The organism is Mycobacterium neumannii (assembly GCF_048452905.1).
In the GTDB taxonomy this organism is placed as follows: Bacteria; Actinomycetota; Actinomycetes; order Mycobacteriales; family Mycobacteriaceae; genus Mycobacterium; species Mycobacterium neumannii_B.
Genome location: NZ_JBCGVF010000003.1, coordinates 1,322,162 through 2,044,913, shown reverse-complemented (window position 1 = coordinate 2,044,913; position 722,752 = coordinate 1,322,162). Strand labels below are relative to the sequence as shown.

Below are 722,752 nucleotides of genomic sequence, written 5' to 3'. Positions count from 1 at the left end.
CTCCACCCCGGATCCCTGGCACGCACACCCACCCAACCCCCACCCGACGTCGCGCCCTGCCCCGGACCCCTCGGCGAACACGCCCAATGGCGCTGGTACGAACCCTTCCAACCCCAACCACCACCACCCACCAACTGACCGTCGAACAGGTCCGCCCACAACGCGATTCGTACCTGGGTCTACGTGTGGACGCGGCATCACACCCGATGATCATCACCGGATCACCGGATCACCGGATCACCGGATCACCGGATCACCGGATGACCGCCGAATCCCTGGTTCACCGAATCATCGCCTCACTGGTCGAGTGGATGGATCGCGACACGGTCTCAGCTTGGCTGCGAACAGGTTTCGCACACCGTACTGGACAGCTTGGCACGGATACGCTGTGCAGATTCTGCATTCGACCGTTCGAGTCCGGTTCCGAGGTAACCCGTGAAACTGCGAAAAGCGCTGGCGTACCTCGGTGCTGCGCTCCTGTGCGTACTGCTCGCAGCGCCCGCGTCGGCACAACCCGCTGCCGCGACCGCGCGGACGACGCAGTGGATTGTCGTCGGCGTGCCCAGCGCGGACGCCACCTCGGGCACCCTCACCGCCTTTCAACGCACCGGACAGAAATGGAAGCCCGTCCTGGGACCGACACCCGCGAAAGTCGGCGCGGTCGGTGTCGGTGCACCCGCTGACGGTGTCCACCGCACGCCGGTGGGGACCTTCACGTTCGACCAGGCCTTCGGCCGCCAGCCCAATCCGGGCACCAAGATGCCGTACTTCCAGACCACAAACCAGGACTGGTGGGACGAGGACGCCTCGTCACCTACGTACAACACCCATGTGCGCGGACCTCGCAAACCGTCGTCGATCGCGGAGAATCTCTACGACTCCGGCCCCGTCTACGACTATGCGGTCAACATCACGGTTAACCCGCAACGCATACCAGGACGGGTCTCGGGCATCTTCCTCCATGTGACCGATGGGAACCCGACCTGGGGTTGTGTGGCCATCGGGCGCGACGAGATGCGCACGCTGCTGACGTGGCTCGACCCCGGGGCGGCGCCACTGATCACCATCGGTGTGGGCAGTCCGTCATTGGTGGCGTCGCGGGCCTAATCGTGGTCGACGGATCAGCGTCGCGGGGTGATCAGCGTGCGTGATCAGCGGCGCAGGGGTACCGCGGCCTCGAAAGCCGCTGCCTTGCCGTCGGATTGCCACTGCAACCAGTTTTCCCACCGCTGGAGATTGGTTCGCTGCCACCAACGGTCCATCTTCGACGACAATCGCCGCGCGATCTCCAGCGCGAGGATCAGTGGAAAGCGGCTCAGTAACAGCAGCATTCCCGGCAGAGCCGACGGTAGGCGGTAACGGCGCCGGTTCCACGGCAGCATGTACAGCCCGAGGTACCCCGCTTGTAGGCGGTAGTGATACTCGGCGCGAAGCCGTTGCAGCCCGCGATGGGTCGCGGCGGGCGCGAACGCGGGAACGAAGGACTGGACCAGTTCGGTACCGCTGTCCGCGCTGTCGTAGCTGCGCGCCGCATCGCACATGAACAGGACGCGCCACGCATCGGCGACGGTCTCGGGGAAGTAGCCGTCGCATCGCACGCCGACGAGGTGGCCGCAGTAGCGGTTGAAATGCAGAACGGCACGCATCTCTCGCGGAGAGGTGAGGTGACCGAGAATGAACAGGCCGAACGCCGGTGCAACACTTCCCCCCAACAGAGTGAGAAGCATCGCGGACTGGCTGATCGGCAGACCCCAGCGTTCGAAGTCCCACTCCGGGTGTTGTCTGACGCGGTCGCGGACGCTGACATGCATGATGCGCACATGAAGGGAAATGTTGCGGCCCAACGACCCTGGCGTCAGGATGGCGCCGGGGCGGCAGACCTCGATCCACCAGCGTGATGTTTCCAAATACCGGTGCAGGGCGCGTTGGCCGGCGTAACCACCGGAGAGCGACAGAGGTACCGCCAGCCAGCCCTCGGTGTAGGTGTCGTTGGTGCCGGCGTTGCCGAGCGCGCCCAGTGCGTAGGCCCACCGTCGCCAGACCGCTGCTCCTTGCTCGACGAGGTCCGGGTCGACCCACGCGGGTAGTTGTTCGAACTCGTCGAATAGCGCACGCATCGACTCGGACGCCTCGGGCACATTGTCGATACCTTCCCGCTGTGCCTTCTCGACCAGATCGCGGGCCTTCCGAGCGCCGAGCTCACCGTGATAGGTCTCGGCCACGAAGCGTTCGGCGACGGGGTCGCCCTCGTTGAGGCCGGCGATGAACGCCCGTGCGGTGTCGTCGCAGGGGAGCAGATCGACACCGGCGAGTCGCTTCACCACATTTCGCAGGCGCGCGCGGCGGCCGGTGAGCGCTGGGTAGCGGAAAGCCGACGGGGCCCCTGGGTGCCGGACAGCGGACGGGGCTGCGGGCGGGTGGGCTGTCGATTCCGGCATGGCCTTGTCTATCTCACAGTCATATCTCAAGCGGCTTGCGCATGTACAGGGAAACATCCCACTGCTCTGCGGTGTGCTCCTGCCCGGGCGCTTGTGTAAGCAGCGGCCGAAGTGGCTACTTCTTGCCTACACCGTAAGCGAAACGTCGCGGAGGGGGCATCGTGCCTGACGAACCATCGATCCGGTCGCAGTCACAGCAGCTCCCCAGTCACACGCGCATCGCCATCGTCGGAAGCGGGTTCTCCGGTCTCGGCGCGGCGGTGAGGTTGGACGAGGCCGGGCATCGTGACTTCGTCGTCCTGGAGCGCGGGAACGATGTCGGTGGCACGTGGCGCGACAACACCTATCCCGGTGCAGCGTGCGACGTACCCTCACATCTTTACTCGTATTCGTTCGCGCTGAATCCGAACTGGACTCGATCGTTTTCTACGCAGCCGGAGATCGAGGAATACATCTGTGGCGTCGCGGGCCGTGCCGGCGTGCTCGATCGACATGTCTTCGGGTGTGAGGTCACACGAGCCGCGTGGCAAGAGGAGCACCATTGCTGGGCGCTGTCGACGACCCGCGGAACCATGACAGCAGATGTGCTCATCGGCGCGTTCGGCGCGTTGGCCGAACCGTCCCTGCCCGCCATCCCGGGGATCGACGACTTCGACGGCGAACTCTTTCACTCCGCGCAGTGGAACCACGATGCGAACCTCGCCGGTAAACGGGTGGCCGTCATCGGAACCGGGGCCTCGGCGATTCAAATCGTCCCGGCGATCGCTGACACAGTCGCCCACATCGACGTCTACCAGCGCACGGCGCCCTGGTTGCTGCCCCGCTTCGACCGGCCCTTCACCCGCGCCGAACGGTGGGCGTTCCGCAACATCCCCGGAGTGCTGCGGCTGGCCCGAGCAGGGATCTACGCGGCCCGGGAAGTACAAGTGGTCGGATTGGCGAAGAACCCGCGCCTGATGAAGCTGTTCGAGTTGCTCTCACGTGCCAAGATCCGCGCAGAGATTCGCGATCCACAGTTGCGACGCAAGGTGACACCGAACTTCCGGATCGGTTGCAAGCGGATGCTCATCGCCAATGACTGGTATCCGGCGCTCGACCGCGACGACGTCGATCTCGTCACAGACGGCATCCGGGAGGTCAACGGGCACAGCATCATCACAGAAGACGGCACCGCTCGTGAGGTAGACGCGATCGTCGTGGCGACCGGATTTCACGTCACGGACTCGCCGATGTTCGACACCATCTGCGGCAGCGACGGACGCAGCCTGAGCCAGACCTTCGCCGACAAGGGCATGCGTGCTTACAAGGGGACGACGATCGCCGGCTACCCGAACATGTTCGTCCTCATCGGCCCGAACACCGGGCTGGGCCACACGTCGATGGTGTACATGATCGAATCGCAGCTCAACTATGTCGTCGACGCCGTGACCACCATGACACGCCGCGGCCTGAGCCGACTTGATGTGCGCCAGGAGGCATTGGACGCCTACAACGAGGAACTGCAGCACAAGCTCACCGGATCGGTCTGGATGACCGGGGGTTGCGCCAGTTGGTATCTCGACGCCCACGGCAACAACACCACACTGTGGCCCGACTTCACGTTCCGATTCCGCGCACAGACGAAACGATTCGATGTAGACGCCTATGAGACAACGGCATCGCGCAACAACCAAGCCGGCGCTGTGGACGAACTGTGACGAAATTCGACGGTAAGGTCGCGGTCGTCACCGGCGCCGGGTCGGGTATCGGGCGTGCGCTGGCCATCGGGCTTGCCCGCCGCGGAGCCCTGACGGCGATTTCGGATGTCGACGACGAAGCTCTGCGCGGAACCGCTGCGAGGGTCTGCGCGGTCGGAAGGGAACCCCCATTCAGCCGCTTGACGTAAGTGATCGGCGTGCGGTGGCAGATTATTCGTCGGCCGTCGTGAAGCACTACGGCGTTGTTCATCAGCTCTACAACAACGCGGGCGTCGCGGATGGTGCCGCGCTGCTCGACAATGACTACGAGACATACGAACGGATCGTCGACATCAACCTGTGGGGCGTCATCAACGGCACGAAAGAATTTCTTCCGCATCTCATCGCTTCGAGCGACGGGCATCTCGTGAACATCTCGAGCCTGAACGGCTTACTTGGCCAAGCGTCGATGTCGGCTTACTGCACGACGAAATTCGCGGTTCGCGGATTCACCGAATCCCTTCGTGCTGAGATGCTCACAGAGGGGCATCCGGTGCGAGTCACCGTTGTGCACCCGGGGGGCATTGCCACCAACATCGCGACGTCCGCACTGAACGAAGCTGAGCGCGCCGGGCGAGAGGTTCGATCTACTGACCCGATTGCTTCCCCGGGCTCACACCAAACTCGTCTTGCTGTGGGAGAAGCGGGTTTTCGACTGACCACCCTGCTGTGGTCGCGACTACGACCGCGCCTGCGTCTTTCCGCGTTGAGCGGTTTGGGTGCGCGCGCTCACCGCTACGGCGAGACCCACCGCCGCCGCGCCCGCCAGTGAGGCGATCAGGACCGGCGTGATTTCGCTCAGCCGCACCGCGATGCCGATCAGCGCCCAGATGATCACCAGCCCGTAGGCGATGTCGCGGTGGCGCAGGTTCATCACCACTCCGAGCGCGGCCGCCACCACGACCATGATGACGCCCCAGGTCGGTTCGGAGAGCCCGAACCCTGACCACCCGGCGTCGTCGAGGGTGATCGTCGCGTTGGCGATCGTCGCGACCGACATCCAGCCCAGGTACACCCGGAACGGGATGTGCACCGTCCACCGCTCCAGCGTCGAGGTGGGTGGCCGAGAGGCTTGCAGACGGTAGATGACGATCAAAGCGACCAGCAGCACGACCATCACCAGCATGCTCAGCGGGAACTGGTTGTGGTGCCACGCGAACAGCCAGCAGCAGTTGGCCGCGGCGGTCAGCAGGTACCAGGGGACGATGGCGCGTGCGGCGCCGCTGTCGTCGCGTCGCTGCGCGAGCGTCACGCCGAGATAGGCGGTGTAGGCGATCAGCCCGAGGTAGATCAAGCTCCAGATGGAGAAGACGTATCCGGCGGGGACGAAGTACACCTCGAAGCGACGGGTGACGTCGCCGGTGGTCTGGCCGTTGATCGGCAGGCTGTTGGCGAGGTAGTTGACGACGAGCGTGGCCGCAGTGGCCAGGGCCACAGCAAGCGCCAACAGAACTGTCGAGGTGGATCGGCGGTCGGCGGCCTGGCTGACCATGTAGGGCTCCTTCGTCTTCGATCGGTAAGCCGTACATGCCCGTTCGGGACAGGATCGAACCCTATGGCTGCGGCGGTGCGGTGAGGCCAAGATCTGCGGCGTTGTCGAAATCGTCGTCGATGAGGACGACGTCATGACCGGCGCGGTCGAGAATCGACGCCGCAATCGAGGACCGATAGCCGGACGCGCAGTGCACCCATACGGTCGAGGAAGGAACCTCGTCGAGACGCTTCGGCAATTCATGCAGCGGTATGTTGACGGCTCCTGGGATGTGCTCGGACCCGTATTCGTGGCTCTGCCGTACATCGAGCACCGCGACAGCCTTCGTCCGGCAATGCTCGGCCAGACGGCGAAAATCGGAGACCGGGTATGAGCGGAGCGGACTTCCGCCGCGCAGCTGGTCGATGTCGCCCGTGGCGGCGCCCGTCAGTCGGTCTACCCCGATACGCACCAATTCGCGTCTTGCGTCGGCAACCTGATCAGGAGACTCACCGATGAGGGTTACCGGAGCGCCCCAGTCGTAGAGCCATCCGAAGTAGCTGACAAAGGAGCCCGACAGCTCGAAACCGAACGCTCCCTGCAGATGCCCGGCTGCAAATGCCGTCCTGCTACGCAAGTCGACCACCCACTCGCCGGCCTCCAGGCGGCGGCGCAGTTCCCCGGGGTCGATCGGCTCGGGTGGCGTCAGATCGACCGGGGCCGGGCCCTCGCTGTTGATGACGCCCATGTGCGCGTAGTACGCGGGGTAGGCCGAGAGCCCGGCGAGGAGTTCGTCGACGAAGCTTTGCTCATCTTGTGTGAGAGCAGGATTGGTCCGCCGTTGCTCACCGACTGTTGATTCGTCGCCAGACGCCGGTGTGGCCGAACAGAAGCTGCCGAAACCGTGGGTCGGGTACACGGGTGTGTCGGCGGGCACGCTTGCGGCGATCTTGCGCACCGAGTGATATTGCGCGCGGGTGAGTTCTTCGGTGTCGTCCGCACCGATCAGGTCGGTGCGACCGGTCGTCCCGAACAGCATCGATCCTCCGGTGAAGACGCCGTGAACCGCACCGGTTTCGTCCCGAAGCAGATAGCTCATGTGATGGTGAGTGTGACCCGGGGTGTGCATCGCCTCCAATCGGATGGGGCCGGCGTCGACGATGTCACCGTCGGCGACGGCACGGCGCGGATAGTCGACGTCGTCGCCCGCTGGAACCACATACTCGGCCCCGAGCGCGCGCGACAACTCGAGCCCACCGGTGACGTAGTCGTTGTGCAGGTGCGTTTCCAGCACATGGGTGATGCGAGCCCCGCGCTCATCGGCAAGGGCGAGTACCCGGTCGATGTCGCGCTGCGGATCGACGGCCACGGCCACGCCGCCGTGGGTGATCAAGTAGCTGCGGTCACCGAGTCCGGAAGTTTCGATGATCGAGACGTCCATTGAGTTACTCCTTTTCAGGTCAACGTAAGAAGATCGTGTCGACGAGCAGGAATGCAGCGACGACGAAGACGAGGTAGGCGAACCAGCGCTGGAGACGGTCGGTGTCGACCTTGGTGCCGAAGTAGCCGGCGACGAGCGATGCGACCATCGCGGCGACGACGAACGCCCCCGTGACCATCCAGTCGGCACTGAAGCCGTCGAGATGGGAAACGATTCCGGCCACCGAGTTCGCGACGATGATCAGCAGCGAGGTGCCGATCGCCGTGGACATCTCGACGCCGAGCACCACTACCAGTGCCGGAATGATGAGGAAGCCGCCACCGACGCCGAACAGCCCGGTCAGCAGCCCGACCAGGAAACCGGCTCCGATCGATCGCGGCGCGCATCGACGCCAATTGACCTGCCCGGCGCGAACCTCGCAGGCGGTGCCGGTGTTTTCCTGATCTGCCAGCATGCGGACGCCGGCGACCACCATCACGGCGGCGAACCCGATTAGCAGCGCCGACTCGGGCAGGTGTCTGCTGATCGCGCTGCCGAGGATCGTCGCCGGGATGCCGGCCGTTGCGAAGATTCCGGCCATCCGCCACCGAACCTGTCGGGCACGGATTTTCGGCAGCACACCGACGGCCGACGCTGCTGCCACGACGACGAGCGAGATCGGGATGGCTTCTTCGACACCGAGACCCACCCCGTAGACCAGCGCGGGAACGGCGAGGATCGACCCGCCGCCGCCGAGCAGTCCCAACAGCACGCCGATCAGCGCGCCGAGAGCCAAGCCTATTACCAACGCCATGGGCTGTTCCGTACCCGGCTACCTGCGACGCCACAACCCGCCGGCGCGGCGGGACGGCGGTTCGGTCGTCCGTCGACAGCGGCATTGCTGCGCGGCCGGCACCGACCGCATTACGTCGTCGACGTGTCGTCCGCAGCCGTCCCACGTCGTCTTACCGCAGGACGGGCATCGAACGGCGTAACACATGCGCCTATCTCCTTTCCTGACGAGACGTCTCAGAGGGTGGCGCGGGCATCGACCCAAGCGTTGTATCCGCCCATCAGGTCGGATACCCGTCGAAATCCGTTGGCGCGCAGCAAGGACGCTGCCACGCTCGAACGCCAGCCACCCGCACAGTGCACAACGATCGGCTTGTCGGCCGGCACTTCACTCATTCGGTTCCGCAACTGCGCCAACGGAATGTGGATCGAGCCGGGAATGGCGCCGGCTTCGCGCTCGCTGGGGTTACGAATGTCCATCAGCGTCACGTCTTTCACGGCCGACATCTCGTCGAGCTCGACAACCGTGGTCCGAGGTGCAGACTGCACCAGATCCATCAGCTCTGCAGGGAATTGTCCGTCGCGACCGACATTGAAATATCCGATGGCGTTGTCCGAACCGATGCGGGCCAGCCGGAGTGCAGACTCCTGCTCTTCTCCCGGATACGTCACGAGGGCGATCTGGTCGCCGACCTCGGCCACCATCCCGACGGTTTCGGCGAATCGGCCGTCGAAGCCGACGTTGACCGACCCTCGTAGGTGTCCCGCGGCGAAATCATCGACGCCGCGCGCATCGACCACACGCACGCCGGCTTCGAGCGCTGCCCGCATCTGCTGCGGACTCATCTCGAGGACCGTGCGCCCCTGCTGCAGCAGCGGGTGGACCCGCTTGTTCATCGTGGCATCCGAGGCGAAGTATGCCGGCGCGGCGGGCTGACCGTGGGTGATCATCGAAACGAAGGCCTCTTCGCTCATCGGCTGTACCGAGGGATTACTCACCCGCTGCTCGCCGATTGTCGATGTCAGTTCCGCGGATAGATTCTTGCCGCACGACGAACCGGCACCGTGGGCCGGCATCACCAGTACGTGGTCGGGCAGTTTCATCAGCTTGTCATGGACCGTGTGGAACATGGCTCGGGCCAAGTCATCGGTCGAGCTGTCACCGATGTTGACCAGATCCGGTCTGCCGACGTCGCCGATGAACAGCGAGTCGCCTGTCAGCACGGCCGAAGGCTCGGAATCGGCACGCTCGCGAACCAGCACACTGATCGACTCCCAAGTGTGGCCAGGCGTCGACAGGATTTCCAAGTCGACCTGACCCAGTGACAGGCGCTCTCCATCGGCCAGCCTGCGGATCGGATACTCGGTTTCGGCGACCTCACCGAAGCCGATCCAGGCACCGGTCGCGTCGACGAGTTCGAGGTGGCCGGACACGAAATCCGCGTGGAAGTGGGTGTTGATCACGCCCTCGATCGTCAGCCCGTGCTTACGGGCATCGGCGAGGTATTCGGTGATGTCTCGGCGCGGGTCAACGACGATCGCGCGTCCGGTCGACTCGTCGCCGATCAGGTACGACGCGTGTGACAGGCATTCGATGTAGTACTGCTCGAGAATCATCCTTCTCTCCTCCCGGGTTGCGGAGAATGAACCAGATACCCCCAGGGGTATACCATGAGGATACCCCGGGAGGTACTTATCACGCAAATACCCCCAGGGGTACCATTCAGATGGATGTGGAAGGGAGAACCATGGTTGGCGACCAGGAAGCCATTGTCGCTGTGCTCAACCGGTTGCGGCGTGCGCAGGGGCAACTTGCCGGTGTGATCGCAATGATCGAGCAGGGCCGAGAATGCAAGGACGTCGTCACGCAACTCGCGGCGGTGTCGCGAGCGCTCGATCGCGCCGGCTTCAAGATCGTCGCGACGGGTCTGCGCGAATGCATGACCGGCGACCAAGAGGGCAATGAGAGGCCGATGACCGAGGAAGAACTCGAGAAGCTCTTCCTGGCCTTGGCCTGACAATTCACGATCGACGAAAGGAGTCATCATAAGCATCGCTTTGGCCACCAGCCTGAAGACCTCGTTCGACGATGCCGTCGCCCGAACGCGTGAGGCGCTGGCCGATCAAGGATTCGGCGTTCTCACCGAGATCGACGTGAAAGCGACGCTGAAGAACAAACTCGGTGAGGACATGGAAAGCTACCTCATCCTCGGCGCATGTAACCCGCCGCTGGCGCACCGGGCGATCAATGCGCAACGTCAGATCGGTCTACTGCTGCCGTGCAACGTCGTGGTGCGCAGCGACCCAAAGGACCCGGAAACTACCCTCGTCGAGGCAATGAATCCGCAGTTGCTCGTGGACGTCACCGAGGAGCCCTCGCTCAAACCGATCGCCGAGGAAGTCGGAAGCAAGCTCCAAGCGGCGATCAGCGCGCTGTCTCAGTGACTTTGAGGTTCGCCACAGCTCAGGCGAGCTGCGCGAGCGCGGTCTCGGGGTCGTATCCAATGAACCGGTCGAGCTCACCCTGCCGCAACCGATTCACCCACGCGGGGTCGGCAAGCAGCGCCCGCCCGATCGCCACCATGTCGAACTCATCGGCGTCGAACTGCTCGACAAGGCGGTCGACGGGGGCCGGCTGGATCACCTCGCCCCGTTTCTCGCTGCGGAACTGGGTCTCCAAGCCGACCGAGCCGACCGCGATCACGGGCAGGCCGGTGACCTTCTTCGTCCACCCGGCGAGACTCAACTCGCGGTCGTAATCGGGGAAGGCGGGCACGTAGTGCCGGCGGGTCGACGGATGCAGCACATCGACGCCGGCGTCGACCAAGGGGCTCAGCAGCTCCTGGAGCGCGGTGGGGTCGTCGGCGATGGTCGCGGTGTAGTCGGTGCCCTTCCACTGCGAGAAGCGGAAGATGATCGGAAAGTCCGGGCCGACTGCCTCGCGCACGGCGGCAACCACCTCGGCGGGGAACCGCGTCCTCGCACCCAGCGAACCGCCGTATTCATCGGTGCGCAAATTGGTTCGGGTCCAGAAGAATTCGTCGAGCAGGTAGCCGTGGGCGCCGTGTAGCTCGATCGCGTCGAATCCCACTTCCCTGGCATTCGCCGCGCTTTGTGCGTACAGGTCGGCGAGACGTGCAAGTTCACGGCTCTCAAGCGCCCGGCCCCGCGGACGACCCTGCCCGTCCACAGCCGAGGGGCCGACGGGCACCACACCGTCGGTGTCGTCGCGCTGCACACCCTGATGCCACAACTGCGCGGCGACCGTGCCGCCCTCCCGGTGAACCGCACCGACGACCCGCCGCCAGCCGGCGAGCACCTCGTCGCCCGCGATCGTCGGGATGCTGGATGGATATCCGGCGGCCGGGTCCGGCAACCGGATTCCCTCGGTGATGATCAGCCCGACTCCGCCCGCCGCTCGCCGACGGTAGTACTCGGCCACGTCGGCACCCGGAACTCCATCGGGCGACGCCTGACGAGTCATCGGCGCCATCGCGAACCGGTTGGGGACGGTCAGCGAGCGGACGGTGAACGGCTGGAAAAGATCGTCAACGGCCATGAACCGATCTAACTGGCTGTAGGTCGTGTCAAGGCTTTGAGTGGGCGTAGTGAACTGAGCATCCGGGTTGGTGCGGGTTTGGTAGCGCTGTGATGTCGGCTGTCGGGTGATGCGGCGGGGTGCCGGGCGCCCACCACCTCCGGGGCGTGCCAGGAGCACCCGAGCGCGTAACGCTCAGGTCCTCGAAAGGAATCTTTGACAATCCCTTCCTGACACCCCCGGAGGCGTTTGTGAAGGACTACCTCAACTCATATCAACGCGGCCGCGCCGAGCCTGATTCCATCCGGCTGACCGAGGCGCCCGGTCAGCCTTCGGACGGCTTGTCCACGGCGTCATCGGGCAGCGGCAGCCCTTCGGCGCCAGGGGTGGCGGGGGACAGCACGTCCTCGGCCTCTTCGGTCTGCTCGGGCGTTACATTCTCGTTCGGAGATGTCATGTCCGTCTTGGTACCCCCGGGGCGCCGGCGGTAATCGCGCCCAGGCCAAACCGGATGCACCTCCGTGGTCCCGCGGAGGCTACGCGCTCGATCGCACCGTGAAGCACAGTCCGCTCAGTCGAACCGGCCGGCGGCGATGACCCGCAGCACCACCGCGCCGGCCTCGTCGGAGGCCGCAAGGTCGACCTCGACGGTGAAGCCCCAGTCGTGGTCGCCCGCAGGATCGTCGAAGATCTGTCGCACCCGCCACACCTCGGGTGCACGGTCAATGATCAGCAGCGCCGGGCCGCGAGCGTCTGCGTCGATTCCGACGTCGGCGTGCTCGCCGAAGTAGTCGTCCCCGACTTGCTCCCAGCGCTGTGCCGTCCAACCCGAACCGCCGTCCAGCGCGCCGAGTTCGTCCCAGCGCCGCCGGGCGAACAACTGCACGCGCCGAAACAACGCGTTGCGCACCATCGCCGTGAACGCACGCTGGTTGCCGGTCAGCGGGCGCGGCGGTGCCGGCACCGCCACCGGCGTCTCGTGCGGCTGGTCGGGGCTGGTCAGCTGCTCCCACTCGTCGAGCAGACTCGAATCCACCTGGCGGACAAGCTCACCGATCCACTCGACGATATCGGTGAGTTCCTCGGTCCTGGCGGTGGCGGGTACCCCCGACCGCAGCGCCTTGTACGCATCGGACAGGTAGCGCAGCACCGCACCCTCGGCGCGGGTCAGGCCGTACTCGCTGACGTATTCGCGGAACGTCATGGCGCGTTCCCACATCTCGCGCACCACCGACTTCGGGGACAGTCGCGCGTCGGCGGCCCACGGGTTGCTCTGCAGGTACACCTCGAAGGTGTGCTCGAGCATCTCCTCGAGCGGCTTGGGGTAGGTGACCGCTTCGAGCAGTTCGATGCGTTCGTCGTACTCGATACCCTCGGCCTTCATCGCCGCGACCGCTTCACCTCGGGCCTTGTTCAGCTGCGCGGCCAAGATCTGGCGCGGATCCTCCAGCGTCGCCTCGATCACCGAGACCACATCCAGTGCAAAGGTATCCGCATCCGGATCGAGAACATCGACGGCGGCCAGTGCGAACGTCGACAACGGTTGGTACAGCGCGAAGTTCGGCGGCAGGTCGACGGTCAGCCGGTATCTGCGCCCGTCGGGGCAGGGCTCGTCGAGGCGCTCCACCACACCGGCCTGCAGCAGCGACCGCGCGATACCGACGGCTTCGCGGATGTGCTGCAGCTGTCGTTTGCGCGGTTCGTGGTTGTCGGTCAGCAGCCGACGCATCGCCTCGAACGGGTCCCCGGGACGGTCGACGACGTCGAGTAGCATCGCCGTCGACACCCGCATGTTGCTTGTCAGCGGTTCGGGGTGGCCTCGATCAACCGTTTCATCGTCGACTCACTCCACGGCACCATGCCCTCGGGCACCTTGCGGCGCACCAGTTTTCGGCGCTTCTTGGGGTCGTCGGCAACCTTGGCGAACTGCTTGAGGTTCTCCACCTCGTGGTCCGGGGCCTGCACAACGACGGTGCCGGCGGTGTCGTAGCCGGCCCGTCCGGCCCGGCCGGCGATCTGATGGAACTCGCGCGCGTTGAGCAACCTGGTGCGCACACCGTCGTACTTCGACAGCGCGGAGAACACCACCGTGCGGATCGGCACGTTGATGCCGACGCCCAGTGTGTCGGTGCCACAGATCACCTTGAGCAGACCGACCTGCGCCAGCTGTTCGACCAGCCGCCGGTACTTCGGCAGCATCCCGGCGTGATGCACGCCGATGCCGTGTCGCACCAGCCGCGACAGCGTCGTGCCGAACGCGGTCGAGAACTGGAACGCGCCGATCATGTCGCGGATTTCGGCCTTCTCCTCCTTTGTGCTGACGTTGACGCTCATCAGGGCCTGCGCGCGCTCCAGCGCGGAGGCCTGGGTGAAGTGCACGACGTAGATCGGGGCCTGCCCGGTCTCGAGCAGATCGCCGATCGTCCCGTGCATCGGGGTGGTCGCATACGAAAAGTAAAGCGGCACTGGACGTTCGGCGTGCGCGACCAGTGCGGTCGGCCGGCTCGTGCGCCGGGTGAGGTCCTCGCGCAGGAACGAGACGTCGCCCAGCGTCGCCGACATCAGCAGGAACTGCGCCTTCGGCAGCTCCAGCAGCGGAACCTGCCACGCCCATCCGCGGTCCGGGTCCCCGTAGAAATGGAACTCGTCGGCCACCACCAGCTCGATGTCCGCGTCGGAGCCCTCGCGCAGCGCGATGTTGGCCAGCACCTCGGCCGTACAGGTGACGATTGGCGCCTCGGCGTTGACCGCGGCGTCACCGGTCAGCATGCCGACGTTGGCCGCGCCGAAAACCTCGCACAGCGAGAAGAATTTCTCGCTGACCAGCGCCTTGATCGGGGCGGTGTAGTAGCTGCGCCGGCTACCGGCCAGCGCCGCGAACAGCGCGCCCGTGGCCACCAGCGACTTGCCCGAACCGGTCGGCGTCGCCAGGATGACGTTGGCGCCGCTGACCAACTCGATCAGCGCCTCTTCTTGCGCCGAATACAGCACGGTGCTGTTCTTCTCGGCCCAGGCGGCGAACGACGCGAACAGCTCGTCGGGGTCGGCGCCGAGCTCTTTGGCGATGTCGGTGAGCGAACCCTCAGGCACCTCGATGCACCGGCCCCAGCCGGTCGGCGATCTGCTCTGCGGCCAACTCGACTTCGGCGAGCCTGCTACGCAACCGTTCGGGCACCCAGGCAAGCGCGATTCGCGCTGGCGGCCAATTGGTTTCATCGATCGGGACCAGCTTGAACTCAGGCGGGGAGAACATCTTGCCGATGAACGAGTCGGGTGCGTAGCTCACCAGCGCGACGAGATGCCGGTTGAACACCTGGGTGGCCATCTCGAGTTCACCACCGCGCTGGTTCGTCGTGCGCACGATGCGGTGGATGCCGCGGCTGTTGAGTTGTCGGGTCAACCCGGCCAGCACCACCGGGTTGGGCCGGGCGAAGTCGATCACGACCTCCCGATCACGCAACTCGTCGATCGTCACAAGGTCTTTGGCGGCCAGGGGGTCGTCGAAGCGCACCGCGACCGCACCCTGGTAGCTGGCCACCACCTTGTGGCGCAGGCGCTTGTCACCGGCGGGCAGGTGGATCAAACCCAGTTCGGCCCGTCCGGCGATCAGCTTGGCGGCGACCTCGGTGCCCGAACCCGGAACGCGGAACTCCGTCGGCGCGGGCAGGTCTGTCAACACCGTCTCCAGTTGGGCGAGCAAGTCGGACGGCGCATAGGCGGTGGCGCTCAGCCGAAGCGGCGCCGAACCCTGCACACCCTGCTTCGCGGTGGCTTTGAACTCCTCGATCTGTCGCAGGATTTCGCGGGCCGGGCCGATCAGCCGTTCCCCGAGCGGGCTCAGCCGCACGTCGTGGTAACCGCGTTCGAACAACGGCCCGCCGAGCTCCTTCTCGAGGAGTTTGATCTGCTTGCTCAGCGGCGGCGGTGTGATCATCAACTTGTCGGCGGCCCGCTTGAAGTGCAGTTCGTCGGCGACGGCGACGAAATACCTGAGCCTGGTGAAGTCGATGTCCATTCCTGCGGTGTCTCGAACGGGTGGCCGTGCACCCCGAATGCTACGAGATCACCGGTGTAGCCCGGTCAGACCTGCACGTCGCCGGTGGTGGTCTCGAGCACTCCGCGCCGGTGCAGCGCCTCGATCTCCGTCGGGCTCAGACCGAGAAGTTCCGTGGCGATCTCGGCGGTCTGCTCCCCGATGAGGGGGGCTTGGCGCAACGGCGGATCGGCGACGTGATCGCAGTGGATCTGCACGTTCTCCATCGTGAACGGGACGTCTGCGTGTGGATGAAGCTCCTCACGGAACGACCGCCGCTGCTCGTAGTACCCCCAGGACGGGAGCTCGTCGGCGTGCATCACAGCGCCCGCGGGCACACCTGCGGCCTGCAGCCGTTCCATCGCCTCAGTGCGCGAATGCCGGGAGGTCCAGGCCCGCACCGCGTCGAGGTCGAGCTCACCGCCGCCGGGCAGGCCGATGACCCAGCGCAGTGCCTGCAACTCGGCGGCGTCACGCACGGTGATCGCGATCCATTGGTGCTCGCCCGCGGCCGGGAACAGTCCCCACGGCGCCCCGTGGCCCGCGCCGGAGCGGGGGTGCCCGGCACGCTCGAGCGCATCGGCGGCGATGTCGGCGGCGACGTGGCTCAGCATCACCTCGGCCTGCGCGATGCTCGCCGACCCGCCCTCGCCGGTGCGTTCGCGGCGCAGCAGCAACGCGATCGCGGACAGGGCGCCGATCCTGGCCGCCACGTGGTCGGGGTAGACGGTCACGGTGTCGCAGAAGGTCTCGGGCTCGCCCGGATACACCCACTGGCTCGTGAACCCGACCGCGGCGCGGACCAGCGGACCGTAGCCCAGGCGTTTGGACCACGGACCGCTGGGACCGAAGGCAGAACTATCCACCACCGCGATGCCCGGGTTGATGCGTCGCAGCGCCGCGTAGTCCATGCCCAGCGCTTCGGCGACGCCGGGCTTGAAATTCGTCAGCACCACATCGGCGTCCCGCACCAGCCGGTGCGCGAGCTCGAGGCCCTCCTGCGTGCGCAGGTCGAGTCCGATCGAGCGCTTGTTGCGGTGACCGGCGGCGAACGGCTGGGTCATCGTGGTGAGCTTGCCGACGCGCAACCCGTCGGGATGGGCGGAGTGTTCGATCTTGACGACGTCGGCCCCCAGATCACCGAAGAGCCGGCCGGTGTCGGCGCCGACGACGATGACCCCGAGATCGAGCACGCGTATACCTTCCAGTGGCCGCCCCTCGCCTCTGCGCTGCCGGCCTGCCAACAGTGGAGCGGCGGTGAGACGTTCGGACCCCTCGGAGTTCGCGTCGAGTGCGCTGGCGCGATGTCCGTCGATCTCACTGACGCCGACCGGGATCGGGGCCACCACGCCGGGCGCAAGCTCCACGTCGCGGAAAAAGCCACGCGCACTGAAGTGTTCGGCGGTCAACGCCTCCGACAGTGTCAGCACCGCTGCGGTGGGAACGCCGTGGGCCTGGCCCTGGGACTCCAGCTCGGCGCGGGTCTTGTCGGCGCAGAAGCGGGCGATGGCGTCGAGCAGATGCGGTGAGCGGAAACGCTTTCCGAGTTTGTCGTATGAGGGGTCGGCGAACTCCTCGGGGCTGCCCATCCACGTGAACATGCCGCGCCACTGCCGTTTGGCCAGGATGCAGATGCGGACATGGCCGTCCTTGCAGGGGATGATCGGATAGCGCTGGCGTTCGGCGTCCCAGTCGCGTTGCTGCATCGTGACCGCGACGCCCGCCGACGCGCTGCCCGCCGAGCCGAACGGCGGGTCGAGCGTCTGCATGGCCCCGTCGAGGATCGAAAAGTCGATCAGGTCGCCCTCACCGGTACGCAGGCGGTCCAGGTAGACGGCCATGGTCATCACCGCGGCCTGGGCGGCGGCCACGTGGTAGGGCAAGTCGGCAGGCGGTACCAACGGCTCGCGGCCCGGTATGCCGGAGCGCGACAGCTCGCTGGACAAGGCATGGAACACCGGCCCGGTGCCCTGCCAGGTGCGGTAGTCGTTGTCGCGGCCGAAGTCGCTGAGCGACAGGATCACCAGCTGTGGGTGCTGCCTACGGATCTCACGCACCGCCAAAGTCGCCTCGGCGAGCGACCCCGGTCGGGTGTTCTCGATCAGGATGTCAGCCCCGGCAAGCATTTCCGCGAACGCGTCTCGGCCCGCAGCGGTCGACGAATCCGGCTCGACCGTCTCCATGCCGTGCCGGTTGATGGCGGTCTGCACCGGCACCCCTGCGACGCGCGGACCCACCACGTCGTCGTTGGTGACACCCGGCAGGCGCAGCACCGTCACGCGCGCCCCGAGGTCGGCGAGCAGTCGGCCGACGGCGCTCATCGGGCCCGAGCTCAGGTCGAGAATCCGCATCCCTGACAGTGGCGGATCGTATGCGGCGGCGTGGGGCACAGATCAGCTCCTGCGAGCCTGACGGAAGGGGATGTCGCGATCGGCCTCGGGCTCCTTGGGCAGCCCGAACACGCGCTCGCCGATGATGTTGCGCTGAATCTGGTCGGTCCCACCGCCGATCGAGGTGAAGAACGCGTTGAGCGTCAAGAAGTTGACGTCGTCGGCCACCGGATTCTCGGGGCCGGCCAGCAAGGCCTGCGCGCCGATGATCTGTGTCTTCATCGCCGCCTCGGTGTGCAGGATCTTCGACATCGCGAGCTTGCCAAGCGACATGATCGAACTGGACGTGCCCTGTGTCGTCGCGGCTTTCGCGCGTGCGTTGTTGAGCCGGTTCAGCTCCCGCATCGCCAGCACCTTCGCAAGGGGGTAGCGCACCGCGGGGTCGTCGAGGACGCCGTGCTCGCGGGCAAGTTCGATCAGGCTGTCCGCTTTGCGGTTACGCGAGCCGCGACCACTGTCGCCCATGATGGAGCGTTCGTAGGCCAGCGCGGTCTGCAGCGCCCGCCATCCGTTGCCCTCGCCACCCAGCAGATAGTCGTCGGAGACGTTCGCGTCGTTGATGAAGACCTCGTTGAAGTGTGATTCGCCGGTGATCTGCACCAGCGGGCGCACCTCGATGCCCGGCTGCTTCATCGGCATGATGAACAGGCTCAGACCCTTGTGCTTGGGCACATCCCAGTCGGTGCGGGCCAGAAGCAGGGCGTAATCCGCGGTGAGTGCGCCCGACGTCCACAGCTTCTGACCGTTGACCACCCACTGGTCGCCGTCTCGGACCGCGGTGGTGCGCACGCTGGCCAGGTCGGAACCGGCGCCCGGTTCGCTGTAGAGCAGGCAGGTGCGGGACCGCTCGACCAGGAAGTCGCGCAGCAGGTCCTGTTTGATTCTCTCGGTGCCGAGCTTGAGCGTGGTGTTGGCCGGGATGTTGTACTTGTCCTGCCGCGATCCCGGCGCCTTGATAGCCGAGAACTCCTGGCCGATGACGGCTGCGAGGTCACTCGGATATCCGCGGCCGAACCACTCGGTGGGATAGGTGGGCACGGCGTAACCGGCGTCGAGCACCTTCTCCAGCCAGGCGATCCGCTCGGGCGACGACACCCACGGGTCGTCGGACTTGGGAAGTGGAGTCCAGTTGTCGCGCAACCACTCCCGAACCTCGGCGCGCAGCTCGTCGGCGGTCGGCAGGGGACTGGCCATGTCAGGCACCTTTCGAGACGAGGTAGCGCTCGCGATGAAGGCGCGGGCCGCCGAACAACTGCAGACCGGTGCGCGCCCTGCGCAGGAACAGGTGGGCGGGGTGCTCCCAGGTGAAACCGATGCCGCCGTGCATCTGGATCGCGTTCATGGCGACGGTCTCGTACGCCTCGGCGCAGGCGAAACCGGCCAATGCTACTGCACCGTCGGAGGTTTCACTTCGCGCGGCCTTCTCGGCGGCGGCGTGCTGGGCGGCCGACGTCGCGTTCTCGACCTCGATCAGCAGGTCGGCGGCCATGTGCTTGAGCGCCTGGAAGCTGCCGATCTGGCGGCCGAACTGGACGCGCGTCTTGAGGTAATCGACGGTGATGTCGAAGAGCCGGCGGGAGCCGCCCACTTGCTCACCGGCCGACGCGATCACGGCGTGATCCAGGGCCTCCTGTACGGCGTCCCATCCGGCGGTGCCGAGCCGCCGAGCGGGTGTAGCGGCGAAGGTGAACGTCGACAGCCGCACGGTCGGGTCGAAAACCGTCACCGCGGTGCGGGTGAAACCGGTGGCGTCCGGTGCCACCTCGAAGACACCGACGCCGTCGGTGGTGCGCGCGACCACGAGCAGGACATCGGCCGCCTGACCCCAGGTGACGTAGTGCGCGGCGCCGGTGAGGGTGCCCTCGGCGCCTGCTTCGACGTCGACGCCCTCGGCCGTCCAGGTGCCGGACGGTCCGGTGATCGCGACGGTGCCGATGGCTGTGCCGTCGGCCAGGCCCGGCAGGAGTCGGCGCTTGTCCTCGTCGGAGCCCGCGGCCGAGATGAGCGCGACCGTCAGCACCGCGCTGGAGGTGAACGGTGCGGGCAGAAGTGCGGCGCCCGTCTCCTCGGCGACGGCCTCGAGCTCGAGTGCGCCGAAGCCCAGACCGCCGAATTCGTCCTCGACGAGCATGCCGAGCAAGCCCTGCTCGGCGAGCTGGCGCCACAGGTCGCGGTCGAAGCCGTCGTCCGAGGTGATCACCGCGCGCACGTCGTCCTCGGTGCACCTGTCACCGAGCAACTCGCGGACCGCCGAACGCAGTTCCGCGCGCTCGGCCACACTGATCGTCATCCCAACCGCCTCTCCTGGCTAGCTGGGTCCATGGTTGGGCCCTGAAGACCGGGTGTAAATCACGAATTGCGACACCGGCGGGTTTCCCGTTGGGACATGCGAGGGCGGTCACCGCACGGCCGGTCAGCTACTGCATACGAGCATGGCCCCGACCGTCGATCAAGCTGTCGAGGCCGCGCTGCCACCTGGCGGAGCGGGCGCGATTGCACACCGCGCGGGTGATCACGAGAACAGCTGCGGCCGTTCCGAGGACCGCGAGCAGAACGAGTGCGCCGGCCGTGACCGCTTCCATCGCCCGGCCCACTCCTGGTCGTCACCCAACCGGACAGCCGTCTGGGGGTGATCGTCGCCATGCGGGCTGCGCACCGTCATTTCCTCTCACTATGGGGGCTGCGTCCTACTCCTCCCATCGTGGACGCCATCTGACCTGCGGGCTTTGCCGAGAAGCGAAAACATTGACGGCCTCCGTTGTGGCCGGCCGACAACAATGCGCCGGGGCCCGGCTAATCCGCGGAGGCTTCGGGGAGGCGGGGGACGGGTACCCCTGACCGTCATCGAATCGGGAAGGACCCGCACATGGATGAGAATGAGACGCAGCGACGGCAGGTGGGCGATTCGGACAGTCCGATCGAGGACGAGCTGGAGGGCGCCTTTCAGAGGATGGTCGACGAGGGCACCCAGCGCCTGCATCGGGCATGGCGCGAAGTGCTGGTCACCGGCTTCTTCGGCGGCACCGAGGTCGCGGTCGGCGTCCTCGCATACCTGTCGGTGTTGGCCGCCACCCACAACCACCTGCTCGCCGGTCTCGCGTTCTCGATCGGATTCCTCGCGCTGCTGCTCGGCCGAAGCGAGCTGTTCACCGAAGGGTTCCTGGTGCCGGTCACCACGGTCGTGGCCAAACGCGCCAGCGTCGGGCAGCTGCTGAAGTTGTGGATCGGGACGCTGATCGCCAATCTCGTTGGGGGCTGGGTGATCATGTGGCTGATCATGACGGGCTTCCCGAAACTGCATGCGCAGACGATCGAGTCGGGCACCCACTTCGCCACGGCCCCGATTTCAGCGGAGACAGTCGCGCTGTCCCTGCTCGGCGGCATGGTCATCACGCTGATGACGCGCATGCAGCACGGCACCGAGTCGACGTTCGGCAAGATCGCCGCGGCGGTCGCAGGCGGCTTCCTGTTGGCCGGGCTGCAAATGTTCCATTCGATCCTTGACTCGCTGCTGATCTTCGGTGCGCTCATCGCCGGCGCCCCGTTCGGCTACGGCGATTGGGCGACGTGGTTCGCCTACACGGTCGTCGGCAACGTGGTGGGCGGTCTGCTGCTCGTGACGCTGCTTCGTTTGCTGCGCAGCAAGGACCGTCTACAGGATGAGCGACGGGAGGCGGAGTCAGAACCCACGACGGCGTGAGCGGAAAGCCCGTCAGCGACCGCGCCAGCGCGGTGCCCGCTTCTCCCGCCACGCGTTGATGCCCTCGTGCACATCCTCGGTCGCGGCGGCCACCTTGCGCATCGTCTCGCCGAACCGGACCGACTCGATCCAACCCATGTCGGCCGTGCGCCAGGCCACTTCCTTGGTGGCGCGCTGCGCCAGCGGCGCCGCCTCGGTGAGCGTGCGCGCCCAGGACCGCGCCTCGGCCTGCAGATCACCGGGTTCGACCAGTCGCCACACCAGGCCGGTCTCCTTGGCGCGCTCAGCGTCGATCGGCTTACCGGTCAACAACAACTCCATGGCGTCGGCCCACCGGATGCGTTCGGGCAGCCGGATCGCACCGACGATCGTCGGCACACCGAGAGATACCTCCGGGAACGCGAAAGTCGCTGTGGTCGAGGCGATCACGAAGTCACAAAACAGGACGCCGGTCAGACCGTAGCCGATGCAGGGGCCGTTGACCGCCGCGATCGTCGGCTTGAACAGTTCCATGCCGCTCTCGAACGAGTTGATCGTCGGCTTCTCCCAGAACGTGCCCCCGAAGGTGCCGACCGAACCCTCGCCGTCCTTGAGGTCACCGCCGGCGCAGAACACGTCGCCGTTTGCGGTGAGGATCCCGACCCACGCGTCCTCGTCGTCGCGGAACCGCTCCCAAGCCGCGTTCAGGTCGCGCCGCATCTCGCCGTTGATCGCATTGCGCGCTTCGGGACGGTTGAAGGTGATGGTGGCGATGTGATCGTCCAACTCGTAGGTCACCAGGCTCATGGCTGCACGATAGCCAGGTGACCTCGTGCGAATGGATGACGATGTCGAGAAATGCCCGACGGATCCGTCCCACAGATGAGCGACCAACTAGGGTCGCGACCCGAAGAACGGAGGACGAAGTCATGGCCAAGTATCTGCTGCTCAAGCATTACCGGGGCGCGCCGGCCAGCGTCAACGACGTGCCGATGGACCGGTGGACGCCCGAGGAGATCGAGGCGCACATTCGGTATATGAACGACTTCGCGGCACGGCTGGAGGACACCGGGGAGTTCGTCACCCATGCCGCCCTGGCCCCGGAGGGCGCGTGGGTGCGCTCCGACGGTGAAGGCAAACCGCCGGTGGTCGACGGCCCGTTCGCCGAAACCAAGGATCTGGTCGCCGGATGGATGGTCATCGACGTCGACTCCTACGAACGCGCCGTCGAACTGGCCGGGGAACTGTCGGCGGCGCCGGGCGCGGGCGGTCGCCCGATCCACGAATGGCTGGAGGTCCGGCCGTTTCTGACCGCACCGCCGACGGTCACCGAGTGATGCCCGACGCGGTGGACGAGGCCCAGCTGCGGGACCTGATCCCCGCGGTGCTGGCAACACTCGTCCGCCGCGGAGCCGATTTCGCGACCGCCGAGGACGCCGTTCAGGATGCCCTCCTGCGCGCGCTCGGCACCTGGCCGGGCCGGCGCCCGGACGACCCGAAGGGCTGGCTGATCACCACCGCTTGGCGCCGGTTCATCGACCTCACCCGGTCCGACGTCGCCCGGCACCGCCGCGAGCAGCAGGCCGCCGGGGAGCCCGCACCGGGTCCGGCCGCGCCTGTCGACGACACGTTGCAGCTGTATTTCCTGTGCGCGCATCCCAGCCTCACCTCCGCGTCGGCCGTCGCGCTGACTCTCAGGGCCGTGGGTGGCCTCACGACACGCCAGATCGCCCAGGCCTACCTCGTGCCGGAATCGACGATGGCACAACGGATCAGCAGGGCCAAACGCACCGTCAGCGATGTCCGCTTCGACCGCCCCGGCGACCTCCACACCGTCCTGCGCGTGCTGTACCTCGTCTTCAACGAGGGTTACACCGGCGAAGTCGACCTCGCTGCCGAGGCGATCCGGCTCACCCGCCAACTCGCATCAGCCACAGACGATCCCGAGGTCGCGGGCCTGCTCGCGCTGTTCCTGCTGCACCATGCGCGACGCCCGGCCCGCACGCGCGGGGACGGCAGCCTCGTGCCACTCGCCGAACAGGACCGGCGGCTGTGGCGGGGCGAGATGATCGCCGAGGGCGTCGCCGTGCTGCAGGCCGCGATGGCCGCGGACCGCCTGGGGGAGTATCAGGCACAGGCCGCGATCGCCGCATTGCACGCCGACGCGCAGACCGCCGAGGCAACCGACTGGGTGCAGATCGTCGAGTGGTACGACGAGTTGGTCCGCCTCACCGACAGCCCGGTGGCGCGACTCAACCGCGCCGTCGCGGTCGGCGAGGCCGACGGAGCACAAGCTGGCCTTGCGGCGCTTTCCGAGCTTGATCCGGCGCTTCCGCGCTACACTGCCTCGGCCGCGTACCTCCACGAGCGGGCTGGCGAATTCTACACGGCCGCAGAGCTTTACGTCGAGGCTGCGGCCAAGGCGCAGAACCTCGCGGAGCGCAGCCACCTCACCATGCAAGCGGCGAAGCTGCGCCAGCGGTGCTCGGGCCGCTAGATCGGGGCCGCGCGATCGGACCAAGGCATCGCCTGCTCCAGTTGTGCGGCCAGCCGGATCAGCAGCGACTCGCCCGCAAGCGGTGCGACGAACTGGACCCCGAGCGGCAGCCCGTTCGCGGTCCAGTGCAGCGGTAGCGAAATCGCCGGGCGCCCCGTCAGATTGGCGAGCTGGGTGTAGGGCACCCAGCCGAGATTCTTGTCCACCATGTCGTCGACGATCTTGGTGAAGCGCAACACCTTTGCCGTGCGCGTCTTGATCAGCACGTCGGCGGCGCGCTGCAGCACGACCGGCAGGTCGAACTCGCCGATGGTCGGCGGCGGGGTCGCCAGCCCGGGCGTCAACAACAGGTCGTACGACTCGAAGAACGTGGTTAACCTGCGCGTGTGCTCGTGACGTCGCTGCACGGCGTCGACGTAGTCGACACCGCTCGTGGTCCTGCCGAGCGCGGCGAGGATGAGGGTGTCGCGTTCGAACGATTCATCGCCGGCGCCTGAGATGTGTTTGGCTTCATCGAGTTCCCACGCGGTGTAGACGAACCATGTGAGCAGGAAGTCGCGCGCCAGGGCGGCGTCGTCGAAGGGGGCGCTCGGAAGTTCCTCGACGTCGTGGCCGAGTTCGGTCAGCGCCCGTACGGTCGCCTCGACCGCGGCGGCGGCTTCCGGATGCGGTGATGGGTTGATCGCCGACGGGACCCGCACGCCGATGCGAAGGGTGCCGGGATCGGTTCCCACACAAGACGCGAATGTCGAGGAGGGAACACCGGGCACATACGGGCCCCATGGCTCGCCGCCGCGGATGACGTCGAGCATCGCCGCCGTGTCCCGCACGGTCCGCGACACCACGCCCTGCACCGCCGCGCCGTGCATGGACTCACCCGTCGCGGGTCCCGACGGCGTCAGCCCGCGGCCCGGTTTGAGGCCGACCAGTCCACAGCAGGCCGCAGGTATGCGAATCGAACCGCCGCCGTCATTCGCCCCCGCGCACGGCACGATCCCTGCCGCGACCGCGGCGGCCGAACCGCCTGACGAACCGCCCGGCGTCCGGGTCAGATCCCACGGATTGCGCGCCGGGCCCCACGCGTCCGGTTCGGTGATCCCCTTCGCCCCGAACTCGGGGGTGTTGGTCTTACCGAAGATGACCAATCCGGCGTCCTGCCACCGCCGCACGATCTCCGAGTGCTCAGCTACCGGCTTCGACATCAGGGCGCGCGACCCCCGCGACGTCGGCAGGCCCGCGTAGTCCTGGGCGAGATCCTTTATCAGGAACGGAACACCCGAGAACGGGCCCGCGGCCGCATCCGCCGGTGAGGCCGGGACGTCGCGGACGATCGCGTTGATCCGCGGGTTGACCGCGGCGGCACGGTTTCTCGCCAGGTCCAGCAACTCCGCGGCGCTCACCTCTTTGTCGGCGACGAGCTTGGCCAACCCGGTGGCGTCGTGACGGCGGTATTCCTCGAAGTTCACCGTTCGACCGTACGTGGCGCCTCTTGAGCGGTGGGCGCCTCCTCGACCGACGGGTCAGTGCACGGCCGAGCGTGGCCTGGCGCAGCCCACGGCGACGGGGGCCAGGTTGGGGACTTTCGGTTGCTGCTTGCGCTCGTCGCGCCCGATCCGCCTGAGCAGCGCTCGCTCGTCGCGCTTCGTCAGCGCGCGCCTGCGGTGAACCAGGAGGTCGAGTTGCTGCCAGCTGAGGCCGTCGAGTTGGCCGTCCTCGTCATGAGTGGCCACGACGACGCATCCCCGCAGCAGGGGAACGGTCTTTGCGGTGAAGGTGCTGGTCGCCAGCAGCAGCTCGGTGGCTTTTCGGTTGGGGCGCCGCTGGCAGCGCTGCGTCGACGGGCTGAACCAGAAGTCGAACTGCCGGTCGGCGCTGGTCAGCGATTGCAGACCCTGATCCTCTACGAGCTGGTCGATATCCGCGGTGGTGTACGCGCGGGTCTCATAAACAGTGCCGTTGGTGCTGAAGTACAGGACGGTGTTCATGGTGGATTCCCATTCGTCTCTTTCTTCGGTGTGATCGCCGGCCATGTGACCGGTCTGTTATCAAAGTTACCCGAGTGACGAAAGTGACAAACCTCGGTAACGATCCAATCACATCGGAAATGCGCTGAACCGCACGTCAGAGGGTTCCCAGCGTGAAGAAATTGTTCGGCAGCGCAAGATCTCGGTCAGCCGAACTCGAGCAAGGTGTACGCGCCGCGGAAGTTACGCGTCGGCTTGAACCGCCAGAAGGCGGGAAACGCTTTCTCGAAGAACCAGCCTCGCCCCGACGGCATCGGCAGGTCGTGCACGGCGCGGATCCCCGAGATGGTGTCCGGGAGTGCGGCCAACTGCGCCGCCGACAAGCTGAAGGGCATCGGCGGAACGCGGTACCGGCGCGATGACCGCATTCCCTTCGGGGCGAACTTCTTCACCAGTACCGGCGGAAGGTCGAAGACCATTTGGCCACCCGGGAAGCGAGCCGCACACGCCGCGATCAACCCCATGGCCTCGTCGGGCTGCAGATACATCAGCAACCCCTCCGCGGTGATGAAGACGCCGTTGCTGTCGTCGACCGCGTCCATCCACGAGTAGTCGAGCGCCGACTGGGCCAGCGTGGTGATCCGCGGCGATGCGGGCAGCAGGCGCTCGCGCAGTTCGACAACCGGTGGTAAATCGACTGTCAGCCAACGGAATTCGGCGTGCGGTAGGAGAGTGTTCAGACGCCAGAAGCTGGTCTGCAGACCCTCGGCCAGCGCGACGACTGTGGCGTGCGGATGCTCCGACAGGTAGTGGCTCGCCGCCCGGTCGAACGCCAGCGACCGCAGACCCATCTCCTGGCCCTTGCGGCCGAACTTGTCGAAGTCGAAATCGATCGCGTCGACGAGGCGGATCGCCATCGGATCGTCGATGATCGCGTTCGGATGACGGGCCTGATGTGCCCTTCCGTTCAGCGTCAGCAGCGCGGTCTCCGAGACTCCGGTGAGGGCGATGTCGTCGGCTTTCCGGTCGTCTGCGTCATCCACCACAACGAACGTACCCGGTGCGCAAAGGCGCGAGAATTCCTCAGCCGGCGAGCACGAAGGACAGGAAGAACCCACCGGCGGTCGCGAACGCGTTGAGCGGGCGGCCGTGCTCGAACGCCTCCGGCATGAGGGTGTCGGCGAGCGACGCCAGGACCGCGCCGCCGGCGAAGGACAACGCGACCGCCAGCAGGGTGTCGTCCAATCCCGAAGCGACCGTCCGACCCAACACCACGGCGGCGGCCAGCAACAAGGCGCACAGTGACCACGTCAGAACGACGGCGCGCGCGCTGGTTCCCGACTCGCGCATCGAGACCGCGCCGACGAGGGACTCCGGCAGGTTCGAGAAGAAGATCGCCACCAGCAGCGACAGCGAGACACCGCCCACGAGCGAGACACCGAGCGCGAGGTTTTCGGGCACCCCGTCCAGCGTCACCGCGGCCAACAACGCGAAGCCGACCCCGCCGCGCGCTCCAGAGGTGGCGACTTCGCGCGTGTCGGGCCCGGATTTCCCGCTGATGTATCTGTCCAACGCGGTATCGACGGCGACGAACGTAGCGGCGCCTGCGAGCAGGCCGAGACCCGAACGCACTGCACCGCCCATATGGAAGGCGTCTTCGAACAGCTCGAACGCCAGCGCCGAGATGAGCGCCCCGCTCGCGAAGGCGAGCAGCACACCCGTCACCCGTTTCGGTGGGCTCCATTTCGCTCCCACCAGCGAGCCGATGACCAGTGAGCTGGATGCGGCCAGGCCGAACCACACTGCGGTCAGCACGGCAGGTTGATGCCCCGACCTGCCGATTCTCAAACCGGGGCGCACCACCGTGGCGATTGCCGCACGCACGCGATGGGTATCTGAGCTCAGCGTCGAAGGGGAGATACGTGACATCGCCACCAGAGCTGGACTGTCCCAAACGGATGGAGTTCGGTCCGTGTGGTGGTGTGCGCCCCGACGGCCAGTGCGAGATGCGCCCGGGCCCGTGCACATTCGCCGACGTGGTGCCCTGGTCAGGGGCGCGACACGAAACCCGGCCGGTCAGAGCACCCCTGGTGCTCACCGACTTCAGCAACGCCGCATTCGATGCGCAGGACGTCGCGGCAACCGCCGGTCTTCTCGCACCGTCATGTGACGCCGTTCTGGTCGGTGAGCATCAGAACAAGCCGGACTTCCCGCCCACGCTGATGGGCAGCTTGCTGCTCGACGCCGGTGTGACGCCGTGGATCACGCTGTCGTGCCGCGACCGCAACCGGGTTGTCCTCGAGCAGGAACTGCGGGGGTTACTCAGTATCGGCGTCGACACCGCGCTGTGCGTGACGGGCGACGGCCGGGGCTACGACGTCCGGCCCGACGTGACGCAGACCTTCGATCTGGACGGGCCACGCCTGGTCGAGCTCGCGGCGTCGATCGGCATGGTCCCGGCGGTACCCGAGACGCCGACGGCACCGCCGATACATGGTCGGCCCGCCCGTCTGGTTGAAAAGCAGCGCGCCGGAGCCAGTTTGGCCGTCCTCAACCACGTGCCGTTTCCGGCCATGATCGCCGACTTCATGCAGACGGCCCGCGCCGCGGGCCTGTCCATCCCGGTGATCGCGGCGGTCGCGGTGTTCACCGACAGCGTGTCCGCGGCCGTCCTGCAGGGGCTTCCCGGGCTTGAGCTCGACCCGTCGGTGACCGATTACGTCCTGGGCGCCGCGGACCCGGTGGCGGCGGGAATCGAGGCGGCGGTCACCGAAGCGAAAGCGTTGTTGTCGATCGACGGAGTCGAGGGCGTGAACATCTCCGGGCTGGCGTCGGCATCCGGTGCGCGCGTCGGTGCCGAGATCAAGGCCGAGGTGGGGCGCCGCATCCAGGAGGTGGCAGCGTGAGTGAGGCGATGGAGGCCGAGTTCGACACGGTCGCAGAGTGGACGGCGCAGGTGGCCGCGGACCTGGGACCTGATTACCACATCCCCGCGGCGTGCCGGGGAAGCGGAAGCCCGGCCGCACTGGACTGGCTGATCGAGCGGATGGCGCTGGCGGCGGGCGACACGCTGCTGGACTGCGGCGCGGGTGTCGGCGGCCCGGCCGCGTACGCCGCGCAGGGGCGCTCGGTGCGACCGGTGCTCGTCGAGCCCGAAACCGGGGCATGCCGGGCGGCGAGCCGGTTGTTCGACCACCCGGTGATCTGTGGGCTCGGCTCTGCGCTGCCGATCGCGGACTCGCGTTTCGACGCGGCGTGGTCGCTGGGGGTCCTGTGCACCACACCGGATCAGCTCACGCTTCTGAACGAGTTGCGCCGCACGGTGCGACCCGGCGGGAGCGTCGGACTGCTGGCGTTCGTAGCGCGTCGCGCGATCCCGGGCGATCGGCTTCCGGACAATCACTTCCCCACACCGGAGCGTCTTGACGGGCTCATCAACCAAGCGTCATTCGTCGTGGAGGAGCGGCTGTGCACCGCCGATCTGCCCGGCATTCCAGTGGTTTGGAGTGAACGCGCAGAGAAGGTGGAGACCACGCTGTCCGAACGGCACGGCCACAAGCGGGCGTGGCGGCTGGCCGAAGAGCAGAGCAGCGACATCGGGCGGCTACTCGAAAACGGAACGCTGACCGGCGAACTGCTGATCCTGCGTCACGCGCGTTGACGGGCGGGGTTTCGGTCCGTGGATGTCCGGAAACCCTCACCCCATGGGCCGCACCGTACGTGGTCTCGCCGCCGCGGCCGCCTCGACATTGGGCGCCGTGGCCGCGCGTGATCTGTTTCAGCGAAGGCACGCACTCCTGCGGAACTTTCCCGTCGTCGGGCACGCGCGGTACCTACTCGAAGCCATCGGTCCGGAGCTGCGGCAGTACATCGTCGCCGCCAACGACGAGGAACGCCCCTTCACCCGGGATCAGCGACGGTGGGTGTACGCGTCTGCCAAGAAACAGAACAACTATTTCGGCTTCGGCACCGACAATGATCTGGAGTACACCTCCGGCTATCCGGTGATCAAACATCGCACGTTCGCCAGGACCGTCCCACCGTCGTCGCCGGGCACCAGCCGCGAGATACGGGTGCCGTGCGCCAAGGTGATCGGGGCGGCCCGCGGCCGCCCCGGCGCGTTCCGGCCGAACTCGGTGGTCAACATCTCCGCGATGAGCTTCGGATCGCTGTCGGCCAATGCCGTCGAGGCGCTCAACAAAGGGGCCGCACTGGCCGACTGTCTCCACAACACCGGTGAGGGCGGCATCTCGCGCTACCACCGCAACGGCGGGGAGCTGATCTTCCAGATCGGCACCGCCTACTTCGGATGCCGGGACGCCGACGGTCGCTTCGATATGGCCAAGCTCAAAGACGTGGTGGCGGGTGCGCCGGTGCGGGCACTGGAGATCAAACTCAGCCAAGGGGCCAAGCCGACTCTGGGAGGGTTGCTGCCCGCACCGAAGGTGTCCGCCGAGATCGCCGCCGCTCGTGGAATCCCCGAGGGTCGCGACTGCGTGAGCCCATCGCGGCACGCAGAATTCTCCGACGTCGACAGCCTTCTGGACTGGGTGGAACTGCTGGCCGCCGAGACAGGCCTGCCGGTGGGGATCAAGTCGGCCGTCGGCGACCTCGAATTCTGGTGCGATCTGGCCGATCTCATGCGAGACACCGGCCGCGGCGTCGACTTCATATCCATCGATGGCGGCGAGGGTGGCACCGGCGCGGCACCGCTGATCTTCACCGACACCGTGTCGCTGCCCTTCCAACTCGGCTTCGCGCGGACGTACCGGATCTTCGCCGATCGGGGCCTGCACGAGGACGTCGTCTTCATCGGCGCGGGCAAGCTCGGCCTGCCGGACAACGCCGTGGTCGGCTTCGCGCTCGGCTGCGATCTGGTGTACGTCGCGCGCGAGGCGATGCTCGCGATCGGGTGCATCCAGGCGCTGAAATGTCACACCGACACGTGTCCGACCGGAGTCGCCACCCAGAACGCCTGGTTGGCCCGTGGCCTGGTGCCCGATGTCAAAGCCGAGCGGGTCGCCAACTACGTCAAGACGCTGCGCCGCGACCTGGTCAAGGTGGCCGAGGCGTGCGGCGTCGAACATCCCGGGCTGATCAGCACCGAAGACGTCGACATCCTCGACACCCGCACCGATTCCACGCCGCTGCACGAGGTGTACGGCTATACACCGGACATGGGTATGCCGTCGGAAGCCGACCGCAAGGAGATCGTCCGGTGGATGACGCATGTCGAGCCCGAAGGACATTCCGCGCCGCCCTCGTCGTCTGCCGTCGGATGACCCCGCGCGGTCCTACTGGAAGTGGAAAGCTGAAGTAGCGCCCGGACGGTCCGCGGCCGCAACACACGTTTGTGCAACGACCGCGTGGGGGATGTACAGACAAGTCTTGAGCAATCTCGAGCATCGACGCCGGAGGCCGCATGCAACCGATATCACCGACGGACCTGATCTTCCTGCTCGGCGAATCTCGCGAACACCCAATGCATGTCGGTGGCCTCACGCTGTACGTGCCGCCGGACGGGGCCGGACCGGACTTCCTGCGCGGGATCTACGACACCCTGGTGGAGCAGACCGATGTGCAGCCGACCTTCCGCAAACATCCGGCGTTCTTCGGCGGGCTCACCAACCTGGTGTGGTCGTCGGACAAAGAGGTGGACCTCGATTACCACCTGCGCCGCTCGGCGCTGCCGGCACCGGGCCGGGTGCGTGAGCTCCTGGAGCTGGTCTCGAGGCTGCACGGCACGCTGCTCGACCGCCACCGCCCGTTGTGGGAAGCGCACCTGATCGAGGGGCTGGCCGACGGACGCTTCGCGGTTTACACGAAGTTTCACCACTCGCTGATCGACGGCGTATCGGCAATGAAGCTGGTGCAGCGGACGCTTTCCACCGATCCGGGTGACACGTCGATTCAGGCACCGTGGAGCTTGCCGCCACGGCGCAGGTCGGGCCCGAAATCCAGTCCGTCACTGCTTCGCACGCTAACCGAGGCCGCAGGTTCGGTCGCCGGCCTCGCGCCCACCACGCTGTCGCTGGCGCGAGCCGCCCTCATCGAGCAGGAGCTCACCCTTCCGTTCCGCGCACCGAAGACCATGCTCAACGTTCGCATCGGCGGGGCGCGGCGCGTCGCGGCCCAGTCGTGGGCGTTGGAGCGCATCCAGAAGGTCAAAAGTGCTGCGGGCGTGACCGTCAACGACGTCGTGCTGGCCATGTGTGCGGGGGCGCTGCGGGAGTATCTGGCCGAAGAACGCGCGTTGCCGGACACGCCGCTGGTCGCGATGGTTCCGGTGAATCTGCGCACCGAGAAGGACGCCGAGGGTGGCGGGAACCTGGTGGGCGCGGTCCTGTGCAATCTCGCCACCGATCTCGAGGATCCGGTGCAGCGGATGGAAGCGATCGCCACGTCGATGCGCGACAACAAGAAGGTCTTCTCCGAGCTGCCGCGGGTTCAGCAGTTGGCTTTGTCGGCGTTGTTGGTGGGCGGGCTGGCGCTCGGATTGCTACCGGGCTTCGTCTCCACCTCGCCACCGCCGTTCAACATCGTGATCTCCAACGTGCCCGGCGCCAGGCAGCCGATGTACTGGAACGGCGCCCGACTCGACGGCAACTACCCGTTCTCGATTCCGCTCGACGGGCAGGCGCTCAACATCACGTTGGCCAACAATGCCGACAACCTCGACTTCGGGTTGGTCGGCGACCGGAGGAGCGTGCCGTCGCTTCAGCGGCTGCTCGGCCACCTAGAGACGTCGCTGAAGGATCTGGAGCGCGCGGTTGGCGTCTAACGGACGCGCCCACCCGTCGGGCATCCCGTCACGCTTTCGGTATAGCGTTCCCGCTATGAGTCGAGTGTCGATCATCACGGGTGGCGCCGGTGGCATGGGTCAGGCGACCGCACGCATCGTCGGACAAGACCACGCCCTTGTCCTGTGCGACATCAGAAAGGACCGGCTCGACACCGCGGCAGCGGAGTTGGCCGACGCGGGGATCAGCGTCACCGCCGTGCATTGTGATGTCACCGACCGGTCGGCGGTCGATCGGCTGTTCGAGACGGCGACCGGCGTGGGGACGATCGACTCGGTGGTTCACACCGCGGGCGTGAGCCCCAGCATGGGTGACGCCGAATATGTGATGCGCACCAACGCGATCGGCACCCTCAACGTCAATGAGGTGTTCTTCGAGGCGGCCTCCGACGGCATCGCGATCGTCAACGTCGCATCCATGGCCGCGCACCTGCTGCCCGACGAGATGATCCCCAAAAACCAGTTCCCGCAAGCCATGACGGATCAGGATGCGTTCATGGCCGACATGCTGGCCGCATGTGACATCGCCGGGCCGGAAGCGCGTTCGGGCATCGCCTACGCGGTGAGCAAGAGCTTCGTCCGGTGGTACAGCTCGTCGCAGGCCGAACGGTTCAACGGCAAGGGCCTGCGCATCGTCTCGGTGTCCCCGGGATCTGTCGACACCGAGATGGGCAGGCTGGAGGAGCAGGCAGGCGCAGGCGCGATGGTCACCGACGCCGCCGTCCCGCGGTGGGGCACACCGGAGGAGATGGCCGAGCTGTTCGCGTTCTGCGTCAGTCCCAAGGCGGGCTACCTCACCGGCACCGACATCCTCAACGACGGTGGAGTGGTGGCCTCCATGATGGAACGGGCACGCAAGGCAGCCGAAGCGACTGAAGCGCAACGCTAAACGTGTGACGGTAGCGGGCCGGCCAGTTTGGCCGGGCGGCACCACAGGGCGGCCGTCGCGCAGAACACCATCGCCACCGCGAAGGCCACCTGCACGTTGAACACGTCGGCCGCGCCGCCGAGCACGGCCGCGGCGATGGGACGTGAACCGAGGAAGCCGACCAGCCAGAGCGCCATGATGCGCCCGCGCAACGGCTCGGGTGCCCGCTCCTGCACGACGGTGCTCAGTCCGGTCATCGCCCAACCGAAACCCAGCCCGGCAAGGACGAACCCCGCGATGGCCACCGCGGTCACCGGCGCGGCCGCGAGCACCGCACACCCGAACCCGAGCCCCGCCAGCCCGATCGCCGACACGTTCTGCGACGCGATCCGGCCGCGTAGCAACGCCAAGGTCGCCATGCCGACCGCCGCGCCGACGCCGAACACCGCAGACAGCGTTCCGACCAGGCTGGCGCCGCCGCCCAGCTCGTCGGCCAACGACGGGGTCAGCGTGATCGACGAGTCGGACGCCAACCCGACGGTGGTCACCGCAAGCAGCGCCAGAAACAGCGGGCGATCCCGCCACACGTATCGCAGCGCCACGCGAACGCGGTAATCCGTGTCGGCGAGCCGTGTCGGCGGTGCGGGGAACCGCACGGCGAGAAGGAAGAACGCGAACACGAGATGCAGAACCGCGCTGACCGCGAACGCGGCTCCGGCCCCCAGATGTGCGGCGATGTATGCGCCCGCCGCGGGGCCGACGATGCGCCCGATGGTCATGGGGAAGCTGTTGAGCGCCATGGCCGTCGACAGTTCACCGTCGCGGATGAGGTTCGGCACGATCGACTGCATCGCCGGTCCACCCACCACGAAGCCGAACCCGACCAGCAAGGTGCCCAGAAGCACAGGAACGGCATCGGAGATGTCGTGTCCTGCGGGGTCGGCGAACAACCACACCGCCGTGAATCCGGAACCGGCCACACACAACACTCGGCCGAGCAAAATCTGCCGCGCGGGGTTGCCGGTGTCGGCCCACTTGCCGCTCATGGGGCTGAGGATCAGCTGGGGCGCGAACTGGACGACGCCGACCAACCCCACCATGAGGGCTGATCGCGTCGCGTCGAACATCACGATCGCGGCGACGATGCCGTGCGTCCACACCGCCACGACCGAGAAGATCTTTCCCCAGAACAGCGCGCCGAACACCGGATCGAACATCAACCCGAGCGCACCGCGTTCCTGCGGTGGGGCGGTGGCTTCGGCGGTCATCGGGCCGACGCCCCTTCGAACCGTTCGGCCAGCCGGTCGAGAAGATCGACCAGGGTGTCGACGCTGGCGTCGGGCCAGTCCTCGATCATCTCGGCGACCAGTTCACGCCTGCGGTCGGTCACCGTCTGTGAGGCCTCGTGCCCGGCTTCGGTCAGCACGAGCATGCAGCGGCGCTGATCGTCGGCGGCGAACGTCTTGGTCACCAGGCCTGCGGCGACGACGGCGGCCACCGACCGGCTCGCGGTGGAGTGGTCGACGGCAAGGAAGTCGGCGACGTCGCGGATGGAGGCGCCGCCGGAAACCTGCTGGCACTGCTCGACCGCGCGCAGCACCCGCAGGGTCGACGCGCTGGTCACCGGGCCTGCGCCGTCGAGAAGACGATCCCGCCAACCCGGCCGCTGCCGCGCGACCGCGATGCGGGTCAGCAGTTCGTCGAGTTGGTCGTATCGTGACGGCGCCACTAAGTATGCATAGCACATACATATATCTGCGACGAAATCGAGGCCGCGATGATCATCACGTGCGGCCGTGAGCGCAATCTCGCGTGTAGGAGCCGCATCAGGACGGTGAAAGGATGAGGCGTGACGTCGCGTCTGCACGATCCCGACTGGCGAGGCTTCGCCAGCGACAACAATGCCGGTGTGCATCCGGAGGTGCTCGCCGCCCTGGCCGCCGCCAACGGCGGCCACCAACCCGCATACGGGCAGGACGCGTACACCGCGCGGTTGCAGGAGTTGATCGGCGCACACTTCGGCGCTGGCGCCGAGGTCTATCCGGTCTTCAACGGCACCGGTGCGAATGTGGTTGCGCTGACCAGTGTTCTGCCCCGCTGGGGCGCCGTCGTCACCGCGTCGACCGCCCACATCCACACCGACGAAGCCGGCGCGCCCGAGCGCATGACCGGGATCAAACTGCTGACGGTGCCCACACCCGACGGCAAGCTGACCCCCGAACTGGTCGCCCGCGAGGCGTGGGGTTGGGGTGACGAGCATCGGGCCCAGCCGCTTGCGGTGAGCATCACCCAGACGACCGAGATGGGGACCGTGTACACCCCGGACGAGGTGCGGGCGGTGGCGGACTTCGCCCACGCCAACGGGATGGCGGTGCACATGGACGGGGCGCGGCTGTGGAATGCGGCAGCGGCGCTCGACGTGCCGTTCCGGGCGTTCACCACGGATGCGGGTGTTGACGTTCTCAGCTTGGGCGGCACGAAGAACGGTCTGCTCGGCGCCGAGGCGGTGGTCGTGCTCGAGGCGGCCCGTGCGAGCGGGCTGAAGTATCTGCGGAAGCTCACGATGCAGCTGGCGAGCAAGATGCGCTTCACTTCGGTGCAGCTGCTGACGCTGTTCGAGAACGACCTCGGCCTGCGCAGCGCCGCGCACGCGAACGCGATGACGGCGCGGCTGCGCTCGGCCCTCGAGGCCCACATCGCCGAGGGACGGCTGGCCGGGCTCGCGTTCACCCAGGAGAGCCCGGCGAACGCGATCTTCGCGTCGCTGCCGACCGATGCGGCCGACTGCATTCGCGAGCGGGTGCGGTTCTACGACTGGGACCGCTCGCGCGGCGAGGTGCGTTGGATGACGGCGTGGGACACGACCGAGGCCGACGTCGACGAGTTCGTGGCGGCGATCGCCGCCGAATTGTGATTCGGGTGCGGTTTGTCGCGCTGAGCGCAACGAACTGCACCGAAATCGCACTGGCATGATGCCGGGGTGACTTACCGCGTCCCGACCCTCGCCGAGATCGTCGCCACGCTCGAGGTGGACCGACGCGGCGACCGGCACTTCGTCGCGACGCAACTCGACAACCCGGCACACCACATCGTGGGCGGACACATCGCCGGCCAGGCTCTGATGGCGGCCAGCAGGACCGCTCCCGGCCGCACGCCGCACAGCGCGCACGTCTACTACGTGCGCGCAGGCGATGCCCGCTATCCGGTCGACCTGCACGTTGACCTGGCACGCGACGGCGGAACGCTGTCGACGCGTCAGGTCACCGCTGTCCAGGACGACCAAATTCTGCTCGAGGCGCTGGTGTCGCTGAGCGCGCCCGTCGATTCACTCGACTATCACCAGCCGATTCCCGATGTGCCGCAACCGGATTCGCTTGCGCCGGTGCAGCAGCAACTGGCGGACTTCGCCGATGAGCACAACGGCTTCTGGGTGCGGCCGCAGCCGTTCGACCTGCGCTACATCGATGCGCCACCGCGCTTGGCGCAAGAGCTCGGCGAACCGTCGCCGCGGATGCGGATGTGGTGGCGGCCCGGCGAGCCGGTGGCCGACGACGAGGTGCTGCACAGTTGCCTGCTGGCCTACCTGTCGGGCACGACGATGGTCGAGACGGCGCTCGCCATGCGCGACGCCACCCCGATCGGGACGTTCAACGCGCTGATCGATCACGCCCTGTGGTTTCACCGGCCGGTCGACATGTCGGATTGGGTGCTGTCTGACCAGTTTTCACCCAGCGGTGTCGCCGGTCGCGGGCTGACCACGTCGACGATGTACAACCGGGCGGGCCAGCTGGTCTGCCTGGCGACCCAGGAACTGTATTTCGGCCGGGCCGCCTGAACCTCACCGCACCGTCCAACTATCTCTTCGGAGCCAGCAGCGGACTAGATGTCGTGGGGGCCCATGGAGCCGAGCGTGAAGACGCGAACCTGGCCTTCGACCCGCGCATGGCATTGGGACAGAAGGGGTTCGGACAACTCCTCGTGCAGGATCACCCCGATGGGACCGGCCTCACCGTCGAGCAGGACCCGGATGAGGTGCTCACCGCGTTCGACGTGCAACGGGTGCAGCGCGTCGATACGGTCGTCGCCGTAGCGCTCACGGGCGAAGTACTGGGCGGCCTGCACGGCGTGCGGAAGCGATGTGCGTCCGCGCAGGAAACGGTTGTCCAACCGGCCCTCGAGGTACAGGCGTACCAGCCCCGCGGCGTCGGCGGAGTCCACCCTGCCGTAGCACAGCCCTTCCGGCAGGATGAGCATGGTCGCGGCGAACCGGTCACCGCCGAGATGCGAACACTCCCAGGTGAATTCCGGGTACTCCGCAGCGATCGCGCGGCATGCACTGCGGCCGCGCACCGCACAACACTGGTCATGCTTGCCGTGTGAGCAGATCGCGATCAGCGGATCGGTCGTCATGCTCCCGTCGCTGCCGTCCAGCGCGAGCTCGAGAAGCTCACGAGGGTCGTCGACCTCTCCGTGGTGCAGTGCCTCCCCGCCGACGCCGCAGTGCGCCACATACCAGCGCCACCGCGGTGTGTCGGGTCGACGGCCGTGCTTGCGGATCGCGGCGATGCGCATACCCGCCTTCTCGGCCCGACGCACGATCGCGCGGCCGAGTTGCGGGTCAATGCTGGTCGGCGACTGCAGGAACGCCGACGGTCCCCAGGCGCCGCTCAACTCGAGCAGCAGCCACGCCGAGCCCGCCGATGCGGTGCCGTACATCGGGTCGTCGCGGGCCAGCGATTGATCGCTGCACGGGATTCTCTTGGCGACCGTCATCCGGCGTCTGCCGGCGAGTTCCGTTGAACGGGAACGACACTGCTGACGGGAACGAGGACGCCCTCCCGCAGCAATCGCCGGATGAGGACCGTCGCGTCGGCGGCGCCCAGGCCGGGCGTGTCGGCCGCGTGGACGACGGCTCCTTCGTGCAGCGCACGAACGGCCGCACCACAGATCTGCGGGAACGTGATGGTCCGGTCCGGCAGGCGCAAAACGATCCGGTCACCGGACTGGTCGACGGTTGCGCTCAGCCCGTGTCGCCACCGGACGGCCGTCTCACCGGCTCGCTCGGATGCTGCAAGGGAGGCCAGCGGCCGCACGGCCACGGGACGGGTCCGGTCGGCGTGACGCCGCGCCAAGTGCGCGGCAGCCCCCGCGCTCAGGGTCGCCGCATCGTCGCGCAGCGACCCGACCATTTCCGCCATGACCTTCGACACAGTCGCCATCGTCTCATCCGCATCGGCGACACCCATGGGAAGAGACCCACGGAAGGCCGCGTCGGCGGCCAACTGGTCGACGACGGCGCGCGCCACGTCGGCCCCCGTCACCGGGGAGATCCCGATGGTGAGGTGGATCGACGTCATCTGCAACGCCTGCGCCGAATGCACCCACCCGCGCGGCAGATAGAGGACGTCGCCCTCCTCGAGCACCGTGTCGATGACCGGAGCGTCCTGAGCAACGCGTTTCTCGATCGCCGTGCGATGCCCCGTCCACGGTTGCGACGGCAGCGGGTGCTCGTACACCGGCTCGTGCACGATCCAGCGCTTCTGACCCGACACCTGCAGGACGAAGACGTCGTGCACGTCGTAGTGCGGATCGAAACCCCGGTTCACCGGCGGGGTGATGTAGGCGTTGGCCTGCACCGGATGGCCGAACTCGTCGACCGCCTGCCGGACGAAGTCGATGAGCGGAGGCCACAGCCGGTGCAGGCCCTGCAGCACTATCGTTGCGCCCGAGGCGAACTGACTCAGCAGCTTGGCCGAGTCGATCTGGTCTGCAATCTCCGCGCCGAAGCCGGCAGGCCCCAGATAGCAGTCTTTGGGCAGGACGTCGCCCTCTTTGGCCAGCCGGATGAACGGCGCGCGCACCCCGCGCTCGGCGATCAGTTCGTCAACCGTCTCGGGGGAGAGCAGATCGCTGAAGTCACGGGGTAGCGTGTCGGCCCGGGTGAGCAACGGTTGACGGCCCCAGTACTCGTCGGCGAACCGTCGGGCGTCAACCGCAGCGCAGCGCCGAAGCATCATCGGTCAGGGGTCACGCGGTCCCGTCGGCGCCGCCGTCGTGTCCTTCGGGATTGGAGCCGCCATCGGCCGGGCCCTCTCCACCGGCTGTGCCGTCGGCGCCGCCGTCGTGTCCTTCGGGATTGGAGCCGCCATCGGCCGGGCCCTCTCCACCGGCTGTGCCGTCGGCGCCGCCGTCGTGTCCTTCGGGATTGGAGCCGCCATCGGCCAGGCCCTCTCCACCGGCTGTGCCGTCGGCGCCGCCGTCGTGACCTTCAGGGTTCGAACCGCCGTCAGCGGTCCCTTCGCCGCCTGCGCCCGAGGTGGTCATGTCGTCATCGTCGAGTGCCATGTCGATCCCTTCCGTATGGGCTGTGGTCTGGAGGGAGTTGCCCCGGACGGTGCCGATGAAACCCCGCGAAACTATGGTCGAGCGGTGACGATCTCCTACGACGAGTCGCTGCGCGAGCGGATCGAAGCGAACCTGTCGGGACACGACCGTCGCGCCGTGAGCGACCCGACGAAACGCCACGCCGCGGTCGCCGTCGTGCTCGTCGATTCCGAGGTCGGCGAGGACAGGGTCGATCCGGTCGACGTCGAAGGCTGGAACGTCGGGCGAGGGATGCCCGACGCCGGGCTCGACGGCCGGATGGTCGATGTCTCCGGTGGTGCCGCTTTCTTCCTGTGCCGCAGGGCATCCCGGTTGACGTCGCACGCCGCGCAGTGGGCGCTGCCCGGCGGCCGGCTGGACCCGGGTGAGACCGTGGTCGACGCGGCGTTGCGCGAGCTCGACGAGGAGGTCGGTGTCAGGCTGCCGGATTCGACGGTGTTGGGTCTGCTCGACGACTACCCGACGCGGTCGGGATACGTCATCACCCCGGTGGTGATCTGGGGCGGGGGACGGCTCGACCCGCGGCCTGCGCCCGAGGAGGTCGTCGCGGTGTACCGGGTCGGCCTGCATCAGCTGCAGCGCACCGACTCCCCGCGGTTCATCGAGATCCCGGAGAGCCCACGGCCGGTCGTGCAGGTCCCGCTGGGCAACGATCTGATCCACGCGCCGACCGGCGCGGTGCTTCTGCAGTTGCGTTGGCTGTGTCTGGAGGGCCGTCACGATCCGGTCGACGAACTCGAGCAACCGGTCTTCGCATGGAAGTAGGACGAGCACAATGCGGATGGGGCCACATGGATGGGCAAGCCGGGCCGAAGGCGGGTACCCGGCCGGCAACCGCACGAGAGAAACGGGGTAGACCGTGAAATTGGCGTTGAGTGACGAGGACGCGGCATTCCGCGAGGAGCTGCGACGGTTCTACACCTCCGAGATACCCGAGGACATCCGCGAGCGGGGTAAGACCGGGCACTCGAAGTTCCCCGAGGATATGGTCACCAGCCAGCGGATCCTGCACGCCAACGGGCTGGCGGTGCCGAACTGGCCGGTCGAGTGGGGCGGCAAGGACTGGTCGCCACTGCAGCGACAGATCTGGCTCGACGAGATGCAGCTGGCCGGTGTCCCCGAACCGTTGGCGTTCAACACCAAGATGGTGGGCCCGGTGATCGCCCAGTTCGGCTCGCAGGCCATGAAGGAACGTTTCCTGCCGCCGACGGCCAACATCGACATCTGGTGGTGTCAGGGCTTCTCCGAACCGGAGGCCGGCTCCGACCTCGCGTCGCTGCGGACCACGGCCGTCCGCGACGGGGACACCTATGTCGTCAACGGCCAGAAGACGTGGACGACGCTCGGTCAATACGCCGACTGGATCTTCCTGCTGGCGCGCACCAATCCGGATGCGCCCAAGCGGCAGGCCGGCATCTCGTTCCTGTTGGCCGAGATGTCGACGCCGGGCATCACACTGCGCCCGATCGAGCTGATCGACGGCAGCTACGAGGTCAACGAGGTCTTCTTCGAGGACGTGCGGATCCCGGCCGATCAACTCGTCGGCGAGGAGAACCAGGGCTGGACCTACGCCAAGTTCCTGCTCGGCAACGAGCGCACCGGCATCGCCCGCATCGGGCTGACCAAACTGTGGATGGCACAGGTGAAGGAACACGCCGCCAAGCTCGAGGTCAACGGGACGCCGCTGCTCGAGGACCCGCTGTTCGCAGCGCGGGTGGCCGAGATCGAAACAGGGCTGCTCGCGCTGGAGCTCACGCAGATGCGGGTCAGCGGATCCGAGGCCGACGGTAAGCCGAACCCCGCGTCGTCGATCCTCAAGCTGCGCGGCAGCCAGTTGCAGCAGGCCGCCACCGAGCTGTTCGTCGAGGTGGCCGGGCCGGAGGCGCTGCCGTTCGATGCCGGTGATATCGACGTGCCGACCGGGGCGCAGGACGCCGCGCCCCGCTACTTGAACTATCGGAAGACGTCGATCTACGGCGGTACCAACGAGGTTCAACGCAACATCATCGCTTCGACCATCCTGGGATTGTGAGCCTGCCGTGGATTTCGACCTGACCGAGGAACAGCAACTACTGCGCGACGTCACCCGCGACGTGCTGGCAGGCCGCGAAAGCGTCCGGCCCGAGGGGGAACCCGGCTGGAGCCGTGAGGTCTGGGGCCAACTGGCCGAGGTCGGCATCCTCGGGCTCGGCTTCGATCCCACCGAAGCCGGCCAGATCGAGGTGATGGTGGTGCTGACCGAGATCGGCAAACGGCTTGCGCCCGAACCGGTCGCGCAGGCCGCGATGGTGCCCGGCGCCCTGATCGCCGAGGTGGGTAGCGACCAGCAGAAGGAGCTCCTCGACGCCGTGGCGACCGGTGAGACGCTGCTGGCCTTCGCGCATGCGGAGCCCGGCGTGCGGCTGCCGTCGGCTGAGCCCGCCACGCGCGCCGAACAGAGCGGTGATGCCTGGACGCTCACCGGGCGCAAGAATCCCGTTCTGGCCGGCGACACCGCCGACACGATCATCGTCACTGGGGCGCTGCCCGGCGGCGGCATGGGGCTGTTCGTCGTCGACGGTGCGGCCGTGAACCGGGCGCCGTATCGGACGTTCGACGGCCGCGGTGGTGCGCAACTCGACTTCGACTCCACACCCGCCGAACCCCTCGGCGACGGCGGGGATGCGACCGAACACGTCACTCGCACCGTCATCCGCTACCAGTCGGCGCTGTGTTCGGAGGCGGTCGGAGCGATGGAGGAGGCGCTTCGGCTCACAACCGAATACCTCACCAGCCGAAAGCAATTCGGCGTTCCGCTGAGCAAGTTCCAGACGCTGACGCAACGTGCGGCGGACATGTACGTCTCGCTCGAACTCGCACGCAGCATGAACTTCTACGCCGCGATGACGATCGCCGACGGCACGTTCGACCCGGTGATCGCCGCACGGGCCAAGTTCCAGATCGGGCGGTCCGGCCGGCATATCGCGCAGGAGGCGATCCAGCTGCACGGTGGTATCGGGATGACCGCGGAGTACCCCGTCGGCCACTACGCCGCGCGGCTCACCGCCATCGACAACACGTTCGGCACTACCGACGACCAGCTCCGCACACTGATCGAGCACGTCGGCGACTACGGAACGGTATCGCTGTAACACCTGCGATTACGGTGCGCTACCAGTCGCGAATCGATCGGTAGCGCACGGAAGCCACTGAAAGGCGCCATGTTCATTGTCATCCTGGGCACGGTGCTCGCGCTCATGCACGCCTATTTGTGGAAGCGGCTGATCAAGGACACCACCCGGCCGGGCAGGGTCCGCTGGATACTGAGCGCGGTCTTCGCCGGGTTGGCGGGACTGCTGCTCGCGGCGCTGTTCCTGCCCCGGCTGACCGGTCCGGCCGACGCGGGCTGGTACACCTGGCCCGGCTATGTGTGGTTCGGGCTGGCCGCATACCTGCTGCTGACGCTGCTGGTACTCGAACCCGTGCGGCTGGTGCTGCGAAGGTGGGTCCGCAGGGCGCCCGCGGTGACGCAGGAACCCGAGGACCCGAACGGGTTGAGCCGCCGGTTGTTCCTGGCCCGCGCGAGCGCGGTGGCCGCGGGTGCCGCGTCGGTGGGCCTGGTCGGCGTCGGCACGGCCACCGCGTTGGGGCCGCCCGACCTGCTGCGGGTGCCGGTGCGGCTGCGCAACCTGGACCCGGCGTTTCGTGGATTTCGCGTCGCGGTGGTGTCCGACATCCACCTCGGACCGCTGGCAGGTAGGGCGCACACCGCGCGGATCGTAGACATGATCAACGAGACCGCCCCCGACCTCGTCGCGATAGTCGGTGACGTTGTCGACGGCTCCGTCGCCGAACTCGGCCCGGCCGCAGCGCCATTGGGCGATTTGACCGCCCGCGAGGGCTCCTTCTTCGTCACCGGGAACCACGAGTACTTCGTCGATGACACCCTCGAATGGCTGCGCGAGATGCAGCGGTTGGGCATTCAACCGTTGCGCAACGAGAACACCACGATCCGCCGTGGCGGTGCGGTCCTCAACCTGGCAGGGGTCAACGACCTCGCGGGTGAAAGAGTCTCGGATGGACCGGATTTCGACCGCGCACTGGCAGGAGTCTCCGCCGACGGGCCGACAGTGCTGCTCGCGCACCAGCCGGTGCTCGTCGAGGAGGCCGCCGCGCGCGGGGTCGACCTGCAGCTGTCCGGGCACACCCACGGCGGGCAGATGTGGCCGTTCCACTACGTGGTGCGCGCCGTGCAGCCCTCGCTCGCGGGGTTGTCGACCGTCGAGGACACCCAGCTGTACGTGACCCGCGGCGCCGGCTTCTGGGGTCCGCCGGTGCGCATCGGAGCCCCGCCGGACATCACGGTGCTGACGCTGGAGCCGTAATCCTCTGGTACGGCCGTACCAGGAGTCGGCGCAGCCGGTACCTAGACTGCTCCCATGACGTTCCGTCCTGTACCGCACGACGGACTGCTGCGGATCGAGGACTGCCTGGACGCCGACGGCCAGGTCGCGGTGCCGGCCGGGGTGAACCTGATCTCGCTGATCGACCGCAATATCGCCAACGTCGGCGACGCGCCTGCCTACCGCTACCTCGACCACACCGGAGACGGGCGGGTCGTCGAACTCACATGGAAACAACTCGGCCTACGCCTGCGAGCGGTCGCCGCGAGCCTTCAACGCGTGACCCAGAGGGGCGACCGCGTCGCGATCCTGGCGCCGCAGGGGCTCGACTACGTCGTCGCCTTCTTCGGTGCGATCAAAGCGGGCGCGATCGCGGTCCCGCTGTTCGCACCCGAGCTACAGGGCCACGCACAACGACTGAACACTGCGCTGCGCGACTGCGAACCGTCGGTCGTGTTGACCACAGCAGCCGCGGCTGCGAACGTGCGCAGCTTCCTGTCCGACCTCGACGGCGTGCCGACTCCGCGCGTCGTCGTTCTCGACGACATCGGCGTGACAGGCAATTTCGAGCCGGTGGAGCTGCCGCTTGACGCCGTATCCCATCTGCAGTACACCTCGGGCGCGACGCGGCCCCCGGCTGGAGTCGAGATCACGCACCGTGCGGTCGGCACAAACCTGATCCAGATGATCCTGTCCATCGACCTACTCGACCGAAAAGTGCACGGGGTCAGCTGGTTACCGCTGTTCCACGACATGGGTCTTTCGATGATCGGGTTTCCCGCCGTGTACGGCGGACATTCGACGCTGATGTCGCCCACCGCGTTCATCCGACGCCCGCAACGCTGGCTCAGGGCGCTATCGGACGGGTCGCGCGAAGGGCGGGTGGTCACGGCGGCACCGAACTTCGCCTACGAATACGCCGCACAACGTGGCCGACCCGCAGAAGGTGACGACCTTGACCTGAGCAAGGCGGTGCTGATCATCGGCTCGGAGCCCGTCAGCATCGACGCGATCACCGCCTTCAACGACGCGTTCACGCCATACGGCTTGCCGCCGAACGCGTTCCGGCCGTCCTACGGAATCGCCGAGGCCACACTGTTCGTCGCGACGATCGAACCCGACGCGCACGCCACCGCGGTACACCTCGACCGCGCGCAGCTCAGCGCGGGCCGCGCGGTGCCCGTCGCCGCGGATTCGCCTGACGGGGTGGCCCACGTGTCCTGCGGAAAGGTGGCGCGCAGCCAGTGGGCCGTCATCGTCGACGCCGACACCGGCGCCGAACTGCCCGACGGAAGTGTCGGTGAGATCTGGCTGCACGGCGACAACCTCGGGCGCGGCTACTGGGGTCGACCCGACGAGTCGCGCCACGCGTTCGAGGCCAGGCTCACGACTCGAATCACACCTGCCAGCCACGCGGAAGGCGTTGCCGAGGAAGCGAACTGGCTCCGTACCGGCGATCTCGGCGTCTACCTCGACGGTGAGCTGTTCGTCACCGGGCGGCGCGCCGATCTGATCGTCATCGACGGCAGACACCACTATCCGCAGGACATCGAGTCGACAGCCGAAGGCGCATCGACGATGGCGCGAGCCGGACACGTTACCGCGTTCACCGTGCCCGCACGCCACGGTGAAGCCCTCGTGATCGTCGCCGAACGTGCGACAGGAACCGCCCGCAACGATCCCGCGCCGGAAATCGACGCGATCCGCGCCGATGTACTTGCGCGGCATGGCATCTCGGTCGTCGATATCCGGTTCGTCGCCGCAGGCGTCATTCCGCGCACGACCAGCGGCAAGCTGGCCCGCGGGGCCTGCCGCAGCGAGTACCTCGACGGGAAGCTGAAAGGTTAGCGGGCGCCGAGCTTCTCACGCACCGTGTCTGCAAGGGAACGGGCTGCGGACACCGGGCGGAACGCGCGGGCGGCGGCGGTGAGTGCCTCCTGCGCCTCGGCGCTGAGCTCGATGTCGGCGGCCGCCACGTTGAACTCGAGTTGTTCGACGCTGGACGCACCGGGGATCGCGACGACGTTCGGCAGATGAATCAGCCACGCCAGCGCCACCTGCGCGGGTTTTGCGCCGACATCCGCGGCGACATCGCGCAGCGTCTGCAGCAGCGGTTCGGCCCGCCGCAGGTTCTCGGTGCCGAAAAGCGGATTCGTCGCGCGCACGCCACCGGGCCGGTTGTCGGGGCCGTACTTGCCGCCGAGCAGGCCCTGCGCCAGCGGACTGTAGGCGATCACGATGCGGTTCTCGCGCTCGGCGAACGGCACCAAACGCTCGAGTGCCTGGGGATGGGCCAGCGAGAAGTGCACCTGATTGCTGATCACCGGTCGTCCGAGCGCGGTGTCGGCCCTCTGCCAGCGCGACAGCGAGTAGTTCGACACACCCGCCGCACCGATCACGCCGTCGTCGATCAGGTCGCGCATCCCCGGCATGATCACCGAATCGGGCACCACCGGGTTGGACTGGTGGATCTGATACAGCGGGATCTTTTGCAGCCCCAGCCGCCGCGCGCTGGAGTGCGCGCGCTGCTTGACCACCGCCGGGAACGGGGCCACCGGGAAGACCTTGCTGGCCACCGCCACGTCGGCGCGCTGGTCGCCCAGCGCCTCGCCGAGAATCCGCTCGCTCTTGCCGAAACCGTAGATCTCCGCCGTGTCGAACAACGTGACGCCCAAGGCCAGCGAACGCTGCACGATTTCACGGGCGGGACCGGCGGCGTAGCTGTCGCCGTAGCCCCACTCCCGAGACCCGAACTGCCAGGTCCCAAGCCCAATACGGCTGACCCGGCCCACTCCCTCGACGTCTAAGTACTTCACGGAGGCCACAGTACTGACGCATCAGATCGATAACGGCGGGTTTTGGCGCCCCGAGGCGGGGGTATGTGAGGCGCGCTGCAGAAAGTCGGCGTGACACAAGTCTCGGAAGGCGTAACGCATGCTCGAGTTCATCTGCCCCACGTGCGGGCATTTCAGCCTCGAAGAGGCCGTTTGCGGGTCCTGCAGCGGCCGGGCCGGCGAGCCCGACCTGGCGATGGCCGGTTGACCATGTCTCTCTACCGCTCACTGCATCCGTTCGATCTCGTCATGGCGTCGACGCGGATGTACGCGTCGTTGCCCGTCGTCGGCAAGCACCTCGAGCCGTTTGCCGGCCTGACCGCGATGATGATGTATGGCCACCACTACGCACCGGCAGCGCTGCGCGGCATGGCCTCGCGCCGACTGAGCTCCGACGCCGCGGAGGCCGCGCCCGCCGATGTGCCCGGTGAGGCCATCTCCCCTTCACGCGGGAAGCGGACGCCGCCCTACCTGCGTTTCCGCGCTCAGCGTCAGCGGTGCCTGTATCGCAGCTCGGTGCGCTACGGCGACCATCCCGCGCAGCTGCTCGACGTGTGGCGGCTGCCCGACCTGCCGCCCGATGCGCCGGTGCTGCTGTTCGTCCCCGGCGGCGCGTGGGTGCATGGCTCCCGAGTCATGCAGGGCCACACGATGTTGCACCACCTGGTCAAGCAGGGCTGGGTCTGTCTGACCATGGACTATCGGGTGTCCCCGGTGCACCGCTGGCCCCGCCATATCGCCGACGTCAACGCCGCGATCGCGTGGGCTCGGGCCAACGTCGACAAGTTCGGTGGCGACCGGAACTTCGTCGCAGTCGCGGGCTGCTCCGCGGGCGGGCACCTGGCCTCCCTGGCGGCCCTCACTCCCGGCGACCCGAGGTTCCGCGGCGAGCTCACCGAGGACGCCGACACCGCGGTCGATGCGGTGGTCGGGATCTACGGGCGCTACGACTGGCAGGACCGGTCGACCCCCACCCGCAAGAACTTTCAGAACTTCCTGGAGCGAGTTGTCGTCGGCCGCTCGCAGTCCAAGCACCCCGAGGTGTTCGAGGCCGCCTCACCGCTGGCCCGCATCCACGCGGATGCGCCGCCGTTCTTCCTCATCCACGGGGAGCAGGACACCATCATCCCCGTCGGTGAGGCCCGCGCGTTCGCCGACAAGCTGAGCGCGGTGTCACGAAACCCGGTGGAGTACAGCGAGATTCATCGTGCAGGGCACGCATTCGACCTCGTCGACTCGTCTCACGCGCGACGGTTGGCGGTCGAGGTCGGCAGGTTCCTCAACGACGCCCGCGCCCGCCAACTCGAGGGTGAGACCGCCGCGGCCGTCTAACCCGTGTTGATCGGGCGCGATGCGGGAAGTCTTTCGGCATGCGCATCGTCATCACCGGGGCCTCCGGCAACGTCGGGACCGCGCTGCTGCGGCGGCTGACCGAAAGCGACACCGGACACGACATCGTCGGGGTGGTGCGAAGGCCGCCCGAGCCGACCGGCGTCTACGGGCGCATCCGCTGGCACAAACTCGACCTCGCTGACCCGGATGCGACGACCCAGCTGCGGGGGGTCCTCGCCGGCGCGGATGCCGTCGTCCACCTCGCGTGGGGTTTTCAGCCGACCCGCAACACCGAATACCTGAACCGCGTCGGCGTCGGCGGAACGACGGCCGTCCTCGAGGCCGCCCATGACGCGCGGGTCGGTCGGCTTGTGCACCAGTCGTCGGTGGGTGCGTACGCGCCGGGGCGCTACGGCCAGTACGTCGACGAGTCATGGCCGGCCACCGGTATCCGGACTTCCCCCTACAGCCGCGACAAGTCGGACGCGGAAGCGCTGCTCGACGACTACGAACGCCAGAACGGCGAGGCGGGCGTCCCGATCGCGCGGATGCGCCCCGGCTTCATCGTGCAGCGCGCCGCGGCCAGCGGCCTGATGCGTTACGCGCTGCCCGGCTACGTGCCGATGCTCGCGGTTCCGCTGCTGCCCGTGCTGCCGCTCGACCGGCGCTTGTGCATCCCGTTGGTCCATGCAGACGATGTCGCCGACGCGCTGGCCAGGGTGGTCGAGCGTGGCGCCAGCGGACCGTTCAACCTGGCGGCCGAACCCCCGGTGGGCCGTGAGCAGGTCGCCGAGGTGCTGAACGCCAAACCGGTCCACGTGCCGTCGGGGCTGCTTGGGGCTCTGGTCGACGTCAGCTGGCGGGCGCGGCTGCAGCCCATCGACCGGGGCTGGATCGACATGGCGTTCAGCGTTCCGCTGTTGGACTGCGGGCGCGCCCAAGCCGAACTCGAGTGGACCCCGCGGTGGAATGCGGTCGACGCGCTCGCCGACGTCATCGGCGGGGTGTCCCAGGAGGCGCACACCGAGAGCCCGCCCCTGCGGCGCCGGTCGCTGATCGAACAGTTCCAACGCGACCTCACCAAGGGCTTGCTGACCACAAGACACCTGCCCTAGATGGCCGAGCACGACGAGTCCGTCGTCATCGTCGGCGCAGGTCCCTGCGGGCTGGCGATCGCACGACAGCTCCGCCACGAGTTCGATGTCGATGCGCTCGTGGTGGACCGCGCCGACGCCGTCGCATCGGCATGGCGCAACCGCTACGACGGGTTCCGGCTCAACACCTGCGGGTGGTGGTCGCATCTGCCCGGGCAGCGGATCCCACTGCGCTACGGGCGCTGGCCGGCCCGAGACGACATGGTCGACTACTTCGACGATTACGTGCGCCGGCAGAGCATTCGATTGGCTCTGGGCCGCAACGTGGTTCGGGTCGACCGCGAGCCGCACGGTTGGCGGCTGGATACCGACGGCGCGCCGATCACCGCGGCCGCCGTCGTCATCGCGACCGGCAACTACCACACCCCCGCGCTACCCGAGTGGCCGGGAATCGAGGGGTTCACCGGTGAGGTGCTGCACTCCGAGCACTACCGCAACGCCACGCCGTACGCCGACCGCGACGTCCTGGTGGCGGGCGCGGGTAACTCGGCGACCGACATCGCGTTACAGCTCAGCGACGGGGTGGCCCGCCGCGTGTGGATGGCGGTGCGCACGCCCCCGCATCTCGTCCCGCGGTCGGCCGCCGGAATTCCGGTCGACGCGTTCAGTGCGGCCTTCGAGCGTCTGCCGGTGCCGGTGTTGGATCAGGCGGCCGCATTGATGCGCAGGGCGTGGTTCGGAGACCTTCGCCGCCAGGGCCTCCCGGCGCCCCGCAGCGGCATCTACACGGCGCTGTTGACCGACGAGCAGATCCCGACGATCGGCGACGAGCTCGTCCCGCATGTCCAAGCCGGGCACATCGAAATCGTCGCAGCAGTGGACTCGTTCGACGGCGACAGAGTGATGCTGTCCGACGGCAGCACGCTGTCTGCCGACGTGGTGATCGCCGCGACCGGTTATCGGCGAGGACTGGAACCGCTTGTCGGCCACCACGGCGTGCTGGACGAGGCGGGTCGGCCGAAGGTCAACGGGCTTCCGTGTGCCGCGCCGGGGCTGTGGTTCGCCGGATACGACGAGCCGCTGATCGGGCCGCTGCGGTCCTTCCGGATGCAGGCCTCGCCGATCGCGCGCGACATCGCGGGCCATCTCTCGGGAAGTGACGAACATCATTGCCCGTAAACAAGATCAACTGCATCGGAGTGTGTCCGTCGTTCGTTGAACGAACCATGACCTCGACGGTGAACTCCGACGTCGTGCAGCGACGCACACCGACCGCCCTCGCCGACCGGCTGCTCGACATCAAGCGGATCTACCACGAGCCCGGCATCGAACAGTTCCCCCGCGCGCGTCAGGTGCTCGAGCGCTACCCCGATGCCGAGCGCATCGAGGTGCTGTCACATCAGGCGATACCGGGTCTGTACGGAAACGAGGGCAACGTCGAGGACTGGGTCCGCAACAAGCGGGAAATCCTGGTGCTGGGCGAGAAGAAGAGCCTGAGTGCGCGGCGCGACGAGAGGTCCAGCGACTGGATCGCACCGTCGACCGCGAACGGCTGCGCGATGGCGTGCTCGTACTGCTATGTCCCGCGCCGTAAGGGCTACGCCAACCCAATCACGGTGTTCACCAACATCGAGAAAATCACCCGGTACCTCGAACGTCACGCCGCGCGGCAAGGTGTGAAGCCGCAACCGAACCAATGCGATCCCGTCGACTGGGTCTACGACATCGGCGAGAACAGCGACTGTTCGGTGGACGCGATGGTCTCCGACAATGTGCGCGATCTCGTCGAGTCCTTCGCGCGAATCCCCAACGCCAAGGCCAGCTTCGCGACCAAACTCGTCAACCGTGATCTGCTCGATTACGACCCGCGCGGCGGAACCCGTGTGCGGTTCAGCCTGATGCCGGCCGAGACGTCGCGGGTGCTCGACGTGCGCACGTCGAAGATCGCCGAGCGGATCGCCGCGATCGACGACTTCGTCGACGCCGGTTACGAAGTCCACTTGAACTTCAGTCCCGTTGTCGTCCACGAGAATTGGCTCACCGACTGGGCTGAGCTGCTCGAGCAGGTCGCCGACGGGACTTCGGATCGCACCAAGCAGCAGCTGGCCGCCGAGATCATCTTTCTGACCCACAACGAGGGCCTTCACGACGTCAACCTCGGCTGGCATCCCAAAGGGGAAGACCTGCTGTGGCGTCCAGATCTTCAACAGGTCAAGCGCAGCCAGAGTGGGCAGTGGAACGTTCGGTACAAGTCGCCGTGGAAGGGCCGTTGGGTCACCGAGCTGACCGACCTGATCGCCACCAAGCTGCCGGCGTGCCGGGTGCGTTACGCGTTCTGATTTCGGTCGGCGCCAGGGGATGAGTTCGTGAGCCGTCATCCGTTCTGGCGGACAGGAAGCTGTCGAACAAACGGAAGGCTCATCATGAAGATCGTCGTCATCGGCGGAACCGGCCTCATCGGTTCGAAACTGGTGCAGATACTGGACCGGCAGGGCCACGACACGGTGGCCGCGGCGCCGTCGACCGGGGTCAACACATTCACCGGCGAGGGCCTGCGCGATGTGCTCGAAGGCGCCGACGTGGTCGTCGACGTGTCGAACTCGCCGCAGCTCGACGACTCGGCCCAGGAGTTCTTCCGGACCGCGACGACGAACCTGCTCGCCGCCGAAGAAGCCGCCGACGTCGGCCACCACGTCGCGTTGTCGGTGGTGGGCACCGACCAGATGGCCCCGCAGAGCGGCTACTTCCAGGCCAAACTCGACCAGGAACGGCTGATCAGCGACGGGCCGATCCCGTTCACGATCGTGCACGCCACGCAGTTCTTCGAGTTCCTGCAGACGCTCGCCGACTCGGCGACCGAGGGCGACACGGTGCGGATGCCACCGGTGTACTTCCAGCCGATGGCCGCCGCCGACGTCGCCGAAGGCCTCGCCATCGCCGCGGTGAACGAGCCGGTGAACCGCATCGTCGAGATCGGGGGACCGGTGGAGTTCCTGCTGCCCGACCTGATCCGGACCGCGCTGACCGCACACGGCGACACCCGCCAGGTCATCGCCGACCCCTCGGCGAAGTACTGGGGTATCGACCTGGCCGAACGCACCCTGGTGCCCGGTGAGCGCGCGACGCTGTTCGGCACGCGGTTCGAGGACTGGATCCTGGCGGCCGCCGCCACGGCCTGACCCCCCACCATTGCGCCGGTTTGTGCACGTTCGGGAGCGCTGATCGCTCCCGGATGTGCACAAACCGCGGTGTGGACCCGTCGGCGCGCGCCTCGTACGATCCAAGATCAGATCGGGTAAGCCGGCGACCGTCGCGGGTCCACCCAGAGCGCGGGTGGTGTCTATGTCTGGCCAGGGTGGAGCACAAGCCCTCCGTGGCCGTACCCACGAATGCGAGACGCTGAAGAACCTCGTCGCGACCGTGCGGTCGGGCAGCTGCCAGGTGCTTGTCCTGCGCGGCGAGGCGGGCGTCGGTAAGACGGCCCTGCTCGACTACGTCTGCCAAACCGCGTCCGGATTCCAGATCGTGCACGTCGCAGGAGTGGAGTCCGATATGGAACTCGCCTTCGCGGGCCTGCAGCAGCTGTGCGCTCCGCTGATGACGCACCTCGACGCGATTCCCGAACCGCAGCGCGAAGCCCTCAACGTCGCGTTCGGCCGCGGCATCGGGGAGACACCGGACCGGTTCCTGGTCGGCCTCGCCGTGTTGAGCGTGCTGGCCGCCGCCGCCGACGAACAACCGGTGCTCTGCGTCGTCGACGATGCGCAATGGCTGGACCAGGTTTCGGTGCAGACGCTCGGCTTCATCGCACGCCGGCTGCTCGCCGAACCCGTCGCCTTGGTGTTCGCCATCCGGGACCAGCCCCAACTGCTGGCCGGCCTGCCCGAGCTGCCGATCCACGGGCTGTCCGACACCGATGCGCGAGAACTGTTGGAGTCAGTCATGTTCGGCGGTATCGACCCCCGGGTGCGCGACCGCATCGTCGCCGAGACCCGCGGCATTCCGCTGGCCATCCTCGAGGTGCCGCGCAGCGTATCGGCGACCGAACTGTCCGGCGGTTTCTGGATCTCGGGTAAACGCTCGTCGGCGGCAGCGGTCGAACAGGGCTTCATCCGTCGCATCGAGTCGCTGCCGCCGCCCACCCGGCAGCTACTGCTCATCGCCGCTGCCGAGCCGATCGGCGACGCCGCGTTGTTCCTCGGCGCCGCAGCGCAATTGGGCATCCCCGTCGACGATCTCGCACCCGCGGAGGCCGACGGCCTCATCGAATTCGGCCCACGGATGCGGTTCCACCACCCGTTGATCCGCTCGGCCGCCTACCGTGCCGCGGAGCTGGCGGACCGCCGTGCCGTCCACCGCGCCCTCGCCGACGCCACCGACCCCTCCGTCGACCCGGACCGTCGCGCGTGGCATGCGGCCATCGCCGCCGCCGGCCCCGACGAGGCGATTGCCGCCGAGTTGGAGGACTCCGCCGCCCGCGCCCAGAGCCGGGGCGGAATAGCAGCGGCGGCAACGTTTCTGGAGCGCGCCACCGCGTTGACCTCCGACCCGCTTTTGCGCGGGGCCAGAGCGCTGGCGGCCGCTTACGCCAAACGGGATGCCGCGGCGTCGGCAGCTGCGCACGAACTTCTGGCGATCGCCGAACTCGGCCCGCTGACCGACCTGCAGCGGGCTCAGGTAGCGCGGCTGCGGGCACAGATGGACTTCGTCCGAAGCCGCGCCGGTGAAGCCGGTGCACCGCGACTGTCGGAATCCGCACCACCACTACTGGACGCCGCCCGCCGCCTTCATGGTGTCGACGGCTACTCGTCCCGGGAGAGCTATCTCGAGGGGATCGCGGCGTTGATGTATGCGGGCCGCCTGGGGGAGCCCGGTGCGCTGCTACGAGCAGCCGAGGATGCACGAGTCGCTCTGCAGGACGTCTCGGAACTGCCCCGCGCGATCGACCACCTGCTCAAGGGGGTGGCCGAACGGATCACCGGCGGGGTCGGACAGGGCTGGGCCGCGTTGCGGGCGGGGCTGGACGCGATGTGCGATCAAGCAGAGTCCGACGAGACCGCGGTCGGCCGCTGGCTGAAGGTTCCCGGATTCCCGATCCTGCAGGAGTCTTCGGCCCACGAACTGTGGGACGAACAGATCCTGCGCAAGTTGTCGACCACCGCGGTGCGCTACGCCCGTTCGTCGGGGGCACTCGCCGGGCTTCCGCGAGCCCTCATTTACCGGGCCGGGGTTCATACCTTGGCCGGTGAATTGGCCACGGCCGAACAGCTTCTCGAAGAGGCGGCCTCGATCACCGCAGCCACCGACCACAACTCCGCGGTTCGGTATCACTGGCTGTTGCTGATGGCATGGCGCGGTGACGTGGAGCAGGCGGGCCCGCTGCTCGAAGGCGCCGCGGCCGACGGGATCGCCAGGGGTGAAGGCCGTGTGCTCGGGTTGACCGGCTATGCGACCGCGTTGTTGTACAACGGCCTCGGCCGCTACGAGGAGGCGCTCGCCGCGGCGCGGGAGGCATGTGACTACGACGACTTCGGAATCCACGGGTGGTGTCTTTTCGAACTCGTCGAGGCGGCGACGCGCGCCGGAGCCGACGACGCGGCCAGGTGGGCTCTTGGCCGGCTCGAGGAGCGGGCGGGCGCCAGCGGCACCGACTGGGGACTCGGCGCGGTGGCCAACGCACAGGCTCTGTTGGCCGACGACGACGCGGATCGATTGTTCGGCGAGTCCATCGAACGTCTGGACCGCGCAGGCATCGTCGTACACGTCGCGCGCGCCCGGCTGCTCTACGGCGAATGGCTGCGCAGGGCCAACCGGCGGATCGACGCGCGCCGCGAACTCACCGAAGCCCACGAGACATTCACGCGAATCGGCGCGCAGGCCTTCGCCGAACGCGCCCGCCGCGAACTGGTGGCCACCGGGGAGAAGGTCCGCAAACAGCAGGCGAGCCCGGGCGGCGGCGAGCTGACCGCCCAGGAGGCCCAGATCGCCCGGCTCGCCGCCGACGGTCTGACGAATCAGGAGATCGGCGCCCAGCTGTTCATCAGCACGCACACCGTCGAGTGGCATCTGCGCAAGGTATTCGTCAAGCTCGGAATCACCTCGCGCAGACAGCTTCGCACCGTGTCGTGGGCGAGCTAGTCACTCGACCAGCTTGCCGTCCGCCGACACCGCGCGCATCCTGCTGGCGATCTCGGCTGGCAGCTCCACCCGGTCCGAGTCGTAGCGCTTCCCCGCGACCAAATCATCCGCGGAGTTCGTAGACCCCGGCCACCACGGGCGTTCAAGGGTTCGCCCGATCGCGGATCGGACGAGGCTGAAAGCACAGCCGAAAAGGCTGGTTACGAAAGGCGTGATCTTCAAAAAGCGGAGGAGCTATGGACGTCTACGACGCAGTCAAGAGCAGACGGGCGGTGCGGGGATTCACCGACGAACCCGTCCCCGTGGAGGTGCTCGAGCGGGTGCTCGACGCCGCCAGGTGGGCGCCGTCGGGGTCCAACCTGCAGCCGTGGCGGATCTACGTCGTGACCGGCGAACCGTTGGAGCGGCTCAAGAAGCTCGCAACGGAGCGGGTGGCGGCGGGAGACCCGTGGGATGAGCGGGAGTACCAGCTGTATCCGCGCGAGCTGAAGTCGCCGTACGGCGACCGCCGATCGGAGTTCGGCAGGGAGCGCTACAGCGCGCTGGGCATCGAGCGCGAGGACTGGGAGGCCCGGCAGCGGGCCGCGATCGCGAACTGGGATTGCTTCGGCGCTCCCGCCGCCCTGTTCTGCTACATCGACCGGGATCTCGGTCGCCCGCAATGGGCGGATCTGGGGATGTACCTGCAGACCGTGATGCTGCTGCTGCGGGCCGAGGGCCTGCACAGCTGCCCGCAGATGGCCTGGTCCCAGGTCCGCGAGACCGTCGCCGACGTCGTGCAACCGCCCGACGAGCTCATGCTGTTCTGCGGTATGTCGATCGGCTACCAGGACCCCGGCGAGAGCTACATCCGCACCGGGCGCGCCCCGATCGAGGAGACCGTCAGCTTCGTCGGCGCCTGACCCGGCACCGGTCACCGGCCGCAATACCCCCGGTTGCCGCTACGGACTACGGACGAACGGACTACGGGTTTTCAAGGGTCCCCTTTGCCTCGGCGGCGACGAACGTGAGTCGTGACACCCGCGAATCGAGGAGATCGGATCATGACCATCACGTCCCTTCCCGCCAGGACCGCCCCGGACCCAGAACTCGCCGCGCGGTTCGCCCGCGATGTCCAACCTCTGCTCGAGGTGCTGGCGCGGGGAGCTCGCCGGCTGGCCCGCAACGACGCTGACGCCGAGGACCTGCTGCAGGACGCGCTCCTACACGCCTACAGCGGGTTCGAGTCCTTCCGGGAGGGCAGCAACCTCAAGGCGTGGCTGTTCCGCATCCTCTACAACCGCTGGGTCAGCGCGCACCGCTGCAAACAACGTCGCGTGACCGAAGTTCCCGCGGACAACATGACCGAAGGCGAGTTGTTCGATTGCGCCGCACACCAGCCCGGCGGCTTGCGCTCGGCCGAGGTCGAGGTGCTCGACGCCGTGCCCCACGGCGACGTCAAAGCCGCGATGGCCGCGATGCCGGAGGGTTTCCGCGAGGTCCTGTACTACGCCGACGTCGAGGGATACACCTACGCCGAGACGGCCAAGATTCTCGACATCCCAATGGGCACCGTGATGTCGCGGATCTCGCGTGCCAGGCAGCGTATGCGCATCGCGCTGGCCCACCTCGCGCACGACCGTGCGGAAACCCCCGAAGCCTGCATCGCCTGATCGGAGAACAGCAATGGAACTGGCTTACAAGAACGCGTTGATCACCGGCGGCACGGCCGGGATCGGGCTCGCGTGCGCGCGGCTGTTCGCGCGCGAGGGAGCTGCAGCGATCATCACCGGCCGTGACCGTGAACGAGGAAAGCGGGCCGCATCGAGCATCGACGGCAACGTGCGGTTCGTCCAGGCCGACCTCGCGGACATGGATTCGGTCACGTCGCTACTCGAGCAGGCTGGCGACGTCGACATCCTGGTCAACAACGCCGCCGCCTTCCCGGCGGCGACGACCGTCGACCAGCAGGTCGGCGCGTTTGAGCTGACCTTCGACACCAACGTGCGCGGTTCGTACTTCCTGGCTGCGGGTCTGGTGCCCGGGATGCTGCAGCGCGGACACGGTTCGATCGTCAACGTCACGACGATGGTCGCGTCCAAAGGTGTGCCGGGAGCGGGTGTGTACAGCGCGTCCAAGGCCGCCGTCGAGTCGCTGACCCGTACCTGGGCCGCCGAGTTCGGGCCCGGCGGTGTCCGCGTCAACAGCGTCGCCCCCGGCCCAACGAAAACCGAAGGCGTCGAGGCCGAATGGGGTGAGACCAACGAGGAGCTCGGCCGAGCGTTGCCCCTGGGGCGCACGGCGAAGCCACGGGAGATCGCCGAGGCGGTGCTGTTCTTGGCCTCACCACGCGCGAGCTTCATCACCGGCTCGGTATTGCACGTCGACGGTGGCGGTTCGTCCACCTGACATAAGCGACTGGAGGAGAACGACAATGACTGAAAAGCAGGACAACTCGTGGGAGAGCGCTCTGACCGTTGTGCAGGAGGCGCAGCCGCCGTTCATCCCCGCGGACGCGCGCGCGATGACCGTCGTCGTCGACTACCCGCCGGGAAGCCCCGGCGCCCCACCACATCGCCACCCCGGTGGTCCCGCGTTCGGGTACATGCTCGAAGGTGAGATGCTGTTCGAGCTGGAAGGCCAACCGCCGCGGGTGATCCGGGCCGGTGAGGCGTTCTGGGAGCCTGGCGGCGACGTCATCCACTACTCCGATGCCAACAACCGCGACGACATGCGCTGTCGGTTCACGGTGACGATGCTGTGCGTTCCAGATCAGCCGATGCTGGTGCTGGTCGACGGAGCAGAACTCGCAGCGCGCAGGCACTTGCGGGTGCCCGCCGAACCCACTGTGCAGGAGTGACGTCCGATGTCCAGAATTCTGTTGCAGACGACGATCTGCGCTCATCCTGAGGATTGGGACGTCTCCACGTTCTCGATGCTGGCCGACGAACTGCGTGCCGCGGGCCACGAGGTGGTCGCGCGCAACCGGGTCGACGGCGACGACGATCCGGTGCTCAGCCATCTCGACGAGCTCGGCTATGACCAACTGTGGCTGATGGCCGTCGACGTCGGGAATGGGCTGACCGCGGCCGATGCTTCGGCGATCATGCGGTTCCGTTCCACAGGCGGTGGTGTGCTGACCGCGCGTGACCACCAGGACCTCGGCTGTTGTCTCAACCGGCTCGGCTCACTGGGACTCGTCAACGAGTTTCACGACGCGACAATAGATCCGGAGACGATGTGCGACGATCGGGACACCCCTGCCATCTCGTGGCCCAACTACCACTCGGGCGCCAACGGGGACTACCAGCGGGTGTTGGCGTCCGAACCGGTGCATGAGCTGCTTCGCACCGAGCGCACCGCCAGCCGGCGGATCGAGTGGTTTCCCGCGCATCCGCATGAGGGGCTGGTCTCTGCGGACGGCGTGCCGAACGCCACAGTGCTCGCGACGGGGCGGAGTGCGACGACCGGCAGGGTGTTCAACCTGGCGGTTCTGGTCGACGGTGAGCACGCTCCGGACGGTAGTCCGATGGGTCGGGCCGTCGCCCAGTCCACGTTCCATCACTTCGCCGACTACAACTGGGATATCGACTGCGGCGCACCGTCGTTCGTGACCGAGCGGCCCGGCTCCCAGATCAAGGACGATCCGTCGCGGCTGGATGCGTTCAAGGATTATGTCCGCAATGTCGCGGAGTGGTTGCATCCCGCGGCCCGGCTGGCGGTGGCGGTCTGAGGTCTCTCAGGCAGCACGAGTGACCTCGGAATGTCAGCTGCGCGCGGCGTGTCGCGGTGCAGACACGGTCGCTCGCGGGGGTTGCGCCTGGTGCGTGCGGGGGCTGCGGTTAGCGCTTGCGGGCGCCGGCGCCGTAGATGATGTCGCTGCGGCCGGCGTCCCAGTGATTCCGGAACACAACGTCGGAGATGGGCCGCCGGCGCACCGGGCCGTGCTTGCCGCGGGGCCAGCCCACGACGATGTGGCCGGCCAGCGCCCACTCTTCGGGCACGCCGACCGCCGCCCGGATCAGCTTCTCGCCCTCGTAGGACGCCCAGCTGGTGAAGCACGCCCCGAGGCCCTGCGCGCGAGCGGCGAGGTAGAAGTTCTGCATCGCGGGGAAGATCGACCCGCCCTGCAGGAACTCGGACGAGAACTCGTTGCGGAACGCGGTGAACAGCACCGAGGTCAGCTCGCCGGCGCGGTCGTGAAGTTCGTAGGTTGCGCGGTTGTTTCGGGCCGCCCGGCTGTGGTCATCGTCGGCGGGCCGGCTCATACCGTAGATCGACTCGATGGACCGCAGCGCCGCCCGTGCGGCTTGCGCGACGACGGCCCGCTGTTCGGGGGAGTCGAGCACGACGAACCGCCACAGCTGCGCGTTGGCGCCGTTCGGAGCCCAGGTCGCGGCCTCTAGGCAGCGGTCAAGTATCGCCGCGTCGACGGGCTCGTCGGTGAACCGGCGGATCGCCCGCGCGGTCGCCAGCGTCTCCCAGACATCGTTGGTGGGCTGCGACATGCTCCTCCGTCTATCGGTCGGGTCTGCGCCTGTCAACTCACCGGACATGCGATGGCAGGAGTGTTGTCCGGCCCAGAACGGGTATCTCTCATCCGCGAGACGAAGGAGGCCACGATGGCCAAGGATCACGGTTCCAGCGTCAAGAACGACAAACAGTACGAGGGTCTGCGCGAGAAGGGCATGAGCAAGTCCCGCGCGGCAGCCATCGCCAACACGCCCGGTGCGTCGAAGAAGGGCGGCAAGAATTCCGGCGGCGGGAAGAAATCCGGCGGATCCAAGAAGAGCTGACGATGACTTTCGGCCGCTGAGTCGGTCATATCCTGCGAGAGCACCACCACCCGCAGGAGGAACGATGTCCGTCCCGACTCAACCGGCCGCCCTACCGCCCGTCGTCGACCAGGCGACATGGCGCGCCGCCCTCGACGACCTGCGCCGCCGCGAAAAGGCGGCGACACGAGAACTGGACGCCATCGCCGCCCAGCGCAGACGCCTGCCCATGGTCCGCATGCCCGACTACACGCTGATCGGTGAGCACGGGCCCGTCCGACTGGCCGACGTGTTCGAGGGGCGCTCCCAGCTGATCGTCTACAGCCACATGTGGACCGACGGCGCAGATTGGCAGTGTGGCGGCTGCACCGGGTTCACCTCGCAGTTCACCCGGCTGGAGTTCCTCGACAACTACGACGCCCGCTTCGTCATCGTCACCAACGGCCCGATTGACGAGGTGCTGGCCTACCGCACCAAGGTCGGCAACCGGATGGATTGGTACTCGTCGTCGGAGAGTTCGTTTGGCGCCGACGTCGACGCGCCACCCCGCGAAGGTTTCGCGGTCAACGTGTTCCTGCGAGAAGGTGACACCGTTTACCGGACCTGGCACACCAACGGCCGCGGCACCGAACAGCTCAGCCACTCGTTCGCGCTCATCGACCTTCTGCCGTGGGGCCGCCAGGAGGAGTGGCAGGATTCGCCCGAGGGATGGCCGCAGCGGCCGACGTACTCGGGCTGGCTGGACTCACCCGACATCGCGCGGGCGTACGGCCCCGGGCACTGCTGATGGCGTCCGTACCGGAACCCGGCGCGGACTGAGCCTCGCGGGGTGGAGTATGCGCGAGTGCCCACCTATCAGCGAATAATTCGCTGACAGCGAATGTTTCGCTGCTAGGCGGGCACCAGCTCAAATGGTCCCGGGCCCGGCTCCTTGCGCGGCTGCCGCCGTCAGGGTTGATGCATCGGTGGCATCCTGGCTCCATGGGATTGGTATGGGCCTGATCATCCGCCTGCTCGAGCTGCTGATCGTGCTCGTTCCGCTCGCGGGCGTGCTCTACGGCGGTTGGCGGGCGCTGACGGCGGCGCGCGCACGCCAGGACGCCGGTCGCGAGCAACCAGCCGACACCGCACCGCAGCCCGCGACCGGAACGGCAATGCAGTGGCAGGCGATCGCGCGGGCGGTCAAGGCGCACGACCGCACCGACACCCGATGGCTCGAGTACGAATTGGATGTCGCGAAGCTGCTCGACTACCCGTTGATGACCGACATGCGCGACCCGCTGACCGAGCGCTTCCATCGGACCAAGTTGCGCGCGGACCTGTTGCGCCCGGGCAAGGCCGAGGATCTGGTCGACGACACCGGAGCGGCGCGCGAGTACGTCGACGCCGTAACGGACTACGTCACCGCGTTCGAGGCCGCCGAGACCGAGGCGGTCCGTCGTCGGCGCAGCGACTTCTCGGCACCGGATCAGCAGCGCATCGCCCGGGCCCAGAGCATGTTGCGCGTCGCGACCGACACCGCGGCCACCCCGCAGGAACGCGAACGCGGCTACGAACTCGCCCGCCGCGAGCTCGAGGGCCTGGTGGTGCTGCCGGAGCGGGCGCGCGCCGCCATCGAGCGCGGTATCGCCGGCGAACTCGACGGCTGACTGCGCGCTTAGACGCCGCGGCGCAGGAGTTCGACAAGCACCGCCGCCATGTCCGGAATCGCTTGACGCGCAATGACTTCGTAGCCGTGTGTGCTGAGTGTGGGCAGGCACAGCAGTCCGGCTCGCGCCGTGAGCCCGCTGGCCTTGGCGTGCGATGCGTCGGATTCGAACGCACCGAGGACCGCTGGCTGAGGCGACAGGCCGAGCTCGGTGGCGGCGTCGACGAGCGCATCGGCGACCGTCTTGTCGTAGATGGTCTCGGCGTCGCTGTAGGCGACGATCGGGCCGCCGCTGCAAGAGGTCCCGTACTCCGCTTCGGTCGGACCGACCTCCAGCGCAATGGTCAGGTCACCGGGCAGCGCGCGGCTTGCATACGAGCCTCCGACACCGCCGACTTCCTCGGAGGTCGTGAAGACCAGGTAGGTGTCGCGTGCCGGGCGTCCGTCCCCGGAAGCCAGCCGGCTCGCCACATCCAGCAGTGCGGTGACCGCCGCGCGGTCGTCCATGAAGTAGCACCCGAGATAGTCGCGGCCGACGTCGATCAGCGTGCGCTTGCTTCGGTGAACGCACGCCCGCGTGCCCGGTCCGATCCCGGCCTCGGCCAGTTCCTCGGGAGTGTGGCCGGTGAAGACGTAGACATGAAGCCAGTCGAGTGCCAGGTCCCCCTTGTCCGGTTTGGTCTCCCAAATCCGCTGGCTCTCCTTGGTGGTGTGCTCGGAGCCGAGGGTCAGCACGCCGCACACGGTGCGCTGGTCGCCGAGCAGCGCGACCGGTCCGAGGCCGAAGTTGCCCGGATACATCGTGCCCAGCGGCGTCATGTGCAGCGTGCCGTCGGGCTCGATGCGTTTGACGAGCATCGACAGCTCATCCATGTGGGCCATCACGCGGATCGGCGACGCCTCGCGGTCGTTGCCGTGAAGCAGGCCGATCAGGTTGTCCGCTTCGTCGACCCACATCTCGTCGACATGCGCCTCGAGCTCGCGTCGGCACACCTCCCGCACGGCGTCTTCCTGACCGCAGGGGCCGTACGCGTGGAGCAGTTCCTGCAACAGGTCACGGCGCAGCGTCTCGTCAGGCATAGATCTTGAAATAACCGACATCGCGTCGGCCTAACCCGCGACCGGTTGACGCGCCTCAGCTCACCGGCGGATGCGGATACGGCGGCGGGACCGGCACGCACAACCCCGTGCTGGTGTCCAGGGCCTTACCGTCGACGCAGAACGACGCGCAACCGTAGATGACGCCCGTCTGGCCTGGCGGACAGCAACAGTTGCCCGGCTGGGCCGAAGCGATGACGGGGGAAACCGGCACGGCCAGTGCCGCCGCGAAGAGCCCCGCGATCAGTGACCGTCGCAACATCATGAGGGCAGTCTAGGTCGGCTGGCTCAGGTCCCACAGAAGGTTCGGTACTTCCCGAAGTCCTCGGGTGCGGGTTCGGCGTACCGCTGCAGATTGGGACGCTCGTCATACGGCGCGGTCACGGCGTCCAGCAGCCGGTACAGCGGATCGAGGTCCCCTTCGGTCGCGGCGGTCAGCGCCTCCTCGACCAGATGGTTGCGAGGGATGTAGACCGGGTTGGCACGGTCCATCACCGTCGCGTCGGGCCGCAACGCGTGCCACCGCGACAGCCACTCGTCGAACGCGGCGAGGTCGAGGAACAGGCCGCGCGCAGGTTCGTCGTCACCGCGGGCGGCGTGCCCGAGCTGGCGGAAGAACGACGTGAAGTCGACGTGGCTCTGATGCAACTGTGCGATCAGGTCGTTCATCAACGGAACGGCGATCTCGTCGGGCGTGGTGTCGGCCAACCCGAGCTTGGCGCACATGCCCCCCGATAACGCGTCCTGGAACTTGGGCGCGAAACCACCAAGGCTGCCCTCGGCGATCGCGATCGCCTGCTGTTGGTCGTCGGCGAACAACGACAGCAGCGCCTCGGCCAACCGGGCCAGGTTCCACACCGCGATCGCCGGCTGGTTGCCGTAGGCGTAACGGCCCCACGAGTCGATCGAGCTGAACACCGTCTCGGGGTCATAGGCCTCCATGAACGCGCAAGGCCCGTAGTCGATGGTCTCCCCGGAGATCGTCATGTTGTCGGTGTTCATCACGCCGTGCACGAAACCGACCAGCATCCATTTGGCGATCAGCGCCGCCTGCACCGCGATCACCGACTCGAAAAACGCGACATAAGGGTTGCCCGCGTCGGCGGCGTCGGGATGGTGCCGCTGGATCGCGTGGTCGGCCAGGCGCCTCAGCAGTCCGACGTCGCCGGTGTTCGCGGCGTACTGGAAGGTGCCGACGCGCAGATGGCTGCTGGCCACCCGTGACAGCACCGCACCGGGTAGCGGCGTCTCGCGCTGCACCTGGCGTCCGGTCGCGACCACGGCCAGCGAACGGGTGCTCGGGATCCCCATCGCGTGCATCGCCTCGCTGACGACGTATTCGCGCAGCATCGGGCCGACGGCGGCCAAGCCGTCGCCGCCGCGTGCGAACGGCGTCGCACCGGAACCCTTCAGGTGCAAATCGCGAAGCCCTCCGGAGGTCGTCGTGAGTTCGCCGAGCAGCAGCGCGCGCCCGTCGCCCAGTCGGGGGACGTACCCACCGAACTGGTGACCGGCATAAGCCTGCGCGACCGGGCTCGCGCCGTCGGGAACCCGCGTGCCGACCAGCAGCTGGAGCCCCTCGGGCCCGCGCAACCAAGCGGGGTCGATCCCGAGTTCAGCGGCCAGCGGTTCGTTGAGGACGAGAAGCCGCGGGGCTGGCGCCGCCTCGGCCTGCCAGCGCACCGCCAACTCGGGTAGCTGGCTGGCGTAATGGTCGGCGAAGGTGACGGCGGTCGGTGCGAGGCTCACCCCATCCACAGTACGAGCAGCCGCGGCGCGTCCTCGCTTGTGAATCCGACGACGGTTCAGGCCGCTATCGCGTCGTCGGATTCACAGCGGAGCCGGCGTCTGCAGCAGCGGACCCCATTCGGCGAGCACCGCGGTTCGCGCCGCCGCGTTCGGGAATTCCGCCTTACCGCCCGCGGCGGTGACGAGCGCGTCGGCAAGCGTGAACAGCGGCACCTGATGCTGTTGCGCCGCGCGAATCATCTCGCGGAACGCCTCGTCGACTGTGCAGTGGCGAAGCGCGATGAGAACACCTTCCGCGGTGTCCAGGCATTGTCGTCCGGGTGTCATGGCTCCGTTGGTACCAACCGCAGTCGGCATTCAGGTGATCAAACGCTGGGAATCGGCTGCGAGCCCTCGAGCTGCGGAGCGGGAACGGATCCCAACGGTGCTGTCTGTATGGTGAGGCTCCCGGAGATTAGGCGCGGGATCGAAAGAAATCGGTCAGCGAGGACCTGCCGCGCATGGGAACCAACCGTCGGATGAGGAGCAGCCCGGTGACGCTGAACACCATCGCGCTCGAACTCGTGCCGCCGAACGTCGAGCGTGGGCATGAGCAGGCGTTGGAGGATGCGCAGAAAGTGCTGCGATGCTCCGCGGAAACCGGGCTCGACGGCCGCATCAAGCACGTGATGATCCCCGGCATGATCGAGGAGGACGACGACCGTCCGATCGAGATGAAACCCAAGATGGACGTGCTCGACTTCTGGGCGATCATCACCCCCGAACTGTCCGGGATCAACGGGTTGTGCACCCAGGTCACCGCGTTCATGGACGAACCGACGTTGCGTCGCCGGCTGACCGATCTGTCCAGCGCCGGGTTCGACGGCATTGCGTTCGTCGGGGTGCCGCGCACAATGAGCGACGGCGAGGGCACCGGCGTCGCCCCTACCGACGCGCTGTCGATCTACTCCGACGTGGTGCCCAACCGCGGGGCGATCCTCATCCCAACCCGCGACGGTGAGCAGGGCCGGTTCCGGTTCAAGTGCGATCAGGGCGCCACCTACGGAATGACCCAGTTGCTGTATTCCGACGCGATCGTCGGGTTCCTGCGCGACTTCGCCGAGCAGAGCGATCACCGGCCCGAGATCCTGCTGTCGTTTGGTTTCGTGCCCAAGCTGGAGAGCAAGGTCGGCCTGATCAACTGGCTGATCCAGGATCCGGGTAACGCCGCCGTCGCCGCCGAGCAGGAGTTCGTCAAGAAGCTCGCGTCCACCGAACCGGCGGAGAAGCGCAAACTGCTGCTCGACCTGTACAAGCGCGTCATCGACGGTGTCGGCGACCTCGGCTTTCCGCTGAGCATCCACCTCGAGGCCACCTACGGCGTGTCCACCCCGGCCTTCGAGACGTTCGCCGAGATGCTCGACCACTGGGCGCCCGTCAAGCCCTGACGGTTTACGCCCCCCGGCAGCGGGAAGGCCTGACCACGTGGTGGGCAGTCTGCTATCCCGAGCCCGGCACGCGTTCCATCACGTGCGGCTCGATCGCGAGACCGCACTGGCCTTGCTGAAGGCCGTCATCGCGTGCACGATCGCGTGGCTCGTGGCGACGAGAGTGTTCGATTCCTCGCACGCCACCTTCGCGGCGTTCTCGGCCCTGATGCTTGTCGAGATCACGATCGCGGACTCGATCGCGAAGGCCGTTCGCTACACGACCGCGATGATCACCGGCATCGGCCTGGCGGGCGCGGCGGTATGGCTGTGGGGTGTGGTGGTGTGGCTGTTCCCCGCCATGCTCATCGTCGCGCTGGTGATCGGGCGGTGGCGCCGGCTGGGCAGTCAGGGCATCAATGTCGCGGTGGCGGCGATCTTCGCCTACGGCACCTTTGCGTTGCCCTCCGGTGACGCCTCGGGCGGCAGTCCCCTTCCGTCGATCGCGGGGATGGTTCTGCTCGGCGCCTCGGTGGCGCTCGTGGTGACGTTGGTGGTCGCGCCGCCGTTGCGTTATCGCAGCGCCCGGCACGCCGTGGAATCGGTCAGCGGGTCGATGGTCGAGCTGCTTGCGGATATGGCCGAGGGGTTGGTGGACGACGACGAGGTGAGCGAGGAGGTCGCGCGGGACTGGCAGTGGCGCGCCGACACCTTGCCGAATAAGGCGGCGCAGGCCCGCCACACCCTCGACCACGCCGTGCGCACCACGAAGCTCAATGTGCGCCGGCTGCTGGTCCACACCGATACCGCAGTGGCGGGTCACCGGGTCACGGTCAATGCGCTCGAGCGGATCGGCGAAGAGTTGCGTTGGGTGGCCACGGGGGTGGTCCGTGCCATCGCGCGGGAAGAGTCGAGCGCACACCACGACGAGTTCCTCCGCCGCTACGGCACGCTGCTGGCGGCCGTGCGGGATGCCGTCGCGGCTGCGGGGTCGATGCACACCGTCGCCGACTTCGGCGGGCAACCCCTGGCCGAGGAGGCCAGCCGGTCCCGGGCGGCGTTCGACGAACTGACCAGGCACGTCGCCAACCGTGAACTCGACCGCCCCACCCAGTGGGCGATCTTCGGTGGGCTGTACACCGACGCGGAGCGTCTGTGCGACGAAATCGACTCCGCCCGTGACGCGTACGCGACGTCCGGGCGCAGCGGCGCGGTGCGGCCCGGCTAGGGCCGCACCGTGCCGGTTGCACTCACGACGCCTGACGCGTGGGCATGATCGTGAGCTGCTGCACGTTCACCCGTGCCGGCTGCGCGACGAGGAAGTCGATCGCCGCGGCGACGTCGGCGGGTTCCAGCCATTCGATCTGGTCGCGGGTGCCGTCCAACCACTCCGTGGCACCGGCATCGGTGACGTGATTCTGCAACTCGGTTTCGACGATGCCGGGCTCGATGGCCGAGACCCGCACGTTCTTGGCGCCGAGTTCGGCGCGCAGCGTGCGCGACATGTGTGTCACGAACGCCTTCGTGCCCGAGTACACCGCGAAGTTCGGGAAGATGTTCTGCGCGCCGATGGACGAGGTGTTGATCAGGTCAGCGACGCCCTTGTCTTCGGCCGACTTCACCAGCTGGGGAACGAACGCGCCGATCGCGTTCATCAGCCCGGCGACGTTGAGGTCGATCTGCTGCTGCCACTGGTCGAAGCGCTGTTCGTCGATCGGCGCGGGCAGCATGACCCCGGCGTTGTTGAACAGCACATCGACCGTGCCGAGTTCGTCGGCCACCCGCTCGGCGGCCGCCTGTACCGCGGCGGCGTCGGTGACGTCGACGGCCAGGGCCAGCGCGGTGCCACCCGCTTCGGCGATCTCGGCGGCCAGCTTCTCGAGCCGGTCGGCCCGGCGGGCCAGCAGGGCGACCTTCGCGCCGGACGCGGCCAGGCGCTTGGCGGTGGCCTCGCCGATGCCGCTCGATGCGCCGGTGACGACGGCGACGCGGCCGGACAGCGGGGCGGTGGTCTCGGTTGGGTTCTGGATTGCGGTTGTCATCTGTGGACCTTTCCTCCGTTCGGTGGCGGCGGTAGTGCCGCACACTCGAGACAACAACCGCTGGCGGCCCTCTGAGCGGCCAAAACGAGCCCCGCTATACCCCGGTTCGGCGTACCTAGGTCTGGCAGGCCCACGTTTGGCGCGGCCCGGGGCCGCCGCTGCAGCCACACTGGGTACATGGACCACAACGCCGAGCTCAAGGAGTTCCTGCGGACGCGCCGCGCACGCCTGCGCGTCGAGGACGTGGAGATCGGCGGGACCAGCAGGGTGCGACGCGTACCGGGCCTGCGCCGCGAGGAGGTCGCGCAGTTGGCCGGTGTGAGCGTGGACTACTACAGCCGCCTCGAACAGGGTCGCCACCTCAACGTCTCCGACGAGGTACTCGACGCCGTGGCACGCGCGTTGCGGCTCGACGACGTCGAGCGGGCCTACCTGTTCCAGATCGCGCGGGTGAACACCCGCCGCACCCGTCGGCGCCCCGCGCCCGTGCAGCGGGTCCGGCCGGGCATCCGCCGGGTGCTCGAGACGCTCGACGACGTGACACCGGCCTTCGTATTCGGCCGTCGGATGGACATGTTGGCGGCCAACCGGCTGGCGCGGGCGTTGATCGGCGACTTCGAGGCTCTGCCCCCGCGCGAGCGAAACCTGTTGCGGTTCACCTTCCTCGACGAATCCGCCCGCGAGCTCTACACCGACTGGGAAGAGGTGGCCCGCGACAACGTCGCGATCCTGCGCCTGGACGCAGGTAGGCATCCCGACGACCCGCTGCTGACCGAACTGGTCGGCGAACTCGCCGTCAAGAGCGACGAGTTCCGCCGGTGGTGGGCCGACCACAACGTCCGCGAACGCACGCACGGGATCAAGCGCTACCACCACCCGTTGGTGGGTGACCTGACGATCAACTACGAGAGCGTCGCCGTGCTCGGCGACCCGGACCAGACGCTGTGCATCTACACTGCCGATCCGGGCTCGCCATCGGAGACCGCCCTTCGGCTGTTGGCCAATTGGACGGGCACCACGTCGAGGGCCGACAGCGACGCCGACCTGCCAACACTCTGACCGGACGCCTATCCTGGCCGGAGTGTCCGGCCCCTCTGTCGCTGAGCTTCGCAAGCGCCTCGACGGGCTGACCATCCGCGACGCGGCCCGTTTCGGCAGGCGCCTTCGTCAAATGCGCGGCGCGCCTCCGGAGAAGCTCGCCAAAATCGCCGAGCAGATCGTCGCGGCCGAAGCGGTCGTCGCCACCCGCGCCGCCGCGGTGCCGACGATCTCCTATCCCGAACTTCCGGTCAGCGAACGACGCGACGATATCGCCAAGGCGATCACCGAACACCAGGTGGTGATCGTCGCCGGTGAAACCGGTTCGGGGAAGACGACCCAGCTGCCGAAGATCTGCCTCGACATCGGCCGCGGTGTGCGCGGCACGATCGGGCACACCCAGCCGCGACGCCTGGCCGCCCGCACCGTGGCCCAGCGCATCGCCGACGAAGTGGGCAGCCCGCTGGGCGACACGATCGGCTACACGGTGCGCTTCACCGACCAGGCCAGCGACCGCACCCTGGTCAAGCTGATGACCGACGGCATCCTGCTCGCCGAGATCCAGCGCGACCGCCGACTGTGGCGCTACGACACCCTGATCCTCGACGAGGCCCATGAGCGCAGCCTCAACATCGACTTTTTGCTCGGATACCTGCGGGGGCTTCTGCCTCGGCGGCCCGACCTCAAGCTGATCGTCACCTCCGCGACCATCGAACCGGAGCGCTTCGCGGCCCACTTCGCCGGTGCGCCGATCGTCGAGGTGTCCGGGCGCACCTATCCGGTTGAAATACGGTACCGCCCTTTGGAAGTCGCAGTCCCCGTCGACGAGAGCGATGACCCCGACGATCCCGACCACGAGGTGGTGCGCACGCAGACGCGCGACCAGACCGAGGCGATCGTCGACGCAGTGGCCGAGTTGGAGAACGAACCGCCCGGCGACGTGCTGGTGTTCCTGTCGGGTGAGCGCGAAATCCGCGACACCAGTGAGGTGCTGCGCGGATTGGTCGGTGCCACCACGGAAGTGCTACCGCTGTACGCGCGGTTGCCGACGGCCGACCAGCAGCGGGTGTTCGCGCCCCGCCACACCGGCCGCCGCATCGTGCTCGCGACCAATGTCGCCGAGACGTCACTCACGGTGCCCGGAATCCGCTATGTCGTCGACCCGGGCACCGCCCGCATCTCCCGCTACAGCCGCAGAACCAAGGTGCAGCGGCTGCCGATCGAGCCGATCTCCCAGGCCTCGGCGGCGCAGCGGGCCGGGCGGTCCGGACGCACGGCGCCCGGGGTGTGCATCCGTCTCTACTCCGAGGACGACTTCGCGGCGCGGCCGCGCTACACCGAGCCCGAGATTCTGCGGACCAACCTGGCTGCGGTGATCCTGCAGATGGCGGCCCTCGGGCTGGGCGAGATCGAGACCTTTCCTTTCCTGGACCCGCCGGACCGGCGCAGCATCCGCGACGGTGTGCAGTTGTTGCAGGAACTCGGCGCGTTCGATGCCGACGGTGCGATCACCGATGTCGGTCGCAGGCTCGCGCAGCTTCCCGTCGACCCCCGTCTGGGCCGCATGATCCTGCAGGCCGACACCGAGGGTTGCGTGCGCGAGATCCTGGTGCTGGCCGCGGCGCTGTCGATCCCCGACCCTCGGGAGCGACCCGCCGACCGCGAGGACGCCGCGCGGCAGAAACACGCCAGGTTCGCCGACGAGCATTCCGATTTCGTGTCGTACCTCAACCTGTGGCGGTACCTCGGTGAGCAGCGCAAAGAACTGTCCGGCAATGCGTTTCGCCGGATGTGTCGTGACGAGTTCCTGCACTATCTGCGGATCCGGGAGTGGCAGGACCTCACCGGCCAGCTGCGCAGCATCGCGCGAGACCTCGGAATCAGGGAGTCCGACGAGCCCGCCGACCCGGCAAGCGTGCACGCGGCGCTTCTGGCCGGCCTGCTGTCGCATATCGGGCTGCGCGACGGCGACGGCCGCGAATACCAGGGCGCGCGCAACTCCAAGTTCGTGCTGGCACCCGGTTCGGTGCTCACGAAGCGCCCGCCGCGCTGGATCGTCGTCGCCGACCTCGTCGAAACCAGTCGGCTGTTCGGCCGCATCGGGGCCCGCATCCAACCCGAAGTCGTCGAGCGCATCGCGGGCGATCTGGTGCAACGCACCTACAGCGAACCGCACTGGGACGCCCAGCGCGGAGCGGTGATGGCCTACGAGCGGGTGACGCTCTACGGGCTGCCGCTGGTTCCCCGCCGCCGGGTCGGCTACTCGCAGATCGAACCGGACCTGGCGCGCGACATGTTCATCCGGCACGCGTTGGTCGAGGGCGACTGGCAGACGCGGCACCACTTCTTCCGCGACAACGCCCGCCTGCGCGAGGAACTCGAGGAACTGGAGGAGAAGGCCCGCCGACGCGACCTGCTGGTCGGCGACGACGAGATCCTCGCGTTCTACGACGCCCGCATCCCGGCGGATGTGGTGTCCGCGCGGCACTTCGACGCATGGTGGAAAAAGCAGCGCCACGTCACTCCGGAGCTGCTCACGTTCACCCGCGACGATCTGCTGCGTACCGAGGACGCTGCCGATGGCCAGCCCGACGCGTGGCGGGCCGGCGACCTGGCGCTGCCGCTGAGCTACCGCTTCGAGCCGGGGGCCGACGACGATGGTGTGACCGTGCACGTGCCCGTCGAGGTGCTGGCCCGCCTCGGCGGCGACGAGTTCGCCTGGCAGGTACCGGCATTGCGCGAGGAGCTGGTCACCGCGTTGATTCGCTCCCTGCCGAAAGACCTGCGGCGCAACTTCGTCCCCGCACCGGACACGGCGCGCGCGGTGCTGGCCGCGATCACTCCCGGAGCCGAGCCGCTGCTCGAGGCAGTGCAACGTGAACTGCACCGCCGCACCGGCGTGCTGGTGGCGATCGACGCGTTCGACCTCGACAAGCTGCCCTCGCATCTGCGCGTCACCTTCGCCGTCGAAGGCGCCGACGGCGCCGAACTGGCGCGCGGTAAGGACCTCGAGGCGTTGCAGCATGAGCTCGCCGCGCCGGTCCGGCGCGCGGTCGCCGATGCGGTGGCAGATGGCCTCGAGCGCACCGGATTGCGCACGTGGCCAGACGATCTCGACGACGTGCCGCGAACTGTCGAGCGGACCGTCGGCGGCCACACCGTGCGCGGATATCCAGCGTTGGTCGACAAGGGAGACGCCGTCGACTTGCATGTGTTCCCTACCGCGGCCGAACAACAGGCGTCGATGGGCCCCGGCACCCGCAGGTTGTTGCGTCTCGCGGTGCCTTCACCTGTGAAAGCCGTTGAGCGAGGGCTGCAGCCGCGCACCAAGCTCGTCCTGGGCGCCAATCCCGACGGTTCTCTGCAGGCGCTGATCGAGGACTGCGCCGACGCCGCGACCAATACGCTCGCACCCGCGCCGGCGTGGACCTGCGAGGAGTTCACCGCGCTGCGCGACCGCGTCGCCGCCGAACTGGTGGCCACGACGGCCGGAATCGTCACCCGCGTCGAGAAGGTGCTCGCGGCGGCGCACGACGTCGAGGTGGCGTTGCCGTCGGCGCCGTCGGCCGCGCAGGCCGACGCGATCGCCGACATCCGCGCGCAGCTGGACCGGTTGTTGCCGCGCGGCTTCGTCGCAGCAACCGGCGCCACACACCTGGCCGACCTCACCCGCTATCTGCTCGCCATCGGGAGGCGGCTGGAGCGGCTGCCGCACGCGCCCGCCGCCGACCGCGAGCGGATGGACCGCGTACACGCGATCGAAGACGCATACGACGAGTTGGTGCGCGCGTTGTCACCCGCGCGCGCCGCCGGCGCCGACATCCGTGACATCGGCAGGCAGATCGAGGAACTCCGCGTCAGCTTGTGGGCGCAGCAGTTGGGCACCCCGCGTCCGGTCAGCGAGCAGCGGATCTACCGCGCGATCGACGCAACGCTGGCCCGCTGAGAGCCATATAGCGGCACGACGCCCGCATCCGGTAGGCATGTGACCTATGTATGCCTCGCTGGTCCGGCGCGCGGCCGCCGTCCTGCTCGCGGTCGCGACGGTGTCGTGCGGCGGCTCGTCGCCGACCGCCCAGAGCGACACGCCCACCCCGTCGGGATCTGCGCCGGTCATCAAACCCGTTGTCCTTGAGGAGATTCCGCATGACGTCACCGCGTGGACGCAGGGCCTCGAGCTCGACGGGAACATCCTGTACGAAGGCACGGGCATCGTGGGCCAATCGCAGATACGCGAACTCGACCCGGCCACCGGTGCGGTGCGACGCGCGGCACCGGCCCCGAACAACTACTACGGCGAGGGCATCACCGTCGTCGGCGACCGTATCTGGGAGCTGACGTGGCGCGACGGGGTAGCGGTGGAATGGGACAGGGCCACCCTGACGCCGGTGCGAGAGGCGGCGGTCGACGGCGAGGGGTGGGGCCTGTGCCACGACGGTGACCGGCTGGTCCGCAGCGACGGCACCGACCGGCTGCGATTCCACGACCCGGCGACCTTCGCTGAGACCGGCTCGGTGGCCGTCACCCGCGACGACCAGCCGCTGCGCGATCTCAACGAGCTCGAGTGCGTCGACGGCCAGGTCTGGGCCAACGTCTGGCACTCCGATGAGATCGTGCGCATCGATCCGGCGACGGGCAGGGTCAACACCGTCGTCGACGCCGCCGGGCTGTGGCCCGGTCAGGGCGACGACCGGGAGAAGGTGCTCAACGGCATCGCGCATGCCGGCGGCGACGAATACCTGCTGACCGGCAAGTTCTGGCCGTCCATGTACCGGGTCCGGCTCGACCCGCCGAGCTGAGGGTTTGCGCCGCGGCCGAACCGTCAACGTAGCGGTCATGACCGCTCTCGACACCACCAGGGACGCGACGCGGCTCGTCGCGGGGCCCATCGCAGGCGTCTATCGGCGCACAGGCGCCGATCTGCCCTTCAGCGATCCGCTGACCTCGCACGGCACGGAAATGGAGGGCTGGTTCTGGCGCCTGACCGACGCCACGACGGGACGCGCCGTGGTGGCGTTGTTCAGCGTCAACCAGAATCCCGACGGCGACTGGGCGACCACCGCGGTGGCGTTGCATCCTGGCGAGCGGGTGTACAGCGCGGCGCTGGACGGTGCGTGCGCCGGGGAGGACCCGTTTCGGCTCGACGCAGGCGACGGACGGTTCCACGCGACATACGACCGGCTGCACGCCGACCTTCCCGGTGTGCGCGTCGACATGCGCTTCGACGACCCGGTCCGCTGGCCCAAGGCGCTGGCAGGCGGCGGGCTCGCCTCGGTCGTACCGTTCCTCAACCAGTACTGGCATCCGTACCGGCTCGGCGGGTCCGCCACCGGCACCGTCGAATTCGACGGTGAGCGCTGGGAGTTCGACCGCGCCAAGCTCTACACCGAACGCAACTGGGGCGCAGGCTTCCCGCAGCGGTGGTGGTGGGGTCAGGCACACGACTTCGGCGATGCCGACGTCTCGGTGGCGTTCTCCGGTGGACTGCTCGCGCTCGGACCGCTCAAACAGGACGTCGCAGGCGTCGTGGTCCGGCTCGGAAACAAGGTGCTGCGCTTGACCCCGCCGACGGCATGGGTGCGCTCGGACATCGGCGACGGCACCTGGCGCCTGCGCGCGACGTCGCTTCGGTACCAGATCGAATTGCACGGCGACGGCGCGCATCTCGACCCGCATGTCCTTCCGGTGCCCCTGCCCGCCGAGCGGCGCAACGTCGACACCGACTTCGAACATCTCGCAGGCAGGTTACGCTGCGTCGTCAAGGATTTCGGCCGGGTGATCTTCGATGGGCAGTCCGAGATCGCGGGTCTGGAGGTCGGCAGCCTGCCCGGTGACTAGGGTGACCGAATGCGACTGGGCAGGATCGGCGGGCGGTGACCCGCCCTCGGGTGGTCGTCGCGGGCCTCGGCGACAGCGGTGTGTTGACCGCGATCAAACTCGCCCGGCACGCCGACGTCGTCGGTGTCTCCGCCAAACCGGGGCTGCTCAGCGGCCAGGAACTCGGCATGCGCATCAGCAGGCCGCAGGACTGGGCCCGCTACAACTGGATTCCGTTCCACCGATTCCGCGGACTCGACCACGTCCGCACCGTGCACGGCACGCTGACGGGTCTCGACCCAGCCGCCCGGAAAGTGCTCGTCGAGACCGCCGGCGGCGGCGTGGTCGCCGAACCCTATGACGCCCTGGTGATCTCGACCGGGGTCAGCAACGGCTTCTGGCGGCGACCGCATCTCCAGTCGGCCGACGAGATCACCAGAGAACTCGGTGCGGCACACCAGCGACTGGGATCGGCGCGGTCGGTGATCGTCATCGGCGGTGGCGCCGCCGCGGTCAGCAGCGCCGCCAACTTGGCCAAGGCCTGGCCCGACAAACGCGTCGACCTCTATTTCCCTTCAGAGCGTGCCCTTGTGCACCATCACCCGCGGGTGTGGCAGCAGATCAGTCGTCAGGTGACCGGTCTCGGCGTCGGCCTGCACGCGGGCCATCGCGCGGTTCTCCCGGACGGCTTCGCGTGCGACGAGATCACCGACGCACCGGTGCAGTGGAGCACCGGGCAGCCGCCGGCGTCGGCCGACGCGGTGCTGTGGGCCATCGGCCGGGTCTCACCCAACACGCAGTGGCTCCCGTCCGAGTTGCTCGACGAGCACGGCTTCGTGCGTGTCACCCCCGAACTCGAGGTGCCCGGCGCGCCCGGTGTATTCGCGGTCGGCGATGTCGCGGCGACCGACCCGCTGCGAAGCTCGGCCCGCAACCGCGCCGACGGGCTGCTCGCCCACAACATCCGCGCCCACTTCGCCGGCAAACCGCTGCGCGCCTACCGCCCCGCGCGCCGGCGGTGGGGTTCGGTGCTCGGACCGCAGGCCGACGGGCTCGAGGTGTTCACCCCGAAGGGACAGGCGTTCCGATTCCCCGGGTGGTCGATCGACCGCGTGCTGATGCCGTGGATCGTCTGGCGCGGCTTCTACCGTGGCGTGCGACCCGAGACGGCCCCAAGAAACTGAGGTTGTCGGTACCTGCTCAGTTCGGCGGCAGCGCCGATGTGATCGTGTCCAGCAGGGCCCCGTACCGGTTGGCCTCGCGATGGGGACCGGGCTTGCCGCTGCTGATCACCCCGGCGGCGAGTCCGCGCTGCGGATCCGCCCACACCGCGATGTTGGTCAGGCCTGTATGCCCGAACGCGGCGGGGGCATTGCGACCGAACGGCCCGAACCGCTTCGACCCGAGCATGAAACCGGTGCCCCAGCGCAGCGGCGCCAACCCGACCGCGACGTCGGGGCGCAGCCGCCGTGCTTCCGCGGTCGCATTGCGCAGGGTCACCGGCGCCATGATGCGTACGCCGTCGAGTTCGCCGCCGCGTCGCAACAATTCGGCGAACCGCGACAGCTCGTAGGCCGTGGAGACCGTGTTCGACGACGGCAGCACGCTGGTGAGGTACTGCGGGCTGTTCGAGAACGGGATGATCTTGTACAGCGAGCCGCCGACCGCCAACCGGAACACCGTGGCGGCCGGTTGAGGCAGCTCCTTGCCGGTGGCATGGCTGGGCGCGACCAGCGGAACATCTTGTGCCGCAACGCCGTAATTCGTCCACCGGAAACCCAGCGGTTCGAGGATCTCGGTCGCCAGGATGTCGCGGATGTTGCGTCCGGCCGCGGCGCCGACGATCTCGCGCATCAGCGGGCCCCAGGTCAGTCCGTGGTAGATGTGCACGAGGCCCGGCCGGTACAGCGGTTTGAGCTCGCCGAGCTTTTCCCGGGTGTACTCGCTGTCGTCCATGCGCCGCAGATCCGGGCGCGGCCCGGTGTGGATCGGGATGCCCGCACTGTGCGTCATCACGTGCCGGATCGTGGTGCGGTGCTTGCCGTGGCTGGTGTAGTTGGGCAGGTATTCGCAGACGCGGTCGTCGAGGGAGAAGGCGCCGCGCTCGACGAGCATGTGCACGACCGTCGTGGTGATCGCCTTGGCCGCCGAGTACGCGCAGAACGGTGTCTCGGTGGTGACGGGCACCTTCTCGGTATCGGGTGGGTCGGCGGGACCGTTGCCCCATCCGTGCCCGATTGCCCGGTTCAGCACGACCTTTCCGTTGTGCCGCAGGCATATCTGGATGGCGGGATGCATCCCGGCCTCGTACCAGTGGCGCGCGGCCTGCCAGATGCGCTCGATCGCCACAAGGTCGACGTTCGAGTGGTCCTCCTCGCCGACCGCGGTCACGGCGTCGAGATCGTCGGGCACTCGTATCCTGCCGTCGGGCGCGGTCATTCGGTCGTCCTGCGCAGGGTCGCACTGAGATGATGCTGCAGGGGCTGGCCCACCGCAGCCATCTGCACGGCGTAGACGAGCTCGTCACCGTCGATACGGATGGAACGGGTCAGCGCTGCCACATCTTTCGCCGAGGCGGTGCGTCCGATGGTCGTGGCGGTCAGCTCGAGCTCGATGACCGGTCCGGTGATCGCCAGCGTGCCCTCTTGGATCTCGGTGATCCCCGTCGGATGGGCGAGCACCCATTCGGCGCGGCCGGGGGACGTCACCCGCAGATACCCCGTCTCGGCGTGCAGGGGCCGGCCGTCGTCGTCGGTCGTCTTCTGCCGGTAGGTCAGGAACGGTTTGCCGACGTGGTCGAACGCGATCTGCTCGATGTAGCCGAACGGTTCGATCGTGGGATGCTCACCGGCACCCCGTCCGGACCAGACGCCGAGCAGTGGGCGCAGCACGGCGATGTCGGGGTGAAGGTCGGCCACCCGGCCAGGCTAGCGGGGGCCGCCGCTCAAGATGCCCTTGCCGATGAACGACCCGAGTTGTCCGAGCAGGTCGGTAGGGGAGGCCTGCGGAGGCGGTGAGGCGTTGGTCTGCTGCCAGGGCTGGCAATCACGTGTGGTGAAAGCGGTGTCGGTCGCCTCGATGCGCACCACCTGGGGCTTCTTGGTGAGCGCGTTGTCGGGGACCTGGTCGTTGTTGACCCGCTTCCAGTAGCAGGCGCCGTCGTCCACGGGGCCCGCCGACGAGTACGTTCCCGGCAGGATCTGGGTGCCGACCTCGTAGGTGCCGTCCTTGTCGATGGAGGTCAGGGGCCCCGCGGGGGGCGGGCCCGGTGCAGAGGACGGATCCGACGCGGCGGACGGTCCAGGAGCCCCTGGATCGGGATGGTGCGGTTCGTCCGGTTGGGCCTGCGCGACACCCAGCCCGCCGAGGGCGAGGAGCGCCGTCGCGGCAACGGCGGCCAGTCGCGGCAAAGTCATGCGAGCCAGTCTAAACGGACAGCAGGCCTGTTAAGGAAAAAACCCGTCGCCGCAGCGCGGAGCTGCGGCGACGGGCTTTGTGCGTTCGAGGTCGACCGGATTAGCCGGCCATGAACTCGTCGTAGGCCGACGCCAGCTCCGGCGGCAGCGCCTGGATGTTGCAGGTGCGCTGCACGTCGCCGATCGGCGCGAGGATGCCGCGCAGGTCGTAGTACTCATTCGGGTTGGCGTTGAAGTACCCGCGCAGGGTGGCCGACGCTTCGTTGCGAGGCTGACCGAACGCGGTGGTCACGGCCTGGTTGGCACCCGGGTGCGCGTCCAGGTACGAACGGGCCTGACCCGTCACATTGCTGACGGTGCCGGACACGGCGCTTGCGCTGCAGTCCGGTGCGGCCATCGCCGACGGCGCGGCGATGGTTGCTGCGGCCAGGCCGCCGAGCAGGCTGGCGGCACAGGCGCCGGCGATCTGCCGGCGCGCGGCGATACCACGGATTTTCATATCGTTTCTTTCCTTCATCGCGTTGGTCGCTGATTCCCCCGTCCCCGAAAATCAAGGTACCCAAGGCAAACGAGTACAAACGCCTCAGCAGAACCCGAAAACGAACCACACGCAGGCGTTACACCGCAGCGGCGTGATCTGCACCGCAATATCACCGGAATTCGATAAGCGGGCGAACAGAAACTTCGATAACTCTGAGAATTTGCTACCGATCTTTAATTGATCGTGATCTGCACGGTGACCGAATTGTTATCCACCGCGGTTGGGCGGAGCGCCGAACACAGGGCTGAACATAAGGTGGTCCCTGTGAAGCTGGACCTGCTGAGCCCCGGCGTCGAAGTCGGCCTCGTCACCACGAACCGAGACGAGATGGTCGCGTTCTATGAAGGGTTCCTCGAACTCGAACCCCAAGGCGAGATCGAGTTCCCGGGCGGTTCGCAGAGGCGGTACTCGCTGGGCGGCAGCGTGGTCAAGCTGGTGACCTACGAGACGCCGCCGCCGCAACCGGTTACGGCCGGAGGCGGCCGGGCGCAGGCCGGGATCCGGTACTTCACGGTGGGGGTGAAGAACCTGCGCGGCATCGCCGAGGAATTCGCCGCCTCCGGGTACGACGTCGTCGAACCGCTCACCGAGTTCGCGCCGGTGCCGGGTATGGGCTGGATGTTCGTCGCCGACCCGGATGGCAACTGGATCGAAATGTTCGGAACGCTGTGACCGGCTCCCAACCCATGTCGACCCCTCCGGTGACGCCGACGTGCTACCGCCACCCCGATCGGGTGACCTATGTGCGCTGCGCACGGTGCAACCGCAACATCTGTCCCGAGTGCATGCGCGCGGCATCGGTCGGGCATCAGTGCGTGGAATGTGTGAACGCCGGCGCGCAGCAGGTCCGGCAGGTGCGCACCCAGTTCGGTGGGGTGGCGACGGCCAAGCCGATGGTCACCTATGTGCTGATCGCCGCGAATGTGGTGATGTTCGTGCTGCAGATGGCGGTGCCCGGTTTCCAGCGCGAACTCGTGCTGCAGTCCTACGCCGTGGCCGATGGAGAGCTGTACCGCCTGATCACGTCGGCATTCCTGCACTACGGGCCGGCCCACATCCTGCTCAACATGTGGGCCCTCTACGTGGTCGGGCCGCCGCTCGAGGCGGCCCTGGGCCGGCTCCGGTTCTCGGCCCTTTACCTGCTGGGCGCGCTCGGCGGATCCGTGCTCGTCTATCTGCTGTCGTCGCCCGTGGCGCAGACCGCGGGCGCGTCGGGCGCGATCTTCGGGCTTTTCGGGGCGATATTCGTGGTGGGCAAGCGGATGAACATGGACGTGCGATGGGTGGGCGCGATCATCGCGATCAACCTGGCGTTCACGTTCATCATCCCGCTGGTGAGCTCGCAGAACATCAGCTGGCAGGGTCACCTCGGAGGACTGGTCACGGGTGCCGCGATCGCGACGGCCTACGTGTACGCGCCGCGCGGCTCGCGCAACATGGTCCAGGCCGGGGCCAGCGCGGTAGCGCTCGTGGTCTTCGCGGCGCTGATCTGGTGGCGCACCGCCGATCTGCTGGCGTCGCTCGGTCTGGCCTGAAACCCGCTACAGCTGGATGCGGGAACCGACGATCACGGTGCGGTCCAGCGGCAGGCCGAAGTGCGCTGCAGCGTCGGCGGTGATGTGCGACGTCGCGATGAACAGTCGTTTGCGCCACGGCGCCATGGTCGGGGCGTCACCGGAAAATAATTCGAGCTTGGACAGGAAGTAGGACGCGTTAGCCAGGTCGACCGGGCCCTCGGTGTCCGCGGGATCGAGCAGGGCCAGCGCCCGAGGCACGTTCGGCCGTTCCATGTAACCGAACCGCGCGACGACGTGGACGATCCCGTCTCGGGTGTAGCCGAGGTCGTCGTGCGTCATCCGCTCGGTATCAGGCACGCGCGGCACCGTCTCGGTCTCGACGGAGACGATCAGTACGTGTTCGGCCAGGACGCGGTTGTGTTCGACGTTGGTTCGCATGGCCAGCGGTGCGGTGTGCGTGCTGCGGTTCAGGAACACGGCGGTGACCGGTATGCGGATCAGCGGCGGTTCGCGGTGCGACAAGCCGGCGACGAATTCATGCAACGGGCCTTCGGCGCGTTCGCGCGCGGTAGTGACGACCGCGCGCCCGCGCTGCCAGGTGGTCATCACCGTGAACGCCGCCACGGCGATGGTCAACGGTAACCACGCGCCGTGCACCAGTTTGGTGAGGTTGGCGCCGAAGAACATCAGGTCGACCACCAGCAACGCACCCGCGCCGGGCAGCACTGCCCACAGCGGCCACCGCCACCGCGTGCGCGCGTAGTAGAAGAACAGTGTCGTGGTGATCGTGATGGTGCCCGTCACCGCCATTCCGAACGCGTAGGCCAGCGACGCCGAACTGCGGAAGGCGAATACCAGGATCAGCACTCCCAGCAGCAGCGCGCCGTTGATCCACGGCACGTAGATCTGCCCGATGGTCGACGCCGAGGTGTGCTCGATGCGCAGTCGCGGCAGGTATCCGAGACGTGCGGCCTGCGAGGTCACCGAGAACGCGCCCGTGATGACGGCCTGTGAGGCGATCACCGTTGCGGCGGTGGCCAACAGCACCATCGGGACGCGAGCCCACTCCGGTGCCAGCAGGAAGAACGGGGCCGCCACCGTCGACTCGTCGCCCAACACCAGCGCGCCCTGGCCGAAGTAGTTCAGCGTGCAGGCGGGCAGGACGAGCCCGAGCCACCCGAAAGTGATTGCCCGCCTGCCGAAGTGGCCCATATCGGCGTAGAGCGCCTCGGCGCCGGTCACCGCCAGCACGATCGCCGCGAGCGCGAAGAAGCCGATGTGGAAGTGTTCGGTGATGAAGGTCAGTGCGTAGGTCGGCGACAACGCCTTGAGGATCTCCGGATGCCCGGCGATGCCACGCACCCCGCATAACCCGATCGCGACGAACCACAGGATCATCACCGGGCCGAAGAACCGTCCGATGGTGGCGGTGCCGCGGCGTTGCACCGAGAACAGCGCGACGATGATCACGGCGGTGACCGGAACGACGAAGTCCGCCAGCTCCGGGTCGATCACTTTAAGGCCCTCGACCGCCGACAGCACGGAGATCGCGGGCGTGATCATGCTGTCGCCGAAGAACAGCGCGGCGCCGAACAGACCCAACGCGGCCAGCGTCGCCGTCACCCGTCGCCCGCGCCGGCCGGTCCACCGGCGCAACAGCGTGATCAGCGCCATGATCCCGCCCTCGCCGCGGTTGTCGGCCCGCATGACCAGCGTCACGTAGGTGAGCGTCACGATGATCATCACCGACCAGAAGATCAGCGAGACGACGCCGTAGACGTGGCTGTGCGCGACGGGCACGGGATGCGGATCGCGGGGATTGAACACCGTCTGGATCGTGTAGATCGGGCTGGTGCCGATGTCGCCGAACACCACGCCGAGCGCGGCGATCACCACGGCCGGACGCAGCGACGTGGTATCCGGCCCTGCCCGCATTCGATGATCATGGCCGAGCGGGGGCTCGTTCGCGGCTCATCGCGGCGGATCGGCAGAGCGGCAATGTGGTCCCGTGCGCTTTGGGAGGATGAGGACGTGGCCGACGACGCGCTCGACGAACTGTATGCCGCCAAGCTCGAGGACTTCACCGCGCTGCGCACCAAGCTCGCCGGTGAGGCGAAGAAACGCGGCGACGCCGATGCGGCCAAGCGGATCTCGGCCGCGCGGAAGCCGACGACCGCGGCGTGGGTGGTCAACCGGCTCGCGCTCGGCGACGAGGACGTCACGCAACGCCTGAAGGGTCTCGGTGAACGGTTGCGCGACGCGCACGCGGCGATGGATGGTGAGCGCATCCGGGAGCTGTCGGCCAAACAGCGTCGGTTGGTCAACGATCTGGCCCGTAGCGCGTTCGAGGAGGCGGAGCTCAAGCGCCCGACGGGAGCGCTGCACGACGACGTCACCGGCACGCTGCAGGCCGCCATCGCCGACCCCGATGTCGCGGATCGGCTCGGCCGCCTGACCAAGGCCGAGGAGTGGTCAGGATTCGGCGAGTTTGGCGACACCGCAATTGTTTTCAGCCCTACCACGAAACGCAAGCCGAAGCGTGAACCCGAGCCCGAACCCGCAGATAAGCGCGACGAAGGACGCGACGGCAAGGACGCGGAGGCGAGCAGGCGACGACAGCAGGCGCGCGCCGAACTGGCAGCTGCCGAGCGCGCCAGGTCCGAAGCCGACGATGCGTTGTCCGAGCTGCAGTCCGACCTGGCCGCCGCCCGCCTGCGCCACCAGGACGCCCGACGCCGATTACAGGAGGCCGAGCGCGGCCTGGTCGGCGCCGAGGACGCCTACGACAAGGCCAAGCAGGCCTCGCGCGAAGCCGCCGCCGCGGTCAAGGAGGCCAAGGCACGACTGCGGCGCGTTAAGTGACTGCGCGGCAACTGATCTCCATACTGTCGCTCTCCCGTGCCGGGATCGGTACGCTGACGTAGCCGTTGGCCGGGTCACGGACGTACTCGAGATAGGGCACCAATTCATCCATCGACGTGTTGTCCGCGACGACCAGTGCGCCCGGGGACAGGCGCGGTTCCAGCAGCTCGAGCACCGGAACATACAACTCCTTCCAGCCGTCGAGAAGGACGAGATCGACTGTGCCGGCCAAGGTTTGCAGCGTGTGCAGCGCATCGCCTGCGAGCACCGTGATCACGTCGTCGAGACCGATGTCGACGAACGTCTTCGTTGCTGCGGCGACCTTGGCCGCGCTCAGTTCGGTGGTGACGACGCGGCCCCTTCCGTTGTCCCGCACCGCCGCGGCCAGGTGGATCGCGGACAGGCCGAGGGACATGCCGAACTCGACGACGGTGGCGGGTTTAGTCGCCCGCACCAGCGCGTACAACAGCCGGCCCGCTTCCGGCGTCACCGGCAGATAGAAGTCGCTGAGAGCGTCGGCGCGCTCCTGGGGCGTCGCCTCCGACAGGCGGGCGAAGTCGGCGCGCCGAAGTGCCTCCATCTGATACCGCGCTTCGGCGTACATCCGGTCGATCGCCCCGGCGACGCGGGACTCATGCAGCGTGATGGTCATAGTTGTCGAACGTATCGGGCCGACGGCCATTCGTGTCAGGATGACCACAGGGCCATGGGGACTTCGGGCACGTCGACTCGACGCGTGATCGCGGTGATCGCGCTCATGGTGCTTGTGGCATGGGCGTTGCGCGGCTACGTCCCAGGCGCCGAGCGGACCGCCGAAGAGCCCGAGCAACGCCAGAGCAACCCGCTGGCGCTGGCGGCGGTCATCGTGCTGCTGTGCGCGGCGGTGGCCATCATCGGTTTCGCGATCATCGTGCGGATGCGGGACAAACGGCCACTCCCGGCGCCGGCCGGGAGCCTGCCTCGGGACCGACGGCCCGGCGACCGGCCGTCGTGGCGGTTCACCCTCGTCGCGTTGGCCGCGCTGATCGGGTTGGTGTTCCTGGTCTTACTTCTATCCCGTCTGTCGCTCCCGGTGCCGACCGAAGAGGTGCCGCCGGCCGCCACACCCGACACGTCCGTTCGCGGCGATCCCGACGACTCCGTCTCGCCGCGTCCGGACGAGGACGACGCGGCCGACGGCAACGTCGTGAACTACCTGATTCCCCCGATACTTCTGTTGATGGCGCTGATCGTCGTCGGTACGGCGGTCGCATCGCGGCGACAGGGGCGCCCCCCGACTTCGGCCGACATCGTCGAGGCGGTGGACGAGCCGGTGGTGCCGACGACCACGACATCTCTGGCCAGGGCCGCCGAGGTCGGCCTCGCCGAGATCGGTGACCTGAGCCGCGAACCGCGCGAGGCGATCATCGCCTGCTACGCAGCGATGGAACGCGAACTGACGAGGGTCCCCGGCGCGGCGCCCCAGGCGTACGACACCCCGACCGAGGTGCTCGCGCGTGCAGTCGCCAGCGGGGCCTTACGCTCCGACAGCGCCACCGAACTCGTCGAGTTGTTCGAGGAGGCGCGGTTCTCGCCGCACGTGATGAGCGAGCAGCACCGTGACGCCGCGGTGCAAGTGCTCAACCGGGTGCTGAGCGAACTACCGCAGCGCACGACGGGGGTCGCGTCGTGAGAAGGCTTGTGGCCGCTGCGTTTCTGTTGGTTGTGGGTGCAGAACTGATCGCGGTCGCCGGCCCTGACCGTGAGCTGATCCTGATCGTTTCCGGCATCGCGCTGGCGCTGGCGTTGCTCGGCCTGCGGTGGCAGCTGGCCCGTGAGGCCGAAACCGGCGACGTTGTAGCACCTTCCGACGATGCCGCCGAGTCGTTGCGTCGCTGGCGATCACGCACCGAGACCCTGATCAGCCGCGCGGAGGCCACCCGCACCGACTGGGACAGACACCTAAGGCCCATGCTCGCGCGGCAGTTCGAGTTGGCGACCGGCCAACGCCGCACCCGCAACCGATCCGCCTACCACGCCACCGGCGAGATGCTGTTCGGCCCGGAGCTGTGGGGTTGGGTCAACCCCGAGAACGTCGCCAAACGCGGGACGGAAGAACCCGGCCCCGGCCGAGCGACGCTCGATGAGATCCTGCAACGGTTGGAGCGGGTATGACGACAGGACTGCCTGCGGCGGCCACCACCGCGAACTGTGAAGCGGTGCTCGACGAGATCGGGCGGGTGGTGGTCGGCAAACGCGATGCGCTGGCGCTGATCCTGACGACCGTGCTGGCCGGGGGACACGTGCTGATCGAGGATCTGCCGGGTCTCGGCAAGACGCTGATCGCGAGGTCTTTCGCCGCGGCGCTCGGGCTGGAGTTCAAACGCGTGCAGTTCACCCCGGACCTGCTGCCCGCCGATCTGCTCGGCTCGACGGTGTACGACATGCAGTCGGGCCGTTTCGAATTCCGTCGCGGCCCGATCTTCACCAATTTGCTTCTCGCCGACGAGATCAACCGCACACCGCCGAAAACACAGGCGGCGCTTCTCGAAGCGATGGCGGAGAGCCAGGTGAGTATCGACGGTGCGACGCACCCGTTGCCCGCCCCGTTCATCGTGTTGGCGACCGACAACCCGATCGAGTACGAGGGCACGTACCCGCTGCCTGAGGCTCAGCTCGACCGCTTCACGATCCGGCTCGAACTGCGGTACCTCTCCGAACAGGAAGAGGCCTCGATGTTGCGCCGCCGCATCGACCGCGGCTCCGCCGAACCGACAGTCGCTCAGGTCGTGGACGCCCACGATCTCGTCGCGATGCGGGAGTCGGTGGAACAGGTCACCGTGCACGACGATGTGTTGCGCTACGTGGTGTCGTTGGCTGCCGCCACCCGCCAGCACCCGCAGATCGCGGTGGGCGCCAGTCCCCGCGCTGAACTCGATCTCGTTCAGCTGGCCCGCGCCCGCGCGCTGCTGCAGGGTCGTGATTACGTCGTCCCCGAGGATGTGAAATCGCTTGCGGTTCCGGCAGTTGCGCACCGGATCACCTTGCGACCGGAGATGTGGGTGCGACGAGTCCGTGGCAGCGATGTAGTCGACGAACTACTGCGGCGGCTACCGGTGCCGCGAACCGACCCGTGATCGAAATCCGCTGCACCGAGGCCGAGTTAGGCTGGCGCGCTTCACCTCTGACTAGGGCGCTGCTGACCTGTGCGGTGGTGACCATGGCCGTAGCGGTGCTCGGGTCGCGTTGGGAGCTCATCGCGTTCGCCGCGCCACTGATCGGGGTGTTGTGTTCGGTCGGGTGGCAGCGCGGGTTTCCCACGGTGCGAGTGTGCGCCGATCCTGGCGTCCACCGCTGCTTCGAAGGCGAGCCCGCGCGCATCACGATGTGGGCGGAGGCGGGGAACGAGTCGGTTAGTCTGCTGAGCGGTTCCATCGAGGGGATGACGCTCGAGGTCGCTTCGCGGGAGACTTCAAGGCAAACCGTGGTGGCGACCGCGGAACGCTGGGGCCGCTATCCGCTGCAGGCGCACCTGACGGTCGCTGCGCGGGGAGGTCTGGTCGAGGGGATCGGGGTGGTCGACGCCGCGGACGTCTTCGTGTTCCCGATGGCGCCGCCGCAGTCGACGGCGGTCCCGCGCACCGAATTGCTCGATCGGCTGGGCACTCACCTGACCCGGCACATCGGCCCCGGTGTCGAGTACGCCGACGTTCGCCGTTATGTGCCGGGAGATCAACTGCGCACCGTGAACTGGGCGGTCAGCGCGCGTAGGGGAAGCCTGCACGTCACCGAGCGGTTGACCGACCGCGCCGTGGACGTGGTCGTGCTGATCGACAACTACGCCCAGCCGGCGGGTCCCGCGACCGAGGCGACCGAGCGCACGGCACGCGGCGCGGTGCAGGTGGTGCAGAGCGCGCTGCGCAGCGGTGACCGGGCGGGCATCGTCGCGCTCGGTGACCGGCACCCGCGGTGGTTGAGCGCGGATATCGGCCGAAGGCAGTTCTATCGGGTGCTAGACGCGATGCTCGGTGTCAGCGGCGGTTACGACACCACGTCGGGAACCCTGGCGCCGCGCGCCGCGGTCCCGCCGGGCGCGATCGTCGTCGCGTTCTCGACGATGCTCGACACCGAGTTCGCGCTGGCGTTGATCGACCTGTGCAAGCGCGGCCACACCGTTGTGGCGGTGGACGTTTTGCAGGGTGCGCCGTTCGAGGAGGGATGCGACGCGTTGGTGGCGCGGATGTGGGCGTTGCAGCGATCGTTCATGTATCGGGACATGGGCACCGTCGGTGTGGACATCGTGGCGTGGCGCGAGGACGACACGCTCGACCAGGCCATGCAGCTAGTGCCCCAGCACCGCAGACCGGTGCGGAGGCGACGGTGAATCGCACGTTGTCGACGGGCTTCGGTTTCGTGATGGTGGCGGCGGCCGCACTGGCTGCTGACGATGCGGCATTGATTGTGTGTGGTTTTGCGGTAGCGATGGTGATGCTGGGCAACGTGTTTCGGATGGCTGCCACGTTGGCGGTGTTGTCGACGGCCGCGGCGATCGTGGTGGCATCGGCGAGTCCAGTGCTGGCCGCGCTGTGCGGATTGTCCGGTGCGGCGTACCTGGTGTTGCGGCATACCGCCGATGTCACCGTGCCTACTGTCGCTGGGGCACTGGGCTTTACGGGCATTGCTTTGGCGGCGGTGCTGCTGTCACCTGAGCTGCCATGGGTCCCGCTGGCGGCACCGATTGCGGTGTTGGCGATTGTCGTGCTCGCGACGCGGCCGTTCTGGTTGGGTGCCTCGCAGCGGTGAACCGTACGCCGGAGGTTGCGCCGACATAGTCCCAACGTGTCGGTGGACGATGGCATACTCGAACACATGTTCGAATCCGATTTCGCGAGCGCCGACGACAAGACAGTCGTGGCCGCGATCGAGGAGTGTGCGCGCGCCGAGGCGATGCTGGCCGCGCGGCGGCTGGCCGCCACCGCGGAGCTGACCGCGCGCTACACCGAACCCGATGAGGACCGCGATCACCTGGCCGTAGACGGGTGGCGGATGGCGTCGGCGGAGATCTCGGCGGCGATGCGGGTCGGGGACCGGGCGGCTTCGAGCCAGATGTGCATCGCGATGGCGCTGCGCGAGCGGCTCCCGAAAGTCGCGGCGCTGTTCGCCCAGGGACGGTTGAGTGCGGCCCTGGTGTCGACGATCACCTGGCGGACACAGCTGATAGTGGACTCGCAGATCGCCCAGCGCATCGACACTGCGATCGCGCAGCGTGCCGGTGAGTGGGGTGGGTTGTCGGTGGCGCGGCTGGAATCAGCGATCGACTCCCTTGTCGATCAGCACGATCCCGACGCGCGCCGGCGCATGCGCGAGGCCGCCCAGAACCGGGATGTACGCCTGGGCAAGCGTGATGACGTGACCGGAACGATGTCACTGTGGGGCCGATTGAGCATCGCCGATGGTGAACTGCTCAAACGCCGGCTCGCGCAGTTGTCGAGCCAGGTATGCAAAGACGATCCGCGCACCGCGGGGCAGCGTCGCTCCGAAGCGCTCGGCGCCATCGCTGCCAATGCCGAGGGATTGAGTTGCAGATGCGGTAGTCCCGACTGCCCGTCAGCCGGACAAGATGATCCCCGCGCAGCGCACTTCGTCATCAATGTCATCACCGAAGCCAACGCTCCGAACACAGAACCCGTACCCGCAACACCTGCCGAATCTGCGACGGCAGAGCGGGCGGCGGGGCCGGTGGAACCGGCGACAGAGCCGCAAGCTGCCGAACCGGCGACAGAGCGGTCGAAGCCGAGATCCGCTGCGGCACTGATCATCGGCGGCGGGCTGATCCCGACCCCGTTGTTGGCTGAGCTGATCAAGAACGGGGCCAAAGTCCAGTGGGTTCACAAACCCCCCGCCGCGCCCGAGACCGGCTATCGGCCTTCGGGCAAGACCGCACGATTTGTCCGAATGCGTGATATGACATGCCGGTTTCCCGGTTGTACTCGCCCGGCAGAATTCTGCGACCTTGACCACACCACGCCCTCTCCGGCTGGCGCCACCCATCCGTCGAACCTCAAGTGCCTGTGTCGAATTCATCACCTACTCAAAACGTTCGGCGGGTGGGGCGATCAACAGCACCCCGACGGAACCGTCCTGTGGACCGCACCGTCTGGGAGAACCTATTTCACCCACCCCGGAAGCCGGTTGTTCTACCCCGGCTGGGACACCACCACCGCCACACTGCTCGTGCCCACCGGACCAGCACGACACGGCGACAAAGGCGCGATGATGCCGCGCCGCCGACGAACCCGCGCCCAAGACCGGCTTCGACGAATCGAACGTGAGCGCGCCCTCAACGCCATCGACCGCAAGAGATGGGCCGCGCCCGCGACCACCCAACCCAGTAGGCCCCCACCACAGAACGATGACCCGTGGAAAATCACCACCGACGCCAACATTGACACCACGGACACCGATCCCGCACCGTTCTGACCGACTCGTCGACTCGGCCAACGGGCGGGGGACGTAGCCGATATCTTCGTAGGGCGCTTGCCACCCCGGGTAAGCGAAATGCTCAGCGCAGCGCTTACTTTCGGGAGGTCGGATGCCAAGCGATGTGCGGAAGGCGATCACGGGCGCATCGATCGGGAACGCCGTCGAGTGGTTCGACTTCGCGATCTACGGCTTCCTGGCGACTTTCATCGCGACCAACTTCTTTCCGGCGGGCAACGAGACGGCGGCACTGCTGAACACGTTCGCGATATTCGCGGCCGCCTTCTTCATGCGTCCGCTCGGCGGATTCGTCTTCGGCCCGCTGGGGGACAAGATCGGCAGGCAACGGGTCCTGGCGTTGGTGATCCTGCTGATGTCGGGTGCGACCGTCCTCATCGGCGTGCTGCCCACCTACGCCTCGATCGGTGTCGCCGCGCCGCTGCTCCTTCTGCTCCTGCGTTGCCTGCAGGGGTTCTCGGCCGGCGGTGAATACGGAGGCGGCGCCGTTTATCTCGCGGAGTTCGCATCCCAACGCCGACGCGGGTTGACCATCACCTTCATGGCGTGGTCAGGCGTGCTGGGCTTCCTGCTCGGCTCCATCACCGTGACCCTGCTTCAGGCGCTGCTGCCCACCGAGGCGATGGAGAGCTACGGCTGGCGCATCCCGTTCCTGATCGCCGGGCCGCTGGGCCTCGTCGGCCTCTACATCCGGCTGCGCCTCGACGACACACCGCACTTCGCCGAACTCAGCGAGACCGACCGCGTCGCAGAGTCGCCGCTGCGTGAGGCGTTCACGACGTCATGGCGGCCGATCCTGCAAGTCATCGGCATGTTCATCGTCTTCAACGTCGGCTACTACGTGGTGTTCACGTTCCTGCCGACCTACTTCATCCAGACGCTCGAGTTCTCCAAGACTGACGCCTTCCTGTCGGTCACACTGGCCAGTCTCGTCGCACTCGTCCTCATCCTTCCGTTGGCCGCGCTGTCGGACCGGATCGGCCGGCGTCCGATGCTGATCGCCGGGTCGGTGGCCTTCGCGGTTCTCGGCTATCCGCTCTTCCTGCTGCTCAATTCCGGGTCGCTGGTCGCCGCGATCGCCGCCCACTGCGGCCTGGCCGTCATCGAGTCGATCTACGTCTCCACCGCAGTGTCGGCCGGCGTCGAACTGTTCGCGACCACCGTGCGCTACAGCGGATTCTCGATCGGTTACAACATCTGCGTCGCCGGGTTTGGCGGCACCACCCCGTACGTGGTCACCTGGCTGACCGCCGAGACCGGCAACGACCTCGCCCCAGCGTGGTACCTGGTCGTCGCTGCGGTGGTCTCGCTCGCGACGATCATCACTTTGCGGGAGTCCGCTGGCCGGCCGCTCGCACAGACCGCGGATCGACAGCCCGCGGCTAGGGTGGGTTCATGAAGCTTCGCGTGATGCCCTACGTCACGGTCGAGATCGACGATCAGGTGCGCCGCCGCGCCCGAGCCGCAGGCGAGCGACTGCGCGTCAATGTGCGCGCCTACCTGTTGAGCGCCGCCGACGACGTCGACTCCGCCAGCGACAGAGTCCGCGGTCTGTGCGACCGGGCGGTCAACCGCGTCGACACCGTCGTCGCCACGGTCAACGAACGGATCGCACCCGAGCCCGCGGCACCGTCACTGCGCGTGGTCACCGGCGACCGCGAGGCCAGCTAGCGTCCAAGGCTCGGCTGGGTCGCCGCCGGCCGACCTCGCGATACCGACTGGCGTCAGCCCGCCCGCGTGTTGCGGCCGCCGACCAGGAATCCGGCGACCAGCACGACCAGACCGATGATCGCGACCGGAATCGACCACATGCGACGATCGGACACCGCCGAGTGACACTGCGCGACGTAGTCCGGCGGATCCTCAGTCAGCTCATCGATAATCGGGAGGTTCTTCAGCTGGTTGGGATCGTTGCTGTTGGCCTGGCTGGCCTCGGAGTCGTCCGCGGCGATGGCATTGCCACACGAGATCTTCTGGTTGTCCGGCCCGGAGATCGACACCGGGACGAGCATGGCGATGACTCCAACCAGGAGGACCACCGCACCGACCAGCACAAGCAAACGTCGCAGATTCATGATCGGTTTGATGCCCCGATAGGTGGGGCACCAAACCTCGCAAACGGTCGCTGCCACCGAGCCAGGCGCGCAGGCCCGCGATCCGTATGTTGTTGTTGGCCGATGTGCGCAGCCTGGCAGGAAAGGAGCAAGAAGCTTTGGTAGGCCACTCGTGGTAGATCAGGGTCTGGTCGTCCTGCTCGCCCTGCTCGCCGCGGTCTTCTTGGCGATCGGCATCGTGGTTCGACAGCGCGCCACCTTGGACGTACCGGAGGAGCACGGCATCAGCACCGTGATGGTGACGACGCTGCTGCGCAGGCCGCTGTGGTGGGCCGGCACGGCCGCCGCGCTGGCTGGCTATGGCTTTCAGGCCCTTGCTTTGATCAAGGGTTCGTTGCTCCTTGTTCAGCCCATCCTGACCTCGGCGCTCCTGTTCGCTCTGCCGCTGAGCGCTCGGCTCGCCAACCGTCGGGTCACTCGCCGGGAGTGGATGTGGGCGATGGTGCTCACCGCGGCGCTGGCGGTGTTCGTGGTGCTTGCCAAGACCCGACCAGGTGACTACGAGGCGTCCGTTCCCCTTTCCGTTCTCGTAGCAGTCGTCTGCGCCGGTGCGGTGACCGCATGTGTGATCTTGGCCGTCCGCACCGCCGGGTGGAAACGTGCGGTGCTGCTCGCGGTCACGGTCGGATTGCTGTTCGGCGTTGTCGCGTTGCTGACGAAAATCGTGATGTTCCTGCTCGCCAATGGCGGCGTGGGCAAGGTGGTGACCACTCCTGCGCTCTACCTGCTCCTCGTGCTGGGCGTCCTAGCGGTGTTCCTGCAACAGTCGGCGTTCCACGCCGGATCCCTACAGACCTCGGTGCCGACGATGCTGGTTCTCGAACCGGTGGTCGCCGTTGGGCTGGGCGCGGTGGTCCTCGGCGAGCATATGACTGTCGGCGGCGTGAAGGCGATCGCGATCTCAGCCGCCGTCGTCGCGATGGCTGCGGCCACGATCGCGCTTGGCCGCGAGGAGGGCGCGCTCGAAGAGGAACTCGAGGCGGAGGCCGCCGCCGCGGCAGCCAAACACGGGCCCTGACAGCACGGGCCAGACGCTACGGACCGTCGGAACGACGCTCCTCATGCGCCATCGCTGTCCACAAGAGCCGAGCCGCTTCACGCGCCGACTCCTGTGGAGCGATCGGCTCGGCGATACCCGGCTGCTGGGCCGGACGACCGCTGACATGTTCCAACAGCGCCACCGCCAGTTCGCGCAGCTTGACGTTGAACTCCTGGCTCGCGCGACGCAGCAGGCTCCACGCCTGCTCGGCGTCGCAGCCGACCAACCCCATCAACACGCCCTTGGCCTGCTCGATCGCGCCGCGCGACTGCAGCGCGGCCAGCAGGTCCTCGAACGCGGCCTCGTTCTGGGCGGCGGTGGTGACCAGGGCCGCCGAGACGAGTTGCTCGTAGGCGCCAAGTGTCGTGACGGTGACCGCCGAAGCGGACTCGGTTAACGTGCACGACAACACGATCGCCGCGTCCTCACGCCAGAAGCCCGGCACGGCCGCCGCTCCGTGTACGGCTTTCAAGTCGGTCGCGATGCCGCCGGCGAGTCCGGCGGCCGCATCGAAGGTCAGGTCGGGCCAACGTTCATCGGTCCACAGATCGAGGCTCAGCACCGGCACGTGATGAGTCAATGCGTCGGCCACGGGTCCGCCCAGTCCGGACAGCTGAGCTGCGATCATCTTCTCTTCGATACCGAGCGCGGCGAGTGCGGACGCGTCCTCGTTGAACCGCTTGTCGTGGACGGTGACGGCGACCCCCGCGGTGCCGGGAACGTCGGCCTGCAATCGTTCGAGGATCCGGTGCAACAGCGTGATCAGCTCGGGGTGCTGGCGAGGCTGAAAGCTGGGTGCTGGCACCGCGGTCCGCTCAATCGATGACGGTGACCGTCGCGACCTTGTCGAGGCCGGAGATCCCGAGAAGTGTGGTGATCGGCCCGTTCGTGGGCACGACCAGTTCGAGTTTGGCGTTCGCCGCGACAGAGAACAGCTCCCGCAGGGCGGCGCTGTCGCAGTACGTGACCCCGGTGAGGTCGACCGTGACAGAGGAGTTGTCCGCGGTCGCGCGTGACAGCACGTCGCTGAACTCGTCGACGTTCGCCAAGTCGATCTCGCCGACCGCGGTGACGACCGGGGGTGCCTCAGCGTCTCCGGACTCGAGCCGGAACTGGTTGCGGGTCACTACTTTCAGTCCCCCACCGTCAAAAAGGCACACCAATGGACGGCAGTGTGAGTGAGTCCGATCACAGAACCTCCCGATGTCCTAGAGGCCGCCCCACCGCCTCTGTGCATGCCACATAATCCGCATCGCTGCCTCTTCCTGACAGACGTTCCTTGCCAATGTTTGTAATACCACGACAGCGGCATCCAGGCGGGCAGAGCTGGTTCAAACTCGAATCTCCGGTAACTGAAACGTCATATCCACGGTGGTGCCGGCCGCCGTTCCGTCGAGATCCACGCGATCGCTGACGGCGCGCATCAACAACAGGCCCCGGCCTCGGGTGCCGGGATCGGGAGGCGGCGCCTTCCACGACCCGAAGTCGGTGACCCGCACGTGGATCGCCGTGTCGTGGATCTCGGCCTCGATGCGCATACGCCCCGGCTCGTGGCCGCGATAGGCGTGCTCGACGCTGTTGGAGCAGGCCTCGTTGACGACGAGGATGAGATCGGAAACCGACTCGTCGGAGGCGCCGTTGGCGGCCAGCCAGGCCGCCAACCGGTGCCGGATCTCGGTCAACTTCGCCGCGGTGGCGGTGTCGTCGATGACGAGGGAGGCCTTCGGCGACCGGTAGATCACGATCGCCACGTCGTCGTCGAAACCGCCGTCAGGCACCAACGCGCGCAGCACCGCGTCGGCGACACCTTCGATCGGCATCCTCGCGGTATCGGCCAACACCGCCGACATCCGGTCGATCTGGGAGTCGATCGACCGGTCACGACGTTCGATCAGGCCGTCGGTGTAGAGCATCAGCGTCGAGCCCGCGGGTAACGGATGCGTCGTCTGCGGGCGGGGCCGCGAGTGCGTCACGGCGACGGGGACCGATCTGGCCTCGTCGAGCAGTTGCGGTGACGCGGTTGTAGACACCAGCACCGGCGGAACGTGACCGGCGTTGCTGTACTCCACGGATGCGGACACCGTGTCGACGATCGCGACGAACACGGTGGTGCAGTATGCGTCCGGGATGAACTCGGCGACCGCGTCGAGGTGTTCGAGCACCGTCGACGGTCGCGCCCCCGTGAGCAGCAGCGCGCGCGTAGACGCACGCAGCTGCCCCATCACAGCGGCGGCCGCGAGTCCGCGCCCCACGCAGTCCCCGACCACGATCCCGATCCGGCCGTCACCGACGGGAAGCACGTCGTAGAAGTCGCCGCCGATCTCCAGCGGATGGACGGCCGGCTCGTAGCGCACGGCGAAGCCAGGCGGCAGATCGATTGGGGACAGCAGCGACCGCTGCAGCGTCAGCGATGTCTCCCTGGCGCTCTCGAACTGCCGCACGTGCTGCAAGGCCGAGCTGAGGTGACCGACCAGCGCCGAGACCAGTCGCCGGTCCTCCGCGCTGACCATCCGCGGAACCCGGTGCTCGAGGCACAGCACGACGTCCCGCGCCCCGGAGAGCACTGCGACGAAGCCCCTGGTGGTGCCGGCGCTCGGAACCGCGCCGACCGGCGTCACCGTCAGCGGTATCCACGTGCGGGCGTCCTCGAACGTGCGGCGCCAGTCCTCGCCGAGGTCCCTCCATGAGGCGACCGCGGGTTCACCGGCCACCCGCACCGTCGGATCCTCACCGTCGGCCTTCGGCCACATCACCGCGATCAGACGCTGCGCATCCAACGGAACGCGGCACTGCGCGAGCGTGATCGCCAGCACCTCGTCGACGTCCTTGGCGACGCTCACCGCCGTCGCCAACCGCGCCATCGCCCGGTCGCGCTCCGCCGCGGCGCGGGGTGCCGTGACATCGCGCATGGTGCCGACATAGAGACCGCGCCGCGAGTTGTGGTCGGGGACGGCATTGATGCTGATCGCGACCCAGCGCGTGCGTCCGTCGCGGTGCCTGATCTTGGTTTCGGCTGCCATGTGGCCGTCGCGCGCCAGTGCGGCCCTGCGATCGGCGGCCGCGACGCCGTCGACCGCCCAGGGATGGGGCATCGGGTAGGGCAAACCGTCCTGGCCGTATCCGGTGATGTCGGCGAAGGCGTCGTTGATCTCAACGACGCACCCGGTGGAGTCGGTGACGAAGAAACCCTCTTGAAGCGAGTTGACCAACGCGCTGCGGAACACGTCGCGATCGGCGAGATCGTCGGCTCTCGCTCGTTCGCGCTCGTAGCGCTGGTAGAAGTCTGCGGTGTCGGTCATGTTCGCGGCAGTCGGCCCTCCCAGCTCGCGTTCACCCCGGAATCGCCCAGCGCACAAGTCTCTTCTCGACATTAGCCTGCGTATCGCAGCATGAACCGCTGAAGCACTGATCTATGGCAGGACGCGACGCGTTAAGCTCGCCCCATTGCCGTCGTGGTGGCGGCGCCTACCGGAGGACCACCGTTGTCACGAATTGAGCCGATAACCACTTCGATCTCCCACGAGGACGGCATCGCTGTGTTGACGGTCGGCGGTGACGTCGACCTCGCAACGGTCCCGGCGTTCCAGGCGGCGATCACCGAGGCGCTCACGCAGGAGCCATCCGCCCTCGTCGTCGACCTGCTGGCGGTCGACTTCCTCGCGTCCGCGGGGTTGCAGGCGCTGGTCGCGACGCACGAGACCGTGAGCAAGTCGGCACGCTTCGCGGTGGTGGCCGACGGGCCCGCGACCAGCAGGCCGATCCAGCTGACCGGGCTTGACCAGGTGTTCTCGCTGTATTCGACGTTGGCCGAGGCGTTGGCCGCGCTGAAGTCCGGTTCCTAGTTCCCGCAGCGTCGCTAGCTGCGATTTCGAACTGAGCGAGGGTGCCGATCTTCGATTAGGCTTCGAATGCCGGCTTTGATCTTGAAGCCTTCTCCGCACCGGTCGGGACAGTTAGGACTGCAACCATGAGGTCAGCTCAGATCGGTCGTCGCATCGCCGCCGCCGCGGGTGGTGCCGCCGCGGTCGCGATGGTCATGTTCAGCGCATCGTGCTCCACCGAGGAGAAGGCGCCGGAGGAGACCACCACGACGACCACCACGACCACCACGACCGAGGCGCCGCCTCCGCCGCCGGTCGAGACCACCGACAAGGCGCCGCGCATCTCGCCGGGACCCAACCCGTTCTCGCCGACGGTGACCGCGCCGCCTGCGCCGACGGCGATCCCGGGCGACCACTAGCCGTCCATCGGCCCGGGCCGGACGGTGAGTGCGCGGCATCTCGGCGTGCTGGCGCTGATCACGGCGGGCGTATTCGTACTCGTCTCCGATCTGCGCCCCGTCTCCGCGCGCTTCGGCGGCGAGGTGATCGCCGGGCCGTACTCCTACCTGTTGGCGAGTTCGACCGATCTGGGGCCCTCGCTCGACAGCGGGGTTCAGCTGACGGTGGCGTTGCGCGACGAGCACCGCCCCGCGGGGGTGTACGGATGGGCCGACGGCTACGGCTTATCCGTCCGGTGGCGCCCGGGACATCTGTGGGCGGTGGTGGAAGGACCGGCGGCGTCCGTCGCGGATGCGTTCGACGTCGAGGTCCGTGACTATCGCGGCCGCCGCGGCCAGGTGTTCTATGCATCCCCCCAACAACCGGACGTGCCGGACGCGTTGCGCGAGGAGGTCTCAGAGATCGGCCGGATCCTCGGCTACGTGCCGCACCACACGTCGCACATCTGGTCGCTGCCGCTGGATGTGCCGGACAAGGGCCTGACCCCCGAGGCGCTGCGCAACACCTACAACGCCGCGCCGCTGGCGGCAGCCGGCTACACCGGCAAGGGCACCACGATCGTGTTCTTCGCCTTCGACGGCTTCGACCAGGCCGACCTCGACAGCTTCGCCGACACTTACGACCTGCCCCGCTTCACCCCCGAAGTGATCGGTGAACTCGACGAACCGCGCGGGGAAGCCACGATGGACCTTCAGGTGGCACACGCCGTCGCTCCCGATGCGCGCAAGGTCGTGGTCAGTGCGCTTCCGACCGTCACCGCCGACGGCGCGTTCGAACGCATCGGCCAGATGCTCGAAGAGACGGACCGTCGGTATCCCGGCGCCGTGTGGAGCTTCTCCATCGGGTGGGGCTGCGACAAGCTGATCACGGCCGCCGACCTCGCCCCCGTGCGCTCCGCGCTGGCCACCGCGCAGTCGCACGGCACCACGGCGTTCAACGCCAGTGGCGACCTCGCGGGCCTCGAGTGCAAAGGTGGCGACGACTGGTCCTCGCCGCCGGGCGAGTCCGACATCGGCCTGGACTCGATCGCCTCGCTGCCGGAGATGACCGATGTGGGCGGCACCACCCTGTCCACGGACAGTGACGGTCGGTGGCTGTCCGAGCAGGCCTGGTTCGACGTGCCGTTGTCGGTGGGCACGGGCGGCGGTGTCTCGGCGGTGTTCGACCGTCCGGACTGGCAGCGCGAGGTGTGGCCCGACCTCGACACCGACCGACGGCTGACTCCGGACGTCGCAGCCGTCGCGGACCCGTTCACCGGTGTGCGCATCGTCTTTGCGCAGACGCCGTTGGTCGGTGGCGGCACGTCGCAGTCGGCACCGATATGGGCGGGCCTGGCCGCGGTGATGAACCAGTACCTGCTCGCCAACGGCGGACGCCTGCTCGGCGACCTGAACCCGCTGCTGTACCGCATCTCTCGGGGCGCGGAGCTGCCGGCCTTCCGCGACGTCACCCTCGGAGGTAACGCGGTCGCGGACGCGCTGCCCGGCTATGACCTGGTGACCGGACTCGGCACTCCGGACGTCGACAATCTCGTGCGCAACGTGCTCACGCTCCAGAAGGCGGCCGCATGACCACCGGTGACGACGACAGCGTGCCGACCGCGGAGTGCCGGGTCTGCAAGACCGACGTGCCGGCCGGCGAGTACTGCGGGTTGTGCGGATGTCACCTGACACCGCGGCCGCGCGAAGGCCCGGACTGGTTGCGGCCGCTCGACTTCAGCGCCGCGCCGAAAGAGCACCTTCTGCAGCTCTCGGTCGCCAGCTCGCTGTTCCCGCACCTGCCGCAGCGCTCGCGCTCCGCGTTCCGCATCGGCCTGCTGGTGTTGGTGGCGGCGCTGATCGCTTTCACGTTGCTGCGGTTGCCCGCCGCCGTGGTGACCGTCGCCGCGTTGGGGCTGCCGCTGCTGTTCGTCTTGTACCTTCGCGAGTCCGATGCCTTCCGCGACTTTCCCGTCGGCACACTGGTTCTCACGGTTGTCCTGGCGGTGGGGCTCGCCGTCGGCTGGGCGCTGTTGACGGGTGCGATGTTCGCCAAGTCCTACGGAGTCGCATTGGGTTCGGCGATCGTCGGCATGCGCATGTTGAGCATGGGCATCGTGGTTCCACTCGGCGGAGTCATCCTGATGTTGTCACCCGCCGTGATCGTTCGCGTGACGCGCCCGTCCTCACGAGAGGCGTTGGACGGCTTCATGATCGGGACACTCGGAGGCTTGAGCTTCTCCGCGGCGGCGACGCTTACCCGGTTGGCTCCGCAGTTCGGCACCGGCGTGGTGAGCAAGCGCCCGATGGAGAGCCTGCTCGTCGAGGCGGGCATCCGGGGACTGGCGGCGCCGTTGATCGCCGCGGCGGCCGGTGGATTGATCGGCGCGGCACTGTGGTTCACCCGGCCACCGAGCAAACGTGACCAACGCCCGGGTGTCGTGCGCGCGATGCTGCTCGGCTTCGCCGCCGCGGTGCTGGTCGTGTATCTGGCGCTGGGCCTGATCGATGTCGCCCGCTTCCCGCAGGTGCTGATGTTGGTGCTCTACCTCGTGTTGGCCGGGGTGGCGCTGCTGGTGTTGCGGGTCGGCCTACACCTGGCGTTGCTCCACGAGGCACACGACGAGATCCGTGCGGAGGAACCGCTGTTGTGCCCGCACTGCGGACACGTCGTGCCGGATATGGCGTTCTGCCCGGCGTGCGGGGTGGCGACGCGTGCGTCGTCGCGCTCTTCACGCAGGGCGAGGCGCGAATCGCGGCCGGTTCGCGGTGACCCGGAATGAGCGCACCGACGAATTTCTTTCCCGGGTACGCGGTTCCGGCCGGCGCATACGCGGCCGCGGCGCCGCGGCGGACCTCGCGCAGGCGGCTGGTGCTGACATGGTTGGCCGTGATCGCGCTGATCGCCACCGCCCTGGTCGGAATGTCGGCGATGATGGCCAAGCCGCCGGTGCGCTACGTATGCCCACCCGATTGCGGGCGTCCGCCAACCGGCACCCCGGTGTCCATCAATCCCCGTTTCACCTCGCCGGACGGCGCGTTCTCGGTGTCATATCCCGCGTCGGACTCGGCCTACCGCGTGAGCACCAAGCCCAACGGGGTGACCGCCGAACTCCTCGCCGGTGACGGTGGGACGCTGCAGCTGTTCAGCGAACCCGCCGCGGGCCGGTCCGCGCAGGAAATCGCAAAGTCGTTGGTGAAAGCCAGTTTTCCCGACACCCGGACCGCTTATGAGATTCCCAACGCGATGGTCGGCTTCCACTCGGGATACGGCGAAGTCGCCGACTGTTGGCCGCAAGGCGCCAACAGCAGCTATCTGCGCATGCGGGTCCTGGTCGTGGCCGCGGTGAAGAACGACCTGGCGCTGATTGCGGCAGCAGTCGGGCCGTACCACCAGTTCAGCCCCGACTTCGGGTTCGGCAAACCGTCCGGTGCCAACCTCCAGATCGCCCTGGATATGGGCAAATACGTCAACAGCTTCAGCTGGAGTGGGGATCGGCCCCGGTGATGCATTCAGATGGCGCCGTTGAACAGGCAGAGCCAGGCGGCCACCATCACGATGACCGCCAGGACCCCGGTCACGATCACGTGAGCCAGCAGATGCGTTCGGTCCTTCATTGCGGCGACGCTAGGGAGGTGGCCTGAGAAGTCTCTGGCAGCGGCTGCAGAATCCGCTGATTGACCCGAATCACACCGTCGATGCGACCTTCGCGGCGGCGTGGTCGGGCATCGGATCGTAGCGGGCGAAGGTCCTGGTAAACGTGCCCGCACCGTGGGCAAGCGAACGCAGGTCGACGGCGTAGCGGCTCAGCTCGACCTCGGGGATCTCCGCCTTGACCAGTGTCCGGTCGGCGCCAACCTTTTCGGTGCCGAGCACACGGCCCCGCCGCCCGGCCAAATCGCCCATGATGGCGCCGACGAAGTCGTCGGGAATCAGCACCGTCACCTCGTCGACAGGCTCGAGCAGGTTCACCTTGGTCGCCGCGGCCGCTTCCCGCAGCGCGAGGCCGCCGGCCATCTGGAAGGCGAAGTCGGACGAGTCGACGCTGTGGGCCTTGCCGTCGAACAGCGTGACGCGGATGTCGACGACCGGGTAGCCGGGTCCGACCCCCTTTTCCATCTGCGCCCGAATGCCTTTTTCGACGCTCGGGATGAACTGGCGGGGCACCGCGCCGCCGACGACTTTGTCGATGAACTCGAAACCGGAGCCTTCGGGCAGCGGCTCGACCTCGATGTCGCAGACCGCGTACTGACCGTGCCCGCCGGACTGCTTGACGTGGCGCCCGTGTCCTTTGGCCTTGCCGCCGAACGTTTCTCGTAACGGAATGCGCAACTCGACGGTGTCGACGGCGACGCCGTAGCGCCGGGAGAGCGCATCGACGACGACGTTGGCGTGCGCTTCGCCCATCGTCCAGAGCACGATCTGGTGTGTCTCGGGGTTCTGCTCGATACGCAGGGTCGGATCCTCGGCGGCTAACCGTTGCAGACCGCCGGACAGTTTGTCCTCGTCGGTCTTCGCTCTCGGCTGCACCGCGATGGGCAGCAGCGGTTCGGGCATGCTCCATGGCCGCAGCACGAGCGGATCGGACTTGTCGGACAGCGTGTCACCGGTCTCGGCCCGGCTGAGACGTCCGATCGCGCAGATGTCGCCGGCGATCACCGCGGGGGCGGGACGCTGTTGCTTGCCGAGCGGGAACGACAGCGACCCGATGCGCTCGTCCTCGTCGTGGTCCTCGTGCGCGGCGAGCGAGCCGGTCAAGGAGCCGCTACCGCCGAAGAATGACGAGAAGTGGCCGGACACATGCACTGTCGAATCGGGGGTGATGGTTCCCGAGAACACCCGGACCAGGCTGACCCGTCCCACGTACGGGTCGGACATCGTCTTGACGACCTCGGCCAACAGCGGGCCGATCGGGTCGCACGGAAGCTCGGCGCGCGGTTTGCCCTGCGGTGTGAAGACCTCAGGCAGCCGGTGTTCGGGCGGTGGGGGAAAGCCCGCGGTGATGATCTCGAGCAGTTCTTGGGTGCCGACGCCCGTGCCGCTGCACACCGGGAGCGCGGGGAAGAACGTCGCCCTTGCGACGGCCTTCTCCAGGTCGTCGATGAGCACCGACTGGTCGATCTCCTCACCGCCAAGGTACCGCTCCATCAGCGTCTCGTCCTCGGACTCCTCGATGATGCCCTCGATCAGCAGGCCGCGGTGTTCGGAGATCGCATTGAAGTACGACTCGTCGGGTGCATGGGTGGCCGTGCGCTTGCCGTCGGCGTACTCGTAGTGCGTCTCGGACAGCAGCCCGATCAGCCCCGTGCACGGCGAGTTCGCGGGCAGGTACAGCGGAAGCACCTTGTCACCGAATGCCTGCTGGGCGGCGGCCAAGGCGTTGGCGTAGTTCGCGCGAGCGTGGTCGAGTTTGGTGATGACCACGGCACGCGGCATGCCCACCTGGCTGCATTCGAGCCACAGCGCCTTGGTGGGCTCGTCGACTCCTTCGTTGGCGGCGATCACGAACAGCGCGCAGTCCGCGGCGCGCAACCCCGCCCGCAGTTCCCCGACGAAGTCGGCGTATCCGGGGGTGTCGATGAGATTCACCTTGATGCCGTCGTGTCGTAGCGATGCGAGTGCAAGGCCTACCGAACGTTGTTGGGCGATCTCGGCGTCGTCGCTGTCGCAGACGGTGGTGCCGTCCTGAACGGAACCCTGTCTGGTCAGGACTCCTGCGGCCACCAGTAGTGCCTCGACGAGTGTTGTCTTGCCGCCACCCGATGGGCCCACCAGCACCACATTGCGGATGGCGGCCGGACTGTCCGCGTTCGGGGCGGCTCCGGCGCCCTGGGAATGTGTCGTCTTGTCAGCCATGACGTTCCCTTCCACGACGGCTGCCCTGCCGCCGCCAAAGTGTGTGTTAGACCACAATTCCCCTATCCGACAGCGAGCACAAGGGCTTGATCGATTTGGCGCTCAGGCCTGCCACCAAGCCCACTTCGTGATGGCCACGCTGACCACCGGGCCGTCGAGGGCGATCCGCTCATACTGCGGATACTTGTTGCGCAGCAGCGCGTATCCGGCCGCCAATTCTTCGCCGCTGTAGTGGATTTCGGCTCGGCCGTCGACGCGCACCCACCACAGCTGGGTCCAGTCGTCGTCGTAGTGGTCGACGAGCATGCTCACTTGCGGGTTGCCCTCGATGTTGCTCAACCGCCGGAGGTTGCGCGTCGACTTCCGCTTGGCGTCGACGGCGGTGTAGGCCATCCCGGCGTGCACGGCGAACACGACGGGCACCAGGTGTGGCGCCCCTGCGGGACCCACGGTGGCGAGCGCCGCGACGGGTGCAGCGGCGAACATGGCCTCCGGATCGAATGCGTTCATGTTCACCGAGGCTGGCTGGGCCGCTGCGGTGCGACGCTGATCGGCGACCGCGTGACCGGCGTGCGCGTCACCCCGATCTCCGGGTCGCGGCCGGCTCTGGTCGGTGGTGTGCGCGGTCGGTTGATCACCGGCGGCGGAGGGGCGACCGGCGCCGCCGATGTCTGGACGCGTGGCGGTGGAGCAGGCCGTGGCGACGGTGGCGGGGTGCTCGGTGATTGCGATTGCGTGCGCGCCGGTGCCGTGGTCTGTACGGTCGGGCGGACCGGTTCGGACTCCTGGTCGGCGGACTCGCCAGGCGACTGGAGCACCAGCAGGACGGCGGAGACCACGAGCGCGACGGCCGCGATCGCGGCGGCGATCAAGATGCTGAGATTTCGTTTAGTTCGGTACCAGGGCGGCGGGGCGGGCTCGAAGTACCAGCTGTTCTCGTCGAAGGCGTCGAACATCATGTCGCGGCCCGGCACCTTGTCGGGATCGAAGACGTCGGCGTCCGCTTCTGTCGCCGGATCGGCGGCATCCGCGACATCGACCGGATCGTCGATCAGGTAGTCGAAGTCCCCCGAAACTTCGCGTCGCGCCACACGAGAATGCTAACGCCGGGCAAAGCGGTCGGCCTGGCAAACTCCGATGGGAGTTGTGCGTCGTCACAACCGCCGCGATAGGGTTCGAGCGCCTCGCTCGGCGTCATCCACCGGGACGATTCGGTGCGGTAACCGCTGCATCACCGCGCCGACTCCTGACCATCGGAAGGTTCGGCATTGAAGATCACGACTCTGGCGACTCCGTTCGCCGCATCCGTTCTGCTGCTGGCAGGTTCGGTCGCGTGCGCATCGCCGGAACAGAGCGGTGACGGCGAGCAGACCCAGACCGGTGTCAAGCCCGCCGAAGCCACGTCGGCCGAGGATTTCGGCGGGATCGACGGGCTGGTCGCGGCGGCCAAGAACGAGGGTGAACTCAATGTGATTGCCCTACCACCGAATTGGGCAAACTACGGCGCGATCATCAGGGCGTTCTCCGACAAGTACGGCATAAAGGTCAACTCGGCGCAGTCCGACGCGTCGAGCCAGGACGAGATCGACGCGGCCAATCAGCAGAAGGGCAGCAGCACCGCGCCCGACGTGTTCGACCTCGGACAGTCCGTCGCGCTCGCCAACACCGGGATGTTCGCGCCGTACAAGGTGGTCAACTTCGACGACATCCCTTCGGCGTTCAAAGACCGGGACGGAACGTGGGTCAACGATTACGGCGGCTACATGTCGATCGGCTACGACTCGACGAAGGTGCCGCCGGTCACGCGCATCGACGACCTGCTGAAGCCGGAGTATCGGAACACGGTGGCACTCAACGGCGACCCCACCCAGGCCGGTGCCGCGTTCTCGGGTGTGGTGATGGTCGCGCTCTCCCAAGGTGGTTCGGTCGACGACATCGCGCCGGGCGTCGAGTTCTTCCGGAAGTTGGCCGACGCGGGCAACTTCGTCCCCGTCAACCCGACGTCGTCCACCATCGAGTCCGGTCCGACGCCGGTCGTGATCGACTGGAACTACATCAATGCGGCCGAAAGCAAGAAGCTGCCGTCGTGGCAGGTGTTCGTTCCGCCGGATTACACCGTCGCCGGCTACTACTACCAGGCGATCAACAAGGACGCGCCGCACCCGGCCGCGGCGCGGCTGTGGCAGGAATTCCTCTACAGCGACGAGGGCCAGAACTTGTTCGCGCTCGGTGGTGTTCGACCGGTCCGCGCCGACAACATGGCCACCGACGGCACTTTGGACAAGGCGGCGGCGGAGTCATTGCCCGTCATCAACGGGCCGGTGACGGTGCCCTCACCCCAGCAGACCGAGGCCGCCACCAAATACCTGGCGGAGCACTGGGCCGCCGCGATCGGCTGACCTAACGGGAGTTCAGACGTCCTTGACCGGTTCGATGCCGAGGTCTCGGTACGTGACCAGCGCGGCGAACGGCACGCCCCGCGCGGCAAAGCGTTTGGCGGCGATGTCGCCGCGATCCACCATCGGGATCACGCCGGTGACCACCGCACCCGCCGCGGTCACCCGGTCGAACGCGATCTCGGTCGAGCCGCCAGTGCTGATCACGTCGTCGACCAGCAACACCCGCGTACCCGGCGCCAAACGGGTGCCCTCGATCCACTGCTCGCGACCGCGCGCCTTCTGCTCCTTGCGGACCGAGAACCACGCCTTGCCGGTGACCATCGCGACGCCGTGGGCCAGCGGGTCGGCGCCCATGGTCAGCCCGCCGACCGCGTCGAACTCGATGCTGCGGCTCTCGGCCAGCTCGGCGACCGCGCGGCTGACGATGGTCAACCGCTCACCGGTGTCGATCGCGTACTTGCCGTCGATGTAGTCGTGGCTGAGCTGGCCGCTGGCCAACTTGAAGGGCTCCTCGCGGCGCTCGTGGCCGCGCGTGGCGATCAGGTCGAACGCCGCTTGCCATGTGGCCGGTCGCCCGGAGGGAGCCGCAGCAGTCATGAGGTGATCGTATTTCAGCCGCGGCGCGCCAGGCGGGTCAGCTCCACGGCGGCCGAACGCAATTCGTCGACCGAGTCGATCTTCTTCGGATAGCCGATCCGCGTGTAGGCGAGCCCGCGGTCGGTGGTGAGCCGCAGGTCGAGGCCGTACCGGTCGGCGCCGGTGCAGGTCGCCGCGGTGGTGTCCGGGTAGCCGCCCAGCGCCTTGGCCATTGCGACCAGCGTGTCGGCGTGGTCGGCGTTGAGATGCGCGACGGCTCCTGCCGCCAACGGTTGCACCGGATCGGGCTGCGCGGCCGAATACGCCTCACCCGTCGTCGACTCCATCCGCCCGTAACCACCGACCCAGCGCGCCCGCCGCACTCGCAGTATCCACAACGTGAAATCGCTGTAGTCGATGTAGTACTTGGCGGCGGCGACGGCCGAAAGGTGTGCCTCGCGCGCGGCGGCGAGTTCATCGTCGGCGGGTCGCTCCACCACCCCGGCGAGCGTGACCCGCCCGCTGGCCAGTGGGTCGGTCTCCGAAGTCGGCGCGACGATCGCGATGCTCGCCCGCGGGTCGGCCAACAGGTTGCGGCCGTGCTCGGCGAGGTTGGACACGCACAGCACCGGGGCGCCGTCGAGCAACCCGTACGTCACGAACGACGCCCACGGATCGCCGTCGGCCGTCAGCGTGGCCAATGTTGCGGTATTGGTGGATGCGGCGATGGTCCGAGCTTCCTCAGCGGCCGTCGGGCGCACGGAGTTGACGACCTCCGTCAGCGGCGGAGGAATCGACGGTGCATCGCCAGGGTCGCCGTGATCACGTGTGGCCACGCCGGAACGATACCGAAGTGAGCGTCGGCAGAGCTTTCCGCCGATTCGTTTCCTCGCGACGTGGGTAGGTTGAAGGCCGTATGGATAAGCACAGCGGTGTCAGAGCATCCGCCGACCACGACCCGGCGGAGGGCAGTCACGTCGAGGACGGTGTCGTCGAGCACCCCACCGCCGAAGACTTCAGCCACGCCCGGATCCTGCCCGAGGACCGCACCTGGTTCAAACGTGCCGTCTTCTATGAGGTGCTGGTGCGCGCCTTCTACGACTCGAACTCCGACGGCATCGGCGATCTGCGCGGGCTGACCGAGCAACTCGACTACGTGAAGTGGCTTGGCGTGGACTGTCTTTGGCTCCCGCCGTTCTACGATTCGCCGTTGCGCGACGGTGGCTACGACATCCGCGACTTCTACAAGGTGCTGCCCGAGTTCGGCACCGTCGAAGACTTCGTCGAGCTGCTGGACGCCGCACACCGTCGCGGTATCCGCGTCATCACCGACCTGGTGATGAACCACACCTCCGATCAGCATGCGTGGTTTCAGGAATCACGCCGCGACCCCGACGGTCCGTACGGCGACTACTTCGTGTGGAGCGACACCAGCGACAAGTACAACGACGCCCGCATCATCTTCGTCGACACCGAGGAGTCGAACTGGACCTTCGATCCGGTGCGACGGCAGTTCTACTGGCACCGCTTCTTCAGCCACCAGCCCGACCTCAACTACGACAACCCCGCGGTTCAAGAGGCGATGCTCGACGTCCTGCGGTTCTGGCTCGACCTCGGCATCGACGGCTTCCGGCTGGACGCGGTGCCCTACCTCTTCGAGCGGGAAGGCACCAACTGCGAGAACCTGCCCGAAACGCATGCGTTCCTCAAGCACTGCCGCAAGGTGATCGACGACGAGTACCCGGGCCGCGTGCTGTTGGCTGAGGCCAACCAGTGGCCCGCCGACGTCGTCGAGTATTTCGGTGATCCGGACACCGGCGGTGACGAATGCCACATGGCGTTCCACTTCCCGCTGATGCCGCGGATCTTCATGGCGGTCCGACGCGAGTCGCGGTTCCCGATCTCGGAGATCCTGGCGCAGACGCCCGACATCCCCGAGATGGCGCAGTGGGGCATCTTCCTTCGCAACCACGACGAGTTGACGCTCGAGATGGTCACCGACGAAGAGCGCGACTACATGTACTCCGAGTACGCGAAGGATCCGCGGATGAAGGCGAACGTCGGTATTCGCCGACGGCTGGCGCCGCTGCTGGACAACGACCGCAACCAGATGGAGTTGTTCACCGCGCTGCTGCTGTCGCTGCCCGGTTCGCCGGTGCTGTATTACGGCGACGAGATCGGGATGGGCGACATCATCTGGCTCGGCGACCGCGACGCGGTGCGCACCCCGATGCAGTGGACGCCGGACCGCAACGCAGGCTTCTCCACAGCGACGCCCGGGCGGTTGTATCTGCCGCCGAACCAGGACGCGATCTACGGCTATCAGGCCGTCAACGTGGAAGCGCAGCGAGACATCTCGAACTCGCTGCTCAACTGGACACGCACGATGCTCGCGGTGCGCAGCCGCCACGAGGCGTTCGCCGTCGGGAGCTTCCACGAACTGGGCGGTTCCAACCCGTCGGTGCTCACCTACGTCCGTGAGGTCGAGAAGGACTCAGGTGACGGGGCCGGGGCGAAGGACACCGTGCTCTGCGTCAACAACCTCTCCCGGTTCCCTCAGCCGATCGAGTTGAACCTGCAGGCCTACAACGGATACACGCCGGTCGAGATGACCGGATACGTGGAGTTTCCCCGCATAGGCCAGTTGCCGTACCTATTGACCCTGCCCGGCCATGGGTTCTACTGGTTCTCGCTGAAGGCACCCAGCCCGGAGCATGGAGAACAGTCATGACCCTGCCGTTCGAAGAGTGGCTGCCGCACCAGCGGTGGTACGCCGGCCGCAGCCGCGAATTGGCGAATGTGCAGCAGGCGGCCTGTACCGCCCTGCGTGAGGATCTTGACCTCGTACTGCTCGACGTGTCCTACACCGATGGCTCGAGCGAGCGCTATCAGGTGTTGGTGCGCTGGAACTTTGGAGCCGCGAATGCGGCGACATCTGATAGGGGTCCGATTGACCATGAATTCCTAGAGGTCGCGACGATCGGTGTGTCCGCCGATTCCTCGGGCGAGCGCACCGCCTACGACGCGCTCTACGACCCCGGCGCGGCCCAGTACCTGCTGTCGCTGATCGACTCGTCAGCGACGGTGGGGTCCGGAGCCGAGGCGGTGCGCTTCGTCAAGGAACCCGGTGTGGAGTTGCCCCTGGACGCGGCGCCGCGGGTCTCGTCGGCCGAACAGAGCAACACCAGCGTGGTGTTCGAGGAGAAGGCGATCCTCAAGCTCTTCCGCCGTATCACGCCGGGTACGAACCCGGACATCGAGCTGAACCGGGTGTTGGCCCGCGCCGGCAACCCGCATGTGGCGCGGCTGCTCGGCTCGTTCGAGACCACCTGGGACGGAGGCGAGGACGGTGAGCCGTGCGCGCTCGGCATGGTCACCGAGTTCGCGGCGACCTCGGCCGAGGGCTGGGATATGGCGACCGCCAGCACCCGCGACCTGTTCGCCGAGGGCGACCTGTACGCCGATGAGGTCGGGGGCGACTTCGCGGGCGAGTCGTACCGGCTCGGTGAGGCGGTCGCGTCGGTGCACGCCACGCTGGCCGACGAACTGGGCACCGAGACCACCGCGTTCCCGACCGACACGGCCTTGGAGCGGCTGGCGTCGGCGACCAAGTCCGTCCCCGATCTCGAGCAGTACGCGCCGCGGATCGAAGAGCGGTATCGCAAGCTGTCGGACGAGACCGTCACTGTTCAGCGCATCCACGGCGATCTGCATCTCGGCCAGGTGTTGCGCATTCCCGAGGGGTGGTTACTGATCGACTTCGAGGGCGAGCCCGGTCAGCCGCTGGAGGAACGGCGCCGACCGGATTCCCCGCTGCGTGACGTGGCCGGGGTGCTGCGGTCCTTCGAATACGCCGCGTACCAACGGTTGATGGAACAGTCCTCCGACGAAGACCACGACCGTCAGCTCGGTGCGCGGGCCCGCGAATGGGTGGACCGCAACGCCGCGTCGTTCTGCGAGGGGTACGCCGAGGTGTCGGGTACTGACCCGCGAGATTCCGGGCAGCTGCTTGCGGCCTACGAACTGGACAAGGCGATCTACGAGGCCGCGTACGAGGCGCGCTTCCGGCCGAGTTGGTTGCGGATCCCGATGAAGTCGATCGCGCGCATCATCGGCTGATGTGAAGTGGCCAAGTACTCGCTCAACGACGCGGCGATGGCCAAGGCGCGTGAGCTCATCGACGCGCGCCAATACGTGCTCGACAGCGACTGGGGCGAGGTGCAGCCGCGCGCCGAGGCGCAGAACTCCTACCTGGACACCCACTCGTGGGAGGACTACGCGGCCTGGCATCTCGGCCTGACCGACGGCGCGCGCGACGAGACCAAGGCGCGGTACGCGTTCGTCTACGGCGACTTTCGGCGACTCCACCGGTCGGGGCTGATTGCGTGCGTGTACCGGGCGTCGGAGTGGCGACACAAGGACGTCGAACTCGCCGCCCACCACCTGCTGCAGTACCTCGACGAAAAGACCGGGCTGAAGCCGTCGCGGCCTATCGGTGAAGCATGAGGTCGAGCACGCGCTCGCTCAACGCCGCAGGCTCGCGCGGTGCCGACCGGACCTCGTGCAACAAGCCGATGCCCGTGGTGAACAGAAGAGCCGAACGCAGATCGGCCTCGGCGTCGTCGAATCCGTAGTCGACGAGCGCCTCCCGCACGGCGCTTTGCACCCGCACATCGCTCTGTTGGACGCTGGCCAACACTGTCTGGTCGGTCAACGACCAGACCCGCATCGCCCGCTCCAACGCCCACTGGTCGGGACACATCAGCGTCTGGATCATCGCCGCCAACCGGGCGCGGGGCTCGGCACCGCGCATGTCCTCGAATCGGCGCCGCTGTTCGTCGTGCAGGTTGGCCCACGCACGGGCGAGCGCGTCGCGGTAGGCAGGCATATCGGTGAAGTGCCAGTAGAAGCTTCCCTTGGTGACGTCGAGACGCTCACACAGACGGCCGATCCGCAGTGCGCCGGGGCCGCCGTCAGCGAGCACCTCGAACCCAGTCTGGATCCAGTCTTGAGCGGTCGCGCGGCGCCCGGTGCTGGTGGGGGCCGTCATGCAGGGCAGCATACGGCGACCGCGCCAGCATTACTGACACTCACGTAAATCATGGAAGCGGGCGGGTCGCGGCTGGGTGCACGTCGCAACGAAGGAATGGGACGGCAACCGTGGCCGCCGGTAGGCGCCGCCGCTCATCGGCTCCTACTCGACCCGCCAGGGCCGCGTGACAACTCAGACTGTCATTCGCGACGGCCACGGTTGCTGTGGGACAAACCGTAGCACAAAAGGACGCTCCCGTCAGGGATTTCGACGGCCAAGAAGCCTGTCGCACAGTCGGTTTGGGCGATCGTCGGGTGGGATACGGCCAGCTGCCGCGGTTCGGTCGGTGGACGGTATGGGTTCGCCTGCCGCGCGGTGCGGCGTTTAGTCACCGGGCAGGTGGGCAACCGGATACCTGTGAGCGCAAACCCTGACCCAGGTAATTCACCCAACGACGGCGGCGGCGTCGGCGACACGCTGCGCCCGACGGAGGCGTTGGACTCCGACGACGTGCGCAACGACGACGGCGACGAGACCGTCGATCCGCCAGAAGGGTGGCGTGAAGCCGACAAGATCAATGCCGACGGAGAGGTCGACGAGAGCCTCGACGAGAAGCTCGCCGCCGAAGAGCCCGAGCAGCCCGAGCTGAACCAGCCGATGGGCGAGCCGAGCGGCGACACCGAGCTGCGCCCCGACGACCAGGTCGAGCGCATCGACCCCGACCAACACGGCCGCGACATGGGCCAGATCGACGGCACCCCCGAGGACGGTGACTCGTTCTTCCCGGTGGTCGAGTAGGGGTACCTGACAGCGGAGGCGGCTACTCCTCCGTCGCCGCTTGCAACACCAGAACGGAACGCGCCGCGACCTGGACTTTCTGCCCGGCATCGACGGGTGTCGGTTCGTCGCCGTCGTCGGCCGCAGTGTCGATCACCGCGATCCAGGAGCCACCGAACTTCTTCTCCGGCATCACGAAGTCGATCGGTTCGTAGTGGGCGTTGAAGCACAGCACGAACGAGTCGTCGACGATGCGCTGTCCGCGCACGTCGCGATCGGGAATGCCGTTGCCGTTGAGATACACCGCGATTGACTTCGCGTAACCCGTGTCCCAATCCTCGTCGCTCATCTCCGAGGCATCGGGTGCGAACCAGGCGATGTCGGGCAGCCCGTCACCGCCGCGCTGGCGCACGGGCCGCCCGGAGAAGAACCGGCGCCGGCGGAACACCGGGTGCGCCGCGCGAAGCGCCGACACCTTGCGGGTGAATTCCATCAGTTCGGTGTCGGGGTCTGACCAGTCGATCCACGACAGTTCGTTGTCCTGGCAGTACACGTTGTTGTTGCCCTGCTGGGTGCGACCCAGCTCGTCGCCGTGCGCGATCATCGGAACGCCCTGCGAAAGCAACAGCGTCGTAAGGAAATTGCGCTGCTGGCGCGATCGCAGTGCGTTGATCTCGGGATCGTCGGTCGGCCCCTCAACGCCGCAGTTCCAGGACCGGTTGTGGCTCTCGCCGTCGTTGTTGTCCTCGCCGTTGGCCTCGTTGTGTTTCTCGTTGTAGGACACCAGATCACGCAACGTGAAACCGTCGTGGGCAATGACGAAGTTGATGGAGGCGACGGGCCGCCGGCCGGTCTGCTCGTACAGATCGGCCGAACCCGTTAAGCGATAAGCGAGTTCGTCGAGCGTTGCGGGCTCACCGCGCCAGTAGTCGCGGACCGTGTCGCGGTACTTGCCGTTCCACTCCGTCCACTGCGGCGGGAAGTTGCCGACCTGGTAACCACCGGGCCCGACGTCCCACGGCTCGGCGATCAGCTTGACCTGGCTGACCGTCGGATCCTGTTGTACGAGTTCGAAGAACGTCGACAACCGGTCGACGTCGTAGAACTCGCGGGCCAACGTGGAGGCGAGGTCGAATCGAAAACCGTCGACGTGCATCTCGGTCACCCAGTACCGCAACGAATCCATGATCAGCTGAAGCGAATGCGGATGGCCGACGTTGAGGCTGTTGCCGGTTCCGGTGTAGTCCATGTAATAACGCTTGTCGTCTTCGACGAGCCGGTAATACGCGCCGTTGTCGATGCCGCGCATCGACAGCGTCGGACCCAGGTGATTGCCCTCGGCGGTGTGGTTGTAGACCACGTCGAGGATCACCTCGATGCCTGCCTCGTGCAGTGCGCGGACCATCGCCTTGAACTCCTGCACCTGCCCGCCGGGATTCGGACTGGAGCTGTACTTGGAGTCGGGCGCGAGGAAGCCGATCGTGTTGTAGCCCCAGTAATTGGACAGGCCCTTGTCGATCAGCGTGGAGTCGTTGGCGAAGTGGTGCACCGGCAGTAACTCGATCGCCGTCACACCGAGCGACTGCAGGTGCTCGATGATCACCGGATGCGCCACGGCGGAATAGGTGCCGCGGATGTTCTCGGGGATGTCGGGGTGCGTCTGTGTCAGGCCCTTGACATGCGCCTCGTAGATGACCGAATCGGCGTACTCGTAGCCTGGCGGGCGGTCGTTGCCCCAGTCGAAGAACGGGTTGATGACCACCGACTTGGGCATGCTCGCGGCGGAGTCGTCGTCGTTGCGGCTGTCGGGGTCGCCGAAGTTATAGCTGAACAGCGACTGGTTCCAGTCGAAATTGCCGTCGATGGCCTTTGAGTACGGATCGAGCAGCAGCTTGTTCGGGTTGCAGCGCTGTCCGGTCGGTGGGTCATACGTGCCGTGCACCCGGTAGCCATACCGCTGACCAGGCTCGATATTCGGAATGAAACCGTGCCAGACGAACGCGTCGTTTTCGGGCAGCGTGATCCGGGTCTCGGTGCCATCGGCGTCGAACAGGCACAGCTCGACCTTCTCGGCCGCCTCACTGAACACCGCAAAGTTGGTGCCCGTCCCGTCGTAGGTCGCTCCGAGCGGGTAGGCCTTACCCGGCCAGACCTCCAGGGATGCGGCTTGGGGCGCGGGGGCTTGGGTCAATTCTCACTCCAGACGACGACACACACGGACAACGAGACGATACGGGTGTGCCCGATGCGGCAGCATCACAACCAACTACGCACAAACATCACACTAGCCAGGAGAAACGCGTGCCCGCCTGCCCCGACCTGCCCGGTTACCGCACGCTGCTGACCGGCTTCGACGAGGGGGTGGCGACGATCACGCTGAACCGGCCGCGGCAGCGCAACGCTGTCGGCGACGGCATGCGCGACGAACTCGCCGACGCCTACCGGCGACTTGGCCGCGACGACGGGGTGCGGGTGATCGTGCTGACCGGAACCCCGCCTGCGTTCTGTGCAGGCGCCGACCTGGCCGCCGGCGAGGACACCTTCGCCGCCCCGGGCTCGGGCTTCAGCGCGGCCGGTATCGACGTGCCCGCGTGGACGCTGCCCAAGCCGGTCATCGCGGCGGTCAATGGGCACGCGATGGGATTGGGGCTGACGCTGGCGCTGCAGTGCGACATCCGGTTCTTCGCCGCCGAAGGCCGCTACGGCGTCGTGCAGGTGCGGCGCGGAGTCGTCGGCGACGCCCACTCCCATTGGATCCTTCCGCGCTTGGTCGGTGTCGCCAACGCGGCCGAAATCCTGCTGAGCGGGACCACTTTCGACGGGACGAGGGCGGTGCAGCTCGGATTGGGCAGCCGGGTACTGCCCGCCGACGAGGTGCTGCCCGCCGCGCTGGACCTCGCCCGCGACATAGCCGCCAACACTGCGCCGATGTCGGTGGCGGCCAGCAAGCGGCTGCTGTGGGACTCATACGACCTCGACCGGTCCGAAGTCGGCAGCCGCGAGACGCAGATCCACCTGGAGCTGATGGGACACGACGACGCCAAGGAAGGCGTGCGCGCGTTCCTGGAGGGCCGGGCGCCGTCGTGGACAGGTAAGCCGGTCGACCCGACGGCCGGCGACTAGACGATCTCGACGCCGACCGCGCGCAGGTCTTCGACGGCCTTGGCGGTCGACTCGGCGGCGACCCCGGCGGTCAAATCGAGCAGGACGCGTGTGGTGAACCCGTTGGCTACCGCGTCGGCCGCCGTCGCTCGCACGCAGTGGTCGGTCGCGATGCCGACCACGTCGACCTGGTCGACTCCGCGTTGACGCAACCAGTCGGCCAGCGTCGTCTCGGCCTCGTCGCTGCCCTCGAAGCCGCTATAGGCGGCCGAGTACTCGCCTTTGGTGAAGACGGCCTCGACCGCGTCAGGCCGGAACTGCGGATGAAAATCGGCACCGCTGGTCCCGACCACGCAGTGCCGCGGCCAGGATGTCACGAAGTCGGGGTTGTCCGAGAAGTGGTCGCCGGGGTCGATGTGAAAGTCCTTGGTGGCCACCACATGTGCGTATTCGGTCTGGTCGGCAAGGAATTGGCTGATGTTGCGGGCGACGTCGGTGCCGCCGCTGACGGCCAGCGAGCCGCCCTCGCAGAAGTCGTTCTGCACGTCGACGATGATGAGCGCCTTCATGCCTCCCGACGCTACCCGCCGAACAGCAGGTACAGCCCGGTGAATGTGTAGCCGACCATGACCAGCATCATCGCCAGCTGCCCGGTCAGCTGGTGGGCCGACGGCAGCAGGCGCAACGCCCGGTCATGCGCGGCGACCACACCGGCGACGTGCCCAGACAGGACGAAACCGACCTTCAGCGTGGCCAGCACCGCAGGGTGTTGCGACAGGAAGTAGCTGACCTCTGCGTCCTGCAGCCACAACAGGTTCCACCCTCGTGCCAGCGGGTCGGCCAGCAGGATGATCGTCTGCTGACCGCGTTCGACCAGATAGGTCAGGTAGTGGGCGAACACGTAGCCGATGACGATCGGGATCAGCGAGTGCGCCATCAACCCCGGCAACTGGCGGCGCCGGTCGCGGTCCACACCGCCGGTCGCGATCGAGGCAAGCCAGAAGGTGGCGGCGACGACGGCTGCGAACGTGGCCAAGCCGGCGGTTTTGATCAGGGTGGCGGTCAGCGTCGACGAAGAATGGTCGTCGACGAAGTTACGCCATTCGGGCATGGCCGAAAAGCTGTCGAACGCAGTCGATCCCAAGAGCACGGCCATGACCACCACAAGCCCCGGGCGCACTGGAATCGACGGGAGATGGTCGAACGGGTTGCCGATCGCGACGCGGCCCGTGCCGGGATCGCGGCGAAACGGCGAGAGTCGCGAGGCCACCACGCTGTACATCTCGAACGGGTCGGCCCGCGTGCACCAACGCTCACCACACACCAGCGCACCGACCAATGTGACCACGAGGTAGATCAGCAGCCAAATGCGTATGGCGTCAAGCGAACCCGGATCGGGACTGGCCAACTCCAGCCAGACGAACGCGAACAGTCCGAAGGCCGCGGGCCAGTATCCCAGCCACGCGGGGTACGTCAGGCGCAGCGACCGTCCGCCCAACAACCGAAGAACTGCCCGCACCGGCGATATCGCTCGCCACACCGGTCCGATGATCAGCGACACCGCCACCAAGCCCACCCACAGCAGCACGTAGAACACACCGGGTAGCGGATTCCTCGCGTCTTGGGGACCGAGGACGGCGGCGACACCGACCCACACCGCGAAACCCAACCCGCCGAGCCCGAGGACCCAGCGGGTCACGGGCGCATCGACCACCGCAGTCACCCAAGGAGGAAGGGGGCGAACGGAATTGGCCGGATCAAACTTGGGCTTCTTCCAGGCGAACGCCACCACCGCGAAGGTGAACGTCAACGCCCATGCGGCCCCGACCACCGCGTAGGTGAACGGGATCGGCAGATCCGTCGAACCGCCGAGACCGTGGGCCAGTACGGAGACCGACGGTCCCGACATCACTGCTGGACTTGAACGGTCGCGATGACGCGATTCAGATCGTGCAGTTCGATCTCGACGTTGCCGGGGACGTCGACCGTGAACTGGAACTGTTGGCCAGGTGTGGGATCCACCTTGAAGGTGTGCTCGGGCACCGAGTGCACATGCAGTTCGTCGGCCGCGTCGCTGTTGACCCGCAGCACGATCGGCTCGCCGACCTTGCCTTGAATCTGTGCGTTGGTGGGATCGACATTGCCGTTCTCGATCGTGACGTCGATGGTCAGGCGATCGGGTGGGCGCTGTTGATCCGGCATGTCGGCGGCGCCGACGGTCGACTGGGCGGGACTACTCGCTTCCGGTTCGGAGTCGCGCGAGCCACCGCACCCAGCGACGAGAAGTGTCGCAGCTAGGCAGACCGCGCTGGAGCGGATGAGTGTCGGTTTCACGTTGTGCTTTCCCCGTTGGATTCGACTTCTCGTTTACGACGGTTCTTCACTGCTATGTAGACCACCACCCCGGCGACGATGATCGCCGGGGCGAAGGCGGGCACCGCGATCCACACCGGATGGTCGGCGAGGATCACGACGTCCGCGCTGTTCGGCGCGCCCGTCATGATTGCGCGCTGGGTTGTAGTTCGGCCTCACGTCCGCTTGGCTCGCTCCGGTTGATCCGGCCGCCACCCCAGGTGATACCGGCGACCATGGCGAGCGAGCACACGAGCACGATCAGGCATCCGATCAGCCACAGCGACTGGGGGATGTCCGGGCTGCGCTCGCGCTGCAGGATCGTGATCTCCGAGACGAACGGACGCGTCATGTTCGGTTCGGCGGGCACTTCCTCCGCGCCGATACCGGGATCGCCTGCCAAGTAGATCGGCACGGCCGCCAGCATCCGGCCGTCGTGGACGCGCAGCAGCGTCTTCCACGTGCCGGAGACCGGCATCGGCTCGGTGGAGCGGTAGTGGCCGGGCCCGACCTGCTCGAGGTTGTCGACGAACATGCCTCGCTCGTTGGGCAGGCCGCCCTGCCAGCCGAGCACCGACACCCAGTTCGGATCCTCGCTCAGCAGGTTGGCGGGCGTGAGTTGCACGTCGGCGGTCACAAACCGCGCATCGTCGTCACCGGGAGCTTCGGTCAAGACGATGGTGGCGTTGGCGTTCTCGGGAACGTTGTAGCGGAGGCCGTTGGCTGTGGCGCCGCCGATCGCGAGCACTGTCAACACGACGAGGCCGACACTGAGAGCCCGCCGCGGGAGTCGTTGTTCCGTCAACACCATGCCGATCAGCGCGCCGCAGGCGCCGGTCAGGATGGCGGTTGGTACGGCCATGGCCAGCGCCTCGGGCCATATGCTGGTTTGCCACGGCAGGTGGTAAACGGCGTTGATCCACAGCGACTCCAGCCACAGACCGACGGTGCCGACACCGAGGCCGGCCAGGGCACCGAAGAGTACCGGACGCTTGATCAGCGGGCTCAGGCCGAGAAGCTCGACGACGACTGCCGCACCGAGATAGAGGGGGAACCAGTTGATCGGGGCGTCCAGTACGGGACCGACGAGGAAGGCAACGATCCCGCGCAGCCCGATGGCGATGACGGCGGCGATGAGCGCTGCGCCACGGCCGAGGAAGATGCGTGCGGCGACCAACGCGAGCGCGGCGGCCGCGGCGATCAGCATGGGCTGGAAAACCTGGCGGAACTGCGGGACGCCGAAGTCGAACTCGATCTGGTAGACCGACATGCCGATCAGGACCCCGGCGAACGCCAGGTACTGGATGAACTTCAGGCCGATACCGTCGGGCGGCGTCTCAGGCGTCCGGACCCGCTTGCCTTCGAGTTCGAGGTAGGCCGCGGCCAACGTGGAAAAGCCTGCTCCACCGATCATCATCAGGTGGGTGGGGCCCCAGAGCGTGACATCCTGACCGAAGATCCGGTGCCAGATGTCGTCGAGCGGGAATCCGAGCAGCGCGTAGACACCGCACCCGGCCATGACGATGCCACCCACCGGTGAGTACCAGTGGTCGGTGATGCGCACCGCCGCCGGTCCGGGACGCTCTTTCTCGCCGCGGGGCAGCACCATCGCCGTGCAGCCGGCGAGGAAGATCCCGAAGAGGCCGATGAGGATGAAGTAGTGAGCGGGGTTGGCGAGGGCGCCGTCGTCGCGGCCGTTGCCGATGTGCAGGCTGACGTCCCAGATGAACCCGAACAGCGCGCAGATGATCGACGCGACGAAGATCGCGATCGGCAGGGCGACCCACGACGGGCGCTTGAAGCGGCGACCAGACCAGTCACCGAGGCGGGCCAGCCAGTCAATCTTGTGTGTGCGGTGCATCCAGCCGATCCACAACATCAACGCCGCGACCACAGCGGCGACGATCGACAAAAGAATGATCTCGTGGATGGCGGTGCCGCCGCCCTCGCTCTGCGCCAGTACCGAGATCTCTGAGGCTTTCCAAGTACTCGTCATATGCCCACCTGCCCGAAGTCGGAGAAACCCCTTACTCGTCGGTAATGTTGCCAGAACCCGCGATACCGAAACCAGGGGTATCAGGTAGCGAAAACACGAATTGTCTCAAGCGTTGTGTCCGGGATGGCCGTAGCGGTCGCGACGGCAGTGAATCAACAGCAAGGGGCCTCGGACGGATCCATCGGCATCAGGGCTTCAGAATGGTCTTGACCATGCCGTCTTCCTTCTTCTGGAAGGTTTCGTACGCGCCGGGGGCGTCCTCGAGCGGAAGCCGGTGGGTGGCGAACTGCTCGACGCCCAGCGGATCCTCGGCTGTCAGCAACGGCATGATGTCGGGCACCCACTTCTTGACGTTGGCCTGGCCCATCCGCAGCTGGATCTGCTTGTCGAACAGGGTCATCATGTTGATCGGGTCGGCGGCGCCGCCGTAGACGCCGGACAACGAGATCGTCCCGCCGCGGCGGACGACGGCGATCGCGGAGTTCAAAGCGGCGAGCCGGTCGACGCCGGCGTTTCTCATCACGACGCGTCCTATGGGTGAGGGCAGGAAGCCGCTGGCGGTCTGCATGGTTTCGGCGACGGGAGATCCGTGCGCCTCCATGCCGACGGCGTCGATGACCGAGTCGGCGCCGCGACCCTCGGTGTGGCTCTTGACAACCTCGTCGGCGTCGTCGGTGCGAAGGTCGATCAGCTCATCGCAGTAGGCGCGAGCGCGGGAAAGCCGCTCGTCGACCAGGTCGATGCCGATGACCTTGCAGCCCTTGCGGTGTGCGGCGATACGGCAGGCCATCGAGCCGATCGGACCCAGGCCGATGACGACCAGGGTGCCGCCCTCGGGTACCGCGGCGTACTCCACGGCCTGCCATGCCGTGGGCAGGACGTCGGAGAGGTAGACGTAGCGGTCGTCGGGTCCGTCGTTGGGGACCTTGATGTGGGTGTACTGCGCCTGCGGGACGCGCAGGTACTCGGCCTGCCCGCCGGCGACCTCGCCGTAGAGCTTGGAGTAGCCGAACAACGCTGCGCCCGTCCCTTGGTCGCGGTTCTGGGTGGTTTCGCACTGGCTCTGAAGGCCTTGATCGCACATGAAGCAGTGGCCGCAGGAGATGTTGAACGGGATCACGACGCGGTCGCCGGGCTGCAGACCGTCGACTTGGCGCCCGACCTCTTCGACGACGCCCATCGCTTCGTGGCCCAGGATGTCGCCGGGGTTCATGAAGGCGCCGAGCACCTCGTAGAGGTGAAGGTCCGAGCCGCAGATGTTGGTGCTGGTGACTCGGATGATCGCGTCGGTGGGTTCCTTGATCGTGGGATCGGGCACGTTGTCGACGGACACTTTCCGTCGACCCTGCCAGGTGACTGCTCGCATGGGCGCCTCCTCGTGGTCTGAGGGAGGCGTGCCCATTCGAATGAGTGCCAAACTTCGACTTGGCGCTTGAACGGGGCGCGAGTGTCAGACGGGGGCGTCGGTGGCGATCGCGTCCTGCATGAGGACGCTCAGGTGCTGCCAGTAGATCCAGTCGGCGATGGCGGCGCGCTGGTCGGCGGCATCGGTGGCGGTATGTGCTCGGTGTAGCGCCAGTTCCTGGGCGTGATCTGCATACGTGACGAAGCACTGCAACTGGACCGGGGCGCGATCGGGAGAGTTGCTGAGCAAGGGACGGAAAACCTCGAACCACAGCAGCGCGCGGCGGTCCTCTGGGGGAGTGGCGTCGGTGGGCGGTGGAGGCAGAACCTCGGAGAGGCCGGTGGGCGTGATAGCGGCCAATTTGCTTGCCGCGTCGGGGGATATCACCTGGAGGCGATGGCGGCCATCCATGCGGCCGTTCTCGGGGATGTCGTCGGGACGCAGGATGATCCGGGGTGCGCCGGGGTCGAAGCCCTTGAACTGATCCTCGGTGGCGATGACGGCTCGGAGTTCGGTGTTGTGGTGCTGCGCCCAACCATGAAGTGCAAGAATCGGATACGTCGCCCAGGATCCGCGAACATGAGCGGGGATACCTTCGTCGGCGGTCGCCATCTTGACGCGGTCGGGCAGTTTGACATCCTCGGGGATGTAGCCGAGGCCGTAGTTGTTGGCGACGACAATGGTGCCGTCCTTGGCGAGGCCGGTGACCCAGTAGAACCCCATGTCGGTGATGCCGACGTTGAGGGCAGCCGCGACTCGTTGCGCGAGTTGAGTGGGATCGCTGCCGGATGGGCCGCGGAGGGTGGCGGCAGCGATGGCCTCGCGCTGAGCCCGCGCGGCCGAAACCGGCACGGGCGCAGGGGCGCCCACTGTGCCGGCACCGGGTGCGGCTGTGCTGGGCGGGATGCCGGAGGCGACGTTGGCGGCCGGAGCGACTGGGGCGGCCGGCGGGGGAGTGGGCGGCGGGCCCAGCGGTACAGGTGGAGCGGGCGCGGCCCCTGGTGCGGGAAGCGGTGTGACGGGCGCCTGGCTGGCCGTCGGGCCTGCGGCGGGCGGGGCTGTGGTCTGGGATGGCGTTGTCGGCGGGGTGTCTGAAACCGGGGGAAGATTGGACGGCTGCATGGCCGATGCGGCAATCGGTGCGGATTGCGGTGGCGGAATTGGGGCTTGGACGACAGCTTTGGATGCCGAATCTGCGATGGCCGACTGGAAGTCGGCGATTGGCGTCTGAGTCGGTGAGGCGGCTGCGGGATTGACAGTGCTCGGCGTGCTTGGCGAGGTAGGCGCAGACGGTGTGCCTGGGACCGACGGCGCGGATGTTCCACCGCTCGAAAGGGGGCTGCTTGGGGCGCTGATGCGTGGAGGTGCGGGTGCCGCGGGAATATTTGGGGCGGCGGGGATTCCGGGAACTCCGGGGATGGCGGGGGATGCGGCGCTTAAAGTAGGTCGGTCCGCAACAACTTCTTCGCCGCCGATGTCAGAAATGCCACCGATGTGTGGGCCCTGTGTACCCGAAGGTAACGAGCTAAGAGGTGGATCCTCGGTTACCTCGGACCCGCCCACCTCACTAATGTCGCCACTCGCTGCGGGTGTAAAACTTGGCGCGGTCAGGTTCTCGGATGGTAGATCCTCAATGAGACCGTGACCACCGACGCCTGACATGCTGCTCGCAGGTATAACCGCTGAGCCGTCATCCGGCGTTCTGCCCTGAAGCATAGATATGCCGTCTGCGCCCGCTGATCGCTCTGCGGATGCCGCATTGCCGCCAGGAAGCTGAGACGCCGCCTCCGTGACTATTGAAACGTTCGCTTTGCGAATCGCGGCGGTACCTTCGGCGATCGCAGACTGCTTCGCACCCTCGGGTATGTCTGGGTGTAATCGAACCCACTCGAGGACCTTGTTGGCTACCTCGACGTTGTTTGAAATTTGAGTCTTAGCGGCGATAGTCGCGGTGACGCCCCAGTCGAATAGTTTGGCTGAGGTGTCAAGCTTCTCCCTCAAGTCCTCTAGCTCAGTGATGCGATCATGGAGAGATCCACTCGCCGCGCCCGCTGTGACTCCGGACCAAAGGCCGACGCCGCGAAACAGACGAAGCATTTCCTGTCTGGCCGACTCCAGTTGCACGTCAACGGCTTTAGATGTCGCATCGAACGCCGTAGCAAAAGACTGAAGAGAATCCTCGTCGACATCTGGCCATGCTGGAGGCTCAGTCAGGCCGTATGGGTCGGCGGGTCTACCGATACCCATCACTAGCCCTCAACAGCCTTGCACGCATCAAAAATCATGTTTGTGAGATCGACAGCGACTGCCGATAGATAAGAGTCAGCCGGGGTGTAACTCGGTAATGCGTGCACGAAGGCGCGGCGATACTGGGCTGCTAGCACAGCGAAATCCTGCAAGGCCCCGTTGCTGCTCCGCCGTCCCAGCTCCTCGACATCGGTTGCGAAGTTTTCGATGACGGGCGCTAGCGCATCAGCAGAGGACCGTTGCTGCGGCGTCCACTGTGTCGCGGGCTTGCTCGCATCGATTGTGGACCACGACCCAGTATCGGATTTGAAGCTCCTTAGCAGTGGTTCCCACTGGTTACAGGTCCCATCGGATGAAACGAGAAATGGTGTCGAGGTTCTAGGACTCTGCAACGGCGACAAATGAGATGGGGGATCAACGTCGGAAACCGATGGTGCCCAAGCTTGGGCTGAGCCGTATGAGATGGTGGCGCAAATATTCGCAATCGCTGACGCGGCATCTGCTACGACAGTGGCTAAATAGTTATCCACCGGTTCGTAGGAAGGAATCGCCTCGTTGTATGCACGTGCATAAGCGATGACCTGTTCATACAGCTGGCGCATTGTCCGATGCGGGGTCATTCGGGCTAAGCGCTCCGTCTGGTCGGCAACATCTAGCATCGCTTGTCCGACGGCAACGTACTTGGCGCGCTGGTCAGTTGACCAGTCTGAGGCCCGAAGGGAACGGTCGATACTCTCCCAACCGTTTCTTTGGGCACCCGCGAGTTGTTTGTTGATAGGTCCCCAAGCAGCACAACTCGGATCCTCGGTAATGATGTTCGCGGGGCCCGTGTCGTGGGCGCTTGCTAGACCGAAGGTTTCACCCGACGGTGTCGGATCGTTGTCGTCCCCACCGCCCGAGGTCACCGAAATCGTAACTGCCACAGTGACTCCGATGACGGCTAACAGCGCCACACCGCCCAGCAGCCACTTCCAGGCGTTGCCACGCTTCTTCGGCGGCGGGCCCGCCGGCCACTGCTGCTGCCACGGGGGCTTCTGCGGAGGCGGACCATACGGCCCCGAATAGCCCTGTGGCGGACCGGGAACACCCGGCGGCGGACCCCCAGGCGGTGGCGGATAACTCACAGCGCCGTCTCCGGTCCCTCCCCGACCGAAGGCGTCGAGTCCGAGGATGACATCGTCCCCAACGCTGCACCGGACACACCGCCGACCGCGCCGCCTGCCCCTGCCGCATCACTGAGCGATTCGACGCGCTTGCGTATGTCTTCGGCGATCTGCCGGTCAACCGCGTCGTAGGTGTTGGCGGCATTGACGACGTTCTGCGCATACTTCGCCAACTCCGCCTTGACGACCGGCAGCTGCGCGATCGCCGGGTCGACCACTTCAGCGACTTTGGCAGCGATCGCCGTCGACAAAGCATCTTCACCCGCCGGCTTGAACGAAGCCGGCGGCTCGGGGATGGCATCCGCGACCGCACGCAACCGCCCACCGGCTTCGAGCACCAGGTCGGTATCGATTCGCAGCGTCTCAGTCATCGTCATCCCGCGCACGGATCGGCGTCGCGCCGATCGGTTGGCATGCCCCCTCAGGCGTCACCTGGCAAATGTTACCCGACCCCCAACACCAGCCATCGCGCCAATTCTCACCACTCGGGCGCGCCCGATCTGGCGCAGATTCCCACGCTCGACACCCTTCCCAAGCCTCCCTGCCACGCACGACGAGCTACCTACCGGCGTCGCGTCTGGCCTGAGCCATCACCGGACAACCGGCCACAGTTACCACCGCCAGCAAACCACGACGATGCCCGTCGCTACTCAGAAGCGCTTCCGCTATCGTTCCGCAGATGTCCGACCCCGACTCGAAGACGCTCGACGAGCTTTTCAACCGCATCCTGCACACCGAAGACGACGCCCTGCGCGCCGCGCGCGAGTCCGGCAACGCCGCCGGGATGCCTCCCATCGAGGTATCCGGCCAACACGGCAAGCTTCTCTACCTATTGGCGTCGCTGTCCTCGGCCGCCCGCGTCCTGGAGATCGGCACCCTTGCTGGCTACAGCACCATCAACCTCGCCCGCGGCGTCGGGCCGGACGGCCACGTCGTCACCTTGGAATATGACCCCAAGCACGCCGACATCGCCAAGGAAAACTTCGCCCGCGCGGGCGTACAGAATCGCATCGAGATCATCGTCGGCGCAGCCCTCGACATACTGCCGATGCTGGCCGACCGCGGCGACGTCTTCGATCTGGCCTTCATCGACGCCGACAAGGAGAACAACGTCGCCTACGTCGAGTGGGCCATCAAGCTCGGCAAGCCAGGCTCAATCATCGTGGTGGACAACATCGCTCGTTTCGGCCGCGTACTCGAGCCGGCCGCCGACGACGCCCAGGCCCGCGCCGTGCGCGAGATGCTCGAAATGATGGGCGACCATCCGCAACTGGAAACCGCCGCGATACAGACCGTCGGGCTCAAAGGCTGGGACGGCTTCGCAGTCGCCCGCATCGTCGAATAGTCATCTCGACCAGGGCGCCGTGGCGGCCGCGGCCGTCAGCGCGCCGACGATCCGCTTTTCATGGGTCGCGAACCGTTCGGTCGGCGCGGGCACCGAGATGGCGACGACGTGTCCGCCGGCGGTACGCCCGGCCACACCGGCGGCCGAAATCCCGACGGTGTGCTCGTCACGGTCGAACGCCACCTCGGTCGACCCGTTCAACAGCGCCGTCGCCGCCTTGCCGTTGGCCGTCGACTCCAGCGGAAAGCGCATGCCGACCGCCGACACCGCGCGTAGCCGATGGGCCGATTCCAGCTGGTCGATGAACAACATCTCGCCGCCCCGCAGCACCGATAGATCGACTGTCTCCTCAGTGGTCGTCGCGACTTGCTCTAGCGTCGGGCGGAACAACGCTGCCAGTCCCGCCACGTCGGCGCTTCCGAGGCCGAGCAGCCGATCCCCGAGCGAGAACCGGCCCTGGTCGTCGACCGCAGCGAAGCCGACCTCCACCAATCCGACGAGCAGTCGGCGCGCCGTCGACTTGGCCAGGCCCAGCTGAGCGCCTAGATCCACCAGCCGCAGGCGGCCGGGCGCCGCCGCGATCTCGTCCAGGGCGGCTGCTGCGCGGCGCAGCACCTGAATGCCGTCTTCCCGCCCCGCATCGGTTCGTTCATTTGGGTCCGGACGAGTCACGCCCTCACTATATTGATCCGCATACCGGTTCACAAAGATTCGGTATACGGACCAAGGAGGTCCCTGATGTCACTCCCATCTGATCGTTCCTTCACCCGCTGCGACGACGGATACGAGGCTGCCCGGTGCGCGACCGTCTGGAACGCGCGCACCCCGGACCGCTATCCCGAAGTGGTGGTCCAAGCCGCAGACGTCGATGATGTCGTCGCCGCGCTGCGCTACGCGGCCGCACACGACCTCCAAGTCGGCGTCCGCTCGGGCGGTCACAGCTGGGCAGGCAGTCACGTGCGCGACGGCGGCATGCTGCTCGACGTCAGTCGCCTGAACGACTGCACCATCGACGCCGAACGCATGACCGCGGTCGTCGGGCCCGGAAAAGGCGGCAGCCTGCTGGCCGCGGACCTGGAGGCACAGAACCTGTTCTTCCCGGCAGGACATTGCAAGGGCGTGTGCGTCGGCGGATACCTGCTGCAGGGCGGATACGGCTGGAACAGCCGCATTCTCGGACCGGCTTGCGAAAGCGTCATCGGACTGGATGTGGTGACCGCCGACGGCGAGCGGATTCACTGCAGTCCGGATAGTCACCCCGAGATGTACTGGGCCGCAAGAGGTTCAGGGCCCGGATTCTTCGGTGTCGTGATCGCGTTCCACCTCAAGCTTTATCCGCGGCCTGCCATCTGCGGCAGCAGCCTGTATGTGTATCCGATCGAGTTGGTTGACGAGATCTTCACGTGGGCCAGGGCGATCAGCGCCGACGTCGACCGACGGGTGGAGCTGCAGATCGTCGCGTCCAAAAGCGTGCCCGGCGCCGGAATCGAGCAGCCCGGGATCGTCATGGCGTCACCGGTGTTCGCGGATTCGGAGGACGAAGCGTTGCAAGCGCTGGCGCTGCTCGATACCTGCCCGGTGCGCGACCGGGCCGTCGTCGCGGTCCCATACGCGCCCGCCGACCTCGCGACTTGGTACGAGGGGGTGATGAGCAACTATCCGACAGGCTACCGCTACGCCGCCGACAACATGTGGACGTCGGCATCCGCGGACGAACTGCTGCCCGGGATTCGCCGCATCATCGAGACTCTGCCCCCGCACCCGTCGCATTTCCTGTGGTTGAACTGGGGCCCTTCGCCGGCCCGCCAGGACATGGCGTTCAGCCTCGAAGACGACATCTACCTTGCCTTGTATACGGTTTGGCGCGAGGCCGCCGACGACGATCGCTACGCGGACTGGGCCTGCTCGAACATGGCGGCCATGGCGCATCTGGCCACCGGCATCCAACTCGCCGACGAGAACCTCGGACAGCGACCGGCCCGATTCGCCACCGACGACGCGATGGCCCGCCTCGACCGCGTGCGCGCGCAATACGACCCCGACGGGCGGTTCCACAGCTGGATGGGCAGGGTGTGACATGAAGTCCTACCTCGGATACCGCCACGACGACCTCGGCGTCGAGTTCGCGGCGTTCTACAACCCCGAGATGTCGGCTCTTCCGCGACATATCGTCGAGGCACTGGAGCACGGCCCTCAGGCCGAGCCGACACTTCCGGCCTTCGACGACCTCGTAGCGATGCGCGTCGACGGATACCAGCGGACCGAGAACGGGTACGGCGTTCTGCGCGACGGCGGCATTCAGGTGTCGGTACGCACCGACATGCCCGGCGTCACACCCGCCATGTGGGACTGGTGGTTCGGGTGGCACGGCCACGACTCACGTCGCTACAAACTGTGGCATCCCCGCGCACACGTGTCCGTCCGTTGGGACGACGGCGGCGGCGAAGGTGGGTACGTCGGTCGGACATCTCTGGTGGAGGAGTACCTCGGCTCGTCCTTCACCCGACCCGCGATCCGGTTCGTGCAGCCGTCCGAGCTGGGGCTCGGCGACCTGGGCGACGGTGTGGCGATCTGCGCGCGTCTCGGATCGGGCGACGTTCCTGTCGATGTCGGCTGGCTGGTGCACCAGGTCCGGCAGACGCCTGACGGCGCGGAGATGCGTTCGCGGTTCTGGATGGGAGGCAGGCATGTCGGCGTTCGGCGTGGTAATTGGTTGACTGACAGGGTGATTCGCCCGGTTGCGGCGCGACAGCTGCCGGATCCGCGCGACTTGATGGTGCACTGTGCGCAGGAGATGAACCACCTCGCCGGATTCCTGCCTGAACTTTTCCATCAATTCTCCGGGCATTGATGTTCTCGGTGTGTTACCCAGTCCTATGTCGAAAACGTTGCCGGTAGCCGTCTTTGCGGCCACCGCAGCCGTGGTCGTGGCTCCCGTCGCACACGCGGACCGCGCCGAACCGCCGCCGCTCTACGGGTTTTACGACGAATTCATCGACTTCTCGAAGCAGACATTCAACGGTCGGCCGACGCCGATGAACCCGATCAACGTACCCGTCGAGTTGACGACTCATTGCGACGTCGACGGGTGCGTGGCGCGCTGGAACAACGAGGACGACCATGCCCGCAACCCAGGTGCTCCGCTGTTCTACGTATACCGGTGGACCGGCGACCGGTGGTCGACAAGCGGTGAGTATCCCTACATGTGCGATCGCCACGACCCGAGCAGCGCGGTGAAAGCGACACGCTCGGACTACCTGATGCCCAACGGGGACGGCAGCTTCTTCGGGGAGCGGACCCTCCTCATCGAGGGGGCCGGATGCCCGGGAGAAGGTCCGGGGACCCACCGGCTGCCTTTTTCTCTGACTCCCATCGATCCGCCGCCGCCCTAGTCGTTTAGCGCACCACCGACCGGGGCACCAGCCAGAGATGGACTTCGGATTCCGACGCGGGATGCCGACGGTGGAGTTACGCAGCGATGCTGCTCCAGAAGCCGTGTGGGACGTCATCACCGACCTCGACACGTGGCCGAAGTGGGGGCCGACCGTGTCGGGCGCCGAACTGGACGAGGGCGGCGCCATGCACCTCGGCTCACAAGGCAGGGTGCTCACGCCGGTCGGTGTGGCGCTGCCGTTCACCATCACCGAATTCCGCCCCTGCCGCTGCTGGGCCTGGAAGGTCGCAGGCGTCGGGGCGACGCGCCACGAGGTGATTGCTGAAAACGGCCGGTCCCGAATCGTGTTCGGCGTGCCGTGGTGGGCGACCGCGTACCTGCCCGTGTGTGCGATCGCGCTGCCGCGCATAGCCCGGTTGGCGTCCGCGCGCCGAACGCGCTGATTCGCCGACATCTGACGCGGCGCTGTGTTATTCAGAGCTCCTAGAGTTCTCAGTCCGCCGAGGGCTCCGGCCGAAGGAGCCCCGGTGAAGTCGAAAGCATTGTCCGTCGCGGTGGGCCTCGGCTGTAGCGCAGTGGCACTGGCACCTTCAGCCATCGCCGACCGCCCCGAGCCGGTACCGATCTACGGCTACTACAACGCTCTGCTCGATCACGCGAGACAGACGTTCAACGGTGCACCGGCTTCGGCGGGTCCGGCCACCCAGCTCGGCCTCTTCACCACGCACTGCGATGTCAACGGCTGCATCTCCCGCTGGTTGAGGGAGACGGAGATCTCCCAAGACCCCAACGCGCCAGCACAATTCGAATACCGGTGGAACGGCGACCGGTGGGAGTCCGCCGGTGATTACCCCTTCTACTGCAATCCCGACGGAAGCGGCGGCACCGTGACGACGCAGCGTTCGGACTGGCTCAAGCCCAACGGCGACGGCAGCTTCTCCGGTGAGCGCACATTCACCGTGCCCGCACCGGGATGCCCGGGCCAGGGGCCCGGCACGTACTGGCTGCCCATCGCGCTGACGCCGACCGATCCTCCGCCGCCTCGATAGCTGTTCGATAGCGCGCTCGAGCAGCCAACGCTATCCGCAGACCGCGCCGACGGCTGCCGATCCGACCAGCTTGGTGTACTTGGCCAGCACGCCGGTCGTGTATCGCGGCGGCAGCGGCTCGAAACCGGCCTTGCGGGACTCGAACTCGGTGGGATCGACGAGGATGTCGAGCGTCCCGTTGGCGACGTCGAGCCGGATGCGGTCACCGTCGCGGACGAACGCGATCGGCCCACCGTCGACGGCTTCCGGCGCGATATGGCCCACACACAGGCCCGTCGTGCCGCCGGAGAACCGTCCGTCGGTCATCAGCAGCACATCCTTGCCCAAGCCCGCGCCCTTGATCGCGCCGGTGATCGCCAGCATCTCGCGCATCCCCGGCCCGCCCTTGGGGCCCTCGTACCGGATGACGACGACGTCGCCGTGCGTGATCGTCCCGTCCTCCAGCGCGTCCAGCGCCGCCCGCTCACGCTCGAAAACCCTTGCCGTGCCCTCGAACACGTCCGAGTCGAAGCCCGCCGACTTCACCACCGCGCCCTCCGGCGCCAGCGAACCGTGCAGGATCGTGATGCCGCCGGTCGGGTGGATCGGGTTGTTCATCGCCCGCAGCACCTTGCCGTCCGGGTCCGGGGGAGCGATGTGCGCCAGGTTCTCGGCCATCGTCTGACCGGTCACCGTCAGGCAATCGCCGTGCAGCAGACCGGCATCGAGCAGCGCGCGCATCACGACGGGCACGCCGCCGATCTCGTCAACGTGCTTCATCACGTGCCGGCCGAACGGCTTCACATCGGCCAGGTGTGGCACCTTCTGGCCGACCCGGGTGAAATCCTCCAGGGTCAGCTTGACGCCAGCCTCGCTGGCGATCGCCAGCAGGTGCAGCACCGCGTTGGTCGAACCGCCGAACGCCATCACCACCGCGATGGCGTTTTCGAACGCCTCCTTGGTCAGGATGTCGCGGGCGGTGATGCCGCGGCGCAGCATCTCGACGACGGCCTCACCGGAGCGGCAGGCGAAGTCGTCGCGGCGCTTGTCGATGGCCACCGGAGAGGCACTGCCCGGCAACGACATTCCGAGAGCCTCGGCGGCTGAGGCCATGGTGTTGGCGGTGTACATGCCGCCGCAGGCGCCTTCACCCGGGCAGATGGCACGCTCGATGATGTCGACGTCCTCACGCGACATCAGGCCGCGCGCGCATGCCCCGACGGCCTCGAAGGCGTCGATGATCGTGACTTCCTTCTCGGTCCCGTCGGTCAGCTTGGCCGTGCCCGGCATGATCGAGCCGTTGTAGAAGAACACCGACGCCAGATCCAGCCGTGCCGCGGCCATCAGCATGCCGGGGATCGACTTGTCGCAACCGGCCAGCAGCACGGTGCCGTCGAGGCGTTCGGCCTGCACGACGGTCTCGACGCTGTCGGCGATCACCTCGCGCGACACCAGGGAGAAGTGCATGCCCTCGTGGCCCATGGAGATGCCGTCGGACACCGAGATGGTGCCGAACTCCAGTGGGAAGCCGCCGGCGGCGTGCACGCCACCCTTGACCGACTGCGCGAGTCGCTGCAGCGACATGTTGCACGGCGTGATCTCGTTCCACGACGATCCGACGCCGATCTGGGGTTTGGCCCAGTCGTCGTCACCCATGCCTACCGCGCGCAGCATCCCGCGGGCGGCGGCCTTCTCCAGGCCGTCGGTGACGTCGCGACTGCGGGGCTTTATGTCGGGCTCCGCCTTATGGCGGGCTTCGGTGCCGGGAGTTTCTGAGGGCATCAAACAAGTATGCCTCCGGTGTTTTGCCCCGGCCAAACCGTTATTTATACCCCGGTGGGGTATCCGGTACCATCGGCTTCATGACGTCGCTGATCGCTCGCCTCACCGCCATCCTGGTCGCCTTCGCCACCGCGATCTTGCTCACATCGTGCACCAGCAGCCCGGCCTCTGACGGACACACCGACCACGAGCATCCCGACGAACCGGTGATCAGCGGTCAACCGGCCGGCTACAACGCCGACGATGTCGCGTTCGCGACGAACATGATCCCGCATCACGAGCAGGCCGTGGAGCTGTCGGCGCTCGTTCCGGACCGCTCCACGAATCCGGAGGTGAAGGCGTTGGCCGACCAGATCTCGAAGGCTCAGGAGCCTGAGATCCGCACCATGCAGGTGCTGCTCGTGCAGTGGCAGGAGAACCCCGACGCCGACACCGGCCAGGGCGGGCACGAGGGACACGGCGGCGCGATGCCGGGCATGGTCGACGACGCCACCATGGCCAAGCTTCAGACGCTCTCGGGCCCCGAGTTCGACACCCTGTGGCTGCAGTCGATGATCGCCCACCACCAGGGTGCGATCGAAATGGCCCGCGCGGAGCTCGCCAACGGCGAGAACGTTGACGCCAAGCGGCTGGCCCAGACCATCGTCGACACGCAGCAGGCCGAGATCGACCAGATGAATCAGATGTTGAGGGGCTGAAGATGACTGTGGCGCACGGATATTCGCAACAGAAGGAAAACTACGCCAAGAGGTTGCGTCGAATAGAGGGTCAGGTTCGCGGCATCGCGAAGATGATCGAGGACGACAAGTACTGCATCGACGTGCTCACCCAGATCAGCGCCGTCAACAGCGCGCTGCAGTCCGTCGCGCTCGGCCTGCTCGACGAGCATCTCGGGCACTGCGTGGCCCAGGCGGTCGCCGAAGGCGGTGACCAGGCCGACACGAAGCTGGCCGAGGCCTCCGCCGCCATCGCGCGGCTGGTGCGCTCCTAGCCGCCAAGGGCCTCGTCGATTCGCCTGACCTTCGCCGTCAGCTGATCGGTGTGGCCGGGGCGGATGTCGGCCTTGAGCACCAGGCTCACCCGCGGTGCGGCCGCGGCCACCGCGTCGACCGCTCTCTTCACGACGTCCATCACCTCGTCCCAGTCACCCTCGATGTTGGTGAACATCGCGTTGGTCTCGTTCGGAAGTCCCGACTCGCGGACCACCTTGACCGCCTCGGCGACCGCGTCGCCCACGCTGTCGTCGCCACCCGTCGGGCTCACGCTGAAAGCCACAATCATGCGCCCAGCCTGCCACCGGCAGGCCCGATCAAGTCATGGCTCACTGCTTGCTGAACCCGGCGGGCCGAGCGATCCGGTAGCTGGTGTTAACAGTGAGCGCCCATGACCGATGAACAATGCAGGTCACGAGTGTGGATTGAGCGTTTGCCCAAGACGACGGGTCACGCGGACCGGCCGGGACGCCCGGGGCGTTATGCCACACTGGTTGGAGTTCTGCGACTGGGAGGTTGTGTATGCGCAGGGTAAAGCGCAGTCGGTTGCTCACTGCGATAGCGGCGGCGAGCGTCGTCGGGGGGATGCTCGCGAGCCCGTCAGCGCTCGCTCAGCCGGGTGTCCCGCCGCCACCACCGCCGGCGCCGGTCGATCCGGCCGTCGCCGCGGCGCCGCCACCCGCGCCGGTGTTCCCGCCGCCGCCCCCACCGGCGGACCCGTTCGCCGCACCGGCGCCACCGGCTCCGGCCGCCGAGGCTCCGCCGCCTCCGCCCCCGTCGAACCCGTTCTTCGCCCCGCCCGATCCGCTGGCTCAGCAGCAGCCGATTCCGGAGGGCACCCCGGCCGGACAGAATCCGACGCCGTATGTCGGCGCACCGGTGTTCGCACCGCCGTCCTTCAACCCGACCAACGGTTCGATCGTCGGCGCGGCCAAGCCGATCTACATCAACTTCCAGCGGCCGATCGCCAACCGTCAGATGGCCGAGAGCGCGATCCACATCTCGTCTGAGCCGCCCGTTCCCGGCCGGTTTTACTGGACCAGTGACACCCAGGTTCGGTGGCGTCCACAGGACTTCTGGCCCGCGGGCACGAAGGTCAACATCGACGCTTCGGGCACCAAATCCAGCTTCACCGTGCCCGAACAGCTCGTCGCGACCATCGACAACGACACGCTGCAGATGCAGGTGCACCGCAACGGCGAACTCGAGAAGACGTTCCCGGTGTCGATGGGCAAGAAGGGCCACGACACCAAGAACGGCACCTATTACGTGCTGGAGAAGTTCGCCGACATCGTGATGGACTCGTCGACGTACGGCGTGCCCGTGGACTCACCCGAGGGCTACAAGCTCAAGGTGAAGGACGCGGTGCGCATCGACAACAGCGGTGTCTTCGTGCACAGCGCCCCGTGGTCAGTCGGTTCTCAGGGCGAGAGCAACGTCAGCCACGGCTGTATCAACCTGAGCCCGGCCAACGCGAAGTGGTTCTTCGACAACTTCGGCAGCGGTGACGCCGTGGTGATCAAGAACTCGACCGGTATCTACAACCAGCCCGACGGCGCGTCCGACTGGCAGATGTTCTAAGGCGGTCGCGCCGAGACTACGGTTTCTGACGGGAATCGCGAGTGACCCCGTCAAAAACCGTAGTCTCGCGGCGTTCTGGGCCCAAATTCCTAGTTCCAGATGTGTACTCGCTGTTCGGGTTCCAGGTAGAGCACGTCGTCCTCGGTGACGTCGAACGCCTCGTAGAACGCATCCATATTGCGGATGACGCCGTTGCAGCGGAACTCCGGCGGTGAGTGCGGGTCGATCGCGAGGCGCCGGATCGCTTCGGCATCACGGGATTTCGTCCGCCACACCTGAGCCCAGCCGAAGAACACCCGCTGCTCGCCGGTCAGCCCGTCGAGGACCGGCGCGGGCTCACCCTTCAGCGACAGCCGGTAAGCCAACAGCGCGATCGACAGCCCGCCGAGGTCGCCGATGTTCTCGCCGACGGTGAAGGCGCCGTTCACATGGTGCCCGTTGCTCAACTGGCGGGGCACGTACTCGTCGTACTGCTCGATCAACTTCTTTGTCCGCGCGCCGAACTCCGTGCGGTCCTCGTCGGTCCACCAGTCGACCAGATTGCCGTCGCCGTCGTACTTGGCGCCCTGATCGTCGAACCCGTGCCCGATCTCGTGGCCGATGACCGCGCCGATGCCACCGTAGTTGGCGGCGTCGTCGGCGTCCGCGTCGAAAAAGGGCGGCTGCAGAATCGCCGCGGGGAAGACGATCTCGTTCATGCCGGGGTTGTAGTAGGCGTTGACGGTCTGCGGCGTCATGAACCACTCGTCGCGGTCGACGGGCCCGCCGAGCTTGCGCAGCTCCCGCTCGTACTCGAACGCGTAGCCGCGACGGTAGTTGCCGTAGAGGTCGTCGCGCTCGATCACCAGGCCCGAGTAGTCGCGCCACTTCTTCGGATATCCGATCTTCGGCGTGAACTTGTCCAGCTTGGTCAGCGCCTTCTCCCGCGTCTGCGGGGTCATCCACTCCAGCGAGTTGATGCTCACGCGGTAGGCCTCGCGGATGTTGTTCACGAGCTCGTCCATCCGCTCCTTGGCGTGCGGCGGGAAATGCCGCTCTACGTAGAGCTTTCCGACCGCGTCGCCCAGCAGGCCCTCCACCACCGACACCGCGCGCTTCCACCGGTCACGGATCTGTTCGGTGCCCGAGAGCCTGCGGCCGTAGAACGCGAAGTCCTCGGCGACGAGGTCGTCGGTCAGCAGGAAGGCGCGGGCATGGATCACGCGCCAGCGCAGCCAGCGTTTCCAGTCCTCCAGATCCCCGCCGGACCACTCGGCGGCGAACGCAGTGAGGTAGTCGGGCTGTCGCACAACGACTTCGTCCGGCCAGCTGCCGTCTCCGAAAACGTCGGTGCCCAGTGCGGACATCCAGCCGGACCATTCGAAGCCCGGCGCTTCGGCCGGCAGGTCGGCGAAGGTGCGCAGGTTATAGGTGAGGTCGGCGTCGCGCCGCTTGACGACGTCCCAATGCGCGGCGGCCAGTTTGGTCTCCAGCGCCACGATACGGGCGGCGGTTTCGGCGTGATCGCCTGCGCCGTAAACCAACTCGAACATCGACGCGATGTGCTGCGGATAGGCGGCGAGGGTTTCGGCGTGCTGTTCGTCGCGGTAGTACGACTCGTCGGGCAGGCCCAGGCCCGACTGGGTCAGGTGCAGCAGGTAGCGGGTCGAGTCCTTGGAGTCGGTATCGACGTAGACACCGGTTCCGCCGCCGATTCCGGTGCGCTGCAACGCGCCGAGGACGCGCGCCAGCGCCTCGGGGGAGTCGGTAGCGTCGATGACCGCCAATTCCTCGAGCAGCGGTTGCACACCCCGGGCGGCGACCGCCTGCTCGTCTATGAAGCTGGCGTACAGATCGCCGATGCGCTGCTCGTCGGTGCCCGTCTCCGCGTTCGACGCCGCCGCCTCGGTGATGAGGTCACGCACGTGTTCCTCGGCGCGGTCGTACAGTAAGCGGAACGCACCGTCGGTGGCTCGGTCGCCGGGCATCTCGTACTCGGTCAGCCAGCGGCCGTTCACGTGGCCGAACAGGTCGTCTTGCGGGCGGGCGTCGGCGTCGACGTAGCTGAGGTCGATGCCGGATCTGATTGCTTCTACCGTCACCCCACCAGGGTGCCAGAACGCGCGGCCGGCTTCCCCGGCCGCTGCGGCACCGCCAGGCCCGCCAGCGTCTCGGCGATGCGGTCGAAGGCGTTCTCCCCGCGGATCTCGCGGCTCAACCGGCGCGCCGCAGCGCGGTAGGCGCCGGTGCCGAGAATCGCGTCGAGCGCGCCGACGATCTCGGCGCGGTCGGGCCGCGAGGTGCCCAGGTTGATCCCCGCCCGGGCATAGCCCACCCGGGCGGCGACCTCCGGCTTGTCGGCCGAACCGCCGGCAACGATGAGGGGGATGCCGTGCGAGAGCGCCTGATGCACGCCGCCGTATCCGCCGTTGGTGATCATCACGTCGATGTGCGGCAGGAGTTCGGCATAGGGCAGGAAGTCGGTGATGCACGCGTTGGCGGGCACGCGGCCGGGAAGCGTCGTGCGGCCCTCGCGCCCGGTCGTCGCCACCACCAGCAGGTCCTCGCGGTCGGCGAGCGCCTTGACCGTGGGCACGACGAGCGCGTCGAGGTCGTCGTTATCCCACGTGCCCTGGCTGACGTGGACGACCGTGCGCGAATCGCCTACCGGATCCCACGGCAGTCCCCGCTGGTCCGCGGCGGGCCTCGGTATGACCGGGCCGGTGTAGGAGACGTTCGCGGGTAGATCGCTGCGGGGATACTCCAGCGACGGCACCGTGAACTGCAGAAGCCGGTCGGCGAGCACGGGCCAGTCCGTCAGGAACACCGGAGACGGCGGGGCGCCGACGGCGGCGAGTGCGGCGTTCAAGTCGGCACGGACGTCGCCGAACAGCACCCGGTGCGTCACCCAGGTCATCGGTTCGTAGTTGACGTCCGAACGTGGCGCCCACGCGGTCCCGAACGGTGGTGCGTCGGCGCTCGACAGGGTCAGCGGGCCGACTCCGCACACCAGGATCCACGGCCGGGGCCGGTGGCCCGTCAGCAGCGGCAGGGCGCCGGTGAAGGCGACATCGCACATCACCGCGTCGAAGTGGTCGCGCTGGAGCGCCTTACGCAACGCCCAATATTGGGCTGCCAGTGGCTCGATGAACACCGAGCGCATCTCGGCGCGCCCTCGATACCAGCGGTCGAGCAACCCGGGTAGACCACGCAAGCCGCTGTCGTCTCGCTTCGGGCGCGCCGCGTCGGGCAACTCCAACGCCGTCAGCCCCTGCTCGACGACCGCGCTTTCGTGTTCGGTGCCCGTCAGCACGGTGACGCGGTGACCGCGCTCGAGTAGGTCGGCGCCGACGTGCAGCAGTGGCATGACATGCCCGGGGATCGGGCTGGCGGCAATCAGGTAGTGGGCCACGCATCCCTTTCACTTCGCCGTTCGCAAGCCTGCATACCCGTCTTCCCGTTTCTCCAGCACCCGGCGGGTGTGACATTGACCGCTCACGGGTGTTCGGCCCGCAGACCGGTACCCTCACGCGCATGCCCGAGGACGAGCCCACCGCAGTCGTCGAGGACGGTTCCGTCTTCACCAAGTACGGCATCGCATCGGCGCTACTGGGGCTGATCGCGGTGGTGGCGGTGGCGCTGGGCGCCTTGATCTGGACCCAGCACCACGACCACACCGACGAGTTGCGTTACCGCGCGCGCGTGATGCAGACCGCGGCCGACTGGACCAACGTGCTGATCAACATGAACAAGGACACCGTGCAGGCCGACATGATCCGGCTGCACGAAGGCACCGTCGGCCAGCTGAACGCGGACTTCGACGCGGCCGTCGAGCCGTACCGCAGGCTCGTGCAAACCCTGCAATCGCGCACCAGCGGGCAGATCGACTCGGTCGCTGTCGAGTCGATCTATCACCCGCCGCCCGGCCCGGACGGGGCACCGCCGCGCCGACCCCAACCCGAGATCTCGGAGTTCGCGTCGCGCACCGACACCGTCCTGGTGGTGGCGACATCGGTGAGCGAGAACGTGGGCGGGGAGGAGCCCAGGACGGTGCGCTGGAATCTGCGCCTCGACGTGTCCGATGTGGACGGCAAGCTGATGATCTCGCGGTTGGAGCCGATCCGATGAGGAACGTCTTGCGGGTCGCCGCGTTCGACGTCGCGCCTCCGATCGCTGCGATCGCGGCGCTGGTGTACATCGGCATCGCGCTGGCGTGGCCGCTGTGGTGGGTGTCGGCCTGTTCGGTGCTGTGCTTGCTGATCGTCCAAGGCGTGGTGGTCAACGTGGTGCTGGCGCGCCGCGATGCGGTGACGGTCGGCACCGACGACGACGGCCCTGGCATGCGGTTGGGAGTGGTCGCGGTCGCGACGGCGGCGGTGGTGGCAGCGGTGCTCGTCGGCTATCTGCAGTGGACGGTGCCCGACCGCGCGCTGCGCAACGACAGTACCGAGGTCGTCGGCATCGCCAGCAGTGTGGCCGAAGCGTCGGCGACGTTCACCCCGCAGAGTCCGACGGCGTCGATCGACCGGGCGGCGGCGATGATGTCTCCGGAACGCGCTGATGCGTTCAAGAACGAGTTCGCAACGGTGGCAAAGGATTTGGCGAACCGCAATGTGTCGGCCCAGGCGAGCACCGTTTCGGCGGGCGTCGAGGCGATCGGCCCGAACGCTGCGAGCGTCGCGGTGATCCTGCACGCCACGCAGAGTTCGCCGGGGAAGCCGCCGGACACCGCGGTGCTGGCGCTGCGGGTCACGTTGTCCAAGAGCGACGGTCGGTGGTTGGTCGACAACGTGTCGCCGATCCACGCGCGGTGAATCGGCTAGCGGAGCAGCCGGGCGTGGTCGACCTTGATGCAGCGGTCCATCACGACCTGTAATCCGGCCGCCTCGCCGTCACGGGCAACCTGCTCGTCCCACAGGCCGAGTTGCAGCCAGAGCACCTTGGCTCCGACGGCGACGGTGTCGTGCAGCACCGCAGGCAGGTGCTCACGCCTGCGGAACACGTCGACGAGGTCGGGGACGACCGGCAGATCGGCCAGCGACGGGTAGACCGGGGTGCCCTCGATGTCGCTGACCGTCGGATTGACCAGATACAGGTCGTAGTCGGCGGCCGCCTTGAGGTAGGTCCAGATATCGTGGCTGGCGCGGTCGGGGTTCGGCGACGCGCCGACGATCGCCACCGTGCGGGTCTCCCGCAGAATCTGTTCGAGGTCCATGCCCGGCGTATACCCAGCGGCGCCCGTCAACCGTTGGGCCGGCTCGAACGCATCCGGGCGAATCGCTCGGAGAGCCGCTTCATCCGCACCATCAGCGCCGCGGACGGACTCGTCTGTCCGCGGAGGAACAACGCGAACTCATCGGGGGGCACGCCGATCCGCGATGCGAACTCCTGGTGCCCCAGCCCGGAGTGCTCCAACAGTGCCTGGATGTGATGGGCCACTTCCGCGCGCTCGTTGGCCTCCAGATGTTCGCGGGTGCGGGTGAGCACCTCGGCCAGCGCCTTGGACACGCCGTACGGCCGCGCGGTCTCGAGGACCTCCTCGACCTGACGCGCGGTACGGCCGAACGGATCCCGCTTGATCGCCGCGACGATGCGTTGCCAGACGGCGAGGTCATCGGTCTCCAGGGCCGCGCGGATGGCCGCGGTCGGCCAGAACTCGACCGGGCGCTCGTCGGCGGCCTGCGTCGCGGGCGGCCTCGGGCTCTGCTCCGCGGAGACAGCCTCTCGGCGGCGGGTATCCCGAATGTCGGGAGTCACCGTCACCTCGCCTCCTCCAGCATCGCGACCGCCACCGAAAGGCAACGCTCTCGAACTCTTGCCCACTCGGCCTCCGCCTCCGGACCGGACATCCGGGTGTCGTGCTCGTCCGAAGGCGCAGGGTCGGCCAGTCGGCGCACCAGCTGAGTCGCCACCCACTGCTTTCTTGACTGTGAACCAGAGTAGTACCGGTCCATTGTGCTCAACACTTCCGCCGCCGTGCGCGTGTCCATGCACTCGACCAGATCGGCGAATTCCGCGTAGTCGCGCGTGGTGTTGCGGCACATGATGAGGTAGCCCTTCAACCGCAGCGTCTCCGCGCCCGTTGGGATCTGCAGCCGGTCGCCGGTCGGCAGTTGGACGTTGGTGGTTTCCATCGGGCTGCGCCGCTCCATCGTGGCGTGCTCGCATTCCGACGCGGTCTCCAGCGCGTCCAGGGCGACCGCCAACCGGCCGCGCCACATCGTGACCGGATGGACCGGGGGCGGGGCGGTGGCCAACGCGGTACCGCCACCGCCGCGGTGCCCGGCGTTGAGCCGTCCGACGCTGCGCATCTTCGTGGTCGGCGCGTCCGGGCTGCAGCCGCTGAACGCCAACGGGTCGGCGACCGTGACAGATTGCGGTACAAGGGTTTTCAACTTCGCCGCCGACTTGACGACCGTGCGTAGCTCGGAGCCCGTCGGTCCCAGCGACGAGAGGTCGTCGGGGATGATGATCAGATCGGGGGTGTCCACCTTGGGCAGTGGCTTCTCGAAATCCACCGACGGCAGGATGCGGGCCAGCCAGTGCGGCAGCCACCAGTTCCACTCGTCGAACATGGCCATCAGAGCCGGTACCAGGACCAGCCGAACGACCGTTGCGTCCACCGCGATCGCCACCGCGCAGGCCACCCCCAGCTGAGCGACCAGCGGCATGCCCGCGAACGCGAACCCGATGAACACCGCGATCATGATGAGCGCGGCGCTGGTGATGGTCCGAGCGCTGGTGCTCACGCCGTAGGCCACCGCGTCGCGCGTGTTGCGGGTCAGCAGGAAGCGCTCCCGGATACGGGTGAGCAGGAAAATCTCGTAGTCCATGGACAGGCCGAACGTCATCGCCAGGACCAGCGGTGGGATCGTGCTGTCCAGCGACGAGATCCGGTTGAAGCCCAGGTCTTCGAGCCAGCCCCACTGGAACACCGCCACCAGGCTGCCGTAGGCGGCGGCCACCGACAGCACGGTCATCAGGACGCCCTTGAGCGCCAGCACCACCGAGCGGATCGCGACGAGCAGCATCAGGAACGCGATCAACGCCACGAAGAGGAACACAAGGGGCTGCGTGGCAGAGACCCGGTCGTCGAAGTCCTTGATGAGCGCGGTCGGACCGCCGACGTCGATCTGCACGTTCTCGGTGCCGGGCGTCGAGGGCAACTCCGCGCGCATCCAGTCGACCGTCTCGCGCGCGCCCATGTCCTCGGGGTCGACCGACAGCACCGCCGACAGCAGCGCGTGCCGGTAGTCCTCACCGAACGACGGCGGGCTGACCGACACCACGTTCGGGCCCTGCGCCATGCGCTGGCGAATCGCGTCGAGCAGCGGTTCCTTGGCGGGCGCCGATGCGGCGTTCCCGTCGGGGAAGGCCACCAGCACCCGGACCGGGCCGAGCGCTCCTGGGCCGAGCGCCTCCGCCGCGGCGTTGACGCCGCCGCGGATCTCGTGGGTCGGCTCGAACTGACGTTGCATGCTGTTGCCGAGCATCATCGAGAACGCGGGCGCGGCTAGCGCGATCAGCAGCGCGGCGGCGGCCATCGCCGACATCCACGGCCTGCGCATCACCCAACCGGTCCACCGTGTCCAGAACCGTGACTGGGTGGCTTCGGGGCGTCTCGACCAATGCAGGTACGAGGAGCGTCGCGCCGCCGACCGGCCAAATGTCGCGAGCACGGCCGGCGTCAGCGTCGTGGAGGTGAGCACCGCCACCGCGACCGCGAGGATGGCGCCGGTGGCCATCGAGACAAGGACGGGCGTCTGGATGAGGTAGATGCCCGTCACCGACGCGATCACCGTGGCACCGGACAGGACCACCGCCAGACCCGACGTGGCCATCGCGGCATCTGCGGCCTGATCCGGCTCCCGCCCGGCGCGCAGCTCCTCGCGGAAGCGCATGAGGATGAACAGTGAGTAGTCGATCGCCACGGCGATGCCGAACATCGACACCGTCGACGTCACGAACACCGACATCGTCGTCGCCATCGACAGCAGGTAGACGAGCCCCATCGTCACCACGACGGTGCAGACGCCGAACACCAGCGGCACGGCCGCCGCTGCGAGTGACCCGAACACCGCGAGCAGGATGATCAGGACGATCGGCAAGTTCCACCGCTCCGCCTGGGCGATGTCGTGTTTGGTGGCCTGCGTCGCGGCCGCGCCCAGAGCGCCCTGGCCGATGACGTACAGCTTGACCCTGCCGTTCTCAATCTCGCCGGGGTCCTCGCCGTCGATCCCGACCTTCTGACGCAATTGTTTGGCGACGTCGACCGCGCCGGTGTTGTCGAAGCCCAGCTGCAGCGTGATGACGTAGGGCCGATCGGGCTGCGGCGGGGGCTGTTGCGGGTTCGGAGCGATCTTCACGCTGGGCACCTCGGCGGCCAGGCGTTCGAGGTGTGCGACGGCGTTGTTCATGTCCTCATAGGAGGCATCGGCGCGCGGTGCGGCGACCAGCGCCAGCGGCGAGGCGCCCTGGTCGGGGAAGTGCTCTTCGAGTTCGCGCTGTACGCGCAGCGACTGGGACCCTTCGACCTCAAAGCCGCCACCGGTGAGGTGGCTCGACTGGTTGAGCGCCAGCCAGATCGACGGGACGAGCAGGAGCACCCACACGGCGAAAACCGCCCAGCGATATCTGCGCAGTTTGCTACTCAAGCGCAACATGAATTGCTGGATTGGATCCCCCGCTTTCTCCCCGGCGTTTCGTAGCCGAAGCGTACAACAACCTGCGGTAAGGTGCCGGTCCCTTCGGTCTGCTCTCATAGTGCCTGAGCGATCCGCCAGCAACGCCTCACGATGTCCCAACTCGTTCTCGCGACCAAGCCGAACGGCGTTACCGACAGCCCCGTCCACCCGCGCGCATCGAGGCCGTTGCCCCGCAGGATTGGCGGGGGTGAGGCGACCGGTGGCAGGATGTGGCTCGGCCGTTTTCGGCGTCGGGGACTGATTGCCGTCCATCGCGAGAGCATTTGCGGACCGTTCGAGATCGTCTGCGAATCGTTAGGAGTTGTCATGAAAACGACCACCGGCCTGATGCGTCGTCGCGTCGTCGGCGTTGTCGCTGCCTCTGTCGCGGGCGGGGCCGTGTCGGCCGCGCTGGTGTTGCCGTCCCTGTCGTCTGCTCCGTCGGCGACCGCCGCCAAGGACCCGTGCGCGGCCAGTGAGGTCGCCAGGACGATCGGCGACGTCGCCACTTCGACCGGTGACTACCTCGACGCGCACCCGCAGACGAATCAGGCGTTGACGACGATCTCCAAACAGCAGGCCGGGCCGCAGTCGCTGGGTGCGCTGAAGGCGTACTTCGATGCCAATCCCGAGGTCGCCGAGGACTTGCAGCAGCTGCAGCAGCCGCTGGCCAGCCTGTCGGGCAAGTGCAAACTTCCGCTCACGCTGCCCCAGGTGATGGGCCTGATGCAGGCCGCGCAGCAGCAGGGCGCAGGTCTTCCGGCGGGTTTGCCAGCGCAGGCGCCGACAGCGAAGACCCCGCCGCTGACCGCGCCGGGAGCCACGGCCCAACCGCACGGGGCGTCACCCGTGTCGCAGGGCAACTCGCATGCACCGTCGTCGGCCATCGCCGGCCTGCCCTGACCCGAAACTGCGCATAGCCACCCATCGCGGGCACTTTCAGCTGCGGATTTCGAGTTTTCGGCGACTCGTTGACCGCAAGGCAAGAAAGTCTGCGGACATTCTGCTTAGCTTTTCTTCGTTGGTCCCTGTTGGTAGACGTCGCTAACCACCATGGTTACGGCCACCCCACTTCCGATGAAGGAGCTCACCCATGTTTCTCTCGGCCCGTTCTGCGCGTCGTGCGGTTGCTGGCGCGGTCGGCACCGGCGCGATCGCCGGTGCGATGTTCCTCGGTGCGACGCCGCTCGCTGCCGCGGAGCCGCCCAACTGCACCGCGGCCGATCTCGCCGGTGTGGCCTCCGGCGTCTCGGCGTCGACGTCGGCATATCTGTTCACCCATCCGGACGTCAACTGGTTCTTCACCAGTCTCGAGGGCCTGCCGCGCGAAGAGGTCCGGGGCAAGGTGCAGGAATACCTGAACGCCAATCCGCAGATCAAGGCCGACCTGACGGGGATTCGTCAGCCGCTGGTCGACATCAAGAACCGCTGCGGCGACACCAACGGCGACGGCCTCGCCGACAGCTAGTCACACGTTCGCCTGACACCCGGGCCGTCCTCGGCCGCTTCTCCCGCGGCCCGGGGCCCGGGGTCTGCGCGACCCGGCGGTCTCAGCGGCGAATCATGACGTGAATGGCCGCGCGCCAGCCGAGTAACAGCACGGCGGTCGAGATCGAGGCCACCACAATGAAACTCGGCGCCACACCGGCAGACGTCAGCTTGCGCAGCAGCATGCTGACCACGATGGTGCACACCCATACCGCCAGGCCCGTCGGGATCAGCGAATACGGCCGCCGCCACCCCAGCGACAGCACCCAGCCGGCGAGGGCGCCCGAGACGAACGGCCACGCGGTCTCGGCGATCCCGACGAGATTCAGGCCCTCGTCGTGGCTGCGCCGTCCGATCGCGGCGAACACGATCAGGCAGGCGACGTCGGTGGCCAGCGCCGTCAGGGCGGTCCGGGTCTGTTCGGAGCTATCGATCGGCATAGGTCATCACGTCCAGTTCCAATGGCATGGCGGTATTTTCATCACGAGAGGCGACTTGAGGCTGGAGCTGCGCGGATGCACCTTCGAAGAGGGTGCCATTGGCATCATCGTCGTCGACGAGCCTCGCGTCGAGCCGGAAGTCGTCGAACACGAACGGCAATCCGTTGGAGCCCAACGGGTCCGGTGAGCTCATGACGTGGAAGTGCAGGTGTGGCGCCGTGGAATTGCCGGTGTTGCCGACCTTTCCGATCACCTGTCCCGCCGTCAGTCGGTCACCGGGTTTGACGGCGACGGTCCCGGTCTTGATATGCGCGTACAACGCGTAGTTCCCGTCGCCGAGGTCTTGTACGACGTGGTTGCCTGCGTACTGGTTGAGCGGTAAACCGGTCGGGTTGCGGCCGGGCACCTGCTCGGGCAGGCCGTCGAGCACCGAGACCACTCGTCCGTCGCGAACTGCGTGGATGTCGGCGCCGAAGAAGGCGAAACTCTCGGGCTTCGACGGGTCGCCGGCAACCAGGCGTCCGTCGGGGTCGAGCTGGACGTAGTCGATCGCGAATCGTTCTGCGGCCCATAGGCGGCCGTTGATCGGGTTGAGCGCCGTGCGATGGGCGCTGGTGCCGCAGCATCCGCCTGCGTCGACCCAACCGGCCCCCCTCAACGGCGGTCGGAGGACGACGGGTTCGCGGGGTTGAACTTCGACCGGGGCGATGTCGACGGTCTGGTCGGCGGGGAACAGCGGATCCTGCGGGTCGGGATTCGACAGCGCGACGGCGTGTGTCAACCGGGTCGGCGTCTGCACACCCTCGTCGAGCGCGACGTCGAACCAGACGACCGCTGTCTGTGCGGGACCTATGGTCGTTGTAGGGCTTGGTGTTCCGATGATCCGGGTCCACCGCGCCAAATCGTCGTCGTCGAGGTCGAGCAGGGTGACGTCGCGGTCCAGCACGGTGATCGACTTCAGGGTGACCGGGTGCGGCAGCGTGTTGGTCAGGCTGGCCTCGTACACCAGATGCTTCTTGCCGTCGGTGGCGCGCACCGGCACGGGCTGGCTGATGGCGTCGCCGACGATCGGGGTGGCCACCGACGGGGCGGGACCTCGCAGCGGTCCCTGCGCCGCCGATGCCGTCGTGGTCTCGGGCGACGATTCGGCAGGCGATGTCGCGGCGGGAGGGTCGCTGCCCTGCGAACAAGCGGCGATCAGCGCCACAACGCCGATAACCGCTACTGCCGGCCGCATGCGTCGGGGTCGACGTCGGTGTCGGTGCGGAACATGAAGAAGAACACCACCCATCCGATCGCGGCGATGAAGATCCAGCTGATCAGCCGGTAGATCAGCATCGCCGAGATCGCCGAAGCCAGTGTCATTCCGCTCGAGACCAGACCAGGCACCAGCACCGCCTCCACCACCAGCAAACCGCCGGGCATGAGGGGGATCGAACCGACCGCGCGGGCGGCGACGTAGGCCACGATCACCCCGAGCAGCGACGGGCGCCCGCCGGCCGCGTAACAAGCGAACAGCAGCGTGCCCACGCCGGTGACCAGGGTGAACATCGACCAGGTGGACGCGACGCCGAGTTGGCGCCTGCTCAGCTTCACCGACTCGAGCTGAGCCAGCGTCTCGCGCCATTTGGTCAGCCCGTTGTGGGCGGGTTTGGCGCGCACGTAGTTCACCCACGACAACACCCGCACTCCGATGCCGTCGAGCAGATCGGGCCGGGAGGCCACAGCCTGCGCCAGCACGATCAGCATGATGAACCCGGCCAGCGTGAAGATCAGCGAGAATGGGTTGTGCTTGGCGCCGAGGAAGAACGCGCTGCCCAACCCCAACAGCGCCAGGCTGATCACCTGCAGTGCGCCCGACATCACCAGCTGCCAGGAGGCGATGACCGGGGTTGCCCCCCACATCCGCTGCTGGCGGTAGATGAACGTCGCCGACAGCACCGGTCCGCCGGGAAGCGTCGTGCTCAGCGAGTTGCCCGCATAAAACGCGGCCTGCGAACGCCATTGCCGCACAGGCACTCCCGCGGACCGCAACAGCTTGCGCTGGATGTCGCCGAAGAAGTGCATCGACGCCAGGGCGGTGCCCACCGCCGCCAGCACCCACCACCACTGCGCGGTGTAGAGGCTGTGCCACGCCTTGGCCAGCTGATCCCACACCAGTCCGAGTTCGACGGTGAGCACGACAGCCGCCACGGCGAGGACGGCCCACCGCAGCCACCAATACTTGCCGCGGAGGGTGCGCCCATGGCTGGGAGCTGCACTCGCAGGCGCGTCGTGTGCCACGGAGTAAGGGTAAGGCGTGGTGCTGCGGTTTCCTTCAGATCCATCGCTGCAAGTGGCGGGCCGTTACGCTATCGGGATGCCTGGGGCCCCATCTGTTGATGACGAGTCCGTCTCACCTCTCGTTCGCAAAGGGGCAGCCTGGTCGTGGCGGCTGCTGGTCATCCTCGCCGCCGTCGTCGCCCTGCTGTGGGTGTTCAAGCGACTGGAGATCATCGTCGTACCGGTCGCGTTGGCGACCATCCTCGCGGCCCTGCTGATGCCGGCCGTGGACTTCCTCGACCGGCGTGGGGCGCCGCGGGCCGGGGCGGTGGCGCTGATGTTGCTCAGCGGGTTCGCCGTGGTCGGCGGGATCATGTCGTTCGTCGTCACCCAGTTCATAGAGGGCGCCCCGGAGTTGACCCAGCAGGTCAGCCGCAGCATCGACGGTATGCGCAACTGGTTGATCGACGGCCCACTACATCTGAGCCGGGATCAGATCGACAACGCGGGTAACGCCGCGATCGAGGCCCTACAGAACAACCAGGAAAGGGTGACGACGGGAGCGCTGTCGACGGCGGGCACGGTCACCGAGATCGTGACCGGCGCCGTGCTGGTGTTGTTCACGCTGATCTTCCTGCTGCAGGGTGGCCGCAACATCTTCGCGTTCATCACCCTGATCTTCCCGATCCACGTCCGTGACCGGGTGCGCGAGGCGGGCAAGGCCGGCTTCCATTCGTTGATCGGATACGTGCGGGCCACCTTCCTGGTCGCGCTCGTCGACGCCGTCGGCATCGGCACCGGCCTGGCGATCATGGGTGTGCCGCTGGCGTTGCCGCTGGCCTCGCTGGTGTTCCTCGGCGCGTTCATCCCGCTGGTCGGCGCCGTGATCGCCGGTGCGCTCGCGGTGGTCGTCGCGTTGATCGCCAAGGGTTTCATCTACGCGCTGATCACGCTCGGCTTGGTCATCGCGGTCCAGCAGCTGGAAGGCCACGTACTGCAGCCGCTGGTGATGGGCCGCGCCGTGTCCATCCATCCGCTCGCGATCGTGTTGGTGATCGCGGGCGGCGGTGTGCTGGCCGGAATCGTGGGCGCGCTGCTGGCGGTGCCGGTGTTGGCGTTCCTCAACAGCGCCGTGCGGGTGCTGACGGCGCGGGATCCCGACGCCGAGACGGAAGCCCTCGAAGCCGACGAAGGTCCGTTGGTCAAGGCCGAAAGCGACGACGTCGACTGAACTTTCGCGACGCAGCGCCCTACAGCCGGCCTTCGCGCCGCAGCAGGTCCTGTGCGCTGACGCCGCCGCCGCGGCGCTGACGCTCGTCATCCTCGCGGGTATTGAGCTTCTCGGTCGCCGCCTCGGCGTCGTCGCCCTGCTTGCCCGGGGTGGGGATGGCAGTCGTCGCGTCGGGGTCCTGCGCCGGCTCGGGGTCGCGCGCGGGCTCGTTCGGCTGTGATCGCGGTGTCGGGATCGCCGTGGTCGGCTCGTTGCCGGGTGTGGGAGGGGCCACGCGCGGGCGTTGTTCCCTGCCTCCCGACGGGGTCGGCATCGCCCTTGTGGGTTCGGCCGACGGCCGTTGCGGGGCGGGCGCCGGCGGCGTGGGCGGTGTGCCGGTGCCGCGCAGTTCGCCCAGCCACGACTCGATCTCGCGTTCCTCCCGTGGCGGGCGGCCCCCACCTGGACGCGGGGCCGCCGGAGCGGGTGCGGGCGGGGTGGGCGGGGCCGGTGGCCGGGCGGCCTGTCGCGCCGTCGCGGCGGCGTTGCTCACCGCGTTGCGCACGGCGTTCTTCGCGATCGACAACCGTGTGGTCTGCGGTTCGTCGGCCGGTGCCGCGGGTGGCGTGGTCGTGCTGGGGATGCGCGTCGTGCCGGTGGCCGACGGGACCCGCTGCGGCGCGGCGCGGGTCGCGCCGGGACGCGAGCCCGAGACGGCGGGATGCGTCGGATCGTGCGGCGGGCGCGGCCGAGGCGGCACGGGTGCGCCCGCACCGACCAGGGCCTCGGGGTCCTCGACGGTCTCGCGCACCGCGGGACGTTTGCGTTCGTCGGGCAACTCGGTCTCACCGAGACCCAGGCGCTCCTGGAGGCGTTTCATCCACCGCGGCGCCCACCAGCAGTCGTCGCCGAGAAGCTTCATCACTGCGGGCACCAGGAACATTCGGACGATGGTGGCGTCGAGCAGCAGCGCGATCAGCAACCCGAACGCCAGGTACTTCATCATCACGAGGTCGGAGAACACGAACGCGCCCGCGACCACCGCGAGGACCAACGCCGCACCGGTGATCAACCGGCCGGTGGTCGCGGTACCGACGCGGATGGCTTCAGCAGTGGACAGACCGCGCTCCCGGGCCTCGACCATGCGCGACACCAGGAACACCTCGTAGTCGGTCGACAGCCCCCAGATGACCGCGATGATCAACCCGATCATCGGCGCCATCAGCGGCTGCGGTGTGTAGTTCATCAGCCCGGAGCCATGCCCCACGACGAACATCCACGTCAGCACGCCCATCGTCGAGCCCAACGTGAGCGCGCTCATCACCGCGGCCTTGATCGGCAACACCACCGACCCGAACGCCAGGAACATCAGGATCGTCGTCGTGACGATGAGGATGGTCACCATCAGCGGGAGCTTGTCGAACAGGCTGTGAATGCTGTCCTGTTCCAACGCCGGGGTTCCACCGACGGAGATCGACAACCCGCGCGGGGGCACGATGGCGCGTAGTTCCTCGACCTTCTTCGCCGCGTCGTTACGGTTCACGAGCCCGTTCTGGATCACCCGAATTGAGGGGTCTTGCGAACCGCCTTCCTGATACGGGCGCGGCTGCCACATCTTGGTCGGGTCGTCCTCGGGTTGGATGAACCCGGGGATCGTCAACGCCTTGCTGCGGATCTCGGCGACCTGCTGATCGGTGACCGGTTCGCCGTTCTCGTTCTCGATCACCAGCGTCAGGGGTTCGGTGCGGAAACCGGGGAACGACTTGTCGAACGCCTCCTGCGCCTGGCGCACGGCGTTGTCCGGCGGCAGATACTTCTCGCTGATGCCGCCGAGCGAGAGCTGACCCAGCGGGATGATCATGACGATCATCACGATGACGATGGGTGCGGCGAACGCGATCGGCCGCTTCATCACCCGGTTGACCAGCTTGCCCCAGAAACCCTTCTCGACCTCGGCGCGTGTCTTGGTCTTCTGGGTCTTCTCCGCCAGCCAGTTCAGCCACCACACCGTCGGCTTGCGGACCAGCGGGCTCATACTCGCCGCCGACAGCACTCCGATGGTGCCCGCCACGAACACGGCGATGGCCGTCAACAGCCAGAAGATTCCTGTGCCGAGGGTTTCCTTCGCGGAGAACAGGCCGACGAAGATCCAGGCGAACGAACCGACATAGCCGAGCACCAGGCCGATCAGGGCGTAGTTGGCACCCTTGTCGTGGGTCCGTCGGATCTGCGCTCTGGCGATGTGCCCGAAGGGGATCGCTGCGAACGGTACGAGCACGCCGAGCGGGATGGAAGCGATCGCCAGCGGGTTGGTGCGGTCGGTGGTCTCCGCGGGCGACGGCGCCGGATAAGGCTTGGTGAACCGCAGCAGCGTGCGCACACCGAGCGCATCGACGTTGGGCCCGAGCAGGGCCAGCGCGGCGGCCAGCACCGTCACCGACAGGATCGCGGCCAGCATGACCGAGGCGATGATCGCGTAGGTGATCGATTTCAGGAAGCCCTGCGGGAACAGCAGCAGCGGCACTGACGATGCCACCAGGATGACCGCCGAGAACATGATCGTGCGGCCCGAGGTCATCACGGTGCGGCGGACCGCTGCCTCGGTGTCGTAACCCTCGGCGATCTCCTCACGGAACCGGCTCACCATGAAGAGGCCGTAGTCCACCGCGATGCCGAGGCCCATCAGCGTCACCACGGGCTGGGCGAAGAAGTGCACCGGCATGAACTCCGCGAGCAGGCGCATGATGCCCAGCGCGCCGGCGATCGTCAGACCGCCGATGAGGCCGGGGAGGGCCGCGGCGACGACGCCACCGAAGACGAAGAACAGCACCACACAGACCAGCGGGATGGCCGCGACCTCGGCGCGTCGCTGGTCCTCGCCGATGCTGCCGGTCAGTTCACTGGCCAGCGGGTTCAGGCCGGCCAACTCGATGCGGCCGTCGTTGAGCTGCTGCAGGTCCGATTCGACGGCCTGGTAGTTCTTCAGGATCTCGTCGTCGGTGTTGCCCTGGAGGGGGATGCTCACGAACGTTTTCGACAGATCGCTGGTCTTCATCTGCTGGACCGTCGCGTTCGCTGCGTCAGGCGCCCGCAGCCAGCCAACCCAGCTCACCACCTGATCGGGATGGTCCTTGACGAAGGTGTCGAGCTCTCCGACGACGTCACGCTGCCACTGCGGGTTGTCGACCTTCTGCCCGTCGGGCGGGGTGAGGATCGCCACCACGTGGCTGGTCCGGTCGCGACCGAAGGCCTCGTCGGCCACCACCGAGGCGTGGACCGACTGGCTGCCTTCGTCGTAGAAGCCGCTCTGGGTGACGTGATTGCCGAGACTGATCCCGAAGATGCCGCCACCGAGGCAGAGCGCGACCATGACGCCGATGACGATGTATCGATATCGGTACACCGTTCGACCCCACCAGGCGAACACGTAAGCTCCTTACTCGATTCTCTCGAAGTCGATGGCGACCCCTGAGCGGTTCAGTTGTTGACCCGCGAGGTCAATAGCGAGGACAGCGGCCGGAACGGCTGCAACCATGCCCCCTGCTCGGGCAGCGAATCGAGGCCGATTCGCGGTAGCGGCTCCCGGAAAACACCAGGGATGTCCTCCAGGTCGACGAACTCCAAGGTATCCGACGCTAGCGCCCAGCTCGCATGTTCGCGAAATCCGAGCACCTGGACGGGGATGCCGTCACGGGCGATTTCTTCCAGCGGTTGTTTGAAGGCCTGCCCGTCGGCCGAAGCCAGCAGCAGCCCGGCCAGACCCTCGCCGCGGCGCAGCGCGATGTGGTCCAGCATGTCGCTGTCGACGTCGCTGTCCTCGTCGATCTTCGGCTTGGCGAAGACCGCGAACCCCACGTTGCGCAGCGCCTCCACCCACGGCCGGACGACGTCGGCGCTGCCGGGTGCGATGTTGGTGAAAACTGTGGCCTCCGGCTCCAGCGAGACCTCGGGGCGCCCGGCGGACAGCTCGGCGGTGCGCGTCAGCAGCCAGCGGCCCAGCGCGTCGAATCGTGGCCGGTGCGCGGCCGTCGGCCTGCCGCCCAGGATCGAGCCGAGCCCCATGTCGAGGTTTGGCGCGTCCCAGACCAGTAGTACGCGGGCCGTCGCTTCGGCCGGGGTCGGCGTCTCGGGGGGCGCCACATCCTCGATGTGACCGATGTCCTCGGTGAGGCTCATGATCGTCTGCCCTCCCCGTAAGCGTTCCCCGCAAGCGGGCGGTACCCCCACATCACGCTCTCTCCCACAGCAGTTCGGCGACTGCGCTGCCGGCGTGCTGCGCCTTGCCTTCGTACTTGGTGACCGGTCGTTCGACGGAGATCGGAAGCGCGTCGGACGGGTTCACCCGGCGCAGCCGCGGCTCCGCGTCGCCGACCTCGGCGATCTGTTCGGCGTATCCCGCGTGGTCCGTCGCCGCGTGGAGGACGCCGCCGGGGCGCAGCCGGTCGGCGATCAACGCGACGGTGGCCGGCTGCAGCAGCCGACGCTTGTGGTGGCGCGCCTTGGGCCACGGGTCGGGGAAGAACACCCGAACACCGGTCAGTGACCCGGGTCCGAACATGTGTTGCAGCACGTCGACGCCGTCGCCGCGCACGAGACGGATGTTGGACACCCCTTCGCGTTCGATGCCGGACAGCAGCTGGGCAAGTCCCCGGCGGTAGACCTCGACCGCGACGACGTCGAGATCAGGCTCGGCCTTGGCCATCGCCAGCGTCGAGGTTCCGGCCCCGCAGCCGATCTCCACCACCACGGGCGCCGACCGCCCGAACCACGCATCGGTGTCCACCAACGGAGCCGGGACGTCGCCGTCGCGCGCCTGCATGCCGATCTCGGGCCACAGCCGATTCCACGTGGCCTGCTGCGCGGCAGACAGAGTCGTGCGCCGCGTGCGGAAGCTGGTCACGCGGGGATAGCGGTGCTGCTGGCCGGCCGGTGGACGGGAAGCCTCGGGTCCCGAAGTCGACCCCTCGGCGACGTCGGGCCCGGGCAGATGCATTTGTCCATGGTCGCTCATCGACGGTGGAGTACCCGCATCGTGGTACAGATTGATACCCAACAGTTGCCTTCGGCTGGTATCGGCGGCTATCCCCAGGAACAGGCACGGTCGCTCCCACGACGCTGTGCGAGATGTCACGATCGTCGAGGGCGGGCCCGGGGTGAGGATCGCCCGCGCCCACGACAAGGGGAAGGTCACCAGATTTTCGTCGACGCGCTGCTGCAAATCTGTGAAGAGCGCCGCGATCCGCGGCTGACGGCGATCGTCAGGCGCCTCTGCGCGCCGACGCGGGTCGAAGTGCGGGGTCGCGAGGGCGTCGGCCGCGCAACGGTGGCCGCGGCGTTGACGGCCGCGGGGGTCGCGGTTTCATCCGACGGTGCCGCCGACGTCGACGCGCTGGTGATCGCCGAAGCCCTCAAACCCGAGGACCGGGCGCTTATCGACGAGTCCGGCAGGCCCGCCGTCGTCGTCCTGAACAAGGCCGACCTGACAGGGTTCGGCGGGGCAGGGCCGATGGCGCACGCGTATCACCGGGCCGCGCGGTGTCGGGCCCTGACCGGGTTGCCGACGGTGCCGATGGTCGCGCTCCTCGCCGACGTGAACCTGACCGGCGAGCTGCTCGATGCGCTGCGGACTTTGCTCGCCGAGCCGGCCGACGTGTCGTCGACCGACGCGTTCGTGGAGGCGCCCCATCCGTTGCCGCGGGCGGTGCGCGAGAGGCTGCTCGGCGCGTTGGACCGGTTCGGCATCGCCCACGCGGTGCTCGCGCTGGACCGGGGCGCGAGCGTCGATTCGCTGCCGAACCACCTGCGCAGGCTCAGCCAGCTCGACCGGGTCGTCGAGCACATCGATGCGGCGGGCGCACCGCTGCGATACCGGAAGTTGCGTACCGCGGTGGTCCAGTTACGTGCGCTGGCAACGCAATCGGGCGATCCACGGTTGACTGACCTGTTGGTGACCGACGACGCGGCGCTCGCGGTGATGACGGCGGCGGTGGATGTCGTAGAAGCCGCAGGCGCGCGAGTCGACCGGGGCGACGATGCGGACGCTCATCTGCGCCGCGCCACGCAGTGGCGGCGGTACGGCAACGGTCCCGTCAACGCGTTGCACCGGGCTTGTGCCGCCGACATCAGCCGCGGTTCGCTTCGCCTGCTCGGGCGGTCGCGGTGACGGCGGACGTGACGAGCACCGATCAACTCGCGTCGGCCGATGCGGTGGTCGCGGTCGTCGAGCCCGGGCTCGCCCCGCCTGCGGTGCGCGCCCGCGACGTCGTGCTGGTGACGGGCCCGTGGTTGGCGGGCAGCACCAGCGTCGCCGCGGCGCTTCGGGAGCGGATGCCCGAGCACACCTTCGTCGAGGCGGACGATCTCGGTCAGGCCGAAGCGCCCGCCGCCGTGGTGTTCGTGGTGTCGGCGGTGTCACCACTGACCGAATCGGACTGTGAACTGGTCGATTTGGTGTCGCGCCATACCGATCTGGTGGTCGGTGTGGTGTCGAAGATCGACACGCATCGCAACTGGCGTGAGGTGCTGGCCGTCGATCGAGCGATGCTGGCCGGCCGGTCGCCGCGCTACGCCCCCGTGCCGTGGGTGGGCGCGGCCGCCGCACCCGATCTGGGGGAGCCCCGCGTTGACGAACTCGTGGGCCTGCTCCGGCAGCGGCTGGCCGACCCAGAGTTGGTGCGACGGAACCGCTTGCGGGCGTGGGAAACTCGGCTCGCATCGGTGGTAAGCCAATACCGCGCCGACGGCGACGGCGCCCATCGACGCGCCCGCGTCGCGGCGCTGCACCAGGCTCGTGACGAGATCGTGCGCAATCGGCGGATCGCAAAATCCGAACGCAGCATCGCCCTGCGCACCCAGATCCAGCAGGCCCGTGTCCAATTGGGGTACCTGGCGCGCAACCGCTGCACCTCGGTGCGGGCCGAACTCGCCGAGGACGCGTCCGCGCTGGGCCGCAGGGCACTCGGTGATTTCGAATCGCAGGTGCGTGAACGCCTCGGCGTGGTGGTCGGAGAGGTCGAGCAGGGCGTCACCGCCCAGCTGGCCGACGTGGCGGCCCAAGTCGGATTGACGGCTCCGGAGGTGTCCGACGCGCCGGCGTTCCCCGTAATCGCCGCGCCGCGATTGAAGTCGCGACGGCTGGAGACCCAGCTGACGATGATCCTCGGCGCCGGCTTCGGTCTGGGGGTGGCGCTGGCCGTCACCCGACTGTTCACCGGCCTGGCCCCCGGTCTGGCGGTCGCCGGTCTGGTGGCCGGTGGTCTGGTGGGGCTGGTGTTGACCGTGTGGGTGGTCGGCATCCGCGGGGTGCTGCAGGACCGGGCCGTGCTGGACCGCTGGCTCACCGACGTGACCGGCACGGTCAAGGCCGCGCTCGACGAACGTGTCGCGACGCGGGTGCTTGCCGCCGAGAGCGGGCTGGCGTCGGAGCTGGCTGCCCGGGACGAACGCGAGGCCGCCACCGCTGCGGAACGGATCGCCGCGATCGACGCCGAACTGCGCCAGCACGCCCTCGAGACCGCACAGGCCGCCGCCGAGCGTGACCGCAGGCTGCCGTCGCTGCAGCGGGCACTCGACGCGGTACGCGCGGATTTGTACGGGCGTGCGGATCCAGCGAGGGGTTCGGCGGACGGCCCCTAATGGGCCGGGGATGCCGATTCAACGGGGTTGACGGGCGTTGAGTCCGGGCGTTCGATCGGTAAAACACCTGTGAAACAGCCATCTGAATCGTTCCTGTGAGTGATCGGACACACTCCCGATTCACCGCGGGCTTCCCACCCGCGATAACCTCGGTATAGGGAGACCGCAGCGCTGCCTGTCCCTGTCTGGGCGGCGCATACGGAGCCTTGGGGCCTGGCAGCAACAGACACAGGAGATTTTCATGACCGCAGCGACCATCCCGGGTTTGGACACCGCACCGACGAAACACAAGGGTCTGCTCGCTTGGGTTCAGGAGGTCGCCGAGCTGACGCAGCCCGACCGCGTGGTTTTCACCGACGGTTCTGACGAAGAGAACGCCCGGCTGTGCGAGCAGTTGGTGGCCGCGGGCACCTTCAAGAAGCTCGACGACAAGAAGAAGCCGAACTCGTACCTCGCACTGTCCGACCCGTCCGACGTGGCCCGCGTAGAGTCGCGGACCTTCATCTGCACTGAGCGCGAAATCGACGCCGGTCCTACCAACAACTGGAAAGACCCCGCCGAGATGCGCGGCATCATGACCGATCTGTACCGCGGCTGCATGCGTGGGCGCACCATGTACGTCATCCCGTTCTGCATGGGTCCGCTCGGTGCCGAAGACCCCAAGCTGGGCGTCGAGATCACCGACTCCGAGTACGTCGTGGTGTCGATGCGCACGATGACCCGGATGGGTAAGGCCGCCCTGGACAAGATCGGCGACGACGGCTTCTTCGTCAAGGCGCTGCATTCGATCGGCGCACCGCTGGAGCCGGGGCAGAAGGACGTGCCGTGGCCGTGCAACGACACGAAGTACATCACCCACTTCCCGGAGACCCGCGAGATCTGGAGCTACGGTTCGGGTTACGGCGGCAACGCGCTGTTGGGCAAGAAGTGCTACGCGCTGCGGATCGCCTCGGCGATCGCCCACGACGAAGGCTGGCTCGCCGAGCACATGCTGATCCTCAAGCTCATCTCGCCGGAGAACAAGGCGTACTTCGTCGCCGCGGCGTTCCCGTCGGCATGCGGTAAGACCAACCTCGCGATGCTGCAGCCCACGCTGCCGGGTTGGCGGGCCGAGACCGTCGGAGACGACATCGCCTGGATGCGGTTCGGCAAGGACGGCCGCCTGTACGCGGTCAACCCGGAGTTCGGCTTCTTCGGCGTCGCGCCCGGCACCAACTGGGACTCCAACCCGAACGCGATGAAGACCATCGAGGCCGGCAACACCGTGTTCACCAACGTCGCGCTGACCGACGACAACGACGTGTGGTGGGAAGGCCTCGAGGGCGACCCGCAACACCTGATCGACTGGAAGGGCCGCGATTGGGAACCGGGGTCGCCGGACAAAGCCGCGCATCCGAACTCGCGCTACTGCACCCCGATCTCGCAGTGCCCGACTCTGGCGCCGGAGTGGGATGACCCGCAGGGTGTGCCGATCTCGGCAATCCTGTTCGGCGGCCGTCGCAAGACCACGGTGCCGCTGGTGACGCAGGCCCGCGACTGGCAGCACGGCGTGTTCATCGGCGCCACGCTCGGCTCCGAGCAGACCGCGGCCGCCGAGGGCAAGGTCGGCACCGTCCGCCGCGACCCGATGGCGATGCTGCCATTCCTGGGCTACAACGTCGGCGACTACTTCGCGCACTGGATCGACATCGGCAAGCAGTCCGACGAGTCGAAGATGCCGAAGATCTTCTTCGTCAACTGGTTCCGCCGCGGCGACGACGGCCGCTTCCTGTGGCCGGGCTTCGGTGAGAACAGCCGCGTGATGAAGTGGATCATCGACCGCATCGAGCAGAAGGCCGGGGGCCGCACCACGCCGATCGGCATCGTTCCCACGGCCGAGGATCTCGACCTGTCGGGTCTGGATGTCGACGCCGCCGATGTGGACGCCGCGCTGGAGGTGAACGTCGACGAGTGGCGCCAGGAGTTGCCGCTCATCGAGGAGTGGTTCGAGTTCGTCGGCGAGAAGCTGCCCACCGGCATCAAGGACGAGTTCGACGCGCTCAAGCACCGCCTCGAGGCCGAGTAACCGAGTAACCCCTCTATCGCGAGCGGGCATTGCTCCTATGTCAAGCCGCGTCGCGGTGATCGCTGTGGTGGGGGTTTCGTCGGGTGTGTTCGTCGGTGTGTAGGCGGGTGAATACGACGCGTGAGAGGCGGCGTTTGAGGCAGCGCAGGGCTTCGACTGCGACGAAGGTGTGGGTGCGCTTGTGCACATCGGTTCCAATGATCACCATGGACGGTGCCTTCTTTCATCGAGACGTGGATAAGGCAAAGGTTGGACCGGCCGGCTGGACACATCTCAGTGGAGGCGATGCCACGCTCCTATCAAGTCACGCCGGTCGGTCCTTCCCACCTGGAGTCGGCACAACGCACGGATGCCAACCCAAAGGCGGCAGCGTCTGCAAGAGCCAGACCCCAGGTACGAAGACCCAACCACCGCAACGCGGCAATCACCACCCTGACACTGAGCGTCTGCACACGACACGCCGCGCAATAGCGACACTTTGAGCACGCTCACCGCAGGGTGAGCGTGCTCAAGTGTCTGTAGGCATCTTCACGGACCGTCGGACCCAAGGCACTCGCGACGGTCGGGCGGGACCTTCAGGAGGCGTCTCCGCCGGAAAGCGGCACCACTTGACACCTGTCAACTCGGCACATCGTAGAGTCAGCCCATGCAGATCCGCGAACATGCCGAGGCGACGCCCGACAAACCCGCCGTCATCATGCATCCCAGTGGCACCACGGTGACGTTCGGCGAGCTCGAGGCGCGCGCCAACCGCTTGGCCCACCACTTCCGGCAGGCAGGCCTCGTCGAGGGCGACACCGTGGCCATGCTGATGGAGAACAACGAGCACTTTCACGTCGTGATGTGGGCGGCGCGCCGCAGCGGCCTCTATTACGTCCCGATCAACACCCATCTGACGGCTGCCGAAGCCGCCTACATCATCGACAACAGCAACGCCAAGGCCATCGTCGGATCCGCGGCGCTGCGCAAGACCCTCGAGGGACTCGGCAGCGAACTTCCCCGCGGACTGCCCGAACTGCTGATCATCACCGAAGGAACGTCGGCGGAAGGTGTATCCGGCGATCTCGACGGCTGGCAGCGCTATCCCGAATGCGTTGCCCAGCACCCCGATACGGCGATCCCCGACGAGATCGAGGGGGACCTGCTGCAGTACTCGTCGGGCACCACGGGACGGCCCAAGGGGATCAAACGCGAGCTTCCGCACCTCACACCGGCCGAGGCGCCTGGCCTGATGACCATGATGGTCTCGTTCTGGATGGAGCCGGACTCGGTGTATCTGAGCCCCGCGCCGCTCTATCACACGGCTCCGTCGGTGTGGTCGATGACGGTTCAGGCCGCTGGCTACACGACCGTGGTGATGGAGAAGTTCGACCCCGAGAGCGCGCTGGACGCTATCCAGCGCTACGGCGTCACGCACGGCCAGTTCGTGCCGGTGATGTTCACCCGCATGCTCAAAGTGCCCGAGTCGGTGCGCAATTCGTATGACGTCTCCAGCCTCAAGCGGGTGATCCATGCCGCCGCACCGTGCCCGGTCGAGATCAAGAAGCAGATGATCGACTGGTGGGGCCCGATCATCGACGAGTACTACGCGTCATCGGAGGCGCACGGTTCGACGCTGATCAGCGCCGAGGATTGGCTGGCCCATCCGGGTTCGGTCGGCAAGCCCATGGCCGGCACACTGCACATCTGCGACGAGGACGGCAACGAACTGCCTCCCGGTGAGGCGGGCGAGATCTTCTTCGAGGGTGGCCTCCCGTTCGAGTACCTCAACGATCCGGAGAAGACTGCCAAGGCCCGCAACGACCGCGGTTGGGCGACGGTCGGCGACATCGGTTACGTCGACGAGGAGGGCTTCCTGTACCTGACCGATCGCCGACACCACATGATCATCTCCGGCGGGGTGAACATCTACCCGCAGGAGGCCGAGAACATGTTGGTCACCCACCCGAAGGTGTTGGACGCCGCGGTGTTCGGCGTCCCCGACGACGAGATGGGCCAGCGGGTCCATGGCGTGGTGCAGACCGTCAAGCCCGCCGACGCCACCGCTGAATTCGCCGCCGAGCTCATCGAATGGCTCCGGGATCGGTTGGCGCACTACAAGTGCCCGCGGTCGATCACGTTCGAGGCGCAGTTGCCCCGCACCGACACGGGCAAGCTGTACAAGCAGGAGCTGATTAAGAAGTACTCGTGACACACGTCGAGTTGCCATCGGGCATCGTCGTGGCGATCGAATCGCCAACGGACGACGCCACATTCACGCTGTCGGAGCAGCAGTCCGACGACCGCCGGATCGTCACCGTGACCTCGGTGGCCGACGCCCTCGCCGAAGTGACGGAGCGGTGCACCCAGTGGCCGCACGCCGCGGGCGTCTGCGACGACGTCCTTCGCGCCGTCGACCCCGCCGCCCCCGCGTTCGCCGGCGTCATCACCGAGTCGCTGGCGTACTCCACGCTGCAGGCGGGGCCGGAGTTCGCGCGCTGGCTCGACGAGCGCGGGCCCTCGCAGCTTGCCCAGATCCCCGATCCCGTTGTGGCCGAACGAATCGACGACACCGTCTATGTGCGGTTCAACCGGGTGCGGCGGCACAACGCGTTCTCCACCGATGCCCGCGGCGCGCTGCTGGAAGCACTCGAGGTGGCGCGCGTCGACCCGTCGGTCACCGACGTCGTCCTGTCCGGCAACGGGCCGTCATTCTGCAGCGGCGGGGATCTCGCCGAGTTCGGTAGCTTCGTCGATCCCGCGAGCGCACACTTCGCCCGCACCCGCTACAGTCCCGCGATGGTGCTGGCCGAGCTGACCCACCGCCTCGGCAAGCGCTGCCGCGCGCGAGTCCACGGTCAGGTGCTCGGCAGCGGATTGGAGATGGCGGCGTTCTGCGGCCACATCGAGTCGAGCCCGAACGCCGTTTTCGGGTTGCCGGAGCTCAGTCTCGGGCTGCTCCCGGGCGCAGGCGGAACGGTGAGCATCACTCGCAGGATCGGACGTTGGCGCACAGCGTATTTGGTGTTGTCGGGCCAAGCCATCGATCCGCCGACGGCGTTGCGGTGGGGGCTCGTCGACGAGATCGCTGGTCAACCCGAGCGGCGCAACGTCACCCGGTAGGTGTACTGCTCGGGCAGGAAATGGCTGACCGACAGCTCGACGGGCCGGCCTTCCTCGTCGGAGTACAACCGGTCGACGCGCAACATCGGATGACTGGGCTCGCACCGGACGGCGTCCGCCACCTCGGCATCGGCGGGTGCGACGGTGATCGACTGTGCGGCTTCGACGATCGGTGCGCACAGATGCGGCTCGAGCAGTCCGATGACGGTTTGCGTGCCGACCGCTCCGTCGGCCAGTTCCGGCGAGTCCGCCACCGCCGCCGCGACCGTCGGCGCCAGATGCACCGTGGTCAGCACGAACGGCACCCCGGGGTCGGTGCCGTGCAGTCGCCGGAACACCAGCGTGTACACGATGTCGTCGTCGAGCCGTAGCCTGCTGGCGGCTTCGACGTCGACCCTGCGTCGCAATCCGTTGAGCACCTCCATGGTGGTGTCGTCGGACAGGCTCATCAGGTCCTCGATCGAGCCGAACTGGCGCAGGTACCGCCGTCCCGAACCGCTTGCGTACGTGCCGCGGCCCGGCACCCGGTACACCACACCATCGGCGACCAGATCCTGAAACGCCCGGCGCACAGTCTGTCTCGACAAGCCGTGAGCAGCAACGAGTTCCGACTCCGTCGGCAACCGCGCGCCGTCGCGGTAGCGGCCGGCCGCGATCTGTTCGCGCAACTGGTCGCGCAGGGTCCGGTACGCCGGCGCGGGCTTCATCGCCTACAGGCCGCCTCGTGCTACCAACTGTGAGGCGATGACGTTGCGCTGGATTTCGTTGGTGCCCTCGCCGACGATCATCAGCGGCGCGTCGCGGAAGTACCTTTCGACGTCGTACTCGGTGGAATAGCCGTAACCGCCGTGAATGCGGACAGCGTTGAGTGCGATCTCCATCGCGACCTCGGAGGCGAACAGCTTGGCCATCCCCGCCTCCATATCGCAGCGTTCGCCGCTGTCATAGCGCTCGGCGGCATACCGCGTCAGCTGGCGGGCAGCCGTGAGCTTGGTGGCCATGTCGGCCAGGTAGTTGCCGATCGACTGGTGCTTCCATATCGGTTGGCCGAAGCTCTCGCGCTCCTGGGCATACCGCAGCGCATCCTCCAACGCGGCCGTCGCCACGCCTAGCGCTCGCGATGCGACCTGAATACGCCCCGTCTCAAGGCCTTTCATCATCTGCGTGAAGCCCTTGCCCGGCTCTCCGCCGAGGATCGCCGACGCCGGAACCCGGCAGTCCTCGAAGATCAGTTCGCACGATTCGATGCCCTTGTACCCGAGCTTGGGCAGATCCCGCGACACCGACAGCCCCGTCATACCCTGCTCGACGAGAACCACCGAGATCCCCTTGTGGCGCGGGGTCGCCCCCGGATCGGTCTTGCACAACAGTGCGATCAGCCCGGATCTGCGCGCATTGGAGATCCAGGTCTTGGATCCGTTGATGGTCAGGCCGTCGCCTTCGGACGACAGCGCCGTCGTCGACATGTTCTGCAGATCGGACCCGCCACCCGGTTCGGTCAGCGCCATCGTGGCGCGGATCTCACCCGTCGCCATCGGGGGCAGGTAGCGGCGCTTCTGCTCTTCGGTGCCGAACAGCACCAACAGCTTGGCGACGACGGTGTGCCCGCCCATCGCCCCGGCCAGGCTCATCCAGCCGCGTGACAGCTCCTGGGTCACCTCGACGTAGCAGGGCATCGACACCGGCGAACCGCCGTACTCGTCGGGGATAGCCAGACCGTAGATGCCGATCTGCTTCATCTGCTCGATCCACGCCTCGGGATATTCGTTGGCGTGTTCGACGTCGCGCACTTGCGGTTTGACCTCGCGGTCGATGAAGGCCCGCACGGTGGCGACCAGCATCGTCTCTTCCTCATTCATGTACGGCCATATTGACACTTTGTGCGGCCCAATGCCAGAGTGGGCACCCGTGAGCGGCCCGTACTTCGACGACCTGCACGTCGGGCAGGTCTTCGACACCGCGCCGCCGATGACGTTGACGTCGGGCGCGGCCGCGGTGCACCAGTCGATCGTCGGCGATCGTCTGCGCCTGGCGCTCGACGGCGAGTTGGCGACGGCGGTCACCGGTGCGATCGGTCCGCTGGCGCATCCGGCGCTTGTCTGTGACGTCGCGATCGGTCAGACCACCCTCGTCACCCAGCGGGTGAAGGCCAATCTGTTCTACCGCGGCTTGGTCTTTCACCGGTTCCCCGCTATCGACGACACCCTGTTCACTCGCACCGAAGTGGTCGCGCTCAAAGAGAACTCGGTCAAGCCGGGCAGGGCGCGGACCGGATTGGCCGCGCTGCGGATGACGACCGTCGACGAACTCGGCCGCCTGGTACTCGATTTTCACCGCTGCGCGATGCTGCCGCTGCGAGACGGCGCCGGCGAGACGGGGCACGCTGACGACCTGTCGACGATCGGGGCCGAAACACCGCCCGTACCCGATCCGACCGCGGACTGGGACGCGGAGGCCTACCGCGCGAAGGTACCTGGGGCCCGCTTCGATCAGGGACTCGCGGGGACGGTGCTGCACAGCACCGGCGACGTGGTGAGCAGTGCGCCCGAGCTGGCCCGGCTGACGTTGAACATCGCTGCGACACATCACGACTGGCGGGTCAACAAGCGTCGGCTGGTCTACGGCGGCCACACCATCGGGCTGGCGCTGGCTCAGGTGACGCGGCTGTTGCCCGACCTCGTCACCGTCCTCGGCTGGCAGTCCTGCGACCACACCGGCCCGGTGTACGAAGGGGACACGCTCTACAGCGAGGTGCACATCGAGAAAGCCGAGCCGCTTGCGGACGGTCGCGGTGGCGTGCTGACGGTGCGGTCGATGGTGTATGCGGTCGATGACCAGGACCGCAACGTGCTCGATTGGCGCTTCACCGCGCTGCAGTTCTGAGCCGCGCCCACCCCCGGCGGCACCCGCTTGCGATGTTGGCCGACAATGGGGAGCGTGACGTCGACGATGTTGACTGTCCCCACCGCCGTGGTCGACCGGGCCGGACGGGTAGCCGACGCCTTCGAAACCTTCACCGGCGTCGAGGTCGACGCCGCCGAGCTGATCGGCGGGCGTGCTGCGCTGCTGGGCCTTTCGCCTGCCGGTCAGGTGTCGGCGGGTGGCGCGACGCGCCTGATGCGCAGCCACGACAGTTGGTGTGCCCTCACGTTGGCGAGACCCGACGACATCGCCGCGGTTCCCGCGCTGATCTCGGCCGACGCGGTCGACGATCCATGGCAGGCCGTCAAGGACTGGGTCACCGAAAACGACTGCGCCGACGTGACGGAGCGCGCCCGGCTGCTCGGCCTGCCGGCGGCGGGCCTCGCCGAGACCCCTCCCGAGGACCCGCGGGTGTACCCGTTCGGCGCGGCCACAGCGACGCGGGGCCCTGCTGATCTCTTGGTCGCGGACTTGTCCGCGATGTGGGCCGGACCGCTGTGTGGACGGTTGCTCTCGTCGGCAGGTGCGACCGTGGTCAAGGTGGAGAGCTCCGCGCGACCTGACGGCACCCGCAACGGGCCGCAATCGTTCTTCGACTGGATGAACGCCGGAAAACTCTCCTACAGCGTCGATTTCGACGAACCGTCCGGTTTACGGGCGCTGCTGGCCGCCGCCGACGTCGTGATCGAGTCGTCGCGGCCGGCAGCGTTGGCTCGTCGCGGGCTCTCCCCGACGGACGTGGCACCGCGTGACGGCCGGGTGTGGCTGCGGGTCACCGGCCACGGCACCGACGGCGACCGCGACAACTGGGTCGCATTCGGCGACGACGCCGCCGTGTCGGGCGGCCTGGTCTGTGGCGAGCCGAACGAGCCGGAGTTCTGCGGCGACGCGATCGCCGACCCGCTGACCGGGCTCGAGGCAGCGCTGGCCGTCGCGCAGTCGTTGCGCAGCGGGGGAGGGGAGCTGATCGAGATGTCGATGGCCGCAGTCGCCGCCACGTATGCGCAGTTACCGCGGGACAACCAATCACCGTGTACCGCAGTGCCTCAACTGTCAGCCTCCGCGTCACCGCTCGGGGCGGACAACGAGGAAGTCGAGCAGCTGATCGAGCAGCGACGGCTCGCGTCTTGCTGATCCAGCGCGCGACACTGCTCGACGGTGCCGCCGTCGACATCCGGGTGGCCGAAAAGATCGTCGCCGTCGAGCCGGAGCTGGCGCCTATTGGCGGTGAACCGGTCTACGACGCCGCCGGCCGGACCGTGATACCGGGACTGCACGATCATCATGTCCATCTGCGTTCCGCCGCAGCGGCTTTACGGTCGGTGCGGCTCGGTCCTGCCGAGGTGCGCAACCGGGTGGAACTGGCCCGTGCGTTCGCGAACGCGAAGCCCGGCGCCGATGGCTGGGTCAGGGCGGTGGGCTATCACGAGGCGGTCGCGGGCCACCTCGACCGCACCGTGCTCGACGAGGTGGCGCTGTCGGTTCCGGTCCGGGTGCAACACCGCAGCGGTGTGCTGTGGACGCTGAATTCGGCGGGACTGGCCCGTGTGGGATTGGCCGACCACCCCGACGGACGGTTGCGCAGCGCCGACCGCTCCTGGTCGGATACCTTGCAGCGCAATGAAACCGGTCTGGAAGAGGTGAGCGAGCGGCTCAGTGGCCTGGGCGTCACGGGCGTCACCGACGCCACCCCGGACCTGGAGATCGACGACATCGTCAGGCTTTTGGAGGCCCATCGCCGCGGAGAACTGTGCCAGCGCGTGCTGTGCCTCGCGCCCGGCAAGCGGATTCTGCACGATACCGACCTCGACCTCGACGGCCTCACCTCGTGGATCTCCGAACGGCACGGCGAGGGCGCATCGGTCGCCGTGCACTGTGTGACCGCCGCGCAGCTCGTCGTGACGCTCTCCGCGCTACAGGCGACCGGAACGCATCCGGGGGACCGCATCGAGCACGCATCCGTCGTTCCCGACGACGCCGTCGCGACCCTTGCCGCGAGCGGCGTGACCGTGGTGACGCAGCCGAACTTCGTCGCCGAGCGCGGCGATCAATACCTCGACGATGTGCCCGCCGGCGAACACCATGAATTGTGGCGCGTCGCTTCGCTGTTGCACGCGGGTGTGTCGGTCGCGCTGTCTACCGACATGCCGTTCGGCGAGGGTGACCCGTGGGCGACGATGCGTGCCGCGGTGCGCCGGGTGACCGGCAGCGGCGCGGTGCTCGGGGCGGACGAACGCATCACCGCAGCGGAAGCGCTCGGCATGTTCTCCGGTACCGGGGACGATCCGCTGCGGCGCCGAACTGTGGCGCCCGGGCAGCCGGGCGACCTGGTGGTGCTGGAGCCATCGCCGCGCGACGTTCTCGAGACACTGGCGTCGGACATGGTCGCCGCAACCGTGGTCGCTGGCGAGGTGGTGTTCGACCGCGGGTGACTCAGGCGGCCGCGGGCGCCAACGCCCGCTGCAGCATCGCGCACTGACTGTCGAAGAACTGCTGTGAGACAGAGGCTTTGGGCACGATGCCGTCGAATCCGTGGAACGCGCCCTCGACGATCTCGACGTCGCACGGCACTCCTGCGGCCTTGAGTCGTTCGGCGTACTCGAGATCCTCGTCGTGGAAGAGGTCCAGCGTTCCGACGCCGATCCATGCGGGCGGCAGACCGACGAGGTCGTTTCTGCGCGCGGGCACGGCCACGGCGGGATCGGCGTCACCGAGGTAGGCCGCCCAGCCGAACTTGTTGCTCGACTTGTTCCACAGCCGAATCCCGGGGTTGTCCAGTTCGCGTCGGTCCACGGTGCGGTCGTCGAGCATCGGATAGACCAACAATTGCGCCGACGGCGCGACCTCTCCGCGGTCGCGCGCCAGCAGCGCCAACTGGGCCGCCAAACCGCCGCCGGCGCTGGCGCCCCCGATCGCGACACGGCTTGAGTCCACTGTCGGCAACCCCACCAACCACTTCAACGCCGAATAGCAGTCCTCCAGCGCGGCCGGGTAGGCGTATTCGGGTGCCAACCGGTAGTCGACGGAGGCCACGGTGACCCCGAGGCGTCGGGCGAATCGGCGGCACAGCTCGTTGTCCTGGCCGGGATGGCCGATGAGATACCCCCCGCCGTGAATCCACAACAGCGCGGGGCCCTTTCCCGTGGCCCCGGGCGGCCGGTACAGCCACACGTCGACTCCCGACGGCAGGGTCAGCGCCTCGACATCGCGGGGCACCTTGCGCCACATGCGCCGGGTGACCATGCGCACGATCGGCAGCGTCGCGGGTGTGATCACCTGCTTCGGGGCGAGGCGGGCGGCGCGGCGCAGGTCGGGATGGAAGTCGGTGAACGGCACCCGACAAGTATTACGTCACCGGCGGCCAGCGGTGTGCCATATTGTTTATACAAACGGACTTGTATAAACTAACGGCAGCTCGTGGTAGGAGAAGCCGTGATGCACAAGTCAGCCCCCTGTGTCGCACTGGAGCATGAACATCGCGAGATCGACCGCGCGATCGAGGACTTCGTGGGCAAGCTTCGGGCGGGCGTCCTCGAAACCGAAGTGCTCACCCGGGCGCTGGAAAAGCTGCGCCGCCACATCTACCTCGAAGAGGTCATCGTGTTCCCGCCGATCCGCGAGGCCGGGATGGTGATGCCGATCTTGGTGATGATGCGTGAGCACGGCCAATTGTGGCGAACCATGGACACATTGGACGGTCTGCTCGCAGCGTCTGACACCGACCGGATCGAGGCGGCCTGCGGCGTACTGCTGGATCAGTTGCACGAGCACAACTCCAAAGAGGAACCAATTGTTTACCCGCACATCGACATTGATCCCACCGCGCATATGCGCGCGGACTTGACTCGGTTAGTCGAGACGGGCCGCGCTCCCGAGGGATGGGTCTGCCGGCACGCCAGTGGTGTGGGCGCAATGTCCGGCCTGGCCGATGAGAACTGAACCGCTGATCAAGTCAAGGAGGCGTCATGCGTGTCGTAGTGGACCGCGATCGGTGTGAGGGCAATGCGTTCTGCGTGAAGTATGCGCCCGAAGTGTTCGAACTCGACGACGACGACTACGCGGTGGTGGTCGCCGACCCGGTGCCGCCCGAGTTCGCGGCGCACGCGGCCAAGGCCGTCGACGAATGCCCGCGCGCGGCGATCACCCGCCACGACTGAGTACCTTCCGGTCGATGACACGACGCGATGAGGTGCTGACGGCCCTACGGGCCGCGGGGACGCCCTTGAGCGTGCTCGACGTGGCCGAGCGGTTGTCGATCCATCCCAACACCGCGCGCTTCCATCTGGAGGCGTTGCTCGAGCGCGGCCGGGTCGAGACGATCAAGCCCAGCAGCACGAAACCGGGCCGGCCCCCGCTGATGTTCCGCGCGACAACGGGTATGGACCCGGACGGCCCCCGCGACTACCGCGTGCTGGCCGGGGTGCTCGCCGATGCATTGGCGCGCCAGCGTGACCCGCAACGACGTGCGGTCGCTGCCGGCCACGCGTGGGCGAAGAAAGAGGCCGCCACCAACGGCGCCTTTCAGCCGCTGGACCGGGATCAGGCCTTCGAGCGCCTCACGAGGCTCCTTGCCGAAATGGGATTCGCCCCGCAAAAGCGCTCGCGCAACGACGATCTCGATGAGATCGGATTGCACAATTGCCCGTTCCTCGAACTGGCGGACACCCGCCGCGACATCATCTGTCCCGTGCATCTCGGTCTGATGCAAGGGGCGCTGGCGGCCTGGGATGCGCCGGTCACCGTGGGAGCACTGGTTCCGTTCGCCGAGCCCGGTCTCTGTATCGCGAATCTGACACCGAGAAGGAGAGTCTCATGACCGTCGCACACTCCATCGCAACCGCGCTCACGTTCGTCTGGCTGGGCATGGTGCTCGCGATCTCGTTCATCGAGGCCCCGCTGAAGTTCCGGGCGCCGGGGGTGTCCCTACAGATCGGGCTCGGCATCGGCCGGTTGGTCTTCCGCGCACTGAACAGTATCGAGGCCGCGCTGGCTGTGGTCCTGGTGATCATCATCGTGATGGACCGACCGCCGACCGCTGCCACCGTCGCCATCGGCGCAGCCATCGTCGCGTTGGCTGTTCAGTTGATCGCGGTCCGGCCCGCATTGAACCGGCGCTCCGATGCCGTCCTGTCGGCGCCGGCGGGAACGACCCCGGCCGGGCGGTCACGCATCCACTACGTCTACGTCGCCCTGGAGGCCGTGAAGGTCGGCGCGCTGATCGTCGGCGGAATCACGTTGCTGGCCTGACTATTTCAGTAAGGGGTCTCGAGGGAGGCCGAGGATACGCTCGGCGATCGTGTTGCGGGTGATTTCCGAGGTGCCACCGGCGATCGTCATGGCCCGGTTGCCGAGGTAGGCCAGCGTCAGAATCGGGGTCTGCCCGACGACGGCCGCCGAACCGGCCAACTCCATGGCCAATTCGGTCATCCGCTGCCCGGATTCGGCCACCAGGAGTTTGGTGACGTTGCCCTCCGGGCCGGGGTCCGAACCTGCTATCGCGCGGGTCACCCGCCGCAGGTTCAGCAGCCGCAACGTGTGCGTCTCGGCGATCACCTCACCGGCCCGCCGCAGGTACGTCGCCCGCGTCTCGGGAGACGCATTGTCGAGCAGCTTCACCAGATCGGCCGCGGTGAACCCGGTGGTGCCGCCCGAACCGCCGCCGATCGAGATGCGCTCGTTGCCCAGCGTCGCGCGGGCCACCAGCCACCCCTTGTTCACGTCACCGACCACGTCGGCGTCAGGGACGAAGACGTCGTCGAAGAACACCTCGTTGAAATGTGCGTGGCCGGTTAGCCCGCGAAGCGGATTGACCGTCACCCCAGGTGCTTTCATGTCGATGGCCATCATCGTCACGCCGGCGTGCTTGGGGGCGTCGGGGTCGGTGCGCACCGTGGCAAGGCCCCACTGGCACTGATGGGCCAGGCTGGTCCACACCTTCTGGCCGGTCACCCGCCAGCCGCCGTCGACCTTCTTGGCCGACGTCCGCACGGCCGCGGCATCCGAGCCCGCGCCGGGTTCGGAGAACAGCTGACACCACATCACCTCGCCGCGCAGCACCGGTTCAACCCAGCGTTCCCGTTGGTCGTCGGTGCCCGCCTGGGCGATGGTCAGCGTCACCCACCCGGTGATGCCCAGGTCAGGCCGTTCGACGTCGGCGAACTCCTCCTCGATGACCAGTTGCTCGAGCACGTCGGCGGCGCGTCCCCACGGTTTGGGCCAGTGCGGCACCAGGTAGCCGGAGTCGACGAGGAAGTCGCGCTGCTGGTCGGCGGGCAGGGAGTGCAGCGCGGCGACGGCCTCGCGCGCCTGCTCGCGGAACAGCTCGGCTTCCGGCGGCAGCGTGAACGTCGCACCGCGAGCCTGGCCACTGCGCTGAGCTTGGACGACGTCGAACAGCGGATCGCCGGCCTCGGCCATCAACGCCGCGAGCGTCCTTGCGCGCCGCAGATACAGGTGGGCATCGTGCTCCCAGGTGAAGCCGATCCCGCCGTGTAGCTGAATGTTGGTCTCTGCGTTGAAGATCTGTGTTCGGATGGCGTGCGATGCGGCGACTGCGGCGGCGAACGACGCGCTGTTGAGGTCGTCGGCGCGGGCGGCATCCCATGTCGCGGCAGTCGTCACCTCAGCCTCGACGAGCATATTGGCCGCGTGGTGCTTAACGGCCTGGAATGTCCCGATCGTTCGGCCGAACTGCTCACGGACCTTGGCGTATTCGACGGCCATCTCCAGGCTGGCCCAGCTGACGCCGACCGCCTCGGCCGATGCGAGGATGCGAAAGACCGTGTGCGCCTTGCGTGCCGTACCGCGAAGCAGTCGTTCCTCGGTGACCGTCACACCGCTCAGCGCGACCGAGCCGAGGCTGCGCGAGGTGTCCATCGATTCGAGCGGGGTGATCGTGACGCCCTCGGCGGCGGGATCGATGACGACGACGTCCTCATCGGCGACCACGACCAGCAGGTTCGCGTCCGGCGCGCCCAGCACCGCGGGACTCTCACCCGTCACGACCAGGTCGGATCCGACCGTCACATTGCCCGAGACCGCGAGCGCACCGACTGTGCTGCCGTCAGCGAGACCCGGAAGCTGCTGTGCACGAAGCGAATCGGAGGCACACCGGTCGATCACCACAGCCGCGGCCACGGTGGGCAGAAACGGGCCAGGGCACAGTTCGCGTCCCTGGGCTTCGAGGACCACCGCCAACTCCGCGAGCCCGAAGCCGGACCCGCCGTGTTCCTCGGCAATGGCCAGGCCGGTCCATCCCAGGCCCGCCGAGGCCGACCAAATCTCGGCGGGATGCGACGAACCGCCCTGAAGCGTCGATCGGGCAGCCGCCCGGCTGTTGACACGGTTGAGCTGGCCGATTGCCGCATCGGCGAGGTCGACGTGCTCTTCTGTGATGGCGAGCGCTGACTTACTCACGTGAAAGTCCTCTGCAAAGTTGACGGTCGGCAAGTCACGCTAGACCATCTGCGCAGGTCACGGTATAGGCGACCGAGATCCCGAAATGTCTCCGGTAGACACTTCGAAAAGATGACATGTGCCGAACATGCCTCGCGGTACAGTCGCGCAATGGCGGTGCGACCGGATGCCCGGTACCCAGGTCCGACGTTCTGGACACGTGCGCGATGGTTGCTGAACGCCGGCCCGTCGGATTACATGCTGGCGACGAGCGTGGCCGCGGCTTCGCTGCCCGTCATCGGAAAGCACCTGGAACCGTTGGGCACTGTGACCGCGGTTGGCGTATGGGGTTTCCGCCATCTGCCCGATTTCCTGGGTTCGACGGTCAAATCGTGGCTTAGCCCGGGCGATGCCGAGTTAAGGCAGTCCGAGCGCGACAGTACCAACGCCGTCACCGAGGCCGCGCTGCGCGGTGTGGTCAACGCCAAGGACCTCGCCATCGACTGGCCTGCGCCGGAGTCGGCGCCGCCGTTGTGGAAGCTGCGGGAGCATCGGCGCAGCGTGTACCGCACCTCGGTGCAGTACGGGCCTCGATCTTCACAATTGCTCGACGTGTGGCGGCCCAAGGAGTTGCCCGCCGAGCCGGCGCCGGTGCTGATCTTCGTGCCGGGCGGGGCGTGGGTGCACGGCAACCGGATCCTGCAGGGGTACGCGCTGATGTCTCACCTCGCCGAGAAGGGCTGGGTGTGCCTGTCGATCGACTACCGGGTGGCGCCGCATCACCGGTGGCCGGCCCATATCCACGACGTGAAGACCGCCATCGCGTGGGCCCGCGCCAACGTCGACAAGTTCGGCGGCGACCGTGACTTCGTGGCGGTCGCGGGCACGTCGGCCGGCGGTCACCTGTCAGCGCTGGCCGGCCTCACCGCCAACGATCCGGAGCTGCAGGCCGAGCTGCCGGACGGCTCCGACACCTCGGTGGACGCGGTTGTCGGCATCTACGGCCGTTACGACTGGGAGGACAAGTCCACCGTCGAGCGGATGCGCTTCGTTGACTTCCTCGAGCGTGTCGTCGTGGGACACAAACTCGCCAAGCGACCGGACGTCTACCGCAAGGCGTCCCCGATCGCGCAGGTGCACCCCGAGGCGCCGCCGTTCCTGATCGTCCACGGCACCGGTGACAGCGTCATCCCGGTGGCGCAGGCCCGTTCGTTCGTCGAACGGCTGCGCGCGGTGTCCCGGTCGGTGGTCAGTTACGTCGAACTGCCCGGCGCGGGGCACGCGTTCGACATGACCGACGGGGCCAGGACCGGCTCGGCCGCGATGGCAATAGGATTGTTTCTGAACCAGATTCACCGAAACCGGACGCTGGTGGGCGCCAAAGAGGTTATATAGGCTCCTCCGGAGGGAGGGGTCGCGACGTGAGAAGGCTCAGCGGCTGGGACGCGATCCTGCTGTACACCGAAACTCCGACGGTGCACATGCACACGCTCAAGCTGGCGGTGATCGACCTTTCCGAGTTGGGTGACCGTCCCTTCGGCATCGAGGAGTTCCGCCGCGTCATCCACGGGCGGCTCTACAAACTCGACCCATTTCGATACGAGCTCGTCGACATCCCGTTCAAGTTCCACCACCCGATGTGGCGGGAGAACTGCGAAGTCGACCTCGAGTACCACGTGCGGCACTGGCGGGTGGAAAGCCCAGGCGGTCGCAGGCAACTCGACGAAGCGATCGGCCAGATCGCCAGTACGCCGCTGGACCGCAGCAGGCCGCTGTGGGAGATGTATTTCATCGAGGGCCTGGCCAACGGACGAATCGCGGTGCTCGGCAAGATCCATCACGCCCTCGCCGACGGGGTCGCGTCGGCGAATCTCCTGGCTCGCGGGATGGATCTGCAGCAAGGCCCGCAAGCCGAGCGCGACTCGTACGCGACGGATCCGCCGCCGGGCAAGGCGGAGTTGGTGCGGACCGCGTTCGCCGACCACATGCGCCAGATCGGCCGGCTACCGGGGGTCATGCGCTATACGGCGCAGGGTCTGCAACGGGTGCGCAAGAGCGCGAAGAAGCTCTCACCCGAACTCACCCGGCCGTTCACGCCGCCGCCGTCGTTCATGAATCACCGCGTCGACGCGCAACGCAAGTTCGCCACCGCCACCCTGGCGCTCGCCGACGTCAAGGAAACGGCCAAGCATCTGGGCGTCACCATCAACGACATGGTGCTCGCGATCTCGGCGGGCGCGCTGCGGGAGCTCTCCCTGAAGTACGACGGGCAGGCCGAACATCCTCTGTTGGCTTCTGTCCCAGTCAGTTTCGACTTCTCCCCAGATCGGATCTCCGGCAACTACTTCACCGGTGTGATGATGACGGTCCCCATCCAGCTCGAGGATCCGCTGCAGCGGGTCCAGGCGGTGCACGATGCCGCGGTGGAGGCCAAGGAGACCCATCACCTGATGGGTCCGGAGCTGGTGAGCCGGTGGTCGGCGTACTTCCCGCCGCGGCCCGCCGAGCGGCTGTTTTCCTGGCTTGCCGAAAAGGACGGCCAGAACAAGGTGCTGAACCTGCCCATCTCCAACGTGCCCGGCCCCCGGCAGCCCGGTCGCGTGGGCGGCGCGCTGGTCACCGAGATCTACTCAGTCGGACCGCTGACCACCGGCAGCGGGTTGAACATCACGGTGTGGAGCTACGTCGACCAGCTCAACATCTCGGTGCTCTCCGACGGCGCGACGCTCGAGGACCCGCACGAGCTGACCGACGCGATGATCGCCGCGTTCGTCGAGATCCGCCGGGCGGCAGGGCTTTCCAGTGAACTGACGGTGGTCGAGTCCGCTATGGCGCAGTAGGGCGGCTTCCGCCCCCGCCAGTTACGCCCCGGCGGATTCTGCTTGCGACAGTTGACCGCTCGGCGCGTGGCGCCGCGCGTGCACCCAGGACAGGAAACGCTCGACGGCCTGCGCGGTGTAGTGCGCCCGCGGTGACCCGTAGAAGTCGAATGCGTGCTGGGCATGCGGGATTTCGGCGTAGGCGACGGTGGACGTCGACACCTTGCGCAGCGCCTCGACGAAATCGCGCCCCTCCTGCACCGGGATGATCGAGTCGTCCTGGCCGTGAAGCACAAAAAACGGTGGGGCGTCGGAACGCACCCGCATGATCGCGGAAGCGTCGACATAGGTCTGTTTGTGCTCGCTGATGGGCTTCTTCACGACGAACTTCTGCAGGAAACCGATGAACTCCTTGCGGCCGGAGCCTCGTGCCGACACCCAGTCGTAGCGGCCGTAGATCGGCACCGCGGCCGCCACGGACGTGTCGGCGTCCTCGAAGCCGGGTTGCCACTGGGGATCATCCGGCGTCAGCGCAGCCAAAGACGACAGGTGGCCGCCCGCCGAGCCCCCCGTGATCGCGACGAAGTCGGGGTCCCCGCCATAGTCGGCGATATTCTCCTTGATCCAGGCCAGGGCCCGTTTGACGTCCACGATGTGCGCGGGCCAGGTATGCCGCGGGCTGACCCGGTAGTCGATTGCCACGCACACCCAGCCCCGCTCGGCCATGTAGCTGAGCAGGGGATAGGCCTGCGGCCGACGCATGCCGATCGCCCACGCACCGCCCGGCACCTGCAGCAGCACCGGTGCCTTACCGTCGCGCGGCAGGTCGGCACGCCGCCAGATGTCGGCGCGGTTGACCCGGCCGTGAGGGCCGTACTGGACGGTGTTGGCCCGCTCGACGTAGCGGCGACGCAGCAGTTCGTTCGGGGGGACGCCGACGTTTGCGAGCCGACGCCGCCTGCCGGGCTGCGACGACGAGGCCACCTGCTTGTAGTCGTCGCCGAGCGCCTCACGGAGCGGTTCCTCGAAATAGCGCTTCGACGTCACGTTGCGGTACATGATCAGGCCGAGTAACGCCCATGCGATCGCGGTGAGCGTCAACGCGATACGGCCCCGCGCACCGCTGAAGTCCCCACGCAGACCGCGCCGTATGGCGTCCAGCACCGAACCGGTCAGATACAGCGGCGCGGCCTCGGTCGTCGGCCAGCCGAACGCGAACACCGGCAGCGTGATGTAGCCCTCGCGCCCGAGCGGCTGCACACCGTTGGCGGCATTGGCGAGTTCGACCGCCGCGCGCAGCAGCGGAAAACGGCGTCTAGTCATCGAGGTCCGTCATATCCCCCGGATGGCTGTCCAAAACAAGTCTCAGCCGAGGATAGGGAGGCGGCGCTCGGTGGCCAGCTCGTCGAGGGCCCGCTGCATCACCCGGCGGACGTGGGCGTCGACCTCGTCGATGTCGGGGTCCTCACCGAATTCGGCGACGATGTCGATCGGAGGCAGCACCTGCATGACGATCTTGGACGGCAGCGGGATGTTGGGCGGCACCACCAGTGACAGGCCGAACGGGAAGCCGATCGAAACCGGCAGGATTTTGGTGCGCGCCAGGCGCGCGATCGGGCCGAGACGCTCGGCCAGCCAGGTGCCGCGCGACAGGAAGATCTGGGTCTCCTGGCCGCCGATGCCGACGGTCGGGACGATCGGGACACCCGCATTCAGGGCGGCCTTGATGTAGCCGGTTCGGCCGCCGAAGTCGATGACGTTCTCCGAGAACGTGGGCCGGTACACGTCGTAGTCACCGCCGGGGAAGACCACGACCAGACCGCCGGAGCGCAGTGCCCGGTCGGCGTTCTCGTGGTTGGCGCTGATGTAGCCGATCTTGCGGAAGAACTCGCCGGTCGGGCCGACCATCAAAATGTCGTGGCTGAGCGTGTAGATCGGCCGGTCGTACCCGTGGTGCTCGTAGAAGTCCGCCGCCAGGATCGGCACGTCCATCGGCAGCATGCCGCCGGAGTGGTTGGACACCAACAGCGCACCGCCCGCAGGGATGTTCTCGAGTCCACGCACCTCGGAGCGGAAATACCGCTTGAGGAAGGGGCGGGTTACGGCGAAGAAGCGTTCGGTCAGGCCCGGGTCCCATTTTGTGAGCTGCGACGGCTCGGCGTCTCCGGTGGCCACCGCACCCCCTCTGATCGGAACTGAAACGTGTTCTAGTTTAGCGGAGCGCCCCTGTGCAGGACAAACGGCGAGCGTTTGCGCTCAAGGGGGTGCGGCTACCTTATCCGCATGGACGGCCGCGACCTACTTGCGGACCGCTACGAACTACGAGGTGTACTCGGTCGCGGCGGGATGGCCGAGGTCCACGACGGCTGGGACACCCGGCTGCACCGGCCGGTGGCGATCAAGCTGCTCTATCCGGCCTTCACCAGCGACGCCGATATGCGGCGACGGTTCGAGGAGGAGGCCCGCGCCGCCGCAGGGCTGAATCACCCCAACATCGTGTCGGTGCACGACAGCGGCGAGCATGACGGCAGCCCATTCATCGTCATGGAGCGCCTGCCGGGACGGACGTTGCAGGACGAGATCGAGACGGGGCCGATGCCGCCAGCGCGTGTCCGCTCGATGCTGCACGACGTACTCGGCGCGCTGGGCTGCGCGCATGCGGCGGGCATCGTCCACCGTGACATCAAGCCGGGCAACGTGCTGATCGCGCCGAACAGCGGTGCGATGAAGGTCGCCGACTTCGGCATCGCCAAAACCGCGGGCTCCGCGCTCACCGCGACCGGCCAGATCATCGGCACGATGGCCTACATGAGCCCTGAGCGGGTCGCCGGCGCACCGGCCTCGGTCGCCGACGACCTCTACGCCGTTGGCGTGATCGGCTATGAGGCGTTGACCGGGCGGCGGCCGTTCCCGCACGAGAATCCCGCCGCGCTGCTGCACGCCATCCTTGACGCACCGCCGCCTCCGATCGGCGTGGTGCGTCCCGACATCGACTCGGCGCTGGCCGCGACGATCGACCGGGCCATGGCCCGAGACGCGAGCCAGCGGTTCACCAGCGCCGAGCACATGCGCGCCGCGCTGATGGGCGCTCCCTCGATGACGGGACCGGCACCCGCAGCGGCGCCACGACCCGCCACGAAGATCCTCGCCGAACCGCTGGCGCCCTCCGCCAACTACTTCGTCGCTCCGGCACCGCGGCGGCGGCCGATGAGCCGCGAGCGCAAGCTTCTGATCGCGGCCGCGGGGTTTGTCGCGTTGGTCGTCGCCGGCCTCGCGTTGGCGCTGGACCCGTCGTCGACCACGCAGCCGCCGCAACAGGTCAGCACCAGCACCCCGGCGCAGCCGCCACCGCCCCCGCCGACCACCACCGCGGCGCCGCTGCCGCCACCGGTGCCCGTCTTCGAGCAACCCAAACCGCCCAAGCCGCCGAAGAAGGGCGGCCCGGGCAATGGCAACGGACGGGGCAACGGCAACGGCAAAAAGGGCGACTGACGCGTTTAGGCACCGCACCCCGCGGCTATCCACCGTCGACAATCGGGTCGGCTCGGGTCCCCCCCGCAGCGGACGGCGGACCGTGACCGTTGAGCAAGTTCGGAGCGATGGCGACAAGTCAACGACTGATCCCGGGCATGGCGATCGGCGGCCGTTACCGGCTGCTTGCCGCGCACGGCAGCCGCCCGCTGCTGGAATTCTGGCAGGCGCTCGACATCGCCTCGGGCCAGCATGTCGCGCTGACCGTCGTCGACGTTGCGCACGAATTGCCCGACGAGTTCGTCCACGAGATCCTCGCGCGCACCATCCGGCTTCGTGGACTCGACACAGCGGGTATCGCGCCGGTGCTCGAGGTGCTGCACACGGGCGCCTTCGGCGTCGTGGTGTCCGACTGGCTCCCCGGACAGAGCCTCCGTGAGGTCGCGGACGAGGGGCAGGCGCCGGAGTCCGTCGCCGCCATGACGCGAGCGTTGGCCGCAGCCACCGAGGCAGCACACCGTGCGGGCCTCGTGCTGTCGGTCGACGATCCCGCGCGGTTGCGGGTGGGTGCCGACGAACAGGTGGCGCTGGCATTTCCCGCCATCCTTCCCGAGGCCACCGCGCAGACCGATCTGCGAGGGATCGGCTGCGTCCTGTACACGCTGCTGCTCGGCCAGTGGCCGGACGGTACGGCCCAACCCGAGGAGCCGGCCGAAGTCGATCCCCGGATCCCCTTCCTGATCTCCACAACCACCTCGGCGCTCCTGCGGGATAACGGTGGAATCAACAGCGCTGCAACGCTTCTCATATTGCTGGAGCAGGCCGCGGCGTCCGACGCGGATTCGACTCACCGGGTGATGCCACCGCTGCCGACTGCCAAGACCGGACGCTATGCCGAATTCCGCAACTTCGGACCCGAGGAACAGAAGGAGGCGGCCCGCCGCACCATCCTGCGCACGGGACTCGGTGCCGCGGCGGCCATCGTCGCGGTTGCGATGCTGGCGCTGGGCTCCTCGCTCAACGGTCTGCTGGAAACCAACGACGACAACGTCGCGATGGATGCGGACAAGCTCGGGCTGGTGCCGACGACGACCGCGGCGCCCCCACCGCCCGAGCAGACCAAGACCGTGCGCGGACTGGCTCCCGGCGACCGCATCCCGTTGGAGGCCGCGACGGTCTTCTCTCCCGACGGATCTCCGGACAGCCCCGGCGATGCCGGATTGGCGATCGACGCCAAGCCCGAGACCGCATGGTCGACCGACCGCTATTACGACGCCGATCCGTTCCCGAAGTTCAAACCCGGCGTGGGCCTGCTCATCTCGTTGCGCGAACCCACCCCGATCACCGCGGTCACCGTCGACCAGAACAGCGCAGGCTCGCTGATCCAGGTACGCGGCACCGACAGGCCCGATGACCCGAGGGCGCTGACCGACACCTTCGAGCTCACGCCAGCCACACCCGTGGAGCCCGGTGTGACGCGGATTCCCGTGACGGACCCGCGACCGGTCGCGCGGGTGGTTGTGTGGATTACGAAGTTGGGCACCGCCGACGGCCAGAACCGTGCGGCCGTCGCCGAGATCGGCGTGCACGCGCCCGCTGCGCCCGCATGATCCCATCCGCGGGCCGTTACGATCAGCCGCGTGAGTGACAACACTGAACCCGTAGTACTCGTCGAACAGCGCGACCGCATCCTGATCATCACCATCAACCGCCCGCAGGCCCGCAACGCGGTGAACGCCGACGTCAGCCGCGGCCTCGCCGACGCCATGGACCGGCTCGACGGCGATGCCGGCCTGTCGGTGGGCATCCTGACCGGAGCCGGCGGCTCGTTCAGCGCGGGCATGGACCTCAAGGCGTTCGCGCGCGGCGAGAACGTGGCCATCGAGGGCCGCGGCCTGGGCTTCACCGAGCGCCCGCCCGCCAAGCCGCTCATCGCGGCGGTGGAGGGATACTGCCTCGCCGGTGGCTGCGAGTTGGCCCTGGCCACCGACCTGATCGTGGCGTCGGAGGAATCCGCATTCGGCATCCCCGAGGTCAAGCGTGGACTAGTCGCCGGCGGCGGCGGGCTGCTGCGGTTGCCGCAGCGGCTTCCCTACGGCCTCGCGATGGAACTGGCGTTGACCGGTGAGAGCCTGTCCGCGCAGCGCGCCCACGACCTCGGCATGGTCAATGTCCTCGCCGAACCGGGTCAGGCGTTGGAGGCGGCGATCGCCTTCGCCGAGAAGATCACCGCCAACGGTCCGCTCGCGGTGGCGGCGACCAAGCGGATCATCGTCGAGTCGCGCGACTGGAACTCCCAGGAGATGTGGAAGAAGCAGGTCGAAATCTTCGGACCGGTCTTCATGTCCAACGACGCCAAAGAAGGCGCGATCGCATTCGCCGAGAAGCGGGCGCCGAAGTGGACGGGAACGTAACGGGTTTCATAACCGCCACCCGGGGCAACCGTTAGACGTGGAAACGTTGTCCCGAGCGCGGAACGCGCAGAAGCGCATCTTCAAGGTGCAGCGACGAGTGTGGTTGGTGCAGGCCGCGATGTGGCCGACGCTGGCGCTCGCCGGTATCGGAGCGGTCGCCGCGGTGATCGCCCTTTATCGCAGACGCGCCGACGGCCCGGGGACAGCGATGCCCTCGCCGACCGACGGCCTACCCCACCTCTAAGGAGACAGCGCATGGCGCAGAGCGACGACCTGCCGATCACCGACTACGACCAGCTGCCGTTGACCGAGTTGCGGCACCGCATCCGCGCGCTCGACGAGCCCGCGCTGCGGGCGGTGTTCGACCACGAGACCGCGCACGGCAACCGCGTCCCGGTGCTCGAGGTGCTGCACGCGCGGCTCAAGGAGTTGACCCATGGCGCCGAGCCATCGTCCGGTGATCCGAGCAACGCGCCCGAGGTGAGCGGTACGGCGGGCGGTTCGCCCGTGCAGGAGTCGACGGCCGCGCAGGCCAACACCCCCCTTCGGCACGGCGTCGCGAACCAGACGCCGGCCCGCGGCAAGCCGTAGGTTGGGCTGCGCTGCCGCGCGGAGTCTCGCCGCCACACGGCGATGGTTGACCTGAACGGCCGTTGAGGTCGCAAGATGTGGGCATGGCAACCGACGTGACGGCCGCGCTCGACGTGGCGGCCTACCTGGACCGGATCGGGTACATCGGCTCGACGGAGCCGACGTTGTCCACGCTGCGCACCCTGGTGGCGGCGCACAACCGGTCGATTCCGTTCGAGAACCTCGACCCGCTCCTGGGCATTCCCGTCGTCGATCTCAGTGCGGGCGCGCTGGCCCGCAAGCTCGTTCGCCGTCGCCGCGGCGGTTACTGCTACGAGCACAACGGCTTGATGGGTTACGTGCTCGAGACGCTGGGTTACGGCGTGCAGCGGCTCGCGGGCCGGGTGGTGTGGATGAACCAGTCGGGCGCACTTCCCGCGCAGACGCATCAGGTGCTGTCGGTGCGTGTCCCGGCAGACGACGGACCGTGGTTGGTCGACGTCGGATTCGGCGGGCAGACGCTGACCTCGCCGATCCGGCTCGAAGCCGGGCCCGTGCAGTCGACGCGCCACGAGCCCTACCGGCTGCGCGAGCACGACGACGGCTTCCTGTTGGAGGCCGAGATCCGTGGACAGTGGCAGCCGCTGTACACGTTCGAGACCCACCCGCGGCCGCAGATCGACCTGCAGGTCGGAAGTTGGTACGTGTCAACGTTTCCCGAGTCGGGATTCGTCACCGGTCTGTCGGTGGCACTGGTCACCGACGACGCGCGGTGGAACCTGCGCGGCCGCAACCTGGCCATCCACAGCGGGGGAGACACCGAACGAGTGCGCCTCGACTCCGCCGCCGACGTCCTCGCCGAACTGACCGGCCGCTTCGGGATCGATCTGACCGACCTCGGCGACCACCGCGACATCGAAGCCCGAGTCCACGAGGTGCTGGACAGCTGAACGCAGCAGGAATCGTCATGTTCTTACGCCCGCGGCGCGACCATACTCAGTGATCGTGACCACCGAATCGCGCCGCGACCGCCTGCGCGAACTGCTCGACGCGGTCGTCGCCGCCGACAACAGCGGTGTGGATCGCATGGCCCGCAGCACGCACGCCTCCGAATTCCACTTCTCGCGGGAAGTGCGCCGCCTGACCGGCGAGTCGCCCGCGGCGATGCGCCGCCGCATCATGCTCGAACGCGCAGCGTGGCGACTGCAGCAGGGTGAGCGCGTGACTGCCGTCGCGGCCGACGAAGGATGGTCGTCGGCCGAGGTGTTCTCGCGCGCCTTCCGACGCACCTTCGGTGTGCCGCCGTCGAGGGCCGCCGACGTCGAATTCCGGGTGACCGCGCCCAACGGCCTTCACTTCCACCCGCCGCACTCGCTGTGGCTCGACAACGCCGGGGACGCGAAGGAGCCCGACATCTCCCAACTGATGGTGGCGCACGACGTCGCCGACACCGCGTATCTGATCGACCGTGCGAGTGCCCTGACGAAAGAGCAATGGCGAGAGGAGATTTCGCCCGGGCAGGTGGTCCTCGATTGGGACGGTCCCGAACCCAGCGTCGGAGCGGTGCTCGGTGCGATCGTCTGGACCAAGCAGGTGTGGCTGGCCACGATCGAAGGACGTGACTTCCCGGACCGCTCGGCTACCCGAGGTGAAACCACCACCGCCGCGCAGCTGGCCCGACACCATGACGACATCGCAAAGCGCTGGACGACAATGGTTTCCGAGTACGCCGCCGACGGTCGGATGGGGGACACCGTCATCGACGCGCTGTGCGATCCGCCCGAATCGTTTCAGCTGTACGGCATCGTCGCCCACGTGTTGGAGTACGCAGCCCACCGGCGGGGACTGGCCCGAACGATGCTGGCCCACCACGGGATCGACGTCCGCATGGGCGATCCGTTGGAGTGGATGAGGGGCAACTGATTTGGCGACGGTCTACTACACGGCGTCCAGTTTGGACGGGTTCATCGTCGACGAACACGACAGCCTGGACTGGCTGACATCGCGCGACATCGACCGGAACGGACCGTTCCACTACGACGAGTTCATCGCGACGATCGGCGCCGTGGTGATGGGTTCGGCGACCTACGAATGGATCGTGCGTAACCATCCCGGTGACTGGATGTACGAGCAACCGTCCTGGGTGTTGACGCGGCGACCGCACATCGTCGAGCGCGGACACGATGTGCAAGCGTTCGCCGGCGACGTCGCCGATCTGCACCCCCAACTGCTCGCCGCCGCGGCGGACAGGGACGTGTGGGTGGTCGGTGGCGGCGATGCCGCACGACAGTTCGTCGAGGCGGATCTCATCGACGAGATGATCGTCAGCTACGCGCCGTGCTCGCTCGGCGCGGGTTCGCCGGTGCTGCCGATCCGTTCGGAATGGGAACTGGTCGAGGCGGCGGTGAACAGGGACTTCGTCTGCGCGCGATGGCGCTCGGCTCAGTTACGGTCGGGCACGCCGTAGCGGCGGATGAAATCCCTTGACCTGATCAGGAATTCGACCTGCTGCGAGACATCGTGGAGAGGGTCGACCGAGCGCGTCGACCGGCACAGCACCACCGCGCCCTCCAGCGCCGCGATGCAGGTGATCGCAAGGGAGGCCGCGTCGGACTCGTCGAAACCGTCGGAGACGAACGCGCGGGTCAGCGCGTCACGCCAGTGGCCGAAGATGCTGCCCGCCACGCTGGTCAACTGCGGTTCCTCGGCAGCCGAACCGATCGCCGCCGCCACCACCGGACAGCCGGCCACGAAGTCGCTCTCGACGAGCATTTCCTCCCAGAACGCCACGAAGTTGCGGACCAGATGCATTCCGCCCTTGGCGGCCGCTTCGTCGATCTCCTTGGTGATCGCGTCACCGGCGTAGCTCAGCGCCTCGCGCAGGATCTGATTGCGGCCCGCGGGGAAGTGGTAGTACACCGACCCGCGCGGAGCACCGCTGCGAGCGAGCACTTCGTCGATCGTGACGCCTGCCGCGCCGCGCTCCCGCAACACCTCGACTGCGGCGACCAGCATCTTGGTGCGCGTCGAACCGCGCTTGTTGGCGGTCTTCGTCCCGATGGAAGACAGGTCAACCTCCAATGGGGCGGTCAGGCTGCGGGCGTGCGACGCAGGTGCGCCGGACGCCAACCGAGCGTACGGGGGCTGAATCGAAAGACCCGACGGTCGTGCACGCGATGGGTGAACCGGTATCCGGCGACGTTGACTTCAATGACCCACATCGGGTGCCTCCCTGGCTATGACGAGCAGCATAAAACGCGCAACACCCAGGAGCAATCAATGTATTCCACATCACAGCGCTCGACGCGATCAGCGCAGCTAGATGCACTTGTCGAGCCCGTCGACCTCACCGACCCGCAGGACCCGATTATGGGCAAGACCATAATCCGATCGGAGTCGGGGACCTGAGCTGAAGTGCAGGTCGCGGCGCGATCGGACGGCTACGCTCGGCTCCACGCGAACGAAAGGCGCTCGTCATGGGCCACTACAGAAGCAACGTGCGGGATCTCGAGTTCAACCTCTTCGAGGTGCTGGGTCTCGACAAGGCGCTGGCGACCGGCGAGTTCGGCGAGCTCGACGGCGATTCGGTGCGCCAGATGCTCGACGAAGCGGCACGGCAGGCCGAGGGCCCGCTCGCCGAGTCGTTCGCCGAATCCGATCGGCGCCCGCCTACGTTCGATACGGCGACCCATGAGGTGACGCTGCCCGAGCCGTTCAAGAAGTCGTTCAAGGCCTGGCAGCAAGGCGAGTGGTTCCGCGTCGGGATGGCCGAGGACATCGGCGGGGTGGCGGCACCGGCCGCCGTGGAATGGGCGATCAACGAGTTCGTCCTCGGCGGCAATCCGGCGGTGTTCATCTACCAGGCCGGGTCGAAGATGGCGGACATCCTCTACAACATCGGCAACGAACAGCAGCGACACTGGGCCGGGCTGATGGTGGAGCGCGACTGGTGCGCGACGATGGTCCTCACCGAACCCGACGCCGGTTCCGACGTCGGCGCCGGACGCACCAAGGCCGTCCAACAGCCCGACGGCACATGGCATCTCGACGGCGTCAAGAGGTTCATCACCAACGGCGACGCCGGCGACCTGTTCGAGAACATCGTGCATCTCGTGCTGGCCCGCCCCGAAGGCGCGGGACCGGGCACCAAGGGTCTGAGCCTGTTCATCGTGCCGAAGTTCCACTTCGACTCCGAGACCGGTGTACTCGGCGAGCGCAACGGCGTCTTCGTCACCAACGTCGAACACAAGATGGGGTTGAAGGTGTCGGCGACATGCGAGCTGACCTTCGGTCAACACGGTGTGCCCGCCGTGGGCTGGCTGGTCAACGACTCCCACAACGGCATCGCCCAGATGTTCAAGGTCATCGAGTACGCCCGAATGATGGTGGGCACCAAGGCGATCGCCACGTTGTCGACGGGTTATCTCAACGCGCTCGACTACGCCAAGACCCGGGTGCAGGGCGCGGACATGACCCAGATGACCGACAAGACCGCGCCACGGGTGACGATCCTGCACCACCCGGATGTGCGCCGGGCGCTGCTGACGCAGAAGTCCTACGCCGAAGGGCTGCGCGCGCTCTACCTCTACACCGCCGCGCACCAGGATCCCCCCGTCGCGCAGATCGTGTCCGGAGCCGACGCCGAGATGGCCGGGCGCGTCAATGACCTGCTGTTGCCGATCGTCAAGGGCGTGGGTTCGGAGCGGGCGTACCAGTGCCTGACCGAATCCCTACAGACGTTCGGGGGTTCGGGCTTCCTGCAGGACTATCCGATCGAGCAGTACATCCGCGACGCCAAGATCGACTCCCTGTACGAGGGCACCACCGCCATCCAGGCGCAGGATTTCTTCTTCCGCAAGATCGCCCGCGACCAGGGCGCCGCACTGGCGCACCTGGCCGGTCAGATCCAGGAGTTCGTCCGCAGTGACCTCGCGCGTGCAGAGCTCGCCGACGGTCGCGCCCGGCTGGCCACCGCGCTGCAGGACGTGCAGGCGATGGTCGCGGCTCTGACCGGATACCTGGTGTCGGCGCAGGAGAACCCGCGCGAGCTGTACCGCATCGGCCTGGCCTCGGTGCCGTTCCTGCTCGCCGTCGGCGATCTGGTGATCGGCTGGCTGTTGTTGCACCAGGCCGAGATCGCGCTGGCCGCGCTGGACGGCGACGTCTCGGGAAGCGACCGCGCGTTCTACACCGGCAAGGTCGCAGCGGCGAACTTCTTCGCCGAGCACATGCTGCCGCTGTTGACCTCTGCGCGCGGCATCATCGAGACCATCGGCCTCGACGCGATGGACGTGCCCGAGGACGCGTTCTAGTCCTCGGGGGTGTAGCCGAACGGCAGCAGCACGCTCTTGTGCTCGACGTAGGCCTCGATGCCCTCTGGGCCGTTCTCGCGGCCGATGCCGGAGTTCTTGTAGCCGCCGAACGGGGCGCCGGGATCGAATGCGTACATGTTGACCGCGTAGGTGCCGGTGCGGATCTTCGACGCGACCTCCAGAGCCTTCTTGTTGTCGGTGGTCCACACCGAGCCGGCCAACCCGTACACCGAATCGTTGGCGATGCGGATCGCATCCTCTTCGGTCTCGTAGGGGATAACCGCCAGCACGGGTCCGAAGATCTCCTCCTGGGCGATCGTCATCGAGTTGTCGACGTCGGCGAACACGGTCGGCTCCACGAACCAGCCGTTGTCCAGACCCTCCGGGCGGCCGCCGCCGGTGACAAGGCGCGCACCCTCGTCGACGCCCTTCTTGATGTAGGACTCGACGCGGTCGCGCTGCTTCTCCGAGATCAGAGGGCCGATCGCGGCGTTCGGGTCGTCGGGCAGGCCGACCGGCATCGCGCCGATGAAGTTGGCGATCTTCTCCACGACCTCGTCGTAGCGCGACCGCGGCGCCAGGATGCGCGTCTGCGCGACGCAGGCCTGCCCGCTGTTCATCACACCCGAGAACCCGAGCATCGGCAGGGTGGAATCGAGATCGGCGTCCTCGAGGATGATCGCGGCGGACTTACCGCCCAGCTCGAGCGTGCACGGCTTGAGCTTCTCGGCGGCGATCTTCGCGATCTCCTTGCCGACCGCGGAGCTGCCGGTGAACGTGTACTTGTCGATCTGGTCGTTGGCGGTCAGCGCGCGACCGGTCTCGGGGCCGCCCGGGACGATCGAGAGCACTCCTTCGGGCAGGCCGGCCTCGGCGAACATCTCGGCCATCGCGAACACCGAAAGCGGTGTCTCGGCGGCCGGCTTGAGCACGACGGTGCAGCCGGCCAGCAGTGCGGGGCCGAGCTTGTTGGCCGCAAGGAAGAACGGCACATTCCACGCGGTGACGGCGCCGACCACGCCGATCGGTTCGCGCACGACCATGGTTTGGCCGTAGATGCCGTCGCGGATCTCTTTCCATGGGAACCTGTCGGCCGCACCCGCGTAGTACTGGAACGACGACATCGCCGCGCCGTACTGCATCATGTCGACGATGGTCTGCGGCTGACCGGTCTCGGCGGCCAGCAGGAACTTCAGCTCGTCGCCGCGCTCCTCCATCAGCTTGACCGCCGCCGCCAGCACCGCGGCACGCTCCTGCGGCGACTTGTGCGGCCACGGGCCCTCATCGAACGCCTTGCGGGCGGCGGCGCAGGCCGCGTCGACATCGGCGGCCGACGCCAGCGGCACCTTGCCCACCAATTCACCGGTGGCAGGCGAATGCACCTCGATCACATCCGAGGTGGCCGGCTCGACCCACCTGCCGCCGATGAACAGCTGGTCCCATTCGGTGCGATATGCGGTGCTCTGTGTCATGACCGTCACACTACCTAGGAAGCCGCGGAAGTAGAACCTGTTGCAGTCGGCCGCTCACGATGCCCGAAGAACCAGCACCAGGTTGCTCACCAGGAACTCCCTCACAACCGGCACCTTCGTCAGCGACCACGCCCATCTCGGGTGGTAGCGGGGGAAAGCGGCGACCAAGGCGCCGGTGCTCGCCGCCCACTGGAGGCCGTCGGCCGCCGACACCGCGAACAGTGACGAACCGTAGTTGTTCTTCGGCGCATGGCCGTGCCTGCGGGTGTATCGGCGCGCGGCGCGGGCGCCGCCGAGGTAATGCCACAGCCCGGTCTCGTGCCCGCCGAACGGGCCCAGCCACACCGTGTACGACAGCACCACCAGCCCGCCGGGCCGGGTCACCCGCAGCATCTCTGCGCCCATCCGCCACGGCCGTCGCACGTGCTCGGCCACGTTCGACGACAGGCAGATGTCGACGCTGTCGTCGGCGATCGGCAAGGCCGTCCCGGATGCCCGCACGTAGGTGCTCGCGGTCACCGTCCCCGGAGCGGCGTGCATCTCGGCCGGATTCGGTTCGACCCCGATATATTGAAAACCTTTGTCGGCGAACGCTTCTGCGAAGTAACCGGGTCCGCCGCCGACGTCGAGCACCGTGCGCCCGGCCGGCGTCGATCCATCCGTGGCCAGGCACAGGTCGGCGACCATCTCGGCGGTGTCCTCGCCGAGAGCGCCGTAGAACCGTGCCGGGTCGCTCTGCTCGAAGCGGAACTGCGCGAGCAGGCGCAGCGACCGCGACAGCGTTGCCCGCTCGGCGAACCGGTCGGTGACTGGCATGGAACCGAAGACTACGCAGCGACGCGATCCGACTACGCTGTTGCCGATGTCTGCCCGTCCGCTCCGATCGGTGTTGCTGCTGTGCTGGCGCGACACCGACCACCCACAGGGTGGCGGCAGCGAGGCCTACCTGCAGCGCATCGGCGCGCAGCTGGCCGCATCGGGCGTCGAGGTCACACTGCGCACCGCGCGCTATCCAGGAGCCGCGCGTCGCGAGGTCGTCGACGGAGTCCGCGTCAGCCGTGGCGGCGGGCGCCACACCGTTTACATCTGGGCGGGGCTGTCGATGGTGTTGGCCCGCATCGGGCTCGGGCCGCTGCGGCGCGCGCGACCCGACGTGGTCATCGACACGCAGAACGGCATCCCGTTCATGGCGCGACTGGCTTACGGGCGGCGCGTCGCTGTGCTCGTGCACCACTGCCACCGCGAGCAATGGCCGGTGGCCGGACCGGTGAAGGGCCGAATCGGCTGGTTCGTCGAGTCGAGGCTCTCGCCGCGGGCGCACCGGCGCAACCAGTACGTCACGGTGTCGCTGCCGTCGTCGCGTGATTTGGCCGCGTTGGGCGTGCGTCCCGGACAGATCGCGGTGGTGCGCAACGGGCTCGACGAGGCGCCGGCCTCGACGTTGGCCCCCAGGCGCGCGCCGGCCCCGCGGGTCGTGGTGTTGTCACGTCTGGTGCCGCACAAGCAGATCGAGGACGCGCTGGAGGCCGTCGCCGCGCTGCGGCCGCGCTTGCCAGGGCTGACGCTCGACGTCGTGGGCGGCGGCTGGTGGGAGCAGCGGCTCGTCGAACACGCCGCCCTGCTCGGCATCTCCGATGCGGTGAGGTTTCACGGCCACATCGACGACGAAGCCAAACACCGTGTGCTGCAAGAGGCGTGGGTGCACGTGCTGCCCTCGCGCAAGGAGGGCTGGGCGCTGGCGGTCATCGAGGCCGGCCAGCATTCGGTGCCCACGATCGGTTACCGGTCGTCCGGTGGGCTGACAGACTCCATCGTCGACGGCGTGACCGGCGTGTTGGTCGACGACTTCGACGGTCTGGTCGACGGTTTGGCTGAACTGCTGTCCGATCACGTGCTGCGCGAGCAACTCGGAGCCAAGGCACATGTCCGCTGCGGCGAGTTCTCCTGGCAGCAGAGCGCCGAGGCGATGCGCACTGTGCTGGAGGCGGTGCACCGCGGCCATTACGTCAGCGGCGTGGTCTAGCCTTCGCGACGCTCACCGTCATCGAACCGTCCCCCTCGGGTGCTAGAACGGCGGCGGATCGTCCAGCAGAACTCTCGGATCGGTCGGCGGACCGGTGCCCAACGGGTAGAAGCTGTCGAAAGTCTGGGTGGCCGGCGTGGTGTTTTCCGCTCGGATCGTGGCGTTGAGGGCGCGTTCGCGTTGGATGTGCCGCTCGCGGTTCTGGCGGCGGGAGCGTCGGCGGGTGGGCATGCAGATTCCGCGTCCCGGTGTCGGTGCCGGCATCTCGGGCAGGTGAAGCCTGCCGGTGGAAGCGCCGAGTTGTGGAAACAGCATCGCTCCGAACGGAGTAGTGGTGTGTATGCGCCCGGTCGGGCTGGTGAATATGACGGTGCCGTCGGGTTTTTGGCGCACGATCCAGCCGCCGGGTCCGCAGTAGAACGTCTTCATCAGGTGGTGCAGCCGGCAGAAACAGGCGTTGTTGGACGGATGGGTGGGCCCGTAGGGCCAGGGCGCGGCGTGGTCGATGTCGGATCGCCAGGCAGGACGGTCGCAATTCATCCACCGGCAGGTCAGGTCGCGGGAGCGAACGAAATCGGCAAGCGCGGTCGAGGGACGGTACTGCGGTTCGGGTGCTGCGTCGTCCGGGATCTCGACGGGGCGCCGCTTGGCGTGGCGCGCCACCTCGGCGACGGTCGACGCCGGAACCGGACCCAATCCGGATAAGTACCCCGGTGTCGTGCCGGTGCCCTCGACGGTGTCCCGCTCGGCGAGCATATGGACCAAAACGGTAGTTGCCGTCCTGCCAGTGGCGGGACAGTCAGGTCGTTCGCATAGGCACGCCATCGCGTCCTCGTGGGCAAGCACCGCCGCGATTGCGTCCGCCCGGCGCTGGCGATGCGTTCGTGGATCCTCCCGGCAGACCGTGGCGGCCAGCGCGTCGAGTCGCTGACTCAAAGCCACCCCGTCGACGCCGCGTAGGCAGGCGACGATGTCGGCCATTCCGTACTGGCCAGGCATGACATCGAAATGACGGTCGTCGTCACGGGATTTGGCTCGGCGCACCGCGTCCGGGTCGATCTGAAGGACCAGCCAGTCGACGACCTCGACGAGCTTGTTGTACGACAGGTGGTTCCACTGGGCGGCCCGGTCGGCGAAGATCGCGTCGATCAGTACGCAGGCGTCCTCGCTGACCATCAGGTCGGTGCGGTAGATCAGCATGTTGACCACCTGCCACTCGATCTCACCGGCCGCGAACACCTTCGCCACCTTGGGAAGCCGTTTGATCAGGGCCTGGCCCGAGCTCATCATGGACGAGGCCCGTCCGCGGCTGATGCCGAGTTCGGCACCGATCTCGGCAGCCACGACCTCCCAGTCATCGACCACCTTGTCGTCGTTCTCGCCGTCACATTCGGGAACGCGGCGCAGGCTGAAATGCCCGATAGCCAACAGCTGACGTGCGATCTCGACCCGGCTGGCGCGCTGCGCCTGGCCCATCAGGTCGACCAACCCCGCGTCGCTCGTCGTATCGAACATGTGTTCGAGTATGCCATCGCCCACCGACATTTCTGTTCCGCCGGCGACGGCGAGGTCATCGACGGTGAGGTGCTTTGACCCGCGGCGGCCCCTTGCTCAACCGTCGCGCCACCAGGGCGCCCGCACCGCCGAGCAGCATCGCCAGCCACGCCAGATGGGCGGCCACCACCACGGCCCGACCGTCGGCCTGCGGCGACGATCCGCCCACCCGATACAGCGTGAGGTCCTCGTCGGTGTAGGCCACGGGCAGGGGCAAACGCTCTGTCGGACCGCTTGTTTCGACGACGACCCACCCGACGCCCGCATCGGCGAGCAGTTGCCGGTCGGCGCTCTCGACGAGGATCTCCTGCACGTCGCGTGCGCGTTGACCCTCCCCGTACACCGTCCGCTCGCCGATGTGCAGATCGCCGGTGGTCAACACGTCTGCGCGCACCCACCGGGGCAGCGGGTCGAGCACAGGAGCCTCACCGGCCCACTCGAAACGGCGCATGCTGCCCATCGGCATCACCGCGACCGTCCGCGGGTCGGCGTTGATGATCGCGGCCACCTTCGCCCATCCCGGCGGGTACTGCACGGCCGTGACGCGGCCACCCACGCCCCACGCCAGGTCCGGCAACGTCGCGATCAGCGCGGCGCAGCAGAGTGCCGCGGTCGCCGCCGTCGGCAACCAGCGTCGGGCGAAGACCACCGCCGCCGCGCCGGCCACCGCATAGCCCGGCATCGCCAACGCCACCCACTTCTGTCCGTCGCGGACCACCCCCAGGCCGGGCACGGCGCGTACCGCCGCCTCGACGAGGACCAGCCCGGGCCCGGTGGCCATCAGCGCGGGCACCGCGACGGCGAACCCGGCCAGGACCATCAGCGGTACGGCCGTCGGTCGGCGCAGCACGACCGGTAAGCCGAGGGCGACCACGCCGAGCAACACCGCCGTGCCCACGATCGCGAAAAGTGTTGTGCGAGAGGGCGATACGGCATCGGCGTTCCAGATGCCTCCCAGCCCGGCCAAGCTGAGCAGCGTTCCGAGGCCCGGTTCGGCGCGCGCGGCGAACGCGACGACGCCGTCGGCCTGCGACGACTCCAACGACCGCGACACCGTCGCCGCGACCAGCCACGGCAACGCCGCGACCATCGTCATGGCCATCGTCACGCCCGCACACCGCCACCGCCCCCATCCTTCGCCGGGCGCGACGACGCACACGAGCGCGACGGTCGCCGCCAGCATCAGCCCGGTGGGCGTCAGCCCGGCCAGTGCCAACCAGAAGGCCAACGCCCACACCGGGATCCGCCGCGCCGAGTGCCGCATCTGCAGCACCGTCGTGGCGACCCACGGCATGCATCCGTAGCCGACGAGCAGGCTCCAGTGCCCTTGCAGCAGCCTCTCTGCGACATACGGGTTCCATACCGCGACTGTCACCGCCACGCATTGACCGGCGAGCCCCGACTCAGGAACCACCGCAGCCACCAACCGCGCCGCGCCCCAGCCCGCCAGCCACAGTCCCGCGACGAGCAGCGCCTTGGCCACCACCCCCCCGTCGACCACCGAGGACACGACGGCCATGAAGAAGTCCTGCGGAAGGGCCCGCGGTGCGGCCTCGGACAGTCCGAGCGCGGCATCGGACAGATACGACCGCGGCGTGGACACCGCGTCGCGCAACAGCAGATACCCGGGCGCGAGCAACGGTGCCGTCACCACAAGGATGAGCACCAACGCATAGGCCGGTCCCACGACCGACCGCCCGATCAGACCGGTCTGTCCGGGGGCAGGTCGGTCGGTCGAGATGTCGGGATCTTCTCGGTCTTGGCTTCGGCTCCCGGGACCTTGATGCCCTGGGTGTCGAAGAATCCGTGGTCGGCCTCGTCGAGACCGGGGTCGATCAGCGCGGACTCCGCGCGCAGGCTGAACGAGCCGAGCAGCGCGCCGCCGACCAGCAGCACCAGCCCCATCGCGGTGAAGGTAATCGGCAGGATGCGGCCCCACAGCGCGACTCGGTCCCGCTCGTCGCTCGCGCTGGTGACCTGGGACTCGACGGTCTCCTCGTTGAACGCGACGTTGTAGTCGACGAACGTGACCTCGGGCTTGAGCGGCTCGCGGGCGTAGTAGTGGTAGCCGTGCTCGTCCCTCTTGACGATGGTCCCCGACACCGGGTCGACCCAGAAGGTGCGCTGCGCGGCGTAGTACCGCGACATCGTGATCGGCTCGTCGGGCTCACCGGGCACACCCCACATCGCCGCGCGGGCGGTGACCTCGCTGTCGGCGTCGTCTTCGTAGAGCGACGCGTACTTCACCGGCTCGACGAGCTTGCCGTCGGAGTCGTAGCCGACGTTCTGGGTGAACCGGTAGGTGGTCATGCCGTTGACGTCTTCTTCGCCGTCGTAGTTGGCGTCGAACGCCTTCTGCGCGATCGGGTCGAAGACGGAATAGGTCTTCTTCTCGGTGTAGAACGGGAACCGGTAGGCCAGGCCCTCGTGCGGCAGCGCGATGTTGGTCGGCGGCTTGTCGTCCTCCATGGCGCGCGGTTTCTGCACCGCACCGCCCGGATTGCTCTCGCTGGACACCGCCTCGGCGGTGCTGCGGTTGACGGTCACCGTATCGACAAGCGCCAACAGCAGGCCGGCCTCCTGCTGTTTGTCGGTGCGGCGCAGCGTGGAGCCCACCTGAAGCGTCACCACGTCGGCGTTCGACGGGGACTCGACGGTGAGCTGCTCCTGCTGAACCATCGGCACGTCGCGGTCGACGACGAACCGTTCGCTGTTCAGCGATGCCGGGTCGAAGGCTGTGCCGCTGCCGTCGCTGATCAGCGTCGCATCGATGTCCAGCGGAATCTTGGCGATCTTGCTGTGGGTGTAGGTGGACAGCAACAGCGCGGCGATCAACAGGGCGGCACCCAGCCCCAAGATCCCGCAAGCCGCAATCCGCAGCGCCACTGCGCGGTTCAAACCGTGCCTCCTTCACCTGCGGTATGCCCGCAGAAACCCGTTTGACCCTAACAGCACAATTTAAGGTCGTCGTCGGTCCAGACGCATCCGCCGACCCGTGGTCACCGTCTTCGGCTTCACCGGGCACACTGATTTCGTGGCAGTTGCGGTGGCCGGCGAGACGCGCGAGGAGCAGGTGGGCGGAACCCGCGGGTTCCTGCCTGCGGTGGAGGGCATGCGCGCCTGCGCCGCGGTCGGCGTCGTCGTCACCCACGTGGCGTTCCAGACCGGCCACACCGGCGGGGTCAGCGGACGGCTGTTCGGCCGGTTCGATCTCGCGGTGGCGCTCTTCTTCGCCCTCTCGGGTTTTTTGCTGTGGCGAGGGCACGCCTCGGCGGCGCGCGGGCTGCGGCCGACCCCGCCGACCGGCCACTACCTGCGCTCCCGGATCGTGCGCATCATGCCCGGATACCTCATCGCGGTCGTGGTGATCCTGTCGCTGTTGCCGGAGGCCAAAGCGGACCTGACCGTATGGTTGGCCAATCTCACCCTGACCCAGATCTATGTGCCGCTGACGCTCACCGCGGGGCTGACGCAGATGTGGAGCCTGTCGGTCGAGGTCGCGTTCTACATGGCGTTGCCGCTGCTTGCGCTCCTGGTGCGACGCGTGCCGGTGCGGGCCCGCATTCCGGTCATCGCCGCCGCGGCGCTCGCCAGCCTAGGGTGGGCGGTGCTGCCGATTGCGACATCGGCCGGCGTGAACCACCTGAACTGGCCGCCGGCCTTCTTCTCCTGGTTCGCCGCGGGCATGTTGCTCGCCGAGTTGACCGTCACGCGGGTCGGATGGCCGCACCGACTGGCCCGGCGGCGCGTCCTGATGGCGGTCATCGCGGTCGCGGCGTTCCTGGTCGCCGCCTCGCCGATCGCCGGCCCCGAGGGCCTCACGCCGGGCACCGTCAGCCAGTTCGTCGTCAAGATCGCGATGGGGGCCGTGGTCGCCGGCGCACTGCTCGCTCCGCTCGTGCTCGACCGCCCCGACACCTCGCACCGGGTACTGGGCAGCACGACGATGGTGACGTTGGGGCGATGGTCCTACGGATTGTTCATCTGGCACCTCGCCGCGCTCGCGATGGTGTTCCCGGTCATCGGCGAGTTCGCGTTCAACGGCCACATGCCGGTGGTGCTGGTGCTGACGGTCGTGTTCGGGTTCGCGATCGCCGCGGTCAGCTATGCGCTGGTGGAGTCACCGTGCCGAACAGCGTTGCGGCGCTGGGAGTATCGATACGCCCGCCCGGTGCCGCCGTTGGACTCGTCGACCACCAGCGTGCCCGAACCCGTCGCGCGCTAGCTCGAATGCGCCGCGCGCCGCGCGATTACCTGGTCGCGGACCGCGGACCGGCGCGCCTTGCCCGCGTCGTCGCGCAGCGGGTCATCGGTGAACTCGACTGTGCGGGGCACCTTGTAGCGCTCGAGCCGCTCCGACAGGAAGGCGACGACGGTCGCCGCGTCGAGCCCACCGTCGGCATGCACCAGCACATGCGGCACCTGACCGAGGTCGTCGTCGGGGACGCCGACCACCAGACACGACAGCACCGCGGGATGCTCGGAGAGCGCCGACTCGATCTCGGCGGGATAGACGTTGCGGCCGCCGACGGTGAACATGTCCACCCGCCGGTCGCTGAGATAGAGGAAGCCGTCGGCATCGAAATAGCCGAGGTCGCCCAGCGAATCCCAGCCGTCGCGCGATTTCGCCGTCGCGCCGACGTAGCGGTAGGTGGGTCCGCTGCCCGGCGACGGCCGCATGTAGACCTCGCCGACCACGCCGGGCGGGCACTCGTTGCCGTCGTCGTCGAGCACCTTCATCTCTCCGGCGACGACGACACCGACCGAGCCCGGATGGGCCAACCACTGACTTCCCGAGATGAACGTCAACGCCTGTAATTCGGTGCCGCCGTATAGTTCCCATAGCACATCCGGTTTAAGAATCTCGATCCAGGCGCGCTTGACCGCGGGCGGACACGGCGCCCCGACATGCCAGAACCGCCGGATCGAGGACAGGTCATAGGCATCGGGGTCGGCCCGGTAGACCGGAATCAGGCGCTGCATGATCGTCGGCACCGTGGTCAGGAACGTCACGCGGTGTTCGGTCACGAGCCGGAGGAACTCGTGCGGTTCGAACCGCGGCATGATCACCAGGTGATGGCCCTGCACCAGCCCGATCGCGAAGGTCGTGAAGCCGGTGTTGTGGCTCATCGGCACCGAGATCAGGTTGACGTCACCCTCTTGCGCCCCAAGGGGATAACCCACCATCGGCGGGAAGCGGCTGTCGTTGCCCGCCTCGATCAGCTTGGGCCTGCCGGTGCTGCCGCCCGATGCCATCGCCTTGAACACCGGCGACACCTTCTCGGGTAATGCTGCCGCTGACAGGCTCTGGTTTGGCACGTAACCTGCAGGCACGCTTGCGATTCGGCCGGCGGGGTCGGCGCGACCGACGACCAGGGCGCGGGGGCGCAGTTCGAGCAGCCCGGTCAGTTCGGTGTCGGGAAGCCTCGGAGAGAGCGGCTGGGGGATCGCACCCAGCTTCCACGTCGCCAGCACCGCCTGCACCCACTCGATGGAGTTCGGCAACACCACGGTGACGTAATCGCCTTCTCGCACACCGAGTTCGGCGTAGGCGCGGGCCAGCCGGTTGGTCGACGCGTCGAGCTCACCTCGGGTGAGGGTGACGCCTTCGCAGGTGATCGCGGGCGCGTCGGGTTCGGTCTCGGCCAGCCGTGAGACCTGCGCGCTGATCGGCGGAGTCAGCTCGGGCATGTCAGTAAGCGCCCCGGGTCTCGAAGATCCGGCGCGGGTTGTCGACGAGCATCGTCGTGAGCTGGTCGTCGGTGACGCCTCGCTTCTTGAGGGCCGGGATCACGTCGTTGTGGATGTGCAGGTAGTGCCAGTTGGGCATGGTCTGCGGGACGAGTCCTTCCGGAAGCCAGTCGATGAAACAGGACGCGTCGTGCGAAAGCACCATCTTGTCGGCGTGGCCGCGCTCGCACATCCGCGCGACGGTGTCCACCCGCTCCTCAAAACCGAGGAACACGTCGACACCGAACCGGTCCATCCCGATGTAGGACCCGTTGTCGATCAACCGTTCCAGGTAGTCCAGATCGGTGCTGTCACCGGAATGCCCGATGACGACGCGCGAGAGGTCCACGCCCTCCTCGCTGAACACGCGCTGTTGATCCAGGCCTCGCTTGGTCGCGGCGTGCGTGTGCGTCGAGATCGGGACGCCCGTCCCCCGGTGCGCCTGGGCCACCGCGCGCAGCACCCGCTCGACGCCGGGTGTCAGGCCGGGTTCGTCGGTCGCGCACTTGAGGACAGACGCTCTGACCCCGGTGCCCGCGATACCGGTGGTGATGTCGCGGACGAACATGTCGACCATCGGCTCGCCCAGCGGGGTCTCCGGCCCGCTGAAGTGGAAGAACATCGGGACGTCGTTGTAGGTGTAGACGCCGGTCGCCACGACGATGTTGATGTCGGTCTGCGCGGCGATACGCTCGATGCGCGGAATGTAGCGCCCCATTCCGATCACCGTGAGATCGACGATGCTGTCGACCCCGCGCGATTTGAGCTCGTTGAGGCGGACGACGGCGTCGGCCTCCCGTTGGGCCTCGTCGCCCCAGACCTCCGGATAGTTGGTCGAGATGTCGAGGGACTGGATGAAGACGTGTTCGTGCATGAGCGTGACGCCCAGGTCGGTGGTGTCGATCGGTCCCCGGGCGGTGTTCAGTTCCGGCACGCGGCCGATGCTACGAGATAGCGGTCGACCAATCGGGTACTTGAAACTCGATTCATAGCGAAAGGCCAGAACCGCATGACGGCATCGTCCAGCGTCCGCACCGCGCCGTCGGCGTGGGCGCCGCTGCGGTCGCCGATGTACCGGGCACTGTGGATCGCGCAGCTCGTGTCGAACCTCGGGACCTGGATGCAGACGGTCGGCGCCCAGTGGATGCTGGTCGCCGATCCCGACGCCGCGGTGCTGGTACCCCTGGTGCAGACCGCGACGACGCTGCCGGTGATGCTGTTGGCGCTGCCCTCCGGCGTGGTCGCCGATCTGGTCGACCGGCGACGCCTGCTGATCGCCACGCAGTCGGCGATGGCGGCCGGCGTCTCGATCCTGGCGATCTTGACCGGTGTCGGGTTGACGACGCCGGCGGTGCTGCTGATCCTGCTGTTCCTGATCGGCTGCGGACAGGCGCTGACGGCACCGGCGTGGCAGGCCATCCAGCCCGAACTCGTTCCGCGCGAACAGATCCCGGCTGCGGCGGCACTGACCAGCCTGGCACTGAACAGCGCGAGGGCGATCGGGCCCGCGATCGCCGGCCTGCTGGTTGCGCTGTCGGGGCCGACGACGGTGTTCGCGCTGAACGCGGTCTCGTTCGTCGGCATCGTCGTGGTGTTGTTCACGTGGCGCCGGCCGGTTGAGGAACGGTTGCTGCCGACCGAGCGACCGTTGTCGGCGCTGAGCGCGGGCGGGCGGTACATCCGCAGCTCGCCGGTGATGCGGCGCATCCTGCTTCGGGCGCTGCTGTTCGTCGCTCCCGGCAGCGCGCTGTGGGGGCTGCTCGCGGTCATCGCCGATCGACAACTGCACCTGTCGTCGGCGGGCTACGGCGTGCTGCTGGGTGCCCTCGGTGTCGGCGCGGTGTGCGGCGCGATGGTGCTGTCCCGGCTGCAAGTCCGGTTCGGACACAATGCGCTGTTGACCGTGGGGGCGGTCGGCTTCGCGGTCGCCACCGCGGTGCTGGCGCTGGTTCCAGTGCTGGCGGTGGTCATCGTCGCGATGATCGTCGGTGGGCTGTCGTGGTTGCTCACCCTGTCGACCCTGAATGCGTCCATGCAGCTGAGCCTTCCGGCCTGGGTACGGGCGCGCGGCCTGTCGGTCTACCAGCTGGTGTTCATGGGTGGGCAGGCGATCGGCTCGCTGGTCTGGGGCCTGGTGGCCGGCGCGACCAACAGCGTGACCGCGCTGCTGATCGCGGCCGGGCTGCTCGCCGCGTGCGCGGTATCGCTGCTGTGGTGGCCGCTGCATCCGGGCACCGGCAACCTCGATGTCGAGCCGTCGGGGCACTGGCCGGAGCCGGCGTTGGTGTTCGAACCCGCCCCGCCCGACGGCCCGGTCCTCGTACTCAAGACGTACCGCGTCGCGTCGGAGAATGAGGCGGCCTTCGTCGCGGCGATGGACCGGGTGAAGCGTTCACGGCAGCGCACCGGGGCCGTGCAATGGCGGTTGTTCCGCAGCGGCGAATTCCCCAACACGTTCGTCGAGGCGTTCGTCGTGCGGTCGTGGTACGAGCACCTGCACCAACACGTCATCCGGCAGACGGGCCAGGACCTGCTCGCCGAGCAGGAGGTCGACAAGTACGTCGTCGGCGAACCCAAGCTCGAGCACCTGATCGCGGTCAGCTGAGACGTTTCTCCGTCCGAATCGGCACGGTCGACGCCGCGACCGCGGCCACCGAGACCAACGCAAGCAGTTGCACACCCCACGAATGTCCGATGTAGCCGTCGACCGAGCGCCACGGGTACTGGCTCAAGACCGCACCGGCGAGGATCAAGCCGCCGGCCGCGGTACCGACCGTGACTGCCTCGCAGCGCTTTTCGCGGTGGCGCAGCAGCCAGCGGACGCCGACCGCCAAGCCGACGACCGCGACGCCCGCCACCCCCGAGATCGCCCCACCGATGGCCAGCGCCGCAGCGCCGACGGCGACGGGCCGCGGTCGCCACACCGGCACCGGCACGGCATGCGCGGGGCGCCTGCGCATCGGCAGGAAAGCGAGCAGGGCGAGCACCGGCAGCAGCGCGAGCCCGCCGATCAGCCCTGCGCGGTAGGGCACGTTCGTCGGGAAGCTCAGCGAGATCGGGCCCGCCGTGCCCGGCGGCAGCACCCAGCCCTGCTGCCAGCCGTTCACCGTGATCGGCGTCAGCCGTGACCCGGCGCTGTCGTGGGCGAACCAGCCGGGGTTGACGCTTTCGGGGACCACGAGGACCCGGGACGCCGACGACGGTGCGACGGTCACCTCGCGGTGGTCTGTGCTCCATTGCCCGGTCTGGGCGGGAACCGTTGGCGCCTCGCGTATTTCATCGGCGCGCGGTCCGGCGAGCTGAGCGCCGTCCACGATGAATGCCGCGCCGGGGCTGATGACCAGCTCCTGTTGGCCCTCCGGCAGCAGGATCGGCTCGGCCCGGCACGGGCGTGCGGCGACGGGCTCACCGTCGAGGAGGGCGCCGACGGTCGTGCTGAGTGAGGTCTGCACGAACTCACCGGCGACGCCGATGACCGGGCCCTTGCCGCACGGCATGTCGATGGTGCGGTTCCGGTTGGCCGCGGCGTCGGCGGCCGCGATCGGTTCGCCGCCGGTGTCGAGCGCGATCACCTCGGCCAGGCCGGGAGGTTTGAGTTGGTCGAAACCGAGTGCCGTGCGGTCGATGACGTCGTCCCAGTCGAGAAGGGAGATCGTCACGGTGTCGGTGACTCTCGGTTTGAGATCCAGGGTCTGGGCACCGGCATCGCCGGCGACCGGACGGATTTGCGGACCGTCACCGAGGTCGACGGCCAGGAGTGTCGGACGTGCGGGTAAGTCCGACGAACTCGGCGTCACCTGCAGCCCGGCGACCTCGCTGTCCCTCGGCAGTTTCAATGTCAGTGTCGGCGGCGTCCCCTGCTGCACGACCCGCTGTGGGGCGGTCCAGGCGGTGCCCGCATCACCGTCTGCCGCGGCGTAGGCCGAGCCGAGCACGTCGATCGGATCGGCTTCACCCACGGCGCGGGCGGTGCCGGGTGCGCTGATGAGGTCGGCCAGCTGGGGACCCTGACGGGCGCGCACCCACACGGTCGGTGTCACCGCGATCGGTTTTGGAACCGTCAGTGTCCGGCTCAAGTTCACCGGCTCCTCGGCCGACAGCGCCATCAACGCGGCGCACCGGTAGCCGGTCGGACTCTGCGCGCAGCCGGATCGTCCCAGCAGCTCCGAACCCAGATCCCATTGCGCGACAGTCGAATCCGGGGGAGGACCGGGCACGGCGACGGTGTGGCGCAGGCTGACGGGGTGCGCGAAGCCGTTCGCGTCATACTGGGTGACCGCGAGGTCGGTGATCCCGAACTGCACGCCGGATGAGCCGTCGTCGGTGGCGACCGCGGTGAGTCGCACCCACGGCGACTCACCGTAAGGCAGTGCCGCGGTGAGCGGCTCGCCTGCTTCGTCGAACCGAAGGGTGCTGGTGCCGTTCACCGTCGAGATCTCGATGCGGCGGATCTGTGCGCCGACGGCGGTGGCGCTGGGTGTGACCGTGATGGTCGCGTTGGTGACGGGGTGGTCGAAGTCCACCTGCATCCACTGGCCGATCGCCGACTGCAGCGAGTTGGAGACCCAACTGGTCGACGGGTCGGCATCGACTGCGGCGGCCGGACCTGCGGCCGGCGCGACGTTTGGGAGCGCGGTGGAATCGGCAGCCGAACTCGACACCGAGACCCGGCCCCCGTTCCACTGCCCGTAGACGAGATCGGTTCCGGGAGAAGGATAGTCGATGACCCGGTTGTGGGTGTGCCGCGGATCGTCGGGGGTGCGGATCGCCGACGAGTGGTCGTCGACGCGGCCGTAGTCGGTTTCCCGTGCAAGCGGGGTGTCGGTGACGGTGACCAGCGGGGTCGGCACGCCCGCGCGTTCGGCGTCGGCGGTCAGGAGCATCGGGCCTAGCGGCGGGCGGTCGAGCAGTCGGCGGCGCTCGTCGAGCCGCAGCAGCGCCTCGGGCGCGCCGTCGACGCGCGCCATGCGATCGGTGTCGACGAGGTAAGGCGTCACCGGGGTTTCGGCGTTGACACGGTAGATCTCGACGGCGGGGTAGCGCGGGCGCAAGCCGCTGTCGGAGACGAAACCGGCCAGCGTGCCCGCGCCGACCGGATCGCCGAACTCGGCGACCTTCTCCAGACCGGGTGAGCCGTCGATCGCGCGGTGCACGAGCAACGGCCGGGCCGACCGGGATGACTCCGGATCCAGGTCGTTGCGCACCACGACGTACGAAATGCCCTGGCGGGCAAGGGTGTCGGCGAGACCTGCGGATGGGCGGCCCGCGGCGAACAACCGCTGCACGGAGTCCATCGCGCGGATGGTCTGCGGTGGGGTCAGCGGGATCGAATCGCGGACCCCCCAGGCACTTTCGCCGAGCACCTGCAGCGGTTCATCGTGGCTGTTGCCCCACACCTGGGTAGCGAACGGAGCGCCCGGCGCCACCAGAACGCGGCCGCCGGTGTTGTGTTCGTCGAGCCAGTCGGCGGTGTCGTGCCAGTACTGCGGGATGGCATCGAACGCGCCTGGCGGAGTGAGACGTCCGGTCCATGCCAGCGACGTACCGGCTGCCAGCGCGACCAGGACCACCATTCCCACCGCGACACGCTTGTCGCGTTCGGGGTGCGCCAGCGCGGTCGTCCACTCCTCTCGCGGCGCGCTGCCCGGCAGCGGGATGCGGCCGAGCAGATGCGCCAACCCCAGCGCCAAGGGCAGTCGCAATAGGGGTTCGAGCTTGTGCAGGTTGCGCAGCGGGGTGCCCGACGCATCGAGGAACGCCTGAACCTGCAGCGCGATCGGCGAGCCCAGCCCGCCGGAGTAGCCGACGGCGAGCAGCGTGACACCGGTCAGCAGGATGACGACCAGCCGACCGCGGGCGGGCATCGTCTTCAACGCCAGCCCCGCCAGGCCCGCGGCGGCGACCAGCGTGGTGGCCAGCACGGCGACCGAACCGGTCACCAGAGACGCACCTGCCGTCGCGTTGGGCGCGACGAACGGGGTCCAGGCGTCGGTGCCGCGCAACATCTCGGTCAGCGACATCCACCGCGTGGTGACGCCGGACGATTCGATGAAGTCGAGGAACGGTGGGCTGACCCGGCCCAGCATCACCAGCGCGACCGCCCACCACAGCACCGCCAGCGTGATACCGAGCGCCCACCACGCCGTGAACCGCCACCACAGCTTGGTGGGCCGATGACATAACAGCCAGATGGCCGCGCACAGGCAGCCGGTGAGCGTGGCCACCGCGTTGACCGCACCCATCAACGCGATCGCCACCGCCGAGCGCATCGCCAGCACGCGCACGCGCGGGTCGCCCCCTTTTTCTCCCGCCCCTCTGGACCCGCCCTTCAACACCAGGATCACCGGCAACAGCACCCACGGCGCCAACATCATCGGAAGCGTCTCCGACGAGATCGCGCCGATTGTGGTCAGCGTCCGCGGCGAGAGCGCGTAGGCGACCGCGGCGATCACCCGCGACGTCGGGCTGCCGATACCGAGCGCCTCGGCCACCCGCAGCACACCCCAGAACCCGACGACCAGCAGCAATGCCCACCACAGCCGCTGGGTGACCCAGCCGGGCAGCCCGACGATGTCGCCGATCAGGAAGAAGGTGCCGTGTGGGAACAGGTACCCGTAGGCCTGGTTCTGGGCCTGGCCGAAGGGCAGCTCGCTGTTCCACAGGTTGAACGCGCGCGCGAGGAACCGCAGCGGATTGGCGGTCAGGTCGAGCTTGGTGTCGGGTGAGATCTGTCCGGGTGACTGGGCGAACGTCAGGACCAGCGCCGCCGCAGCGGCCACCCACAACCAGCGCCGGGAAAGCGGGGCCGTCTCAGTGGCGGCCCGGGATTCAGCTGCGGTCGCCGTACTCGACCCTGTTGAGCACCGAAGACGCCGGATCGCCCGCTTGCAGAGGAGGCTTGTTGTCCTGCTGCACCATCAGCGTCACACCGAAAACAGCCGCCGCACCCAACAGCAGACCGACCACGATGCTGGCGGCCGCGGGCACGAGGAACCGATCCATGCGGCAAAACTAGCATGCGGGCATGTGCCCAGCTGAACCCATGTTCTGGCCGCACACGCCGACCAGGAGATAGAACTGAGCCACCACAGCCGTTAGTGTCGAGGCCCATGGCCTTGCCCCGCGCATTGTGTGCCCTTGCCGCCGCTCCCGTATTGCTGATGGCGTGCTCGCCTGCCGCGCAGGAAGCCGCGCCGTCACCGACGTCCGCGCCCATCACCAAGGCGGCGACCGCCCTGCCCGCGGCCCCGGCCGCGCCGGCGCCGCCCGCGTGCGGAGCCGGTGAATCGCTGCTGTCGTCGATGTCGACGCGCGACAAGCTCGCCCAACTGCTGATGGTGGGCGTCTCCAATGCGGGTGACGCACGCGCGGTCGTCGACAACCACCACGTCGGCGGCATCTTCGTCGGCAGTTGGACCGACCTGTCGATGCTGTCCGACGGCTCGCTGGCAGCCATCGCTGGATCGGCGACCCCGCTACCGCTCGCGGTCAGCGTCGACGAGGAGGGCGGCCAGGTGTCACGGCTGGCCGGGCTGATCGGCAGCCAACCGTCGCCCGCCTCGCTGGCGGCCAGCAGCACGCCCGACGAGGTGTACAACATTGCTCTGAAGCGCGGCCAGGCCATGCGCGGGCTTGGTATCACCGTCGACTTCGCGCCGGTCGTCGACGTCGATGGCGGCGGTGCCATCGGCGACCGGTCGTTCGGCTCCGATCCGGCCGTCGTCACCGACTTCGCCGGCGCGTATGCCCGCGGTCTGCGCGACGGCGGTGTGATGCCGGTGCTCAAACACTTCCCCGGCCATGGGCGCGCCTCGGGCGACTCGCACACGGGCGGGGTCACGACGCCACCGATCAGCGACCTGCAGACAACCGATCTGGTGCCCTACCGGACGCTGACCAGCCAGGCGCCGGTCGGAGTGATGGTCGGTCACCTACAGGTGCCCGGGCTGACCGGTAGCGATCCAGCCAGCCTGAGCCCGGCGGCCTACGCGCTGCTGCGGTCGGGCAACTACGGCGGCCAGCCGTTCAACGGCCCTGTTTTCACGGATGATCTGTCCGGTATGCGGGCCATCACCGACCGGTTCGGGGTCGCCGAGGCGGCGCTGCGGAGCCTGCAAGCGGGCGCCGATGTCGCGCTATGGCTGAGTACCGGTGAGGTGCCCGCCGTGCTCGACCGGCTGGAGAAGGCGTTGGATGCCGGTGAGCTGTCGATGTCCAGCGTCGACGCCTCCGTGCTGCGGCTGGCGGGAATGAAGGGGCCCAACCCGCGCTGCTGATTCCCACCCACCGCCCGCTGCTAGTTCCCGCCCACCGCCCGCTGCTAGTTCCCGCCCACCGCCCGCTGCTAGTTCCCGCCCACCGCCCGCTGCTGGCGCCCTGGTGGCGCGCATTGCTTACCCTGGTGGAATGGCCGGAGGTACCAAGCGGTTACCGCGCGCGGTGCGCGAGCAGCAGATGCTGGACGCCGCCGTGCAGATCTTCTCGGTGAACGGTTACCACGAGACGTCGATGGACGCGATCGCCGCCGAGGCGCAGATCTCCAAACCGATGCTGTACCTGTACTACGGCTCCAAGGAGGAGCTGTTCGCGGCGTGCCTGGATCGTGAGCTGGCGCGGTTCGTCGACGAGGTGCGCAGCCAGATCGACTTCAAGCAGAGCCCGAAAGACCTGTTGCGCAACGCGGTCCTGGCGTTCCTGAACTACATCGACGCGAACCGGGCGTCGTGGATGGTGCTCTACAGCCAGGCGACCAGCTCGCAGGCGTTCGCCCACACCGTGCGCGAAGGCCGCGAGCGGATCATCGATTTGGTCGGCAGACTGCTGCGCTCAGGCACCCGAAACCCCGAGCCCGACACCGATTTCGACATGATGGCCGTCGCGTTGGTCGGCGCTGGTGAGGCGGTGGCGTCACGGGTCAGCACCGGCGATGCCGGCGTGGACGAGGCCGCCGAACTGATGATCAACCTATTCTGGCGCGGCCTGAAGGGCACCCCGTCCGAACATTCGGACTCATCGGTTCACTCTGCGGCTGCGGCGCAATTGTCGGAGTAGGCGACGCCCTCGGCGCAGAGTCAACGCGACTACAGCGAGCGCACCGTCCCGAACAGATGCGGCTCGCGCTTCTTCGTGTCGCGCAACGTCAGATCCCAGCCGTCGGACACCCGGTCGACGTACAGGCCGGCGCTCGCCGGCAGCACGACCGGCCTGGCGAACTTCACCGAATACTTGACCGCGGCCGGCAGCTGACCCTCGATGTTCGCCAGAACCGCTGCCGCGCTGAACATCCCGTGCGCGATGACCGTCGGGAAGCCGAACAGCTTGGCCGCGACCGAGTTGGTGTGGATCGGGTTGTGGTCGCCGCTGACCGAGGCGTAGTGCCGGATCTGCCCGGGCGTCATGCGCAGCATCGCATTCGGCGGGCCGAGTTTGGGCGGTTTCTGCGGCGGCGGTTTCGGCTCGTCGGACAAACTCGTCCGCTGCTGGTGCAAGAACGTCGTCACCTGATGCCACACCTGCTCATTGCCGACGTTGACGTCGGTCACGATGTCGACCAGCAGACCTCGGCGATGCTCACGCAGATTCTCCGCGTGCACCTTCACCGAGACCGAGTCGGTGACCGCGATCGGGCGGTACTGGGTGATGTGGTTCTCGATGTGAACCGAACCCATTGCCGCGAAAGGGAAGTCGAACCCGGTCACCAACGACATCAACGTCGGGAACGTCAGCGCGAACGGATACGTCAGCGGGACCGTGTCCCCGAACTGCAATCCCGTCACCGACGCGTAGGCCGCCACGTTCTCGGGATCGATGCTCAAATCCTCGACGGTCAGCGTGCGATCGGGCAGTGTCTCGCCACGCGGCACGAATGGCAGCGCGCCCGCGGCCGCGCGCGCCAGGTTCATCAGCCCGGATGGTTGGGACACGTCAGGCCCCCAGCCACGCCTGGCCGCACACCCGCACCGTATTGCCGGTGACGGCGTTGGACGCCGGGCTTGCGAAGTAGGCGATAGTCTCGGCGACGTCGACCGGTTGGCCGCCCTGGTACAGCGAATTGAGCCGCCTGCCCACCTCGCGGGTGGCCAGCGGGATCGCCTCGGTCATCTTGGTCTCGATGAAGCCAGGCGCCACCGCGTTGACCGTGACGCCCTTGTCGGCGTACGCCTCCGACAGGCTGTCGGTAAGCCCGATCATGCCTGCCTTGGTCGCGGCGTAGTTGGTCTGCCCGCGGTTGCCCGCGATGCCGGCCATCGACGACAAGCCGATGATCCGGCCGCCCTCGCCCAGCACACCGTTGTTAACCAGGCCTTCGGCAAGGGCAAGCGGCGCAACAAGATTGACCGCGACGACGGAATCCCACCGGCCTTCGTCCATGTTGGCCAGCAGCTTGTCGCGGGTGATGCCGGCGTTGTTGACCAGGATGTCCACGCGACCGTCGTAGTGGTCGCGCACATGCTCGGTGATGCGGTCGACCGCGTCGGCGGCGGTCACGTCCAGAGCCAGCGCGGTCCCGCCGACCTTCGTGGCGGTCACGCCGAGCGCTTCCTGCGCCCCCTCGACGTCGATGCAGATCACCTTCGCCCCGTCGCGGGAGAACACCTCGGCGATCGTCGCGCCGATACCGCGGGCGGCGCCGGTCACGATCGCGACCTTGCCGTCCAGCGGACGGTCCCAGTCCGCGGGCGGCGCCGCGTCGTCGGGGCCGATCCGGAACACCTGTCCGTCGACGTAGGCCGACTTGCCCGACAGGAGGAACCGCATCGTCGACTCCAGACCCGTCGCGGCGGGCTTGGCGTCGGGGGAGACGTAGACCAGGTTCACCGTCGCGCCACGGCGCATCTCCTTGCCGAGCGAGCGGGTGAAGCCCTCGAGCGCGCGCTGCGCGATGCGCTCATGTTCGCTGCGTGCCTGCTCGGGGGTGGTGCCGACGACGACGACGCGGCCGGACGGTCCGAGGTTGCGCAACAGCGGGGTGAAGAACTCGTAGAGCCCCTTCAGGCCGGTCGGCTCGGTGATGCCGGTGGCGTCGTACACCAGCGCGCCGAACGAGTCGGCCCAGCGGCCGCCCAGGTTGGCGGAGACGACGTCGTAGTCGTCGGCCAGCGCGGTGCGCAGCGGTTCGACGAGTCGGCCCTCGCCGCCGATCAGCAGCGTGCCCGCCAGCGGCGGATCACCCGGCTTGTAGCGGCGCAGCGTCTCGGGCTGGGGGATGCCCAGTTGCTTGGCGAGGAACGATCCGGGCGTCGAGTGGACGATTTGCGAGTACAGATCCGATGCCATGAGGACGAACTTACTCCAGAGTAAGAAGGGTGGGTACTATGGGTGCATGCCTAGTGATACCCGCCGACGCGTCGCCATCCTCGGTGGCAACAGAATTCCTTTCGCCCGCTCCGATGGCGCGTACGCCAATGCGTCGAACCAGGACATGTTCACCGCCGCCCTGGGCGGCCTGATCGAGCGCTTCAACCTCGACGGGGAGACGCTCGGCGCTGTGATCGGCGGTGCCGTGCTCAAGCACAGCCGCGACTTCAACCTGATCCGCGAATGCGTGCTCGGCAGCGCGCTCTCCTCCTACACGCCCGCGTTCGACATCCAGCAGGCGTGCGGGACGGGTCTGCAGGCGGCCATCTCCGCGGCCGACGGCATCGCCGCGGGTCGCTATGAGGTCGCGGCGGCCGGCGGCGTCGACACCGCTTCGGATGCGCCGATCGCGCTCGGCGACGACCTTCGCCGCACGCTGCTCGGGCTGCGCCGCGCGAAGTCGAACGTCGACCGGCTCAAGCTCGTGGGCAAGTTACCCGCCTCGGTGGGCATCCAGATCCCGGTCAACAGCGAGCCCCGCACCGGCATGTCGATGGGCGAGCACGCCGCCGTCACCGCCAAGGAAATGGGCATCAAGCGCGTCGACCAGGACGAGTTGGCCGCCGCCAGTCACCGCAACATGACCGCCGCCTACGACCGCGGCTTCTTCGACGACCTGGTGACGCCGTTCCTCGGCGTGTACCGCGACAACAACCTGCGTCCCGACTCCTCGGCCGAGAAGCTGGCCAAGCTCAAGCCCGTCTTCGGTGTCCGCAACGGCGACGCGACGATGACGGCGGGCAACTCCACGCCGCTGACCGACGGCGCCTCGGTGTCCTTGCTGGCGACCGACGAGTGGGCCTCGGCACATGGCATCGAACCGCTCGCCTACTTCGTGGACGCAGAGACCGCCGCAGTGGACTACGTCAACGGCAAGGACGGACTGCTGATGGCGCCGACCTATGCGGTGCCGCGGCTGCTGGCCCGCAACGGACTCAGCCTGCAGGACTTCGACTTCTACGAAATCCACGAGGCGTTCGCGTCGGTGGTGCTCGCGCACCTGCAGGCGTGGGAGTCCGAGGAGTACTGCAAGGAGCGCCTCGGCTTGGATGCCGCGCTCGGGTCAATCGACCGGTCGAAGCTCAACGTCAACGGGTCGTCGTTGGCCGCGGGCCATCCGTTCGCCGCGACCGGCGGGCGGATCGTGTCGCAGTTGGCCAAGCAGCTGGCCGAGAAGAAAAAAGAGACCGGTCAATCGGTGCGCGGGCTGATTTCGATCTGCGCCGCCGGCGGGCAGGGCGTGGCGGCCATTCTGGAAGCCTGACCAGCCCGACAGGACCGCCAAAAAATACTGACGGCAGCGTGTAACGCCCCCCGGAAACGCGCCGATACACCGGATAGCTCCGTGCTGCCGTCTGACCCCCCGACCCGACGGCAGTACGGGGCTCTTAACTTTTCGGGCCTGAGGCCGGCGGAGGATCCTTCTTCGCCTTGACCGGCCCGGCAGTCGCCGGCGCGAACAGGGCACCGCCGAAACTGCCGCCCATCGTGCGGACCGCGACCAGCGCCCACGTACCCAACAGACCGGCGTAGGCGACGGCCGCGGCCACTTGGAACGCGGGCAGGCCGGTGTGGTTCGCCAATTGCGTGGTTCCGGTGACGAAGGTTCCGACCGGGAACGTCAGGCTCCACCACGTCAACGCGAACGGCATACCACGGCGCATCGTGCGCACGGTCAGTTCGGTGGCCAGCACGATCCACAACACCGCGAAACCCCACACCGGCACCCCGAACAGCACCGCGAACATATTCATCGCGTCGGCCAACTCAGTCGACACCGCCGCCCCGGCGTGCGCACCGAGCAGCCCGGCCGCGGTGATGCCCTGTCCGAGCGGGCCGAGCACGATCCACAGTGTGGGCACCCGCGCCGTGCCCGAGGTGCCGTACAGCGCCAGCCTGCTCCAGATCATCGTGATGATGATCAGGGCCGCGAACAACGACAGTCCGAACATCGCGTAGCACCCGTAGAGCATCGTCGCGCGCCCGGTGCCCGGATCCATGTGCGGGATCAACAGCGCACCGGACGCGGCCGACACCATCGGCGGCACCACCGGCATCAACCAGCCACCGAACGCGGCGTCGGGCTCCACGTTCAGCTGCGTGAACATCAGAAACGGGATGGTCGCCGCGGTGAACAGCCCTCCGACGGTGCCGCCCGTCCACAACACCCACGCAAGGTCGACCGCCGCTCTCTCGCCGATCAGATCCTTGCCGATCAGCAGGGCACCGGAGCCCACGGTCAGCAACGCCATCGGCGCCGCGCCGTAGAAGTGCGTCATCTGCGGATTGCGGACATGTCCACGCGCGGCCACCGGGTGCCGGATCCGTTGCACGCTGACCGCGACGCCGAGCACCACGAGCAGAAGCGCCGCGAAGACCCACACCACGCGCGAGGACACGTGGAGTCCGGGAACCTGCACGGGCAGCGTGGCGCCGGCGGTGGCGACGATGCCGGTGCCCATCACCGAGGCGAACCAGTTGGGTCCGAGGTGTTGTAGCCGCGCCAACTCGGTCGTCATGGCCCAGTATGTTCAGACCGCCTCCGGCACGCGGGAAGGCTCGCCGCCGGTCGTGCTTCGATGGTGGGGTGCAGATCAGTGTCGCCCTCACCGGACTCATCACCGATGCCGACGGCCGCTCGCCGCTGGACGGCGTCTTGACCAAGCTGACGTCCTTGCGCGACGAGGGATTTCGACGGGTGTGGATGGCACAGCTGCCGTACGACCCCGACCTGTTGACGATCCTGGCCGTCGCGTTCCGCGAGATCGACACCATCGAGGTGGCCTCAGGGGTGATCCCGATTCAGGTGCAGCACCCCACCCAACTGGCGCAGCGCGCGCTGACGCTGAACGCCATCGCCGGCGGCCGCTTCACCCTGGGCATCGGGCTGAGCCATCGCATGGTGACCGAAGGGGTGTGGGGCATCTCGTATGACAAACCGGTGCGGCAGATGCGCGAGTACCTCGACGCGCTGCTGCCCCTGCTGGCCGGTGAGCCCGCCGACGCCTCCGGAGATTTCTGGACGACCCGAGGCTCGTTGAAGGTGCCCGGCGCTCCGCGGCCCGACGTCTACCTCGCAGCACTCGGTCCGCAGATGCTGCGCCTGGCCGGTCGTCGCAGTGCCGGGACGATGACGTGGATGACGGGTCCCAGGACGCTGGCCGACCACGTCGTCCCGACCCTGCGCTCGGCCGCAGTGGAGTCGGGCCGAGACGAGGGCTCGGTTCGGGTGGTGGCGTCGTTGCCGATCAGCGTCACCGACGACGTCGACGGCGCCCGGGCCAAAGCCGCCGAGGAGTTCGCCATCTACGGACAGTTGCCGTCGTACCGCGCCATGCTCGACCGAGAGGGCTTTGCAGAACCCGCCGACGCCGCGATCGTCGGCGACGAGGAGTCGGTGTCGCAGCGGCTCGACGAACTGGGCGCTGCCGGCGTCGACGAGTTCGTCGCCAGCGTCTTCGACTCAGACCCCGAGGCGCGTGCGCGCACCCGGGCGCTGTTGCGGTCCCGGGACGCCTGACCGAGGAAAATTCGTACTGGTGTGATCGAGATCACAGGCGTACGATCGGTCGCACGACGGGTTCGGGAGTGACTTTTCCGAAGAGTCGGCAAGGGTTGGAAGCCGACCGCGCGAGACTGATGTGACGCACCTCGTGTCCTCCCGAACCCGCCCTTATGTGAACTTGATTGCGATGCAAAACGCCCCCGGGAAGAGACCGGGGGCGTTTTGTTTCAGCGAAGCGACTGAAGGCTCTTAGAAGGCCGCCTCGTCGAGTTCCATCACCTCGTTGTCGAGGTTCTCGATGATCTGACGCGTGCTGGTGAGCATCGGCAGGAAGCTCTTCGCGAAGAACGACGCCACCGCGACCTTGCCCTCGTAGAAGGCGCGGTCGTCACCGGCCACACCCGCGTCGAGCTTGTCGACGGCCACCGCGGCGTGCTGCTGCAGGAGCCAGCCGATGACCAGGTCGCCGACGCTCATCAGGAAGCGCACCGAACCCAGGCCGACCTTGTACAGCTCGGTCGAGTTCTCCTGCGCCGCCATCAGATAGCCGGTGAGCGAAGCCGCCATCGCCTGGACGTCCTCCAGCGCGGTCGCCAGCAGCGCACGCTCGGCCTTGAGCCGGCCGTTGCCCGACTCGTTCTTGACGAACTGCTCGATCTGGCCGGCCACATGAGCCAGCGCCACACCCTTGTCGCGGACGATCTTGCGGAAGAAGAAGTCCTGCGCCTGGATGGCCGTGGTGCCCTCGTAAAGCGAGTCGATCTTGGCGTCACGGATGTACTGCTCGATCGGGTAGTCCTGCAGGAAGCCCGACCCACCGAGGGTCTGCAGGCTCTCGGTCAGCTTGGCGTAGGCCTGCTCGGAGCCGACACCCTTGACGATCGGCAGCATCAGATCGTTGACCCGCGCGGCCAGCTCGGCGTCGATCTCGTGCACGGCCTTGGCCACCGCGGCGTCCTGGTAGGTCGCCGTGTAGAGGTACAGCGCGCGCAGACCCTCGGCGTAAGCCTTCTGGGTCATCAGCGAACGACGCACGTCGGGGTGGTGCGTGATGGTCACGCGCGGAGCCGTCTTGTCGGTCATCTGCGTCATGTCGGCGCCCTGCACACGCTCCTTGGCGTACTCGAGCGCGTTGAGGTAGCCGGTCGACAGCGTCGCGATCGCCTTGGTGCCCACCATCATTCGGGCCTGCTCGATGACGTCGAACATCTGCGCGATACCGTCGTGCACCTCGCCGACCAGCCAGCCGACGGCCGGGGTGCCGTGCTGCCCCAGGGACAGCTCACAGGTGGCCGAGACCTTCAGGCCCATCTTGTGTTCGACGTTGGTGACGAAGACACCGTTGCGCTCGCCGGGCTCACCGGTCTCCGGGTCGAAGTGGAACTTCGGCACGAAGAACAGCGACAGGCCCTTGGTGCCCGGGCCTGCGCCCTCGGGGCGGGCCAGCACCAGGTGCATGATGTTTTCGAACAGGTCGTCGGAGTCGCCCGAGGTGATGAAGCGCTTGACGCCGTCGATGTGCCAGGTGCCGTCGGGCTGCTGCACGGCCTTGGTGCGGCCGGCGCCGACGTCGGAACCCGCATCGGGCTCGGTCAGCACCATCGTGGCGCCCCAGTTGCGCTCGGCGGCCAGCACGGCCCACTTCTTCTGCTCGTCGGTGCCGTTGTTGTAGAAGATCTCGCACATGCCCGCGCCCATTGCGTACATGTATGCCGCGGGGTTGGCGCCGAGAATGTGCTCGATCAGCGCCCACTGCAGCGCGCGGGGCATCGGCATGCCGCCGAGCTCCTCGGAAAGGCCGACCTTGTCCCAGCCACCCTCGAGCAGCGCGCGCATCGACTTCTTGAACGAGTCGGGCAGCGTCACCGAGTGGGTGTTCGGGTCGAATGTCGGCGGGTTGCGGTCCGCATCGGCGAACGACTCGGCGATCGGGCCCTCAGCCAACCGGGCGATCTCCCCGAGCATCTCGCGGGCGGTGTCCACGTCCAGTTCGGCGTAGTCACCCTCGCCAAGCGCCTTGTCTACGCCGAAGACCTCGAACAGGTTGAATACCTGGTCACGAACATTGCTCTTATAGTGGCTCACGGTTCCTCCTCGGTGAGACGGCCACTGTTGGTTGGGTACTTCTTGCTTAAGTTACCCACCAGTAACTGCCCGAACTATACCCATCAGTAACTTCAACTCAAACCACCTCGAAACAATTTCCGGGACCTAACTAACCGCCCGGTTGGTCGGGGAACCGAAATCCGCAGTTGACAGGTGTCTGGCCGGGCGTTGGTGCCCATTGTGAGAATCGTCACGCCAGTCCGGATAGGGTGTTGCGATGCTTCGTATCGCGGTCTGGGGGACGGGCAATATGGGGGCGGCGGCCATCCGCTCGACGGTGGCCTTTCCGGGCCTGAAACTGGCCGGCGTCATCACGTCATCGCCGGACAAAGCGGGCAAGGACGCCGCCGCGTTCGCCGTAGTCGACGGGTCGACCGGCGTCACCGCCACCACCGACGTCGACGCGGCGCTCGCCGACTGTGATGCCGTCGCCTACATGGCTTCCGGCGACATTCGACCGGACGACGCCGTCGCCGACATCGAACGCTGCCTGCGGGCTGGCAGGCATGTGGTGACGCCGTCGCTGTACTCGCTCTACGACCCGCGTTCGGCGCCATCTGAATGGGTCGACCGGCTCACCCGCGCCGCCGAGGAAGGCAACTGCACGCTGCTCGTCAGCGGCGTCGACCCGGGCTGGGGCAACGACGCGCTCGCGGTGATCGCCGCCGGTCTGTGCACCAGAATCAACAGCATCCACTGCCAGGAGATCTTCGACTACTCCACCTACAACCAGCCGTTCGCGGTGAAGGTGTCGTGTGGTTTCGGGGGATCGATGGACGAGACCCCGATGATGTTGCTTCCGTCGATCCCGACGATGGTGTGGGGCGGCAACATCCGGCTGGTGGGCCGCACCCTGGGAATGGAGATCGACGAGATCGCCGAGGAGGTCGAACGACGCCCGCTGGAGGAGCCCGTCGAGACGGTGATGGGCCGGTTCGAGAAAGGCACCCAGGGCGCGTTCTGGTTGAAGGTGATCGGCAAGTCGGGCGGCCGCGAACGCATCGTCATCGATCACATCACCCGCATCCACTCGTCGTGTGCGCCGGACTGGCCGTATCCCGATGAGGGCGTCGGCGACCACCGCGTGATCATCGACGGCGATCCACGATTGACCATCACCACGCGCGCCGACGTGCCCGGCGGTACCCGCGCCGACGGCGGCAACACCACGGCCGCCAATCGGTTGCTCGGCGCGCTTGCCTGGCTCGTAGAACAGAAGCCGGGCATCTACGACGGGCTCGACGCGCCGCTGCAGACGACGCTGCCGCCCGAGGTGCAGGCGCAGCGCTGGGCCGACTGACCCGCTTACCCGCTCTTACCCTCGCGATTTCTGCGCCATGGTCGCAAAACGTCGCCTGCAGCAGCCTCGCTGCAGAAATCGGCGACAGATGCGTTCGGCTACAGAGGTTCGGACGGCTCCGTCGACTCGGGTTGCGACCCTGACGGTTCCGCAGTCTCGGCATCTGGCAGCTGACCGACCAGGTACTCGGCCAGCCCGCCGATGGTCGGATAGTCGAACACCGCGGTCGCGTTGATGGTGAACGCGCCACCGAACTGACTGTGCAACCGGTTGCGCAGCTCAATCGCCATCAGCGAGTCGGTCCCGAGGTCCAGGAAGCGGCTGGTCGCCGCGGGCGGCTGCGCCAACCTCAGGAAGCTCTGCACCTCGCGTTGCAGGAACTCGGTGACGAACGCCGCGCGTTGCGGCACCGGGATCTCCTGCAACTGGCGCAGTAGCTCGCTGTCGCCGGTGGTTTCGTCTTCGGGGCGAGGCAGCACGAGGTCCAGGATCGGCGGCCGGGCAGCACCCAACAGCTTCGCGGCCCGCTGCCAGTTGGCCTTGACGACGGTCGCCTGACCGGTGCCGTTCGCCACGACCTCGCTGAGCGCGGTGAGCGCGGCCGACGGCGGCAACGGTGCCAGGCCTTGGGCGTTGAGGTTGGCACGCACGGCTTCCGATGACGCCATACCGCCCTCGGCCCACGGCCCGAAGTTGACGGCGGTGGCGGGCAAACCCTCGGCACGGCGCCGCGCGACCAGGCCGTCGAGCAGCGCATTGGCCGTCGCGTAGTTGGCCTGTCCGGGCGATCCGAAGATGCTGGACACCGACGAGGCGACGATGAAGAAGTCCAGCTCGTCGGCTCGCGTTAACCGGTCAAGGTGATAGGCGCCGAAAGCCTTGGGCCGCAGCGTCGTCCGGAATCGGCCGACATCCTGCTGGCTGAGCAGGGCATCATCGAGAACCCCCGCCAGGTGCGCCACCCCGGCCAGCGGCGGCAACTCCGCGCGGATCCGGTCGAGCAGCCCGGCGACCTCGACCTCCTCTCCGACGTCGGCCGCGAAGGTGTGGATGCGGCACTTGTAGCGTTCGGCGATCCCGTCGATCGCGCGCTGCGTATCGGCGTCGGGTTCGCGACGGCTGGTCAGCACGATGTCGCCGGCCCCGAGCTGCGCCAGATACGCCGCTGTCTGCAGTCCGAGCGCCCCGAGGCCACCGGTGATCAAGTAGCTCCGATCGGGCTTCGGCTGCAACGGGTTCGGGATCTGCAACACGATCTTGCCGATGTGGCGGGCCTGCTGCATACGTCGGAACGCTGCCCTCGCCTCGGTGATCGGGTAGATCTCGGCGGGAAGCGGCGTCCACTCGCGGTTGGCCATCCCGTCCGAGACTTCAATCAATAATCGCTTGACGTGGTCAGGAGTCTGCAAGGCGGTGAGATCCAATGCGATGATCTCGTAGGCGATATCGGGTCGGGCCGCGGCCATCTGCTCGGGTGTCCAAATGTCGCGCTTGGCGATTTCGGCGAAGCGACCGTTCTGAGCGGTGGCCCGTACGGTGGCTTCCACGAAGCCCTCATTGGTCAGGCTGTTGAGCACGACGTCAACGCCTGCACCATCAGTGTCCGCCAGGATCTGATCAGCGAAATCCGTTGTGCGCGAGTCATAGATGTACCTCACGCCCATCTTGCGCAGGGTTTCACGCTTGTACTTGCTGGCGGTCGCGAAGACGATTGCGCCGTGCTGCTGCGCCATCTGGACCGCGTATAGTCCGACGCCACCGCTGGCGGCGTGGATGAGAACGCGATCGCCGGCCTTCAGCTGCGCCCAGTCGAACGCGAGCCGAACCGTCAGCGCCGCCGCGGGAATCGTCGCCGCCGAAACGGCGCTCAGCCCGTCGGGTATCGGCGCGACCAGCTGCGCCGGCACGTTGAATCGGCTCGCGAACGCGCCTTGCATGAAGCCGTAGACGTGTTGGCCCACCTCGAGGCCGCTGACGCCGTCGCCCACGTGCGTGACCACGCCGGCGAAGTCGCCACCGATCGGCCCCGGGTCACCGGGGTACAGGCCGAGAACGTTGAGCACGTCGCGGAAATTCAGTCCAGCGGCCTGTACACGGACCTGCACATAGCCCTCAGCCGGTGGGGACAGCTCGGTTTCGGACAGACGCAGATTGTCGATCGCACCGCGTTCGGTGGGCGCAAGGACGTACTCCGATGACCGCGGCACCGTGAGGTGGCCGCTTCGAGCCCAGGGCAACAGCCGGGACGCCAGTAACTTCCCTTGACGCAGAGCGAGTTCCGGTTCGCCTACCGGTGCCGCCAAGAGGCCGGTCACCGCGCGCACCGCTTCCGGCGTGCCGTCACAGTCGACGAGCGTGCAACGGAGCGTCGGCTCCTCGTTGATCGTCGTGCGCCCGAGCCCCCACAGTGCCGCCTGCGCCGGGTCGACGGGTTCGCCGGATTCAGTGGCCACCGCTCGTTCGGTGACGATCCACAGACCGTTCGGCAATTTCGCTTCACCACGCTGAACGGTGTGCACCGCGTCGAGCAGATCGGCGATGTCGGCTTCGATCCGCGCGGCCGCTTCGGAGTTCGACTCTCCCGGTCGCGCCGGGGTTGCGCGCCATACCGCACCGGCGAAGGGAACTCCGCGTCCGTGCGCGTCGGCCAGCTGTCGGCCCAGCGGTTGCGCATCGGTCCGCCGGTCGTAGGCGATGCAATCGGGCAGCGCAGCGGCCAGCTCGTCGAATTCCGCGACCAGCCAGGTCCCTTCGGGGGCTGCGGCGTCGGTGGTCGGCAGCGACACCTCGTGCCAGCCGAGGGTGTACAGCAGCCGGGTGGCATCGCCGCCCAGGCCCCGTAGCAGCGCCTCGCGAGGCGCGCGTTTGACGGTGAACTCCCGGATTCCGCCGAGCGGACGCCCGTCCCGGCTGATGAAGTCGAGATCGAAAGCGTGTGTCTCGCTGTCGATTTCGCCTGTGCGCCACCGGGCGCGGCAGTAGAACCGGCGCGGCATCTTCTCGTGCAGAGTCACCTGCCCATACCGCAGTGGCAGGAACAGGTCGTTGACGCCTTGTTCGACGGCCAGCTCCGATGGGAACGCGGGGAATGTGACGCCGGTGCATAGATCCATCAGCACCGGGTGCATCGGCTCGTCGCCGAGTTGATCGGTCAGCTCATCGCCGACGATCAGGTCGCCGATGGCCTCACCCTCGGCGAACCACAGCGATTTCAGGGAACCGGACCAGGTCGGCCCCCACGCCAGCTCCATGTCTGCGAAGCTCTCGAACAGATCCTGCGGGCGCATGCGGTTGCAACGCTCGATCGCCTCGTCGATCGGATCCTCCGAGGCCGGATGGTCACCAACACCGCTCACGACCGTTCCGTCGGCGTTCAACGACCATTCGGCGCCGCGTTCCCCGAACGGGCGGCTGTGCACCTGGAAGCGCCATTCGTCATCATCTCCTTCCGGCCGCAAGGTCAACTGGACCTCGCGAGAAGCCTTCTCGGGCAGGATGATCGGTTCGTAAAAGATGACGTCGCGCACCTGCGCCGGTGCACCGACCGCCGTGAGCGCCATGGCCGCATACGTCGCCCCGGGGACGACGACTGTCCCGTAGATGACATGGTCGGCCAACCATGGCTGTGACCTCACCGACAGCCTGCTGGTGAAGACGGAGTCGCCCGACGCGAGTTCCTTCGCGCTACCGAGAAGCCCGGAGGCCGGGGCGCTGCCCGCCCCTTCGATGGGGATCCCGGAGGTCCTTGGCCAGAACCGACGCCGCTGGAATGGATAGGTCGGCAGTTCCAGCCGGCGACGCGGCTTGGGGTGTAACGCCGCGAAGTCCGGTCGCAGGCCACCGACATACGCCGCGGCCAGTGCATCGGCGATCTGGCGCCGATCGCCGACGCCCTTGCGGAGCGAGACGATCGGGCGTGGCGCACTCACATGCTCTGGCCACACCTGCACCGCGGCGCCGGTGAGCACCGGTTGCGGACCTATTTCGATCAGCACCGAGCATCCCAGCGCCGCCACCGTGCGCACGCTCTCGGCGAACTGCACCGGTTGGCGCGAATGGCGCCGCCAGTACTGGGCGTCCAAACTGGCGTGGCCGGTCAGCACGGCACCGGTGCGATTGCACACCAGGGGGACGGTCGGCGCGGCGAACTCGAATTGAGCTGCGTACGACTCGAACTCGTCGAGTACGGGATCCAAGAGCTCGGAGTGGAAGGCATGGCTTGTTTCCAGAGCGGTGCAGCGGATCCCCTCGCCGGTGAATCGATCGACGATGTGTTCAATGTCTTCATCGGGACCCGACACCACCGTGTTGAGGCCGTTATATGCGGCGACCGACACCCGCGGGTACCCGCCGACGACGTCCTCGACCTGTTTGGCATCGGTGAAGACCGCCGCCATCCGCCCGCCCTCGGGGAGGCTGCCGAACAACCTTCCGCGCTCGGCGATGAGCCGGGCGCCGTCCTCGAGGCTGAACACCCCTGCCACACACGCGGCTGCGTACTGGCCGACGCTGTGTCCCAGCACGACGTCGGCTTCGATCCCCCACGACTGCCACAGGCGGGCCAAGCCCATCTCGACCGCGAAAAGCGCGGGCTGCGCGTACGAGGTGTGGCGCAGGGCGGTTCCGGCTTCTCGGTCCGCGGCGAACAGCACGTCGAGCAGCGGCTTCGGCAGTATCTCGTCGACCGCCTCCGCACAGCGCTTGACGGTGTCGGCGAAAACCGGCTCGCTCTCGAACAATTCGCGCGCCATGCCGGGGTACTGGCTGCCCTGCCCGGTGAACAGCCACGCGGTGCTCGGCACGTCGGCGCACCCACCGCGAACCACGCCGGGGCGGATGCGGTTATCCGCCAGGTCGGTCAAGAGCTCACCGGCGCTCTGCAGCGAGTCGACCACCAGGGCGCCTCGCTGCTCGAAATGTGACCGGCCGACACCAGCCGTGTAGCACACATCGGCGATGTCGACCTTGGGGTTCGTGTTCAGCCAGTCCCCGTATCGCTGCGCCAACGCCACCAGCGCCTCAGGCGACCGCGCCGACAACGGCAACACCTGAAGCGGCTCCCGGAGATCGGCCGGAGCACCGTCCGATGAGTACTCGTCCGCGGTGGCCGACTGCGGCGCCTCTTCGACGATCACATGCGCGTTGGTGCCTGTGAAACCGAAGGAGCTCACGCCCGCGCGGCGCGGCCTGCCGTTGGTCTGCCACGGTCTGGCCTCGTCGGCCACCCGAACCGGCAGGGCATCCCAGGGGATGTGCGGGTTGGGCTCCTGGAAGTGCAGGCTTTGTGGGATCGCCTCGTTCTGCAGGGACAGCACGACCTTGATCAGGCCGGCGGCCCCCGACGCCGACTCGGTGTGCCCGATGTTGGTCTTCACCGAGCCCATCAGGAGTGGGTGGTGGGGATCGCGCGAGGCGCCGTAGACAGCCGCGGCCGCCTGCACCTCGATCGGATCTCCTAGTGGCGTGCCGGTTCCGTGCGCCTCGAGGTAGTCGATGTCGGCACCTGTCAGGTTTGCGCGTGACAGCGCCATGCTGATAAGCCGTTGCTGCGCACCACCATTGGGCACGGTCAGACCGCTCGAGGCGCCGTCCTGGTTGACCGCGCTGCTGGGGATGACGGCGCAGATCCGGTCGCCGTCGCGCTCGGCGTCACTGAGCCTCTTGAGCACCAGGATGCCGCAGCCTTCGCTGCGCACGTAGCCGTCGGCGGAGGCGTCGAAGGTCTTGCACCGCCCTACCGGCGACAGCATCCGGGCGCGGGACGCGGCGATCACCGTGACCGGGCTCAGCAGGACGTTCACTCCGCCGGCCAAGGCCATATCGCAGTCGCCCGAGCGCAATGCCTGGACGGCCTGATGGACGGCCACCAACGCCGAACTGCACGCGGTGTCGACGGCCACGGCCGGTCCCTCCAGACCGAGCACGAAGGCGACCCGACCAGAGATCGCGTTCAGCGCATTGCCGGTGATGAAGTAGGGCTCGATCTTATCGACGGACTCCGACGAGAGCAGGTGTGCGTATTCGTTGGCGGCGACCCCGGCGAAGATGCCGGTTCGACTGCCTCGGAGGTTCGCGGGGGCGTAGCCCGCCCTCTCGAGGCCCTCCCACACGGTTTCGAGCATCAGACGTTGCTGCGGTTCGATCCACACGGCCTCACGCGGCGAGATGCCGAAGAACTCGGGGTCGAATCCGTCTATGTCGTCGAGGAATCCACCGAACCGTGTGTACGTCTTCCCCGCGGCTTCGGGGTCGGGGTCGTAGATCTCGTCGATGTCGAACCGGTCTTCGGGGACCTCCCGGATCGCGTCGACGCCGCCGGACAGCAGTTGCCAGAACGCCTCCGGGTTCGGTGCGCCGGGGAAACGGCAGGATACGGCGACGATCGCGATCGGCTCATCGGTGCGCCGTGGCGCAGTGGCTTTCGCAGGCCGAGATTCCAGATGGGCCTGCTTGCTCAGTTCGAGTACCTCCCCGAGCAGATAATCAGCGGCGTCGGACAACCGGGGATGGTCCATCACCAGCGTGACGGGGATCTCTCTGCCGAGGCCCTGTTCCAGGCGTCGGCGGAGCTCGACGGCCATCAGCGAGTCCATGCCCAGGTCGAAGAACCCCGCGTCCTCGCGGATTTCCGCGGCGTCGACGCGGGTCACCTCCCCAACCGCGTCGCGCAGGTAATTGATAATCAACCGTTTACGTTGCTGCACAGGGGCTTTAGTGAGCTGCTCGACGAGCTCGGTCGGACCCGACTGTGACGACGGCGCGGCAGCGGTCGACGCGGCGGGCACCTCGCGCTCCAATTCGGCCAGGAACCCGCGGCGACCCGCTTGCTGGTAGAGCGGCAGGAACCGGGCCCAGTCGATCCGGGCCACGACCCCCTGTGTCGAGGATGCCGACACGACATCGGCCAGGCCGCTGAGCGCCTCGGCGGGGGAAAGCGTCTGCACCCCACGCTGTTCCAGACGGGCACGCGATTCCGCGTCGGCCATACCGGCCGACCACGGCCCGAAGTTGACGCTGACAGCGGGGACGCCTTGTTCGCGCAGCCGCCAGGCGAGCCCGTCGAGGAACGCGTTGGCGGCGCCGTAGGCCGTCTGACCGAATCCACCCCACACCGATGCGATGGAGGAGGTGGTGACGAAGAAGTCGAGACCCAGGTCGGCGGCGGCGTCGCTCAGATGCCATGCGCCCCAGACCTTGCCGGAGAAAACGCGGTCGACTTCGGCATCGTCGAGGCCGCCGAGCGGAGTGGTGCTTATTACACCGGCGGCGTGGACGATCCCCGCCAGCGGCGGGAGCTCGGCGTCCACGGTGGTCAACAGGCGGGCCACGTCGTGCGCGTCGGCGACGTCAGCGGCGATGACACGCACGTCGGCGCCGTGTTGTGCGGCCAGCCCGTCGATGCGCTGCCCGATCGCGTCGCTTGGTGTGCGTCGGCTGGTCAACACCAGGTGTTTGGCGCCGTGCGCGGCGAGATGGGCAGCGATCTCCAGCCCGATTGCGCCCAGCCCGCCGGTCACCAGATAGGTTGCGTCAGAGCGCACGTGCAGTGATGCGGGCTGTTCCACCCGTCGAGTCAATCGAGGTACATAGGCGTCCGGCCCGCGCAGCGCGAGCTGATCGTCCCTGACGCCGGAACCTTCGGACGCGGTGATCCGGGCGAGCAGGTGAGACCATTCCTCGGCGGTGCACTCCGCCAGGTCAGCCAGGCCGCCCCACACCTGCGGCAGCTCCAGCGACGCGGCTCGTCCGAAACCCCACAGGCAGCTTTGGTCGGGGACCACGCTGTCCGTGTCGGTGATCCGCTGTGCGCCGCGGGTGACGATCCAGACCGGCGCCCGCCGTTCGGCGGCGGCCGCGGCGCGAAGGATCCGCCGCGTTCCGCCCAGCACCCGGTGCTGCATGCGCAACAACGACCGCATGGACGGTGCCCTCGGGGAATCCAGCGCTGCGGTGTGCAGTATCCGGAGCGTCGGTGCGTCGGCACCCGCAGCGCGCAACGCATCGGTCAGCGCGGCCTCGTCGGCATCGGTGGCCGGAAGGCCGACGATCCGGAACTCCTCGCCCCGGGCCGTCAGCGCTTCGGTCAGCGGCCAGGCGGCCTCCGGGTCATCGCCGACGACGATCCATTCGCACTCGGGACGAGCCGTCGTTGGCGCCGCAGCGGCCCTGTCCCAACGGATCTCGTAGCGATCGGCCACCGGTTCAGCGGCGTGTTCTTGCGCCGGCCCGTCGCTACGGGGGCGCTGCCCGGCGGGCTGCCGATCGTCGCGGAACCAGTACTCGCGGTGTTCGAACGGATAGGTGGGTAGATCGACCTTCCGCACACCCGGTCGGCGCCGGGCATCGAACGCCGGTAGATGACCCAGCACATAGGCGTCGGCGAGAGCTTCGGAGATCTGCCGGTGGTCGGCAATGCCGGGCCGCAGGGACGCGACCACTTTGGGCGCGGTGGCGGGTTCCGGCCAGGCCGCCAGCGCGGCAGCGGTAAGCACGGGTCGCGGCCCGATCTCGAGCAGCATCTTGCAGTTGATCTCGGCGAGCGTGCGCACGCTCTTGGCGAACTCCACCGGTTGACGTGCGTGCCGGCGCCAATAGGTTCCGTCGAGCTTGACACTCCTGCCGAGCGCAGCTCCGGTGCGGTTGTCGATCAGGATCCGTTGTGGCGCATCGAACGTGAACTGCTGCGCGTACGACTCGAACTCGTCGAGGACCGGATCCAGCAACGCCGAGTGGAATGCGTGGCTGGTCTCGAGCCACTCACACCGGACACCGTCGGCCGACAGGCGCGCGACTGCCGCCTCCAGATCCGCTCCGGGCCCGGAAAGCACTGTGTTGGCGCCGTTGTAGGCCGCGACCGACAGGCTCGGGAAGTCGTCGGTCAGGTTCTCGACCCCCTCGGCCCCGGCGAACACCGCGGCCATCCGCCCGCCCGCGGGCAGGCTGCCGAACAGCCGCCCCCGCTCGGCGATCAGTCGCGCGCCGTCCTCGAGGCTGAACACACCCGCGACGCAAGCCGCCGCGTACTGACCGACGCTGTGACCCAGCACGACGTCGGGCTCGAAACCCCACGACTGCCAGAGCCGGGCGAGTCCCATCTCCACCGCGAACAGGGCGGGCTGCGCGTACGACGTCTGCCGCAGCGTCTCGTCGGCCTGCGGGCTGTCGACATCGAAAACGACGTCGATCAAGGGTTTTTCGAGAGCATCCGCCACGGCAGAAGCGCACTGCCGCACCGTCTCGGCGAACACCGGCTCGGTGTCGAAGAGCTCGCGCGCCATGCCGGGGTACTGGCTGCCCTGGCCGGTGAACAGCCAGGCCGTCTTCGGCGGTTCGTAGCATTCCCCGCGAACCAGGCCCGGCGCCGGACGGTCCTCGGCGAGCGCACCGAGAAGTTCGGTGGCCGAGTGGGCCGAGTTGATCACCAGCGCGGCGCGGTGCTCAAGGTGGGCACGGCCCGTACCCGCCGTGAAGCACACGTCGCTCAGCGCGGCATCGGGGTGTTCGGTCATCCAGGCGCGGTAACGTTCGGCGATCTGCCGCAGCGCGGCGGGTGTGCGCCCCGACAGCGGGAGGACGCTGAACCGCGGCGCCGTCTCCGCCGGTTCCGACGCAGCGGTGGGCACCTCGGGCGCTTCTTCGAGGATGACGTGAGCGTTGGTGCCCGCGAAACCGAACGAACTCACACCGGCGATCCGCGGGCGGTCGCCGCGCTTCCACGCGACCGTCTCGGTGACCACCTCGACCGGTAGCCGGTCCCACGGGATGTGCGGCGAGGGGTTCTCGAAGTTGAGGTGCTTGGGCAGCCATTCGTGTTCGAGCGCCAGCACGACCTTGAGGACGCCCGCGACGCCCGCGGCCGCTTCCAGGTGACCGATATTGGTCTTCGCCGAGCCGATCAGCAGCGGACGGCCGGCGTCGCGTCCGGCGCCGAACGCCGCACCTGCCGCCTGCGCCTCGATCGGGTCGCCCAGCGAGGTGCCCGTGCCGTGCGCCTCCAGGTATCTGACGTCGCCGGGTCGCACGCCTGCGCGCTGAAGTGCGTCGGTGATGACCCGCTGCTGCGCAACGCCGTTCGGCACCGTCAACCCGCCCGATGCACCGTCCTGATTGACTGCGCTACCGCGGATCACGGCCCGGATCCGGTCGCCGTCGCGGACCGCGTCTTCGAGGCGTTTGATCGCGATGACGCCGCAGCCCTCACCGCGCACGTAGCCGTCGGCAGCCGCGTCGAAGGTCTTGCATCGGCCGTCGGGGGCGAGCATTCGGGCGTTGGAGAACGTGATCATCGTCGCGGGCGTCAACAGCACGTTCACCCCGCCCGCCAACGCGAGGTCGCATTCGCCCAGGCGCAGCGCCTGGCACGCCTGGTGAATGGCCACCAGGGACGAGCTGCACGCGGTGTCGACGGCCACGGCCGGGCCCTGCAAGCCCAACCGGTAGCTGATGCGGCCCGCCGCTGCGGCGTTGGACGTCCCGATCGCCATGTAGGCCTCGATCTCGGAGTACGTCAGCTCGTCGGAGGCCATGCCGAGGTAGTCGTGGGTCGACAGTCCCATGAACACGCCGGTGTTTGTCTCGGCCAGCGCCGTCGGCGCGATACCTGAGTGCTCGACCGCCCGCCACGCCGTCTCCAACAGAAGCCGGTGCTGCGGGTCCATCATCCTGGCCTCGCGCGTGGACATCCCGAAGAACGGCGCGTCGAAGCCCGTCACATCGTCGATGAAGCCCGCTCGGCGGGTTACCACCTTGCCGGGCGCCCCGGGCTCGGGGTCGAAGAAGTCGTCGGCGTTCCAGCGGTCAGCCGGCACCTCGGAGATCGCGTCGCGGCCTTCGCGCAGCAGGTCCCAGAACTCGTCGGCGTCGCGTGCTCCGGGGAATCGTGCCGCGTATCCGACGATGGCGAAGCGGGGCGTCGGGTCGGTTCGCGGCTCAGCGGGTCCCATACCGTCCTTCCGTGCGTTGACGGTGACATTCACACTCAGGACTGCTGCAGTTGCAGCGTCCCGAGAGCGGCGTCGACGAACACTATTGCACGTGCGACGATGGCGTGCGGTTCCCGCTTTCGGGATCTCACACGAGCGATGCTGGCCCGGGTCGGCCTAGCTGGGAGGACGAGTCGATTTGCGCATCGGCAAGATCACGGTTGGGGCGCTTGATGAATGGTCCCTCAAACCGGGTTCCGTCACGTCCTGGCATCCGACGCCCGCGGCCGCCGAAGCGGCGCGACGGGCGCCGGTCAGTTCGGTACCGGTCAGCTATATGCAGCGACAGCACCTCCGGAACTATTGCGAGCGGACCGCGGCGGGATTGAACTTCTCCCGGCAGATCATTGCGAGCTGCGAGGTCGCCGGCGAATGCGATATCGCGGCCATGGATCAGGCCGTCAACTCCTATCTGCGTCGGCACGACACATTTCGCAGCTGGTTCGAATACACCGATGACGGCGAATTCATCCGCCGCGCGCTCGAGGATCCGTCCGCCATCGAATTCGTGCCGATCGACCACGGCAGGATGACGGCCGACGATATCCGCGATCATGTCGTCGGCATACCGAGCCCGTTGGAATGGGGCTGTTTCACCTTCGGAATCATCCAGCACGAGGACCGATTCACGTTCTTCGCGGCGATGGACCACATTCACGGCGACGCCACATTGATCGGCACGACGATGTTGGAAGCCAACGGAATGTACTCGGCGCTGAGCGGGGGCGGTGAGCCGCTCGAGCTGCCCGGGCCGGGAAGCTTCGACGAATTCTGTATCCGCGAGCGCGAGCGCACATCGGAATTGACCCTCGATTCGCCCGAAGTCGCGGCATGGGTCGAATTCGCCGAAAGCAACGATGGCGGCTTTCCCGAATTCCCTCTGCCCCTCGGCAACCCGCGCGAGGCGACCAGCAGCGACATGACATCGGAAGTGCTGATGAACCCCGCGCGGACCGAGCGCTTCGAGGCCACGTGCGCGGCGGCCGGCGCGCGCTTCGTAGGCGGGCTGTTCGCCTGCCTCGCCCAGGTCGAGCACGAACTGACCGGTGCGCTCACTTACTACGGCCTCACCCCGCGAGATTCCCGTGTGGCAACCGATAATTTCATGACCCAGGGCTGGTTCACGGGGCTCGTCCCGATCACCGTGCCGATCGGAGCGGCCTCGTTCGCCGAGGCCGCCTGGTCGGCGCAGGCCTCGTTCGACTCGAATTTGAATATGGCCAAGGTGCCGTATTACCGAGTTCTGGAATTAGCGCCGGCGTTAAATTGGCCGCAGCCGAATTTCCCGGTGTCCAATTTCTTCCATGCCGGCGCCGCACCGTTGAATGCGGTCCTGGCGGCCGCGGATATGGGGCTTGCGGACAATATCGGGATCTACCCCGACGGCCGTTTCTCCTATCAGCTGACCGTTTACATATTCCGCTACGGCGAAGGCACCGCCATGGCGATCATGCATCCCGACAATGCGGTCGCCAGCAAATCCGTTGCGCGCTACATGAATACGATGAGGTCGGTGTGCGGACGCGTCGCCGACACGGGGCAGTGGGGGCGCGTCGCATAGGGTGGGCCCGGTCGAATTGAGGACGATATGCGTCGGCTAGCCGATCTGGTGGTGCGGTGGCCGTGGGTGGTCATCGGCGTATGGGTCGCGATGGTCGTCGCGCTGCCCCTGTCGGTGCCCTCCCTGGGCGAGATGGCCCAGAAGCACCCGCTGTCGATACTGCCCGCCGACGCGCCGTCGAGTGTCACTGCCGCCAGGATGGCCGAGGCGTTCGGTGAGTCCGGCAGCGACGACCTGCTGCTGGTGGCGCTGGTCAACGAGAACGGGCTCACGCCCGCTGACGAGGCCACCTACCGCAAGCTCGTCGACGCGTTGCGCGACAACGTCACCGACGTCGAGTCGGTGCAGGACTTCATAGCCACACCCCAGCTGCGACCATTCCTGACCAGTCAAGACAAGACGACCTGGGTGTTGCCGGTCAGCCTCGAGGGGGAGCTGGGCACACCGCGGGCGTTCGAGTCCTTCAATCGCGTATCGGATCTGATCGAGCAGAACGTCGCAGGCGGTTCCACCACGGCGTACCTGACCGGGCCGGCGGCCACCGTCGCCGATCTCACCGTCGCCGGCGAGAACGATCGCCTGCCCATCGAGATCGCGATCGCGGTCATGGTCCTTTCAGTGCTGCTGCTGGTTTACCGCAATTTGGTCACGATGTTGCTGCCGCTGGTGACGATCGGATCGTCGCTGTTGATCGCGCAAGCCGTCGTCGCGGGGTTCTCCGAACTGACGGGCGCAGGCGTCTCCAACCAGTCCATCGTGTTCCTCAGCGCGATCATGGCCGGTGCCGGAACGGACTACGCCGTGTTCTTGATCAGCCGCTACCACGACTACGTGCGGTCGGGCGACGGCTGCGACCATGCGGTCAAGGCGGCAATGATCTCCATCGGCAAGGTCATCACCGCATCCGCCGCCACGGTCGGCGTGACGTTTTTGCTGTTGAGCTTCGCGCAGATGGGGGTCTTCCGGACCGTCGGTGTGTCGTCGGCGATCGGGATCGGCATCGCCTACCTGGCGGGTGTGACTCTGCTCCCGGCGATCCTGGTGCTGGCCGGGCCACGCGGCTGGGTGAAACCGCGGCGCGAACTGACCGCGCGGTTCTGGCGGCGTTCCGGTATCCGCATCGTGCGCAGGCCCGTGCCGCATCTAATCGCCAGCCTGCTCGCGCTGGCACTGCTGGCCGGCATCGCCGTGTTCGCCGACTACAACTACGACGACCGCAAGGTGCTGCCGGCGTCGGCGCCGAGTTCGGTCGGGTACGCCGCGCTGGAAAGCCACTTCCCGATCAATCAATCCATCCCCGAGTACATCCTGATCCAGTCGCCGCACGACCTGCGGACGCCGCGGGCCCTCGCCGATCTCGAACAGATGGCGTCGCGCGTCGCGCAAATGGAGGACGTCGGCCTGGTCAGCGGTATCACCCGCCCAGTCGGCGAGGTGCCGATGGAGTTCCGGGCGACCTTCCAGGCGGGCATCGTGGGGGACCGACTGGCGGACGGGTCCGTGCAGATAAGCCAACACACCGGGGATCTGAACAAGCTCAGTGACGGGGCCGACACGCTCGCCGACAGCCTCGCCGACGTGCGCGGGCAGATCGAAGCGATCGCGCCCAGCATCCTGGACCTCGTCGACACGTTGTCCTCGGTGCGCACCGAGTACGGCGGCGACAAGTTGGTGCGTGACGTCGAGACCGCGGCCAAGCTCGTCGCGAGTGTCAACGCGCTGGGCAACTCGATGGGCGTGAACTTCCGCGCGGTCAAGGACCTGTTCGCATGGATCGGCCCGGTACTGACCGCGCTGCAGGGCAATGCGGTGTGCGACGCCAACCCGTCCTGCGTCGACACCCGCATGCAGTTCCAGCGGTTGGTCGCCGCGCGTGACGACGGGAGCCTCGACGAAATCAACAGTCTTGCGCAGGAACTCGAAGGTGTCGAGGACCGCCAAACCCTCAACGAGGCGGTGACCAAACTCAACACCGCGATGGCCAGCGTCGCGAGGGCGGTCAACACGATGGGGCTGGACCAACCCGGCGGAGTGCAGCGCGGTCTGATCGACCTGCAGCGCGGTGCGAACCGCCTCGCCACGGGAAGCCGGGAAGTGGCGGGCGGGGTGGACGAACTCGTCAAACAGGTCAAGGTGATCGCCGCCGGGCTGAACGAGGCGTCGACCTTCCTGCTGACGATGCGCAGCAACGCCTCGGATCCCTCACAGGCCGGCTTCAACATCCCGCCGGAAGTGCTGAACTTGCCGGACTTCAAAAAGGCAGCCGCAGCCTATATTTCGCCAGACGGCCGTTCAGTGCGGTACCTGGTCCAGACCAAGCTCAACCCGTTCAGCGCCGAGGCCATGGACCAGGTGAACCAGATCCACGACATCGCCCGCGGCGCGCAACCGAACACCGCGCTGGCCGACGCGACGATCTCGATGGGCGGCTTCCCGGCAGCGCTGCGCGACACCCGTGACTACTACCAGCAGGACATCCGGTTCATCATCGCCGCGACCCTGATCGTCGTGCTGCTGACGTTGATGGTGCTGCTGCGTGCGATCATCGCGCCGCTGTACCTGGTGGGGTCCGTGGTGGTGTCGTACTTCGCGGCGCTCGGTATCGGGGTGCTCACGTTCCAGCTACTCCTCGGACAGGAACTACATTGGAGCGTGCCACCTTTGGCGTTCGTGGTGCTGATCGCGGTGGGCGCCGACTACAACATGCTGTTCGTGTCCCGATTGCGCGACGAGTCGCCGCACAGCGTCCGCTACGGCGTGATCCGAACATTGGGGTCGACGGGCGGCGTCATTACCGCGGCCGGACTGATTTTCGCCGCGTCGATGGCCGGCCTGCTGTTTTCCAGCATCGGGATCGTCATCCAGGGCGGTTTCGTGATCGGCGTCGGAATCCTGTTGGACACGTTCGTGGTTCGCACCATCACCGTGCCCGCCGTCGCCGCGCTTGTCGGGCGTGCGAACTGGTGGCCCTCACGAGCCGCGGGCGGGCGGCGGCGCGCCCTGGCAATGTCATCAAGCCGAGCGGAAGCGGATACCTCGTGAGCCCGTCAGATTCCTCGATCCTGTCGATGCTGCACGGCCGTGCCGGCATGCGCCCCGACGACGTCGCTTTCACCTTCACCGAATACTCGCGTGACCCGGCAGGGTCCCGGGAAACCCTCACCTGGGCGCAACTGGCGCGGCGTACCGTCAACGTAGCGCGCGATCTTCGGCGACACGGCAGCACCGGCGACAGGGCTGTGATCCTCGCCCCGCAAGGGCTGGAGTACATCCTGGCGTTCCTCGGGTCGATGCAGGCGGGGCTCATCGCGGCCCCGCTGCCGTTGCCCCATCCCGGCTCGGGACATGACCGGGTCAGTTCGGTGCTCGCCGACACTCAACCCACTGTTGTCCTCACGACCTCGGCCGCCGCCGGCGACGTCGGGGACTTCATCGATCGGTCACGTCTGGACATGGTGCCCAAGCTCGTCGAGATCGATGCAATCGACCTGGACGCCGAGGGGCAGACCATACTCGAACCGATTGATCTTCCCGACATCGCTTATCTGCAATACAGTTCGGGCTCAACCAGGTTACCGACGGGAGTGAAGATCTCCCACCGCAACCTCACCGTGAACTTCGAGCAGCTGATGCGGGAGTTCTTCGCGCAGTCACCGCTGCCGCCCGACGCCACGCTGGTTTCGTGGCTGCCCTTCTACCACGACATGGGGCTGGTGCTGGGGGTTTGCGCGCCCATCCTGTGCGGGCGACGCGCTGAGTTGACGAGCCCCGTCGCGTTCCTGGAGAAACCAGCCCGCTGGGTGCGCGCGCTGGCCGAGAACCCGCACGCCTGGTCGTCGGCGCCGAACTTCGCGTTCGACCTCGCCGCCCGCAAGACCACCGACGAGGATCTGGAGGGACTCGATCTCGGCGGGGTGGTCGGCATTATCAGCGGTGCTGAACGGGTGGAGCCCGCGACGATGCACCGCTTCGTCGATCGGTTCGCGCACTTCAACTTTCGCGATCACATGATGCGTCCTGCCTACGGATTGGCCGAAGCGACGGTCTTCGTCGCCACGGGAACTTGGGACGAGTCCTCACCCGCGGGCTATTTCGACGCCGAGGAGCTGGGTGCTGGCCGGGTGCGGCCCTGCGCATCGGACAAGGGCGCGGCACTCGTCAGATACCGAGTGCCGCAATCACCCTCGCTACGCATCGTCGACGGCGGTACCTGCCGCGAGTGCCCGCCGGACGAGGTCGGCGAGATCTGGATACACGGCGAGAACGTCTCAGACGGATCCTGGGGTAGAGGTCCCGACGCGCAGAGCTGTTTCGGGGCAACGCTTGTCGACCCGTCGCCGGGTACGCCGGACGGGCCGTGGTTGCAAACCGGTGATCTTGGTTTTGTCCACGGTGGCGAGTTCTTCATCGTCGGCCGCATCAAGGACCTGCTGATCATCCGGGGCCGCAACCACTATCCCGAGGATGTCGAGGCGACGGTGCAGGAGGTCACCCGCGGCCGTGTCGCGGCGGTCGCGATTCCGGTCAACGGAACCGAGCGTCTAGTCACGGTCATCGAACTAAAGAAGCCGGCCGAGCTCAACGAGGAGACGACCCGCCGACTCGCCGAGATCAAACGCGATGTCACGGCGGGTATTTCGAACGCTCATGGCGTGAGTGTCGAGGACATCGTGCTGGTACCCGCAGGTTCGATTCCGACGACCACGAGCGGCAAGATCCGCCGGGCCGCCTGCGTGGAGCTATATCAACAGAATCGATTCGCGCGATTGGACGTGAGATGAAGCGGATTCGCGCCTTCTGCGCTGCGCTGACAACCCTCGGCGCGGCAGGGTATCTGGGACTCGGTATCGCGGTGGCCGACGAGCCGCCACCGCCGCCAAAGCCCGCCCCGCCGAGCGACGGGCCATCGCCTCTGGGCACGCCCGGCCGCGGATATGCGCTGGGCGGCGCCCACGTGCTGGGCATCCCGTACGACGAATACATCATGCGCACGGGTGCCGACTGGTTCCCGGGGCTGGACAGGCAGATCGTCGACTACCCGGCCGGCCAGGTGCAGGGGCACACCCTGGAGCGGTTGTTCCCGGGCATCGGCGAGTTCGGGGACCGGTATGTGCCGGGTCTGGGCCTCGACGGTCCCAGCGTCGGCGAATCCGTCGATGTCGGCACCCCCAACGTCATTAACGCGATCCGCGAGGGCGGCCAGGGCACCGTGATCGGGCTGTCCGAGGGCGCGATGGTGCTCAACGACGTGCAGGCCAAGCTCGCCTACGACCCCGCCGCCCCGCCGCCGAACGAGCTGAGCTTCGCGATGTACGGGGACCCGGTGGCTCGGCATGCCTTCGGCGAAAGCTTTCTGACCCAGATGTTCCCCGTCGGCAGCGTCGTGCCGTCGCTCGACTACCGCATCCCGCCGCCAGTCGAAAGTCAGTACGACACTTATCAGTTCATCTCCGCGTACGACAGCATCGCCGACTGGCCCGATCGCCCGGACAACTGGATCTCCGTGGCCAACGCGATCGTCGGATTGGCGACCGGTCATACCGCTGTCGCGTTCACCGATCCCAGCATGGTGCCGCCGCAGAACATCCGGACGACCGTCAACTCCCGCGGCGCGAAGACCACGTCATTCATGATCCCGGAGGAGCATCTGCCGCTGGTGCTTCCGTTCAAGTACCTCGGTGTTGACCAGGAGACGCTGATCAAGCTCGACGCGGTGCTCAAGCCCTACGTCGACGCGGGTTACTCGCGTCATGACAACCCGCTCACCGCGCCGATCACCGTCGACCCGGTCAACGGCTATGACCCCGCCGAGGTCACCGCACCCGCGACCCAGGCCGCGTTCGGTGGCGGCGCCGACCCGGTCTCGCAGCTGCTGGCCGGGATGCAATACGTGTTGAACAACCCGCCCCAGGGCTGACGGCGCTGGTGTCTCAGAGGCCGGCGAACCCGACCGCAAGCAGCGCGCAGCCGATCACGGCGAGCAGTGCGCCGATCCCGCGACGGCCCTGTGAGCGCAACCAGTCGTACAGCGTCGACAATGCGGCGCGGGTGCGGTCCGGAGCCACCAGATAGCACAGCAGCGGGATCTCGACGAGCGCGAACGCCACCAGGTTGAACAGCATCAGGGCGCCCAACTGGATCGCGGTCGCTGCGCCGGAGGCGACGATCAGCGCCAGCGCGGCGAGGTAGTCGACGGACGGCAGCGCGATGCCGAGACCGGCGACTCCGGCCGTCCACAGCGACCGGCCCTCGAGCACTCGGCGGGCCCGGCCGGCGAGCGGTCCGGCCCTGGCCTCGGCAAGAGCCGCCACGTCGCGGCCGCGTGCCCACACACCCGTGACCACCAGCGCCGCGTTCACAAGCAGGACCGCGCCGACCACGATCTGCACCATGGGCAAGGTGAAGCGAGCCGACCCCAGCGCGGGGCGCAGCACGAACAACACGACGACGCCCACAGCCGTGCCCATCGCGAAACCACCGGCGAGGAAGGCCAGTAACTGGCGGGTCGGGTGCGGGCGGTTGAGCATCAGGACCGTCATGCCGACCCGAAACGGCTCCAGGCTGACCGCAACGGCCATCATCAGAAGCGGAATCCACATATGTTTCGTCGGTCCCCGGGCCTACCGGTCATCCGCGGGGGGCTCGAGCATGGGCGTCACGTTACCGGTTGTGTTCACGACGATTCCGACCCTCACCGGGTGCCGCGTCCACGACGTATGGCGGGCCGGTCAGCGGGCCGGACGTGGCCGCCGCGTGCGGTCGCGTGTGAAGATGGACGGGATATGAGCGCAACTGATCTGAGCCCGGCGACGCTTCGCGAAGCGTTCGGGCACTTCCCGTCCGGTGTCATCGCGATCGCCGCGGAGCTGGAAGGCACCCGTATCGGACTGGCCGCGAGCACGTTCGTTCCGGTCTCGCTCGACCCACCGCTGGTGTCGTTCTGCGTCCAGAACACCTCGGAGACCTGGCCCAGACTCAAGGAACTTCCGTCACTGGGGATCAGCGTGCTGGGCGAGGCACACGACGAAGCCGCGCGGACGCTGGCCGCCAAGACCGGTGATCGTTTCGCCGGCCTGCACACTGTGTCGCGAGAATCCGGCGCGGTCTTCATCGACGGCACCGCGGTGTGGCTGGAAAGCGTGATCGAGCAACTCGTCCCCGCCGGCGATCACACGATCGTGATCCTTCGGGTCTGCGACATCACGGTGCATGCCGACATCGCGCCGATCGTGTTTCACCGCAGTACGTTCCGCCGCCTCGGCAACGGTTGATCTGGGTGCGCTACCGGTCGCTCAGCGATCGGTAATGCACCAAGGCCGTCGGATCAGGGCCGCGCGCTGAGCTCCTCGCGATACCCGGCCACCCGTCGCTCCAGCTCGTCGGCGTCGGCGACTCGGCCTTCCTTGCGGGCGAGGACCGCGCGGGTGCTGAGCTCGCGGATCGCGGTGCGAATGTCGTTGATGCTATGCGGATGTCGAAGTGCCACGATGCAACCTTTCGTCGTTGATTGGCCGCTACCCGCAGGGTACCCACGGAATCGTGTTTTGGGGCGTTCCTGCCGTCGTCCCCGGAGTCGCCCTACCGTCGCCGGCTCAAGCTGTTCGTTCCGGCTCCTACCGTCGCCGGCTCAGGTTGTTTGTTCCGGCTCCTACCGTCGCCGGAAAAGCTTGTCGCCGAGCCACACCACCGGGTCGTACTTGCGGTCGGCGGCCCGCTCCTTCATCGGGATCAGCGCATTGTCGGTGATCTTGATGTGTTCGGGGCAGACCTCAGTGCAGCACTTGGTGATGTTGCAGTAGCCCAAGCCATGCACTTCCTGCGCGTCCTCGGCGCGCCGCTCGTGCACGTCGAGCGGATGCATGTCCAGTTCGGCCTGGCGCATCAGGTACCGCGGGCCGGCGAACGCCTCTTTGTTCTCCTCGTGATCGCGGATCACGTGGCAGACGTTCTGGCACAGGAAGCACTCGATGCACTTGCGGAACTCCTGTGACCGGTTGACGTCCTCCTGCGCCATTCGGTACTCGCCGGGCTGCAGGTCCTTCGGCGGCGTGAACGCCGGGATCTCCCTGGCCTTCTGGTAGTTGAACGACACGTCGGTCACCAGATCGCGGATCACCGGGAAGGTGCGCAGCGGGGTCACGGTGATGACCTCGTTCTCGGCGAAGGTCGACATCCGCGTCATGCACAGCAGTCGGGGCCTGCCGTTGATCTCCGCCGAGCAGGAACCACACTTACCTGCCTTGCAGTTCCAGCGCACGGCCAGATCGCCGGTCTGGGTCTGCTGCAGCCGGTGGATGATGTCGAGCACGACCTCACCCTCGTTGACCTCGACCGAGTAGTCCTGCAGCGCGCCGTCGTTGTCGTCGCCACGCCACACTCGCATCTTTGCCTGGTAGCTCATGCGTCTCTCCTAGACGAGTGATTGGCGAGTTCTTCGGGGGTGAAGTACTTCTCCAACTCTTCGATGTCGATCAGCTCCAGCAGGTCGTCGCGCATCGGCACCTGGTCCTGCTTGGTGATGTCGATGTCGGGAACCACGGTCTCACCTTCGGCCCGGCACACCAGCAGCGTCTTGCGCCACTCGGATTCCATCGACGGATAGTCGTCGCGGGTGTGCCCACCGCGGCTTTCGGTGCGCTCCAGCGCGGCCTTGGCGATGCACTCGCTGACCAGGATCATGTTGCGCAGGTCGATGGCCAGGTGCCAACCCGGGTTGTAATGTCTGCCACCCTCGACCCGGACCCGCTTGTACCGCTCGCGCAGCTCCTTGAGCTTGTCGATGGCCTCGGTGATCTCGTCCGACTTACGGATGATGCCGACCAGGCTGTTCATCGTGTCCTGCAGATCCAGCTGCAGGGTGTACGGGTTCTCGGCGTTGTCGCCGTTGGACGGGCCCTCGAACGGATGCAGCGCCAACTTCGTCGATTCCTCGACCGCCGGGTCGGGCACCGTCGGGCGCTCACCGAGCGCGCGCACGTAGTCGGCCGCGCCCATTCCGGCGCGCCTACCGAACACCAGCAGGTCGGACAGCGAGTTGCCACCCAGCCGGTTCGACCCGTGCATGCCGCCGGAGCACTCACCCGCGGCGAACAGTCCCGGCGTCTTGGCCGCACCCGTATCCGGGTCGACCTCGATGCCGCCCATGACGTAGTGGCACGTCGGCCCGACCTCCATGGGCTCTTTGGTGATGTCGACCTCGGCCAGCTCCATGAACTGGTGGTACATCGACGGCAGTCGCCGCTTGATCTCCTCGGCCGGCAGTCGCGACGCGATGTCGAGGTAGACGCCGCCGTGCGGGGTGCCGCGCTCGGCCTTCACCTCGGAGTTGATCGCACGGGCCACCTCGTCGCGGGGAAGCAGGTCAGGGGTGCGCCGCGCGGAGTCGTTGTCCTTGAGCCACTGGTCGGCTTCCTCCATGCTCTCGGCGTACTGGCCTTTGAACACCGCCGGGATGTAGTCGAACATGAAGCGCTTGCCCTCGGAGTTCTTCAGCACTCCGCCGTCGCCGCGCACACCCTCGGTGACGAGGATGCCCTTGACGCTGGGCGGCCAGACCATGCCCGTGGGGTGGAACTGGACGAACTCCATGTTGATCAGGGTCGCGCCCGCCCGCAGTGCCAGCGCGTGGCCGTCGCCGGTGTACTCCCAGGAGTTCGACGTCACCTTGTAGGACTTGCCGATTCCACCGGTCGCCAACACCACGGCCGGCGTCTCGAACAGAACGAAGTTGCCGCCTTCGCGGTAGTAGCCGAACGCGCCCGCGATCCGATCGCCGTCCTTGATCAGATCGGTGACCGTGCACTCGTGGAAGACGCGGATGCGAGCTTCGTAGTCGCCGAACTCCTCCTTGTCCTCCTGCTGCAGGGAGACGATCTTCTGCTGCAGGGTGCGGATGATCTCGAGGCCGGTCCGGTCGCCGACGTGCGCCAGCCGCGGATAGGTGTGCCCACCGAAGTTTCGCTGGCTGATCTTTCCGTCCTTGGTGCGGTCGAAAAGCGCGCCGTAGGTCTCCAGCTCCCACACCCGGTCGGGGGCTTCCTTGGCGTGCAACTCGGCCATGCGCCAGTTGTTGAGGAACTTCCCGCCGCGCATGGTGTCCTTGAAGTGGACCTGCCAGTTGTCCTTTGGGTTCGCGTTGCCCATCGCCGCGGCGCAGCCGCCCTCGGCCATCACCGTATGGGCCTTGCCGAACAACGACTTCGTGATCACCGCGACCTTCAGGCCGCGTTCGCGCGCCTCGATGACCGCGCGCAAACCCGCACCGCCGGCGCCGATCACGACGACGTCGTAGGAGTGCCGTTCCAACTCCGATGAGCCGCTTGCGCGAAGAGCATCAGATTCCGCCATTAAAGAAACCTCACTACCGATTGGAAAGGGCTGTCAGCCAATGAATCTCAGGTCAGAGATGGCTCCGCTGGCCACCAGCATGATGTAGAAGTCGGTCAGCATCAGTGTGCCGAGCGTGATCCAGGCGTAGGTCTTGTGCCGAGTGTTCATCCTGCTGACCTGGCTCCACATCCAGTACCGGACAGGGTGTTTGGAGAAGTGCTTGAGGCGGCCACCGACGACGTGACGGCAGGAGTGGCACGACAGCGTGTAGGTCCACAGCAGCACCACGTTGGTGACGAGGATGACGTTCCCCAACCCGAATCCGAAACCGTCGGGCGAGCGGAACGCCACGATCGCGTCGTAGGTGTTGATGAGCGAGATGACCACGGCGATGTAGAAGAAGTAGCGGTGCGTGTTCTGGATGACCAGCGGCAGTCGCGTCTCGCCCGTGTAGTGCGCCCGAGGTTCCGGCACCGCACAAGCCGTCGGCGACTGCCACACCGACCGGTAGTAGGCGCCGCGGTAGTAGTAGCAGGTCAAGCGGAACAGAAGCAGGAACGGCAGCGACACCGCCGCGTACGGAAGCCACCACACATCGGGCAGGAACTGGCCGAAGTGGCTGGACTCCGGGATGCACCCGGACTGCTCGGCGGCGTTCCACTTCGCCAGACACGGCGAGTAGAACGGCGTCAGGTAGTGGTAGTCGGCGACGTAGTACCACTTCTGCATGAACGCCCGCACCGTGGCGTAGATCAGGAAGGCCGCGAAGCCCAGGTTCACGATCAGCGGTGACTGCCACCACCGGTCGGTGCGCAGCGTGCGTTGCGGAATCTCGGCACGGCTCGGCGAAAAGACGCCGGTCGCCTTGCGGTCGGCGGTGGGTGCGCTCACTGTTGCCTTTCGGTGTTGAGTTGTCCCGGTGCCCGGGGGTCCGCGTCAGCGGACGCCGCCGAGTCCTTCGTCATCGACGCCGCGCCAGAAATCGGTGTCGTACTGGGTGTCCGGGATCGGGATGCGGTCTCCGGCATGGTGGTGCACCACGCCTCGGGCCAGCTCCAGCTCTTCGGCGTCAATGTCGAGACGGTCGATGTCGTTGAGGATGCGTTCGGCGTCGTTGACGATCCGACGCGTCGCGGGGGTGTCCCCGTACCTCGACGCCAACGATGTCACGCACCGCCGCAGGCTTCCGATTAGCTCGTGCAGCTCGGCAAGTTCGGTAGTGCTGGACAATTGACCTCCTTGGGCTGAAGGGTGTCAGGCATCACAGTACGACACCCGATGCTAGCTCCATCATGCAGTGCACCGTGAGACAGATCACGTCAAACCGAAGGAGACGGCCCCATGCCCGACCAAGTCCTCAAAGAACGGGCTGAGGCCCTGCTGGCCTTGCACGTACCGGGGAACCCGGTGATCCTGCCAACCGTCTGGGACGCCTGGTCGGCCCGGCTGGCGGTCGACGAAGGATTTGCTGCGCTCACCGTCGGAAGCCATCCGCTGGCCGATTCCGTCGGTAAACCGGACCAGGAGGGCATGTCGTTCGACGACGTGATCGCCCGCGTCAAGCAGATCACCGCTGCCGTCGACGTGCCGGTCTCGGTCGACCTCGAGTCCGGTTATGCCCAGCCACCCGCACGGCTCATCGACGGCCTGCTGGAGGCGGGCGGCGTCGGGTTCAACATCGAAGACACCGTGCACAGCGAGGACGGCCGGTTGCGCTCGGCGACCGAACACGCGGAATTTGTCGGTGCGCTGCGTGAGGCGGCGGACGCGACCGGCGTCCACGTGGTGATCAACGCGCGCACGGACTTGTTCCTGCGCCAGGACGGCGACGAGTCCGACCGCGTCGAGCGTGCGATCACGCGGTTGACCGAAGCCGCCGCCGCAGGAGCCGACGTGCTTTACCCAGTGGGCCGTCACGATCCGGACACGTTGCGGCGCTTGACATCCGAGTTACCTCTGCCAGTGAACGCGATCGGGCTGCCCGATCAGGACGACCCCGCGTCGTTCGGGCCGCTCGGTGTGGCGCGAGTCAGCTTCGGTCCGTTCCTGCAGCGCGCGCTGTCGGCACAGGCCAAGGAACTGTTGCAGCGCTGGGCCTAAGGATGAAGTCATGGCTGACGACGACCTGAGCTGGCAGGACGACCGGTCGCTGGTGATGGCCGCAGGCGTGGTCGCGGCTGTACTGGTGGCGATCCTGATCTACGCGGTGGTCCGCACCTCGGACGCGGCCAGGGTGCCCGCTTCGGTCCCGCCGCCGGCGGCGACGTCGATTCCGCTGTCGTACACCACTACGACGACGACCACCCCCAGCTACACGATGCCGAGCGTGGAGACGACGGAGATCAGGGCCCCGGAGCCGCCACCGACCACCACCGCCGCGGCCCCCACGACGACCGAGCGTTGAGACGACGAAGCCGGTGGAACCGAAGTTCCACCGGCTGCTGTATCGAGTTGCTTACTTGTTTTCGATCGCGATGCGCCGCGCCTCGCGGCCTTTGTGGGAAAACTTGAGTCATCTACGCTGATATTTCAATCGGCTGCTCGCCGCGAGCGAAGCCGCAGACATCGGTCTCACAACGGTCGCGGACTAATGTGAGCACACCGTGATCGCTGCTTCACACGAGGCGACATTGCGGCAATATCGGCTGCTTAGCGTCGGCGGCATGCGGTCAACGAAAAACGTGGTCGTGGTCGGCCACGGCATGGTCGGTCACCGGTTCGTCGAGGCGCTGCGGTCCCGTGACGCCGACGGCCAATGGCGGGTGACGATCCTCGCCGAGGAGACCGACGCCGCCTACGACCGGGTCGGGCTCACCAGGTACACCGAACACTGGGACCGCAGCCGACTAGCGCTCGCGGGCAACGACTACCCGGAAGACCAGCTGGTCCAGCTGCGACTGGGCACGCGGGTCACAGGGATCGACCGAACGGACAAGGAGGTGCTGACCGCCGACGGCTCCCGAATCCCGTACGACGCCTTGGTATTGGCGACCGGCTCTTATGCGTTCGTGCCGCCGGTGCCGGGCCGCGATCTGCCGGCCTGCCACGTCTATCGGACCCTCGACGACCTCGACGCGATCCGTGCAGGCGCCGAAACGGCACTCGCGTCCAAGACGCCCGTCGGCGTGGTGATCGGCGGTGGCCTGCTCGGTCTGGAAGCGGCGAATGCGCTGCGCGCGTTCGGGTTGAAGACCCACGTCGTCGAGATGGCGCCCCATCTGATGGCCGCACAGCTCGACGAGGCAGGCGGCGCGCTGCTGAGCAGGATGGTCAAGAGCCTGGGCATCGAGGTGCACACCGGCGTGGGCACCGAGACCATCGCGCCGGCACAGCGCAACCGGCCGCTGCGCAAATCCGACCAAGACGACTCAGTGCGGTTGTCCCTCAACGACGGAAGCCATATCGACACCGGCCTGATCGTGTTCGCCGCCGGGGTGCGCCCGCGCGACGAACTCGCCCGCGAAGCGGGCCTGGACATCGCCCAGCGCGGTGGCGTGCTGACCGATATATCCTGCGTCACAAGCGATCCCGACATCTACGCCATCGGCGAGGTGGCCGCGATCGAGGGCCGCTGCTATGGGCTCGTTGGCCCCGGCTACACCAGCGCGGAGGTGGTGGCCGATCGCCTACTGGGCGGCGCCGCCGAGTTCCCGGAAGCCGACATGTCGACCAAGCTCAAACTGCTCGGCGTCGACGTGGCCAGCTTCGGCGATGCCCAGGGCCGCACGCCCAACTGCTTGAACGTCGTGGTCAACGACCCGGTCAAGCAGACCTACGCGAAGCTGGTGCTCTCCGATGACGCCAAGACCCTGTTGGGAGGAATCCTGGTCGGCGACGCGTCGGCCTACGGTGTGCTGCGTCCGATGGTCGCCAGCGAGCTGCCCGGCGACCCGCTGTCGCTGATCGCACCCGCCTCCGAGGGCGACGCACCGGGTTTGGGCGTCGGCGCGCTGCCCGACATCGCGCAGATCTGCTCGTGCAACAACGTCACCAAGGGTGACCTGAAGGAGGCCATCAGCGGCGGATGCGCCGACGTGCCCGGGCTGAAGAAGTGCACGCTCGCGGGCACCTCCTGCGGTTCGTGTGTGCCGCTGCTCAAGCAGCTGCTGGAAGCCGAGGGCGTCGAACAGTCCAAGGCGCTGTGCGAACACTTCTCGCAGTCGCGCGCTGAGTTGTTCGAGATCATCAGCGCCACCGAGATCCGCACGTTCTCCGGTTTGATCGAACGGTTCGGCACCGGAAAGGGTTGCGACATCTGCAAACCGGTGGTCGCGTCGATCCTGGCCTCGACGAGCAGCGAGCACATCCTCGACGGGGAGCAGGCCTCGCTGCAGGACTCCAACGACCACTTCCTGGCCAACATTCAGCGCAACGGCAGCTACTCGGTGGTGCCGCGGTCCCCGGGCGGTGAGATAACACCGGAGCAGCTGATCCTGATCGGCGAGATCGCCAGGGACTTCGGTCTGTACACCAAGATCACCGGCGGACAGCGGATTGACATGTTCGGCGCCCGCGTCGACCAGCTTCCCGAGATCTGGCGCCGCCTCGTCGACGGCGGCATGGAATCCGGGCACGCCTACGGTAAGTCGTTGCGCACCGTCAAGAGCTGTGTCGGCTCCACATGGTGCCGCTACGGCCAGCAGGATTCCGTCGACATGGCCGTCGAAATCGAGAAGCGCTATCGCGGGCTTCGGGCACCACACAAGATCAAGATGGCGGTGTCGGGGTGCGCGCGCGAATGCGCGGAGGCGCAGAGCAAGGACGTCGGCGTCATCGCCACCGAACAGGGCTGGAATCTCTACGTCTGCGGCAACGGCGGCATGTCGCCCCGGCACGCGCAGCTGCTGGCCGGCGACCTCGATGACGAGACGTTGATCCGGTACATCGACAGGTTCCTGATGTTCTACATCCGCACCGCCGACCGGTTACAACGCACGGCGCCGTGGCTGGAGGCGATGGACGGAGGACTCGATCATCTCCGCGATGTCGTCTGCAACGACTCCCTGGGCCTGGCAGCCGAATTCGAGGATGCGATGGCCCGTCACGTCGAGGGCTACGCCTGCGAATGGAAAGGCGTGCTCGACGACCCGAACAAGCTGTCACGCTTCGTGTCGTTCGTCAACGCCCCCGACGTCGCCGACCCCACAGTCGAATTCACCGAGCGGTCCGGCCGCAAGGTGCCCGTCCCCATCGGAATGCCGAAGGTGCCCCAAAGATGACAACCCTCAACGAGATCCAGGTCTGGACAACAGCCTGCCGCTACGACTTCCTGATCCCGAACCGCGGGGTGGGCGTGTTACTCGCCGACGGCAGCCAGGCGGCGCTGTTCCGATTGGACGACGGGTCGCTGCATGCGGTCGGCAACATCGATCCGTTCTCAGGCGCGGCGGTGATGTCGCGCGGCCTCGTCGGCGATCGCGGCGGCCGACCGACCGTGCAGTCACCGATCAAGAAGCAGGCCTTCGCGCTCGATGACGGCGTATGCCTCGACGATCCTGAGTTCTCGCTGCCGGTCTACCCGACGCGCCTCACCGCCGACGGTCAGGTCGAAGTCCGCGGCTGATCTGCGCGAAATCGCATTCCAGCAGCGAGTGAACTCCTGCTGGAATGCCATTTCGAGAGAGAGAGCTAGGCCGCGAGGGGGACGCGGGCGCGGCGGAACCGGTTGGCGACCAACCGGACCATCGCGGGATGGGTGCCCAACGGATCGGCCACCGCGTCCGCCCCACTGTCGCGCAGCCGATCCTGAAACAGCCCCTCGGCCAACAGGTATGAGGCGACCACCACCCTCCGCGCACCGCGGCGACGTAGCCGTGTCACCGCGTCGGCAACGCGCGGCTCACCGGTGGCGGCGTACGCCAGTTCGACCCGCTCACCGATCACCGCCGACAACAACGCCGACGTCTGTCGCAGATCAGACAACGCGCCGGGATCGGACGTACCCGCCGCGGCGAGGACCACCGAATCGCCCGGTCGCCAACCGCACTCGATCAAGCGATCCATGAGCACCCTCGTCAACGCTGGGCTGGGTCCGAGCGCCTCGGACACGGTCACGTCTGGATGTCCACTGGCCGCGACGTGTGCGGGGATGTCGACGTTGACGTGATATCCGCGCGCGAGGAATGCCGGCACGAGGATCGTCCGATCGGACAACGTCTGCAGCACTTCGCTCGGTGTCGGGCCGAGAACGTCGACGAACGCGACGTGGACCCGGGCGCCAAGCACCGTCGAGACCCGGTCGGCGAGGCTCCCGATCAGCGCGACACCGCTCTGTTTACGCGTGCCGTGCGCCACCAGAAGATAGCTCATGGCGCGTACGCCAGGTTGTCCTCGACGGCCAGGCGGTAGCCGCGCTTGACGACGGTCGACACGATGTTCTTGTCGCCCAACGCGCTTCGCAGCCGCAAGACGGCCGTTTCGACGGCGTGGGTGTCGGTGCCGGTGCCGGGAAGGGCCCGCAGCAGGTCCGCACGCGACACCACCGCTCCCGGCCGGTGGGCGAGCGCGCGGATCGTCGCCATGCCCGCCGGCGACACCGGCTTGACGACACCGTCGACCAGGACGCACGTGCCGCGGATCTCGAGCAGGTGCCCGGCCACCCGAATGGTGCGCGAGCACAACAGCGGCAGCTCATCGGTGATGTGACGAGCCAACGCGCCCAGCCGCATTCGCTCCGGAGCCGACGTCGGTACACCCAACCGAACCAGCGGCCGGGCGGTCACGGGGCCGACGCACATGGCGTGCACGTCTCGGCGGAAGGCGGCGATCACCTGGTTCTCCAGGCCCATCTCCTTGGCCCGCAGCAGCACCGACGCGACAGCGGGCGCCGACGTGAAGCTGACCGCGTCGAACTTCTCGTCGGCGATACCGGCCACCAGTTGGTCGAAGTCACCGTTGTGTGGCGCCGGATGCCACCGGTACACCCGAATCGGTACGACCTCGGCGCCCGCGGCGCGCAACTCGTCGAGGAACTCGGGAAACGGGTCCCAGTCGTCGGTGGCTCCGTGCAACTGCACTGCGATCCGCTGCCCGGCGATACCGCCCTCGACGAGGTAGTGCAGCAATTCGCGTGACGACTCCGAGTCGGGGGACCACTCCTCGGGCAGCCCGGCGGCGCGTAGCGCGCCGGTCGCCTTGGGGCCGCGCGACACGACGCGCGCCTTCGCGAGCGCGGCGGTCAGGTCGTTAGCCAGCCCCCAGCCGTCGGCCGCGGCGACCCAGCCGCGGAACCCGATGCCGGTGGTGGCGATCACGATGTCGGGCGGGGCGTCGATCAGGCCTTCGGTGTGTGCACGCAGCTCGTCGTCGTCGGGCAACGGCACCATCTGGATCGCCGCCGCGCTGGTTACCGTCGCCCCGCGGCGGCGCAGCAGCGCGCTCAGCTCGTCGGCGCGCCGAGCGGAGGTCACGGCTACCCGGAATCCGGTCAGCGGCGCCCAGTCCTGCCCAGTCATGGAACCTGTGTAGGCAGCGCATGTTTCCAAGCGATTACTTGGTCATTTCCGAGGCGTGTCGGCACCGCACGCAGCCTGCAGAACTTCATGAAATCCGACGTTAACGTGGCGTTATTGCGTCAACATGCCGTGCGGTGACCCTGCCGTGAAATTCCCCTCACCCCACACCCGGTGCGGGTGTGAGTCTCACCAGACGTCGCCATCGCGCCAGTCGCAGGTGATCTCGGCGCTGGTGTCGAGCTCCACACTGACCGGCAGCACGAACAGTGCGTTGTCGTCGTCGGGAGTGCGGGTCAGCCCGGCCGGGGCCAACACCGACGTCGGCCCCTGCCACGGCAGCCAACCGCGGGCCGTGTAGATCGGCCTGCCGGCCTCCGTCGCGCTGAGGGCCCCGAGCTGATACGCCCCGCGGATCACCTGCTCTGCGGCGTCCATCACCGCGCGCGCCAGGCCCTGCCCGCGCCAGTCCTCACGCACCGCGACCGCTTCGACGTAACCGCACCGCAGAGCGGTTTTGCGGTACAGCAGCCGCCGTTGCACCACGGCCGCATGCGCGATCAGCGCACCGTGGTCGAAGATCATCGCGTGCATGCCGCCGAGCGAGTGCTCCCAGTCGACGTCGGTGAACGAGCCTTCGAAGGCGTCGATCACCATGCGCTTGGCGTCCGCGCGCGTCTCCGGGTCGAGGTCGGAGGTATGGATCAGCCGTGCGCTGTGGATGCGCACGACGGGAGCATATGGATCCTGAACATGCACACTGCTTTTCTACCAGCGCGGTGTGACTAACGGCCCCCGAACGGTCGGCGCGGCCGCGACCAATGCATCCGCACCGTTTGCCCGGGTCGCACCTGAGCGAGCTTGTCGATGTCCTCGTCGGCGACGACACCGATCACCGGGTACCCGCCCGTGACCGGGTGATCCGGCCCGAGGATGACGGGAAAACCGTTCGGCGGCACCTGAATTGCACCCCTTGTGGCGCCCTCGCTCGACAGTTGCCGGTCCGGCCAGCGGTACTCGAGCGGCCCGCCGACCAACCGCATGCCCACGCGGTCGCTCTTGTTGGTCGCCTGCCAGTTCGTGCGAATCAATACATCCGGATCGACGAACCAGTCGTCGCGCGGGCCGGGTACCACCGTCAACTCGAGCACGTCGTCCTCGATGGCCGCGACCGGAGCCTGGTCGAGTTCGGGGAAGTCCTCGGTGTGCTCGCCGACGGGCAGCACATCGCCCGCCCGCAGCGGCTGCGGCCCGATCGCCGACATCACGTCATACGACCGGGAACCCAGCACCGGTTCAACGTCGATGCCGCCGCGCACCGCCAGATATGTCCGAAGGCCGGCACGTGGCGCGCCGAGCGAGATCACCTCTCCGTCGCGGGCGTAGTGAATGCTGTTGGTGCCGAACAACACTCCGTCGACGGAGGGATCGGTGTCGGCGCCGGTGACCGCGATCGCGATATCGTCACCGTGCACCCGCGCCGCCAGCCCGCCGAACGTCACCTCGATGGTGGCCCTATCACCGGGGTTGGCGACCAGCCGGTTGGCCAGTGTGTGCGAGCTGCGGTCGGCGGCCCCGGCGCGGCCCACGCCCATATGCGCCAACCCGGGCCGGCCCAGGTCCTCGACCAGAGCCAACGGGCCGGAGCGCAGGATCTCCAGCGTCGTCGTCATGACTCGACCGCCCGGAACTGGACCCACATGCCCGACGTCAGCAGCGCCGGGTTGTCTCGGTTGATGTCCCACAGCACCGCGGAGGTGCGGCCGATCAGCTGCCAGCCGCCGGGCGACTCGCGCGGGTAGACACCGCTGAACTCACCCGCCAGACCCACGGCGCCGGCAGGCACCTTGGTCCTCGGCTCGGATCGCCGCGGCACCTCGAGCCTGCGGTCACCGCCGACGAGATAGGCGAAGCCCGGCGCGAACCCGCCGAACGCGACCCGCCACAAGCTACCGGTGTGGGCGGCGACGACGTCGTCGCGGGTCAGCCCGGTCAACCGGGCCACCTCGTCGAGATCGGGTCCGTCGTAGACGACGTCGATGGTGAGGTCGGCGCAGCTGCCGGCGGGCGGTGTCAGCTCGGCCTCCGGATCGGCGTCGATGCGCAACCCGCCGAGACGCTGTCGCGTCGGCGCCTGATATCTGGGCTCGGCGAGCTTGACCAACACGGTGCGCGCGGCGGGCACGATGTCGAGGACGCCGGGCAGGTCGGCCCGTCGGATCGCCTCGTTCCACGCCAGCACCTCGGCGGTGGTGTCGAACTCGAGCAACAGCGCCCGATCCCCGTAGTCGCGGATCGGCATCGCGCCGGTGCCCGGCACGTCACGTTCCATTTCGGCTGTCACGGTCATACCTGCGAAATTACCCGCGAGTAGCTTGCAATACGCCTGCTCTATGAGCCTTGCCAGAGGAGTTTTAGCGATGCCTCAAGCGGCGGGCCGATACGTCGGCTCGCGGCGCTTGATGAAGGCGATCACCCGGTACGTCACGGGCAGCACGACCACTTCCACAGCGGTCTTGTAGACCCATCCCAAAGCGGCGTACACCACGAACGAGCGCATGTCGCCGAATCCGATGATCGGTGCGGCGATCGCACAGAAGACCAACGTGTCCGCGAACTGGCCGACGACTGTCGAGCCAAGCAATCTGGCCCACAGGTGCTTCTCTTTGGTGCGCGCCTTGATACGCACCACCACCCAGGCGTTGACCAACTGTCCCACGAGGAAGCCGGCCAGCCCGGCGGCCGCCAACCCAGTGATGGACGCGACGGTGCTGGCAAGCGCCTCCTGGTTGGTGTAGTCGGCCGCAGCAGGGAGGTGCACGGTTCCCCACAACACGAGTACCGCCAACGCCTGCATGCAAAAGCCGATGATCACAGCGCGCCGGGCGGCTTTGAACCCGTATACCTCGCTCAACACATCACCGATGACGTAGGTGAGCGGGAAGACGAGAAATCCACCGTCGGTGAGCAGCGGCCCGAACGCGACGCCTTTGGTGGCGGCGATATTGGAGATCAGCACCAGGCCGGTGAAGACCGCGACCAGCGTCGGGTAGTAGGCCGATCCCGTAGTCGCGAACCCGCGGTGTTCGGCCTCAATGTCGGCGGTCACCGCGCAATCTTCTCAGGCGAGGGCTTGGGCGATACGCGGCGGCAGTTGGTCGGCCACCAAGGGGTAGGACAGCGGAGAGGCGAACGCGATCGCGCCTGCGAGTTCCTTGCCCGTGAAGATGTTCGCCGTGCCGCGCTCGGCGATCTTCGGGTCGGCCAGCAGCGCGGACTGTTCCTCGTCGGACTCGGTGGTCCAGATCAGCACGTCGGCGCCGAGTCCGTCGGTGACGCTCAAGCCCATCGCGGTGAGGAACTCAGTGCGCCACGCGGGCGCCAGGGCTTGCGGTTCTCCGTTGTCCAGCCGGCCCTGCAACAGCGCCACGGTCTTGCCCGCGAAACCGGGATTGCTTTCGGCGACCGCGATGAACTTGTCGCCGACGGTGACGAGCAGCGCCTGCATCTCGTCGTGTTTGAACACTGCCTGGCCGATGGTGGTGGCCTGTTGTTTCCACGGCTCGAAGAACGCCTCGGCGCCGGACTGCGCGACGGTCGGCGCGATCTCCGACAGCCTCGAGTAGGTGTCCGAATCGAGTCCGGCGTTGGTGGCGACGATGAGGTCGGGGTTCAGCGCAGCGATCTGGTCGACCTGGATGCCCTCGGCGAGGCTGAGCACGACGGGGTGCCCGGAGCCGAGTTTCGGTCGCGCCCAAGGCCATACCGCGAACGGCTCTCCGCCGAACCAGTCCGTCACCGCGATCGGCACGACGCCGAGCGCGAGCAGGTCGTCTTGCCCGGTCAACCCGGCGCTGACCACCCGCTTGGGCGGCGCGGGGATTTTGGTCTCGCCGAACGCGTGCTTGACGGTGACCGAGCCATCCTTGGCCACGGCGCCCGGTTTGTCCGGACCGCATCCGGCCGCGAATCCGGCGGTGACGAGTGCCGCGCCGGCGGTCATCGTCAGGAAGCCTCGTCGATTCAGCCTCTTGGCCACCCGGCGAGCGTAGCTAACCGACCTGGAAGTTCCCGAACAACACGACGGCCAGACCCAGTGCCACGACGATGTTCACCACGGTCGCCGAGGCGAACAACGCGATCGGGCGCCAACCGGCCTCCCTGCGACCCTTCAGAGAGAACTCCAAGCCGATTGCGACGAACGCGAAGATCAGGAACCACGTCCGCAAATCGTTGACCGTGCCGATCGCCGCGTATGGGACATCCGTTGCGATCAGCCCGATTTGAACCTCAACAGATGCCGGTGGGCGTCAGGAATGTGACAGCTTCTTGTTCGCGTAACGGGTCAGCCAGCCCGGGGAGAACCGGGAGGCGATGGTCATCACCTTGGTCTGCTTCCCGACCGGGAAGTGCACCTGGTGGATGGCGCGCCGCAGTCGCGACGGTTCGATGGCCTCGAGGATCGCGTCGGCGATGTCCTGTGCGGTCAGCCGGATGCCGAGCGAGTCCGTCGTTCCGGTCTTGACGTCCTGGGTCATCGCCGTCTGCACATATAGGGGCCACATCGCGATGACCCGGATGCCGTAGCGGTTCCACTCGATGTCGAGCGCCTCGGTGATACCGCGGACGAAGAACTTCGTGGCGCTGTAGTTGGCGAGCTCGGCCTGACCGTAGATCGCCGACGCGGAGGACAGGTTCACCACGACCGAGTTCGGGGTCTTACGCAGGTAGGGAAACGCCGCGTAAAGACCGTTGACCACACCCTTGGCGTTGATGTCGATCTCCTTGTGGTGGCCTCCGATGTCCATCTCCTCGAAGCGACCGGCGCGCAGGATCCCCGCGTTGTTGATCATCACGTCGAGCCGGTCACCGGCGGCCTCGGCGAACTCCCGCACCCGCGCGGCCATCTCGTCGGGGTCGGTGACATCGAGGTGGCCGGTGTGCGCGACACCGCCCAGCTGCTCGATGTCGTCGGCCAGCGACTTGAGCCCGACTTCGTCGATGTCGTAGCCGCCCACGACGAATCCGTTGCGGGCGAACGTCAGCGCCGTGGCGCGCCCGATACCGGCGGCGGCCCCGGTGATGAAAACGGTCTTACCTGAAGGGGAGGGGTTCGTCATCACCTCTTCATACCCGCTTCCGCGCCGGCGGCATCAGGGTGATGGTGACAAGTCAAGACGAGCCCTTTGGGGCGGCTATCCGACGCGCACCTTGTCGCCCGTACTGACGGTGCCGACGACGACCACCTCGGCGTAGACCCCCGCACACGGCGCCTTACCGAAGCCCGGCACCTCGACGCGGTTGTGGTCCAGCAGGTACCGCACGGCATCTGGAAGTCGTTCGGTCGCACCATGTCGCAGTGTCGGAACGGCGCAGCGTGGGGTGGCCAGCGTGACGCGTAGCGTGGCCTCACCGAGCTCGATTTCGGCTCCCACCCATCCGTTCTCGACGAAGGGCTCAGACCCGACGTCGATGACGACGTTGGGTCGGTACCGCAGCGCCCCATCCATGCCCACGCCGATCGCGTCGAGGGTGGCCGCTGTGATCAGATGCACCGGCGAGTGGTCGACGAACGCGCCGCCGGGTGCACCCTGCCCGAGTTCGAGAAGCACCGGATCGAACTCGGCGTCGATGCCGTGTGCGAGCACCTCCAGCGGATCGGACCGCTCGAGAACCACGCCGGCGGCCCGCTCGTCGGCGACATGAACTGTGCGCCCGAGCAGTTCGGACAGCGGCTCGGCCGCCTCGGTGACCGGCATACTTCGCCTGTCGGGCAGGGTAACCGTGACGCTTCCGTCCTCGCCGGTCGTCGACGCGCACTGCAACAGGGTGCTCCATCGCCGCGGGTGCTTGGCGGTGGCGACTCGTCCGGTCTCCTCGTCGATGAGGGCGTACCGCCGGTCGCCGTCGACGCCCATCGCCCCGATCCGGACCCGGTCGCGTACTTCTCCGAGCATCGATTTCACGGGGTAGCGCTGCAACGCGGACACCCGTCCGACTATGTCGCTCAACCGATCTCGATTTCGTCCGGACGTGGGGAAGCGGTGGCCTCACCCGACGTCAGATGTTCGAGCAGGCCGGTGATCTCGAGGACGCGGTCGAGCTGTCGCGGCCGGTTGTCGAGGTGCAGCACGACACCGGAGCGTGTCACCTCCCGGTGGATCACCAGCAGCGCTGACAGACCGGTGGAGTCGACGAACTCCAGCTCGGCGAAGTCGAGGTGCATGTCTTTCACGCGGGCGTCGGTGGAGAGCAGCTCGGAGACGGCATCCACCAGCCGCGCGGTATTTCCGTAAGCGAGGTCGCCCGCGACGGTGAGGCGTGCGGACGGAATCGTGACGTCAGACTTCAAGGTGAGTTTCATGCGATCGGTGTGGTGTCGGGGGCCAGGGCGGTGCGCGCAGCGGCCAGATGGCGCTGAGCTCGTGGAAAGTCTTGCAGCTGAGCGGACAGCAGCTCCAGCGCGGGGATCAGCGAGGCCGCCGGTACGTCACGGGAACTGAGCACTTCGGCCGTCCACACGATGAACCCGATGAACAACTCGTGGTCGTCGATGTAGAGGGCGGTCGCGAGGAAGTCGACGATGTGGGCGATGTCCTCGGTGGTGTGTTCGCGTTGCGCCTCGCTGTAGTCCCGCATCGCGGGAAAGCGGTTCTCCAACTCGGCGACGGTGGACTTGACCAGTTGTGGTTTGGCGGTGCTGACCATCGAGTACTCCTGGTCGGCCAGGTGCGGTAGCTGGTCGGCAAGCTGCCGGTTCGGGGTGAGGCGTAGTCGACCGATGTCGGCGCGTAGGCACTGCGCGGCGGCCCGGGCATCCGGTGCCCACGCGTCGGCACCGAGAAGCCGTGCGTAGCGGCCGTCGGGGCCGAACGCCGCGCCGCCGACGAGCACCGAGACGCCTGCGGCCTGGCACGCGGTGATCGCGGCGTGCGCGGCGGGCAGGCGGGTGGGGATCGAGCACGACAACGCGATGGCGTCGGGCGCGTGCTGATGCAGGTGTGCGATCAGGTGCGGCGTCGGCACCTGGGCGCCGAGGAAGTCCACCCGCCAGCCGCGCAGGCGGAGAACTTCGGCGAGCAGCCGGGCGGGTAGCGCGTGCCATTCCCCGTCCACGCAGGCCACGGTGACGCGTCCGGCCTCGTCGGTGGATTCGCTGGAGGGGTGTTGCGACAGAGCCGCGATGACGCGGTCGTTGATCGCGGTGGCCGCGTGCTCCTGGGCGACGGTGATCCGGTTGGCCGCCCATTCCGCGCCGACCCTGCGTTGGACGGGCGCGATCACCTCGAGTAGCGCATCCTCGGGCGTCATTCCCGCGTCAACCGCCGCGAAGAGGGCCGCAACCGCGGTCTGCTCGTCACCGTCGAGCGCCGCTTCCCACAGTCGCTCGCGCACCGCTGCGGGATCGGCCGCGGCTGTTTGCGCGCCGATGTCCGGTCCGCTCACGCTATATACCTGCCTGCAGTGTGGCCGTCGACCGCACTGAGATGTGTCCGGCGCGGCGCCGTGATGGCCACGACGGCCATGTCGTCGTGTTCCCGATCGGTTACCCACTGCGAGGCGAGCATCATCATCCGCTCGACAACCGCTTCGGCGGGCAGCGCCGCGCACTGCGCCAACGCGCCGATCAGGCGTTCTTCGCCGAAGGCCTCGTGGCCGAGTGGGCCGCCGCGGGCTTCGGACAGGCCATCGGTGTAGAGCAGGCACGTCTCGCCGGGGGCGAGCGAGACCTCGGTCGATCGCGCTTTGAACTGCGGCAGCGCGCCGACCAACATGCCACGGGTGTCCGTCTGCTCCACCGTTCCGTCGTTCCGCACGATCAGCGGCGGTGGGTGCCCGGCGCAGGTCAGCCGCAACTTCAACTGACCGTCGCGGTGCGCGACGGAGGCGAGCACGACCGTGGCGAAACGGCTGTTGTCGGGGGTCAACAGCGCACTGTTGAGCAGTTTGAGCACCGCTTCGTGCTGATCGGCCAGTGGCGCGAGCGCTTGCAGCGTGTTGCGGATCTTGCCGCTGAGTACAGCGGCCTCCAGGCCCTTGCCGCAGACGTCACCGAGGACGACAAGGGTTTCGCCGTCGGCGTCCACGGCGGGATGGACGTCGTAGAAGTCGCCACCGACCAGCTCGTGGTCTGCCGACGCGCGGTAGCCGCCTGCGAGCTCGAAATCCCCGTTCGGTGTCAACGGAGGGGGCAGCAGTTCGCGCATCAGGGTGCGGGTGATCGCCGACTGTTCGGCATACAACCGCGCCGCGGAGAGCGCCGCACCCGCACGTGACGCGAACAGCCGCGCGAACCGTTCCTCGTTCTCGCTGAATGCCGTGTGCGAGTCGCGGCGCAACAACACGAGTGCGCCTGCCGGAACGCCGTGGCCGGGCAGCGGTGTGATCAGGACCGATCCGACCTGCCCGACGAAGTGCGATGGAATCAACCAGTCGGGCACCGACGCGGGGTCGATCCAGCGCGACGGGACCGGCGGGAACCCGCGAAGAGCCTCGCTGAGGCCCGACACCTCGGCGGGGTCGGTTTCCACGCTGCGGTGTTCGGCGGCACCGTCGGGTCCGCTGCAGACGACAGGCATCCGCTCACCCCTGACGGGCGCGACGACCACCGCGGCGTCCGCCAGATGACGCTCCGCCATCTGCGCGGTCGCCTCCATGCAGCGTTCGAAGTTCAGCGATGCCATCAGCACCGCAGAGACGTCGTCGAGAAGCGCGGCGCGCCCGCGTTCCCTGGCGAGCTCCTCGTGCGCGTTCTGCAGAGTCCGGTGGGTGTCTTCGACCAGCCACCACGCGACCTCGCCGCCGGGCAGTGCCGAGGGGCGTGCCTCGAAATCGCGCCCTGTGAGCTCGCCGATGGTCGACGCCTGCGCGACGTCGGCCGACGCGTCTCGCAGAAATCGGTCATGGGCGCACGTCAACCACGGCGGTGCCGTGTCGGCGAACCTGGCCCCGACCTCGGCCTCCGGCAAGAGGGAGCGCGCGGAGTCGCTCAGTCCCCGTATGACACCGTCGCGGTCGACCATGACCACAGGGTGAGGAACGGACTGCCAGCCGGCTGCTTCGCCGGGCGCCGCAGTTCTCACGGTCCTGTCGCTGGTCATCGGTCACCGTGGAAAGCGACGTCGGAAATGGAAACCATCACACCCCTGCACTCACGCACATTCACTGTGAGGCGTGGGCTCAGCCTCTGAATGGAACCGACTCTACCCTGCACCGCTGCGAGTCGTTCCGAAACGCCGTCGCGACCTGCGTCCTAAAAAGCGATGACCCCGCGGATGTTGCTCCCGGATCTGAGATCCTTCATCGCCTCGTTGATGTCGTCCAGCTTGTACTTCTGCGTTATCAATTCGTCGAGCTTGAGAGTCCCCGCCTCGTACATCGACAGCAGTCTCGGCATGGCTTCGCGGGGGTTCATCTCGCCGTAGAGGACCCCTTTGAGGGTCTTACAGGAACTCACCATGTCGGGCAGGCTCAGCGGGACCATCAAGTCGCTGACTTTCGCCATGCCGGTGAGGACGCAGGTGCCGCCCTTGCGCAGCAGCATCAGCGCCACCATAACGAGGTCGGCCGGCACAACTCCGGGCGTCAGTACGACGCGGTCGGCCATGACGCCCCAAGTGATCTCCTTGACCAGTTCCAGGGCGGAACCGGCGTCGACGGCGGTGTGAGTGGCGCCGAAGGTGGGAGCGATCTCGCGTTTGAACTCGTTCGGGTCGACGGCGACGATGTGCTTGGCGCCGGCGACCTTCGCGCCCTGCACGGCGTTCATACCGATGCCGCCCACACCCACCACCACGACGGTGTCGCCGGGTTCGGTTCCTGCCGCCACCGAGCCGGAGCCGAAACCTGTTGTGACACCGCAGGATACGAGAGAGGCCGCTTCCAGCGGTACCCAGTCGTTGATCTTGACCAGCGAGCGTTCGGACGCCACCACGTACTCGGAGAAGGTGCCGACCTGCATCATCGCCATCAGGTCCTCGTCGCCGACGTGGCGCCTGCACGTGCCGTCGGTGGTCATGGCCTTGCTGTAGATGTCGGCGCCGACGTCGCAGAGATAGGTGCGCCCGGTCACGCACCAGCGGCAGGTGCCACATGCGGGGAAAAACGAGACCGCCACGTGGTCACCGGGTTTGAGCGTCTTCACCTCAGGACCGACGTCTTCTACGATGCCGGCTCCCTCGTGCCCGCCGAGCATCGGGAACCACTCCGGCACCGGCACACCGGAGGCCCGCATCAGTTCTTCCATCTCCGGACTGGGCACGCTGTCGCCGGTGTAGAAGTGTTCGTCGGAATGGCAGATCCCGGCGTAGGCCATCTTGACCAGAACCTCACCGGCGCGGGGCGGGTCCAGTTCGATGTCGGTGACTTCCCAATCGATGCCCACGCCGCGCAACACGGCCGCACGTGATTTCATCTATGCCCCCTTCGGCCAGCCGACAGTCTTGGTTTCGGTAAAGATTTCGAGGCCTTCGATGCCGCATTGCCGACCGACACCGGATTGCTTGTAGCCGCCGAAGGGGGCGTCTGCGCCATACCAGAGGCCGCCGTTGATTCCGAGGGTCCCGGTGCGGATCCGGCTCGCGACCGACTTGGCTCGGTCCAGGTCGTTGGCGAACACCACGCCCGACAAGCCGTAGATGGAGTCGTTGGCGATGCGCACCGCATCGTCGTCGTCGTCGAATCCGATGACCGACAGCACCGGGCCGAAAATCTCCTCTTGGGCGATCGTCATCCGGTTGTCGACGTCGGCGAAAACCGTTGGCTCGACGAAGAAACCCTTCTCGAGGTGCGAAGGAACGTTGCCGCCGGTGACGACCCTTGCCCCTTCCTGCTTACCCTTCTCGATATAGCCCATCACCCGGTCCTGCTGGCGCTTGGAAACCTGAGGGCCTTGCAACACGGAGGGGTCGGTGGGGTCACCGTACTTGTTCTTCTCCATGGCGACCTTGACGATCTCGACCGCCTCGGCGTAGCGACTGCGGGGCACCAGCAACCGGGTCGGCATGGCGCAGCCTTGTCCGGCATGCATGGATATGAACGCGCTGCCGCCCACCGATGCACTGATGTCGCCGTCGTCGTCGAGCACCAGGTACACCGACTTGCCGCCGAGTTCGAGGAATGTCGGTTTGACCGTGTCGGCGGCGGCCTTCATGATGCGCCGGCCGGTCGCCGTCGACCCGGTGAAGGCCACCATGTCGACGAGGGGAGAGGTCGAGAGCACCTCGCCGACCAGATGATCCGACGAGGTGACGATGTTGATCACCCCAGGCGGAATGTCGGTCTGCTCGGCGATGATCCGGCCGATGCGGGTGGCGTTCCAGGGCGTATCGGGAGCGGGCTTGAGCACCATCGTGTTGCCCATGGCGAGAATCGGCCCGATCTTGTTGAGGATGATCTCGAACGGAAAGTTCCACGGCGTGACGACGCCGACGACTCCGACAGGTTCCTTCCACACTTCACGGGCAGCGAGGGTCCCCATGCCGAACGCATCCTTATCGGGAAGTGTTCGTTTCCAGGGGAACTGGCTGATCATATCGGCCGGCCAACCCAGGGCTTCCTTGAGCGGCACGTCGAGCTGTGGTCCGAACGTGCTCAGCAGCGGGCAGCCGGCCTCCGCGATGAGCTCGCTGCGGATCTCCTCGCGTTCGGCCTCGAGCGCCGCCTGCAGTTGACGCAGTCCGGCGGCACGGGCCTGTCCGTCTCGCGACCAGTCGGTGTGGTCGAACGCGTGGCGGGCGGCCGCCACCGCCCGTTCCATGTCGGCGCGGGTGCCGTCGGCGGTGCCGCCGAGGACCTCCTCGGTCGCGGGGTTGATGTTGTCGAACTGCCGGCCTGTTTCTGATTCGACGAGCTTGCCGTCGATGAGCATGCGCGATTCGTGTGTCACGAGTGTCCTTCACCACTGTCGAAGTTCGGCCACCGCGCCCGACGGTCTGGGAGCCAATGTCAGGTATGGGATGAAACTGCTGTTTCCGCAACGAAGTACGTTGTGCACGACGTCAACGAGGTGATCGGCTTCCACCAGACCGCCCTGCATGTAGCCGTTGTCCATCCAGAACCGGATGGCGTTCTCGAGCGCCTGCGGATCCCAGGTCTTGTTGAACTCGGTCTGGGAGTCTCCCTCACCGCCGAAGCAGTCGCCGACCGCCAGGCGGGTGAAGCCGATGTTGGGGTGTTCGATCCGCCAGGCCTCGACCAGTTTGTCCAACGCTGCCTTTGATACCGCGTAGGCACCCAGCAGGGGCCATGGGGCGGAGTAGGAAGCGCTGAGCGACGAAAGGTACACCGCCGAGCCGGCGTTGGCGGCCAGGTGAGGTGCAGCCGCCGCGGTAATGAGTGAGGCGCCGGTGACGTTGGTGGCGAAGAGATTTGCCCACTGCTCGGCTGTCACCTCGGTCAGCGGGGCGAGAACACCGACGCCGGTCGTGTAAACGAGGGCGTCGAGACCACCGAATTGTTCAACGACGGCTGTCATCGCGCGTTGGCAGGCGCCCGCGTCCGTGACGTCACACGCGACGGCTACCGCACCGCTGCCCGCCTCCTTGGCGGCGTTCTCGAGGCGGTCACGACGTCGAGCGAGGAACGCAACCTTGGCGCCCTCCTTCGCGAGGCCCAGACCGATGCACCGGCCCAGACCCGCAGACGCTCCAACTACGGCGACTCGCTGTGGTGGCGCGTCTGGCATCAGGTCTCCTTCAGACGTGGGCGAAGCCACATTATCAGTTCAGTAGAAGAACAATAATCAAAAATGAAAACGCTCATTTCCATACGGTAGGCCACCATCCCGAGTCGCGAATCAACCACTGCTACCGCCTGACCACCTTGCGCGGCTCCGTAGCGAAGCTGAGCAGAAGCCGGTCGAGAATCCGTGCCGCACGACCGCGTGCTCGGCCGGGGCTCTTCGCGTGCGCCACCAGAAGCGCGCCCTCCTCGAGCGATGCGACGAGCATGTGCGTCAGTTCGGCGACGGGCAGATCGTCGATGCTGCCTTCGGCGATGGCATTGCGTACCATCTCGTTGATCAACGCGATGCTGTTGTCCTCCTGGATCGCGCGAAGTGTCCGCCAGCCCAAGACGACAGGCCCGTCGACCAGCATGATGCGCTGCACCTCGGGTTCGAGTGCAGACTCGAGAAAGCCGTGAAGACCTGCGCAGAGCCGCTCCCACGAATCCGTGCCGCGCGGCGGTGAGGACAGCGAACGCAATGTGAGGTCTCGTTCGACCTCCTCGAACACCGCGCGGAAGAGCTCGGCCTTGTCCTTGAAGTGGTGATAGAAGGCGCCGCGGGTGCCGACGCCAGAAGTCGTGACCAAGTCGCCGATGCTGGTGTTGAAGTAGCCCTTCTCGACGAACAGGACGCGACCGGCGTCGACGAGGTCACGACGGGTTTGATCTCCGCGAGCGCGTCGTTCGGATTCCGTGCCACCACGCTTGGCCATAGGGGCATCCTAGCGACATTCATTGTGTATGTTGCGGGGATGGCAGAGGAACAGGCCCGCGCATACGGTTCAGTGGCTCCGCTGAAAGTCGGTCTGCTCAACGACTATCCGACCAGGTCCAGCACCGAGGACGATACGCTGGACACGTTGCGGCTGGTGTTCGAGGAAGCGGGCTCCGCCGGGCTTGTCGACCGGCCGATCGAGGTGGTGCGGCGCGACGTCATCGGCCTGCCCAATGGCACCTACCATGCCGTCGAACGCGGTTACGACGAGCTGGTCGCCGAAGGCTGCCTGGTCATCTTCGGCCCGTACGTCTCCGATAACGCGGTGCCGCTGTCCGCGCACGCCGACCGCGTGGCCAAGGTTCCGAATCTCATCCTGTCGGGATCGGAGGAGGCGCTGGGGGAGTGGACGTTCGCGCTCAACAACGGATCGATGCCCGAGGAGCCGGTCATGCTCGCCGCGGTGATGCTCGGCGACGCAAGGTCGCGCATCGCCATCGCTTATGAGGCCTCTCTCATCGGCAAGGAGTATCTCGCGTTCGCCGAGAAGGCTTATTCCGCAGCGGGATTGAAGGTCGTGGCCACGGCGGCCATCCCTCAGGTCGAAGCGGACAAGGAGGCGGTGGTCGCCCAACTGCGGGCGGCCGGTCCCGATGCGCTGGTGCACGTCGGTTTCGGCCACGGGTTGTGGGGCTTTTCGGACGCCTTGGAGAGTGCCGGCTGGGATCCGCCGCGCTACACCACGACGGCGTTCGAGATGGCGCACATCAACGCCGAGTGGATGCATCACCTGCGCGGCTGGATCGGTCTTGACAGCTACGACGAGCGAAACCGCGTCGGTCAGGCCTTCCTCGACCGGTTCGAGTCGCGCTACGGCCGCCGACCGGCGCACTCGATGCCGGGCCTGTGCCACGACGTCGCGACCGTGATCGCCCGCGGCTTGGCGGCTGCGAGGCCGCTGACCGGCGAAGGTGTCAAGCACGGAATCGAGCAGGTGAAGCTCGTCCCCTCGGCGAGTGGAGCCCCGGGGACGTTCCTCCGGTTCGGCCGTTACATCAGGCAGGGTTGGCTGGGCTCCGATTACCTGATCGCGCGCCGAGTGCTACCGGACGGAAGCGGACACGTATTCCACGCGGCGCCGAGCGACAACATCGCACGCGCGGTGAGCGCCTGCCGAGACTGAGCTTGTGCGCGACGAAGGCGCGAATATGTCTGCAGAAGCTCAGTTTCGACGCTGGCTGCCCAGCTGGATCGCACCGAACACCGGTGCCGTGACGATCCCCGGCGGCTGGGCCCTCACGTAAGGGATCGCCCGGACCGCGCCCATCGCGATCATCAGATGCCCCGGTTGCGCGTGCTGCCCGTTGGGCACCTTGCCGTCCCAGCCGACGTCGAGCGCGAGCTCGAAACTCGGTTCGCCCTTGATGACGGCGCGGATCAGCGGCGCCTTCTCTCCCGGGGCAAGCGGCGTGAGCCCCCATTGGGGCAGATCCCGCGTGAGGACCCATTCCTCGTGGATGGCCAGCAGCGGGCGGCCTGACCAGTGTCCGACCCATGAGAACCGTTGGCCGACGACCGTTCCCGCCTCGATAGTGCCCGCCGTCACCTCGAGGTCGTGCGGAAGCGTGGTGGCATCAACGGAGACCTCGACGTGCGACAGCGTGACGCCGAGAACGTCGGCGGTGGCGTTGAGCGCCTGACGGTACGCCATGTCGAGCTTCTTGATGATCGGCGAGTCGACGCTGACGTCCTCGGGCGCTCGGCCCATACCCATCAGGTCGACGAGCATGGGTCGGCTGTCGACTGCCGAGACATCGGTCGCTTCGTAGAGGTCGATTCGATCGATTGACTTGCTCAGCCCCGTCACGGTCGCCACCAGGCGTTCGAACATGAATCCCGGGTTCTCTCCCGCGGCGTGGAAGCGGGACTGTCCCGCCCGGGATGCTTCGACGAAAGCGGCCTCGGTCTCGGCGCCGTAGGTCGGCAGGTGGTTGTAGGACGTCGTCGTGATGACGTCGGTGCCCGCCGCAAGCAGTCGGCAGATGTCGTCGGCGTTGGTGTCAACGGCATGGGCCTTGCTGGCGGCATGGATGACGACGTCGGCGCCGAGTCCGAAGATCTCGTCCTTGTCCGTGGTAGCGAGGACGCCGGTGGTCGCCGGAAGGCCGCACAGCGACCCGGCGTCCTGTCCAGCCTTCGCCGGGTCGTACACCAGCACGCCGGCCAATTGAAAATCAGGGTTCTCAATGAGTTCGGCGAGCGCAGCGCGACCGACGGCGCCCGTGGCCCATTGGACGACTCGAGTTACCAATCGATCGCTCCTGGTGTGCTTTTCGCTGAGGCTATGGCTTCACTCCGGCCAAACGTACATGATGGAGGTCGGCAACCACCAGGGTGTATGTTGATAGCGGCCGATCCGCAGTGAGGAGTCGTCGCATGTTCGAGCCGGCGAGCGTCGAAGATCTCGAGCAGAGCATTCGAGACGCTCAAGACAAATTCAACGCAGGCATGGGCGCCGACGGTGATGCCACGCCGTACCCCTTCCTCAAGGAGCTGCGGGCACAGGCGCCCGTGCATACCGGGTGGCCCGAGATGGGCATGATCGGCAATTCGGAAGACGGCCCGCCGACCTTCACGGCGTACACGTTCGACACCGTCAAGGCGATCTTCACCGACAACATCACCTTCAGCACCCGGTGTTACGAGGACGTGGTACGGCCACTTCAGGGCCCCACCATCCTCGAGATGCAGGACCCCGAACACGCGATTTACCGCAAGCTGCACGAGTTCGCCTTCGCTCGCTCATCGATGAAGCGTTGGGATACCGAACTCGTCGGCCCGCTGGTGGACCAGACCATCGCGAAGATCAAGGCCGCCAAGCGGGCCGACCTGGTCGACGCTGTGTTCATGCCGATTCCGGTGCGGGTGATCGCTGCCCTGTTGGGTTTGCCCGATTCCGATGTGCTGCATTTCCACCGACTCGCGATCGACCTGCTGGGCTTCCGCGCCGACATGGACCGCGCGATGCGGGCGTCGGCGACGATGAAGGAGTACTTCGTCGGGATTCTGGCCGAGAAGCGGAAAGCGCCCAGGGATGACATGGTGTCGATCCTCGCGGGTGCGGAGATCAACGGCGTCAAGATGTCCGACGAACAGATCTACGGTTTCATGCGCAACCTACTGCCCGCGGGCGCCGAGACCACGTCCCGCTCGACTGCCAGCCTGGCCTACGCATTGCTTACCCATCCTGATCAGCTCGACGCGGTGCGCGCCGACCGCAGCCTGCTGCCGCAGGCGATCGAGGAAGGCATTCGCTGGGAAACCCCGCTGCTCAATTTCATGCGCGAGGTCACCCGCGACACCGAGATCGGCGGGGTTCACGTACCCGAGGGTGCGACGATGATGCTCAGTCTCGGCAGCGCGAACCACGACGAAACGCGGTGGAATGAACCGGAGAAGTTCGACATTTTCCGGGAACGCAAGCCGCACATCGGGTTCGCGCACGGGGCCCATGTCTGCCTGGGCATGCATCTGGCTCGGCTCGAGACCACGAAGATCTTCAACGCCTTGTTCGACGAATTGCCCGGACTCCGGCTCGATCCCGACGCGCCGGCGCCCTACATCACCGGAACGATGTTCCGGTCGCCCCCTCGCCTCGACGTCGTGTGGAATTGAGGGAGCACCCGTATGACGCGAGTGGTTCAGTGGTCGACCGGCGTCACCGGAATGATGGCGCTTCGCCACATCCTCGGCCGGCCGGATCTCTCTGTCGTCGGTGTTCGGGTCTACGATCCGGCGAAAGCCGGTGTCGACGCGGGCACGTTGTGCGGTGCCGGTGAGGCCGGAGTGGTCACCAGCGACGACCGCGACGCCATCATCGCCACCGATGCCGACGTCGTGCTCTACATGGGCAAGGTCGAGACCGACACCCCGGGCTGCTTCGCCGATGTCTGTGACCTGCTCGCTTCTGGTAAGAATGTTGTCGCCACGGGTAGCAGGTTCGTCCATCCGCGCTCGCTGCACGAATCGCTGGCCGATAACATCGAAAACGCCTGTGAGACAGGTCAATCCTCGTTCCTCGGGGTGGGCCTGTACCCCGGTTTCTTCGGCGAGTCGATCGCGCCCCTCCTGTCGCGGCTCACCCAGCAGACGAACCGGATCACAGTCCGCGAAGTGCTCAACTATTCCACCTACGCCAGTCACGACCTGGTCTTCAATGCCATGGGTTTCGGGCACGCACCCGACGACACCACCCCGCTGCTCGCGAACGCCGAGTATGCGGCGAGCGCATGGATCGGCAGCGCGACGGTGCTCGCTCAGGCGCTCGGATTGCGCATTCGGTCGGTCGAGGGCTTCCGTGAGGTCGTGACGACGCCGCGCGCGTTGACCGTCGCCGCGGGCGAGATCCCCTCGGGCACCGTCGGTGCCATGCGGTTCGGCGTGGTCGTCGACTGCGGCGAGACCACGCTATCGGTCGAGCATCTCACCCGCATGGCTGACGATCTGGCCCCGCACTGGCCGAACGAGATTGGATACGATCTGGCCTTCGAAGGTGAGCCGAACATGCGAATACACCTCGAAATCGGTTCTCCCGGTGAAAATCACACCGAACAGGGGTGCTTGGCCACCGCGATGCATGCAATCAACGCCATACCCACGGTCGTCGCGGCTGAGCCGGGGCTTTATGACCTGTCGGACATCGCGCCGTTTGTCGCGCACTGGACCAACCGCAGCGACTAGCTGTCGCGCCTGTTTCCAAATCCTGTGAAGCTACGGATGAGTGGCAGGTCCGCCATCGTCGCGAAACCCGCCGGGGCCGCGCAGACCGCCGGGATGGCATTGACGACCTGCATCGCCACCGTGATGAGACCGGCGCGGACGTGCTCTGAGATCGATGCCTCGCGCGAGAAGCTGGCCAGCGGAAAGAAGTGCGTACGCATGGACGGGTCACCCTCGATGGTCAGTGTCCAGCCATCGAGCGGTTGCGGCCAGTGGTCGGGATATTCACCGCCGACGGTCCACAGCGTTTCGAATTCGATCAGCGGCTCACCGCGGCGATGGCCGATGAAATTCCACCGCTGTCCGGCCGTGCTGCCCTGCCGCACCACGTGATCGAAGACCTGGAGGTCCTTGCTCGCAGGCACCGTTTCCAGGGACACCGAGACGCCGTCGATGTCGGCATTCAAGCTGTCGGAGATGAACCAGGTCTGCTCGACGAACAGCTTCGTCAGAAAACTCAGGTAACTGTTGGCGGTGGGGGTCACCTCATCAACCGGTCGGCCGAACCACATTCCATCGAAAGTGATTTCGGTGCTCTCCCACAGCGTCCAATCAGCTCTCTCCTGCAGGGTCAGGCGCTCGATTGTGCGGCTCATGCCCGACAGCGCCAGCGGCAGCACGCCGGACAGATTGCCCGGGTTGAGGCCACTGCCGTGGATGGTGCTGTTGCCCTTCTCACACGCCGCCAGAAGCTTGTCCCTGTCGGTCTCGGGAATGCGCCGAGGATGGAACAGAAATGACGGCGTTGCCACATTCTTGCCGCTCTCGAGCAGCGCACAGACATCGTCGAGATCGGTGAAAGACGGCGCGTACAACACGAGATCGGCGTCCAGCGCGAGGATGGCGGCGACATCGGTGGTGGCGGTGACCCCGATGGGAGCTCTGTTGACGAGCGTCCCGATGTCGACCCCGTTCTTGGCGTCGGAATACACGCGGGCTCCGACCAACTCGAGGTCGGGGCGGTGATCGAGGATGGTGGTGATCATCTCGGAGCCGACGGAGCCGGTTGCCCACTGAATGATGCGCAATGGGCGAGCACCGGCGGTCATGGGGCGGCCCCGTTCGAAACCGTCACGGTGCGACAGTACACCGGTGATAACGTAGGTTCTCACAATCGGTAAATGAAATTCTCGACAGGAGCGTGCCGTGGACGATGTGCTGAGGTACCGGGGCAAGTCGGTGGTCGTAACGGGTGCGGCGTCGGGCATGGGTCAGGCGACCGCGCAAATCCTCGTCGATCTCGGTGCGACGGTCACCGCCCTGGACATCAAGCCGACCACCGTTCCCGTCGCCCGCGCGCTACAGATCGATCTACGCGACGCAAGGAGCATCGAAGAGGTCGCGGCTTCCATCGACGGCCCCGTCGACGGGCTCTTCAGCTGTGCCGGGCTGCCCGGTCCGCCTTTCAGCGAATGGGACACGATTCTGGTCAACTTCGTCGGGGCGCGTCACCTCGCCGAGCAGCTCGTGCCGAAGATGCCCGAGGGGTCGGCCATCAGCGTGATTTCGTCGTCGGCCGCGATCGGCTGGCAGGACCACATCAAGGTCATCGCCGGGCTGCTCGAGACCAGGGGGTTCGAGGCCGCCGTCGAATGGCTGACCGCCAACGAGAAGTTGTGGTCGTGGAGCGGCTATGCCTACTCGAAGTACATCATCGATGCATGGGTGGGCTGGTGGTATCCCGAACTCGGCCGCCGCGGCATCCGCATCAACTGCATCAACCCGGGCCCCACCGAGACGGCGATGATGCCGGCCTTCCAGGATCTGATGGGCAAGGAGACCGTCGATCAGGCGGTCGGACCGATCGGACGGTATTCGACTGCCGAGGAACAAGCCTGGCCGCTGGTCTGTCTCGGCAGCCCGCGGTTCAGTTATGTCGGCGGTGAGGTGCTGTGGACCGACGGCGGTTGGAATGGCGCCATGACGATGGGCCGGCACCAGGCGCAGTGGGCCGACACGGCCGCCGCAGAGATGTCGAAGAACAGCTGATCGTCCTGCAAAGGCGCTCGCATGTTCAGATGAAGTCCGAGCCGCCATCGACGTTTACCGTGGCACCGGTGACATAGCCGTTGCGGCGCGATGCCAGATAAGTTGCTGCCGAGGCGATTTCCTCCGGTAGCCCAGCCCGCCCGAGGTCACAGGGGTGCCCGTAGGTCCGCTCCACCCACGTCATCACATCGTGCGGATCCGCGGAGTTGAGTCCGTCGGCGGCGAGCACATCCTGCAGAATCTCGGTGAAGCTCGCGGTCACGATGGTTCCCGGGCATACGCAGTTGACGAGTATGCCCTCGGGGCCAAGGCTTTTCGAGAGATTTTTGGTAAAGCTCGACAAGGCGGCCTTCGCTGCGGTGTAGGCGACGAGTCGCGGACTTTGACGCTGGATCGAGTGCGCGGACAGGGTGACGATGCGGGCCCACTCGGCGGCGCGCAGCATCGGGAGCGCTGCCCGCACTGACCGGACCGCGGCCATCGTGCCCAGGTCGAAAGCGGCGTGCCAGTCGTCGTCATCGAGCTCCTCGAAGGCACCCGCGTCCGGTCCCACCGTGTGCACGAGCACGTTGAGGCGACCCCAGCTGTCGTTGACGTAGGCGAATCCCGCTGCGATCGACTTCGCGTCGGACATGTCGACGCTCAGTGCGAGCACCTCGGGCGCACCGGCGTTGCGGATCCGCTCGGTGGCTGCTTCGAGACCCTGTCGACCGCGCGCCATGATCGCCACCGACGCCCCTTCGGCGCCCAACGTTTCGGCGATCGCCAGTCCCATCCCCTTACTGCCGCCGGTGACGACTGCGGTCGCCCCTTCGAAGCCCAAATCCATTGACGGATCCCTTCTATCGGCCTGTGCTCAGGCGGGGGGCGAGATGTACGATGTCGCTCACGACCGTGGGGTTGGCGCGAGACATGGCGATCAACGACAGCATGGCGTTGGCCACGTCGTTGACGGCGGACATCTTCGCCGGAATTTGACCCTCCTGTGCCCAGGCCCGGTACAGATCGGCCAGTAGGTCGCGGTCCGCCCCGCGGAGGATCTCAGTGCCGTCCGTCGGGCCGACGCTGACACGGATGACGGCCAGTTCCGGATGCTCGGCGCGCCATGATCGCAGGATTTCGTCCAGAGCGGCCTTGCTGGCGTGGTAGGCCGCGACGCCCGCGCGTGGCCTACCGACATCGTGACTGGACGCAACGAGCACGACCGCGTCGTCGGCAAGGTGGGGCAGCGCTGCACGCAGCGCATGCGATGCGCCTACCGCGTTGACGGCGTAGGCGTGCAGCCACGTCGTGACGTCGGTCTCCTCGATCAACGCGAACGGCACCACGGCGCTGGTGAACACCACCGCATCGAGCTGGCCGAACGTCGTGGCCACCTCGTCGACGACCCGCTCGATCGCGCGTGGATCGGAGACGTCGAGTTCGTGCGCGGAACCGTCGAGTTCTTCTGCCAACCCGGACAGGAGCTCGACCCGTCTGGCCGCGAGCGCGACACGGGCGCCCCTGGTGCGAGCCGCCCGCGCAAGCGCGTGACCGATGCCCGAGGATGCGCCGATCACGAGCATCCGCGCGCCCTCGATATTGGAGTGTCGATCGCTCATGCCGTGCTTCTCCTACCTGACTTGAGTTTCCGCGTCCGCGGATTTGATGATCGAGCGGATCGTTCGTCGGCACCTGCCACAGTCCGATCCGGCACCGCACGCGTCGGACACCTGCCGCGACGTCCTGGCGCCTGAGGCGACGGCATCGGCGACCGCCTCGATCGTTATGCCGAGACACAGGCACACATACATCAGTGCAGATCCGTTCCGGCGGTCTCGGCCAGTCGCATGGCGTGGACGAACCGTCCGACGAATACGGGCGGATAGGCGCCGACGCCGGCGGAGGTCAGCCACTCCGAAGCGATGTCGGAGTCCGCAACCCACTGCAACGCGGTACGGGCCGTCGCAAGCTGATGAAGGAAGAGCACTTCGCGAGGGGTGTCGAAGGCGCGGTACACGAGTGTTCGGCGAATCCCTGAACGGGCGAAGTCGGCGAGTGATTCGCGCACGTGAGCCATGAAGACCTCGACGTTCTGGACCCGGGTGACGGCGGCAACCACCACCTCGGTACCCGGCTCGGGGGGCTCGCCGAGGTCGAAGCGTTCGACGACTTCGCCGGCGAAGACGGCGGGAAGGTCGTCGATGCCGACCGCGTCGAACCAGTCGAAGAAGTACGGGGAGCGGAGGAGGTCGAGCAGCGGCCGCTCGGTTCGGATCCCGATGACGACCAGGACCTTCCCGGGGTCGACCACCGACTCGTACACGAACGCATAGCGCGCGCCGAGATCGCGAAGACTTTCTTCGTGCTGCGCGAGCACCGGTCCCACGCGCTCGGATTCGGCGATCCGGAACTCGACGGCGAAGATGAAGCTGCGTACGGCGGCCGGAGCCATTGCCGCCTCCTTCGATTCCGTTCTAAGCAGGTGCACCCACGTCACGCGATGCGAGAATTCATATTCTCATACGGGCGTTTGTGGCGGTAGGCGGCAGTGACGCGGGCGCTCGGCGGTGCCCACCGTGAGGCCGGGCCGGGAGAAATCCGCCAAAACGGCCACCGGTAACGCCTATTCTCAGGGTGTGACCTACAGGGTGAAGGTTGAGCCGTACTACGACCCGTTCGACTTCGACATCGACGACGATCCCTACCCCGTATGGAAAAGGCTGCGCGACGAAGCGCCGCTCTACCGCAACGACAAATACGGTTTTTACGCGCTGAGCAGGCACACCGACGTCGCCCGCGAGCTGACCAACTGGCAGGATTACCGCTCGGGCAAAGGCACCACCATCGACATCATCCTCAACGGCGTCGAGGTACCGCCGGGCATCATCCTGTTCGAGGACCCTCCGATCCACGACTTTCATCGCCGCCTGTTGTCGGGTGTGTTCACGCCCCGGCGCATGGCTGCTGTCGAACCGTTGGCGCGAGAGTTCTGCCGGCGCGCCTTGGAGCCACTCGAGACCGCCGAGACGTTCGACTTCATCGCCGACCTCGGAGCGTGGATGCCGATGCGCACCATCGGATATCTGCTGGGCATACCGGAGGACAAGCAGATCGCCATCCGTCAGAACACCGACCGGCTTCTCGAACTCAAAGACGGCGAACTGGTCGATGCGGCCGACGACATGCTGACGCGACAAGGCTCGATGCTGGAGGAGTTCATCGATTGGCGTTACGACCACCCATCAGACGATCTGATGACCGAACTGGTCAACGCCGAGATCGAGGAACGTGACGGTGGCCGCAGGCGGTTGACTCGCGGAGAGGTGTTGACCTACGCCGGAACACTCGTCGGCGCAGGAAACGAAACGACGACGCGGCTGATCGGCTTTGCCGGCCAACTGCTTTCCGACCACCCCGACCAACGGCGTGAATTAGCAGAAGATTTCAGTCTCATCCCCGCGGCGATCGAAGAGGTGCTGCGCTACGAGGCGCCATCGCCTGTGCAGGCACGACATGTCGCTCGTGATGTCGAATTCTATGGTCAGACAGTCGCCGAGGGCTCGGTGATGCTGCTGATCAACGGTTCGGCGAACCGGGACGAGCGACAGTACCCGGACGCGGACCGGTTCGACATCCACCGGCAGGCAGCTCATTTGTCATTCGGTCGCGGTATTCACTTCTGCCTCGGCGCCGCGCTCGCGCGGATGCAAGCGCGGGTCGCGCTCGAGGAGGTGCTGAAGCGATGGCCCGACTGGGAGGTCGATTACGCTGCGGCCAAACGCGCTCACACCTCCAGCGTCAGAGGGTGGTCCACGCTTCCCGTGGCGGTGTGAGGTGACCAATACCGTTGATCGGACGCCGAACTCCGCTTCGGCAGAACCGGCCGAAGCGCACTTCTCCCCGTGGCCCGCCAGGATCGGGTGGTCGCTGTTCGTCATCGCATACCTGGCGTTCGCCATGGTGACGATCGCGAACATTCAGACAGGTCTGCACGGGGACCCGAAGAAAGCGAACCCGAATCCCGGCCCCGACCCGTATCCGCCGTTCCTCGGCTTCGACAACTGGCCGCTGGCCGTCTCCATCAGCTCGATCCCGTTGGCGATCGGTCTGATCGCCGTCCTGGTGTGGTTGTCGTGGCGGCAGCAAAAGGTGCACTGGGCGGTCATCATCGCGTTCGCCGGCCTGATCACCGGAGCGCTGGATCCACTCGCGAACTGGGCGACGTTCGCGATATTCGATCCGCGCATGTTGCACTTCCCGCTGTCCTGGCCGTACGTGAACATCTCACCGAATCTCGAACCGGCGCTGGCGTTCCTGGGCGGCTACGCCGCTTACTATCTGCTGAATGGTCTGGGGTTCTTGAAGCTGCACGACAGGCTCTTGGATCCGCTGATACGCCGCATCGGCTGGTTGGCGCCGCGCAGACTGCTGCGGGTGTTCATCGGTGCGACGATCATCGCCGTCCCGATCAACGGGCTCATCCAGTTCACCTGGATGAGAGCCGGGATTTTCTACTACACTGAGGCGGTCGGGCCGGTGCTGCACATCGGACACATCCACTTTCCCCTGATCATGGCGGTGTACGACGCCCCGATTTTCGCCATGGTCGCCGTGATGTGCGTGCGGGACGAGAGTGGCGGACTGGTGTTGATCAACCGCCTCGCGCGCTGGATGCCGGCGAGGCGGGGGCGTCCGAAGGTGACGCTGACTCGGCAGTTGTTGGTGTCTGTGACGGTGGGCCTGGTGTCGTTCGCTGTGCCGCTGGCCGTGCTGTCCGGGCTGCGGGAGGCAGGTCTGTCGCGGCCATCCTTCGATCAGAACCCCTACCCGGATGTCAACCTGTACGACCCATACGGTCATCTCGAGGAAGCCGGCAAGCCGGGACCGTTCTACCGCTGACTGACCTGTCCCAGGTCAGTCCCACGATGACGAGAACTGTTGCCCTGCAGGGGCGAGGAGGGAGAGAACCGTGACCGACTGTCGTCGCTATCGAGTCGTCCACGTCGGCACCGGGTTGACCGGCAGGGAGGCGTTGCGCGCGGTCATCGGGGACCCGTCGCTCGATCTCGTCGGGGTGAAGGTGTCGACACCTGAAAAGGCCGGGATGGACGCAGGAGAACTGTGCGGTGCACCGCCGGTCGGAGTACGTGCGACCGACGACCTCTCAGCTGTTCTCGCGCTGAAACCCGACTGCGTGACGTATTGCGCGACCGCGGTCCGACGCGAAGAAGAGGCGATCGCGGACATCGCGACGTACCTCAGCGCCGGGGTCAACGTGGTGACGTTCTCGCTGATCCCGATGATCTATCCCCCGGCCGCACCCGCGCAATGGAAAGAAGATCTGGAAAAAGCGGTCGCTGAGGGTGATTCAACGTTCTATGCCACCGGTAGCGAGCCGGGGTTCATCAGCCTGAACATCCCCACGGCTCTGCTGACCGGAGCGGGTCGAGTCGACTCGTATCGGATGGACGAATACGCGGTCGACCTCGACAAGGCATACCCGATATGGGACGTCCTACATGAGTCGATGGGATTCGGTAAGCCCGACGGCCATGTGCCGGTTCGAATCGCGTCGGGGAAGGTCAACAAGGACTGGAGCACGGTGGTGACCTACATCGCCGACATCCTCGGATTCGAACTCGATGGGATTGAGCTGGACTGGGAGACGCTGCTCGCACCGACCGATCTTGCGACCGCGCTCGGTGTCATCCCGGAGGGGACGATCTGTGCGCACCGGTGGCAGCTCGCCGGGATCGTCAGGGGCCGCCCTGCCGTCGCGGTTCAATACTTCGCGACGGTCAGCAGCACGCCGTGGCCCGATCGTTGGCCCAAGCCGGCGTGCGAAGGCCAAGGTGGAATGGTGTTCCGCGTCAACGGCAATCCGAACATGAACCTCGAACTGCACCTCGAGCAGTCGGAGGACGACCGAGTGAATCCCGGTGTCGCGGCGACGGCGCTCGCGGCGGTGAACGCCATTCCGAGCGTGGTCGAAGCCCCGCCTGGCGTGATCGCCAGCCCCCTGTCTGGGCCGGCGGTCGTCACCCGGCAGTCCAGCGCTTAGCTGCCCGTCACGCCGACGTCCACCGGAATGGCGGCGGCCGTGACAAATCTCGCCTCGTCAGATGCCAACCACGCGACCGCACTGGCGATGTCCTCGGACGTGGTGATCGCGTCCGGCAGGAGTTGCTTTGTGAACCCGGGACGCAGCGCCGGATTCGACTGCGCCGCCTTGGCCATCGCCTCGACCATCCGACCGCTTCCCATCGGCGTCGCCACCGAGCCGGGGTGCAAGCTGTTGACTCGGATGTGGTACTTGCCGAGTTCGGCCGCGAACGAACGGGCTAGCGCCGTGACCGCGTGCTTACTAGCCGTGTAGGCGATCATGAACGGCTCTACCGTGAGGCCGGCCGCCGAGCTGACGAGGACGATCGAGCCACCTCGCCCAGCAGCGATGATGTGCTTGGCCCCCGCCATCACCGTGTTCCAGGTACCGACGATGTTGATGTCGATGGTGTCCTGAAAGTCACGTGGCGACACGTGATCCCACGCGGCCGGCACACAGATTCCCGCGTTGGCAACGATGACATCGAGTCGCCCGAGCTCGGCGACCGCGTTGTCGACAGCGGTACAGAGACCGTCGTGGTCTCGGGTGTCGACGACCGCCGTCACGGCCCGCCGGCCACTGGTTTTCACCCTCTCCGCCGTCTCGGCCAGATCCTCGGGCGTGGCGGAATCGTAGGGGACACTCGGTGGTAGCGGGCCGGCGATGTCAACGAGAATGACGTCGGCGCCATCGGTGCTGAGCCTTTCGGCATGAGCGCGTCCCTGTCCGCGGGCCGCCCCGGTGATGAGCGCGACCTTGTCGGTCATGTCTGGCACACGCGAACGCTACCGCACCTGAGAATTTGGATTAACGGTTTTGGAGAGCGTCCGTTGCGTAAGTGATAGCTTCTCCGATCATGGGTGTGCTCGACGGTCAGACGGCGTTCGTTCTCGGTGCATCGGCGGGGATCGCCCAGGCCTCAGCCAGACTGCTGGCGATCGACGGAGCGACGTTGTACCTGCTGGGGCGATCCATGAAGCGGCTGGAGTCGACGCGTGACCGGATCCATGAGGCCGCGCCGGACGCGGAGATTGTGCTGCACAAGGGGGATCCCGAAGACGAAGACACCGTGAGATCGGCGGCACAGTCCGCCCACGATGTCCACGGTCGGTTGAACATCGTCATCGGCACGGTGGCCAGTGGCGGCACGGGGCCGCTCGTCGAACAGGACCTCGAAACCTTCACGAATTTCGTGATGGGAAACCTGCGTTCAAACTTTCTGGCGTTGCGCTATTCGGCTCCGCTGATGACGGACGGCGGCTCGATCGTGTTCATCTCGTCGACATCCGCCAAGATTCCGATGGAGGGGCTGGGGCACTACTCGGCGGGCAAGGCCGCGCTCGAGATGTTCATTCGTGTCGCGGCCTCAGAACTGGGCCCGCGCGGCATCCGAGTCAACGCGGTACGTCCGGGTCTGACAGAAGCGGCCACCACTCAGGGCTACATCCACCTCGAGGAGTTGACGAGCAGCTTCCTGGAACGGGTACCGCTGGGCAGGCTGGGTGTCTCCGATGACATCGCTCCCGGCGTGCGCTACCTGGCTGGACCGGAATCCGGCTGGATGACGGGGCAGAGCTTCGCGATCGACGGAGGCAACGAGGTGCGCGGCGCACCCCGCGGACCGATGTTCACGGTCTAACCGAAGTCCAGCGCGTTGCGGGGAGCCGTGATCGGCAGATCCAGCGACGTGGCGATTCCCGGCGCCGCGTCGACGACGTAGGGGATGGCGTTGACGACCCGCATGGCCGTCGCCTCCATCGCGTTGGCGTTGGCCGATTCTGGCGTGTCCTCGGTGCCGAGGCTCAGGTCGCACCGGATGTGGGGTTGGCCGTCGATGATGAGCCGGTAGGTGCCGTTGGGCGCCGATGCCCACTCGGGTGCCAGGTCGGGCGCCATCCGATTGATGTGCTCGATCGTGATCACGGGGTGGCCGTCGACAATGCCGGTGGTCTCGGCCCGCACCGCGCCGCAGGTTCCCGCGGGAATGGTTCCACACGCGACATGTAGATCTCGCGGGGTGGCCACCCGCTCGTAGGACTCGGTGACCTTCTCGAGCTCGACGCCGAGAGCCTTGGCTACCAGTCCGATCGGCGGTCCCCAAGCGAACTGTTGGGCACCGTCGAGTTCGAGGAGCGGCGTGAAATCGAGCGGTTTGCCGAAGCCCATCGCATCGATCATGAGGTCCCGGTTGGGGTATGCCGAGTAGTCGAAGATCTCCTGCGCCCGAATGGACCGGATGGTGTTCGACAGCGTGCTCAGCAGGACCGCGAGTTGGTCCCCGGCGAAACCGGGCTCGATACCCGACGTGTAGATCGTCGCGCCTCCCGACAACGCTGCCGCGCGCACCTGATCGGCCAGCTGCGGAATCCACCTGTCGGGGAACATCATTCCCGGGGTATTGGTAGTCACCACGTTCAGCCCGGCAGCGAGCAGACGAACGTAGTCGCGCACCGCGGCGGCGTCCATCTCCGGGCTGGCCGCGCCATAGACCACGCAATCGGGCTTGGCGGCGATGATGTCGTCGAGATCACCGGTCGTGATCACTCCGATCGGGCCCAACCCGACGATCTCGCCGACGTCGCGCCCGACCTTCTCTGCACTGTGTACCCACACCCCGACCAAGTCAAGATGCGGCCGTCGGACAATCGCACGGATCGACAGGCTGCTGATCCAGCCGGTGGATATAACGGCGACCCGTAATGGTTCGTCAGTCAACGGCTGCACTCCTTCTGTATCCCAGAGCGGGGATCGGGGAGGTGGCCCGGTTCCAATGCCACGTCGCGAATGTACCCGAGCGAGAATGCAAGTTTCCGGAAATGGGCGACCGCCTTCGCAGCGAGAGGGTGCCGCACGTCATCAAGGCCGAACACGGACCCTGCCGCGCTCACCTCTCTGAGAGGAGATCACTGAGCTGCTTGGCGAGGTCCGACTTCTTGACCTTGCCCGTGGCAGTGAACGGCAGCGCCTCTTTGTCGGTGACCCAAATGAACTTCGGGACCTTGTATGCCGACAGGCGGCTGCGGACATCTGCCCGCAGAGCCTCGGCATCCAGCTGCGCGTCGCCGTGCGGAACCACCGCCGCGGCCACGATCGTTCCGTTGTGGCCGTCCTCGGCACCGACGACATATGCCTCGAGAACGCCGTCGCAATCGGATAGGGCCGATTCCACCTCTCCCGGTGTGACGTTGGTTCCGCCACTGGTTTTGATCAGGTCGCCCAACCGCCCGGTGAACGTGATCCAGCCGTCGTCGTACTGGACTCCACAGTCGCCCGTTCGGTAGTAGCCGTCGGGAGTGAACACGTCCTCCCGCTCCCGCTTGTACAGCCGCTGCATGAGCGAGTAGCCACGCACCCAGATCTCGCCATCGCTGCCCGGGGGAACAGGGTCTCCCGTCTCTGGGTCGACGAGAACATGCGACAACCCCTCGATCGAATAGCCACCCGTCACCGAGCGATCGGCCGGCTGCGGTGGATAAGGGTCGACGCCGATGTGGTTGCCGCACAGTTCGGTCATCCCCAGCGCATTGGGTCCCTTGGGCCGGCGTTCGGGGGGCACCATGGCGGGCATGCTGGTGCGCTGCACCGAGCGCAGGTCGCGCCGCGCGAAATCCGGGTGCTCGGCCAGCGACTTGCCTTGCTGCGGCCAACCGAGCGTGATGGTCGCGCGATGACGCTCGATCAACTCCAGCGCGTCAGCGGCGTCGAACGCCGGTTGGGTCACCAGCGTCGCACCGTGGTGGATCACCGCATGGATGCCGGTGATCAAACCACCAACCCAGAAGAACGGCATCGCCGTGAACATCACCGTGGTGTTTGTGACGCCGTAGTCGAAGGTCAGGTTGTACGTATGGCGCACCAACGTGCCGTGCGTGTGCACAGGGCCTTTCGGGTCTCCGGTGCTGCCCGAGGTGTAGATGATCATCGCGTCGTCGGCCGGCGTCACGCACGCCTCGACCTCGGCCAAAAAGTCCGCATCGTATCTCCCGCCGGTGCCGACCGGTAACGTCGTCGCCCACGGCCGGTCGCAGCGTCCCCACACCGCGATCGTGCGCAGAAACGGCGCGTTCGACACGGCCAGCCTGCCAGGACTGCCCTGGTCGGCGAGGCCGGGTAGCGCCTCCTCGAGGCGGTCGAGGAAGCTGTGGCCACGGAAGCTCGACTGCGCGAGGATCGCGCGCAGATCGGCGTGCCGGGCGGTCCATGCCAGCTCAGACGCCTTGTAGAACGTGTTCAGCGGCACCGCAACCGCGCCGATACGCGTGATCGCGAACCAGGCGACCGCCCAGTCGACGCTGTTGGGCATCAGGATGCCGACATGGTCGCCCTTCCCGAAGCCCTCGTCGAGCAGCGCCGTCGCCAACCGCGCGGACTGCTGGTCCAGGTCGGAGTAGGTCAGCGTCTGACCATCCGAGACGAGAAACGGCTTGTCTCCGAACCGCGCCGCAGACGACCTGACAAGGGCGGGAATCGTTGGCGTGAGTGTCGGAAAGGGCACGAGGTGAAGTCCTTAGCAATCCTGCGCTCGAACGGGCTGGCCTCAACAGGATAGCCATCCTCACCGGAGAAACGAGAATATCGGTTCTCGCGCGATGTCCCTGGCCATTAGACTCCGGCCATGTCGATGTCCGACCGGGTGGATCGACTCGAGTCCAGCATCGAGATCACCCAATTGCCCAGCCGCTACGCCATGGCTCTCGATGCGCGAGATCTCGATGCCCTGGTGGCGTTGTTTGTGGACGACGTCCACGCCGGGTCGCACGGCACCGGTAGAGCGGCGCTCAGGCAGTGGTACGACGAGGTGCTTCGCAGGTTCTATCGCAGCATCCACCTGATCTGCGGGCATGCATTCGATTTCGCCGATCCTGACCATGCAACGGGGTCGACCTACTGTCGGGCCGAGCATGAGGACGGCGACGGGTGGTATGTCATCACGATGCGTTACGACGACGTCTACGAGCGTCGCGATGGTGTCTGGTACTTCGTCAAACGACGCGAGCATCCCTGGTACTCCGTCGACGTGACCGAGCGGCCCGGGCCGGAATTCATCCGGTGGCCCACCGATGTACCGCTGCGCGCTCAGATGCCACACCGCATGCCAACCTGGCGGGCATTCTGGGACAGCGGTGATCCGACGCTTCCCGAGCGCCTGTCCCGGCGGCCGTAGCGCTCACGGAGGCCTCACGATAGTGTGATTCTCAAATCTGAAAATGCCCGTTAACGCTTGTAGGAGGACCACATTTCCGTCGATAACGTGCTCAGCGGAGTTCGGGTGCTCGAGGTCGCCGCATGGACATTCGTGCCGTCGGCAGGTGCGGTGCTCGCCGAGTGGGGTGCCGAAGTCATCAAGGTCGAGCCGCGTGACGGCGGTGATCCACAGCGTGGGCTCGTCACCATGGGGATCGTCGACGAAGGTGGTGGCGCGGTCAACTACATGATCGAGATCCCGAATCGCGGCAAGAAATCGATCGGTGTAGATCTGAGCACGCCGGGTGGTCGGGAGGTGGTGCACGCACTGGCGAAGACCTGCGATGTGTTTCTGACCAGCTATCTGCCGGATCGCCGCCGGAAGTTCGGCATCGACGTCGACGACATCCGGGGAGTCAATCCGAGCATCGTGTACGTGCGGGGATCGGGTCACGGCCCCAAGGGCCCGGACGCCGACAAGCCGGGTTACGACGGTGTCTCCTACTGGGCGCGCGGTGGCATCGCCACCGTCCTGACCGAGGACGCCGATGAGCTCGTACGCTCACGTCCTGCTTTCGGCGATCTCCTCGGCGGAATGACGATCGCCGGCGGTATCGCCGCGGCGCTCTACAAGAAGGCGACGACCGGCGAGGGATCGGTGGTGGACGTATCCCTACTCGGGCTTGCAGCCTGGAATCTCAGCCCGGACGTGGCGGTGAGCCAAATTCACGGCGGCAGCGCGATTCCCAAGTTCGGACACGCGGATGCCCCCAACCCGCTGGTGGGGACGTACCGCACCAAGGACGGCCGTTACGTCCAGCTGATGATGCTGCAACTTGACAAGTTCTACGCCGAAGCGATGCGCGTGATCGGGCTTCCGGAACTGATCGATGACCCGCGATTCGCCGACCCCGCATCAAGGTTCGAGAACCGGGTCAGCCTCATCGCCCTGCTCGACAAGGCGTTCGCCGAGCGCACGCTTGCGCAATGGCGGGAGACTCTGGCAGTGCTCTCGGGCGCGTGGGGCATTGTGCAGACCCCAGGTGAACTCTGCGACGATCCCGCCGTCACAGCCAACGGATATGTGGCCCATACCCAGACGGTAAACGGCGTGCCGTTCGCGCTCCCCACCAATCCCGTTCAGTTCAACGAGCGGTCGGTTACTCCCGGTGGCGCGCCCGAGCACGGTCAGCACACCGAGGAAATCCTCATGGACGCCGGAATTGAGTGGGACACCATCGAAGAACTCAAGGATTCCGGAGCGATCCTGTGAATGCGCCCTCGAGCGAGGTCGATGGACGGCCCGTCGAATTCGACCCGTTCTCGCAAGACTTCTTCGACGGCGCGTACGACACCTACCGCCGCCTGCGCGACGAGGCGCCGGTCTATTACAGCAAGAAGTGGGACTTCTGGGCGCTGACGCGGTACGACGACGTGGCACCCGCCACGAAGGACCACGAGACCTTCTCGTCGGCCAAGGGCGCCACTCTCGACATGGTCAAGGCTCACGACGACGCCATCCCGGTGCCGAAGGTGATCATCTCGATGGATCCACCGGAGCATCAAAAGATGCGGCGACTGGTCAGCAACGTCTTCACCCCCCGTGCGATCGCCGCGCTGGAAGACATGGTCCGCGCGAAGGTTTACGAACGCATCGAAGCGCTTGATCCGGAGCAGTTCGACGTCGTCGCTGACTTCTCGGCGCTGTTTCCGAACGAGGTCATCACGACCATGCTCGGCGTGCCGAAGGAAGACCGCGACCAGATCCGCCGGTGGCTGGATCTCCTTCTCGAACGTCGTCCCGGTGAGATCGCCGTTCCCAGAGAGGGCTACGAAGCCTCGATGAACACCGGGCTCTACTATTACGACCTCGTACAGCAGCGTCGGGCAACACCACAGGACGACATGATCAGCCGTCTCATCGAGACGGAGATCGAGCGCGACGGAGTGGTCGAAAAGCTCACCGACGTCGACATCACGGGATTCGCCACGATGCTCGGCGGCGCCGGCGCGGAAACGGTCACCAAGCTGGTGGGAAACGCGATGGTCGCATTCGCCGACTTTCCCGATCAGTGGCGGAAACTTCGCACAGACCGCAGCAGGATTCCCGCGGCGGTCGAGGAACTACTGCGATACGAAGCGCCATCGCAATACCAGGTTCGCACGGCGACACGCGATATCGACTATTACGGCACCACGATCCCGAAAGATGCAGCCGTGTTGCTCGTGACGGGATCTGCCCTGCGCGACGAGCGGATGTTCACCGATCCGGACCGAGTGAACATCGACCGCGAACGCAAGATGGGCTTCAACCTCGCCTTCGGTTACGGCATACACAGCTGTCTGGGAGCGGCATTGGCGCGCATGGAAAGCCGCATCGCGTTCGAGGCGCTGCTCGACCTGCTGCCCGAGTATGAGGTCGACCGCGACGGTCTCCGGCGGGTGGCGATGTCAAACGTGTGCGGTTACTCGAATGTCCCTGTGCGCAGGACGCGCTGAGGCGGTCCATCAGTCCGGAAGCGCCGGTTCGACTGCGGTGAGACGGTCGAGTCGACCGCTGAACGCTTCGTTGTTCGACAAAGGTGCGTCTGTACCCACCGCTTTGAGCGCATGGTGCTTGAAGGCGTACGCGGCGGAGCTGAGGCGGTGTTTGATTTCGGCCGCGGAAGCGGGTGCGGCAGGCCAGGTTCCGCCCCATGCCGCCACGTCGGCACCGTACCGCCGCGTGGCATCAGCGATGAAGCGGCGCACTCCGCGATGCTGGTGGTACATCGCCGCGGCAAACACGACTGCGTCCGGGCGATGCGATTCGATATCGAAGGTGGGCGGCAGGGCATGGCCTGTGGCACCGAGGATTTGCAGTGCCTGTGCATGGGCTTGCGTCTCGAGGTAGATCGCTACGCGCCAGCCCGCGCGTAGGGCGTCGACGACGAGTCCGCCTGCCGCCGATACCGCGTCCGCCGTATCCGGCGCGAGGACGACGAGCCTGTAGGGCGCTGCGTGATCCCGATCCGGCGGGTGCCCCGTCCGTTTCGACGTCGGCATCGGCGTTGCTGTCGCCACGGTTGGTTTCACTCGGACCCTCCTCGTGCGCGCTGCCAGAAGGCAACATATCGCTTATGAGAATACGCATTCTCAGTAGATCGCATCTGTTTGGCTTGTCATGAGCAAATCCTGCTAGCGCCGGCGTCGACCGCTGTCGACAAATCCGTTCACGGCGTATGCGCGCACGAATTCGGCCACGGCATCATCGCTGCGCATGTCGATCACCGCTGACGGAGTCGTGAACAGTGAGAACAACATTCGGGCGAACCACTCACATGCAGATGGCACATCAAGGTCCGAACGAACCTCGCCGGTCAGCTTGGCTGCGGTCACATAAGGGGTCAGAAAATCGGCGCATTCCTTCAGGAGTGTGGCGGCGTTCTTGGTCATCATGAGGCTAACTTCCGCGGCGTCGAAGTACACCTCGGGTTCGACCACCCGACGCGCCTGGGCGACGAAGACTGCGGCGCGCACCAACCGCCCCTCCAGCGTGCTGCCCCCGTGCCGGTCGATGGCCTTGGCCATATTGCGGTAGAACCGTTGCGACGCCGCCTCGGCGCACGCTTCGACGATCGTCTCCTTGTCCCGGAAGTACTCGTAGAAGGTGCTGCGCGACACGTCGGCGGTGCGGGCGATGTCGACGATGGTCGTCTTGGCCAACCCGCGCGTGCGGAAGCAGGAGAAGGCGGCCGAGATGATGACATCCCGGGTGTCGACCTCCACCGATTGGGTCACGTCCGACGCCACCGCACGACATTAACCGCTCAGCGGTCCGGTGCCAGAATGAGGCCGCTGGTCGGTACACCGGTGCCCGAGGTCACCAACACATGTTCGACATCGTCGACCTGATTGTAGGAGGTGCCGCGGACCTGACGGACGCCCTCGGTGATGCCGTTCATCCCGTGGATATAAGCCTCGCCCAGCAGGCCGCCGTTGGTGTTGATGGGCATCCTGCCGCCCAGCGAAAGCTCGTCGACGGACACGAAGTCCTTGGCTTCACCGCGTCCGCAGAACCCGAGCTCCTCGAGCTGCGTGAACACGAACGGGGTGAAGTGGTCGTAGAGGAACGCGGTCGAGATGTCGTCGGGCTTCAATCCGGAGTTGCGCCAGAGCTTGTCGCCGACCACGCCCATCTCAGGGAGGCCGGTGATGTCGTCACGGTAGTAACTCGTCATCACCTCGCCGTCGTATGCGGCGCCCTGGGCCGCGGCCGTGATCACGGCTGGCGGCTTGGCGAGATCGCGTGCCCGCTCGACACTGGTCACGACCATCGCCACCCCGCCATCGCTCTCCTGACAGCAGTCGAGCAGACGCAACACCGGCTCGATGATCCAGCGCGACTCCTGGTGCTGGCCGAGGGTGATCGGTTTCTCGTAGAACCAGGCGTCGGGGTTCTTGGCCGCATGCTTTCGGTCGATGACGGAGATCTTGCCGAAGTCGGCGTTGGTGACGTCATACGTCGTCATGTACCGATGCGCGTGTAGGGCTACCCAGGCCGCCGGCGTCATGAATCCGAACGGGGCATACGGTGCCATCCACAGCGGGGTGACGCCAGGTTGGCGTCCGGCGCCGCCGAACCGAAACCCGGAGCGCTCGTTGAAAGCCCGGTAACAGACCACGACCTCGGCCGCACCCGTCGCGACCGCCATCGCGGCCTGCATCACGGTGCCCGCCGCGGCGCCCCCTCCGTGCGGTACGCGGGTGAAGAAGGTGAGGTTCTCGATTCCGACGTTGCGGGCGACCTCGATCTCTTCGTTCTCGTCGACGGTGAAGGTCACCATGCCGTCGATGTCCTTGGAGCTCAGGCCGGCATCCTCGACGGCCGCCTTGACCGCTTCGCAGGCCAGTTGCATTTCGGTCCGGCCGGATTCCTTGGAGAACTCGGTCTGGCCGATGCCGACGAGCGCAGCCCGGCCGCCGATGCCGTCTGTCACGAGACACCCTCGAGGAGGCTCAGCACCGCCGTGCCCTTGACGTGATCGCCCAGGCTATTGGTGCCCTTGAAGGTGACCTCGATAAGCCCCTCGCCGTCCGCCGAGGACTTATCGGTGACGCTGCCCTCGAACCGCAGCGGGTCGTTCGGATAGGCGGGCACGCCGAGCCGGATGGACAGCTTCTTGACCATGGCTTCGGGCCCTGCCCAGTCATGCAAGAACTTCACACACAGCCCGTTGGTCGTCAGGATGTTGAGGAAGATGTCTTTGGAACCTTGGGAATTGGCGAAGTCACGGTCGTGGTGCACCGGCATGTAGTCGCGCGATGCGATGGCGCCGGCGACGATCAGCGTGGTTGTGACGGGAACGTCCAGCGGCGTCACCTGGTCGCCGACGGTGACGTCGTTCCACGCGAGCGTGGTGGTGCGATTCAGGGTAGAGGTCATCGGTTTGGTCCTTCCGCGTATGCGTTGCCGAGCCGGGCCAGCTGCTGTGACGCCGATCCGAGCGCGAGTTCAATCTGCTTGGCCCACAGGAAATAGCGGGACAGGGGGTAGGTGACGTCGATCCCCATGCCGCCGTGTACCTGCTGAGCGGACGCGGCGACCCGTGCGCCTGCCTCGGCGGCCCAGAACTTGGCGATGGCCGCTTCGCGCTCGGCGGGCCTGCCTTCGGCGATCAGCCAGGCCGCGTGCCACGCGGTCCAGCGGATCGCTTCGGTGTCGATGAACGCGTCGGCCAGACGTTGTTGTACGGCCTGGAACGACCCGATCGGGCGACCGAACTGCTCACGCTCGCTGGTGTAGGACGCGGCCAGCTTCAGCGCACGGTCGGCGACCCCGACCTGCATCGCGCACAGACCCACCAGCGCCCTGCTGTACAACGCGCGGACGATGTCGGCATCGGCATTTTCAGTCAGCCGCGACCCGATGGCATCGGTCAACTCGATGTCGGCGCACGGCTCGCCGTTGGTCGTGGAAACAGGAACCACATCCAAGCCGCTGCCGTCGGTCTCGATGACGAACAAGCCGGGTCCGTCGTCCGCCGTGGCCGATACGACCATGGCAGAAGCGATCTGCGCCGCGGGCACCAACTCTTTGACGCCGGTGAGCCGCCAGCCCTGCCCGTCAGTTCGTGCGGTGGTTCGCGGTGCGGCCGGATCCGAGCTGCCCGGTTCGGCCAGCGCCGCGGTCAACAGGCTGCTGCCGTCGACTACCCCGGACAGCCACCGCCGTTGAAGTTCCGAATCGCCGTGCCGGGCAATCGTATCGGCGCCCAGCACGAGCGTCGCGTACACCGGGACCGGCGCAACGCTGTACCCGACCTCGCTGAGCAGCACACCCAACTCGAGGAAACCACCGCCGGTACCGCCGACGGATTCGGGCAGCGCGATTCCGAGCAGGTCGGCCGACGCCAACTCTGCCCACAGTGCAGCGTCGTACCGCACCTCGCCCGCTTCGAGCTCGGTCAAATGCTCTGGTGTGGCGCGGTGCTCGAAGAGCTGTCGGGCGACCTTGGCGACGGTCTCCTGCTCCTCGGTAAAGGTGAAATCCATGTGTGGCTTCCTCTAGTTCAGCGCGCCGGCCGAAATTGGTGCAGGACCAGCTCTTCGCCGCTTGGCAGTGCCTCGAAGGTCTCGTAGAAGACCTCGACGGGCATTCCGACCTCGATCGCCTCTGGCTCTATGTCGCACAGGTTCGACACGATGCGAACGCCTTCGTCGAGTTCGATCAGCGCGACGACGTAGGGATACTCGAGGAAGGGCAGCGGCGGGTACTTCGGCATCACGAAGCTGTAGACCGTGCCCTGTCCGCTGGAAACGACGTAATCCCAGTTGAGTGACAGGCAGCTACCGCACATCGGTCGCGGCGGAACGCGGAAGGTCTTGCAGTCGGTACAGCGCTGGATGCGGAGCTCCTGCTCCTTGAGCCCTGACCAGAAGAACTCCGTGTCCGGACTGATGCTGGGAGCGAGTCGACTGGCCATCGATCACTCGCCGCCCGTCTTGAACCGCAGGGTGCGAAACCATTGGCGGCCGACGACTTCGCCGTTCTGATCGCGGTATGTGGTCACCCATGTGACGAAGAACCCGTTGCCCATGGCCGTCTTCTTCTCATCGGAGATCGAGTCGAAGACCGTCTCGGAGGTGATCTCATCGCCGACTCGCGGATAGCGCTCGATCTCGAATTCGGAGTTCGTCGCGATGATGCCGGTGTAGCCGGCGTCGGCGAGGAACTGCAGGGGATTCTCGCCCTTCATCTCGATCGGCACTCCGCCGCGTTCGTGGATGCCCGCCAGCTTCGGTGGTGGCATCGTCCAGGTCTGCAACATCACCGGCGGTGACACGATGTCGCCGTAGCGGGAGTTCTTCGCGAACGCGGGGTCCAGGTAGGCCGGGTTCATGTCGCCCAGCGCGTACGCCCAGTGCCGGATCATCGCGGCGTTCACCGGATCCGGCGCGCGTACCGGCTTGCCGACACCGTCGGTGGGCTTTCCGATGAGCGCGTCGAGGCGCTCGCGCAGTTCGTCTTTCGCTGTGTCGGTCACTGGAGATTCCTTTCTCAGGACGCTCGCATATCGCGGGGTGCGCGTGGCATTCCGAGACCCGCCATGGCGATGATGTCTCGTTGCAGTTCGTTTGCGCCGCCACCGAAGGTGTTGATGACGGCGAGGCGGTAAGCGCTTTCCAGTTCACCCTTCAGAGGCGCGTCGGAGCCCTTCCGGGTGCCGGCCTGCCCGACGACGTCGAGAAGCTCTCGGGCCACCTGCTGAGTGAGTTCAGTTCCGAAAACCTTTGCCGCAGAGGCTTCTCCCATACCGAGTGCTCCGGAGCTCATGTTGCTGTTGACCCGCAGGTTCAGCAATCGGTAGGCCGCGACCTGCGCTTCGACACGCGCGAGGGCCTGTTGAACCCACGGCTGGTCGATGACGCGTCCGTCGTCGAGTGGCGTGGTCCTGGCCCATTCCACCGTTTTGGCGAACAACGGTTCCAGCGCGCCGAGGTTGCCGAGCGCAGCGCGCTCCAGGTTCAGCTGGTTGGTCACCAGCTTCCAGCCCTGATTCTCGCCGAACACGATCGCGCTCTCGGGTACCCGCACATCGTCGTAGAACGTGTAGTAGGTCGACACACCCGGCATGGTCTGCAGGGGTTTCCACGAGAACCCCGGAGAGTCGGTGGGCACGATGAACACGGTGATGCCCTTGTGTTTCTTGGCTTCTGGATCCGTTCGCGCCGCCAGCCAGATGTAGTCGGCGAACTCCGCTCCACTGGTGAACATCTTCGAGCCGTTGATGACGAACTCATTGCCGTCACGCACCGCGGTCGTTCGCAACGAGGCGAGATCGCTTCCCGCCCCCGGCTCGGAGTAGCCGATCGCGAAGTCAACGGTGCCCTTGAGTATCGCGGGAAGGAACTTCTGCTTCTGTTCCTCGGTGCCGTATTGAATGAGGGTGGGGCCGACGGTGTTGAGCGTGATCATCGGCAACGGCGCATGTACGCGGCGCGCCTCTTCGCTGAAGATGTACTGCTCCAGCGCGGTCAGCCCGCGTCCGCCATACTCCACGGGCCAAGCGACACCGAGCAGACCGGCCTCGCCGAGCGCGCGCCTGCACTCGGTCATCGCCGCGCCGCCCTCCATCAGGCCGGAGACCGCCGCACGCCGCTCGGGGGTCATCACCGCCTCGAGGCGCTCCCGGAACTCAGCGCGAAGTCGTTCCTGTTCGGGGGTATAGTCGAAATCCATCACACGCTCGCTTTCAGGCGCACCGGCATGCGTTTGACGCCCGGCACCATCGTCGCGCGCAGGCGGGTCACGTCCCCGGTGAGCTCGATGCTCGGATAGGTACCGAAGAGCACCTCGAACATAATCCTGGCTTCGAGCCTTGCCAGTTGAGCGCCGAGACACGCATGCTCACCGGCGCCGAAGGCGATGTGCGGGTTCGGGTTCCGGGTGATGTCGAACTCCTCGCTCGTGGGTCCGAAAACCTCCTCATCTCGGTTGGCCGCGCCGTACAGCATCACCACCGTGTCGCCGGCCCGGATCTTCTGTCCTCGGATTTCGACGTCTGCGGTGGCTCTGCGCGCCATGTGGGTCACCGGACTGGTGAAGCGCAGCATCTCCTCGACCGCGCATGTCAGCAGTGTCGGATCCGAACGAAGCAGTGCGAACTGATCGGGATGATTCAGCAGCATCGCCGTACCGAGCGCAATCAGGTTGCGGGTGGTCTCGTTGCCTGCCACCAGGAGAAGGAATGAGAAGTTGAGCAGATCGGCATCGGTGAGGCGTTCCCCGTCGACTTCGGCCGCGGACAGGATGCTCAACAGATCGTCCTGTCCGGTTACCTCGCCTGAGCGCCGGGCCTCGATCAGTTTGGTGAAGTATTCGTACAGCTCACCGAGCGCCACCAGGTGGTCCAGCTCGATGTCGGGGTCGGCGGTGCCGACGGCGGCATCGGACCAGGTGCGGAACTTCTCCCAGTCTTCCGGTGCGGCGCCAAGCATTTCGGCGATCATCCGGGTGGGTAGGGGTGCCGCAATCTCTTCGGCGAACTCGTACTCGCGGGAGGGGTCGATGCCGTTCACTATGCCGTCGACGATGCTGCGGATCGTGGGCTCCAGCAACGACACTTGGCGCCGGGTGAACCCCGCGTTGATGAGCTTGCGCAGCTGCCGGTGTCGCGGCGGATCGGTGAAGATCAGGTTGCCCTCTTGGACGGGCTCGGGCTGGCTGGGATCCGGAATCGTGATGCCGCGCGTAGACGAGAACAACATCGGATGGCCGGAGACGAAGCGCACGTCTTCGTATTTGGTCAGCGCCCAGAAGTTCGTGACGTCGTTCCACACCACCGGAGTCGTCTCGCGCAATTCCCGGTAGGCCGGGTACGGGTCGCCGGCGTAGAAGTCCGGAGAGTGCAGAGGGTGAGCGGAGGTGGGTCGGGGCGTCGATTCCGTGGGCACGCAGGCTCTCCTCAACACATCGGGCATCGGACAAATCAAATACAAATGTCCGGTCAAACTTTGTCTACAGCACATGAGATCACCGTGTCAATGCACATCGCCGCAGGATAACCACCCCGGACGTTGACTGGTCGGGCCCCGCCGGTGTACACACAAGGCGTAGATGTCGGGTATTTCGATACCCCGGGTAACGACTCGACGGCCCCCAGCCGTAAGCAGGAAGGTCCAGTGATCTGATGGCCGCATCCACTCTCGTCGACGACTATGACCTCTACATCAACGGCAGTTGGGTGAAACCGGAAAGCGGCCGATATGCAGTCGTCGATCCGGCCACGGAGGCTGTCATCGCGACGGCGCCCGATGCCGGGGTGGCGCAGGTCGAGCAGGCGATCGCCGCCGCGCGAACCGCATTCGACACCGGGCCGTGGGCGACGGCGACACCGCACGAGCGGTCCCGGTGCCTGCAGCAATTGAGTGATGCGCTGCTCGCCCATGGCGACGAGATCTACGCGCTCGCGCGGGCGGAGTGGGGTTGCACGGCAAACGAACGCCTGATCCACGTTGACGGCCCCGCATTCATGGCGGGGCATTCCGCGGAACTCGCGCTCGAGCCGGCCGAGGCGCCGATGGACGCATGGGGGGCGGCGGGTACCACGCTGTTGCGGTACGAACCTCTCGGCGTGGTGGCGATCATGACGCCGTGGAACTTTCCGCACACCCTCAACGTGATGAAAGTGGGTGCGGCGCTGGCCGCGGGCAACACTGTCGTGTTGAAACCGTCACCGCTGACGCCGCTCGCCGGCTTGGCCCTGGCGCGGATCATCGACGACGAGACCGATATCCCGCCCGGCGTCGTCAACGTCGTCACTCCCACCGGCATCGATGCGAGCAAGGCGCTGACCCTGGACCCGCGGGTGGACATGGTGAGCTTCACCGGCAGCTCCGCGGTCGGCCGCGACGTGATGGCGGGCGCGGCGAGGACGATGAAACGGATCCTGCTCGAATGCGGCGGCAAGTCGGCTTCGGTTCTGCTCGACGATGTCGAGGTCACCGACGAGCTCCTGGAACGGCTGTTGTTCGAAGGGTGCACGCTCCATGCGGGGCAGGCGTGCATCCTCAACAGCCGGCTCGTGGTCCCCGCCGCACTGCACGACGACGTCGTCACCCGGCTCGCCGATCTGGCGCGTGCGGTGACGGTCGGCAATCCCGCCGACGACGGGGTGGACATGGGGCCACTGATCAGCAGGGGGCATCTCGAGCGCGTGGAGGGTTTCGTCCGACGGGCGGAGTCCGATGGCGCGAAGGTGGTGGCGGGCGGCGGGCGGGCCGAAAACCACTCGGAGGGTTTTTATTTCGGGCCAACAATTCTCACCGACACCAGCCCCGATTCGTACATTGCGCAGGAGGAGGTGTTCGGGCCGGTGCTGACCGTTCTGCGCTATGACGGTGACGACGAGGCGGTGGCCGTGGCGAACAACTCGGCGTACGGGCTCGGCGGTGCGGTGTGGGGCACCGATATCGAACGCGCCGTCGGCATCGCACGGCGCATCAGGACGGGCCAGGTCTCGATCAACGGCACGATCCCCGGCGACGCTCCGTTCGGCGGTTTCAAACAGAGCGGCATCGGTCGTGAGGGCGGGGTCATGGGATTGCGTGCATATATGGAGCCCAAGGCGATCGGGGTTCCGGCGTGAGCGACGCCCTGGCCGGACTGCGGGTCGTCGAATTTGGCAGCGACATCGCGGCACCGTACTGCACCAAGCTCCTGACCGACCTCGGTGCCGACGTGTGCAAGATCGAGCCGCCGACGGGTGATCCGCTGCGCGCCTGGGGGCCGTTTCGTGAGGGTTCGCAGGAGCGCGGCGGGTTGTTTGAGTACCTCAACGCCGGAAAGCACGGTTTGACACTGGATTTCAGTACAGCCGATGGTATCGAACAAACCCACGAGCTGATCGCCAAGGCCGACCTCCTGGTCGAGGATCTGGCCGCTGGGTCAGCCGAGCGTTTCGACTTGGGGCTAGATCGCGATTCGTTGCAACGGATCAACCCCGGCCTCGCCGTCGTGAGGATCTCGGACTATGGGCAGGACGGTCCCCGGCGTGACCGGCCGTCGACATCACTGACCCTGCAAGCGGCGTCGGGGTGGGTGAATGTCAGGGAGTTTGGGCGACCGCCCGTGCAGGCCGGAGCGCGCATACCCGAATACATTGCGGGAGGCTACGCGGCACTCGCGGCGCTGACCGCTCTACGCATCGCGGACGCCGGACCGGGTCGGCTCGTGGAAGCCGACGTTTCGGCGTTCGAGTCGTTGTTGTGCACGCTGCCCTATCCGATGCTGATGGCCGAGCGGCTGAAAAGCATGGGTCTGCCGACCAACTCGAAGGCAGCACCGATGTTGGGCATCGTCCGCGCGGCTGACGGCTGGATCGGCATCAACTGTCTGACTGGACAGCACTGGCTGGACGTCTGCGCGATGATGGGGCTTTCCGAATTCGGCGAACACCAGCTCGCGATCATGTTGGGCGGGCCCGAGCGCGATGAGTTTTTCGCGAAGGCGCAGCCCTGGCTGGACTCGATCTCGGTTGGCGATCTCGTCGAGCTGAGTCAGGCCATGCGGATTCCGGCCGCCCCCATCAACGACGGCTCGTCGATCCAGGACTGCCCGCAGTACCGTGACCGCGGCTTCTTCGTCGATGGCGGACCCGAGGACGCGCGGTTTCGACGGCCAGGGGCGCCGTTTCGGTTGTCGAGGACGCCAGTGGGTGCTTCGCGGCCCGCGCCGCCTCTCGGCGCGGAGGACACCGTGCAGTGGGAGACCCGCGGGGAACGCGACACGGCGAATGTCGGCAACGCGACAAGCCCGTTCGCCGGATTGAAAGTCTTTGACCTCAGCACGTTCTGGGCCGGTGCGTATCTCACCTGCTATCTCGGCGCGTTCGGCGCCGACGTCGTCAAGGTCGAGTCGATCCAGCGGCCCGATGGGCATCGGTACTCGGGCTCGCTGCTGCGCAACAGCGACGACTGGTACGAGATCGGGCCGCTGTGGCAGGGCACGAACCTCAACAAGCGCGACATCACCCTCGACCTCGGGACCGACGCCGGCCGGGAGTTGGCATTGCGCCTTGCGGCCGATGCCGACGTGGTGATCGAGAACTTTTCGCCGCGGGTGGTTGAACAGTTCGGGTTGGACTACAACTCCCTGGTCCAGACGAACCCGGGTGTGGTCATGGTGCGCATGCCCGGGTTCGGCCTACAGGGCCCGTGGCGGGACTACGTCGGCTGGGCTCTGAACATCGAACAGCTCGCAGGGATGTCCGCGGTGACCGGCTACCCCGATGGTCCGCCATGCAACCTGCAGGGACCGGCCGATCCGATCGCCGGTGTGCACGCCACGGTGGCGTTGCTCGCTGCGCTCGAACACCGACGCCGCACCGGTGAGGGCCAGCTGATCGAAGTCGCGCAAATCGAGGTTGGCGCCGCCGTCACGGCCGAACCCGTTATCGAGTATTCCTTGACAGGACGTGTGCGCGAACGCGAGGGCAACCGGCACCGGCGTGACGCACAAGGCGTTTATTCTTCTGCGGGAGAGGATGATTGGGTCGCACTTACGGTGCGTGACGACGCCGACTGGGCCGCCGTGACCGACGTGATCGGCCGCCCCGAATTGCGCGAGGATCCAAGATTCGCGTCGGCGGAGGCACGGTTGCGCCACCACGACGAGTTCGACGAGGTGATCGCCGAGTGCGCGGGCACGCGGCAGGCCGACGATTTCGCCGAAGCGTTGCTTCAACGCGGCGTGCCGGCGCAACGGCTGATGACCGCCGACCGGATGTACGATATCGACCAGCTCGACGCGCGCGGGTTCTATGAAGACCTGGACCATCGGATCGCCGGTCGGCAGCGGTACCCCGGATGGCCTTTTCGGATCACGCCGGGGCCGTCGCGCAACCACCGCACCCCGTCACCGACTCTCGGACAACACAACGACGAGGTACTCGGCGAACTGGGCCTTACCGGCGAGGAGATCTCGGCCCTGCGCCATCGGCGCGTCATCGGCGAACGGATTCTGAACGCCTGACTTTCCTGCGCGAGCAACTGCCTGGAGAGCTGGCGCTTCTGCGGTGAGGGATGAAAATTCTGCCGGTTGTGCGGTTTCATACGCGACGCGCCGGGCCAGCCGTATGAAACCGCACAATCGCGGCTGCCCAGGTGCGCGCAGTGACGACCTAGTCGACCATCGCGGCGATGGTGTCGACGACGCAGGCCGGCCGTTCGGAGCCCTCGACCTCGACGGTGACCCGCACCGTGGCCCTGGCGCCGTTGCTGGTGCGGTCCACCTTTATCAGCTCGGCGCCTCCGCGGATGCGGGAGTCGACAGGAACGGGCGCCGGGAACCGAAGTTTGTCCACGCCGTAATTCACCTGCATCGACAAGCCGGTCACCATGTAGATCTGTTGGACGAGGACGGGCACCAATGACAGTGTGAGATAGCCGTGCGCAATCGTCTTGCCGTAGGGCCCTTTCGCCGCCTTCTCGGGATCCACGTGGATCCACTGGTGGTCCCCCGTCGCCTCGGCGAACAGGTCGATCTCTTTCTGGGTGACCTGGCGCCATTCGCTGTACCCCAGATGCTCGCCCACGTGCTCTTCGAAGGCGGCGATCCCGTCGTACTCCGTCGGCGAAGCGGTTGTCTGCGTCATGCCGGGACCGTTTGGAGGCCCAATTGCTCGATGGCGTTGCCGCCCATGATCTTTGCCTTGGCGGACTCGGAGATGCCGTCGAGGCGGTCGACGAAACTCAGCGGGTCGCCGATGCCCTCGGGGTGGGGAAAGTCCGAGCCGAACATCACGTGGTCCTCACCCATGATCTCGATGATTCCCTTGATGTCGTCCTCGAGGAACGGGTGGATGTAGACGTTGCGTTTGAACACCTCGACAGGATGCTCATCGAACTCCTTGGGCATCGTCCGGTAGGCCTTGTCCAACAGGCGCAGAAGGTTTCGCACCCAGCCGCTGCCGTTCTCTACCACGAGTACCTTCAGGTCGGGGAAGCGCGAGAGCGCACCGTGGCAGATCAGGGCGGCCAGGGTGTCTTCCATCGCCCGGAAGCCCATCACCACCTCGCGCAGCGCGCTGGGCTTGAACGACAGGTACTCGTCGCCGCCCTCCCATTCCATGAGGTGCTTCTGGTAGCCGCTGTCTGCGGCGTGGAATGTCACGGGAATGCCGGCGTCGACGACCTCCTGCCAGAACGGGTCGAACTCCGGCAGGCCCATCGATCGCGAACCCCCGAACCGGTTCGGCACCGGGGCAGGCCGCACGAGGAACGTCTTCATGCCGCGCTCGAGACACCAGCGGAACTCCTTGATGGCCTCGTCGACCAGCGGCAGACAGATCACCGGCGTGGCGAAGATCCGGTCGCGGAAATTAAACGTCCAGTGTTCGTGCATCCACTCGTTGAGGGCGTGGATGATCGCATGGGTCAGGACGACGTCGTCGGTGGTGCGTTCCTCGATGAGGCTCGCCAGCGTGGGGTACATGACGCACTGGTCGATGCCGAGTTCGTCCATCAGCTCCAGCCGGGGTGCGGGCGCCTGGAAGGCTGGGATGACATCCATTGGCTCCCCGATGAATTCGCGGAAGTTCAGCCCCTCGGGATTGTTGCCGAGGAAGTAGTCCTCGGCACTGCCTGGCCTGGCCACCCGCTCGAACGTCGGGTTCGGGATCATGTGACTGATGTGGTCCTTGACGACCAACTTGGGCCGCCCGTTTACCTCGACGTAGCCGACCTTGCCGCGGTGCTCCTTCGGCAGGTACTTGGTGAGCGCGTCGGTGGTCTCGTACATGTGGTTGTCGATGTCGAAGACCGGGTACGGCAGGGACCGGGTAGGCATGTGGCCGACCTCCTAAGAGCAGCGGATATGAGCATTTACGGCTGGTGAGAACGACGTTATCACCATGCGTTCGCGACATCCATATCGGCTCAGGTGCCGATCTCCTTCCAGGCTTGAACGACGGCATCCGTCGTCGTCACCGTCGCGAGCAGCGCCAGCGTGTTGTCGATGACCGACTCCGCGTACTCGCGTGGATATCCACTCACCGCATCGCGGGGGAGCACGAACTGGTAGCTGCGGTTGACCGCATCCATGACGAAATTCGGGATGGCGATGTTGACCGAGACGCCGACGCCCACAATAGTTTTGATGTTCAAGTTTCGGAGAACTGAGTCGAGGTCCGTGCCGGTCATGGGCCCGACACCATGCAGGCGAGTGAGGACGATGTCGCTGGGTGCCTGACCCAGTTCGGGCAGCACGGAGGCGCCCGGGCTTCCGGGCGTCAGGTCTGCGGAGAAAGACTTACCCGCCATGAACAGCCTGGCGTTGGTGTTGGAACCGCGGTTGTCGGGGCGCTTCTGAATCAGGCAATGCACCACTGTCGCCCCGGCCGCGCGGGCTGCATCGAGCAGTCTCGCAATGTTCGGGATCGCCTCGCGGCGTGCCTCTTCTGCGAGCATCGGTAGACCGGCTTGCGGGCCGATCACTCCGCCCTGGCACTCCTGGGTGACCAGCGCGGTCGTGGCGGGATTGAGGAGGTCTTGCAGGCGTGGTTGCGGCATGAGAACACACGTTATCGTGCAGCGGCAACTGTGTTTACATCGGAGGAGAAATGGACACCTGGGAGCTCGAGGTTCGAGAGTCGGTTCGGCAGACGCTATCCGACTACACCGCGGCCACGGATCGGTTCGATCTCCGTGCGCTGGCGCAGTGCTTCGAGCCCTACGGCGTCCTCGAGTTCAGCGGTGGTGACGAGCCGCTGAAGGGCCGAGAGGCGATAGAAGCGGGTCTCGGCGCCGCCATCGCCGGGGAGCCGAATACCGCGCGCCCAGCGGTGTCTCACGTCCGCCACCATCTATCGAGTATCCGGTTCGGGCAGGTGGCGCGCGATCGCGTCGAAGTGAGCAGCTATTTCGCGGTGCACACAGACATCGGACTCGACCATTGGGGCCGGTACCGAGACGTCCTGGTTCCCCGCGACGCCCGATGGCTGTTCGCGCACAGGCGCATCAGTGTCGACGGGTTCGCAACGGGAAGCCTTATGCGATGAACTCCTTGGCGAACGCCCGCGCGTGATCGATCACCTCGGCGCGATCGGCACCCTGCGGGGCGATGGTCAACCATGTCACACCCATGGCTTCGAGCTTCGCGATGGTGGCGTGCCGTTCGTCGGAGGACTTGCTGTCGTCGAGCAGGTTGCCCGCAGAGAAGCAGATGTCCAGCGGCTCGGTTCGACCGACTTCAGCAGCGTATTTCTTCGCCCACACGATCGCGGCTTCCAGGTCCTCGATGGAGGAGATCTCCGCGGTTCGTGACGCCGCCGCGTAGCCGAAGGTGTTGAACGGCGCCCAACCCTGGGCGCGAGACACCGCGCGACGCACGGCGGGCTTGCTGTTCCCGCCCACCCAGACGGGCGGGGCCGCAGGCACCGGTCGCAGGCGGACACCGCGCGCGACGAACGATGTCCCTTCGTAGGCGACGTCATCGCCGGTCATCACGCGGCTTAGGACGTCGAGTGCCTCGTCCAGCAGCGCACCTCGGGCGTCGAAATCGATTCCGAGCGCTCTGAACTCCGGTTTCAGATAGCCGGCGGCCGTGCCGAGGATGAGGCGGCCCCCGGACAGGACGGCGAGGCTCTGAATCGACTTCGCACCCAGGAACGGGTTGCGGTAGGCGGCGATGTAGACATTGGTCAGCAGTTTCACGTCGGTGGTGGCCGCTGCGGCGAACGAAAGCGCGACGAACGGATCAAGGGCGTGGTGGCCGCCGTGGTCGAGCCACTTGGCATCGGGTGCCGGGTGGTCGGTGACGTGTACAGCGGCGAATCCGCTGGACTCGGCGGCGCGCGCTATCTCGGCGATCGCTTCGGCATTGACGAATTCCGATGCCTCCTCCACCCGCTGAGTGGGGATTTCGAGCGAATATGAAACGGTCACGGTTGTCCTTCCGGCTAGTGGCTTGATGATGTGACGAGGTCTGCCAGGCGTTGTGCGTGGTAGTCGGCGGTGCCGAAGATCAGTTGGCTGGCCTTCGCGCGACGGACGTAGAGGTGTGCGTCGTGCTCCCAGGTGAATCCGATGCCGCCGTGGATCCGCATGTTGTCCAGCGACACCTGCAAAAACGCTTCCGAACAGGCCATCTTGGCCACCGAAGCCGCTACCGCTTGCTCCTCACCCTCGGGCAGTCCGGCGGCGTGCCGCACGGCCGATCGCGCCCCTTCGACCAGCACGAGCATGTCTGCGCACCGATGTTTGACGGCCTGGAAGCTGCCGATGGCACGGCCGAATTGGATGCGTTCTTTCGCGTAGCCGACGGCCATATCGAGGCAGCGCTGCGCCGCTCCGAGTTGTTCTGAGGCGAGGGCGATGACGGCGACCCGGTATGCGCTCTCGAGGGCGGCCGCGACGGCGCCGTCGGTGCCGATGAGCCGCGCGGCGACGCCGTCGAAGCTCAGTTTGGCGATCTTGCGTGTCCGGTCGAGCGTCGCCAACGGTTCGCGGCCCAGCCCGTCGGCGTCCCCGTCCACCGCGAACAGCGAGATGCCTGCGGATGTATTTGCCGCAACGAGAACGGTATTCGCCGTGTAACCGTCGAGGACCCGTTCGGCGACTCCGTCGATCCGGCTGTGACCGCCGTCAGTGCGTGCCGTCAGCGTGACGGCGTTCGGCTCCCACGGGTCGAGGGTTCCGTTCAGAACGACGGTGGCGGTCCTCGATCCGTCGACAAGTTCGGGTAGATACTCCCGCGTTGCGGCCGCGTTACCGCTGGCGAGAAGCGTCGGGATCGCGAGCGCGACGGTGGAGAAGAACGGGGCGCACAGCAGGGCCGCGCCCATCTCCTCGAAGACGACCGCGAGTTCGGGCAGGCCCGCGCCCGCCCCCCCGAACTCCTCGGGCACGGCGATCGCGGCCAGGCCGAGGTCGGCGGTCAATTCGCGCCAGACCCGCTCGTCATAGCCGGGCTGAGAATCCATCGCGGCTCGAACGGCGCTGCTCGGCGACCTGGCGGTGAGGAAATCGCGGACTGCTTCGCGCAGGTCGCGGTGATCGACCGCCTCAGCGGTGGACATAGATACCTCCCGCTGCGGCGACGGCGAATACCGTTGCTGCAGTCATCTTTTCCTTCCGCACTGATGCGGTGAACCTCTCTTGGGGCGAATGGTCCAACGGAGACGACATCGGATCGAGACAACCCCGGATAGGCATTCTCAATCGAGGATAGTATCTTTTCCTGAAAGAGAGAATAATCATTCTCGCAAGAAGGGGCGGCGCGGTGACCACCATTGATTACGGCATTTTCGACTGCGACACGCACTGCTATGAGACGCGCGATGCTTTCACCAGGTACCTTCCCGCGGAGTTCAAGGACCGTGCCATCACGACCGTGCGGGGGGCCGACGGCGTTGAGGTGATTCTCGCCGGTCACCGCGTCGCGACGTTCAACAGCGAGGGCGGCCTCGGTCTGGACGTGGCGTACCGCCCCGGTTCGCTGAAGGAGATGCTCCGCCAGATGGGGTCGGGCAACCCCGAGGAGTCCTACGAGCCGCAGCCCATGCAGCCGGAGTACGTCGAACGTTCGGCGCGGCTCGCGGTGATGGCCAAGCAGAACGTCGAACGGATGGTGATCTACCCGAGCGGAATGGCACTGGCCGCCGAACACTACGTCGACGACACAGCGGCGCTGTACGCGAACCTGCGGTCGTTCAACCGCTGGATCGACGACGAATGGGGCTTCGACTTCGAGGGCCGCATCTATGCGACCGCGCTGTTGTCGCTGCGCGACCTCGACTCAGCGATCGCCGAGACCGAGGCGATCATCGCTGAAGGTGCGAAGTTCGTGATGCTGCCGACCGGGCCCGCCTACGGGCGGTCGCCGGGCGATCCGTATTTCGACCCGGTCTACGCGCGACTGCAGGAAGCCGGCTGCGTGCTCGTGTACCACATCATGCCGTTCTGGTACTTCAACGCGATCTCGCCTGCCTGGGGGCATAATCCCGACCCGGCGTCCTGGCACATGTCGGCGTGGCAGTGGATGAACATCTACGGTCAGCGCCCGATCGAGGACACGCTCTCAGCGTTGATCTTCGACAATCTGTTCGGCCGCTTCCCGAAACTCAACGTGTTGGTCGCCGAGCACGGCGCCGAGTGGGTGCCGTTCTTTCTCAAGCACATGGACAAGAGTCGCGGTATGGGCCGCAACGGCCCATGGATCGGAGGCAAGCTGACCGAGCGGCCGTCGAACATCTTCCGACAGCACGTTCGCGTCGTGCCGTACCCCGAGGACGACATCCCAGGCATCGTCACTAGCCTGGGTTACGACGACGTGCTGGTGATGGGTTCGGATTTCCCGCACGCCGAGGGGCTGGCCGAACCGGCGGACTTCCTCAAACTCCTCGACCCGCTCGACGACGCGGCGAAGCGACGCATCATGCGCGACAACGCCGAGCAGCTGCTGCTGCGGAGCTGACCACCGGTGAGCACTGAGGGAGATGCCGCCCTCGACGATGCAGTCGACATCCAACTGGTACGAGGCGCGGCGCGAGACTTCCTGGCCGGGTGCGGAACCCACGACTCCCTCAAAGACCTCGCGGCGATGGACTGGACAGGGCTGCTGGTCGACGAGGATCTCGGCGGCAGCGGGTGGCGCCCGGTGGAGACGACGGTCATCGCCGAGGAACTCGGACGGGCGGGAAACTCGAGCCATTGGCTCGGCAGCGTCACCGCTGCTGCGGCCTTGAGCTCGGCGCCGCCCGAGGCACGTGACCGGTGGTTGCCCGCCATGCTCGACGGGACCGGTGCGGCGGCCTGCGCCCTCGCCGCTGACGTCACGCGAGTGTCGGGCGCCGAGTCGGCGGACATCATTGTCACATTCGGCGGCAACGGAATTCAGCTGTTCGAGGCGGCCAACACCCTGGCGCGGGAGGCCGACGAAGAGCTGCTGGACGTCAATCGGCCGGTGTGGCGTGTCGACCTATCCAAAGCGCAGAGCGTGCCCATCGGCGGATCCGAACGCGCGGAGGAGCTACTCGCACTGGCCAGGGTCCTGCTGAGCGCGGATTCGCTCGGCGCACTGTCGGCCACCTTCGAGCGGCTGGTCACCTATCTCAAGGACCGAATCGCCTTCGGTGCACCGATCGCGAGTTTTCAAGCGGTACAACACCGTTTGGCGGAGCTGTTGGTGTTCGAGGCCAAGGCCCGTGCGGTCCTCACCAAGGCGGCCCGCGTGCTGTCCGCCGATACCACCACGAGCGATGCGGTCACACTGTCCGTCGCGGCGCATTCCTTCATCGCGGCGAACGCCACAGCGGCGGTCGACGAGTGCATGCAACTTTCGGGTGGCATCGGATTCACCTGGGAATACCCGCTGCACCATGAATTGCGCCGGGTTTTCACCAACGCGTGTCTACTCGGCACCGCGCGGTCCAGTCGCGCTTTGTTCGCCGATAGGGCCGGCTGGTGAGCGCCCCGCAGACTCGGCCCACAGAGGCCGAATTCGCCGAGTTCCGCGACCGCGTCAGGGCACACATCGCTGAGCATGCACCACGGTTCGAGGCCCGAGAGGGGCACCGGGCACCGGAGACGGCCGAGCAGGAAGCCCTGCTGCGCACATGGTTCGCCTCGCTGTTCGACGCTGGATTCGTTGGTGCGGACTGGCCCGTCGAATACGGCGGCCGTCCCGATCACCACCCACTGCACGATCGGATCGTCTCCGAGGAGATCCTGCGTGCCCGCGCGCCGCGCCCTGTCGATCAGGTCAACCTGGCGGCCCACGTGCTGCTGCATTTCGGTTCCGATGAGCAGAAATCCACACTGCTGCCGCGGATCCGGAGCAGCGAGCATGTATGGTGCCAGCTGCTCAGCGAGCCCGATGCGGGCAGCGATATCGCCGCCGTGCGCTGTAGGGGCACCCAACGGCCCGACGGGTCATGGGTCATCGACGGACAGAAGACGTGGATCACCGACGGGCACTGGGCCGACATGGGCCTGGCCCTGATCCGGACCGACCCGTCGTCGTCGCGTCATCACGGACTGTCCGCGTTCATCGTGCCGTTGACCTCACCGGGCATCGAGATCCGCCCGATCCGCACGATCAACGAGGCGATCGAGGTCAACGAGGTCTTCTTCGATGATGTGACGATCCCTCCCGACACCCTGATCGGCGAGCCCGGCCAGGGCTGGTCGATCATCATGGCGGGCCTGGACTTCGAACGGTTCGGCATCGGCGGCAATGTCATCCTGCTGGAACTTCTGATCGACGATCTGGTCACGGTGGCCCGTCACGGTCGCATCGACGACATGCCGGCACTGCAACACGCCGACATCCGGCACCAGGTCGCGGAGTTGGCCGTCGAGGTCGAGGTGGCGAAAGCGTTCATCGACGACCATGTCGAACGCCTGGTGGCCGGCGCCGAGCAGACGGGCGACGGTTCGATCGCCAAGCTCAGCTTCGCCGAGACGTACCACCGGGTTTCGGCGTACGGCGCGCAGCTGTCGACGATGGTCTGCACCGTCGCCGCCGATCCGGATGTGGCGCTTGCCAAACAGCGTCTGAAAGAATGCTGGCTGTGGTCCCGTGCATACACCGTGTCCGGTGGCAGCTCTGAGATGATGCGCAACATCCTGGCCAAACGACGCCTCCTGCTGCCGACTCGCTGATGGCGCAGACCTATTGGGGTTTGATCCAAGCGGCGGCCCAGAACCATCCCGACCGCGTCGTACTCGTCGACGACTACGGTCGCAGCCTGACGAACGGCCAGTTGCACGACGCGGCGGAGCGCACCGCCGCCGCACTGTTCGAACGTGGGGTCACCAAAGGCACCGTGGTGACGTGGCAGTTGCCGACCACCCTGGAGACGATGGTGGTGATGGTGTCCCTGACCCGTCTCGGCGCGGTCCAGAACCCTGTGTTGCCGATCTGGCGCGAGAGCGAAGTCCGTTTCGTTACTACGCAGCTCGGTGCCGAGGTCTTCATCGTTCCCGGCGTGTGGCGCGGATTCGATCATGTCGCACTCGCCGACGAGCTGACACGGGAACGGCCGATGACGGTCGTGGTAGTCGACCACAGCGCGCCGATCGCCGGGGAATTCCGGCTGCCGTCGGGTGATCCGGCGCTTCTTCCGGCGCCGCCGACGGACGCCGAGGATGCGCGGTGGGTGTACTACTCGTCGGGCACGACCGCGACGCCGAAGGGTATCCGGCATTGCGACCGCTCGGTGATCGCCGGGTCCGCCGGGGTGGTGGACATGTTCGGTGCCTCGAACAACGACATCAACCCGATCGCGTTTCCGGTCTCGCACGTCGGCGGCGCCGCGATGCTGGCCGCCAGCCTGCTCACCGGTATGCGCCTGGTCCTGTTCGACACCTTCGATCCTGTCTCCACTCCGAAGGCGGTGGCCGCGCACCGGCCGACGATGCTCGGTTCTGCCACCCCGTTCTTCGTCGCCTACATGGCCGCACAGCGGGAACACGGAGCCGAACCGCTCTACCCCGCTCTGCGGGGGTGTGTCGGAGGCGGCGCGCCGATCACACCCGAGCTGGGACGCCAAGCGCGCGAGACGCTTTCGGTAGCGGGAATCGCTAATTCGTGGGGCTTGACCGAGTTTCCGGTGGTGACCTCGCCGCCGCCGGACGGCAAACCCGAGGTCCTCGACCACACCGTCGGACGGCCCGTGCCGGGGGTCTCCATACGCGTGGTCGACGAGAACGAGCGCGAGGTGGGTGTGGGCGAGGAAGGAGAACTGCGCCTCAAGGGGCCCCAGTGCTTCCTCGGCTACGTCGATGCGTCGCTGGACGCCGATGCCTTCGACGCCGACGGCTGGTTTCGCAGCGGTGACCGAGGCAGGATCGATGGCGACGGCAACGTCGCGATCACCGGGCGCATCAAGGACGCCATCATCCGCAACGCGGAGAACATCTCCGCGCTGGAGATCGAGGGCGTCTTGGCCAGCCACCCTGCTGTGGAGGACGTCGCGGTCATCGGAGTGCCCGATCCCCGCACCGGCGAACGGGTATGCGCGGTCGTGGTGGCAACCTCCCACGTCACGCTGTCCGATCTCGCGAAGCACTGTCAGGACTTGGGTTTGAGTAAACACAAGTCACCGGAGCGGCTCGAGGTCGTCGACGAACTACCACGCAATCTCACGGGCAAGGTTCTCAAGAACGAGTTGCGTGCGCGCTTTGCTCCTCGGTGACGCGTGCAATCTCGTGCAGTAGCGGCTCGGCAGCGGTGCGTGTTTCGTGGATGGTCATCCGACGTAGCGGGTGCACACCCAAGATCAGTCGCACTCGGGAGTTCGAGTCGAGCACGGGAGCCGAGATCGTTGCGACCGAATGCACGCCGCGGAGGCTTTCATCGGGCACCATCTTGGTGGCGATGAACTCGACTCGGAGCTGGTCGACGACCGACCGCAGATTGCCCGGCACGGAGTCATCCGACAGCGTGCCGATGGCGTGCACCGCCTCCGCGAGTGCCGGAGTCATCCAGTCGACGTCGTAACCCCGGTCGCGGGTATGCGTTAAGGCCGCGCGTAGGCGGTCGGCCAGAGACGCATCGCCCGCTGCGCCGCGTTGAATCCATGCCTCCTGCTCGGCCGCGGAATCGAAGGCAGCACAGGCAATGCCGAACGGCGGCGTGTAAGGGATCCGATCGTTCGGAAGCGCCGCCGGCGGCGAATTCGACGGATTCTCGAATGCCGTGATGACCAGTTCTTCCCCGATGCGCTCGACGACAGAGGCTGCCATGCCGGTCTTGTCGGCGAGGCGTCGGATGGCACTGCGGGCGACCGCGGCGGTCGGACGCTCGGCGTCCAGGCGGGACGCGATGAGGGCCATCGCCGGGCCGAGGCTGAACTCTTTGGAGACCGGATCGCGGGTTACCCACCCGCGATTCTGGAGGCTAGTGAGGATGGCGTGAGCGGTCCCCTGGGAAAGGTCGAGTCGTCGCACGACGTCGGAGAACCGCATTCCACGAGCGTCTGTGCGGCTGAGTATCTCGATGATGTCGAGCACCCGCTCGGTCGGAGCTGATCCGGCCCCCTGCACCCTTGACTCCTTTTCGGCCGAATCCTACGGTAATTCTGTAATACGAGGAATTATCTTCGAATATTCGAGATTATCAGCCGGCGAAGGGTGCGTCCATTGCGTGCAGTCGTATTGCGTTCCGGCGAATTGACCGTTCGCGAGACGGCCGACCCGATCCCCGGCCCGAACGACCTGCTGTTGAAGACGCTGAGCACAGCGATCTGCGCCTCCGATGTCCATTTCATGGACTCTCCAGAACTCGCGATCGACGATCCGACGGGTCGCTCGCTGTACGACGCCGACCGCGACGTCGTCATGGGCCACGAATTCGTGGGCGAGGTCATCGGACACGGTCCCCGATGCGGCGACGCGTTTCCGATCGGGTCCCGGGTGACTTCCATGCCAATCCGGTTGGTGGACGGGGGATCCGGTGGCCTGCGCATCATCGGTCAGCATCCCGAGGCGCAGGGCAGCTTCGGCGAACTTCTCGTCGTGTCAGAGGCGACCGCGAGGGTCGTCGACGGGTCCGTGTCCAGTGACGCCATCGCCCTCGTCGACGCCTTCGCTGTCGGCGAGTACTACGTGCGTGTCGCCGATGTTCAACCCGGGGAGATCCCGATAGTCGTCGGCGCTGGCGCCATCGGCCTGTCGGCGGTTGCGGCGCTGTCTGCTCGCGGCATCGAGCCAATCATCGTCTCCGACTGCAAGGCGGACCGCCGCGAAGTGGCGCGCTCCGGATTCGGCGCACACGTCCTGCATGATCCCGCCGAACGGTCTGTCTTCGACGTATTCCGCGACGTGCGCCGGCAACACCACATGTCCGGAACGGCGGTGGTGTTCGAATGTGTGGGGGCTCCGGGCCTGATCAACTCACTCGTCAAGGAGGCCGAGTTCTACACCCGCATCTACTGCGCAGGCGGCTGGTATACGGGGGACACACTCGACATCACCGAAGCAACCCGTCAAGGACTGACGCTGCGTTTCGGCGGCGGGCCGATGCCGGAGGACTGGTACGGCGTCCTCGACGCGGTTGTCGATGGCCGCCTCGACCCGATGCCCAGCGTTGGGAGGATCATCGGCCTTGATGACGTGCCCAGTGCACTCGATGAGGCGCGCAGATCGGACGGACCGCCGCGCATCATCGTGCACCCCAACGGGGACGACATATGAGTGATCGAGACGAGCTCGTCGAGCTGACGATTCGCTACGCCACCGCCATCGACAGCCGGCGATACTCGCTGCTGACTGAGGTTTTCACCGACGACGCGCAGGTGGACTACGGCGAGATCGGTCAGTGGACAGGAGGTGTCGAGGTCGCCGAGTTCATGGCGGCGGCGCATGTCATGGCCGCTCATACGATGCACAGGATCACGAATCAGGCCGTCGACATCAACGGTGACAGCGCGACCTTGCGCACGTACGTCGACGCTCTGATCCTGCTCGAAGACGGAACGGGCGCGAATCCAGTCGGATACTACGACGATCAGGCGGTACGGACCGCGGATGGCTGGCGCATCGCACGTCGCTCCTACACTTCCGTTCGCCTTGTCGCGGTGCCGGCACGATGACCGACATCGCGCAGAAGTACGGGCCGTGGGCGCTGGTGGTCGGCGCATCCGACGGTGTCGGCGCGCTGTTCGCCGAGCGCCTCGCGAGTGACGGTGTGAATGTCATGCTCGTGGCTCGACGTCAGCATGTGCTCGACGAAGTCGCTGCGGGCATTCGCGAGCGCACCAATGCCGAGACGCGGACATTTGCAGTCGACCTGATTGACCCTGACGCCTCGCAACGGATCATCGAGGCGACCGATGACCTCGAGATCGGCATGCTCGTGTACTGCGCTGGTGGTGATCCCAATTACCAGCCTTTCCTTGCCAATCCGGTCTCCGCATCGGAAGACCTACTGCAACGCAATTGCTTGGTATTGATGCGGTTGTGTCACCACTTCGCAGGCCAGATGGTCGAGCGGCACAGAGGTGGCATCGTGAACTTCACGTCGGGGGCCGCGCTGGCAGGTGGCCGAAACATGGTGGCTTACGGCGCAACCAAAGCCTTCGACATGGTGTTCACCGAGGGTTTGTGGGTGGAGTTGCACGACAAGGGTGTTGATGTGCTTGGACTGGTCCTCGGCATGACAGACACCCCGGCGTTGCGAAAGTTGGAGTTCGAGCGCGGTCGCCTGGCGTCTGTCGACGAGGTCCCCGAGGGCGCGGTTACCGCCGCAAGCGTCGTCGACGAGGCGTTCGCCAACCTCGGTAACGGACCGACGATCGCCACCGGCGATGACGTTCGGATGGCCTTTGAGCTCTTCAAGTCGATGTCACGCAACGAGGTGGTCCGACTGATCATGCAGATGTCCACTGAAGTCATGGGTACCGACGACCGCCAGGGAAGTTAGCCACCGAGATGTTCACCCTTCGCTTCGACATGCGGGCACCGTCGATGGGAGCCCCGCCGACGGAGTTGTACGCCGCAGCTTGCGATATGGCGGAATGGGCGGAAACTCGAGGTTGCGTAGCGGCGGTGTTGTGCGAACATCACTGTGCCGACGACGGTTATCTACCGTCACCCTTGCTGCTGGGCTCGGCGATCGCGGCCCGGACCAAGCAGCTCATGCTGAATCTGGTGATTCTGCTCCCCTTCTATGACGTGGCACGCCTGGCGGAGGACATGTCGGTACTGGACCACATCAGCGGCGGTCGGGCCACCTACGTGTTCGGAATCGGTTACCGCGCGCAGGAGTACGAGCATTTTGGTCTGTCGTTGTCCGAGCGCGGAAAGATCGCTGATCAGAAACTCGGCATGTTACGCCGTTTGTTGGCCGGTGAGGAGGTTGAGTACGAGAGTCGCCGGATGAAGGTGACACCACGACCTCGCACACCGGATGGCCCCATGATGAGCTGGGGTGGGGCCAGCCTCGCTGCCGCTCGTCGGGCCGGGCGGAACGGCCTCGGGCTACTTGCCAACGGCGGCGTACCCGGTATGCAGGAGGCCTACGAAACCGCGTGCCGGGAAAATGGTTTCGAGCCCGGATTCGTGCTGATACCCGAGCGTAACGCCGCCACCAACTGTTTTGTCGCCGAGGATGTCGATGCGGCGTGGGATGAGATCGGTAGGTACCTGTTGCACGATGCGATGGCGTACTCGGAATGGAATCCCGACAACACCGTTTCGGCGAATATCACCACCGCCAAGACTGTCGATGAGTTGCGGCACGAATCGACGTCTCACGTGATCCTGTCGGTAGTCGAAGCACGAGAGCGTCTGGCCGCAGGCGAGGTGTTCAACATCAATCCGCTGTGCGGAGGAATACCCCCGGCCATCGCGTGGCCGTACTTCAAGATGTTCGCCGAGCTGGGCTAGTGGAGAGGAAGACATGAGCAGCGATCGCACTGCCCTGAACGAAGAGATCGCCTTCCAGAAATGGGAGGGTTATGCGAAACCCATCGACCGCGGCCGCCACGTGAATTTCGGTGAGAGGTTCGTCTTCGCACCCGATTACGTGATGATGAGTCCTCATTTCAACGATGGCGCGCCCCAGACGGCGGCTGAGATGTTCTCCGACGAGGTGGCGGCGGCTATGGCCAAGTACGCGCCCGACGGAGACATGCTCACAGCGGAATGGCGAATGTGGTGGAAGCACATGCCGGACTATCGCCTCGTCAGTCCGTTCGAATGTGTTGCTGGAGAATGGGGCTTCTCGTCCTGCGACACCTACGCGGGGACGCTCCCCGACGGCACGGTGTTGACACTGCGCGAGTGGGACTACATCTGGGTCAACGAGGAGGGCCAGGTCACGCGTTGGGACTGGTTCGTCGACCCCGATAAGTGGGAACAGTTGCTGGGACTCATCGGGCTCGATCCGAAGGGTCTGACCAGCCAGCAGTACACGGTCAACTTCTTGCGCGAGGGTGGCGTCGGCGGCTGACGCCGACTCGTCTCCATACCGTCTTCCGTCAACAGCAGGTGGCGCGCCCCGACCGTCGAGCAAGTCCCAGAGGCGCGTCCCCTCGTGGCAGTTGCTTGTGAAGTCCGAATCGAGCGCACCTTGTATCGGTATGCCGCGTTTACTAGATGCCGACCAGTTCCTTCAAATTGCCGCCCATCACCCGGGCGGTGGTCTCGGCGGGCAGCCCCTCGAGTTCGTTGACGAAATCCGCTGGTTCGGCGAGGCCTTCCGGATGCGGGTAGTCCGAGCCGAACATCACGCGGTCGGCGCCGAGGACGTCGACGAGGTGCGACATGTCTTCCTCATGGAACGGGTTGACCCAGACGTGCCTACGGAAGACATCGCAGGGATGCTCGCCGAAGTCATACGGCCGCTTGCGGTACACACGGTCGAAGATGTCCATCAAACGCTGCGCCCACGAGCCGCCGTTCTCGACGACCCCGATGCGCACGCCGGGAAAACGCTCGAACACCCCGTGGGCGATGAACGCGGCGAGGGTGTCGAAGATGTTGCGGCTCTCCTCGTAGATGAAGCCCCGCAGCTTGCTCAGCGCGAATCCGTTGAATTCCGCTGGGTCCTCCCAGTCATCGACGTAGCGCTCGTAGCCGGAGTCCGAATTGTGCATCTGCACCGAGATCCCCGCAGACTCGACCAGCCGCCAGAAGTCGTCGAATTCCGGCAGCGCCGCCGAACGCGAAGTGCCGTCTTCGCGCGGCACGGGCGCCGGACGGATCAGTACCGTCCTGGCGCCGTTCTCCAGGCACCATTCGAGCTCCTTGACGCCCAGCGCGGGATCGTTCAGCGAAATGGCGGGCACGGGAAAGATCCGGTTCTGGTAGTTGAACGTCCAGTCCTCGAGCAGCCAGCGGTTGAAGGCGTGCGTCACCGCATGCGTCAGCTCGGTGTCGGATTTCGTCCGCTCCTCGAGCATGCCGGCGGTGGTCGGAAACATCACGGCGCCGTCGACACCCTGACGGTCCATCAACGCCAGTCGCAGATCGGGGCGGCGGAACTCGTCGGGACACCGAATGGGCTCGGCCAGCTCCCGCAGCGTCTTGCCTTCTGGATTTATGCCGCGGAAGTAGTCGGCCCACGCGCCGGGCGTGGGGATCACCTCATAGGTCGGGTTCGGGATGGTTTCGGTGATGACACCGAGGATCTGCAGCTTCTTGCGTCCCTTGACATCGACGAACTTCAGCGCCTCGGAATACTTCTCAGGAAGGTAGCGGGTGTAGGCGTCGATGGTCTCGTACATGTGGTTGTCGGCATCCCACACTTCGAACGCCTTGGGCTCGGTCATCGTCGATTCCTCTCAATCGCTGTCGCCGGCGAGGTCGCAAGGGATGGTAGCGTCGTTATCCTAAAGTGAGAGGATACATTCTCGATAGAGGTCGACTCCGTCCGGGGTGCGAGTAAAAGAAGGAGTCCTCTCTCCATGGCGCCGGCCCTACAGATTTGTGTAGTGACCGCCGTCGACACCCAAAGTTTGTCCCGTGACATACCGCGCCGCAGGGCCCACCAGGAAGGCGACGGCGGCACCGATGTCGCGCTCCGGGTCACCGATGCGCCCCAGCGGTATCCGTCGCGCTAGCCGCTCTTCCATGGCCGGCTCGGCCTCGATCGCCGCGGTCATGGCGGGTGAATAGGCCAGGGGCGAAACGATGTTGACCGTGATGCCGTAGGGCGCCCACTCCCGCGCCAGGCTCTTGGCGAAGCCCCGCAGTGCTCCCTTCATCGTGGCGTAGAGGGGCAGCGTCACACTGCCTTCCATGCCCGCCGGCGAGGTCATCACGATGAATGTTCCGCCGCCCTCCCGCAGCGCGGGAAAGGCCGAGACCGCGCAGTGGTGGGCACCGCCCAGCGACACCGAGGAGTGGTGGGTCCACAGCGCGCGGTCGACGTCGGTTAACTGGTGCGGTTGGCTGGACAGATTGCTCGTGGCGTTGTGCACCACCGCGTCGAGTCGCCCGGTCGTCGTCACGGCGAGATCGACGGCTCGGACAACGGAGTCGAAGTCGGTCACGTCACAACGCGCCCACGTCGCGTGATGACCTCGTGCGGCGATCTCGTCGACGACCGCCTGTCCGGTCTCGGACCTGCTGGCGACGATGACATGGGCTCCTTTGGAGGCCAGTGCCATCGCGATGCCGCGGCCCACCCCGCCGCCGGCACCGGTGACCATGGCGGTGGTGCCGGTGAGGTTCACGGCAACATCACCGATCCGCCGTCGGCGACGATCGTCTCTCCGGCGAGATGGTCGAGGTCGGACCGCAGCAGGAACTTCACCGACTCGGCGACGGTGTGGATCAAGGTCGAATCGACTGTCACGGCCGCGGCGGTCAGATGTCCGGCCGCGGCCGTGTCGTCGGAGAACATGGACAGCGGCACGGCGACGAGATTGGCGCCGATGCCCTGCGAAGCCCATTGCCGGGCAGCCGATTTCACCATCGCGCGGATGCCCTCCACTGCGGTTGTGTACGCGACGAGCCCCGGGGCGCCCGCCATCCCGATCGTCGGAACGACGACGACGATCCGCCCTCCGGCCGAAAAGCCCGCCCGCGCCCCTTGCAGGGCGGTGAGCGTACGCCACATCGGTTCGTCGACGAGACGACGCCAATCATCACCGCTCAGAGCTACTGCGTCGACCGGTGGCGGGCAAGGATCCACGACGATGACCGCGCACTTGATGTTCGCCGGTAGCTCGGATCCCGGCGCCACGGTGACCGCTCCGAGTTCCGTTGTGAGCGTGCGTGAGAGTCCACCGGGCAGGCCCACCACCACTGTGGAGGAGCTCACGTTCACCGGCTCGACTGGGACGCGACGCGTTCTTCGTGAATCCTGACCAGTTCGCGGAACCCGATGCTTTCGTACTTGGGCTTGGGCTGGACGCCCCACTCGTCGCGCGCGGTCTGCTGGCCGGCCGCTTCGGGTGCGCCCCCGAACGGTGGGCCGCCGATCGGATAGGGCTGTTGGCACTCCAGGCTGTCGTCGGAGAAGCGCACCTTCAAGAGCTCACTGCAGATCTCGCTCAGTGACAACGTCGGCCACCCGTACCAGACCGCCATCACCGGCACGGTCAGCGACCCCTCGATGACCAGGCCGAACAGGCATACGAACAGGCCGCGCTTGAGCCACTTGTGCATTCGCGCCCAGGTGGGGGTGGTGCCCAGCGGTAGCGACTCGGCCGAATCCTTCGGCTCCACAGCGGAGTTGGTCACGATGGTCCTTTCTCGGCTGCTGTCCTAGTCGGAGAAGATCTCGCGGTTGACGGTGTGTAGGTACGGGATGGCCAGAAACGGCGTGATGTAGAAGATGTTGAACGCCCACCAACCGAAGACCGGCAGTCCGACCGCCGTATAACGGACGTCGGCGTACATCGTCATGTTGAGGATGTAGCCGGTCCACACGATGATTCCGAACCAGCACGTCACGATTGTCCATTGGTGGCCCCAGCGTTTCATCTGCAACAGCGCGATCGCGGCCGCGATCCGCATGGGGAAGGCGATCAGCACGCACACCATCACCCAGGCCTTCTCGCCCGGTGCGCCCGCACCGCCGATCCAGAGTTCGTTGTAATGCCAGAAGTAGCCCGCGTCGATCAGGTTGCCCCACGCGGTGAAGACCGTGCGGGTGATCAGGGCGTGGTTGGCGAACAGGTCCAGGGCCCAGCCGATGCTGTTGAGCGCAGCGTCGAGGATGATGACGTATCCTATGAGCGTCACCATCATCGGCCGGACCGACAAGCCGTCGCGCTGGGCTTTGCGCAACAGATAGATGCCACGGCAGAAGACGGGTAGACCGATGATGCCGAGGACGAGGGTGCCCATGAGCGCAGTGCCTGCGATGCACCATCGATCGGCGCGTCGTTGGGCCGCACGCGTCTGGTCCTCATGCTCATCCATGGTGAGCGACTGATTCCCGCTTATCGATGCCATCGACCTCACCAATCCCTGGTGAAGAACATCTGAACCTGAATTGCGAACATCGCGATCAGCACGCCGTAGATGAAAATCTGAAACGCGATCAAACCGCGCTTACGGCGTCGATCCTGATCGTCCATGATTACTCCTAACCGGGCTCGATCAGAACGTGCCGATGTTGCCCAGCATCCAGTAGAAGAACGCGACGAGTCCGCACATCACGATCCATGTCACGGTCAGTCGGACCAGTTCCTGCCACATCGACGGCTCCTTCGTCCGCGAAAAGCGCAATGCCGAACGAGGGTAGCACCGTTCTCAAAATCGAGAAGAACTATTTCCGGTGGAGTCAACGGGGTGCCGGTCGGCCGTGCCGCCTCGGATTACGCGTCGGCCAGGGTGAGGAGTTCGCGCTTGACGACCTTGCCGACGTCGTTGCGCGGCAGTCGTTCGACGAAGACCACCCGCACAGGAACACGGTAGGGGGTCAGGCGTTCACGACACCACGTGATCAGTTCATCCTCGCTGACCCGGTCGTCGGCGCGCACGACGAATGCCCACGGAACCTCGCCGAGTCGTTCGTCGGGGACCCCCACCACAGCGGCCTCGCGCACGCGGTTGGCGGTCAGAAGCACCTCTTCGACGGAGCCGGGGAACACCTTGAGCCCGCCACGGTTGATCATGTCCGAGACACGCCCGTCGAGCCACAGGAATCCGTCCTCGTCGAACCAGCCGAGGTCACCGGTGTGGAACCACCCATCGTCGGTAAGCCTGTCCAAGAACGCGGGGTCGATCTTGCGGGCAGCCGTCGTCGGCGTGCGGACCATCACCTCGTCGTCGGCGATCATGACGTCGATGCCCGGAAGCGGTCGTCCGACAGAGCCGAGCTTCGTCTCCCCCCATTCGCGGGCATCGGCGGCCGACCAGCCGACGACCTCGCCGCCGAGTTCCGTTTGGCCGTAGGAGTTCAGCACGAGCACACCGAACTTGTCGCGGAATCGGGCCGCGTGGACGGGGGACAGGGGAGCGGTGATGGACCGGACGATCTTCAGGGGGGACAGGTCGGTGACCGTGTCGTCGTGGAGCACCATCGTCAACGCGGCGGGTGGCAAGACCGTGGACCGCAGTTGGTGGCGCTTCACCAACGCTGCGAAGTCCGCGGCCAAGAATTTGTCCATCAACACAACGCCGGAGCCCGCGCGAAAGGCGAACAGCACCTGGTAGATACCGGCCCACAAGGACAGTGAGAGTGGCACCAGGTTGGGCATCGGCGTCCCGCTCCGGGCGGCACGCTTCGACCCGCGAAGTTTCTCCAGTAGCCGGTCGATCAAGTCCAAGACGGTGGAGTGACGCAGCGGCACCGGCTTCGGCGGACCTGTCGTCCCCGAGGTGAACTGCAGAAGCGCCACATCGGCGTCGTACCGCCGGGCCTCGTCGGCCGAGTTGGAGTGCGGCGTGAGCGACCACTCCAAGCTCGACCCCGTGACGACCGGCAATGGGAACTCCGAGAAGCGATGGGCCAGTTCGGGGGTCGTGATCACCGCGACCGGCTCGAGGGTCTCGAGCTGAGCGGCCACCTCAGCGGCGGCAGCCCTGGGGTTAAGCGGCGTGTAGACGCCACCCGAGCGCCAGACGCCGAACAGCGCCGCGACCGTTGTGGCGTCGTTGGGCAGCATCGCCGCCACCACCTGACCGGTCATCAGACCGGTTCGGGTGAGAACCGCGGCGAGGCGGTCTGCACTCGCGACCAGGTCTGCCCGGGACACGTCGACGGCCAGAGTGTGTACCGCGACCTCCGGCAGATCGTCCAGCAGATCGGAGAGACTCATGGGTTCGGCTCCAGAGGAAGCCACGCTGGTGTTCGCTTGTCGGCGAACGCTTTCGGGCCTTCGTCTTGGTCGGGATGGCCCCACATCGACGTCAGGTGCTTGGCCCCCTCGCGGCATGCGTCGGTGAGGCCGTGCTCGAGCGCTCCCCAGAGGGCGCGTTTGGTGGCCCGCATCGCGGCGGGTGAGTTTCCCGCGATCTTCTCGGCGAGCTCTTGTGCGACATCGCGAAGCATGTCGGGGGGATCGACGATCTGGCTGATCATGCCGAGTTCATATGCGCGCTGGGCGGTGAGTCGTTCGTGGCTGCCGACCAGTGCCATCCGTAAGACCGCCTCGGCGGGCATCTTGCGCATCAGCGCGATCGTCTCGAGGGCGCTGACCTGACCGATGGATACGTGCGGGTCGACGAACGTGGCATGCGATGCCGCGATGACGATGTCGGCATCGGCGACCCAGTGCAGTCCGCCCCCGGCGCACACCCCGTTGACCGCTGTGATGACGGGCTTGCCGACATTGCAATGCCAGCCCGTCAGCTTCAGGTCCAGCGTTTGCATGGTCTCCTGGTACTGCTTGATCCCCTCGCCATCGAGATCGTCGACGTCGGCGCCGACCTGAAAGGCCCTGCCGTTGCCGGTGTGCACGATCACCCGCACCACGGGGTCGGCGTCCAACTCGGCCCAGGCAGCGGGAAACTCCTTGCGCATCAGCGCGTCGTACGCGTTGAGGCGATCGGGCCGGTTGTTGATGATCCAGCCGACGGGGCCGCGACGTTCGACGATCAACCTCTGATAGCTCACGAAGCCTCCACCGGTGCGAGCGGTCGCCATTCGGCCGGGCGCTTTTCCCTCCACGCCCGTACGCCCTCGGCATGGTCGGGGTGATTCCGCAGTCGCCAGATCGTCTCTGTGGCCGCCGCCTTGGCATCCGACAGCCCTACTTCCAGGGAATGCCACAACGCCTTCTTGGTCGCCCTCATCGCGGTGGGCGAGTTGGTCGCGATCGCGGCCGCGAGCTGCCCGGCCGCCGTCCGTAGCTCGTCGGCCGCCACGACCTGCGAGACGATGCCCAACTCATATGCGCGTTGGGCCGAGATCCGCTCGCCTCTGCCGCTCAACGTCATCCTGGTGATCGCCTCCATCGGCGACTTGCGCAGCAGGGTGATGGCCTCGTACGCGACCGCCTGCCCGACCGAGACATGCGGGTCGACGAATGTCGCCGCCTCCGCAGCGATGACGATGTCCGCGTCGGCGACCAGATGCAGACCACCTCCCGCGCACACCCCGTTCACCGCGGCGATCACCGGCTTCCACACTTCACAGTGCCACGAGGAGATCTTCAGCTCGGCGTCGCGCGTGCGGCGTGAATGACGCCGCATGGCCTGTTTGTCGCGGGCGACCTGGACCACATCCATTCCGGTACAGAACGCCTTGCCGTTCGCGACGTTGACGATCACGTGCACGTCGGGGTCGGCATCCAGCTGTGCCCACGCGGCCTCGAGTTCGTCCAGCATCAACGCGTCGAATGCATTGCCGGCCTCCGGCCGATTCAGCACAAGCCACCCGATGTGATCCGACTTGTCGACGATCAACCGCTCATACTCGGTCAAGAGCGTGGAATCTCCTTCCAGGGTTTTCCTTTCCACGGATCCGGCTCCCTGGGTAACCCGAGTACGCGCTCGCCGAGGATGTTCTTGTTGATGTCGGTGGTACCGCCCTCGGTGCCATTGGCGAGGCTGCGCATCATGCCCAGCACTTCACGGGGCATCGCGTCCGGATCGTCGGTGGCGGACCACGCCACTGCGGCGGTGCCCAGCAGGTCGACCATGAGATCCTGAATCTGCTGGTTGAGCGTGGCCTGGTGGACCTTGCCGATCGAGGAGGCCGCACCGGGGGATTGGCCCGCCGAAAGTGCCGCGCGCACACGGGCGTTGGTCCATCCGCGGATCTGTTCCTGAGCCCAGAGCCGCATGACCTTGTTGCGAATCACCGGGTCGTCCCATCGGCCGGTTTCCTTGGCCAGTAAGATCAGTCGTTGCGCACTGGACCCACCGAGCCTGCCCATCCCGCCGGATCCGGAGCCCGAAACCATCTGGCGCTCACTCGACAGGGTCGAGGCGCTGACCCGCCACCCGTCGTTGACTTCTCCGACCCGGTGGGCGTCCGGCACCCGCGCGCCGTCGAGGAAGACCTCGTTGAACTCCGCCTCACCGGTGATCTGGCGCAGCGGCCGCACCTGGACGCCGGGTTGGTGCATCTCGAGCAGGAAGTACGTGATGCCCTTGTGTTTCGGTTGATCGGGATCGGTACGGGCGAGCAGAATCGCAAAGTCCGCTTCATCGGCCCAGGTGGTCCACACCTTCTGTCCTGAGATCACCCAGTCGTCCCCGTCGCGCACCGCCCTGGTCGCGAGCGACGCGAGGTCGGAACCCGCGCCGGGCTCGCTGAAGAGCTGACACCACTTCTCTTCGTTTCGGACGATGGGCGGTAGGAAGCGTCGCCGTTGCTCTTCGGTGCCGTGGCTGAACAGGGCCGCGGCGGTGTTGTTGAGGCCCAACGGATTGAGCCGGGTGAGCCGCAGCGGCGCGAGCACGCTCTCGATCGCGCGGGCCACGTCATTGCCGATACCAAGGCCACCGTGTTCGGGGTGCCACGTCGGCGCCACCAGACCGCTTCGGGCAAAGGTCGGGTACCACCGCCGGTAATCGGCGGGGCTCCGCGCGACTCTCAGGGCGGCAGGGCCCTCGGCCGCCGCTGCGCGCCATTCGGCCGGCACCTCCGCCTCGACCCACTGCCGCACCACCACGACGGCGTCATCGGCGGTGGTGTCTGCGCTGATCGGTAGTGCTGTCATGTTCGGCTCAACGACCCTTGAATTCCGCGGGCCGCTTGTCCCGGAAGGCGGCCAGGCCCTCCTTGAAGTCGTCGCTGCGACTGGATAATTCGAGTGCCATCGCTTCGTTCTGAAGATGGCGATCGAGATCAAGACCGTTGCCGCTGTGCAGCAGCCACTTGGTGAGGCCGAGGGCCACCGTGGGTGCGGCGGCGAGCCGGCTGACGAGATCCGTTGCCGCACCTTCGAGTTCAGCCTCGGGGCAGGCGGAATGGATGATGCCCCACTGCGCCGCGGTGGTCCCGGACAGTTCCTCGCCGAGCATCAGCAGTTGGCGCGTGCGAACCATCCCGACGAGTCGTGGCAGCAGCCAGGCCGCACCGCTGTCGGGCGTGAAGCCGCGCGCCATGAACGGTTCCCAGAACACCGCGTCCGAGGCTGCCAGGCAGAAGTCCGACGCCAAGGCGAGGTGGAAACCCAGGCCGGCCGCCCAGCCGCGAACCACAGTGACGACGGGCACCTGAGTCTCGAGCAGCAAGGGAATCAGCCTGTTGGCCTTGTTGGGCAGTCGCCGCTGCGTGCTGCCCACGCGTGGTTTGCGTTCCGATTTGGCGTTGTTGGCCACCAGATCGGCGCCGGCGCAGAAGTCCGGACCTTCGGCGTCGACGCGGATGACGCGAACCGATTCGTCGGTGCCAGACCGGGACAGGTGCCCGATCATCGCGTCGAGCATGGTGTCGTTGACCGCGTTGCGGCGTTCGGCCCGGTCCAGGGTCAGCCGCAGAACCGGGCCCTGTTGTTCGGCTCGGAGTCCGGGAACGCTCGGATAGGTCACGGCGGGCTCAATGTTCGGCGAACCGGTCGGAGATAACCGCCAGCAGACGGGCGAGGTCGGTCGCCCCGCCGGGCGGTTCCGGCAGGCGGACGGGGCCCCGCTGCCTGCTGGGCAAGAGGATCGTGGCGTGTCCGGGCGTGGTGATTTGGCCGCGGTGATTGGTCGCCGCGAGGTCCAGGTCGACCGCCGGACGGGCCCCGTCGGCCAGGTATTTGCGGGTGACGGTGCCGGTGATGGTGTGCAGATCGCCGACGTAGTTGAACAACCGGAATTCACAGTCCAGTTTCCACAGCCAGGCATCGTCACCCATCCAGTCGGTGCACAAATGGATGAGCCACGTCTCGCGCATGCGGCCGTAGTCGAATGTCGTCGGGTTGCCCGCGTCGCGCGCGGCGCTCGGGTCCCAGTGCACCCGCTGCTGTACGTCGGGAACACCGTGCTCGTTGAGTGTGTAGAAGCGCGGAATCCGTTGTTTGTTCTGCCAGGCCAGCCTCAGGGGCCGGACGCCGTACATGCCCATGCCCATCCCGACATGCCAGCACACCATGTCGGTGACGGTGAGCGGACCCTTGGTGAGCGGGCCGATCTCGTCTCCCTCGGCGACGTCCTCCCACCAACGCGGTTCGGCGCCTCGGGGCGTCTCGCGGGCGTACCGTGCGTCGATCTCGGCGATCTCGTCGGCGCTCCAGGTCTTGACGTCCACGTCTTCGTACTTCTTGCGTCCCCTGGCCTTGCTGCGTTCGGTGCGGATCATGTTCCGGTACTGACCACCGAGGATGACGCCGCTATCGTCGGAGAACACCTGCGCCGACCATTCGTGCACAGCCCGGGCGGCGAACTCACTGCTCTTGTCCAGCGCGGCGACAAGGGCGTTGCGCCGGAAGACTCGCCGGTTCGCGCGCAGCGGCGCCCACCACTCGCGCGACGACCCGCCATAGAAGGCGTGAACGCCGCGCAGCGGGTCACCGGTCGTCAGCTCCCGGTCCTCGTGTGAGAGTTTGGTGACCTCGTCCTCGCCGATCAATGTGTCGCCGCCGATCAGTGCGGGCGGCGCGATCGGTTCACCCCAGACCGACTTCGTCGCGTATTCGGGATCGGACCACAGCGGGTTCGCGTCGCCGTAACTTTCCGCAACGATCCGGAACGTGTCCTCGTTGGGCCGACGGTAATGCGGAGGTTGAGTGTGCGGGACGGCGACGCCGATGCGGGCGCGCAACCTGGCCAAACCCTCATCCGTGATTTGGCCCGTTGCCGAGGACTGGGTCACGCATGCCTCCTCAGTTCGGGCCTCCTCAGTTCGGCACATATTGTCCCGGGGACGTCGGCGGAAATTAAGATACCCGAAAAACGGAAACGTCGTTAACGCAGGGGTGAGCGAGTTGACTCAAGAACGGTCGGGCATCGAGAGCGCGGTTGGATCCGATGGTGTCTGCCGGATCACCATCGACCGTGCCGATGCCGCAAACTCGTTGTCCCCGTTGGCACGTGATGCTCTCACCGACGCGTTCGTGAAGGCCGATGACGATCCTTCGGTGCGAAGTGTGTTGTTGCGAGCGACGGGGGACCGGCACTTCTGCTCGGGTGCGGGTTTGGGCCCACAATCGGCACACCCCACCGCGGAGAAGAAGCCCGGAGACGTCGCGTTGATGCTGCAGAAGGGTTATCAGCGACTGATCTGCGCGGTGCTCGATTGCGACAAGCCGGTGGTCGCCGCGGTCAAGGGTGTGGCTGCGGGTGCCGGCGCCAGCCTGGTGCTCGCTTGCGATCTGGTCGTCATGTCCACCGAGGCGCGCCTGGTGGAGGCATTCGTGCACCGCGGCATCCTGCCGGACGCGGGCGCGATACATCTGCTGACCAGGATCGTCGGACTGCGTAAGGCCGCCGAACTCCTGATGCTCGGAGAACCCGTCGACGCCGCGACCTGCGAGCGTCTCACGTTGGCGAACCGTGTCGTGGCACCGGAGGAGACCGACGCGGTCGCCGAGGAACTGGCCCGCCGCCTGGCCGCGGGCCCTACCGTCATGCTGGCATTGACCAAGCGCCTGTTGTCCGTGTCGTCGGAGTCGGGGCGCGACCGGGCCCTCGAACAGGAGGCATGGGCGCAAGAGGTGGTGTCGTGGACCGCCGACCTGCAGGAGGGTCTACGGTCATTCGCAGAGCGCCGACCACCGAACTTCCAGGGCCGCTGACGATCAACCGGTCGCAGGGCCCCCGCGGATGGTGAAGGTCGTGCTGTCGTCGATCTCGTCGATCGACTCTGCCACCAATTCAGCTGTGAGTGACCGGTTCTCGATTCCCTTGGTGACACCGATGAACACCCGCGACACCTTGCCGGCGCCCACGGAGTAGATGTGAGCGGTACGATCGCAGTCCCGGTGCGACAGATAGACCACCACGGGTGTCACCAACTCCGGGTCCATCGCCTTGCCCGCCTCACCCATGATGTCCTCGGTCATCCGGGTGCGCGCAATCGGCGCGACGGCGTTGATGGCGATGCCGTTTCGCGCACCCTCGATCGCCAGCACATGCATCATCCCGACCAGCCCCATCTTGGCGGCACCGTAATTGGCCTGCCCGAAGTTTCCGAACAGGCCTGTACCGGAGGTGGTTTGAACAATCCGCCCATAGTTCTGCTCGCGCATAATGGGCCACGCGGCGCGGGCCACGTTGAAAGCGCCGGTCAGGTGGACCGAGATCACCGCGTCGACCTGTTCGGCGGTCATGTTCTTGAACGCTGCGTCGCGGAGGATGCCCGCATTGTTGACGAGGATGTCGAGCCGTCCGAACGCGTCCATCGCCGCGGCGACGATCGCCGCACCACCCTCCTCCGTAGCGACGGAGTCGCCGTTGGCGATCGCCGTGCCGCCCGCGGCGGTGATCTCGTCGACGACCGCTTGCGCCGCCGACATCGAGGCGCCTTCTCCGTCGACGGCGGTGCCGAGATCGTTGACCACGACGCGGGCACCGCGACGGGCGAGTTCGAGTGCGTGACAGCGGCCGAGCCCTCCGCCCGCACCGGTGACAACGGCAACCTGATCATCGAAGGTCAATGTCGATGAGCGCTCGCGCGAAGAGTATTGATCTGACGCCATGCTTGAGAGGTTACATTTACATAGACGAGAATCGGTATTTGCATCGGAGGACACCATGAGCGCGGCCACCGAGCTGCTGCGACACGCGCGGGAACGAGTGGGCGGTCTCAGGGCCCGCTACCGTGCCGCCGGCATCTGGTCGGACCGACCGCTCGATGTCGTGCGGTCGGCTGCCCAGCGGTATCCGACACGACCGGCGCTGATCGATCGTGGTGCCGAAATCACCTACGCAGCACTGGATGAGCAGGTCGATCAGGCAGTCCGTGCGCTTCGCGACGGCGGTATCGTCCCGTCGACGCCCGTCGTGGTCGTGGTCGGCAACGACATCGGCTCGGTCGTCGCCGTACACGCCGCCATCCGCGTCGACGCGGTGGTACTGCTCGTGCCGCGCAGCGCGGGCACGACACAGGTCGCCGACATCGTGGCCCGCACCGGGGCCCGGTTCGGCCTGGCCCCGAATTGGTCTCCCGTGGTCGACGGACCCTTGCGTGAGGCGTGTGCCTGGATCGATATCGTCCGCACGTCGGACGCGTCGGTAGGCGAGGGGCCCATGCGGCCCGCCGACGAGCCGTCTTTCGTCCTCTACACCTCCGGCACGACGTCTCGGCCCAAGGGCGTCATCCATTCGCTGAGCACGCTTGCCAAGGCATCTGCCAACTACATCGCCGCCGCCGGACTCGGCGGGGACGACCGTATCTTCCTCATCAGTCCGCTCGCCTCGGTGACCGGTGTGCTGCAGGCGCTGTTCATCGGACCGATGCTCGCCGTGCCGGTGGTGCTCGAAAATCGGTGGGACCCGGTCGCGAGGTGTGATCTTCTGTTGTCCTCTGGCGCAACGTGGTATGGCGGTCCGGACCGGCTTCTCGACCGGCTGCTCGACGAAGCGATCGCCAGGGGGAGCGATGTGCCACTACGGGCGGTTTATCTCGGTGGCACGATGCTCGACAGGCGCATCGTCGAGCGGGTCGAGGACGACTTCGGCGTCGTCGTCATGCGGGCGTACGGATCGTCGGAGGTGCCGATCAGCACGTCGGGGCTGCGCACCGAGAGCAGGGCGGTGCGTCACGCGGATGATGGTGTGGCGCTGCAGGACGTCGACGTCCGCGTGGGGTCGGCAGCGGACACGGGCGAGTGCTGCATCAAGGGCCCGCACGCCTTCCTCGGTTACACGGACACCGAGGACGATCTGAACGCGTTCGACGGGGAGTGGTTCCGGACCGGTGACGTGGCCGAGGTCAGCGACCACCGCGTGCGGATTGTGGGCCGCATCAAGGACATCGTCATCCGCAATGGAATGAAGATCCCCGCGGCGGAAGTCGAGGAGGCGGTGGCGCGGATCCCGGGTGTGCGAGAGTGCGCGGCCTACTCGGTTGCCGACGCGACCACCGGTGAACGGCTGGCGGTTGCCTTGATGCTCGACGACGGCGTCGAGATATCGCTCGCTGACGTGGCTGATGCTCTCGTCGGGGACGGAATGCCGAAGTACAAGCTGCCCGAGGAGCTGGTGTTCTGGGATGAGCCCCTGCCGCTCAACGCCAACGGAAAGGTGCAGCGCAACACGCTCGAGGCGCGTTCGAAGGGTCGGCCGCGAGTACTCGCCGACCGCCTCGTCGCCATCGGTTGAAACGGCCGCCTTTCGTCAATCCCCGGTTGTGCCACTGACGTTGGCGGTGGCCTTCTTCATCTGAGCCTGCCAGTCCGACGCACCGCCGGCACGGTCGTGCTTCGACAGGGCTTGGATGGAGACGTCGTGGCCTTCGGCGGCCTTGCGCAGCGCGCCGACCGTCGCCTGTTCGCGGGTGATGTGGGTGAACGGATCCCAGTGATACCAGCGCATCGCGTTCTGGTAGGTCATCTTGTTGATCTCGTCGTCGGGCACGTTGTTGGCGGTGAGCACCTCGTCGAGCTGCTCGGGGGCGCCCGGCCACATCGAATCGCTGTGGGGGTAGTCGGCCTCCCAGCAGATGTTGTCGATCCCGATCGCGTTGCGGGTGGCCACCCCGACCGGATCGGCGATAAAACAGGTCAGGAAGTGCTCGCGGAACACCTCGCTGGGCAACTTGCCCCCGAAGTCCTGCCCCGTCCACGTCGAATGCATCTCAAAAGTGCGATCCACCCGCTCCAAAAAGTACGGAATCCAACCCGTCCCACCCTCACTCAACGCGATCTTAAGCGTCGGATACTCCTTGATCGGGCGCGACCACAACAGATCCGCGGCCGCTTGGACGATGTTCATCGGCTGCAGCGTGATCATCACATCCATCGGCGCATCCGGGGCGGTGATCGCCAACCGCCCCGACGAACCGATGTGCACATTGAGCACCGTCTCGGTGTCGACCAGCGCATCCCACATCGGCTTCCAATGCTCAAAATCATGAAAACTCGGATACCCCATCGCCGAGGGGTTCTCGGTGAACGTCAACGAGTGCACACCGCGCTCAGCGTTGCGCCGGATCTCCTTGGCGCACTCGGTCGGATCCCAGATCACCGGCAACGTCATCGGGATGAACCGCGCCGGATAGGCCCCGCACCACTCCTCGACATGCCAGTCGTTGTAGGCCTTCACCAACGCCAGCGAGAACTCGGCGTCCTCGGTGGCAAACAACCGGCCCGCAAAACCCGGAAACGACGGAAAACACATCGAGCCCAAAATGCCGCCGGCGTTCATGTCCTTGACCCGCTCATCAACCTGCCAACAGCCGGGCCGAATCTCATCCAGACCCTGCGGCTCGAGCCCGTACTCCTCTTTCGGCCGGCCGGCGACCGCGTTGAGCGCCACGTTCGGAATCACCGTGTCACGAAACTGCCAGGTGTCTGAACCGTCAGGGTTGTGCACCAACCGCGGCGCCTCATCGATGTACTTCTTCGGCAAATGATTCTTGAACATGTCGGGCGGTTCGACGATGTGATCATCAACGCTGATCAAGATCATCTCGTCCTTGTTCATTTCCGGTTCCTCTCTGTGCTTTCAGTTGCCGGCCGAAAAACCGGTACCACGAATCCGTCGTCGTCCTCGCGGAAGACGATCTCGAGCTCCATCCCGGCGCAGAGTTCATCGACAGGGCAGTCGATGATCTCGGTCATGAGGCGGGGGCCCTCCTCGAGGTCGACCATCGCGACGACGTAAGGCACGGCGTCGAATGGCGCGGCGTTCTGGTGGATGACGCTCCACGTGTAGAGCCGCGACCGTCCGGTGGCCGGCGTGAGACGCACGTCCTCGCTCCAACAGTGAGGGCAGAAGGGCCGGGCGTACAACGAATTTCGGCCGCAGGAGCCGCATTCGTTGATCATCAGCGTGCGATCCTGAACCGCTGCCCACCAGCTTTCGCTGTCGCTGTCGATGGTCGGGCGATTCGGACCGCTGGGCGACTGCATCACTGCCTCCCGAGGATCATCGTCGCGCTGTGGGTGAAGAAGCCGCCCATCGCGTGCACGCACGCCAGGCGCGCACGCTCGACCTGTCGTTCGCCGCATTCGCCGCGCAGTTGCCGAACCGCTTCGACCATCAGGAACATCCCACGCATCCCGGGATGACACGACGCCAGCCCGCCACCGTCGGTGTTGGTGGGCAGCGCGCCGTCCGGCCGGAGCGCGCCGGAGCCGATGTACGGACCACCCTCACCCTTGGCGCAGAACCCGAGATCCTCGACCGTCAGCAGGACGGTCGAGGTGAACGAGTCGTAGAGCTGACAGACGTCGATGTCGTCCGGGGTAACACCCGCTTGCGCGAACGCACGCGGACCCGATTGAGCGGCGGCCGATGTAGTGAAGTCGGTCCATTCACTCATGCTCACGTGCGATGCGGCGTCGGCCGCACCGAGGATCCAGATCGGTTCCTTCGCACAGTCCTTCGCCACCCGCTCGCTGGCGAGCACGACTGCCCCGCCTCCGTCGGTTCGCAGACACACATGCTTGGACGTGAACGGCTCGGCGAGCATCGGCGCCGAGGCGACATCCTCTGCGGTGATCCGATCACGCTCAAAGGCGCTCTCGTTCATGGCAGCCCATTCATGCGCGGCGACGGCAACCTCGGCCAGCTGTTCCTCGGTCGTCCCGTACTCGATCATGTGGCGCCGGGCCGCCATGGCGTACTTGGCGATCAGCGTGGCACCGTAGGGTGCTTCGAACTGCATCGCGCCGCCGGTGCTCAGCGCCGCGGCCGATGCCCGCACGCGGCGCTTGACATCGGAGCGTGCGGTCGAGCCGTAGGTCAACAGGGCCACGTCGATCTCGCCCGCCGCGATGGCCGCGGCGGCGTGCCGTCCCATGACCTCCCACGACGACCCACCGACGTTGGTGCCGTCGACCCACGTCGGTCGAAGGCCCAGATACTCGCTCACCTCGACCGGTGGCAACAGTGTCCCCTGGCCGCCGAAGCCGTCGATGTCGTCTTTGGTGAGGCCGGCGTCTGCGACAGCCCGCTGCGCGGCCTGCGCCATCAGCGCCATCGCCGTTTTGTCGGGCACCCGCCCGCAATCGGACAGCGCGGCGCCGACCACCGCGACCCGGTTCTCGGACATAAGTAATGGTTACCACAGGCGATAATGTCATTAACGCTGTAGTGGAATCATCGTTCTCGCTCGGTTACCGTGGGTGGGTGCCGGGACCGCTGCGAGATGCCTTGAAGGGCGATCGCCTGGTGTTGTGCCTCGCTTTGCTGAATGCCCGCACGTCCGACGTCCCGGCAATCGCGGCGGCCTGCGGATACGACGCTGTCTATGTCGACCTCGAGCACACCTCGTGCTCGCTCGAAACGGCGGGGATGCTCTGTGTAGCCGCGCTCGGTGCCGGCATCTCCGGTCTCGTGCGCGTGCCCTCGCACGACCCGACCATGATCGCGCGCGTGCTCGACGCTGGCGCAGTGGGAGTGATTGTGCCGCACGTGAACTCGGCGCACGAGGCACAGGCGGTCGTCGACGCCGCTCGCTTCCCGCCCGTCGGCCATCGGTCCATCTCCGGACCCAACGCGGTGAGCGGATACGCACCTCGCCCAGCCGCCGAACTCACGATCGAACTCGAGCGCCACACCGTGGTGGCGGTGATGATCGAAACGCCCGACGCGGTGGCGGCATCCGAGGAGATCGCAGCCGTCGAGGGGGTCGACATGGTGCTGCTTGGGCCCAGCGATCTGACTGCCGAGATGGGGATCCACGGTCAGTATGAGAATGAGCATTTCCACCGTGCAGTAGACTCTGTCGCAGCGGCCTGTCGTGCACACGGCGTGGCGCTGGGAGTGGCCGGGATCAAGTCCGTTGACCTGCTGGAACGCTTTGCAGGGCTGGGACTGCGATTCATTTCGGCGGGAACCGACGTCGGGATGATGACCGAAGCCGCCACTGCCCGTGCGCATGCCTTGCGTGAGCTCGAGAGGCGCGCGGCGAGCCGATAGCCGAGAGCCTCGTCACGACAACAGGAGGACGGATGCCCACCGCGATCTACACCGAGCAAGTCACCGACGCCATGGCATGGACCGGTGCGGACTTCAGCAGCAAAGAGGACTTCACCTTCGACCTGTCGTCACGCAATGTCGCGGCGCTGGAATCCATTCTGGCCAAGACCGCCCACAAGGATCGTGACGACATCACGCCGGAGGATGCCCGGCATCCGGATCTCGACGAGGACCTCGCGCGGCTGTACCGGGAGCTGATGTTCGGACGGGGCTTAGCGTGCGTACGCGGTTTCCCCGTCGAACAGCATTCGATCGAGGACCTGGAACGCATCTACTGGGCGTTCTGCACCCACCTCGGCTACCTGGTGTCGAACAACTCCTTCGGTCACCGCATGGTGCGTGTGCAGGAAGAGGTGCTGCCCAACGGCGTACAACCGGCGCGTGGCACCAAGTCCCGAGCCGAACTCGCGATGCACAACGATGCTGCGGACATCCTGTCGCTGCTCTGCGTGTACCCCGCGGCCGAGGGTGGCGAGAGCCAGTTCGCCAGTGGCCCGGCCGCGCACAACCGGATCGTCAACGAGCGTCCCGACCTGCTCCCCGTGCTCTACCAAGGGTTCCCGCACCACCGGCGCAGCGAGCAACCCGACGATCAACCGGACGTTACTCCCTACGACGTGCCGGTCTTCTCGCAGATCGACGGTCGCATCTGCATCAACTTCACCTACAGCAGCATCCTGCCCGCCATGCACACCCTCGGGCGCGAGTTTACCCCCGAACAGAACGAGGCCATCGAGTTGTTGCGCAACATCCTGGTCGAACAGCAGGTCGAGTTCCGGTTGGAGTCAGGTGAGGCCGCCGTCGCCAACAACTTTGCGATGTGCCACTCGCGTTCGGACTTCGTCAGCAGCACCGACCCCAAGAAGGCACGCTGCTTCCTGCGGGCGTGGATGGAAGTTCCGCGCGAGGATCGCCGCCTCCCCCTCGGGCGGGAGTACTTCCACATGGAGAACAAAGATCTGCGCCTGGGCTATGACCCCGTTGCCGGACGCGACGGCGCGATCGCACGCAATGACTACAAGAACGTCGACCCCGAACTGGCCGACATGTTCAAGGCGGCTCAAGCGAAGCCCAAAATCAAGCGATGACATCCCGTCCGCGACTGGTCTACGAGAGATGGACCGATCAGGTCGCAGGAGAAATACTGGCGGGGGCCGACATCGAGCTCGTCAAGCTCGACCTCCAAGCTTGCGTCGAACAGGGTTGGGCAGCATTGGAATCAGCGCACGGATATCAGGTCGCCACCAGAACTGACGTCGCCTCGATCGAGGATGGCGTGCAGTGGCTGGCGGGGCCGGCGCTGGTGGATCGCTGCCCACAGTTGCTTGCCATATGTTCGGCGGGGGCGGGTTATGACGTGATCGACGTCGCGGCGTGCACCCGCGCGGGGGTGGCGGTGTGCAACAACTCCGGTCCCGGCGCCGAAGCCGTCGCCGAACATGCGCTCGGACTCATGCTCGATCTGGCCAAGAAGATCACCGCCGCCGACCGGGCCCTGCGCAGCGGTCCCCTCGGAGATCGATTGGCGCTGCGGGGCACTCAGCTGTTCGGAAAGACGCTCGGAGTCGTCGGATTGGGCGCCATCGGTGGACGACTCGTCGAGTTGTGCGCTCCGTTCGGGATGGAGGTCCTGGTCTTCGATCCCTACGTCGATGACGCGACCGCCCGCGGCAGGGGCGCGGTCCGCGTCGGACTTTCCGAGTTGGTCGAACGATCGGATTTCGTTCAGGTCACATGCCCGCTGACCCCCGAGACGCGAGGGCTTTTCGGGCCTGCGCAATTCGCCGCGATGAAACCGACCGCGTACTTCATCACCACCGCGCGTGGCCCGGTCCACGATGAAGAGGCGCTCTACGACGCCCTGGTGAGCGGGGGTATCGCCGGCGCGGGCCTCGACGTGTTCCACGAGGAGCCGCCGAGGCACGACAACCCGCTGCTGGGGCTCGACAACGTCGTCGCAACACCACATGTCGCGGGCATCACCGTCGAGGCGGCTCGCGATATCGCGGTCGCCACCGCCAGCCAGTGGCAGACGATTTTCGCAGGCGCTATCCCGCCGCGGTTACTCAACCCGGAGGTGTGGCCGCGCTACTGCGACCGGTTCGAAGAAATCCTGGGCGTCCGGCCGACCGCCCGCGACACGGCAGCTGCGGAGTGAGATGAGCAATTACGACACCGTCACCTTCGAGGTCTCCGGTCACACCGCGTGTGTGACGCTGAACCGGCCCGAGGTGCTCAACGCGATCAACGACGAGATGATCGCCGAGCTCGCCGAGGTGTACGCCGAAATCGAACGGTCGCAGGACATCTGGACCGTCATCATCACCGGTGCCGGCCGGGCACTGTGTGTCGGGGCCGACGTCAACAAGGCGGCCGATCACGACATGGAGAACGCAGCGGGGATCGACAACCAAGGCGAGCCCATCCTCAGCTCCATGCGCCAGTGGGATGCGCCGCAGGAGGCCACACCCCCGTGGCTACAGATGACCAAGCCGATCATCTGTGCTGTCAACGGCATTGCGTGTGGTGCGGGCATGGACCTCGTCACGACGGCCGACATCACGATTGCGTCTGAACGCGCGACGTTGATGGACCCGCATGTCAGCATCGGTGTCACGTCCGGGCGTGAAGGGGTTCGACTGGCCCGGATCCTGCCCCTCCCCGTGGCGATGCGGTTGATCCTGATGGGCAGGCACGAGCAGCTCGACGCGCAGCGCGCCTACGACCTCGGCGTGTTCACCGAGGTGGTGGTCCACGAGACGCTCATGGACCGGGCGTGGGAGGTCGCCGAGATCGTGAATTCCAATGCGCCCCTCGCGGTGCGAGGTTCGCGGATGGCGGTGCGCAAGGGACTGACGCTGCCGATATACGAAGCGGAGCTGCTCGCCGAGAACTATCGGATGAAGGTGGCCCTGACCAAGGACGCGATCGAGGGCCCGCGTGCCTTCCTGGAGAAGCGCAAACCCGACTGGCAAGCCCGGTAGACCTCCGCGAGACTGCGCTTTATGACGGAATCGGCCCGGAATCCGTCAAAAACCGTAGTCTCGGGGCTAGCGAGAAGAAGTCTCAGGCCAAGCCGAAGAAGTTCTTCGCGTTGGTGGACAACACTTTCCGCTTGGTTTCCTCATCGAGGCCCTCGGTCGCCTTGTTGGCGACGTCCATGCTGTTGGGCCAGTTCGTGTCGTTGTGCGGGTAGTCGGTCTCGAACATCAGCTGGTCAGGTCCGACCAGATCGAGGATGCGGAACGCGACCGGGTCGCCAAAGGTGGAGAACCACACGCGGCCGGGGACCTGTGTGCTCGGCGGCTCGGTCAGCAGCGGGTGGATGCCGCCCCACGCCCGGCGGTCCTCCCAGACCTCGTCGACGCGCTGCAGGTAGTAGGGGATCCACCCGGCCTGCGCCTCGGCGAACGCGAGCTTGAGCCTGGGGAACTGCCGCAGCTTGCCCGAGAACAACCAGTCGACCAGGGCGATGGTGCAGTTGACCGCCATCAGTGCGCTGGTGACGACGTGCGGAGAGTCGGGGGAGGACTTCGTCAGCGACGAGCTCGACCCGATGTGCAGCATGATGCCGACATTGTTGCTCTCGCACGCGGCGAAGAACGGGTCCCAGTAACCGCTGTGGATGGACGGCAGGTCCAGTCGCGCAGGCAGCTCCGAGAAGCACACCGCAGGCATGCCCTTGGCCGCTACCCGTTCGACCTCCTTGACGGCGAGCTCGACGTCCCACAGGGGGATGATGCCCAGCGGAATGAGCCTGCCGTTCGAGCCGCCGCCCCACTCGTCGATCTGGAAGTCGTTGTAGGCCTGCACGCAGAGCAACGCGAGCTCTTTGTCCTTGGCGTAGAGGAATCGCTGGCCGCAGAACCGGACCAGCGTGTTGGGAAAGCAAGCGGAGGCCTCGATGCCGGCGACGTCCATGTCCGCGAGCCGGTCGGCCGGTCGATAGCAGCCGGGGCGCATCTCGTCGTAGGTGATCGGGTCGGTGGAGAGTTCGTCGAGTTCGTAGCCGGCAGCGGCGCTGATGAGTGGAATCGGGATGATCGAATCCTCGTAGTGCCAGATGTCGGCGTCGCGGCCGTCGTCATCCTCGATGAACGCGACGTCGGAGGTGACCGACGGGTCCATGCGTCCCCGGTGCCGGACGATCCGCGGTCCGACATCGCGATAGCGCTCGGGCAACCGGCTGGTCCACAGATCGGCCGGTTCCACCAGATGGTCGTCGGGTGAGACGATCAGGATGTCTGCGGTCAACGCTGCACTCCTTAGGAACGGCTTGCGGCACAATCGCGAAACACGTGTTTCCGCAATCGAGAATCGATGTTTTCACAATACTGTACAGGGCTCGCTCCGCCGGCTGAGACCGTCGGACCGCTCAACGGGGCACGAAGTCCGGCGGGTTCACGCTGTTTTGGCCAACGTGTGCGTGTAGGTAGCGGAGGTGGATCGAAGGCGGAACGCGTATTCTCAGGTAATCATGACTGCTAAGAAGCGGAGTGCCCGCGACTCGGAAGCCGATCTGGAACTCGTCGAGACCGACGTCGAGATGCCGGGTAGCTGGCAGGAAAGAACGATCGAGCGGCGACTCAGCCAAGCGCGCGCGCGTGCACTTGCGCGTAGTTCGAGGTTCTTGGCGACGGCCCTGGAACTGGTCGAGGAGTCCGGTCGTGCCGACTTCACCATCCAGACCCTCATCGACCGCTCGAACCTCAGCCTGCGCGCCTTCTACCAGCATTTCGCAGGTAAGGAAGAACTGCTGCTGGCTCTCTATGAGAATGCCACCAGTCAGTTCATCGAGGCGATCCGCCACGAGGTGGCGGCCGCGGACGGTCCGATGGAGCAACTCGAGGCGTTCTGCCGCGGATTCCTCTCGCGTGCGGAGTCGTCGGAGGCCATCGGCGGGCGCGTGATGACGATCTACAACTTGAGCCTGGAGATCGAGCGCCCTGCCGATTTCGCGAAGATCTGGGAGCCGCATCAGAAACTGCTCACCAAGATCCTCACCGCATGCTCACGCGCGGGGCTGGTCCGCAAGGATCTGACGCCCGCTCAGCTCACCACGCTGTTGAATTCGACCCTCATCGCCCTGGCCCAGATCGGGGTGTTCCACTTGGGTGTCAAGGGCGCTGAGCTCACCGAGGACCAGCTGTGGGCATGGTGCCTGCAGGCGCTGACTCCGCCCGCGAACGCCCCCAAGAAGGCTGTGACCGCCAAGGCCACGCCACGCAAGCGCCCCACCCGCAAACCCAAGGACCTAACGGGGTAGACCCAGACCTCTCTGGGCGATGATGGTGCGCTGCACCTCGCTGGTGCCGGCATAGATCGTGGTGCCCAGCGCGAAGCGCATGAGGTGTTCGAAGCGGCCGCGCTCCGGTGCCGTCGGCTCGAAGACGGACCGCGTCGCATCGGGTCCGACGAGCTCGACGATGTCTTGGCTCGCGCGCACGAGCGCCTCGGTGGAGAACACTTTCGCCATCGGCCCCTCGGCGACAGGCGTATGACCGTTCTCGGTCATCCACACACATCGACGTTGTAGGAGCATCGCCACTTCGAGTTCCATCGCTACCCGCGCGATACGCCGCCGCACATCGGTTTTCGCGATCGCAGGTGATCCGTCGGGCGCGTGCGTCGCGGTCGCCCACTCCTCGGCGTGGTGCAGGAGACGCGCGATGTGCGGTCCCCATCCTGACGCGTGCTCGTCCTGTAGCGACAGGCCCAGCACCTGCCAGCCGGCGTCGACGTCACCGATGCGCCACTCGTCGCCGATGCGCACGTCGCTGTAGAAGGTGATGTTGGTGCGCTCGCCCGACAGCGTCCACACCGCTTGCGCTTCGAAGCCGTCGGAGCTCGTCGGCACGAGAAACATCGTGAGCCCCTTGTGCTTCGGTTTGTCGGGACTCGTCCGGGCCAGCAAGAAGACATAGTCGGCGATGTGACCGTTGGTCGTGAACATCTTGGAGCCGTTGATGACCCAGCCGTCGCTGTATCGTACGGCCCTCGTGGCCGCGGCGGCCACATCCGAGCCGCACTCCGGTTCGGTGAAGCCGAGCGCGATGGTGACGTCGCCGGTCAAGGCGCCGGGCAGGATGCGCTCCTTCATCGCGGGTGTACCGATCTGCCGGATGATCGACGCCACCATCCGGGTGGTCTCGGACAGGTATACCGGCGCGTCCGTGCGCATGAGTTCTTCGTTGAGCGCCTGCTCTTCCCAGGCAGTGCGGTCCTGCCCGCCGAACGCCGTCGGCCAGCCCGGAGCGAAGTAACCCTTGTCGACCAGCCCTTTGGCGAAGTCGTCGTCGTGCGCGACACCGCTGCGGTAGATCCGTTCCTCGATGTCGGGGGTCAGCACGTCACTGAGATGTCTGCGGACACCATCCCGGAAGGTTTCGGTCGCGGAGTCGGACTGAAAATGCATGAGCGGGAACCAATCTGTCGCGTACCGGGCGGGCAGGCGGGCGCAGCCGATAATGTTACTCTCAAAACTGAGAGTATCCATATTCGCATGTGAGGGATGTCCGGTGGACCTGAGCCTGTCCGGCGAACAGCGACAACTCGTCGATTCCTTCGCTGCGATGTATACCCGCGAGTCGACGTCGCAACGGGTGCGTGCCGCAGAACCTCTCGGGTTCGATCCGAAGCTGTGGGAGGCCCTCGTCCAGACCGGTGTCATCGAGATGGCGGTCGGCGAATCCGACGGCGGGTGGGGGGCTTCCGAGCTCGAGTTGGCGCTGATCGCCGAGCAATACGGCCGGGCGGTCGCGTCGGCGCCGGTGATTGAGGCACAGATAGCCGCCCGACTGCTGGCCGCCTGCGGTGACGACGACCTGTTGGCGGCCACCATGTCGGGAGACAGGCTCGTCAGCTTCGCTCCGCGGTCCTGCGACGGCGATGTTCTCGGACTGGTTCCCGGCGGCGCGGTGGCCGACACCGTGGTGGCCCTGGTCGGCGGGCGTCTCGTCGCGTTGTCTGCCACCGACCGTGAGCACGTCGAAAATCTCGGCTCCTTACCGCTGGCGGACGTGGTGACGCGCGGCGACGCCACCGTGCTCGCCGAGGGGCAGCACGCCCGTCGATTGTTCACCGCCGCGGTCGACCTTTGGCTCACCCTCACCGCCGCGGCTCTCGTGGGTGCCGCGGCCAAGGCCGTCGAGATCGGCGCCGAATACGCCAAACAGCGGCACGCGTTCGGCACCCCGATCGGCACCTTTCAGGCCGTGTCACATCCGCTTGCCGACAGCGCCACCGCGACCGACGGTGCCCGTCTGTTGGCCTTCGAAGCGGCGTGCGCGTTCGCCGACGAACCCGACCGCGCGACCGAGCTGGCGGCGATGGCCTTCGCGTTCGCCTACGAAACCGCGCGTGACGCGACCTATCGCAGCCTGCACATCCACGGCGGCTACGGCTTTGGGATGGAGGGCGACATCCAGCTGTACTACCGGCGGGTCCGCGGCTGGGCCATGGTGTTCGGCGAGCCGGCGGTCGCCCTGGACCGCGTGGCCGACGCCCGCTACGGACCAGTCGCCGGCTGACTCGGCTCTACCTAGCGCGAGTGTGGGGTTGATGCACGCCTTGCCCCGCCGAACGCGTGACGGTAACCCACGTTCGGCGCAGAGGGGAGGGCGCGGGTGCACGGTCGTCAGGATTCGACCCGCACCTGATCCTTGACCGACAACACGATCGGGGGAGCGGTCCGCCAGTTCGGCACGCCCTGCTCCTCACCGGCGGTCGCCCGCTTGTCCTCGCGCACGCCCACCCAGTGCGAGTGGTTGAGCTGGTGCAACGTGAAACACGACTGCAGCGCGTTGTAGAAGCCCATGTTGTCGACCGACTGATTGACCGACTCCTTGATGAGCAGCGCCGCCATCGTCGGCACCGTGGCGATCCGCCGTGCCATTTCCAATGTGCGATCGGCTAATTCGTCACGCTTGAAGATCTTGCTCACCATCCCGAGTCGATACGCCTCCTCGATGTCGATAGCGTCGCCGGTCAACATCAGCTCCTTGGTGCGCCGCGGGCCGAACTCCCACGGATGGCCGAAGTACTCCATGCCGCACATCCCCAACCGGGTGCCCACGACGTCGGCGAAGCGCACTTCTTCACTGCCCACGATCAGGTCGCATGCCCAGATCAGCATCAGACCCGCCGAGAACACGTCACCGTGCACCTGCGCGATGGTGATCTTGCGGAGGTTGCGCCAGCGCAGGTTGTTCTGGAAGAAGTAGTGCCATTCCTGCAGCATGATCTTCTCCGCGCCCTCGCGCGTCCCTCCGTTGATGGCCGCCGTGGGATGCTGCTCCGGCCCCGGCATGAACTCGGCACGCGCCTGCTTGGAACCGATGTCGTGGCCGGAGGAGAACATCGGTCCCTCGCCGGCGAGGATGACCACGCGAACGGTGTCGTCGGCCTCGGCGCGGGCGAACGCCTCATCGAGTTCGACCAGCATCCCGCGGTTCTGCGCATTGCGCTGCTCCGGACGATTCAGCGAGATCCGAACGATCTGGCCGTCGTCGAACGTCTCCCACTTCAGAAACTGATACTCGCTCATCGTGTCCTCCGGATCGGGCCAATCTGGCAATGGTGTTGTCGTTTATTGAGAAGGTATGTTCTCACGGGTTGGATGGATCGACTGAAAGGGTGCACATGTCGGACTGCCAACGTAACCCGCGGGTGGTTCTGTGGGGGCCAGGCCAGGTCGGTGTCGGCGCGCTGCGTGCGCTGATCGCCCACCCCGGCCTGGACCTCGCGGGCGTGGTCGTACACGCCGAGGCCAAAGACGGCATGGACGCCGGTGCGCTGTGCGGCATGCCCGCGACCGGAGTGATCGCGACCCGCGACATCGACTCGGCGCTGTCGCTGGATGCCGACGTGGTCGCCTATTTCGCCTCGGGCGATTACCGCTACCGGGAGGCCGCCGAGGACATCGCCCGCTGTCTGCGCGCGGGCAAGAACGTGGTGTGCACCTCCCTGGTTCCGATGTGTTACCCGCCTGCCGCCGACAAGGACACCGCCGAGCTCATCGCGTCGGCGTGCGATGAAGGGGGCACGAGCTTCTTCAACAGTGGTGTGGATCCGGGGTGGGCCAACGACGTCATCGCGTTGACGATGACTGGATTCAGCAGTCGCGTCGACACCATCACCATGCTCGAAATTCTCGACTACGGTCCGATCAACCAGCCCGACATCATGTTTGACTTCATGGGTTTCGGCCACCCGCCCGACCATCCGGCGCCGCTGTTCGACACCGAGCGACTCGCGGCGCTCTGGGCACCGACAGTCCATCTCGTTGCCGACGGCGTGGGCCTTCCTCTTGACCGCGTCGTCACCACGATCGAGAAGTGGTTGGCCACCGAACGCTACGAGGTCGCATCGGGCTGGATCGACCCGGGCACCATGGGCGGCATGCGGTTCAAGCTGGCGGGCATGGTGGGCGACGAGGAACGCGTCGTGCTCGAGCACATCACACGCATGGGTGAGCAGTCGGCTCCGGACTGGCCGCGCCACCCCTCCCCGCACGGCGGTTACCGCGTCATCGTCGACGGGCTGCCCACCTACACCGTCGACATCGAGATGCACGGGCGTGGAAACAACATGCGTGGCTTGACATATGCGACCGTGATGCGTGAGTTGAACGCCATTCCGGCCGTGATGGCGGCACCACCAGGAGTGCTGTCGACGCTGGACCTACCGTTGATCACCGGACCCGTGCGCGGTGGCACATGGCGGGGCGTCCTACCCGGCGCGAAAACGTCATGAACCCCACCCCGGCTGTGTCGACGGACATCTGGACGGTGATGGAGACCGCCTCGGCGGTGCGGCGGTATCGCGACGAACCGGTCGACGATGCCACACTGCAGAGGTGTCTGCGAGCGGCCAGCTGGGCGCCGTCGGGTGCCAACCAGCAGCCATGGCGGTTCGTGGTGCTGCGCTCCGAGCAATCCCGTGCGCTTGTCACCGCGGCCGCACACCGAACGTGGGATGAGCTGCAGCGGTTCTACGGAATCACGTCTCCCGATGACGGCGCGGACGATCCGCGGTCGCGGGTACTGAGATCGATGGCCGACCACATGCGGACCGGCGGCGCCGCGCCCGGTCTCGTCCTCTTCTGCGTCCGGCCGCAAGCTGGGGCGTCCGAGCTACAGCAAGGCGGTTCGATCTTCCCGGCGGTGCAGAATTTCCTGTTGGCCGCCCGGGCCCAGGGGCTCGGGGCGGCGATCACGTTGTGGCACACGGGCTGTGAAGAGCAGTTGCGTTCATTGGTCGGGATCCCGGACGACTGGATGCCGGCGGCGTTGGTGACGGTGGGATGGCCGGCGGGCCACCATCACACAGTCCATCGTAAGCCGTTGTCGGAAGTGGCGGCGGTGGACAACTGGGATCAACCCTGGCTGCCCGACACCTCGCCGGATTGATCAGAAGAAGTGTCACGGGTCGGGTCGAACCGCACACTGACCTTCTGAAAGCCTTCCGCCCGTTCGGCTTTCGCCCGGCGGGTGTAGGTGCGCCGGTCGGCCGAGGTGAGGTCGACGTCGTCGGTGAACGGCGTCATCAGTGAACGGGGATACAGCTGGTCGACGCGCACGACGTTGAGTTCGGCGCACATCACCAACGTCACCGAAACCAGATACAGGAACGCAAGCAGGCCCAGAACCAACGCGAACACACTGTTGGTCGCGCTGGTCGACTTGACGACGTGGGAGACGTAGTTCGCACCGAACCACTGCAGCAGCTGCCATATCACCGCCGCGGTGAGGGCGCCGGGCAGTACGTCGCGGTACGACACGGAACGGGCGGTGGTGACGCGGAATGCGACCAGACAGATCAGCGCGTTGATCGCGACGGTGGCGACGGTGACGCCCACTTTGCCGAACCACCCCAGGCTGGCGGTCGCGTGGCCGACCGCCGACAGCACCGTCGCGGTGACCGCGGCCGAACCGAGCACGAACAGCAGCAGCAGGCTGCGCAGCCGCGACCGGATAGGGTCCGGGCGGTTGTTGCGGGGCACCGCCCATACCGAGTCCATCGCGTTCTGCAGCGCCTGCCCGACACCGAGGCCGCCGTAGAGGGCGCCGGCGATACCGACCACGACGGCCGTGGCGCCGCCGCTGAGTTGCTCCGGCCGTTCGAGCTGGCTACCGATAACCGGGAACTGGCCGAGCGTGGACTGCAGGATCTGTTGCTGTAGCTCCGGGTGGCCGACGAGTATCACCCCTAGCGCGGTGGTCAGCAGTAGTAGCAGCGGGAACAGGGAAACGAACGCGTAATAGGTGATCAGCGCCGCCAGATAACCGCCCTGATCGTCGACGTACTTGTAGATCACCGCGATGACGAAACCAACGCGGCGGTTGCGTCGCTGCAGCCGGTCCAGCCAGCCCACCATCCCCGGAATCCCTCCGCCGATGCGCTGTCGATACCCGCTAACCGGCCGGGTGAATCCCGAAGTCAGCCGTCCTCGTTGCGGCGCGCACGCGCCCGCCGCTTGCCTTCGTGCATCGCGGCGACCCGCGCGACGGGGATGGTCCTACCGTGCTCGATCAGATCGGCTGGCAGCGTCTGCGGTGCCGGCATCGCCTGCGCCCATGGGTCGCTGCCGCCCAGGACGTCGATGGCGTTGTGCACGGTGAAGTCCGCCGGCGTAATGCGGTCGAGGTCCGACCAGGCGACCGGGAACGACACCGGGGTGCCGAGGCGCAACCGGGGACTGTATGCGGCGACGACCGTCGCACCACCGGCGCGGGTGGAGTCGATGAAGACTTTGCCTTCGCGGTCGTCGACGATGAAAGCCGTTGTGGCGCGGGACGGATCGAGTGATTCTGCTCGCGCGGCGAGGGCGCGGGTGGCTGCCGCGACGTCGTCGACCGGTGCGCTGTCGTCGACAGGGACGAACACGTGCACTCCCTTTGCGCCGCTCGTCTTCACCGCTCCGGCCAGACCACAGTCCGAGAGCGCCTGCCGCACGAGGTGAGCCGCGGCGACGACGGCCGCGAAGTCGCTTCCCTCCGGCGGGTCGAGGTCGAGCACCAGATGCGTTGGGCGGTAGATGTTTTCTGCCAACCCGAGCGTGGGGTGATACTCGACGGCGCGCTGGTTGGCCATCCACAGCAACGTGCGCCGATCGTCGCACAGGGCATAGCGGACCTCGCGGTGGGAGGACTCGGCCCACATCGAGACGGTCTTCACCCACTCCGGGGTGTACTTCGGCACGTTCTTCTGCATGAACGGCGCCCGCCCGCGCAGCACCCGCAACACTGTCAGGGGACGCCCTTCGAGGCCGGGAAGAATCCGATCCGACACCGCGTCGAGGTAGTCGATCAGGTCGCGCTTGGTGGCTTTGGCGTCCGGGCTCAACGGTTGATCGAGGTTGGTCAAGTCGACCCCGGCGCGCTGCTCCTCGGCGCTCATCACCTCACCATAAGCGCGGGGCGGCGATCAGATGCTGAGTCTGCGGTAGCGCTGCAGCCGTCGCACCCCCGCGGCCGAGACCACGCCGTCGTGCGGTGCCAGCGCCGCCGTGATGCGCGCGCGGACGTCGTCGACGTCGACATGGGTGCCGATCGCGACGAGTCCGTTGGCGACGGCCGTAGACGGCGCGTTCGCTATGTGGACAGACGTGCCCACCACATTGACGACATAGCGGCGCGTGCGCTCTCGGTACCGGACCGCGACCGTGCCCTTGAGCCGGTACACACCCGGGGGTGGCGTTTCGAGCAGGTCGATCAGCGCCGCGGGATCGACGCAACCGCTGCTGGTCACCGTGACCGAATCGGCGTGCACGTGTGGGTGGTCATGTGCGTCCTCGGTGTCGACGAGCAATTCGCGCAGCGAGAGTTGCTCGCCGACGTCGACGGATGCGGACACGTCGTACAGCAGAGCCGGATCGACACGTCCGGCAGTGGCACCCACGACATGTGCGTCCGGATTCCGTTCGCGCACACGCTTTTCGATCCGCCCGAGCGTCTCTTCGCGGGCGTCCTCGGAGATCTGGTCGAGTTTGTTGACCACCACAAGCGTGGCCGCCCCGTATCGGGCCGGCGGAGTGGCGTGGTCGTCGACGGTGTCGAAATGCGCGGCGGCGTCGATGACGTCGACGATGCCGCCGGGCCGCACCCGCTCCACCCCGCTGAATCGGATGATCCGTGACACCGCTATCGGATCGGCCAGTCCGCTCGCCTCGATGATGATCGCGTCCAGGCCGAGCTTCGGGTCGGCGAGCTTGGCCAGCGCGTCGTCGAGCCCGCCTTCGTCGGGAAGGCAGCAGATGCAGCCCCCGGCGATCGAGGCCGGTTCGTCGACCTGTCCGGTGACCAGCGCGGCGTCGACGTTGAGTTCGCCGAAGTCGTTGATGATGACCCCGACGCGCGCACCCGGCTGGCGCAGCACGTGGTTGAGCAGCGTGGTCTTACCCGCGCCGAGGTAGCCGGTCAGAGCGATGGCCGGAATCGTCGTTGCTGTCACGCGACACATGATTGCAGCGTTTCGATCGGCATCGAGCGGCTATCCCGCGGCGATGGCTGTTCCAGGATCTCACGGCTCACCCAAAGCGGGCTGCAATCGCGGTCGGCAGGGTTCTCCGGCCAACTTCCTGCCGGTCAACACCGCAGACAATTGGCTGCACCTGGGGCTCGCCGTCGGCATGCTCGCTCTGGGTCTGCTACGGGGCCGCACCGGCGACGCACTCGATCTCCGGCGCGGCTAACCATTTGCTGTGCGTCCGCCCACAGAGGGTTTCGGACCCCCGCGGATGTGGAATCTTGACCCTTGAGAGGAGGCCCGAATGACGGACCACGACAAGGCCGGCCAGGCACGTGAAGGCCTGATCGACTCGGTGAAAGGCAAGGCCAAGGAAATGTTTGGCGCTATCACCGGAAACGACTCGATGACCGCCGAAGGCCAACTGCAGCAGGCCGAGGCCGAACGCCGTAAAGAAGCCAACACGATCGAAGCGGTCGCCGACGCCGAGGCGCGCGAGGCCCGCAGCGATGTGGTGGAAGCCAAGCGCGAAGGCGCCAAGGAGCGCACCGCGGCGAACGCGGAAGCGGCCGCCGAAAAGGGCGCGGTGGAGAACCAGAAGGCCGCCCAGAAGCGTGCCGCCGAAGCCGGTGCCCATCAGCAGCTCGATCGCGAGCGCACCCAGGCCGAAATCGACGCCGAGCGCAAGGCGCGCGAAGCCAAGGCCGAGCAGCGGGCGGGGGTCCACGACGCCGACACTCAGCTCGCTGGCGCGCTCGAAGAACACCGCGAAGCCGTCGAGGAGTCGGCAAGCGCGAAAGCCGAAGCCGCCCGTATCCGGCGGCAGGCCGAAAACCTCAACGACGACGCCTGACCACGGCGTAGAAGGAGCTTGCACCGATGAGTCTCACCGCTATTCCGAAGGCGGTGCTGAAGTTTCAGTACCAGGTGGCCCGTGTGCCGCTGCAGTTGATCGACGACCGGTTCGTCGCCCGGATGGACGACGAAGCACCGGCCCGGTTGTTCTACGAGCGTTCCCTGGGGATGCTCGACACCGCCGTGGGCACCGCGCTCGGTGATCACGAGCTCCAGAAGCGCGGCGCCACCCTCGTCGAGCGCAGCGACGCGTTGCGCCGCGCGGCAGAACTCGACGCGGCCGCCAACGAGAACGTCAAGCAGGCGGGCCGAGAGCTGAAGGTGACCCGCGAGAAGGCGCTGCAGGACAAGCAGAAGACGTTCGAGGAGATCGAGGCCGAAGCCCGCCAGGCGCGTACCGATGCGCAGGAGCGGAAGCGCGCGGCGGTCGAGAACGCTGAGAAGAAGATCGTCGAGGACAAGAAGAAGGCCGACGAGATCGCCGAGCAGCGCAAGAAGAACGTCGAAACGGCCAAGCGCCGCGAGGAAGAGCAGATCGACGCGGCCGAGCGCAGCGCAGCGAAGGTGGCCAGCGTCAAGATGGCCGACGCGCAGGACAAGCGTGTCGATGCGGCCACGACGCGTGCGCAGGCCGACAAGATCGACGACCTTGCCGACGCCGAGAAGGAAAAGCGGCAAGCCGACCGCTGACGCGGGTTAGATCCCGAGCAGCGACTCGATCCAGCCTCGCGCGAAGTACAGCAGGAAGCCCGCGGCGACCACCCACAAAAGTGGACTGATCTCGCGGGCTTTTCCTGCTGCCGACCGCAGTACCACCCACGCGATGAAGCCGACGCCGATACCGTTGGCGATCGAGTACGAGAACGGCATCGTGGCCACCGTCAGCACCACGGGCAGCGCGACCGAGAACTCGGAGATGTCGATGTGTCGCAGATGCGACACCATCATCGCCCCAACGATCACCAGCGCGGCAGCTGCCACTTCCGTCGGCACGACCGACGCCAACGGTGAGATGAACATCGCGGCGAGGAACAGGACGCCGGTCACGATATTCGCCAGCCCGGTCTTGGCGCCCTCGCCGATACCCGCCCCCGATTCGACGAACACGGTGTTTGACGAGGCCGAGGATGCGCCGCCGACCACGGCGCCCGCGCCTTCGACGACCAGCGCCGCCCGCAGGCGCGGGAAAGTGCCCTTTTCGTCGGCGAGTCCGGCCTCGCGCGACAGGCCCGTGAAGGTGCCCATAGCGTCGAAGAAGTTCGCGAACACGAGTGTGAACACGAACATGGTCGCGGCGATCACCCCGATGCGGCCGAAGCTGTCCATGCTGAAGGCGCCGACGAGCGACAGGTCGGGAAGCGCGAACGGTGAGCCCGACAGTGTCGGGACCGACAGGCTCCAGCCTCCGGGCTTGTCCGCGGCGGAGCCGAGGTGCCAGATCGACTCGATCACGACCGCGACGACGGTGCCGGCGACAAGCCCGATCAGGATGCCGCCCCGCACTTTTCGAGCCACCAGGATGCCCGTCAGCAGCAGCGTGAAGGCGAAGACGACCGTGGGCACGGTGCTGATGGAGCCGCTGCCGTTACCGCCGAGGCCGACCGGCGGTGACGCGACACCCGTCGAACCGATAAACCCGGCGTCGACGAGGCCGATGAACAGGATGAACAGCCCGATGCCGGCCGTGATGGCCAGCTTCAGCTGCATCGGTACGGCATCGAAGACCAGCCGCCGCAACCCGGTCGCCGCCAGTACGACGATGATGAGCCCGTTGATCACCACCAGTCCCATGGCTTCGGCCCAGGTGAGGGAGCCGACGAGCGTCGTCGCCACGAACGAGTTGATGCCGAGACCGGCGGCGAACGCGAACGGCATCCGCGCGATGAGACCGAACAGGATCGTCATCACGCCCGCGGCCAGCGCCGTGACCGCCGAAACCTCGGCGAATTGCAGTCGATCGCCGGTGACGTCTTCGGAACTGGACAGGATGATCGGGTTCAGCACGATGATGTAGGCCATCGCGATGAACGTGACTAGCCCGCCGCGGGCCTCCGCGCCAACCGTCGTGCCGCGCGCCGAGATCTCGAAGAAGCGGTCAAGCCGGTTCATTTCTCAAACCCTATGGGGTGTCTTCGACACGCGTCATCTCGTGCAGGGCCCGTAGGAACGCTCGCCGGTCGGTGGGCGAGAGCACCGAAAGCCACCGCTCCTCGCCGCGCTGGATCTCGGCCTGCACCGAATCCTTAAGAGCGCGACCGGCTTCGGTGATTTCCAGCAGTCGCACACGCCGGTCGGCCGGATCGGGTTTGCGCTCGATATAGCCGCGCTCCTGAAGTTCGTCGAGCGTGGGGATGATCCGGGTCTTGTCGGCGCCGATGGCTTCGGCGAGCGCGGCTTGGGTGCGCACCGGGGACTCGTCGAGCGCCGAGAGCACGCTGTAACCCCACATCGAGACGCCGTGCTTGGCGAGCACGGGCGTCTCCAGGGCGATCAGCCCGCGCAGTAACGGGGCGAGCATCGCCGCGAGGTCTCGTCGTCGCGGCTTGGGCGGCATGCAGGGATATTAAGCGTTGACCAATGATACGCAGGAATATATCATAAGCTTATGCATACGATTAGTGATCTGCGACCGTCCCATCGAACAGCGATCAATGCCACCGTCGACATCGTCTCGCGAGTGACGGTTGACGACCTCGATCGCCCGACTCCGTGTGCCGGTTGGAACCTCGCCGAGCTGCTGACCCACATGACCGTGCAGCACAGGGGTTTTGCCGCCGCCGCTCGCGGAGCCGGCGGCGATCTCGCGGTGTGGGAGCCCCTCACCGTCGCGGACGCGGTTCGCGCCGACCCTGGCGGCACCTATGCCGCAGCGGCCGCGGAGGTCGTAGCCGCATTCGCTGCCGAGGGGGTGCTGGACGCGACGTTCGCGTTACCGGAGTTCGGCGAGGACGCCACGGTCCCGGGTGCGATGGCGATCGGTTTTCACTTCGTCGATTACGTCGTGCACGGATGGGACGTCGCCCGCAGCATCGGTGTCCCGTTCGGGTTGCCCGACGACGTGGTTGCGGCCGTCCTGCCGCTGGCGATGGGGGTACCCGACGGTGAGATCCGCGACGCGGACAACTCGCCGTTCGCGCGTGCTCTGGAACCGCAGGCCGAGGCGAGCGAACTCGATCGGGTGCTGCGCCACTTGGGCCGATCGCCCGATTGGCGGCCCGCAGGTGTCACCGCGGATCGATGAGATCGCGCAGCCTCTCCGCCGGTACGACGGTCGCGCCGGCCTCGCGTACCCGCTCGGCGAGGGTGCGGTCGGACGTGGCCACGCTGATGTCGGCGGGCCGGTCGTCGGCTAGGACAAGGCGGACGATCTCGTCGTCGGCCGAGTTGGGCGCCGGGCGCGGGGCATAGGCGACGGTGACGGCCGACGAGTCGATCGCAGGCTTGGGTGGGCGTTCGAACACCACGGTGACATCGTCACCCTGAGCCCGCAAGGATTCCAGCCGCTCGACCAGGGTCACCATGGCGCGATGTCGGTCACGCCACCAGCCGTCGGGGCGCGATCCGATTACATTCATACCGTCGACGATCCACCGCATCGCGTGTCGAGGACCGGCGTCGGTCGACGGTGGGGCGGGTTCAGAAGGCGTGGCCGGTCTGCTTGGCCGTCGGATGCCGACGGCCAAGCAGGTAACCGAGCCAACGAATATCGAGTAGCACCTGGTCGCCTTCCGCTATGCGGTCTTCTGGGTCAACAGCGGCAGCAGACGGCGCCGTTTCTCGATGTTCTCCGCGAAGTGATGAAGCGCATCGGGCACCGATGCTGCGACGGGGACGCTTACACCGGACGCATGCAGCACTCGTTGCACTTCATCACTGGCGACGACGGCCCAATCCACCTCAGCGTGGTAGCAGCACTCATCGAGGTCGTACATCAGCGAAATGAGTTGCTCTGCACACGAACTCACTTCGCTCAGATCGAGGATGAACGGCTTCTCAGCCAGAACGAACCGGCGAGCGAACGCGGTGATCCGTTCAATGTTCCGGTCGTCGATGATGCCGTCGACCGTCACAACCGTTGCCAGCTGGCGGCACACGGCATGAAGCTGGGCCCCGGCGCAGTCGAATGTCGGATTCCCGTACATCACCGCCTCCTCGATTAGTCAGCTTCGTCGATGAAGCCCAACTTATGCCGCGAGATTAAGGCAAGCGCCAACGGCGACTAATACTTTGGTAAGAAGCAGTTTTTGCGTTAGCCAGCAAATCAGTCGCGCTGTATCCACTGGGGTCCGGCGTAGTTCTCCCACGGGCTGTAGTCGGCGAGCAACTCCTCCTGGGCGGGTCGCTCGTCTTCGGGCACGTGCTGAAGGTTGATCCGGATGCGGTACCAGATCGAACTGGGACCCCGCATACCGTCGACCAGAATGTCTGCGGGCTCCAACTTTTCGGCCACTGACGGGTGCCGTCGTCGCCATTCGTCCAAGGCCGCCATCGCCTCGTCCTTGGTCTTCGTGCGGGCGATCTCGATGAGCGGCTTCGATGAGACTCGGCGACCGGGACCTCCGCTCGAACGTTTGGCCCCGCGCGGTGCCCTCTCCGCCGGGCCGAGCCGGTCGGCGAGGTCGAGCAGCGCGTCCAGCGATCCCGCCGAATCGTCGATGCCCTCCCAGGGGTCACCGTGTTCGGCGAATCGTTGCGGCACCGTCGCGATCGTGAACGCGTCCGGCCGGCATCCGGGCACCTCTCTCCAGAGCAGCGGCGTCGACACCCTGGCGTCAGGGGTCGCGCGCACCGAATAGGCCGACGCGACGGTTCGATCGAATGCGTTCTGGTTGAAATCGACGAAGACGCCCTCGCGTTCTTCCTTCCACCAGCGCGCGGTGGCGATCTCGGGCGCTCGGCGCTCGACCTCGCGGGCCACCGCCTGCGCGGCGAGCCGGACGAACTTGAACGGCCACTGCCGCTGGATGCGGGCGTAGATGTGGAAGCCTCGCGATCCCGATGTCTTGGGCCATGCCGTCAGCCCATGGTCCTCGAGCACCTCGCGGGCGACCATCGCGACGTCGATGATCTGGGGCCACTCGACACCCGGCATCGGGTCGAGGTCGACGCGCAGCTCGTCAGGATGCGCGAGATCGTCTGACCGAACCGGATGGGGGTTGAGGTCGACACATCCGAGATTGACCACCCACACCAGGCCGGCCGCTTCGCGCAGCACCGCTTCGGCCGCCGACGTCCCTGACGCGTACTTCAACTCGGCGACCTCGACGAAGTCAGGCCGCTTCTTCGGCGCGCGCTTTTGGAACACCGCCTCCTCGGTGATGCCCTTGACGAACCGCTTGAGGATCATTGGCCGGTCACGCACACCGCGCAGGGCGCCGTCGGCGACGCTGAGGTAGTAGTGCATCAGGTCCGACTTGGTGACGCCGATATCGGGGAAGACGACCTTGTCGGGGTGGCTGATGGGCACCCGATGACCCTCGACCTCCAGGTACCGGGGTGCGGCCATAACGTCATGCTAGTTTCCCGGCCGCACTGCGACGCGGGTCACATATGGTGGGGACATGGCAAGACTCTCCGAGCTCCCGTCGCAAGCGCTCGCCAAGGCTCAGCAACTCGTCGAACGCGGGTCGGCCGAGCTGCACTACGCCACCAAGATGTTCGGAGCGGGCGCGTTCAAGATCGAACCACCGCAGAACGTCGCCGGAATGCTCGCCGACATCCGGCGTTGGGGCGAGTTCGGGATGATCCCGGCCCTGAACGCCCGCCGCACCCCCAATCGCACCGCGATCATCGACGACTTCGGCGAGATGACGTTCAAGGAACTCGACGACGCCGCACATTCAGTGGCCAACGGCCTGCTGGAGAAGGGTGTCAAGGGCGGTGACGGGGTCGCGATCCTGGCCCGCAACCACCGGTGGTTCCTCGTCGCGCTGTACGGCGCGGCCCGCACCGGCGCGCGGATCATCCTGCTCAACAGCGAGTTCTCCGGACCCCAGGTCAAGGAGGTGTCCGAACGTGAGGGCGCCAAGCTGATCATCTACGACGACGAGTACTGCCAGGCCGTGTCAAAGGCGGATCCACCGCTGGGCAAGCTGCGCGCGCTCGGCGTGAACCCCGATAAGGACGAACCGTCGAACAGCACCGACGAGACGCTCGAGGACTTCGTCTCCCGCCACTCCGGTAAGGCGGCTCCCAAGGCGACCAAGCACTCGTCGGTGATCATCCTGACCAGTGGGACGACGGGAACACCCAAGGGCGCCAACAGAAGTACACCGCCCACCCTCGCTCCCATCGGCGGCGTGCTGTCGCATGTCCCGTTCAAGGGCGGTGAGATCACCGCGCTTCCAGCGCCGATGTTCCACGCGTTGGGTTTCCTGCACGCGACGATCTCGATGATGTTGGGCACGACGCTGTTGCTGCGCAGGCGGTTCAAGGCCCAGAAGGTCCTCGAGGACATCGAGAAGCACAAGGTGACCGCGGTGGTGGTCGTTCCGGTGATGTTGTCGCGCATGCTCGATGCGCTCGACGACATGGATCGCAAGCCCGACTTGTCGTCGTTGCGGATCGTGTTCGTATCAGGGTCGCAGTTGGGCGCGGAGATGGCGCAGCGTGGGCTCAAGATGCTCGGACCCGTGATCTACAACCTGTACGGGTCGACCGAGATCGCGTTCGCCACGATCGCGCGGCCCCAGGATCTGGAGAAGAACCCCGCCACCGTCGGACCGGTGGTGAAGGGCGTGAAGGTCAAGATCCTGGACGACGACGGCAACGAACTGCCCCAGGGCGAGGTCGGGCGGATCTTCGTCGGCAACTTCTTCCCGTTCGAGGGCTACACCGGCGGCGGCCACAAGCAGATCATCGACGGGCTGATGTCGTCGGGTGACGTCGGCTATTTCGACGAGAACGGCCTGCTCTACGTCAGTGGCCGCGATGACGAGATGATCGTGTCCGGCGGCGAGAACGTGTTCCCGGCCGAGGTGGAGGATCTGATCAGCGGACACCCAGAGGTTGTCGAGGCCACCGCGGTGGGTGTCGAGGACAAGGAATGGGGTCACCGGTTGCGGGCCTTCGTCGTCAAGTCCGACGGCGCCTCGATCGGTGAGGACGACATCAAGGGTTATGTCCGAGAGCACCTGGCGCGCTATAAGGTGCCGCGCGAGGTCGTCTTCCTCGACGAGTTGCCGCGCAACCCGACCGGCAAGATCCTGAAGCGTGAGCTCCGGGAGATGGACGTCGACGGAGGCGACGGGAAGGCGAAGGCCGACGGAGGCAACGGGAAAGCGAAGTCCGACGGCGGCGAGAAGAAGGCCGAAGACAGCGATGAGGCCGACGAGAAGGCAGAAGCCAACCAGTCGGAATAGTCAGGTCGTGCCTTAATCGGCCATCGCCGCCGCGCCGGGGATCGACAGGCACACCAGCATCAGCAGGAGCAGGAACCATCCGGCGCCCTGCCACTGGACCCAGGTGCCCTTCGCCCTCCACTCGCGGTAGGTCTTGATGAACGCGCCGATACCGCCGAGCAACAGGATTGTGGGCACGGTGGAGGCGGCGACGACCGAGGTCTTCGACACCAGCGCGTAGATGACGAAGGCGACGGCGGCTACCGCGACCACCACCGCGGTATAGGTGGCGGCGGCCCGGAACGCTTTCGGCCGGTCCCAGCGCTTCTCGACGTCGTCGGTCATAACAGAAATGTTGCCGTCGGTACGTTCATTGAAACGCTCATCAGGGGTTGTTGACGAACGCGGACAGGCATCCGGGGATGTCGCGGCAGGCGATCACCGCCGTCTGGTCGGGCGGGCCACCACGCACTCGCGGTGGTCGGGGCCCGAAGTTGCACGACTTCACCCAGGGGTTCCCGGGGATGATGCCGGGATAGCAGGGCGCGGACTGTTCGCGTGGCGTCGGATCGTCGGCAAGGACCGTCGGCGCCAGAAACAGCCCTGTCATCGCCGCCGTGCCGACGACGACGCGGGCGATACGGACACCGAGACCGCTCATGACTACCGCCAACCCTTGCACGCAACCGCAGATTCAGGCTACGCCGTTCCAGCAAGCGCTCTTACGGATCGCGCGGCAGTCCCAACAGGCGTTCGGCGATGATGTTGAGCTGCACTTCTGTCGTGCCGCCGTAGATCGTGGTGGCCCTGCTGCCGAGCAGGTACTCCGCCCACCGGCCGGGCTCCTGCTCCGGGTCGCCGATCGCGCCATCGGTGCCGAACGAGGACACCGCGAACTCCGCGTAGCCCTGGCCGGTTTTCATCGACAGCAGTTTGGAGATCGCCGCGGACGGCATTGGATCGGCACCGGCGAGTGTGAGAAGCGTCGAGCGCATGTTGAGCACCTTGGCGGCATGCCCTTCGGCGATGAGCCTGCCAGCGTGGTTCTGCTCGATCTGGTCGAACTGCCCGTCCTGAAGGAACTTGATGAAATCGGCCAGGCTGGCCAGGAACGGCGGCTCACTGCTGCCGATCGAGACGCGTTCGTTGGTCAGCGTGTTCCTGCTGACCTCCCAGCCGCGGTTCACCTCACCGAGCACCATCTCGTCGGGCACGAACACGTCGTCGATGAAGACCGTGTTGAACATCGCGTTGCCGGTCAGCTCGCGAAGCGGCTTGACCTCGACGCCCTCGCTGGCCATGTCGAGCAGGAAGTAGGTGATCCCGTTGTGTTTCGGCGCCGACGGGTCGGTGCGCGCCAACAGCGCGCCCCACTGCGAGTACTGCGCACCGGTGGTCCAGATCTTCTGCCCGGTGATCCGCCAGCCGCCGTCGACCTTGGTGGCTTTGGTCGTCAGGCTGGCCAGGTCCGAACCCGCACCGGGTTCGGAAAACAGCTGACACCAGATCATTTCGCCGCGGAAGGTGGGCGGCAGGAAACGCTGTTGCTGTTCGTCCGTGCCGAACGCGACGATCGAGGGGATGATCCAGGCCGCGATGCCCATCTGCGGGCGCTTGACCCGGCCGGTGTCGAACTCCTGGGCGATGATGATCTGCTCGACGGGGCCGGCCGCGCGTCCCCACGGCTTGGGCAGATGCGGTTGCACCCAACCGCCCTCGGCGATCGCGATGTTGCGCTCTTGACGTGAAATGGCTTTCAGCGCAGCCACTTCCGCGCGGATCTCGTCACGCAGCTTCTCGGTTTCGGGATCGAGATCGATGTTGAGTTTGCGCATCCCGGTGCTGGTCGCGACGTCGACAACTTGCTGCGGGTAGTCGGCGTGCCTGCCGAAACCGGCCGCAAGCACCAGCGCGCGCCGGTAGTACACGTTGGTGTCGTGCTCCCAGGTGAACCCGATGCCGCCGTGCACCTGGATGCAGTCCTGAGCGCAGTGCTGGGCGGCCTCAGGCGCCAGCGTGGCCGCCACGGCCGCGGCGAACTCGAACGCGATTTCGGCAGAGCCGGTTTCGGGGTCTTCTCCGCTGCGCACGTGCGCGGTGAACTCGTCGATGGCGCGGGCCGCATCCCAGACGGCGGCGGTGGCCCGCTCGGTGTCGGCGATCATCGAAGCGCACTTGTGCTTGATGGCCTGGAACTGGCCGATGGGCCTGCCGAACTGCTCGCGGATCTTGGCGTACGCCGCGGCGGTGTCGGTGGCCCACCGCGCGACGCCGATGCACTCGGCGGACAGCAGCGTCGAGATCAGCGCGCGAGCCAGCGGCCGGCTCAGGTTGCTCAATACCCGGTCGTCGCTCACTTCGATGGCGTTCGCACGCACGTGTGCCAGAGGGCGCAGCGGGTCGAGGCTCTTGACGGGTTCGATCTCCAGTTGGTCGGCGTCGAGGATCACCCACTCCTCGCCGCTCTCGATGGCGACCGGCAGCACCAGCAGCGACGCCTCTGCGGCGCCGGGCACGGCACGCACTTCGCCGCGGATGACCAGACCGGCGGCATCGCCTTCGCCGTGGCGGGTGGCGGTCAAGCTCGAGTCGATGGCGTAGGTCGCGATCGTCGCGCCGGAGGCCAGGTCGCCCAGTTGTTGGGCGTTGGGGTCGTGTGCGGCGATCAGCGCGCTGGCGATGGCCGACGGAACGAACGGCCCCGGCACCGCGCCGTAGCCGAACTCGGCGGCGACAATGGCCAACTCGAGTATCCCGAAGCCTTGCCCGCCAACCTCTTCGGACAGGTGCACACCTTGCAGACCTTGATCGGCGGCGCCCTTCCAGTAGGGCGGCGGATTGGGAATCGGCGTCTCCAGCGCTTCGTGGAGCACCTCGGAGGGCGCCACCCGAGCGACGAAGGACCGCACCGAGTCGGCCAAGTCGCTGTGCTCAGGATCGATGGCGATGGGCATACCTGCACCTCACTGTGACGGACCGTCCCTATTAACCGGTCGGTTGGGAAACACGATACCGTTCACGACGTTGGCCAGTTCACCGCCGTCCCACAGCCGCCGGCAGTTGTCCAGACCGTGTTCCAGATACCTCCGCATCGTGTCGGCGGTGTACCAGGTGACGTGCGGGGTGAGCACGACGTTGTCGAGCCCGAGCAGCGGGTTGTCGGCCTCTACGGGCTCGGTGGCGAAGACGTCGAGGCCCGCACCGGCCAAGTTTCCAGACCGCAGCGCGTCGACGAGGGCGGGCTCGTCGACGATGGGACCGCGGCTGGTGTTGACCAGGACCGCGCCGGGCTTCATCCGGTCCAGCGCAGCGCGGTCGATCATGCCTGCTGTCGCGTCGGTCAGCGGAAGATGCAGCGAGACGATGTCGCTGGCGGCCAGCAGGTCGGGTAGCGCACGCCAGCTCCGATGGCCGTCGTCGCGCGTACTGGTGTGCAGAACCTTGGCATCCATCGCTCCAACGATTCGCTCGACCCTGGTGGCGACGTTGCCGTAGCCGACCAAACCCACGGTGCAGCCGCCGATGTCGCGCACCGTCTCGCCCAGGCTCGGGTCGGACGGCCAGCCCCGTCCCTCGCGGGTGGCGCGGTCGAGTTCGGTCACCCTGCGCAGGACAGCCAGCATCAGCAACACGGCACCCTCGGCTACCGACGGTGCGTTGGCCCCCGGCATGTTGGCGACCGCGATGCCCAGGGCGGTCGCAGCGTCCACGTCGATAGTGTTGACTCCGGCGCCCATCTTGTGCACCAGCAGGCAACGTCGCGCTTTGGCGAGATCGTCTCCCGAAATCGGCCGAAGCACATGCCAGATCACCTCGGCCTCGGGGAGCTCCCGGTAGAAGGCGGTGTCGTCGTCCTCGGCACAGTAGCGGATATCGAGCCAATCGGATTGCGGTGCAACGAAATCGATGGCCTTCGCACCGGGAGTGAAATGAGCGAGGACCCTCAGCGGCGAGCGTTCGCGCGACGGGTCGGCGTCTAATGCCACCGCTTCGCGATCCACTTGGCGATGGTATCGGCTTGTTCGCTGCGCGCTCCGGGAGTGGTGAAGTAATGATCGGTGTCGATGGAGGACTGCATCTTGTCTGAACCGGCCAGCGCGTCGAAGATGTGTTGGGCGTCCGAAGGGAACACGCCGGTGTCCTGGTCGGCGTTGATCACCAGAGCCGGGCACGTGATCCGGTTGAGGTGCGCTTCGGCGCGGGTTTGGGCGTGTCGAAGGCTCCACATGCCGATCCAGTTGCGCAATGTACAGGCCGCGGCGATACCGCGTGCAGATCTGTTGGCCTGCATCGGCACTCCGGCATAACACATGTTCGCGGGTCGCTTCGTCGGCTCCAGGGCGGGATCGACCATGCGCGGGTCCGCCCATGTCCGCAGCACCGTGAACGGACGGTCGGAGAAACCGGCCGTCCGCACATGCTGGAGCTCGGCCTCGGCCCAGTCCGTGATCGCGTCGTTTCGTGCGATCTGGGCGGCACGGTACCGCTCGACGAACTCAGCCGAAAATGGCGGACCGTTACTCTCGTCAAAGAGATCGAGGTCGGGATCGCTTGCGACCGCGTCAGTTTCGTCGACCACCGCCGCGTCCATCCAGGCGGTGAGCACGTCGGGACGGCCGGGATGCGCCGCGGTCGAGACGTACCCGTCGGCGGCAGGCAGGTCGGTCAGGCCCGCTGCGGGACGCATTCCCAGAAGCGGTGTCACATGTGGGTCGACCGCTTGTGCCTGGTAGGCCGCCATCAACGATCCACCCCCGGAGTTTCCGAGCAGCACAATGGTTTCCACGCCTTGGACCTCGCGCAGCCATCGCACGCCGACGCCGATGTCCACGAGCGCATGGTCGAGCAGGAAGCTGCTCTCGAATCCGCGATAACGGGTGTTCCAGCCCAGGAAACCGATGCCGCGGGTGGCCATGTAATCGGCGAGATAGTGCTCGGAGAAATCGATCTGATAGTGCGTGGCGATCATCGCGACCTTCGGTTTGCGGCCCACCCCGCGGTGATAGAGGCCCTGGCACGGATGCCCACCCGCACCCGCCCGCCGGGCGGTCGGGGAATCGAGGCCGACGAACTCACGGATAACACCCGGCGTTGCGGTGCTCGACGGCGTTTTGCTCATCCGAGCCGCCCCCTACCGAGCCAAAAAGCAAGGGCTACAGGCTGTTCAACGATCTTGATGATCGGTCTGACCGGCGGTGGGACGCGCGGGACGATCGTCATAACGGTGCTGGTCCGTTCGTCATTGCTCGTGATTGCCCCTGATGCTAAGTTCGATTTGCGTTTCTGGCCAGAGATTCGCGCTAGGAGGCGCCCAGTGATCAGGCCCGACAATCCCAACACCGAGTTCGAACTCGGCGGCATCAACCATGTCGCGCTGGTGTGCTCGGATATGGCGAAAACCGTCGACTTCTACAGCAACGTCCTCGGTATGCCGTTGATCAAGTCGCTCGATCTGCCGGGAGGCATGGGGCAGCACTTCTTCTTTGACGCCGGCAACGGCGACTGTGTCGCGTTCTTCTGGTTCGCCGACGCGCCAGACCGGGTTCCCGGCGTCTCCTCGCCCGAGGCCATTCCGGGAATTGGGGACATCGTCAGCGCCGTCAGCACGATGAACCATCTGGCATTTCACGTACCCGCCGAGAAATTCGACGAATATCGGCAGCGGCTCAAGGCCAAGGGCGTGCGGGTCGGTCCGGTGCTCAATCATGACGACAGCGAGGCCCAGGTTTCGCCGACGGTGCATCCCGGCGTTTACGTCAGGTCGTTCTACTTCCTCGACCCGGACGGCATTACGCTCGAGTTCGCCTGCTGGACCAAGGAATTCGGCGAGAGTGACGCGAAAGCCACGCCGAGGACCGCCGCGGACCGGCGCCCGAGGGTGACCGCCTGAGCTGGTCAGACGTCGTTCGTCGGCACACCCGAGATCGCGTTGATGTTCGCCGCGAGCCGGTCGATGAGTTGGTCGGCGTCCAGATCTAGACGGCCCGCCAGCCACATGCTGATCGTCTGGCCCACCCCACCGACCGCGAAATGCGCCGTCGCTTCGTCGAATTCGTTCTCGTACGGACCGACCGTGCCCGCGTGCTGCAGCAGCAACTGCGCGAACAGGGCCGTCGACTCGACGCGTTTGCGCATGATCACCGTATTGGACAATTCAACGCTGAACACCAGGCGACCCACGCGCTGATCTGCGGCAATGGTGTGCACGATGTTCGCCATCGCCGCACGGGGCTGCTCTCGGGGCGGCGCGGCCGCGACGGCCGCCTGGGTCGTCGCCGCGATATCGGCGATCACCCAGTCGTACACCTGGGCGGCGAAGTCGTCCTTGTGGTGGAACGTCTCATAGAAGTAGCGGACACCCAGGCCGGCCTTGGCGCAGATGGCCCGCACCGTCAACTCGGCGAGATCGTCTGCACCCGCGCCGAGCAGCTCGAGCCCGGCGTCGAGCAGGCGCAGCCGGCGCTGCGCGAGGCGCTGGGCCGCATCGACACCCCGGTAGGGGCGGACCTGTGCCATGACCGCCATCTTGACACCCGGCACCGAACGGAGGCAATATCAGGAAACATGTGTTCTCACATTTGAGATAGGGGTCCCCGATGGTTTCCCAGTCGATCGACCACGTCGGAAGACCGGTCAACGACGCGCCGCTGCCCGGTCGCAAGCTGCGTCGCAACGTCGCGCCAGGGGACGCCATGCTCGGGATCGGCCTGCTATCGGGTCCGGCCAACGTGGTCATGGAACTCTCGCGGCCGGGCGTCGGATACGGCGTCAAGGACAGCCGCGTCGAGAGTGGCCGCGCGGATCGGCACCCGATCAAGCGTGCGCGGACGACGTTCACCTATCTTGCGGTCGCGCTCGCGGGCACCGATGAACAGAAGGCCACGTACCGGCGTGCGGTCAACCGATCGCACGCCGAGGTGTACTCGCTGCCGGACAGCCCCGTCGAGTACAACGCGTTCAACAAAGATCTGCAGCTGTGGGTGGCAGCCTGCCTGTACAAGGGCTTCGTCGACGTGTACCGGGTCTTCGTCGGCGAGATGGATGACGAATCGGCCGACCGCCACTACCGCGACGGTGCGGCGCTGGGCACCACGCTGCAGGTTCCCGCGGAGATGTGGCCTGCCGATCGCAAGGCCTTCGACGAGTATTGGCAGGAGTCGCTGGACAAGGTCCACATCGACGACGCGGTGCGCGAGTACCTGTGGCCCATCGCTGCGGGCCGGCTCGGCGACCTCAAGGCTCCGGCATGGCTGCAGAAGCGCACCGATGCGTTGAGCCTCTTCATCACGACCGGCTTCCTGCCGCAGCGCTTCCGCGACGAGATGCGACTGCCGTGGGACGCGAAGAAACAGCGCCGGTTCAACCGGGTGATGGCCATGCTGGGCCGCATCAACAATGTGATGCCGCGCTTCGTCCGCCAGTTCCCGTTCAACGTGCTGCTCAAAGACCTGGACTGGCGCGTGCGCACGGGCCGGCCGCTGGTGTGAGGTGAGCACACGTATCCCGCTGGTGTGCACTCAGATCGGGAATCGAACCTCGGAGCCGCCAGACTTCGATCTGACTGCACACTAGGGGTCGCCGGTCTGGGTGGCACTTGGCCTGACAGAGCGCTGTCAGATTGTCGGCGTACAAACAAGTACATGCGTAGCGACAACGACACCTGGGACATCACCACCAGCGTCGGCTCGACCGCATTGTTCGTCGCCGCGGCCCGTGCGCTGGAGGCACAGAAGCCGGACGCGATCGCTGTCGACCCCTTCGCCGAGAAGTTCTGCCGCGCGGTGGGTGGTGAGTGGGCGGACCTGCTCGACGGCCGAGCGCCCGGGCACCAGCTCACCACCGATGATTTCGGCGCCGCGTTCGTGGACTTCCAGGCCGTCCGTACCAAGTACTTCGACGGCTACTTTCGCGCGGCCGCCGACGTCGGAGTCCGGCAGATTGTGCTGCTAGCCGCGGGCTTGGATTCGCGCGCGTACCGCTTGGACTGGGCCGACGGCACCGTGGTGTTCGAGTTGGACCAGCCGCGGGTGCTCGAGTTCAAACGGCAGGTCCTCGACGCGCACACTCCGCGAGCCGAACGCCGTGAGGTCCCGGTCGATCTGCGCGATGACTGGCCCCAAGCGCTGCGCGACGAAGGGTTCGACCCCCACGAACCATCGGCCTGGATCGCCGAGGGCCTTTTGATCTATCTGCCGGCCGACGCGCAACGCGAGCTGTTCACCGGGATCGACTCGCTGGCCGCGGCCGGCAGTCACGCCGCGGTGGAGGAGGCAGCGCCGATGGACGCGGAGGCCTTCGAGGCCAAAAGGGAAGAGGAGCGGTCCGCCGGAGAGGAGGACACGTTCTTCACCCTCGTCTACAACGAACAGCATGAACCCGCCGCGCAGTGGTTCGGTGCCCGCGGGTGGCGTGCTGAGGCCACACCCCTCGAGGATTGGTTGCCTGAGAACGGCCGGCCGGTGCCCGAGGAGGGGTCGGAGGCCGCGGCGATGACTGGGACTATAAGCCTGGTGAGCGCCGTCAAGGCGTGAGCTTGTTCACCCGCTGAGTGGGCCACGTGCGTCTGTACAAGTTAGCTTAGTCAATGCTAACTTCGGGCGGAAAGTTAGCCTGCCATCACTACGGGGAGATCACGGCGCGTGCCGCTACAGACCGATTTTGCTGCGACTTCGCGCGTCGACCACGACGTGGTGAGTCGGTTCGCCACGTGTTGCCGAGCCCTCGGGCTGTCGGTGCACGACCGTCGACGCCCGCCGGATCCGGTCGCGGCCCGATCCGGTTTCACCGAACTCACCCGTATCGCTCGCGAACAGTGCGATGCGTGGACGGGTCTGGCCGCAGCGGGCGACACCAGCGCCCGGGTGCTCGAGGCCATCTGGCAGACGGTTGCCACGGCCGGTGTGCTGCAGCGCCACGTACAGCTCGCCGAAGGCGACTTGGCCTTCACTTACGACACCGGGCTCTACCTCAAGTTCTCGGCGTCGACACCCGACGACTTCCAACTGGCCTACGCCGTCACGCTGTGCGATGCCGGTGACTACGTAGGCGCCGACGAACTCGTCGAGCCGTTGATCACCCGACGCCCCAGCTGGCTGGACGCGCGGTGGGTGCGGATCGCGATGTACTACCGCACCGAGCGCTGGTCGGATGTGGTCCGGCTGATCACCCCGATCGTCAACGACACGCGGCTGGACGAGACCTACGCACACGCGGCGCGCGTCGCGCTCGGCACGTCGCTCGCCCGCCTCGGCATGTATGCACCCGCGCTGTCGTACCTCGAGGAGCCTTCCGGCCCAGTCGATGTCGCCACGGTGGACGGCGCGCTCGTCAAGGCGCTATGCCTACGCGCGCAGGGTGAGGAGCTCGACGCGGCCGACGTGCTCGCCGAGCTCTACGCCGCCAATCCGGAGAACGAGCAGGTCGAGATCGCGCTGTCGGACACCTCGTACGGCATCGTGACGACCACGGCCGCGCGCATCGAGGGCCGCTCCGATCCGTGGGATCCCGCCACCGAGCCGAGCGAGTCCGAATTCGTCGATCCGGGCGCCAAGGAGCGCAAGGCGCACCTGCTGCTCGAGGCCGAAGCCGAGCTCGCCGAGTTCATCGGCCTGGAAGAGGTCAAGTATCAGGTGGCGCGGCTGAAGAGTTCGGTCGCGATGGCGATCCGCCGCCAGGAGCGCGGCCTGACCGTCGCGCAGCGCACCAACCACCTGGTGTTCGCGGGCCCGCCCGGTACCGGTAAGACGACCATTGCGCGCGTCGTCGCCAAAATCTATTGCGGTCTGGGCATTCTCAAGAAGGAAACAGTCCGCGAGGTGCACCGAGCCGACCTGATCGGTCAGCACATCGGCGAGACCGAGGCCAAGACCAACTCGATCATCGACAGCGCGCTCGACGGTGTGCTGTTCCTCGACGAGGCCTATGCACTGGTGTCGACCGGCGCCAAGAACGACTTCGGTCTGGTCGCGATCGACACGCTGCTGGCACGCATGGAAAACGACCGCGAGCGGTTGGTCGTCATCGTCGCCGGTTACCGCAAGGATCTCGACGCGTTCCTCGACACCAACGAGGGCCTGCGGTCCCGCTTCACCCGTAGCATCGAATTCCCCTCGTACACACCGCATGAACTCGTCGAGATCGCGGTGCGCATGGCCGAGAAGCGCGACAGCGTCTTCGAACCGGCGGCGCTCGCCCACATGGAGACGCTGTTCGGGCAGTTGGCGGCGGCGACGACGCCGGACGCCACCGGCGTGGAGAGGCGCAACCTCGACATCGCCGGTAACGGCCGTTTCGTCCGCAACCTGGTCGAGCGTTCCGAGGAGGAGCGCGAGTACCGACTCGATCATACCGATGCCGAAGACTTCACAGACGACGAGCTGATGACCATTACCGATGAAGACGTCACCAAATCCGCCATTCCGCTGCTGCGTGGCCTCGGTCTGACGGTGCCCGAATGAGCACTCCGGACAATTCGGATCGCCGGGCATTCGCCTCCCGCACACCGAACAACGAGAACCCCGACCGGGTCGTGTACCGCCGCGGGTTCGTCACCCGTCATCAGGTGACCGGATGGCGATTCATCATGCGGCGCATCGCATCCGGCGTCGCGCTTCACGACACCCGCATGCTCGTCGATCCGCTTCGCACCCAAGCCCGTTCGGTGCTCGTCGGCGCACTGGTGCTGATCACCGTCATGGCGGGGTGTTTCGTGTTCTCGCTGATCCGGCCCGGCGGCGTCGCGGGCAACGACGCGATCCTGGCCGATCGCACCACCTCCGCCCTCTACGTTCGTCTCGGTGAGCAGCTGCACCCGGTGTTGAACCTGACGTCCGCGCGGCTGATCGCGGGTCGGCCGGACAACCCGTCGCAGGTCAAGACCAGCGAGATCGACCAGTTCCCCCGCGGCAACCTGATCGGCATCCCGGGTGCTCCCGAACGCATGGTGCAGGACACCACCAGTGACGCCGATTGGACGGTGTGCGACGGGGTTTCGGGACCGGCCGTCGGTGTCACGATGATCGCGGGCCCGCTGACCGACGGCGGCGAGCGCGCGGCGCAGCTGCCCGACGACAAGGCGATCCTGGTCTCCACCCCGAGCGGTCCCAATGCGGGCACCTGGCTGTTGTGGAACGGGCGCCGAAGCGCGATCGACATGAACGACCGCGCGGTCACCAGTGCACTCGGTCTGGGTACCGCAGGCGCCGACGCGCGGCCCGTCGCGCCCGGCTTGTTTAACGCGGTGCCCGAAGCTCCCGCGTTGATTCCGCCGGTCATCCCTGGCGCCGGTGAACCGCCGCGGTACCCGTTGCCGGTGCCCGCGCCGGTCGGCGCGGTGGTCACGGCCTACGCCACCGACAACACTCTGCGTCACTACGCAGTGCTCGGCGAAGGGCTGCAACCGATTTCATCGGTCATCGCTGCGATCATGCGTAATGCGAACTCGTACGGACTCGACCAGCCGCCGCGGTTGGGCGCCGACGATATCGCGCGTCTGCCGGTCGCGGGCGTCATCGACACCGATGCCTATCCCGTCGAACCGATTTCACTCGTCGACTCCACCGACGCGCCGTTGACATGCGCGCAGTGGAAGCGTCCCGCCGATGCCACAAGCGCGACACTGAACCTGCGTTTCGGTGTCACGTTGCCGGTCTCCGATCAGCTGCGTCCCGTGCCGCTGGTCGGAGCGGGTTCCGGAACGACCGCGAACCAGGTGGTGCTGAATCCCGGGCGCGGCTACCTGGTCCAGACGGTCGGGCAGGACGGCGGGGGCGCGTCGACGTCACCCGTCGGCGGCGCAACCTTCTGGCTCAGCGACGTCGGGGTCCGCTACGGCCTCGACACCGACGGTGACGAGAACGCCATCGCCGCCCTGGGCCTCACCCCGCCCGCCCTACCGATTCCATGGTCGATGCTGAGCCAGTTCGCGCCCGGCCCGACGCTGTCGCGAGGCGATGCGTTGCTGGCCCACGACGCGCTGGCCGCCGACCCCCGCCCCGCTGTCGTGAGGGAGACGCCGTAATGAGTCGGCTCATATTTGAGGCGCGTCGCCGCATCCCGGTGCCGACGACGCGCAAAGGCACCATCACGATCGAACCGCCGCCCGAGCTGCCGCGCGTGATTCCGCCGTCGCTGCTGCGGCGGGTGCTGCCCTTCCTGATCGTCATCCTGATCGTCGGCATGATCGTGGCGCTGTTCGCCACCGGAATGCGACTGATCTCGCCGACGACGCTGTTCTTCCCGTTCGTCCTGCTGCTGGCCGCGACCGCGCTCTACCGCGGCACCGACAACAAGATGCGCACCGAGGAGGTCGACGCCGAGCGGGCCGACTATCTGCGCTACCTGTCGGTGGTCCGCGACAACGTGCGCGCGCATGCCGCCGAGCAGCGTGCGGCGCTGGAGTGGTCGCATCCGGATCCGGGTCTGCTCATCGACGTGCCCGGCACTCGCAGGCAGTGGGAGCGCGATCCGCACGACCCCGATTTCCTGGTGGTGCGCGTCGGGCTACACGACGCCCCGCTGAACGCCTCGCTGCGCGTGAAGGACAGCGCCGACGAGGTCGACCTGGAACCGGTGTCGCACAGCGCGTTACGCGCCCTCCTCGACGTGCAGCGGACGGTGCGGGCCGCGCCGACCGGTCTCGACTTCGCCAAGGTCTCGCGCATCACGGTCCTCGGTGAGCCCGACGAGGTCCGGGGGGCGCTACGCGCTTGGATCGCCCAGGCCGTCACCTGGCACGACCCCGCCGTACTCGGCGTCGCACTGCTCGCACCGGACATCGAGAGCGACAATTGGTCATGGCTGAAGTGGCTGCCGCACAACGACATTCCCGGCGCGGTTGACGGAGCCGGCCCTGCCCGCTACCTGTCGTCCGACATCGTTGAACTGCGTTCGCGGCTCGCCTCGGCGCTTGACGATCGCTCACCGTTCGGCAGCGACGAGGACGACGAGGTCAAGCACCTGCTCATCATCGTCGACGATCCCGACGTGGACACCACGGCGCTGGTCCCGCGCGGTGGGCTGGCTGGCGTGACGGTGGTGCAGCGCGTCGCCGAGCCGCCGCACCGCGAGCAGTACCCCGACCCGGAACGGCCGATCCTCCAGCTGGCCGACGGCAAACTGCAGCGCTGGCAGACCGGAGGATGGCAGCCCTACGTCGATGCCGCCGATCAACTCGACGTCGCGACCGCGCGCCACATCGCCCGCCGGTTGTCGAAGTGGGATTCGAACCCGAGCCACGCACGCACCGGCAGAACAGGGGTCGCGACCTTCTCCACACTGCTCGGCATCCCGGACGCCGCGGCGCTGGACGTGGCGAGCCTGTGGGCGCCGCGGGCGCGCACCGACGAACTGCGCGTGCCCATCGGCGTCACCGCCACCGGTGAGCCGCTGATCTTCGACCTCAAGGACGAGGCCGAAGGCGGGATGGGACCGCACGGCCTGATGATCGGCATGACCGGCTCGGGTAAGTCGCAGACGTTGATGTCGATCCTCTTGTCGCTGTTGACGACCCACTCCGCCGATCGGCTGATCGTGATCTACGCCGACTTCAAGGGTGAGGCCGGCGCCGACATCTTCCGGGACTTCCCGCAGGTGGTCGCGGTCATCTCGAACATGGCCGAGAAGCGTTCGCTCGCCGACCGGTTCGCCGACACGCTGCGCGGTGAGGTGGCACGACGCGAGCAATTGCTGATGGAGGCCGGTCGTCGGGTGCAGGGCAGTGCGTTCAACTCGGTGCTCGAGTACGAGGCGGCGATCGCGGCCGGTCACGACCTGCCGCCGATGCCCACGCTTCTCGTCGTCGCCGACGAGTTCTCGCTGATGCTCTCCGACCATCCCGAGTACGCCGACCTGTTCGACTACGTTGCGCGCAAGGGCCGTTCGTTCCGCATCCACATCCTGTTCGCGTCTCAGACGCTGGATGTCGGCCGGATCAAGGACATCGACAAGAACACCTCATACCGCATCGGGCTCAAGGTGGCCAGCCCGGCCATCAGCCGCCAGGTCATCGGAGTGGAGGACGCATTCCACATCGAGGCCGGCCCTGAGCACAAGGGCGAGGGATTCCTGGTCCCTGCGCCGGGCGCGATGCCGGTCAAGTTCCGCAGCACCTACGTCGACGGCATCTACGATCCTCCGCGGGTGGAGAGGTCCGTTGTGGTGCAGTCGGTTCCGGTGCCGCAGCCGTTCACCGCCGGTCACGTCGAAGCGCCCGCCGACACGGTCGTCGTTTCCGATCCCGCCGCTCACGAGGAGCGTCCGCCGCGCAAACTCGTCGCCACCATCGGCGATCAGCTGGCCCACTACGGTCCGAAGGCGCCGCCGCTGTGGCTGCCACCGCTCGACGAGCCAATCCCGCTCGACGAACTGCTCGCCCGCGCGGACGTGGCCGAGCGCGAATGGCGTTGGCCGCTCGGCGAGATCGACCGGCCGTTCTCGATGCGGCGCGATCCGTTGATCTTCGACGCCAGGTCCGCCGGTGCCAACCTGCTGATCCACGGCGGACCGAAGTCGGGGAAGACCACGGCGCTGCAGACCTTCATGCTGTCGGCGGCGGCTCTGCACTCACCGCGCGATGTGACGTTCTACTGCCTGGACTACGGCGGCGGTCAGCTGCGGTCGCTCGAAGACCTGGCCCACGTCGGTAGCGTCGCCTCTCCGCTGGAGCCCGAACGTATCCGGCGCACCTTCGGTGAGCTCGAGCAATTGCTGCGTGCCCGCCAGGCGCGGGGGCACTCGGGTAACGGCCAGCGCGACGAGTACGGCGAGGTCTTTCTGGTCATCGACAACCTCTACGCGTTCAGCCGGGACAACACCGACACCTTCAACACCCGGAACCCGTTGCTGTCGAAGGTCACCGAGCTGGTGAACACCGGTATGTCCTACGGCATCCACGTCGTCATCACGACTCCGAACTGGCTCGAGGTTCCATTGGCCATGCGCGACGGTCTGGGCCTGCGCCTCGAACTCAAGTTGTCGGATCCACGCGACAGCAATGTGCGAGTCACCGGTGCGCTGCGCAGGCCCGCAGAGGCGGTGCCCGCCGAGCAGCCCGGCCGCGGCCTGACCATGGCCGCCGAGCACTTCCTGTTCGCCGAGCCGGCGCTGCGCGACATCAGGGTGATCAACGCCCGCCATCGGGGTATCACGGCACCGCCGGTGCGGTTGTTGCCGCATGATCTCGCGCCCGACGTCGTGGCCCCGTTGTATCCGGCGCCGGAACAGGTGGTCATCGGCCAGCGCGAGGAGGATCTCGCGTCCGTGCCGATGGCGTTCGACCAGAACCCTTTGTTGATGGTGTTCGGCGACGCCAAGTCGGGCAAGACGACGCTGCTGCGTCACGTGATTCGCACCATCCGGGAGAACTCCACCCCGGACCGCGTCGCGTTCACGGTGATCGACCGGCGTCTGCATCTGGTCGACGAGCCGCTGTTTCCGGACAACGAGTACACCCCGAACATCGACCGGATCACCCCGGCGATGCTCGGACTCGCGGCCCTGCTGGAGAAGCGCCGACCGCCTGCCGGCCTGTCACCGCAGGAGCTGAGCAGGTGGAAGTACCAGTCCGGCGAGGACGGTCACACCCACTATCTGATCATCGACGACGTCGACCAGATCCCGGATGCGCCCGCAGTCAGCGGGCCGTTCGTCGGGCAGCGGCCGTGGACCGGCATCATCGGATTGCTGTCGCAAGCAAGCGAGTTGGGCCTTCGCGTCATCGTGACTGCACGGGCCACCGGTTCGGCACACGCCCTGATGACAGCACCCCTGCTGCGCAGGCTCAACGAGCTACAGGCGGCGATCCTGATGCTGTCGGGCAACCCGCAGGACAGCGGAAAGATCCGGGGACATCGGTTCCGGCGTCTGCCTGCGGGCCGGGCGATGCTGCTGGATGATGGCGATGCCCCCACATTCCTGCAACTCGTCAACCCGTTCGCAGACGCGGTGGCAGGACGCACAGGAAACAACGGCAACAGTGGAAGGGAGTTCAACTGATGACTCTTCGCGTCGTTCCCGAAGGCCTCGCCGCGGCGGCTTCCGCCGTCGAGGCGTTGACGGCCCGGTTGGCAGCGGCTCACGCCGCCGCCGCGCCCGCGGTCACCGCCGTGATTCCGCCCGCCGTCGATGCGGTGTCGATCCAGACCGCTGTCAGCTTGAGTGCTCATGGGGCACAACATAATTCGATGGCAGCCCTCGGGGTGGAGGAATTGGGCCGCTCCGGTGTCGGTGTCGGCCAGTCCGGTATCAGCTATGCCACCGGTGACGCTGCCGCCGCGGCGAGCTACCTGGTCGCTGGAGGCTGACCGTGACGGCTCCCATCTGGATGGCCCTCCCCCCGGAGGTCCACTCGGCCATGCTGAGCAGCGGACCCGGTCCGGGTTCGCTGCTGGCGGCGGCGGGGGCGTGGCAGGCGTTGGCGGCTGAATACTCTTCTGCGGCAGCCGAGTTGACCGCTGTTCTCGGTTCGGTGCAGGGCGGCGCGTGGGAGGGGCCGAGCGCCGCTCAGTATGCGGCCGCGCATACGCCGTACCTCGCCTGGCTGGCACAGGCCAGTGCGAACAGCGCGGCCGCCGCTGCGCAGCACGGGACCGCGGCTGCGGCGTACACCACCGCGGTGGCGACGATGCCGACGTTGGCCGAGCTGGCGCTCAACAAGTCCACCCACGCCGTATTGCTAGCCACGAACTTCCTGGGCATCAACACGATTCCGATCGCGTTGAACGAGGCCGACTACGTCCGGATGTGGATCCAGGCCGCGACGACGATGGGCACCTATCAGGCGGTGTCGGGTGCCGCGGTGGCGGCCACGCCGGTCACGCCTCCCGCGCCTCTGCTGCTGGCGCCGGGTGTGGGCGAGGCGGGAGCCGCCGCGGCCGACGTCATGCAGGCCGGGGCGGCGGCCACCGCCGCGGACTCCGGCGGGGCACGGAACATCGCCGACTCCATCGCCGATCTGCTGCGCGAGATCATGAGGTTCTTCGAGGACTTCTTCGAATCGATCCTGAATTTCGCGCGTCAGTTCTTCGGCAACGTCCTGGATGTTCTCAGCGACTTCCTGAACGGCTTCTTCGGGTGGCTCTTCAACCCGTCGTCGGGACTGATTCTGTTGTTCGTGCTCTACCAGGCGATCACGCAGCCGCTCGGATGGACCACGTGGTCGTTGATCTTCAGCGCTCCGATCTGGCTGCCGCTGTTGATCGGTCTGATCGTCCAGTCGCAGACCCCGGAGCCGGTTCCGGCCGCCGCGCCCGAGCCCGCCCCGGCCCCCGCGCCCGCACCCATCCGGCCCGTGGCCGAGCCGCGAGCGGAATCGCTTCCGCCGGTCGCCACCGTGGCGCCGACGGTCCCGGCGGCTCCGGCCGCTCCCGCGGCGTCGGTCGCCGCCGGTGCGACGCCTGCGGGCGCCGCACCAGCTGCGGCTGCCGCCCCGGTGGTGCCGTATGCGGTTGCCGGCCCGGACCCCGAGGAAGGCGTCTCCCCGACGTTCCGCGAGGGCACCGGCTTGAAGGCGCCTGCATCTGACATGGCAGCGTCGGCCGCCGCCGCTGCCGCCGCATCGTCGCTGGCCAAACGCAAGGCCCGGCGCAAGCGGCCGCAGCCGATCCACCAGCGCCAGTACGCCGATGCCTACATGGATTACGAACCCGACGAGCCCGAGGACGCGGCCCCGCCGCGCGAAACGGTCCGGCGTCCACATGTCGCCGCCTCGGAAAAGGGTGCGGGCGCAGTGGGTTTCACCGGCGCCGCGGCCAAGTCGGAAGCCGAGGAGGCGAGTGGGCTGACCGAACTCGCCGGCGACTCCTTCGGCGGCGGACCCACCGAACCTATGTTGCCCAGCGACTGGGATCACAAGGGGGGAGAAAACGACTGAACCGAACTGACCGAAACTCATTCCGCCGAACCACAATCCGAAAGGAACATCCATGAGCCTCCTGGACGCTCACATCCCCCAGCTCGTGTCATCCGAGGCCGCATTCTCGGCGAAGGCCGCGCTGATGCGTAGCACCATGGCGCAGGCCGAGCAGGCAGCGCAGTCGGCGCAGGCATTCCACATGGGCGAGTCCTCCGCCGCCTTCCAGGCAGCGCACGCGCGCTTCCTCGAGGTCTCCGCGAAGGTCAACATGCTGCTCGACATCGCGCAGGCCAACCTGGGTGATGCGGCGGGCACCTACGTGGCGCAGGACGCCGCGGCGGCCAGCACCTACACCGGTATCTGAACTTCGAACTGACCCAGACCTACAAGGGAGAACCTGATGTCTCAGATCATGTACAACTACCCGGCGATGCTGGCCCATTCGGGCGAGATGGCCGGATATTCGGGCGCACTGCATGCCGTCGGTGCCGACATCGCCAGCGAGCAGGCCGCTTTGGCCGGGGCCTGGCAGGGCGACACCGGCACGACCTATCAGGCGTGGCAGGCGCAGTGGAACCTTGCCCTCGAGGAACTGGTGCGCGCATATCGTGCGATGGCCGCCACCCACGAGCAGAACACGATGACGATGAGCGCCCGGGACCAGGCCGAAGGCGCCAAATGGGGTGGCTAACCGACGGTGGCAGTTAACGCAGTCGAGCTGACCGCGGAGCAGGCCTGGTTCGTCGCCGACGCGTCGGGGTCCGGCAACTACCCCTGGGTGCTGGCCATCACCCCGCCCTACAGCGACCACGCTGAGCGGGCGGCGTTCGAAGCCAGGCTGTCGGCCGAACTGGTCGCGATGGGTGTGATGACGGCCGACGGTGTCGTCGAACCCCATGTTCGGCAATGGGTAACGACGACGTGCCGGCCCCGGCGGTGGCTCGAACTCCGGTTCGTGCGCGGTTCGGGCAAGATGCTGCGCGGGCACGTTGCGCGCCGCGATGACGTCACCGTCGTCGCGCTGCGCGGCGGCGGTCTCGTGACGCTCAGCGCGTTGGAGGTGGACCATCCGCAAGCGTTGGTTCCCATCTTGACCGCGGGTCTCTCGGGGCGCCCGCCGGCCAGATTCGACGAGTTCGCGATACCCGCGCGGATCGGCGCGCGCGCCGATGAACAGCTGCGTAACGGCGCGACGCTGGACGACGTGATCGAGTTCCTCGGTATCCCGCCGAGCGCACGCCCAGTCGTCGAAGCGGCCTACGCGACGGACCGCAGCTATGTGGAGATCGTGGCCGGCGACCACCGCGACGGCCACCGTGTGAGCACCGATGTCGGCGTCAGTGTCGTCGACACCCGGGAGGGCAGGGTGCTCGTCCATCCAGCGAAGGCGTTCGACGGCGAATGGGTCTCGACGTTCACACCCGGCACGCCGATGGCGATTGCCACCGCGGTCGAGCGGCTCACCGCAACGCTGCCCGACGGGGCGTGGTTCCCCGACCTGAAATTGACCCGAGACTTCGACTCCATCCAGAGAACGGAACACCAATGGCAGACAGTTTGAGCGGCGCGACAGCGTCTTTGGCGGACCCGGCCCCGTCCCGGTCGATGCCGATCGTTCGCGTCGCGGTGCTCGCCGCGGGCGAGGCAGGCGGTCGAGTCACGGACATGGCGTTGCCGACCGAACTCCCACTGCGCGAGATCCTGCCCGCAGTACGGCGGATGGCCATGCCCGCCGACGAGGAGTACGGCGACGCCACCCCGGTGGTGCTGTCGCTGGCGCCGGTCGGCGGTGCGCCGTTCAGCCTCGACGCGACGCTGGACACCGTAGGTGTCGTTGACGGTGATCTGCTGGCGCTGCAACCGCTTCCGGCCGGTCCCGCTGCGCCGCGGATCGTCGAGGACATCGGCGACGCGGCCGTTATATTCTCCGCCGCCCGCGAGAAGCCCTGGGGTGTGGCGCATATCGCGCGGGGCGCGGCCGCGGCGGTGATCACGCTGATTGTGATCGCCACTGCCTTTGCCGCGGTGCACAGCGAAATCGTCGGCGGCTTGGCCGGTCTCGCCGTGGCCAGCGGTGCGGCGGCGCTCACGGTGCTGGCCGCCCTGCTCACCTGGGGCCGTTCACCCCGGCTGGGCACGGCGTTGGCCGTGACGGCGCTCGCCCCCACCGCTGTGGCTCTCGCGCTCGGAGTGCCCGGCGACTTCGGGCCGTCACACGTATTGCTCGCGGCCGCGGGCGTGACGGCCTGGTCGATCGTCAGCATCGTTGTCGCCCAACGGGCCATCGCGGTCTTCACAACGGCCACCGTCATCGGCGCCGGTGCACTGATCACCGCGGGCGCAGCGACGATCTGGCACCTGAACCATCTCGTCGTCGGATCCTTGCTCGTCGTGCTCGCGCTCGTGGTCACGGTCCAGGCGGCCCAGCTCTCCGCGCTATGGGCGCGGCTGCCGATGCCGGTCATCCCCGCTCCCGGTGACCCGACCCCGGCGCCACACCCGATGAAGGTGCTCGCCGATCTGCCGCGCCGCGTTCGGATCAGCGATTCGCATCAGACCGGTTTCATCGCCGGCGGTGTGCTGCTGTCCACCGCAGGGGCGTTGACACTGGCTACACCGCAGGGAGTTTCGCCATGGGCGTGGTACGTCGTGGCAGCGGTGGCGCTTGGGTCGGTGCTGCGGGCCCGCGTGTGGGACTCCGCTCCGTGCAAGGCGTGGTTGCTGAGCCAGCCTTTCCTGCTTGTGATCTCGTTCATGGTCGTGTTCAGCGTCGGCGACCGCGTCGGAGCGGCATGGTGGGCGCTGCTGGCGCTCGTCGGCTTGACGGTGGTCTGGGTGATCGTCGCGGCGTTCCCACGGGTAGCCTCGCCGGACACCTACTCGTTGCCGATGCGTCGCATTGTCGGGTTCCTGGCCTCCGGTATCGACGCGTCGCTGATCCCGGTGCTGGCCTATCTCGTCGGGCTTTTCGCCTGGGTGCTCAACCGATGAGGCATCGGTGATGCGTGACCGGCTGCGCACTGTCGTCGCGGCCACGGCGGCAGTGGCCGTCGTGGCGGTGAGTTCTCCCGTTGCACAGGCGATGACGCCACCTCAGGTGGATCCTGCTGTACAGCCTCCGTCGGGCGCCGCGGGGCCCGTCCAGCCGCAGTCGCAACGCGGGCCGTGCGTCAGCGCGGGTGTGTTGCCCGGTAGCGAACCGGGTGCGCCCAGCCCCAATCAGACGCTGCTCAACCTCGAGGGCGCCTGGGAGTACAGCCGCGGCGACGGACAACTCGTGGCGGTCATCGACACCGGCGTCACACCCGGACCTCGACTGCCGAACGTGGAACCCGGCGGGGATTTCGTCGAGTCGACCGATGGGCTCAGCGATTGCGATGGCCACGGAACGCTGGTGGCCGGGCTGATCGCGGGACAGCCGGGGACCGACGGATTCTCCGGGGTGGCTCCAGGTGCGCGCGTGCTCGCGATACGGTCGACGTCGTCGCGGTTCTCCCCGCGCGAAATCGGCGAGAATCCGGCGACGGCAAAGGTCGCACTCGACGTGGCGACCCTGGCCCGTGCGGTTGTCCGCGCGGCGGACCTGGGCGCGAGGGTCATCAACATCTCCGCCGTCACCTGTCTGCCCGCCACGGAGAACATCGACCAGAACGAACTCGGTGCGGCTTTGCGATACGCCGCCGTGGACAAGGATGCGGTGATCGTTGCTGCCGCCGGCAACAACAAGATGGGGTTGAATCCGGGGTCCGCATGTCCGTCCAACCCGCTGTCGGACCCCAGCCGCCCGGAGGACCCTCGTAACTGGGCAGGTGTGACGTCGGTGTCGATACCGTCGTCCTGGCAGCCCTATGTGCTTTCGGTCGGTTCACTCGACAGCGCCGGACGCCCATCGGATTTCACGATGGCGGGACCGTGGGTGGGGATAGCCGCGCCCGGGCAGGACATCGTCTCGGTGGGCAACGGCGAAGGCGGCGCACTCGCCAACGGGCTACCTGACGAGCGGGGCCGGTTGTATCCGCTGAACGGTACGAGCTTCGCGTCCGCGTATGTATCCGGCGTTGCGGCCTTGGTGCGCAGTCGTTTTCCCGAGCTGACCGCCGAACAGGTCGGGGACCGGCTCACGGCCGGTGCCCAGGGTGCGGCGCGAGCGCCATCGAACCTGACCGGTGCCGGACTGGTCGATCCCGTCGCCGCGCTGACATGGGATGTGACAGCGGCCGTTGCCGGGAACGGGGAGCCGGAGCCTCAGCCCGTCGCCGCACCGCCGCGACCGGCCGCCCCCGACGAGACCCCGAAGGTGGTCGCGTTCGTGGGAACCGGTGTGCTGGCGCTGATCGCAGCCGCCACGGCCGCGGTCGCCGTCCACCGGCGAAGGAACCCAGACAACCAAGCGGAGGCATCGTGACCGTTCGAATTGCGCTGGCGTCGTTGGCCGTCGTCTTGGCGGCAATGGCGTACCCGTGGGAGACGACCACGGATTGGTGGATCTTCGGGATCGCGGTCGCCGTGGTCGTCGTCGTGTTCGCATGGTGGCGGGGCCAGTTCGTCACAAACATGATCGGCCGGCGGTTGGCGGTGTTTCGCCGCAACCACTCCAAGCCGAAGCCGCAGAGTCCGAAGCAGGCCACGGTGGTGTTGCGGGTCGACGACCCGTCGGGATTCGGTGTGCCGCTGCCACTGGTCGCGGGCTACGTCGAAAGGTTCGGCGTCCGTAGCGAGAAGGTTCGCGTGACGAACCGCGATTCCGATGGTGTCCGTACCACATGGATCGGCCTGACCCTGGATGCCGAGTCGAATCTGGTTGCTCTGCAGGCACGTTCACCTGAGATGCCGCTGCGCGAGACTGCCGAGATCGCCGGCCGCCGCCTCGCCGATCACCTACGGGAGGCGGGCCTCGATGCGGCGCCCGTCGATGACGCGGATGCGCCGTTGATCGGAAAGGGTCGCGAGAGGTGGCGCGGTGTCCAAGATGAAGGTGGATTCGTGTCGGCCTACGGGGTTCCGGTCGACGAGCGGTTGGGTGAGCGCCTCGATGAGGTGTGGTCTCAATCTTCTGAGACATGGACGGCCGTCGAGTTCAGTGGTTCGGCCGCGCACCCGACTGTCGCGGCGGTGTGTGCGTTCCGCACGCCCGATCCCGTACGCGGGGCACCCGTGTCGGGTCTGACACCGCATCGCGGAGTCCAGGGACCGCTGCTCCAGGCGTTGGATCCCAAGGCCGTTGGCAGGCTGGACATTCCGGCTAAGCCGGTTGCCGTCGATCTGCTGGCGCGAATCGACTGGCCGGCCGGATATCAGGCCGAACTCAGTCGAACATGAATCCCTTCATGAAGCGGGTCATCCTGCGCAGGTAGTCAGGCTGGCTGACATGCAGGATGTGGTTGCCCGGGAACCAGTGGAACGCGCAGCGATCCCAGTGCTTCCACAGCATCTCGGCCTGTTCCGGCGGCGCCAACCGGTCACCGAGACCTGTGATGATCAATCGGCGGTCCTTGGGAACCAGCGGGGCGTAGTTCAGCGGTGAGGAGAACAGGGTGGCGCCGCCGGTGAGTTCCGCGTCGGTGCCCGTCAGCAGGTTTCGCAGTCCCACGACCTTGTTGGCGGGGAACCATTCGTCCACCGTCTGATCGGGGGCGACGACAGGGACATTGGGGATCACGGCCTGGACCCGGTCGTCGACGGCTGCGATCAGCGCTGATGTGTACCCGCCGAGTGACATGCCGGTCAGCGCGATGCGGTCGACGCCGGTGAACTCCAGATAGTCGAGGACCGAACGGAAGTCGTGCACCGCCTGGGCCATCGCCTCGGCGAAGCCCGAGAACCCGTTGGCGAAGAATCCGTAGCCGCTGAACGGTGAGCCCTTCTCGGCACGCGGACCGTGAAAGGGCATGGTGTACAACAGGACGTCGTAGCCCGACCGGAAGAACCACGGCAGCGAGAAGAACAAGCCGTTGAACAGATACGGCGAACCCATGAATCCATGGATCAGGCACAGCGTGGGATGCGGCCCGTCATCGTGTCGCCAATGCTGGGCGTGTACGACGTTGTTGCGTTCGAATCCGCGGCACTGGGTGCGCAAGTCAGGGTTGATCGCCTCGAAGCTGCTGTCGAAACGGATGTTCTGAACCTGACCCTTCGCGATCCATTCGGCCAGCGGGTTGGCTGCCCGCGACGCGACCCGGGGCGGCGAAGTGGGCGCGGGAAACGATTGCGTGGAATCCTTGGCCGAGGCCAGTTCGGCGTAGAACCGCAGCTGTTCGCGTTCGGCGCGTGACTGAGACCGGCTTAAGCCGCCGGCCAGCGTCGGCAGCATCGTCGTCGCGAGCAGCGATGCGATCGCAGTGCGCAATGCGAGATCGGCCACGGCCGACGAGTCGACGATGAACCGCTGGCGCAGCGTCAGGTCGGCGCGTCGTGGCAGCCCTGTACTGGCATCTGCACCGGGGACATCGGGAACGGGTATCGGCGGATCGACCGGGTTGGCCTCCGTTTGGCTCACTTCCGCATGGTATCCCGATTGTGCGGTGTCAAACTGTCAGCATGTGGAACCCCCACGCATATCTGGCGTTCGCCGACGAGCGCGGACGCCCGTACTTCGACCTGTTGTCGCGGGTCGGAGCCGATGCCCCGCGGCGGGTTGCGGATCTAGGTTGTGGGCCGGGCAATCTGACGGCCACGTTGGCTCAGCGTTGGCCGCAGGCTCGCATAGAGGCATTGGACAGCTCGCCGGAAATGGTGCTGGCCGCGCGCGACAGAGGAATCGACGCGAACGTCGGTGACGTCGGCGATTGGGTGCCGAAACCCGATACCGACGTCGTGATCAGCAATGCCACCCTGCATTGGGTGCCCGACCATCCACGCTTACTCATCAGGTGGGCCGAACAGTTGCCGGCACGTTCGTGGATCGCGATGCAGGTACCCGGGAACTTCGACGCGCCGTCACATCGCACGGTGGGAGAACTCGCCAGGCGTGACCGATGGGCAGAACGACTGCGCGACTTCCGGTTTCGGGAGTCACCGGTGAAGGGTCCGCTTGAGTACGCAGACCTGCTGGCCGACGCCGGTTGCGCGGTCGACGCGTGGGAGACCACCTACGTGCACGTGTTGACCGGCGAGGATCCAGTGCTGAACTGGATCGCGGGAACGGCACTACGCCCGGTGCGCAGCAGGCTCACCCGCGCGGAGTGGGAGGAGTTCCGCACTGAGTTGATCCCGCTGCTGGACACCGCGTATCCGAGGCGGAAGGACGGTATGACGTTCTTCCCGTTTCGGCGTATTTTCGTGGTGGCCCAGGTGAACTGAGCCTCTCGCGGCTCAACGATGTATGGTGTTGTCCCTCATGTGGGAAGCCCGTCTCTTTCTGCGTTGAGCCCAGAATTCTGGGTGCGTAGGCATCGACGACGAAGGCAACGTAGGCAAATTCCGACCAGGTCGACACGAAGGTCAGATCGGTCGCCCATTGCCGGTTGGGTGCTGACGAACCGACGCTGCACGAGGTCGGCCGGACGCGCAGCTGCCGGGTCGGCGACCGTGGTGGGTTTGACCGTGCCGCGCACCGCACCGGTCAGGCTAGGGGTGGTACGGCACTCCTACGGCGCGGAACACATATTCCGGCGGGACATCGAAAGACAGCGATCGTCTGGGGAGGCGCGAGAGGATGTCGTCGGGAATGGAGACCTTGTAATGCATCGACAGTTCGCCGCTGAAGCGCGAATCGACGCCGGCGATGTCGACAGCGAGCTGCATACCGGCCGGGGAGAGCTCGACGGCAACGGTCCCGGACTGCGTTGCGTCCCATCGTTGATCGATGGTGCGGCCAGCCAATTTCGGAACGGTCGACATCGTGGCGAGTACACGCTGATTGGTCAACGCCAGCGAGCCCGCATAGCTGGTGACGTTCGCATTCGCACGTCGTCCCGGGATCTTGCCACTGAACCGTCGGGTCACCGGTAGGTACTCGGCGAGGAAGAGCACACCCTCGGCTTCCACCTCGGCCCGCATATCGTCGGGTAGACCGCCGATACGGAGCAGCTTGCGCAGGAACACCGCCATGAGCAGCCACACTAACGGCCCGACGATCCACGTGGTAGAGGTGGACGATGGCATCACACACACCTCGGCTGGTGGTATCGGCGCTGGCCGCGGTCGCGGTGTATGCCCTGCTGTGGATCGGTGTGGCACAGCAGTGGACGTGGTTGGCCGACTTCGATTCCGCGGCGATCGACGCCTTCTACCCGATCGGCGTAGACCATCCGGGATGGGTGCTCGGATGGGATGTCTTCTGCCTCGCTCTGGGGCCCGGCATGTTCCGCGTGGTGACCATTGCTCTCATCGTCGTCGCGTTCGTGCGCCGCCGGATCCGCATCGCGATATTTCTGATCGTCACTGTCGAACTGGCCGGACTCGTCACCGAGCTCGCGAAGGGAGCCGCCGACCGTCCCCGCCCGGACACCGCGTTCGTCACCGCACTGGGAACATCGTTCCCCTCTGGCCACGCCCTCGGGGTGCTCGTCGCCGTTTTCGCCCTGCTGACTGTCGCTCTGCCTGCCATGCGTCCAGCTGCACGCGCATGGCTCATCGCCGCGGGCATCGGCATCGTCATCCTCATCGGCATCGGCCGTGTGGTGCTCAACGTTCACCACCCGACCGACGTCGTGTCCGGATGGGCGTTGGGTTACGCCTATTTCGTGCTTTGCCTTCTGATCGTGCGGCCGTCGCGACCGATCACGGAAGCGGACGAAACACCGGAAGCGCCCGGTATCGCACGCTGAAGCTGGCCGTTTCACACTCGGTTCCGACCTCGCCGTCGTGCGCCAACAGCGTCGGACCGTCGACCGCGGTGAACTCGAACTCGGGGACCCGCATCTCGTGGTAGAACGGGCTGCGTTCGAGCCGGCCGAGCGCGACGTCGACCAGAATGCGCAGCTTGCTGAACCGGTGGCCGGTCTCGAGGATCCGGACGTCCATCAACCCGTCGTCCATCCGGTCCCGCCGCGACGGCGCGAATCCCGAAGGCAAATAAGCCGAGTTGCCGAGGAAGAACAAAAACGTCTGCAAGGTCTTGTTGTCGTAACGAATCCGGACCGGGTCCTCGTGCCGCAACGTGTGATACATAGCGTAGAGCCCGGCCAGCGGCTTGCCGATCCTGCGTTCGTACTTTTCTCGCGTATGGACGAACGCCGGGTACGCCCCGATACTCGCGGTGTTGACCACCATCTGCTTTTCGTTCAGACACACCATGTCGACGCAGGCGACGCTGCCCTGCCGAATCGCGGCCACGGTCTTTTTCACCGTGTCGCAACCGATGTCCTTCGCGAAGTGGTTGAACGTCCCCCCCGGGAACACCGCCAACGGCACACCCGCCTCGATGGCGGCCGCCGCTGCACACGACACCGTTCCGTCTCCGCCCCCGATCGCCAGAACCTCGGCGCGCTGAGCCACCGAGCGCAACGCGGTGGCGAAGTCGTCGTCTCCGGAGAGCTCGACTATCTCCGCGCGTGGCAACGCCTCTCGGACTTCTTCGAGAATGTCTGCTCCGGTCCCGCTGCCAGACGCGGGATTGACGACCAGCACCACACCTTCCCCCTCTGGTCGCGGCGGCGTTTCCACCCGCAGCGGATCCGCGGTCGGAAGCCTCGTCGGCACCATTGGAGGCACCACCCGCCCGCCCAGCACCGCAACCGCCGCACCCAGACCGAATCCGGCGATCACGTCTCCGGGGTAATGCGCGCCGACGGCGACGCGGGACAGCCCGACGAGCCCCGCCAGAAGCGCCAGGGGAAGACCGAGCGACGCGCTCTCCAGTCCGACGCCCACCGCGAAGGCGGCAGCGCTGGCGGAGTGCCCGGACGGAAGCGAGTTCGACGTGGGTCGGCGCCGCGTGCGACGCACCAGTGGCACGGAGTCGAACAGCGGGCGGGGCCGTCGCCGGATGCGCTTGGCGCCCTGGTTGGTGATCAAGCTCGTCGCCGCCAGCGTGAGCACCCCACGCACCGCGGCGCGCCGCGCGCTCGGCTTACCAGTGGCAGCCAGGGCAGCCGCGATCGCGAACCACAGTTTGGAGTGGTCGGCAGCACGGGTCAGCGGTGGCATCACGGTGTCGAGCAGCGGGGTCGGCGACTCGGCGATCGCGTCGAAGACCTCCTGGTCGAGCGCGCCGAGACCGTGCGTGATTCGCCGTAGGCCTACGGGTCGGCCGACAACCTGCGCAATATCCATCTCCCCAACGTATCCACGCCTATTGACAAATAATCTTGTCAATAGCATCGTGGCGTCATGCTCGACGTGGAGGTGATCGACGATCCCGCGGCCGCGGTCAGTGCCCTGGACCCGATCCGCGGGCGGCTGCTCGCCGAGCTCACCGAACCGGCCTCCGCGGCGGCGCTCGCCACACGGGTCGGGATCTCGCGGCAGAAGGTGAACTATCACTTGCGCGCACTCGAGGAGCACCGGCTTGTCGCCGCAGCCGGTGAGCGCCGGTGGGGTGGGCTACGTGAGCGGTTGCTGGTCGCCACCGCCGCGTCCTACGTCGTGTCGCCCGGTGCGATGGGACCCGTCGCCGCCGATCCCGGCCGCACCAACGACCGTCTGTCTGCCAGCTACCTGATCGCCCTGGCCGCCCGCGCTGTGCGGGAGGTAGGCGAACTCTGGGCGGCCGCGCGCGAAAAGGACAAGAGGCTGGCGACACTGTCGATCGACACCGCGATCCGCTTCCGCTCGCCGGCCGACCGGGCGGAGTTCACCCGGGAAGTCTCCGAGGCGGTCACCTCACTCGTGGCGCGCTATCACGACGAATCCGATCCGCAAGCACGCGGTTACCGATTGCTGGTGGCCGCGTACCCCTCACCGAAGGAGGACTGAGAATGCCCTTACGCAAAGATGATTCCGGGCTGCGCCAGGTCGCGATGGAGGTGCTCGTACCGGGATCGCCCGAGCAGGTGTGGCAGGCCATCGCCACTGGTGCGGGGATGAGCGCGTGGTTCACGCCGACTTCAGTCGACGAACACGTCGGCGGCCACATCAGTTTCGATCTCGGCGAGGAGAACTGCGGCGCCGGCGGCTCCTCCGGCAAGGTCACCGTGTGGGATCCGCCGCACCGGTTCGCCTACGAGGAATACAACTGGAGCGGCGACGCCCCGCCGGTGGCAACCGAAGTCACGGTCACCAGTCGCTCCGGCGACCGGTGCGTGATCCGGATGGTGCACAGCCTGTTCACCGATCGCGACGACTGGGACGACGAACTCGAGAGCTTCGAGACCGGCTGGCCCGGCTTTTTCGAGGTACTCAAGATCTATCTCGCACACTTCCCGGGGCGGCGCTCGGCGGCGGTGCGCGTCATGGCGGGTTATCCGGGCGGCGAGTTGGAGGCGTGGTCGAAAGTCACCGGCGCGCTGAATCTGATGGGCGCCAACGTGGACGAACGGCGAGAATCGTCCAAGGGAGCACCCCGCCTGGCCGGCGTCGTCGAACGCGTGCACCAGGACCGCACCGTTCGGGAACTCATGATGCGCATCGACCAACCGGCCGAGGGTGTCGCGATCGTGGGCACCTGCACGGTCGCCGACCAGGCGTTCGTCATGGCCAGCATCTACCTTTACGGCGATGATGCCGCCGCAGTCGCGGAAACCGAACAAGCCGAATGGTCTTCGTGGTTGCGTGGCTTACCCGAAGTGCAGCGCACCGCGCCTTAGCATGTGTCGGTGCGCCGACTGCTGATCCTGCTGTGTGTGGGCCTGCTGACTGTTGCGGTCGCGCCCGTCGGCCAGGCGCAGACCATACCGTGGTTCGCGAGGTCGGTGGGTTCGGCCACCCAGGCGATTTCCGTTGTCGGCGTGGGTGGTTCGAAGGCCAAGATGGATGTCTACCAGCGGACCGGGGCGGGTTGGCAACCGGTCGCGGCGGGCATACCGGCCTGGATCGGTGCAAACGGCATGACTCCGCAGAGCCACGACGGCGAAATGAAAACGCCGATGGGCGTTTTCACACTCGATTTCGCCTTCGGCACCGAACCCAACCCCGGCGGAGGCCTCCCGTACGTGCAGGTCGGGCCGGACCACTGGTGGGACGGCGACATGAAGAGCCCGACCTACAACACCATGCAGGTCTGCAAGAAGGCGCAGTGCCCGTTTGACACCGACCCCGCCAGCGGCACCGAGAACCTCCAGATCCCGCAGTACGTGCACGCGGTCGTGATGGGGGTCAACAAGGCCCGGGTGCCCGGCAACGGGGGCGCGTTCTTCGTGCACGCCACCGACGGCGGACCGACGGCCGGGTGCGTGGCGATCGATGACGGCAAGCTGGTCGAGATCATGCGGTGGCTTCGGCCTGGAGCGTTGATCGCAATTGCTCAGTGAATCAGATGTTCAGCGCGCGACCGGGTTTCACCTTGAAGTTCAACGCCTCGAGTGACATCGACGCGTCATATGTGCGGTCGTAACCGGTTTCGCTGATCCGCCATCCTTCGCTGGTCCGCCGGTACCTGTCGTGATAAAAGCCCGCGCCGATCAGCATGAAGTTGAAGTCCGGTGCGATCACCCGGTCCTGCAGATACCAGGTGCCGGTCGCTTCGTCACCGTCGATGGTGATCTCGGGATGGGTGACCCGGTGTTCGGTGATGATCTCGGGGCCCAGCGAGTCGCGCATGAACTTGACCAATTCGTCGCGGTTGGTGAAGTGGTGCTCCTCGCCGATCGATTCGCCGTACTTGCCCACCACATCCTCGGTGAGGGTGTCGGCGAACTCGTCCCAGTGTTTGGTGTCCAGCGCGCGCAGGTAGCGGAACTTCACTTGCTGGATTTCGTCGATGTCATCCATGCCCGACATTGCAGCACAACACCCCTTCAGCGCGTACAGTCCGCTCATGAAATTTCTCGACGCCTATGTCAAATCTCCGTTCGCGGGGCTGGCGCCGTGGATCCTCATGGCGATCGTCGCAGGTCCCGGCCGGTTCGAGGAGGCCGCCTCTGCGGCACTCGGCCTCGCCTTGCTGACGCTGTGGGTCGGCACGCGCCGCGGTGTGCCGGTCCATTCCCTCGAGGCGCTGACCATTGCCTATTTCGGTGTGCTTGCAGTGCTGGGACTCCTCGCACCGGATGGGGTGATCGACTGGCTGCAGTTGTGGGCCGGCGAACTCAGCAACATCGTGCTGGCCGTGTTCGCGGTCGGCACGCTGATCGCCCGCCGTCCCTTCACGATGGCCTATGCCAAGGACACGACGCCTCGTGAGCACTGGGACACCGCACCGTTCCGGCGAATCAACTATGCGATCACCGGCGCCTGGGCCGGCGCGTTCGTCGTGTCCGCCATCGCCGGTGCGATCGGGGATGCCGTGCTAGGTGACAACGACAACTTCTGGACCGCCTGGATCATTCCCATCGGCGCCGTCGTCTTCGCCGCGTCGTTCACCGAGTTCTACCCCGATTACGCGACGGGAGAGTCCGACTCGTGGTCGGGTGCCATCGACTGGCTTCCACCGTTTCTCACCGTCACCGGAATCGTCGGCTGGGTGTCGGATTCGACGTCCGACACCGTCGCGATCACGCTGATCGCTGTCGGCATCATCGGCTCGGTTGCTGTCCGGCGTTTCCTGCCGGAAAAGCCGAAAACTACTGCGCCGCAGTGAGGTTGCGAGTCGCCGGGCCCTCCAGCAAAGTTCCGTCAGGTGCGAAGCGTGAGCCGTGCAGCGGGCACTCCCACGATTCGTCGGCGTCGTTCCAGTTGACGATGCCGCCGAGGTGCGGGCACACCGGCGACACGCGGTATTCGCGGCCGTCGACCACGCTTCGCGCCTCCAGGTCCCATGGCGGGCCGCTGACCACGCCGCCCTCCTCTGGGGTGCGGTTAAGGATCCTGGTGACCGGAGTGATCCACCCGCGCGTCAGATAGAGCGCCACCTGCGCGTTGGTCTGCATCGCCTTGGGGATGCCCGACAACTCGTGCGGACTCCAGCTGTCGAAGGCCTGCGCCCAGTCCATCCGGCCTCCGAGGATGCGGCTCGACAGCGCCAGTGCGGCAGCGGTTCCGTTGGTCATACCCCACTTGTCGAAACCCGTTGCCACGAAGATCTTGTCGTTGCCGGGCAGGATCGGGCCCACGTAGGGCAACTCGTCGATGGGTGAGTAGTCCTGTGCGGACCAGTAATGGGTCTGCATCGCGCCGGGGAAGTGCAGCTTCGTCCACTGGTCGAGTTCCTGCACCGACGAGGCCGGGCTCTTCTCGTGGCCGACGGGATGCCCCGCCCCACCGGCGATCAACCGATCGCCTTCCGGCGTCGGCGCATAACGCAGCGATCTGGTCGGCGAGTCGGCCGAGATGTACATGCCCCGTGTGATGTTGCCAGGCACCTTGTAGGCCATGCAGTAGGAGCGTTGCGGTTTGAGGCGAGCGAAGAAGCCGCCACGGTCCAGGATGGGGATGCCCGTCGCGAGGACACATTGCTTGGCGTGCACGTCGAATTCGTCACCTGCGGTGGTGCGCACATTCAGGGCCAGTTTGTCGCCCTCGTTCGAAACCTTCTGCACCCGAACGCCTTGCGCCAGCCGTCCGCCCCGTTCGTCGAGCTCAACGACCAGGCTGTCGAGCAACGGCATCGGATCGAACTGTGCCTGGTCGGCCAACCGGACAGCACCGTGGAACGGGAACGGCACGTCGGCGTCGTCGACCCAGTCGACATCCAATCCCGCGGCCTCGCACGCCTCGAGCTCCTGGCGCACCGAGGACGCACCCTTCTCGGATTGTGCATAGGTGTAGGCGTCCTCGCGTTGCACCGACAGCCCGTGCGCCTCACAGTGCTGGACCAGCCACTCCAGGCCCTCACGGTTGCCCTCGACGTACTGCTTGGCGGTCCCGGCGCCGTGTTTGGACACGATCTTCGACAGTTTGGTGCTCTGCAGCAGGCTGATTTTGGCGGTGGTATTGCCGGTCGCGCCCGCCCCGACGCGTTGTGCTTCGAGCACCAACACGTCCTTGCCGGCCCGCGCCAAGAGCACCGCGGTGATGAGGCCGGTAATTCCGGCGCCGACCACGACGACGTCGGCCGACCGGTCCGATTCGACCAACGGGTCCGGCGGTGCCGGCCGCTCGACGCGGTTTGCTAGCCACAGAGATGTCATGGCATTGCAGGTACCCGTTTGGCCCACCCCAAAACCGTGGCGGCCGAACGGGGTTCGCACGGAGTGTCTGACCGGTTCCCGGTGGTCGGAGGACTATCGTGTGGTCCGTTATGAGCGACCCATTGGGGTTGTCGATCGGGACGACGAACTTGGTCGCGGTACGCATCGACAATCGAGCCGATCAGCCCGTGCTCCGTCGTTCGGTATTCACCGTGCCGGACGGCACCGTGATGTCCGGGTTCGTCGAGCGGGTCGGCGACGATGTGCCACTGGTCGCCGCGGACGGATCGTCACACTCGGCCGACCGGCTGTTGGTCGCCGCGGTCGCCGATCTCGTCGAAGCCAGCGGTGCGCCGGCGTCCGACGTCACGCTCGCCGTCCCCGCGCACTGGGGACCGGCCACCCTTCGGACCCTGCGCAGCGCGCTGCGGGGCCATCCCGTCTTCGGCGCCGACGGTACGACCACCCGACTCGTTTCGGATGCCAAAGCGTCGCTGACCGCGCTGCAAACCGATCTCGGAATCCCGACACAGGGTGTGGTGGCACTGGTGGACTTCGGCGGCGGCGCGACCGGCATCACGCTGGCCGATGCGGGCGACGCGTTCGAACCGATCGACGAGACCACCCGTCATACGGAGTTCTCCGGTGGCCTTGTCGACCAGGCGCTGCTCAGCCACATCCTCGCAGGGCTGCCTTCGGGTGGAGACGACCCCACGAGCACAGCCGCCGTGGGGTCACTGTCGCGGCTGCGAGAAGAGTGCCGCGACGCCAAGGAACGGTTGTCGACACACGAAGCGACCGACGTCGATGTGGAGTTGCCGAAACATCACTCGGTGGTTCGGGTGACCCGAGATGAGCTCGAGGCTTTGGTCGCGACATCGCTCGAAGGTGTCTTGTCCGCGATCGATGACACGTTGCAGCGCAACAGGGTTGGCTGGAAGGACGTCGCCGCGCTGGTCGTCGTCGGCGGTGGCGCAGGCATGCCGTTGATTCGGCGGCGGCTGTCCGAGCACTCCGGCATGCCGGTGTTCGCCACCGCGCAACCGGGGCTCGACGCCGCCAAGGGCGCCGCGTTGATCGGCGCGTACACCTCGGCCGCCGAAGCGCGCACCGGCTTGGCGCCCGTGGTTGCCGCGGACGCCCCGACGGGTCTGGCGCCGGTGCCGCCGACGGAGACCGAGTCGCCGGGGACATCGACGGTCGGCGCGCTGGCCTGGTCGCAGGACGACGCGGCGGACGACCCCGTGCCCTACACCGGCTCGGGTCCCTACGAGACCCCGCATGACTCTGGGCCGATGCGCCCGCCGCCCGTGCAGTACGTGGCCGCGACGACGGGGCCGATCGACGAACCCCGGATCTGGCAGCGACTGCCGGGGCTGGTGATGGGCGTTGCGGCAGCCATCGCGGTGGTCGCCGTCGGCGGAGTGGCAATCGCCTTGACCAGCGCGACCGGCAGTACCGGCGTGACCGAGGCGCCGCGGACGGCGCCGGTTCCACCGCCGTCGGCACCGCCGCCCGAACCGGTCGCACCCGAGGCGCCGCCGCCACCCGTCGAAACCGTCACGCTGCCCAACGACCCGCCCCCTCCGCCGGTGACCACCGAAGCACCGCCGCCTCCGCCTCCACCGCCGACGACGACCGTCGTCACCACGACACAACCGACGACCACCACCACGACGACAACGACAACTACGACGACGACAACAACGACAACGACAACCCCGCCCACGACCACGACCACCGCGCCCACCACGACGATTACTTCCGCCACGGCGACCACCACGCCGATGACGACGACCTACCTGACTGTGCCGTTCGTGCCGGTGCCGATCCCGATCCAGGTGCCGCAGAACCCTTACCAGCCGGTGCCATAGCTCCAGCTGTCGGATAATGCGGCGATGAACCGGTTACATTCCGTCGCGGCGGCCCTGGTGATCACGGCGACGATGGCAGCGCCGTCGGCGGCCGCCACACCCGCAGAGGGCGACATCGAGCGCACCGACCTGGCGAAGGGCACGACGGATGCGCCCATCGCGATCGTCTCCGTGGGCCAGCCGACCACCCTCTACGTGCAGAACCTCGTGCTCGCACCGGAGTCGAGCAGCGGCTGGCACACCCACCCGGGTCCGGAGTACTCGGTGATCAACGGCGGGGAGGTGAGTCTGCAGACGGCCCGCGGCTGCGTACCTGCGGTCTTCGGCGCCGGACAGGCCATCTTCGTCCCTGCCGGTGTCCCACATGTGGTGTCCAACAAGGGCTTTGAGCACGCAGAGGCGACGGTCACCTACACGTTACCCGCCAACCGTGCGGTGCGGGACGACGCACCGGCCGCCTGCCCGTAGGCCTAGCGCCCGTACGTGTACTCCGGCTCGTGGAACCGGTTGATGATCGGGATCCGCTCGATGATGCGGTCGCGTAGCCGCGGTTTCGGAGGCGGTACATAAGCAGGTGCAGGCGGTGGCGCGTAAACCGGCGCCGGCGGCGTGTACGCGGGGGCAGTGTCGACGGGGGCCGGCGGCGTGTAGGCGGGTTCGGGCGCGGTGTACGCCGGCGCGGGTGGTACGTAGGCCGGTGGTTCGTAGACCGGTTCGGCCGGGGGAGCGGCGGGCGGCGGCGGGGCGGCCACCGCGATGGTCTGTGCGACGACCGGCTTCGCTTCGGCGGGCGTCGTGACCTTCTTGCTGTGGATCTCGTTCTCGACGGGGCGTGGCGCCTGGTCCGCGACGGCCACGGGTTCCTCGTCAGCGGCGCGCGGGTCCTGGCGCGTGGACGCGCTGTCGCTCGTCAAAGTTAGGCCGACGGCTGTCGAGGTCGACACCACGAACGTCACCACGGCGGCGACGAGAACCGATGCCAGCGCCCCGACCCGCGACGGTCCTTTGGTCGCCGGGGCGTCCAGCCTGTTCACCGCACGCGCCGAAGCCAGCGCCGCTCCGCGTGCCAACGCCAGGTCGGCTTCAGCGGCCGAGAACACCGGCGAATCCGTCACGCCGCCGAGCGTCGAGGTGATCAGCTCGACGTCACGGGCCGACCCGACCACGAAAATGGCCTGCGGCCGCCATTCGTTGAGCTCGAGCATGGCGATCACGCTGCTGGGCAGCTCGACGACGTCCGCGCCGTCAAGGGGTCGTGCGATGCGATCGACGGTCACGCCGTCGCGGTCGACCATCGCGACCACCGCGGCGTCGGGTTCCACGATGCACACCGCGACGTCGTCGTAGTCGGCGATCTCGGCGATGCCCGCCGCCAGCACATCGCCCGCTTCCACTTCGGAGACGGCGATCGCGTTGCCGTAACCGCGGGCGGCAAGTGCGTCCAGCACATCGGACGCCACGGTTTCGGCCTCGTTGGTCCAGGTGACGCCGATGGCGTGGATCGGGCCGTCGGCGACATCGGCGAGCGCCACGTTGAGCAGATCGTCGGGATCGACCTCCGCGTCGAAGTCGAACGATCCGCGGTCGACGGTGGCTCCTTCGCCGGTGGTGCCTTCGACGAGCACCCACCGAACCGTGCTGGACGTCATCGACAGGCCGAGCACGAGGTCCATATCGTGTCCCCGTTCTTGCGGTGAATCAGGCTCTGAGGCTACTCCTCCCGCAGGTGGCAGTGCCCAATCAGTCCGTACCCGAACAGAGCAAGATCTACGGGCGGAACGTCACACCGCCGTCGACGCTGATCGTCTGCGCGGTGATGAAGCTGCCGTCGTCGGAGAGCAGTAGCGCGGCCAACGCGGCGACGTCGTTCGGCGTCCCGAACCGGGACTTGATCATCTGCCGTGCGCGGGCCTGTTCGACGACGCCGTCAGGCATCGGTTGCTGGTCGAATTTGTAGTGCCAGATCAACCCGGGCGCGATCGCATTGCATCGGATGCCCTTGGGTCCGTACCGACGCGCGATATGTCGCATCAGCGCCAATTCGGCCGCCTTGCTCATGGCGTACGACACTCGGGTGCCCGCGCCGTTGTAGGCGTCGATGGAAGCGGTGAACACGATCGAACCGCCGCCGCTGTCGACCATCGCGGGGATGGCGTGCTTGGCGCAGATGACGAACCCGCGGGTGTTGACGCGCATCACCTCGTCGAACGCTTCGAGCGGAAGCTCGACGACCCCGCCGGGCAGATAGGCATCCGCGGCGTTGGTGAAGTTCACATGCAGGCCATCGAGGCGGCCGAAGGTGTCGACAGCCAATGCGACCGCGGCGCTGACGGACTGCTCATCGGAGCCGTCGAGATGCGTGCCGCGGATCCGCTCTCCCGCCGGGTCGATCTCGTCCGTGACGCGTCTTACCAGCTCAGCGTCGATATCGCCGAGCACCAGACGGGCTCCCTCGTCGGTGAACCTGCGCGCCAGCCCGTTTCCGATGCCGCCGAGGCCCCCGACGATGATGACCTTGTCTTCGAGCAGTCCCGTCACGCTTGGAGATGATCCACCCTGGCCGAGCGCCGGCCCAGCGGATCGTCCCGGATTGCGGCAAATGTAACGGTTTGATATACAACCCTGCGTGGGTCGGCACTCCGTAGCCAAGAAGCGGCGCACGTCACCGATGGGCGTGGCCGCAGTGCTCGGCCCGGCCGCCGTCTTCTTCGCGGTCGGGGGAGACGTCCACCTTCAGGCTCGTCCGGCCCCGGAAAGCAAGCCCGTCGTCGAAGAGGTTGCCGACAGTCAACCGTGCTGTTTGGAGATCGTTGCGGCCCCGCCGATAGCACCCGCGGCGGCCGTCGGTCATGTCAGTCCCGGCATTGCGGCCGACGCCATGGTTGCGGCGGCGCGCTACCGCACCGTCGATCGATCTCTGCCGGTCGGCATCGCACCTGAGGGCGGCCTGCAGGTGAAGACGATCCTGGCGTCGCGGGCCATCAGCGAGGCTTTCCCCGAGATCAGCAATATCGGTGGCGTGCGACCCGATTCGCTGAGGTGGCATCCCAACGGCTTGGCGCTCGACGTGATGATTCCCAATCCCGGCAGCGCCGAGGGGATTGCCCTGGGCGACGAGATCGTCTCCTACGTCCTGCGCAACGCGAAGCGCTTCGGCTTGCAGGATGCGATCTGGCGCGGTGTCTACTACACGCCAGATGGCGCACAGCGGGGCGGCTACGGCCATTACGACCATGTGCACATCACGACCCGCGGCGGCGGTTACCCGACCGGGGACGAAACCTACCTGCGCTGAGGTTTTCGTCAGTGATGCCCGCCGTCTTGCTGCTGGTTGTCAATCGGGGCGGGCGCAGAGTTGGTCACGCCGGGCGCGGTGGGCGCCGGCACACACGTAGGTGTGCCATCGACAATGGATTCACTTCCGCTGCATGCCGGTTCGGCGACCGATGGCGTGGGAGCACCGCCCAGCGCGGTGATGACGGGAACCGCCGCGAGCGCACATCCGAGAACCGCCACACCGGCGCATCGGCTAACAACTCTTGATAGATGGGACATGGAAACACCTCCCTCGACAGCCTCGGCAGAAATGCTTGGCTAATTCGAGACGTTGACTGCGAGGCTGAGGTCAGACTATCGCCGAATCGCCGTGAATATCATCGAATTCCCCGCCCGCCTATCGCTGGGCACTGGTGTGGAGCCGCGCGAGTTTCATTGAGGGTCTTCCGGGAAGTCCCAAGCAGCCCTGTCGATCCCGGAGAGGCGGATACCGGTCATGGCCAACAACCTCACACCGCTCGAGGCGCACCCCCTGAAGCCGTCGAGATCCAGTCCGAAGAGGTCTACCAGCGATACATGCGATACCTGACCGGTTGCGCCAAGGCGTTTCGCGACGGGTACATCGACGTCAACCAGTTCACCCTGAGGAAGTAGGCGTCGACCGTCAATGTGTCGCGGGAGACAAACCGTACCGTCGTCTGACGTCGTCGAACCAGTCCGGCGTCGCGTATGTCAAACCGTATTTCGTTGCGAGTTCAGTGAACTCGGCTGATTCGTGCAACGGGGCGCCGGGTTGTGCCGCTGCCTCGCCGGACATGAGCAGCTCGCCGAGTTCGCGGAAGTAGTTTTCGAAACCACTTCCCGGAGTGATGATTTCGATGATTCGCCCCGGTTCGCTTCCCGCATTCCACATAGCGTGCATCTGGCCGCGGGGTTTGGTGATGTAGCCGCCCGGCCCGAGCACCACTTCGCTGTCGTCGGATCGGAAGCCGATCTCGCCGGCCAGTACATACGAGTGCTCATCTTCGCGCGTGTGGCGATGCGCCGCGGTGATCGTGCCGACCGGGAACGGATGCTCGACGATCGACACCAAGCCGCCAGTGGTCCGGCTGACGAGCTTGAAGACCGCCCCGAAGCCCGGGATGGGCACGACATCGCCTTCGCCGGGCTGCATCACAGTCAGCACGGCGTCCTTCGTCATGGACATGGGAGCCTCCCCGCTACTCGGGCCAGCTGTTGTTCAAGATGAGGTCGACGAAGTCCTGCCGCTCGAACGTCGGGTCGAAATGCGCCAGCACATCGGCGTTCATCGTCCCGAAGGTGGTGTCCGGACGATGTTTCATGCCGTCGTTGAAGGCCGCCAGGATGCGGTTCTTGAAGTCGGGACGGGGATGGGCCGCGGTCACCGCGTCGATGGCCTCCGGTGCGAGCTCTTCGCGGCCGATCCCGACGACGTCCGCCTCGACACCGGCGATCACCAGCGCGATCTCGGGGTCGAGGAACTCTGGTACGCCCGGGGTGGTGTGCAAGGCGATGCCCAGCCAGACCTTCCGGGCATCGGCTGCGTCGACGCCGCGCTCGAGCAGGAAGTCGCGGGCGGCGTTCGCGCCGTCGACTTCGAAGCGCAGTTCGGAGGTGCGGTAGCGCTCGGTGAGACCCAGGTCGTGGAACATGGCGGCGACATAGAGCAACTCGAGGTCGGGCTTCAGCCCCAGTCGGTTGCCCCGCAGCGCACCGAACAGGAACACTCTGCGCGAATGGTCGAACAGCAGGTCGTCTTCGGCGTCGCGAATGTAGTCGGTCGCCTCGCGCACCAGCGCGCTGTCGGGGATCGCTATGCCGGCGAACGTTTGGATCGATTCGATGCTCATCGTCAGCCTCCTCGGTTCTGGACTCTTGCGATTGAGTCAACGCGCGCGGCGGATCATGCGCACACGGCTAATGAGCCGTTCGGCCCACAAAATGCGACACAATGACGCTGTGGTGGCGGGTGCCTTCTCGCGGGTGGTGGTGATTGTCGTCTTCGACGAGGTCACGATGCTGGATGTCGCCGGAGCGGGCGAGGTCTTCGTCGAGGCCAACCGGTTCGGCGGCGACTACCAGATCAAGATCGCATCGGTTGACGGACGCGATGTGACGACCTCGATTGGGATCCGCTTGGGTGTCACCGACAGCATCGCGTCCATCGAATCCGCCGACACCGTCTTGGTGGCGGGCAGTGACAATATTCCGGGACGCCCGATCGACCGCGCACTGGTCGAGGCTGTGAGGTCGCTCGCGGATCGGACTCGGCGGCTCGGCTCGATCTGTACCGGGTCGTTCATCCTTGCGCAGGCCGGTTTACTCAGGGGGCGGCGTGCCACCACGCATTGGCGTGAAACCAGGAGATTGGCAAGGGCTTTCCCGGACATCACCGTGGAGCCGGATGCACTGTTCGTCCGGGACGGCGACATCTTCACCTCCGCTGGTGTGTCGTCGGGCATCGATCTCGCGCTTGCGCTGGTCGAACAGGATCACGGCGCCGACCTCGTGCGCGATGTGGCCCGTTGGTTGGTCGTTTACCTCAAACGTGCTGGCGGACAGTCGCAATTCTCTGCGCTCGTGGAGGCGAACCCACCGCCACAGTCAGCGCTTCGAGTGGTCACCGAGTCGATCGCGGCCAACCCTGCAGGGAACCACAGCGTGAAATCGCTTGCACTGCGCGCTTCCTTGAGCACTCGCCAGTTGGCCCGACTATTCCGCTCGGAGCTCGGGATGACTCCTGCCGAGTACGTCGAGATGATCCGAATCGATGCCGCCCGAGCAGCACTCGACGCCGGCCGCACCGTCACCGATACGGCACAACTCGCGGGCTTCGGCAGCACGGAGACTCTTCGGCGGGCATTCGTTGAGCACCTCGGTGTCTCGCCGAAGGCCTACCGGGACAGGTTCCGCACCGCCATCCGGGGCTGAGTCAGCCGACCTTTCGCAACTGGAACGGGCTTTGGGTCACGACTCCGCCCGCGCAGCCGTAATTGGAGTCCGAGGAGAGCACGCCACTGAGCGTTATGGGATCGACCGACATCGACACCACGGCCGGTTCGTAGCTGCCGTCTTCGCAGGTGAGACCACCTGGCTTGGAGACGGTGAAGTTCCAGCGGCCGCCGGAGAACGTGGCGGGCGTCTGCCATCCCTGGTTACTGGCGACCGTGCCGGTACAACCGGCAGGACCGCAGCTGGTCGCGAAGGTCAACACCAGAATGGAGTCGCCGTCCACTTCGGTGTAGGACCCGTTGAGCAGCGGAGGATCGGCGGACGCCGTCCCGGCGAGTGCAACGCATGCGATTGCCGGCAGGGCGACCGCGATTGCCAATGTGTGCAAGACCTTTGTCATAGTGACTCAGGAATTTACGGTTCTGTCAGGCCAATCCACGGTGACGGGGCACGGCAATACCCGGTTGTGTCCGTCATGTCGCTGAATCGAGACCTTCGACGCGTTCGGCCGTTACGGCGCCGTCTTGCGCCGACGGCCTGACAGGAGGAGATACACCACCGCGCCGATCGCCAGCACACCCGCGACGGCCGCGCCGATGGCCACCGGTTTCACCCACGTATCTTGGGCCGGCGCCGCAGTCTCGTTGCTGGTCAACTGAACCTGGTACCCGGGGAGGGGACCTTGTGACGGCGCGACCAGTCCCGGTAGTTGCTGCGTGCTGGTGATCTCGAACAAGCGCTCACCGCCTCCGGTCTTGGTCCAGCGCCCCCACGCGGGGGTCTCCTCGTCGAGAAGCACGCGGTGACCACCGACCGACGGGTCATCGCCGAGATCGGCCAGCGTCTTGACCCGGAACGGTTTCGACTCTCCGTCCTTGTACTTGAGCTGTATGAGCACGTTCTTGAAGGTCGTCGGCGGCTTGGGTTTTGGCGGCGGCGGCTGACCGGGAGCCGGCTGATAGCCGCCACCGGAAAAGCTTCCAGTGGACACCGTGACCGGCTTGCCGGAGGGGTCGCGGTTCACCGCCGTGAAGTTGTACACGCCGGGATTGGGCACCGTGAGTACGGCGCGACCGCTCGGTGGGACGTCGACGACGCGGGTGGTGTTGTTGTACGGGTAGATGATCTGCAGCGGCGTTTTGTACGGATTGGTGAAGACGGGCCGATACCAGCGGTCATAGCCGGTCCACCTCGAATTCCATTGCGTCACTGGGCTGCTCCACGTCGAGGACGTGGTGGAGGTGGTGGTTGTGGTGCTGGTGAACGATTCCAGCGATTCCGTGAGTTCGGTGACCTCCGTCTCCGACGCGGACTCCGAGTCGGCGTCCACCGCATCGGCGCCGTGAGCCTCGTCGAAGTCCCCCTGCGACACCTCGGCGATGTCGGGGTCGGCGGTGTCGGCATCGATTGCCGGGTCGGCGACGTTCGTATCCGGGTCGCCGGGATCACCTGGGTCACCGGGCTCGCCCGGCGCCTCGCCCGGTCCCGGCTCGCCCGGCGCCTCGCCCGGTCCCGGCTCGCCCGGCGCCTCGCCCGGTCCCGGCTCGCCCGGCGCCTCGCCCGGTCCCGGCTCGTCGGGTGCTTCGCCCGGTCCCGGCTCGTCGGGTGCCGGTGCATCCGGCTCGGGAGCCTCGCCGACCGGCCCGCCCGGGTCCTCCGGGGCCGGTTCTTCCACGGGTTCGGCGTAGGAACCGGAAGCATCGACGACCTCGGCCGAGTCGCCGTCCTCGTACGGATCGGCCAAAGCCGGCGGTACGGCACCCAACCACATGGCCGCAGTGACCGCGACCGATGACAAGGCGAGGGCACGGCGCCGGTAGAGGGCGCTTCGAGCTTCGTTCACGTGATCTCCCGTCGTGTGCCGCCTGGCGCGCGTATTTGGCACAGACTTGCGACCTTGGCAGATTCTTCGCGGCCATGGCGGCAAACACGCCGCGGAATTCCAGCCATGCGCTCTGCAAGCGCTCCCTTGAAGCCGACGAGGGTCGTGAGACCCATGATCAGCGACGAATACACCCGCCGGTCCTGTGTGGGGCCGGCGGGTCGGGGTGGGTGTTCAGTGTGCGGTTTCGCCCTGGGAACAGGTCAAATGCCGAAACGAGCGACGGGGCCTGCAGACCGCTGCGGAGACTCACCGCGCATCCGTCGTCGACAGCGGTTGGCGTTCAATAGGCAGTCCGAGGACGACCTTCGCCGTGATGACGCCCAACTTGACCATGCCCAAGTAGGTCGACGGGTTGAACATCGTGGGCCACACCGTGCGCGTTCTGTGCTCGTTGACCGGCCGGTTCGTGAAGCGATCGCGCAGCCACCTCAGCGTCATGGGCGCCGACAGTGGATGCAAGAGCAGATGCCCGCAGAACCGGTCGCGGTGGTAGGTGACCGCTGCACCAAGGCGTTCATACTCGGCCACCAGGGCGTCGACATCGTCAACGCTGATGATTTCGTCGTGCACCGCCTGTATGACCAGCACGGGAGGCTTCGGCCTGGACTTGCCGAGCTTGGTCTCGTCAAAGATGTGGCGCACTTCGGGTAGGTCCCACAGCTCGTCGGCGGTCATGTCGACATAGGACCCGATATCGACATTGCGAAACTTCCATACCGCCTGGGCCGTGGTCATCGTCTGCAACTCATCGAGCAGCGCCTTGCCCTGGTCAGTCGCATGCTCGTTCACCACGTTCCGCGCGCCAGGGAAGACCTGTGTCAATGCCGAGATCATCAGCGCGGCTAGACCGGCGAAGAAGCTGCCGTTGAGGCGGCGTGCCACGCTTCCCGGATCTCCGACGGGCGAACCCAGAACGGCACCAACGACATTGAGCTCCGGCGCATATCGCTCACACAATTCGGCCGCCCACGCCGATGCCAAGCCTCCCCCGGAGTATCCCCACAGACCTACCGGCGCAGAAGGCGACAAGTTCACGCGCTCGCATCGCATCGCCGCGCGCAACCCGTCCAGGATCCGGTAGCCGGGCTCGACGGGAGCGCCCCACATGCCGTGGCAGCCTTCGTGATCGGGTACGCATACCGCCCAGCCTTCGGCCAGTGCGGCGGTCACCAACAGGTACTCGGCTTGGACGAAGCCCCCGATCGGTCGCGCACCGCGCCGCATGGCGAACGAGGGGAAGCAGCGCGACGCCACCGCATCGATCGCGCATTGATAAGACAGCACCGGGCCAGCGACGTTTGACTCGCGCTGCGACGGGACGAGGACGGTGGTTACGGCGACTTCCGGCTCTTCGTGCAGATTAGTGGTGCGGTACAGCAACTGAGTGGCGTGTACTCGCTGACTGATCAGACCCAGAAACCCGATCTCCACGTCACGCGAGCGCAACACCGTGCCGGGTTCAGCGTGCTCGTAGCCCTTCGGCGCTCGGTAGAACGGATCGTCGTCCGGTGAGATCGGGCAATCGCCGGGGCGGATCTCGGCGTGCGGCGGGCTTTCAGCGCACGGTGGCGCGGTGGAGTAGCTGTCCATTGGTGTGGCGACTCCCTAGGCGTTCGCTGGCGGCGCGCATCTGGCCAGAGCTTCTATTACCCGCGGTACCGGCTTTCAACCACCATCCGGAACACCGCGATTGTCGGGCAGTCACTTCTCTATGGGCGTCGGCCGCCGCGGATATGCGCTGATGCGATTTCGTGGAGCCGGTGACGGGAATCGAACCCGCGTTCTCAGCTTGGGAAGCTGTTTCCACAAGGTTGACGCGAAGCCGTGAAGGCACCTAGAAGGCACCGGGTTCTCAGGGTTAGCCCTGATCAGGCTAGCCTTCAGCGGGTCAGTGGAGGCCGTTGCAGCCGGTCACCGGTACGCCCAGCAATCGGCGGTTTTGCGGACTATTTACGGACCCGCCGAGGCCAACGCTCGGCAACTCGAACAAGTGTGCCCGCAGTGAGCCTGCATGCGTCACCGCTGCCCGCAGCAGCGGCACTCGCTGCCTCTGCCCAGGGGGCCTCTACGCTTAGCCTTCCACGGGGCCGTATAACCAGCCGCTATTGCCCCGTTGCCTCGCCCTCGTGTGAAGTTCTCTCGCGTACCGCTCCTGTTGACCGCGAGTTAGGTTCTCCGGGAACCAGATCGTCGCGTGATACGGCGGATTTTCGTTGATGTGCTCGTCATCAAAAGGCTCAAGCCCGGCGTTGTGTACTTCCGCAACAGTGACTCCCCACGTACCAACCGACTGTCCGCCCTCTGCGACATAGGCATCGTGTGCGCCTTTTGCAGTGACTTCTTCACGCCGGGTCGAAAGCTCACGACCGTTTTCTGGTACGAAATTAGACTTGCCGGGACCGTCAGATTTCACCTTGCCAGGGCTGATTTGTCGATATAGCAGCATCGAACTTGGCGGCAGGAAGTTACCGCGATTCGGCTGCTCAACGGACAACCGTGCCGCCTTCGAAGAACTCCATGAGCATGCGGAGGTCGGTGTAGGGCAACTCGATTTCGCGGTCGTCGTCCGGTGTTTGACCGAGACGACAAAGGAACATGCCGCCGTTGCCCTCAAGCTCCGCAATGTAGCTATAGGGACCGCGCTCCCACTCCATCCGAATGCCGCCACCTGGCGTAGCCATCGGTTCGGCATCCATCCGCAGACGCGGGCCGAGTAGGTCGATGAAGCGCGTGTAGTTCATAAGTGCCTGTTTCGACACGGCGATGCTGTTCGGTCCATCCCAACCGTCGCGCAGCGCAAGGAGGGAGTCGAGCCGGGACATGGCTACCCTCCTAACTGCTGCGACGTTCGGAACGTGGCTTTCCGTTGCAATTGGTAGCGACACGCCGACGATAGTTCTTGACAAAGTCGATTGTAGGCCTTTGGGCACAACGTAGCGCCCTGTCCGATTGTGGGTGACCGAGGATCGCCCTGTTACTCGTGTGGTGATTGTGACATTTGGGAAGACCGCTCTGACGGTTTTGCCACCAGACGCCGCGCGGGCCGCGTACTTAGGCACTCGGCGGCAGCTTTCCGAGATGCCTGCCGAGAATTTCCCAAAGTTCCTCTGCTGCGGCACGGCTCATTGCGAAGCTGCCTCGCGGTTGTACTTCAATGCTGTCGTTCTCGGCGGCGAACTGTCGTGCCTCTTCCTGGCGCAACCAAAGCGGGGGCGGCACGTGGCCGAGTGTCAGGTACATCACCCCCTCGCGGTTGCCCTGATCCCAAGCGCAAATCGCCTGGTTGACGACTTGCGCATGTGCTGCGGCGTCCAGTGGCCAAGCGGGAAATAGTTGGGCGCTGTCCTCCCCGGTATCGCTCATGCTCGTCATCTTGGCAGAAGCGCGCTGCGCTCTGGTCAAAAGCAGGGCTAGTTGGGATCTGGTCGTTATCGAGCGGCCACTGTTGAACCCCGCAGCCAGGCGGCGACGGGCGGCATGTTCTGCGAGTGGGCATAGCCCAACGCTCCGGTGGGAACAATTGGCCTGGCCCACTGCGTTGTACCAGCCGAAGGCCAGACGCACGCAACACCAACGCAGCCCGTATACGAAGTCTGAACAAGAGTCCACGTTCGCCGCAGACAGCGCGGCAACTGACTTCGAAGGACAGCGGTAACCAACCCGTCACACGATGCCTTCGCATAAGCCAAGCAATGCTTGCCGCGAGGGCATTTTCTGTTTCTCCCGGCGCAGCACAACCGAACGGAGCAACACCAATGACGGATTTGACGATTGTCGACTCGGAGCGGACGCACGATCACGACACCTGCGAGTGCTGCGGGGAGCCGCTGTGCGAGACAACCGTGATGACGGTGATCGGCTACGACGGCGAGCCGCTGATGCACTTGCAGTTGAACGGGCCGATTCTTTTCGACCCCGAGACGCGTGAGTACATCGTGCCGCTTGCGCCATAAATCCAACCGCCGCAACGCCGTTGGCGGGCTAGGTCTGCGCCACAGAAACGCTAGCCCGCCAACGCGGTTGAACGGGTGGCGGCGGCTGGCTTGGCCGCTTATGGCGGTAACCGCCGCCACCCTGGCTTATGCCCGCAGTTGCCGACCGGGCACGCCGTGGCGCTGGCCGCGGCGGTCAGGGGCGATACCGGGCGACATGCCGCCATACAGACCGCCGTCGTCGGGTGCGGCGTGGCGAGCATGGCGAGGGGTCAGCCCGCTGCCCCAGCTGTATTCGGAGGCTTCGCCGGAATCGCGGAGGCCCCAGTACCTTTCGTACCAGTTCATCGCCAGACGCCTACAGGTTGGCCGTTGGGACTTCGTAGCTGCCAGACGCCTTGATCTGCACGACCGCCGCAGCGCCGCGATGGCGGACACCCGTGCCGAGCCCGCGCTGAAAGAAGCTCTCCACCAACGGGTATTTCGCCCAGTTGCCTTCGATCAGCCTCAGCCCTTGCCAGGCCGGTGACGGGTGCATGCGGCGGGCGATCACGTTTTGCTCGGAATCCGGCCCGCCCGTCGCGAACACGGCGAAGTAGCCTGCGGGCACCAACATCGATTCGATTACCCATGCCTTGCCGTAACTTCCGAGCACCGGTACGCCGTCAACGTCGGTCGGCGGAAGCGCGCCAACGATGGACGACTGGGTGAGGTAGGTCGGCGCGTTGGCGGAAGGAATGAAATCGAAGCGGGCAGTTTGGCCGTTGGCGTTCTCTTCGCCTGCGCGCCAGGACTGGACGTGCTCGGCTTCTGCCGGGTTGAACAATGCGACCAGCTGACTGCCGCTGTCAGCGCCCAAACCATATCCGTGCTCGACCACAAGGCGAACCGCTGCCTCGACGTCGCCTGAATCTAACTCTGCGCCTTGGGAAACCAAGTAGTGGTCATGGCTCCCGGTGAAGGTTCTGCCCATATACGAGGGCGGAACAATGCCGTCGCCGTTCCAAAGGCCGTAGACCGTATGGGCGAAGTCGTTCTCGCCGGGTGTCGGGTCGAACAGCCGTTGCAGCACCAAGCCCTGTACCAGGCGAGCATCGGCGTCGAGCAAGTTGCGCACTCTGTCGGTCACTTGCTCAGATGTGGCGTCGCGAAGGAACTTCCACGTGAACCGAGTTGCCTTGTCCCAATCGGCGTACTGGAAACCCAGCTTGATCACATCAACCGGAGGGTTCAGCGCCGTTGGGGTGCCGAATTCGCTCGCCACGTCGAAGTGCTCTTGAGCAAGCCCCTGAGCGATAGGCGCTGCGGCCTGAGTCGTCGGATAGGACAGCAACGACGCCACGGTCGTCTTATGTTGGTTGTATACCTCGACGGCTCTTTGTATCTCGGCATACACATCCGTGAGCCTCACGCCGTCCGCGAGTTCGTTGATGAGCAGTTGGCCCTGATCGGCGAAGCCTGGCATCACTACCTCCTAGGTCTGTTGCCGATGACGGTACGCCTGAAACCCACTGCGCCGCAGATTACTTACCAACCGTAGGACGCTTCGGGGCGCTTTCGGTCCGGCTGCCGTCGGTACTGCACTCAAATGACTGCGCATCGGTCGCATGAAGTCGCTAGCATTGATAGCAATACCGCACCGAACGGAGTAAACGCGTTGTCTCGCACGCCAATAGCAATGGACATACCGGCACCGCCGATTGGTGTACAGCTGTCGCCGGTAGCCAACAAGACAGCCACCGAAGCAGTCGAATGGTACCGAAGCACGCTGAGCGTCAGCGTCACAACGCGCTACCTCAAGTCGGCCACCGAAGCCGGTGAGCTTCGATGCCAGATCATCGCAGGCAAGCGGCGATACTCCACCGCAGAGCTATACCGCTTCATCGTCACCCGGCCATCGCACACCGCAGCCAAGAAGGAGCACACTGCATGACCAACACCGACCGCCGCGTAGAACTATGGCCCGGTTCGCCGTGGACCGTCACCGCTGACGACCGCGAGGCCATCCGCGCCGAGGCCAGCCAGCATGTCGCCGCCGTGCGCGAGGCCCAACGGACCCTGAACGCGCTGCCGACGCTGGAAGGGCTGCGCCTAGGCCGACTGGCTGACCCGATGCTCTCACCGCAGATGTACGCGAAGGCCAACACCGCCATGCGCCATATCCACACGTGCCACGACATGCAACACATCGACCACAGCGTGCGCGGAGCTTGGGGTTACAACGAGTTCCGGCGCTACGACGCACACGACCCCGCTCTACAGATCGGCGTATCAGTGTGGTTCGCGAACAAACCGAACACCCTGCACGAATACCGGCACGTGCCGACAGATCGGTGGCACTGGTTGCCGCTGCTGAACTGGCCTGAAGGCCGCTGCACGGTCAACGTGGCGGCTGCCTGCGCCGGGATCACGGGCGGCACGGTGTACGTCACCCTGCAACGCGGGCAGCACATCTTGGTCTGGGAGTGCTGCTCGGCATGCTACGAGCACCTGCGCGAACATGTCGAAGGCGGCGACATTCTGGCCGAGGCCGACGCGCAACTAGCCGCCAAGCGGGCACCGCTACCACGGTGGGCACAAAATGCCTAGGCGGTCGCGGTCAGGCCGCATCGCGCCCAATCCGGACACCAAGACTTTGCGGGCAGAAATCAAACAACGGCGACAGGCCATTGCCACATACGCCGCCGTGCAGATTGCGCATCAGCGGGCCGTCCGAGCGGCCAGGGTGGCGCGGGGGCTGGCCGAGGCGGAACAGGTGATCGCGAAGCGGCCCGACCCGACCGCTGACGACTACATACAGCAGGCAAAGGCCGCGCTCGATAAGGCGGACGAGCTGCTCGGCATCAAGCGCCCAGATGCACCAACTGAGGTACCAGCCGGCGCCCAAGCAGACGCACCAGAAACCGAGGCAGCAGCGCAAGATTGAATGGCAACCCCAAAAGTGTGCCGGGGCTAGCACACATGCGTTCCACGGGTGGCACATTCTTGGCCCCTAAGCGGACCGCAGTCCGATAGGTAATGCGTCGCCTAAGCGACGACACGGACCTTGGGTGACCAGCGGCTATCCCTTGATCTGACCCTGATAGGGTTGCAAATACGTTGTGCTGCAATGCAATTGATCTGCCCGCGGTCGTTCGACCGGCGTACGCTGTATGCACGGCAACCGGACGAAAGGACCGCAGGGGCGATGCAGGACAGCAGCAGGTACGACATTCCATTCAAAACCGAGCCAGTCGCAGAAGCGATGGCCGATCTTGGGACACCAATTGCGCATAGGGCGGTATCTGACGCTATCCGCGCTCACCGCATCGGCTTCGTGCAGATCGGACGCGCCAGGTATACGAGTCGCGACGACTTGATCGCGTTCATCGAGTCCTGCCGCGTTGAACCGAAAGTTCCCGCCTGACAAATGGAGATGCCCCCGGTGTCGTGATCCGGCACCGGGGGCAGTACAACCGACCTGAAACGGATGCGACAGTGAGTTTACCCGACACCGACCGACACCGGCAGTTACCTGAATTCCACTGCGGCAACGGTGCTGAGGCATACGGCGCGCATGTCGATTACCTCGCAGATGGTTGGTGTGAAGTCGAGTACGACGGGCTGGATGCCGACGTGTTCACCGCGATTGCCTTGCGCAATCTCGAAACCGGTTGGGGTGCAGTGGCATGCGGACGCATCGACTGGACCAAACCGCATGTCACGCCGCACAAGACGCCCTGGCATGCAGGCGTCACCGGATATGACGGCATCGACGCCACGCCTGCGCAAATTGCCGAATGGCCCGAGAACGTCGTCCGCCGCATCGCGTTTGGTCACGAACGCGGCTTGCTCAACATCGGCGCACGCTTGCCGGTCGGCGTAATCGGCATCGACGTGGACGACTACGACAGCAAGCACGGCGGGACCACGCTGGCCGAGCACGAAGCCCGCCTAGGTCCGCTACCGCCGACCTACCTCGTGACCTCGCGTGGTTACGGGGTATCCGGCGTGCGGCTCTATCGGGTGCCGCCGCAGTGGTGCGGGGTTGGTGTGCTCGACGGCGGCGATGTGGAGCTACTGCAACGGCATCACCGCTTCGTTGTCGCGCCGGGCGGGCTGCACCGCAGCGGCGCGCATTATCGGCTGTACGGCCCGCAGGGCGACGTAATCGCCTCCGGTGTGCTGCCGTCGCCGAATGCCCTGCCGGTCCTGTCTGACGCCTGGCTGACCGACCTGCACCGCCAGCCCCGCAAGCGCGGCACACCGGCTACGACGGGCGACCTACGCCAGGCCGCCGAAGAGTGGTGCTTTGACGAGTACCCGCAGGCACTCCGCAAGACCGTCCGCGATGTGCTCAAAGCAACCGGCGAGGGCCAGACCCGCAACGCCTATCACCGCGCACTGTGGATAGCGGCACGCAAGGCGCGTGCGGGTTGCTACCCGTGGACGACCGCCCGCGACGCCATCGAAGCCGCCGCCATCGCGGCTTACGCCGAACGCGGGCGTGGGCTTGATGTTGAGGACTTCAACCGCAGCACCGAGCACGCCGTATCCGTGGCACTCGACATGACCGCAGCCGAGATTGCGAAGTGGGGTGGCGAGCGGGTGCCGATACGAACGTGCAAGCCGAGAAGGCCACATGCACCCCGACGAGCACGGAGGATCGCGTGACATACGACGACGTGCGCACCGACCCCGGCTATCAGGAGTTCGTCAAAGGCGAGCGGTTCTACAGGGCGGCGAGGGCGGACCTTGACCGCGAGGAGGCGCAGGCGCTTTGGGTACCGCCACCGATCCCGAAGAATGCGTACGACCAACTAGCCGACGGTGTGCGAGCGATAGATTTCGTCGTTGACGGCCTATGGACAGGCGTTGCCCAAGTCAACGCTCAAAAGAAGAGCGGCAAAACGACTCTGGCGATGAACGCTATGCAATCGCTCTTGACCGGCGAGGCGTTTCTCGGCAGATTTGCCGTCAATACGACGACAGAGGACCGTGTTGCGTACCTGAACATGGAACTGACGCAAGCAATGTTTCTCGAATGGACGGTGCGCATGCAGATCGCCGACGAGCATCTGAAGCGCCTTGATCCATACCATGCCCGTGAACACGGTGCAGTGAACTTTCGCAGCGACCTGGCTGTCGAATGGCTCATCAAGTGGCTGCGGAGCAACGGGATAACGCTGCTCGTCATTGACCCTCTCAGTAGCATCTACAACCCGTCGGAGTGGGGCACTTCGGACCCGAATGCCGCCTACGGACGCTTTTTTGCAGTGCTCGAAGACGTTGTGCGACAGGCGAATCTGCGCGGCGTGCTCATAGTGCATCACACCGGTTTTAGCGAAGACGCCGCCAATAGGGCGAGGGGCGCGAGCGCGATGATGGACAAGCCCGACGTGAACTGGGCCTACCGTTACAACGTGGCCTCGGGCGGCAGCTTCACCGACAAGCCCGGTGACAACAAGCGCTACCTCAGTGCTTTTGGCCGAGGCGACGTGGACATTGACGAATTCGAAATCGACTACAACGCGGCGACACGACGGCTGTATGCGACCGGAACTGGTAGCAGACGTGAAGCGGCGAAGGTGGCGAACGCGAGACGTTTCTACGACGCGGTTCGTCAACTGACCGCAGAAGGTGCTGAACCGACGAAGGCCGACGTATACGCGAGACTCGATTGGTCAACGTCAGGAAGCTCAGCGCGTGACCCCGACGCAGCCCGCAAGTACGCGATTGACGAGGGTTGGGTGAATACGCGGAAGGGGCCGGGGAATTCTCAACTGCACTCGGTAGGCGACCGCCGACCCTGTGGCTACGGCGATGCGTCAGCGGTGAAACTTCCGATACTTCCCGCAACTTCGCGAAGTACAGAAGCACGTACTTCCGAACCTTCTAGGGAGGAAGTACGTGAATGAACGACTGCGAGCACGTTCGCCGCGATGTCGGGAAGGAAGGTTTCGTTGTGACGAACTGCTACACGCGGCCAGAGCCGCCCTACGCGTACCAGCCGGCCCAGTACCGCCGGATTCCAAATCGCCCACCGCGCAACCCGTGGAGCGAGCCGAGGCCGAAGGCAGGCCGACCGTGCTAGTGCTCTTCGCCGCGACGCCGCAACTCTTCCGCTCGGGCCCGAAGTTGTTTAGCACGGGCTTGCTTCTCGGCGGCGGTGGTCTCAGCCTGCGCGATACGTTCGTCCCAGTCAGTTCGCGAATCGGGGCGCGGCGATGGAGTGGGTGCAATGTTATGTGGCGTCGTGGCGTTCCCGCCCATGAAGTACTTGTGCGTGATGCCGTCGAGGAACCCGCCGAGGGTCTTCTTGATCGGTACGCGGTGAGCTTGATCGCAGCGCCAGCAGACGTAGGTGTCAACTTCGTTCTTCACGAAGTTGCGCGCTTCGCAACGTCCGCACCAGAACTCGCGTGTAAAGGGGGGCGGCTTACCTTCTCGGGGCTGAGCAATCGCGGCGGCTGCGACGCCGAACGGACCGGGCAGGAACAGCAGCGTCAGAACGAAGAACGTTCCCTGGCGGCCTCTCGGCGCGACAATCGCCGCGACCGTGGGGAACAGAATGATCAGCAGCACAATCGCAACTGGGAGGATTGCGCCGAAGTCAAGCGATCGGTATTGGTCATCCATAAGCCGATGTTGCCTCGCCGGTTGCACTGCGTGGGCCAAATTCGATTGATCTGCGTGGCAACTGCGAAGAGAAGGACACTGACGGCATGACGACCCATGCGAAGACGGACCCTTCCGCCCTGCCCGACCCGCACGCCGACAAGCGGTGTACAGCGCGAAGCTCCCGCACTGGAAAGCCCTGCCGCGCCTACCGTGTGCCCGGTGCTGTTGTCTGCAAGATGCACGGCGGAAGCGCCCCGCAAGTCAAGGCCGCTGCCAAACGCCGCCTAGAACAAGCGGCAGATGTGTTGGTGCAACGGCTTATTGGGTTCGCCCTTGACGATGACGCCGACATGCCGCCCGCCGTTGCCCTGGCCGCGATCCGCGACGCCCTGGACCGCGCAGGCTTGAACCCGAAGACCGCCGTCGAAGTCGAAGTCGGGCCGACACCAGCCTTCCAACAGTTGTTCACCGGCATTGATCGGAGCGTCCGCCGCGACGGCACCCGAGTGCCCGAGCAACCCGCCCCGGCACTGCCTGCGCCCGAAATCCTTGACGCCGAGATAGTGCTCGACACACCCGCACGCGACGGCCCCGAAACGCGGCCTGAGCGCCCACGTACGCCCACGACACCCGGTAGCGCGACACCCGGTAGGCCAGAAACGGCAGAAGGCCGTACAGCGCCGCACCGCCAGTCGCCCTGGACAGGACCGCCCCCAGATTCCCCAGCGGCCCGCCGTCCCGGTACCGAGCTACAGACGATGGAGCAAGCCGCAGCCGAGCTGGCCCGCGAGCGCAGGCGGGGCCGTGCCTGACTGGCGCTACCCCGACGAGCCTTCGGCGTGGCCGCAGCGTTGGCGACGCGACAACAGCCGCGCACCGGACCCGATGAGCGGCATACCCGGTCGGGGCACGCGGGTGCAGGTGTTCGACGGGCGGGACCGCCACGGCGGGCAGATCGGCATTGTTCAGCGCGTGACGTTTGACGCTGGCGAACTGGTGCTGACGGTGACGTTCGCGGACGGTACGGCGGACGTTTACTTCGCCGATCAAGTGCTGATGAGGCGGTGAGCATGAAACACGCTGTGCACCAACGTGAGTAGTGGAGCGGATGACGAACGCCCATGGTGCGCATGGGGTGTTGATAACCGAATACTATTGGCCCACAACGGAACCCACTAGCCCTGACCATGACAATGCAGGTCAGACGCGGTAGCCTGAAGGCGCTACTCATACAGGAATGAAGAGCACAACGCTCTGACCTGCGAATATTGAAAAGGGGCGGGCATGAAGGTAGTCGCCTACGTGCGTGTGTCGTCGGCCAAGCAGCAAGAGGCGTTCGGCCCTGACGTGCAGCGCGCAGCGATACGAGAGTGGGCCAAGCGGCACGGCCACAGGATCACGGCGTGGCGTGAGGACGCGATCAGCGGTGCCAGCGAGCTTGCCGACCGGGACGGCTGGCTGATGGCAGCCGAGGCGGTCAAGACCGGCAAGGCCGAGGGCGTCGTAGTCGCACGACTGGACCGGCTGGCGCGTGACGTGATGATTCAAGAACTGTTGTTGCGCAGGCTGTCTGAGTTCGGCGGTGTCGTGCTGTCCGCTCGCGACGGTGAGAACGACATGCTCATCGGCACGTCGAACGACCCTAGCCGCAAGATGATTCGCACGATTCTCGGCGCGATCAGCGAGTACGACCGCGAGATGACGGTGGAGCGGCTGGCCGCAGCACGACGCGCCAAGGCCGCGAAGGGCGGCTACGCACACGGCACCGTGCCCTACGGCTACCGCAGCGCCAAGGGCAAGCTGGTGCCGGTACCTGCCGAGCAGCGCGCCTTGGCCTTGATGTGCCAGCTTGCGGCGCAGGGCGAGACGCTGACCGACATTGCCGCCCGCCTCAACGATGACGGTGTGCCGACACGACGCGGCGGCAAGTGGCGACACGGCACCGTTGCGCGGATACTCAAGCGGCACAACGAGCGGACGGCAGCATGAGCACTAACGGTTGGACACGTAAGCGAAACAACGGATGGCTCGCAGGGTGGCGCAACCCTGACGGCACCGAGAGAAACCACGGCCTGTTCGATACACGCAAAGCGGCGCGCAACTGGCTGGCGACGGAAGTGCTGCCGAAGCTGGCACGTGGCGTCAGCGTTGACCCGAAAGCCGGTGCAATCCTGTTCCGCGACGCGGCGCAGGCGTGGCTGGATTCTCGACGCGACGAACTCAAGCCGAGCACACTTGACGGCTACCGCTACGCTTTGCGGCCTAAGGGGGAGCGGCGCGGTGACGGCAAAACACTTGGCATCGACGCGGTTTGGGGCGGCTACCCGATCAACGCGATAACCCGCGACGGCATACAGCAGTGGGTTCAGCGAATGACCGACGCGGGCAAGAAGCCGAGCACCGTCCGCCACACGTACGAGATTGTGCGGATGGTGCTGGAACAGGCGGTGATCGACTACCGGCTACCCGCCAACCCCGCCGATCACGTCAAGCTGCCGACGAACCACAGCGCAGGCCGCACGGTCGGTGTCGTGGACGATCCGGCGATGTTCCTGACCCCAACACAAGTCGAAGCCCTCGTAGACGCCCTGCCTTGGCCGTACAACGTCTACGCACACTTGGCGGCGTGGTCCGGTCTGCGAGCGGCTGAACTGTGCGCACTTCGCGTAGGCGACGTGAAGCTGCCTGACGCGACGACCGGGCAGCTGCGGGTGGACTGGACCGTACGCGTCATCGGCGGCGAAGCGACGTACTACGACCCGAAGACGAAGGGCAGTCGCCGCACGGTGCCGTTGCCACCGCAGACAGTCGGAGTGCTTCGCGACTACCTCTCAGATCACCCATACGGCGACAACCTGGACGCACCGCTGTTCCCGAACATGCGCCTAGTGCCGCCGCGACCGACCGGACTAAAGTCCGACGCCCCCACAACTGCGACGGCACGTGCACAGCAGCAAGTGGCAGCTCTGGCCGCGCTCACGGTGGAAGAAGCCGAGGCGCGGCTAGTGCTTGATTGGAGCGAACCGCTACGTCACGGCACGTTTTACAAGGCGGTGTTTCGCCCCGCCGTGCTGCGGGCCAACCGGACGGCTCAGGCGACTAAAGACCGCGCCGCGATGTTGCCGCCTGCGCTGAAATTCCACGCGCTGCGGCACACATACGCGAGCATCTGCGCCGAGCACGACGTGCCGATCAGAGAAGTCGCGGCGTTCATGGGCCATGCGTCACCGCGCACGACAGAGACGGTCTACACGCACCTGTTCAAGAAGGACGACCACGCGGGCGCGATGGCGAAGCTTGGCGCGGCGCAGGCTACGACCGCACGCAGGCGAGCGAACAACGTAATTCGATTGAGCGGCTAGCCGTCGTCTCTGGGTCTGCTCATGTACCGCCAGATGGCGTGATCGAGAATGATCGGTGATATGCCCAGGCGGTGCGCGGCTTCTGTCACGAGTTCTTCGACTTGGTTAGCCCCTGGATTGCGGCCGATAGCTTGCTCGACGAACCGGCTGACTAATGTATCGGCCTTCACGCCCTCATGCCCGAGGAGCATTGCGAAGTAAGCCCATGTCACTGGGCCAAGCCCTTTGGTGCCGGTATAAGCGGCACGGTGCTGCGATGAATCCCTGTCGAGGTCTCCAGCATGGATCACGCCTGCATCGACCAATCGACGCGCCGCCGAAACGATGGCCTCAGCTTTGGTCACACCGCCTGTCTTCTGACGGTTGGACAAAACGGTCTGGAGTTCAGCCGAGTCGGTCGCTGCGAGTGTGCGCAAGTCATCCCATGAGTCGCGGTCGGATCGAGATTTCTTGTACGAGGCAATTGCGCCGCGTACTCCGGTCGATGCCGATACGCCATACACAGCTCGGATCGAAAGCACAGCGTCGATCAGGGCTAACTCGATGTTTCCGGGCCATCCATCGGGAACGAGGTCGAAGCGTGGAGGTAGCTTCTGTTTTACATGGCCCACCAGCGCCTCAACGTCGGCGTCGTTCATCGTCATGTCATCTCCCGCCAGTGGTCTAACTCACGCGAATCATGGCAGCCGGTACTGACAACGACACCACACTAGGCCGTCCGCAGCGAACAACCTCGTGCGTTTGGTCCTTTGATTGAATCCGAACGCGGACCTAGTGCGGACCTATAGCGACCACGCAAGACGGATCGGACACTATTCGGGCTGGTAACCGTGGAGCCGGTGACGGGAATCGAACCCGCGTTCTCAGCTTGGGAAGCTGATGTTCTGCCATTGAACTACACCGGCTTGTTTGAGCACGAAGGCTAACATCCGAGCCGCTAGGCTCGTCGGGTGCTGCTCTCCGACCGCGACATCCGCGCCGAGATCGCTGCCGAGCGACTGGGGCTCGATCCGTTCGACGACTCCCTGGTCCAGCCGTCCAGCATCGACGTCCGCCTCGACAACCTGTTCCGCGTCTTCAACAACACGCGATATACGCACATCGACCCGGCCAAGCAGCAAGACGAGCTGACCACCCTGGTCCAAGCCGAGCCGGGTGAGCCGTTCGTGCTGCACCCCGGCGAGTTCGTGCTCGGGTCGACGCTGGAACTGTGCACGCTGCCCGACGATCTCGCGGGCCGGCTGGAGGGCAAGTCGTCGCTGGGCCGGCTGGGGCTGTTGACGCACTCCACCGCGGGATTCATCGACCCGGGGTTCTCCGGGCACATCACTCTGGAGTTGTCGAACGTCGCGAATCTTCCGATCACGCTGTGGCCGGGAATGAAGATCGGCCAGCTGTGCCTGCTGCGGCTGACCAGCCCCGCGGAGCACCCCTATGGCAGCGCGCGGGTCGGCTCGAAGTATCAGGGCCAGCGCGGTCCGACCCCCTCGCGGTCGTATCAGAACTTCATCAAGTCGAGTTGATCCTGCGTCCAGGAGGCGTCTGACGCGGATTTTCACGCTCTGAGCGCAGAGTCGACGAGACGAGTTGAACCGCTCGGCGCGGACGGTCGTTGAACACGAGTAGGGTCGATATACCAAACGTCGGCAGCATCGACCCAGCAAATGTCGGTGGAGGCGTAACACCTGTCCTGCTCACGGCGATGAACCACTAGTCGCCGACTTGTGCGAGGCGAGATGCCGATCGGCGATCCAGGCTTGGCAGCAAACGTTTTTGGAGGGGCAGTGGACATCGTTCTGGGTGTATCGATGACACTTGCGACGGTCCGCATGGTGCTGGTCGAAGGCGAGATGGCCGACGGGGCCACCGTCGACCACGACGTCTTCGATGTCAGCGGTAATGGTGGCTCAGCAACATCGGGCGCCGCCGCCCAGGTGGTGGACGCGGTGCTCGGCACCAAGGAAAGCGCTGAGGCGGGTGGTCATGATTTGAAGGCCATCGGCGTCACGTGGAGCGATCACGCCGAGGCCGCGAAACTGCGCGACGCGCTCGCCGCCCGCGATATCGACGACGTCATGCTGGTCTCCGATGGACACGCCGCGGGCTCACTCGCCCAGGCCGTCGGAAGGGCGGTCGGCTACGACACCACCGCACTGCTGTTCATCGACCGCGACACCGCGACCCTGTCGGTCGTCCAGACCGACGACGGGTCGGTGGTCAAAGTGCTCAGCAGCAGCCTGCACAGCCAGGACGCGCTGGCCGTGCTCGCCGATATGGCCGCCGCCGTCGATGCCCAGGACAACCCGCCGCAAGGCATGTTCGTCGTCGGATCCGGCGTCGACGTGAGCTCGGTGAAGAGCCATCTCGAGCATCTGGTGAGCCTGCCGGTGCACGCCCCCGACGAGCCGGAGATGGCGCTAGCGAGGGGTGCGGCGCTGGCCGCCGCGGCCGCTCCGGCCTTGGAGGCGTCCACCGTCGGCCTGGCCTACTCCCAGGACCCCGACGGCACCACCGCGGGTTCGGTGTACGCCGGGCTCGCCGGCGCGCCAACCCAATTGGCGCCCGCGGGCGGTGACGGCGCCTCCGTGGGCGACTACACGTCGCGGACCGACCTGAATGCCGCGGCCACCGAGGATCGCAAGCCGTTCCTGCTCGTCGGCAGCGCGATGGCGTCGATCTTTGTGGTCGGCGTTGTCGCGCTCGTGATCTCGCTCGCGGTGAGTATCCGCCCGACGGCCGACCAGCGGCCGAGCCCGGGGCAGAGCGCGATCGTGCCCAGCACCGTCGCGCCCGCCCCGCCACCTCCGCCGGCCGAACAGGCGCAGCCGGTTCAGGCGCCCCCGCCCCCACAGGCGGAGACCATCAAGGCCCCCGTGCCGGTCGCTGCGCAGCAGCCCGCTCCGCAGGCGCCGCCGCGGACGGTCTATGTCGAGGCGCCGCCTCCAGCGCCGCAAGCCCCGGCGCCCGCGCCTCCGCCCGTGGCGCCGCCGCCCGCGCCGGCACCCGTGGCTCCCGCCCCAGTGGCTCCGGCCCCGGTTCCGGTGTACGTGCCGCCGGTGGTGGCACCGCCGCAGTACTACCCCCGGCCGCAGAACCCGTGGCCCCCGCCAAGGTGGACGCCGCCGAAGGTCCCGACGTGGACGCCGCCGTGGCAGGACGAGCCCGAGGAGCCAGAGCTGCCCAGGCCTCAGGTTCCGCCGTGGCAGAACGGCCCGGGTAGCGGCTCGGGGTCGGGTGGCTATCCGGGCAGCGGTTCGGGCGGCTATCCCGGCAGCTCCGGTCGATACCCCGGCAGCGGTTCGGGTGGATCGGGCGACAGCGGCTCTTCCCGCGGGCCGGGCAGCTCTTCCGGTCGCGGCGGAGGGTCGATCTGCGTGCTGAACATCTGTGCCGGCTAGTCACATGTAACCTGCTGTTGGCCTGGCGATCAGTGTCGCGTAGCGGTTAGCTCATCAGGGCTGCATATCAAGGCGGTATGCGGTGCACCGTTTTCGGCACGGGATATCTGGGAGCCACCCACGCGGCGGGTATGGCCGAGTTGGGTCACGAGGTGCTCGGCGTAGACGTCGACGCGGGCAAGGTCGCCAAACTCGCAGCAGGTGAAACCCCCTTCTACGAACCTGGGTTGCGGAAAGTGTTGAGCGACAACATCTCCGCCGGGCGCTTGGCGTTCACCACCGACTACGACGCCGCGGCCGGGTTCGCCGACCTGCACTTCCTCGCCGTCGGTACACCGCAGAAGAAGGGGGAGTTCGCCGCCGATCTGCGTCATGTACACGCCGTTGTGGACATGCTGGTCTCGCGGCTGAGTCGCTCGGCCGTCATCGTCGGCAAGTCCACGGTGCCGGTCGGCACCGCCGCCGAACTGAGGGACCGGGCGCGTGCGGTGGCGCCGGCGGGGGTCGACGTCGAGGTGGCGTGGAACCCGGAGTTCTTGCGGGAGGGCTTCGCGGTGCATGACACCCTGCATCCGGACCGGATCGTGCTTGGCATACAACCGGATTCGTGTGCCGCCGAGGCGGCGATCCGGGAACTGTACGCACCGCTGCTGGACCAGCAGGTCCCCTTGCTGGTCACCGATCTGCAGACCGCCGAGCTGGTCAAGGTATCCGCCAACGCCTTTCTCGCCACGAAGATTTCGTTCATCAACGCGATCTCCGAAGTCTGCGAAGCCGTCGACGCCGATGTGACGCTTCTCGCCGACGCGTTGGGGTACGACCCGCGGATCGGACGCCGCTTCCTCAACGCCGGTCTGGGCTTCGGTGGCGGCTGCTTGCCCAAAGACATCCGCGCCTTCATGGCCCGCGCCGGCGAACTCGGCGCCAACCATGCCCTGACGTTCCTGCGCGAGGTGGACGCGATCAACATGCGACGGCGAAGCCGGATGGTGGAACTGGCAACCGTCGCGTGCGGAGGGTCACTGCTGGGCGCCAACATCGCGGTGCTCGGTGCCGCGTTCAAACCGGAATCCGACGACGTGCGCGATTCGCCGGCTCTCAACGTCGCCGGGATGCTGCAACTCAAGGGCGCCACCGTCAACGTCTACGACCCGAAGGCGATGGAGAACTCCCGACGCCAGTTTCCGACGCTGACCTATTCGACGTCGGTCGCCGAAGCGTGTGAGCGGGCCGATGCCGTACTGGTGTTGACCGAATGGCGCGAGTTCGTCGAGTTGGACCCCGCCGAGCTCGCCGGAGCGGTGCGCGCGAAAGTCATTGTCGACGGCCGCAATTGCCTCGACATCGACCGGTGGATGCAGGCCGGCTGGCAGATCCACTGTCTGGGGAAGGGCGTGACGGCTCAGAATCGGTAGGCTCGGCCGCGTGGAACCGATTCGTCCGGCTCGGCACGGTGGGCCGATCCGTCACCGAATTCGCTGGCTTGCCGTGCACGGGTTCGTGCGCGGTGCCTCGAAGCTGCTCGCGCGCCGCGGCGATCCCCAAGGCCGGATGATCGCCGATCCGAGCGTTCGCGCCGACCCGGTTGCGTTCGCCGACGATCTGCGCGCACAGGGGCCGCTGGTGGAGGCCGCCATCGTGCACCTCACCGTCGACCATGGGATCGCCAACGATCTGCTGCGGGACGACGACTTCGAAGTTCTGCCGATCGGCTCCAACCTGCCCAAACCGGTCCAATGGGTCGCGAACCGCACCAAAACCGACCTGCTGCATCCCCTCGAGCCGCCGTCGATGTTGGCGGTGGAACCCCCGGACCACACCCGCTACCGAAAGCTGGTGTCGTCGGTGTTCACCCCCAGAGCCGTTGCCGCGCTGAAGGACCGGGTGCAGGAGACCGCCGATTCTCTACTCGATGAACTCGCGGAAGCCGGAACCGTCGACATCGTCGACCGCTACTGTGCCCAGTTACCGGTCTCGGTCATCGGTGACATCCTCGGCGTTCCCGACGCCGACCGGTCACGAGTCCTGGAGTTCGGCGAGCGCGGTGCGGCCAGCCTCGACATCGGCCTGACCTGGCCGCAGTACCGCACCGTCTACCGCAGCGTGGTCGGCTTCAACGATTGGCTGTCCGGGCACCTCGAAGGGCTGCGACGCAATCCCGGCGACGACCTGATGAGCCAGCTGATCGCGGCCTCCGACGAGGGCGCCCGGCTCAACCAGCAGGAACTGATGGCTACCGCGGGCCTCGTGCTGGCCGCGGGATTCGAGACGACGGTCAACCTGCTGAGCAACGGAATTCGCATGCTGCTCGATCACCCGCAGCACCTCGAAACCCTGGCGCAGCGACCCGAACTCTGGCCGACCGCCGTCGAGGAGATCCTGCGACTGGACCCGCCCGTGCAACTCACCGCGCGCAGGGCGACGAAGCACACCGAGATCGCGGGGCACCGGATCCCTCGGGGCAGGGCCGTGCTCATTTACATCGCAGGCGCCAACCGCGACCCCAAGGTGTTCGACGATCCGGATCGCTTCGACCTCGAGCGTGAGAACGCCGGACGACATCTGTCATTCTCCGGCGGCAGGCATTTCTGTCTGGGATCGGCCCTGGCCCGCGCAGAGGGCGAGGTCGGACTGCGGGCGTTCTTCGAACGTTTTCCCGATGCGCGACTGGCTGGTGAGGGCAGCAGGCGCGAGACACGGGTGCTGAGGGGGTGGGCATCGCTGCCGATCGCGCTGGGCACCGCTCGCTCGTCGATTAGTTCACCGGTCTGACCGGGTCTACCCCTTCGAGGAACGGAGGGATTCATGTCGGTTGACCATGTGCTCGCGGTGGTGCCCGCGACTGAGGTCGAGGTCAGTGGCCGGTTCTACGCCGAGCTGTTCGGCCGCCCACCCGACAACAACCCGATGCCCACACTGGTGGAGTGGCAGGTGCGCCCCGGCGCCTGGGTGCAGGTGTTCAGCGATCCGCAGCGCGCCGGAAGCGGTCTGCTCAACTTCGCCGTCGACGACCTGGAGCGTCACCTCGCCGGACTGCGTGAGCGCGGCCTTGAACCCGGTGAAATCGTCGCAGCCAGTAAGGGTGTGCGGTTGTCGAAGATCGAGGATCCCGACGGCAACCAGATCGGCATTATCGGGGGTTTCCGCGTCGAGTATTGAGTACGTTCGGGGGCGTGGATTTCCGAGCCGCGCTGCTCGACCAGACCCGCGAATTCGGGGAACTGATCCGCAGTGCAGACCCCTCTACGCCGGTGCCGACCTGTCCCGACTGGACACTCAAACAACTGTTCCGCCACGTCGGTCGCGGAAACCGGTGGGCCGCACAGATCATCGCCGAACGCCGGATGTCGGCGCTGGATCCGCGCGAGGTCCGCGACGGCAAACCACCCGACGACGCCGACGCGGCGATTGACTGGTTCAACCAGGGCGCCCAACTGGTGGTCGATGCGGTCGAACGGGCAGGCGCGGCGACCAGAGTCTGGACCTTCCGCGGCCCCCGCCCCGCGGGGTGGTGGATCCGTCGACGGTTACACGAGGTCGCCGTGCACCACGCGGATGCGGCGCTGACCGTCGGGGCCGACTACGACCCGCCGCCCGAGCTGGCCGCCGACGCGATCAGCGAATGGGTCGAGCTGATGGTCGGCACCGGCACGCAACCCGCGCTGGACCACGGCAGAAGCATCCACATGCACGCCACCGACGACGGGCTGGGGCCGACCGGGGAGTGGACCATCGTCCACGACGAGGACGGCGTCTGGTGGTCGCACAACCACAGCAAGGCCGACACCGCGTTGCGCGGCAGCGCCACCGACCTGCTCCTGGCGATCACGCGCCGGCGCACGGCCGCCGACGCCGGCATCGAGGTGTTCGGCGAGACCGCGGTGTGGGACGCGTGGTTGGAGCGCACCGGCTTCTAACCGCGTCGGGCGCGCGCGGGGGTCGCCAGCACCGTGGCGATGCCCGTCGTCAGCGGCACCGACAACGCCAGCGCGATGCCCCCGACCGCCGAGCGGGCGATCTCGATGGCCACACTCTCGCTGGTGAGCACGTCACCTAAGGCCCGGTTGGCCACGCTGAACAACAGCAGCAGAGGCAACGCGCTGCCCGCATACGCCAGCACGAGCGTGTAGACGGTGCTCGCGATGTGGTCACGTCCCACGCGCATCGCGCCCGAATAGATCGTCCGCCGCGAGCTGCCCTCGAGCTCCGCCAGCTCGAACACCGTCGAGGCCTGGGTGACCGTGACGTCGTTGAGCACACCGAGCGATCCGATGATGAACCCGGCCAGCAGTAGGCCGGTGATCGATACGTTGCCAAGGTAGGCGGCGACCTCGTTGTTCCGGTCCTCCGAGAGACCGGTCAGGTGAGCCAATTCGATTGCGCCCCAGGAAAGGAAAGCGGCGAGCAGCAGCGACGTAAGTGTTCCGAGCAGGGCCGCGCTGGTCCGCAGGCTCACGCCGTGGGCCAGGTAGATGACGGCGTAGAGGATCAGCGCCGAAGCCACCAGCGCGACGGGCACGGCCGCGGCCCCGTCGCGCAGCGCAGGCAGCATGAACACCACCAACACGAGGAACGCGACCACGATGCCGATGAGGGCGCGAAATCCACGCCACCGGGCGACCGCGACCACCACCACGGCGAACGCCACAGCCAGCGCGACGAGCGGCCATGTCCGTTCGTAGTCGTAGAACGAGTAGGTGGTGGTGCCGGTCGCATCGACCTGACGGGTGATCCTGACTTCGTCGCCGGCCGCGAGATTGGGTTGTCCGGGGCCACCGCTGAATTCGAGCACGGTCGCCGCGCCCTTGTTGGGCCCGGACTGGATCTCTATCAGCGCCTGCACGCACTCGGCTCCGCCGCCCGTCGCCGGAATTGGATCGGCGGTGAGCACCTGACCGACCGACGGGCTGCCGCACGTCGCGGTACTGCTCGAGCGGACCAACCCAGATTCGGTGGTGACGGCACCGCCCTCGGCGTTCTGAAACGGCAGCGGGATGTCGGTCTTCTGCTGGCTGGGCCACAGCCATGCCGTTCCCGCTAGGACGGCCACTCCGATGGCGATCAGCAGACCGACGACGACCTTCGCGGCGATCGGCCCCAGCGGCGCCGGGCCGGTGGGGGAGTGGGAGTGGGAGTGTCCGTGTGAGTGCGCCACGGACAACAGCCTAGAAGAGCGCTACTGCCGGTAACTGACCAGGAAGTTGCCCAGCCGTTCGATGGCATTGGACAGCTCGCGGGCCCACGGCAGCGTCACGATGCGCAGGTGATCCGGTGTCGGCCAATTGAACCCGGTGCCCTGCGTCACCAGGATCTTCTCCTGCAGCAGTAGATCCAGGACCAGCTGCTCGTCGTCGACGATGTCGTAGACCTCGGGGTCCAGGCGGGGGAACGCATACAGCGCCCCTTGCGGTTTCACGCAGGACACCCCGGGGATCTCGTTGAGCATCTGCCAGGCCACGTCGCGCTGCTCCAGCAGGCGACCCCCGGGCAGTACCAGCTCCTCGATACTTTGATGGCCACCGAGTGCGACCTGGATCGCATGCTGTGCAGGAACGTTCGGGCACAGTCGCATGTTCGCGAGCAGGCTGATGCCCTCGATGAAGCTGGTGGCGTTTTCCTTCGGCCCGGTGATCACCAGCCAACCCGCCCGATAGCCCGCGACCCGGTACGCCTTCGACAAGCCGTTGAAGGTCAGAGTCAGCACATCGGGCGCCACCGATGCAGTCGCGATGTGCTCGCTGTCGTCGTAGAGAATCTTGTCGTAGATCTCGTCGGACAACAGCAACAGCTCGTGCTTGCGCGCCAGATCTGCGATCTGGGTAAGGATTTCGCGCGTATACACCGCCCCGGTCGGGTTGTTCGGATTGATCACGACGATCGCCTTCGTGCGCTCGGTGATCTTGGATTCCAGGTCGGCGATGTCGGGCATCCAGCCCTGTGTCTCGTCGCACAGGTAGTGCACCGGGGTGCCACCCGCCAGTGAGGTGCACGCGGTCCACAGCGGATAGTCGGGCGCCGGAATCAGCACCTGATCCCCGTTGTCGAGCAACGCCTGCAACGTCATCTGGATCAACTCGGACGCGCCGTTGCCGAGGTACACATCGTCGACGTCGAATCGCGGGAACCCGTCGACGAGTTCGTAGCGGGTGAACACCGCGCGCCGCGCGGGCATGATGCCCTTGGAATCGGAGTAGCCCTGGGCATACGGCAGGGCGGAGATGATGTCGCGCATGATCACGTCCGGTGCTTCGAACCCGAACGGCGCGGGGTTGCCGATGTTCAGCTTGAGGATGCGATGCCCCTCGGCCTCCAGGCGTGACGCGTGCTCGTGCACCGGACCGCGGATCTCGTACAGGACGTCCTGCAGCTTCGACGACTGCGTGAACGTGCGCTGCCTCGGTCCGTGTCCTGCGGCGTGGATCGGCACGTGGTGGGTGGTCACGTCGTTCATGGTCTCACTTTTGTCCAGCGATTAACCAAAATCGCCGGTCAACGGCTCAACGTTTGCCTGGGGGACGAGCGCCTCTGGCGATACCGAGGCCCTTTACCGGAGGTGGTTCGGGCTTGTCTTCGTTATCCCCGCCGGAAGGCTCAGGGACAGCACCGGATTCGCCATCGGAGTCGGCGCTGTCCCTGGGCTCCGGTTGTGCGGCAGCGGGTTTCGGCTCGGCCGGCGGCTGTGCCGGCGCGGCCGACTTCTTGGGCCCGGGCCGGCGTGCGCCAGGGGCGATGCCGAGGCCCTTGACCTCAGGCTCGGGCTTGGAGTCCAGACCCCGATCCGAGTCGGCGGTGTCGGTCTTGGCTCCCGGCTCCGCCTTGTCCGGATCGACGTTCGGCGGTTGGGTGACGGTCGCCTCCCCCTCGTTGGGGGACGCGGCCTGGGTCTTCTTTTTCGCCCCGGGCCGCTTGGCGCCTGCCGCAATGCCGAGACCCTTGACCTCGGGCTCCGGATTGGCCGCCGCTGTTGATTCGGACTGGGCTTCCGGCTCCGCGGGCGCTGCCTGCGCGGTGGGTGCGGCCTTCTTGGCGCCGGGCCGCTTGGCGCCCGCGGCGATGCCGAGGCCCTTCGCGGGTGCCGCTGCGGCAGCGGGCTTTTCATCGGCCGCAGGCTTGTCACCCGCGGGAGCGGCGGTCTTCTTGGCGCCTGGGCGCTTGGCGCCGCCGGCGATTCCGAGGCCCTTGACGGGTTTGGTTTCGGTGGCCGTGGCGGCCTCCACCTTGGCCTCCGGTTCGGCCTGCGCCTCTTCCTCCGCCTCGGCGGGCGCTTCCTCCACCGGCGCTTCGGCGGCCAGCCTGGCTGCGCGCTCCTCGGCCTCCTTAGCCGCGGTGCCCTTCTCCGGCAGCGTGATGGTGCTCTTGTCCAGCGAACCAAGCAGCAGCTGGGCCACGTCGAGCACCTCGGCCTTCTCCACCTCGCGGGCGGCCGAGACCTCGTCGACACCATCGGTGATCATCACGCGGCAGAACGGGCAGCCGGTCGCAATGGTCGAGGCGGTGTCCATGGCCTCCTCGGTGCGCTCGGTGTTGACGCGCTTGCCGATGTGTTCTTCCATCCACATCCGCGCGCCGCCGGCGCCGCAGCACAGGCCGCGGTCGGCATGCCGAGGCATTTCGGTCAGCTTCGCGCCGGACGCCCCGATCAGCTCACGCGGCGCGGAGTACTCCTTGTTGTGCCGGCCCAGGTAACACGGATCGTGGTAGGTGATGTCCGTTCCGCCATCTGCGGGCGTCACCGGGATCAGCTTCTTGTCGCGCACCAGCCGGTTCAGCAGCTGCGTGTGGTGTAGCACCGTGAAGTTGCCGCCGACCTGTGGATATTCGCGGCCCAGCGTGTTGAAGCAGTGCGGGCAGGTGACGACGATCTTGCGATCCACCCGCTCCACGCCCTCGAACAGCTCGTTGAGCGTCTCCACGTTCTGCGCGGCCAGCTGCTGGAACAGGAACTCGTTGCCCGAGCGGCGGGCCGAGTCGCCGTTGCAGGTCTCGCCCTCGCCGAGCACCAGGTACTTCACGCCGGCGGCGGCCAGCAGTTCGGCCACGGCCTTGGTGGTCTTCTTCGCGCGGTCCTCGTAGGCGCCTGCGCAGCCCACCCAGAACAGGTACTCGTAGCCGTCGAACGACTCCACGTCCTTGCCGTACACCGGCACGTCGAAGTCGACCTCGTCGATCCAGTTCGTGCGGTCCTTGGCGTTCTGACCCCACGGGTTGCCCTTGGTCTCCAGGTTCTTGAACAGCACGCCGAGCTCACCCGGGAACTCGGACTCCATCATCACCTGGTAGCGGCGCATGTCGACGATGTGGTCGATGTGCTCGATGTCGACCGGGCACTGCTCGACGCAGGCGCCGCAGGTCGTGCAGGACCACAGCACGTCGGGGTCGATCACGCCGCCCTGTTCCTCGGTGCCCACCAGCGGCCTGGTGGCCTGCTCGGGGCCCGACCCCAGGATCCGCTCGAAGCCGGACTCGGGAACGTGCTCGTGCGAATGCTCCTCGGATTTCTTCTCCCCGCGCAGTTCCTCGCCGAGGCCGCCCTCGGGGGTGTTCTCCAGCGGCGTTTCCTTGTCACCGAGGACGTAGGGCGCCTTGGCGAACAGGTGGTCGCGCAGGTTCATGATCACGAGCTTGGGCGACAGCGGCTTACCCGTGTTCCACGCCGGGCACTGCGACTGGCACCGACCGCACTCGGTGCATGTGGTCATGTCGAGGTAGGCCTTCCACGTGAAGTCCTCGATCTTGCCGCGGCCCAGCACCGCGTCCTCCGGCGGATCCTCGAAGTCGATCTCCTTGCCCTCGTACTCGACGGGCAGCAGCGGGCCGAGGCCGTCGGGCAGCCGCTTGAACGTGACGTTGATCGGCGCCAGCCCGATGTGCAGGTGCTTGGAGTGCAGCACGATCAGCAGGAACACCAGCATCACCGCGATGTGCGCCAACAGCGCGATGGTCTCGATCCACGAGTTGGCGGTGTAGCCCAGCGGGCTCATCAGCCACCCCATGAACTGGGAGAAGAACGCGCCGTTGCCGTAGGGAAGGGCGTCCGTGTTGACCGCGGCGCCGCGCACCAGCGCGTAGGTCCAGATGACGTTGAAGATCATGAACAGGATCAGCCAGGCGCCGCCGGTGTGCGATCCGTAGAACCGCGAGTCACGGCCGTGCTGTTTGGGCTCCTGCCTCACCCGGATGATCGCGAACGTGATGATGCCGAGCAGCACCGCGACGGCGAAGAAGTCCTGCAGGAAGCCCAGAACGTCCCACCGGCCGATGATCGGGATGTGGAAATCGTGGTCGAAGAGCAGGCCGTAGGCCTCGAGGTAGACCGACGCGAGGATGAAGAAGCCCCACATCGTGAAGAAGTGGGCGAGGCCGGGCAGGGACCACTTGAGCAGTCGGGTTTGCCCGAAGACCTCTTCGATCTGGGTGGTGATGCGCTTGCCGAGGTTGTCCTTGCGGTTGTTCTCCGGGCTGGTGGGCGCCCCGGAGCGGATCAACGATGTCAGCCACAGCACGCGTTTGGCGGCGAAGACCAGAACAAGGGCAGTCAGCCCTAGCCCGACGACGAGCCTGATCAGCATCTGCGTATCCACCGCGCGCCTCCCATTCTCAAGTTACCCAAGGGTAACTTATCGTAAGTTACCGGCGGGTAACTTAACTCAGGCCTGCTCAAGCCCGGGAGTCATAGTTGCATCTCCAAGGGAAACACCGCTACGAAGGTTGTCCTAACTACGCACCGTCGGTCGGGCTGGACTCGCCGGGCACGGTGTCGGTACCCGTTTGCTCGTCGCTCGAACCCGGGTCGACGGGATCACCATCAGGGGATGGGGCGCCATCTGTGGAGCCTGCGCCGGGCCCCGGATCGATCGGTGGAGGGTCGACCACCGGAGGGGTCTGCGGATCGGCCGGCGGCTCAGGGTTGGCCGGCGGTTCAGGGTTGGACGGCGGGGTCTCGTGTACCGGTGACGGATGAGCGCTCGTCGGTGGCGTGGGTGTCCAGGGCGGTGCTGCGGGCGCCGTCTGGGCGGCCGGCGCTGGGCGCGGGCTGCGGTGCTGGGGTGTGGACGATCGCTGCGCGGGTTGCACGACGACCGTGGTGAGTTGAGGGGCCTGCGGCGCCGGGGGTACTGGAGTGGGAGCCGGCGCCGCAGGCGGGAAGGGCGGCGTGGCCGCGGGACTGAGGACGGTCGCCGCCTCGACCGGGGTGGCGGTGTCACCGCGCAACTGCGTGAAGCCGAACAGGGCCGTCGTGACCACCGCGGCGGCCGCGGCGAGGCTGAACAGGACGAGCGGGGAACGACGCGGTGTCGCCTCCTCCTGCCACTGCTCATGCTCGAAGTGAAGTTCGGGGCGCGAATCGGTGAAGGGCAGGGGCGCATCCTGCTGGTCGTCCTCGGACCAGGCCAGCGCGCCGAAAGTGTTCGACGACAGTCCGGCGTCGACCCGGACGGTGGCTTCCTCGACCCCGGCGGGCGCGAGAGTGGTCTGCGGGTCGACGACGCGCCGGCGCTGGGCGATCAGAGCGGTTCCGACGGCGGCGGCCAGCTGCGGCTGCGCGGTGGTCACCACCGGTACCCGCAGGTGTTCGGACAGCTTCTGCGTGAGCAGGGGGATGCGTGCGCCGCCGCCGACGGTCGCCACCGCCGAGACCGCGGCGGCCGGAACCCCGTAGCGTTCGAGCGTTTCGTCCACTGCGGCAAGGAAATCCGTAACCGGGCGCCGGATGAGCCCCTCGAGCTCGGCGCGGGTGACCCTGAGGTCTGCGTGGTGCCCGGGCAGAGCGACGGAAACGGCCGTCGCGGTGTGGGCCGACAACCGCTCCTTGGCAGCGCGACACTCGTCGCGTAGCCGCGCCAGCGAACCGACGACAGCCGTTCCGGACGGGTCGGCGTCAGCGGGCAGCGACGTCATCACTTGTGTCATCACCGCCTGATCCACCAGATCGCCGGAAAGATCGGCGAATCGGACGGTCTCGCCGACCACCGCGTGGCCCGAGGACGCGTTGACGAGCGTGATGTTGGTGCCGCTGCCACCGAAGTCGCAGAGCACGACGACGCCGCGAGTGGGGAGCCCGGGGTCGGCGTTCAGCGCGGCCAAAGCGGCGGTCGCGTCCGACACCACCGGCACGTCGCCACCCAGGGCGTGGCGCAAGGAGTCGGCGACCGACGGACGCCAGTGCGCGGGTACGGCGACCGTGATGTCCTCGGCCGACTGCGTGAGCGTGCGCAGCGCCTCGGCGAGCAGTTGCTCGGGGCGATGGGCGGAGCCGTCGGAGGCGATGAGCGGAACCGGGTCACCGATGCGGTCGACGAACCCGGTGAGGCGCTGCCCGTGCAGCGTGAGCTCGGAGGGCCGGATCACCGCGGCGTGTCCGTCACGGGTCGCGGCGAGGTAGGTCGCGCCGACCGAAACACCCAGCGGCCGGTCCGGGGTTGCCTGGTGATTGAACATGGCATGACGCTATGGCTGTCCTCAGGCGTGCGAATCCGGTGCCGGACCCGTCGTCGTACACGGTGGTTAGGGGATTGCCGTTAGGGGATGACGGTGCGTTGGGGGATCACGACTGCGGAGACAACATGGCCCGCAGCATCGACAACATCTCGGAGCGGGATTCGGCGCCGAGACGGCGGCGGATCCGGGCGACGTGGTGTTCGACGGTCTTCGCCGAGATGAACAGCTGTGCTCCGATGTCGCGGTAGGGCATGCCGAGAAGCAAAAGTTCGGCGACCTCGCGCTCGCGGTCGGACAGCCGAGACGAAGCGGGACGCGCTGAGCCGGTCCGGGCCGTCTCCGGCGCCGCGAGCTGATCGGATCCGGGTGCGTCGTCGGGTGCGACGGTCTGCTTCAGGTCGCGCGCGAGCTGCAGCATCGCGCCCGACACCCGGCCATCGGGGGTTTGCAGCGCGGCCTGACCGGCCAGCCGGGTCGCGTCCCAGGTGAGGCCCACCTGCGCGAGCAGCCGCGCTGCTGTCGTGACCTCGTCGGTGTCGACGTGATTGGCCAGTACCCGCAACCAGGTGCGGCCCGCAGTGGCCAGCGTCTTGGCGAAGGTGCTGTGCGTGGCCGCGGCAGTCAGCGCCTGGCCGTGCGGGGCGACGGCGTCCGGGGCGTTGGCGAGGATGCCCGCGTGCACACCGGCCCAGTGCAGAGGAGTCGACCACAACACGGGCTCACCGAGCGAGCCGAGCAGCGCGAAGGCCTCGTCGAGGGTGTGCTGCAGCCGGTCGATCTGACGCATCCGGGAAGCGGCCACCCACAATTCACCGAGCGGCAGTAGGGAGAAGAGGTCCATCGAGTACTCGGCGAGCACCTCGACCGCCGCGTACCAGTGCTTCTGCATGGCGCCGGTGTCGCCGCTGCGGCGCGCGATCGCCGTCTGCAGCGCGGCCGCCCACAACGCGTCGCGGCGGTGGAGCGGGGAGGTGTCGGCGTCCGCGCACGCGATCGCCACGTCAGATGTCGCCGCGGGCAATTGTCCGTCCTGCATCCGCACCCAGCCCAGCAGCAGTCGGTGTCTGCGTGCGACGAAAAGCGCCGCCTCCGTACCGTCTTCGAGACTGGCGCGCACCGCACGGGCGATCACGCTGCGGGCCCGGACCGGATCGCCTCCGTGCACGGCGGCCAGCGTTACCAGCGCCGCGGGGGTGTCGGGGGCCACGCCGTCCGCGGGCTGGTCCGCGGTGATCGCCTGCCCCAGCCGGGAGACGGCTGCGGGGTATGGGGCGTCCAACGACATCAACAGGCCCTCGGCGAGGCTGTGCGCGGCGCGGGCGGTGGAGGTGGGCGGGCCGGCACTCTCGGCGGACAACGCCGTCCGAGCGGCCGACAGGTCGCCTGCGGCGAGTGACACCACGGCGCCCGCCGCGCTGACGAACGCGTCCGGATATGGGCCCAGCCAACGGAACAGGTCAGCGGCCTGTGCTGCGCTGCCGTCGTGCAGGGCGACGCTGGCGGCGATCCTTACCGCGGCAGCCCTCTCGGCCGCATCGTCGGAGCTGAGCAGTTGATCGGTGAGCCGACCCGCGGTGACGCAGTCGCCGGTCAGCGCCAGCGCGTCGGCCAGCCGCGGACTCAGCGTGGTCGCCCCCGCATCGACGGCGGCGCGGTAAAGCCTTGCCGCCCTTGCCGGTTGGCTGCGACTACGGGCGGCCATGTCGGCCAGAGCGGTCGCCAGCCGATCGTCGCGCAGACCGTGTTCGGCCATCTGGAGCGCCAATTCAGGTGAGAGCGTGGATGATTCGAGTTGCGACACCAGAAGCGAGATCTCCGTGTCGTGATGACGCGCGGCGCCGAGGATCTGAGCGACACATCGGTGCAGTGAGCGCAGAAAGGCCCGGCTGTAGGACGGCTCGACGAGACCGGTGGCGCGGGCGCGATCGACCACCGCGTAAGCCCGCTCGGCGTCCAGGCGCAAAGCCGCAGCGACGTCGTCGGGGCCGAGGTCTCTGCTCAGCGAGGTGACCAGAAGGGTGTCGAGCGTCGCGTCGTCGAGGCGGCGCAGCCGTTCGGTCAACGCGTACGTCACCGCCTGCAGGACCGCGGTGGCCGGTGCCGCGTCCTGCAGTTCGGTGACGGCCGCGATCGCCGGCTGCAGCAGGAACGGCAGGCCCGCCGTCGCCACGACCAGGGATCGCACCATGTCGGACGGCGGTGCGCCGCCGAGCTTTCCGGTGACGAGGCTTGCCACGTCCGCCGGGGTCAGTGGTCCCAGGCTGACGATCGGGTTCTCGCGTTCGATCGCCGTGAACAGCGCACGCATCGCCGGGCGGTGCGCGATCGGCTCGCTGCTGGCCACGAGGGTCGAGGGCAGATCCGACACTCGTCGCGCGAGCTGGTCGAGTTCGCGGTCGTCCAGCAGGTGGGCATCGTCAATGACGATCGCGGCCGCTGGATCGTCGTCAGCGCGCGGTATGCGGGTGAGCACCGGTACGCCCGCGGCCCGAAGCACGGTTCGGACGGCGGCCAGCACCGAGCTCTTACCGGTGCCGATGCCGCCCGACACGAGCAGTTTGACCGGCTCGGTCGGCGCGGCCGCCAGCCCTGCGACCGCCTCGCGTGCGGGCGGCGGGATCTCGGTCCGCGGGTCCGACGCGGTCATCGGTCTATGGCGCGTCCGGAACGGGGATGTCCGGCTCCGGTTCGACCGATGTGGTGGGCGGGTCGGTGGTCGTCGGCGGCTGGGTGGTCGTCGGCTGCGTGGTCGTGGGACGCGTGGTCGTGGTGGTGGGTTGGGTAGTCGTCGTCGTAGTGGTCGTCGTCGTCGTGGTTGTGGTGGTGGGTGACGTCGTGGTCGTCGTCGTCTCCGGTGGCGGGGGTGGCGGGACCACGCTGGTGGTCGGGCGCCCATCCGTTCCGGTGACGGTAACCGTCTGTGGTGCAACCGAAGTCGTCGTCTCGGGCGACGGTCCCGACTCGAAGGTTGTCGCGGTCTCGGTGACCGGCGTGCTGTCACCGGTGGTACTCGTCAGCGTGACGGCGAGTCCACCGGCGGCCAACAGTGCGGCCGCGGCCGCCGCGCCGAACAGCACCACCGGCCTGCGGTACCACGGCAGCGGTTCGGGTTCCGGTTCGTACTGCTCTTCCTCGTGGGCGAATTCCATCGCGGGCCGAGCGCCGGTTCCGCCCGCTTCGAACGTGTAATCCTCACCGGCGTAGGGGATCGGCTCGTCGACGGGCGAGTCGTCCTGCGACCACGCCAGGGCGCGGAACGTCGCCGAGCCTGCGCCGTCGGAGGCCGACTCGGCAGCTGCGACGCCTGCGGCTCCGGCGGCCCACGCGGCGGCGGACATGCTCGTCGGCGCCATCCCGGTCGGGGCATCGGGGGCGACGGCGGCCATCCCGGTGGCGGCCTCGGCGGCGTCGGCGATCAGCGCGGCGCCCGCGGCGACGTTGAGTTGGGACTGCGGAGTGGTGATGACCGGCGCACGCAGCCGGGTCGACAGCTGCTGGGTGATCAGCGGGATGTTCGCCCCGCCGCCGACGGTCGCGACGGCCGAAACATTTGCCGGAGCAATATTGTTGCGCTGCAACGCTTCCTGGACGGCGTTGAGCACCCCGTCGACCGGCTCGCTGATCAGCTGCTCGAGCTCGGTGCGGGTGACGCGCACGTCGGAGTTGAAGCCCGGCAGGTCGGCGTGCACGACCGCGGCGGTGTCGGCCGACAGTTGTTCCTTGGCCACGCGGGCCTCGTTGCGCAGCCGGGCCAGAGAACTGACGGCGGCGGTGCCCGCAGGATCGGCGTCGTTGGCCGCCGCGATGCCCGCTACGACGTGGTTGAGCAGAAGCTGGTCGATCTGGTCGCCGGAGAAGTCCGCGTAGCGGACGGTCTCGCCGATCGGGCCGTAGCCGGCTGACGCGTCGGCCAGGCTGATGCTGGTTCCACTGCCGCCGAAATCGCACAGCACCACGACACCGCTCGACGGCAACCCCGGCGCGGCCTGCAGTGCGGCGAGCGCGGCCGCCGAATCGGGCACCAGCGCAGGCGGCACCCCGTCGGGGGCCAGGCCCGGCGCCGCCCGCAGGGCGCCTCGCAGCGCGCCCGTGGTCGCCGCCCCCCAGTGCGCGGGCACCGCGATCACGACAGGGGTCCCAGCGCCGACCGTGCGCGCCATGGCGTCGAGCGCTTCGACCAGCACCCGCTCTCCGCGATGAGGTGAGCCATCGGCGGCGACCAACGGCACCGGGTCGCCGACGCGTTCGACGAAACCGCTCAGCACCATGCCGGGTTGGTTGAGGTTGGGGTTTTCGGCGGGTACACCGACCTCCGGCGCGCGATCGTCGAATACGGTGAGTATCGATCGGCGCATGACCGGGGGACGGCCGATTCGGGCCGCCACCAAATTGGTCGAACCGATCGACAACCCGAGTGAGTCGCTCATCTCCACCTCTACATTCGGCCGTTCATCACGATAGCGGCTCAACGTCTTCGGACACGGGAGCTGCCCCTAGTGGGAGGAAATCCCCTAACACCGCATCCCCTAACGACCGGGCCGAGCAGGTGGGTTTTGCACCGATCACCGCGGCGGTAACCGTCGATAGCATCGTGGCAGGCCACTCGGCTAGGCCTTGTCTCTAGCCACCAATATCTGTTCGAGGGAGGGAGGGTGTTTCATGGCCAACGAGTTACTCGACTTCGTCATGTCGGTGGTGCGTGATCCCGACGCAGCCGCGCGTTTCGCCGCCGATCCGAATCAAGCCATTCTCGACGCCAATCTGACGAACGTGACCAGTGCCGATGTCCACGCCCTGATCCCGGTGGTGTCGGAGTCGATGTCGGCGCTTCCGACGACCGTTCCGACCGCGCTGGACGGCGGTATCGCCGAAGCGGCAGGCAACGTCTGGAGCAGCGGAGCGGCCACCGCCGCCTTCGACGCGTTCGGCGATCACGTGCCCGCCGATGTGGTGGACGACGTGTCCGCCGCGATGATCTCCGATCCGGGGGTGCCTGAACTCGCCGAGCCGGATGTCCCGAGCGTCGCCGACACCGACGACACCGCGTTGCAGTTGGAGCAGCCGGTGATCGAGGACATCGTCGACGACGTTGTAACCAGCGACGACTTCAGCGACGCGCTCGCCGATGTGCAGCAGCTCGACATCGACGCGGGCGGATTCGACATCTTCGACTGACAAACCTGAATCCACGGAATGCGCGGCCCCTCGAGGGGCCGCGCATTTTTTGTCGTTTCGGCTCGAGAATGCAGACCTTTCGGCCGACCCCCCGAGCCATCCCCTAATCCCCTAACCGAAGCCCTAGTCCGATCCCGGGACGGTGCTGTGCAGGGAGGGGCCGCGACCCCGTTTCAGGGGCGTCGCGACAGCCATAACGTGGTTCTCAGCTCGCCGGACAGCCCGGCGACCAGACCAAGACCAACATTTTCGAAAGGATCCGACATGAACCTCATCGACTGGTTTCTGAACCTGTTCCGCGACCCTGTCTCCGCCGCCGCGTTCGTGGCGGACCCCGACCGCGAACTACACCAGGCCGGCTTCGGCAATGTCTCGGCCGCCCAGGTGCAGGCCGTGGCGGCCACCGTGGCGCCTGCGGCGGTGGTGCATGGGGGTGGTGATCCGGTGGTGGGGCTGCAGCAGGCGGTGGCCCAGACGCACGGGATCGCGTTCGCCCCGCAGCGGCAGACCGAGGTGTTGTCCAACAACGACACCCTCAGCCACAACGACACCCGGTTCTTGAGCCCGGAGACCAACACGCTCAACCACGCCGGTGAGGACCAGCAGCAGGGTATCGGTAACTTCGGGCTGGAGTTCGGTGACATCACCTTCGGTGACAAGACCACCAACACCGCCACCGACGGCGGGGTGGTCAACACCGGCACCGCAGGCGATATCGATGCCACCAACGTCGAGGGTGACGGCAACGTCGTCGGCGATGACAACGAAAACGTCAACACCGGTGACATCGAGGACTCCAACGTCAACATCGGCGAGGACAACGAGATCGACGACAGCGGAGACCAGACCGCCGGCGGCGACATCATCTCCGACAACGAGGGCCCGGTGATCAACGACGTCGACATGAGCGGTGGCAGCGGTGGCAGTGCCTCGGGCGGTGACGGCGGCGGCGGCCTGATCGGGGTCGGCAACGACGGCGGCAACGCCACCGGTGGGGCCGGCGGTTCCGGTGGCGGGATAGTGATCAACGACAACGACACGACCACCACCAATGTCGATGGCAACCAGACCAATGTGGGCGATATCGACGGCAGTGTGACCGGCGGCATCTCGGGCGGGTCGAGCATCGAGGACAACTCGGTGGACAACTCGGTCGACAACTCGGTCGACAACTCCGGACAGGACAATTCGACTGACAACTCCGGTCAGGTCAACACCGATGTCGATGTGAGCACCACCGTCGACACCGGCCTGTTCTGAGCCCAACCACACAACGCCACTGGCGGGGATCAATCACGATCCCCGCCAGTCGGCACGTCTACCGTTGACTCACCGGCCCACCCGGACGCGAGGACTTCATGACCCAAGGCAACGACGCACGACCGCCCAGACAAACAAAGGCCGGCGAGCCGGCCAAACAGACTTCGGCCGGCGAGCCGGCCAAACAAACAAGGGTCATCGTCGAGCTGATCGACCACACCAGCAGGATCGCCGACGCCAACGATCGCGCTGATCTGGTCGAGCGGTTGGCCAAGGCCAAGGACCGCATCACCGACCCGCAGATCCGGGTGGTGATCGCCGGACAGCTCAAACAAGGCAAGAGCCAGCTGTTGAACTCGCTGCTGAACGTTCCTGTCTCGCGGGTCGGTGACGACGAGAGCACGGTGCTGCCGACCGTGGTGACCTATGGCGAGACCGCCGCCGCCAAGCTGATCGTGGCGCGCGGCGAGGGTGAGGAACCCGAGGCCGTCGAGATCTCGATGGCCGACATCAAAAACGATCTGCGCCGGGCGCCGCAAGCCCACGGGCGTGAGGTGATCCGGGTCGAGGTGACCGCGGCCAGCCCGCTGCTCAAGAACGGGCTCGCGTTCGTCGACACCCCGGGCGTCGGCGGGCACGGTCAACCTCATCTGTCGGCGACGCTGGGCCTGCTGCCCGACGCCGATGCCTTGCTGATGTGCAGTGACACCAGCCAGGAGTTCACTGAGCCTGAGATGACGTTCATGCGACAGGCCTTCGAGATCTGCTCTGTCGCAACGATAGTCGCGACCAAGACCGATCTCTACCCGCATTGGCGTCAGATCGTCGAGGCCAACAAGGCGCACCTGCAACGCGCGGGTGTCAACGTCCCGATGATCCCGGCCTCCTCGCTGCTGCGCAGCCACGCGATTGCGCTCAACGACAAGGAACTCAACGAAGAGTCGAACTTCCCGGCCATCGTGAAGTTCCTCAGCGAGCAGGTGCTGGCGCTGCAGAGCGGCCGGATCCGCGATCACATCGTCTACGAGATCTATTCGGCTGCCGAACATTTGACGCTCAAGGTCGAGGCCGAGTTGTCCGCACTCAACGACCCCGACACGCGCGATCGGCTCAAGGCGGACCTCGAACGGCGCAAGCAGGAGGCCCAGGATGCGTTGCAGCAGACAGCATTGTGGCAGCAGGTGCTCAACGACGGGATAGCCGATCTGACCGCCGACGTCGACCACGACCTGCGCGGGCGGTTCCGCGTCATCGGCCAACACATCGAGAAGGTCATCGACACCTGCGACCCGACGCATCACTGGGCCGAAATCGGAGCTGAACTCGAGAACGCGGTCGCCACGGCCGTCGGCGACAACTTCGTCTGGGCGTACCAACGGGCCGAGGCGCTGGCCGCAGAGGTCGCGCGTACGTTCGTCGAGGCGGGCCTCGACGCGGTCAGCATGCCCCAGCTCGACCCCAGCCGGATGGGCGCCAGCCTCGGGGAGATGAAATCTGTGGGCAAGCTGGAGGCCAAGCCGGTCCGTGCGGGGCGCAAGCTGACCATGGGGATGCAGGGCTCCTACGGCGGCGTCCTGATGTTCGGGATGATGACGTCGTTCGCGGGTCTGGGCATGTTCAACCCGATCTCCCTGGGGGCGGGTCTGCTGATGGGGCGCACGGCGTACCGCGAGAACATGGAGAACCGGATGCTGCGGGTCCGCAACGAGGCCAAGACCAATACCCGCCGCTTCCTTGACGACACGCAGTTCGCCGTGGGCAAGGAATCGCGCGACCGGCTCAAGGCGATCCAGCGGCAGCTGCGCGACCACTACCGCGGCATCGCCAACCAAACCTCTCGATCACTCAACGAGTCGCTGCAGGCGACGATCGCCGCCGCGCAGGTGCAGGAGGCCGAACGCAGCGGCCGGATCAAGGAACTCGAGCGCCAGCTGAACATCCTCAATCAGGTCACCGAGCACGCCACCAAACTGATGCCACCCGAATCCGTGCCTGAACCCGTCGGGACCACGTAGCCGCGGCGGTGCATAAGCTGGACTCTTGGCCATCGCCGAACGCCGGAGAGCAGCCAGGAGCATTGGTGGGCAGCGCGAGATGAGCACGAGCGACCAGGTGCGCGCGATCCTGGGTGGAACCATCCAGGCGTACCAGGCCGATCCTGCTTATGCTCATCGCCCCGATGTGCACAACGAGCTCGAGCGCATCGGCGGTCGGCTCAACCAGCCGATCCGGATCGCGCTGGCCGGCACGCTCAAGGCGGGCAAGTCTACATTGGTGAATGCGCTTGTGGGCGAGGACATTGCGCCGACCGACGCCACCGAGGCCACCCGGATCGTGACGTGGTTCCGGCACGGTCCCACACCGAAGGTGACCGCGAATCATCGCGGCGGCAGGCGGTCCAACGTGCCGATCGGGCGCGATCCACACGAGGGCGGGCTGACGTTCGACTTCGCCACGCTCGACCCCGAGGACATCGTCGACCTTGATGTGGAGTGGCCGGCCGCCGAGCTGATCGACACCACGATCATCGACACTCCGGGGACGTCGTCGTTGTCCCGCGACGTCTCGGAGCGCACCCTGCGCCTGCTCGTACCCGAGGACGGGGTGCCAAGGGTCGACGCGGTCGTTTTCCTGTTGCGGACGCTGAACGCCGCCGATATCGCGCTGCTCAAGCAGATCGGCGAGCTGGTCGGCGGTTCGGCGGGCGCGTTGGGCGTGATCGGGGTGGCCTCTCGCGCCGACGAGATCGGGGCAGGACGCATCGATGCGATGCTGTCGGCCAAGGACGTCGCGACGCGGTTCACCGCCGAGATGGAGCGAACCGGAACGTGTCAGGCGGTGGTTCCGGTGTCGGGCCTGCTGGCGTTGACGGCACGGACGCTGCGGCAGAGCGAGTTCGTCGCTCTGGAGAAGTTGGCGGGGGTGGACGCCGCCGAGCTGACCAAGGCGATGCTGTCGGTGGACCGCTTCGTCCGCGACGACAGCCAGTTGCCGGTGGATGCGGCGACGCGGGCGGCCCTGCTGGACCGGTTCGGCATGTTCGGGATCCGCATTTCGATCGCGGTGCTGCGAGCCGGTGTCAGCGATTCGGTGGCGCTGGCCGACGAATTGTTGGAGCGCAGCGGACTGGTGGCGTTGCGGGAGGTCATCGATCAGCAGTTCGGGCAGCGGTCGGATCTGCTCAAGGCGCACACCGCGTTGCTGGCGCTACGGCAGTTCGTGCAGGCAAACCCGATCTACGCGACGCCCTACATACTGGCCGATATCGACCCGCTGCTCGCGGACACGCACGCGTTCGAAGAGCTCCGGTTACTGAGCCAGTTACGTTCGCGGCCAACGACCTTGAACGACGACGAGATGGCCTCGCTGCGCCGGATGATCGGCGGTTCGGGTACCGACGCGGCCAGCAGGCTCGGACTGCAGCCGGACAACCCGTACGACGGGCCGCGCGCGGCGTTCGCGGCCGCACAGCGCTGGCGCAGGCGCGCGGAGCATCCGTTGAACGACCCGTTCACCACCAGGGCGTGCCGGGCGGCGGTCCGCAGCGCAGAGGCCTTGGTGGCCGGGTACGCCGCGCGCGGACGGTGAGCGGCCAATCAGGCGAGCACCGGGCTTGAGCTCAGGTCGTCGCTTTGTCCGAAAGGTACGGATGGTGTACGCAGATCGCGAGAAACCCGCTCAACAACCGCGTGCTCGAGGGTGAATGCGGAGCACGCGCTGTTCGAACAAATCAGCGCCTCGGGCGGTGCCACCGGTGGCAGCGAATCCCGCCGCGACCCGTTTGGCGCCTTCAGCCATGGCCTGCGCCTTCAGTACTTTCGTCCGCAATCGCGGCGCTGATAATTTCTTCGCGGGCAGTCGGGTACCGCACCCGGCGACCTCGACGCGGCGCGCCACCTCGAACTGGTCACGCGCGAAAGGCACAACACACACCGGTACACCGTGGACAAGCGCCTTTTGCGTCGCACCCATCCCACCGTGGGTGATCGCGCACACCGCACGGCACAATACGGCTTCGTGCGGTATCACCCCGCACACCGTGCATTAGGCGACGGCGTCGCCTTCTCCGACGGGCCGGTCGGGACAGTGGCGACCACGTGCACCGGTTCATCGGCCAACGCAGCCACCGCCGTCGAGACGAGTCCTGCATCGGCCTGCGGTTCGGAAGAAGTCGTCACCAGGATGAGCGGTCGGTCGACCTCGGCCAGCCAGTCGGTGGTGGTATCGCAACTGGGATCCAGTGTGCAGGGTCCGATCATGTGGACCGCATCGCCCCAATCGGTCTGCGCGTATTGAAACGGCTTGCCAGAGGCGACAAACATCAGCGGTGTCCGACGCAGGTACTCATCGGTCGTCGTCACCGGTGGTAGGCCTACATCGGCACGGACGCAGTTGATCGACGGCAGCATCATCTTCTCGATCGATTTAGTGACTACGGCTTCTATCACCGAATCACGGGCCCGGCCGACGATTCCTTGCATAGGTTTGAGGCCTAACCCGAAGGGCGGCACTCCGCGGGACCGCAGAGGCGGTGTGTACGGCGAGAAGCATGCCCATGGGATTTCACCGGCCTCGGCTGCCGAGCGCGCCCCCCAACAGTTCACATCGATCAGTAGCGCATCGGGCGTGACGCCATCGATCGCGGCGGCGAGATCGGTCACTTCATGCGCGGCGCGTCGACCGAAGGCTGCGACACCGACCTGCAGGGCTCGGCGAGGATCGGTCGTGTCGCCGTCGCCGAGCGGGATGCTCTCGATGAGGGGGTCGATGGGGGCGCTGTCGAAACCCAGACGTGTTGCCATGTGGACCGCGCTGGACAGCGTGCGGAGATGGATGGTGTGGCCGCGGTGCGACAACTCGATGCAGAGTGCGCTGATCGGAATCATGTGCCCCAGCGCCGGGGATGTGTATGCCAAGATCGTGGCCATATCTCACACCATCCCGGCTTGCGTAGTCGATTCGCTCGCTAACCGGTGTGCTTCTCCCAGTCTGCCTCGTGCGTCTAACGTTTCGCACAACTCGAGGTACCGGTCCGCGAGATCCACAAAGTCAGCCGAGCGATCTTCGACCTTCGCCAGTAGGGTGCGCGACTTCATCCACCACAAATCGAGAGCAGGCGCACCGGGGCGTTCGTCGTACCACTGCGCGACGATTCGATGTGCCTCCGCGAGGTCGTCCGCTGTTCCTCGCTCGATCAGGAGCTCGACTAGAGCTTCCTTCGCGACTACGCCGAAAACCGGTGAACACCCTTTGCTTTGCGTGCGGACAACTCGGAGCTCACTGATCGCTTGGTCTAGTTTCCCGCGACCCGCGGCATCCATGGCGAGATCTCGGCCGATCGTGGTCAATCCGACTACCCCGACCCTGTACTTGTTGATGCCCGCCCGCGCTTCGCGGAGCGCATCTATTGCCTTCCTGCGGTGTTCCTCGCCCGCGCGCAGCAATACCGTGCCGTACGTCCATTGCGCGATGACGATGCCGCAGGCATCCCCGAACGCCTTCGCGCGACTGAGCGCATCATGTGTGCTACGGACCAAATGAGCTGCCTCGCAGAGGCCGAGCGTCACCATGACCGCCCAATAAACCTGCACCGCCGCATAGTTTATGGTCGGCAGCGAGCGCGCTTGTCGATACCCTTCTTCGAGATGCCATCGGCCCATCTTGGACTCACCAAGACACGCCTCGATGACCCCGCGAAGTGCTACGGCAGGGGCGACTTCAACGGCCGGCGCGTCCGGTATGAGGTTGGAGATGGCGGTGGCTGTCTGCAGGGCAGCGTCGAACTCGCAGCTTGCGAATCGGGCAAAGGCTATTGCGTTCAATATGATTCCGCGCGTTTCTGCATCGAGCTCGATACTGGCTGCTAACGCATCCAGATGCGGCAACATCGCCGCTGCATCAGAGACGCGGAAGTCGTTGACAGTCAGGGAGAACATCCGCCCGGCTGTGCCGAGAGCGAGCGACTTCAGGTCGCCCGCCGTTATCGCCAGATCACGGAACTCTTCATACCGCTTGTCAGTATCCGAGACATCGCCGACGTACAGTAGAGTCGACATCAGCATTGTCCGAGGCGCGACCCGCATTGCTATGACGTCATTGTCGTATTCGGGCAGTCGATCTGCGATGCGACGTGCGTTCTCCCATCCCATCCGTGCCGCTGCCAGATCCCGCGGCCGAAGCCATTCCGACGCTCGCATATGCCACTGATACGCGATCGAGAGATCGCCAGCCGCTTCGAGATGAGTCGCGATCAGTGCCGCATTCTCGTCGGCGGCACTTGGGTCGCGTGCTTCGATGGCGGCTGCGAGGCGACGATGCGCTCGGCAGCGGGTTGCGCTCAGCTGCGAGTCGTAGGCAACCGCGCGTACCAACGGATGGTGGAAACAATAGCGTTGCCGCGGAACGAATTCCGTCTGGTCGATCATTTCGGCAGCCACCAGCTCAGCCAAGCCCGGTGATAGCGCATCCGTGCGCAGTACCCGGAGGGTGTCGACGTCGAACCGGCCACCGATCACGGCCGCCGAATTCAGAATCGCCTTGGCGTCGGCGGACAAGCGGTCGATACGAGCCGCGAGCACGGCCTGGACGGTCGCGGGAACGGATATTTCACCGATATCCGCGATTAATCGATAGCTGCCCCGGTTTCCAGTCAGCGCCCCGCGACCGGCGAGATCGCGAACGATCTCCTCGATGAAGAAGGGATAGCCGGCCGCTGCTTCGGCGATCCGCTCGGCGACACCCACAAGCGACGGGTCAGCGCCCAGAAGCTGGCCTAGCAGCTCCAACGACTTTGAGTTCGTCAGCGGCTTCAGTGTCAGCTCGTGCTGAGAATGGCGATGTAACGCTCCTCCGAACTCGGGACGGTAGGTCGTCACGAACATCGACGTCGTCGGGGCGAGCGTGGCAGCGAAATCAGCGAGGACGGCGTCGCTGGGTTCGTCGATCCAGTGTGCGTCGTCGAGAATGAACAGGAATCCTGTCGGATGCGCCCGCACGGCCCGTCCCATCACCCCGACCAAGCGCCGGCGCCTGCCGTCGACGCCGACATCTACCGTGGGAGCATCAGAGTCGGCGATACCCAAGGTATCGAACAGGATCTGTGCATCGGTCGAGTCGGGCTCCAGGCCCGCGCAGGCCGCCAGCGTGTGCTGACGCGCGGCGTCGTCGCTTTGCGTCTCGACACCGAACATGGCGCGCAGCAACCGCGCCACTGCACGGAACGCGAGCTGTGTGGTGTGTGCTTCGCAACGAGCTACTACCACTCGGGCGCCTTCGTTGGCCGCTGCCGCGCCGAATTCCCGGATGAGCCGGCTTTTCCCGAGGCCGGGGCCACCGACTATCCCGACAAGTGATCCACGTCGCGCCGCGAACAGGTTCCGTAGTTGATCCAGCTCCGTGTCCCGCCCAAGCATCAGTCCTTCGTTGCGGCCCAATACAGCCTGGTCGGATTCGACGCCGAGAAGTTCTCGCGCCGACGCAAACCTGTCGCTGCCTTTGACCGCGATGTCACGAAGCGGGCCGAGCCGCACTGCGTCTTCAACGAGCTGGGCCGTCGACAACGAACACAGCACGGTGTCCGGCGCAGCGGCTGCCTCCATTCGTTGAGCCATTCCGACGGGACGACCGATTGCCGTGTAACTGCCTGGGCCCGAACCGACTTCACCTGCGATGACATCACCGGAATTCAGGCCGACACGCAGACGCAGTGCGACGCCGTCCCGGTTTCGCACTTCCGTCGCGAGCTCTCGGGCTGCCGACTGGATCTCAAGCGCTGCGATGCAGGCCCGCAGTGCGTGATCTTCGAGAGCCCTTGGAGCGCCGAACAATGCCATCAAGCCGTCGCCGGTGAACTTGTCGACGGTTCCCTGGTAGCGCTGCACCACCGCCCCAGCGCGGTTGAACAGCTCATGCATGATCTCTTGCAGGCGCTCGGCATCGAGCCGCGCCGCGAGTTGCATCGAGGCGACAACGTCGGCAAACAGCACCGTTACTTGCTTGCGTTCACCGACGGGCTGCTGCGGGGCAGCCCGAGCTCCGCAGGCGTCGCAGAAGCGCGCTCCGGCGCGGAGGTCATGGCCACACGACCCACACCGATCGGCGATCTCACTGGACGGACTGGCCATCCCCCGATATCTCCTGCGCCGTCAATTTCCGAAGCGATCATCGCAAATCTCTCGGCGAAGCGGCGGATAACCGAGAAGTCGGCGCAGCGGCAGCTTGACCCGGCCCTTTGCGCGGCACCGACTATGGAGCCGGCGTCTCCGTCACCGTCTCGGTCACCGTTTCCGTCTCGGTTTCGGTGGTGATGATCGTCGTCGTCGGCGGCGGAGTGGTCGTCGTGGTGGTCGTTGTGGTGGTCGGCTCCGTGGTGGTGGGCGCCACCGGTGGCGCGGTGATGGTCTCGGTCACGGTCTGGGGAGAGGCTGTCGTGGTGGCGGGTGCGGTGGTCCGCGCCGTCGTCGTCAGCGGCGTCAGCGACGCGGGTTCGGTAGTGGAGTCATTACCGCTGATCAGACTGGCCAGGCCCCACACGATCAGGGCGACGAGCAGGGCACCGATCGCGCCGAACGCGACCAGCGCAGCGGGCTTGCGGTACCAGGGCACCGGCTCCTCGGGCGGCACGCCGGGGCCGCCGTCGCCGTAATTGATGTACGCCGTCGGTTCGTTGTCCGGATGGTTCGGGTCGGGAGGTCCGTATCGCGCCACGGCCACCGATAGTAGGCGCTCAGGGGTACGGATAGAGCGTGCGCGTCACATTCGTCCGGGGTCGGCGCGTCGTGCGGGTCGTGGTCTCCGTGTCGTCCTCGTCAGCCTCGCTGGTGGGCGGCCGCTCGCTGCTTGTCGTCGTCTCACTGCTCGAGGTCGTCTCGCTGCCGGAAGTCGTCGTTTCCGAGGGCGGCGGGTCGTTGATCTCCGTCGTCTCGGGAGGGCTGGTGCTGGTGACCGTTCCGGTAGTCGCGGTGGTGGCCGTCTGGGTCTCGGTCGGGGTGAACGTCGGCTCCACGTAGTTCAGCGGGGCCTGCGGCGGCGCGCTGGACCGGCCGGCAACGAAGGAGACCGCCAACACCAGGAGCCCGATCGCGACCAGGCCGAGCAGGCTCGCGCCGACGACTTCCGGCGTGCGGTTGTACCAGGGCTGCTGCGGCGGGTCTTCACCGCGGTCGTGGTCGTTGCTGTTGCCGCCGGGCACGGCCACTGATCGTAGGGCCGCGGGCCCGCGTGTGCCCGCTCAGCGAAACTGCGGAAGCACCTCGCGGGCGACGAACTCCAGGTGGGCGAGGTCTGACATATCGAGAACCTGCAGGTATACCCGTTGCACGCCGGCCTGGAGGAAAGGTCCCAGCTTGTCGGCGATCTCGGTTGCCGTTCCGACCGTCGGGGAGTTGCTCCGCAATTCGTCGACCTCGCGGCCGATCGCGGCCGCCCTGCGGGCGATCTCGCCGTCGTCGCGGCCGGCGCACAGCACGAACGCCGCGGAGTACGTCATCGAATCGGCGGAACGCCTGGCATCGGAAACGGCCGCAGCGACGCGCTCGAACTGGGTCTTGACCGTGTCCAGTCCTACGAACGGGACATTGAATTCGGTGGCGTATTTCGCCGCGAGCGCCGGCGTCCGCTTGGCGCCCTGGCCGCCGATGATCACCGGCGGGTGCGGTGACTGCGCGGGTTTGGGCAGGCCGGGAGAGTCGACGACGGTGTAGTGCCGGCCGGAGTAGCCGAACGTCTCACCCTGGGGCGTCGTCCACAGACCGGTGATGATCTCGAGCTGTTCGGTGAGCCGGTCGAATCGTTCGCCAAGCGACGGGAACGGGATCGCGTACGCCTGGTGTTCGGCCTCGAACCAGCCCGCGCCGAGGCCGAATTCCACTCGGCCCCCGCTCATCTCGTCGACCTGGGCGACCGATATCGCCAGTGGGCCCGGATATCGGAAGGTCGCGGAGGTCACCATCGTTCCCAGGCGGATCTTGGAGGTCTCGCGCGCGATACCCGCCAGCGTGACCCAGGAGTCGGTCGGGCCCGGCAGGCCGTCACCGCTCATCGCCAGGTAGTGATCGGATCGGAAGAACGCGGAGAATCCCAGATCTTCGGCGGCTCGCGCGACGGCGAGCTGGTCGGCGTACGACCCGCCCTGCTGCGGTTCGACGAAAACCCGGAAATCCACCGATGCGCTCACAGACGCTAGCTTAGATACGACCGACGGATCACAGGCCGCGACGGTTTTGGCGCACCGCCTCGACGGTCGCCGGGTCGCCGTCGAAGTCCAAGCGCACTTCGTCGCGACCGGAGATGAAAAGCAGCAGTTCCTGCGCTTCGCCGACGATGGTCAGTGGTTGATCCTTTCCGACCGTGGCCAGCACCTTGCCCTGCGGTGTCTTCAGCGTCATCCGCGCCGGCGCCTTTGCCAGCGTCATCTTCGCCATCAGCGGCAGCGAACGCGTCAGGGCGTTGACTGTGCTGTCGTCCAGAGGCCTTGGCTCCCAACCGGATTGCGCGCGCCGGACGTCTTCGTGATGGATGTACATCTCGCCCATGTTGGCCACCGGGTCGAGTAGTTTGAACGGCGAGTACAGCGGCGGGCCGGAGGCGACCTTGTCGAGCAGTTCCTCCCAGTCGGTCTGCGCGGTCTGCCGTTGCACTTTGTCGGTGTATGCGGCCAGCGCGGGGAGCATGATCCCCGGGGTGGCGTCGAGCCTGCGCTCGCGTACCACCAGGTGCGCGGCGAGGTCCCGGGTGGTCCAGCCCCCACACAGGGTGGGGGCGTCGGGTCCGACCTCGCGCATGGTCTCGACGAGGGCGGCGCGTTCCCGTTGTGCTGCGGTCATTCCTCCACCTTAGGGACCGGCGTTCGTCACACGCCCCACTTGACCATCTCCTGGCCGGGATGGGCCTCGTGCCACGCCGCGATCGCGGCGTCCCAGTCGTCGCCGTCCAATTCGGTGATCGACGCCGGGAAGATCCCGTCCTCTTCCTTGCGAGTGTGCTCCCAGAGGTCCTCGACGGCGTCGCAGATGGCTTGCTGATCGGCTTCGCGGGTCAGGTCCACGGAGGCGAGAAGGATGGCGAGTTCACGGTGCTCGCGAATGAGGGGCTCGATGTGCTCGGCGAACAGCTCCTCGCGCAAGAGGGCCTCGAACAGGCCGTTCTCCTCGCCACGCCAGTGGGTGCTCAGCTCCTCGGCCAGCTGCGCCAGAAGTTGTCGCGCTGTGTCGAGGTCGCCGCGGTCGATGCGCCGGACGGCCTCGCCGCCCAGGTTGAGGACGTGGGCGTGCTCGGCGATGTACTCCCGGATCAAGGGCATGTCGCGGCACCCGCAGTACTGACACATCCCTCGCGACGCTACGCCGTGGCAATGTTGCTGTCCGAACAGGAATCGGAAGCGGGGCATGAGCGTGGCCTGGTTGATGTGCGAAGTTCCCTGAGCGAGACTTCGCCCGAAGCCCGCAGGGGTCTGCTGGCCAACGCAGCAGGTGAGGCCGAGACCTACCGAAGCTGGGTGCGCCGATACCGCTCATCAGCTGAGCGGGCGGAGTTCAGCGGCCACATCGCCGCAGCGGAGTCCATGGGGCAGGTGATAGCTGACGTCCGGTACACAGACTGCCGTGCGACCGATCCGCCGATTCTCAGGTGTAGACGACATGGACGCGGTCGATACGCCCCTCGAACGGGAACGGCGCACGCTCGCGGTAGTCCAGCGAGACCGGTGAACCCAGGCAGGTGCCGATGTCGAGGCAGTCGTTGGCGGTGAACAACAGCGGAGCGCTCACTGGAACCTGTCCTGTCGCAACGGTTTCACCTCCGACGAACAGAGTGATGTCCAGTGGCCCGGCGGGTCGCTGTTCGGCGTAGCGGGTCTGCACCGAGATCGTCGTGTGCCCCGGCGGAATCTTCGCGCGCGACCGAATCTTCGTGCGCTGCAGGATGAAGAGGTTGTACTCGTAGCAGAGGTACCCGTCGTCGAGGTAGCAGGTCAGCCCTCCGGCCGCCGCCCCGAGTGCATACAGCACGCCGTTGGCGTCGGCGGGCAGGTGGGCGTCGATTGTGAGGACATTGTTCTTGTTGCCCAGCGCGGGGGCGCAGAACTCCGGCATGCGCACCATGTCTCCGGAGAACACCCATTCCCGGTAGGGCGGAGCGATCCGTAACTCGGGGTGATAGACGGGCACCCACAATCCGCCGCCGATCGGGAGCACCGAATTGCGCGCAGCCTCGATGGCAAACATCTCGCGCATCTGGGTCAGCTTCTCGGGCTGTTGTTGCGCCAGATCTTCGGCCTGCGACCAGTCCTCGTCGAGGTGATAGAGCTCCCAGGCGTCGGCATCGGGTGTCCAGGTGGCGATGCCCTCGGGCTGTCCGGGCACCCACGGGAGCCGCGGCCCGCGGGCAGACGCCAGCCACCCGTCGTGATAGATGGCGCGGCTGCCCATGATCTCGAAGTACTGGGTCTTCTTGCCGCCAGCGGCGTCACGATCGGTCAGGGTGGCGGCGAAACTGGCACCGGCCAGCGGGATCTGAGGTTCACCGTTGACCACTCGCGGCGCAGTGATGCCGACGATGTCGTAGATGGTGGGAACGATGTCGTTGCAGTGCAGGAACACATCACGTGGTGTGGAATCCGCGGCGACCTTGGCCGGCCACTTGACCGCCATCGGGTTGCGGGTGCCACCGAGATGAGAGGCGAGCAGTTTCATCCCCTTGTACGGCGTGCTGCCTGCCCACGCCCACGCGGCGTGGTACTGGTTGTCGACCAGCGGCGAACCCAGCACGTCCAGACCGCCGAGCTCGTCGAGGGCATCGATGTGCTGGCGCACCGAAGTAGGAATGCCATTCTGCGCCAACAGTTCCGCGATCGTGCCGTTTTGCCCCTCACCCGACGAGCCGTTGTCACCCCAGATGTAGAGGAATAGCGTGTTCTCGCCGTATCCCAGACGGTCCAACTCATCGGCGATCCGGCCGACTTGCACGTCGACGTGCTCGGCATAGCCGGCGGCCACCTCCATGAGACGACGCTGGAAGGGCTTCTCGTCCTCGGGGATGCTGTCCCAGGAGGCCAACGCATCGTCGCGCTCGGTGAGTTGGCAGTCGGGCGGGATCCAGCCCTTCTCTTTAGCCCGCTCGAACACCCGCTCGCGGTAGGCATCCCAACCGTCGTCGAACTTGCCGGCGTACGTGTCGGCCCATTCCTTCATGATGTGGTGCGGCCCGTGCAGACACCCGCTGGCCCAGTACATGAAGAATGGCTTGTCGGCATTGAACGCCTTGTGCCGGCGCAACCACGAGATGGCGTCGTCGGCAAGATCCTCCGAAAGGTGATATCCCTCTTCCGGCGTCCGGGATGGTATGACGACGGTGGTGTTGCGCACCAGATGCGGCTCGTACTGTGACGCCTCCCCGGCCAAGAAGCCGTAGAAGTACTCGAAACCCAGACCGGTCGGCCAATTTTCGAACGGACCGGCCGCAGTGGTCTCCTCGGCGGGGGTATTGTGCCACTTGCCGAAGGCCGACGTGGCGTAGCCGTATTGCTTGAGTACTTCGGCGACCGTGGCGCTGCTACGCGGAATCTTGCCGGCGTATCCGTCCCAGTCGTTGGCGAGCTCAGCAATCTGGCCGTTGCCGATCTCGTGATGGTTGCGCCCGGTCAGCAGCGCCGCCCGCGTCGGGGAGCACATCGCGGTGGTGTGGAAGCGGTTGTAGGACACTCCGTCCGCGCAGATTCGGTCCATGGTGTCGGTGTGGACCTCACCGCCGAACGTCGTCGGCAAACCCGGCCCGGCGTCGTCGATGAGGACGATGACGATGTTGGGTGCGTCGTCGTGCAGTCGCCGTGGCACCGCCCGCTGGGCGTAGGTGGATTCCTGCAGTGTGCGGCCGGCGATACTGGCCGACGGGACGGGCGCGAACGGCAACACTCCGCCGTCCGGCAACTTCGGAGCCACCACGTCGGTGCCTTTTCCCTCGGCCATTTCATTCCTTTCGCCGGTCTCACTGTGTCAGCCTAGGCAATCAGTGGCGCGGTCACCCGAGAAATGGATTGTGTTCGGGGAGAGGCTTGATCAGTGGATCGAGCAGCTTGGCGGACTGCTCGACCGTGAGCACGTCGACCGGGTCGAGCTGAATGAAATCGCGAGCCGTTTCGTCGTACTCCCAGACATCTTCACCGACCAATAGGCCGTTGTCGTAGGGCCAGATCATGTGCTCGGCCGTCTTCACCAGGTACGTGGCGGTGGGGTCGACCGGCACACCCTCGGCGGCCAGGATGGCACCGGACGTCTGCTGGTAGATGAACGACGTCGACACGATCATGTCGTCGCTGATTGCCAGCTTCTCGTCGTCGGCGTAGAAGATGCACTGCGCCGTGTGCGCCCACTCCCGGTAGAGCGATTTCACCGCCTCGGCGCCCTCGACGGTGAGAGTCTTGCCGAGCATGTTGAAGTGGTAGACGGGCTTTTCGACCGTCATGTCCGGGGCGAAGATCTCCTCATAGCGGCCGGCCATCTCCAGATAGCGGTGCCGGTTGTAGGCGTGCAGCAGGTACAGATGGCGGGGGTTGTCCGTGGTCTCGATCAAACGCTCCACGGCCCGGTTGGTCTGGGTGATGTCGAATCTGCTCATGGTGGTTCCTTTCAGGCTGTGGTGAACAGGTTTCGTAGGACGGACTTCTTGAACTTTCCGGTGGCGGTGCAAGGGATCGCTTCCATGAACTCGAACCGGTCGGGCAGCTGCCATTTGGCGAACTCCCGGGCCAGGTGGTCGCGCAGTTCATCGGCCGATGCTCGCCCGCCGTCGCGGAGCACCACGACGGCCAGTGGACGCTCGCCCCAGCGGTCGTCGGGCACCGCGATCACGGCGGCCTGCGCGACGGCGGCGTGCGACATGAGCTGGTTCTCCAGGTCCACCGAAGAGATCCATTCGCCGCCGGACTTGACCAGGTCTTTTGACCGATCGCAGATCCGGATGCAGCCGTGCGGGTCGATCCGCACCACGTCGCCGGTGCGGAACCAGCCGTCGGGTGTGAAGCTGTCGGCGCCCCGTCCGCCGTGGTAGCTCGACGCCACCCAGGGGCCGCGCACCTCCAATTCGCCCATGGCGGCGTCGTCCCAGGCGATGAGCGCTCCGTTGTCGTCGCGCGCGCGGATCTCGAAGAACGGGGTGGCGACACCCTGCCGGGTGCGATGGCTGTACTGCTCGTCACGCTCGCTCTCGAAGAGGCGCCCCGGCAGCCGGCAGACGGCTCCCAGCGGTGCGGTCTCGGTCATTCCCCACGCCTGCACGACGGTCAAGCCGTGGCGGTCGAACCCCTCGAACATCGACCGCGGCACGGCCGCGCCCCCGACGATCAGCCGGTCCAGCTCGGACAGGTCCCACTTGTTCGGTTCGGCGTCGAGTGCCGCGAGCATCCCCATCCACACCGTCGGCACGCCCGCCGTCATCGTGACCCGTTCAGCGGCACACAGGTCGAGCACGCTCTCGGCATCCAGCCGCGGCCCGGGCAACACCAGGCGGGCGCCGGCCAGCGCCGCCGCGTACGGCAGGCCCCACGCGTTGGCGTGGAACATCGGCACGACGGGAAGAACCGTGTCGTGTGCCGATACCGCCAGTTGGTCGGGCAGCGCGGCGACAAGCGAATGCAACGTGAGCGCCCGGTGGGAATACACCACACCCTTGGGCCGTCCGGTGGTGCCGGATGTGTAGCACATCGCCGCCGCACGGTGTTCGTCGAGGACGGGCCACTCGACAGGCTCCGCGTCGGCTATCAGCGACTCGTAATCCAGTGTTCCCGCCGGTGCTTCGCCGGTGTGCGTGACGACGATGACGTGCGCGAAAGAGCGTGCGCTACGGAAGCTTTCGAACACCTCCAACAACGACTCGTCGACGACGATAACGTTGTCCTCGGCGTCGTCGACGATGTAGCCGAGTTCGTCGGGAAACAGCCGCGGGTTGAGAGTGTGGATGACCGCACCCATGGCGGGAACCGCGAAGTACAGTTCGAGGTGTTCGCTCTGGTTCCACAGCAAGGTGGCCACCGGTTCGCCCTCGCGCACACCGAGTGCCGACAGTGCTCCGGCGAGCCGTCGTGCCCGACTCGCGCAGGTGCCGAGGGTGGTTCGGGTGATCACCCCCGAGGGGCGGCGTGAAACGACCGACTGGTCGGCGTGGAACCGTTCGGCGCGTTCCACGATTGCGGTCAGCGCCAGCGGGTAGTCGTCCATGCTGTTGCTGCGAAGACCATGTGCGGTCATGAGGTCGCCTTCCTGCGAGTAGCGATCTTCCTGCTCTGCGACACAGTTGAATTCGCCGTATGTGCGGCGTCACGCAGCTCTTCCAGGCCGGCGCGCAGAGCGTCGAGGATCGGCCACGGGTCGTCGACGAGTTCGCGGTCGACGACGATGCCGAACTCGAGCGAGTCCTGGTAGCTCATCACGGTGATATTGATGCCGATTCCGTCCAGCACCCCGGAGACCGGGAACTGCGCGCGCTGGCGGGCACCGCCGAGGTACAGCGGGGCCGACGGGCCCGGAACATTCGAGATCATCACGTTCGCAGGCTGATTCAGCCCGCGCAGGCCCGCCAGCCGCGATGTCGCCCTTGCCGCCTGAGCGAACAGCGCCGGGGGGATGAAGTGGTTGGCGTCCTGCAGCAGCGATGCGGGTAGCGCGCGGTGGCGCTCCTTGGCGTCGCTCATGGCCTCGTTGATGCGGCTCAGCCGCGCAATCGGGTCGGCCTCGTCGGTGGGCAGCGTGGTCAGCATCACCGAGACGCGGTTGCCGAAGGTGCCGCGCTGCTCCAGGGTTCGCACGGACATCGGGATGAAGCTGGCGAGCGGCTCGTCGGGCAGCTCGGCCTGCTCGCCGAGCCAGGACCGCAGACCCGCGGTGCAGATGGCCAGGACGACGTCGTTGACCGTGCACCCGAACGTGTTCTTGACGTCTTTGACCTCGCCGAGTGGCAATGAACCGAAGGCGACGCGGCGGTGCGGTGACACGCGGGCCTGAAACCGGGTGCGCGGCGCGGAGATGTCGCTGCCGCGCAAAGTCGCGCCGCCGGCGCCGCCTCGCAGCGCGCGCTTGACCAGTCGGCTGCTGCGGGCGATGGCCTTCACGCCGGGCAGGTGCCGAATGGTCGGCACATCGTCGAGGTGCGGCAACGCTGTCGGGCCCGCGCGAAGCACCCGGAACGGCTGGCGCAGCAGGCCCACCAGGCCGCGCCCCAGCATCTCCACCTCTGAAGGGAAGCTCTCGGCGACGATCTCCGGCGCGGGTTCGCGCTCGCGGCCCGTCGTGTCGTCGAGGAGGATGCTCATCACCTCGGCGCCGGACACGCCGTCGACGGCGGCGTGGTGCATCTTTGTCAGCACGGCGACACCGCCGTCGGCGAGGCCGTGGATGACGTACACCTCCCACAGCGGGCGCGCCCGGTCGAGTTGGCGGCCGATGATGCGGGCCACCTGCTCGGCGAGCTGGCGCTCACCACCCGGTGATGGGAGCGCGAGTTCACGGACGTGGTACTCGATGTCGAAAGTGCCGTCGTCGACCCAGTACGGGTAGTCCAGATCGAACGGAACCTGTGCGAGCCGCCAGCGAAAGGTGGGCAACAGATGCAAGCGGCTGCCGATGACGTCTCGGACGAGCGCCGCATCGAGCGGCAGGCCGGCCGCAGTATGCGATTCGTAGATACCGAGGACGCTGACGTGGCCCTGCACGCGATCGTTTTCCATGGCCAGGAACTGGGCGTCGAGACTGGTCAGTTGTCGCATACGACGATGGTCGTCCGGGCGGGCCCCCGCTTTCTTGTCTGCGCGCGCCAACGTTGTGCCCGGCCGTTGTGGAATTCGCGTACCACCGGTTGGCTGACGGCGATACCGTGCTCTGCATGGAGCCGGCCTGGGCGGGCGTACACGGTGAGGACCGACGTCGGGTGTGGTCGTCGGTGCTGTGTCCGTCGGCCACCGAACTTGCGGCGCGGGCAAGTGAGATCTCCGTTGCGGTCAACGATTTCACCAGCGAGCGGCTGCCCGAATTGCTCGCCAGCGCCGAGGCGCTCGAAGTTAACCGGGCGAGTACCGAGGCCAGTATCCGAGATTTCGCCGAGGTGCTGCTGGCGGGTGCCGATCCCGGCGAGGCGGCGCGGCTGGCATCGCCGACGCTCGCCTACGCCCTGGACGGTGCGCAACACGCCATCCCGTTGGCCACCCTGATGCGCAGCTACCGGCTCGCACACGCCGCGACCGCTCAGCACTTCACCTCGATCCTGGAAAGCCACGCGCGCGACGCCGAGGAGTTGATCCTGGCAACGGATTTGAGTTCGCAGTGGATGTTCGCCTATGTGGACGCCGCGCTGTGTCTGGTGGAAGAGGTCTACACGGCAGAGCGAGACCGATGGCTGCGCAGTGCCTCCGCGAGCCAGGCCGAGACCATCGGCACCATCCTGGCCGGCGCGCCGATCGACACCGAGGTGGCGAGCCGGCGGTTGCGCCATGACGTCCGCCGAGTGCACGTCGCGGCGATCGCCTGGCTGGATTCGCATGAGGAGGGCCGCAACACCCAAGCACTATTGGAGTCAGCCATCCGCGACATCGCCGCGGCGATCGGTGACCAGAAGCCACTGGTACATCCGCTCGGCATCCTTTCGGCCGCGGCGTGGATCGGCTCGCACAGCGAGGTCCCGTCGAAAGTGCTCGACGAGTTGCGCTTCCGCACCGCCACGGCGCCAGGGGTCCAGATCGCAGTTGGGGAACCCGCGCGCGGCATCGCGGGTTTTCGGAGCAGTCACGTCGAGGCGCTCGAAGCCCAACGGGTCGCCCGCCTGGCCCGGCGCCCCGCAGGCAGTGTCACGCGTTACCACACCGTCTCGCTGCGTGCGCTTGCCACCGTCGACGCCGACCAGGCAACGGCGTTCGTGCAACGCGAACTCGGCAAGTTGAGGGCGACGGATGAGGCGACCCGCCGGCTGGCCGCGACCCTGCGGGCCTACCTGGAGGAGAACGGCAGCCGCGGACGGACCGCCAAACGGCTGCACGTGCACGAGAACACCGTCGCCTACCGAATCCGTCAGGCCGAGGAACTGCTCGGGCGCCCGGTGGACAAGCGCACCCTCGAACTGCGCGCCGCACTGGCCCTCGTCGAGCTGGTCACCTAGTCAGCATCGCTTCGCGCACCCGCCCGACGTTGGCCAGCCGAGCGATCTCGCCTATCAGAACCGGTGCGAGAGCGCCGAATCCGACCAGCAGTCGCACGCCGGCCGACGCGACCGTCGTCTCCGGCCTATCCCGCTCGACCGCCCGGGCCACCGCTCGCGCGACGTCCCGCGTTGTACTCGTGCCGAATCCGCGCGGAAGGGTGACGCCGGTGTCGGCCAACATTCCGGCGTCTCGGATCGGTCCGGGGAAGACGGTCGAAACCCCGACGCCCGTTCCGTGCAGTTCCTGCCTCAGGGCCAGGCCGAGGCCCCGCAGGCCCCACTTCGTCGCCGTGTAGACCGAGCCGTTGCCTGGGGTCGCGATCAGGCCGGCTCCCGAGGAGATGAACACGATGTGCCCGCGTCCGCGTCGCGTCATCGGGCCCACCGCCGCTCGTGCCAGGGCCGCCGGAGCGAGAAGGTTGACGCGGATGGCATCGGCGATCTCGGCATCGCTCAGCATTGCCAGGTCTTCCGGAACGCCGACGCCTGCGTTGGCGACCAACACGTCGACCGGGCCCGCGCGGTCCATCAGGTCGCCCACCTGATCGAGGTCGGTGAGGTCGGCGGTCAGCCCCTGAGCGGCCGGTCCCAGCTCGCCGACCAACCGCTTGAGCTCCAGCTCGCGCCGGCCCGTGACCGTGAGCGAACAGCCGCGCGCGGCCAGTTCCTGCGCGATCGCGTGGCCGATTCCACCGGTTGCTCCGGTGACCAGGGCGTGTCGACCCGCCAGCCGCGTCATTTCGCCATCTCGGCGGTCCGGGCGGCGACCCACCGCGCCAGCAGCGGAGCGCAGCGAGAGAGCGCATACATGACGTGCGCCTCGGCGGCGATGGGCGCCACGGCGCGATCTCGGTCCACTGCGCGCAGGATGTTGCGCGCGACGCGCTCAGGTGAGTACCCGCGCTTGCGGTAGGTCGACGCGAGCCGGCTGCGGCGCTCGTCGAGGTCCCCGTCCCCGCGGATCGGGCTGTTCTGCGTGATGGCAGTGTCGATGATGCCCGGACACACCGCCGTGACACCGACGCGGTGTGGCCTGAGCTCCATCCGTAACGCTTCCGATAATCCGAGGACGGCGTATTTCGTTGCGCTGTAGGCGCTCAGCTGTGGATTAGCCAGCAGGCCGGCGGCCGAGGAGAGGTTGACGACGTGCCCGCCGCCTCCGGACTCGATCATGGTGGGCAGGAACGCGTCGCAACCGTGCACGACCCCCATCAGGTTGACGCCGACCAGCCACTGCCAGTCCTTGGCGCTGGTGTCGAGGAACCCGCCGACCAGTCCCACGCCGGCGTTGTTGACCACAATGTCCACCCCGTCGAAGCGGTTGAACGTCGCGTCGGCGAACGCGGACATCTCTGCGCCGTCGGACACATCGACACGGCGGGTCAGCACCTGTGTTCCCCGGCTTCGGGCCGCATCGGCGGTGTAGGCCAGACCGGCTTCGTCGATGTCGCACAGCGAGAGGTGGGCGCCGCGTTCGGCGCACAGCCGCGCCAGCTCGCGGCCGATGCCGCTGCCCGCGCCGGTGATCACCGCCACCCGGTCGGTGAGGTCTGCGGTTCTGAGTCGGGAGCTCGATCGAGGCATGGCGACGACGTTATGGCCGTGACGTCGTGGATCGCTCGTGCGAAGCCGCCAACTGGTCCCTTGCCCGTTGTGGGGCAACGACAATGGCCCGCATCCCGGCGCCTCTCACGTCAGGTACCGAATGAGATGAGCACCGATGAGGGCCATGGCTTGGCGAGCGGTGTCCGTTTGCGATCTCGTGAAGCCGTGGTCGATGCCCGCGAAGCGGCGGTGCGTGGTGGCCACACCTCGGCGAGCGAATTCTGTTGCGAGCGCGTCACCTTCAGGGCCGAGCGTGTCGAGTTCACCGGTCATGACCAGGCTGGGCGGCATGGCTTCGGCGAGGGCGGTGTCGAACACCGGGGAGGCCAGTGGTTCGCGCCGGACGCTCGGGTCGGCGACGTAGGCCTCGATGGCCAGGCGTTGAATCCTCGGGGAGATCCGCGGCCGCTTTTTGGCCGACGTTCGATCGAAGCGGGAGAGGTCCGTGACCGGAAACGTCAGAAGTGCTGCCCGCCAATCCAGCTCATCGTCTTGGCGTGATTGCTGGCACACGTTCACCGCCAGCTTGGCGCCTGCGCTCGCACCCGAGAGCGACATGCGCGAGGTGTTCCAGCCGTAGTGGGAGCCCTCATGGCGCAACCACCGTGCGATGTCATAGCACTGCTGCTCGGCCACCGGGTACTGAACCTGGGGCGCGGTGGCGTAGTCGGGCAGTACCACCACGGCGCCGACCTCGGCCGCGATGTACTCGGCGAGGTACTCCTCCTGCCGCGGGTTGCGCACGATGAACGCGCCGCCGTGCAGGTGCAGGGTAACGGGCGGACCACCGCTCACGCCGGTCAACGGCGCCGCAGGATGCGGCTGGTAGATCAGGCAGCCGACGCTGCCGTGGCGGGTGGGCACGTCGATGCGGCCGGGCCCGGCGATGTGGCGTGAGGTGAACCGGAAACTGCGCGGGGCAGGAACGAGCGGAAGCAGACGCTGGGCCGAATGCGCGGCCAGCCAGGTACCGGCGCGGCGCCTCGGCCGTGCTGGCATCGCTCAGGCGCCCGGGTACGTGAGCTGCTTCCGCGCCGCGTCGAGAGCGTGGCCTGCGCTGATCGCCGCCGGGATCAGCACCGGCGAGAGAGTGAGCAGGAATATCAGGACGGCCGACGCGCACGACGACATGGGTAACTCGCTTCCTCCGCGCAGCAGGTCGGCCATGCGGTCCGGACAAGAGTCGGACACCGCGCATTGTGTTCGCTTGTGCCGACGTGACGAAACTTCGCAGCGGATATGTCGCGGCCGCACATACCCGGGACCCGGATCGAACCCGGGGAACAAACCCCGCGAATCGGCCGTTGAGCCTATCGACACTTGAGTGAGTTCGACTCAAGTCTGGGTTGACAGGATGTAGTCTGTCGGCGCAGTCTTGAGTGCGGTGCACTCAGACCCCAACAAGCAGGACTATTTCAGGAGGAACAAACATGGCTCGTGCGGTCGGAATCGACCTCGGGACCACCAACTCCGTCGTCGCGGTACTGGAGGGTGGCGATCCCGTTGTCGTCGCGAACTCCGAGGGCTCCCGCACCACGCCGTCCGTCGTCGCGTTCGCGCGTAACGGAGAGGTGCTGGTCGGCCAGCCCGCCAAGAACCAGGCGGTGACCAACGTCGACCGGACCATCCGTTCGGTCAAGCGGCACATGGGCACCGACTGGTCCGTGGAGATCGACGACAAGAAGTACACGGCGCAGGAGATCAGCGCCCGAACGCTACAGAAGCTGAAGCGCGACGCGGAGAGCTACCTCGGCGAGGACATCACCGACGCCGTCATCACCGTGCCCGCCTACTTCAATGATGCTCAGCGCCAGGCCACCAAGGAGGCCGGGCAGATCGCCGGCATGAACGTGCTGCGGATCGTCAACGAGCCCACTGCGGCAGCGCTGGCCTACGGCCTGGACAAGGGTCAGAGTGAGCAGACCATCCTGGTGTTCGACCTCGGTGGCGGCACGTTCGACGTCTCGCTGCTCGAGATCGGTGAGGGCGTCGTCGAGGTGCGCGCCACCAGTGGTGACAACCACCTGGGTGGCGACGACTGGGACGACCGGATCGTGGAGTGGCTGGTCGACAAGTTCAAGGCCACCTCCGGCATCGACCTGACCAAGGACAAGATGGCGATGCAGCGGCTGCGTGAGGCCGCCGAGAAGGCCAAGATCGAGCTGAGCTCGAGCCAGAGCACCTCGATCAACCTGCCCTACATCACCGTCGACGCGGACAAGAACCCGCTGTTCCTCGACGAACAGCTGACGCGTGCTGAGTTCCAGCGCATCACCCAGGATCTGCTCGACCGCACCCGCCAGCCGTTCCAGCAGGTGGTCAAGGACGCCGGTATCTCGGTGTCCGACATCGACCACGTGGTGCTGGTCGGCGGCTCGACCCGCATGCCCGCGGTGTCGGAACTGGTCAAGGAGATGACCGGCGGCAAGGAGCCGAACAAGGGTGTCAACCCCGACGAGGTCGTCGCGGTCGGCGCCGCCCTGCAGGCCGGTGTGCTCAAGGGTGAGGTGAAGGACGTTCTGCTGCTTGACGTCACGCCGCTGTCCCTGGGTATCGAGACCAAGGGTGGCGTGATGACCAAGCTGATCGAGCGCAACACCACCATCCCGACCAAGCGGTCGGAGACCTTCACCACGGCCGACGACAACCAGCCGTCGGTGCAGATCCAGGTCTTCCAGGGTGAGCGCGAAATCGCCGCGCACAACAAGCTGCTCGGCAGCTTCGAGTTGACCGGTATCCCGCCGGCTCCGCGCGGTGTGCCCCAGATCGAGGTCACCTTCGACATCGATGCCAACGGCATCGTGCACGTGACCGCGAAGGACAAGGGCACCGGCAAGGAGAACACGATCCGCATCCAGGAAGGCTCCGGCCTGTCCAAGGATGAGATCGACCGGATGATCAAGGACGCCGAGGCGCACGCCGAGGAGGACCGTCAGCGTCGCGAGGAGGCCGACGTCCGCAACCAGGCGGAGTCGCTGGTCTACCAGACCGAGAAGTTCGTCTCCGAGCAGCGTGGTGCTGAAGGCGGCTCGAAGGTCCCCGAGGACACGCTGACCAAGGTGGACGCGGCGATCGCCGATGCCAAGAAGGCGCTGGAAGGCACCGACATCGGTGAGATCAAGTCCGCCATGGAGAAGCTCGGCGTCGAGTCGCAGGCCCTCGGCCAGGCCATCTACGAGGCCACCCAGGCCGAGCAGGCGGCGGGCGGGAGTGCGGACGCTGGTCCGGCGGACGACAACGTCGTGGACGCCGAGGTCGTCGACGATGAATCTGACAAGGAGAACAAGTGACAGGAAACGATCCGCACGAGCCGGTGACCGTCACCGACAAACGGCGCATCGATCCCGTCACCGGTGAAGTGAGAGAAGCAGGTTCGGACCCGGCGCCGGATTCGGCGCCGGAGGAGCCCACTGCGACGGCGGCAGGGGAGGAGGCCGACAAGGCCTCCGAACTGCTCGCCGATCTGCAGCGGGTGCAAGCCGATTTCACGAACTACCGCAAGCGGGCGTTGCGCGATCAGCAGGTGGCCGCGGACCGGGCGAAGGCTTCGGTCATCTCGGCGCTGTTGCCGATCCTCGATGACCTCGACCGTGCGCGAAGCCACGGTGACCTCGAGAGCGGTCCGTTGAAGGCAGTGGCCGACAAGTTGGTCAACACCCTTGAGGGGCTGGGTCTTTCGGGATTCGGCGACGAGGGCGACGACTTCGACCCCGAACTTCACGAGGCCGTCCAGCACGAGGGTGAGGGTACTCATCCCGTCCTCGGCACCGTGATGCGACGCGGGTACAGGGTGGGCGAGCAAGTCGTGCGCCATGCCCTGGTCGGGGTGGTGGACACGGTTCCCGAGGACGCCGCCCACGACGGCGACACCCCCTCGGGTGACGGTGCGCCGGAAGCCGAACCCGAATGACGAGGAGGTGGCGCGGAATCGCCGAGACGGGCGAATGCCGCGCCACCTTCGACTCGTCGGCGACGATGAATCCGACGAGATTCGTCGGCAACCAGCAAAATCTAAGTGAGACTGCGATAAACCTACAGAAGCGGAAGGAGGTGGCGCGGTATGGCCCAGCGTGAATGGGTCGAGAAGGACTTCTACTCCGAGCTCGGCGTCTCCTCTGACGCCAGTGATCAGGACATCAAGCGGGCGGCCCGAAAGTTGCTCGCGGAGAACCATCCCGACCGCAACCCCGGGAACTCGGCCGCCGAGGAGCGGTATAAGGCCGTCTCCGAGGCCAAGGAGGTGCTCACCGATCCGGCCAAGCGCAAGGAGTACGACGAGACCCGGCGGCTGTTCGCCAACGGCGGGTTCGGCCGCGGCCGGTTCGGCGGCGGTGGGGGCTACGGCGGGTTCGGTGGTGGCGACGGCGTCGAGTTCAACCTGAACGACCTGTTCGATGCGGCCGGCCAGACCGGCGGTGCGAACATCGGCGACCTGTTCGGTGGGCTTTTCGGCCGCGGCGCACAGCAGCCTCGACCCAGCAGGCCGCGTCGAGGCAACGACCTCGAGACCGAGGCGGAGCTGTCGTTCCTGGAAGCGACCAAGGGTGTGGCGATGCCGTTGCGGCTCACCAGTCCCGCGCCGTGCACGAACTGTCATGGCAGCGGCGCCCGTCCCGGTACGAGTCCGAAGGTCTGCCCGAGCTGCAACGGGTCCGGGGTGATCAACCGCAACCAGGGTGCGTTCGGATTCTCCGAGCCGTGCACCGAGTGTCGCGGCAGCGGGTCGATCATCGAGCACCCCTGTCAGGACTGTAAGGGCACCGGCGTGACCACTCGCACCCGCACGATCAACGTGCGGATTCCGCCGGGTGTGGAGGACGGTCAACGGATTCGGCTGGCCGGCCAGGGCGAAGCGGGTCTGCGTGGCGCACCGTCGGGCGACCTGTACGTCACTGTTCACGTCAGGCCCGACAAGGTGTTCGGGCGTGACGGCGACGATCTGACCGTCACTGTACCCGTCAGCTTCCACGAATTGGCGCTGGGTACAACACTTTCCGTGCCGACACTGGAAGGTAAGGTCGGCGTGCGAGTGCCCAAGGGCACCTCCGACGGACGCATCTTGCGCGTGCGCGGCCGCGGTGTGCCGAAACGCTCTGGCGGACACGGCGATCTGCTGGTGACAGTGAAGGTGGCGGTGCCGCCGAACCTGGAGGGCGAGGCGGCCGAGGCGTTGGAGGCCTATGCGAAGGCGGAGCGGGCCAGCGGCTTCAATCCGCGGGCCGGATGGGCAGGTGCGTAATGGCTGCGAAACGGTCCAATGACGAGGCCCGTACGTTCCTGATCTCCGTCGCCGCCGAGCTGGCAGGCATGCACGCCCAGACGCTGCGCACGTATGACCGGCTCGGGCTGGTGCGTCCGCAACGCACCTCCGGTGGCGGCAGGCGCTACTCGCAGCACGACGTCGAGTTGCTCCGCGAGGTGCAACGGCTGAGCCAGGACGAGGGTGTCAACCTCGCAGGCATCAAGCGCATCATCGAACTGACCAACCAGGTCGAGGCGCTGCAGGCACGGGTCCGCGAGCTGACCGAGGAAGTCGAGGCGCTGCGTGGGTCTCCGCGACGCGACCTCGCCGTGATGCCCAAGAGCACCGCGGTCGTGGTCTGGCAGCCCGGAGCCGGTCGGCGGCGACGCCAGGCGGAGTAGAGCTCCGGTCAACGAATCCTGATCGAGAACCGAGCGGTCTCCGGCTTACCGGGGGCCGCTTTTCGGTATCCGCCTCTGCGTAGCGCGTCCGTCGGGGCCGCCATCGGTTCGATGCCGATCAGGTCGTCATTCGGCGGTGCGAAGAGTTGCGCTGCGGGATAACCGGTTTCGAACGTCACGTCGATGCGGCGCGCTCCTCCGGCGAGGGTGAACACCGCGCCTTCGGCCACCTGGTCGAAACCGTCGTCGTAGGCGGTGACCATCAGGGTCTGCTCACCGCCCGGCCAGGGCTCGTCAGCGCCGGTGGGTATGCCCTTGTCGTCCACTGGCAGATGGCGCATCGCCGGGGTGCCCAGCGTCCACTCCTCGCGCGGCACACCGGGGATCTTCACGTACGGGTGGTAGCCGAAACACAGCGGAACGGACAGCGACGCGGTGGGCGTCACCGTGGTCTCGATGGTCAGCTTGCGGTCCTCGAGCGTCACGTGCTGGGTGAGCACGTGCGGGAAGGGAAACGCCGCGAGCAGTTGCGGGTCGGCGCCGTAGTCGAGCACGGCGGTCAGGCTGTTGTCGGTACGGTCGCTGACCTCCCAACCGGGATAGGCGGCGAGCACGCCGTGGATCGGCGCGCCGTGCTCATCGGTCCGGACGCCACCTGCACCCGGAGTCAGGGTGACGACGGACCCGTCGACCTCATAGGTGTTGGCGCTCAACCGGTTCGCCCACGGGTACAGGATCGGGATCCCCATCGTCTTGCCGTTGTTCACATAGGCGGTCAGGCCGCGGCGCTGACCGAGGAACTCGTCACCCGACTCGGCCAACGATGTGCCCACCATGCCTGCGGCCGGGGCGAACGTCGCGGTCAGGTCCGAGGACGGATCGCTCAGCGTGACGGCATCGAAGTCAACCACAAGACGATCGTCCCATGCTGTGCGGTTCACCGGCTTGTGAATCTGGCGACGTTGGAAGCGTCGAAACCGTCGTCAGATGCACAATCCAGGCACCATCTGTTCAGTCGTAGACGATCACCGCGCGGCCGACGAAATCACCACGGCCCAGCGCATCGATGTGGTCGTTGACGTCTTCGAAGCGGACCTGCGTCACGCTGTCCTTGATCTTGCCGGCCTCGGCGAGCGCGACGACCTCGGTGAGGTCGGTGTAGTTGCCCCAGAACGACCCGAAGAACGTGTACTCCCTGCCGACGACCGGAAACAACGGGATGTCTACGCGGTTGCCCACCAGACCGACCGATGCGACCGCGCCCTCGGTGGCCAACAGCGCGAAGGCCAACCGGATGCTGTCCTCGGCACCGACACACTCGATCACCGCGTCGAACTCGCGCCTGCCGGTGGCCTGCTCGAGCGCGTCACGCACCTGGTCGTCGGTCTTGCCCCGGGTGTTGATCGTGTGGTCGGCGCCGTTTTCGGTTGCCAGCGCCAGCTTTTCGTCATTGCGTGCGAAGGCGACCACCGTAGCACCCGCACCGAGCAGCTTGGCGTACTGGACGGCGTAGGCGCCGAGGCCGCCGACACCCATCACCGCCAGCGTCGTTCCCGGCCCGAGCACGCCCGCCGCGCGCAGCTTCTTGAGCCCGCGGTACGGGGTCAGACCCGCATCGGTCAGTGGCGCCAGCGAGACCGGCGACAGCTCGGCTCCGACGGGTATCACCTGTTGGTACGCCACCGGAACGTATTCCGCGTACCCGCCGTGCGGACCGAAGCCAACCCAGTGGCCCTGGTTGCAGATCTGTTCGTTGCCGCGGTGGCACTGGCGGCATGACCCGTCGCCGAGGGGACCGAAGACCACCGCGCGAGTTCCCTCCGACAGTCCCGCGGAGGCCGGAACGTCGGCACCGATCCGATCGACGGTGCCCGCGACCTCGTGACCGGGCGTCACCGGAAGCGGCATCGGCAGGCTGAAGTAGCCGTCGATGAGCTGAAAGTCGGTGCGGCACATGCCTGCCCCGCCAACCTTGATCAACACCTGGTTCGGCTCGATGTCGGGTATGGGAATCTCCTCCAGCCGCAGTGGCTGCTTGTACCCGTGCATGCGTGCGGCTCGCATCGTCACCATCTGAGCTCCCGACCGTCGATCTTGATCGAAGTGTACGGGCGCCGCGGCCGCTGCGCGACGTTTCAGGAGGCCAGGGGATCGTGCTGAATGCGTTCGGCGGGCGCTCCTTTGGCGATCAGGGCGGCCTTGGTGGCTGTCACCATCGCCGGGCTGCCACAGAGCAGGATCTGCCGGTCGCCCCAGTTGCCGTAGCGGGTGACCACGTCGGCCAGCATGCCGGTCTGTCGCACGTGCAGGCCGCGCGGCGGTTGCACATCGGGATAGTCGGCGGCCCACGGCGGGTTGGTGTTGAACTCCGAGACGGGGGTGACCGAGAGCCACGGGTTCTGTGAGGCGATCTCCCACAGCGTGCGCAGGTCGTAGAGGTCGCACGGATACCGTCCGCCGAAGAACAGGTGCACTCGCGGATTGACGCCGTAGCGGGTGAGATCCATGATCAGCGCCCGCAGCGGCGCCAGACCCGTGCTGCCTGCCACCATCAACACGTCGCCGCCGTCGCGGTCCACGTGCAGCCCACCGTGCGGATTGGACAGCCGCCACCGGTCGCCGGGTGTCGTCTCGGCGACGATCGCGGTGCTCACCATGCCTCCGGGTACCGAGCGGATGTGGAACTCGATGCCGCCGCCGGGTTCGGTCGGGATCGACGGGCTCAGATACCGCCACCGGCGCGGCCACTGCGGAACCTGGACCGTCACGTACTGGCCAGGGTGGTAGAACAGCGGCTCGTCCAGTTGCAGCCGCACGACGGAGACGTCGCGGCTGACGCGCAGGTGCTCGATGACCGTGCCGTCGCAGTACGGCGGGCCCTCCTCGGCCTCGGCGGCGCCGCGCATCACCCCGATCATCAATGCGACCGCGTCGTGCGTGGCCTCGGCCAGTTGGTCGTCCCAGCTCGCCACGAGGTGATTGCGGAAGCTGGCATACAGCGCCGTCTGCATGCTGTCGTAATGTCGTTGTGTGACACCGTATTTGCGGTGGTCGCGGCCAAGCTGAGCGAGGAATGCCACCGGCTCCTGCGCCCGTTGGGCGACAAGCTCGCCGAGAACCCACGTCACCGCGTGTCCGAACCGCTGCCGTTGTTCGTCCATGTCCGGCGGGAACAGGTCGCGCACCGAGATGTCGATCGCGAACCAGTGGGTGTAGAAGCTGCGGATCAGATCGGAGCCGAGCGCGGGATCGACCGCGTCGCGCAGCATGCGCAGCGCGTCACGGTCGTCGAGTCCCACGCGGCCCGAGTGTATGTCAGGTTCGCGACACCCTTCGCTGGCGAAGCGCGGCCAGCACGATCAACGCCACACCGAAGACGGTCCAGCAGGCCAGTACGATGACCGGCACCGTGGCGCCCGCGCCATCGAAGAACGCCGCCGACCGCAGCAGGGTGGCGTTGGCGCCCTGAGGCAGGAACTGACCCACCTGCCCCCATCCGCTCGGCAGCAGTTCCGGGGCGCTGTTCAGGCCGGACAGCGGATTGCCCACGAGAAGCGCCAACACCGCGCCCAGCGCCAGGCCGACGCGGCCGAACAGCGATCCCAACCCCAGCAGCGTCAACCCCATGGCCAGGATGCCCAGCGTCAGCGCACCGGTGACTCCCCAGAAGTTCGCGTCGATCGACCCCAGGACCCAGCGCAACAGCGAGGCGATGGTCATGCCGGCGACACCGGCGAACACCACGGCGGCGGTGAACCGGGTCCACACCTCACGCTTGAGCGCGAAAATCAGCGCGATCGCGGGCAGTAGTCCGGCGAGGGTGATGGGCAGCGCCGATGCGGCCAGCCCGACTCCGCGTGGGTCGTCGGTTGTCGGCGGCGCCAGATCCTCGACGCGCAACTGCGCGCCGGTCTTCTGCGCGATGCCGTTGCCGATCTGGGTCAGCATCTGGGCGATCATCGGACTGCCGCCGGTCGCGATCATCAGCGTGGGACCGTCGGGCCCGAGTGCGATGCCGCCGTAGACGTCGCGGGCGCGGATCGCTTCGCGCAGCGCGTCCGCGCTCGGGTAATAGGTGAACGAGAATGCGCCAGGCGCCTGCTGCTCCATGGTGGCAGCGACTTGTCCGCTTGCCGCCTGCGGCCCCGCCGCGCCGATCGGCACGTGGTGCGGAGCGGTTCGGGCTGCGGGCAGCGCGAAGGCTAACGCGACGATCGCGATGACGACGGTGAGCACCACGACCACGCCTGTGGCCCGTACTGCGGCAGGCGGTTCGTGGACTGGCGATGCGTGGTGGCTGGACCGCGCGGGGGTGTCGGTAGTCATGGCTTTTTCGGTAGTCATGGCCCTGCCTTTTCATTAATCGTTGAATTAATGCGCATCGGCAGCGTAACTCCGCAGACGGCAGATTTCAACAGTCATTGAAATGCTAATCTCGGGCCATGGCGTCACCAGCGAAAACGACCCGCCGCGGGCGCCGTCAGGGCGAACCGGTTTCGCGCGAGGCGGTGCTCGCCGCGGCGCGCAAGCGGTTCGGCGCCCAGGGATACGAGAAGACGACGCTGCGTGACATCGCCCGCGACGCCCACGTCGACCCGTCGATGGTGCTCTATCTGTTCGGGTCCAAGGCCGACCTGTTCCGGGCGTCGCTCAACGTGGTCGTCGACCCCGGGACTCTGATCTCCGCGCTCGCAGGTGGCCCCGACGACGACCCCGACATCGGCACCAGAATGGTGCGGGCGTACCTGCGGATCTGGCAGTCACCCGAATCGGGGCCGACGATGGTCGCGATGTTGCAGTCGGCCACCTCGAACTCCGACGCTCACGAGGCGTTTCGCGGGTTCATGCGGGACTACGTGCTGAGTGCGGTGTCCGACGAGCTCGGGGGAGGAGAGCAGGCCCGGCTGCGCGCGCTGCTGGCTGCGAGCCAACTCGTGGGCACGGCGATATTGCGCTTCGTCATGAAGATTCCACCGTTGGCCACCCTGCCCGACGACGACCTGGTACGGCTTCTGGCGCCGACGGTGACGCGGTACCTGACCGCCGACGCCACCGAGCTCGGTCTGCCTGCGTTCGGCGAGTCATAGCCCGTGAATGCCCTTGTACAGCACCATGAGACCGATTACGACGAGAATGCCCGCCATCAGGACGGCGTGCTGGTTGTCCATCCAATCCTTGAGCCGGCTCAGCGGCCGGTCGAGGCGGTCGCCGGAAACCGCATAGGCCAGGATCGGCAGCGCCACCGTCGATCCGGCCGCGATCACGAACCAGGCGACGGCCAGCCAGTCGTCGCGTGCGCCGCCGCCGGCGGTGCCGATCGCCAAACCCGCTGCGGCGCAGATGAACAAGACCTTCGGGTTGATCACGGTCAAGGCCATCGCCGCACCGCCCGCCCGCAGCGGGGTCAGAGTGCTCAGGCTCTGCATCCATTTGGGTTTGTGGGCTGACTTCTTCCGGTTCAGCCATCGCTGGATGCCGAACACGATGAGCGCCGCACCGACCACGATCCGCAGATAAGACGCCCATCCCGGCGGTTGGCCCTCGCGCCCACCCATCAAGCTGGACACCTGAAGGAACACGCTCGTCAGCGCCGCCAACCCGATGATCCAGCCCGCCAGAAAGGCCAGCCCGGTCGGACGCGGTCGCGGGGTGTGCAGCACGAGCACCGCGGGAATGATCGACAGCGGCGAGAGCGCGACCACCAACGCCAAGGGGATCAGTTCGGTCAGCAACGATCCCTTGTCCACGAGGCCGAACATATCGGAATGCCCGTTGCCGGTGCGGTTCTACAGCGACATGCGCGCGTCGCGGCGCCGGGATCGGTGTCAGTGCAGGCGGTAGAAGACCACCGTCAGGAAGTGGAACGTCAGCGCCCAGAACAACATGACGATCGCCACTGTCGCGAGGCCGCGCACGTTGGTGCGTGCCAGGGGCGCGTCCGGCGGCGGACGCAGCCAGTGCTTCAGTAGCGGGTTCACGTAGTAGGGCATGACGACGAAGCTGATGATCAAGCTGGACAAGAGGTTCCCGATGAGCAGGTTCAACCACAACGGCAGGCGCAGCGGGGACAGGGCGACGGTGAGCAACATGACCGTCGGATACAGCCCGACCCACACCGCGATCGACGTCTTGAGGTCCGAGGGTGGTGGGGCAGGTCTGCCGTGCTCGTCGAAGGCGAACCAGCTGCCGAACGAATTGTCGACGGTGCGCAGTTCGAAGTCTGAGAACCTCTCGCCCTCGGCAAGGAGCTCGCGCCGCTGTTTCGAGCCCAGCCAACGGTCGAGGTCCGCTGCGGTGTCGTAGCGGTAGATCGCGGTCCACTCGTCCTGCACCCCCGGAACGGGGCGGAACAGCTCGCTGCCGCGGAAGCCGGGAAAGGTGTTCTCGGCCAGGCGAAGTCGCTCCTGCCATGCGAGGAAATCGTCGACATCGTCGGCGCTGACCCGATGGCTGACGACCGCGGTCACCAGCGCATCGTCCGCACTGGCGTGACCGCCGACGACCTGTTGGGTGGCCGGACCGTCGAAGTACTGCCGGCCCGCGCTCAGGCCGTCCTGGCGGGTGGCGCTGGTGAGCCACGCCTGCAGGTGAACGACCGAATCGAACCGGTAGACCACCACCCATTCGGGCTGAACGGCGGTGGGCGGGTTGACCTCGGCGCCGAGGAAGCCGGGGTACCGGGACGCCTCGCGGTTGAGGTCGCGCTGCCACCGCTCGAAATCTCGCTCCTTACCGGTGCGGACCCGCTGGCCGATGATGACCGTGGCGGCGGTGTCGTCGTCTGTCACGGTCAGATCGATCGCGCCGGGTGGTACCGGCAGGCCTTCCACTCGCCGCCCTCGCGCCGGAAGTCGATGTCGAAGGTCTTGGCGCTGGGCTGGTTCGCGGCGGTGAACCGCACCGTGGCGACGGCCGACGCCGCGGGTTCGCCCGCGACCGTCACCGAACTGACTGAGATCCGGGTGGGACCGTCGGCTTTGCGGCTGGCGTACCACTCGTCCTCGAACCCCGCGGCCGCGCGCGTCGGTGCGCAGACGTGTGTGGCGAACGAGGCGAAGTCCGCGCGGTTGTACGAGCCGTTCATTCCGGCGAGGACCGCGCGGACCTGATCTTCGTCGCTGGCCGCGGACGCGGGGGAAGCCAGCACTGATGAGACGACCGCGCTCAGCGCGAAGCCCGCGAGTGCGGCGGTGAGTCGACGCATAGGGACCAGCCTCGCTGATACAGCTGTGAAAACTGTGACAGTTGTGCGGCGTGTTGTTTGCGAAGCTGACCGCGGACGCATCGGAAGCGCGGAGAATTGACTAGACTTGAGTGGAACAGACTCAACATTGACGGCGTTGAACTATCCGACAAGCATTTTCGCCAAGCTCACGTACCCACAGAAAGGGAGGTGTCGTGGACTCGTTCAACCCGACGACCAAGACTCAGGCGGCACTGACCGCGGCATTGCAGGCGGCCACGTCCGCGGGCAACCCGCAGATCACGCCTGCCCACTTATTGATGGCTCTGCTGACCCAGAACGACGGCATTGCCGCACCCCTTCTCGAGGCCGTCGGCGTCGAACCCGCGACGATCCGCGCGGAAGCGCAGCGACTCCTCGACCGGCTGCCCAGCGCCAGCGGCGCGGCCTCGCAGCCGCAGCTCGCTCCGCAAGCCCTGGCCGCGATCACCGCCGCCCAGAACCTGGCGACCGAGATGGACGACGAGTACGTCTCGACCGAACACCTGATGGTCGGCCTGGCCACCGGCGACTCGGACACCGCGAAGCTGCTGACCGGCCACGGCGCCTCCCCGCAGGCGCTGCGCGAGGCGTTCGTCAAGGTGCGCGGCAGCGCCCGGGTCACCAGCCCGGACCCCGAGGGCAGTTACCAGGCCTTGGAGAAGTACTCCGCCGATCTGACCGCAAGGGCCCGTGAGGGCAAGTTGGACCCGGTGATCGGGCGCGACACCGAGATTCGTCGCGTCGTGCAGGTGCTATCCCGTCGCACCAAGAACAACCCGGTGCTGATCGGTGAGCCCGGCGTCGGCAAGACCGCGATCGTCGAGGGCCTGGCCCAGCGCATCGTGGCGGGCGACGTACCGGAAAGCCTGCGCGACAAGACCGTCGTCAGCCTGGACCTGGGCTCGATGGTCGCCGGCTCGAAGTACCGCGGTGAGTTCGAGGAGCGGCTGAAGGCCGTGCTCGACGAGATCAAGAACTCGGCGGGTCAGATCATCACGTTCATCGACGAGCTGCACACCATCGTCGGCGCCGGTGCCACCGGCGAGGGTTCGATGGACGCAGGCAACATGATCAAGCCGATGCTGGCCCGCGGTGAGTTGCGCCTGGTCGGCGCGACCACGCTCGACGAGTACCGCAAGTACATCGAGAAGGACGCCGCGCTGGAGCGCCGCTTCCAGCAGGTCTATGTCGGTGAGCCGTCGGTTGAGGACACCGTCGGCATCTTGCGGGGGCTCAAGGACCGCTACGAGGTGCACCACGGTGTGCGCATCACCGACTCCGCGTTGGTGTCGGCGGCGACGCTGTCCGATCGCTACATCACCTCGCGGTTCCTGCCGGACAAGGCGATCGACCTGGTCGACGAGGCCGCGTCCCGGCTGCGCATGGAGATCGACTCGCGGCCCGTCGAGGTCGACGAGGTCGAGCGGCTGGTGCGCCGCCTCGAGATCGAGGAGATGGCGCTGTCCAAGGAGGAAGACGCCGCCTCCAAGGAGCGGCTGGAGAAGCTGCGCGGCGAACTGGCCGACAAGAAGGAGGAGCTGGCCCAACTGACCAGCCGTTGGCAGAACGAGAAGAACGCCATCGACGTCGTGCGCGAGCTCAAAGAGCAGCTCGAGTCGCTGCGAGGTGAGGCCGACCGCGCTGAACGCGACGGCAACCTGGAGCGGGCCGCCGAACTGCGGTACGGCCGCATCCCGGAGGTGGAGAAGAAGCTCGACGCGGCGCTCCCGCACGCCGAGGCGCGCGAGGACGTCATGCTCAAGGAGGAGGTCGGACCCGACGACATCGCCGAGGTGGTGTCGGCGTGGACCGGTATCCCCGCGGGTCGGATGCTCGAGGGCGAGACGGCCAAGCTGCTGCGCATGGAGGACGAGCTGGGCAAGCGCGTCGTCGGGCAGAGGAAGGCCGTGCAGGCGGTGTCGGATGCCGTGCGGCGCAGCCGCGCCGGTGTCGCCGACCCGAACCGGCCGACGGGTTCGTTCATGTTCCTGGGCCCGACCGGTGTCGGTAAGACCGAGCTGGCCAAGGCGCTGGCGGAGTTCCTGTTCGACGACGAGCGGGCGATGGTCCGCATCGACATGAGCGAGTACGCCGAGAAGCACTCGGTGGCCCGTCTGGTCGGCGCGCCGCCCGGCTACGTCGGCTACGACCAGGGCGGTCAGTTGACTGAGGCGGTGCGGCGTCGCCCGTACACGGTGATCCTGTTCGACGAGATCGAGAAGGCCCACCCGGACGTGTTCGACGTGCTGCTGCAGGTGCTCGACGAGGGCAGGCTCACCGACGGCCAGGGCCGTACGGTCGACTTCCGCAACACGATCCTGATCCTGACGTCGAACCTGGGTGCCGGTGGCACCGAGGAGCAGGTGATGGCCGCGGTGCGCGGGGCGTTCAAGCCGGAGTTCATCAACCGGCTCGACGACGTGATTGTGTTCGACGGGCTGAACCCCGAGGAGCTGGTGCACATCGTCGATATCCAGCTCGAGCAGCTGGCCAAGCGGTTGGAGCAGCGCAGGCTCACCCTCGAGGTGTCCCTGCCCGCCAAGAAGTGGTTGGCCGAGCGGGGCTTCGACCCGCTCTACGGTGCCCGTCCGCTGCGCAGGCTGATCCAGCAGGCCATCGGCGACCAGCTGGCCAAGCTGCTGCTGGCAGGCGACGTGCACGACGGCGACATCGTGCCGGTCAACCTCAGCGCCGACGGCGACTCGTTGGTGCTGGGCTGAGCCCGTCGTTCCGCCGCGAAATTGCATTCCGGCAGCGAAATGTCGAGTAGACACCTGCTGGAATGCAATTTCGCGCGGCGGAATTTGCCAGATGCCGGGTTGTGACCAGGAAGAGTTCGGGATTCGGCGCTACCTGCACGTAGGCTAGAGCGCAATGGTCCCGCTTTGGTTCACGCTGTCCGCGCTCTGCTTCGTCGGTGCGGCCGTGCTGCTCTACGTCGACATCGACCGTCGACGCGGCTTGGGGCGCCGACGCAAGTCCTGGGCGAAGTCGCACGGCTTCGACTACGAACATGAATCGACCGACATCGTCCAACGCTGGAAGCGCGGGGTGATGTCGACGGTCGGTGAGGTCGCCGCGAAGAACGTGGTCCTCGGGCAGATCCGCGGCGAGGCGGTGTTCATCTTCGACCTCGAAGACGTAGCGACGGTGATCGCGCTGCACCGCAAGGTCGGCACCAACGTCGTCGTCGACCTGCGGCTCAAGGGCATCAAAGAGCCGCGAGAAAGCGACATCTGGCTGCTCGGCGCGATCGGCCCGCGCATGGTCTACTCCACCAACCTCGATGCCGCTCGGCGCGCGTGCGACCGGCGGATGGTGACATTCGCCCACACCGCGCCCGACTGTGCCGAGATCATGTGGAACGAGGAGCACTGGACGCTGGTCTCCATGCCGGTGACCAGCACGCGCGCGCAGTGGGACGAGGGTCTGCGCACCGTGCGCCAGTTCAACGACCTTCTGCGCGTCCTGCCGCCGACCCCGCAGGCCATGGCGCAGGGCAGCCAGGGCGCGCTGGCCCGGCGAAGCGGGTCGCCCAGCCGCCCGCTCACCCCCGCAGCGGGCCGCGGTGAACCGGCACCGGGCGTCGACGCTCCGGGCCGCCCCGAAGCGGCGCGCTACCCCCAACAGCCGCCCCGGCCCGACGCACGGCGTCAACCCCCGTCGCGCAACGGACGGCAGTCACCGCACTATCAGCGGTAAGTGGTCTCGCCCGGAACCCGCGACAGGGGGAAGTAGCCTGAAGCCATGTCTCGCCCCGTCGCCCTGATCACCGGACCGACGTCCGGTATCGGAGCGGGCTTTGCGCGCAGGTTCGCCCGTGACGGCCACGATCTCGTGCTCGTCGCACGCGACGTGACCAGGCTCGAGCGCCTTGCCGCCGAACTGCGCGACGAAGGCGGTGCGGCCGTTGAGGTGCTCACCGCCGACCTGGCCGAGGCCGCCGACCGTGCCAAGGTGGCCGACCGGCTCGCCGCGGGTGTTCAGGTGCTGGTCAACAACGCCGGTTTCGGAACCTCCGGCGAGTTCTGGAGCGCGGACTACTCACTGCTGCAATCGCAGCTCGACGTCAACGTCACCGCCGTCATGCAGCTGACGCACGCGGCGCTGCCCCCGATGCTGGACGCCGGACGCGGCACGGTGATCAACGTCGCCAGCGTCGCCGGTCTGCTACCCGGCCGCGGGTCGACGTATTCGGCCTCCAAGTCCTGGGTGGTCGCGTTCTCCGAAGGCCTCGCGAACGGCCTGGGCGGCACCGGCGTCGGAGTGCACGCGCTGTGCCCGGGCTTCGTGCGCACCGAGTTCCACCAGCGGGCGGGCATCGACATGGACGGCACACCGTCGTGGTTCTGGCTCGAGGTCGACGACGTGGTTCGCGAGACGATGGCCGGCGTCGCGAAGGGAAAGGTCGTAATCATCCCTGGCGTGCAGTACAAGGTGCTCACCACCGCAGGACGGGTGGTGCCGCGAAACCTGGTGCGCGCCATGACCAAAGTCGTGGGCCGGGGTCGTGGCCGGACATAGGGCACCGCGTACGTGCGTGCGGTGATCGCGGCGCTGACCGCGATCGTCGTCGTCGCGGCATCGGCATGCTCCCAAGACGATGCGTCGGTTCATCCCTACGGCGCGCAGACGGCCACCATCGGCGAATCCCTTGCCACACTGGGGTGGAACATGTCGGTGTCGAACCTGCGATTCGACGGCGACTACGTGCTGTTCGACGTCGACGCCTCACCCGCGGAGGCCGACGGGCCGCACGCCAAGCCGGAAGACATCCGGTTCGGCCTGTACGGGGCGCTCGCGCACCCGATCGAGGCCAACGGCATCGGAGGCTGTCGCGATGCCACCGACCTTGAGCTGCAACCGCTCTCGGCTCCCACAGCCGATCGCCTCACTGGCACGGTCTGCATAGGGCCCGCGCGCGACCAGGTGCAGGTGCGCGGCGTGTACGCCTACTCGCCGCGCGACCGGACACCGGGCACCACCGTCGCCCATCCCGCGGCCTTCCCGGTCGGACTGCCCGCGGTCAGGGACAACGACACCGGATTGTCGATCCGCACCACGAGCTTGGATGCCTTCCGCGCAGACGGCGCCATGCTCGCCCCGGCGGCGCTGGGCGACCCGAACGCGTTCACCGGAAACGGCTACATGCTGATCGGTCTCGAGATCAGCGGTATGGCAGAGCAATACCGCGAGGTCTCGCAGCAGCGCGGTGGGCCGGCGATGGTGCTGGTTTCGCCGGCACTGCCAGCACCCGGGCTGAGCCACGCATGCGACGTCTACGGCGCCTCGGTGCTGGTGCTTCCCGATGCCTCCCGCGACGCCGTCCAGGTGCGGGCATCGCTGTGCACCCAGGGCGAGATCAACAAAGCGCTGCTGTACGCGACCGTTTCGCTCGCCGGTACCCACGCCGCGCTCTGGACGAAGGATGACTGACCCGCCGGAACCGGAAGTCGCCGGCCCTACCGAATGGGGCGAGGCGCCCGGTGTCGGCCCGTGGCAGGGGCCGCCGCCCGACGACCCGCGCTACGACCCGGCCTTGCTCCGCGACGGGGACACCCGCAATGTCGTTGACGCGTACCGTTATTGGACGCGCGAAGCGATCATCGCAGACATCGACCAGCGCAGGCACGCCCTGCACATCGCGATCGAGAACTTCGGCAACGACGCCAACATCGGCGCGGTCGTGCGCACCGCGAACGCGTTCGCCGTCGACACCGTGCACATCGTCGGCAGGCGACGGTGGAACCGCCGCGGCGCGATGGTGACCGACCGCTACCAACGGCTGCGCCACCACGACACCAGCGCCGCACTGCTCGCCCACGCCGCCGACGCCGGCCTGACGGTCGTCGCCGTCGACAACGTCCCGGGCGCGGTGCGCATCGAAACCACGCCGCTGCCACGCGACTGCCTGCTGGTCTTCGGCCAGGAAGGGCCGGGGATCACCCCCGAGACGAGGGCCGGCGCCGCCATGACCGTGTCCATCGCCCAATTCGGCTCGACGCGAAGCATCAACGCCGGTGTCGCGGCGGGTATCGCGATGCACACGTGGATCACCCAACACGGGGACCTTTCGGCGGCCTGGTAAGGCAGGATCGACACCATGGATCAGCTCTGGGCCAACCGCGCAGCCAGCGCTGAGGCCGCGATCGCCACACGACATATCAGACGGCTGTGGGGCCTGCCGGGCACGCAACTCGGCGTCGTCGCCTGGCCCGCGACGCGGCAGCACCGGCTGTTCGGAACGTGGCACTACTGGTGGCAGGCGCATCTGCTCGACAACCTCGTCGACGCCCAACTGCGCGACCCTCGACCCGAGCGGCAGAAGGCGATTGCGCGCCAGATCCGCGCACACCGGTTGCGCAACAACTTCTCCTGGGTCAACGACTACTACGACGACATGGCGTGGTTGGCGCTGGCGCTGGAACGCGCGGCCGGGCTCGCATCCGTCGAGCGGCCCAAGGCGCTGAAGAAACTCTCCGAGCAGTTCATGAACGCGTGGGTGCCCGAAGACGGCGGCGGCATCCCCTGGCGCAAACAGGACCAGTTCTTCAACGCGCCCGCCAACGGCCCGGCCGCGATCTTCCTGGCTCGCTACGACCGGTTGCGCCGGGCCCAGCAGATGTCGGACTGGCTCGATGAAACGTTGATCGACCCGGACACCCACCTCGTGTTCGACGGCATCAAGGGCGGCTCGCTCGTGCGGGCGCAGTACACGTACTGCCAAGGCGTGGTGCTGGGGCTGGAAACGGAACTGGCGGCGCGGACCGACGACCCCGAGCACGCCGCCCGGGTGCACCGGTTGACCGCCGCGGTTGCCGAACACATGGCGGTCGACAGCGTCATCAAGGGCGCAGGCGGTGGTGACGGTGGCCTGTTCAACGGCATCCTTGCCCGCTATCTCGCGCTCGTCGCGACCACGCTGCCGCAGAACGGCGAAGACGACGCGGCGGCCCGAGACACCGCCCGCTCGCTGGTGCTGGCCTCCGCGGAGGCGGCGTGGCAGAACCGTCAGGTGATCGACGGGATGCCGCTGTTCAGCGCATTCTGGGACCGCACCGCCGAGATCCCCTCCGCCGCCGGGGGCCAGGCACAGTTCGTCGAGGGCGCGGTCAACGCCTCCGAGGTGCCCGAGCGCGACCTGTCGGTGCAGTTGGCGGGCTGGATGTTGATGGAAGCCGCCCACGGGGTGGCGGAGGCGTGAGCACCGAAGCCGGTCTGCGCATCGCCCGCGCGCTGCCCGCTCGGTTCAGCGCCGGCGCCAAAGCGGCCAAGACGGGGGAGAACGCCGCGGCGGGCTTGCTGCTGCTCTTCACTCTCGCGGCGCTACTGTGGGCGAATTCGCCATGGGCGCACAGCTATTGGACGCTGCTGGACACCCATGTCGGGTTCACCTTCGCCGAGCACCGCTTCGAGCTGACCGTCAAGCATCTGATCAACGACGGTCTGATGGCGTTCTTCTTCTTCATCGTCGGCCTCGAGGTCAAGCACGAGTTCGCCATCGGCGAGCTCACCGACCGCGCCAGGGCCGCGGTACCTGTGGTGGCGGCGTTCGCCGGCCTGGTGGTGCCCGCCGCGATCTTCTTGCTGATCAACCCTTCCGGACAGGACGCGCAGGCATGGGGCGTGGTGATCTCCACTGACACCGCATTCCTGATCGGCGCGCTGGCGATCATCAAACCGAAGTTCCCGGCCCGGCTGCGGATCTTCCTGCTCACCTTGGCCGTCGTCGACGACGTCGGCGCGCTGTGCGTGATCGCCCTGTTCTACTCCGATCGCATCGACGTTGTGCCGCTTGTGATCTCGCTGGCGTTGATTGCGGCGATCGCGGTGGTGCGCTTCATGCCCGCCGGCCGGGGACCCGCCTACGCCGTGCTCGGCTTCTCGCTGTGGGTGAGCCTGTACATGGCCGGGGTGCACCCGACGCTGGCCGGCGTGGCGGTCGCCCTGCTGATTCCGGTGTTCTCACCCGAGCGCAGCCAGGTCGAGGAGGTCGTCGCGCGTATTCGGGCGTTCCGGCAGTCGCCGAACTCCCGCTATGCCCGTGAGGTCACTCGCGGTCTGCGCGACTCGATCTCGATCAACGAACGGCTTCAGACCAGCGTGGGACCTTATGTGTCCTTCCTGGTGCTGCCGCTGTTCGCGTTGGTCAACGCCGGCGTCCAACTCGACGCCCAGACCGTCTCGGCGGCGTTGCGCTCACCGCTGACATGGGGCGTCGTCGCCGGTCTGGTGGTCGGCAAGTTCATCGGCATCACCGCCGCGACATGGATCATGCAACGCACCGGTGTCGGTGCACTGGCCCCCGGCCTCACCTTGCGCCGGATTGCCGGCGGTGCCGCGCTGTCCGGAATCGGTTTCACCATCTCGCTTTTCATCGTCGACATCGCGGTCGACGATCCGGTCCGTCGCGAGCAGGCCATCATCGGCGTGCTTCTCGCGTCGGTGATCGCCTTCTTCCTCGGCTGGTTGATCTTCCGGATCACCGACCGGCTCAGCCCGCCCGACCCGGTGGGCCTGAAACTGTTGCGGCCGATCGACCCGGACCGGGACCACATCGCGGGCGAACCCGACGCCCCGCTGACGTTGGTGGAATACGGCGACTTCGAGTGTCCCTTCTGCAGCCGCGCGACCGGAGCCATCGACGAGGTGCGCGAGCACTTCGGCGAAGAACTGCGCTACGTGTGGCGCCACCTGCCGCTGGAGCGCGTCCATCCCCGCGCCTTCGACGCCGCACGGGCCAGCGAGGCCGCCGCGCTGCAGGGCAGGTTCTGGGAGATGGCCCGCGAACTGTTCGGCCACCAGGACGACCTGGAGTGGTCGGACATCTACCGCTACGCCGTGGGCGCGGGCTGCGACATCGAGCGATTCGACCAGGACGTGCGGGTGCACTCGTCGAAGGTCTATCACCGCGTGCAGGACGACGCGCAGGACGCGGAGTTGATGGACCTGAACTCGACGCCGACCTTCTTCGTCAACGGCAAGCGGCACAAGGGTCCGTGGGACGCCGCTAGCCTGATCCGCGCGCTCGAGAACAGCCGAGGCCGCTAGCCCGGCTGGTCTCCGGAGGTGGAGTCGAGCGGGGGTGCGGCAATTCCTGCACGTTTGGCCGCGCGGCGCCGCTTGTACCACTCGATGAACATCGGCAGCACCGAGATCACGACGATCGCGATCACGATCGGCTCGAGCAGCTTCTGGACGGTCTCGAACCGGCCGAGCCAATATCCGAGCAGGGTCAGTCCGACACCCCACACGATGGCCCCGATCACGTTGAACAACGTGAACACCGGATAGCTCATCCGGGCCGCCCCCGCGGTCAACGGCGCGAGCGTGCGGACGATCGGCACGAAGCGGGCGATGACGATCGCGAACGGCCCGCGCTGCTCGAAGAACACGTGCGCCTCTTCGAGGTACTTCTGCTTGAGGATCCGCGCATCGGGTTTGAACATCGCGGTGCCGATGTTGCGCCCGATCCAGTACCCGACCTGACCGCCCAGCACCGCGGCGATGGGGATGAACAGCAGCAACTGCCAGAGCTGGAAGTTGATGACCTCGCCGCCGCCCTCGGCCAGCGCGGCCGTGCCCGCGGCCAGCATGCCCGCCACGAACAGCAGCGAGTCGCCAGGCAGGATCGGGAACAACACCCCGGACTCGACGAAGATGACGACCAGCAGCCCCACCAGCGCCCACGTGCCGAAGTAGCCCAGCAATTTCATCGGGTCGAGGAAGTCCGGCATCAGCGCCAGGTGGTCGGTCGCCGCGATGGCCATCGACGGTGAGGGGGTGGTCACAAGGCCCCAAGATACCGGGCTGTCTCGTCAGTCCGGGAAACCACGATGCCGGGCGTACTCGCGGGACCACCGATACGCTCACAGAATGCCCACTCACAAGGCGGTTCTCGTCGAATCCGTCGGCGGTCCCCTCACTCTGGCCGACGTCGAAACCACCTCACCGCCGCCGTTGCACGTGCGCATCGCCGTCGCCGCCTGCGGCGTGTGCGGTACCGACCACGGGTTCGTGGCCGGTGGCTTTCCGGGCCTGCACTGGCCGATCACGTTGGGCCACGAGATCGCCGGGACGATCGCCGAGGTCGGCGATGGTGTCGAGGATTTCGCGGTCGGTGACCGGGTGGCTGTCGGATGGTTCGGCGGCAACTGCAACCGTTGTGTGCCGTGCCGCAAGGGCCAGTTCATGCAGTGCGAGCGCATGCAGGTGCCGAGCTGGCACTATCCGGGCGGCTACGCCGAATCGGTGACCGCGCCCGCCACAGCGCTGGCCCGCATCCCGGAGGCGTTGTCGTTCGCCGAGGCCGCCCCGATGGGCTGCGCGGGCGTCACCACCTTCAACGGGCTGCGGCAGACGAAGGCCAAGTCAGGTGACCTCGTCGCCGTGCTCGGCGTCGGCGGCCTCGGTCACCTCGGCGTGCAGTTCGCTAGGGCGATGGGTTTCGAGACGGTGGCGATCGCCCGCGGTGCGGACAAGGAGGCCGATGCCCGCGAACTCGGCGCGCATCACTACATCGACTCCAAGGCCGTCGACGTCGCCGCGGCGCTCAAGGACCTCGGCGGTGCGGCGGTGGTGCTGGCGACGGCGGCGAATTCACAGGCGATGGCCGACACCGTCGGCGGGCTGGCGGCCCAGGGCGAGCTCGTCATCATCGGCGTCACCGCCGACCCGCTGCCGATCGCCCCGGTCCAGCTGATCACCGACGGACTGAGCGTGAGCGGCCATCCGTCGGGCACCTCACGCGATGTCGAGGAGACGATGCACTTCGCGGTGCAGAGCGGGGTGCGCGCCAGGATCGAGGAGCGTCCGCTGGCCGAGGCCGCCGAGGCCTACGCCGCGATGGAGGAGGGCCGGGCCCGCTACCGCATGGTCTTGACCATGTGAACCGGCCGTCGCGGTGGGATAATCGCCGAAACGGCGAGAGGACGGCTCATGCCCATCGCAACGCCCGAGGTGTACGCGCAGATGCTCGACCGGGCCAAGGAGCACGGTTACGCGTTTCCGGCCATCAACTGCACATCATCGGAATCGGTGAACGCGGCCATCAAGGGCTTCGCCGACGCCGGCAGTGACGGGATCATCCAATTCTCCACCGGCGGAGCCGAATTCGCGTCGGGACTCGGGGTCAAGGACATGGTCACCGGTGCAGTCGCACTCGCCGAGTTCGCTCACGTCATCGCCGAAAGGTATCCGATCACCGTGGCGTTGCACACCGACCACTGTCCCAAGGACAAGCTCGACGCCTACGTGCGGCCGCTGCTGGCCATCTCCCAGCAACGGGTCTCCGACGGTGGGCAGCCGTTGTTCCAGTCGCACATGTGGGACGGCTCGGCCGTCCCGCTCGACGAGAACCTCGAGATCGCACGCGAACTGCTCAAGGACGCCGCGGCGGCGAAGATCGTGCTGGAGATCGAGATCGGTGTAGTCGGCGGCGAGGAGGACGGCGTCGCCAACGAGATCAACGACAAGCTCTACACCACCGCAGAGGATTTCGAGAAGACCGTCGAGGTGCTCGGTGCGGGCGAACACGGCAGGTACCTGCTGGCCGCGACGTTCGGCAACGTGCACGGCGTGTACAAGCCGGGCAACGTCAAACTCCGTCCCGAAATCCTCGACGAGGGGCAGAAGGTCGCCGCAGCCAAACTCGGATTACCCTCGGATGCACAGCCTTTCGACTTCGTCTTCCACGGCGGCTCGGGCTCGCTGAAGTCCGAGATCGAAGACGCGTTACGCTACGGCGTCGTGAAGATGAACGTCGACACCGACACCCAGTACGCCTTCACCCGGCCGGTGGCCGCGCACATGTTTACCAACTACGACAAGGTGTTGAAGATCGACGGGGAGGTCGGCGACAAGAAGGCCTATGACCCGCGCAGCTACCTGAAGAAGGCGGAGGCCTCGATGAGCGAACGCGTCGTCGAGGCGTGCCGCGATCTGCACAGCGCGGGCCGTTCGGTCACCGCGGCCGCGTGATTTCGGTGTAGTTGGTTGCGATCGGCGCGACGAACTACACCGAACTCGCTTATTGCGGCGCCTGGCAGATCTTCCACTGCTCGTCGCGGAATTCCAGATCGAAGCTGCGCGTCGACCGGGTCTGGGGGGCGTAGGCCATGAACGCGGTCACGTTCGCCTCGGCGTGGTCACCGTTGATCACCACCTGGTCGATGCTGGCGACCACCGGATACTGCTTGGCGGCGGCGACTCGTTCGTGGATCTCGTCCCACGTCTTGTCGTCGTATCTGACGTAGCTGTCCCGCTTGCTGCCGCAGGTGATGCTGCGCAGTTTGGCCAGATCGCCGTTCTGGATCGCGGTGTCGAACTCCTCGATGGTGTTGCGGACCATCTCCTCCTGCGACACCCGCGGCCCCGAGTCCCGGGTCAACAACACGGTGCCCAGCACCGCGATCGCCACCAGCGCGGCGATGACCAACACCACGGCCACCACCCAGCCCCAGCTGCGGCGCTGCCGCGGCGCCGGGGGAGCGTCGCCACGGGGCGGAATAACTTGTGGAGCAACGTTTTTCTGCTCTCCGACCGAACCGGGAGCAGAGAACACCTCGGTAGCCGGTTCCGCCGGGGTGTCGATCTTCTGCGTGGTGCCCGCGTCGAATCCGGAGGGCGCGGTGAATCGGCGCTCACCCTGCTCGAGGCCCGGCGCCGACTCGGCGTGCGGTTGCGCGGTCGACATGACCTCGGTCGCGGGCTCGTGGTCGCCGTGCGGTTCGATCGCCTCGGTGGCCGGGTCGGCGGGCCGGGCATCGTCGCTTTCGGGTGTTTCGGGGTTCTCGGAGCCGTGAACGTCGGAGGTGTCCGACCCTTCCGGACCATCTTCCGGCTGGTCAGGCCCTGATGGATTCGACATGCCTGTTGCGGTCCTCCCTTACGACGCTACGGCCGGAAGCTTAGTCACCGCTGCCCAGTCCGCGCTCGGACCCGTGCGGTGCCGCCGGCGGCGGCGGGCACGGCACAATGGGGGCCATGACAGGGATGGGTGATCTTCTGGGGCCGGATCCGGTGCTGCTGCCCGGCGACAGCGACGCCGAAGCCGAACTCGCCGCCGGGGAGAAGCCGGCGATCGTGGCGGCCGCGCATCCCTCCGCGTCGGTCGCATGGGCGACGCTGGCCGAGGACGCGCTCTCCGATGACAGGGCGATCACCGCCTACGCCTATGCGCGCACCGGCTATCACCGCGGGCTGGATCAGTTGCGCCGCAACGGCTGGAAGGGCTTCGGTCCCGTGCCCTACCGCCACGAACCCAACCGCGGGTTTCTGCGCTGTGTCGCGGCGCTGGCCCGTGCGGCCGACGCGATCGGGGAGACCGACGAGAACCAGCGCTGCCTGGACCTGCTCGACGACTGCGATCTCTCGGCGCGGCACGAACTCGGGCTCGCCTGACTATTCCGCTTCGCAGTTGCAGTCCCCGGTGCCGTCGCCGGGTTCCACCTGAACCGTCGCATGATCCAGACCGCGTTCGGTCAGCACGGCGCGCGCGTCGTCGAGCACCAGCGCCGAATCTCGGTTGCTGGTCAGGTGCGCGGTGACCATGTCCTTGCCCGGCACCAGGGTCCACACGTGCAGATCGTGCACGTCGGTCACGCCCTCGACCGCGCACAGGGCGGTCCGCAACTCCTCGACGTCGATGTGAGCGGGCGACGACTCCGACAAGATCCGCAAAGCGGCCCGCGCCAGTGCGAATGCCCGCGGCAACACCCACAGCGCGACGAACACCGCGACCACGACGTCGGCATACGGCCAGCCCGTCGTGACCGTGACGATGCCCGCGATCAGCACACCGATGCTGCCGACGGTGTCGGCGACGACCTCCATGTAGGCGCCCTTGACGGCCAGGCTCGTCTCGGAGTGTGAGCGCAGCAGCAGCACGACGATGGCGTTGGCCACCAGCCCCGCCAGGGCCACGACGATCATCGGCATGCCGGGCACCTCGGGTGCGTCGCCGATCCGTTCGATCGCCTCGATGAGGATGAACGCCGCGACGCCGAGCAGCAGTACCGCGTTGGCCACGGCGGTGAACACCTCGGCGCGGTGCCAGCCGTACGTGCGGGCCGGGGAGGTACTGCCCCTGCGGGCCAGCAGTACCGCGGTCAGGCCCATGAACATCGCGACCAGATCGGTCAGCATGTGGCCGGCGTCCGCCAACAGCGCGATCGAGTTGATCATCAGCGCCGTGACGAGCTCGATCACGAAGAACGCGGTCAGGATCGCCGCGGCGACCGCCATCCGGCTGACCCGGGTGTCGCCTCTGCTGTGATCGTGACCGGCACCCATGTTCGCAATATATGCGGAAATTCGCATATGTTGCAAGGCGGTGGACCGCCCGGCGCTCATCGCGGTGCGATCAGAACCAGGCCGACCAGAACCGGGTCAGATCGCTGCCCAGCCACACCAGCGGGCGCGGCACGCCCGTGAAGTCGAAAAACCACAGCACCACCTGCCAGAACCACGTGTTGAGGCCTGGGGTGAAAAGCAGCAGCAGCAAGACCAGCAGGCCCCACTGCTTGGCCGGAGCCACCGCTCGTTGGGTCTGCGGGCTCAGGTGCGGCTCGAGCGCGCCGTACCCGTCCAGTCCGGGTACCGGGAGCATGTTCAGCACGAACGCGGTGACCTGGAGAAAACCCAGGAACGCCATGCCCGCCCAGAAGACGCCGTGCGCGGGGTCGTAGAGCACGCTCGTCAGTACCAGCAGCAGCACCGCGAACACCAGGTTGGTGGACGGTCCCGCAAGGCTGACCAGTGTGCGCTGGCGTCGGGTCATCCAGGCGGTGTGGACATACACCGCCCCGCCGGGCAGGCCGATCCCGCCGATCGCGATGATCGCGACCGGTAGCCCGATCGACAACAGCGGGTTGGAGTACTTGAGCGGGTTGAGTGTGAGGTAGCCGCGCACCGCGACGTCGCGGTCGCCGAATCGCCACGCGGTGTAGGCGTGGGCGAACTCGTGCACGCACAGCGACACCAACCAACCCGCGATCACGAACGTGAACACCCCGACGTAGGCCAGCGGTCGCGAGATCTCCGTCGCGCACACCCATGCCATCACGCCGCCTGCCACGGTGGCCGCCACGATCGCGAGGAACACGGGGCTGGGCCGCACCGACTGGTGCAGCGGACGAACGCTCACGGGTCGAAGCTACCCGAGGTCAGCGCACTTGCAGCCAGCCTTCGGTGTGCCGGTAGAACGTCGAGCGCTTCGCCGGACGGGCCGCCTTGACGCCGTCGCGGACCACGATGGCGCCGGTGGTGCCGAGCTGGGCCGCCCGTCCCGTCACCCACCGTTGTGGCCGCATGTGACGCGACAGCACGCTGGCGCGCAGACCGGGCATCGTCGGTATCGGTTCGATGCGCACCCCGGTCGCGGCTCCGTCGAAGAGCACCTCGTCGTCGACCACGGCCTCGCCGATCAACTCGGCGGGCGGCGCGCCCTTCTCCAGCCCGCTCTCACCGAGCCAGAACGCGGCGCCGACGAGCGCGGTTCCTCGGTCGTCACGGATGAGCGGCACCCGCGTGGCGCGGCCGCGCAGTGCCCTGCGCGCGTGCCACGGCCTGCGCACGTGGGCCACCTCGACACCGAGCCGATCGGTGCGCAGCAGCCGGGTCAACACCGTCGCCACATCGGCGTCGGAGCCGACGACGACGAGGCGACGGCAGGGGATATCCGGTGTCTCGGCAACCGGGAGGCCGCGCAGCGCGGGCGGTATCCGACGTCGGCCGAAACGCAACACCACGACCTCACCGGTGCTCAAGTTCGGCTCCTCGCAAGTTGCTGGGATAGGGTGTCTCACCGGCTGCAACAAGGTTTTGAGTGCAAGGGTAGCCGGAATTGCGAGGTCCAAGTCATGCCGGCAATCGTGCTCATCGGCGCGCAATGGGGCGACGAGGGCAAAGGTAAAGCCACCGACCTGCTCGGTGGACGCGTCCAGTGGGTGGTGCGCTATCAGGGCGGCAACAACGCCGGCCACACCGTCGTCCTGCCGACGGGTGAGAACTTCGCTCTGCACCTGATCCCGTCGGGGATCCTCACCCCGGGCGTGACCAACGTCATCGGCAACGGCGTGGTGGTCGACCCGGGGGTGCTCCTCACCGAACTACAGGGGCTCGTCGACCGCGGCGTGGACACCGAGCGGCTGCTGATCTCCGCCGACGCACACCTGCTGATGCCGTATCACGTCGCGATCGACAAGGTCGTCGAGCGGTATGCGGGCAGCAAGAAGATCGGCACCACCGGCCGCGGTATCGGCCCCTGCTACCAGGACAAGATCGCCCGGATCGGCATCCGCATGGCCGACGTGCTGGACCCCGCGTTGCTGGCCGAGAAGATCGAGGCCGCACTGGACTTCAAGAACCAGGTGCTGGTCAAGGTCTACAACCGCAAAGCGCTCGACGCCGCCGAGGTGGTCGACAGTCTGCTCAACCAGGCGGAGGGTTTCAAGCACCGCATCGCCGACACCCGGTACCTGCTCAACACGGCGCTGGAGAACCGCGAGACGGTGCTGCTGGAAGGCTCCCAGGGCACCCTGCTCGATGTGGACCACGGCACGTATCCCTATGTGACGTCGTCGAACCCGACGGCCGGTGGTGCCGCGGTGGGATCGGGTATCGGGCCGACGCGGATCACTACGGTGCTCGGAATCCTCAAGGCCTATACGACGCGTGTCGGCTCGGGTCCTTTCCCCACCGAGCTGTTCGACGCCAACGGCGAGTACCTGTCCAAGACCGGTGGCGAGTTCGGCGTGACCACAGGCAGGCGACGCAGGTGCGGTTGGTTCGACGCCGTCATCGCCCGATATGCCACCAGGGTCAACGGCATCACCGATTACTTCCTCACCAAACTCGACGTGCTGTCGAGCCTGGAGACGGTGCCGGTGTGTGTCGGGTACCGGGTGCACGGCCGGCGTCTGGACGACATGCCGATGACCCAGTCAGAGATCGCGCTTGCCGAGCCCATTTACGAAGAGCTGCCCGGGTGGTGGGAGGACATCTCCGGAGCGCGTGAGTTCGATGACCTGCCCGCCAAGGCGCGAGATTACGTGTTGCGGGTGGAAGAGCTTGCCGGAGCCCATGTTTCGTGTATCGGGGTCGGCCCGGGCCGAGACCAGACGATCGTGCGCCGCGATATCCTGGCCCAGCCGTGATGCGGGGGCACCGCCTCCTTGCGGGGGACGCTTGCGCGAAGAGCCGACAGCGATGACGGATCCGCACCTCGAAGATCCCGACTACGACAAGCACGGCGGATTCCCGAACTATCAACGGGCCGAGCCCGGGCCGGGATTCGGCCGCTTCCTGACGGCGATGCGCCGCGCACAAGACCTCGCGGTGTCGGCCGACCCGGACAGCGACACCTGGGAACGAGCCGCCGACCAGGCCGAGGCCTTGGTGGCACTGCTCGACCCCTTCCGCGCCGCCGAAGGTGTCGGCCCGGCCAACCGCGTGCCGTCGCTGCCCGGCGCGGGCAGCCTGCTGATGCCGCCGTACCGGGAGGTGGAGCTCGACCCGACCGGGGTCACCCTCAAGGTCCAGTTCAGCCGGTATCACGTCGGAGGCAACTCCGCGGTGCACGGCGGGGTGCTGCCGTTGCTGTTCGACTCGGTGTTCGGCATGGTGATCCACGCAGTCGGCCGGCCGATCAGCCGCACCGGCTTCCTGCACGTCGACTACCGCAAGGTGACCCCGATCAACACCGAGCTGTCGGCCCGCGGCTGGCTGCGGGAAGCCCAGGGACGCAAGGCGTTCGTCAACGCCGAGCTGCGCGACCCCGACGACAACCTGCTCGCCGAGGCGAACGGGTTGATGATCCAGCTGCTCGCCGGCCAGCCGTGAGGCCGATGGCGTGACAACCGACCGAACCGGTCCGCGGCCTCGAAGCCTGACCGCCCCTCGCTCGGCCGCCCTGGCCGGTGTCGCGTTCGCGTTGCTGTTCGCGGCGGCGCTGGTTCTGATCCGCATTGCCCTACCAGAGGGCGGGGAGCCGGGTTCGCAGTGGGTGGCCGAGCACAGCGTCAACATGCGGATCGCGGCGATCCTGATGCCGTTCGCGGGGATCGCGTTCCTCTGGTTCATGGGCGTCCTGCGGGACGGCATGGGCCGCTACGAGGACAAGTTCTTCGCGACCGTATTCCTCGGAAGCGGCCTGCTGTTCTTGGCGATGATGTTCGTCGCCGTGGCCTTGGGTGTGGGTCTTGAACGCGGCGGCGCGGCAGCGTATCCCGGTGTCGCCGCGTTCGGACAGATGACGCTGATGACGATCTCGAAGACCTACGCGCTGCGCATGGCGGCGGTGTTCATGATCTCGTTGGCCACGATCTGGCTGAGGACGCGGCTGATGCCGCGTTGGTTGAGCATCGCCACCTACGTCGTGGCGGTGGCGGTGCTCCTGGCCGCCGACCTCAGCATGTGGTCGGTGCTGATCTTCCCGGCGTGGGTGCTGGTGGTCAGCGTGCAACTCCTCGCGCACCGACCCGACCCCGGCTAATCGACGAGCCGTAAAGCCTGTGCCGGACAGAGCTTCACGGCCTCGCGGGCGTGGTCAAGCTCCTCGTCGGGCACCTCATCGACCAGCACCACGACGATGCCGTCGTCGTCCTGGTCGAAAACGGCGTCGGCCGACATCACGCAGTTGCCCGCCTGGATGCAGACGTCGCGGTCGGCGTGCACCTTCACATCCCTCACCTCCAATCCACTGACAGCGACTGGAGACCGTAGATGAAGTGGAACGACCGGAACTGCACATCGGCGAAGTCCTCGGCCAATCGCAGTGCCGGGAAACGTTGCAGCAGAGCGGGAAACGCAATCCGCATCTCCATCCGGGCCAGCGGCGCCCCGAGGCAGTGGTGCACGCCGTGACCGAACGCGAGATGTCCGGCGGCGCCGCGGCCGATGTCGAGCACGTTCGGGGCGTCGATGAAGTCGGGGTCCCGGTTGCCCGACGGTAGCGACGCGAACACCAGCTGTCCGGCCGGGATCGCGACACCCGCGATCTCGACGTCGGTGGTGGTGATGCGCGGTATCGCGGTGTGCACGATGGACAACCAGCGCAGGAGCTCCTCAACCGCGGGGCCGACGGCGTCGGGGTCGTCGCGGACGACGGCGAGTTGTTCGGGATGGCGCAGCAGGGCCAGCGTCCCAAGGCCGAGCATGTTGGAGGTGGTCTCGTGGCCGGCGAGCAGCAGCAGCCCGGCGATGCCGACCAGTTCGTCGTCGGTGAGCTCAGCGCCGTGTTCGCGGACCAACATGCCGAGGATGTCGTCGCCGGGCTGTCGCGTGCGCGTTCGACCAGCGATCGCATGTAGGCCCGCCCGGCCCGCTGCAACTCGAGGCGCTCGGTGAACGGCAGCGACAAGTCGAGCTGGCGCGCGCTGCGGTGCTGGAAGTCGTCCCGGTCCTCGTAGGGCACCCCGAGCAGTTCGCAGATGACCAGCGACGGGATCGGCAGCGCGAAGTGCTCGACGAGATCGGCCGGGGCCCCGGCGGTTTCCATCATGTCCAGGTGTGCCCGGACGATCTCGACGATGCGGGGTTCGAGCCGTTTGATCCGGCGGATCGTGAACTCCGGGGTGAGCATGCGGCGCAGTCGCTGATGTTCCGGCGGGTCCAGACCGAGCAGGTTGCCCGCCCGAGCGCTGGCGAGCTCCTCCTCCGACAGCGTCGGAGCGCCGGGGACGACGAATCCCGGAGGGCGGCCGTTGGAGAACCTCTCGTAGTCGGACAGCACCATCTTGACGTCGTCGTGCCGGGTGACCAGGTACACCGTCATACCGAAGGCGTTGACCACCGTGCGGACACCGGTGGTGTCGCGGATCTCGGCCAGCGCAGGGGTCGGATCGAACGCGTCGCGACGCATATGCAGAGGCGGCAGCTCCGGTGCTTGCGTCATGACCCGACGCTACCCGCGAAACAGGGCGTCGCCGAGATCGACGGTATGGTCGCTTTCACTCGCGCGAATCGAGCGAAGCGTCCCTTTCGGTGAACTGCCCCTTGAGCGCGGGCCACCAGATGCGCGGTCCGATCAGCGTGAACAGCGCGGGGATGATCACGGTGCGCACGATGAATGTGTCGAGCAAGATGCCAAGGCCGACGATGATGCCGATCTGCGTGAGCACGATCAACGGCAGCACGCCGAGCACGCAGAACACCGCGGCCAACACGATGCCCGCGCTGGTGATCACCGCTCCCGTCGCGGAGACGGCGCGCACGATCCCGCCGCGTGTGCCGTGCTCCGGAGTCTCCTCACGCGCGCGGGTGACAAGGAAGATCGTGTAGTCCACCCCCAGCGCGACGAGGAACAGGAACGCGAACAGTGGTGTGGTGTTGTCGAGCGCGGGGAAGCCGAACACGTGCACGCTGGCCCAGCCGCCGAGCCCCAGTGCGGCCAACGCGCTCAACACCGTGACCGCCACCAGGATCAGCGGTGCCAGTGCGGCACGCAGCAGTACGTACAGCACCGCGAGCACCACGACGAGGATGGCCGGTACCACGACCGCCCGGTCGCGAGACGCGGCGGCGCTGGCGTCGCGGGCGGTGGCGTCCGAACCACCGACCAACGCATCCGGATCGGCGGTCCGCGCCGAATCACGCAGCGCATCAACGGTTTCGAAGGCCTCGTCCGAGGCGGGTTCGGCGTCGATGACGACCGACCACTGCGTCAGACCGTCGGGCGTCTGGCCCGCGGGGTTGGCCGACACCACGCCGGGCGTTTCGGTGATCGCGCGCTGCACGTCGGCGGCGCGCTCGGTGGACGCGATGACACGGGTGGGATCGGTCAGACCGCTCGGGAAGTGGTCGGCCAACCGCGAGTACCCGCTGACCGACTCGGCCTGCACTCGGAACTGTTCGGTCTGCGACAACCCGATCGGGGTGCCGATTAACCCGATGCACAGCACCGCCAGACCGCCGATCGAGATTGTCGCGACGGCACCGGGCCTGCGCGCCACCGCCTCCGCAATGCGGTGCCAGATACCGCTGTCGGTGAGCACCCGATCGCCGGTCTTGGGGATGAACGGCCAGAACAATCGCTTGCCGAAAAGGCCGAGCAGCGGTGGCAGGACCAGCAGCACGAACACCGCGGCCACGATGAGGCCCGCTGCTGCTTGAACACCCAGGCTGCGCACGCTCGGAGACGACGCGAACACCAGCGTGAGCAGCGCCAGCACCACCGTCGCGTTGCTGGCGATGATCGCCGGACCGGCCCGTCGCACCGCAGTGTCCAGCGCGTCGTGATGGTTCTCGGTGCGGCCCAACTCTTCCCGGTACCGGGAGATCAGCAGCAGCGCATAGTTGGTACCCGCGCCGAACACGAGCACGCTCGTGATGCCCGAGGTCGAGCCGTCCGGGCTCATACCAACCGACTGGGCCACCGCGGTGCCGAGCACGGCGGCCACTCGGTCGGCGAATCCGATCACCGCCAGCGGCACCAGCCACAGCACGGGAGAGCGGTAGGTAATGATCAGCAGCAGTGCGACAACCGTGGCGGTCACCGCGAGCAGCGTGAAATTGGCGCCGGAGAATGAGTTCGCGATGTCGGCGCCGAACGCCGGACCGCCGGTGACCTCGCTGCGCAGGTCGGCGGGCAACCCCTCAGAGGCCTCCGCGCGCACCTTTTCGACCGCGTCGGTGAGGTCGAACCCAGACAGGTCGGCGTCCATCGGCACTACGGCCAGGCCGGCCGCGCCATCCTCGGAAATCTGGGCCGCGGGCCACTTCTGTTTGACCGCATCGACGTCGGCCGGGCTCAGCGGGGCGCCGTCGGTGCGGGTGATCACGACGATCGCGGGTACGCGGTCACCGCCGGGGAACTGGGCGCGCAGCGCGTCGACGCGCGCGGACTCGGCGGAGTCGGGCACGGGCACCGGTGACTGCGAGCTCGAGTCGTCGCTGCCGAGGAGGCCCATCAGGGCGCCCGAAACGAGCACCACGAGCACCGCGAGTATCCAGGAGATGCGGCGGGACATCGTACGAATATTTCAAAAACTTAACTAACAATCAAACCACTCCGGCCGGCTCGGGCCTATGCTTTCGCCGTGTCGGAGGAACGTGACGCCCTGGAGGCGACGATCGCCGCCGACGTGCGCGCGATGAACGCCGAATCCGACGAGATCGGCAGGCTGTTCGCAAGCCGACATAATGTCGCGGCCAACGATTTTCGGGCATTACTGCATGTGATGGTCGCCGAGACCGAGGGGGTGCCGCTGACGGCGGGGGAGCTGCGCAAGCGGATGGGCATGTCGGCCGCCGCGATCACCTACCTGGTCGAGCGGATGATCGCCTCCGGGCACTTCCGCCGAGAGTCCGATCCGGGGGACCGCAGGAAGGTGATCCTGCGTGTGGCGGATCACGGAGTGGACGTCGCCCGAGGGTTTTTCACCCCGCTCGGTGAACAAACCCGCACCGCGCTGGCGGGTTTGTCAGATGACGAGCTGGCCGTCGCCCATCGCACGTTCACCGCACTCATCGACGCCATGCGGCAGTTCCGCGGTCAGCTGGAGCAGTCCGTCATCCCGAATTGAGGGCCCCTGCTTGACGGCGGTGGCCGGTGCGCGACGGTGTCTGGCAGGCTTGAGCCCCGATGACTGATACCCCGCAGACAGCGGTCGAGTCCGCCGATCCGGTGACCGACCCCGAACCGGTCGCCGGCACGCCTGGCGCCTCGTCGGTGATGCTGCTCGGCTCGGGAGAACTGAGCCGGGAGCTGGCGCTGGCGTTCCAACGGTTGGGCGCCGAGGTGATCGCGGTCGACCGCTATGCCGACGCCCCGGCGCACGGCGTCGCCGATCGCCCGGTCGTCGCGAAGATGAACGACGCGGAGGAGCTGACCGCGCTCATCGAGAAGGAGAATCCGCGCTATGTGGTGGCCGAGGGTGGTGTCATCGCCGCCGACGCGCTGATCGCCGTCGCCGAGCGCGGCGTCGCCGAGGTGCTCCCGACCCCGCGCAGCACCCGGCTGTCCCTGGATCGGGAGGGCCTGCGCCGGTTGGCCGCCGACGAGCTGGGCCTGCCCACCGCACCGTTCTGGTTCGCCGGATCGCCCGAGGAACTCAGTGCGGTCGTTCAGCACGCCGGTTTCCCGTTGGTGGTCAAGCCGATCGCTTCGGCCGCGGGTGAGGGCGAGTCGGTACTGGTGCGCGCCGAGGACGTCGAACCCGCGTGGCAGCGCGCGGTCGCTGCCGGCCGGATCCCGCACAACCGCGTGATGGTCGAGTCGGTGGTCGAGATCGATTTCGAGGTCACGCTGCTGACGATCCGCACGGTCGGGCCGACGGGACCCGCGGTGCACTTCTGTGAGCCCATCGGGCACCGCCAGGCCGACGGCGACGCGCTCGAGTCGTGGCAGCCGCAGCGGTTGGCGCCGGCCGCGCTGGATGCCGCGAAATCGATCGCTGCGCGCATCGTGAACTCGCTGGGCGGGCGCGGCGTGTTCGGTGTCGAACTGTTGGTGCGCGGCGACGAGGTGTATTTCGACAACGTGCGCCCCCGCCCGCACGACAGTGGCCTGGTCACGCTGCGCTCCCAGCGGCTTTCGCAGTTCGACCTGCACGCGCGCGCGATCCTGGGTCTGCCGGTCGACACGATCATGATCTCGCCCGCCGCAGCGGGGATCGTCTACGCCGGCGCGGAGGCGCGACCCGCGAGCGGACGGGACCCGCATGCGGTGCTCGCCGAGGCGCTTGCCGTGGCCGAGAGCGACGTCGCCTTGTTCAACCGCCCCGACGAGACCGAGGACAGGCGCCGGCTCGCGGTGGCGATGGCGACCGCGCCCGATCCGATCGTCGCCCGAGACCGCGCCCGACGCGTCACCGCCGCGCTGCGCAGGCTCTGGTAGCGGTGGCCGAATCCGAATCCACACCCGGCGACCGGCGCACCGCGGCGCCGTTTCTGATCGGGCTCACAATCTTTGTGCTCGTCGTGATCGTAATTGGGCTCCTGAACCTGTTCGGCGGTGAGCAGGAGCCCGCCGACCAGCAGGTGGCCCGTGCCGCGGTCGGGCAGAACGACGCACTGCAACGGCAGAACTACTCGGACTACCGCGGCTACACCTGCCCGGAGCAGACCGGCACCGAGGCGCAAGTGCTTGCCGCGCAACGGGATTCCGTCGCTCAGCGCGGTGAGCGGTTCGTCGATGACGTCACCGAGGTCGCCGTCGCCGGTGACCGCGCCACCGCCAAGGTGACCTACCATTTCAACAACGTGCCCGACGACAAGAAGGTCATCGAGATGGTGTTCATCCGCGACGGCGACGCCTGGAAGGTCTGTTCCCCCGGTCCCAGGTAGCTGTGGGACACTCAACGACCGTGAGTTATGCCGGAGACATCACGCCCGAAGAGGCTTGGAAGCTGCTGACCGGCACCCCCAACGCGGTGCTGGTGGATTGCCGCACCGACGCCGAGTGGCGCTTCGTCGGCGTACCCGACCTGTCGTCTCTGCAGCGCGAGGTCGTGTTCATCGAGTGGAACCGCGCCGACGGCACGCACAACGACGCGTTCGTCTCCGATCTGCGGCGCGAGATCACCGACGTCGGTTCCGACGTGGGGCCGGTGGTCTTTCTGTGTCGCTCCGGCAACCGGTCGATCGGCGCTGCCGAGGCCGCCACCGAGGCCGGGATCGGTCCGTCGTACAACGTCCTCGATGGCTTCGAGGGCCACCTCGACGAGAACGGGCACCGCGGCGGTACCGGGTGGAAGGCAGTCGGACTTCCCTGGAAACAGTCATGAGTGCCAATTCCGAGAAGACCGTCCCGTCCGTCCGCATGCCCGCGGAGCTGCCGGAGGGAGTCAGCCAGGCGACCATCGGTGTGCGCGGCGGGTTGCTGCGCTCGGAATTCGAAGAGACCGCCGAGGGGCTGTTCCTCACCTCGGGCTATGTGTATGCCTCGGCCGCTGACGCCGAGAAGGCGTTCACCGGTGAGATCGACCGATATGTGTACTCGCGCTATGGCAATCCGACCATCTCGATGTTCGAGGAGCGGCTGCGCCTGATCGAGGGTGCTCCCGCGTGCTTCGCGACCGCGACGGGCATGGCGGCGGTGTTCACGTCGCTCGGGGCGTTGCTGGGCGCCGGTGATCGGCTGGTCGCCGCGCGCAGCCTGTTCGGCTCCTGCTTCGTGGTGTGCAACGAGATCCTGCCGCGGTGGGGTGTGGAGACGGTGTTCGTCGACGGGGACGACCTGTCGCAGTGGGAGCAGGCCCTCTCGGTTCCCACGCAGGCGGTATTCTTCGAGACCCCGTCCAATCCGATGCAGTCGCTGGTGGACATCGCCGCGGTTTCTGAGCTCGCTCACGCCGCGGGTGCAAAGGTGGTGCTGGACAACGTGTTCGCGACGCCGATCCTGCAGCAGGGTTTCCCGCTGGGGGCCGACGTCGTCGTCTACTCGGGGACCAAGCACCTCGATGGGCAGGGGCGTGTGCTCGGCGGTGCGATCCTCGGCGACAAGCAGTACATCGACGAGCCGGTGCAGAAGTTGATGCGCCACACCGGGCCCGCGCTGAGCCCGTTCAACGCGTGGACACTCCTCAAAGGACTGGAGACGCTCGCGGTGCGGGTGGACTACCAGAACACGTCAGCGCAGCGGGTCGCGCAGTTCCTGGAGGAGCACCCCGCGGTGAGCTGGGTGCGCTATCCGTTTCTGGAGTCACACCCGCAGTACGACCTGGCCAAGCGCCAGATGACCGGGGGCGGAACGGTTGTCACGTTCGAGGTCGCCGGCGGCAGTAAGGAGCGCGCGTTCGAGGTGCTCGACAAGCTGCGCATCGTCGACATCTCGAACAACCTCGGCGATGCCAAGTCGTTGGTCACCCACCCGGCGACCACCACCCATCGCGCGATGGGACCGGAGGGCCGCGCCGCGATCGGACTGGGTGACGGTGTCGTGCGGATCTCGGTGGGCCTGGAGGGAACCGACGACCTGCTCAACGATCTCGATCAGGCGTTGAGCTGAGTGTCCAAGCGCAGCGACGCGAAGAAGGCCCGCCGGCGCAAGCGTCAGGCGGCCCGCAACGAGCGCTGGATACCCGACACGGTGATGGACGCGCTGACTGAAGAGACCGCGACGGCGGCGGTGCTCGAGGCCTTCGATGAGCGAATCACCGAGCGCGGCTGGGTGTTCGACGACGAGCTCTCCGACGAGGAATCCGCGCTGTGGTTCTACCCACCGTCGCAGGCCGAGGTGGCTGACGAAGATCTGGTGTCGGTGACGACGGTGGTGCTCACTGCTGACGACGCCGCCGACGTCGCGCACGTGGTGTTCGTGGGCACGGCCGACGACTACCAGTTCAACTTCGACGAGCTGTTCGAGTCGCTTGATGTCGTCGAGGCCTACCGGTTGGGCGATCCAACACCGACGTTCCCGGTCTAGCGCCGGTCAGTCCTCGACGACGCCCTGCGCGGTGCGCGCCCGATCCTCGTACTTCTTGCGGGCGGTCGTGTCGAAATCGAGGAACACCCGGTCCAGTCCCAGCTTGTTATTGAGCCAACGACGCCCGCGCGGGCCGAGTATCTGTGCGGCCTGGGCGGTGAAGCGCAGCGGAGTCGGCACGGAGACATGGGTTTTCGGCTTGTCGAGGGTCTTGACGATCGCCGCGGCGATATCCTCGGGCTCCACCGGTTTGATCGCCCCGCCGCTCTTGGTGCCCGAGATCAGCTCGGTGTTGGTGAACGGCGGCATGATCACCGACACGTCGACGTTGTGCGCTGCGACCTCGTCGGCCAGCGCGGCCGTCAACCCGACCACACCGAACTTTGCACCCACATACACGACCTGGCCCGGTACCGGGATCAGCCCTGACAGCGAGGCGATGTTGATGATGTGTCCGCTGCGCCGCGCGATCATGTCCGGCAGCACCAGCTGACAGCCGGTGATCACGCCGTAGAGGTTGACCTCGATGGTCGACCGGATCGACTGCTCGGTCTCGTCGACAAACGGCCCGATGGGCATGACACCGGCGTTGTTGATCAACACGTCGATGCGTCCGCCGCCCTCGGTGCGGGCCTTGTCGAGGAACGACGCGAACGACTCCCGGTCGGTGACGTCGAGCGGATAGCCTGACGCCTGCCCCAGGTTGCCCAGCTGGGCGACGGCCGATTCCTGCAACGCCACATCGCGGTCGCCGATCACCACGCGGGCGCCGCGCGCCAGCAGCGCCTTGGCGGTCGCAAACCCGATCCCGCGGGCGGCACCGGTGATCGCGATGGTCTTGCCCCTGATGTTGTCCATGCGGCCAAACTTTACACGTGTCAAGTTTGGTTGGGGAAGTGGCGATTCTCGGATCGGGCCGACCCGTCGCGAGGTAGAGGAATGGACGTGCCCGGTTCGCGTTGGACAGTTAGGTGAAATCCGTGTCGACCCAGCTCACGTTCGTCGCCGTCCACCAGGACGACCCCCTGGCTGAACCGTTGCTGGCCGAGTTGGCGGTCGAGTACTCGCAGCGCTACGGCTCGCCCGAGGACGCTGTGAGCAGGTGGCTGCGGGGACATCCGGCCGACGCGTTCGCCCCACCCGAGGGTGACCTGGTGGTCGGGCTGCTCGGCGACCGGCCCGTCACCGGCGGTGCCTTCTGCCGATTCGACGACACCACCGCCGAACTGAAGCGGATCTGGACCGACAGCCAACACCGTCAACAGGGCCTGGCGAAGGCGCTGCTCGTCGAACTCGAGGCCCGGATCGTCAGGCGCGGCTATCGGCGGGTCTACCTGACCACCGGTGACCGCCAGCCCGAAGCGGAGGCGCTGTATGCCTCCGCCGGGTACCAGAGGCTGGACCCGCTGCCCGCCGAGGGCGATGTGTTCCCGGTGGCGTTCGCCAAGGCGCTGCGATGAGCAGCCCCGGCCACCCGCTCTGAGACCGGTCAGGTCTGCAAACCGGCCTATAGGCTGGGCTGCGGTGCCGGCCCGGAACGGACTTCCGCGGCGCCGGGGGTGATGGTGGCGTTGTCGCAAACGATGATCGGCTGGCTGTTGGTGCTAGGCGGACTGCTGACGTTCCTGTTCGGAGTGGCCTCGCGCGTGTTCATCGGGCGCCGTCGCGAAACGAAGGCCGTCCGCGTCATGGTGCACACCTTCCGCCGGACCGGGGTGGCGCGCGTGCTGTTCGGGCGGTTCGAGAGCGACGTGCTCGACGACGACGAACTCGACGCCATGATCCTGATGCCGACCGTCGTCATCGCGTCCGGGCTGTGCTTGACCGCAGTCTTTCTGCTCGGCTACCAGAGCCTGGTCTAGGACGCGCTTTGACGCGCGGCTCGTTCGGCCGCCTCGCGCATCGACCCGCGCCATACCGGGCCGTGCCCGGGCAGCAGCACCTCGGCGTCCAGCAGGCCGAGTGCGGACAGGCTGCGCACGCAACCGTCTTGGTCGTGGTTGAAGAGCCCGGGCAACAGTTGCGGGCCTCCCCGCGTCGACAGCGGGTGCCCGGTGACCAGCGCGTCGCCACTCACCAGTACGTCGTCGACCAGGAACGAACAGTGCCCGCCGGTGTGACCCGGCGTCGGGATCGCCACCGGCTTGCCGGGTAGACCCGCCGCCACCTGCTCGGTCAACCCCTGTGCGGTGGGTATGCCGTCGCGCACCATGGCACCCTTGCGGGTGATCGCGACCGACCACGTGAGATAGCGCGGGCGCCAGACGTGCTTGGCGATATCGGTCGGAGAGGCTTGTTCGAGGTACTCCCGCTTGGCGTGGCCGACTTCGGCGGCGTGGCAGTAGACCGGGGTGCCGTACGTCTTCGCGAACCAGATCGCCGAGCCGAAATGGTCGATGTGGGCGTGCGTCAACAGGATTGCGCGCAGATCGTCGACTCCGAAACCGAGCTCACGCAGCGATGCGAGCACGTCGTCGCGGCTGCCGGGGAAACCCGTGTCGATCAACATGACGCCCGCTTCGTCGGTCACCAGTGTCCAGTTGACGAGGTCGGTGAACGCGAAATGGACGGTGTCGGTGATGGCGCTCAGGGCTGCTGCCATGCCGCGAGTGTAAGCAAGGGAGTAGAAACGAATCGTGGCTGAAACCAAACCTGGACTGAAACTGGGCTACAAGGCGTCGGCGGAGCAGTTCGCGCCGCGGGAACTGGTCGAGCTGGCCGTGGCGGCCGAAGAGCACGGCATGGACAGCGCGACGGTCAGCGATCACTTCCAGCCGTGGCGCCATGAGGGTGGCCACGCGCCGTTCTCGCTGGCGTGGATCACCGCGGTCGGCGAGCGCACCAAGAACATTCGGCTCGGGACGTCGGTGCTCACCCCGACGTTCCGCTACAACCCCGCGGTGATCGCGCAGGCGTTCGCCACCATGGGCTGTCTGTACCCGGACCGGATCTTCCTCGGCGTGGGCACAGGCGAGGCGCTCAACGAGATCGCCACCGGCTACGAGGGCGACTGGCCCGAGTTCAAGGAGCGCTTCGCCCGGCTGCGGGAGTCGGTCAAGCTGATGCGGGAGTTGTGGCTGGGCGACCGGGTCGACTTCGACGGCGAGTACTACCACACGAAGGGTGCCTCGATCTACGACGTGCCAGACGGCGGCGTCCCGGTGTACATCGCAGCGGGCGGGCCGGTGGTGGCCAAGTACGCCGGCCGTGCGGGTGACGGGTTCATCTGCACCAGCGGCAAGGGTGAGGAGCTCTACAAGGACAAGCTCATCCCCGCGGTCAAGGAGGGAGCCGACGCGGCGGGCCGCGACCCCGACAGCATCGACCGGATGATCGAGATAAAGATCTCCTACGACACCGATCCCGAGCTCGCCCTCGAGAACACCCGGTTCTGGGCGCCGCTGTCGCTGACCGCCGAACAGAAGCACTCCATCGACGATCCGATCGAGATGGAGAAGGCCGCCGACGAGCTGCCCATCGAGCAGGTCGCCAAGCGCTGGATCGTCGCGTCGGATCCCGACGAGGCCGTCGAGAAGGTGAAGGACTACGTCGACTGGGGACTCAACCACCTGGTGTTCCACGCCCCGGGCCACGATCAGCGCCGGTTCCTCGAACTGTTCCAGCGCGACCTCGAGCCGCGGCTGCGCCGCCTCGGTTGACAAGCGAGAACCACCCGCACACAACATGATTCGAGTACCGGCAACGGTCCTCGCCGTGCTTGCATTCGCGTTGGCGTTCGTCGGTCTGGTGTCGCGCTATCTGCCGGTCGACAACGAGATCGTGCTGCTGCTCGCCTCGGCGTCGCCGTACCTGACCGCCGCGGCGCTGGCGTCGATGGCGCTGTTTGCGGTGGCGCGGCGATGGGCGGCGACGATTCTGGCCGCGACGCTGTGCGTGGTGATGCTCGCCGTACTCGCACCCCGCTATCTGGGACCGGAGAAGACCAGCGTTGCCTCGGTCGCCCTGCGGGTGCTCACCGCCAACCTCGGGATGGGCGGCGCCGACCCGCGCGCGGTGGTGACGTTGGCCTCCTCGGCGGCCGACGTCTTCGTCGTACAGGAGATGACACCGCAAGCGGCCGAGGCCATGTCGGCCGCCGGACTCGACAGGGTCTTCGCCCACCGGGCGATCGACCCTCGCCCGTCGGCCGACGGGATCGGGGTGTGGAGCCGCCATCCGATCGTGGCGTCGGGCGCCATCGAGGGCTACCAGATGCCGATGCTCAGCACCCGGATTCGCGTGCCCGCGGTGCGATTCGACGTCACCGTGCTCGCCGTGCATCTGGCCGCACCCTGGGTGCAGCCGCTGCGCTGGTTCTCCGACGATATCGCGCGGCTCCCCGAGACGCTGCGGGCGTTGGCCGACACCGCCGGCTCCGGTGCGGTCGTCGTGGCGGGCGACCTCAACGCGACCTACGACATGAGTCCCTTCCGCCGGCTGTTGGACGAGGGCTACCGCGACGCGGCCGAACAAGCCGGTGCGGGTCTGGTCCGCAGCTACCCGAGCAGACCGTGGCTGCCGTCGGTGGTCGGCATCGACCATGTCCTGCTGCGTAATTGCGCGGCCTCGTCGGCCTACACCGTGGAGGTACCTGGATCCGACCACCGCGGGCTCGCAGCCATCGTCGACATTCCCGCTGACCCGACGGCCAGCTGACGGTCGCGCCTTACGAACCGAGGCGACGACGGAGTGCCAGCCATCCGGCGGCGACGGCCATCGCGACCAGAACGACCACTCCTGCGACGGCCCATCCCCAGTGGCGGAGCGAGCTGTCATCTGCGGCGACGGGCTTCTGCGCCCCCGCGTCGCTGCGGATCGCCACGTCGGCGGGCGTGCCCTGTGCCCCGGCCGCCAGCACATCGCCCTTCAGACCGGACCAGCCGCCCGACAAGCCCTCGATGTGGCCGATCAGCGGATCGACCAGCGACCATGCGGCAGTGGTGGTGACGAGCACAACCGACCGGTCGCGTGGTGTATCGGCGAACGCCTGGACCGAACCCACTCCACGTTCGACGTCGACACGCAGATCGTCGCCGTCCACCCTGATCGCGGAGCCTTCACCACTGACCGGAGGATTCAGGTCCGTCTGTTTGAGCCCTGCCGAACTCGCCACGATCAACGCGGGTTGGTCCGACGCCGCGGCCGACTTAAGCTCGACGACCCGAGGGATGAGCTCGACGCTGGACACGCGCGCCATCGCCACGAGAACCCGGGCGGCGTAGTCGAGTTGGTTGGGGGAGCTGCCGTCGAGCGCCACGAGGAACGCGGGCATGAAGCCCGACGGCAGCGCGGCGAAGCCGCCGCGCGCTGCGCCACCGCGAGTGACGGTCAGCGTCGACTCTTCGTCGATCTGGAACGTCAACGGAGCGATCATCGAGGAACACAGAAAGCGCGGCGTGTATGTCACGGTGAGGGTCAATGTCAGACGTTCGCCAAACTGGTCGCTGGGTACGTCGAAGCCGGTGTCGACGCGGCCGCTGGTGTCGAGCTCGGCGCTGTGCACCACGTCGTCGTTCGCCCGCACGACCAGCGTGGCCACGTCACCGCTGTCGACCGGCGTGTAATCGGCGAGCAGGTGCACCCTGACCTTCTCGAGACGGCCGGCGCCCAGGGCCGCCCGGTCGACGCCGACGGTCAGATCCGAAGTACGCAATACCTCGTCTCTGCCGTCCATGCTCAATTCGCCGAACGTGACCGTGTCCGCCGAGCGGTCGGTGGGCGACACCGCTTGGTCCACCCGCACCGAGGCCGTCTGCGCCAACGACTGAAGATCGTCGCGGAGCAGTGCGACCTGCGCGCTCAGTTGATCGCCGCGCCCGGAAAGCCGCAGATACGTCTCGGGAGTGCCGGGGGCCGTCAGAGTCAGCCCCGCCGTTCCGCGTTCGACGGCGACCGCTCGCGTCAGCTGCCCCCCAGGCGGCGGCGCGACCTCGCGCGGCTTGCTGGCCACAGTGATCACTACTGGCTGCGGCTGATAAGCCCGCTCGACCGCGGACGCGAGCGCCAGTACGGCCTCTTGTTCGGATCGGTCGGCGTCGGCGGGTGCGTAGATCGTGAGCCGCTGCAACACCGGCCCGAAGAATGTGTCGACGGTGGTGGGTGGCGGTTCTGCGCCGGCGAAGACGGTGGTCAGCTGGCTGATGCGCAGTTCCTGGCCCGGACCGCAGATCTGTCCCTCGCCGGTGTTCTGTCGGACGGTGAAGGAAAGCGTCAGCGGTGAATCCGACGGCGGCGCCTGCGAGAGATCGACATCGAACGGGACGACGGATTGCTCAGGCGCGACCGCGGGCAGGTTGACCGTACCCAGGAACGTGCCTCGTGCGTCTTCGATCTCGAGAAAGCCCGGTCCGAAGTTCACCGGGGCATGGATCTGTCCCTGGAGTCGGCGGGGCGAGAAGCCGGCAGGCAGCGGCAACCTGAAGTCTTGGTTGGTGTTGGCGCTGACGAATCTGACGTCACCCGGCAGGCCCAGCGACGACCATGACAGCCGGATATCTCCGCCGCCCGGTCCCGGGGGCGCATCGGGTTGCGCTGATGCGGCTGGGGCGACAAGGGCCCCGCCGCCGGCCACCGAAGTCGCCAGCAGCAGAACCGCGGACATCGCGGCGAGAAGGGAACCGCGCCTCACGACTGCGCCTCGTAACGGAAACTGGCCCGGACACCCGACGCTTGTGGTGACGGACGCGGGGTAACCAGGTACACGGAATCTCACTTTCGAGTCGTCCGCGGTTCGCTCGTCGGATGCTACCGGGGAAGGGGTGCGGTGATCGGCATCCGAGATCAGAAGGTGACCTTCGCTCGAGACGTTCGTCGGCCGAACCGAACTTATGGTGCGTTATTCTCGGCCAAGTGGGGAGCCTGGGGGCCGCGAGAGCGTCGCCGGATCGCTCCGCGGCGCGGAGCTCGCCGTTGACGATCGGAGCGCATTGATGGTGGCGGGTGACTCGATCGCACCCTCGGGGGCGACGGTGGCTCGGGCGCGTCGCGAATGGCTCGTCAAACTTCTGATCGGCGCTCTCATCGGCGCTCTCGTCGGGGCAATCGCCGGATGGCTTCTATTCCGCACTGCGGCAACGGAATCGACGGCTACCGCTTATATCCGGTTGCTGCAGCCCGTCGACCTGACAGCGGTGGCGGCGAGCGCATCGCAGACCACCCCGGACACCATGGACAACGTCCGCAGGTATGTGACAGGCGAGGTCGCGTTCCTGTCGGGCGACGGATTCGCCCAGACGGTGACCCGTAAGGTGGGGCAGTCTCAACCGGTCGAGCTCGAGATCGAACATGATGACGAATCCGCGGTCGTCGGTATCTCGAGCAGTTCTGACGACGCGGACGCCGCGCGCCGAACCGTGCAGGCGGCCGTCGACGTCTATGCAGAGAACCTCGAACAGCGCGTCGACCGCGACCTCCGCACGATCGTCCCCGCCTTCGATCAATGGGAGCGGGCAGCGCGTGAATCCGGCAATGTGACTCGCGCACAGGAGATCCAGAAGCTCCGAGAAAACGTTCTGTTGCAGGCTGACTCGAGTTCGATGGTGGTACTGCAGGCACCGACCGTGAACTCGGCCGCCGGCAGTGACTGGCTGATGGGGGCGCTGCTCGGTGCTGTTCTGGGTGGTGCCCTGGTGCCGCTGGCGATGAATGCCCGTCGGCGCCGGTCTGGCCGGGTGACATCCTTCGACGACCTAGCCGACGTCGTGGACGGGACTTTCTTCCCCGCGGTGGAGATCGAGCAAAGTCGAGATCCGTTCCGGGGCAAAGCGGGGGCGGCACTGGCAAGGACGCTCTACGCCCAGCGCCCCTCTCACGGACAGACGCCGATCGTGGTGCTGATCGCCGCATCGCCGACGTCTCCTACGCCGGTCGTGTTGAGTTTGTTCGAGTTCGCCGCCAAGGAGTTGGGATCGACGAGGACCGTCACGCTGGCACGAGACGACAGCGCGCCGCTTGCGCCCGCCGGGGAGGTCACCGCCGTACTCATCGACGCCGGGACAATCGGTGCCTCCCGGCGGGTATCGGAGGCGATCGCGCTGGCGACAGAGGTCGTCGTCGTGGCAGAGATCGGTGTCGACACGGTGGCTCAGGTACTCACTGTGCGCGCCTCCGTGCCTGCGCAGACGCCCGTCTGGTCCGTGCTCACTTACCGGCCACGGGGACGTCACGAGTCACGCAGAGTCCGCACCGACGATGGGGACACGGACGGCCGACCATGAGGGCTGCAATCGTCCACGAACGGCTGACCGAGGTCGCCGGTTCCGAACACGTCGTCACCCAGCTCGCGGCGCAGTGGCCCGATGCGCCCATCCACATCCCGATCGTGGACGGGCGAATCGAGTGCGACTTCTCGGATCGGGTGCAAACGGGCACACTCTCACAGGCATACCGGATGATGCGCTACCGCACGTATGCGCCGTTGCTACCTCTGACGCCAGTGTTCTTCAGCCGCTGCGACTTCGGATCCGCCGAACTCGTGTTCATCAGTCACCACGCCTTCGGGGTGGCGGCCGCGTACGCCGCGGGGCCACGCCCGACGATTGCGTACGTCCATTCCCCGGCCCGGTGGGCCTGGGACAAGGACATGCGCGAAGGCGAAGCCTCGTCGCTTCCCGGCCGTGCCGCCCTGTCTGTTCTTGCCCGGTTGGCGATCACGACCGAAGTTCGTGCCTCACAACGTTTGACCACCGTGGTGGCGAACAGCACCGCCGTCGCCGAGCGCATTCGTCGACGCTGGAACAGGGAGTGCTCGGTCGTCCATCCGCCGGTGGACACCGAGTACTTCACGCCCGACCCGGACCGAGCATCCGGCGACTACTATCTGGTTGCCGGACGGCTCGTACCCTACAAACGGCCCGACATCGCGATCAAAGCCGCGATCAAGGCGCGGGTTCCCTTGGTGGTGGCCGGGGTTGGCCGTGGGGCCGAATCGAACAAGGAGCTGGCCGAGGGTCATCCGGTGAGCTTCACAGGCCGGGTGTCGAACGAAGAACTGCGACGGCTGATGCGCGGAGCGAAGGCGCTGATCATGCCGGGCGAAGAGGATTTCGGCATCGTTCCCGTGGAGGCGATGGCGTGCGGCACACCGGTTATCGCGCTCGGCATCGGAGGGGCGCGCGACAGCATTGTCGACGGCGTCACGGGTCGTCTCATTCCGTTCGGAGACGACGAGTCGATCATCGACGCCATGGCCGACGAACTGATCCGCTTCGACCGCGAACAGTTCGACCCGCACGAGGTCCGACGCCACGCCGAGCGGTTCTCCCGGTCGGCGTTCAGGCGCGGGATGGCCGACGTTGCCGCACGCACCATGGCAGAACACAGTGGCCGCTGATTTTCCGCTGTTGAAAGCCGGTCCGCCCCTTGGCTAGTCGTTCCCGGATGCAGGCTCTGGTACAGGTCGTGGCCGGCCTGGCGCTGAACGCCTTCCCGGCGATGTTCATCGCGGTGTACGCGCGAATCGCTCCGGTGGAAGACCAGGGTTTCCTGGCGGTGTCGCTGACCGTCGGTGTCTACGTCGCCCAGCTGTTCAACGCGTTCGTCGTGGAGGGGCGGCTGGCCACCCCGGGCGCCGACCAGAATCTGTCGCTGCCGAGATGGGTTGGCGTACTGGCGGTGGCAGCCGGAGGGCTGTTGTCTGCCGGGCCGCTCGTTGCGCCGCCGTGGATTCTGATCGCGGGTTCCGTGGGCGTCATGACCGGACTGCTGATGGCCCGCTCCATCGGTGTGGTGTGTGGCCGTTGGCAGTCGGAGGCAGTGGGTGCCGTTGTCCTGTTGACGACCAGCCTGGCGGCCCTCTTCCTGGCCGCTCGTCAAAACCCTCACTGCGTCCAGGTTCTCGCTCTGGGGGCGGTGGCCGCAATCCTGGTCCGGTGGTGGCCGCGGACCGCGATCGGGGTATCCGGAATGCCGCCCGATCTCCGGCGGGCGTCGTGGGTGACGGCGGAGACGGCCGTTCTCGGCGTGGTTCAGCCAACGCTGACCTATCTGGTGTTGATCATCCTGGGGCCCGCCGCATCTGTCACGTTCCGGGTGATCTCCACGGTGGCCGGCGCCTTGGAGCCGATCCTGGCCTACGGCCGGTACCGGCTGCTCGCCCACGGGCACAAGGGGGAACTGGCGACCTTCGTCCTCATCTTCTCCGCTGGATTGATTGCCGTACTCGTTGGGGCCCTCGGCGGTTTAGGCGAACTGATCTTCGGTTCGGCGTGGAGCGGTGTCGGAGCTGTGGTCCTCCTCGTCGCCTGCCTGTGGAAGGTCGTCATGCTCGTCTCGACCGTGCCCTTCGCGGCGCTGCGGAAGGCGGGAGCCACGAAGCTGGTCTTCTGGATCCGCGGTTTCACGACCGTGGCCTATCTGGCGTTCGGCATCGGCTTCCTCCTGCTCTGGGATACCGTCATGGCTCTGTTCATCGGATTCGTGGTGGCAGAGCTCGTTACGGCGGTCGTCTACCACCTCGTCGCCAAGAAGCGAGCCGACGAGTACGACGTCACCCTCAGGAGTGCAGCACTCGTCCCCGGCGCGGCGCTGGCGCGCCGGTTGAAACGGTCGGCGAAATGACGTCACGATGAAGAGTACGCAGCCAAACATGCGCGAGACCGGCGAGGCGGGTCAGAAGTGGTGGTTCAGCCCGCCCTTCTTGATTCTGCTGCCGGTAGTCATGTCGTTCGCCGCTTGGCTGGCCCTCAACTATCAGCGCGCAGCGACGCACGCGCCTGCTGCCTCGTGGGAGAAGCTGGCGGGGTTCGACCATCCAGAACCTGCCGGACTACATAGCGTGGCGCTGCTCGTGTTGTGGTATGGCGCAATCACTTCGGCGTCACTGATCGGCTGGGAGCTGGCGTCGCGGCGACGGGTGTCGCCCCGGCTGATCGCCCAAACCAGCACGAAGCCATTCGAGCGTGCCTACTTCTTCGTGATCCTCGCCATGGCCGCTCTCGGGGTCGTGTACGCCTACTACAAGATCGGCAGCACCTACTCCATCGTCACATCGCTGGCCAACCAGACTGCCAACGATTTCAGCAATGCGCTTCCCGGCTTCGCGGGGCCGCAGACGCTGCGATATGCCACTATTCTCGCCGCTCCCATCGCTTTACATCTTTTCCGCCAGAAGGCGCTCGGCTGGCCCTACGTCGTCATCGCCGGACTCCTGCTGTTCCTCAACGCCATGATCACATCGCGGCTCGGGCTCATGATGGCGGTCTTCGTCTACCTTGCCCTCTGGCTCAGGGCGGGCAACGTTTCTCGCGGCCGTGACAAGCGCAGAACACGCGGGCCATTGGTCGTCGCCGCGATCGTCGTGATGCTCTTCGGCCTTCTCACCGTCTTGAACTATTCGCGAAACGCCAACTATTACCGGGATTTGGGCGTCAACCACCCGATAGCGATGAACATGTATCAGATGGGCGCCTATCTCGCCGTACCCGCGCAGGTGTCGCTCGGTGTCGCAGACGCTCTGACCAGAGGAGTCTGGAAAAACGAGGTCGGTCTTGTAGAAGCGACCGACGCGGTGCGTCCGACGTTTCTCCAGTTCGACAAGACGAGCAAAGACGAAGGCCGCGGCGAGATCTTCTACGGACACAACGCGTCGTTCTCGGAGAGTTTCATCACAAACTCCGTCTTCGCGGATACCTATGCGAGTTACGGCGTTTGGGGAAACTTCTACACGTTGGGTCTCTACGGCCTGGCCGGATACCTGTTCGGTTGGCTGATGCGGTTCAGCGGCGTCATCGCCGGGTCGGCGGGCGTGATGGCGTACTCGTTCGCCGAGGTATGGCGCACACAGATGCTCAACAACGGGATCGTCATCTTCCTCATCCTGTCGACGGCCGGTTCGGCGGTTCTGGCGCTCGAATTCGCCAGACGACGGGCGCGCCAGCCAGGGCGCGTGCGTCAGCAGGTGGTGACGCGGCGGGTGATCGACGCCGTTTGAAGTTCGAGGGTGCCCACCGTGACGCCACCGATCGCGGCGTTGGCGGCACACTCGCCGCCGCGGCCGGTGACACGGATGGGAATCCAGGAGGCCGGCGAGCGCTCCCATCGGATCACCAGCTCGTCTATCCGGCCATCGCTACCGATCAAGCCGACGCACGGCGATGCTCCGGTGTTCTCGGTGTTCTCGGTGTTCGCGATGGTCAAACGCGCCTGCCGGATCTGCACTCGACCTGTGTCGGCGATCGTCAGCATCGGGACGGCAGTCCGGTGGTCGATGACGACCTCGCCCAGTTCGACGCTGTTCGCGTTGGCGAGTCCGACACCGCCGTTACCGCCAGCAGTCGACCGCGCTTCGACCAGACACCTGTCGACCGACACACCGGTCACCGGTGTACGCGCGTCGGACTCCACCCGAAGCGACCAGTTCGAACAGTTGCGGAAGGTGGCGGTACCCAGCGCGACGTCGAAGTCGGTGAACCGTGCGTCGGGTTCAAGCGGGGGTCGTGCAAGCACGTGCATACCGAATTCACATCCGTCGACATCGATCCGGTCGAGCATCACCTTGCGTGAGGCGACGTAGTGCCAGTCCACGTCGTTGCCTGCGGCCGCAGAGTCCACCATCACCCCTGCCCCAGAGCGTAGTCCGCGCGCCTCGAACTCGGTCATGGTGACGCCGTTCGCTCCCGCGATCCGGATCCCATTGGCCCGGCCGCCGTCGACAGTGATCCCGGAGATCCCGAACTCGGCGTTCGACCAGTCGGTCAGTTCTGGGAAGGCGAAGGTCTCGGCCTCCGCGTCGTATGCGGCGGCGGCGGACTGGTACGTCACGAGCGCCAACCCGTCATCGCCGGTGTTGACAGCCGTGTAGTCGGCGATCGTCGCTTTGCGGCACGCATTGAAGTGCAGCCCGTCGGCGCGGGTATCCGACGATTGCAGCCCGGCGATGCGGATATCGGAGACACCGATCATGATGACGCCGGTCTGCGGGCTTGCCCGGACCGCGCAGTCGGTGAGAGTGATGTCCCGGACAGGGCGCTGCGGGCCTTCCCAGCCCGCGATCGGACCGCCGGAAATCTGCGGAGATCCGATCACCCGGATTCCGTCACCCATGGACCGCTGTGACGCGGCGGCCCACCTGATACGCACGCCTCGAAGAGCGATGCGTGAGGCGGGTCCGCGGATCAGAATGCAGTGGCTGGTTCCTGTGCGGGTGCCGGGATCGACGTTGTCCATCACCAACTCGGCGCCTCGCTCGAAATCGATGGCGAGATCAGACTTGTCGGAGAGGAGGATCGCCGCACCGCCGTCCGGGTTGCGTTCGGCGAACCGATAGCTGCCGCGTGGGAACAACAAGGTGTCGCCGGACTCGAGAGCATCGACGGCCGCACGGATGGCTGCCGAGTCGTCGCTGACGCCGTCACCCATGGCCCCGTGGTCGCGGACGTTCACGGTGCCTCCCGAGGTGGTGCCGTGACACCCGGCCAGCAGCGCCGCCGCGAACACTGAAAGGCAGAAGTCTCTGCGGGTGTGTTTCACCGCCGCTCAACCAGGTATGCGCAGATCGCCTCGACGGCCACTGTGAATGAGAGCCGCGATTGCCGGTCGGTGACATGAGACCAACCTCGTTGCGCTAACACGGATCTCGCATCTGCATCGAGCGCGTAGTGGCGAATGAGCCGCGCCAATTCGGCCGCATCGTGCGGATCGAAGAACTCGGCGCCCGAACCACAGGTCTCTCGCAGCGCCGGGACGTCGGAGGACAGCACTGCGGTGTGTGACGCCATCGCTTCAAGCGGCGGCAGACCGGCACCTTCCATCAGCGAGGGCATCACCAACAGGTCCGCGCGCGCGACCAATGCGCGCAGGGCCTCGAAGCTGACGCGGCCGACCATGTCGACACGGTCACCGAGATCGTCGACCAGGGGGCGGATTCGGTCATCCAACGATCGGACCAACGCACCGCCGCCCGCGATCACCAAGCGCTGGGGAATCTCCTCCGCGACCTGTCGGTACGCCTCCAACAGTAGAGGAAGATTCTTGTGCCGCTGCGTATTTCCCACATACGCGAGATAGGGGGCGGCCACCGGCGAGAGGGTCGTGTCGGCGCCGGTCAACCAACGCGGATCGACCGGTTGCGGAGCCACTGTCAGCGGTGCCCTCGCGAACAGCTCATGCAGCGTGTCGGCGGTCGCTTGCGACACCGCGAAGATCTGGGTGCACCGACGAGCGTCGATACCCAGCATCGTTCGGGCGTAGGTCCGACGAACCCAGTTCTGTCCGCTGACGGCGGCCGGGAGGACGTGAATGGCGTCGTGCACGGTCATGAACAAGGCGATGCCTCTGTTCTTCGGGCGCAGCAGGCTCAGGGGCAACGGATAGTGCGGAACCCACACCGCTCGAGGGCGTACCCGAGCGAACGCATCGTCCCACGCCCTCTGCTCCTGCACCGAGTACATCGGCGCATCGGCTGGTTGCGACCTGACGAGCGTGGTGGTCGGTGCCAGGCCGGGGACGTCATCTGAGCCGGCCAGGATGGCCAGGGACAGGCCCTTGGTCGCGCAGTGTTCCTGCAGCAGGGGTATCTGCTTGCCGATATAGGTCCCGATGCCGCTCTGCTCGACGTGTCGTGCGTCGAACAGGAGGTCGACACTGCCGCTGCCACCACTCACCGGTATGGCGCCGTCGCCGCTGGAGCCGGCCGTGGAGGGTGCGCACCGCACATCCGCGTTCTCGCGCCCGGAAGCGGTCGCTCCACAGGGGCACTACAGCGTGCACATGCCGACACATGGCGATGATAGGTGCCGTCTTTCGGCAAGCGTGCTGAGCAACGCGTGACTTCCCGCTCGAGGTGCGAGGCAACTGGACGCGACAACGCTGGTATGGCAAATTCTCCGTGAGTCGCACAGACGACGCACTAGCTGGCTGTTTTCCGCTATTCTGCAGAAGATTGTGGGTTTGGCAAAGTCGCGACCCGCGCCGGGCACTATCGAGAGCATCGGAGTAGACGGTGGCGAAGTCGGTCGCACTGATCAGCGCGGTGGATCCGTACCCAACTGATGCCGGCAAGAAGGTCGTTCTCGCCGGATTCGTGGACTACCTGGCCGAACGGATCGGCGCACACCACATGTACTACGTGATGGTGGGCGGCGGCGATTGCGACCGCTTTCCGGTGACGCTTCGGGGCGTGGAGAAACCGCGGGGCCGCGAGGCGGCGGTCAGCCTGTTCACCCGAACACTGACCGGGCGGTGCAGTATGCAGGAAGCGCTGCTGAACACCCCCGACCTACGCGCGGCGATCCACCGCACTCTGCACGACATCAAACCGGACCTCGAGATCTACGACACGGTGCGGATGGCGCAACATGCGCCCGATACGAACGGCCGTGCGGTCTGCTACCTCGACGACCTGTTCTCCGAGCGATACCGCAGAATGCTCGACGCCGCCCAGCAGTTTCCGGATATCGAGCTTCACGCCATCGGTAACTTCGCCGTTCACGTCCCCAGGGCCTTGCGCCCGAGCGCCTCATGGCAGCCCAGCCAGCGCGCGCTGCTTCGCCTAGAGCAGCGGCTCGTGCGACGGAGCGAGGACAGGGTCGCGCGCCGCTTCGACACCACGTTGTTGATCAACGAGCAGGAGGCGGCGCTGCTCCGCACACGCGCGGGCGTCGACGACACCCGCATCCATGGAATACCACCGCTGCTGAGCGAGCGCCCGTCGCCGGTGCGGAACTACCGGGGTGCCCCGGAATTCGTCTTCCTGGGGCAACTCTCGCTGACGCACAACGACGACGGCCTCAGGCACTTCCTCACCGCGATATGGCCCCTTGTGCTCGAGCAGCGGCCCGACGCCAAGTTGACGGTCATCGGCCGCGACCCCTTCCCGAATCTGACTGCGCTGGCGGCACGGTATCCGGACAGCGTGACCCTCGAAGGCTATGTGCCGGACCTGACGAGCATCCTTTCGCGCAGCGCTGCGCTGGTCAATCCACTTCGATTCGGTTCGGGCGTCAAGCTGAAGATCATCGAGGCACTCGGAGCGGGGATACCGGTGGTCTCGACGTCGATCGGCGCCGAGGGTGTGGCGTCGGGAGCCGACTGCGGTGTCCTGGTGGGTGAATCAGCTCAGGACTTCGCACAGCTCATGCTTGCGGCAACGGATACCCCGTACAACGCCGACCTGTCCGCTGCGGCACGGCAGCACTTCGACAGCACCTACTCCCGCAAGGCGGTCTTCGCTCAATACGACATGGTGTTCGGTCTGGGCTGACGTCGACGAAGCGTCACCGTCGCCGATCTGGCAGCGCCTGCAGGAACCGGGCGGCAACTTCGTCCCAGGATGCGCGCGTCGAAAGCGCTTGCGCTCCTGCGTCTCCCATCCGACGGGCTTCTGCAGGATCGGAGAGCAGTCGGATCAGAGCATCGGCCAGCGCCTCGGGATCCTCCGGCGGTACCAGCAGGCCTGAGACGCCGTCGTCCACCGCGGTCGGGATGTCACCGACGCGCGATGCCACCACCGGCCGGGCGAAGGTGTGCGCCAGATGTGCGACACCGGACTGACTGCTGCGCTTGTAGGGCAACACGACACAGCGGGCCGCGGCGAAATAGGACGCGACCTCGGGGGTGGGGACATAGCCGAGGTCCAGTCGGACCCGCTCGAGGCGTGACACCCGCATGCGCAGCTCGTGTCTATCGATGTCGGTGTCGGCGGCGCCGGCGATGACGAGCTCTGCCTCGGGCAACACCTTCAACACCAACGGCCAAGCGTCGCACAGTGTATCGGTTCCCTTGTAGCGCGTGATGATCCCGAACGCCAGCGCCACCGGCTCGGTGGCGTCGGCAGGAGGGACCGAAGCGGCGAGAAGTCCTTCGTCGCCGTGCGGGATGATGTGCACCGGCGCGCTGACCGGCCAGGTCTTCAGTAACGTCTGGCGAGCGGTCTCACCAAGCACGAACGCCACGTCCAGGTCCGCGTACGCCTGGGTGAGCGCACTTTTGGTCACCGATGCGGTGTGGTACATCCCCTCGTGTTCCCGGCGCCGCACCAGCGGCCGTGGCTCGTGCGAGACCAGTGCCAGGACGGCTCGGGGAACTAGACGACGGATGAGCTGTACGCCAACGCCGTCGAGCGGGAACTGCCAGTACGACCACACGATCACATCGGGTCGCCTGGCAAGTAGATAGCCGAGCAGTACGACCCAGGCCGCCGTGTGCTGAACGCCCCGCACTCCACGCCGCGCCCGGCGCCACCATTCCGGTGCGTTCTCTCCGGCGTTCGGATGCCACGTGGGCAGGATGCTGCGGACACGGCAGCCGGGCACCCGCGATGCGAATTCCGGTGTAGGACCGGTGATGACGTCGACGTCCTCGCCGGCGCGCGCGAGGCCTTCGCCGAGCTGTAGGGCGAAATGGAACAGCCCACCAGAAGGCTGGAACTGCACCAGCGCGATGCGCCGACGGAGCGCGGCGTCGTCGCCCCCCGCGATGACCTGTCGGTACAGGTCCTGCAACCTCGACGCCCACGTCGTTGCGCTGAAGATGGCCTGGTAACGCTGCCGGGCCGCATTCTCGATGCGCTGCAGCCGGGGTCCGCCTTCTTCGACGATCCTCGCCATATCGGTGATCGCCGCGCCCAGAGCCGCCGGTGCGCCGGGTTCCACGAGCACCCCGCAGTCGGGTGCGACGATGTCGGTGATTCCCCCCGCGGTGGTCGCGACGATCGGTCGCGCCGCGGCCAGCGCCGAGATGAGCGCGGTGGGCAAGGCGTCTTCCCGGGACGGGTGCACGACGAAGTCACAGGCTGCGATCAAATCACCGATGTCAGAACGGAACCCGAGTATGCGGACCCGCTCGCGAAGCGACGGGTCTGAGTCAACGGTCGCGGTAATCTGATCGAGTAGCGGGCCGTCACCCGCCAGCGCCACTGTCAGCGGCGGCTCGCCGGGCACCGTGCGCATGGCTTCGAGGAGATCGGAGTGGCCCTTCTCCGGGCGAAGGAGGCTGACGCACACCGCCAGCAAGCCATCGGGCGCCACACCCAGCTCTTCTCGAACGCTCGCCCGGTCCCAAGTCATCTCGGGTTCGTTCACGCCGTTGGGCAACACGGTGATCGGTACGTGCTCGCCGGCGGTCTCGGTGTACCAGCGGCGTTGAGCCTGCGAAAGCGCGATGACGGTCCGTGCCAGCCGCCGGCGGGCGCTCAATGCCGCACGGACTCGCAGCCGGTGTCTGCGCGAGGTGGCCTTGTCGATGACGTGCAGGGTGGAAACCGCGGGCACACCGGCCAATCGCGCCGCAAGGCCGCCCACCACGTCGGCATGTTTGAGGTGGGTATGGACGATGTCGACCCGCTCCGCACGCAGGATCCGTGCCACACGCAGCGCTGCGAACGCGTCGTACCGCGGTGAGTGCAGTTCGAAGACGGCCACGCCCTGCGCCCGCAACTGGGGTACGACCCGGTTGTCGACACCCACCGATGTGTGGACGTCCGATAATCCGATCACGACCATCCGCAGACCGGCGGGCGGCGCCACACGCGCGAGTTCAACGAGAACCGCTTCCGCGCCGCCGGCGCCGAGCGAGTGGATGACATGGGCGACGGTGATCGTCGTGTCCGCGAGGTCAGGCGTCACCGATCACCTCTGCATACAGTCGGTTCAGGTTCTCGATCCAGCGGGTCAGTGAATACTTCTGATCGATCAGGGCCCTTCCCGCTCTTCCGTATTCAGCGGCGCGCACCGGATCGCCGATGGTGCTGACCAACGCCTCGGCGAGCGCGCGGACATCACGAACGGGAACGAGACGGCCTGTGACACCGTCGATGACGATTTCACGGGTGCCTCCGGCGTCTGCGGCCACGACCGGCAGTGCGCAGGCCGCGGCCTCCAGTAGCGCGGTGGGCAGCGCTTCCTCGACCGACGCCGAGACCACACCGTCAACGGTGGCCAGGACGGCGGCGACGTCCTCGCGGCGTCCCAGAAGCGTTACCGAATCCTGGAGGCCGAGTTCGGAAACCGCGTGCTCGATGTCGGGGCGGGCGGGGCCGTCACCGACGATCAGCAGGCGTGCGCCGGGATGTGCGGACACCACTTCTACCCATGCCCTCAGCAGATCGGCGTGGTTTTTGTCGGGTCGCAGCGCCGCCACGCAAGCCCAGACCTGCGCACCGGTGTGGTCACCGGAGCGACCAGCGCTGAAGCGGTCGGTGTCCACGCCGTTCGGGATCATCCGCCAAGTGTGCCGGGCCGGACCGTGCAGCCTGGCGTACTCATCGAATGCGTACTGCGACACCAGGATCAACCGGCCCAGGCGGGCCGGGATCCGCACCGAAAGCCGCTCCTTGAGCCACTCTCGCCGTTGGGTGTGTTTCTGCGGGATGAGGTGGAGGGTGGCGACGACGGGTCTGCGCGCCAGAAGGCCGGCGAGTGGCACGAGGATCGCCGAGTATCCGAGGTGCGCATGGACGACGTCGGCCGAGGTCCGCCGCAGGGTGCGCACCAAGTGGATGAAGCCCCCGATGTCGGCCAACTTCTTCACCCCAAGGTAGGTCGGCTCTAGCCCGGCCTCGGCGATGCGACCGAAGAGCGCGGTGCGGGTGCCGACGGGAGGAGCCAGGCTCGCGGCCGAGATCCTCATCGAGGCGGGGGCGTGTGTCCCCAGTTCGGCGACGAGATTCTCTGCGCCTCCGAAACTGAAGGAGTCCAACACCATCAACACGTGTATCGGACGTGATGTGGTGCCGTCAGCCCGCAGGGGTTCCGACATCCTCAACCTCCAGGGCTTGATCGATGGGTGAACGAACGGGGTGTCAGGCCAAGACCTCCAGGTGCTCCCACGGAACTTCGATCATGCTGTAATCCCACGGCATGCCGAGCTGCCCGTAGGTCTCGCCCGGGTGATGGCGGCCGGCCGCGGGGTCACGTTCGAACGAGACGCTCAGCGGTGCGCCGCCGTAGTCGACGACGAAAGCGCCGTAGGTTTGTAGCGCCTGCGCGATGAGCCGCGCTGCGGGCGCGAGTCCGAATGCGTCGATGTCGACGTCGGGAGCGAGGCGAAGGCGAGCGCCCTCGGGAATGCAGTCGGGCCCTTCGTAGGTGCCATCCGTCTTCACGGCCGGCGGCCGGAAGACCTCGGCGCATACGCTGTCGCTCTGCAGCGCCAGCGCATGCGGGATGACACCGCGGCGCATCTCGTCGACGCGGATCACACCCCCGAGCCGGGACGCGCCGGATGCCGTGCTGAAACCGTTCTCGTAGGTGCCCCACCCGGAGCCGTCGAGGTCGTTGATCGCCCCGAAACTCGTTGTCCAGTGGTCGCCGTGACGTTGTGCCCGCCAGAATTCGTAGACAAGACGCCTGTCGTGGTCGATCACGACCATCGCCCCGTCGGACCCGGGTGAGGGAACGGCGTCCTCGGGAATCGGCACGCGGTGGCCGTCGAACGGGCATGGGCCCCAGTCCTTGATCGTGCATGACACGCGGAAGCGCGGGGTGTCATCGTTCGCCGAGTAGATGGGAATCGCGAATTCGACGAGGTTGGCATACATCACACCGTCCCTGGATATCCGCGCCACCATCGCTGCGCTGTTCGGATCGACAGGGGTGTCGGCCGCGACAGGTGTTCGAAATGGGCTGTCGTCGTCGAACGGTTCCCTGGGTGGTCTAGTGCGTGAGTCGGTGACGACGCCCACTGCCAGGACGAGGACCAGGCACACGCCGACGATGAGCGGCAGCGCGGATCTGGGCCGACCCATGGCCTGCATCGGGGCACTCCCATCCGCACTGCTAATTCATACCCAGAATACGCAGGCTGCCGGGGCGTCATCCGGGTCAGCGAGTCGGCAGTGCAACCGGTGGAGGCGCGACCGGGGCCTGACGACGGTCCCGGTCGCGCAGACGGCGATAGAGCAGCGCGAACGCGCCCAAGCCGACCATGGCCCCCGCCCCCAGCGCCAATGCGGTCGCCAGCGATGATTGCTCGTTTTTGTCGCGTTGGACGATCGGTCCCACCGGCTCCACGACGTACAACGAGTCGGCACCGAACCTCTCGAGGTTGGCTTCTGCGTCCGCCAACGCGATTCGCAGCGATGCGACGGCGGCCTCACGGCTGGGAGCGGTCACCCCGATCGTGATGATGCCGCGCACGGTGTCGGCGACAGCCGAGGTTTCCGGGCTGCCCGCCACCATCAATGCGGCGTAGCTCGGCAGCACGACCTCGCGGCTACGGACGTCGAGGGCGTAGGCCTTGCCGTATTCGACATCGGCGCCGAGCAACAGCGTCAGGCGCTGGCTGGCGGTATGCGTCCGGGTGGTCGATGCCGTGAGGCAGGTCGCGACGACCACCACCGCGAGCAGGACCGCTGCGGTGGCTGCGGTGATGATCCGGCCGCACTCGCGTAGGGGTTCGCGCCATTGGGTTCCCGTCTGCGCCGCCATCGCACCGGCCAGTGCCAGCAGAATGCCGAAGGTCCGCAGATACGACAGGTGGATGAAAATGCTCGCAACCGACCAGGCGACAAGGGCCGCCAACACGGCAGCCGCCAGCGAACGTTCGACGGTTTCAGACCGCAGCGCGAGCTGAGACACCCGAATGGCGATACACAGAACGACCCCGACGACCAGGACCGCCCACCCGAGCAGCCCGACAATGCCGGCCTCACTGGCCATCTGAGCGTACAAGTCGTGCGCTGCGGCAGTCGGCGGATTCGTCACCGCGGTCGGCACGAGTCCCGAATAGCGCTCCACCATGAGCTGGAATCCGCCGGGGCCGAAGCCGAATATCGGACGGTCGTTGAACATGGCCCACGCAACCTCACCGGCGGCCATGCGACTCGCGACGGATGGGTCGATGGAATAGCTCGGTTGTGACCCGTATACGTCGGCCAACAGGGCGAGCAGTCGGTTGCCGATGCCGGGTATCAGCAGAAAAAGCACTGCGACGGGAAGCACCTTCACCGCTGCGCGCCGGGCAGAGGGTCCGCTGAGAACTGTCCACACGGCGAGCGCGACGAAGGTAGCGATGAAGGTTCCGCGCGATTGCGTGAGGTAGATCCCCAACAGGATCGCGAGCATCGCTGCGGCCCAACCCATCACCGCCCGTCGCAGACCCGCACGTTGGGCACGCACGATGAGCGCGCCCGCCAACGGCAGTCCCATGATGAGGTGACGACCCCAGAAGTTCGAGTCGGGAAGCGGCCCCCCGTAGCGGAGGGTGGTCACCAGCTCGCCGCTTGCTTGGGTGACGGTGGCGAACCCGCCGAAGGACATGGTTCCGCCGAAGAGGACCTGGTTCAACAGGGTCAGCACACTGAGCACGGCGAAGGAGATCACCACCGCAGCGGCAACCGTCCACTGACGCTCGGTCATCTGCAACAACACCATGACGATGACGACGAACGCCAGATCGGCGACCTCGTTCTTCAACAGGCCGAACGCACCGCCGATGTCTGCGGCACCGATGGAAGAGAGGAATCGGGTCGTCAAGAAGACGCCCACGAGGCCGATGAACACCAGCGTCCAGCGGTTCAGGCGGCCGCGGGCGACCGGGTCGCGGAGGGTCAACCCGAGGGTGACGAGCCCGAGCAGAAGCGAGATGCGGAAAAACGAGATCGGTCCCCAGGGGCCGATCACGCCACTGATATTCGTCACCTCGCACACGGCCATCGCCACCACGGTCCACTGCGGTCGCCGCACGAGGTAGATGGCCGCAGCAACCGCGCAGGGCAGGCCGACGACGAGAAGGACTGGTGCGAGCCCGATGACCCACGAGGCGGCCGCCAAGACGGCCACGCCCACCGCTGCGCCGACGAGGATCTCACTTCGTCCCGCCACCGGGGTGACGCTGTCGGGCACGGACGGTCTCACCGTGAGGACGGCTCGGATGACATCGGCTCGGTGTGGAGGGTGCTCTCTTGGTCGGTATCGGCGTAGCGAGATCCGGCGGCATGACGGGCGTACTCCGAGGATTCGGAATTCCCGTTCCCCGTCCGTCGGCCGACAAGCAGGCCTACGCCCGCCCCCAACGCCAGCCCTGCCAGTCCCGCAGCGCCATACGTTTGTAGGCTGTCCGGCCCCAAGGCCTGCGCGCTGCCGGCGGGTTGCCTGACCACCTCGAGGCGGAATGGACCGGCGACAGCGGTCGCTGGCCCGCCCGCATCGCTGAGGACGGAACTGAGCGCGGTCTCTGCGGCCTCAGGGGAATCGGCCTCGACGCTGACCTCGATCAGGGTGGTGTCACGGACCGCGCCTGCGGACATGGACAGCTCTGACGGCGGCACGTCGGCGGCGGCCGCCGCGGCCTGAAGCCAGTTGCTCTGACCGAACACGATCGCCGCGGACCGCGTCGCCTGCCCGTGGTTGAGCACATCCCAGTACTGTGCGGCCTCACTGGTGGGAATGTAGGAGGCCGGCAGCATGGCGAGTGTGGCCTGCGCGGCATATCTCTTCGAATTCCCAAGTAGCACATAGGCAATCAGAAGACCGGCCAGCATCCCGATGACCGCGCACACGGCTACGATTGACCACCGCCGCCCGGAAAGCGTGTTGACCACTAGGTGTCCTTCCCCGACTCAGGTGTACTGATCGGAGCAGCCGACTGCGCCGATCGCCGCCGCAGCGAGCGAATGACCGTCATTGCCTGGTCATAAAGCCCGCGTGCGGTCAGCCTCAGCATCAATAGGTAGCAGATTAGACCGACCGGCACGGCCAGACTCAGTTGAATGGGCGCGGGCCAATTCACGGTGACGTAGGTGATGCCCACCATCGCGAGCGCCATGACCGCCGCCGCGGGCATCGGACGCAGCGTCGCGGCGATCAGCGGGGTGAACCGAAGCCCGGTCACAGCCCGCACCAGCACCATATTCGCCACCAACGGAACCAACTCGACCAGCAACAGCACGACGGCGACCATCACGATGCTGTGGCCGGCCGCCCACCAGATCGGCCAGATCAACAGCGCGAGCTTCACTGCGCCGGTGGCCGTCAGGAGCCCGGGACGTCCGATCGCTTTGAACACATCCCCGGCGTGATAGGACGCCGAGTGGATGAGTCCGTAGACCGCCAGGATCGACAAGACCGGAGCCGCACCGGCGTAGTCCGATCCGTACAGGGTTTCGATCACCGCCGGCGCGGCGGCACCCAGGACGACACAGACCGGTGCGGTCAGCGGCACGACGATCGTCAACACCTGCAGATAATGCTCGCCGACATGGCGGCGGTTCTGTTGGAGCCGGGAAAGCGAGCTGAACAGCACCTCGCTGATCACGATGCACAGGCTGAGCACGAGCAGATCGGGGATGCGAAATGCCAACGTGTAGAGCCCCAGCGCTGTGTCGCCGAGGCGGATCCCGACGACCGCGTAATCGACGTTGGCGATCCCGAACGCCAGGAAGGTGACTCCCGTTACGGACAGCCCGTAGAGCACCAGTTGTCGCGCCTCGCGGGCATCGAATCCGTACTTCAGGGGGGTACGGGCCACCCACCAGTACAGGCATGTCAGCGCGATGGTTCCTACGAGCTGCCCGTAGACAAGGCTCCAAACACCGAAACCGGTGGCGGCGAGCGCGATCGTCAGGACGGCCTTGATGACGGCGGCGATGAATTCCGGCCAGAGCCTGCGCTTGAAATCGAGCCGTCTGCGTAACAGAGCAGCGGGTAGCACACCGACGGCGGAGATGGTGACCGCAATAGCGAGGACCCGCACCATGTTCGTGAGTTCCGGCTGGCTGAGCAGTGCGGCCGCAAGCGGCGCCGCGATCGCAAGCGCCGCACCAGCCAGCAGGCCGGTCGCGGTGACCAGGGTCAATGCCGTGGGCGCGAACCGTTTCCACGAATTGGGGCTCTGCACCAGTGCGGCGCCCACACCGAGGTCTTTGAGGTAGTCGAAGAAATTGATGATGAGAAGGGCGAGTGCGAACAACCCGAAGTCGGCGGGGTCGAGGAGGCGGGCCACGATGACCGTCGTGATGAGCGCCGAGCTCTTGCTCAGACCGAACACCAGATAGTTCCAGGCGGCTTGCCGTCCCGTCGGCGGCGTCGTCAGCGGCGCTGACTCGACGACACCGGTCACAGCGTCTTCACCGACGTCGTGGGGGACGGCAGGCGCGGGCCGTGTCTTCCTGAACCTCATATCCCGCCGGCTATCCCATCACCGGAGACCGGCGGACACCACCAAAACCGCCTCGGCCAGTTGACGGTTCAGCGGGAGGCAAACAGGTAGTCCCTCGCCCAAGGGCGGGGATCGCCATCCCGCCGACGCACGGTGAATCCCGCATTCACCAACAACTCGTAGACGGCCTCCTTGGTTCGGTAGGAGTCGTCGCCGGTCTCCTCCGCCAAGAAATCGTGGCATCCGATCGCCGCATGTCGTACCAGAGACAGCATCTCTGCACTGCCCTGCAGCGCCGGAAGTTCCGCGCCCTCAATGTTCATCTTCAGGAAGTCGACGCGATTCAGGTCGTACTTCTCGACCAAGTCCGCGAGCGTCATCGCGGGGACCTGCACGCCCTCGGACGAGATCCTGTTCTCGTAACTGACCTCAGTGGGAAGGTTGCTGATCCTGACCGGCGTGTCCGAGTCCATGATCGCGGCGTTGACCAACTCCACATTGCGCACGTCGTTCAATCGGACTGTGCGTTCCAGGGTCGCGAATGTAGCGGGATGAGCCTCGACCGCAATGACTTTGCCCGCCGCTCCCACCCACCGGGAGAAAGGCAGTGACTCAGATCCGATGCCTGCGCCGATGTCGAGTACCACGTCGCCGGACTTCATCGTGTAGTCACACAGGAAGACGTCCTTGGTGAAGGCCTCGCACTCCTCGATGCCCATCCCCTGTAGCCGCTCCGGCAGCAGCATGACGCCGCCCGGTGTGCGCTTCGACCACAGCCCAGAGGGGCGGTCATATGTGAATCGTGCGTGTTCCCCCACGGCCCGCGCCCGCCGGTTGGCCACGACAGAAATCAGAAATCGACCGGGCCCGCGATCGAGCGCGCGGTACACCACGTGCTTGAACGCCACGGCGCGACCTTAACATCGCTGTTGGCGCGCGACCGTGCCATCGTTGGATCCACCAGAACGACTGCGGCGGTTCGGGACATCTGATGTGATCTCGGCAATCGGCATTGGAGATTGCGGTGAGAGTGCTCGTCACTGGCGGGGCGGGATATATCGGAGCGCACGTCACGAGGGCGTTGCGCGGCAGCGGCCATGACGTCGCCGTGCTCGACGACTTCTCCACCGGGACTCGGGCTCGCCTGACGCCCGACACCGCCGTCTACGAGGGCTCACTGCTGGACACCGCATTCGTCGAGTCGTCCTTGCGCTCCTTCACCGCCGATGCGGTCGTGCACATCGCCGCCAAGAAGGCGGTGGATGAGTCGGTCGCCGACCCCTTGTTCTACTACCGCCAGAACGTCACCGGTATGCAGAGCGTGCTCGAGGCGATGGTCGACGCGGAGACGCGGCGCATCCTGTTCTCGTCGAGTGCGGCGGTCTACGGCGAACAGGCCGTCAGTCCAGTGACCGAAGCGACGCCTACCAGCCCATCGTCTCCCTATGGCTGGACGAAACTGATCGGTGAACAGTTGCTCTCCGACGTTGCGGCAGCACACGGACTCAGCTGGTCGGCTCTGCGCTACTTCAATGTGGCAGGAGCAGCGACACCGGAACTGGCCGACCGGGGGGAGAACAACCTGATACCGATGGTTTTCCGGGCTATCAGCTCGGGTGTTCCTCCGAGGGTCTTCGGTGCCGACTATCCGACGCCGGACGGGTCGTGCGTCCGTGACTACATCCATGTCGAGGACGTCGCAGATGCTCATGCCACGGTGCTGAACCAGATGGTCGTCGGGGATCTGGCCGCCGTCTACAACATCGGCACCGGGAAGGGCACGAGCGTCTTCGAAATCATGGCGGCGGTACGGCAGGCCACCGGAGTCGATTTCGAGTGCGACGTCATCGGCCGTCGTCCCGGTGATCCTCCCGATGTCGTCGCCGATCCCGCGAAGATCCAACGCGACTTCGGTTGGCAATCCCGCCACGACCTCGCCGGCACCGTTCAGACCGCTTGGGAGGCGTGGGTCGCCAACGGCCAGGCCTGAGGGCAGGCGCCTTCTCCGGCGTGTATGTGTACGATCGTGCGATTTTCGCAAACATTCGCACCAGCCGAAGCGCCAGATACCACGTGCCTTTCGGGTCGTTAGCGCTACTATCAGTCGACTCAAGGGTATGCGTCGGAGACCATTCGTCGAGCACGTGACGTCACCCGGTTCTGCGTAGGAAGGTACGTGTTGATACGGCGTATAGCGTCATCGCTCGTCGCAGCAGGTTGCGTGGCTGCCATATCGATGACCGGGGTCGTTGGTCTGGCCGTCGGTCAGCCCGCCGACGACGCCCCGCCGGTGACCGCGATCGGTTGGCAACAACTCGGCATCAATCCGCAGATATCCCTCGTGGGCGATGATGTGACGCAGAGAATCTCCATACCCGTGCCGCCGGGGCTCTCCCCGATCACGTTCTCGGGCCTGCTTTCAGCCGTCAACAACATCCCCTCGGGATTCGTCGAGGCCCAGACGGTGGATGGGCGGTTCGTGGGTTCGGTTCCGATACCGAATATTCCGCCAGGCCAGCCTCCAGCCCCGTTCACCTTCGACATCGCCTCGGTTCCGGTCATGCACCGCGAGGTACAACTGAACTTGATCTTGCGCGTAGATGACACCGACGACGTCTGCGAACCGCTACCCACTCTGGTCATGACCGACATCAGCGCGGCGTTCACCGGTGCCGTTCAATCGCCGACGACCATCGAAGAGTTCCTTCCCGTCGTCGCGCCCGTGATCGACCTCTATGTCGACCCGGCACCCACCGATGCCGAGAAATCCACCGTTCTGCGCCTCGTCGCGGCGTTGACCAAGCACTACCAGCCGGCGACGGTCACGACGAACGTACTGTCGCTGCCCAGGACGGAGGCGGGACCACCGCCGGATCGTGACCCGTCGGTGCGGGCCATCGTCATCCGTGACGTCGACGAACCGGAGGCCGGCGTGCGGCTGCTCACCGACGCCGGCCCGCCCTATCTCCTCATGGCCGGACGGGGCGAGGCCCTCGCGCGCCAGCCAGGTCTGTTTCGGGACGGGCTGCAGAAGGTTGCGCAGACCGGCAGTGTCACAGTCGAATCCGCTGAGACCGCGCCGGGCGAAGGCGCCGCGACGGCGACCTTCGAGCAGCTTCGCATCGGCGGCAGCACCTCCGTCATGGGGGAGTCCTACATCTTTCTGAACATCGCTCCCGCACTCTCCACATCCGCCGAACCGGGCATCGTCGACGTGCGCCTGTTGGCGAACTACACGCCGGTCGAGGAGGTGGAGAAGGGGACGATGGTCGTCGCTGCCGGTGACGTGGTGCTCACCACCGTCCGCCTCGACGCGTCCGGTCGCGTGGACAACCGGTTCTCGATCCCCGCCGATGTCGCCGCCCGCGACCAGGACCTGACCGTGACGATCAGATATGAACCCGGCCCGGGCTGTACTCCGATCACCTTGCCGATGAAGTTCGAGATCGATCCGATGTCGACTGCGACGGTCCGGCCCGGCGGTGCAGTGGAGATGGGTGGGTTCGCGGCGCTCCCGCAAGGATTCATCCCCAAGTTCCAAGTTGCCCTCGACGGCAGCGACCCTGACGAACTCGCGCATGCGGCGAAGATCATCGGTTCCATCCAGCGCCTCACAACCACGGCGTTGAATCCTGAATTGGTCGGTATCGATCAAGCGGCAACCAGTGACACCAGCGCACTGGTGATCGCCAGCGCACAGACGGTGGAAGAGAAGAATCTCAATCCGCCGATCGCCCCCAAGGGCGGGATGTCGGAGGTCGACCTGCCTGCTTCGGTCGTCGTCGACATCTCCACCGGGCTGGCGGCCCTGCAGAGTTATGCGCAGAACGGTCGGACGATCGTCCTGCTGGCCGCGTCGGGTCCCTGGACTCTGGCGACCCCACTGTTCGACTACCTCGCGGGTCTTCCGCAGGGTTGGCGGAATCTGAGCGGTGACGTGCTGGTCGTCGGCCAAGGACTGGTCCCTCGGGAATTGACCGTGCGGACCGACGGGCCGGTGATGGCAGGCTCGCACGGCGTCAACCCGGATGCGGTCGAGCAGGAATCGGACACGCGCGGATGGTACGAGTGGACACTGCTCGGGGCAGGAGTGCTCGTGATCCTCACACTTATCGGGGCCACAATCGTGTTGCTGAGGAAGCGATCTCGCCCCAGCGCGAGCGTCGGCCCTCAGTCCTGACCGCCGAACCCTGGGTGGGCACGCCGTGACGATCGGCGCTACGCGACGGCTAATCGTGATACGTTGTCGACGAATTATGTAAAGCGGGGGCTGCCGATGCGTCGGACGATCCAGATCGAATTCAACGAGTTGAGTCCGACGCTGATAGACGAGTTCATCGGCGCGGGGGAGCTGCCGAACTTCCGGCGGCTGCAGGAATCGTCGGCGGTCTTCGTCACCGATGCCTCCGACGAGAACAACCTCGAACCCTGGGTTCAGTGGCCGACGTTGCACACCGGCATTGCCGACCGTGACCACGGTATCCAGCACCTCGGCGAGGCGAAGCGGGTCATCGGCCGAGGCATCGCACGCGAGTTGGCCGATGCCGGGTTCAAGGTCGGCGTGTTCGGCTCGATGAACCTGGACTACGGACCCTTGGACGGCTTCGTCGTTCCAGACCCGTGGAATCCGGGCGCGACCCCGCATCCCGTCAGCCTCGGTGCGTTCACGAAGTTCGTCGTTTCGGCCGTCCAAGAGAACTCCGCGAACACACTGGACAAACAGGCCGCCGTCCCATTCCTCGCCTACATCGCCACCCACGGTCTGACGCCGGCTACCGCCGCGTTGGCGGCACGACAGCTCGTCGGCGAGCGGCGTGACTCAGGACTGAAGTGGCGCCGATCCATTGTGCTGGACGCCATTTCATACGACGTCTTCCGGAAACTGGTGCGCCGCAACGACGTCGCCTATGCCACCTTCTTCTCCAACTCGACCGCCCACTTCCAGCACTACTTCTGGCGTAACTTTCGGCCCGAGAGTTTCTCGGCGCCGCCGCCGCCCGAGGACCACCCGTCGCTGACGGAGGCAGTGCTCACCGGTTACCGCAACTACGACCGTCTCATCGGACGCTTCATGGCCGACTTCCCCCACGACCGGCTCGTGTTCGCCACCGCATTAAGCCAACAGCCCTGGGACACGACGAAGTGCACCTACCGGCCAAGCGATTTCGACCGGCTGTTGGACATGCTGGAACTCGACCCGAACCGGACCTCGGTCGCGCCGGTCATGGCCGAGGAGTTCTTGCTGTCGTTCTCGGACGAGGCGTCGGCTGAGGAGGCTTTGACACGGCTGAGGGGCTCATCGGTCGGGGACCAACCGCTGTTTCGGTTCGAGCACGCCGAGCCGTTGAGAGTCAAGGTGGGCTGCGCGGTCAACGAATGGTCGCCGAGTGTCGGGACGGTGACCCTGCCGAGTGGAAGGCAGGCGCCTTTCGAAGATCTCTTCAGCCGCATCCACACGATCCGCAGCGGCCGCCATCATCCCGACGGCTGCTTCTGGGTGCAATGCTCCACACCACGGAGATGCGGGGAGAAGATACCGCTCACGTCGGTGGCACCCACTATCCTTAGGATATTCGGCGTCGATCCTCCCTCTTATATGAAGGACCCGGCGGTCGAGATCCTCTCGTTGGAAAACGATTGACGTGATCGCCGCGGCTCAACGGCGGTGGTGTGGCTAGGTAGCCGCTCGAGACGCCGCCTCGCCGGCCGTACGCTAACGTCGCGTCAGCAGGTTCTACCGTGAAAAGCAGCAAGGCAGCGAGTGAACAATCCACCGAAGGGCGGGCCGGTGTCCGCCGTCTACGTCGCATCCCCGGAAGGCGACACCGGTAAATCGACGATCGCGCTGGGCATCCTGCACCGGTTGACCGCCACCGTGGCCAAGGTCGGTGCCTTCCGCCCGATCACCCGGCTCGGCGAGGACAGTGACTACATCCTCGAACTGCTGTTGGACCACACCACGGCGGGTCTGGCCTACGACGACTGCGTGGGCGTCGGCTACGAGCAGTTGCACGAAGACCCCGACGGCGCGTTGGCCGAGATCGTCGACCGCTACCACCGGGTGGCCGACCAGTGCGATGCGGTGCTTATCGTCGGCAGCGACTACACCGATGTCGCCACGCCCAGCGAGTTGTCGACCAACGCACGCATCGCGGCCAACCTCGGCGCTCCGGTCGTGCTGGCGGTCAAGGCCAAAAATCGGAGCCCCCACGACGTCGCGAACATCGTCGATATCTGCCTCGACGAGATCACCGCCCAGCATGCGCACCCCGCGGCGGTCGTCGCCAACCGCTGTGACCCCGCACAACTGACCGCGGTGCTCGACGCGTTGAAGGACTTCGATCCCAAGTGCTACGCGCTGCCCGAGGAGCCGCTGCTGGTCGCCCCATCCGTCGGCGAACTCCAGCAGGCCGTCGAGGGCGAATTGATCAGTGGCGATCCGGCGCTGCTGTCGCGTGAGGCGATGGATCTGATGGTCGCCGGGATGACCGCCGAACGCGTCTTGGAGCGGCTCAGCGAGGGCGTGGCCGTCATCGCGGCCGGCGACCGATCCGACGTCGTGCTCGCGCTCGCGAGTGCCCATGCCGCCGAAGGCTTCCCGTCGTTATCCTGCATCATCCTCAATGGCGGGCTGGAACTACATCCCTCGATCTCGGCCCTGGTGTCGGGGTTGGGGCTGCGGCTGCCGATCATCGCCACCGAATTCCGGACGTTCGAGACGGCAAGTCGGGTGGCTTCCGCGCGCGGCAGGGTGACGGCGACCTCCGTACGCAAGATCGACACGGCCATCGCATTGATGGAGACCCACGTCGACATCGCGGACATGCTGGATCGGCTGGCCATCCCGATCCCGCAGGTGGTCACTCCACAGATGTTCACCTACAAGTTGCTGGAGTGGGCCCGGTCGGACCGTAAGCACATCGTGTTGCCGGAAGGCGACGACGACCGCATCCTGGCCGCGGCCGGTCGGCTGTTGCACCGCGGCGTCGCCGAGCTGACGATTCTGGGAGAGGAATCTCAGATACGGGCGCGCGCAGCGGAATTGGGTATCGACCTCTCCGACGCCGCGGTTCTCGACCCGCGGACCAGCGACCTGTGCGACAAGTTCGCCGAGCAGTACGCCGAAATGCGCAAGCACAAGGGCGTCACGGTAGAGCAGGCACGCGAGATCATCCACGACGTCTCCTATTTCGGCACGATGCTGGTCCACAACGACATGGTCGACGGCATGGTCTCCGGTGCCCGGCACACCACCGCCCACACGGTGCGACCTGCCTTCGAGATCATCAGGACGCTGCCCGACGTGTCGACGGTCTCCAGCATCTTTTTGATGTGCCTTGCCGACCGGGTGCTGGCGTACGGTGACTGCGCGATCGTGCCGGATCCGACCGCCGAACAGCTGGCCGACATCGCGATCTCGTCGGCCCGCACCGCGGCCAGCTTCGACATCGAGCCGCGAGTCGCGATGCTGTCCTACTCGACAGGTACCAGCGGAGCCGGCGCGGACGTCGAAAAGGTCCGGGAGGCAACCGAACTGGTCATCCAGCGGGAACCGGACCTGCTGGTCGACGGTCCGATCCAGTACGACGCCGCCGTCGACGCCTCGGTGGCCAGGTCCAAGATGCCCGACTCGAAAGTGGCAGGCCGGGCCACGGTGCTGATCTTCCCCGACCTCAACACCGGGAACAACACGTACAAGGCGGTCCAGCGCAGCGCTGGCGCAATCGCGATCGGGCCGGTGTTGCAAGGGTTGAAGAAACCCGTCAACGACCTCTCGCGCGGGGCGTTGGTGGAGGACATCGTCAACACCGTGGCGATAACCGCTATCCAGGCGCAGACGCTCTGATGGCGCGCAGCGTATTGGTTCTCAACTCGGGCTCGTCGTCACTCAAATACGCTGTCATCGAGCCGGATTCGGAGACGATGGTGATCGACGGCATCGTCGAGCGCATCGGTGAGGGGCAGGTACGCGACCACGCCGAGGCGCTGCAGACGGCGTTCGGCCAGATGGCCGAAGCGGGCCGGAGCCTCGAGGCCCTCGACCTCGTCGCCGTCGGGCACCGCGTGGTCCACGGCGGCCCCGACCTGTATCAGCCGACGCTGATCGACGACGCCCTAGTGGCCAGGATCGACGAACTGTCTCCCCTTGCCCCGCTGCACAATCCGCCGTCTCTGCTGGGAATCCAGGAGGCACGTAAGGCGCTGCCCGATCTGCCGCATGTGGCGGTCTTCGACACCGCCTTCTTCCACGACCTGCCGGCTGCGGCGGCGACGTACGCGATCGACCGCGATGTCGCCGAGCAGTGGCATATCCGTCGTTACGGCTTCCACGGCACCTCGCACCAGTACGTCAGCGAGCAGGCCGCGGCCTTCCTGGGCGTGCCGTTGGACTCGGTGCGCCAGATCGTGCTGCACCTGGGCAACGGCGCATCAGCCTCCGCCATCGTCGGGGGCCGACCGGTGGACACCTCGATGGGGCTGACGCCGATGGAGGGGCTGGTGATGGGGACTCGGTCCGGCGACATCGACGCCGGTCTGATGTTCTATCTGTGGCGAACGGCGGACATGAAGGTCGAGGACATCGAGGAGATGCTCAACCGTCGGTCCGGGGTACGTGGGCTCGGCGGCGAGGTCGACTTCCGGGTCCTGCACCAGCGCATCGAATCAGGGGACTCCTCTGCGCAACTGGCGTACGACGTCTACATCCACCGGCTGCGCAAGTACATCGGCGCCTATCTTGCGCTACTGGGCGGCGCGGACGTCATCACCTTCACTGCCGGGGTGGGGGAGAACGACGCGTCGGTGCGGCGCGACGCGTTGAGTGGCTTGGCGCCGTTGGGCATAGAACTCGACGAGGTGCTCAACGCCAAAGCCGACAAGAAAGCCCGGCGGATATCGGCCGATCGGTCTGGAACGACGGTGCTAGTTGTTCCCACTGATGAGGAGCTCGCGATCGCCCGCGCTTGCACGAACCTCGTCGAGCACTGAGCGCGGCTTCTCGAGCGGCAGTTCCTGGGCGGAATCGCAGATGGCCAGCAGCCGGCGGACCTGCCTGCCGCAGCGCACCTGCCAGTCGATTCCGTTCCGGGAGCAGATCACGTTGATGTAGTGCAGCGCGGCGAAGCCTGCGCTGCCGAAGAAGTCGACGAGCCGCAGGTCAATCACGAGACGCCGGGTGCCGGCGACCTGACCTTCGACGTAGGTGGCCAGCGCTCTGCTGTTGGTGGCATCGATCTCGCCCTCGACCGTCACGAGCACCGTCGAGCCGTGTCTGTGCGACGCGGTGAAGCTGGCGCGATGGTGGTGTTCGCACTGATCGAAGGACCGAGGGTCGGGTCGGAACACCCGGCAGGTTCCTACAGCGGACACGGCGCACTCCTGTTGTCGAGATGCAATTGAAACCGCGGAGGCCGTCAGCGATGCCTGACAGCTGCTCAGCCGCAAACGGAAAATGATCCCCGATGACCCCTGCAGTTTGGCTGTGACCTCAACCTGTGATGCAGATTACTACGAAATCCGCGGCATGACCATTGAGTGTTACGACATGGGCAAATCCCGTAAAGTCGACGCCTTGCGTATCGCGCTTTGCTGTAAGGGCCACTGAATCCGTAGTTCTCACACCGCTTGGGGTGGTACCGGTGAGATTGAATTTGCCCCGCTGGCAACGCGCCGAAATCCGCACGCAACCGCCGTGGGCTGGAATGTGCCCATCCAGTGCGACGAAGGGGCATACATGCCGAGTATTTACGAGCAGATCGGCGGCCACGAGGCCCTCGAAGGCGTGGTCGAGGACTTCTACATCCGTGTGCTGGCCGACGACCAGCTGTCCGGTTTCTTCACCGGAACCAACATGGCGCGGCTCAAGGGGCGCCAGGTCGAGTTCTTCGCCGCCGCGCTGGGCGGGCCCGAGCCCTATACCGGTGCGCCGATGCGCAGGGTCCACCAGGGCCGCGGAATCACCGTCCACCATTTCAACCTCGTCGCGGGTCATCTCGCGGACAGCCTGACCGCGGCGGGAGTGCCGTCGGAGACGACAGGCGAGATCCTTGCCGCCATCGCCCCGCTCAGCGACGAGATCGCGACCGCCAGCGTCGCCTGACCGTCAGAACGTGCTGGTCGGACGGACGCTGTTGGCCAAATCCACGAGCGCGTAGCGGTGCGCCTGGGTCGGGGCCACCCGCGCAAGAGCGCGCAGCGAGGCCTCCACGCCCAGCTGCAATCCGTGTTCGGTGAACGGGAACCCCAGGATGTGATTGGTACTGGCGGTGTTGTCGGCCAGCCAGTCCAACGCGGTGCCCAGCACCAGCGCACGGATCTGCAGCACCCGCGGCTCGGTGTCGGGCAGCGCCTCGACGCGCCGTGCGGCATCCCGGATCTGCTGTTCGGTGATCTCGCTCGACGAGCGACCGGACAGCAACGTGACCGCGCTGGTCAGCCGGGCCGTCGTGAAGTGCCGCGACATCGCGGGCACCTTGTCCAGGGTCTTCACCGCATCATCGCGCTCGCCTGCGGCCGACTGGGCGCGGGCCATCCCGAACCCCGCCGAGATCACCCCGTTGTCGGTCGACCACACGGTGTTGTAGAACTTGCCCGCGTCAGGGGTTCCTGCCAACTCGGCGGTGGCGGCCAAGGCCAATTTGGGTGCAAGCTCGCCGGGCATCGTGTCGAGCACCTCAGTGAAATGCTTTGTCGCCGAGTCATAACCGGCGGTCAGCAGCTCGGAAACGGCCTTGAACCAGACGAGCCGCCACGGCCAACCCACCCGCTCGGTGAGGTCGTCGAGCTTGCGCGTGGCCTTGGCGACGTCGCCGAGGTCGAGCAGCGCGCGCACTTCCATCAGCGGCAGTTCGACCGAGTCCGACAGGTCGATGCCTTCGGAGTCCAGCGCCCCGTGCCTGGCCGCGCGCAGCTGGTCCAAGGTTTGTACGGGCTGGCTCACCACGCTTGCCGACAGCACAGGCGCACCGACGTCGGTCGGGTCGACCAGGGGTACGGGTAGCGCCCTGACGATCTCCTGGGCGGTCAGCCGTTCGGAGTGCACCTGTCCGTCGAGGTAGACGTCGGTGTGCGCGACCAGAAGATCGATGCCGAACGTGGACCGGGTGGGCGAAAACACCGTGGACAGACCGGGTTTGGGTGACCCGGTGTCTTTCGCCACGACTTCGCGCAGCACGCCGAGCAGCTGTCCGGACATCTCGTCGGCGCTGCCGAACCGCCGCCGAGGATCCGGGTCGATGGCCCGGCGCAGCGCCCGGCCGAACGAGTCGTACTCGGCCAGGACCGGATCGTCCTCGGGCAACCCGTCGACGTAGCGGCCCCTGCGCGTGCGCAGGTTCAGCGTCAGCGCCGCGAGCGTGCGCCCGACGGTGTAGATGTCGGTGGCCACAGTCGGCCCCGTCCGCACGATCTCGGGAGCCTGGTATCCCGGGGTTCCGTAGAGATAGCCGAACGAGTTGATGGTCGACACCGCACCGAGGTCGATCAGCTTGAGCTGTTCCTCGGTGATCATGATGTTCTCGGGCTTGAGGTCGTTGTAGGTCAGGCCGAGCGAGTGTAGATAGCCAAGTGCAGGCAGGATTTCGAGCATGTACCCGATGGCCTGGGCGACCGGCAGCTTCTCACCCTTGGCCTGCTTGAGCGACGTGCCGCCGACGTACTCCATCACGATGTAGCCGACCGGGTTGCCGTGCTGGTCGGCGTGTTCGACGAAGTTGTAGATCTTCACGATCCCGGGATGGGTGACCTCGGCCAGGAACTGGCGCTCGGCCATCGCGATCTTCTGGGCCTCGGCGTCACCGGAATGCACCAAGCCCTTGAGCACGACGGGCCGTTCGTTGACGTTGTGGTCGAAAGCCAGATAGACCCAGCCGAGGCCGCCGTGCGCGATGCAGCCCTTGATCTCATACTGGTCGGCGACCATGTCGCCCGGATTCAGTTGCGGCAGAAATGAATACGGGCTGCCGCAGTGCGGACACCAACCTTCCGACCGGGCGGGCTTGCCATCGCTGGAACGGCCGACGGGGCGCCCGCAATTCCAACAGAACCGCTTGTTCTCCGCGACCACCGGGTTGGTCATCAGCGCTTCGAGCGGGTCCTTGGCTCGCACCCGCGGGATCTCGACCAGCCCACCGCCCAAGCGCCGCGTCCGCGACAACGCCCGCGTCGTGGTGGTGGTCTGCTCCTGCGGCTCGGTGTCGCCGGTGCCCACCGACTCGCCGTCGTCGTCGAGATGGGGCCGGAACACCGCCTCGGTCGCCATCGGGCGGATGGTCGAGGCCGAATCCATGCCCATGTCGTCGAAGCTCGCCGGCTGGGTACCGGGGCCCTCGTCGTCGTAGTCGTCCAGCTGGGTCTCGGACATCAGTCGGAGTACCTCGCGACCGGAGGAGCCGGCGCAGGCCCGAGCACCGTCAACCACTTGCGGTACAACGTGTTCCAGGTGCCATCGCGCCGGATCCGTTCCAGCGTGCCGTTGACGTATCGGACCAGTCCGGTGTTCTGCCGGTTGATCCCGATGCCGTAGGGCTCCTCGTTGAGGCTCGGTCCGACGATGTGCAGGTAAGGATCCTGTGACACCAGACCGGCGAGGATCGAGTCGTCGGTGCTGACGGCGTCGACCTGCCGCTGCTGCAACGCCACCAGGCAGTCGGCCCACGCGACCACCCCGACGATGATCGGCGGCGGCGTGATTTGGCGGATCCGCTCCAGCGATGTCGTGCCCTTCGCGACGCAGACGCGGCGTCCCGAAAGGTCTGACGCCTGCCGGATTGTCGAGTCGCGCGGCGCCAGGATGCGTTGATTGGCGGTCAGATACGCCGTCGAGAACCCGATCAGCTTCTTGCGTTCGCACGTGATGGTCATGGTCTTGACGACGACGTCGACCTGATTGTTCTGCAACGCCGCGATGCGGTCCGCCGACGACAGGATGCGGTACTCCACCTGCGACGGGGTTCCGAATATGTCGCGGGCGATCTCACCGGCGATGTCGACGTCGAACCCGGTGATCTGACCGGTGATCGGATCCCGGAAAGAGAACAGGTTGCTGCCGATGTCCAGCCCGACGATCAGCCGCCCACGCGCTCGGATGTTCGCGACCGCCCTGTCTGCCTCGGCCCGGTTGGTGAACGGGCGAAGGCTCGCCGTGCGCTCACAGTCCTCGGTGTCGTCGTCGGGCGGGTGCACCGGTTGCGGCGGCAACTCCTCCATACCTGCCGGCGTGGGCGGTGGAAGCGTCACACCGGGTGTGGAGATCACCGACGTCGCCTGCCCGCACCCGGTGAGCACCAGCGCGGCGGCGAGGAGGATGCCGAAGAGCCTTCTCAGCGGCTGTTTGTTCTTCGCGCAAGCACTCATCATCTGTACTCACTCAGCCTCGGCCACAACCCCAGCGCCACCGCGACCGCCGCGACGACGCTGAGCACCGCGGCGCCGACCGTCGCACCGGACAGCACCCGGTGTGCGTTGATGATGTCGTCGCGGAGTTGCTTTCTGCTCTCTTCGATGCCCTGGCTCAACGCCTCGTCGAGCTTGTTGAACGCCGGCGTGGAGTCGTCTGCCCCGGTGCCCAGCGCCACCTGCGTGGCGGCCTGATAGTTGCCGACGCTGATGTAGGCGTTGATCCGGTCGTCGGCGGCGCGCCAGCGCTTCAACAACTGCTCGGCCTCGCTGAGATCGGTCTTGTCGATGGCGTCCTCGCGGGCCAGGTAATCGGCAAGCTGTTGCTGCATCATGTCGATGCGCTGGTAGTACGACTGTTTGCGCACCGTCTCGTCGCCGCGCCGGATCAACGACAGTGTCTCGTCGGCGCGGGCCTGCTGCGCGGTGATTGCCAGGTTCGTCACCGTCTTCAACGACTCGGCGGCCGTGTCCTTGGCGCTGCGACTGTCGGAGGTCGAGATCACCAGGGCCGTGCCCACCCAGATCAACATGGTCAGAACCGCGAGACCTCCCGCGACGAAGCCGATGTTGATCCGCCTACGCGTGCGCCTGGCCAGCCAACGGTTGGCGAACACCCCGAACAGCAGGGTCGCCAGAACCACCAGGATGACCGGGCCGGGGATGCGGGTGGACGCGCTGGTCTCGGCGTCCACTCGTTCCGAGGTCTCCTCGTATAGCCGTTGGGCCCCGGGCAGGATCTGCGTCTGCATCAACGCCGACGCTTCCGACAGGTACGACGAACCCACCGGGTTGCCCGAACGGTTGTTGGTACGAGCGGTCTCGACCAAGCCCGTGTACACCGACAACTCCGCGTTGATGCGGCCGAGCAACTGCACCAGATCCTCGTCGGTGAGCCCGCTCGACGCCCGAGTCACGGCCACCGACGCGTCCGTGATCGCCTGCTCGTACCGTTGCCGGACGTCACGCGGTTCCGCTCCGGCGATGAAGGCGGTGGCCGCCGCGGCGTCGGCCACCGAAAGCGTCGTGTAGAGCTGACCGGCGGCAAAGGACAGCGGCTCGGTGTGGTTGAGCACCGTCATCAGCGCCTGTTGCCGGTCGTTGATCGTCGTCGAGGTGGCGAACGCGCTGGCGATGACGAGCGCAGACAGCACGACCCCGATGGTCAGGATGCGGCCGGGCGTGGTCCACAGAAACCACCAGCGTTGTTGTGCGGGCGTCGACGGCGACCGCGACGCGAGCGGCTCCGTCGACGGGTGCGCCAACTCCACAGTCACGTGTGCGCGGACCTCATCAGCATCGCTTTCCAGCTCGTCGTTTCGACCGGTCCCACTCTATGAAAGAAGTCTAAGAGTTTCCGGCAGGCAGGGCGGCCCTATTGTTGAGGCGTGCGTGGCGACGGTGACGGATGGGTGGTTTCCCAAGGCCAGGCCTACTGGGGCAGGTACGGCGCGGCCGGTCTCCTGCTGCGGGCACCCGGGCGCGACGGCGCGCCGGTGGTGCTGCTCCAACACCGGGCGGCCTGGAGCCACCAGGGCGACACCTGGGGTCTACCGGGCGGGGCGCGCGACAGCCACGAGACCCCGGAGCAGGCGGCCATCCGGGAGGCCCACGAGGAAGCGGGCCTGCCCGCCGAGCAGTTGACCGTGCGCAAGGTGGTGGAGACCAAGATCGTCGCGAGCGACGGGGTCAGCTGGAGCTACAGCACGGTCATCGCCGACGCCCAGGAGATGCTGCACACCGTGCCGAACCGGGAGAGCGCCGAGTTGCGCTGGGTGGCCGTCGACGACGTCGCGAAGCTGCCCCTGCACCCTGGCTTCGCCGCCAGCTGGCAGCGGTTGCGCGACGAGTTCGCCTCGATCCCTCTCCTGGTCAACCGGCAGCTCTGAGCGCTGCCTTCAACTGTGCGGCCGCCGCCCGCGGGTCCTCGGCGGCGGTGATCGCCCGCACCACGACGACGCGTCGCGCGCCGGCCGCCAGCACCTGCGGTAACCGGTCGGTGTCGATTCCGCCGATCGCGAACCACGGCTTGTCGCTGTTCAATTCGGCGGTGTGCCGGACCAGGCCCAGGCCGGGCGCCGGGCGGCCCGGCTTGGTCGGGGTAGGCCAGCACGGGCCGACGCAGAAATAGTCGACGGCCTCGTCGACCGCCGCCGCGACCTGATCCGCGTCGTGGGTGGAGCGCCCAATCACCGGCGTCTCACCGACGATGCCGCGCGCCACCGCCAGCGGAAGGTCGTCCTGGCCCAGATGAAGCACGTCGGCGCCGGCGGCCAGCGCGACGTCGGCGCGGTCGTTGACGGCCAGCAGTGCGCCGTGGCGGCGGGCCGCGTCGGCGAGCACCGCGAGCGACTCGAGTTCCTGACGCGCCTCCAAGGGGCCGAACCGCTGTTCGCCCGGCGAACCCTTGTCGCGCAGTTGGATGAGGTCGACCCCGCCGGCGAGGGCGGCGTCGGCGAACTCCGCGAGGTCACCGCGCTCGCGCCGGGCGTCGGTGCACAGGTACAGCGACGCGCTGGCCAGGCGTTCTCGAGGTTGGTGCACACCGCGACGCTAGCGGCTCGTCGTTAGTGGCCTAACCAGCGGGTACTGTGGGTTGACGAACGCGGGAGTCCCGGGAGCGGGGACTGAGAGTGGGCATTCGAACCTGCCTTTACCGTCGCACCTGATCCGGGTCATGCCGGCGAAGGGAGGGATGTTGACCAAAGCAAGCCTGGCCGTGATCGGCGGCGGCATCATCGGTCTGGCCGTCGCCCGGCGCGCCCGCCGCGACGGCTGGGACGTGCGGGTGCACCGCACCGACGCTCGCGGTGCGTCGTGGGTCGCCGGCGGCATGCTCGCACCCCACAGCGAGGGCTGGCCCGGCGAGGAGAAGCTGTTGCAGCTCGGCCTGGAGTCGCTGCACCTGTGGCACGGCGGCTTCCTCGACGGGCTGCCCGACGAGGTGGTCACCGCGCGCGAATCACTGGTGGTCGCCGTCGACCGCGCCGACGCGAGCGACCTCAGGACGGTGGGCGAGTGGCTTGCGGCTCAAGGGCATCCGGTGACGGCGACGACGTCGGCGCGCGACATAGAACCGCTGCTGGCCCAAGGGATCAGGCACGGATTCCGAGCCGAAACCGAACTAGCAGTTGACAATCGGTTGCTGGTGCGAGCCTTGGCCGTGGTGTGCGAAGGGCTCGGTGTGCACTGGGCGCCCCCCGTGTCCGACCTCACCGAGGTGCAGGCCGACGCCGTCGTGATTGCGAACGGCATCGACGCCCCGACGCTGTGGCCCGACCTGCCGATCCGGCCGGTCAAGGGCGAGGTGTTGCGGTTGCGGTGGCGCCGCGGCTGCATGCCGGTGCCCCAGCGGGTCATTCGGGCCCGGGTGCACGGCAGGCAGGTATACCTGGTGCCGCGGGCCGACGGGGTCGTCGTCGGCGCGACGCAGTACGAACATGGCCGCGACACCGCGCCCGCGGTGACAGGTGTGCGCGAACTGCTCGATGACGCCTGCGCGGTGGTGCCCGCGCTGGGCGAATACGAACTCGCCGAATGCGCCGCGGGCCTGCGGCCGATGACGCCGGATGGATTACCGCTCGTCGAACGCCTCGACGAGCGCACACTGGTCGCCGCGGGCCACGGGCGCAACGGATTTCTCCTCGCCCCATGGACGGCCGAACGGATCGCCGCCGAACTCAATGTCACGATTGGAGCAACGCAATGAAGGTACTGGTCAACGACGAAGCGGTCGAAGTGGACGCCTCGACGACGGTCGCCGCGCTGCTGGCGCGTCTCGGCTTTCCGGAGAAGGGCATCGCCGTCGCGGTGGACTGGTCGGTGCTGCCGAAATCGGACTGGGACACCGCCCTGTCGGACGGCGCTCGCGTGGAGGTGGTGACGGCGGTGCAGGGTGGCTAGCCCCGACACCCTTCGCGCGAGCGGAGCATCGGTCTCGAAGTTGACCATCGCCGGCCGCGAGTTCGGTTCGCGGCTCATCCTGGGCACCGGAGGCGCGGCGAATCTGGCCGTGCTCGAAGAAGCGCTTGTCGCATCGGGCACCGAGTTGACGACGGTGGCGATGCGACGCGTCGACGCCGACGGCGGCACCGGCGTGCTCGAGCTGCTCAACCGGCTGGGCATCACCCCCTTGCCGAACACCGCGGGCTGCCGGGGCGCGGCCGAGGCGGTGATGACCGCACAACTGGCTCGCGAGGCGCTGCACACCGAGTGGGTGAAGCTGGAAGTCATCGCCGATGAGCGCACGCTGCTGCCCGATGCCGTCGAACTAGTAAGGGCGGCCGAACAATTGGTCGACGATGGTTTCACGGTCCTGCCGTACACCAACGACGATCCGGTACTCGCGCGACGGCTCGAGGATGTCGGGTGCGCGGCGGTGATGCCGCTGGGATCGCCGATCGGAACGGGACTGGGAATCGCCAACCCGCACAACATCGAGATGATCGTCGACGCCGCTTCGGTGCCGGTGGTGCTCGACGCGGGCATCGGCACCGCGAGTGACGCCGCGATGGCGATGGAGTTGGGGTGTGACGCCGTGCTTTTGGCCACTGCCGTGACCCGCGCCGCCGACCCGCCGACCATGGCGGCGGCGATGGCCGCCGCGGTCACCGCGGGACGCCTGGCTCGCCAGGCCGGCCGCATCCCGAAGCGGTTCTGGGCGCAGGCGTCCAGCCCATCTCGATGAGACGCTATGTCGCACTGGGCAGTTCGATGGCAGCGGGTCCCGGGATCGGACCCCGCGCCGACGGTGCACCCTGGTCCGCCGGCCGCTCTGCGCGCAACTATCCGCATCTGGTAGCCGCGAAGCTGGGTCTCGACCTCGTCGACGTGACCTATTCCGGCGCGACCACCGCGAACGTCCTGCGCGAACCGCAACACGGTGCGCCGCCTCAGATCTCGGCTCTGACCGGATCCGAAGACCTGGTGACGGTGACCATCGGCGGCAACGACGTCGGCTATGTGCCGATGCTGTTCGCGGCGGGCCTGCCACGCGTTGCCCGCAAGCTCCCGCTGCTGCGGACGGTGCTGCGCGCGCAGCTGGATCCGCGGGCGCGCGATGATGCGCTGGCACAGGTCGCTGTGGCGCTCGAGGAGGTCGGCCGGACCGTGCGGGCCCACTCACCTCGCGCGACGGTGCTGTTCGTCGACTACCTCACGCTGCTACCACCGCCGGGTGTGCCTGCGCCGCCGTTATCCGACACCGACGTGGCGACCGGCCGCCACGTCGCCGACACGCTGGCGCGGCTGACCGCAGAGGCGGCCGCGGCCACCGCCTGCGGCCTCGTGCGGGCCGCCGAGCACAGCCGCCCCCATCATGCGTGGTCGGCCGAACCGTGGACGACCCGGTTCGGGCTGACCGACTTGGTGAGACCGGGAAGGCCCGCACCCCTGCACCCCAACGCGGCGGGCATGCGCGCCGTGGCCGACCTCGTCGTCGCGCAGCTGGCGGGCTAGCGCCCGGGCGACGCTAACGTAGTGGGCAATGAGCCACACAAAGGTTTCCAAGCTTTCGAAGACAACGAAGACGATCGCCCTCATCTCGGCCGGCGTCGTCGCACTCGGGGGCTGCGGCCGTGACGAGGAGCCCCAACCGGTGGTGCAGCCACCCACCACCCAGGCGGGGGTGTCGCCGGCCGCCGTGGACTTCGCCAGGTCGCTCGCGCAGCGCACCTCCGCCGACGCCATCTACCAGCATCTGGTCCGGCTGCAGGAGATCGCCGACAACAACGACGGCAACCGTGCCCTGGGTACCCCAGGCTACGACGCCAGCGTCGAATACGTCGCTAACACCCTGCGCGACAAGGGCTTCGACGTGCAGACACCGGAATTCGAGGTGCGGCTGCCGTTCGCCGACGAACCCGCGCTGACCGTCGGCGGCGACGCGGTCAAGGCCAGACCGTTGAACTTCACGATCGGCACACCGCCGGGTGGGGTGTCGGGCCCGCTGGTGCTCGCCCGCGTCGAGGACTCCCCGGGGTGCACGGTCTCCGACTACGACGGCTTGCCCGTCGAGGGCGCCGTCGTGCTCGTCGACCGTGGCAAGTGCCAGTTCTCCCAGAAGGAGGAGGCGGCCGCCGAACGCGGCGCGGTGGCTCTTCTCGTCGCCAACAGCGAGGACAACGACGAGATGGGCGGCACCCTCGGCGAGGACACGGAGGCAACCATCCCGGTCGTCAGCATCACCAAGGCGGAGGGCGATCGGCTACGGGCCGAACCGGGAGACGTCACCCTCAAGCTGAATGCGGGTGTGCGCAAGGAGCGGACCCGCAACGTCATCGCCCAGACCCGAACGGGCGACACCGGAAACGTCGTGATGGCCGGCGCGCATCTGGACAGCGTCCCGGAGGGGCCGGGCATCAACGACAACGGGTCCGGCGTGGCGGCCGTGCTCGAGTCCGCAGTGCAGTTGGGCGGTTCCCCCGACGTCCAGAACGCGGTACGGTTCGGTTTTTGGGGTGCTGAGGAGGTCGGGTTGTTCGGATCGAACAACTATCTGGAGTCGCTGGATGTCGATGCCCTCAAGGACATCTCGCTCTACCTCAACTTCGACATGGTGGGTTCCCCGAACCCCGGTTACTTCACCTATGACGGGAATCAGTCCCTGCCGCCCGGTGAGGAAGGCGCGATCGCCCGGGTACCGGAAGGGGCGGCGGGTGTGGAACGCACGCTGGTCGATTACCTCGACGCGGCTGGAAAGCCGGCCGAGGACACCAGCTTCGACGGTCGCTCCGACTACGACGGGTTCACCCTGGCGGGCATCCCGGCCGGTGGCACCTTCTCGGGCGCCGAAGCCAAGATGACGCCCGAGCAAGCCGAGATGTGGGGTGGTGAGGCGGAGCAGCCGTTCGACCCCAACTACCACAAGGAATCGGACACCCTCGAGCACATCGACCGCACCGCACTCGGCATTCACGGGGCGGGTGTGTCCTACGCCGTCGGTATCTACGCCCAGGACCAAGGTGGGCCGAATGGAATCCCCACGCGCGATCTGCGCGTCCGACATCCGCTCGCCTCATGAAGAGATGGGCGGCCTCCCTCCGTTTGGTCGGTGTGGCGGGAGTCGTGATCGGAGTCGTCATTGGGGTCGTCGGAGCCATGACCTCGTGCTCGTCGCCGGCGCCGGCACCGCCGTCGCCACAGGAGATGGCGGACAAGGTCGCCGCCGACGCGATGTTCGCCCACCTGCAGAAACTGCAGCAGATCGCCGACACCAACGGCGGTAACCGCGCCAACGGCAAACCCGGATACGACGCCACCGTCGACTACGTCGCACAGTTCCTGCGCGACAAGGGATTCGACGTCCACACCCCTGAGTTCGAGCTGCTCGACCGCAGTGTGGGCGGCAATCCGTCGATGCGGGTGAGCGGGCGCGAATATCCCGTCGACCAGGCCTCCCTGCTGATCACCACGCCGCGCGGCGGGCTGAACGCCGTGACGCTTCGCCCGGCGAAGCCCGCCGGTTGCCGGACCGCCGACTACGACGGCACCTCGGTGCGGGGCGCGATCGCCATCGTCGACGACACGGGCTGCTCGGTGGTCGCAAAACAGAACGCGGCCGTCTCGGAGGGCGCCGTGGGCCTGCTTGTCGTCAGCTCGCCCGGTGGCGGCGGGAGCCCGGCGGGCCTGTTCACCCCCGGCTACTACCAGGACCTGACCGTTCCCGTCGGGGTCATCGGCCGCGAAGCCGACGCTGCCCTGCGGCGGACCTCGGCGCCGGTACGCCTTGTGCTCGACCGTAAGCCGGTCATGAAGAAGACCCGAAACCTCGTGGCGCAGACCAAGACCGGGGACGCCCGTAACGTCGTCCTGGCGGGTGCGCACCTCGACAGCTCGGCAGCAAGCCCCGGAGTGAACGACGACGGAACGGGTATCGCGGCGCTGCTGGAGACCGCTGCGACACTGGGTCCGCAGCCGCCGATCGCCAACGCCGTGCGGTTCGTGTTCTGGGCCTCGGAGGAGAACGGGCTGGCCGGACCGACGAGGTACGTTCAAGGGCTCTCGCCCGACGAACTCCGCGACATCGCGCTGTATCTGGGCTTCGACATGCTCGGTTCGCCGAATGCCGGCTACTTCACCTACGACGGTGACCAGTCCGCTACACCGAACCCGGCCATCCCCGCGCGGTCGGTGCCCGCGGGTTCGGCCGGTATCGAGCGGATGCTGGCCGGCTATCTCAACACGGCGGGCGTGCGGCCCGCGGACATGCCGCTGAGCGAATTCACCGACTACTACCCGTTTCTCGCTGCCGGAGTGCCGGTCGGCGGCCTGACAGCCGGTTCGTCACAACGTAAGAGCGAGATTCAGGCTCGGCTTTGGGGTGGGAGGGCAGGTGTCCCCTTCGACCCGAACTACCGCACCAAGCGCGACACCGTGGAGAACGTCAATCGCGACGCGCTGTCGGTCCTGGGGCCTGCGGTCACCTACGCCGTGGCGACCTACGCGCGGTCGGTCGACGGCGTCAACGGTGTTCCGTCCCGGGACCAACGGCAGCGGGCCGCTCGCTAGCCTGGCGGAATCCCAACAGCCGCATGCCGTGATAGACCGCCAGGGCGGCTATCGAACCCAGCGCGATTCCGGTGAAGGTCAATGTTCCTACGTGCCAAGTGAAGTCGGCGATGCCGATGATCAGTGGGATGGCCGCGGTCATCTGATTGATCGGCCGGGAGAAGTCGACCCCGTTGGTCAGCCAGATCCGGACTCCCAGCACGCCGACGAGGCCGTAGAGCACCACGGTCGCCCCACCGAGCACGCCCGCGGGTATCGCCGAGATCGCCGCGCCGACCTTCGGGCACAGCGAGAGCAGGATCGCCACGGCCCCCGCAACCCAGTACGCCGCAGTGGAATACACCCGCGTCGCCGCCATCACGCCGATGTTCTCGGCGTAAGTGGTGGTCGCAGAGCCGCCGCCGAAACCGGCCAGCGTGGTGGCCACACCGTCGGCGGCTAGTGCCCGGCCCATCACCGGGTCGACATCGGTGGCGGTCATCTGGCCGACCGATTTCACGTGCCCGATGTTCTCGGCGACCAAGGCGATCACCGCGGGCAGAAACATCGGCAACACCGCGACGGTGAACGTCGGCGCCTGGAACTCCGGCAACCCGAGCCACGGAGCGGCGGCGATCGGTGCGGTGTCGATCTCACCGAGCATCAGCGCGAGCAGGTATCCGACGAGGACGGCCAGGAAGATGGCCAGCCGGCCGACGATGCCGCGGAAGAACGCCAGCGTCGCCACCAGGAGCACCAGGGTGACGAGCCCGACCACCGGACCCTGTTCGAAGTTGGCCTTGGCCGAGGGCGCCAGGTTGAAGCCGATCAGCGCGACGATCGCCCCGGTCACCACCGGGGGAAGCGTCACGTCGAGCCAGTGCGTGCCGACCAGGTGGACCAGACCGCCGATCGCCACCAGCGCGAGGCCGACCGCCACGAGTCCGCCAAGGGCGCTTCCCGTTCCGTGCGAGGCGACCGCCGCGGTGACCGGTGCGATCACCGAGAAGCTCGAACCCAGGTAGCTGGGCAACCGATTGCCCGTGATGAGCAGGAACAGCACCGTCCCGACGCCCGAGAACAACAGCGTCGTCGCCGGTGGGAAGCCGGTGAGGACGGGGACCAGGAAGGTGGCGCCGAACATGGCCACGACGTGCTGGGCGCCGAGTCCGATCGTCCGGCCCCAGCCGAGACGTTCGTCGGGTGCCACGACGAAGTCATCGCCGGGGTTGGCGTCGACGCGCTTCCAGCTCAGCTCGATCACGGTCTAAGACGGTAAGCCAGCGCGCCCGCGAGCACCACGCAAGCGCCGGCCACTGCCGACGGCCCCGGAAGCAGCAACGCCAGCACCACACAACCCGCCAGCCCGACCGCCGGAACCGTCCGGCGGCCGAGCGTCCAAGCCGACGCGTTGGCGATCGCGTAGTAGACGAGGACGGTGAACGACGAGAAGCCGATCGCGGTGCGGACGTCCACGGTGGCGGCGAGCGCGGCCACGGCGAGGCCGACGACGACCTCGGCGCGGTGTGGGCTGCCGAATCTCGGGTGCACGCGCGACAGCGTGTGCGGCAGGTGGCGATCGCGCGCCATCGCCAGCGTCGTGCGCGACACCCCGAGGATGAGCGCCAGCAGTGACCCGAGGGCGGCCACCGCTGCGCCGACCCGCACGACGGGCTCCAGTGCTGGGAAGCCGGCCGAGGTCACCGCGTCGGCAAGCGGTGCGGCTGCTGAAGCCGTTGCCGCGCTGCCTAATTCGGCGACAACAGCGGCGGCGACCAGGGTGTACACCACGAGCGTGATGGCCAGAGCCAGCGGTATCGCGCGGGGGATGGTGCGGGCGGGGTCGCGGACCTCTTCGCCAAGTGTCGCGATCCGTGCATAGCCCGCGAACGCGAAGAACAACAATCCGGCGGCCTGCAGCACGCCGGCGACGGAGACGTCGGCGCCGGCCGACAGGCGGGTCAACTCGACCTCCCCGAAGCCGAGGACGGTGACCACCACGGTGGCCAGCACCGCCAGTACCAGGGCGACGATGACGCGCGTCAGCAGCGCCGACTTACGGATGCCCGCGTAGTTCAGTGCGGTCAGTGCGGCGACCGCCCCGACCGCGACGCCGCGGGCCGCTTCGGGCCACACGTAGTAGCCGACGGTGAGCGCCATCGCCGCGCACGATGCGGTCTTGCCGACGATGAAACTCCACCCCGCGGTGTAGCCCCAGAACCGGCCGAGCCGCTCACGCCCGTAGACGTATGTGCCGCCGGACTCGGGGTACCGCGCGGCCAGCCAGGCCGACGAGGTGGCGTTGCAGTAGGCCACGACTGCGGCGACCGCCAGCCCGATCAGCAGTCCCGAACCGGCCGCCGCGGCGGCGGGCCCGACGGCGACGAAGATGCCCGCGCCCAGCATCGAACCCAGCCCGATGACTACCGCGTCGAAGGTGCCGACCCGGCGGGGCAGCGCAGGCCCGGTCGGCGTGCTCACGCCGGAATGCTATTTCAGGCGTTGTTGTGGTGCGGATGCAACGACTCGCGGGCGGAGGTCGTCGCTGAGGCGACGAGCGCCACGAGCAGCCCGGCACCGCCGAGCAGTGCCAGCGGGACCGTCCACAGCCGTCGCGTCAGCAGCGCGGACTTACACTGCTCGACGTAGTTGGTGTCGCCGCCGGCCGCGGCTGCCTGGGTCAGGTCGCTGAGGTACCCGGTCCCACATTTGACCTGCCAGCCGTACTGGTCGTAGCTGTCCAAGAACACGGGAAAGTTCAGCGCCAGCAGGGCGGCGCCCAGTACGACGGCGGCGATGATCCCGGTCCATGCGAGACGGTGGTGGTGGTCGGACAATGTGTTCCCCCGTTCATATCATGCACACGTCAGCAAACAGCAGCACCGGCCATGAGGCGATCGACCCCAGATATGAAACGACCAGGTCGGCGCCGGTCATGGCGTGCAGATGGTCGGTGTGGGTGGTCGACCAGAACACGCCGACCAGCAGGTACGGCGTGCCGAGGACGAGCGCCACCACGATCAACTCACCGATCGTGACCTGAAAGCCCAGAAGCTTGCGGAGCGCGCCGAACACACCATTATGTTAATCGTCATTCTATGTCGTCTGGCAAGTTCGAACCGATACCGACGGTGGTACTGGACCGGTATGGCGGGGGTCGGTCCGATATCGTGTCTGCCATGTCGCGCACTCGGCCGGCGAGCGGTGACGCGGTCCGGCGCCGGCCGAAAGACCGAAAAGCCCAGATCGCCCGGGCATCCGCCGAGGCGTTCAGCACCCTGGGCTTCTACGGCGTGAGCATGGAGTCGATCGCATCGCGGGTCGGGATCTCGGCGGCCGCCCTCTACCGGCACTACGCGAGCAAGTACGACCTCTTCCGCGATGCCGTGCTCAATCTGGGGCAGCAGCTGGTGGACGCCACCGCGTTCATCGACGAGGCCGAGCTCGAGGACCCCGAATCAGAACTGCACCGGTTGGCCGTGGCGCTCATCGAGACCGCGATGGCGAACCGGGAGTCAGGCGGGCTGTACCGGTGGGAGGCGCGGTATCTGCGCGGCGACGACCAAGCGTCGCTGATCGCGCAGATGCGTACCGTCAACCGCCGCATCCAACGCCCCATCTGCGCCATGCGTCCGGATCTGACCTCCCATCAGCGGTGGACGTTGTCCATCGCGGTCCTGTCGGTCACCGGCAGCGTCGTCGACCACCGGGCGAAGCTACCCGCCGGCCAGGTGCGGGTGCTGCTGTCGGATCTCGCGATAGCGCTGGCCGCCACCGAGTTGCCCCACGGCGACGACGTCGCCGAGCAGCCGGTCGCACCCGTTCCCACCGCCATCGAGCCGTCGCGATATGAAGCGCTGCTCAACGAGTCCATGCGCTTGTTCAACATCAAGGGATACCGCGACACGGGCATGGAGGACATCGCCGCGGCCGTCGGCATGCCCGCGTCAGGGATCTACCGGTACTTCGCGGGCAAGAGCGATATCCTGGCCGCCGTCTTCCGGCGGGCGGCCGACCGGCTCTCCGACGAGCTGACAGCGATCACCGCTGCCAACGCCGACCCCGAGGACGCCCTCGCCGCGGTCATCGATGCCTACGTGGCCAGGTCGTTCGCACATCCCGAACTCGACTACGTCTACTACTCCGAGCGGCTGCACATGTCGCCGACGGATCAGAAGATCTTGCGAAACATGCAGCGCACCACCGTCGAATCGGTGGTGGAGTTGGTGGTCGCCGTGCGCCCCGATTGGACGCCAAGCCAGGCCAGGTTCGCCGTGCACGCGGCCATGGCGTTGGTGATCGACCTGGGCCGGTTGATGCGCTACGCGAACTCACCGAAGAACCGGGCGATTCTGCAGCGGCTGCTGGACGTGACTCTGTTGGGCCGCTACCGGTTACGTGCGACGTTGCCCGCCAAGTAGGCGAGGTAGCCGAGGGTGCCGAGGACGGCGAGTTTGCGGGTTTTGCGGGCCGCCAGCCCGAGCCCCAGCGCCGTCTCGATACCGCCGTTGACGTAGATGAACTGGCGGGTGTTGTGTGGGAACGCCTGCACCGTCACCGATTCGAACAGCTCCGGCTTGACGAAGTGGCTGAGCCCGACCCCGGCCAGGCCCAGGCCGGCCACCGTGGCCGCGCGTGAACCGCTGCTCGATTCCTGAAGTGACACAGCCGGTGTTCCTCTCTGCTCACGCAATCCGATAGTCGCTCAGAGGATACTGTGACGCCTCTTTGATGGCTCTACGGGTGGCCACCGGCTGCAGCAACGTGGCCTCGCCGTTGGGGTCGAAATAGTACGACCGCGAATCCGCGCAGTTGCCTGCCATGAACACCGAGTTTCCCATGAGCTTGGTCATGCGGTCGAGATAGCGAGCGTTGGCGTCCTCGGTGACCTCGAACGTCGTTGCGCCCCGGCGCTTCATCTCACCGAACAGCCGATCCATGTGGCGCATCTGGTATTCCACCGTGTTGAAGAAATTCAGCCCGAGGAAGGCATAGGGGCTCGCCATACTGAGATAGTTGGGGAAGTAGGGCACCGTGACGCCCTGATAAGCCTGAAACCTCGTGTCGCGCCACCACTTCCCCAGGTTGCGCCCTTTGCGGCCGATGATCTCGATCGCCGGGATGTTCGCCTCCCACAGATTGAAGCCCGTCGCCAGCACGAGCGTGTCGATCTGGGTCTTCGTTCCGTCGGCGGAGACGACGCCGTCGGGTTCGATGTGCTCGATCCCCGAACTTTGCAGGTGCACATTCGGTTTGGTGAACACCCGGTAGTAGCTGTTGGAGAACGTCGGGCGCTTGCAGCCGAAGTCGTAGTCGGGGGTCAACTGCATCCGCAGCTCGCGATCGCGCACGGAAAAGAAGCGATGCATCTTGGCCACGTCGGACGCCGCAACGTTCAGGCGCCGGAACAGGAGCTGTCGGTGTCGGAGTCCGACGAAAAGGAAAAACTCATAGATCACGTCGGTGACGGCCCGAAGTGCGCGTTGCGTCAAGGGAACCCGGGAGAACAGCCGCTTGATGGGCTTGGGGATGGGGAAGTCGAGTCTGGGTACCACCCACACCGGCGTGCGCTGGTAGACGGTCAGGTCGGCCGCTTTCTTGGCCAGTTCCGGAATCAGCTGCACCGCGGTCGCACCGGTGCCGATGACCGCCACACGACGGCCATCGAGGTCGTAGGTGTTGTCCCATGCGGTGGTGTGAATGATCCTGCCGGCGAAGCTTTCGATGCCCGGAATCTCGGGTGTGTTCGGTTGCGACAGGAACCCGGTGGCTGTGATCAGGTAGCGCGCCGACAGTGCCTCGCCACCGGCCAGCGTGACCCGCCACACCTCGGTTTCCTCATCCCAGCAGGCGCCTTCGACGAGCGTGTTGAACCGCATGTGCTTACGCACGTCGTACTTGTCGGCGACGTCAGCGGCGTACTGCTTGATCTCGTCACCGGTGGAGTACAGCCGCGACCAGTTCGGGTTGGGCTCGAAGTAATACGAGTAGGTGGTTGTCGGCACATCGACCGCCAACCCGGGGTAACGATTGACGTGCCAGGTGCCGCCCAGGTCGTCCTCGCGGTCGAGGATGACGAAGTCCTGATATCCCATCCGCTTGAGCTGGATAGCCGCGCCGATCCCCCCGAAACCCGCGCCGACGATGACGGCGTCGAGTAGTTCCGAAGTCATAGGAAAACGGTACCGCAGCGACCAGGCAGTATCGGGGAGGCGTCAGCGCTTTAGCGAGCCGGTTCGCGGCGGATCGAGCGTCGCAATGCAGGTCACGGCCCGGTCACCCTGCTCCCAGGTTTCGGCCGTGGGATAGAGCACATACAGCTGAACGTAACTGTCCGTCATCGCTTCCGGCGCGTAAGCGGCCAATTCGGGGCTGCACTTCTCGGCGTAGGCGTCGATCGCTGCCTGGCCGGGAAACGCGCCGTCGGGCATCTGGAGGACGGCGAAGACCTCACCTGCGTGGGCCTCGTCACATCCGATCGTCTTCATGGTCAGCACCCGGGTGTTGTCCGGGATGTCGGCCAGGCAGTCACCCTCCTTGACGTCGGTCGCGGTCACCGTGCCGTTGCCGATGAGGAAGTACACCAGCAGGGCGACGACGGCCACCGCCGCCCACAGCGCCGACAGCACCAGGCCGGCGATCGCCAAGCCGCGGCCGCCGTGGCCCTCCCTGGCTTTTTTCAAGCCGACGATGCCGCAGACGACGCTGATCAGAACGCCGCCGAGCAGGCCGAAGACCAGCGAAACGATGGCCCACCAGTTCGTGGGGCGGTCTTGGGGCGGCGCGTAATAGGACCCCTGTTGCGCGTACGGGGGCGGCGGCGGTGGCGGGTAGTTCGGCGGCGGCGGTGGCGGGTAGTTCGCTGGGGGTGGCGGCGGCGGGTACGCGGACCCCGGCGGCGGGTACGGATCGGGTGGCTGCCCGCCGTAGGACGGCGGTGGTCCGTACGGCGGGGGAGGACCCGGCGGCGTTGTCACGCGGCAACCGTATCGCGCTCACCGCCTTCTAGCTGCGGATCGAACCCCAGCGTTCGTTCTTGGCCATCGCGACGCAGACCACCGACCGTGCCCCCTCCGACCATGCCTGCGCACTCGGATAGCCGATCGCAAGCCGAAAGGTCGGCCCCTCGGGGATATTCGGCGCGTAGTCGAAGAACCGCCCACTGCACTGGTCGCCGATCCTTCTCAGGGCGTCCTCGCCGGGATAGTCCCGCGCATCGGGTGCGCGCAGGATCGCGAACACCTCCCCGTAGTGGGGACCGTCGCAGTCCACTCGCTTGACTTCCTGCGGCAGAACGTCGGACTCACGCGTGCGCACACAATCTCCGAGCCGTAGGTGGTCGGCGCGCACCGTGGTCGTCATGCGTGGTTCGACGATGTAGAACCAACCGATCGCCGCCATGGCGCCGATGCCGATCGCGACAACCGCGACGATCACCCAGTGGCTAGGACGCACCCGTCAACCGTAATGCCGCATCGACTGCCAGCGTAGGCACATTGAGTGTCTTGGAGGCCAGATCGTGCCGGGCGCCGGTGATCTCGACGACCTCGGCGGGTGCGCCGATCAGGGTGGCTGCGGACCGGAGTTCGTCGATCGATCCGAACGGGTCGGCGGTGCCGTGCGTGAACACCGTCGGTACCGTGATGCGCGGAAGGTGTTCGGTGCGTACGCGTTCCGGCTTTCCCGGCGGATGCAGGGGATAGGAGAACAGTGTCAGAACGTCGATGTCGGCCGCGCGGTCGGCCACCGCCATCGATGTCATCCGCCCGCCGTACGAGTGCCCGCCCGCGATGACGGGACCGTCGGCGAGTGTGCGGGCGACGTCGATGGCCTCGATCACTCCGGCCTGGTCGGCCTTGGCGGACCCGGACGGCGGGCCCTTCGGCCGTCGGCGCCGGTAGGGCAGGTTGTAGCGCACCGCAAGCCAACCGCGTCCGGCCCACTCGTCGCAGAGCCTCTTGAGTAGCGGCGCTTCCCTGCTGCCGCCGGCGCCGTGGGTGAGTACGACGACACCGGCGGGGTCGGCATCGGGTTCGTGGGCGACACCCGCGATCGGTTCGAGGTTCACTCGGTGAGCCTGAACAGCGCCGACACCGGGCCGTGACCCCGTCCCAACGGATAAGCGGCACGCAGACATTCGGTGACCCAGCGTTTACCGAACGCGACCGCGTCGGGTACCGAGTAACCGTGCGCCAGCGCGCTGGCGATGGCCGCGGCCAACGTGTCCCCGGCGCCGTGGTCGTGGCCGGTGTCGATGCGCGTGGCGCCGAATTCGTGGAACTCGGTGCCGTCGAACAGCAGATCGGGACTCTGCGCCGACGCTCGCAGGTGGCCTCCCTTGACCAGTGCCCACTGCGGACCGAGTGCGTGCAGCGCGCGGGCCGCCTCTCGCTGGGATGAGGAATCAATGACCTCAATACCGGTGAGAAGGCGCACCTCGTCGAGGTTCGGTGTCACCAATGTCGCCAGCGGGAACAGTTGTGCCCGCAGCGAATCCAGCGCGCTGGGATGCAACAGGGGATCACCGTGCATGGATGCGCACACCGGGTCGACGACCAAGGGCACCGAACCGTCCATGCCCTGTGCGCGCCAGGTTTCGGCGACGGTGTCGATGATCTCCGACGACGCCAGCATCCCCGTCTTGGCTGCCTGCACGCCGATGTCGGAGGCCACTGCTTCCATCTGCCCCGCGATGACGTCGAGTGGGATCTCGTGAAAACCCGAGACCCCGACCGAATTCTGAACCGTGACGGCGGTGACCGCAACCAGGCTGTGCACCCCGAGCAGAGCGAACGTGCGCATGTCGGCCTGGATTCCCGCGCCTCCGCCGGAATCGGATCCGGCGATCGTCATCACCCGCACCGGGGTGGTACGGGGCGGGGGCAGTGGCAGGTAGCTCATGCCAGCGGCAGGTACACGCGGTTGCCGTGTTCGGAGAATTCGCGTGACTTCTCGGCCATTCCCATCTCCATCGCGGCTTCGATCGCCTCCTCGCTGTCGAGCCCGTGCTTGGCAGCGTAGTCGCGGACGTCCTGCGTGATGCGCATGGAACAGAACTTCGGCCCGCACATCGAGCAGAAGTGTGCGGTCTTGGCCGGTTCGGCGGGCAGTGTCTCGTCGTGGAATTCGCGGGCGGTGTCGGGATCCAGTGACAGTGCGAACTGGTCGTGCCAGCGGAACTCGAAGCGTGCACGAGACAGCGCGTCGTCGCGTTCCTGAGCGTGTGGGTGTCCCTTTGCGAGATCGGCGGCGTGCGCGGCGATCTTGTAGGCGATGACGCCATCTTTGACGTCTTTGCGGTCGGGCAGGCCGAGGTGTTCCTTCGGCGTCACGTAACAGAGCATCGCGGTGCCGGCCTGCGCGATGATCGCCGCGCCGATTGCGCTGGTGATGTGGTCATAGGCCGGTGCGATGTCGGTCGCCAGTGGACCCAGCGTGTAGAACGGCGCCTCCTCGCACCACTCCTCCTCGAGCCGGACGTTCTCGACGATCTTGTGCATCGGCACGTGGCCCGGTCCCTCGATCATCACCTGTACGCCATGCGATTTCGCGATCTTCGTGAGCTCGCCGAGCGTACGCAGCTCGGCGAACTGGGCGGCGTCGTTGGCGTCGGCGATCGAGCCGGGTCGCAGGCCGTCGCCGAGTGAGAACGTCACGTCATAGCGCTGCAGGATCTGGCACAGTTCATCGAAGTGGGTGTACAGGAACGATTCCCGGTGGTGTGCCAGGCACCAGGCGGCCATGATGGAACCGCCGCGACTGACGATTCCGGTGACACGCTTGGCCGTTAGCGGGACGTAACGCAGCAGCACGCCGGCATGCACGGTCATGTAGTCCACGCCCTGTTCGCACTGTTCGATCACGGTGTCGCGGTACAGTTCCCACGTCAGCGCGGCCGGGTCGCCGTTGACCTTCTCGAGGGCCTGGTAGATCGGAACCGTGCCGACCGGCACCGGGGAGTTGCGCAGGATCCACTCCCGAGTCGTGTGGATGTCGCGGCCCGTGGACAGGTCCATGATCGTGTCGGCGCCCCAACGGGTGGCCCACACCATCTTGTCGACCTCCTCGGCGATGGAACTGGTCACCGCCGAATTGCCGATGTTGGCATTGACTTTCACCGCGAACGCCTTGCCGATGATCATCGGCTCGGTCTCGGGGTGATTGTGGTTCGCGGGTATGACGGCCCTGCCCGCCGCGACCTCGTCACGGACCAGCTCGACAGGAACTCGCTCACGTGCGGCGATGAACGCCATCTCGGCGGTGATCTCGCCGCTACGAGCCCGCTGTAGCTGCGTCCCGCGGTCGCGCACGACGCCCGGGCGCGCAGGCAAGCCTGCCTGCAGATCGAGGGCCGCCGTCGGGTCGGTATACGGACCGGAGGTGTCGTACAGGTCGAGATGCTCACCGTTGGTCAGGTGCACCCGGCGCAATGGGATCTTCGCGCCGGGCACTTCGTCGAGCTCTCGATACACCTTCGTGCTGCCCTCGATCGGGCCGGTGGTGACGGACGGATTGACAGGACTATTTGCGACGTGCGTCATTCGAGCTATCTCCCTACGCCGGCATTACCCGGTCAGGTTCGTACGGTCGACGGGCCCACCCGTCCTCTCAGCGCGCTGGTGCGCGCTCCCGTGTGTGGACGCCTGCCACGCTAGCGCAGACGCGGAGGAATCGGGAAGAGGCGACGGGAGAATCGTCGGAAGCGGACCGTCGCGCTCACTCCAGTTCGATCATCACCGGGGCGTGATCGCTGGGGGCGCCGATGCGGTCCTTGCCGCTCTTGCGTTCATCACGGACGATCTCGGCGTGCGTGACGCGTTCGGCGAGCGCGGGTGAGCCGAGGATGAAGTCGATGCGCATGCCGCGGTTCTTCGGAAACCGCAGCTGTGTGTAGTCCCAGTAGGTGTAGACCCCCGGCCCGGGAGTGGACGGCCGCACCACGTCGGCGAAACCCGCTTCCACCACCGCGTTGAACGCCTCGCGTTCTGGTGCGGTGACGTGGGTGCTGCCTTGGTAGAACTCGACGCTCCAGACGTCCTCGTCGGTCGGCGCGATGTTCCAGTCGCCGACGAGTGCGATCTGCGCGGCCGGGTCATCAGACAACCACTTGTGTGCCGTATTATGCAGGGCGGCAAGCCATTCCAGCTTATACGCGTAGTGTGGCGAGCCGACGAACCGGCCGTTCGGCACGTACAGACTCCACACACGGACTCCGTTGCAGGTGGCACCGAGGGCGCGGGCTTCCGCGGCTGCCTCTGCCTCGGGCTTGTCGCTCCAAGTCGGCTGATCGTCAAAGCCCACCTGCACATCCTCGATACCGACGCGGGACGCGATCGCCACGCCGTTCCACTGGTTGAAGCCGCAGTGGGTCACCTCGTAGCCGGCGGCCAGGAACGGCATGACCGGGAATTGCTCGTCGTTGCACTTGGTCTCCTGCATCGCCAGCACGTCGACGTCGGCTCGCTCGAGCCAGTCGGTGACCCGTTCGACCCGAGCCCGAATCGAGTTGACGTTCCAGGTGGCGATCCGCATGGCTTACAGGCTACGAGCGTCGACATAGCGGCTGCGGTGCTGCTTCTGGAAACCCATCGACCTGTAGAGGCCGAGGGCCACCGCGTTGTCGACCAGCACCTGCGCGTAGCCGCCGGTCGCACCCCGCTGGGCCCCCCAACCCAACAGTGTCGAACACAGTGCGCGCGCCAGACCTCGACCGCGGGCCTGCTCGTCGACCCGCACCGCCGACAGCCCGACCCAGCGCCGGCCGCACGGCGCCGTCGTCACAGCGGCCCTGCCGACGGCCGCACCGGGGATCGTCGCGAACGCGACCTCACCGTCGATGACGGCGGTCAGCACGTCGACAGGCACGGCGCGGCGGTACAGGTGCAGCCAGTCGGCGTCGGGCGTCTCGGTCAGAACCACACCTGCCTCGGTCGCCGTGTCGCTCAAATCGCTTGTCATGACCTCGGTCTCGAGGTGTGGCGAAGCTTCTGTCGGCCGGAACAGCCGATCGGGTATTGAAAGCCACGGTGTCAGCCCCCGCTCGCCGTACCAGCTGACGATCGCCGGAATCGCCGTGGCGCCGGCGTCAAAGCGCAGCGGAACAGCGGAATTGCCGCGGTGCGTGTGGCCTCCTGCGGCGCGCAGCAGCCAGCCGCCCAGCCATTCCTGTTCGACACCCGGCCACGCCAACGCGGCCGCGTGTTCGACGTTGCGGATCTCGGCGGTGCGCACGGGTGCGGCGGGCACCTCCTTGATGGCGACGACATCGTCGAGATCCACCCGTACGACGGTCCCCCGCTTCGTCCGAATCCCCAGTGCCACACCGACGTCGACGACATGACCGACCACGTCGGTCAGAGGTGGTGTCGAACCGGCCGGCCGCCGGTAACGCACCGTCACGCGTGTGCCGATCGCGGGCAGCGCGGGCACGGTCAGTGACCGAACGGATCGGGGTCCTTACCGGGCATCCACGACAACCCCGGCACCCCCCAGCCGTGCGACTTCACCGCACGCTTGGCGCTGCGCGCATGCCTGCCGACCAAGCGGTCCAGGTAAAGGAAGCCGTCGAGGTGACCCGTCTCGTGCTGCAGCATCCGGGCGAACAGGTCGGTGCCCTCGAGGGTGATCGGATTGCCTTCTGCGTCCAGCCCCGTCACCCTCGCCCAGTCGGCCCGGCCCGTCGGGAACGACTCCCCGGGCACCGAAAGGCAACCCTCGTCGTCGTCGTCCGGATCCGGCATGGTCTCGGGAACTTCGGAGGTCTCCAACACCGGATTGACGACCACACCGCGGCGGCGGGTGATGCGACCGCGCACCTCGGCGCAGTCGTAGACGAACACCCGCTTGGAGACGCCGATCTGGTTCGCGGCCAAGCCAACCCCGTTCGCGGCGTCCATCGTGTCGAACAGGTCGGCGATCAAGTCGGCGAGATCGGCGGGCAACGAACCGTCCTCGCCGACCGGCACCGGCTCGGTGGCTGTGTGCAGGACGGGATCTCCTACGATGCGGATCGGAACGACTGCCATGGTCGAAAATCTTAAGTCGGCAATCCTTGCTGCCCGACTCGCGGGCATGTCGAACCGCTCATCAGCCCATCACGTGGTTGAATGAGCGCCGAACCACAGCGATGTCATTCAAGTTGTCGGAAGGGTCCAAGAGCCAGATGGACGGCGCGATCGCGCGGACTGAACAATCCGGAGACAACTCTGAACTCTCCGATGGGCTGACTCGACGCGAGCACGACATTCTCGCGTTCGAGCGGCAGTGGTGGAAATACGCGGGCTCCAAGGAAGACGCCATCAAGGAGTTGTTCTCCATGTCGGCCACCCGCTACTACCAGGTGCTGAACGCGCTCGTCGACCGACCTGAGGCGCTCGCCGCCGATCCGATGCTGGTCAAGCGGTTGCGGCGACTGAGAGCCAGCAGGCAGAAGGCGCGGGCGGCACGCCGTCTCGGCTTCGACGTCACCTGAGTTTCCCGGGCCGTGAGGTCCGCTCGATAAGGTGGGCGCAATGAACCAGCGAGATTCGTCGGGGCTGCCCCTGCGCGCCATGGTGATGGTGCTGCTCTTCCTTGGCGTCGTTTTCCTGTTGGTGGCGTTCCAGGCGATGGGTTCCGACAGCGACGAGGAGGACGCGCCGCCGCTGGCGACCGCGACCACGACCACCGCGACTACGACGTCGGAAGCGCCGGCACCGGCCGATGCCGAGGTCCGGGTCTTCAACATCTCCACCGTCGCGGGCGCGGCCGAGGGTACCGCCGGACGGCTGCGCGAGGCCGGTTGGAACGTCACCGAGACCGGCAACCTCGAACTGGCGGACGTGGCGGCCACCACCGTGTACTTCAGCGACGCGCCCGGCGAGCAGGAGGCCGCAGAAGAGGTGGGACGTCTGCTCGAGGCGCCCGTCGAACCGCGATTGCCCGCACTCGCCGAACAACCGCCGGGCGTCATTGTGGTGGTCACCGGTTAGGCTCGTGCACATGTTCAAGACCGTCGCCGCCGCTGCCTTGTTCGCTGTCCCCGCACTCGCCTTGAGCGCCTGTGCGGCGCCCGAGGAGCCCAGCAACGTGCAGGGCACCCCGCCGTCCGTCTGGACCGGATCTCCGCCTCCCTCGGCCCCGCCGGGTGAGGGCGGTGGTCACGGCGGCGGGCAGGCAGAGGGCCAAGGTCAAGGCCAGGGCGAAGGCGAAACGCTCACCGCCGAATTGAAGCTTGCGGACGGCACACCGGTGGCGACCGCTGACATCCAGTTCAGTGGCGGCTACGCGACGATCAGCGTCGAGACCACCACGCCCGGAAGGCTGACGCCCGGCTTCCATGGCATGCACATCCATCAGGTCGGCAAGTGCGAGGCCAACTCGGTCGCGCCCACCGGTGGAGCGCCGGGGAACTTCAACTCGGCGGGCGGACACTTCCAGGTGCCCGGCCACAGCGGTCACCCCGCGAGCGGTGACCTGACGTCGCTGCAGGTCCGCGAGGACGGTTCGGCCAGGGTCCTGACGACGACTGACGCGTTCACCGCCGAGGAACTCACTTCGGGCGCGGGCACCGCGATCATCATCCACGAGAAGGCGGACAACTTCGCCAACATTCCGCCGGAGCGCTACCAGCAGGTCAACGGCGACCCGCCGCCGGATGCAACCACTCTGGCGACCGGTGACGCCGGATCGCGGGTGGCATGCGGTGTTATCCGTACCGGCTAACAGCCACATCGATTTCGTCGGCTCGCCCAGACCGACGGTCGGGGTCGAGTGGGAGTTCGCGCTCGTCGACGCGACGACGCGGGACCTGAGCAACGAGGCAACCGCGGTCATCGAGGAGCTCGGCGAGAACAACCCGCGCGTGCACAAGGAACTGCTGCGCAACACCGTCGAGATCGTCACGGGCGTCTGCGATTCGGTGCCCGAGGCGATGATCGACCTGCGTTCGACGTTGGTGGCGGCCCGCGAGATCGTCCGGGGCCGCGGTATGGAGTTGTTCTGCGCGGGCACCCACCCGTTCGCGAAGTGGTCACCGGGCAGCCTGACCGACGCCCCTCGCTACGCCGAACTGATCAAGCGCACCCAGTGGTGGGGAAGGCAGATGCTGATCTGGGGCGTGCACGTGCACGTCGGGGTCCGGTCCGCGCACAAGGTGATGCCGATCAACACCTCGCTGCTCAACCACTACCCGCATCTGTTGGCCCTGTCGGCGTCGTCCCCCTTCTGGGACGGTGAGGACACCGGCTATGCGTCCAACCGGGCGATGATGTTTCAGCAGCTGCCGACGGCCGGGCTGCCCTTCCACTTCCAGTCGTGGGCGGAGTGGGAGCGTTTTGTCTACGACCAGAAGAAGACCGGCATCATCGACCACATGAACGAAATCCGTTGGGATGTCCGGCCTTCGCCGCATATCGGGACGGTGGAGATCCGGATATTCGACGGTGTCTCCAATCTGCGCGAGTTGGGTGCGTTGGTGGCGTTGACGCATTGTCTGGTCGTCGACCTCGACCGGCGGCTCGACGCCGGTGAGTCGCTTCCGACCATGCCGCCGTGGCATGTGCAGGAGAACAAGTGGCGCGCAGCGCGTTACGGCCTCGACGCCATCATCATCCAGGATGCGAACAGCAACGAACGGTTGGTGACCGAGGATCTCGACGAGCTGCTCAACCGACTCGAACCGGTGGCCGCATCGCTGCAATGCGCCGATGAATTACGGCGCGTCGCCGACATCTACGGTGGCGGCGGATCGTATCAACGTCAACGCCGCGTCGCCGAGGAGCACGACGGCGACCTGCGCGCCGTTGTCGACGCTCTGGTCGCCGAACTGGAGCTGTAGACGTGGCGGCCATCCCGATGTTCCCGCTGCAGGTGGCGATGCTGCCCGGCGAGGATCTTCCGTTGCGGATCTTCGAACCGCGTTACAGCGCACTGGTTTCGGACTGTCTGGCCACCGAGGACCCGGCGTTCGGCGTCGTGTTGATAACGGCGGGCAGGGAAGTGGGCGGCGGGGATGTCCGCAGCGACGTCGGCGCGCTGGCGCACATTGGCGAGGTCGCCGATTTCGGTGACGGCCGCTACCGCCTCAAATGCGCGGTAGGCGAACGTATACGGGTCATCGAGTGGCAGCCCGACGACCCGTATCCACGCGCAGCGGTAGAACCGTGGCCCGATCAGCCGGGTGAGCCCGTCGAGGTGGACGCGATCCGTGACGTGGAGGACCGCATGGTCGCGCTGTTCGAACGGATCGCAGCCGCACGCGGCGCAGAGGTCAATGCCCGCGAATTCGTGGCGGGTGCGGACGCGTCCGGCGATGCCGGTAAGTGGTTGTACACGTTGACCTCTCGCCTGCCGATGGGGCAGGCCGACCGCTACGCGGTACTGGCTGCGCCGACGGTCGCCGAGCGGCTGGCGGCGCTGAGCGACGCCGTCGAGACCGTGACCGCAATGGTCGAGTTCCAGTTGTCGGGGGAGTAGTCATTCCGCGGTGAACTGCTCGTGACGCTGATTTGGCCGACCGCGGTTGTCAGCAGATTCGTTGTCCCTCGACGAACAGTGTGCGCGGGGTGGTGTCATCGGGCTCGCCGGCGGCGCACCGGCCGTAACGGTCCATCAGATCAGCGGCGCTGATCGAGGTCACGTCCCAACCGCGGTCGGTGAGCCAGTCGGTTACCTCGGTCCGTTCCTCGGTGTACCAGAGGTCCTGTACGTCGAACGCGTCGTCGCTACCGTCGTCGCCGGCCTGCCTGCGGTACTCGGCCAGCTTCTCGCGCCGGCTCGCCAGGTACTTCGGATCGAAGAAGCCCGCGTCGAACGACTCGACGCCGACGCGGCTGCCCCGCGCACTGAGTTGATGGATCCGTTCGAACAGCAGGTCCTGTCCGCTTGCGGGCAGATACGGGAGCAGCCCCTCGGCGGCCCACGCGGTCGGCTCGGTCGCGTCGAACCCCGCGTCCCGCAGGGCCCGTGGCCAATCCTCGCGCAAGTCGATCGGCACCGGGATGTACTTGGCGGCCGACTGAACTTCGTGTCGACGCAACGTGTCGACCTTGAATGTCAGCACCCGGGGTTGATCGATCTCGAAGACGACGGTGCCATCGATCCATGGCAATCGCCAGGCCCGCGCATCGAGCCCGGCCGCCAGAATCACCACCTGATCGATGCCGTTGGCGCCCGCGGCGATGAAAAACTCGTCGAACCATTTGGTGCGCGACGCCGCGTAGCCTCCGATCGAGCGGATGCGTTCGGCCATGTGGGCAGAGGGCGGTTGCCAACCCTGTTCCACCGCCGCGTCGACGAACATCTGGGCGTACGGATCGGTGAAGAGCGGGCAGTCGGTGTTCTGCTCCAGCGCACGAGACCAGGCCACCCCCAGCGCCGTCGCGCCCACACTCTCGGTGATGCCCCGGCTGTCGTCGTCAGTCCTGGCCATCGGCACTGCTTTCCGTGTGGTCGGCGAACTCGTCAATCTCGTCCGCGGTCAACAGATCGTCTCGGACGTTCTGTTCCCGATACGCGAGCTGACCAACCCGGTTCGCCACCACCGGTGCGGTGATCAAGGTGAACAAGCCGGTGAGTACGAGCATGCCGATATCGGCGTTGCCGCGCAGCCGTACCCCGGCGCCGATGATCACCAGCAGCAGCCCGAGGACCTGCGGCTTGGACGCCGCGTGCATGCGCGTCAACGTGTCGGGGAAACGGAGGACGCCGATCGCGGCGGTCAGCGCGAGCGACGAGCCGCCCAGCACCAGCACGCTCGTGAGGATGTCGAGTCCCGTCATCCTCGCCCCCCGATGGTGCGGGACCTGTCCACGTCGGGGACGCGGAATCGGGCGACGCTGACCGTGCCGACGAAGCTGATCAACGCCAACGCGGCCATGCCGTAGGTGACGGTGCTGTCCAGGCTGTAGGCGCTCCAGATGCCGATCCCGCACATCGCCACGGCGATGAGCGTGTCGACGGCGACCAGGCGGTCCAGTGTGCTCGGCCCGGCCAGGAGACGGAACATCGTGATCGCGGCGGCGGCGGTCATCATCACCGCGGCGATGACCCAGACGGTGATCATGCGTGCTCCGCCTTCGCATCTCGTTGGGGGCTCATGCTTGGTGCTCCTCGTGCTCATGCGCGGGGCGCCAGTCCTCGGGACGCTCGAATGCCGCTACCAGTAGCCGTTCGATCACGGCGACCTGGTGGTAGAACGCTTGCAGTGCGCGGTCGGAGCCGACGTCGATGACATGCATGTAGAGCAGCCGACGGGTCTGGTCGATCTCGAGCACGATCGATCCGGGAATCAGGTTGAAGATGACGACCGCCAACGACAGCACCAGGTCTGACTTGACGGAAAGCTGTGCCCGCAGAACGGCCGACAGCGGCGGGCGGGGTTTCACCGCCAGCATCGCAACCTGTCCCGATGACAGCACCAACCGGTAGGCGACGGTGAGCAGAAGCCGGATCAGCGACAGCACGTGCAACTTGCCTTCGACCGGCACGGCGGGCAGGGGCAGGAGCCATGTGATCAACGCCGCGACGGCCGCACCCGAGAGCACATTGGCCGCGGAGAAGGTGCCCCACAGCAGGATCCAGACGAACACCAGCCAGCAGAAGATCCAGACGCGCAGCGCAACGCTTCTCATCGGAGCTTTCTTCGATACCTTCATCGGTGTCCTGTGCTCTTCGCGCAAGCGCTCATCGCGGCCCCACCACGGCAGTGATGTACTCGCTCCGGTCGAGCACCTCGTTGGAAGCCCTTTCGCTGTAAGCGAATATCGGTCCGGCGAGCACTGTGAGCGCGAGCCCGGCCGCGATCAGCGCACCCGTGGGCCCGACCATCCCCGCCGGCATGCGGCCGACGTGGTCGCGGTCGACGAACTGGATGTCCTCGGGTTCGTCGAGCAACGCCGACGGCAGCGCCGCGGACAGATGTCCTTCGGGCGCGTCCTCGCGCGAGCGCCAGAACGCCTTGGTCCACACCCGCACGACCACGTACAGCGTCAGCAAGCTCGTCACCACACCGCCGGCCACCAGCGTCCAGGCCAGCACCGAGCCGTCCTGCGCGCCGGCCTCGAGCAGCGCGACCTTGCCGATGAAACCGGAGAACGGTGGTATGCCACCGAGATTGAGTGCCGGGATGACGAACACGAAGGCGAGCAGCGGACTGGCGGCCGCCAAACCGCCCAGGCGGTCCAAGGTCGACGCCCCAGCCTGGCGTTCGATCAACCCGACGACCAGGAACAGCGTGGTCTGCACCAGAATGTGGTGGGCCACATAGTAAATAGCGCCGGACATGCCGAGCTGGTTGGACAACGCGATGCCGAACACCATGTAACCGATGTGGCTCACCAGCGTGAACGACAGCAGTCGTTTGATGTCGCTCTGCGCGATCGCACCGAGGATGCCGATCAGCATCGTCAACAACGCGGCCACCAACAGCACCGGGTCGAGCCCTCCGTCGGGGAACAACAGCGAGTGCGCCCGAATGATCGAATAGACGCCGACCTTCGTGAGCAGGCCGGCGAACACGGCGGTGACCGGTGCAGGTGCGGTCGGGTAGGAGTCGGGCAGCCAGGCCGAGAGCGGGAACACCGCGGCCTTGATGCCGAACGCCACCAGCAGCACGGCGAACATCGCCGAACGGACTCCGCCCGACACCTCGTCGAGGCGCACGGAGAGCTCCGCCAAGTTCAGCGTTCCGGTGGCACCGTAGACCAGCGCGAGACCGAACAGGAAGATCAGCGACCCGACCATCGACACCATCACATACGAGATGCCCGCGCGGACACGGTCCTTGCTGGCTCCGACCGTCAGCAGCACGAAGCTCGCGGCCAGCAGCACCTCGAAACCGACGAAGAGGTTGAACAGGTCACCGGCGAGGAACGCCATGCAGACGCCGGCCGACAACACCAGGTAGGTGGGCATGAAGATCGACACCGGTTGGCGTTCGTCACCGTCGCGGACACCCTGTCCGATGGCGTAGAACACCACGGCCAGCAGCACGATCGCCGAGATGACGAGCATCAGCGCCGACAACCGGTCCACCACCAGCGTGATGCCCAGCGGACCCATCCCGGGCACCGACTGTCCCCAGCCGCCGACGTGGAGCACGAGCGTGCCGTCCCTGTCGGCGAGGTAGAGCAGCGCGCCACACACCGCGACGACGACAGACAACACGACGAGCGTGAGTAGCCGCTGCAGTCGTGGCCGCCGGCCCGCGATCAGTGTGGTCGCCGCGCCCAGCGTCGGGAGCAGGACGGGCAGGGGTATCAAGGTGGCCGCCAACGTCATGCGCAGTCCGCCTTCACTTCTCGCCCCCGGATCACTTCGACCCCTCGTAACCGGGCAGGGCGTCCAACTCGTCGGGTGCATCGGTGTCGCGGGCGGCTTCGGGTTGTGGTCGGTCCTCTTCGACGGCGGCGATGTCCTTCGAGGCCAACTCGGAGACCTTGGCGTCCTCGGGGTCGTCGCCCACTTCCTCGGCCGTGGTCAACCGATAGGTCCGGTAGGCCATCGCCAGCACGAACGCCGCGATGCCCATCGTGATGACGATCGCGGTCAGAATCATGCCCTGGGCCAACGGATCCGCGGTGGTGGTGTGCTTGTCGCTGCCCCGACCCCAGATCGGAGGCTTTCCGGACGGGCCGCCGGCGATGAGGATGAGCAGGTTGATCGCATTGCTGATGAGCAACAGCCCCAGCAACATTCGGGTCAGGTTGCGCTCGAGCAGCAGGTAGACGCCTGCGCTGGTGAGCCCGCCGAGCAAGATAAGGGGCACAAGAGAGGTGGTCATCGCGTACCCACCACCGTCTTCTGGTCCTGGCTCAACTCCACGTCGATGCGGGCGCCGAGGCTACGCAGCACGTCGAGCACCAGACCCACGACGATGAGGTACACCCCCAGGTCGAAGAACAACGCGGTGACGAACTTGACGGTGCCCAACACCGGTACGTCGATCTCGATCAGCGCCGACGACAGCGCGGGCGCACCCACCAGAAGCGAGGCGAACGCGGTACCGGCACACAAAGTGAGTCCCGCGCCCAGGATCTTGCCCGCGTCCAGCGGCAGCGTCTCACCGAGTTCGTAGCGACCGCCGGCGAGGTAGCGCAGCACCAGCGCGAGCCCGGCCGTCAATCCACCGGCGAACCCGCCGCCGGGAGTGTTGTGTCCCGCGAAGAAGAAGTACGCCGACAACATCATGATCAGCGGGAAGATGACGCGGGTGGCGACCTCGAGAATCAACGACCGGTGCCGCGGGTCACGCAGTTCGCTGCCGCGCAGCCACGTGATCTCGCCGGCCGCCGGGCTGGTGTTCACGACCGCGGGTAGCCGGCCGATGTCGGGCTGGCCCGCATCGGACACCCGCGGCGGGGCCCCGAACCTCCTGTGCCGGAACACCATTGAGGCGACACCGGTCGCCGCGACCACGAGCACCATGACTTCACCCATCGTGTCCCAGGCGCGGATGTCGACCAGCAGCACGTTGACGGCGTTGGCGCCGTGGCCGCGGTAGTACGCCGCTTCGGGGATCAACGAGGCGATCGGAGTTCCCGTGCGCGCGGCCATCGCGTACACCGCCAAGGTGGTCACGGTCGCACCGACCGCCAGCGCCAGCACCGCCCGGGGCCACCGGTACCTCCGGATGTGGACCCGGTCGGCTTCGGCGGGCAACGTGCGCAGCACCAGCACGAACACCACGAGTGTCAACGTCTCGACCAGGAACTGGGTCAACGCCAGGTCCGGTGCGCCGTGCAGCGCGAAGATCACCCCGCACCCGTATCCGGTCACCCCGACGAGCAGCACCGCCGCCAGGCGGTTGCGCATCACCAGAGCGCCGAGCGCGGCGGCCAGGATGATCAGACCGATCACCACCTGAAGCGGTGAACCCCACAGCCTGAACTGCGGGTGGTCGCGCGCACCGACCGCGAGCGCGATGGTGGGCACCAACACCAGCGTCGACAGGATCGCCGCCTGGGTGGCCGGGATGGAACCACGCTGGGTGACAGCGGTGAGTTCCACCGCCCACAGGTCGAGCCGGCGTATCACGGCGTCGTACACGTGGTCGGCGTTGCCGAGTGGTTCTCGCATCGTGCGGAACCGGCGCAACCGTTCGCGGCCCACGAAGGCCGCCACGCCGGTGGCGATCACCAGCACCGACAACAGCAGCGGCACGTTCACGCCGTGCCACAAAGCGAGGTGGTACTCGTTGTTGCCGCCGGGCACCGTGTCGGCGTAATCCTCCAGCACATCGCCGATCCCGACGGGCCAGAGCCCGAAGGCCAGGCCCGCGGCCGCGAGGATGCCCGGCGCAATCATGAACGTGCGCTCGGGGCGGTGCATCTCGGCGACACGGGTGCTCGGCTCGGGCCGTCCCTTGCGGCCGAACGCACCGAACAGGAAACGCAGGCTGTAGATGGTCGTGAACACCGAGCCGATCGCGATGCCGGCCAGCACCACCGGGGCGAAAACGCCGAGGGTAGGGGTGTACAGCACGGTGGCCAGGTCGGCTTCCTTGGCGATGAAGCCGAAGAACGGGGGCAGCGCCGCCATGCTGGCCGACGCGCCGACGGCGATGATGAACAGCGGTCGCGCCTTGTCGCCGAGCCAGGCCAGTCTGCGGATGTCGCGGGTGCCGGTGGCATGGTCGATGATGCCGACGACCATGAACAGCGCCGCCTTGAACATGGCGTGTGCCACCAGCATCGCCAGTCCGCCGAGCATCATGTCGCTGCCGCCGGTGCCGACCATGACCGTGATCAGCCCCAGCTGACTGACCGTGCCGAAGGCCAGGATCAACTTCAGGTCGTACTCGCGCACTGCGCGCCAACCGGCCAGCAGCATGGTCAACAGGCCGAGTGAGACCACTATGGGCCGCCACACCGGGGATTCGGCGAAACTGGGGCTCATGCGCGCGATCAGGTAGACGCCGGCCTTGACCATCGCCGCGGCGTGCAGGTAAGCGCTCACCGGGGTCGGTGCGGCCATCGCGCCCGGCAGCCAGAAGTGCAGCGGCACGATCGCCGACTTCGACAGCGCGCCGACGAGGATGAGCACCAGCCCGACCGACGCCGCGACCCCGGTCGGCGGGGATTCGAGGAGTTCGGAGAGCAGGTAGGTGCCTGCCATGTTGCCGAGCACGATGATGCCGACCAGCATGGCCAGGCCACCGAACGTCGTGACCAACAACGCCTGGGTTGCCGCCCGCCTGCTGGTCAGGCGTTCGGCGTAGTGACCGACCAGAAGGAACGACAGCACCGAGGTGATCTCCCAGAACACGTAGAGCATCAGCAGGTTGTCGCTGGTGACCAGCCCGAACATCGCGCCGGAGAACGCGACCAGTTCGGCGGCGAAACTCGGCAACCGGTTCTCGATGCGGCCGTCGTGGTGCTGGAAGTAGTCGGCGCAGTAGAGAAGGACCAGCGCGCCGATGCCGAGAACCAGCACGCTCATGATCGCGGCGAGCGTGTCGAAGCGCAGCGTGATGTTCATCGACAGCTCGGGCACCCACGGCACGTCGACGGTGCTCGACCGCCCCGCGGACGGCCAGTTCTGCGCCACCCACACCAGGGACAGAAGCGGCACCAACGCCAGCGGATAGAAGGCCTTGCGCCCCCACTTGTGGACAAGCAGGGGCGCCAGCGCGGCGGCGACCGCGTGTGCGAGCAGGACGGCGAGCAGGGCACTCCGATCGGTTGTGTTGGTCAGCACGCGGCCGCCAACTGGAGAACTTATGGTCGGGGTGTCAGCCGACTAAGGCTTCGGATCGTCATTCTACGTGGGTCGATCGGGGCTACTATGCCGCGTCGTTGACACCACCGCTCGCGGTGGTCGGCGCCTGCCGGACCGCAGGGGAGCACAGCGGCAACGGCGACCTGCGCCACCTCATCGCGTCGTTCAACACCATGCTGGACCGGCTCGAAACCGAACGCACCACGGCGAGCGCGTCGGCGTTGGCCGCGCAGGAGAATGAGCGCCAGCGCATCGCGCGCGAGTTGCACGACGAGATCGGTCAGACGTTGACGGTCGCGCTGTTGCTCCTCAAGCGGGCGGTGGACCGCGCACCCGCCGAGATCCACGGTGAGCTCGCCGACACCCAAGACGCTGTGCGCGCAGGCCTCGACGAGGTCCGCAGCATCGCGCGGCGCTTGCGGCCCGAGCTCTCGAAGACCTCGGCCTGCACAGCGCGCTCAACTCGCTGTGCACGAACGCGACCGGCTTACCCTTCGTCAAACACATTGTGCTGCAGGCAGATCGGCTGAAGCCCGACGTCGCTGGTGTGCTGGTCGACGGCGACCTGACGATCACCTCACCGAGTTCCAACACGCCGCGAGAGGAGGAGGTGCTCAAACTCATCGCCGAGGGCTATTCCTCGCGCGATATCGCCAACACATTGGTCATCAGCGTCAAGACCGTCGACCGACACCGGACGAACCTGCTGGCCAAACTCGGACTGCAGGATCGAGTTACGTTGACCCGCTACGCGATTCGCGCCGGGTTGATCGAGCCGTGACGGCGTTGGCACGGCGCGGGCGTTAACCCGTACCGCACCGGGAGCGCGTGGGCCAACAACCCGACCCCCGCGCCGAGGATCGGCCAGACCGGCCAGAAGTACCACGCACCCGCGGTGAGACCGACTGCTAACCACACCGTCAGCACGATCCCGACCATGGCCAGGTAGCCGGCCAGGTGGAACTGAACACTGCGACGGGCCAGCTGCCTGCGAGCCTCCCGGCGGCGGGGATCGTTGCGTCTGAGGCGCTCGACGGGCAGATCGGCGGTGAGCTCGTGCAATTCCGGGCGGGTCGCGGCGGCGAAGGCGGCCTGCAGCCGGGCCTCGTACTCCGGCATCGCGAGGTATCCCTGCGCGAGGGCCTGGCCGAGTACGTCGGCCGTCTTCTCCCGATCGGGGTCTCCGGCGCGGACGACGGGTGCGATGGCGGGCATGCCGACCTCCTCGATCTTGACAATGACAAGTTATCTCGACTATGCCGCATGAACTTGCCACTGTCAAGATGCTTCTCCATGTCCCGCGAACGTGGGTTACCCGCACGCGTAGGGAGCGTTTGACGTGCATCAAGCCCACACTCGCGGAGGGATGTGCGCGCGTCGGTGCGTGCCGGTCGGATGCGCGGCGGAAAGGAGCCGCTCGCGGGCGACAGGATCAGCGGGCGGAAAGGAGCCGCTCGCGGGCGAAAGGATCAGCGAGCGGCCGAGAACGCCCGCAGCGACTCGACCTGCGCCGCGTCCAGCGACGGGCGCACCGCCTCGCGCGCGGCCGCGACGTCCTCGGCGGTGACGTCGGCGGCGTCGATCGAGCGCCGCATCGCGGTAAGTGCCGCCTCGCGCAACAACGCGACGCAGTCGGCGGCGCTGTAGCCCTCGAGTTCCCCGGCCAGAGCACCGAGATCTACATCGTCGGCGAGCGGAACGGACTTACCGGCGGTGCGCAGGATCTCGCGACGGGCCTCGGCGTCGGGCGGCTCGACGAACACCAGCTTCTCCAACCGGCCGGGACGCAGCAGCGCCGGGTCGATCAGATCGGGCCGGTTCGTCGCGCCGACCACCACCACGTCGCGCAGCGGTTCGATGCCGTCGAGTTCGGTCAGCAGCGCCGCGACCACGCGGTCGGTGACACCCGAGTCGAAACTCTGACCGCGTCGCGGTGCCAGCGCGTCGATCTCGTCGAGGAACACCAGCGACGGGGCCGAGTCGCGGGCTCGCCGGAACAGTTCGCGCACGGCCTTCTCCGACGAGCCGACCCATTTGTCCATCAGCTCCGCGCCCTTGACGGCGTGCACCGACAACCGCCCCGAACTGGCCAGCGCGCGCACCACGAACGTCTTGCCGCAACCGGGCGGGCCGTAGAGCAGCACACCGCGCGGCGGCGCCACGCCGAGACGCTGGAACGTGTCGGGGTGCTGCAGCGGCCACAGCACCGCTTCGGTGAGCGCCTGTTTGGTGTCGGCCATGTCGCCGACGTCGTCGAGTGTCACCGAGCCGACCGACACCTCTTCGGTGGCCGAGCGTGACAGCGGGCGGATGACGGTCGTCGCGCCCAGCAGATCGTCCTGAACCAGGGCGGGCGGCTCACCGTCGGCGCTGGCGCGCGCCGCGGCCCGCAGCGCCGCCTCGCGGACCAGCGCGGCCAGGTCGGCAACCACGAATCCCGGTGTGCGCTCGGCGATCTCGTCGAGGTCGAGGTCATTGGCAGGTACCTCGCGCAACAGCACCTCGAGCAGCTGCTTGCGGATCGCACCGTCGGGCAGGCTCAGCCCGAGCTCGCGGTCGCACAGGTCGGGCGCGCGTAACCGGACGTCGACGTTGTCGGGCTCCTGCGACGTTGCGACGAACGCCACACCGCGGGTGGCGACCGCGTTTCGGAGTTCGGTGAGTATCAGCGTGGCCACCGGCTCGGCGGTGGCCGGCAGCAGCGCGTCGATGTCGGTGATCAACAGCACGCCGCCGCCGTCGCGGACGGTCGCTACCGCCGAGGCCACCCTCGCGATCCGGTCCTCGGCTCGTAGCGAGCCGACCTCCGGTCCGTCGAGTTCGACCAGTCGCCGGTCGGCGCAGACCGCGCGCACCAGCGCTGCCTTACCGACACCGGCGGGGCCCGATACCAGAACGCCGAGATTGGCTGTGGCGCCGAGGGTTTCAAGCAGCTCGGGCCGGTCGAGTGCGAGCTTGAGCCATTCGGTGAGGCGCTGCGCCTCGGCCTGAGATCCCTTGAGGTCGTCGACGCTCAGCGCCGGTTGCGATGTCTCCGGTGCGGTCACCACCGCCTGACCCGTCGCGGCGTCCGAAGCGGGTGCGACGGATTTGCCCGATGAGCCGTCGGCCCAGCAGACCGCCGAATTGGGTTGCACGCTCACGGGTCCCGCGGGATCGGTGCCGGTCACCGTCAACAGTTCGGAGGTCCAGGTGATGCCCACCGACGAGGCAAGCGCCGCGGTCGCGCGTGAGGACGGGATGTCGGGTCCCAGCTCCCGCGGCAGGAGCGACACCGTGTCGCCAACTGTCATAACCTTGCCCAGCAACGCTTGTCGCAGCGTGGCCTGCGAGATCGACTGGCTGGCCAGCCGCGAGCCGGACAGCGTCACCGATCGTGCGCCGTAGACGGTCACGGGCGCGACGAGCACGGTGGTGTCCTCGCGCAGCCCGGCATTCGACAGCGTGACGTCGTCGAGCAGCGCGGTGCCCGCGGGAACGCCGGCCGGTGTCTCGGCGGCCACCGCGGCGGTGGTGCGCGAACCGGTCAGCGACACCGCATCCCATTCGCGGATACCCAGCGCGGCAATGGCTTCCGGATGCAGGCGAACCACACCCCTGCGCGAGTCGAGCGCCGAGGTGTTCAGCCGCGCGGTCAGCGTGAGGTGTGCCCGGGGAGCCGGGCGGTCGGCCTGCAGTTCAGTCATGTCGGGAGCCGGGTCTGCGCAGTCCCAGTCGCATCACCGACCGGCGGTGCGGCTGGGCCCGGCGGATGGCCCGTCGGGCGGCGCGCTGCTGGCGTGGTTTGTCGTCCCAGACTTCGGGGTGCGCGGCCAGGAACCGGCGGGTGCGGATGGCGAAGGGGATGTGTAGGACGTAGGCGGCGATGATGATCAGGATCACCAGGTAGCCGTAGAGGATCGCGGCGGCCACGCCGATCGCCACGAACGCCAGCAGCGGCGCGACCATGTTGGGTGGCACCGAGAACGTGTGGATCTTGCGCATCGGGATCGTGCTGACCACCAGCGCCGAGACGCCGAGCATCCAGATCACGACGGCGGGTTCCGAGGTCCACCAGCCGTCGCCGAACTGCATCTTGGCGGCCAGCGGACCGATTGCTCCGATTGCACCTGCCGGGGCCGGCATGCCGACGAAGTACTTCTTCTCGTAGTCCGGTTTGTCGACGTCGAGCATCGCGTTGAACCGGGCCAGGCGCAGCACGATGCACACCGCGTACACCAGCACCACGATCCAGCCGACCTCTGACTTCGACAGCAGCGTGCCGTACACGATGAAAGCCGGTGCGACGCCGAAGTTCACGGCGTCTGCGAGCGAATCGATCTCCTCGCCCATCCGCGACGTCGCCTTCAGGGCGCGCGCGATGCGGCCGTCGAGCGCGTCGAGTATCGCGGCGATCGCGAGGAACGCCATCGCCTCGGTCGGCCGGTCGTCCAGCGCCATCTTGACCGCGCTCAGCCCGAGGCAGATCGCGGCGACCGTCATCGCGCTGGGCAGGATGCGCAGGCTGACGACCGAACGCTTGATGCGGGGCCGAATCATGCCGGAGCCGCCCGGCCGGCGGCATCGGGCTCCAGCTCCGCCAATACCGTCTCACCCGCCAGCGCGCGCTGTCCCACCGTCACCAGGATGCGCGATCCGGCGGGCAGGTATGTGTCCAGCCGCGAGCCATAGCGAATCAGGCCGTAGGTCTCGCCGATCGCCAGTTCGTCACCGATCTTGGCCTCGCACACGATGCGCCGCGCCACCAGGCCGGCGATCTGTACGGCGATCACCTCGACGCCGTCGGTGGTGCGGATCAGCACGCTGTTGCGCTCGTTGTCCTCGCTGGCCGCTTCCAGTTCGGCCGACCCGAACAAACCCGGTCGGTGCTCGACCGCGACGACCTCACCGCTGATCGGGGCGCGCTGCACATGCGCGTCGAAGACCGACAAGAAGATGCTGATGCGGGGCAATGGCGTTGGGGGCAAACCGAGTTCGGCCGGTGGCTGCGCCTCCTCGATCAGGCAGATCAAACCGTCGGCGGGCGCGACGACCAGACCTGGCCGGGTGGGGGGTACGCGCGGCGGGTGGCGGAAGAACGCGGCGTTGGCGGCGGCCGAGGCCAGCGCGGCGCCGCGTAGCCACGGGTTCCGGCGCCCGAGCGCGGCCAGCGTCAGGCTCGCGCCGACGAACGGCAGCCCCGCGGGATGCATCGGGGGGATCGTGGTACGGGCCAGCGCCAAGAGCCGCGCGGGGCCGGATTTCAGGTCGGGGCGTCTGGCCATCGTCCCGCGATTCTACGGGCCGGGTGCACGCCGCGGCATTGGCCGGTCCGCCGGGAAATCAGGTCAGGTCCCACACCTGGACCGGCGACCCGGCCGAAAGAGCGTCGACATCCTCGGCGATCTCCAGCAGACAGTTCGCCGAGGCCAGCCACCGCAGGTGGTGTGAGGCCGGCGGTCCGTAGCTGGTCACCGTCCCGGCGGCCGCGTCGAGCACGCCGCGGCGGAACTGGCGTTTTCCGCGCGGCGAGGTGAGGTCCTCGGTCAGCACTGCGCTGCGGCGCGGCCGGGCGGGGTTCGCCAACCCCATTGCGAGGCGCAGCGGCGCGCGCAGGAACACCTCGAAAGAGACCAGCGCGCTGACCGGGTTGCCGGGCAGCGTGACGATCGGGATGTCCCGCTGCGGTGACGCGGGCGGGCCCGGGGCGGTGATGACGCCGCAGCCCTGCGGCATGCCCGGCTGCATGGCGACCTTGACGAAGTCCACCGACCCGCCGAGGCCCGATGTCACGGGCCCTCCGGCTCCGAGCGCATCCTTGACGACCTCGTACGCGCCCGCGCTCACCCCACCCGTCGTGATGACCAGGTCGGCGTCACGGGTGTGCTTTGCAAGGGTGGCGCGGAACGATTCGACGTCGTCGCCGGTCATGGGAGAAGCCACCACCCCGGCGCCGGCGTCGCGCAGCGCCGCGGCAAGCATCACCGCGTTCGATTCGTAGATCTGACCGGGTGCCAGCGGTGTGCCGGGTGCGACGAGTTCGGTGCCGGTCGACATCACCAGCACGCGCTGGCGCGGTATCACCGTCAACTCGGCAAGACCCAGTGCGGCGGCCAACCCGAGCGCCGCCGGTGTGACGAGTTGCCCCGCGCGCAGTACGGCCGTTCCGGCCGTGACGTCCTCACCGGCGCGCCGGATGTGCTGCCCGTCTCTCGCGGCTGCGCGAATCTCCACGGTGTCGGTCGCTGCGTTCGTCGCCTCCACCGGCACTACCGCCGTCGCACCGGCGGGAAGCATCGCCCCGGTCATGATCCGGTGCGCCGCACCGGGTTTCAGCACCAGAAGATCGGTGCGGCCGGCGGGGACGTCCTCGGCGACGGGCAGCCGGACCGGGTTCTCGGGCGTGGCCGAAGCCACGTCGTCGACCATGACGGCGTAGCCGTCCATCGCGGAGTTGTCGAAGCCGGGCAGCGACAACGGCGCGACGACGTCCTCGGCCAACACCAGACCCAGCGCGTCGGCGATCGGAACGCTGACCGCTGGACGGGCGGTGATCAACGCGGCGACGACGCGCTGATGCTCTTCGACGGTCCGCATCAGAGGGGGTATGTGACGCCGGTCAGTTCCTCGGACATGGTCCACAATCGGCGCTGAATGTCTTCGTCGTGCGATTGTGCGCTCGAGGCAACGAGTTTCGGATGGCCCTTCACTTCGCCGATACCGTCGGGGCCGTAGTACTGTCCGCCCTGCACGCCCGGGTCGGTGGCCGCGCGAAGCGTGGGCAGCGCACCCTTGTCCGCGGGCTGGGTGAAGATCTTCCACACGACATCCGGAACGAAAACCGGTATATAGCGCATCAATTCGGTGTCCGAGAACCCGGGGTGTGCAGCGACCGCGATGGCGGCAGCGCCGTCAGCTGCCAGGCGCCGTTGCAGTTCGTAGGTGAACAGCAGGTTGGCCAGCTTGGACTGTCCATAGGCTTGGACGCGGTTGTATCCGGTTTCGAAATGCGGGTCCTCGAAGCGGATTCGAGCCATGATCCGGTGGCCGACGCTGCTGACCGTCACGACGCGCGACCCGTCGATGCTGCGCAGGTTGTCGAGCAGCAGGCCCGTCAGCGCGAAGTGGCCGAGGTGGTTGGTGCCGAACTGCATCTCGAAACCGTCTTTGGTGGTCTCGCGGCTCGGCACGTACATCACGCCTGCGTTGTTGATCAGCAGATCGATGCGCGGGTGCGCGGCGCGCAGCTCGTCGGCGGCCTTGCGGACGCTGTCCAGCGAGGACAGGTCGAGTTCCTGCAGGCTGACCACGGCGTCGGGACTCGCCTTCTTGATGCGGTCGACCGCTTCGTTGCCTTTGTCGAGGTTGCGTACCGCGAGCACCACCGCAGCGCCTGCGCCTGCCAGGGCGGCCGCGGTGTCATATCCGAGCCCGCTGTTCGCGCCTGTCACGATCGCGGTCCGCCCGGACTGGTCCGGCAGGTCGGCCACGGTCCATTTGCTGCCCATGACGATCAACATACTCAGCGGCCGATGGACTCGCGGTTACCTAGGCTGGATGCCTGATGACCGATCTCGTGGATTTCTTGGACCCCGCGAACAAACCGAGCCGCAAGGCGCCGTTGGTGTGGGCGATCGGCGCGGCGATCCCGTGGTTGTTCGTGGTGCTAGGGCAACTGGTGTGGTTCGCAGTGGACCCGCGGCCGTGGTGGGTGCATGCGCTCGCGGCGCTGGGCACGCTGCTCGGCATCGTGATGTTCGTCGTCGTCGTCCCGTGGTGGCGGTACCGGGTGCACCGGTGGGACATCGATCCGCGGGCGGTGTACACCCGCACCGGTTGGTGGACCCAGGAGCGCCGCATCGCGCCGATCTCGCGCGTGCAGACCGTCGACACCGAACGCGGCCCGCTGGAGCGGTTCTTCGGGCTCGCCAACGTGACGGTGACGACGGCGTCGTCGGCGGGCGCGGTTCGCATCGTCGCGCTGGACACCGACGTGGCCGACGCGGTGGTCGCCCGTCTCACCGACATCGCCGCGCTGGGAACCGAGGACGCGACGTGACAGTCACCGGGTGGGAGCAGCCCGCTGGCGAGGAATGGCAGCGCCTGAGCCCGCGGATGCTGTTGGTGCACCCTGTACACGAGGTGGTCCGCCAGATCCCGGTGCTCGTCGGCACGCTGGTGCTCGGCTCCGCGACGGGCAACCCGCTCCTTGCCGTCGCGGTGCTGGGGATCACCGTCGCGATCGGCTTGGCGCGGTGGTTCACCACCACATTCCGCGTGGGACCGAGCGATGTGCAGCTGCGCACCGGTGTGTTGCAGCGCAAGATGCTCTCGGTGCCGCGCAACAGGATTCGGTCGGTGTCCACTGACGCCCGCCTGCTGCACCGGTTGCTGGGGCTGACGGTGTTGCGGGTCAGCACCGGCCAGGAGGCCAGGGGTGACGCAGCGTTCGCGCTCGACGCCGTGCCCACCGAGCAGGTCGGCAGGTTGCGCGCCGAGTTGCTGGCCGAATCCCTTGCGGTGGAGGAGGACAAGCCGTCTGCACCCGGTCGCGTGCTCGCGCGGTGGACGCCGTCGTGGTTGCGCTACAGCCCGCTGAGCTTCACCGGGCTGGCGATGATCGCCGCCACGGTCGGCGTGGCCTATCAGGTGGGCGTCGACAGCGGCGTGCACGAATCGGGTCTTGCCCAGTCGTGGCTCGACACGGCCAGAAGCCTCGGGGCGGCGGCCGGTATCGCACTCGGCGCGGCGGTGCTTCTGCTGGCCTCCGTCGTGCTCTCGGTGCTGCAGTCGTTGTTGATCTACGGCAACCTCGAACTGCGAAGGGACTTCGAGGTGCTGCATCTGAAGTACGGGCTGATCCGCGTCCGCGAACACACCTTCGACATGCGCCGCCTGCGCGGGGGCACGCTCCGGGAGCCGTTGCTGGTGAGGCTGTTCGGCGGTGCGCGCCTCGACGCGGTGATGACCGGTGTCGGGGGAGAGGGTGAGTCGTCGTTGTTGTTGCCGCCGTGTCCCAAGCGCACCGCCGACGAGGTGTTGACGGGTCTGATCGCACGCCGCGACGCGGTGACCGGGCCGCTCCGTGCACACGGCCCCGTCGCCACGCGCAGGCGCTGGACCCGGGCGATGGTGCTGCCCGCCGCGGCGGCGGTGGCGCTGCTGGTGGCGCCGACGCCGATATGGGTGTGGGTGTTCTGGGTTCTGCTCACCGGGTGCTGCGCGCTGCTGGCGTTCGACCGCGCACGGTCGTTGGGGCACCGCGTGGGAGACGGCTGGTTGGTCGCGCGTACGGGGAGCCTGCAGCGCCGCCGCGACTGTATCGACGCGTCGGGCATCATCGGCTGGACCGTGCGCCAGACGTGGATGCAGCGGCGCGCGGGGGTGGCGACACTGGTCGCCGCTACGGCCGCCGGGGTCAAGCACTATCAGGTGATCGACGTGCCCGCGACGCTAGCGTGGTCGATTGCGGCGCAGGCGTCGCCGTGGGTGGCCGACACAGCATGGGTGGGCGCGGGGTCCGAGTTGCGCTGACCGGTGTGCCGTTTACTGTCGGGCCATGGCTATCGGTGGGGTGCTGTTCGACATCGATGGCGTGTTGGTGACCTCGTGGCGTCCGATCGAAGGCGCGGCACAGACGGTCCGTTCGTTGACCGACAACCAGGTTGCCTGCGCGTACCTGACCAACACGACGACCAAGACCCGCGTGCAGATCGCCGAACTGCTCTCCGAAGCGGGGATGGCTGTTCGGCCCGACGAGGTCATCACCGCCGCGGTGTTGACCGCGCAATACGTGCGCGACCGGTATCCGGACGCGCGTTGCTTCCTGGTCAACAGCGGGCAGATCGCCGAGGACATGCCCGGCATCGACATCGTCTACTCGCACGAGTACAGCGGTCCCCGCGCACCGGAGACCCCGGACGTCATCCTGCTCGGCGGTGCGGGTCCGGAGTACAGCCACCTGACGTTGTCGTGGGTCTACGACTGGATGGCCCAGGGAGTGCCGGTGGTCGCGATGCACCGCAGCACCGCATGGACGACGACCGACGGGTTGCGCGTGGACACCGGCATGTACCTGCTCGGCATGGAGGAGACCTCGGGGCGCAAAGCCACCGCGGTCGGCAAGCCCGCCCCCGAGGGTTTCCTCGCCGCGGCGAGCCGGCTCGGAGTCGAACCCGACGAGATGTACATGGTCGGCGACGATCTCAACAATGACGTGCTGGCGGCACAGGTGGTCGGTATGACCGGCGTGTTGGTGCGCACGGGCAAGTTTCGCCAGGATACGTTGGATCGTTGGGCGGCAGATGAATTCGCGATGCAGCCGAATCATGTGATCGACTCCGTGGCCAACCTGCCGCAGCTTCTCGGACTGTAGGGGACATAGATGTGGGAGCGGGTGCAGCAGATGTTGCTGCAGCGGGGTATCAACACGTACCTGGAATTGGCGCTGTGGATCACGCTGGTCTACATCGTGATTGGGGTCGGTTACGCGATGTTTCACATCGAGCTGATCGGTCAGCTCGAGGCGGCGCTGTCGGGCGACTTCACGATCTTCGCCAACATCGCGGCCCTGGTCGTGGCCGTCGTGCTCTGGCCGCTGCTGTTGATCAGCGCGTGGGTGTGTGGGGTGGCCGGGTGCGGAATCTTCTGACGATGACTTCTCGTTCCCGCCGCAGTCTGTATTGACATGACAGAACAACGTATCCACGCGACCACCACCGTCAATGCCCCGATCGACACCGTGTTCGATGTGCTCGCCGACCCGTCGACGCACCAGGCGATCGACGGCACCGGATGGGTGCGCGAGCCGCTCGACTCCGAACCCTTGACCGAGGTCGGCCAGGTCTTCCGGATGGGTATGCACCACGACAACCATCCAGAGAAGTACTACGAGATGGCCAACCGGGTCGAGGTGCTCGACCGGCCGCGAGTCATCGGGTGGCTGCCCGGCCAGGGTCCCGAGCAGCGCGGCTATCTGATGAATGGCACCGAACTCGAATGGGGCGGATGGCTCTGGCGATACGACCTCGAAGCGGTGGCCGAAGACCGGACGGCGGTCACGTTGACCTACGACTGGTCGAACGTGGCGCCGCACATGCGCGACATCGAGTTCCCGCCGTTCGAGCCGCAGCACCTCGACAACTCGCTGAAGAACCTCGCCTCGCTCGCCGAGTCGCGCGGCTGAGGGGCTTTCCTCGCGGGCAGTACCGCTAGGACTGCAGGGTCCGTACCGCCTCGATGCGGGCGCGGAGCTGATCGGTCGTCGCTGCCGCGACCGCCGGGCCGCCGCAGATCCGGCGCAGCTCCTTGTGGATCCAGCCGTGTGGTTTACCGGTGCGGTGGTGGGCGATGGACACCAGCGTGTTGAGTTCCTTGCGCAGCTCGCGCAGTTGGCCGTGGGTGGAGACCCGCGGCACCTCACCCGAGGCGGTCTGGCGGGTGAGTTGTTCTTCCTGCCTGCGCCGCAGCAGGTCTCGCATCTGGTCGGGGGCGAGCAGGCCGGGGATGCCGAGGTAGTCGGCCTCGTCCTCGCTGCCGACGGCCGCTGCGGTACCGAAGGACGAGCCGTCGAAGATCACCTGGTCGAGCTCGGCGTCGGCGCCCAACATCTCGAAGCCGTTGTCGGCCTCGCCCGGCTCGTCTTTCTTCTTGTTGGCGTCCTCGAGGGCCGCGTCGTCCCATTCGCCCTGCGACTCGCGGTGTGGCTTGCCGAGCACGTGGTCGCGCTGTGCCTCCATCTCGCTGGCCAGGTCGAGCAGCGCGGGCACCGACGGCAGAAAGATGCTTGCGGTCTCGCCGGGACGTCGGGAGCGGACATAGCGTCCGATCGCCTGGGCGAAGAACAACGGGGTCGAGGCCGACGTCGCATACACGCCGACGGCGAGTCGCGGCACGTCGACACCCTCGGAGACCATGCGCACCGCGACCAGCCAACGACCCGTGCCCGCCGCGTATTCGGCGATGCGGTCCGAGGAACCGGGGTCGTCGGACAGGACGAGCGTCGGCGCCTCCCCGGTCAGCGTTGTCAGCACCTTGGCGTAGGCGCGGGCGGCTTTCTGGTCCGAGGCGATCACCATCGCGCCCGCATCGGGCACCCCGCCGTTGCGCAGCTGGGACAGCCGGGTGTCGGCGGCCTGCAGCACCGCCGGGATCCACTCGCCGTTCGGGTCGAGCACCGTGCGCCAGGCCCGCGCGGTCTGCTCGGCGTTGAGCGGTTCGCCGAGGCGCGCCGAAAACTCCTCGCCCGCGCTGGTGCGCCAGCGCGCCTCCCCGGAGTAGGCCATGAACACCACCGGCCGCACCACGCCGTCGGCCAGCGCATCGGAGTACCCGTAGATGTGATCGGCCCGCGAGCGCAGCACCCCGTCGCCATCGGGCTCGTAGGTGACGAAGGGGATCGGGCTGTCGTCGCTGCGGAACGGTGTACCGGTCAGCGCCAGCCGGCGGGTGGCGTCGTTGAACGCCTCACGCATGGCCTCGCCCCAGCTTTTCGCATCACCGCCGTGGTGGATCTCGTCGAAGATGACCAGCGTGCGGTAGTTCTCGGTGCGCACCCGGTGCCGGGTGGGGTGGCTGGCCACCTGGGCATAGGTCACGACGACGCCGTGGTACTCCGAGGAGTGGTGCGCGGCGCTGTTGGAGAACTTCGGGTCCAGCGCCAGGCCGAGCCTGGCGGCGGCCAGCGCCCACTGGATCTTGAGATGCTCGGTCGGCACGACGACGGTGATGCGTTCGACGGCGCCGTCGGCCAACAGCTCGCCGGCAACGCGCAGGGCAAACGTCGTCTTACCCGCGCCCGGTGTGGCTACGGCGAGGAAATCGCGCGGTTTGGCGCCAAGATACCGCACCAATGCCCGACGCTGCCAGCTTCGCAAAGCCTGGGTGCCGGGCGCTGTGTCTGCCCGCACCCAAAGACTCCTCACTGATCGGACAGCAGCCTAGCGCAACGGATTACGGCCGCGCATCTCTGCGTGGCGTGTCGCCGGACAGCCGGTGTGTCGAACACGACCGGCGGCTGCGAACCACCGCTGAGCGCCCAGCGGCCGACGCTGCGTCGCGACCCGCTGGGGAGTGCCCGCAGCAAACACCGTGCTTGTCCTGGCGCGAGGTGGGTACTCTGCGCCAACCATGTCGGCAACCCCCATTACCCCCAGCGACGACATCGACCCGTGCGTCCGTGTCTTCGGTACCCGCGTGCACAACTTACGGGGCGTCGACGTCGCCGCCCCGCGCGACGCGCTGGTGGCGTTCACCGGTATCTCCGGTTCCGGCAAATCGTCGCTGGCGTTCGGCACCATCTACGCCGAGGCGCAGCGCAGGTACTTCGAGTCGGTGTCCCCGTACGCGCGGCGCCTGCTGCTGCCGACCGGCGCGCCCAAGGTGGACGACATCACCGGGCTGCCTCCGGCCGTCGCCCTGCAGCAGCGCAGGGGGGCGGCCACCTCACGGTCCACGGTCGGCACCGTCACGACCCTGTCCAATCTCCTGAGAATGCTGTTCTCCCGTGCCGGGACGTACCCGCGCGGCGCCACCGAACGACTCGACTCCGACGCGTTCTCCCCGAACACTGCCGTCGGCGCCTGTTCGAAGTGTCACGGTCTCGGGCGGATCCACGAGGTGACCGAGCAGACGCTCGTCTCGGACCCCTCGTTGACCATCCGCGAGGGCGCCGTCGCGGCGTGGCCGGGCGCCTGGCAGGGCCAGAACCTGCGCGACATCCTCATCACGCTGGGGTTCGACATCGACAAGCCCTGGCGGAAACTACCCAAGCGGCAACGTGATTGGATCTTATTCACCGACGAGCAGCCCACCGTCGAGATCGATCCGGGCCAGCATCCGGTCACGGCCGACTACTACTACAACGGAACTTTCTCCAGCGCCGAACGCCACGTCCGCCACACGCTGGCGAACTCGCAGAGCGCGATGATGCGCCGACGCGTCCTGCAATTCGTCGACAGCGTCGAATGCGGGGTATGTCACGGATCGGGTCTGCGACCCGAGGCGCTGAAGGTCTCCTTCGCGGGTCGCACCATCGCCGACTACGTGGCGATGCCACTGGCCGAACTCGCCGATGCGCTGCGGCCGACCGCCGCCCGCAAGGACGCCGCCCCGGCGTTCGAGTCGACCGCATCCGGTGAGTTCACCGAGGTGGCCACGATGATCGCGGCCGATCTGGTCGCCCGCATTCAGGTGCTCATCGACCTCGGCCTCGGCTATCTGACGCTGAACCGCCGCACGCCAACCGTGTCGCCGGGTGAACTGCAGCGGCTACGGCTGGCCACGCAGCTGCGAGCCGGATTGTTCGGGGTGCTCTACGTGCTGGACGAGCCGTCGGCCGGCCTGCACCCCGCTGATGCGGAGCCGTTGCTCGACGTGCTGGATCGCCTTCGGCGAGCGGGTAATTCGCTGTTCATCGTCGAACACGACATGGATGTCGTGCGCCGGGCCGACTGGATCGTCGACGTCGGCCCCGGCGCGGGCGAACACGGAGGACGAGTGCTCTACAGCGGACCCGTCTCCGGCCTGAAGGACGTCGACGAGTCGCTCACCCGTCGTTACCTGTTCGGTGACGAGGCGGCCGAACCGCGGACCCCGCGCGATCCGTCGTCGCGGCTGCGATTGCGGGGCATCTGTTTTCACAATCTGCGCGACGTGGATGTCGACCTGCCGCTCGGCGTCTACACCGCGGTCACCGGTGTGTCCGGTTCAGGCAAGTCGACACTGGTCGTCAAAGTTCTTGGTGATGTGGTGAACCGCCATCTGGGCCGCGCCGTCGGCATGGCCGAAAGCGACGGCGACACCGACGATTCCGACGCCGAGATCGTCGACCTCGATCACGACGCCAGCATCGGGGTGACGGTCGAGGGCGTCGATGTGATCGACCGACTGGTCGCCGTCGACCAGCGACCGATCGGGCGCACCCCGCGTTCGACGCTGGCCACCTACACCGGCCTGTTCGACGCGGTCCGACGAGTGTTCGCCGCGACGCCGGCCGCGCGCCGCCGGGGCTGGACGGCGGGGCGGTTCTCGTTCAACGTCGCAGAAGGCCGATGCGAGACCTGCCAGGGGGAGGGCTTCGTATCGGTCGAACTGCTGTTCCTGCCGGGCACCTATGCCACCTGCCCGACGTGCGGGGGCGCCCGCTACAACGAAGCCACGCTGCGGGTGCGTTACCGCGACCACACCATCGCCGACGTCCTGGCCATGACCGTCGAGGAAGCCGCACAGTTCCTCGACGACATACCAGGTGCCTCGCGCAGCCTGACGACGCTGCGTGAGGTCGGGCTGGGATATCTGCGTCTCGGCCAGCCCGCCACCGAACTGTCCGGCGGCGAGGCTCAGCGAATCAAGCTGGCATCGGAACTGCAGCGGCTCCGCCGCGGCCACACGCTCTACGTCCTCGACGAACCCACCACCGGATTGCACCCGGCGGATGTGGATCTACTCGACGCCCAACTGCATCGCCTCGTCGACGCGGGTAACACCGTGGTGGTGGCCGAACACGACATGCGGATGGTCGCCGGGGTGGACTGGGTGGTCGACCTCGGACCGGGCGCAGGCCACGACGGCGGACGGGTGGTCGCCGCGGGCACACCGCAGAAGGTGAGTCAGGCGAAGGGCAGCCGCACCGCGCGGTATCTGGCCGCGCGGCTGGCTACTCGATGAAGAAGTTGTCGTTGGCGATGAACCACTCCCGGCGCTCATCGTCGGTCAGGCCGCCCAGCGCGGCGAAGCCCTCGAAGTAGTGCTCGCGCGGGGCGCCGGGAGCGAACAGCATCAACAGCGACGTCGGCGCGTCGGCCTCGTTGCGGAAGCCGTGGATGCCGCCGGGCGGCACGTAGAAGAAATCGGTGGGATTTCCGTCGAGCCACTCGGTGCCGTTGTAGAGCCGCACGGTCCCCGACAGCACGAAGAAGGCCTCCGAGATCGCGCGGTGAAAGTGCGGTCCCGGCCCGCCGCCGTTCGGCGCGATCTCCACGCGGTACAGCCCGTAGTCGCCGTCGGTGGCTTTCTGGTCGGCGAGGTAGTGGTACTTCACCAACCCGAACGAGTCGTAATCGGCCGCCTGGGCGCCGCGCCGCACCCAGGCACTGGCTTCCGGTTCGGGCGCGGTGTACCGCGGGGGTGGGTAGGGCGGAACCTGCCGGGGATCGACGAGCGACATGCCTACCCACCCTGCCACGGTCAGACCGCCGCGGGCACCGGATACATGATCCCGGCGGTGGACCACGCGGTCATGGCTTCCCCTCGATAGAGTATTAAACGGAGCGAGCGCCCCGGTTCCTTACGAATATCCGGAACGCACGCCCTGTCTAGTGTGAATCCCGAGGGGATGACGTGAGTGCGACCGACCGACCGCTGCGTGCCGACGCCCTGCGCAATCGCGCCCGCGTTCTGGAGGTCGCCTATGACGCGTTCGCGACCGACGGGCTCGCGGTGCCGATCGACGAGATCGCCCGGCGTGCCGGCGTCGGCGCGGGCACGGTGTACCGACACTTCCCGACCAAGGCGGACCTGTACCGCGCGGTCGTCGAGGACCGGATCGAGAGCCTCGTCGCCGAGGGCCGCGCCCTGATCGAGGGCGTACCTCCGGGAGAGGCGCTGTTCGTCCTGCTGCGCTCGCTGGTCCTGCATTGGGGAGCGACCGATCGCGGGCTGAAGGACGCCATGGCGGGCGAGGGCATCGACGTCGCGGAGGTCATACCGGAGACCGAGCAGGCCTTCCTCGAATTCCTCGGCGACCTGCTCGAGGCGGCCCAGGATGCCGGGACCGCGCGGCGCGACGTCGACGTGCTCGACGTGAAGGCGATCCTTGCCGGCTGCTTTGCGATCCAGGACGCCAATCCCGAACAAGCCGCGCGGCTCACCGAGGTAGTGCTGGACGGCCTGCGAGCGGCCTGAACGCGTCGCATGCGATCTTGCACTCGCCATGCCCGAGTGCTAGAAAGGCAATTGGCACTCGCGACCGGTGAGTGCTAGGTCGGGACGGTGAGGCAACGGGCCGCATCTGCGGAGCACACCCGAGCCGTCCGTCGCGGGCACTGCACCCGACCGCAGACGTGCCATCCCCAATCCGGAGGAACACTTCGCAATGGCCAAGACAATTGCGTATGACGAAGAGGCCCGCCGCGGCCTCGAGCGGGGCCTCAACAGCCTCGCCGACGCGGTAAAGGTGACGTTGGGGCCCAAGGGTCGCAACGTCGTCCTGGAGAAGAAGTGGGGCGCCCCCACGATCACCAACGATGGTGTGTCCATCGCCAAGGAGATCGAGCTGGAGGACCCGTACGAGAAGATCGGCGCTGAGCTGGTCAAGGAAGTCGCCAAGAAGACCGACGACGTCGCCGGAGATGGAACGACGACGGCAACGGTTTTGGCCCAGGCGCTCGTGCGCGAGGGTCTGCGCAACGTCGCGGCCGGCGCCAACCCGCTCGGCCTCAAGCGCGGCATCGAGAAGGCCGTCGAGAAGATCACCGAGACGCTGCTGAAGTCGGCCAAGGAGGTCGAGACCAAGGACCAGATCGCCGCCACCGCTGCGATCTCGGCCGGCGACACCCAGATCGGTGAGCTGATCGCCGAGGCCATGGACAAGGTCGGCAACGAGGGTGTCATCACCGTCGAGGAGAGCAACACCTTCGGCCTGCAGCTCGAGCTCACCGAGGGTATGCGCTTCGACAAGGGCTACATCTCGGGTTACTTCGTGACCGACGCCGAGCGTCAGGAAGCGGTCCTCGAGGATCCGTACATTCTGCTCGTGTCGTCCAAGGTGTCGACGGTCAAGGATCTGCTCCCGCTGCTGGAGAAGGTCATCCAGGCCGGCAAGCCGCTGCTGATCATCGCCGAGGACGTCGAGGGTGAGGCCCTGTCGACCCTGGTGGTCAACAAGATCCGCGGCACCTTCAAGTCCGTCGCCGTCAAGGCCCCGGGCTTCGGTGACCGCCGCAAGGCGATGCTGCAGGACATGGCGATCCTCACCGGTGGTCAGGTCGTCAGCGAGGAGGTCGGCCTCTCACTCGAGACCGCCGACATCTCGCTGCTCGGCCAGGCCCGCAAGGTCGTCGTGACCAAGGACGAGACCACCATCGTCGAGGGCGCCGGTGACTCCGACGCCATCGCCGGCCGGGTGGCCCAGATCCGCGCCGAGATCGAGAACAGCGACAGCGACTACGACCGCGAGAAGCTGCAGGAACGCCTGGCCAAGCTGGCCGGCGGTGTTGCGGTGATCAAGGCCGGCGCTGCCACCGAGGTCGAGCTCAAGGAGCGCAAGCACCGCATCGAGGACGCCGTGCGCAACGCCAAGGCGGCCGTCGAGGAGGGCATCGTCGCCGGCGGTGGCGTGGCTCTGCTGCAGGCCTCCCCGGCGCTGGACGAGCTCAAGCTGGAGGGCGACGAGTCCACCGGCGCGAACATCGTCCGCGTGGCGCTCGAGGCTCCGCTGAAGCAGATCGCCCTCAACGGCGGTCTGGAGCCCGGCGTGGTGGCCGAGAAGGTCCGCAACTCGGAGAAGGGCGTCGGCCTCAACGCCGCGACCGGCGAGTACGAGGACCTGCTCAAGGCCGGCGTCGCCGACCCGGTCAAGGTGACGCGTTCGGCGCTGCAGAACGCGGCGTCCATCGCGGCGCTGTTCCTGACCACGGAGGCTGTCGTCGCCGACAAGCCGGAGAAGGCGGCCGCTGGTCCGGCCGACCCGACCGGCGGCATGGGCGGCATGGACTTCTAAGTCTGGAAGGCCCGTTCTACTGGGAAAGCCCGGCTCCTCACGAGGGGCCGGGCTTTTTCATGTCCGTTCGTATCGCCGAACGTGGGTTACCCGCACGCATATCCGCGGCGGACCGTGACACAAGCCCACTCTCGGCGGGAACTACTTTTTCAGAGGGACGCAGTCGTGCAGGCAGTCCGGGCTCGTCGCCGGCGACTCCGCAGTGGCCTTGCGATGCAGAACCGCGCGCGCCGGTTGGACCGACAACGACTCGCCCGCCTGGTGCGCCTGGCCGTCGACGATCAACGAGTATCCACCGGCCTCACTCGGCGGCCACACGATGGTGACGTCGCCGTGGCGGGCGGTGTTGTCCCGCGTGTGCCGGCCGACGGTGCCGACGTCGAGCCTGCCGTCGCGCAACACCGGGTCGACGGCGACGGTGTGCGCGCGGTAGTCGTCGCCGACGGAGATCAGATAGGCGAAGCCGAAGTCGGCCAGCACATCGGTCAACCGGTCGAGATCCACCTTCACGCTCATAGGGCGAGGATACGTCCGCGCAGCGGCGCGTTAGGTTCTTGTATGCCCTTACCGCCCCCATCGTCCACCACCACCGCCGTCGTCACCGGAGCGTCGGCAGGCATCGGCGCCGACATCGCCCGCGAACTCGCCGCGCGCGGTCACGGCGTCACGCTCGTCGCTCGTCGCGAAGACCGGCTGCGCGATTTGGCGGCCGAACTCGCCGACGACGTCCGCACCGAGACCATCGCGTGCGACGTCGCCGACCCCGAGGCCCGCGCAGCCCTGTTCGACCAGGTCGCCGAGCGCGGCCTCGCCGTCGACATCCTCGTCAACAACGCCGGGATCGGCACGATCGGGTCGGTGACGAAATCGCCTGTGGCCGACGAGATCGCACAGGTACGCGTCAACGTCGAGGCCGTCATCGACCTCACCACCCGCGCGGTCCAGCAGATGGTGCCGCGTGGTCGCGGTGCGATCCTCAACGTCGGGTCCACCGCCGGCTATCATCCGTTCCCCGGCCAGTCCGGCTACGCGGGAACCAAGGCGTTCGTCAAGACCTACACCGAGGGCGTGCGGGCCGAACTGGCGGGCTCCGGCGTCACCGTCGCGATGCTCGCTCCAGGGCCGGTGCGCACCGAGTTCCTCCAGGCGGCGGGCATGGACGAGCGCGCGTTCGCCGCGGCATTCCCCAAATTCATGTGGGTGCCGTCGCGCGAGGTGGCCAGGATCGGTGTCGACGCGCTCGAACACGACCGCGGCACCGTGATCGCAGGACGCCAGAACGTGCTGGCCACACGCTTACTCCAAGCGCTTCCGCGGGCTGTTCTGCTCAGGACGCTGCGCAGTCAGCATCCCGGGCTGCGCCGCGATCGCTCAGCGGTCTGACAACGGCCAGCGCCGCATCCAACCCTCGACCGGCAAGGCCATGCCGTTGCACAGCGTGCAGATGGTGCGATACCAACCGACCGCGACCAGCAACTCCATCCGCTGCTCGTCATCGAGCTCGTCGCCCAGGGCGTGCCACGTCTGATCCGACCATGTGCCGGTTCTCTCCACCTCGTCGACGGCCGCGATCAGTACCCGCTCGAAGTCGCTGAAGCCGGGATCGTCGTCGAGAACCAGTGCGTCACATTCGCGTTCGCTGACACCGGCGATAGGACCCCAGAATGCGGCCTGGCCGCCCCATTCGTACTCGCACCGCAGCAATGCGCAGATCCGCAGGATCGCGATGGTGCGCAATCGCGGCGGCAGCCTGGCGTCGACGTAGAGCGACTCGCCCAGTTTGCGAAGCCGCGCAGCCAGATTCGGGTGCCTTTGCAGGCAGCGCACCAGCAGCAGCGGCTCGTAGGTGCGGTCGGGATGTCCCCAGCCGTTGATGCCTGCGGCGTCGTCCTCGCTCCACGGGGGAGCCAGCGGCGCGACCCTGCTCACGCAGTGGGCGCGGGTCGGCGGCCGCGGATCAACTCGCCCGGACGCGCGGCGGTGGGAATGCCGTTCTCGGCGATGATCTCGCCGGACACGACGGTCGCGACGTATCCATCGGCACTCTGGTCCAGGCGCCGGCCGCCAGCGGGAAGGTCGTAGGCGATCACCGGCCGGTGCAGGCGCAGCCCGTGGTGGTCGATGACGTTGAGGTCGGCCTTGTACCCGACGGCGATCCGTCCGCGGTCGGCCAGGCCGGCAACCCGGGCGGGCGCCGAGGTCAGTTCGCGCACCGCCTCAGCCACCGACAGCCGACCGGCCGCGCGGTCGCGTGACCAGTGCGTCAGCATGTACGTGGGAAAGCTTGCGTCGCAGATCATTCCGTAGTGCGCACCACCGTCGCCGAGCCCGAGCACCACATCGTCGCGACGGATAAGCTCCGCGACCGTGTCGAGGGTGCCGTCACGGAAGTTGGCCAGGGTCACCAGAAGAATGGCGTGACCGTCGTCGTCGAGCAGCCGGTCGTAAGCCTCCTCGAGCGGGCTGACGCCGCGGGCACGGGCGCGACTCGCGATGCTCTCGGACCGCGGAGGTTCGTAATTCGGTGGATCGCCGAGCGGGAACATCCACTCGAATGCCTGCGCCGCGAACATCAGCGGATGGCCTTCGCCGACCGGTTGGTCGGATAGAATCCGTTGCCGCACTTCGGGATTACGCATCTGGGCGACGCGCTCGGCCAGCGGCAGGGAGGCCAGTTCCTGATAGCTGGGGTACATCACGAACGGGTTGCCCGATAACTCGAGGCCGAGCACCAACCCGATCGGCCGCGGGAAGATCTGCGCGGTGATCTCGCCGCCGTCGATGTTGGCCTTCTCGACCATCGTCAGCGCGTCGAGGAAGAACGGGTCCCCGGCGTTGCCGATCGCCAGGGTGAACGTCACGGGCAGGCCGACCTCGGCGGCGACCTCGAACACCGTTCGCAGCACAGGTTCGTAGTCGCCGGCCACCAGGTCGGGCACGAACTGGATCAGCCCGCCACCGGCGTCGTCGATTCCGCGGGCGATCGCCTCGATCTCAGCGCGGTCGGCGTCGTAACTGGGGATCGGCCGCCCGCTCTCGGTCTTGTGCAACGTGAACCGCGACGACGCGAAGCCCAGCGCGCCGGCCTGTACGGCTTCGGCGGCGAGTTTGCGCATCATCGCCAGGTCCTCGGCGGTGGCCGGTTCGCGGTCGACACCGCGCTGCCCCATCACGTACACCCGCAGCGGTGAGTGGGGCAGCAGCGCGGCCACATCAATGTCCCTGTGTCGCGTCTCCAAGGCGTCGAGGAACTCCGGGAACGTCTCCCAGTGCCACGGCAACCCGTCGACCATCACCACACCGGGGATGTCCTCGACCCCGGCCATCACGTCGACGAGGACGTCGTGGTCCTCCGGGCGGCAGGGCGCGAACCCCACCCCGCAGTTGCCCATCACCACGGTGGTCACACCGTGCGCCGACGACGGCGTCAGGCGGTCCGACCAGATCGCCTGGCCGTCGTAGTGGGTGTGCAGGTCCACGAACCCGGGGGTGACCAGGAGGCCCGTCGCGTCGATCTCCCGCGCGCCGGTCTCATCGACCCGTCCGACGGCTGATTCGTCTGCGCGGTTCACCGCGGCGATGACGCCGTCCGAAACCGCCACGTCACCGACGTAGGGTTGCCCGCCGAGGCCGTCGACGATGGTGCCGCCTCTGATCACGAGTTCATATGTCATACGTCGAATCTACGATGAGCCCGTGATCGACCACTTCGGAATCAACTGCGCGGACTTCCAAAGGTCGAAGGCGTTCTACGACACGGTCCTGGGCGTGCTCGGCTACACCCGCCAACTCGACTATCGGGTCGCCATCGGTTACGGCAGGGACGGCAAGCCCGACTTCTGGATCGCGGACATGAATGCCGGCGACGCGGCGGGCCCCAACCGCGAGGTGCACTTCGCGTTCGAGGCCGCCGACACCGATGCCGTGCAGGCGTTCTACGACGCTGCGATCCAGGCCGGCGCGAAGTCGCTGCACGCCCCGCGGCTGTGGCCGGAGTACCACCCCGGTTACTACGGCGCCTTCGTCCGCGATCCGGACGGCAACAACATCGAGGCCGTCTTTCACGGGGCACGACCACCGGACTGACGTATACCGTCGAGGTCATGGCTGACTCAGGCGTGGCAGTGGCCCGCGAAATCCTGCGCGACGCGTTCACCCGGCTCAGCGAGCACGTGGAGAACCTCACCGACGGGCTGACCGACGAGACCGCGTTCTTCCGTCCCACCCCGACCGCCAACAGCATCGCGTGGCTGGTGTGGCACAGCGCCCGTCAGCAAGACGTCCAGCTCGCTGACCTCGCGGGCACCGAGCAGGTCTGGTTGCGCGATGCGTGGGTCGACCGGTTCGGGCTCGACCTCCCCCGCGAAGACATGGGTTACGGGCACAGCCCCGAGGAGGTGGGCCGCGTCCGCGCCCCTGCGGATCTGCTTGCCGGCTACGCGCACGCCGTGCACAAGGCGACGCTGGAGTACATCGCGTCGGTCACCGCAGAGGAACTGAGCCGCGTCGTCGACGAGAACTGGGATCCACCGGTGACGGCGAGCGTGCGGCTGGTGAGCATCATTGACGACGGCGCCCAACACCTCGGCCAGGCGGCCTACATCCGCGGAATCACGTGACCCGATGGTGGCCCGCGCTCGCGCTGGTGGCGATGCTGCTGCTCGGCTGGGCGGTCGGCAAATCCTCGACGCCGGTCGACGACTGGTTCCAGGGTTTTGGCGACACCCCGGTGCGGCGCCTGGCCGTGATCGCGGATGCCCGCGTGCTGCTCACCCTGACTGTCGTGGTGTTGGCCGCCGCGTGCCTGCAACGGCGTTGGTGGCTGGCGTTGATGACGGTCGTCGGGCCATTGGCCGGAATCGCGGTCGTCCGGGTGCTCAAACCGATCTTCGACCGCCAGAAGGGAGGCGGGCTCGCCTACCCGAGCGGACATCTCACCGCGACCACCATCGTGTGGGGGCTGGCCGTCCTCGTGGCCGGTGCGGCGTGGTGGGTCGTGGTGACCGCGGTTCTCGCCGTGGCGTTGGCGATGCTCGGAGTCGCCGCGACCTTTCACTACTTCACCGACGTGGTGGGCGGTGTGCTGTTCGGTTCGGCGGTCGTGTGGGCCGCCGCGGTCATCGCCCGACGCGACCGCAGCGGGGGCCGCGATTCCCCGTCGGCCTCGGCTGGCTAACTCGACGCGGTGCAACAATTGGCTGATGGCGTTGTCCGATAGGCCTCTGGGCTTGCGCGAGCGAAAGAAGCTTCGAACTCGTGCGACTATCCGGCGGGAAGCGTTCCGCCTGATCCAGGAGCGGGGCTACCAGGCCACCACCGTCGAGCAGATCTCCGCTGCCGCCGACATCTCACCGCGCACCTTCTCCCGCTACTTCCCGACCAAAGAGGCGGTGCTGATCTCCGACGATCACATCCCGCCGATCATCGACGCGTTCGTCGCCGCGCCCGCCGACATGTCGGTCATCGACGCCTACCGGCACGCCGTCGAGACCACGTTCAATTCGCTGACCCCCGAGCAGCGCGAAGAGGCCATGATCGGGCAGCGGCTGATGTACACCGTGCCCGAGGTGGCCGGCCTGCTCTACGCCGAATATGTCCGGCTGATCGGCCTGATCGAAGACGCGCTGACGCAACGTCTCGGCGCGCCGACGGACCCCCGCGAGCGACGCGTGCTGGCAGGGGCGATCGTCGGGGTGCTGATCAGCGCCTCGCACGGCACCCCACTGCCCGGCGACCCGATCTCGGACAGCCTGCAGGTGCTCGACCGGCTCATGAGGTAGACGCCCGCGAACTTGACACGTGTCAACCCTGCTGCGATCTAGATCACATGCGACCGCTAGCATGGGGACATGACTGCGACGTCCGACGTTGAGCTGCCCGATACCAGCACCATCCGCAATCCCGCGACCGGAGCCGTCGCGGGCACCGTGCGATGGACCGACCCCGCCGACGTGCCGCGCATCGCGGCCGGCCTGCGCCAGGCCCAGCGCCAGTGGGAGGCCCGCGGCGCCAAGGGCCGGGCCAAGGTGCTGGCCCGCTACGCCGTCTGGCTCGGCGACCACCGCGAGGAGATCGAGTCGCTGCTGGTCAAGGAGACCGGCAAGTCGGCCGTCGACGCGTCGCAGGAAGTGCCGCTGCTGATCATGATCGCGTCGTATTACATCAAGACCATGGAGAAGGCGCTGGCGCCCGAGAAGCGTCCTGCGCCGCTGCCGTTCCTGTCGATCAAGAAGATCGAGGTGCACTACCGGCCCCGTCCCGTCGTCGGCATCCTCGCGCCGTGGAACTACCCGGTGGCCAACGCGCTGATGGACGCCATCGGTGCGCTGGCGGCGGGCTGCGCGGTGCTGCTCAAGCCGTCGGAGCGCACGCCGCTGACGGCCGAGCTGCTGCTGCGCGGCTGGCTGGACTCGGGTGCACCGGAGGTGCTGGCGCTGGCCCAGGGCGCCCGCGAGGTGTCCGAGGCCGTCATCGACAACGCCGACTTCATCCAGTTCACCGGCTCCAGCGCGACGGGTGCGAAGGTCATGGAGCGCGCCGCTCGCCGGCTCACCCCGGTCAGCCTCGAGCTCGGCGGCAAGGACCCGATGATCGTGCTCGAGGACGCCGACATCGACCTCGCCGCGCACGCCGCGGTGTGGGGTGCGTTCTTCAACGCCGGGCAGACGTGCGTGTCGGTGGAGCGGGTCTACGTGCTCGAATCCGTCTACGACAAGTTCGTCGACGCGGTGGTGCGCGACGTCGAGAAGCTGAAGATTGGTGCGGGCGACGGCTTCGACTTCGGCTCGCTGATCGACGAGACGCAGGTGGCCGTCACCACCCGCCACGTCGACGATGCGCTCGCCAAGGGTGCGCGGGCGCTGACCGGCGGTAAGCGCCCCGAAAGCGAGGGCAACTTCTACCCGCCCACGGTCCTCGTCGACGTCGACCACTCGATGCTTTGCATGACGGAGGAGACGTTCGGGCCGACTCTGCCGATCATGAAGGTGGCAAGCGTTGACGAGGCGGTCCGGCTGGCCAACGACAGCCCGTACGGGTTGAGTGCCGCGGTGTTCTCCAAGGACATCGAGCGGGCCAACGACGTTGCGGTCGAACTGGATTGCGGTGCGGTCAACATCAACGACGTGATCTCGAACCTGATGTGCACGACGGCGCCCATGGGCGGCTGGAAGACCTCGGGTCTGGGTGCACGGTTCGGCGGGGCGGACGGGCTGCGCAAGTACTGCCGCCAGGAAGTGGTGGTAGCGCCGCGCACCAACGTCGGCGCCGGTGGCAACTATTACAACAACTCGCCCAAGGCGCTGAAGCGGATGAACACGTTGATGACGAAGCTGGCGCTGATCACCCCGAAGCGGGCCGCCAAGTAGCGACCTCCCCGCCACCGCGTCGGGACCAGCTTCTGAGGCGGTTCTCACGGTTCGTGTCAGAAACCGCGGTTTCGGGTAGGAGGATGCGCGTGCGCGTGGTGGTGACGGTCTTCTTGTGGGTCGTCACGACGGCGCTGCTGGCCGTCGCCGTCCCCACCATGTGGGCGCAGCGCAACGTGGTCGACGAGGGCGGATACGCCGCGCTGGCGGAGTCGGCCGCCGAGGATCCGCAACTGCAGAAGGCGATGGCGGGGGTGCTGGCCACCGAAGTCGCGTCGTACATGGGCGACAACGGCTACGACGTCGACAGCACCGTCATTAGCGGGGTGGCTTCGGCCTACACCGCGAACCCGACGTTCCCCGAACAGTTCGCCCTGGCCAACACCGTCGGTCACCGCTGGATGTTCACCGACGGGGCCCAGCAGGTCGAGGGCACCGACGAGTGGATTCTCGACCTCGGCCCGATGCTCGCCGACGAGTCGTTTAGCAGGACGCTCGGCAACGTCGGCGTCGCCACCCCCGAGTCGCTTCCGGTCTCCGTATCGATCACCGACTCCTGGCGGCCCGGCCAACTCAAACGGGTGTCGACGTGGGGGCCGTGGGTCAGCATCGGCGCGAGCATACTCACCGGGGTGTTCGCTCTGTTGACGCTTGCTGCGGTTCGCAGTCGCGGCAGAGCCCTTGCCGCCCTTGGTGTTTCCGCGCTCATCGTCGGTGCGGCCGGATGGGCGGGCCTGGAGGTGGCGCGCCGCTTTGTCAACGACGCGTTGAACCGGCTGTCGGGGGACATCCGAGTGGTCGCCGACGTGATGGTGACCCACGCCGAGGACAGCCTGCACCACTGGCTGAACCTCACACTGGCCGCAGGCGGAGTGCTGGTGCTGTTCGGCGTGCTCGTGGCGATGCTCGGCGGGTTGCGGCGACGCGACGTTTAGCCGACCTCGGTATTGCTACCGTCAAGCCATGCCGTTCGTCACCGACATCGTGGGCCCGCAGCGGCCAGTCGAGGCGTGGCCACCCCTGGTGGCGGGCGCACTGCGGCGGACCAGCACCATCGACACCCATCCCGATGGCGCCGCCGATTCCGATGTCGACCTGAGGGCGCGTGACGTCGTCGTTCGGCACGGTGCGGTGGATGTGCTCGACGAGATCGCCGTGCGCGCCCGCTTGGTCGACCGGGCCATCGAGACGATCGAGGCGGTACCGGGCGACGACCGGCTCGGTCATCTCGTCGGTAAGCGAGTAGGTCCCGGCTTCCGCGCCACGATCAGTGAACTACTGCCCTCGGAGCTCCATGGTTCGACCCTGCTGCACCTGCTGCTAGACGACTGGGTCGGTGCGGCGCTGGTCTCCGGTTACGCGCTGCAGCACGCGACGATCGTCGCGGGTACTGAGGAGAAGATGGCGCCCGGCACCGCCGATCGCATGGCCGGTATCTGCGCGGGTTTCGCACCTGAGGCGTCGCTCGTGGGATACGCGCGACGCCTCGGCACCATCCCCTCGGTGCACGGACCGCAGGCCCCGCCGATCGACATCGACGGTGTGCACGCCGTCGAAACCCTCCGCGCACACGGCATGCGACGATTGCGGCGCCTCGACCTGCACCCGTCGGAGCAGGGTGTGTCACGCTTCGACGCGCACTTCCGCGACTCCCATGTCGACGGCGACGCGGCCGAGACGATCGTGCACGAGTACACGCTCGCCGGGGCGGTCGATGTCGCGACGCGGACGATCACCGCCATCAGCGCGGACGTGCGTGTGCTGCCGTGGCAGGAATGTCCGGGTGCCATCGGAAGTGCGCGACGTGTGCAGGGGATGAGGCTCGTCGAGGTTCGCGACCGCGTCCGGCGAGAGTTCGTCGGCACCAGCACGTGCACGCATCTCAACGACACGCTGCGTGCGATCGGCGATCTCGACGCGCTCTTCGAGTTGCGTTCAGGGCTCGATGACGTGTGACGGGTCGGGGCGCTTCTCCGGCGGCGCCTGGCTGTAGTCGCCCCACGGGCCGTCGCGCTGCTCGACCGCGGACCGAACCCCCTGCGCGGCAGCGGTTTCGATGAAGGACAGCGCATCGGGGGTATTGCGCATCAGCCCGTCGAGGATGCCGCCGAGGGTCTGGGTGGAGGCCAGGCCCATGTTCTCGTAAGCCTGGTTGACGATCAGCTTCTGCGCCTGAAGCTGCGACAACGGAATCGCGGCCAGCTTGCGTGCGACCTCTTTGACGCGGGCCTCGAGGTTCTCGAACGGCACCGACTCGTTGATGAGTTCGACTGCGGCGGCTTCCCTTCCGGTCAGCGGCTCACCGGTCAACGAGTGCCACTTCACCTTCGCCAGGCTCAGCCGGTACAGCCACATGCCGGTGAGGTACGCGCCCCACATGCGGGCGTAAGGAGTGCCGATCACCGCGTCGTCGCTGGCGATCACGATGTCAGCGCACAGCGCGTAGTCGCTCGCGCCGCCCACACACCAGCCGTGCACCTGGGCGATCACCGGCTTGGACGCCCGCCAGATCGCCATGAACTTCTGCGTCGGACCGGTTTCGCGGGCACTGACCATGGCGAAGTCCTTGCCGGGGTCCCAACGGCCGTCGGTGTTCATCGCATCACCCCAGTGCGCGAAGCCACCGCCGAAGTCGTAGCCGCCGGAGAATGCGCGGCCGGCGCCACGCAGCACGATCACCTTGACAGCGGGATCACGCTCGGCCACACCAATGGCCTTCTCGATCTCATCGGGCATCGGCGGGACGATGGTGTTGAGGTGGTCGGGGCGGTTGAGGGTGACGGTGGCGACGGGTGGCTCGGCGGCATAAAGCAAGGTCTCGAACTCCGGCCCGGATTCTGGCGGCGTCATGGACCAAGTTTGACAGAGGGGGCATTGGCGCCGAGTCTCGCGCGGAGGCGGTTCGCGCTTGATGGAGCACCCGGCTCGCAACGCCGATTTAGGCTTGCCTCGCCTCTCACCAGCTAGGAGTGCTATGTTCGGCCTCTCCTAACTTCGAGGTGCTAATGAACCGGTATCTTGCCTGGGCAACTCCCATCGCCGTCGTCGGCCTGATCCTGTCCGGATGCTCGAATGAGAGCTCGTCTTCCGGCAGCGAGACGACGTCGGCCACTGGAACCGCGACCGAGACGACGAGCGCCGCTCCCGCAGTCGATCCCGCCGTACTCGACAAAGCGGCTGCCGACTACAAGGCCTACGCGCAGAGCAACATCGACGAGCTCCAGCGCGTGGTCAAGGTCTTCACCGACGCTGTGCGCGCCGGCGACCTGAAGGCCGCCCAGGACGCGTTCGCGCCGTCGCGCCAGCCCTGGGAGCGCATCGAGCCGATCGCCGGCCTAGTGGAGGAGATCGACGGCAAGATCGACGCCCGCGTCGACGACTTCGCGGGCGTGGACGACCCGAAGTTCACCGGTTGGCACCGCCTGGAATACCTGCTGTTCGAGAAGAACACCACCGAGGGCGGGGCACCATTCGCCGACCAACTCGACAAGGACGTCGCCGACCTGAAGGCGCAGTTCCCGGCGGTCGAGGTGAAGCCGATCGACGTGTCCAACGGCGCGGCCGAGCTCATCGAAGAGGTGTCCGAGGGCAAGATCACCGGCGAGGAGGACCGCTACTCCAAGACCGACCTCTGGGACTTCGACGCGAACCTCCAGGGCTCCCGCGACGCCGTGAACACGCTGAGTGCCGCTCTGGTACAAGCTGATCCGGCCTTGCTGGGCAAGATCGAAGCGGGGCTCAACTCGGTGTTCGACACGATGCGGCCGTTGCGCCGCGGTGACGGCTGGGTGTTGTTCTGCACCGAGAACGACCCCTACCCGTCGCCGCGCTGCCCCGAGGTCACCGTGACACCGGACGTCATCGACAAGCTCAAGGCCGAACTCGCCGGGCTGTCGGAGAACCTGTCGCAGGTGTCGGGAGTGCTGAAACTGAAGTGAGCGAAGGCCGCTCGGGTCTGTCGCGCCGGGGCTTCATCACCGGCGCGTTGGGCACGGGTGCCGCGGTGGGCGCCGGTGCCGCCCTCGCCGGATGCTCGAAGGATGACGCCGCTGCGCCTGCGGGGGCTCTCGTCCCGTTCGAGGGCGCCCATCAGACCGGCATCGCCGCGCTGCCCATCCCCGAACAGGGATTGATCGCCTCGTTCAACGTGCTGTCGAAGGATCGCGACGGCCTCAAGCGCGCGCTCCAGGAGCTCACCGAAGAGATCCGCGGGCTGATGTCGGGCAAGCCGCCCGAGGTGCGCGACCCGGAATACCCGCCCGTCGACTCGGGCATCCTCGGCGAACAGCCTCCCGCGGACAACCTGTCGGTTGTGGTCGGCGTGGGTGCGTCGCTGTTCGACGACCGGTTCGGGCTGGCCGATCGCAAGCCCAAGGAACTGGTCACGATGCCCTTTCTGGCCAACGACCGGCTGGATCCCAAACTGTCGCACGGTGATCTGTCGATCGTCATCGAGGCCGGGCACAACGACACGGTCATCTTCGCGCTGCGCCAGCTGATGCGCCGCACGCGCAGCGATCTGGTGATGCGGTGGATGGTCGACGGATACGCCAGGGGTATCGGCGCCGGGCGGGCGTCGGAGGCGGCGACTCCGCGAAACCTGTTGGGCTTCAAAGATGGGACGGCCAATCTCGATGTCGACGACGGCGCCGTCATGGACCGCCACGTCTGGGTCGGCCCGCACGACGGCGAACCGCAGTGGGCGGTCGGCGGCTCGTATCAGGCGATCCGCATCATCCGCATGTTCGTCGAGTTCTGGGACCGCACCCAACTCGTCGAGCAGGAAGCGCTGATCGGGCGCAGCAAGGTCAGCGGCGCACCGCTCGGGCTCAGCGGTGAGTTCACCGACCCCGATTACCCAGAAGACCCCGACGGCAAGCGAATTCCGCTCACCGCCCACATCCGGTTGGCCAACCCTCGAACGCCGGAGACGGACGAGAACCTGATCCTGCGGAGGGGCTTCAACTACTCCCGGGGTTTCGACGGCGCGGGCCGACTGGATCAGGGTCTGGCCTTCATCGCCTATCAGCGCAGCCTGGAGAAGGGGTTCCTGACGGTGCAGCGCCGCCTCGCCGGGGAACCGCTCGAGGAGTACATCCTTCCGGTCGGCGGCGGCTTCTTCTTCATCCTGCCGGGCGTCACCGGTCCCGACCGGTTCCTCGGCGATCAGCTGTTCAGCTGAGCATCGACCACAGGAACTCGTAGATCAGCGCCGAACGGAACGCGGTCTGGGCGTTGTCGGCCGCGCCCGCGTGACCGCCCTCGATGTTCTCGTAGTAGTGGACCGGATGACCCGCATCCTCCAGGGCCGCGGTCATCTTTCGGGCATGGCCCGGATGCACACGGTCGTCGCGCGTTGATGTGGTGACCAAAACGGGCGGGTACCGACGATCTGCCGAAATATTCTGGTAAGGAGAATATTTCGAGATGAACTCCCAATCGTCGGGATCGTCGGGATCCCCGTACTCGGCCATCCAGGAGGCGCCTGCGAGCAGCAGGTGGAACCGTCGCATGTCCAGTAGCGGCACACTGCACACCAACGCGCCGAACAGTTCTGGGTACCGCGTCAGCATCACGCCCATCAACAGGCCGCCGTTGCTTCCGCCCTGCGCGCCGAGCTGTTCGACGGTGGTGATACCGCGCGCCACCAGATCGCGCGCCACAGCGGCGAAGTCCTCGTAGACCAGGTGCCGGTTCTCGCGCATCGCCTGCGTATGCCACGTCGGCCCGTACTCCCCTCCACCGCGGATGTTCGCCAACACATATGTGCCGCCACGACTCAACCACAACCGGCCCAACACACCGGCGTAGCTCGGTGTGTTGGCCACCTCGAAGCCGCCGTATCCGCCCAACAGCGTGGGGCCCGGCGCCTTATTGTGACGGTGCCCCACAACGAAATACGGGATCATGGTGCCGTCGTCGGAGGCCACGAAGAACTGCTCGACCTGTAGGTCGGCGGCGTCGAAGAACGACGGCGCGCGTTTGACCTCTGCGACGGCGTCACCGGCCACGCCCCATAACAGCCGCGACGGGGTGTCGAAACCGCTGGAGTCGACGAAGATCTCGTCGCCGTATTCGTCGGCGTCGACCAATACCGTATTGGTGTTCGGCGGGATCCCCTCAATCTCGGTTCGCTGCCAGGCTCCCGGTGTCACGAGCTCGACGTGGCTGATCACATCGACGAGCGTGACGAGGATCAGGCGGTCGCGCGTCCACGCGTAGTCGTCGAGGCTGGAGTGCTCGTCGGGTTCAAACACCACGTGCAGATTCCGTGCGCCATCGAGATATTCGAGGTAGCTCGCGGCAAGCAGGGAACCGGCGCGATACGTCGTCGAGCCCACCGTCCAATCTGTGCGTGGCCGGATCAACAGCCACTCGCGGTGCACGGAGATCCCGGCGTCGGTCGGCACGTCGATGGGTATCAGCGTTTCGCCGCGCAACTCGTAACGCTCGCGGTTGAAGAAGTCGAAGGCCCGCGTGATCAGCAGCCGTTCGAATCCCGGTGTCGCGTCGTAGCCGCATCCCACGCTGACGTCGGCGATCTCACCCTCGAACAGGGTCTGCGCGTCGGCGAGCGGTTGCCCGCGCCGCCAGCGCTTCACGACCCGGGGATAGCCGGAGTCGGTCAACGAACCCGGTCCGAAGTCGGTGCCGACCAGCACGGAATCGCGATCCTGCCACGTGACGCTCGACTTGGCCTCGGGAAGTGCGAAACCGTCCGCGACGAACTGCCGTGTGGCCATGTCGAATTCGCGGACGATGGTGGCGTCGGCGCCGCCGCGGGACAATTCGACGAGTGCGAGGGAGAAGTCCGGTTCGAGCACGTCGGCGCCGGCCCACACCCAGTTCTCGTCGTCTTGGTCGGCGAGCGCGTCGACATCGAGCAGGACGTCCCACTCCGGCTGCTCGCTTCGGTAGCTGGCCAGCGTCGTGCGCCGCCACAGACCCCGGGGGTGGTCCGCGTCGCGCCAGAAGTTGTACAGGTGATCGCCCCGCCTGCGGACGTAGGGGATACGGGCGTCGGTGTCGAGTACCTCCAGCGCTTCTCGCCGCATCTGCTCGAACCTCTCACCGCCGAAGCGCGTGATCGTCGGCTCGTTGTGCTTGCGCACCCAGTCCAACGCAACATCACCGGTGATGTCCTCGAGCCACAGATACGGGTCCTCATCCACGCGACCCATTGTCGCGGTCCTGTGCCCGACCGGTTCAGCCGGTGTTGCCGTACCGGGAGCGACGCCATTGCGGAAGAGTCAATTTTCTGCCCGAATGCCCCGCGCGAGCGCCCATGGTGAGTGATCATGACCTGGTCATCTTTTTGCCCTAGTGAAGGAGGTCGTCATGGCCGACCCACAGATCGTCGACACCGACGAGGTTCGAGAAGAAGAGGTTCAGCAGGAAATCGACCTGCTGCCGTCCTGATGACTGACGACTCATCGACGGCTCGACACGTCGGTGAGATCGAAGAACTCGGCTACACCGTCGTCAAGGGAGTCCTCGACGACGAGGCGGTCGACGGCTACCTGAGCGATACGCGTCGGCTCGAGCGTGAACTGCCTACGGTGATCGCCAACTCGAACACCGTCGTCAAAGGCTTTCCCCGCCCGGGACAGAAGGCGCTCAACGGCGCCGATCACGACTGGGTGCGGATCGACAACCTGCTGCTACACGGTGCCCGATACGAGGCGCTCCCGACCAACCCACGGTTGTTGCCGATCATCGAGGGGGTGCTCGGTCCGGACTGTCTGCTGTCCTGGTTCATGACGAGCAACCAGCTGCCGGGGGCGGTCGAGCAACGCTTGCATTGCGACGACGAGATGTATCCGATTCCGCGGCCACACCAACCGCTGCTCTGCAACGCGTTGATCGCGCTCTGCGACTTCACCGACGTGAACGGTGCGACCCGCGTTGTGCCGGGTACCCACCGGCTGGCAGCGATGCCGTCGGAGCCCTATCCACCGAGCACCCCGGTGGAGATGGCCGCCGGTGACGCGCTGGTGTGGAACGGCGGCCTGTGGCATACGGCCGGCGCCAACCGGACGAACAAGCCGCGTCCCGCCCTCACCGTCAACTACTGCGCGGGGTTCCTGCGCCAACAGATCAACCAGCAGCTCAGCATCCCCCGTGAGTTGGTGCGACGGCTGGACCCGCGACTCCGCGAACTGATCGGCTACGGCCTGTTCGCGGGGAAGATGGGCCGGATCGATTGGCGCCCGCCCGCCGACTACCTGGGTTCCGAAGAGCATCCGTTCCTCGACTCGGTTCGTGACCGCTTGGAGCGGCCGCTCACGATCTGACGGGCGGCTGGCCGGGCAGCCGCAAGGCGATGATCAACGCGACGGCCGTGATGGCGGCGGCGACCGCGATGGTCGCCTGCGCTCCCGTCGAGAGTGCCGTCGCGAGCGCGGACGTATCCGCCGAGGGCATCAGTCGCGAATGCGACGGCACCGCCGCGTCCAACGCCGACCGGCCGGCCACACCGCCGAAGACGGCCGTGAGAATCCCCGCGCCGAGGGCACCGGCCAGAAGTCGCAGCGCGCTTTGAACGCCGCCGGCAACAGCTGAGTCCTGTTCCGGCACTTCGTAGTACGACATGCTCACCAGTCGCGCGTAGGCGACACCCCAGGCCACGCCGTAGGCGACCAGCACCGCTCCCACTGTGGCCAGCGGTGTCTTCCAGGAGAGCAAGGGGATGAGGCCGAGCAGCAGAAGCGGCAGTGCCGCAAGGGCGTATCGGGCCACCGTGCGGTCGTCGAGTCGGCGGGCAAGGGCAGCCGCTGCCGGGCCGCTGAGCACCGCACCCGCGCCGTAGCAGGCCAGCACGACGCCGACCCCCAATTGGCCCACGCCGAGGACGAACCCCAAAACCAGCGGTAGGGCCAGTTGGAATCCGGTGTCGCCGATGGACATGAACGCGGAGCTGAACGTGGCCAACCGAAAAGACCTGTACCGGAAAAGGTGTGGTGGGGCAATGGTTTCTCGTCGCCGACGGATCCGCCTGCGCTGCACCGCGGCGAAAGCGGCAACGGCCGCGATGGTGACACCGAAAAGACCGACGGCCGTGCGCACTTGGTCGTCATAGCCGCCGCCCCCGAGGTCCACGGCCAGCGCAAGGCTGCCCGCACTTGCCGCCAACAGGAGCGCACCCCAGACGTCGATGTCGGCGAGACGCTTGCGGGGGTTCTCGGGTAAGGTCGTGGCGATGCCTACCGCGGCCAGCACGCCAAGTAGCGCCGATCCGAAAAAGGCCCAGCGCCAACTGATCGCGGTGGCCGCCGCCGCGCCACCGACAAGAGGTCCTATCACCGCCGCCAGCCCGATCGCCGCCGCCCACAAGCCGAAAGCACGCTCACGCTGCGGCCCACGTTGCGCGAACAGCGTGTTGAGCACGCCGAGACCGTTCGGCAGAGTCGCCGCCAACGCCAACCCGGACAGCACGCGGCCGGCGAAGAAGGAGGGGAGATCCCAGGCGATGCCGCTGAGCATGCTTCCCGCGATGAACAGGGCGGTGGAGACGAGCAGCAGGAAGCGGCGTCCCAGAACGTCACCGAGCCTGCCGAACAGGACCATGAATGCCGCCGCTGCGGCGAAGTAGGCCGTGAACGCCAGGCCCAGATCGGCCACGGACAAACCGAGATCCCGCACCAGTGACGGGATGACGGCGTCGGCGATCGTGAAGTCGCTGATCGCCAACGTCACCGCCAGCAATACGAATCCGTAGCTTGTCGAGAGCCGCGAACCGCGCGCGCGGTGTCCGACCGTCGGTGACGGATTCACGCGACCATTGTGGACGTAGCGAGGCACAGTAGGGGCACGCTGGCGCACCGATGTGATCGCGAGCACAATCGGCCATGATGCGATAGACCGACGGCCCTCGACCCGTCGCCGTCCGCGGCGGCGCCCGGCCGTCACAAGTCTCGTCAGATGTCTCAACGAGGAGGACACGATGACCGTTTACGCCCGCCCGGGTGCCGCCGATGCCCTGATGTCGTTCGAATCGCGCTACGGCAACTACATCGGCGGAGAATGGGTGCCGCCGGTCTCCGGGGAGTACTTCGAGAATCCGACGCCGGTGACGGGCCAGCCGTTCTGCGAGGTGCCGCGATCCAACGAAACCGATATCGAGGCGGCCCTGGATGCCGCACACGGCGCGGCCACCGCATGGGGTAGGACCCCCCCGGGGGAGCGCGCCATCATCCTCAACAAGATCGCCGACCGCATAGAGGCCAACCTCGAGTCGCTGGCGCTCGCGGAGTCGTGGGACAACGGCAAGCCCATCCGCGAGACACTCAACGCCGACCTGCCACTGGCCGTCGACCACTTCCGCTACTTCGCCGGAGCGATCAGGGCGCAGGAGGGGTCGCTGTCCCAGATCGACGAGGACACCGTCGCCTACCACTTCCACGAGCCACTCGGCGTCGTCGGGCAGATCATCCCGTGGAACTTCCCGATTCTGATGGCGACGTGGAAGCTGGCCCCCGCGTTGGCAGCCGGGAACGCCGTGGTGCTCAAACCGGCCGAGCAGACGCCGGCCTCGATCCTGTATCTGATGAGCCTGATCGGCGACCTGTTGCCCGCCGGTGTGCTCAACGTGGTCAACGGGTTCGGTTTCGAGGCGGGCAAGCCGCTGGCGTCGAGCAACCGCATCGCCAAGATCGCGTTCACCGGCGAGACCACCACCGGCCGGCTGATCATGCAGTACGCGTCGCAGAACCTGATCCCGGTCACGCTGGAGCTCGGCGGCAAAAGCCCGAACATCTTCTTCTCCGACGTGATGGCCGCCGCCGACGATTACCAGGACAAGGCGCTCGAAGGGTTCACGATGTTCGCCCTCAACCAGGGCGAGGTGTGCACGTGCCCGTCGCGCAGCCTGATCCAGGCCGACATCTACGACGAGTTCCTGGAGTTGGCCGCCATCCGCACCAAGGCCGTGCGACAGGGCGATCCGCTGGACACCGAGACGATGATCGGATCGCAGGCCTCCAACGACCAGCTCGAAAAGGTGTTGTCCTACATCGCGATCGGTAAAGATGAAGGCGCCCGCGTCGTCACCGGAGGTGAGCGCGCCGAGCTCGGCGGCGACCTGTCCGGCGGCTACTACGTCCAGCCGACGATCTTTGAGGGCAACAACAAGATGCGGATCTTCCAGGAGGAGATCTTCGGTCCGGTCGTCGCGGTCACGTCGTTCACCGACTACGACGACGCGATCGCGGTTGCCAACGACACCCTGTACGGGCTGGGTGCGGGCGTGTGGAGTCGCGACGGCAATACCGCCTACCGCGCCGGCCGCGATATCAAGGCGGGTCGGGTGTGGACGAACTGCTACCACGCCTATCCGGCGCACGCCGCGTTCGGCGGATACAAGCAGTCCGGCATCGGCCGGGAGAACCACCGGATGATGCTCGACCACTACCAGCAGACCAAGAACCTGCTGGTGTCCTACAGCAACAAAGCGCAGGGGTTTTTCTGACGACGCCCGATCGGCGCGAACGTGGGTTACCCGCACACCAAACCGGACTTTCGCGTGCGGGTAACCCACGTTCGGCCCAACAAGAAGAAGAGCCGACGCCGCCGCGGGCGTTGATCACCGCGGCCGCCGCCGACCTTCTGGCCCGGCTCCAGGACAAGCACGGCGCGCTGATGTTCCACCAGTCCGGCGGCTGCTGCGACGGGTCGTCGCCGATGTGTTACCCCGACGGGGAGTTCATCGTGGGTGATCGCGACGTGCTGCTCGCGGTGCTCGACGTCGGCGACGGGGTACCCGTGTGGATCTCGGGCTCGCAGTTCGAGGCGTGGAAGCACACCCAACTCGTGATCGACGTCGTCCCGGGCCGCGGTGGAGGATTCAGCGTCGAAGCCCCCGAAGGGGTGCGGTTCCTGAGCCGGGGCCGGGCGTTCACCGAGGCAGAGATGCAGGCACTGGCCGCCACACCGCCTGTGACCGGGGCGGATTTCGAACGGGGCGTCCGACCGCCACCGTCTGGGCCCACAACGTAGTTAGGGGAAAACGCGTATCGTCGGTAACCCAATCGATGCCTGTCCGATACCTGACGCGCCGGGCGGGTGAGCGGGGATAAGCCGTTGTCCGCGTAGCCTTTCAGGCGTGATACCGCTTCCCCGTGCATGGGTGCTGACCAGCGCATTGCTGGTCGGTACGGCAGTGGGGCTGATCCTGGGGGTCGCCGCCACGCTGGTGATCGACGCGCCCATCCGGCCCGACGTCGTCGTGGCGCTCGTCGTCGGCGTACCCGCCGCACTCGGCGTGCTGGCGATCCTGGTGTCGGGTCGGCGCTGGGTGACGACCGCCGGTGCCTTCCTGCTCGGTGTCGCGCCCGGGTGGTTCGGGGTGCTGGTCGCGATCCAGGCGGTGCACGGTGCCTGAGACAACCGAAACGCTGCCCGGTGACCCGACGGAGCCGTACACCCCGACATTCACCACCGGTGAGTTCCAGGCGGTGGTGGGGACGACGGCTGTGGCGGAGCACCCGTCGCAGCCGGTACCGATCCCGGCGCAGCCCGTGGTGGTTCCCGGCAACTACCCCTACCTCAAGCGCTGGATGTTCGTGCTCGTCGTCGCCGGCGTCTGGGCGCTCGCCGCGTTGGCGGGGTGGGGTCTCTACCACTGGTGGTACCACTCGATGGACAAGACGGCCCCGGTCTTCGTCGCACTGGTCTTCGTGGTCACGGCGACGGTGGCGGGCCTGCTTCTCGCGATGGTGCCCGACAGACCCGTCGTGTCCGCGCTCGCGATCGCGATGATCTCCGCGCCGTTCGGAGCGGTCGCGGGTGCAGCGGTCCTGCACGGCCTCTACTTCTGTGAGTGGGCCACTCGGTGTTTCGCAGGGGTGATCCCCTACTGAGTCGACAGGCGTTTCAGCGGCCCGTCGGCTCCCATGTCCGCATCGCCGCATCGAGGCCCTGATCGTCCAACGCGCGCACCGGCAACGGTTCGTTGTCGGCGTGGGAACGCATACCGTCCAACAGGATTCCGACGTAGCGACGCCACAGATCGGTGTCGACGTGTCCGGCGAACTCGCTGACCATTCCGGCGAGCAGGCTGAGCAGAGGCAGGTCGGTATGCGAGATGTCCGAGCGTAGGCGGCCGTCGTTCTGCGCTCGCATGACGACTCGCACGGCCACCGGGTGAAGACGTTCCTGTGCCGCCACCACGCGGTCACCGCCATAGGCTTTGCTGAACGCGATCTCCCGCAAGCCCCTGTCGGTAGCGGTCATCGCGCACAGATGCTCGACGAACCACACGAAGCCCTCCCACGGATCGTCGTGCTGGAGCGCGGTTTCGGCCAACGCGGTTATCTGATCCAGGCCGTCGACGAAGATCGCTTCGAGCAGTTCGTCTTTGGTCGCGAACCGCCGATACACCGTTCCCACTCCCACCCCTGCGTACCGGGCGACGTCATTGAGGTTGGGCTCCAGGCCTTTTGAGGCGAACAACTCGCGGGCCGCTTGCAGAACGCGGGTGCGGTTGCGTTCAGCGTCTTTGCGCAGGGGGCGACAGCCCCCCGGCGACTCTGTCTCACCCGCATCCATTCGGCCGAGTGTAATGCGGTCCACAGTAAAGCGGATTGACCTTGTCCGCTTTGTTCGTTAGCTTGGCTGACTAGCACTGCGCCCCTTGAGCCCGGGGTGGTCACAACGCCGGAAGGCCCGAACATTGACGCCCGTCGATCGATTTCCCGCACTGCTCGTGCGCGCTGATGCTGACCCCGGGGAGCGACGGTCATGAGGCTCGTCACGCGCATCTGGCTCCCCGTCATGATCGTGATCGCCGCGACCGCGGGTTTTCTCGCGGTGTCGCACTTCCGGGGCATCTTCGGTGCCGAGCCCGCGCTGAAGACGCCGATCGGCGCCGACACCGCGGAGAAGTTCATCCCGAAGGTCGTCACCTATGAGGTCTTCGGTTCGGGAACCGCCGTGGTCAACTATCTGGATCTCGACGGAAAGCCTGTGCGCGCCGGAACCGTGAGCCTGCCGTGGTCGCTGACGTTGGAGACCACGGCGCCGTCGGTAGCGCCGAACATCATCGCCCAGACCGACGGCCAGTCCATCGGCTGCCGCATCATCGTGGACGATGAACTGAAGGATGAGAAGACGGCTCAGGGTGTGAACGCCCAGACATTCTGTCTGGTGAAGTCCGCATGAGCGCACCGGTCGACGACGCGCCGACGGACCGCAATCCCATCGCCCGGCCGAAACGTGCGTGGCTTCCCCGGCTGATCCGCATGTTCGCCCTGCCGATCATCGTGGGCTGGGTCGTCATCATCGGCTTCCTGAATACCGCGGTGCCGCAGTTGGAAGTGGTGGGCAAGCAGCGCGCGGTGTCGATGAGCCCACAGGATGCGCCGTCGATGATCGCGATGAAGCGCGTCGGCACCACGTTCGAGGAATACGACACCAGCAGCTCAGTCATGGTCGTGCTCGAGGGCGAGAAGAAGCTGGGCGTCGAGGCGCTCGAGTTCTATGAGCAGATGGTGCGTGACCTGCGCGCCGACACCGCACACGTGCAGTATGTGCAGGACCTCTGGTCTGACTCGTTCACCGCCGCGGGAGCGCAAAGCGTCGACGGCAAGGCTGCTTACACGCAGGTGTACATCGCCGGCGATCAAGGCGAGAGATTGGCCAACGAGTCCGTGCGCGCCGTGCGGGACATCGTCGCGAAGCATCCGACACCCCCCGGTGTCGGGGTGTACGTCACCGGCGCGGCAGCGACGACGACAGACCAGAATGCCGTCGGCGACAAGAGCATGCGGACGATCGAAATGCTCACCTTCGGCGTCATCGTCGTCATGCTGTTGCTGATCTACCGGTCCATCGCCACGACGCTGGTGTTGCTCAGCATGCTCGCGATGGGATTGCTCGGCAACCGCGGGTTGATCTCTTTTCTGGGTTACCACAATGTCTTTGGTCTGACCACCTTCGCCACCAACCTGGTGGTCACCCTGACCATCGCCACCGCCGTTGACTACGGGATCTTTCTTGTCGGTCGGTACCAGGAGGCCCGCCGGTCCGGTGAGGACCGAGAATCGGCGTACTACACGATGTTTCACGGGACCGCCCACGTCGTGGCGGCGTCCGGGTTGACCATCGCGGGCGCCACCTTCTGCTTGAACTTCACCCGGCTGCCCTACTTCCAGAGCATGGGCTATCCGATGGCCGCGGCGATGGTGTTCGGCATCGTGGTGGCCTTGACGTTCGGCCCCGCGTTGATCTCGGTGGTCAGCCGCTTCGGCCGCGTGCTCGAACCCAAGGCCAAGTCATCGACGCGGGCGTGGCGTCGGATCGGCACCTCGACCGTCCGCTGGCCCGGTGCGTTCGTTGTGGTGGCCGTCGCGGCGTGCCTGGTCGGCTTGCTCGCGCTGCCCAGCTACCACACGAGCTACAACGACCGGCTGTATCTGCCCGACGACATCTCGGCCAACGTGGGTTACGCGGCCGCGACCCGCCACTTCTCCGAGGCCCGGATGAACCCGGACGTACTGATGGTCGAGACCGACCGCGACCTGCGCAACCCGGCAGGGTTCCTGATGATCGACAAGATCGCGAAAGCCCTTGCCGATGTCGAGGGAATCGCCCAGGTGCAGGCGATAACTCGGCCCGACGGCAAGCCGATCGAACACACGACGATCCCCTACATGATCGGGCAGCAAGGCGTGGGGCAACTCATGTCCAACGACTACCAGCAGGGCGTCATCGACAACATCATGGCCCAGGCCGACGAGATGGCCCACACCATCGAGTCGATGGAGAAGATGAACTCGATCACCCGGGAACTGTCCGTGGTATCGCGGAGTATGGCCGACAAGATGAGCGACACGTCGCTGACTGTGCAGGAAGTGCGCGACAACATCGCCAACTTCGATGACTTCTTCCGTCCTGTGCGCAACTACTTCTACTGGGAGCCACACTGTTTCAACATCCCGGTCTGCTGGTCGCTGCGTTCCATTTTCAACAGCCTCGACGGCATCTCGACCATGTCCGACGACTTCCAGGCAATGGTCCCTGACATCAACCGGATGGCCGATTTGACGCTGGAGATGACGGCGGTGATGCCGGGGATGATCCAGTCGATGAGGAACCAGCGCCAGATGATGCTGAACCAATATCAGGTTCAGAAGGCGCAGCAGGACCAGACCATGGAGCAGCAGGAAGACAGTGCGGCGATGGGGGAGGCGTTCGACGAAGCCCTCAACGACGACTCCTTCTACGTTCCGCCCGAAGCGTTCACGAACGCCGACTTCATCCGCGGCATGGACCTGATGATGTCGCCGGACGGGCACGCCGTCCGGTTCACCATCATCCACCAGGGCGATCCGCTGACCGAGGAAGGCATTTCGCGGATCGAACCGCTTAAGAAGGCCGCGGCCGCGGCGATCAAGGGCACGCCGCTGGAAGGTTCCTGGGTCTACGTCGGCGGTGCCGCGGCGATGTTCGACGACATGCAGCAGGGTGCCGATTACGACCTGCTGATCGCGGTCACAGCCGCGCTCCTGCTGATCCTCGTCATCATGATGGTCATCACCCGGGCTCTGGTTGCAGCCCTGGTCATCGTCGGAACCGTGGCGCTCAGCCTGGGCACAGCCTTCGGGATGTCGGTGGTGCTGTGGCAGCACATCATCGGCATCCCCCTGCACTGGATGGTTTTGCCGATGGCGATCATCGTGCTGGTGGCCGTCGGCGCGGACTACAACCTGCTGCTGGTGTCGCGGATGAAGGAGGAAGTCCACGCCGGGCTGCGCACCGGCACCATCCGCGCCATGGCAGGCAGCGGCCCCGTCGTCACCGCCGCCGGGCTGGTGTTCGCGTTCACCATGGCCACCATGGCGGTCAGCGATCTGATCGTCATCGGCCAGGTCGGCACGACGATCGCGCTGGGCCTGATGTTCGACACGTTCGTGATCAGAGGATTGATGACGCCGTCGGTGGCCACGCTGCTCGGACGGTGGTTCTGGTGGCCGCTGCAGGTGCGCCGGCGTCCGCGCCCGGCGCCGTGGCCCCAGCCGATCCAACGTGATCCCGCGGGACATGGCGGACCGTTCGTCGATGCCCATTAGTGTGGGGGCGTGACCCACTATGACGTCGTCGTTCTCGGAGCAGGCCCCGGCGGGTACGTCGCGGCCATCCGTGCCGCACAGCTCGGACTGAACACCGCCATCGTCGAACCCAAGTACTGGGGCGGCGTCTGCCTCAACGTCGGGTGCATCCCGTCCAAAGCGCTGCTGCGTAATGCGGAGCTCGCGCACATCTTCACCAAGGAAGCCAAGCAATTCGGCATCAACGGCGAGGCGACGTTCGACTACGGTGCCGCCTTCGATCGCAGCCGCAAGATCGCCGACGGCCGCGTCGCCGGCGTGCACTACTTGATGAAGAAGAACAAGATCACTGAGATCCACGGCTACGGCAAGTTCAAAGACGAGCACACCCTCGAGGTCGACCTCAACGAGGGCGGCACCGAAAGCGTCGAGTTCGACAACATCATCATCGCCACCGGTAGCAGCACCCGCCTGGTGCCCGACACGTCGCTGTCCGAAAACGTGGTCACCTACGAAGAACTCATCATGACGCGCGAGCTGCCGTCCTCGATCGTGATCGCCGGCGCCGGTGCCATCGGCATGGAGTTCGGCTACGTGATGAAGAACTACGGCGTCGATGTCACGATCGTCGAGTTCCTGCCCCGCGCGCTGCCCAACGAGGACGCCGACGTCTCCAAGGAGATCGAGAAGCAGTTCAAGAAGCTCGGCGTCAAGGTGCTGACCGGCACCAAGGTCGAGTCGATCAAAGACAGCGGCGACGACGTCACCGTGTCCGTCAGCAAGGACGGCAAGTCCGAGGACATCAAAGCCGAAAAGGTGCTGCAAGCAATCGGTTTCGCGCCCAACCTCGATGGCTACGGGCTCGACAACACCGGCGTCGGGATCACCGAGCGCAAGGCGATCGACATCGATGACTACATGCGCACCAGCGTGCCGCACATCTACGCGATCGGCGACGTGACGGGCAAGCTGCAGTTGGCGCACGTCGCCGAGGCGCAGGGCGTCATCGCCGCCGAAACCATCGCAGGCGCAGAGACTCTGCCGCTCGGGGACTACCGGATGCTGCCGCGCGCGACGTTCTGCCAGCCGCAGGTGGCCAGCTTCGGGCTCACCGAGGAGCAGGCCCGCGAAGAGGGTTACGACGTCAAGGTCGCCAAGTTTCCGTTCACCGCCAACGCCAAGGCGCACGGTGCGGGGGACCCCAGCGGCTTCGTCAAGCTGATCGCCGACGGCAAGTACGGCGAGTTGATCGGCGGCCACCTGATCGGCCACGACGTCTCCGAGCTTCTGCCTGAGCTGACGCTGGCCCAGAAGTGGGACCTCACCGCCACCGAACTGGCGCGCAACGTCCACACGCACCCGACCATGTCCGAGGCCCTGCAGGAATGCTTCCACGGACTGCTCGGCCACATGATCAACTTCTGAGCCGGGGCTACACAGCAGCGTGGTTCAGACAACCAGCACGGCGAGGGCACTGTGGGTCGCCGGCATCGGCGGCTTGGTGATCGGCCATATCCTCTGGCTGGCCGGGATCTCCTTCGCCACCTCGACCTCCGACGTCAGCACCTGGGTGCTGGTGGTGGCCGCGGTGTCGTTTGTCGTGGGCGGCGCGGTCGGCTGGCTGGGCTGGCGGGCGTATCAGCGCAGAAGCGAGGTGCGGGCGGCGTTCCTGTGCGCGCTGCCGGTCTCGCCGGTGCTGCTGTCGCTGATCGTGCTCGGTATCACGTACCTCTAACGCACGGTTTGTGAAGCTGCCGACGCTGACGGGCCGATGAGCGTCGTCCGATTCACACTCGAGCGCTAGTCCGGGAAGTCCAGCGGCACTTTCAAAGTGGTGATCGTGGCTGCCAGCCCGTCGTACTGGGCGGCCAGCATGCAGAACTCGATCAGCTGCGGTTTGGTCAGGTGCCTGGCCAACACGGCCCAGGTCTCGGGTGAGACGCCGCGGGTCACGACGAACTCGTCGGTCGCGGTGATCAACGCGCGCTGGCGGTCGGTCAACCCTTCGGCGTCGGGACCCTCGAAGATCTTCTTCTGCACGTCCGGGCCGAGCCCCCGGGTACGGGCCAAGCGGCGGTGCTGCTGCAGTTCGTATTCGCAGTCCCGGAGATGCCCGACGCGCAGGATGACGGTTTCGGCGTCCTGCACCGACAGCTTGCTCAGCATGCCGAGCAGCACACCGCTGTACGGCAGCCACGCCAGGAACAGAAGCCGGTGTTGGCCAAGCACATTGAAAAGACTGAAGCGGGGTGCCCTGATCGCGCGGGCGCCGAGCTTGGCGATGGCCCAGTTCAGCGGGCCGAGTTCCTTGAATCCACCGGGCGCGATACGTGCCGACTCGGGTGCGCTCATCACAGCCAGTCTACGTGTGGTCGCGGAATCAAGGTCGACGTACCAGATAGGGCGAGACCGTGCTGCGGTGCTCGTCGATGTCGAGCGCACGGCCGAGGGCGGGGAAGGCACGCTGCGGGCAGTTGTCGCGTTCGCAGACCCGGCAACCGGCGCCGATCGGCGTCGACACCTCCCCGGACAGGTCGAGCCCCTCCGAATACACCAGTCGATGGGCGTGGCGCAGCTCGCAGCCCAGGCCGATGGCGAACGTCTTACCCGGCTGGCCGTAGCGCTGCGCACGCCGTTCGACGGTGCGAGCCACCCACAGGTAGTTGCGACCGTCGGGCATCTGCGCGACCTGCACTCCGATCTTGCCGGGGTTGGCGAATGTCTCGTAGACGTTCCACAGCGGGCAGGTACCGCCGCTGGAGGAGAAGTGGAAACCGGTGGCGGACTGGCGCTTTGACATATTGCCCGCGCGGTCGACGCGGACGAAGGACAGCGGCACGCCGCGCATCGACGGCCGCTGCAGGGTCGACAGCCGGTGGGCGATCGTCTCGTAGCTGACCGAGTAGAACGCCGAAAGCCGCTCGACGTCGTAGCGGAAGTTCTCCGCGACATCGTGAAACTGCGCGTACGGCAACACCATTGCCGCGGCGAAGTAGTTGGCCAGGCCCAGTCGCGCCAGCCGAGTCGACTCGTCGCTGGTGAACTTGCCCTCGTCGACGAGCTTATCGATGAGCTCGCCGAATTCCAGATACGCCAGTTCGACGGCCATCTTGAACACGGTCTGTCCGGACGAGAGGTGGTTGTTGAGCTCGAGCGTCTTCGTCTCGGGGCTGTAGCGGTGCAGCACCGATTCGCCGAGGTCCATGCGGTGGACGATGCGCACGCCGTGCACCATCGTCAGTCGGTCCGACAGTTGGCGCGCGAGCTCCGAGCGGTGCATCGGCATTCGGATGGTGAGGTCTTCGGCCGCGGTGTCGAGTTCGTGCAGATAGTTCTGTCGTTGGTAGAAGTAGTCGCGCACCTCCTCGTGGGGCATGGTGATCGCACCCGAGCCCGAACTGAAGCCGCCGCCTGCTGCGAACCTGTCCTCGGTGGCCGCCGCCAGCCGGGTGGTGGTCAGCTGGTAGCGGCGGTGCAGGTTGACCATCGCGCGGGCGAGGTTGGGGTGTGCGGCCACCATGTCCGCGATCTCGGCCAGGTCGACGTCGATATCGAGGTCGCGGTCGAGGGTGACCTCGCGTAGCTCCGCGACCAGACGGGTGTCGTCCTCGGAGGCGAAGAAGGTGGCGTCGACGCCGAACACCTCGGTGATGCGCAGCAGGACGGCCACGGTCAGCGGTCGCACGTCGTGCTCGATCTGGTTGAGGTAGCTCGGCGAGATGTCGAGCATCTGGGCGAGCGCCGCCTGGCTGAATCCACGCTCGCTGCGAAGTTGCCGAACCCGTGAGCCGACAAACGTTTTCGCCACGTCAGCCAGCGTAGCAACCGTGCGAAGGTAGTCTTCGCATTGTTGGCAGATCCACCGCTGTGGCAGGATCGGCGGTCGTGAGCGAGAAGCAGGGATCGGGAACGAGCCCGGCGCAGGGCCTGGCCAAGACCATGATGCCGGTCCCTGACCCGCACCCCGACGTCTTCGACATCGAGTGGCCGCTCCGGGTGGCCGACGTGGACCGCGAAGGCCGGCTCAAATTCGACGCCGCGACGCGCCACATTCAGGACATCGGCTCCGACCAGTTGCGCGAACTGGGGTTCCAGGAGACCCATCCGCTGTGGATCGTGCGCCGCACGATGATCGACATGATCCGCCCGATCGAGTTCCAGGACATTTTGCGGCTGCGTCGTTGGTGTTCGGGCACGTCGAACCGATGGTGCGAGATGCGGGTGCGCATCGACGGCCGAAAGGGCGGCCTCATCGAATCCGAGGCGTTCTGGATCAACATCAATCGCGAGACGCAGGGACCGGCGCGCATATCCGACGACTTCCTCGAGGGGTTGCGGCGCACGACCGACGTCAACCGGCTGCGGTGGAAGGAGTACCTGTCGGCGGGCAGTCGCGAGGACGCCGACGACATCCGCGAGTTCCCGACGCGGGTCAGTGACATCGACATCTTCGACCACATGAACAACGCGGTGTACTGGTCGGTGATCGAGGACTACCTGCACCACCATCCGGATTTGGCGCGGTACCCGCTGCGGGTGACGATCGAACACGACGCCGCGGTCGCCCTTGGCGACAAGATGGAGATTCTCAGCCACACCTATCCGCCGGGTTCGACGGACAAATTCGGTCCGGAGCTGACGGACCGCACTGTTACAACGCTCACATATGCGGTCGGCGACGAGGCCAAGGCCGTCGCAGCGATCTTCAACCTCTGATCAAGATCGGTTTAACAGTACGGGTGTACTGACCTGCGGAAATCGCCTACTCATCGGTAACTTCTGAACCGGTCAAGCGCACCTGGTTCTTCGCAAGATTCGCAAGTCTGAGGGAGTGGTTGGCGAAAGTTGGCACTCGAAATGGCTGGACCTGCGCTAATGGGCTGAGGCATCCTCGTAGTAGCGAAACCGCTAATCAGTTTTGGCGTTAACAAGCCGGGTACTCCGGCGGCGCCGCAGCGATAGTGAACAGATCGAAGGAGCGCCATGTCAACCGTTGGCAAGCCGAAGAGCGCCGAAGAAATTCAGCGCGACTGGGACACCAATCCCCGCTGGAAGAACGTCACCCGCGACTACTCCGCCGAAGACGTCGTCGCGCTGCAGGGCACCGTCGTCGAGGAGTCCACGCTGGCCAAGCGTGGGGCGGAGATTCTGTGGAACCAGCTGCATGACATGGAGTTCGTCAACGCGCTCGGCGCGCTGACCGGCAACATGGCCGTCCAGCAGGTGCGCGCCGGGTTGAAGGCCATCTACCTGTCCGGGTGGCAGGTCGCCGGCGACGCGAACCTGTCCGGCCACACCTACCCCGACCAGAGCCTGTACCCGGCCAACTCGGTGCCGCAGGTCGTTCGCCGGATCAACAACGCGCTGCTCCGTGCCGACGAGATCGCCAAGGTCGAGGGCGACACCTCGGTCGAGAACTGGCTGGTGCCGATCGTGGCCGACGGCGAAGCGGGCTTCGGCGGTGCACTGAACGTCTACGAGCTCCAGAAGGCGATGATCGCCGCCGGTGTCGCGGGTTCGCACTGGGAGGATCAGCTGGCGTCGGAGAAGAAGTGCGGCCACCTCGGTGGAAAGGTGCTGATCCCGACCCAGCAGCACATCCGCACCCTGACCTCGGCGCGCCTGGCCGCCGATGTCGCCGACGTCCCGACCGTGGTCATCGCCCGCACCGACGCCGAGGCGGCCACCTTGATCACCTCCGACGTCGACGAGCGCGATCAGCCGTTCATCACCGGTGAGCGGACCAAGGAAGGCTTTTACACCGTCAAGAACGGCATCGAGCCGTGCATCGCGCGTGCCAAGGCCTACGCGCCGTACGCCGATCTGATCTGGATGGAGACCGGCACCCCCGACCTCGAGCTGGCCAAGAAGTTCGCCGAGGGCGTGCAGGCCGAGTTCCCGGACCAGATGCTGGCCTACAACTGCTCGCCGTCGTTCAACTGGAAGAAGCACCTCGACGACGCGACGATCGCGAAGTTCCAGAAGGAGCTGGGCGCGATGGGTTTCAAGTTCCAGTTCATCACGCTGGCCGGCTTCCACGCCCTGAACTACTCGATGTTCGACCTGGCTTACGGCTACGCCCGCAACCAGATGTCGGCATACGTCGAGCTGCAGGAGCGCGAATTCGCCGCCGAGGAGCGGGGTTACACCGCGACCAAGCATCAGCGCGAGGTCGGCGCCGGCTACTTCGACCGGATCGCCACGACGGTGGACCCGAACAGCTCGACCACCGCGCTGAAGGGTTCGACCGAAGAGGGTCAGTTCCACTGACGATGCGCGGCCCCCAGGCCGCGAGGAGGAAGTGGAACCGACGCTGTAGCCACTGACGATGCGCGGCCCCCAGGCCGCGAGGAGGAAGTGGAACCGAAGCTGTAGCCACTAGCCACCAGACCAGGCTTAGTAGGCTCACGAGGCCCAACGGCTTGTCATCAGGCCCCGTCCTTATATTGGGCGGGGCCTGATGTTATGGAGAGGACGCAAGTGAGCATTGAACGAGTCGGTGTGGTCGGTGCCGGACAAATGGGCAGCGGCATTGCGGAGGTGGCCGCGAAAGCCGGCGCCAACGTCGTCGTCTACGAGCCCTCCGAGGAACTCGTCGAGGCGGGGCGCAAGCGGATCACCGGATCGTTGGAGCGGGCCGCGAGCAAAGGCAAGCTGTCCGAGGCCGACCGCGACGCCACCCTGGCGCGATTGACGTACACCACCGACCTGCCCGACCTGGCCGACCGTCAACTCGTGATCGAGGCGATCATCGAGGATGAGGCCGTCAAGGCCAAAATCTTCGCCGAGCTCGACGCCGTCGTCACCGATCCCGATGCGGTGCTGGCGTCGAACACCTCCAGCATCCCGATCATGAAAATCGCTGCGGCGACGAAGAATCCGAGCCGAGTACTCGGGTTGCACTTCTTCAACCCGGTGCCGGTGCTGCCGCTGGTGGAACTCGTCAACACGCTGGTGACGTCGGAGGGTGCACTCGCGCGGACCGAACAGTTCGCCGGCGAGGTGCTCGGTAAGCAGGTGGTGCGGTGCAGCGACCGCTCCGGGTTCGTCGTCAATGCGCTGCTGGTGCCCTATCTGCTCTCGGCCATCCGGATGGTGGAGGCCGGCGTCGCCACCGTCGAGGACGTCGACAAGGCAATCGTGGCCGGGCTCTCGCATCCGATGGGCCCGCTGCGGCTTTCGGACCTGATCGGTCTGGACACGATGAAGCTGATCGCGGACTCGATGTTCGACGAACTCAAGGACCCGCACTACGCGCCGCCACCGCTGCTGCTGCGGATGGTCGAGGCGGGGCAGCTCGGCAAGAAGTCAGGCCAGGGCTTCTACAGCTACTAGTGCCGAGCGCACGCCCATCAAACGGGGCAGCCGCGGCTCCTGAGCGCCTCGTATACCCGGCGCACTATCTCTGCTCGTTGATACCGTAGGTGACGCGCGCTGACCCGCACGATCAGCCAGCCTTGCGCGGCCAAGAACTCCAGCCGTTCGATGTCTCCGGCGTGAATGTCCGGACTCGTCCAATGCTGCACTCCGTCGTACTCGACGCCCACTTTCCACTCGCACCAGCCCATATCGATTCGGCGATTGCCAACGCGAATCTGCGTGGCAGGGCGAGGCAACCCGTCACGGACGAGCAGCAGGCGAAGCTCGGTCTCTTTCGGCGATTCCGCGCCGCCATCGACGAGATCCAACGTCGCGCGCAGTTCACGGATGCCCCGTGCGCCGGGATAGCGGTTCGCGATGCCCTGCACTTCAGCGACGGTGCACCCGGTCGCGTTGAGCAGGGCGTCGATTCGCATGATCCCCAGATCCCCCGGCACGCGCCGACCTAGGTCATAAGCCGTGCGAGCGGGTGTCGTACAGTCGAAACTTCCTCGCAGGCAGACCTCGTCCTCGGCGAGCGTCCCACTGTAGATGACGATTCCGCGCGGAGATCGATGCCGTATTCGTGCCAGTTCCGCCGGTCCGTCGGGCGGTAGCCAGCGAGTTCCGAACATTGCCGCGGCCGAATGGCCGAATAGAGTCGCTTGTCCGCGAGACCAAAGCCATGCGGCATGTGCTCGAACACGCGCGTCGAGTTCCATTCCTGTCGGCGCGTATATGTTGTGGTGCACCATGAAGTAGTTGGTGCGTAGGTCGTGACGTGTCACGATGCCGGCTGCGAGTGCGTCGCTGCCCACGATGAGACGGTCCATATCCAGTTAGATGGCAGAAACGCTATACCGGTTCCACGAGACTGCGGTTTATGAGAGGAATCGGCCGAAATTCGTCAGAAACCGCAGTCTCGGCGCCTACGACTCGAGCAGGCGCTTGCGTTCCGCGTCGACGTCGAAATCCGCAGGCGGGTATGACAAGTCGAGGCCCTCGAGCGCTTCGATCAGCAGTTCGGTGACCGTGAGTCGGCTGTACCACCGGCGGTTGGCCGGTACGACGTGCCACGGCGCGTAGTCCGTTGACGTGCGGTCCAGGACCGCCTGGTAGGCCTCCTGATACTGGGGCCACTTGAGGCGCTCGTCGATGTCGCCGGGGTTGTACTTCCAGTATTTCGTCGGGTCGTCGAGCCGTTCGAGGAGCTGCTTTTTCTGCTCCTCCAACGAGATGAACATCGCCACCTTCACCAGAGTGGTTCCACCGTCGACGAGATCGCGCTCGAATGCGTTGATCTCGTCGTAGCGCGCACCCCACACCTCCGGCGGCACCAGGTCGTGCACCCGAACGATGAGCACGTCCTCATAATGCGACCGGTCGAAGACGCCGATGTGTCCCGGCGGCGGCAACGCGCGGCGGATACGCCACAGGAAGTCGTGCGCCAGCTCCTCCGGTGTCGGCTTTCCGAATGCGGTGTAGCGCACGCCCATCGGGTTGACAGCTCCGACAACATGTTTGACGATCCCACCCTTGCCCGCGGCGTCCATGCCCTGCAGCACGAGTAGGACCGAGCGGGCGTCGTCACGGCCCTTGGAACTGGCGTAGAGCATCTCCTGAAGCTCGGCGAGGCGGTTGCTGCGAGCCGCTTGCACCGGTGCCGCGTCGGCTTTGGCGCCGTCGAAACCCGGTGTCGCCGAAGGGTTTAGATCGGCCACCTTGTCGCCGGCCCGAAACCGCACCGCGTCGGCGATGGGCGAGATTGCCGAATCCGAGCTCACTGCTCGACTTGGGTCGGGGGCGGAAGCACCGGCGACGGGTGTGGTTGGCTGCGGAACGCCTCGAGCGACCCGCCCACTTCGACGATGCCGCACAACGCATTCCACGACAACATCGTCAGGTAGTCGATCAGCTCGTCGGAGCTCATGCGACGGTTCGACATCCACGAGTGCGTGGCCAACTGAACACCGCCGACCGTGTGGTACGCCCACGGCTCGACGCCGCCGGTGTCCATACCGGCCTCCTGCATCCGGCGCCGCAGCATCACCGCCAGCATGCGGGCGATGATCTGCTCGGACGTGGCGACCGCGCGGCTCTTGCTCGCCGAGTTGTTCGCCATCACGAACTGATAGGGCTCGGGTTCGGCGGCCACCGTTTCGACGTAGACCCGGATCACCTCGCGAGTCAGTTCGAAGCCGTCCAGGTTCGACGACAGCGCCGCGGCCATGTTCGGGATCAGCGTGGTCTGCGCGAACCGCATCATCACCGCGGTCGTGAGGTCGTTCTTGTCGACGAAGTAGCGGTACAGCACCGTCTTCGAGACGCCGATCTCGGCCGCGATCTCGTCCATGCTGACGCCACTACCGAGTCGGCGGATCGCCTCCAGGGTGCCATCCACCAGCTCGTTACGGCGCTCTACCTTGTGCTTGTGCCAACGCCGCTTGCGGCCGTCTGTCTTGACCGCGATCGCTTCGGACTGTTGTGCCACTATCCCCGTGATCCGTTCCGTAGTTCCCCTCGATAGTACGGCCGATCTTGACACCGCGTGTTGTCGGTCCGAGGTGCCGCGCGTCGTAGCGGATGATGGAGAAGTGGCACATAGACCGAGCGCCGGACGGCACGCCCCGGCGGCTCCGCCCGCCCCGCGGAGAAGCTTCGCCGAGTCCCTGGCCGGGGCCGACTCAGTAGCCGATGCGGAGCGCCGCCGTTCGCTGCGGCGCATGAAGGTCGTCGCGCTGAGCTTTCTCGTCGGCGCCTCGGTCATCTTCCTCATCTGCACCTGGGCCCAGTCCGCCGGTGCTGCCCCGGGCTGGGTCGGCTATGTGCGCGCCGCCGCCGAGGCCGGCATGGTCGGCGCCCTCGCGGACTGGTTCGCGGTCACCGCCCTGTTCAAGCACCCGCTCGGCATCCCGATCCCGCACACCGCGATCATCAAACGCAAGAAGGACCAGCTCGGCGAGGGTCTCGGCGCTTTCGTTCGCGAGAACTTCCTGTCTCCCGAAGTCGTGTCGGCGAAGCTGCGCAACGCCGAAGTGGCAGGTCGGCTGGGCAAGTGGCTCTCCGAACGCTCGCACGCTGAACGCGTTGCCGCCGAAACCGCCACCGTGCTGCGGGTTCTGGTGGAGATGCTGCGCGACGAGGATGTGCAGCAGGTGCTCGACCGGATGATCGTCAAGCGCATCGCCGAACCGCAGTGGGGTCCGCCCATCGGTCGCGTGTTGGCCACGCTGCTGGCCGAACACCGCCAGGAGGCCCTGCTGCAACTGCTCGCCGACCGCGCCTTCCAGTGGTCGCTCAACGCCGGGCCCGTCATCGACCGGGTGATCGAACGCGATTCGCCCACCTGGTCCCCACGCTGGGTGGACCACCTCGTCGGCGACCGCATCCACCGCGAGTTGATGGACTTCACCGACAAGGTGCGCCGCAACCCGGACCACGAGCTGCGGCGGTCGGCGACCCGGTTCCTGTTCGAGTTCGCCGACGACCTCCAGCACGATCGGGCCACCATCGAGCGCGCGGAGAACGTCAAGGAACAGGTCATGGCCCGTGACGAGGTCACGCGCGCGGCCGAGACGGCGTGGACGGCGGCCAAGCGCATCTTGTTCGAGTCGGTCGACGACCCCTCATCGACGCTGCGCACGCGGGTCGCGGACTCGGTGATGCTGATCGGGGAGTCGCTGCGCGACGACGCCGACCTGCGCGACAAGGTGGACAACTGGATCATCCGGGCGGCCCAGCACCTGGTCGCCCAGTACGGCGTGGAGATCACCGCGATCATCACCGAAACCATCGAGCGGTGGGACGCCGACGAGGCCAGTCGCCGTATCGAACTCCACGTCGGACGCGACCTGCAATTCATTCGGATCAACGGCACCGTGGTGGGCGCGCTGGCGGGCCTGGTGATCTATTCCGTAGCCCAACTTATATTCTGACCTGCGCTAACGAGTGCTTGCAAAAGTTAGCACTCCGTCGTACGGTAGGGGTTGTCGCTTATTGGATACCCGATGCACGGAGGGCTTCGTATGTCGCAGGATGACAATCTTGCCGTCGTCGTGTCCAACGCTGCGCAGACCGCCGCCCAGGACATCGGCACGTTCATCCGGACGCAACGCGAAGCCGCTCAGGTATCCGTACGACAGTTGGCCGAGAAGGCCGGCGTCAGCAATCCCTACCTCAGCCAGATCGAGCGGGGATTGCGTAAACCCTCTGCCGATGTGCTCAACCAGATCGCCAAGGCGTTGCGGTTGTCGGCTGAGGTGCTCTACGTACGGGCCGGGATTCTCGAGCCCAGCGAGAAGAGCGAGGTGCGCGACGCCATCGTCAACGACACGGCGATCACCGAGCGGCAGAAGCATGTGCTGCTCGACATCTACACGTCGTTCTGTCAACAGAACGAGGCCGAGGTTGACGAGACAGGAAGCGACACAGAACAGGAGTCGTCGACTGAATAGAGACTCCACCTGCTGAACACGAACGCAACCAAACGACATCCTCAGAAAGGAACATGATGGCCAAGAACACTCCCGCCAAGAACCAGCCCACCCCCGACGACCTCAAGGCGCCGTTGCTCGCCGCCGTCGGTGCCGCCGACCTCGCTCTCGAGCGGGTCAACGAAATCGTCGCCGCCCTTCGTGAGCGCGCCGACGACGCCCGCACCGACTCGCGTAGCCGCGTCGAGGAGACCCGTGCGCGGATCGACCGACTGCAGGACGATCTGCCGACGCAGTTCGGTGAACTGCGCGACCGTCTGAGCTCCGATGAGCTGCGCAAGTTCGCCGAGACCTACGCCGAGGCCGCGCAGACCACCTACAACAAGCTCGTCGAGCGCGGGGAGGCCGCACTCGAGCGCCTGCGCAGCCAGCCCGGCTTCAGCGAGGCCGCCGGCCGTGTCGAGGGGTACACCGACCAGGCCGTCGAGCTGACCCAGGAGGCGCTGGGCAACGTGGCCGCGCAGACCCGCGCCGTCGGTGAGCGCGCCGCCAAGCTGGTCGGCGTCGAGTTGCCGAAGAAGGCCGACCAGGGCGCTGCGCCGGTGAAGAACACCGCGAAGAAGGCCCCGGCGAAGACCCCGGCCAAGACCCCGGCGAAGAAGACGACGGCCAAGAAGGCCCCGGCCAAGAAGGCGACGGCCAAGAAGGTCACCCAGAAGTAAGGACTCGACAGCGGGTCGCAAGGCCCAAAGTCGACCGAGGGGACGTCACCCGCTTAGTCTTGATGCGTGCAGCTCCAAGGCTTGGTGGGTTACGTCCTCTTCTTTTTGCAGATCGCCGTGCTCGCGACGACGGTGTACGCGTTCGTCCACGCGGCGATGCAACGGCCGGACGCCTACCCGGCCGCCGACAAACTGACCAAGCCGGTCTGGTTGGTCATCCTCGGGGTCGCAGGGTTGCTTGCCCTGGTTTTGGGCTCCGTGCTGGGCCCCGCAATCGCAGCCGTCGCGGCCGGTGTCTACCTGGTCGACGTCCGACCCAAGCTGCTCGAGGTCCAGGGGAAGTCCCGGTAGTGCGCAGAGCCATCGCGGTCGTCGTCATGGCGGCCGGCCTCACCGTGCCTGCGCTGGTGGCTCCCATGGCATCGGCGAATCCGCCTGCCAACCCGACGGTGCCGGCCCGGCCGTTCGTCGATCACGTCGAATGGGCCAAGTGGGGCGATTTGTCGAGTCTGCGCGTGTACCCGACCGCGGCAGGCAGGCAGGCGTCCGGCCCGGCTACTCCAGCTCAGGGCGAGATGGCCTGGGCCGAGGTGCTGGCCCTCGCACCCGATGCGGACATCCCGGGCATGAGGCCGCAATTCGTCTGTCACTGGGAATTCGCCGAGTACTACCAACCCGGCAAGAGCAGTTGGAATCTCGAGCCGTGGCGCCCCGAGGTCCCCTACGAGCAGATGGTGGAGACCGGCTGCAACCCCGGCGGTACCGAAGAGCCGTTCTGATGGCACGCACCTACGGACGCGACGAGGTCGCCGGACTGGTCGATCACACACTGCTCAAGCCGGAAGCGACCGGGGACGACGTCGCCGCGGCCGCCGAGGAGGCTGCGGCCCTCGGCACGTACGCCGTCTGCGTGTCGCCGTCGATGGTTTCGGTCGCCAGACGGTCCGGTTCGCCGTCGCAACTGGTGTGTGCGGTCGTCGGATTCCCTTCAGGCAAACATCTTTCGGCGATCAAAGCCAGTGAGGCGCGGCTCGCGTTGGAAGACGGCGCGGGCGAGATCGACATAGTGATCGACGTGGGAGCCGCGCTGCACGGCGACTTCGCGGCCGTGCGCGCGGACGTCGAAGCCGTGCGTAGCGAGATCGGTGCCCGCGCCACGCTGAAAGTGATCGTCGAGTCCGCCGCGCTGCTCCTGCTCGGGGACGAGCAGACACTGCTGGCCGCCTGCCGCGCCGCGGCGGACGCGGGTGCCGATTTCGTCAAGACCTCCACAGGATTCCATCCGGCAGGCGGGGCGTCGGTACGTGCCGTGGAACTGATGGCGACGGTCGGTCCGCAGGTCAAAGCCAGTGGCGGTATCCGGACCGCCGATGACGCGATCGCGATGTTGAACGCCGGCGCCACCCGATTGGGGTTGTCGGGGACCAGGGCGGTACTCGAGGGCTTCCCGAAACCCGACCGCCGCCAGTAATTTACATTGGCCACCGATATTTGCCGTATAGTGACGTCCGCCCCCGACGGCTGGAACCACCGCAATCTGCGCACGGGAAACCGTGGATAGGACCTGATCATGATGACTCAAAGCGGTTTGCTTCGCCGAGCGGTGGCCGGAGCGGGGGTGACCGCGGTGCTGGCGACGGGCGCGTTCACGGCCGGCTGCGCCTCGCAAGAGGAAGAGGCACCGGAGACGTCGACCACCACGACGACGACCACAACCACCACCACTACGGCGCCGCCTCCGCCCGCCACGCCGACGGAAAAGGCGCCGCGCATCGATCCCAATCAGCCGAACCCGTTCTCGCCCACCGTTCATGCGCCGCCGGCTCCCGGTCCGACGCCCGGTCGACACCGCGGTCCTCACGGCCAGTAGGCGCGGGGCCCACCGGCCCTTGGCCCTGCTCACCGCCGCGCTGCTGATCGCAGCGTCGGGTGCGTGTGCATCACGCACCCCGGCGGTGATCAGCGGCCCCTATGCGGCGCTGCTGGCGAGCTCGACCGACCTGGGTCCGTCACGTTCCGCAGACGCGCAAGTCACGGTCACGCTCGGCGGACCGGAACGTCCGGCCGCTTTGATGGGCTGGGCGGGCGAACGCGACCTCTGGGTGCGCTGGCGGCCCGGCGACGGTTGGGCGATCGTCGAGGGCGCTGCCGGAGATCTCGCGCGCGCATTCGGAATTCCGGTGCGCGACTACCGGTCTGCCAAAGGTGAGGAGTTCTACGCCTCGCCCGAACAGCCCGGTATACCGTCGGAGGTGCGCGACGACGTCACCGCGGTGGGGCGGGTGATGAGCTACACCCCGTACCGCATGAAGCGACCCGACTTTGTTCCCCTCGACGTGCCCAAGGGCGGGCTGACGCCTGACGGATTGTTGTCGGCGTACAACGCGACGTCGTTGGCGGACGCCGGCTTCACCGGTGAGGGCGCGACGATCGTCATCTTCGCGTTCGACAGCGTCGAGCAGGAGGACCTCGATCTGTTCGCCGACACGTCCGGGCTACCCAGGTTCGCACCCGAGATCGTCGGCGGCGAACCGTCCGAGGTGCACGGCGAGACGGCGATGGATCTGCAAGTGGCGCATGCGATTGCGCCCGATGCACGGCTTGTCGTGGTCAACGCCAGGCCGACGGTGGAGGGCGACGGCACGTACGAAAAGCTCGGGAGGCTGTTCGAACAGGTCGACCGCGACTATCCCGGAGCGGTGTGGAGCCTGTCGATCGGATGGGGATGCGAGGCGTTCGTCACCGCGGCCGATCTGGCTCCGGTCGAGGCGGCGTTGACGGCCGCACAGCGGCACGGCACCACGGCGTTCGACGCCAGCGGGGACACCGCGGGCCTGGAGTGCAAAGGCGGAGACCGATGGTCGGCTCCGCCGGGACCCGATGACGTCGGCGTCGACGCGGTCGCGTCACTTCCCACGATGACGTCGGTCGGAGGGACCACGCTGTCAACTGGTACGCGCGGGCAGTGGCTGGCCGAACACACGTGGGTGGATTCCCCACTGTCGCAGGGCAGTAGCGGCGGGGTGGCGAAGCTGTTCGCCCGCCCGGCGTGGCAGGACAAATTGGATGTCGAGCGTGACACCGAGCGCCGCCGGCTGCTCCCCGACGTCTCCGCGGTCGCCGATCCGTTCACCGGTGTGCGGTTCATCTTCGGCCAGCGCGAGGTGGTCGGCGGCGGTACGTCGCAATCGGCGCCGATCTGGGCGGCGCTCACCGTGCTGATGAACCAGTACCTGCTGGCCAACGGTGGGCGACAGGTCGGAAACCTCAATCCGGTGCTGTACCAGGTGGCCTCCGGCTCGCGTCTGCCCGGCTTCCGGGATGTGACCAAGGGCGGCAACGCCGTCGATCTGGCGTCCCCAGGGTACGACCTGGTGACGGGCCTCGGCACCCCGAACACCGAGAACCTCGCCCACAACATTCTCGACCTGCAGAAGACCTCGCGTTGACCGAAGCGTCACCCCGCCGCCGACATCGTTGGCGAGATCCCTTGACGAGCACCCTGTTTCCACATGTGTCGGCTTCGTCGAGGACGACGTTCGGGCTGGCGCTGGCAGCGCTTGCGGCGATGCTGGTCGGGTTCACGGTGCTGCGTTGGCAGGCGCCGCTGATCGCGCTCGGAGCGGCCGGTGTGGCGCTGGTGTTCATCGTCTATCTGCGTCAGGCAGGTCACGACGAATCCCGGCGGTTGGTGCTGACCGCTGCGCTGGCTGCGGGGCTCGGCGTCGCGTGGGCGTTGGCAACCGGCAACATCGTGGCCGAGTCTCACGACGTCGCACTCAGCGGCGGCGAGCTCGATCGCGAAAAGCTGTTCATAGGCACCGCGATACCGGTCGGCGGTGCGCTCGCGATGCTGATCCCGCCGGCAGTGCTGCGGTTGCGGCGCGGGATGGGTCGACTGCCGCTCGACGGCTACGCAGTCGGCGCGTTGAGCGCCGTGGTGTTCACGTCGGCGGCGACTTTGGTCAGACTGGCCCCGCAGTTCGCGACCGGCGTAAGGGCCGAGGACCTGTGGGTCAGCGCGCTTCTGGTGCAGGCCGGTATCCAGGGGTTTTCCCTGCCGCTGACCGCGCTGACGCTCGGCGGGCTCGTCGGCATCGCGCTGTGGGCGGGCCGGCGGAAGATGATCGTCGTCGCGAGTGTGGTTGTGACGCTGGTGCTCTACATGGTCATGGGCGTCACCGAGTACGCCCCGGTACCGCACATTGTGCACCTGATCGTGCATGTCGTGATCGCTGCGGTCGCACTGGCTGCGCTGCGCAATGGACAGCGGGCCCTGGGTCCGGAGCTACCGGTACGGAGCCTCGAGGAAGGCATGGGCCGCGCGCGGGTGCTTGCGACGCTGGGTGCGGGCGCCGCCATCGTGGTGACGGCCGGTGTGGTGGCGGCCGTGCTCGCCACCCCCGACGTCCCAAAGATCTTGTGCCCGCCCGATTGTGGACGCCCACCGATCGGCGAGCCCATCGAATCCAACCCGCGTTTCTATGCCGCCGACGGATCGTTCTCCGTCCAATACCCGGGGCCCGGCAGCGCGTACGAGGCCACCCTCCTTCCGGATGGGGTCGAGCTCGACTTCACCGGCGGGGACACCGGCATGCTCGAACTGTTCGGTCTGCCCGCCGAAAACCGGACCGCCGAGCAGGTCGCCGAGGACCTGATCGACGAGTACTACCCCGACGCCACAACGGAATACGAAATCCCCAACGCGATGGTCGGCTATGAGCCCGGCTACGGCGTCGTCGCCGACGACTATCCGCAGGACGCCAGCGGCAGCTTCACCCGGCTCCGGCTGCTCGTAATGGTCGCGGTCAAAAACGATGTCGCGCTGGTGGCCTCGGCCATCGGCCCGTACCGCGAATTCACCCCCGACTTCGGCACAGGGCATCCATCGGGTGCAAACCTGCAGCTGGCGATCGATATGGGCAAGTACGTCAACAGCTTCCGCTGGACCGGTGTCACCGACTGACGGTCACAGCTCGGTGAAGCAGGGATCCTGCTGACCCTTCGGGATGTCGGCGTTGCGGGTCGAGAACCGGCTCACCACACCGTCGTCGGTGACCTCCACCGAATCGGCTTTGATGTTCATCGGGTAGTTCTTCGTCAGCTCGGAGGTGAACGCGTCCAACGCCGGCTGCACGGCTTCGCGCGGCAGCGTGAAGCCCAGGCCGGTCAGCTCGATCACCTGCAGCGAGATTCCGCCGTCGGCGACCGTCGGCCGCGCCCTGATCGAGCCGAGCGCACCTTCCAACTCGATCGTGTCGTCGGACGGGTTGGTCGTGACCCCGCTGACGAACGCGCCGATGAGCGGGATCGAATCGGAGATGGTCTGCCGGATGCCGTCCGACGACCAGTTGATGTCCGCGACAAGTGAGCCGACCGTGCCGCCCGAGGTGGCAGTGTCCTCGAGGCGGACGTCCTCGATGGTCAACTCGACCTTCATACCCTTGGCGTCGCGGATCTGATTGCCTGCGGTCTCGATGTGGATGTTCGTGTAGTGGCCGGACATGTGCTGGATCAGGAACGGCGGCATGACGCCGAACGATGCGCTGGCCTCGTCTTCGACGACGCATGACGTGACGCCCGCGACGACGTCGTTCGCGCGGTTGCGTGCGTACAGTTCACCGGCCAGTACGCCCGCCAGCACCAGGGCTAGCACGATGACGACCACCAGCACGATCGACAGCGGATCGCGCAGGAGGCTCCTGAGTTTCGACTCGGAGCGCGGTGGCTCGCTCTGGCCCGGTTCATTCGGTCCATGGGGACCGGGTGGCGGGCCCTGGGGTGGTGGCCCCGGCGGGGGCGGGGGCGCCTGGTCCTGCTGAGGTGGGGGGACCTGGCCCTGCGGCGGCGACGGCTGGTTCGGGCGGGCCCACGGGTCAGTCACGAGCGCGATTCTGCCTTACCGCGACGAGCAAAGTCCGCGCGGTTGCGCAGAACCGCGACCGTCTCGCGCACCTTGCGGCCGTCCTCCAGGTCGATGTCGGTCACCAGCAGCTGCGGGTCATCGCCGGCGCTGACCAGCACGTCACCGGTCGGGGACGCCACCAGGCTGCCTCCTACACCGGTCGGGCCGAGCGCGGCGATGTCGGGTTCGGGATAGCCCTGGTCGACGGCGGCGACGAAGCCGGTCGTGTCGATCGCGCGGGCCCTCGCCAGCAACGTCCACTGGTCGAGCTTGCCCGGCCCGCTGCCCCACGACGCGTGCACGGTGATCAGTTGCGCTCCACGTTGTGCCAGCTCGACGTAGAGCTCCGGGAAGCGGACGTCGTAGCACAGCGTCAGCCCGACACCCACGCCGTCGACCTCGATCAGGACCGGCTCCTGGCCGGGGGCGACCGTCTTGGATTCCTTGAACCCGAACGCGTCGTAGAGGTGGATCTTCTCGTAGTGCGCGTCGATGCCGTCGCCGGCGGCGATCAGCGTGTTGAGAACGCGCCCGTCACCGGAAGGCACGAACATTCCCGCCACGACGACGATGCCCGCCCGCTCGGCGATGGCCCGCACGCCCGAGGCCCACGGCCCGTCGAGCGGTTCGGCAACAGGGGCGAGCGGCACCCCGAACCGGCACATCGTCGCCTCGGGGAACAGCACCAACCGCGCGCCCGCGTCCGCGGCGCGGCGGGTGTAGTCCTCCACGACCGCCAGGTTCGCCGACGGGTCGGTGCCGCTGAGGATCTGCGCGAGGGCAATCCGCATAGGGCCCAGACTACGGCGCTGCGCCGATACGACGATTTCGGACGAGTATCGGGGGCGAGTCTCAGACAGGCGCGACGGTCGACCAGGGCACGGTCAGCACCCCATCGCGCGTCCGGCGTCGCGCGGGCACGACAGGAAAACCACTGTCGCGCAACACCTCCAGCATCGCGCGCCACCGCACCCGCGGACCGAACACCCCGTGGCCCGCGACGCTGGCCCACGCGCGATCGGCAGCGGTCAGCAGCGCGTGCACGGGCTGACCGTCGACGTTGTGGTGGATCAGTGCCTTCGGCAGCCGCTCGGCCAGATCGGACGGCCGTTCGATCGCGAACGGGTCGCACGCCAGCGTCAGGCTCACCGGCCCGTCGGCGTCCAGCAGAATCCAGCAGGCTCGCCTGCCGATCTCGTCGCAGGTGCCGTCGACGATGAGGCCACCGGACGCCAGCCGTCGCTGCATCGTCGACCATGCCTGGTGAACCGCGTCCACCGGATACTGCCGCAACACGTTGAACGCCCGCACCAGGACCGGCCGCATCCCCGCCAATTCGAACCCGCCGAGGCCGAACTGCACAGCGGAGGACCCCGCGGCCTGCGCCGCCTGCACGCGGTCGGGATCGATCTCCAGTCCCACGACGCGAATATCGTTGCGCACCACCCGCAGCCGGGCGGCGAGCTCCAGCGTCGTCACTGGCAGGGCGCCGTAACCGAGATCGATGACCAGCGGATCCTCGGCAGCGGCCAGCGCGGCGCGGACCCGCGGCGCGTGAACGAGCCAGCGGTCACTGCGGCGCAGCCGGTTGTAGCCGGTGGTGCCGCGTGTCAGCTGACCGATTGGCCCGCTCATGATCCGAGTGTATGACCCGCCGACGGTTCTGCGTCACCGCCCTCGGCGGTACCAACGCTTGACGGTGCGCCTCAAGCGTTTTCGGCGATCCACAGAGTCGTAAAGTGCTGTTCGGCGATCAGTAGGTCGACCAGCTGGCCACCGATGAAGTTCTCGATCTTGCCGCCCACCAACGGAACTCGCACCTCCACCTCGACGGTGAACTGGAGCCGCGAACCGCTGCCGGCCGGGGCCAGCACCGCCGTGCCCGTCAGGTTGGCAGGTGCCCCGGGGATCGAGCCCTTGACCGTCGCGGTGGCCTGCCCGTCGAGCACCGGGCTCCACACCTCCTCGCGCACGAAGCTCAGGTCCCCGCGGTGGAACTGGGTCACCACACCGGGCAGCCGGTCGGCGCGCAACGTCTGCGTCGTGACGACGTCGATGCCGCCTTGGTCGTCGACGACCATCGAGTCCAGCGAATACATGTCGGCGCCGGAATCGGTCAGCCGCGCGAGCCAGTACCGCTCGTCGCCGAACGCCCGATGGACCTGCTCGACGGTTCCCCCGTACTCGGCGGCCATGTCGAATGAGCGCGGCATAGCTGGTCAGGCTACCGTTACCGCCCGTGGTCGGTTCGCAACTAGGGGGTGCCTCCGTCGAGGAGCGGGTGCCGCTTGCGCCCATGACCACCCTGCGGATTGGACCCGTCGCGCGGCGGCTGATCACCTGCGACACCACACAGAAGGTCATCGACGTGGTCCGCGCGCTCGGCCCCGGCAACGATGCGCTCGTTCTGGCGGGCGGCTCGAACGTCGTGTTGTCCGACGAGCTGACCGATCTTTCCGTGATCTATCTTGCCAACACCGAGATCACCGTCGACGGCGAAGTGCTGCGCGCCGAGGCCGGTGCGGTGTGGGACGACGTCGTGGTCACCTCGCTGGCGCACGGTCTGGGTGGCCTGGAGTGCCTGTCGGGAATACCGGGGTCGGCGGGGGCCACACCGGTGCAGAACGTGGGTGCGTACGGCGCCGAGGTGGCCGACACCATCCGGCGGGTGCGCCTGCTGGACCGTCGCACCGGCGACGACCGCTGGGTCGAACCCGACGCACTGCGGTTCGGCTACCGCACCAGCGTCCTCAAATACGCGCACGACGCGATCGTGCTCGAGGTGGAGTTCGCGCTGGACCCCGCGGGGCACAGCGCGCCGCTGCGCTACCGCGAACTGGCCACCGCGCTGGGCGCCGAACAGGGGACACGCGCCGATCCGCTTGAGGTTCGCGAGGCGGTGCTGGCGCTGCGGGCGAGCAAGGGCATGGTGCTCGACGCGGACGATCACGACACCTGGAGTGTGGGGTCGTTCTTCACCAACCCCGTCATCACGACCGCGGAGTTCGATCGGCTCCGCGCCTCGGTGGACGGACCGGTGCCCAACTACCCGGCCCCCGACGGGGTCAAACTGGCCGCGGGGTGGCTGGTCGAGCAGGCCGGTTTCGGTAAGGGCCATCCGGGCGAAGGCGCCGCAGCCCGGCTGTCGACCAAGCATGCGCTGGCGCTGACCAACCGCGGCGGGGCCACCACCGCCGAGGTGATCGCGCTGGCCAGGACGGTACGTGACGGCGTCCGAACGAAATTCGGGATCGAGCTCACAGCCGAGCCTGTCCTGATCGGGTGCTCCCTGTAGGTACGCTCGATTCACGTGAGTACAGCAGAACCCCTACCGCCGGGGTTCAACCGGCGGCGCGCCCTGGCCGCACTGGCGGTCGGTGTCGTCGCGCCGGGCGTGCTGGCCGCATGCGGCTCCAAGGACGACGGGTCTGTGGCGTCGCAGGACGGTGAAGCGTCCGGAGCCCCCTCGCTGGACTTCACGCCGGCAAACGACGCGACCGAGGTCTCGCCGACCGAGCGCGTCGGTGTCCAGGTCGCCGACGGTTGGTTTCAGCGGGTTTCGTTGACGAACCCCGACGGGAAGGTCGTCGCCGGTGCGCTCAACCGCGACCGCACCGAGTTCACGATCACCGAACCGCTCGGCTACGGCGTGCAGTACACGTGGAAAGGCTCGGTCGTCGGCCGCGACGGCAACGCGGCGCCCGTCGAGGGCTCGTTCTCCACGATCAACCCCAGCACTCAGGTGAGCGGGCGCTTCCAGCTCGGCGACGGTCAGGTCGTCGGGGTGGCGGCGCCGGTCATCATCCAGTTCGACGGGCCGATCAGCGACAAGGCCGCCGTCGAGAAGGCGCTCAAGGTCACCACCGATCCTCAGGTGGAAGGCAGCTGGGCGTGGCTGCCCGACGAGGTCGGCGGGTCGCGCGTGCACTACCGCACAAGCGAGTACTACCCGGCGGGCACCAAGGTGAACGTCGACGCGAAGCTCTACGGGGTGCCGTTCGGCGACGGCGCCTACGGCGCGCAGGACATCTCGCTGCACTTCGAGATCGGGCGCCGCCAGGTGGTCAGGGCCGAGGCGTCGTCGCACCGCATCCAGGTGCTCGACGGGGCGGGCGCCGTGATCATGGACTTCCCCTGCAGCTATGGCGAAGGCGATCTGGACCGCAACGTCACCCGCAGCGGCATCCACGTCGTCACCGAGAAGTACGAGGACTTCTACATGACCAACCCCGCGGCCGGTTACGCCAACATCCGCGAGCGGTTCGCCGTGCGGATCTCGAACAACGGCGAGTTCATCCACGCCAACCCGGCCAGCCTGGGTTCGCAGGGCAACTCGAACGTCACCAACGGCTGCATCAACCTGTCGGAGTCCGACGCCCAGCAGTACTTCAACAGCGCGATCTACGGCGATCCCGTCGAGGTCACCGGCACGCGCATTCAGTTGTCCTACGCCGACGGCGACATCTGGGATTGGGCCGTGCCGTGGGAGGAGTGGAAGTCGATGTCCGCGCTGTCGGACGCGAACGCTCCCGACATGCCGAGCACCGCGCCCGCGACGCCGTCGGGCGCACCCGAGCCGGTGAGCGGTCGTCCGGGCAGGTGACGTTCACGATGTCAGCACGTCCGGCGGCTGACCCGCCTACTGACCGTCGGTGCTGAACAGATACCAGCCGCCGTCGCCGGGGGCGCAGAACCAATACGGGTAGGCCCGGTCGAAGTTCGGATCGTTCCAGACGATGGGGGCGTCCGACTGGCATTCGGCCTCGGTGGCCCAGAACCACGGCTGCCCGTTCGCGTCGGTCTCCAGGTAATCAACGGCATGGGCCGTTCCCGCTGCGCCCATCAAGCCCGCGAACGCCAGTGCAGCGACCGCGATTGCCTTCTTCATGTCATCCCACCCTGTCCAGTTGAATTGATTGCCGAGTGGAAGATAGCGTCCCGCGGCTCAACGATTCGCGCGAACGTGAAAGCAGATCTTCAGGCGCGTCGGTTGAACCGTGATCCGCTGGCACCGCTGACCTGATCGCGCGGCCGCACCACGATCAGGTCGAGATCGACGTGCGACGGACGGCTGGCGACGAAGCCGATGATCTCGGCGATGTCCTCGGCCACCAGCGGAGTGACGCCTTCGTAGACCTTGGCCGCGCGGTCCTCGTCGCCCTCGAATCGGTTAAGCGAGAAGTCCGTCTTCACCATGCCGGGCGCAACTTCGGTGAGGCGCACCGGTTTTCCGAGCAGTTCGCTGCGCAGCGTGCGGTGCAGCACGCCCTGCGCGTGCTTGGCAGAGGTGTAGCCGCCGCCGTTGTCGTAGATCTCCACCGCCGCGATCGAGGTGACCGTGACGATCAGCCCGTCGCCCGAGGCGATCAGCTTCGGCAGCAGCGCGCGGGTCACCAGCAGCGTGCCGAGCACGTTGGCCTCCCACATCCAGCGCCAGTGCTCGACGTCGGCATCGGCGACCGGATCGAGCCCGCGGGCTCCGCCGGCGTTGTTGACCAGCACGTCCACGCGGTCCACTGCGGCCTCCAACGCCGACACCGCCTCTTCAGATGTGACGTCCGCCACAATCGCGGTGCCGCCGATCTCTTCGGTCAGGGCCTTGAGTGGCTCCTCGCGCCGAGCCACGCACACCACGTGAAAGCCAAGGGCTGCAAGGGTTCTCGCGGTCGCCTCACCGATACCGGCACTGGCGCCGGTGACTACCGCGACACGACCGTCGGCTGGGGAAGTCGTCATCAGTCCAACTCTAATTGGCGTGCTAAATTCGCCGAATGTTGTCCAGTCAGGCCTGTATGCGGCGCGCGTGTTGTTCTTGCACGCCTCGCCGCGCCTGACTGTTTCGGAGACGCCATCGCTGTCCTGCTGAATCGCCGGGTGTGGCCCGAACACCTCCGCCGGCCGAATTCTCCCCAAGGACAAGCAGATGAGCACTTCCGTCACCACCCTCGCCGCCGACACCCCCGTGCGCAGCGTGCAGCGCCCCAAGCAGACGCTGACGCCCGTGACCGGCCGGCACCGCCAGGCCCGCACGCGGATCGTCGCGCCGTCGCTGAAGGTCGCCGACGCGGCCGCCGCCTCGGTGTTCAGTGCGGCCCGCCTGCGCGGACCGATCGCCCGTGACACGATTGCCCGGATCACCGGGCTGAGCATCGCGACCGTTAACCGCCAGGTCACCGTGCTGCTCGAGGCCTGCGTGCTGCGGGAACGCGCCGACCTCGCGGTCTCCGGCGCGATCGGCAGGCCGCGGGTGCCCGTCGAGGTGAACCACGAGCCCTTCCTCACGCTCGGCATCCACATCGGCGCGAAAACCACCAGCATCGTCGCCACCGACCTTTTCGGCCGCACCCTCGACGTAGTGGAGACGCCGACGCCGCGGGGCCCGCAGGGCGCGGCGCTGACGTCGCTGGCCGGCAGCGCCCGCCGATACCTGAGCCGCTGGCATCGCCGACGCCCGCTGTGGGTCGGTGTGGCGGCCGGCGGTGTCGTCGACAGCGCGACCGGCTACCTGGACCACCCGCGACTGGGATGGTCGGACGCGCCGGTCGGCCCCGTGCTCGCCGAGGCGATCGGACTGCCGGTGTCGGTGGCCTCGCATGTCGACGCGATGGCGGGCGCCGAACTCCTGCTGGGGGCGCGCAGGCAACCGTCGACCACATGGCCGGAAACGCTTCTCGCCCCCGCGGGCACGAGCCTTTACGTTTACGCTCGCGAGACCGTCGGCTACGCGCTGTCCATCGGCGGGCGCGTGCACTCTCCGGCCAGTGGTCCCGGCACCATCGCTGCGCTGCCCGCGAACTCCGAATTGCTCGGCGGCAGTGGCCAATTGGAATCGACCGTCAGCGACGAGGCGGTGTTGATCGCCGCTCGCAAAGCGCGCGTCATTCCGCTCGAGGGGCCCGGCTCGACGATGCAGGCGCTGCTCAAGACCGCGCGTCAGGGCAGCCGGCCGACGCAGGAACTGCTGGCCGAGCGTGCCCGGGTGTTGGGTGAGGCCGTCGCCCTGCTGCGCGACATGCTCAACCCCGACGACCTCGTCGTCGGCGGTCAGGCGTTCACCGGGTACCCCGAGGGCATGGCCACCGTGGAGGCCGCGTTCGCGCAGCGATCGGTGATGCCCGCCCGCGAGATCCGGCTCACCGTGTTCGGCAACCGCGTGCAGGAGGCCGGCGCCGGGGTGGTGTCGCTGGGCGGGCTGTACGCCGACCCGATCGGCGCCATGCGGCGCGCGCAACCCCGCCGACCCGAAGCCAGGCCCGAGGTCCCTGCGTGACGGGGCGCCTCGCGCCGACGGTGTAGACATGTCTGTGTGCGCCTAGCAACGGATCCGTCCCGTTCTGATGCCGCCGGACTTCCGGTCCCCAGGCGCGTCGCCGTGCTGTCGGTGCACACGTCGCCGTTGGCCCAGCCCGGCACCGGCGACGCGGGCGGGATGAACGTCTACGTGCTCCAGAGCGCGCTGCAGATGGCCCGCCGCGGGGTCGAAGTGGAGATCTTCACACGTGCGACCTCGTCGGCCGACCAGCCGACCGTGCGGGTCGCTCCCGGTGTGCTGGTGCGCAACGTGGTCGCAGGCCCGTTCGAGGGGCTCGACAAGTACGACCTGCCCACCCAGTTGTGCGCGTTCACCGCGGGGGTGCTGCGCGCGGAGGCGACGCACGAACCGGGCTACTACGACATCGTCCATTCGCACTACTGGCTCTCGGGTCAGGTCGGCTGGTTGGCGCGCGATCGCTGGGCGGTGCCGCTCGTGCACACCGCGCACACGCTGGCCGCGGTCAAGAACGCCGCGCTGGCCGAGGGTGATTCACCCGAACCGCCGCTGCGCGCGGTCGGGGAGCAGCAGGTCGTCGACGAGGCCGACCGGTTGATCGTCAACACCGAACACGAAGCACAGCAACTGGTTTCAGTGCACAACGCCGATCCGGCGAGGATCGACGTGGTACACCCCGGCGTCGACCTGGAGACGTTCACACCCGGGGATCGAAACGCCGCGCGTGCCGCGCTGGGACTCGACACCGACGAGCAGGTGGTCGCGTTCGTCGGGCGCATCCAGCCGCTGAAGGCGCCCGACGTCGCACTGCGCGCCGCGGCCAAACTGCCGGGCGTCCGCGTGCTGGTGGCCGGCGGCCCCTCCGGCTCCGGACTGCAGGCCCCCGACGGGCTGATTCGACTGGCCAACGATCTGGGTATCTCCGACCGGGTGACGTTCCTGCCGCCCCAGTCGCGCGAAGAGCTGGTCAACGTGTACCGGGCCGCCGACCTGGTGGCCGTACCCAGCTATTCGGAGTCCTTCGGCCTGGTCGCGGTCGAGGCCCAGGCGTGCGGGACGCCGGTGGTGGCCGCCGCGGTCGGCGGGTTGCCGGTCGCGGTGCGCGACGGTGTCACCGGGGCACTGGTCGACGGGCACGACGACGGCGACTGGGCGCACGCCATCGGCGATGTGCTGGGCCGCGCCGACGCCCTCAGGCCCGCGGCCGCGGCCCACGCGGCGACGTTCTCGTGGGCCCGTACCGTCGATGCGCTGTTGGCCAGTTACGGTCGCGCCATCGCTGACTACCGGGCATGTCATCAGATGCGTGACGGCGCGCGCCGCACTGGTCGGCGGTTCTCGCGGCGGCGGGGGGTGCGGGCATGACCAACGCGGCGAAGATCATCGAAGAGGCGTGCAAGGAGAACGGCCTGGTCTGCACGTATCACGAAGGTGCGCGCGGCGGGTTGGCCGGCATCATCGTCGAACTGCCCGGTGAGCGACGACTCAAGACCAACACGATCCTGTCGATCGGCGAGCACTCGGTACGCATCGAGGCGTTCGTCTGCCGCAAACCCGACGAGAACCACGAGGGCGTCTACCGGTTCCTGCTCAAGCGCAACCGCCGCCTCTACGGGGTGGCGTACACGCTGGACAACGTCGGCGACATCTACCTCGTCGGGCGGATGTCGCTGGAATCGGTGACCTCCGAGGAGGTCGACCGGATCCTCGGTCAGGTGCTCGAAGCCGTCGACAACGACTTCAACACGTTGTTGGAGTTGGGATTTCGCTCATCGATCCAGAAAGAGTGGGAATGGCGGGTTTCGCGCGGCGAGTCGCTGAAGAACCTGCAGGCGTTCGCCCACCTGATCGACGACGAGGACGACTGACCCTTTCGCCCAGACCGACGTTTTGGCGGCTTTTTTCGATCGAATTCCACCATTTCGTCGGTCTCGGTACGGGGGGTGGGCGATCCGTCTGCCGTGAGAGGATTGTGCCATGTCTGATTCCCGGGGTGACTGCACGCTGATCCTGCTCCGCCACGGCCAGAGCGACTGGAACGAGAAGAACCTGTTCACCGGCTGGGTCGACGTCGACCTCACCGAGAAGGGCCGCGCCGAAGCGGTGCGCGCGGGCGAGCTGATCTCAGAACTCGATCGCCAGCCCGACGTGGTCTACACCTCGCTGCTGCGCCGCGCGATCACCACCGCGAATCTGGCCCTGGACAAGGCCGACCGGCACTGGATCCCGGTGCACCGCGACTGGCGGCTCAACGAGCGCCACTACGGCGCGCTGCAGGGCCTGGACAAGGCCGAGACCAAGGAGCGCTACGGCGACGAGCAGTTCATGGCGTGGCGGCGCAGCTACGACACCCCGCCGCCGCCGATCGAGCCGGGCAGCACCTACAGCGAGGACGGCGACCCGCGTTACGCCGACCTGCCCGACGGTCCGCCGCGCACCGAATGCCTCAAGGACGTCGTCGAGCGGTTCGTGCCGTACTACACCGAGACGATCGAACCCGACCTGCGCGCGGGTAAGACCGTGCTGATCGCCGCGCACGGCAACTCGCTGCGCGCTCTGGTCAAACACCTCGACGGGATGTCTGACGAGGACGTCGTCGGCCTCAACATCCCCACCGGCATCCCGCTGCGCTACGACCTGGACTCCGCCCTCAAGCCGAAGATCATCGGCGGCACGTATCTGGATCCCGAGGCCGCCGCCGCCGGCGCCGCAGCGGTCGCCTCACAGGGCGCCAAGTAGTCCGTGCGCAGTCCCAGGCGAACGGATGGTGAACAGCGGGGGTCCGGAGCCCGAATTTCGGTGTTTCGGTATGTGAGTTGTCCCGTTTTGGTCGCACGCTGCTGGGATGACGTTCACCGGGTGCGTACGATTTCGGCGTGAGTGTCGTTTGGGCACTGCTGCTGGCAGCGGTGGTCGCACTACTCGCTCTGGGGGCAGGTATCGCGCTCGGGGCGCGTTTGAGCCCCCGTCTCGCGGATCGCAGACAGCGTCGCACCACCGCGCAGACCGGGGTCACGGTCTCACAGATGCTCTCCCACATCGCATCGCGGGCACCCACGGGAATCGTGGTGGTCGACCACTTCCGTGACGTCGTCTACGTCAACGACCGGGCCCGCGAGCTGGGACTGGTTCGCGACCGGCTGCTCGACGAGCGGGCCTGGCGGGCCGCCGAGCGCACACTGGCCACCGGCCAGCCCGGCGACGTCGACCTCAGAGCACACAAGCGCGTCAACCCCGGCCGGTCCGGCCTGTCGGTGCGCGGACACGTGCAGCTGCTGACCGACCAGGACCGCCGATTCGCCGTCGTCTACGTCGACGACCACTCCGAATACGCGAGGATGGAAGCGACTCGCAGGGATTTCGTCGCCAACGTCAGCCATGAGCTCAAAACGCCGGTCGGGGCGATGGGACTGCTGGCCGAGGCGCTGCTCGCATCGGCAGACGACCCCGAGACCGTGCGCCGATTCGCCGAGCGGATGGTCGCCGAGTCGAACCGGCTGGCCAGCATGATCGGCGAGCTGATCGAGCTGTCGCGGTTGCAGGGCGCCGAGCGCCTGCCCGACCTCGCGGCCGTCGACGTCGACACCGTGGTGTCTGAGGCGCTGTCGCGGCACAAGGTGCCCGCCGACAACGCAGACATCAAGATCACCACCGACGCGCCGACCGGTTTCCGCGCCCTCGGCGACCAGGCGCTGCTGGTCACCGCGATCGCGAACCTGGTCTCCAACGCGATCGCGTACTCACCGCACGGGTCGTCGGTGTCGATCAGCCGCAGGCGGCGCGGGGACAACATTGAGATCGCCGTCACCGACCGCGGTATCGGCATCGCCCGCGAGGACCAGGAGCGGGTTTTCGAGCGATTCTTCCGCGTCGACAAGGCGCGGTCCCGGGCCACCGGCGGCACCGGGCTCGGGTTGGCCATCGTCAAACACGTGGCGGCCAACCACAACGGAAGCATCCGGCTGTGGAGTCAGCCGGGAACGGGATCGACGTTCACCCTGTCGATTCCGGCCTATCCCGATCACGAATCGGACGAACGAGAGGACCAGCGAAACCAATGACCAGTGTGCTGATCGTGGAGGACGAGGAGTCCTTGGCTGATCCCCTGGCCTTTCTTCTTCGCAAAGAGGGCTTCGAGGCCACCGTCGTCACCGACGGGCCCGCGGCCTTGGCCGAGTTCGAGCGCTCCGGCGCCGACATCGTGCTGCTCGACCTGATGCTGCCTGGTATGAGCGGTACGGACGTGTGCCGCCAATTACGTTCGCGCTCAAGCGTTCCGGTCATCATGGTGACCGCTCGCGACAGCGAGATCGACAAGGTCGTCGGGCTCGAACTCGGCGCCGACGATTACGTCACCAAGCCGTACTCGGCCCGCGAGCTGATCGCCCGTATCCGTGCGGTGTTGCGGCGCGGCGCCGAGAACGACGATTCGGGGATCGGTGACGGCGTGCTCGAGGCCGGGCCGGTCCGAATGGACGTCGAGCGCCACGTGGTTTCGGTGAATGGGCAGCCGGTCACGATGCCGCTCAAGGAATTCGACCTGCTCGAGTACCTGATGCGAAACAGCGGCCGGGTGTTGACCCGCGGCCAGCTCATCGACCGCGTGTGGGGTGCTGACTACGTCGGCGACACCAAAACCCTTGACGTACACGTGAAGCGGCTGAGGTCCAAGATCGAGGCCGATCCGGCCAACCCCGTGCATCTGGTCACCGTCCGCGGCCTGGGCTACAAACTCGAGGGCTGACGCCCGCCTAACCCGTGGTGCCGCCCATGATCTCGAGGACGTCGAACGTGTTGACACCGGCGGTGATCGACGGGTCGCGCTCGGCGATCGCGAGCACCTCGGCGCGATCAGCGGCGCGCAGCACGCCCATTCCCCATACGCCTTCGGGATCGGCGACCGGGCCGTAGACGACCACGCGGCCCTCCGCCAGCAGTCGCCCCCAGTACTCCTGATGGGCCGACATCGCCTGCTGCTCGGCGGGCGTCATGGTCTGGGCGAAATCCGGTCGCGGCGGGATCAACCGGAACAGGAACAGCGATACGCCGCCCGAAGGTTCGGTCATCCGGCCAGGCGGGTGGCGGGGTGCACGGCGATGAGCCCTAATCCGCTGCGCCGCTTGCACATCGCCGCGAGCTCCGCGTACGCCTTCTCGCCGAGCAGTTCGGTGAGTTCGGGGCCGTAGGACTCCCACACCTGCCTGCTGCCGACGTGTGCGTTCGGATCACCGGTGCAGTACCAGTGCAGGTCGGCGCCGCCTTCACCCCAGCCGCGACGGTCGTACTCGGTGATCCACGTCTTGAGGACCTCGGTCCCGTCGGGCCGTTCCACCCACTCCTGTGTGCGACGGATCGGCAGCTGCCAGCACACATCGGGTTTCATGGTCAGCGGTTCGACGCCGAGCTTGAGCGCCTTGCTGTGCAGTGCGCATCCGATACCGCCTGCGAAACCGGGCCGGTTGAGGAAGATGCAGGCGCCCTTGTACTTCCGGGTGCGCAGGTTGGGCTTGTCGTCGTACTCGTCCATCTCGAGGTAGCCCTTTTTGCCGAGCCCCTTCTCGCGGAACTGCCAGTCCTCGTCGGTGAGCGTTTTCACCGCGTCGTCGAGGCGCGCGATGTCGTCGTCGTCGGACATGAACGCGCCGTGCGAACAACACCCGTCATCCGGGCGTCCTTCCACCGTGCCCTTGCACGCCGGGGTACCGAACACACACGTCCACCGCGAGAGCAGCCACGTCAGATCGGCCGCGATCAAGTGCTCGGGATTGTCGGGGTCGTAAAACTCGACCCACTCACGGGCGAAATCGAGTTCGACCTCTCCATGGTGCGGTGCAGTCACAATTCTCAACGGTAGACCCATTAAGTTGGATGAGTGCGATTAGGCGTGCTCGACGTGGGCAGCAATACCGTTCACCTTCTGGTGGTCGATGCGCGGCGCGGTGGCCACCCGACGCCGATGAGTTCGACCAAGGCCTCGCTGCGTCTCGCCGAGGCCATCGACAGCGACGGCAAGATCACCCGCAGAGGTGCCGACAAGCTGATCGGCACCATCGACGAATTCGCCAAGATCGCCACGAGTTCCGGCTGTGCGGAGCTGATGGCGTTCGCCACCTCCGCGGTGCGCGACGCGAAGAACTCCGAAGAACTGCTCGCCCGGATTCTCGCCGAGACCGGGGTGGCGTTGCGCGTGCTCGCAGGCGTCGACGAGTCGCGGCTGACGTTTCTGGCGGTGCGACGCTGGTACGGCTGGAGCGCCGGACGCATCATCAACATCGACATCGGCGGCGGTTCGCTCGAACTGTCCAACGGCGTCGACGAGGAGCCGGAGGTTGCGCTGTCGCTTCCGCTCGGCGCGGGCCGGCTCACCCGCGAGTGGCTCCCCGACGATCCGCCGGGCAGGCGACGGGTGGCGATGCTGCGCGACTGGCTGGCCACCGAGCTGGCCGACGCCGGCGCCGAGATGCTCAAGGCCGGCGCCCCCGACCTCGCAGTCGCGTCGTCCAAGACGTTCCGGTCGCTGGCCAGGCTGACCGGCGCGGCGCCCTCTGGGGCGGGCCCGCGGGTCAAACGGACGCTGACCGCCACCGGCTTAAGGCAGCTCATAAATTTCATCTCTAGGATGACCGCGGCTGACCGTGCCGAACTGGAAGGGGTGAGTGCCGATCGGGCGCCACAGATCGTGGCCGGAGCGTTGGTCGCTGAGGCGAGCATGAATGCCCTCGGTGTCGAGAGCGTCGACATCTGCCCCTGGGCGTTGCGGGAGGGGCTGATTCTGCGGAGACTCGACAGCGAAGCCGATGGCAGCGGTTTCGCCGACGGTGCCCACAATCCGGCCTCAGTACAGACGTTTGTGCGTAATGCTGGACGATAGATGACGAGGCCCGAAGGCAACACACGATGACAGGACCAGAAGACGACCACAGCAACACGCGGCCCATCTCGGTCGCGGAGTTGCTGGCGCGCAACGGCACGATCGGTGCCCCGCCGGTCGGCGGGCGGCGCCGTCGTCGCCGCGGCGCCGACTCCGTTACCGTCGCCGAACTGACCGGTGAGATCCCGATCATCCGTGACGACGACGCACCCGCCACGGGGCGTTCGGCCGCCGCGACGGTCGAGGCCCCCGCCGAAGCCGAGCCCGTCGCTGCCGCCGCGGACGCCGGACCCGCCACCGATACTGCTGAGACCGCCCCCGCCGAGACTGCCGAGGTCGCCACCGGCGCCGTCGATCACCCCGCCGAGACTGCCGAGGTCGCCGAAACCGACGCCGGCCCGGTCGTCGAGGAGGAAGCCCTCGAGGTCCCTGAAGACGAGCCTCTCGAGGCCTCCGACACCGAAACGTCCGAGGTCGACGCCATCGAGGTCGAGGTCGAGGACGAGGCCGACGACGCGGCCGGTGCGGACGAGGACAACGATTACGCCGACGCGGTCTCCGACTACCAGACCCACATCGAGCAGCGCGACGCCGACGAGGACCTCGACTTCTTCGCCCCGCCGCGGCGCTCGACCTTCGCGCGCCGGCGCTTCGGCATGCTCGGTCGCAGCGCACCGGCAGCACCCAGCGATGCCCAGGTCGGCGCCGAGGAGATGAGCCCGGATCCGGTCGACTGGGCTGATCCGGACGCCGACGAGGCCGCCGACGCGGCCGTCGCCGTGGCCGAGCCGGAGCACGAGGAGCGCGACGACAGGCCGTCCTACCTGCGTTCTCCCGGCGACGCCCTGTTCGGGGGTCCCGACGTCGACGACGATGTCGCCCGGCGAAACAACGGCCTGAGCCCGGCCGACGTCGACCTCGACGAGGAGGAGGACGCCCCGCGTTCGGGTGTGATGTCGTCGTTCCTGCGTGGGGCGATGGTCGTCGGGCAGTGCGTGGTCGCGGTCGCGTTCGGCGCCGGGCTGTTCATCGCCTTCGACCAGCTGTGGAAGTGGAACAGCATTGTCGCGCTGGTACTCGGCGTGCTCGTGATCCTGGGCTTGGTGGTCGGCGTGCGCGTGGTCCGCAAGACCGAGGACATCGGCAGCACGCTGATCGCCGTCGCGGTCGGCGCGATGGTGACATTCGGGCCGCTGGCATTGATGCAGGCGGCTTGAGGCGCCCAATCACCCGTGCGTCCAGCCATTAAGGTCGGTCTGTCGACGGCCTCGGTCTACCCGCTGAGAACCGAGGCGGCCTTCGAGTACGCGGCCAAGCTCGGCTACGACGGAGTCGAGCTCATGGTGTGGGCCGAGACGGTCAGCCAAGATATCGACGCCATCGAGCAGCTGTCGAAGCGTTACGAAATGCCCGTGCTCTCCGTGCACGCGCCGTGTCTGTTGATCACCCAGCGGGTGTGGGGTGCCAACCCGATCCCGAAACTCGAACGCAGCGTGCGCGCCGCCGAACAACTGGGCGCCCAGACCGTCGTCGTGCATCCGCCGTTCCGGTGGCAGCGCCGCTACGCCGAAGGCTTCTCCGATCAGGTCGCCGAGCTCGAAGCGTCCAGCGACGTGATGGTCGCCGTGGAGAACATGTTCCCGTTCCGTGCCGACCGCTTCTTCGGGGCGGGTCAGACCTCGATCGAGCGGATGCGCAAGCGTGGCGGCAACCCCGGACCGGGCATCTCGGCGTTCGCGCCGTCCTACGACCCGCTCGACGGCGACCACGCCCACTACACGCTCGACCTGTCGCACACCGCGACCGCCGGCTCCGACGCACTCGAGATGGCGCGCCGCATGGGCGAGGGGTTGGTGCACCTGCACCTGTGCGACGGCAGCGGCGCCTCGACCGACGAGCACCTGGTGCCCGGCCGCGGCACTCAGCCGACGGTGGAGGTGTGCGAGATGCTGGCCGCAAGCGACTTCAACGGCCATGTGATCCTTGAGGTGACCACATCGGGTGCGCGCACCGCCGCCGAACGCGAAGCGCTACTGGTCGAGTCGTTGCAGTTCGCCCGCAGGCACCTGCTGCGCTGACGCACCCTGACCTCGTTTCCGAACTCGCTTCCAGAAGGATTCACCAGATGACCGGCTCCACCCTGTTCACCGACGCCATGGCGCTCACCCACGCCGGTGACGGCGTGTATCACGGTGAGCTGAACGAACATTGGACGATCGGGCCGAAGGTGCACGGCGGTGCGATGCTCGCGCTGTGCGCGAACGCCGCGCGGACGGAGCATGCCAGGGGGTTGGAACGATGGGCCCACGCGCGCAGCGCAGGGGACGAATCGGGGGATCAGGTGAGTGGTGGCGTGGAACCGATCGCGGTGTCGGGAAACTTCCTGTGGGCGCCCGACCCTGGCCCGATGCAGGTGGTCACGACCGTGCGCAAACGCGGGCGTCGCGTCAGCCTGATCGACGTCGAACTCCACCAGGGGGACCATACCGCTGTGCGGGCCGCGATCACGCTCGGTGAGCCGGAACATCATGTGGCGCCGCTGCTCTCAGTCAATCCCGTGATCCCGTTGATGCAACCGGAGCCACCGCCCGGTCTCGAGCCGATCGGTGAGGGGCACCCGATGGCCGACATCGTGCACCTCGCGCGCGGCTGCGACATCCGGCCCTCGCTGACCACGATGGAACCGCGGTCCGACGGCGGCCCGCCGGTGATCGAGTACTGGGTGCGGCCTAAAGGCGTCGCCCCGGACGTGCTTTTCGCGCTGCTGTGCGGCGACGTGTCGGCTCCTGTGACGTTCGGTGTCAACCGGTTCGGTTGGGCGCCCACCGTCCAGCTGACGGCGTACCTGCGCACCTTGCCCGCCGACGGGTGGTTGCGCGTGCTCTGCACGACCGTGCAGATCGGCCAGGACTGGTTCGACGAGGACCACATCGTCGTCGACTGCGAGGGCCACATCGTCGTGCAGACCCGCCAACTCGCGATGGTTCCGCAGGGATAGTCGGCAAGCCGCGGCGGGTGGCCGCACACGCGGTGCCCGACCGTCTGCAATGCTTCCGGCATGGCCAGAATCGCGATCGTCGGCGGTGGAAGTATCGGTGAGGCGCTGCTGTCCGGGCTGCTGCGGGCCGGGCGGCAGGTCAAAGACCTGGTGGTGGCGGAGAAGGATTCGGACCGGGCCCAGTACCTAGCCGACACCTATTCGGTGCTGGTGACGACGGTGGCCAACGCGGTGGACCACGCGAGCTACGTGATCGTGGCCGTCAAACCGGCCGATGTGGCCGGGCTCGTCGACGAGATCGTCGATGCGGCGACCAATGCCGAAAGTGATACGGCCGAACAGGTTTTCGTGACGGTCGCGGCCGGGGTCACCACCGAGTACTACGAGAACAAGCTGCCCGCCGGCGCGCCGGTGATCCGCGTCATGCCCAACGCACCGATGGTCGTCGGCGGGGGAGTCAGCGCCCTGTCGGCCGGTCGCTTCGCCACCTCCGAACAGATGAAGGAGGTCTCGGCGATCTTCGACGCGGTCGGCGGGGTGCTCACGGTGCCCGAGGCCCAACTCGACGCGGTCACCGCGATCTCCGGGTCGGGACCGGCCTATTTCTTTCTGATGGTCGAGGCGCTCGTCGACGCCGGCGTCGACGCCGGGCTGTCGCGATCGGCGGCCACCGACCTCGTCGCACAGACCATGGCGGGGTCGGCCGCGATGTTGCTGGATCGCCTCGACCGGGCCGCGTCCGCGGGAGGTGCCGCCGGCGGCCCGTCGGGTGCCGGAATGGACACCACGCCCGCTCAACTGCGCGCGACGGTCACCTCGCCGGGCGGCACCACCGCGGCCGGTCTGCGGGAACTCGAGAGGGGCGGCCTGCGGGCGGCCGTTGCCAGGGCGGTCGAGGCCGCGAAAATGCGCTCTGAGCAGCTCGGAATTACATCTGAGTAATTCTTTAAATTACCCACACCCGTCGCAGTAACACCATCTGCCACGCTATTCTCCTCGTGTAAGCACGGGTCGGTGCCAGCGGTGGGGAAGCCGCTGGAACTGCCCGTGCCTGAATGATTGGGTTGCGATGACGTCTATGAACGGGCCATCCTCGCGGGATTCGGCCAGTGGGAAGTCGGCTCGGGACTCCGGATCCGACGGTCAACAGCCACGGGCGCAATTCCTCACCGTCGCCGAAGTGGCGAGCCTGATGCGGGTCAGCAAGATGACGGTGTACCGGCTGGTGCACAACGGCGAGCTGCCTGCCGTCCGGGTCGGCCGCTCGTTCCGCGTGCATGCGAAGGCTGTTCACGACATGTTGGAGAGCTCGTACTTCGACGCAGGCTGATCTCCTCCGCGTTCCCGGCGCGACCTTCGCCGGCCGTTGGGCGCGTTTCGCGGTTACCTGCACAGCCCGGTAAAGTGGCCGGGTCAGTCAACGATGCTCATCGGGCAGGTAAGGCGTAGGTAGCGGAGTTCATGGGTTCAGTCATCAAGAAGCGGCGCAAGCGCATGTCGAAGAAGAAGCACCGCAAGCTGCTTCGTCGCACCCGGGTCCAGCGCAGAAAACTCGGCAAGTAATCGCCGCCCGCCGTCGCTAGGCTCCGGACATGGATTCCGAGGGTCGTGCCAATGGAGACGTCAACGGAGCTGACCCACGCGACGCCGTGCAGTATCCGAAGGTCGTGCTGGTCACCGGGGCGTGCCGGTTCCTCGGCGGCTATCTGACGGCCAGGCTGGCGCAGAACCCGTTGATCAACCATGTGATCGCCGTCGACGCGATCACTCCGAGCAAGGACCTTCTGCGGCGCATGGGCCGCGCGGAGTTCGTCCGCGCCGACATCCGCAATCCCTTCATCGCGAAGGTCATCCGCAACGGCGACGTCGACACCGTGGTCCATGCCGCGGCGGCGTCCTACGCACCTCGCTCCGGGGGCCGCGCGACGCTCAAGGAACTCAACGTGATGGGCGCGATCCAGCTGTTCGCGGCCTGCCAGAAGGCGCCGTCGGTGCAGCGCGTCGTGCTCAAGTCCACCTCGGAGGTGTACGGCTCGACCTCGCGCGACCCGGTGATGTTCACCGAGGACACCAGCGCGCGACGGCCACCGGGGGAGGGCTTCGCCCGCGACAGCATCGACATCGAGGGCTATGCGCGCGGACTGGGGCGTCGTCGGCCCGACATCGCGGTGACCATCCTGCGGTTGGCCAACATGATCGGGCCGGGCATGGACACCGCGCTGTCGCGCTACCTCGCCGGCCCCGTGGTGCCGACGGTCATCGGACACGACGCCAGGCTCCAGCTGCTGCACGAGCAGGATGCGCTCGGGGCGCTCGAGCGCGCGACGATGGCGGGCAAGGCGGGCACCTACAACGTCGGCGCGTCCGGGATCGTGATGATGAGCCAGGCGATCCGGAGGGCCGGCCGGATCGCGTTGCCCGTGCCGCGATCGGCGCTGGCGGCGGTGGATTCGCTGAGGCGCGCGACTCGTTACACTGAACTCGATCGTGAGCAGCTGAACTACCTCAGTTATGGCAGAGTGATGGACACATCGCGGATGCGCAACGATCTCGGCTATAACCCGAAGTGGACGACGGTGGAGGCCTTCGACGATTACGTCCGAGGTCGCGGATTGACTCCGATCGTTGACCCGCGGTGGGTACGCTCAATGGAGAGTCGCGCCGTTGCCGCGGCGCAACGGTGGGGGCGCTAGGCGCATCAACTTATCGGGTGGGGAGAAGGAAACGACCGTGGCGGGCGAGTCCAAGGCGAAAGTCATTCCGCTGCATGGCAATTCGGGCCGTGCAGCGGCTCAGCGGCGTAATGCCGCACGAGCGCAGGGCTCGCGCCGACATCCCTCGCAGCTGTCGGATCCGGTAGGCGGGGCCTCCGCCGAGGAGATCGCCGCCGTCGTTCGCGAGATCGACGAGCACCGCGGCGGCGTCGCTGGCGCACCTCCGGTCGACGAGACGCCCACCGAACTGGCCAAGCAGATCGCCTCGGTCGGCGAGTTCGTGCGCAAGCGGATGACGGGGGAATACACCGTCGACGAGTTCGGGTTCGACGCCCACCTCAACAACGCAATCTTTTTGCCTTTGCTGAGAGTCTTTTTCAAGTCGTGGTTCCGCGTCGAGGTCAGCGGGATCGAGCATCTGCCCGAAACCGGTGCCGCGCTCGTGGTCGCCAACCACGCCGGCGTGCTGCCGTTCGACGGGCTGATGACGTCGGTGGCGGTGCACGACCACCACCCGGCGCAGCGCGACCTGCGCCTGCTCGCTGCCGACATGGTGTTCGACCTGCCGGTGGTCGGTCAGGCCGCCCGCAAGGCCGGCCACACCATGGCCTGCACCGCCGATGCGCATCGGCTGCTGGCCGCGGGTGAGCTGACCGCGGTGTTCCCCGAGGGTTACAAGGGCCTGGGCAAGCACTTCAAAGACCGCTACAAGCTGCAGCGATTCGGTCGCGGCGGTTTCGTCTCTGCGGCGCTGCGCACCAAGGCGCCCATCGTGCCGTGCTCGATCGTCGGGTCCGAGGAGATCTATCCGATGATCGCCGACGTCAAGCTGCTGGCCCGGTTGCTCGGGCTGCCGTACTTCCCGATCACCCCGTTCTTCCCGCTGGCGGGTCCGGCGGGCATGGTGCCGCTCCCGTCGAAATGGCACATCCAGTTCGGCGAACCGATCGAGACCGCGGACTACGACGAGTCGGCCGCCGACGATCCGATGGTCACCTTTGAACTCACCGACCAGGTGCGCGAGACCATCCAGCAGACGCTGTACCAACTGCTCACCCAGCGCCGGAACACGTTCTTGGGCTGAGCGCGCGGAAAGCCGCTAGCTCTACGAATTACTTTGCTTGGCAATCATTTTCGCGATTGCCTCGTCGCGTGCGGCCGCGATGCGCTGGCTCACCTCGTCGGCTTCGGTGTCCGACTGCGCCTCGCCCATGACCGTGACGACGCTCGTCAGGATGGGGTTGCCGTCGGCGTCGGTCACCTCGCCACGCACCTCGGTGACGATGGCACCGTGCGATTCGGTTACCGAGTCCAGGTAGGAGTCGAAGAACAGCTTGTCGCCGGCCAGGATCGGGCGGTGGAAGGTGATCTTCTGGTCGCGGTGCAGCACGCGCTCCATGTTGATCGGCACATCGAACTGGTTGAAGATCTCCAGCTGAACGCGGCGACCGGCGACGGCGAGGAAGGTCAGCGGCGCGATCAGCGAGTCGTAGCCGTACTCCGCGGCGGCCTCTTCGGTGAAATGCGCGGGGTGCTCGTCCTTGACCGCCTGTGCGAACTCACGGATCTTCTCCCGGCCGACCTCGAAGTAATCGGGATACCGGTAGTGCGTTCCGATGATGTTCTCTGCGATTGCCATACCTGAACTGCTCCTCGGGTGCGCGCTGCCGTCTCTCCTCGTCGGAGTCAGCGGCGCGAGCCTATCAGCGGGTCTCGGCCACCGCCGCGACCAGAGCGGCCCGTCAGCGGCCCTCCTGGCGGCGGGAGACCACCGCCGCCAACGCCCCTCCGGCCGCGCCGAGCGCCAGCGCCGACGGCACCCCGATGCGCGCGGCCTTGCGGGCAGTGCGGAAGTCGCGGATCTCCCACCCCCGCTCACGGGCCAGGTCGCGCAGATCGGCGTCGGGGTTGATCGCCACCGCCGTACCCACCAGCGAGAGCATCGGCACGTCGTTGAAGCTGTCCGAGTAGGCCGTGCAGCGGCGCAGGTTGAGGCCCTCGCGGATGGCCAGCGAGCGCACCGCGTGCGCCTTGCCGGTGCCATGCAGGATGTCGCCGACCAGGCGCCCGGTGAACACCCCGTCCACGGACTCGGCGACCGTTCCCAGCGCCCCGGTCAGGCCCAGCCGCTTGGCGATGGTCGCGGCCAGTTCGTACGGGGTCGCGGTGACCAGCCACACCTGCTGTCCGGCGTCCAGATGCATCTGTGCGAGTGCGCGCGTGCCCGGCCAGATCTTGTCCGCGATGATCTCGTCGTAGATCTCCTCGCCGACCGCCATCAGTTCGGCCGTCGAGCGGCCCTCGATGAAGGCCAGCGCCTTGCGCCGGCCCGCGGCCACATCCTCGCTGTTCTCGCGGCCGGTCAGCTGGAATTTCGCCTGCGCGTAGACGAAGCGCGCGACGTCGCCGTAGGTGAAGTACTTGCGCGCGGCCAGGCCGCGGGCGAAATGCAGCAGCGACGAGCCGTGCACGAGGGTGTTGTCGACGTCGAAGAACGCCGCCGCGGTCAGGTCCGGGGGCGGTGCGGGCGGCGCCGTGGCGGCTTCGGCCACGAGGTCGGTGACGGCCGCCTCCGCACTGGCCTCACCGGCAAGTTGCTGTTCAGCAGCTTCGCGGTCGCCGTTTCGAGACACGGATCAACCCTAAGTCACGGAGGTGGAGATACTGGCGAGGTGGAGCACCACGTGGAGTTGCTGACGCGCGACGGTTGCACGATCTGCACCGCGGCGGCGGCCCGGCTCGCGGCGCTGGCCGACGAGCTGGGCTTCACGCTGGCCGTCACCGATGTCGACGCCGCTGCGGCCGCCGGCGATTCCGGGCTGCGCGCGGAGTACGGCGACCGGCTTCCGGTCGTTCTGCTCGACGGCAGCGAGCACAGCTACTGGGAGATCGACGAGCCACGCCTTCGGGCCGACCTGGCGAAGTGACCATCCGTTTCTGCGCGAAATTGCGTTCCAGCAGGCCTCCACTCGTGATTCGGCTGCTGGAACGCAATTTCGGCGATAATGGTGGGGAATTTGGTGAGCTAACTGTTCAACGACTACCTTGGATGACGTGGTGATGAAGCCGTGAGCGTGTTGCTTTTCGGGGTTTCGCACCGCAGTGCGCCGGTGTCGGTGCTCGAGCAGCTGAGCACCGACGAGTCCGATCAGGCCAAGATCGTCGACCGGGTGCTGCAATCCTCCCTCGTCACCGAGGCCATGGTGCTGTCCACATGCAATCGCGTGGAGATCTACGCCGTCGTCGACGCGTTCCACGGCGGGCTGTCGGTGATCGGCCAGGTGCTTTCCGAGCACTCCGGGATGAGCCTCAACGACCTGACCAAATACGCGTACGTGCGGTATGCCGAAGCGGCCGTCGAGCACCTGTTCGCGGTGGCCTCGGGCCTGGATTCCGCCGTCGTCGGAGAACAGCAGGTGCTCGGCCAGGTGCGCCGGGCGTACGCCGCCGCCGAGGCCAACCACACCGTCGGACGCACCCTGCACGAGCTCTCGCAGCGCGCGCTGGCCGTCGGCAAGCGGGTGCACACCGAGACCGGCATCGACGCCGCGGGCGCGTCGGTGGTGTCCGTCGCGTTGTGCACCGCCGAATCCAAGCTCGGCTCGCTGGCCGGCCGCACCGCGGTGGTCATCGGGGCGGGTTCGATGGGCTCGCTGGCCGCCAAACACCTGACCCGCGCGGGTGTCGAGCGGATCCACGTCGTGAACCGCAGCCAGCCCCGGGCCAAACGGCTCGCCGCGAACATCCGGGAACTGGGCGTCGACGCGCACGCGTTCCCCTTCGACCATCTGCCGCCGCTATTGACCGACGCCGACGTGGTCGTCTGCTGCACGGGAGCGGTGCGCCCGGTGGTCTCACTGGCCGACGTGCACCGCGGCCTCGCTCACGGCCAAGAGCCCAAGCAGCTGGTCATCTGCGATCTCGGCATGCCCCGCGACGTCGACCCCGCCGTGGCAGGACTGCCCGGCGTCCACGTCGTCGACATGGAACGCATCCAGCGCGAACCGGCGGCCCGCGCAGCGGCCTCCGACGCCGAAGCCGCCCGCGCGATCGTCGCCGCCGAGGTCGCCAACTACCTGGCCGGTCAGCGGATGGCCGAGGTCACCCCGACCGTCACCGCGCTGCGCCAGCGCGCTGCCGACGTGGTCGAGGCCGAGCTGCTGAGGCTGGACCACCGCCTGCCGGGCCTGGACGCCGTCCACCGCGACGAGGTCGCCAGGACGGTGCGACGGGTTGTCGACAAACTCCTGCACGCCCCGACCGTGCGCGTCAAGCAGCTGGCGAGCGCGCCGGGCGGAGACAGCTACGCCGAAGCGCTGCGCGAGCTTTTCGAGCTCGACCAGCAGGCCGTCGACGCCGTCGCTGGGCCCGAATTGCCTTTGGTCACACCAGATCTCGACAAGGCCGAGTAACGCTTGACTGTAATTCGGATAGGCACTCGCGCCAGCCTCCTGGCGACCACTCAGGCCGGTACGGTCCGAGACGCGCTCATCGCGAACGGACATGCGGCCGAACTCGTCCCAATCTCCACCGAGGGCGACCGCAACCAGGGCCCGATCGCCGAGATCGGCGTTGGCGTGTTCACCGCGGCCCTGCGCGAAGCCATCCACGACGGTCGGGTGGACGCCGCCGTGCACTCCTTCAAGGATCTGCCGACCGCAGCCGATGCCCGCTTTGTCATCGCCGCGAGTCCCCCGCGCGAAGACCCCAGGGACGCCCTGGTGGCACGCGATGGGCTGGTGCTCGGGGAGTTGCCGCCGGGTTCTCTGATCGGCACGTCGAGCCCGCGCAGGGCGGCGCAGCTTAGAGCACTGGGTCTCGGTTTGGAAATCCGCCCCCTAAGAGGCAACCTGGATACCAGGTTGAACAGGGTTAGCAACGGTGATCTCGACGGCATCGTAGTCGCACGGGCGGGACTGGCCCGCATCGGGCGACTGGCCGATGTCACAGAGACTCTCGAGCCGGTGCAGATGTTGCCAGCGCCGGCTCAAGGTGCGCTCGCGGTCGAGTGCCGCGCAGGCGACACCGAGCTCGCTGCGCTGCTGGCGGAGTTGGACGACGCCGACACACGCGCCGCGGTCACCGCTGAACGGGCCCTGCTCGCCCGACTGGAGGCGGGTTGTCACGCACCGGTGGGCGCGATCGCTGAGGTGGTCGAGTCCATCGATGAGGACGGCAACGTCTTCGAAGAGGTGTCGCTGCGCGGCTGCGTGGCGGCACTGGACGGATCCGACGTGATCCGCGCGTCCGGCGTCGGCACGACCGACCGGGCCCGGGAGCTGGGACTCTCGGTGGCCGAGGAGTTGTTCGACCTCGGGGCGCGCGAACTCATGGCGGACGCCAACTGAGCTGTAGAGCGGAGTGACTGAGATGACAGGCCAGACCAGCGGGCGGGGGCGCAAGCCGAAGCCGGGCCGCATCACGTTCGTCGGCTCGGGTCCTGGCGACCCGGGACTGCTGACGACGCGGGCGCACACGGTGCTCGCCAACGCTGCCTTGGTGTTCACCGATCCCGAGGTGCCGGAAGCGGTGCTGGCCCTGGTGGGTCGCGAACTGCCGCCCCCGTCGGGGCCCGAACCGGCTGAGCCCGCCGACAACGGCGAAGCCTCGGGCAAGGAGGCGCCGGCCATCCTCCCCTACTCACGTGTGGCCCCAGGCGGGCCGGATATCCGGTCGGCCGTCGGCGATCCGGCCGAGGTGGCCAAGACGCTGATCACCGAGGCACGCACCGGGGTGGACGTGGTCCGGCTGGTGGCGGGCGATCCGCTGTCGGTGGACGCCGTGATCACCGAGGTGTCGGCGTTGGCGAAGTCGCACCTGAACTTCGAGATCGTGCCGGGCCTGCCGGACACCACCGCGGTGCCCACCTACGCGGGCCTGCCGCTGGGTTCGGCGCACACCGTGGCCGACGTCCGCGACCCCGACGTCGACTGGGCCGCATTGGCCGCCGCGCCCGGCCCGCTGATTTTGCACGCGACGGCGTCTCATCTGCCCGACGCGGCGCGCACGCTGATCGAGTACGGGCTGACCGACACCACGCCACTGGTGGTGACCGCCAACGGCACCACGTGCCAACAGCGTTCGGTCGAGACCACGTTGGCCGGGCTGCTTGACAAGGCCACCCTGGCGGGTTCCGAGCCGGCCGGTCCGTTGGCGGGACCGCTCGTGGTGACCATCGGCAAGACCGTGGCCAACCGCACCAAGCTGAACTGGTGGGAGAGCCGCGCACTGTACGGGTGGACCGTGCTGGTGCCCCGCACCAAGGACCAGGCCGGCGAGATGAGCGAGAAGTTGGTGGGCCACGGTGCGCTGCCGATCGAGGTGCCGACCATCGCCGTCGAGCCGCCGCGCAGCCCCGCTCAGATGGAGCGCGCGGTCAAGGGACTGGTCGACGGCCGGTTCCAGTGGGTGGTGTTCACCTCCACCAACGCGGTGCGTGCGGTGTGGGAGAAGTTCAACGAGTTCGGTCTCGACGCACGGGCGTTCTCGGGTGTGAGGATCGCCTGCGTCGGTCAGGCCACCGCGGATCGGGTGCGGGCGTTCGGCATCAATCCCGAGCTGGTTCCGGCCGGTGAGCAGTCGTCGCTCGGCCTGCTCGACGAATTCCCGCCGTACGACGACGTTTTCGACCCGGTGAACCGCGTGTTGCTGCCGCGCGCCGACATCGCCACCGAGACGCTGGCCGAGGGTCTGCGTGAGCGCGGCTGGGAGATCGAGGACGTCACGGCGTACCGCACGGTGCGAGCCGCGCCGCCGCCTGCGCACACCCGCGAGATGATCAAGACCGGTGGCTTCGACGCGGTCTGCTTCACCTCGAGCTCCACGGTGCGCAACCTGGTCGGTATCGCGGGCAAGCCGCACGCGCGCACCATCGTCGCGTGCATCGGGCCCAAGACCGCCGAGACCGCAGCGGAATTCGGTCTGCGCGTCGATGTGCAGCCCGAGGTGGCCGCCGTTGGACCGCTGGTGGAGGCGCTCGCCGAGCACGCCGCCCGGCTGCGGGCCGAGGGCGCACTGCCGCCGCCGCGTAAGAAGAGCCGCCGCCGCTGACCGCAGAACCGAAGGTGGGTTTGCATGGGCTTTCCTAGGCATCGCCCCCGCAGGCTGCGCACGACTCCGGCGCTGCGGCGACTCGTCGCCGAAACCACCTTGCAGTCGCGGCAACTCGTGCTGCCGATGTTCGTCGCCGACGGCATCGACGAGCCGCGACAGATCTCGTCGATGCCCGGTGTCGTCCAACACACCCGCGACTCGCTGCGCCGCGCCGCCGCCGACGCGGTGGCCGCCGGTGTGGGTGGCCTGATGCTGTTCGGCGTGCCGCGCGACGCGGACAAGGATCCCACCGGCTCCGTCGGCGTCGCCGAAGACGGCATCCTCAACGTCGCCCTGCGCGACCTGGCGAGTGACCTCGGTGACGACACCGTGCTGATGGCCGACACCTGCCTCGACGAGTTCACCGACCACGGCCACTGCGGAATCGTGGACGCGTCGGGCAGGGTTGATAATGACCTGACCAACAAGCGCTACGTGGAACTCGCTGTGGCGCAAGCAGATTCAGGGGCGCAAGTGGTCGGGCCGAGCGGAATGATGGACGGCCAGGTCGCCGCGATCCGCGACGGGCTGGACGCTGCCGGGCACACCGACACCGTCATCCTGGCGTACGCCGCGAAGTTCGCCTCGGGTTTCTACGGGCCGTTCCGGGAAGCGGTGGGATCGAGCCTGCGCGGCGATCGTCGCACGTACCAACAGAATCCGGGCAACGCCCGCGAAGCGTTGCACGAGGTGGAACTCGACATCGACGAAGGTGCCGACATCGTCATGGTCAAGCCCGCGATGGGCTACCTCGACGTGGTGCGCGCGGCCGCCGACCTGTCGCCGGTTCCCGTGGCCGCCTACCAGGTCTCCGGCGAGTACTCGATGATCAGCGCCGCAGCCGCCAACGGCTGGATCGACTTGCAGACGGTGGCTCTGGAGACGCTGACCAGCATCCGGCGGGCCGGGGCGGACATCGTCCTGACGTACTGGGCGGCCGACGTCGCCGGTTGGCTGGCGTGAATCCGGAGCCGCAGGGCCGACCGGATGAGACCGGCGAGCAGTCCGGGCCGGGTGGCCGTCCCGACGACGTTGACACCGGCTTCTGGCTCTGGGTGGTCGCGCTCGCCCTGATGGTCGTCGGCCAGGTCGTCGACCTGCTGGTCAGCGACCGCGCCGACGGCCTGCCCGCACCGGTGCTGGCCCTCTCGGCGGTGTTCATCGTGATCCTCGGTGCCGTGGCGCTGACGTTCCAATTCCTGATGCGCCAGGGCTACCGGTGGGCCCGCACCGTGCTGACCGGCGCAGGTGTCGCAGCGGTCGTGTACGCCGTGAGCAGCCTGTTCGGCGAAGAACGGCCGCCTGCGGCCGCGCTCGCCTACGCCGTCACCGCCATCCTCGGCTCGGTGCTGATCGTGGGCGGTGTGTACCTGCTTCACCGCAAAGACGCCAACGACTACTTCACGCGGTGACCCGATAGGCTGACCCGACCATGACCGCTCCTGCGCCGCGAGCCCGCGTCGTCACCGCCGCCTTCTGGTGCTGGGTCGTCGCCGCGGTGATGTTGATGCTGGGGGGGCTCATCGCCGCCTCGGTCAATCTGCCGCCGCTGTTTCGCGGCGCGGGGGTCCTCACCGCCGTCGCCGGCGCCGGAATGGCGTTCCTTGCGGGCCGGAGCCGCGCGGGCGATGTCCGGTTCCGCCGCGCCAGCGTCGCGTTGGCGCTGACCATCGTCGTATTCGTGGCCCTGCTCGCTATGCGCGGCGTCGTGCACATCGTGACGGTGCTCGCGGTACTGCCCCTGATCGCGGGCGCCGTCCTGATCACCCGGCCGAGCGCAAACGCGCAAGAGGAAGCGACGTGACCGACAAGCAGACCGCGCCGCAAGTGCTGTTCTACGAGCAGGGGGCCAGTTGGTGGTGGTTGGCCGCGGGCCCCGGTGCGGCGATCGCGATGGGATTGATCCAGGCGTCGGCCGGCTACGGGTTCCAGTGGGTGGTTCCCGGGATGTTCCTGGTCCTCGTCAGCGGCTTCCTCGCGATCCAGGTCAAGGCTGCCCGTATCCACACCTCGGTGGAGTTGACACCCGACACGCTGCGGCAGGGCACCGAGCGCATCAGTACCGACGAGATCGTCCGCATCTATCCCGAGGCCACCGGTTCGGAGGCGCCGAAATGGCAGTCGGCGCGGGCGCTGGGCGAGCTCACCGGTGTGCCGCGCGGTCGCACGGGTATCGGGCTGAAGATGACCAATGACCGCACCGCGCAGGCCTGGGCCCGCAAGCATCAGACGCTGCGACAGACGCTGACTCAGCTCATCGAAGAGCGCATTCCACCGGTATGACGGTCCGCGCAGCGCTCGAGCTGGTGCTGGCAGTCGCCGCCGCGGTGGGCGGCGTGCTGAGCTGGCTGGCGGCCAAGACGACGGTTGCGGTCCCGCCGGTGCTCGAAGGCGAACCGCGAACGACCTCGGTCGAGTACAGCGCGCCGATGGTGGGGCTTGCGCTGCTGCTGGCGACGGCCGCCGGTGTGTTCGTGGTGCTGGCCATCACCCATTGGCGCCGGTCCCGGCGCCCTGCTCCTATGCCCCGCGAGTGACCGCGTTTGCACGGTGACACGCCGAGCGATCCCGTGCAAAACAGGTCGCTCGCGGAAAGTGAGAGGCCGCTCACAGCCGCTTGGTACAAAGTGCAAAATTTGTAACACTGTCTCACATGACCGAATTGGTGGAGACAGACAGGCCCGTCGACAATGCGCTGCCGCTGGGCCCGCAGTCGCTGGTGTGGCGCTACTTCGGGGACAACCGGATGTACCTGATCGGGCCGCGCCCCGCGGTGCTGCAGAACATGCTCGCCGAACTCGGCCAGGGCGTGCTCGACCACTCGGTGTTCTTCGACGACACCGCCGCGCGGGTCAAGCGCTCGCTGCCGCCGATCTTCAACACGGTCTACGGCTCCGACGAGAACCACCCGGGCGCCCAGGTGCGCGACTACCACACCGACATCAAGGGCAAGATGCCCGACGGCGCCCGGTACCACGCCCTGGATCCGGAGACCTACTTCTGGGCGCACGCGACGTTCGTCGAACAGGTGCTGTACTTCGCCGACACCTTCGTCAAGCGGCTGAGCCGCGAGGAGAAGGAGCAGATCTATCTCGAGTCCAAGACGTGGTACCGCCGCTACGGCGTGAGCGACCGGCCGATGCCCGCCACCTACGACGAGTTCGAAAGGTACTGGGACCGCATGCTCGACGAGATCGTCGTCGCACACAAGACCGCGGTCTACGGCGTCGGCTACGTCACGAAGGGTTTCCCGCGCCCCCAGGGTGTCCCCGCGTGGGCGTGGAAGCTGATCGCGCCGGCGTTCAATCCGCTCGCGGCGTTCCTGACCACCGGCGGCCTGCCGCCCCGCGCGCGCGAGCTGCTGCAACTGCCGTGGACTGAACGCCAGGAGCGCCGCTACCAACGGTTCGCGGCGTTGTGGCGGTCGCGCCCGGTCAACTGGGTGTGGGATCGTCTGCCCATGACTTGGCGCTACAACAGCTACGCCCAAAAGGGTTATGCCCGGGCCTGACCCGGCCAAGGGGCCTGATTCGTCGCCCGCGACGGGGTCCGATTCGTCGCCCGCGACGGGGTCCGATTCGTCGCCCGCGACGGAAGCCATCCTGGACGCCGCCGTCATCGAGTTCGAGCGGCACGGCTTCCGGCGGGTCGCACTCGACGACGTCGCCCGCCGCGCAGGCGTCAGCCGGACCACGATCTACCGCCGGTTCGCCAACCGCGACGAGCTCGTGGCCGCGGTGATCGAACGCGAGAACATCGCGCTTTTCGCCGACATCGCCGAAGAGGTCAAACGCGCTGGGCCGCAATCGAACTACTACGTCGAGGCATTCACCCTGTCGATCCTGAAGTTCCGTCGCCACCGTGTGCTGTACCGGATACTGACCGACGATCCCGCTCTGCTTCTCGAACTGGCCCGCACGCACTACGACGCCGCGATCACCCGGATGGCCGCAGCGTTGCGGGTCATCTTCCCGGCCGGGTTCGCCGAGCGCATCGGCGAGGAGACCGTCGAGGAATTGGCCGACACGATCCTGCGCTACGCGGTGATGGTGTTGCTGCTGCCCAGCTCTCAGCCTCTCGAGTCAGCCGACGACGTTCGTGCTTTCGCTCGCAAACACTTCCTTCCCAGCCTGCCCACGGCTTTGCGAACCGTGTCCACCGGTTAGGGAAACTGCGTTTCGTATTTCGGCTCTTCGGGCAGTCATGGTCCATGACCAGCGAACAAGGCCAGGAGAACGAAGGGTTCATCGAGGAGCAGCGCAAGGCTGAACCGGAGACCGACGAACACCACCAGGTCACCAGCGAGCAGGAAACGCCGCCGCCCACCGAGAAACCCGAAGTGACCGACGATCATCGGGAAAAGGCCGAAGAAATGCACAAGGCCTACGAAGAAGAGAGGCCGACCACGAAGATGCCGGGCAGCGGTGGCGCCGTCGCGGGTACCGCGGTGAACGACTGGCTCGACGATGACGGAAACCCGAAGTTCAGCAAGGAATCTGCGGGCAGCGAAGCATCCGAGGGCAGCGGCACCTGACAGTCCGAGTGGTCGCGTGCCTACGCTGGGCAACCGTGACCCCTCTGGAACCGATTGCGCCGGCGTTCGTCGACATGGCCCACTCGATCGTGTGGGCCTCGGTGGCCAGTGTCGACGCGAACGGTCGGCCGCGCACCCGCATCCTGCATCCGTTCTGGGAGTGGGACGGGACCGATCTCCTCGGCTGGATCGCCACTGTGCCGTCTCCGGTGAAGAAGAACCACCTCGCGGTGCACCCGGAGGTCTCGGTGAGCTACTGGACCACCAACCACGACACATGCAGCGCGGAGTGTCTGGTCGAGTGGTACATCGACGACGAAACCAGGGCCGCGGTGTGGGACAAGTTCGCCACCGCCCCCGCACCGGTGGGCTATTACCCGCGGATCATCCCCGTGTGGCAGGACGGGCCGACCTCCGAGCAGTTTGCCGCGCTGCGGTTGACGCCGTACCGCATCCGGGTCATGCCCGGGGCGGTGATGACGAAAGGTGAAGGCGCGCCGCTCACCTGGTCGGCGTGAATATCGCGTACCGGTGCGGAGCCGCCGCGACCTGGGCGATGATCTGCACATGACCACCACGCTCGACGTCTCGGCGTTGCCGCTGGTGCCGAAGAACCCGCTGCCGATCTGGCGGTTGGTCAAACTCCTCCGCAGGCTCGACACCGGCCAGGACGTCATCCGCGACGCCGGCGGCCCGATCACGCGCATACAGGTCGCGCCGAAGTGGCTGTATCAACCGATCGTCGCCGTGATGTCGCCTGCCGGTATGCGCGACATACTCGGACGCCCCGATGGCTCGTCTGAGCGATGCATCTACCACGACGAAGTCCGCAACATGGCAGGCGACAGCCTGTTCGTATTGCCCAACGAGCTGTGGCGGCCGCGTAAGCGGGCGCTGCAGCCGGTGTTCACCAAGCAGAATGTCCGCAATTTCGGCGGCTACATGTCCGCGGCCGCCCAGGCCTTCGTCGACCGCTGGCGCGATGGCGGCGAGCTCGACCTCGACGTCGAGTGCCGCCGCGTCGCGATGCAGTCGCTGGGACATTCCGTCCTGGGTGTCGACCTCAACGAGCGCGCCGACACGATCGGCCGCTGCATGCATGTCGCGTCCTCCTACACCGCCGACCGCGCACTGCGGCCGGTGCGGGCGCCGCGCTGGCTTCCCACGCCCGCTCGTCGCCGGGCGCGCCGCGCGGTCGCCGAGATGAGGGAGATCACCGACCAGATGGTGCGCGCATGTCGTGACGACCCGACGCGTGACGCCCCGCTCGTGCGGGCGCTGATGGCGGCCAGGGATCCCGAAACCGGGTTGCCGCTCTCGGACGACGACATCTCCAACGACCTGCTGATCTTCATGCTTGCCGGGCATGACACCACCTCGACCGCGCTCACCTTCTCGCTGTGGGCGCTGGGGCGTCATCCCGACATCCAGGACCGCGTGGCCGCGGAGGCCGCCGCCATCGGCGAGCGGGAGCTGACCCCCGACGACGTGCCCCGACTGACGTACACCGTGCAGGTGCTGCACGAGGCGATCCGGCTGTGCCCACCGGCGGCCGGTGTGGCCCGGCTGGCCACCCGCGACATCGCGGTCGACGGCTATCGCATCGAGGCGGGCACCCTCGTGGCGCTCGGTCTCTACGGACTGCATCACGATCCCGCGCTCTGGCCCGACCCGATGGTCTTCGACCCCGAGCGGTTCAGCCCCGAGAACACCGCGAAGCGCGAGCGCTGGCAGTTCCTGCCGTTCCTCGCCGGCGGGCGCCCGTGCATCGGCGAACACTTCGCACGGCTGGAGACGACGCTGGCGCTGGCCACGATCGTGCGGGCCGCCCGGATCGAATCGCTGAACAGCACGTTCGAGTGCGACGTGCCGTTCACCACCATCGCCAAGGGGCCGATCCTGGCCCGCCTGCGACCGCGCGATTAGACCCGCGTCAGCAGAACGGCCTGGTCGAACGGCAGCAACCCGAACAGGGGCCGCATCCACCCGGTGACCGACGGCGCCGCCTCGGCTTTCGTCACCACCCGGGGGTCACGGACGCCGAACGTCCGGCCATACCTTCTCATCCGCCCACCGCCCGCTGCGGTGATGTTCTTCAGCCAGTCGCGGTCCGGGCCATAGGTGAGCAGAACGGCCACCCCGTCATGGGTCGGGAACACCGTCAGCGGAGTTCGGTACGGCCTACCCGATTTCCGCCCGGTGTGCTCGAGGATGCCCATCGACGGAGCCCACCCCGCCCACAACCGCTGAATCGGATTGGTGACGCGGCGGTTGAACCGCGCGAGCCATTGCGGGAGCTGCATACCAGTATCAAACTGAGGTGGCATGGCATATCTCAAGCCCCCGTGGTTCACCGCGAAAATCTTCAACCCGATCGCCATGACGGTCGGAATGGGCGAACAGCTGACCGTGACCACCCGCCGCAGCAGACGGCCTCAACGAATCCCGGTGATCCCGGTCGACGTCGGGGGTTCCTGCTATCTGGTGTCGACGCGGGGCGAGTCCGAGTGGGTCAAGAATCTGAGGGTCGACCCAAATCTCGCGCTGGGCACCACGGAGTACGTCGCCTCCGAGATTGCCCCGCAGGACCGCCAGCCGGTCATCACCGCGTATCGGCAGAAGGCAGGCCGGTCGGTCGAGGGGTACTTCCGGAAGTTGCCGCGCGAGGCCGACCATCCGGTCTTCGTGCTGACGCCGAAGGGTTGACCACTACACCCTGTAGTTGACGGTTTGCACCAGGCTGGGACACTGGTGGCCATGCGTGCTGACCAGATCACCACCGAGGTGTCGGCGCGGTTGTTCGCCGAGGCGTCGGCCGTGATCCCGGGCGGGGTGAACTCACCCGTGCGGGCGTTCGCCTCGGTCGGCGGCACCCCTCGGTTCATCACCTCGGGCAATGGTTACTGGCTGACCGACGCCGACGGCAACCGCTACGTCGACCTGGTCTGCTCGTGGGGACCGATGATCCTCGGCCACGCGCATCCGGACGTGGTCGCCGCGGTGCAACGCGTGGTGACCGACGGCCTGTCCTTCGGCGCGCCCACCCCCTCGGAGTCGGAGCTGGCCGCCGAGATCATCGGCCGGGTCGCGCCGGTCGAGCGGCTGCGGCTGGTGAACTCCGGCACTGAGTCCACGATGAGTGCGATCCGGCTGGCGCGCGGCTACACCGGACGGGCCAAGATCGTGAAGTTCTCCGGCTGCTACCACGGCCACAGCGACGCGCTGCTCGCCGACGCGGGTTCCGGTGTTGCCACGCTCGGCCTGCCGTCCTCGCCGGGCGTGACGGGCGCCGCCGCCGCCGACACGGTCGTGCTGCCCTACAACAACGTGGCCGCCGTCGAGGAGGTCTTCGCCCGGTTCGGCGACGAGATCGCCTGCGTGATCACCGAAGCCAGTCCGGGCAACATGGGCACGGTGGCCCCGCAGGAAGGTTTCAATGCCGCGTTGCGCCGCATCACGGCCGATCACGGTGCCCTGTTGATCGTCGACGAGGTGATGACCGGCTTCCGGGTCAGCCGATCCGGTTGGTACGGAATCGATCCCGTCGATGCGGATCTGTTCACCTTCGGCAAGGTGATGAGTGGTGGGCTGCCCGCGGCGGCGTTCGGCGGCCGCGCCGAGGTGATGGAGCGGCTGGCCCCGCTGGGGCCGGTGTATCAGGCCGGCACGTTGTCCGGGAACCCCGTCGCGATGGCGGCCGGTCTGGCGACACTGCGCGCGGCCGACGACTCCGTGTACGCCACACTCGACGCCAACGCCCACCGCCTCACGGTGCTGCTCGAGCAGGCGTTGACCGAAGCCGGTGTGGCGCATACGGTCTCGCGGGCCGGAAACATGTTCAGCGTGTTCTTCACCGACCAGCCGGTCACCGACTTCGCCTCGGCGCGGGCGTCGGAGACGTGGCGGTTTCCGGCCTTCTTCCATGCGCTGCTGGACGCCGGTGTGTATCCGCCGCCGAGTGCCTTCGAGACGTGGTTCGTGTCGACGGCTTTGGACGATGAGGCATTCGAACGGATCGCCGCCGCGCTGCCCGGCGCGGCGCGCGCCGCCGCCGAGGCGGTCAAACCGGCATGACCGACAAGCCGTCCGAGGCCGCCGAGGCCGTGAAGACAGTGGTGCACGTCATGCGCCACGGGGAAGTGCACAACCCCGACAAGATCCTCTACGGTCGACTTCCCGACTACCACCTCTCCGAGAGGGGGCGAGCGCAGGCAAAGGCCGTGGCGGACTGGCTCGCGATGCGCGACATCGTGTACGTGGTCGCCTCACCGCTGGAGCGGGCGCAGGAGACCGCGGCCCCGATCGCGGCGGGTCTGGGGCTGTCCGTCGACACCGATGACGAGCTCATCGAATCGTTGAACATCTTTCAGGGGCAACGGGTATCACCGGGCGACGGTGCGCTGCGCGACCCGCGCAACTGGTGGCACCTGCGCAATCCGCGCATCCCGTCATGGGGGGAGCCGTACCACGAGATCGCCGAGCGGATGACCGCCGCGGTGCATCGGGCCAGGGCCAAGGCGGCCGGCCACGAGGCGGTGTGCGTCAGCCATCAACTGCCCGTTGAGACGTTGCGCCGGTCGATGGTCGGTCAACCGCTGCACCACTTCCCGACCCGGCGGCTGTGCAACCTGGCGTCGGTGACATCGTTCTACTTCCACGGGGACACCTACGTCGGCTGGGGTTACGCGGAGTTGGCCGGGCAGTGAGTCGGTGGGTGGTGCTCGGCCGTCGGCTCTTCGCGCAGGCGGTCATCGCAGCTTGCGCGGGATGTGTCGCGCTGGTCGGCTGCTCCACCGGTGACGACGCCGTCGCGCAGGGCGGCACCTTCGAATTCGTCGCCCCCGGCGGCCAGACCGACATCTTCTACGATCCCCCGCAGGATCGTGGCCGCCCGGGCCCGCTCCGCGGTCCCGATCTGATGGACCCCGACAAGACCATCTCCCTGGACGATTTCGCGGGCAAGGTGGTGGTGCTCAACGTGTGGGGCCAGTGGTGTGGTCCGTGCCGAACCGAGATCACCGAGCTGCAAAAGGTTTACGACGCCACCAAGGACCTCGGCGTGCAATTCCTCGGCATCGACGTCCGGGACAACAACCGAATTGCGGCGCGCGACTTCATCATCGACCGCGGAATCACCTTCCCGTCGATCTACGATCCGCCGATGCGGACCATGATCGCGTTCGGGGGACGCTATCCGACGACGGTGATCCCCTCGACGGTGGTCCTGGACCGCGAGCACCGCGTCGCCGCGGTGTTCCTGCGTGAACTGCTGGCCGAGGACCTCCAGCCGGTGGTGGAACGGCTTGCGCGCGAAAAGGATGGGGCCGCCGAGCCCGAGAAGGCCGGCACGTGAGTATCGATCAGGTGGACCAGCTGATCGCCGGCGGTCCGGTTCTGCTGGCACTCCTGGTCAGCGTGCTCGCCGGGCTGGTCTCCTTCGCGTCGCCGTGCGTGGTGCCGCTGGTTCCCGGTTACCTGTCGTACCTGGCCGCCGTCGTCGGCGTAGAGGACGAAGCTGCCCCCGGGCACTCCCCGGTATTGGTTCGTCGGGACCGACGTTCTGGCGGAAATACGGGGGAAGAACCCGCCAAAACGTCGGTTTCGGCGAGAATCACCCGGCTCCGGGTCGCCGGCGCAGCCGCACTGTTCGTCGCCGGGTTCACGGTGGTGTTCGTGCTCGGCACCGTCGCCGTGCTCGGGATGACGACATCGCTGATCACCAACCAGCTTCTCCTGCAACGTATCGGCGGTGTGGTCACCATCGTGATGGGGCTGGCCTTCGTCGGGTTCATCCCCGCATTACAGCGGGAGGCCCGATTCGCGCCGCGGCAGATCTCCACGCTGGCTGGCGCCCCGTTGCTCGGCGCGGTCTTCGCCCTGGGCTGGACACCGTGCCTCGGCCCCACCCTGACCGGCGTGATCGCGGTCGCCTCGGCCACCGACGGCGCCAACGTCGCCCGCGGTGTTGCGCTCGTCATCGCCTACTGCCTCGGCCTGGGAATCCCGTTCGTGCTGTTGGCGTTCGGCTCGGCGCGCGCAGTGCAGGGTCTGGCGTGGTTGCGCAGGAACACCCGCACGATCCAGATCTTCGGCGGTGTGCTGCTGATCCTGGTCGGCGTCGCGCTGGTGACGGGGCTGTGGGGCGACTTCGTGTCCTGGGTGCGGGACGCCTTCGTCAGTAATGTGACGCTGCCGATATGACGAAAGTGTTTGCGCTGATACGTAACACCTGGCGGACCCTGACGTCGATGGGCACCGCGCTGGTGTTGCTGTTCCTGTTGGCCCTCGCGGCGATCCCGGGCGCCCTGCTGCCGCAGCGCAGCCTCAACGAGTCCAAGGTCGACCAGTACATCGCCGAGCACCCGACCATCGGGCCGTGGCTCGACCGGCTGCAGGCGTTCGACGTGTTCTCCAGCTTCTGGTTCACCGCAATCTATGTGCTGCTGTTCATATCGCTGGTGGGCTGCCTCACCCCACGTCTGATCGAACACTTCCGCAGCATGCGGGCCAACCCCGTCCCCGCCCCGCGCAACCTGGGTCGGCTGCCCAAACACCACACCGCCGAGGTGTCCGGCGAGGCGGATGGCTTGGCGGCCACGGTGAACGAGCGGTTGCGTGGATGGCGCAAGGCCACCCGCGAAGACGACGGAACCGTCGAAATCTCGGCAGAGAAGGGCTATCTGCGCGAGTTCGGCAACATCGTGTTCCACTTCTCGCTGCTCGGCCTTCTCGTGGCGGTGGCGGCGGGCAAACTGTTCGGCTACGAGGGCAACGTCATCGTCATCGCCGACGGCGGCCCGGGATTCTGCTCGGCCTCGCCGGCGGCGTTCGACTCGTTCCGTGCCGGAAACACCGTGGACGGCACCTCGTTGTATCCGATCTGCCTACGGGTCAACGACTTCCAAGCAGACTATCTGCCGACGGGGCAGGCCACGTCGTTCGCCGCCGACATCGAGTACCAGGCGGGCACCGATCTGGAGTCGGGCACCTGGCGGCCCTACCACCTGAAGGTCAACCACCCGCTGCGGGTCGGCGGTGACCGAGTCTATTTGCAGGGCCACGGCTACGCCCCCACCTTCACCGTGACCTACCCCGACGGGCAGACGCGCACGCAGACATTGCAGTGGCGACCCGACGATCAGGTCACCTTCCTGTCGTCGGGCGCCATGCGGTTCGACCCGCCCGCCGGCACCTATCCGGATGCCGACGAACGTCGCAAGAACCAGCTCGCGATCCAGGGCCTGTTCGCCCCGACCGAACAGCTGCACGGCACGCTGCTGTCCTCGAGCTTCCCGGCGCTCAACGACCCCGCAGTCGCGATCGACATCTACCGCGGCGACACCGGCCTGGACAGCGGACGCCCGCAGTCGCTGTTCACGCTCGACCCGCGCTTGATCGAGCAGGGCCGGCTCACCAAGAAGGCGCGGGTCAACCTCAGCGCAGGCGAATCGACGCAGCTCGACGACGGCACCGTGGTGCGGTTCGACGGCGCCGTGCCGTTCATCAACGTCCAGGTCTCCCACGATCCGGCACAGGTGTGGGTGCTGGTGTTCGCGATGACCATGATGGCGGGGCTGTTGGTGTCGCTGGTGGTGCGCCGGCGCAGGATCTGGATTCGGATCAGCCGCGCCGGGCCGGGTACCGTAACCGTCGAGCTGGGCGGGCTGGCGCGCACCGACAACTCCGGGTGGGGTGAGGAGTTCGAGCGGTTGACGCAGCGCCTCCTTCCCGACCCCAGGCCGGCGCACGCCGCAGGAGAGAAGGTCACATGAACCCCGAGCAGATCGACGTCGGTTTAGCCCGCTACTCGGACTGGGCGTTCACCTCATCGGTGCTGGTCCTGGTTGGTGCGCTGCTACTGCTCGCGATCGAGTTGGCCTACAGCCGCAGCCGCAAGGCCGACGCCAGGGAGCTCGTGGGAGCGGCGGCGACATCGGGGCGGGGAGCCGCGGCAGCCGGCGGCGTGGGCGCCGACAGCGCCGCACCCGGCGTCGTCACCGAGACCCGGCGCCGCCCGCTTGACGAACGGATCGGCGGCGCGGGTCTCGCACTGACCTACCTCGGCATCGGCCTGCTGCTTGCCTGCATCGTGCTGCGCGGTGCGGCCACCTCGCGGGTGCCGTGGGGCAACATGTACGAGTTCATCAACCTGACCTGCTTCTGCGGGCTGGTCGCCGCGGCGGTGGTGCTACGTCGCCGCCAGTACCGGACGCTGTGGGTGTTCGTGCTCCTTCCGGTGCTGATCCTGCTGACCGTCTCGGGCCGCTGGCTGTACACCAACGCCGCGCCGGTGATGCCCGCCCTGCAGTCGTACTGGCTGCCCATTCACGTGTCGGTGGTCAGCCTCGGGTCTGGGGTGTTCCTGGTCGCCGGCGTCGCCAGCATCCTTTTCCTGCTGAAGATGTCGCGGTTCGCCGACCCCGAGCGCCGCTCGGCCGACGGCATTCTCGCCCGCGCCCTGGACAGGCTCCCCGACGCGCAGACCTTGGACCGGATCGCCTACCGCACCACGATCTTCGCGTTCCCGGTGTTCGGGTTCGGCGTCATCTTCGGGGCGATCTGGGCCGAAGAGGCATGGGGCCGTTATTGGGGCTGGGACCCCAAGGAGACCGTGTCATTCATCGCGTGGGTCATCTACGCCGCGTACCTGCACGCTCGCTCCACAGCTGGGTGGCGCGACAAGAAGGCCGCGTGGATCAACGTCGCCGGCTTCATCGCGATGGTGTTCAACCTCTTCTTCATCAACCTGGTCACCGTCGGACTGCACTCCTACGCCGGCGTCGGCTGAGTCGCAGCGTCGTGCTTGGCTAAGATCGGCGACGAAATCTTGCTAAGCCTTGGGGGGCCGTCAGCGTGTCTGAACAACCGGTGCATCACGCCCACGATGGTGTCGGCAAGGACGCGGCCTCACCCGCGATAGTGCCCGAAAACGCCTATGCGCCAGGGGGATTCCGCGCACAGAGCCGCTTCAGCGATCCCGCGGCCGATCCGCCGCCCGAATGGACCGCAACCACGCCGCCGCACGGCATTCCGGTCGTCTCCCCACCGAACATCGCCGATGGCGACCCGGCGCCGTATCTCGACCTCTCGACTGTCGCGCTGCTCGGACAACCCAAACGCGCGCCTTGCGAGGGCTGGCGCAAGTGGCTGTACTACGGGTCTTTTCGATTGATCAACCTCGGTGACGGGCCGAAGGCTCGACGCCGACAGGCCCTCACCGCCGAGATCCAGCGCCCGTTGCGCGGGTGCCACCGCATCGCGGTGCTGTCCCTGAAGGGCGGGGTCGGCAAGACAACGATCACCGCGACGTTGGGCGCGACCCTGGCGTCGCTTCGCGGTGACCGCGTCATCGCCGTCGACGCGAACCCCGACCGCGGCACGCTGAGCCAGAAGGTGCCGCTCGAGAGCCCGGCCACGGTGCGCCATCTCCTGCGCGACGCGAAAGGCATCAAGGCCTACAGCGACGTCCGCGCCTACACCTCCCAGGGCCCGAGCCGGCTGGAGGTGCTCGCCTCCGAAAGCGACCCCGCGGTGTCGGAGGCGTTCAGCTCCGACGACTACAGCCGCACTCTCGAGGTGCTCGAGCGCTTCTACAGCCTGGTGCTCACCGACTGCGGCACGGGGCTGATGCAGTCGGCCATGGCGGCGGTGCTGGCCAAGGCCGACACCTTGGTGGTGATCAGTTCCGGTTCGGTCGACGGGGCCCGCAGCGCGTCGGCGACGCTGGACTGGCTGGACGCCCACGGACATCAGGACATGGTGCGCAACTCGGTCGCGGTGATCAACGCGGTGCGCCCACGGTCAGGCAAGGTCGACATGAACAAGGTCGTCGACCACTTCAGCCGGCGGTGCCGGGCGGTGGTGGAGGTGCCCTTCGATCCGCACCTCGAGGAGGGTGCCGAGATCAGCCTCGACCGGCTCAAACCGGAAACGAGGGGAGCGTTGCTCGAGCTGGCCGCCGAAGTCGCGGCCGGATTCCCCGGCGCGCGACGTTAGAACTGCGCGGTCACGGTCTCGGGTTGTCCTCCTGGCCGAGCCGACGCAGGAATTCAGGATCGTCGTCCGGCCCGATCACCCGGGTGCGCGGACGGCTCGAAGACCCTCGGGTCAGCCGCCAGCCGACATACGCCAGCGTGCACACCACGAGAATCAGGAGCAGATACGCCACGAGAACAAAACCTCCTTGGTTCGAATATACGCGCCATCGGTAGGCTCGGTTCGTGTCTGACGGTCGCCAGGGAACTCGCCTCGTGGTGGACGTGCTGGCCTATGTGCTGGCACGGCTTCTGCTCGTCGCGGCGGTCGCGGCAGCGATTCTGGGCGCCGGACATCTGCTCGGACTGCGCGAATTCCCGCTCATCGTCGCGTTGCTTTTCGCCTTGGTGATCGCACTGCCGCTAGGCATCTGGCTCTTCGCCCCCCTTCGTCGCCGCGCCACCGAGAGCATCGCGGCCTTCGATGAACGCAGGCGTCGCGACCGGGAGCAACTCCAAGCCCGGCTGCGGGGCGAAGACCCACCGTCCCGAGGATGACCGCTTCCGCGGTGCGTGAGGCGTTCGGGGCCGAATTCGACGGCGCGGCAGGATATCTCAACAACCCGACGTATGGTCTGCCGCCGCGCTTCGTCGTCGACGCGCTGCACGACTGCATCGCGCAGTGGCAGCACGGCACGATGGACGTCCCGTCCTTCGACGGTCAGGTGCGCGCCGGACGCGCCGGCTACGCCGCGCTGGCGGGCGTACCCGTGGAGTCGGTCGCCATGGGCAGCACCGTCTCGGGAGCGTTGGGGCTGGTAGCGGCCGCGATCCCCGAAGGCAGCCGCGTGGTCGTGCTGCCCGGGGAATTCACCAGCACGACGTTTCCGTTCGCCGCGCAGGCCGGTCGCGGGGTCACGGTCACCGAGTTACCCGCCGACCAACTCGTGGCCGACGCCGCGGACTTCGACGTGGTGGCCGTGAGCCTGGTGCAGTCGGCCACCGGGGCGCTGCTCGACGCCGAGGCGCTGCGCCGAACCGTCGCGGGCACCGACACCGTCACCGTCGTCGACATCACCCAGGCGGTGGGCTGGAAGGCCCTCGACCTCGGCTGGGCCGACGTGACCGTCGCCGCGGCCTACAAATGGCTACTCGCCCCGCGGGGCGTCACCTGGATGTCGCTCAGCGAGCGCGTGCGCCGCATGATGACGCCGCACGCCGCGAACTGGTACGCCGCCGAGCAGCCGTGGCAGGCGATCTACGGGCTGCCGATTCAGCTCGCCGACGACGCGCGACGTTTCGACATCTCCCCGACCTGGTTCAGCGCACTGGGCGCAGGGTTGACTCTGCCCTGGCTCGCCACGCTCGACCGGGTCGCCGTCGAGCGCCACAGCGTCGGTCTGGCCGCAAGGCTGCGGCTAGCGCTGCAACTGCCTCCGCAGGAGTCGGCGATCGTGTCGCTGCCCATCAACGGCGCGGCGGAAAGGCTCGTGAGCGCAGGCATCCGCGCATCGGTGCGGCCCGGGGCCGTCCGCGTCGGATTCCACCTCTACAACGACGACAACGACCTCGATCGACTGCTCGACACGCTGGGGCTGATGTGACATATCCCCGATTGCCCCCATTTGCGCCTGTCGTACTCGTCGGTAGATTGCGTTTCCCGCCCCGGGCCGGGTAAGACACCAACATGATTTCGCCTAGAGAGCTATACACACGATGGATAGACGAATTGTGGGCGGGAGATCCCGTTGCGGCTGAGCTGGTCACCGAAGGATTCGTAGGACATTGGCCCGGCCGGGAGGTTCGAGGGCCAGCGGACCTGCAGGCGGTCGTCGGGGAAACCCATCAGATGCTCAGCGACCTGAAGTTCGTGATCGAAGTCGAGCCGTTCGTCGACGGCGACATGCTGGCGGCCAGGTGGATCGGCACGGGCGCGGCCCAGGACGGACCGAAGCGGTTCACCGGTAACGACATCCTGCGCATCGAAAACGGCCGCTTCGCCGAGTACTGGACCGGAACCAGTACCGGCTAGCCCGCAGCGTCCTGCAGCACCTGCTGCAGCTTGTCGAGCGGATCCCCGGAGCCGGGATCCAGCCGCAACGCGTCCCGGGGCGTGTCGGCGTCGGGTGCCACCGGGGCGGGGACTGGCGCCGCCGGTGGTGGGGGTGGTGCCAGCGGCGGCGGAGGCGGAGGCGCAGCGGTCAGACCGGCCAGCTTGGCCTGCAGCCGCGGTGCCGCGTCGTTGCGTACGGCGCGCCGCTCGGGATCGGGATCGGTGTTGCCCTCGAAACAGCCGTCGGGCGCGTTCTCGACGAGATCCAGCGCGCTGAGGTACCGGTCGCGCGCCGCATCGGGCCGGTTCTCCCACGCGTCGATGTCACCCTGGCGCTCGCGCACGAGTTCCAGGTTGACCAGTACGGGACAAGACCGATCCGGTGCAGTGCGGCTCAACGCTTCCGAGAAGTGATCGTCGGCGTCGGCGAGGCGGTCGTCGAGGACCGCGAGAGTCCCCGCCGCGAACGGTGCCTTCGCGGGTTCGACGATGTTGAGCAGGCCCATCACCGCGACGTCGCCGCGCAGTGCATCGGCGTCGCGGTCGGCGAAGTGCGACACCGCGGACTCGCCCGCCACCACAGCGGAGACGAGCTTGAGCGCGATCGCCAGCGCCACGATCACGACGGGCGCCGAGAACAGCAGCAACCGGCGGCGCAGCCGCAACCGTGAGGGACGCATCAGACCACCTCGTCTCGCCGAGCCGCGCGACTGGTGCGGAACTCGCGCAGCGTGAGGTAGATCTCGAACAGCAACAGGACTGCGGCCACCATGGTGAAGAACCAGTACAAGTCGGTTCGATCGGAGGCGGTGGCGTCGGCCCGCGCCGACGAGACACCGTCGACATCGGGCGCATCCTCGGTGACCGCCTGCGCCGTGTCCCGGGCCACGAACGGCACGCCGAGTTGATCGGCGATCGCCCGCAGACGCGACTCGTCGCGGGTCGCCCCGTAACCGAACACCGCACCGCCGTCCACCGACCCGGGCACCGGATCGAACTCGCCCTGCGGAGCCTGCGACCCGGGCGCCCCGGACCCGAAGTAGAACACCAGGTTCGCTGCGTCCGGGCTGCGTTGGCCCGCCGCGATCAACTGGTAACGCAGGACGTTCGCGGCCGCGGCCGCGTTCACCTCGGCCCCGGCGGTGTCGGGGGCCACCGCTGAGACCACCGGCTTGAGGCTCCAGTTGTCTTCGGACAGCGGCCATTCCACCGAGGAGCGCGCAGCGAACGTGATGAGTGCGAACCGTGCTTGCGGGTAGTGGTCGATGAGCGCGGCGACGTCGTCGCGGATCTCGGCGATCGCCGATTCGGCGGAGGTGTCGACGATCAGGAACACGTTGGCCGTCGTGTCGCCGTCCGAGCCGGTCGTGACCGATTGCTCGGCGTCACCGCCGATGGCCGGTCTGGCCGCGGCGATCAGCATCAGCACCACCGCGAGCGTCAGCGCCGACCACCGCCACACGGTGGTTAATCGCTGGCTGGCGCTGCGCGCCAGCTGGCGCATGGTGATGAGCCGCAGCACGATCGCGGCGACAGCGACCGCGATCAGCAATGCCGGCGGTACGACGGGGGAGAACGTCATCGTCGAAGCACCGCCAGCGACAGGCACAGCAGCGCCGACACCGCGACCGCGATCGCCAACGGGACGGTCGGGGTGTCACCGCGAAATCCTGCGAGGGTGGCGGCCCGGTCGGCCTCGGGCGGATGCGCCCGGATCCCGTCCAGCTGGCCCGCCAGGTCGGGTCCGATCGGCGCGTATCGCCCGCTCGTGGCCGATACGACGGACCGCACCGGACCCGGTGACGACACCAGCGCGTTGACCTGGATTCCGCGCTCCTGCACCAACTCGGCGACCTGCTGGTCGGTGTAGAGCGACGGGCGGGTCTCGTCGGGGGCGCGCAGTTCGCCGGGCCCCAGGTAGATGATCGAACGGCGGCGCTCACCAGGGGGCTCGTCGGAGGGGAAGCCCGCGGCGCACAGCGCGAGGACGTCGGCGACGCTCGTCGCGTAGTCCACGTATGTCACGGGTGCGGCGAACGACGCCAGGCTATTGCGCTGAGCAGGCGTCAGCGCCGAATCATCGGGTAGGCCGGCGAGACCGGCTGCCTCCCCGAGTCTTTCGACCGCGAACTGATAATCGCGGGTCAGCGGGATCACCCGGCGGTTGACCGAGGTCAAACCGATCCGCTGCGTGCCGAACGCTCCGGTGCGCTCCGCGAAATAGGACAGGAACGCGCCGGTGCTGGGATCGTCGGCCGGTTCGGCGACGCACAACATCACGTCCTCTGGTATTTCGGAAGTCTGCAGCGACCACCACAACCCGCTGGGTCGGGCGCTGGCCAGCACGGCTGCGCCGAACAACAAGACAAGCAGCACGATCGTGACGACCATCGACACCGTTCGCGCCCGCGCCACCCGCGCGTATTCCGGTAGACGGGTCAGGCGGAGGGTGTTCGCCAACGGCCGCAACTGTCGCTGTAACTGCTTGGTCGGTACGACGACCGCGAGCGCGACAGCGCCTGCCAGACAGGCGAATCCGATGACGGCGATCGGCCACCAGGTCAGGGCCACGAGCGGATCAGCTCCTCGGTCGTCGCGCCGACCTCGTCGACCCGAACCGGTGAGGCCGTGTTGAACTGCGCGTCGTCGAGTGCGGCGAGCGTCGGCGCGGCGGGCGCCAGCTCACCGGATGCGATGTCGTCAAGCTGCAGGTACTGGGCCCGTGTTCCGGTCGCCTGGTGCAGGAAACTGCGCAGAGTGCGGCTCATCGCGGCGCCCGCCTCGACATCGGTGAGCTCGCCATCGCGGTGCCTGGCCGCAATGCGTTGCACACTGCGCGCGAAGCGACGGCGCAGCAGCCGGGCATGCAGGGAACGCACCACGGGAAGACGCCGGAGCTGCTGCGCCGGCAGCGTCCATACGAACACACCGATGTACCAGACGATTACCAGTAACACGATCAGCAACCCGAGCCACAACCACCCAGACCAGTACGGCATCGGTCCACCGACGAACCGCAACAAGTCATCCGGCACGGGCGAACACCTCGGTCAGGGCGACGAGCCGGGTACGGATCTCACCGCTGCCGCCGATCCTGGTATGCGGTACGGCCCGAGCGGTCATGAACTCGTCGAGTCGCTGCGCCCGCGCCTGCTCGGCCTTGCGGTACGCCGCGACCACCCGCGGGCCCAGGGTTGCGGTGTCGAGGACGAACCGGCCGGTCGACACGTCGAATCCGGCCCGGTCGTCCTTGGCGCCGACGGCGGGCATGTCGGAAATCGTCGCCCACAGCACGTCGTTGCGGGCGGTCAGCCGGGTGACGGAGTCGGTCAGCCGGTCATCGACCTCCGGCTCGTCGGACACCACTACGACCAGCATCGGGTGGCGGTAATGCGTTGCCACATAATCGAGTTGGCAGACGATATCACTGCGACCAGTCCCGAGCGAGGCGTGACCGTAGTACCTGTGCAGCAGGCTTTCGATGTGGGTCTCGCCGCGGCGCTGCCGGATGTTGACACAACCGCGGGTGTCACCGAACACCATGCCGATCTGGTCGGACCGCCCGAGCGTGATGAGCCCGAATGCGCCCAGGATATTCACGGCCACATCGCGTTTCAACTCCCCGCTCGGGGTGAGAGCCGCCATGTTGCGACCGGCGTCCGCGACGAGCAGCAGCTTGTGATGCTTCTCGGAGACGAATCGCTTGATCAGCACATGACCCGACCGCGCCGAGGCCTTCCAGTCGATATCGCGGACGTCGTCGCCGGGCACGTAGGGCCGCAGATCGTCGAATTCCAGGCTGCGGGTGTGCAGCAACGCGTAGCGGCCGCCTTCGAGCATGCCGCGGGTGTCGGTGCCGAAGTGCGTCCTCGCCGTGGTGAGGTGTCTGCCCATACCGGCCCTACGGCACTCGAACCGCTTGCAGGACAGCGTCGATGATCAGCTCAGGGGTGACGTTCGCGCTGGCGGCCTCGAAACCGAGGATGAGTCGGTGCCGCAACACCCGGTGGGCGAGCTTGGCGATGTCACCGGGGATGACATGCCCGCGGCCGGACAGCAGGGCCAGCGCCCTGGCGGCATTGCAGAAGGCGATGGTGGCGCGAGGGCTGGCGCCGTACTCGATCAACCGGGCCAGTTGACGCGGCAAATACTGCTCGGGTTCACGGGTGACGGTGACCAGTTGGCTGGCGTAGTGCATCAGCGCCCGGTCCATGTGGACGTCGCGCACGACCGCGCGCAGCCGGCGAATGTCGTCGAGCCCGGCGACCGGCCTGCTGCGGTGCTCTTTGTCGTAGAGCCCCGCGTCCATCCGGGACATCATCTCCACCTCTTGCTCGGAGGTGGGGTAGTGCACGACGTCCTTGAGCATGAACCGGTCGGTCTGGGCTTCCGACAGCGGATAGGTGCCCTCCTGGTCGACGGGGTTCTGCGTCGCGATCACGAGGAACGGCTCGGGAATCGCATACTCGGTGCCCGCGATCGTGGTCTGACGCTCCTCCATCGCCTCGAGCATGGCGCTCTGTGTCTTGGCGCTGGACCGGTTGATCTCGTCGAGCAGCACAATGTTGGTGTGCACCGGCCCGAGCTGGGTGACGAACGAGTTGGTCGCGGACTCGTAAATCTGGGTGCCGATGATGTCGCTGGGCAGCAGGTCGGGCGTGCACTGGATGCGTCGGAACCCGCCGTCGATGGCTTCGGCGATCACGCGTGCAGCGGTCGTCTTGGCCAGTCCCGGAACGCTCTCGATGAGGATGTGACCGCCCGCGAGCAGGCCGATCAGCAACGACTCGCGCAGGTTCTCCTGGCCGACGACCTTGGCCGAGAAGGCATCGGAGACGGCGGCGACGACGCGCCGCGCCTCCGCGAGATCGCGCTGATCGAGTTGAGTTCGTGCTGCGGTCATGGATGCCTCTCGTCTCCGGCTGCCGGATGCGGATACCCGGGCCAGGGTATTCACACACCGCTGATCGGACGAACGGCCGCGACGACCGCGCGAGGGTTAGGTCAAAAAGCGTTCGACGTACGGGGCGAAGCGGGCCTGCAACTCGTTCGGGTCTAGTCCGAACATCTGCGGCGACGTCGCCACCCGCCCGAGCCTGCCCCGCTGGTGCCCCGCGAGGTACTCGGCCATGGCGGCGCGAGCATCCTCGGTCATCGCCTCGTCTGCGAGTGCGTAAATCGCTGCGGCGGTGTCCATTTCGTCGGCCATGAAGTCGTCGAACCTGACGTCGATCGATCGCTCGGCCCCAATGACGTCGCGATCGCGGATCAACGCGGCCAGCATGAGCTCGAGACGGTCGATCCAGCATGCGGCGATGTCCTCGACCGGAACCGGTGCGCAGTGCATGCGCGCGGAGTAGGTCAGCATCGCGAGCATCGACAGCACCACGGGGACCGGATCGCGGTGGGTCGTGATCACCACCACACCGGGAAAGACCCGGTCGAGCACGGGCAGCTGCTCGAGGTGCTGCGGGGATTTGAGCAGCCACCGTCTGCCCCCGCGCAGGAACTGCAGCGCCTTCAACTGCAGCGCCAGGTGCTCGTAGTGGGGCGTCTGGTCGTGTGAGAGGTAGTAGTCGCGCCACCGCGGCACATGCGCCAACGTCTCGAACAGCATCGAGCTGAAGTCGTTGGCCAGCAGCTGGATCTCCTCGTGCACGTGGTCGGTCGTCATCTCGTGCATGAGCGCGAAGTGCGGCATCACCGCATTCATGAACTCCACCGCGGCATCCATCCGGGTGCGCCGCGGATCCGGATCGACGCCGGCTTCTGAGGGCAGCGGGAACGGTTCGTTGCTCTCCCAGTACGGAAGGGTGCGGAAGGTCGGACCCGCGGCCAGGAGGTTGTGCAGGTGGGTGGTGCCGGTGCGTGGCAGCCCGGCGATGACGACCGGCGGCGCCAGTTCGATGTCGTAGATCTCGGGATGCCTGGCCAGTAGGTCGGTGAGCAGCAGTCGGTTCTTCAGCAACTGGACCAGCTGGGCGTGGAAGTTCACCACTCCGGCGTCGCTCAGTCCTGGAATCTCCTGCAGCGCAGCCAGATACACGTCGAGGCGGTCGCGGTAATCGTCGGGGCCGAAGTCGTCGAGCCCGGTCTCCGCACTGGCCTTGGCGTGCAGGGCGTCGGCGTCGAGCGGACACTCGGGCGCCATCGCCGCCATCATGTCGCGGATCGGCTGGATCTCCGCGGGGAAGCGCGGCTCGGCTAGGTCGTCGAGGACGACGGGCGGGGCTGGTGAGACGTCGGTCACAGCGAGTTATGTTACTGTCAGTTTCGTAATGACGACGGAAATTGGCCGACCCCGCGACAAGCGCATCGACGACGCGGTGCTCAGCGCGACGGTCGACCTGCTCGGATCCACCGGTTACGGAGACCTCACCGTCGACGCGATCGCCCGTCGCGCGGGCACGAGCAAACCCGCCATCTACCGCCGCTGGCCGGGCAAGGCGCATCTCGTGCACGAGGTGGTGTTTCCGCTCGGCACGGCGACCGAGCTCCCCGACACCGGATCGCTGGCCGGCGACATCCGCGAGATGCTCAGCCGAACAGTCGGCGTGCTGACCACCCCCGCCGCGCGTGCCGCACTGCCCGGCCTGGTTGCGGAGATGGCGGCCGATCCCGCGCTGCACGCCGCGCTGCTGGAGCGCTTCTCGCATGTGCTCTCGCGCGGGCTGACCGAACGGCTCGACGCAGCTTCGGCCCGCGGCGAGGCACGGCCGGAGGTGTCGGCCGCCGACGTCGTCGAGGCCATGGCAGGCATGACGTTTCTGTGCCTGATCACCCGCGGGGATCGACTCGACGACGCATGGGTGGACCGAACCGCCACTTTCATCACGAGAGGAATCAGCGCATGACGCACGAATCGCCAAAAGCGTGGCGAGAACTGCTCGACACCCTCGGCGGCCTCGACCGCAGCTTCCTCGAAGGGGACCGCGCTGTCTCCGACGACCGTCACATTGCCGACGGCTACCGCATGCTGGCCACCACGCTCGGCGTCGCTTTCGACACGTATCTCTTCGCCGAGCCGAGCCGACCCGTGTGGGTCGAGCTCAACACCCCGTTCCGGCGCGACCGGCGCTGGGGCGGGGACAACACCGACGCCTTCTACTTCATGTGCCCGGTCGACCCGAAGCGCCGCTACCGCATCAGCGGTAACAGGGGCGACAGCGTCTACTTCTCGGTGACCGCCTACAACGAGCCGTCCCCCGGCGCGTGGTCGGATCGGATCGTCGCGCTGGTCCGCGACGACGACCTCGAGTCCTTAGGCGCCTTGGATGCCGACGGCAACTTCTCCTTCGAGTACGGCCCGACCGACGGCGGTGTGGTGCTGGTGACCCGCGACTACCAGGCCGACCCGCTGACCGGCCGCCCGGTGTCGTGGCATATCGAGGCGCTCGACGAGCCCGACCCGATCCGGCACGGCGACGAGGAGACCGCCGCGGCGCTGCGCGCCAGCGCGGCGTGGCTGCGCACGATGTTCGCGATCGTGCCGCTTGCGGTCGGCGTGCGGGTCGATGACAGCCACACGCTGGGTCACGAAATCTCGCAGGTGGCAAACCAATTCGCCGATCCCTACCAGGTGCCGGATGCGAACTTCGGCTGGTCGGCGCGCGACGCATGCTATGCCTACGGCAGCTTCGTGCTAGAAGACGACGAGGCCCTCGTCGTCACGCACAGGCCTCCGGCATGCCGGTTCTGGAACCTCGTCGTGTGGAACCAGTTCATGGCGGGTGTGACCGACGCCAAGACGTCGATCAACGGCTTCAGCGCGGTACCCAACTCCGACGGTTCGATCACCGCCGTCATCTCCCGCGGTACCACCGCGCACCCGAATTCGATTACCACCGTGGACTATCCGCGCGGCAACCTGGCGTTTCGGTGGTTCCTCGCCGACGCGGTACCCGCAAAACCGGAAGTGACCCTGGTGAAGGTGGCCGACGCCCCGACGACGGTCACCTAGTCATCTTCAGCGCGAGCGTGCGTGTTGGCACACGACACGCCGCGAAATCCCGACACTTCGCGCACGCTCGAGATCACCCGAGCGCCAGCGCAAGCGCAACGGCGACCGCCCACACGAGCATCGTCAACCCGGTATCGCGCAGAACCGGAATCAATTCCCGACCGCCGCGACGTCTGCGCACCGGCGCGGCCGCGCGCACCGCAAGCGGCAGGGCCACCAGGCCGACCGCAACCCACGGCGTCGCAAGCATCAGCACCAACGTCAACGCGAAGGCCACCACCAGCAGCACCTGATACATCAGCCGGGTCCGGGCGTCGCCCAGTCTCACGGCCAGCGTGATCTTTCCCGACTCCTTGTCGGTCGGGATGTCGCGCAGGTTGTTGGCCACCAACACCGCCGACGACATGGACCCCATCGCCACTGCGATCGCGGCGCCCACCCAGTCGATCCGCAGCGCCTGGGTGTACTGGGTGCCCAGCACCGCGACCAATCCGAAGAACACGAACACCGCGACCTCGCCGAGTCCGAGGTAGCCGTACGGCTTCGACCCGCCGGTGTACAACCACGCCCCTGCGATGCACACCGCGCCGACCGCGATCAGCCACGGCGCGCTCACCGCCGCCAGCACCAGCCCGGCGATCGCCGCCACGGCCAGGCTCACCACCGCGGCGGTCAACACCGCCCGAGGCGTGGCGACCTTGGAACCGACCAGCCGCAGCGGGCCCGCGCGGACGTCGTCGGTGCCGCGGATGCCGTCGGAGTAGTCGTTGGCGTAGTTGACTCCGACGATCATCGCTACGGCGACCGCCAGTGCGAGCAGCGCTTTCCACCAGCACGCGGCCTGCAACCACGCCGCCGCTCCGGTACCCGCGATCACGGGTGCGATCGCGTTGGGCAGCGTGCGCGGCCGAGCGCCCTCGACCCATTGCGCGAATGTCGCCACGAGCGCCAGTCTCGCACGGCGCCAGGCCGTGGCAGACTGAGCGCATGGAGGACCGACTCAGCAAGGCGGAGATCCGCAAGGACGCCGTGCAGGAGATCTTCGACTCCGGCGTATCGACCGTCGGCGAGGTGGTGTCGATCGTCACCACCGCGGTCAAGGACGTCGCCAACGCGATCGGCGGTTTCGCGACCGACGCGTTCGAGATCCGCGACACCGTGCGGCGCGCGTCGCAACAGCTCGACGAGACCGACGACCAACCGCCCGCTTAGACGTGCTGGGAGTCATCGGCGGGAGCGGTTTCTACAGCTTCTTCGGGGCCGACGCCCGCAGCGTCACCGTCGACACCCCCTACGGCGCGCCGAGCGCCCCGATCACCGTGGGCGCCATCGGCGCGCACGAGGTGGCGTTCCTGCCGCGCCACGGGGTCGACCACGAGTTCTCCCCGCACACCGTGCCGTACCGGGCCAACATGTGGGCGCTGCGCACCCTCGGGGTGCGACGCATCTTCGCGCCCTGCGCGGTCGGCAGCCTCACCCCTGCCCTCGGACCCGGGGCCACGGTGGTGCCCGACCAACTCGTCGACCGCACCCGCGGCCGTTCCGACACCTACTTCGACTCCGGCGGCATCCACGTCGCGTTCGCCGACCCGTACTGCCCGAGCCTGCGCGCGGCGGCCACCAACCTGCCCGGCGTCGTCGACGGCGGGACCATGGTGGTGGTGCAGGGGCCGCGGTTCTCCACCCGCGCCGAGAGTCGGTGGTTCGCCAATCAGGGCTTCACCCTGGTCAACATGACCGGCTACCCCGAGGCGGTTTTGGCTCGCGAACTCGAGATGTGTTATGCCGCAATCGCCTTGGTGACCGATCTCGATGCGGGCATCGACAGCGGTACGGCCGTGCGCACCGTCGACGTGTTCGCCGAGTTCCAGCGCAACCTGGTGCCGTTCAAGAAGCTCGTGCACGACGCCATCGAAAACACTGCAAACACGGCCGAGGTGAATTCCTGTACGCACTGCCTGGCGCACGAGGGTGTCCGACTGCCGTTCGAACTCCCGTGAGAGTCCTGCTGACCGGCGCCGCCGGATTCATCGGGGCTCGGATCCACGAGGCGCTACGCGACGCGGGCCACGATGTGATCGCCGTCGACGCGATGCTGCCCGCCGCCCACGGGCCGGGTGCCGAGCCACCGCCGGACTGCCGGGTGGTCGACGTCCGCGACGCGTCCGCGCTGGCGCCGCTGATGAGGGGCGTCGAGGCGGTGTGCCATCAGGCGGCCGTGGTCGGCGCGGGTGTCAACGCCGCCGATGCGCCCTCGTACGGCTCGAACAACGACTACGGGACGACGGTGCTGCTGGCCGAGATGTTCGCGGCGGGCTGCCAACGACTTGTGCTGGCCTCGTCGATGGTGGTCTACGGGCAGGGCCGTTACGACTGCGCCGAGCACGGACCGGTCGACCCTCATCCGCGCACGCGCGCCGACCTCGACGCCGGTGTTTTCGAGCACCGGTGCCCCTTGTGCGGCGCGATCGTCCAGTGGCGACTGGTGGGTGAGGACGCGCCGCTGCGGCCCCGCAGCCTGTACGCCGCCAGCAAAACGGCGCAGGAGCACTACGCGCTCGCGTGGGCGGAGGCCGTCGGGGGCGCGGTCACCGCGCTGCGCTACCACAACGTCTACGGCCCCTACATGCCCCGCGACACCCCGTATTCCGGCGTGGCCGCGATCTTCCGCTCCGAGCTCGAATCCGGCGACGTGCCACGTGTTTTCGAGGACGGTGGGCAGATGCGCGACTTCGTGCACGTCGACGACGTGGCCGCGGCCAACGTCGCGGCCGTGGAATCTGAGCGCAAAGGATTCGATGCGTTCAACGTGTGCTCGGGACGACCGATCTCGATCCTCGAGGTGGCCGCGGCGTTGTGCGAGACCCGCGGCGACGCGCCGCCGGTGGTCACCGGCCAGTACCGCAGCGGAGACGTCCGCCATATCGTCGCCGACCCCGCGCGCGCCGCCGAGACGCTCGGGTTCTCCGCGGCGGTGGACCCGCTCGACGGATTGCGCGAGTTCGCGTTCGCACCGTTGCGGACCTGATGCGCCGCACCGTCCGCGTTCTCGTTATCGTCACGCTCGTGGCGTCCGGTCTGATGGGTCTGCTGTGGTCTCAGCAGCGGCGGTTGGTCTACTTCCCGTCCCCGGGCCCCGTGCCGTCCGCCGCCACGGTGGCGCGCAACGGACAAGACGTGGTGATCGAAACCGACGACGGAATCCGTTTGGACGCATGGTACTTCCCGGTCGAGGGGGACGGGCCCGCCGTGCTGGTGCTGCCGGGCAACGGCGGAGACCGGTCGATGCGCGCAGCGTTGGCTGTGGCGCTCAACCGGATGGGCTCCTCGGCGCTGCTGGTGGACTACCGCGGTTTCGGGGGCAATCCGGGCCGCCCGTCGGAGGACGGTCTGGCCGCTGACGCGCGGGCTGCGCAGTCGTGGCTGGCCGCACAGGACGGGGTGAACGAGATCGCCTACTTCGGTGAATCCCTTGGCGCCGCAGTCGCTGTCGGCCTCTCCGTCGAACGGCCGCCGCATGCGTTGATGCTGCGTTCACCTTTCACCTCGCTGCCCGACGTTGGGGCGGTGCACTATCCGTGGCTGCCGGTGCGGTGGCTGCTGCTGGACCGCTATCCGTCGCTGGAGCGGATCCCGTCGGTGCGCGTGCCGCTACTGGTGATCGCGGGGGACCGCGACGACGTCGTGCCCGAGCCGATGAGCCGACGGCTCTACGACGCGGCCAACGAGCCGAAGAGCTACGAACTGGTGCCCGGCGCCGGGCACAACGACCTCGAGCTGCTTGCCGGCAAGCAGATGCTCGACGCGATCCGGCGGCTCCTGTCTCGGGCGTGAACCGGCCTAGCCATACTGGCCGGGTGAAACCAGCGATTTGTGAGCAGTTCGGTATCGACTTCCCGTTGTTCGCGTTCAGCCACTGCCGCGACGTGGTGGCCGCGGTGTCCAGCGCGGGCGGCTTCGGCGTGCTGGGCGGGACGGCGTATACACCCGAGCAGCTCGACCAGGAGTTGTCCTGGATCGACGACCACGTCGGGGGCAAGCCGTACGGCGTCGACCTGATCGTCCCGGCCCGCTACGAGGGCAAGGGCGAGGATCTGACGATGAGCGACCTCGCGGGCCGGATCCCCGACGAATACCGCGGCTTCGTCACCGAGCTGCTGGCCGCCCACGACATCGAGGCTGAGGAGGCGCCGCGATTCGGCAACGCCGCCCTCTCGGGCAACACGGGCAAAGATCTGCTGGACGTGGCGATGAACCACCCCATCCGGTTGATCGCCAACGCGCTGGGCCTCCCGCCCGACTACATGATCAAGGCCGGCAAGGAGAACGGCGTGCCGGTGGCCGCGCTGGTCGGCGCCAAGGAGCACGCCGTCAAGCAGGCGCAGGCGGGAGTCGACCTGATCGTCGCCCAGGGCACCGAGGCCGGTGGGCACTGCGGTGAGGTGACGACGCTGGTGCTGGTGCCCGAGGTGTTGGAGGCGCTGGCGGCGATCGGCAGCGACATCCCGGTGCTCGCCGCGGGCGGGATTGTCACGGGCAGGCAGATGGCCGCCACGGTGGCGATGGGCGCGGCCGGCGCCTGGACCGGTTCGGTCTGGCTGACGACCGAAGAGGCGGAGACGGCGCCCTACACCAAGGAGAAGTTCCTGGCCGCCTCGTCGCGCGACACCGTACGTTCCGCGGGTAGGACCGGAAAGCCTGCGCGCCAGCTGGTTTCGGATTGGACCCAGGCGTGGTTGCCGAACGAAGGTGGCCAGAAGCCGCTGCCGCTTCCCCTGCAGTCGATGCTCGCCGAGCCCGTCGTGCGCCGCATCGATGTGCTGGCCGCCCAGGGGCATCCCGGCGCCCAGGCGCTGGCGACGTACTTCGTCGGACAAGGTGTCGGGCTGATGAACAAGGTCAAACCGGCGCGGGAGGTGGTGCGCGAGTTCATCGAGGACTACGTCGCCGCGACCGAACGGCTGAGCAACTCGCTACCCGACTAGGGGGTGATTTCGGTGTCGTTCGTCGCGCCCAGCGAAACCGACGACACCGAAATCACGCGGTGTCGAAGGTGATCCGCACCGAGATCGGGTCGCTTTCCATCGCCCGCATCGTCAACGCGGTTGCCGACTGGCCGAGCCTGCCCGCGCCGCCGAAGGTGCGGGCTCGGGCGCGCACGTCGTCGTCGGGTTCGAACTTCGCGGTGCCCGTGCGCCATTCGCCGTTGACGCGGACGCGCACTCTGGGGTTCGCCGCAATGTTGTAGGCCCAGCCTGCGCGGCGACCGTGTTGCGAGATCACCCATACGCCGGTGTCGTCGGCGCGGCCCGCCAGCGGTACGAGCCGCGGTTGCCCGCTCTTGCGTCCGATCGTCTCGAGGTCGACCACCAACGACGACCGGATGCCCACGCGGTCGAGCGCGGCGACCACCGGGTTCATCAGGACGCGGCCCAGCTGCCGCTCGAACTTGAACTTGCGCACCGCCTTGTCGGCGCTTCGTGTTGTCATCGCGAACCTCCTCGGGGGATGAGGTCAACGACGTTACTTGAGTGATCACTCAAGAACAACCCCTCGGCACCGAATGAGAAGCCATGGTCGTCAAAAGTGCTGCTCAGCGACCAGGACGCTATTTCGAGGCAGAGGGACGGCGGCGCGACGGTGAAAATCAGTCCGCCGCCAGCGGCAGCCGCACCTCGAAACGTGCGCCGGTGCCCAGGTTGCGCGCGGACAACGTCCCGCGATGGGCCTGCACCAAGCCCGCGGCGATCGCGAGCCCCAGCCCCGACCCGCTGGGCAGCGACGAATCGGCACGCGGCACGCGATCGTTGGATCCCCGGTAGGCGACGTCGAACACCCGCGGCAGGTCGGCCTCGTCGATGCCGACGCCGGTGTCGTCGACGCGTGCCCACGCGCCGTTCTCGTCCGATCCCAGCGACAGCGACACCCGCCCGCCTTCCGGGGTGTGGGCGATCGCGTTGGCCACCAGGTTGGACAGCACACGCACCAGCGCGCGGTCGCTGCCCAGCACCCGCACCGGCGCCTCCGGCAGCTCGGCCGTCAACGCCACTCCCGCGCGCTCGGCGGCGATCCGGTGCGCGGTCAGCACATCGTCGACCACCTCATCGAGCGCCACCTTGTCAAACACCGGTTGGACCGCGCCCGCATTGATCTTCGACATCTCGAACAAGTCGTCGACCATCTCGGAAAGCCGAACTGACTCTTGCTCAATGGTTTTGGCGTGTACGCGGACCTCGGCGTCGGGTACCACACCATCGGCGATCGCCTCGGACACCGCCCGTATCCCGGCCAGCGGGGTCCGCAGATCGTGGCTGACGAACGCGACCAGCCGGCGGCGCGACTGCTCGGCGGCCCGTTCGGACTCGCGGATCTCCTGCTCCCACACGGTGCGACGGGCTTGATAGCGCGCGAGCATCACCGCGGCGGGAATCGTCACCACCGAGACGATCACCAGGACGATCGCGGTCTTCTCGAAGGTTTCGGTGATCATGAAGCGGCTGGCGCCGAGCACACCGGTGAACGTCGCCAACACCGGGATGAGCACCAGCGCCACCATGCTCACCGCCAGCGACCACGACCGGGCCAGGCGGATGACGAGTGCGCCCGCGAGTACCACGGGAACCGAACATGCCAGCGCCAACCCGATGATCTCCCAGAGGTCGGACGGCACTAGGCGCTCTGCCCTTCCGGCGAGCGGGCCTCGCTGCTCCACAGATAGCCGCGGCCCCACACCGTCTGCACCCTGTGGTGCTCACCGAGTTTCGACCGCAACCGCTTGACGTGCACGGTCACCGTCGATAGATCGCCGAAATCCCAGTGCCACACCTGTTTCAACAGCTCCTCGCGGCTGAACACGACGTCAGTGTGGGTGAGGAAGAACAGCAGCAGGTCGAACTCGCGGTTGGTCAGCGACACCGGCTGTCCGTCGACGGTCACGGTGCGCGCGGCCGTCGACACGGTCAGCCCGCCGACCGCGATGTCCAACGCCCGCCGGCCGGTCGGTGCGGGCGCGCGCCGCAGCACCGAGCGCACCCGCAACGCCAGTTCGCGCGGGCTGAACGGCTTGGTCAGGTAGTCGTCGGCGCCGGCCTCCAGGCCCGCGATGCGGTCGTCCTCCTCGCCGAGCGCGGTCAGCAGGATGACCGGCATCGAGTATCCGCCGCGCCGGCGCAGGTTGCGGCACAGCGTCAGCCCGTCCGGGCCCGGCATCATCACGTCGAGCACCGCGACGTCGATGTGCTGGGAGCCGAGTAACCGCAGGGCCTCGGCTCCGTCGTGCGCGATCGCCACGTCGAGCCCGTCGCGCTCGAGATAGCGGCGCACGACGTCACGCACGACGGTGTCGTCGTCGGCGATCAATACGCGCGTCACAGTTTCCGAGAGTAGCCGCGTGCTGCCACTACCTGGGCTGATGTCACGGATTGGTCATCAATCGACTGGTTTGCGCGGCGGCGGTGTGGATAGCCTCGTGATCATGCCCGCCTGTCCGGTGACCGTGGTGCTGCCGTGTCTCAACGAGGCGGAATCACTGCCCGGCGTGCTCGCGGCCATTCCGGCCGGATACCGCCCGCTGGTGGTCGACAACAACAGCACCGATGCGACCGCGGACGTCGCTCGGGAGCATGGAGCGCAGGTGGTACCTGAAAAGCGGCCCGGTTACGGCGCCGCAGTGCACGCCGGGGTGGTAGCGGCGACGACGCCCATCGTGGCGGTGTTGGACGCCGACGGTTCGCTGGATCCCCGTGACCTGCCCGCTCTGGTCGACGACCTCCGCCGCGGGGCCGACATGGCGGTCGGGCGCCGCCGGCCGGTGCCGGGGCTGAAGTGGCCGTGGCATGCCCGCCTCGGCACCGCGGCGGTGTGCTGGCGGCTGCGGCAGCGCCACGGCCTGGCGGTACACGACATCGCCCCGATGCGGGTCACCCGCCGCGACGCTCTGCTCGATCTCGGCGTCAGCGACCGCCGCTCCGGGTACCCCCTCGAAATGCTGGTTCGGGCGGCGGCCGCCGGGTGGTGCGTCGTCGAGCGCGATGTCGACTACCGCGCGCGCACCGGCGGCAAGTCCAAGGTCAGCGGATCGGTGCGCGGTAGCGCTGTCGCCGCTTTTGACTTCTGGCGAGTGATCTCGTGACGGTGCTGGCGGTGACGGTGTTGGTGGTGGCCAAGGCGCCGGTGGCCGGCCTGGCGAAGACCCGGCTCGCCGCGACGATCGGCGACGCCGCCGCGGCCGACCTCGCCGCCGCCGCGCTGCTCGACACCCTCGATGCGGTCGCCGCCGCGCCCGTCGGGAGCAGGGTCGTCGCGCTGACCGGCGATCTCCGACAGGCGAGCCGAGGTGACGAAATCGCGGCTGCTCTAGGCGGATTCACGGTGATACCGCAGCGCGGCGCGGACTTCGCCCAGCGACTGGCCAACGCGCACGCTGACGCTTCCGCCGGCGATCCGGTACTGCAGATCGGCATGGATACCCCGCAGGTCACCGCCGGCCTACTCGCCGAATGCGGGCGAGCGCTGATAGGAAGCGACGCGGTCCTCGGACCCGCCGCCGACGGCGGGTGGTGGGTGTTGGGTGTCTCGCACCCGTCCATGGCCGAATGCCTGCGGAGCGTGCCGATGTCGCAGTCCGACACCGGCGCTTTGACCCTGGCGGCGTTGCGCGGCAAAGGCATAGACGTCGGCCTGCTCGACGAGCTCGCCGACTTCGACACCATCGCCGACATCGACGCGGTGCGCCGGCGATGCGCGGCGGACAGCCGGTTCGCCCTGGCCGCCCAGGCGGTGCTCGCCTGATGCTGGGCAACCTCTACGACTGCGCGCTCGACGGGGAGCGGTGCTGGATCCGAAGCGACGACGGTGAGGTACGCGCCCTTCCCGTGCATCGTTGGATCGGCGGCGCGCACGCCGATAGCCGCTTCGACCGGGCCGTCGTCGGGCTGTGTGAAGGGCCGACGATCGACTTAGGCTGCGGCCCAGGACGACTGGTGATGGAGCTGATCCGCCGGGGCATACCTGCGCTCGGCGTCGACCAGTCCGCGACCGCGGTCGGGCTCGCGCGGCGCAACGGTGCACCCGTGCTGCGCCGAGATGTGTTCGGGCAGCTGCCCGCGACCGGGAGGTGGCAGACGGTGTTGCTGGCCGACGGCAACGTCGGCCTCGGCGGTGACCCGTTCCGGACGCTGCACAGGGCTGCGGAGTTGTTGCGCCGAGGCGGGCGGTGCATCGCCGAGTTCGAGACTCTGACACAGGGTGTGCGCAACCGCTGGGTCCGGCTCGAGTCGTCGCGCGTGGTCGGTCCGTGGTTTCCGTGGGCGTCGGTGGGCATCGACTGCGCCGCCGAGGTCGCCGAGACCGCGGGCCTGGCGTTGACCCGCGTCCATCCGATCGGCAACCGGGTGGTCGCCAGCCTGACGCTGGCTTAGGTCTTGGTCGTCGTCAGCCGTACGGCGTAGACCACCGCGCTGATCCCGAACATCGCGGACGTCAAAAGCAACCACCTGCCCAGGTACGGATCCTGGGTCTGTCCCGTCGCGGCCAGCACGATCGGCGCACCCTGTTTGATGATGCCGGGCAGAAACAACAGCAGGGTCAACGCCGAGCCGAGCGCCGGTACCCGCACATAGTTCAGTAGCGAAACCCGTAACCGGGGAATTCGCGTGCCCCACAACAGGGCCCGGTCCACCAACGCGTAGAGCGGAAACAGCACGAGATCATGGACGACGATCGCCGCGGCGAACCACACCGTAATGGACTGCCACCACGTGCGGGTGTTCCACAACGCCGTCGGTGTGAGAGTGACCAACACATAACCGAACAGCGCGAAGCCGGCGACCAGCGTCATCAGGTGCAGCGGATGTGATCCGTAGACGGCGCGGAACCGGCCCATGTCAATCACCCGCCCGGAAGTCGATCGAGCCCACCCATTTGGTGTTGTGCACGCCCGGCAGCGCAGGCACGATGACGCGCGCCGGGAAACCGTGATCGGGTGACAGGTCGACGCCGTTGACCCTCAGCGCCAGCAGCGCGTCGGGATGCAGAAGCTGATTGCGTTGCAGCGTCGCACGATTGAAGGCGCCCCGCCGCTCCACGGACCGGACGAACGCCGATACCGGTGAGGGCACACCGGCCAACCGGGCCAAATCCCGCAGCGGCACGCCGGTCCACGTCTCGGTCGTCGACCAGCCTTCGACACAGGCGATCGGCAGCCGGGCGGTGTGCTGGGGCATCGCGGTCAGCGCGGCGCGGTCGAGCACCACCGGTGATACCCCTCCGGTCATGGTGAGTCGCCAGCGCTCGCCCGTCATCTCCGGTGTGATCCGGGCCGCGGCGGCAGTCCGGTTGACCTGGAAGTCATTCGGACCGTCGCCGCGGGTCCGCCCGCGGGGTAGGAGCAGCGCGGCGTGCCTGGTCCATCCGCCGATCGACTGCCCGGCGGTGAGAACCGCGACCAACGCGGCCCCGCCACCGACCAGAGCGAGCGCACCGCGGCGACTCATCGTCGGGGGATCGGGATCGGCGGGAGCCAACCCGTCGGGCTCATACGGATCGGCGACGGTGTCCTCGCGCGACGTGCGCAGCACCGCACGCATCGACCGTGACCGCAAACCCTCCCGCAGGCGGGGGAGCTTGATGGCGACGTGCACGGCGAACCCGGCGATGAACACCCAGGCGCCGAAGTAGTGGGCGGTGTAGAAGCTGAAGCCGAAGATGTAGTCGTACTGGATGTTCAGCACGCCGGTGACGATCTCGAACAGCGCCCCACCGACCAACATCAGCAACGAGATCCGTTCCACCAGTTGGGCGATGGAACGTGCAGGCGGCCAGGCGAACAGCCGGGGAATCACCGACCACAGCTTGGCGAGCACCACCGGCACGAGCACCAGGCCGAGCCCGACGTGCAACCCCTGCGTCAGCCGGTAAAGCCATGAGGGGTCGGTGGGCCAGTCGAAGGTCGGAAGCTTGAGCCAGCCCACATCGCCCGGTATGGCCTGACCGAACTGCGGCCCGTAGGCGATGTAGGACAGCAGGCCGGTGAGGATCACCACCGGCAGCCCGATCAGCAACACCGAGCCGAACACCGATGTCAGCCACAAACCGCGCAGCGGACTACGCCAGCGGATTACCCGCTGTACCCGGGGCCGGTCGCCGGGTTGCACGGTTCCAGGGTCCCGGCAATGTCCTACGGATGTGCGTGGTGACCCGCGACCGTTACCAATTCGTCAGAATGAAGTGGTTGAGCAGCAGGGCGCCCACCACGTTGACGCCGAGCCACCAGCGGTGCGACCGCGGCGGTAGCAGTGCGCCGGCGGCGGTGAGCCAGACGGTGAACGGCAGCCAGATGCGTTCGGTCTCGGCCTTGCTCAGCATCGACAGGTCGGCGAACAGGATCGCCAGCAGCGCGCCGAGGAGAAGCATGGGCAGGCCGGGCCGACGCCGGATCGCCGCGATGTCGAACACCCTGCCGAGCCCGGCCACACTTCCGAGGCCGATCGCGCACACGACGGAAGCGAAGTTCGCCCACCCCCAGTACTGGAACGGCCGGTCCTTGGCGATGCCCTGCCAATAGCGTTCCTGCACCAGCTGATAGCCGTCGAACCACCAGAACCCCACCACCGCGAAGACCGCCACCAGGGCGAGGACGACCCCGACCGCCGGTACCGCGGCACGGGCCGCGGCCCGCCAGTCGGACGCGCACATCAGCACCGCGAGCGCGGGTAAGACCATCAGGACCAGGCCGTAGTTGAGGAACAGCCCCCAGCCCAGCAGCAGACCGGCCCCCGCCGCGGCGAGGACGGGCCCTCTCGCGGTGCCCCCGACGGCGATCGCCAGCAGCGCGATACCCCACGCCGCGACTCCTGCGAAGTAGCCGTCGGCCGACACCGCGATCCAGATCGCCGTGGGGGCAACGGCGACGAACGGGGCCGCCAGCCGCGCGGTCGCTTCCCCCGACAGTGCCCGCACCGCGACGAGGATGGCGGCTGCCGCGCTGGATCCCACCAGCAGGCACAGCAGGCCGGCCCACGCGCCACCACCGAGGCCGATGCGGTCGAGCCAGACAAAGGTGAGCAGCGCCCCGGGGGGATGTCCTGAGACATGGGTGATCCACGAATCCGGTTGGTAGTCAAGGATCCTGTCGGAAAACGTTTGCAGCGCATGCGGTATGTCCGTGACGGTGGGGACCTGACGCAGATACTCGTGGCGGGCGACCAACCTGCCGGCGAAACCGCGCTGCCAACCGTCGATCATGGCCAGCGAGAACGCCCATGCGCACGCCGTCGCCCATGTCGCCCACGGCAACGCACGCCACGACAGCCGTTGTGCGACCCTCGGCCCCCACCACACCACCGCGGCGCCGATCACGACCGCGGGGACCGTGCCCCATCCGACGTGTGCGTTCCACCAGCCGAAGATCGGCGCGGTGTCGGCGAACTGGCGTAGGCGCCCTGGGGTCGCGTTGATCAGTGGCGTGACGATCCCCACGTTGAGATGCGGCACCACGAACGCGGCGACCACCAGCATCACACCGACGGCGACCGCCACGATCTCCTTGCGACTGGTCGGCATTCCGTCACCCTATTCGCCGAGCCGCACCAGATCTGAGTGATTTCGGTGTAGGTCGTCGCGTTCACCGCGACGGACTACACCGAATCAGTACAGCCGGGCGCGGGTGTTCTCGTCGCTGTAGTACTCGTCGAGTTGGCTCTGGTTCCATTCGGGCCGGATCGCCTTGAGTAGCTGAGCAACGCTCGGCAGCGCCGAGGGGTTCCACGTCGACGGGTCCCAGGTGTCCGAACGCAGGAAAGCCTTGGCGCAGTGGAAGAACACCTCTTCGACGGCGACCTCCAATGCGAGGATCGGACGTTTGCCCTTGACCGCAAGCGCGTCGAAATAGTCGGCGCCCGAGACGATCTTGGCGGTGCCATTGATGCGCAGGGTGTCGCCGCGGCCCGGGATCAGGAACACCGTGCCGACATGCGGATTCTGCAGGACGTTGAGATAGCCGTCGACGCGTTTGTTGCCCGGCCGCTCCGGGATCGCGATCGTGGTGTCGTCGATGACGTGCACGAAGCCGGGCGGATCGCCCTTGGGCGACACGTCGACGCGACCCCGCGCATCCGTCGTCGCGACGAAACCCAGCGGCGAGTGGGCGAGCCAGTCGCGCTGTACCGGCGACAGGCGGTTCCTGACCTTATTGGCGACGTAGTGGTCCGGGCGCCCGACGATGGCCCGCAACTCGTCGACCGTATTGACTTCGCGACGCATGGGTCCATCATGCTTGACCGCGCAATGGGTTAACCCCGTCGGTCGCCGGGTAGCCGAACGGGCGGAGGTGAGTGCAATGGCACACCACGTCGAGGTGGATGCCGCGCTATGGGACGAATTCCACCGCGTGGTCAACATGACGTCCCGCGAGCTACTGGACTGGCTGCGCACCCGGTCGGCCGCCGAAGACTCCGAAGAGATGCCCGACCAGGCGGGCACCGAGACCGGCCGCGCCGTCCTCGAGATCCTGAAGAAGCGGTCGGTCGACCTCACCGACGAGGACGAGCGCGTGATGCGCAAGGTCGTCGACCGCGTTCACGCAGAACGTGGCGCCGATCTCGAGCCCACCGCCGGCCAGGAGAACTGGCGGCACAGGCTCATGACGATCGGCCACGACCCGCTCAAGCCTGTGACTTAACTCGAGAACCGGGCCGCCAGCGCCCGCCGGTCGATCTTGCCGATGCCGCGCCGCGGTAGCTCGTCGACGACATGGAACTCGCGCGGTGCCGCGGTGGCATCGAGGGCCGCGGCGACGTGCTCGCGTAGTTCGGCGGGCGTGGGGGACTCGCGACCGGCGACGAGCACCACGGCCGCGGCGACCCGCTGGCCCAGCCGCTCGTCGGGGACGCCGAACACCGCACATTCGGCCACCGCATCGTGGGTCGCCAGAACGACCTCAACGACCTGCGGCATGATGGTCAGCCCGCCGCTGCCGATCGCGTCGTCGATCCGGCCGAGCACCGTCAACCGTCCCGCGGGGTCGAGGGCTCCCACGTCATCGGTGCGAAACCAGCCCGCGTCGGCGAACGGATCGGGGTTCATCGTGTTGCGGTAACCCTTCGCAAGCGTCCGGCCGCCCAACGCGATTCGACCCCGGTCTGATGTCGCTGGCTGCGCGGCCGCCCGGTCGTGAATCCGAACCCGCACACCGTCCAACGGCACACCGTCGTACACACATCCGCCCGCGGTCTCACTCATCCCGTAGGTACGGACGACTGAGATCCCCGCCGCGGCAGCACGTTCGGCCAGGCCCGTCGGCATCGGCCCTCCGCCTATCAGGACGGCGTCCAGCGTCGCCAATGCGTCGGCCGCCCGCTCGTCGCGTAGAGCTTTGTCGAGTTGTACGGCCACCAGCGAGGCGTAACGTCGACCCGGGCCCAAAGCGCCTACGGCAGAAGGCAATTCGGCCGGTTCAAAGGTCGGCGCCAAGGCCACCGGTGTGGTGCCTGCGACGACGCTGCGGACCAGCACCTGAAGTCCCGCGATGTGATGAGGCGCCAATGCCAGCAGCCAGCGCCCGGGCCCGCCGAGCCGGTGATGTGTTGCCTCGGCGCTGGCGGTCAATGCGGCGGCGCTCAGCATCGCACCCTTGGGGGTTCCGGTGGTGCCCGATGTCGGCACCACCACCGCCACGTCGTCGTCGATCTCGGCACCGCACCGCAATGCCTCCGACAGAAAGGATGATTCACGATCATTCTCGGCAGGCACCGGCAGTACGCTGGCACGGCCGGCCAGCATGTCGTGCACGACAGGCAGGGACGACAACGCCGCGGCGCCCGACCCGACCGCGACGGGGCGTAGGACGGCTATGGGTCACCCTCCCCGTCGCGTGGATCGTCGAGGGGCCAGCCGCGGACCGCCAACCGCTGACGCACCCGCTCCACATCCTCGGACGTGGGCAATGCATCGGTGATCTGAGTGATGAGGACCCCGATATCGGCATCGTCGAAGTCGCCGTTGCGCTTGAGCTCCATGGCGACGGTTCGCACCTCGTCCTCGGTGAGGCGCCGCCGCAGGAGCGAGAACAGCGGCACCCGGTCCGGACCGGGCACGCCTTCGGGGTAACCCGCTGTGATCCACGCGACAATTTTGGCCAGAAACTTCGTCACTGTGCCCTCCCGCGTGTCGCATCGGGTCTACCCACTTCCGATTGGATGATGCTAGTGCGCGACCGGACAAGACGAGTTCGGCGTCGCCGGCAAACGCTCGACCGCCGGCGGGTGAACAATGGATGAACACATTGCCCGAGAAGGCGAAATGCCAGATGACACGCCGGTCCAAGAGCGTTGCAGATTAGGTGAAACGAACGCTATGGCGACAGAATCAACGCCGTGAGCGCTGAGTTGATCGTCCTCGTGCTGTTGATCACAACCGCACTGGCCTTCGACTTCACCAACGGCTTCCACGACACCGGCAATGCGATGGCCACGTCGATCGCCACCGGTGCGCTCAAGCCCAAGACGGCGGTCCTGTTGGCGGGCATCCTCAACTTGGTCGGTGCCTTCCTGTCGGTCGAGGTCGCGGTCACCGTCACCACCTCGGTGCTCAACGTGCAGGACGGCCAAACCGGCGCCCTGCTGCCGTCGATCGACGCGTCGACGGGCCTGACGATCATCTTCGCCGGGCTGATCGGCGGCATCCTGTGGAACCTGCTGACGTGGTTGTTCGGCATCCCGTCGAGTTCCTCGCACGCGCTGTTCGGCGGGCTCATCGGCGCAGGCCTGGCCGCCATGGGCACCGCAGGCGTCAACTGGAGCGGCATCAGCCAGAAGGTGCTCATTCCCGCGATCGCCGCGCCGCTCATCGCGTGCCTGGTGGCCGCCTGCGGCACCTGGCTGGTGTACCGGATCACCCGCAGGGTGGCCGAGCGTCGCCGCCGGGAAGGCTTCCGCTGGGGTCAGGTCGCGACCGCCTCGCTGGTTGCGCTGTCACACGGCACCAACGACGCGCAGAAGACGATGGGTGTCATCGCGCTCGCGCTCATCACCACCGGGCACCTCAGCGGTGACGTCAAAGAGAATGGCCTGCCGTTCTGGGTCATCTTCAGCTGTGCGGTCGCGATCGGGCTCGGCACCTACCTCGGCGGCTGGCGCGTCATCCGCACCCTGGGCAAGGGCCTGGTCGAGATCCAGTCGCCGCAGGGCTTCGCCGCCGAAGCCTCCTCGGCCGCAATCATTCTCAGCTCGAGCGCCGCGGGTATGGCTCTTTCCACCACCCACGTCGCCACCGGTTCGATCCTGGGCAGTGGCGTCGGCAAGCCGGCCGCCGAAGTCCGCTGGGCGGTCGCAGGCCGGATGGCCGTCGCCTGGTTGATCACCCTGCCGGCCGCCGGACTCGTTGGCGCACTGTCCTTCTGGCTCGCCCACGGCGTCGAGGCACTCACCGGATCGGGCCTCGCGGGTGACGGGTTCATCTTCCTGCTGCTGGTCAGCCTGTCGTTCTACATGTGGTGGCGCGCTCAGCAACAGAAGGTCGACCACACCAACGTCAACGCCGAGTGGGACGGTGCGACCAACTCCGTGGTCCCCGCCGAACTGCGGGCCGCCATCGAGGAAGCCATGCCCGAACCCGCCAGGCCGCCGGCGACGGTGTAGCGGAGGAACGTCGATGACCTATCTCGAGAGCATTCTGAAGGTACTGGTGGTCGGGCTGGTCCTGGGCGCGGGACTGCCCGCGTTGTTCGCCACCGGATTGATGGCCTTCTCGAGCGGCGCCGGGGACGAGTCGGCCGACGGCACCGTGACCGCACCCAACCGGGTCCGCAAATACCTCGGCATCGGTTTGTTCGTGTTCGTCGGATGGGTGATCGTCACCGCGGTGCTGTGGATCACCAGGGGCACGATCATCCACCACACGGGGATCGACCTGTTCCCCTTCATGCCGCAGAAATGAGTTGCGCCACATCATGATCGAGAACCGCACCGTGCTGGACAGCGTGCTCAACTGGCTGCGCCGCGGGTATCCGGAGGGTGTGCCGCCCACGGATTACTTCCCGCTGCTCGCGCTGCTCAAGCGCTCGCTCGCCGAGGACGAAGTGGTCAGCGCCGCGCAGGCGGTGCTCAAAAGCGCGAACTCGGACATCGTCACCGAAGCCGACATCCGCGCCGCGATCCACCAGGTCACCGCGCAAGAGCCGAATCCCGAAGAGATGCACCAGGTTGCATCGCGGCTGGCGTCGGTCGGCTGGCCGCTGGCCCCGGCGCGCTGAACGCTAGGGCGTCACCGCCGGGTGTCGCGGCGCAGCGGGTGGGTCTCGGGCACCTGAACGAAGATCAGCAGCACGCCGTCGGGGTCGTTGACGTGCATCTCGTGCAGACCCCACGGTTCCTCACGTGCCTCCCGCGCGATCGGTACACCGCGGCCCGACAGTTCCTTCTCGGTGGCGTACACGTCGCGCACCTGAAGCCACATCGAGCCGCCCGCCCGCGGGCCACCGTGGCCGGCGAGTTCGATCAACGACTGGCCGGCGTAGAAAACGGTGCCCGCACCGTAGTCACGGGCGATCGCCAGCCCCAACTCGTCGCGGTAGAAGGTCAGGGAACGCTGATAGTCCGCCGGCCGAATGAGCATCCGGCTGGCCAGTATCTCCATGACATCGTGTCTATCACGCTCAGCCGATCCGTCGCCCGACACCTTCCCAGTAGGGTTCGCGCAACGCACGCTTGAGGATCTTGCCGCTGGGGGTGCGGGGCAGGTCTTCGACGAACGACACCGACTTGGGTAACTTGAACCCCGCCAGCCGCTCACGTGCATACGCGATGAGGTCGGCCTCGCTGGGGGAGCAGCCCACCGCCGGCACCACGACGGCCTTCACCGCCTCACCCCACGTCGGGTCCGGCACGCCGATCACCGCCACGTCGGCGATGTCCGGGTGTGTCATCAGAACGTTCTCGATCTCGGTCGGGTACACGTTCTCGCCGCCGGACACGATCATGTCCGTGACCCGGTCGTGCAGGTACACATAACCCTCGGCGTCGACGTAGCCGGCGTCGCCGGTCTTCAGCCAGCCGTCCGGGGTGACGGTGGCGGCCGTAGCGGCGGGGTTGTTCCAATAGCCACGCATGTTCTGGCGCGAGCGCGTCCACAACTCGCCGACGGTCCCGGTGGGGACGTCGCGGCCCGCGCCATCCACGATGCGGACCTCGACCCACCCGAACGGCTTACCGCAGGAGCGCAGCAGTTCGGGGTCATGACGGTCGAGTTGGGTGATGGATCCGGTGGTTTCGGTCTGCCCGTACACCTGCACCAGATCGCAGTCGAACCGCTCCAGCGCCCGGACAAGGACGTCGTCGGTGATCGGCGATGCGCCGTAGACGATGGCGCGCAGGGCCGAGAAGTCCGTCGCCTCCACGCCCTGGGTTTCCAGCAGTCGCTGGATCACCACCGGAACCAGCAGCATGTTCGTAACACCGTGCTGCGCAACGGCATCGAGGATAGCGGTCGGGTCGACGTCGCGCAGCACGACCGTGCGCGCGCCCTCGCACAGGCCCACCAGTGCCCAGCCGGAGCCCGCCATGTGAAACATCGGCATCACGGCAAGGCTCACGCTGTCGGCGTCGAAGCGCCATTTGTCGGCGATCCCGGTGGCCTTGCAGAAGTAGTTGTCGTTGGTCAGCATCACGCCCTTGGGCGAGCCGGTCGTGCCGGAGGTGTACATCAGGAACGCGACATCGTCGGGTTGAGTTGTGACGCAGGGGTCCTCGGCAGGATAGGTGCCGATCCAGCGATCGAACTCCGGCCAGCGGGGGTGCTCGCCGACGGCGACGACCAGAGCCATCAGCCGGTCCTCGACCGCCTCGACGTGACCGAAGAATTCGGCGCCGACGATCACCACCCGCGCGTCGGCGTCGTCGATGATGTGCAACATCTCAGGTGGTGCGAGCCGCCAGTTGACCGGCACCACGACCGCGCCGAGTTTGGACAGCGCACAGGCGACTTCGAAGAACTCGATGCCGTTCTTCTCAATGAACGCGACCCGGTCGCCGAACCCCACACCCGCCGCGCGCAGCGCCTGAGCCACCCGGCTGGACCGGGTGTCGAGGTCGCGGAACGTCGAAGTGCGATCACCAGCGATCAACGCGACCGCGTCCGGACGTTCGGCGCCGAAGACGCGTGCGATGTCGGCGACAGTCGCGATGTCGGGGTGGGGCATTTACTTGTTCGGTTGTACGCGTTGCCGTTTCATCACCGCGTCGACGACCGCGGGTGCGAAGCTGTTGAGCACCTGGGCGCTGACGGCCATCCGCGGCGCGGTCCGCACCGGCCGGGTCTTGGCGGCCGTGACCATCCACTCTGCGGCCTCGTCGGCGGACAGTCCCGGCAATCCGTCGTAGGCGCGAGTGGGGGCGATCATCGGCGTGCGCACCAGCGGATAAAACAGCGTGGTCGAGTGCACTCCGTCAGCGCTCCACTCGGTTTCGATGACGCGGCTCACCGCGGTCAGCGCCGCCTTCGACGCGTTGTACACCGAGAACAACGGCGACGACTCGCTGAGCACACCCCAGGTGGACACGTTGATGATGTGGCCGTCGCGCCGCTCGCGCATGCCAGGTGCCAGGCCGCGGATCAGTCGCAGCGGCCCGTAGTAGTTGATCGCCATGGTGCGTTCGACGTCGTGCCAGCGGTCAAGCGACTCGGCCAGCGGCCTGCGGATCGACCGGCCGGCGTTGTTGATCAGGATGTCGACGCCTCCGAGCTCGGTGACGACACGCTCGACCAGGCCGTCGACCGCGTCGAGATCCGACAGGTCGCAGGCGTGTGCCCTGGCGTCCCCGCCATCGTCGGCGATCCGGTCGACCAGTGCGTTGAGCAGCTCCTGCCGGCGTGCGGCCACCACGACCGTGGCTCCGCGGCGGGCGAACTTCTCCGCGGCCGCTGCGCCGATCCCCGATGACGCGCCCGTGAGGAGAATGCGCTTACCCCGCAGGTCAACGATGTCGCGGCCGGGCTGGTACTGCAGCAACTCGGGGACCACAGGCGGGCGCATGGTGGTCAGGACGAGTTGATCGGCCAACCGCCGCAACGGGCTCTTGCTCACGAGCGGTGAGTCTAGGCGAGCGGCTTGTGCACGAAAACGCGCGCTCACCGCTCCAGATCGTGCACCAAAACGCTCAGTTGCGGCCGGCCGCCAGCAGACCTGACGACGCGAACTTCAGCCCGGCGCGCAGTTCGTCCAGGCGGATCGGGTCATCGGACTCGATGTACCGCAGTGTCGTCGCCACCGCCATGTTGAAGAACAACCACGCCAATGCTTTTGGGCTCAGCTCGTCGCGGTACTGGTCGCGGTAGTGGTTCATGTGCAGCGTCGACATCGCCACGAGCGTGGCGTTCAAACCAGAAATGCTCTCGAAGGCGCGCACGTGGTCCGGGCGTTCGGCAAGGTAACGAAGCAGGCCGCGGTTGGCGATCGTCACGTCGATGAGGAAGTCGATGGAGGCCGCCATCGCCTCGGCGGGCTGGGCGAGCGTCACGGCCCGCAGGCGTTCCTCGATGGCCGGGGCCTGCGATAGGGCGAGATGCTCGATGGCCGCCTCGAGGATCTCGTCCTTGTCGGCGAAGTACTGGTAGATCGATCCTTTACTGATGCCCGCCCGGTCGGCGATCAGGTTCGTCGTCACCTGCGCGGGGTCGGTGGTTAGGAGCAGGCCGGCGGTTGTCTCGACAATTTTTGCGACCATCTCACGAGAGCGCTGTTGTTGCGGCGTCTTCCTCCGCGCTGACCTGCGTCTATCCATGCTCACCAACACCCCTTATGCGACTTGAATGCGACCTGCCGGTCATATTAGCCTCGCCCGTACTACCTGGAATGGAGGTGGACGCCGCCCATGACCGCCACTTCGGACATCGATCTGTCTGTCGACGACGAGCCGATCGAACTGGTACCGCCGGATTCGCTGACCGCCGAGCACACGGGCCGTTGGACGTTCCTGATCTTCGAGGGTGCGGCGTTCATGATGCAGGCGATGCATCCCGTCATCGCCGAGGTCACCGGCCGCTATTCGGCGGCGTTCCACGGCGATCCCGGCGGCCGGGCGATCCGGTCCATCGACTCGGTGCTGCGGTGGACGTACGGCGGCACCGAAGCCGTGGCCGAAGGAAATCGGGTCAGGGCCATGCACCGGCCGATGACGATGAAGAGCGCGGAGACCGGCAAACAGATCAGCGCCTTGAATCCCGAGGCGTACCAATGGGTTATCTGCACCGGCTACATCGTCAACGTCCATGGCGCGCGCCTGTTGATCGGTCGCGACTTCACCGACGACGAGAAGGCGCAACTGCTGCGCGACAACCGCCGGCTGGCGCGCCTGCTGCACGTGCCGATGCGCGACTATCCCGCGACCGACGCGGAGATGACCGACTACTTCGAGACGATGATCGACAGGCTCGAGGCCACGCCGCAGGCCCGGAAACTGATCGACGACTTGATCACCGGGACCGTCGAGCTGCCCCCGTCGGTGCCGAAGGTGTTCTCTCCGCTGATCAAAGCCACGTTGCGGCCCGCGCTGCGCTTCAACTATCTGTCGATCGTCGGGTTGCTGGACCCCCGGCTGCGCACCAAGCTCGGCGTGAGTTGGAGCCCCGAAGAGGAGCGCCAGCTCAATCGCATTTACAAGGCCATCCGCATCGCCTACCGCGTACTGCCCGACCGGCTGACCTACTTCCCGCTGGCCTATCATGCCCGCAAGCATCACCAGTGCCTGGAGAAGATGGTCGAGCGGCAGAAGAAGTCGTTCGCCTACCGGATTTGAGTGACTTCGGTGTCGTTGGTTGCGCTCAACGCGCCGAACTACACCGAAATCACGCGTCAGAAGTAGCGCGGGAAGCCGCTCCAGTCGGGGTCGCGCTTCTCCAGGAACGCGTCGCGGCCCTCGACCGCTTCGTCGGTCATGTACGCCAATCGCGTTGCCTCACCGGCGAACAGCTGCTGGCCCACGAGACCGTCATCGGTGAGATTGAAGGCGTACTTGAGCATCCGGATCGCCTGCGGTGACTTGCCGTTGATCTCCGAAGCCCACTGCAGCGCGACGGTCTCCAGTTCGGCGTGGTCGACGACCGCGTTGACCGCACCCATCGCATGCATCTGCTCGGCGGTATAGGGGCGGCCGAGGAAGAAGATCTCGCGGGCGAATTTCTGGCCGACCTGTTTGGCCAGATACGCGCTGCCGTATCCGCCGTCGAAGCTGCCGACGTCGGCGTCGGTCTGCTTGAACCGGGCGTGCTCGCGGCTGGCCAGCGTCAGGTCGCACACCGCGTGCAAACTGTGTCCGCCGCCGGCGGCCCACCCGTTGACCAGACAGATCACCGGTTTGGGCATGAACCGGATCAGCCGCTGCACCTCCAGGATGTGCAGGCGCCCGGCGCGCGCCGGGTCGACGGTCTCGGCGGTCTCGCCCGACGCGTACTGGTACCCGCTGCGGCCGCGGATCCGCTGATCCCCGCCGGAGCAGAACGCCCATCCGCCGTCTTTGGGCGAGGGCCCGTTGCCGGTCAGCAGCACCACACCGACGTCCGATGACATCCGCGCGTGGTCGAGGACGCGGTACAGCTCGTCCACGGTTTGCGGCCGAAACGCGTTGCGCACCTCGGGCCGGTCGAACGCGATGCGCACCGTAGGCCGCGGAACGCCGTCGACGACGTGGCGGTGATAGGTGATGTCGGTCAGTTCGAAGCCCTCGATGGGCTGCCACAGCGACGGGTCAAAGGGGTTGTCACTCACGGGGTTACCTTATCGATGCGGAAGACCGGGCAGCGACCGGCGAGCGCCTCGAACTCGTCGGGGTTGGGTCCGGTGACCAGTCCGGCACTCTTGATGAAGTCCACCCCGGTGGGCACCTTCGACGGGAACTCCCGCAGCAACGGTCGTGCATCGTCGACGGGCATCTCCACCATCCGCACGCGTTCGCTGCGGCGACCGATGTGCAGCGTGACCTCACCGGCGGCCCTGACGTTGGCGGCCCAGTCGGAGCCGGGTACCCCGCCGACCACGTAGCGCTGACCGTCGACCTCCATCGGGGTGACCGGGGTGGACCGCATCTTGCCGGTCTTGCGTCCCGGTACGGACAGTACGACGGGTCCTTTCTCGCCGAGGATGCCGAGCTTCTGTAGGCCGATCATCACCTTGTTGACGTACTTCAGCCACCAGGGCAAGCGAATGTCGGACATGGCGCAAACGCTACGTGATCGGGTCGACGCGGAACACCGGCAGACGGCCCGCCATCCCCTCGAGCTCGTCGGGTGTCCCGGTCTCCAATACCCCCGCCCGCGTCATCAGGTCGACGCCGACGGGAACCTGCGCCGGGAACTGCCGCAGCACCATCACCAACTTGTTGGCGTATTTGAGCCATCGCGGGGGCGCCATCCGATCGCCCATGCCGCCAGGCTATCGCTCAGACCGTGACGCCGTAGCCGGACAGCGCGGTCCGCAGACCGTCCGGGCGCTCGGCGGTCGGCAGCGGATCGACCAGCGCGAACCGGCAGCCCACCGCGCGGGCGCCGCCGTCGGCCTCGTCGCTGTCCCCGATCATCAACGCGGACGCGGCGTCCACGCCCAGCCGGTCCAACGCGTTCTCGAAGATCGCCGGGTCGGGTTTGACCGCGCCGACTTCGAAGGACAACACGAACTCGTCGACGAATTCGGCCGCACCGAGGGACACAAACGCTGGTCGCACGTCGAATGCGATGTTCGACACCACCGCCGTCCGGATGTGCCTGCGATGCAAGCCCTGCAGCACCTCGGCGGTGTCGGGATATGGAGTCCAGTTCATCGGGTCGATCAGCAGCCCGTACAGCGACTCGGCGTGCTCGTCGGCCAACCCGGACTCGCGCAGCACGTGCAGATACGCCTCCCGGTGGAGATGCGGCGCCAGATCGCGGTTCACCCATACGCGGTGAGCCTCCGGAGTCATCTCGACGTGCTGGCCCGTCGGCGCGGTCATCCGACGCATCAACTCGGCCTGCACATGGCCGTCGACCTCGCGGTCGTCGACCTCGATCCCGTGAAACCAGCTCTCGTCCTCCTCGAGCCGGAACAGCGTGCCCGAAAAGTCGAACAGGACCGCCTTGATCTCACTCATGGCGCCGATGCTACCGGCGAGCTCGACTAGCCTTGTCGCGCAGCACTTCCCGTTCCCGCTCGTTGTCGGTCATGGCGGCTGCCCGGTCGAACTCACCGGCGGCCTCGGCGCCGCGGCCCAACCGGGCGAGCAGTTCGCCGCGCACGCTCGGCAACAGATACGAGCCGTCCAAGCCAGTCAACGAGTCGACGATCTCCAGTCCGGCTTCGGGGCCGTCGGCCATCGCCACCGCCACCGCCCGGTTGAGCTCGACGACCGGCGACGGTGCCGCGCGAGCCAAGCCGTCGTACAGCGCGACGATGCGGCGCCAGTCGGTGTCGGCGGCGGTGGGCGCGGTGGCATGGCACTCCGCGATCGCCGCCTGCAGAGTATACGAGCCCCAGCCAGTATCCTTGCGCCGCAACGTGTTCGCGGCGCGCTCGAGCGCGGCCACACCGCGTTGGATCTGTGCTCGATCCCATTTCGCCCGGTTCTGGTCCTCCAACAGGATCGGCCTGCCGTCGCTGTCGGTGCGGGCGGCGAAGCGCGACGACTGCAGCTCCATCAGCGCCAGCAGGCCGTGGACTTCCGGTTCGTCGGGCACCAGCGCGGCGAGCACCCGGCCGAGGCGAAGCGCCTCGGTGCACAGCTCGTCGCGGATCCAGCGCTGACCGAACGACGCCGAATAGCCCTCGTTGTAGATCAGGTAGATCACGCTCAGCACCGCCGACAGCCTCGCCGGATACTCCGAGCGGTCCGGCACCTCGAACGGTACGTTCGCGGCCGAGAGGGCCTTCTTGGCGCGGGTGATTCGCGCGGCGACCGTCGCGGCGGACGTCAGGAAGGCGCGGGCGATCTCCTCGGTGGACAGCCCGCCGACCACCCGTAATGTCAACGCGATCCGGCCTTCGCGCGGCAGCACCGGATGCGCCGAGATGAAGATCAGCCGGAGTACGTCGTCGTCGATGCGGTCGGGGTCCCACGACTCCTCGACGTGGCTTTCGAGTTCGCGGGCCATCGCGGCGTATTTGCTGTCGAGATTGTCCTGACGGCGCCACAAGTCGATGGCCTTGCGTTTGGCTACGGTGGTCAACCATGCGCCGGCGTTGCGCGGTACACCCGTCGCTGGCCACTGCTCAAGCGCGTCGACGAGCGCGTCGGCGGCCAGGTCTTCGGCGAGCCCGACATCGCCGACCGAGCGCGTCAGTGTCGCGACGATTTTCGCCGCCTCCATGCGCCACACCGCGTCGACGGTCGCATGCACGTCGCTCACGCGTTCATTGTGCCGACGTGGGCCTCACGCCGGAGTTCGGGACGCGTAATCTACGGTTTTTCTGCGGCGTGTCGCAGCACTTTCGCCGAGCTCGCGACGGAAAGTTAGAAGGTATGACCCACAGGTTGGTCACAGCGTATTGGGATGGCCGCAAGGCATTCCCGCACACGCTCGTCAACCCGTACGCGGGACTGGGGGATCGGGCGATCGCGAGGATGTGGCGGCTGGGCTGGCAGCGGGCCGCCGACGAGCAGCGGGGCATTCCGAGCGAAGAGGAGCGACTGGCTCGCTTCGCCGCGGAAATCGATGCCCTCCTGGGCTAGTCGCCTCGACGCGCTGCGGCGCGGACAGCCCCGCGTCGTCCTCGGCGTCACGGGTGCGCCGGGTGCGGGCAAGTCGACACTGGCCGAGGCGGTCGCGACCGCGGCCGACGATGCGGTGTACGTGCCGATGGACGGCTACCACCTGGCCGACGTCGAACTGCAGCGGCTCGGCCGCCTCGACCGCAAAGGCGCCATCGACACGTTCGACGCTTACGGGTATCTCGCTCTGTTGCAACGCATCAGGGCCCAGGCCGACGAGACCGTCTACGCGCCGGCGTTCCACCGCGATCTCGAACAGCCCATCGCGGGCAGCATCGCCGTCCTGCCCGACCATCGCCTGATCGTGACGGAGGGCAACTACCTCCTCGACGACGAGCCCCCGTGGCCGGCGATCCGCGCCCTGCTCGACGAGGTGTGGTTCGTCGATGCTCCGCCCGACGTCCGCCGTCGTCGCCTCATCGCCCGCCACGTCGAGTTCGGTAAGTCAGCCGAGCAGGCTGAGGCGTGGATTCGTGCCGTCGACGACCCTAACGCCGCGCGCATCGAAACCGCCCGGAACGGGGCAGATTTCGTGGTCACGCCGTAGCCAACCCCCGCGAGCGACCGTGTCTGCCCGCCGACACGTCGCCAACCCGCGTGCAAAAGGGGTCGCTCGCAGCAGGAAAGGCTAGCCGACCGCGCGGTCGCTGCCCTCCCAGAACTGCGCGCGCACGGCCTTCTTGTCCGGCTTGCCCAGTGCGGTCACCGGCACCGAGTCGACGACGATCACCTGCTTGGGTGACTGCACCGATCCCTTGCGCTCCTTGACCGCCGCCTGGATCTCGGAGGTCATCTGCGCGACGGCCACCTCGGAGCGGTCGGCGTCGGGGCGCAGCACGACAACGGCCGTAACGGCCTCGCCCCACTTCTCGTCGGGTGTACCGATCACACACACCTGGGCTACCGAAGGATGTTCGGCCACAACGTCTTCCACCTCGCGCGGGAACACGTTGAACCCGCCGGTGACGATCATGTCCTTGGTCCGGTCGACGATGTAGTAGAAGCCGTCCTCGTCCTCACGGGCCAGATCGCCGGTGTGCATCCAGCCGTCATGAAAAGTTCTCGACGTCTCGTCAGGACGGTTCCAGTAGCCACCGGACACCAGAGGCCCCGACACGCAGATCTCACCGACCTCGCCCTGCGGAACCGGGTTGCCGTCACCGTCCAGCAGTGCTACGCGCGCGAACACGGTCGGCCGCCCGCACGACGTCAACCGCTTCTCGTCGTGATCGGCCTTGGCCAGGTACGTGATCACCATCGGCGCCTCGGACTGACCGTAGTACTGCGCGAAGATCGGGCCGAACCGGTCGATCGCCTCGCGCAGCCGCACCGGGTTCATCGCCGAGGCGCCGTAGTACACGGTCTCCAGCGACGACAGGTCGCGGGTGCGCGAATCCGGGTGGTCCATCAACGCGTAGATCATCGACGGCACCAGCATCGTCGCGGTGATCTTCTGCTCCTCGATCACCCGCAGCACCTCGGCGGGGTCGAACTTTGTCAGCACGAACAGCTCGCCGCCCTTGATGATCGTCGGCACGAAGAACGCCGCGCCCGCATGCGACAGCGGGGTGCACATCAGAAACTTCGGGCGCTCCGGCCACTCCCACTCGGCCAACTGGATCGTCGTCATCGTGGTGATCGACTGCACGGTGCCGATCACGCCCTTGGGCTTACCGGTCGTGCCACCGGTGTAGGCCATACCGCCGATGTGATCGGGCGGCAGGTCGGCGGCCACCAGCGGCTGCGGTGAGTACTTGGCGGCCTCGGCGGTCAGGTCGACGCCGACGCCCTCCAACTCGGCGGGCACCGGTCCGATCGTCAGCACCTGCTTGAGCGCGGGCACCTTTTCCAACAGCCCCTGCGCCCGCTCGACGAACATCGGATTCGGATCGATGATCAGCGACGTGACCCCGGCGTCGTTCAACACATAGGCGTGGTCGTCCAGAGAGCCGAGAGGGTGTAGTGCGGTGCGGCGGTAGCCCTGGGTCTGCCCGGCGCCGATGATCATCAGCACTTCCGGCCGGTTCAGCGACAGCAGGCCGGTGGCCGTTCCCGAACCCGCGCCCAGCGCCTCGAACGCCTGAATGTACTGGCTGATCCGCTCGGCGAGCTGTCCACCGGTGAGCGTGGTGTCCCCGAGGAAGAGCACCGGCTTGTCCTTGTTCCGCTTCAGTGCACCGACGGTGAGATGGCCGGAGTGGATGGGATGGCGCAAGAGGTCAACCTGGCTCATGACCATCAGACTAGAACGTGTTCCAGTTCCAGTCACCAGGTCCCCGGAAACGCTAGAACCGCGACGGCAGGTATCCGCGTTCGCGCAACCATCCGCTACACGCGGCCGGGTACCACTTTCCGCCGCCTCCTGGCGACGAGCGGTCCCCAAACACGAATTGAACGCCAGTCCTCGCTTCTGTCAGCACCTCGCATCACTTTTGAAAGAGGCGGTACCGGACCCACCCCCGATCGTCATAAGTTAATGTCCATCCTCATCGAGTCATATGTGAGGTGACGGGTCTCGTCGTCGGAGCAAATGCGACAGCCATCGCGACCTAGCAGAAAATAGTGAGTTTTGCTGCGGCGGCCTCAAGTCATAGTGAATGCTGCCGACAGGGGGTGTGAGCGTTAAGTGAACAGCGATTCAACATGACTGCACGTGGTGACGGAATAGAGGCCATCGGCGGCTGGGCCGGCGGCTACGTCAAACGCCATCCCCTGGCCTCGCTCGCGACGGTCGGCGATCAGTTCGTGCTGGGCGTGCGCACGGTGCAGTACATGTTCATCGACCTGTTCACCGGACGGTTCCAATTCTGGGAGTTCATCCGCCAGGCCGCGTTCATGGCGGGCACCGCGGTGCTGCCGACGGCACTGGTGGCCCTGCCCATCGGCGTCACCCTGTCGATTCAGTTCGCACTGCTGGCCGGCCAGGTCGGAGCGACCTCGTTGGCCGGCGCGGCCAGCGGGCTGGCGGTGATCCGGCAGGCCGCATCGTTGACCGCCGCGATTTTGATGGCCGCCGCCGTCGGCTCGGCGATCACCGCGGACCTGGGTTCTCGCAAGATGCGTGAGGAAACCGACGCGATGGAGGTCATGGGTGTTTCGGTGATCCGACGCCTCGTGGTCCCACGGTTCGCCGCGGCGATCATGATCGGCGTGGCGCTCACCGGAATGGTGTGCTTCGTCGGATTCCTCGCCAGCTATCTGTTCAACGTCTACTTCCAGAACGGAGCCCCCGGCAGCTTCGTCGCGACGTTCGCGTCGTTCACGACGACCGGCGACATGATCGTGGCGTTGGTTAAGGCGGTCATCTTCGGCGCCGTCGTCGCGGTGGTGTCGTGTCAGAAGGGATTGTCCACGCAGGGCGGTCCCACCGGCGTCGCGAACTCCGTCAATGCCGCTGTCGTCGAATCGATTCTTGTTCTGATGGTCATCAACGTCGCGATCAGCCAGCTCTACATCATGCTGTTTCCCAGGGTCGGTTTGTGACATGGCGTCGACGTTCGTACCGCCGCTGCTGAAGCCCTTCGTCGGGCTCTACGGCAAGATCTCAGGGCCGATCGGACAGCTCGGCCACATGCTGGTGTTCTTTGTCCGTGCGATCGCGGCCGTCCCGTTGGCGCTGCGGCACTATCGCTCCGAGTTCGTCCGGCTGCTGTCCGACATCGCTTGGGGCAACGGTTCTCTTGTGGTCGGAGGCGGAACCGCCGGGGTGGCGATCGTGCTCGGTGTCACCGTCGGCGCGCTCGTCGGCATCGAAGGGTACAACTTCCTCGACCTGCTGGGGTTGGGACCGGCGACGGGAATCATCTCCTCGCTGGTGAACACCCGCGAACTCGCCCCGATCGCACTGTCGTTGGCGTTCGCCACGCAGGCCGGTTGCCGATTCACCGCGCAGCTGGGGTCGATGCGCATCTCCGAAGAGATCGACGCCCTTGACTCACTGGCGATTCGGCCGATCCCGTATCTGGTGACCACCCGGTTGATGGCCTCGGTGGTAGCGGTCATTCCGCTCTACGTCGTGTGCCTGGCGGTCAGCTATCTGACGACACAGCTTGTCGTGCAAGTCATCAGCGGCGGTGCGACCGGCTCGTATCTGCACTACTTCACCCTGATGCTTTCGGGTCAGGACATTCTGTACTCGCTGCTCAAAGCGATCATCTTCGTGTGGATCGCGACGACGATCCAGTGCTACTACGGCTTTTATGCCAGCGGCGGCCCCGAGGGTGTGGGGGTCGCGGCCGGGCACGCCATGCGGGCCAGCATCACCGTGGTGATCATCGTCAACATGCTGCTCACCATGGCGCTGTGGAATGTGGACGCCGGGGCGAGGTTTGGGGGATAGGTGGCGAATTCCTTTGATCTGGACGGGCGGGGGCCGACCGATCGCCAATTGATCGGTGCTGGAATCGCCGTGGTTGTCGTCCTTTCACTGGTTTCGATCACGCTGCTGGTCAAGGCGACCGGACGGTTGGACCCTTTCGTCCGGGTGGTCGCGAATCTCGTCAACGTCGGTGACGGACTGCCGCAGCGCTCCGACGTGAAGTACCACGGTGTGCTGGTCGGGGCCGTCGATAGCGTGGTCCCCGCCGCGCACGGGGAGCCCAACTACGTCCACATCAACCTCGATCCCCACTACGCCCGCTCCATACCGGCGACCGTCACCGCCCGGGTGGTGCCCAGCAACGTGTTCGCGGTGTCGTCGGTGCAGCTCGTCGATCGCGGCGGCGGGCCGGGTCCGGCGATCTCCGCGGGGGCCAGCATTGCGGAGGACACCGAGCTGCCCACGGTGCTGTTTCAGACCACGATCAGCAAGCTGCGCGACATCCTGGCCGCCACTGGGCGGGGTCGCGAGGACAAGACGGTGGGCATCCTCGCAGCGGTGAACGAGGCCACCGAGAACCGCCGCACCGAACTGCTTGCCGGTGGCGCACAACTGAATCGGCTCATCGACCAGCTCGACGCGATCGTGGCCACCGATCCGGGGCCGACGACGGTGTCCGCGCTCATCGACGCCACCCGGGGCCTACAGGCGACCGCGCCGGAGCTCATCGACGCACTGCATATGGCGGTCGAGCCGATGCGGACCCTGGTCCAGCAGCGCGCCCAACTCGACGCCCTCATCAGCGGCGGGTTGCACACCATGGGAACCACGCACACCGCCCTGAACAATCACACCGACCGACTGGTCACGACCACCACGGAGCTGACCCCTGTCATGGGCATCCTGGCCGACACCTCGCACCACTGGCTACCGGCGTTCGTGAAGCTCAACGGATTGTCCGACAAGTTCTTCAACGAGGTGTGGCGGCCCGAGCGCGATGTCGGCAACATGCGGATGAACCTGTCGCTGACCCCGAGCTACACCTACACCAGGGCCGACTGCCCGCGCTACGGCGAGTTGCTGGGGCCGAGCTGTTACACCGCACCGTTGGTGGTCACGCGCCCCGAGTTGCCCGACGTGCTGTTGCCGCAGAACTACCAACCGCCCAAGGACCTCGCGCCTCCGCCGGGCACCGTGCTCGGCGAGAACGGGAACCTGGTCGCCGTCGGGCCGCCGCTGGTCATCCCGAACCCGAACTTGGCCGATCCGAATCCACCTCTACCGCCGTGGATGTCGCCTGCGCCGCCGGTACCCGGGACGGCGAACGACGCGCTGGTCCCGATACCGCCGCCGCCGGTGAACCAGTCGCCGCTGGCGCCGGTCGCACCCAAGCCGGGGGATCCGCCTCGGCCGGCTTCGGCGCCGCTGCTGCCGGGTCAGGCTTCGGCGCCGCTGCTGCCCGCCGAGGCTGGAGGTGGATCCCGATGAAGTATCGCGGCGCACTGGTCGGGCTGTCGCTGTTCATGGTGGTGGCCTTGACCCTGACCTGGCTCGTCTACGTGACGCTGCGCCGTGACGTGTCGGGGTCGACTGTGCCCTACGCGGCGGTGTTCACCGACGTCTTCGGCTTACGCGAGGGCGACGACGTGCGGATGGCCGGCGTCCGCGTGGGCCGGGTGGAAAGCATTGATCTCCAAGGCAAGCACGCGAAGGTTTCCTTCGTGGTGCAGGGGGATCAGCAGGTACTTGGCACCACCGTCGCGTCGGTGACGTACCAGAACATCGTCGGGCAGCGGTATCTCGGGCTGTCGCTAGGCAATCTCGGTGAGCCCAAACCGCTTCCACCCGGAAGCGTCATCCCCGTCGAGCAGACCGATCCCTCCTTCGACGTCGGCAGGCTGCTCAACGGATACGAGCCCCTGTTCAGCGTGCTCGACCCACGCCACGCCGACAACCTCACCAAGGGCGTTATCCAGTCGCTGCAGGGTGACGGGGCCTCGATCACCGCGCTCGTCGACCAGACCGCACAACTGACCGACGCGTTCGCCGGCCGCGATGAGGAACTCGGCGGGGTGATCACGGACCTGAACGTCGTCGTCGCCAACCTCGCCCGACACAACGACGACCTCGACCACATCGTCGGGCAAGCCCAATCGGTGGTCTCCACCTTTGATGCACGTCGTCCCGAGTTGGTGAATGCGATGGGATCCATAGCGAAGGTGATGCGCCAACTGTCGACGATCTCCGACGAGGTGTACCCGTCGCTTGACGAACTGGTCGAACGCGAACCGGGTTTTGCCCAGCACATGCTGAAGATCGAACCGCAGCTGGCCTTCGTCGGCGCCAATCTGCCGTTGATGCTGAAGGGATTTTCGCGCATCACCGGCGAAGGCACCTACGCCAACGCCTACGCGTGCGAGTTGGACGGCACCGCGTTCTTCCCCGGGCTCAACGATGTGACCCCGATCGTCGTCGATGCCGCCACACCCGGCAACAAAGCCCGTCACACCCCGAAATGCAGGAACATGGCCAATGGCTGATCGCACACTCAAGATCCGGCGCGCGCGGCGACCGTTGGAGAACTACAGCAAGATCTGGCTGGGCGTCGTCGCCGTCGCGGTGGTTCTGGTGCTCGTCGCGGCGCTGCTGTTGGTGCGGGTGGCCGACTTCGGCTACCGCCACTACACCGCGCGGTTCCTGCAAGCGGCAGCGCTGCAGGCCGGCAATCCGATCACCGTCGCCGGTATCCCGGTCGGCGAGGTGTCGAGCATGGAGCTCAAAGGGGACTACGTCGAGGCCGGTCTGAAGGTGAGCGACGATGTCGTGCTCGGTGAAGACTCACGGGCCTCGATCAAGATCACGACGATCCTGGGTTCACGGTATTTGGCGCTGTACCCCGACGGTCCGGGTTCGTTGCCCGACAACACTTTCGACCTGACGCACACCGAGGTGCCCTACGATCTGCAGGAAGCGCTGGCCGATGTCACGACCACCTACGAGCAGGTCGACTCCGACCAGTTCGCCGAGACGCTGGCCATCCTCGGTCGGCAGATGCACACGCTGCCCCCGGTCGTTCCCCAGGCGTTGGAGAACACCCACACCCTGTCGACGATTGTCGCCGAACGCCGCGACCAACTGGGTGAGCTGCTGAAGACCACCGAGCTCGTCAGCAGCACGCTGCGGCGTCAGCAGTCGACCATCGGCAGCCTGATGGACCAGGGGAACTCGCTGCTCGGTGAGTTCGTCGCCCGGCGCGCCACATTCCACGCGATGATGGACGCGCTCACCAACCTCGTACAGACGTTGAGCGGCATCGTGATCGAGGATCGCCCCGAGCTCGAAGAGCTGCTGGAGAATCTGCGGTCATTGTCCACTCTGCTCGGCAAAAACGACGGTATGGTCCGCAGCATCCTGCAGTCGGGTGCGGTGGCGTTGCGCAACATGGCCAACCTGACCGGCACCGGCAACGCGATCGACTTCAATGCCTCCAGCGGCCTGCTGGTCGACTCCTGGATGTGCGCAATCAGCGGTCGGGCAAAGCAGTTCAGCATGATCGAGTACTACCAGGACTGCAAGTGAGCCCGGCGCGACAGGAGTGGATGTGATGAGCACCAGGTCCAGGATCATCGCGGTGATCGCCGTCGGTGCGGTCGTGGCGCTGGCGGCTGTCGTCGTCGCGGTGAAGTTCGCCAAGGACCAGCTCGACACCATCACCATCACCGCCCAGTTCGAAAGTGCGGCAGGTTTGTACGAGAACAACGTGGTCGCGGTCCTGGGGATGCCGGTGGGCGAGGTCACGAAGATCACCCCCAAGGGTGGTTACGTCGAGGTCGACTTCACGATCGACAAGGACATCAAGGTGCCCGCGGATGTCCAGGCCGCCACCATTTCGAACTCGATCCTGACCGATCGCCAGATCGAGTTGACGCCGCCCTACCGGGGTGGCCCCACGTTGAAGAACCACGACACCATCGGGCTGAACCGCACCCGGACACCAGTCGAATTCGCCAGGGTCCTCGACACCCTCGACAAGCTTGCGGTTTCGTTGCGCGGTGACGGAAAAGGTAACGGACCGATAGCCGACGTCGTCGACGCCAGCGCGGCGATAGCCGAGGGGAACGGCCAGCAGATGAAGGATGCACTGGGCGAGTTGTCGAACGCGCTGCGGCTCAGTGCCGATCGCGGCACCGTGACGAAGGACCAGCTGACCACGATCGTGCGTAACGTGAGTTCGCTGTCGGATGCGGCTGCTCGCAATGACGCCATGATGCGCGAGTTCGGATCCTCGGTACGGGCACTGAGCCAGATACTGGCCGACGAGGACCTCGGCGGCGGCACGACGGGCAGGAAGATCAACGAAGTGCTGACCCATACCGGTGAGGTGTTGGAGAAGCATCGGGATTCGGTCAAGCATCTGGTCGCCAACGGTGACGTCGTCTTGAACACCGCCGTCGACCACGAACGAGATCTGATGGAGTTCCTGGATCTCGCGCCGATGACCCTGGACAACCTCTACAACGTCGCCGACCAGAAGAACGGTGCGCTGCGGGTGAAGGTGGTCACCGACAAGGTCCTGTTCGACAACCAGTTGATCAAGGAGGTCTGCAACATGATGGGTCTGCGCCAGTTGGGTTGTTCCACGGGGACGTTGCAGGACTTCGGACCCGATTTCGGGTTGACCTACATGCTCGACGGGCTCGCTGCGATGGGGCAGAAGTGACGACCGCCCGCAGGCGTGGTCGAATCGCCGCCAGCCTGGCCACGGTCTGCCTCACCGTCTCCAGTTGCGCCACAGATGGTTTGGCGAGCCTGCCGCTGCCGGCGCCCACTACTGGCTCCGGCGGATACCAGCTGACGGCCGTGTTCTCCAACGCCCTCAACCTGCCTGCGAACGCGAAGGTGAAACTGGCCGGCGCCGACGTCGGCCAGATGGAGGAGATGGTGGCCCGCAACTACACCGCCGTCACCACGCTGCGGATCATGGACGGGGTGCAGCTGCCGCAGGGCAGCACCGCCGAGTTGCGATCGGCCACCCCACTCGGGGATGTGTTCGTGGCGCTCAAACCGCCGAGCCCGGTCGCGCCGGGCACGCCGTTGCTCGAGAACGGCGACACCATCGGCCTGGAATCGACGGCGGCAGCCGCGACGGTCGAATCGGTGCTCAGTTCGGCGGCGATCCTGGTCAACGGCGGCGCGGTGCGCAACTTCACCAACATCATCAACGGGCTGGGGAAGGCGACGGGCGAACAGGGCGAGGCGTTCGGAACCCTCATCCGCAAGACCAACCGCACGCTTGGCAAGCTCAACGCGCGATCCGAAGAGATCTCGACCGCGATGACCGAAACCTCCCGGCTGGCCAATGAAATCGCCGCCAAGAACCAGGTGATTGCCGATGTCATGGCCGAAGCCCGCCCGGCCACCGACACCCTCTCCGCCCACACCACCCAGATCGCCGACTTCGTCACCCAGCTCGGCGACGTGTCCGACCTGATGCGCAGATTCCCGTCGATCGGTGGCACCGACACCAGCGGACGCAGCGTTATTGCCGACGCCAATACCGTTGCCCGGGCCTGGAACGACGTCGCGCTGGCCCCGGGCGCGACCCTCTATGCGCTCAACAGGCTCATGCCGCCGTTCATCAAGACGTTGTCCAGCAACGCGATCGCCTTGGATGCCAGCGTCGACAGGCTTGTTCTGGGATCGATCCCCGATATCGGGTACGCCGGCGACCCCGGGTTGCACGGGCCCAAGCGCCACGACTGGCATCAGCTTGTCGGGACGTTGCAGTACACCTTGTTCCGGCTGCAGGAGAGGGTGGTCGGCAAAGGGCCTGGCGTGCCACAGATTCCGGTCTTCCCCAGCCCGACCGAACCCGGGGAGATCATTGTGGCTCCCCATGCCGCGTCCCCACCCGCGGCTCCGCCGCCCGCCCCGCCGCCAGCGCCACCACAGGCACCGGCCGCCGCACCCGCCGGGGCTCCCCGATGATCGGCGGCGCGGCCGACCGGATCGTCGGCATTGTCCGGTTCGGGTACGCCCGCCGCGCCTGGCTGTCGGCGCTCGCGCTGGTCATGGCCCTCGTGATCGCCGGCGCATATGTGGTCTTCGGTGCGCTGCAGGTGAACCCGCTGGCGTCGAGTTACCGCCTCACGGTCGAATTGCCGGCGTCGGCGGGGTTGCTGCCCGATCAGGACGTGACGTTGCGGGGGGTGCGGATCGGCCGGGTCGAAAGGCTCGACATCACCCCCGGCGGTGTGAACGCGGTGGTGAATGTCAATGCCAGTGCGCAGATACCTCAGTCCGCCGCCGTGCGGGTTTCTGGGCTCTCGCCCGCCGGCGAGCAGTACATCGACTTCGTTCCCGAAGCCGCGACGGGCCCGTTCCTGGCCGACGGCGCCGTCATCGGCAAGGACAACGCCACCATCCCGGTGAGCCTGGCCGAGCTGTTGGCCAACGCCGACGGGGCGCTCGCCCAGGCCGACACCGAAAAGCTCGAGCTCATCCGGAGGGAACTGAGCATGAGTGAGGCCGGGCCGCAGAAGCTCGCCGACATCGTCGACGGCGGCACCTTCCTGTTGTCCACCCTCGACACGGTATTGCCGGAGACCAGTTCGCTGTTGCGGACCAGCCAGGTGGTGTTCACACTCGCCGCCGACAAGAACGCCGGAATCGACGTCGCCTCGGGCAATCTCAGCGAGACCTTCGCAGGCATCAGCAAGATGCGTGATGGTTACCGGCGGCTCACCGACCAGACACCGGGCGTGCTGAAGAGCGTCGACAACCTGTTCGTGGACAACTCCGACACCATGGTGCAGTTGTTGGGCAGCCTGGCCACCACCTCACGCCTGCTTTACCTTCGGGTGCCTGCGCTGAACGCGCTGTTCCCCAAACACCGCACCTCGGTGCTGGACGCGCTCGGCGCGGCGATGCACGACGGCGGCCTCTGGGGAACCGCTGAAGTCTATCCGCGGTACACCTGCGACTACGGCACGCCCAAGCTGCCGCCGTCGGCGGCCGACTACCCGGAGCCGTTCATGTACACCTACTGCCGCGACGACCACCCCGGAGTGCTCGTGCGCGGCGCCAAGAACGCGCCCCGACCGGCCGGCGACGACACCGCGGGGCCGCCTCCAGGCGCCGACCTCGGCCGGCAGATGGACCCGACCCCGAAGGGGCGCTACACGATCCCGACACCCTACGGTGGCCCGACACTTCCCATCGAGCCGCCCCGCTGACCGACACCGTCCGTTAGGAGATGAAGATGCCCGTGAGCACCGACCGCGACCGCGACACCGGCGAGGATACCGAGAGCACCCCCACGGCAAGCGAATCCGGAGAGACCACCACTGAAGCCACCGTCGACTCCGACGCGGCCGAACGTGACGCCGCGACCGATAACGAGACCGCCGACGACGGAGGAGGCGACGAGCCCCCCACCGCACGAGGCCGTCGCCGCCGCGTGCTGTGGGTCGCTGTGGTCGTGGCGTTCCTGGCGCTGCTCGGGACGACCGGATTTCTGGGTTGGCAACTGTGGCAGGAACGGCAGGTCGACGCAGCCGCCGAACAAGCTCGCCAAGCGGCGGTGACCTACGCGCAGACCCTGACGAGTATCGACTCGGCAAGAGTCGACGAGAACTTCGACGCGGTGCTCGATGGGGCGACCGGTGAGTTCAAGGACATGTACTCGCAATCCAGCACGCAGCTACGACAGTTGTTGATCGACAACAAGGCCTCCGCGCACGGTGTCGTACTGGACTCCGCGGTTCAGGAGGCCACCATGGACAGGGCCGTCGTGCTGCTGTTCGTCGACCAGTCGGTGACCAACACCAACGTGCCCGACCCACGGATCGACCGCAGCCGCATCAAGATGACCATGGAGTACGTCGACGGTCGCTGGCGCGCAAGCAAAGTCGAATTGCCATGAGGCGCCTGGCGGGTGCGGTCGCCGCGTCGCTGGTCGCCGCCACGCTTGTCGCCGCTCCGGCCGCGGCCGCGTCGGCGTCCTCGTTCTGCGGTGAGCTGGGCGGGCAGTGGGACGGTCAGTTCTGTACGACATCGGTGGTGTCGGAGCGCAAAGCGGTCCGAGACATCAAGATGGCGCTGCCCGGCGACCTCGTGGAGAATCCCGTAATTCGGGAGTATCTCACTAACCTGATGAACAATTGGCGCAATGCGGCGACGAAGATGGTCCAGAACAGCTTCGGAGAGCAGCACTTCCAGGTTTTCCAGCATGGCGCGGCGATGACGGCCGTCTTCCACGAGATGTACTCGGGTACGGTCGGTACCGACGCCTTGGCGCATCCGAATGCGCCCATCGTCAGCGACGCCTACCGCACCTTCACCTTCGCAGGCGGGCGGCAGTTGCAGCTGGCCGATCTGTTCAAACCTGGCATCGATCACTTCGCCGAAATCCCGCGCCTGGGTGCGCCATTCATCGTCGCTGCGCTCGACGCCGCACCACCGCCGCACCAGCCCGGCACCTATCCGTTCACCCCGGACCGCTGGACCCCTGACAAGGTCTACTCCGGCGCTTATAAGGCATGGGCACTGACACCCGACGAACTCGTCATCTACATGCCGGATTATCCGGTGGGCCGCGACCGCCCGACGAACTTCACGCCCGGCGCCATGCAATGGTCGATGGACGGCGGCACCGTGCAGGCACACATTCCGCTCAGCGCGCTCGCGCCGGTCCTGCGGCCCGAATACGGCGGCACCTGATCGTGTTTCGGCTACTGCCGATGATCATCGCCGCGGCGCTGGTGCTCGCGCCGACGGCCCGCGCCGAACCGGCCGCGCCCACACTGCCGGAATTCACCCCGCACCCGTCGGACTGGCAGCCCGACTACACCGTGTTCCCGTACAACCTGTGGCAGATTCGGGTCACCCCAGAACAGGTCACCGCCATGCGCGACTCCTGCCAGTGGTTCAACGCCCAGTACGACGAGCTCATGACGCAGGTCTTCGGATTCCAGCGGTTCCTCGACGATCACGACGACGACTGGTCGTCGCCGGGAATGAGCCAGGCCGGTGACGTTGTCGCCGCCAACCTCGATCAGTCCGCGGCGTTCCTGGACCCGCGCGCCCACACGCTCTTCATCATCAACTACCCGGACCAGAGCGAATATTCGCCGGTGTTCCACGGTGATTCGATGTACCGGCTGTGGTATCAGTTCACCCAGATCAGCGACAAGATCAAACGGCGCCTGCCATCCGGGCAGATCAACGCCAACATCGCGACCGCCAACGTCTACGGAGGGGTGATCCGCGACTCCGGGGTCTGCGCGGGCGCGTAACGCGTAAGGTACGGCCGATGAGCACCGATGCCAGGCAGCGGCTGCGCGAGACGATCCTGAAGCTCTCCCGTGAACGCGGCCCGGACAAGACGATCTGCCCGTCCGACGCGGCCCGCGTTGTCGGCGGTGACGACTGGCGCGACCTGATGGACGACGCCCGCGAGACCGCTCGCGACCTTGCCCGCGACGGTGACGTCGAGATCACTCAGAAGGGTGAGGTGCTCGACCCGAACGCGTTGTGGCGCGGACCCATCCGGATCCGCGCCACCTAGCAACCGTCGCCGCGAAATTGCATTCCAGCAGGCGCGCACTCGCTCTTTCGCTGCGGGAATGCAATTTCGCGCTCAGCGCACTCACGCCAAACGCTATGTTGCCCTGCACCGACCGATCACCGGCCCACTCTCGGTAGCGGGATCAGCAGCTCGTAAAGCAAGTTTGCCTGATTTGCTGTCGAAGCTAGTTCGATGAGTTAGCGTGCGACCTGGTCAATCCCATCGAGGAGGCAGGCATGGGTGAATATGCCGGTGCGTCAATAACGTTGGCCGTCATGTCACTCCTTCTGGCCGCGCAGAGGAGCGAGAGATGAGTTGGATCAGAGCCTCCGCAATCTGCAACGCTCTGACGAAAGGTGCTCTGGCCGGCGCTCTCGCGATCGTGGCCGCGACGGGTGCGGCCGGTCCGGCAATCGCGATGCCCGCCTCCGACGGAACGTCCATTGCGCCGGTGCCCCTCCAGCCGTCTGGGCCACCGACCGGGCCGGACGATCCCAGATGCATAACCCAGCCCGCGAACGCGGTGTGCCAGGGCGGCCCGTATGCGCCTGCTCCGCAGGGCCCTGCGGCTCCGCCACCCACGGGGGGAATCCCCACTGGCCCGGCTGATACCGCATGCATCAGTCAGCCTGCGAATCCGATATGCGCGGGCGGTCCGTACGGGCTGCCACCGCCACCGCCGCCGGCGTCGCCGATCGCGGCGCCACCACCACCGGCGGCGCCACCAGTCGCCCCACCGCCGATCGCGCCGCCACCGATGGCGCCGATCGCGCCGCCACCGATGGCGCCGATCGCGCCGCCACCGATGGCGCCGATCGCGCCGCCACCGTTGGACCCGGCGGGTGGCCTTGGCGGGATCGGTCATATCGGGGGAATGGACGGTATGGGCGGTATCGGGGGTATGGGCGGTATGGGCCACGTCGGCGGAATCGGCGGCATGCCCGGACATGTGTAATGAAAGGAACGGCATGACCACCACTCGCGAGCTGCCCGCGGCGATCATCCTGGCGGCCGGCGTAGCGATCGGGTCGGCAGGCACCGCATGGGCCGACGGGCCTGTTGCGCCTTCACCGGGCGAGCTGAGCGGTACCTACAGCTATGAGTCCGACACCGGCCGAGTCAACACCTGGGTGATCACGCCCTGCGGTCCTGGATGTGCCGACGTAGCCGTCACACCCGTCACCGATCCGCGGGTCGTGCCGTATGGCGGGCGTGCCCTGCTGAACAACGGGCGTTGGGACATGACCGTCCAGTACGCCCAGGCGGTCCGGTGCAAGCCGCCCCATGATTATGCGACTGTCCCTGGCACAGTGGTGTTTTCGTGGGAGGCGGCGACATTGAACGGCACTGCGGTCAACACCCAGACCGCCGCGGCTTGTGGTGATCCGGCCGGGGCCACTTATCAATCCGGCTTCAGTTTGGCGAAAGTCGTTTAGGCAGTGGGAAGCAGCGCTGCCCCACTGCGATACAGCGCTGCTTCATGGAAAGCCGAGCCGGATCAGCGGCCCGCGGCCTTGCGGGCCTGCTCCGCCGCCTTCTCGGCGAGGTCAGCGCGCCACTGGATCTCCTTCTGGATCCAGGGATTATCCTGCGGGAACTGGTCGGTCTCGCCGATCAGCCGAACCTCCAGCCTGACGCCAGGCCCCAGGGGGCACTTCTGGGCCCACTGCTTGGCCTCCTCCTTCGACGAGACGTCGATGATCCAGAAGCCGTTGAACAATTCCTTGGCCTCGGTGTACGGGCCGTCGGTCACCACCGGCGGATCGGAGTCGAAGTCGACGACGAAGCCGTCCTCCGGCCCGGCCAGGCCCTCACCGGCAAGCATCACACCGGCCTTGATCAGCTCCTCGTTGTACCGGCCCATCTGTTCGATGATCTCGCTGAAGTCGATGTCGGACTCGGCGAATCCGGCCTCGGCTTCGGGGCTCACTCGCATGATCAGCATGTACCGTGCCATTTTTCCGTCTCCTTCTGTCTGTTCTGTCGGGGCGAGCATTCGCGCCCTCACATCTACGTCGAACGGGCTCCCACTGAATTCGACACGCGATGCGGTCTTTTCTCATCGCAGTTTCGAAAGATTCCTCATCATCGGGCCAGTGGTCTCGCGCCCTGATGGAAATGGGCACCGCCATGTTCACGAAGCACCACTCGGCGGCGGCGCCACTGGGTACCGTCATCGGCGTCGTGCTCGTGCGCGTGACAACCCGAACGCCGCTGGGCGAGAGTCGCTCCGGCTGATCGACGTCACGTCGACCGACCTCGGGCTGACCGGCTTCGGGGCAACCCAAAGGCTGACATGAGGAGCATCGATGCCCGCTGACCTAGTCATCCGTGGAACCGTCCTGACGGTCGACAAGAACCAGCCGACTGCCGAGGCGCTCGCGGTGAGCGACGGCCGCATCGTCGCGGTGGGTAGCCGCAACGAGATCGATGGCTGGATCGGTCCCAACACCGAGGCCCGCGACATTGACGGTTGCGTGATGCCCGGATTCGTCGAGGCACACGGTCATCCGCTGATGGAGGCCATTGTGTTGTCCGAGCGCATGGTTGACATCCGGCCGGTCACGCTGCCGATCGCCGACGACGTCGTCGCCGCGATCCGGGCCGAGGTCGCCAAACGTGGCGGCGAGGGCGCGTACCTCAACGGCTGGGATCCGCTGCTGCAGGCCGGATTACCGGAGCCGACGCTGACCTGGCTCGACGACGTCGCATCCGACAGCCCTTTGGTGATCGTGCACAACTCAGGGCACAAGGCCTACTTCAACAGCGCTACCGCCCAGCGCTTCGGGCTCACCCGCGACACCCCCGACCCCAAGGGTGCCCGGTACGGCCGGGATGTCAACGGTGACCTCGACGGCACCGCCGAGGAGACCGGCGCGGTGTTCAGCCTGCTGGCAGGGGTTATCGATCCCGCCGACTACCCCGCGATGCTGCGCTCAGAACTGCGCAGGCTGAACAGCGTGGGGCTGACAACGTGTTCGGAGATGGCGTTCGATCCGGTCTTCCGCCCGGTGGTCGAGCAACTGCGCGCCGACCTGACCGTCCGGTTGCGGCTCTACGAGATCTCCAACGCTCAGATGGCCACAGACGCGACACCAGCCAACGGCGACGACCTTCTGCGTCAGGTCGGCATCAAGATCTGGGTCGACGGGTCGCCCTGGATCGGCAATATCGATCTGTCGTTTCCGTATCTCGACACCGACGCCACCCGCACGATCGGTGTCGCACCTGGCTCCTGCGGACACGCGAACTACACCCGCGAACAGCTCACCGAGATCGTGCACGCCTACTTTCCGAATGGCTGGCCGATGGCGTGTCACGTTCAGGGCGACGCCGGGATCGATACAATTCTGGATGTCTATGAGGAAGCGCTGCGGCGCTGGCCGCGCGACGATCACCGGCTCCGGTTGGAGCACGTCGGCGCCATCCGAGACGATCAGCTGCAGCGTGCTCACGATCTCGGCGTCACCTGCAGCATCTTTGTTGATCAGATCCACTACTGGGGCGACATCATCGTCGATGGGTTGTTCGGTGTCGAACACGGAAGTCGTTGGATGCCATGTGGGTCCGCAGTTGCCACCGGTATGCGGATCTCGCTGCACAACGATCCGCCCGTCACGCCGGAGGAGCCGCTGCGCAATATCAGTGTCGCTGCGACACGTACGGCGCCGAGCGGACGGGTGGTCGGCCCAGAACAACGGATCTCAGTCGAGGCGGCCATCAGGGCGCAGACTCTGGACGCCGCCTACCAGTTGTTCGCCGACGACGTCATCGGCTCGCTGGAGGTGGGCAAGTACGCCGACATGGTGACGGTGTCGGCCGACCCACGCACCGTGCCCCCCGAGCAGATCGCGGACCTCGACATCACGGCGACGTTCCTGGCAGGTCGGCAGGTATTCGGCGGATGAGGCGGACACCGACACCCACGGACCCACCCGAGACCGCGCGGGCACCGACGAGCCGCACGACCGAAGGGATACCCTGATGTCGGCACAAATTCACGCTCGGCACGCCGCTCCCGATCCGCTCGCGACGTTGCGCACCCCGCGGTTCTGGTTGTCACCGATAGTCATTGCGCTGACGGTATTTTCAGCGCTCGCCGCTCTCTATTTGGCCGGCATACTCAATCCGACGACCAACCTGCGACATTTCCCTCTGGCTGTCGTCAACGCCGACGCCGGTCCGATCGGTAGGCAGGTCGTCGATGATCTGATCGCGGGCCTCGACCGCGAGCAATTCGATTTACGGGTGGTCTCCGCCGAGGAGGCCGATCGACAACTGGGCACCGCGCAGATCTATGGCAAGGTGCAAATCCCGCAGGACTTCTCGGCCGAGGTTGACCAGCTCGGTGCGGACGCCTTGCGACCCGGGTCGCTGACCCGCCCTACTGTCACGATCACAGTCAATCCGCGCGCGAGCGAACTTGGTGCGAGCATCGCCGGAATGGCGTTGGGTAAGGCCGTTCGTGAAATCAATGCGGGGTTGGGGCAGACGTTGTCCACCCAGGTAGCGCGTGAGGCCGGCGCGCCGTTGCCGGGTGGGGTGTCGTTGGCTCTGTCGAGTCCCATCAACGTCGTGGTGAACGACGCCGACCCTCTGCCCAGCGGTACCGGCAATGGGCTATCGGCGTTCTACTACGCGCTGCTGTTGCTGCTCGCGGGCTTCACCGGCAGCATCATCGTCAGTTCGCTGGTCGACTCCATGTTGGGTTTCGTGCCCGCCGAGATGGGGCCGGTCTACCGGTTCGCCGAACAGGTGAAAATCTCCCGCTTCCAGACACTTCTGGTCAAGTGGCTCTTCATCGTGATACTCGCCGCTCTCACCTCAGCGATATACATCGCTATCGGGGCCGCCTTGGGCATGCCGGTGCCCAACGTGTGGACTCTGTGGCTGTACGGTGCGTTCACTATCGTCGCGGTCGGAATCACCGCTACTTCGCTGATCGCCGCACTGGGTTCGATGGGTCTGCTCGTCAACCTCTTCATATTCGTGATGCTGGGTCTGCCGTCCAACGGCGCGACCATCCCCCTAGAGGCAGCACCGTCGATCTTCGGAGTGCTAGCGAGATTTGAGCCGATGCACCAAGTCTTTCTCGGCGCTCGTGCGCTGCTCTACTTCGACGGGCGCGCGGACGCAGGACTCACTCATGCACTCGTGATGACGACCGTCGGCCTTGCCATCGGCCTGACCATCGGCGTGTCCGTCACCCGCTTCTACGACCGCCGGGGGCTGCGCCGGGCGCATGCCCCGGGGGAAGCCGTGACACGCAACTCGGGCAATCTCGAGTGACTCTTGAGCGTGTCATGGCACTCTCGATCCATGTCTGACCTCACTGACCTGCATGACCCGCACTTTCTCGACGAACGGCTCGCGCACTGGGCCGAGACCAAACCCGACGGCGAGGCGATGACCTTCCTCGACCGCAGCTGGACATGGTCGGAATGGAACGAGCGGGTTCGCCGCCTGGCGGGCGCACTGCGGCAGCGCGGCGTCAAACGCGGCGACGTGGTGGCCTTCCTCGACAAGAACCACCCGGCCTGCGTCGAGTTGACCATCGCGGCCGCATCGTTGGGCGCGGCGACCGCGATCATCAACTTCCGGCTGGCCGCCGATGAGATCGACTACGTGCTCACCGACTCGGGAGCCAAGCTGTTGATCGTCGGCACGGAGTTGAAGCCGACGATCGACAAGATCCGCGACAAGCTCACCCACGTGGAACACCTCATCGGGGTGACACCCGACGGCGGTGACGGTGACGAGTATGAGGCGCTGCTCGCCGACGCGATGCCGGTCGGACGCGCCGACGACGTACAACCAGAGGACGTCGCGATCATCATGTATTCGTCGGGTACGACGGGACGCCCGAAGGGTGTGCAGATCACCCAGGCCAACCTGATCGCGCACACCATCAACGCGCACAACGGCTGGGGCTTCGACCAAGGTGACAAGAGCATGGTGTCGATGCCGCTGTTCCACGTCGGCGGATCGTCCTACGTGCAGTTCAGTATTCACGACGGTGTGCCGGCGGTGATGACACGCGAGGTCGACGGCGCGGCGCTGGCCGGCGCAATCCTCAAGGGCGCCAACCGAACGTTCTTGGTACCCGCGGTGCTGGCCAAAGTGTTGGAGTCCGGCGAGGACGCGGTCAAGTTGTTCGGGGCACTGAAGACGTATGTGTACGGCGCATCACCGATGCCGTTGCCGCTGCTGCGCGCGGCGTTGGAGGCTTGGCCGGAAACCGATTTCATCCAGGTGTACGGGCTGACCGAGGTATGCGGGGTGATCAGCCAGCTGCTGCCCGACGACCACCGCTCCGGTGCCGAGGAACGGCTGGTCAGCGCGGGGCGGGTGATCCCCGGCGCCGAGGTCCGCGTGGTCGACCCGGACACGCTGAACGATGCGCCGGCCGGTGAGCAGGGTGAATTGTGGTTCCGCACACCGCAACTGATGAAGGGCTATCACAACAATCCCGAGGCGACGGCGGAAGCGATCACCGACGACGGCTGGTTCCGCACCGGAGACATCGGCCGCATCGACGAGGACGGTTACATTTTCGTCGAGGACCGCCTCAAGGACATGATCATCTCCGGCGGAGAGAACATCTACTCCATCGAGGTCGAGCGCGTCATCGCCGAACATCCCGCCGTGACCGACGTCGCGGTGATCGGTGTGCCCGACGAGAAGTGGGGCGAGGTTGTCAAGGCCGTTGTGTCGGTCGAGGATTCGGTAGCCCCGGAAGACCTCATCGCGTGGTGCCGGGAGCGGCTTGCGGCCTACAAGTGCCCGAAGACGGTCGACGTCACCGATGAGTTGCCGCGCAACCCGACGGGCAAGATCCTGAAGAAGGAACTGCGCAAACCCTACTGGGAGGGCCGCGACCGCGCGACGGTCTAGTCGATGGGCCGAACCGGGATCGCGATCTCGTTGCGCCGACGGAACGGCAACGTCCACGGCGGGTCGTAGAACCAGGACTGCGGCGGCCCAACGGCCTCGATCCCGTTGGCGCGCAGCGTCGCCGAGAGCTCACGCGTTCGCTCGGCGACCGCACGCGGACTGCGGTCACCGGTGAACCGCAGCACCGCGACCGTTTCACCCGGCACCTCCACCAACCGCACCTCGTCGTCGTCCGGAGTGGGCAACGTGTCCATCGTCCACTTCGACGGCATGTAGAAGCGGATCGTCGAGTTCTCGCCGTCGCGGGCTTGTGCGACCGGCGCCGTCATCGCGATCTTCTCGCGCGCCTGCTGGCTGACCGGCGCGGTCATCGCGATCGTCTCGTCGCGGTGGTTGCCACCGAAGATGTAGCCGGCAAGGCGCCGAAACCCGATGTTTCTGGCGCGGTCCTCGTCGGCGCTCACGGTGGTCTCGGCGGCGATCCGGGGACCGTACCTGCGTATCTCCACCTGCTCGGAGAGCTTCGTGGCCAGATAGTGCGGCTCCTCGGTGCCCACTCGGATTCCGACCATCGAGAACACCGACTCCGCGACCTGGCGGGGAATCTCCAGTAATGGCATCAGCGTCGATTCAGGAACCAGATGTGCGACGACAGCACGGTCGCGAACGCACACCACAGCGGATACAACGCCAGCGGCGCCGCCTGGGCACCCCGCACCTGCACGGCACGACGGGTGAGGTCGGCGCTGCTGAGCGTCAGTGCGCCCGCCGCGACCGCCGACGTGGCGAGCTTGCCCTGGTTGAAGAACAGCCAGGACCAGCTGCCGTTGAGCACCAGGTTGAGCGCGAGAGCGGCGAGGTAGCGTCGACGCTCTTCGGTTTGACCGCGGCGCTCGAGCTCATCGAGCGTTGCCGACGAGGTCACGGCGATGTCGGCGTACAGGATGGGCCATACAATCGGAAACGCTTGTGGCGGTGGCTGATACGGCGGTTTGCGCAGCTTCGCGTACCAGAAGGACTGCGAGTCCTTGCTGGCCAGACCGCCGGCCACCGCCGTCGCCGTCACTGCCAGCGCCGAGGGGACCAAGGTCTTCAGTTGCACCATGTGCTCCTAAGACGAATCACGATTAGTTAAGCAACTGAAAGGTAGCCGGATTCGCGAGCGTTAAACCTCTCGGTCCGGAACCGGCAGGATGGTGCGCATGCCGCAGCTCGATGATGTCCTCGACCGCATGCACGTGGTCGCGCTCCCGATGCGGGTGCGCTTTCGTGGCATCACGGTCCGCGAAGTGGCGCTGATCGAGGGCCCGGCGGGGTGGGGAGAGTTCGGCGCCTTCCTCGAATACGAGCCGCCGGAGGCGGCGCACTGGCTGGCCTCCGCGTTGGAGGCGGCCTATGAACCACCGCCGCAGGTGCGTCGCGACCGGATCCCGATCAACGCGACCGTGCCCGCCATCGACGCCGCCCAGGTGCCCGAGGTGCTGGCGCGCTTTCCCGGTGCGCGCACCGCGAAGGTCAAGGTCGCCGAGCCGGGGCAGGCCTTGGCCGGCGACACGGAGCGGGTCAACGCGGTGCGGGCGATCGTGCCGACGGTGCGGGTCGACGCCAACGGAGGCTGGAACGTCGACGAAGCGGTCGCTGCGGCGGCGGCGCTGACCGCCGACGGACCGCTGGAATACCTGGAGCAGCCGTGCGCCACGGTGGCCGAACTGGCCGAGTTGCGCCGCCGCATCGACGTCCCGATCGCCGCCGACGAGAGCATCCGCAAGGCAGAGGACCCCCTGCGCGTGGTGCGCGAAAAGGCGGCCGATGTCGCGGTGCTCAAGGTCGCACCGCTGGGCGGGGTGCGCGCGCTGCTCGCGATCGCGGCGCAGATCGACATCCCCGTCGTCGTCTCCAGCGCGCTGGACTCAGCGGTCGGTATCGGCCGCGGTCTGCTGGCCGCCGCGGCGCTGCCAGACCTGCGCCACGCCTGCGGGCTGGGCACCGGCGGGTTGTTCGCCGAGGACGTCGCCGAACCCGTCCCCCCGCACGACGGATACCTATCGATTGGTCCAGTGGTCCCCGATCCGGCGCGGCTTTCGGCGCTGGCCGCGTCTCCCGAGCGCCGCCGATGGTGGATCGACAGGGTGCGCGCCTGCCAGCCGTTGACACGCTGACACAGATGACTAGTCTTTGTGTCAACCGCATCGGAGGCGACATGACCCAGACGGCCGAAGCTCACCATGTCCACCAGGCCGCCGGCGAGGTGCGCCAGAAGGTCATGCGCGAGTTCCGTAAACACAGCGGCAGCGCATTCGGCGGGTTCTTCGGCGCGGCCGCATTCGACGAGGTCGCGTTGGTTCCGGTGGCCGCGGCCGTCGACAAGACCGGTCGATTCGAGGCCAACTTCGCCGATCGAGGGGTGCGAAGTGGGTTCTCGGCGTTCCTCGCGATCTGGGGTGACCCGCACGACCGCGCCGCCGAGGGGGAGCGGCTCAAACGGATGCACCGCGAGGTCCGCGGCCGCGGGGACGGGAGCTTCGCCGACGTGCGGTACAGCGCTCTCGACCCGCGGCTGTGGAACTGGATCGCCGTCAGCGGGATGTTCATGGTGCTGAACTCGTTCACCCCGTGCACCGGCATCACCATGACCCCGGCCGAGAAGGACGCCGCATACGAGCAGTTGCTCGAGGCCTTCCGCTCTCTCGAGCTTCCCGGCAACAACGCCAAACTGCCCGCCAGTTACGGCGAAGCCGTGCGGTACTACGACGCCATGGTCGAAAGCCGCCTCGGCGACAACGAATTCCTCAGGCGCGTCACCGACGACCTGACCAAGCTCCCGCTGCCCACGCTATTGCTCCCACCGGCGATGCGGCGCGCGTTGACCCCGCCGTGGCTGCTCGCGCGACCGGTGGTCGGCCGGATCGTCAAGATCTGTTCGTTCGGCATCATGCATCCCGGTGTCCGTGAGCTGACGGGGTTCCGCTGGGAGGATCGCCACGATCGGGAATTCGAGGTGTACACCCGCGTGCTGCAGCTGGCATGGCGGGTGCTGCCGGAGAAGCTGACGTTGATTCCCTTGGCGCGCAACCGCTTGGAGTATGAGAGGCTGGTCCGGTTTCACCGTTCGGTCGGCCTGGACTCGTTCGCCCCGCCTGCGGCGTGCCCGGCCGGTCGGCAGGCCTAACTTAGACCGATGCGACGGCTCCGCAACACCGACAGCCGCACCGAACAGGAGGCCGCGATCCTCAAGGCGGCCGCTGAGGAGGTGGCGCTCGTGGGTGTCGGCAGGGCGAGCATGGACGTCATTGCCCGCCAAGCCGGTGTCAGCCGCAGCACGCTGTACCGCCGCTTTCCGAGCCGGGACGTGTTGATCACCGAACTCGGAAGGCAGACATTTGATTTCGCGATGGCACGCCTGCAGACCGTCGGCATCGACTCCGGCGCGAAAGAGGCTGCCGTCGCAGCGTTCTGCGAGGGCCTGCGGCTGCTGACCGCCGAACCGGTCATGCGCCGGTTCCTGCGGCTCGACGGCGACCTGTCGGCGATGTCGGGCATGTACGACGAAGCCCAGGAGTTCCTCGAGAGCGCGTCGGCGGCCATGGCCCGGGCGCTGAGGGCGGCCGGCGCGACCATGCCCGACGACGACCTGCTGGCGGTCAGCGAGCTGCACATCCGGCTGGCCGCATCGCTGGCCCAGGTACGCACACCGGTGCTCGACGTCACCGACGATGACGCGGTCCGCGCCTACGCGCTCAAACACCTCGCCCCGCTGGTGTGGTGATCCACCGGCCGTCCGATGTCTTGATCTGTGGGGTGCATGGCCTGGACGCCATCGACCCGGTAGCCAACACTGGGTTCATGCGATCGGTGGTGATCCTCGGTTTTGCCGGCGTGCAGGCTCTCGACCTGGTCGGTCCCTTCGAGGTGTTCACGGGAGCGTCCCGGTATCTGCAGGACAAGGGTCGCGAGGGATACGACGCCAGGGTGGTGACCCTCGACGGCGAACCCGCGACCACCGGCACGGGTCTCGCGCTTGTCGCCCAACCGCTCCCGGACCCGCGCGAACCGATCGACACCCTCGTGCTTCCCGGTGGTATCGGGGTTCACGACGCCAAGGCCAACCTCGACCTGGTCAATTGGATCCAGACCGTCGCGCAGAATTCGCGACGGGTCGTCACCGTGTGCACCGGCGCGTTCCTCGCCGCCGAGGCCGGTCTGCTCGACGGCTGCACCGCCACCACGCACTGGGCGTTCACCGAACAGTTGGCGCGTGAATTTCCGATGGTGACAGTCGATCCCGAGCCGATCTTCGTACGCAGCAACGAGCGGATCTGGACCGCCGCCGGTGTCACCGCAGGCATCGACCTCGCACTGTCGCTCGTCGAGGACGACCACGGCACCGACGCCGCGCAGACGGTCGCACGCTGGCTCGTCATGTACCTGCGCAGGCCGGGCGGCCAGACGCAGTTCGCCGCACCGGTGTGGATGCCACGGGCCAAGAAAGCGCCCATCCGCGAGGTGCAGGAAGCCATCGAGACCGAACCCGGTGGCGTGCACAGCATCACGGAGTTGGCTCGCCGCGCGGCGATGAGCCCGCGCCACTTCACCCGGTTGTTCACCGAGGAGGTGGGGGAGGCACCCGGCGCCTACGTCGAGCGGATCCGCACCGAAGCCGCGCGCCGCCAGCTCGAGGAGACCGACGACACCGTCACCGTCATCGCCGCGCGTTGCGGGTTCGGCAGCGCCGAGTCGCTTCGGCGCAACTTCGTTCGCCGCCTTGGAATTTCACCCGACCAGTATCGCAAGACCTTCGCCTGAGACAGGAGACCACACACATGACCCAGATCGCGATCATGGTGTACCCCGGCTACACCGCGCTCGACTTCGTCGGACCCTACGAGGTGCTGCGCAACCTGCCCGGCGCCGAGGTGCGGTTCGTCTGGCATGAAACAGGACCGATCGAGGCCGACTCGGGCGTGCTGCTCATCGGCGCCACCCATTCATTCGACGAGACGCCGTCGCCCGACATCATCCTGGTCCCCGGCGGGGTGTCGAGCTTCGAGCACGCCCGCGACGACAAGGTGCTCGACTGGGTGCGCACGGCCCACGAGACGTCGACCTGGACGACGTCGGTGTGCTCGGGTTCGGTCGTCCTCGCCGCGGCGGGTCTGCTCGACGGCAGCCGCGCGACGTCGCACTGGCTGGCGCTACCGATGCTCAAGCCGTTCGGCGTCGACACCGTCTCCGACGAACGCGTGGTGCACGAGGGCAAGATCGTCACCGCCGCGGGGGTGTCGGCCGGGATCGACCTCGGCCTGTGGCTCTACGGGCAGATCGCCGGTGACGCGAAGGCCAAGGCGGTGCAGCTCGTCATCGAATACGACCCGCAGCCGCCCTACGACTCCGGCCACGTGTCGAAGGCGTCGGCCGCCACCAAGGCGACGGCATCGGCCCTGCTGAGCCGCGACGTCGTCAAACAGGGACAGCTCGCCCCGACGATGGCGCTGCTGTGGAACGCCGCTGTGCAACGGGTCCGTGGGAAGGCGGTCGCCGCGCGCTAGCGATCGGTGAGCGTTCGCGCCTGAGATACCGTCGCGGGGGTGGGCATTCCTGAAGTGCGACCCGATCCGCCGACGCCGTTCATCCGTGCGGGCGCCCGTTTGATGGGACTGGGGCCGTCACGGTGGTTTCTGCGCCGCATCGGATGGCGGCTGGACCGCGCGGTGATCAACCTGACCAACGGCCGCGTGTCGATGTCGCTGGTGATGCCGGAGGTGCTGCTGACGCACACCGGCGCCAAGACCGGGCGGCAACGCAGTACGCCGCTGACCTACTTCACCGACGCCGGCCGTGTGATCGTCATCGCCTCCAACTACGGCGGCGACCGGCATCCGGCGTGGTTTCACAACGTCAAGGCCAATCCGCGGGTCACGCTGGCCGCACGCGGCTACCGGGGCACCTTCATCGGCGAGGAGGTCACCGGCGCCGAACGGGACCGCCTGTTCGACCTGGCCAAACAGTTCGTGCCGAACTACGCCGACTACGAGAAGCGCGCCGGAAAGCGGCGCATCCCGGTCGTCGCGTTCACCGAAGCTTCGGATTCGGCGTAGTTCGTCGCGCCTGGCGCGACCGCCTGCACCCGAAGCGCCGTACGCGGAAGACTTGAGTACCGTCAGTCGGGTGAATTTGGCCTACGACGATCGCGGTAGCGGCCCATCGGTACTGTTCATCGCCGGTCACGGCGGTGCGGGCCGAACCTGGCACCTGCATCAGGTGCCCGAGTTTCAGCGCGCCGGCTACCGGTGCATCACGTTCGACAACCGCGGGGTTGGCGCCACCGAGAACGCCGCCGGCTTCACCACCGAGACGATGGTGGCCGACACGGCGGCGCTGATCGAGAAGCTCGACGCGGCGCCGGTACGCATCGTGTCGGTGTCGATGGGCTCATACATCGCCCAAGAGCTGATGGTGGCCCGGCCGGACCTGGTCGACCGGGCGGTGCTGATGGCCACCCGCGGCCGTGAGGACCGCACCCGCGAGTTCTTCCGCGACGCCGAGCGCGAGCTCGCGGCCTCCAACACGGTGCTGCCCACCAAGTACGACGCGAAACTGCGCCTGCTGGAGAGCTTTTCGCCCAAGACGCTCAACGACGACGCCAAGGTTCGCGACTGGATCGACATGTTCGTCATGTGGCCCACCAAGCCCACACCCGGTGGGCGCGCACAGATCGAGGTCCGGCCGCCGGGCAACAGGCTGCCGGCTTACCGAAGTATTACGGCGCCCACACTGGTCATCGGGTTCGCCGACGATCTGGTGCTGCCCCCGCACTTGAGCAGAGAGGTCGCCGACGCGATCCCCAACGGCCGCTACCTGGAGATTCCCGATGCCGGCCACCTCGGCTTCCTCGAGCATCCCGAGGCGATCAACAAAGCGGCGCTCGATTTCTTCGCCGATAAGCTGTAGTGGTGAACCCCTCGACCGCGCAGGCCCGCGTGGTCGTCGACGAACTGATTCGCGGCGGCGTACGGGACGTCGTGCTGTGCCCCGGATCGCGCAACGCCCCGCTGGCCTTCGCGTTGCAGGACGCCGACCGCGCAGGACGGCTCCGGCTACACGTCCGCATCGACGAGCGCACCGCGGGGTTTCTGGCCATCGGGTTGGCGATCGCCGAGCGCGCGCCGGTCTGCATCGCGATGACGTCGGGGACCGCGGTGGCCAACCTCGGACCCGCGGTGGTGGAGGCGAACTACGCGCGGGTGCCGCTGGTCGTGCTGAGCGCGAACCGCCCCTACGAACTACTAGGCACCGGCGCGAACCAGACCTTCGAGCAGCTGGGTTATTTCGGCACGCAGGTTCGGGCGTCGATCAGCCTGGGCCTGGCCGAGGAATCCCCGGAACACCTCGACGTGCTCAACGCGCAATGGCGTTCGGCGGTGTGTCGAATCCTGGTGGCGGCCAAGGGCTCTCGGTCCGCCAACGCGGGCCCCGTGCAATTCGACATCCCGCTGCGGGAGCCGCTCGTGCCCGATGCTGACGAGACGGTGACCTACGTGCCGCAGGGCAGGCCCGGTGGCAAGCCGTGGACGTACACGCCGCCGGTGTCCTTCGACCAGCCGCTCGACATCGACCTGACGCCCGACACCGTCGTGATCGCCGGGCACGGCGCGGGCGAGCATCCGAACCTGGCCGCGCTGCCGACCGTCGCCGAACCGACCGCGCCACCCGCCGACAACCCGCTGCACCCCTTTGCGCTGCGGCTGATGCGGCCCAAGCAGGTCATCATGCTCGGCCGCCCGACACTGCACAGGCCGGTCTCGGCACTGCTGGCCGACCCGTCGGTACCGGTGTACGCGCTGACCACGGGTCCACGCTGGCCCGACGTGTCGGGTAACTCGCAGGCCACCGGCACCCGCGCGGTCACCACAGGCGCACCGGACCCGGCCTGGCTCGCCAGGTGCGCCGAGGTGCACCGGCACGCGATGGAGGCGGTCCACAGCCAGTTGCGTGCGCACCCGCTCAAGACCGGCCTGCACGTGGCCGCAGCGGTGGCCGACGCCGTCCGGCCCGGTGACCAGCTGGTGCTCGGCGCGTCGAACCCGGTGCGTGATGCCGCGTTGGTCGGCCTGGACACACATGGGGTCAAGGTGCGCTCGAACCGCGGTGTCGCGGGTATCGACGGGACGGTGTCGACGGCCATCGGGGCCGCGCTCGCTCACGAGCGGGCGAGTGGCGGGAGCGGGTCGAACCGCACGATCGCGCTGCTCGGTGATCTGACGTTCGTCCACGACAGCTCGGGGTTGTTGATCGGGCCGACTGAGCCGACGCCGCGCAACCTGACCATCGTGGTGTCCAACGACAACGGCGGCGGCATCTTCGAACTGCTCGAACAGGGTGACCCGCGGTTCTCCGACGTGTCGTCGCGGATCTTCGGCACCCCGCACGACGTCGACGTGGGCGCGCTGTGCCGGGCGTACCACGTCGAGAGCCGGCAACTCGAGGCCGACGATTTGGCCGAGGCGCTCGACGAACCCCACGACGGGATGCGGGTGCTGGAGGTGAAGGCCGACCGGTCGTCGCTGCGGGCGCTGCACGCGTCGATCAAGGCTGCCCTGTGAGCGGAGCGAACGATTCAGCTTCTGTGAGCGGAGCGAACGATTCAGCTTCTGTGAGCGGAGCGAACGATTCAGCTTCTGTGAGCGGAACCGGGCTGAGGCGGACCGCCGTGG

The 722,752-nt window shown here is 67.0% G+C and carries 699 protein-coding genes, 1 tRNA gene, 12 pseudogenes and 2 riboswitches (1 of these 714 only partly in view); of the genes and pseudogenes, 384 read left to right on the top strand and 328 right to left on the bottom strand.

Annotation, left to right across the window (positions count from 1 at the left end):
• Together AAHH99_RS16315 and AAHH99_RS16310 are read left to right on the top strand one after the other, a co-directional pair.
• A pseudogene (locus AAHH99_RS16315) lies at positions 1-138 on the top strand (hypothetical protein); the annotation flags it as partial.
• Positions 139-435: 297 nt separating this feature from the next.
• Positions 436-1,107, top strand: a complete 672-nt coding sequence (locus tag AAHH99_RS16310) for a L,D-transpeptidase family protein (RefSeq protein WP_418769527.1) — start codon at positions 436-438, stop codon at positions 1,105-1,107.
• Positions 1,108-1,151: 44 nt separating this feature from the next.
• Here AAHH99_RS16310 and AAHH99_RS16305 read toward each other — a convergent pair whose 3' ends face one another.
• Entirely contained in the window at positions 1,152-2,438 is a 1,287-nt protein-coding gene (locus AAHH99_RS16305) for an oxygenase MpaB family protein (RefSeq protein ID WP_418769526.1), read from the bottom strand.
• Positions 2,439-2,599: 161 nt separating this feature from the next.
• On the opposite strand from AAHH99_RS16305, the gene AAHH99_RS16300 reads away from it, so the two are divergent.
• The 3 genes from AAHH99_RS16300 to AAHH99_RS16290 are packed head-to-tail and all read left to right on the top strand — an operon-like array spanning position 2,600 to position 4,946.
• Positions 2,600-4,135 carry a flavin-containing monooxygenase gene (locus AAHH99_RS16300; protein WP_418769525.1) on the top strand — a complete coding sequence of 512 codons (1,536 nt, stop codon included), beginning with the start codon at positions 2,600-2,602 and terminating at the stop codon, positions 4,133-4,135.
• Positions 4,132-4,323 (top strand): SDR family NAD(P)-dependent oxidoreductase, encoded by a 192-nt coding sequence (locus AAHH99_RS16295; protein WP_418769524.1) that lies wholly within the window; start codon positions 4,132-4,134, stop codon positions 4,321-4,323. The genes AAHH99_RS16300 and AAHH99_RS16295 overlap by 4 nt, the downstream gene beginning before the upstream one ends.
• Positions 4,281-4,946: an SDR family oxidoreductase gene (locus tag AAHH99_RS16290; RefSeq protein ID WP_418769661.1), complete on the top strand. Its 666-nt coding sequence runs from the start codon at positions 4,281-4,283 to the stop codon at positions 4,944-4,946. The genes AAHH99_RS16295 and AAHH99_RS16290 overlap by 43 nt, the downstream gene beginning before the upstream one ends.
• Here the strand turns inward: AAHH99_RS16290 and AAHH99_RS16285 are convergent.
• The 4 genes from AAHH99_RS16285 to AAHH99_RS16270 form a co-directional block, all read right to left on the bottom strand.
• A complete protein-coding gene (locus AAHH99_RS16285; protein ID WP_418769523.1) occupies positions 4,854-5,666 on the bottom strand; it encodes a tryptophan-rich sensory protein in 813 nt (270 codons plus the stop codon). The genes AAHH99_RS16290 and AAHH99_RS16285 overlap by 93 nt on opposite strands.
• Before the next feature lie 61 nt (positions 5,667-5,727).
• Entirely contained in the window at positions 5,728-7,086 is a 1,359-nt protein-coding gene (locus AAHH99_RS16280) for an MBL fold metallo-hydrolase (RefSeq protein WP_418769522.1), read from the bottom strand.
• Between the two features lie 19 nt (positions 7,087-7,105).
• Positions 7,106-7,879, bottom strand: a complete 774-nt coding sequence (locus AAHH99_RS16275; RefSeq protein WP_418769521.1) for a sulfite exporter TauE/SafE family protein — start codon at positions 7,877-7,879, stop codon at positions 7,106-7,108.
• 215 nt (positions 7,880-8,094) lie between these two features.
• Complete coding sequence (locus AAHH99_RS16270; protein ID WP_418769520.1) at positions 8,095-9,474, bottom strand: MBL fold metallo-hydrolase; 1,380 nt, start codon at positions 9,472-9,474, stop codon at positions 8,095-8,097.
• Positions 9,475-9,605: 131 nt separating this feature from the next.
• Here AAHH99_RS16270 and AAHH99_RS16265 point away from each other — a divergent pair, with 131 nt between their 5' ends.
• Together AAHH99_RS16265 and AAHH99_RS16260 are read left to right on the top strand one after the other, a co-directional pair.
• Positions 9,606-9,875, top strand: coding sequence for a metal-sensitive transcriptional regulator (locus tag AAHH99_RS16265; RefSeq protein WP_418769519.1), 270 nt, complete (start codon positions 9,606-9,608; stop codon positions 9,873-9,875).
• Between the two features lie 28 nt (positions 9,876-9,903).
• Entirely contained in the window at positions 9,904-10,302 is a 399-nt protein-coding gene (locus AAHH99_RS16260; protein ID WP_418769660.1) for a DUF302 domain-containing protein, read from the top strand.
• Between the two features lie 19 nt (positions 10,303-10,321).
• Here the strand turns inward: AAHH99_RS16260 and AAHH99_RS16255 are convergent, their stop codons facing one another.
• From AAHH99_RS16255 to AAHH99_RS16225, 7 genes and pseudogenes are all read right to left on the bottom strand, one after another.
• Positions 10,322-11,416, bottom strand: coding sequence for an NADH:flavin oxidoreductase (locus tag AAHH99_RS16255; RefSeq protein WP_418769518.1), 1,095 nt, complete (start codon positions 11,414-11,416; stop codon positions 10,322-10,324).
• A 304-nt stretch (positions 11,417-11,720) separates the two neighbouring features.
• A complete protein-coding gene (locus tag AAHH99_RS16250) occupies positions 11,721-11,852 on the bottom strand; it encodes a hypothetical protein (RefSeq protein ID WP_418769517.1) in 132 nt (43 codons plus the stop codon).
• Positions 11,853-11,966: 114 nt separating this feature from the next.
• Positions 11,967-14,485: pseudogene (locus tag AAHH99_RS16245) on the bottom strand (DEAD/DEAH box helicase).
• Positions 14,478-15,410, bottom strand: a complete 933-nt coding sequence (locus AAHH99_RS16240) for a LysR family transcriptional regulator (protein WP_418769516.1) — start codon at positions 15,408-15,410, stop codon at positions 14,478-14,480. The pseudogene AAHH99_RS16245 and the gene AAHH99_RS16240 overlap by 8 nt, the downstream one beginning before the upstream one ends.
• 65 nt (positions 15,411-15,475) lie before the next feature.
• Positions 15,476-17,779 carry a CoA transferase gene (locus tag AAHH99_RS16235; RefSeq protein WP_418769659.1) on the bottom strand — a complete coding sequence of 768 codons (2,304 nt, stop codon included), beginning with the start codon at positions 17,777-17,779 and terminating at the stop codon, positions 15,476-15,478.
• A gap of 42 nt (positions 17,780-17,821) precedes the next feature.
• Positions 17,822-19,012: an acyl-CoA dehydrogenase family protein gene (locus AAHH99_RS16230; RefSeq protein WP_418769515.1), complete on the bottom strand. Its 1,191-nt coding sequence runs from the start codon at positions 19,010-19,012 to the stop codon at positions 17,822-17,824.
• Between the two features lies 1 nt (position 19,013).
• On the bottom strand, positions 19,014-20,108 hold the full coding sequence (locus AAHH99_RS16225) for an acyl-CoA dehydrogenase family protein (protein ID WP_418769514.1): 1,095 nt from the start codon (positions 20,106-20,108) through the stop codon (positions 19,014-19,016).
• Positions 20,109-20,684: 576 nt separating this feature from the next.
• Here AAHH99_RS16225 and AAHH99_RS16220 point away from each other — a divergent pair.
• Complete coding sequence (locus AAHH99_RS16220) at positions 20,685-21,518, top strand: formate/nitrite transporter family protein (protein WP_418769513.1); 834 nt, start codon at positions 20,685-20,687, stop codon at positions 21,516-21,518.
• A 12-nt stretch (positions 21,519-21,530) separates the two neighbouring features.
• On the opposite strand, the gene AAHH99_RS16215 is transcribed toward AAHH99_RS16220, so the two are convergent.
• Positions 21,531-22,304 carry an enoyl-CoA hydratase/isomerase family protein gene (locus AAHH99_RS16215; protein ID WP_418769512.1) on the bottom strand — a complete coding sequence of 258 codons (774 nt, stop codon included), beginning with the start codon at positions 22,302-22,304 and terminating at the stop codon, positions 21,531-21,533.
• A gap of 122 nt (positions 22,305-22,426) precedes the next feature.
• Between AAHH99_RS16215 and AAHH99_RS16210 the strand changes: the two genes are divergently transcribed.
• Entirely contained in the window at positions 22,427-22,834 is a 408-nt protein-coding gene (locus AAHH99_RS16210) for a YciI family protein (RefSeq protein ID WP_064424829.1), read from the top strand.
• Positions 22,834-23,994, top strand: a complete 1,161-nt coding sequence (locus tag AAHH99_RS16205; protein WP_418769511.1) for an RNA polymerase sigma factor — start codon at positions 22,834-22,836, stop codon at positions 23,992-23,994. The genes AAHH99_RS16210 and AAHH99_RS16205 overlap by 1 nt, the downstream gene beginning before the upstream one ends.
• Here AAHH99_RS16205 and AAHH99_RS16200 read toward each other — a convergent pair.
• The 4 genes from AAHH99_RS16200 to AAHH99_RS16185 form a co-directional block, all read right to left on the bottom strand.
• Positions 23,991-25,460, bottom strand: coding sequence for an amidase (locus AAHH99_RS16200; RefSeq protein WP_418769510.1), 1,470 nt, complete (start codon positions 25,458-25,460; stop codon positions 23,991-23,993). The two genes, AAHH99_RS16205 and AAHH99_RS16200, sit on opposite strands and share 4 nt — an antisense overlap.
• Before the next feature lie 54 nt (positions 25,461-25,514).
• Entirely contained in the window at positions 25,515-25,979 is a 465-nt protein-coding gene (locus AAHH99_RS16195) for a hypothetical protein (protein ID WP_418769509.1), read from the bottom strand.
• 185 nt (positions 25,980-26,164) lie between these two features.
• Positions 26,165-27,004: a class I SAM-dependent methyltransferase gene (locus AAHH99_RS16190; protein WP_418769508.1), complete on the bottom strand. Its 840-nt coding sequence runs from the start codon at positions 27,002-27,004 to the stop codon at positions 26,165-26,167.
• 37 nt (positions 27,005-27,041) lie between these two features.
• Positions 27,042-27,773 (bottom strand): ZIP family metal transporter, encoded by a 732-nt coding sequence (locus AAHH99_RS16185; RefSeq protein WP_418769507.1) that lies wholly within the window; start codon positions 27,771-27,773, stop codon positions 27,042-27,044.
• A 107-nt stretch (positions 27,774-27,880) separates the two neighbouring features.
• Here AAHH99_RS16185 and AAHH99_RS16180 point away from each other — a divergent pair, with 107 nt between their 5' ends.
• From AAHH99_RS16180 to AAHH99_RS16160, 5 genes are all read left to right on the top strand, one after another.
• The gene (locus AAHH99_RS16180; RefSeq protein ID WP_418769506.1) at positions 27,881-28,864 is read left to right on the top strand and encodes a methylenetetrahydrofolate reductase C-terminal domain-containing protein; all 984 of its coding nucleotides are present in this window, start codon (positions 27,881-27,883) and stop codon (positions 28,862-28,864) included.
• Positions 28,861-29,619, top strand: a complete 759-nt coding sequence (locus tag AAHH99_RS16175) for a class I SAM-dependent methyltransferase (RefSeq protein WP_418769505.1) — start codon at positions 28,861-28,863, stop codon at positions 29,617-29,619. The genes AAHH99_RS16180 and AAHH99_RS16175 overlap by 4 nt, the downstream gene beginning before the upstream one ends.
• A gap of 43 nt (positions 29,620-29,662) precedes the next feature.
• Positions 29,663-31,240, top strand: a complete 1,578-nt coding sequence (locus tag AAHH99_RS16170) for an FMN-binding glutamate synthase family protein (protein WP_418769504.1) — start codon at positions 29,663-29,665, stop codon at positions 31,238-31,240.
• Between the two features lie 140 nt (positions 31,241-31,380).
• Positions 31,381-32,739 carry a WS/DGAT/MGAT family O-acyltransferase gene (locus AAHH99_RS16165; RefSeq protein ID WP_418769503.1) on the top strand — a complete coding sequence of 453 codons (1,359 nt, stop codon included), beginning with the start codon at positions 31,381-31,383 and terminating at the stop codon, positions 32,737-32,739.
• Between the two features lie 55 nt (positions 32,740-32,794).
• Positions 32,795-33,646 (top strand): SDR family oxidoreductase, encoded by an 852-nt coding sequence (locus AAHH99_RS16160; protein WP_418769502.1) that lies wholly within the window; start codon positions 32,795-32,797, stop codon positions 33,644-33,646.
• Here AAHH99_RS16160 and AAHH99_RS16155 read toward each other — a convergent pair.
• Both AAHH99_RS16155 and AAHH99_RS16150 read right to left on the bottom strand, forming a co-directional pair.
• Positions 33,643-34,893 (bottom strand): MFS transporter, encoded by a 1,251-nt coding sequence (locus AAHH99_RS16155; RefSeq protein WP_418769501.1) that lies wholly within the window; start codon positions 34,891-34,893, stop codon positions 33,643-33,645. The genes AAHH99_RS16160 and AAHH99_RS16155 overlap by 4 nt on opposite strands.
• Positions 34,890-35,372 carry a MarR family winged helix-turn-helix transcriptional regulator gene (locus tag AAHH99_RS16150; RefSeq protein WP_068202178.1) on the bottom strand — a complete coding sequence of 161 codons (483 nt, stop codon included), beginning with the start codon at positions 35,370-35,372 and terminating at the stop codon, positions 34,890-34,892. The genes AAHH99_RS16155 and AAHH99_RS16150 overlap by 4 nt, the downstream gene beginning before the upstream one ends.
• A gap of 102 nt (positions 35,373-35,474) precedes the next feature.
• On the opposite strand from AAHH99_RS16150, the gene AAHH99_RS16145 reads away from it, so the two are divergent.
• The gene (locus AAHH99_RS16145) at positions 35,475-36,539 is read left to right on the top strand and encodes a threonine aldolase family protein (RefSeq protein ID WP_418769500.1); all 1,065 of its coding nucleotides are present in this window, start codon (positions 35,475-35,477) and stop codon (positions 36,537-36,539) included.
• 66 nt (positions 36,540-36,605) lie between these two features.
• On the top strand, positions 36,606-37,460 hold the full coding sequence (locus AAHH99_RS16140) for an acyl-CoA thioesterase (protein ID WP_418769499.1): 855 nt from the start codon (positions 36,606-36,608) through the stop codon (positions 37,458-37,460).
• Positions 37,461-37,504: 44 nt separating this feature from the next.
• Here AAHH99_RS16140 and AAHH99_RS16135 read toward each other — a convergent pair whose 3' ends face one another.
• From AAHH99_RS16135 to AAHH99_RS16125, 3 genes and pseudogenes are all read right to left on the bottom strand, one after another.
• On the bottom strand, positions 37,505-38,398 hold the full coding sequence (locus AAHH99_RS16135) for a sucrase ferredoxin (protein ID WP_418769498.1): 894 nt from the start codon (positions 38,396-38,398) through the stop codon (positions 37,505-37,507).
• Positions 38,395-39,639, bottom strand: coding sequence for a cupin domain-containing protein (locus AAHH99_RS16130; protein WP_418769658.1), 1,245 nt, complete (start codon positions 39,637-39,639; stop codon positions 38,395-38,397). The genes AAHH99_RS16135 and AAHH99_RS16130 overlap by 4 nt, the downstream gene beginning before the upstream one ends.
• An 85-nt stretch (positions 39,640-39,724) precedes the next feature.
• Positions 39,725-39,970 (bottom strand): annotated as a pseudogene (locus AAHH99_RS16125) (BatC protein); the annotation flags it as partial.
• Between the two features lie 84 nt (positions 39,971-40,054).
• Between AAHH99_RS16125 and AAHH99_RS16120 the strand changes: the two are divergent.
• The 5 genes from AAHH99_RS16120 (at position 40,055) to AAHH99_RS16100 (ending at position 46,239) form a co-directional block, all read left to right on the top strand.
• Entirely contained in the window at positions 40,055-40,774 is a 720-nt protein-coding gene (locus AAHH99_RS16120) for an NUDIX hydrolase (protein ID WP_418769497.1), read from the top strand.
• A gap of 94 nt (positions 40,775-40,868) precedes the next feature.
• Positions 40,869-42,041: an acyl-CoA dehydrogenase family protein gene (locus tag AAHH99_RS16115; protein WP_418769496.1), complete on the top strand. Its 1,173-nt coding sequence runs from the start codon at positions 40,869-40,871 to the stop codon at positions 42,039-42,041.
• Between the two features lie 7 nt (positions 42,042-42,048).
• Positions 42,049-43,140 carry an acyl-CoA dehydrogenase family protein gene (locus AAHH99_RS16110; RefSeq protein ID WP_418769495.1) on the top strand — a complete coding sequence of 364 codons (1,092 nt, stop codon included), beginning with the start codon at positions 42,049-42,051 and terminating at the stop codon, positions 43,138-43,140.
• Between the two features lie 69 nt (positions 43,141-43,209).
• A complete protein-coding gene (locus tag AAHH99_RS16105) occupies positions 43,210-44,373 on the top strand; it encodes a metallophosphoesterase (RefSeq protein ID WP_418769494.1) in 1,164 nt (387 codons plus the stop codon).
• Between the two features lie 54 nt (positions 44,374-44,427).
• Positions 44,428-46,239 carry a fatty acyl-AMP ligase gene (locus AAHH99_RS16100; protein WP_418769493.1) on the top strand — a complete coding sequence of 604 codons (1,812 nt, stop codon included), beginning with the start codon at positions 44,428-44,430 and terminating at the stop codon, positions 46,237-46,239.
• Here AAHH99_RS16100 and AAHH99_RS16095 read toward each other — a convergent pair.
• Positions 46,236-47,207, bottom strand: coding sequence for an aldo/keto reductase (locus tag AAHH99_RS16095; RefSeq protein WP_418769492.1), 972 nt, complete (start codon positions 47,205-47,207; stop codon positions 46,236-46,238). The two genes, AAHH99_RS16100 and AAHH99_RS16095, sit on opposite strands and share 4 nt — an antisense overlap.
• A gap of 228 nt (positions 47,208-47,435) precedes the next feature.
• Here AAHH99_RS16095 and AAHH99_RS16090 point away from each other — a divergent pair, with 228 nt between their 5' ends.
• The 11 genes from AAHH99_RS16090 (at position 47,436) to AAHH99_RS16040 (ending at position 59,501) form a co-directional block, all read left to right on the top strand.
• Positions 47,436-48,557: an alpha/beta hydrolase fold domain-containing protein gene (locus AAHH99_RS16090; RefSeq protein ID WP_418769657.1), complete on the top strand. Its 1,122-nt coding sequence runs from the start codon at positions 47,436-47,438 to the stop codon at positions 48,555-48,557.
• A 38-nt stretch (positions 48,558-48,595) separates the two neighbouring features.
• On the top strand, positions 48,596-49,672 hold the full coding sequence (locus AAHH99_RS16085; RefSeq protein ID WP_418769491.1) for an NAD-dependent epimerase/dehydratase family protein: 1,077 nt from the start codon (positions 48,596-48,598) through the stop codon (positions 49,670-49,672).
• The gene (locus AAHH99_RS16080) at positions 49,673-50,830 is read left to right on the top strand and encodes a flavin-containing monooxygenase (protein WP_418769490.1); all 1,158 of its coding nucleotides are present in this window, start codon (positions 49,673-49,675) and stop codon (positions 50,828-50,830) included.
• A 47-nt stretch (positions 50,831-50,877) separates the two neighbouring features.
• Complete coding sequence (locus tag AAHH99_RS16075) at positions 50,878-51,990, top strand: spore photoproduct lyase family protein (RefSeq protein ID WP_418769489.1); 1,113 nt, start codon at positions 50,878-50,880, stop codon at positions 51,988-51,990.
• An 84-nt stretch (positions 51,991-52,074) separates the two neighbouring features.
• Complete coding sequence (locus AAHH99_RS16070) at positions 52,075-52,830, top strand: SDR family oxidoreductase (RefSeq protein WP_418769488.1); 756 nt, start codon at positions 52,075-52,077, stop codon at positions 52,828-52,830.
• A gap of 163 nt (positions 52,831-52,993) precedes the next feature.
• A complete protein-coding gene (locus AAHH99_RS16065) occupies positions 52,994-55,789 on the top strand; it encodes a helix-turn-helix transcriptional regulator (protein ID WP_418769487.1) in 2,796 nt (931 codons plus the stop codon).
• A 236-nt stretch (positions 55,790-56,025) separates the two neighbouring features.
• A complete protein-coding gene (locus tag AAHH99_RS16060) occupies positions 56,026-56,691 on the top strand; it encodes a nitroreductase (RefSeq protein WP_418769486.1) in 666 nt (221 codons plus the stop codon).
• A 141-nt stretch (positions 56,692-56,832) separates the two neighbouring features.
• Positions 56,833-57,441 carry a sigma-70 family RNA polymerase sigma factor gene (locus AAHH99_RS16055; protein ID WP_418769485.1) on the top strand — a complete coding sequence of 203 codons (609 nt, stop codon included), beginning with the start codon at positions 56,833-56,835 and terminating at the stop codon, positions 57,439-57,441.
• Positions 57,442-57,454: 13 nt separating this feature from the next.
• Positions 57,455-58,177 (top strand): SDR family NAD(P)-dependent oxidoreductase, encoded by a 723-nt coding sequence (locus tag AAHH99_RS16050; protein ID WP_418769484.1) that lies wholly within the window; start codon positions 57,455-57,457, stop codon positions 58,175-58,177.
• A gap of 25 nt (positions 58,178-58,202) precedes the next feature.
• The gene (locus AAHH99_RS16045) at positions 58,203-58,628 is read left to right on the top strand and encodes a cupin domain-containing protein (protein WP_418769483.1); all 426 of its coding nucleotides are present in this window, start codon (positions 58,203-58,205) and stop codon (positions 58,626-58,628) included.
• Positions 58,629-58,634: 6 nt separating this feature from the next.
• Positions 58,635-59,501, top strand: coding sequence for a hypothetical protein (locus AAHH99_RS16040; RefSeq protein WP_418769482.1), 867 nt, complete (start codon positions 58,635-58,637; stop codon positions 59,499-59,501).
• A 109-nt stretch (positions 59,502-59,610) separates the two neighbouring features.
• On the opposite strand, the gene AAHH99_RS16035 is transcribed toward AAHH99_RS16040, so the two are convergent.
• Positions 59,611-60,276: a nitroreductase family protein gene (locus AAHH99_RS16035; RefSeq protein WP_418769481.1), complete on the bottom strand. Its 666-nt coding sequence runs from the start codon at positions 60,274-60,276 to the stop codon at positions 59,611-59,613.
• A gap of 114 nt (positions 60,277-60,390) precedes the next feature.
• On the opposite strand from AAHH99_RS16035, the gene AAHH99_RS16030 reads away from it, so the two are divergent.
• From AAHH99_RS16030 to AAHH99_RS16020, 3 genes are all read left to right on the top strand, one after another.
• Entirely contained in the window at positions 60,391-60,564 is a 174-nt protein-coding gene (locus tag AAHH99_RS16030) for a DUF7218 family protein (RefSeq protein WP_164674041.1), read from the top strand.
• A gap of 64 nt (positions 60,565-60,628) precedes the next feature.
• Positions 60,629-61,330: a DUF899 domain-containing protein gene (locus AAHH99_RS16025; RefSeq protein ID WP_418769480.1), complete on the top strand. Its 702-nt coding sequence runs from the start codon at positions 60,629-60,631 to the stop codon at positions 61,328-61,330.
• 205 nt (positions 61,331-61,535) lie between these two features.
• Positions 61,536-62,192, top strand: a complete 657-nt coding sequence (locus tag AAHH99_RS16020; protein ID WP_418769479.1) for a hypothetical protein — start codon at positions 61,536-61,538, stop codon at positions 62,190-62,192.
• Between the two features lie 8 nt (positions 62,193-62,200).
• Here the strand turns inward: AAHH99_RS16020 and AAHH99_RS16015 are convergent, their stop codons facing one another.
• From AAHH99_RS16015 to AAHH99_RS16000, 4 genes are all read right to left on the bottom strand, one after another.
• Positions 62,201-63,271 (bottom strand): M42 family metallopeptidase, encoded by a 1,071-nt coding sequence (locus tag AAHH99_RS16015; RefSeq protein ID WP_418769478.1) that lies wholly within the window; start codon positions 63,269-63,271, stop codon positions 62,201-62,203.
• Between the two features lie 55 nt (positions 63,272-63,326).
• Positions 63,327-63,554, bottom strand: a complete 228-nt coding sequence (locus tag AAHH99_RS16010) for a hypothetical protein (protein ID WP_068202133.1) — start codon at positions 63,552-63,554, stop codon at positions 63,327-63,329.
• 23 nt (positions 63,555-63,577) lie between these two features.
• Positions 63,578-65,038 (bottom strand): protein adenylyltransferase SelO, encoded by a 1,461-nt coding sequence (locus AAHH99_RS16005; RefSeq protein WP_418769477.1) that lies wholly within the window; start codon positions 65,036-65,038, stop codon positions 63,578-63,580.
• An 81-nt stretch (positions 65,039-65,119) separates the two neighbouring features.
• Positions 65,120-65,365, bottom strand: coding sequence for an ANTAR domain-containing protein (locus AAHH99_RS16000; RefSeq protein WP_418769476.1), 246 nt, complete (start codon positions 65,363-65,365; stop codon positions 65,120-65,122).
• Positions 65,366-65,571: 206 nt separating this feature from the next.
• Here AAHH99_RS16000 and AAHH99_RS15995 point away from each other — a divergent pair, with 206 nt between their 5' ends.
• The gene (locus AAHH99_RS15995; protein WP_418769475.1) at positions 65,572-66,465 is read left to right on the top strand and encodes a mycobacterial-type methylenetetrahydrofolate reductase; all 894 of its coding nucleotides are present in this window, start codon (positions 65,572-65,574) and stop codon (positions 66,463-66,465) included.
• Positions 66,466-66,547: 82 nt separating this feature from the next.
• On the top strand, positions 66,548-67,672 hold the full coding sequence (locus AAHH99_RS15990) for an FUSC family protein (protein ID WP_418769474.1): 1,125 nt from the start codon (positions 66,548-66,550) through the stop codon (positions 67,670-67,672).
• Between the two features lie 22 nt (positions 67,673-67,694).
• On the opposite strand, the gene AAHH99_RS15985 is transcribed toward AAHH99_RS15990, so the two are convergent.
• Complete coding sequence (locus AAHH99_RS15985) at positions 67,695-68,486, bottom strand: SDR family oxidoreductase (protein ID WP_418769473.1); 792 nt, start codon at positions 68,484-68,486, stop codon at positions 67,695-67,697.
• A gap of 177 nt (positions 68,487-68,663) precedes the next feature.
• On the opposite strand from AAHH99_RS15985, the gene AAHH99_RS15980 reads away from it, so the two are divergent.
• Genes AAHH99_RS15980 through AAHH99_RS15960 form a run of 5 tightly spaced genes read left to right on the top strand, consistent with a single transcriptional unit; the run spans position 68,664 to position 76,525 of the window.
• The gene (locus AAHH99_RS15980) at positions 68,664-69,545 is read left to right on the top strand and encodes a helix-turn-helix transcriptional regulator (protein ID WP_418769472.1); all 882 of its coding nucleotides are present in this window, start codon (positions 68,664-68,666) and stop codon (positions 69,543-69,545) included.
• Positions 69,546-69,567: 22 nt separating this feature from the next.
• Positions 69,568-73,470, top strand: a complete 3,903-nt coding sequence (gene hrpA, locus AAHH99_RS15975; protein ID WP_418769471.1) for an ATP-dependent RNA helicase HrpA — start codon at positions 69,568-69,570, stop codon at positions 73,468-73,470.
• Positions 73,471-73,516: 46 nt separating this feature from the next.
• Positions 73,517-74,323: a glutaminyl-peptide cyclotransferase gene (locus AAHH99_RS15970; protein WP_418769470.1), complete on the top strand. Its 807-nt coding sequence runs from the start codon at positions 73,517-73,519 to the stop codon at positions 74,321-74,323.
• A gap of 37 nt (positions 74,324-74,360) precedes the next feature.
• A complete protein-coding gene (locus AAHH99_RS15965; RefSeq protein ID WP_418769469.1) occupies positions 74,361-75,362 on the top strand; it encodes a tocopherol cyclase family protein in 1,002 nt (333 codons plus the stop codon).
• 35 nt (positions 75,363-75,397) lie between these two features.
• The gene (locus AAHH99_RS15960) at positions 75,398-76,525 is read left to right on the top strand and encodes an FAD-dependent oxidoreductase (RefSeq protein WP_418769468.1); all 1,128 of its coding nucleotides are present in this window, start codon (positions 75,398-75,400) and stop codon (positions 76,523-76,525) included.
• A 16-nt stretch (positions 76,526-76,541) separates the two neighbouring features.
• Here the strand turns inward: AAHH99_RS15960 and lipE are convergent, their stop codons facing one another.
• The 4 genes from lipE to AAHH99_RS15940 form a co-directional block, all read right to left on the bottom strand.
• Entirely contained in the window at positions 76,542-77,780 is a 1,239-nt protein-coding gene (gene lipE, locus AAHH99_RS15955; RefSeq protein WP_418769467.1) for a lipase LipE, read from the bottom strand.
• Entirely contained in the window at positions 77,777-78,259 is a 483-nt protein-coding gene (locus AAHH99_RS15950) for a peroxynitrite isomerase (RefSeq protein ID WP_418769466.1), read from the bottom strand. Before AAHH99_RS15950 ends, lipE begins: the two co-directional genes overlap by 4 nt.
• Before the next feature lie 9 nt (positions 78,260-78,268).
• The gene (locus AAHH99_RS15945; protein WP_418769465.1) at positions 78,269-78,757 is read right to left on the bottom strand and encodes a hypothetical protein; all 489 of its coding nucleotides are present in this window, start codon (positions 78,755-78,757) and stop codon (positions 78,269-78,271) included.
• Between the two features lie 100 nt (positions 78,758-78,857).
• Positions 78,858-79,256, bottom strand: a complete 399-nt coding sequence (locus tag AAHH99_RS15940; RefSeq protein ID WP_418769464.1) for a heme-binding protein — start codon at positions 79,254-79,256, stop codon at positions 78,858-78,860.
• Positions 79,257-79,562: 306 nt separating this feature from the next.
• Between AAHH99_RS15940 and AAHH99_RS15935 the strand changes: the two genes are divergently transcribed.
• Both AAHH99_RS15935 and AAHH99_RS15930 read left to right on the top strand, forming a co-directional pair.
• The gene (locus AAHH99_RS15935; RefSeq protein WP_418769463.1) at positions 79,563-79,970 is read left to right on the top strand and encodes a VOC family protein; all 408 of its coding nucleotides are present in this window, start codon (positions 79,563-79,565) and stop codon (positions 79,968-79,970) included.
• Between the two features lie 14 nt (positions 79,971-79,984).
• A complete protein-coding gene (locus AAHH99_RS15930) occupies positions 79,985-80,833 on the top strand; it encodes a rhomboid family intramembrane serine protease (protein ID WP_418769462.1) in 849 nt (282 codons plus the stop codon).
• 6 nt (positions 80,834-80,839) lie between these two features.
• Here the strand turns inward: AAHH99_RS15930 and AAHH99_RS15925 are convergent, their stop codons facing one another.
• Complete coding sequence (locus AAHH99_RS15925; RefSeq protein WP_418769461.1) at positions 80,840-82,750, bottom strand: potassium transporter Kup; 1,911 nt, start codon at positions 82,748-82,750, stop codon at positions 80,840-80,842.
• A gap of 96 nt (positions 82,751-82,846) precedes the next feature.
• Between AAHH99_RS15925 and AAHH99_RS15920 the strand changes: the two genes are divergently transcribed.
• Positions 82,847-83,677 (top strand): hypothetical protein, encoded by an 831-nt coding sequence (locus tag AAHH99_RS15920; RefSeq protein WP_418769460.1) that lies wholly within the window; start codon positions 82,847-82,849, stop codon positions 83,675-83,677.
• On the opposite strand, the gene AAHH99_RS15915 is transcribed toward AAHH99_RS15920, so the two are convergent.
• Complete coding sequence (locus tag AAHH99_RS15915; protein ID WP_418769459.1) at positions 83,670-84,329, bottom strand: O-methyltransferase; 660 nt, start codon at positions 84,327-84,329, stop codon at positions 83,670-83,672. The two genes, AAHH99_RS15920 and AAHH99_RS15915, sit on opposite strands and share 8 nt — an antisense overlap.
• A 54-nt stretch (positions 84,330-84,383) precedes the next feature.
• On the opposite strand from AAHH99_RS15915, the gene AAHH99_RS15910 reads away from it, so the two are divergent.
• The 8 genes from AAHH99_RS15910 (at position 84,384) to AAHH99_RS15875 (ending at position 91,825) form a co-directional block, all read left to right on the top strand.
• On the top strand, positions 84,384-85,349 hold the full coding sequence (locus AAHH99_RS15910; RefSeq protein ID WP_418769458.1) for a DUF4129 domain-containing protein: 966 nt from the start codon (positions 84,384-84,386) through the stop codon (positions 85,347-85,349).
• The gene (locus AAHH99_RS15905) at positions 85,346-85,831 is read left to right on the top strand and encodes a hypothetical protein (RefSeq protein WP_418769457.1); all 486 of its coding nucleotides are present in this window, start codon (positions 85,346-85,348) and stop codon (positions 85,829-85,831) included. Before AAHH99_RS15910 ends, AAHH99_RS15905 begins: the two co-directional genes overlap by 4 nt.
• Complete coding sequence (locus AAHH99_RS15900) at positions 85,828-86,793, top strand: AAA family ATPase (protein ID WP_418769456.1); 966 nt, start codon at positions 85,828-85,830, stop codon at positions 86,791-86,793. The genes AAHH99_RS15905 and AAHH99_RS15900 overlap by 4 nt, the downstream gene beginning before the upstream one ends.
• Positions 86,790-88,040 (top strand): DUF58 domain-containing protein, encoded by a 1,251-nt coding sequence (locus AAHH99_RS15895; RefSeq protein WP_418769455.1) that lies wholly within the window; start codon positions 86,790-86,792, stop codon positions 88,038-88,040. The genes AAHH99_RS15900 and AAHH99_RS15895 overlap by 4 nt, the downstream gene beginning before the upstream one ends.
• A 32-nt stretch (positions 88,041-88,072) precedes the next feature.
• Complete coding sequence (locus tag AAHH99_RS15890; RefSeq protein WP_418769656.1) at positions 88,073-88,459, top strand: hypothetical protein; 387 nt, start codon at positions 88,073-88,075, stop codon at positions 88,457-88,459.
• Positions 88,460-88,495: 36 nt separating this feature from the next.
• Complete coding sequence (locus tag AAHH99_RS15885) at positions 88,496-90,136, top strand: DUF222 domain-containing protein (protein WP_418769454.1); 1,641 nt, start codon at positions 88,496-88,498, stop codon at positions 90,134-90,136.
• Between the two features lie 112 nt (positions 90,137-90,248).
• Positions 90,249-91,553 carry an MFS transporter gene (locus AAHH99_RS15880; protein WP_418769453.1) on the top strand — a complete coding sequence of 435 codons (1,305 nt, stop codon included), beginning with the start codon at positions 90,249-90,251 and terminating at the stop codon, positions 91,551-91,553.
• Complete coding sequence (locus tag AAHH99_RS15875) at positions 91,550-91,825, top strand: hypothetical protein (RefSeq protein WP_418769452.1); 276 nt, start codon at positions 91,550-91,552, stop codon at positions 91,823-91,825. The genes AAHH99_RS15880 and AAHH99_RS15875 overlap by 4 nt, the downstream gene beginning before the upstream one ends.
• Positions 91,826-91,878: 53 nt before the next feature.
• Here AAHH99_RS15875 and AAHH99_RS15870 read toward each other — a convergent pair whose 3' ends face one another.
• The gene (locus AAHH99_RS15870; RefSeq protein WP_418769451.1) at positions 91,879-92,229 is read right to left on the bottom strand and encodes an aminopeptidase; all 351 of its coding nucleotides are present in this window, start codon (positions 92,227-92,229) and stop codon (positions 91,879-91,881) included.
• A gap of 151 nt (positions 92,230-92,380) precedes the next feature.
• Between AAHH99_RS15870 and AAHH99_RS15865 the strand changes: the two genes are divergently transcribed.
• Positions 92,381-93,286 carry a DMT family transporter gene (locus AAHH99_RS15865; protein ID WP_418769450.1) on the top strand — a complete coding sequence of 302 codons (906 nt, stop codon included), beginning with the start codon at positions 92,381-92,383 and terminating at the stop codon, positions 93,284-93,286.
• A gap of 16 nt (positions 93,287-93,302) precedes the next feature.
• Here AAHH99_RS15865 and AAHH99_RS15860 read toward each other — a convergent pair whose 3' ends face one another.
• From AAHH99_RS15860 to AAHH99_RS15850, 3 genes are all read right to left on the bottom strand, one after another.
• A complete protein-coding gene (locus AAHH99_RS15860) occupies positions 93,303-94,112 on the bottom strand; it encodes an ANTAR domain-containing protein (RefSeq protein ID WP_418769449.1) in 810 nt (269 codons plus the stop codon).
• Between the two features lie 10 nt (positions 94,113-94,122).
• Positions 94,123-94,434 carry an STAS domain-containing protein gene (locus AAHH99_RS15855; protein ID WP_418769448.1) on the bottom strand — a complete coding sequence of 104 codons (312 nt, stop codon included), beginning with the start codon at positions 94,432-94,434 and terminating at the stop codon, positions 94,123-94,125.
• Between the two features lie 204 nt (positions 94,435-94,638).
• Complete coding sequence (locus tag AAHH99_RS15850; protein ID WP_418769447.1) at positions 94,639-96,606, bottom strand: SpoIIE family protein phosphatase; 1,968 nt, start codon at positions 96,604-96,606, stop codon at positions 94,639-94,641.
• Positions 96,607-96,789: 183 nt separating this feature from the next.
• On the opposite strand from AAHH99_RS15850, the gene AAHH99_RS15845 reads away from it, so the two are divergent.
• From AAHH99_RS15845 to AAHH99_RS15825, 5 genes are all read left to right on the top strand, one after another.
• Positions 96,790-97,149 carry an STAS domain-containing protein gene (locus AAHH99_RS15845; protein ID WP_418769446.1) on the top strand — a complete coding sequence of 120 codons (360 nt, stop codon included), beginning with the start codon at positions 96,790-96,792 and terminating at the stop codon, positions 97,147-97,149.
• Between the two features lie 125 nt (positions 97,150-97,274).
• A complete protein-coding gene (locus AAHH99_RS15840; protein WP_418769445.1) occupies positions 97,275-97,547 on the top strand; it encodes a hypothetical protein in 273 nt (90 codons plus the stop codon).
• A 24-nt stretch (positions 97,548-97,571) separates the two neighbouring features.
• A complete protein-coding gene (locus AAHH99_RS15835; RefSeq protein ID WP_418769444.1) occupies positions 97,572-99,158 on the top strand; it encodes a S53 family peptidase in 1,587 nt (528 codons plus the stop codon).
• Positions 99,155-100,348, top strand: a complete 1,194-nt coding sequence (locus AAHH99_RS15830) for a zinc ribbon domain-containing protein (RefSeq protein WP_418769443.1) — start codon at positions 99,155-99,157, stop codon at positions 100,346-100,348. The genes AAHH99_RS15835 and AAHH99_RS15830 overlap by 4 nt, the downstream gene beginning before the upstream one ends.
• Positions 100,345-101,073, top strand: a complete 729-nt coding sequence (locus AAHH99_RS15825; RefSeq protein WP_418769442.1) for a hypothetical protein — start codon at positions 100,345-100,347, stop codon at positions 101,071-101,073. The genes AAHH99_RS15830 and AAHH99_RS15825 overlap by 4 nt, the downstream gene beginning before the upstream one ends.
• A gap of 180 nt (positions 101,074-101,253) precedes the next feature.
• Here the strand turns inward: AAHH99_RS15825 and AAHH99_RS15820 are convergent, their stop codons facing one another.
• From AAHH99_RS15820 to AAHH99_RS15810, 3 genes are all read right to left on the bottom strand, one after another.
• Positions 101,254-103,422 (bottom strand): elongation factor G-like protein EF-G2, encoded by a 2,169-nt coding sequence (locus AAHH99_RS15820; RefSeq protein WP_418769441.1) that lies wholly within the window; start codon positions 103,420-103,422, stop codon positions 101,254-101,256.
• Between the two features lie 102 nt (positions 103,423-103,524).
• A complete protein-coding gene (locus AAHH99_RS15815; RefSeq protein ID WP_418769440.1) occupies positions 103,525-103,932 on the bottom strand; it encodes a TIGR03668 family PPOX class F420-dependent oxidoreductase in 408 nt (135 codons plus the stop codon).
• A 2-nt stretch (positions 103,933-103,934) separates the two neighbouring features.
• Positions 103,935-104,513, bottom strand: a complete 579-nt coding sequence (locus tag AAHH99_RS15810; RefSeq protein ID WP_418769439.1) for a hypothetical protein — start codon at positions 104,511-104,513, stop codon at positions 103,935-103,937.
• 177 nt (positions 104,514-104,690) lie between these two features.
• Between AAHH99_RS15810 and AAHH99_RS15805 the strand changes: the two genes are divergently transcribed.
• Positions 104,691-105,821 carry an ABC transporter substrate-binding protein gene (locus tag AAHH99_RS15805; protein WP_418769438.1) on the top strand — a complete coding sequence of 377 codons (1,131 nt, stop codon included), beginning with the start codon at positions 104,691-104,693 and terminating at the stop codon, positions 105,819-105,821.
• Positions 105,822-105,833: 12 nt separating this feature from the next.
• Here the strand turns inward: AAHH99_RS15805 and pyrE are convergent, their stop codons facing one another.
• Positions 105,834-106,418 carry an orotate phosphoribosyltransferase gene (pyrE, locus tag AAHH99_RS15800; RefSeq protein WP_418769437.1) on the bottom strand — a complete coding sequence of 195 codons (585 nt, stop codon included), beginning with the start codon at positions 106,416-106,418 and terminating at the stop codon, positions 105,834-105,836.
• A gap of 14 nt (positions 106,419-106,432) precedes the next feature.
• Positions 106,433-107,233 (bottom strand): HugZ family protein, encoded by an 801-nt coding sequence (locus AAHH99_RS15795; RefSeq protein WP_418769436.1) that lies wholly within the window; start codon positions 107,231-107,233, stop codon positions 106,433-106,435.
• A gap of 80 nt (positions 107,234-107,313) precedes the next feature.
• Between AAHH99_RS15795 and treS the strand changes: the two genes are divergently transcribed.
• Genes treS through AAHH99_RS15780 form a run of 3 tightly spaced genes read left to right on the top strand, consistent with a single transcriptional unit; the run spans position 107,314 to position 110,903 of the window.
• Positions 107,314-109,128: a maltose alpha-D-glucosyltransferase gene (gene treS, locus AAHH99_RS15790; protein ID WP_418769435.1), complete on the top strand. Its 1,815-nt coding sequence runs from the start codon at positions 107,314-107,316 to the stop codon at positions 109,126-109,128.
• Positions 109,125-110,516 (top strand): maltokinase N-terminal cap-like domain-containing protein, encoded by a 1,392-nt coding sequence (locus AAHH99_RS15785; protein WP_418769434.1) that lies wholly within the window; start codon positions 109,125-109,127, stop codon positions 110,514-110,516. Before treS ends, AAHH99_RS15785 begins: the two co-directional genes overlap by 4 nt.
• Before the next feature lie 6 nt (positions 110,517-110,522).
• A complete protein-coding gene (locus AAHH99_RS15780; protein WP_418769433.1) occupies positions 110,523-110,903 on the top strand; it encodes a hypothetical protein in 381 nt (126 codons plus the stop codon).
• Here the strand turns inward: AAHH99_RS15780 and AAHH99_RS15775 are convergent.
• Entirely contained in the window at positions 110,887-111,447 is a 561-nt protein-coding gene (locus AAHH99_RS15775) for a TetR/AcrR family transcriptional regulator (protein WP_418769432.1), read from the bottom strand. The two genes, AAHH99_RS15780 and AAHH99_RS15775, sit on opposite strands and share 17 nt — an antisense overlap.
• Before the next feature lie 399 nt (positions 111,448-111,846).
• Here AAHH99_RS15775 and AAHH99_RS15770 point away from each other — a divergent pair, with 399 nt between their 5' ends.
• Complete coding sequence (locus AAHH99_RS15770; protein WP_418769431.1) at positions 111,847-112,227, top strand: hypothetical protein; 381 nt, start codon at positions 111,847-111,849, stop codon at positions 112,225-112,227.
• A gap of 22 nt (positions 112,228-112,249) precedes the next feature.
• On the opposite strand, the gene glgX is transcribed toward AAHH99_RS15770, so the two are convergent.
• Positions 112,250-114,397 (bottom strand): glycogen debranching protein GlgX, encoded by a 2,148-nt coding sequence (glgX, locus tag AAHH99_RS15765; RefSeq protein WP_418769430.1) that lies wholly within the window; start codon positions 114,395-114,397, stop codon positions 112,250-112,252.
• Between the two features lie 110 nt (positions 114,398-114,507).
• Here glgX and AAHH99_RS15760 point away from each other — a divergent pair, with 110 nt between their 5' ends.
• Complete coding sequence (locus tag AAHH99_RS15760; protein ID WP_418769429.1) at positions 114,508-115,329, top strand: enoyl-CoA hydratase/isomerase family protein; 822 nt, start codon at positions 114,508-114,510, stop codon at positions 115,327-115,329.
• Here AAHH99_RS15760 and AAHH99_RS15755 read toward each other — a convergent pair.
• From AAHH99_RS15755 to AAHH99_RS15725, 7 genes are all read right to left on the bottom strand, one after another.
• Complete coding sequence (locus AAHH99_RS15755; protein ID WP_418769428.1) at positions 115,326-115,877, bottom strand: nicotinamidase; 552 nt, start codon at positions 115,875-115,877, stop codon at positions 115,326-115,328. The genes AAHH99_RS15760 and AAHH99_RS15755 overlap by 4 nt on opposite strands.
• Positions 115,878-115,888: 11 nt before the next feature.
• The gene (locus AAHH99_RS15750) at positions 115,889-117,217 is read right to left on the bottom strand and encodes a hypothetical protein (protein ID WP_418769427.1); all 1,329 of its coding nucleotides are present in this window, start codon (positions 117,215-117,217) and stop codon (positions 115,889-115,891) included.
• On the bottom strand, positions 117,217-117,642 hold the full coding sequence (locus AAHH99_RS15745) for a hypothetical protein (RefSeq protein ID WP_418769426.1): 426 nt from the start codon (positions 117,640-117,642) through the stop codon (positions 117,217-117,219). The genes AAHH99_RS15750 and AAHH99_RS15745 overlap by 1 nt, the downstream gene beginning before the upstream one ends.
• Entirely contained in the window at positions 117,639-117,809 is a 171-nt protein-coding gene (locus AAHH99_RS15740; RefSeq protein ID WP_418769425.1) for a hypothetical protein, read from the bottom strand. Before AAHH99_RS15740 ends, AAHH99_RS15745 begins: the two co-directional genes overlap by 4 nt.
• Positions 117,806-119,656 carry a hypothetical protein gene (locus AAHH99_RS15735; protein ID WP_418769424.1) on the bottom strand — a complete coding sequence of 617 codons (1,851 nt, stop codon included), beginning with the start codon at positions 119,654-119,656 and terminating at the stop codon, positions 117,806-117,808. The genes AAHH99_RS15740 and AAHH99_RS15735 overlap by 4 nt, the downstream gene beginning before the upstream one ends.
• 187 nt (positions 119,657-119,843) lie before the next feature.
• Positions 119,844-121,022 carry a zinc-dependent alcohol dehydrogenase gene (locus tag AAHH99_RS15730; protein ID WP_418769423.1) on the bottom strand — a complete coding sequence of 393 codons (1,179 nt, stop codon included), beginning with the start codon at positions 121,020-121,022 and terminating at the stop codon, positions 119,844-119,846.
• An 84-nt stretch (positions 121,023-121,106) separates the two neighbouring features.
• Positions 121,107-121,931 carry a secretion protein EccK gene (locus AAHH99_RS15725; protein WP_418769422.1) on the bottom strand — a complete coding sequence of 275 codons (825 nt, stop codon included), beginning with the start codon at positions 121,929-121,931 and terminating at the stop codon, positions 121,107-121,109.
• Position 121,932: 1 nt separating this feature from the next.
• On the opposite strand from AAHH99_RS15725, the gene AAHH99_RS15720 reads away from it, so the two are divergent.
• The gene (locus AAHH99_RS15720) at positions 121,933-122,292 is read left to right on the top strand and encodes a hypothetical protein (RefSeq protein ID WP_418769421.1); all 360 of its coding nucleotides are present in this window, start codon (positions 121,933-121,935) and stop codon (positions 122,290-122,292) included.
• Positions 122,293-123,310: 1,018 nt separating this feature from the next.
• On the opposite strand, the gene AAHH99_RS15715 is transcribed toward AAHH99_RS15720, so the two are convergent.
• Entirely contained in the window at positions 123,311-124,231 is a 921-nt protein-coding gene (locus tag AAHH99_RS15715; RefSeq protein ID WP_418769420.1) for a hypothetical protein, read from the bottom strand.
• 10 nt (positions 124,232-124,241) lie between these two features.
• Between AAHH99_RS15715 and AAHH99_RS15710 the strand changes: the two genes are divergently transcribed.
• Positions 124,242-124,373 carry a hypothetical protein gene (locus AAHH99_RS15710; protein WP_418769419.1) on the top strand — a complete coding sequence of 44 codons (132 nt, stop codon included), beginning with the start codon at positions 124,242-124,244 and terminating at the stop codon, positions 124,371-124,373.
• Positions 124,374-124,428: 55 nt separating this feature from the next.
• Here the strand turns inward: AAHH99_RS15710 and AAHH99_RS15705 are convergent, their stop codons facing one another.
• A complete protein-coding gene (locus AAHH99_RS15705; protein ID WP_418769418.1) occupies positions 124,429-124,848 on the bottom strand; it encodes a hypothetical protein in 420 nt (139 codons plus the stop codon).
• A gap of 302 nt (positions 124,849-125,150) precedes the next feature.
• Here AAHH99_RS15705 and AAHH99_RS15700 point away from each other — a divergent pair, with 302 nt between their 5' ends.
• Positions 125,151-125,816, top strand: a complete 666-nt coding sequence (locus AAHH99_RS15700; RefSeq protein WP_418769417.1) for an O-methyltransferase — start codon at positions 125,151-125,153, stop codon at positions 125,814-125,816.
• Here the strand turns inward: AAHH99_RS15700 and AAHH99_RS15695 are convergent, their stop codons facing one another.
• Complete coding sequence (locus tag AAHH99_RS15695) at positions 125,817-126,488, bottom strand: IclR family transcriptional regulator (RefSeq protein WP_418769416.1); 672 nt, start codon at positions 126,486-126,488, stop codon at positions 125,817-125,819.
• Positions 126,489-126,551: 63 nt separating this feature from the next.
• Between AAHH99_RS15695 and AAHH99_RS15690 the strand changes: the two genes are divergently transcribed.
• The 5 genes from AAHH99_RS15690 (at position 126,552) to AAHH99_RS15670 (ending at position 130,259) form a co-directional block, all read left to right on the top strand.
• Positions 126,552-127,892, top strand: a complete 1,341-nt coding sequence (locus AAHH99_RS15690; RefSeq protein ID WP_418769655.1) for an FAD-binding oxidoreductase — start codon at positions 126,552-126,554, stop codon at positions 127,890-127,892.
• A gap of 1 nt (position 127,893) precedes the next feature.
• Positions 127,894-128,667, top strand: a complete 774-nt coding sequence (locus tag AAHH99_RS15685; RefSeq protein ID WP_418769415.1) for a DAPG hydrolase family protein — start codon at positions 127,894-127,896, stop codon at positions 128,665-128,667.
• A 25-nt stretch (positions 128,668-128,692) separates the two neighbouring features.
• On the top strand, positions 128,693-129,208 hold the full coding sequence (locus AAHH99_RS15680; RefSeq protein WP_418769414.1) for a hypothetical protein: 516 nt from the start codon (positions 128,693-128,695) through the stop codon (positions 129,206-129,208).
• A gap of 37 nt (positions 129,209-129,245) precedes the next feature.
• On the top strand, positions 129,246-129,653 hold the full coding sequence (locus AAHH99_RS15675; RefSeq protein WP_418769413.1) for an SRPBCC family protein: 408 nt from the start codon (positions 129,246-129,248) through the stop codon (positions 129,651-129,653).
• 132 nt (positions 129,654-129,785) lie between these two features.
• Positions 129,786-130,259 (top strand): hypothetical protein, encoded by a 474-nt coding sequence (locus AAHH99_RS15670; RefSeq protein WP_418769654.1) that lies wholly within the window; start codon positions 129,786-129,788, stop codon positions 130,257-130,259.
• Positions 130,260-130,289: 30 nt separating this feature from the next.
• Here the strand turns inward: AAHH99_RS15670 and ilvD are convergent, their stop codons facing one another.
• Positions 130,290-132,020 (bottom strand): dihydroxy-acid dehydratase, encoded by a 1,731-nt coding sequence (gene ilvD, locus AAHH99_RS15665; protein ID WP_418769412.1) that lies wholly within the window; start codon positions 132,018-132,020, stop codon positions 130,290-130,292.
• A gap of 80 nt (positions 132,021-132,100) precedes the next feature.
• Here ilvD and AAHH99_RS15660 point away from each other — a divergent pair, with 80 nt between their 5' ends.
• Positions 132,101-132,718 carry a DUF305 domain-containing protein gene (locus AAHH99_RS15660; protein WP_418769411.1) on the top strand — a complete coding sequence of 206 codons (618 nt, stop codon included), beginning with the start codon at positions 132,101-132,103 and terminating at the stop codon, positions 132,716-132,718.
• A gap of 2 nt (positions 132,719-132,720) precedes the next feature.
• On the top strand, positions 132,721-133,011 hold the full coding sequence (locus AAHH99_RS15655) for a metal-sensitive transcriptional regulator (RefSeq protein ID WP_418769410.1): 291 nt from the start codon (positions 132,721-132,723) through the stop codon (positions 133,009-133,011).
• On the opposite strand, the gene AAHH99_RS15650 is transcribed toward AAHH99_RS15655, so the two are convergent.
• A complete protein-coding gene (locus tag AAHH99_RS15650) occupies positions 133,008-133,301 on the bottom strand; it encodes an MTH1187 family thiamine-binding protein (protein WP_418769409.1) in 294 nt (97 codons plus the stop codon). The two genes, AAHH99_RS15655 and AAHH99_RS15650, sit on opposite strands and share 4 nt — an antisense overlap.
• Before the next feature lie 233 nt (positions 133,302-133,534).
• On the opposite strand from AAHH99_RS15650, the gene AAHH99_RS15645 reads away from it, so the two are divergent.
• Entirely contained in the window at positions 133,535-134,593 is a 1,059-nt protein-coding gene (locus tag AAHH99_RS15645) for a L,D-transpeptidase (protein ID WP_418769408.1), read from the top strand.
• Between the two features lie 89 nt (positions 134,594-134,682).
• Here the strand turns inward: AAHH99_RS15645 and AAHH99_RS15640 are convergent, their stop codons facing one another.
• Both AAHH99_RS15640 and AAHH99_RS15635 read right to left on the bottom strand, forming a co-directional pair.
• A complete protein-coding gene (locus AAHH99_RS15640) occupies positions 134,683-136,674 on the bottom strand; it encodes a M13 family metallopeptidase (RefSeq protein ID WP_418769407.1) in 1,992 nt (663 codons plus the stop codon).
• On the bottom strand, positions 136,671-137,984 hold the full coding sequence (locus AAHH99_RS15635) for a glycosyltransferase (protein ID WP_418769406.1): 1,314 nt from the start codon (positions 137,982-137,984) through the stop codon (positions 136,671-136,673). The genes AAHH99_RS15640 and AAHH99_RS15635 overlap by 4 nt, the downstream gene beginning before the upstream one ends.
• A 122-nt stretch (positions 137,985-138,106) precedes the next feature.
• Between AAHH99_RS15635 and AAHH99_RS15630 the strand changes: the two genes are divergently transcribed.
• Positions 138,107-138,700, top strand: a complete 594-nt coding sequence (locus tag AAHH99_RS15630; protein WP_418769405.1) for a hypothetical protein — start codon at positions 138,107-138,109, stop codon at positions 138,698-138,700.
• Positions 138,697-139,386, top strand: coding sequence for a hypothetical protein (locus AAHH99_RS15625; RefSeq protein ID WP_418769404.1), 690 nt, complete (start codon positions 138,697-138,699; stop codon positions 139,384-139,386). The genes AAHH99_RS15630 and AAHH99_RS15625 overlap by 4 nt, the downstream gene beginning before the upstream one ends.
• A 5-nt stretch (positions 139,387-139,391) precedes the next feature.
• On the opposite strand, the gene AAHH99_RS15620 is transcribed toward AAHH99_RS15625, so the two are convergent.
• The 3 genes from AAHH99_RS15620 to AAHH99_RS15610 are packed head-to-tail and all read right to left on the bottom strand — an operon-like array spanning position 139,392 to position 143,235.
• Positions 139,392-139,787 (bottom strand): CoA-binding protein, encoded by a 396-nt coding sequence (locus AAHH99_RS15620; protein ID WP_418769402.1) that lies wholly within the window; start codon positions 139,785-139,787, stop codon positions 139,392-139,394.
• A 26-nt stretch (positions 139,788-139,813) separates the two neighbouring features.
• A complete protein-coding gene (locus AAHH99_RS15615) occupies positions 139,814-140,335 on the bottom strand; it encodes an XRE family transcriptional regulator (RefSeq protein WP_418769401.1) in 522 nt (173 codons plus the stop codon).
• Entirely contained in the window at positions 140,332-143,235 is a 2,904-nt protein-coding gene (locus AAHH99_RS15610) for an MMPL family transporter (protein WP_418769400.1), read from the bottom strand. The genes AAHH99_RS15615 and AAHH99_RS15610 overlap by 4 nt, the downstream gene beginning before the upstream one ends.
• Positions 143,236-143,583: 348 nt before the next feature.
• On the opposite strand from AAHH99_RS15610, the gene AAHH99_RS15605 reads away from it, so the two are divergent.
• Together AAHH99_RS15605 and AAHH99_RS15600 are read left to right on the top strand one after the other, a co-directional pair.
• Positions 143,584-144,159, top strand: a complete 576-nt coding sequence (locus tag AAHH99_RS15605; protein WP_418769399.1) for a hemophore — start codon at positions 143,584-143,586, stop codon at positions 144,157-144,159.
• 190 nt (positions 144,160-144,349) lie between these two features.
• Positions 144,350-144,724, top strand: a complete 375-nt coding sequence (locus AAHH99_RS15600; protein ID WP_066848178.1) for a heme-binding protein — start codon at positions 144,350-144,352, stop codon at positions 144,722-144,724.
• 82 nt (positions 144,725-144,806) lie between these two features.
• Here AAHH99_RS15600 and AAHH99_RS15595 read toward each other — a convergent pair whose 3' ends face one another.
• From AAHH99_RS15595 to AAHH99_RS15585, 3 genes are read right to left on the bottom strand one after another with little or no spacing between them, the layout of a single operon-like run.
• On the bottom strand, positions 144,807-145,184 hold the full coding sequence (locus AAHH99_RS15595; protein WP_418769398.1) for a DUF3054 domain-containing protein: 378 nt from the start codon (positions 145,182-145,184) through the stop codon (positions 144,807-144,809).
• A complete protein-coding gene (locus AAHH99_RS15590) occupies positions 145,171-146,421 on the bottom strand; it encodes a M23 family metallopeptidase (RefSeq protein ID WP_418769397.1) in 1,251 nt (416 codons plus the stop codon). Before AAHH99_RS15590 ends, AAHH99_RS15595 begins: the two co-directional genes overlap by 14 nt.
• Complete coding sequence (locus AAHH99_RS15585; RefSeq protein WP_418769396.1) at positions 146,406-147,467, bottom strand: lysylphosphatidylglycerol synthase transmembrane domain-containing protein; 1,062 nt, start codon at positions 147,465-147,467, stop codon at positions 146,406-146,408. Before AAHH99_RS15585 ends, AAHH99_RS15590 begins: the two co-directional genes overlap by 16 nt.
• Before the next feature lie 76 nt (positions 147,468-147,543).
• On the opposite strand from AAHH99_RS15585, the gene AAHH99_RS15580 reads away from it, so the two are divergent.
• Positions 147,544-148,677, top strand: coding sequence for an AI-2E family transporter (locus AAHH99_RS15580; RefSeq protein WP_418769395.1), 1,134 nt, complete (start codon positions 147,544-147,546; stop codon positions 148,675-148,677).
• Positions 148,678-148,696: 19 nt separating this feature from the next.
• Here AAHH99_RS15580 and AAHH99_RS15575 read toward each other — a convergent pair whose 3' ends face one another.
• Genes AAHH99_RS15575 through trmB form a run of 3 tightly spaced genes read right to left on the bottom strand, consistent with a single transcriptional unit; the run spans position 148,697 to position 153,667 of the window.
• Complete coding sequence (locus tag AAHH99_RS15575; protein ID WP_418769394.1) at positions 148,697-152,083, bottom strand: MMPL family transporter; 3,387 nt, start codon at positions 152,081-152,083, stop codon at positions 148,697-148,699.
• Between the two features lie 50 nt (positions 152,084-152,133).
• Positions 152,134-152,832 carry an NYN domain-containing protein gene (locus AAHH99_RS15570; protein ID WP_418769393.1) on the bottom strand — a complete coding sequence of 233 codons (699 nt, stop codon included), beginning with the start codon at positions 152,830-152,832 and terminating at the stop codon, positions 152,134-152,136.
• A gap of 52 nt (positions 152,833-152,884) precedes the next feature.
• Positions 152,885-153,667, bottom strand: coding sequence for a tRNA (guanosine(46)-N7)-methyltransferase TrmB (trmB, locus tag AAHH99_RS15565; RefSeq protein WP_418769653.1), 783 nt, complete (start codon positions 153,665-153,667; stop codon positions 152,885-152,887).
• A 279-nt stretch (positions 153,668-153,946) separates the two neighbouring features.
• On the opposite strand from trmB, the gene AAHH99_RS15560 reads away from it, so the two are divergent.
• The 3 genes from AAHH99_RS15560 (at position 153,947) to AAHH99_RS15550 (ending at position 158,356) form a co-directional block, all read left to right on the top strand.
• A complete protein-coding gene (locus AAHH99_RS15560) occupies positions 153,947-154,819 on the top strand; it encodes a hypothetical protein (protein WP_418769392.1) in 873 nt (290 codons plus the stop codon).
• 8 nt (positions 154,820-154,827) lie between these two features.
• Positions 154,828-156,291: a hypothetical protein gene (locus AAHH99_RS15555; RefSeq protein ID WP_418769391.1), complete on the top strand. Its 1,464-nt coding sequence runs from the start codon at positions 154,828-154,830 to the stop codon at positions 156,289-156,291.
• Positions 156,292-156,532: 241 nt separating this feature from the next.
• A complete protein-coding gene (locus AAHH99_RS15550; protein WP_418769390.1) occupies positions 156,533-158,356 on the top strand; it encodes a phosphoenolpyruvate carboxykinase (GTP) in 1,824 nt (607 codons plus the stop codon).
• Between the two features lie 40 nt (positions 158,357-158,396).
• On the opposite strand, the gene AAHH99_RS15545 is transcribed toward AAHH99_RS15550, so the two are convergent.
• Positions 158,397-158,564, bottom strand: coding sequence for a hypothetical protein (locus tag AAHH99_RS15545; protein WP_418769389.1), 168 nt, complete (start codon positions 158,562-158,564; stop codon positions 158,397-158,399).
• Positions 158,565-159,002: 438 nt separating this feature from the next.
• On the opposite strand from AAHH99_RS15545, the gene fadD4 reads away from it, so the two are divergent.
• Both fadD4 and AAHH99_RS15535 read left to right on the top strand, forming a co-directional pair.
• On the top strand, positions 159,003-160,547 hold the full coding sequence (gene fadD4 / locus AAHH99_RS15540) for a fatty-acid--CoA ligase FadD4 (RefSeq protein ID WP_418769388.1): 1,545 nt from the start codon (positions 159,003-159,005) through the stop codon (positions 160,545-160,547).
• On the top strand, positions 160,544-161,458 hold the full coding sequence (locus tag AAHH99_RS15535) for an enoyl-CoA hydratase/isomerase family protein (RefSeq protein ID WP_418769387.1): 915 nt from the start codon (positions 160,544-160,546) through the stop codon (positions 161,456-161,458). The genes fadD4 and AAHH99_RS15535 overlap by 4 nt, the downstream gene beginning before the upstream one ends.
• On the opposite strand, the gene AAHH99_RS15530 is transcribed toward AAHH99_RS15535, so the two are convergent.
• On the bottom strand, positions 161,428-162,165 hold the full coding sequence (locus AAHH99_RS15530; RefSeq protein ID WP_418769386.1) for a GntR family transcriptional regulator: 738 nt from the start codon (positions 162,163-162,165) through the stop codon (positions 161,428-161,430). The genes AAHH99_RS15535 and AAHH99_RS15530 overlap by 31 nt on opposite strands.
• Positions 162,166-162,168: 3 nt before the next feature.
• Entirely contained in the window at positions 162,169-163,317 is a 1,149-nt protein-coding gene (locus AAHH99_RS15525) for an acyl-CoA dehydrogenase family protein (protein WP_418769385.1), read from the bottom strand.
• A 31-nt stretch (positions 163,318-163,348) separates the two neighbouring features.
• Here AAHH99_RS15525 and AAHH99_RS15520 point away from each other — a divergent pair, with 31 nt between their 5' ends.
• From AAHH99_RS15520 to AAHH99_RS15510, 3 genes are read left to right on the top strand one after another with little or no spacing between them, the layout of a single operon-like run.
• Positions 163,349-164,341 (top strand): MaoC family dehydratase, encoded by a 993-nt coding sequence (locus AAHH99_RS15520; protein WP_418769384.1) that lies wholly within the window; start codon positions 163,349-163,351, stop codon positions 164,339-164,341.
• Positions 164,342-164,386: 45 nt separating this feature from the next.
• Positions 164,387-165,514: a CoA transferase gene (locus AAHH99_RS15515; RefSeq protein ID WP_418769383.1), complete on the top strand. Its 1,128-nt coding sequence runs from the start codon at positions 164,387-164,389 to the stop codon at positions 165,512-165,514.
• Entirely contained in the window at positions 165,508-166,812 is a 1,305-nt protein-coding gene (locus AAHH99_RS15510) for an amidohydrolase family protein (protein ID WP_418769382.1), read from the top strand. Before AAHH99_RS15515 ends, AAHH99_RS15510 begins: the two co-directional genes overlap by 7 nt.
• 1 nt (position 166,813) lies before the next feature.
• Here AAHH99_RS15510 and AAHH99_RS15505 read toward each other — a convergent pair whose 3' ends face one another.
• Positions 166,814-167,716, bottom strand: a complete 903-nt coding sequence (locus tag AAHH99_RS15505) for an alpha/beta hydrolase (RefSeq protein ID WP_418769381.1) — start codon at positions 167,714-167,716, stop codon at positions 166,814-166,816.
• 99 nt (positions 167,717-167,815) lie between these two features.
• On the opposite strand from AAHH99_RS15505, the gene AAHH99_RS15500 reads away from it, so the two are divergent.
• Genes AAHH99_RS15500 through AAHH99_RS15485 form a run of 4 tightly spaced genes read left to right on the top strand, consistent with a single transcriptional unit; the run spans position 167,816 to position 169,627 of the window.
• Positions 167,816-168,319 carry a hemerythrin domain-containing protein gene (locus AAHH99_RS15500; RefSeq protein ID WP_418769380.1) on the top strand — a complete coding sequence of 168 codons (504 nt, stop codon included), beginning with the start codon at positions 167,816-167,818 and terminating at the stop codon, positions 168,317-168,319.
• Positions 168,320-168,345: 26 nt separating this feature from the next.
• Positions 168,346-168,537: a ferredoxin gene (locus tag AAHH99_RS15495; RefSeq protein ID WP_418769379.1), complete on the top strand. Its 192-nt coding sequence runs from the start codon at positions 168,346-168,348 to the stop codon at positions 168,535-168,537.
• A gap of 14 nt (positions 168,538-168,551) precedes the next feature.
• Positions 168,552-169,196: a helix-turn-helix transcriptional regulator gene (locus tag AAHH99_RS15490; protein WP_418769378.1), complete on the top strand. Its 645-nt coding sequence runs from the start codon at positions 168,552-168,554 to the stop codon at positions 169,194-169,196.
• On the top strand, positions 169,193-169,627 hold the full coding sequence (locus AAHH99_RS15485; RefSeq protein ID WP_418769377.1) for a hypothetical protein: 435 nt from the start codon (positions 169,193-169,195) through the stop codon (positions 169,625-169,627). Before AAHH99_RS15490 ends, AAHH99_RS15485 begins: the two co-directional genes overlap by 4 nt.
• Here AAHH99_RS15485 and AAHH99_RS15480 read toward each other — a convergent pair whose 3' ends face one another.
• Positions 169,628-171,796: an acyl-CoA dehydrogenase gene (locus AAHH99_RS15480; protein ID WP_418769376.1), complete on the bottom strand. Its 2,169-nt coding sequence runs from the start codon at positions 171,794-171,796 to the stop codon at positions 169,628-169,630.
• A 150-nt stretch (positions 171,797-171,946) separates the two neighbouring features.
• On the opposite strand from AAHH99_RS15480, the gene AAHH99_RS15475 reads away from it, so the two are divergent.
• A complete protein-coding gene (locus AAHH99_RS15475) occupies positions 171,947-173,170 on the top strand; it encodes an alpha/beta hydrolase fold domain-containing protein (RefSeq protein ID WP_418769375.1) in 1,224 nt (407 codons plus the stop codon).
• 26 nt (positions 173,171-173,196) lie between these two features.
• A complete protein-coding gene (locus AAHH99_RS15470; RefSeq protein WP_418769374.1) occupies positions 173,197-174,615 on the top strand; it encodes a WS/DGAT/MGAT family O-acyltransferase in 1,419 nt (472 codons plus the stop codon).
• A gap of 21 nt (positions 174,616-174,636) precedes the next feature.
• On the opposite strand, the gene AAHH99_RS15465 is transcribed toward AAHH99_RS15470, so the two are convergent.
• Positions 174,637-175,917: an alpha/beta hydrolase gene (locus tag AAHH99_RS15465; protein WP_418769373.1), complete on the bottom strand. Its 1,281-nt coding sequence runs from the start codon at positions 175,915-175,917 to the stop codon at positions 174,637-174,639.
• 42 nt (positions 175,918-175,959) lie between these two features.
• The gene (locus AAHH99_RS15460) at positions 175,960-176,769 is read right to left on the bottom strand and encodes a lysophospholipid acyltransferase family protein (protein WP_418769372.1); all 810 of its coding nucleotides are present in this window, start codon (positions 176,767-176,769) and stop codon (positions 175,960-175,962) included.
• A 108-nt stretch (positions 176,770-176,877) separates the two neighbouring features.
• Between AAHH99_RS15460 and AAHH99_RS15455 the strand changes: the two genes are divergently transcribed.
• From AAHH99_RS15455 to AAHH99_RS15420, 8 genes are all read left to right on the top strand, one after another.
• The gene (locus AAHH99_RS15455; RefSeq protein WP_418769371.1) at positions 176,878-178,086 is read left to right on the top strand and encodes a serine/threonine-protein kinase; all 1,209 of its coding nucleotides are present in this window, start codon (positions 176,878-176,880) and stop codon (positions 178,084-178,086) included.
• Positions 178,087-178,193: 107 nt separating this feature from the next.
• Positions 178,194-179,675 (top strand): protein kinase family protein, encoded by a 1,482-nt coding sequence (locus AAHH99_RS15450; RefSeq protein ID WP_418769370.1) that lies wholly within the window; start codon positions 178,194-178,196, stop codon positions 179,673-179,675.
• Between the two features lie 21 nt (positions 179,676-179,696).
• The gene (locus tag AAHH99_RS15445) at positions 179,697-180,479 is read left to right on the top strand and encodes a crotonase/enoyl-CoA hydratase family protein (protein WP_418769652.1); all 783 of its coding nucleotides are present in this window, start codon (positions 179,697-179,699) and stop codon (positions 180,477-180,479) included.
• A 46-nt stretch (positions 180,480-180,525) separates the two neighbouring features.
• The gene (locus tag AAHH99_RS15440; protein WP_418769369.1) at positions 180,526-180,723 is read left to right on the top strand and encodes a hypothetical protein; all 198 of its coding nucleotides are present in this window, start codon (positions 180,526-180,528) and stop codon (positions 180,721-180,723) included.
• Positions 180,724-180,734: 11 nt separating this feature from the next.
• Positions 180,735-181,070, top strand: coding sequence for a hypothetical protein (locus AAHH99_RS15435; RefSeq protein ID WP_418769368.1), 336 nt, complete (start codon positions 180,735-180,737; stop codon positions 181,068-181,070).
• 83 nt (positions 181,071-181,153) lie between these two features.
• Positions 181,154-181,999 carry an arylamine N-acetyltransferase family protein gene (locus tag AAHH99_RS15430; protein ID WP_418769367.1) on the top strand — a complete coding sequence of 282 codons (846 nt, stop codon included), beginning with the start codon at positions 181,154-181,156 and terminating at the stop codon, positions 181,997-181,999.
• Between the two features lie 52 nt (positions 182,000-182,051).
• Positions 182,052-182,972, top strand: a complete 921-nt coding sequence (locus AAHH99_RS15425) for a helix-turn-helix domain-containing protein (protein WP_418769651.1) — start codon at positions 182,052-182,054, stop codon at positions 182,970-182,972.
• 1 nt (position 182,973) lies between these two features.
• A complete protein-coding gene (locus tag AAHH99_RS15420) occupies positions 182,974-183,516 on the top strand; it encodes a dihydrofolate reductase family protein (protein ID WP_418769366.1) in 543 nt (180 codons plus the stop codon).
• On the opposite strand, the gene AAHH99_RS15415 is transcribed toward AAHH99_RS15420, so the two are convergent.
• On the bottom strand, positions 183,492-184,064 hold the full coding sequence (locus AAHH99_RS15415) for a TetR/AcrR family transcriptional regulator (protein WP_418769650.1): 573 nt from the start codon (positions 184,062-184,064) through the stop codon (positions 183,492-183,494). The genes AAHH99_RS15420 and AAHH99_RS15415 overlap by 25 nt on opposite strands.
• A 461-nt stretch (positions 184,065-184,525) precedes the next feature.
• Here AAHH99_RS15415 and AAHH99_RS15410 point away from each other — a divergent pair, with 461 nt between their 5' ends.
• Positions 184,526-186,361: an acyl-CoA dehydrogenase gene (locus AAHH99_RS15410; protein WP_418769365.1), complete on the top strand. Its 1,836-nt coding sequence runs from the start codon at positions 184,526-184,528 to the stop codon at positions 186,359-186,361.
• On the opposite strand, the gene AAHH99_RS15405 is transcribed toward AAHH99_RS15410, so the two are convergent.
• Together AAHH99_RS15405 and AAHH99_RS15400 are read right to left on the bottom strand one after the other, a co-directional pair.
• On the bottom strand, positions 186,358-187,833 hold the full coding sequence (locus tag AAHH99_RS15405; protein ID WP_418769364.1) for an aldehyde dehydrogenase: 1,476 nt from the start codon (positions 187,831-187,833) through the stop codon (positions 186,358-186,360). The genes AAHH99_RS15410 and AAHH99_RS15405 overlap by 4 nt on opposite strands.
• Before the next feature lie 54 nt (positions 187,834-187,887).
• Positions 187,888-188,649 (bottom strand): class I SAM-dependent methyltransferase, encoded by a 762-nt coding sequence (locus AAHH99_RS15400; RefSeq protein ID WP_418769363.1) that lies wholly within the window; start codon positions 188,647-188,649, stop codon positions 187,888-187,890.
• A gap of 46 nt (positions 188,650-188,695) precedes the next feature.
• On the opposite strand from AAHH99_RS15400, the gene AAHH99_RS15395 reads away from it, so the two are divergent.
• The gene (locus tag AAHH99_RS15395) at positions 188,696-189,856 is read left to right on the top strand and encodes a glycosyltransferase family 4 protein (protein ID WP_418769362.1); all 1,161 of its coding nucleotides are present in this window, start codon (positions 188,696-188,698) and stop codon (positions 189,854-189,856) included.
• Between the two features lie 42 nt (positions 189,857-189,898).
• On the opposite strand, the gene AAHH99_RS15390 is transcribed toward AAHH99_RS15395, so the two are convergent.
• From AAHH99_RS15390 to AAHH99_RS15380, 3 genes are read right to left on the bottom strand one after another with little or no spacing between them, the layout of a single operon-like run.
• Entirely contained in the window at positions 189,899-191,371 is a 1,473-nt protein-coding gene (locus AAHH99_RS15390) for a 13E12 repeat family protein (RefSeq protein ID WP_418769361.1), read from the bottom strand.
• Positions 191,372-191,426: 55 nt separating this feature from the next.
• Positions 191,427-193,097 (bottom strand): hypothetical protein, encoded by a 1,671-nt coding sequence (locus AAHH99_RS15385; RefSeq protein WP_418769360.1) that lies wholly within the window; start codon positions 193,095-193,097, stop codon positions 191,427-191,429.
• A 14-nt stretch (positions 193,098-193,111) separates the two neighbouring features.
• The gene (locus AAHH99_RS15380; protein WP_418769359.1) at positions 193,112-194,308 is read right to left on the bottom strand and encodes a DUF3068 domain-containing protein; all 1,197 of its coding nucleotides are present in this window, start codon (positions 194,306-194,308) and stop codon (positions 193,112-193,114) included.
• A gap of 214 nt (positions 194,309-194,522) precedes the next feature.
• Between AAHH99_RS15380 and AAHH99_RS15375 the strand changes: the two genes are divergently transcribed.
• Complete coding sequence (locus tag AAHH99_RS15375; RefSeq protein ID WP_418769649.1) at positions 194,523-195,635, top strand: acyltransferase family protein; 1,113 nt, start codon at positions 194,523-194,525, stop codon at positions 195,633-195,635.
• On the opposite strand, the gene AAHH99_RS15370 is transcribed toward AAHH99_RS15375, so the two are convergent.
• Complete coding sequence (locus AAHH99_RS15370) at positions 195,632-197,101, bottom strand: AMP-binding protein (protein WP_418769358.1); 1,470 nt, start codon at positions 197,099-197,101, stop codon at positions 195,632-195,634. The genes AAHH99_RS15375 and AAHH99_RS15370 overlap by 4 nt on opposite strands.
• Before the next feature lies 1 nt (position 197,102).
• Positions 197,103-198,074: a phosphotriesterase family protein gene (locus AAHH99_RS15365; protein ID WP_418769357.1), complete on the bottom strand. Its 972-nt coding sequence runs from the start codon at positions 198,072-198,074 to the stop codon at positions 197,103-197,105.
• Positions 198,075-198,149: 75 nt separating this feature from the next.
• Here AAHH99_RS15365 and AAHH99_RS15360 point away from each other — a divergent pair, with 75 nt between their 5' ends.
• Positions 198,150-199,745 (top strand): MFS transporter, encoded by a 1,596-nt coding sequence (locus AAHH99_RS15360; RefSeq protein WP_418769356.1) that lies wholly within the window; start codon positions 198,150-198,152, stop codon positions 199,743-199,745.
• Here AAHH99_RS15360 and AAHH99_RS15355 read toward each other — a convergent pair.
• Positions 199,738-203,925 (bottom strand): DUF3367 domain-containing protein, encoded by a 4,188-nt coding sequence (locus tag AAHH99_RS15355; protein WP_418769355.1) that lies wholly within the window; start codon positions 203,923-203,925, stop codon positions 199,738-199,740. The two genes, AAHH99_RS15360 and AAHH99_RS15355, sit on opposite strands and share 8 nt — an antisense overlap.
• A gap of 43 nt (positions 203,926-203,968) precedes the next feature.
• Positions 203,969-204,142 carry a DUF2613 domain-containing protein gene (locus tag AAHH99_RS15350; protein ID WP_066810839.1) on the bottom strand — a complete coding sequence of 58 codons (174 nt, stop codon included), beginning with the start codon at positions 204,140-204,142 and terminating at the stop codon, positions 203,969-203,971.
• A gap of 107 nt (positions 204,143-204,249) precedes the next feature.
• Between AAHH99_RS15350 and AAHH99_RS15345 the strand changes: the two genes are divergently transcribed.
• Positions 204,250-205,416: a glycoside hydrolase family 3 N-terminal domain-containing protein gene (locus tag AAHH99_RS15345; RefSeq protein WP_418769354.1), complete on the top strand. Its 1,167-nt coding sequence runs from the start codon at positions 204,250-204,252 to the stop codon at positions 205,414-205,416.
• A 130-nt stretch (positions 205,417-205,546) separates the two neighbouring features.
• Positions 205,547-206,191: a TetR/AcrR family transcriptional regulator gene (locus AAHH99_RS15340; protein WP_064399973.1), complete on the top strand. Its 645-nt coding sequence runs from the start codon at positions 205,547-205,549 to the stop codon at positions 206,189-206,191.
• Between the two features lie 29 nt (positions 206,192-206,220).
• Here the strand turns inward: AAHH99_RS15340 and AAHH99_RS15335 are convergent, their stop codons facing one another.
• On the bottom strand, positions 206,221-207,063 hold the full coding sequence (locus AAHH99_RS15335) for a MaoC/PaaZ C-terminal domain-containing protein (protein WP_418769353.1): 843 nt from the start codon (positions 207,061-207,063) through the stop codon (positions 206,221-206,223).
• Between the two features lies 1 nt (position 207,064).
• On the bottom strand, positions 207,065-208,417 hold the full coding sequence (locus AAHH99_RS15330; protein WP_418769352.1) for a 3-oxoacyl-ACP reductase: 1,353 nt from the start codon (positions 208,415-208,417) through the stop codon (positions 207,065-207,067).
• A 46-nt stretch (positions 208,418-208,463) separates the two neighbouring features.
• Between AAHH99_RS15330 and AAHH99_RS15325 the strand changes: the two genes are divergently transcribed.
• A complete protein-coding gene (locus AAHH99_RS15325) occupies positions 208,464-209,762 on the top strand; it encodes an acetyl-CoA C-acetyltransferase (protein WP_418769351.1) in 1,299 nt (432 codons plus the stop codon).
• Between the two features lie 124 nt (positions 209,763-209,886).
• Here AAHH99_RS15325 and AAHH99_RS15320 read toward each other — a convergent pair whose 3' ends face one another.
• A complete protein-coding gene (locus AAHH99_RS15320) occupies positions 209,887-211,017 on the bottom strand; it encodes a TDT family transporter (protein ID WP_418769350.1) in 1,131 nt (376 codons plus the stop codon).
• Positions 211,018-211,085: 68 nt separating this feature from the next.
• Here AAHH99_RS15320 and AAHH99_RS15315 point away from each other — a divergent pair, with 68 nt between their 5' ends.
• Positions 211,086-212,018, top strand: a complete 933-nt coding sequence (locus AAHH99_RS15315) for a TIGR03564 family F420-dependent LLM class oxidoreductase (RefSeq protein WP_418769349.1) — start codon at positions 211,086-211,088, stop codon at positions 212,016-212,018.
• Between the two features lie 234 nt (positions 212,019-212,252).
• On the opposite strand, the gene AAHH99_RS15310 is transcribed toward AAHH99_RS15315, so the two are convergent.
• On the bottom strand, positions 212,253-214,088 hold the full coding sequence (locus tag AAHH99_RS15310) for an acyl-CoA dehydrogenase (RefSeq protein ID WP_418769348.1): 1,836 nt from the start codon (positions 214,086-214,088) through the stop codon (positions 212,253-212,255).
• Between the two features lie 238 nt (positions 214,089-214,326).
• On the opposite strand from AAHH99_RS15310, the gene AAHH99_RS15305 reads away from it, so the two are divergent.
• Positions 214,327-215,409: a dihydrodipicolinate reductase gene (locus tag AAHH99_RS15305; protein WP_418769347.1), complete on the top strand. Its 1,083-nt coding sequence runs from the start codon at positions 214,327-214,329 to the stop codon at positions 215,407-215,409.
• 98 nt (positions 215,410-215,507) lie between these two features.
• On the opposite strand, the gene AAHH99_RS15300 is transcribed toward AAHH99_RS15305, so the two are convergent.
• Positions 215,508-226,352 (bottom strand): SDR family NAD(P)-dependent oxidoreductase, encoded by a 10,845-nt coding sequence (locus AAHH99_RS15300; protein WP_418769346.1) that lies wholly within the window; start codon positions 226,350-226,352, stop codon positions 215,508-215,510.
• Between the two features lie 178 nt (positions 226,353-226,530).
• On the opposite strand from AAHH99_RS15300, the gene AAHH99_RS15295 reads away from it, so the two are divergent.
• The 4 genes from AAHH99_RS15295 to pe are packed head-to-tail and all read left to right on the top strand — an operon-like array spanning position 226,531 to position 233,869.
• The gene (locus tag AAHH99_RS15295; protein ID WP_418769345.1) at positions 226,531-227,952 is read left to right on the top strand and encodes a condensation domain-containing protein; all 1,422 of its coding nucleotides are present in this window, start codon (positions 226,531-226,533) and stop codon (positions 227,950-227,952) included.
• A gap of 27 nt (positions 227,953-227,979) precedes the next feature.
• Positions 227,980-230,994, top strand: coding sequence for an RND family transporter (locus AAHH99_RS15290; protein WP_418769344.1), 3,015 nt, complete (start codon positions 227,980-227,982; stop codon positions 230,992-230,994).
• Positions 230,995-231,020: 26 nt separating this feature from the next.
• Positions 231,021-232,733, top strand: coding sequence for an AMP-binding protein (locus AAHH99_RS15285; RefSeq protein WP_418769648.1), 1,713 nt, complete (start codon positions 231,021-231,023; stop codon positions 232,731-232,733).
• Positions 232,730-233,869 (top strand): acyltransferase PE, encoded by a 1,140-nt coding sequence (pe, locus tag AAHH99_RS15280; protein ID WP_418769343.1) that lies wholly within the window; start codon positions 232,730-232,732, stop codon positions 233,867-233,869. Before AAHH99_RS15285 ends, pe begins: the two co-directional genes overlap by 4 nt.
• Positions 233,870-233,882: 13 nt before the next feature.
• Here pe and AAHH99_RS15275 read toward each other — a convergent pair whose 3' ends face one another.
• Positions 233,883-234,551 carry a GAP family protein gene (locus AAHH99_RS15275; protein ID WP_418769342.1) on the bottom strand — a complete coding sequence of 223 codons (669 nt, stop codon included), beginning with the start codon at positions 234,549-234,551 and terminating at the stop codon, positions 233,883-233,885.
• A gap of 183 nt (positions 234,552-234,734) precedes the next feature.
• Here AAHH99_RS15275 and AAHH99_RS15270 point away from each other — a divergent pair, with 183 nt between their 5' ends.
• Entirely contained in the window at positions 234,735-235,223 is a 489-nt protein-coding gene (locus tag AAHH99_RS15270) for a flavin reductase family protein (RefSeq protein ID WP_418769341.1), read from the top strand.
• Between the two features lie 53 nt (positions 235,224-235,276).
• On the opposite strand, the gene AAHH99_RS15265 is transcribed toward AAHH99_RS15270, so the two are convergent.
• The 5 genes from AAHH99_RS15265 to AAHH99_RS15245 form a co-directional block, all read right to left on the bottom strand.
• A complete protein-coding gene (locus AAHH99_RS15265; protein ID WP_090344556.1) occupies positions 235,277-235,438 on the bottom strand; it encodes a hypothetical protein in 162 nt (53 codons plus the stop codon).
• A gap of 162 nt (positions 235,439-235,600) precedes the next feature.
• Positions 235,601-236,353: a succinate dehydrogenase/fumarate reductase iron-sulfur subunit gene (locus tag AAHH99_RS15260; RefSeq protein ID WP_064349299.1), complete on the bottom strand. Its 753-nt coding sequence runs from the start codon at positions 236,351-236,353 to the stop codon at positions 235,601-235,603.
• The gene (locus AAHH99_RS15255; protein ID WP_418769340.1) at positions 236,350-238,299 is read right to left on the bottom strand and encodes a fumarate reductase/succinate dehydrogenase flavoprotein subunit; all 1,950 of its coding nucleotides are present in this window, start codon (positions 238,297-238,299) and stop codon (positions 236,350-236,352) included. The genes AAHH99_RS15260 and AAHH99_RS15255 overlap by 4 nt, the downstream gene beginning before the upstream one ends.
• Positions 238,300-238,332: 33 nt before the next feature.
• On the bottom strand, positions 238,333-239,172 hold the full coding sequence (locus AAHH99_RS15250; RefSeq protein WP_064349302.1) for a hypothetical protein: 840 nt from the start codon (positions 239,170-239,172) through the stop codon (positions 238,333-238,335).
• A gap of 45 nt (positions 239,173-239,217) precedes the next feature.
• Entirely contained in the window at positions 239,218-239,511 is a 294-nt protein-coding gene (locus AAHH99_RS15245; RefSeq protein ID WP_064349304.1) for a hypothetical protein, read from the bottom strand.
• Positions 239,512-239,622: 111 nt separating this feature from the next.
• Between AAHH99_RS15245 and AAHH99_RS15240 the strand changes: the two genes are divergently transcribed.
• The 4 genes from AAHH99_RS15240 (at position 239,623) to nirD (ending at position 243,844) form a co-directional block, all read left to right on the top strand.
• Positions 239,623-240,381: an isocitrate lyase/PEP mutase family protein gene (locus AAHH99_RS15240; protein WP_418769339.1), complete on the top strand. Its 759-nt coding sequence runs from the start codon at positions 239,623-239,625 to the stop codon at positions 240,379-240,381.
• 10 nt (positions 240,382-240,391) lie between these two features.
• Positions 240,392-240,685 carry a hypothetical protein gene (locus tag AAHH99_RS15235; protein WP_418769338.1) on the top strand — a complete coding sequence of 98 codons (294 nt, stop codon included), beginning with the start codon at positions 240,392-240,394 and terminating at the stop codon, positions 240,683-240,685.
• A gap of 259 nt (positions 240,686-240,944) precedes the next feature.
• Positions 240,945-243,500, top strand: a complete 2,556-nt coding sequence (gene nirB, locus AAHH99_RS15230) for a nitrite reductase large subunit NirB (RefSeq protein WP_418769337.1) — start codon at positions 240,945-240,947, stop codon at positions 243,498-243,500.
• Entirely contained in the window at positions 243,497-243,844 is a 348-nt protein-coding gene (gene nirD, locus AAHH99_RS15225; RefSeq protein ID WP_418769336.1) for a nitrite reductase small subunit NirD, read from the top strand. The genes nirB and nirD overlap by 4 nt, the downstream gene beginning before the upstream one ends.
• 65 nt (positions 243,845-243,909) lie before the next feature.
• On the opposite strand, the gene AAHH99_RS15220 is transcribed toward nirD, so the two are convergent.
• From AAHH99_RS15220 to AAHH99_RS15140, 17 genes and pseudogenes are all read right to left on the bottom strand, one after another.
• Positions 243,910-244,590, bottom strand: a complete 681-nt coding sequence (locus AAHH99_RS15220; RefSeq protein ID WP_418769335.1) for a sirohydrochlorin chelatase — start codon at positions 244,588-244,590, stop codon at positions 243,910-243,912.
• Positions 244,587-245,735, bottom strand: a complete 1,149-nt coding sequence (locus AAHH99_RS15215) for a uroporphyrinogen-III synthase (protein WP_418769334.1) — start codon at positions 245,733-245,735, stop codon at positions 244,587-244,589. The genes AAHH99_RS15220 and AAHH99_RS15215 overlap by 4 nt, the downstream gene beginning before the upstream one ends.
• A 186-nt stretch (positions 245,736-245,921) precedes the next feature.
• Positions 245,922-246,491, bottom strand: a complete 570-nt coding sequence (locus AAHH99_RS15210; protein ID WP_418769333.1) for a GNAT family N-acetyltransferase — start codon at positions 246,489-246,491, stop codon at positions 245,922-245,924.
• 26 nt (positions 246,492-246,517) lie between these two features.
• Complete coding sequence (locus AAHH99_RS15205; protein WP_418769332.1) at positions 246,518-247,405, bottom strand: 5-oxoprolinase/urea amidolyase family protein; 888 nt, start codon at positions 247,403-247,405, stop codon at positions 246,518-246,520.
• Entirely contained in the window at positions 247,402-248,082 is a 681-nt protein-coding gene (locus AAHH99_RS15200; protein ID WP_418769331.1) for a 5-oxoprolinase subunit B family protein, read from the bottom strand. The genes AAHH99_RS15205 and AAHH99_RS15200 overlap by 4 nt, the downstream gene beginning before the upstream one ends.
• 75 nt (positions 248,083-248,157) lie before the next feature.
• Positions 248,158-248,841 (bottom strand): queuosine precursor transporter, encoded by a 684-nt coding sequence (locus AAHH99_RS15195; RefSeq protein WP_418769330.1) that lies wholly within the window; start codon positions 248,839-248,841, stop codon positions 248,158-248,160.
• Between the two features lie 12 nt (positions 248,842-248,853).
• A complete protein-coding gene (locus AAHH99_RS15190) occupies positions 248,854-249,771 on the bottom strand; it encodes an ABC transporter substrate-binding protein (RefSeq protein ID WP_418769329.1) in 918 nt (305 codons plus the stop codon).
• Between the two features lie 13 nt (positions 249,772-249,784).
• Positions 249,785-249,985: pseudogene (locus AAHH99_RS15185) on the bottom strand (putative sulfate exporter family transporter); the annotation flags it as partial.
• A gap of 57 nt (positions 249,986-250,042) precedes the next feature.
• Positions 250,043-250,852 (bottom strand): SDR family oxidoreductase, encoded by an 810-nt coding sequence (locus AAHH99_RS15180; protein WP_418769328.1) that lies wholly within the window; start codon positions 250,850-250,852, stop codon positions 250,043-250,045.
• Between the two features lie 75 nt (positions 250,853-250,927).
• Entirely contained in the window at positions 250,928-251,743 is an 816-nt protein-coding gene (locus tag AAHH99_RS15175; protein ID WP_418769327.1) for an MOSC domain-containing protein, read from the bottom strand.
• Positions 251,740-252,096 (bottom strand): STAS domain-containing protein, encoded by a 357-nt coding sequence (locus AAHH99_RS15170; protein WP_418769326.1) that lies wholly within the window; start codon positions 252,094-252,096, stop codon positions 251,740-251,742. Before AAHH99_RS15170 ends, AAHH99_RS15175 begins: the two co-directional genes overlap by 4 nt.
• Positions 252,093-253,178 (bottom strand): cobalamin B12-binding domain-containing protein, encoded by a 1,086-nt coding sequence (locus AAHH99_RS15165; RefSeq protein ID WP_418769325.1) that lies wholly within the window; start codon positions 253,176-253,178, stop codon positions 252,093-252,095. The genes AAHH99_RS15170 and AAHH99_RS15165 overlap by 4 nt, the downstream gene beginning before the upstream one ends.
• The gene (locus tag AAHH99_RS15160) at positions 253,175-254,755 is read right to left on the bottom strand and encodes a PP2C family protein-serine/threonine phosphatase (RefSeq protein ID WP_418769324.1); all 1,581 of its coding nucleotides are present in this window, start codon (positions 254,753-254,755) and stop codon (positions 253,175-253,177) included. The genes AAHH99_RS15165 and AAHH99_RS15160 overlap by 4 nt, the downstream gene beginning before the upstream one ends.
• A 230-nt stretch (positions 254,756-254,985) precedes the next feature.
• Positions 254,986-256,146 carry an NDMA-dependent alcohol dehydrogenase gene (locus AAHH99_RS15155; protein WP_418769323.1) on the bottom strand — a complete coding sequence of 387 codons (1,161 nt, stop codon included), beginning with the start codon at positions 256,144-256,146 and terminating at the stop codon, positions 254,986-254,988.
• Positions 256,147-257,601, bottom strand: coding sequence for an aldehyde dehydrogenase family protein (locus AAHH99_RS15150; protein ID WP_418769647.1), 1,455 nt, complete (start codon positions 257,599-257,601; stop codon positions 256,147-256,149).
• Between the two features lie 27 nt (positions 257,602-257,628).
• Positions 257,629-258,417 carry an SDR family oxidoreductase gene (locus AAHH99_RS15145; RefSeq protein ID WP_418769322.1) on the bottom strand — a complete coding sequence of 263 codons (789 nt, stop codon included), beginning with the start codon at positions 258,415-258,417 and terminating at the stop codon, positions 257,629-257,631.
• A 121-nt stretch (positions 258,418-258,538) separates the two neighbouring features.
• Positions 258,539-259,171 carry a TetR/AcrR family transcriptional regulator gene (locus AAHH99_RS15140; protein WP_064399934.1) on the bottom strand — a complete coding sequence of 211 codons (633 nt, stop codon included), beginning with the start codon at positions 259,169-259,171 and terminating at the stop codon, positions 258,539-258,541.
• 39 nt (positions 259,172-259,210) lie between these two features.
• Between AAHH99_RS15140 and AAHH99_RS15135 the strand changes: the two genes are divergently transcribed.
• Positions 259,211-260,356, top strand: coding sequence for an ABC transporter substrate-binding protein (locus AAHH99_RS15135; protein ID WP_418769321.1), 1,146 nt, complete (start codon positions 259,211-259,213; stop codon positions 260,354-260,356).
• Between the two features lie 39 nt (positions 260,357-260,395).
• Here the strand turns inward: AAHH99_RS15135 and AAHH99_RS15130 are convergent, their stop codons facing one another.
• Positions 260,396-261,484 (bottom strand): dihydrodipicolinate synthase, encoded by a 1,089-nt coding sequence (locus AAHH99_RS15130; protein WP_064417484.1) that lies wholly within the window; start codon positions 261,482-261,484, stop codon positions 260,396-260,398.
• Positions 261,485-261,609: 125 nt separating this feature from the next.
• Here AAHH99_RS15130 and AAHH99_RS15125 point away from each other — a divergent pair, with 125 nt between their 5' ends.
• Both AAHH99_RS15125 and AAHH99_RS15120 read left to right on the top strand, forming a co-directional pair.
• A complete protein-coding gene (locus tag AAHH99_RS15125; RefSeq protein WP_418769320.1) occupies positions 261,610-262,848 on the top strand; it encodes a cytochrome P450 in 1,239 nt (412 codons plus the stop codon).
• Between the two features lie 12 nt (positions 262,849-262,860).
• A complete protein-coding gene (locus AAHH99_RS15120) occupies positions 262,861-263,913 on the top strand; it encodes a dihydrodipicolinate reductase (protein ID WP_418769319.1) in 1,053 nt (350 codons plus the stop codon).
• On the opposite strand, the gene AAHH99_RS15115 is transcribed toward AAHH99_RS15120, so the two are convergent.
• A complete protein-coding gene (locus AAHH99_RS15115; protein WP_418769646.1) occupies positions 263,910-264,938 on the bottom strand; it encodes a dihydrodipicolinate reductase in 1,029 nt (342 codons plus the stop codon). The two genes, AAHH99_RS15120 and AAHH99_RS15115, sit on opposite strands and share 4 nt — an antisense overlap.
• A 160-nt stretch (positions 264,939-265,098) precedes the next feature.
• Between AAHH99_RS15115 and AAHH99_RS15110 the strand changes: the two genes are divergently transcribed.
• Entirely contained in the window at positions 265,099-265,941 is an 843-nt protein-coding gene (locus AAHH99_RS15110; RefSeq protein ID WP_418769318.1) for an SDR family oxidoreductase, read from the top strand.
• A 25-nt stretch (positions 265,942-265,966) separates the two neighbouring features.
• Here the strand turns inward: AAHH99_RS15110 and AAHH99_RS15105 are convergent, their stop codons facing one another.
• The 4 genes from AAHH99_RS15105 to AAHH99_RS15090 are packed head-to-tail and all read right to left on the bottom strand — an operon-like array spanning position 265,967 to position 268,375.
• Entirely contained in the window at positions 265,967-266,770 is an 804-nt protein-coding gene (locus AAHH99_RS15105) for an SDR family NAD(P)-dependent oxidoreductase (RefSeq protein WP_418769317.1), read from the bottom strand.
• A gap of 13 nt (positions 266,771-266,783) precedes the next feature.
• Positions 266,784-267,542 (bottom strand): SDR family oxidoreductase, encoded by a 759-nt coding sequence (locus AAHH99_RS15100; protein WP_418769316.1) that lies wholly within the window; start codon positions 267,540-267,542, stop codon positions 266,784-266,786.
• A gap of 12 nt (positions 267,543-267,554) precedes the next feature.
• Positions 267,555-267,734: a (2Fe-2S)-binding protein gene (locus AAHH99_RS15095; protein WP_082696766.1), complete on the bottom strand. Its 180-nt coding sequence runs from the start codon at positions 267,732-267,734 to the stop codon at positions 267,555-267,557.
• The gene (locus AAHH99_RS15090) at positions 267,734-268,375 is read right to left on the bottom strand and encodes a hypothetical protein (protein ID WP_064404808.1); all 642 of its coding nucleotides are present in this window, start codon (positions 268,373-268,375) and stop codon (positions 267,734-267,736) included. Before AAHH99_RS15090 ends, AAHH99_RS15095 begins: the two co-directional genes overlap by 1 nt.
• 184 nt (positions 268,376-268,559) lie before the next feature.
• Between AAHH99_RS15090 and AAHH99_RS15085 the strand changes: the two genes are divergently transcribed.
• From AAHH99_RS15085 to AAHH99_RS15075, 3 genes are all read left to right on the top strand, one after another.
• Positions 268,560-269,756 (top strand): cytochrome P450, encoded by a 1,197-nt coding sequence (locus AAHH99_RS15085; protein WP_418769315.1) that lies wholly within the window; start codon positions 268,560-268,562, stop codon positions 269,754-269,756.
• 1 nt (position 269,757) lies between these two features.
• The gene (locus tag AAHH99_RS15080; protein WP_418769314.1) at positions 269,758-270,822 is read left to right on the top strand and encodes a hypothetical protein; all 1,065 of its coding nucleotides are present in this window, start codon (positions 269,758-269,760) and stop codon (positions 270,820-270,822) included.
• 205 nt (positions 270,823-271,027) lie between these two features.
• The gene (locus tag AAHH99_RS15075; protein ID WP_418769645.1) at positions 271,028-271,984 is read left to right on the top strand and encodes a dihydrodipicolinate reductase; all 957 of its coding nucleotides are present in this window, start codon (positions 271,028-271,030) and stop codon (positions 271,982-271,984) included.
• On the opposite strand, the gene AAHH99_RS15070 is transcribed toward AAHH99_RS15075, so the two are convergent.
• On the bottom strand, positions 271,981-272,793 hold the full coding sequence (locus AAHH99_RS15070) for a mycofactocin-coupled SDR family oxidoreductase (protein WP_418769644.1): 813 nt from the start codon (positions 272,791-272,793) through the stop codon (positions 271,981-271,983). The two genes, AAHH99_RS15075 and AAHH99_RS15070, sit on opposite strands and share 4 nt — an antisense overlap.
• 89 nt (positions 272,794-272,882) lie before the next feature.
• Between AAHH99_RS15070 and AAHH99_RS15065 the strand changes: the two genes are divergently transcribed.
• Positions 272,883-273,665: an SDR family NAD(P)-dependent oxidoreductase gene (locus tag AAHH99_RS15065; protein ID WP_418769313.1), complete on the top strand. Its 783-nt coding sequence runs from the start codon at positions 272,883-272,885 to the stop codon at positions 273,663-273,665.
• Here the strand turns inward: AAHH99_RS15065 and AAHH99_RS15060 are convergent.
• Positions 273,662-274,741, bottom strand: coding sequence for a dihydrodipicolinate reductase (locus AAHH99_RS15060; protein ID WP_418769312.1), 1,080 nt, complete (start codon positions 274,739-274,741; stop codon positions 273,662-273,664). The genes AAHH99_RS15065 and AAHH99_RS15060 overlap by 4 nt on opposite strands.
• 169 nt (positions 274,742-274,910) lie before the next feature.
• A complete protein-coding gene (locus AAHH99_RS15055; protein ID WP_418769311.1) occupies positions 274,911-276,521 on the bottom strand; it encodes a class I adenylate-forming enzyme family protein in 1,611 nt (536 codons plus the stop codon).
• A gap of 138 nt (positions 276,522-276,659) precedes the next feature.
• On the opposite strand from AAHH99_RS15055, the gene AAHH99_RS15050 reads away from it, so the two are divergent.
• The 3 genes from AAHH99_RS15050 to AAHH99_RS15040 all read left to right on the top strand — a co-directional run bounded on the left by AAHH99_RS15050 (position 276,660) and on the right by AAHH99_RS15040 (position 279,709).
• Positions 276,660-277,190: a nuclear transport factor 2 family protein gene (locus tag AAHH99_RS15050; RefSeq protein WP_418769643.1), complete on the top strand. Its 531-nt coding sequence runs from the start codon at positions 276,660-276,662 to the stop codon at positions 277,188-277,190.
• Positions 277,191-277,262: 72 nt separating this feature from the next.
• Positions 277,263-278,483, top strand: a complete 1,221-nt coding sequence (locus AAHH99_RS15045) for a CoA transferase (RefSeq protein ID WP_094287171.1) — start codon at positions 277,263-277,265, stop codon at positions 278,481-278,483.
• Complete coding sequence (locus AAHH99_RS15040; RefSeq protein WP_094287173.1) at positions 278,480-279,709, top strand: cytochrome P450; 1,230 nt, start codon at positions 278,480-278,482, stop codon at positions 279,707-279,709. Before AAHH99_RS15045 ends, AAHH99_RS15040 begins: the two co-directional genes overlap by 4 nt.
• Before the next feature lie 9 nt (positions 279,710-279,718).
• Here the strand turns inward: AAHH99_RS15040 and AAHH99_RS15035 are convergent, their stop codons facing one another.
• The 9 genes from AAHH99_RS15035 to AAHH99_RS14995 all read right to left on the bottom strand — a co-directional run bounded on the left by AAHH99_RS15035 (position 279,719) and on the right by AAHH99_RS14995 (position 287,104).
• On the bottom strand, positions 279,719-280,285 hold the full coding sequence (locus AAHH99_RS15035; RefSeq protein ID WP_418769310.1) for a hypothetical protein: 567 nt from the start codon (positions 280,283-280,285) through the stop codon (positions 279,719-279,721).
• Positions 280,286-280,387: 102 nt separating this feature from the next.
• Positions 280,388-280,990 carry a TetR/AcrR family transcriptional regulator gene (locus AAHH99_RS15030; RefSeq protein WP_094287279.1) on the bottom strand — a complete coding sequence of 201 codons (603 nt, stop codon included), beginning with the start codon at positions 280,988-280,990 and terminating at the stop codon, positions 280,388-280,390.
• Positions 280,991-281,019: 29 nt separating this feature from the next.
• Complete coding sequence (locus AAHH99_RS15025; protein WP_094287177.1) at positions 281,020-282,189, bottom strand: lipid-transfer protein; 1,170 nt, start codon at positions 282,187-282,189, stop codon at positions 281,020-281,022.
• On the bottom strand, positions 282,186-282,635 hold the full coding sequence (locus AAHH99_RS15020) for a MaoC family dehydratase (RefSeq protein WP_094287179.1): 450 nt from the start codon (positions 282,633-282,635) through the stop codon (positions 282,186-282,188). The genes AAHH99_RS15025 and AAHH99_RS15020 overlap by 4 nt, the downstream gene beginning before the upstream one ends.
• Positions 282,632-283,744: an acyl-CoA dehydrogenase family protein gene (locus AAHH99_RS15015; RefSeq protein WP_418769309.1), complete on the bottom strand. Its 1,113-nt coding sequence runs from the start codon at positions 283,742-283,744 to the stop codon at positions 282,632-282,634. The genes AAHH99_RS15020 and AAHH99_RS15015 overlap by 4 nt, the downstream gene beginning before the upstream one ends.
• Before the next feature lie 17 nt (positions 283,745-283,761).
• Positions 283,762-284,175, bottom strand: a complete 414-nt coding sequence (locus AAHH99_RS15010; protein WP_418769308.1) for a Zn-ribbon domain-containing OB-fold protein — start codon at positions 284,173-284,175, stop codon at positions 283,762-283,764.
• Positions 284,176-284,178: 3 nt separating this feature from the next.
• Positions 284,179-284,736, bottom strand: coding sequence for an FAS1-like dehydratase domain-containing protein (locus AAHH99_RS15005; protein ID WP_418769307.1), 558 nt, complete (start codon positions 284,734-284,736; stop codon positions 284,179-284,181).
• 14 nt (positions 284,737-284,750) lie between these two features.
• The gene (locus AAHH99_RS15000; protein ID WP_418769306.1) at positions 284,751-285,932 is read right to left on the bottom strand and encodes an acyl-CoA dehydrogenase family protein; all 1,182 of its coding nucleotides are present in this window, start codon (positions 285,930-285,932) and stop codon (positions 284,751-284,753) included.
• Complete coding sequence (locus AAHH99_RS14995; protein WP_418769642.1) at positions 285,932-287,104, bottom strand: cytochrome P450; 1,173 nt, start codon at positions 287,102-287,104, stop codon at positions 285,932-285,934. The genes AAHH99_RS15000 and AAHH99_RS14995 overlap by 1 nt, the downstream gene beginning before the upstream one ends.
• 278 nt (positions 287,105-287,382) lie before the next feature.
• Between AAHH99_RS14995 and AAHH99_RS14990 the strand changes: the two genes are divergently transcribed.
• Positions 287,383-288,840: an aldehyde dehydrogenase family protein gene (locus tag AAHH99_RS14990; protein ID WP_418769305.1), complete on the top strand. Its 1,458-nt coding sequence runs from the start codon at positions 287,383-287,385 to the stop codon at positions 288,838-288,840.
• Entirely contained in the window at positions 288,837-291,224 is a 2,388-nt protein-coding gene (locus AAHH99_RS14985; protein ID WP_418769304.1) for a CaiB/BaiF CoA transferase family protein, read from the top strand. Before AAHH99_RS14990 ends, AAHH99_RS14985 begins: the two co-directional genes overlap by 4 nt.
• A 148-nt stretch (positions 291,225-291,372) precedes the next feature.
• Here AAHH99_RS14985 and AAHH99_RS14980 read toward each other — a convergent pair whose 3' ends face one another.
• The 3 genes from AAHH99_RS14980 to AAHH99_RS14970 all read right to left on the bottom strand — a co-directional run bounded on the left by AAHH99_RS14980 (position 291,373) and on the right by AAHH99_RS14970 (position 293,761).
• A complete protein-coding gene (locus AAHH99_RS14980; protein ID WP_418769303.1) occupies positions 291,373-291,846 on the bottom strand; it encodes a MaoC family dehydratase in 474 nt (157 codons plus the stop codon).
• The gene (locus AAHH99_RS14975; RefSeq protein WP_418769302.1) at positions 291,843-293,039 is read right to left on the bottom strand and encodes an amidohydrolase family protein; all 1,197 of its coding nucleotides are present in this window, start codon (positions 293,037-293,039) and stop codon (positions 291,843-291,845) included. Before AAHH99_RS14975 ends, AAHH99_RS14980 begins: the two co-directional genes overlap by 4 nt.
• Positions 293,040-293,128: 89 nt before the next feature.
• Positions 293,129-293,761 carry a cysteine hydrolase gene (locus tag AAHH99_RS14970; protein ID WP_418769301.1) on the bottom strand — a complete coding sequence of 211 codons (633 nt, stop codon included), beginning with the start codon at positions 293,759-293,761 and terminating at the stop codon, positions 293,129-293,131.
• A 50-nt stretch (positions 293,762-293,811) separates the two neighbouring features.
• On the opposite strand from AAHH99_RS14970, the gene AAHH99_RS14965 reads away from it, so the two are divergent.
• Complete coding sequence (locus AAHH99_RS14965; RefSeq protein WP_418769300.1) at positions 293,812-294,249, top strand: nuclear transport factor 2 family protein; 438 nt, start codon at positions 293,812-293,814, stop codon at positions 294,247-294,249.
• On the opposite strand, the gene AAHH99_RS14960 is transcribed toward AAHH99_RS14965, so the two are convergent.
• Both AAHH99_RS14960 and AAHH99_RS14955 read right to left on the bottom strand, forming a co-directional pair.
• A complete protein-coding gene (locus tag AAHH99_RS14960; RefSeq protein WP_418769299.1) occupies positions 294,239-295,135 on the bottom strand; it encodes a TIGR03619 family F420-dependent LLM class oxidoreductase in 897 nt (298 codons plus the stop codon). The genes AAHH99_RS14965 and AAHH99_RS14960 overlap by 11 nt on opposite strands.
• A gap of 14 nt (positions 295,136-295,149) precedes the next feature.
• A complete protein-coding gene (locus AAHH99_RS14955) occupies positions 295,150-296,268 on the bottom strand; it encodes an acyl-CoA dehydrogenase family protein (protein WP_418769298.1) in 1,119 nt (372 codons plus the stop codon).
• Positions 296,269-296,471: 203 nt separating this feature from the next.
• Between AAHH99_RS14955 and AAHH99_RS14950 the strand changes: the two genes are divergently transcribed.
• The 4 genes from AAHH99_RS14950 to AAHH99_RS14935 are packed head-to-tail and all read left to right on the top strand — an operon-like array spanning position 296,472 to position 301,389.
• Entirely contained in the window at positions 296,472-297,665 is a 1,194-nt protein-coding gene (locus AAHH99_RS14950; RefSeq protein WP_418769297.1) for an amidohydrolase family protein, read from the top strand.
• A 6-nt stretch (positions 297,666-297,671) separates the two neighbouring features.
• Positions 297,672-298,658, top strand: a complete 987-nt coding sequence (locus AAHH99_RS14945) for an acyl-CoA dehydrogenase family protein (protein WP_418769296.1) — start codon at positions 297,672-297,674, stop codon at positions 298,656-298,658.
• A complete protein-coding gene (locus tag AAHH99_RS14940; RefSeq protein WP_418769295.1) occupies positions 298,655-299,854 on the top strand; it encodes an acyl-CoA dehydrogenase family protein in 1,200 nt (399 codons plus the stop codon). The genes AAHH99_RS14945 and AAHH99_RS14940 overlap by 4 nt, the downstream gene beginning before the upstream one ends.
• Positions 299,854-301,389 carry a class I adenylate-forming enzyme family protein gene (locus AAHH99_RS14935; RefSeq protein WP_418769294.1) on the top strand — a complete coding sequence of 512 codons (1,536 nt, stop codon included), beginning with the start codon at positions 299,854-299,856 and terminating at the stop codon, positions 301,387-301,389. The genes AAHH99_RS14940 and AAHH99_RS14935 overlap by 1 nt, the downstream gene beginning before the upstream one ends.
• On the opposite strand, the gene AAHH99_RS14930 is transcribed toward AAHH99_RS14935, so the two are convergent.
• Complete coding sequence (locus tag AAHH99_RS14930) at positions 301,352-302,239, bottom strand: IclR family transcriptional regulator (protein WP_418769293.1); 888 nt, start codon at positions 302,237-302,239, stop codon at positions 301,352-301,354. The genes AAHH99_RS14935 and AAHH99_RS14930 overlap by 38 nt on opposite strands.
• A gap of 96 nt (positions 302,240-302,335) precedes the next feature.
• Between AAHH99_RS14930 and AAHH99_RS14925 the strand changes: the two genes are divergently transcribed.
• Genes AAHH99_RS14925 through AAHH99_RS14905 form a run of 5 tightly spaced genes read left to right on the top strand, consistent with a single transcriptional unit; the run spans position 302,336 to position 306,146 of the window.
• Positions 302,336-303,388 (top strand): zinc-binding dehydrogenase, encoded by a 1,053-nt coding sequence (locus AAHH99_RS14925; RefSeq protein WP_418769292.1) that lies wholly within the window; start codon positions 302,336-302,338, stop codon positions 303,386-303,388.
• Positions 303,385-303,786, top strand: coding sequence for a nuclear transport factor 2 family protein (locus tag AAHH99_RS14920; protein ID WP_418769291.1), 402 nt, complete (start codon positions 303,385-303,387; stop codon positions 303,784-303,786). Before AAHH99_RS14925 ends, AAHH99_RS14920 begins: the two co-directional genes overlap by 4 nt.
• On the top strand, positions 303,783-304,616 hold the full coding sequence (locus AAHH99_RS14915) for an SDR family NAD(P)-dependent oxidoreductase (RefSeq protein ID WP_418769290.1): 834 nt from the start codon (positions 303,783-303,785) through the stop codon (positions 304,614-304,616). Before AAHH99_RS14920 ends, AAHH99_RS14915 begins: the two co-directional genes overlap by 4 nt.
• An 8-nt stretch (positions 304,617-304,624) precedes the next feature.
• Positions 304,625-305,581 (top strand): LLM class flavin-dependent oxidoreductase, encoded by a 957-nt coding sequence (locus AAHH99_RS14910; protein ID WP_418769289.1) that lies wholly within the window; start codon positions 304,625-304,627, stop codon positions 305,579-305,581.
• A gap of 13 nt (positions 305,582-305,594) precedes the next feature.
• Positions 305,595-306,146, top strand: a complete 552-nt coding sequence (locus tag AAHH99_RS14905; protein ID WP_418769288.1) for a hypothetical protein — start codon at positions 305,595-305,597, stop codon at positions 306,144-306,146.
• Between the two features lie 142 nt (positions 306,147-306,288).
• Here the strand turns inward: AAHH99_RS14905 and AAHH99_RS14900 are convergent, their stop codons facing one another.
• The 11 genes from AAHH99_RS14900 to AAHH99_RS14850 all read right to left on the bottom strand — a co-directional run bounded on the left by AAHH99_RS14900 (position 306,289) and on the right by AAHH99_RS14850 (position 316,844).
• Positions 306,289-307,467 (bottom strand): amidohydrolase family protein, encoded by a 1,179-nt coding sequence (locus tag AAHH99_RS14900; RefSeq protein WP_418769287.1) that lies wholly within the window; start codon positions 307,465-307,467, stop codon positions 306,289-306,291.
• 147 nt (positions 307,468-307,614) lie between these two features.
• Complete coding sequence (locus AAHH99_RS14895) at positions 307,615-308,373, bottom strand: SDR family NAD(P)-dependent oxidoreductase (RefSeq protein ID WP_418769286.1); 759 nt, start codon at positions 308,371-308,373, stop codon at positions 307,615-307,617.
• Entirely contained in the window at positions 308,370-308,963 is a 594-nt protein-coding gene (locus AAHH99_RS14890) for an SDR family oxidoreductase (protein ID WP_418769285.1), read from the bottom strand. The genes AAHH99_RS14895 and AAHH99_RS14890 overlap by 4 nt, the downstream gene beginning before the upstream one ends.
• Positions 308,964-308,965: 2 nt before the next feature.
• The gene (locus tag AAHH99_RS14885) at positions 308,966-309,310 is read right to left on the bottom strand and encodes a hypothetical protein (protein ID WP_418769641.1); all 345 of its coding nucleotides are present in this window, start codon (positions 309,308-309,310) and stop codon (positions 308,966-308,968) included.
• Positions 309,311-309,409: 99 nt separating this feature from the next.
• The gene (locus tag AAHH99_RS14880) at positions 309,410-310,069 is read right to left on the bottom strand and encodes a hypothetical protein (protein ID WP_418769284.1); all 660 of its coding nucleotides are present in this window, start codon (positions 310,067-310,069) and stop codon (positions 309,410-309,412) included.
• Positions 310,070-310,467: 398 nt separating this feature from the next.
• Complete coding sequence (locus AAHH99_RS14875; protein ID WP_418769283.1) at positions 310,468-311,913, bottom strand: class I adenylate-forming enzyme family protein; 1,446 nt, start codon at positions 311,911-311,913, stop codon at positions 310,468-310,470.
• Positions 311,910-312,710, bottom strand: a complete 801-nt coding sequence (locus tag AAHH99_RS14870) for an enoyl-CoA hydratase/isomerase family protein (protein ID WP_418769282.1) — start codon at positions 312,708-312,710, stop codon at positions 311,910-311,912. Before AAHH99_RS14870 ends, AAHH99_RS14875 begins: the two co-directional genes overlap by 4 nt.
• Entirely contained in the window at positions 312,707-313,519 is an 813-nt protein-coding gene (locus AAHH99_RS14865) for an enoyl-CoA hydratase/isomerase family protein (RefSeq protein ID WP_418769281.1), read from the bottom strand. The genes AAHH99_RS14870 and AAHH99_RS14865 overlap by 4 nt, the downstream gene beginning before the upstream one ends.
• Positions 313,516-314,763, bottom strand: a complete 1,248-nt coding sequence (locus tag AAHH99_RS14860; protein ID WP_418769280.1) for an acyl-CoA dehydrogenase family protein — start codon at positions 314,761-314,763, stop codon at positions 313,516-313,518. The genes AAHH99_RS14865 and AAHH99_RS14860 overlap by 4 nt, the downstream gene beginning before the upstream one ends.
• A gap of 7 nt (positions 314,764-314,770) precedes the next feature.
• Positions 314,771-315,577: an enoyl-CoA hydratase/isomerase family protein gene (locus tag AAHH99_RS14855; RefSeq protein ID WP_418769279.1), complete on the bottom strand. Its 807-nt coding sequence runs from the start codon at positions 315,575-315,577 to the stop codon at positions 314,771-314,773.
• Between the two features lie 7 nt (positions 315,578-315,584).
• On the bottom strand, positions 315,585-316,844 hold the full coding sequence (locus AAHH99_RS14850; RefSeq protein ID WP_418769278.1) for a hypothetical protein: 1,260 nt from the start codon (positions 316,842-316,844) through the stop codon (positions 315,585-315,587).
• A 112-nt stretch (positions 316,845-316,956) separates the two neighbouring features.
• On the opposite strand from AAHH99_RS14850, the gene AAHH99_RS14845 reads away from it, so the two are divergent.
• On the top strand, positions 316,957-317,766 hold the full coding sequence (locus AAHH99_RS14845; RefSeq protein WP_418769277.1) for an enoyl-CoA hydratase/isomerase family protein: 810 nt from the start codon (positions 316,957-316,959) through the stop codon (positions 317,764-317,766).
• Positions 317,767-317,769: 3 nt separating this feature from the next.
• Here the strand turns inward: AAHH99_RS14845 and AAHH99_RS14840 are convergent, their stop codons facing one another.
• Positions 317,770-318,669, bottom strand: coding sequence for an SDR family NAD(P)-dependent oxidoreductase (locus AAHH99_RS14840; protein WP_418769276.1), 900 nt, complete (start codon positions 318,667-318,669; stop codon positions 317,770-317,772).
• 55 nt (positions 318,670-318,724) lie between these two features.
• Here AAHH99_RS14840 and AAHH99_RS14835 point away from each other — a divergent pair, with 55 nt between their 5' ends.
• Positions 318,725-320,293, top strand: coding sequence for a class I adenylate-forming enzyme family protein (locus AAHH99_RS14835; protein ID WP_418769275.1), 1,569 nt, complete (start codon positions 318,725-318,727; stop codon positions 320,291-320,293).
• 15 nt (positions 320,294-320,308) lie between these two features.
• On the opposite strand, the gene AAHH99_RS14830 is transcribed toward AAHH99_RS14835, so the two are convergent.
• From AAHH99_RS14830 to AAHH99_RS14815, 4 genes and pseudogenes are all read right to left on the bottom strand, one after another.
• Positions 320,309-321,616 carry an amidohydrolase family protein gene (locus AAHH99_RS14830; RefSeq protein WP_418769274.1) on the bottom strand — a complete coding sequence of 436 codons (1,308 nt, stop codon included), beginning with the start codon at positions 321,614-321,616 and terminating at the stop codon, positions 320,309-320,311.
• The gene (locus tag AAHH99_RS14825) at positions 321,613-321,882 is read right to left on the bottom strand and encodes a Zn-ribbon domain-containing OB-fold protein (RefSeq protein ID WP_418769640.1); all 270 of its coding nucleotides are present in this window, start codon (positions 321,880-321,882) and stop codon (positions 321,613-321,615) included. Before AAHH99_RS14825 ends, AAHH99_RS14830 begins: the two co-directional genes overlap by 4 nt.
• Before the next feature lie 9 nt (positions 321,883-321,891).
• Positions 321,892-322,044 (bottom strand): annotated as a pseudogene (locus AAHH99_RS14820) (zinc ribbon domain-containing protein); the annotation flags it as partial.
• The gene (locus AAHH99_RS14815; RefSeq protein ID WP_418769273.1) at positions 322,044-323,189 is read right to left on the bottom strand and encodes an acetyl-CoA acetyltransferase; all 1,146 of its coding nucleotides are present in this window, start codon (positions 323,187-323,189) and stop codon (positions 322,044-322,046) included. The pseudogene AAHH99_RS14820 and the gene AAHH99_RS14815, both read right to left, overlap by 1 nt.
• Positions 323,190-323,194: 5 nt before the next feature.
• Between AAHH99_RS14815 and AAHH99_RS14810 the strand changes: the two genes are divergently transcribed.
• From AAHH99_RS14810 to AAHH99_RS14795, 4 genes are read left to right on the top strand one after another with little or no spacing between them, the layout of a single operon-like run.
• Positions 323,195-324,058, top strand: coding sequence for an HpcH/HpaI aldolase family protein (locus AAHH99_RS14810; RefSeq protein WP_418769272.1), 864 nt, complete (start codon positions 323,195-323,197; stop codon positions 324,056-324,058).
• 32 nt (positions 324,059-324,090) lie between these two features.
• On the top strand, positions 324,091-325,206 hold the full coding sequence (locus tag AAHH99_RS14805; RefSeq protein WP_418769271.1) for a TauD/TfdA family dioxygenase: 1,116 nt from the start codon (positions 324,091-324,093) through the stop codon (positions 325,204-325,206).
• The gene (locus tag AAHH99_RS14800; RefSeq protein WP_418769270.1) at positions 325,203-326,276 is read left to right on the top strand and encodes a hydroxyacid dehydrogenase; all 1,074 of its coding nucleotides are present in this window, start codon (positions 325,203-325,205) and stop codon (positions 326,274-326,276) included. Before AAHH99_RS14805 ends, AAHH99_RS14800 begins: the two co-directional genes overlap by 4 nt.
• A gap of 1 nt (position 326,277) precedes the next feature.
• A complete protein-coding gene (locus AAHH99_RS14795; RefSeq protein ID WP_418769269.1) occupies positions 326,278-327,102 on the top strand; it encodes an enoyl-CoA hydratase/isomerase family protein in 825 nt (274 codons plus the stop codon).
• Between the two features lie 82 nt (positions 327,103-327,184).
• Here AAHH99_RS14795 and AAHH99_RS14790 read toward each other — a convergent pair whose 3' ends face one another.
• On the bottom strand, positions 327,185-328,372 hold the full coding sequence (locus AAHH99_RS14790) for an amidohydrolase family protein (RefSeq protein ID WP_418769268.1): 1,188 nt from the start codon (positions 328,370-328,372) through the stop codon (positions 327,185-327,187).
• A gap of 223 nt (positions 328,373-328,595) precedes the next feature.
• Here AAHH99_RS14790 and AAHH99_RS14785 point away from each other — a divergent pair, with 223 nt between their 5' ends.
• A complete protein-coding gene (locus AAHH99_RS14785) occupies positions 328,596-329,384 on the top strand; it encodes a TetR/AcrR family transcriptional regulator (RefSeq protein WP_418769267.1) in 789 nt (262 codons plus the stop codon).
• Here the strand turns inward: AAHH99_RS14785 and AAHH99_RS14780 are convergent.
• Positions 329,373-330,533, bottom strand: a complete 1,161-nt coding sequence (locus AAHH99_RS14780; RefSeq protein WP_418769266.1) for an acyl-CoA dehydrogenase family protein — start codon at positions 330,531-330,533, stop codon at positions 329,373-329,375. The two genes, AAHH99_RS14785 and AAHH99_RS14780, sit on opposite strands and share 12 nt — an antisense overlap.
• 103 nt (positions 330,534-330,636) lie before the next feature.
• On the opposite strand from AAHH99_RS14780, the gene AAHH99_RS14775 reads away from it, so the two are divergent.
• Positions 330,637-331,647 (top strand): acyl-CoA dehydrogenase family protein, encoded by a 1,011-nt coding sequence (locus AAHH99_RS14775; protein WP_418769265.1) that lies wholly within the window; start codon positions 330,637-330,639, stop codon positions 331,645-331,647.
• Between the two features lie 107 nt (positions 331,648-331,754).
• On the opposite strand, the gene AAHH99_RS14770 is transcribed toward AAHH99_RS14775, so the two are convergent.
• On the bottom strand, positions 331,755-332,663 hold the full coding sequence (locus tag AAHH99_RS14770; RefSeq protein WP_064396093.1) for an enoyl-CoA hydratase: 909 nt from the start codon (positions 332,661-332,663) through the stop codon (positions 331,755-331,757).
• Positions 332,664-332,785: 122 nt separating this feature from the next.
• Between AAHH99_RS14770 and AAHH99_RS14765 the strand changes: the two genes are divergently transcribed.
• Both AAHH99_RS14765 and AAHH99_RS14760 read left to right on the top strand, forming a co-directional pair.
• The gene (locus tag AAHH99_RS14765) at positions 332,786-333,871 is read left to right on the top strand and encodes a dihydrodipicolinate reductase (RefSeq protein WP_418769639.1); all 1,086 of its coding nucleotides are present in this window, start codon (positions 332,786-332,788) and stop codon (positions 333,869-333,871) included.
• 38 nt (positions 333,872-333,909) lie between these two features.
• The gene (locus AAHH99_RS14760) at positions 333,910-334,527 is read left to right on the top strand and encodes a nitroreductase family protein (RefSeq protein ID WP_418769638.1); all 618 of its coding nucleotides are present in this window, start codon (positions 333,910-333,912) and stop codon (positions 334,525-334,527) included.
• On the opposite strand, the gene AAHH99_RS14755 is transcribed toward AAHH99_RS14760, so the two are convergent.
• From AAHH99_RS14755 to AAHH99_RS14745, 3 genes are all read right to left on the bottom strand, one after another.
• A complete protein-coding gene (locus tag AAHH99_RS14755; RefSeq protein WP_418769264.1) occupies positions 334,494-335,495 on the bottom strand; it encodes a YihY/virulence factor BrkB family protein in 1,002 nt (333 codons plus the stop codon). The two genes, AAHH99_RS14760 and AAHH99_RS14755, sit on opposite strands and share 34 nt — an antisense overlap.
• Positions 335,496-335,557: 62 nt before the next feature.
• Positions 335,558-336,517, bottom strand: coding sequence for a non-homologous end-joining DNA ligase (gene ligD / locus AAHH99_RS14750; RefSeq protein WP_418769263.1), 960 nt, complete (start codon positions 336,515-336,517; stop codon positions 335,558-335,560).
• Between the two features lie 27 nt (positions 336,518-336,544).
• The gene (locus AAHH99_RS14745; RefSeq protein ID WP_418769262.1) at positions 336,545-337,579 is read right to left on the bottom strand and encodes a CobW family GTP-binding protein; all 1,035 of its coding nucleotides are present in this window, start codon (positions 337,577-337,579) and stop codon (positions 336,545-336,547) included.
• Positions 337,580-337,622: 43 nt separating this feature from the next.
• Here AAHH99_RS14745 and AAHH99_RS14740 point away from each other — a divergent pair, with 43 nt between their 5' ends.
• From AAHH99_RS14740 to AAHH99_RS14730, 3 genes are all read left to right on the top strand, one after another.
• Positions 337,623-337,811, top strand: coding sequence for a DUF4383 domain-containing protein (locus AAHH99_RS14740; RefSeq protein WP_418769261.1), 189 nt, complete (start codon positions 337,623-337,625; stop codon positions 337,809-337,811).
• Positions 337,812-337,889: 78 nt separating this feature from the next.
• Entirely contained in the window at positions 337,890-338,438 is a 549-nt protein-coding gene (locus AAHH99_RS14735) for a CsbD family protein (protein WP_418769260.1), read from the top strand.
• 26 nt (positions 338,439-338,464) lie between these two features.
• Positions 338,465-339,130: an IF2 family translation initiation factor gene (locus AAHH99_RS14730; RefSeq protein WP_418769259.1), complete on the top strand. Its 666-nt coding sequence runs from the start codon at positions 338,465-338,467 to the stop codon at positions 339,128-339,130.
• A 6-nt stretch (positions 339,131-339,136) separates the two neighbouring features.
• On the opposite strand, the gene AAHH99_RS14725 is transcribed toward AAHH99_RS14730, so the two are convergent.
• Together AAHH99_RS14725 and AAHH99_RS14720 are read right to left on the bottom strand one after the other, a co-directional pair.
• Complete coding sequence (locus tag AAHH99_RS14725) at positions 339,137-340,549, bottom strand: NCS2 family permease (RefSeq protein ID WP_418769258.1); 1,413 nt, start codon at positions 340,547-340,549, stop codon at positions 339,137-339,139.
• A 10-nt stretch (positions 340,550-340,559) separates the two neighbouring features.
• Complete coding sequence (locus AAHH99_RS14720) at positions 340,560-340,994, bottom strand: MarR family winged helix-turn-helix transcriptional regulator (protein ID WP_418769257.1); 435 nt, start codon at positions 340,992-340,994, stop codon at positions 340,560-340,562.
• Between the two features lie 51 nt (positions 340,995-341,045).
• On the opposite strand from AAHH99_RS14720, the gene AAHH99_RS14715 reads away from it, so the two are divergent.
• A complete protein-coding gene (locus AAHH99_RS14715; RefSeq protein WP_418769256.1) occupies positions 341,046-341,681 on the top strand; it encodes a TIGR03086 family metal-binding protein in 636 nt (211 codons plus the stop codon).
• Here the strand turns inward: AAHH99_RS14715 and AAHH99_RS14710 are convergent.
• The 3 genes from AAHH99_RS14710 to AAHH99_RS14700 form a co-directional block, all read right to left on the bottom strand.
• Positions 341,665-342,036, bottom strand: coding sequence for an NYN domain-containing protein (locus tag AAHH99_RS14710; RefSeq protein ID WP_418769255.1), 372 nt, complete (start codon positions 342,034-342,036; stop codon positions 341,665-341,667). The genes AAHH99_RS14715 and AAHH99_RS14710 overlap by 17 nt on opposite strands.
• A 135-nt stretch (positions 342,037-342,171) precedes the next feature.
• Positions 342,172-342,510 (bottom strand): anti-anti-sigma factor, encoded by a 339-nt coding sequence (locus tag AAHH99_RS14705; protein WP_418769254.1) that lies wholly within the window; start codon positions 342,508-342,510, stop codon positions 342,172-342,174.
• A 191-nt stretch (positions 342,511-342,701) separates the two neighbouring features.
• Entirely contained in the window at positions 342,702-343,946 is a 1,245-nt protein-coding gene (locus tag AAHH99_RS14700; RefSeq protein WP_418769253.1) for a DNA polymerase domain-containing protein, read from the bottom strand.
• 55 nt (positions 343,947-344,001) lie between these two features.
• Here AAHH99_RS14700 and fadD2 point away from each other — a divergent pair, with 55 nt between their 5' ends.
• A complete protein-coding gene (fadD2, locus tag AAHH99_RS14695; protein WP_418769252.1) occupies positions 344,002-345,801 on the top strand; it encodes a long-chain-fatty-acid--CoA ligase FadD2 in 1,800 nt (599 codons plus the stop codon).
• Between the two features lie 12 nt (positions 345,802-345,813).
• Here the strand turns inward: fadD2 and AAHH99_RS14690 are convergent, their stop codons facing one another.
• The 5 genes from AAHH99_RS14690 to AAHH99_RS14670 form a co-directional block, all read right to left on the bottom strand.
• Positions 345,814-346,125 carry a hypothetical protein gene (locus tag AAHH99_RS14690; RefSeq protein ID WP_064428126.1) on the bottom strand — a complete coding sequence of 104 codons (312 nt, stop codon included), beginning with the start codon at positions 346,123-346,125 and terminating at the stop codon, positions 345,814-345,816.
• Positions 346,126-346,165: 40 nt separating this feature from the next.
• Positions 346,166-346,441, bottom strand: coding sequence for a hypothetical protein (locus tag AAHH99_RS14685; RefSeq protein WP_418769251.1), 276 nt, complete (start codon positions 346,439-346,441; stop codon positions 346,166-346,168).
• A 61-nt stretch (positions 346,442-346,502) separates the two neighbouring features.
• Positions 346,503-348,734, bottom strand: a complete 2,232-nt coding sequence (locus AAHH99_RS14680; RefSeq protein ID WP_418769250.1) for an acyl-CoA dehydrogenase — start codon at positions 348,732-348,734, stop codon at positions 346,503-346,505.
• Between the two features lie 9 nt (positions 348,735-348,743).
• Positions 348,744-349,781, bottom strand: a complete 1,038-nt coding sequence (locus AAHH99_RS14675; protein ID WP_418769249.1) for a 2-hydroxyacid dehydrogenase — start codon at positions 349,779-349,781, stop codon at positions 348,744-348,746.
• The gene (locus AAHH99_RS14670; RefSeq protein WP_418769248.1) at positions 349,757-350,899 is read right to left on the bottom strand and encodes an alpha/beta hydrolase; all 1,143 of its coding nucleotides are present in this window, start codon (positions 350,897-350,899) and stop codon (positions 349,757-349,759) included. Before AAHH99_RS14670 ends, AAHH99_RS14675 begins: the two co-directional genes overlap by 25 nt.
• Before the next feature lie 195 nt (positions 350,900-351,094).
• Between AAHH99_RS14670 and AAHH99_RS14665 the strand changes: the two genes are divergently transcribed.
• Positions 351,095-351,670 carry a VOC family protein gene (locus AAHH99_RS14665; RefSeq protein WP_064396061.1) on the top strand — a complete coding sequence of 192 codons (576 nt, stop codon included), beginning with the start codon at positions 351,095-351,097 and terminating at the stop codon, positions 351,668-351,670.
• Positions 351,671-351,675: 5 nt separating this feature from the next.
• Here the strand turns inward: AAHH99_RS14665 and AAHH99_RS14660 are convergent, their stop codons facing one another.
• Entirely contained in the window at positions 351,676-352,296 is a 621-nt protein-coding gene (locus tag AAHH99_RS14660; RefSeq protein ID WP_418769247.1) for a TetR/AcrR family transcriptional regulator, read from the bottom strand.
• A gap of 80 nt (positions 352,297-352,376) precedes the next feature.
• Between AAHH99_RS14660 and AAHH99_RS14655 the strand changes: the two genes are divergently transcribed.
• From AAHH99_RS14655 to eccE, 13 genes are all read left to right on the top strand, one after another.
• Positions 352,377-353,267 carry an oxygenase MpaB family protein gene (locus AAHH99_RS14655; RefSeq protein WP_064428129.1) on the top strand — a complete coding sequence of 297 codons (891 nt, stop codon included), beginning with the start codon at positions 352,377-352,379 and terminating at the stop codon, positions 353,265-353,267.
• Between the two features lie 153 nt (positions 353,268-353,420).
• Entirely contained in the window at positions 353,421-354,311 is an 891-nt protein-coding gene (locus AAHH99_RS14650; RefSeq protein WP_418769246.1) for a class I SAM-dependent methyltransferase, read from the top strand.
• Positions 354,312-354,419: 108 nt separating this feature from the next.
• Complete coding sequence (gene eccA / locus AAHH99_RS14645; protein WP_318255014.1) at positions 354,420-356,237, top strand: type VII secretion AAA-ATPase EccA; 1,818 nt, start codon at positions 354,420-354,422, stop codon at positions 356,235-356,237.
• The gene (gene eccB / locus AAHH99_RS14640) at positions 356,234-357,799 is read left to right on the top strand and encodes a type VII secretion protein EccB (protein ID WP_418769245.1); all 1,566 of its coding nucleotides are present in this window, start codon (positions 356,234-356,236) and stop codon (positions 357,797-357,799) included. The genes eccA and eccB overlap by 4 nt, the downstream gene beginning before the upstream one ends.
• On the top strand, positions 357,799-361,773 hold the full coding sequence (gene eccCa, locus AAHH99_RS14635) for a type VII secretion protein EccCa (RefSeq protein ID WP_418769244.1): 3,975 nt from the start codon (positions 357,799-357,801) through the stop codon (positions 361,771-361,773). The genes eccB and eccCa overlap by 1 nt, the downstream gene beginning before the upstream one ends.
• Complete coding sequence (locus AAHH99_RS14630) at positions 361,773-362,081, top strand: PE family protein (RefSeq protein ID WP_064417542.1); 309 nt, start codon at positions 361,773-361,775, stop codon at positions 362,079-362,081. Before eccCa ends, AAHH99_RS14630 begins: the two co-directional genes overlap by 1 nt.
• Before the next feature lie 2 nt (positions 362,082-362,083).
• Positions 362,084-363,649, top strand: a complete 1,566-nt coding sequence (locus AAHH99_RS14625; RefSeq protein ID WP_120279640.1) for a PPE family protein — start codon at positions 362,084-362,086, stop codon at positions 363,647-363,649.
• 52 nt (positions 363,650-363,701) lie between these two features.
• Positions 363,702-363,995: a type VII secretion system protein EsxG gene (gene esxG, locus AAHH99_RS14620; protein ID WP_064346865.1), complete on the top strand. Its 294-nt coding sequence runs from the start codon at positions 363,702-363,704 to the stop codon at positions 363,993-363,995.
• A 36-nt stretch (positions 363,996-364,031) separates the two neighbouring features.
• Positions 364,032-364,322, top strand: a complete 291-nt coding sequence (locus AAHH99_RS14615) for a WXG100 family type VII secretion target (RefSeq protein WP_064396041.1) — start codon at positions 364,032-364,034, stop codon at positions 364,320-364,322.
• A gap of 6 nt (positions 364,323-364,328) precedes the next feature.
• Positions 364,329-365,192, top strand: coding sequence for an ESX secretion-associated protein EspG (locus AAHH99_RS14610; RefSeq protein WP_418769243.1), 864 nt, complete (start codon positions 364,329-364,331; stop codon positions 365,190-365,192).
• A complete protein-coding gene (gene eccD / locus AAHH99_RS14605) occupies positions 365,177-366,622 on the top strand; it encodes a type VII secretion integral membrane protein EccD (protein WP_418769242.1) in 1,446 nt (481 codons plus the stop codon). The genes AAHH99_RS14610 and eccD overlap by 16 nt, the downstream gene beginning before the upstream one ends.
• 10 nt (positions 366,623-366,632) lie before the next feature.
• Positions 366,633-368,036, top strand: coding sequence for a type VII secretion-associated serine protease mycosin (gene mycP / locus AAHH99_RS14600; protein WP_418769241.1), 1,404 nt, complete (start codon positions 366,633-366,635; stop codon positions 368,034-368,036).
• The gene (eccE, locus tag AAHH99_RS14595; protein ID WP_418769240.1) at positions 368,033-368,950 is read left to right on the top strand and encodes a type VII secretion protein EccE; all 918 of its coding nucleotides are present in this window, start codon (positions 368,033-368,035) and stop codon (positions 368,948-368,950) included. The genes mycP and eccE overlap by 4 nt, the downstream gene beginning before the upstream one ends.
• On the opposite strand, the gene AAHH99_RS14590 is transcribed toward eccE, so the two are convergent.
• Positions 368,937-370,130 (bottom strand): alpha/beta hydrolase family protein, encoded by a 1,194-nt coding sequence (locus AAHH99_RS14590; protein WP_418769239.1) that lies wholly within the window; start codon positions 370,128-370,130, stop codon positions 368,937-368,939. The genes eccE and AAHH99_RS14590 overlap by 14 nt on opposite strands.
• A 41-nt stretch (positions 370,131-370,171) precedes the next feature.
• Here AAHH99_RS14590 and AAHH99_RS14585 point away from each other — a divergent pair, with 41 nt between their 5' ends.
• Positions 370,172-370,933: a trans-aconitate 2-methyltransferase gene (locus AAHH99_RS14585; protein WP_418769238.1), complete on the top strand. Its 762-nt coding sequence runs from the start codon at positions 370,172-370,174 to the stop codon at positions 370,931-370,933.
• Between the two features lie 67 nt (positions 370,934-371,000).
• Here the strand turns inward: AAHH99_RS14585 and AAHH99_RS14580 are convergent.
• Positions 371,001-371,166, bottom strand: a pseudogene (locus AAHH99_RS14580) (IS3 family transposase); the annotation flags it as partial.
• Between the two features lie 34 nt (positions 371,167-371,200).
• A complete protein-coding gene (locus tag AAHH99_RS14575; RefSeq protein ID WP_418769637.1) occupies positions 371,201-371,683 on the bottom strand; it encodes a hypothetical protein in 483 nt (160 codons plus the stop codon).
• A gap of 47 nt (positions 371,684-371,730) precedes the next feature.
• On the opposite strand from AAHH99_RS14575, the gene AAHH99_RS14570 reads away from it, so the two are divergent.
• A complete protein-coding gene (locus tag AAHH99_RS14570; protein ID WP_418769237.1) occupies positions 371,731-372,402 on the top strand; it encodes a phosphatase PAP2 family protein in 672 nt (223 codons plus the stop codon).
• On the opposite strand, the gene AAHH99_RS14565 is transcribed toward AAHH99_RS14570, so the two are convergent.
• Positions 372,356-373,849, bottom strand: a complete 1,494-nt coding sequence (locus AAHH99_RS14565; protein WP_418769236.1) for a bifunctional phosphatase PAP2/diacylglycerol kinase family protein — start codon at positions 373,847-373,849, stop codon at positions 372,356-372,358. The genes AAHH99_RS14570 and AAHH99_RS14565 overlap by 47 nt on opposite strands.
• 57 nt (positions 373,850-373,906) lie before the next feature.
• On the opposite strand from AAHH99_RS14565, the gene AAHH99_RS14560 reads away from it, so the two are divergent.
• From AAHH99_RS14560 to AAHH99_RS14550, 3 genes are read left to right on the top strand one after another with little or no spacing between them, the layout of a single operon-like run.
• Entirely contained in the window at positions 373,907-374,491 is a 585-nt protein-coding gene (locus AAHH99_RS14560; protein ID WP_418769235.1) for an ArsR/SmtB family transcription factor, read from the top strand.
• 2 nt (positions 374,492-374,493) lie between these two features.
• Positions 374,494-375,321, top strand: a complete 828-nt coding sequence (locus AAHH99_RS14555) for an SRPBCC family protein (RefSeq protein WP_418769234.1) — start codon at positions 374,494-374,496, stop codon at positions 375,319-375,321.
• Between the two features lie 9 nt (positions 375,322-375,330).
• Complete coding sequence (locus tag AAHH99_RS14550) at positions 375,331-375,984, top strand: L,D-transpeptidase family protein (protein ID WP_418769233.1); 654 nt, start codon at positions 375,331-375,333, stop codon at positions 375,982-375,984.
• A 1-nt stretch (position 375,985) separates the two neighbouring features.
• Here the strand turns inward: AAHH99_RS14550 and AAHH99_RS14545 are convergent, their stop codons facing one another.
• A complete protein-coding gene (locus AAHH99_RS14545; protein WP_418769232.1) occupies positions 375,986-376,444 on the bottom strand; it encodes a nuclear transport factor 2 family protein in 459 nt (152 codons plus the stop codon).
• Positions 376,445-376,490: 46 nt separating this feature from the next.
• On the opposite strand from AAHH99_RS14545, the gene AAHH99_RS14540 reads away from it, so the two are divergent.
• A complete protein-coding gene (locus AAHH99_RS14540) occupies positions 376,491-377,252 on the top strand; it encodes a hypothetical protein (protein WP_418769231.1) in 762 nt (253 codons plus the stop codon).
• On the opposite strand, the gene AAHH99_RS14535 is transcribed toward AAHH99_RS14540, so the two are convergent.
• Positions 377,236-378,741 (bottom strand): FAD-dependent oxidoreductase, encoded by a 1,506-nt coding sequence (locus AAHH99_RS14535; protein ID WP_418769230.1) that lies wholly within the window; start codon positions 378,739-378,741, stop codon positions 377,236-377,238. The genes AAHH99_RS14540 and AAHH99_RS14535 overlap by 17 nt on opposite strands.
• Positions 378,742-378,851: 110 nt before the next feature.
• On the opposite strand from AAHH99_RS14535, the gene AAHH99_RS14530 reads away from it, so the two are divergent.
• Together AAHH99_RS14530 and AAHH99_RS14525 are read left to right on the top strand one after the other, a co-directional pair.
• The gene (locus AAHH99_RS14530) at positions 378,852-380,615 is read left to right on the top strand and encodes an Hsp70 family protein (RefSeq protein WP_418769229.1); all 1,764 of its coding nucleotides are present in this window, start codon (positions 378,852-378,854) and stop codon (positions 380,613-380,615) included.
• Positions 380,616-380,639: 24 nt separating this feature from the next.
• On the top strand, positions 380,640-381,083 hold the full coding sequence (locus AAHH99_RS14525) for a cupin domain-containing protein (protein ID WP_418769228.1): 444 nt from the start codon (positions 380,640-380,642) through the stop codon (positions 381,081-381,083).
• A gap of 2 nt (positions 381,084-381,085) precedes the next feature.
• Here the strand turns inward: AAHH99_RS14525 and AAHH99_RS14520 are convergent, their stop codons facing one another.
• Positions 381,086-382,288, bottom strand: a complete 1,203-nt coding sequence (locus AAHH99_RS14520; protein WP_418769227.1) for a DUF7159 family protein — start codon at positions 382,286-382,288, stop codon at positions 381,086-381,088.
• A gap of 94 nt (positions 382,289-382,382) precedes the next feature.
• On the bottom strand, positions 382,383-383,153 hold the full coding sequence (locus AAHH99_RS14515) for an SDR family NAD(P)-dependent oxidoreductase (RefSeq protein ID WP_418769226.1): 771 nt from the start codon (positions 383,151-383,153) through the stop codon (positions 382,383-382,385).
• Between the two features lie 88 nt (positions 383,154-383,241).
• Between AAHH99_RS14515 and AAHH99_RS14510 the strand changes: the two genes are divergently transcribed.
• Positions 383,242-383,910 carry a hypothetical protein gene (locus AAHH99_RS14510; protein WP_418769225.1) on the top strand — a complete coding sequence of 223 codons (669 nt, stop codon included), beginning with the start codon at positions 383,242-383,244 and terminating at the stop codon, positions 383,908-383,910.
• Between the two features lie 485 nt (positions 383,911-384,395).
• A pseudogene (locus AAHH99_RS14505) lies at positions 384,396-384,545 on the top strand (class I SAM-dependent methyltransferase); the annotation flags it as partial.
• Positions 384,546-384,555: 10 nt separating this feature from the next.
• On the opposite strand, the gene AAHH99_RS14500 reads toward AAHH99_RS14505, so the two are convergent.
• Together AAHH99_RS14500 and AAHH99_RS14495 are read right to left on the bottom strand one after the other, a co-directional pair.
• Positions 384,556-385,098, bottom strand: a complete 543-nt coding sequence (locus AAHH99_RS14500) for a cupin domain-containing protein (RefSeq protein WP_418769224.1) — start codon at positions 385,096-385,098, stop codon at positions 384,556-384,558.
• 13 nt (positions 385,099-385,111) lie between these two features.
• A complete protein-coding gene (locus AAHH99_RS14495; protein ID WP_418769223.1) occupies positions 385,112-385,762 on the bottom strand; it encodes an HD domain-containing protein in 651 nt (216 codons plus the stop codon).
• 91 nt (positions 385,763-385,853) lie between these two features.
• On the opposite strand from AAHH99_RS14495, the gene AAHH99_RS14490 reads away from it, so the two are divergent.
• On the top strand, positions 385,854-386,843 hold the full coding sequence (locus AAHH99_RS14490) for a GlxA family transcriptional regulator (protein WP_418769636.1): 990 nt from the start codon (positions 385,854-385,856) through the stop codon (positions 386,841-386,843).
• Position 386,844: 1 nt separating this feature from the next.
• Here AAHH99_RS14490 and AAHH99_RS14485 read toward each other — a convergent pair whose 3' ends face one another.
• From AAHH99_RS14485 to AAHH99_RS14460, 6 genes are all read right to left on the bottom strand, one after another.
• Entirely contained in the window at positions 386,845-387,264 is a 420-nt protein-coding gene (locus tag AAHH99_RS14485) for a hypothetical protein (RefSeq protein WP_418769222.1), read from the bottom strand.
• Positions 387,265-387,375: 111 nt separating this feature from the next.
• A complete protein-coding gene (locus tag AAHH99_RS14480; RefSeq protein WP_418769221.1) occupies positions 387,376-388,707 on the bottom strand; it encodes a hypothetical protein in 1,332 nt (443 codons plus the stop codon).
• Between the two features lie 288 nt (positions 388,708-388,995).
• Positions 388,996-390,339 (bottom strand): lipase family protein, encoded by a 1,344-nt coding sequence (locus tag AAHH99_RS14475; RefSeq protein ID WP_418769220.1) that lies wholly within the window; start codon positions 390,337-390,339, stop codon positions 388,996-388,998.
• A 481-nt stretch (positions 390,340-390,820) separates the two neighbouring features.
• Complete coding sequence (locus AAHH99_RS14470; protein ID WP_418769219.1) at positions 390,821-391,243, bottom strand: hypothetical protein; 423 nt, start codon at positions 391,241-391,243, stop codon at positions 390,821-390,823.
• Positions 391,233-391,571 carry a hypothetical protein gene (locus AAHH99_RS14465; RefSeq protein ID WP_418769218.1) on the bottom strand — a complete coding sequence of 113 codons (339 nt, stop codon included), beginning with the start codon at positions 391,569-391,571 and terminating at the stop codon, positions 391,233-391,235. Before AAHH99_RS14465 ends, AAHH99_RS14470 begins: the two co-directional genes overlap by 11 nt.
• A gap of 229 nt (positions 391,572-391,800) precedes the next feature.
• Entirely contained in the window at positions 391,801-392,112 is a 312-nt protein-coding gene (locus AAHH99_RS14460; RefSeq protein WP_418769217.1) for a hypothetical protein, read from the bottom strand.
• Positions 392,113-392,504: 392 nt separating this feature from the next.
• On the opposite strand from AAHH99_RS14460, the gene AAHH99_RS14455 reads away from it, so the two are divergent.
• Positions 392,505-392,702, top strand: a complete 198-nt coding sequence (locus AAHH99_RS14455) for a hypothetical protein (RefSeq protein WP_418769216.1) — start codon at positions 392,505-392,507, stop codon at positions 392,700-392,702.
• Positions 392,703-392,828: 126 nt separating this feature from the next.
• Here AAHH99_RS14455 and AAHH99_RS14450 read toward each other — a convergent pair whose 3' ends face one another.
• A complete protein-coding gene (locus AAHH99_RS14450) occupies positions 392,829-393,029 on the bottom strand; it encodes a hypothetical protein (protein WP_418769215.1) in 201 nt (66 codons plus the stop codon).
• Positions 393,030-393,039: 10 nt separating this feature from the next.
• Complete coding sequence (locus tag AAHH99_RS14445; RefSeq protein WP_418769214.1) at positions 393,040-394,146, bottom strand: hypothetical protein; 1,107 nt, start codon at positions 394,144-394,146, stop codon at positions 393,040-393,042.
• Between the two features lie 123 nt (positions 394,147-394,269).
• Here AAHH99_RS14445 and AAHH99_RS14440 point away from each other — a divergent pair, with 123 nt between their 5' ends.
• The 5 genes from AAHH99_RS14440 to AAHH99_RS14420 all read left to right on the top strand — a co-directional run bounded on the left by AAHH99_RS14440 (position 394,270) and on the right by AAHH99_RS14420 (position 398,578).
• The gene (locus tag AAHH99_RS14440) at positions 394,270-394,614 is read left to right on the top strand and encodes a hypothetical protein (RefSeq protein WP_418769213.1); all 345 of its coding nucleotides are present in this window, start codon (positions 394,270-394,272) and stop codon (positions 394,612-394,614) included.
• The gene (locus AAHH99_RS14435) at positions 394,611-395,270 is read left to right on the top strand and encodes a hypothetical protein (RefSeq protein WP_418769212.1); all 660 of its coding nucleotides are present in this window, start codon (positions 394,611-394,613) and stop codon (positions 395,268-395,270) included. Before AAHH99_RS14440 ends, AAHH99_RS14435 begins: the two co-directional genes overlap by 4 nt.
• A complete protein-coding gene (locus tag AAHH99_RS14430; protein ID WP_418769211.1) occupies positions 395,263-395,607 on the top strand; it encodes a hypothetical protein in 345 nt (114 codons plus the stop codon). The genes AAHH99_RS14435 and AAHH99_RS14430 overlap by 8 nt, the downstream gene beginning before the upstream one ends.
• Before the next feature lie 551 nt (positions 395,608-396,158).
• Positions 396,159-397,334 (top strand): bifunctional DNA primase/polymerase, encoded by a 1,176-nt coding sequence (locus AAHH99_RS14425; protein WP_418769210.1) that lies wholly within the window; start codon positions 396,159-396,161, stop codon positions 397,332-397,334.
• Positions 397,331-398,578 (top strand): AAA family ATPase, encoded by a 1,248-nt coding sequence (locus AAHH99_RS14420; RefSeq protein WP_418769209.1) that lies wholly within the window; start codon positions 397,331-397,333, stop codon positions 398,576-398,578. Before AAHH99_RS14425 ends, AAHH99_RS14420 begins: the two co-directional genes overlap by 4 nt.
• 172 nt (positions 398,579-398,750) lie before the next feature.
• On the opposite strand, the gene AAHH99_RS14415 is transcribed toward AAHH99_RS14420, so the two are convergent.
• The gene (locus AAHH99_RS14415) at positions 398,751-399,299 is read right to left on the bottom strand and encodes a hypothetical protein (RefSeq protein WP_418769208.1); all 549 of its coding nucleotides are present in this window, start codon (positions 399,297-399,299) and stop codon (positions 398,751-398,753) included.
• 290 nt (positions 399,300-399,589) lie between these two features.
• On the opposite strand from AAHH99_RS14415, the gene AAHH99_RS14410 reads away from it, so the two are divergent.
• The 4 genes from AAHH99_RS14410 to AAHH99_RS14395 all read left to right on the top strand — a co-directional run bounded on the left by AAHH99_RS14410 (position 399,590) and on the right by AAHH99_RS14395 (position 402,643).
• Entirely contained in the window at positions 399,590-400,093 is a 504-nt protein-coding gene (locus AAHH99_RS14410) for a hypothetical protein (protein WP_418769207.1), read from the top strand.
• Positions 400,086-400,349 carry a hypothetical protein gene (locus AAHH99_RS14405; RefSeq protein WP_418769206.1) on the top strand — a complete coding sequence of 88 codons (264 nt, stop codon included), beginning with the start codon at positions 400,086-400,088 and terminating at the stop codon, positions 400,347-400,349. The genes AAHH99_RS14410 and AAHH99_RS14405 overlap by 8 nt, the downstream gene beginning before the upstream one ends.
• A 216-nt stretch (positions 400,350-400,565) precedes the next feature.
• Positions 400,566-401,270, top strand: coding sequence for a recombinase family protein (locus AAHH99_RS14400; RefSeq protein WP_418769205.1), 705 nt, complete (start codon positions 400,566-400,568; stop codon positions 401,268-401,270).
• Positions 401,267-402,643 (top strand): tyrosine-type recombinase/integrase, encoded by a 1,377-nt coding sequence (locus AAHH99_RS14395; RefSeq protein ID WP_418769204.1) that lies wholly within the window; start codon positions 401,267-401,269, stop codon positions 402,641-402,643. Before AAHH99_RS14400 ends, AAHH99_RS14395 begins: the two co-directional genes overlap by 4 nt.
• Here AAHH99_RS14395 and AAHH99_RS14390 read toward each other — a convergent pair.
• Complete coding sequence (locus tag AAHH99_RS14390; protein WP_418769203.1) at positions 402,640-403,287, bottom strand: hypothetical protein; 648 nt, start codon at positions 403,285-403,287, stop codon at positions 402,640-402,642. The two genes, AAHH99_RS14395 and AAHH99_RS14390, sit on opposite strands and share 4 nt — an antisense overlap.
• 187 nt (positions 403,288-403,474) lie before the next feature.
• Positions 403,475-403,548 (bottom strand) — tRNA-Gly (locus tag AAHH99_RS14385).
• A 45-nt stretch (positions 403,549-403,593) separates the two neighbouring features.
• Between AAHH99_RS14385 and dcd the strand changes: the two genes are divergently transcribed.
• The 6 genes from dcd to AAHH99_RS14355 all read left to right on the top strand — a co-directional run bounded on the left by dcd (position 403,594) and on the right by AAHH99_RS14355 (position 409,958).
• On the top strand, positions 403,594-404,166 hold the full coding sequence (gene dcd, locus AAHH99_RS14380) for a dCTP deaminase (protein WP_064405018.1): 573 nt from the start codon (positions 403,594-403,596) through the stop codon (positions 404,164-404,166).
• Between the two features lie 261 nt (positions 404,167-404,427).
• Positions 404,428-406,041 carry a DUF7159 family protein gene (locus tag AAHH99_RS14375; RefSeq protein ID WP_418769202.1) on the top strand — a complete coding sequence of 538 codons (1,614 nt, stop codon included), beginning with the start codon at positions 404,428-404,430 and terminating at the stop codon, positions 406,039-406,041.
• Between the two features lie 77 nt (positions 406,042-406,118).
• On the top strand, positions 406,119-407,456 hold the full coding sequence (locus tag AAHH99_RS14370) for a UDP-glucose dehydrogenase family protein (RefSeq protein ID WP_418769201.1): 1,338 nt from the start codon (positions 406,119-406,121) through the stop codon (positions 407,454-407,456).
• Positions 407,457-407,502: 46 nt separating this feature from the next.
• Complete coding sequence (locus AAHH99_RS14365; RefSeq protein ID WP_418769635.1) at positions 407,503-408,813, top strand: cytochrome P450; 1,311 nt, start codon at positions 407,503-407,505, stop codon at positions 408,811-408,813.
• 33 nt (positions 408,814-408,846) lie between these two features.
• Positions 408,847-409,200, top strand: coding sequence for a VOC family protein (locus tag AAHH99_RS14360; protein WP_418769200.1), 354 nt, complete (start codon positions 408,847-408,849; stop codon positions 409,198-409,200).
• Positions 409,201-409,214: 14 nt separating this feature from the next.
• Entirely contained in the window at positions 409,215-409,958 is a 744-nt protein-coding gene (locus AAHH99_RS14355; RefSeq protein ID WP_418769199.1) for a maleylpyruvate isomerase family mycothiol-dependent enzyme, read from the top strand.
• Here AAHH99_RS14355 and AAHH99_RS14350 read toward each other — a convergent pair.
• The 6 genes from AAHH99_RS14350 to AAHH99_RS14325 form a co-directional block, all read right to left on the bottom strand.
• Entirely contained in the window at positions 409,955-411,196 is a 1,242-nt protein-coding gene (locus AAHH99_RS14350; RefSeq protein WP_418769198.1) for a YibE/F family protein, read from the bottom strand. The two genes, AAHH99_RS14355 and AAHH99_RS14350, sit on opposite strands and share 4 nt — an antisense overlap.
• 21 nt (positions 411,197-411,217) lie before the next feature.
• Complete coding sequence (locus tag AAHH99_RS14345) at positions 411,218-412,492, bottom strand: pyridoxal phosphate-dependent aminotransferase (RefSeq protein WP_068202016.1); 1,275 nt, start codon at positions 412,490-412,492, stop codon at positions 411,218-411,220.
• Between the two features lie 46 nt (positions 412,493-412,538).
• On the bottom strand, positions 412,539-415,622 hold the full coding sequence (locus tag AAHH99_RS14340) for a 4Fe-4S dicluster domain-containing protein (protein ID WP_418769197.1): 3,084 nt from the start codon (positions 415,620-415,622) through the stop codon (positions 412,539-412,541).
• Between the two features lie 136 nt (positions 415,623-415,758).
• Positions 415,759-417,480 (bottom strand): Hsp70 family protein, encoded by a 1,722-nt coding sequence (locus AAHH99_RS14335; protein WP_418769196.1) that lies wholly within the window; start codon positions 417,478-417,480, stop codon positions 415,759-415,761.
• Between the two features lie 106 nt (positions 417,481-417,586).
• Positions 417,587-420,127, bottom strand: a complete 2,541-nt coding sequence (gene iniR, locus AAHH99_RS14330; protein ID WP_418769195.1) for an isoniazid response ATPase/transcriptional regulator IniR — start codon at positions 420,125-420,127, stop codon at positions 417,587-417,589.
• Positions 420,128-420,131: 4 nt separating this feature from the next.
• A complete protein-coding gene (locus AAHH99_RS14325) occupies positions 420,132-421,907 on the bottom strand; it encodes an Hsp70 family protein (RefSeq protein ID WP_418769194.1) in 1,776 nt (591 codons plus the stop codon).
• A 232-nt stretch (positions 421,908-422,139) separates the two neighbouring features.
• Here AAHH99_RS14325 and AAHH99_RS14320 point away from each other — a divergent pair, with 232 nt between their 5' ends.
• The 4 genes from AAHH99_RS14320 (at position 422,140) to AAHH99_RS14305 (ending at position 427,503) form a co-directional block, all read left to right on the top strand.
• Complete coding sequence (locus AAHH99_RS14320; protein ID WP_418769193.1) at positions 422,140-422,655, top strand: Rv0340 family IniB-related protein; 516 nt, start codon at positions 422,140-422,142, stop codon at positions 422,653-422,655.
• Positions 422,656-422,919: 264 nt separating this feature from the next.
• Positions 422,920-423,915: an IniB N-terminal domain-containing protein gene (locus AAHH99_RS14315; RefSeq protein WP_418769192.1), complete on the top strand. Its 996-nt coding sequence runs from the start codon at positions 422,920-422,922 to the stop codon at positions 423,913-423,915.
• 98 nt (positions 423,916-424,013) lie between these two features.
• Complete coding sequence (locus AAHH99_RS14310; RefSeq protein ID WP_418769191.1) at positions 424,014-425,930, top strand: dynamin family protein; 1,917 nt, start codon at positions 424,014-424,016, stop codon at positions 425,928-425,930.
• A gap of 79 nt (positions 425,931-426,009) precedes the next feature.
• Positions 426,010-427,503: a dynamin family protein gene (locus AAHH99_RS14305; protein ID WP_418769190.1), complete on the top strand. Its 1,494-nt coding sequence runs from the start codon at positions 426,010-426,012 to the stop codon at positions 427,501-427,503.
• Between the two features lie 90 nt (positions 427,504-427,593).
• Here the strand turns inward: AAHH99_RS14305 and AAHH99_RS14300 are convergent.
• From AAHH99_RS14300 to AAHH99_RS14250, 11 genes and pseudogenes are all read right to left on the bottom strand, one after another.
• Positions 427,594-428,843: pseudogene (locus tag AAHH99_RS14300) on the bottom strand (glycosyltransferase).
• 3 nt (positions 428,844-428,846) lie between these two features.
• Complete coding sequence (locus AAHH99_RS14295) at positions 428,847-432,038, bottom strand: adenylate/guanylate cyclase domain-containing protein (RefSeq protein WP_418769189.1); 3,192 nt, start codon at positions 432,036-432,038, stop codon at positions 428,847-428,849.
• A 121-nt stretch (positions 432,039-432,159) separates the two neighbouring features.
• Positions 432,160-432,621 carry a hypothetical protein gene (locus AAHH99_RS14290; RefSeq protein WP_418769188.1) on the bottom strand — a complete coding sequence of 154 codons (462 nt, stop codon included), beginning with the start codon at positions 432,619-432,621 and terminating at the stop codon, positions 432,160-432,162.
• A gap of 19 nt (positions 432,622-432,640) precedes the next feature.
• The gene (locus tag AAHH99_RS14285; protein ID WP_418769187.1) at positions 432,641-433,105 is read right to left on the bottom strand and encodes a hypothetical protein; all 465 of its coding nucleotides are present in this window, start codon (positions 433,103-433,105) and stop codon (positions 432,641-432,643) included.
• Between the two features lie 39 nt (positions 433,106-433,144).
• Complete coding sequence (locus tag AAHH99_RS14280) at positions 433,145-434,077, bottom strand: LLM class F420-dependent oxidoreductase (protein ID WP_418769634.1); 933 nt, start codon at positions 434,075-434,077, stop codon at positions 433,145-433,147.
• A 40-nt stretch (positions 434,078-434,117) separates the two neighbouring features.
• Entirely contained in the window at positions 434,118-434,738 is a 621-nt protein-coding gene (locus tag AAHH99_RS14275; protein WP_418769186.1) for a TIGR03085 family metal-binding protein, read from the bottom strand.
• Between the two features lie 26 nt (positions 434,739-434,764).
• A complete protein-coding gene (locus AAHH99_RS14270) occupies positions 434,765-435,214 on the bottom strand; it encodes a hemerythrin domain-containing protein (RefSeq protein ID WP_418769185.1) in 450 nt (149 codons plus the stop codon).
• Between the two features lie 322 nt (positions 435,215-435,536).
• Positions 435,537-437,876, bottom strand: coding sequence for an arylsulfatase (locus AAHH99_RS14265; protein WP_418769184.1), 2,340 nt, complete (start codon positions 437,874-437,876; stop codon positions 435,537-435,539).
• A 52-nt stretch (positions 437,877-437,928) separates the two neighbouring features.
• The gene (locus tag AAHH99_RS14260) at positions 437,929-438,525 is read right to left on the bottom strand and encodes a hypothetical protein (RefSeq protein ID WP_418769183.1); all 597 of its coding nucleotides are present in this window, start codon (positions 438,523-438,525) and stop codon (positions 437,929-437,931) included.
• A gap of 11 nt (positions 438,526-438,536) precedes the next feature.
• Positions 438,537-440,153, bottom strand: coding sequence for a long-chain fatty acid--CoA ligase (locus AAHH99_RS14255; RefSeq protein WP_418769182.1), 1,617 nt, complete (start codon positions 440,151-440,153; stop codon positions 438,537-438,539).
• A complete protein-coding gene (locus tag AAHH99_RS14250) occupies positions 440,150-441,667 on the bottom strand; it encodes a WS/DGAT/MGAT family O-acyltransferase (RefSeq protein ID WP_418769181.1) in 1,518 nt (505 codons plus the stop codon). The genes AAHH99_RS14255 and AAHH99_RS14250 overlap by 4 nt, the downstream gene beginning before the upstream one ends.
• A 116-nt stretch (positions 441,668-441,783) precedes the next feature.
• On the opposite strand from AAHH99_RS14250, the gene AAHH99_RS14245 reads away from it, so the two are divergent.
• On the top strand, positions 441,784-443,049 hold the full coding sequence (locus tag AAHH99_RS14245; protein WP_418769180.1) for a PucR family transcriptional regulator: 1,266 nt from the start codon (positions 441,784-441,786) through the stop codon (positions 443,047-443,049).
• Here AAHH99_RS14245 and AAHH99_RS14240 read toward each other — a convergent pair.
• The 4 genes from AAHH99_RS14240 to AAHH99_RS14225 all read right to left on the bottom strand — a co-directional run bounded on the left by AAHH99_RS14240 (position 443,042) and on the right by AAHH99_RS14225 (position 445,887).
• On the bottom strand, positions 443,042-443,830 hold the full coding sequence (locus tag AAHH99_RS14240; protein ID WP_418769179.1) for an SDR family NAD(P)-dependent oxidoreductase: 789 nt from the start codon (positions 443,828-443,830) through the stop codon (positions 443,042-443,044). The two genes, AAHH99_RS14245 and AAHH99_RS14240, sit on opposite strands and share 8 nt — an antisense overlap.
• Positions 443,827-444,675: an SDR family NAD(P)-dependent oxidoreductase gene (locus AAHH99_RS14235; RefSeq protein ID WP_418769178.1), complete on the bottom strand. Its 849-nt coding sequence runs from the start codon at positions 444,673-444,675 to the stop codon at positions 443,827-443,829. Before AAHH99_RS14235 ends, AAHH99_RS14240 begins: the two co-directional genes overlap by 4 nt.
• A gap of 105 nt (positions 444,676-444,780) precedes the next feature.
• Positions 444,781-445,695, bottom strand: a complete 915-nt coding sequence (locus AAHH99_RS14230) for an alpha/beta hydrolase fold domain-containing protein (protein WP_418769177.1) — start codon at positions 445,693-445,695, stop codon at positions 444,781-444,783.
• 3 nt (positions 445,696-445,698) lie between these two features.
• Positions 445,699-445,887 carry a hypothetical protein gene (locus tag AAHH99_RS14225; protein ID WP_418769176.1) on the bottom strand — a complete coding sequence of 63 codons (189 nt, stop codon included), beginning with the start codon at positions 445,885-445,887 and terminating at the stop codon, positions 445,699-445,701.
• Between the two features lie 239 nt (positions 445,888-446,126).
• Between AAHH99_RS14225 and dnaK the strand changes: the two genes are divergently transcribed.
• The 4 genes from dnaK to AAHH99_RS14205 all read left to right on the top strand — a co-directional run bounded on the left by dnaK (position 446,127) and on the right by AAHH99_RS14205 (position 450,339).
• On the top strand, positions 446,127-447,986 hold the full coding sequence (gene dnaK / locus AAHH99_RS14220; protein WP_418769175.1) for a molecular chaperone DnaK: 1,860 nt from the start codon (positions 446,127-446,129) through the stop codon (positions 447,984-447,986).
• A complete protein-coding gene (gene grpE, locus AAHH99_RS14215; protein WP_418769174.1) occupies positions 447,983-448,606 on the top strand; it encodes a nucleotide exchange factor GrpE in 624 nt (207 codons plus the stop codon). Before dnaK ends, grpE begins: the two co-directional genes overlap by 4 nt.
• Before the next feature lie 150 nt (positions 448,607-448,756).
• A complete protein-coding gene (gene dnaJ, locus AAHH99_RS14210; protein ID WP_418769173.1) occupies positions 448,757-449,935 on the top strand; it encodes a molecular chaperone DnaJ in 1,179 nt (392 codons plus the stop codon).
• Positions 449,935-450,339 carry a heat shock protein transcriptional repressor HspR gene (locus AAHH99_RS14205; RefSeq protein ID WP_064415131.1) on the top strand — a complete coding sequence of 135 codons (405 nt, stop codon included), beginning with the start codon at positions 449,935-449,937 and terminating at the stop codon, positions 450,337-450,339. The genes dnaJ and AAHH99_RS14205 overlap by 1 nt, the downstream gene beginning before the upstream one ends.
• Positions 450,340-450,347: 8 nt before the next feature.
• Here AAHH99_RS14205 and AAHH99_RS14200 read toward each other — a convergent pair whose 3' ends face one another.
• The 4 genes from AAHH99_RS14200 to AAHH99_RS14185 form a co-directional block, all read right to left on the bottom strand.
• Positions 450,348-451,250 (bottom strand): aldose 1-epimerase, encoded by a 903-nt coding sequence (locus AAHH99_RS14200; protein ID WP_418769172.1) that lies wholly within the window; start codon positions 451,248-451,250, stop codon positions 450,348-450,350.
• A gap of 100 nt (positions 451,251-451,350) precedes the next feature.
• A complete protein-coding gene (locus AAHH99_RS14195) occupies positions 451,351-452,412 on the bottom strand; it encodes an NAD(P)-dependent alcohol dehydrogenase (RefSeq protein ID WP_418769171.1) in 1,062 nt (353 codons plus the stop codon).
• A gap of 62 nt (positions 452,413-452,474) precedes the next feature.
• On the bottom strand, positions 452,475-453,638 hold the full coding sequence (locus AAHH99_RS14190; RefSeq protein WP_418769170.1) for an FAD-binding oxidoreductase: 1,164 nt from the start codon (positions 453,636-453,638) through the stop codon (positions 452,475-452,477).
• A 16-nt stretch (positions 453,639-453,654) separates the two neighbouring features.
• Positions 453,655-454,665, bottom strand: coding sequence for an ABC transporter permease (locus AAHH99_RS14185; RefSeq protein WP_418769169.1), 1,011 nt, complete (start codon positions 454,663-454,665; stop codon positions 453,655-453,657).
• 116 nt (positions 454,666-454,781) lie between these two features.
• Here AAHH99_RS14185 and AAHH99_RS14180 point away from each other — a divergent pair, with 116 nt between their 5' ends.
• The gene (locus AAHH99_RS14180) at positions 454,782-455,426 is read left to right on the top strand and encodes a TetR family transcriptional regulator (RefSeq protein ID WP_418769168.1); all 645 of its coding nucleotides are present in this window, start codon (positions 454,782-454,784) and stop codon (positions 455,424-455,426) included.
• Here the strand turns inward: AAHH99_RS14180 and AAHH99_RS14175 are convergent.
• From AAHH99_RS14175 to AAHH99_RS14165, 3 genes are all read right to left on the bottom strand, one after another.
• On the bottom strand, positions 455,421-456,071 hold the full coding sequence (locus AAHH99_RS14175; protein WP_418769633.1) for a GAP family protein: 651 nt from the start codon (positions 456,069-456,071) through the stop codon (positions 455,421-455,423). The genes AAHH99_RS14180 and AAHH99_RS14175 overlap by 6 nt on opposite strands.
• A 93-nt stretch (positions 456,072-456,164) precedes the next feature.
• A complete protein-coding gene (locus tag AAHH99_RS14170) occupies positions 456,165-457,127 on the bottom strand; it encodes an antibiotic biosynthesis monooxygenase (RefSeq protein WP_418769167.1) in 963 nt (320 codons plus the stop codon).
• A 2-nt stretch (positions 457,128-457,129) separates the two neighbouring features.
• Positions 457,130-457,543 (bottom strand): transcriptional regulator, encoded by a 414-nt coding sequence (locus tag AAHH99_RS14165; protein ID WP_418769166.1) that lies wholly within the window; start codon positions 457,541-457,543, stop codon positions 457,130-457,132.
• 194 nt (positions 457,544-457,737) lie between these two features.
• Between AAHH99_RS14165 and clpB the strand changes: the two genes are divergently transcribed.
• The 7 genes from clpB to nhaA all read left to right on the top strand — a co-directional run bounded on the left by clpB (position 457,738) and on the right by nhaA (position 466,615).
• Positions 457,738-460,284 carry an ATP-dependent chaperone ClpB gene (clpB, locus tag AAHH99_RS14160; RefSeq protein WP_418769165.1) on the top strand — a complete coding sequence of 849 codons (2,547 nt, stop codon included), beginning with the start codon at positions 457,738-457,740 and terminating at the stop codon, positions 460,282-460,284.
• 154 nt (positions 460,285-460,438) lie between these two features.
• A complete protein-coding gene (gene ttfA, locus AAHH99_RS14155) occupies positions 460,439-461,266 on the top strand; it encodes a trehalose monomycolate transport factor TtfA (RefSeq protein ID WP_418769164.1) in 828 nt (275 codons plus the stop codon).
• 45 nt (positions 461,267-461,311) lie between these two features.
• Complete coding sequence (locus AAHH99_RS14150) at positions 461,312-462,088, top strand: SDR family NAD(P)-dependent oxidoreductase (protein ID WP_418769163.1); 777 nt, start codon at positions 461,312-461,314, stop codon at positions 462,086-462,088.
• Positions 462,089-462,100: 12 nt separating this feature from the next.
• Positions 462,101-463,000: a hypothetical protein gene (locus AAHH99_RS14145; RefSeq protein ID WP_418769162.1), complete on the top strand. Its 900-nt coding sequence runs from the start codon at positions 462,101-462,103 to the stop codon at positions 462,998-463,000.
• Entirely contained in the window at positions 462,993-463,652 is a 660-nt protein-coding gene (locus AAHH99_RS14140; protein ID WP_418769161.1) for a TrmH family RNA methyltransferase, read from the top strand. The genes AAHH99_RS14145 and AAHH99_RS14140 overlap by 8 nt, the downstream gene beginning before the upstream one ends.
• Before the next feature lie 15 nt (positions 463,653-463,667).
• Entirely contained in the window at positions 463,668-464,768 is a 1,101-nt protein-coding gene (locus AAHH99_RS14135; protein WP_418769160.1) for a glycoside hydrolase family 76 protein, read from the top strand.
• Positions 464,765-466,615, top strand: a complete 1,851-nt coding sequence (gene nhaA / locus AAHH99_RS14130) for a Na+/H+ antiporter NhaA (RefSeq protein ID WP_418769159.1) — start codon at positions 464,765-464,767, stop codon at positions 466,613-466,615. The genes AAHH99_RS14135 and nhaA overlap by 4 nt, the downstream gene beginning before the upstream one ends.
• Here the strand turns inward: nhaA and AAHH99_RS14125 are convergent.
• Complete coding sequence (locus tag AAHH99_RS14125) at positions 466,612-467,301, bottom strand: DedA family protein (protein WP_418769632.1); 690 nt, start codon at positions 467,299-467,301, stop codon at positions 466,612-466,614. The two genes, nhaA and AAHH99_RS14125, sit on opposite strands and share 4 nt — an antisense overlap.
• A gap of 139 nt (positions 467,302-467,440) precedes the next feature.
• Here AAHH99_RS14125 and AAHH99_RS14120 point away from each other — a divergent pair, with 139 nt between their 5' ends.
• Positions 467,441-468,454 (top strand): alcohol dehydrogenase catalytic domain-containing protein, encoded by a 1,014-nt coding sequence (locus tag AAHH99_RS14120; protein ID WP_418769158.1) that lies wholly within the window; start codon positions 467,441-467,443, stop codon positions 468,452-468,454.
• A gap of 48 nt (positions 468,455-468,502) precedes the next feature.
• Complete coding sequence (gene fbaA, locus AAHH99_RS14115; RefSeq protein WP_418769157.1) at positions 468,503-469,543, top strand: class II fructose-bisphosphate aldolase; 1,041 nt, start codon at positions 468,503-468,505, stop codon at positions 469,541-469,543.
• A 49-nt stretch (positions 469,544-469,592) separates the two neighbouring features.
• On the opposite strand, the gene AAHH99_RS14110 is transcribed toward fbaA, so the two are convergent.
• Positions 469,593-470,432: a DUF4878 domain-containing protein gene (locus tag AAHH99_RS14110; protein WP_418769156.1), complete on the bottom strand. Its 840-nt coding sequence runs from the start codon at positions 470,430-470,432 to the stop codon at positions 469,593-469,595.
• Between the two features lie 116 nt (positions 470,433-470,548).
• Here AAHH99_RS14110 and AAHH99_RS14105 point away from each other — a divergent pair, with 116 nt between their 5' ends.
• Positions 470,549-470,965: a DUF3151 domain-containing protein gene (locus AAHH99_RS14105; RefSeq protein ID WP_418769155.1), complete on the top strand. Its 417-nt coding sequence runs from the start codon at positions 470,549-470,551 to the stop codon at positions 470,963-470,965.
• Here AAHH99_RS14105 and AAHH99_RS14100 read toward each other — a convergent pair whose 3' ends face one another.
• The 3 genes from AAHH99_RS14100 to AAHH99_RS14090 all read right to left on the bottom strand — a co-directional run bounded on the left by AAHH99_RS14100 (position 470,966) and on the right by AAHH99_RS14090 (position 473,331).
• A complete protein-coding gene (locus AAHH99_RS14100; RefSeq protein WP_418769154.1) occupies positions 470,966-471,856 on the bottom strand; it encodes a cation diffusion facilitator family transporter in 891 nt (296 codons plus the stop codon).
• A 70-nt stretch (positions 471,857-471,926) separates the two neighbouring features.
• Positions 471,927-472,709, bottom strand: coding sequence for a site-2 protease family protein (locus AAHH99_RS14095; RefSeq protein ID WP_418769153.1), 783 nt, complete (start codon positions 472,707-472,709; stop codon positions 471,927-471,929).
• Between the two features lie 19 nt (positions 472,710-472,728).
• Positions 472,729-473,331 (bottom strand): peptidase M50, encoded by a 603-nt coding sequence (locus AAHH99_RS14090; RefSeq protein WP_418769152.1) that lies wholly within the window; start codon positions 473,329-473,331, stop codon positions 472,729-472,731.
• A gap of 93 nt (positions 473,332-473,424) precedes the next feature.
• On the opposite strand from AAHH99_RS14090, the gene AAHH99_RS14085 reads away from it, so the two are divergent.
• From AAHH99_RS14085 to AAHH99_RS14075, 3 genes are read left to right on the top strand one after another with little or no spacing between them, the layout of a single operon-like run.
• On the top strand, positions 473,425-474,720 hold the full coding sequence (locus AAHH99_RS14085; protein ID WP_418769151.1) for an adenylosuccinate synthase: 1,296 nt from the start codon (positions 473,425-473,427) through the stop codon (positions 474,718-474,720).
• 52 nt (positions 474,721-474,772) lie between these two features.
• Complete coding sequence (locus tag AAHH99_RS14080; protein ID WP_418769150.1) at positions 474,773-475,405, top strand: PaaI family thioesterase; 633 nt, start codon at positions 474,773-474,775, stop codon at positions 475,403-475,405.
• A 46-nt stretch (positions 475,406-475,451) separates the two neighbouring features.
• Positions 475,452-476,057, top strand: coding sequence for a hypothetical protein (locus tag AAHH99_RS14075; protein ID WP_068200623.1), 606 nt, complete (start codon positions 475,452-475,454; stop codon positions 476,055-476,057).
• Here the strand turns inward: AAHH99_RS14075 and AAHH99_RS14070 are convergent.
• The 3 genes and pseudogenes from AAHH99_RS14070 to AAHH99_RS14060 all read right to left on the bottom strand — a co-directional run bounded on the left by AAHH99_RS14070 (position 476,054) and on the right by AAHH99_RS14060 (position 479,532).
• Positions 476,054-476,245, bottom strand: a complete 192-nt coding sequence (locus AAHH99_RS14070; protein ID WP_418769631.1) for a ferredoxin — start codon at positions 476,243-476,245, stop codon at positions 476,054-476,056. The two genes, AAHH99_RS14075 and AAHH99_RS14070, sit on opposite strands and share 4 nt — an antisense overlap.
• Positions 476,246-476,250: 5 nt before the next feature.
• Positions 476,251-477,458 (bottom strand): annotated as a pseudogene (locus AAHH99_RS14065) (cytochrome P450).
• A 55-nt stretch (positions 477,459-477,513) separates the two neighbouring features.
• Positions 477,514-479,532, bottom strand: a complete 2,019-nt coding sequence (locus AAHH99_RS14060; RefSeq protein ID WP_418769149.1) for an MMPL family transporter — start codon at positions 479,530-479,532, stop codon at positions 477,514-477,516.
• Positions 479,533-479,655: 123 nt separating this feature from the next.
• Here AAHH99_RS14060 and AAHH99_RS14055 point away from each other — a divergent pair, with 123 nt between their 5' ends.
• From AAHH99_RS14055 to AAHH99_RS14030, 6 genes are read left to right on the top strand one after another with little or no spacing between them, the layout of a single operon-like run.
• Entirely contained in the window at positions 479,656-480,087 is a 432-nt protein-coding gene (locus AAHH99_RS14055; protein WP_418769630.1) for a MarR family winged helix-turn-helix transcriptional regulator, read from the top strand.
• A 59-nt stretch (positions 480,088-480,146) separates the two neighbouring features.
• Positions 480,147-481,400, top strand: coding sequence for a formate-dependent phosphoribosylglycinamide formyltransferase (gene purT / locus AAHH99_RS14050; RefSeq protein ID WP_418769148.1), 1,254 nt, complete (start codon positions 480,147-480,149; stop codon positions 481,398-481,400).
• Between the two features lie 2 nt (positions 481,401-481,402).
• Complete coding sequence (locus AAHH99_RS14045) at positions 481,403-481,849, top strand: lumazine-binding protein (RefSeq protein WP_418769147.1); 447 nt, start codon at positions 481,403-481,405, stop codon at positions 481,847-481,849.
• A 20-nt stretch (positions 481,850-481,869) separates the two neighbouring features.
• A complete protein-coding gene (locus AAHH99_RS14040; RefSeq protein WP_418769146.1) occupies positions 481,870-482,289 on the top strand; it encodes a rhodanese-like domain-containing protein in 420 nt (139 codons plus the stop codon).
• On the top strand, positions 482,286-483,512 hold the full coding sequence (locus AAHH99_RS14035) for an O-succinylhomoserine sulfhydrylase (RefSeq protein WP_418769145.1): 1,227 nt from the start codon (positions 482,286-482,288) through the stop codon (positions 483,510-483,512). The genes AAHH99_RS14040 and AAHH99_RS14035 overlap by 4 nt, the downstream gene beginning before the upstream one ends.
• A complete protein-coding gene (locus AAHH99_RS14030) occupies positions 483,513-483,929 on the top strand; it encodes a hypothetical protein (RefSeq protein ID WP_418769144.1) in 417 nt (138 codons plus the stop codon). It abuts the gene before it with no gap.
• Between the two features lie 6 nt (positions 483,930-483,935).
• Here AAHH99_RS14030 and AAHH99_RS14025 read toward each other — a convergent pair whose 3' ends face one another.
• The gene (locus tag AAHH99_RS14025; RefSeq protein ID WP_418769143.1) at positions 483,936-484,787 is read right to left on the bottom strand and encodes an SDR family oxidoreductase; all 852 of its coding nucleotides are present in this window, start codon (positions 484,785-484,787) and stop codon (positions 483,936-483,938) included.
• Positions 484,788-484,909: 122 nt separating this feature from the next.
• Here AAHH99_RS14025 and AAHH99_RS14020 point away from each other — a divergent pair, with 122 nt between their 5' ends.
• Positions 484,910-485,389, top strand: a complete 480-nt coding sequence (locus tag AAHH99_RS14020; protein ID WP_418769142.1) for a GNAT family N-acetyltransferase — start codon at positions 484,910-484,912, stop codon at positions 485,387-485,389.
• Positions 485,390-485,494: 105 nt separating this feature from the next.
• Positions 485,495-485,791 (top strand): hypothetical protein, encoded by a 297-nt coding sequence (locus AAHH99_RS14015; protein WP_418769141.1) that lies wholly within the window; start codon positions 485,495-485,497, stop codon positions 485,789-485,791.
• Here AAHH99_RS14015 and AAHH99_RS14010 read toward each other — a convergent pair.
• Positions 485,788-486,531: an MBL fold metallo-hydrolase gene (locus AAHH99_RS14010; RefSeq protein ID WP_094289004.1), complete on the bottom strand. Its 744-nt coding sequence runs from the start codon at positions 486,529-486,531 to the stop codon at positions 485,788-485,790. The two genes, AAHH99_RS14015 and AAHH99_RS14010, sit on opposite strands and share 4 nt — an antisense overlap.
• Positions 486,532-486,586: 55 nt before the next feature.
• Between AAHH99_RS14010 and fgd the strand changes: the two genes are divergently transcribed.
• Together fgd and AAHH99_RS14000 are read left to right on the top strand one after the other, a co-directional pair.
• Complete coding sequence (gene fgd / locus AAHH99_RS14005; protein WP_418769629.1) at positions 486,587-487,588, top strand: glucose-6-phosphate dehydrogenase (coenzyme-F420); 1,002 nt, start codon at positions 486,587-486,589, stop codon at positions 487,586-487,588.
• Positions 487,589-487,613: 25 nt separating this feature from the next.
• The gene (locus tag AAHH99_RS14000; RefSeq protein WP_418769140.1) at positions 487,614-488,585 is read left to right on the top strand and encodes an endonuclease/exonuclease/phosphatase family protein; all 972 of its coding nucleotides are present in this window, start codon (positions 487,614-487,616) and stop codon (positions 488,583-488,585) included.
• Between the two features lie 10 nt (positions 488,586-488,595).
• Here the strand turns inward: AAHH99_RS14000 and AAHH99_RS13995 are convergent, their stop codons facing one another.
• Positions 488,596-490,557: a hypothetical protein gene (locus AAHH99_RS13995; protein WP_418769139.1), complete on the bottom strand. Its 1,962-nt coding sequence runs from the start codon at positions 490,555-490,557 to the stop codon at positions 488,596-488,598.
• 301 nt (positions 490,558-490,858) lie between these two features.
• Here AAHH99_RS13995 and AAHH99_RS13990 point away from each other — a divergent pair, with 301 nt between their 5' ends.
• From AAHH99_RS13990 to AAHH99_RS13975, 4 genes are read left to right on the top strand one after another with little or no spacing between them, the layout of a single operon-like run.
• A complete protein-coding gene (locus AAHH99_RS13990; RefSeq protein WP_418769138.1) occupies positions 490,859-492,145 on the top strand; it encodes a hypothetical protein in 1,287 nt (428 codons plus the stop codon).
• Positions 492,142-493,260: a glycosyltransferase gene (locus tag AAHH99_RS13985; RefSeq protein WP_418769137.1), complete on the top strand. Its 1,119-nt coding sequence runs from the start codon at positions 492,142-492,144 to the stop codon at positions 493,258-493,260. The genes AAHH99_RS13990 and AAHH99_RS13985 overlap by 4 nt, the downstream gene beginning before the upstream one ends.
• A 47-nt stretch (positions 493,261-493,307) precedes the next feature.
• Positions 493,308-494,486, top strand: coding sequence for a hypothetical protein (locus tag AAHH99_RS13980; RefSeq protein ID WP_418769136.1), 1,179 nt, complete (start codon positions 493,308-493,310; stop codon positions 494,484-494,486).
• 28 nt (positions 494,487-494,514) lie between these two features.
• Complete coding sequence (locus tag AAHH99_RS13975) at positions 494,515-495,858, top strand: hypothetical protein (protein WP_418769135.1); 1,344 nt, start codon at positions 494,515-494,517, stop codon at positions 495,856-495,858.
• Here the strand turns inward: AAHH99_RS13975 and AAHH99_RS13970 are convergent.
• Together AAHH99_RS13970 and AAHH99_RS13965 are read right to left on the bottom strand one after the other, a co-directional pair.
• Entirely contained in the window at positions 495,819-497,396 is a 1,578-nt protein-coding gene (locus AAHH99_RS13970) for a glycosyl hydrolase family 28-related protein (RefSeq protein ID WP_418769134.1), read from the bottom strand. The genes AAHH99_RS13975 and AAHH99_RS13970 overlap by 40 nt on opposite strands.
• The gene (locus tag AAHH99_RS13965; RefSeq protein ID WP_418769133.1) at positions 497,393-498,529 is read right to left on the bottom strand and encodes a glycosyltransferase family 4 protein; all 1,137 of its coding nucleotides are present in this window, start codon (positions 498,527-498,529) and stop codon (positions 497,393-497,395) included. The genes AAHH99_RS13970 and AAHH99_RS13965 overlap by 4 nt, the downstream gene beginning before the upstream one ends.
• A 338-nt stretch (positions 498,530-498,867) precedes the next feature.
• On the opposite strand from AAHH99_RS13965, the gene AAHH99_RS13960 reads away from it, so the two are divergent.
• Positions 498,868-500,127: a glycosyltransferase gene (locus AAHH99_RS13960; protein ID WP_418769132.1), complete on the top strand. Its 1,260-nt coding sequence runs from the start codon at positions 498,868-498,870 to the stop codon at positions 500,125-500,127.
• 13 nt (positions 500,128-500,140) lie between these two features.
• Here AAHH99_RS13960 and AAHH99_RS13955 read toward each other — a convergent pair whose 3' ends face one another.
• The 7 genes from AAHH99_RS13955 to AAHH99_RS13925 form a co-directional block, all read right to left on the bottom strand.
• On the bottom strand, positions 500,141-502,489 hold the full coding sequence (locus tag AAHH99_RS13955) for a glycosyltransferase (RefSeq protein ID WP_418769131.1): 2,349 nt from the start codon (positions 502,487-502,489) through the stop codon (positions 500,141-500,143).
• Entirely contained in the window at positions 502,479-503,621 is a 1,143-nt protein-coding gene (locus AAHH99_RS13950) for a glycosyltransferase (RefSeq protein ID WP_418769130.1), read from the bottom strand. Before AAHH99_RS13950 ends, AAHH99_RS13955 begins: the two co-directional genes overlap by 11 nt.
• Before the next feature lie 43 nt (positions 503,622-503,664).
• Positions 503,665-504,618, bottom strand: a complete 954-nt coding sequence (locus AAHH99_RS13945; protein WP_418769129.1) for a hypothetical protein — start codon at positions 504,616-504,618, stop codon at positions 503,665-503,667.
• A 67-nt stretch (positions 504,619-504,685) separates the two neighbouring features.
• Complete coding sequence (locus tag AAHH99_RS13940; RefSeq protein ID WP_418769128.1) at positions 504,686-506,686, bottom strand: O-antigen ligase family protein; 2,001 nt, start codon at positions 506,684-506,686, stop codon at positions 504,686-504,688.
• 29 nt (positions 506,687-506,715) lie between these two features.
• Positions 506,716-507,363, bottom strand: a complete 648-nt coding sequence (locus AAHH99_RS13935) for a hypothetical protein (protein ID WP_418769127.1) — start codon at positions 507,361-507,363, stop codon at positions 506,716-506,718.
• 41 nt (positions 507,364-507,404) lie between these two features.
• Positions 507,405-508,982, bottom strand: coding sequence for a lipopolysaccharide biosynthesis protein (locus tag AAHH99_RS13930; protein WP_418769126.1), 1,578 nt, complete (start codon positions 508,980-508,982; stop codon positions 507,405-507,407).
• 68 nt (positions 508,983-509,050) lie between these two features.
• The gene (locus tag AAHH99_RS13925; protein ID WP_418769125.1) at positions 509,051-509,869 is read right to left on the bottom strand and encodes an FkbM family methyltransferase; all 819 of its coding nucleotides are present in this window, start codon (positions 509,867-509,869) and stop codon (positions 509,051-509,053) included.
• Between the two features lie 116 nt (positions 509,870-509,985).
• Between AAHH99_RS13925 and galE the strand changes: the two genes are divergently transcribed.
• From galE to AAHH99_RS13900, 5 genes are all read left to right on the top strand, one after another.
• The gene (gene galE, locus AAHH99_RS13920; protein ID WP_418769124.1) at positions 509,986-510,951 is read left to right on the top strand and encodes a UDP-glucose 4-epimerase GalE; all 966 of its coding nucleotides are present in this window, start codon (positions 509,986-509,988) and stop codon (positions 510,949-510,951) included.
• Between the two features lie 231 nt (positions 510,952-511,182).
• Positions 511,183-513,141, top strand: a complete 1,959-nt coding sequence (locus AAHH99_RS13915; RefSeq protein ID WP_418769123.1) for a hypothetical protein — start codon at positions 511,183-511,185, stop codon at positions 513,139-513,141.
• Between the two features lie 96 nt (positions 513,142-513,237).
• Positions 513,238-514,602, top strand: coding sequence for a hypothetical protein (locus AAHH99_RS13910; RefSeq protein ID WP_418769122.1), 1,365 nt, complete (start codon positions 513,238-513,240; stop codon positions 514,600-514,602).
• Between the two features lie 120 nt (positions 514,603-514,722).
• On the top strand, positions 514,723-516,807 hold the full coding sequence (gene pta / locus AAHH99_RS13905; RefSeq protein ID WP_418769121.1) for a phosphate acetyltransferase: 2,085 nt from the start codon (positions 514,723-514,725) through the stop codon (positions 516,805-516,807).
• Positions 516,807-517,949, top strand: coding sequence for an acetate kinase (locus tag AAHH99_RS13900; RefSeq protein WP_418769120.1), 1,143 nt, complete (start codon positions 516,807-516,809; stop codon positions 517,947-517,949). The genes pta and AAHH99_RS13900 overlap by 1 nt, the downstream gene beginning before the upstream one ends.
• Here the strand turns inward: AAHH99_RS13900 and AAHH99_RS13895 are convergent.
• On the bottom strand, positions 517,884-518,306 hold the full coding sequence (locus AAHH99_RS13895) for an STAS domain-containing protein (RefSeq protein ID WP_202931591.1): 423 nt from the start codon (positions 518,304-518,306) through the stop codon (positions 517,884-517,886). The two genes, AAHH99_RS13900 and AAHH99_RS13895, sit on opposite strands and share 66 nt — an antisense overlap.
• 388 nt (positions 518,307-518,694) lie before the next feature.
• Here AAHH99_RS13895 and AAHH99_RS13890 point away from each other — a divergent pair, with 388 nt between their 5' ends.
• Entirely contained in the window at positions 518,695-519,060 is a 366-nt protein-coding gene (locus AAHH99_RS13890; protein WP_418769119.1) for a group I truncated hemoglobin, read from the top strand.
• A gap of 3 nt (positions 519,061-519,063) precedes the next feature.
• On the opposite strand, the gene AAHH99_RS13885 is transcribed toward AAHH99_RS13890, so the two are convergent.
• The 3 genes from AAHH99_RS13885 to glnX are packed head-to-tail and all read right to left on the bottom strand — an operon-like array spanning position 519,064 to position 523,633.
• The gene (locus tag AAHH99_RS13885) at positions 519,064-521,322 is read right to left on the bottom strand and encodes a serine/threonine-protein kinase PknG (protein WP_418769118.1); all 2,259 of its coding nucleotides are present in this window, start codon (positions 521,320-521,322) and stop codon (positions 519,064-519,066) included.
• Positions 521,322-522,314 (bottom strand): glutamate ABC transporter substrate-binding protein, encoded by a 993-nt coding sequence (locus AAHH99_RS13880; RefSeq protein ID WP_418769117.1) that lies wholly within the window; start codon positions 522,312-522,314, stop codon positions 521,322-521,324. The genes AAHH99_RS13885 and AAHH99_RS13880 overlap by 1 nt, the downstream gene beginning before the upstream one ends.
• Complete coding sequence (glnX, locus tag AAHH99_RS13875) at positions 522,314-523,633, bottom strand: protein kinase G-activating protein GlnX (protein ID WP_418769116.1); 1,320 nt, start codon at positions 523,631-523,633, stop codon at positions 522,314-522,316. Before glnX ends, AAHH99_RS13880 begins: the two co-directional genes overlap by 1 nt.
• 111 nt (positions 523,634-523,744) lie before the next feature.
• Here glnX and AAHH99_RS13870 point away from each other — a divergent pair, with 111 nt between their 5' ends.
• Complete coding sequence (locus AAHH99_RS13870; RefSeq protein WP_418769115.1) at positions 523,745-524,245, top strand: NUDIX hydrolase; 501 nt, start codon at positions 523,745-523,747, stop codon at positions 524,243-524,245.
• On the opposite strand, the gene thiE is transcribed toward AAHH99_RS13870, so the two are convergent.
• Entirely contained in the window at positions 524,229-524,900 is a 672-nt protein-coding gene (gene thiE, locus AAHH99_RS13865; RefSeq protein WP_418769114.1) for a thiamine phosphate synthase, read from the bottom strand. The two genes, AAHH99_RS13870 and thiE, sit on opposite strands and share 17 nt — an antisense overlap.
• Before the next feature lie 51 nt (positions 524,901-524,951).
• A riboswitch (TPP riboswitch) is annotated at positions 524,952-525,066 on the top strand.
• Here thiE and thiO point away from each other — a divergent pair.
• From thiO to AAHH99_RS13835, 6 genes are all read left to right on the top strand, one after another.
• The gene (thiO, locus tag AAHH99_RS13860; protein WP_418769113.1) at positions 525,052-526,065 is read left to right on the top strand and encodes a glycine oxidase ThiO; all 1,014 of its coding nucleotides are present in this window, start codon (positions 525,052-525,054) and stop codon (positions 526,063-526,065) included. (Overlaps the previous riboswitch by 15 nt.)
• On the top strand, positions 526,062-526,259 hold the full coding sequence (thiS, locus tag AAHH99_RS13855) for a sulfur carrier protein ThiS (RefSeq protein ID WP_064399789.1): 198 nt from the start codon (positions 526,062-526,064) through the stop codon (positions 526,257-526,259). The genes thiO and thiS overlap by 4 nt, the downstream gene beginning before the upstream one ends.
• The gene (locus AAHH99_RS13850; protein ID WP_418769112.1) at positions 526,252-527,043 is read left to right on the top strand and encodes a thiazole synthase; all 792 of its coding nucleotides are present in this window, start codon (positions 526,252-526,254) and stop codon (positions 527,041-527,043) included. Before thiS ends, AAHH99_RS13850 begins: the two co-directional genes overlap by 8 nt.
• Positions 527,040-527,813: an SGNH/GDSL hydrolase family protein gene (locus tag AAHH99_RS13845; RefSeq protein ID WP_418769111.1), complete on the top strand. Its 774-nt coding sequence runs from the start codon at positions 527,040-527,042 to the stop codon at positions 527,811-527,813. The genes AAHH99_RS13850 and AAHH99_RS13845 overlap by 4 nt, the downstream gene beginning before the upstream one ends.
• 28 nt (positions 527,814-527,841) lie before the next feature.
• Complete coding sequence (locus tag AAHH99_RS13840; protein ID WP_418769110.1) at positions 527,842-529,377, top strand: M28 family metallopeptidase; 1,536 nt, start codon at positions 527,842-527,844, stop codon at positions 529,375-529,377.
• Complete coding sequence (locus AAHH99_RS13835; RefSeq protein WP_418769109.1) at positions 529,374-530,864, top strand: M28 family peptidase; 1,491 nt, start codon at positions 529,374-529,376, stop codon at positions 530,862-530,864. The genes AAHH99_RS13840 and AAHH99_RS13835 overlap by 4 nt, the downstream gene beginning before the upstream one ends.
• Here AAHH99_RS13835 and AAHH99_RS13830 read toward each other — a convergent pair.
• Genes AAHH99_RS13830 through AAHH99_RS13815 form a run of 4 tightly spaced genes read right to left on the bottom strand, consistent with a single transcriptional unit; the run spans position 530,818 to position 533,918 of the window.
• Positions 530,818-532,107 carry a uracil-xanthine permease family protein gene (locus AAHH99_RS13830; RefSeq protein ID WP_418769108.1) on the bottom strand — a complete coding sequence of 430 codons (1,290 nt, stop codon included), beginning with the start codon at positions 532,105-532,107 and terminating at the stop codon, positions 530,818-530,820. The genes AAHH99_RS13835 and AAHH99_RS13830 overlap by 47 nt on opposite strands.
• Positions 532,104-533,324, bottom strand: a complete 1,221-nt coding sequence (locus AAHH99_RS13825) for an APC family permease (RefSeq protein ID WP_418769107.1) — start codon at positions 533,322-533,324, stop codon at positions 532,104-532,106. Before AAHH99_RS13825 ends, AAHH99_RS13830 begins: the two co-directional genes overlap by 4 nt.
• 14 nt (positions 533,325-533,338) lie before the next feature.
• Entirely contained in the window at positions 533,339-533,680 is a 342-nt protein-coding gene (locus tag AAHH99_RS13820; protein ID WP_418769106.1) for a hypothetical protein, read from the bottom strand.
• Positions 533,681-533,693: 13 nt separating this feature from the next.
• The gene (locus AAHH99_RS13815; RefSeq protein ID WP_418769105.1) at positions 533,694-533,918 is read right to left on the bottom strand and encodes a hypothetical protein; all 225 of its coding nucleotides are present in this window, start codon (positions 533,916-533,918) and stop codon (positions 533,694-533,696) included.
• Between the two features lie 104 nt (positions 533,919-534,022).
• On the opposite strand from AAHH99_RS13815, the gene AAHH99_RS13810 reads away from it, so the two are divergent.
• Positions 534,023-535,264 (top strand): TetR/AcrR family transcriptional regulator, encoded by a 1,242-nt coding sequence (locus AAHH99_RS13810; protein ID WP_418769104.1) that lies wholly within the window; start codon positions 534,023-534,025, stop codon positions 535,262-535,264.
• Here AAHH99_RS13810 and AAHH99_RS13805 read toward each other — a convergent pair.
• The 10 genes from AAHH99_RS13805 to AAHH99_RS13760 form a co-directional block, all read right to left on the bottom strand.
• Positions 535,231-535,509, bottom strand: coding sequence for a hypothetical protein (locus tag AAHH99_RS13805; RefSeq protein WP_064425291.1), 279 nt, complete (start codon positions 535,507-535,509; stop codon positions 535,231-535,233). The genes AAHH99_RS13810 and AAHH99_RS13805 overlap by 34 nt on opposite strands.
• Positions 535,510-535,528: 19 nt before the next feature.
• Positions 535,529-537,016, bottom strand: coding sequence for a flavin-containing monooxygenase (locus AAHH99_RS13800; protein WP_418769103.1), 1,488 nt, complete (start codon positions 537,014-537,016; stop codon positions 535,529-535,531).
• 42 nt (positions 537,017-537,058) lie between these two features.
• A complete protein-coding gene (locus tag AAHH99_RS13795) occupies positions 537,059-537,820 on the bottom strand; it encodes a septum formation family protein (RefSeq protein WP_418769102.1) in 762 nt (253 codons plus the stop codon).
• A 28-nt stretch (positions 537,821-537,848) separates the two neighbouring features.
• The gene (locus tag AAHH99_RS13790) at positions 537,849-538,298 is read right to left on the bottom strand and encodes a septum formation family protein (protein ID WP_418769101.1); all 450 of its coding nucleotides are present in this window, start codon (positions 538,296-538,298) and stop codon (positions 537,849-537,851) included.
• On the bottom strand, positions 538,288-538,911 hold the full coding sequence (locus AAHH99_RS13785) for an alpha/beta family hydrolase (RefSeq protein ID WP_418769100.1): 624 nt from the start codon (positions 538,909-538,911) through the stop codon (positions 538,288-538,290). The genes AAHH99_RS13790 and AAHH99_RS13785 overlap by 11 nt, the downstream gene beginning before the upstream one ends.
• Entirely contained in the window at positions 538,908-539,744 is an 837-nt protein-coding gene (gene thiD / locus AAHH99_RS13780; protein ID WP_418769099.1) for a bifunctional hydroxymethylpyrimidine kinase/phosphomethylpyrimidine kinase, read from the bottom strand. The genes AAHH99_RS13785 and thiD overlap by 4 nt, the downstream gene beginning before the upstream one ends.
• Positions 539,741-541,384, bottom strand: coding sequence for a phosphomethylpyrimidine synthase ThiC (gene thiC, locus AAHH99_RS13775; protein WP_418769098.1), 1,644 nt, complete (start codon positions 541,382-541,384; stop codon positions 539,741-539,743). Before thiC ends, thiD begins: the two co-directional genes overlap by 4 nt.
• Positions 541,378-541,486, bottom strand: a riboswitch (TPP riboswitch). (Overlaps the previous gene by 7 nt.)
• A 73-nt stretch (positions 541,487-541,559) precedes the next feature.
• On the bottom strand, positions 541,560-542,375 hold the full coding sequence (locus tag AAHH99_RS13770) for an exodeoxyribonuclease III (RefSeq protein WP_418769097.1): 816 nt from the start codon (positions 542,373-542,375) through the stop codon (positions 541,560-541,562).
• Positions 542,376-542,378: 3 nt separating this feature from the next.
• Entirely contained in the window at positions 542,379-543,272 is an 894-nt protein-coding gene (locus AAHH99_RS13765; protein ID WP_418769096.1) for an N-acetyltransferase family protein, read from the bottom strand.
• A gap of 2 nt (positions 543,273-543,274) precedes the next feature.
• Positions 543,275-543,868 carry a peptide deformylase gene (locus tag AAHH99_RS13760; RefSeq protein ID WP_064399772.1) on the bottom strand — a complete coding sequence of 198 codons (594 nt, stop codon included), beginning with the start codon at positions 543,866-543,868 and terminating at the stop codon, positions 543,275-543,277.
• Positions 543,869-544,005: 137 nt separating this feature from the next.
• Between AAHH99_RS13760 and AAHH99_RS13755 the strand changes: the two genes are divergently transcribed.
• The 5 genes from AAHH99_RS13755 to AAHH99_RS13735 are packed head-to-tail and all read left to right on the top strand — an operon-like array spanning position 544,006 to position 547,298.
• A complete protein-coding gene (locus tag AAHH99_RS13755; RefSeq protein WP_064351385.1) occupies positions 544,006-544,314 on the top strand; it encodes a DUF3263 domain-containing protein in 309 nt (102 codons plus the stop codon).
• A 40-nt stretch (positions 544,315-544,354) separates the two neighbouring features.
• A complete protein-coding gene (locus tag AAHH99_RS13750) occupies positions 544,355-544,813 on the top strand; it encodes a LytR C-terminal domain-containing protein (RefSeq protein WP_064399771.1) in 459 nt (152 codons plus the stop codon).
• 10 nt (positions 544,814-544,823) lie between these two features.
• On the top strand, positions 544,824-545,546 hold the full coding sequence (sodC, locus tag AAHH99_RS13745) for a superoxide dismutase[Cu-Zn] (protein ID WP_418769095.1): 723 nt from the start codon (positions 544,824-544,826) through the stop codon (positions 545,544-545,546).
• Positions 545,527-546,660: a glutamate--cysteine ligase gene (locus AAHH99_RS13740; RefSeq protein WP_418769628.1), complete on the top strand. Its 1,134-nt coding sequence runs from the start codon at positions 545,527-545,529 to the stop codon at positions 546,658-546,660. Before sodC ends, AAHH99_RS13740 begins: the two co-directional genes overlap by 20 nt.
• A 2-nt stretch (positions 546,661-546,662) precedes the next feature.
• Positions 546,663-547,298 (top strand): LON peptidase substrate-binding domain-containing protein, encoded by a 636-nt coding sequence (locus tag AAHH99_RS13735; protein ID WP_418769094.1) that lies wholly within the window; start codon positions 546,663-546,665, stop codon positions 547,296-547,298.
• A gap of 49 nt (positions 547,299-547,347) precedes the next feature.
• Here the strand turns inward: AAHH99_RS13735 and AAHH99_RS13730 are convergent, their stop codons facing one another.
• From AAHH99_RS13730 to AAHH99_RS13700, 7 genes are read right to left on the bottom strand one after another with little or no spacing between them, the layout of a single operon-like run.
• Positions 547,348-548,253: an SAM-dependent methyltransferase gene (locus AAHH99_RS13730; protein WP_418769093.1), complete on the bottom strand. Its 906-nt coding sequence runs from the start codon at positions 548,251-548,253 to the stop codon at positions 547,348-547,350.
• Positions 548,240-548,602 (bottom strand): monovalent cation/H(+) antiporter subunit G, encoded by a 363-nt coding sequence (gene mnhG, locus AAHH99_RS13725; RefSeq protein WP_418769092.1) that lies wholly within the window; start codon positions 548,600-548,602, stop codon positions 548,240-548,242. The genes AAHH99_RS13730 and mnhG overlap by 14 nt, the downstream gene beginning before the upstream one ends.
• A complete protein-coding gene (locus AAHH99_RS13720; protein ID WP_418769091.1) occupies positions 548,599-548,886 on the bottom strand; it encodes a monovalent cation/H+ antiporter complex subunit F in 288 nt (95 codons plus the stop codon). The genes mnhG and AAHH99_RS13720 overlap by 4 nt, the downstream gene beginning before the upstream one ends.
• A 31-nt stretch (positions 548,887-548,917) precedes the next feature.
• Positions 548,918-549,454 carry a Na+/H+ antiporter subunit E gene (locus AAHH99_RS13715; protein WP_418769090.1) on the bottom strand — a complete coding sequence of 179 codons (537 nt, stop codon included), beginning with the start codon at positions 549,452-549,454 and terminating at the stop codon, positions 548,918-548,920.
• A 52-nt stretch (positions 549,455-549,506) separates the two neighbouring features.
• Positions 549,507-551,102: a Na+/H+ antiporter subunit D gene (locus tag AAHH99_RS13710; RefSeq protein WP_418769089.1), complete on the bottom strand. Its 1,596-nt coding sequence runs from the start codon at positions 551,100-551,102 to the stop codon at positions 549,507-549,509.
• A 31-nt stretch (positions 551,103-551,133) separates the two neighbouring features.
• Positions 551,134-551,604, bottom strand: a complete 471-nt coding sequence (locus AAHH99_RS13705; RefSeq protein WP_418769088.1) for a Na(+)/H(+) antiporter subunit C — start codon at positions 551,602-551,604, stop codon at positions 551,134-551,136.
• Entirely contained in the window at positions 551,601-554,489 is a 2,889-nt protein-coding gene (locus AAHH99_RS13700; protein ID WP_418769627.1) for a Na+/H+ antiporter subunit A, read from the bottom strand. Before AAHH99_RS13700 ends, AAHH99_RS13705 begins: the two co-directional genes overlap by 4 nt.
• Positions 554,490-554,671: 182 nt before the next feature.
• Between AAHH99_RS13700 and AAHH99_RS13695 the strand changes: the two are divergent.
• Positions 554,672-555,081: pseudogene (locus AAHH99_RS13695) on the top strand (sensor histidine kinase); the annotation flags it as partial.
• 51 nt (positions 555,082-555,132) lie between these two features.
• Positions 555,133-555,321: pseudogene (locus AAHH99_RS13690) on the top strand (response regulator transcription factor); the annotation flags it as partial.
• On the opposite strand, the gene AAHH99_RS13685 reads toward AAHH99_RS13690, so the two are convergent.
• The 6 genes from AAHH99_RS13685 to AAHH99_RS13660 form a co-directional block, all read right to left on the bottom strand.
• Positions 555,288-555,755 (bottom strand): DUF1707 domain-containing protein, encoded by a 468-nt coding sequence (locus AAHH99_RS13685; protein ID WP_418769087.1) that lies wholly within the window; start codon positions 555,753-555,755, stop codon positions 555,288-555,290. The pseudogene AAHH99_RS13690 and the gene AAHH99_RS13685 sit on opposite strands and share 34 nt — an antisense overlap.
• Positions 555,756-556,009: 254 nt before the next feature.
• Complete coding sequence (locus tag AAHH99_RS13680; protein ID WP_418769086.1) at positions 556,010-558,226, bottom strand: AAA family ATPase; 2,217 nt, start codon at positions 558,224-558,226, stop codon at positions 556,010-556,012.
• Positions 558,219-559,079: a CDP-alcohol phosphatidyltransferase family protein gene (locus AAHH99_RS13675; RefSeq protein ID WP_418769085.1), complete on the bottom strand. Its 861-nt coding sequence runs from the start codon at positions 559,077-559,079 to the stop codon at positions 558,219-558,221. The genes AAHH99_RS13680 and AAHH99_RS13675 overlap by 8 nt, the downstream gene beginning before the upstream one ends.
• The gene (locus AAHH99_RS13670) at positions 559,076-559,804 is read right to left on the bottom strand and encodes a phosphatidylserine decarboxylase (RefSeq protein ID WP_418769084.1); all 729 of its coding nucleotides are present in this window, start codon (positions 559,802-559,804) and stop codon (positions 559,076-559,078) included. The genes AAHH99_RS13675 and AAHH99_RS13670 overlap by 4 nt, the downstream gene beginning before the upstream one ends.
• A gap of 58 nt (positions 559,805-559,862) precedes the next feature.
• The gene (gene glp / locus AAHH99_RS13665; protein WP_418769083.1) at positions 559,863-561,116 is read right to left on the bottom strand and encodes a gephyrin-like molybdotransferase Glp; all 1,254 of its coding nucleotides are present in this window, start codon (positions 561,114-561,116) and stop codon (positions 559,863-559,865) included.
• The gene (locus AAHH99_RS13660) at positions 561,116-562,027 is read right to left on the bottom strand and encodes an SDR family NAD(P)-dependent oxidoreductase (RefSeq protein ID WP_418769082.1); all 912 of its coding nucleotides are present in this window, start codon (positions 562,025-562,027) and stop codon (positions 561,116-561,118) included. The genes glp and AAHH99_RS13660 overlap by 1 nt, the downstream gene beginning before the upstream one ends.
• Before the next feature lie 56 nt (positions 562,028-562,083).
• Here AAHH99_RS13660 and AAHH99_RS13655 point away from each other — a divergent pair, with 56 nt between their 5' ends.
• The 5 genes from AAHH99_RS13655 to AAHH99_RS13635 are packed head-to-tail and all read left to right on the top strand — an operon-like array spanning position 562,084 to position 565,704.
• The gene (locus AAHH99_RS13655; RefSeq protein WP_418769081.1) at positions 562,084-562,578 is read left to right on the top strand and encodes a PH domain-containing protein; all 495 of its coding nucleotides are present in this window, start codon (positions 562,084-562,086) and stop codon (positions 562,576-562,578) included.
• A 56-nt stretch (positions 562,579-562,634) separates the two neighbouring features.
• Complete coding sequence (locus AAHH99_RS13650) at positions 562,635-564,053, top strand: PH domain-containing protein (RefSeq protein WP_418769626.1); 1,419 nt, start codon at positions 562,635-562,637, stop codon at positions 564,051-564,053.
• Positions 564,054-564,078: 25 nt separating this feature from the next.
• Positions 564,079-564,894 carry an HAD-IIA family hydrolase gene (locus AAHH99_RS13645; protein ID WP_418769080.1) on the top strand — a complete coding sequence of 272 codons (816 nt, stop codon included), beginning with the start codon at positions 564,079-564,081 and terminating at the stop codon, positions 564,892-564,894.
• Between the two features lie 30 nt (positions 564,895-564,924).
• Positions 564,925-565,170, top strand: coding sequence for an addiction module protein (locus AAHH99_RS13640; RefSeq protein WP_418769625.1), 246 nt, complete (start codon positions 564,925-564,927; stop codon positions 565,168-565,170).
• Between the two features lie 36 nt (positions 565,171-565,206).
• Positions 565,207-565,704: a polyketide cyclase gene (locus tag AAHH99_RS13635; RefSeq protein WP_418769079.1), complete on the top strand. Its 498-nt coding sequence runs from the start codon at positions 565,207-565,209 to the stop codon at positions 565,702-565,704.
• Between the two features lie 25 nt (positions 565,705-565,729).
• On the opposite strand, the gene AAHH99_RS13630 is transcribed toward AAHH99_RS13635, so the two are convergent.
• A complete protein-coding gene (locus AAHH99_RS13630) occupies positions 565,730-567,427 on the bottom strand; it encodes a DEAD/DEAH box helicase (RefSeq protein ID WP_418769078.1) in 1,698 nt (565 codons plus the stop codon).
• 220 nt (positions 567,428-567,647) lie between these two features.
• On the opposite strand from AAHH99_RS13630, the gene AAHH99_RS13625 reads away from it, so the two are divergent.
• Positions 567,648-570,185: an ABC transporter gene (locus tag AAHH99_RS13625; RefSeq protein ID WP_418769077.1), complete on the top strand. Its 2,538-nt coding sequence runs from the start codon at positions 567,648-567,650 to the stop codon at positions 570,183-570,185.
• Here the strand turns inward: AAHH99_RS13625 and AAHH99_RS13620 are convergent.
• Positions 570,175-570,684, bottom strand: coding sequence for a cupin domain-containing protein (locus tag AAHH99_RS13620; RefSeq protein WP_418769076.1), 510 nt, complete (start codon positions 570,682-570,684; stop codon positions 570,175-570,177). The two genes, AAHH99_RS13625 and AAHH99_RS13620, sit on opposite strands and share 11 nt — an antisense overlap.
• A gap of 173 nt (positions 570,685-570,857) precedes the next feature.
• On the opposite strand from AAHH99_RS13620, the gene AAHH99_RS13615 reads away from it, so the two are divergent.
• Positions 570,858-571,421, top strand: a complete 564-nt coding sequence (locus tag AAHH99_RS13615; protein ID WP_418769075.1) for a TetR/AcrR family transcriptional regulator — start codon at positions 570,858-570,860, stop codon at positions 571,419-571,421.
• Between the two features lie 190 nt (positions 571,422-571,611).
• Entirely contained in the window at positions 571,612-573,237 is a 1,626-nt protein-coding gene (gene groL, locus AAHH99_RS13610; protein WP_064399745.1) for a chaperonin GroEL, read from the top strand.
• 141 nt (positions 573,238-573,378) lie between these two features.
• On the opposite strand, the gene AAHH99_RS13605 is transcribed toward groL, so the two are convergent.
• A complete protein-coding gene (locus tag AAHH99_RS13605; protein ID WP_418769074.1) occupies positions 573,379-573,753 on the bottom strand; it encodes a pyridoxamine 5'-phosphate oxidase family protein in 375 nt (124 codons plus the stop codon).
• Between the two features lie 42 nt (positions 573,754-573,795).
• Here AAHH99_RS13605 and AAHH99_RS13600 point away from each other — a divergent pair, with 42 nt between their 5' ends.
• Complete coding sequence (locus AAHH99_RS13600) at positions 573,796-574,620, top strand: SDR family NAD(P)-dependent oxidoreductase (RefSeq protein WP_418769073.1); 825 nt, start codon at positions 573,796-573,798, stop codon at positions 574,618-574,620.
• Here the strand turns inward: AAHH99_RS13600 and AAHH99_RS13595 are convergent.
• Positions 574,609-575,166 (bottom strand): carboxymuconolactone decarboxylase family protein, encoded by a 558-nt coding sequence (locus AAHH99_RS13595; RefSeq protein ID WP_418769072.1) that lies wholly within the window; start codon positions 575,164-575,166, stop codon positions 574,609-574,611. The genes AAHH99_RS13600 and AAHH99_RS13595 overlap by 12 nt on opposite strands.
• Positions 575,163-576,911 (bottom strand): N-acyl-D-amino-acid deacylase family protein, encoded by a 1,749-nt coding sequence (locus tag AAHH99_RS13590; RefSeq protein ID WP_418769071.1) that lies wholly within the window; start codon positions 576,909-576,911, stop codon positions 575,163-575,165. Before AAHH99_RS13590 ends, AAHH99_RS13595 begins: the two co-directional genes overlap by 4 nt.
• A gap of 22 nt (positions 576,912-576,933) precedes the next feature.
• Between AAHH99_RS13590 and AAHH99_RS13585 the strand changes: the two genes are divergently transcribed.
• The 7 genes from AAHH99_RS13585 to AAHH99_RS13555 all read left to right on the top strand — a co-directional run bounded on the left by AAHH99_RS13585 (position 576,934) and on the right by AAHH99_RS13555 (position 582,560).
• Complete coding sequence (locus tag AAHH99_RS13585) at positions 576,934-577,323, top strand: VOC family protein (protein WP_418769070.1); 390 nt, start codon at positions 576,934-576,936, stop codon at positions 577,321-577,323.
• A gap of 17 nt (positions 577,324-577,340) precedes the next feature.
• On the top strand, positions 577,341-577,856 hold the full coding sequence (locus tag AAHH99_RS13580; protein WP_064419951.1) for a mycothiol transferase: 516 nt from the start codon (positions 577,341-577,343) through the stop codon (positions 577,854-577,856).
• A complete protein-coding gene (locus AAHH99_RS13575) occupies positions 577,853-578,413 on the top strand; it encodes a phosphoesterase PA-phosphatase (protein WP_418769069.1) in 561 nt (186 codons plus the stop codon). Before AAHH99_RS13580 ends, AAHH99_RS13575 begins: the two co-directional genes overlap by 4 nt.
• Positions 578,414-578,438: 25 nt before the next feature.
• The gene (locus tag AAHH99_RS13570) at positions 578,439-579,017 is read left to right on the top strand and encodes a TetR family transcriptional regulator (protein ID WP_418769068.1); all 579 of its coding nucleotides are present in this window, start codon (positions 578,439-578,441) and stop codon (positions 579,015-579,017) included.
• 69 nt (positions 579,018-579,086) lie between these two features.
• On the top strand, positions 579,087-580,604 hold the full coding sequence (locus AAHH99_RS13565; RefSeq protein WP_418769067.1) for an aldehyde dehydrogenase family protein: 1,518 nt from the start codon (positions 579,087-579,089) through the stop codon (positions 580,602-580,604).
• An 89-nt stretch (positions 580,605-580,693) separates the two neighbouring features.
• Entirely contained in the window at positions 580,694-581,539 is an 846-nt protein-coding gene (locus AAHH99_RS13560) for a hypothetical protein (RefSeq protein WP_418769624.1), read from the top strand.
• Positions 581,540-581,567: 28 nt separating this feature from the next.
• Entirely contained in the window at positions 581,568-582,560 is a 993-nt protein-coding gene (locus AAHH99_RS13555; protein ID WP_418769066.1) for a DUF2889 domain-containing protein, read from the top strand.
• On the opposite strand, the gene AAHH99_RS13550 is transcribed toward AAHH99_RS13555, so the two are convergent.
• A complete protein-coding gene (locus tag AAHH99_RS13550; protein ID WP_418769065.1) occupies positions 582,540-583,454 on the bottom strand; it encodes a crotonase/enoyl-CoA hydratase family protein in 915 nt (304 codons plus the stop codon). The genes AAHH99_RS13555 and AAHH99_RS13550 overlap by 21 nt on opposite strands.
• A gap of 155 nt (positions 583,455-583,609) precedes the next feature.
• Between AAHH99_RS13550 and AAHH99_RS13545 the strand changes: the two genes are divergently transcribed.
• Positions 583,610-584,542 carry an EfeM/EfeO family lipoprotein gene (locus tag AAHH99_RS13545; protein ID WP_418769064.1) on the top strand — a complete coding sequence of 311 codons (933 nt, stop codon included), beginning with the start codon at positions 583,610-583,612 and terminating at the stop codon, positions 584,540-584,542.
• The gene (locus AAHH99_RS13540; RefSeq protein WP_418769063.1) at positions 584,539-585,786 is read left to right on the top strand and encodes a Dyp-type peroxidase; all 1,248 of its coding nucleotides are present in this window, start codon (positions 584,539-584,541) and stop codon (positions 585,784-585,786) included. The genes AAHH99_RS13545 and AAHH99_RS13540 overlap by 4 nt, the downstream gene beginning before the upstream one ends.
• Here AAHH99_RS13540 and AAHH99_RS13535 read toward each other — a convergent pair.
• A complete protein-coding gene (locus AAHH99_RS13535) occupies positions 585,779-587,785 on the bottom strand; it encodes a prolyl oligopeptidase family serine peptidase (RefSeq protein WP_418769062.1) in 2,007 nt (668 codons plus the stop codon). The two genes, AAHH99_RS13540 and AAHH99_RS13535, sit on opposite strands and share 8 nt — an antisense overlap.
• A 237-nt stretch (positions 587,786-588,022) precedes the next feature.
• Between AAHH99_RS13535 and AAHH99_RS13530 the strand changes: the two genes are divergently transcribed.
• Positions 588,023-588,898, top strand: coding sequence for a phytanoyl-CoA dioxygenase family protein (locus AAHH99_RS13530; protein WP_418769061.1), 876 nt, complete (start codon positions 588,023-588,025; stop codon positions 588,896-588,898).
• Here the strand turns inward: AAHH99_RS13530 and AAHH99_RS13525 are convergent.
• Positions 588,888-590,378, bottom strand: a complete 1,491-nt coding sequence (locus tag AAHH99_RS13525; RefSeq protein WP_418769060.1) for an MFS transporter — start codon at positions 590,376-590,378, stop codon at positions 588,888-588,890. The two genes, AAHH99_RS13530 and AAHH99_RS13525, sit on opposite strands and share 11 nt — an antisense overlap.
• 169 nt (positions 590,379-590,547) lie before the next feature.
• Between AAHH99_RS13525 and adh the strand changes: the two genes are divergently transcribed.
• The 4 genes from adh (at position 590,548) to AAHH99_RS13505 (ending at position 593,461) form a co-directional block, all read left to right on the top strand.
• Complete coding sequence (adh, locus tag AAHH99_RS13520; protein ID WP_418769059.1) at positions 590,548-592,071, top strand: aldehyde dehydrogenase; 1,524 nt, start codon at positions 590,548-590,550, stop codon at positions 592,069-592,071.
• Between the two features lie 110 nt (positions 592,072-592,181).
• On the top strand, positions 592,182-592,598 hold the full coding sequence (locus AAHH99_RS13515; RefSeq protein ID WP_418769058.1) for a DUF779 domain-containing protein: 417 nt from the start codon (positions 592,182-592,184) through the stop codon (positions 592,596-592,598).
• A gap of 106 nt (positions 592,599-592,704) precedes the next feature.
• Complete coding sequence (locus AAHH99_RS13510; RefSeq protein WP_418769057.1) at positions 592,705-592,983, top strand: putative holin; 279 nt, start codon at positions 592,705-592,707, stop codon at positions 592,981-592,983.
• On the top strand, positions 592,976-593,461 hold the full coding sequence (locus AAHH99_RS13505; RefSeq protein ID WP_418769056.1) for a hypothetical protein: 486 nt from the start codon (positions 592,976-592,978) through the stop codon (positions 593,459-593,461). Before AAHH99_RS13510 ends, AAHH99_RS13505 begins: the two co-directional genes overlap by 8 nt.
• 13 nt (positions 593,462-593,474) lie before the next feature.
• On the opposite strand, the gene AAHH99_RS13500 is transcribed toward AAHH99_RS13505, so the two are convergent.
• Positions 593,475-594,149, bottom strand: coding sequence for a TetR/AcrR family transcriptional regulator (locus AAHH99_RS13500; RefSeq protein WP_418769055.1), 675 nt, complete (start codon positions 594,147-594,149; stop codon positions 593,475-593,477).
• A 192-nt stretch (positions 594,150-594,341) separates the two neighbouring features.
• Between AAHH99_RS13500 and AAHH99_RS13495 the strand changes: the two genes are divergently transcribed.
• The 4 genes from AAHH99_RS13495 to AAHH99_RS13480 are packed head-to-tail and all read left to right on the top strand — an operon-like array spanning position 594,342 to position 599,384.
• Positions 594,342-594,761: an MmpS family transport accessory protein gene (locus tag AAHH99_RS13495; protein ID WP_418769054.1), complete on the top strand. Its 420-nt coding sequence runs from the start codon at positions 594,342-594,344 to the stop codon at positions 594,759-594,761.
• Positions 594,758-597,670: an RND family transporter gene (locus AAHH99_RS13490; RefSeq protein ID WP_418769053.1), complete on the top strand. Its 2,913-nt coding sequence runs from the start codon at positions 594,758-594,760 to the stop codon at positions 597,668-597,670. Before AAHH99_RS13495 ends, AAHH99_RS13490 begins: the two co-directional genes overlap by 4 nt.
• A 9-nt stretch (positions 597,671-597,679) precedes the next feature.
• Positions 597,680-599,074: a dihydrolipoyl dehydrogenase gene (gene lpdA / locus AAHH99_RS13485; RefSeq protein ID WP_418769052.1), complete on the top strand. Its 1,395-nt coding sequence runs from the start codon at positions 597,680-597,682 to the stop codon at positions 599,072-599,074.
• A 19-nt stretch (positions 599,075-599,093) separates the two neighbouring features.
• Positions 599,094-599,384: a hypothetical protein gene (locus AAHH99_RS13480; RefSeq protein ID WP_418769051.1), complete on the top strand. Its 291-nt coding sequence runs from the start codon at positions 599,094-599,096 to the stop codon at positions 599,382-599,384.
• A 65-nt stretch (positions 599,385-599,449) separates the two neighbouring features.
• Here AAHH99_RS13480 and AAHH99_RS13475 read toward each other — a convergent pair whose 3' ends face one another.
• Together AAHH99_RS13475 and ramB are read right to left on the bottom strand one after the other, a co-directional pair.
• On the bottom strand, positions 599,450-600,001 hold the full coding sequence (locus AAHH99_RS13475) for a carboxymuconolactone decarboxylase family protein (RefSeq protein ID WP_064399721.1): 552 nt from the start codon (positions 599,999-600,001) through the stop codon (positions 599,450-599,452).
• A 28-nt stretch (positions 600,002-600,029) separates the two neighbouring features.
• Complete coding sequence (gene ramB / locus AAHH99_RS13470) at positions 600,030-601,457, bottom strand: acetate metabolism transcriptional regulator RamB (RefSeq protein WP_418769050.1); 1,428 nt, start codon at positions 601,455-601,457, stop codon at positions 600,030-600,032.
• Between the two features lie 131 nt (positions 601,458-601,588).
• On the opposite strand from ramB, the gene AAHH99_RS13465 reads away from it, so the two are divergent.
• The 3 genes and pseudogenes from AAHH99_RS13465 to AAHH99_RS13455 all read left to right on the top strand — a co-directional run.
• Complete coding sequence (locus AAHH99_RS13465; protein WP_418769623.1) at positions 601,589-602,365, top strand: acyl-ACP thioesterase domain-containing protein; 777 nt, start codon at positions 601,589-601,591, stop codon at positions 602,363-602,365.
• Between the two features lie 267 nt (positions 602,366-602,632).
• Positions 602,633-603,919 carry an isocitrate lyase gene (gene aceA, locus AAHH99_RS13460; RefSeq protein WP_064399719.1) on the top strand — a complete coding sequence of 429 codons (1,287 nt, stop codon included), beginning with the start codon at positions 602,633-602,635 and terminating at the stop codon, positions 603,917-603,919.
• Positions 603,920-604,108: 189 nt separating this feature from the next.
• Positions 604,109-604,984: pseudogene (locus AAHH99_RS13455) on the top strand (3-hydroxybutyryl-CoA dehydrogenase); the annotation flags it as partial.
• Between the two features lie 17 nt (positions 604,985-605,001).
• On the opposite strand, the gene AAHH99_RS13450 reads toward AAHH99_RS13455, so the two are convergent.
• The 3 genes from AAHH99_RS13450 to AAHH99_RS13440 all read right to left on the bottom strand — a co-directional run bounded on the left by AAHH99_RS13450 (position 605,002) and on the right by AAHH99_RS13440 (position 607,499).
• Positions 605,002-605,841 (bottom strand): endonuclease domain-containing protein, encoded by an 840-nt coding sequence (locus AAHH99_RS13450; RefSeq protein WP_418769049.1) that lies wholly within the window; start codon positions 605,839-605,841, stop codon positions 605,002-605,004.
• A 96-nt stretch (positions 605,842-605,937) separates the two neighbouring features.
• Positions 605,938-606,792 carry a polyphosphate kinase 2 family protein gene (locus tag AAHH99_RS13445; protein WP_418769048.1) on the bottom strand — a complete coding sequence of 285 codons (855 nt, stop codon included), beginning with the start codon at positions 606,790-606,792 and terminating at the stop codon, positions 605,938-605,940.
• Positions 606,789-607,499, bottom strand: a complete 711-nt coding sequence (locus AAHH99_RS13440) for a TetR/AcrR family transcriptional regulator (RefSeq protein ID WP_418769047.1) — start codon at positions 607,497-607,499, stop codon at positions 606,789-606,791. The genes AAHH99_RS13445 and AAHH99_RS13440 overlap by 4 nt, the downstream gene beginning before the upstream one ends.
• Before the next feature lie 73 nt (positions 607,500-607,572).
• Between AAHH99_RS13440 and AAHH99_RS13435 the strand changes: the two genes are divergently transcribed.
• From AAHH99_RS13435 to AAHH99_RS13395, 9 genes are all read left to right on the top strand, one after another.
• A complete protein-coding gene (locus AAHH99_RS13435) occupies positions 607,573-608,943 on the top strand; it encodes a DUF445 domain-containing protein (RefSeq protein ID WP_418769046.1) in 1,371 nt (456 codons plus the stop codon).
• Between the two features lie 90 nt (positions 608,944-609,033).
• Positions 609,034-609,462: a helix-turn-helix domain-containing protein gene (locus AAHH99_RS13430; protein WP_418769045.1), complete on the top strand. Its 429-nt coding sequence runs from the start codon at positions 609,034-609,036 to the stop codon at positions 609,460-609,462.
• A gap of 56 nt (positions 609,463-609,518) precedes the next feature.
• Positions 609,519-610,163, top strand: coding sequence for a heparin-binding hemagglutinin (locus tag AAHH99_RS13425; RefSeq protein WP_418769044.1), 645 nt, complete (start codon positions 609,519-609,521; stop codon positions 610,161-610,163).
• Between the two features lie 66 nt (positions 610,164-610,229).
• The gene (locus tag AAHH99_RS13420) at positions 610,230-610,514 is read left to right on the top strand and encodes a DUF2516 family protein (RefSeq protein WP_064351279.1); all 285 of its coding nucleotides are present in this window, start codon (positions 610,230-610,232) and stop codon (positions 610,512-610,514) included.
• 26 nt (positions 610,515-610,540) lie between these two features.
• A complete protein-coding gene (locus tag AAHH99_RS13415) occupies positions 610,541-610,942 on the top strand; it encodes a DUF2599 domain-containing protein (RefSeq protein WP_418769622.1) in 402 nt (133 codons plus the stop codon).
• Positions 610,942-611,634 carry a deoxyribose-phosphate aldolase gene (deoC, locus tag AAHH99_RS13410; protein WP_418769043.1) on the top strand — a complete coding sequence of 231 codons (693 nt, stop codon included), beginning with the start codon at positions 610,942-610,944 and terminating at the stop codon, positions 611,632-611,634. The genes AAHH99_RS13415 and deoC overlap by 1 nt, the downstream gene beginning before the upstream one ends.
• Positions 611,635-611,733: 99 nt before the next feature.
• Positions 611,734-612,033: a hypothetical protein gene (locus tag AAHH99_RS13405; RefSeq protein WP_418769042.1), complete on the top strand. Its 300-nt coding sequence runs from the start codon at positions 611,734-611,736 to the stop codon at positions 612,031-612,033.
• A complete protein-coding gene (locus AAHH99_RS13400; protein WP_418769041.1) occupies positions 611,975-613,612 on the top strand; it encodes a S53 family peptidase in 1,638 nt (545 codons plus the stop codon). The genes AAHH99_RS13405 and AAHH99_RS13400 overlap by 59 nt, the downstream gene beginning before the upstream one ends.
• 41 nt (positions 613,613-613,653) lie before the next feature.
• On the top strand, positions 613,654-615,129 hold the full coding sequence (locus AAHH99_RS13395; RefSeq protein ID WP_418769040.1) for a zinc ribbon domain-containing protein: 1,476 nt from the start codon (positions 613,654-613,656) through the stop codon (positions 615,127-615,129).
• Positions 615,130-615,132: 3 nt separating this feature from the next.
• On the opposite strand, the gene AAHH99_RS13390 is transcribed toward AAHH99_RS13395, so the two are convergent.
• The 4 genes from AAHH99_RS13390 to AAHH99_RS13375 form a co-directional block, all read right to left on the bottom strand.
• Positions 615,133-616,047 (bottom strand): DUF2993 domain-containing protein, encoded by a 915-nt coding sequence (locus AAHH99_RS13390; RefSeq protein ID WP_418769039.1) that lies wholly within the window; start codon positions 616,045-616,047, stop codon positions 615,133-615,135.
• A complete protein-coding gene (locus tag AAHH99_RS13385; protein ID WP_418769038.1) occupies positions 616,044-616,859 on the bottom strand; it encodes a carbon-nitrogen hydrolase family protein in 816 nt (271 codons plus the stop codon). Before AAHH99_RS13385 ends, AAHH99_RS13390 begins: the two co-directional genes overlap by 4 nt.
• A gap of 61 nt (positions 616,860-616,920) precedes the next feature.
• The gene (locus tag AAHH99_RS13380; RefSeq protein WP_418769037.1) at positions 616,921-617,703 is read right to left on the bottom strand and encodes a class I SAM-dependent methyltransferase; all 783 of its coding nucleotides are present in this window, start codon (positions 617,701-617,703) and stop codon (positions 616,921-616,923) included.
• Positions 617,704-617,774: 71 nt separating this feature from the next.
• Positions 617,775-618,281 (bottom strand): DUF2505 domain-containing protein, encoded by a 507-nt coding sequence (locus AAHH99_RS13375; RefSeq protein WP_418769036.1) that lies wholly within the window; start codon positions 618,279-618,281, stop codon positions 617,775-617,777.
• Positions 618,282-618,307: 26 nt separating this feature from the next.
• Between AAHH99_RS13375 and AAHH99_RS13370 the strand changes: the two genes are divergently transcribed.
• Positions 618,308-619,363 carry a UDP-N-acetylmuramate dehydrogenase gene (locus AAHH99_RS13370; RefSeq protein ID WP_418769035.1) on the top strand — a complete coding sequence of 352 codons (1,056 nt, stop codon included), beginning with the start codon at positions 618,308-618,310 and terminating at the stop codon, positions 619,361-619,363.
• A 15-nt stretch (positions 619,364-619,378) separates the two neighbouring features.
• Positions 619,379-620,671 (top strand): L,D-transpeptidase, encoded by a 1,293-nt coding sequence (locus AAHH99_RS13365; RefSeq protein WP_418769034.1) that lies wholly within the window; start codon positions 619,379-619,381, stop codon positions 620,669-620,671.
• A gap of 36 nt (positions 620,672-620,707) precedes the next feature.
• On the opposite strand, the gene AAHH99_RS13360 is transcribed toward AAHH99_RS13365, so the two are convergent.
• Together AAHH99_RS13360 and AAHH99_RS13355 are read right to left on the bottom strand one after the other, a co-directional pair.
• A complete protein-coding gene (locus AAHH99_RS13360; RefSeq protein ID WP_068200513.1) occupies positions 620,708-620,956 on the bottom strand; it encodes a hypothetical protein in 249 nt (82 codons plus the stop codon).
• A gap of 89 nt (positions 620,957-621,045) precedes the next feature.
• Entirely contained in the window at positions 621,046-621,804 is a 759-nt protein-coding gene (locus AAHH99_RS13355) for an SDR family oxidoreductase (RefSeq protein WP_418769033.1), read from the bottom strand.
• Between the two features lie 187 nt (positions 621,805-621,991).
• Here AAHH99_RS13355 and AAHH99_RS13350 point away from each other — a divergent pair, with 187 nt between their 5' ends.
• The 6 genes from AAHH99_RS13350 (at position 621,992) to regX (ending at position 628,082) form a co-directional block, all read left to right on the top strand.
• Positions 621,992-623,338: an ROK family protein gene (locus AAHH99_RS13350; protein WP_418769032.1), complete on the top strand. Its 1,347-nt coding sequence runs from the start codon at positions 621,992-621,994 to the stop codon at positions 623,336-623,338.
• A 36-nt stretch (positions 623,339-623,374) separates the two neighbouring features.
• Positions 623,375-624,703: a D-inositol-3-phosphate glycosyltransferase gene (gene mshA / locus AAHH99_RS13345; RefSeq protein WP_418769031.1), complete on the top strand. Its 1,329-nt coding sequence runs from the start codon at positions 623,375-623,377 to the stop codon at positions 624,701-624,703.
• A complete protein-coding gene (locus AAHH99_RS13340) occupies positions 624,700-625,206 on the top strand; it encodes a YbjN domain-containing protein (protein ID WP_418769030.1) in 507 nt (168 codons plus the stop codon). Before mshA ends, AAHH99_RS13340 begins: the two co-directional genes overlap by 4 nt.
• Before the next feature lie 109 nt (positions 625,207-625,315).
• Positions 625,316-626,077 carry a phosphoglyceromutase gene (locus tag AAHH99_RS13335; protein WP_418769029.1) on the top strand — a complete coding sequence of 254 codons (762 nt, stop codon included), beginning with the start codon at positions 625,316-625,318 and terminating at the stop codon, positions 626,075-626,077.
• A 137-nt stretch (positions 626,078-626,214) separates the two neighbouring features.
• Entirely contained in the window at positions 626,215-627,399 is a 1,185-nt protein-coding gene (locus AAHH99_RS13330; RefSeq protein ID WP_418769028.1) for a sensor histidine kinase, read from the top strand.
• Positions 627,396-628,082: a two-component sensory transduction protein RegX gene (gene regX, locus AAHH99_RS13325; protein WP_418769027.1), complete on the top strand. Its 687-nt coding sequence runs from the start codon at positions 627,396-627,398 to the stop codon at positions 628,080-628,082. Before AAHH99_RS13330 ends, regX begins: the two co-directional genes overlap by 4 nt.
• Before the next feature lie 7 nt (positions 628,083-628,089).
• On the opposite strand, the gene AAHH99_RS13320 is transcribed toward regX, so the two are convergent.
• Both AAHH99_RS13320 and AAHH99_RS13315 read right to left on the bottom strand, forming a co-directional pair.
• Positions 628,090-628,404 carry a YciI family protein gene (locus AAHH99_RS13320; protein ID WP_418769026.1) on the bottom strand — a complete coding sequence of 105 codons (315 nt, stop codon included), beginning with the start codon at positions 628,402-628,404 and terminating at the stop codon, positions 628,090-628,092.
• Complete coding sequence (locus AAHH99_RS13315) at positions 628,401-629,198, bottom strand: hypothetical protein (RefSeq protein WP_418769025.1); 798 nt, start codon at positions 629,196-629,198, stop codon at positions 628,401-628,403. Before AAHH99_RS13315 ends, AAHH99_RS13320 begins: the two co-directional genes overlap by 4 nt.
• A 12-nt stretch (positions 629,199-629,210) precedes the next feature.
• Between AAHH99_RS13315 and AAHH99_RS13310 the strand changes: the two genes are divergently transcribed.
• The 9 genes from AAHH99_RS13310 to AAHH99_RS13270 all read left to right on the top strand — a co-directional run bounded on the left by AAHH99_RS13310 (position 629,211) and on the right by AAHH99_RS13270 (position 637,005).
• On the top strand, positions 629,211-630,209 hold the full coding sequence (locus AAHH99_RS13310) for a hypothetical protein (RefSeq protein ID WP_418769024.1): 999 nt from the start codon (positions 629,211-629,213) through the stop codon (positions 630,207-630,209).
• 26 nt (positions 630,210-630,235) lie between these two features.
• Positions 630,236-631,426, top strand: coding sequence for a hypothetical protein (locus tag AAHH99_RS13305; protein WP_418769023.1), 1,191 nt, complete (start codon positions 630,236-630,238; stop codon positions 631,424-631,426).
• Positions 631,427-631,441: 15 nt separating this feature from the next.
• A complete protein-coding gene (locus AAHH99_RS13300; RefSeq protein ID WP_064419923.1) occupies positions 631,442-632,287 on the top strand; it encodes a sugar phosphate isomerase/epimerase family protein in 846 nt (281 codons plus the stop codon).
• Positions 632,288-632,334: 47 nt separating this feature from the next.
• Positions 632,335-633,207, top strand: a complete 873-nt coding sequence (locus AAHH99_RS13295; RefSeq protein WP_418769022.1) for a thioesterase family protein — start codon at positions 632,335-632,337, stop codon at positions 633,205-633,207.
• Positions 633,208-633,267: 60 nt separating this feature from the next.
• Complete coding sequence (proC, locus tag AAHH99_RS13290) at positions 633,268-634,149, top strand: pyrroline-5-carboxylate reductase (protein ID WP_418769021.1); 882 nt, start codon at positions 633,268-633,270, stop codon at positions 634,147-634,149.
• A 127-nt stretch (positions 634,150-634,276) separates the two neighbouring features.
• On the top strand, positions 634,277-634,537 hold the full coding sequence (locus AAHH99_RS13285) for a helix-turn-helix domain-containing protein (protein ID WP_064351303.1): 261 nt from the start codon (positions 634,277-634,279) through the stop codon (positions 634,535-634,537).
• Between the two features lie 131 nt (positions 634,538-634,668).
• Positions 634,669-634,770 (top strand): 30S ribosomal protein bS22, encoded by a 102-nt coding sequence (locus AAHH99_RS13280; protein ID WP_003402602.1) that lies wholly within the window; start codon positions 634,669-634,671, stop codon positions 634,768-634,770.
• Between the two features lie 29 nt (positions 634,771-634,799).
• Positions 634,800-635,900 carry an SDR family oxidoreductase gene (locus AAHH99_RS13275; protein ID WP_064399688.1) on the top strand — a complete coding sequence of 367 codons (1,101 nt, stop codon included), beginning with the start codon at positions 634,800-634,802 and terminating at the stop codon, positions 635,898-635,900.
• 37 nt (positions 635,901-635,937) lie between these two features.
• Positions 635,938-637,005, top strand: a complete 1,068-nt coding sequence (locus AAHH99_RS13270; RefSeq protein WP_418769020.1) for a lysophospholipid acyltransferase family protein — start codon at positions 635,938-635,940, stop codon at positions 637,003-637,005.
• Between the two features lie 21 nt (positions 637,006-637,026).
• Here AAHH99_RS13270 and AAHH99_RS13265 read toward each other — a convergent pair whose 3' ends face one another.
• Positions 637,027-637,560, bottom strand: a complete 534-nt coding sequence (locus AAHH99_RS13265) for an FAS1-like dehydratase domain-containing protein (protein WP_064425337.1) — start codon at positions 637,558-637,560, stop codon at positions 637,027-637,029.
• Positions 637,561-637,663: 103 nt separating this feature from the next.
• Positions 637,664-638,554, bottom strand: a complete 891-nt coding sequence (locus tag AAHH99_RS13260) for an HAD family hydrolase (RefSeq protein ID WP_418769019.1) — start codon at positions 638,552-638,554, stop codon at positions 637,664-637,666.
• Positions 638,555-638,593: 39 nt separating this feature from the next.
• Here AAHH99_RS13260 and AAHH99_RS13255 point away from each other — a divergent pair, with 39 nt between their 5' ends.
• The 14 genes from AAHH99_RS13255 to AAHH99_RS13190 all read left to right on the top strand — a co-directional run bounded on the left by AAHH99_RS13255 (position 638,594) and on the right by AAHH99_RS13190 (position 649,473).
• Positions 638,594-638,848 carry a glutaredoxin family protein gene (locus AAHH99_RS13255; protein WP_418769018.1) on the top strand — a complete coding sequence of 85 codons (255 nt, stop codon included), beginning with the start codon at positions 638,594-638,596 and terminating at the stop codon, positions 638,846-638,848.
• Positions 638,849-638,989: 141 nt separating this feature from the next.
• Positions 638,990-640,333, top strand: a complete 1,344-nt coding sequence (locus AAHH99_RS13250; protein WP_418769017.1) for a glutamyl-tRNA reductase — start codon at positions 638,990-638,992, stop codon at positions 640,331-640,333.
• A gap of 3 nt (positions 640,334-640,336) precedes the next feature.
• A complete protein-coding gene (hemC, locus tag AAHH99_RS13245) occupies positions 640,337-641,269 on the top strand; it encodes a hydroxymethylbilane synthase (RefSeq protein WP_064399682.1) in 933 nt (310 codons plus the stop codon).
• A 22-nt stretch (positions 641,270-641,291) separates the two neighbouring features.
• On the top strand, positions 641,292-642,971 hold the full coding sequence (locus AAHH99_RS13240; RefSeq protein WP_418769016.1) for a uroporphyrinogen-III synthase: 1,680 nt from the start codon (positions 641,292-641,294) through the stop codon (positions 642,969-642,971).
• 24 nt (positions 642,972-642,995) lie between these two features.
• On the top strand, positions 642,996-643,976 hold the full coding sequence (gene hemB, locus AAHH99_RS13235; protein WP_418769015.1) for a porphobilinogen synthase: 981 nt from the start codon (positions 642,996-642,998) through the stop codon (positions 643,974-643,976).
• On the top strand, positions 643,973-644,425 hold the full coding sequence (locus AAHH99_RS13230; RefSeq protein WP_418769014.1) for a hypothetical protein: 453 nt from the start codon (positions 643,973-643,975) through the stop codon (positions 644,423-644,425). Before hemB ends, AAHH99_RS13230 begins: the two co-directional genes overlap by 4 nt.
• Before the next feature lie 20 nt (positions 644,426-644,445).
• Positions 644,446-644,817, top strand: coding sequence for a hypothetical protein (locus tag AAHH99_RS13225; protein WP_418769013.1), 372 nt, complete (start codon positions 644,446-644,448; stop codon positions 644,815-644,817).
• Positions 644,814-645,296 (top strand): DUF3093 domain-containing protein, encoded by a 483-nt coding sequence (locus tag AAHH99_RS13220; protein ID WP_418769012.1) that lies wholly within the window; start codon positions 644,814-644,816, stop codon positions 645,294-645,296. The genes AAHH99_RS13225 and AAHH99_RS13220 overlap by 4 nt, the downstream gene beginning before the upstream one ends.
• Complete coding sequence (locus AAHH99_RS13215) at positions 645,293-645,550, top strand: hypothetical protein (protein WP_418769011.1); 258 nt, start codon at positions 645,293-645,295, stop codon at positions 645,548-645,550. The genes AAHH99_RS13220 and AAHH99_RS13215 overlap by 4 nt, the downstream gene beginning before the upstream one ends.
• Positions 645,551-645,666: 116 nt before the next feature.
• Positions 645,667-646,524, top strand: coding sequence for an oxygenase MpaB family protein (locus AAHH99_RS13210; RefSeq protein WP_418769010.1), 858 nt, complete (start codon positions 645,667-645,669; stop codon positions 646,522-646,524).
• The gene (locus AAHH99_RS13205; protein WP_418769009.1) at positions 646,511-647,179 is read left to right on the top strand and encodes a TetR/AcrR family transcriptional regulator; all 669 of its coding nucleotides are present in this window, start codon (positions 646,511-646,513) and stop codon (positions 647,177-647,179) included. The genes AAHH99_RS13210 and AAHH99_RS13205 overlap by 14 nt, the downstream gene beginning before the upstream one ends.
• Positions 647,180-647,223: 44 nt before the next feature.
• The gene (locus tag AAHH99_RS13200) at positions 647,224-647,547 is read left to right on the top strand and encodes a hypothetical protein (RefSeq protein WP_418769008.1); all 324 of its coding nucleotides are present in this window, start codon (positions 647,224-647,226) and stop codon (positions 647,545-647,547) included.
• A gap of 35 nt (positions 647,548-647,582) precedes the next feature.
• Complete coding sequence (locus AAHH99_RS13195) at positions 647,583-648,065, top strand: pyridoxamine 5'-phosphate oxidase family protein (protein WP_418769007.1); 483 nt, start codon at positions 647,583-647,585, stop codon at positions 648,063-648,065.
• 49 nt (positions 648,066-648,114) lie between these two features.
• Positions 648,115-649,473, top strand: coding sequence for a cytochrome P450 (locus AAHH99_RS13190; protein ID WP_418769006.1), 1,359 nt, complete (start codon positions 648,115-648,117; stop codon positions 649,471-649,473).
• Here the strand turns inward: AAHH99_RS13190 and AAHH99_RS13185 are convergent.
• Positions 649,470-649,850 carry a nitroreductase family deazaflavin-dependent oxidoreductase gene (locus AAHH99_RS13185; protein WP_418769005.1) on the bottom strand — a complete coding sequence of 127 codons (381 nt, stop codon included), beginning with the start codon at positions 649,848-649,850 and terminating at the stop codon, positions 649,470-649,472. The genes AAHH99_RS13190 and AAHH99_RS13185 overlap by 4 nt on opposite strands.
• A 22-nt stretch (positions 649,851-649,872) precedes the next feature.
• On the opposite strand from AAHH99_RS13185, the gene AAHH99_RS13180 reads away from it, so the two are divergent.
• From AAHH99_RS13180 to AAHH99_RS13145, 8 genes are all read left to right on the top strand, one after another.
• On the top strand, positions 649,873-650,253 hold the full coding sequence (locus AAHH99_RS13180; RefSeq protein WP_418769004.1) for a nitroreductase/quinone reductase family protein: 381 nt from the start codon (positions 649,873-649,875) through the stop codon (positions 650,251-650,253).
• A gap of 51 nt (positions 650,254-650,304) precedes the next feature.
• The gene (hemL, locus tag AAHH99_RS13175) at positions 650,305-651,621 is read left to right on the top strand and encodes a glutamate-1-semialdehyde 2,1-aminomutase (RefSeq protein ID WP_418769003.1); all 1,317 of its coding nucleotides are present in this window, start codon (positions 650,305-650,307) and stop codon (positions 651,619-651,621) included.
• Positions 651,618-652,253 (top strand): histidine phosphatase family protein, encoded by a 636-nt coding sequence (locus AAHH99_RS13170; RefSeq protein WP_418769002.1) that lies wholly within the window; start codon positions 651,618-651,620, stop codon positions 652,251-652,253. The genes hemL and AAHH99_RS13170 overlap by 4 nt, the downstream gene beginning before the upstream one ends.
• Positions 652,250-652,900: a TlpA disulfide reductase family protein gene (locus AAHH99_RS13165; RefSeq protein ID WP_418769001.1), complete on the top strand. Its 651-nt coding sequence runs from the start codon at positions 652,250-652,252 to the stop codon at positions 652,898-652,900. The genes AAHH99_RS13170 and AAHH99_RS13165 overlap by 4 nt, the downstream gene beginning before the upstream one ends.
• 2 nt (positions 652,901-652,902) lie before the next feature.
• The gene (locus AAHH99_RS13160; RefSeq protein WP_418769621.1) at positions 652,903-653,748 is read left to right on the top strand and encodes a cytochrome c biogenesis CcdA family protein; all 846 of its coding nucleotides are present in this window, start codon (positions 652,903-652,905) and stop codon (positions 653,746-653,748) included.
• Positions 653,745-655,319, top strand: a complete 1,575-nt coding sequence (gene resB, locus AAHH99_RS13155) for a cytochrome c biogenesis protein ResB (RefSeq protein ID WP_418769000.1) — start codon at positions 653,745-653,747, stop codon at positions 655,317-655,319. The genes AAHH99_RS13160 and resB overlap by 4 nt, the downstream gene beginning before the upstream one ends.
• Complete coding sequence (ccsB, locus tag AAHH99_RS13150; RefSeq protein WP_418768999.1) at positions 655,316-656,335, top strand: c-type cytochrome biogenesis protein CcsB; 1,020 nt, start codon at positions 655,316-655,318, stop codon at positions 656,333-656,335. The genes resB and ccsB overlap by 4 nt, the downstream gene beginning before the upstream one ends.
• 65 nt (positions 656,336-656,400) lie before the next feature.
• Positions 656,401-657,543 carry a MinD/ParA family ATP-binding protein gene (locus AAHH99_RS13145; protein WP_418768998.1) on the top strand — a complete coding sequence of 381 codons (1,143 nt, stop codon included), beginning with the start codon at positions 656,401-656,403 and terminating at the stop codon, positions 657,541-657,543.
• 10 nt (positions 657,544-657,553) lie between these two features.
• Here AAHH99_RS13145 and AAHH99_RS13140 read toward each other — a convergent pair whose 3' ends face one another.
• Positions 657,554-657,715 (bottom strand): hypothetical protein, encoded by a 162-nt coding sequence (locus AAHH99_RS13140; RefSeq protein WP_418768997.1) that lies wholly within the window; start codon positions 657,713-657,715, stop codon positions 657,554-657,556.
• 52 nt (positions 657,716-657,767) lie between these two features.
• Between AAHH99_RS13140 and AAHH99_RS13135 the strand changes: the two genes are divergently transcribed.
• From AAHH99_RS13135 to AAHH99_RS13125, 3 genes are all read left to right on the top strand, one after another.
• Complete coding sequence (locus AAHH99_RS13135; RefSeq protein WP_064419905.1) at positions 657,768-658,079, top strand: DUF4229 domain-containing protein; 312 nt, start codon at positions 657,768-657,770, stop codon at positions 658,077-658,079.
• On the top strand, positions 658,076-659,125 hold the full coding sequence (locus tag AAHH99_RS13130; RefSeq protein ID WP_418768996.1) for an aminotransferase class V-fold PLP-dependent enzyme: 1,050 nt from the start codon (positions 658,076-658,078) through the stop codon (positions 659,123-659,125). The genes AAHH99_RS13135 and AAHH99_RS13130 overlap by 4 nt, the downstream gene beginning before the upstream one ends.
• Positions 659,126-659,208: 83 nt before the next feature.
• Positions 659,209-659,553: an ester cyclase gene (locus AAHH99_RS13125; RefSeq protein WP_418768995.1), complete on the top strand. Its 345-nt coding sequence runs from the start codon at positions 659,209-659,211 to the stop codon at positions 659,551-659,553.
• On the opposite strand, the gene AAHH99_RS13120 is transcribed toward AAHH99_RS13125, so the two are convergent.
• The 7 genes from AAHH99_RS13120 to AAHH99_RS13090 all read right to left on the bottom strand — a co-directional run bounded on the left by AAHH99_RS13120 (position 659,550) and on the right by AAHH99_RS13090 (position 665,737).
• A complete protein-coding gene (locus AAHH99_RS13120; protein WP_418768994.1) occupies positions 659,550-660,254 on the bottom strand; it encodes a hypothetical protein in 705 nt (234 codons plus the stop codon). The two genes, AAHH99_RS13125 and AAHH99_RS13120, sit on opposite strands and share 4 nt — an antisense overlap.
• On the bottom strand, positions 660,254-661,156 hold the full coding sequence (locus AAHH99_RS13115; protein WP_418768993.1) for a VWA domain-containing protein: 903 nt from the start codon (positions 661,154-661,156) through the stop codon (positions 660,254-660,256). The genes AAHH99_RS13120 and AAHH99_RS13115 overlap by 1 nt, the downstream gene beginning before the upstream one ends.
• The gene (locus AAHH99_RS13110) at positions 661,153-662,145 is read right to left on the bottom strand and encodes a hypothetical protein (protein WP_418768992.1); all 993 of its coding nucleotides are present in this window, start codon (positions 662,143-662,145) and stop codon (positions 661,153-661,155) included. The genes AAHH99_RS13115 and AAHH99_RS13110 overlap by 4 nt, the downstream gene beginning before the upstream one ends.
• Positions 662,136-662,609: a hypothetical protein gene (locus AAHH99_RS13105; protein ID WP_418768991.1), complete on the bottom strand. Its 474-nt coding sequence runs from the start codon at positions 662,607-662,609 to the stop codon at positions 662,136-662,138. The genes AAHH99_RS13110 and AAHH99_RS13105 overlap by 10 nt, the downstream gene beginning before the upstream one ends.
• Positions 662,599-663,468, bottom strand: coding sequence for a DUF58 domain-containing protein (locus AAHH99_RS13100; protein WP_418768990.1), 870 nt, complete (start codon positions 663,466-663,468; stop codon positions 662,599-662,601). Before AAHH99_RS13100 ends, AAHH99_RS13105 begins: the two co-directional genes overlap by 11 nt.
• Before the next feature lie 7 nt (positions 663,469-663,475).
• Complete coding sequence (locus AAHH99_RS13095; RefSeq protein WP_418768989.1) at positions 663,476-664,477, bottom strand: AAA family ATPase; 1,002 nt, start codon at positions 664,475-664,477, stop codon at positions 663,476-663,478.
• A 96-nt stretch (positions 664,478-664,573) separates the two neighbouring features.
• A complete protein-coding gene (locus AAHH99_RS13090; protein ID WP_418769620.1) occupies positions 664,574-665,737 on the bottom strand; it encodes a sulfotransferase family protein in 1,164 nt (387 codons plus the stop codon).
• A 115-nt stretch (positions 665,738-665,852) separates the two neighbouring features.
• On the opposite strand from AAHH99_RS13090, the gene AAHH99_RS13085 reads away from it, so the two are divergent.
• Together AAHH99_RS13085 and AAHH99_RS13080 are read left to right on the top strand one after the other, a co-directional pair.
• Positions 665,853-666,428 (top strand): TetR/AcrR family transcriptional regulator, encoded by a 576-nt coding sequence (locus tag AAHH99_RS13085; RefSeq protein ID WP_418768988.1) that lies wholly within the window; start codon positions 665,853-665,855, stop codon positions 666,426-666,428.
• On the top strand, positions 666,425-667,534 hold the full coding sequence (locus AAHH99_RS13080) for a hypothetical protein (protein WP_418768987.1): 1,110 nt from the start codon (positions 666,425-666,427) through the stop codon (positions 667,532-667,534). Before AAHH99_RS13085 ends, AAHH99_RS13080 begins: the two co-directional genes overlap by 4 nt.
• A gap of 73 nt (positions 667,535-667,607) precedes the next feature.
• Here AAHH99_RS13080 and AAHH99_RS13075 read toward each other — a convergent pair whose 3' ends face one another.
• Positions 667,608-668,477, bottom strand: a complete 870-nt coding sequence (locus tag AAHH99_RS13075) for a 1,4-dihydroxy-2-naphthoate polyprenyltransferase (protein WP_418768986.1) — start codon at positions 668,475-668,477, stop codon at positions 667,608-667,610.
• 44 nt (positions 668,478-668,521) lie between these two features.
• Between AAHH99_RS13075 and AAHH99_RS13070 the strand changes: the two genes are divergently transcribed.
• Genes AAHH99_RS13070 through AAHH99_RS13050 form a run of 5 tightly spaced genes read left to right on the top strand, consistent with a single transcriptional unit; the run spans position 668,522 to position 672,519 of the window.
• Positions 668,522-668,746 carry a hypothetical protein gene (locus AAHH99_RS13070; protein WP_066842144.1) on the top strand — a complete coding sequence of 75 codons (225 nt, stop codon included), beginning with the start codon at positions 668,522-668,524 and terminating at the stop codon, positions 668,744-668,746.
• A 2-nt stretch (positions 668,747-668,748) separates the two neighbouring features.
• Positions 668,749-669,534 carry an S-methyl-5'-thioadenosine phosphorylase gene (locus tag AAHH99_RS13065; RefSeq protein WP_418768985.1) on the top strand — a complete coding sequence of 262 codons (786 nt, stop codon included), beginning with the start codon at positions 668,749-668,751 and terminating at the stop codon, positions 669,532-669,534.
• On the top strand, positions 669,531-670,562 hold the full coding sequence (locus AAHH99_RS13060; protein WP_418768984.1) for an NAD-dependent epimerase/dehydratase family protein: 1,032 nt from the start codon (positions 669,531-669,533) through the stop codon (positions 670,560-670,562). Before AAHH99_RS13065 ends, AAHH99_RS13060 begins: the two co-directional genes overlap by 4 nt.
• Complete coding sequence (locus tag AAHH99_RS13055) at positions 670,562-671,368, top strand: alpha/beta hydrolase (protein WP_418768983.1); 807 nt, start codon at positions 670,562-670,564, stop codon at positions 671,366-671,368. Before AAHH99_RS13060 ends, AAHH99_RS13055 begins: the two co-directional genes overlap by 1 nt.
• A gap of 23 nt (positions 671,369-671,391) precedes the next feature.
• Positions 671,392-672,519, top strand: a complete 1,128-nt coding sequence (locus AAHH99_RS13050) for an NAD(P)H-dependent flavin oxidoreductase (protein ID WP_418768982.1) — start codon at positions 671,392-671,394, stop codon at positions 672,517-672,519.
• Positions 672,520-672,571: 52 nt separating this feature from the next.
• Here the strand turns inward: AAHH99_RS13050 and AAHH99_RS13045 are convergent, their stop codons facing one another.
• The 3 genes from AAHH99_RS13045 to AAHH99_RS13035 form a co-directional block, all read right to left on the bottom strand.
• A complete protein-coding gene (locus tag AAHH99_RS13045) occupies positions 672,572-673,024 on the bottom strand; it encodes a nitroreductase family deazaflavin-dependent oxidoreductase (RefSeq protein ID WP_418768981.1) in 453 nt (150 codons plus the stop codon).
• Positions 673,025-673,181: 157 nt separating this feature from the next.
• Entirely contained in the window at positions 673,182-674,204 is a 1,023-nt protein-coding gene (locus AAHH99_RS13040; protein ID WP_066842135.1) for a sensor histidine kinase, read from the bottom strand.
• Positions 674,204-674,905, bottom strand: coding sequence for a response regulator transcription factor (locus tag AAHH99_RS13035; protein ID WP_418768980.1), 702 nt, complete (start codon positions 674,903-674,905; stop codon positions 674,204-674,206). Before AAHH99_RS13035 ends, AAHH99_RS13040 begins: the two co-directional genes overlap by 1 nt.
• Before the next feature lie 103 nt (positions 674,906-675,008).
• Here AAHH99_RS13035 and AAHH99_RS13030 point away from each other — a divergent pair, with 103 nt between their 5' ends.
• The 3 genes from AAHH99_RS13030 to AAHH99_RS13020 are packed head-to-tail and all read left to right on the top strand — an operon-like array spanning position 675,009 to position 676,953.
• On the top strand, positions 675,009-675,665 hold the full coding sequence (locus AAHH99_RS13030; RefSeq protein WP_418768979.1) for a glycosyltransferase family 2 protein: 657 nt from the start codon (positions 675,009-675,011) through the stop codon (positions 675,663-675,665).
• The gene (locus AAHH99_RS13025; protein WP_418768978.1) at positions 675,662-676,324 is read left to right on the top strand and encodes a TIGR04282 family arsenosugar biosynthesis glycosyltransferase; all 663 of its coding nucleotides are present in this window, start codon (positions 675,662-675,664) and stop codon (positions 676,322-676,324) included. The genes AAHH99_RS13030 and AAHH99_RS13025 overlap by 4 nt, the downstream gene beginning before the upstream one ends.
• Entirely contained in the window at positions 676,324-676,953 is a 630-nt protein-coding gene (locus AAHH99_RS13020; RefSeq protein WP_418768977.1) for a methyltransferase domain-containing protein, read from the top strand. The genes AAHH99_RS13025 and AAHH99_RS13020 overlap by 1 nt, the downstream gene beginning before the upstream one ends.
• Here the strand turns inward: AAHH99_RS13020 and AAHH99_RS13015 are convergent.
• The 4 genes from AAHH99_RS13015 to AAHH99_RS13000 form a co-directional block, all read right to left on the bottom strand.
• Positions 676,950-677,426 (bottom strand): hypothetical protein, encoded by a 477-nt coding sequence (locus tag AAHH99_RS13015; RefSeq protein ID WP_418768976.1) that lies wholly within the window; start codon positions 677,424-677,426, stop codon positions 676,950-676,952. The genes AAHH99_RS13020 and AAHH99_RS13015 overlap by 4 nt on opposite strands.
• Positions 677,419-678,687 carry a molybdopterin-dependent oxidoreductase gene (locus tag AAHH99_RS13010; RefSeq protein WP_418768975.1) on the bottom strand — a complete coding sequence of 423 codons (1,269 nt, stop codon included), beginning with the start codon at positions 678,685-678,687 and terminating at the stop codon, positions 677,419-677,421. Before AAHH99_RS13010 ends, AAHH99_RS13015 begins: the two co-directional genes overlap by 8 nt.
• Positions 678,688-678,739: 52 nt before the next feature.
• Positions 678,740-680,095, bottom strand: coding sequence for a hypothetical protein (locus AAHH99_RS13005; protein WP_418768974.1), 1,356 nt, complete (start codon positions 680,093-680,095; stop codon positions 678,740-678,742).
• An 84-nt stretch (positions 680,096-680,179) separates the two neighbouring features.
• Entirely contained in the window at positions 680,180-680,794 is a 615-nt protein-coding gene (locus AAHH99_RS13000) for a pyridoxamine 5'-phosphate oxidase family protein (protein ID WP_418768973.1), read from the bottom strand.
• Between the two features lie 76 nt (positions 680,795-680,870).
• Between AAHH99_RS13000 and AAHH99_RS12995 the strand changes: the two genes are divergently transcribed.
• Positions 680,871-681,212, top strand: a complete 342-nt coding sequence (locus tag AAHH99_RS12995) for a DUF3140 domain-containing protein (protein ID WP_418768972.1) — start codon at positions 680,871-680,873, stop codon at positions 681,210-681,212.
• Here AAHH99_RS12995 and menE read toward each other — a convergent pair.
• Together menE and AAHH99_RS12985 are read right to left on the bottom strand one after the other, a co-directional pair.
• The gene (menE, locus tag AAHH99_RS12990) at positions 681,209-682,330 is read right to left on the bottom strand and encodes an o-succinylbenzoate--CoA ligase (RefSeq protein WP_418769619.1); all 1,122 of its coding nucleotides are present in this window, start codon (positions 682,328-682,330) and stop codon (positions 681,209-681,211) included. The genes AAHH99_RS12995 and menE overlap by 4 nt on opposite strands.
• 50 nt (positions 682,331-682,380) lie before the next feature.
• Positions 682,381-682,683, bottom strand: coding sequence for a DUF3349 domain-containing protein (locus AAHH99_RS12985; RefSeq protein ID WP_064399641.1), 303 nt, complete (start codon positions 682,681-682,683; stop codon positions 682,381-682,383).
• Between the two features lie 222 nt (positions 682,684-682,905).
• On the opposite strand from AAHH99_RS12985, the gene AAHH99_RS12980 reads away from it, so the two are divergent.
• The 3 genes from AAHH99_RS12980 to AAHH99_RS12970 are packed head-to-tail and all read left to right on the top strand — an operon-like array spanning position 682,906 to position 684,782.
• The gene (locus AAHH99_RS12980; RefSeq protein WP_418768971.1) at positions 682,906-684,168 is read left to right on the top strand and encodes an inorganic phosphate transporter; all 1,263 of its coding nucleotides are present in this window, start codon (positions 682,906-682,908) and stop codon (positions 684,166-684,168) included.
• A 13-nt stretch (positions 684,169-684,181) separates the two neighbouring features.
• On the top strand, positions 684,182-684,466 hold the full coding sequence (locus AAHH99_RS12975) for a hypothetical protein (RefSeq protein WP_068200579.1): 285 nt from the start codon (positions 684,182-684,184) through the stop codon (positions 684,464-684,466).
• A 13-nt stretch (positions 684,467-684,479) separates the two neighbouring features.
• Complete coding sequence (locus AAHH99_RS12970) at positions 684,480-684,782, top strand: DUF3349 domain-containing protein (protein WP_418768970.1); 303 nt, start codon at positions 684,480-684,482, stop codon at positions 684,780-684,782.
• An 11-nt stretch (positions 684,783-684,793) separates the two neighbouring features.
• Here the strand turns inward: AAHH99_RS12970 and AAHH99_RS12965 are convergent, their stop codons facing one another.
• The 4 genes from AAHH99_RS12965 to AAHH99_RS12950 form a co-directional block, all read right to left on the bottom strand.
• A complete protein-coding gene (locus AAHH99_RS12965; protein WP_418768969.1) occupies positions 684,794-685,165 on the bottom strand; it encodes a VOC family protein in 372 nt (123 codons plus the stop codon).
• 19 nt (positions 685,166-685,184) lie between these two features.
• Positions 685,185-686,726 carry a long-chain-fatty-acid--CoA ligase gene (locus AAHH99_RS12960; protein WP_418768968.1) on the bottom strand — a complete coding sequence of 514 codons (1,542 nt, stop codon included), beginning with the start codon at positions 686,724-686,726 and terminating at the stop codon, positions 685,185-685,187.
• A complete protein-coding gene (locus AAHH99_RS12955; protein ID WP_418768967.1) occupies positions 686,727-687,611 on the bottom strand; it encodes an SDR family oxidoreductase in 885 nt (294 codons plus the stop codon).
• Positions 687,612-687,684: 73 nt separating this feature from the next.
• Positions 687,685-688,251 carry a TetR/AcrR family transcriptional regulator gene (locus tag AAHH99_RS12950; RefSeq protein WP_418768966.1) on the bottom strand — a complete coding sequence of 189 codons (567 nt, stop codon included), beginning with the start codon at positions 688,249-688,251 and terminating at the stop codon, positions 687,685-687,687.
• Positions 688,252-688,398: 147 nt separating this feature from the next.
• Between AAHH99_RS12950 and AAHH99_RS12945 the strand changes: the two genes are divergently transcribed.
• A complete protein-coding gene (locus AAHH99_RS12945) occupies positions 688,399-689,322 on the top strand; it encodes an oxygenase MpaB family protein (RefSeq protein ID WP_418768965.1) in 924 nt (307 codons plus the stop codon).
• Positions 689,323-689,378: 56 nt separating this feature from the next.
• On the opposite strand, the gene AAHH99_RS12940 is transcribed toward AAHH99_RS12945, so the two are convergent.
• From AAHH99_RS12940 to AAHH99_RS12920, 5 genes are read right to left on the bottom strand one after another with little or no spacing between them, the layout of a single operon-like run.
• Positions 689,379-690,290 carry a 1,4-dihydroxy-2-naphthoyl-CoA synthase gene (locus tag AAHH99_RS12940; RefSeq protein ID WP_418768964.1) on the bottom strand — a complete coding sequence of 304 codons (912 nt, stop codon included), beginning with the start codon at positions 690,288-690,290 and terminating at the stop codon, positions 689,379-689,381.
• Positions 690,287-690,736: a nitroreductase family deazaflavin-dependent oxidoreductase gene (locus tag AAHH99_RS12935; protein ID WP_418768963.1), complete on the bottom strand. Its 450-nt coding sequence runs from the start codon at positions 690,734-690,736 to the stop codon at positions 690,287-690,289. Before AAHH99_RS12935 ends, AAHH99_RS12940 begins: the two co-directional genes overlap by 4 nt.
• A 10-nt stretch (positions 690,737-690,746) precedes the next feature.
• Entirely contained in the window at positions 690,747-690,944 is a 198-nt protein-coding gene (locus AAHH99_RS12930) for a hypothetical protein (RefSeq protein WP_418768962.1), read from the bottom strand.
• A 16-nt stretch (positions 690,945-690,960) separates the two neighbouring features.
• Positions 690,961-691,647, bottom strand: a complete 687-nt coding sequence (locus AAHH99_RS12925; protein WP_418768961.1) for an HAD family hydrolase — start codon at positions 691,645-691,647, stop codon at positions 690,961-690,963.
• 10 nt (positions 691,648-691,657) lie between these two features.
• A complete protein-coding gene (locus AAHH99_RS12920) occupies positions 691,658-692,860 on the bottom strand; it encodes an RNA polymerase sigma factor (protein WP_418769618.1) in 1,203 nt (400 codons plus the stop codon).
• A gap of 152 nt (positions 692,861-693,012) precedes the next feature.
• Between AAHH99_RS12920 and AAHH99_RS12915 the strand changes: the two genes are divergently transcribed.
• Both AAHH99_RS12915 and AAHH99_RS12910 read left to right on the top strand, forming a co-directional pair.
• On the top strand, positions 693,013-693,222 hold the full coding sequence (locus tag AAHH99_RS12915; protein WP_418768960.1) for a hypothetical protein: 210 nt from the start codon (positions 693,013-693,015) through the stop codon (positions 693,220-693,222).
• On the top strand, positions 693,206-693,808 hold the full coding sequence (locus AAHH99_RS12910) for a nucleoside/nucleotide kinase family protein (RefSeq protein WP_418768959.1): 603 nt from the start codon (positions 693,206-693,208) through the stop codon (positions 693,806-693,808). Before AAHH99_RS12915 ends, AAHH99_RS12910 begins: the two co-directional genes overlap by 17 nt.
• 81 nt (positions 693,809-693,889) lie before the next feature.
• Here the strand turns inward: AAHH99_RS12910 and fadD8 are convergent, their stop codons facing one another.
• Positions 693,890-695,500 carry a fatty-acid--CoA ligase FadD8 gene (gene fadD8, locus AAHH99_RS12905; protein WP_418768958.1) on the bottom strand — a complete coding sequence of 537 codons (1,611 nt, stop codon included), beginning with the start codon at positions 695,498-695,500 and terminating at the stop codon, positions 693,890-693,892.
• Positions 695,501-695,904: 404 nt separating this feature from the next.
• On the opposite strand from fadD8, the gene AAHH99_RS12900 reads away from it, so the two are divergent.
• From AAHH99_RS12900 to AAHH99_RS12835, 14 genes are all read left to right on the top strand, one after another.
• Positions 695,905-696,744 carry an MlaE family ABC transporter permease gene (locus AAHH99_RS12900; RefSeq protein ID WP_418768957.1) on the top strand — a complete coding sequence of 280 codons (840 nt, stop codon included), beginning with the start codon at positions 695,905-695,907 and terminating at the stop codon, positions 696,742-696,744.
• Position 696,745: 1 nt separating this feature from the next.
• Positions 696,746-697,600 carry an ABC transporter permease gene (locus tag AAHH99_RS12895; RefSeq protein WP_418768956.1) on the top strand — a complete coding sequence of 285 codons (855 nt, stop codon included), beginning with the start codon at positions 696,746-696,748 and terminating at the stop codon, positions 697,598-697,600.
• Positions 697,601-699,067 carry an MCE family protein gene (locus AAHH99_RS12890; RefSeq protein ID WP_418768955.1) on the top strand — a complete coding sequence of 489 codons (1,467 nt, stop codon included), beginning with the start codon at positions 697,601-697,603 and terminating at the stop codon, positions 699,065-699,067.
• Positions 699,064-700,119 (top strand): MCE family protein, encoded by a 1,056-nt coding sequence (locus AAHH99_RS12885; protein WP_418768954.1) that lies wholly within the window; start codon positions 699,064-699,066, stop codon positions 700,117-700,119. The genes AAHH99_RS12890 and AAHH99_RS12885 overlap by 4 nt, the downstream gene beginning before the upstream one ends.
• Positions 700,112-701,158: an MlaD family protein gene (locus AAHH99_RS12880; protein ID WP_418768953.1), complete on the top strand. Its 1,047-nt coding sequence runs from the start codon at positions 700,112-700,114 to the stop codon at positions 701,156-701,158. Before AAHH99_RS12885 ends, AAHH99_RS12880 begins: the two co-directional genes overlap by 8 nt.
• A 25-nt stretch (positions 701,159-701,183) precedes the next feature.
• Positions 701,184-702,299: an MCE family protein gene (locus AAHH99_RS12875; RefSeq protein ID WP_418768952.1), complete on the top strand. Its 1,116-nt coding sequence runs from the start codon at positions 701,184-701,186 to the stop codon at positions 702,297-702,299.
• Positions 702,296-703,567, top strand: coding sequence for an MlaD family protein (locus tag AAHH99_RS12870; protein ID WP_418768951.1), 1,272 nt, complete (start codon positions 702,296-702,298; stop codon positions 703,565-703,567). Before AAHH99_RS12875 ends, AAHH99_RS12870 begins: the two co-directional genes overlap by 4 nt.
• A complete protein-coding gene (locus AAHH99_RS12865; RefSeq protein WP_418768950.1) occupies positions 703,564-704,814 on the top strand; it encodes an MlaD family protein in 1,251 nt (416 codons plus the stop codon). The genes AAHH99_RS12870 and AAHH99_RS12865 overlap by 4 nt, the downstream gene beginning before the upstream one ends.
• Before the next feature lie 26 nt (positions 704,815-704,840).
• Positions 704,841-705,503 carry a DUF3329 domain-containing protein gene (locus AAHH99_RS12860; RefSeq protein ID WP_418768949.1) on the top strand — a complete coding sequence of 221 codons (663 nt, stop codon included), beginning with the start codon at positions 704,841-704,843 and terminating at the stop codon, positions 705,501-705,503.
• Positions 705,500-706,300 carry a mannan-binding protein gene (locus tag AAHH99_RS12855; protein WP_418768948.1) on the top strand — a complete coding sequence of 267 codons (801 nt, stop codon included), beginning with the start codon at positions 705,500-705,502 and terminating at the stop codon, positions 706,298-706,300. The genes AAHH99_RS12860 and AAHH99_RS12855 overlap by 4 nt, the downstream gene beginning before the upstream one ends.
• Positions 706,301-706,320: 20 nt before the next feature.
• Positions 706,321-706,875, top strand: a complete 555-nt coding sequence (locus AAHH99_RS12850; RefSeq protein WP_418769617.1) for a hypothetical protein — start codon at positions 706,321-706,323, stop codon at positions 706,873-706,875.
• 17 nt (positions 706,876-706,892) lie between these two features.
• Complete coding sequence (locus AAHH99_RS12845) at positions 706,893-707,147, top strand: DUF3253 domain-containing protein (protein WP_418768947.1); 255 nt, start codon at positions 706,893-706,895, stop codon at positions 707,145-707,147.
• Positions 707,148-707,457: 310 nt separating this feature from the next.
• A complete protein-coding gene (locus AAHH99_RS12840; protein WP_418768946.1) occupies positions 707,458-708,102 on the top strand; it encodes a hypothetical protein in 645 nt (214 codons plus the stop codon).
• Between the two features lie 13 nt (positions 708,103-708,115).
• Positions 708,116-708,583, top strand: a complete 468-nt coding sequence (locus tag AAHH99_RS12835; protein WP_418768945.1) for a hypothetical protein — start codon at positions 708,116-708,118, stop codon at positions 708,581-708,583.
• A gap of 62 nt (positions 708,584-708,645) precedes the next feature.
• On the opposite strand, the gene AAHH99_RS12830 is transcribed toward AAHH99_RS12835, so the two are convergent.
• Positions 708,646-709,104 (bottom strand): YciI family protein, encoded by a 459-nt coding sequence (locus tag AAHH99_RS12830; RefSeq protein ID WP_418768944.1) that lies wholly within the window; start codon positions 709,102-709,104, stop codon positions 708,646-708,648.
• 352 nt (positions 709,105-709,456) lie between these two features.
• Here AAHH99_RS12830 and AAHH99_RS12825 point away from each other — a divergent pair, with 352 nt between their 5' ends.
• The 3 genes from AAHH99_RS12825 to AAHH99_RS12815 all read left to right on the top strand — a co-directional run bounded on the left by AAHH99_RS12825 (position 709,457) and on the right by AAHH99_RS12815 (position 714,041).
• The gene (locus AAHH99_RS12825) at positions 709,457-711,055 is read left to right on the top strand and encodes an amidohydrolase (protein WP_418768943.1); all 1,599 of its coding nucleotides are present in this window, start codon (positions 709,457-709,459) and stop codon (positions 711,053-711,055) included.
• Between the two features lie 76 nt (positions 711,056-711,131).
• On the top strand, positions 711,132-712,436 hold the full coding sequence (locus AAHH99_RS12820; RefSeq protein ID WP_418768942.1) for an ABC transporter permease: 1,305 nt from the start codon (positions 711,132-711,134) through the stop codon (positions 712,434-712,436).
• Positions 712,437-712,466: 30 nt separating this feature from the next.
• Positions 712,467-714,041 (top strand): long-chain-fatty-acid--CoA ligase, encoded by a 1,575-nt coding sequence (locus tag AAHH99_RS12815; RefSeq protein ID WP_418768941.1) that lies wholly within the window; start codon positions 712,467-712,469, stop codon positions 714,039-714,041.
• Here AAHH99_RS12815 and AAHH99_RS12810 read toward each other — a convergent pair.
• Positions 714,038-714,661 (bottom strand): SOUL family heme-binding protein, encoded by a 624-nt coding sequence (locus AAHH99_RS12810; RefSeq protein ID WP_418768940.1) that lies wholly within the window; start codon positions 714,659-714,661, stop codon positions 714,038-714,040. The genes AAHH99_RS12815 and AAHH99_RS12810 overlap by 4 nt on opposite strands.
• On the bottom strand, positions 714,661-715,143 hold the full coding sequence (locus AAHH99_RS12805) for a TspO/MBR family protein (RefSeq protein ID WP_418768939.1): 483 nt from the start codon (positions 715,141-715,143) through the stop codon (positions 714,661-714,663). The genes AAHH99_RS12810 and AAHH99_RS12805 overlap by 1 nt, the downstream gene beginning before the upstream one ends.
• Positions 715,144-715,234: 91 nt before the next feature.
• On the opposite strand from AAHH99_RS12805, the gene AAHH99_RS12800 reads away from it, so the two are divergent.
• The 9 genes from AAHH99_RS12800 to AAHH99_RS12760 form a co-directional block, all read left to right on the top strand.
• The gene (locus AAHH99_RS12800) at positions 715,235-716,200 is read left to right on the top strand and encodes an o-succinylbenzoate synthase (protein WP_418768938.1); all 966 of its coding nucleotides are present in this window, start codon (positions 715,235-715,237) and stop codon (positions 716,198-716,200) included.
• 41 nt (positions 716,201-716,241) lie between these two features.
• On the top strand, positions 716,242-717,210 hold the full coding sequence (locus AAHH99_RS12795; RefSeq protein ID WP_418769616.1) for an oxygenase MpaB family protein: 969 nt from the start codon (positions 716,242-716,244) through the stop codon (positions 717,208-717,210).
• A 9-nt stretch (positions 717,211-717,219) separates the two neighbouring features.
• Positions 717,220-717,807: a TetR/AcrR family transcriptional regulator gene (locus AAHH99_RS12790; RefSeq protein WP_418768937.1), complete on the top strand. Its 588-nt coding sequence runs from the start codon at positions 717,220-717,222 to the stop codon at positions 717,805-717,807.
• Between the two features lie 77 nt (positions 717,808-717,884).
• Positions 717,885-718,844, top strand: coding sequence for a GlxA family transcriptional regulator (locus tag AAHH99_RS12785; protein WP_418768936.1), 960 nt, complete (start codon positions 717,885-717,887; stop codon positions 718,842-718,844).
• A gap of 17 nt (positions 718,845-718,861) precedes the next feature.
• Positions 718,862-719,587 (top strand): DJ-1/PfpI family protein, encoded by a 726-nt coding sequence (locus AAHH99_RS12780; RefSeq protein ID WP_418768935.1) that lies wholly within the window; start codon positions 718,862-718,864, stop codon positions 719,585-719,587.
• Between the two features lie 39 nt (positions 719,588-719,626).
• A complete protein-coding gene (locus tag AAHH99_RS12775; RefSeq protein ID WP_418768934.1) occupies positions 719,627-720,136 on the top strand; it encodes a nitroreductase family deazaflavin-dependent oxidoreductase in 510 nt (169 codons plus the stop codon).
• A 70-nt stretch (positions 720,137-720,206) separates the two neighbouring features.
• Complete coding sequence (locus tag AAHH99_RS12770) at positions 720,207-720,989, top strand: alpha/beta fold hydrolase (protein WP_418768933.1); 783 nt, start codon at positions 720,207-720,209, stop codon at positions 720,987-720,989.
• Between the two features lie 2 nt (positions 720,990-720,991).
• Positions 720,992-722,641 (top strand): 2-succinyl-5-enolpyruvyl-6-hydroxy-3-cyclohexene-1-carboxylic-acid synthase, encoded by a 1,650-nt coding sequence (gene menD / locus AAHH99_RS12765; protein ID WP_418768932.1) that lies wholly within the window; start codon positions 720,992-720,994, stop codon positions 722,639-722,641.
• 107 nt (positions 722,642-722,748) lie between these two features.
• Positions 722,749-722,752 carry the start of a DUF3592 domain-containing protein gene (locus AAHH99_RS12760; RefSeq protein ID WP_418768931.1) on the top strand. The gene runs 536 nt beyond the window's last position, so the window shows 4 of its 540 coding nt (coding positions 1-4); its start codon is at positions 722,749-722,751; the stop codon falls past the right edge of the window.

Bases quoted from the DNA above. Each gene is read 5' to 3' on its own strand.
- AAHH99_RS14770 (WP_064396093.1), bottom strand. From the start codon at position 332,663: ATGAGCGAGTATCAGTTTCTGAAGTGGGAGACGTTCGACGACGGCCAG.
- AAHH99_RS15345 (WP_418769354.1), top strand. From the start codon at position 204,250: ATGGCCTTGCCCCGCGCATTGTGTGCCCTTGCCGCCGCTCCCGTATTG.
- nirD (WP_418769336.1), top strand. From the start codon at position 243,497: ATGACAACCCTCAACGAGATCCAGGTCTGGACAACAGCCTGCCGCTAC.
- AAHH99_RS13285 (WP_064351303.1), top strand. From the start codon at position 634,277: ATGACGTCTATGAACGGGCCATCCTCGCGGGATTCGGCCAGTGGGAAG.
- AAHH99_RS14785 (WP_418769267.1), top strand. From the start codon at position 328,596: ATGACTGCTAAGAAGCGGAGTGCCCGCGACTCGGAAGCCGATCTGGAA.
- AAHH99_RS12820 (WP_418768942.1), top strand. From the start codon at position 711,132: ATGTCGGCACAAATTCACGCTCGGCACGCCGCTCCCGATCCGCTCGCG.
- AAHH99_RS12840 (WP_418768946.1), top strand. From the start codon at position 707,458: ATGAGTTGGATCAGAGCCTCCGCAATCTGCAACGCTCTGACGAAAGGT.
- AAHH99_RS15360 (WP_418769356.1), top strand. From the start codon at position 198,150: ATGACGGCATCGTCCAGCGTCCGCACCGCGCCGTCGGCGTGGGCGCCG.
- AAHH99_RS13685 (WP_418769087.1), bottom strand. From the start codon at position 555,755: ATGCCCGCCATCGCACCCGTCGTCCGCGCCGGAGACCCCGATCGGGAG.
- AAHH99_RS14295 (WP_418769189.1), bottom strand. From the start codon at position 432,038: ATGGCCAGTCCGTCCAGTGAGATCGCCGATCGGTGTGGGTCGTGTGGC.
- AAHH99_RS13100 (WP_418768990.1), bottom strand. From the start codon at position 663,468: ATGGGCAGACACCTCACCACGGCGAGGACGCACTTCGGCACCGACACC.
- AAHH99_RS16205 (WP_418769511.1), top strand. From the start codon at position 22,834: ATGCCCGACGCGGTGGACGAGGCCCAGCTGCGGGACCTGATCCCCGCG.
- AAHH99_RS13655 (WP_418769081.1), top strand. From the start codon at position 562,084: ATGACCGATCTCGTGGATTTCTTGGACCCCGCGAACAAACCGAGCCGC.
- hemL (WP_418769003.1), top strand. From the start codon at position 650,305: ATGCGTGCTGACCAGATCACCACCGAGGTGTCGGCGCGGTTGTTCGCC.
- AAHH99_RS14195 (WP_418769171.1), bottom strand. From the start codon at position 452,412: ATGGTGACGATGCGAGCCGCACGCATGCACGGGTACAAGCAGCCACTG.
- AAHH99_RS14255 (WP_418769182.1), bottom strand. From the start codon at position 440,153: ATGACCGCACATGGTCTTCGCAGCAACAGCATGGACGACTACCCGCTG.
- AAHH99_RS15350 (WP_066810839.1), bottom strand. From the start codon at position 204,142: ATGGATCGGTTCCTCGTGCCCGCGGCCGCCAGCATCGTGGTCGGTCTG.
- AAHH99_RS15675 (WP_418769413.1), top strand. From the start codon at position 129,246: ATGGACTTCGGATTCCGACGCGGGATGCCGACGGTGGAGTTACGCAGC.
- AAHH99_RS16240 (WP_418769516.1), bottom strand. From the start codon at position 15,410: ATGGACATCGACTTCACCAGGCTCAGGTATTTCGTCGCCGTCGCCGAC.
- AAHH99_RS14670 (WP_418769248.1), bottom strand. From the start codon at position 350,899: ATGAGCAAAACGCCGTCGAGCACCGCAACGCCGGGTGTTATCCGTGAG.
- AAHH99_RS15235 (WP_418769338.1), top strand. From the start codon at position 240,392: ATGGCTGACGACGACCTGAGCTGGCAGGACGACCGGTCGCTGGTGATG.
- AAHH99_RS14230 (WP_418769177.1), bottom strand. From the start codon at position 445,695: ATGCCAGCACGGCCGAGGCGCCGCGCCGGTACCTGGCTGGCCGCGCAT.
- AAHH99_RS13570 (WP_418769068.1), top strand. From the start codon at position 578,439: ATGGCGTTGTCCGATAGGCCTCTGGGCTTGCGCGAGCGAAAGAAGCTT.
- AAHH99_RS13835 (WP_418769109.1), top strand. From the start codon at position 529,374: ATGAAGAGATGGGCGGCCTCCCTCCGTTTGGTCGGTGTGGCGGGAGTC.
- AAHH99_RS13975 (WP_418769135.1), top strand. From the start codon at position 494,515: ATGCGCGAGACCGGCGAGGCGGGTCAGAAGTGGTGGTTCAGCCCGCCC.
- trmB (WP_418769653.1), bottom strand. From the start codon at position 153,667: ATGAGCGACCATGGACAAATGCATCTGCCCGGGCCCGACGTCGCCGAG.
- AAHH99_RS14415 (WP_418769208.1), bottom strand. From the start codon at position 399,299: ATGGATGACCAATACCGATCGCTTGACTTCGGCGCAATCCTCCCAGTT.
- AAHH99_RS14690 (WP_064428126.1), bottom strand. From the start codon at position 346,125: ATGACCGACGACGTCGAGAAGCGCTGGGACCGGCCGAAAGCGTTCCGG.
- AAHH99_RS13425 (WP_418769044.1), top strand. From the start codon at position 609,519: ATGGCCAAGAACACTCCCGCCAAGAACCAGCCCACCCCCGACGACCTC.
- AAHH99_RS13590 (WP_418769071.1), bottom strand. From the start codon at position 576,911: ATGACATATGAACTCGTGATCAGAGGCGGCACCATCGTCGACGGCCTC.
- AAHH99_RS14000 (WP_418769140.1), top strand. From the start codon at position 487,614: ATGATTCGAGTACCGGCAACGGTCCTCGCCGTGCTTGCATTCGCGTTG.
- AAHH99_RS14915 (WP_418769290.1), top strand. From the start codon at position 303,783: ATGACCGACATCGCGCAGAAGTACGGGCCGTGGGCGCTGGTGGTCGGC.
- AAHH99_RS14685 (WP_418769251.1), bottom strand. From the start codon at position 346,441: ATGAGCGGTCTCGGTGTCCGTATCGCCCGCGTCGTCGTCGGCACGGCG.
- AAHH99_RS13760 (WP_064399772.1), bottom strand. From the start codon at position 543,868: ATGGCAGTCGTTCCGATCCGCATCGTAGGAGATCCCGTCCTGCACACA.
- AAHH99_RS15325 (WP_418769351.1), top strand. From the start codon at position 208,464: ATGCCTAGTGATACCCGCCGACGCGTCGCCATCCTCGGTGGCAACAGA.
- AAHH99_RS14485 (WP_418769222.1), bottom strand. From the start codon at position 387,264: ATGACAAAGGTCTTGCACACATTGGCAATCGCGGTCGCCCTGCCGGCA.
- AAHH99_RS15965 (WP_418769469.1), top strand. From the start codon at position 74,361: ATGACCGCTCTCGACACCACCAGGGACGCGACGCGGCTCGTCGCGGGG.
- AAHH99_RS14110 (WP_418769156.1), bottom strand. From the start codon at position 470,432: ATGTCGAATCCATCAGGGCCTGACCAGCCGGAAGATGGTCCGGAAGGG.
- AAHH99_RS15590 (WP_418769397.1), bottom strand. From the start codon at position 146,421: ATGCGGCCGGCAGTAGCGGTTATCGGCGTTGTGGCGCTGATCGCCGCT.
- AAHH99_RS13800 (WP_418769103.1), bottom strand. From the start codon at position 537,016: ATGACTTCGGAACTACTCGACGCCGTCATCGTCGGCGCGGGTTTCGGG.
- AAHH99_RS16255 (WP_418769518.1), bottom strand. From the start codon at position 11,416: ATGGCCGTTGACGATCTTTTCCAGCCGTTCACCGTCCGCTCGCTGACC.
- AAHH99_RS14445 (WP_418769214.1), bottom strand. From the start codon at position 394,146: ATGCCAGGCTTCGCCGATCAGGGCCAACTGCTCATCAACGAACTCGCG.
- AAHH99_RS16075 (WP_418769489.1), top strand. From the start codon at position 50,878: ATGACCTCGACGGTGAACTCCGACGTCGTGCAGCGACGCACACCGACC.
- AAHH99_RS15970 (WP_418769470.1), top strand. From the start codon at position 73,517: ATGTATGCCTCGCTGGTCCGGCGCGCGGCCGCCGTCCTGCTCGCGGTC.
- AAHH99_RS12945 (WP_418768965.1), top strand. From the start codon at position 688,399: ATGACCGCCACTTCGGACATCGATCTGTCTGTCGACGACGAGCCGATC.
- AAHH99_RS13650 (WP_418769626.1), top strand. From the start codon at position 562,635: ATGCTGTTGGTGCACCCTGTACACGAGGTGGTCCGCCAGATCCCGGTG.
- AAHH99_RS14025 (WP_418769143.1), bottom strand. From the start codon at position 484,787: ATGGACAACATCAGGGGCAAGACCATCGCGATCACCGGTGCCGCCCGC.
- AAHH99_RS15090 (WP_064404808.1), bottom strand. From the start codon at position 268,375: ATGGCTCCGGCCGCCGTACGCAGCTTCATCTTCGCCGTCGAGTTCCGG.
- fbaA (WP_418769157.1), top strand. From the start codon at position 468,503: ATGCCCATCGCAACGCCCGAGGTGTACGCGCAGATGCTCGACCGGGCC.
- thiO (WP_418769113.1), top strand. From the start codon at position 525,052: ATGTTGACCAAAGCAAGCCTGGCCGTGATCGGCGGCGGCATCATCGGT.
- mnhG (WP_418769092.1), bottom strand. From the start codon at position 548,602: ATGACGGGACTCGACATCCTCACGAGCGTGCTGGTGCTGGGCGGCTCG.
- AAHH99_RS15095 (WP_082696766.1), bottom strand. From the start codon at position 267,734: ATGTATGTGTGCCTGTGTCTCGGCATAACGATCGAGGCGGTCGCCGAT.
- AAHH99_RS15485 (WP_418769377.1), top strand. From the start codon at position 169,193: ATGACCGTCGCACACTCCATCGCAACCGCGCTCACGTTCGTCTGGCTG.
- AAHH99_RS16010 (WP_068202133.1), bottom strand. From the start codon at position 63,554: ATGATGTTGCGACGGTCACTGATCGCGGGGCTCTTCGCGGCGGCACTG.
- AAHH99_RS14465 (WP_418769218.1), bottom strand. From the start codon at position 391,571: ATGTCCCGGCTCGACTCCCTCCTTGCGCTGCGCGACGGTTGGGATGGA.
- AAHH99_RS15880 (WP_418769453.1), top strand. From the start codon at position 90,249: ATGCCAAGCGATGTGCGGAAGGCGATCACGGGCGCATCGATCGGGAAC.
- glp (WP_418769083.1), bottom strand. From the start codon at position 561,116: ATGCGGACCGTCGAAGAGCATCAGCGCGTCGTCGCCGCGTTGATCACC.
- AAHH99_RS12995 (WP_418768972.1), top strand. From the start codon at position 680,871: ATGGCACACCACGTCGAGGTGGATGCCGCGCTATGGGACGAATTCCAC.
- AAHH99_RS15455 (WP_418769371.1), top strand. From the start codon at position 176,878: ATGGACGGCCGCGACCTACTTGCGGACCGCTACGAACTACGAGGTGTA.
- AAHH99_RS15150 (WP_418769647.1), bottom strand. From the start codon at position 257,601: ATGCTCATCGACGGCAAGCTCGTCGAATCAGAAACAGGCCGGCAGTTC.
- AAHH99_RS14235 (WP_418769178.1), bottom strand. From the start codon at position 444,675: ATGCCTCGATCGAGCTCCCGACTCAGAACCGCAGACCTCACCGACCGG.
- AAHH99_RS15255 (WP_418769340.1), bottom strand. From the start codon at position 238,299: ATGGCGGAATCTGATGCTCTTCGCGCAAGCGGCTCATCGGAGTTGGAA.
- AAHH99_RS16055 (WP_418769485.1), top strand. From the start codon at position 56,833: ATGACCATCACGTCCCTTCCCGCCAGGACCGCCCCGGACCCAGAACTC.
- AAHH99_RS12845 (WP_418768947.1), top strand. From the start codon at position 706,893: ATGAGCACCGATGCCAGGCAGCGGCTGCGCGAGACGATCCTGAAGCTC.
- AAHH99_RS16050 (WP_418769484.1), top strand. From the start codon at position 57,455: ATGGAACTGGCTTACAAGAACGCGTTGATCACCGGCGGCACGGCCGGG.
- AAHH99_RS15850 (WP_418769447.1), bottom strand. From the start codon at position 96,606: ATGACCGACACCGCAGACTTCTACCAGCGCTACGAGCGCGAACGAGCG.
- AAHH99_RS15075 (WP_418769645.1), top strand. From the start codon at position 271,028: ATGGACGCAGGAGAACTGTGCGGTGCACCGCCGGTCGGAGTACGTGCG.
- AAHH99_RS15900 (WP_418769456.1), top strand. From the start codon at position 85,828: ATGACGACAGGACTGCCTGCGGCGGCCACCACCGCGAACTGTGAAGCG.
- dnaK (WP_418769175.1), top strand. From the start codon at position 446,127: ATGGCTCGTGCGGTCGGAATCGACCTCGGGACCACCAACTCCGTCGTC.
- AAHH99_RS14265 (WP_418769184.1), bottom strand. From the start codon at position 437,876: ATGGCCGAGGGAAAAGGCACCGACGTGGTGGCTCCGAAGTTGCCGGAC.
- AAHH99_RS14720 (WP_418769257.1), bottom strand. From the start codon at position 340,994: ATGCCGCCCAAGCCGCGACGACGAGACCTCGCGGCGATGCTCGCCCCG.
- AAHH99_RS14795 (WP_418769269.1), top strand. From the start codon at position 326,278: ATGAGCAATTACGACACCGTCACCTTCGAGGTCTCCGGTCACACCGCG.
- AAHH99_RS14680 (WP_418769250.1), bottom strand. From the start codon at position 348,734: ATGCCCATCGCCATCGATCCTGAGCACAGCGACTTGGCCGACTCGGTG.
- AAHH99_RS12810 (WP_418768940.1), bottom strand. From the start codon at position 714,661: ATGCCATTACTGGAGATTCCCCGCCAGGTCGCGGAGTCGGTGTTCTCG.
- AAHH99_RS13055 (WP_418768983.1), top strand. From the start codon at position 670,562: ATGCGCCGCACCGTCCGCGTTCTCGTTATCGTCACGCTCGTGGCGTCC.
- AAHH99_RS13430 (WP_418769045.1), top strand. From the start codon at position 609,034: ATGTCGCAGGATGACAATCTTGCCGTCGTCGTGTCCAACGCTGCGCAG.
- AAHH99_RS14955 (WP_418769298.1), bottom strand. From the start codon at position 296,268: ATGTCCACCGCTGAGGCGGTCGATCACCGCGACCTGCGCGAAGCAGTC.
- AAHH99_RS13090 (WP_418769620.1), bottom strand. From the start codon at position 665,737: ATGATGGCGGCGATGGCGCCCGAGTGTCCGCTCGACGCCGACGCCCTG.
- AAHH99_RS14835 (WP_418769275.1), top strand. From the start codon at position 318,725: ATGAGCGCGGCCACCGAGCTGCTGCGACACGCGCGGGAACGAGTGGGC.
- AAHH99_RS14140 (WP_418769161.1), top strand. From the start codon at position 462,993: ATGACTGACCCGCCGGAACCGGAAGTCGCCGGCCCTACCGAATGGGGC.
- AAHH99_RS15710 (WP_418769419.1), top strand. From the start codon at position 124,242: ATGACGGCTAACAGCGCCACACCGCCCAGCAGCCACTTCCAGGCGTTG.
- AAHH99_RS15820 (WP_418769441.1), bottom strand. From the start codon at position 103,422: ATGGCTGACAAGACGACACATTCCCAGGGCGCCGGAGCCGCCCCGAAC.
- AAHH99_RS13170 (WP_418769002.1), top strand. From the start codon at position 651,618: ATGACCGACAAGCCGTCCGAGGCCGCCGAGGCCGTGAAGACAGTGGTG.
- AAHH99_RS13845 (WP_418769111.1), top strand. From the start codon at position 527,040: ATGAGACGCTATGTCGCACTGGGCAGTTCGATGGCAGCGGGTCCCGGG.
- AAHH99_RS15400 (WP_418769363.1), bottom strand. From the start codon at position 188,649: ATGCCAGTCACCGACCGGTTCGCCGAGCGGGCAACGCTGTCGCGGTCG.
- AAHH99_RS13900 (WP_418769120.1), top strand. From the start codon at position 516,807: ATGGCGCGCAGCGTATTGGTTCTCAACTCGGGCTCGTCGTCACTCAAA.
- proC (WP_418769021.1), top strand. From the start codon at position 633,268: ATGGCCAGAATCGCGATCGTCGGCGGTGGAAGTATCGGTGAGGCGCTG.
- AAHH99_RS14455 (WP_418769216.1), top strand. From the start codon at position 392,505: ATGACGGATTTGACGATTGTCGACTCGGAGCGGACGCACGATCACGAC.
- AAHH99_RS15830 (WP_418769443.1), top strand. From the start codon at position 99,155: ATGACCACCGGTGACGACGACAGCGTGCCGACCGCGGAGTGCCGGGTC.
- AAHH99_RS13200 (WP_418769008.1), top strand. From the start codon at position 647,224: ATGACCAGCGAACAAGGCCAGGAGAACGAAGGGTTCATCGAGGAGCAG.
- AAHH99_RS12830 (WP_418768944.1), bottom strand. From the start codon at position 709,104: ATGGCACGGTACATGCTGATCATGCGAGTGAGCCCCGAAGCCGAGGCC.
- eccD (WP_418769242.1), top strand. From the start codon at position 365,177: ATGGCAGACAGTTTGAGCGGCGCGACAGCGTCTTTGGCGGACCCGGCC.
- AAHH99_RS14565 (WP_418769236.1), bottom strand. From the start codon at position 373,849: ATGGATATTGCGCAGGTTGTCGGCCGACCCGTAGGCCTACGGCGAATC.
- AAHH99_RS12795 (WP_418769616.1), top strand. From the start codon at position 716,242: ATGACCCAGACGGCCGAAGCTCACCATGTCCACCAGGCCGCCGGCGAG.
- AAHH99_RS15215 (WP_418769334.1), bottom strand. From the start codon at position 245,735: ATGACTGGGCAGGACTGGGCGCCGCTGACCGGATTCCGGGTAGCCGTG.
- AAHH99_RS14135 (WP_418769160.1), top strand. From the start codon at position 463,668: ATGGATCAGCTCTGGGCCAACCGCGCAGCCAGCGCTGAGGCCGCGATC.
- AAHH99_RS13810 (WP_418769104.1), top strand. From the start codon at position 534,023: ATGTCGCGCACTCGGCCGGCGAGCGGTGACGCGGTCCGGCGCCGGCCG.
- AAHH99_RS15205 (WP_418769332.1), bottom strand. From the start codon at position 247,405: ATGACGACGACGCTGGAGATCCTGCGCTCCGGCCCGTTGGCTCTGGTC.
- AAHH99_RS12865 (WP_418768950.1), top strand. From the start codon at position 703,564: ATGATCGGCGGCGCGGCCGACCGGATCGTCGGCATTGTCCGGTTCGGG.
- AAHH99_RS13985 (WP_418769137.1), top strand. From the start codon at position 492,142: ATGAGGGCTGCAATCGTCCACGAACGGCTGACCGAGGTCGCCGGTTCC.
- AAHH99_RS14530 (WP_418769229.1), top strand. From the start codon at position 378,852: ATGAGCGACCCATTGGGGTTGTCGATCGGGACGACGAACTTGGTCGCG.
- AAHH99_RS14540 (WP_418769231.1), top strand. From the start codon at position 376,491: ATGAAATTTCTCGACGCCTATGTCAAATCTCCGTTCGCGGGGCTGGCG.
- AAHH99_RS13635 (WP_418769079.1), top strand. From the start codon at position 565,207: ATGACAGAACAACGTATCCACGCGACCACCACCGTCAATGCCCCGATC.
- AAHH99_RS12930 (WP_418768962.1), bottom strand. From the start codon at position 690,944: ATGGGCGATCGGATGGCGCCCCCGCGATGGCTCAAATACGCCAACAAG.
- AAHH99_RS14875 (WP_418769283.1), bottom strand. From the start codon at position 311,913: ATGAGTCTCTCCGATCTGCTGGACGATCTGCCGGAGGTCGCGGTACAC.
- AAHH99_RS14525 (WP_418769228.1), top strand. From the start codon at position 380,640: ATGAACCGGTTACATTCCGTCGCGGCGGCCCTGGTGATCACGGCGACG.
- AAHH99_RS15755 (WP_418769428.1), bottom strand. From the start codon at position 115,877: ATGAAGGCGCTCATCATCGTCGACGTGCAGAACGACTTCTGCGAGGGC.
- deoC (WP_418769043.1), top strand. From the start codon at position 610,942: ATGGCACGCACCTACGGACGCGACGAGGTCGCCGGACTGGTCGATCAC.
- AAHH99_RS14555 (WP_418769234.1), top strand. From the start codon at position 374,494: ATGCCCTTACGCAAAGATGATTCCGGGCTGCGCCAGGTCGCGATGGAG.
- AAHH99_RS14400 (WP_418769205.1), top strand. From the start codon at position 400,566: ATGAAGGTAGTCGCCTACGTGCGTGTGTCGTCGGCCAAGCAGCAAGAG.
- AAHH99_RS13730 (WP_418769093.1), bottom strand. From the start codon at position 548,253: ATGGCCAGGACTGACGACGACAGCCGGGGCATCACCGAGAGTGTGGGC.
- AAHH99_RS15730 (WP_418769423.1), bottom strand. From the start codon at position 121,022: ATGCGAGCAGTCACCTGGCAGGGTCGACGGAAAGTGTCCGTCGACAAC.
- AAHH99_RS13945 (WP_418769129.1), bottom strand. From the start codon at position 504,618: ATGCAGGCCATGGGTCGGCCCAGATCCGCGCTGCCGCTCATCGTCGGC.
- AAHH99_RS15785 (WP_418769434.1), top strand. From the start codon at position 109,125: ATGACCCTGCCGTTCGAAGAGTGGCTGCCGCACCAGCGGTGGTACGCC.
- AAHH99_RS16165 (WP_418769503.1), top strand. From the start codon at position 31,381: ATGCAACCGATATCACCGACGGACCTGATCTTCCTGCTCGGCGAATCT.
- AAHH99_RS14725 (WP_418769258.1), bottom strand. From the start codon at position 340,549: ATGAACCGGCTTGACCGCTTCTTCGAGATCTCGGCGCGCGGCACGACG.
- AAHH99_RS13625 (WP_418769077.1), top strand. From the start codon at position 567,648: ATGTCGGCAACCCCCATTACCCCCAGCGACGACATCGACCCGTGCGTC.
- AAHH99_RS15980 (WP_418769472.1), top strand. From the start codon at position 68,664: ATGGACCACAACGCCGAGCTCAAGGAGTTCCTGCGGACGCGCCGCGCA.
- AAHH99_RS16085 (WP_418769491.1), top strand. From the start codon at position 48,596: ATGCGCATCGTCATCACCGGGGCCTCCGGCAACGTCGGGACCGCGCTG.
- AAHH99_RS14150 (WP_418769163.1), top strand. From the start codon at position 461,312: ATGTCTCGCCCCGTCGCCCTGATCACCGGACCGACGTCCGGTATCGGA.
- AAHH99_RS15375 (WP_418769649.1), top strand. From the start codon at position 194,523: ATGCGCGCCTGCGCCGCGGTCGGCGTCGTCGTCACCCACGTGGCGTTC.
- AAHH99_RS12970 (WP_418768970.1), top strand. From the start codon at position 684,480: ATGATCGAGAACCGCACCGTGCTGGACAGCGTGCTCAACTGGCTGCGC.
- AAHH99_RS15700 (WP_418769417.1), top strand. From the start codon at position 125,151: ATGTCCGACCCCGACTCGAAGACGCTCGACGAGCTTTTCAACCGCATC.
- AAHH99_RS14840 (WP_418769276.1), bottom strand. From the start codon at position 318,669: ATGGCGTCAGATCAATACTCTTCGCGCGAGCGCTCATCGACATTGACC.
- AAHH99_RS14570 (WP_418769237.1), top strand. From the start codon at position 371,731: ATGGCATCACACACACCTCGGCTGGTGGTATCGGCGCTGGCCGCGGTC.
- AAHH99_RS15545 (WP_418769389.1), bottom strand. From the start codon at position 158,564: ATGGTGATCATTGGAACCGATGTGCACAAGCGCACCCACACCTTCGTC.
- regX (WP_418769027.1), top strand. From the start codon at position 627,396: ATGACCAGTGTGCTGATCGTGGAGGACGAGGAGTCCTTGGCTGATCCC.
- AAHH99_RS13495 (WP_418769054.1), top strand. From the start codon at position 594,342: ATGAGGCTCGTCACGCGCATCTGGCTCCCCGTCATGATCGTGATCGCC.
- AAHH99_RS15000 (WP_418769306.1), bottom strand. From the start codon at position 285,932: ATGGATTTCGACTATACCCCCGAACAGGAACGACTTCGCGCTGAGTTC.
- AAHH99_RS16130 (WP_418769658.1), bottom strand. From the start codon at position 39,639: ATGCTTCGGCGCTGCGCTGCGGTTGACGCCCGACGGTTCGCCGACGAG.
- AAHH99_RS13535 (WP_418769062.1), bottom strand. From the start codon at position 587,785: ATGGGTCGCGTGGATGAGGACCCGTATCTGTGGCTCGAGGACATCACC.
- AAHH99_RS15340 (WP_064399973.1), top strand. From the start codon at position 205,547: ATGGCCGGAGGTACCAAGCGGTTACCGCGCGCGGTGCGCGAGCAGCAG.
- AAHH99_RS12780 (WP_418768935.1), top strand. From the start codon at position 718,862: ATGACCCAGATCGCGATCATGGTGTACCCCGGCTACACCGCGCTCGAC.
- hemB (WP_418769015.1), top strand. From the start codon at position 642,996: ATGGGCTTTCCTAGGCATCGCCCCCGCAGGCTGCGCACGACTCCGGCG.
- AAHH99_RS16230 (WP_418769515.1), bottom strand. From the start codon at position 19,012: ATGGCCAGTCCCCTGCCGACCGCCGACGAGCTGCGCGCCGAGGTTCGG.
- AAHH99_RS13240 (WP_418769016.1), top strand. From the start codon at position 641,292: ATGACAGGCCAGACCAGCGGGCGGGGGCGCAAGCCGAAGCCGGGCCGC.
- AAHH99_RS14760 (WP_418769638.1), top strand. From the start codon at position 333,910: ATGGAGACCGCCTCGGCGGTGCGGCGGTATCGCGACGAACCGGTCGAC.
- AAHH99_RS12860 (WP_418768949.1), top strand. From the start codon at position 704,841: ATGCCCGTGAGCACCGACCGCGACCGCGACACCGGCGAGGATACCGAG.
- AAHH99_RS14700 (WP_418769253.1), bottom strand. From the start codon at position 343,946: ATGGCCGCACCCCGGTACCTGGAGGTCGAGGGTCATCGGGTGCCCATC.
- AAHH99_RS15220 (WP_418769335.1), bottom strand. From the start codon at position 244,590: ATGAGCTATCTTCTGGTGGCGCACGGCACGCGTAAACAGAGCGGTGTC.
- AAHH99_RS14500 (WP_418769224.1), bottom strand. From the start codon at position 385,098: ATGTCCATGACGAAGGACGCCGTGCTGACTGTGATGCAGCCCGGCGAA.
- treS (WP_418769435.1), top strand. From the start codon at position 107,314: ATGGATAAGCACAGCGGTGTCAGAGCATCCGCCGACCACGACCCGGCG.
- AAHH99_RS13120 (WP_418768994.1), bottom strand. From the start codon at position 660,254: ATGCGTCCCTCACGGTTGCGGCTGCGCCGCCGGTTGCTGCTGTTCTCG.
- AAHH99_RS13030 (WP_418768979.1), top strand. From the start codon at position 675,009: ATGCCCGCCTGTCCGGTGACCGTGGTGCTGCCGTGTCTCAACGAGGCG.
- AAHH99_RS13910 (WP_418769122.1), top strand. From the start codon at position 513,238: ATGCGTCGGACGATCCAGATCGAATTCAACGAGTTGAGTCCGACGCTG.
- AAHH99_RS15985 (WP_418769473.1), bottom strand. From the start codon at position 68,486: ATGACAACCGCAATCCAGAACCCAACCGAGACCACCGCCCCGCTGTCC.
- AAHH99_RS16160 (WP_418769502.1), top strand. From the start codon at position 32,795: ATGAGTCGAGTGTCGATCATCACGGGTGGCGCCGGTGGCATGGGTCAG.
- AAHH99_RS15705 (WP_418769418.1), bottom strand. From the start codon at position 124,848: ATGACGATGACTGAGACGCTGCGAATCGATACCGACCTGGTGCTCGAA.
- AAHH99_RS16060 (WP_418769486.1), top strand. From the start codon at position 56,026: ATGGACGTCTACGACGCAGTCAAGAGCAGACGGGCGGTGCGGGGATTC.
- AAHH99_RS16225 (WP_418769514.1), bottom strand. From the start codon at position 20,108: ATGACGATCAGTGTGGCCGAGCGCGCGGAACTGCGTTCGGCGGTCCGC.
- AAHH99_RS15405 (WP_418769364.1), bottom strand. From the start codon at position 187,833: ATGACACAGAGCACCGCATATCGCACCGAATGGGACCAGCTGTTCATC.
- AAHH99_RS14125 (WP_418769632.1), bottom strand. From the start codon at position 467,301: ATGCCGGACTTCCTCGACCCGATGAAATTGCTGGGCTACTTCGGCACG.
- AAHH99_RS12960 (WP_418768968.1), bottom strand. From the start codon at position 686,726: ATGCCCCACCCCGACATCGCGACTGTCGCCGACATCGCACGCGTCTTC.
- AAHH99_RS16155 (WP_418769501.1), bottom strand. From the start codon at position 34,893: ATGACCGCCGAAGCCACCGCCCCACCGCAGGAACGCGGTGCGCTCGGG.
- AAHH99_RS16090 (WP_418769657.1), top strand. From the start codon at position 47,436: ATGTCTCTCTACCGCTCACTGCATCCGTTCGATCTCGTCATGGCGTCG.
- AAHH99_RS12925 (WP_418768961.1), bottom strand. From the start codon at position 691,647: ATGAGTGAGATCAAGGCGGTCCTGTTCGACTTTTCGGGCACGCTGTTC.
- AAHH99_RS15065 (WP_418769313.1), top strand. From the start codon at position 272,883: ATGGGTGTGCTCGACGGTCAGACGGCGTTCGTTCTCGGTGCATCGGCG.
- AAHH99_RS15495 (WP_418769379.1), top strand. From the start codon at position 168,346: ATGCGTGTCGTAGTGGACCGCGATCGGTGTGAGGGCAATGCGTTCTGC.
- AAHH99_RS12875 (WP_418768952.1), top strand. From the start codon at position 701,184: ATGAGCACCAGGTCCAGGATCATCGCGGTGATCGCCGTCGGTGCGGTC.
- AAHH99_RS14450 (WP_418769215.1), bottom strand. From the start codon at position 393,029: ATGAACTGGTACGAAAGGTACTGGGGCCTCCGCGATTCCGGCGAAGCC.
- AAHH99_RS16045 (WP_418769483.1), top strand. From the start codon at position 58,203: ATGACTGAAAAGCAGGACAACTCGTGGGAGAGCGCTCTGACCGTTGTG.
- AAHH99_RS15305 (WP_418769347.1), top strand. From the start codon at position 214,327: ATGCTTCGTATCGCGGTCTGGGGGACGGGCAATATGGGGGCGGCGGCC.
- AAHH99_RS15125 (WP_418769320.1), top strand. From the start codon at position 261,610: ATGTTCGAGCCGGCGAGCGTCGAAGATCTCGAGCAGAGCATTCGAGAC.
- AAHH99_RS13340 (WP_418769030.1), top strand. From the start codon at position 624,700: ATGACCAACGCGGCGAAGATCATCGAAGAGGCGTGCAAGGAGAACGGC.
- pe (WP_418769343.1), top strand. From the start codon at position 232,730: ATGAAGCGGATTCGCGCCTTCTGCGCTGCGCTGACAACCCTCGGCGCG.
- ccsB (WP_418768999.1), top strand. From the start codon at position 655,316: ATGAACCCCGAGCAGATCGACGTCGGTTTAGCCCGCTACTCGGACTGG.
- esxG (WP_064346865.1), top strand. From the start codon at position 363,702: ATGAGCCTCCTGGACGCTCACATCCCCCAGCTCGTGTCATCCGAGGCC.
- ilvD (WP_418769412.1), bottom strand. From the start codon at position 132,020: ATGCCCTCAGAAACTCCCGGCACCGAAGCCCGCCATAAGGCGGAGCCC.
- AAHH99_RS16070 (WP_418769488.1), top strand. From the start codon at position 52,075: ATGAAGATCGTCGTCATCGGCGGAACCGGCCTCATCGGTTCGAAACTG.
- AAHH99_RS13215 (WP_418769011.1), top strand. From the start codon at position 645,293: ATGACGGTCCGCGCAGCGCTCGAGCTGGTGCTGGCAGTCGCCGCCGCG.
- AAHH99_RS15735 (WP_418769424.1), bottom strand. From the start codon at position 119,656: ATGACGAGTACTTGGAAAGCCTCAGAGATCTCGGTACTGGCGCAGAGC.
- AAHH99_RS12885 (WP_418768954.1), top strand. From the start codon at position 699,064: ATGAAGTATCGCGGCGCACTGGTCGGGCTGTCGCTGTTCATGGTGGTG.
- AAHH99_RS13280 (WP_003402602.1), top strand. From the start codon at position 634,669: ATGGGTTCAGTCATCAAGAAGCGGCGCAAGCGCATGTCGAAGAAGAAG.
- AAHH99_RS13450 (WP_418769049.1), bottom strand. From the start codon at position 605,841: ATGGACCGTCTCATCGTGGGCAGCGACGCACTCGCAGCCGGCATCGTG.
- AAHH99_RS15390 (WP_418769361.1), bottom strand. From the start codon at position 191,371: ATGTTCGATACGACGAGCGACGCGGGGTTGGTCGACCTGATGGGCCAG.
- AAHH99_RS13550 (WP_418769065.1), bottom strand. From the start codon at position 583,454: ATGACGCCGCCAGAATCCGGGCCGGAGTTCGAGACCTTGCTTTATGCC.
- AAHH99_RS15430 (WP_418769367.1), top strand. From the start codon at position 181,154: ATGGCAACCGACGTGACGGCCGCGCTCGACGTGGCGGCCTACCTGGAC.
- AAHH99_RS13545 (WP_418769064.1), top strand. From the start codon at position 583,610: ATGAACCGGTATCTTGCCTGGGCAACTCCCATCGCCGTCGTCGGCCTG.
- AAHH99_RS16210 (WP_064424829.1), top strand. From the start codon at position 22,427: ATGGCCAAGTATCTGCTGCTCAAGCATTACCGGGGCGCGCCGGCCAGC.
- AAHH99_RS14205 (WP_064415131.1), top strand. From the start codon at position 449,935: ATGGCTGCGAAACGGTCCAATGACGAGGCCCGTACGTTCCTGATCTCC.
- AAHH99_RS16035 (WP_418769481.1), bottom strand. From the start codon at position 60,276: ATGTCGCAGCCCACCAACGATGTCTGGGAGACGCTGGCGACCGCGCGG.
- AAHH99_RS16195 (WP_418769509.1), bottom strand. From the start codon at position 25,979: ATGAACACCGTCCTGTACTTCAGCACCAACGGCACTGTTTATGAGACC.
- AAHH99_RS13185 (WP_418769005.1), bottom strand. From the start codon at position 649,850: ATGCAGCTCCCGCAATGGCTCGCGCGGTTCAACCGCCGCGTCACCAAT.
- AAHH99_RS14585 (WP_418769238.1), top strand. From the start codon at position 370,172: ATGTGGAACCCCCACGCATATCTGGCGTTCGCCGACGAGCGCGGACGC.
- AAHH99_RS12855 (WP_418768948.1), top strand. From the start codon at position 705,500: ATGAGGCGCCTGGCGGGTGCGGTCGCCGCGTCGCTGGTCGCCGCCACG.
- AAHH99_RS13580 (WP_064419951.1), top strand. From the start codon at position 577,341: ATGGCTGACTCAGGCGTGGCAGTGGCCCGCGAAATCCTGCGCGACGCG.
- AAHH99_RS15285 (WP_418769648.1), top strand. From the start codon at position 231,021: ATGCTGCACGGCCGTGCCGGCATGCGCCCCGACGACGTCGCTTTCACC.
- AAHH99_RS16280 (WP_418769522.1), bottom strand. From the start codon at position 7,086: ATGGACGTCTCGATCATCGAAACTTCCGGACTCGGTGACCGCAGCTAC.
- AAHH99_RS15370 (WP_418769358.1), bottom strand. From the start codon at position 197,101: ATGCCCGAGCTGACTCCGCCGATCAGCGCGCAGGTCTCACGGCTGGCC.
- AAHH99_RS14260 (WP_418769183.1), bottom strand. From the start codon at position 438,525: ATGAGCAGATTCGACATCACCCAGACCAACCGGGCCGTGGAGCGTTTG.
- AAHH99_RS15395 (WP_418769362.1), top strand. From the start codon at position 188,696: ATGTCTGCCCGTCCGCTCCGATCGGTGTTGCTGCTGTGCTGGCGCGAC.
- AAHH99_RS15815 (WP_418769440.1), bottom strand. From the start codon at position 103,932: ATGAACGCATTCGATCCGGAGGCCATGTTCGCCGCTGCACCCGTCGCG.
- AAHH99_RS14185 (WP_418769169.1), bottom strand. From the start codon at position 454,665: ATGACTACCGACACCCCCGCGCGGTCCAGCCACCACGCATCGCCAGTC.
- AAHH99_RS12975 (WP_068200579.1), top strand. From the start codon at position 684,182: ATGACCTATCTCGAGAGCATTCTGAAGGTACTGGTGGTCGGGCTGGTC.
- AAHH99_RS15435 (WP_418769368.1), top strand. From the start codon at position 180,735: ATGGCGCAGAGCGACGACCTGCCGATCACCGACTACGACCAGCTGCCG.
- nirB (WP_418769337.1), top strand. From the start codon at position 240,945: ATGCGGTCAACGAAAAACGTGGTCGTGGTCGGCCACGGCATGGTCGGT.
- AAHH99_RS14740 (WP_418769261.1), top strand. From the start codon at position 337,623: ATGGCTGTTCCAGGATCTCACGGCTCACCCAAAGCGGGCTGCAATCGC.
- ligD (WP_418769263.1), bottom strand. From the start codon at position 336,517: ATGAGCGCCGAGGAGCAGCGCGCCGGGGTCGACTTGACCAACCTCGAT.
- AAHH99_RS14800 (WP_418769270.1), top strand. From the start codon at position 325,203: ATGACATCCCGTCCGCGACTGGTCTACGAGAGATGGACCGATCAGGTC.
- AAHH99_RS16265 (WP_418769519.1), top strand. From the start codon at position 9,606: ATGGTTGGCGACCAGGAAGCCATTGTCGCTGTGCTCAACCGGTTGCGG.
- AAHH99_RS12815 (WP_418768941.1), top strand. From the start codon at position 712,467: ATGTCTGACCTCACTGACCTGCATGACCCGCACTTTCTCGACGAACGG.
- AAHH99_RS15145 (WP_418769322.1), bottom strand. From the start codon at position 258,417: ATGCCAGACGCGCCACCACAGCGAGTCGCCGTAGTTGGAGCGTCTGCG.
- AAHH99_RS16305 (WP_418769526.1), bottom strand. From the start codon at position 2,438: ATGCCGGAATCGACAGCCCACCCGCCCGCAGCCCCGTCCGCTGTCCGG.
- AAHH99_RS15620 (WP_418769402.1), bottom strand. From the start codon at position 139,787: ATGGACCTCGAACAGATTCTGCGGGAGACCCGCACGGTGGCGATCGTC.
- AAHH99_RS13880 (WP_418769117.1), bottom strand. From the start codon at position 522,314: ATGAGTGCTTGCGCGAAGAACAAACAGCCGCTGAGAAGGCTCTTCGGC.
- AAHH99_RS15915 (WP_418769459.1), bottom strand. From the start codon at position 84,329: ATGACCATCACGCTGCATGAGTCCCGCGTCGCCGGGGCGATCGACCGG.
- AAHH99_RS15490 (WP_418769378.1), top strand. From the start codon at position 168,552: ATGACACGACGCGATGAGGTGCTGACGGCCCTACGGGCCGCGGGGACG.
- AAHH99_RS14085 (WP_418769151.1), top strand. From the start codon at position 473,425: ATGCCGGCAATCGTGCTCATCGGCGCGCAATGGGGCGACGAGGGCAAA.
- AAHH99_RS14880 (WP_418769284.1), bottom strand. From the start codon at position 310,069: ATGGATGAGCATGAGGACCAGACGCGTGCGGCCCAACGACGCGCCGAT.
- AAHH99_RS13005 (WP_418768974.1), bottom strand. From the start codon at position 680,095: ATGCCGACCAGTCGCAAGGAGATCGTGGCGGTCGCCGTCGGTGTGATG.
- AAHH99_RS15520 (WP_418769384.1), top strand. From the start codon at position 163,349: ATGCCAGAGTGGGCACCCGTGAGCGGCCCGTACTTCGACGACCTGCAC.
- AAHH99_RS14710 (WP_418769255.1), bottom strand. From the start codon at position 342,036: ATGCGGTGGATCGTCGACGGTATGAATGTAATCGGATCGCGCCCCGAC.
- AAHH99_RS13190 (WP_418769006.1), top strand. From the start codon at position 648,115: ATGACCACCACGCTCGACGTCTCGGCGTTGCCGCTGGTGCCGAAGAAC.
- AAHH99_RS16235 (WP_418769659.1), bottom strand. From the start codon at position 17,779: ATGCGGATTCTCGACCTGAGCTCGGGCCCGATGAGCGCCGTCGGCCGA.
- AAHH99_RS13980 (WP_418769136.1), top strand. From the start codon at position 493,308: ATGCAGGCTCTGGTACAGGTCGTGGCCGGCCTGGCGCTGAACGCCTTC.
- AAHH99_RS13095 (WP_418768989.1), bottom strand. From the start codon at position 664,477: ATGACCGCAGCACGAACTCAACTCGATCAGCGCGATCTCGCGGAGGCG.
- sodC (WP_418769095.1), top strand. From the start codon at position 544,824: ATGTTCAAGACCGTCGCCGCCGCTGCCTTGTTCGCTGTCCCCGCACTC.
- lipE (WP_418769467.1), bottom strand. From the start codon at position 77,780: ATGACCGCGCCCGACGGCAGGATACGAGTGCCCGACGATCTCGACGCC.
- AAHH99_RS15100 (WP_418769316.1), bottom strand. From the start codon at position 267,542: ATGAGCGATCGACACTCCAATATCGAGGGCGCGCGGATGCTCGTGATC.
- AAHH99_RS13710 (WP_418769089.1), bottom strand. From the start codon at position 551,102: ATGACGTTGGCGGCCACCTTGATACCCCTGCCCGTCCTGCTCCCGACG.
- fadD4 (WP_418769388.1), top strand. From the start codon at position 159,003: ATGCAGATCCGCGAACATGCCGAGGCGACGCCCGACAAACCCGCCGTC.
- AAHH99_RS15290 (WP_418769344.1), top strand. From the start codon at position 227,980: ATGCGTCGGCTAGCCGATCTGGTGGTGCGGTGGCCGTGGGTGGTCATC.
- AAHH99_RS14755 (WP_418769264.1), bottom strand. From the start codon at position 335,495: ATGGTGGGCTGGCTGGACCGGCTGCAGCGACGCAACCGCCGCGTTGGT.
- pyrE (WP_418769437.1), bottom strand. From the start codon at position 106,418: ATGACTGCTGCGGCTCCCTCCGGGCGACCGGCCACATGGCAAGCGGCG.
- AAHH99_RS15020 (WP_094287179.1), bottom strand. From the start codon at position 282,635: ATGACCTCTACCCTGAATCGCACCACCACGCTCGCGTGGAACGACGTC.
- AAHH99_RS13265 (WP_064425337.1), bottom strand. From the start codon at position 637,560: ATGGCAATCGCAGAGAACATCATCGGAACGCACTACCGGTATCCCGAT.
- AAHH99_RS12800 (WP_418768938.1), top strand. From the start codon at position 715,235: ATGGTGCGCATGCCGCAGCTCGATGATGTCCTCGACCGCATGCACGTG.
- AAHH99_RS16275 (WP_418769521.1), bottom strand. From the start codon at position 7,879: ATGGCGTTGGTAATAGGCTTGGCTCTCGGCGCGCTGATCGGCGTGCTG.
- AAHH99_RS13490 (WP_418769053.1), top strand. From the start codon at position 594,758: ATGAGCGCACCGGTCGACGACGCGCCGACGGACCGCAATCCCATCGCC.
- AAHH99_RS14805 (WP_418769271.1), top strand. From the start codon at position 324,091: ATGCCCACCGCGATCTACACCGAGCAAGTCACCGACGCCATGGCATGG.
- AAHH99_RS13305 (WP_418769023.1), top strand. From the start codon at position 630,236: ATGACAGGACCAGAAGACGACCACAGCAACACGCGGCCCATCTCGGTC.
- AAHH99_RS14715 (WP_418769256.1), top strand. From the start codon at position 341,046: ATGCATACGATTAGTGATCTGCGACCGTCCCATCGAACAGCGATCAAT.
- AAHH99_RS13400 (WP_418769041.1), top strand. From the start codon at position 611,975: ATGCGCCGCCGGCTCCCGGTCCGACGCCCGGTCGACACCGCGGTCCTC.
- AAHH99_RS14910 (WP_418769289.1), top strand. From the start codon at position 304,625: ATGTTCACCCTTCGCTTCGACATGCGGGCACCGTCGATGGGAGCCCCG.
- AAHH99_RS14745 (WP_418769262.1), bottom strand. From the start codon at position 337,579: ATGTGTCGCGTGACAGCAACGACGATTCCGGCCATCGCTCTGACCGGC.
- AAHH99_RS13045 (WP_418768981.1), bottom strand. From the start codon at position 673,024: ATGACAACACGAAGCGCCGACAAGGCGGTGCGCAAGTTCAAGTTCGAG.
- AAHH99_RS13225 (WP_418769013.1), top strand. From the start codon at position 644,446: ATGACCGCTCCTGCGCCGCGAGCCCGCGTCGTCACCGCCGCCTTCTGG.
- AAHH99_RS16285 (WP_418769523.1), bottom strand. From the start codon at position 5,666: ATGGTCAGCCAGGCCGCCGACCGCCGATCCACCTCGACAGTTCTGTTG.
- AAHH99_RS14475 (WP_418769220.1), bottom strand. From the start codon at position 390,339: ATGGACAGCTACTCCACCGCGCCACCGTGCGCTGAAAGCCCGCCGCAC.
- AAHH99_RS15170 (WP_418769326.1), bottom strand. From the start codon at position 252,096: ATGAAACTCACCTTGAAGTCTGACGTCACGATTCCGTCCGCACGCCTC.
- AAHH99_RS14250 (WP_418769181.1), bottom strand. From the start codon at position 441,667: ATGCGACAACTGACCAGTCTCGACGCCCAGTTCCTGGCCATGGAAAAC.
- AAHH99_RS13385 (WP_418769038.1), bottom strand. From the start codon at position 616,859: ATGCGGATTGCCCTCGCGCAGATCCTCAGCGGCACCGACCCGTCGGCG.
- AAHH99_RS14650 (WP_418769246.1), top strand. From the start codon at position 353,421: ATGCGTAGCGACAACGACACCTGGGACATCACCACCAGCGTCGGCTCG.
- AAHH99_RS14970 (WP_418769301.1), bottom strand. From the start codon at position 293,761: ATGCCGCAACCACGCCTGCAAGACCTCCTCAATCCCGCCACGACCGCG.
- AAHH99_RS15530 (WP_418769386.1), bottom strand. From the start codon at position 162,165: ATGAAGCCCGCGCCGGCGTACCGGACCCTGCGCGACCAGTTGCGCGAA.
- AAHH99_RS14535 (WP_418769230.1), bottom strand. From the start codon at position 378,741: ATGACATCTCTGTGGCTAGCAAACCGCGTCGAGCGGCCGGCACCGCCG.
- AAHH99_RS15870 (WP_418769451.1), bottom strand. From the start codon at position 92,229: ATGAATCTGCGACGTTTGCTTGTGCTGGTCGGTGCGGTGGTCCTCCTG.
- AAHH99_RS13125 (WP_418768995.1), top strand. From the start codon at position 659,209: ATGATTTCGCCTAGAGAGCTATACACACGATGGATAGACGAATTGTGG.
- AAHH99_RS13720 (WP_418769091.1), bottom strand. From the start codon at position 548,886: ATGATCACCGTCTGGGTCATCGCCGCGGTGATGATGACCGCCGCCGCC.
- AAHH99_RS13930 (WP_418769126.1), bottom strand. From the start codon at position 508,982: ATGAGGTTCAGGAAGACACGGCCCGCGCCTGCCGTCCCCCACGACGTC.
- AAHH99_RS15740 (WP_418769425.1), bottom strand. From the start codon at position 117,809: ATGACGGGCGCGCCGAACAGCGCGGACGTCGTGATCCTCGCCGACCAT.
- AAHH99_RS13990 (WP_418769138.1), top strand. From the start codon at position 490,859: ATGGTGGCGGGTGACTCGATCGCACCCTCGGGGGCGACGGTGGCTCGG.
- AAHH99_RS14730 (WP_418769259.1), top strand. From the start codon at position 338,465: ATGAGTCTCACCGCTATTCCGAAGGCGGTGCTGAAGTTTCAGTACCAG.
- AAHH99_RS15685 (WP_418769415.1), top strand. From the start codon at position 127,894: ATGAAGTCCTACCTCGGATACCGCCACGACGACCTCGGCGTCGAGTTC.
- eccCa (WP_418769244.1), top strand. From the start codon at position 357,799: ATGAGTCGGCTCATATTTGAGGCGCGTCGCCGCATCCCGGTGCCGACG.
- aceA (WP_064399719.1), top strand. From the start codon at position 602,633: ATGTCAACCGTTGGCAAGCCGAAGAGCGCCGAAGAAATTCAGCGCGAC.
- AAHH99_RS15010 (WP_418769308.1), bottom strand. From the start codon at position 284,175: ATGGCCAGTCGACTCGCTCCCAGCATCAGTCCGGACACGGAGTTCTTC.
- AAHH99_RS16015 (WP_418769478.1), bottom strand. From the start codon at position 63,271: ATGCCTGACGAGACGCTGCGCCGTGACCTGTTGCAGGAACTGCTCCAC.
- dnaJ (WP_418769173.1), top strand. From the start codon at position 448,757: ATGGCCCAGCGTGAATGGGTCGAGAAGGACTTCTACTCCGAGCTCGGC.
- AAHH99_RS13950 (WP_418769130.1), bottom strand. From the start codon at position 503,621: ATGTCGGAACCCCTGCGGGCTGACGGCACCACATCACGTCCGATACAC.
- AAHH99_RS15825 (WP_418769442.1), top strand. From the start codon at position 100,345: ATGAGCGCACCGACGAATTTCTTTCCCGGGTACGCGGTTCCGGCCGGC.
- AAHH99_RS14305 (WP_418769190.1), top strand. From the start codon at position 426,010: ATGAGCACGAGCGACCAGGTGCGCGCGATCCTGGGTGGAACCATCCAG.
- AAHH99_RS14990 (WP_418769305.1), top strand. From the start codon at position 287,383: ATGGCCGCATCCACTCTCGTCGACGACTATGACCTCTACATCAACGGC.
- AAHH99_RS12920 (WP_418769618.1), bottom strand. From the start codon at position 692,860: ATGGAGGCGGCGAAAATCGTCGCGACACTGACGCGCTCGGTCGGCGAT.
- AAHH99_RS14390 (WP_418769203.1), bottom strand. From the start codon at position 403,287: ATGACGATGAACGACGCCGACGTTGAGGCGCTGGTGGGCCATGTAAAA.
- AAHH99_RS13840 (WP_418769110.1), top strand. From the start codon at position 527,842: ATGAGCCACACAAAGGTTTCCAAGCTTTCGAAGACAACGAAGACGATC.
- AAHH99_RS13405 (WP_418769042.1), top strand. From the start codon at position 611,734: ATGATGACTCAAAGCGGTTTGCTTCGCCGAGCGGTGGCCGGAGCGGGG.
- AAHH99_RS13680 (WP_418769086.1), bottom strand. From the start codon at position 558,226: ATGACTGAACTGCAGGCCGACCGCCCGGCTCCCCGGGCACACCTCACG.
- AAHH99_RS15330 (WP_418769352.1), bottom strand. From the start codon at position 208,417: ATGGCATCGGATCTGTACTCGCAAATCGTCCACTCGACGCCCGGATCG.
- AAHH99_RS13210 (WP_418769010.1), top strand. From the start codon at position 645,667: ATGACCGAATTGGTGGAGACAGACAGGCCCGTCGACAATGCGCTGCCG.
- AAHH99_RS14885 (WP_418769641.1), bottom strand. From the start codon at position 309,310: ATGCACAAGTGGCTCAAGCGCGGCCTGTTCGTATGCCTGTTCGGCCTG.
- AAHH99_RS16250 (WP_418769517.1), bottom strand. From the start codon at position 11,852: ATGACATCTCCGAACGAGAATGTAACGCCCGAGCAGACCGAAGAGGCC.
- AAHH99_RS14830 (WP_418769274.1), bottom strand. From the start codon at position 321,616: ATGAACAAGGACGAGATGATCTTGATCAGCGTTGATGATCACATCGTC.
- AAHH99_RS14315 (WP_418769192.1), top strand. From the start codon at position 422,920: ATGAACCTCATCGACTGGTTTCTGAACCTGTTCCGCGACCCTGTCTCC.
- AAHH99_RS13750 (WP_064399771.1), top strand. From the start codon at position 544,355: ATGAACCAGCGAGATTCGTCGGGGCTGCCCCTGCGCGCCATGGTGATG.
- purT (WP_418769148.1), top strand. From the start codon at position 480,147: ATGACTGATACCCCGCAGACAGCGGTCGAGTCCGCCGATCCGGTGACC.
- AAHH99_RS15645 (WP_418769408.1), top strand. From the start codon at position 133,535: ATGCGCAGGGTAAAGCGCAGTCGGTTGCTCACTGCGATAGCGGCGGCG.
- AAHH99_RS14575 (WP_418769637.1), bottom strand. From the start codon at position 371,683: ATGGCGGTGTTCCTGCGCAAGCTGCTCCGTATCGGCGGTCTACCCGAC.
- AAHH99_RS15410 (WP_418769365.1), top strand. From the start codon at position 184,526: ATGGGCCACTACAGAAGCAACGTGCGGGATCTCGAGTTCAACCTCTTC.
- AAHH99_RS15475 (WP_418769375.1), top strand. From the start codon at position 171,947: ATGGCGGTGCGACCGGATGCCCGGTACCCAGGTCCGACGTTCTGGACA.
- AAHH99_RS15200 (WP_418769331.1), bottom strand. From the start codon at position 248,082: ATGACCGTGACAGCCGAAATGGAACGTGACGTGCCGGGCACCGGCGCG.
- iniR (WP_418769195.1), bottom strand. From the start codon at position 420,127: ATGACCGCGTCGGACCCGCGGACCGAGATCCCGCCGCCCGCACGCGAG.
- AAHH99_RS13070 (WP_066842144.1), top strand. From the start codon at position 668,522: ATGGAGGACCGACTCAGCAAGGCGGAGATCCGCAAGGACGCCGTGCAG.
- AAHH99_RS15140 (WP_064399934.1), bottom strand. From the start codon at position 259,171: ATGGCCAAGCGTGGTGGCACGGAATCCGAACGACGCGCTCGCGGAGAT.
- AAHH99_RS16100 (WP_418769493.1), top strand. From the start codon at position 44,428: ATGACGTTCCGTCCTGTACCGCACGACGGACTGCTGCGGATCGAGGAC.
- AAHH99_RS13320 (WP_418769026.1), bottom strand. From the start codon at position 628,404: ATGACCGAACCTTCGGGCGGCGTATCGCTGTTCCTGTTCCGGTTGATC.
- AAHH99_RS13350 (WP_418769032.1), top strand. From the start codon at position 621,992: ATGAGCACTTCCGTCACCACCCTCGCCGCCGACACCCCCGTGCGCAGC.
- AAHH99_RS16170 (WP_418769504.1), top strand. From the start codon at position 29,663: ATGGGCCGCACCGTACGTGGTCTCGCCGCCGCGGCCGCCTCGACATTG.
- AAHH99_RS14270 (WP_418769185.1), bottom strand. From the start codon at position 435,214: ATGCCCTTGATCCGGGAGTACATCGCCGAGCACGCCCACGTCCTCAAC.
- AAHH99_RS15450 (WP_418769370.1), top strand. From the start codon at position 178,194: ATGGCGACAAGTCAACGACTGATCCCGGGCATGGCGATCGGCGGCCGT.
- AAHH99_RS13675 (WP_418769085.1), bottom strand. From the start codon at position 559,079: ATGATTCGGCCCCGCATCAAGCGTTCGGTCGTCAGCCTGCGCATCCTG.
- AAHH99_RS14165 (WP_418769166.1), bottom strand. From the start codon at position 457,543: ATGCGTCGACTCACCGCCGCACTCGCGGGCTTCGCGCTGAGCGCGGTC.
- AAHH99_RS14490 (WP_418769636.1), top strand. From the start codon at position 385,854: ATGCGACACAATGACGCTGTGGTGGCGGGTGCCTTCTCGCGGGTGGTG.
- AAHH99_RS15890 (WP_418769656.1), top strand. From the start codon at position 88,073: ATGGTGGCGGCGGCCGCACTGGCTGCTGACGATGCGGCATTGATTGTG.
- AAHH99_RS15580 (WP_418769395.1), top strand. From the start codon at position 147,544: ATGCCTGGGGCCCCATCTGTTGATGACGAGTCCGTCTCACCTCTCGTT.
- AAHH99_RS15660 (WP_418769411.1), top strand. From the start codon at position 132,101: ATGACGTCGCTGATCGCTCGCCTCACCGCCATCCTGGTCGCCTTCGCC.
- AAHH99_RS16080 (WP_418769490.1), top strand. From the start codon at position 49,673: ATGGCCGAGCACGACGAGTCCGTCGTCATCGTCGGCGCAGGTCCCTGC.
- AAHH99_RS13205 (WP_418769009.1), top strand. From the start codon at position 646,511: ATGCCCGGGCCTGACCCGGCCAAGGGGCCTGATTCGTCGCCCGCGACG.
- AAHH99_RS13555 (WP_418769066.1), top strand. From the start codon at position 581,568: ATGCCGTTCGTCACCGACATCGTGGGCCCGCAGCGGCCAGTCGAGGCG.
- AAHH99_RS14240 (WP_418769179.1), bottom strand. From the start codon at position 443,830: ATGACGCGGCTGGCGGGTCGACACGCCCTGGTCACCGGAGCAACCGGT.
- eccB (WP_418769245.1), top strand. From the start codon at position 356,234: ATGAGCACTCCGGACAATTCGGATCGCCGGGCATTCGCCTCCCGCACA.
- AAHH99_RS13275 (WP_064399688.1), top strand. From the start codon at position 634,800: ATGGATTCCGAGGGTCGTGCCAATGGAGACGTCAACGGAGCTGACCCA.
- AAHH99_RS14310 (WP_418769191.1), top strand. From the start codon at position 424,014: ATGACCCAAGGCAACGACGCACGACCGCCCAGACAAACAAAGGCCGGC.
- AAHH99_RS12910 (WP_418768959.1), top strand. From the start codon at position 693,206: ATGCCCTCCTGGGCTAGTCGCCTCGACGCGCTGCGGCGCGGACAGCCC.
- AAHH99_RS15930 (WP_418769462.1), top strand. From the start codon at position 79,985: ATGTCGACCCCTCCGGTGACGCCGACGTGCTACCGCCACCCCGATCGG.
- AAHH99_RS13770 (WP_418769097.1), bottom strand. From the start codon at position 542,375: ATGCGGATCGCCACCTGGAACGTCAACTCGATTCGGGCTCGGGTCGAA.
- AAHH99_RS15155 (WP_418769323.1), bottom strand. From the start codon at position 256,146: ATGAAATCACGTGCGGCCGTGTTGCGCGGCGTGGGCATCGATTGGGAA.
- AAHH99_RS13295 (WP_418769022.1), top strand. From the start codon at position 632,335: ATGACCGGCTCCACCCTGTTCACCGACGCCATGGCGCTCACCCACGCC.
- AAHH99_RS13360 (WP_068200513.1), bottom strand. From the start codon at position 620,956: ATGAAGAAGGCAATCGCGGTCGCTGCACTGGCGTTCGCGGGCTTGATG.
- AAHH99_RS14435 (WP_418769212.1), top strand. From the start codon at position 394,611: ATGACCAACACCGACCGCCGCGTAGAACTATGGCCCGGTTCGCCGTGG.
- AAHH99_RS14325 (WP_418769194.1), bottom strand. From the start codon at position 421,907: ATGAGCGACTCACTCGGGTTGTCGATCGGTTCGACCAATTTGGTGGCG.
- AAHH99_RS15275 (WP_418769342.1), bottom strand. From the start codon at position 234,551: ATGTGGATTCCGCTTCTGATGATGGCCGTTGCGGTCAGCCTGGAGCCG.
- ttfA (WP_418769164.1), top strand. From the start codon at position 460,439: ATGGTCCCGCTTTGGTTCACGCTGTCCGCGCTCTGCTTCGTCGGTGCG.
- AAHH99_RS13500 (WP_418769055.1), bottom strand. From the start codon at position 594,149: ATGGATGCGGGTGAGACAGAGTCGCCGGGGGGCTGTCGCCCCCTGCGC.
- AAHH99_RS14615 (WP_064396041.1), top strand. From the start codon at position 364,032: ATGTCTCAGATCATGTACAACTACCCGGCGATGCTGGCCCATTCGGGC.
- AAHH99_RS14120 (WP_418769158.1), top strand. From the start codon at position 467,441: ATGCCCACTCACAAGGCGGTTCTCGTCGAATCCGTCGGCGGTCCCCTC.
- AAHH99_RS13335 (WP_418769029.1), top strand. From the start codon at position 625,316: ATGTCTGATTCCCGGGGTGACTGCACGCTGATCCTGCTCCGCCACGGC.
- AAHH99_RS13180 (WP_418769004.1), top strand. From the start codon at position 649,873: ATGGCATATCTCAAGCCCCCGTGGTTCACCGCGAAAATCTTCAACCCG.
- thiD (WP_418769099.1), bottom strand. From the start codon at position 539,744: ATGAGCTACCTGCCACTGCCCCCGCCCCGTACCACCCCGGTGCGGGTG.
- AAHH99_RS14545 (WP_418769232.1), bottom strand. From the start codon at position 376,444: ATGGATGACATCGACGAAATCCAGCAAGTGAAGTTCCGCTACCTGCGC.
- AAHH99_RS12895 (WP_418768956.1), top strand. From the start codon at position 696,746: ATGGCGTCGACGTTCGTACCGCCGCTGCTGAAGCCCTTCGTCGGGCTC.
- AAHH99_RS12900 (WP_418768957.1), top strand. From the start codon at position 695,905: ATGACTGCACGTGGTGACGGAATAGAGGCCATCGGCGGCTGGGCCGGC.
- AAHH99_RS15570 (WP_418769393.1), bottom strand. From the start codon at position 152,832: ATGAGCCTCACCGAGGACATCGGTCACATCGAGGATGTGGCGCCCCCC.
- AAHH99_RS15595 (WP_418769398.1), bottom strand. From the start codon at position 145,184: ATGCCGATCGATAGCTCCGAACAGACCCGGACCGCCCTGACGGCGCTG.
- AAHH99_RS14370 (WP_418769201.1), top strand. From the start codon at position 406,119: ATGCGGTGCACCGTTTTCGGCACGGGATATCTGGGAGCCACCCACGCG.
- AAHH99_RS13375 (WP_418769036.1), bottom strand. From the start codon at position 618,281: ATGCCGCGCTCATTCGACATGGCCGCCGAGTACGGGGGAACCGTCGAG.
- AAHH99_RS13890 (WP_418769119.1), top strand. From the start codon at position 518,695: ATGCCGAGTATTTACGAGCAGATCGGCGGCCACGAGGCCCTCGAAGGC.
- AAHH99_RS16105 (WP_418769494.1), top strand. From the start codon at position 43,210: ATGTTCATTGTCATCCTGGGCACGGTGCTCGCGCTCATGCACGCCTAT.
- AAHH99_RS12850 (WP_418769617.1), top strand. From the start codon at position 706,321: ATGATCATCGCCGCGGCGCTGGTGCTCGCGCCGACGGCCCGCGCCGAA.
- AAHH99_RS13380 (WP_418769037.1), bottom strand. From the start codon at position 617,703: ATGAGCGGGCCAATCGGTCAGCTGACACGCGGCACCACCGGCTACAAC.
- fadD8 (WP_418768958.1), bottom strand. From the start codon at position 695,500: ATGGTCATGAGCCAGGTTGACCTCTTGCGCCATCCCATCCACTCCGGC.
- thiS (WP_064399789.1), top strand. From the start codon at position 526,062: ATGAAGGTACTGGTCAACGACGAAGCGGTCGAAGTGGACGCCTCGACG.
- AAHH99_RS14815 (WP_418769273.1), bottom strand. From the start codon at position 323,189: ATGTCCGAGAACCGGGTCGCGGTGGTCGGCGCCGCGCTGTCCGATTGC.
- AAHH99_RS15655 (WP_418769410.1), top strand. From the start codon at position 132,721: ATGACTGTGGCGCACGGATATTCGCAACAGAAGGAAAACTACGCCAAG.
- AAHH99_RS14935 (WP_418769294.1), top strand. From the start codon at position 299,854: ATGGCGCAGACCTATTGGGGTTTGATCCAAGCGGCGGCCCAGAACCAT.
- AAHH99_RS14180 (WP_418769168.1), top strand. From the start codon at position 454,782: ATGGCGTCACCAGCGAAAACGACCCGCCGCGGGCGCCGTCAGGGCGAA.
- AAHH99_RS12790 (WP_418768937.1), top strand. From the start codon at position 717,220: ATGCGACGGCTCCGCAACACCGACAGCCGCACCGAACAGGAGGCCGCG.
- AAHH99_RS12880 (WP_418768953.1), top strand. From the start codon at position 700,112: ATGGCTGATCGCACACTCAAGATCCGGCGCGCGCGGCGACCGTTGGAG.
- AAHH99_RS16040 (WP_418769482.1), top strand. From the start codon at position 58,635: ATGTCCAGAATTCTGTTGCAGACGACGATCTGCGCTCATCCTGAGGAT.
- AAHH99_RS15630 (WP_418769405.1), top strand. From the start codon at position 138,107: ATGCCCGAGGACGAGCCCACCGCAGTCGTCGAGGACGGTTCCGTCTTC.
- AAHH99_RS15945 (WP_418769465.1), bottom strand. From the start codon at position 78,757: ATGACTTTGCCGCGACTGGCCGCCGTTGCCGCGACGGCGCTCCTCGCC.
- AAHH99_RS12915 (WP_418768960.1), top strand. From the start codon at position 693,013: ATGACCCACAGGTTGGTCACAGCGTATTGGGATGGCCGCAAGGCATTC.
- AAHH99_RS14860 (WP_418769280.1), bottom strand. From the start codon at position 314,763: ATGACAGCACTACCGATCAGCGCAGACACCACCGCCGATGACGCCGTC.
- AAHH99_RS15135 (WP_418769321.1), top strand. From the start codon at position 259,211: ATGGCAGAGGAACAGGCCCGCGCATACGGTTCAGTGGCTCCGCTGAAA.
- AAHH99_RS13530 (WP_418769061.1), top strand. From the start codon at position 588,023: ATGACTGACGACTCATCGACGGCTCGACACGTCGGTGAGATCGAAGAA.
- AAHH99_RS15750 (WP_418769427.1), bottom strand. From the start codon at position 117,217: ATGTCGGGACCGTCGGTCTCCGTACTGGCCCACGGTCTCGGCGGTTCG.
- AAHH99_RS14900 (WP_418769287.1), bottom strand. From the start codon at position 307,467: ATGACCGAGCCCAAGGCGTTCGAAGTGTGGGATGCCGACAACCACATG.
- AAHH99_RS12825 (WP_418768943.1), top strand. From the start codon at position 709,457: ATGCCCGCTGACCTAGTCATCCGTGGAACCGTCCTGACGGTCGACAAG.
- AAHH99_RS13600 (WP_418769073.1), top strand. From the start codon at position 573,796: ATGCCCTTACCGCCCCCATCGTCCACCACCACCGCCGTCGTCACCGGA.
- AAHH99_RS15875 (WP_418769452.1), top strand. From the start codon at position 91,550: ATGAAGCTTCGCGTGATGCCCTACGTCACGGTCGAGATCGACGATCAG.
- AAHH99_RS13315 (WP_418769025.1), bottom strand. From the start codon at position 629,198: ATGGGTCTACCGTTGAGAATTGTGACTGCACCGCACCATGGAGAGGTC.
- AAHH99_RS14630 (WP_064417542.1), top strand. From the start codon at position 361,773: ATGACTCTTCGCGTCGTTCCCGAAGGCCTCGCCGCGGCGGCTTCCGCC.
- AAHH99_RS15775 (WP_418769432.1), bottom strand. From the start codon at position 111,447: ATGACGGCCCCCACCAGCACCGGGCGCCGCGCGACCGCTCAAGACTGG.
- AAHH99_RS14905 (WP_418769288.1), top strand. From the start codon at position 305,595: ATGAGCAGCGATCGCACTGCCCTGAACGAAGAGATCGCCTTCCAGAAA.
- AAHH99_RS14560 (WP_418769235.1), top strand. From the start codon at position 373,907: ATGCTCGACGTGGAGGTGATCGACGATCCCGCGGCCGCGGTCAGTGCC.
- AAHH99_RS13085 (WP_418768988.1), top strand. From the start codon at position 665,853: ATGACGACGGAAATTGGCCGACCCCGCGACAAGCGCATCGACGACGCG.
- AAHH99_RS14275 (WP_418769186.1), bottom strand. From the start codon at position 434,738: ATGACCGCAGCACAACGGGAACGCGCCGCCCTCGTCGAGACCATGCGC.
- AAHH99_RS14430 (WP_418769211.1), top strand. From the start codon at position 395,263: ATGCCTAGGCGGTCGCGGTCAGGCCGCATCGCGCCCAATCCGGACACC.
- AAHH99_RS14320 (WP_418769193.1), top strand. From the start codon at position 422,140: ATGGCCAACGAGTTACTCGACTTCGTCATGTCGGTGGTGCGTGATCCC.
- AAHH99_RS13080 (WP_418768987.1), top strand. From the start codon at position 666,425: ATGACGCACGAATCGCCAAAAGCGTGGCGAGAACTGCTCGACACCCTC.
- AAHH99_RS15680 (WP_418769414.1), top strand. From the start codon at position 128,693: ATGTCGAAAACGTTGCCGGTAGCCGTCTTTGCGGCCACCGCAGCCGTG.
- AAHH99_RS15115 (WP_418769646.1), bottom strand. From the start codon at position 264,938: ATGATCACCACCATCCTCGATCACCGCCCCGACCTCGAGTTGGTCGGA.
- AAHH99_RS13645 (WP_418769080.1), top strand. From the start codon at position 564,079: ATGGCTATCGGTGGGGTGCTGTTCGACATCGATGGCGTGTTGGTGACC.
- AAHH99_RS15240 (WP_418769339.1), top strand. From the start codon at position 239,623: ATGCCCGACCAAGTCCTCAAAGAACGGGCTGAGGCCCTGCTGGCCTTG.
- AAHH99_RS14975 (WP_418769302.1), bottom strand. From the start codon at position 293,039: ATGCCTACCCGGTCCCTGCCGTACCCGGTCTTCGACATCGACAACCAC.
- AAHH99_RS15415 (WP_418769650.1), bottom strand. From the start codon at position 184,064: ATGCTGGTCGCCGCAGTCGAGGTGTTGCGGGAGCGCGGCGCGGCAGGC.
- AAHH99_RS13565 (WP_418769067.1), top strand. From the start codon at position 579,087: ATGACTGCGACGTCCGACGTTGAGCTGCCCGATACCAGCACCATCCGC.
- mycP (WP_418769241.1), top strand. From the start codon at position 366,633: ATGCGTGACCGGCTGCGCACTGTCGTCGCGGCCACGGCGGCAGTGGCC.
- AAHH99_RS13605 (WP_418769074.1), bottom strand. From the start codon at position 573,753: ATGAGCGTGAAGGTGGATCTCGACCGGTTGACCGATGTGCTGGCCGAC.
- AAHH99_RS15500 (WP_418769380.1), top strand. From the start codon at position 167,816: ATGCACAAGTCAGCCCCCTGTGTCGCACTGGAGCATGAACATCGCGAG.
- AAHH99_RS12785 (WP_418768936.1), top strand. From the start codon at position 717,885: ATGCGATCGGTGGTGATCCTCGGTTTTGCCGGCGTGCAGGCTCTCGAC.
- AAHH99_RS16135 (WP_418769498.1), bottom strand. From the start codon at position 38,398: ATGACGGTCGCCAAGAGAATCCCGTGCAGCGATCAATCGCTGGCCCGC.
- AAHH99_RS13355 (WP_418769033.1), bottom strand. From the start codon at position 621,804: ATGACGACTTCCCCAGCCGACGGTCGTGTCGCGGTAGTCACCGGCGCC.
- AAHH99_RS13415 (WP_418769622.1), top strand. From the start codon at position 610,541: ATGGCGGCCGGCCTCACCGTGCCTGCGCTGGTGGCTCCCATGGCATCG.
- AAHH99_RS14810 (WP_418769272.1), top strand. From the start codon at position 323,195: ATGGTTACCACAGGCGATAATGTCATTAACGCTGTAGTGGAATCATCG.
- AAHH99_RS15260 (WP_064349299.1), bottom strand. From the start codon at position 236,353: ATGAGCTACCAGGCAAAGATGCGAGTGTGGCGTGGCGACGACAACGAC.
- AAHH99_RS14100 (WP_418769154.1), bottom strand. From the start codon at position 471,856: ATGGGTGCCGGTCACGATCACAGCAGAGGCGACACCCGGGTCAGCCGG.
- AAHH99_RS15120 (WP_418769319.1), top strand. From the start codon at position 262,861: ATGACGCGAGTGGTTCAGTGGTCGACCGGCGTCACCGGAATGATGGCG.
- AAHH99_RS14105 (WP_418769155.1), top strand. From the start codon at position 470,549: ATGACAGGGATGGGTGATCTTCTGGGGCCGGATCCGGTGCTGCTGCCC.
- AAHH99_RS14980 (WP_418769303.1), bottom strand. From the start codon at position 291,846: ATGACGCAGACAACCGCTTCGCCGACGGAGTACGACGGGATCGCCGCC.
- AAHH99_RS13885 (WP_418769118.1), bottom strand. From the start codon at position 521,322: ATGTCCGAGACCCAGCTGGACGACTACGACGACGAGGGCCCCGGTACC.
- AAHH99_RS15605 (WP_418769399.1), top strand. From the start codon at position 143,584: ATGAAAACGACCACCGGCCTGATGCGTCGTCGCGTCGTCGGCGTTGTC.
- AAHH99_RS16020 (WP_418769479.1), top strand. From the start codon at position 61,536: ATGGGCCTGATCATCCGCCTGCTCGAGCTGCTGATCGTGCTCGTTCCG.
- AAHH99_RS13000 (WP_418768973.1), bottom strand. From the start codon at position 680,794: ATGCGTCGCGAAGTCAATACGGTCGACGAGTTGCGGGCCATCGTCGGG.
- resB (WP_418769000.1), top strand. From the start codon at position 653,745: ATGACGAAAGTGTTTGCGCTGATACGTAACACCTGGCGGACCCTGACG.
- fadD2 (WP_418769252.1), top strand. From the start codon at position 344,002: ATGGCAAGACTCTCCGAGCTCCCGTCGCAAGCGCTCGCCAAGGCTCAG.
- AAHH99_RS13475 (WP_064399721.1), bottom strand. From the start codon at position 600,001: ATGAGCGCACCCGAGTCGGCACGTATCGCGCCCGGTGGATTCAAGGAA.
- AAHH99_RS15300 (WP_418769346.1), bottom strand. From the start codon at position 226,352: ATGGGACCCGCTGAGCCGCGAACCGACCCGACGCCCCGCTTCGCCATC.
- AAHH99_RS13465 (WP_418769623.1), top strand. From the start codon at position 601,589: ATGATGCCGGTCCCTGACCCGCACCCCGACGTCTTCGACATCGAGTGG.
- AAHH99_RS15650 (WP_418769409.1), bottom strand. From the start codon at position 133,301: ATGATTGTGGCTTTCAGCGTGAGCCCGACGGGTGGCGACGACAGCGTG.
- AAHH99_RS13130 (WP_418768996.1), top strand. From the start codon at position 658,076: ATGACCGCTTCCGCGGTGCGTGAGGCGTTCGGGGCCGAATTCGACGGC.
- AAHH99_RS15180 (WP_418769328.1), bottom strand. From the start codon at position 250,852: ATGACGAACCCCTCCCCTTCAGGTAAGACCGTTTTCATCACCGGGGCC.
- AAHH99_RS14965 (WP_418769300.1), top strand. From the start codon at position 293,812: ATGGACACCTGGGAGCTCGAGGTTCGAGAGTCGGTTCGGCAGACGCTA.
- AAHH99_RS15070 (WP_418769644.1), bottom strand. From the start codon at position 272,793: ATGACCGACAAGGTCGCGCTCATCACCGGGGCGGCCCGCGGACAGGGA.
- AAHH99_RS14245 (WP_418769180.1), top strand. From the start codon at position 441,784: ATGGAGCCGGCCTGGGCGGGCGTACACGGTGAGGACCGACGTCGGGTG.
- AAHH99_RS12965 (WP_418768969.1), bottom strand. From the start codon at position 685,165: ATGGAGATACTGGCCAGCCGGATGCTCATTCGGCCGGCGGACTATCAG.
- adh (WP_418769059.1), top strand. From the start codon at position 590,548: ATGACCGTTTACGCCCGCCCGGGTGCCGCCGATGCCCTGATGTCGTTC.
- AAHH99_RS14520 (WP_418769227.1), bottom strand. From the start codon at position 382,288: ATGGACCTCGTGCTCGGCCTGTCGATGACGTCCAGCACGGTTCGGTGG.
- AAHH99_RS14395 (WP_418769204.1), top strand. From the start codon at position 401,267: ATGAGCACTAACGGTTGGACACGTAAGCGAAACAACGGATGGCTCGCA.
- AAHH99_RS14460 (WP_418769217.1), bottom strand. From the start codon at position 392,112: ATGAGCGATACCGGGGAGGACAGCGCCCAACTATTTCCCGCTTGGCCA.
- AAHH99_RS15625 (WP_418769404.1), top strand. From the start codon at position 138,697: ATGAGGAACGTCTTGCGGGTCGCCGCGTTCGACGTCGCGCCTCCGATC.
- AAHH99_RS15465 (WP_418769373.1), bottom strand. From the start codon at position 175,917: ATGACTAGACGCCGTTTTCCGCTGCTGCGCGCGGCGGTCGAACTCGCC.
- AAHH99_RS12950 (WP_418768966.1), bottom strand. From the start codon at position 688,251: ATGGTCGCAAAAATTGTCGAGACAACCGCCGGCCTGCTCCTAACCACC.
- AAHH99_RS14440 (WP_418769213.1), top strand. From the start codon at position 394,270: ATGACTGCGCATCGGTCGCATGAAGTCGCTAGCATTGATAGCAATACC.
- AAHH99_RS14035 (WP_418769145.1), top strand. From the start codon at position 482,286: ATGAGTGCCAATTCCGAGAAGACCGTCCCGTCCGTCCGCATGCCCGCG.
- AAHH99_RS13020 (WP_418768977.1), top strand. From the start codon at position 676,324: ATGCTGGGCAACCTCTACGACTGCGCGCTCGACGGGGAGCGGTGCTGG.
- AAHH99_RS13660 (WP_418769082.1), bottom strand. From the start codon at position 562,027: ATGGGCAGCAAATGGACCGTGGCCGACCTGCCGGACCAGTCCGGGCGG.
- AAHH99_RS15925 (WP_418769461.1), bottom strand. From the start codon at position 82,750: ATGCGGGCAGGGCCGGATACCACGTCGCTGCGTCCGGCCGTGGTGATC.
- AAHH99_RS15015 (WP_418769309.1), bottom strand. From the start codon at position 283,744: ATGGATTTCACCTTTACCGAGGAGCAGGAGACCGTCGCCAAGGTCGCC.
- AAHH99_RS13640 (WP_418769625.1), top strand. From the start codon at position 564,925: ATGTTGCTGCAGCGGGGTATCAACACGTACCTGGAATTGGCGCTGTGG.
- AAHH99_RS12835 (WP_418768945.1), top strand. From the start codon at position 708,116: ATGACCACCACTCGCGAGCTGCCCGCGGCGATCATCCTGGCGGCCGGC.
- AAHH99_RS16270 (WP_418769520.1), bottom strand. From the start codon at position 9,474: ATGATTCTCGAGCAGTACTACATCGAATGCCTGTCACACGCGTCGTAC.
- AAHH99_RS14495 (WP_418769223.1), bottom strand. From the start codon at position 385,762: ATGAGCATCGAATCGATCCAAACGTTCGCCGGCATAGCGATCCCCGAC.
- AAHH99_RS16150 (WP_068202178.1), bottom strand. From the start codon at position 35,372: ATGTGCTATGCATACTTAGTGGCGCCGTCACGATACGACCAACTCGAC.
- AAHH99_RS13755 (WP_064351385.1), top strand. From the start codon at position 544,006: ATGGACGGCGCGATCGCGCGGACTGAACAATCCGGAGACAACTCTGAA.
- thiC (WP_418769098.1), bottom strand. From the start codon at position 541,384: ATGACGCACGTCGCAAATAGTCCTGTCAATCCGTCCGTCACCACCGGC.
- AAHH99_RS15105 (WP_418769317.1), bottom strand. From the start codon at position 266,770: ATGGATTTGGGCTTCGAAGGGGCGACCGCAGTCGTCACCGGCGGCAGT.
- AAHH99_RS15160 (WP_418769324.1), bottom strand. From the start codon at position 254,755: ATGGTCGACCGCGACGGTGTCATACGGGGACTGAGCGACTCCGCGCGC.
- AAHH99_RS14345 (WP_068202016.1), bottom strand. From the start codon at position 412,492: ATGAACGACGTGACCACCCACCACGTGCCGATCCACGCCGCAGGACAC.
- AAHH99_RS15515 (WP_418769383.1), top strand. From the start codon at position 164,387: ATGGGGAGCGTGACGTCGACGATGTTGACTGTCCCCACCGCCGTGGTC.
- AAHH99_RS14360 (WP_418769200.1), top strand. From the start codon at position 408,847: ATGTCGGTTGACCATGTGCTCGCGGTGGTGCCCGCGACTGAGGTCGAG.
- AAHH99_RS16220 (WP_418769513.1), top strand. From the start codon at position 20,685: ATGGATGAGAATGAGACGCAGCGACGGCAGGTGGGCGATTCGGACAGT.
- AAHH99_RS13715 (WP_418769090.1), bottom strand. From the start codon at position 549,454: ATGAGAAGCGTTGCGCTGCGCGTCTGGATCTTCTGCTGGCTGGTGTTC.
- AAHH99_RS14920 (WP_418769291.1), top strand. From the start codon at position 303,385: ATGAGTGATCGAGACGAGCTCGTCGAGCTGACGATTCGCTACGCCACC.
- AAHH99_RS14655 (WP_064428129.1), top strand. From the start codon at position 352,377: ATGGTTTCCCAGTCGATCGACCACGTCGGAAGACCGGTCAACGACGCG.
- AAHH99_RS14080 (WP_418769150.1), top strand. From the start codon at position 474,773: ATGACGGATCCGCACCTCGAAGATCCCGACTACGACAAGCACGGCGGA.
- AAHH99_RS14335 (WP_418769196.1), bottom strand. From the start codon at position 417,480: ATGTTCAATCACCAGGCAACCCCGGACCGGCCGCTGGGTGTTTCGGTC.
- AAHH99_RS16025 (WP_418769480.1), top strand. From the start codon at position 60,629: ATGTCCGTCCCGACTCAACCGGCCGCCCTACCGCCCGTCGTCGACCAG.
- AAHH99_RS13705 (WP_418769088.1), bottom strand. From the start codon at position 551,604: ATGACCACCTCTCTTGTGCCCCTTATCTTGCTCGGCGGGCTCACCAGC.
- AAHH99_RS12935 (WP_418768963.1), bottom strand. From the start codon at position 690,736: ATGTCCGACATTCGCTTGCCCTGGTGGCTGAAGTACGTCAACAAGGTG.
- AAHH99_RS14060 (WP_418769149.1), bottom strand. From the start codon at position 479,532: ATGTCCCGCCGCATCTCCTGGATACTCGCGGTGCTCGTGGTGCTCGTT.
- AAHH99_RS16030 (WP_164674041.1), top strand. From the start codon at position 60,391: ATGGCCAAGGATCACGGTTCCAGCGTCAAGAACGACAAACAGTACGAG.
- AAHH99_RS13670 (WP_418769084.1), bottom strand. From the start codon at position 559,804: ATGGCCAGACGCCCCGACCTGAAATCCGGCCCCGCGCGGCTCTTGGCG.
- AAHH99_RS13620 (WP_418769076.1), bottom strand. From the start codon at position 570,684: ATGTCGCTCGTCGATCCCCGGCAGGTTCCGCCCTACCCACCCCCGCGG.
- AAHH99_RS14660 (WP_418769247.1), bottom strand. From the start codon at position 352,296: ATGGCACAGGTCCGCCCCTACCGGGGTGTCGATGCGGCCCAGCGCCTC.
- AAHH99_RS15320 (WP_418769350.1), bottom strand. From the start codon at position 211,017: ATGACGACCGAGTTGGCGCGGCTACAACACCTCGGACCCAACTGGTTC.
- AAHH99_RS15840 (WP_418769445.1), top strand. From the start codon at position 97,275: ATGAGGTCAGCTCAGATCGGTCGTCGCATCGCCGCCGCCGCGGGTGGT.
- AAHH99_RS14010 (WP_094289004.1), bottom strand. From the start codon at position 486,531: ATGGCAGCAGCCCTGAGCGCCATCACCGACACCGTCCATTTCGCGTTC.
- AAHH99_RS15940 (WP_418769464.1), bottom strand. From the start codon at position 79,256: ATGAAAATCCGTGGTATCGCCGCGCGCCGGCAGATCGCCGGCGCCTGT.
- groL (WP_064399745.1), top strand. From the start codon at position 571,612: ATGGCCAAGACAATTGCGTATGACGAAGAGGCCCGCCGCGGCCTCGAG.
- AAHH99_RS15910 (WP_418769458.1), top strand. From the start codon at position 84,384: ATGGGGACTTCGGGCACGTCGACTCGACGCGTGATCGCGGTGATCGCG.
- AAHH99_RS16215 (WP_418769512.1), bottom strand. From the start codon at position 22,304: ATGAGCCTGGTGACCTACGAGTTGGACGATCACATCGCCACCATCACC.
- AAHH99_RS15525 (WP_418769385.1), bottom strand. From the start codon at position 163,317: ATGAATGAGGAAGAGACGATGCTGGTCGCCACCGTGCGGGCCTTCATC.
- AAHH99_RS16065 (WP_418769487.1), top strand. From the start codon at position 52,994: ATGTCTGGCCAGGGTGGAGCACAAGCCCTCCGTGGCCGTACCCACGAA.
- AAHH99_RS15550 (WP_418769390.1), top strand. From the start codon at position 156,533: ATGACCGCAGCGACCATCCCGGGTTTGGACACCGCACCGACGAAACAC.
- AAHH99_RS15610 (WP_418769400.1), bottom strand. From the start codon at position 143,235: ATGTTGCGCTTGAGTAGCAAACTGCGCAGATATCGCTGGGCGGTTTTC.
- AAHH99_RS14735 (WP_418769260.1), top strand. From the start codon at position 337,890: ATGACGGACCACGACAAGGCCGGCCAGGCACGTGAAGGCCTGATCGAC.
- AAHH99_RS14055 (WP_418769630.1), top strand. From the start codon at position 479,656: ATGAACGCCGAATCCGACGAGATCGGCAGGCTGTTCGCAAGCCGACAT.
- AAHH99_RS15270 (WP_418769341.1), top strand. From the start codon at position 234,735: ATGAGCGCAACTGATCTGAGCCCGGCGACGCTTCGCGAAGCGTTCGGG.
- AAHH99_RS14780 (WP_418769266.1), bottom strand. From the start codon at position 330,533: ATGCATTTTCAGTCCGACTCCGCGACCGAAACCTTCCGGGATGGTGTC.
- AAHH99_RS13115 (WP_418768993.1), bottom strand. From the start codon at position 661,156: ATGACGTTCTCCCCCGTCGTACCGCCGGCATTGCTGATCGCGGTCGCT.
- AAHH99_RS16000 (WP_418769476.1), bottom strand. From the start codon at position 65,365: ATGACACCCGGACGACAATGCCTGGACACCGCGGAAGGTGTTCTCATC.
- AAHH99_RS15600 (WP_066848178.1), top strand. From the start codon at position 144,350: ATGTTTCTCTCGGCCCGTTCTGCGCGTCGTGCGGTTGCTGGCGCGGTC.